The sequence below is a fragment of the Bdellovibrio sp. HM001 genome (assembly GCF_055397275.1).
The window spans coordinates 2,851,549-3,716,826 of record NZ_AP029174.1 but is presented as its reverse complement, the minus strand read 5'-3'; the positions used below and the strand labels follow the sequence as shown (position 1 = coordinate 3,716,826).

The following is an 865,278-nucleotide window of genomic DNA, read 5'->3' as shown; positions in this document are numbered from 1 at the left end:
TAGTTGTAACCAACTTTGTGGAATACATATATAGGTGTCTTTGACGTCAGTTAGCGTCGTAAAAAAACCCTGGGGAGAATAGTAATGAAACGTACATACCAACCATCCAATAAACGTCGTAAAACCACTCACGGTTTCCGCGCTCGTATGGCTACTAAATCTGGTCAAGAAGTTCTTAATCGTCGTCGCGCTAAAGGTAGAAAGCGTTTGACGGTTTCTACTGGTGGAAAATAACTCTCCACAAGTTATTAAGCGAAGTTCTGAGTTTCTCTCTCTAAAACAAAACGGGAAAAGACACTGGCCTACAAAGTGGTTGCTTCTGAATTATCAGAAGAACCAGGTGGGTCAGTTGCGTTTTGGCGTAACTGCTAGTCGTAAAACCGGCTCGGCCGTTGTGCGCAATAAGTTGAAACGCTGGACGAGAGAGTATTTCAGAAGCTTCCTTGTGGCGGGACATCCCCTTGAAGCTGACATCAATCTCATTTTTAAACCAATGGATGCAAACTTTTACAAAGGCCTCAGTCATGAGGAATTTGTTAAAGCTTTGGACCGGGGTTTGGAAACTCTACGAAAACACCTCTAAGTATATCTTGTGGCTGTTGATTGGAGCTTACCGAACTCTGGGGACCACTCATTTGGGTGGATCATGTCGTTTCGAGCCTAGCTGCTCTGCCTATGCCCTTGAAGCTATAAAGACTCATCATACACACAGTGCTCTGTGGTTAATAACCAAAAGAGTGTGCAAGTGCCGACCGGGGGGACCTTATGGGTACGATCCGGTACCACCTGCAAAGGGAGTAATCCATGCAACAAAAGAATAATCCGTCGTTCTTCGATCCGAAAACCCTTCTTGCTGTTGCCGCTGTGGCAATCGCTTATTATGGCTGGAATACTTATCTGGCTAAAAAGTATCCGAACTATAACAAACCAAAGACTCAATCTGAGCAAACTGTCGGCGCCACATCGGGCGCAACTCCTTCTGAATCGGCCGCAGCTTCTGCAAATACTGTTGATACAAAATCTGAAATCGTGACGGCGCCGGCTGTAGCGAAAGAATTCCACTTTGAAAATGACAAAGTATCTTTCGTTGTAACCAGTTTCGGTATGGGGTTGAAGAATTACACCATCAACAACTATCAGGATAAAGAAAAGAACAATATCAAACTAGGTGTGTCCCAGGCTGATGGTTTGTTTGAAATGCGCTGGGCAGGGGATGTTAAGCCTCTGAATTTTGATCTGGCTGAACAAGCTCCTGGTCATTATATCGGTACCGCGCAAGTTGGTGAAACAGTTGTAAAAAGAGAGTTGAAGTTCAACACCGAAACCTCCTCTTTCACAAACACGATCTCTGTATCAAATCCAACAGAAGAACTTAAAAAGGGCTTCTCTTTATTGATTCCAGAGACTATTCACACACCCGCATCCACTTCCTTCTTGTTCCCTTCTTATGAACATCAGGATTTCTTTGTTACCCACAGCGCGGGTAAGCATGAGACTGTGAACTTCAGTAACTCCAAAGAGAATGTATCAAAGGACTTTACCGGTGCATCTTTGGTTTCTGTGAGCTCTCAGTACTTTGCGGCGGCTATTCTGGATAAGTCTGATGTTATCCCTGAAGTTAAATTGAATGCCCAGATTAACAACAAGACTGCTATGGCGGAGCTAGTTTACAAACCGGCTCAGATTAAGTCTGAAATGACCTTCTCTGAGATCTTCTATGCGGGTCCTAAATCCATTGATGCTTTAAAAGCAGTGGACCCTGAGATGGCTAGCCTGATTGATTTTGGTTTCTTTGGCTTTATCGCTCGTCCACTTCTTTATGTGATGAAAGCGGCCCATTCTGTTGTCGGTAACTGGGGTTTTGCGATTATTATCCTGACCTTGCTGGTTCGTCTGTGTGTGTTGCCGTTTAACATCATGTCCTTCAAATCCATGAAGGCGATGCAAAAGGTTCAGCCGATCATTCAGGGGCTTCGTGAAAAATACAAAGAAGATCCAATGCGTTTGAATCAGGAAATGATGGCTGTGATGAAGCAAAACGGAGCAAATCCATTGGGTGGCTGTTTGCCGATGTTATTGCAGATTCCGGTGTTCTTCGCGCTTTATCGTGTGATCGGTTCTTCCATCGAGCTTTACAATTCTCCGTTCATCTTCTGGATCACGGATTTGAGCTCTCACGATAAGTTCTATGTGTTGCCGGTCTCTATGGCGGTCTTCATGTATATCCAGCAAAAACTCACTCCGAGCACGATGGATCCGACTCAAGCGAAAATCATGGCGTTCCTGCCTGTGGTGTTCTCTTTGTTCATGTTGCAGCTGCCAAGTGGTTTGACTCTTTATATGGTGATCAGCACGTTGTTCGGTATCATCCAGCAGTATCTGATCATGAGAGAACCGAAAGCTGCCACGGCCAAGGCGTAACTGGCCATTTTTGATTTGAATTTTTATTATTTTATATAGGAGGCAAAATGGGTTTTTTTAGTAAGCTTTTCGGGGGAAAAAGCAAAAGTGCTAATAGCGAAGTAGAAGCACTGGTTGAAAAAACGCTTGAGGGAATCATCGAGAAAGCTCAATTTGAACTTTCTTTTGAACTGTCCACCGAAAAAGACGACGACGGTTCGACAACATTGGCTGTTCAGTTTTCTGGAGCCGATGAAGAGATTCTGAAGGATAAAAAAGGACAGATGTTGGATGCTTTCCAATTGTTCCTTAAGCGCGTGATCCAGCACAATTTCCCTGACGATAAAACAAACATCACAGTGGACTGCGGTGGTTACCGCGATGAATCTGCAAATGCTTTGATTGAGCGTGCAGAGAATCTAAAAGCAATCTGTATCGAGCAAGGAAAGTCTGTTTATTACAGAGCTCTTCCGCCGAAAGACAGAAAAGTCGTTCATCAGTACCTTGCCAAGGATCCGCGTGTGAAAAGCCGCTCTTTGGGTGATGGTCTGTATAAAAAAATCAAAATCTATCCTGCAAAAGGCGGTAACGCCAACAGTTCAGGTAATGAGGAAGCGGCTCACGACTAGTGAGCCCAGGTGGGGCCTATGATCCGCGGAGATCGTGATAAGGATACAATTTGTGCGATCTCCACTCCTCATGGAGTGGGTGGAATCTCTGTCATCAGAGTCAGTGGGCCCCAGACTCTTTCTATCGTTTCGAAAATATGCACTTTTTTGCCTGAACATCCTGAGTCTCATAAAGTTTATTTCGGTAATCTGAAAAATGCCCAGACGGGTGATGAGATTGACGAGGTTTTGGCAACCTACTTCAAACAGGGACGCTCTTTCACCGGTGAAGAAGTCATCGAGATTTCCTGCCACGGAAGCCCTCTGATCTGTCAGACAATCTTAAATCAGCTCATTCAATTGGGGGCTCGAGCCGCAGATCGCGGTGAGTTTACCTACCGTGCGTTTATGAACGGTAAGTTGGATCTGGTTCAGGCCGAATCCGTTTTGTCTTTGATCGAATCGCAAAGTCAGCAGGCAGCCAAGTTGGCTCTTCGCCAGCTGAAGGGTTCGTTGTCTGAAAAGCTAGAGAAAGTGGAAGATGACATGACCTGGATTTTGGCGCACGCCGAAGCCAGTATAGATTTTTCCACGGAAGGCATCGAAGTTGTTGAAGACAATGTGGTTCAGGTTCGCCTGCGCAAAGTTGAAGCTGTTTTGAAAGAATTGGTGGCGACGTTTAAAGTTGGACGCCTTCTGAAAGACGGATTCCGCGTTGTTTTGACCGGTCTTCCCAATGTTGGAAAATCCAGTTTATTGAATTTGTTCCTGGAAGATGAACGTGCCATCGTGACCGACATCCCTGGGACCACCCGCGATGTGATTCACGGCGATACCAGTTTTGAAGGCGTGAAGTTTACTTTTGTGGACACGGCCGGCCTGCGGGATCAGGCAACAGATCTGGTTGAGCGCATTGGGATTCAGAAAAGCTATGAAGCGCAGAATGAATCCGATGTGGTGTTCTTCGTTTTTGATATTGAAAAGGGGTTAAGCTCTGAAGAGTTGCTGATCTTGGATTCTTTAGAGCCTCAGAAGACCTATATTTTGGCTAATAAAACCGACAAAATTGGGGGGTCTAAACCCCTGGAAACTGTCGAAAAAGCCCTTAAAAACAGTAAATTTTTCCAAAAAATTGGCGACAGCCCGGCTTTCTTCACAAGAAGGGTGTTCTTTGTCAGCGCTCTTGATAAAAAGGTGCGTTCTGAAGTGCTCCAAAGCCTGGTGAAGGAATTTGCGGACTTGCAGGTGGAAAACACGGTTTTGATTTCCAATGCCCGTCACTATGAAAACCTCAATCGTGCTTTGGAGAACACACAACGTTCTCAATCAGTTGTGGATCAAGGCATGGGCGCTGAGTTTTTGGCTCTTGAGCTTAAAGAAGCTCTCATTGCGATTCACGAAACTTTAGGGAAGCGGTTTGATGATCAGATCATGGACCGAGTCTTTAAAGAGTTTTGTATCGGGAAATAAATATGGCGAATAAAAAGTATGATGTGATTGTTGTCGGTGCCGGTCATGCGGGTATCGAGGCCTGTTTGTCGTCGGCGCGTTTGGGTTTAAACACTCTGATGGTGACCACAAACACGGATCGCATCGGTTATATGAGTTGCAATCCTTCCATTGGTGGTCTTGCCAAAGGGCACATGGTTCGTGAAATCGATGTGCTGGGTGGACAGATGGGTGTTGCAGCTGATGAAACCTGCATCCAATACAAACGCCTTAATGCCTCCAAAGGTCCCGCAGTTCGTGGGACGCGCGTGCAGAATGACAAACATCTTTATTCGCAGTTTCAAAAGAATGCCCTGTTCAATCAACCGAATCTGGAAGTTCTTCAGGGTGAGGTCAAACGCCTGATTCTTGAGAAGGATCTGTGTGTGGGTGTGGTTCTTCAGGATGGCTCTGAAATTTTCGCTAAAGCGACGATCATCACCACTGGAACTTTCATGAACGGAGTGATGCACATCGGTCTTCGCCAGGAGGCGGGTGGCCGTGTGGGTGATAAACCATCCATTGGTTTGTCGGATCAATTGGCTCAGTTCGGGTTTGAAGTAAAACGACTGAAGACTGGGACGCCAGCGCGTCTTTTGAAGGATTCCATCGACTGGTCAAAAACGGTTCCTCAGGGCGGTGATGAAAAGGTTTATCCTTTTAGTTATAAGTCCTCTGACAAACTCAAACTGCCGCAGGTGTTGTGTTACCTGACTCGCACGACGGAGAAAACCCACGAAATCATCCGTGGGAACCTGGATAAGTCCCCGATGTATTGTGGAATTATTGAAGGTGTCGGACCTCGATACTGTCCGTCTATCGAAGATAAGATCACTCGTTTTGCGGAAAGAACCAGCCATCAAACATTCCTGGAGCCGGAAGGTCTTTCCACGGATTTGATTTATCTCCAGGGCATTTCAACCAGTCTTCCGGAAGAGGTTCAGGATCAGTTCTTGAAAACGATCCCGGGACTTGAAAATGTCAAAGTCGCTCGCTATGGCTATGCTGTCGAATATGATTATATCGAGCCCACTCAGATCTGGCATCGACTGGAAACCAGAACGATTCGCCAGCTTTTCCTAGCGGGTCAGATCAACGGCACCTCCGGTTATGAGGAAGCAGCTGCTCAAGGTTTGATTGCCGGTATAAACGCGGCTCATAGTATTTTGGGTCGGGAAGAGTTCATTTTGGGCCGCGATCAAGCCTATATGGGTGTGATGATCGACGATCTTGTGACGAAGGGGACGCGTGAGCCGTATCGTATGTTTACATCTCGCGCGGAGCACCGCCTTGTTTTACGAGAAGATAATACTATCGATAGGTTGAGTGATATCGGTATGAAGTTGGGTCTTGTTCCGGCGGAGTCTTACGAGCTTTTGAGCAAGTTGCGCGAACGCCGTCAGATTTTGCATGATCGACTTCGCAATACGGTTGTTTATCCGACCAAAGATGTGCAGCAGATTCTTGCGACAATACCGACTCCAGCTATGACAAAGTCTCTGACTTTCGAGGAGTTGCTGCGACGCCCTGAGCTTACTAGTTCACATCTGGAACTGCTGAATTTTGAGCTGGATCCGGACCCAAATGTGGTTGAACCGGTCGAGATTGAAGTGAAGTACTCGGGTTATGTAAAGAGACAGATGGACCTGATCGTTCAGTCCAAAAGAATGGAAGAAATGGTTCTTCCAGACGGTCTTTCTTACAGTGAGATTCGTGGTCTTTCTAATGAAGAGAAAGATAAGCTGCAACGCGTTAAGCCACGGACCTTAGGTCAAGCTCAAAGGATAAGTGGTGTTAATCCTTCGGCCATTCAGGCTATAATGATCCATCTAAAAGGTCATAAGAAGATCAAGGAGATGGATCTTGAAGGACAACAAGGAACAGGAAGCGCCGATAATACACTGGCGCATTGATGAGTGGTTTCCCGATTTAAGTCCAGATTTACGAACTAGACTAAAGACGTATCATGAAGAGCTGATTAAGTTCAATCGAACGGTGAATCTTATTTCACCCAAGACGCTCTTCGTGGCCGATGCGCTTCACTTTGCGGACGCCATTCTGGCCTCTCAAGTAATTTATAAGGCAAATCCTAAGATCGATAAGATTTTTGATTTGGGAAGCGGTAATGGCTTCCCGGGGATGGTTTTTGCCCTCTTGTATCCGCAGGTTCAGGTAGTTTTGATTGAATCAGATATTAAGAAGGTTGAGTTCCTAAAGCACCTGGCTTCCTTGCTAAAAGTGTCGAATTGTGCGGTCGAACACAGAACTGTAGAATCGATGCCGGATAACTCTATGCAGTTCGTGATGGCTCGTGGTTTTAACTCTATTTCAAAGGCCATCATGCTTGTGCGCAAAAGCGTCCCAAAGGGTGGTGCTTTTTATCATCTTAAGAGCGAAGAGTGGGGGATTGAGGTGGGAGAAATCCCGACTCAGCTTTGCTCTATTTGGTCGCCTTCGCTAGTGGGGGAATATAAGCTTCCGGTGGGGGCTGTGAAGTTTTCCGTGGTAAAAACGGAGAAAATCGCCTGAATGTTCCACGTGGAACATGTCTAATGACCCCCGGCCGCTGGTTCGGGGGTTTTTTCTTGCCCTAAACCGGCTTCTTTCATTCTTTCTTTTGCATCCCAGGTTCTTTTTGCGTTTCTAAGGCGTTTTTCCGTCTGATAGGAGTCCCACTCCTGGGGATCAGGCCATGGATCACCTTTTTTAAATGCCTTGGAATAAGATTTCTTAGCCTCGCGCTTGCGGGCATCGACTTTTAACTCAAGATACTGCTTTTCCTGCTCCAGCCGGACAATTCTTTCTTTCGACTCGCGCACACGCTTTTGAGCGTACTTTATTTGACCTGTTTGAGGGACTACGTCAGACAATTCCTTTTCGAACCCTTCTAAGTTCTTCTTTTCTGCTTCCAGAAGCTGACTTGTTTCTGCAGCGTTAGCTTGAAGATCATTGAAGATCGGATCCTTCAACTCGGGGTTGGGATCGGGTTTGTTGCAGGCAACGAGGCTTAAACTAAGGATGATCAGACAAATTATTCGCATAAAAACACGTGTTCCACGTGGAACATCGGAAAAAACGCATAAAAACATAAGGTGTGGCGCGAAAAACTGGTCTTTATTCTTGAATGTTCACGCGATTCGAGCGACTTTTTCTACTCAAGGAGGAAAAATGGCAAAAACAATCTGCATAGCGAATCAAAAGGGTGGTGTTGGTAAGACAACGACGTCTGTAAACCTCTCCTCTGCCTTGGCTTCTCTTGGTAAAAGAGTTCTTTTGATCGACATGGATCCACAAGGTAACGCCTCCAGCGGTTTGGGTATCAAAAGATACGAAAGCCAGGATGCGAATAGCTACCATGTGCTTATCGGTGAGAAAACTCTTTCAGAGGCTACTCAAAAAACTTCCAATCCAAATCTGCAAGTATCCACGGCTAATCCTGATCTGGTGGGCGCGGAAATTGAATTGGTTGATATGCCGCAGCGTGAATACCGTCTAAAACAGGCGATTGCCACTGTGGCTGATCAATATGACTTCGTGATCATCGATTGCCCACCATCTTTGGGGCTTTTGACTTTGAACTCCCTGAATGCGGCGGACAGTTTCTTGGTGCCTCTGCAGTGTGAGTACTATGCGCTTGAAGGGCTTAGTCAGCTTTTGAATACGGCAGGACTAATCAAAAAGAATTTGAATCCTCAATTGCATATCGAAGGCATCGTTCTGACGATGTTTGATATTCGAAATAATCTAAGTCACCAAGTTGTGACCGAGATTAAGAACCACTTTGGCGAGAAAGTATTCAACGCCATCATTCCAAGAAATGTACGCCTATCCGAGGCACCAAGCCATGGTCAGTCCATCTTCGAATACGACAGCAAATCCATTGGCGCAACCAGATACCTAGAGCTTGCCCGCGAAGTGATCGCCCGTTCCGAGGTGAAAACGACGTCCGAGGCGGCTCCACACGCAGAACAGATGGCATAAGAGGGGAATAATAAATGTCTGATATTGCTGTTGAATCCTCAAACAATAAGAAAAAGGGACTGGGCCGAGGCCTTGGTTCCTTGTTGGGTGGGCCAGCTCCGGCGGCCGAAGCTCCAGTGGCGAAGTCCCCAGCTGCACCTATTAATAATGTGAACTCCACGCCAGCTCCTGCACCAGCAGCTGCGCCTCAGGTAGTCGCAACACCCGTTGCCCCTCCCGTAGATCCTGAGAGCAAAATCTGGAAGGTTGCTATCGACAAACTTTCGCCAGGCCAATATCAGCCGCGTAAGCAGTTTGATAAAGAACCCCTGCAAGAGCTGGCTCAATCTATTAAAGAGAACGGAATTCTTCAGCCAATCGTGGCGCGCAGAACCGCTTCCGGAAAACTGGAAATTGTCGCAGGGGAGCGTCGCTGGAGAGCGTCCCAACTGGCGGGCTTGCATGAAGTTCCAGTTATCCTGAAGAATTACGATGACAAACAAGCGTTGGAACTGGCGATTGTTGAGAATATCCAGCGTGAAGATTTGAATCCCATTGAGGAAGCAGAAGGTTACTCCCGTCTGATTTCTGAATTTAAATTGTCGCAACAGCAAGTGGCTGAAAAAGTAGGCCGTGACCGTGCGACGGTAGCCAATGCGGTTCGTCTTCTTTCCTTGCCAGAGCCGGTGAAAGAAATGATCTCCGGAAACGAACTTTCCGTCGGCCACGCCAAAGTTCTTCTTTCTTTACAAGATCCAAAGAAGCAGATCGAATTTGCGAAGAAAGTGCTGAACGAAAAAATCGCGGTTCGGAAGCTTGAAAAAATGGTGCAGGCGGTCGTAAAGGGCCAAGAGGAAGTTGAAGAGGCGCCAACTTTTGATTCTAATGTAACCCAGCGTTTGATTTCTGGTTTGAGCGATGAGCTTCAGAAAATGCTGGGAACAAAAGTGAACATTGATTATGCCAATTCAAAAGGTAAAATCAGCATTCATTTCTATTCCGATGACGAACTAACCAACTTGGTAGATAGGCTTAAAGAAGGATGGCAGTAGGACTTTCCCCCGCACTTCAAGAAGATCTTCTTTCTGGTCATGTGACAGCGATCCTTGACCAGGGGACCCATTTCGAAGGAAAGCTCAGCTTCGAGGGGACTGTTCAGATCGGCGGAGACTTTAAGGGGGAAATCTTTACTAAGGACACCATCGTGATCAATGAGGGGGCCTCTGTGACCGCCCAAATTGAGGCCGACACCATCGTTATTTCCGGCCGGGTAGAGGGAAATCTCTTTGCCCGCCGCAGGGTTATCATGCACCCTCCCGCTATATTCAAAGGCACCGTAACATCTCCAAGTCTACGCATTGATGAAGGGGTTGTTTTTGAAGGGGCTTCATACATGCCTAAGTCTTAGGCAGTCCAACATTATCAGTTAGAAATACGCCTTGACCTGTTCTGTCCCCCAATGCTAATCCCGAAGGTCAAAAAATCAGTAGGGATTTCAACCAAATGGACATTTTTGGACAACTAGGTATCAATACCACAGCAGTCATTCAGTTTGTGCTCTTTGCAATCGCCTTGATCTTCTTGAGCAAGGTTGTATTCGCTCCTTATGCTCATGCATTGGAGGAAAGAGAAAGAAGAACCAAAGGCGGGGAAGACCTTGCCCTTGAGTACCAAAACAAATCCATCGAATTGCAGACAGAATACGAAACAAAAGTGCGTGATCTGAATGCTCAGATGAAATCCATCATCGATGCTGCGAAAACTCAGGCAACAAAAGACTATGAGTCTTTGGTTTCCAAGGCGCGCACAGAGTCTGAAGCTCTTGTTCAGAACAATAGAACAAAAATCACCACAGCGGTTTCATCTGCGGCAGCGGATTTGAAATCTCAAACAAATGCTGTGGCAATGGCAATCACTAGCAAGCTTCTTGGTAAATAAGAGAGACACACTATGAAATTGATCTTGAATCTTATGGTATTGTTGGCTCCTGCGGCTGTATTGGCAGCGGGTGGACATGGTGGTGAGGGTATTCCTAAGGTAGTCATGTATCAGGCGATCAATGTTGTGATCCTTGTTGCAGGTCTTATTTACTTCACTAAAGACGGTATTGTTTCTTTCTTCGCGGGCAGAAAAACAGCTTATCTTGAGGCTGCTCAGAAATCTGCTTTTGCGCGTGAGCAAGCTGAAAAAGAATTTGTGGATATCAAATCCAAATTGGCAAATTTGGATCAGACTCGTGAAGAGAACCTGCGCAAAGCACAGACTCATGCAGAAGAGCTGAAGAAGCAAATTTTGGACGAGGCTGCTGATGTATCCAAGCGCATTCAAAACGATGCGGAACTGACTGTGAAGTTGGAAGTTCAGCGTGCGCAGAAGGAACTTCGTTCTCAGCTATTGAAAGATTCTGTCGAGGCGGCTCGCATCGTTTTGACGAAGGATCTTGGGTCAGCAGATCAACAAAAATTGCAAAAAGATTTCATCAACAACGTTGGAGTGTAAGCCGATGAGAGTCAGCGAGATTTCCAAAAGATACGCGAAAGCCCTTTTGGCTGTAGCAAAACAAAAAGGCATCCACTCCCAGGTATTTGGGGAACTGCAAACACTGGTACAGTCTTTTGCGGCCGATGCATCTGTAAAAAATTATTTCGAAAATCCCATGGTCAGCTCTGATCAAAAGGTTGCCGCAGTAAAAGCGGCTTTGTCAGGCAAAGGTGTGTCTGAAGAAGTCGTAAATACACTGGTTCTTTTGGCAGAAAAAAACCGCATGGACATCCTTGGCCAAATGGCGATCGCCTTCCGCGATCTTCTTGATATTGAAGAAGGTGTGACACGCGGTGTGGTTCGCTCTGCTCAGCCTTTGACCGCTGATGCGCAAAAAGAGATCGAACAGAAAATTAACAAAGTTTTGAATAAGAAAATCGTTCTGACGTACGAACAGGATTCCAAACTGCTTGGGGGCGTTGTTGCCTCTGTAGGCGGCTGGACTTTCGATGACAGCATCGACACACATCTTAAAAAATTGAATGAAGAATTAAACAGGAGAGCCAACTAAAAATGGAAACACAAATCCGTGCCGACGAAATCAGTCGCGTTCTCAAAGAGCAAATCAATCAATACAACAAAAAGATTGAAGTAAGTGAAACAGGTAGCGTTCTTTCCGTAGGGGACGGGGTTGCTCGTATCTATGGTCTTGAAAATGTAATGACTGGTGAACTTATCGAGTTCCCAGGTGAAGTTTTCGGGATGGCTTTGAACCTTGAAGAAGGTCACGTTGGTGCCGTTCTTTTCGGTGAAGACCGTCTTATCAAAGAAGGCGACGTTGTTAAGAGAACTAAGAAAATCGTTTCCGTTCCAGTTGGTGAAGCGCTTCTCGGCCGTGTTGTTGACGGTTTGGGTAACGCCATCGACGGCCGTGGTCCTATCAACACTCCTCACAGCCGCATCGTTGAAACAAAAGCTCCTGGTATCGTTTACCGTCACCCGGTTGAAGAGCCTCTTCAAACAGGTATCAAGGCGATCGACGCCCTTGTACCAATTGGACGTGGTCAGCGTGAGTTGATCATCGGTGACCGTCAAACTGGTAAAACAACTATCGCAGTTGACACTATCATCAACCAAAAAGGTCTTGGTGTTCAGTGCTTCTACGTAGCTATCGGTCAAAAGCAGTCCACAGTTGCCTTGGTTGTTGAAAAACTTCGTGCAGCGGGCGCTCTTGAGTACACTACTATCATCGCGGCCAACGCGTCTGACCCAGCTCCGCTTCAATACTTGGCGGCGTACACTGGTACAGCTATGGCGGAATACTTCCGTGATACTGGCAGACACGCTTTGATCGTTTACGATGACTTGACGAAACAAGCACAAGCTTACCGTCAATTGTCCCTGCTTCTTCGTCGTCCTCCAGGCCGTGAAGCTTACCCAGGCGACGTATTCTATCTTCACAGCCGTTTGCTAGAGCGTGCATCCAAATTGTCTGCTGATAAAGGTGGCGGTTCTTTGACTGCTTTGCCAATCATCGAGACTCAAGCGGGTGACATCTCTGCTTACATCCCGACAAACGTTATCTCCATCACTGACGGTCAGATCTTCCTTGAATCCGACTTGTTCTATAAAGGTATCCGTCCAGCGATCTCTGTAGGTAAATCCGTATCCCGCGTGGGTGGTGCCGCTCAGATCAAGGCGATGAAACAGGTTGCCGGTTCCATGAAACTTGAGCTTGCTCAGTTCCGTGCGATGGAAGCTTTCGCAGCGTTCGCTTCTGACCTGGATAAAGCGACTCAACAACAGTTGGCTCGTGGTCGTCGTTTGGTCGAAGTTTTGAAGCAGCCTCAGTATCAACCGGTAAAGGTTGAAGAGCAGATCGTTATGATCTTCGCAGCTTCCAATGCCTTCGTTGATAACTACCCAGAAACTGATGTTAAGAGATACGAAGCTGAGATGATCGAGTTCTTGAAAAACAAGCATGGCGACATCTTGAAAACTATCTCTGAGAAGAAAGCTATCGGCGACGACACTAAAAAAGCGTTGTTGGCGGCTCTTGAAGAGTTCAAAGCGATCTTCCAACCTTCTAACAAGTAATTTGGTGCTTAAATGGCAAGCTTGAAGGATATCCGGGCTCGAATTGAGTCCACTAAAAACACCCAGCAGATCACGAAAGCGATGAAGCTCGTGTCTGCTGCGAAGTTGAGAAAGGCGCAGAATAACATCGTTAATATGCGTCCTTATGCTCTGACTTTGCGTAAGGTGATTGCGGATATCGCTGTGACCAACAAAGTGTCGCATCCGTTGATGGAGAAGAAAGAACAAGTAAAGAATGTTTTGCTTGTTGTTATCAGCTCTGATCGCGGCCTGTGCGGCGCTTTCAACAGCAATATCAACAAATTCACTGAAAACTACTACAAAGAGAACAAGGACAAAGTCGAGAAGATCGACTTCCTGTTCATTGGCCGTCGCGCTCATGACTACTTCGTAAGAAGAGACATCAAGCCTGTTGATTACATCACCAAGCTTGATAAGGACATCTCCTATGAGCTGGCTTCCAAGGTTTCAAATCGTATTTTGAACGACTACCTTGAAGGTAACTACGACGAAGTTCGTATCGTTCACAACGAATTCAAATCTGCGATTTCTCAGGTTGTTGTCTGTGAAACAATCCTGCCGATCGATATCGGCATGACGACTTTCAACACGCAGCCAGAGAAAGCGAATGATTTTGCTGTGGATATGATTTTCGAACCGGCTCCAGAGAAGATCATCAAAGAGCTTCTTGAAAAGCACTTCGAACTTCAGGTTTACAGATGTATGTCCGAGTCCGTAGCGGGTGAACATGGTGCTCGTATGAGCGCGATGGAGAACGCGACGAACAACGCGAAAGAGATGATCAACAAACTCACTCTGACGTACAACAAATTGAGACAAGAAAAAATTACTACAGAATTGACTGAAATCGTATCGGGCGCAGAAGCGCTTAAATAGGGAGCTGAATAATGGCATTCGGTAAAGTAAAACAGGTGATGGGTCCCGTAGTGGACGTGGAATTTGAAGGCGGCGAACTTCCTGCCATCAACTCCGCTCTTCGTGTAACTAATAAATTTATCTCTGACTCTGAGTTCAACCTTGTTCTAGAAGTTGCCCAACACTTGGGTGACGGTGTTGTAAGAACAATCGCGATGGACCAAACTGAAGGTTTGGTTCGTGGTGAAAAAGTTAAAGCATTGGGCACTCAGATCACAGCTCCAGTGGGCCGTGAATCTTTGGGTCGTATCATCAACGTGGTTGGTGAGCCAATCGACGAACAAGGGCCAGTAAACGCAAAAGAACACTGGGGTATCCACAGAAATGCTCCTAAGTTTGAAGACCAAGCGACTGCAGCTGCGATGTTGATGACTGGTATCAAGGTCGTTGACTTGCTGGCTCCATACGCAAAGGGTGGTAAGATCGGTTTGTTCGGTGGTGCGGGCGTTGGTAAAACAGTTCTGATCCAGGAGCTTATCCGTAACATCGCGACTGAGCACGGTGGTTTCTCCGTATTTGCCGGCGTGGGTGAGCGTACTCGTGAAGGAAATGACTTGTGGCAAGAGATGAAGCAGTCTGGCGTTTTGGCTAAGACTTCTTTGGTGTTCGGTCAGATGAATGAACCTCCTGGAGCACGTGCGCGTGTTGCTTTGACTGGTTTGACAGTTGCGGAATACTTCCGTGACGTTGAAAACCAAGACGTTCTTTTCTTCGTGGATAACATCTTCCGCTTCACTCAGGCGGGTGCTGAAGTTTCCGCGTTGTTGGGTCGTATCCCTTCTGCCGTTGGTTACCAACCAACTTTGGCGACTGAGATGGGTGCTCTTCAAGAGCGTATTACTTCCACTAAAAAAGGCTCCATCACTTCCGTTCAAGCGGTTTACGTACCAGCGGATGACTACACGGATCCAGCTCCAGCAACCACGTTCACTCACTTGGATGCTACGACAAACTTGGATCGTGATATCGCGGCTATGGCGATCTTCCCTGCGGTTCACCCATTGACGTCCACTTCACGTCTTTTGGATCCAACTGTTATCGGTGAAGAACACTACAAGTGCGCTCGTGACGTTCAGGCGTTGTTGCAACGTTACCGTGAACTTCAAGACATCATCGCCATCTTGGGTATGGACGAGTTGTCTGAAGCGGATAAACTGGTTGTTTCCCGTTCTCGTAAGATCCAGCGTTTCTTGTCTCAGCCGTTCTTCGTTGCTGAGCAGTTCACTGGCTTGCAAGGTAAATACGTTGATATTAAAGACACTGTTAAGGGCTTCCGTGAAATCCTTGATGGTAAACATGATGCTCTTCCAGAGCAGGCGTTCTACCTTGTTGGTACTATTGAAGACGCTATCGAGAAAGCTAAGAAGCTGCAGGCCTAGTGCCTGCCCTTCCTAAGGGGTGAATATGAAACTAACAATCGTGACTCCGGAAAAGCGCATCCTTGTCGGCCAAGAGGTTGACGAGGTGACTGTTCCAGCATTCAAGGGGGAACTAAACATTCTTCCTGGTCACGCTCCTTTGATCACGACTCTGGAAACAGGCGTGATGAAATGGAAACTCAAAGGAAAAGAAAAGCAGGACATGGCTGTTATCAGCTGGGGTTACTGCCAGGTTTCTCCTGAGGGCGTGAATATTCTTGCGAACATTGCTGATCTTCCAGAAGAGATCGATCTTCAGGCAACGAAAGAGTTCCTGGCTCTTTCTGAAAAGAAGATCATGAACGAATTGATCACAGACGAAGACTGGGCAGAGTTCCAGCGCGACTGGGCTCATGCCAGAGCAAAAATCGAAGCGGCAGAACAACTGCCAGCCAAGAAGTAAGAATCAAAAACGGAGGCCCAAAGCCTCCGTTTCTTTTTTAGGTGTATCCACCATTTCCATACAGAAGAAACTAATCGTTCAGGGCAAAGGTGCCCTGGGAACTTTGCAGGATCTCCTCGCGATACTTGGCGATCTTCCTTCCTGCGTCCTTGTGATTAAAATAAAGCTGAATGACCTGGCGATATCCGCGACTGCGCGGGAACAGGCGGGGGGCTCCCAGATTCACGATAATCAGTTTGCTCTTGTGCTCAGGACTCAGACCACGAATCTGGCGGGCGGTGCGGGGACCGGTCACACCAACAAACAAAGCCGTGCAGCCATGCTTCTTCATCCATGAAGCGATATCGCCGGATCCGGTTCGACTCTGCAAGTGCACAGAGGGCATCTTCGTTCCTTCGGTGAACGTTTTTAAGAAGTCCTTGGAAGGTGAAGCCGCACAGACCTTTTCAGTACTGGCGGGTTTCCGCGGGGCTTTTATCTGGGGAAGGTTGCGCGGAATCAGGCTGGTTTTTAGATTCTGAGAAAGAACCTCGTCCTCAAGGCTGGCATAATCACGCGATGTCAGGCTGTTGCCACTTAAAAGAGAAGGCATCTTTGGGTCCTTGCGATAGACGTTGGCAAAGGCCTTTACACGAAGAATCCGTCTCAGTTTGTTGTCCACGTCCTGGGCGGAAAGATCACCGTCCTGCAGGGCCTTGAGGACGTAATCAAATGCTTTTCCTTGATCGGCAAAAGACCATGTCAGCATCACAATGTCAGAACCTGACTTTAATGCTTTCAACGCCGCGGCCTCGGGCCGCAGAACCTGCTTTGATCCCTGCATCTGCAAGTCATCCGTCATGACAAGACCCATAAACTTTAAATCATGGCGCAGAAGATCTGAAGCAATCCTGCTCGAAAAGCTGGCGGGTTCGCGGCTGGAATCCAACTCCGGATAAATCAGATGTGACATCATCACGGCGATGTTCTGTCCAAGTTTGCTGTACCCGATAAATGGAACCAGATCGCGCTTTCTGAAAGTTTCCAATGGCGTCATATTTTCAACGACAGTCACGTGGGGATCCTGATTCAGACTGCCGGTGCCAGGGAAGTGCTTTGCCGTGGGAATCACGCGCGCCCTCAGAAGACCCTTGGAGTAGGCAACACCAATATCTCGAACCATCTCAGGGTCGGAGCCAAAAGAGCGCACACCAATGAAGCTGGTCGAATAGGGATCTACTACATCCAGAACCGGGGCTAGATTCATGTTAAAGCCCACTTCACGCAGGAACAAACCGGTCTGATGTCCCATTTCCTCTGCCAGCAAAGGTGATTGCGTCTGTCCAAGTGCGAGCGCGTTCGGAGGTGCAGGAGTGATGGGAAGTCGGGAGACAGCACCACCTTCCTGGTCGATGGCGATAAACGGAGGCAATTGGGAATGTCTGTAGCTGGCCTTGTACAGACTTAAATTCAATTCACGGATCTGAGAGGCCGAAGTGATATTGCGTTTAAACAGTAAGAAGGAGCCGGGCTTGTATTTTCCGATAAACGCTTCAAGCTCGGGTGTGATTTCGGTGTAGGGAAAACCCACGATAAAAAGCTGGCCCACTTTTTCTTCGGGGGTCATCTGGGCTATTTTCCTATCGATAATTTTTGCGATCCGATCTGGACCAGCTAGCACAAGGTGGGGAAAAACAAGAATCAGCAGACTAATGCTCAAATTCCTAAAGATTTCCCTGATATACTTGCTCATATATTCAGACTATCACTGTGCCTGAACGAAGGTAGGCAAGATTTGAGAGACAGCATGAAATTGCACCAAAGTCTTAAATCAAAGGTATGTATTCTGCTAACGGTCTTTGTTGGCTTTTCTGCCATGGCTCAGGATCTTGAAGAAGAATTCGAGGCCGTGGAATCTCAAGATGTTATTGGCGAAGAAGCGCCCGTCGCGGATGATGCGCTGGATTTCGCTGCGGAAGAAGAAGCAGCGGTTGAAAGTGAAGAAGCCACTGTCGAAGCTGCTCCCGTTGAAGAGGAAGCTCCGGCTGTCGTCGAGGCTCCTCAAGAAGAAACCATCCCTGTCGAGAATATGGTCGAGGTGCCGCCTCAGGATCTTCCGTTGGTGGAGCTGCAAATTCGACAGGACAACCTGGCACCTTACAAAGAGCGCCGGGAAACTCATGGGGTCTATTTTGGCATGGACTATGAGGCTATTAACTTTAAAAATTTGATCTCGACCCTGGATGGCATGTCTTACAAGGATGTCTTCGGTGAAGACACAGTCAATTTGGTTCAAGCTGGTATCGACTATAAATTCAATTTCACTTTGGGCTCTCTGTCTGCTGGAATTTTCTATGGGATGGGCCGGGTTGATGCGGAAAACTCCCGCAGTCTTGAGATCAGTAAATACGGGGCGGCCTTCCGATTCACAGCAGACATGATTATGAATGAGCCCTATGTGGTACCTTACGTCGGGGTCAATGTCTGGCAGATGGGGATATCCGAAAAAAGTGCGACAGATTCTTTCTCTGCGACAACTCAGCTGGGCTATAACTACTCGTTGGGGCTGTTGATCCAGCTTGATTGGATTGATTACGAGACGGCGAAAGAGACGACCTTTAACTGGGGCTTGGAGAATACCTTCCTGGATGTGTACGCCACACAGTATGCGAAAACAGAAGCGCCGGATGATCCCAATACTGAAACGGACTTTACTTATGGCGCGGGTCTGCGCTTTGAGTTCTGAATCAAATTAAGCGCAAGAGCGCATCGAGCTCATCATGAACAGCAGACCACGTGATCGTGGAAAGCTTGATGTTCAGGCGGTTGTCCGGAGTCAGTGAATACTTTTTACTTTCTCGCACGGCCAGCTGAATGACTTTCTCCGGGCTGAGTTTTGTTTTCTCAGTAAAGATCAAGGACACGGATTTTAAGCCGGCGCTGATATCACGAACACCCAGCTCTTTACACTGACGACGAATCAGCATCAGACCCATCAAATTCACAGTTTGATCAGGAATCGGTCCAAACTGATCGCGCAATTCTTCTTCAATACGATCCAGATCTTCGTTGGAAGAAATATCCGCCAAAGCCTTATAGTACCCCAGACGAATACGGATGTCCTTGATGTAAGAATCCGGAATCAGTGCTGGAATCTTCAGGTTGATCTCTGGATCCAGATCCATGTCCTCAACGGTTTCGCCTTTGGCTTCCGCCAGGGCCTCGTTCAATAGATCCATATAAAGTTCATAACCCACAGAGTTGACGTGGCCGGATTGTTCTTCGCCCAGAATGTTTCCAGAACCACGCAGTTCCAAATCGTATTGTGCGATCTTGATACCGCTTCCCAGGGCGGTATTTTCCTGAATGATCTTCAGGCGCTCTTGCTGTTCTTTGTCCAGCTTGCGATCCCGTGGCATCATCAAATAACAATAGGCGCGGGTCTTGCTGCGACCAACACGTCCGCGCAACTGATAAAGCTGCGAAAGACCAAACAAGTGGGCCGTGTCGATGAACATCGTGTTAGCGCGAGGCACGTCCATTCCGGATTCCACAATCGCCGTACAGACCAGAACATCGATCTCATGATGGAAGAAAGCCAGCATGGCTTTTTCCAGCTCGTGTTCCTCCATCTGTCCGTGAGCCACGCGAATGCGGGCTTCCGGCACGATCTGGCGAAGTTCGTCCACCAGGCCATAGATGGACTCGATGCGATTGTGAATAAAGTAAACCTGGCCGCCACGGGAGATTTCTGCAGTGATGGCTTTGCGAATGGTTTCAGGATCAAACTTTGTCACGAAGGTTCGTGTTGGCAGACGATCCACGGGGGCCGTATTGATCAAGCTGAGATCCCGAATGCCCACAAGAGCCATGTTCAATGTTCTTGGGATCGGTGTGGCTGACAAAGTCAGAGTGTCGACGCTGGTTTTAATCTTTTTGATCTTTTCCTTGTGAGTGACGCCGAACTTTTGTTCTTCATCAATAATTAAAAGCCCCAGATCTTTGTATCCAACGCCCGAACCTAACAACTTGTGTGTGCCCACGATCAGGTCCACCTTGCCGTCCTTCAGATCTTGCAGGGTCTTTTTAGCTTCAGCGGGTGGAACAAATCGATTCAGCACACGAATATCCACAGGCCAGCCCTCGAAGCGCTTTTTGAACGTTTCAAAGTGCTGGAATGTCAAAACCGTTGTGGGCGCCAGCACCGCCACCTGTTTGCGAGCTTGAATGGCAAAGAAGGCCGCACGCATGGCGACCTCGGTTTTACCAAAGCCCACGTCGCCGCAGACCAGGCGGTCCATTGGTTTGGTGGACTTTAAATCGCGACGAATGTCGTTAATCGCACGAAGCTGGTCATCTGTTTCTTCGTAAGGGAAGCCGTTATCAAACATCGCCACTTCGTTTTCATTGATCACAAACGGGGGCCTGTGCATTTCTGCACGTTTTGCATAGAGCTGTAAAAGTTCCGAGGCAATGTCGCGAACGTGGGCTTTTACTTTGGCTTTGGTTTTTTCCCAGGCCGTGCCGCCCAGTTTATCCAGAACACTGGTGGCTCCAGCACCGGAGAACTTCTGCAACTGCCCCACACGATAAACAGGCAGATACAGCTTGTCTTTATCTTTGTAGCCGACCTGAATATATTCAGATTCGACGCCGCCGATATTCATGATCTTGAGACCTTCATATTGGCCAATGCCGTGTTTGACATGCACCACCAGGTCGCCCGGCTTCAGATCACCAAAAGACAGTCGCTTGGCTTGTTTCTGGAAGTCCTCTGCGCCTGAACTTTCGCGGGAAGAGCGTTGTTTTTTGCCGTAGAAGTCTTCATCACGCAGGAAGATGATGCGTTCTTCTTCAAGACGCAGGCTTTCTGCCAGATAGCGAGGCACAATATGAATCCAGGACGGATTGTGATCCTGTTCCTGAAGCCAGGAGTCCCAGCGGTATTCATCATTGTTGGTGCGAACAGCCTTAAGCTCCAGTTTTTCAAAGATCAAAGAAAGGCGATCGATGTGCGACTGGTTTTTTGTGCTGACAAAGATGCGGTAGCCGTCATCCCGCCAACGGTGAAGTTTGTTGGTGGCTGCTTGCAGCCACTGTTCAGAGCCGACGGCATTAGCAAGTCCCAGATTGGTAAAGTCCTGGGTCAGGGCCGTGCGATACTCCACGCGAGTGTCGTCAGAATTTTCCTCTTCAAAATACTCCAAGGACGAGAAATAAATCTGCCGCGAGTTTAGCGGGTAATTCAGATTTTCAAAAACCGTGTACAGATCCTCCAGGGCCGGGCGGATCACATGTCCTTCGCTGGTGCCATAGTCTGCTTTGATTTCCGCCCAGCTTTCATCGGCACATCGGGAAATCTCTACGGGATCCAGGAACCACAGGTTTAAGGCCCCTGGGAAATGGTCCACGGGTGTTGCCAGCTCTCCGTAAAAGTACGGAAGCAAGAATTCAATTCCCGGAAAGGCATTCTTTAAAACCAAAGAGCGCAGAGTTTCTTCAGCCTCTGCCTTATCCACCTTGCGGCCGTCGATAGAGGTGCGCACTCGTTGCAGCAGTCGTTCATGGGTTTCATCGCGGAAAAGCACCTCGCGGGACGGAGTCAGAACAAAGGCAGAGATTTCATCAGCACTACGCTGATCGGAAATCGCGAAGTGACGAAGGCTTTCCACCTGATCGCCGAACAGATCCATGCGGATGGGCTGAGGCTCGGTGGGTGGATAGATATCCACGATGCCTCCGCGAACGGCGAATTGACCTTTGTCTTCAACCATCGGGGCTGCGACATACCCCAATGAACCAAAATATTCGTTAAGATTTTCGGGAAGCTCATCGCCAGCCCGAATTGTGCGGGAAAGATCCTTCAGGATTTTCACCGGCAGTGTCTTCTGCATCAGTGCGTCAGAAGAGGATATGAATATTTCTCCGGCTTTGGCGGTTTGAGCTTTCGCCAAAAAGCGAATGCGATCAGAGACCACCTGTGTGTTTGGATAAAGACCCGAATACGGAGAAACGTCGAAAGCAGGCAGAATATGACTTTGACGACTTGGGTCAAAGAACTCCAGAAGTTGCTGCAAAGTCACAGCATCGCGATGACTGCCGACCACAACAAGATGCGGCAAGCCGTTGATTTTTTTAGAGTATGTTTGTGACAAGAAGTACGCAAGCGCAAGCGGTGACGCTGCCCCGGTCACTTGAATCTTACCGCGAGTTGTTTCGAAGGCCCTTTCCAGGATGGATTCAAGCCTTGTGTGAGTGATTTCCGCTTTCATTTGGTGGGCTCATCTTGCCACGCTTATCGCCTTGTTTCCATTCATATTTCTTGGTTTTCACTGACGACACATATATAACTAATTGAAATCCAAATAATAACGACAACTTTGGAGGGACTAGTGCCACTCGGTGGAGTCATATTCATCGTCATATTCATTGCTCTGTTTGGAGCATTTTTAGTTTGGCTTGCAGCCAACATTACCGGAACGAAACCGGTTTATAACCCCGTGAAGTACGAGCCCTACGAGTGCGGTATTCCTGGGATCGAAAAGAAAGAAACAAAGATCTCTGTTAAGTATTATTTAACAGCGATTCTTTTCATTCTTTTCGATATCGAGATTATCTTCATGTACCCTTGGGCGATTTCTTTCCGTGAATTCATCTCGACAGGTGGGGGCGCCTTCGTCTTCATTTCGATGATGGTGTTCATCGCGATCTTCATCTTCGGGCTCTTCTGGGAAGTTAAATCAAAAGCTTTGGAGTGGGACTAATCAATGGGAATGGGTAAAGATATTTTCGAAATCACCGTGAATGGCCTGAAGTTGGTCGTCATCTTCCTGATGATGGTTCAGTTGGTGCCGATTCTGGTTTGGCTTGAGCGCCGTGGTTCTGCTTTCATTCAAGACCGTCTGGGTCCGAACCGCGTGGGACCATTGGGTTTGATGCAGCTTCTGGCTGATGCCGTGAAGTTCCTGACCAAAGAAAACTTCGTTCCTCAGAATGCAAAAACCTTCCTGTACTATGCAGCGCCGGTGTTTGCTTTGATTCCGGGTGCGGTGGCTTTCTCGGCAATTCCAATGTCCTCTCCAATTCAGGTTGGGACCTTTGAAATGTTTGGCTCTACTTGGGGTCCTTACACTTTCTTGGTTCAGGGCTACGAAATTGGCGTGGGTATCGTCTTCATCCTGGGTGTCAGCTCCTTGGCTGCTTACACATTGTTGATGGCGGGTTGGGGTTCTGGAAATAAGTACACCCTCATGGGTGCTCTTCGTGCTTCCGCTCAAACGATCTCTTACGAGCTGGCATTGGGCCTTTCCATCGTCGGCGTGATCATGCTTTACGGCACGTTCAATCTGACGGAGATGACATTGGCTCAGCAAGGTCCTTTGACCTTCACGTTCCTGGGTCACACGATCGCGGCGAACTGGCTTCCGAACTGGGGTATCTTCTATCAACCGCTAGGGGCGATTTTGTTCTTCTCTGCGGCGTTCGCAGAATCCAACCGTCTGCCGTTCGACTTGGCCGAAGGTGAATCCGAGCTGGTCGGTGGTTTCCATACAGAGTACGGCGGTTTCAAGTTCAACATGTTCTTCATCGGTGAATACGGCCACATGATGATCGCTTCCGGTCTGATGGTTTTGTTCTTCTTTGGTGGTTACACAATCCCATTTGTTTCTGTTGCAGAACTGAATGAGTGGGCCGCAGGTGTTACATCAACAGCAGGCAAGGCAAGTGCTTTGGTGGCGCTGATTCACTTCCTGGTGTTCAACGTGAAATTTGCATTCTTCATGTGGGTCTTCATCTGGGTTCGCTGGACTTTGCCTCGTTTCCGTTACGATCAGTTGATGGATCTGGGCTGGAAGACGATGCTTCCTTGGGCTTTGGCAAACACCATTCTCACAGCCTTTGTGATCTTCATCGCATCTTTGTAAGGAGTTAAAATGACAGCAGATGCATTTCTTTTCTGGTTCTTAGCGTTTGTCACTCTGGCCTCTGGCCTTAGTGTCATTTTGATGTCCAATCCGATCTATTCCGCTTTGTGCCTGGCGATGACAATGGTGGGTATCTCTGCCTTGTTTGTGACCTTGAATGCCTTCTTTATTGCGGGTGTTCAGTTGATCGTTTACGCCGGTGCGGTCATGGTTCTGTTCACGATGGTGATCATGCTCTTTGACTTGAAAAAAGACGTACAGGCCTTCACCAAAGGCAAATTCACTGGGGCGGTTAAAATCGCTTCCGTGGGCTTGTTGGCGGGTCTGGTTGTGGGTGCTATTGCCATGTCCGTCAGCTTGATGGGTGAAAAGACCACCGACAATCCAGTGATGGTCGGCACAGGCATGGAAACAACCAAGGCATTGGGTAACATCCTGTTCACCAAATACATCTTCGGTTTCGAGGCTTTGGGTGTGCTTCTTTTGGTAATCGCAGTTGGTGCAGTTGCATTGGCACGCAGTAAAGGTGGAACACATGAACACTGAGTTCATTACTAATATCGGCCTGACACACTATTTGGTTCTGGCAGCTATGTTGTTCGTTATCGGTATGGCAGGGGTTCTTCTGCGCCGTAACGTGATCGTACTTTTGATGTCTATTGAATTGATGCTGAACTCTGTGAATCTGACGTTCATTGCCTTTAGTAAATACCTGGGCATTCTGGATGGTCATATCATGGTCTTCTTCGTTATGACGATTGCTGCTGCCGAGGCAGCGGTGGGTCTGGCGCTGGCAGTATCCATCTTTAAACGATTCAACGAAGTGAACATTCGCTTCTTTGAGCACTTGAAAGGATAGGGGATAAGCTGTGAATCATTCTCTATTAATGGCAATCCTGATTCTGGCTCCTTTCGTTGGTTTCCTGATCAACGGCGCCAGATATAAAAAACACTCCGGAAATGTGGCTGGTTCCATCGCAACAGTAGCGGTGGCGATCTCCTTTATTTCTGCGATTCTTTTGGTTGTAGACCTCGTCTCCATGCCGGCTGAAGCCCGTCGTATTGCGGTGAGCTTCTTTGAATGGATGGCGATTGATAAATTCAAGGTCAACGCTGGCTTCGTAGTCGATCAAATCAGCGCCATCATGATCCTTGTGATCACAGGTGTTGGTACTCTGATCCACTTGTTCTCTATCGGTTACATGCACCACGATAAGGGTGTGGCGAAGTACTTCGCTTACCTGAATCTGTTCATCTTCAACATGTTGTTGCTTGTCCTGGGCGACAGCTTGCTGGTGATGTTCGTTGGTTGGGAAGGTGTCGGTCTTTGCTCTTATCTGTTGATCGGTTTCTGGTTCACGGACAAGGAAAAGGCAGCTGCCGGTATGAAGGCCTTCATCACCAATCGTATCGGGGATGCGGCGTTCTTGTTGGGTATGTTCGTTCTGTTCATTACTTTCGGAACATTGAATTTCTCTGAACTGAATGCCTTGGCTCCGACAGTGGTTGAGTCCTCTTGGTTGGGGGCCGTGACTTTGGGGACTTTGTTCCTGTTCATCGGTGCGACCGGTAAATCTGCACAGATTCCATTGTACGTTTGGCTTCCAGACGCGATGGCCGGTCCAACACCGGTTTCTGCGTTGATCCACGCGGCGACGATGGTGACTGCCGGCGTATACATGATTGTTCGTCTGAATCCGCTCTTCATCATGGCTCCGAACACGATGATGGTTATTGCGATCATCGGTGCGGCGACGGCTGTGTTTGCGGCGACAATCGGTATCACACAAAATGATATCAAGAAGGTTTTGGCTTATTCCACCGTGTCCCAGCTTGGTTATATGTTCCTGGCAGTGGGTGTGGGGGCCTTCGGAGCAGCGATGTTCCACTTGATGACTCACGCCTTCTTTAAAGCTTTGATGTTCCTGGGTTCTGGTTCTGTGATTCACGGAATGCATGAAGAACAAGACATCAGAAAAATGGGCGGCCTGAAAAAGTACATGCCAATCACGCACATCACATTTGTGATGGGTTGGCTGGCAATCATCGGAACTCCACTGTTCTCTGGCTTCTTCTCTAAAGATGAGATCCTGGCTTATGCATTCCATTCTCCAATGGGGTCTCCGATCCTTTGGGCGGCGGGTGTTGTGGGTGCTACTTTGACGGCATTCTATATGACTCGTTTGATGGCTTTGACCTTCTGGGGTAAGAGCCGTGTTTCCCCTGACGTTCACCCGCATGAGTCTTCCGCGATCATGACAATTCCTTTGATCATCCTGGCGATCCTTTCTGTATTTGCCGGTTGGATCGGGGTTCCGCATGTTATCGGTGAGCACTTGGGTCACATGCCAAACTTCTGGGAGCACTGGTTGCACCCAATGATTTCTCCGATCCCTGGTTGGACTGCATTTGATGCAACGACTGAATGGATCTTGATGGGCTGCTCAGTGGGCCTTGCGACAGTTTCTGCCATCGTGGCTTATCAGTTCTACGTGAAGTCTCCAGAGACTCCGAAGAAGATCGCTGAAAGCATCAAGCCTGTGTACAACCTTGTGAATAACAAATACTTTGTGGACGAGGCGTACTTCGGCGGAATCATTAATCCTTTGGTAAACCTCAGTAAGAACACTTGGTATTATATCGATGTAAACTTCATCGATAAAATGACCTTCTGGGCAGGCGATCTTGTGCGTGGCATGGGGTCCTTTGCGCGCTCTGTTCAAACTGGAAATATGCAGCAGTACGCGATGTACATTGGCATTGGCGTGGTTGTAGCCCTTTCATTTGTGATCATGAGGTAATGTATGATCCTAAGTAGCATTGTTTTCCTACCTCTTTTATTCGCACTTCTGATCGCGATCTGGCCAAAGGCGAATACCATTCGCCACTTGGCTTTGGGCTTTTCTTTGATTGAGTTCCTGGTCAGCCTTTCCATCTTCAAGCACTTCGACGCTTCGGCGACAGGCCTGCAGTTGGTGGAAAAGTTCATGTGGATTGAACGCTTCGGTATTCAATACTTCATGGGGATTGACGGGATTTCGTTGTGGCTGGTTCTTCTGACCACGTTCCTGACCCCGATCATCATTCTGGCTAGCTGGACATCCATCACAGAACGCGTAAAAGGCTTCCACGTTTGTTTGTTCATCCTGCAAACAGCCATGCTGGGCACATTCCTGGCGATGGATGCGGTCTTCTTCTATGTGTTCTGGGAGCTTTCTCTGGTTCCGATGTACTTCATGATCGGTATCTGGGGGGGCGCTCGTCGTATCTATGCAACAGTAAAGTTCTTCATCTATACGATGGCGGGCTCTGTTCTGATGCTGGTGGCAATCATCTACATGATGTACCTGACTCAGGAAGCGACTGGCCAGATGAGCGCAAGCCTTCTGGACTTCTACAAGCTTCAAATCCCGTTTGTAGGCGGGACTTTCTTCAGCCTGCAGACGCTTTTGTTCTTCGCCTTTGCTTTGGCCTTTGCGATCAAGGTTCCGGCGTTCCCGGTTCACACTTGGTTGCCTGATGCCCACGTTGAAGCTCCGACCCCAGGGTCTGTGATCCTGGCGGGTGTGATGCTGAAAATGGGTACTTATGGGTTCATGCGCTGGGTGATTCCTTTGTTCCCCGAGGCTTCTGAATACTGGGCTTGGTTGTTCATGTTGATCGGTACTGTGGGAATCATTTACGGTGCTTTGGTGGCGATGGTTCAGCCGGATGTGAAAAAGCTGGTCGCGTACTCTTCTGTATCCCACATGGGTTACATCTTATTGGGTCTGTTCGCGTTTAACGCCTACGGCATGGGTGGCGGTCTTTATCAGATGCTGAATCACGGTATATCCACCGGGGCGCTGTTCATCCTGATTGGTATGATCTACGAAAGAACGCATTCTCGTGAAATCTCCAAGTACGGTGGTTTGGCCGGCGTATTGCCGATCTTCACGATCTTCTTCTTTATCATCACGCTTTCTTCCATCGCAGTTCCAATGACGAATGGCTTCGTGGGTGAATTCTTCATCCTTCTTGGAACTTATCAGGCGCATCCGGTGTTTGCTTACTTCGCGGTATCCGGTGTGGTTCTTGGGGCGGTTTACATGTTGTGGATGTTTAAACGCGTCTTCTTCGGTGAACAAGGGGAGCTTGTTAAGGATGAACACCATCCTCTGCACGACCTGAATGCCCGTGAAATCGCAGTTTTGGTTCCAATGGTGATCATGGTGTTCTGGATGGGTCTGTTCCCGAATCATTTCCTGAACTATTCCAAAGCCAGCATCGACTACCTTGTGAACAATAGAAGTAACTATAATCTGACGATTGTTCAGCCCGGCGCCGTTGAAGTGAGTCACGCGCAAGGAGAAAACTAATGAATATCAATATCGGTCTTAGCGACATTCTTCTGATCTCTCCGATGATCGCTTTGTTCTTGGCAAGTTTGTTGCCAATCACGACGAAGGTTCTTCGTGGAAACCGCGAACAACATTCATTGATCACGCTTTCTCAGGCGTTGATCGGGATTGTGGTGGCCGTGGTCCTTCTGGTCGTTTTTGGCGGCGCTGATAAAACGGCCTTCAACAACGGTCTGATCTTTGATGGTGTGACTCAGTGGATGGGTATTATCTCTTTGGCAGGCGCGGGTGCTGCCATGGTGATGATGTATGAAAATCCGGCGACAAAAGGAAAGCAGTTCTCTGAACTGATCTTCCTGGCGATGAGTTCCGCGATTGGGATGCTGACCCTGGTTTCTGCCGTGGATCTGTTGATGGTCTTCATCGGTCTGGAAATGATGTCTTTGGCATTGTACCTGATGATCGCGATGAGCCACGAAGAAAAGCTTTCCAAGGAAGCGGCACTGAAATACTTCATCCTGGGTTCATTTGCTTCAGCTTTGTTCCTGTACGGTGTGGCCTTCATCTTCGGCTCCACGGGTGGTACAAACATCCTGAGCTTCATGGAAAATGCAGCTGAGCTTGTTCAAACAAGCCGTCTGTTCCTGTTTGGTGTGACTTTCGTGATCCTGGGCTTCTGCTTCAAGGTTTCGATTGCTCCATTCCACGCTTGGACTCCGGACGTTTACCAAGGTGCTCCGACTCCGCACACGGCTTTCATGGCGACTGCGGTGAAGACGGTGTCCTTCGCGGCTTTCTTGAGGATCATTGCGACGAAGTCTTTGACGGGTTCAGATCAGTTGTTTGACATCCTTCAATGGCTGGCAGTTATCACGATGATCGTGGGGAATACGGCGGCGATTCTTCAGAACAACTTCAAACGTATGATTGCTTACTCCTCTGTGGCACACTCTGGTTATCTTTTGGTGGGTGTTATCACGGCGGGCGTCAGTGACAATGGTGCGTTTGGGGCCTCTGGCGTGATCTTCTATCTGCTAGCTTACGGTCTGATGACGTTGGGAGCTTTCGCTATTGCGAGCATGATTGAAAAGTCTGAAAACCACATCGTAAACGTGGATGACCTTGCTGGTTTTGCGAAACAAAGACCGATGTTGGCTCTGTGCCTGACGGTGTTCCTGCTGTCTTTGGCAGGTATTCCACCAACACTGGGCTTCTTTGGTAAATTCTATCTGTTCAACGCAGCTATTGGTGAAGGTTTGTTGTGGTTGGCGGTATGGGGTGTATTGAACTCTGTCATCGGTGTTTACTACTACCTGCGCCCGATTGTTGTGATGTACATGAAAGAGGGTGAGGCCGAGATCGCGGGTCATTCTTTGAATGCCACAACCGTGACTGCAGTGGTTATGGCTGTTGCCATTATCTTGATGGGCTTTGTATCTGGTCCCATCTTCTCTGCCGTAGAAAAAAGCCTTTTGTAGGACTTTTGACCTGAAAGAAACTTCATTCTAAGCCCCGGTGATGCCGGGGCTTTTTTTTGCCTTTATTCTATCCACCTATGAATAAAAAGTTTCATGAACTTATCTCTGAAGCGTCCAAAGTTGTTCTGGATAAAAACGTGGAAATTCGTCTGGCGATGACCTGTCTGTTGGCAGGTGGACATCTGCTGATTGAGGACCTGCCAGGCGTTGGTAAAACCACTTTGGTGCAAGTTCTTGGAAAGCTGACGGGGTTAAAAACCCGTCGCATTCAATTCACAATTGATCTGCTTCCGGCTGATGTGATCGGTGGACAGGTGTTTCATCCTCAAGAGCAAAAATTTGTCTTTCACCCGGGTCCATTGTTTTCACAAATGGTGATGGCCGATGAACTGAATCGCGCCAGCCCTCGCACACAAAGTGCGCTTTTACAGGCTATGGAGGAAGGTGAAGTCTCCGTGGATGGAACTAACTGGCCTTTGCCAAAACCATTCTATGTTATTGCCACCCAGAATCCTCATCAACAGACGGGAACATTCCCACTTCCAGAAAGTCAGTTGGATCGTTTCCTAATGAGCTTGGAATTGCATCATGCCTCAAAAGAAACTGAAGTGCGTCTGTTGCAAGGAGAAGATCCTCGGGGAATGTTAAGCAAGATCCAATCTCTTTTTATTGAAGGGGAGATTCAACAGGCCCTGCACCTGGTGCAGGCCGTGAAAGTGGCTCCAGCGGTGGCGACTTACATCGCGGATATTCTGGAAAGGTCACGTCGAGCTGGTTTTGAAGGGGCTCCGTTGTCCACGCGGGCGGGTCTGGCCCTGGTTCGCGCGGCAAAAGCGTGGGCCTTTTTAGAGGGCCGAGACTATGTTCGTCCCGATGATGTGCAACAGGTTCTAGTACCCGTGCTAGGACACAGACTGGGAGGCAACCATGGCATCAAACGAGGTCGTGAGTGGGCAGTCAATCTTCAAAAGGCCACTGCTGTTCCTGTCTAAAAGGAAAAACAGAACATACATCATGCCTTCGCGTTTTGGTGTCGCCTTTGGGGCGATGGCGCTGACCTTGTTTTTTCTGGCCGTGGGTTATGCAAACAATCTGATTTATATCTTTGTGTTCTTCCTTATCTCTGTTGCCGTAACAGGAATGCTATTAACGAACAAGAACATGGATGTTGTGCGTGTCGAAGGAATGGAAAGCCCCGAGCTTTTCGCCGGTGAAGAAGGACTTGTGCGCCTTGATCTTGAAAACAGCTCCGACATAACAGCCTGGGAAGTCGAAGCTGTCTTTGCCCGAAGCCAAGAAATCACAACGAAAGTATCGTTGGCGCCGAAGTCTCATGAAAGTCTTTCGCTGAAGTTTAAACCGACCCACCGGGGTTATGTCAGTTTGCCCAGAGTCACTCTGCAAAGTGCGTATCCGTTTGGACTTCTGCGGGCGTGGAAGTACGCATTTTTTGAAGAAAAGATCTTGGTCTTTCCACAACGAAAAGGGGATGTGGAATTTCCTGTGGATTCCGTGTCCGGTGAAGGGGTGCGGCTGGCTGGATTGTTTCGGGATCACAGAGCCTTTCAAAGTGCCGATCCTTTAAGTCGTATCGACTGGCGTGCCAGTGCCCGACGTCAGGAGTTGCTGGTAAAAAACTATGAAGAGCCGGAAAAACCAGCGCTGCACTTTTCCTGGGATCAAACGGCGCATCTGGAAGATGGTGAAAGCCGAATTTCACAGCTATGTCTGTGGATCGATCAGGCAGCAAAACGGGACTATGCTTACTCGTTGAAACTAGGGTCACAAGAGCTGGGAAAAAACTCGGGGGCCTCCCATCGCTATGAATGTCTGAAAGCCCTGGCTCTTCTTCAGGTAGGGAGTTTGACATGAGCGAAAGAAGATTCTTCTCCCAGAAAGCCCTGGCTTTTTCTTTTGTGACCGCCATGGTGATGGTCGGCATGGAAGTGTCGCCGTGGATTGCCCTTTTTTCAGCCGGTCTTCTGATCTGGAAGTGGGGCGTGGAGAACCTGGGCTGGAAGCCACTGTCCAAGAAAGTAACTGGCTTTTTAAGTATCGCTTTGCTTGTGCAGATTCTTTTGCAGTTCCGTACTTTTATTGGACAAGAGCCTTCTTATACTTTCTTGTTGGGACTTTCAGGTTTGCGCGTGATGGACTATCGCAATAAACGCGATCACCGCTTCCTGGTTCTTTTGGGTTTTGTTCTTGTATCTGTAAAAGCTCTTTTCAGTTTGGACATCTACTGGATTGTTCCCTCGGCGCTGGCCTTTGCGGGGTTGTGGTACTCCCTTCTTCCGCAGGAACTTCCACACAAAGGAAAAGTTCTTCTGAAGGTTTTTGCCCTATCGGTTCCGGGGGCGGTGATTCTGTTCTTTGCTTTTCCCCGCGTGGTACTTCCGTGGGCGATGTCGCGCGGAAGCAACACAGGACAAATTGGGTTTAGTGAGGAACTAAACCCCGGAAATGTAGCCGAACTTGCCGGTGTTTCCACAATGGTCTTTAGAGCCAAGCTTTCAGACACGGGAATAAAGAGCGGCGAGAATCTTTATTGGAGAGGTTCGGTTTTGCCACTTTCTCGCGGTTTGAGTTGGCGACCGGGAGCTTTGGGACTGCGTTCGCCCGAGAATAAAAAAGTGGATGCCCAGGAAAGCTACTATGAAATTGCACTGGAGCCCCATTCTAACACATATCTTTTTGTTTTGGATGGAACCCGCGATGTGCAGTTGGAGCAGGGTCGCACAACTTCTTTGAACGGCGGCGTTTATCGCAGCACGCGACCGATTATGACCACCACCGTTTATCGCGGCATCTTGAACGAGGGAAGCAAAGACACTTGGGTTCCCGCTGAAGACGAGTATTTGCAAACTCCGCCCCTGCGTGGACAGGTGTTGGAGTGGGTGGAGCAGACCAAGAAAAGGTCCCGGGAAATTGAAGGCCGTCTTCAGGCTTTGCAGGACCTTTTTGCTAAGAATGATTTTACCTACAGTCTGAGTCCGGGCGTGTATGGTGGGCCGAATGATTTGGAAGCGTTCTTGTTTTATCGAAAACGTGGTTTCTGTGAACACTTTGCCGGAGCTTATGCCACTTTGGCGAGGTCTTTGGGGATCGCCTCTCGGGTGGTCGTGGGTTATCAAGGTGGACGTTACAATCCTGTGGGTGATTTTTGGCGGGTGACTCAAAGAGATGCTCACGCCTGGGTTGAAATATTCCATCAGGGAAGTTGGCAGCGGGTGGACCCGACGAGCTGGGTGGCTCCGTTGCGTTTGGTGATCGGAGCGGAAGACTTCTTCAGTTTGTCTGAAGAGGATCAGAAAGTCTTTGCACGCAATGTGCAGTGGAGGCCGTCCAAAGATGCGGGTATCACCCTTTGGGATCGCGCGGAATTTTTAATGGACGATCTGAATTATCGGTGGACTTACTTCTTGGTGGATTTCGACAGAAGTTCTCAACAGAGCTTTTGGCAGTCCTTGGCGGATATGAAGGCACAGCTGATCCTGGGGTTGTTGTTCGTCGGAGTTCTTGGAGTTTTGCTTTTCCGTAGTCTTTTCAGGACAAAAGACTTGGTGAGCGAGGAGCGAGTTTTACTTCTGGAGGTGCAGAAGTGGGCTGAAAAAAGAAGTCTGTCCCAGGAAACCGGCGAAACCCCACTACGGTATCTGCAGAGACTGGCGGCAGAAAGCCCATCTCAACGGGAAGTTCTTCAGGATATTGGCCAGTTCATTGATCACAAGGCCTATGCCGGCACCCAACCAAAGACGTCAGTTCGGGAGCTGCTGACCCAGTGGAAAAGAGCCATCGAAAAAAGCGGGTAGCTATTTGAAATCGTACTGGCGAAGGGCGTTGATTCCGGATTTAAAACCGATGCGTACAATGCGCGCTAAGATATCCGGATTCAAGCTGAAGTGATCCACAAAGAACATCTCATAGTTCTGCGGGCGTGGAGCCACGTAGATGTAATCTACTTCAGGGCGATAGTTCACACGATTGCGAATGATTTCAAGGATTTTGTCCCTGTGTTCGGGTGGCAAGTTCTGTTGTTTGAAGTAACCATCCACAGCATTGTAGATTCCGCGGATGTCGTTTTTGTACTGAATGTGGCGGGCAATCTTTTGTTGGACCACTTGATACAAGGCCTGATTGGCGATCAGGGGGATGCCGTAGTCGTGCAAAGAGCCCATCTCTTTGGTGTAGTGATAAGGCTGAATGGAGTAAGAGGAAATGACTAAATCAGCTCCATAGTCTGCAGCCACATGGGTGGACAGAGTGTCACGGATCTCACCGTCATAATAGTGGATCTCTTTTCCGTCGGGGCGCTTGATTCCGTAAGGGGCAAACACCGGAGGCAAAGCCGTGGAGCAAGCCACCGCGTCACTGATTGTGGCGTAGTTAATATACTTGGTGGTCTCGGTTTTAAAAGACTCCGGGAAGTTCCCGAAGATGGCCTTGCGGGTGTGGTTCAGTTGAGTTCCGATGATAAAGAGCTCAACTCCCAAACGGGCAAAGTCATTATCGACCAGGACTTCTTTGCGAAGATAGTTTTCGATGCCTTTGGTCGAAAACAGGCCGTTCAGTTTCAGGCCGTTTTTCAAAAGGGATTCAAAGCCTCCAGTCACCAGGGCTTTTTCCATCAGGGATCGGGGGATGAACTTTAAAAGACTGCCGGAGTTCAGATTGAAAAGGCTGCGGTAGGAAATCGGTTTGAGATATCGAAGATCGGATTTTTCAAAAGTGGGTTCGGATCCGGAACCGACCTGGAAGGCATTGATCAAAGACTCCACTGGATAGCCAGCCGCCAAGACCGAAGCTACGAAAGCCCCCGCACTGGAACCGACATAAAGACGGATCGTCATCGGGTCGTTATCCCCGAAGTTCTGACGCACCATCTCTTTGGTTCCGCCGGCAAATTTGAATCCCTTTTCTTGAAGGGCCAAGCAAACCCCAATGTGGAAGGCGGCGGCTTTGATGCCTCCTCCGCTTAAAACTAGGGCCACTTTCTTTTTATCTCTAATACGCATACAACTTTTTAAATTATCGGACCTTCGGGGAAAACTCGCAAAGAATTCTTTTAAACGATGAAAAATCCATGACTTAGGGATGCGTATTCAGACTTTGGTCTAGTGAATAGGCAATGGCTAACCAGATCAAAGTCCTGAATTTAGTTGAATTTGAACAAGTGTTCACACAAAATTTGACAGGCTTAAGTCCTGTGATAACGTTGACTACGCAAGCTGAGTAAGGGGACCACCTCTCCCAAAGGCGAGCTACTGAAGCTTCGGCGCCACCGAAGTAGAAAGTATGAGGAAATAATGAACGTCGAGACCTATGGTTCTTGGTTACCGCTAACGGACTACTCCACTAAGTACAAAATTAGTGTGAGTACCCTCCGCCGAAGGATCAAGGCTGACGACATTAAGTTCCGCTTTGAAGACGGCAAGTACTTCATCATGGACGAACCGATGGGTACCCATCAACGAGTACATCGCCCCTCCCAAGAAAGCGACCTTGCTTTGGTGGGTGCTCATCAAGGAATGATGAAAGGTTATGAAATGGCCACTTCAAAGGACGAAGTAAAGACCGCTGACCTGACCGATAAGATGGTGAAAGTGAATAAAGACGAACCCATCTTAACGGCCGCTAACAAACTGCTCAACGAGCTTAAGAAGGCCTACACCCAGATCCTTCAGGAAAAAGAGGAACAGATCCTTCACCTGAGAGAAGAAGTGACGGACTTAAAAACGCTGGTTCGAGTGTTGGAATCCGAAAACGACCGTCTAAAAGGGTTTAAACAATAAAAAAAGGGCTGATTACTCAGCCCTTTTTCTTTTTCAACGGGTCTCACTGTTGGCAGCTGAGGGGTCTTTTGATACTCAGGTTCTGTGAATAAACCGTTCTTTGCCTCATGATTTGGGTCTTCAGTTCTCCCACTGCCTGGGATTGACTCCTTTTCAATAAACTTTCTGATGCATTCAGATTCAACGTGAACATCACTGTATTGATGCAAGCCATATTGGAAAGACTTAGCATCTCGGGCAGGAAGCTGGCTGGCTCCACCCGGATCCCGGCTCGGGTCGCCATGTAACCGACCCGGAAGGACTCAATCGTAAAGTCGACATGGGGGTTCTGCAGTAAAACGGTTTCTTCTCGGGTATTTTCATCAAATCGGATCAGACTGCGATCCGACTTACGCAGGCAAAGAGAGTACGTGCGGGATGAGTACACCTCAGAACCGGTAATAAAGACGGCCGTTTTGGAAGTGATGGCACTGCCGCTGATATTCGTCGGATTCTTTAGGATGGCTGAAGCATACTTGAAAGTAACCGGCGCACCAAAAGAGTCGACTTTGGGAAGGTCATCATAGGGATCCAGATTGGTAGATAGACTCATTCTTTTGGATACCACCGTGTATCGGCGAAGGTAGCGCCTATCGGCATCCACAAGAACCACTTCGACAGGCATCTTGGTCGCTGTGAACATCGAAGCCTCTGTTTCATCCGCCGTCAGGCGCAGTTCATGGGAAGCTCCGGTTTTATTGGAGTCAGCCATTTCAGACCAGGCGCGAAGAACACGTTCGGATCTCTGCTTACGATCTAAGGTGGTATAACGAATCACCGAGGCGCCATTATCATTCAGGCAAACTGACGGCTCCATTCCGGGAGAGAGGGACGTCAAGCCGAAATACTCCACCGAACTGCTGTTGCTCAGATTTTCAACCGGGTCCATGCGAATCACGTTGCGAATATCGCCTTCGATTGTTCTGAGGGCCATGGACATTTCCAGCTGACCGGCAGACCAGGTCTCCATATTCTTCTGCTCAGAGAAAAAGTTATGGATCAAATAGGTGACTATACCGATCACCATCGTTGAGATGCTGACGGCCAAAAGAAGTTCCATGACGGAGAAGCCGGAACTTTTTTTCATCTTTTAAACAAGGTGACTTGGTTTTGAATCAACTGTCCCCCTGTCCCGTTTGGATAGCCACGCACATAAATATTAACCTTCTTCAGACTGTTGGAATACTTGGGCAGCTTTAAGCTAGCTGAACTGAAGTCGGCTTGGATGTTCGAAGCCGGTTCAACTTCCCAGACAACCTGAATGGTGTTATTTCCCGGCAAGGCCGCACCACAAGCCGGGGGAGAGCCACTGAGAGTGGTTTCATTCAAGAAATTGATCTGAAAATCATAGTTGCGCACAATACAGTTGCCCGGTTGGGGAATATCATCGACAGAAGCGCCTTTGAGTTCGATCGCATTATTTGTCAGGACCTCTTTAAAGACAATCGAACGATCGACACCTGATTTGTGCGTTCTGTTGGACAGAGTCAGCTGCATAAGGACAGTCAGACTTATTAAGGAAATAGCCACGGCCCCCAAGACTTCGATAAGTGTCATACCCAAGTTGTTCAATTGAAGTTTCATCTAGTTCCGTGTCTCCAGAATAGGTTGATCGACGCCAATAATAGAACCGATGTTGCGGTAATCCACGGGCGGATCCGTGTGAATAAATATATAGCGTCCGTTGTTGATACTTGGCTGTGTTTCTGAAATGCCATTGATTGGATAGCCAGCTTGGCGCGACTTGAAAGAGCTTGGGATACAGGGAGAGCCAGCTGGGATATCTGCATAGTAAAAGGGATTGTCCCACATCAAGTTCTTATGCTCCAGAGTGATCGGAGCCCCCTGATTGCTGCGCAGTTCGACGGGGACGTGTACGGGCGCATTGAGATCCCTCTTTCCAGTGGGAACAAAAGAATCAAAGACCGTGTACATGCGAATGCCAGAATAGATAATGTCAGACTCTTCACGAGCAGCCATGCCTGCAGCTCTTTGGACATGAAATACAGATGGATAATAACCGTAGGGAAACTGCGATGTCGTTCCATTATAATAATTGGAGCTTAATGGTGGAAGCGGCGAGTTGGGTATAGAGTGGTATGCAGGAATCTTTGCGGTGGAATAAAGCCCCGTCGCTGGAGTGACCTTTTCCAGATTGTATCCAGCCATACTGACCATACACAAATTGGATGGAAACTGATCCGCGGTAGAGTCCGGACCACTCCAGAGCCCACGCAGAACAAATGGGTTGCTGGTGTCAATGCTGGCATTGGTGACAAGGCTGATACTGCTAACTTTGTAACTGCGATAGCCATAGCGGAAGCCATCGTTCTCCTGTCGAACATAGTCGGTGTAATTATGCAGAACCGGTCGAATCTTTCCACCCACCACAGGCCAGTAAGTGCTCATGTAGGTTGGAGTGGCCGGCACGTATTGCGGGCTCAGCAAGTGTACGCGCTCTGGAGAGAGTATCACCATCGGAATGGGCTCGCGTCCCCCACCTGTGGCATCACTGTTAAAGACAATCTCACGAAGGCGTCCGGGATCGGTGCTGAGTGGGGAGGATGTGTCCTGCTGGAATCCACGAAGAGCCAGCGTATCCTCACTAATCACCCAAAGGGCCAAATTCTTTCGAGCAGGATTTGAAGGCACAATTCCTGTCATGAGTCCTTGTGCGGAGTTCTGACGAAATTCAGTAGGAACTTTCGTGTACACAACCCGACGTAGCAGGCGTTCTTTCAGGCTTGCGTCGGTCAGTTGCGCCACATTAAAATTGTTCAGGGTTAGTGTATTAAGGTCAATGCTTGAGACCTGATCACAGGTGCTGTCACCATTCGCGTAACGCTTCAGATACTGGGCATCCCAAATCGGACAATCGGTATACGAGTTTGTGGGTGCTGAAATCACATGGCCGCACTGGCGGGCATCTTCTTCCAGAGCCTCCATATTATCCCAATTCAACTTTGGTGAAGGAATTTCCTCCGCGTCAGAGGTGAATAGTGTGCCATCCAGTCCCGCGTCTCTTCTCCAGGCTTTGAAACCCCGGGGGAAATGTTCAGAGTTGGAGCAAACCTTTTTTGTCGAGGCAGCATCAGATTTTGATATGCATGTGGCATCCATACGAATGCCGAAGTTGTTGGCGCCAGCATAACTGTAGGTGAATATAGAGTACCGATCAGGGTCATTTATATAGGAACCGTTGTCAGAGGCTTTCCAGGATTCCAATGGAATAGATCCGCCAAAAAGTGCAATGGGATATATTTCGCTACGAACGGAGGCCTTGGTTAGTGGGCCGCTGGTGCCGTTTACCACCTGCTGCTTCAGCGTTGTGGCTTTATTGAAGTCGCGGGTGATAATTGTTGACCCGCCTCCGAATTGGCTGTGGTGAGAGTTAGGTGCGCCTATGTCGCTTCCATAAGGAGCGAGAAGGTTTTCGATGTTGCTGGGATGAGGGTTGGGTTTGGGAATGGAGTACTGAATGTACTGCAGACCACCACCAAATTGAATGCGGTCGCCCTGAATAATGGTGCCGTACTCCCCAGGCCATACACTGGGAGAGCCATTCCAGTTCATCATATTGTTGACCGGCCGGGCGATGTTCCCGCCCATCTGCAAGGGGCCTTTGGTATAAATGCGGCGATCCCTGGCAATGAGTGCGGTCGGAAACTGGGGATTATACAAACGACGTAAAGTCAGAGGGGCATCAGACCCCGAGAACAGCAGATAGTCCGACACATCCAGAACCTTGATGCGTTTGATGTAAACGGCTTTCAGATCACGGTAATGACCTTCAGAAACCAGTTCGTAGTTTTTGGTGGTGAAGTTGTATTTCGCGGTCACATTCCAGGTCATGCCGCCATCTAGTTTTCCTTCGACACTGAAAGATTCAGACTTCAGACAGTTGTTATCAGGAGGTGGTTCCCACAGCCGTCGAGCCAAGGCCGATTCCATCACCGCAAAAGCCGAAGTGGTGACTTCGTTGAGCAAGACCTGATCGTGATCCTTGGTTTTGTATTCGTAGTTTCTTTTTTGGATATCGGCAGAGTTCAGTACAAAGACCACGCCTATTGCGCATAAGACAGTGACAAATAGCAAAGTGCTTTGACCATTATTGTGAAACCTCATGGAACAATCTTAGATCGTTCCCTATATACAAACAAGTTAACAGTCAGTTTCGGACCTCGGACTAAGGTAGAGCATGTGTCTGTCTCGGATTGAAACAAAAAAAGAGAGCCGGTATTACCAGCTCTCTTTGGGAACGCATAACTCTAGGGAGGGGCGATGCGCACTTGCGGACTAAGCCGCAAGTGATTTGGATTTCTTAGGATCTTTCTTCGCAACAGTTTTCTTGTCTGTAGTTGCTTTTGCATTCTTATCGAAGGCAACCGCGAACACTTCGTCCAAGTTTTCCGCCAGAATAAAGTTGATCTTGTCTTTGAAGATCTTAGGGATGTCAGCAAGATCCTTTTGGCAAGCCATTGGGATGATGATGTTTGTAATACCCAAGTTCAAAGCGGCAAGACACTTCTCACGGATACCACCGACAGGCAGTACACGTCCTTGCAAGGTCACCTCACCAGTCATCGCGATATCGTGACGAACCGGAGTGCCTGTCATCAAGCTGACAAGCGCTGTTGTCAGAGTGATACCTGCAGAAGGACCGTCTTTCGGGATCGCACCTGCTGGCAAGTGGATGTGAATGTCGTACTTTTCAAAGAAGTCCTCTGGAATACCCAGTTCTTCCTGGTGAGCACGAGCATAAGACATCGCGGCGTGAGCGGATTCTTTCATGACATCGCCAAGCTGGCCAGTCAGAGAAAGATGTCCTTTACCTTTCATTTTCAAAGCTTCCACCGTCAGAACTTCACCGCCAGCCTGAGTCCAGGCAAGGCCTTGAACCACACCGATCTGGGAGTCTGCAATCTTGTCGTCACGCTGGAATCTTGGCGGGCCCAGAAGCTCTGGAACTGTTGTGGCATTTACTTCCACAAAGTTTGCTTCGCCCATCACAACCATCTTCGCCACTTTACGGCAGACGGATCCCACTTCGCGCTCCAGGTTACGAAGACCTGCTTCGCGAGTGTACCCAGCGATCAGATACTTGATGCCTTCGTCGGTAAACTGGATGTTTTCCTCAGTGATACCGTTGGCTTCAATTTGTCTTTTGATCAAATGTTTTTTCGTGATCAAAAGTTTATCGTTCTCTGTGTATCCTGGAATATTCAGGATTTCCATACGGTCACGCAATGCTGGTGGAATATTTTCCAACACGTTAGCCGTTGCGATGAACAACACATTTGAAAGGTCGAAATCGACGTTCAAGTAGTTGTCACGGAAAGTGGCGTTTTGTTCCGGATCCAGAACCTCAAGCATTGCTGCAGAAGGATCGCCACGGAAGTCAGAGCCCAACTTGTCAATTTCATCCAGTACGATCACTGGATTGTTTGTTTTTGCCTGACGCAAAGCCTGGATGATTTTACCCGGCATTGCACCCACATAAGTGCGACGGTGACCGCGGATTTCCGCTTCATCCTTCACACCACCCAGGGCGATACGGAAGTATTCACGTCCCATCGCGCGAGCGATAGATTTACCCAGGGATGTTTTACCCACACCCGGAGGACCACCGAAGCACAGGATTGGGCCTTTAAGATTTGGCTTCAGCTTGCGTACCGCCAGGAATTCCATGATACGGTCTTTGGCTTTTTCCAGTTCGTAGTGATCTTCGTCCAGAATTTCTTTGGAGCGTTTAAGATCGATATGGTCTTCGGATTTTTTGCTCCAAGGAAGATCCGCCATCCAGTCAAGATAAGTGCGAACCATGGTGGCTTCGGAAGCATCCGGATGCATACGCTCCAGACGACCCAACTGTTTCAAAGCTTCTGCCTCGACATTGGCAGGCATACCGGCATTGATCAGCTTTTCGCGCAACTCGTCCATTTCTTCAGATTTGGAGTCGCCTTCCCCAAGCTCATTCTTTATAGCCTTCATTTGCTCGCGCAAGAAGTACTCGCGTTGAGACTTGGACATATCATCCTTGGCATTGCCCGGACGATTTTTCTGTTGAGTCTGCATCACTTCAAGTTCAGCAGCCAGAATTTCATTTACCAGTTTCAGTCTTTCTGTGGCGTCAGAAGTTTCAAGAACTTTCTGAGCATCCTGAACTTTCACACCCAGATTAGAAGCGATCAAGTCAGCGATACGACCTGGATCAGAAACATCATCCAACACCAACAGGATGTCCGGAGAAAGGGGGCGGCCCAACGCGATGATGCGTTCGATGTGCTCTTTGGCCGTTCTGATCAAAGCTTCGTTTTCAACGACGGTTTTTTGAACCGGAGTTTCTTCGATCTTTTCAACCGCCACTTCGAAAGAAGGAGCTGTCTTAGTGAAGTTTTTCACGCGGCCTTTAGCCACACCTTGAATAAGGATTTTTACGCGACCATCAGAAAGTTTTCTCATTCTCATGATCATCGCCACTGTACCCACAGTGTAGATATTGTCCGGAGAAGGATTTTCTTCAGTGATGTCTTTTTGTGATGCCAGGAAGATCAGGCGGTTTTTCGCCAAGGCTTCTTCAACTGAGCGGATAGAGGCGTCACGGCCTACATACAAAGGAATGATCATGTAGGGGAATACTACGATGTCTCTCACAGGTAGCATGGGAAGGGTCTGTGGGATTTCTAGGACTTTATCGTCAAAACTCATACCGCTCCTCCGCGTAAAATGCGGGAATTTATGTTTCTGGTATGAGTCTTCTCGGTGTGAGACAGTTTTTTCTAAACTGCAATTCCGGATAAATTTAAAAAATTGGACTGACATCCATGTCAGTGGACCTCATCCAATGAGATAAATTTGTACTTATTGGAAAATACTCGAATGGCTCTCTTGTTCTTCCATGCAATCAATACAAAGGGCTGTGAACGGTCTGGCTTGCAGGCGTCGAGCGCTGATCATTTCAGTGCAGGATTCACACTGGCCATAGGTCCCGTCGGCAATCTTACCCAGAGCTCTTTCGATCGCATACAAAGCGGTGCGATCGCGTTCGTGCAAGTGAATAGAGATATTGTTGGAGATATCTTGAGAAGCGGCTTCCGCTTCATCCGCAACCGCAGCCATGCTGGATTGCTCCTCTTTAAACTCATGAGTTTTGTTGAGGATCGTGCTCTTTTGGAAGAGCAAAGATTCTTTCAAATTTTGTAGTTCAACTTCTGTCAGTTCGGTTGCGTTCATCTCACCCCCCGATATGATGATCCTTGGCCGAAAATTGATCGCATATTACGGGGGAATGAATGTCTGTCACTAAAAAAGCACTGCGTGATTATTTAACGCGCAAACTTACGACTTACCGCTTCTCGCATCTCTGCGCCCTCAATGCTTAGGCGAGTCCATGGAATTGCCAACAACCTTTCAGTTTCGATAGGTTCTTCTGTTTCTTCACAAATGCCGAATGTGCCTTGTTCGATGCGGGCCAGGGCCATCTCGATCTCGACAAGTTGATTTCTCATTCGCGCTTGGGAGATTAAAAAAGAATGTTCTTCGATGTGAGCGACAGACTGATCAGCTTCATCACCACCTTTTTCCTGGTGAACCAACTCGCGTTGGGCTGTTCTAAAGCGATTCAAAACATCTTGTTTTGCGGTGAGGAGTTTTCTTCTGCACTCCATCATTACGTTTTCAGAGATACGACTTGTCATAACGGCCCCCTTCTTTAGATTTTGCGACACTCATTGTCGCTGGTGTTCCTAAGACAGAGCACCATCCGAAGGGGGTTAAAAAATCGCCATTAATTTAACTTATGGGACTTATTTGCGGATTCTAAGCGGAATAACTTCGCCTTTTTCGATAGTTAGCGTGGTTACCGGGCGTTCGATTTCGCGTTCAGCATTAATACTGAGGCTTCCTAGGCTTCCAGGGAAGCGGTTGAGCTCGGACATCTTTTTGACCAAGTCCTCGCGCGAACTGGCGCCTGCGGCGATCAGCTGGCGCAGGATCAAACCCGCATCATAGGCCTGAATCTCGATCAGGGAGGGCTCTTCGTTATACAAAGAGCGGTATTCCCCCACGAAACGTGAACGGTCTTGGGAAGACGGACTCATACTGTCTACAAAGATCAGGCTTTGCGCGAAGTTCCCGGCACGTTTGGCAATGTCTTTGGTGTTCCAAAGATTAGTGCCCAGCAATTTTACGCCGCGAACATCGTTATAGGAAAGCATCGCAGAAATCTGACCCATCGCGCGCGCGCTGTCGGGGATGAAGATGCCGTCGAAGTCCACAATCGGAGGCAAAACATTTTCCAGATTGGATTGTCGCACGGAGTGTTTTTTCCCGGACTGTTGCAGTTCTTTAAGGCGAAGATTGAATTCGTCCTGACGGGCTTCGCCAAAATAGGTGCCCACAAGACGTTGAATCACCAGGCGGAAGTCCGTTTCTTTTACAGAATAGGTCTGAACCGCAGTGATTTCCCCACCCCGAGCCAGCACTTCATCCCAGAAGATATTTGTGAATTCAATGCCGTAGGGATCGTTGGGATAAAGAATTGCAAACTTCTTCATGCCCAGATCTTCCATGGCAGTACGAACCAGGGCGCGCACCTGCATGCCGCTGGTCAGGGAGTTTCTGAACACAGTCGGACCAATTTCTGTCAGTCCGGAGCGCTGAGAAAGGGCGATCGTCGGAACACCGAGTTCATCGGATTTCGCTGCGACGGCCGGAGCTGTCTTTGAAAGCAGGCTTCCCACGATCGCGATGACATTGTCCTCTTTCACAAGGCGTTCAACTCCACGACGGGCAGAGTCGGGATTGCCTTCGCTGTCCATCACGGCCAGCTTAAAACCAGAGCCCGGAATATGAAGGCCCAGGCCCATCTCCAGCCCACGCAGCGCGCGCTGACCAACAGGAGCATTACGCCCGCTGAGCGGCAGGACAACACCCACTGTCTGGGACTGAACGTTTTTAGCCGAATCAAGCTGCAGGATGATTTCCTGCGCACGCAAGGCCAGGTCGCTTCCCGGGATGAATTCGGTCACGGAGTTGAAGTATTTGCGCGCATCGGAGGTGTCTTTTTTATCCAGGGAAATCTCTCCCAGACGGAACATGGCGTGTCCGCGCAGGAAACCAAAATCAGAATCGTCTGCAACATCCTCAAGCTGGTCTTCGTTCAGCTTGTTTTCCACCACATCAATGGCGCGCAGGCGGAAGGACTCCTGATCCTGTTTGTTTGGAGCTTGAACTGTCTGGGTTACCAGACTTTTGAGTTGATTCAAAATATCACCCGATGCCGTAGGAGTGGAGATATGTTCCGACACAATCTGCTCTGGCGGCTTCCCGGCTGTCATTCCGCCGAGGGTCTTTGGTTTTTTCGCTGACGCTGTTGTGGTTGCCGCTGGCTTTAATGGGGCGCGCTTGGTTGCCACTGTCGTACAAGAAGCCAAAAGACCGGCCGTAAGCAGAAGCGAGAAGGTGGACTTCATTTTCTATTCCTCATAAGTTGGGATACTTTTTCCTGGAAGGCCTTAACCAAAGGACTGGATTCGCCGCTCTTAGCAAGTTCTTCCATCAGCTCCTTTTGTCGGCTGGATAAAGTGCTGGGTGTGTCGACTAGAATCCGCACAAGCATGTCACCTGATCCAAATCCACCAAGTTTCGGGAAACCCTTTCCTTTCAGACGGAAAGTCTGACCGGAGTGGGTGCCCGGAGGAATGCGAATCATGGCTTTGCCCGTTAGTGTTGGGACTTCAATGTTGGTGCCCAGAATGGCGTCGGTATAAATGATGGGAAGATCCAGTGTGACGTCATTTTCGCTGCGTTTGAAAAGGGGATGTTCTTGAATATTGATAATGACGTACAAATCCCCTGCGGTGGCTCCCGCGGAAGCGTCACCCTCACCGGCAAGCTTCAGGCGTTGACCTTCTTTCACGCCGGCAGGCACGTTCACAGACAGTTTGGCGGGCTCTTCGCGGCCGCCACGTTGTCTCATAAAGCTAATGACTTTTTCACAGCCCAGCGCGGACTCTTCAAAAGAGATATTCAAAGTGTAGCGAAGGTCTGTGCCTTTGCTGGGACGGCGCGGACGAGCCCCGGGACCCCGAGCCGAACCAAAGATATCGCCGAAGACATCCCCGAAAATATCCTGGAAAGGATCCCCACCCTGAGAAGAGGATCCGGCTCCACCAAATCCACCAAAGCCACCAGCTCCACCAAAGGGACCTCCGGCTCCGCCGCCGAAGCCCTGGGCTCCGGCGTGGCCGAACTGGTCGTACATTTCACGCTTTTTGGTGTCACTGAGAACCTCATAGGCCTCGGTGATTTCTTTGAACTTTTCTTCGGCTTTCTTGTCGCCCGGATTTTTGTCCGGATGATACTGCATCGCCAGCTTACGGTAGGATTTTTTAATTTCCTCCGGAGTGGCAGATCGAGAAACATTCAAAATGGAGTAAAAGTCTTTCTTAGACAATCAACACTCACTTACTCTGGCTTCTTCGCCACGACGACTTGGCCAGGTCTGATCACTTTGTCATGAAGTTTGTAAGGTTTTTTAAATACGCGCAGGATATGACCAGGGGCTACCTGATCAGTTGCTTCGCTGCTTAGAGCATCGTGCACCGCCGGATCAAACGGAACCCCTTGAGCCGGAATTTCAGTGACGTTATGGCGCTGCAAAAGACTGCGCAGTTCCTGGGCGGTCATTTCCACACCTTGTTTGAAGGTCTGGAAGTTTTCTGCGCTGATATTGACGCTCAAGGCGCGTTCGAAGTTGTCCACAACTTCCAAGAGGTCGCGAACCAGGCGCTCGCCACCGTATTTCATCATTTCCGAGCGCTCTTTGATCGCATTGCGTTTGTAGTTCTCAAACTCAGCACGCATATAAAGGAAGTCGTTTTTGAACTTTTCAGCCTGCTCTTGAAGCTTTTGGATCTCAGAAGCACTGTCGGCATTTTCTGAAGGAGGAATATTCGTATTTTGAGAGTTATTTTCTTCTGACATGAGACGTCCTTTCGCAATACTTAAGATTGTGTATTCACGAGATATTGTCAATGTCAGGAGGGTCGGAGAAAAACTCCTAGTCCTGTGATAAATCTTCCTTGAGGAAGGTCAATTCCTGAAAAATTCGGTTGCTCAACACAAGGCCGTCGCGAGTCAGTGACCAATGCCCGTTGTCATGCTGAATCCAGGCCTTTTCTTCCAGTTTCGAAAGAATTTGAACCACTTTGTCACAGGTGCCCGCAGGGAACTTGGACCGAAGTTGCGCAATATTGAGTCCGCGCATCAGACGCATGGAGGTATGACAAAAGTCCGTAAGCGCTTGGTGCATCTCTAAAACTTCCACCTGGCTTTCAGGCAAATGGAGCGCCGGGGAAGTAAACTGCTGTCCGTCAAAGGCCAGAACTTGTTTCTGGTAATCATTGATGTTGTTGATATTCCAATACCGCGTGCCCCACGAGGACTCCTTGGAATAAGAATGGGCACTCAGCCCCAGGCCCCAATAAGGCTCATCCACCCAATACAGCAGGTTGTGACGGGACTCGAAGCCGGGCAGCGCAAAGTTGGAAATTTCGTACTGCTTGAATCCGGTCTTAGTCAGTTCGTCGGCAATGATATCAAACATTTCAATCTGTTCGTCATCAATCGGACGCCCTTTTGAAAGGGGATGCCCATCGGGAACCGTCAGACAATAAGGGCTGATGTGACGCGCTCCCTGTTCCACGGCAATCTGCACATCCCGGCGCAGGCCCTCGACAGTTTGGGACGGCAACGCAAATAGAATATCGAAGCTGAAGTTCAGATTGTGGGCCCGTAAAAGGTCGAGCGTTTCCAGGGTTTGCTTCGCGGAATGTTCGCGATGAACCATCTTCAACAGGCGATCATCAAAAGTTTGAGCACCCACACTGAAACGGTTCACGCCGTTATCAATATACGTCTTCAGTTTGTCTTCGCTGACGGTTGCCGGATTGATCTCAATGGTGATTTCGGTGTCAGGTCTAGTTGTAAATCCATATCTACCCAGCTCTTTGATAATCGCTACAATGAGATGAGCAGGGATGAGGCTCGGTGTGCCTCCACCAAAGTAGATGGTATCCAGACTTTGTGGGGTGTAATAGCCGTGCTTCTGACGAATCTCCTTGAAAAGGAGTTCCACATACTGCTCGGGCGGCAAAATCTTGCTTTGCTCATAGGTGGCAAAGTCACAGTAAGTGCAACGCTGAATGCAGTAGGGAATGTGGATATAGACGCCAAATGCCATGGGAGTTATGTAGAGTATGTCTAAGAAATTTCAACTAAAAAACGGTCTGAAGGTCCTTTTCCTGGAAAGCCATAAGTCTCCAGTGGTCTCAGTGCAAATGTGGGTGAAAACAGGCTCTGCCGATGAAAAAAAGGGCGAAGAGGGGATTTCTCACTTTATCGAGCATTTGGTCTTTAAGGGCACCCGCAAATACAAGGTGGGCGAGATCGCGGCCACGGTCGAGGGCTCCGGCGGGGAGCTCAATGCTTACACCTCATTTGACCAGACGGTCTTCTATGTGACTATTTCCAAGCAGTTCTCGGATGTGGCACTGGACGTGATCAGTGAGATGATGGGTTATCCCACCTTTGATCCCCAGGAGATCGACAACGAGCGCGAAGTTGTTATCGAGGAAATCAAACGTGGGCAGGACAGCCCTGGCCGCCGAGCCAGCCAGCTGCTGTTCACCAACGTCTTTAAAAAAAGCCCTTACGGCATCCCGGTGATTGGCTATGACAAAGTCGTAAAGAAAGTCTCTGCTAAAAAAATCCGCGAGTTCTATCAGTCCCGCTATGTGCCGTCGAATATGTTCCTGGTAGTCTCGGGTGACTTTGAATCCAAAGACATGAAAACCCGCGTGCAGAAAATGTTCGGGGGCTTTGAACCGTTCAAGCTGCGCAAAGTTGCCCGCAAAAAAGAACCAGCGCAAAAGAACATCCGCATCAAAGTGGAGCAGGCGAAATTTGAACAGACGACGGCTTATCTGACCTGGCGTATTCCGAATGTAAAACACAAAGACATCGCCGCCTTGGAAGTGATGTCGGCGATTTTAGGGCAAGGGGATTCGTGTCGTCTGATGCAGACCCTGCGTATTAAAGAGCCATTGACCAACTCTGTTGGCTCTTTTGCTTACTCTATGCAGGATGATGGTTTGTTCGCGGTTTCCCTGGGATTGGAAAAGGAAAATTTGAGCAAAGCCCTCACCGCGTTGATCCCGGAACTGGTGCGACTGGTGACCGAACCACCCACGGTGGCAGAGATGCAAAAAGCCATGACTAATTTTGCCAGCCACGAAGTCTATTCAATGGAAACGGTGGATAACATCGCCCGCAAAGCCGGAAGCAATGAGTTCTATTATGGCGATCATGACTACTATAGAAAGTACATGAAGCAGGTTTACGCCCTGAAGCCTGAAGACATCCTGAAGATCGCCAGAAAATATCTGAAAGCGGATTCTTTTGGTCTTTCCATGATGACCAATATGGATAAAAAAGCCGCAGAAAAAATTTTGAAGACCTTTGCCAAAGATCTGAAGAAGGCTTTGAAGGAAGCCAAGGTCAGCAAACAAAAGCCTGCGAAGTTTGTGGCAAAAAAATTCAACATCAACGTAGGAGCCAGCAGCAAGGCTCCAAAAACCGAACGCATCGTGCTTGATTCCGGAGCCACTTTGTTGATTCGTGAGCAAAGTGACACGCCTTACGTGGCAATGAAGGCCGCCTTTTTGGGGGGCGCACGCGTGGAAGAAGAGGGGCAAAGTGGTCTGACCGAGCTCTTTGCGCGCAACTGGCTGTCAGGGTCTAAAAAGTTCACTGAAGACGATATCAATCTTCGTGTAGATGAACTGGCAGCGGGTATCGGGGCATTCGGAGGCAGAAACTCTGCGGGTCTTTCCATGGACTATCTGTCGCCGTTTGAAGATAAGATGTTGGAGATCTACGCGGACTCTCTGTTGGCGCCGCAGTTCCCTGATGCCATTCTGGAACGCGAAAAAGTGGTTTTGAAAAATCAAATCAAAGCCCGCAATGACAATCCGGCACAACTTTGTATCTTAAGCTTCATGCAGGAGATCTTTAAGGGGCATCCTTACGCACGCGATCTGGTGGGAAGTGAGACCAGTGTAAATGCCATCACAGCCGACTCCTTGCGTGGATACTATAAGAAAATTGCCAACCCTAAAAACCTGACCTTTGCTGTGGTCGGAGATGTTGATACAGAAAAATGGGTGAAGACTTTGAACGAAATCACCAAAGAGCTTCCCAAAGGGGAGCGGGTGAAGAATCATTTTGCGGCTCCCGTGATCAAAGAATCCAAACATCTTTATCGCGAGCTCAAGAAAGAACAAAGTCACATTATCGTGGGATATCAGGGCCTGACACTTTCAAGTCCGGAACGCTACACACTGGAAATTATTCAGTCCATCCTCAGTGGTCAGGGAGGAAGATTGTTCCTGGAGCTTCGTGATAAAAACTCTTTGGCGTATTCTGTTTCGCCGATGCACATGGAAGGCATCGAATGTGGATATTTCGGTGGATATATCGGTTGTTCACCAGAGAAAGCAGACAAAGCCATCCAGATGCTGAAAGAGGAATTCAACAAACTGGCAACCACAATGGTTCCGGCAGAGGAACTGGTTCGTGCTCAGAGATACCTGATCGGACGCCACGATATCGAGTTGCAGCGTAAGGGCACGATCGGCAATGCCATCTTGTTCGATGATATTTATGGACTGGATTATCGCGAAAGCCTGGATGTCGCCGACAAGTACTTCTCAGTGACGGCGGAAGATGTGCGGAAGCTGGCGCAGAGGATCTTTGCGCAGCCTTCAGTTGTCAGTCTGGTGGGACCTTCGGATGTGAAGGCCGGTTAGATTCTAAAGCTCCCGGCGGAAATCCTCGATGATCTGCTGGTTGACCCTCTCAATTTCCTTAATGCCAAGAGGTCCGATTTCATCGGGCTTCTTGGTCAGAATCTCTGACAGATTTCTTTCAAGAATCTCAAAAACCTTCGGAATCAAATTCTTGCGGTAGTTGTCGCTTTTAAGGCGGCTCTTGGTGAGCTTCCACAGCTCCCAGCGTGCCGGAAGGAAAGCGTAATAGACATCCGTCGCATACTTGGATTCGAGGTTTTGTTCTTTCTTCCAGGCCGCTCGATTCAGATGATGACGACCATCACCGAAGTCCCGCAGGAGGAGTTCTTCCGGAGAATGGTCCCGGGATCTCTGCTCTGCATTCTTTAATAAATCACTTATGCTTCTGGGATCACGGGTGGTGGCCAGGGTTACAGAGTCAGCAAAGAGTTCGTGCAAACCACTGCGCAGATTCCAGAAGGACGTCAGTTGCTGCAGTCGTTTCGTCACAAACATGGCCTCGGCCCTTTTTTCTTCAGCCAGAGTTTTCAGGCGTATCTGTTCGGTTCCGGTGGCCCAGCTGGCCTGCTCTCCAAGCGCATCAGCCTCGGCGTGCAGGATGTCTTCTTTGTTCAGCAGTTCAAGATTTTCCTGGCGCAAATGTTTGTAGCTTTCCAGGTCACGCATCAGATTTTTTTCAAAAACGGCGTGTGAGTACTCGTGAATCAGAATGTTCTGATTGATGGCAGGATGTTTGTTTCCCATCGCTGAAGGGAGCAGTCCCACGGAAATGGAAAAATCCCTGGCATCAAAAAGTGAAAAGGCAAAAACGTTGTCGATGAATACGCGAGCCTCCGTCGCAGGCTGCAGGGGAGCCAGCAAGGAATCCACTTGTAGAATTGTTTTGGCAAAATCTGCCGCCGCCGGTCCGTACAAGGCGGAAGGGCGAACTTCAATGCGCCCATTCAGGGCATAGTTCGAGGAGAAAATCGGACCGCACTGCTCGCCGCCGAAGGCATAGACGGACCCTGACGCAAAAGGGCTGAGCGCTGCAAAAAAGATAACCAGCCTTTTCAAATACATACGATCTGCTCCTCTGCAAAGTGGCTCATGGGAGATGTAGCAAGGGCAGTGCCCAGGGGGGTGTCTCAGATTGAGACTTTTGACCAGCTTTCACAAAAACAACTAACCGGAAGCCAACTGAAATTTGTTAGACTATAAGTATGCGGGAAAAGCGTTCGACGACATCAACAGTTGAGCTTTTTGTAAGCCCCGAGGGCTACTTTCAGGAACTCGTTCAAAAGGGACTATCCCAGCGAAAGGTTCAGACGTATCCCTTGGTTGAAACCTATCTTGTAAATTTGTTGCAGCATTATTTGGATGCCCGCAATCTTTTCGATCCGGCCTATGCGACCGAAGGTGGTCAGAAGAATCCCACAACCCTGGCAGAGATGTATCTGACGGCTCAGAATGCCGACAGCGTGGTGCGTGCGGAAATGTTAAGAAAGCTGGGAGACCGGACTCTTTACATCAGCGGGTTCTTCGGCGACTCATTGTCGCGAAAAATTGTGGATGTGGACTACTATGCGGAAATCGGTGGAGCTGCTTACGCTTCCCTGGCTCATTGCACCCGCGAGGACACACTAGCCCGGGTGTATAATGTCTTTGCCGAACGCTTCCTGGAATTCGTGGATGTCCTGACCTACATCAGCCATCATTCCTTAGTTAAAAGCGATGAGAGCATCCTGAGGCTCTATGAGCGCTATATGCGCACGGGCTCGGAACTGGCTCGTGAAAAGCTGGTTGAAATGGGAGTTTTGACTCTTCCTCAGGATCAAGTAAAGCTTGGCAAGCAGAGCTGATTCCACTATTCTGGCGCCATGTTTGGCCTAGGTATGTCTGAAATTATCTTTCTTGCGGTTCTGGCCCTGATTGTGATCGGGCCGAAGGAACTTCCGGAGCTTGCAAGAACTTTGGGTCGTTTTTTGAACGAACTCAAACGCAGCACCAATGTTTTGGGTGATGAACTGAAACAACAGGTGCGCATGGATAAAATTGATCTGAACCAAACTATTCGCAATCCCAATCTGAACAACCATCAAGGACAACAAGACACAGCCCCCCTGGCTCCCGAGACCACGGCCTCTGCCGAAAATCCCGAGCAATTGGAGTTTCCGCAGGCTGATGGCAAGTCCGAAGAACAAAAGAATAAATGAAACGCGAAGAACTAGATTCCAAAGCCCAGTCCTTGTATGAGCACCTTGCTGACCTAAGAAAGATGCTGATCAACTGTGTTTGGATTCTGTTGATCGCGACAGGCATTTGCTACGGTTTCAGTGAAAAGATCTTTGATTTTGTCAGAGAACCCATTCGTCCTTATCTTCCGGGTGGGGGGTTGATCTACACAGGTCCCCTGGATAAGTTTATCGCCCATCTGAAGTTATCCTTTGTGTGTGGTATTTTGTTGTCCTGTCCCTTCTGGCTTTACCAGGTGTGGAAGTTTGTGGCTCCGGGACTTTATGCAAAAGAACGTAAATACACGATGGGCTTTATTATTTCCGGAACCGGCCTGTTTGTTCTGGGGGCGGCGTTCTCGTATTGGATTGCCTTACCCATGGCCTTCCAGTTCCTGATGACATACGGGGGCGATGTCGACAAGCCCATGATCTCCATTGATCAGTACATGGGCTTTTTCACTCAGATGTGTTTGATGTTTGGTGTGGCGTTTGAGCTGCCATTGGTGATTATTGTTCTGGGCATGATGGGGATTGTCAGTCAGGCCTTTCTGCGCAAGAACCGTCGTTATGCTGTGATGACAATCGCGGTGATTGCCGCGATTATCACGCCGCCAGATCTGCTCAGCATGGTGATGATGTTGGCTCCAATGTGGATTCTGTTTGAAGCTGCCGTCTTGATTGTCGGTGTCTTTGAAAAGAAGCGCGAAGAAGCCTACGCCGTAAACGAACGAGAATAAGAGCATAAAAAAACCCGCACCTTTGATCAGTGCGGGTTTTTTCTTTTAAAGCTCTAAGGCCGATTAGGGCTCTTCGAACTTGATCAGAACGGCGCCGGATTCCACCGAATCACCCTGCTTTACGCGGATCTCTTTGATTTTCACATCGCGAGTCGCACGCATTTCGTTTTCCATCTTCATCGCTTCCATGATCAGCAAAGGCTTGTTGGCCTTCACGATCTCACCTTCTTTGGCGAAGATTTCGATGATTTTACCTGGCATACCGGACTTCAGTTCCTGATCGCCTCCGAAGCCGCCACCTTTCTTCAGGGACTCATGCAAAAGCATTTCATCATTGAAGACTTTGATGGTGCGGAAAGAGTTACGCGTAAAGACCGTGTACTCTGTGTCCTGTCCGATGACGTCGATCAGATAGGATTTGCCGCCAAACAGGAAGCTAATGTACTGCTCAGCCTGCTTGTAATCGTTTTTGGAGATATCATAGTGAACCCAGTCTTTGCCCTCTTCCTGCAAGGAAACCTTCCAGGTCGTACGCTGCTCGGTCACATCCACTTTAAATTTCTTACCTTTAAGTTCTGCCTCAAAGTACATGGTTACGTCCTCAATTGAAGTTTGCGGCTGACACGTTTCCAATGGGAAGTCAGGTTCAGCTGGCGAACGTCTTTGGATTTACGATCGTTGTAAGCGGTGATGGCCGCAGCGATCAGGAATACAGGGTCTTCAACTTCCTTGAAAAGATTCGGTTCGATAACTTCGAAGTTCTTTTCAATAAACTGAGTCGTGTAAGAGCCGTCGCGGAACTTCGCATGGTCCAGAATTGTTTTATGAAGAACAATATTGGTCTTAATTCCGGTCAACACGAACTCACTGAGCGCTCGTTGCATTCTGTCGATGGCCTCTTCACGAGTCTCACCCCAGGTGATCACTTTTGCGATCATGGGATCGTAGAAGATAGGCACTTCATAACCAGGATACGCATAAGAATCCACACGCATGAACGGACCTTGCGGGTGACGACACGCGCGAATCACACCAGGGTGTGGTTTGTACGTGATTGGATCTTCTGCACAGATGCGGGCCTCAATCGCGTGGCCTTTTTGTTTGATGTCTTCTTGTTTGAAGCTCAAAGGTTTGCCAGCAGCCACATAGATCTGCTCTTTCACCAGGTCATAACCCGTCACGATCTCCGTGATCGGATGTTCCACCTGAAGACGCGTATTCATCTCCATGAAGTAGAATTCTTTGGTGGCGTTATCAAAGATAAACTCAATCGTTCCCGCGCCCACATAGTTGATCTGTTTTGCGGCGCGAACAGCGGCTTCACCCATGCGCAGGCGCACCTCGTGAGGCACAGAAGGGGACGGACATTCTTCGATGATTTTTTGGTGACGACGCTGAACAGAGCACTCACGTTCAAACAAGTGAACGTGGTTATTGTGTTTATCGCCGAACACCTGAATCTCGATATGCTTTGGATCGTTGATGAACTTTTCGATGTAAACAGTCGGATCCGCGAAATAGTTCTGACCTTCAGAGCGGCAGGCGCGGAAGGCGCTTTCCAGTTCGTCCATCTGACGAACCACACGCATCCCTTTACCACCACCGCCAGCCGAAGCTTTGATGATGATCGGAAGTCCGATTTTTTCTGCGATCTTCTGGGCTTCTTCAACGGTTTCAACGCCGCCATCAGAGCCCGGAACTGTCGGAACACCGGCTTTCTTCATCAACGCTTTAGCAGAAAGCTTGTCACCCATGGCCTCGATATTTGCAACCGTTGGACCGATGAAGGTGATACCAGCTTCTTCCAGAGCTTTGGCAAAAGTGGTGTTTTCAGACAAGAAGCCATAACCCGGGTGAACAGCGTCCACGCCGGCTTTTTTGCAGACTTCAATGATCTTGTTATAGTTCAAATAGCTTTCTCGCGATGGGGACGGGCCAATGTGGTAGGCCTCATCCGCCAAAAAGACGTGCAAGCTGTCGCGATCCGCATCAGAAAACACGGCCACAGACGCAATCCCCAGCTCACGACAAGCACGAGTGATACGAATGGCGATTTCCCCACGGTTGGCGATCAGGATTTTTTTAAACAATGCCATGTTCGCTCCTACAGGGGGATGTTTCCGTGCTTTTTAGCCGGAGTGATATCACGTTTATGTTTCAGCATTTCCAAAGAGTCGATGATACGTTTACGAGTCATTGCTGGCTCGATCACTTCATCAGTGTAGCCCAATTCAGCGGATACATACGGATTGCTGAATTTTGCTTCGTACTCTGCCGTCAGGCGAGCGCGCTCGGCCACAGGATCTTTGGCTTTGTTGATCTCTTCACGGAAGATGATGCTCACCGCACCGTCAGCACCCATCACCGCGATTTCCGCAGAAGGGTATGCCAGATTCACGTCAGAGCGAAGAAGCTTGGAGCCCATAACGATATAAGCACCACCGTAAGCCTTACGGGTGATCACTGTGATCTTAGGCACTGTCGCTTCCGCATAAGCGTAAAGCAATTTTGCACCGTGTGTGATGATGCCGTTCCACTCCTGATCTTTCCCTGGCAAGAAGCCTGGAACGTCCACGAAGGAAACCACTGGAATGTTGAAGGCGTCACAGAAGCGGATGAAACGAGCCCCTTTGCGGGACGCTTCAATGTTCAAGCAACCAGCAAGGATGTTGGGCTGATTGGCCACGATACCCACTGGACGACCGTTAAATCGCGCAAAGCCCACAATCAGGTTTTGTGCGAAGTGCTTGTGAACTTCCAGGAAGTAACCTTCGTCCACGCACTCGGTGATCACAGAGATCATGTCATAAGGCTTCTTTGGATTTTCCGGGATCATGGTGTTCAGCGCTTCCGTCAGGCGGTCCGGACGATCGTTGGTCGGAAGAACCGGAGCATCGTCAAGATTGTTGGACGGAAGGAAGTTCATCATTTCACGGATCAGAAGCAAGCAGTGCTTGTCGTCTTCCGCCGCAAAGTGCGCCACGCCGGATTTTGCAGAGTGAGTGGTTGCCCCACCCAGTTCTTCTTTTGTCACATCTTCGTGAGTCACCGTCTTGATTACATCAGGACCCGTCACGAACATGTAAGAAGTGTTTTTCACCATGAACACGAAGTCAGTGATGGACGGAGAATAAACCGCACCACCTGCGCATGGGCCCATGATAGCTGTGATCTGAGGGATCAGGCCAGAAGCCATGGTGTTGCGAGTGAAGATATCTGCGTAACCACCCAGGGATTCGATACCCTCTTGAATACGTGCACCACCAGAGTCATTGATAGAAATGAAAGGGGCGCCGTTCTTCATCGCCAGATCCATCACTTTGCAGATCTTGTTGGCTTGAGTGCGGGACATGGATCCACCGATCACGGTGAAATCCTGAGATGACAAATAAACCAGCTTGCCGTTGATACGACCGTAACCAGTGATGACACCATCACCAGGAACCACGTTTTTATCCATGCCGAAGTTTGTGCAACGGTGAGAAACGAAACGATCCATTTCAACGAAGCTGCCCGGATCCAATAAAACATCCACGCGTTCACGTGCTGTTAGGCGGCCACCTTGTTTGTGTTTGGCCAAGCGAGCTGCGCCACCACCAGCCATTGCGGCTTCGTTTCTTTTTTCAAGATCTGCCAAGCGAGCTTGAATGCCAGATGAAACTTCTGTGCTCATACAATTCCTTTTCTTAATGAGGAACCATCCTCAAAAAACAGGGAATCAATCTAGCATGAGAGCTTAAAGAATCATCTTAAAACTAGGACGCGGAGCGCACTGTTTACGCTCCGCACGATGCGATCTATCTTATTGAATTTATGGAACTAACTGACGAAGAGTGGTCAGGGCCTTTTCGACGTTGATACGCCCTCGAGTATTTACTTTAAACTCGTGTCCGGCCTCGACGTCCACCGAGCGCAAAATCGCCTCTTTAATTTGGCTTGCGGTGGCCTCAGGTTTGGCGCTCCAAAGCAGGGCCGCAGTCCCGCTGACAAACGGAGCGGCCATGCTTGTTCCTTCCATATATGCGATCGAATTTCCTGGAACCGTGCTTAAAATTCTTTCGCCCGGAGCCGCCACATGCACCAGATTGAAGCCACGATTCGACCACGAGGTCATGAAATCAGAAACGGAGGCTGCCGCCACAGTGATCTGATTGGACATGTTAAAGGATGCCGGGAATTCAGGATACACGTCGACGTCACGTCCATCGTTTCCTGCGGCCACCACCACGAGGATGCCCTGACGTTGTAATTCGTTAAAGGCATTGCGCAGAGATGCCACACAAGGAGCTCCCCCCCAGCTGGCGTTGATGATCTTTGCACCGCGCTTGGCGGAATATTGCAAAGCCAAAACGGCATCGCCTAAGGAGCCACCACCATCATTTGAGATAAACTGCGCAGGAATGATCTGGGCCTGAGGGGCTACGCCTTCGACGCTGCCATAGCGGGAATCCGCTGCAATAATGCCAGCCACGTGAGAACCATGCGAGCTGGGTGTTTGATTGCTGCCGGGCTGGGATACGAACGCAGCTCCATAGTAGTCATCAACAATCCCATTTCCATCGTCGTCTTTGCCGTTGTTGGGAATTTCACCCGAGTTCACGGCAATGCGCGGAAGAAGTTGGGGGTGACTGACATCCACGTAGGCGTCCACCACAGCGACTTTAACGTCTTGACCATAGATGCCCTGACTCCAGACCGAAGGGGCTCCAATGCGCTCTTGCCCCCAGCTGTCGGTGAAGCCCGAGGTGCGCACTTCATTAGAGGTTTGCAGTTGAATCACTCGATCGTAATCCACGTGTTTAATATTTTCTAATTGTGGCTTGATGAAGTTCTCTTTGAATTCATCGGCGTTCGCAGCCGTTTCAGTTGTGAAACTGCCGTCCTCCCACTGGACGATAAATTTGTTTTCGATGGCCTGGCCCCGACATGCACTTGAGTCAAGAGCGCCATTTTCTGGAAAGACGGATTCAGCGGATTTTTTGCTACATGCTGCCAATACAAAGACGCAAGCGACCGCCGAGAGAATTTTCTGAACATCCATGTTCACTCCCTGTGCGGGCCGTAGAGGTCCCATCAATGGGACGCATATCAAAGGCCCGACCGGTTAGCTCTTCGGTCATTATATGTCTTATTTTGAGGCTAAAAATTCGAAACTAGACTGGACCTTTTTGTCAGGTCCAATCCATTAGATGTGAGCGATGAATTCGCGTAAAAACGAGGAGAATTGCAACTCGACTTGCTTCGCAGTTTCTGTCACTTCGTCGTGGGAAAGCTTCTGAGAAGAAATTCCTGCCGCCAAGTTCGTGATACAAGAAAGTGCCGCCACACGCAGACCCAAGTGATTGGCTGCGATGGTTTCAGGAACTGTGCTCATGCCCACGGCTGTGCCACCAATAAGTTTCAGGTAGCGAACTTCTGCTGGAGTTTCATAAGTTGGACCACTGACGCCGCAGTATACACCCTTGTGATAGCGCGTACCTTGCTTCATCAACACTTCTTCCATTGTTTGGATCAAGCGTTTGTCGTAAGCCTCAGTCATGTCGGGGAAACGAGGACCCAGCTCTTTGATGTTCGGACCCATCAAAGGATTCGTGCCCATCAAATTGATGTGATCTTCGATGATCATGAAATCACCAGCCTGCATGTTTTCACCAAAACCGCCGGCAGAGTTTGTCAGGATCAAAGTTTCCACACCCAGCATCGCCAGCGTTCTTGTCGGGAACACAACACTTTCCATGCTGTGACCTTCATAGAAGTGATTGCGACCCTGAAGAATTGCAATCGGCTGACCACCGACTTTACCGAAGATCAAATTTCCAGAATGACCTTCCACAGTCGGCGGGGAGAAGTGGGGGATGTCTTTGTAAGGAATGGTTGTTTCAACTTCCACTTCTTTTACGAAAGCGCCAAGACCGGAACCTAACACGACGCCGATCTTCGGTTTTGCCGAAGTTTTTGTGCGGATAAAGGCCATGGATTCTTGAAGCTTATTGAGTACCAAACGACGTCCCCTTTTTAAGACTTAGAGCATTAGCTCAAAGTTTTCAGTATCAAACTAGGCTTTGCCACCTTTTGCAAGGAAATTGTCATCGCTGAACGAAGCATAGGCAGAGCAGATTGAAGCAGATCTTTGTCGTCGCCATGCAATGTAAAGACCGTGTCTCCGACCTTCACTTCATCACCAACTTTCACATGGAATTCGATGCCTGCAGTTGGTGCAATGATGTCCGTTGTCTGCGCGCGACCGGCTTTGATAAGAATGCCCGCAACCCCAATGCTTTCAGTGTGGAAGCCACCAACCCAACCGGCTTTTTCTGATGTGACCGCAATGGAATGTTTTGGTTTTGGCAATGCCTGCAAATTTCCACCGTGAATGGAGCAGAGTTCTTCAAACTTCGCCATCGCCTTGCCGGACACCAGCATGTCTGTGGCAATTTTGTAAGACTCTTCTTCGTTTTTACCAACGCCCGCAAGTAACAACATGTGAGCAGAAAGTCGCAAGCTCAGCTCGCGCGTGTCTTCGTAAAGATCATACCCTGCAGGGCCGATGAACTTTTCATTTTTCATGATAGCCACGCACTCATCCACCTCAAGTGAATTCCCTGCGAAGCGACCCAGTGGTTGATCCATATTCGTCAGCAGTGCCGTGACTTTTTTGCCGTAGCCCTTGGCGATGGCCATCAGATTCAGGGCCAGCTCCTCTGCCAAAACAGGGGTCTTCATAAATGCCCCAGAGCCGTACTTCACATCCAACACCAGTCCGTCGATGCCTTCAGCCATTTTCTTGGACATGATGGAAGCGCAAATCAACGGCAGACTTTCCACTGTGGCCGTTACGTCGCGAAGAGCATAGATTTTTTTGTCGGCAGGACAGATCTCTTTGGTCTGACCGATGAAGCAGATTTTATGTTTTTTCACCAGCTCGATAAATTCAGGCAAGGACTTTTGGGTGTTGAAGCCGGGGATGGATTCAAGTTTGTCCAAAGTTCCACCCGTGTGACCCAGGCCACGGCCGGAAATCATTGGAACCGGAATGCCTGCAGCTGCGACGATCGGGCCCAGAATCAAGCTGGTTTTATCACCCACTCCACCGGTGGAGTGTTTGTCCACTTTGAATTCTTTCACGGAAGAGAAGTCCACAACCTCGCCGGAGTGAAGCATGGCCTTGGTCAAAGACAGAGTTTCCTCCGTTGTCATGCCACGGAAGAAGATCGCCATCAAAAGAGCCGACATCTGATAATCGGGGATATGGCCACGGGCATAGCCCAGAATAAATTCGTTGATTTCATCAAACTTCAGTTCTTGGCCATTGCGTTTGGCTTTGATGATTTCAGCAGGAAGAAAAGACATTAGTAACCACCTTGTACAGAGCCGCCTTGAATAATTGTGATTCCGGAGCTTGTGCCAAGGCGGGTGGCTCCAGCTTCGATCATTGCATGTGCTTGTTGGGCATCTTTGATGCCGCCGGAAGCTTTCACTTCCATTTGATTGCCGACAACGGACTTCATCAGTTTCACGTCATCGACCGTCGCGCCACCACCGCCAAATCCGGTGGAGGTTTTTACAAAGTGAGCGCCAGCTTCCAGTGCGGCTTTGCAGGCCAGGACTTTTTCGTCGTTGTTCAGCAGGGAAGTTTCGATGATCACTTTCACGGTGCAACCTTGCGCGGCCTGCACGACGGCTTTGATGTCGTCGCGAACATAGTTCAAACGGCGGTCTTTCAGGGCGCCGATCTGAATGACCATGTCGATTTCCTGTGCGCCATTGCGAATTGCAGTCGAAGTTTCGTAGGCTTTGCTTTCCGTGTCCATGGCACCCAACGGGAAGCCCACCACACAGCAGACTTTCACAGAGGAGCCCTTAAGAAGTTCTGCGCAGGTTTTGACGTAAGAGGTGTTTACGCAGACGCTGAAGAAAGAATGGTCTTTGGCTTCAGCACAAAGCTTTTCGATTTGCGAGAGCTGAGCCTCGGGCTTCAAAAGAGTGTGGTCAATATAACGACTTAGTTGCACGGGGCACCTCAAAAATGTTTAAATAGCAAAAGTATCTCAGTTCATTGCAGGAGGCAATCATGACACCACAGAAGTGGACCTCGTTTTTTCTGGCAGCTTTGTTGATCTTCACTTCCTCGGCGTCTTTTGCGCAAGCCGACAGAGCCTTTAAGCGAAATACGGCGGCCGTCCTGTTTGCCAGTCTGGGGGGCGCTATTTTGGGATTGAGCACGTTGTCTTTTTACGGTCATCCAGAAGAACACACCGACAACATCGGCCTGGGGGCCTTAGTGGGTTTTGTTGCGGGGGTGGGCTATGTTGTTTATGACTCCTCGCGCCCAGCGACACCTAATTATGAATATTCACAGAACTTAGGATGGGACCAAAAAAGCCGAAGGGCCTCAACGACTGTCGCCAAGGCCCCTCCAATTGTTCAGTTTGGATTTGAGTTCTAATTAAGATCAGCCCACTTTGGTGCGCGGGCCACCGACGGCGCCGCCCACAGCTGTCTGCACGCTGGTGTCGCCACCACCGGCTTGACCCAGGAAGGTTTTCGCATCCGCAGCAGAAACCTTTCCTTTTCGGACCAAATCTTCGATGTACTTTTCAAACAACACCATCCCTTGGCTGGAGCCGGTCTGCATTGCAGAAGGGATCTGGTGGACTTTACCTTCACGAATCAAGTTGGAGATCGCTTTGGTGTTTCTCATGATCTCGTAAGCGGCCACACGGCCTTGGCCGTCGGCGCGTGAGAACAGAGTCTGAGCCACCACTCCACGCAGGGATTCTGCAAGCATCGTGCGGATCTGCTGTTGTTGTCCCGCAGGGAAAACGTCAATGATACGGTCAATGGTTTTCGCGGCACTGTTGGTGTGCAGAGTTCCGAACACGATGTGTCCTGTTTCTGCGGCCGTCAGTGCCAAAGAGATTGTTTCCAAGTCACGCAACTCACCCACCAGCAGGATGTCCGGATCTTCACGCAGAGCCGCTTTCAGGGCGTTGGCAAAGCTCTTGGTGTGGCTTCCCACTTCGCGCTGGTTGACCAGGGATTTTAAGTTTGGATGAACGAACTCGATAGGGTCTTCCACCGTGATGATGTGTGCTTCGCGGGTCATGTTAATCTGGTGGATCATCGCTGCCAAAGTGGTGGACTTACCGGAGCCGGTCGGACCCGTTACCAGGATCAGACCACGATCGCAGTCGATGATGTCCATCACAGATGGGGGCACACCCAGCTCTTGCGCTGTTTTGATTTTTTCAGGGATGATACGCATGACGGCGCCAAGGCCTTTGCGTTGCATAAAGATGTTGCAACGGAAGCGGCCTGTGCCGGGAAGAGTGTAGGCGAAATCCAGCTCCCACTTTTCAACGAAAGCTTTCTTTTGCTTTTCTGAAAGGATCTCAAAAAGCAGACCCTGCACGTCCTGATTTGTGAGTTCGCGATAGTTCAATGGAACCATGTTTCCATGAAGGCGCAAATAAGGGGCTGCCCCGCTTGTGATATGCAAGTCGGAAGCACCTTGTTCGACCATGAGTTTAAACAGCTCATCAATTGTTGCCATCGTTCTCTCCCTAAGGGCTCTAATTCAGTGATCTTTTCGGTCAGATATGTTTCAATATTAAATATTATTTGCTAACGGTCTTGTTTCTGGACTATTGAACTAAGACCAGGCCCTGTTCTCGGGTAAAGGAGCCACTGTGTCCGCTGAAATTCTGATCAATGTTCGCCCCCAAGAAACCAGAGTCGCCTATGTCGATGCGGGAATTCTGTCTGATTTGAAGATCGAAAGAAAAACATCCCCTACATTGGTCGGGTCTATCCATCGCGGCACCGTGATCCGTGTTCTTCCGGGCATGCAGGCCGCCTTTGTGGATATTGGTCTGGAAAAAGCGGCATTCCTGTATGTGGGCGACATCCGCGAAGACGTGGACGACAACTTCCTTTCTGCGGTGGACCGGGAAGAGCCCCTGGATGAGGGGGACGATGACAAGCCGCTGACTCACACTAATAAAACGCCCATTCAAGAGCTGGTGAAGGAAGGCCAGAGCATTTTGGTTCAGGTCTCTAAAGATCCGCTGGGCACCAAAGGCGCGCGTTTAACGACACATCTATCGCTGCCAGGCCGCTTCGTGGTCTTTTTGCCCACCGTGCGCCACTTGGGGATTTCCCGACGTATTGAGGATGAAGGGGAGCGCGAGCGCCTAAGAAAACTGGTGCAGAAGATCAATCCATCCGGTGGCGTGATTGTGCGTACTGCGGGTGATGGCGCCTCCGAGGAAATGTTGAAGGCCGACATCGAGTATCTCGATCGTATGAGCAAAGAAATCTTCAAGATGTACGAAAAGAAAAAGCAACCCGGGGCCTTGCACACAGAGCTGGATGTGGAACTGCGTGCCCTTCGGGATCTAATGAGTGAAGATGTCACCAGCGTGTGGGTGGATGATGTCGAGATTCACAAAAAAGTTGTGAAGTTCGTGTCCCAATTCATGCCAAAATACAAACAAAACATCGTCCTTTATGAAGAGAAAAAGCCGCTGTTTGATTTGTACGACATTGATATCGAGATTTCCCGTTCGATGGAAAGAAAGATCTGGCTGAAGTCCGGCGGTTATATCGTCATAGATGAGGCCGAAGCTTTGGTTGTGATTGATGTGAACACCGGAAAATTCGTCGGCAAAAAAGACCTGGAAGACACGATCTTAAAAACCAATCTGGAAGCGGTTCGCGAGACCGCACACCAGTTGCGCATCCGCAACTGCGGCGGGATCATCATCATCGACTTCATCGATATGGAAAAAGAATCCCATCGCGAAAAGGTTCTGGAGGCCCTGGCTGAAGAACTGCAAAAAGACCGCGCTCGCACAAATATCGTTTCCATGTCCCAGTTGGGACTGGTGGAGATGACCCGCAAGCGCATTCGCCCAAGTCTGATCAAAACCTTGTGTGAGCCGTGCTCTTACTGTGATGGAAAAGGCTATATCAAACGCAAGTCCACGGTGGCCAACGAGATCTTCCGCGAGCTGGAGCGTGACGCTGACATGCTGATCAATAAAAAGACCAACGTGGTGATTCACTGCCATAGCGAAGTCGTGGATTGGATCTATGAAGTTGAAGGCGAAACACTGGAAGGTATTGAGAAGAAGCTCGGCCGTTCCGTTGCTTTCAAGATCGAACCGAATTATCACCTAGAACAATACGAAATCTTCTTCGTCTAAACGGCGGGTGAAAAGGGCCCCATCGACTGCGTTGTGCTGCGGGCTCCTGCCCTTGCCCTTCGGGCTGACGCCCAAGAATAGCTTCCTGCTATTCTTGTCGGGCCCCTTTTGACCCGCCTTTAAGTTTGCTTTTTCTTGGTGCTTTGTTGGATCGCTTGGATGACGGCTGAATTTTTGGAAGAAAATGGGGCTGCTGGACTTTGGTTGGTTTAGTCGGGTCTTGGGTGTTCCGATAGATTCAGCATGAAACATCTGTTGGGTTTTCTATTTGGCATTCTATTTTCGTTGGTTGTGCAGGCAGAACCGCTTTTCTGCGGTGGGAATCCTTATCAGGTGAAAGCTTTGGCGGATGTTTCCCGCAACACTTGTATGCAGACGCTGCAGTCGAAGGAGTGTCAGGCTTTGTTTGCCAAGATGCGCGCCAATGGGGAAAAGCCTGAGGAAAAAGCTCTGAAGTGCGCCAAGCAAAGTTCCTTGTCGCGCGCCTTTGAGGCGTCCTGGGATTACACCTCGGGATGCGCAACGGGGGGATGGTCCTTTGTTAAAGACAGCTTTGTTGCGGTTGGCACAGCCATCGGCGAAGGTGCTGCGAAGATCGTCATGGATATGGAAGCGGAAAAGGCGGCTAATGCCGCTTGTGAGGCCGACCCTCAGGGGAAGGTGAATCTCTTTAAGCAATATAACGGCTCAGTCCCCAAGATCCTTCAGGTTCCCATGCCCAAAGCAGATGTTCTTCAGAAGGCCAATTGCGCGACCGTGAAGGGGATCTTGCATCTGCAGTCTGTGAGTAAGAAGAACGAGGCTCTGACAGCTATTACCCGCAAACGATCCTTGAAAGCCCCCAACTTCACTGCGGAAGAAAAAGAATACATGGACTGGGTTCAGGGAAATGCGCCGAAGTCACAAAAGATGGATCTGGTGGGCATGGCCAAGGCTCGCTTGAAAGAAATGGGCATTCAGCTTGATTGTTATAACTCTAAAGAAGCTGCTGCCATGGTTTGTGAAGCCATCGCAGAGGTCGCGTCCTTCGCCGGGGGGCCCGCGGGGGCTGCGCTGAAAGCTGCGAAGGCTCGGAACATTATGAAAATTGCCGGAGTCAGTGCCGATGCAGAAAAGGCCGCCGTGGCAACACGAACTGTGGCGTCGGCGGCGGATCTGGCAAAAGCCGCGAAGCTTTCTAATAGTGAGCGTGTGCTGGCGGCTGAAAAGTCACTAGGCCGAAAGCTCACGGAGCAGCAGGAAAAGGCCCTGATCAAGGCCCATGAGGTGGCGGCCGGGACCGGGCGCGGGTATGGAACCTATTCAAAGGCCGACATTGCGGAAAAGACCCGGATCCTGCAACAAGCTGGATTTAACGCCACCGAACGCGAGGCCCTGCTTCGCCAGGGATTGGCCGGAAGCCTGTCAGATACCAAAGCCGCCAGAGACTTTGCCAATAAAGCCCGCCTGGAGGCCGATAAGCTCCGCGTGTCTGGAAATATCTCAGAATCTACAGCAAGTTACCGCAAAGCGTCTGACTCTTATGAGGTGTTTATTGCAGACCCCAAGGCGGCCAAGTCTTCCCGGGATTATTGGGTGGGAGCCAAGCTTAATGCCGCGGCGGAGAGATATGATAAGGCAGCGGAATACTTCATTAAAACGGAACAGGCGACAGCTCGCAGTGACGTGAGGGCGCAGAACATCTTTGAGGCCCTCAACCGGGAAAAGAACGAGCTGCGGGTGATCGCTTCCAAGAATCCGGGCAGTAAATCAGCTCAAAAGAACTATCAGGACCATCGAAAGTTGATCGAAGCCGTCACTAATAATAAGAGTTTTCAACTGGGCGATGCCTGGAAGCGGGAACTTTTAAAGCCGTGATTTCGGCTAACCTGCTGAAAATATGGGCTTTTATCTGCCGACTAGACTTTGCCAACTTTTTCCAAAAATATTTGCTTTTGAGGGGGGTTAAAGCTAACCTCTCTTTCTCTCGTAAAAAGCTGAAAAAAATAGCATGTATTAGGTTGACAAAGCCTAGTGCGAAGTGGCATTTACCATTGGCTTAATTCGGGTAGCTGGAGGTTTACATGTACGCGATTATTCGTACTGGCGGGAAACAATATAAAGTTCAAGCTGGTGACGTAGTTCAGGTTGATAAACTTGAACAAGCACTTGGTGCAGAGTTTGAAATCAACGAAGTTTTGATGGTTGGTGGTGAGTCCACTGCTGTTGGTCAACCTCTTGTTAAAGGTGCGAAAGTAACTGTTGTTGTTACTAAACAAGCTAAGACAAGAAAAGAGATCGTCTTCAAAAAGAAGCGTCGTCAAGGTTACAGAAAGTTCGCAACTCACAAACAAGAGTTCACTGAACTATTTGTTAAGGCTATTTCCTTCGATGGAAAAACAGCTAAAACTGACGAAGCAGCTAAAGTAGTAGACGTGAAAGCAGTTCGTGCAGAAAAAGCACAAGCTCGCGTAGCAGCTCGTAAAGAGCGCGCAGCGAACAAAGGGACTGCAGAAGTTGTTAAAAAAGCGGCTAAAAAAGTAGCGAAGAAGAAAGTTGCTAAGAAAGCAGTTAAAAAGACTGTTAAAAAAGCGACTAAAGCTGGCGCGAAGAAAAAAGTCGCTAAAAAAACTTCTAAGAAAGCATAATTAATTTTATTTCGTAAGAGAGGTTCGTCATGGCAAGTAAGAAGGCCGGTGGTAGTACAAAGAACGGTCGTGATTCACAGAGTAAACGACTGGGCGTAAAAAGATTCGGTGGCGAGAAAGTTCTTCCAGGGACTATCATCGTTCGTCAGCGTGGAACTAAATTCCATCTTGGTAACAACGTAAAAATGGGTCGCGACTACACGATTTATTCTGTAATCGAAGGTCTTGTTAAGTTTGAGCGTTTCTCTAAAGAGCGTTTCAAAATTAGCGTATATCCTAAAGCTGTTTAATCAGTAGTAAGATAGTACCGATACATTTTTTCAAAATGCGAAGAGGAGCCATTCCATGGCTCCTTTTTTGTTGTATAAACGGTCACTTATGAAATTCATCGATGAAGTTAGAATTACCTTAGCTTCGGGCCGTGGCGGTCCGGGGTGTGTCAGTTTTCGCCGTGAATCCGGTTTGCCTCGTGGCGGTCCGGATGGTGGTGATGGTGGCAAAGGCGGCGATGTTATTATTCGCACATCTCGCCACATCAACTCTTTGGTCGATATTCGTTCCAACAAAAGATACGCAGCTCAAAACGGTCACATGGGAATGGGCCGTCAAAAAGCGGGTCACGACGGAGAAGATCTGGTTATGATTGTTCCCAAGGGGACGATCTTCCGCAATATGGACGGTGAAATCATCGTCGATATGACCGACATCGATGAGCATGTTCTGCTTAAAGGTGGTCGCGGTGGAAAAGGAAATGAGTTCTTCAAAACCAGCGTCAATCAGGCACCTGATTATGCACAGCCAGGCGAAGACGGCGAAGAGGTTGAGGTTAAACTTGAACTGAAGCTGATTGCTGACGTTGGAATTGTGGGCTTCCCGAATGCGGGTAAATCCACTTTGATCTCTCGCATCTCGGCGGCGAAACCAAAGATCGCAGACTATCCGTTTACAACACTGACGCCCAACTTGGGTGTGGTTAAGGCGGGGGATTATTCCACGTTTGTGGTTGCGGACATCCCGGGTCTGGTGAAGGGCGCTCACGCCGGCGTGGGTCTTGGCATTCAGTTTTTGAAACACATTGAACGCACGCGTTTGTTCATCCACCTGATTGATGCTTCAGGGATGTCGGGACGTGATCCTCTTGAGGATTATGCGGATATTAACAATGAACTTAAGATGTATGATGAAAACAACAAGGACAAAGAGGGTTTCTTCCCTCTTTCCACGCGTCCACAGTTTGTTGTTCTGAACAAAATCGACACCTTGAGTGAAAATGAACTGGCGAAGTTGAAGAAGAAGTTCAAAGAGGCCTCAGGTTCTGAGCCTTATGCGATTTCGGCTGTGACTGGAAAAAATATTAAAGAGTTCGTACAGGAACTGGCTCGTCAGATTTTGGAAGATAATAAAGAGGAACAGTAATGAAAATAGGTATTTTCGGGGGCAGTTTCAATCCTCCACACATGGGTCATATCAACGCCATTCAAACAGTGGCTAAAAAAGCGGGCTTGGGTAAAGTTCATATCGTTCCGGCCGCTCAGAATCCTCTGAAAACTCCGGTGGAAGGACCTACTCCAGAACAACGTGTAGAGCTGACGCGTCTGGCGTTCTCTCAATACGGTGACACTTATTTTGTAGACGATCAGGAAATCAATCGTGGTGGCATGAGCTACACGATCGATACAGTCTTGAATCTGCGCAAACAGTACGATGCCAATGATCTTTACTTGGTGGTTGGTGCGGATAAGTTCGAAGAACTGGCGCAGTGGAAGGACTATCAAAAGATTCTGACCGAAGCGAATCTGATTGTCACAACTCGTCCGGGTTATGACATTCCTGAATCTCTGGAAGAAATGCCAGGATTCCTGAAACCATTGGTGGCGGAATTTGACTTCAACTTTATCGAGCTCAACACCGGCCGCAATATTCAGTTCATCACTTTGCGTGATGTGGAAGTTTCCTCCAGCGAAGTTCGCAAATGGCTTCGCTCCGGAAAGCCTGTGGAAAAGTATCTGCCATTGGCGGTTGAATCCTACATCAAGGAACACAAGCTATACAGAAACCTGGGCGACCGTATCGGTGACTACCAGAAGTTCACTGCGTTCTGCGCTGATGTTCTGTTTGCCAAAAAAGGTATCAACGTCCGTGGCTTTGACCTGACTCAGATGTCAGCTCCGAGTGAATACACACTGATTGCTTCTGGTACCTCCACTCGTCACGCGGCTGCGATGGCAGAAAACATCGTGACGGCGGTAAAAGAGGAATACAATGTTCATCCACAAAGCATCGAAGGTGTGGATGAGGGTCGTTGGGTGCTGGTGGACTACGGTTCATTGATCATCCACGTATTCTACGATTTCGTTCGCCAGGAATACAATCTGGAAAACCTGTGGAGAGAAGGCAAAGACATGGGTTTGAAGGATCCATACGTCGGCAAGGGTGCTCAATAGATGAAGTTCATTCTGTACAATCTCGCCACGGCCAAGGAAGCCTGGGCAGACGAGGTCAGCGAGTTGTACAAGAAGAAGATTTCCTTCTTTGTTCCCTTTGATATTCAGTCCTTGAAAGCGAAGAAGTCCGCACGCGAAGATGCGGACTTCAAACGCAACGAAGAATCCGAATTAATTCTTAAGAATATCAACAGCGATGACTATGTCGTGCTCTTTGACGAGCGCGGCTCGGTCCTGGACTCGATTCAATTTTCAAAAAAAGTGGAAAACATCCTGGGGAGCTCGAAGAAGCGCGCTATATTTATTATTGGCGGAGCTTTCGGGGTGAATGAAGAAGTTCGCAGAAGAGCGGACCTGAAGGTGGCGTTGTCGCCCATGGTGATGAATCACCTGATGGCCCAGGCAATGAGCTTAGAGCAAATCTACCGGGCCTTTACGATCATCAAAAAAATTCCGTATCACAATATTTAAGAGCTAGTTCTGCCAAGGTGGCTCGTTGCCAAGTTCCTTTTCAGGATTTCTGTGCAGCTCCAGCAGGCGAGACCATTCCGGACTTAAGAAGCCCTTCTGTTCGCTGATAGCTTCCTCCACCGGCAAACCGCGAGAAGCCATGCAGTCCGAGCCCGGGTCATAAGCTTTATTCGAGCAGATCGCGTACTTCACGTAAGCACCCTCGCCACCAACGGATTTGTTCCACTCTTTCAGAGTCAAAGGTCTTGTCGGCTCAATGGATGGATCAAACACATACGCCTCGGCACCCACACGATAGGTCACAGCCACGTGGTACCACCACTGAACGGATCCATACGGGGAATTTTTCGTCAGTGCTTTCAGACTGCCAAACACGAAAATCTTCTTCGGAGCGGGGAAGTTGTGATCCACCAAAGCAATGGAGGCCATCTCCGCACGGGCGTAACAGCCATCATCCGGATACAGCCAGGTCAGTCGACGTGCAAAGGGAGTGACGTCGGTGATAAAGCGTGTGTCACGAACATACTTGAACTCGCGCTCCAAATCCGCGTAAGAGCCGACATCCGGAATGTCCTGAAGATTCAGTTCAGCCAATGGTTTTTTGGCTTTTTCGGGAGTCGTACGCCCCAGGAAGTCCTGAGAAGCGTCGTAAGCGTGATTCCGGCGACTGCGTTTGCTGGCCGCCTCATAGGTTTCATCGGAATGCCGAACAGGTGAAAGACCTGCCAGAGATGTTGCGGACGCTGTCAGAGCCACCAACAAGATGAAAAGCGATTTCATATTCCCCTCACTTGCTATGTTTCTAGGCTTGAGGAAATGGGCTGTCAAAGAATTTGCAGTGACGCAGAAGCATGAGAAATCTGATGGAATTAATGAGATCCCGGTTTGCTGTCTGTCTGCATTGCGGATCATTACAGGCACTGCCGGGGCTGCTTTGTGATCCTTGCCAACAAACTCTGCTGACCTATAGGGTTCTGGAGGGAATTCAGACCACCAGGCGCTGGAAATCTCTGTTTCGCTGGACGCCGGGAGAAAGTGATCTGTTGTCCGGCTTGATCTTAAGTCTGAAAGGGGCGGGATCTCAGCAAGCCTGGAATTTCTATGCTGCCGCCTTCGCGCAGAAGTACATCCCAACACTTCCGACGGGCCGCCGTTTGCGTCTGGTGCCCGCGCCGTCCAAGACGGGTGGGCGGGACCATGCCTTTCTTTTTGCCCAGGCTCTGGCTGAGCATTGCGGGGCGGAATTCTGCCCTTGTCTTAGAAAAGTTTCACAGAAGTCTCAAAGGGGAGGCACCCGGGGTGACCGGGCCTTGATTGAGATGGAGCTGATTGAAAAAAATACAGTCATGCCTGAGGACTGGTCAGAGGTCCTTTGGATTTTCGTCGATGATATCGTCACAACAGGCGCTACAGCGCGTGCGGCGGAGCTGGCGCTTGGAAGGCCTCCTCACTTTGAGGTTTGGGTCTTGGCAGAGAGGAGCCTCTCTTGCGGAGCGTCCACGGATCTGCTATAAAACCCGGATGCTTAGAAACTCTTTAGCTCTGCTATTCACTGTCCTTTTCTCTTGGGTGTCGATTGCCGCGACTGCAAGTAATGGAACCCTTCAAAAAGTCGGTAAAAAATATCGCGCCTCCAAACTTGTGGAAATGAGTGTGGAAAAGGTTGTGACGTCCGAACTGCTTGGCAAAGAAACCAAGTACGAAGGCAAAATCTATCTGGCTAGCGGCAAGTTCCGCTGGGAAAACACAACACCAGAACAAACACTGCTGGTGTTTGATGGCTCTACGATATGGAGCGTGCAGACACCGCCGAAAGAATTCGGTGGCCCGGTTCAGGTGGCCAAGGGCAAGGTGGATAAGAAGACCCGCTCACATATCCTGATCTCTTCGCTGTTGGGGCAGGATCTGGCCAAAACCTTCAAGGTTGTCAGCGAGAAGAAAGACGGAAGTCAGATTCACCTTGATGTCGAACCCGTGCGGGGCGAGGACCTGACGGTGAAGTCGATGAAGCTGGTGGTAAACGCCAAAGACAACACCCTGAAGTCGGTTTCTTATCTGGATGACATCGGTAACAAGACAACGATGAACTTCAGCAAAATCGAATTTCTAAAAAAAGAAAATAAAAAACTGTTCAAATATCAACCGCCAAAAGACGCACAGGTAACGGACCTATGAAACAAGAGACCACTCAAAATAAAAAAGTTCACTTCATCTCTCTGGGGTGCCCGAAAAATCTTGTGGACAGCGAAATCATGGCCGGCACTTTGATGAAAGATGGCTATGAGGTCGTGGGCGAGGCGGAAAGCGCCGACACTGTTATCGTAAACACCTGTGGTTTCATCGAGGATTCGAAAAAAGAATCCATCCAGCGCATTCTGGACATGAGCGACCTGAAGCAAGAAGGAAAGATCAAAAAAGTCGTTGTCGCGGGTTGCTTAACCCAGCGCTATAAAGACGAACTGGTGGAAGGTTTGCCAGAGGCCGATTTGTTTGTCGGATCCGGCGAATTCCAGAACATCGCCAAGATTCTGAAAAACTCTGATGGCGGCGACAAACAAAAGACTTTCTTCAATCTGCCAACTTACCTGCAGCAGGAAGAAACTCCGCGCGTGAACTCTCAGCCGGGGCATCGTGCTTATTTGAAGATTTCTGAAGGCTGCATGAAGCGTTGTGCGTTCTGCGCGATTCCTTTGATTCGTGGAAACCTTCAATCCCGCTCTATCGACGCCATCGTTGCAGAAGCAAGACTGCTGGTTGCTGGTGGCGTGAAGGAACTGATCATCATCAGTCACGACTTCACTGATTATGGTTTTGATATCCGTCGCAAGGATCCAACTCGCAAAGAAAGTCCTGTGGAGCTTTTGAAGGCTCTGGATCAGGTTGAAGGCTTGCAATGGATTCGTCTGATGTACTTGTATCCAGATGGAATCACTCAAGAGATGGTTCAGGTTATCAAGAACAGCAAAAAGATCGTTAAGTACTTTGATATGCCACTTCAGCACGTCAATGATGCCGTTCTAAAAAGCATGAACCGCAAAATGACCCGTGATGAAATCGAAACGGCCTTGATGAACATCCGCGAACACATTCCTGAGGCGGTGATCCGCACGCAATTCATCGTGGGCTTCCCGGGTGAAACTCAAGAGCAGTTCGAAGAGCTGTTGAGCTTTGTGGCTGAACAGCAGTTCGACCGTGTGGGTTGTTTCAAGTACTCGCCTGAAGAAAACACTCCGGGCGGTCGTATGGAAAACCAGATCGACGAAGAAACAAAACAATATCGTCACGATGCTTTGATGGAAGTTCAGCAGAACATTTCCCGCGAAAAGCACAGTGACTTTGTGGGTAAAACTTTGGATGTGATCGTGGAAGGTTTCTCTGAAGAAACAGACCTGCTGTTGCAGGGCCGTTTCTGGGGTCAAGCACCGGACATCGACGGTGTGGTTTTGATCAATGATGGGCAGGCTCAGGTGGGTGATATGGTGAAAGTGCATATCACCGACAACATGGAATACGACCTCATCGGTGAAATCGTCACTGAAAACTAGAAAGTACAGTTGTCAGAGGCGACCTCAAACTGGTCCGTCCATTTACTATTCTTGGCATTTCTTAAAACTGTCGTGGCTCTTCTAAAGGCCACGGCATTTTTTTTGTCATACTTGCAGGCGTTCTTATAAGCCAAAAGTGAAATGTCATATTTGCGAAGCTCGAAGGACGTGGTGGCCAGTCCCAGCCACGAGCGGGCCGCCTTGGCGTTGGCTTCGGTCCCGGCTTTATAGACCTTCATGGCTTCGATATAGTTCTTCTGATCCTCCAGCAGACGTCCATAGTTGAACTGTGCCAGCTCAGAGCGGGGGAAGTCGGCAGAGGCCTTCTTCAGCGTTTTTGCAGCGGTGTCGTCTTGTCCCAGCTCTTTATAGGCGATGCCCAGGTAGACATAGGCATCAGCGGTTTTAGGGTCCTTCTGGATGGCTTCTTTGCATGACTGAACGGCGGGTTCATAGGTGCCGTCCATGGTGTTGATCTCGCACAGTTTGCGCAGGTACTGGGGACGTGGCCCGATGCTTTGAACCATGTCCTGGAAAAGAATACGCAGCTCATACAGATTTGGCACATCACGATTTTCATACAAACCGACCAGTCCATCATAGGCGGGTTCGTACTTGGGGTTGAGCTCGATGGCGCGCTTGTAGCTTTCCATCGCGTCGCGGGTCTTCTTTTGCAGGACGTAGGCATTGCCCATCAGACTGTGCGCTTCGTAGTCCTTGTCGTCTTTTCCGATCAACACATTCAGGGCCCGGATCATTTCGCTGGGTTCTTTGCGCTTTTCATGCGCTTTGGCCAGCAGTAAAAGACCACGGCGATCCAGCTTATCTATGTGTTTCCAGAGCAGCAGAGTGACTTTTTCGTACTCCTCTTTTTTGTAAAGCTCATCAGATAGATCCACAATCAGGCCGGCATTTTTGGGGCTTTTGCGGATCTCGGCTTTCAGTCTTTCAATTTTCTGATCCGCGGTTTCTCCTGTCGGTGCTGATGTCGCGGGGGTGGCTGCGACCGGCTCCGTTGGTGTTGTCGGTGCTGCCACTTTGGGGGATTCCACCGTGGATTTTTCAGGAGCTGCGGGGGCGGCTACTTGTGGTTTATCGACTTTCGGGGAGTTTACCGTCGGAGCCGTAGGCCTGGTCGGAGGTGATGCGGATTTTTCTTTTAGCTCTTCTTCAAAAAGAGAGAACTCGTCCTTGGTCGGTTCGGCTGCAAAACTCCGAGAGGGCGTGGTGACCCATAATGAGACAAAAGCCAAGAACACGGTAAATGTAAGTCGATTGAAATTCAGTCCATTGGGCATATGTTGTATTATGACCTAAATGCTCTTGCGAGTGAAGAAATCTCAATTTACATCTGGACTACCCAATAATCGGGGTCAGGCCGTGATCGAGTACACTCTGATACTCGTGATCACTGTGGCTATTGTTATTGGTCTTACATCTCAGATTCTTAAACCCATGCAGGCTTTTTTGGACAACTACATGGGAAAATACGTTCAGTGTTTGTTGGAAATGGGAGAGCTTCCTGCGATTGGCAGCGAGGACACCACCGTTGCTGATGAAGGGTGTAATGCCCGTTTTCAGCCGGGAACCTTGGCAGCAGGTCGGCCTCCGCGCGACGGGGCGGGAAGTGGCAGTTCCTCTGGCAAAGGCGACGGAAATTCCAAGAATTCCAGTGGCGGTGACAGCAGCTCGGGCAGTGGGGGAGGATCGTCTTCGGGGTCCACCTATGCCGGGTCGGCCTCCCGCGGTGGCAGTCGTTTCATGAACCGCAATCGACGCCCGTCCAGCGGTGTGGAAGCAAGCGGAGCGGCCCAGGGCCGGGTGGTCGAGATTGCGTTGGATGGCGGAGGTAGTGGCAGCTTCTTCCGAGGCAGCAATGGAGGCACTTATAGTGGTTCCGGTGTGAAAAAGCGTTCGGTGGCTATTTCCGGAATGACCGAAATGGAGCGCAAGCGGCTTGAAAAAGCGGCCAACGGCGAGGGACGGGCGACGATAGTCACGGGTGAAAGCATCAAACCTCCGGTTAAAAAACTGGCTGTGAAGCCACCGGTGGTTCAGACCTTCGAGAAAGAGGAAGAGCCCTTCACCATTGGAAATTTTATAAGGATCCTCTTCATCACGGCCATTATCATTGCTCTGGTTCTGCTCATTGGTGGTCAGGCACTTCAGATGTCGAAGAGCTTTGAAAAATAGTCTGCGTTGCGTTTAGAAATTCTTCATAGAAATTCTTAAGTTATCTGTCATGGCGTTAATTTCTTGAAACCCTCCAGTGTTTAAAGGATACACCGTTCATCAGTTCATTGATGGGGGATTCATTGGAAAATGTGATTGAGATCAATCGCAGTAAAACGTTCAGCTTGGAAGAGGCGCGCCGACTGCTCCCTATCATCTATCGTATGACGGAAGAATCCGCACGTGAGGTGAAACTTCACCTGAACCGTATTGAAGCTTTTTCTGACAAATCCCACCCTTCCGTGGCCGTTATTGAAAGCGATATCAACGCCATTATTGACCGCTGGCAGATCAAGATCGAAAAACTGGGAGCTGAGCCCAAGGGTCTTTGGATGGCTGATTTTGACAATGGGGAAGGCTACTATTGTTGGAAGTATCCAGAAGTTGAAATTAATCACTGGCATGGCTACCAAGATGGCTTTTCTGGGCGTATAACGATTGAATGAGAATCGCAGTCGCCCAAATCAATCCGGTCCTAGCTGACTTTCAGCTCAACAAAGTAAAAATCCTCGATTTCGTCAACCAGGCTGTTCAACGCAAGTGTGATCTTGTGGTGTTCCCTGAGTGCACCCTGTTTGGTTATCACCCGTTTGACCTTTTGGAGCGTTCGCAACTGGTGGCTAAGCAGGAGGCGGAATTCAAAGACCTTATCAAGCAACTGCCTAAGGATATTGGCGTGATCATGGGTTTGATCACCAAGAACCCGCAGAAAAAAGGCCGCCCCTATTTCAACAGTGCCGCTTTGATTGCCAAGGGTAAAAAGCCGCAGTTCTTTCATAAGCAGCTTTTGCCAACGGGCGATGTTTTTGATGAAGCGCGCTTTATCGAGCCTGGTGACTTTTCGAAAAATTATTTCAAATGGAAAGGGAAAAAGTTCTTCCTGACCATCTGTGAAGACATCTGGGCTTGGCCGGATGCCAAGGGCCATTCGCCTTACAGAGAAAATCCTCTGGCGAAGGTAAAGAAGCAGAAAATTGATATGGTAATCAATCTGAGTGCCTCACCTTACTTCGTGGGTAAAATGAAGCAGCGGGAGTACGTCACCCAGAAGACGGCGGCGTACTTCAATGCGCCAATCATGTATGTGAATCTGGTGGGGGCTCAGGATGAAATCATCTTTGATGGCGCAAGTTTTGTGCTGGATAAGAAAGGCAAAAAGCTACTGACCTGTCAGCAGTTCACAGAAGATATTAACGTGATTGATATCAACACGATGGAAGTGTGGCATAAAACCGCCAAGCTTCAGCCGGTGGAGGAACTTCGCCAGGCTCTGGTGTTGGGTATCCGTGATTTCTGTGAAAAGACGGGTCTGAAGAAAGTGCATTTGGGTCTTAGTGGCGGGATTGATTCGGCGGTTGTGGCGGCTTTGGCTGTGGATGCCCTGGGCCCGGCACAGGTGACGGGCATGGGACTGCCGGGACCGTTCAATGCGCCGGAAAGCCTGACTTTGGCAAAAGATCTGGCCAAGAATCTGGGCATAGATTTTAGAACAGTCGATATCACGGCGATGTATGATTCGGCTGTGAAAGGTTTGACTGAAGGTTTGAATCTTCAAGGGTTCAGCGTGGTGAATGAAAACTTGCAGGCACGTCTGCGTGGAATGACGTTGATGGCTTGGGCCAACAAAGAAAACAGCATGTTGCTGACGACCAGTAACAAAAGTGAATATGCCTCTGGCTATTCCACTTTGTACGGGGATATGTGCGGTGGGTTGGCGCCGATTGGGGATTTGACGAAGGCGCAGGTGTACCAACTGGCAAGATACTACAACCAACAGGGTGAGGTGATTCCGCAGGAAATTATCGATCGCGCGCCGTCGGCGGAGCTTCGTCCAAATCAAAAAGATCAGGATTCTTTGCCTGAGTACGACGAGCTGGATAAGTCTGTTGTCTATCTGGTGGAAAAATCAGGGGTGGCGAAATCAGCCACTGACAAGTGGCTTCTGCCGATCTTGATGCGAACGGAATTCAAGCGCTGGCAGGCGCCTCCGGTGTTGAAGGTGTCAGGACATTCCTTCGGCCGTGGTCGCCGTTATCCACTGGCACACAGAGCGCGTGAGATATAAAAAAAGCCAAAGCCCCTTTGCAGGGGCTTTTTTCTTTTTACAGACCTCCGAAGAAGTCCATTTGTTTTGGTTGGCGCACGATCTGCGGGAAGCGCAGTTCGGGTTTTCCCGTCAGCGCAATCAGGTTTGCAATTTGCGGAGCCTGACCACCGATAGAAATTCTTTTCATCATCTGAGAAAACATGTGACCCAGATAAGTCGCATCCTCTTCCGCTCTGTGGAAGTTGGAAGTTGGGATCTTCAAGTGTTGAACCAAGGTACCCAGTTTGTAGTTGGGAAGACCTGGGAAGACTTTTCTTGCGATTGGCAAGCTGTCCAGGATGACCCCTTTGGGAGCTGCAGTTTCGTGCTTTTTGATGTCCGCAATCAGGAATTGAGAGTCAAACGGCGCATTGTGAGCCACCAAGATATCGTCGCCGCAGAACTCTGCGAAAGATGGCAAAATGGTGTCGATCAGTGGTTTGCCTTTAACCATGTCATCAGAAATACCGTTCACTGCAGAGGCGCCCGGCGGGATCGGGCGAAGAGGATCGATAAGTGTGGCGAAGATCGCTTCAGGCTGACCGTCGATAAAGCGAACGGCACCAATTTCTACGATTTGATCTACACCGGGAACGGTTCCTGTGGTCTCTAAGTCAAAAGCTATGAATCTCATGAAAACATTGATACAAAATGGGGAGGGGTGTTTCAACTAAAGAGTGGCCCGATGAAGGAGTTCCTACCTGTGTCATCTAAGTCTGGAAAATTTATAAGCTTTTTGCCTGGGCACAGGGATGTCCCAGTGAGTCAAAAAGATCATTCTGTCTTGGACGTGGCCCTGCGTGCGAAGGTTGCCTTAAATCACACCTGTGGCGGCTATGGAACCTGCGGAACCTGTCGTGTTTTTGTCACTCAAGGTCTGGAAAAACTAGGTCCCAGAAACGATATCGAGGCGGAGATGGCCCAAGACAGGGCCTTTCAGGCATCAGAGCGGCTGGCTTGTCAGATCGAACCTGTGGACGGTCTGGTGATGGAAGTTCCTCTGGCAGACGATTAAGGTCTTACGAAAAACGGATTGGTGTAAATCCAAGTGATCCATTTTTTAGCATCTGGGATAGGCAACATCGGACTGACCCGCACTTGAACCCGATAAGTACCCGGGGATTTGATCTCGTAAACGGTTTCAGGCTCATTCACTCGCGCCTGAACCTCGCCATCTTTGATAATCATGATCTCAAAAAATTCCTGGGGTTTGGACGGCAGGGACACCTTCAAAGTCATGTTTTTGGAAAGGGTCACTTCAGAACCCATCATGTGGGACTTGTTTTCTTCCTCGATGGTGGCAGAAAACCCCTTTGGATCCCCCAGCGTGTCCAGTGCAATATAGAAGTTTCCATTTTTTAAAGCGTTGAAGATTTTCAAGCGGTCACTATTGAAGCTGCCCGTCAGCTCTGACTTCAGAACCACGTGGTTGCTCATAAATTCAAAAGATCTTTTGTAGCTTGGGAAGCGAATGAAGTAGTTCGCCAAAGGAATCACGCGTGCCGAGGCTTCTGTTCCGCCATATACGACAATCTTGCGCTGCTGACTGAGCTTATCCAGCAAGGCAATTTCATCCGTGGGCTCGGTGTAAAGGCGCACAAAGGCCAGGCGAGGGTTGAAGGGATAAATCATCAAACTCCAGATCGTGGAAATTTTGGATTCTTCCCAGGCACGATTGATCAAACTTTTCAGATTCACCAGCTCGAATCCATCCAGGCCCGAGGGAATTTCACCGGACCAGGAAAAACCGGCTTTGTAAGGATGGGCAAGGATAGTCAGGGTGTCTTTGCTGGCCCCTGTCTTTTGTGACAGCAGATCCGACAATTTGACCTGTGCATCGCCAAGATTGGTTCCGATGCTTTCCTGATTCAAAGAATAGTAAATCAACCGTGAATCCAGATAGCTGTACTTCCCGGCATTAAACACCAGCAGATTCCCGTGATAGGATTCGAATGTCGTGGGCACATTAAAAATGTTGTAGTCAGTGAAGAAAAGAAAATCCAGATTTGCCAGCTTGGCCGAAGTGATCACGAAACTGGCCGGAGCGGAACCACTGGACAAATCGGTGTGAGCATTCATCACACCCTTATAATCGTACAGGTTGCGGGAATGCTCGGAGCTGATTTGTTGAGGGACAACGGCAAACTCGTACTGATTCAAATAAAATCCGTACAGGCAAAAGGTCACTAGCAGAAAAGAGAGGGTCGCAATTACTTTCATGGCCTTGTGAATTCCAACACGACAAAGTCAGGAGAGATCGTTTTGATCTCTTTCATCTGCCATTGTTGTTCGGAAATCCACGCAGGTAAACCATTTGTCTTGCGCTTCACCAAATAAAAGACCTTTCCTTGTGGCTGTGCTTCCGGAAGTGTGTCAAAGAAGTCAAAACGGCTGATGTCTTTGAGCTTGAACACAGGAATCTTGCTGAAGTACCACAAAGAGGACGCCATCTGATAACTGCTGGCATAAAGGGGGCTGTAATCCCGGGCCAGAGAGCTGAGCTCTTGAAAGACGTAAGGTTCTTCAACTTTGTCACTTAACTTTCTTAAAGAGGGTGTGAACAGCGTTGAGACCACCAGGACGACAATAAGTCCCCAGAAGACCATATAGGCGCGAGTCCATTTTTGAATTTTTGGATGAAACAGGGCTGCCGCCAAAACCGCAGGATAGGCGATGATCGGCCAGTTGGCCTCAACCAGCGCGCGGAAGGAGGTCAGGAAAAAGAAGATCAAGGGCCCCCATCCGAAGTAATGAAGCCAGCGCAAGTCTTTGGGAACTTTGGCACGCAGAGCAGCCCAGAACACCAATGGGAACAAGATTAAGATCTGCCCCAGAATATAAGAAAGTGTCCACTCCGGGTTGTAAGAGGTTTTCTCCAGACCGTGTTTGATTTGAAATTCAAACGAAGCAAAACCGTTGAGCGCATTCCAAACAATGACGGGTGACGAGAACAGCAAGCCCGTCACAATGGTCAGAAGGACACCGGACGGGCGGACCTCTTTCCAGCGTTTTTCAAAGGTCAGATAAGCAAGCAGGCAGGGAACGAAAAGGACAATATGGTATTTCGCGCAAAAGCCCAGTCCCAGCGCAATCCCCAGTCCCAAATAACTGCCCAGGTTTTTCTTTTCAAGAGAGTGAACTGTCAAAAGCAAAGCCAGTGACCAGAAGGTCATCACCGGCAGATCCGGAGTCACGATCAAAGAACCAAACCCCAACAAAGGAGAGAATAAAACCAGGTAAACCCAGATTTTGATCTTGTCCCAAGGCAGCTTGTCCTTTAAGAGCACAATCCAAATGCCAATCAGAAGATGACCAAAAAGGACCGCCGGCCAGCGCACAGCGTGCAGGAAGGGCTCTAGAAAGTGCCCCAGGTAGAAAAGCCACGAGACCAGAGGTGGATGATCGAAATAACTGAGTTGTGGTCTTTGAGACCAGACCCAGTAATAAGCTTCGTCAGCACTGAGTGGAATCAATGCTGACAAAACAAGTTTCACGGCAAGACTGATCCACCAGATGCGCAGAAGTTCTTTCAAGGCTTAGTAACTCAACTTAATGGGTTTACCCAGGTCTCCGGGGATGCCGATTTCTTTTCCATTCAGGATCAGATTCACGGCGCCACCGTTGGAGAAATTGATCTTCAGGCCGCTTTTGCTTTTGAACGTGTGAACCTGTTCAGCGGATAGGCGGATCTTCTGAGGTTTGCCGTTGGGTGCGGAGTATTCAATTTCAACTGAATCCAAAGCTTCCACAATCAACTCCACAGGTTTGCCAGCTTCCGGTTTCGGAGTCGGAGTCGGAGTTGGTGTCGGTGTGGGCGTGGGTGACGCTACCGGAGTTGGAGACGGTGTTACCGTCGGGGTCGGTGTTGGAGTGGGACTTGGTTTCGCTGGGGTCGTCACAGCCGGTGTCGCCGACGGTGTTGGGGTTGGTACGGACGCCGGAATAGTCGCCTGCGGTGCTGCCGTCAGATTGGACAGCGGACTTGGTGCGGCAGTCGGTTCGACCTGAGTCAAAGTGCCTTCAACGGGATTTTCGACCACCACGGGAGTGGCACCTTCCATTGTTTGTGCAACTTCAGAGCTTGGAACTTCAGCTTCTTTGGAATACTTGTCGATCATCTTTTTGGTAAAGATGATCAGACCCACCAGGACAATGCCCAGACCGATAATGATGTAGGTCTTGGTGTTTTTGTTTTCACGCAAAGACTGCATGCCGTGAGAAGAGCTGGTTTCCGGGGGAGGTGTCGCTCTGCGAATAGGAGTGACCGTGGCTTCGACAGCAGGGGCGGATTCTCGCGTTTCAGATTCAGCCGTGGCAGTTTCGGAAACAGCTGTTGGGGCTCCTTTGGCGTCTTCGGTCGGTCGGATGTAAGGTTTCGGCTTGGTGGAACCCATTTCCTCGTAGAAAACCTCCAGCACTTTATCAGTATCCAGGTGCAGGAAGTTTGCATAACTCTGAACAAAGCCGCGCAGGAAGGTCTTGGCTGGAAGTTGGCGGTCGTCACCCTCTTCGATGGCCTTTAAAACTTTACTGCTGATTTTCAAAGAAAGACCGATTTCGTGAAGAGAGAGGCCTTTTTCCTCGCGGGCTTTCTTTAGAAGTTCGCCGGTTTTTTTCATTAGTGTCCCTTTCGAATCAAGCTGAGCATTCCCTTGGCCTTATCGCGATATGTACCGGTGGGATAATATTTTATCAATTCCTCAAAGCGCGCGATGGACTTGGATTTGTCCCCCAGGCGATAGTACGCCAGAGCGCTGTAGTAATGAGGTTCGTCATACAAACTTTTCTGACAGAAGCCGATCGCGCGATCCAGCGCCTCAGCAGCACGACCATAGTCCTTTTCTTCAAACAAAGTGCGCCCGTAGTAAGTATTGGCAACACAATCATCGGTCTGTGTTTGCAGGACCTTGGAGAACGCATCGCGGGAGGCTTTGAACTCTTTTTGATTGAACTTCAACAACCCCAGATTGATGTACGCCTTCTCGGGGCTTCCATAGGTCAGATCGTTGATAACCGCACGAATCTCTTTTTCCGCGTCCGCATATTTTCCGGCTTCGATCAGAACGCGCCCCAGATTGTTTCGCGCATCGGAATAGCGCGGCTCCATTTTCAGGGCTTCGCGCAGATGCTTTTCTGCCAGATCATAGCGTTCGCGATAGAAGTAGACCTGTCCCAGGTTGTTCTGAATGGCCGGATTTTCGGGATCAAGTTCTTCGGCCTTCAGAAGCTCCTGCAGGGCGAAAGGATAGTTGCCACTTTCGATGTGGGCAGCCCCTAAACGGAGATGAAGTTCAGCCTTTTGTTTATCCTGTGATCTGCTGCTGGCGCAACCGAGCAGTGAAAGAGCACATAGAGCGAGAATCCATTTACGCATGTTAAAAAGGTATCACTCAAGGCTTAAGAGTCAACCCTGAGTTCCGCAATAGTTTCGACGTGATCCGTCTGCGGGAACATCTCAAAGGCCTGCACTCGGTCAAGCTTATAGGAAAGCCCCAGCTTCTGCGCATGCGCAAAGAACCAGTTAAGATCACGCGCCAGGGACACCGGATGACAACTGATGTAGATAATTTTTCGGGGCTGTGCTGCCGCAAGAGTCTGCATCGTATATTCACTGGCTCCGGCCCGGGGAGGATCGAGCAGGACCAGGTCCTCTTTGCCGATGGCAGCCCGGCGCATGTAGGTTTCCACGTCGGACATGAAATAGGTCATGCGCTTGTCTTGAATTCTGGAGCGGGCTCTTTCCACCAGCTTGGGATTAAGCTCCACACCGATAATCTCGGCGTCAGCGTATTTTTGTGCCAATGGGAAGGTGAAGTTCCCGGCACCCGCATAGAGGTCGAACACTTTTTTATAGGCATGATCCCCAGCCCAGTCCAAAGCCGTGCGTAGCAGATCCTCGTTCTGAAAACGATTCACCTGAGAAAAACCAATGCCGTCGTCCTCGTCCGTGATCAGGCCATAGCGAACCTCGCCATCTTCGGCAATGTACATCTCCAGACGCAGAAGATCCTTCGCGTTTTTGGCGGCGGCCCAGTTCTTGACCTCGGCAAAGCGACTGGTCAAGGTCTCTTCGGTGATCAGGCAATCCATGGTTTCCACGATCTGGTGCGAGTTGCGCGCAAAAAAACCAAAGCGGTTGTTTTTGAACTTGGGCTGAATGCGATTGCGATAGCGCAAAACACGCGGACTTGGCTGAAGGGGCAGATAATTGAATTCCAGTTCGCGGTTGAACTTTTTTAAAGTCTCAAAAACGATGGCTTCCTTCTGCCGGCGCTGTTCATCCTCGTGGAGATGCTGCCAGTTGCAACCGCCGCAGGTGTGTGCCACGGGACAAGGTGGTTCGCGGCGGGAAGGGCCCGGGGTCAGGACTTCCACAATACGGGCTTCCATAAAGTTCTTTTTGGCCAAAGTGACTTCAGCCAGAACCTCTTCATTGGGCGCTGCTTGAGGAACGAAGACGACCATGCCCTCGTGTCGAGCGACTCCAGCACCACCCATGGCAAGCTTTTCAATTTTCAATTTGATCTTGGAACCGAGAAGGGGAGCTTTCGCTCCCCTTTGGTTTGATTTTGCAGACATTAGATAAACCGCAATTTCAAATATGGAATCTGTGAACGATTAAACGTTGCAGATTTCGTGTTTTTCGAAGAACAAAGCCAATTCGCGAGCCGCGGACTCAACAGAGTCAGAACCGTGAACTGCGTTTTCACCAACGTTGTCACCGAACTTAGCGCGAACTGTGCCTGGGTTGGCTTTTTTAGGATCAGTTGCACCCATGATTTCGCGGTTTTTCAAAACTGCGTTTTCACCTTGAAGGCACATCAACATAACCGGGCCGGAAGTCATGAAAGAAACAAGCTCGCCGAAGAAAGGACGTGCGCTGTGTTCAGCGTAGAACTCTTCTGCTTTAGCTTTAGAAAGAACAGTGATTTTCGCAGCAGCGATTTTCAAACCGTTCGCTTCAAACATGCTCACGATATCGCCGATAGCGTTTTTCTTCATGGCATTTGGTTTAATGATAGAGAATGTTTGTTCGATAGACATGGTGTCTCCTTGTTTTAATGACAAACTGTTTTAGTAATTTCGAAGAACTTAGGAGTTTTAGCGAATTGAGTGACACATGTCCACTCTTGGTTTCCTTGATCGGCATCACTGACAATCAATTTTGTTTCCACGGCCAGATCGTGACCTTCGCTGGGCTTTGTGAAGTTTTGATAGGTGATCTCGTAAGTGCGGCCCGGTGTATTCCAAAGACTCAAAGTGAACTCGACATCTTCAGTAGTCATGATCTGGATCTCATCGACTCTTCCGGCAAAAGCCGTGCTGCTGGCCAGTAAGGCAAAGACCAATAATTTCTTCATGTTAGCACTCCTGGGAGGCCCTTAAATACGGCCCCGGATCGGCCACTGTCAATGGGAAATTGCCGCCAGGGGTCACATTCTACTCTATATTCGATCTGAGATATTCGATGGCCTGAAAATTACGCTCTTTAGAAGATAATTTTAAAACTAAAACCGATTCCGGAAGGCAACCACCAGACGCTGTCTCTTTCACAGCGCCCTGTGGACTTGCCGGCGGTGCATTCATCCTTTGGAATGAAAAGGTCCATTTCGAAGCGGTTCTGACTATCCGAAGAAGGCACCATGTTCAGGTTATCCAGAATATTCAGGGACGACAAAGCATCGGACTCGTCCTTTTGAGCGGAAGCCGAATGGGCTCGCGAGATCCGAACACGGCGAACCATACGTTCGGTCGCTTCACGGTCATTTTCATCAATGCTGGCATCTCTGCGCATCAGCAGGAAGGGAACAGACATGTTTGAAAAGCCCATATCTCTGAGCATGGACAAATCGGCCAAACGAACATGCGCAACACTCAATTGTCCGCGCTTCAGAGCCACACGAGTGTAATGATCACTTTCCCTTGCTGCCGGAAGAAGGAACAAAAGACCGGCCCGTCCACCGCGGACGAAGCCGACATTGGTGTCACGGACGGAGCGGGGTGCTTTGCGGGAAAGGTCAACCTCGGCCTGGAAGTCCCACTCCGTCGTGTCGAAAGTCATGACGACAACGCTGAGGTGATTCTCACCATCGGGCGCGCAAATATCTTCTTTTAGAAACGGCACCAGCAGACTGACGTATTCTTTGGTGGTTTGGCAGGCTTTGTGGTCACGGGTGTCCACCGCCACCATTACACCGCGGGCATAACCTTCTGAAGGGTTGCTGAACGAGTGTGTCTCGGCTCTTGCAGTCAGGGCCGAGAAAAGAACACATAATTTCAGAAGCGTTTTGGCGTATTCCATTTGGAGGTTTTATCACATCTCGTTGGCTAAATGGGTTCTCATTGAATTCAAAATAAAATTTTCCAGGGTGTTCAATCCGTGAACATCTTAAAGAGAGCGCATGAACTTCAGTGCAAACTGCACGTTGGCATTGATGGCTTCGATCTCTTTCATTTGAACCGAGTTGATCAGGCTTTCCACATTCTTTTCCACTTCACTGTAGATATCTGAACCCTGAGACTGCTTGCTGGAGGAAACGCTCTGGATCTGCTCCCAGTCCTGCTCGGTGGGAAGTCCATATCCAGAGGCCCCTTTCAGAAAGGCCGCTGGTTGCGAGAACATGTCACTGATTTCAGTCAGCGCGGTCACGATTTCTTTCTGTCTTGTGGTAATCCCTTTTTTGGCGGCCTTCTTTTCTTCCGCCATCACCTGTGCAGTCAGTTGCGCCTTGATATCCGCCTTTAAGAAGCGATGAGCACCGTTTTCAAGCAGAACGATCGCGGCAGCGGATTTTGTGCGGGTCTTGCCTTCCAATGAGCTGATGCGAGCATAAATCTGTGCGCGCTGAGCCGCAGGTAGCTTCAGGAACTCCTGGAAGTCCTTGTGCCCCAGCCTCAAAGACTGACGTAGAACATTAAAGCTCATTTCATAGCGATCCTTGTAGGAATCAAACAGATAGCCATTGTTGATGGCCTGAACGCGGTTGGAGAGCATGCGGTTGTCGGCGATTTTCAGTCTCAGCAATTCTTTTTGCAGACCCATCGGGGTCTTGATGCTGACCTCCATCAGACCAGGACGGAAGATGGAACCTTTCATCAGGTTCAAGGATTCCACAGCGCAGTTATTCGACGTGAAGTAGTACTTTCCGTCATACGACCAGTGGGTTTCAATCGTGCGAATAATAAACTGACGAATTTCATCACGAGTCAGATTGAGCGGAACGCTGTTAAGATCCCGCAACTCTGTTTTTGTGTATTCCTCGATCACCTGATTCATGGGCACCAGGAATAACCGGGATGGATAGTCGCCCGTCAGTCCTTTGAGCGTGTTAATCTGGATGCTGTTTACGAACGCGCGATAAGAAAGAACGATATGATCGTTGAGATCTTTCAGGCACTCCGGGCCTACGACTTTTCTTTCCGGGGAGCACATGACGATGCGGAACATGGAGTGACCCCAACCACTCATCATGGCTTCGCCCTCTCCGGCCAGCAGATAGTGAATTTGATAAATGCGGCTGGGATCAATGGTGCGCAGTGGACTGTTTTTCCCTTTGAAATCCGGGATGACGTAGTTCAAGGGCACCTGGCATCGGCTGTTCGGGAAAGGTGTGTGATTGAACTTTGTGCGGAACAGATGATACAGGGATGGGCGACGACAGGCATAGTCGGGGTCCATCAGGAAGTATTCCATATTCACGGGAAAAGATTCATAGGCACTGGTCAGCTCATAGATATCCGGACTGCGATGTTTCATCCAGGACTCATCGCTGTCGACGAATCCTGCGATCATGGTGAAGTAGGGGTTTTGCGAATAGCTGCGGTACATGTTTTCGTAAGCACGACATTCCGGACTGGTGCGCTGAGCGTGATCACGCTCCTTTTCCTCTTTGCACTGCTCGATCATGCGGGCTTCTTGGGCGTCGTGGACATTCAGGCGGTCATAGGCGTGAATGGTTTCGTGAATAACGGTGGCAAGAATCTCTCGATAGAAAGTCTGGTGGGTGCGATTCGTCGGGGTGGCATTCTTTTCCCCGCGCAGGATTTCGGGCACGGCCTTCAGATCAATCCGGATCGATCCCCAGGCTAATTTACCCAAGGCATGATCGCCGTGTTCCTTAAGACTCTCAAAGCGGACTTCGACGGGCTTTTTGAAGGCTTGCTTGATTGAAGCAGGCAGCAGGGCTTCTGCCTGTTGCAGAAGAATCTGGGCGTTCTTGCGGAACGCTTTGTCCGAGGGACCTTTGCTCAGCACGTACTGAAATGCTTGAGCGTGACAAGACATGGTCAGTAAGGCGGCGATTATAAAACCTGTTTTCTTCATAAGCCTCTCGTTGGCAAAATGACTCTGGTTTTTCTAAAGATTCAACAGAGCTTTTCATTGCGACAATCAGACCAGGTTCTAGGCCCCCTAATTTCGTGTTGATGGCATAAAAGTGTCTAAATCTCGTAACATAGGGCCTTGGTTGTCATCAGCAAAACTGGCTCATTCTGAGACACTGCAAAGTGAAAAAAAGGGCCACCCCAGACGGGCAGCCCTTTCTTGAGAAGAGAGGAGGTAACAAATCAAAATTAGAAATTACATTTTCAAGATGCCTTCAGCGATCTCAAGATCAGAAGCCTGTAGCTTTGGATTTTCAGCGCGAATGGCTTCAAGAGCTTTTTGCAAAGACACACCGCGGATAGCACCGTCAGAGGCGATCATTGTTGCTGCATCTTCTTTTGCTTCCAGGACAAGCTTCAAGGTCTCACCAGAGATCGAAGCGGACGTCGCCACCACACCACCTGTTGTCATCAACGGGATTGCAAGGATGGAGTCGACAGTGGAAGTGACTGAAGCAGAATAAACTTGAGAGATCTCTGTGGCCTGAGCAACTGTGGCAGACAACAACAACGCGATAATCAGGGACTTTTTCATGGAAACTCCTTTTAGGTATTAGGCTTTATTTGCTGAGGACCCCTAATGCAGCAAAGGTGCCAAGGTGTTTCGACATGAGATTTCAGGGGGTTAAGTCAGAGAGGACCAAGAAAGCAAAGAAAAAGGTGTTAAGACAGTATTCAGGGACCGCCCAGAAGCGGCCCCGGATCGAAAATTACAGAGTCTGCAGGAACTGGATTAAATTGCGTTTATCCTCGGCCGTCAGGATTTCTTTTCCGTCTTTGATAAAGATATTGATGTCGTGACCGGCGTTGCTCATGCCGACACGGCGGGTGTCATAGAGATGCTCGCGGGTCTTCCAGGACTTCGGAGTTTTTGCTCCGACCGGATAACCTGCGCAGTCAAAGTCATAATCTGTTTCTGTGTTCAGTGCTTCACCGGAATAGTAAGTCACCGGTCTTTGCGTGGCCGGTGTTAAGAGGACACAAAGATTCGGGATCGAGTTGTTGTGCATATAAGGCCAACGGGCCCAGATACCCACAAGAGGAGGAGGCACATAACCGTCTTGCGCCTTGATCACGATGCCGTTCTTTTTGGATATTGCCAGATCGTTGAGCTGCTCCAGCGATTTCATGCCCAGGCGACGATGTGGATCGGTCCCGACATTCACCACAGGTGTTTTTTCCTTGTAGTGAACAGCCACTGTTTTCAGATGTTCTGCCGAGGAAAGGACCAGAGCATAAGGAAGGTTCCAGGCTTTTTCGTAACGGCCGTGGCACTTGGCGCAGTTGTTATTGAAGATCTGCTCGCCGGCTTTGGCGCGGCCCAGATCAATTTTCTCTGCCGGGTAGAAATCTGTGATATGCGGGGCTTCCGAGGAAAACACGGCGGTCGTCAGCTCTTTGATGACTTCTTCGTTTTCAGTCAGCCACTGCTCCAACTCGTGCAAGTCCGCACCACGTCCGATCTCGTTCCAGATCAAATTCGTAAAAATGGGATTTCCACTCAGGACACTTCCGTCTGACAGCCAGCGGTTTTTATATTTCAGATTCCACCATACAGCGGGCTTGGAGTCCGCTGGTTTATCGTCAAGAAAAGCGTCTTCGCGCGGGAAGCGTTCATGCCATCCGCTAAAGCTGGCATAGGGGTCTTTAGCGCGACGGTTCAGGGACAGGCTGACTTGAGCCAATGATGTGTCCAGACCCAGGGCAATAGGTTGCTTCAGGGCCACGGCTTTGAGGCGGTCTTTTGCTTGCTCTAAAAGCTGTCGTTCCGCGGTGGTGGCCCCAGAGTAGGCCTGGAATAGATGCGGGTCCATCAAGGGCACGACTTTCTTGGCTTTGATGAAGAACTCATTGGCCTTCGGGAATCGGTTTGTCATTCCCAGGACGGTTTTGCCGAATAGATTGGATGAATGGCAGGCAGCGCAGCTGAAGGTGAATCCCCGGGCTCCGTTTCTTTCAATCAACCCAAAACCCATTAACTCTTGGGGACGAACGCCGTTGGGATAAGGTACGGCGTAAACGCCACGCTCGGATTCTTTTGGGTATTCATGCAGGCCCAGATCTTTCAATACATCGTTGAAAGTTCTAAAGCCGCTGAGACCTTTCATCAGACTCTGAATCCAATTTCTGAACGGGTTGCGAGAGTCTTCTTCAAGCAATCGGCGGACCGGTGCGTAGGGTGGCAGCAGACCGGTCACTGTGACAGGATACACTTGTGCGTGAATCTTTCCTTGTGTTTGATAGTGGGCAAATTCTTCGGCTGACCAAGCATAAATATTTGTGCGTCCGGTGGAGGGAACGGGAGCTCCCGCGGACCAGTCCGGTTCCAGAGCCAGTGCAGAAAAGCCAAATACAACGGATGTGATAAAGAGGAAGAATTTAAGCATGCAAAGGACTTATCGTGCCGGGCAGGTCACTGACAATAATTATCTCTGCAATGAACGGTCAGCGCGCATAGGTCCCGACCCCAATCGTGGGTCTGAAAATATTTCCCGTGTCAGCCGCCGGAGCGAAGAATCAGGACCGGGATAGGGGAAAGCAAGCAGGCCTTTCTTGCCGTGCTTCCCAGAAAAGTGGCGAGCAAACGGTTGCGACTGTGTGTGCCCATCAGCAGAAGATCATAGCCGTAGCTGATTTCCTCCAGCATGTCTTTTTCGATTTCCACCTCGCGGGTTCTAAGCTTGGTCCTTACTGGAATTCCCTGTTTGAAGAAGGCATTGGCTCGCTTTTGCATCGAAAGCTGGGCAAACTTCTTAATTTCCCGAATCTGTGAATTCATCGAGCGCAGGGGAATTCGGCTTTGGTAATAGACACGTTTTAGGTGCAAGATGGTGTCCCCCACCGAGCTCATGAGGGTCACCTGGCCACCAGTTTTTTTAGCAAGGGTGATTGCAAAGTTTTCCGCTCGGGCACTGGCCTGAGTCAGATCTGAAAGCACCAGAATTTTTAAGCCCTTTTTGGGGTCCGCGGGGATGGGAGCCCTTTTGAATTTGGGTCCCAAAACCAGGACTGGTGAAGGGGAGTTTCGGACAACTTCTTCAGTCACGCTGCCCAGGAAGAATTTGGCGATACCTGTTTTTCCACGGGTGGCAATGACGGTGAACAGAGGATCAAGTTCCTTGATTCCCTTGAGAATTTGTCCAATGGAATCACCGGATTCCAAATGCAGCTGCCACGAAGGATGAAGCGCCTTGAGTGAGTTCTTAAGATCTTCGATCAGGGCGGGATTGCGAAGATCAAGGCGAAGCAGCGAACTTCTTTTCCGCAGATTTGCCGGCAGGTCCTCCACGAATAACAACTGAGGTGTCATTTTAAAAACCTTGGCAAGCTGAGAAGTGAGCAGCCGGATCTCCTGAGAGCGCTGTTGTCCCGCTTTGGTTTGGGCTAGGATGTTATCGGTGGCCAGAATGGAAGAGGGCATGGGAGCTCCTTATTTAAATTCTCCAGAGCGTCCTGGACATTCTCAACGACTCGTGACAGAAGTTGCGCAAAATCAGCCCTGTCAGGGCGCAGTCCCTTTGCGCGTTCGAACTTTGACTCCGTCGGCAACTTTGTCGCTGGGAAAGAGCACAACCTGTTCGCCGGGCTCAAGGCCTGAAGAAAGCAAGGCAGAAGTGGCACTTCGTTTCAAAACCGTCACGTGACGAAGTCTTGCTCGGCCGTCTTGGACTAGATAGACAGCCCAGCGCTGGCCGTCCTTGAACAGAGCTCCCAGCGGGATCTGCAGGGCCTCTTCGTTATTTGAAATCTCAATCTCAAGTTCGACGTGAAAGTTGTTGCCGATTTTGGGGGGAGGATTTTTTTGAAAAGCCATGACAATTTCAGTGCGCTCTTCCTCGATGCCTAAAGCGGACATTTTCACAAAACCGGCCTGACTGATGCGCACGACAGTGGCCTGAAGTGTTTCGCCGGTGCCCAGTCCTGACACTTGCACTTTTGCCCCCAGAGGAACTTTGGTGGCATCGGTCGTTAAAGCTTCGGCAAAGATTTCAAGATTTTGAGGATCTATGACGTCCAGAATCGGCTCACCACGTGCTATGGGACCAGCGGATTCGCGATAGATTTTGCTGATAACCCCTGTCAGTGGTGATGTTACGGGCTTGCGATAGTCCCAATTCAGGTGGGTGATGATTTGACCCTTCTTAAGAGCTTCACCGACCTTCCAGGGGACTTGCTCTAGATCTCCGGTCGCAAAGGCAGACACGGTCATGTTCGTTTTGGACCGGACGGTGCCGTCAATGCGTAGGCTTTCGATAAAGGGCCCTTTGGTAACGGTGATTATATCCACCTCGGCCCGTGGAGTTCTGACCAGCAGCCATACTGCAATCAGCGCCACCAATGCGATGATGGAGTAAACGACCTTCGACAAGGAAACTTTCGGCGACGTCATGGATTACTCCCTGGCCTTTAGCGCCGCTGTAAGATTCAACGCTCGAATCTTGGTGTATAAAAAGATACCTGCAACAAGATAACACGAAATGATGACCACCGTAGCCAGAGCATATGTCTTATTGTTAACTACCAGTGGAAAAACAAAGGCATCAGTATGAATCCATTTTGTGCTGAGATACGACAGGCCATAGCCAAACACCAATCCTGGGGCCAAGGCCGTGATGACCTGCAGCCCGATCTCCAGAAAAAGGATCTGGAAAACCGGCGACACCGAAAAGCCGATGATTCGCAGACTGGCAAGTTCCCACGATCTTTCCGACAGATTGATGCGCATCATATTGAACAGGACCGATGCGGAAATCAAAGTGGCAAAAGCGATCAGAATTAAAGTGAAGGTAAAGATCATGCCAGAAAGGGTGGCTGAAAAGCTTTTTAGAATACTGTTCTTGATCCCGACAGAGAGCACTTCGGGAAACTGCTTGAGACGGATGTAAATTCGGCTGTTTTGACTGGGGTCCGTTTTTAGGTAGACGGTATTGATGCTGGGTACTTCTTGAAGCCAGCGAGTCAGATCCTCTTTTGTGGCGTAGATGCCAGAGCCGACCACGTCTTCGACGAAGCCTCCGATCGGCGCGGTAAAGGGCGGCCGGGTTTTGTCTGAAACTTCAAAGATCAGCTCGTCCCCCACCTTGAGATCGTATTTTTTGCTATAGTACTGACTTAGCAGCACTTGGCCTTCTCTGGGTATAAGGGTTCTGCCATTCTTATCCAGAACTCTTCGCAGTGTCGAAATACCTTCCGAAGCTGTGATAGCGGTATTTCTTTCTATCTGACGAAAGCGCAAGCGAACCGGAACCGTACGGGCCCCCTCGATCAGATACACCCCCTCAATACGTGATATTTCTGAAAGAACGTCGATGCGCCGTGGGTGTACAAAGCGAACCTCAAGATCTTCGCGGCTGCTTTCAAAAAACTGTCGCTGGATAACAAAGTCGATGATGTCCGTCCAGAATCCGCCATTGACGACGATCGAAGTCGCAGCCGCCAATCCCAGAACCGACAAGACGGATCGCCAGGGGCGGGAGACAATGTTGCGGATGATGATCTTGGCGATAAAGCCTGATTGTCTGAAGAAGCCCCAGCTTTCAAAGGCTTTCTTTTTGTAGTTTGCGGGTGCCGGAGGGCGCATGGCCTCTGCTGGTTGAAGATGAAAAATGCGATAGAGCACTTGCAGGGTGGCCAGCCACCCTGGCAAAAATATAGCGACCACCCCGATACCGAAAGCCTGAGCAGAAATAGCAAAACTGATCTGAGGAAAGCGAAAGTACTGTTCATAAAGAACGGCATACCAGCGGCCGATCCCGATGGCGAAGATCACGCCCGGTCCAAGACCAAAGAGCAGAATAAGCGAAATCAGCTTCCAGTAATAGAAGGCCAGCTCTTTTGATGAATATCCCAAAGACTTCAGTGCGGCAATCTGACTTCGTTGCAGATCAATCAGTCTGTTTATGACGGTGTGAAGAATAAAGATGGCCACCGCGATGAAAATTGTGGGTATTGTAAAGGACATGGAGCGTTGCTGTCGTATTTCGTCCTCCACGAAAAGATGACTGATCTGCTGACTGCGATCATAGGCTCCCAGACTGCCAAATTGTTCCAGCAGCGTATCCAGCTGTGACTTGACGCTTTGAGCGGAGTAGGAATTGGCCAGTTGCAGGGTCAAGCTGTTAAAAGAACCCTGCATGTTACTGATTTGGGCCAGGTCATCTTCTGCCATCCAAAATATTCCGTAGTGCTGATCATCAGGAAACATGGCAATGGGACTCAAAGCATAAACATAGTCTGGAGAAATTCCTATGCCTGACACGTGGACCTTTCTTTTCTGTCCTTTTACGACGATGTCAAAGGAGTCTCCAGGAAGAAGGTCATGCGCCTTGGCCAAGCTTTCGTGCACCAGGACTTCCAGCGAGGCTGCTTTTTCAGGGAAGCGGCCCTGGCGCAGATAAATCTTATTCAGTCGCGAAGTGCCTGAGTACGACAGAACCCGTCCCAAAGCGGGTTCATCCTGATTGGGAAGGTCGATCAGTGCATCTTCAGCGATACGCCCTTCGGCGATGCGTACACCGGGTATTTGCTGAGCCCGTGCCACAAGGTGCTGTGGAGCACGGGAAAGTTCTACGAAGATATCTGCAAAATTGTATTTCTGATAGTAGCTCTGCTGGGCCTTTCGTAAAGAATCATATGAACTCCACGAGGCCAGAAGAACACCGACTCCGCAAGAGATCAGAAGAGACATCGCGATAATTTGCAATCGCAGGGTCTGAATATCCCGTAAAAGTTTTTTGCTCAAGGCCTTCACCAGCTCACCTCGTCGATGGAGATCTTTTGCGAATTCCAGTCTTCCTTGGAGATTCTTCCATCTGAGAAGTGCAGGACTCTGTCAGCGATTCCGGCAATCGAGGAGTTGTGGGTGATAATGACAATCAGGGTATTCAGTTCTTTGTGAACCTGATCGATAGCTTTTAACACGAGTTTTCCTGTTTGCAGATCCAAAGCCCCGGTGGGCTCATCACAAAAAAGTATGGAAGGACGTTTGGCAATAGCCCGGGCGATGGCGACACGCTGTTGTTCGCCGCCTGACATCTGCGAGGGGAAAAAGTCTTTGCGTTCGCTGAGACCCACCAGCCCTAAAGCCTCCGCAGCGGGCATCGGATCTTCCGAGATGTCAGTGACGAGATCGACATTTTCTATTGCGGATAGATTGGGAATCAGATTGTAAAACTGGAAAACAAAACCGACATGATTTCTGCGATAGAGTGTCAGTTGCTCCGGGCTCAGTCCCCTGAAGGATGTGTCCTGATAATAGATGTCCCCGGAGGAGGCCGTGTCCAGGCCTCCCAGGATGTTGAGCAGAGTGGACTTGCCGCTGCCTGAAGGACCCAAAAGAACAACAAACTGCCCTGCGGAGAGTTCAAGGTTGACCCCGCGCAAGGCTTGAATGGTGACTTCACCCATTTGATATTCTTTTTTGAGATCTGTGCAGCGAAGTAAAGCTTGCGCAGAACTCATACACCTCCCGGCCAAGTCTCAGGAAGGTCCAGCTTGCTTTTGGTTGTGGGAATAGGCTGAAGCGCCGTGGTTTGATCTACAAAATAGAAACCGTCATATCTTTGTGCCGGAATTGTTTTTACATAGTTGGTGCCCCTTTTTTCGAACTGGGCTTGATAGACAACCCCCACTGCTCTGTGGCCGTAAGACCGGGTTCCCAGTGTTCCCTTGCGGGCCTCATCATCAAAAACAACATAGAAACGCCCGGCGTGAATCTCTTTGGCTGCCTTATGGCAGAAGTCTTCAAAGGAGGCCTCTTGAGCGGCGGGAAGAGCGATCGACGATTCCTGTCCTTCCCACGCGGGACTTGCCAGGACTTTTCCTTCGTAGGTGCCAAACCCCAGAAGGAATACTTGTTCCATGCCGTACTTTTCACGAGCTAGGCCCCCCAGATTGACATATCCCTCATGCAGCATATCGGTGGCGTGATAGTCCCCAATATGGCTGTTGTGGGCCCAGACAATGCACTTGCTGTCAGGCCCTTCACGCTGAAGCAGAAGATCCAGGGTGTCCATCATGTGGTGATCCCGGACATTCCAGGATTGCGGTCCCCCGAATAACATCGATCGATAATAGTTTTCCGCGTGAGCGACGATGCGGGCGTTTTGTTGGGCATTGAACAGGGATTTCCCATCCGCCGGAAGATCGCTTAAATGGATTCGCAGAAGATTGCGTAATCCGGCCAGGACCTCATGACGACAGCCCTCGGGAAATTTGACCAGAAAGCTTGCATAGGATTTTTCGTTTCTTTCGAAGGGCTCAAAGCAGGAATACTGCTTGCGGATTTCTTGCGCAAGTTTGGGATCCTGCTCGGAGGCAAATTTAATAACATGTTCGATGGATTCAAACAGGGAATAGACGTCCAGGCCATAGAAGCCGGCCTTATAGTTTCTCATCCATTCGATCAATGAGGCCGTTTCGTCATTGGCCCAAAGCCAGGTAGGCCAGCGATGGAACTGCTTCATGACTTCACGAGCAGAACCTCCGGCACCGGTTTGGATATAATCATTGAGTTTCTGGCAATCCGGCCAGTCGCCTTCAACAGCGATAAATTTGAAGCCGTGATTTTGAATCAAACGCTCTGAAATCTGCCGTCGAATATTGTAAAATTCATGCGTGCCGTGAGTGGCTTCTCCCAGCATCACCACCCGTCGTGTGGACATGATTTTAATAAGGTCATCCAGGCTTTCATAGGTTGTGATGGCATGTCCTTTGTCTTTAAGGTCATGCACAATCTGCTCCATCGGGTGTTCTTCCATGGGACTGGAGAGATGTTTGCTAAACCAGTTTGCAGCCAGTTCCACAACTTCTTCCATGGCACCGGGCTCTTCAAACAGGTGGGTTGCGCGGGGGATGATGGCCATTCGGGCATTTTTAATCTTTCTTTCCGCCAGCCCGTTGTATTCGAGCACCTTGGTGTCTTTTCCACCGACGATCAGAAGGGTGGGGCAAGGCACACGTGAAAGATATTCGTCGGCCAGATCAGGGCGTCCACCTCTGCTGACAACGGCAGTGATAGAATGTGCTGACTGAGCTGCGGCTGCCAAAGCGGCGGCAGCGCCGGTGCTGGCGCCAAAGTATCCAATAGGCATCATTTCTCCTGCGAAGGCCTGAACTGCGGCCTCTGTGGCGCGAAGCAAACGCCGGGACAGCAAGGGAATGTTAAATACATTGCTGCGATCTTCGGCTTCTTCAGGGGTTAAGAGGTCAAAAAGAAGAGTGCTGAACCCGAGCTTGTTCAGTTCTGCAGCCACTTTGCGGTTACGTGGGCTTTTGCGACTGCTTCCACTTCCATGGGCGAATATGATTAGACCTTGGCCATGCGCAATTCTTTGCAAGTCCCCTTGAAGTTCGACAGGGCCATCGGTGATGGTCAGGGCTTCTTCATAGTTTTTGCTTTCCAGGCGGGCCTCTCCGAGCAGTCGGACGACCTCTTCGTCGGGAACCTGATCGAATCTGTCGTACCAAAGGCCCACTGCTCTGAAGTCATCCGGCACAAGAGGGCAAACGACAACATCCGTCACACGACGAAGTTTCTCAATGGAATCGGCAGCCCCCACAGGAGCCGCGACGATCAGTTTTCGCGGCCTTCTTCCTTTGAGAAATTCAATAGCCGCAAACAGAGTGGATCCCGTGGCTATGCCATCATCAACCAGAATGACGGTGCGATCTTTGACATCCAGTGTGCGACGATGGACTTTGAACTTTTGCAGCTGTTCTTGAATTTCTTTGGTCTTCTGCTGGGCCGTCTGGCGCAGATAGGTGGAGCTAAGACCCAGTGTCTTCACCAGTCCATCGTTATAGATGGGTTTTCCATCTTCGCTAACAGCCCCGACCGCCAGTTCAGGTTGTCGGGGAGCACCGATCTTTTTAACCATCAGAAGATCAAACGGGCAGTGTAGAATTTTTGAAATTCCCGCCGCAATCGGAACGCCTCCGCGGGGAATGGCCAGAATCAGGGGGTCTTCATCCTGATAAGGCAATAACAGTCTGCCAAGTACCTGGGCTGCGTTCTCTCGGTCCTTAAATCTTTCCATCGCACCCTCCGAGTCATTTGGGCGTAAAAAGTATCGGTTATTGAATAGTCCAACCGCCGTCAGCAACCATGGCGTGGCCTGTGACGAAAGACGCTTTTTCTGAACTCAACCACAATACGGCCTGTGCGATTTCCTCGGGTCGTCCAATGCGACCCAGCGGAGTAGATGAGGTAAGTTGTTCGGCCTGTTCAGGGTTGTGTTTAAAGACCCGATCCAACATCGGTGTTGCGATGGCACCAGGGCAGATCGCATTGACCCGAATATTCTTTTTCGCATATTCAAGAGCTGCCACTTTGGTAAGACCCAGAACGGCATGTTTGCTGGCAACATAAGGGGCCATCTTTTCAAATCCGACCAGACCGGCAATAGAGGCACAGTTCACGATGCTGCCACCTCCGGCCTTGGCCATATGAAAAAGCTGATACTTCATACATAGCCATACTCCACGCAAGTTGGTGTTTAAAACGCCTTCCCAGTTTTCGTCGGTGATGTCTTCAAAGGCGCTTTCTTCGCCTTCGACTCCGGCGTTATTAAAGGCGTACTGAATTGATCCAAATCTTTCTACGGCCGCGAAGAAGGCGGTATTCACTTCCAAATCAATACTGACGTCACAGGTGAAGTGAGCCGCAGGAACATCCAGCGTTCGTTTGATAATGTCCACGGTTTCAGCGGCGTGCTCTTCATTGTAGTCCACGACTGCCACCGGAATGCCGGCTTGAGCATAGGCGATAGCTGTGGCGCGACCGATTCCAGACCCAGCACCGGTGATAAAGGCGGCTCCGTTTTTCATTTTTTTGCTCCTGATCGAGGGGTGGTGTTGTTGGCCCTGATGACAATCACGGGGGCCGGAGACTTTAGGATGATTCTGCGAGCGATGCTCCCTAAAAAAGCCCTAAGCACCATGTTGCGGCCGTGAGTTCCCATGACGACCAGATCGGCCTCATCCAGCAGACCCCGCAAGGAGTCCTCCAGATGCGCTTCACGAGTCAGCAGTTTGAAGTTGATCTTCAGTCCGTTTTTTTCCCAGCGCTGCACTGTTCGTTGGAGATCACGATAGGCATCATCACTCATCTGGCTGAACATCTTTTCCAGATCAAAGGGGATGGCGCCGGTTTGGTAGAAACTTTCTTTTATCTTCAGGACCTGTTCGCCAATACTGTGCACCATTTGCACCGAGGTCGGAACTTCCTTGGAAAAATTCATCAGAAATTTTTCGGCGCTAATGCTAGAAGAGCCGAAGTCTGTCAGAAACAGGACATTCAGTTCCTTCTTAAAGTTGATGATACGATTTTTTTCCTGGGCCACAGGACCCAGGACGAAAACCGGCAGCGAGGCGTTGCGAATCACCTCTTCGGCAACACTGCCCAGTAGAAGCTTTTTAAGTCCCTTTTTCCCCTGTGTCCCCATAATCAGCATTCGACAGTCGGCCGCACTCTTGGTGGCGGCCAGAATTTCCTCAGCGGGAATGCCGTATTTCAGATCGAGCTTGGCAGTGACCTGGCTCTTTTTCATTCGCTTCAGGACTTGAGAGCGAATGCCGTCAAACTCGCTCATGATGAAATTTAGATTCGCATTTTTGAACCAGGAAGGTTTCAGATCGGCGACAAAAACGATCTCTAGGTTGAGCTTAAGTTTTTGCGCAAGTTGGATGGCATTATCCTGAAGAAGACGGGAGCGTTTTCTTCCAGTGGAGGTCTGTGCGGCAAGATCGTCAGCTAATATAAGATTGGGACCAGCCACAAGCTCCTCCTGAGCAGCGTGAATAACTGTTATCGTCCTCAGGTATTCTGGCCCTGCAGAAAGACTGCGGCAAAATGAATCAGGTAAGTTTGTAGTCTTTCAAATAGGGAACTGTTGCCAGGCACGGTTGATGGCTGGCACAGGTCCTAGGCTTGGGATCTTCAAGTGGAATGACAATAAAAAAACCCACGACATTTCTGCCGTGGGTTTGGAAGTAAGATCTATTGAATTTAGAACTACTTTTTCAGCATGGAAGCCATTGTGGTTCCCATGTCCGCTGGAGAGCGGGAGATTTTGCAGCCAGCCGCCTCAAGAGCCTTGAACTTCGCTTCAGCTGTACCTTTACCACCGCTGATGATCGCGCCGGCGTGACCCATACGCTTACCCGCTGGAGCCGCAGCACCCGCGATGAACGCCGTGACAGGCTTTTTGAAGTGAGCTTTGATGTATTCAGCAGCTTCTTCTTCTGCCGTACCACCGATTTCGCCGATCATGATAACGCCGTCAGTGTCTGGATCTTCATTGAACATTTTTAGAACGTCGATGAAGTTTGTGCCGTTTACTGGGTCACCACCGATGCCCACGCAAGTGGACTGGCCGATACCAAGTGCGGTCAACTGACCAACAGCTTCGTAAGTCAAAGTTCCAGAGCGGGAAAGAACGCCGATGCGACCTGGTTTGTGGATGTGACCAGGCATGATACCGATCTTGCACTCGCCCGGAGTGATAACGCCAGGGCAGTTTGGACCGATCAAGCGTGTGCGCTTGCCTTTCATGTATTCTTTTACCTTCACCATATCCAAAACAGGGATGCCTTCAGTGATACAGATTACAAGATCCAAATCAGCATCAACGGCTTCCATAATGGAATCAGCCGCAAATGGAGGTGGAACGAAAACCACAGAAGCGTTGCAACCCGTGGCTGCTTTGGCTTCTTTCACAGTGTTGAACACTGGAAGCCCGATGTGAGTTGTGCCACCTTTACCTGGAGTCACGCCGCCCACCATTTTAGTTCCGTAAGCCAATGCCTGCTCAGAGTGGAAAGTCCCTTGAGCACCAGTGAAACCCTGGCAGATTACTTTCGTGTTTTTATTAATAAGAATTGCCATGTTTGCTTATCCTTTAATCGCAGCAACGATCTTTTGAGCTGCATCAGTCAAGTTGTCGGCTGGAGTGATGTTCAAGCCAGACTCTTTCAACATTTTCTTACCAAGTTCAACGTTTGTACCTTCAAGACGTACAACCAATGGAACTTTCAGGCCCAACTCTTTGGAAGCTGCGATCACACCTTCAGCGATGATGTCACATTTCATGATACCACCGAAGATGTTCACCAGGATTCCTTTTACGTTTGGATCTTTCAGGATGATTTTGAACGCCTCAGTCACTTTCTCTTTGTTAGCGCCACCGCCAACATCCAGGAAGTTTGCTGGTTCCGCACCGTGCAATTTGATGATGTCCAAAGTCGCCATCGCAAGACCTGCACCGTTCACAAGGCAGCCGATGTTACCATCAAGCTTGATGAACGCCAGATCGAACTTGGAAGCTTCGATTTCAGAAGGCTCTTCTTCGTTCAGGTCACGCATTTCAACGATATCTGGATGACGGAACAAAGAGTTGGAGTCGAAGTTCATCTTCGCATCCAAAGCAAATACGTCACCTTCTTTTGTTACCACAAGAGGGTTGATCTCTGCGATAGAGCAGTCAGTTGCGATAAATGCGTTGTAAAGACCCTGGAAGAACTTCACAGCCTTGTTAACAAGGGAAGGATCCATGCCGATTTGGAATGCCAATTCGCGAGCCTGGAATGGCATCAAACCTACTGTCGGGTTGATGTCGACTTTTTTGATCGCGTTTGGATTGTGTTCAGCCACTTCTTCGATGTCCATACCACCTTCGGAAGAAGCCATCATTGCGGCTCTGCCAGTGGCACGGTCAATCAGACACGCCACATAGTATTCTTTGGCGATGTTGCAACCTTGTTCGATAAAGACTTTTTGAACAACTTTACCTTCAGGACCTGTTTGGTGAGTCACCAAAGTCATGCCGATCATTTTTTTGGTGAATTCAGCCACTTCGTCCAAAGACTTAGCAACTTTAACACCGCCGCCTTTACCGCGACCACCAGCGTGGATCTGAGCTTTTACAACCCAAACGCTTCCGCCGATTTCTTTTGCTGCAGCCACAGCTTCTTCCGGAGAATGCGCCAGTTTCCCTTTCAGGGTGGCTACTCCGTATTTTCTCAAGACTTCCTTCGCCTGATACTCATGAATATTCATTTAGATTTTCCCTTTTTATAGTTTTAAAAAGAAGTCCAGTGCTGCCACCTGTGGTGACAGCACATCCTGCGCCGGAGCGCGATTACTGAACCGTTTTAAGAGCGGACACCAAAGTGCGAACTGCATCCACAGACTTTTTGAACTCTTCCTGTTCTGCAGGAGTCATTTCAAACTTGTGAACTTTTTCGATACCTTTGCCACCCACAGTTGCCAGAACGCCCACCATCAGGCCTTCGTTCACACCGAATTCACCAGTCAGCTCTACTGCAACTGGAAGAACACGTTTTTGGTCTTTCAGGATAGCTTCAGCCATTTCAACCGCACCGCGGGAAGGAGCATAGTAAGCAGAACCTGTTTTCAAGTGGCCGCCGATTTCAGCACCCGCTTGTTTTGTTCTTTGGACGATCGCCGCGATTTTGTCAGCAGGCAATAGCTCTGTCAGAGGAATGCCGGATACGGATGCATGACGAACAAGTGGCATCATCGCATCACCGTGGTTACCGATCACGATACCAGTAACGTCTTTAACGGATACACCCAGCTCTTCAGCGATGAAGGTGCGGAAACGAGCCGAATCCAAGCAGCCACCCATGCCGATAACACGCTCACGAGGGAAGCCCAGGATTTGTTTTGCGTAAACAGCCATTACGTCCATTGGGTTACAAACAACGATAACGAAAGAGTTCGGAGCGAACTTTTTAACGCCTTCGCAGACATCTTTAACGATTTTCGCGTTGATACCAACAAGCTCGTCACGGCTCATGCCCGGCTTGCGTGGCATACCTGCAGTGATGATCACAACATCAGAGTCAGCGATATCTTCGTATTTGTTTGTACCTTTGATGTTGGTGTCGAACATCTCGATAGCGGATGCTTGAGCCAAGTCCAAAGACTTCCCGATAGCCGCGCCTTCATTCACATCAAGAACTACAACATCTCCAAGTTCTTTTTGAGCTGCCCAGTGAGCAGTAGTTGAACCAACGAATCCCGCACCAATGACGGCGATCTTATTTCTTTTGTGTGCCATTGTAATCTCCTTCAGGCATCAGAGCTTGCAGGACAAGGACCCCGACGAAGTGGACTTCGCAAGTGCGGTCATTCCCCTACAAGCTCTTAAAATGAATAGAAAAAATAAAAACTTGCGTTCGATGACCCATTCAATATCAAATCGTATTTAGAGACAACAATTACCGCTCGGCGCAGAGGCGCTTGGAGAGAGAATCTGGACCGGAAATGAGCATCATCAGCCTGCAAGACGTCACAGTGAGCTTTGAAGACCACACGGTTCTGAAGTCGATCGACCTGGAAATTCCGGCGGGGGAGTCTTTCGTCATTGTGGGCCCCAGCGGGCAGGGGAAAACAACCCTGCTGAAGGTCATGGCAGGCCTTGTAACCCCTCAAAATGGCAGAGTTTTTGTTGAACAAAAGGAATGGATAACGCTGAGCAGAAAAGAACGTCTTGCGGTGTTAAAAAAGGTGGGCATTTTGTTCCAAAAAAATGCCCTGTTCGATTCTTTGACCTGTGTTCAGAACATCAGTTTTCCGCTGCGTGAAACCACCCCGCTTTCGGACTGGGAAATAACAAAAAAAGCAGAGTACTTCTTGGATGCTGTTGGCATTCCTCATGCTCGTGATTTGTACCCCGATGAAATCAGCGGTGGGATGCAAAAGCGCCTGGGTATTGCCAGAGCACTTGCTCTAGATCCAGAGATTATTTTTTACGATGATCCGACTGCGGGCCTGGATCCGATCACTTCACGAAAGATCATTGAGCTGATTTTGAAGTTGAAGAAAGAAAAAGGCTCCACCATTGTTGCGATCACCAACGACATGAATCGCGCATTCCAAATGGCAGATCGAATCGGTGTGGTTGTCGATCAGGAATTAATCATCACCGGAACTCCAGAACAGACAAAAAATCACGCCGATCCTCGTGTGCATCAGTTTGTCAGGGGTCTTTTGCAAGGTCCTCTGACCACCACTGCCTGATTCTTTCTAAAAGCTCAGAAACTGGACGTTGACGAAAGGCTCACATTGCCGGTTGACCCACTGTCTTGAGCCCATCTAACATGAGAAGGTGATTGAGTTCAAAAACCTCGTGAAAAGATTCGGTACAAGGACAGTGCTCAACGGATTAAATCTGCAGATCCGCGAGGGTGAAATCATCTTTATCCTGGGGACATCCGGGACAGGGAAATCCGTACTTCTCAAAAACCTTGTGGGTCTTCTGACCCCTGATGAAGGCGAAATCTGGATCGACAACGAAGAGGTTTCCAAATTTTCAGAAGAGCAATATCTTCCCATTCGTAAAAAATGCGGGATGGTCTTTCAGCATCCGGCCCTTTTTGACTCTTTAAGTGTCTATGAAAATGTGGCCTTTGGACTTCGTCGCCACTATCAGCTTTCGGAAGAAGTCATTCGCGAGAAGGTGACCAAAGCCCTCCGTCTGGTGAACTTGCAGGGTGTTGAAAAAAAGCGTCCAGCGCAAATCTCTTACGGAATGCAAAAGCGAGTCAGCCTAGCCAGAACCGTGGCGCTAGAGCCGCGGATTCTTCTTTTTGATGAACCGACCACGGGTCTTGATCCTGTCACGACCACGGCCGTAAATCAGTTGATCTTAGATCTGTCGCGTGAGCTGAAGACCACCTCATTGGTGGTCAGCCATGACATGAACTGTGCCCTGGCAATTGCGGATCGAATCGTGGTCTTGGATAAGGGTTCGATTGTTGCTCTGGGAACACCTGAGGAACTTAAGAAATCAGAGCATCCCTTGGTAAAAGACTTTTTGGCCGAGGTGCTGGAAGCATGACAACAGTAATATCCCTTTTGGATCAGATGGGTGGAACACTGATGTTCCTTCAGAAGATTCTGCGCACGATTTTCTTTAAGAAACTAAAAACACACGAGATCTTTGAACAGATTTGGAAGGTCACTGTGGATAGCTTTCCAACCACAGCGATGGCGGGATTCTTTGTCGGTGCGATCATGACCGTTCAGTTTGGATTGCAACTTAAGGAATTCGGCGCTTTGGGATATCTGGGGGCTTTGGCCACCAGTGGAACCTTCCGCGAGATCGGTCCCTTGTTGATCGCCTTCATGTTGAGCGGAAAAGTGGGAGCTTTTACGTCGGCAGAGCTGGGAACTATGAAAGTGACCGAGCAGATCGACGCCGTTCGCTGCTTAGGGGCCGATCCTTTGCAGGAAATCATCGTCCCGCGTTTTATCGGGATTATTGTTGCCAGCTTCTTCCTTCTGGCGGCCGGCCTGGCGATGTCCGTTTTTGGCGGCATTATGATGGGCGAGCTCTTCGCCGGTGTTAATTATGAAGAATATCTGCGCCATGTTCCTTTGATTGTCAGCCCAGTATCCATTCTTACCGGGCTGATAAAATGCGGTACTTTCGCCCTGGTTTTGGCGACTGTTTGCACTTATCAGGGCTATTCCACCACTGGTGGCGCGAAAGGGGTGGGTCGCTCTGTTGTTACCACCGCTGTCACAACCATGATCTGTATTGTGGTCATGGATTGGATGACCAGCTTCATTGGTGACATCATTCTGACAATGATACGAGGGTACAGACCATGATTGCATTGATTGCAGAGACAATGACCGGTCTATTGACCCCGCCGTTTCGCAGAAAAGAGTTTTTCCAGCAGCTTTACTTTGTCGGCAACAAAAGTCTTGTGATTGTGGTTTTTTGTGTGTGTTTTGCCGCAGTCGTGACCATTCTGGAGTCTTCTTTCCATATGAAAATGGTCATTCAAAATGACTCGATGGTTCCGGGCTTTGCAGCGCTACTGATTCTGCGTGAACTAGGAGCCATCGTCAGCGCTCTGCTCTTGAGTTCTCGTGTGGGGGCGGGATATGCCTCTGAAGTCGGATCAATGCAGATCACCGAACAAATTGATGCCCTGAAAATGTTGGGGATTGATCCAATCAACTATCTGGTGGTCCCACGTTTCCTGGCCTGTGTTCTGGGCGGAATGATGATCACGATTGTGGCCAATATGGCCTGTATTTTCTCTGCCATGGCAGTCAGTCAGCTTTATCTGGGCTACACACCCTCCATGTTTCTGACATCCATGCAAAGATTCGTGGATTTCAAGGATCTGATTTTTGCGATTATAAAAGGGGCTTGCTTCGGCGGAGTGATTCCACTGGTGGCCTGCTATTTCGGATTCCGATGTCAGCAAGGTGCCGAAGGTGTCGGAAGAGCGACGACAAACACGGTGGTCGTGTCTTCTGTTGCTATCATTGTGATTGATTTTATTTTGTCCTATACTTTTAGTTATCTTTATTAGGGGAACGTATGAAGGTTGAAACCAAGGTCGGTTTGTTGGCACTCGTCTCAGTTGTATTGATTGTGGTCTTTGCCTATTTCATGGGATTCATTTCACCGTTCTCCAACACCAAAGAACTTAATGTCATGTACAACTATGCGGGGGGGATCGAAGAAGGATCTCCGGTGCGGGTCATGGGTATTAAAGTGGGCAAGGTGAAATCCATCACTTTCGATCCGGGATACAAATCCGCGGACGGTGAAGAGGTGAAATTGCGTCTGACCATCACCGTCGATAAAAAAGCCTGGACCAGCGTCCGGAAAGATTCCAAATTCTTCATCAATCTGGCCGGTGTCATTGGGGAAAAGTTTCTGGAAATCTCTCCAGGATCAGTGGATTCGGGTGAATTTTCCTCGGGCGACTATGTTCGCGGTGAAGATCCTCCACGAGTGGATCAGCTGATCTCTCAGGGGTATGGTTTGGCCGGAAAGATCATTGAACTTGTGGAAAAAAATGAAGGCTCAGTGACCAGTATGATCCAGCAACTGAATCAGCTGACCACCAACTTCAACAAAACGCTGGTGCTCTTGGATAAAACGACCAAGAACAAAGAAATGGCAAGATTGCTTGATAACGCGATTAAAATCAGCGATGACGTGGCATATTTGACAGGAAAAATGAGATCGAAGAAGGCGGAAGAGACTTATGAACTGGTTCATAAGCTTCTTTTCAGGCTGGAGCCTCTGGATGGTCCCACCATCCGCAAGTTCTTGCAGCAAGAAGGTGTAAAAGCCCGAGTTTTCTAAGATCTCCGCATCAAAGGGAGGTCCTATGTTAAAAATATCTATCCGTAAAGTGGCTATGGCTGCCGTCTTCTTCGCGGCAACCCAGGCTCAAGCCGAAGTTTTTCTGGGTGCGGACTCCACCTCAATTAACACAAAAGCCCGTTCAATCGAATCGGAATACGCTCAAGGCATGCGCGACGAGCGCCTTGGAAACACGTTTGCCTCCACTCTTAGTATGCGCGACAAACTAAAAGTTGGTGCCGGCCTGTCTGTCGGGGGCGCTTTGGGAACCCTTGGGTTCAACATGGAGTTTAACATCGAAGACGCCGATGGGGCGTTGGCCGGTTTTGGAACGGGTCACGGTTACAACTCTTTCCAACTGGCTTGGAAACATGCTTTTGAAGGTGACTATTTGGCCCCTTATATGACGGCCGGATATTCCCGCTGGTACAACTCCAACGGAAGTACGTCCGCCGCCAAAGAATCCGGAATTCTGGACCGTGTTTTGACCACGGAAGAGAAAAGAACCGGCCGTTTTGGCACAGATTTTGTGAATGCAGCGTTTGGACTGCAATATAATCAGCTTTCAGGCGACTTCCGCGGGGTTTCGATCTTCGGAGAACTGATGGCCATGTATGAAGTGAAAAGATCTGTGTTGTTGCCAACCGGCGCCATAGGAGCCCTCTATTACTTCTAAGTCGGTTGGTGAAAAGGGCCCAATCGACTGCGTTGTCGGGGCCTCTCCTTCACTTCGACGTGCTTGGAGCACGCCTCCGTTTCGGAGAAACCCCTCCGCCTTGCGCTTGAACCCTTTTGACCAACCTTGATTCTCGGGTTGGTCTTTTTGTTTCTGGCTCTCGCTTCGCGAGTCGCGGGCGCTGCTTGCTTTGCAAGTCGCTTCTTGGGGAGTCTTTAGTTTTCTTTTTTGAATTCAGAAAGACTTTTTATCTACTAGGAAAAAATGTTGTCGACTGGAGAATGGCTCTGGTGGCGGGTTTTAGGGCATAAAAAAACCCCAGAGTTGCCTCTGGGGTTTAGTTTTTAGAACTAAAAACTAGTTCCTAAGAAAAACTACTTTGCAGCTTTCTTAGTAGCTTTTTTAGTAGCTTTCTTAGCTACTTTTTTTGTAGCTTTTTTAGCTACTTTTTTAGTAGTAGTTTTTTTAACTGCTTTTTTTGTAGCTTTTTTAGCTGCTTTCTTTGCCATGTGCTCCTCCTAGGATGCAAACGTTGTTGTTGTTTCTTAACTTACAAAACTGTACTTGCTTTAAGTTTTCCCAATTCGACCACTGACGTCAACAAAAAATTTACCTTGCATATTTTTTGCGAGCATTCGGGTTCTTGGAGGTGCCCTTTGCTCATCGTTTTTTCGATTTCGCTGTTCGGACATGCGCTCGTTAACCGAATACTTTCATCAGTGGCGCGGGAATTTGCATTCTCTCAACACTGGGTTCGATCTTTTTCGATCATGAACTTGGTTGTGATCTGCTTTTTCATCGCGTGTGTTGCCTCAACACCCACCTTGCTCTGGCTTTTCATCGGCATTCTTTGGATAACTTTAAAGTTTTTTCCCAAGATTTTGCGTTTTTTCCTGATTCGACGACTGCAAAGTGCACTGATTCCGCTGCTTGATTGTGTGATTCTGGGTTTGCAAACGGGAAAATCTTTCCGCTCTTCGCTTCATGCGGGCATCGAATCGCAAACCGGTTGGGTGCGTTTGCAGCTGTTGGAAGTTTTTGAATCGCTACAGCAATCCGATGAAGCCATCGGCGTGAAATCCGCTCTGCTCAAAGGTTTCCAGTCCGAGCTTCGGGATATTGATCGCTCGCAAAGCCGCTGTTTGGATCAGGTCAAAGCACTTCGCCGGCACTACAAGATGCTTGAAGATTTTCGACGTAGGTCCGGACAAGTCAGTCAGCAGATCAAGATGCAGGCGATAATTGTCACCGCCCTTTACCTCGCGCTTTTTGTCTTTGTGATTGCGCAATTTGGATTTCAAAAACACAAAACTCTGCTGCTCGGCTCCACATTTGTGTTCGTAGCAGGCTTATTTTCCATTTTTTATATCGGTCGGAGGATGCAATGGAAGGTGTAGCGCCCCCTTTAAAGCTTTTGTTGGACGTAAAACGCGCGGTGGAACGCGGTCAATCCGTGCGTCAGGGTGTTTTGAGTTATCTAAAAAACGAAAAAGACGATTTAACCCCGGTCGTCGCGCAATGGTTGGCGCTTTTACAACAAGGACAAGACACCAAAGAGTGCCTAATGCAGCTTTCATCGCTGTACCGACGCAGTTTATTGCAGATTTTGGAGCGTGGGCTGCGGGGCGAGGCCATTTATAGCGTGCTTTTGCAGCTCGAAACAGAGTTGGTGGAGGCCTGCCAGGAGGAAATATCAAATAAAGTTGCACGGTTGCCGTTTATTCTGCTGATTCCTTTATTGCTCTTTCAGTTTCCGGCCTTCCTGATGCTCCTTTTTGGTCCGCTTCTTCAAAATTTTTTTCACTCTTTGGGAGGGGGGTGATAGAGTGCCCTTTGTTGGAGGATTCCTATGGCTCAGGCTGACAAAAAGCAAGCTGCCCTTGAAAAACTGGTGGATGAGTTGATGAAAGATCAACCCAGTCGTCAGCTCGTCAAACAGCTCACAACCGAGCTTGGAATGCCTTATTCCTTGGACCCGATGACTCAAATCAATACGGTTCTGCAGTCCATGAACACAGTCTATCTTCGCTCCAACAGAAGAAGAGACTTAGAAAGATAGTTCTCATGTCACAAATTTATGGTTCGATTCTGGAAGCGATCGGTAACACCCCGATGGTACGTCTAAATAACGTTACTAAGGGCTCTAAGCACACCTTCTTTGCGAAAGTGGAATACTTCAATCCCGGCGGCAGCATCAAAGACCGCGTGGCTGTGGCGATGATCGAGGAAGCTGAAAAGCGCGGTCAATTAAAGCCCGGCGGCACCATTGTTGAAGCCACTTCCGGGAACACTGGGGTGGGCCTGGCTTTGGCCGCATCTGTAAAAGGTTATAAGTGCATTTTTGTGATGCCGGAAAAAATGAGCGAAGAAAAAAGAGCTATTTTGCGTGCCTATGGCGCCAAAGTTGTCATCACACCGATGGTGGAGCCGGAAGATCCTCTCAGTCATTATTCTGTATCAAAAAAGATCGCGGAAGAAACTCCAGGGGCCTTCTTGGTGAATCAGTACCACAATCCTGACAACCCTGAGCGTCACTATCGCACCACAGGTCCAGAAATCTGGAAGCAGATGGATGGAAAAGTGGACGTGATTGTCGGGGGAGCGGGGACTGGTGGAACTCTTTCTGGTATCACTCGCTACTTGAAAGAAATGAATCCACAGGTCAAAGCGATCTGTGCCGATCCGATCGGAAGCATCCTTTATGATCTGTACTACCATAAAAAGATCGTTGATCCACCGGGCTCTTATAAAGTGGAAGGTGTCGGTGAGGACATGCTCCCTGACAACGTTCACTTGGATATCTATGACGGCTTTGAACGCGTTTCTGATCCCGAGGCCTTTGCGATGACCCGCCGTTTGGTGGCTGAAGAAGGTCTGTTAGTGGGGCCTTCCAGTGCATTGGCATTGGTGGGTGCGATGAAAGCGGCTGAAAAGCTGGAAAAACCTTCCAACATCGTTGTGATCTTCCCAGATAGCGGTCGCGCTTACCTGAGCAAGGCCTTCAACGACAAATGGATGGTGGAAAATGAATTCCTGACTGCGGCTGAGACGAAAGATGTCTTTAACCGCGTAGTCACTGCACAAGAAGCTTTGGCAGATCTTAAAAAGTAATAAACAGGTGATGATATGAAAAAAGTAACGGAAAATTTGGGTTTCTCAACGCGTGCGATTCATGCTGGACAAGCTCCGGATCCATCCACGGGCGCAATTATGACGCCGGTTTATTTGACCTCGACTTACGTACAAGAATCCCCGGGTGTTCATAAGGGCTGGGAGTATTCCCGCACCCACAATCCCACTCGTCACGCTTATGAAAGCTGCATGGCCAGCCTTGAAGGCGGGAAGCACGGCTTTGCCTTTTCTTCCGGATGTGCTGCGACGACGACGGTTTTGCACCTTATTAAAGGTGGTGATCATGTGGTTGCGATGGATGATATGTACGGCGGCACCTTCCGTTTGTTCGATAAAATCCTAAAACATGACGGCATTGAGTTTTCTTTCGTGGATTTGACGAAGGTTGAAAACTTTGAAAAATCCGTAAAACCCAACACGAAGCTTGTATGGCTGGAAACGCCGACCAATCCGACTTTGAAGTTGGTGGATATCAAGAAGATCGCGGCCATCGCAAAGGCCAAAGGCATTTTGGTTGCCGTGGACAACACGTTCATGAGTCCTTACTTCCAAAGACCTTTGGAGCTGGGTGCAGATATCGTGGTTCATTCTGCGACGAAATACATCGGCGGCCACAGTGACACTGTTGGCGGTATGGTCGTTGTATCCCGCGCGGATCTGGCAGAAAGAATGGCGTTCTTGAGCAACGGTATCGGAGCGACTCAAGGGGCGTTTGATTCCTTCATGTTCCTGAGAAGTTTGAAAACTTTGCCACTTCGTATGAAGGCCCATCAGGAAAATGCCATGGCGATTGCGAAATTTTTGGAATCTCATCCAAAAGTGGACAAAGTCATCTATCCAGGTCTGGAAAGCCATCCTCAGCATGCTTTGGCGAAAGAACAAATGCATGGTTTCGGTGGGATGATCACGTTCTACATCAAGGGCGGCCTGGATTCGGCTCGTAAGTTCCTGGAAAACGTGAATGTCTTTTCATTGGCCGAGAGTTTGGGAGGGGTTGAGTCCCTGATCGAGCACCCAGCGATTATGACGCACGCCTCCGTTCCGCCTGAAAACCGCAAGGCTTTGGGGATCGATGATTCCCTGATCCGCCTTTCTGTGGGTGTAGAGGATCTGAACGACCTGATTGCCGACCTTAAAACTGCTTTTGATAAGGCTTAACTGTTGACAGGCAGGGGGCCAATGGATAAACCTTTGGTCTCTTTGAACGCATAAGTTCCAGTGGCTTGGTAGCTCAGTTGGTAGAGCAGAGGACTGAAAATCCTTGTGTCGGCGGTTCAATTCCGTCTCAAGCCACCATTTTTATTCAAAAAGTTCAAGACAACTAAACCCGCTTCATCAGCGGGTTTTTTCGTTTCTGGCCACTTTAAGGGCGGATGAACTATTTCTTCGAAATAAACGGATGATCTTTTAAGTAAAATCGCAGCGTCCACCGGGCGGCTTCGCCGGCATAATCCACACCAATGCGCGGACGGGATACGATGGATTTTGATGAAACCTTGAAAGCATCCTCGCTTACATAAAGGGGAGAACTTTTCTTCCACAGCTTCACACCGTCTTCTTTGCGATCTATTCCATAGAACTTACAGAGCTTTCCGGGACCGTTGGTTTTGATGTCCTTCTTCTTCACATCTGGCAACGCGGGCAAAGGTTGAACGGCGCGAATTAAAACCGCTTCGGGATGTTCGTGAGTCCGTGTGACGAAGTTTAGGCAATAGTACATCCCATAGATCATGTAGATATAGGCATGTCCTCCGTCCAGATACATCGAGCGGGTTCGCTCGGTGCGACGGTCCCCGAAAGTGTGGCAGGCCGGATCCTCAACCCCCAGATAGGCCTCCGTTTCAATAATGCGCGCACTTTGAATTCCATGGTCGGTGCGAATATTCAGCACTTTCCCCAAGAGCGATTGGGCCACCGATGTTGTGTCTTCAAAATAGAACTCTTGGGGCAGAATCATGATGTGCGGCAGATGAAGCTGACCTGGCGTCCGGATTTTTCTTTGTCGCGACGGTACGAATGGAATTCGTTGTTTGTGACGGTGTCGATATGCAGATCAAAAAGACGGTCCATGGATACGCCTTCTTGCTCTAGCTGCTGGCGCACGATCAGATTTAAATCCACCAGGGACTTGCCATTTTCCAAAGGCGAAAAATAGCTACTTCGTTCCTGGGGGCTGAGCGGTCCCAGGCTTGTCAGGATCTGATCGCGAACGTCGTTGCCGACTTCAAAGCTGTTTTTTTGAATGTGCGGACCGATGATCACGTCCAATTCGGAAGCTACAGCCCCTTTTTCAACCAGCATTCGCACGGTCTTGGGCACGATTCTGTTGGCAACTCCGCGCCATCCCGCATGGGCCCCAGCGATCAATCCGGTCGTGTGATGATAGAAAAGAACCGGAACACAGTCGGCCGTGATCACACACAAAGCCAGATCTTTGGTCGTGCTAAAGTGAGAATCTGCGATGACCTGATAGTCCTGAGAATTGTCGGGACTTTCCACCACCGCATCGCTGTGGATTTGCTTTAAACGAACGGTGCGAAATTGAGGATAGGCTTTCTGGATGTCGGCGTAGGAAGCCGAGGCATTCCCGAACAAAGCGGTGATGTACGGCGTGCGCAGTTCATAACCCAAAGGAGTTTGCTTTAGATTCATACCAACCCCCATTTCTTTAGCAGGATTTGAATTTCTTCCGGCCAGTCTTTTTGAAAGAACATTCTTTCACCCGTGCGAGGGTGGGTGAAGCCCAATTCGGCTGCATGAAGCAGGAAACGGGAAAGCTGTCGGACATCTTCCTGGGATCCGCGTGCTTCGATGCTTTTGATTTTTCGGTCAGCACCATAAAGGATGTCTCCGGCAATGGGCAGTCCGCTTTCAGACATATGCACGCGAATTTGATGGGTGCGACCGGTTTCAAGCTTCAGCTTCATATAGCTGAAACCGCCTTTTCTTTGCAGAACATCATAATGGGTGACCGCCCATTTTCCGATGTCAGGAGCGTCTTCCTGACTGGTGATCGGTTTCCGATCTTCTCCCAGTACAGAAGCATATCTTTTGCGATCCACGGGGTGGCGAGCCAGGAAGCTTTTGACGGTCCCACTCAAAGTGCGGGCCGTTCCAAGGCAGACGGCATAATAAATTCTATGTGTGCTGCGTTCTTTGAACTGAGAGGTCAAAGATTCATGGGCCTTGTCGTTTTTGGCGATGACAATCACACCACTGGTTTCTTTGTCCAGGCGGTGAACAATGCCGGGACGTTCTTCGCCAAACTTCATGGAAAGATCATCGGTGTGAGCAATCAACGCATTCACCAAGGTGTCATGCGCATGACCGGCTGCCGGGTGTACCACCAGCCCAGCGGGTTTGTTGATGACGATCAGATCTTCATCTTCAAACAGGACATCCAGCTTCAGATCATAGGGCTGAAGCTCTGTCGGTTCTGGTTCGGGAAGTTGAATTTCAATCAGATCGTTTTCTTTGACCGCAACAGAAGCTTTGGCTGGTTTTCCATTGAGTAAAACCGCGGAGGATTCCAAAAGATGAGCCGCGCGAGAGCGAGTGCCCACCTCTTCAATAAGGGCCATGGCTTTATCAAGGCGCAGCCCATTCATCTCTGCGGTGGCAGTGACTTGAATGGTCGTCGTCGAAGTCTTATTTTCCAAGATTGTTTTTAAAGCTCTTCATGTAAGAGTCCGCGACTTTTTTATCGTCCAGACCCAGGGCTTTGGCAATTTGTACCACATAACCGCGCACAAATACGATGGCGGGCAGATTACCGGCATCCATATTCTCAATGGCAGTGACGTAGTAGGAATTGATCTTTGTGATCTCACTCATTTTGGCGACAGAGATTTGCTTGTATTCACGAACCTTCTTAAGGAATTCGCCATTCCACTCTGTGCGGGCCGCGACTTCTTTTTCGAAAGCTTCATTTTTCTGATAGGCCGGAGTGCTCTTTTCAGCTTTGGCTTCAGGGAAAACCTGTTTGCTGGCTTCCAGGATGGAGGCATAAGTCAGATCATTCAAAGAGGATCTGCCGCTCAAAAGACGCTGATCATAAATTGTTCGCAGGATCTTGTTGCCCAGAACCTGATAGGCTTCCTCGATCACCACAAGAAGCTCACGCGCCTCTTGTTCAGAGAAAATAGTGTAGATCGCAGGATTGTCGCCAGAATAAGTGGCACGAGCACGCTCATACGCCGTCGTCACCTCGTGTTGAGGAGCGTTGGCCGTTAGCTCTAGAACTTCGTAATAGTTGTATCGAGACGTCGCTTGCATCGTAGCTATTATACTACGGCGCGAAGCTCCTCGGGTGCAATAAGTTGTTTGCAGGTTGCCAAAAATTGTCCGGCAAGCGGAGTGAATGGTTGAGCCACAAGAACGTGTTCTCTTACACGCACTGACTGCCACACTGCATTGTCGTAATCGATGGCGCCTGCGTAGTCGATTCCCAAATCATAGTATTTGTTACAAACGCTTTTCATCGAAAAGCCAAGTTCTTCATTGGCCTGATTGCGGGAAGAGTTCACGATCAAGCGAACTGGCGTGGAGGAAAGCGCCTCAAAGAAATCATAGTGAATACCCGAGGCATCCTTCAGATAAGAGCGGAAGGAGAACGGTTTTGCCAGGGTTCTTTGACGGTGGTTACGCAAAGTGGAAATCATGTTGCCATAGGCATCCGGAGTCGCGTTGGCTTTCAAAGAGTGGCAAACGAAGGACTCGATAAAACGATAGGTTTTTTCAATACTGGTAGGTTCCGGAGTTGTGATCAGGAATTTTTCGTCAGCAGCCTTGAAGAGCTCCAGGTGAGCCTCCAAAGCGCCCGCGCCCATGTCGACAATGACATAATCCGCGCGCAGATTTTTCAGTTCTGGAATCAGATTCTGAATTTGATTGTAGGAAAAGTCTGTCGGAGTCCAGGAATCCCAGAAACCCTGAACATACGAAAGATGCGGGAACGGAGTCGGGATCACCAGCTCTTGCAGGGTTTTGGCACCTTCAAAGTAATGACGAATATTCATGTGGGAGGGTTGCAGCCCCAACACGGTGTGAACGTTGGAACCACTCAGATCCAGATCCACAATCGCTACGGAATGTCCAAGTTTGGACAGCGTGATGCCCAGGCTAGTTGAAACAAAAGTTTTTCCCACTCCGCCTTTACCAGAGGCGACAACCCATAGCTTTGTGTCTTGTTCTTTGTTTGTGCGAGAAGTTTTAAAGTCCAATACAGCCTGATCCATGGATGCATCCTCTTTTTGCTATTTCAGTGGGGTGATAAGAATCCCTTTTTTAGTCTCTTCGGCTTCAGACGCGCGAATATAAAGAGGAATAAAAGATTTCCAGTCCAAAGTTTGACCGCTTTGCGCTCTTTTTTCAGCCATCAAGCCCAGAGTGGAAGCCAGCGGATAGTCTGGAATATCAGAATTTCTGTGCATCAGGCTGCGCAGAGGTTCAGGAAAGTATTCGTTGTAAGCTTCCCAGCCATCACCGACCACCAGCACCTCTTGACGGATATGCTGAGACAGATCACGAACGGGGATCGCCGCCGGACCTTGCAGATAGCGGGGCTCTGGACCAGTCATGTCGAATAAACCCAGATACACCATGTTTTTGTAGGCATTGATAATCGAAAGAACCGGTTTTTCAGATCCGCGGGCCCTTTCCGCAAGCAGCACCAGGGAATCAATCGTCACCATGGGTTTACTGAAGCTGTAGGCAAAGGTTTTTCCGGCATTGGCAGCCACACGAATGCCAGTGAAGCTGCCCGGTCCCTGCCCCACGGCAAAGACGTCGATGTCTTCCAGGCGAAGTCCGGCTTTGTTCAGACAGTGTTCGGTGAAGGGGCTGATAATTTCGCTATGGGTTTTCTGGCGCAGAGTGGTTTCCTCTGCAATCACTTTTCCATCAACAATAACCGCAACACCGCCGACGGCGGTGCTGGTTTCCATAGCTAGTATTTTCATAGGCCCAGTAAACGTGTGAAGTCGTTAAACAGAGCAAATATCATAAGACTCATCAAGATGGCCAGACCCACTTGCTGTGCAATCTCCATTTTTCTAAGACTTAAAGGGGCTCCTTTGACCAGTTCGATCACATAGAACACCAAGTGACCGCCATCCAGCACCGGAACCGGAAGCAAGTTCAGAATGAACAGATTCACAGAGATAATGGCCATCATCTGCAGGAACTGTGTGATGCCGATTTTGAAGGTTTCGCTTGCTGCCTGACCGATAGAGATCACGCCGCCGATGTTTTTCGGAGAGATCTTGGCCTGGAACAGACGCACGAAGCTCATCACCGTCATGACAGAGACTTCCCAGGTTTTCTCCGTGCCGCGAATCAAGGCATCAATTGGATTGGACGAGCGCAGAGTCATCAGTTCCGGCATGGCGATATTGGCAATCGGAGAGATCCCGATCGTATAACGCTTTTCTTCGGCACCAGCCGCGGTCATCTGTTTTGTCATCTTCGGAGTGATTTCCAGATCGATGGTTTTTCCATCACGAACCACAGAAAGTGCGACTGGCTTTTGTCCATCAAAGGACTTGATGTTGTTCAGGACATCTTCCCACTTTTGCAAAGTGACCTGATTGATCTTCACCAAGCGGTCTCCCGGGCGAAGACCCGCGGCCTGAGCCGGAGAGCCTTCAAGAACACGCGCCAGATACAGCTCCGAGCTTTCAAGACCCAGGTTCTGCAAAGAGAAGGACTTGAGGGAAGCCGACGGGGCCATGGTGATGGTGATGGTTTTTGCCGTCTTGTCGCCTTCGCGCTGACCCAGGACTTCCAGGGTCAAAGGCTCTTGCGTGTTCAGTTTAGCCAGTGTGGAGTCCAGCTGTCTCCAGTAAGACACCTTCACACCGTTGATGCTGGTGATGCTGTCACCCGTGCGCAGACCCAAAGCATGTAGGGGGGACGTGGCAAAGACGCCCACCGTTGTGCCTGCAGAGTAAGGGGAGATCCCTTCCACGTTGGCGATATAGTCGAAGCTGGAAAGCACATTGGGATTCGGTTCAGGTTTTGCGGTGACGGAAATCACAGCGGATTCGCCGGTAATTTCACGCTTCACATCGACATCTAGATGCAGGTCGTGACTTTCTTTCAGGCTCAGTGCGCGTTGAACGTCTTCCCAGGTGGTGATGGGTTTCTGATTGATGGTAACGATTTGATCCCCAGAGCGGAAGCCCGCCGTGTAAGCCGGGGAGTTCACCGCCACATCACCCAGGACCGGAGTTTTTGCGTCTTCGCCAATCAAAGCCACGACGAAGAAGACCAAAATTGCAAAGAAGAAGTTCATCAGAGGGCCGGCCAGAACAATGGCAATCCGCTGCCACACATTTTTATGTGTGAAAGAAACCTTCTTGTCTTCTTCGGAGATGCCTTCACCGTTTTGTTCGCCGAACATCTTTACGTACCCACCCAGTGGAATCAGGGAAAGGGCGTAAGTAGTGTCACCGCGCTTGTAAGTCAGAAGTTTTTTTCCAAAACCCAGACTGAAAACTTCAACGCGAACACCGCACCAGCGTGCGACCAGGAAGTGACCTAACTCGTGAACAAAAATAAGGATTCCGAGAAGGATGACAAAGGGAACGATTGCAGAAAGGCCTGATTGTAAGAATGAAAAAATATCCATTCACTCATTGTAAAGGGAGGCCGGGAATAAGGGGTAGAAAATTAAGGGTTTTCCTCTCTGCGGCTCGACGTTTCTCTTAAGACAAAAGATGAGAGAGAATCAAAACTCCGGCCAAAACAACAGGACTTGCGAACAGGACACCGTCGACTCGATCCAAGACACCGCCATGGCCTGGCATGATCTTGCCGGAATCCTTAACGTCGGCCACACGTTTCAACAGGGATTCGAAGAAGTCTCCGAATTGACCGACGAAACCGGACAGACCGCCTAAAACCAGGAACATGGGAAGTTGGTGTTCCGGGAACAGGAACAACCAACAAATCAGACCCGCGAAGACCGAACCGAAAATGCCGCCAATAGAGCCCTGCCAGGATTTTTTAGGGGAAACAGACGGCATGATTTTGGTTTTGCCAAATAGCACACCAAAAACGTAAGCCATCGTATCGCCAGCAAAGACTACTGCGAGCAGGAAGATAAACCAGGAAAGACCATAGGCCTGATCCAACAAGCGAAAGGCAAATGAAGGCAAAAGCCCCATGTAGAACAAGCCCAAGGCGGATTTGGCTTGGAAAGACGCCATAAGCTCCAGATTGCCTTCTTTGTGTGACGTCAGAAGAACAGCAATGATCATTGCGATAGTGGAAATCGCATAGATGATGGACCCCGTGCTGAGGGATGTGATGGAGGCGGCAAAAACCAAGACGGTCATCGCCATAAAAAGAATTTTCAGTAAGACAGACTTTTCACGATGGAAAAGGATGTTTGTCAGCTCCCAAGTGCCCACCACGACGACAAAGCCAACGGCGATCTTCAGACCGTTGATTCCCATCGAAACATAAAGTCCGGTGATGATGGCCAGGGCGATAAGGGCTGAGACGGCTCTAGTTAGAAAGCTTTTCCACGTTGTCATTTGCTGAGACCTTGCCGAAACGGCGTTGTCTCATTGCGAAGGCCTGCAAGGCTTCGTCAAGGTGAGACTCGGTGAAGTTAGGCCACAGAGTTTCGGTAAAATAAAACTCTGAGTAGGCAGCTTGCCACAATAGGAAGTTCGAAAGTCGTTGTTCGCCACTGGTGCGAATAATGAGATCCGGATCCGGAGTGGGGAAAGTGCTCAGGGATGAATTGATCATGGATTCGTCGATGTCTGCGGGAGAAAGCTCTCCGGCAGCGACTTTTTCCGCCAAATCGCGAACAGCCTGAGTGATTTCCTGGCGAGAGCCATAGCTCAAGGCAAAGACCAGATTTAAACCTGTGCATTGAGCTGTGGCTTCGATGGATTTTTCGATGGCATTGGCAACATCCAGAGGAATGCGGGACAGATCCCCGATCACCGAGAAGCGGATGTTTTCTTTGACCAGATTTTCAGTTTCACGTTTCAGATAGCGGCGCAGGATCAGCATCAGCAGGCTGACTTCTTCCTGTGGACGGAACCAGTTTTCGGTACTGAAAGCGTAAAGGGTCAGATTTTTGATCCCACGGCGCGAGCACGCCGTGATGATCTTCTTGGCAACGCGAGTGCCCTTGATGTGGCCGAACGTGCGCGGACGACGCTTGAGCTGAGCCCAGCGCCCGTTTCCGTCCATAATAATAGCAACATGTTTTGGCAAACTCACGTCGGGTCCTGAGGATTAGATCGTCAAGATCGCTTTTTCTTTTTCTTCAGCAACCTGATCGACTTTTTTGATGAAATCGTCAGTCACTTTTTGGATGTCTGCTTCGGCTTTTTTGCCTTCGTCTTCGCTGACAGCCTTATCTTTTTGAAGTTTTTTAACTTCATCGTTGGCATCACGACGAGCCATACGAACAGCCACGCGTGCTTCTTCAGCGATCTTTTTAACTTGTTTCGCCAGGTCTTTACGGCGCTCTTCAGTCAAATCAGGAACTTTCAAGCGGATCACTTTACCGTCGTTCATTGGGGCCATGCCCAACTCAGACTTGATGATAGCTTGTTCGATATCTTTAAGAATAGCCACTTCCCAAGGTGCAATCAGGAAGGATTTTGCATCTGGAGTGGAAATAGATGCCACCTGAGATAGTGGGGATGGAGTTCCGTAGTAATTTACACGGATACCGTCCAACATGGAAACCTGAGCACGGCCTGTGCGAACCTTTTTTAGTTCTTCAGACAAAGCATTCAGAGTCTTTTCCATTTTTGCTTGTGCGTTCTTTTTAACATCAGCGATTGCCATAGTTGTCTCCTTAATCCGTTTTCACGTCTTGTGGGCGCGATTAATGTACCAGTGTACCGATGGTTTCGCCCTGAACCGCCTTCAGAATATTTCCAGGCTGAGTCAGGTCAAAGGTGATAATAGGAAGTTTGTTGTCCATGCACATGCTGATGGCCGTGGAGTCCATCACCTGAAGTCCGCGGTTGAGCACGTCGATGTAGCTGATCTTGTCGAATTTCTTCGCGTCAGCGTGTTTGGCAGGGTCTTTGTCATAGATGCCGTCCACTTTGGTCGCCTTCATGATCACTTGAGCGTTAATCTCCATGGCACGAAGGGAAGCCGCTGTATCAGTAGTGAAGAATGGATTTCCGGTGCCTGCACCGAAGATCACGATACGACCTTTTTCAAGGTGGCGGATGGCTTTACGACGAATATAAGGTTCCGCGATCTCAGCCATTTCGATGGCAGTCTGAACGCGGGTAGGAACGCCTTGTTTTTCCAAAGCGTCCTGAAGAGCCAGGGCATTGATACATGTCGCAAGCATACCCATATAGTCGGCACTTGCGCGATCCATACCCTCAGCAGAAGCGGCAACACCGCGATAGATGTTACCGCCACCGATTACCAGACCGATTTGAACGCCTGCTCTGTAAGCCTCTGCCACGTCCTGCGCAATCTGTGTGATTGTCGCAGTATTGATACCAGTCCCTTGCTTTCCAGCCAGGGCTTCACCACTTAATTTTAGCAAAATACGCTTATAAACAGGCTCTTTCAAACTAGTGTCCTTTCATCTGAGCAGCAACTTCAGCTGCGAAGTCGTTGACCTTTTTCTCGATACCAGCGCCCAATTCGAAACGTACGAAACGCTTCACGGACACATCAGCACCAACTTCTTTGCCAACTTCTTTAGCCAAGTCAGAAACTTTCAAGTCTGGGTTTTTAACGAATGGTTGGTCAACCAAGCAGTTTTCAGCCAAGAACTTGCGGATTTGACCTTCAACGATCTTTTCGATCATTTCTGGTTTTTTGCCGGACTCAAGATTTTTTGCAGTCAGGATCTCTTTTTCTTTAGCTACAACATCAGCTGGGATTTCAGCAGAAGAAATAGCCATTGGGTTCATCGCAGCGATGTGCAAAGCAACGTCTTGAGCGAAAGTTTTCAACGCAGGATTGTTTGTCGCTTCTGGTTTGGAAGCGGCAACTTCGATCATAACGCCGATTTTGCCTTCACCGTGGATGTAAGTGTGAACCACTGTGTTTGCAGAAGCTACGTACTTCTCGAAACGACGGATAACGATGTTTTCACCGATAGTCGCGATAGCTTCTTTCAACATTTCGCCAACTTTTTTAGTTGGGTTTTTGTGGAAAGCTTGTTCCAGGATGTCGCCAGCAGCGTTAACTGCGTTCAACATGTGGTGAGCAACATCAAGAACCAAACCTTTGAAACCTTCGTTACGAGCAACGAAGTCAGTTTCAGAGTTGATTTCAAGAATAACTGCTGTGTTACCAACTGTTTGAGCGAAGACGGTACCTTCAGCAGCAACACGATCAGCTTTTTTAGCAGCAGAAGAAAGACCTTTTACGCGCAACCATTCAACAGCGGCATCGAAATCGCCCGCAGTTGCCTCAAGCGCCTTTTTGCAATCCATCATACCTGCGCTGGTTTTTTCTCTAAGTTCTTTAACAAGAGTAGCGGAAATAGACATTAGGAAGACTCCTTAGTTTTTTTGTCTCCCGTTGGCCGGGAACAACAAGATAAATTAAGTTTTAATACGTAAAGGACAAAAGAAAGGGTGGCTGGGCCACCCTTCTTTGCGATGTCTGTAGATTACTCTGCAGACTCGTCAGTTGACTGACCTTGTTCAAGCTCAGCTTGGATCTCAACTTCTTCTGCTGTACCAGCAGCAACAAGTTTACGAGCCTTAGTGGCTTTAACAACCGCTGGACCAGCAGCTTTTTTAGGAGCTTCTTTAGCACCAGCTTTTGCAGCGCCACGGCGCTTAGGAGCTTCTTCTTTACCTTCTGCTTTTGCTTCTTTAGCAACGTCAGACTGTTTGTCAGTCATAGTGCGAAGTTTGCCTTCCCACTCTTTAGCACCTTCAAGGTAAGCATCAGCGATCAAGTTAGCGAACAACTTGATAGAGCGGATCGCATCGTCGTTTCCTGGGATTGCGTGCTCGATAGACTCTGGATCAGAGTTTGTATCAGCGATACCAACTACAGGGATACCAAGACGTTTTGCTTCAGCAACTGCGATGTGTTCTTTTGGAAGATCCACTACGAACATTGCAGAAGGCATTTCTTTCATATCGCGGATACCAGCCAAGAACTCAGTCAGGCGAAGGTATTCTTTTTCAAGCTTCGCGCGCTCTTTCTTAGTAAGGTAGTTGAATTCACCTTTTTCTTTCATGGTGTCGATTTTGCGAAGACGATCGATAGAAGACTTGATCGTTTCGAAGTTCGTCATCATGCCACCCAACCAACGTTTAGTAACGTGGTACTGACCGCATTTTGCTGCAGCTTCTTGGATTGGTTCGATCGCTTGTTTTTTAGTTCCAACGAAGATCAAACGACCACCGTTAGCAGCGATTTCTTTTACGAACTCAGCAGCTTTGTTAGCGCGTACAACAGTCTTTTGCAGGTCGATAATATGGATACCGCCGCGAGCTGTGTAAACGTAAGGTTTCATTTTTGGGTTCCAACGCTGTGTTTGATGTCCGAAGTGGACGCCAGCGTCTAGCATTTCTTTCATGGTCACTTGTGCCATGGTAGTACTTCCTTTCTGGTTAAAACGTCCCCGCAGGTAGAGCCAGCTTCTTTTATTCGCCGGAAGACCCCCTTTTTCAGTACTTGGGGGACCAGTTAATGCCTGTGGGTGCTTATTGTTGGACTCTCGGGATATCACAGGGCGCCATTGACCGCAAGCAGTCTTTCAAGAACCTTTTTGAGACACTTTCATTACAACTCCCGGGACTCATCAAATATTGTTTAGATACGGCGAGTCGCGGCCGATAAGTTACCTAATCAATCCCTAATGAAGAACGTGTATGGTGGGAAATGAAACAGTCAGAAGGTGAGCGCAATCACCCTGAAGTGCAAAAGATCTTTGATCAGCAGTCTCGGGAAATCCATATTCGAGTGGACCGGGGTTTTAAAATACTTCTTTTAATTCAATGGCTTGTGGCAATCGTGGTGGGTATTTTGGTGACTCCCTCGACGTGGGTCGGGTCCTTTAGTGGGGCCGTCGAAAACGCTCTGGTGGGGCTGATTTTCGGGGGGCTGTTCAGTTTGCCGGCTATTTATTGTGTCCATGTCTTTCCCGGGGAAAGGTTCACCCGTTATTTGGTGGCCGCCTCACAGATGTGTTTCTCGATCCTCTTTATTTATCTGGCCGGAGGGAGGATCGAGTCCCACTTCCACGTGTTTGTTTCCCTGGCGGCTTTGGCCTTTTATAAAGATGTCGGGGTCCTGGGCTGGGCCTCCTTTATCGTGATTGCTGATCACATTCTGCGCGGCCACGTTTTGCCGATGTCTTTGTATGGACAGGAAGAGCATGCTCAGTGGCGCTGGATTGAGCACAGCTTGTGGATCCTGCTTGAAGATATCATCCTTATAATCGGTATTGAACGTCTTCGATTCGAGTTGCAGGAAATGGCCTATTCAAAGTTTCAGCTGATGAAGGCCCGCGAAGAGGCGCTGCAACTGTCCTCCATCAAATCCAGCTTTCTTAGTAACATGAGCCATGAAATTCGCACACCCTTGAACAGCATCATTGGTTTTGCCGACATTCTCAGGGATACGCCGCTGGACGAAGAACAGCAGGGGTATGTTGGCACCATTCATCGCTGCTCGGATTCGCTTTTGCATTTGCTCAACGATGTTCTGGATATTTCGAAAATTGAAAACGGGCTTTTGCAGATTGATCGCCATCGTTTTGATATCAAGGAACTCCACAAGGATATCCACAGAATATTTGCGGTGAAATGTCAGGAAAAAGGACTGCAGCTGCAGGTCCATGTTGATGAAACCATACCGTCTTTTGCTCTGGGGGATTCTCATCGTCTTCGTCAGATTCTGATGAATCTGGTGGGAAATGCCGTGAAGTTCACCGACAAGGGCTCTATTCACGTCAGCTTGCACCGCGATCCGCTTGTGGAATCTCGCTATCATTGGGCAATTCGTGACACGGGCCGGGGGATTAAAAAGGAAAACTTGAACAAGCTCTTCCGAAGCTTTGTACAGGAGGATGCCACGGTGTCGAGGACCCACGGGGGCACGGGACTGGGGCTGATGATTTGTAAAAATCTGGTCGAGCTGATGGGTGGGAACATCGTGGTGGACAGCAAGGTCGGCGAAGGCACGGTCTTTTCCTTCACACTTCCTTTGGATGAGGCATAAAAAAAGCCCGAAGTTGTCTTCGGGCTTTTGATTGGTGTGAAATTACCTTAGAGAACGGCTTCAGTCATCGGTTCTTCGACGGGAGCCGGAGAGTCCTCTGTAGCTTCTACTTTGAAGCCCAGGGAAGCCACGATCATCTCAGCCTGCAACAAAGAGCCGATCAGATTTTTCTGGTCATTGACCGTGGAAGAGGCGATCCACAGGTTTTCCAGTTCCGGCATTGTCATGTTTGCGCTCAGCTTGATGTCGCCATTGCCAGCGATGATCGGAGCGACAAAGATTCTTTCCAGCTTCAGGTTGTCCAGAGCCTCGGGATAAGCGCGTTTGATCTGGCGTTTGATCTTCTTAAGGGCCATGCCGACAACTTCACTGTCTTCGGTAACTTCCTGTTCGATGAAAGTCATCCATTGAGAGGCCTGAAGAGTTTCCCCTTCAATTTCCACCGGAGCGTGGAATTTGCCCACGCAAGGGCCGATTTCATCCTGGGTTGTGCCGTTGAGAACGTGCATCGCTGTTGAGTCCGTCACCGGTTTGGCGTGACAGATATCCAAACACAATGCTGTCCAGTAAGTGTTCTTTGCCAGTTTTGTGCGGGCGCGGATCGAGATCGCATCTTCAGGCAGAAGCAGGGCCAAATCCTTCACTGTGCCAGCAAAGATGAAGTTCTGTGCGTGCAAGGTTTTAGAACCGTTGATAGTCACATGTGTAACACGCTCGCCTTCCTGGTGGAACTTGGTCACATAAGAGCGAGGCAGGAAGTCGCCTTTGAACTTTTCAAAAAGCATCTGCGTCCACTGGAATGGTTCTACCGCCAAATTCAGTCTTTTGGCGCCAGTGAAATAACTGAACTCTTCATAGAAAGCTGGTGGCGTGTCGCCAAAGCCCAGGAAGGTTTTGAAGTTTCCACCTTCGTAAGTGATCGGGGATTCTTCAGAGGCGTCCTGAACGACTTCAACGTTAATCAGATTTGATAAAAAGCGCATCGCTTTTTCAGCGGAAACGGAATCAGGAACAAAACGAAGTCCGTTATTCATCGGACCGGTCGGGAAGTTCACCTTCCTGTTGACCCCAAAAGGAACGTCCGCGGCTTCAATAAGCGCGATGTTTTTGGTTTCACGGCTAAGTGCCGCTGCGATGCTAAGTCCTGTAAGTCCACTGCCAATAATTGCGTAATCGTAGATATGAGCCATGACTTAACCTTCCTCAAAAGGAAGACTCTTTGCAAGCGGCAAACAGACGAAATCTTAGCTAACGCATTTGATCAAAACGCGGAGAGCGGCTCTGACTGAGGGTTTGAGCCAGGCATGCTTATCGAGTAGGCACGCAATATGAGGAGAGTACCGATAGTAGGTGGCAATAAATTTTCTGCCCCAGATGTGATTACGCAATTTCATGTCACGGAAAGCCCGTAGAGCCATGACTTCGCTAGAGCGCGGGTCTTCAAAGGCCGCCGTTGCGATAAAGCAACGAGGACGTTCTTTGTCGGACATTTTCAGGAACTGTTTGACGATATGGGGGTTCTTGGCCGTTTTCTGGAACGACTCGGCTTTGCGGATAATGTCCGGGTAGATCGGCGTGAACTGAATGAACATGGAAAGCTGCTTCGCCGCTTTCATCATGCGATCCTGATACTTTTCATGTGTATCGTAAATTCGCATCAAATCCCAATACACCGAAGCCACCACGGTCAGTTCGGTGGTGCGTGCGCTTTCTTTGAAAGCCTCGGGTTTCAGAATTTCACCTTTTTTGATGTCAAAAACGATATCCAGGATTTTCAGATATTTCTCATAGGAAATCGCCGCCTCAGAGTACAGTTTCTGAGTCATGCACATGCGAGCTTTTTTGATCAGCATCACACGGCTTTTCCACAACTGAAGACGATGCTGTTCGCGGGCGCGTTCCTGCTGCATCAACACACCACCACTGCTGGTGGCGACCGTGCGCTTTAAATCCGAGATGCAGCCCGCACAAACCTGTGGAGGCAAATTGCTTTCGCCAGCGGCCTGAAGCTTGGAAATAAGCTCCGGATCCACCGGGTGCAATTCAGTAACTTGTATTCCGCAGCGAGGGCATTGAATCATTCTTCGGTCCTTAACCTATGATTTTAGGTTAAGCTGCGGTCTTAAAGCAAACTCATTGGATCAATATCGATTAATATTTTGACTCCGGATGGAACCCACTCCTGGTCCCCCAGTAACTGTCTTGAAAAGGGATTGGCGGCTGCGGGCTGAGTGCTTTTAATTAGCAGATGGTATCGGAACTGACCTCGCAATTTAGAAAGGGCGGCTTCGGCCGGACCCAGGACTTCAATAGCGCCATACTGTTGTGGGAACTGAGCTTTAAGAGCATGAGCTCTTCTGGCTAAAAGTCGGGCCGTTTCTTCTACAATTCCCAGTTTAGTTCCTTGAATTCGGAAGCTCACCAAGCGTCCCATGGGTGGATAGTTCAGAGCACTGCGAATTTCCAGTTCGTGGGCGGCAAAGCCCTCGAAGTCATGAGCTTTGGCAAAAGTGATGCTGTCATGTTCAGTGTTGAAGGTCTGAATGATCACAAGCCCCGGGCTTTCGCCTTCTTTCACGTGTCGTCCAGAGCGACCGCTCATCTGAGTGATCAGTTGAAAGCTTCTTTCGGTGGCACGGAAATCCGGAAGGTTGAAGCCCACATCGGCCAGCACCAGTCCCACCAGTTTCAATTTTGGAAAATCAAGACCCTTGGCGATCATCTGCGTTCCGACCAGAATATCGATTTCACCGGTTTCCATTTTGCCAATCAGATCTTCCAGATCCGCACGACTTTGAATTTCATCGCGATCGGCACGAGCAATGGTTTTCCCTGGGAACAACCGGGTCAGATCCGTTTCCAGAAGTTCAGTGCCCAGGCCAATGGCCTCCAGTTGTCCTTCGTGGCAATCCGGACATTTGGTTTTGAAGTTTTCGTGATAATCACAATAGTGGCAAATCAGATGCGAATGCGCATGCAACGTCAAAGAGATGTCGCAGTTGGGGCATTCCCGCGTGTGCCCACAGGATGGACACACCACCATCTGCGCAATCCCGCGCCGATTCAGGAACAAAGCCGCCTGATCTCCGCGCGCCAGAACTTCCTGCATGCGCTCGTATAGCGTGGGGCTCAGCCAGAAAGGCAAATGCGAGTACTTTGTAATGAGCTTTTGCTTTTCTTCGTCATCGTCTTTAAGCCTGCGCAAATCAATTACTTCAATATCAGGAAGCGCGCGATTGGCCACCCGGCGGGTCAGGCGATGCAGATGATATTTTCCGTCGATGGCATTCTTCCAGGTTTCAAGGCTGGGTGTTGCCGATCCCAAAACAACGGGACAGTTCATTAGTTTACCCAACATCACAGCGGCGTCTCGACCGTTGTACTTCAGCTTTTCATCTTGTTTGAAGCTGGGTTCGTGCTCCTCATCAACAATGATCAGCCCCAGATTGTCGATCGGACAGAAAAGGGCAGAGCGGGCACCGATCAGAATGGATTTGCGTCCCTCGACAATATCCCACCATTGGTTGGTGCGTTCACGGTCGGTCAGCTGCGAGTGAAGTGCGGCAATCTTGTCACCAAAACGACGGGCAAAGCGCTGGATCAGTTGTGGCGTCAGGGAAATCTCAGGCACCAGTACGACCCCGCGTTTACCCTCGGCCAGAACTTTATCCAGCAGGCGCAGGTAAACTTCGGTCTTTCCAGATCCGGTCACCCCAAAAAGCAGGTGAGTGGAAAACTGCGAGTGCTGAGCGATGCTTTCAAAACAGGATTTTTGTTCCGGCGTCAGGTCCAGTGCTGAATCGGCTTCCAGTTGGGGAATGACCGGCGGGCGTTTGGACTGTCGCTGCTTTTCAGATTTTCTTAAGGGCGGGAACGCGGATTGAACGACTTGTCCCACGGGGTGAAGATAATACTGTGCCAGCCACTCCAGCCATTTCACATAGGGCTCTGGCAGCGGGGGGTATTCCTCAACGATGGAATCTACAGCTTTGACTTCAAATTCAGGAACTTCCGCTGTGGGTCCCAGCACAAGGCCATGGACTTTGCGCCCACCACGGCCCAGCGGGACCGTGACCAGTTGACCTCGTTGCAAGGGCAGGTCCGAACTGTAGGTCAGGGCCTCTGGAAGAGGAGCGTCGGCAGCCACTCTCCACAGTTGAGTCGAACTCATCTAAACCTCTTGTAGAACTCCGTGATCACATCTTTGGCCGGCAGATCCGCGATGCCATCCCATTTCAGATTCGTATCCAAAGACGATGGCTGGAACAACGCCACGGCCGTTTGGGGGCGCGCTGAAGCGCTGATCAGACGAATAGTCACAGTGTTGTTGCCCCAGCGGATCGTGCGCGAGCGAGGATAAGAAAGTCCACGGGCAAAATTATTATAATTGTTCGCACTCATTTCCACCTGCGAAGGCAGGCGTAATTTACGCACAACAAATTCGTCCTGCTGAATCCAGATGCCTGGCGATCCTGCTTCCTGTTCCACAGGGGTCGGAGCACCCAGAGCATAGTTCACCACGCCACCAGTGCGAGAGAGGCGAACCCAGTGCTCAGGTTCATTTTTGATTTCATTGGCTGTCTTCGGCAGGGGCTTTTTGTGGAAAGCATTTGTCGGGACGATTTTAAAGTGCGCCAAAGCATTGGCGAAGATCTCGGGATTTCTCATGTTCAAGAATCGCTCCAGGAACTCCTCAGGCAGCTTTTCACTTTTTCTTTGGCCGTCCCCCATGCTCCATTTTTGGCCGCCATTATAAAGGAACTGGAGCTTGAAGGAGCTTTGCAGGTCTTTGCCTCCTGTGACAGTCAGACGCATGGTGCGATCGCTGTCCACCAGCCAGGTTTCTTTGACCATGACCGTTTCTTCGCCGCTGGTGAACTGCACTTCTTGTTCAATCGCATAGATCCCAGATCCCGCATTTTCGCTTGTTTTCTGCAAGATCGTGCGAGTGGGCAGAATATAAGCCACAGCCAAGGCCGGACAAAGCAAAGAGAGGGCTAAGGTGACAGCGATCTTTTTCATAAAAACCCCTTATTGCAGGCGACCTGCAAGTTTGACAAGGTAAGATGTCAGTTCTTGTTTCAGTTCCGGATTCTGCAATGCCAGTTCGATGTTGGCTTGCAAATATCCAAGCTTGTCACCGGCATCATAGCGCTGAGCCGAAAACGTCATGGCGTTCAGACCATGTTGAGCGCAAAGCACTTTCATGCTGTCGGTGAGTTGAATTTCACCGTTCAAAGTGGGCTTGGCATTTTTCAGAATATCCATAATGGCGTTGTCAAAGACATAGCGACCCGGCAAAGCCCAACGGCTGTTGGTTTCGTGCGGTTTTGGTTTTTCCACCAAGGACGTCACCTTGAAGAAGCCCGTGGACTTTTCCTCAACCTCGGCGATTCCGTACTTGGAAACATCTTTGTCTTCTACCTTCATCACCGAAATCGTGGAAGTGGCAGTCTCTTCAAAAGAACTGACCAGTTGAGAAGTGACGTTGGCTTCACCGTGGAAGCCCATGGTGATTTCATCGCCCAGCAAAACGGCAAATGGATCTTTGCCGACGATCGGAAGTCCGCAAAGAACAGCATGCCCCAGGCCCATGGCCTGCTTTTGGCGGATGCTGATGATATTGGCGGAATCACGGATGCGAGTCACACGCTCCAGAAGTTTTTCTTTGCCATCTTTGGCCAGTTTGTCTTCCAGTTCATACGAGGTATCAAAAAAGTCTTCAATGGCATGTTTGCCTCGACCGGCAATCAGGATGATGTCTTCAATTCCGGCTTGAACCGCTTCTTCCACGACGTACAAAATGATCGGCGCGTCCACGATGGTCAGCATTTCTTTAGGCACGGTCTTGGTGGCTGGGAGGAAACGTGTTCCCAGGCCTGCCGCAGGGATGATGGCTTTTTTTACTTTTTGCATAGCTAATAAAATCTCAAACGTTTCATTTTAAGACAAGCCCTAACGAGGCCTGTCTCAATATGAAAAAAGCTGCGGTTTTGCGCAAATCTGCCGAAAAGATTGTTAGTCTAGTATTTAGGGGAGTTTCCATGAAAGTGCGTTTTAAAAAGACAACCTGGCGTGCGGCGGGAGGAATTCTTGCCTCCTTCGTACTGATAGTGTCCTTTCAAAACTGCGGCAAGGCAGGTTTCGACTCTGATCTAGGCAGTGAAGCGGATGTAGGGTTGTCTGACGCAGAGCTGGCGGCCAAGTATGGGGCCACAGACGGGGCGAAAGTTGCGGCTATTCCCTTCGCTTTTGAGGCTGGTTTTGACACGATCACCTATAACTCCTGTGCCGACACTCATCTCCGCAATAATCCGGCGTTCTTCACACTGAAGGCCGGGGCCCATTCCTCGGGTGGTATCAAACTTAAGAATGAGTTCTTTGATTATACGGATTCCAATTTCAAACCTGTTTATCCTGAAACCAGCCTGACTGAAAATCAGTACAAAGATTATCTGGCAGACTCGCCAGCCAACAACGGGGCCGTGGCCACCGTGGCTATTCGTGACAGAGGCAATCTTGCCAATGTTTATACGGCCACAGGGAAGTTGACCCTTTGGACAGATGTGATCCCGCTTGTGGCGCCGCTGACAGATTCTTTGGTCATGGATGCGTTTGCGCAAAAAGGGGTGACGGCGAATTATTTCCCGTTCTCGCCTGAATCACGCGTGATGGAAGCCACCATGAACATGAATTCCAGCGAAACTTTGGCGGAGGCCTATCGTCAGCAATTTATGACTTCGGCGGTGATGAGTCTGACCTACATGGTGAATAACGGTGAAATTCACGAGGTGCGAGCGCCAAGTTCTGCTCTGCCGGTGAAAACAGCTTATGGTAAGGGTTATTCATTTGTGTTCTCGCAGGCTCCGGCCGCAGGTGCCGCTTCAAACAACCCGGCAAATGTCCTGGCCTCTGTGAGTGAGTACGATTTGCAGTCGCCGACGCAGATTACAAAATCCTGGAACTGCACTCGCAAGTACCGTGTCGTGAGAAAGGAAGATGTGGCAGCTCAGTGTCCTGTCCAGAGCTATAGCGATATCGCGGGAAATGCCACTTACGTTCGCGAGATGGAAATTGCCCGCCGTCATTTGCGCTCAGACCAATGGGATGTGAATGTGCAGTATGGCTGCGTGGTTCCTCGCACAGGTGTGTCCTGTTATAAAGAGGAATCGGTGAATGGTGCACCGGTTGTGGAGTATGATCTTACGAAATCCTGTTTCCGTGAAAACGGAAACTATCCTGCGGGCGCAACGCCAAACAGTCGTTGCATGCATTTTGTGACAATCTGCACCCGCGATTAGTTTTTGGCGACACGTTCTTCCAGCATCGATTCCATGTGTGAAGGGTAAGATTTAATGTATTTGATAGGGTCGACCATTCGGCCCTTTTTCTTTACTGCAAAATGCAGGTGAGGTCGCGTGCAATAACCCGTGCATCCCACTTCGCCAATGCGTTCGCCTGCAGAAACTCTCAGACCCTGACGAATTCTTTTGTCGATACGATGAAGGTGGTTGTAGGCGGTCTCCATGCCATTGCTATGCAAAAGCACGATGTAATTGCCGGCGGCATGATTGCGTCCGTAGCGGACCACGGTGCCTTTTCGAGGGGCATAGACGGGTTCGCCCACGGGCAGTTCAAAATCAATTCCCAGGTGTGGTTGCAGGCGCTTGGTGATCGGATGAACGCGGTTGGGTTTAAAACGGCTGGCGATTTTGATGTAATCCACCGGGGCATAGAATGGCTTTTCCTCCAGTAAGTCAGAGGCGGCAAAGAAAACACCACCACCTTTGGAATTACGCACGAACTTTTTCTGAACAGGCGTTCCATTGATGGTCAGGGAAGTCTTTAAAACTTCTCCGTATTTAATAAACTGTCCGGCATCGTGAAGCTTTTCTACCTCCAGCCAGAATGAGGCGCCACGGCTGACGGCGCGGGGGGCGATATCAAAGGCATAGGCATCCAAAAAACGTGTCGCCACCCAGTTGCTGTTGATCTTTGCCAGGATACTTCCCAAAACCGAGCCATAGATTTTTCCTTCGACCCGGGCGTAGCTGATTTTGTATGTCGGATTGTAGGGCAGGGCCTGCACTTTTCCGGATTGCTTGATAATGCGGAAAGCGTCAGATGTTTGAGAGTCGATCATACGAAGTTCGATGTTTCTTCCGGAACCGCGCACCAGATAGCGCGTGTCCAGAGTCAAAAACAGACTGCGCAGTTTTGAGTTGGAGGCGATGACAGACTCGCGTTCACTTTGAGTAAATCCGTGTTGGCGCATGATGGAGATAAGATTGTCGCCAAGACGCACAGGCTTTGCAGTAAAAGTGTTGGCTCCGGCGTTCGCCGATTGATAGGATGTGAATGCCAATACAAACGCACTCACGATGCTTGCGAGGTGAAAATTCATGATGCCCCATCCTTTGAGCTTTATTAAACTTCCTGTTTTCTTCTGCATTTATCTTATCGTGAACACGGCAGCAGCCCAAGTTTATAATTCCTCTATTTCCGCTGCGACCGGCGGAACTGGACGTGCGGCGGTGGAAGCGGGGGATGCAGCGTTTTTAAATCCGGGAACTTTGGTGCACTTAAAAGGTCGTCAGCTTTTCTCTTCGTTTGCAGAAAATCAGTTTGCCGTGGCATTGAGTGATAATACTCAAGACAGCATGCTGCCGGCGGCGTTGGGATTTGTGCAGAAAAAATCCGATGTATCGTTGGGGCGACTTGAAGAAAGTGATCTGACTTTGAGTCTGGCAGAATTTGCCACGGACCAGTGGGCGATGGGTATCACAGGTCATCATCGCGAACAGAAGCTTCCGAACCAGTCTTACCGTCAGACGAACGCGGATATCGGATTGGTCTATACACCGCAGTCTCATATTGGATGGGGTTTGGTGGCGTACAATGTTTTTGGTGAAGATACGGCGGCTCCGAAAGAGCTGCGCCGAAAAACCTCTGTAGGGGCGGGTTTTAATTATATCTATAAAGGGACCGTCAGGATGCGCGCGGATGCCACTTCCGAATCCGAATTCATGACCGGCCTGGAGACTTACGTGAATAGATTTGTTATCAGCCGCCTCGGTTATATGAATAATACCAAGGATTCCAGGGAGTTAATTACGGCTGGCTTGGGCTTTAAAGGCCCTAGATTCGCTTTGAACTATGCCTATGAAGGAAATCCTCGGGAGTCTGGGGATTACCGGCATTCAGTTGACTTGGGGATTCCATTTTGATAACTAACTCATTCCGTTAAAACCTAGGGGAATAAAATGGCATCTAAAACACAAAAGACTGAGTATATTCGCGAAAGAAAAAAAGCGACTAGCGGTAAAAAGCGTAAAGCTGCTGCTCGCACTAAAGGCACTACAAAATCTGCAAAAGTTCTTTTCAAAGACTAATTGCCTTAAGATTTTAAGTACTTAGATAAAAAGAAAGCCCATGGAGACGTCCCTGGGCTTTTTTATTTTCTTCTCATGAGTTGGATCCGTGACTAGCGGCTCCCCACGTTTCGACGCAGCAGGCCACCATCTTCCATTGCTCCACCTTTTAAGTCCCAGCGGAAGGGAAGCTCGACCCAGCCTTCCTGACCCGGATAGAAGCGCCATTTTTTCAGGGCAGCCAGAGTTTTAGAATCCAGATTTCTGAATCCCGTAGACTGCATCATGCGGAACTTCTGGGGATATCCTTCTTTGGTGATATAGGCATAAAACACCACGGCACCTTGGTCGCCGCGCAGGCGTTCCTGGCGATCATAGCGGGGGCGAGGGTTGCCCGGCATCTGACGAAGCTGATCCAGGCTGCGCACTCCAGAAGGTTCTCCGGCCAGAGCGGTGCCCTGACCTGGGGAGCCCGAGTTTCCGGCGCCAGCGCCTTTACCCATGCCCCGTCCGTTACCTTCTCCACCCAAGCCTGCTCTTTTGGCAGCGGCGTCTCTGGCAGCTTTTTCTTTGGCGGCTGCAGCGGCCAAGGCGGCCGCACGTTCATTGGCCAATGCTGAAGAGATGACTTTGGCATTTCTTTGGCGCATTTCATTTTGCATGGCTGCAAGCTTTTCAGCTTCGGCCTGATTGTCGGCCTCCAGGGCGCTTAAGCTTTCATCCTGTTCAGCAGCCATCGCAGCAGCCAGGGCCTCCATAGAGCGTCTTTCATTTTCGACAGCGGCACCCTGAGCACTGTCGATGTTGTCGAAGTCTTCATTGAAGTCCGCATTCATATTAGATGCGACAGCGTGTTTGGCCAAAGCTCCCTCATCCAGTTCAGGGGCTTCGATGTCATCAATGGTCATTGGAACAGCTTTGAATTCTGTTTTAGGGGCAATGCTGCGACCACCTTTTGCGGCCACGGCCTGAGCTTTGGCAGAGGCTTTTGCTGCCTTGGCTGAAGCCGTCTTCACAGCTTTGTTGGCAGCGGTTTTAGCAGCCGCTTTGGGTTTGGCAATCACGACATCGCTGGGACTTCCGGCGTCTTCCAGCTTTTCTACCTGAGGAGTGTCAGCAGCGACAGGCAGACCACCTTGAGTAGGGGGAACGCGGGCTCCGCGAGGAGCAAGTCTGGGTGTGGGCACATCTTCGATTTCAATCGTGATGGTTTCAGTTTTGACCTCTTCCACCAATGGAACACTGATCATGGCAACAACCAGCACGATAGCCGCGTGCAGGGTGGCGGACAAAGTCATGAAGCGAGAGGTTTTGCTTTGTTCGGGCTCTCTGTGAGCCAGAAGAAACGCATCGTAGTCGATAGCCGATTGAGCGGCTGAACTCTTCTGGGAAGAATTCGCGAAATCAGCTTTGGGCATTTGAAAGTCAAAGAGACTCATTTGATCGTCATTCTTGGACTTGTCATTTTCGAGGTTGAAACCCATAGAAACTCCTAGTGCTATCCAAGGATGCACTATCAATTCCCGGGCCATGTAAAAAGGCCCCTGCGTGGATTTCACAAGCAGGGGCCGGGTATAAATTTCAGGGGTGTTAGGGCGATTGTCAGCCCTTATTCAGGCAGCAATCCGTCGGGGATCTGGCCGGCGGCAATGGCTGCGGCGATCTTTAAGTGGTCGGCATGGCCTACGATTTTGATCGCCTCATTCAATGGCATTGGATCCGGATGCGGGATCTTGGCTTTTTTGAAGTCCATAATTCGGTGATAGCTTTGTTCCAGGTCTTCTTTGCGCAGACTTCCTTGGGCCACAGCCTCCAGAATTGCGTCATAAGCCTGCGGTGGAACCTCGGGATCATTGCAGTATAAAAGCAAATCCACGCCAGCTTTGAGCGCGCGGACGGGCACTTCCTCTATGCCATAATGTTTGGTCATCGCCTTCATGCCAAGGTCATCGGTGATGATCAGGCCGCGATAACGCATTTCTTCGCGGATCATTTTTCTGACAAATGTTTCTGACAGAGTGACGGGCCATTCGGGATCAATTTTTGGGAACTTGATGTGAGAGGTCATCACCATGTCGACGCGCGATTTGAAGGTCTTTTTGAAAGGAATCAATTCGCATGACTCCAAACGAGCCAGATCGGCATTTTCCACCGGAAGGTCCTCGTGGCTGTCCACCAAGGTGTTGCCGTGGCCCGGGAAGTGTTTAGCACACGTGATGACTTCAGCTTTGATGTATCCACGAACAAGTGCTGAGGCATGTTTTGCCACCATTTCCGGGTCAGAGCTGATAGAGCGGTCTCCGATCACGGTGTTGCCCGGATTGGTGAAGATGTCCACGCAAGGAGCGAAATCCAGGTTGATGCCCACGGCTTTCATTTCCAAGCCCATGCGATTGGCGAAGTGGAAGGACACTGTGGGTGCATCCAGCTCACCCAGGCGGCGCAATGGGGGCCAGACCGTGAAAGGAGCTTTCAGGCGATGAACGCGACCGCCTTCCATGTCGATACCAATAAACAGAGGCGCCTTGTCCACCTGCTTGTGACGCAAAGATTGGATTTCTGAGCAAAGTTCGTGGACTTGCTTGGGGTCAGCGACATTGCGGCCGAACAGACAGACCCCCCCGATGTTGTGCCCTACAATGAATTTCTTTTCGTCGGCAGTCAGAGCGTGTCCGGATACGCCGATAAACATATGCTGACCAATGATGTGGCTGATACTCATGAACTAATTCCCTTTGTCTTCTGTCTTTTGCGGTTGGCCTTTCAGCAGAATGCCTTGGCCGGGAGGAACGCCAATCTGCTTCGTCGGTGCGGGAGCATTGGCTTCATTTGCTTTTAGTTTTCTTTGGCGGGAAACGACATTGCTGTCGCCCTCAGGAACTTTTCCGAAAAGTGTTTTTAAGATCGCGGCGCTATAGGGGACTGTGCCGATGGCTTCAGAAGGTGTTGCCACCAATTCAGTCACGATTCCCTGCCCCATGGCATTCGTTCCCAGAACCTCACCACGTTCGTTGACATAGCTGAGGAACTTGATGTCTTTGAATGTGTTAAGGATCTTGAAGGCTTTAAATCCGTTGTAGGTTTCTTCTTTTCCCACCAAGGCCTGGCCTTTGTATATGGCCGCGTCCTCTTCTGCAATGGCCTGGTATTCATAGTTGGTTTCAGACTTCAGTCCTTCTTTGGACTTCAGCATCAGGTAAACCAAAAATGTGGAAAGAAAGGTGCCTTTGGGAATCTTCTTTTCAATGCGGGAAACTTTGCCATTGCTCTTTACAACGGCACTCAGATTGCCGTTTTTGAATTTTGCATCGATCAGTTTGGAATCTTTGCCTGCCAGGGACGTGTATTCGTAAGAAATCGGAGTCAGTTCGGCATCGGCATAGGCTTTGAGGCTTTCTGTGGTTTCGCTGGGACCCTTGCCGGTTTTTAAAAGATAAGTGGAAATGAACTGTTTTTTCTTCTGGTCAAATTCGTAGCGGCTGATGACGTAACCAATGTGTTCTTCGCCGGAAAGGACCTTGGCGTATCCTTCAAAAAGAACATCCCCGCGGGCCGTTCCCGCGTAGACCATGGCAAACAGAAGTGTAAGGCATATTCTTAGGACCATTGTCGAGTTTCCTTCTTAGAACTATGGATAAAAGTCTGTCATCTCACTATAGAACAAGTCAAAGTTTTCGAGGTCGAGTTATTGCCACAACCGGCAACCTACGCGACAATGTTGAGACACAGATGTTTAATGCACGAAGTACTTTTATTCAGAATCTTAACAACAGGCGCGGTCAGATCGCCCTGTTCGTTGCATTGATCTTCCAGATTCTTTTCCTGTTTTTTGCAATGGTGATCAATGTCGGACTTCTTGTGCATCACAAAGTCAACTTGCAGAACTCTGTCGATCTTGCGGCCTACTATGGAGCCATGAGACAGGCAGAGAATATGAACGCGATTGCGCACATCAACTATCAAATTCGGCAAAGCTGGAAATTGTTGGCGTGGCGCTATCGCATGCTCGGAAGTGCGGGGGAGTGGGAGCGGCATCCTTTCAAAAAGCCCCTGAAAGCAATTCAAGGCCCGACTGATGATATTGTCAGTACCTCGGATTCTGTTTCGCGCAATCTTCAGGAAGCTCCAGCTTTTTGTATTACCTATATTCCCTTTAAGCCGATGCCTCCTGGAGAGAACACCTGTCGTTACATGGCTTCGTACACAAAGGTCATGCTGTGGCAGGATGTCCCGGTGATTGCATTCCACCAGGCGTTTTCCAAAAGTATCAGCAATGCCAGTGACGTGATGAGAAGCAGCGCCACAGAACGTTGTCGGGTGTTTGGTTCCTACAACTACTTCATGCTGGGAAAATTCATAGTCAGCTTCAATCTGGATCAGCGCGATCGCATGAATATGATTGCAAGCTTGTCCCGTGCGACAAGTATGGCCAAGGACGACTTTTATGATTTGGACGGGCAGAAAGCCAGCGTCGGTATCGAGAACACGTTCCTTAATAATCTGACTCCGCCGAACAAGGCCGGGAATCCGAAAATGCAGGTCTTCAACTCTTTGGGAACGGATGCTTGCAATGCCTCGGGTCAGGCGCCAGAACAACCGGCGAAATGGCTCAGTGCTGTTCGCATCTATCCGGGATTCAGATACACCGATACCCAGTGCGATGGTTACAATATCAAGACGGATCCCAAGGAGCTGACCGGCCATGCTTCCAGCTTTCCTTACCATCTGGACAGTGTGAATGCTCTTAAGGGTCCTATTACAGAGCTTGCGAATTTTATCGGCTATCGTAGCAATTTGAATGACAACTACAATTTCTCTATTGGAGTTGAGAAGAATCCATGGTGCATGGCCTATGTGGGCGTGTCCGCCACAACTTCCCCGAAAATTCCTTTCTCTCCGTTTGGCACGATCACTTTGAAAGCCAGAGCGTTCTATAAACCCTTCGGTGGCAGAATCGGTCCTTGGTACAATCAAAACTGGAACCGCGGCTCTGGCTTCTCTGAAGGTGGTCCAAAAACAGACCCTCTTCTTCCACCGCGTGTTACGGACACATCTTTGCTTTCTTCTATTAGCACCGATACGGCGAACAATGCCATCCGGGCGGCAAACTTTAGTCGCTTCCCGGGCGATAAGTATGGTTTAAAGACTTTCAGAATGCTGGCTTATTATGGCGAAGCCATTTACAAGCTGGATCCGAAGTGGTCCTCGGATCCCAATCCATACGGTGGTAACAGCATTTATGAAGGCGACAGTGCTCCGAACTTTGCCCATTGGGATCATATTCCCAACAGAATTAATGAAATCGGTGATCTGCTGTCCTGGGATTCCGTGCGTGATGTTCCGTCCGCAATGAGAAATCTTGAAACTGCCGCGATTCTGCCGGACCTGTTTGATATGACTTACTATTCGATCGAGCCGGATTTCTATAATAACTATTATAAGAAAATCAAAAATGGTTATTTGAAGGGACCAGGGTCCACTTTTACTGGAAGCTTCCGTCCGGATCTTGGTTATCACAAGGACTACAAAAGAGGCACTTACAACTTCGAGGAATACAACATTATAAGTCAGTTCAACGTGCTGAAGGAGCCAGGCTTTATTGTTCCTGTGAAGGATAAGTTTACCTTTATGTCCATGGATTGGATGAATGTCCTGACGGGCTGGGCTCCGAAGGGATTGTTGGACTATTCTTTGGATACGTCCAAGTTTGGTAAGTGCGCGGCACCTGTTCCTGCGGATAGTTCTGGTGGCGTGGTCCCAACAACGGGAAATTGCGTCGTGGGTGGCAGTACGGGTTACGCGGTTAAAATGGTTTCTTCCAACTACTTGCGATCACAGGATCTGAAGCTTGGGGGAGAAAACACCGGCGGTGGTCCGTTGTTAAATCCTCCACCTGATGACAGCGAGTTCTAAGATAAATGCATCTGATTGTCTCAGTCTGAGACGTTCGCCAAAAACTTAAGATTCTACGACCTTTGTCCGAAAAGAATACGACAGGGGAATTTATGAGAAATTTGATCTTTGCTTTTGGAGCATCCTCATTTCTATTACTAGGGTTGTTTGGTGGCGGCACCTATGCTCAGGCCTCTGATAAAGATCTTACCAAGTCTGCAGAACTGAAGAAATCTGACAAAACCTCTAAGTCAGATATTCAAGATGCACGGAATGGCGCCGAAGATGATGGATATACTGCACAGGCCGATACATTAAAAGGGCATGTGGACCAACTTGCGACCGCGGCGAAAGAAGCCCTTAGCTTGAATGCAAATCTTATCAATACCGCTGCTTTGGAAAATCTTACCGGAGCTACCAACTTCTACCAGAGACTCCATGGCACCTGTGTCAAGACTCAATCCACGGCGTCTTGGATGTGCCGGGAGAAAACGAGTCCTCAACTGCAGGAGGGTTTAAATCAAATCAATACTGTCGTTGGTATGATTTCCGGCGCAGCTATCCAGGATGCGTGTAGTAACTTTGCTAAGATAGCTAAACTTGGCCAGATGGCTTTAACCGCCTATACGGCGGCCTGTTCCAGCGCTAGGGCGGCCTGCGAGGCCTCTTGTGCGACAGTTTATAATAATCTAAAACGCCTATCTAAATTTGAGTTTGGATCACTGCACTGTCATTCCGAAAGTTTGATGGCTGCGAAGGCCGCGCTGCCAACGGACCCTAACTATCCAACGGCACAAAAAATCGTAGCTGCCTGCGCCAAGCTGGATGCTAGTATCAGCACTACTCAAGGATACTTAGATGGCACTGTGTTGCCGCACGACTTTCAGGAAGCAGATAAGAAGTCTGTTGCTCTAAAGAACAAAGCCTGCACTTACGAATATGCCAGTATGATCATTTCAGCAGGTACTGGTATTGCCTCTATGATCAACGGACTTAAACAAGGTCAGAAGTGTGATGAAGACACAAACGGGACCGGCGGGACGGTGGCTGCTGCAGCCAAAGACAAGTGTGAAGACCCAGCAAATGCTCAGCTTCCAGAGTGTATCTGTAAAGCGAATCCAAGAACTCCAGGTTGTGCGAACTCCTATCAGAAAGCCAACGAAAGTGGTGATTCCCGTCTGACGGCTTCGGGTTCGGATGTCAATCCTGCGGCTCTTGGTGGAAAAGATGGCCTTGGTGGACTGGGGCTTGGTGGTGACGGCAGTACTTTGGGTGAAAACGGTGCCGGCGGTGGTTCTGACTCTGGCGGAATTGGTGCACCCATGGGTGGTGGCAGCGGCTTGAGCGGCTTCGGTGGCTCGGGTGGCGGCGGAGGCGGCGGCAAAGAAGAGGCCGCCAAAAAAGGTCTGAACACAGACATTCTTTCTGGCTCCGGCGGTGGTGGCGGAGGCGGTGGCTTTGGTGGCTACCGAGGTGCTGCTTCTGATTCTAAATACCGTGCGTATCTGCCCGGTGGCGCCAAAGACCCAGCACAGGGCTTGGCGGGTCAGCAGGCTTGGACAAAAGAAGTCACCGGTCAAGGTGGTAAGTCCAATTGGGAAAAAGTCAGAGAACGCTATCGTGATAACAAGAACACGCTCTTGAATAACTAAAGGAGACTGCTGTGAAAAAGAACTGCATTAAATATATTTGCGCAGCCTCTTTGGTTTTTGCCCCTGTGGTTGGATACACGGCTGACGCCACAACAACCACGAAAAAAGAATCCGGGGATAAAGGTGTGGAGTCCGGCGCCAGCAAGAGTCCCTCGGGGCCTTCGGTGAATGATTCCGCGGATAAGACGTCTGATTCCAACTCGATGGGACAGGCGATGTCGTATCTGACGGGCGGGATGTTTTTGACGATGGGTTACACAGACATCAAGACCGGTATGGCTCCTTGTCCGACGCCAGCGGGATGTAATTATCCCACAATTGCCAAAGGTGTTTTTGAGGTGATGTTGGGGATGTTGTCCATGGCGCAGGGTGGTGCTCACGGCAAAGCTGCCGGCCAGGCCAGTGGTACTGGATTTAATACCGATGGTTTTGGGAACTTGCCTGGAAATTCCAGCAATGAGCCCTATGGCTTGGATGATCCAAACAATCCCTTGAATAAAGACCCTCAGTTTGCAGCGATCAAAGGAAATATCTCCAAGCTTGAACAAATGGGTGTTTTGGATTCCAAGACAGGGACCGCAAAGGTGGGTGACAAAACCTACAAGATGTCTGACTTTGCCTCTAAAGAAGCCATGGCTGCAGCAGGAATTCCCCCAGGTGCGATTGCGGGCTTGATGGAGCTTTCGAGTCAGGTGGAAAAAAAGGCCAAAGAAAAATATGACAAACTTAAGCTTGGCGCCATGACTGCTGCTAACGGCTACGATGAAGGTGGCGGCGGGGGCGGTGGCGGATTCAGCGCGGGCCTGGGCTCTTCTGATGACATGGGCTCATCTTCCGGCTCGGGCGGCAGTGGATTGGGGGGCTCTGGTGCCTTCAATCGCGATCCAGCCAACCTGGCGGGTATGCAAAAAAATTATAACGGCGAACCCATCGGAGTTGCTGCCGACAGTATCTTCCTGATGATGACTCGAAGATACAAAGTCAAAGAAAGCCAGGAATCCTTCTTTACGGATGCAGAATTAGCCCTGCAGAAGTAGAAACAAAAAAGCCGAGTTAAGGAACTCGGCTTTTTCTTTTCTAATATAAAAGATACTTCTTTCTTTCCTTAACCCAAGACTTTTCATCTTTAGCCAGAGCCCCATCAAGGTCCTTTGGAGTCGCCTTGGGATTTTCGATCCAGTCTTTCAAAGCGGGGCCACCGTTGATCACATCAAAGGCCAGACGGTCCTTGACATATTCATACGCGAAATCGCGATAGATCGGATATTTCGGATGCATTTCGCGGATCACTTTCAACATCAAGGCGGTCAGGCGGAAGGGCTTGAACTGATCATGCTTGTAGCTGATGCCATCGGTATGGAACTGGAAACCGTGACAAAGCTTGCCGACATGTTTGTGGAAGGTCGGTTCAAAGAAACATTCACGCAATGTCACACCTTTCATCCACTGCGGGGCCTTCTTTTTCATCCGTACCAGCACTTCGTGGAAGTCGATATCTGAGGCTCCGATAATTTCCAACGCACGGGTGGTGCCGCGAGCTTCGGACAAAGTGGTGCCTTCGATCAGCACAGTCCCCGAGTAGGCGCGAGCCATGTTGAGGGAAGCCGCATTTGGGGAGGGGTTTACCCATGGACGCTTTAGATCCCAGCCAAAGCCAGGGCCCTTGTCCGGAGAGTAGCCTTTCATTTTTACGATCTGCAGATCCAGATCCAGTTGATAGAAGTCAGCAAAGTACAACGCCAGCTCACCAACGGTCAGACCGTGGCGCATCGGAATCGGAGCGGCCCCGACAAAAGATTCCCAGCCAGGCAGCATCCGGAAGCCTTCCACAGGACGGCCTGCAGGATTGGGGCGATCCAGAACAATCACGGTTTTGCCAAGCTTTGCACATTCTTCCATCATATAAAGCAAAGTCGTGATGAAAGTGTAAATACGACAACCCAGATCCTGAAGATCAAACAAAACAACATCGAAGTGGGACATCATTTCGGCTGTGGGTCTGCGCACTTCACCATATAAACTGAAAACAGGAATCTTATGGACGGGATCAATAAAGTCCGGGCTTTCAATCATATTGTCCTGTTTGTCGCCACGAACACCGTGCTGAGGCCCGAAGGCACAGGAAAGTTTGATCTTTTTTGAAAGCAAATCCAGACTGTGCTGCAAACTTTCATCCACACTGGCAGGGTGACAAACCAAGCCGACGCGTTTTCCCTTCAGACTTTTAAGCATTTTTGCATTGCCAAGAAGAACTTCAAGACCAAGTTTCATTTGATATCCTTGTTAAAGAAAAATTGTATTAGAGGCTTTGGTCCCCGCAGGAACACGAACATATTTGCCAACCACAACGTTGGTCAGCTCGCAACCCTCTTCGACAATGGCGCCGGGGCCTGCACAGAAAACGCCTTGTATGGAGGAAGTTTTCACCTGGGCCGTGCTGGCAACTAGAGTCAAAGATGAAACGTTCCGGGTCGCTGTGGTTTTTTCCGTGGAATATCTTTTCAGCGCCAGCTGAAGAGCTTTCTTCTGATAAGACTCTTCACCCGTGAGAAACTCCAGACACGCCTTGGTGGCCTCCATAAAGTCCTGGGGATTGCCGGTTTCAAACCAGGTCCCTTCAAAAGGCACAGCTTCAACCGAGTGACCTTGGGAAATTGCAACAGTCACCGCATCATACAGAATGTTGGATTCAACATTTGCCGGGATATATTCCAGAATTTTTTCATCCAGAATCTGGACGCCAACAAAATGCCAGGCGCGCACGGATCCTGGAATAGGGGTTTTGCCAAATCCCAGAACCTTATTGTTCGCATCCACCCAAACGCCACCAAACTTGGTGCCGACACCGGGATGATCTTTGACGATTAAGGTTGCGATATTTTTTTGGGAGTTGTGACGAGCCAAGGCCCTCTGTAGTACATCTTCTTCTTTTGGAAGGATGACTTCGTCAGCATTCATTAACAGAAAGGCCCCGCCGCCTCTGAAATGGGAAGCCGCCTTGCCCAGTCCCCCGCCATTGCCCAGAATAAACCCTTCTTCGTCAGAAAAGATTACAGATTGCGCTTTGATCGGCAGAGTGTGGAAAAGATCGTGGATTCCCTGTGGCAGGTGGAATGTGTTTACCACCAGTTTGTTGATCTCTAAATCCCCCAGAAAATTCAAAACATGAGCGGCCAGGGGAATGGTCAGAAATGGAATGGCGGGTTTGGGCAGAATGGAAGTGTAGGGGCGAAGTCTTGTGCCTTCGCCCGCCGCCAGTAACATGACGTTCATAGTGTTTCGTACTTTCTTTCCAAGGCGCCGGAATCAATCAGCACATCGGCAAAGACTTTGTATTCCGGGAACTCGTTGATAGCCTTAAGAACACGTCGAAGGGTTCCGGAAAGATACTTCAGGTAGCGGCGATCCTGTCTGAGGTGATAGAAGCTTGCAAAACTTCCGCAGGCTTTGAAGCAGCGCTGAATGGATTGCAGTTCATAGATATGATCAAACTGTTCGCGTGAGAAATCTTTCGGAAGATATTCTTTGGAACGATCCAGATAGTAGTTGATCAGAGTCTTTGCCATCGAATCATTCATATCGACATACGAGTCGCGCATCAGACTGACCAGATCATACTGAATCGGTCCCAGACGGGCATCCTGGAAGTCGATAACACTCATTTGATCCAGTTTAATCATCAAATTGCGGGAGTGATAATCGCGGTGAGCGATGCGTTTGGGTTCTTTATCCAGGCGGCTGGAAATATCCACAAAGATATCGGTGATTTCTTTGTTCAGAGATTCACCAAATGGAAACTTTAAAACGCCGGAAAGCAGATTGTCTTTGCCGTAGTTCATCTCCCAAAGGAACTTTTCAGTGTTGAACTCTATTTTGAAGGCCGTGCATTCTGATTTGTCCAATGTGGCCGGATGATGGATCTTTACGATTTCATCAATGGCCATCTGATAAAACTCCAAAGAAGCTTCCTGACTTTGACTTTCCCAGAACTTTCTTTCCAGGGTCAGGTCCCCTAGATCTTCCAGAAGAACCAGGCCTTCTTGTGGGGACATGGCAACAACCGTGGGCACATGCACGCCATTTTTTGCAAAGTGATTGAGAACGCTCAGGAAGGGATAGTTATTGGGATCAAACGGTTCCCAGCGCATCAGAACCCAAGATTGATGATCCTGAACGACGCGATAGTAGCGACGATTGGAGGCATCACCGGCAAGGGAAAACACCTTGTAGTTATCGGATTTCAGGGCTTGCGTCAGAAAAGGAACTAAAAATTCATCATGAGTGACCATGAGAAAAATTCTCACAGACACTCACGGTATTTTCAAGGAATAAACTCCGTCGCAATTAAGCGTTCGTAGGAGAGTCTTTCAGGAAGAAAAGCTCCAACACCTCTTTCAGGCCTTGAGCGGTCAAGGGTGCGCGATCCACTTCGAAGCAGTTGACAGAAAGTTCGTCCACAAGCTTTGGGTCCAGAGTCGAAACAGAGCCAAGTTCGTCCAGATTCTTCAGAGAACTGGTCACAATCAAAGGTTCATCGGCCAGGTGATCTTCGCTGATGTATTCCATCAGCAGCTCTTGTTCGGAAGGGTTCAGATTTTCAACATTTTCCACAAAGATCGTCATGCCCCCCAGGCGGGCAATGTCCATGGAAGAATGCAGCTGACCTTTGATGTCGTTAAAAGGGACGAAAGCCCAACGGCCAGTCAGTTCATGCAGTTGCAACGCGACCTTCTTGTTGTTGTTTTCAGAGCGACCTTCAAAATGAATCAGGTGAGAAACCAGTTCGTTGGCTGGACTTTCGGTCAGTGCCGGAGAGTCCTCGTTAAGAATGTCATCAATAGAGGGCAGTGATTCACCAAAGAGTCGGACATTTTCCAGATTCGGCTGGACCTTGTTGAGCTCTTCAAGATTGGCTTCTTTTTGATCCAGATACCATTTGTACATTGCGGGCTCTAGGACCATTCTTACTAACTGAGCCACTCCAGAGCGCTTCTCACTATTGAGATCATCTGCGGATGGCACCACAGCTGTTCCTAAGAAGTTCCCATTCACCCGAATAGGAATATGAAGATCACGCCCCCGCGTGAATACCTCGTCAGCGTCTGAAATGTCAGACAGATCCATCAATTGACGAATCTGTAAACCCTTCCCATAGCGGTTGGCCAGAATCTGCTTTAGTCTTTCTACAAAAGAGCTATCCAATGTTGTCTGCATAAAACCACGTACCCCTTACACAGAGCCCTTTAATACAAGACCAATGCCAACAGCAGGCTGTTAGGGGAAAATCGTATAGTTTCAGCAACTTGGAGGGTGAAACAAATAAAAAATGGGCTTTATGAATTCCTCATAAAGCCCACTAAGTTTCGATCATTTAGGTAATTTATTTAGGGTCGGTGCCCTTTTTAGCGCGCCAGTTTACGCTTATCCAGGCCGTATTTTTCGACCTTCATGATAAGACCGGCACGGCTGATACCCAGTTCTTTTGCCAGCTTGGATTTGTTCCAGCCTGTGCGGCGCAGACCCTCACGGATCATTTCGCGTTCCAGATCTTCCAACGCATCCTTCAGCTTACCCTGCAGGCGGGAACCTTGAACTTTGTTCTTTTCCCCAGCTTCCAGAACTTTTGGAGAAAGAAGTTCCGCCATCAGTTTTGTCTCGTCACCGGAAAGAACACAGAGTCTTTCGATTTCATTCTGCAGCTCACGAACGTTACCTGGCCATGGATAATCATAAAGCTTTTCCAAAGCACGTTTTGTGATCTGACGTTTTGGTCCGCCTTGTTGGTCGTGAATTTTGTTCAGGAAGAAGTCCACAAGGAATGGAATGTCTTCTTTTCTTTCACGCAGAGGTGGAACGCGGATGTTGATAACATTCAGGCGATAGTACAAGTCTTCACGGAAGGTGCCTTGTTCAACCATCTCTTTCAGGTTTCTGTTCGTCGCCGCCACGATGCGCACGTCCACTTTTCGGGACTCTGTCGCACCCACAGGCATAAAGGTGCCCTCTTGAAGAACACGCAGAAGTTTAACCTGCATTTGTGGGGAAGTGTCCCCGATCTCATCCAGGAAGAAAGTTCCTTTGTCGGCCATTTCGAAAAGACCTTTTTTGTCTTTCAGAGCACCCGTGAACGAGCCTTTAACGTGACCGAACAATTCAGATTCCAAAAGATTGTCATTGAAAGCAGAACAGTTCTGAATAACGAATGGTTTGTCTTTGCGGTGAGAGTTGTAGTGAATTGATTTTGCGATCAATTCCTTACCGGTACCGTTTTCACCTTGAACCAAAACCGTGGAATCCGCACCTTTGATTTTATCAAGCAAAGCATAAAGGGACTGCATTGGTTTGGATTTACCGATCATGTTGTCGTACTTGAAGCGGTTGCCCAGCTCTTTGTTCAACTCTTTGATGCGGTCTTCGCGGGAAGAAATTTCCAGATGAAGAGTCACGATTTCCTGAGCCACCAGCTCACACAGTTCGTTGAAGTGCGCGCGCTCCTGGTCATCCAGGAATTTCAGTTTGCCCAGACATTTTTCGATCACTTCGCCGGACAGGCCGAAGGCTGCAAGGCGCTCGCGGATTTCTGTCAGACGGGAAGTGTAGTTGGAATCACGGAAGAAGCCCATCGCCACAACCGTACCAACGCAGTCATTGTCGATCATGATTGGGAAGACACCCACATCAAAACCAACCATATCCCACTTGCGCAGGCTGAATCTGTTCTGGGAAGTACGAAGATCATCCAGGGATTTGGTCACAAGTTCTGCAATACTTGCCTGGCCAGCTTCTTTTCTTACAAGAGCTGTGATTGCAGGATTGTTAAAGGTGACTTTATCAGAGTCATAGCCTTTCAACATTCCACGCTCATCCGTGAAAACCACGTCAATGTTCCACCACGCGCTGAGAATCTGTTTGAGCTTGTTGATGACATGTATATGTTCAAACTCATCCCAATTAATCATAAGTATCGTCCTTTCAGTGACTGTCAAAAGTATCGATACTTTTATCGTCAAGAAATTAGACGAACTTTAGGGTGACTGTCTAAAGACCGAGCAAACCTGGACCTTGGGCTGGAAGAAGTGTCTCAGGTTAAGACTTATATTCCGGTGGAATGTGCATTTCATTGCCATCGCGAAGCGAATGATAGGTCGGGGACATGATCTCGACTTTGGCTTCGTTAAAGCAGTCTTGTAAATTTTTGCGAAGATCGGAATAGATATCGTCGAACTTGTTCGCAAGGCGGGTGTAGACGTTGAGTTCGTATTCCACATAAGAATTACCCAGATCGGTCTGGAAGATAAATGGTTTGGGGTCTTTCATCACACCTTCGGTTCGGGCCGCGGCGTCCAGCATCAGCTGATGAACTTGTCGCCAGTTGACGTCATATCCAATAGTGATGCGTGGATTCAGAATAAGTCCTTGCGAGTCCGCTACGGCACTGTAGTTCATGATATGGCTGCTGAGAATGTTGGAGTTCGGAATCGTGATATCCACATTTTTGATGGTGCGAATGCGTGTGACCAGCAGGTTCTTTTCTACAACATCACCGACTGTTGCACCGACTTTCACGCGGTCCCCGATCTGAAAAGGTCGCATGTAGGTGATAACCAATCCGGCCACCATGTTAGAAATAGCAGAACTTGATCCTAGGGAAATCAACAGCCCCAGAAAGACTGAAACCCCTTGGAAGGCTGGCGAACTCGAGCCTGGCAGGTGGGGGAAGATGATGATCAAGGTGAAGGCGAAGACCAGAAGTCGGACCAGTTTGTATGTCGGTTTGGCCCATTCAGCATGGAAGCCTTCGATTTTAAGATATCCGCTTTCGATTCGCTGGAAGAACATGCGGATGACTTTCAGAATATAGCGCATCACCAGGACGATAATGACGATATAGAAAGCCTTGGGAATATAATCCAGAATGGTCTTTAAAACCTCGCGCAAAGGCGTCAGGATATAATGAAGCATATTTTCGGACAGGTAGCGGGTTTCCGGGAAGAAAGCCAAAACCAAAGAGAAATAGAAATAAAGTACCAGTAACGTCGCCACCACGCGAAGGGCTTTCAGAAGGCCACAGATGCCCGACACCATTGCCTGTGCAGTGATGATTTCAAAATTGTGAAATTTTAGAGGGCGGATGCGACCATCACGAAGAGCCATGACTTTTAGTTGCAACCAGGGGAAGAGCCATCCCATCAGGGACAGGGCCACAATCATAATAACTGTGGCAATGCCGGCATTAAGAAAAGCGGTGCTAAGTTCTGATTCAAATAAAGTAGGCATACTTTATTTAGATCATAGAATTAAGTGTGTTGTAAACTGTGGAAGCGGAAGTATTCGCCCTCTTGGTTCAGCAGGCTTTGATGATTTCCAATCTCCACGATGTTTCCGTCTTTCAGAACAACGATCTTGTCCGCCTTTTGAATGGTTGACAGTCTGTGAGCAATGACAATCGCTGTGCGACCTTCCATCAGGTGATCAATGCCCTTTTGAACCTCGATCTCGCTGGCCGTGTCCAGCGCACTGGTGGCCTCGTCCAAAATCAGAATTGGTGCGTCTTTGAACATCGCCCGCGCGATACTGATGCGCTGCTTTTCGCCACCTGAAAGAAGATTTCCGCGATCACCCACACGTGTCTGATAGCCATTCGGAGTTCTCATGATAAAGTCATGGGCATTGGCCAGCTTGGCCATTCGTGGAATATCTTCCGGGGACCGGTCAAAGTTACCAGCCTGGATATTCTTTTCAATCGTATCGCTGAACAAGAAAACATCCTGAGTCACCAATGCAACATTTCGGCGCAGGTCTTTCAGGTTGATATCCAGAATATTCGTATTGTCGATCAGAATTTCTCCGCTGGAGGCATCAAAGAATCTTTCCAGTAAATTCACGATGGTGGATTTTCCACTGCCGCTGGCTCCAACCAACGCAATGACTTCACCGCGTTTGATTTCAAGGTTGATACCTTTTAGGATAATTTCTTTGCCGTAGCCAAACTTCACATCTTTATAGACAAGCTTTTCCCACTGAGAAGGGAAAGGTTTGTTCGCCTGGCTTTCCGGAACCTCCTGATCTGATTCAATGATACTGAATACGCGCTCAGAAGCGATGACCACCTGCTGAATACGCAGATAGGATTCCTGGAACTTCTTGATAGGCTGGTTGATCATCAATAACGAGGTGATAAAGCCCACAAAGGTTCCCGGTGTCGCGCGACCTTGGGAAACTTCATAAGTGGAATATAAAAGAACGGACATGAAGATCGCAGAAGCCAAAAGCTCGGTGACAGGTCCCATGGCCTCGGTGCGTGCGTGCACCAGTTTACGTGCCGCCAGATACTCTTTGGATTCATCAGTCAGACGGTCGGCCATGACTCTTTCAAGGTTGAAGGACTGAATGATACGAACCCCGTCCAGACTTTCTTTGATCGTAGAGGTCATTTTCTCCAGCACCTGTTGCCCCATCGGGACATACTTGCGCAAGCTGCGGGAAATGTTCTTCAAGAAGGCCCCAATGACGGGAACCAAGAGCAGAATGGCCAGGGTCAGCTTCCAATCAATTCGCAGCAAATTGTAAATGAGTGCCACGAAAAGCAGAGGATGCAGGAAGATATCTGCCACCATGCGCAGACCATCCTGAATAACGTTGATGTCATTCAGGATACGGCTGATCAAACCACCAGAGCCGGTGGTGAAGTTGTTATGGAAGGAAAGATTCAGACGCATGAACTTCTGTTGCAGTTTCTGGCGAATGCCCTGGACCACGCATTCAGCCACATAGTTCATCAGATAGATATGGAAATAACGTCCCACGGCTGCCGCCAGGGATAGACCCAGAGCATAGGGAACCAGGCGCATCACCTGGTTGAACTCGGCTCCAGCCAGATTGTCAAAAAGCGGTTTGATCATGTAGGCCAGCTGGCTATAGGCCGCGGCATGAATAACTCCGGCAACTGCGACGATGAAGATAAGTCTTTTGTGAGGTTTCAGTTCGCCAAGAATTTTCTTAATTTGTGCTACTAACATCTATGTTTTTCCAGTTTTATGAGCTCTTGTGGCTTTCAACGTATCGTTTGAGGTATTGGCCCGTCAGACTCTTTTTCACCTTCATGATGTCGTCTGGAGTGCCCGTTGCTACGATGTTTCCGCCCTTTTTACCCGCTTCGGGGCCGAGGTCAATAACATAATCAGACCCGCGGATCACGTCCAAATTATGCTCTACGACCACGACGCTGCCGCCGGTTTCGATCAGTTTGCTCAAAACCTTCATAAGCAGCTCGACCTCGCGGAAGTGCAGGCCTGTAGTCGGCTCATCCAAAATGTACAAGGTGGACTTCTGTTGGACTTGAGACAGCTCTTTAGCGATCTTCAGACGCTGAGATTCTCCACCACTCAAAGAGCTGGCCGGTTGTCCCAGTTGCAGATAGTCCAGGCCGACCTCTTTCAGAACGCTTAACGGTTTGCGAATGTTCGGATGCGCCACAAAGAAATTCATGGCTTCGTTCACGGTCATGGAAAGTATTTCGTGGATATTCTTGTTTTTGTACTGAATTTCCAGAATCTCCGGACGGTACTTTTTACCATCACAGACATCGCAGGGGATAACCACGTTATCCATGAACATCATGTCGATTTCTTCATAGCCAGTACCCTTACATGCCGGGCAACGACCGCCGTCCACGTTCAAGCTGAATGTGCCTGCGGTATAACCACGACTTTGAGCCTCTTGCGTTGTTGCCATGATGGAACGGATGGCATCAAAGGCTTTCAGATATGTGATCGGTGAACTGCGTGCCGATTTACCAATCGGCGATTGGTCAATCAACAAAACGTTTTTGATGTTCTCCACGCCATCCAGGCCGGAATATTCCTGTGACGGCAGGTACTCAATGTCCAAAGCCCGCGCCAAGGCGGGATACAGAGTTTTAGAGATCAAAGTGGATTTTCCAGAGCCGCTGACACCGGTGACCGTGACCAATCGATTTAAAGGAATCACTACATCCAAATTTTTCAGGTTGTGACCCTTGGCGCCTTTCAGTTCGATCTTCACTTTGTAGTTATCGACATCCACGGGACGAACCGCCCTCAGTGGCTGAGCGTCTTTGGAGGGCTTCAAATAAGGAACCGTGTTGGATTTTGCAAAGTTGTAAAACTGCTCTGTCGGTCCGGAATAAACAACCTCACCACCCAGATAACCCGATCCCGGGCCCATTTCGATGATGTTTTCGCTGGCTTTGATAACGTCGTGATCATGTTCGACGATCACAAGGGTATTTCCCAGGTCTTTGAGGTCTTTTAAAATGGAAATCAGTCGGTCGTTATCACGTGGATGCAGGCCCACCGTGGGTTCGTCCAGCACATACAAGGCTTGTGACAGACCCATGCCCAGCTGATTCGCCAAAATGAGGCGCTGATATTCCCCGCCGGAAAGTGTGCGGGTTTCACGTCCCAAGGAAAGATAGTGAACCCCTACGCGCATTAGGAATTCCAGACGCGAGCGAATTTGCTTCAGAATTTCCCCAGCAACCTCCTGCTGATAAGCAGTCACCTCCAGTTTCTGGAAGAAGGCATTAAGGTCCTCGATGGTCATATTGGAAAGTTCATTGATGTTCGCATTGGAAATCAAAACGTGATTGGCTTCCGGACGCAGTCTGGCACCTTTGCAGGTGGGGCATTGGAACGGACTGCGGAAGCGGGAAATAAAGACGCGAACGTGCATCTTGTATTTGATTTGATCCAAATACTCGAACAAACCGCGCACTCCGAAGAAGTCCTTGTTTCCATTCCAGATCACGTCTCGGTGATCTTTGGGAAGATCTTTCCACGGCGTGTGTGGATCAATCTTGGCCTTCTTGCAATATGCCAGAAGTTGTTTCTTCTCATGTGCTGCGCTGGGCATCCAGAAGGGACTCAGGGCCCCTTGTGCCAAACTTAAGGAAGGATTCGGGATCACTTTTTCTTCGTCAATATCCAGAATGTTCCCGAAGCCCTTACAGGTTTGGCAGGCTCCGATCGGAGAATTAAAGCTAAAAAGTTTGGAGCTGAGAGTCGGCGGAGTATAACCACACACCGGACAGGAGGCCTCTTCACTGACCTGCAGACGTTGTCCATCCGTGGCCAGGATTGTGGCTCTGCGAGTAATCAGATTCGTATTGTATTTGATACTGGCATCATAGGCTTGAGTCAAAGAATCGGCGATTCGACCTCGTTCGTCTTCATTGAAGCTCATACGGTCGATCACCAGATAGAATGTTTCCTTTGGCAGGCCCTTTTTGATGGCTGCAGCATCGCCGATTTCCACGACGGTGCCCATTTCTTCAGTCGTGGTCCCGCTGGATGAGCTTGGGACCGGAACATCTTCAGCTTCAATCTTTTTAGAAGCCTTCTTGGCAACTTTCTTTTTTCCGGCCGCTTTGGTCGTTGAGGCTTTTTTAGGCGGCTCCGTGACCTTGGGAATATAAATACGGAGATAACCGTCCTGCAGAAGCAGCGAATGAAGTTTTTTGCCTTCTGCCACACGCCCTTCCGCATTAATCTCGACCATCAGATAACCGCGCTTTCCGGCAAATGTTTTCAAAACTTTGTCGGTAGCTTCAGTGACACTTTCTTTTTCAGTCGGGCAGTGGTGAGTGGGGCAATAGGACTTGCCGATCTTTTCGTACAGCAGACGAAGGTAATCAATGATCTCTGTCGTTGTGCCCACGGTGGAGCGGGAGCTTTTCACCGTGTTCTTCTGCTCGATGGAAATGGCCGGGGGGATGTTGTTGATCCCCTCGATATCCGGCTTGGGGGCTTTATTCAAAAACTGTCGGGCATAGTTCGACATGCTTTCGATAAAGCGACGCTGTCCTTCGGCGAAAAGTGTTTCGAAGGCCAGGGAAGACTTCCCGGAACCACTGGGGCCACAGATGACTGTCATGGAACCGACAGGAATCTTGACCTCAATGTTCTTCAGATTGTTTTGTTTCACCCCCCAGAGGTGAATATCCTTCATTCAGAGAAATCCTGTTTGTAAAAGTCAGTGGCTTCTTCAGCCTTGTTGGAGGCAGCTGTTGGCTCAGTGCCCTCGACGAATGCCTGACGAATAATTTTTTTAGTAGCGGCCGAAGCCAACTTGCCAGTTTCGCTATCGATATTAGCAAACACAATACCGTCGGGCACGGGGAAAGTCATCTGAGGAAGTCCTTCGTGAGCCGCTTTCATGTAGTCAACCCAGATCGGCAAAGCAGAGCGTCCGCCAACCTCGCCTTTGCCAAGACTCTTTTCTTTGTCAAAGCCCACCCAGACACCTGTTGAAATCTGAGGACTGTATCCGATAAACCACGCGTCAAAGTAGTTGTTGGTGGAACCGGTCTTACCAGCGACCTCGCGACCGACGGCGCGAGCCCGACCACCTGTACCGCCGGCATCTTCAACAACGCCTTTTAACAGAGTCGTCATCACATAAGCTGTGGAAGGTCGAATCAGTTGATCCGGGTCCTGGAAGAAGATGCTGTCATCCAACTTGGCTTTCTTTGGATCTTTTTGCGCGTCCTCTTCTTTGTTTCCGGCGCTCAGTGACTCGAGGTAGTTTTTGCGGCGCTCTTCGAAAGCGTCATCGATGGATTTGATTTCCTTTTCAAATCGGGCATCCAGCGAAACTGTTTTTAGCAGAGTTTTTCCGTTGGCATCATCCACTCTGTGAATCAGCATCGGAGACAGTCTTTTCCCCAAGCGACCAAATTCAGAAAACACCTTCGTCATCTCATACAAGGTCACGCTGCTGGAACCCAATGCCAACGTAAAATCCGGATTCAGCGGGCTGTAGATGCCCAATCGTCTTGCGTACTCCGTCGCCCAAGGAACCCCAACATCCTCGATGATCTTAACAGTCGGGATATTGAGGGATTTAACCAGCGCATTGCGGAACAAAATGTCACCACCGAAGCTCTTGGAGTGATTGGATGGCTTCCAAACTTTCAAGTCGCCCTGACCTTCGGCATCGTCGGTTGCGGAGCCACCTTCTTCATAGACAATCGGTGCATCCATCACCGGAGTCGCCGGATTGTAGCCCTTTTCCAAAGCCGAAGCATAGACGATGGCTTTGAATGCAGAGCCTGTTTGACGAGGGGCCTGAATGGCACGATTGAATTCACTTTTGGCGAAGTTGGAACCGCCAACCATCGCCAGGACATCCTGGCTTTGTTGATCAAAGGAAATCAAAGCGCCTTCCACCAAAGGTTCCTGATCCAGCTCAAGTCCCACGAACTTGCTAAGATCCGGTGTGCCTGTGGTGACACCTTTCTTTTTGGAGTTCCCCTGCAAACGGGATGAAGAGAACTGATCGGCAACCACTTTTACCAGAATCACATCCCCCTTTTTCAAAGCTTCAGACGGTTTTTTGATAGAGGCCAGATCCCAGCGCTGGTCTGAATCCGGCTTGCGTGCCCAGGTCATCGTTTCGATATCAATCAGACCCATGGTTTCCGGCAGGCGAACATAGACTAAACCTTGCGCATCGTCGATCTTCTCCACCACGCCACTGACGGTGTCTTTCAGCTTGATGTACGGAGGCAGAAGTGGATGCTCTTTCATGTCCTGAGCCGTTTTCACAGGGACAATGTCAGCAAACTTTCCATCGGGCATGATAATGCGCTCTGGAGTGAAATCAGAGATCAGCTTTTTTTGGGTCTCTTTCAGGAACTCTTCGATGTCGCTGGCGTCAGAGATGTTTTTGACAGGTCCACGATAGCCCTGACGCTTGTCCAATGATTTCAGACCTTCTTTAACAGCCTCTTGAGCCGCCTTTTGTTTGGTCAGATCAAGGCTTGTGTAGATGCGAAGGCCTTTATCCAGAACAAGGTCTTCACCCAGTTGAGCCACCAGCAGCTGGCGCACAGTCTCTAGATAGAAGGGAGCGAACTCTTCGTAATTTTCCCGCACATAAACTTTGACGGGTTCTTGGATGGCAGCTTCAGCTTCGTCTTTGCTGACAAATCCCACATCCGCCATACGACGCAAAACGTAGATCTGTCGTTCTTTGGCGCGAAGGGGATTGCTGACCGGACTGTAGCGGGATGGCGCCTGGGGAAGTCCCGCCAAGATCGCCATTTCCGAAAGGGTCAGTTTGGAAACGGGCTTGCGATAGTATGTCTGAGCAGCCTGCTCGACACCGTAGGCCCCTTGACCGAAGTAGATCTGATTCAGGTACAAGAACAGGATGTCTTCCTTGCTCAGGTTGCGTTCCATCTCCATGGCAAGCAGGATATCGCGCAACTTACGAGTCAGAGTTTTTTCTGAGGACAACAGCAGTGTTTTTGCCACCTGTTGAGTGATCGTGGATCCACCCTGCACCGATCGGCCGGCGCGAAGATTTGCCAAGGCCGCACGGAAGATGGCTTGAGGGTTGATCCCTTTATGCGAGAAGAACTGATCATCTTCGGCCGCCAGGAAGGCATTGATCAGATTTTTTGGAATCTTGTCGTAAGGGACGAGAGTTCTTCTTTCGCGGAAGAATTCGCCGATTTTTTTATTATTGCGATCATAGACCTGACTGACCAGCAATGGTTGATAGTCTTTGACTGTGATCAGTTGAGGCAGACCGGACTTTACTGATTGGATAATAAGATACGCACTGAGGATGCCAATAAGACCGAGGGCGACGAAGAATAGCAGGATCTTTTTTAACACTGTGGGGGGCTCCTTTAATAAGCCCCCATTCTAACAGTGTGAAAGGGTAGGGTCTAGGGACACTGGCCCGAAGGCTAGTTGCGCGTCCCTCGGTTTTTTTTGCTCTCGCGTGCGGATCTTTTTGTTTTTGCCGAGGCTAAAGAGCTTTCCAGGTTGCAGTCGGGGTCCGCGCTGGCGATGACGCCATTGATTTTGGCTATTTCGCCAGAAATCTCAGCCGAAGCTTCATCGGCAGTGTATTCAGCACTTTTCTTTGGCGCTGGCGAACTTTTCAGAGTCATCAGCTCGTTGGAGGCAGTTGTGAGGGCTTTTTGCAAACTGGCCTGGCGAGTTGCCAAAGCCTGAAGTCGAGTTTGAAGCTCCTGCTGTGCTGCCGTCATTTTTTGCTGGGTCAATGTCATCAGGTCTGTAACCTTCTTTTCAGCAGCCGTTTTCTTCTTAGAGGTGGAATCCTTCATCTGTTGAAGCTGAGTGGCCGCCAGATTTAATGTGTCATTGAGTTCATCCATGCTGGATTCTGCAGAGCGGATTTTGTCGTCCAGAGCCTCAACTTCTGCCTGTGTGTCCTCGCTGACCTTGATTCGCGCCTGTTGGAAGCGGTTCATACATTTTTGGAAAGCATCAAGAGCGGCCGCCTTTTGAGCCTTGGCTTTGCTGATATGGTTTTTGCTGGAATTGCCACTCACATTGCCGTACTCTTTTGCGGCTTTCAGATACTCTCCATTGCAAGTGTATTTGCTGGTCTCAGCCGTCAGCTCCAGCATCTTTGTCGCTTTATTGCGCAAAGCTGCCGTGCGAGCACTTCGCAGTGAAATCAGTTCACTGCCTTTGGCGCGCAACTGTTCTTTGTTGGAAACTTGAGCTTGCTGGAAGCTTGCCAGTTGCTCACGCTCTTCCGCGTCCAGGTCTTCTTTGGTTTTTTCAAGTTCTTGTTGGGCGTCGGTCAAAGCCTGTTGAAGTTCAGCGATGTTTTCATTGAACTCTTTTTCAATATCCGCTTTTTCCTGACCCAAATCTGCAATATCTTTTTCTGTATCTTTAACTTCCTGATTCAGGCGCTTGATTTCATCATAGTAGTCGCGACCATTCATCTGAGGGCAGGTGGAGCCCAAATTGGAATTTACCGGAAGACCCAGAACTGTTCCGATGGCATCGGTGGTGCTGAACTCTTCATTCCCAATGGTTTCAGCACAGGATTCTGCCTTGGCCACACAGTTTGATGCGTTTCCCAATCCGGCTTTGCGGCAGGCCGTACCGATAGCTCTTTCCGCTTCGGCAATTTTATCCCGAGCGTTGTTGCACTCCTGCTTCTTCATTGTGTTTTCGTAGGCTTCGGGTGAAATTTGAACGGAAACCCCTGGAGCCGTCGGCTGAGCGTAAGAAACGACGGGAGTCACAAGGGAAGACACGCTTAGAAGATTGATGACTAATTTGACAGTTGATCTCTTTTTAGAGTTTGAAATCGTAATCATTTGATTTCCTCCCCGATGATGGTTACTCATGCAAGTGCAGTACCAATTATCGGCAGGGGCGACCAAAAGGTTTACGTCTCAAAATGAGAAAAGCCCGGTGGGAACCGGGCTTTGGTAAGTCTTAAGCAACAGCGCTTGTGCAGTTCGGGCACTTGCGGGCTTTGAGAGGAATCTGAGAGCAGCATTCCGGACATTCTTTCGTTGTGACCGGACCGGCTTCAGGAGCCTTTTGCATCTTATTGGCCGCTTTTACGATCAGGAAGATGGCAAAAGCCACGATCAGGAAGTCCAAAACGATATTTAAGAACAGTCCATAATTGATGGTCGCGACCCCGGCTTGCTTGGCGGCTTCAAGAGTTGCGTAGGTTTCGCCATTCAAAGCAACAAACAAGTTTGAAAAATCAACTTTTCCCAGTCCCAAACTCAAGACCGGAGTTAGGATGTCAGCAACGAAAGAAGACACGATCTTGCCGAAGGCGGCACCAATGATGATACCCACGGCCATGTCCAGGACATTGCCGCGCATGATAAACGTTTTGAACTCTTTAAACATGGTGGTTCCTTTCTTAGAACTTCGCAACAAGGTTCATTGTAGTCGTAGTTGTCGTGTACTTGCCACTTGCTGGCAATTCATTCTGATATTGTAATAGGTAAGCCAATTTCAGAGAGAAGACGGAGTTTAACATAATGTTCAAAGAAGCCTCTGTGTTGAACAAATATGCTTCAGGTTCAGTGAAGTTAGGCAGATATTCCGCCCAGTATTTGAAGGACAAAGTCTTATCCAGTGCTTTGTTGAACTCAGAGTACAAACGACCCATGTTGTCGTTAGCAACTGTTCCGGCTGTGGACAAGGTCTTTTGGTAACGATAACCGACCTCGAAGAACCAGTTCATGGCATCGCTCTTGATCAGGGAATACTTCAAACCAAGATCCGTCGAATCCCTTTGTACGTATCCGTTGAATACATCACTTTCAGCTTTTTGCCCCGCAAAGACGCCAAGATAATCTGTCAATTCACGTTCATAACGAGCCCCGGCTTCCCAGTTGCGCGCACTTTCAACACCATTAGAGTCCGTCTTCAAGTAACGGCCAAAAGCGGTGTACACATTTTTTTCGTGTGTATAGACAGCTTTCCCTTTGGCAGCGTAGCTCTGGGAGTCACTGTTGCCACTGACGACAACCGCACCTGCCTCTGCTTCACCGGTGAAAGGCTCTGCTGCCATAGCAGAGAAGGAACAAAGCAAAGCGAAAACACTTGCCGACAATGAGAACAATTTCATAGCAAAATCTCCTTTTATTTAGACAGGCTTTGACTCTAGATTTTTTTCGACCCTCATCCAAGAAAAATGTGGTGAGAAACACAGCAAAATCTGCTATTTTCTGTTCGAGGTTTGTGAAGGTGCAAAAGGGTTTTAATTCAGACATTACAGTGCGAGGGCAGAAGTACCACATTCAGACAGAGGATTGGGGAGTACAGAACCCCTATCTGGTCAGCAGAATTTTCTGCAACGGTGCGGTCCTGAAGACCATTAAGACACCTTACGACACCGTCTTGAAACTCGGGTCGACTCAGTCAGAAGAGGCCATCAAGTTGGCGTTACGACGCCAACACAGTACCGTCATCGATACATTGATGGCGGGAAGCATGCCGTAAAATCCCAAAAAACAGGATTTCTCTCTAAAACCTCGACTTGTGGCGAGTATTCATCAGCCCCCATCTTTCATAAGATGAAGGGATGATTGAATTCTCTCACGTCTATAAGACCTATCCTGGCCCTGTTCATGCCTTAAAAAATGTTGATCTGCGCATCGACAAGGGTGAGTTCGTATTTCTGACCGGGCCCAGCGGGGCGGGTAAAACCACATTGTTTAAAATGATCTCAGCTTACGATGTGGCGACCTCCGGTGACGTGAAAGTGGCCGGCCATGATCTGCTGACCATTCGGGATTCTCATATTCCGTTCTTCCGCCGAAAAATTGGTGTGATTTTCCAGGATTTCAAACTGCTGAAAGATCGTACCATTTTTGAAAATGTAGCCTTACCGCTGCAGGTTCGTGGCGACAAGGCTCCGGCGATCCAGCGTCGGGTGTATGAAGTGTTGGAACAAGTGGGTTTGGCTCACAAACACGATCAGTATCCCGATTTTGTGTCTGGTGGTGAGCAGCAGCGAACAGCCATTGCCCGCGCGATCATCCATCAACCGGGTGTTCTGATTGCCGATGAACCGACGGGAAACCTTGATCCCCGCTTAAGTGAAGAAATCATGGATCTTTTGGAGCGGGTTTGTTCGCAGGGAACGACCGTGTTTGTGGCAACCCATGACCACGAAATGGTCAAGCGCCGCAACAAGCGCACCTTGTTGCTTCAAGATGGAATGATCGTGGGGGACACCAAGTGAGACCTCCAAGAAAGAACTGGGCCTTGAAGCTTTCCACTCTGGTCGTTGTCACAGCTTGTTTTGTTGTGATGGGAGCGGCCCTGCTAATTTCACAAAATTTCCGCAGCATCCTGACTTTGTGGGGCGAAGACGTGCAGATGACTGTCTATCTGGCGCAGGATCTTTCCGATGCAGGGCGCGAGGATCTTCAGGCCCGACTGAAAGAGCATGAAGAAGTCGGGACGGTGACGTTCATTTCTCAAGAAAAAGCCCTGGGGGACTTTCGCTCTCAGATGGCCAGCTATGCTCCGGACATTTCCCAGGATGAAGAGCTGTTGCGTTTGATCCCGGCCAGTTTTCAGATTCAACTGAAGCCTTCCGTGGCCACCGCGGATCAGATGCCGGTGCTGCAAAAAATTTCCGAACAGGTCCGGGGTCTTCAGGGTGTGGAAGAAGTCAGCTATGGGCAGGACTGGGTCGAAAAGTATGCGGCTTTGGTCAGCGCTATTGAAATTACTCTGCAGGCCCTGTGTGTGGTGATCCTGCTGGCGTCGTTGTTTGTCATGTCCAACGCCATTCGAGCCTCGGTTCAGTCACGCAAGGACGAAATCGTCGTACTGGAAATGATTGGCGCAACACCTTCGATGATTCGCAAACCGTTTATGATGGAAGGCGCCTTCCTGGGAGTGTCCTCTTCCGTTATTGCGATGGGGCTGTGCTTTGTTGTCTATGTCGGCATCAAAAATTTACTGACCACCAAACTGAGCTTCCTTCAACTGGGGCAACACATCCAATTCCTGGGGCCGGTGGTTCTGGTGGCTTTTATTCTTATGGGAACCGCTTTGGGAGCTTTGGGATCCTATCTGTGCGTGCGCCGAATTAATGACGGGTTTGCCGGAAGTCAGGGGACATAGTTTGATGTGGTGGCGAGTTCTTTTGGCATTGAGTCTTATGTTGTCTGCGGGTGCGAAAGCATCGACGGACGTGGACAGTCTTGCCAAGGACTTTGAGGCCACCAAAAAAAAGCTTGAAGCCGAAGAAATCAAACAGCGTCAGGTTCTGTCGGCTTTGTATCAGTTAAATAAGAAAATCAAAAAAATCGTGACGGAAAAAGGGGAGCTTTCCCAACAGCGTGCTTTTCTGGAGGTCGGTGTGCGCAACCTGACCGCGAAGGTTGAAGAGCTGGATCAGAAATCCAAACAACAGCGCCTGTTGCTCGCCGAACGTCTGCGCGCGATGTACAAGTTAGGTGGACCTTCGATTGCGCGTTTTCTTTTCTCCTCCTCCAGCTCCGTTTCTTTGGAACGGAATTTAAAAATTCTGGGTGTGGTGGCTGCACGTGATCTGGAGCTGATTAAAAACTACACCAAAGACCTTAAGGATCTGGAATCAAAAAGGAAAAGTCTGGCGCAGAAGCTGGAAGGGTTGAAGTCGGTGGAACTGAAGATCGCCAATCAGGAAAAGGCTTTGCGCAAAGAGCAGGACCTGAAGAGCAAGCTTCTGGATGGAATTCGTAAAAACAAGATGTTTGCCATCAATAAGATCAACGGCCTTCGTGAAAAGTCCCTGCAGTTCAATATTGAGGATGCTGGACTTTTTGATCTGCTCTTCAAGCCGTCTTTTGCAGATCAAAAAGGGGCGTTGCCGGCTCCGCTTGAAGGGGTGGTAACTCACAAATTTGGACTTATGAAAGGCCAAGAACACCCCTATACTTTAACACACAAAGGTGTCTTCATCGCCGCAGCCAGGGGCAGCAATGTCAAAGCCGTGTTTGATGGAAAGATCTCATATGTGGGCGAAATTCCCGGTTTTGGAACAACGTTGATCGTGGATCATGGTGATCACTACTACAGCGTTTATTCCCATACTCAGGATGTGAAGGTGAATACCGGCGATGAAGTCACGGGTTCACAGATTCTGGCTCAGGTGGGCGAGGCTCCGATGGATGGCGCCTCTGGACTTTATTTTGAGATTAGACATTTTTCCGAACCCTACGACCCGCAACAGTGGATGAAAGGACTCTAACACTATGCAATCACTTAAACGCTACTGGAAAACCTACATACTGGGCGGCGCCCTTCTGCTGGTTTTGTTCATCATGGCAGAAACAGGTTTCCAGGTTAGAGCCTTTGCGCAGGAAAGGTATGCGGATCTTCAGAACTTCAGTAAGGTTCTGAACCTGATTCAGCAGTACTATGTGGAAGAGGTTAACACCAAGAAGCTGGTTTACGGCGCCATCAAAGGAATGTTGCGCGAGTTGGATCCCCACACCAACTTTATGCCACCAGACATGTTCAAAGACTTTGAAACTGAAACCAGCGGAGAGTTTGGTGGTCTCGGAATTGAGATCTCGATTCAAAACGGCATCTTGACGATTATTTCACCGATTGAGGACGCTCCGGCGTGGGAGGCGGGAATCAAGGCGGGGGATAAAGTTGTGGGTATCGACGGCACCAGCACCAAGGGCATGAGCCTGGTGGAGGCGTCCCAGATGATGCGTGGAAAAAAAGGCAGCAAAATCATTCTGCGCGTGGTTCGTGATGGCGAAGATAAACCACGGGATATCACGGTGGTTCGTGGCAGCGTGAAAATCAAGTCTGTGAAGTACACTGATTTGGGTGATGGGTTTGCTTATGTGAAAATCACAAGCTTCATTGAAAACACAGCCAAGGATCTGCAAAAGGTTGTTGAAAATCACATGAAGAACAATAAAAACCAAATGTCTGGTTTGCTTATTGATATGAGAAGAAACCCAGGTGGTTTGTTGGATCAGGCGATCAAAGTCAGTGACATGTTCCTGAAAGAAGGAACCATCGTCAGCACCATCGGTCGTAACAAGAATGACAAGGAAATTGCGACAGCCACTAAAAAAGGACAATTCACCAACTTCCCGATTGTGATCTTGGTCAATGAATACACGGCCAGTGCCAGCGAGATTGTGTCCGGTGCTTTGCAGGACAACAAACGTGCTTTGATTGTCGGTCAAAGAACATTCGGCAAAGGCTCTGTGCAGTCCGTGATCAAACTGGGCGATGGCAGTGGTTTGAAATTGACTGTGGCCCGCTACTACACACCAAGCGGAGTTTCGATCCAGGCGGAAGGTATTCATCCTGATATCGAAATCGAAGATGTGGATACAGAAGCGTTTTCAAAGGCGATCGTGAAATCCGTGACCACGCGTGAGGGCGACATCGCAGGACACCTGAAGGGTGATCGCGAGAAAGCCGCGGAAAAACTTGACGTAAAACAAGGCGCCGAAGAGGGTGCGTTAGCTTGGTGGAAAGACGTGGGATCAAAAAAAGAAGACAAGCTTTCGCCACGCGACAAACTGTTCAAGACAGACTATCAGGCATATCAAGCATTTAGCTATCTTAAGGCTTGGGACACGCTGAAAGCTTTGACGCGCTAGTTATTGATTAAGGAATTTAGAGGCCCTACTCTACCGCAACAAGCAAGGCAGAGGGGGCCTTTCATGTTTAAAAAGACTAAGTTTATCATAGCCTTAGGCATGTTCGTGGGCTCAGTTTCTCAGGCTCAGCATGTTGGATTTGAAAAAGGCAACTCTCTCACAGTGACTCCCATTCAAGGACAAGTTCGAGTGATGTGCGGTGGATTCAACGGCAGTGGATCTGCAGTTTACACTTGCCGAGATCTTGTGATGTCACCAAACGCTTATGACTATTTCGTGGGTCCTCGCGATGGCCGAGCCACGAAGGTTGAACTGACAGCCGTTCATCAAGATGGCTCCGGTCGCAGAAAGACCGAAAGCTATTCAGGCTCTCGCGGTCGCAGCGAAGATGCTTTTAATCTGTGGATTTCAACTTTGTTCCAAAAGCCTCTGCTTGAAAATGGAACGAACAAGATCAGCTATCGTTTATTGGGAAGCAATGCTGTATATGCTGAAGGCACCTTCACAGCGGTCGTCAATAAAAGCGTTCCCAAAGAATGTCCGGCGACGACTTATCAGTCCACGGATATCAACGACTGCAGCTCTCAGTATTCCGTCTGCCAACGCTACTTCCGCGAGTTTAACAACTGCCAATAAGGTCACTTGTCTGATTTTAAGAGGCAATGGACAGGCTGACGGCGTTTCGGCCGTTTTTCTTGACGTGATAGAGCGCCTCATCGGCCTGGTGAATCAGGCCGTCTATATTTCCGTTCCAGTCTGTTCCTGAAATGCAGGCCACTCCAGCACTGACTGTCACGCGCAAACCCGGCGCAAGATCCGACATATCACAATTTAAGATCTCCATGCGAATGCGTTCGGCAACATCCTGACCTGCGGCCGGATTGGTAAAGGGCAGAACTGCCAAAAACTCTTCGCCACCGACTCGTCCAATCATATCTCCGCGGCGCAGACTCTTGGAGCCCAGCTTCGCCACTCGTTTGATCACCTCATCACCGATGGCATGCCCATAAGTGTCGTTGATCTTCTTGAAGTGATCGATGTCGAAAATAATCACGGCCAAAGAATTCTTCTGGCGGCGGCAGTTGCTTAAAGACTGTTCTGCGAAATCCAGGATATGGCGTCGGTTGGGGATGCGAGTCAGCTCATCTGTCAAAGCCAGTTCACGCATACGACGAGCCGTGCGAATCTGACGAATCGTGAAAAGAGCCGTCAATCCCAGAAGCAAACTTGTCAGAACAAGAATCACCAGCTGAGCTTCGTTTTTGGCCTTCAGCATGCGGTTGTCTTCTTCCTTTTTGCTTAGATCGAACTTGAAGTTCATCTGGCGCAACTGTTCGTCGGCCTTGATCTTGTGAAGGCGGTCCGATTGCTTCTTAAAATCTAAAAGGGAAAGATAGGCTTCTTTCCACATGCCGGTTCCTTCAAAGAGGCGGGCTTCTTCTTCGCGGATCTCCATGGCAAGCTGAACGGATGAAGGTTCTTGGTTAAAAGAAGCCGCTTTCTTCAGGTTCTCCAGGGCCAGTTTGTTGTTGCCAAGTTTCAGATGTGCTCGTCCCAGTTCCAGATAGGACTGGGCCAAGGACTTCGGAAGATTCATGTCTTGCAACGTGTGAATGGCGCTTTGCAAGTGGCCAAGGGCTTTGGCCGGCTGATTCATATTGTTGTAAAGCGAACCCAGTGCGCGTTCCACGACGGCCTGACTTTTTACGTTCCCCAGGGTTTTGTGAATGCTCAAGGACTCTTGCAGATGGCTCAGAGCTGACTTGTAGTCACCCAGATCTTCATAGCGGCGGCCCATATTGCTCAGGACCACTGCGATGTTGCGCTGTTTGTTCAGTGAGCGGTTCCTTTCCAGAACTTCTTCAAAGTATTCCAGCGCCTTTTTGTTTTCACCCATACGTCCATACAGGACCGCGATGGAATTTAAAGTGATGCGCTCCATGTTGGTGTTTTTTTGCGCGACAAACAGGTCTCGTGCTGTCAGAAGACTTTTCAGGCTTTGTGAAAATTGATTTTGATAGGACAGCAGTTGTCCCAGATTCAGCAGTGCTTTGGCTTCCACCTCGGGCAGCTTTTCACGCTGACTGACTTCCAGGACATTCATCAGTCCTTCCAAGGCAGTTTTGGATTCACCCATGGTTTCCAGGGCGGCATAGTGACAAAGTTCGATCTTCAAGCGCAAGTCTGCGTTCAGGCTTTCGGCCCCCGCATATTTTCGGGTGATCTTGAGGGCTTCGGTCGGATCATTGTTGTCCACCAGCAGCTCGCACTTCAGCAGATCTTTTTCCAGATGAAGGCGGGTGTCCGTCACAGGGATGGTGGATTCGATCTTTTGGATCACTTCAAAAGCTTTGCGTGGATCAGCACCCGCCAGTTCCTGAGCTTCTGACAAAAGTTCCTGTCCGGATGAAGACGAGGCAAAGGCAGAAGAGCCAAAGATTCCCAAAATGAGACATAGAAGAATAGATCTGTGCATTAGGTGTTCTTTCGGTAAAAAAATGCACGGACTAAAGTGAAACCTCTAAAGGGTGGCGCACCATTGTAAGGGTGGCAAGTCGGCGTTACATTCTTCGTTCAGATATTGAATCAGGGCTTGAGTCATTTCGGGACTTTTGATGTCGTCCGGCTCGTGCACAAAGTAATAAACCCTTTGCAGACCGGCCTGGCTCCAGCGATTCAGTCGGCGCGCCCATTCCTGATACCGGGTGTAGTCACTGGGATCCAGGTCGTTGCCAATGATCCGCAACATAGTAAAAGGGGCGCTGATTGAGGTGTGAGCCAGGTCGCGACGGCCCGCGACGTCGGTAATCACCAGTCCCAGTCCGCGATTCTGCAGGTACTGAGTCAATGCTGGCAGAATCTGTCGGTCCTTGAACCAGCTTGCATGGCGGAACTCCAGCGCGAGTTCAAATTCCTGAGGCCACTGCTGCAGAAAATAAAACAGCGTCGCCTTGCGGGAATAGTCAAAGTGCGGAGGGAACTGAACAAAACAAGGCCCACGATGTTCTTGCAGGCTTTCCACAAAACGCAGCCATTCTTTTAGAAGTGACTTGTCCAGCAGGCCCTGCTCGGAATGCGAAAGGCCCTGAAACACCTTCGGACAAAACTGAAAATTGGGGGTGACTTGTTCGCGCCATTTTACAACTTGTTCGTGGGACGGAATACGATAGTGGGATGTGTTCAGTTCAATGGTGTTGTAGTTCTGTGCGTAATAAGACAGGAAGTCAGCAGCTTTGGTTTTTTCCGGATAGATTTTGCCGATCCATTCTTTATGTCCCCAGGCCGGGGTGCCCAGAAGAAAACGTGTGGGCCCTTCAGTGCGGGGAAGCTTGTTCAAATAGGCCAGAGATGCACCATCATCCGGCGGCAAGGACCAGTCAACATTCGCGATGGAGGAAAGCTTTCCGAACTCCATAAGTAAATTCCGGGCAAAAAAAGCCCGTCAGACAAAGGCCTGACGGGCCATGATCAATCAGAAACTAGTGGTTTTCTTCTTTCAAAGAACCCGCTGGAACTTCTTTCACTTTCACGGACTTGTTCAGGAAAGCGATCACTTTTTCTTCAGTCAGCATGTAAGTCAGGCGGGAAGCCTGCTCTGGACGACCGTAGAATTCTTTGATGCGAGACACTTCGATGCCTGTTTGTTGAGCGTACTCAGCAAACTTAGCTTCCAGGTCTTCTTTTTTGCAGAACAAATCGTGTTTCTTGGCGATAGCGTCCACAAGGAAGGAAGACTGGATCATTTCAGCAGCAGTCTTTTCGAAATCGCCATCCCATTTTTCAACGTAAGATGCGAAATCATCAGGACCCATGCCTTGTTCAGCCATGCGTTTTTTGAAGTCTTCAACCAAAGAAGCTTTTTGTTCTTTCATCAAAGACGGTGGAACCTCAACTGGGTTTTCTTTCACAAGAGTTTTCAAAAGACGGTTTTTGAAAGCGTCTTCAACGCGTTTGGTTTCAGTTTGTTCAAGATCTTCCTGGATGGATTTTTTCAAAGCATCAAGGTCAGAAGGGCCGCCCAAAGAAGCGATGAATTCGTTTGTCAGCTCAGGCAAAACTTTTGTTTTGATCTGGTTCAAAGTCACTTTGAACTCTACTGGTTTACCAGCAAGCTCTGCAGAGTGGTATGGATCCGGGAACTTCAAAGAAAGAGTTTTTGTTTCACCCTTCTTCATGCCCACGATGCCGTCTTCGAAGCCTTCGATGAACTGGTTGGCACCCAACTCAAGGTTGTGGTCAGTGCCGGAGCCGTTTTCAAGTGGCGCGCCACCCATGAAACCTTCAAAGTTGATAACTGCAACATCGCCTTTTTTGGCAGCGCGGTCTTCAGCAACAACTTCGAAAGTTGCGCGGGACGCACGGATGTTTTCAAGAACTTGTTCGACTTTCTTAGGATCGAATTCGATTTTTTCTTTTTCAACTTCCAGACCTTCGTATTTTTTCAAAACGATTTCCGGGCGAACATCGAAAGCAGCAGAGAAAGAGAAGTCTTTGTTCTCTGTTGGATCTGCGAATTCAAATTCAGGATAGCTGATAGGCTCAAGCTTGTGTTCGTTCAAAGCTTCAGAGTAGTGCTTTTGGATCAAGTCTTGAACAACGTCTTGTTTCACGCGGTCAGCGTAAAGACTTTTGATTGTTGCCAATGGAGCTTTACCTTTGCGGAAGCCTTTGATTGTTACTTCTTTTTGGATGCCATTGAAGATCTTTTGGAAAGCAGATTGAACAGTCGCTGCAGGAACTTCGATGTTCAACTTTCTAGAAAGATTAGAGACCTTTTCTACGTTTGATTTCATGTCTATTTCTCCTAAGTTACGCCGACGCGTTATAAACTGGTGGATAGTAGAAGACAGGCCGACTTTAGGCAACCGTAATGCTGTGCGTAATGCCTATAAATCAGAGGTCAGAGACACTCTTAGAACCTATGAAGCAAGAGATTCACTTTGTGACAGGAAAAGGGGGCGTGGGGAAGTCCATTTTGGCGGCGGCCCTGGCCTTAAAACTCAGTCAGGAGGGGAAAAAGACCCTTCTTGTTGAGCTGGGCGACCAGAGTTTTTTCAAAGATTTTTTCGGCGTACCTCAGGTCGGTTTTCAGCCCACCTCGATCCGCCCGAATCTTTCTTTGGCTCTTTGGACGGGCGAGGCCTGTCTGCAAGAGTATGCAAGGCACTTCATCAAGGTTGAAAGTCTGGCAAAACTTTTCTTTGAAAACGCCGTCATGCGAGCCTTCATCAACGTGGCGCCGGCCCTTCCCGAGCTGGCGATCCTGGGCAAAGTGACCAGTGGTCCCCGCAAACACGGGCCGCCTTTGCCATTTGACTGTGTTGTGGTTGATGCTTTTGCCACCGGGCATTTCATTGCTTTGTTGGAAGCCCCCAAAGGGATGGCCGAGGCTGTGCAGTTTGGTCCGATGGGAGAGCAAAGCCGCAGTATCGACGCCCATCTGCGCAATCCTGAGATTTGCAAATACCATGTTGTGACCTTACCGGAAGAACTTCCTTTGAAAGAAGCCGACGAGTTGATTTCGCGACTGAAAGCAGAATTTTCCATTGCTCCGGAATTGATACTGAACAAAATGATGGAGACCTCGGTTTCCGAAGGCGAGCTGCAGGCTGTGCAAAATGAGGGCGGAGATCTGGCGAAGTTTGCGGAATATCTTGAAAGCCATATTCAACGTCAAAAGCAGATGTGGTCAGCAGCTGAAAAAATGGGAGTTCGTCTGACCAGGGTGCCTTTGTACTTTGAAAATCAGCCGTGGGTTCTGGTGGAAAAAGTGGCGGGAAATCTTCGATGATATCACTTTTTGAAAACACAAAAGTTCTGGTGTGCGTGGGCAGTGGCGGTGTCGGAAAAACCACGGTGGCCGCGTCTTTGGCGGTGCTGGCGGCGCAAGAGGGCAAACGTGTCCTGGTTCTGACCATTGATCCGGCCAAGCGTTTGGCGCAGACCCTGGGTATTGAGGGCAGCAAAGATATCACCCGTGTGCCGGGACAAAGCTTCAAAGGGGAGCTGTTTGCCTCGGTCATAGATCACAAGAAGACCTTCGATGACTTCGTCGCCCGGGCGGCGCGAAAGACCGAAGCAGCTCAGAAGATCTTTAATAACAGCCTGTACAAGCAGCTTTCCACCAACCTGAGTGGCTCCCAGGAATTCACGGCTTTGGAGAAACTTTATTCCTGTTACGAATCCGGTGAATTCGATCTGATCATCCTGGATACGCCACCAACCAAGCACGCTATTGACTTCCTGAATGCCCCGCAAAAACTGTCAGCCTTGTTTAATGAAGGGGTGGCCAAGTGGTTCCGTGATCCCGAGGGGAAAAAGGGTGGATTTTTCGGCCATCTGTTGCAGTCAGGGACGCGACAGGTTCTGAAGATCCTGGAATCTTTGACGGGCTCGAACTTCATTCGCGAGTTGGGTGACTTCTTTGTCAACATCGAGCAATGGCAGGAAAAACTTCTGGGCCGCACCGTGGATGTGCACCGTATGCTGGTGGCGCCCACGACTCAGTTTTGCCTGGTGACGTCGTTTGATCAGGCCAAGTTAAAGGAAGCCGAGTATTTCTCCAAGGAAATCAAAAAAGGTGGATACCATCTGGGAACTGTTGTTTTAAACCGCATCTTCCCTTACTGGCTGGACCTCAGCACGGCTCAGGATCCCGGAAAAGAACACGAAGACCTTGTGAAGTTGTATTCCCAGATGCGCTCCTACTACAATCAAAGGGATCAGCTTTATCGCCAGTTTGAAGCAGGCATGAAGGGTGATGCACGAGTGTTTCGCATTCCAGACCTGGTTAAGGACATTTCCGATCTTTCGGGACTGGAAGAGCTGGGTGCTCTGATTGTTGAAGGAGAAAAGAAAGCATGAAGAATCTTTTGCCAGTGGCGGTGTTTCTGCTTTCCGGATGTTCCTTGCTGCAACGCCAACCAGACAATACAAGTCAGGTTCAGGCGCAGGAGCAGGCTCAGCTCGTCAATGCGGAAAAAGCTTTGGCGGCAGGCAGTTTTGATCAGTCGGTGATTTTGTTTAAGGAATTCCAGGGGCTTCATCCTCAATCACAATATTTGCAGGCATCTCGACTGGGGGAAGCCCAATCCCTGGCGGGGCAGGGGAAGTGGCACGAAGCCTTGGATTTGTATCGTGATATCGCTGTCAAAACACGCATCTATCAGCCAGAGATTGCAGCTCAGGCCATTTACCGAATGTCTTTTGCTTATGAAGCCCTGGGGGATGACGCTAAAACAGTGGCGTCCTTGCTGGATGCAAAAAATCTGGGGCGCTATCTGCCTTTGGAAACGGCCCTTGCTGAAATTCCTGCGCGTTTGGCGATTGTCTATGGTCGACAAGATCGTGAAACTGAGGCCGTGGCCTACTTAAACGAAGCCGAGCATGGAATCGAGAAGGTTCAGGCGGAAAAAGGTGCTGAACTTCCGAAGGACTGGCTGGTTAAAACGTATGTGCAAATGGGTGGTGTTTCCACCAATCAACTTTCAGCGGACAACTTTGCGGCCTTCATCCGTGGGCAGAAGTTGGTGCAGGTGTACTTACTTCGAGCTCTTCGTCTGGGGGACAGTGTCTGGTCCGCCCGCGCGCTGAAGACCTTGATGGAAACCTATCGTGATCTTTACACGCAAGTGGAAGCACAAACCGAATCCCGTCAGCTTCAGTCCCACTTCGGTGCCGAGCTGCTGGGTTTGATGGAGCGCGCAGAGCTTTACAGACCCCTCAGCGGTCAGAATATGAACTCTTATGAATCTGAGTTCTTTGCATATCTCTTAGAGGTCCGAAAGAAAACTGAATTGCTTATTTACAACGCCGGTGAAACGATGGGTCTGACAGAGGAGTCCCAGCGTCTGCACAGTCTGAAAAGGGCCGGGCGAGTCAAAGTCGACGTGCTCTTGCCTGAGGAGAAGAAGTCCACTATACCTCTTCCCCCTAAAGTGGTTCCCTCGGAAGATCCTAATTTATAATTTCTGTTATTGCTGTACGAAGGAGATACTATGGCGAAACTGATTCTACACCAACAAACACTCGCCAATATGAATGAGATTTGCGCTTGGTTTGCTTCCAAGACGGCGAACATGTCCTATCCCATCTATTCCAGCTACGATATCCGCGATTCGGGATACAAGATTTCCAACGTGGATGCCAATATTTTCCCGGCAGGATTTAACAATATTTGTCCGACCGACAAGGAATCTGCGGTGGCATTGGTTGAAAAGTACATCACCAAGCACTATGGCGCCGGAATCAAAAATATCATGCTGGTGACAGAGGAACACACCAACAATGCCTTTTACTGGGAAAACGTCCACACCATTCGGAATTTGATCGAATCCACGGGTCGTACGGTCAAGGTGGCGATTCCACGTGAACTGCCAGAGCCGTTGAAGCTGACCAGCTCTGCCGGGAACGAAGTGATTGTTCATTCCGCCTTGAAAGACGGCGAGCTGCTGAAGTCCTTTACGCCAGATTTGATCATCAGCAATAATGACTTCTCTGAGGCCTATGAAGAGTGGGCACCCACCATGAGCGAATTCCCCATGAATCCGCCGCGAGAACTGGGTTGGTATCAAAGAAAGAAAAGCACCTACTTTAAGTACTACAATCAGCTGGCCAGCGAGTTCGCCGAAGTGGCCAAGATTGATCCGTTCCTGCTGCGGGTAGAAACCGAACTGTTTGAGCATTTCGATATCGGCGACGAGGGCAGTCGCAATGCCTTGGCGGAAAAAGTGGATCAGATGCTTCATCGTCTGAGCGAAGAATACAAAAAGCGCGGTATCACACAGGAGCCGTTCGTGTTTGTGAAAAACAATGCGGGCACCTATGGTTTGGCTGTGATTCGAGTGGGTTCCGGCGAGGAAGTGAAGTCCTGGTCCTACAAGTCCCGCAAAAAAATGAAAGCGGCCAAAGGCGGTCGCGACGTCGAGGAAGTGATCATTCAGGAAGGCATCCCTTCAATTGTGCAAGCAGACGGAGCCAGTGCCGAGCCTGTCATCTACATGCTTGGCTGTGAACTAGCCGGGGGCTTCCTGCGCACACATGCAGAGAAAAGCTCGACCGAAAGCTTAAACAGTCCCGGTGCGGTTTATAAGCGCTTGTGTGTGTCAGATCTGGCCATCAATACGCCGGGCTGTCCTCAGGAAAACGTTTATGGCTGGACAGCGAAACTGGGGCTGTTGGCCATCGCAATGGAGGCCCAGGAAATGGGTGCCGTTTTCAAAGGTTATACACCTGTTGGCTGTGGCAAATAGCTGTTCATTCAGAAAAGAAAAAAGGCCCGTCTTTCAAAGAGCGGGCCTTTTTTATTAGTAGCAAGCTGGCAGATGGGATTGGATGTTTCCAGCCGCATCCAGCGAAAGTAGCAGTGACGGGGCATCGTTGACAGTTCGATAGAAGATCACATTCTGAGTCTTCTCATCCCGGCAGGGGTGGCCTCCCAAATCCAGTGCGATCAGATTTAACTCGCTGTCAAAGTAGTAACTGCTCCAGTACGGAGTCTCCTGAAGAATGCTGGAATGAACGATGTAAGTCGTCCCTTTGTACTTCAGGCTGTGGCCTGACTGAGGCAACTGGTCACTAATGTAATCCGGCCGTTCCTGTTCGTCGAAGGTCCACCGACTTCCTGAAATTCGATGGAGGCCTTCATCATCAGTGATTAAGGTGGAAGGCAGTCCACACAATTTGGTGTCAAAGTCCTTGTGTACATTCAGGCGGCGTAAGGTGCCATTGTCGTCCAGCTGGACATAACCTAAAGCTGGCAGATCCGTGGAGTGGCAGTTATAGCTGATGTGTTTGCGAATAAACATCTGCTGCGCTGCCAAGGTGCCTTCGATCACATGGCCGGCTTCGTTCAGTGTGACGGGGATATTCAACCAACCTTTTTTCGAGGACTCATAGCCGATGGCAAACTTCAGGTTCTGGCTGGTGTAGCTGGTGAAGTGAAGTTCTTGAATCAACGAGATGTATTCAGGCAGCGTCAGGCCTGCGAGTAAGTTCGTATGAAGAACCAGGTTGAAGACGCGGATTCTTTCAGACGCGGGTTCTTGGGTAACGCTATTCATGAACTCGCGGTAAATGATCTCGTGAACGATCAGCGCGGCCTGGTTGTCCGAATCCAGCTGATTCCACAGATTCTGGTTAATCATGTAGCGTTTGCTGTTCAGGATCGATGGATTTCTTTGGAATACCACCTGCTCCAGCTGGCAGTTGTTTGGAATGATGACCATGCCCAGATCGGGTGTCTGGTTCAGGGCGGCGTCGTGCACCCACTGCACTTCGTTGAAGAAAGCCAAGGCCCAGGATCTGTATTGCGAAGCACGTGCTTTATCATGTGATTCCAAGCGGGCAATGATATCCAAAGCTTTGGACTGTGTGTGGGACTGAGAGGAAAACTGAATTTCGCCCAACTGTCGAGTTTCGTTTTCGTGCAGATCAAGAACCACAGGTTTTTTGCCAACACAGGCCAGGACAAAGCCGGCATTGCCGCGATCATACCAATTGTTGGCCTGAGCGCAGAGGGCGCCAAATACAGTCGCAACAACAAGAAGCAGATTTATACGTTTCATTTTCTAACCTTTGTTACAGGCACAAGTTGAACATTCAGATTGTAAACATCGGTCTTAGGTCCCTGGGTCAAAAGGGTCGCCATTTTCCTGCGGAAGTTTTTAATCAGACGTTTTGCTTCCGGAATCTTTTTTCGATTCATGGGGAAGGTGATGGAAGTGATGTCCCGGTATTCCAAAGGAATGCGGTCCATGGAATCCAGAACCTGCACCAGCGTTTGCTTGTGAGAGCGGCGCAAAGACTCGGAAGGAATGTTGTTGGTGGTTTCCAGTTGTTTGTGAGTGACAAGGAATTTACCACCTGACACTTCCAGCAAACCCACGCGGCAAAGACGTTCAATGGCAGCATGAGCCACTTCGACGGGGATATTCAGACGATCGGCAATCCATTCAGCATTTGGCTGGAATGTTTTCACCGGCACCAGAGCCAGGATGGCGAAGTGATACCAGTCACTGATGACAGCGAATTCATCTTCTCGCAGTTGTACTTCCGGCTGCAGTGTTTTGATTTTACGCTTGTCGAACTCGATAAGGCCCTTAAGGTGTTCAAACTCTGAATCGGGCAACCCGAGTCCTTTGATGATCTGCTTGCCGATGGACATAGTCATGATGCGACGGCCATTGATGTAGTCGCTCAGGCGGCTGGAGGGGATACCTAAAATTCGGGCAAATTGAGCATTGGTGAGTTCCGGCGCGGTGTTGCGTCGTCTCTGGTATTCGTTCAATAAGAACTCGGATGTCTTGTTCATTTGAGGGTATATCGCTTATGCCTTCCGGGGGTGTCAAAGGCCAAATGGGTGCCCTCAAACCAGAGAGGCATTCGCATTGGTAATTACCAACTTTTCACGCGAAAAAGCATTGCCGCCTTGAAAAGGACGAAAATATTTCACGCAGAATGGCGGCTTTTGGACTGGATTTAGGTAGGGAAAGTGGGCTCGGAAAAGTGTCAGAAAGGGTGTTTTTCGCGACCAAAATCCAGCAAAAAAAACAAAATAGAATGTGCCCAAAAATCACCATGATATCCTAATCAAAAGGACACTTTTAATTATGAGAAAAATCTTAGGTGGGGCCGGGCTTTTTGCGTTTTGTTTTCTGGCAGGCTATGGCTTATTAAAGTCCAATACAGATGAACTTCAAATCAATCGTGATCCCGCAGCCGTGAGGAATAGTTTTGATTTTTCTCACCTCAGTGGGGAAAAGCTTCAAGAGGCGGTGAAGCAAAGACTGTTAACCGGTTTGGAAATCAAGAAGAGCGCACAAGGGGCAGGCATTGCCTTGGGTCACTTTGTGTATGTCGATGAGCGCGGCAGCAAAAAGCTGGCTTGTCAGGAATTTCAAAAGGTCTTCCTGAACTTCGAGGCTGAAGGTGTTTCTATTGGTGGCGACAAACCGCAAATGGAAGTGGAAGGTCGATGTGATTTCTCTGAAGATATGTCCCGGATAAATGCTTTGTATGTGCCGGTGGCCCGTATCCTTGGGGAGCGTCCCGGCGATGGAGAATTCCAATTCAACGAGGGTCCCAAAGTGACAGTTCGTTTTACCAATCTTCCCGATGACTGGCCTCGCACTTGGTTGTTGAAGTCCGTGAAGTTGGTCAATGAAAGCGCTTCCGAGGCGTTGGTCGTTGAAGGTCCCGAGGTTGCCCAAACTCTGGGGCATCCGGTCGTCTTTAGCTGGTAATATAAAATTAGAATCGTTTGGTTAAAAAAAATCCCCCATGCTGAAACAGCCTGGGGGATTTTTGTTTTTAGCTCAGGTGAGACTAAGTGTACTGCTTCGCAATTTCAACGAAAGTACGAATCATTGCACCGGAAGCACCTTTTTTAGGGCAATAAGGCAAACGGTTGCCTACAGCCCAGCCAGTGCCCGCGATATCGAAGTGCGCCCAAGGAATGCCTTCGCCCACGAACTGCTCAAGGAAGGCGGCTGCCGTTGCAGAACCTGCGCCTTTACCGGAAGAGATGTTGGAAAGGTCTGCATAGGTGCCCTTCATGTCTTTTACGTGGAAGTCCGTCAAAGGCATGTTCCAAACCCATTCACCGGATTGAACAGCGGCTTTTTCAACTTTCGTTTTCAAAGCAGAGTTGCGAGTGAAGTAACCAGTGTGAGTGTTACCCAAAGCAATCACCATGGCGCCTGTCAAAGTGGCAGCATCGACGATCACTTGTGGCTCAAGCTCAGTAGCGTAAGAAAGAGCATCAGCCAGGATCAGGCGACCTTCTGCATCCGTGTTGTTAACTTCGAATGTTTTGCCATTGCGAGCAGTGTGAACGTCGCCTGGTTTTGTCGCAGAACCGTTGATCAGATTTTCAGTGGATGCCACAAGGCCTACGGCGTTGATTTTCAATTTCAATTTTGCGATCGCAAGCAGGGTGCCGATAACGTTCGCGCCTCCGCACATGTCGAACTTCATTTCTTCCATGCCAGCGCCTGGCTTGATAGAAATACCACCGCAGTCAAAGGTCAGACCTTTACCCACGAAGCACACTGGCTTTTTGGAAGCCGCAGCCCCTTTGTATTCCATGATGATGAAGCGAGGCTCTTGATCAGAACCGTTGGAAACGCCCAGAAGGCCGCCCATTTTTTCTTTTTTAATACGAGCTTTGTCCCAAACAGTCACTTTCAGATTGGCAATGCCTTTGGCACCTTCAACTGCAGAGTCTGCCAGGATCGTCGGAGTCATCAGATTGCCTGGCATATCGCCCAAGCGGCGGGAGAAATTCACCACAGAGCCCAGGATTGTGCCTTCGTTGAAAGCAGCTTTGACGGCTTTGTCGTTACCCAATTTGGAAGCAACATGCACGTTGATTTCTTTAGTGTCTTTTTTGCCGGACATCAATTCGTTGAAAACGTAGGAAGTCAGGATCAGACCTTCTGCGGTTGCTTTTGCAAAGTCAGCAGCGTCTTTTTTGCCGGAAGCAATGCCATCGAAATGAACAGCGGCTTCAGTCACGTTCAAACCTTTGATTGCTTCATAAGCAGAAGCCATGGATTGGCGAACGGATTCGTGAGTGATTTCGTTTTCTTTGCCAAGACCCACCACGATGATGTGGCGGAAGCCCTTGAAGCTGAATTCACGGAAAACAACCGCTTCTTGGTGTTTGCCTGTGATTGTTTTTTCTTCCAAAGATGGAAGCAAAGCTTTGTGAAGCTCAGAATGAGTCACTTTTGCGAGCTTGTCTTTTTGAGAAGAAGACTTGGAAAACACGACCAAAGCCGGGCAGGTCAATGTGTCGATGTCTTTGTTGAGCAAGTTGAAAGCCATAAAAACCCCTTAAAATTATTCGGTTTTGTTGTGCGTTACTAGATGTAGCACAGCAGTTTTAAGGGTCAAAGGCTTTTTGATAAAGTCCTGCGCCAGTATTCCGATAGGTAGCACAGAATGACACCTCAATCACAACCACAGGAGACAGCAGTGGCACTCATTCCTTACGTCATCGAGCAAACCTCAAAGGGTGAAAGATCCTATGACATCTACTCCCGACTACTTAAAGACCGTATCGTGATTCTGGGTACGGCAGTGACAGACGAGGTGGCCAACGCTATCATCGCACAGTTCCTGTTCCTGGAAGTGGACAACCCTGAAAAGCCGATCCATTTGTATATCAATTCCCCCGGGGGCAGCGTGTCTGCGGGCCTGGCGATCTACGACATTATGCAGTTCGTAAAATGTGACGTGGCGACCTACTGTATGGGGATGGCTGCGAGCATGGGTTCGTTGTTGCTGACGGCGGGAACAAAGGGCATGCGTTACAGCCTGCCGAACACTCGCATCATGATCCACCAACCATTGTTGTCCGGTGGCGGTTTGTCCGGTCAGGTCACTGATATCGAAATCCACGCGAAAGAACTGGTTAAGACAAAAGAGAAATTGACTCGTATCTATGAGACACACACTGGCAAAGATTACGAGACCTTGAGAGCAGCTATGGAACGCGATAACTTCATGGATCCATATCAGGCGAAGGAATTCGGTTTGCTTGACCATGTGGTTGAATCCCGTAAGGCAAAAAAAGGATAAGAGCAGATGACGACGAAAGATACCAACGGTGCTTTGAGATGCAGTTTCTGTGGCAAGGGCCAAAAAGAGGTCAAGAAATTGATCGCCGGTCCTGGCGTCTATATCTGCGACGAGTGTATTGATCTTTGCAATGACATCATTGACGAGGAAAAGGAAAGAGAGACGGCGGTCAAGGGGACCTTCAAAGTTCCAAAACCAGCCGATATCAAAACTTACCTTGATGACTATGTGATCGGTCAGACACAGGCCAAGAAAACTCTGGCGGTAGCGGTTCACAATCACTACAAGCGTGTGAACGCGATGGCTCAGGGTAAAAAGTCCACTGACGTTGAAATGCAAAAATCCAACATTCTTCTGATTGGTCCGACAGGTTCCGGTAAGACATTGTTGGCTCAGACAATTGCCAAGGTTTTGAATGTGCCATTTGCGATGGCTGATGCGACGACTTTGACGGAAGCCGGTTATGTCGGTGAAGACGTTGAAAACGTGGTGTTGAACCTGCTTCAGGCTTCTGACTATGACGTGGAAAAAGCGCAAAAAGGCGTAATCTACGTGGACGAGATCGACAAGATCTCCAGAAAGTCTGAAAACCCATCCATCACACGTGACGTGAGTGGTGAGGGTGTGCAGCAGGCGTTGCTGAAAATCCTCGAAGGGACTGTGGCGAATCTGCCTCCAAAGGGCGGTCGTAAACATCCTCAGCAGGAATTCATCCAGGTGGATACGACGAACATCCTTTTCATCGTGGGTGGGGCGTTCGTAGGCTTGGATAAGATCATCGAACAAAGAACGACGAACAAAACCATGGGTATCGCGGCGGACATCCGCACGTCCGAAGAAGTGGAAAAGAGCGCCAATCTGCTTTCCAAAGTGGAGCCGGATGACCTTTCCAAGTTCGGTTTGATCCCGGAGTTCATCGGTCGTTTGCCGGCGATTGCGGTTCTGGCCCCATTGGATGAAGAAGCTTTGCTCGACATCCTGGTGCGTCCTAAGAATGCGATCATCAAGCAATACCAGAAGCTGTTCAGCTATGAAGGTGTTGAGTTGAAGTTCACGGACAAAGCTTTGCGTGCAGTGGCTCAGATGGCTCTGAAACGTAAAACCGGTGCCCGTGGTCTGCGTGGTGTGATCGAAACAGCGATGCTGGATGTGATGTACGACATTCCTTCCAAAACAAATGTGAAGGAAGTGGTCATCGATGAAAACGTGATTAACGAAGGCGCTCAGCCGATGCTTGTCTATAAAACGGATGAGGAAATTCAGGCTGAAGAGGAAGCAAAAAAGAAAAGCTCTGCATAGGACAGAGCTTTTTGGAAGAAAAGAAATTCAGAAGCCTCAGGGGAACCTGGGGCTTTTTTTATTGTTCGGAAAGATTCAGATCCTGGCGCACAGCTTCGCCCAGTCGGTGAAAGTCCACGGGTTTGCTCAGGAAGCGGGTGGCCCCCAAAGATTCGGCTTTAGTGCGGAACTCAGAGGACTCATAGGCGCTGACCATGTAAAAGGGCATCTGCAAGTGCATTCCATGAACCTCTTTGAGGAGCTCAAAGCCATCCATGCCGGGCATATTGATGTCGGAAAGAATCAGATCCACTTGCTGATTTGCAGGGTTTTTAAGGTAATCCAGACAATCCTGTGCGTTCAGGAACGATACCAGGTTCAATTCACCCCAATGGGCGAACAACTTTTTGAACTTCAGCTTGTAAAGCAGATGTGTGTCTGCCTCATCGTCGACTATCACAATATGGATCATGAATTCGGTCTCTCGTGTATAAGGGGCAGGGACATGATAAATTCTGTCCATTGCCCGAACTCGCTGTTGTATTTTAAAGTGCCGCCGTGTTTCTGGGCAATATTAAACGCAACAGTCAGTCCGAGTCCAGCCCCTTCACCGGCCGATTTTGTCGTTAGGAAAGGATCAAAGATTTTTTCACCCAAAATTGTCGGGATCCCCACACCATTGTCGCGGATGATGATTTCAACAGAATCACCGCGGACGACTGTGGACAATATGAGTTCCGGCTCAAAGTTCTTATTGCTGCGAACTTTCTTTTCCAAGGCATGAATAGAGTTGTCGATAATGTTGGAAAGCGCCCGCAGCAGGGATGCCGTATAGACCGGCACGTGAATGGATTCACCCAGGCGGTAGGTGACCTTTGGGGGCACATAGCTGGATCCCAGTGATCGAGTCGTGATTGTATCCTGATAGGCTTTCTTGACGACTTCGTTCAGATCCGCCGTTTCCAGTACATCACTGTCATAACCCGAAAGAATTTGCATCGAGCGCACGATCTGATCGATGCGTTGGCTGTGTTTTAGGATCACACGGCTGATCTCTCTGATTTCTTCCAGATTTTCAGAGTCCGTCAGAAGTTCGGAGAAGTTCAAAACAAAGTTCAGGGGGTTGCGAATCTCGTGTGCCACGCTGGCCGTCAGGCTTCCCAACGAGGCCAGGCGCTCCTGGGCGACCAAAGTGGCCTGCATGCGCTTGATCTGCAGCATGGCCTTTTCAAGGCTTTCATTCTTGGTCGTCAACTGGCGGGTTCTTTCCGCCACTTTTTGTTCCAAGGCCTGATTCAAACTTTCAAGTTTTTGATTGGCCTCTAATAGCTCAGATCGGAACAGATTGATGGATTCGACCAAAACATCCAGCTCATCCTGTCCTTTGTGCGGTCGGCGTTTCAGCTCCAGATCTTTGGCGTCACGCCCACGATTCTCACTCAAGTATCCGGCAATATGCTGGATATGAACGACCAGAATGCGGTTGAAGATGAAGTACAGGAACAATACCACGACCGCGGTTTTAGCAGCCTGACGAACGAAGATCCAAATCGCTTCCTGGAAGTATTTTTCACGCAGGCTTTTGACGTCCAACTCGACATCCAACGCACCCAGAACCTCGTTGGTGTTTTTGTGATAGATATCAAAGCGTTTGTGACTTTCTTCGGTCGGATCAGATTTCCCAGTTTCATAGATGGTTTTATTGTCAGCCACCAGACGCAGATAACTTACACCTTGAAGGCGACCCAGACCATCAAGCTGGATCTCCAGAAGTCGAGTGTCATATGACCACAGATGTTCGGCCATAGAATCCAGGTACGAGTTCTTGATGATGGTAAAATTGTTCTGCAACTTATCAAAATCTCTTTGATAGTCCATGATAAGTTGGAATGCGGTAAGAATCAGTGTCGCAAACGAGCTGACCGCCCAAGTCGCTATAAGGAGCTTGAGGGAAAGCGAGTTGGTGCTTAACCATCTTTTGCTGTCTCTGGGTGTCACATAGCACTTATCGAACCAAATGGACTAAAAGGGTATCAAAATGTTGGGCCCTGGAATTACAATTAGGAAAGATTCTCAATTTCCAACACTTATTAGAATAATTATCGGTTAGCATTAGGTGTGCTTATGATGCCTATTTTAAGGGCAAATTGGACTCGCTGCCAGGACCAGAAGTCATTTTTTCTGCAATATATTTACTTCCCAGCAATCATACACATCGTTAGACTGAGTATAAGAATTTGCTCATGGTTTGAGATGGATCTTTTAACCGAAGCAGATTTGGTTCGGTTCTAAGTAGGAGCGAGCCTGCTCGTTAACCCACAGGGAGGGAGAGGATATGAGCGAGGGAAAAGTACAACAACTACCACTTTTGCCCCTAAGAGACCTCATCATTTTTCCGCATATGATGATGCCTTTGTTTGTCGGTCGTGAAAAGAGCATCAACGCTCTTGAAGAGGCGATGAGCAAACAAACCGACATCGTTTTGGCCGCTCAAAAAGACGCCAAAACCAATAATCCCGAACCCAAAGACATCTTTGCTATCGGTACTGTTGGAACGATCATCCAATTACTTCGTTTGCCTGACGGAACTGTGAAAGTTCTGGTGGAAGGTAAACGTCGTGTAAAGATTAAGAATTTCGTAAACAACGACAACTTCTTCACAGTGGCTGTTGAGGCCCTTGATGAAGATCCTACGAATATCGTTGAAGCGCAGGCCTTGGTTCGCTCCGTTAAAGGAACGTTCGAGACCTACGTGAAACTGAACAAGCGTATCCCACCAGAGATTTTGATGCGTGTTTCCACCATCGAAAATCCGGGTGAGCTTGCGGATATCATCGTCGCTCAATTGAATCTGAAACTGGAAGACAAGCAAACTGTATTGGAGATCATAGATCCTTCCAAACGTCTGGAACACCTTCTGAACCTGATGACGGGCGAGATCGAAATCCTTGAAGTGGAAAAGAAGATCCGCACGCGCGTGAAGAAACAGATGGAGCGCTCTCAGAAAGAGTACTATCTGAATGAACAAATGCAGGCGATCCAGAAGGAACTTGGCGAAAAAGACGACTACCAGGCAGAGCTTCAAGATCTTGAGATCAAAACCAAGAACAAGAAGATGAGCCAGGAAGCCAAAGACAAGGTCATGAAAGAGATTAAAAAGCTCAAAATGATGTCACCGATGTCTGCGGAAGCGACTGTGGTTCGCAACTACATCGACTGGGTTCTGTCTTTGCCATGGGCTGATTACACAGAAGAAAAACATGACATCAAAAATGCCCAGCGCATTCTTGATGAAGACCACTGGGGTCTGGAAAAAGTCAAAGACCGTATCTTGGAATACCTGGCAGTCTTGTCGATTTCCAAAGATATGAAGGGGCCGATCCTTTGTTTGGCAGGTCCTCCAGGGGTGGGTAAAACTTCCTTGGCAAGATCCATCGCGGAATCTTTGAATCGTCCGTTTGCGCGTATCTCTTTGGGTGGCGTGCGTGACGAAGCGGAAATTCGCGGTCACAGAAAAACCTACGTGGGTGCGATGCCAGGTAAAATCCTGCAAGCGCTTCGTAAGGTGGACAAAGGTAATCCACTGGTTCTTCTGGATGAAATCGACAAAATGGCCAATGACTTCAGAGGTGACCCGGCGGCGGCGATGCTTGAGGTTTTGGACCCTGAGCAGAACAGCAATTTCCAGGATCACTACCTGGAGCTTGAATACGACCTTTCTAAAGTGATGTTTATCGCGACAGCGAACTCCTTGCACACGATTCCAAGACCTCTTTTGGATCGTATGGAGATCATCAATCTTGAAGGTTATATCGAGCAGGAGAAATTCCACATTGCGAAGAACTATCTGGTTCCGAAGCAGTTGGAAAACCACGGCTTGAAAGACTACAAAGTCACCATCAAGGATGACACCATCCGCGATGTGATCCGCTACTACACTCGTGAAGCGGGCGTTCGTAACCTGGAAAGACAGTTTGCCAACGTGGCTCGTAAAGTCGCCAAAGACATCGTGATGAACGAAACTTTGGAAACATTCAAAGCCGAAGCTAAAACAGATAAAAAAGCTGTGGCTGCCAAAAAAGGCGGCAAAACAGCGAAGACCTCCACGAAGAAGAACGAAGGTTATGTGGTTACTCCGCAGAAGCTGGTCGAGCTTCTGGGGCCGCACAAGTACAAGTTCGGTATGATCGAGACTGAAAACGAAATCGGTCTGACGAACGGTATGGCTTGGACGGAAGTGGGCGGTGACCTTCTGGCTGTCGAGGTGAGCGTGGTGCCTGGTAAAGGCAAGTTCACTGTGACGGGTCAGCTGGGTGACGTGATGAAAGAATCCTGTGCGGCGGCGATGAGCTATGTTCGATCCAGAGGTCCTTTGTTCGGTTTGGACAAAGAATACTTCTCGAACATCGACGTGCACATCCACTTGCCAGAGGGTGCAGTTCCTAAGGACGGTCCTTCTGCAGGTATCGCACTGACGACTTCCATCGTGTCAGCGATCATGAAAGTCCCTGTGAAGCGCACGGTGGCGATGACGGGTGAAGTTTCATTGCGTGGACGTGTGATGGCCATCGGTGGTCTGAAAGAGAAGATCCTTGCTGCTCACCGCGGTGGCATCAAGCTGATCATCTGCCCTAAGGAGAACGAAAAAGATCTGAAGGACATCCCTAAGGATGTCATGAAGGATCTGAAAGTGATCCTGGTGGACCATGTGGATCAGGTTCTGATCAATGCTCTGGACATCAAGTCTCCAAAAGAATTGTTCAAGATTCAAAAGGAGCGCGAGTTCGGAATCAAAGCTCAGTACACGGGTCAGTCGGTACACCACCACTAAGAGTGGTTGGAAATTAAAGATTGAAAGTTTGACGAGATTCGAATGCAAAAGGGCCGGTAGAAATACCGGCCCTTTGCTTTTGAAGTGACTGTAGGTTTAGCGTTTGTCGATCAGGTCGCGCAGGTCTTTGGCGTTGATGTTGCGTTTGCAGTACAGGGATTTAGCGTTTTTGTAGCCTTGATAATCAACGGCATTGCGGCTGGTGTAGGGGACAGAGCCGTATTCCTGCAAAGAGGTCATGCCGCGCCGATATTGGACGGTTTGAATGTCGCGATAGTTGCTGTCTAATACCGAGAGAATAAATCCATCGCCGTCCCTTTTCATATCCACCACCAGCCAGGCGTGGGCCATGATGCCTTCGATTTGCAGCATTTGATAGGCCACCCGACCGCTGCGCACTTCGCTGTAAAGATTGTTCATCATGCTTTCAAGCTGCTGGGCCGGCACGGAATGCTTCCCTGTGACTCCACGAACCCAACCAAACAGAATGCCACCATCGACGATTTGGCCGGCGTTCAGCTCAGTCTGAATTTGATCTCGGTGAACGGCAGAAAACTCTTCCAGATTTCTAAACCCTGGGATATCAACCACACCCCGGTTGGCAGAAATGTCCTTGATAATCTGAAGGGCTTCCGAGCGTGTGGGGCGAGGCAGCTCCGGGCGATAGATTGCCAGATACGTGGCGTTTCGTGTGAACATCGAGTGCCACCAGCACACGCCCTGACCGCCGATGCCCCCTTGATTTACAAAGGCCAGATGATTCTCTGTCTTCATCAAAAGGTCTTTATAGTCTTGGCTGTTCATCGCACAGTATTCTTTTTTGGAGGTGGGCGCTTCTTTGGCCTCCGTTGGGGAAGTCCAAAGACTGGAAACAGTGAGAATGGCAGATGTGATACGTGCGATATTCTGTAATCTCATGGAACACTCCTTACTAGTTGAATTCGGCTGTGTAGGGAGCAAATCAGATGCCGTCATAAAAATGAAAAAGCCCTCACTCTGTTTGAGGAGGGCTTTGCAGGGCTGTCGATATTCTGGTCAGGGACTATTTAGGCCGGGTCACACAGCGGAAGCCGATGTTGTTCATTTTCAGATTCCACGACGCTGGGGCTTGCAGATCATCAGCCGTGATGTCGCCGATGTTCGCGGCAAAGATGCCCGTCACTCCTTTGGAGTGGATGCAGACGGCGCCTCCACGAATGACTTTTCCGGTGCTGCCCCCGAACAGATTCCCCATGTAGGTGTCTTTCTTTCCGGCGTCGGTCATGCCGGTGAAATCAAAGAGCTGCTGGGAGCCAGGTTTTACGTCCCAATTGTTGTTGTGATACCGACGGCCGTAGTGGCTGGAAAGATCCGGCGTGTACGAGCTTCCATAGATCGTGTCACTGACCCATTCCCAGGCATTGCCACCGAAATCCCAGATGATCGCGCCGCTATTTAGGACAAACGTTCTGCGCTCTTCGCCTTTTTTCTTGCCGGTGCCATCGTAAGGATTGGTGACGTCCTTGACTTCAACTGGCTCGGTCCAGCCGGAGTAGAATCCTGTGTAAAGTGTGTTGTTCTTTTTGTGATCGACCCAGTTTTCTGCGTTGTCATAGATTTCCAGGGCCGCCGCATTCCACTCGGCATTGGTAGGCAAGCGGTAATCGGCTCCTAAAGCAGCACAAGCTTCTTGTGCGGTGGCTTTGTTTGCCAACCAGGGCTTTCCGGCGGCTTGGGAAACGGCTTTGCCAGAGACCTTTTTCATCTCAAACTTCGCGATACAATAGGCCTCTGTTTTTACGACGGAGTTGGCCGCAACTTTTTCATACCCATCTGGACAAACCCCAATGGGCTCTGGAGTTGGCTCTGGAGTTGGCTCTGGAGTTGGCTCTGGAGTTGGCTCTGGAGTTGGTGTCGGCGCCGGCTCCTCCGGTGTCGGAGCAGGAGCGGGCTCTTCCGGAACTGGCTGCGGAGTCGGCGTTGGACTTGGACTTGGAGCAGGCTCTTCGGGTGTAGGTGTTGGAGCCGGAGTAGGAGCCGGTGTCGGCGCTGGTGCTGGTTCTTCCGGCGTGGGTGGAGTAGGTCCTGGCTCTTCTGGCGCGGGAACAGGTTGTGGTGGCGCTGGAATCGGTGCTGGCGTTGGCTCCTCGGGCACAGGAGTAGGAGCCGGTTCTTCCGGCGCAGGAGCAGGAGCGGGCTCTTCCGGAGTTGGCTCCGGACTAGGTGACTCTGCTGGTGGTGTTGTTTGGGGAGGGTTTTCCGAGGACTGATTGTCTGGCGAGGTTTTCTTTCCCGAAGAAGACTGGGAGCAAGAAGCTAAGAATGTCGTTAAAGCCAGGCAAAGCAAACACACGCGCAGTTTCGGCATTTCGGAGTCCTCACAAGTTGTGGTTTTATATAATCTTCACTGATTTTTGACCTACTTTGGAAAATTCCTTATGTTAAAAGTAAGAACTCGTCTTTGGGCCTCTTTTGTTATAACCCAACCCAGTCATTGGCCGAGAACCGGCTAGGAAGAAAGTATGAGAGAAAATTCGCAAGATCCGGCCCCGCCGATTGAAGTTTCAAAAGATGATCTGAGTGATGCGGCTTTGCGTGGGGTCATCGAAAACTTCATTCAGCGTGAGGGCACGGACTACGGTGTGAATGAAGTGGCCCATGAAACCAAGGTGGAACAGCTGCAAAAGCAGATTGAAAAAGGCCATGTCCGCATTGTTTTTGATCCCAATACAGAATCTGTCACGCTGATGACCGAACAAGAATGGAAGCGCTTCCAGAAGGCCGGAAAACCGCTCTCCTAGCGTTTTTTTCGTCTCTCACACCGCAGAATAATCACTTTGTGTTGCGGGCGCTCATTACATTCCTGAAATCAATTCTCAGTATGCCTATTTTGTGAGCAACCGTCCGCGTCTTGCATTGACGTATTCCTGACAATCTGTAAAAACCTGTCCCCTGCGAGTAATTTGTTTTTTGTTTTGGAGTTTTAGGAACTTATGAACCCAACTGATCGTGCTTTCGAGCTCGGCAAGCTTTATTACGACCGAGGAGAGTTCACGCCTGCCGTGGACAATCTTCAGGAAGCGACAAAAGCTTTCTTTGCCGAGAAGAATTTCTCTCAATACTTGAAGTGCATCAATCTGCTTCTGCGCATCTATGCTGAGCGCGAGCAATTTGAAGAAATCAACCTGGCCAAAGAAAAGCTTCAGGATCTGGTTCTTAAAGAGGGCTTTGAGCTTAATTCCAAAACTTACTACACACTCGCAGTTTGTGCTTCCTACAAAGGCCAGATCGACACCGCTATGGACTATCTCCAAAAGGCCCTGGCGATCGCTCTTGCATCCGACAACAAAGAAGATATCTGTCACGCGATTTTTGGTTTGGCGATGTGCTATTCACATCCGTCCTCTGCGCGCTATTCCGATGCTTTGAAAGAGATCTACAATCTTCAGGTCTTCTTCCAGGTTTACCAGATGCCGGATCTTCAGGCGTCTTCTTTGTTCCTGAATGCTGACATCTTGAAGCAGATGAAAAAGTACGACGAAGCCATCGAGGTTTTGTGGAAGGCTTACGACATCGTTCGTGAGACTCGTAACGTGGTTATGTCCAACTACCTGATGGGTGCCTTGGCCGACACGTACTTTGAAATCGGCGACAAGGACATGGCCCGCACATACATCACTTTGGCGCAAAGATCTGTTGACGGTGAAAACCACAAACGTCTGGCACGCATGGTGAAGAATCTTGCCGAAAAAATCGGCGGCGAGACTCAAACTAATTTCGACCTCATATTTGATGAAGCCAATCACTCGGTTATCGAGAAAAAATTGGGTCGCATTGACTTCAAAAATCAATTCATCCTGTTGGATTTGCTGCGTTTGTTCGTGCAAAATCAGGGGCAGATCTATTCCAAGGAATTCTTGGTTGAGAATGTGTGGAAGCAGCCGTATGATCCTGCCATCCACGACAATAAGATTTACGTGACCATCAAACGTCTGCGTAAGCTGATTGAGCCGGATTATGAAAAGCCTAAGTATATCTTTAGAGCCAAAAATGGATATTACATGAATAAAGCGGCTCGAGTTCATTTCGAGCACTAGGGGGGATTCATGTTGAGCAAAATTTTAATCGCAACTTTGGTGACTTTATCCAGCATGGCTTACTCTGTAGGGGCTCATGCCAAAGTCGAAGAACATATCATGCCAGCCAGTGACGACCGTTGGGTTCCATGGCCGTTCCACTTGGCACAGCCATTCCCATGGCAAGACATCCAGGGTATCTGGAAAGTCGAGCAAGGGGACTACGTTTCCTACTTCGCCTTGAAGGTGGTTCGTCAGAAGTCCACGGGTGTTCGTCAGCTTCAGGTGAAGCAGTTTGACGGTGAAACCTGCAAAGTCCTGGCGACAGGGGTGGGCCATGAGAATCATTTGAAGGTTTTGGCGCAAATGACCAGCAAGGGTGGGGCTATTTACCGCGTTCAAATGACGGCCATCAGCCAAAAAGATTCCCCGGTACCGCCGCTGCAGGGCATGCCTATGGACGAAGTTATGGTCCTTTCCATCGGCACTTTGGAGCGTGGGGGTACGGATGAAATGGTTCACATGCAAACTGTGAAGATTTCAGCCACCTTGAGCCAAAGAATCTGCATCGAGGACATAAAAAAATAGCATTTTATTAAAAAAGATATTGCTTAAGGGACGGACCATTGCTAGAAATGGTCCTCTCAAGACGATAGGGAATTAGCTCAGTTGGTAGAGCGCCACCCTTACAAGGTGGATGTCGTCGGTTCGAATCCGGCATTCCCTACCAAACTTCTTCTAGGAAGTTTAAATCAACCACCCACGAGGTGGTTTTTTTATTTGTCCTTCTTCCTCCATCAAAATTGAAACGGCGCCTTATGGCTGCGTTCTATTTCCTCTGATGGTCGGCTTCTGCGGAGCAGATATCCAAATAAATCTTTACCATTTTATCTATATCCACCTTTTTAAGAAGGGCGGCATATTGAGTTTCAATTTCTTTCTTCTTACTCATCAGCTTGGATTTTTTGGCAATAGCAAAATAGATTTCTCTTTCGGGGAAGGGGGTGTCCATATATGAAATCACTTTGGACTTCTTGATATAGCACAGCCCTGCATTTAGGCCGTAGACAGTGTATTGAACTCGGTTCGCCTCTAATAGTTTAAAAACAGATTCGATATCGGGGACTTCATACAGTTTCTTTTTGTAGTTGATATTCTTTTCGGCCAGATAGTCTTTAAATAACCCGATTCCTGCATCACCAATTAAACCTGCTCCGGGTCTGTCATAAAGATCCTGAATTGATTTTATTCCCGCATCTTTACGAAAAAAAATAACAACCTTGTCCTTCAAATAAGGAGGCTCAAGATAATCGAGATAGGCCAGTCTTTCATTTGTCTTGTGCTGCCCGATTAAAAAATCAACGTGGCCGTCTTCTGCCAACTTCTGAACCCGTTTCCAGGGGCCTGAATAACTGACCCTTTAGTCGAACTTCAAGCTTTTGAATAGCTGATGAGCCAGGTCTACCCCCACGCCCTCTAAGGCGGTAGCGCTTTTCTGCCACGATACGGGCGGATATGACGGGCTGCCTGTGATCCTATACGGCTGAGCATAGGCATTTATGCTTAAGCAGAGACAAAGAAAGCACAGGGTTTTGATCATAAGTTAATTTATGTTCAGAACCCTACAGAGGCTATCTAAATTAGCTCTTTGTGATTTTTATGGATTTCCAGTTTGGTGTTTAACACCTGACTTTATTTCTCGCGACAAGTGATCGTCGTGCTGCGACCTTGCAAGTTGACTTTAAACGACTTGCCGCTGGTTGAATTCAGCATGGTTGAGGCATTCGCAGTCAGGTCGTCATTGATGTGAGAGTTAAAGTAGGCATACTGATTCCAGACTTTACGACTTGGCATCCACGAACCTGCGGTGGCGGGCTTGAAGACGCGAAGGCCTGTGATGGTTTGGGCGATCTCTTTTTCTGCATCTACTTTGTACAGACCTCTCACGCCATAGTTGTTGGCCACCGCCACCAATTCTGCATAGCCATCGCCGTTCACGTCGGCCACCACTGGATATTCACGTAAAGTACCTGAAGGGTTGATGGTTGACCAAACAACTTTCAGGTCGCCGGATTTGTCCATTTCGTAGATACGCAGGAATTGTTCGTCGCCATAGATGATTTCCGGTTTGCCATCGCCATTGAAGTCGAAAGAGGTGATGCCCGTAACCAAAGAGCTGCAGTCCTGGGTCACGCTTCCAGCGATTTTATTTCCATAGTTATCAAAGATAGTCAGTGATTTCCCTGTCGCAATGGCGATCTCCAAAGTGTCTGACTTACCATCAAAATCGCCAATCGAAGCCTGGCCGCCGCCAATAACGGGTCGCTTTTGGGCGTCCAGCCTACAGATAAGATCAGAATGTTCTGCCAATGCTTTGTCAGAAAGAATTTCTCCGGTAAGACCATTATAGATCGTCAGATAGCCACCACCCGTGACAACGACTTCAAGCTCTGCTGTTTCTGGCATCAAATCAGCGGAAGCCGGGGTGCCCGTGCGTTTGAAGGACCAAAGCTTTTTGCCTGTCTCGTCGTATACAGCGGTGTTGCTCACGATATAAGGTGCACTGCCTTTTATTGTGCTCAGGCTGGTTGCATAGGTGTCACAGGAAGTTGTCTGCTCATCCAAACGGAAAGAGAAAGAGGGTTTTTTCGAAGCATCTTCAGAGACAATGTAATTACCGGCAATGATTGAAGATCCAGCCTGACTCGAAAATTGAGCTCCGGCAAAACCACCTTTGCATCCACCCAGCGCCGTCGGCAAAGCCAGAGTCCAGCGCAGAGAACCATCATTGTTAAGGGCAACCATGGAGTTCTTCTTCTGTTGAAGATAGAAAATCTCAGGACGGCCGTCGCGATCAATATCCAATAGTAGAGGGGATGTCGAAGCATAAGGGCGAATACTGTCCTCTGAAGCGCTCCATTTGGTTTCACCTGTGCGACCGTTGATCACACGCAAGATGCCGTCGCTTTCATAGGCCCCATCTTTAAATGTGACGAATAGAATTTCTGGAGTGCCGTCGCCATCCAGATCTCCCACAACAGGAGCAGCCATGACTTGTTTGTATTCCGGAAGCAAACTGGCTTCGGGGTCCCACGCATAGTCCAGAGTGGGTTTGACTTCTTCTGTGATCATCTCGCGGCAGATGGGTGCTTCGGGAATTCCGGCTGACTCCAGGGAGGCCATGTCGGCGAACTGAACCTGTTGTGGCGCACAGTTTTGAAAGGTGGTGACCAGAGTGATTGAGCCCAGAATGAAAGCACCATTTTTAAACTTCATTGATTCCCCCGTAATGTTCGTTAAGCAACCTGGGTGCCAGGTTATAAGCATCTGAGTGCATAGGAGCGTCGCTTCTGTTTACATTGTCTAAGGGCTGGTCCTGTTTTAAGAACTACAAGCAATATCAAAAGCTTAAATATGCAGTGAGGAAGAAATGTTGGGAATCCTTTTACAGGACCCCGGCGGATGTCTTGGCTTGAGACAAACTTGAGGCCTCCAAAAGTTGCGGCCAAAAATTAGATAAAAATTATGGGGACAGAAAATAAATAGATTTCCTCTATCGATCATTAGGGAGAATCAATTTTACATTCTATAGAGGTTTGCAAACACTAGAGAGGCCAAACAACCGATTTTATAATCACAAAGGAGAACATCAGTGTTGCAAAAACCGCTTATGGGCGCCGCTCTTATCGCACTCAGCCTTCACGCTGGGTCTGCATTTGCAGCGTCCTCAGATAAAAATGTCAATGTTCAGCAAGCTCCAACCAATAAGTTCTGGTGGCCTGAGCGTCTGGATCTGGCTCCTCTTCGTCAACACTCCGTTGAATCTGACCCAATGGGGAAGGGCTTTGATTATGCAAAAGAGTTTAATAAATTAAACCTGGAAGAAGTAAAGAAGGACATCGCTAAAGTCCTGACGACGTCTCAGGATTGGTGGCCGGCAGACTATGGTCACTATGGCCCGTTCTTCATTCGTATGGCGTGGCACAGCGCCGGCACTTACAGAGTGGGTGACGGTCGCGGTGGCGCAGGAAGTGGTCAGCAGCGTTTTGAGCCGCTGAACAGTTGGCCTGACAACGTGAATTTGGACAAAGCCCGCCGTCTGCTGTGGCCGGTAAAACAAAAATACGGCAAAAGTCTTTCCTGGGCGGATCTGATGATTCTCACGGGCAACGTGTCTTTAGAATCCATGGGTTTCAAAACCATCGGTTTTGCCGGCGGTCGTGAAGATCAGTGGGAACCGGATGTTGTTTTCTGGGGAGCTGAGAAGAAGTGGATGGGCGATGAACGTCGCAATAAAGAAGGCCGTTTGGACAAGTCGCCAGTGGCGGCGGTGCAGATGGGTCTGATTTACGTGAATCCTGAAGGCCCGAATGGCAATCCGGATCCGATCGCGGCAGCCAAGGACATTCGTGACTCCTTCGGCCGAATGGCGATGGATGATGAAGAGATCGTGGCTTTGATCGCTGGCGGCCACTCTTTCGGTAAGGCGCATGGCGCTCACAGACCGGACAAGTGTGTGGGGGCAGAGCCATCAGCAGCGCCGTTGGAAGAGCAGGGCCTGGGTTGGAAAAACAAATGTGGTACAGGCAGCGGTAAAGACACCGTGAGCAGTGGTCTGGAGGGGGCGTGGACTCCGACGCCGACTCAATTCTCAATGATGTATCTTGCGAACCTCTTCCAGTTTGACTGGGTGAAGACCAAGAGCCCGGCGGGTGCGACGCAGTGGATTCCGAAGGGGGGCGCGGCTGCCAATCAGGTGCCTGATGCTCATGATCCGAATAAACGTCATGCACCGATTATGTTTACGACGGATCTTTCGTTGAAAGAAGATCCTGCCTTCAACAAGATTTCCAAAAAATTCCTGGATAATCCCAAAGAGTTCGAAGCCGCATTTGCGCGAGCGTGGTTCAAGCTGACTCACAGAGACATGGGCCCGCGTGCGCGCTATCAAGGGAAGGATATTCCTAAGGAGATCTTCAAGTGGCAGGATCCAATTCCTGCTGTCAATCATAAGCTTGTGAGTGGCGCTGAGGTGGCACACCTTAAAAAGTTGATCGCAAGTTCGGGTCTTAGCAATTCAGATCTCATCCGCACGGCGTGGGCTTCAGCGGCCTTCTATCGTGGGACGGACAAACGTGGTGGCGCCAATGGAGCGCGCATCATGCTGGCTCCGGCGAAAGACTGGAAAGTGAATGATTCGCAAGAGATCTCTAAAGTCATCGCGAAGCTTCAGGAAATTCAAAAAGGCTTTAACAAGGGCAGCAGAAAAATTTCAATGGCGGATTTGATCGTGCTTGGTGGAGCCGTCGGTGTTGAAAACGCAGCCAAGGCGGGCGGCTATAAGGTGACTGTGCCATTCAAGCCAGGCCGCATGGATGCCACTCAGGAGCAGACAGACGTGGAATCCTTCAGCGTTCTGGAGCCGAAAGCTGATGCTTTCCGTAACTACTACGGCGAAGGAAACTATCTTTCTCCGGCAGAGGCTTTGGTGGATCGTGCGAATATGCTGACCTTGACGGTTCCAGAAATGACGGTGCTGTTGGGAGGTCTGCGTGTTCTGGATGTTAACTCGGGCCATTCAAGACACGGGGTATTTACTCAGAAGCCGGGTGCCTTGAGCGCGGACTTTTTTGTGAACCTGCTGGATATGTCGACGAAGTGGCAAAAATCTTCTGAAGACGGTCTTTATGAAGGTCGCGACAGAAAGACGGATGCTGTGAAGTGGACGGCCACACCGGTGGATCTGATCTTTGGATCTCACTCTGAGCTGCGCTCAATCGCTGAGGTGTATGCTTCCGCCGATAGTAAAGAGAAGTTTGCCAATGACTTCGTTAAGGCCTGGGACAAGGTCATGATGTTGGACCGTTTTGATCTGAAATAAATGGTTTTGAGCCGGGCCTCTTCTTGGGAGGCCCGGCTTTCTTCGCAAGGTGTGTAAAAATTTTCTGACGAAATGTTACACAACGCGCAATATATGTTCGATCCCTGTAATCTTTCTGCTAGATAGCTGACCCATCAAAAAGACGAATTTTGCCTCGCTAACGGCAATAATTTCAGATGGGGAGATTTCATGAATCGTATGATGGCTATTTTCGGCCTGCTTTTGGTTGCCACCTTGGCCTCTTTCAATGCTTTTGCGCAATCTCGCTCCGAGCTGGAGCGCCGACTGATGGTTGAGGATTCATACGAGGCTCCTCGCGGTCGTCTGTTCAATGAACAAGCCTATCTTCGCGGCGAAACATACCTGAGCCAGTACACCAATGTGATTGTTATCAACAAGGCGGCGAAAGGGCCTCAGGCGCAGACGTTGCGTCTTTATACAAACCGCCAGCTTCAGCTTTCCACTTATGTTTCCACAGGCCGTGAGGATTTGGAATACATCAGCAAGGTTCGTGGTGTTGTGAACAAGATCTTCAAAGGCACCACGTCTTCTCACTGGAGACACACAACCCGCGGATTCTATGCAATCAAACGCGTTCACGGTTACAACTACCGTTCTGGTGAATCCAAGTTCCAGATGCCTTATGCGATGTTCTTCAATGAAACTCGTGGTTTGGCGATCCATCAGGTGCCGCCGGATCTTTCTGGTGGTGAGGCGGCAGGCGAGGCAATGTTGGGGAAGCGGGCTTCTTCTGGTTGCGTGCGTGTTCACAAGGCTCAGATCCAAACAATCCACCGTGCGGTCACTGCCGCGGGCAAGGGTTCTGTGCCAGTTCTGGATACCCGCACGGGTCAGCCTAAACGTGATGAATACGGCAAAGTTCGCTATGAACAGGGCTACGAAACAATCGTGATTGTTGAGGAATACTAGTATCACGCCACAGGGGAGCGTGGCTTGACCTGCTCCCTAAACGGACATAAAAAGGCTGGGTTATCCCGGCCTTTTTTGTTTTTAGGAGCTTTCCATGAACCTGATTGAAATCGTCAATGTGCCCGATGAAAAACGTGATCACCAATGGGAGATTGATTTCTTCATGTCCGTCACTCAGGGCAACATCAAGCTTTTGGTGGAAACTCCTCAGCAGGGGCCGGATGGCTGGCCTTATCTTTTGGTCGAAACCGGTGAAGACGCCACAGAGCCTGCGAACAAAGTCATGCAGTGGGCAGCGATGAAAGGTGTGGGTTTGGTTGTCAATCCACGCAAATCCTATCCGGATTATGTTTTTACTTACGGCATGCTTTGGAACTTCAAGGAAACCGGTCGTTTCTATCAAGAGGCGGCACAGGCTTCGGTGGGCAGCGTGGAAATGGAAAAAGGTCAGGGCTTGCACGCGGGGCCGCCTTCTCCACAGTATCTTCCGCAGTATGTTCGTAATATTTTAAAAGAATTCTTCCGTGATCAGGGCGTTCTTCGTCCACGCATTCTGGTGATGAGCCCGGATCGTAAGCACTATGATCTGGCATTTTCTTTGGAATCTTTGGGGAATCCTCCAACCAAAGAACATCAGGGCATTGCTGAGGCTCTAAGCTGGTTCCTGCCTCCGCATTATTCTGTGGTGCTGGTCTCTGAAATCGGTCTTCCGACTTTCACGGATCTTTAGTCTTTAGAACTCTTCAGAACGATACCAACAGGCCGGGCGCTCTTTTAACAGAGCGCTGGCGCGGAACGTATCCAGGCGGCATTGGGGACTGGGATAGTCTAACAAGGTTGTCTGAACGATGTCTGTCTCGGCTTTCTCCAGACTGGGAGAGGGATCGTTGTTCGGCAGAACTGTCCACTGCAGCTTTGCTGTGATCAACCCAGCCAGCAGAGCTCGAGGACATATCTGCGGGTTTTGAGCCATGCAAGTCTGCTCCAGCAACATTTCATCTTTGTTTGCGACCTGTTGTGGTGATGAGCTTAGTTGTTGCGCTATTTGATTGAAGCACCCTTGAACAGAGTAATAATCCGCAGCCCCTTCAGCGGAGGCCCAGCTGACATTGCCATGGATGTCGGGGAAATAGGGGGCGCCACCTTTGTGATGACCGACTTCGTGGCAGATCATCAACGTCAAACTGTCCAAGGTCATCGAAGGATGTCGAGCCAAGCCGCCATAGATCACCACCAAGCGGATGTCACTAAAGCGCAGAGCTTGGGCATTGACAGTGTTGTTGGCCCAGCTGCCTTCGAAAATAAGGTCGGAATAATTTTGTGCAAACAGATCCAGTAGTTGATGGAACTGGATTTCAGAGATTTCTTCTTGGGAAGAGGTCTTTTCACTCAAAGCTGCAGCTGGCAGCAGAGCCGGGCACAACGAGTGCCTGATGGCGATGTGAGCGGGCCACAAAATGGTGAGAATAAGAAGGGCCAAAGAAATCTTCATGGGCCGGGATAGTAAACAAAACTCTGGCGGATCGACTATTCAAATGGCGTCTGATTGAAAATATTGCAGGATTCTTGAGTCTTCGAAAAAGAATCGCGGGATCCGAAGATCCCGCGACAAGTGGTTTTGGCAGTGATTTAATCCAGCTCACCCGGACGAGGCAGAAGGTCCATCAGACATTCGCGCCAGTACTCGGGAGCTTCCTCTGAATAGTCAATCGCGACATGGAAACCTTTTTTACCCAGAAGCTGCGTGCGTGTGATCACACCCGAGATTTCCAGATTCATTTCTTCCAGGTGCATAAAGACCCGGTCGCCTATCAGGCAATCCAGATTCAGATTCTTGCGAAGAGCTGACGGAATCAGGTCTTCGCGTTTAATCAGAAGCAAAAGTCCTGTTGAAGAAGCTTCGATGATCTCACTGTTCTTTGCGATTTTGGCAAAGTCATCCAGTGATGTGAGATACGAAATATGAATGGGAGAGACTTCGGTCCTTGGAGCCACTCTGCGGTTGTATTTTGTACTTCCCATCTTTCACCTACCTTGAAACAAACTACATTAGTGTCGGTTATAAGACTCTTCGGCAGGACTCGACCAAAGTTAAGAGGGAATTACAAAAAAGCAGAAGCTCCACTGTGAAATTTGTCTGACAACTCCGCGCCCTTCAGAGGAGGATTTAAACTCTGTGGCGTTCGTAAGAGTGAATGTCTCAGTCTGAGAATCAATATTTTGCCAGTCCCCTATAGAAATCCGTGAAACCACCGACGGTTGCTCGAAGGTTTTAAGCGCTTTAAAACACGCCTCTTTTGCGCACCACAAGGCAGCCGCACTGGGGCTTTGACGGAGTTCTTCGTCGGAAGATACGCGTGCCACGACCTTCTCCTGTACGCGGGAGGTGATTTCTAAGTCCACCCCAATCGGAAACTCGCACAGAGCAAACATGCCCAGGTCGTGGGTGTGAGAGACGGAGTGATACAGTGTTTTGCCTTGAGTGCGTTTTTGGATTTCCGCACGCAAGAGATCCCGGTGGTCGGGATTTTGACTGCCCCAATCCGGATGCGCGAAAATCTGTAAGCTGGGGCAGTGAAGGATCTTTTGGAAGGACTCAATTGTGCTTTCAGAGATAATCATCGGCAGTGAGTCCTTGGGGTGAAAATTAAACAGTGAATTCCGCGGGCCAAGTCACGGGCTTGCCGCTGGTGATATCCATCATGCGATCCAAAGACACTTTGGCCTTCAGGCGCAGGGATTCATCAAGACCCACTTGAGGTTTTGAGGTCTCAAGCGCGTACTTGATCTTTTCCATGGAGTTCATCTTCATGTAAGGGCAGTTGTTGCAAGAGCAACCTGAATCCAAAACAGGAGCTTGGATCAGTTCCACATCCGGACGCAGCTTTTGCATCTGGTGGAAGATCCCGGTCTCGGTAGCTACGATGAACTTCTTCGCCGGATTCTTTTGAACTTCTTCCAACAAGCGGGACGTGGAGCCGATGACAGAAGCATATTGCAATACGGATTCATCACACTCAGGGTGCGCAATCACGACCGCATCTGGGTGCTGGGCAATGAGCTCATACAATTTCTTGGCGTTGAACAGCACGTGCACTTCGCAAGCGCCCGGCCACAACACGAATTCGCGATTGAGTTTTTTAGAAAGCCAACGACCCAGGTGCTGATCCGGCCCAAACAGGATCTTACGATCTTTGGGAATGGATTCGACGATCTGTTGAGCGTTGGAAGAAGTGATGATCACATCAGAGATGGATTTCACTTCCGCGCTGGAATTGATGTAAGTCACCGCAATCCCATCGGGATGCTGACGGCGCCAAGCCAGGTACTTGTCGTAAGGAGCCCCTTTGACCAAAGAACAACTGGCCTCCATATCCGGAACCAGAACTGTTTTGGTAGGGTTGAGGATCTTCACACTTTCAGCCATGAACACAACACCGGCCAGCAGAATCGTGTCCTGTTGAACCTGTTGGCCCATCTTGGCCAGATAGAAGCTGTCACCGACATAGTCCGCGATGTCCTGAATATCACCCTCTTCATAGTAGTGAGCCAGAATAACCGCGTTTTTCTCTTTTTTAAGTCGCTGAATATCAGCAGCAATATCATAAGCCATAATCAACCTCGGGCCTTATTGTAACCCAGATGAACACAGAAAAAGCTCATATAGCACGACAGGCACAAAAAGCAACCCCACAAAGGTCCAACCATGATCCCCACACACCAAGATGAAGTTAGAGCAAATAGCTGGGATGGCTTAAAACAAGTTTTGCCCAAGTTCCACAGCAGCCAATCCCAAAGGGATGGCGTCCGCGAGGACTGTCCGAAGGGCAAAACTTGTTTTAAGCCAGCCCCGCGGTCTTGTTCTAAAGAGTCGTTCCGCCTTTGAGGACGTTGATAATGGATTTGGAGACAGTTTTCAGGGATTCGAAGACGCCACGGCCTTCAGAGGCGCATCCTTCGATTTCAGGAGCATTATAAGGGTTCAGAGCACTTCTTAGCTCTGCCAAGGATGCGACATTCGGCAGATCACGCTTGTTGTATTGCATGATCAAAGGAATCTCACGGATGTCATAGCCTTGTTGTTCCAAGTTTCTCTCAAGATTGCGCAGGGATTCCAGGTTTTCATCCATACGTTCGATTTGAGAGTCCGCCACGAAGATCACGCCATCCAAACCCTTTAGGATCAGCTTGCGGGAAGCATCATAAACCACCTGACCAGGAACAGTGTAAAGGTGGAAGCGGGTTTTAAAGCCACGAATGTCGCCGACGTTCAAAGGCAGGAAGTCAAAGAACAAGGTGCGCTCAATATCCGTGTTCAATGCCACGAGCTTGGATTTTTGATCCTCGGCCGTTTTTTGATAAACCCACTGAATGTTCGTGGTTTTACCGCCCAGGGAAGGGCCGTAATACACGACTTTGCAGTGAATCTCTTTGGCATTGTAGTTAATAAAGGACATTACAGCTCCACTCTGTTTTGCAGGGCACGACCCATAGTTCTATCATCTATGAAATCGATGTCGCTGCCAATAGGAACTCCATGGGCAATGCGAGAAAGTTTCAAACCTTTGCCTTGCAGCTGCTTTGCCAGGTACAAAATCGTGGTGTCGCCCTCAAGATCGGCATCCAATGCGAGGATGACTTCTTTGATAACCGGACCGGTGCCGTTCAAACCATCATCAATACGGTCGATCAGCTCTTTGATTTTCAATTCTTTAGGACCGATGCCTTCCAGCGGGGAAATGGCCCCGTGCAAGACATGGTAGCGACCCCGGAACGCGCCGGAAGATTCAATACGCATGATGTCCGCCGGCTCCTCCACCACGCAGATGGATTCGTCCGAACGGTGCGCATCTTCGCAGTAGCGGCAGATGTCCGTGTCCGTGTAGTTAAAGCATCGAGGGCAGTCATGCACCTCGGCCTTCACACGCAAAAGTGCCTCGCTCAAACGCTCTGGGTATTCGTTCCCTGTGCGTAAGATGAAATAAGCCAGACGCTGAGCAGTCTTGGGCCCGATACCAGGCAGACGGCTCAACTCGTGGACTAATTTTTCAAGGGCAGAGATATGTAACACTCGCTACTCCAGCTTCGGACACCTGTCGGTGCCCTCAGCACTGTGGCCACAGGCCTAGAACATTCCTGGGATATTCAAACCGCCAGTGATTTTTTCCATTTCTTTTGCGGAAGTATCACGAGCTGTTTTAACTGCTTCGTTGACTGCAGACAGGATCATGTCCTGAAGCATTTCCACGTCGCCGGCTTTCAAAACTTCAGCGTCGATGTTCAAAGAAGTGATCATGTGGTTGCCGTTCACTTTTACTTTTACAGCGCCACCGCCAGAAGTTGCTTCGTATTCAGCCTTGGCAAGATCATCCTGGGCTTTTTTCATCTTCATTTGCATTTGGTTGGCTTGTTTCATCAACTGAGCCATTCCGCCGGGCATACCCTTCATAGAATTCTCCTTTTTAGTGGCCGCGTTTATTTAGTTCAACGATGGACTTGATCTGTCCCTTGAACACGGTCTGTGCAGCCTTGACCATGGGGTTTTCGTTGATCTTGTTGCGAAGCTCTTCCTCGGCCAACTGCACTTTTTTCTGCTGGATGGCCTGGGCGGATTCTCCGACCTGATCACGACTCATTAATACCTCAAAAGAATACCCAGCACCCCAGTATGAATCAATAAATCCCTGTAGTTTTTTGCGCACTTGGGCGTCGGCCATTTGGTCTTTCAGGAAGGCCAATTTCACAGGAACGCCCAGGCTGATCAGCTTTCCTTCTTCTTTCACAAAAAGAAGATTTTCGACTTTGGCAGCGAACAAAGCATCGTCCTGACGAAGCAGTTCCACAAAGTTCACCCAGCGTTCTGTGGCAGAAGACCCTGTGGCCAACTTCGGTTTTTCCGCAACTGGCGCGGCTTGGGGGGCTGGGGCAGGTGCCGGAGCACTGGGCGCTGTTGCCGAGGTGGTGGCAGCAGGCTTTTGTGTCGACAGGGATGATACCGCAGGCTTGGCTTTGTTCAAAGCCGCCTTCATGGCCTCCAGTCCTTTGGGACCGTCTAAAACTTTTTGGGCTTCTTCAATGCGATCGTGACCTTTGACTGTGGGGGCTACCGGCGGAACGTAAGGCCGGGCACCACCTGCGCTTTGAGGGGTTGCAGCTCCACCTTGCAACAAGGTCTTCAGGTCCACAAGTTTGGGAGCCGAAGCCATACGAAGCAAAGTCACTTCCAGAACAATACGAGGATCTTGGGCGCGCGGAATGTCGTTGCCACCCTTTAAGGCCATGTCGAAAAGCATGTGGATGTCTTCTTCAGGAAGACGCCCCGCCATTTCGCTTAAGGCTTGCAGTTCAGAGTCAGGCATTTCCAGAATCTGAGACGCTTGCGCTTCGGACACTTTGATCAAAAGCAGGTTGCGAATCATTTCCAGAAGATCTTGCGAAAATAAATGAGGCTCAAAGCCCGCGGCTGCGATCTTTTCAATCACTTTCAAAATCGCCTGAGAATTGCGATCAATCAAAGCGTTCAGAGTTTCAAACAGCAACGCACGGTCTGTCAGGCCCAGGATTTCCACAACACTGGCACGAGTCAGCGGACCATTGGCAAAGGTGATCACCTGATCCAGCAAACTTTGCGAGTCACGCATGGACCCGTCACCTTGACGAGCCACCACCCACAGGGCTTCATCCTCCGCCGTCACACCTTCGCGATCACAGATCAGCTTCAGGCGCTCAGTGATAGAGCGGGTGGAAATACGACGGAAATCAAAACGCTGACAGCGGGACAAGATCGTTTGCGGGATCTTGTGCACCTCGGTTGTCGCCATGATGAAAACCACATGCGAAGGCGGCTCTTCCAAAGTCTTCAACAGGGCGTTGAAGGCGCTGGTGGAAAGCATGTGCACTTCGTCGATGATATAGATTTTGTATTTACCACTGGAGGGCATAAACGCCACAGTGTCGCGAAGTTCACGGATTGCATCCACACCGTTGTTGGAGGCTCCGTCGATTTCGATCACGTCAATGCTGGAACCGCCGGCGATCTCTTGGCAGGAATCACACTCGTTGCAGGGAACAAAGTTTTGAGCATTGGGACAGCGAAGAGCTTTGGCAAGAATACGAGCTGAAGAGGTTTTTCCAGTTCCACGCGGGCCGGTGAAAAGCAGAGCATGCGGAAGACGGCCATTTTTTAAAGCGTTGGAAAGTGTTTGGGTAATATGATTTTGCCCGACAACGTCGGTAAATGATTGGGGACGCCATTTGCGTGCAATCACCTGATAAGACAAAACCCACCCCTGACAGTTCGTTTCTCGGTTCGCGCGAAAGATAAAAAAGCGGCCGAGCACCCCATATCACATAGTCCCTCGAGTGCCGTTGCTTCCTTCCGGACCTAGCGGGATTCGTCAAGAGAGCTATTGTATGGGACCCGGCCACCGCTGGATGTAACCCATTGGAGAGGGGATTACATTCGATAACTGGGTGCGGCATAGAAGTAAGTTTGGGGGCAGCTCCCGCTCCGTGGGACACGCCTTCCGGGCTCTGCCAGCGCCGGGGCCCTTGGCCCCGGTTCGGGCCGTCCGGGCCCCGCTGGAGGTCCCACTCCGGGGATCTGCCCCCAGATTTGCTTCTATGCCGACGTTATCTCTGGTTTTGACCATGGAATTTGGGGGCGGTGGTGTTTTTTGGCAGGCTGGCCCCTTTGGGGGCGCCGCTGGGTGGGGGGAGTTTCGTGGGAGGGTGGGTCGTGGCTTGCTGTTTAGTTGGGGGTGGGGGAGCATTTAGGAATGTGAGGTGATTCGTATGTTGAAGATGGTATTGGTTTCTTGTTTGCTGGGTTCTTTTGCTTTTGCTCAGACCATGGGGGTGAAAGACATTCCTGCGGATGGAGAGACGACGATTGAAGTTACAAAAGGCTCCAAAGCTAAAAATGAATATGAAGTTGTCACCAGTGAAGATGAGATCGAAGGGGATGCGGCTCCGCTTTTGAAAGATGCTCGTTTGAATTGGAAGAAGGCCTGTGCTGATTGGAAGGCTGAAACCAAAGAGCTGAATAAAGAAAACCAGGTTCTGGCCCTGAACTGTGGGAAGATGACGTGCGCCACAGTTTCTATGGAGTCCACGTGCCGATCTCAAAGTAAAGTGAAGATCAAGACGCGTATCAAGTAGTAGAAATTTCCAGTTATTTCTAAAGAGGCTCAATCTTTTTATAGTTTAGCAGGACATTTCCGCTTCTCATGGTTTTTGCCGAAACCAGCTTCAAACGGAGTGGGCGAGTCAATCTCTGGAACATGGTTGTGCCCTCGCCCAGTGCCAACGGATTTAACAAAATGGAGTAGTCATCAATCAGATTTGCCTCGGCCAGTTGAGCGACGATTTGACCACTTCCCAGAATGGTCATGTCGGTCCCGTCTTCGGCCTTGAGTCGCTTGATTTCTGCCAGCAGATCCCCGTTTATCAGAGTTGTGTTTTCCCACGTGGCTTCACGCAGGGTCTTTGAAAATACGATCTTCTTTGAGCTGTTCATTCCCTGGGTGGTCAAGGGGTCGTCTTTCCACGCGTCCTTAGAGGTCCAATAGCTCTGCATCATCTCGTAGGTTTTTCTGCCGAAGACCAGGGTGTTGCCGCTGTTGGACTTCTCGTCGGACAGGGCTTGCTCATCCTCTCCGAAGTTGTGCCAACTGATATCGTCGTTGGTTCCTTTGAAGTATCCATCCAAAGTGATCAGATTAAAAACGCTCAGCTTCGCCATTGGTCTTGCCTCTTTCTGAGTAATCTCGTTTTCTTTCTGACGAATGTACCTTGAAAAGCGGGATTTACCAAAACATCACTCGTTTTAGCCTGTCCTTTGTTCCGGATCTTGCCCAGTCCTGTAGATGAAAAAAATGTAAGCAATGTAGTCTGACACTCGCCTGCTAAACGGCAGTGAAGGGGTTCAGATGACATTGAAACAAAATACCGTCGCCTTGGTTCTTGCTCTGGGAGTGGGTTTGCTGGGATGCCAAGGGGGAGCCAACGACTACGTTGAGTCGTCCTCCATGCAAAACGAAAATCAAAATCTGACAGATACAACCGACACAGCTATGACAGACGGTGAGGATATCGCTGATCATGTTCATGATGATTTCGGCATCTCAGAAGAAATTCAGGCTCTGGGATGTGTGAAGGCGTCCTCTTCGCAGAAAACTCAGGTCAATCTCGGGCTCTCCAAAAAAGAAGAGTTTTTGCAGAAGTGCTCAAAGGAAACCAATGGTTCCTTCTGGTGTGATCAGGTGGTTCGTCCGAACCCGAAAAGTGTGAACACCTTCCGCTGCACCTATGGCTCCAGTCAGGTGCATAATCTGATTCATCCCGACGAAAGCACCTGGAAGTATCCGATTGCGGGAGTGCGCATTTTGCAGGATCTTTCCGCCAAGGGAATTAAGATCAGTCAGATCTATAATTGGTGGAGACCTGAACCTTATAATAAAAACGTGGGCGGGGCCGCTGGTCGACATCCTTATGGAACATCCATCGACGTCAGATTTGCCAGCAACAGCGAAGCGGACCGCGCCTTTAAAGAGCTTTGCAAAATGCGCAAGGCCAAGCGCCTCAGAGCCATCGGTCATTATGGCAGCGCCTCTTTGCATATCGGTGTGGGCGATAAAACAGCCAACACCTGGGGCAAAAGTTGTGGATCTTGAATATAAAGAATTTGGCACGTAAAGGAATAAAAAAAAGAGGAGCCTTCACGGGCTCCTCTTTTAGTTTTTTCTTTCAGCCTAGGGCTTACATGGAAAGAGCTTTTTTCAAGTTCTCATCCAACTTCGCCAGGAACGGCTCAGTGTTCATGTACTTGTCAGCTGGAACCTTGTCGCCATAGATGCAAACCGCAAGGTCTTTGGTCATGAAACCAGCTTCAACTGTTTCAACGCAGACTTTTTCCAAAGTCTGAGCGAACTTCACAAGCTCCTGGTTGTTATCCAGGTTACCACGGTGCTCAAGACCGCGAGTCCATGCAAAGATGGAAGCGATTGGATTCGTGGAAGTTGGCTTGCCTTGCTGGTGCTGACGGTAGTGACGAGTCACTGTGCCGTGAGCGGCTTCAGATTCCATTGTCTTACCGTCTGGAGTGACCAGTACGGAAGTCATCAGACCCAAAGAGCCGAAACCTTGAGCTACTGTATCGGACTGAACGTCGCCGTCGTAGTTCTTACATGCCCATACGAAGTTACCGTTCCATTTCAACGCGGAAGCAACCATGTCGTCGATCAGACGGTGTTCGTAAGTGATACCAGCAGCATCGAACTTCGCTTTGAATTCTTTTTGATAGATGTCTTCGAAGATGTCTTTGAAGCGACCATCGTATTTTTTCAGGATCGTGTTTTTAGTGGAAAGGTACAACGGCCATTTCTTAGTCAACGCCTGGTTGAAGCAAGAACGTGCGAAGCCAGTGATGGATTCGTCGGTGTTGTACATGGTCAAAGCGACGCCATCACCTTTGAAGTTGTAAACTTCGTGAGTGATTGGTGCGCTGCCATCTTCCGGTTGGAAGGTGACTGTCAGCTTGCCTTTGCCTTTAGTCACGAAATCAGTTGCACGGTATTGGTCACCGAAAGCGTGACGGCCGATGCAGATTGGTGCTGTCCAGTTAGGAACCAGACGAGGAACGTTTTTGCAGATGATAGGTTCGCGGAATACAGTACCATCCAAAATGTTACGGATAGTGCCGTTCGGGGACTTCCACATTTGTTTCAGGTTGAATTCTTTTACGCGAGCTTCGTCCGGAGTGATCGTCGCGCATTTGATACCCACGTTGTACTTTTTGATCGCTTCTGCAGCGTCAACAGTCACTTGGTCGTTGGTAGCATCACGGTGCTCCATGCCCAAGTCATAGTACTTAATGTCGATATCAAGATATGGAAGGATCAATTGTTGTTTGATGAATTTCCAGATGATTCTTGTCATTTCGTCGCCGTCGAGCTCAACGACGGGATTGGCAACTTTGATTTTTTTCATAAGTCGTGTCCTTTGTGATGGGATTGTAAAAGCGCCCTGAAAATATAGAATGGTGCCGCCTGTAAGACAAAGGAAAACAGGGCATCAAAGCCTTTAGTTGTGCGTTTCATAGCTGGAAAAAGGCCTTCCTTGGGTGATCACAAAATAAATAGTAATCAGAATGAGACGATAAAAATCGATATATAAACCATTGATATTAAATGACAATCTAAAAACGAAACTTAAAAAGTGATCACAACTGTGAACTTTTTCTGAAGAATCCCGATAAATCAACTATCCTGATTTCAGATAGCAGTTCGATGCCGATTCAGCCCGAAGATTCAGCCAGACAGGATGTCGAATTATTAACAGGGAGGGAATATGAATAGCAAGGTTGTAAAGTCAGTGATCGCAGGTTTCGCCGCAGTGAGTATGGGATGTTCGCAGGCGCCGTCCTCATCGGGGACTGTGGCGACGTCTTTGACGATGACGGGTTCGTCCCAAGCATCGACTTTGGCGAAATATAAACTTCAGCACCCATGGCTCAGTTTGTTGATGCCGCAGGCTTCGGCTCTGCCAGCACCAGCGATGACGGATGCTTCGGGGGCCAATGTCTCGCTCACCAAGGCCTGGGTGGTGGTGAAGGAGATTGAACTTGAGATGGAAGAATCAGATGCCGTCGGTGAAGTGGATGAGGATGGTGTTGAGTTCCAGGGGCCATTCGTTGTGGATTTGCTTTCTCCAACTCCGACCTCTTTTGGGGTGGCGGAAGTGCCAGCGGGTGTTTATCGTCGCATCAAGATGAAGCTTGAAAAGGATGCGGTTCTGCCTGCCGAAGCGCCGATGGGGCTGGCTGGAAACAGCATCTACTTCGAAGCCACTGTGGCGGGGAATCAGATTTCTTACTCTGCAGATGATGGAACAGAATTTAAAATCAGCGGGGCCGGTGGAATCAACTTGGGGGAATCCTCCAATGTGCTGATGGCGATTAAACTGGCGGATCTCTTTAAGATGATCGATTTGTCCGGTGTGACTTCGAATGTCGCTATCACGTCAGCGAATCGAGTTGCGGGAGTCAATCAGTGTCCTTTGATTGATCCATCAGCCAACGATCTTTACACTTGCTTCAGAAAAGGTCTTGAGCAGGCAGCAAAACTTGGCAAAGACGATGACGGCGACTGTGAAATCGAAGAACATGAAGACGAAGTAGAAGACTAATGCAGGGGAAAGTATTATGGCAACGGTAGTTAAGAGACCCCTTATACAGGAATATCACGACTACCTGGAATTCTTAAAAGACTGGGTTGAATATCTCAAGGATCGGGAAAAGGGATTCAGTCTAAGACAGGTGGCAAAGGAGGCCGGGATGGCCTCCGGCTACCTTCCTATGTGCTTTGCCCGAAAGCGCAAGTTAAGTCGGCGGGCTCTTGCGAAGTTGAAGCCCCACTTGAAGATGACTCCGAAGGAAGAAAGATACCTGGACTTGTTGCAGGTGATTGCCGAATCGGAGGACCCTAAAGAGCGGGTCCAGGCCCTGACCGGGTTGCAGAAACTCCGAGACTACAAAGAGTCCAACCGTCACGAACTTGAGGTTCATCAGTATTTAAGCAAGTGGTACTTTGTTGCGATCCGGGAATTGGTGAATCTTCCGGAATTTTCAGCGGATCCGGTTTGGATTCAGCAAAAGCTCCGGGGTCGAGTTTCTCAGAAAGAAGTCGAAGATGCCTTGGATTTCCTTCTGAAGTTTGGCTTCGTGGATAAGGATTCTGACGGGAAGTACAAAGTGATTCAAAAGCAACTGGACTGTCACGAGGGTGTCTTCAAGATTTCTCTGGGTGAATTTCACCGCCAGATGCTGGATTGGGCCAAGACCTCGATTGAAGAGGTTCCGCGGGCCGAGCGTCTTCTTCTGGGGCATACCGCTGCATTGACGAAAGGTCAGTTTGAAGCGGTCCAGACGATCCTGCGCGATGCCTTGGCGTCGTTGGAAAAGGTGGACGCCGCAGATGCAGATCCCACCGGGGAGGTATACCACATTGAGCTGGCAGCCTTCCCTCTGACAAAAAAAGTCGCTGAAGACGACGAAGTTATGGGAGAATAGATTTTATGAGAATGCGTTTGGCCATGGGTCTTATGACTATCACGATCATCTCTGCTTGTCAGAAAAGCAGTGACGGTGGGACCAGCACCGGGAACCCTATGATCAGCTTTAAGATGACGGCGTCGTCTTCGCCGGCAAATTCGATTGCATCTTACGTCTCGCGTTTTCCTTGGTTGAATCTTCTGCTGCGTCCGGCGCTGGCTTTGCCGCCTCCGCCTGCAATGACGGACGCCAATGGAGTGACAGTGACGCTGGATCATGCGTGGATCACTGTGAAAGAGATCGAGTTCAAGGCCACGGAAGTTGCCGATCAGGATGAAGTCGATGGTCAGGATGTCAGTTTTGAAGGTCCCTTTGTGGTGGATCTGCTTTCATCGCAGCCGGATTCGCTGGGACAGGCTCGAATTGCGACCTCGCTGGTTCGTCGTGTGAAGATGCAGTTGCATAACACCGACACACTTCCGGCCGGTGCGCCGGCACAAATGCTGGATAAAAGCATTTACTGGAGTGGAGCGGTCGGCGGACATTCCCTGGTGATCACAAGTCGGGAAGGCTATGAATTTGAACTCGGTGGACAGAACGGCGTTGGAATCTCTGAAAGCGCCAATATATTGATGAGTATTCAAGTGGCCAGTCTTTTCAAGAAAATCAATCTTTCGGCGGTGACGTCGGATGTTGTGATTGATGAACAAAACCGTCTGCCCGCGGTGAATCCGTGTCCGCTGATTGATGCCTCAGCGTCAGATATCTACACCTGCTTCACCAAAGGGCTGGAAACCGAGTCCAACCTTGGAGTGGATGCGGATGACGATGATGAACTGAGTGGCGATGATGACACCGTCAAGTAGTCGCCGGGCTATTTAAGAACGGCTTGTTCCAGAAAAGAAAGATGGCTGTCGATAGCGTCATTGACAGCCGACGTTGAATCCAGGCTTTGAAACTGTCCATCTATCAGCAAAGTGGCAAATCCGTGAATTCCTGACCAGACAGACCTTGCGGTGATTGTGGGGTCTGCCTTTCTGAAAACTGACTGTTTGATCCCGTCTTTCAAGGTCTCCTCAAGGGTGGCAAATGCCTTTGCCCCCGCAGCTTCAAGTTCCGGTCTGAGATCCGGGCTGCAGCGAAGTTCCTGATGGAACATGCAGCGATAGTGTCCTTGATTCTTTTCGGCAAACTCAATATAGGCTTTCCCCAGTGCCTTCAGGCGTTGTCGGGGTGACCTCAGCGGACTCAGGGCTTCGGTGAAGCTCTGGTTTATAGCCAGAAACCCCTCTTCAGCAATGTGACTTAAAAGATCTGTTTTTGAGGCGAAGTGGCGATAGACGGCCGTGTGACTCACTTTAAGGCTTTGGGCGACTTCGCGCAAAGTAAAGTCCGCTTCGCCTTTTTTCTGAATGATTTCAACTGTTCTTCTGATGGCGGCTTTTTTAAGGTCGCCATGATGATACGTCTTTGCCATGAAAAAAAGACTAGCAGGTTTTTTCTATGTTTACAATGGTCACATTAATGTTAACATTGGAAACATGAGAAAGCTAAATCCGTTCTATCGTCTTCTTTTGATTTTCACCCTGTTGGCCGTGGCCGCGAAGTTTGGCGGTGCTCTAGCGCAGTGGAAGGACGTTCCGCTGTGGATCATGATTCAGGTCTTTTTTCTGGCGGGGGTCAGTCACTTTACGCCCTTACGTCATGAATTCGTAAAAATGATTCCGCCGAAGATCCCCGCGAAGATGTTTTTGGTCTATTTCACAGGTGCCTTGGAAATTCTGGGGGCTTGGGATCTGATGAATCCTGAAAACAGGGCCATCACGGGATGGGCCTTGATTCTGCTGCTGGTGTTGATGTTCCCGGCCAACTACTACGCCGCTAAAAGCAACATTCTTTTCCGAGGTGCCAAACCATTGTCAGTCCTTCAGCGGGGGGCCGTGCAGATTCTCTTTATTGTCGCTTTGTATGTCGGAGCCATCTTATGAAAAAGATCCTGGTGATAAATGGACATCCTAATAATGTGTCCCTGTGTTCTTCCTTGGCGCAGCAATACGCAAAAGGAGCCACAGAGTCCGGTTTTGAAGTTCGTCTGGTGCAGCTCTCGGATTTGCAGTTCGATCCTGTTTTACATAAAGGCTACTTAAAGATTCAGGACCTGGAGCCTGACCTGGTTCAGGCGCAGAAGGATCTTTTATGGGCGGAACATCTTGTGATCGTGCATCCAATCTGGTGGGGCTCGGTGCCAGCCTTATTAAAAGGCTTCTTGGATCGTGTTCTTTTGCCGGGTTTTGCTTTTAAGTATCACAAGGACAGCCCATGGTGGGACCGGTTGTTGAAGGGACGAACGGGAAGACTGATTGTGACGACGGATGCGCCATCATGGTGGAACAAGTTTGTCCTGCGCGATCCCGTGATCCGCATGATGAAGAACTCGGTTCTGGAATTCTGCGGTATCAAACCTGTCAAGGTCACGCAGTTAGATCGAATCAAAGATCGTCCTAAAGATGTGATCGAGTCCTATCTTAAGAAAGTTTATGAATTGGGTAAAAGGGGAGCCTAAGCTCCCCCTTGCGATTATCGCTGCAAGATCGTTGGATTTTGCAGGCGGGCCTCCAGTTGCTGAAGTTGTACTTCCAGAACTTCATGATTCCGTTCCGGAGCTGAATAGCGTACCAATTTCGGTCCTCTCAATGTAGCAGACGCTAACGCAAGCATGATCCTCGTGCTCTTATAAGCAAGATACAGAAGGAAGCTTGTAAGTTGACCGGCCTTTTTTACGCTTTCAATAGACACATCAGTTGAGGTTTCAACGAGTTTCAATAAGTACCGCTCGTTTTGGAATTCCCATTGTTTTTTTCTACGCAATAGTGCGTTCATAGCTTCCTCCTCAGGATTGATAATGCTTGCGGCAGCTCTGTGTAAAAGGCCGTTTTGACAGATAGATGCGCAAGGGTTGTTTGAAAGTTCAGCTATGACACCACTTCAGAATCAAAGTACGGACACAGGTGTTGGGGACCTCATTCAGTACAATGAGACCAAAGCGTCGCCAGAGCTAAAATTAAATTTTGGGTTAAGATCTAAAGACGAAAAGTGACTAACACTTTACGTGCTTAGAGATGCAGTTCAATTGTCGTGGGATTGAATCTGTGACCTATGAATGAATGTCAGAGGCCACGTCCACGTTAGTAGATCCGCAAATATTTATATTTTGAATCATCATAATAATCATGATGGCCTCCTTTCATTAGAGATAAATCCAATATCGAGGATTGTTCAAAAAAAGTAAACTGATTTTTTTGAAATCCTTTGTGGAGGCCAGTTCCAAGATGGAACCTTGATTCTGTGATGGTGAAAATTTAGTTCTTTTTTGTCAGAACTTCGATGAGCTGTTTGAAGTACGCAGGCATTTCAGAGCGGGGATACCATGCCAAAGCGACAGAGTAATCCAAATGCAACTCATCAGCGAGATAACAAAGGCTGCCATCTTTGATAAACGGGCGAGCAAACTCTTCTGTCAGAGACGAATAGCCCAGCCCCTGTTGCAACATGTAGGTGAGCGCATCGATGTTGTTGGCATAGTGGCGCAGCTTCTGCGCTTTTCCTGCCAGTTTATATTTCTTCAACAGATCCAGCGTGACGGTGTCTTGGGGATCGAAATCAATAATGGGTTCGTTTGCAAGAATGTCGTCGAGCTTTCGTTTTTTCCACGCCGAGGGTCCGACCAGGTAATATCGCTCTGGCGCCATCACCTTGGAATCCAGCTCCAGCCCCACTTGATTTGCGGGCAGGGCGCCGATTTGCGCGAAGCCGGTTTTTAGTTTTCCCAAAACACTGTCGGTGTCGGTGATATCAAAGCGCACGCGCAGCTTGGGATTTTTTTTAACGACGGTGCTGACTTTGGGGATGATGCGCGAGCGCATCAGGGTGGAGGTGCCGCTGAGGCAGACCTCAAAGAAGGCCGACTCTTTTTTTCCGGAAATTTTAGACAGGGTGTCCCCTTCGAGATCGCGGGCCGCCTGGACATAGCGCAGAAGGGATTCCCCTTCCTGGGTCAGACGCATGCCTTTACGGGAGCGGGTGAACAGCGTCACACCCAGTTGCTTTTCCAAGCTCCGGATACGTTGGGTCACCCCTGTCTGGGTGAGATTTACTATTTTAGCAGCTTCCAGGACCGTGCCTTTTTGAACAACGGCCCAGAAAGCTTCAAGGGAAGGGCTTAGTAAACTCATTAATAATGATAATAAAGTGATATATATGAATTATACAAATACTTTCTTTGAAAATAATTTCGCCTCCAACAACGTAGGAGGTTGTGATGAAACTAAAATCTTGGATTGTTCTTTTCGGTGTAACTCTTTCGGCGATGACAGCTCAGGCAGACTGCCTTCCGGATCGCGCCAGCTCTTATCAGTGTTATTTTCCTCAAGAGATCACGTGCTCTTTGAACGGCGATCCCGTCACAGCTGCGGGTCAAAAAGTTCTGAAGCTGAAGTATGACAACCATGGCAAGGTTCAATACAGCTATTCAGTCTGGGTGCCGGGCAAGTGCCCAAGCCGAAACTGCGGTTCGGATGTTGAATATACTTATGAAGGATCCAGTGAAGAGGCCGGTAAGACGGGCAGTGTAAAAAACTACAATGATCAACAACTGGTCGCGAGCCTCGCAGGCGCCAATGGGCTGGAGTTTATGATGATCCTGAATCACTCTATTCCAGCAGGACTGAAAGCCCGAGTTCCCATGAAACTGCAGGTCATGCAGGTGAAGGGCATGTATGTCACCGGAAACGGCACTGATTGGTATTGCCAGTAGCAGGCGGATACTGGGGGCTTCTGGGTCGCGGTTTTAAGGGTCCTTTTGACAAAAGCATCAGAAAACCGTCAACTGTTCTAGGGGACAAAGCGCTGTGGTTGCGATTATATTGTCCCCGGACCTGAGGTCCGCTGAAGGAGATCTAATGAAAACGCTGGCTCTTGGAATTTTGAGTGTCCTGTCCCTGGGAATGTCGGCACAGGCGCGCTCGAATTGTGAAGTCAGCGGATTGGTGGATCGTCTGACCTGTCCTTATTTGGTAAAGGAAATTGCGGGGCCTCACCTCACCCGTCAGGTCAAGTACTCCCTACCGAAAGGGCGTGCTCCCAAGGCGGGTTGGCCGACAGTTGTCTTGTATCAGGGAAGTCTGTTTCCGGTGGAGTTTTCCAGAAGCAGTCTGATGATCGCAGGTGGATACAATGAGATCCGCCTGATTCAGTCTTTGTTGGATCACGGTTTTGCGGTGATTGCGCCACCGGCCATCGAAGGCATCGCATGGATGACCAATATTGTGGGGGTTGATTACAACACTTCTGAAGATTTCTTCTTCGTTTCAGAGCTTTTAAAAGCCATGGGGAATGGGGAGTTTGGGAAGTTGAACATGGCGCAGTTGTATGCCACAGGCATCTCCAGCGGTGGATACCATTCCAGTCGCATGGCCGTGGCCTTCCCGGGAGTGTTTAAAGCTCTGGCGGTGCATTCGGCTTCCTATGCCACTTGCGGTGGCCCGATGTGTTTTGTGCCTGAAGCGATGCCGGAAAATCATCCGCCAACGATCTTCCTGCACGGCCGTCTGGATCCTGTGGTTCCTGTGCGCACGATGTATCCTTATTATGAAAGTCTGCAGGCGCAGGGAATTGAGACAGCTGCATTTGTCAGCCCTTGGGCTCGGCATGAGTGGTTGGAAGAAGCCCCAGATCTGATTACAGATTGGTTTTTAAAGCACCCATAAATAAATTCAACATATTCATTTCACATAGAACCGAAGGAAACCCCTTCGGTTTTTTGTTTTCTTTCAGTCACTTTTGCCAGTCAGGTGTAAGGTTGCAGATCAGACAAAAAATCGCAGACGTAAAAAAATCTTCAGTTCAACCTAGGCTTCCAAAATCAAACCAACAAGACTAGGAGGTCTTTCATGAAAGCAGCAAAATTATTTGCAGGTATCGTATTCTTTGCATCCACCTATGCGATGGCATATCCGATGGTGGGGGATAAGGTGGAATGGACCGGCACTGTGGTTAGCACCGACGGCACTTCAACCGAAATAAAAGGTTCCAAAGAGGTCCTCAGTCAGGATCCGACCACGATGAAGTGGCTGGTGAAATCCTGGATGCAGATGGGCAAATGGGAACGCTGTGAAACCAAGGAAATGAAGAACCTTTACACGCCCGAGAAGTGGCAAAAGATCATGACCAACTGTGTGGTTCATGGAGGTGTGATGGAAGAAGTTACGGTTCCGGCTGGAACTTACAACACATGCAAAATGACGAAGACCTGGGAGAGCGGTCACCATGAAGGTGATACAGTGACCATGTGGTGGGGTGATGTTCCGTTTGGCCTTGTAAAAGTGATCAAGACCGACGGAGATTCTGGAAAAGTAAAAACCATGGAACTCAACATGGTGACTTTGGGCCAGTAAGGCGCTTATCACAGCACTGATTTCCTCAAGGGCCGCAGCAGCGGCTCTTGTTTTGTAACAAGAGGCATATGAAAGTGAAGGTCATCAAGTCAGACTTCTCTAGAATGAAAATTGATTCAACGGACCCTCACAACAAGGAGTCAGGTATGAGAGACGAATTGCAAACTGCTCGCCGAAACTTCCCGCGGGCTGAATATCAACTTGTAAAAGACAGCTTTCCAGAAACTCTTCACCATCTGTCGGAAGCCCGATTGAATGCGCACATTGCCCGGTGTGAACGTTTGATCGCCAGCTACAAAGTTCGACTTAAGGATAAAGAAAGTTTGGCGCATGTTTGGCGTGGTTCAGCCAAAATAAGCAGTGGACGCTTAATCCGCTATCGTATGAATCATCTCGGTATCAGTCTCAAAAAATTTAAAGCCGAACTCAAAAAAAGCGCTTCTGCGACATCGGCTCGTAAACCCAAAGTCTCCGGTTCTTCTGCAAAATCCAAACGAGCTGGAGTATCGAAAATGTCTTCCGCACATGGCGGCACTCGACGTATTTCTGCCACTCGCGCTTCCACCAAAACAAAACGTCAGCCGAAGTATCCTGATTTGCCAGAGTCAGGAACTGAAGAAGTTTCACACACCTTGACGTTGCAGCCGAAAATGCGACTTTCCCGTCGCGGCGGCAAAACAAGTTCGACGCAGTTCCGGGAAGCTCAGCGCAGGGAAAATGGACCTTCCAACCAAGTTAATCCGTCTTCGCGAACGCGCTAAAATAAAAGACCCGCTTGTTTGTCAGCGGGTCTTTCTTTATCCGATTTTCCAGGCGATTTTTTCCAAGGCTTCAACTTCTTCAGCCCAATAGGTGTATTTGTTAAATTCCGGGAACAGGCGGGGGAAGCTCGGGTCTTCCCAGCGTTTGGCGATCCATCCGGCATAGGATACGATTCTTAGTCCTCGCAGCATGGGAATCCACGACCATTGATGATCGGGGAATTCGCGCAGTTCTTCGTAGCCTTGAATGATCTGCATTTTTTCTTCATCTAGACTGTCTTCGTCGCCAGACAATAACATCCAGAAATCCTGAATCACCGGTCCATTGACGAAATCGTCAAAATCCACCAGGAAGAATTCTTGGCCGTTGTTCAGTAAATTCCCCTTGTGGCAGTCCCCGTGGATACGGATGAATTCCGACGGATCAAAGTTGTCATCAATGGCATACAAAATATCTTCAGCGGCGATGTTGTAGCGCTGGCGCAGTTCCGGGGTGATCCAGTCTTGCAGGAAGTCCAAAGTGTCCCAGCCGCCATAGTAGCTGGTATCCAGAACCGGGCGGTGTGGAGCAGCTTTCTTCGCGCCGACATTGTGAACTTGTGCCATCAGCCGTCCCACTTTATGAAGTTCGCCTTGTAAAAACTCTTGCGGCATGCGGCCCAGAACTTTCGGGAAGAAGGCGACGTACATTCCATCGACTTCCAACAAGGTGGAATCATGGCCTTGCAGCAAAGGGGCGACGGCGGGAATGCCTTCGGCCTTCAGGGACAGCAAAAACTCATGCTCCTCCAGGATGGCTTCTTTGCTCCAGCGGTTGGGGCGATAAAATTTGGCGATGACGTTTTTATTCAAAGCCCCGGGCGTGCAGGGTTCTTCCAGCTTGATGTCAAAAACGCGGTTTTCATAGGAATTTAGCTGCGTGAACTCGCCCGTTGGATAAAGGCCAGCATGTTCTGTCGCCAGAAGCACTTTTTCAGGGTCTAAACTATAGAAAGAAGAGCTTTTATCCATTATCTGATCTTGCCACTTTTTAAGGCTTAAGTCATTCTCTGACTGATGAGCGGCAAAGAAACCTTTATCTTCGCAAAATGGCCCGTAGAGGTGCATCGACGGAATTTTCGTCGCTCGGTTTCTATTTATCTGTACCCCAATAAACCGATCAAGGTCGTGGCGGCAAAAAGCACCAGTCAGAAAATCATCGTCGATTTTTTAATGGCGAAAAAAGACTGGATCGAAAAAACCTTCGTGAAATTTTCCGAGATTGCTGAAAAGTTCCCGGAAAAGCGCATCAGGGCTTATGAGAATTTTCCGTTTAAAGGGACCGAGCGAAAGCTCAAAGTGGTGATCACCTTGCACAAAAAAACTTTTGTGTCGATCACGGATGAGCATCTGCTTTTACATATCCCACGCAATGACTGGAGCGCAGATTCCCTGATCGAAGAGCATCCCACAGCCCTGAAGGAAATTCGTCATTTCTATAAGCGCGAAGCGGTGGACTTTTTAAGTCAGCGTGTGGCCTATTGGTCCGAGCAGATGAACCTGCGCCCGTCACAGGTTAAATTCCGCGAACAAAGGACCCGCTGGGGCAGTTGTTCCTCGAAAAAGATCATCAACCTGAACTGGCGTCTGATCGTCTTTGCCGAAGAGGTGATTGATTATGTGATTGTTCATGAGCTGGCGCATTTGCAGCACATGAACCATTCAGATCGTTTTTGGGGTCTGGTCGAAAAGTATGTCGCTAATTACAAGGACATCGTCAGAACCATGAGGGAATCCCAGTATCTGGTGGAATTCCTCTCTGAAAAATCCTAATAAAGTCCGTTTTGAGTCTTTTGACGCATCAGTTGCAGGGCCAGCAAGGTGCCGACGTAGCCCACACACGCACCAAAGATGATATCGCTGACAAAGTGGTCATGCACCACCACGCGGGTTAAGCAAACCAGCATCGCAAACGGAATCCAGAACCAGCGAAAGCGCGGGAAGGCGACACTCATCATCGTGGCCACCGTGAAGATCACCTGAGAATGGCCGGAAGAAAACGAATGCCAATGCCAGTGAGTTGTAAACGGTGTGAAGACGTGCGGATCAAAATCCGGCGTTTTGTGAGGCCTCTGGCGCCCGGCAGTGAACTTAATAATATGCGTGATCACGCCCGCCACCAATAAAGACACCAGAAGATTCAAACCCCAGCGACGATAGTAGTCGACGCGGGACAGGTGGGATTTCAAAGCGCCAACGTGCGGGGCGACCCATTTGCAGAAGGCCCAGATGATCAAGGCGGCTGCAAAATAGTATTCAGACAATGCCACGTCCGTCAGGATGCGTGCGGGTTTTCTCCACAATGCTGTGACTTCTTTTTCAGCGAAATACAGGGATACTTGCTGGTCCACGAAGTACATCGCCAGCAGGGCCAGCACGAAGCTGACAAGAATAACTTTCAATAGATGTTGGGTCAGTTTTTTAGGGTCGCTCAAAAGCTCGCCGAATTGTTGTACAGGCATGTAATTCCTTCCAAGGCTCAGTCTAAAACCTAACTGTATTGAAATACAAGGCCTGCTGAGGGGTGACGAAATCTGGCCCAGGCCTTGCTTAAGGACCTTTGCGAATTGGTTTATTGAAAGAATACTTGGAGGTTTCTCATGTTGCCAATGCTTCAAAAGCATACCTTGATCACGGCGGCCTTGTTGGCGTCGTTGTCCCTTACTGCTTGCGGTAAGAAAAAAGACGTTTTCTCAGAGCCTAATAAACAAGCTAAGCCAACGGACTCGAGCCAGACTGACAATACCAACGGTGAAATCGGTGGTGGTCTGCCTGCTCCGGGCAGTAACGGTAAGGACACGACTCAGCCGTCTCCGATTCCAAACAAAGGTCAAGGTCAGGGGAAAAATCCAACAACTCCTCCTCCGCCACCTCCAACGCCAATCAATCCACAAACTCCTGTGAATCCGACGACGCCTCCTGCAGTGGTGGACACTCGTCCAGCCCCGGCTCCAGGGACTCATGTTATTCCGGGTGACTACAGATCCAATGATCCGTCCAACGTGATTCGCGATAATTTGACGAAGCGGATGACGGGGGGTGTGACAGCCGATGGTTTGGTTTACACTTCTTCCGGTACAGACGAGCTTCTAAACTTCTTGAGAGCTCGTAACGAAAAAGTCAGCTATGAAACTCGTCGCTTGAATTTGGAAGCGGCAGCCTCTGTTCAACATGCGAAACTTTCCGTGGACAGCATGTCTGGCGATGTGATCATCACTTTGAAAGTCCGAGAAGGCAACGATATCAAAGTTTATAACGTCGCGGGTTCTCAAGGCGAAGGCACGGCTTCTCCGGTTAGATCTGTTGGTGCTGGTAACGGCGAAAGAACAACAGGCACACGTGCATTGGAAGGCACTGTGAAGTGTCTGGATCTGGATGGCGGTTGTGAAAACGTGTTTGCACGTTTGAAGATCGGTTCCAGTCCTTCTTCTGCGATCATCAACGTGGTGTTCAGAAGCTCTTCTGCGGACTTGTATTTCAATTTGCCAGAGCAGTTCTCTGACAATCCAGAGTATCTGATCTTGCGTGATTACGTGAAAAACACGATCCGAAAAGAAAACACCGTGGATAGAATCAAGTCCGTGGGCTTGTATTCTTTCGAAGTTGTGAATGGTCGTTCTGGTTTCACGGTTGTGACTAAAGGTGCGAACAACGAACTTCTGGCATTTGCGGGTCCTTTGCTGGCTCCTGAAGCGGGGACGGGTGTGAATATTCCGCTGACTCGTATTGCGAAAGATCAGGAAGACTCTTTGGATCTGGTTTCCTTGGGCAACTCTAAGCTGACTTATGCAAACTGGATCGGTGAGGCTCGTTTGGTCGCCAACAACGGTTTGGGTCAGATCCGCATTGCTTTAAAAATGAGAAAGCGTGCGTCTTATGCCCAAGATCAGTTCGCTGTGACCTTCATGCGTAAGATCAAACCTCTGGTTGAGATCAACGACGAAAACTTGAAATAGCCCTAAAAGACCCTTCGTTGGGTATGTTTCTTATGCCGGCCACTGATTTCCTCCAAGATCAGTGGCCTTTTTTCGTTCTTTCGGGGTCATTTTGTCTCTTTAATAGTTGGTACGCTGGTTGCTTTAACGGGAAGTGGGGGAACTTCTTAACCACTTGGGGGACATAATGACTCTAAAACGCAGCCTTTTACTTTCATTTGCAGCAATCACTCTGTTTGCAGCCGCAGCAGAGGCTTATATTGTACCAGGGGCACCTCGCCCAGAGACTCCATACCCAACTCCTGATGTCGGCCCTGGTTTCCCAGGTGATTTTGGCCCTGGCGGTGACTTCGGTCCCGGCTATCCTGGTCAGGATGATTTCGGCAATGGCGGCGGCTATGGTCGTCAGGAACGCAAGGTTGTTTATCTTAACCGCCGTGTGAACAACGAAACTTTGCACCTTCGCCAGTTGGCAGGGATTGGTGAAAACTATCGCGGTTATGAAGTGGAATCCGTCGAAGCTCAATTCCGCAGCAGCGGTTACAACACCGAAGTGGCTTTGCTGACAGACGGTCGTATGAATGAGTCTGTTTATTCCCCGCAAGGCGCCGTGTTGCTTCGCCCGCGTTATCGCGCGGTTTTGGGTGAAGACATCCGCACATTGCAGTTGGAGATTCGTGGCAATGCACAGATCGAATCTGTGACTGTGAATCTGCGTGAGCGTTCTTACCAGCCTCCAACGAATCCAGGTCGCACGATCGATGTTCCGTTGTATGTGAACCGTCGTTTGTATGGCAATGATCGTTTGGATCTGGGCATGTACTTGGATATGAACCGCTACCGTGGTTACAGAATTCAGGCCATCGAAATCGAAGCCAATGCTGTTTACAATGTGGCTATGATGGATCTTTTGATCAATGGTTTCAATCAAGGTCAAACACTGCAAGTGGATCGCTACAGTCATCGTCAGTCTGTTTACCCACAAAATGCTGTGATCGGTCAGTCAGCTTCTAGCATCGTTCTTTACACTCGCGGAGACTTGGATGTGCGCGCGGTGACTTTGAAACTGACTCGTCGCTAAGATTTTTGCTTTCAAAACTTGATCGACTTAGAAAGGCCCTCGGTTTCGGGGGCCTTTTTTATGCTTTGCGATAACGTAACGGTCTTCGTACACAAATCCGCTTGTTTTGGGGATTCAAATCAGGTGAACTAGTTGGGTGCAAAGGAGAACCATTTCTATGCAAAACCAGCAGCCAGAGTTTAGCAAAGGCAAAGAAATTTCAAAGGGTTCGCTCGTTCCGCCCGTATTATCTGATTATATGAACTATCGCCAGTTCTTGGGTGATTTTTATCTGTATAAACGTAAAGCCTCCAAGGGTTCTTTGCGTGCTTATACGTATGCCGTTTTCTCTGCCGCAGCCAATATCAAGTCCCCGAACTATTTGAAAATGATCATCGAAGGGAAAAGAAATCTTTCCGACGATATGATCGGCAAATTCGGTAAGGCGCTGGGTTTCATGAAGGAACAAACGGAAGAATTCCGTCTTTTGGTTCAATTCACTCAAGCCATGGACCCTGCGGAACGCAACATGTACCTCAAGAAATTGAGCGAACACCGTGTGGCTGGGAAGCTGAAGTCTGGCGAAATCGATCGCAAGACCTGGGAAAAGGTTCCGAACTGGGTGGCTTGGATTATCTATGCGATGATCGACCAGGAAGGTGTTTCCTTCGACACGGCGACCTTGAAGAACCTTCTGCGTGGCAAGGCTTCCGAAGATGAAATCGATCATGCTCTGTCTACTCTGATCAGCTCAGGCGATCTGCGCCGTGATGAAGTGACAGGAGAGCTTAAAAAAGCTCGCAGTCTGACTGAATCCCCGGAAGAAATCCCGGTGGCGTTGGTTCGTAAACTTCAGTCCCAGTTGATGTACTTGGGGCTTGAGTCCTTGTACCAGGATCAGCCGACCGAGCGTGAATTCGGCACGTTGACCTTGTCTTTGACCAAGACAGAGTTTGAAGAAATCAAATTCAAGCTTCGTCAGATGAGAAAAGCCCTGCACAAGGACAACTCCATTGCGCGCATGAAGGACAAAGGGGAAAGAGTCTATCAGCTTAATATCCAGTTGTTCCCAGTGACCAACGCGGTGGAATCAGTGGTGAAAGCTCCGGTGATGAAGTCCTCTTTGGATATCGTGACCGAGATGCCGATTGTCGAAGCCCCGGCTGCGGTGGTGGTTGAACAAGCCCCCGTGGTTCCAGTGGTGGCGGCTCCGGTAGCCCCAGCGCCAGTGACCAAAGAACAGAAGAATGAACGCTCAAATGTGAGCTCTCTTGCCGCTACGGCCGCGTCCGCTGCCGACCTTTTCCGTTAATTTTGCACAATCCAGGGGCTGTCACCGAACATGACGGCCCCTCGGATAAATTTAAGATTCTTAAATTTTGGTGTCAGTTTTGCCCCATTTTTCAGGCAGCAATGTGGATAACTCTGTGGAATAGACCCATAAATGGTGGATATCTCAATCATTTGGCGTAAATTGTCTCCTGCTAACGTTAGGATCTCGTTAGGATGACACCACCCAAGCAAGACAAAAGTCCTGCGTCACGAAAAATTTAATCGTTGAAAACGGGGGTCCAAATGGGAAGGATAAACGATTTTCATTTTCCCGCAAAATGCGAGACAATGAGAAAGATATGTTTTCACACTATGGGGGCGTACTGGCTTCGACGTGGGTGCTGAAGCATAAGGAGCATACCGGGGCGGATGAGGACCTCGTTAAAAACGTCCATTTTGTAATTGGCAACGATTACGCACTTGCAGCTTAATTAAGCAGCACGATCAACCTTGTGGTGGTTCCGCACTTGGATTGATCGTCATTTAGGGACCTCGGCGTGTTGGGTTTTCTCCAGCAGACTCGCTTAAATTTACTGGGGGAGAGGTCTTAGGGATTTTGTCTGTGGAAGCCCGAGGACCAATCTAAAACACTGACTAAGTATGTAGCGCCTTATCGTGGATCATTTGCGGACGGGGGTTCAATTCCCCCCGCCTCCACCATACGTAACAACAGGCGAACCATTGGACACAAGAAATCCAAGGGTTTGGCTGAAAAGACTTTTGGTGAAAATTGAAATGCCATCGGACTTTGAGTCCGATGGCTTCGTTTTCTTACTTTCAGAACCATTCAAATTCGATTGCTCTTCTAATTCATAAAAAACCTTGATGCCGTTCTCTGTGACCAGTAATTGGTTAAAGAGATTTCCAAAAAGACGCTTTTTGAAATGGGGCTGCCCTTTTTTCATGGCCGCTTTAAGGGCAATGATATTCGATTTAATGACGGCTTTAGCTGAAGAGCTTAGTGAAAGGTTCACTTCGCATTGTGCAGCCAATTCAAGCTCCTTTTCCATTTCCTTTTTCTTCTCAGCCAATTTCTCTAGTTTGCTTTGGATTAAGTCCGATCCAGCACTGCCGCTTTTCATGCTGGTTGCGAGTTTAAATACTGATTCGATTTCTCCATCAATTTTTGAGATCGCTTTTTTTACAATGTCTTTTCTGGCTTTTTGGTTAGAGCTATTCACACCAAGGCATTGTTCGATATTGCTTTCGATTTGATCCAGATAACCAGTCTCCGCTAAAACTTTGTCCAAGTGTTTTAGAATAGTTTCTTCGATTTCCTCTGCCGAATATCGTTTTACCGGACAAGTGATCTTCTCGTTAATGAGTTGTTTGTGTCCGTAGTAGCGGTGAATCTGTTTTCTTCCGTGCGCTGATTGGCCAATGAGCGCACGTCCACAATGTCCACATCTAATCATTCCCGAAACAAAGAAAATTCTTTTATCACCATTATCAAAACGCTGACGTTCAAGTTGAGCAGCAACTTCTAGTCTTTTCTGAACTCTGAAGAACAACTCTTTATCGACGATTGCTTCCCAAGATGCAGGAACAATTTGGTATTGTTGCCATGCCTTTAAGTAAGCTTGCTCTTCATCTTTATTCTTAACATTGACCTCACGTTGTCCAATGTAGGCGTGGTTTTTCAGTAGTGCTTGAACCACTCGAACTGTCCATCGTCCGTCATTTATATGGCGATAACGATTCGAGTCCATGCCCTTGCGAATCTGACCTTCTTTAGTAAGGTGGTCTGTGATTTGGGAAAGACTTTGACCATCATCGTACATTTTGAAAATTTCTTTCACCAATGCGGCCTCATCAGGATTTACAATTCTTTTTCCTGCATTATCAGGATCACGGTCATAGCCGAGTAGGGGACTTCCACCATTCACAAGCCCACGAAGTGCGCGTGAATGGAAGTTCATTGCGATTCTTTCAGACGTTTGTTTACGCTCGAACTGGGCGAGGTTCACCATATTGAAAACCATCATTTCGCCAACAGGTGTACTTGTATCAAACTGTTCCTTGATCGAAAGAAAATTTGCTTTGTACTTTCCAAGTTCCTTATACAGGTCACAGAAGTCGGAAATGTTACGCGAAAGGCGTGACAAGTCTGTAATTAGAATCAAATTGATTTTGCCAAGTTTAAGATCACGAATCATTCGTTGATACGCGGGACGATTGGTGCTTTTCGCTGAATAACCGTCATCAATATAAGTATCAACAACCTTGCCCCAATCTTTTTCTTGCAGACGTTTTATATCAATAAATGATTTTATTCTATGCTGTTGGCTTTCTATTGAGCCATCAGCAATTTGCGCTTGTTCTTCCGTACTGACACGGACATAGATTCCTATTTTATGCCGCATTGTCGATCTCCTCCAAGTCGTGTTTCGATGGACGGCCACGCTTTTGTGCCGCTACTAACATTCTTGCGATCAGGGTTTGCACTTCAGATTTCTTTTTTTGGAAATCTTGTTTGGAAATATAAACGGGTACAAACTCAATGTTCATTTCTTTTTTGTCGCTCAAGTGTTCAACGGCTTTTTTTGCTTTTGCCATTGTGACACTCCATAGTTGGATAAAGTTACTCAGCTTCATAGCCTTTAAAATCCTCAATAAACTCCGCAGCCTTTTTCTTTTGTTGGTCATCAAGGTAGCGGAGAAGTCTAATGGTTAATTTACTTGGTTTGCGAAAATCGGTTTCAATGTTCATCATTGTTCTATATCCAGATAAACAGAGAAAATCGGCAAACTCATCACGGGTCATTCCAAACTTCTCTCTAATTCTCTTAATTTCCGCACCATCCATTAAATTAACCTCATGTCATCAATGATGACATCGTTTTATGAGTTGGTCAAGGCCGACTTCGCCTTGCGTTTGGTCGGCTCATCTAACCCAAATTGCTTTTGAAGCAAGTTCTTGAAATCCGTAGGGACTTTTCCAGACTCTTTTGCTTGCTTTAAAATGTTTTCGAGCATGGCCACTTCGTCGAAGTGTTCAGCTCGAATCTCTTTGATTTGAGATTCATCCAGTTCAGTCTGAAAACGCAAGATAATCCAATTTGCGATTTCAGTCTGATTGACTCTGCCGCCATTGAAGCCATCATTCACTTTATCAATGATGGCCTTCAATGCTGTTAAAGACTCATTAGAAACCACAATTCTTTGCAACTTGGCACTTACTGGTTGGTTAGTACGATCTTCTTCTCTCTCCGTTCCCGTATTTGTATTTATATTATTACTATTATTATTTTCCATAGCTCTTACCTTTTATTTTTTATTTCCCTGCCGCCACCGATGTTTAGTACCTAGCTGTTGACCCCTTCCTCTCAACTCGTTGGGGGGGAGGGGTCAACAGCGGCCAAGGGACGTTAAGAACGAGGTGGCGGCAGGGAAATTCCTGTTATTCTTTATCTTTTTGATTGATCTTATCTTATCAATTCGCCAGAGAAGCCTTCGCTATGTGTAGGCATTCGCGAAGACTTCTCAATTCAAATTTTCAAGGCAAGTTCCTTTAAACTCTGACCTTGCTTGAGTCCTCGAAGTTCTGCACTTGCAGGATTCGTTTTCCAATCTTCAATCGTAATAAAACCGATTCGTGAGTTTAGTCTTCCGTCCCCAATGTATTTCATGGCCCTTTGAATGGTCTTTTCAATGGCATCGTTTTCCACAACAAAGAAGATGAAACTAAAGTCGTAAGCCTCACTGTATGCGCGAATAGCTTTGTTGTATCGCCAGTTGGTTTTTGCTGTTCTTTCATATTCAACCGCCACAATCGGAGCCGTCAGATTTCCTTGGAACTTGAAAACCGCATCTGGATATTTGAAGCCACCTTCCTGAACATCGAGTCTAAAGTTTGCTAACTTTTGCGTCTTCATTTCACTTTCGGTCATCCATTTTTGGCAAAGGCCAGCTTTTTCTAATCTCCAAAGTCCAGCTCCAACGGTTTCATCATGTTCAATGAAGTGTGGATAGATCGAGTGAACGTGTTGCCAGTTCATGCCTTTAATAAGTTCAACTCCAAAAGTGTCGATCACGACAGCATCATGTCCATGTTTGCTTGTGTGATGTTTAAAAACCTTTCGATCAATCAAGTGTTGTAGTTGCATCTGTCGCCATCGGAGAGTTCCATGACTAAAAAGCTCGTACCAAGTTTCGCGGCTCATGGCCCCGACCTTGGCAACGAACCTCACGGCCTCAACAGCATTCTTAGAAAGCTTGCGACCGTGGGCATATTTCATTAAGGAGCCTCCCATCGTGTAGGCTCCGTGATGATGTATTCAAAGTGACCTTCGATGTAACGATTGCCAACAACCTTGCTTTCAACCCAAACAGCTTCCACCTTCGGCTGTTGTAATGCAGGAACTGATTGTCCTTTGGACGATTTTCTTTCAGCCTCTTTTCCTTTTAGGTAAGAAAGCTCTTTATCTCGTTCGTTGTTTTCATGGATGGCCGAAGCTGTAAGACCTCCGGCGATTGCACCAACGCCTGCGCCGATAATCACGTTGCGAGTTCGGTATTGACCATTTTTTCCAGGATCAATGATCCCACCTAAAGCAGCACCAGTCCCTGCGCCAATCGCAGTACCAAGACCGACTGACTTTCCCATCGTAGAACATCCTGTTTGTAGCAACAAGACTGAAAGTCCCAAGATCAAAATAAATTTATTTTTTAATTTTTCCATATTTTCTCCTGACTTTTTAAGCAGCGTTATCAAGAGCATTGTTTGCTTGTCTCAATGGTTCTTTTTTATATTCATCATCTTTTTCTAAAAGTAGTGGCATTAAATTTTTTCCGATCTCAGGGATCGGATGTGCTTCAAGATCGTCTGTTTTGCTGAACTTGATCCGCACGGTTTTGGCCCCTCGGTCGTGTGGCACAATCATAATGGCTTCGCCAACGCCTAAGTCTTTCTTAAAGACGTTGGGGTGAATCGTAAACTCTTCAACGTCACGGACTGACATTTCGCCACTCTTATTCACGCCAAACAAAGTCTTCGATTGGCGCTCAGTGGACTTAGTCGCAGTCAAAGTTCCTATGACCTTCGAGAAGTATTCAGCCGAGTCAGGATCATTCCCACGCATAAAGACTTTGACGTTTGCGTTTGTCAAAATCGAGTTCGCCACTGGTTCACCAAGAACAGTAATGTCTCCTAACGCTTGATGAGCGAAGACGATTCCAACATTTGCCGATCTTGATTTATTTAAGATCGAAACAAAGCCCTCATAGAGATATTCCGAGAAGTCATCTAAGAAGACGCTGAAAAACATTTTCTCTGTATCTCGTGCAAGTCTGTGGCGGTTCGCAACTGCCGCTTGCAAAGATTGAAGAACGAGTTTACCCGTGGCCATTCCTAGAAAAGGAGATAACAACACTGGCAACTGAAAATAAACGATCTGGTTTTCTCTCAGTGCCTCGTCAATCGTGATCGCTCCTTCTTCGGGATTAAAGAGTCTTGCGTTTTCTCCAAATGCAAAGTGCCCAATTGCAGAAAGCAGACCACTGGTTCTTTCTTCACGGTCCTTGGGTGGCATTCCACAATACGTCACATACCAGCGACGAACTTCTGGGTCTTGCACAGACTTCGCCATTTCTTCCATGACCTTCGGGCGAGAAATCGCCTGATGAAGTCTTTGAAATGTTGGGACCGTGTTCGACGACTCGAAAATCCGCATGACCTGATTCATGACTTCATATTGAAGTGAACGATAATAAGGATTCTCAAATTCAAAAGCGTTAAAAACTCGTTCCGTGATTTCTTCCGCAGTTCCCCCAATCAAAGGATTGAACTGAAAAGACTGTTCTCTGCGACTCAAGCTAAAAAGCCTGAAATCTTTTTCGCGTCCTGCGAGTTTTGTATAGGCCCAGAGTTTATCAATTAGTGAGTTGTCGGCTTTTCCATCTATAAGCAACAAGCCTTTTCCTGAGTGAATATCCTGAATCGCCCAAGGAAGAATCACGCTTTCAGTTTTTCCCGCGTTCGTGGTGCCGATTACTTGGGTGTGCATCGCTCTTTGGCGAGGCTTGATCCAAATATCTTCACCTTTGTCAGTAGTTCCACAGAAAACTGAATCTTCTACTTGTCCTGTGATCGTTTTCTCAAACAGATTTTTCTCTCTGTTCTTTTGAATCTTTCTCCAAAGGATTCGACCAACAGGAATCAAAAGAAGAATCATAGGCCCCAACACTAAAACAAAGTGTCGAAGCGATTGGTTCATCCAGTCCCAAGCGAGATCAAGTCCCTTTACAAGAAGGAGAACGCCGATCACCGCAAAGAGAACTCGCTCTCCATGTGAAAGCGAACCGTTCTTATCTTCCATAGGTAGCTCCGGCATCCCTGAACGTGAATGGCTGATTCAAAATAGCAAAAGTTTCAGCGCCACCTTGCAGTTCAATCCATTTGCGTTCTTTTTGGAGGTCTTCGCCCATTGCGTTTGCTCGATCAGTGGCAGTCTGAGCAACGGCATTGCGAAGACCATTCTCATGACCTCCTTGATTTGCACCGAAGGCGCCTGTGTTCATTGAGCCAGCAGCGTAAGCTCCCACGAATCGAGTAAGCGTTTGTCCAACAGCATTTTTCACACCGTCAGAGTGGACATTGCCATTTACACCAACTTGCCCGTCACGACTGACCCCAATGGCAGAGAAAGGCCTTTCTCGTCCATCTGGAAGAATGATCGAGCGCCAAGAAATCGAAGCACGTTCGGATTCTTCATCAAAAGAAGCATCTCCCAGAACCTTCGAGCCGCTTGGGATGGCAATTCCGCTATCCGCAGAAACATCACTTGTGACAATTCCAACGACAGGCATTCCTTGATTGGCGATTGTTACCTTGCCACTTAAGCGAATAGACACTCTTGTTCCAGCAGAGAGCTGAGTCCTTGCGTCAGTTCCGTTTCGACTTAAGATCATCGAGGAACTTCGATCTTGATCGGTTTTACCGCCACCGCCTGAACCCGCGGGACTGCTTGGTCGATAGAGGTAATCAAGAGAACCAGGAACCTGTCTGACATTCACTTGCGACTCTTGAAGTTGTCTGATCGTCTCCTGTGTCGGATCGTTTTCAGCCGGTAGAGCTTTGGCAAGACTTCCACGCTCAGCTTTCTCATGGAAAGTGTCTTGCTCTGGTTCCGAACTAGGGATGACCATAATTCCTATAATCAAAGCACACACAAATGAAATCGCCCAAGTTTGCACCTTCGACCAATTTACTTCTCGCTTAGAAGTGAAAGGCTTAGGTTGTTTCAAAAAATAATTTTTAAAGCCTTCCAAATGTACCTCCTTTGCTATCACTTCCATGAAGTGACCTTCTGGATTGTGAGATAAGAAATTCTTTTCCTTCTCAATTCGACCCGGATGGGTTCATTTGCATTAAGATCAATTTCTCTCATTTGAAGAACACCTGAAATGGGTCTTTGGGGAGCCACTTCAAGGGCCGACATAAAAAGATTGTGAATTGGTCGCATCTCACTAGATTGTGTGATCCATAGCCATTCAGGTTTAAATGCCTCCTTTGTTGTGGATGAAACTAGAAATTCCACAAGCAAGATTCCGTCTTTGGTTTTTCCGACACGCTTTACATTTAACGAAAGCGTATCGCTCTTGAGGGAGTTTTTTAAATCAGTCCACTTAATGCCAGTTTCTTTCTTCGATATGGTTTGCGGTTTCTCTTTTGGTATGTCGAGATAAACTACATAATCAGCAATGGCCTCATTTCCTGAGATAAGAGCAACATTGAATCGTCTCCAATCGGTATAGATATAGAGATTGCTCTTGGCTCCACCAGAAAGCGGTTTGATCGTGATTGCTTGGTCAAGATATTCCACTTTAAAAGAGTCCTGATCTCCAACAACAACGCTGTTAGGACGATCTGGTACTTGAATGATCGTGGCAATACCAAGACTTGTTTTTACCGTGACGATTTGATCTCCCTGCACAGCGACTCGACGGACTCTTTGATTCGCCTCCGAGGTCATTGCAGCAAGGGAAAACGCCAACAGCGTAATAAGTTTTATTTTCATAATTCTCCTTGTGTTCGTTTGGGAGAATCAAATGGTGTCGCAAATAGTATGAGTCGTTATTCTTCACGCTCTTTTGAAATATAGAGGCCCCAAGGGTTTTCTTGTGTGCGAGGACCACTTTCAAAAGTAAGTTCAAGTTTTAGGTTTCCAGCGGCCTTCAAACCTTGAATTGAAGTTACACGGTCGCCAGTAATGAGTGCCGTTTGTTTTTTCAGATCAATTTCAATTTTCTCTGGATAGACCTTTTGAGAAACAATTTTTTCCGTAGAAAATTTTGCGACATTGGCGACGGCCACTTGAAAGGCCTTGAGAGCCTGTGGAGTGATGAACTGTTCTGACTCCTTGAGCTTCTTAGTCACGTTTTCAGGCTCCCACTGGTAGCGTTTTTCAAGATAGCGTTTGATACCTTCGCGGATTTGATCTTCTGCCTTTGGCTGATTAGTTCTTTCAAGAGATTTTCCATCAGGGCTAAGAGTGATGACGGTAGGCTCTTTCATTGCCATAACCAAAGTCACTCCAAGCCCCATAAAGACAAGGGCTAGAGAAGAAAGTGCAAAGACTTTCAGGAATTGGTTCGAGTGCAGTAGTTCTCCGACCATTTTAGGTAGCTGCGAACTTTTAAGCCCGATTGTTTTTGATTCTTGCATAGTTCATTTTCCTTTTCTTAATACATATATCTTTTGCGTTCTTCAGCTTGTCGTTCACGTCGAGCATTGAGATGTCCTTGGACATAGTTACTTGCTCCGTTAAGAGCGTTTCTCGAAGTATTAACGGCAGTCACTGCTTTTGCGGGAGCCGCAGCCATCGCAGCAACAGTAGCCGCGCCAATACTTGAAGACATAGATTGAAGTCCGCCACCAACAAGGGATTTCACCATCATTGGAGTCATTAACATGGCAACTGCGATCACGAAGTTCATTACGATGATGACCAGATAACTTCCTTCTGTTCGATACATATCCCCAAAAGAAAGTGCTGCCAGCATCGCACCCAATATTGCCCAGACAATCTTCCAGCAAGCGACTTCAATCATTCCCTTAAAGAGGTTCTTAGTGATCTGCTGTGTTCCTTCAAAAAGATTGAACAGCAGAAGCAGCGGAGCCGAGATCATAAAGAAGATCCAAAAGAAGTGATACATCGCTATTGTGAGATACCGAGCAATATAAAGAACGAGGTAACTCAAGAACGACAATGTTGCGATTATCAAATCGTTAAACTGCAAGAGCATGCTTGTTGCTGACATCGAATAGCTGTCGGATTTCTCTTGGGCCATTCGTATCAACGTATCAAGGCTATTGAGTTTGTCGATCTTCTCTGTGATTCCATCAGCGACATAAAGAATCGCTTTGCTAATATCAGGAAACGCCACCAGTAAAATCGTCGCAATGATTGCTCTTTTAACAATGTCCAAGAACTCAGGACTTCCAATGGGATTGCGAAACCATGCCACAACTACTGCCAGAGAAAAGAACACTGGCAGTAGGAGATAGTACATATTCACAAACTCTTGATGGAGGTCACGCGCAAGCGATCCCAAAAGTTCAAATTGTGGCATGAACTACCTCCCAGCTCCTGATCCAAGAGGACTCAAGTTTGTTTCCTTCGGAAGCGCACCTAACGCATTGGAGATGCCTTCGTATTGAGACTTAAACTGAGTCGCTTGAAGTTTTTCTTTCCTGTTTGAGAGGGCCATGTTTTGCCCCATCATCTTCAACATCATCGAGTTAGTGCGAAGCACTTGGGTTGTCACTCCAATCAAGACAGCTAGAGACTGATTCGTGAGCTTTGCTGATCCTTGAGGGTTCGTTGATTGAGAGTGGGCGATGATTCTTTTTGTTTCTTCGTCCACGCTGTCTGCGTACTGAAAAAGAGTGCCATTCATGGCAATGCTTTCAGATACGGAACGATCTTGAGCCTCTTGCAAACGGTACTCGCTGGTCTGCGGAATCGTACCGTAAAGGTCTTCAATCGCTCGCTGAACCTGATCTGCTGTTTCAAGCCCTCCATATAAGCCAGGATTAAACTTCGGGTTGATGATCCTGATGACCGCAAGCCCATCACGAATTCCTTTGTTAATATCTCTCATTAGGCTCAGAGTATCTTGTCCGGTGCTAACAATTCGTTGAAGCTCATAGAGCTGCTTGATTGCTTGAGCTAGAATCTGAACAAGAACCGCAACGTCTCCCCCAAACAAGTCAGCTTTTGCTGGCCTCGGAGTAATCAGAGTGAAGCAAAGAAGAATTGTAAAAATCCTTTTCTTTATGCTCATGCAGCCTCCGGTTCAACTTTCCCTTGAGCAATGCCATTCGGATATGTACGAGCTGCGGTTTCTATCGCATCAACAAGCGATAGACCTGATTCTCTCAATTCCTGAATATGGCGATTGTCACTTGCATCTGAAGTTGAAAGCCAATATTCAAAAGGACTCGGATAGATACGAATCACTTGGCGATGATCGCCTTCAATCATAAAGCCTTCTGAAAATTCACCTTTACGCTGTTCAAGTGAATAAACCAGATTCAGCTCTTGCGAATTAAGCTTGAGAGCGTTCTTCAAAATTTCAGAATCACCGCGCTGAAGTAGGATGAACTTCGTCGCGGTGTTATTCATAATCGCAGGACCAATCGGACTTGTGACGATCTCTTCAACCCCTTGAGTGATGAATGTAATTCCTGAACCTGTCTTTCTAAGGGTTCTCGCGCAATACTCCATGAAGCCAGCAGCGGCGTTTGATTTCAAAAGTTGCCAAGCTTCATCTAAAATAATGCGTTTTTTGTTCACCTTATCTTGTTCGACCTGAGTCAAGATGAAGTCCGTGAGAATCAGGATCATCACGCTTTGAAGATCAGGATAATTTCCAAGACCTTTTAAATCGAAAGTACAGATTGGAGCATCCGTTCTTAGAGAACCAATACCATCAAGCAATTTTCCGTAAGGTCGATTTCCAGTCCACATATAGAGGATTTTGGAAATATCAACCATTGAGGATTCTTTACTATTAGCAAGTCTCTCCGAGAGTTCAGAAAGAACAGGTACTTTATTCTGTCTTCTTTTTTCCTCATAAAGCTCGATGACAGTTTTCTCTAAAAGCACGCGATCAAGCTTTGAAAGTTTTGATCTTTCATCTTCAGCAATCATACTTTCGATGACCGCTAACAAAGATTTGATCTTTTGGTTGCTAGGCTCTTGAGATGGGTCTGAAATATCGAAGGGGTTAAGTCTGTATTGATCGGATAAATCTATTTCAAGATATTGGCCTCCTAAAGCTTCGGTTAGTTTTTTATACGAACCTCCAATGTCGATTATGAACACACGAAGACCACGAGCAAGCTCTTGAGCAAGTATGCAGTTATTCAAAAAACTCTTCCCAGCTCCCGATGAACCTGTGACCAGCGCATTGTAGTTTGTAAGGCTTGAATCAAACGGATTAAAGCTTACAAGCCCATTAAGCCTGTTTCTAAAGATCACCGCCGGATCATCGTCTCCTTCGCGTGGCCCATAGATCGGAATGAAATCGACCAAGTTGTTCGTCTTAAACTTTTTTGCTCGTTCAAGCTTTACGGGCGCACCTGGAAGATTGCCTTTAAAAATCTTCCAAGAGCCTACGGATTCCTCAAGTCCTTCGGAACCTTGAAGGGAGCGAAAACGAGAAAGCACTTCTCGAACTTCACGGTTAAGCTTTTTTACACCTTCATCAGTCGCAGGGGCGCGAAGGACTAGACTCATTTGGACTGCATAGATTCTTTGTCCCGTGTTTAAGAGTTCACGAATAAGCTCTTCTGTTGATGAAAGTTTTGTTTCACTTTCAAGATCGCTGGCCTTGTTTCCCGAAGTCGCTGCAAGAGAATGGGCCATCTTCCTTTTTTGTTGAAGCTTCGCCATCTCATCGGCTTGACTTGGAACCTCGAAAGACAACATCAAATCATAATGAAATGGCATACGCAGAAACGCAGAGAGCTGTCCTGCGAAGGTCACTTCAGGTAGAGTCTTAAGAGTTACAACTCTGTGATGGTGAGAATCTAAGGTGAATTGCTCAAACCCCAAGATCAGATCACCAAACACCAGTTGTTCGCGTGGTGATTGTTCTGCAAGCCACTCCATAGACTCCAAGGTTTCACGTTCAAGATTGTCTTCTTTGGGTGTGATAATCTTAGGTGTAGGCTCCGCTTTAGAGCGTTTCGGATTGAGGAATCCATAGATATGTCTCTGCATCTCCTGAACCTCTAAAAGTCTTCCATAGAGACCAATAGACGCAAAAGACGAAATCAGTGTATCGACATTCTGAAAAAGAATTTCCAAAGTCTCTTCGTATGTCTTCGCCGCATTGTCTGAGAAATCTTCTTGCTTCTTTAAGAAGCTAAGCTTTTTTCCTCCGATCATCTGTGTGCGAAGATAAATGGAAAGCTCAGGACGATAGAGTTCTGAAGACTCTAAGGCTGCCTGAAGTTTCTTTTCTCGATAATCCGCGATACTTGCTACCAATGGATGAATTGATGCTGTTTTTCTTTCCGAATGCTTTTTAATGACCTCCGAAAAGTCAGACCCCACCGAAAGACAGAACTGCACGGAAGTATTTTCTGAAATGGAGTTAAGAACTCCGCGCAGTCTGGTCACAAGCTGATTGACTTCGTTGTCATCGAAGCACTCAATATCTAGCAGCGAGAGTTTTATCCCACTCACTAAAGAGCCATCATTTAAAATCAAATGCGGCCTTGGTGCGTCTGAGAATTCCCAATATGGCAGCTCTTCAGAAAGCGATGCCTCAGCGTTTTTCTTTTGAAACATTTTTCACCTGTCCTTTAAATTTGCGATAAAGACGATCAACTCCACCTGCTGCGTAGTAAGCAGGACGGATGAGAAATTCGCCTAAATGCTGAATGTAATTGTCTGGACGACCTTTCTTCGCAAAGTGAAGGAACAACGTCAAAGCAAGCGTTGTTCCCCACACAAGCGGGTAGCGAAAGGAAGTCCCACCAAACACCAAGTTAGTAATCGCAAGATTGAAAAAGATGAGAAGCAAGTCTGGAAGTTCATACCCAAAGAGCTTGCTTTTCATTTCGAGTGCCCGTGGCACTCTTGTTGTGATGAGTCCTTCTTCTTCCATTTTTCACCTCTAGCGAACTGTTTGAGCGATAAAGTCCACGATCCCTTGTGCGCCAAAGCCAATAATGCAACCGATGATCGCATAGGCGATGTGTTGTTTTGCATTCGGATTTCCCGTGAAGAAAGAAGTCCCTGCAAGCGCAATCCCGATTACCGAAAGCAGAGGGAGAATAACTCCCGTAAGCTTTGACTTAATCCCCATCAAGCTTGATTCAAGCCCTGCATGGGCAAGATCAGGCATGAAGAGACCCGCAGCAACCACTACGGCTACTAAGAACACCATTTGTTTCTTGTTCATTGTTTTTGCTCCTTATGAAAATTTCTTGTTTTGAAACTTCAAAAGGTCGCGCAAATCGTTAGTCGTTAGGCAGCTTCTAAAGCACCTTCGGGAACTGGTTGTCCGTAGGGAGTAGCTGACTCTTCAGGGTAAATGCTCATGTAAATTTTCTTATCGAGTAGATCGAAGTTCATTTCGATCACGCCTTTGGTTGAGTCGGCCTTGGCATTTCCAACGATATTCCAGAAATATTTATTCTTTGAGGTGTTGGACTTGTTCGGTTCTCTCGTCATCAGCAAATACTTAGTTGCATCGTCCTTGCTTGGAAGAAGGAAGTATTTGTCATCGAGAAACGTCCAAAGGCGAAGCGTATAAATGCTTTGACCTTCTTTAAGATAGGCCATGCCTACGGTGTTCTTTTTCTCCGCTCCTTGCACGAAGAGTTGAAACCGATAAAATTTCGTTGTTTTCAATTTGTCCATGTGAGTGTCTAAAATGTCTTTCAATGCTTTCATGTTTTTGATCTCCTAATAAATTTAGATAAAAGTGGTTTTCTTTATTTCTTTTCATTAATTCATCGAACGTGATCCACGCTGTTTGATTGCCGCTTTTCACTTGATAAATCTTTTGATCGTTGATTTTTGCCATAAGCTTTTTGATAAAAGCTTTGGCTGCTACTAAGCCGCACATTTTTGTTTCTCGTAAAAGGGATCAGTCAGTGAATCCCAGTTGCAGTCCGTGCAATAAGGCTCATCGCCTGTGATGTGAGTAGTGGCTCCACACCGAGGGCAAATGTGTTTGCGCCCAGAGATGAAGTGAGTTTTCGGTTCATCGTCTGGAACGAACTCACAGTCTTCTAAGCTAAGAAGATGAAGTTCTCGTTTTTCGTTTTTTGAATTTGGCTTGAAGTAGCCGTCCATAAATCCTCCTTTCGTTTTTGTTTCACAAGGGGACTCAAAAGCAATCGTGTGCCAATATTTTCGGGCTTCGTGATTTTTATTGGAAAAATGGAGCAAGCTTTGAAAATGATTTGGAAATTTATGATTTGGATGGATTTATGATGCGGAGTGAAGGTTCACTCACTCGTGAGAGACTACTATTAGAAATGAGAGACTCTTGTGAGAGACGGAACAATTGCTCGAAAATGAAGATCTCGGTATCATAAGTTAATTCAACACTAGGAATTTTTATGGAAGTGATTGGCTGGAAGAAAGTAATTAAGAAGTATCAAAAGGTTCTTGGAAAAGATGTGGGCACTTTGCACGCACACCTTACAGCAGAGTTTCTTGATCTCAATTATAAGTGGAATGATGGACTGCGGGCATAAAACTGGAGCTTAGCAAACTATCAATTTGAGACAAAGCGATTAGCTGCCGATAATAAAGAAGGAGCTAGTCTATGCGAAAGTCGAGAAGAGTTTTTACAGAGGAACAAAAGAGAGAAGCGGTTGAGCTCTATCTGAGCGGAAGAAAGAAAGCCTCTGAGGTCGCCGCCAGCTATGGCATTCATCCTCAAGTCATTTACAAGTGGAAAACAGATCTGGAAGAGAAATCAAAAGCTTTAAGAGCAGAAGATCTCCAATCTGATGGTCTGTCACCACAAGCGGTAAAAAGAATATTAGATTTAGAGCGAGAAAACGAAGAGCTAAAAAAGGCCTTGGGTGAAAAGGCCCTTATGGTGGACCTTTTAAAAAAACTCCGGGCAACGAAGGGCTCAGTATCAGAGAGCGATGTGATTGGGTTAAGCGAAATCATCAAAGAGTCGGCACGATCAAAGAAGCCTGCAAAGTAATAGGTGTTTCTATGTCGACGTATTATTCAGATCCTAAGATTTCAAGAAGAGAAAAAGAAGAACGTGAAGCCGACATTCGAGGTAAGATTGAACAGATTCGCGTTGAGCAGCCTCGAACTGGGTATCGCCCCCTCTTGGCAGAGTTAAAGAAGAGTGGCGTTGTCATTGGCGAAAGAAGGCTTCGCAGAATTATGAAGAAGTTCTCTCTACACATAAAGCCACGCAGAAGATTTGTACGAACCACGCAGAGCGATCATGATCACCCTGTGCATGAGAATTTAATCAAAGGTATGGAGGTTACCAAGATCAATCAGCTGTGGGTGTCTGACATCACTTACATTCGGATCACCAACGGCTTTGTGTACCTGGCAGTGGTCATGGATATCTACTCGCGCAAAGTTGTAGGTTGGGCCATTTCAAAGAAGATTGATCGTCACTTGACTCTGGCGGCACTTCAGATGGCGATCAAGCAAAGGGCCCCAAAGGAGGGAATTATTCATCACTCGGACCGTGGTGTGCAATATCTCTGCGATGACTATGTGAAGCTGCTTGTTGATTCTGGGTTTCAAGTTTCTTGTTCAAGAAAAGGGAATCCTTACGACAATGCCTTTGCTGAGAGTTTTATGAAGACTCTCAAGGACAACGAGGTGCACCTTTGGAGCTATGAGACAATTCTCGATGTCCTAGAGCGAGTACCCTATTTTATTGAAGAGGTATACAATAAGAAGCGATTGCATTCTGCACTGGATTATCAATCGCCGGAAGAGTTTGAAAACGAGATCAAAGTCAGATACAAGAACAAAAAATCAGCAAGTCGCTATGTCGTCAAGATAGGTGGTTCGACTCCATAAAAACGCCCGCACTCCATGAGTTTGTTGTTTTGTTTGGAACAAACCAAGAGAGAATTGATGTTTTAAATAAATCCGCAAACCAATTCTGGGCAAACATTCACAATGTTCTTTTTGATGATATTCTTCTACATATTGCACGTCTTACTGATAAAGAACTAACTTTCAAAAAAAAGAACCTATCTATACAGGGTTTGTTAAGTATACGTGCGAATAAGAAGTTCGACAGTCGTTTAAAAAAATCCATAGAAAATGTTGTTAAAAATGCCAAGTTTTGCCGAGATTGGAGAAATAGGCGAATTGCGCATATTGATTATGAATATAGAACCAATAATAAAGAAAAATTGGCAAGAGCAACTCGTGCTAAGGTATCAAAGTGCATTAAAGGCATCCATGATATTTTAAATCTTATTGAGAAACAGTTTTTTGATTCAGAAATCACATCCGATTCACCATCTATCAATGGCGCGCTTGATCTTCTCTTTGTTATTGATGATGGTCTGCGATTCACAGATGAGCGTGAAGCAAGATTGCGGGCCGGAACTGCCTTACCTCAAGATTACCAAGACCCAAAAAGAAGTTGGGTATGATAAGCAGTCGAGTTCTGGACTCTCTCATTTTTGAGAGAGTCTCTCAATAATGTGGAAACACTTTGGCACCACATGACCACTTCTGGCTATGTAATTAGTTCACGGGTTCAGCCGCTAAACTCTCAGGATAAATAAATAACCATTTGGAAAAACTAAAGATTATCCCAGATTTGCCATTTGAGTCGAGATGACATAAATAACGGCTGTTGTTTTGGCACAACACTCGCAATTAGGAGGACTCATCCTGAACTGCCAATAGGGGTAACGAATGTTTTTCTGGGGAAGATTATTTTCAATTTTCATCACATTTGGATTTCTAATCCTTCCCCCGGCTTTTGCGCAAAATGCGGCTCCTACATACATTAAGGCGATCTACTCACTTCCTCTTTCACTTGATCCTATCAAAATGAACGATACAGCTTCACTTGCTGTAGGAAATCTGATCTACGATGGGCTTCTTAAGTTTTCTCCGTCTTTAAAAATCGAAGGTGCATTGGCTGAATCATGGGCCACTAGCAAAGATGGGAAAACTCTGACTTTTAAACTCAAGAAAAATATCTTCTTCCATAATGGTGAGGCTATCACTGCTTTTGATGCCGAAACTTCGCTTAAGCGTGCACTTTCATCTGAAAGCACTGTTCGTAAATTTTATGATTCTATTAAAGCGATCCGCGCGGTTAATAATCGCACTCTTGAAATTGAGCTGAACTATCCGTTTCCGCCTTTCTTGTCGGTGCTTGCAGGAGCAACAGCAAAAGTTCTTCCGAAATCGAAACTATCGGATTCAAAATTTTTTGATAAGCCGATTGGTTCTGGTGCATTTACATTTGTAGCTCTTGATAAAGAGAAAAAAGAAATTGTGCTCAATGCCTTCCCTCAGTATCACGCTGGTAAAGCGAAGATTGAGCGTATGGTGTTAAAAGAATCTTCTGAAGAAGAAGCTTTGAAGTTAGCGCGTGATGGGCAGATGCACGATCTAGCAAGCTGGCCTTTAACTGGTTCAGATTCCATTTTCACAACAGGACAGAAAATATCAAGTCCAGTCGCTTCGACGTGGATAATTGGAATCAACACTTTGAAAGCTCCCTTCAATAAACTCAAAGTGCGCCAGTCTTTTAAGCTGAACTTTCCAGTAAGTGAGTTTCGAGAAAAGTTTTACCCTGATTCTGTTAAGGCCAATGGTTACATTCCCAATGGACTAACTGGCTCTCAGGTAAAAGCTGACCTGGCTGTAGATGTTCGCCCTTCAAAAGATAAAATTGTGATCGCTGTTCCTATAGAGCTTGCTCGCGCCACCGAGATGAAAACGATTATTGAAAGTTCCATGAAGGCTCAAGGCTGGAATGTGGAAGTCGCTCTTGTGAAATGGGACTTGTTGATGGATGGATATGCCAAGAAATCACACCAAGCATTTTTGGTGGCGATGAATATGGACTATCCTGATGCCGATTTTTTGCTTAAGAATTTTGAATCTGACAATTCAGATAACTTTTCTGGCCTTAAGAATAAGGCACTTGATGACTTGATAAAGAAATCTCGTGCTACTCAGGACAGAAAGCTCCGCGAAGCCTATTACAAAGAAGCATTGAAGCTCTTAGAGGTTTCTGCTGTTACTGTTAATCTCTTTCACCCAAGAGCGAATTACTGGGTTTCAAAATGCGTGGATAACTTCATGCCAAACATTTTATCAGACGTTTATATTGACTACTCTCAAGTTAGCTTGTCGTCGAAATGTACAGTTCCACAAGTGGTGACTCGATGAAAAGCGTTTCACTTTTTAAACACGTTAATGCCTCATTGAATCCATATCGCTGGGCCATATCTCTAGTTGTTGCGGTTTTGATTTCTGGGATGTTTGCAGTGATTACATTGGTTGATCGCCTAGACTCCGATAGAAAGATGACAAAGTCACTTTCTCCTTATCTGGCGACTCTGGTTGATTCATCAGATCGTCCAGAGCTTTTGCGAGTATTACACTCAGTTTCAGAGTCCACTCAGTCAGAGTTGGTATTAGTTCAAGACGGATTAGTTTTTGCTACAAGTGGCGATGTTACCGAACTTGATAGTCCTTTTATAAAACCAAAAACTAAGCTGCATTTTTATGACATGGATTTTGGAAAAGATGAAATCATTACTAGCACTGCCGTTCGTGATGGCGTAGCCATTTACATTCTTTCGCCATTGTTGCCTTCACTTAAAAGCACCGTAGGGATTTTCCTTGGAGTATTCATTGCAAGTATTTTAATTTCTCTTTTCTCTGCACGCCAAATGAGACGAGCTATTAAAAATGCACTTCGTCCAATGGATCAGCTTCATGCTGAGATTAAAGGGCTTGTAAGTGATGACGAACAGGATTCTACACCCATTCAAATTCGTGAACTTGAGGAAATAAGAAATACTGTTCATTCGACTAAAGTTGCACTTGAAAATGCTAAGGATCAGCTTGCCGAGAATAAAGCTAAGAAGTTGTCCTCAGAAGCATATAAGAGATTGATTCACGATCTCCACAATCCAGTGGCCGCATTAAGGCAGATGGCAACACTTGCTAACGATGAAGCTCAAGACAGTGAGACGAAAATTGAAGCTACAAGCGCAGTAACTCGTCTTGCAGAACAGATTTTGAGTCAGGTCACAGCAGCTAAGAAGAATTTGGAAGAGGAGCCTATTGCGCTTCGAGAGCTAAATATCATTGAGTGCATTCAAGATGGTGTTCACCAAGTGAGATCGCTTGGGGCTAAAAAATCTATTATTGCTAACTTCGATTCGGAACCGCTTAATGTTCCACATGATCCAACACTTTTAAAGCGTGCCATTATAAATCTTCTTGAAAATGGTATCGAGGCGGCAAAAAGCCAAGTCCGTATTTCAATAGTGAAAAATAATAATCAAGCTTCGATTCGCGTCTGTGACGACGGAGTTGGAATGGATGAAAATAAAGTATCAGTTTACCTTCAAGGGCGTGGTCAATCAGGAAAGGCAAACCGTCAGGCGTTTGGACTTTCGTCAACAAATCACATCGTTCGCTCTCATGGTGGAAAGCTGATTTATAAACGCAGCGATCTTGGTGGCGCAAGCTTCGAGATTCGTTTGGGGGTAGTATGAACTTAAAACCAAAAATTCTAATTTGTGACGATGATGCTGAGATTTTGCAAACTCTAAATTTAAGTCTTCGCTCAATCTTTGACATTGTGACTGCTAATAGCGTGGAAAAAGCAAAGAAACTTGTCCGTGAAGATGATTTCGATGCTGCGGTTATTGATCTAAACTTTGAAGGTCAAGAAGAAGATGGAATCCACCTTTTAGATTTTATGAATAAAGAATCTGCTGGAACATTTTTGATCGTCCTAAGTGGTGACACCAGCACGCGCCGAATTGTTGAGGCGACTAGAAGAAAACATTTTCAATTCATTGTAAAAGATGAAGGCTGTTATAATATTCTTTCTGCTGCTCTTAAAAATGCTACTCAATTGAGTGTGGCCAATAGGGTACAAGCTCAGGCCAAATATCTTACTCAATCTAATGCCGTTAAAAAGGTGCTTAAAGAAGTTGAACGAATAATTAAAAGTCCTTCTGAATCGCCAATTCTAATTTTGGGTGAAACTGGTACAGGTAAAGAATTTTTGGCCCAGCATATTGCTTTGAACTTAAAAATGAAAGCTGTTGCTGCGAATATGGGCTGTATTCCAAAAGAAATGGCAGAAAGTATTTTATTTGGACATGAACGCGGAGCTTTTACGGGAGCAGTAGCAAATCAAACTGGTCTTATAGAAACTGCCCATAATGGAATTTTCTTTCTTGATGAAGTTGGTGAATGTTCGTCATCAGTTCAGACAAAACTTTTGCGTGTCCTTCAAGAAAAAGAGATTCAGCCTCTAGGTTCTAATAAGGTCAAAAAGATCAATACTCGGTTTATTGCTGCCACTCACAGAGATTTAAATAAACTTGTTACAGAGGGATCTTTCCGTGAAGACTTATTGAATCGTTTGAATACTTTTATTCTGACGTTGCCGCCTTTGAGAGAACGTCCAGAAGATATTATCTTCTACGCGAATCTTTTTATTGAAGAACGCTCTCAAGGTCGTGAGAGATTCTTTTTAACTCCTGATGGTGAAACTGAATTATTGACCCATCGCTGGAACGGAAATATCCGTGAGCTTAGAAACGTAATCGAAAGAATTGTTGTTCTCTCGAACAAAACAACAATTGATAAAGCATCAGTCGCTGAGGCTATTGGTTATGGCCACTCAGCCAAAGACTGGGTTATTACACGCGCCGAGATTGTTGAAAATAATGCTCGTAAAGAAGAAGTTATCAAAACACTTAATGAGTTTAATGGCAACAAACGTAAAGCAGCCGTGAGCCTTGGGATCAGCGAAGCCACGCTATATCGTTGGCTAAAAGACTTAGGCATAAAGAAAACCGTTGGCACACAGATGTACGGCGAAAAGGTATTGGCATGATTAAGTTAACCAGCGTTCTGTCTGCTAAGACAAATGCACCTACAATGTTTTTAATCCCCGGTGGGCCAGGTCTCAGCTCTTTAACTTTGCGTAGCCTTGATATTTTAAGTCGAAGCTTCAATCTTCTGTATGTGGACTTTCATGGAACAAATGACAATCCCTATACGGGAAAAAAATCTTTCGATGAGCTATCTTCTGAACTGAACAAGGAAGTTCAGAACGTGACAGGGGTAAAGTTTATTTTGGGCCATTCTTATGGTGGTTTTTTTGCTGGGAAAGCCTTTGTTGAAGGAATTGTAGAAGGTCTTGTTTGCGTAGCTACTCCTTTTTCAAAAGAAACTCTTTCAAAAGCTAGTGAAAATTATCGCGCTCACATGACAGATGCTTTGGTTAAAGCTGAGTCTCAGTGGAATGAGTATCAAGATGATAAGTCTTTTGCAGGATGGCTTTCTGAATATGGAAGTCTTTATTTCAAAAATCCTGAGGGGAAATCTCTTCTTCTGAATGATAAGATTTCTGCTCAAGTCTTTAGAGACAATCGTTCGGATGCTCAATCTTTTGAACCTGTTCTAACTATGCTTGCTCAATCTAAGGGAAAGAAAATTTTTATTTCTGGAGACGATGACAAATTGTTGCTGTCTGAGAATTTGAAAAAAGACTCTGCCCTTGGGAAATTTGAATTTTACGAAATAGGAAATGCTAGTCACTTTGTGACTTTCGATCAGCCTGAGTATGTTGCTCGCTTGATTGAAGAGAAACTTTTAGCTTAATAAATGGAGGATCGTATGAAAAAGAAAATGAAAATGATAGCTCTTGTTCTTGCATTTGGAGCCACTGTTCAAGCTTTGAAGGCTTATGCTGTTGAAGCTCAAGTGTTTTCCGTTGAGGAAGAAGAGTACAAAGTCGAAAGACTGATGGAAATGCGTAAGCAAATTACAATTCAGGGAAATGCTTTAACTGTTGATGCTGATTTCTCTGCGGAATTTCCTAATGTGAAGAGTAGCACTGATCTTAATGTGAGCCTTGTAAAACATTTGGTGAGATACATTTTTGCTATAGGTGCAGAAAAGTCTTTGTTTGAATACCTAAAGGGCGCAGACGTTCAAGCTGCTTGTGCATCTGCTGTTGCCAGATGCGGAAGCGAGCCAGGAATTTAACGTGGAAAAAGATTTCGGTAAATATTTTGGATCGGCAATGATGATAGGGTTTGGTGTGGTGGCGTTGTATCGCTGGCATCAAACCCAGCTTTTATTTTTCTTATTGTTGGTTCTTCGGGATTTTGCCGCCGGATATTTTTTCTTAAGAAGAAAAGCTGCTGAAAAAAAAGCGCCATTGGTTACAAACATTTTGGCTTATGTATCGTCAGCTATTCCACTTTTGTATTTTGGCCCTATTGGTGCATCGAGGGCCGTTATTTTAGGAGCGGATTGGAGTGCGGGCGTTTTTATGGAGTCGAACCACCTATCTTGACGACATAGCGACTTGCTGATTTTTTGTTCTTGTATCTGACTTTGATCTCGTTTTCAAACTCTTCCGGCGATTGATAATCCAGTGCAGAATGCAATCGCTTCTTATTGTATACCTCTTCAATAAAATAGGGTACTCGCTCTAGGACATCGAGAATTGTCTCATAGCTCCAAAGGTGCACCTCGTTGTCCTTGAGAGTCTTCATAAAACTCTCAGCAAAGGCATTGTCGTAAGGATTCCCTTTTCTTGAACAAGAAACTTGAAACCCAGAATCAACAAGCAGCTTCACATAGTCATCGCAGAGATATTGCACACCACGGTCCGAGTGATGAATAATTCCCTCCTTTGGGGCCCTTTGCTTGATCGCCATCTGAAGTGCCGCCAGAGTCAAGTGACGATCAATCTTCTTTGAAATGGCCCAACCTACAACTTTGCGCGAGTAGATATCCATGACCACTGCCAGGTACACAAAGCCGTTGGTGATCCGAATGTAAGTGATGTCAGACACCCACAGCTGATTGATCTTGGTAACCTCCATACCTTTGATTAAATTCTCATGCACAGGGTGATCATGATCGCTCTGCGTGGTTCGTACAAATCTTCTGCGTGGCTTTATGTGTAGAGAGAACTTCTTCATAATTCTGCGAAGCCTTCTTTCGCCAATGACAACGCCACTCTTCTTTAACTCTGCCAAGAGGGGGCGATACCCAGTTCGAGGCTGCTCAACGCGAATCTGTTCAATCTTACCTCGAATGTCGGCTTCACGTTCTTCTTTTTCTCTTCTTGAAATCTTAGGATCTGAATAATACGTCGACATAGAAACACCTATTACTTTGCAGGCTTCTTTGATCGTGCCGACTCTTTGATGATTTCGCTTAACCCAATCACATCGCTCTCTGATACTGAGCCCTTCGTTGCCCGGAGTTTTTTTAAAAGGTCCACCATAAGGGCCTTTTCACCCAAGGCCTTTTTTAGCTCTTCGTTTTCTCGCTCTAAATCTAATATTCTTTTTACCGCTTGTGGTGACAGACCATCAGATTGGAGATCTTCTGCTCTTAAAGCTTTTGATTTCTCTTCCAGATCTGTTTTCCACTTGTAAATGACTTGAGGATGAATGCCATAGCTGGCGGCGACCTCAGAGGCTTTCTTTCTTCCGCTCAGATAGAGCTCAACCGCTTCTCTCTTTTGTTCCTCTGTAAAAACTCTTCTCGACTTTCGCATAGACTAGCTCCTTCTTTATTATCGGCAGCTAATCGCTTTGTCTCAAATTGATAGTTTGCTAAGCTCCAGTTTTATGCCCGCAGTCCAGATCTTCTGTCCATCGTTGGGTTTTTGATAGTGGCTTTCGCCACGTTGGAACTTGGTACAAGCATCGGGATCGCTCCTGCCAACCGTGGAATCGTTTGCAGTGGAATCTATCGTTATATTAAGCATCCCATGTACACGGGTTATGTTATTTCAGAAATAGGCTTGGTTCTATTGAATCCATTGAACGCAGTTTTAGCATTCATTTCCGTTTCGCTTTATGTATTTAGGGCGAAATCTGAAGGTGCAATTCTTAATCGTAGTTTACTTTAAGAGGCTAAATATTGATGATTATGAAGATTAACGACAATATCAGTATCTGGCGAGAATTTAATCCAATAGAGTTATCATTGGATAGAAATGACTCCTATGATTCAAGACGGTCATTGGCAAAATTAGGTTTTAATAAAGAACGAATTTTAATCCAAGAGCGTTGGTTTGATGTTTTGTCTCCAGGTGAGCTAGTTCGGAAACGCAATTTAAAAGATGGTTATTATCGGGTTATTTATATTCAAATCAATATTGGAACTGGTGAATGGAGTGCGGGCGTTTTTATGGAGTCGAACCACCTATCTTGACGACATAGCGACTTGCTGATTTTTTGTTCTTGTATCTGACTTTGATCTCGTTTTCAAACTCTTCCGGCGATTGATAATCCAGTGCAGAATGCAATCGCTTCTTATTGTATACCTCTTCAATAAAATAGGGTACTCGCTCTAGGACATCGAGAATTGTCTCATAGCTCCAAAGGTGCACCTCGTTGTCCTTGAGAGTCTTCATAAAACTCTCAGCAAAGGCATTGTCGTAAGGATTCCCTTTTCTTGAACAAGAAACTTGAAACCCAGAATCAACAAGCAGCTTCACATAGTCATCGCAGAGATATTGCACACCACGGTCCGAGTGATGAATAATTCCCTCCTTTGGGGCCCTTTGCTTGATCGCCATCTGAAGTGCCGCCAGAGTCAAGTGACGATCAATCTTCTTTGAAATGGCCCAACCTACAACTTTGCGCGAGTAGATATCCATGACCACTGCCAGGTACACAAAGCCGTTGGTGATCCGAATGTAAGTGATGTCAGACACCCACAGCTGATTGATCTTGGTAACCTCCATACCTTTGATTAAATTCTCATGCACAGGGTGATCATGATCGCTCTGCGTGGTTCGTACAAATCTTCTGCGTGGCTTTATGTGTAGAGAGAACTTCTTCATAATTCTGCGAAGCCTTCTTTCGCCAATGACAACGCCACTCTTCTTTAACTCTGCCAAGAGGGGGCGATACCCAGTTCGAGGCTGCTCAACGCGAATCTGTTCAATCTTACCTCGAATGTCGGCTTCACGTTCTTCTTTTTCTCTTCTTGAAATCTTAGGATCTGAATAATACGTCGACATAGAAACACCTATTACTTTGCAGGCTTCTTTGATCGTGCCGACTCTTTGATGATTTCGCTTAACCCAATCACATCGCTCTCTGATACTGAGCCCTTCGTTGCCCGGAGTTTTTTTAAAAGGTCCACCATAAGGGCCTTTTCACCCAAGGCCTTTTTTAGCTCTTCGTTTTCTCGCTCTAAATCTAATATTCTTTTTACCGCTTGTGGTGACAGACCATCAGATTGGAGATCTTCTGCTCTTAAAGCTTTTGATTTCTCTTCCAGATCTGTTTTCCACTTGTAAATGACTTGAGGATGAATGCCATAGCTGGCGGCGACCTCAGAGGCTTTCTTTCTTCCGCTCAGATAGAGCTCAACCGCTTCTCTCTTTTGTTCCTCTGTAAAAACTCTTCTCGACTTTCGCATAGACTAGCTCCTTCTTTATTATCGGCAGCTAATCGCTTTGTCTCAAATTGATAGTTTGCTAAGCTCCAGTTTTATGCCCGCAGTCCAGAATATTATATTGGTAAGGCCAATCGTTCTAAATGGTCTGAGATAAAACGTTATCAGGGTTCTGGATTAAAGTTTAAAAATAAACTTAAAAAAAATAAGGATGAGTTTGTTAGATATTTTATCGCAGTTTGCGAAACAGCCGAAGAAACAGAAAAACTTGAAGCGTCTATTGTTAATGAAGTCCTATTGTCTGATGAAAAATGTTTAAACCTTGTTGCTGGTGGAGGTGGAGTTAATAATCGTCCTTCGATGGCAGAATTAAGTCAGAAAAAACGTGAACACATGAAGAATCATCCTGAACAATTTAAACCGATGCTCAAGGCTGCTAAGGAAGCCTTTTTGTCGGGAGATACTCCTGCGCTTCGTGCTCGTTCACAGAGAATTAAAGAGGTTATGAGTGACGATAAATATCGCGAAATGTCTCGTAGTCGAATCGTAAATTGGAAAGAAAATAATCCCGAAGAATATGCTGAAGCGAGAAGAAAAAACCGCGAAAAGATTAAGACAACCGAAGTTCAGAATAAACGACAAGCGAGTTTAAAAAAGTGGACTCAAGAGCATCCCGAAGAACACAAGGCTTGGCAAGAAAAGTTAGTGAAGTCTCGTACAAGCAAGGTTGCTAATGAAAAACGTAAATCATCACTAAAAAAGTTTAAGGACGATCACCCAGAAATAGCTCATGCAAATGCAAAAAAAAGAGCTAAGGCGGCAGCAGCAAAAAACAGCAAGTCCGTTTCGATGATTGATTTAGAATCTGGTAAAGTTGTAAAGGTGTTCTCTAGTATCCATGAAGCTGCAAGATGGCTGGTAGATGCAGGGATCGCTAAAAATACAAATTGCGCTTCTTCGCTTAGTAGTGTCTGTCTTCGTAAGCCATGTACAACGGGGTATGGATACCGCAAAAAAGCTTATGGGTATGATTGGCGTTTTACTGACGAACTTTAAAGATTTTTCACGATGTCGCTTAAAGGAACATCGAGCGACTGTGCGATTTTACTTAGTGTAATAAAAGTAAGGCTTAACTGCCCAGCTTCAATTCTTTGCCAGTGCTGGCGAGATTTAATTGGTAAATCTTCTCCAGTGACATCGTAAACAGATAGCTTCTTCTTGTCCCGTATTTCTCTAATACGAGTCCCTAAAGCCTTTAAAAGCTTCTTATCTTGTGTCGAAACAAGTGTTGTTCCTTTTTTTAAACCCATTTATCCTCAAAACTAGATGCGTATGATCTTGTGCCATTGATTTTCCCTTCTTTTTGGGTTTTAATGTGCGTAAGAACTTACGCAGGGATCGAGGTCATATCCACTTAAAGGAGGTCAGAACGTGATTGCTGACTTGATGAATGTAAATTCAAAATTAGGCAAGTGTCTTCGTTCAGCCTTTTTGTCTGCTTCCAGAGACAAGCAAAGGCAGCTATCAAGGCTTCTTCAAAAGACGGCGATCAGTATTGAAGATGTCCTTCAAAATCCTATTAAAATTCCAAGTTATCTCTTAATGAAGATTTCAGATATGCTTGAAGCTACTCAAAGTGTTCGAGAGATTATAATGGCGTACCAATTCAGTCGGTCCGGTGTTCGTTAATAAGGAAGGGGTATGAAATCTGTTTTAGTAATTGAAGACTTTTTAGATACTAAAGACATAATTACTAACTGGATCGAAAAGACTCTTAAGGGGCAGGCCAATAGTGCGATAACGGTAAAAGCCGCAATCAACCTTTTGGACAAAAATTCATTCGACTTGATTATTTGTGATTACGAATTGCCCGATGGGAATGCTGAAAAGATTTTGGCTCATTTAAGACAAAATAAAGTTCAAACACCGACGATTCTATTTACTGCACGCCATGATCTTTCGATGGATATGGTTTCGCCCGTAGTTCATATCATCAAAGACAAAGATTTCTTCAAGCTTTTTGATTTTATCGAAGCTCTTCCTTAGCTCACCTTCCACTTCCAAAGTCCTACTGCACTGTGTTTTTAGTTTGGTGTATTTCTTTGTATTTACTTGTCATTAGTTGTAGCGCATAATTTTTAATACATATTTTAGGAGCAGTGAAATGAGCACTGAAAAGTGGTTATCGGTTGAGGAAATTGCCGAGCATTTGGGTATTTCCAAAGAGACAATTTACCGATGGTTGGAAAAAGGGAAAATTCCAGCACATCGAGTTGGAAAGCTTTGGAAGTTTCGCCCATCAGAAGTTGATGAGTGGGTTCTAAATGGAAATGCAGGCGATTCTGAACAAGAAAAACCTAAGAAGAAAAAGAGATAACTCATTTTAGCTCTATGGAGAATTTATGTCGCGTTTAAGTGAATTGATCGCTTCCATTAAAAATAAAGACCCTCAAATGGGTGCAGAATTAGAAAGCGAATTTAGAGAGCACGCATCGAGATTGGCTTTCGGTTTAAACTTTGAAAGGCACCGGCCCGAAGTTGTAGAGTTACCCAGTAGAGCTGTTAGAAAGGGAGATAAAGTTCGCAAACTCTCTCTTCGTGGTGAAAAATCAAAAAGTGATCCACGCGTTTGGCTTGTGAAGAAAATTTCTGAAGTTAAAAACAAAAAAATCGCTTTGATTGAGATTATTGAAAAGAAGCAAGTCGTTTCAGAAGAAGTTCCAGTTGATGACCTCGTGGTTATTGCTGAGTTTCGTGATTATCTCTATCCGGGGCTCGTGAGCACTGGAAAAGTTGAAAGAGGTGGTGATAAGCCATTTCACACGGTAATTAACGGGGAAAACTATCATGTTCTCAAGGCTCTGACATATTCGCATAGAGGTAAGGTTGACGCGATCTATATTGATCCACCTTACAATACGGGGGCGAAAGATTGGAAATACAATAATGACTATGTTGAAAGTGATGATCTATATCGCCACTCAAAGTGGCTTGCATTTATGGAGCGAAGACTATTTTTAGCAAAAGAACTTCTGAATCCAGAATGTTCGGTTTTAATCGTAAGTATTGATGAAAAAGAGTATTTAAGACTTGGGTTGCTTCTTGAGCAAACATTTCCAGAAGCAAAAATGGAAATGGTTACTTCAGTTATCAGTGGAAAAGGCGTTGCACGGTTTGGCCAATTCTCTAGGGTTGAAGAATATATCTTTACATTACGCTTTGGCAGTCAAGAGGTGGCTCTTGGTGAGGTGAATATGCTTGATGATTCACGTTCTGCCTCTGCCAAAATTGGAGAATCAATCGACTGGCTTGGATTGAGAAGACGTGAGCCTACAGCACGTCGAGGAGCAAGACCTAAGCAGTTTTATCCTGTTTTTGTAGATGTAAAGACTGGATATATCCATTCTGTTGGCGACGAGATAACAGACGATATTGATCGCATGACTGTTCGTACACCGAAAGGAACATTTGCTGTTTGGCCACTCTTACCTGATGGAACCGAAGGACTATGGGGAATCACGCCAGACACAGCACGAACTTATCTGAACGGTGGTTATCTTCGTGCTCGTAACTACAAACCAGAAACAAAGAAAGTTGCAATACAATATTTACCAAGTGGGACAGTTGCAGCTATCAAGTCTGGCGATATTGAGGTTGTTGGAAAAGATGAAGATGGATCAGTAATTGCGTCCTACAAGTCAGCAAAGGGTGTAATACCTAAACGAGTTTGGAATATGCCTTCTCATAATGCGGAAACAGGGGGGACGGCTCTGCTGTCAAAGCTTATTCCAAATCGTAGATTTCCATTTCCTAAGTCATTATTCGCTGTAGAAGATACTTTGCGTTTTTTTGTCGCAGACAAGCCAAATGCTATTGTTGTCGATTTCTTTTCGGGCTCTGGTACATCTGCTCATGCGGTAATGCGCCTGAACAAGCAAGACAATGGTAAACGTCAATGCATTTGCATTACGAATAATGAAGTTGGAGCAGATGAGCAAAAAGAATTGAGAGATAAAAAACTGCGACCTGGGGATGAAGCTTGGGAGAAGTGGGGTATTTGCAATTATATTACAAAGCCACGAGTGGAGGCTGCAATCACGGGTAAAACTCCAGACGGAAAAAAGATAGTTGGTGATTATAAATTTACAGATGAATTTCCAATGTCTGATGGATTCGAAGAAAACGCAGAGTTTTTTGATCTTACCTATGAAACATCAATAGCCGTTTCTCATAACCTTGCATTTAGTAGAGTTGCTCCACTTCTTTGGATGAGAGCCGGAAGCCAAGGGAAACGAATTAACACAATTCCAAAATCTGGCTATGAGGTCGTCGATTCCTACGGCCTCCTTGTTGATCTGGATAAAGCAACAGACTTCTGTAAAGAAATTCGTAAAACAGAAAGTGTGCGAGTAGCTTACATTGTTACGAATGATGATCGTCGTTTTCAGATAATAATTAAACGCTTGCCTGAGTCTGTTGAGCCTGTGCGTTTGTATGAATCGTATTTAAAGAATTTTGAAATAACTGGTGGTGAGTAGAAATGAAATTTACACTTAAGGATTATCAAGAAGAAGCAGTTGGGAAAGTTCTCGAAAATTTGAGAAAAGCTACAAAAAGATGGCAAGAGGATAAAGAGAAGAACGTCTTTTCGCTTAGCGCTGCTACGGGAGCTGGTAAAACGGTCATGGCCGCAGCTTTTTTTGAGGCTCTTTTTCATGGTGATGATAGCTATGATTTTGTTGCTGATCCTACTGCGACCGTAGTGTGGTTTAGTGATGATCCTGCACTAAACGAGCAAACGCGCTTTCGTCTTCTTGAGGCATCTGACCGAATAGATTTTAGTGATCTTGTAGTCGTTGAGAATACGTTTAATCGTGACAAGTTTGAAGCAGGGAAAATCTATTTTCTTAATACACAAAAACTTGGAAAAAAGAGTTTGCTTGTAAGGGGCCATGAGAATGACGATGATCCTGCTCAGGGTGTTTTATTCCCAAGAGTGAAGCCTGACCTTAGATCGCAAACCATTTGGGACACGATTCAAAATACAATCGACGATCCAAACCTCACCCTTTATTTGGTTTTGGATGAAGCTCATAGAGGTATGGGAAAAGCCACTGCAAATGCGGCAACAGAGAAATCCACAATCGTTAAAAGATTGATTAACGGTTCTGGTTCTACTCCTGCAATTCCTGTTGTTGTGGGTATCTCGGCTACGGTTGAGAGATTTAACGCCGCAATGGCAGCAGCAAAAGTGGAAGGCCGTACAAATTTACCAAATGTAATTGTTGATCCTGCAAAAGTTCAAGCGTCGGGACTTTTAAAGGATACAATCATTTTAGATATTCCAGAAAAAGTTGGAAAGTTCGATACTGTTCTAATTCGTCGTGCAGTCCATAAGCTAAAAGACATAAGTGAAGCATGGGAAGAGTACGCCAAGCTTCAAAAAGACCAAAAAGTAGTTAAGCCTTTAATGGTAGTGCAAGTTCCAAATACTCCAGACCATGACGAAATTGGTCGCGCACTCGATACTATTTTCAAAGAATGGGAAGACTTAAAAAACGAATCTATTGTTCATGTTTTTGGTGAACACACTGATATGGATTTTGGAGGTCACTCCGTTTCCTATATGTCTCCAGAACGCATACAAGAGTCTCACTGGGTGCGTGTCGTAATTGCTAAAGATGCAATCAGTACAGGATGGGACTGCCCTAGAGCAGAAGTAATGCTTTCGTTCAGAGCTGCAACGGATAGAACACATATTACTCAGTTGCTTGGTCGTATGATTCGTTCGCCACTCGCAAGACGGATTTCAGGTAATGACCGTTTAAACTCTGTAGATTGTATTCTTCCTTTCTTCGATGCTGAAGCTGTAGAAAAAGTCGCTGAAATATTGATGAAAGGTGGAGATGACGAAGATGCAGCTCCATTAGTAGGTCGAAGAGTTCTTATTCACCCGAAAGAGATGTTTCCGCATCCAAAGGCCGATAAAAAGATTTGGGATAAGTTTTCATCTTTGCCGACTCAAACTCTTCCTCAACGTGGGGCAAAGCCAGTGAAGAGATTAACGGCTCTTGCACAAGAGTTGGCATCTGACGGGTTACTAAAAGATGCTGGTAAAAAATCTCACGAACATCTTCATAAAGTTCTTGATGCCGCAAAAGTACGATATGCAAAAGAAATCGAAGCTGCTCGTAAAGAAGTTTTAACAGTTGAAGGAAAAAGCTTAAAAGTTGAAATGCAGAGCCAGAAGAAATCTTTTAACGACTTCCTTGAGGATGCTGACTTCAATGTAATTGAAGACGCTTTCAAGCGTGCTGCTCGAATCATTAGTCCAGACTTAGCGCGCACCTATGCAGAGTATTTAGCAGATAAAAATACAAGTAAAGATTCTGATGAAGAAAAATTGATAGAGGCCCATACTGAAATCGCGGCAATGGGTTTAGTTCCTAATCTTCAAGAATACTTAGATGCTGAAGCTGACAAGCAAACATCTGATTGGTTGGACGAATATCGTGTTGCTCGTAAAGATTTAACAGATGAACGTCAAGACGCGTACAAGGCTATTCAGAGTTGGAGCAAAGAACCTCAAAGTTTGGAATTAGATGCCCCGAAGTCATGGATGGTTGCTACAACGGAATTAACAGAAGACGGGAAAGAAAAACCTCTTCCTTTGTTTGACGATCATTTGTTGTGCTCTAAAGACGACCAGAAGTTTCCGTGCGAATTAAATAACTGGGAAACGGTGGTCTTTAAAAAAGAAAGCAAACGAACTGATTTTAAATTCTGGTATCGAAATCCATCTCGTCCAAGTCAGGATTCTTTGGGTGCTGCCTATAAAGACAATGATCGTTACCAAATTGTTAGACCGGACTTCTTATTTTTTTCTGTCGTTTCAGGCAAAGTTGTTGTCGATATTGTTGATCCTCACGGACTTCACTTGAGTGATTCATTGGGCAAACTTCAAGGGCTTGCTCAATACGCGGAAGAACATTCAAAACATTTCCGTAGAATTGAATCTATTGCAGAGGTTAATGGAAAGCTAAGAGTTATAGACTTAACTGAAGCAAAAATTCGGAAACAAGTTTTAGAAGGTGATAATGCCAAAGCCCTATTCGAAAGTAGTGCAGCTAGCGACTATTAAGGGTGCTAGTGCTTGAGGTTGTTAAATGAGTGAGTTCGTTTATAGATTTAGGTCGGTAGATAAGTTGTTAGGGTTCAAGGAGCTTGAAACTCAGTCGATTTATTTTTGCCCACCTAATGACCTAAACGATCCTGTCGAAAACTTTAGAGACATCATTTGGCATGGAGATAAAATACTCTGGACTAACTTATTTAAAAACTACCTACTTTGTCTCTATAGCGTTTACTTGCATATTAGAATCTTTGGTGAGACGGAACTACTTAAACCGGAAGATATTCAAGTTTTTTCAACTTATGACAAGCTTCCGACACAGAAATATAAAGATAATATCAATAAACTATTTCAAGAGTTTTTTGAGAATGAAAACATTAAAAATCTCATCGAAGGACTCTCTACTAGAGAAAATGTTAGGCGTAATGAGCTGCTCTATTATTTAGAAAACATCCATCTTTTCTGCATTTCTATTATTCAGCATCAGGATGATACCGTTGAAGAGAAAAAGAAAGTCTTTGATGCTTCATCATTGTTGAAAAGTCAGTTGTTTTCCCCTGAGTTTTTTAAGTGGATAAACAAAATTAAAAATGAGACGAGTGTTGAATACCCAGAAGAAAAATTCTTTTCAATATCAGGGCAAGTTGTACAACAGTCTAAGATTTTGGCAGCGCTTAAGACGGATAAGAACGAAAAGAACAAAAGATTTTATCTACTATCTTTTCCCAAACTATATGTCCGTCAAATCGAAGAGCTTTTATTCTGGCCTTGGTACACAGCCTGCTTTTCAAATACGGCCTCGAACTCATCAATGTGGGGGTACTATGCAGAAGGGCACAAGGGTGTCTGTTTAAAGTTCAAAACCTCAAAGGATCATGAAAGACGAGGCATTTCTCTTCGTACTATTACTAGCGAAGGTTGGTCGAGAACCGGGGGCTCAAGTAAGGGATATGGAAATGTGTTCTTTCCTCTTTACGACATAAATTATGAAGCAAAAGTAAGGCCCGTCAGCTTCTTTCGATCTATCGGTCGCTTGCCTTTGCCAGATTTGATTGGACAGTGGCATAGCAAAGACGGAAAAGAGACTTCACCACTTGTTCAGGACTTATTTAAGAACCGTGAAGAGTGGCACAAGAATTATTGGAAAACTTTTCTTGAAAACATTCCTATTAAAACTCAAGAATGGCGGCACGAAGAAGAAAGTCGTCTTGTTCACCATAGTCTTCTCAGTGGAACTATCCCGAAAGAAGAAAGAATTCTAAATTATTCATTCAATGACCTCGATGGAATCATTTTTGGCATAAATACGTCCGAAGATCATAAATTAGAAATCATGCAGATTGTTCACGGTATTTGCCAAAAGGAAAAACGATTTGATTTTAATTTCTATCAAGCTAGCTACAACAGCTTCACGGGCAAGATTGATATTCATCCACTAAATTTAATTAAAATTACGGAAAAAGAGACGACAATATGATCGAAGTATTATTTTCACGCGAATTTGATTCAGGAGTATGGACTGGCCCGAAACCAAGTGAGTGGGGATCAGTTGGGCAGGCCTCTCTTGGCGAGCTGGGCTTTCTTGATCTTCTTGAAACTCAACTTGGATTAAAGCAGCCAGAATCTATTTCTTATCAGCGCAAGATAGACTATCTACAAGCTCTTCGTTCTGCTCAATCATCACCGCGATTTTATACCCAGTCGCTCAAAACCGATCCGATGGCGGTCACGGAGCATTTATTAGAACTCCGAGATACTTTGATTGAATCAGGGTGGAAGAAAAATCAGGTTGGTAGGCTTGCAAAGATCAATGACCTAGTTGATGTAGAAAAAGTATTTCTCAATAAGACAGGAAAAGCAGATCGCTTGATGCTTGTTTGTGATTCGTTATCTAAGTGTGAAACTTTCGAGGGAATTTCCTCGGTAGCTGTATTCAATACTGAAGATTCTCTTTCATCCTCTTGGAAAATTATTTTTAAAGAATTGTTACCTAAATTAGGTGTGAAAGTGTCCTTTGCAAATGTAGCTTTCAAAGCACAAGCTGATTTAAAAACTGATCTTGGAAAGCTTCTGGCATTGAGAACAAATGATTCTCAGCCTGAAGCCGATGGATCATTTACTCTTCTCACGGGCCGTGATCCTTGGGAGTCAGCTCGCTATGTAGCAGCCTATTTAAAAACTCTTCAACAAGAAGAATTAACGAAAACGGTCATTCTAGCGCCCGATAAACAACGCGGAATTTTAATGTCCGCCATGATTTCTCAAGGTATTCCCTACGGAGGCAATCACGCCGAGGTTTCCTATGCAAGACCCGCTCTCCAAATTCTTATCCTTGCACTTGCCTTAACCTGGGAACCTAAAGATCCAAGTGTTGCACTTTCTCTCATTACTGCTGAAGGCTCACCTGTACCAAGAGGTTTCCGTCGGAATTTAATTGCTTCGTTTGACCAATCCCTCGCAGTAGGTGGTTCAACTTGGTCAAAATATCTCGATGAGATCACTGAAGAGTTAATTGAAAAAGCAGAGACTGATGAAGAGAAAGAAAAAATAAGAAATCGTAAGCAGAGAATTGCGGAATGGTTTTCAGCTCCATCATATTCTTTTGAAAATGGCATACCTCTCGAGGATTTTGTTGCTGTTTGTGGGAGAGTTTCTAAATGGCTTAGACAGATATGGGCATTAAAAAAACAATCTTCTTTTAGAGAAGCCTACGATTTATCAGAGTTACTTTCCAATCTTGCAAAAGGTCTTGGCGAACCGACTATTTCTCGTGAGCGCATGATTCACCTTCTTATTGACTCTGTTGGGGATGGAATTATTGCTGATGGTACAATCGCACAGTCTGGAGGTATTCGCATTGTCGGGCATACCAGCTCCATTATTGATTCTTGTGACCATTTGATTTGGTGGGATTTTTCTTCATCAACCGTTAATGGACATCACGAGCCGTTTTTCTCAAAATCTGAAGTAACAGAACTTCGAGGTAACAAAATCGCGTGGCCCGATCCTGAGTTAAGATCAGTTTCGGAAGCTCAGTCATGGATTTGGCCGTTAATGAATACAAAGAAGTCTGCATTGCTAGTAAGTCAGCTTCTTGATACTGACGGCAATGCAAATTCATTCCACCCATTGCTAGATGAGCTGATTCCCAAAAAGATTCGTCAAAAATGGAAATCTGAGGTTCATGTAAACTTACTCGAAAAGCAATCAAAGCCAACAAAAGCATTCTTGAAGGCTATTGGTGCTACTGCTAATAATAAGACTGAAGACCATTTTGTTTCGCGGCCCGAATGGATTTCATCTAAGGATCAAATCACTTTAAGAGACGTCGAATCAGCATCGTCACTTTCAAAATTGTTGGGCTGTGATCTCGCCTATGTCTTGACGTATAAAGCGCACCTTTCCGGCGAAGATAGTGCTTCTATTGAATACAATGAACGAATTATGGGTATTATCGCCCATGAAGTCATTTCTCTAGTATTTAGAAAGGGCGCAAGCATCACACCTAAAGATGCCCTTGCAGAAGCGAACAAAATTATTGACGGGATCATTAAAGACAAAGCGCCACAAATTATTCAAAAAGAACGAGCAAGAGAGCTTTCTGATTTGAAACAAGTTGTTCTTAGAGATGTCGATTTCTATGCGAATTTCATTCAAGATAATAAGCTTTCGATTGTTGAAGCCGAAGTGAAAATCGAGAAAAGTGATAAGACATTAGGCTCAGTTCATGTAAATGGGCAGATTGACCACATCTTAGAAGATGCCAACGGAAAACAGGTCATTGTGGATCACAAGTTCGGTGGGGCCAAGTGGAAAGAAAAAGACTTGGTGGAAGGTAAGAGTTTACAGTTGGCATTGTACTCGAAGCTTGTTTCAGGAAAGTCTCACCCCGATCTTGCTTATCACATTATTAACAACAATAAAATTCTCGTTCTAAACAAGTCCTTCAGCCGCGCTCAACAAGTGAATGGGCCCGATTCCGCCGAAGTTCTACTTGATGCTGAAAATAAAATTGCTGAAAAAGCAAAAATTCTTAAATCAGGCAAGCTTACCGCTCATGGACTGATTGATGAAAATGAAAAAGAAAGATTCTCTGCTCCTTGTGGTTACTGTGAATACAAGGGCATTTGTGGTCTTGCATGGAAGCAGGAGGTGTAGCCATGACATCTGAAATTAAACTCATTTCTGCAAGTGCTGGTAGCGGTAAAACATATCGCCTGATGGAGTTAGTACATGAAGAAGTAGATAATGGCTTAAAAGCTAATGGACTTCTTGCTGTTACATATACAAAGAAGGCTGCTGAGGAATTGAAGCAGAGGATTCGTGAAAAATTAGTTGAGTCTGGAAAAGTTGATTCTGCACGCAGTATGGCCTCTGCACGCATTGGAACAGTACATTCTATCTGTGGAGAGATTTTAAAACGATTCTCTTTTGAGGATGGAAGTTCCCCAAGGCAAAAAGTGATTGATGAGAATGAATCTGCACGTTTATTTGAAAACGCACTTAACGAGGCGTTGACTGATATAGCTTTACAAGAATTATCTGAGATCGCTTGGAAATTTGGTACTAAAACTGAAGAGTTAATTTCCGATGTGAGAAAGCTTGCTTTGATTATTCGCCAGAATAATTTATCTGAGATAGCTCTTAAAGAATCATTGAAGCTCAGTTTAGCGAAAATTCAACTTGTAACTGAAAATCCAAGAGCTAACAGTAATCAAACCAACCTCGTCACAGAGATGGAAAGATTTTTACAAAATTATCCAGCTCCTCAAGATACAACAAAAACCACCGCCGCCGCTCATAAGTTGGTTGAGGATATTTTAGCGGAAGTAAAAAATAGAAATGCTCCGTTGTCTTGGTATTTATGGGTAAAAATTTCTAAGGTAAAGGCTGGAGCGAAATCCGATGCATTCTTTGATGGCGTTAGAGAAGCTGCACGAAGTTTTGTTTCTAACGGTGATTTACGGGCTGACTTGGAGAAGATGATAAACCTTGCTTTTAAGTTAGCTACGGACGCTTCTAAAAAGTTTAAAGATAAAAAGAAAAACTTAGGTGTTCTTGATTATGGTGATTTAGAGGAGAAGACACTTGCTCTTCTTGATAAAGAATCTGTACAGGCTGATCTTAAATCTGAACTTGATGTTTTATTTGTAGATGAGTTTCAAGATACGAACCCCATTCAACTTGCGATCTTCTTAAAGCTCAGTTCCCTTTGCAAAAAGACTGTGTGGGTTGGGGACTTAAAGCAAAGTATTTACCGATTCCGCGGGGCTGATCCAGAGTTAATGAAGGCCGTTCTTCAAGAGCTTGGAAAAGGGAAAATTGAAGTTCTTGATTCTAACTGGCGATCAGTTCCTGAAGTAATCAATTTTGTAAATGAACTATATTCTGCTTCATTCTTGGTTGATGGAATCCCACCGGATCAAGTTGCTCAGAAGCCTAAATGGCAACATAAAGTTCAAACCAATGGACTTGAAGTTTGGGATGGTTCAGGAAAAAATCAGGGGGAGCGGACTCAGAAGTTGGCCAATGGCATACTTGCTCTTTTGAATGAAAAAATAAAAATTACGGATCGTGAAAATGAAGAACAGAGAAATTTACGAGCTGGGGATGTTTCAATTCTTTGTCGATCTAATGATGAATGTGTTCAGCTTTCAGAGGAATTAAAAGTTCTTGGTATTGCAAGTTCTGTTGTCGGAGGAAATCTTCTTAGTCTTCCAGAAATCACTTTGGCAATCGCTGCCTTTAGATATTTAGTAAACTCACGAGACACTGTTGCAGCCGCAGAAATTGCATTGGCACTTGGTACAGATCAAAATGAGTGGCTTCAAAACGCAGTCAGTGGAAATAAAGCTGATACTTGGAATCCTGCTCTCGCTCGAATATCTCAAGCCAGAGAGTTAATCTCTGAGATGAGTATTCGTGAAAAGTTAGATTTGGCCCTTTCTGTGATTCCGATTGATTCAGTCATAGAGAAAATGGAAAATGGTGATAGTAGGACTTTCCATATCTCTGCACTTCGCCAAGAAGCTAAAAAGTATGAAGATGTTTGTCAGGCAGCATTTCTTCCATGTACTGATATGGGATTCTTGGAATATCTAGGCAAGAGTGAGCCACCGATACCCTCAGCTTCACATACGGAAGCGGTATCAATATTAACTTATCACGCCTCTAAGGGCCTTGAGTGGCCTGTTGTTATTATGGCCTCGCTTGATAAAGAAGTCCGTGAGCCGAATCTGTTTGAAGTTCGACAAGAAATGATTGCTGGCTCGAAGTTCAAATCTACGGAACCGCTCGCTAACCGTATTGTTACTTATTTGCCTTGGCCTTTTGGTGATAATAAAAAAGTTGATGAAGTAGATGCTTTAATAAATGGATTACCAGAGATAGCAGCCCTTCGATATGCAGAGGAATCTGAAACAAGACGACTTCTCTATGTGGGGATGACCCGCGCAAGAGAGAAGCTAGTTCTATTTAACACAATTAAAAAAACGGTCGAAGAATCAATGCTGGGAGTTTTGCAGAAAGATAGCCAAGTCCTTCTCGCTTTCAATGCTGATGACTCTAAGATTGTTGTGGGCAAGACGAAGCTTGATTGCACTTACAAAATCGCACCTACAGTTGCAAGTGGAAGTTATGCCGCGAATGAAAAGTATTCGATAGTTTTACCTCAAGGAACACCGCTAGTTGGAGACTTGAAGCCACTTTATCTTCAGCCGAGTCATATTTCAGAAAAGGACTCTTCATTGACAGTAGGTGAAATTTCCATAGGTAGGAGTTTTAAGTGGGGAACCCAAAAGGTATTGAAACGTGTTAAGGACGATGCAAGAGCTGACATTATTGGTAGTGCTGTTCATTTATTCTTAGGTTCAGACAATGGAAAATTAGATCACGTTGAAACAATTCTCAAAAATTGGAATCTTAATGAAACTTTAGATGCTAATGAGTTAGTCGAAGCATCTGACCGCTTACATAACACAATTAAAGAGTTATGGCCTTCTGGAAAAGTTTATTACGAAGTGCCAATGGAAATGAGTCTTGATGGATCAATTGTTCGTGGAGCCATTGATTGCATGGTCGTTGCTGAAAATGAGATTGTAGTCATCGACCATAAGACACTCACAGCTACGGATGATAAAATGCTAGAGATTGGAAGCAAGTACAAGTATCAGCTCGCTTCTTACGCCACGGCAGTTCAAAGACACTTTCAAGGTAAGAAAATCTCTACTTGGATTCATAATCCTGATGGATGGATGTGTGAAGTTATCTTAGGGGGCAAGTAATGGGCCTTTCCTTTCTGACGTGGGTGGATTTTGATTCCGACCAGAAAAAAAAGATGGCTGAAGTTATCCGACTTTTTTCAGAGCAAGGCGTTCGTGATGAATTAGGATTTGGAACCGTTCGTGATGTTATCGCAGATAAGTTGTTCCCTGGGACTTCTACCATTCAAACGAGAGCAAAATATTTCCTATTTGTTCCTTACATATTTTTGAAACTTCAAGATGAAGCATCTAAGTCTGAAAGACTTAGAAATAGTCCCGAAAAAATGCAGGCTTTCGTTGAAGAGGAAGAGCAAAAGCTTAGAAACCATCTTGTTACACTAGAAGACAGCTCGGGTACATTCGGGAAAAGGAATGAAAAACTTGAACGCTATCCTAATGAGGTTTATTGGGCTGGTCTAAAAAAATGGGGAGTCTTTAAAGATGAAGCTGGCCGTAGCTCGTACTATGAAGAGCTTGGAGATCGGATTCAGCTTCTTAAAGATTGGGAGAAGAAGAATAAGGACGATGAGAATGACTACAGTAAACGTCCAAATAATTTCTGGAACGCTGAAGTTGAAAAACTCTTTAGGGACTCAAAGGTAAAAGAAATCAATTCTTTCGAGCTTCATCCAAAAGAAGCTGCCTTCTTACGTTCACAGATCAATGAATGTTGTAATGGGACACTTTTGAACAGCATTCTTATAAATGAGATACAGATTGGTGATGTTGAAACTCTTTGGGATTTGAAAGTCAGAAAGGTTATCAACGACCAGTTTAAAGACATACTCTATCATTCAAAGAATTTCTCTCTGCTCGTTTGTGGGGCTGTTCGCGCTTATTTCTATTACTGTGCCAGGAAGCTAGAATCATCTTTGGTAAAAGACTATGAAGAGTTCTTTGAAGAGTGGTTTGTAGAAGTTAAAAAGAGTGAATACGCCGAATGGAAGGTCGATGATTTTTTCACTTATCTTCAGACGCTTGATGAGAAAGCGAACGTACACATAACTCAAGTCTTCTCCTCTCAATTCAAGAAGGAGTTTGATAAAGCGACTACCTTTAAGGAGATGCTGGATTCAGACTCACTTTTCAATCTGATAAAGAAGCGTGAATTGGATTTAAAGAAAATTAAACGCGCAAGACTGAGTAATGAAGAACCTTTAAAGCGATGGGGCAATGCTCTTAATGGAGTTGCCTTCAAAGCCTATGGCCCAGATTTCAGATGGGGGCAGTCTAAAAGAATTATTTTAGATATTTTTGCCGGGGCCGGTGTTGAATGAGTTTTTTAAATAATCGAGACAGAAGCTCTTATCTTGACGTTCTGAAACCAGATTTAGGATATTCAGTCGAATACATTCTGGGAACTACCTACAGTCTTGAGCTTGATACCATTCTTATGTCATCACTGAGTCTGTGCTTGAGCCATAGCGAAGATATTTCCTTACAGATTGCTGATCCGATTGCACTTCTTGAGGGATGTCGTCGTTTGAGTGAAAAGTCGATTATTCTTTTCGAGTCAGGGCAGATTCACCAACCAAAGAAATACAACCAACTTTATTATTTTATCGAACAATCTCTTTACTCTGCGAAGACTCCTAAAGGTGGAGTGTTTCACCCAAAGGTTTGGTTCGTGAAGTATAAGAATGACAACAATGAAACGAAGTATCGGTTCATTTGTCTCAGTAGAAACATCACCTTCGATACGTCATGGGATTTTGCTTTTGTTGTGAATGGAGATGAAGGTTCCGTTCAAAGTGAAGAAGGAAGACAGTTATCACGATTCTTTGGTGAACTACAGCCAGAAAATTTGAAAGTAGATCAAAAGAAAATTTATGCGGAAGCCTTAGAAGATATTAAACGAGTTCATTTTGATGTTCCTAATAAGATGGAAATGTCATTTCATCCACTAGGACTGAAAAAAAGCGATATACCGTTTAATGCCAGTGAATATGATAAGCAGTGTATCGTTTCACCGTTTTTGCGCAGTAAGTTTTCAAAAAATCAGCTCGCCAAAGAAAATATCTTAATCTCTAGCTCTTTTGAGATTCACAAGATGGAGCAAGAAAGTAAAAAGCAGTTTAAAGAGATATTAGTTATCAATGATGCTCTTTTCGATTTTAAGACCAATGAGAACGAATCCATAAAAGAGTTGGATGACGTAGGAAGCGACCTTCACGCCAAGATGTATTTCTTGGAGAAGGGTAAAAACACAGAGCTTTTTTTAGGTTCAGCCAATGCAACCGATGCAGCATTTAATCAGAATGTGGAATTTCTATTACGCTTGAAAGGAAAAACGGAGCAGATAGGTATAGATCAGTTTCTAAATAGTGATGAGGACTTTGGATTTAGAACGATTTTGAAAGATTATGAGAATGGAAGTCTTTCAGAGAAAGAGCTGAACCAAATGGATTTCGACGAACAAATCTTCAAGATAAAGAAAGCTCTTTTTACGTCAGTGCTCAAATATGAATTTTCCGAGGACAACGAAAATTTTAAAATAGCTTTAAACTTTTCACCTAGTCCCGAATGGCAGAAGCTCATTAAGGCTCAAGATTTTGTTGTGAAAGTAAATCTTCTTTCTAATCCTAGCAAAACTCTCGACCTGACAAACGAAACGGCTTTTACGGGATTGGTGTTAGGTGAACTGACTAGCCTGTTTTGTTTCTCTGTTACCATTGCAGGCTTTGAACAGGCACCTGTGACTTTTACTCAAAAGATTGATGGGCCAGAATTTCCGAAAAAAAGAAGCGATCACGTTATTCGTAGCTCGATTGATTCAATGGATAAGTTTATTCGCTTCTTGTATCTCATTTTGCATGGTGGAGAAGTCACCGTTGATGCATTGTCTGGAGTATTAGATAAAGGCTCACAGAAGGGGCAAGGAAATTCCTACTTACAAATTCCTTTGTTTGAAGAAATCTTGAAGTCCCTCGCTCGAACACCGGACAAACTAATCTATATTGATAAAGTAATTGATGGCCTAAAGGACGCAGATCAAAAAGTTATCCCAGACAGCTTCTTGGCCTTATGGGGAAATGTAAAGCGCGCCAGAGAGAGTTTAAATGTTTGAGGCTGAAAAATTCAAAGCGGAAGAGATACTAAGAAGTTTAAAAGATTTTCAGAGACGTTCGGCGCTTAATGCTTTTCAGCGTCTCTATAGAGACAAAGATACTACTTCACGCTTTCTTATTGCAGATGAAGTCGGTCTTGGAAAAACTGTGATCTGTCGAGGCCTTATTGCTCTCGCTATCGAAAATCTTTCTAAGACGGAAGATTTTAAAAATGGGAACAATATCGACATTCTCTATATTTGCTCAAACCAAGATATTGCTAGTCAAAACATCAGAAAATTGAATTTTGTGAATGAGGATGAGAGCTTTGCATCTCGAATTACCCTAATTCCAGAAATCTATTCCAACAAAGAACTTGGTCGCGTTCGCTTTGTTTCTTTTACTCCAGATACGAGCTTCAATGTGAAACGTGGTGGCGGAGTAATGAAAGAGCGCGCTCTGCTTTACTATTTTCTCAGGGAAGCATGGGACATGAAGTCTGCTAAGGCGAAATCCCTATACTTTTTTAAGGGAGACGCTGGAGGGGCTGGATGGGAGCAGTTCGTTCAAAAGAATTGTGACTATTGGGACAAGATGGATTTAAGTGATTTTTCATCCGCGTTTCAGAAGGAAATGGAGAAATATCCACATTTGAAAGATAAGTTTATTGCGTTGAGAGAGTCATATCCTCAATACAATTCGACACCTTCGCCGGAAGCAAAATCAGAAACAAGTAAAATCATAGGAGAGCTTCGGAAAATTTTAGCCCAGGTATGTTTACATAAAATGAGTCCTGATCTTGTAATAATGGACGAATTTCAGCGGTTCAAGGACTTATTTGACGAAAATACAGATGTTGGTGATCTCGCAAAGTATTTATTCAATTATCCGAACGTAAAAACAGTTCTGCTTAGTGCAACTCCATACAAAATGTACACCATTGGTGATGAGGATGAAGAAAATCACTACGACGATTTTCTTTCGACTACTTCTTGGCTTCTTAAAGAAGATCAAGGATTGATGGACAAGCTTAAAACTAATCTTGAAAAATTCAGAGCCTCCGTTTTTACAAAGTCAGGGGTAGATATTCAGGGAGCCTTGGATGGCAAGAAAAATACCGAGGAGGTCTTGCGTCTGATTATGTCTCGGACAGAGCGTGTAAAATCAACCAAAGAAAATGATGGAATGATTTTAAATAAAGAGCTTCAGATTATTCCAACGCCGGAAGAGATGATAAGTTTTGTTCAACTTGAAGAAATTGCCAGTGCTCTCGACTTGAAAGGTAATGTGGATTACTGGAAAAGTTCTCCATATCTTTTGAATCTTATGGAGGACTACGATATTAAAAGGAGATTGCTGGATAGGCTACATACAGTGCCAGTAAAAAAGGCTATGGCCAAATTTCCATCGGCATTTATTGATAAAAAAGCCATTGAGGATTTTAACTTTGTTTCACCTAACAATAGTAGATTAAAAGCAATTCAAGATGAAATTTTTAAAAATGAGTCTTGGAAGCTTCTTTGGATTCCTCCCACAGCACCTTATTATAAGCTAAGAGGAGTTTTCGAGAATTTTGCTGATCGGTCATTTACTAAATCACTTGTATTCTCTTCATGGAAAGTTGTCCCTCGTGCAGTTGCTTCTCTTATTAGCCACGAAGCTGAATCAAAAGCATATTTAAACGGGCCTTATAAAGATAAAGGCGTTGATACTTATAAAAAGAGAAAACTTCTGACTATAGGAAAAGAGGGGAACGAGCTTAAAGGACTTCGCACCCTGATTTTACTTTACCCATCACTTTCGCTTATTGATTTTGGAGATATTTTTGGTCTTGGCCTTAAGTCTTTAGTTGAGGTTGAGGATATTTTAGCTGCTGTTAAAGCTAAAATCAGAAAGCCCCTTGAAGCATTAACCACAAATGATGAATATAAAAAGAAGTCAGAAAACTCAGATAAAGTCGATGAGAATTGGTATTGGGCAGCTCCGCTCCTTTTAGATCGTCACAGCTCTCATAAGGACGTTGTTGGGTCTTGGTTTCATGAAAAATACAATTGTGGTTGGTACGAAAACGATTCCGAAGATGTTGCTCAAACAATTTTTGCTGAACACGTTGAAAGATATAAACAGGTCTTTTTATATGGCGAAATTGAATTGGGTGCTCCGCCAGAAGACTTGCTTGAAGTTATCGCAATGGTTGCTTTAGCCTCACCAGCAAACGTAATTTACCGATCTTTTTTAAACATTCACAAGAATAAAAATAATTTAGATGAATTGAATAAGCTAGTTCTTCTATTTCACGCATCTAGTTGCGCATTTGCGATGAGATCACTATTCGATTCAAGTGAAGCGATTTCAATTATACGAAAACTAGAAGAAGATTCTTATTGGTCAAGCGTCCTCCATTATTCATTAGACGGCAATCTTCAGTCCGTGTGTGACGAATATATCCATATTTTGAAATTAGACAAATCTAAGGGGTTCTCAAGTGGCCTCGAAGTGATTCACGAGGACGATGACCCATTTGAGGATATCGCAACAGTGTTTCAAGATGTTTGTATGATGAGGAAAGCCCCTCTCAAGATTGATATATTTGAAGAAAATCTAAATAAACCAACGAAAGTCTCTACTCGTTGTAAATTTGCTCTTGAATATGGAAAGTGGAAGAATGAAGAAGATCAAGAGAAAACGCGGGCCGAGACAGTAAGAGATGCCTTCAATTCTCCATTTAGGCCATTTGTGTTGGCTACCACATCTGTTGGGCAAGAAGGTTTGGATTTTCACCAGTATTGCCACTCGATATTTCACTGGAATCTGCCGCGCAATCCTGTCGATTTAGAACAACGAGAAGGTCGTATTCATCGTTTTAAAGGTCACGTCATTAGAAAGAATGTTTCTTCTGAATTTAATATTTTGAATTTTAAAAATGGTGATGTTTGGGACGAATTGTTTAAAGCTGCCTCGGAAGCTCATAAAAATAAATCGAATGACATGATTCCTTACTGGATTTTCGATAGCGAGTTCAAGGTTCAGCGGAATGTGCCTATTATTCCTTACTCAAAGGACGATCAACATTTTCAAGCATTATTAAAAACGCTTGCTCGCTACAGATTAGCCTTTGGACAGCCACGTCAAGATGAGCTTCTTAAAGTTCTTGAGGATAATAAAGATTTTCAACTTGATGGTGAGACATTGAAACAACTGATGATTGATCTTGCTCCACCAGAGATAAATGATTCGGAGGTATGATGAGTAAAGTAAAGTCAAAAACTAACAAAGAAAGATTGCCGTGTACGCATCTAGCAGGGGAATACTTTGTTGCTGCCGAATTATCGAAACGAGGTTTCAATGTTGCAATGACTGTGGGAAATGCTAAGAAAGTCGATTTGATTATTGAAGATGATGAGGTGACGTTACCAGTACAGGTAAAGGCAATTGCTCTAAAGAAGTTTGTGGGATGGCCTATAAAACTTGGCGCTTCTTATTCTAAAAATTTAATTTTCGTTTTAGTTGTACTTGGCAAGCCTGATGAACTTCCTAAGTATTACGTCGTTGATGGCAAAGAAGTTACTACGCTCACTAAGAAATATAAAACGAGAGCAATTTTAAATATCACCGATGTGAAATCCAAAGAAAATAATTGGGCACTGATTGATAAGAGGCTTCAGGAACTCAGAAAAAAACTAAGATAGATTGGTCGATTGCAGAGGTGGGAGCTGTGTGCTTGTCTGTTTTTTTTGGACCACTTTAATTGGACTATTCGATTAAGCGGTTAATCCCCTCTAGTCCGAATAAAAAAGAAAAATCCCTTCTTTGCTTTATCTTATTATCCTTGATGCAACAAACCTCGGCTTTGGCATCACCATTTTTGTTAAATTTGATGTCATCGTATTTTAAATATGCAAAGTGTAGTGGTTCGTTGTTTTTATTGAAAAACACAACAGCAAGAACCATGTCACTATGAGTGTGGCTCAGTGAACCTTTGTAACCATAGGTAGTTTTATCCTTACTCGATTCACGATATTTTCCTTTCACCTGAACAGGGCGAAAAATTTTCTTCTCTTTTTTGTAAGCAACAAAATCAAATCCGTCATCTTTGTGGGGGAAATAGATTTCCCAGCCATTTTCTCTAAATTTTGCAGCAACAAGTAGTTCTGCTGATGTTTCTATATTTCCTGCCATACAACCTCTATTTAATCATCCCAATGTCTTTGGCGTACTGAATGACTTTCCCAAGACCCATATAAAGGTGTGGGGTCAGCTTATCTACGTTATTGTACTTTCTGCGAAGTCGCTTTAAATCGAAGATAAAAATGTCATTGGTTGAAAACAAGGTTGCGATATGTACATCAAGAGCAGTGGCGATTTTACTAAGGGTCTCTACGCTTGGGTCTTTAGTTTCCTTCTCGATGTGTGCAATCGTTGCTTGAGAGATGCCAGCAAGCTGGGCCAAGTCCTTTTGAGTTAAGTTTCTATTCTCTCTTAAATACTTCAGTCTTTCTGAAAGACAATACTCTTCGTCTTTTTTTTGCTTTTTCATGCCAATATCTCCGTTGTCTTATTTTTAGACGCATCTTCATTATCGGTCAAATGTATCAATAGGTTAAGTAAAATTACTGCGGGTAATTGACAATTACCAAAATATATTATATCATGCGTCAAGGTTATCTTATAAGGGTAGTCGGTAATTGTCTAAATACTCTGAGTATTTAGCTATTTACCAAGTATAGGTTAAAAAGAGGTTTGCAGTGAAAAAGGACAGCTACATTCAAAGAGAGTTATGGAAATACGGCATTCAGGCGCAATCAATAATCGCCCCTACGAAAATAGAGGACTATTTTGAATACCTTTATTCTCTCCTAAAAGAAACTGACATAAAAAAAGTTATCTCGCTCGTGAGAGGGGAGCTTGATTCGTATTCAAAAGAAAAGGGTCTTTTTGATGAGGTTAAGTACTCTAAAGAATCTAAAGAGAAGAAGCCAACAGAAATATCTGATGAAGAAGATATTATTGAATCCATTAAAAATGATTTAAAACGCGCATCTTTTGATTGCGGTAAATGGCAGAGAGTATTCCCAGAGCTTCGCACTCATCATCGACATATATATTTAATGGCACTTGAAACCATCATTTCGTGCTTGGAAAGATATTTAAAATCTCCTACGCGTAAATCTATTTATGAAAAAAACTTAAAATCCATCCAGAAAACATTTCGTCTTTCTAATAAGGAGTGCGAAATCGTTACCTTTCTTTACTTACTTCAGTTTGATTCTGAAGTTGAAGGATTGTTTCAGCATGATCTTGATATGAATGAAATCGTAAAATCGACACGACTATATTGCCGCTTTTTCAAAGTAACTCCAAGACAACTAAAAGAGCTTATGTCGAAAGGCTCAAAGTTAATTAGATCGGGAATAATCACAAAGTCTCGACGTGGGAATGATTTAGTTATTTCAGATATGGTGACAAGTTACCTAGCGGGATTTTCAAGGTTAGACCTTTTGGATCACTTTATTCATAAAGCAGACTGCACTAAAGCTCTGACATTGACGGAACATAATCTGCAAATGGACAAAATAAATAATACAAAAAATTTAATACTTTCAAAAAAAGGTACAAATATCTTGTTATTTGGAAAGCCCGGCACAGGGAAAACGGAGTTCGTTAAGTCGTTGGGTAAAGCTTTAAACAAGACGGTTTATTTTATTAATCAAAAAGATGAAGAAGGTGATGAAAACTTAGGTCATCGAAAGAGTGGTATTGTTGCAGCTATGAATACGCTTGATCCAAATAAGTCGATTATCGTTATTGATGAGTGCGATGGGATTATTAATGTTAATGACGGATTTTGGAAATGCGAGGATGGCGATAAAGATAATAAGGCGTGGATTAACGATCTTCTTGAAAACTCAGATCAAAATTTTATATGGATTTCAAATAGGATCAATGGTGTTGATGAATCAACAAAGAGACGCTTTTCTTACAGTATTGAGTTCTTGAATCTTGGCCCTAATCAGCGTGTTAAGGTTTGGGAGAACCAAATCACCTCAGCATCCATTGATTTTGTGGATCGAGAGATGATTGAATCATTTGCAAAAAAATATCAAGTGAATGCAGGCGGCATTGCTTTAGCACTAAAAGATGTTGCCTCAATGAAAAATCTAAGAACGAAAAAAGAAAAGATAGAGGTCTTGCAGAGTCTTTTGGCCCAGCATCAGTCTTTTGTTTTTGGAAATAATAAGCTTAATCCATTAAGTGGGACATATTCGCTAGAGGTATTGAATTGTGACGTCAACTTGAAGTCGGTCATAGAGGCTTCCAAGAAATTTATTGATTATTCAGAACAAGAGAGTGCTAAAGAAATTTTCAATATGAATTTTCTACTTCAAGGGCCTCCGGGAACTGGAAAGACTGAATTTATTAAGTATATGTCACAAACTATTGGAAAAGAACTTGTTGTGAAAAGAATGAGCGATCTTCAATCTATGTATGTTGGACAAACTGAAAAGTTGATTGCGACTGCTTTTAAAGAAGCCGAAGATTCAGGAGCTGTTTTGTTTTTGGATGAAGCAGATTCTCTTTTTATTAACAGAGAAAGTGCCGTTCGTTCATGGGAGGTTTCTCAGACGAATGAACTTCTATGTCAAATGGAAAACTTCAAAGGTATTCTTGCTTGTGCAACTAACTTTAGTCAAAACATGGATGGAGCAGTTATGCGCCGATTTAATTATAAAATTAAATTTGATTTTTTGGCCGAGGATGCAAAAGAATTGTTGTTTGTGAAAATGCTTGGAGACAAATTGAATGAAAAAATTACGGATGAAGAATTATCATGTATTCGCAAGATTCCAAATCTGACTCCAGGAGATTTTAAGGTTGTACGTCAGAAGAATTTTTTCTCGGAATCCCTGACTGCTGCCACGCTAATTGAACAATTAAAAATGGAATCAGCCTATAAGAAAACACAACGAGCAATTGGGATCGTGCCTTAGAATTAGCTTTATAGCTATTTGGGTTAGCTCTCGCTTGAATCACTCTACGAGTGATTCAAGATCGTGAAGATGGTAATAGGTTTCACCATTGTCGAAGCTTAAGATGTTACCTTCCTCCTCTTCTTGGGAAATCCACTCGTCACGAGCGATTCTCCAAGAAGTTGGGTCTTGGGATTTAAGAACTTCAACAGTGTCCACAGTAATCCAACCAACTGTCACTTCTTCGGGATAGCATTGACGTACAGACTCTTCAAAAGCTTCATCAATATCGACTGACGTAAGCTCTGCTTGAAGAATGTGCTTGATGACCCATTCATTTCCCCATTCAACACCAATGCCGTCAAGGTGGCGCATAAGATCGTCGCTGTGGCATTGAGGGCATACGCCTTTTGGAGCTTTAATGTAACAGCCGTAGCAGAATGGAGTTGTGCGTTCGTAAGCAAGTTGTTCAAGTTTTTGTTGGATTTCAGATTTCATAAAGTCTCCTCGTTTCGATTTTGTTTTCCCCGTTGGGGCCTTTTTGCCCTAAGCTGGAAGGCCCAATGGAAGAAAAAGTGCGGTGGCCGAGAAGACCGTGTTCCGACCCTTGGGGCATACGAGTGACAGCCTTCGGCTGGCGCGAAGTTGCGGAGGAACACAATAGGGATTCGACAGACACAAACGTCACAAGCGAAATGGCATTGGAGACTGTTCCAGAAAACCAACACTGAACTCTTGTGACTGTAAAACTATTTGCTAGGCATTCTCATAGCCTTTGGCCACTTGGATGCCTTCGATTCCTGAATGAGCTGAAACTGCGCCTTGCGAACTTGGTTGATGACTGCTGGAAGATTGCCACTAGCAACGGCGGCAAAAGCCAATACGACTGCGATTTTGATTAGACTGTTCATTTAGTCCTCCGACTATTTTGTTGGTTGGATTGGTTAAGCTTAATGATTCTTCTGACCACGCATGGACTCCATGACTTGCCAGTTCGACTAGGAATTTTTTGGCGATTCAATTCCTTTGCAATGGCATTCCCTGAAAGCCCTGATTGGTGAAGCTTCATAATTTTTCTGACAATAATTTGTTCTTTTGGATCAATGATAAGTTGGCCATCAAGGTAGGCATAACCGTATGGCGTATGACCACCGCGCTTAGTATGTAGTCGATCTATGTGGATTGCATTTCCATTGAGAGGATTTCTCAACGCCATTCCGCTCTTTTTTAAAGTTTCACGCACAGTGGATTTTGGAATGCCTGTTCGTTCTTCTATATCTCGAATAGAGAGTCCACTCTCGTAAAGAGGAGCGCATTCTTCGTAAATTCGAGAGGGTGTTCGTGGAAAAAGCTCAATGAAATCGTGTGAATAGAATGGTTCGTTTGTCGTTACCTCACGACCACCATCCTTCGCCAAGGCTACGGCTGGCACAGCCGGAGACTTAGGAAGGATGTCCGCCATAGCTTTAGCGACGGCGGACCGTCACTCCGAGTTTAATAGGTACTTCGCAAGGAATCGGCCTTGCATAGCAGAAGACCTATGTACGTCTATAGATTAAAAAGCGAAAAGTTTCCTGATCAAGTTTATGTTGGAATCACTTCTGATATTCAGCGCCGTTTGCAATCCCACAACAACGGGCAATCGCCTCATACGAGTAAATATAAACCATGGAAGATTCAGTGCTTTGTTTGGTTTGAAGACCGGGACAAAGCATATGCTTTTGAAAAGTATCTGAAATCCGGCTCTGGTCGTGCTTTTAGTTCAAGGCATTTTTGAGAAGCCATCGACAAGAGATGGTGTAAAAACACCCTTTCATCTTTACTAATAGAAAGATTGAAAAAAGAGGTAATATGTCTCAAATTCGCTAGCTGAAATGCCAAAGGAAATCCCATGGAACTACCATTCTCCGCCGCCGCTGACCGCAACAAAGATCCTATCCTGGAAGTTCTTAAGAAAGTCCTTCGCCCCGAAGATCGCAACTTGCTTGAAGTTGGTGCGGGCACGGGCCAACACGCGGTTTATTTGGCACCCTTCTTCCCTAAGATGGAATGGACCCCCACCGAAGTGGCCGACAATCTGCCGATGCTTCGTGAGCGTATCAAGCAAAGCGGGATTCGGAACATCAAAACCCCGTTCCGTATGGTTGTCGGGGAAGACGACTTTCCAATTCGCACGTTCGATGTGATTCTGACGATCAATACCTTCCATATTATGTCTTGGAAAGAGTGTAAGACCTTTATCAAACTGATCGCGGGCCGCTTGGAAGAAGGGGGGAAGGTTCTGATCTACGGGCCATTTAATTACAACGGCAAGTTTACAGCCCCCAGCAATGAAGAGTTTGATAAATCCTTGCGTGAAAAAGACCCGCAAAGTGGCATCCGTAACTTCGAAGATGTCCTGGCGGCGATGTTTAAGAACGGTTTTGAGTTTATAAAAGACTACGAAATGCCAGCGAACAACCGCATGCTGCTGTTCCGCAAACTTAAATTCGTCAGAAAGAAGTGAGTCCTTAACAGATCAGGGTGGTCATTTTCAAAAAATGCCCACAAGCTTCGAGCGCATCTGTTTCTTTCGATCAAACTTTCTGCCATCGACTATAAAAGTGCCATCCCCCACGGCATGAAGGGTGCGCTGTTCTTTTCGTGAGGTATCAAAGTAAGCAGCCACCCCTTCAAGCACCACAATGTCGTGCTTTTTGATGATATCGACGACCTTACATTCAATGTTCGCAACGCATTCTTTGATAAGGGGCGCTTTGACATACTTTCCCTTTGCGGGCGTAAATCCAAATTGATCAAACTTGTTGGTGTCCTTGCCAGAACAAGTGCCGACGCCAACCACTTTATCCAGTAGATCAATAGTTGGGATGGCAATAACACACTCGCGATTCTTCGCTAGTGCCTTGTAAGAAAAGTTCCAGGGACCGGTGGTCATGGCAAATTTAGGTGTAAAGTCCACCATCATCGTCCATGAAACAGTCATGATGTTGTTGCTGTCGCCGTCACTTGTGGTAATTAAAGTCACGGGGCCTGGTTCAATAAGAGTAAATGCTTTGCGAAGATCCATTTTCTTCATAGCAGAATCAGACGCCCCGCCAAATTGAGCGTCAAGATTTGACCTGTTGTTTTTAAACAAAGCACAATAGAGTTCTACAGATATAGACCTTCAGATATTAGCCGGGGGATCCATGCCTTACGTTAACGTTCAGATTACCAAGGGCGCTACCAAAGAACAAAAAGCGCAAATCATCGCCGATATCACCCAGTCTCTGGTGAAAGTCCTGGGCAAAAAGCCAGAGCACACCCATATCGTCATTCAGGAAATCGCGGACGAGGATTGGGGTTTTGAAGGGCTGCCCACGGATGAATGGAAGAAGAAGCAGAAGTAACTTTATTATTTGCTCTGAAGAATCAGAATGGCTTGCCCAGAGCCGTTGATGGCAAGCTTTCCACTTTGCACAAGCAGGCCATCGCCGTCCTTTAGTGCTTTACCATTCCAGGAAAGATTTCCAATAGAAACTGCATAGGCGAATTTGTCTTCAGGGACTTCAAATGCTTGTTCTTCTCCTTCAATTTTTGCAGCGTACAACCACACATCCTGTCTGATGATCAATGGCGCCGAGCTTGGCCCCGCCAACAAGTTGAATCCTTGTTGATCTAATCCGGCTTGCTGTACCACCGGTGTTCCTGATTTCGCATTGGGATGGATCCAGATCTGAAGCAGGCGTAAAGGTTCGTTACTTAAATTTCCTTCCGCATGAAAGATCCCATCGCGAGCGCTCATCAGTTGTAAATGTTCTGCTGGAACTTCCTGATTCGTCCCTTTATTGTCCAGATGCTGAAGTTTTCCGTGCACCACCCAGGTCAGGATCTCCATATCGTTGTGGGGATGATCGGGGAAGCGGGATTTGGGTTGGATTTTCGCGTCTGCCAATACCAATAGATTTTTAAGTTGTTCCCCGCGACCGGAATAGGGCCCCACCGTCGAGATAAAGTGATCTTTCAAAGACAGCCAGCCCAAGTTCATTTCTGGCAATTGAGAATATGGCCTTATCTGAAATTCGGATATTTTTGAATGCATAGAAATGTCTCCTAATATCACAAAGTGAAACAAAGCCAAGGCAAGAAGGGCACTAATGCCGGTCAGGGCGACGAATCTTTTTTTCATTCTTTATGGCACCTTATGGTATTCTGGATCGGATAGTATATTTAGTAAAGTAGGGTTATTTTTGAAACTAGTTAGCTGGAGTGAACTAATGGCAAAAAGTAAATCATTGGAAGTTTGCCCTGTGTACAAAACGGCGATGATTCTGGATGGGAAGTGGACCATTCTCATTTTTAGAGACCTGCTAGCAAAGAAAGTCGTGCGGTTTAATGAACTTCGCAGATCGCTGGGGTCTATCAGCCCCAAAACTTTGACCGAGCGCTTGACGGATCTTGAGGAGCAAGGACTTATCATCCGAAAGATTTATGCGGAGGTCCCGCCCCGAGTTGAATACTCTCTGACGGAAAAGGGGAAGGGCCTTTCGGTCGTTTTTGATTCGATGGAAAAGTTCGGGGAAAAGTGGCTGAGGTAGGCAGCGAATGCGCAAACCGGGCGCTGAAAAGTGCGCCGACAGCGGCGGAACTGACGGCCCTTCATAATATTTTGAACTATTCACTTTTGGGCTTAGCCACATTCTGGGGTGAAGTCGGCAGGGCTGATGACTAGTTTATTCACCTCAGGCTTTTCTAAATCGAGTATGTTTGCATCTGGGACGAGCAACTTGAATGATCCACCCAGGTTAGGTATGATCCGGGGTATTGGTTGCGAGGCTGCATTTGGATCTGCGTGAAAAGATAAAATCATCAGAGTATTTTAGTTTCTGGAAGCTTCAGAACAAACTTACCCTGGGATCATTAGTTGCCATTTTGTTCTTGTCGGCTCTTTTTGTTATCGGAAGTTTGGCCCTTCCCGAAATCAGCACCATTCAAATAGTTGCCTTTATCGTCATGATCCCAGCTTTGGCTTGCTTTGGGATCGCCACCTGTCACTTATCCAATCTTGAATCCGCGAAAACTCAGAAAGAATACGAAAGACTGCTGGCGCGCCTGGCGGAAACCGAGGATTCACAGATCACCCTGGATCGCTTTTTTTCGATTGCCAGCGATCTGATGGCTGTCGCCGGGAAAGACGGTCATCTTAAGAAAGTCAGCAAGTCCCTTGTGAACACCTTGGGATACAGTGAAGCGGTTTTGTTAAGCACACCTTTCTTTGAATTTATTCATCCAGAAGACAAGGAAGCCACCCGGGAAAACATTAAAACCCTGAATCTGGGCGTCCGCACGGTTGGATTTGAAAACCGCTACCGTGCCGCAGATGGCAGTTACCGAACCTTAAGCTGGAGTGCCGCCGCAGATACGGAGCTTGGAGTCAGGTTCGCTTCTGCCAGGGATGTGACGGAGGAACGGAATTTTAGAAACCGTATCCAGCAGATTCTGGATGCTTCACCGTTTTTGTTAGTGGTGAAAGATAACAATGGCATGATCACAAGCTGCAACACGTCCTTTGCCAGCGCCGTGGGGGTTCGCAGAGACTTGTTGATTGGTCAAAACTCCCGGAACTTTATGGCTCCGGAATCTGTCACTTCAATCCTTGAAAAAGAGCAAGAAGTGCATAGAACTCTGAAATCCATGACTTTCGAGGAAGTTCTTGTGATCCGGGGAGTCGCGGTGAAACACCAGTCCACAATCTTCCCGATTCTGGACCAGCAGGGACTGGTGATCTCATTAGGAAAAGTGTCCCTAAGTGTTATGCCACTCTAAGCCGGTGGCAGAGATCAATAAGCTTAATGAATTTTTTGCTACAATTGAATCTGACAGGAAGCACTAATCATCTCGTAGCACATAGACAGGTGCTCGGGCAGAAGCCTGGATGTAACCATCTCCCATTTGTGAATAAACGTTTCCGCCCCAGCACTTCAAATTTCCTGAAGTGGTGACGGCACAGCTGTGCCCTTTTTGTACAGAGGCGTTCACGAAGCGTTCGGAAGGCATTAATTCGGTCGGGTTGGTCTGATAGCTTGAAAAGGTAGATCCAGCATCCAAGACACCTTTGCCGATATCATGATAGTAGCTGTAGCCCCAACAGATAAGTTTTTGGCTTGTGCTTATTGCGCAGAAGTTGTTCGTTCCACCATAGATCTTTGTAAAAGCCTCGGTGCTGTTGATAAGAGTGGGAACTGTGCTGGCCGTTGTTGTTCCATTGCCGTGTTCATACTGGCTGTTTTGTCCCCAGCATTCGATGCGTTTATCAGATTTGCGAATGGCACAGGCATTTTGTATGGTAATCGCAACTTGATCATATTGTGTACTCCAGCCCGGTACGGTCGGAATCGACTTATCCGCAGTATCAGCCCCCAGCCCCAGGGCTCCCGAGTTTCCACCCCAGCAACGAATTGTATCATCGGTCTTCTCACCACAGGTAGAGGCGAATGAAGCCGTCAGAAACTTAAACTTATCGGTGCCACTGACTTTTGTGGGAATTAGCCTTTCTGTGAAGTCCCCTGTACCGAGTTGACCCCAAACGTTCAATCCCCAGCAATACACATCTTGATTCGTCGAAAGAGCGCAGACACTGCGTCGGTGAGCAACAATCGTCGTGAATTTTTCACTGGTAAGGGCGGCTGTCGGAATCAGGCGCAGGTCTTTGGTGCCATCGCCTATCTGACCTTCTAAGTTACGCCCCCAGCAGTAGGCGGTCCCGTCAGAAGAAAGTCCACAATGGAAAGACTCTCCACTGGTAAGTTCTTTGAACTTCAAAGGGGAAACTATCGGGAAGAAGGTCGGGCGCCAATGTTGGGAGCCAGTTCCAATACGGCCGCGGTCATTCGGACCCGAGCAAAGAGCGTTGTCATTGTTGTCAATTGCGCAGGTGGAAAACCCGCCGACAGTGACTTTCTTCAGCGAGGGCAAAAGAATATTCGGGGTGATCAATATTTGATCTCCGGATCGCGCTTGTCCGGTTTGTCCGTTGCTGTAATTTCCTGAGCATAAAAGTTCCTGCTCGGTACTGACCCCGCACCCGTGACCGATTCCGAAATCGTATTTTACAAATTGATGATCCCCAAGCATCCGTGTGGGTGTTGAGTGATAAACCCCACTCCCAGTACCAAGATCCGCAAAACCATTGTCCCCCATGCAATACAATGCGTGGTCGTTCATATTGCGTGCGCAAAGATGATTTCGTCCGGCGAAAACTTTGTCATAAAAGGTGCCTGCATGAATTTTAGTTGCCGACGTACTTTGTAAGTTGGCGTCAGTGGCATCTGAAGGATTTTCGTGGAAGTAAAGACCCCAGCAGTAAAGTTCATTGTCGATGGAAATTGCACAGCTAAAATCAGCTCCGCTGGCGATCTCTTTGAAGCTGGTGCCCGGCAGTACATAGTTCGGGGTGCTTTGTGCTGTGGTGTTCCCGGTCCCAAGCTGACCGTAGTTATTCGCACCCCAGCAAAGAATTTTATTGTTGGAATCTATTCCACAGGCATGTTTGTCGCCTACTTTGATTTTTTTAAACTGGATCGTGGCATCATAGAGTGTTGGGGCACCCAGGGATACGGCTGCGGTCTGAGAGGCAATATTGTTGGTATTGTTACCCCAGCAATAAAGAAGATTTGTCCCTTGTTCGATGGCGCAGTTCGTTTGAGTGCCAGCGTCGATCTCGGTGAACTGAAGTCCACCTTGAACCAGTGTGGGAGTCTGGCAGTCATTGGGGTTGGCACCTGTTCCACAGGCGGGATTATTGGTCACTCCAAAACACATGGCCTGGCCATCGGTTCTGATTGCACAACTATGATCATAGCCACCAGCGATATCGATAAAGCGTAGGTTAGAATCCACCTCGCGCGGACTGTTGGCATCGCTAGAAGTTCCCAGGAAGTCCTTGGTGCTGGCCCCGAAGCAGTAAAGTCGGTTGTTGGTATCGAGGGCACAAGTGTGATTAAGAGAAGCTTCGACATCCACATAGCGCCGCTGTTCAGCTCTGTTGGAAAGAATATATCGAGCCGAGCCGACCCGACCGACCGAGATGTTTTTCAAACTGCTTCCGGTGATATTGAAAAAAAGCTGATGGTCCTTTTCAAGAGGACCAAACTGGGGATGTCCTTCAGAAACTAAGGGAACAGTGACGTTATGAACGGTTTGATTGGCCGGGAAAAGAATTTCCAAAGGGGGCATGATTTTATTGTGGGCTGTTTTGTCTGATCCGTAGAAGTTGAATGAGACGGGCACGTCATACGGTTTCGCAGTGTCGATTTTTAAAGTGATCGTGATCTGGCTGGTTGTTTTCGACAACTTTTGATCAAAATTCATTAGCTCTATGATGGCCGGGGAGGTGTCTCGCACAAACACTTTTGAAACAGCTTTTGACCCATCGATCAGATTGTCCTGAACTGGGGCTACACATAGCTGATAGCTTTGATCTGTGGTATGGCTGAGGGTGCTTGTTGAAGAGACCTCGACGGCGCTGGAATATGCTGAAAGATCAGAGCAGTCCAGTGGCAATGGTCCGAATTGGAAAGCATAGTGAGTGTACTGAGAGCTTGTTACTTGCAAGATGGATGAGCTATCTATGGTAGCTTGCGCGGGAACTCCTGAGACAACGAACGAGGGTTCGGTTGTGCCATCATTAATCTGTGATCCAATTTGAGCCACAATGGAAGCATCCAAAGAGCAGCCCAGGTTGCCCAGTACCAAATAAAATAAAGAGGCCCAGAGGACGACGGTTCTGAAAAGTTCCACAAGAAACTCTTCGGGAGAGCGAATCTTGATCTAAAGTAAAATGTGTTTTACACTAAAAAATGTGTTTCGCTGTTGCGAGCCTCAAGAGGAGGTCTTTCCTGTATTGCAGGACGGCCATAATTTAGACCGCCCGATCGGACTACTTCGCTGCCGGACGCTGGAAACCCAGCTTTTTCTTCGGCTTTTTGAACGGATTTATTTTAGCAGGTGCCTTTGTCGCGGCCGGTTTTTTTACAGCAACCGCTTTGGCTTTAGCGCGAGGGTGAGAATTGTACTTTGAAGAATCAATCTCTCTTTTCCCGCCACGGCCTTCCAGTTTGTTGATCAGAAGCTCGTCACGTTCAGTGACAAGATTGATGACGGTCCCTTTGCGCCCCGCACGCGCGGTACGGCCGGCACGGTGAAGATAATTTTCCATTTGTCTGGGCAGGTGGAAGTTTATGACCCGGTCGACATTCTGAATATCCAAGCCACGGCCTGCCAGATCAGTAGCCACCAGAAGTTTGATCTTGCCGTCGGCGAACTTTTTAAGATTCGCCCGGCGATCATTCTTTTCCATTTCGCCGCGATAGACAGCCACTTCGTGCCCCTTTGCTTCGAGATCTTTTGCAAGTTTGTCGCATTGTTCGCGTGTGTTGGTGAAAAGAATGGTTCCGCCGTCGACTTTTTGGGCTAAAAGTTTATCCAGGTGGGCCCAGCGATCACCATCTTTCACGATCAGGTTTTTGGTGGTCAGGCTTTTGACGACCTTGCCACTGCCAGAACTGCGAATGACTTCGGCGTCAGCAAAAAGATCATTGATCAGATCCTGCACGGAGGGGGAAATCGTGGCCGAGAAAAGCGCCAACTGGACATCCTTCGGGCAAGAGTAATAAACCTTGTTGGAATCCGCCAAAAAGCCCTGATCCATCATCTGATCGGCTTCGTCAAAGACCAGCATACGCACGTCTTTAAGATCAATCTTATCCATGTCCATCAACTGCGCCAGACGCCCAGGGGTCGCCAGAAGAATTTCAAACATGCCGGAAGTGTTTCTTCGGGCTTGTTCCATGGCCATGCCACCCAGTGCGGGACGCACTCTTAAACGAGTGTCGTGGGTCAGAGTTTTAAATACCTTTGAAACCTGCTCACCCAATTCGCGTGTTGGCACCATGACGATGGCGCGTGGAGAAGATTCGGCTGTGACAGGCTGGTCGCTGTCCTCTAGTGATTTCAGTAGATGCAGCATAGGAAGAGCGTAAGCCAGTGTTTTACCGCTTCCTGTCTCAGAAACACCGACAACGGACTGGCCGCTCATAAGCAGTGGCAGGGTGTTGCTCTGGATCTCCGTGGGTTTGGTGATGTGTTTTGCAGTCAGGGTTTTGATTAGGGAAGGTAAAAGGCCGAAATTTGCGAAGTTATTCATGGGGCCGACCCTAACACGGATGGCCCCGGGATTCGATCAGGAAAAAGGCCTCAAGGGCCTTCTTGGAAAATTTATCGGGCTTATTGCTCGGCACAGAGCAGGTGCTGGCTCTGATTGCAGGCACTCACGCCGCTGGAAATCGCTGTGCCCGAGCTTAAAGAGGTGCCTGTTCCGACACGTCCATTGCCGTCAGCCTGCTGATAGGTCCAATTAATACAGTTATCAGTCGTGTACGGGATCCAGCCAGTGGTTAAGCCCGTCCAAGTGTCGGTGGTGGGCAGGAACTCTTCCAGCTCTCCGCTGAAAACGCCGTGTTCGTTGGTTTTACCATAGTGATAAGTTTTATCTTCATTCACGTAGATCGTATTTGGTAAAAGCACCCAGTTGACGGCTTCAGACATGCCGGTGGCACTGTCGCAGTCATGGCTTGAACAAGGCCCACGAAGGATCGCCGGGGTCGGGCTGAAGTCACCCGGATCCCGGGCGCCGATCACGGCTTTATAAGTCCCGCTCAGCCCTTTGGCTGTCGCGTCTGTCGCGCAGGCAGAATCAAAACCCGAAAGTCCCGCATTGCCCTGACGGGTCGTCACAGACCGGAAAAGAATCTTCTGCGTTCCTGCGGGTGGGGCTTGGCGGGTCTGTACACAGTAAACGGGGTGCTTGGCCGAACACGCCAGCAAATTGGCGTCGTGATCATAGTACAGAGGTCCACCTTGGTATTGGGTCCAACCCAGATCCACAAGCTCCTCTTTGATAGAGGACTTGCCGTAAGAACCCATGGTGGCGCTGGTATTGTCAAAGTCGGAGGTGGTCCAATTGGAACAAGTCATGTCCGAGGCAGTCCAGTCATTCTTGAATCCTGTCCAAACATATTTGGTGGCCGCCGTGATGGTGTTTGTCAGGGGAGTGTCTGGGAAGTCGAATTTGACTCCTTCAGCGGGAACATCGACCGCGGTGCCGATGACGGTGGTCAGATCTTCGCGGCGATACTCTTTGTTTTTGCGCAGAATCCAGTCTGATCCCAAGGGGCGACGGTTCGTTGTGAAGATCAGGGCTTTGAAAACACCCGGAAGCCCTTTGGCCACTCGTTCGGTTTCGCAAAGGGCGTCGAAGGAGGCCAATCCAGAACCGGTACCCGAGGAGGCTCCTGAGCCATTCACCTCTGTGGTGGTCACAAAAATAATGCGGAAGTTTTCTTGGGTGGTGATGGGAGTGACACCACCATTATCACCTCCACCGCCCCCTGTGTCGCCGTCCCCCGTGCTGGGAAGTTCTTCTTCGGGCTCTTTCTTGGCTTCACAGGCTGTCAGGGAGCCGACAGTGGTCGTTGTCATAATGAATGCGAGAAAAATATATAGAAATTTGTTCATTTTTTGATGCTCGCAAAATCTTGTGATGAACTGAAGGGGTTTGCTGAATGTTGAATCGTTCCGGTAGCACGTCGGGTCGTGCGACTTGGACCTATGTCCTGGGAGCTGTCCGTCTTGTCATCCCCGGTGACCTATGAGCAAATTATCATCAGATCGAGAGGACAGATGGCAAAGCTTTTTGAAAAATGGAACTTGGGCAGTCTTGAACTTGAAAACCGCATCGTGATTGCACCCATGTGCCAGTACAGCGCACAGGACGGGCAGGCCTCGTCGTGGCATCTTATGCACTTAGGATCTCTTGCTCATTCCGGCGCGGGTTTGTTGATCCTTGAAGCAACGGCGGTGACTCCCGAGGGACGTATTTCGTGGGGGGACCTGGGGCTTTACGATGATTATTGTGAAGCTGCTTTGGAAAATGTGATCACAGAAGTGCGTCGGTACTCCTCTATGCCATTGGCGATTCAACTGGCGCACGCGGGCAGAAAGGCCTCGACAGAAAAGCCTTGGCGCGGTGGCAAGCAGATTGCTCCTTCGCAAGATCACGGCTGGCAGACGGTGGCTCCGTCAGCTATAGCGTTTCATGAAGGGGATCATCCTCCCGTAGAGCTGACTCTTGGGGGTATCGCCGATATTAAAAAAGCCTTTGTCGAATCTGCCCAGCGCGCGTCCCGCATGGGTTTTCAGGGAATCGAGATTCATGCGGCTCATGGATATTTGCTCCATCAGTTCCTTTCTCCACTTTCAAACAAACGCCAGGATCAATATGGCGGAAGTTTAGAAAATCGCATGCGCTTCCCGTTAGAGGTGTTTGCTGCCGTTCGCGAAGCGGTCGATGAAGATGTCGCTGTATGGGTGCGCATCTCTGCCACGGACTGGGTTGAAGGGGGATGGACCTTGCAAGAGGGCATCGAGTTCAGCCGACGTCTAAAAGAGCTTGGCTGCCCGGCCATTCATGTCAGTTCAGGTGGACTTGATCCAAAACAGAATATCTCTTTGGGAGCTGGTTATCAGGTGCAGTTTGCGGAGAAAATCAAACACGAGGCGCAAATTGAAACCATTGCCGTGGGTCTGATCACAGAGCCCGAACAGGCCGAGGAGATTCTGCAGGCAGACAAGGCGGACGCGATCGCACTTGCCCGGGCTGTGCTGTATGATCCCCACTGGCCCTGGCATGCGGCTGAAAAATTAAATGCTTCTGTGAAGTGCCCGCCGCAGTATTTACGCTCACAACCAAGAGGGTTTACGAACCTTCTTCAATCTGATATCACGGAGTCAAGATGAGTGCAGACCACAGCTATCAAAAAGAAAATGAATTTGCCATCGACTCAGAAGCAGATCTGATTAAGTCATTTCGTCCCCGTGATCAGAAAAAGCTGATTTTGCCTGAACGGCTTCGATTTCCTTTTCGCGTTCGTTCTTACATGACCTGGAAGGATCCATCCGGAGTTTATACCTATCTGGTTTTTAAATTGCCGAACTGGGATTTGCCTAGAGGCGTAGCCTTTAAAAGAACGGCCAGCAGTGGAGAGCCTACCGGGGGGCTTTGCAGTTGGTGCCATGCCTATGGTTCGTCCGAGGAAATTGGTTTGTTGTCGGTCGCAATCAGCGCCAACATCAGCACTTCTTATTTCGTCTGTCAGGATCTAAGCTGCATTGAAAAGATCGAAGAGACCGCGATGCTTGCTGGAAAAGATCCGGACAAAAACATCGCTGAGCTTTATTATCGGATGGAAAAGTTGTTCGAAAGAATCAGCAACTATAAGCCCGAAAGCTAATAGTTTTTAAACCTATTTCTTCAGCGTCAAGCGCACGGGGCAGTGGTCTGAACCCATAACGTCCGGGCAGTGCGCGGCTGCTTTAAGGCGGTCGGAAGCCTCCTTATTCACCAGGAAATAATCCAGTCGCCAACCAATGTTCTTTTCGCGAACTCCGGGGCGATAGCTCCACCATGTGTAGTGTTCCGGGCCTTGTTCAAATTTGCGGAAGCTATCCACCCATTCAAGCTTATCCAGAAAGTGGGTCATCCAGGCGCGCTCTTCTGGCAGGAAGCCTGCGTTCTTCGTATTCGTCTTGGGATTTCGCAGGTCGATTTCCTTATGTGCAATATTAAAGTCACCGCAGATAATGACCTCTCGTCCTTTTTTTCTTAAAGCCTGTAAACGTTTTTCTGCCGCCGCACAAAACTCCAGCTTAAATGGCAGTCGTGTGTGTTCGCGCTGACTGTTGGGGAAATAGCTGTTCACCAGTGTGATGGAACCAAAATCAGCCTCCAGCCAACGGCCTTCACTGTCGAATTTGGGAATACCCAAGCCAACGCGAACGTCGTCTGGTTCCTTGCGCGAATAAAGTGCCAACCCGGAATAACCCGCTTTTTCGGCAAAAGCCCACGAGGAATGATAGCGTGCAGGATGGTACAGAGTCTCATCCTTTTCGATCACATCGCTGTTGATTTTGATTTCTTGCAGGCAGACGATGTCGGCCTTTTCTTTCTCAAACCATTCACGGAAGTTTTTTCTGTGGACCGAGCGCAAGCCATTTACATTCCAGGATATCAGTTTCATGACCTTACAATGGCGTAATTGCTATGGGGAAGCAAGCGCGCTATAGTTCAGGGATGAAAATTTCGCGAATCCTTCATGCAGGCTACCTTCTTGAAAGTAAAGGGACTCAGATCGCTTTTGATACGATCTTTGAAAACCCGTTCAGTCGAAACTGCTATGCATTTCCGAAAGTGAGCTTTGATAAGGCTCAGATTCGGAAATTGAAGCTGGATGCGGTTTTCATTTCACACTTTCACGATGATCACTGGTCCTTGGACAGTCTGGCTCTGTTGGATCGGGAAACGCCCATCTATGGATTCTGTGTTTTTGAAGAATTCTTTTCTTTGACCAAAAAACTGGGGTTTAAAGAAGTATATTCATTAAAACTCAATCAGCCCGTTCAGGTTGGAGGTTTTACGGTCACGCCTCGTCGTGCTTTGGATGAAGATGTGGATTCTTTATTCCAAATTCAGGCCGAGGGCTTGAATGTTCTTAATGTCGTGGATTCCTGGATCGACTACGACACGTTGGATCTGTTGGTGGCACAGGGCTTTTGGGATCTGATCATGTGGCCGTTTCAGACGATGCGAGAAATCGAAGTGCTTTCGCCCTCGCGCGCAGAACCCGCCTGCGGTGAACTGCCCCCAGAATGGATTGAGCAGTTAAAGCGTCTAAACCCCAAGTCCGTCATCCCCAGCTCCTGCCAGTTTCAGATGGAAGACTGGTCTTGGTATAACAAAGCCTTCTTCCCGATCACATATGCGCAGTTCAGGCATGAACTGGTGCAGGCGTTGCCCTCTGTAAAGGTTGTTAGGTTAGATCCCTCTTTGTCGATCGAGCTATCAAAGGAAAGTGTCTTAGCCGCAGCGCCCTTGCCTTGGATGTCGCGGCTGGCGACAGAAGAGGTGGATTACGAGTACGATGCCGAACAAGTTATTCCCAGCACGGCAGAAGTTGCGCAAAAGCTTGGGCCCACGTCTGACGCGGTCAGGGCCCGAGTTCAGAACTACTGTCGATTTGAACTGCCGGAACGATACGGGTCTTTGACCGAACCTGAAGAGAACTATTTCGAGAAGCCCTGTCTGTGGCAGCTGTCTGTCTTTGACGACAAAGGAAACGCGGAAGTTTTCTGTTATCTAATTGAAGGTCGGAAAGTTCGACCAGCCACACAGGTGCAATGTGCGCAGTCCGTCGCATGGCAAACGGAAGTTCCTTTGGCTAAGCTGCATGCCGCCTTGGAGCTGGGGGAGTCTCTGACTTCGATGTATATGCGAATCAATGACGGCCCTGGCGCTCCAGAGGCGGATGTCATGCAGGATCCGCTGGTGCGTTGCCTTTTTGAAGGTCTCTTTGCAAGTTATCAAAAGGCGCAGTTAAAGGCTATGGGCATAGGGTAGGCACCCGGCCCTTGTTCAAGACAGGGTGCCAGCGTGTACATTCAATGCGTATGAGGAGCCTTGCTGGCGAAGTCCACCATTCCTTGGAAATCAACCAACACGACGGGCTCTTTGCCGACGACCCAGGCATCGTGTCCTGGAGGAATCAAAGAGACATCACCAGGTTTGCAGATGATTTCTTTGCCATCGTCCATCTTGATGCACAAAGTTCCTGAAACATGATACTGGAAGTGAGGAGCTTCGCAGCTGTCGGTTTTTGCGATTTCTTTCACGGATGTGGACCAACGCCAGCCCGGCTGCAGGGTGGCTCGGCCGATGACGGCGTCACCAAAGTTAACCAACTCAAGTCTGCCTTTGGGGAAGTCGCGGACCTCGTCAGGTTTGGCGAAGTTCTTGGCCGACAGGGCCCCGGTGACTTTGGCAAAGCTTGTGGTGGCGGTTTTTCCTTGAGTCTTTGCGGAAGATGTTTGCATAGCCATAATTGCCTCCTATACGGATCATACCCCTGTTAACCTTTGACGACGAGATGCGGTGTTGTTCTACAATGGACTTAGGTAAACTAGGTAGCGTCAGGGGAGCGACAAGATGAATCCAAAAATTGAGATGATGACTTCGCTGAAATTAATGGGCCTAAAGACCACGCTTCGCTTAAGTCGAGAAGACCGAAATGACATGACTCAAGTTCCCGAACTTTGGCAGAAACTTGCTTCCCAACAGGGCATGCTACAAAGAAAGAATCAAGAGCGTATGGCCTTGATCACAGGGGACCTTCCTTTGCCAGCTGAAGAACAGTCTGTCTATCATGCGCTTTTTGAAGTTGAAGAGTTTACTGACATCGAAGGATTTGTTCAGATGACTATTCCAGCGGGAAAAATTGCCAGATTTGTTCATGTGGGCCGGCCAGAGCTTGTCGGGCAAACAGCAATGAGGGCTTTGACCGAATGGCTTCCCCAGTCTGGGGAACTTTTGCGGGCCAATCAGGAACTTTTCATTTATCCTGCAGCCTATGATCGCACCAATCCAGATGCGACATTTGAATACTGCCTGCTGTTGAAATAAAAAAGGCCTGACCGCGTGGATCAAGCCCTTGGAAGGTTCGGTTTCTTTAGAACTTACTTCGGTAAAAAGTTTAGATGTTTGAAGTAAGCCTCAGAAGCAGAGGATGTGTCATTTGAGTCGTGCTGAATTGTAATGGCCACGATTTCCATATCCTGGACATTCTTATCAGGGAATGCACGCTTTAAGTCAGCCGCCAAGTCACGTTTGTAGTCTTGTATCTTGCCCAGCATGTCTGAGTTGTTTAGCAACAACTGTTTTGCTTCCGGCAACGTCGCGACAACTACGTTCTTGTTGGAGTACCAGTTTTCAAAGATATCGCCCGCTTTGCGGTTTTCACCGGCCACGGCACCTCCATAGTAGTAGCCAAACAAGAAGACTTTGTCGTTCTTGGCGTCGATCACGGTTCTGTCGCCGTTCGCGCGACCGTCACGGATCGTGAACCATACCTGGAAGGCTGAATCATCTTTGCCAGTTTTACCTTTTACCGGATCAGCTCCCACAACATCTTTCGTTACTGCCAGCTTCAGACTCATCTCCGGGAATTCCACTGGAGAGAATCTGTAAGCCAAGCTTGTCATGCGGATGGAGTTGTTCTCACTCTTCATCAAGGCCCACTTGTTGCCTTCATATTCGTATTCCGCGGTGGCATAACCAAAGTTTTTGTTGTCATCCAAACCACCTGGAGAGCGGGACTCATAGTTGAACTGGTGGTCCATGCGGAAGTGAACCATGTTTTTATGGTCGTAAACGATACGGATACCTTCTGGCATATTTTGGCGGGTCACGGGATTGACTTTGATACCAGCCATGACATCCCCAAGCTTCGCCACATCCAGAACTTGGTAGGGATCATAACGAAGACCAGATTGAGGCAATTTCACCTTCACCTCATAGTTATCTGCCGGATCATTTAGTTTTGGCAGAACCTGACGGGAAAGTTCGTAGGTATTGCCGTAAGGTATCAGCTCGACTAAGTGTTCCTGTCCCACACCGAGCTGAGCAACAATTCCCGGGCTTTTCACACGGTAGTATCTTCTGTCTTTGAAATAGTGAGCATTGGCCGCTGATAAAATCACCTGCGTATTCCAGTTGAAGTTGTTTTCGTCGTTGCTGATGTCCATTTCCGCTAAAGTATTCACAAGACCTTTCATGAATGCTTTTTGGTTGAAGCGGGAAGACAGAATACCTGCCAAGTGATCGGCATGAATGGTGCCCAGGTCCACGGCTTTTAGATTTGCCGGGAACTTGGAAGAAGACACCGTCACAACGCCGTCATTGTCCTCGTCGAACTGACCAATGAGCTTTGTCGCTTTCATGAAGATATGGGAATCTTCTGGAGCGCTTTCAAAGGTCACAGAGAAGTAACGGGTCAAACCAGTCAAAGAACGCTCGTTTTTTCTCCAGAATGCATCCATGGCCGTCGGGGTGATGGATTTGGAGGCTGTTTTTTCTGTTTGGCAGATTTCAGGTCCTTGTTTCTCGGAAAGGGCTGAAACCAGGGCAAACGGAACGTCTGTGGTGTTCAGGATGCTAGAGCCATGCAGGGGGGCCGCGATGGAAACCATCCCTTTCACCGTCATAGAGATAAAGTTCGGAGCTTTCAGGAAAGCGTGCAATGTATCCACGGCCCCTTTGGAGTAGCTGAGGAACAGATACTTCGGGGCTGCGTGACCACGCTGAGTGCGTGCTTTATAGTCCTGGCGCAGATAATTCAGAATGATGTCAGCATTCACTTCGGCGCCACAAGTGCTTTCCACGGGTGGTTGAATCACACGCAAACCCATCTCGTCGCTCAGGGCTGAAAGACCCAGGCTGAAGATCTCTTTGTCGAAGATGCTGTTATAGATGCCCGGTACATAAACGATCGTCAGGTCTTCCAGTTTTTGGTTATAGATCTTTGTCAGCGGTGTCGGATAGATTCGGCCTTCTAAGTCCGCTTCCTTGATGGCTTCCTTCAAAAGACTTTGCGCAAGAGACAATTGTCCTTTGGAGTCCGCTTTGGTCAAAGCTTTGAAGGATTGATTGGTATTCTTTTTATCGGAAACCCATTTGCGGGCAAACTGCATGTCGCGCGTTTCAGGCAGGAATGGCTTTTCTTGAACCACGATGGAGTTTTCCAGCAGATAAGGCAGTTGATACATCTTCATGACAGCGCGTTTGGCCGGCAAAAGAATTCTTTTGATCGTATCGACAATATCACTGTCTGCGCCATCGAGGTTGACGTTCTGAAGATCCAGATTGGCCGTTTTCTGGTCTTTCAAAAGACCGACTTTCTCTTTTACTTTGGCGATGCGTGGATCATTCATCAGATTTTCAACAGAACCCGCTGTCAGGACAGCGTCAGTCACCGCACCGATGTCCTCTGGGGAAATCATCGTCGTGACATCAAACTTGGAAACGTCAAAGTTCATTGGCGACATGCTGCGCCCGGAAGGATCTTTGAACGGATCGAATTTAAAGGCTTCCATGAAGCTTTTCATTTCAGACACCAGGAAGTAAGGACGTGTATCGGCCACGAATTTGGTCAAGTGGCGGAAGATGCGTTTTTGACTCAGGTCCTTGGCGTCAGTTTGAATGCCCTGGCGAGAATTGGTAATGACTTGTTTCAGGGCCTCCTGGCCAGAATCGTTGTGTTTCTTGACGGCATCAGCAAAGAGATCTTTTGCGGGCACCCCGATGAAGGAAAGAATGTCTTTTGAGCGGATTTGGCCGGGAACTTTGCGTTTTGTTGAAGCCACCAGACCGTAAGAAGAAGCCGCCGTCAATGAGCCGTGAGTGCGGTACATCTTCGTGAAGGCCCCCAGGGAGTTCTGGATAAAGTGACCGTCTTTCAAAGTCAGGATAAAGTCCGGGAAATCAAAGTTTCTTTCAGAGGCAGATTCGATGATACGATACAGAGCATCCGGATAAGGTGTCATGTCAGAGGCTTTCATAGCCTCGTTGGACGTGATGGGCTTGGCAAGCGTTGTCGTGGAATGAAGCGCTTTGGCCAACTGCAGGGGATTGCCAGTGACAGGAAGATAGAAGTAAAGGTCCTTTTTCTTGTCATATTTAACTTTTGCTTCACCCGTTTGAGTGATCACGGTCATCAGGGTCTCAGAGGAATTGTTGCGGTTGATGTAGACTGCCATGTCGAACCAGGATTCTTTGCGGAATTCAGAAATCAGGTTCTTCATGTTGTTACGATCTTTAAGATAAACCGGAGCCCAGGTGCCCAAAGCCATCAAAGGCATGGTCACGTCTTTGTCAGACTGAAGCTGTTGCACGGAGTTGAGGCCGGCACGCTCGACGATTTTGTGAACGTCAATGCCGATGAGTTCCTGTTCTTTTTTGCCTTCCTGGAAGCGTCCGATATTTCCGTGGTCTGACACCAGAACCACTTCCACGTCCTGACCTTTTTCTTTGAAGGATTTAATCAGGCGTTTAACCTCTGCATCCAGTGTTCTTAGGATGGGATACAGACGATCCAACTGGGTGTGTGCGGTGGAATCCACGGCGCCGATGTAACCTGTCATGAATTTCTTGGGTTTTGCCGCCAACAGATCATCCATCACTGTTTTGACTTCCAGTTTGGGAACTTCTTCTGTTGGGAAGTACATCAAAGCTTCAACATAAGGATTAAAGAAAGCATCGAAGGCACCCATGTAGTACTTTGGGAACGCCAGACGACGATAGTAGTCACGGGGATCACCCTGAACTGATTGAGACGATTCATCAAAGTAAGTGGCTTCGACGGATTTGATTCGGCCCGCAGCTCCGAACAGATTGGCGGTATCAGTGACCACCGACCAGGACAAGTCCGTCATTGAAGGGAATGGAGCGATGTGGGCGCCGGCACTAGTGAACTCTTTAAAAAGTCCCTGTCTTTGTGCTTCAAGGAAGGCGAAGTAACTGAATCCATCCACAGCCAGAACGACAGTTTGAACCTGCTGTGCAGCCGGTGCTGCCGCCTGAGCTTTCTTCCAGGGAAGGTCGAACGCCTGAGCCGAAGGCGCACAAGCCATTGCAATCACACTGGCCGCCAGACCCGCAGTAAACAAGCGAACATAGGCAGATGGACGTTTCATAGATCCTCCAAATAAATTTGTCTCACTATGAATAGAGGCAAGGTCGGTGCCAACCGAGCCGGAGGATTTAGGGCTATAAACGACTATATTCCTTTGCAGACCAAAGGGAGTGTCTCATGTTGAGAGGGTGACATTTCTGAGAAGCCGTTGTCTAAAACTTGCGTTCCATGGTTACAAACGCTGTTTTATCTCCGAACAACGTCATTGTGACCCGAGTGGACTTTCGGGGGTTGTCGGATCGGTAAATTTCATACTCCACCACGGCCAGGTCTGCCATAGAAGGGTTTTTGTCGTAGAGATACTCTTTAGGTACAAAAGTGGAAGCGGCAATGATTGCTGCAAGATGCTTGTTGACGCCTTTGGATCTTAAATAGGTGTCAGCGAGCTTGATAAAGTACCCGTGGCACCAACGGTTTGAATAGTCATCATGGATATGTCGGCGTGAGCAGGCGGCTCCATTTGGATCACCATCCATCGCCAGAACGTCTTTTTCCGTAAACCCGAAAACTCGAACAGGCTGTTGTCGGGGATCTTTGGGGGCGGTCATCACCACCATTCGTCGGTCAGGAGCTGTGTTAATACTGTAAGAGACGGAGCGTTCATAGGTTCGGCTTTGCTCTAAAATGGCCTGACGGATCTGGGGTTCTAAAGAGCTCCAGCTCAGCCGTTTGTCGGAGGTTTGACCCGTGGAGGTCACGTTCACATCATAAACGACGACATCACCAGCGGCTTTGGCAACCGATGAAAGATTTAGAGTCATAAGCAAAGCAACGATTGATTTCATAAGCATCTTTCCTATTCGGAGATCGGAATGATGCAAGCCCAGGGCCAGAGAGTATAAACATCTGTTGTTGTTTAATTGGAACTGCGGGCAAGAGCAGTGTCTATAAGCCGATGGAGCCAGCGTGGATTGTCACGACAGGGGATTTACTATTACGAAATTGTATTGATCCAAGAGTCAACAGAAGGGGCGTATCTGCTGACGATTTCGTGAGTCCAGAGGGCGGTGATCGCGCCGGCAAAGATATCCATTGTCCAGTGCGCTCTTAATAACAGAACTGCGACCACTTCAAAAATGACAACCGCGCAAGCCAAAGCCATAAAGAAGGGTCCGCCAAGTTGGGCAATTTCCAAGGCTCCCAAAACTGCCAAGGCGGTGTGCCCGGAAAAGAAAAGATCGTTGGAAACTCCATAGGTCACAAAGATCGATGGGACCCCAGGATCGCGCCAGATCATGCCTTCAGGGGTTGGTAAAACAGTGACGGCTTGATTGATCTGTCGCAAGGTGAACAGTACCAGCAAAGTCAACAAAGGGCGAATGCTGGGTCCCAGCAGTGTTTGCGCAATCAGATAGATACCGACAGCATCGATCACCAGAGAGCTGGAAATCAAAAGTCCGTTGGCCACTTTGGGGGTGCGGTTCAGATACTGGCTCCAGCGATCGGTCAGAACATGGAAATAGTCGCCGATGCGATCCTTGAATGGCATCTGACGCTGTCCCAAAAGCTTTTGAGTGAAAAGCCACAGTCCCACGGCAGCAACGGTCAGTCCAATTTTTATGGCGATAGTCATGCTTTTAATCCTGAGTTGATAAACTGACTTACTTGCTCCAAAACCCACTTTGGATCGTCCAGAGTTAGATCATGTCCTGCTTCAGGATGTCTGACCAGTGGTACATTCCATTGGCGGGCGATTTTTTCAGAACATTCAGGATGAACCACGCGATCTTTGGCTGACGAAAGAACCAGAACCGGAGCCGGTGGTTCCCTTCGTTGGCGTATCTGAGTCGCCAGACCCAACTGCCAAAGGAAGTTCGCAGGCCGCACGGGCAGTTCCCGGCTGCGTGCCCCCCAATGCTTGGCAAGTTCGCTGACGGATTCCTGCGGCGTTTGCGTGGTCGTCATACGAAGGATCATTTCTTCACGCTTATGCAGATCTTTTTGCAGGGCCGACTGGAAAATGCGCCCAAATGAATAAGGCGTCATTCTTTTATAGAACGGAGAGTTGTTCAGGCTTGAGTTAATCAATATCACGGCCGCGACTTCATCGTTGTGGCGGTGAGCCCACTCTAAAGCCAGCATTCCACCCAATGAAAAACCAAAGAGAATCTTTTTGCCATCTGTGGGGGCTTGTTCACGCAAAGCCTGGATATTCTTGGATAGGCTTAAGGGGGTTTTGTGACTATTCAGCCGGCCATTACCCAGGATGTCGGCGGTGTGAAATTGGTCCAGAGGAAAACGTTCCTGCAATTGGGGAAGAAAGTTCCACCAATGGTAAGACTCGCTCATGATTCCTCGAATTAACACCCACTGTCTTTGCATGCGGACTTAGACTCTCTTTCCCATCCAAAAAAAATAATAGAAGTCCGCAGGTGGGTCAAATCGACAAGGCCTGCGTCAAAAGCGCAGGTTTTAAAAAGGCATGACGGAACGCCAGCTAAGGGCTCTTCTTTGTTAAAACCACTTCTTGTGCTCGATGATCAAACAGCGGTTGGAAACTACTTTGATTCCGGCTTTTTCCGCGCGTGCTTCGGCTTCCGGATTGGAAATCCCGAGCTGTAACCACAAGACCTCGACGCCGCCCACTTCAAGAACTTCGTCAACGACATCGGGAATTCGATCGGAACTTCTGAAAACGTCCACGAACTTGCGATATTCAGGCGGAACGTCTTTCAGTGAAGAATAAATTTTAAAACCGCCAACATCATGGGCTTTTGGGTAAGTGCCGACAATGTCCCACCCGTGATCTTTCATGTATGCCGGAACATAGTGGCTGGGTTTTGTGGTGTCGGGACTGAGTCCATAGACTGAAAACTTGCGGTATTTTTCCAACAGGGCTTTGAATTCATGGTCTTGAACATTCATAGACACTCCTTGCTTGATCTACCTTAGAACACCACAGAGCCATTGAAAAGCCAACGCCAACTCAGTTGCTTCCCTTTTGGGTCTGACTTAGTTCTTTTTTCTCTGTCAGGAATACCACGAAAGCCAGAGTGGGCATTGCAAAGCCCACCCATGATGTCAGATTCCAGCCGCCATAGGCATATGCCCAGGCTCCAAGTGTCGAACCAATAGCGCCGCCAACAAAAATGGTTGCGATAAACAGCCCATTCAGGCGACTGCGATATTCAGCCTGCAAAGAGAAGATCGCCCGTTGACCCAAAACCAGATTCGCGGTGATTCCAGCATCCAGCAGAATGGCCGAAACCACCAGGGCGGCCAAGGCCGCCTGTGAACCGGCAGTAAAAATATGACTCAACAAAAAAGATCCGGCGGAAATCAGCATCGCCGCGTTTGTGGCTTTTTGACTCCAGCCTTTGTCAGCCGCCCAGCCTGCTAAGGGCGCGGCAATGGCGCCCGACACGCCCACTAAAGCAAAAACGGCAATGGCCGTCTGGGACAGATTGAAGTCGGGTCCCGCAAGCAGCAAGGGGCTGGCTGTCCAGAACAAGCTGAAGGCGCCAAAAAGAAAAGCCTGATAAAGGGCCCGTCGCCGCAGAATAGGAGTCGTCAGATAAAGACGCCCCATGGATTTTAACAAAGCCCCATAGCGCAGATTTTTGTTCGAGGGAGAGCGCGGGGGCAAGACCAAATAAAGCACGACACCCAAAACAGTCATCAGAAAGGCGGACAGAACAAAGACCGCATGCCACGAGAACAGATCCGTCAGCAAGCTTGATGTTGGGCGGGAAAGCATAATGCCGATCATAAGGCCACTCATCAAGCTGCCGACAACCTGACCTCGTCGTGTTTCCGGGGCGAAGTGGGCTACGTAAGGAACAATGATCTGAACCGTTGATGCGCCCAAGCCTGTGGCGAACGCGGCGATAAAATAGGGAATCAACTGCGTTGCAAAAGCCAGCCCAAGAAGTCCCAGAATCGTCAACGCGATCATCGCCATCACAAGGCGACGGTTTTCCAGCATGTCCCCCAGGGGAACCATCAGCAACACCCCCAAGCCGTACCCCACTTGTGTGAGTGTGACGACCAAGCCCGCTGCTTCGGGTGCTAATCCCAGAGCCTGGCTGATCATGGCGACAATGGGTTGCGCATAATAAAGATTGGCAGCAGTGATACCAACAGCTGCGGCAAGAAGAAGAACCAAGCCTCGGGACAGGGGAGATGAGGAAGACGATGTCATAGAAACTATAACTACGCCTGTCCGACAGGACGGGCAAGATAAGGTTTTGCTTTATCCCTTTTTCAACTTGAACGCGACTTCGTCTCGGATCGTTTGTTTGTGTTCACATCCGATTCGCTTTTTAGTTAATTGTTTTAAGCGAATATTTTATTAAATATTATCGATTTTCAAAAAGACTGAGCCTTTAGTAGTTTATTTAAAAGATCTGGAGGTAAAGAATGAAATGTCCAACCTGTAAAGAACCGAATCTTGTGATTTCCGAGCGCAAAGGAATTGAAATTGATTATTGCCCCGAGTGCCGTGGAATTTGGCTGGATCGTGGAGAGCTGGATAAAATCATTGAACGCTCTCAAGAATTTGAAACAAAGAAGGAACAGCCTTCCTATCACCAGTCTCAGTCGGGTCCTTATCAGCAAAAGCCCTATAAGCGGAAGTCATTCCTGGAAGAACTGTTCGACTAGACGGATGCTTGAAAGTCCAGTGCGCTTTTGCACAAGGGCTTTCTTTAGCAAGCCTTAGCAAGGCATTTTGGCAAAGCAAACGATTCATCTACCTGTTCTGATTCGGCATTGGTTACCTTGGCGGTGAAGAAAAGATTAACCAACGCTCGAATCACAGGAGGATGATATGCGTGTCACAACAGGCTTACTTTTAATTTCTTTCGCACTCGGCGCATCACAAGGGGCACAGGCTTTTGTGATGACTGATGCAATCACACCCCCCGTATCTGTTCAGGGGCCGATCACCCCTGAACATGATGATCCACAACCTCCGGGTTGGTCTGCCTGGTCCAGCATCGGCGGTGTTGGAACCTCGGACCCGGCTTCATGTTCACGCAGTGGCTATCGCACGGATCTTTTTGTACGAGGCACAGACAATGCTCTTTGGTATCGTGCCTGGAATGGAACCTCGTGGGGTTCCTGGAAGTCTTTGGGAGGCTATCTCACCTCCTCACCTGCGGTCGCTTGCTGGGGTTCCAATCGTATCGATGTGTTTGTGCGAGGCGGAGACAATGCTCTTTGGCAGCGCACCTTTCGCAATGGAGCTTGGCAACCGTGGGTTTCTTTAGGCGGATTTTTGACTTCGGGTCCGGCGGCAGCAAGCTGGGCGGGTGGACGATTGGATGTCTTTGTTCGTGGTGGCGACAATGCCCTCTGGCATAAATGGTTTTCTTCCGGTGCTTGGTCGGGATGGGAATCGCTTGGCGGTGTTCTGACATCGGACCCCGCAGCTGTGTCTTGGGGAGCGAATCGTATTGACGTCTTCGTGCGGGGCACAGACAACGCCCTTTGGCATCTATGGTATGCGGGCGGTTGGTCGTCCTGGGAATCCTTGGGTGGCGTTTTGACGTCATCGCCGGGGGTATCCTCTTGGGGAAATGGTCGTCTGGATGTGTATGTGCGAGGAACCGACAATGCCCTTTGGCATAAGTGGTTCCATGGTTCATGGTCGGGATGGGAATCCTTGGGTGGAGTCCTGACTTCGGGGCCTGATGCAAGTTCTTCGGCGAAAAATAGAACCTTGGTGTTTGTGTTGGGGACAGACAACGCAGTTTGGTATCGTTCTTACAAACAGTGAAAATAAAAAAGCTCCCCGGAAATTTATCTGGGGAGCTTTTTTTTACTGACCGGGCATCACGAAGTGCAGCTGTGCTCCTGGTCCCAGGGGCAAGCCCAGTAAAATCCAGGCAAAGAGCAGCAAAGACCAGAAGATGGTGAAGGCGATGGAGTAAGGAAGCATCAATGCAATCAAGGTGCCGATGCGAGCCTTCGGGTCATACTTATTGGCGAATGCGAGAATCAGAGGGAAGTAAGGCATCAACGGAGAAATAATATTCACCACCGAGTCCGCCACACGATAAGAAGCCTGAGTCAGTTCCGGGGCAATACCCAGGAGCATGAACATGGGAACAAAGACCGGAGCCATCAGGGCCCACTTTGCGGAGGCGCTCCCCAGGAACAAGTCCACCACACACGTCAGAATGATAAAGCCAATCATCAGAGGAATGGCGCTTAAGTGCATGTCTTTTAGAACTTCTGAACCTTTCACAGCCAGGATCAATCCCACGTTCGAGGAATTAAAGAGCGCAATAAACTGAGCGGCGAAAAAGACCATGACCAAATAAGGCGCCATGGTGGCCATGGATTCCTGCATGGCATTGGTCACATCAGATTGGGATTTAAAAGTCTTGGCAGCAAATCCATAAGCGACACCTGTTAAGGCGGCCAGGAAAAAGACCATGGGAATAATACCCATCAGGAAAGGGGAATTTAGCAGGGAGCCGTTTTGAGCATTACGCAAAAACCCAGTCTCGGGGACGGTACCCAGAAGAACCAGTGCGATAAAGACAAAGAAGACAATCCCGGCCCAGCGCAGGCCTTTTCTTTCATAGGCATTCAAAGGTTCTGGGGAGGTGTGTTCGGCAGAGCCCTTGTATTCGCCTAGGAACGGGATCGTGATTTTTTTGGCGACCAGGGTTCCCACGCCGATGATCAGGATGGACGACACGGACATGAAATACCAGTTCACAACCGGAGTCACAGTGTATGCCGGATCAATGATTCGTGCGGCCTCTTGCGATAATCCGGAAAGAACCGGGTCCGCCACACTGAGCATAAAGTTGGCGGCAAAACCTCCGGAAACACCGGCAAAGCAAATGGCCAAGCCCGCCAAGGGATTAAGACCGGCGCTATGGAAGGCCATGGCTGAAAGTGGAATTAGCAAAACATATCCGATATCCCCTGCGGTGTGGGACATGATCCCCGCCAGAAGAACCGCTGGTACCAGAAGTTGTTTCGGGGATTTTAAAACCAGCAAACGCAGCAAAGCCCCCAGCAAACCACTTTTTTCAGTCAGGCTGAATCCCAGCATTGCCACCAGCACGGTGCCCAGCGGGGCAAATCCGGTAAAGTTCTTAAGCATATCGGTCAGCACCATATGCAACCCCTGCACAGACAGCAGGTTGACCGCGGTGATTGTTTCTTTCTTTACGGGATGAACAGCTTCAATACCCAGACCGCTGATAACGGCAGAAAGCAGAACCACCAGGAACGTGAGAAGTAAGAACATCAGAGCAGGTTGTGGCAGAGCATTTCCCGCTTTTTCCACTTTCAGCAGAAACTTATACAGTGGACCTGACTCGATAGAATTTTCCGAATTCGACATGTGACTTTTCCCCCTCACGAAAGTATAGCTTAAAGAAGCATCATGCAGGCAACCACGGAATTCTCAAAAAAAGTTTTAAGCTTTATCATGAAGATCCCACGAGGGAAGATTGCCACTTATGGGCAGATCGCCGCTTTGGCGGGGAAGCCACAGGGGGCTCGGGGAGTCGCATGGCTTCTTCATTCATGCAGTGAGAGTCATGATCTTCCCTGGCAGCGGGTTTTGAATTCCAAGGGGAAGATCTCTTTTGCTCCGGGCAGTGCCGAATTCAAAAAACAAAAGAAACTGCTTGAAAGCGAAGGGGTGGAATTCTCTGGGGTCAACCAGATTGACATGAAGCGTTTCCAATGGAGGAAAAAGCCTAAAACCGCCCCCAAGGACCCGAATCGGCCGGTGATGTTTTCAGGGCGAGAATAGAATCTTGTCGAACTCGGACGGCAAATGTATTAGTTTGTTCCTATGGAAAATACGAATTGCTGTGTCTGCCAAAAGCCGAAAGCCACCCTTCAGTGCGGAGCTTGTAAAGAACCTGTCTGTAAGAAGTGTGCGCAGTTTTTAGAAGAAGGAAGCTTTTCGTTCTTGAAAGAGGTTCCGGAGTTTCTATCTCATGGGGCTTATTGTGGTCCATGTTATGATGCCAAGATTGTTCCGGAGCTTGGGACTTACAACGAAACCATGGAAGCGGCGAAGAATATTGCCGTCTTTATGAAAGACCAAAGCAAGGAAACCCGCAATTTTTCCCGCAAAGAAGCGGCTTTAAAGGTCGTGGACTGTGAGGATCGTGAAGAGGCTTTGTTGCGTCTGGCCTTTATGACGGTGAAGGCCGACTTTAATGCTTTGATTGACGTCGAGCTTTCTTATGAAAAAATTCGCTCTGGTGGGTCTTATAAAACCCACAAGTGGAGCGCCAAGGGAATCCCCACAACGTATCACAGGCGTCGCTAAAAAAGGGTCTTCGGTCGAAGACCCTTTTTACTTTCAACTACTGCACGGTGATCCAGACATTGTATTTGCCATACTGACGGACCAGGCGGTTGAAAATGTAACCATTGTCAGGATGCATGCGAATGCAGCCGTGAGATGCTCTGGTGCCCAGTTTGGACCAGTTTCCTTGAGGCGTGCCATGCAGAGCAAAGCCTCCGGTGATAAAGACCGCATAGGGCATATTGCCTAACCCCTTATAGTCTCCACCTGGATACTTTCTTGAGGAGTAGCGGTCATAGATACGACCATCCGGGTGTCGATCAAAATTGGGGGTGGTATAACCGGACATACCCGTCGACACCAACCAAGACCCCCGCAGACTGCCGTTGACATAAAGGTACATGCGCTGAGTGGACTTCACAACCTGCGCCCACACGGCACAGCTGTTGCGGAAGCAATTGGCAAAGCCGATGATCTCATCAATAAAGCTTTCTGGAAGGTGAGACGGTTGGCCCGTTTCTTCTTCGTAGATTCTATCGAATTCTTCCAGAATCTGTTCGATATTGGGATCAAAGGGGTTGATCTCTTCGATGACATTGGGTTCGTGATTTTTCATGCTTTCTATTGGCTCTGCTTGGGCCGTGCCGACTGTCAAAAATAGCAGAGCTGTGATTGCGCCTGTTATTTGTTTAAGTGTTCTCATGTCACACCTCATCCGTTGTGAGTTGTACTTGTCCTCATTGTACTTTGTGGGGACAGAAATCTAAAAAAATCAGCACAGATTAAGACATGTAACAGGTGAATTGTGATAGAGTGGAAAGACTTGGACACGGAAGTCGTGTTGATAAATCCGAGGTTTTTCGTATTGGGGAAGGATGCCCCAGCGTTTCGAGGTTGAGGGGGCAGTTCTTTTGGCACTAAAAAACTATCATGATCAGGCTGTCTATCGTCAGCACTGTCCCGTGTGCATACAACCGTTGAAGGGGTGCTACTGTCCGCACATCCAGCGTTTTGATCCTCACATCAGTTTTGTGATCCTGATTCACCCGATTGAAATGCGCCGAAGAATTGCCACGGGGCGAATGTCTTATCTTTGTTTGGAGAACTCTTACCTGATTTCCGGGCAGGACTATTCCGACAATGAACTGGTGAATGCGCTGATTTGTGATTCCGATAGGCACTGTGTGATCCTGTACCCGGGGCCAGACTCACAGAATCTTTCCCTGATGTCAGAAGGCCAGCGCACGGAGCTGGTGCCAGCGGGAAAAAAGCTGACCGTGTTTGTGATTGATGGCACTTGGGCCACGGCAAAAAAAATGATGCGCGAAAGTCAGAATCTGAAGACTTTGCCACAGGTCTGCTTTTCACCGACAAAACCGTCAAGCTTCCGGGTGCGCAAGCAGCCCGCGGACTTTTGTTATTCAACGATCGAGGCGATTCATCAAACAATTGAGATCCTGGGTCACAGTCGGGGATTTAAGACCGCCCGAAGACAGCACGACAATCTGTTGGAAGTGTTTGATCTGCTGGTTGAACGACAACTTGATTATCTGCGGATGTCTGAACAGAAGAACGGGGCCTATAACTCTCGCCAGGAAAGAAAAAGGCCCGTTGAAACAGAATCCTAGGCTTTCGAGTTGATCTTGGCCGCCAGGTACTCTTCGTAAGTGATGTGATTGTCGTACACAACCGAAGTGTCAATTTCGATAATGCGGTTGGCGACAGTCTGAATCAGTTCGTGGTCGTGGGATGTGAAGATCACCGTGCCCTTGAAGCGGCTTAAGCCCTCATTCACGGCCGTGATGCTTTCCAGATCCAAGTGATTCGTGGGTCCGTCCAGGATCAAAATGTTAGAACCAGCCAGCATCATCTTGGCAAACATACAACGGACCTTTTCGCCCCCGGAAAGAACCTTGGGCTGTTTCAGGGCGTCACTGCCACTGAAAAGCATTTTACCCAGGAATCCACGCAAGAACGTTTCATCTTTTTCAGTCGAGAACGGGCGCAGCCAGTCCACCAACGTTTCTTCATCCCCATTGAAGTATTTGGAGTTGTCCGTTGGGAAGTATGAAATGGAGGTTGTGATGCCCCAATTAAATGTTCCGGAGTCTGCTGCCATCTCGCCGGACAGGATTTCCAGCAAAAGTGTTTTCGCCAGATCGTTTCTTCCCAGCAAAGCGACTTTGTCGCCCTTCTTCAGAGTGAAGCTGACGTTCTTTAGCAGAGTTTCACCTTCCCAGGTTTTGGTGATCTTGTCGACGGTCAGGATGTCGTTACCCAGTTCGCGTTTGATATCAAAGCCAATGAACGGCTGTTTGCGCGAAGAGGCGGGCAGATCATTGAACTCAAGCTTTTCCAATTGTTTCTGACGGGAAGAGGCCTGTCGGGACTTGGAGGCATTCGCGCTGAAGCGCGCGATGAAGGCCTTAAGCTCTTCAGCTTTTTCGGCGCTCTTCTTGTTCTGATCGGCGCGCAGGCGTTGATTGAGTTCGCTGGACTGACGCCAGAAATCATAGTTTCCGCTGTATGTGGTCACTTTGCCGAAGTCGATATCCGCGATATGCGTGCAGACCTTATTCAGGAAATGACGATCGTGCGAAATCACGATCACAGTGTTTTCAAAGGTTTCCAGGAACTGTTCAAGCCATTGAATCGCATAGATATCCAAGTGATTCGTCGGCTCATCCAGCAGCAGAATGTCGGGGCGACCGAACAAGGCCTGCGCCAAGAGGACTTTGACCTTCTCGCCGCCGGTCAGTTCTTTCATCAGTTTTCCGTGAAGCTCTTCAGGGATGGCCAGTCCAGCCAGCATGACGGCCGCTTCGGATTCAGCTTCCCAACCGTTTAGTTCGGCAAATTCGGTTTCAAGCTCAGACGCACGAACCCCGTCTTCTTCCGAAAAGTCAGGTTTAGCATAAAGGGCGTCCTTTTCCTGCATGACTTTGTACAGACGCTCATTTCCCATCAGGACGGTTTTTAGAACAGGGAACTCGTCATAAGCATAGTGGTCCTGTTTCAGGATGGAAATTCTCAGGTCTGAGGCAATATGAACCTCGCCAGTGTTAGGCTCGATCTCCTTGGAAAGGATTTTTAGGAACGTGGATTTGCCGGCCCCATTGGCACCGATAAGTCCATAACAATTCCCCGGAGTGAATTTGACATTCACGTCTTCAAAGAGTTTTTTCCCGCCAAAACGCAAACTGACATTGGATGTGCTGATCATGAACAGAGGTCCTTTTGAAAGCTGTTTTTGTACGTGTTCCCTAAGAGAAACGCAACCCTTTACTGGGAACCCCTCTGGCCTTGGAAAAAAACTCTTGTTTCTGGCTTGAAAAGGACCTTTTTCGGGAGCTAAATTAAGGAATTGTTTAGGAGGAAATATGAGAACAATGTTGATGATGGCTTTGCTGCTGGCCGGATCGGTTGCAGGTGCTCAGACCGAAACAAAAGACTTTGATGCCAAGCTTATCCGGTCTTTGGAGCTGGAGAACATCAAAGGTTCTGTGAAGATCGAAGGCGGGCATGAAGACAAACTGGTCGTAACGACCGAAAAGATTGATTTTACCAAGTCTTGTGCGCTGGAGTTCAAACAAAAGGGCTCGGATCTGGATATTAAAGTTCATCGCAAAGGTGCATTTAAAAAGTCTGATTGCACGACAAACTTTACGATTCTGGTTCCTAAAGTGATCGATCTTGAAATCAAAAACGGTGCAGGGGATGTGACCATTGTGGGGACCAAGGGTGATGTTGACTTCAAGATCGGCGGCGGTCATCTAAGCATTGATTCTGACGTTCATGAACTCGAAGGCTCCAGCGGCAGAGGCGAAATCACGGTGAAGTCCTTAGCCGGGAATGTGGATCTGAAAATGGGATCTGGCACTGCAAAGATCACTTACGCAGTGGTGCCTGTTTCAGGCAAATTCGATCTGAAATCCGGCAGCGGCCTGGTGGAGTTAACAATGCCAGCGGATGCCAAGTTTACCACCAGCTTTATTTCTCCTGCAGGGAAATTAACTAATGAGATCGGTGAAACCTCGGATTCCAAGTTCAAGGTTTCTGTGAAATCGGGTGCCGGAAGCCTGCATATCAAAAAAGCACTCTAGTCAGCGGATAAGTGTATGGCCAAAAAAGTTCCCGTGGGCGTGATTGAAAAACTGAACAAGGTTTCCGCGGAGTCGGTGGCCAAACACACCGGAAAAAACTGGGATCAGTGGGTGAAAATTCTGGACACTCAGGGGGCCACCCACATGACCCACAAAGAGATCGTGGCCTTTCTGGGGAAGAAGTACAAGATCAAGCCGTGGTGGCAGCAGATTGTGACTTCGGCTTATGAAGTTCATATCGGACGCAAGTTTGAGGGACGTAATGCCAAGGGCGAGTACATGACCGCGGCCACACGCACTTTCTATGTCAGTGCCGATAAGCTTTGGGACCTGCTGGAGTCCCCACAAGGGCAGGCGGTGTGGCTGAAACCGTTGTCGCCGTTTAAATTCAAACCCAAAAATGTATTTGAAACAGAAGACGGTGTCTTTGGAGAAATCCGCACAATGAAAGAGGGCGTGCGTCTGCGTATGACCTGGCAGGATACAGATTGGCCGAAAGCGACCATTCTGCAGGTTTATCTTGGCGAACGTGGGGACGATAAAAGTATTCTGGTGTTCAATCATGAAAAGATCAAAGATGGGCGCACCAAGACAGTTTTGAAAGAACGCTGGTTGCAAATTCTTTCAGACCTGGCGGAGCTGACTCCGCCCAGAAGATCCCCAAAGAACAAGTAAGAACTACTTCTCGTAAAGGCGAGTACGGTCTTTGATGTAGATCATCAGAGATTCGCGCGTGATACCACGCTCGCTGACCTTGGTGTCGTCTGAAAGATAAGTGCTTTTTCTGAGCCAGTTTGTCACGGTGGATCTTGCTGACTTGGCCGTGGGAACAAAGCCCTGCACCAGATCCAGACACAGTCCGCGGGCCGCGCCGGCGGAAGGGCTCAGTTGGCGGGAGCTGAAGGGACTTTTTCTGGTCCATTTGTTTTCCAAATACAATTCGGGATAGATTCGATGTTCCATCTTCGCCCAGACATCACAGTACTCGGCATTGGATTGGCTTGAGTTCATCTGGTAACTGTAGGTCTCCATGGATTTCAAAAGCCAGTCTGTCATTTCCGGCTGAAGCTTCTCAGCAATCTCCTGGCGTGTTTTCTTAAATTTCAGAATTGATACGCGCAAAGCAGGGTCAAAGAGCGACTGCTGGACCAGATCCGGATACTGTTGCTGATTCTGTTTTTGCCACAGCAAAGTGGCTTCGAAGTTCACGCAAGCATCAAAGAAACTGGTGGGCATATGGCCTAGGACTGATTCATAAAAAGGTTTGCGGCAGGACTTAAGGATATAGTCCTTTTCCGCCGGAGTCAGACGATCCCCATTTTGATCAATACTTTTTTGATAGGTTTTAGAAACCGGGGCCTGCTGACAGTCCCGGTTGGAGGTGTACTCCAGCCCATCATGCACAAGAAGTTTGATCAGATTGTACTTGTCCTGGGACTTTTGTTTCAGCCAGGACGGGTTAAAGCGATAGGCCGTCAGACTTTCGGCAAAATCCTCAAAAGGATTTGTTTCACCGTAGCGAGAGACAAAGGGGTGGCCTTGTTTGGCTTTTTTGCGCAAAGATTCAAATTGGCCGTCTTTATTTTCCTTCCATCCGGAAATAGCCAACCAGCTTGCCGAACGGTCATAGTCCGAGAACTGATTGTCCGAATGGTTGTGGGCAATTTCATGGTAAAGAGTGTACTGGCGCATGATGGAGCTTTGTTCTGTCCAGGCATCGAAAAGCTCAATGGCGGCATTGGCGACAACGTTTCCGCCATCATCGCCGTAAGACGCACGAGTGTAACCTCGCTTAAAGCGAATCAGCTTTTTGTTGCTGCCAAAGGGAAGCTGATTCGGATGAACCAGCTCCAGCGTGCGAATCACATCGGCGATTTCTGCTGCCGTGAAAGGTGAGGCGTTGATAAAGGCGTAAGGGGATGTGTTGATATCAAACTGATCCATCAGATATAGCATCTGTGGACCCACCTCGGGACCAAAGATTTTTTGTGCGACACAAAAGGCCTTGTCGCAGGATGGACTGATCTTAAAGGCCTGCTGAAAGTTTGCCGGAGCTTCTTTGATTTTTTCCTCGGGGTCCGCCGGGAACAGCAGACGGCTCAGAGCCAGCACAAGTTCAGGTCTTTCATTTCGGAGTTCAATGCCGGAAATTGTATAGGTGCCTTCTTCAAAGCCGGGACCTAGAGGCAGGTTCTTGTAATAAGCGGCAATCGCGGCACTGGTTGTGGGAAGCTTGCGGCGGCAGTAGGCGTTTTGAACCTGCTTTTCGCTGGCGGCCCACCACGGAAGATTGTTATTGGCAGGGTGCCGGTGACTTTGCGAGTACGGCACAGGATGGTCCACGAAGGCCTTGTCGGGGTTTACCTTGGACAGATGAGTGCAAGCTGAAGTTGTAAAAACGAGAATGGTAAGAACAGAGGCAATAAACTTCACGGGTTATCTCCTGGAACGAAACGGGTGCAACAGTTCCTTTTCGGAGATCGGCGGACCGTCTTAATGCTTTGAGAGAGGAAATCTCAAAATAAGACGGTCTATGTGAGAAGTTCTAGAGGCTTTCAAAAGTTCCCTTTTCGCGGTTCTTGCGAACATTGGGAACGTGGAAGACCTGGTTATGGAAAGAAATGTAAAACCCCGGTTGCAGAAGTTTTGCGGCAAGCAACGCCTCTGTGACATTCTGGGCGGCATCGCTGTCGTCAAAACCCATGGGAATCATGGCGCCGGTGAAAACCACCGGAACTTTCGGTGTGCCGATTTCTTTAAAGCAGTGTTCAGCCGAAACGTGCATGGTGTCTGTTCCGTGCAAAACCACAATCGGACAACCGCGTTGCATCTGATCGCGAACCGTGGCGGAAATCAGCGAGCGGTCTTCATCCGTCATGTACAAAGAATCTTTGCTGAGCAAAGGGTAGACGGAGATGTTCGTGTATGGCAGACGCATTTTTGACAAAATGCGATTCTTAATACTGGTGCCGCGATTTTCCAGGGATCCATCGAACTCATTATATGTTTTTTCGATAGTTCCGCCGGTCGTAATAATAACAACGTCTTGAATAGGTGTGCCCATGGTTAGCGATCCTATGTCAACTTTCCGGGACTGGCAAGAAATGCCAGAAAAGGGGTTCGTTGGGCGGAGCGTTTGAGGCTACCAGACATTGATGATATCGTATTCGCGAATCTGAGGGCCGGCTTCAACCACGGCCACTCCGCCACTTTTTTGATCCAGAAGAGCTTCACCCAAGGGACTGTTGGGTGTGATCACCTGGATGTTTTTTCCCTCAAAGGACACACTGACGCCGCCACCTTTGGCAAGAATCAGAAAGAAACTGGTTTTGCCATTGTGTTCGACTTCAATGACTGCGGAAGAGGAAATCGGATCGTTCGGCCCGAAAGATTTCAAGTTCACATGCTTTAGATGCAACAGGGCCTCTTCAATGTCGGCGATGCGTTTGGCCTGACCGCGGGCCAAATAAGACGCTTCCAATCCCCGGGTGTCATATTCATTTTCCGCTTTGCTTTCCTCATTAGTGGCGGCATCAATCGTGGCCTTGACGGATTCTTTCAGCGCAGCGATGTCGTTTTCCAGTTGTGTGCGGATTGTTTCAATCAGTTTTTTCTTGTCCACGTGATTACCTCAATGAGTTGCAGCTTTCAGTATCTGCTTTCACTGATTGGGTGGCAACCGGAAACTAAAAAAGAGGAGGGCTTGACGGGGGATCAAGCCCTCTTTGGAAGGAGGAGGATTAGTGGGAAGGTTCAGACTTGATATCTTCGGCGGACTTTTTAAATCCTAAGCGCTCGAAGAAACCCCCTTTAGATTGGATTTCGATTCTTTTGGCTTGGGCAACCGGTGTTTTTGGCAGATAAATACTTAAGACTCCATCTTCGTGATGTGCTTCGATTTTTTCGCCATCAACACTGTTGGGAACGGTGAACCTGCGTGCGAAAGTGCTGACGACTTTCTCTTCGCGTTTTCTTTCTCCTGAAATTGTCAGAAGATTTCCGTTCACTTCAATATTTACATTCTCTTTTTTATATCCAGGTATATCCATGCTTAACAGATAATGATCCTGGGTTTCAGACACCTCGCACGCCGGAGTGAGTGTGCGTTCATAAGCCTCGTAAGAGGCGGGCGCTGCGAAGTTATCAAACAAGCGATCCATTTCGTCGAAAAGATTGGTCGTAGCTCGGCGAGTTGGCCAATAAGGTGTTAATAGTCTCATTAAAAACCTCCTTTGTTGGTTTCTTTCTCACATTACAAACCTGTGCGCGGTTTTTTCTTTGTCAAGGCGGTCCTTTTATTTTGTTAATTACCAACTTGGGTTTGGGACAAATGTGATAGAATATAGAATTTTTAGAGGGTGGGGGTAATTGTGAAAGTGGCAATCGCGGGCGCCAGTGGTTTTGTCGGCAAGGCCTTGATAGAGGAACTGCAGGGGCATCACGACATCGTGGCTCTGAGTCGTTCGGCAAAGGTGAGCACCACCCCGGGAATCGAATGGCGCTCTTGTGATCTGTTCAGTTTGCTTGATGCTGAAAAGGCTTTGCATGGCTGTGACGTGGCTGTCTATTTGGTTCACTCGATGCGACCCTCAGCTCAACTGACGCAAGGAAGTTTTGAAGACTTTGATCTTATCGTGGCTGACAACTTTGTTCGGGCCGCCGAAAAGTGTGGGGTTAAACGGCTTCTTTATTTAGGAGGAATGTATCCCGAGGATTCCCCCACCTTGTCACGCCATCTGAAAAGTCGGCATGAGGTCGAAGAACTTTTCACAGCCAGTAAAATTCCTGCAACCCTTCTGCGAGCCGCCGTGATCCTGGGGGCTGAGGGGTCGTCCTTCCATATGATGGTGCGCCTTGTGCAGCGCCTGCCGGTGATGGTGTGCCCGAAGTGGACTCACACGCGAAGTCAGCCGATTGCTTTAAGGGACGTGGTGCGAAGCCTGCACCATTGTATTGATGCCTCGGACACTGCGGATCACACCTACGATCTGGGCGGTCCGGATGTGGTGAGCTATCTGGATATGATGAAGATGATCGCCCGGATCCTGGGGAAGAAAAGAGCCTTGGTACCAATTCCATTTTTAAGTCCGGAGCTGTCCACCTTGTGGGTGTGTCTGGTGACGGGGGCCCCAAGAGCTTTGGTGCGACCGCTGGTGGAAGGGCTGCGAGTTCCGCTGACCGTTCGGCCTGGGCACGCCCTGAGTATCCCAGGATATTCATTCACGCCGATTGAACAGGCTTTGCAAGCGGCACTTGATCGCTATGAAGAGCATCGCAAGCCCCTGGCTTTTCAGAAGAATCCGATGGGGTCCTACGAGGTTCGTTCGGTCCAGCGCCTTTTGATTCCGGAAGGTTTGACGGCGGCCCAGGTTGCCAAGGCCTACATGGACTTTCTGCCAACAATGCGTCCGGGCTTTATGAAAGTGGAAGTCAGTGGGCGCTGGGTGAACTTCAGTTGGAGCTTTCCTTATTTGCGCCTTCTCATTCTGGAGTACTCACCGGAACGAAGTTGGTCTCACCGCCAGCTCTTCTATGTGCGAGGCGGACTGTTGGCGCAAAAGACAGTTCGTGGACGTCTGGAGTTTCGGGAAATTTTGGGTGGCAAAGCCGTGATTGCTGCCATCCATGAGTTCAAGCCCCGCATGCCTTGGTTCTTGTACAGATGGACTCAGGCGTTGTTTCATGTTTGGGTTATGTATAAATTTGGTCTGTATTTAAAACGACCGCAGGCCGTCCGTTAAGGCAAAGAAGGGAAGTCATGGCTCAGGCGACACATTCAACTTTTATTGGTTATATTCTTTGGATTTTCGGTTTTATGGGCGCTCATCGCTTCTATTTTGGTAAATCCGTGTCGGGCACGATCTGGTTTTTCACCTTCGGTCTGTTGGGCGTGGGTTGGCTGATTGATCTTTTCCTGATCCCCGCAATGGAAAGGGAGGCACAGAGAAACTATCGCAGTGGCCGCGTTGACTACACCATTGCGTGGATTCTTCTGACCTTCCTGGGAGTTTTTGGCGTGCACCGCTTTTATATGGGAAAATGGATCTCAGGACTGATTTGGCTCTGCACCGGAGGACTTTTCCTGTTGGGTTACCTGTACGACTATTGGAGTCTTAATGAGCAGGTTTCGCAGATAAACAGTCAGGCGTCCTGACAGGGCCCAAGCTTTTAACAGAACCCACGAAGCTCCCACAGAAGACCATGCGATTAAAAGGGCATCGAAGGGGACACGGAAGCGGTTTTCCGATTTAAAGAACCACACAGTCAGAAACAGGGACAGCATCAGCAAAGCTGAGGCCTGATTGAAGGCCTCTTCATCCTTGCGAAGCACCAAAAGCCCCAGCAAGGTCAGGGGCAGCAAACCATAATAGAAGAAGTTTTCCCACGGATAGTAAAGGTCCTGAACATTTGTGGAAATATGGGGCCACAGGGGATTGCCCCAGGCCAGATAGTAGATGTAGCGAAGGCTTTCGATTAAAACCAAAGGATCTTCTTTGATGCAATTCACGCCGGCCTTCCAGAAATAGGATTGATCTGTGAAGGGGCGATCCCATTTTTTGTAAAGTCTTTCGTTGGTGAAGCCAAACATAGGTGACATCCAGCGGGCGCCGGTGGAATCTTCGTTGTCTTTGCTGGGGCATTTGCCTTCGACGAAATTTAAAGCCCCCGCTGTCGGGCCCAGCTGGGGCTTTCCATAATGCTGCCAGGTCCAAGCCATGTGGGGGGCCACAACCAGAGCACACCCCAGTCCCATCACCGCAACTTTGCTAAAGCCCTTTTTAAACTGGTGACGGTCTTGATACAGCAGCCAAAGTGCAAAAATGGGAATAAAGAAGGCGTGATTTCCTTTAAAGTAAAAGGCCAGCGCCATTAAAAGTCCGATTAAAAAGAATCCGCGCAGCTGTGGGTTGTTTAAAGTTCTCAGGATCAACCACAGAATCAAAGAGATAAAAAAGGCATACGCATTTTCTGCCATGTGAAAAGTCGCAAAGCCCGCCAAGGGGACATAGGTTGTGCCGATCACAGCACTCAAAGCCCCGGCGTGCGCTCCGAAGCGCTGACGGACCATTAGATAGATAAGTATCACTGTGCCCCAGGAAAAGAACACCTGAGCCCAGTTGAAGAGTTCAAAGTCCCCGAGCTCGCGCAGCCACAAGCTCCAAAGCGTAAAGCCAATGGGCTGAAAGAGCTGATCAATTCTGAACTGACCGTTAAGAATTTCCTCTGAACGAGAAAAATAGGCGCCCATATCTGAAAAAAGACTGAACTGTGGCGGAGCCTCGATGAACACCAGCCAAAAACGGAAAAGAAAAGCGAGAATCAAAAAGGTCATCACAAACAGACGTTCCGCAAGGTGACGAGCGGGAAGTCTGGCGTAAAGTAGCAGAGCCAGGGACAACGTCAAAGCGATCAAGCCGGCGGCGACGGGAAGATCCGTCCAGTCCTTTTCGAGCAGAACCCCATAACTGTCGCCGCGGGTGCTGCCCGCAAAATGCCATTGTGTGTTTTGTGAAAGTGAGTCTTTGGTGTTCACCAGCAAAAGACCTTTGCGATTGTCACAGACGTTCTGAAGTCCCGAAGGCAGCTTCCATTCGCCGTGGCTGGTGCTCATTTCATGCACACAGTTCATGGTGCGCATCTTAAGGCGACTCAGGGGATAGATCATGGGCTCTGTTTCAAACTTAAGCCAGTACAAGCCTTCACGGTCTGTGTTGTAGTTAAGATATTCAAAAGACGACAGAGCCCGGGTGTTAACCGTGAGATCGGGACGAATGATTTCGATGTTCCGGGCTTGGGGGGTCAGGGCCACGAGCCAGGAAAAGGCCAAAGCCAGGCCAACGAGGCCGGCCACGAGACAAAAGGTAGAGAAGTTAGCACTGTGTCTTTTCATAAGCTTGAGGAGTATCTACTGAGAGATCTTGTTTTTCCTCAAGTTACGAAAGATTCATCGAGAGTTTATTTGTTGTTGAAGCCGTTAGTGAACAAGTCGTAATAAAGTGGCGCTATGAAAGAACAACAACGCCGCATAAGGCAGAGTTGTCGTCACCAGGACCCCCCAGGGCTTGGGATTGTGCAGAACATGAAGTCCGGTCACGACAAACATGATCGGAGACAAAATAGCCAGACTCAGGGGAACACCGAGATGCAAAACCAGAAGAGCTCCGCAGAAAATTTCAACAATTTTTACGGTCGGCATGATAAAGCGCGTGTCGATACAAGCTTGCACAAAGCGGTCAATGGCCGGATCTGAAGGGGGCACTTTCACCCAATGAAAGAAACCGTTCAGTCCCCAGAAAAACATCTGCAGACCTAAAATCCATCGACAGGCAATTTCGATATAATCAATCATGTGTTTGAGTGTAGCGGAAGCCGTCGATCAGATCAACAACGCCTTGATTCTTACCACTGGACTTCGTCAAAGCTCCCCGCCGGAACGCCTGGCTGCTAGCGTGTTTGAGAGCTGGAGGTGTTTCCATGGACTTGGAACTTGCGAAAGTGGACCGGGAAATCGTCAACAATGAGGCTTATGATCACCTGGCAGAGCGCTGGTATGAGGCTCAGGATGATCCCATCGCTCTGCTGCGCAATCAGCACAAGGTTGAAATGCCATGGATTCTGGAATCCATTCGCAAACACATCGGATATCATGCGGAAATTCTTGATATGGGGTGCGGGGCAGGGTTTCTGGCAAATGATCTGGCCGAGGCCGGCCACAAGGTGACGGGAATTGATTTGTCCACTTCCAGTCTGAAAGTGGCCGAATCCCGCGATCACACCCATTCAGTCCACTATCATCAAGGGGACGTCTATCAGGTTCCCTATGGCAACGAAAGTTTTGATGTCGTCGCAGCGATGGATTTGTTAGAGCACGTCTCCGATCCGCAGAAGGTGATAGCAGAAGCCTCGCGAGTTCTGCGCCCCGGGGGGCTGTTTTTCTTTAACACCTTCAACAAGAATCCCCTGGCTTGGTTGGTTGTGATTAAGGGGATGGAGTGGTTTGTGAAGAATACACCTCCGGACTATCATGTGTATTCATTGTTCATTGAGCCCGGCAAACTGAAGATGTGGATGGAGAATTTTGAGTTGGAGCAACCGGATATCCGCGGAATACGGCCGGTGTTTTTACAAAAGCAGATGTGGCAACTTCTGCGCTCTGGTGAGGTGCCCAAAGACTTCAAGTTCACCTTCACCAAGCTTCCTTTGATTGCTTATACAGGCTTTGCGAAGAAGGTGCGGGTGCAATAACCGGTAATTTTCAATTAAAAAAATGAAACTTGAGTGATAGTAAACAAAAGAATATATGATCCTCCTATGAATTTATCTCTGGGTTTGAAATATCTTGGTTTGCTGCTGCTGGGTTTGATGGCGGGAAGCTCTTTTGCTCTGGTTGTTGGAGTGGGCCCCACGCTGGAAAGCCTGTCGATCTTGGCTTACCTGGAGTTTCATCGTAGTTGGAATCACTCTTTTTCCATGATGAGCCCGATCGTTTACTCGGTGGTTCTGCTGGCTTTGACGGCCAGCCTGTACCTGAGCCGGGTTCGCTGGAAGTCCATGGAGTTCGTACTGATTGCCTTTGCAGTGGTCTGCGTTCTGAATGAATTGCTTATGACGTACCTGGGAAATCTTCCGCTCAATCAGCTTATCACAAACTGGGATCTGATGTCGCCGCCACCGGACTGGATGGATATTCGCTCTCAGTGGCTGTGGTTTATGTACATCCGCTGTGCTTTGCTGATGGCGGGGTTTTCCTTGCTTCAGGCTTCAATCCTTATGATGAAGCCTGTTCGCTCTTCGCCGTCAGATGCCTTTGCTGCCGCTTAGGCAGATTTCCTTTCGCTCCCGTGTCGTGCGAGCCACCAGAGGCTTCCGTGGTTTCACCGGCCTTCAGGAACCGAGGCAGCTCTTTTTTACCCGTCGCCTTGTAGTCTTCTGCCAAAAGTGCCTTAGCTTTTTCCACAGGCCAGTGACGATGTTCCGTCAGGTAAATCAGCGCAGATTCAAAAAGACTTAACTGGGAAATTCCATGAGACTGGGCATGTCGCTGTGACATGAAGCCATTGAACTCATAGAACTCCCAGAAGAAGGACCGGTGTTCCTTGTCCTGGGCCGCAGCTTTCAGGCTGTCGACGAAGTTCTTGAAAGTGCCGCTATTGGCATACAGATCCCAGTATTTGGAAAAACGATTCATCGTCTGCAACGTGGCAAAGTCCATGGACTTCGTGCGCAGAATCTGGAATGGCGGATGGGCTGAATAGACCATTTCCCATTCCTTGTCGTGTCGGGAAATAGGTGCGCCCTTCAGGCGTTTGAGAATACCAACTTGGATTTCATCCGGACGAAGTTCTGCCAGAATATCAAACCCCTTGGCAAAACTATGAATGTCTTCACCAGGCAAACCGACGATCAGGTCGGCGTGCGTATGAACACCTGTTTCCGCGGCCAGAAAGCGGAAGTTGTCTTTCACTTTTTCCAGATCGTTACGACGGCTGACCAGTCGGGCGACGTCGGTGTTCCACGTTTGAATGCCAATTTCAAACTGCAATGAGCCTGCGGGGAATTTTTTGATCAGTTCGCGAATTTCCACTGGCAACCGATCCGGCACCATTTCAAAGTGCAGGAAAAGCCCCAAATGGATACGCTCCAGGAAGAATTCCAGAATTTGTGTGCAAGTTGAAGGGCTCAAATTGAAGGTGCGATCGATGAACTTAAACTGGCGGGCGCCTCGATCCATCAGTTTCTGCATTTCGGCCAAGAATTGAGGAACATCGAAATTACGAACGGATTTATCCAACGACGACAGGCAGTATTCGCAGCGATACGGACAACCGCGGGAAACCTCGACATATAAAACACGGTTTTTGATGTCCTCATCGCTGTAGAATTCGTAAGGCGACTTGATGGCTTTAATGTCCGGCAGAATGCCTGCAATGAACTTTTGTTCGGGCAGGGTGCCGCTGGACAGATAGTTTCTGCAGAAGTCTCTAAACAGGAAGTCGGCCTCACCCTTGATGACATAGTCCGCGATGTGACAAAGCGGATTGGTTTCCGATTCGTGACTGACTTCGGGGCCTCCTAAGACCACCAAAGTTTCAGGACTGATGCGCTTAAGTAAAGACACTAGTTCCAAAGATTCTTGGGCATTCCAAATATATACGCCGATTCCGATGATCTTTGGTTTGTGACGCAGAAGACTTTCGGCGATGTCCTTGGGGTCCCGGGCAATGGTGAACTCAAGGATCTGGGCGCGCGATTGCAGCTCTTCCAAATTGGCATAAAGGTACCGCAAACCAAAGGAGCTATGTTGGTAGGTGGAGTTCAAAGTAACCAGCAAAATGTCTGTCGTCATAGGCACTTATCCTAATGCATGTTTAAAAAATAAGCGAATTGTCTTTGCCAAAATGAGGACAAATTCGATAGCATTAATCTGCGGTAATGCTTTTCAAAGGACTGAAAATATGAAAACTGCCACGATGGCTTTGTTATTGTTCGTTGCAACGACTGCGACGGCGCACGTTCCGGATCTGGAAAACTTCGAAACAAAGCCGATTCTGGCTGATTTGAAGGATCTACGCGCTCTCAATATCCCTGTTTTAGCTAAAGACGAACGCATCGAAGTGGGTTACGCGATTGTGACTCCCTTGATGCAGCAAAGAATTCAGGAACGATCCCATCAGGTCGGCAAATGCGGTGGCTTTGAGGATCTGAGTCTGGATATGCACGTTCAGGGTGCTGGATTTAACAGCATTTTGGATAACTTGGCGAAAATTCAGGAGCAGAATGCCCTCTATGACCGGGCGCCGTTTGCCCCTTTGGCTTTGGAAAAGAGTGCAGCAATCGAAGCTGCGTTGACCGAAGTCAGCGAGGACAATCTTCGTTCTTATGTGACTTGGTTGTCTTCCTTCCCAAGCCGTAGCAACCGTGATGCGGAACCGAACCGCCACGTCGATGAGATGAAGACGCGTCTGGAAGCAATGTTGGCTGAATCCAAAATCCCTTATGAGATTTCACTGATCACCCACACCTCCACAAAACAGAAAAGCTTGAAGGTGCGCCTGGTGGGTAGTGAGCGCCCCCAAGAGATCGTGGTCCTGGGCGGTCACTTGGATTCCATCAATCAAAGCTGGGGTGGTGGTAAGACGGCACCCGGTGCTGACGACAATGCCTCCGGTTCCGCGAACCTGATCGAGGCACTGCGTATTCTGATGAGCAAAGCTCAGCCCAAACGCTCCATTGAAATTTTCTGGTATGCGGGGGAAGAGTCCGGTCTTTTGGGCTCGGCAGAGATTGCAAAGCAGTACAAAGCGGAAAAGAAAGACGTGGTGGCAGTTCTTCAGTTGGACATGACTTTGTTCCCCGGTTCGGGTGAACTGGTTATCGGCAGCATGACGGACTTCACCAGCGCCTGGCTGCGTGAATACTTAAGAGCCGCAAACGAAACTTACATCCACGCGCGCATCGTGGATGATAAGTGTGGTTATGGTTGCAGCGATCATGCCTCCTGGAATCGCCAAGGGTATCCTGCCTTGATGCCGTTTGAAGCGACATTCAGCAAAAGTAACAAAAACATCCATACGACCCGCGATGTGATCACGCCGGAATCCAACTTCAAACATTCAGCCGCTTATACAAAAATTGCGGTGGTGATGGGGATGGATCTGGCAAACTCGGATGCTCGTCAGCCGTATTAAACCCAAAATTAAAGTTCAGAACAAAAGCCCGCTCTTAAAGGCGGGCTTTTTTATTAGAACTTCTCCAGTCGTCGGATGGTCTTTTTAAGATCCATCAAAGTTTCATCTTCCTTTTGATCCTTGCGCGCCAGCAGGTACAGTGTGTGTTTCCAGTATCCGGCTTTGGGGCCAATCAGTGTGATCTTGCCGGACTGAACTTCATCCATCACATAGGGAACAGGCAGAAAGCCCACCCCAGCGCCATCGATCACGGCTCGACCCACCACAGACATGATGTCGCTTTCGAAGATCACTTTTTTGCGTGCGTGAATTTCCTGAAAGAATAAATCCGTTTCATGGCGCAGTTTCATCTTGTATGACGGGATGATGAGGCCCCACGGGACGGCGTTTAAGAATTCCAGCACTGAGGTATGGCGTGAGATTCGAATCTTCAGATCTTTTAGATTCTTGGTCGACACCATCAGATTTACCGGCATTTCTGCGGCGGCAATTTCTTTAACATCATCGGCGTAGATGGGTTTGTTCGTCAGGAGCAGATCAATTTCCTGGCTGCGCAGTTGATTGACCAAAATGTCGGAGGGGGCGGAGCTGACGAAGAAGTGTTTTTCGATGCCACGTTTTTGTTCACGAATCAACGGAGCCAGCAGATCGGCGATGAAGGGGCGTTCCACCTGATCACTGACGCCGATCCGAAAGCGCTGACTCTGTTTTTCAGAGGGGCTTTTTAGTGATTCAGCAAAATCGGCGGCAACATCGAACATCTTTTTACAGTAAGCAAAAGTGCGTTCTCCTTCGGGTGTGAGATGCAAATTTCTTCCGCGCTTTTCGAAAAGTTTTTGATCCAACGTGCTTTCCAGAACTTTTATCTGAGAACTGAGTGAGGGTTGGCTGATATGCAGATATTTGGCGGCATTGCTGACTCCACCCAGCCGGGCGGTTACATAAAAGTAATATAAATGATTGTAGTTAAACATGGTCTAAAACCTCCGAATAACATGGTTTTTTTGGCGCCTTTTTGGAACTAGGCTCTTGATGCGTTCCTGTAAGTTATGAGTTCCTTTTGGAAATCTTCGCCTAGACCACCTAAATATATAACTTTAACCTAAGTATGTCTTCTAAATTATATATTTAACGAATTTGTCGATTTCAACGATAATGAGAGCAAGACAAGGAGGTAGATATGCAAACAGACATCTACTACAGAGACATCACTAAAACTGAAAATCTCGAATCTTACCTGATGGAGACAGTGGAAAACGCTGTCGGAGATTTCTTCAAGTATGACAGTGGTGCTCACCTCACCGTGCGTGTCGAGACAGATCGACATCGTACACAGACTCGCAAGCCGAGCTACATGTGTGAGGTCATCTTGAAGCCATCACGCTCAAAAAGTGTGATTAAAGTCGTCAAGAGCGACGAAAACTTCAAACGATGTGTAGCGAAGACAGTGTCCGCTTTAAAAGTGGTGCTGAGCAAACGATCCTCACGTAAATCCCAGCATCGCAGAAATGATCCGATGCTGAACTATCAGCCACCCACACTGGAAGGGGTGGCCTGAGTTGAAGGAAAACCCGAGAACAAGCAAGGAGCAGCCTAATGAACACGCATCTTCTTAAAAACCAGATCGACAATGAGCTCGGTCGAAAAATACGCGATCGAATCAAATGGGATAAAAGAGTGAGCGCAGCTGATCTTGAAATTGTTGCCCGGGGCAACCTGGTCATTGTCAGTGGATTCGTGGATACGTCTTACAAAAAGAATGCGGCCTTGGAGGTCATCTCAGACACGGAAGGTGTCTGGGCGATTGAAGACCGCATTGTTGTACCCACGGACTACTACAGATCAGACGAGGAGATTCTTCGTATCCTTGAAGCGCAGCTGGCAGAGATGATTAAAATCGGTGGAGAACACATCGAGGTTGAGGTCGCTGACGGCATTGTGAAGCTTCATGGTGAGGTGTTTAGACCTCGTTTGAAAGCCTTGGCCGTCGCCGCGGCCTGGGAGCTGTCCGGTGTGCAGGATGTTTTGAATTTCATCGAAATCAAAGACCCGCCACGCAGAGTTCCGGTCTCGGTTGATTTTGCTTATGAAGTGTTGTTCCCCCTGGACAGGGGAACAACGATCCAAGAAGACAACCTAAAGGAGGTGTCTTGATGAAAGTTGTCACAATTTAAGGTGCGGTCCTTTTCCCATCCCTCCATGTGCAGGCGTCTGATCCCAGACGCCTGTCTTATTTTTGTCCTTGGATTGTTTCTTCCGAACAGGTCATAATACTTCATCCCCAACGGCATGGAGTGATTCCCGATGAAAAAGATTCTTGTTTTAAATGGCAGCCCTTCCGGTGATCAGGGCAACTGTGCGCTTTGGATCAAAGGCATGAAAAAGATTTTCCCAAAGGAAGTGTCGGTGGATGTGGTGACGCTGGCAAAGTCCGGTTACAGTTCGTCCCTGAAAAAAAGAATTTCGAATGCGGATGCCATGATCTTTGTGACCGGTACATATTGGGATTCCTGGGGCAGCCCCATGCAAAAGCTGTTGGAGCAGATGACGGAACTTGAGGGCACCAGTGCTTTAATAGGGAAACCTGCGGCTGTCTTTGTTCTAATGCACTCCGTGGGCGGAAAGGGGATTTTGTCCCGCTTGCAGGGGGTGCTTTCCACGATGGGGTTTTTGATTCCTCCCATGAGCGGCATGGTCTATTCGTTGGTGTCTGATATCGCATTAAAAAGTCCCAGTTCACATGCTAAAGACTTCTGGCAAAAAGAGGACGCCGAGCTCATTGTGGAAAATCTTCTGAAGGCCTGTGATCTGAATGTCCAGTGGGCGTTGTGGCCTGTGGATAAGAAGGATGCCCGTCGCAAGTGGTTGCGTTCGTAGAAGAGCTGTCTAAACTGTTGTCACAGTGAAAATTGTACCGGTGTGAAAAGGGTGCGGAGCTATGAGCTGCAAATAAGCGATGGCTCAGAGGGATTCTTTTGGCATCCTATTTGTAATGCTCGCGGGCATGCGCGCGTTTATTTTATCATTCATTTTTCTTTCCGGACTTCAGGCTTTTGCGGGCTTTGATGACGTCATTCCTCCGAAGCGCGTGATCTTCAACCCAGTTGTCAGCACGTCGGCTCGCACGCTGGCTCAATGGCAGTTTGGTTTTCAAAGAACCAGCGGTGCGAACATCAATTCTCACATGTTGGCCAATGCCCTGAGTGTGGGGGTGCACGAACGTGTGGAACTGGGCACGGTTCCGATCTTTTATGCCACGGTTCCGGGCAGCCGTAACTACACAGCCAAGTTAAATTTTTATCGCGGCGACAAGTTCGACTGGGCGGCGGCTTTCACAGAAAACCGCTTTAAGTCCGAAGTAAGGCTGGATGGCAAAGTGGTCGAGACACCGGATCTGGTTCTGCGTTCTTTCCATATTGGTTTTAATTATCGCCCGGTGGAGCTGGAGGACGTCACCCTGTCGCCATTCCTGAACAATGTCTGCGGGCATATTGATTCCAAGAACACACTGACATTTGTGTATTCTCTGAAGTGTGAATCGGAGTGGGGTCTGGATTTGCAGTATCAGATCAAGGACCGCGAATGGTTGACCTTTGCGTGGGGTCACTTGCGTGAAGCGGGGATTTCCCCTTACGAGGACATGAACACCGGCGCAGGTATTGCTTGGTCTCAGTTCCGTCCAAAAGAAATGTTTTCGCGCCCCTCGGTCGGCGTCTACTACACTCCCGACACCGGAAACACCCTCTTCCTATTATCCACCACCTTCTTCGAACTCTAAAAGGTACCTGCTTACTTTTGCAGAAGCAGCGCAATAGAAGTTTGAATAAAAAAAGGGACTGCCGTTGTATAGCAGTCCCTTTTGTTTTTTTTGAAGCAGTGCTTCTGCAAAAGTAAGCAGGTACCTTTTAAGTCATGGACTTAGTTAGGTCGCGAACTTTTTTGGAAGCGAAGTTTTCGGAAACGAAGTTCCAGTTTACTTGGCTCCAGAAGGTTTCTAGGTATTTTGCGCGAAGGTTTCTGTAATCCACATAGTAAGCGTGTTCCCAAACGTCAGCAACCAACAATGGAGTTGGGCCGTTGTTGGTGAATGGAACCGCTGCATTGGAAGTGGAAACCAAAGACAGCTTGCCGGAAGCGTCCGCGCACAACCAGATCCAGCCAGAACCGAAGGTTTTTACGCCGCCATCGACGAACTTTGCTTTCAGCTCATCCATAGAACCGAAGTCGCGAGTGATCGCTGCAGACAACTCAGCAGAAGGCTGGCCGCCTTGACCTGCCGGAGTCATACCAAACCAGAAGAAGGTGTGGTTCCAGGCCTGAGCCGCGTTGTTGAACACGCCACCAGAGGAAGTCAAAGTGATCTCTTCAAGGGATTTCCCTTTCAAAGACGCATCTGTTTCCATGAACTTGTTCAGATTGTCGATATAAGCTTTGTGGTGCTTGTCGTAGTGGTAAGTCATTTGTTCTTCGTTGAACAAAGGAGCCAAACCTGTTTTTGCGTAGGGAAGTTGTGGAAGTTTGAACATTTACGCCTCCTGTTTGTTTAGTTCTAGATGAAACTATAATGAAAACAGGAGGCGGTCTATCTCAATTAGATAAACTAGGCGTTATCGCCAAGCATTGTTTTAACGAACGTCGGCAGGCAGAACGCCGCTGTGTGCAGATCTTCGTTGTAGTATTTCAGACCTTTGGCCAGAGAGAATTGGCGCGCATGGTCTTTGTTGAAGTCTTTCGCCGGGTGATTTGTCCCCTTCACACCCATCTGCAAACTCCACATTCCTGACGGATAAGTGGTCGCATGGAACAACATCGTGTGGACGCTCTTCTTGCCGAAGATACCTTTCAAGCACTGATTCAGTTCAACGAAAGTGCCTTCATGGAACATCGGGGATTCACCCTGAGTGATCACCAAGCCGCCTTCTTTCAATGCGTTTTTACAGTTCGTGTAGAATTCGGCAGTGAAAAGCCCTTTTGCCGGACCGACCGGATCAGAACCATCCACGATGATCACGTCATAAGAGTTTGGCGCAGCATCTTTTACGAACTGAATGCCGTCACCGATAATCAGATTCAATTTCGGATTGTTAAACTCTGAAGCGATCTTTGGAAGATGTTGCTTGGAAGCGCGCACAACCGCTTCGTCGATTTCCACCATTGTTACATTTTCAACCTGATCGTATTTGAACAATTCACGAATGGTACCGCCGTCACCGCCGCCGATAACCAAAATGTTCTTCGCATTCCCGTGCGCCTGCATCACCGGGTGAGTGATCATTTCGTGATAGTGGAACTCATCACGCTCTGTGCACATCACCATATTGTTGATCGCCAGGAATTTGCCGTGAGAGTAAGAGTCCAAAACACGCACGCGCTGGAACGGATTTGTCTCATCAAACAGAACTTCACCAGTGTAACGCAGGGAAAGAGCCTGGTTTTCATCCTTGTCGGTGAACCAGACGTTGCGGTCGATCTGATAACCTTTGGAAAGATCGAAGGAAGGTTTTTCGCGCATGATCTTCGGCTGGAAGTCGGATTTTTGGATCACGTGCAAAGAGCCGCGGTTCATTTCCAAAGCAGAGTAGTTTGCCTGGAAGGCTTTTTTCAGGTGCTCGAAGGAAACCCAAGGGTCCACGGAATCACCACAAGTGAACAGATCCACAGCGGCATAACGGTATTCCGGCCATGTGTGAATCGCCAAGTGACTTTCTTGGATCACAACAACACCGCTTACACCCCAAGGGGAGAAGTGGTGGAAAGTGGAGTTAATGACTGTCGCGCCTGCGATTTGTGCCGCTTCAACCATGCTTCTTTCGATGATGGAAACGTCGTTCAAAACCTCAGCGTTGCATCCACTGAATTCAACCAAAATATGACGGCCAAGTGCTTTCAATTCCCATTCCTCCAACGGCCCCTGAAAATACCCCATTCGACTGCGTTGTCGGGGGACCTCCTTCGCTGCGACGTGCTTGGAGCACGCCTCCGCTTCGAAGGGACCCCTCCGCCTTGCGCCTGGGGCATTTTGAGTGACCTTATATTGCTAAGATCTTCTAGGGATCTTTTTGATTTTAGTAGTTGTCTTAAAGCGGGGGTTCTAGGGCTTTTTGGTGGCGGGGGCAAGGTATTTTTGTCCCCAAATTGGAAAAGGGCCCTAGGGCCCCTTATTTGCTTCTGATCTCGAAGCAGTTGTGAATTTTTTTATCATGGAAGTCCTGTGGGATGCTCTCGGTGGTGATTTCTTTCACTCTGTATTTGGACAGAATGTTGTCGGAAATCTTAAACTTCCTCTTGTTGTTCGAGAAATACAGAACTCCCTCGGGAGCCAGCATTTGCATGCAACTGTCCACCAGGAAATCCTGATCGCGCTCGACCTCGAAGGTGTCCTCCATTTTCTTGGAATTCGAGAACGTTGGCGGATCCAGGAAAATAACGTCAAAAGTGTTCGAATTTTTCTGTGTGCGCAGCCACTCCAACACGTCGGCGTTGATGAAACTGTGTCCATCCAAGTCGATATTGTTGAGCTGGAAGTTGTCCTGAGCCCAGCGCAGGTAAGTTTGCGACATGTCCACACTGGTCGTGCGGGCCCCGCCCAATGCGGCAAACACGCTGACAGACCCGGTATAGCAGAACAGATTCAGGAATCTTTTCCCCTGAACCGTTTTAAAGACCTTCTGGCGCATCGGGCGGTGATCCAGGAACAAGCCGGTGTCCAGATAATCATACAGGTTCACTTTGAATAAAGCTTGCGACTCTCGCACGACGAAGGTGTCTTCTTTGGCATCCAGCTTTTCGTACTGTTTCAGGCCCTCTTGACGCTCGCGTTTTTTGATTACGACCTTGGAGTCATCACACTTAAACAACGTCTTGAGCGCCTCTTGAACGTGAGGCAGGTGGTTTTTGTCTTTGTCGCGCAAATCACTTTTGTCATAGATCAGGTAGTGATCTTTGTAGATGTCCACGATGTAGGGATATTCGGGAATATCACGATCATACAGACGAAAAGCTTCGATTTGATGGCGTTCGGCCCAGCTTTTAAGTTTTTTGAAGTTCTTTTCCAAGCGGTTTTTGATCATGTCCATGGGGGCTTTTTAGACAATTTGGACGGGATATGGTACCAATTCCTGGATGTTGGCAGAAAAAAGGGCAGAACATATAGCATTTTTACTTGCTGAGAAAGAAAAGGACGTCGCTTTCGTCGAGCACGAGGGCAGGATCTACTTTTCGCGCCATTCTCGGGCAAAAGGGCCACTGCCGTCCTCGGCAGTGGTGAAGCTGCTGCAGGGGCTTTTTGAGCAGTTTGTCGATCACAGCTTCTTTATTCTGCGCCAGCGGATTTACACCAGCGCGGATCTGACGGAAATGTGCCGGGGGATGGTCAAGGTCGTCGCCAAGCGTGTGACCGCCGGGATTGTTCCTTGTGATCATCAGATTCCCATTTTGGAGCCAATGATTGAAATCGGTGCGGGAAGTGAGCTTTTGCCAGTCAGCCATCATCTGAACCGGGAAAATCAGGTTCCCTTGGCGGACATCCGACAGTGGTTTTTAGATCAAAAGCCCGGCTCCAAGCAGGCTTTTTTGCAAAGTTTAACCCGCCTGGCGCAAAAGGTGCCGCGGGGAGATGTTTTGCACGATTTCGACCGAAATATCGCCGCCTTGTTGGTAGATAAAGACGGAAAGATTCTGGGTTATGGGGTGAACTCCAACTCTAAAAACAAAACCCTGCATGCGGAAGTGAACCTGATTCAGCGCCTTTATCGAGAAAGCGGCCAGGCCATACCCGAAGGTGCAGTCTTATATTCCACTCACAAACCCTGCAAGATGTGCGCAGGGATGATTTATCACAGCTCAAGGAATCCTCACTCGATCAAGGTGTATTATTCAGTCAAAGAAGAAGGCGGTCTGTCCCGGCAGACCGTGCTGGATCAGTGGAATCTGAATGAGCTAGTGAGCGAAAGTTAGTAAATCGCCTCTGGAGCACTGAAGAAAGAATGGATGGCCTTCAGCATCGTGTCCTTGCGCACGGGTTTGGACAGATGCAAGTCGCAACCGGCTGAAAGGCTTTTGCGAACGTCTTCTTGGAAGGCATTGGCGGTGCAGGCAAAAATGCGGGCCGGAGTGCGGCCCAGGTCTTTTTCCAAGGCCCGGATGCAACGGGTGGCCTCATAACCGTCCATTCCTGGCATCTGCACGTCCATAAAGATGATGTCATAGTGTTCGTTTTTCACCATTTCCACCGCCTCAGATCCGCTGCTGGCATAGCTGACAGCGTGAATGGTCTTTTGCAGATAAATTCCAAACAGACTGCGATTGTCATCCACATCGTCCACCACCAAAATGCGCAGGCGGCTGTTGGAGATATTGTGCCTGATATCGGTCAGTTGATAGCGGCCCTGCCATGGGTTGTGCATCGCTGTCTTTCTTTCCGTGGTGGTGGGGACTGAGATCGTGAAATAGAAAGCACTTCCCACATTGAGTTCACTTTCAAACCAAATATGGCCATTCATCAGTTGCACGATGTTTTTTGTGATGGAAAGTCCCAGACCGGTGCCGCCATATTTGCGCGTGGTGGTGGAATCCGCCTGCGTGAAAGGCTGGAAGATGTCTTTGAACTTCTGTTTGGAGATACCGATGCCTGTGTCAGAAACACAGAACAGCAGATTTCCCGGGTGCGAAGTGCGGTTCACGGCGACTCGCAGGGAAACACTGCCGCTTTGGGTGAATTTTATCGAGTTATTCAGAAGATTCATCAGCACCTGGCGCAGACGATCCGCATCTCCGACGAAGTACTCCTCGACGTCAGATTCAATCTCGATGTTCATTTGCAGACCTTTTTCCTTGGCGCGGAAACCAAGAACGGCCACCAGATCATCCAGCATCCCCTGAAGTTTAAAGGGCAGGGGGCGCAGTTCAATTTCGCCAGCTTCGACTTTGGACAAATCCAGAATGTCGTTGATGATCGTCATAAGCTGATGGTTGGCGCGCTGAAGGATTTCGACAAACGAGGCCTGCTGGTCGTCCAAAGTGGTTTCTGCCAGGGTGTCCGTGATTCCGATAATGGAATTCAGGGGCGTGCGGATCTCATGGCTCATGTTGGCCAAGAAGACGGATTTGGCATGTGTGGCTGCGCGGGCTTTGGTAGCGGCTCCGATCAACTCTCGGTTCTTTTTCTCCAGATTTTCAGACAGACTTTTCTTTTCTGTGATATCGACCGCCATTTTGACGATCTTGACGATGGTGCCTTCAGCATTTCTTACAGGAGTGTAAGAGCCTTGGATCCAAATGATCTCCTGCGTTTTGCTCAGACGTTTGAATTCTCCAGCTTGCGCATGTCCTTCAGCAAGTTGATTCCACATTTCTTGATATTCGAGCTCATGTTGGTGAAACTCCGGCAGGAACAAAGAATGATGCTTTCCCTGAATTTCGCTTAGCTCGTACCCGAGTAAGTTCAGGAAATTGGAGTTGGCCCAGAGAATATTTCCCTGGATGTCGAACTCTATCACTGCGTTTGAATTGAGAAGCGCCTCATACACCGAATGAGTCATGGCATAAGTGTATCTATACTCTTACAAAGATATAAAATTACAAAACGGCCTGGGGATTAAAACTTTGTAATTGCACCTGGAGATTGTCGAAGCGCAAAAAAAAGAGCCCTTGGTGCAGGGCTCTTGGTGTGTGTAATCAAAATTTCGCAACAACTTATTTTGCTGCAGGAGTTTCGAACATGGACATTGCAAAGAAACTTTTGCGGAAGGTGCTCCAGTTGTTTGATTTAACAGCTGCAACTCTCCAGAAGTAATGTTTGCCAGCTTCCAAACCTGTCACTTCAAAAGAGTTCCCCTTAACAGAGTACTCGTTGGCCACCAACCACTTGAAGTTAGCGTCAGTCGCAACTTGCACGTGATACTCGTCAGCGCCAGCAACGGCTTTCCAAGTCAGAGTTGTTTTGTCAGCTTTGATCGCTTGGTAGTAGCCAGGGCTTTCCAGCTGCGGTTTTGCCGGAACCTCGTTCTTTGTAGGGTCTGCTTTTGGCTGTGGGAACAAAGCATTCATTTTTTCGGTCAAACCACCATGACCACCGCCATGACCGCCACCACCGTGAGCCTCTTCAGCCAAAGAAGCAGAAGCAAGAGACAAAGTCATAGCGAACGCAAATAGAGATACCAAGATCTTCATGATTTAATCCTTTTGTAAACGATGCTTAGAAAGTAAAATAAAACTGGGATTAAGAAAACCTTCTTGCACGAAATGCTGGATGGTGTTAGAAATCCCCACGGTTTTGCGGATGATTGCTCTAATAATACTCTAAATTCCTGAAATTAGAGAGGAAAGTCCGGACTCCATATGGCAGCGCAAGGGGTAACGCCCCTCGACGGTAACGTTAGGAACAGTGGAACAGAGAGAATGTCCAGGGCATTGAGCCAGACACCGGGAACGGGAGGGTCTGGGGAGCCGCTGGAGTGAAAACAGCCAAACTCTGCGCGGAGCAAGATCAAATAGGGTGACACTAGTAGGGCGGCCAGCCCGTAGTCACCGGGTAAGATCGCTTGAGGGTGTCAGTAATGCCACTCCCAGAGGAATGATCATCCACGATTATCGGGGCAAATTATGGGACCTGGTAGTTGGGACAGAATCCGGCTTATAGCAAAACCGAGATCCCGCCTTCTTTATAGATGACTCTGCAAGTTCTAAGAACCAGAGGTATCTTCGTATTTTGATTCCACTTCACAGTTCTTTTGACCTAATTACAGACCAATGGCTGTGAGGTCCTAGTAGGGCCTTTTTGCACTGGTACGCAGGACTAGATTCATTGTCCTTCGACAAGATCATTTCCGTTTGCGAGGGATTATTAGCTTATTCTGAGAACATTGGAGGGAAATCCCATGTTCTCGAAATTGCTGGCGTTGTGCCTAGTCACAACCTTCGTTGGCGCGTGCTCATCATTTAAATCCTCAAGTGAAAGAACTCCCGCAGCAGCCTATTATGTCGATCCACAGTACTATGATTTGCAAGCTTTGTTGTCTGAGGCTTTGACCTTTAGATCCACGGCTTTGCGCTTCGCCGATGAAAAGAAACTGGGTGAAACCGGCAATATCACCTTAAGTCGATCTGAAGGTGAGTGGGTGCGCGCCATGGGGACTGACTACCTAAAAACCCGTCAGAAACTTCTGGACCTGGCGATTTCCGAGGGCGAGTACTTTTCTGAAACTAACGAGGTGAAGCTGACCCCGTATCGCGGGACCAAAATTGAAAGAAAAGCCCGTCAGGTGCGTAAGGACTTCTATCAGGATTATAAAGTCCTGAATATTGATCCGAAAGATGCTCAAGGGGAAAGACAGATCTTCCGCATGCATATGGCTCTGGCTTCCGCGCTCATACTGATGGACAACTATCTGGTGGCAATCCAGCCGTTCAACGATAACGCTTCCTTGCGCTATGTTTTGAACTATGACGTCGCTCAAAAACGTGCGTTGCAGACTTTGGCGGATTCATACTCATCCATCTCGCGCCGATCTCAGCTGGAAAGAGGAATTGAATTTATTGATTCCGTGATGGCATGGCGGCGTTCCCAGGGAATTTCGACCAGCCCTGAAGAAAGTCATTTGTATGCAATGACTCAATCAAGCATCTGGTATTTGGCGGTAAAAAACGGAACAGACAGCAGCGCCTTTAAAGATGCCATTGCGAATCTATGGCACCGTCTGACTTTGCGAGGAAAACGCGGGATTCGTTCTGTTTCCTACGGGGTCAGCATGGGCTTTGGCAATATGGTCGGCATGGTGGAAACCCGTAAAGGTCATCTGATCAATATGCCTGAGTCAGAAAAAAAAGCTTTGATCGCTGAAATGAAACCCCTGGATATCCTGATGGAAAAAACTCCGTTCCGTCTGACGGATAAGATGATCCCGGGCCACTATGGCCACGTTGCGATCTGGCTGGGGACGGAAGATCAGCTGAAAGAACTGAAAGTCTGGGACAGGATTCCGGCAAATATTCAGGCCAAAATTAGATCGGGTCATCGTATTGTCGAAGCTTTGCGTCCGGGAGTTGAACTCAACACCCTGGAGCATTTCCTGAACATCGATGACTTCCTGGTGATCCGCGATACTCGTTCGAATATCACAGATGAGTACCGTCGCGAGGCAGTCCTTCAGGCGATCGCCCAGATCGGAAAAGAGTATGACTTTAACTTCGACGTCCACACCCACACACGCATCGTCTGTTCGGAAATTGCCTATGTGGTTTATAAGGACGTGAAATGGCCTTTGGAAGAAACTTTGCGCCGTTACACCATCAGTCCTGACAATGTCGCTCAGTTGGCGATCGGCAATCAAAGAATCTTTGAGCCGGTGATTATGTATTACGGTGGTAAGCGTGTTTACAAGGATTTGCCGTACTCTTTAAGTCTGTTGTTGAAAGCGGATGATTCGCATTACGCCGAATTCAGAAAATTCCAGAATCTTTAGGATGTGACTATATGAAGTTGATGATCAAGTCTGCATTGATTGCCTGCGCCGCTTTGACAGCTGTGCACTGTACACATAAAGAAGTCCGTCAGCCAGCCAGCGTGAAACAAATCATCACAGATGGTGAGGCTCAGGCGCTGAGCGAACTGATGGGTGGGGATTCTCCTTTGCATCCTTACCGCCATAAGATGTCCGTGCATTTTCATACCAATGGAGATCAGAAGTATCTTTCAAAAACCGCACGCAAAGCCCTGAACGAGGCTTTGATTAAAACGCTGGGAACGGACGCTCCTGAGCAGGGTCTGGCCAAGATCGCTGGCGGCAATATCAAAGATGCCTTGATTGAAAACTTCGTTAAGACAATGCGCTTTTATAAGATCATCAATACCGGTCTGCAGGTGGATTTGATGTTCAATCCAGAGTTTAATCAGAAAAATGATTACTCTGCCGAACTAAACAGCAATCAACTGGTGCGCTTGAGTGAAACAGGCCGTTTAAGCTCTAAATGGGAACAACTGGAAAAAGCGACGGTGACGGGAACTGTCTATAACAACTCGGCCCTTGTGCCAGTGACCAAGGGGGCTGCGGATTATATCGGTGGCTCTATGACGATCTATATTGAGATCATGGATATCGGCATTGGTGTGCCCAGTATCAAAAAGTACGGCGTGAAAGGCTTTGTGCGCTATCGCCGCTACTATCGTTCAAACCATGCCCTTCAGAAGCCGGTTGTTTGCGATGGCTATACCTTGTCAGCGAAATCAGCCGGACCGGGCGTGCCTTTGTTCTATACCGTCGATCTTTACAAGAACTTCAACCTGAAAGACCTGATTCCGACCGAGGAAACACTTGAGATCTACCCGGGACTTCTGGCTTCCCATAATGAAGGTCGCAGAGAGTTGATGCCGGATACCTATGAAGAAACCGGTAAGTCCGTTCCGACGGGAACATTCCAGGTTGAGGAAAAAAGAAACTCCTCAGGTCAGGTGATCTTTAATCTAAGCAAGATTGTCTATGACCTGAAAGAACGGGAGCTGGACCGCATTCGCACGAAGGTGGATCTGGTGGATTATAACACCCGCTTCCATACAGAGAACGCCGCAGACGGACAGCAGGCTCTTTCCAGTGCCAGTCGTAATTATTTGAAAAAGTGTGAAAGCTCGATGGAAAAGTATCTGAATCTGAATTCCCTGGTGCAGGGAGGTGTTCTGTGAAAAAGACCGCTTTGATTTTGACCTCGCTGTTGATGGGTTCGACGTCCTTTGCTCAGGCCCCTGTGGTGTCTTTGAAAGAGCGTATTGCAGCAATGGATTTCCATAAATCCAACTTTGACATGATGTTTGGCGCCGAAGCCTGCCGTCGTGTTGAAACCCTGTTAAGTGAAATTAAAAAGTTGCCAACGGCAGAGCAAAGCCGGGCCCGTGCTTTTGTGAAGACATATGAAAGCCAGGTTCCCGAGAAAATTCTTCTGCCATTGGTCTACTGGAAGTTTGTAAAGAAAAGTTCGGTGAATGAATCCAAGGTTTTGCAATATTGGTTGCAGACCCGTTTGCAGGCCTTGCGCGACTATGCCGACCATCCGCTTAAAAAAGACAAAGCGGCCCAGTCAGCAGCCCGCAGTCTGATGACCTCGTGGTCCTCAGCGCGCAACTTAAGCCTGAGCAGCGTGGAGCTGACCGAGAATCTGCAACGTCGTTTCCCGGAAATGGATGACTACACTCTGGTGGCCGGTGGCTTTGTGCCGGGCAATGTGGTGGAGTTGGTCAGTCACAATGAAATATCTCCGGAAAGAATTCAGTGGTTCAATGATCGTGTGATCTTTGCCGGGGGCAAACTGGATTTCAGCCAGCCTTATATGAAGATGCCACTTCATAAAGACGATGAGGGGCATCCGTCTTTCAAAGATCCGATGTTTGCCAAGATTCGCGATATGATTCTGTCTGCGAAAGAATCCATCTTTATTGATATCTTCCTTTTCGGAGGCACAATGGGTGGAACTTTGAGCAAGTTCCTGCTGGATCAAACAGTCATTAAGAAAAAAGCCAATCCGAACTTCAAGGTGCTCATGTTGCATGACTATGCAACCAACTACAACATGAAGGACGAGATGATGCCGATCTTTGAGTACATCAAGAATCGTGCAGCAACAGATCCGGGCCTGAAAGGGTCTGTGTATCTGCTTCAGGCCAACATCCAACGCCATCCACCGGGCATTCCTTTTGGCATCACCAATCTGATTCCCAAAACGGAGGAAACCTTCAAGTCCCTGGAAAAACGCAACACATACTATGAATCCAAAATTGATCATAGTAAGGTGATCGTCGTGGATGCGGAATCCGATGCGCCTCAGGCGTACTTTGGTTCGAAGAACTGGTCTGATCACAGTGGCGGTTACTATTATGACAACGCCTTATATGTCAAAGGCCCGGCGGCAGCCCTGGTGCAGGCCGCGTACTATGATGACGTCGATGCAGCCTTGACGACAGACGCAAACGAGCGCAAGTGGTTCTATTATAAGGAGCAAGGCTATTCCAACGAAGCTTACCTGAAGAATCGCGATCAGATTCTTTCCTGGTTTAAGCTTAAGCGCATGACATTCCCGGCCGTGGGTGACCAGCCGGTACGACTGGCTGAAGCCAACGTCGATGCCAAGATCAAGGACACGCGCAACATGCTGGTGGATATGATCTCCAAGGCGGAAAGTCATATCTACATGGAGCATCTGTTTATCTATGATAAATACATCAACGATGCTTTGATGAAGCGCAAAGCACAAGTGCCAGGGTTGAAGGTTCGTATTCTGGCTGATCACAATGGAAATTTTGCGATGGGTGGGTTGCCAAACACGTTGTTCCTGGATCAGTTGATTCGTCATGGGGTGGAAGTGAGAGCCCGCCGCACTTTGGGCATTGAGGCGCGTTTCCCGAACGGGAAAACACAAGGGTATCATCAGGAAAATCACCGCAAGATCACGTCTGTTGATGGCAAGGTGATGCTGGTGGGTTCTTCCAATCTGAATCCAGACACCCTACAGGGCAGCTTCCGCGAATTCGGGGCGCAGATCTTCGATAAAAAAGTTATTGGTGGGTTTGAAGAAGAGTTCCTGACCGCTTGGAATGATGACAAGCAGGTTGGTCCCTTCTACGAGACAGAGCGCTTGCAGTTGCAGATCTCGGGCAAGACCCTGTCACCGGAGCTGAGCCGGATTATCAATGATCTGGGAGCCACGCTACTTAGAGCCAAGGACGACATCGAGAAACGATAGGATTTAATGTGAAAAAGCCGAAGCAAAACTTCGGCTTTTTTGTTTTTTAGGGTATGATCCGGTCATGGAAAAAATGGCTTGGAATATCGAATCAGAATACCCTTCTTATAACTCCGTTGAATTTCAGACTGAATTTGGTCTGACAAAGTCTCAGATTGATCAGATCGAAAAAGACGTCAAAGCATTGCGCGAACCTTTGGATGCGCAGATTGAATCCATTCAAAAGATTCTGGTAAACGCAGATCAGGCGCAGGTGCTCTTGGCCAACATGAGCACCTATCTGATGTGTCATCTTTCCGTGGACAGCTCCCTGAATGAGGCGCAGGCCAAAAAATCAGAGGTCAGTGATTTGATGTCCCGTATGTATCAGGCATTGGTACCGGTGAATAACTTTGTCAAAGCCTGCTCGGATGAAATTTTAAAGAAGATCCTGGCGCATCCGGAACTGGCGGCCAGTGATTTCCTTTGGGCGGAAAAAAGAAGTTTGAAACCTTTTATGCTGTCGGATGGGGAAGAAACCCTGCTGCAGGCCATTTCCACACCAGGCCTGCATGCGTGGGGAGAACTGTATGGAAAACTCAGTGGCTCCATGCGCTGTGAATTAAAATACGCGGATCGCACGGAGACTGTGGGATTGGCTCAAGCAGCGGCGTTGACTCGCAGTCAGGAAGAAAACACCCGTCGTGTCGCGTGGACCTCCATTCAGGAAGCCTGGACTGTTCATAAGGAATCAGCAGCGGCCATCTTGAATGCTTTGGCTGGCTGGCGCCACGAAGAAAATAAAAAGCGGTCGCACACCGTGACTTCTCACTATCTGGATCAGTCCTTGTTCTACAGCCGTATCACTCGCGACACACTGGAAGCAATGTTGTCGGCTTGTCATGATAATGTCGAGCAATCCCGCAAGGCTCCTATGGCCATGGCGAAGCTGATGGGCAAAAAGGTATTGGATCCATGGGATCTTTTGGCGCAAAGCCCGATTTCTGCCTCTAAGAAAGAGCGCACTTATGACGAGGGCCTGAATATGATCAAAGAGGCCTTCGCACAGGCGGATGCCTCCATGTCTGACTTTGTCGGCATGATGGCCGACAAACGCTGGATCGAGGCTCGTGTCCTTCCGAACAAACGCAACGGTGCTTATTGCACAGGATTCCAAAAGCGTCGTGAGCCCCGGGTGTTCATGACCTATATGGGTTCCAACAGTGATATTTCCACTTTGGCGCACGAGCTGGGGCATGCCTATCATTCATGGGTGATGAGGGACATGCCACGTGCGCAGACCCGTTATCCAATGACGCTGGCTGAAACAGCGAGTATCTTCTCTGAAACCTTGTTGCACGATGTGCTTTTGGAAAAAGCACAGACGCGTGAAGAAAAAATTGAATTTGCCTGGGGAGAAATCGAAGGTGCGGCCAGCTTCCTTTTGAATATACCAGCCCGCTTTGATTTTGAAAAAAGCTTCTATGACCTTCGGGCCCAGCGTACGTTGAGTTCGGATGAGCTCACACGGTTAACAGACGAAGCCTGGACGAAGTGGTATGGACCGACCTTAAGTGCCAACGACAAGATGTTCTGGGCGACCAAGCTGCATTTTGCGATGTCCGGTATCAGCTTCTATAACTATCCGTACACCTTTGGATATCTGTTCAGCATGAGTGTCTATGCCCGCCGTCAGGAGCTGGGGCAGGACTTCATGAAAACGTACATCAATATCTTGCGCGACACGGGTCGCATGAGTGCGGAAGATCTGGTGCAGAAACATTTAGGCGAGGACATCCGTCGTCCTGAATTCTGGAAGAAGTCCATTTCCGTGATTAACAAGAAGATTTCAGACTTTGAAAAGCTCGCCCTGGGTTAGGACGAGCTCTGTGGAAGATCCAGCCTAGTGCGGGTTGGATCTCATAGCTTGAACTTTTTGGCTGGCCGGACGGCTGTGGCACGTCTGGCTCCATTTGATGATATTTGGATAGCTCGACAAATCAAATTTCAGAGCATGCAAAATTCCGATCACAGAGGCCACGTTGATATCAGCCACTGTAAAGCGGTTTCCAACCAGATAGGTCTTTCCACTGAGTCCTTTTTCCAGAACTTGCAGATAGCGTGGCAGGATATTTTGCGCATCAGAGATGATGTTTTGGTTTCTGTGTTCTGCCGGAACGAACATGGCTTGAATCAGCCAGTCCACCGCAGGCTTTTGCAGATCCACTAGAGCCCAGAAGCTCCACTGCAACATTTGCCCTTCTTCTTTCGCATTTTGTGCAGCCATCGGGCTGTTGTGTTTTTTTGCCAGATAATTGGTGATGGCCATGGATTCCCACAGCACGTACTCGCCATCGATGATCGCAGGGACTTTTCCGTTCGGGTTGATTTTTAGGTACTCTTCGGACTTGTGCTGCTTTTCGCGCATGTTCAGAGGAACCTGTTCGTAAGGAAGACCCAGTTCTTCGAGCATCCAGTAACAGCGGCCTGCACTTGAAAGCGGAGATCCGTAAATTTTAATCATATAAAATGCCTTTCTTCAGGAGCTTGCGCTGGAATAAAAGCGCAACGCAAACTTCCAGAATCTGTTTGTTAAATAAATCAATATTCCTGACAACACCACCACCCAGGCAAAGAGTGCCAGATCCGGCGGCTCCAAAAGAGCTCGTGCGGGGACGCTGGCGATGACCCCGACGGGCAGAGCCGTCAAAAGCATCCACTTAAACCATGGGACGTAAATTGAATCCGGGCGCATTCCCAGACGATAAATCTGATACCAGATAAACTGCAAGTTTTCTGAACGGGCAAAGATGACGGCCGTGGAAGCCATAAAGAATCTCATTGCGTACAGGGCCACAAGTCCACACGGGATCAGCACGATCAGCCACAGCAGACGCAGCCATTCGAAATTGGGAAGCTGAATGATGCTGTAAATGAACCAACTGCTGGCAATCAGAAGGTTTCCTATCATCGCGGTGGAAGCCTTCTGTAGAGAAATCATGAATTGCGAGTTGATCGGTTTGGCCAAAAGCAGATCCAGATCGCCTTTGCGAACTTTTTCAGAAAACTGATCCAGGTTTTCGGACAGGATGATCATGTAAAGTCCGTCGACGACAAAAACCACGCCCAGGAAGACGCGCATTTGTTCCAGATTCCAGTCGCCAATTTTGGGCGTATGGCGGAACAAAACTTCAAAAGTCATGATCTGAGCCAGATACCAGAAAATATCCGTGGCTATACGAGTGACAAAGTTTACCCGGTATTCCAGATCCGCAATAAAACTGGTGCGGAAAAGAGCGGCGTACAAAGAAAGATACTTTTTAAGTGTCTTCACCCTAGGCTCCTGTTCCCGTGTAAACGTTCACACCTTTGCGCCACAGCCAGACCCCCAGCAGATTCACGATAACAATACCCACGGTGACCGACGCAAAGGCCTGCCATACCGAGGCTATTTCCAGACGGCCGGTCAAGTAGCCCACCGGCACGTAGACACCCGCACTGAAAGGCAGGGCGATCATGATGGATTTGAGAGGTTCCGGCATCAGATCCAAAGGGAAAAGTTCGCCAGTCATCAGCCACAAAGCCAGATTCTTCGCTCCGGTGATGGCGTAGACCTTGTTCAAATAGAAGGCCCCGGCAGCAATCACAAAGCTGATCGAATGAACCAGAATCAGATAATAAAATTCCAGTGCAAACGCCAGCGGCAGGCGTTCAAACTTGGTGGGCAGATTGAAAATCAAAATCGCCGCAAACGGGATCAGCATTGAAACGACGGTCGTGACGAATTTGTATCCCATCAACTGCGAGAAATAGTATTCATAAAAGGTCATCGGGCGGACCAGCAAACTGTTGATCGAGCCTGAATCAATCTCCTGAATCATGCGATATTCGTACATCCAGCTGGTGCAGATCCGCGCGAAGAAAGCGGCCCACAGGGCATAAGCCAGATAGTACTCGCGACCAAAACCGGCGATCTCCGTGGCACCTGCACCTTTGAAGACCGCAAACCAAAGCAGCACCTCAATACCCGTGGTCAGGGACGGTTGAACCACGGCATCGACAAAATAGTTTAGACGATATTCAAGATTGGACTGGACCGCGAGCTTAGCGAACGCGAGATTCCGTTTCCAAAAAGCGGCGAATGACATCTTCAAAATCGACCTCTTCATTTTCAGCCAGTTCAGTGTTTGATTTAGCAACAAATTCCGGGACCGTGCCCTGATAGACGATGTGCCCCTTGCTGATCAAAAGCAATTTATCAGCAAGCTTGGCAATATCGTCCATATAGTGACTGGTCAGAATCACAGTGGGCTCTTTTTCTTTCACGTACTGATCCAAAAATTCGCGGATGGTTTCCTGAGCCACAATGTCCAGGCCGATGGTGGGTTCATCCAGAAAAAGGACCTTGGGTTCATGCAAAAGGGCGCCGATGATTTCCATTTTCATGCGCTCGCCCAGGCTGAGGCGGCGAAGTTGGGTGTGCAGGACATGAGTGCACTGAAGCATTTCGGCCAGATGATCCACTCGTTTGCGCGCCTGCTGGGGATCCAGATCATAGATACGCGCCAGCAAAGAATACGAATCCGCCGGAGAGATGTCCCACCACAACTGGTTCTTTTGTCCAAGCAAAATGCTGATCTGGCGAAGGAATTCGTTTTTTCTTTCCCAGGGTCGGTAACCCAGAACACGGGCGTCGCCGCTGGTTGGAGTGACCAGGCCCGAAAGCATTTTTAGCAAGGTGGTTTTACCGGCGCCATTGGCTCCGACAAGTCCGACGATTTGGCCGGACTCAATTTGCAATGTGGTCTTATCCAGAGCCACTTTGGAGACATGTTTGCGGTTTACGAAGCCCTTCAGGGAGTTGATAAACCCTTCAGGTTTTTGATAGGTCTGATAGACCCGGGAAAGTTCTTTCGTTTCGATTACTATCGCCATAGGGGCGACTATAGCTTAGAACTTATTTGTTGATAAAAGAAAACTCTGCGTAACGTTCCTCATCACTGAAGTAAGTCTGGTGATCGGCGGAAACATAACTGCCTTCGACGATACGACCCTCTTTACAACCCTTTAAAGACTCACGTTTTCCGTTGAAATCGCAGTCCCCCACATACCAGGCTTTTTCAGAGTACTGGATTTTGTATCCGATAAGGCGAGAGTTCTTATAGAAAGCCATAACCTCGTCCAAACGAGTGCGGCCCGCCGCGTGGTAGTCGCCTTCCAGGATCGTGTCACCCCAAACCTGAGCCTGATCAACAGCTACGGCCTTCAAAGCAGCGCGGGTGTCTTGGGATAGTTTGTTCAATCTTTGTTTTTGGCTGTACACGATTTCGTTGGAGTAGCCGGATTTGCAAGGTGTGGACTGGCAAGCGTGTTCGTAGTGGGCGGCTTCTTCGTAGAACTTGTCTCCGTTAGGACCCATCTGATCTGCCAAGGCCACAGAGGAAACCATAACCCCCAAAAGTGCTGTGAATGCAGTTTTCAAAGACATTTAGACCCCCCTGATGAGGTGAATATGCGCCGAAACTGAGAGAATTTTTAATACATAGAAAAGAACTTATTATACAAAAAATGAATCATCACCGAACAGAGAGGTTTGTAGCTCTGTTCGGTCGAATTGGGGGAACTATTTCAGACGGAAAACAGCAGAAAGGGGCTTGTGGTCCGAGCTTTCAATGTCGTTGTGAAGCTTGGTGGAAACTGCTTCCAAGCCGCGGACGTAGATGTGATCCAGCTTGAACCTGCGGTTATCATTGGCAAATGCCAGTTTACGCATCTGCAGACGACCTAAAATCTGATCCAGATAGGTCAGGCGGTTTTTGTTCCATGAATTAAAGTCTCCGGCAAAGATCAGGGGACCCTGGTGCTTTTTCAGAAATTGCGCCACTTGCTCGATTTGTTCTCTGTTCAGGCGATCAGTAACGAAATTCAAGCCATGGATGTTGGCAACCCATAAAGTTTGGGAACTGTTGGCCAGCGCGTATTCCGTGACGAGCACCATTTTCGGGGTTTTGATGACAGGTTCACGGCCCGGGCTGCGCAGGAAGTGCACCATCAGGGGGCCGGCGTAAGAACCGCTGACCACGCCGGTTTGATCGCCGTCTTTTTCAATGAAGCTGGTGATAAAGTCCCAGCAGAAGTTTTTCTGGCGTTGCAGAACTTTGGGCATATAGGAATCAATCATGCCTTCCTGAATTAGAACGACGTCTGATTTAGGAACGAAGAATTCAAAGTCGCGGGCCCAGGAATCACGGGCTTCGGCTTTTTTGATATTCCAGACAAAAAGATTGAAGTTGGTCGGCAGAAATTCCTGGTGGCAGGTGCCTATCTGTGTGTGGACATCCCTGTCGTTAGGGATTTCACTTTTTTCTTCGTTGGAAAAGGCCGTGGTAGAGACAAAAAGAGACAGAACGAGGATCAATCCCTTGATCATGGTGACTCCTTAAAGAGGCCTCTCGTCAGTGAGAGGCTTTGCATTCTTAATTTAAAGTTTTTTTTCCAGCACGGTGAACTGCAGCCCTTCCACTTTGGGAATGCCGAAGCGCTTGTCGCCATACGGGAAAGGCTTGGTTTCTTTAGTGTCCTTGAAACCGTGCTTTGCGTACCAGGCGATCAGCTCGGTGCGAACTGAGATCACTGTCATGAAAATGGTATTACAATCCCAGAATTCCGCAAGGGCTTCTGCTTCGCTCAAAAGCATCTTGCCGAGGCCTTTTGACTGCAATTCCGGGGACACAGTCAGCATGCCCAGATACATTTTTGTGCCTTGTTTTTCGAGGTGAACACATCCGAGCAAATCACCGGTGTCGTCATCCTCAGCCACCAAGATCACGGAATCTTCTTTGTCGATCAGCGCCTGAATGCCTTGAGCATCAACCCGCTGGCCGTCCAACAAATCCGCCTCGGTGGTCCAACCGACCTTTGAGCTGTCGCCACGGTAAGCGGAATTAACCAGGGCCACTAAATCTTCAACGTGACTGTCATCAGCCTGCGTAAATTCAATATGCATAAACACTCCAGGGTACCTGCTTACTTTTGCAGAAGCGTGGCGTTGAGTGCGCTGCTTCTGCAAAAGTAAGCAGGTACCTTTTTAGATCTTTTTTGCGTAGATGAAAAGTTCTTTGCCTTGGCGGCGTGGAACTGATTTTTGCCAGCGGCCCCAGAAGATGGGCTGATATGAGCTGCGCAAACGTTGGCGCAGTTCCCACTCTGAGCCTCCATAAGGAGGGCCTTGGCGTTTTTCAAATGTGAAGAAGACGCCCATCAAGTGGCCCCCTGGAGCCAGAACACGGTTCCAGATTTTAACCAATTCTTTGCGGCGCTCGGGATTGATTGCACAATAACAGGTGTGTTCAAAGACGATGTCAAAAGACTGATTAAAGTCAGCCGGAAGCTTGAATAGATCAGCTTCCACAAAGGTCAAATTGGGCATGTGACCATAAAGTTTGCGCGCGCGCTCTAAAGCCAAAGGGGAAATGTCCACCGCCGTCACAAAGTGACCCGAAGCTGCAAACAAAGCGGCATCATGACCTTCACCGCAGCCCAGAACCAGCACGCGGGAACGAGCGATCTTCAGGCGGGGAAGCATGTCTTTCAGGGCTTCGGCGGGTTCACCCAGGTTCCAGCCGGGGTTGGCTTCTTGTTCGTAGATCTGACTCCAGTAAGTTTCCTTTTCCACATCTTTATCTGCAGCCCAGTACATCGGAATGTCATAGGTCTTGCCATTATACTCGATGAAGTCGTCGCCGAACTCTTCTAGCAGATTAAAGAAGCTCGCCTGAGCTTTGCGGGACATGACAAAAGGAACTTTGTTGGCGGTGTAGCCGTGAAAACGGTCCCATTCGTCCAAAGAAAGTGATTCCAGTTCAAAGGCGTAGTGCACCCCGAACGGAAGTTGGATTTCCCAGGTTTTGTCGCTTTTGAGTTCAACTTGTGAGGCTACGTAGGGTTCGTCAAAGGCTTCAACGATGACAGGAGTTCCGCCGAAGGTGGAAAGCAAAGTTCCACCTTCATGAACCTTCAGATTTTGCAGGATTTCCTGGCCAGCCAGAGGGTCCTGAATGCGAACTTCGCGGCTCAGGGGGTAGCCCTCTTCGTCAATCTGAAGGAACTGATTTGGGATTGGCATTATTGCGCCGGAGTTGCAGTTGGTGCCGGTGTCGCCTCTGGAGTCGCAGTCGGCTCAGCTTCTGCCGGCACTTCTTCTGCGCCCGGAGTGATCGTGGAGCCTTCAGTGAAAACAACAATGTCATTGGTGGTTTTTACGGACTGAAGAACCCACTTATCCACGTTTTCCTGATCGGAAACGTCACGGTAAAGAACGGCTTCACCTTCAATGATTTGCTCCATGGATTCGCCATCTTCGGCAACGTCTGTGAATTTGTATGCAAACACGGCGCGAACCTTGTTGTCGCTCAAGGTTTCAGTCCACAAACGAGTGATTGCCAAGTCTTTGGCGTGAGGTTTTTTAGTTGTCAGAGTCTGAGTGATCAGTTCAGCCAGCTTCGTCTGAATGCCGGAGTGCGTCTCGAATCCTACAGCCTGGGAGGTGTGAATCACATTCCACGTCCAAACAAGGGCAGCAATGAAAATTACCAGACTTACAATTTTCTTCATCTCAAGGGTCCTCTCTCGGTTTACTCAGTGTGATAAAACTGACATCCTTATCCGAGCATGATATTCCGTTTTTTTCAACACTCGTACAGAGAGGGTATCTCATGAACCAACAATGGCTGACAATCTTAATGTCTAAGGGGATTGAGCTGGAGCAAAACCTGCGTCAGCAGCTACAAAACGCCAAAGACGGCCTTAAATCTCAATTGGAAGATCGGGGAATTCGCCTGAGTGCCGCTGACTTGGCAGCGCTTTTGGAAGAGGTGTCGCCCAAGGCTTCTCATGCTGCGCTTAGTTATGCACTTGATATTGTTCGCCCTTTTTCTGCCGGGATGGGTTTGAGAATTTCTCGCCTCTCTGACACGCAAGTGGAGATGGCGGTTCCTGCTCGTACACGCAATCTGAATGAAGTCAAAACCTTGCACGAAGGGGCTTTGACGACGGCGGCGATCGAGGCGGCAAAACTTCTGTGGGCCCGCCATGCCCCGATGGGAACTTTTGATATTCATGTCTCCCGCTTGGAGTCTGAATTTTTCAAAGTCACCAGTGAGGAATGTCGTATCCGTATGGAACTTCCAGAAACCACACGTGAGGTGGTGCTGGCAGAAATCCGTGACCGTCGTGAGTCCAAAGCCGATGCCGAGCTGAAGGTCTTTGATGGCAACGATCAGGCTGTGGCGGAGTTCCGTTTGCAAATGAGTTTTAAACATACACCGGCTTTAAGCTCGGGCGTGGAAGAATAAGCACAAGGTTCTATGGAAATTTTAGAGACACAAATTGATTCCAGTTCCCCAGAGTTCAAACTTAACCGTGAGGCTATGCTTAGCATCGTCAACGAATGGCGTGAGCGTGTAAACTTGGTGAAGCAAGGCGGTGGCGAAGAAGCCACGAAGAAACACAAATCCCGCGGCAAACTGACGGCGCGCGAACGTATTGAAGCGCTTGTGGACGGTGGCACCTCTTTCCTTGAGTTCTCAACACTTGCAGCCTGGGACATGTACGAAGGTCAGGCTCCGGGCGCGGGTGTGGTGACGGGGATCGGTGTGATCCACGGAACGGAATGTGTGATTGTTGCCAACGATGCGACAGTGAAGGGTGGAACTTACTTCCCGATGACGGTGAAAAAGCATCTGCGCGCGCAGGAAATCGCTTTTGAAAACGGTCTGCCATGTATCTATCTTGTCGATTCAGGTGGAGCCTTCCTGCCAATGCAGGCCGATGTTTTCCCGGATCGCGATCACTTTGGAAGAATATTCTATAACCAGGCCCGCATGTCTGCCGCCAACATCCCGCAAATCGCGGTGGTGATGGGGTCTTGCACGGCCGGGGGCGCTTATGTTCCGGCGATGAGCGATGAAACTGTCATCGTCAAAGAAAACGGGACTATTTTCCTGGGTGGACCTCCATTGGTGAAAGCGGCAACTGGCGAAGTTGTGGACGCGCAAGAACTGGGTGGCGCGCAAGTGCACTGTGAAACTTCCGGGGTGACCGATCACTTTGCCGAAGATGACGAGCACGCGATTGAAATCACACGTTCCATCGTGGCGCACTTAAATCACAAACGGGCTGTGCAGTTGAAAACTCTTCCAGTGGAAGAACCTCTGTTCGATCAAAAAGAACTTTACGGAATCATCCCCAAAGACAGCCGCGTTCCGTTTGATGTGCGCGAAGTGATTGCGCGTATCGTGGACGGTTCAAGATTCCATGAATTCAAACCTCTGTACGGAAAAACTTTGGTGACAGGATTCGCTCACATCTGGGGTATGCCTGTGGGGATCATTGCCAATAACGGTGTTTTGTTCAGCGAAAGTTCCCTGAAGGCCGCGCACTTTATCGAGCTGTGCGAACAGCGTGAAGTGCCATTGATCTTCCTTCAAAATATCACAGGTTTCATGGTCGGTAAGAAGTACGAAAATGAAGGGATCGCCAAACACGGAGCCAAAATGGTGATGGCCGTTTCCAACGCTCATGTGCCGAAGTTCACAGTGGTGATCGGTGGGTCTTATGGTGCCGGAAACTATGGTATGTGCGGTCGCGCCTTCCAGCCTCGTCAGTTGTGGATGTGGCCAAATGCCAAAATCAGCGTTATGGGCGGAGAGCAGGCGGCGAACGTGCTTCTGACTGTGAAAATGGATCAGATGGCGGCAAAAAAACAAACCATGTCGCCGGAAGAGCAAGCGGAGTTCAAGCGTCCGACTTTGGAAAAATACGAAAAAGAAAGCGCTTGTTATTATTCTTCAGCACGCTTGTGGGATGACGGGATCATTGATCCGGCCGACACCCGCCGTGTACTGGCGCTGGGAATTTCTGCAAGCCTTAACAAGTCCTGGGGTGAAAAAGCTCAGGGCGTCTTCAGGATGTAATTATGTCTTTTGTTGTAGTTACAGAAATGAATCAGGTGGCCTACGTCAAGCTTCATAGGCCGGAAGTTCGTAACTCTTTCAATCCCGAGATGATTGCCGAGTTGACACAGGTCTTTACGGATCTGGAGTCTCGCAAAGATCTGCGTGCGGTGGTTCTGCAAGGAGAAGGCAAAGTCTTCTGTGCCGGGGCCGATCTGAACTGGATGAAAGAGATGGTGAATTTTTCTTTCGAACAAAACCGCGAAGACTCTATAAAGCTTTATGGCATGTTTGAGTCCATTGCCCAGTGCAGTTTGCCGGTGATTGGTTTGATCCATGGTGCGGCCTTTGGCGGTGCTTTGGGGCTTGTGGCGGTTTGTGATGAAGTGATTGCTGAAGACAACACGCAGTTCTGCTTCAGTGAAGTGAAGCTGGGGATTGCGCCAGCCGTAATCAGTGCTTTTGTGAATAAGAAAGCCGTGGCTGGTAAGGTTCGTCCCTTGATGCTTTCCGGAGTGGTCTTTAACGCCCATGTGGCACATCAGGCCGGCCTTGTGACTGAAGTGGTAGCGGCGGGTGAGGGCCACGCGGTGCTGCAGAAGGTTTTGCACAACTACATGCAGTGCGGGCCGGAAGCCGTTCGAGAAACCAAAAAACTTCTTAATGATCTAGACACCTTGAGCTGGGCTGAGCAGCGCAGTCGCACGACCACAGTGATTGCTGAACGTCGTGCCAGCGCTGAGGGGCAGGAGGGACTGAAGTCCTTCCTGGAAAAACGTGAGCCTGCATGGAGACTTTCCTAATGAAAAAGTTCACTCGTATTGCCATCGCCAACCGTGGTGAAGTGGCTGTTCGTATTATTAAAGCCTGCGAAGAAATGGGAATTGAGACCGTCCTTTTGCACTCTGAAGCCGATATCAACACCCGCGCTTTCAGAATGGCGACTAAAACCATCTGCATTGGTCCGGCGCCGACAGCAGAAAGTTATTTGAATATCGAAGCCAACATCAACGGGGCCCTGGCCGGGGGCGCGCAAGCGATCCATCCAGGCTTTGGCTTCTTGTCAGAAAATGCGGATTTCGCCGAAGCTGTGGGTAAGGCCGGTCTGACGTTCATCGGTCCGTCACCGGAAGCCATTCGCGCCTTGGGTGACAAGGTTCACTGTAAAGAACTGGCCAAGCAGGCCGGTCTTCCACTGGTACCTGGTTATCAGGGTGAAAATCAGGATGTGGATCATCTGATCCAACAAGCAGAAAAGATCGGCTATCCGGTGATCGTGAAAGCGGCAGCGGGTGGCGGCGGTCGTGGCATGAAGCTTTTGAAATCCTCTGCGGAGGCGCGTGAACTGATTGAGTCTGCTCAGCGTGAAGCGCAGTCGGCCTTTGGTTCGCCGAAGGTGTTCCTGGAAAAGTATCTGGATCGCGCCAAACACATTGAATTCCAGGTTTTTGGAGACAGCACCGGGAATGTTCAGCACTTCTTTGACCGTGAGTGTTCGGTTCAGCGTCGTCACCAAAAGATTATCGAAGAGGCGACATCACCTTCTTTGACAGATGAACTGCGCCGTCGCATGGGGGAAGCCGCCTGCGCTATTGCCACTTTGGGTAAATACAAAGGGGCCGGCACAGTGGAATTCCTTCTGCAGGACGGGGAGTTTTATCTGCTAGAGGTGAACACCCGTTTGCAGGTCGAGCATCCGGTGACGGAAGAGGTTCTGGGTGTGGATCTGGTCAAAATGCAGATCCTGACCGCGCAAGGGGACTATGTCCATGATGTAAAACAGATTCGCGCTCCTCGCGGGCATTCCATTGAGTGCCGTATTTATGCTGAAAATCCTTATCAGGGGGGTGTTCCTTCCACAGGTCTTTTGGGGCATGTGGAATGGCCGGAAGGCCCGGGCCGTCGTTATGAGTACGGCTTTGATGCGAACGACACGATCACACCGTTCTATGATCCGATGATTGCGAAAGTGATCGTTTGGGATGAAAACCGTCCGCGTGCGATTCAGAAAATGATCCGTGTGTTGAAGGATTCTGTCGTGTTTGGTGTTCACACCAACATTCCGTATCTGATCGAGATTCTTTCGCACAAAGAATTTGTCATGGGTACGATGACAACAAGATTCATTGAAACATACTTCAGCGAATCTTTGAAAGAACCGGCATTGACCGATATTGAGAAAACAGTGGCGGCCGGGGCGTTGTTGCAGCTGCGTGGTGGGGCAACTTCAGCAACCACGACATCTCAATCCCCATGGGCGTCTTACTGGAGAGGTATCTAATGGAAGTGAAAGTACGTATTGACGGCGTTGACCATAAGGCGCAGGCGCAATTGATTCAAGGCACGTTGTGGGTCCACTATAATGGCCGTGTTTTCACTCAGGATGTTTCCACTGGCCGAAAGTCCCGTAAAAAGGCTGGTGCCGGAGGTTCATCTGACCAGATCATGGCGCCGATGCCGGGCAAGATCACCAAACTTTTGGTGGCCGTGGGTGCGCCCATTGAACCAGGTCAGGCAGTTTTGGTGATGGAAGCCATGAAAATGGAGTACACTTTAAAGGCCGAGATTGCCGGCACCATCGACAGCATGAACTGTGCTGTGGGTGAGCAAGTGGCCCTGGGTAAAACTCTTGTGAAAATCAAACCAGCATCCGATAAGTAAGTTCTATGAAAAAGTCAGTTGTTATTGTGGAAATGGGATTAAGAGATGGTCTGCAGAACGAAAAAACTGTTCTGGATGCCGACACTCGTGTGGAATTCGCAAGACGATTGATTGCTGCTGGAACAAAGCGAGTTGAAATTGGCGCCTTTGTTTCGCCGACGTGGGTGCCGCAGATGGCGGGCACAGCAGAGGTGGTGAAAAAGGCTTTTGCCTTGGTGAAGGCCGGGGACATCCCTAAGAAGACCGAGTTTTCGGTTTTGGTTCCCAACGAGCGTGGCATGCTGGATGCCATTGCCAGTGGTGTGAAAGAAGTCGCGATCTTCGCGGCTTGTTCAGAATCTTTTTCGTTGAAAAATATCAATTGCTCCATCGATGAAAGCTTCAAACGTTTTGAGCCCGTGATGGCTTTGGCGAAAAAGCATAAAATCAAAGTCCGTGGTTATCTGTCCACGTGCTTTGGTTGTCCTTTTGAAGGAAAAGTTTCTGAGGCCAAAGTGGTGAAGCTGGCTCAGCGGATGCATAAGTTGGGTGTCTATGAGCTTTCGATTGGTGACACCATCGGTGTGGCGGATGTAGGGCAGGTGGAGTCTTTATTCCGCAAACTGAAGAAAGTGATCCCGGCGAAGAAACTGGCCGGTCACTTTCATGATACTCGCGGGCAGGCTTTGGCCAACATCCTGGCGGCGTACAAGCTGGGCATCACCGTCTTTGATACCAGCCTTGGGGGCCTGGGGGGTTGTCCTTATGCTCCGGGGGCGACGGGCAACGTGGCCACTGAAGATGTGGTTTACATGTTCCATGGTATGGGTGTGAAGACGGGATTGAATTTGGATAAGCTGATTGAAATCAATCCGTGGATGGCTGAAAAAATTCAGCACCCACTTCCTTCAAAGGTCGGCAAAGTCGGCAAGCTAAAGCCGCTGGGGAAAGTTCAAGCCAAGGTCTAAAACCTTGGCTTTTTCTTTAGTAGCCCACTCCAAAAGACAAAGTGTGCTGGAATTCATTCTTGGACATGTCCTGGTAGTCTTTAAAGACCATGGTTGTCCCTGCATTCAAAGAAAAGACACCCAAACGAATCCCCAGATTGATACCTGCATAGGGGTCATACTTCAGTTCTTTCTCTTTCGTTGTCACCACACCACCGGAAGTGGTTTCTTCTTTGCCTTGAGTGGCTTGGGCCCCCAGGCGTCCGGTTGAAAAGAAATAGTTGTTAAAGCGATAGGTGGAACGCACACCCAGTTTGTATTTGTCGTCCTGATGATAGATTTTTTCCGGCGCTGTGGAATAGGTTTCGGTGTCCGAGGCCCGTGTGTACTCGGCTTCGGCAGACAGAATGTCTTTCCCCGCCGTCAGGCGCAGACCGTACATAGCGCGAGTGGCAAGGTGATCCTTGGGGTAAGAGCGATAAACAGTTTCATAGCCGTAAAGAGGTTCGACAGAGTATCCGGAGCCCTTGGCCAACGTGAAGGATCGGGCTGTGGCGGCATTGGACGTCAAAAGGATCAAGAGGAACATTAAAGATGAACTGCGCATGTAAACTCCTACTTGAGGCTTATCGGATAGGAGGGAGGAGAATTGACAGTCCAAAGTCCAAGGTGGACTGTCAACTGTACTTATCTATTCCAAGGTATTGAGTTCTGCGGGGGCGCCACCACAAGGCATGAGTTGAATGGAAAGCTGATAAACGGCGCTTTTGTCCCCTTTGCCTTTGAACTTTTTGACGAACCCTTTTTTCATTTTATCAAGATATTCAATCGCTTCGGGCACAAGGCGTGGATCAAAAACGGTGAACATCATGCTGAAGTCCGAGGTCTCTTTGGCGGTTTGGTTTTCTAAAACTTGTACTGCATTCTTCAAAGCTTCTGTCTTGCTGGTGTGAATGCTGTCGGCAAGGCGAGAGCGGTCGGTAAAGTAGAACTGGGCTGTGTTGCGAAGGCGGTCCTTGTGTTCTTCGACGATGCCCAGTCTTTTCAGGCGCTCAACGGCTTCTTGCGCCTCTGCAAAAGAAATTCCGAAATAGTCAGAGATGCTCTTAACGCTGCCGTCATAGTGACTGGAATCAAAGAAGGTCACCATCGCCAGGTGGTACCATTTTTTAAAGAACATCAATTCATCTTCGGGGATACGTTTTGCCAGGATTTCCTGGGGTGGGGCTTTGGTGGCTGGGTAGAAGTCTTTAAAGGCTTCCAAGCATTCCCATGCTTTCGAGTCAGCCGAGGCAATTTCAGTGAGAACTTTTTTTACGGTCGATTTATTCATGACCCTTTTGCCGTGCAGCGCCTGAGACAGCGTTGAGGCGCTGACCCCCACTTTTTTAGCAAATGATCTTAGTGAAAATTGCGGGTTTCGGGTTTGAATGTTTCCCAAATGGCTCTTAATCAAAGACAGGACGTACTGGTTGGCTTCTGAAAGTTCCATGGATTCAATTTTAGAGGGGGAAAGAGCATCTTTGAAGTCTTAAGTGGCGAGCCACAGGAAAACTAGACAGGGCTCGGTGTTTCCCGCGAAACGGGGTGTGGAAAAAGTTCTGATTTTTCTTGCCCGGAACGCCGGGTTTTGGTGTAGAAAAGGCCAATCAAGTTTTCGGAGGGGTTATGTTTAAAGTTACTGCGAGTTTGTTCCTGTCTCTTGTTTTCTCTGCCGGTGCGGCTTCTGCTGATGTTGTTGAAACACGCAAGGTCTTTGATGGCATGTCTGTGTACTGCAAAGAAGAAAAAGATGTGAACAGCAAGGGCTTTGTTCTTGAGGGTGTTCAGGCCGTGAATCTTGGCCACGGTGAGACTCGTTTGTTCCTCAGTCCTGGTTTTCTAAAATGTACATCTGAAGGCTGGAAGGAAATTTCCTCAGAGCAGTTCCTGAATTCCACGGTCGTGGGTTTGGATGGTAAAGTGTATTCTGTAGAAGGTTTGGCTCCAGAGGTTTTGGTAGTGGACGCTGCTTGGCAGAACTATCGTTTGGCGCCACTGAATAAGAATGTGGCGATCGACGTGCGCACGATTGATTTCATGAATCAGAAACAGCGCGATCAGTTGAAGCGCGATGGTCGTACAGTTTTGCATCTGGATGTGGCTTTGAGAAGCCATGTTAAGTACTCCACAGAAGGTGGGGAGGCTGTTAGCATGGGATATCGCACGACCGGGGCTTTCCGTTTGAGTTTGCAGATTGAAGCCGTCGCTGACGGTTTGAATGTGACTGTTGGTCAAGCAAAGTAAATTTTAAAGTGAAATGATCATAATGAACAAAGGCACCGAAAGGTGCCTTTGTTGTTTTCAGCTCAAAGAATCTACTTATTCTGTCGGGCTGATACTTGTCCCGCAATCTCGGTCTTTTGGGCCAGTTCCGGATAGAGCTTGGAATACCAGTAACGATTTCTAAGGATACCAGCGACGTATTCACGGGTTTCATCAAAGGGTATCAGGTCCACAAACAGCAGAGGATTGTCCACAGGATAGCGTTTCATCCACTTGCGAACATTTCCAGATCCGGCATTGTAAGAAGCCAGAGCTTTCATATGGTCGTTCTTGTACTCTTTGACCAGTGCTGCAAAGTAGCGGGACCCCAGTTGGATGTTGGTCGCCGGATCTAACAGCTCTTTGTCGGAAATAGCACGGCGGCGCAGGTCACTGGCTGTACGAGGCATAAGCTGCATCAAGCCTGCAGCACCCACCGGGCTCTTGGTGTTGGGATTAAAGGAGCTTTCCTGTCTCATCAAAGAGATCAGCAGGAATGGATCCTGATCGCGATGGTGTTTCAGCACCAGATCCGAGAATGCCAGGGGATAGTAGTAAGATAGATTCTTCAGTGTTTTGTACTGAGGGTGTCTTTGGAACAGACGGCTCAGAACGGTGAAACGCTGATGATTCATGTCCTCGAACTTTGCCAACAAAGTGGCGACATAAAGCTGAAAGCCAGGTTCTGCCTCCGCCAGTTCTGCGTAGTCGATGAACTCCAGAGTTCTTTTTGCCAGGGCATCCTTTTGCTTTTCAAGAAAGTGTTCAACCAACTGAATCGCCCCATTAAGATCTTCAAAAGAGCTGCGGTTCTGAATGCGCTGGTCACGGAGTTCTGAAACTTTTTGGTAAGGACCATCCTCCATTGTCGCGTAGTCAGTCAGGATGTGATAGCTCAATGGGAAATTGGTGAAATGATCTTCCATGGCGCCTTCGGTGACATCATTTCCCTGTTCACGTTCGTTATGGTTGATCCAGAACTGCGCCCGTGAAGTCAGGGCCACATCCTTGGAAACTTCAGAAAGCTTTTTCAGGAAACGAGTCGCGGACTCGGGCTGATTCTGCCAGATTTCAAGCAAACCGCCGCGATAGAGTCCCAGCTCGCTGATTTCCGTTTCCGATCCACATTCCATGGCGCGGGCATAAAGGGCTCTTGTTTCATTCAGAACTTTTGAGTCGGGAAGTTTTTCTTCCAGTTTAAAGGCCAAAGCGGCAATCACATGTGGTGACAGGCAGACAGACTTTTTTGTGACCTGCTCAGAAAGCTGCTGGCGTTCTTTGGCGCTCAAGCGCGCGACGGTCTTGATTCCTTCCGAGGCGCTACTATTAATAATTTTATCCCATTTTTTCTGGCGGATCAGCTTGACGGTTTCAGGGGCTTTAAGGCGCAGATCTTGGGGGTTCTCAGAAGCTCTCTTGTCTTTATAGAAGCTCTTGCACAAAACTTCGTTGCGTTCGATATGACAGCCCTTATAGCGGGCGGCAAAGAAATTGTGCTTTTCATTAAGTTGAATAAATAGCTCCGCCGCCTCTTTGTGCTCCTGCGAGACGGGGGAGGGGCTGGCCTGTACATTTTGTAGCATGTGACCAAAACCGGCATCGAAATAACAGCCCGCCACCGCCCCGATCAGGGCCAGGGAGCTTGAAATCATTAATAAAGTTGAGAACCGGTTTGTTTTCATATCTCTTGCTTAGGGTTGAGTGCACTAAGTGTACCCTTTGATGCCTAAGCAAAAGAAAATGAGGACCTGTTTAAATGCGGGGAAAGTGTCTCAGGTTGAGATGGAAATTAAGAGCCCTGACAGGCCTTGGCTTTAGCGGGAGTAAAGTTGTAAATCATGGTGCCGCCGTCTTTCAGGACACTTTTTTTGAGTTGATCCAGGTAAGGCGGAGCCGAACCCAACGTGGCTCTGCCTCGCGCGCGGGTGTCTAAGGTGCCCGCAACTCCCAGACAACCTTGTGTCGGTGTGTAAGGATCCCAACCATGCAGCAGAACTCCACGACTGTGGATATCTTGATTCTCAGGCTCGAGACCAACAAGTTCGATACCGTCACGAATGTTTCCGCCACGAGGGGGATTGTAGGCCTTGGTCATGATGGCGCCATTGGGAGTCTTTAAAGATCCTCTGCCATTCCCAAAGCCGCCTTCACCGCGTGAAACCCACAGGGGATTTTTATCCAGCACCGAGGCCATGGAACCATCGGCGTTCAAGATCCACATTTTACCCATCACGCCGCCGTTGGAAAAGTCATTGAAGATAAAGATGTCGTCTTTGACTTTGTCTTTATTCTTTTTAAGGGCTTCGATCGCCTGCTTTAATCCGCAGCTCAGCATTTTGTCGTTTTGAAGAGCTGTCGGGAAGTTTTTCTCGTCACAGATGCCGCCAGTATTGGAGTTAAGCATCGTGTTGGTCTTATCAATCTTTTCAGTCATGGCTGTGGCCATGGCGACGGACTCATTCACCTCGACCCCTTTGGTGGCGGGGGCTGTGGATTTTTGTGATCCCAGACCGAACAGCCCCAGGAACCATTCAATTAGGTTGAAGCTGCCGGTCTTGTAAGCGGGAACGTCCGTGTTCAGGGTGCAATTGGTGGTTGAGCCTGAACCAGAACAGGTTGCGGATTCGGTGGTAAGGTCTGCTTGTTGAACGACGAGATTAGAATTCTTAGCCAGAGCCTGAAGGTCGGCGCTGTCCGAGGAATTGTCGGTGCCTTTGATTTCAGTGACCTGGTAAAGGCTGTTGTTTTCAACCTTTTTTAAAAAGCCGCTGCCACCTTCATACTGAGGACTGACGAAGCGGGTGTTTTCGTTCACGGGTTTTAAGGTCACAGAGGAATTCTTGGGAATGGCTCCAATAGGCATGACGGCTTCTGTATCAGAAGCGGCACCACAAACCGAGTGGAGAGAGAAGACCAGGGCCCCAAGTAAAATGGATCTCATTTTTTCAATTTACATGAAGAACACTCTGATAAGTAAGGCCAGTTTGTGTCAAATGACGATATGGTCCTGTTCCGGGAGATTCGCAAGGGACTTGAAATCCCTTGCGCTGATCTTAGGTCTAGAACCAGAACTCCGCTCCCACAGAGGCGTTGAAGCCATCTGCCAGGTAGCTGTAGGTGTCTTGGTAACGATTGTTGGTCAGATTGTTCAACCGCGTGAAGACGGTGCGATCTGAAGTCCACGCAAAGGAATAAGCCGCATTGGCGATCACGTAGCCTGGGTTTACAGTAGGAACGGATTGGAATCCATAGTCTGTGCGAGTTCCAGCACCAATGAGTTCGATCGAACCTGTGTGCCTGTCAAGTGTCTGCAGATACTTCAGGCTTCCATTCACCAGTGGACGGCGCAGCAGCCAGCGATCATTGTCGACATCGCGTGGCTCCTGATATCCGTAGGTGGCCATCAAAGTTCCATTCTCAAACGGGCGCATGGTGTAGGTGATGTCGACGCCGCGGGTTTTGGATTTGGAGACATTGTTGTACTTCATAGCAGGGAACGTGCCGGTGATCTGCAGTAGATCCTTGAACTCTGCATAGAACAAGGTCACAGACAGATTCTGTCTTTCTGAAACAGCCCATTCCTGCATCAGACTGTACTGAGTTGCCTTTTCCGTTTTCAGATCCGGGTTTCCGTAAGAAGAAAAGAGTTGGAACAAAGACGGAATTTTATAGCCGGAAGCCACTTCAAGCTTGGTTCTTTCAAACAAGGTCAAGCCCAGTTGATAAGTTGAGACTGCATCCTGATCGTCCCAGTTTTCCAGGCGGCCACCCACGGCCACAGCAAAACCGGGTGTCCACGTGTAGTCGGCTTTTAAGAACAGACCTCTTTGTTCACTGAACTTATTCACGGTTTCTGTGCCTTTGTTTCTGTAAACGAAGTCTTCGTAGATATAGCTGAGGCCGCCGTTCACGGACAGTTGTTCCCCTTTATAGGGAGTGAAATCCACACGCGCTGTTTTCAGATTGGCGCCATAGCGCTGATCAGTGCCGGTGGGATTGTTCATGTCCGGGGGAGTGGTTGCGGGCCATTCGTATTTACGCAAGCTGTTTTGCATGCTCAAAGCCAGGCGCGGTTCCCACGCCAGGTCATTGAACTTCAGGTGAGCCGAAGCTGCGGATTGACGAGTGTAAGTTTCAAACCCTTCCGTATCATAAATTCTGTTGGAAGTGCGGTCTGAACCCGGAGAGTAATTGAGGTCCTGCAAGAAGCTGGTTTTCAGATGTCCTTCGACCGAGCCCTTCCAGGCATAGGCTGCGTCACCATTCCAGTTGTTTTGGGCATAGCTTTTATCCGAGTCTTCTACCGGAGACATTGCATCTTTCCAGGAGCCGTGGCCACGCATCAGAAAAGCGTGGGTTTCATCCAGAGCTTCGGTGTGAACAGCCGTGATATCGCGGAAGTTCTGGGTTCCGGCCTGAACTTGCAGGCCTGTTTTCGTTTTGAAATCCTGCGGAATGGTGTCGATTTTGATGACGCCACTGAGGGCCTGACCACCATAAAGGACTGTCTGTCCTCCTTTGATGATTTCAATGCGACGAACGGATTTGATATCCAAAGAGTTCAGATTGAAGGTTCTTTGGATTGTTGAAGCATCATAAAATGGCACGCCGTCAACGATGATCATCACATGACTGGAATCACCACCACGAATAAATATTGAATTGGGTTGAAAGGCCGTACTGACAACCGTGACGTTGGCCTGACTGGAAAGCAGACTTGTGATATTGGGCGCACGGGATTCTTTGATGGTTTTTTCGTCGATCACGACCTTGTTGGATGTATTAAACACAACATCTTCGACCACGGTTTCAAAGCTGGGAATAGATTCCTGAGCAGCGGCCACAGCCGTAACCATAGTCGCAACAAGCAGGCCGGCAAGAAGAACAGAGTATTTCACGTTGAATTCCTTTAGATGTACGGACTTAATTTACTTCCAGCTTAAATCTATAGGTGTAACGGATCTTAACGGCAACTGATTCCTTGCCTTTGAAAGCTGGTTGAAACTCAAAACTCTTCAGCGCTGCCACGGCGGATTCATTCAACCCATATCCGGGACCGCTCAGGACCTTGACTTGTCGGACCTGGCCATGGCGGTCGATCAGGATCTCAAGAAGAACGGGACCATCAACACCGGCACTTTTGGCTTCGGCAGGATATTGAGCTTTCACTTCACGTTTCACCTTGGGGAGGCGGGTGATTTCACTCCAGCCCACGACGGGGGTGGAGTCGTCACTGAACTGGTCGGAACCCATCTCAGATTCTGCGGCGGAAGTGTGTTCGGCAAGATTTTCAGACGAGGTCGTTGGTGCGCTGGAGGAACTGGGAACAGCCGGAGGAGTAGATGGAGCGGCCACGGGGGCCGAGGCGGCTGCGGCGGGAGTATTCGCCGTCACCGGGTTGACGACAGTAAGATCCACAATTTCTCCGATCTCAGGATGAGAAGAGGGCGTGGAAAGCCTTAAGGTCCCCAAGGCCAGCAGGTGCAAGGCAAATGATAATAAAAGACAGATAATCAGCTTCTTCAAAACATTATGAACTTCTCACAAATCTTTCTTAAGTCAATCTTCGGGGCTTTTGTTTGGGGGGCTTGTGAGCCGGAACAAATTGTAGTAGTCTATGACTGTCGGGCGCTAAACCCGACGTCTATGAGAAATTAAATCCGTCGTCTTATTCCTTTTCCAAGAACACTCTGAGGCCCGCACCGGGCTAGGGACGGATATATTAATATGCAAAATCATTTCATTCAGGTGACGGCAAGGTCCCTGAGTTATGAGCTTCCCCGCGGGGAAAAGCTTTTTTCGGATATTTCATTTACATGGAATTTTCAGCGCTGTGCTTTGGTGGGCCCAAATGGGGTTGGCAAAAGCACACTGGCTAAGATTATCTCAGGACAATTGGCGGCCACCAGTGGGGAGCTTCTGGTGGATCAGGCCGTCGTGTATCTGGCTCAGATGCAGGAGCGTCCCGCAACCACCGTGGCTGAGTATCTTTTGGCTTTGTGGGACAGTCCCTTGGCGGATCCCGCAGTGTGGGGACCTTTACTGCAAGACATTGCGCTCGACAAACCACTGACTGAACTAAGTGGTGGTGAATGGACCCGGGTGCGGATTGCTGAAGCCCTTTCCCAGGCAGCGGGGCTTTTGATTCTGGATGAGCCGACCAACAATCTGGATCGTGAGGCGCGCGCAGTGATTCGAGACTTTGTCCGCCGCTATGCGGGTTCTGTGCTGGTGATCAGCCATGATCGGGAACTGCTGGAGCAAGTCGATGGAATCTGGGAGCTTTCCAGTCAGGGTTTGCAAAGCTATGGCGGATCCTACTCGGCTTATGAAGAGCAAAAAGAAGCAGAACGTGAACTGCTGGCGGAACGGATCGATCGGGCTCGTCGGGATAAAAAGAAAGTTGAGCGGGAACATCAGGAAAAGTTGCGCACCCAGGAAAAGCGCATGCGCGCGGGCCAGGCCCTTGCCGACAAAGGCGGCCTGCCGCGCATTCTGGTGGGAGGATTGAAGCGCCGAGCTCAGGAAACGCACGGCAGGATTCAGGCACGCGAGGAAAAGCGTGTGGAAAGATCCAAAGAAGAACTGAACTCCCTGATTCAGTCGCAGAAGATGGAAACCCATCTGGGGCTGGATTTAAGTGGCACAGAGATCCCCGACGGCAAATTGATTTTCGAGCTTCAGGATTTCAATTTGCGCTTTGAAGGTCAGGAGCATTTTCTTTGGGCCAACCCTTTGACGAGGACCATGCGGGGACCCCAACGCTGGGCTCTGGTGGGACGAAACGGCTCAGGAAAGAGTTCTTTGATCAGAGCTTTGTTGAGACAAATACAGTTGTCCGCCAGCACCGGAGTCTGTCATCTGGGGGATGTGCAGGTGCGCCTCTTAGATCAGCAGTACTCGCTACTGAACCCGAATCAGTCGGTTATGGAAAACGTGATGGAGCAGAGTCGGCGTGATCCGGCCTTGGTACGAAACCAGCTGGCTCGCTTCCAGTTTATGGGTGAAACGGTGAACAGGCAGGTGTGTGAACTAAGTGGTGGGGAAAAGTTGAAAGCATCATTGGCAAAGATATTTCTGTCTGACCCCGCAGCCCAACTTCTGATTCTGGACGAACCCACCAATAATCTGGATCTGGACAGCCTGCAGGTTTTGGAACGAGCTCTGCTCGATTTTAAGGGAGCTCTCCTGGTGGTTTCGCATGATGAAAAATTCTTGCAGGCCGTGGAAGTGAGTTACCGGATAGATCTAGGTTAAGGGCCCGGCCTTTGCAATCCGTCTGGATTGTTATGTTAGCTCGTTGGTTGACCGCCCTTAGTTTCCTGTGTTTTGGCCTACTTAGCCTTTTTGTCGTTCAGATGACAAGAAGGCCGCTCTGTATTGAATCCAAGGTTGTCGAAAGAATCGACAGGCTGGGGGTTCAATCCACCGACACCGTTTATCGTTGTGCCGTGAACAAGGAAACGCCGTTTAGTACTTACTTCAGCGAACAAAGCCGGGATCTGACCTATCGAATTCAAAAGATCGAGCGTCTTTTGGAAAGCATCGAGCCTTTTGAAAGAAAGGTGCAGCTGACTATCATGGAGGACCGACCTTATCTGTTCAAGGTTCGAGGTCATCATGTCTTTATCGGAGAGAAGTTGCTGGCAGCTCCGGGTCATCTGGAAAAGGCGCTGGCCAAGGTTTGGTATCGTGAACGCAACGATGGCTTCTTCGCGCAGCAGGCTTTGATGGAAGAAGTCTTCACCGATTTTCTGGTCTATCTGGATTTGGGCGATCTGGATATCGGTGATCCGAACACTCACTTGAAAACGGCTTTGCGCAAAGTGAAGTGGCCTTATGTATTGAAGTCAGTTCCTGCGTACTGTGCTTCCTCATGGAAGCAGTCTGAGCACTTTGGTTTGTGTCAGGATAAAGAAGAAGCCAGTGAGATTCTGGCAGATCAGGTTGTGGAAATGAGTCTTCGTCCCTTGCTGGTCACCAGCTGGGTGAATGCCTACCGTGGGCTTTCCATGAAGGAGCGTTTTGACTTCTACCGTATGATCCCGACCTTGTTGCGTTCAGAGCATTCCGAGCCACTGCCCATTGTGGGTGGGGCCTTCGTGGGCGAAAGAACCACAACGCTGTTAAAGGCAGCGGAAGCCATTAAGAACATCAATATGTTTGTTTCTAAGACCAAGGCGATTAAAGACTCGGAAGCTCATCGCGTATTTGTCGCCAACTTCACCAACGAACTGCGCGGCAACGGATTCCAGGATGCTTTTGCCGAGGCGTCCTTTGATATTCTGTTCATCGCCCATGGTGATCTGACCGAAAAATCTGCGGTTCTGAAGCAGTTTATGAAGATTGCCAAGGCTCAGCCCAAAATTCAGATTGCCTTGCGGGATGATGAAAATCTATGGATGCTGCCGTCCAAGTATCCAATTCCGGTAAAGTCTTTTGGTGAAATCAAGTCCACCCGAACCATCGTTGAAAAATGTGGCGGCTACAACTTCAGCTATGTCATGGATTATGCCGACGAAACAGAAAAACTGCTGGTGGTGGATCACTGTGATTTGAACAAAGAAGTCCACTATGGCCGCTATCTTAAAGAAGGTGCCGAAGGTTTTGGTGCTGAAAACAAAGGAACGGCTTTTGTGCAGTTCCACCTGCCGTCACTGTTGATGAAGAGGGCGGAGCTGGTACAGGTTTCCAACGTCTTTGAATTCATTCAAAAACGCGACGTGGAAAGTTCGTCCTTTAAAAGTCTTGGCTGGCGGGAAGTTCATTGGAGCGAGCAGGCCAACGCTTATCAACCGAAGGCCTACGTCGACGCTATCGAGTGGTTCCGCGTTCCGAACTAAGGTTGTTCCAGGCTGGGAAGTTCTTCGCGGTGGCTGTTGATTTCCTGATTAAGCTTATCGCGGCTGGATTCCAGATTTCTGATATCGCTTTCCAGGTTGGACACTTCGGAACGCTTCAGAGACAGATCGGAATCCAAAGATTGAATCTGAGATTCAAAATGTGTCACCAAATAAGACTGCTTCGAACTTAACGCTGAGTTTTTTTGGTGTTCCAGGCTGGTTTTCTGGGTTTCCAGCATATGCAAAGAGCCCTTGGCAAAGGACAGTGAATTCCTTTTTGCCGTGATATCCATGTCGATGTTGCGAACTTGTTTGTCTTTGCTTTCGATCAGGGACTGAACATACTTGCGACGTCCTTTGCGGTATTCAGGCAGGAATGCGGCCTCCAGATCTTTCGGACAGACGTTCTGATAGCGTTTGCCCGAAGTCCCTGCCGTATAGCCGTTGGATTTCGCGCAGTAATCACGAAGACCTTTTTGGTGTTCAGCGACTAGCACATTGATTTGTGGCCCTTCACAAAGATCGCGGGAAAAAAGATCCCCGGACTTTCCAATAAGATAAGTGTTTGGGCCCGAGCAGTACTTCTCGACGCCACTTTTGAAACCTCGATCCAACTGGGATTCCTGAATGTCTGCTTCGACCTTGCGGCATTCGTTCAGGGTGTTGTCGGCGTTAAGCCATTGACCGCGCATGGCGACTTTCTGTCCGTGTTCAAACCAGTTGATCTCTTCGCAGTTCTTTCTTTTGAAATAGCTGGTGCAGCCGACAACAGACAACATCAAAACAACTAGCAGTGATTTGGAAACGGACTTCAAAACAGACTCCTTAGTTAACCGATCAGGCCCTTAAGCTCGACTTCAAAATTTTGCTGATCTTCCATCGCTTGCAACATCGTGGATTCCAGATCCTCGATGGCGCCGCTGATTTCATACAGCTCTTTGGATAGTCCCGCGGCTTTATCGCCGGCCGCAGTCATCAAAGTTTCATTTATAGAATCTCTTTTTTTGGAAAGATCGGCAATCTTCTTGTCGCAATCCTCAATCAGCTTCTGGGCCTTCTTGATCTGTGTCTCAATGCGCTTGCGCTCTTCTTTGTAGTTGAACTTCGGACTGTCCGTCTCTTTGGCGGAAATTGCCCTTTGCGTCGGGTGGACCTCTTCGGTCTGACGCTCGGCTAAGAAACCTTTCTGCAAGCTCCAAACGTACTCATCGTAAGTGCCGGGATACAAAGTCAGTTTACCATTGTTCACTTCCAGAATCTTGTTGGCCACACGCCCGATAAAGCCGCGATCATGGCTGACGGTGATGATCGTACCTTCGTACTTTTCCAAGGCCGTGGTCAGAGCTTCGACGGTGTCGAAATCAAGGTGATTCGTCGGTTCATCCAGTAACAGCAAAGGCGACTTCTGCAAAAGAATCTGTCCCAGGGCCACACGGGATTTTTCGCCTCCCGAGAGCACTTTGACCTTCTTATGAACATTGTCACCAGAGAACAGCAAACTTCCGGCGATATTCAAAACATCCTGTTGCGTGACTTCTTTGTGAGCCGCCGAAGCCATGGCTTCCAAGACTGAGTGTTCGGGATTCAGAGCCTCCGGGGTGTGTTGTGCAAAGTACGAGAAGCTGACTTGATGGCCCCATTTGATAGAGCCCTTCACCAGCGGAATCTGTTCGCCCAGGGATTTTAGCAGAGTGGACTTTCCGGCGCCATTGAGTCCGACAATACCCAAGTGATTTCCACGCTCTAGGCGCAGTGAAACGTCCTTAAGGATCACTTTGTCGCCATAACCACAATCGACATGTTCCACTTCCAGAATGGTTTTTCCCGTGGGCACGGCCGGCGGAATATGAATATGGGAATGAGTCGGCGCGGCCTTCATTTCGATGACTTCCATCTTTTCCAGCGCCTTCAGGCGGCTTTGTGCCTGGCGAGCTTTGGTGGCCTTGGCCCCGAAGCGGGTGACGAAGTCCATGATGGATTTGCGTTTGGCCTGCTGGCTTAGAATCTGCTTTTGCAGAATTTCATTCAGCATTTGTTTTTGCTCGAAATAGTCATCCAGACTGCCCGGGAATTTCACAATGTCGCCGGATTCCACTTCAAGGATATGATCCGTCACACGACGCAGGAATTCACGATCGTGCGAAATCAATAGAAAGGCCCCTTTAAACTCCTGCAGGAAGTTTTCTAACACCAACAAGGTTTCCAGATCCAGAAAGTTCGTCGGCTCATCCAGCAGCAGCAGATTCGGCTCTTGTCCGATCAGGAACAAAAGCTTCACGCGCATACGATAGCCCCCGCTCAGCTGCTTGAGGTGCGATTGAAAATGAGCCTCTGTCAGGCCCAGCTTCAGACCAAACTGCTTTAGTTCCCACAAGGGCTTCAGGCAGTTCTTTTCCAGATAGTCTTCAACTTTTTGATCCACATCCCAGTCAGCTTCCTGTTCCAGATATCCCAGGCGCAGTTGCTGGGACTTGGTGACGATGCCCTCGTCCAAATGTTCCTGATCGACGAGGATCTTAAAAAGTGTGGATTTTCCGGCGCCATTGGGCCCAATAACGCCCACGTGTTCGCCTTCATTGATGGCGAAAGTGGCGTCGTCGAAAAGAACTTTGGAGCCAAAGGCTTTGTGGCCGGATTGCAGTTGTAAAAGTGTGATACCCATATAGGGCTAAACTGAAGGAATTTTGCAGCAGGGTCAAGCTGCTTAGGCACCCGTGTGCCGGAATGGAGCCCTCCCTGAGGCGGGAAGGCTTATTCCTGTCTTCTGGATTGAAGCTATTTATTATTTTTGCGGTCTTCTTTGCGCTTCTCAGTCACTTTGTTTTTTGCATTCACAAAGACCACTGTGGGCTCATGTTTTTTTCCTTCTTCCAGGCTCAGGCCGCAATAAGAACAGATGATCACCAGATCGCCCTTTTGCACGTGGCGGGCGGCGGCTCCGTTCAGGCAGATCTCGCCTTTTTTCCCTTTGATTACGTAAGTGGAGAAGCGGGCGCCGTTGTTGCAGTTATAGATATCAACACGTTCATTGATCAGAAGGCCAGAGGCCTTGATCAGATCCGGACAGATGCTCACAGAGCCTTCATAGTTCAGATCCGCGCCCGTCACAGTTGCACGATGGATTTTGGTTCTTAGCATTGAGATATTCATACATTATTCCTTAAGCGTTATGTTGAAGCGCGATCAGCATGCCCTTGAGTACTAGATCAGGGACAATCTCATCAAAAACTTTTTCTTTTTCAAATAAATACGAGAAGCCACCGGTGCCGATAACCGTCGGCTTTTCACCCTGGAAGCACTCTTTGGTGATTCTTTCTGTCAGTTCTTTGATGGTCCCCAAGTGACCATAATACAGACCCGACTGAATGCTCTCGATAGTTGAGCGGCCCAGAGCTTCATGCATGGAAACGATTTCCACAGAAGGAAGCTTGGCAGTTTTGCTTTCCAGAGCCTCCATGCAAAGGCGAAGGCCGGCCACGATCGAGCCGCCTAAGTAGTCCTTGTCCTTGGTGACGGCGCAGAAAGTTGTGGCCGTTCCCAGGTCCACCAGAATCAGGTTTTTGCCTGGATACAAATGTGTCGCGGCGATGGAGTTTGCAATGCGATCTGCGCCGACTTCCAACGGGTTGCGATACTTGATTTTCAATCCCGTTTTCACACCGGCTTGCAGGATGAATGGATTGATGTTGAAGTACTTCATGCAGGCCCCACGAAGAGAATAGATCACTTCCGGGACGACACTGCAGATGGCGATTTGTTTGATCTTGGCCGGATCAAAACCATTTTCCCGAATGGCCGTGCGCAGGAAGATGCCGGTTTCATCCGAAGAAGCTCCACTTTTGGAGTTCTTGCGGAAAGAAAGAACCATCTTGTCCTTTTCAAAAAGTCCGGCATAGATTTGGGTGTTCCCCACATCAAGACATAGAATCATAAGGTATCCTTTGGCATAAGAACGCGCACCAGTTCACTTGTCAGTTGATCCAGATTATCGCAGGCGACAGCGCTGTGATGGTCATGCAGAGTGAACTTGTGAGTGCGTTTGACAATATCAATTTCGCTTAAATCATTGTGAACAACAAAGTCCGCATTGGAATTGGCAAAGAGCTTTTCCACCGCGGCAGTTCTTTGTTCAGGACTGGCGTGACTGGTCAGTTTAAAGGCGATCACTTTCAGGCTCTTATTCTGAGAATAGTCCTTCAGGCGATCCACAATCTTGTGATTGCGCTTCAGATGAATGTGCATGGAATCTGCATCTGAGCTGACTTTTTTGACTTCAAACGGGCGATATTGCTGACCATCCACCTCAATGGTATCCACGGAATAGTCGCTGACGGCGGCTGCGTGAATCACATGCGTGAAGTTTTCGCTGGAAAGATAATGTTTTATCTTTTCATCCAAAGTGGCAAAGCTGACGAAAAGATCCCGACGGGTCACGTGCTCTGACTTGGGTGATCCATGGGCCTGCAGCAAGGTCACATCAAAACCCATCTCGGTCATATATTCCGCGATGGCAATGCCGGTACGACCGGAACTGAGGTTGCTGATGACTCGGACGGTGTCGATCGGTTCTTGGGTGCCCCCTGCGGTGATTAGAACCTTTACTTTGGACAAGGCGGCTGATTTCGGCGCAACGCTGGAGCCAGGTTCAGCCACGGGCTTTTGTTGAAGAGCCTGTAAAGCCATTTTCAGAATCAAATCAGGCTCCAACAGCTTACCCCAACCTTCCTCTCCACAAGCCAGAATTCCGGAAGCTGTATCCAGAATCTGCAAGCCCATTTCTTTTAAGGCTTTCAAAGATTTTTGCGTTACCGGATGCAGATACATGCTGGTGTTCATGGCCGGCGCAATCAGGAAAGGTTTCTTGAAGTCATGGGCCAGAAACAGTGTTTGCAGCAGATCATCGCCAACACCTTGTGCGGCTTTATTTAGAAAGTTCGCTGTCGCCGGAGCGACCAGAATCAGATCGGCCCATCTCATCAAGTGAATGTGATCCATGACGTTGCCCGCGGCATACATGTCGCTGATGACCGGGCGACCGGTCAAACCTTCCAGAGTGGCATTGCCGACGAACTTCAGGGCTGAAGGGGAGGCCACCACCTGTACGTCACAGTTGTTCTGCACCAGACGGGAAATCACGTGGCAGGCTTTGTAGCAGGCAATAGAGCCTGTCATCATAAAGAGGACTTTAGATTTGGACATTGTCTATCAACCTCACGTCCCCGAGTCTGGCGGCAACGAAGCGGCGGGTTCCCACATCCGTTACATAGTCCACGATAAATCCTTGGGCAGTCAGTTTTTCGGCCGCTTCCTCAGCGGTCTGGCTTTCCGTGATGGCTTTGTAAATAGCCGGTGCCTTCATGCGCTCGCTGGAGTTCAGGCGCACGTTGCGAGAGCTTTTTGCCAGACCATCTTCTTCCCGAACCGTCGGCACGGGGACAATTTCCAGATCCATAAAGAAGCTTTCCACCATCCCTTGAATCAAAGTCATTTGCTGAAAATCTTTTTCGCCAAAATAGGCGCGTGTGGGAGCCACGATATTAAACAGCTTCATCACCACGGATAAAACGCCATCGAAGTGACCCGGGCGGTGAGCCCCATCCAAAAGATTTGAATAACTGTTCTCGGTCACCTTGTACCGGTAATTGTCCGGGTACATTTCGTCATAACGGGGATAAAAGATGGCGTCGACCTTATTGGCTTCGGCCATCGCCAGATCGGCTTCCCAGGTTTTGGGATACTTTTCCAGGTCATTAGGGTCGTTGAACTGGGTGGGATTTACAAAAATAGAAAGCACGACAACATCGTTGTTTTTGCGAGCTTGTTTTAGCAGCTCTTCGTGTCCGGTGTGCAAAGCCCCCATGGTAGGCACGAAACCCACAGAACCTTTTTGTTGTTTTCTCCAGGTGCGGAACTCCTGGGGTGATCTTAGGATGACTGTCATGAGTAGCTCTCTTTCTCCGTCGGGAAGGTGCCTTCGTGGACTTCCTTGTGGTACTGATTGAAAGCATCTTTCATGGCTTCAAAACCATTGAAGAAGGTTCTGACAAACTTCGGTTTGAATCCCTGATTCATGCCCAGCATATCCTGAAGAACCAGAACCTGGCCATCGCAGTCTGAGCCCGCCCCGATCCCGATAGTCGGAATATCCAAGGACGCTGTGATTTCTTTGGCAAGTTTAGAAGGTACGCATTCCAGCACGACAGAGAAGGCCCCGGCATCCTGCAATTGCAGGGCGTGCTCTTTTATAACTTTCTGGGCTTTTTCGTCGCGGCCTTGAACTTTGAATCCGCCAAGCTGGTTTACAGACTGCGGGGTCAGCCCCAGATGTGCCATGACCGGCACGCCGGAATCCACAAGGTGGCGAACCAGCTCAATGTTGCCCGCGCCGCCTTCAAGTTTTACCGCGTGGGCTCCGGCCTTCATGATCTTTTCAACGTAGTTCATATTGGCGGTCAGACCTTTGCGATAGCTCAGGAAAGGCAGGTCGGCGACGACAAATTTTTCCCCGGCTCCACGAACCACCGCTTCGGTGTGCAGGGCTATCATGTCCACAGAGGCATTCAGAGTGGTCTTGTGCCCGTGCATGACCATCGCCAACGAATCACCGACCAGCAGGCAGTCAATATCACTTTCAGCCAGAATGCGTGCAAACGTATAGTCATAGCAGGTGATCATGGAGATCTTTTGCTGTTTCACTTTCCTGTCATGGAAATCGAGGATGGTTTTCATAAGACCTCACTTTCGTGGATATTCGGGCCAAAGGGTTTCAAGGAAGGCTTTGTAAATCGCCTGATAAGGATCGTTGTTCAGGGCTTGAAGATTCTTTTCGACGGTCACAGCGTCTTTGCGCGCCAGCGGACCTGTGAAGGCTTCGCCAGGATTGGCCAGTGTATTTTCAACAACCTTTTCAATGTAGGGCCTGGCGGCGCTGGCAGGGATTCTCATTTCACCGAAGCCTTCAAGCATTTTGCCGATCAATAAGGTGGTGAAGTTGCCACCCAGAACACACAGGGCATGATAGCGGGCTTTTTCAAAAGCAAACACGGACGAGAAAGAGTTGGGAAGTCCCGGCAGGGCTTCGCTCAGCTCATCACAGCCGGTCAGGGCAAAGTGAATTTGTTGGTAGGACTTCAGATCATAAAGATCATTTCCGAAGGTCATCAGCGGATGAGCGGCTATCATGCCCTTGAAATAGAGCGCGCCGGAAAAGTGCACCAACACTTTGTCATCAAAAGCTTTGAGATGTTCACTGTAGAAGGCTTCCAGGGCCGAGTCACTGATGGCAACCAGAAGGTGTGTGGCGTTGGTGGCTTTGTTTTGAAAAGCAGATTCGCTTTGGCTGCGATCCCAAGTTGTGAAATTTAAATTGAGCAGTTGGAAATAGTGTGCGAGATGTCGGGCGACACGGCCTGCACCAATAATAAGATAAGAGTAAGATAAAGTCGTTGTCGCATTCATATAGTTCGGTACCTGTCTTTTAAGGGATCAAGTCCTCTGTAATAGTCGCAACCTAACACAATTCTAACAGATAGCAACCAAACAAAGCCTCGGAGTCCGAACTGAGATCAGACGTAAGTCCATGATTTTTGGAGGTTATTGGCGACTGTTTGGTGGCATTTTAAAGTAAATACTTTAAATCAAAGGGCTTTTTGTGATCTGTGGTGATTTAATATATTCTATAATAGATGAATAAATATATTTTTGATATTTTATAGTAGATGTATAGATGTATTTTTAATCTATTATAAGATATAATAAAAACCATGAGAACAAACAAAGCTCTGATCAAAACACAACGACGAAGTTTGGATGAAAAGCTGAAGTCTTTCCGCTCAGCTCGCACGGTCATCAATCCCAAATCGGGTTGGGTGAAGGCCATTCGTGAATCGCTGGGAATGACCTCCCAACAGCTGGCAGAGCGCATGGGCATTCAGCAATCGGGAGTCAGTCTGCTGGAACAGCGGGAAGCCGAAAAGAAAGTGACCCTAGAGACATTGCAAAGAGCCGCGCATGCCATGGGATGTGAGCTGGTGTACGCGCTGGTGCCCAAAGACAGTTTGGAAAAAATGGTGGATGAACAATCCAAATTGGCCGCTGAAAAAATTCTGGGAAAAACTCTGCATACGATGGAGCTTGAGCAGCAGCGTGCAGGCAAAGCTGAAACAGAACTGCACTTCCACGAGCTTGCGACGGAGCTGAAAAACAAACTCGACAACCGCCTGTGGAGGAGGAAGCCATGAGTTTTCAACTGGAATACCCACCTGGGGCGACCCCTTTAAATCCGAATGAGCTGGCAGGCTTGGTGCCGACGTATATTTCCACGCAAAAAGAGCTGAACGCCGTCGAGCAGGACAATATTCTGCGCGGGGAGCAGTGGGCATTCAGTCGCAGAAGAAAGAATGTTCTGACAGAAAAATTTCTGCGTGAACTGCACCGGGAAATGTTCGGGCTGGTATGGAAGTGGGCGGGCACCTATCGCACCTCCAATAAGTCCATCGGTATCGAGTGGTTTCAGATCCCTTCGGAGATCAATAAGCTGATGGGGGATATTCAGTATCAGATCACGCATGAGACTTACCCCATGGATGAGATCGCCGCTCGTTTTCATCATCGCCTGGTTTGGATTCATCCTTTTCCCAATGGTAATGGTCGTTGGGCGCGAGTGATGGCGGATGTGTTGTTGTTTTCGTTGGGACATGAACGGTTCACATGGGGGAGCAATCTGAATATGGGCACCTTGGGAGAGCATGGAGAGGCCCGGGCCCGCTATATTCGCAGCCTGCGCCTGGCGGACAGTCGAAATTACAAGGAACTTTTAGAGTTCGTTCGCTCTTAAAATCTCTTGCGGGAAACTCCCGGGTTGCCGCATTGCGCGGCGCTGGACTCAGCCTGTGAAATGCAGGATGGTCGCACCTATGAAGTACTTATATTGGGTCGGCGCAGTTGCCGTGGTTGCATTGGGTGTGTATTTTTCCATGAACTTTCAGATTCAGGAAAGATCTATTCCGAAAATTAAATTCTCCCAGGTCGACATTCCGGAAAAGTTGGGCAAAGGGGTCTATGAGCGCCTTCGCATGGAGATCAAAAGCTCTCCGGTGGTGTTGTTGGGTGTGACGCCAAATCAAATTGAGGATCTGGAGTTGTGGAGAGGCTTTTTGGAAGCCAATCAGCAACAGGGTTCCAAGTACGACGTGATCGTAGTGGATCCGCAGCTTCCCTTCGTGGAGCTCTTTGCTTCAAATATGCGTCTGGATATCCAAAATGAAATGGATCGCTTTGTTGAGGGCATTAAAAATGCGCAAGCTCAGGGTTTGAGAGTTGCCGCGATAGTTCCTTACATCTATTCTTCGCAACTTGTGAAGAAGGGACCGGCCCTTCGTTTGAAGGAAGAGCACAAAATCGACGTCACCAGTTTTTCTGTGATGAAATTCCCCGTGACGCGCGAGCAGGAAGAAGGTTTCCTGCCCCTGTGTGAACTGGATGCCGGCCGTGATCTTGCGGGAACAGGTCATCTGGGCTGCATGGTTCGTGAGATTGCACGCAAAACGTATCGCAAAAAGTTTGAAGAAAATAAATACTCAGGAATGATGGAACAATCCGGCGCCAAAGACTACATCATCCTGCTAAACCGCAACGCCAGCCCTCGCTAAACCCAAAAGGTGCCTGCTGGGGCACCCTCCACAGGAGGGCCCACCCCAGTTTTTCTGGCTGACATGCGTTTGCTGAAAGGGAAAGAGTATGAAAAAGTTATTGGTTATTTTGAGTCTTTTCGCGGGTTTTTCTGTGGAAGCTCGCAGTGTGATGGAGCAGCCTTGGCAGACAGCTGATGGCAATCAGGTTGTTCGTTTCGTTGAGTTTAATGGCAAGCTGACTTTGAATACGCGCAGCTATTATTCCAACGGTGCTCCTTCGGACTATTTCTTTGAGTTCTATATGCCCGTGCGTGGGGATGTTCGGCCTGGCGAAACCCTGCAGGGGCGTCTGCGCAGTATCGATGGTTACTATGGCTGCGTGTTTGATGAACCCGCACAGGCCAAACTGACCACAGAAGGCACTTTGAAGCTGCATTATCCTCTTTTGACCTTCCATCGTGAAACCAGATCCGTGCGCGACGGAAATGGTGGTTATCATCATCGCCGCTCAATTGATTGGAATGGCTGGGGTTGGGTCGAAAGTGTGTACCACTTTCCGGTTGAAAGATGGCGTGTGATTTCGTCTGAATGTGTGATTGTTCAAAGAAACTGGGTGACCAACGAGTTGTTCCCGGCGGCAGAAATGCCAGTGCCTCGTCCTCAATAAAGGAAAGTCTATGAAGAAGATCGCTGTCATTACCGGGGCAAATCGAGGTTTGGGTCTGGCTTTAAGTGAGGCCATGGCGCAGCGAGGTTTCAAAGTTCTGATGGCGATGAGAAATCCTGACAAAGCCCAAAAGACCTTGAACACTTTGACGATGAAGGGTCTGGATGTGGTTCCGATGAAACTGGATGTTTCGCAGGAAAAAAGCATCCACGACTTTGTGGAGGCGATCAAACGCGAGTACGGTTTTGTCGATGTATTGGTGAATAACGCCGGCATCCTGATAGACAGTGAAGATGGAGGTAATTCCTCGATCTTTAAGACCAAAGCCTCCACTTTGCAAAAAAGCTTTGCCACGAACACGATGGGGCCGTTCCTGTTAACACAGAAGATCTTTCCTTTGATGAAGCAGGAAGGTTATGGTCGTATTGTCAACGTTTCCAGCAATATGGCCCAGTTGTCAGAAAAGCAGAAATCTTCGGCTTCTTATCGTATTTCCAAAACAGCATTGAATATGGTGACCAATCTTTTCGCGTCGGAAGTGCAGGGTGAAGATATCTGTGTGAACTCAGTTTCTCCGGGTTGGGTGCGCACCGACATGGGTGGGCCCAATGCGGATCGTTCTCTCGATCAGGGAATTAAAGGTATCTTATGGGCAGCGACTCTTCCCAAAGGGGGCCCGAACGGCGGCTTCTTCCGCGATGGTGAGCCGCTGAGTTGGTAACTAATATTCGTATTCGCTGCCAAACACGACACCCACACTGGAGCTTTCAATCGTGGTGTTTTCTTTCCCATAATAAAAGCCCATCGCCGAGCGCAAAGCTCGCGTTTTCCAGGAATATCCAACTGACGTGTTAAAGTTCTGCCCAAAGTAAGCGACATCGGCCCCAAAACGATGCGAGAAGCCGCACAGAAGCTGGTGGCCATCCGCTGCGCCATAGCGGTAACCAAAGCTTTGGTTGAAGGTGTAGCGATCCAGGTTGGCGGATTCTTCGACAAAGACGGAATCTGTTAAAAATTCATGATGGCCAATTTTAAAACCATGCCCAACAAGCAGTTTTCCTTCTTCGTTGGTGACGGAGGCTCTGGCCTGGTCATTTTCGCTGACAGTGAAATCCCCCGGGTTTGGTATTCCGTGACTGAAGACCTTCGAAGAGCCTGTATTCTGATTGTATAAAGATAACCCACGTGAGTTGAAGTTCACACCAAAGGTGTAGTGGTCGAACTGAAAATGCGTCGAAAGTCCCAAGGCCACGTTCAGGTTCTTGTATTCGGACTTGGTTTTCGAGACGATGTAAATATTCTGCGAGGGATTGGAGCTTTCACTGACTCCGAAGGTTTTGACCTCTGAATAGCGCGCCAGAAACTGGATGGCTAACGGAATGGATTTGAAGGCCATGGAATAGCCCGACACCATTCGGTTGATATTGGCTTCGGCATCAAACGAGTTTTCGTCCCGGTTGGACTGCCAGGCAAACAGGCCCTGTAGCGTGTTGGCAACGAAGAACTCATGCACAAGGCTGTCGCCCACCACCAAATTACTCAAGTAAGAAGGGGCCAACCCCAGCGAAGACGAAAATGTAGAGCCATCACTTTTGGAGTTGATAGAGCCAATGGAGTTTCCATTCAGGCTGAAGGCATTGTCCTGTCTTTGGCGCAGAAGACTGGGATTGTAATAAGAGGCCGCTTTGGATCTGGTTGTGGCAACACCTGTATTGGCCATCATGCCTTCATAAAGGCCGACGGGCAGGGATTGCGCCAGAGCCGCAGAAGAGACAAAACACAAGGTAAGGAGACAGGATAAAGCTCTCATTGTTATTGTTTTGTCAGGCGAACCTGACCGACCATGGCGTATTCGCCGAGTTTTGTTTGTTCATAAACGTTGCCCACCCAGATCTGGGTGTTTCCATTCAAAGGATAAATCTGAATATAGGCCGCATCAGCGCGGATATTGACGATCAGGGCCTTGCTGCCCGGAACCGTGACATAGTCGCGCAGCGGTCCGCTGGAGGTCTGTGAACGGCTGATGACTTTGCCGTTGTCCTTGTTTGTCAGGATGATCAGGGCGAAGGCGTCTTCTTTGTTTGGATTTCTTAGTCGTACATCCCAGGACATAAGCCAGTCGGATTTGTGTTTTTTACGATCAAAGAATGTGATTTCGCCGGAATAAACCCCCAGGATGAATTCTGAATTTTTGGTAGAGACAGCTGAGCTTTGGCGAAGAGAAGAAAAAAGATCCTTGATCTCCATTTTCTTCAGGTCCTCGAAAGCCTGTCTTTCATCGCGAACTTCCAATAGGGACTTTTCATGAACAATCCATTCGTTGACCTGCTTGGCAGGAGCGATGGGGGGTGCTGACGCCGGAGTCGGTTCTGACGGGAGTGGGCTTGAGGCTTGTGCTGTCGCCACTGTCGGACTTGTTGAAATATTACAGGACCCTTCAAGAGTGTCGGCGCTGGTGGCCTTAAACGCCAGCTTTACGCCCAGATCGGCCAAAAAAACGGTGACGATCTTTCCTAGTATCTCGTCGGCCTTCTGATAGCGTTCTTCCAGTGATTTGAGGTTTTGATACTCTTCGAAATCCTTCTGGGTCAAAGCCACCAGATCGGTACTGATTTTATTTTTCACTTCTTCCAGGTTGGAATTTTGCGGAATTGATTTCTGGCCCGCCTTGTAAGACCCAAACGCCACGCCGAAAAGAACAAGGACAGCAAGAATTGCTTTTGTATTCATGCCTCAATGGTACGTCCCGTGATCTGAAAAAGAAAATAAAAAAGCCATCTCCGAAGAGATGGCTTTGATGCGTCGGTGACTTAACCTTTTAGAAGATCTCGTGCGCCAAGGGACGACGAGGAGCTCGGAAGTATGTGCGCGGAGAAAGATCCAGCAGGTCGCTCAGCTTCTGCATGTAAACGCAGGCATAACGATCCAGTTGATACGCGAAATAACTTTCTTCGTTTCCGGCTCTCATCAACTGACCCCAGTTGCCATTGTACATGGCCTGTTGTTTTTTGATCAGCTGACTGATCTGAGCATCGATTTCCGAGATTGTCTTTTGTAAAGTTTCAATCTGCGGCTCGTTCGCTGGAACTTCCTTTTCGATCTTGCGGGTCATGATGTCGGTCAGTTCATCTTCCAGCGGCTCTTTCTTTTTCATCAGAGCCTCGATTTCCTGATTGATCGGTTCGGCCTTTTTGTTGTTTTCAACTTCAACATCCAGCTCTTCGATCACCATCGCGGTTCTCCAGTTGCAATCCTTCTTCAAGCGAAGGATGTCACCGTAGATATGGTCCCCGACGTAAAGGATGTCATCCCCGTCAAGACCCAGGTCGGAGGTGAACTTCTTGGCGTTACCACCCTGATAGATCCCCGGAGTCAGTTTGCCTTCCATGTTGGTCATGGAACCGTCCACCGGATTTACAATCAGATACTTCTGATTTTCATAGAAGAACTTCGGCTTGGAGGCAAAAGTGATCACGAATTCAAAAAGATCCGCCCAGGACTTGTGTTCCTTCAGGAACGGCTGAATCGCATAATCCAGCAACAGCTTCGTGTAGTGGAAGTCCGAGTTCGTCAGAACGAAGATCTTTTTGCCGTGACGACGGAATTTTTCCAACGTGGCCACCAAAGTGGGGTCCTTGATGATGTAGTGATCCAGGTTCTGTTTCACAACGTCTTTCAAAGAACCATCGCGATGGGCTTCATCCAAAGCATCCAACACGTCATCGGCGATCTGTGCGTATTCAGGATACTTGTTGGTCGTGTCGGTGTCCTTCAATTCCACGATTTGGGCAATCAGGTTCGCCAAAGAGATGGAGAAGGATGTATCCACCGCCAGATAGTCGGAGTTGGATAAATCGATATAAGTGGATTTGTAAAGCTTTTGATGGCTTTTGAAATCCAGTGGCTTCAAACCATGGTAGCTGGCGCGAATGGCCGTGTAGCGATTCAACTTCAGCAGATTTCCCATTTTTCGGTCAATCACCAGGCCACGAATCGCGAAGTTGTAATCGAAAACCAACTTGCGCAAAGTTTCCGGATAACCGCGTTTCACCAGTTTGTCGATCATGGTGGTGTGGGACAGGCGCTCAAAGTTTTCGCTATTATAGCGAACGAGCGTGTGGTCCATGTCCACGCCGATGTAGCGGATTTTTTTCAAATTCAGGGTTCTGTTAACAAATACTTTTCCAGGCATATTTCGTTTCTTATCTTTCAGTAGGGAGCTGGAGGTCATTCCAAAGAAGCATGCCCCCTTGCATATTAAATACTTCTTCAAATCCGTTCATTTTGGCAAAGGCCGTGGCTTTGGCAGAGCGGGCTCCGCTGCGGCAGATAAAGACAACCGTCTTATCCTTCGGCAAAGTGCCCAGTTGCTCAGGGAGAGTGTCCAGAACCATCAAAGAGGAACCAGCAACGTGACCCAATTCACCCACGTATTCTTCGGGTTGACGAACATCAATCATCACCACGTCGTTCTTCTTTTGTAGAAGTTCGGCGGGGCCGATATCGTAAACACCTTCATAATGAGGATTCTCAGTTTTTGAATCGAAGCTGACATATTTCACTGTCATGATTTCCTCCGGCACCAGAGCCAAGACTCTAACCATAACATCTGCCGGAAAAGACAGCAAGAACCAGTCCGGCTCGGCGCAGGGCAGATTTAGGTCCTAAGTGGTTTAGGACCTGAAAATCAATTGGAAGCAGATGGCAGAACCGGGGTGGCCGCAGAAACGCAGCGGAAGCCCAAATGGGCGGCTGAATAAGACGCACTGTTATCCAGATCGACAGAGAAAATCCCTGTTTGCGTGCCGTTGTAGAGACTGCCGCCACGGGTGACCGCTCCGCCAGGAGCGTTGATCCAGGCATGGCCCATTCCACAGAAGTCATTTGAGTTGGGGTCGGAGCACAGCAGGCTGGAAGGTGGGGCGAACAATGTGGTGAAAGAATCAGCCTGTGAGATCAGTTCAGATATGTAGGTGTTCGCAGTGGCAGCCCCTGCAGAGTAGTCGTCCTTGGTCCATTCCCAGGAATTGCCAGCGAAGTCCCAAATGACTTTTCCCGTGGACAACTGGTGAGTGCGACGGTTTTTATGCCATAACGTTGGATTGCACACGGCATCCAGGGCGGCTTGGCTGTCTGGGGTTGAGTCCTCGTCCAAATCCAAGCCAAAGCACGGATGATCGTCGCCCCCCGCGGCCAGCAGCCATCCGAAGTCATCATTAAAGTGCCCACGGTTCAGCGCGCCCGAAGTCACGGCACCGGAGCTCCAATTCGTTGATACAGACGCCAGATTCTGTGCCAGCTGATTCCACTGCGCATTCGAAATCAAATCGTAATCCGCACCCAGTGCTTGGCACGCGGCAATGGCATCACTGCGATTGATGGAACCCCAGGGGCTGCCTCCAGCCTGGGATGTGGCCACGGAGCCGACATCTTTCATTTCATATTTTGCCACACAGAATCCCGGAGGAGGCGATCCGGCTGGCGCGGGAACATAAACATAGTTTTCGGGGCAGGAATAGATGGTTTCTTCGATGACATCATCAGGGTTTTTGCTGCCGTCTTCTTTTTTCAGATCCAGCGTGCAGGCTGATAAAAGCAGAAAGGCAAAGCAGAATGGCAAGACAGGCAGAGTACGTTCAGTCATGGCAAACTCTTCGGAATCTCTTAATAAATATTAAAGAGTGATGTGACGAGAGTTTAGGAGATGTAGGAAAATATTCGCAGGATCGTCTCTGGTTGAAACGATCCTGAAGAAGTTATTGCTTTACCAGATTTGAACGCGTTCTTTTTCCGGCAGAGTCATGGGGTCGCCAGCCTTGCACTGAAAGGTTTCAGCAAACGCCGGCTGCTGCTTGATCTGTTCATTGATGCGCGCCGGACCCGAGGAATGGGGGTCGGTTTTGCGCAGTAAGGCCGCATTGTCGGGGCGGATGACTTCACACCACAGGCGACCATAGGCGACGAAGAAATCTTTCTTGTCTTTTTCAGAACCTTTTCCGTCCGGGAAGGCGGCATTGTAGGCAAAGGTCACGCCCACCAGATCGGCGACATTTTCACCCAGGGTCAGTTTGCCGTCGTGACCTATTCGATTGAATTGATCGATCATTTTTTGCCCGCGCAGGTTGAACTCCATGATGTCTTTGGTGGTCATCCACTGTCGTAGGCGACCTTCGGAGTCGTACCTGGAGCCACTGTCATCAATTCCGTGACCCAGTTCGTGGCCGACGACAGCTCCGACGGCACCGAGATTTTCGATCACGGAACCGTCCTTGTCATAGAAAGGGTACTGCAAGATTCCGATGGGCAGAACGAACTTGTTTTCGTTGGGACTGTAGTAGGCATTCACGGTGAGAGGACTCATCGCCCAGGCATCCAGATTTGCGGGTTCACGCAGGTCCTGCATGGATTTTTCCCAGCGGGCCTGGCGACGCAAGATGCGGTTTTTGATGGCATCTGTTTTTGAATATGTTTTCAACGGCAGGAAATCCCATTCGCGCTCATTGTGAGGCTTGACCAGCTGCAATCGGGCCACTCGAATCTTGGCCAGGGCCTCTTTCTTGGCGTCTTTGGTTAGCCATTTGTTTTTTTCTAATCCTTGCAGAATGCTGGTGCGTACGCGAGAGGCCACCTCATGGACCTTGCTTTCGTCAAAATTAGGAAACACCTGATCTATCAGAGCTGCATCCAGTTCCTTGGAAAACATGCCGCTGACCGCAGAGGTGCAGCGTTCCTGGCGAACGGGTCGGACTGCCGGGCCACCGAAGTATTTTTTTTCAAAATCAAAGAAGGCCTGGAACATTTTTGGATAGCCGTCATCCATCGTGTCCGGCAACGCACGTGTCAGCAACAGATCCTTCCAGACTTGCAAAGGACGTTTGGGAATCTCCGTGTTCAGGAAGTCCAGGGATTCGGGGATCGGTGTGCTGATCAAAAGTGATTCCGGGATATTTTTGAATATCAGATCCAGTTTTAGATTCGGATATTTCTTAGCCAGGTCCTTCTGGGAGGCCACTCGTTTTTCGCTCCAGCGCTGGTGGCGAACGGCGGTGACAGGATAGATTTTGACAAAGTCTTTTTCCAAGGCGATCAGTGCCTGGGCCCGGGTTTTGGCCTCGTCTTTTTTGATTTTCGGATCAATGGTTTGGAAGAACTGAATCAGGATACTTTCATAGTCCTTCATCAAGGCTTCTTGCTCATAGTACTTGTGATCAGGAAGATCCATCAGATTGGCCTGCATCATGGCATCATTCTTCTTTGGATCATCCAGATTGTTTGAGGGCCAAAGGCGAACCAGTCCCTCTTTTCCCTGAGGAAGAAGGGCATGGGCATAGCTCACCAGATCATCGGTGGATTTGATTTTGGCCATTTCTGCCAGAACTGCTTTCACGTTGGCTTTTTCTGCTTTGGCTTTGGCAGAGGAGTTCATGCAGGCCATATAGAAGTCACGTGCTTGTTCGGTGCGGGGGTCCAGATTCTTCTTTTTGGGAAGCTCCTTCATGAACTTCATTTGAATTTCAAGAAGACGCTCGCGGGAATCACTGAAAGCAAAAAGGTGGCGGCTGCGGTCATCGCGCAATTTGAAGGAGCTTTCTGCTTTGGAGCAAACATACTTGTGGAAATCCTCGCAGGGATTGACGTCCGTGTTGACAGGAAACTCCCGCTTGGCCGGGATGACAGAGCTGGGGGCGGTTGTTTTGGGTGTGGCAGCGGCCATCAATGGCACGGTCAACAACGTCGGCAGTAGGAGCTTCATCATCAGTAACAATCCTTTGTTCGTTTTTTCGAGATTCAATCGTACCCGGCAAATAGGGTCATTTAAAGCATTTGATCGGCGGCGTTAAGAAGAACGAAGTTGGCAAGACAAGAGGCCAGATGTAAACCAGACTAAAGGGGGAAAGATGAAACGTTTTCTGATGTTGCTTGTGGCAACGATGGCTCTGACCGCTTGTAAAACTGTTCAAATTGAAAATGGTGAAGTTCCTGATGAATACCTGGCGCGCGCCAAAAAGCTGGAAGGTGTTTATCATGGATCTTTCGAGGGTCGTTCCGGCCAGTTGACCATCACCTTTGAAGGCAATAAGCCGCTGCTTCTGTATAAGGACTCCCGAGGGGAAAGTTTGCTGGCGTCCCAGTGCCAGTCTTCTATCAACAACCTGAAGTGGGCTTACGTCACCCGCAAAGGTGCGGTGGAAAGTGTCGGGTTCTATTTCGATCCGGGTCTTTGCATGATCGATGGACGTGAGGTTCAGTTGTCCTTCAGTAAAGACTATCGCACGATTCGCCTTTCTTTGTTGGAGCGTCGGTACATGGAAAGACGCTGCCGTTGGGAAGGTGGCGGTCCCAACTTCCCGCCAAGAGAAGTCTGTGAGTTTTACCAGAACGATATCAATCTTTACGGTAAGTTCTCTCGCTAATTCGCTTCATGGCAAATCCTTCCGTCGATCTATCACCTGAACAAGCTGCCGCCCTGGATCTTTTAAGATCCGGGGAAAATGTCTTTTTGACCGGTGGGGCGGGCAGTGGAAAAAGTTTTCTGATTCGTCAGTTCATGCGTGAACTGGATGCGAAAGAAATGCCCATTCTGGCCAGCACCGGGGCCGCCGCAGTTCTTTTGGGTGGCCGGACCTTCCACAGCTTTTTTGGCTTGGGTATTATGGAAGGCGGTGCCGATGCGACGTATGAGCGCGCTTCCAAAGATAAACGTCTGATGTCGCGTCTCAGAAAAGTCGAAGGTGTGATCATCGACGAAATTTCCATGATCCCCGGTCAGGCCCTGATGATTGCGGAAGCGCTGGCGCAACGGGCCCGGGAATCCAAACTGCCTTGGGGCGGTATGCGAATCATCACTGTGGGTGATTTTGCACAATTACCTCCCGTCACACAGAGTGGGGCGCGGGACTGGTGTTTTTTAAATGGTGTGTGGGAAGCCAGTGGCTTCCAGACGGCGATTTTGTCCCACAATCAGCGGGTCTCGGAAAATTTGTTTTTAGATGTGCTCAGTGATGTTCGCCATGGGCAGGTCACAGAGCGAGTTCGCGATTTTTTGAATGATCATGTGCAGACTCACGATGAAGACGATCCAGGCACCCGATTATTTCCTCGCAAGATCAACGCCGAAAAGTTCAACGAAAAAAAACTCTACGAAATCGACGAAGAGGAGGTGGTGATCGAATCGGTATACACCGGTTCTGAACGCCACATTCAAATGTTGAAGAAAGCTTCGCCCATCGCGGAAAAGCTGATTCTGAAAATTGGTTGCCAGGTGATGTTCCTGCAAAACGATCCGCAACGCCGTTGGGTGAATGGCACCCGCGGGACGGTGACCGATATCACGTCTGATCAAGTCACGGTTCGCAAAGAGCGTGGTCGCGAAGTGCAGGTGTCCAAGTCATCTTTTGCTTTGCAGGACGCCGAAGGCATGGTTATGGCCCAGGTGGAGCAGTTCCCGCTGACTTTGGCCTACGCCACGACCATCCATAAAAGCCAAGGAGCGACGCTGGATGATTTGTGGTGTGATCTCAGTCAACTGTGGGAACCGGGTCAGGCCTACGTGGCGCTCAGTCGCCTGCGCAGCGCCGAGGGGCTTCATCTGATTGGTTGGAATCCACGATCCATCATCGTGGACCCGAAAGTTTTGCAGTTCTATAAGCAGTTTGAAGGTTTGTAATGCGTTTATTAAGTGCAGTTCTTGTGACCGTGTTTTCCTCTGTGTCGTATGCTATTTATTTTCCTTTGCCAGCGGGGCATCGAGAAGCCTTTATGGGTAATGCGGGCGGAGCAATGGAGTCTTCGCCAGGAAATGCCTTGTACAACCCTGCGGGTCTGGGGTTTCGAGCAACGAACAAGCTGTCCCTTTCCGTCAGTGGCACCGCCTTAACTCAGCATGAAATGAAAAGTGGTAAAAGCGATTTGAGTCCAGGGGACTATTCCGTGCGACCGTTGATGGCGTCGGGCATCTATCCGACCTCATGGGGAACGGGTGCTGTTTTTGTGGCAAGTCCGATGATGCTAAGTCTTAATGGCTTGCTGAGGGCTCCAAGTGGCGCCTATGACGTGTCCTCTTTAACCAGTTTGGACAGCCAGGTCTTGAAGGTGGGGGCGGCCTTTGGCTCCTCCCGAAGCGAGAATTTTGCCTGGGGAATTTCTTCAGGTTTGCAGCTGGGAAACTCTCGATCTCACTCCTATACCAAACTGCGCACCGGGGGAAACCTTTATGCGACGATGTTCACGGAAACGGAAAGTAGAATAAAAGGAGTTTTTGTTTTACCTGGCCTGCAGTTTAAACCTGTCGCTCAGTGGACGGTCGGACTTTCCGCGCAGCTTATGCCGGTTTTGTTGGAGTCCACGGCTGTGGACTATACAGCGGTGCATGCCGTGGCAACGCCAAATACGGTGAATGAAGAAACCGTGTCCTACCAACCAGTCGGGGATTCTCCATACTACGTGCGTTTGGCCAATGGATTTAATTTGCTGGCAGGAAATGATGTTTTTATTGATGTCACCTACACTTCAGAATCGACGACGAAGGACGCCGACGGGCAGGTGGAAAGTGACGAGGCCTTTTTTGTCTATTCTGTTGGATGGAGAAATAAGAGTTTTGAATCCTGGCAGCCAATGGCGGGTTACAGTCATTCTGCGACCGGCAATGTGACCAACCACTTAAGCAGCGCCGGAGTGGCGTTTGTGCGTGGACGAAGTGAGTTGATTTTAGGTGGCTACTATATGACGTCTGTCCCTAAGGAAGCCAATAACACTTTGGACTATTCAAGTTACGGATTTATGTTTTCCAGTAATGTGGCTTATTAAAGTATCCACATCAGATCGCGCAACATCCCGATCACCAGTATAATCAGCAATGTTTGTACGACCAGCGCCACATAGAACCAGGGCGATAGTTTTTTCTGCGGGGCTTTTTCCACGGCAGTCCTCATAGTTGTAGGTTACGAGTGGCTGATGTTGATACTGGAAACCACGACATGTTTAGTATCGGTTGTTTTTGAAAATGTGAATATCCCCTACATAGATGATCCTGCATTATGAATGAAGTGTAATAAAAGATGTCTAAATATTTGATATTCCTAAATTTAATCATGCTTGAATAAGCTTAAAAATAGGGCTACTGTCAGCACCATCAAAGTAAATATGGAGGACTCATGGCTCAGATCACAGAGCAAAATCCTGTAGGACTTAACGGGGTGGATTTCATCGAATATTCCGGCCCTGACGCTCATTTCTTCGAACAAGTTTTCAAGCGTTATGCTTTTAAAGAGGTGGGCCAGGTTCATGGCAAAAACATCAAGCTTTTCCGTCAAGGTGACATCAACTTCATCTTGAACTGTGAGCCTCAAACTTTCGCAACTGACTTTGCCAAACTTCATGGCCCCTGCGTTTGCGCGACAGGTTTCCGTGTTGTGGACGCTGAGCATGCTTTCAAAACAGCTGTGGCTCGCGGGGCGCGCCCTTACGAAGGCAACGATCATCAAAAAGGGGCAACACCTTTTCCGGCGATCTATGGCATTGGGGATTCTTTGATCTATTTCATGGACCAAAAGAATCAGGATAAACTTTATAACGAAATCTTCCAGGTGAAGCCGGAAGACAAAGCGCCTGCGGGCGTGGGTTTCACTGTCGTGGATCACTTCACGAACAATGTGCCTAAAGGTGAGATGAACAAGTGGCAAAAGTTCTATGAAGATGTTTTCGGCTTCTATGAAGCAAAATTCTTCGATATCCGCGGTAGTAAGACGGGCCTTTTGTCCCGCGCGATGAGATCTCCATGTGGCAAGTTCTCGGTACCTATCAATGAGCCGACAGAAGACAAGTCCCAGATTCAGGAATATCTGGATGAATATAAAGGTTCCGGTATCCAGCACATCGCTTTGCTGACGAACGATATCAATTATTCTTTGGAATCCTTGAAAAACAGTGACATTCAGTTCCTGACACCGCCTCCGCACGCTTACTATGAAATGATTCCAGAGCGTGTGCCAGGTGTGACCGAAGATATTTCCCGTTTGGAAAAGAATGCGATTCTGGTGGACGGGGATAAAGAAGGCCGTTACCTGCTTCAGATTTTCACCAAAAATACTTTTGGTCCGATCTTCTACGAATTGATTCAGCGTAAGGGCCATGATGGTTTTGGTGATGGAAACTTCCAGGCCCTGTTCGATGCGATAGAGCGTGACCAGCGCGAACGCGGTTATTTGACGTAGGTGATTTATGGATATGATTCGCTCTGTTCCTGTTCCGGCTTTGGGTACCAAGCTTTCGGCTGAAGAGGCCGTGAGGCTGGCTATCAGTGAGGCCTACAAAGGAGCCACGCGAGTCAGTCCGAATCCTTTGGTGGGGGCCGTGATTCTGGATGCTCAAGGCGGCTTTTTGTCGGCCGGGTATCATGAATTTTACGGCGGCCCTCATGCCGAAGTGAATGCACTGAAAGATCTGAAGCCCGAACAACTTCAAGGGGCTCACGCTTTTGTCACTCTAGAGCCCTGCGCCCATGAAGGAAAGACTCCCTCCTGCGCGAAGATGATGGCAAAGCTGCCGTTAAAGAAAGTGACTTTCGGTTTGATTGACCCCAACCCGTTGGTGGCAGGTCAAGGGGCCGAAATTCTTCGTCAGGCGGGTATCGAGGCGGAGGTGTTCTCTTCTGCAGACCCTGCCTTGGATGCAAAGCTGAAGCTGGCGTTGGAAGAAGTTTGTGAAGCTTTCTTGTGGAACTTCCGACAGAAGAAAGTTTTTGTGTCTTTGAAGATGGCCTCCAGTCTGGACGGTCAGGTGGCCTTGAAATCAGGTGAAAGCCAGTGGATCACAGGTCCTGAATCCCGTGAATATGTTCACTATATCCGAGCCTGCCATGACGCCATTTTGGTCGGTAAGGGCACCATTGAATTCGACAACCCGTCTTTGAACATTCGGCATCCCACGATCAGCAAAAAGAACAAAGTTGTGGTGATCGACGGAGAGGCCGAGTTGCTGGGGAAGTTTGCGCACCTGAAGTTGGCGGATGTCCATGATCCGGCCGATGTTTTCTGGTGTGTGGCCGAAGAGCTTCAGGAGAAAGTCGAAGCTCTTCTCCAGTCCTTGGTAAGAGCCCCTCAGATTGTCTATGTGAAAACTCGTGTTGGCGGGGATCTGGATTTGCAGGATCTGCTGGCGAAGCTTTATTCAAAAGGCATCCGGTCTGTGATGGTGGAAGGTGGTGCCTTTACGGCAAGCTCCTTTATCAAAGAAGCCCTGGTGAATCGTATCTATATGTTCCAGGCGCCGATCATCATGGGTTCGGGCGGGGCGCGTTCGTGGACGGAAACTATCCGGATCAGCGCCATGGCGGACAAACTACAGATTCGCAACCCTCGTTATCTGACTTTCGGTAACGATTTCATGATTACGGGGACCTTTTAAACCCTTCCGTACTTTTAATAGTGCAACCTCTACAAAGATGCTAAAACGATTCCTATTGGAAATCGGCTGCTTATTCGGGGGAGTGATGGAGCAAAATGCGCAGAAACTGGACTATCGTTGGGTTCGCTCTGACAAAGGGGCGTTAGCTGGCGTTTGTAAGGGTTTGGGCGATGCTTTAGGTATCGAGACTTGGATACTGCGCGTCATTTGGTTGATTGCAGTTCTCTGGTTCGGCACTGGGATCTTGTTTTATTTGATCCTGGCGATCTGTTTGCCCCGCGTCGACAGACTGGACCAAGCTCTAGATAGAAAGCTCCTTGGAGTCTGTGCTAGAATAGCTAAACGATACCAGATTGAGGTGGGGATCGTAAGAACGGGATTTGTTCTGTTTTTACTGGTCACCTTCGGAGCCGCGATTCTGGGATACGGCCTTTGTTACTTCTTAATTCCCAAGGCCGATGAATCCGCAAGTCGCTCAAAGAGCGCAGGAGTATTTTAATATATATGGGTGATGACAGTAGTAGGTCGATCGTAAAATCCCTTAAAAACGAATGGTCTTTGTTTTTGGAGGCTTTCCAAGGCGAAGACAATGAAGCAGAAACAAAATCAAAAGACTCACAAGATGCGTTCGCCAGCGGGCAGTTGGAAGTTCTGGATCTGGATCAGATCCGGGAAATGACCAAAGCCTTGGTGGAGGATCGCAAAAAACTCAATCAAAAGCTTGAATCCCTGTCCAAAGAGATTGATTTGAACTCAGCCAAACTGGAAAGTCTGCGTTTGGTGGGTGGTCCAGAGGACGAAACCATGAATCGTATCAACGAACTTCATGATCTGGGGCAAAGCATGGCTCAAGCCCTGCAAAAGTTGGATAAGAAACTAAGATCCATCCGGGAACAGGAAGATCGATTGAATGAGGAGCTTCTGACATCCTAATGGGATGGTGGGGGCTTCTTCCTTTGGTGGCGATGGCGGACTTTGCTTTTACGGGCAAGGTCCTGAGCCTGCAAAAGAATCCATTGAAAAACAACTATCTGGTGACGATGGCCACGATATCGACCCCTTTGGAGGTTGATAAAGGGGCGGACTATCGTTGTCTGCAAAAAGCCTTAAAGTCGCAAGAGGTTGTGGAATTCACGTTTGATGCAAAGTTGATGAAGATCCGCTCGTGCAAAACCCCCTAGGCATTTGATAAAGACCCGTATTTGGATTTGGACCTTTTTGAACAGCCTATTGGTTTGGAGTGCGCTTCTGGAACTCTTTCCATTCACGCAATTTACGAATGCTTTGTTGAAGGACGGTTTCCAGAATAACCAATTCCTTCTTCGTCGGTGTGTTTTGTAAAAGCATGCGGCGAAGAACTGTAAAGACGTTGATCTTTCTTTGGCGAGTCAGATCAAAGCCCATTTCTTCCAGCCAGGTTTTGAGTGTCTGTTCGGGATTGATGCCTTCAATGCCCTGAGGAACCCGGCGAACTTTACCGCCATCCAGCTTGGTGCGGTTGCCGCCCCATGCTCGACGCAGCCCGAACATCCCCAGCAGAGTGGCTTGAGCCAGATTCAAACTCCAGTTTTCACCAAACGTCGGAATGCAGGCGCAGAAGTTGGCCAGTTCCAGATCTTCTCCGGCAAGGCCCCAGTCTTCCGGTCCGAAAATTAGGTGCACAACGTAGGGAACATCACTTGAAATTTGGAATTGCGGGGACTTGGTGGCGATGTCGTGAAAGACCTCTTCCATGTCACGGACCTGACGACCTTTGCCATCACGAGCGGTGAAGGCGACCTTGATGCTTTCTGGCTCTTTGGCCAAGAAATCGTCCCAGGAGCTGTACACCGTGCGGTTTTGCAAACCTGTTTGTCCGGTTGCGGCCGCCTGTTGTGCTTCATAGGTCAGTTCGCATTTGGGGTCGATCAGAATCAACTTTTCAACACCCATGTTGCTCATGGCTCTGGAGGTGGCGCCAACATTGCGCTCATAGATTGTGCGAACCAGAACAATGCGAACTTCAAAAGGACGTTTCATCTAAAGGGCTCCCGCCAGTACCAGCCCGTCGGCGATCAGACCGCTTGTTTTCTCATCTTTGGAGGCAAGCTGGGACAGATCTTTTTCAAGCTGGGTTTTGAGTGAAGACTGTGGAGCTCGTGCCAACACCAGCTCCAGAGCTTCCAAATACAACAACCAGTCTTGCGGAGCCACTGTTTTGTGTTCGGTCAGAAGCTTTTCCAAGGTTGTCGTCAAAGCCTCGCCCTGAAGTTTGTCTTCGCGAGCCTTTCTCAAAGCTGCATACAGACCCTGACGTTTTAGTTCAAGGTCCGAGTACTTGGGAGCGGGCACACGTTTGGCGACAAAATCCGTGGTTTCGCCATAGGCTTCGCGATCGGCCGGACCACCAAAGACTGACACCACGCTGGAACCCACGGCCATGTCAAAGGTGCCCCATTCAGGAGCAAACAAAACACGGTCCTGCAATTGGGCCGAAGCCTGAGTCAGGCTGATAAGAAGAGTCTTGTCATCACGAGTGATGCGGGACTGAACCTCGCCCGTCACCACCACACCGGAAGTGAATTCCAGGTGCACGGTTTTTCCGGGGGCCACATTCAAAGACAACCATTCAGCGTCAGTGAAAGTGGACGGACATTGGCCCGGATGAGACTTCAGGAAGCCGATGGGAGTTCCAAATCCATGCGCATGATAATTCTTGTCATGTCCGGAAAGTTCCGCATCCTGATAAGACAGTTGTGAAGGTCCTTGCAGGCGAAGATAGGCAACGCTTCCGGCAGAATCTGTGATGGCTTCAACGATTTGACCTGAAATCTGAATACCTGAATTAAGTTCCGCCGTATTGACGGATTCAGCCTGGATGGCTTTGTTCAGACCTTTGAGGCCTCCAACACGGAAGGCCATCTGATCAGCCATTTCATCCAGGACTTGCACCAAGTTTTTGAAATCGGTTGCCACAAACAATTGTGGTTGCGGCTCTGTGATGTCGTAGCTGGTCTTGATGCAGTCCACGGTCAGAGGGATTTTCTTAACTTTGGCACTGAGGCACCATTTCGATTCACCGACACTGGAAAGCAGGCCGGCACCAAAGATTTTGGGATTGTTCAGGTCCCCAATCAGGCCGTACTCTGCCGTCCACCAGTTCATGCGTGAAAGCTCAGATGCTTCGGAAATATGGGAAATACTTTTCCCCACTTTTTCCAGCCGCTCTTCCGCGGCTTTGACCTGCTCTGGTGTTGAGGCTGGATTTTCTTTGATATCGGAAAGATCACGGATGGCTTCGTAAAGATCCAGATCCTCTTTGCTGATGATAGCCTTTTTGGCCACCTGTGCATATCTGCGAAGGTAATCAGAAAACTCCGGATGAATCAGAATCGGCGCATGTCCTGCAGCCTCGTGAACAATGTCCGGGGCCGGCGTGTACAGCAAATGATCCAGCGTGCGCATGTCAGAGGCGATCGGTAGAACTCCCAAAGACTGCAGTTCCATGAAAGCGGCCGGCGGAATGAAGCCGCTCACTGGAAGAGCTCTCCAGCCGAATTCTTGTAATTTTTTGCTGACGTCTTCAATGCGTGGAATGCGTTCGATGTCGATCCCGGTTTTTGCCAGCCCTTCCACATAACATTCATGTGCGTGCTTGGATAAGAAGGCTTTGAGCTGGCGCAGAATATAGCGCCACACGGCCTGATCAATGGCCGTGTATTTTTCGTAGTTTTGTTCTACGACGTATTTTCTTAAGTGTGGCGGTAGAAAGTCCGTCTCCATGAATATTTACGCTCTCTTAAATGTCTTTGTCGTCTTTGGAAAGATAGTTCTGAACATAGTCGGCCACGGCTTTTTCCAAAGGCCATTTCGCGGGACTCATCCCCGCGGCCAGCCACTTGTCAGTTTTGGCTTCCGTGAAATACTGGTATTGACCGCGAATATTTTCCGGCATTTCCAGCCAGTTGATTTTCATGTCCTTACCCATGGCCTTAAACACGCTTCCCGCCAGATCCAGCCAGGTGCGCGGTTTTCCGAAGCCCATGTTGTAAACGCCATTGGCAGGTTTTTTATCCATCAGCTCGGCCATCCAGCCGGTGACATCTTTGACATAGACGAAGTCACGCATGAATTCGCCGTCTTTGTACTTGGGATCAGCGGATTTGAACAAACCCAATGCGCCGGTGTCTTTGATCTGATTGTAAGCTTTGAACGCCACGCTGGACATCGGACCTTTGTGGTACTCATTCGGACCAAACACGTTGAAGAATTTCAAACCATACCAGTGTGGCGGAGTTTTAGTCTGTTTCACCGCCCAACGGTCAAACAGAACTTTGGATTCGCCGTACAAGTTCAGTGGACGAAGTTTTTCCGGGTCGGTGGTGTCGTCAAAGCCCAACTCGCCCGCCCCATAGGTTGCCGCACTGGAAGCATAGATCATGGATTTGCCATGCTCGGCACACCATTCAAAGATTCTTTGCGTGTAGTGGGTGTTGTTTTCCCATAGGAAGTCCTTGTTGGTTTCAGTTGTGGAAGAACAGGCACCCATGTGAATGATCCAAGTGACTTTCTTTTTGGCTTCATCGGTTTCAAGAAAAGGCCAAAGCTCATCCTTTAGCAGGAATTTGGAAATCTTTTGTTTACGAAGAAGGTTGCGTTCGCCCAGACCCACAGAGTCCACGGCGATCACATCGTTGAACCCCTTTTGGTTGAGTTCCCACACCATCACACTGCCAATAAAACCGTTTGCACCTGTTACGATAATCATAGTGATTTTAAGGTATTACAGGCTCTGGGAAAGCTCAAGGCCGGGGGCGTTGTTTAGGGCCTTGGCGAATAGGAAAAAACTTCCAAAATACACCGCCGAAGTGCAACCAATTCGATCTGAGCGGGCATGGCCGTTGCTCTAGGAAAGCCGTCGGGTCGGAGGCTTTGAGTGCTCAGTTCAGCAAGGTTCTTTACAATCTCACTTTCTGTATTGGTTCTCGGGGCCAGCCTGTATTTATGGCGTGTCTCTGGCACGGAAGGCCGCGGGATTAAAACCACAGAAGACTATTGGGCAGAGACGGGGCTGGGGCCGGCGGCTCTGGAGGATCTTTTGCAGGATCAGACCTGCAGCAGCTCGCAGCGCTACTTCCTGGCGTGTGCCAATTCCATTTTGACCGTTGCCAATCGCTTCAACCTCAGTCTTGGATTGAATGGCAAACTTGTGCCTGTTCACGAGTCATTGTCCGCCGACATGAGCTCTGAGAAGAAGCAACTGGAGCCTTGGCAGAAGTTCTTTGCCGAGAATACAGACAAGGCCGTGAAGATTTCTTTCCTGAAGGTGTGGAATGAGCTGCAGGAAGAGTACATACCTGAATCTCAGCGTGCGATGATGATCGGGCTGGGGTTGAATGGGTTTATCTCTGTTTTCCGCGATCCTCATACCTACTTCATGCCGGTGTCCCAGTTCCAAGAAGTGATTTCCCGTGCGGACAGTCGCTCTGTCAGTCTGGGGATCTCTCTGGGCACGGCCCATGGGAAATATGTCATTCGTAAGCTGACTGAAGGCAGTCCGGCCAAGCTGGCGGGCTTGCAAAAGGGCGATGTTCTGTTGTCGATAAATGGCACTGAAGTGAAGGGCCTTTTGCAGGCACGTGTGTCGGAACTTCTAAAAGGCGAAGTTGGAGAGATCGTTAAGATCCGCGTTTTGCGGGATGGTGAAGAACTCAAGTTCCGTCTGCGCCGTCAGGAGATCACTATTGCCACGGTTTCAACCCGTGTGATTGAAGGCATTAAGCCCATTGCAGTGATCGGCATCAACAAGTTCGCCCGCGGGGCCTGCGAAAAAGTGAAAGGGTCGCTGGATATTTTAAAGAAATCCCACGTTCGTGGTTTGTTGTTGGATTTGCGCGACAACCCGGGTGGTCAGATGGAAGAAGCCGCATGCATTGCCAGCTTGTTTGTCGGACCGGATGAAAAAATCTTTGAAGTTCGTTACCTGGATCCCAGCAAAAAGGCAGAAGAATTTTATGGTGGCGAGGAAAAACGATTTGATCTGCCGATGGCGGTTTTGATCAACGCGGCTTCAGCCAGTGCTTCTGAGATCGTGGCGGGCGCCTTGCGTGATCTGAATCGGGCGGTGCTGGTGGGTGAACGCACCTTCGGCAAGGGCTCGTTCCAGGAAGGTGAGTACTGGTCTCAGAACAAAAAGATCGCCTTGTTTGAAACTAAGGGCTTCTATTATCTGCCTTCGGGCAGATCCCCGCAGATGAAGGGCCTTGAGCCTGACGTGGCGGTGAATTTTGAGGAGATCTCTGTGGTGCGTGAGGCGGAACAGTTCATTCATCCGCTGCGTGCACCGGAACGACAGATTCGTATGCTGGGGAAAGCTTTCGCCACTGGGGACTGTCTGGAGATGGAGGACGCATTGTCTTCTGAAGATATGCAAATGACAAAAGCACGACAGATTTTATTTTGCACAAAAGCGGTCGCTAGGGCAGGGCTATGATCACGACAAACCTTTTTAAGCATAAGTTTATTCCCGCAAAAAAGAAGTCAGACTTTCTGATGATTGTTCTGCATGGTCGCGGGGACAGCATTCGTCCGTTCTTTTCTTTTGATGAAGAACTGAATCTGCCAGAGATGAACTATCTGTTGCTGAATGCTCCCAGAAAGTTCCTGGATGGCTATACCTGGTATGGTGAGCCTCCCTTCCAGGGCCATGGGGTGATGAAGATTCGGGAAAAGCTTTTTGATCTGCTCAACGATCTGGAAAACCAGGGTTGGGACAGTCGTAAGATCTTCCTGTTTGGCTTTTCTCAAGGGTGCCTGATCAGTGCCGATGTCGGCTTGAACTATCCCAAAAAGCTGGGGGGTATTGTCGGCATCAGTGGCTACTTCAATTTCTATCCGCGCTGGCGTAATAATCTGTCCTTAGAGGCCAAGCAGACTCCGTGGTTGTTTACGCACGGTTATCAGGACGACATTCTGCCATTGGAAGAAACCAAATTTGGAGTGGAGAAGTTGAAAGACGCCGGGCTCAAGGTCCAGTGGGTTGAGATGGAAAAAGATCACACTTTGAAAGAAGAAGAGTATCCCATAATAAGACGCTGGGTTCGTGACCAACTTTCTGACCTCAGAAAAAATTAGATCCTTATGATGGCCGTCATGTAGTCCCCCATCCACCCCTCCGATGAGTTAGATGTTACAGAGATTTAACAAACCGGACCAAGGGGAAAAAGATGTCTGATTCATTCTTTAAGTGGGATCAAAGTCGACTGACGACTCATGTGGATGCCATGGACAATGAGCACAAAAAACTGATTGAAATCATGAACAAGCTTTACGATCGCAACGAAAACAAAGCGGGCAAGGCTGAGCTTGCGGCGATTGTGCGTGAGCTTGCCAGTTGGACGGTGACTCACTTTGAACACGAGGAAAAGTTTTTCGATACACTTCCGTATTCTCATGCGACTGTTCATAAAAAAATCCACCGGGATCTGATCGAGCGACTGAAAGGCCATCAGGCAGAGTTTGAAAAGACGGGCACCTTGTCTCAAGCCTTCTTTCAGTTCCTAAAGACCTGGCTGACCGCTCATATTATGGGTATTGACACCAAGTACGGCGAAATTGCAGCCAAGAAGTCGGCCTAAAGAATGTGAAATGCACCTCAAGAGGGTGCATTTCCTGTTTTAGAATCCGCCTTTTTCCAGCAGACTGACCAAGGAATTTGCCTGGGGTTTGATGGGAAGTTCCAGATGATAGATCAAACCTCCTCCGCCGGCTTGAGGGACACTTTCGTACTTGTCGTTGGTGATTCTTCCGACAAGTGCCTTTTGTGTGCCCTCCGGAGAGATGATTTCAATCTCCTCCCCGGGGCGCAGGCGGTGCCGAGCCTCAATCTTTACAAATCCCGGCTGATCTGAATCGCCAATCACGACACCTGCAAATTTCTGACTGTAGTTTCTGGAGGTTGAGTGGCGGTATTCCTGGGCATGATGGCTGAGGTTTCCAGCCACAAAACCTTTGTGGTAGCCACGGTTGGCGATCTTATCCAGTTCCAACAGCAAACTGCGATCAAACTCTTTACCCGCCATCATATCATCAATGGCTTTACGGTAAATGCGTGAAACCATCGCAGCATAGTAGATGGATTTTGTACGTCCCTCGACTTTGAAGGAACACACCCCGGCGTCGCGCAGTTCGCGCAGATGCTCGATCACGCACAAATCCTTGGCGTTCATGATATAGGTGCCGTTTTCGTCTTCATCGATCTGGTAGAACTGGCCTTTGTTGCGCAAGTCCTCCAAATAGAACTCCTCTTCTTTGCTGGTGTCGGCTTTGTAGATATTGTAGCCATAACGGCAGCTATTGTCGCAAACCCCCTGATTGGCATCTCGATAACTCATGTAGTGTGACAGAAGGCATCGGCCTGAGTAGGCGATGCAGATCGAGCCGTGCACGAAGGCTTCCAGCTCGATGTCGGGCACACGCTCGTGGATCTCTTTGATTTCCTCCAGGCGCAGTTCGCGGCTTAGGATGATGCGGGTGGCACCCTGTTGCTGCCAGAACTTCACGCTTTGCCAGTTCATGCAATTGGATTGAACGCTCAGGTGGATGTTGACGTCGGGATCCACTTCTTTGGCGATCATCATCAGGCCGGGGTCGCTCATGATGAAGGCATCCGGTTTCAGATTCACCCATTTTTTGAAGTTTTCGCGGAAGGATTTCAGCTTCAGATTTCGGGCAAAAATATTGGCCGTGACATAGATCTGTTTTCCATTCTCGCGAGCGAATTGAATTCCTTTTTCCAGATCCTCAAAGGTCATTTCATTTTCGCGGGCGCGCAGACTAAAAAGCGGGACTCCGACGTAAACTGCGTCGGCACCGAAGTTGTAAGCGTACTTTAGCTTTTCAAGAGAGCCTGCTGGCATTAGAAGTTCCGGACTCATTTCAACCCCTTTTGGTATTGATTCGAGGGGAGGTTCTAATCCTTTCGCAGCGTGAACTCAACGGAGGGGATGAAAAATACAACCCTGGGGTTGAGGACCGGGCTTTGCAGCCAGGTCCTTTTTTCTTAGATGGATTCCTTGTGCTCTTCCACCAGACTTAAAAGTTTGGCGTAAAGATCCATTTTGACTGCGGGGGTGGCCAGTTGGTCACGATAGAATCGGCTGACCGGAATCTCGGGCATGCCGTTTTGCTCATAAACCAGCTTGTCGACGATTTTCTGAATCTGCTCCATCGGAAGACCTTTTTTCTTTTCGGTGATGATTTCCTCAACCATCTCAATCAGGGCATTTCCGGTGATGCGTTTATCAGAATTCAGTTTTTCGGCTCGTTCGCAGATTCCTTTTAGGATATGTTCCGGTTTGTTGCGACCAGCGGCGGTTTCCACCAGTTCGCGATAGACACGTTGGAAGGCCTCGATATGACGGCGCTGCTTTTCGCCCATGCGAGCGTCGCGGGATTTGGCGAAACCTGAAAGCACGGTCTTAAAGAAAGTGTTTTCCGTCATCCAGCGTTTTTCAAAAGGAAGCGGGCTTTCCATCAGGAAGCGCGGATAGTCCTTCATCAGGGTGCGCATGTTGTAAAGAGCCGGATGATTGACACCATCGGCGACTTTTTCGGTGTTGCCGCTGACTTTGGCTCTTTCAAAGAACGAGAATTCTTTATCGAAACGCTCGAACAAACCGTCTTTGGCCATGATATGACTGCGCTGGGTTTCGTTGAATCCCATACGATATAACAGACGTTCAGCGCGCTTCTGATCAAAGACCCTGTTGAAGTTCAGCACTGCTGAATGCTGGGCGAAATCTCGCAAAGGTTTTTTCTTTTTTGTCTTCAGATAGTCGGCCATTTGAGCAAAGACCTGCACAATCAGACGGGCCTTTTGTTTTTGTTCGTTCAGATTGGTTGAGAATCTTTCCACATCGTCGTAGCGGTATTTATCGTGGCGGATTCCAAATTGGCGAACACTGCCATAATCGATGATACCGGCATCGGCCAACACATTGTCGCCGTCCCAGTCCAGCCATGCGAAGATATAGTCCGTATCCAGAATAGCTGTGAATTCACCGAAGGATTTGGAAATCTCGATCAGCATTTCATCGTATCTTCCCGAACCTTTTGCCTTGATGTCCCAGACTTTGTTATCAATCTGTCGATCAATCATATAGTCGGTTGCCGCTTTCAGGTTGTCCCAGCGCTCCTGCTTCAGATATAGGAACAAGTGCGCCGGACGGATCAGATTTCGCGCAGCGCGAACACCTATGCCGTAGCCTTTTCCAAGATCAATCACACACAGCATGCGCTCTGTGCCGATGCCTTGCAGGTGCATGACTTCAGCCAGGATGGAGGCACCTAAAAGCTCGTCGATTTCAGCCAGGCCGCAGCCATAGCCAAACTCGGTGCCACCGGTTTTCAAAGGTTTCTGGGCCTGAACTGCTCCAGGGGCAAGACAGGTCACGCCCGTGCCACGGCTGGATACATCCCAAGTGGTGCCGCGGTGATAGACAGTTCCGTTCCAGATGCCGCGGCCATCGCCGGATGTTTTACCCTGCTTGTTGCTGTGTTGCAGTTGCAGATAGCGGGTGGCCATGTATTTGTGAGGACGAATGGTGGCGGGATCAATGCGACGCTGAGTAAGTTCGTCGTATTCGTTGATGATCTGCAAAGAGAAAGTTTCTATGAGTTTTTGTTGCAGCTCTTCGCTCATCTGATGGGGGTGATCAGGTGGGATCAGTCCCATTTCTTTTGCGAGTATGAAGTTGAAGTAAGCGACCTTGCCCGTGTTGAGTTCTCGAACCCTGTAGGAAACAAACCCGTCTTTGACTGCATCCATCCAAGGATGCACACCATTGAGTTGATCGAAAGACGAATAGAAGTTCGTCAGTTGCTGTAACTTTCGAGTGCCACTATGTTTCATCGTCATGTTGCTTCCACCATCCTTGTAGAAAAATGAGACACTCTTCATATCGGCAAGACTGGCCTGCACTTTAATATTAAGCCCTAAAAAAGTTCTTCCGAATACTAGACTGGACATAATAAGGGGAAACAATGAAGACATCTGGCTTTTTACTTCTGGTGCTGATCTCAACAACTTCGTTTGCCTTCAAAGGGTCACCCCCTGGAAAACTTCTGCGCCCGCAGTTCACGGCGGCTCCGGCCTGTGGCAGCCGACCCGAGTTTCTGACTGAGCTTCGCAGCGAGCTTGTAGGCTCCCTGAAACGCTTGCCAGAAACGGTTTTGGTGGCGCGTGATGTGGAATACTATGTGGAAAGCACCTCTGGCGCGGAAAAGACTCGTTTGCATGGCTATCAGTCCTTTTTAAAGAGCTCCAGTGCCGCGCAAATCCTTTGTGGTAATGTTTCTCAGGACCTTGGCCAGAGGTTTTCTTTATTGGCACCGACCTTGATCGACACGCATAAAAAACATCGCGTCGGTCAGAGTCTTTGGCAGTTTCAGCTGCTGACAGAAGCACAGCGCTTTTCCTTCTGGAACCTGAAGAGTGCAGCGGTGCCTCAGGGGGAAAATCTGGAAGAGTGGCTGGAAGCCAGCGGTGCGCAGTACAAGATCTATCAAAGATCTCACTCCGAGTTTGAACTGATGCTGGTGAAGAAAGAGGGAGGCACGTCCCAGTATTTGTCAGTTCGCTACGATGCTGTGCCGTTCAGGCCTTAAGTCGATCATAACCTGCGGCGGAAATAGCCGGGGTACTCCAGCACCAGACAATCTTTATCCACCTTGAGGTCCGCACTAAAGTGGACCTCTTTTGTTTTTGCGTCGATGGATTCAAAGCGATAGATGCTTTGTTCGGCACCCACCTGAAGCTCTGTGTAGCGTTGTGTGGCGATCTTTGTTTTAAACTGAAGAGCATCCACCCAGGTGACCTCCAGCTCGTAAACCTGCAGGAACTGCGAGCGCATCCATTGAATCGGCAGGGTGTTGGTGAAGGGGGAGGGATAGATGTCGACGAATAGAGATTCAATCAGGTCCGAGGTGCCAACCTTCTTGGTGGGATCTGTCAGGGAATGAACGTGATAGTTTTGCACGCTGTAGGAATCGTCCAGGGTGATGCTGTACTTGATTCGTTGCAGTTTTCCATTGGCGTCAGGACAGACCAGCAGCGAGTCTGCGAAGATATTCTCGCCTGATTTCTTTATGACCAAATGCTCAAAACCCGGTCCCTGAAGGGATTCCCAGACAACGTCCTGCAGATGCATTTTCACCTCACAAAGAATCATAACACAGTGGGAAGGGATTGCCGGGGCAAAATTTTGGGGGAAATGACGATGTTTTGGACAGCTCAGTTTTTTGCTTCACGCTGAGATAGCCTCTCCGATAAGTAGGGCAGAGGTTGGTTTTTTTATGGGATCCGCATCCATTCTTAGGACATTGCTTGTTCGTTACGGGGTTGAGATCGGCCTTTTGGGTTTGATGGCCCTGGGATACCTGACCTTTCAGCGTCCAGAACTGCTGCAGCTGAGTCAGTATTCAGAGCGCCCCAAAACTGAACTGGCTGATGTTCTGAACAATGTGGAAAGTGTTGTTGCCCGCGCGGATCATTTTCATAAGGTTTTTTTGAGAACCCGAAATGCTCAGGACCTGCAGGAGTACAATCAAAGTATCTCGTCCTTGAATGGGCAGTTGGCGCGTTTGTCGCTAGCCACTAAAAAAGATCCCCCCGTTCAAGCGGAAGCGGTGAAGCTGGGGCATCTGATTCGTCAGCACATCGAAGCGGCCAACGGTCAAATGACAAATCCTGGGCGCAAACCTGCCCAGGCGCAAGTGTCCCTCGAGAAAACCAAATATCAAATTCAGCATCAACTGATCGAAATGAAAGCGGCTTCAGCGCCCTTGCGGTTCAAGCCGACCTCCCAGGGGCTTCAATTTTTGTGGGGCCTGGGGGCTGCGGTTTTTCTGATTCTGGTCAGTCGTGTGTTGCAAAGAAAAGAGCTGCGGCAGCGGATGCAGCTTACGCAGAATCTGGAGGGAAAATCCATTCTGCTGGATACAATCTTGAACAGTATGAGCGAAGCCCTGATCGTGGTTGATCAAAATGGCTGGTTCACGCATTACAATGCGGCCGCGCAAAGAATCATCGGATCCAAAATCAAAGAAATTTCCACTGAATCCAGTGTGGAGGCCCTGGGCTTCTATAGTCCTGAAGAAGGGCGTCCCTACACACGCAAAGAGCTTCCTTTGTATCGCGCCTTAAGTGGTGACCGAGTGGATGATCTGGAAATCTTTGTGCAGAATCAGGAGCATCCTGATGGCATGTATATTTCTTTAAGCAGCCGCCCGTTGAATGACATTGACGGTGGAATCTCTGGCGCTTTGATCGTCTTTAAAGATATCAGTCGGCGTAAGATGGTGGAACAAGAATGGATCAGGGCGCGGGAGGCGGCGGTCGAGGCTTCGCAGAAAAAATCGGACTTCCTGGCAGCGATGAGCCACGAGATTCGCACCCCCATGAACGGTGTGATCGGGATGACGACACTTTTGCGTGACACCCACCTGGACCCGGAACAGCAGGATTATGTGGGGAACATCAAACGTTCGGCAGAGTCTTTATTGATGTTGATTAACGATCTTTTGGATCATTCCAAAATTGAAGCCGGAAAAATCCGTTTGGAGCCGCAGCCGCTGGATCTGCAGTTCCTGGTTGAGGATGTGCTCGAGATGTTTAAGCCCACCACCGCGGAAAAAAATATCGGCCTGGAATGTCGTTTTGATGGAAGAGTGTCATGGCACTATCGGGGGGATGGCGGAAGGTTGCGCCAGATTCTGGTGAACCTGATTGGGAATGCAGTGAAGTTCACTGAAAAAGGTTTTGTTCGTATCGAGGTTTCCAGTCGCGGTGATCATGACGGAAGAACCGCTTTGTTGTTTGAAATTAAAGACACCGGGCAGGGATTGCAAGAGCACGAAAAGAAGTCGTTGTTCCAGAAATACTTCCAGGCTGGTGCCGGGATGAAGTTTGGCGGAACGGGCCTGGGCCTTTCTATCTGTAAACAGCTGGTGGATCTGATGGGCGGAACTATCGGTGTGGAAAGTGTACCTGGTGTAGGCTCAAATTTTTGGTTTCAGGTGGAACTCCCTGTCTGTGCGGAAGATGAATTGACACAATCCTCGGAAACGCGTTTTGCAAAAATCTTCCGAGGTCATGTTTTGGTAGCCGAAGACCAGGTGGTCAATCAGCGTGTGGCTGAGTCTTATCTGCGCAAGCTGGGTTTGACTGTGGATATTGCAGGCAATGGCGAGATCGCTTTGAAGAAGCTTCAGGAGCAGAATTACGATCTGGTCTTTATGGATTGTCAGATGCCAGTGATGAATGGCTATCAGGCCACACGTCAACTGCGCCTGTTGGAAAACACGAAAGCTCGCAAAACCCCGGTGATTGCCCTGACCGCGGAGGGAACCAGCGGTGAGCGCAAGTCCTGCTTCGAAGCGGGGATGGATGACTTTTTGACGAAGCCTTTGGAGCTTCATAGACTGATCGAGGTTTTACACCGGTGGAACAAACCCACGGAAAAAACTTTGGATCTGAAGGCTTTGCAAAACCTGAAGGATCTGGTGTCACAGGATCGTGATCTGACGGATGTTTTAATTGAAGATCTGGAACAGTCCGGCCCGGCTTTGTTGCATGAGATTCGCGAGGGCATCAACCAATCCAACCGGGAGCGGGTTTCTGAAGCTGCCCATGCCCTGAAATCCAGCTCGGCAACACTGGGAGCCAAGACTGTGGCTGAACTATGTCAGAAGTTGGAAGACATTGAAGACTTTGTGGAGGCCGAATTCCTGCTCAAACAAGTGGAGCGAAAGTTCTTTGAAAGCTTGTCGGAACTAAAAATGTACTCTGCCAGAACGAAGGTGGCGTGAAATGGCAAAGATACTGATTGTGGATGATCAAAAAAGTGTCCTGCTGACTTTGGAGGCTTTGCTTCTGAAGGACAATCATATTGTCACGTCCTGTACGAATTCCATCGATGCTTTGGATCGCCTGACCACTGAGCCGTTTGATTTGATGATCACGGACGCCATCATGCCGGGAGGCGCGACGGGATACGCCCTGATTCGCACCGTTCGCAATAATCCCCAGATTGCCAAGATGCCGGTGATTCTTTTGACCGGAAAGCGCGAAAAGGCGGATGTTGAAAAAGGCATTGAGTCCGGTGCGAACGATTATGCGGTCAAACCGATTGATCCCGAACTGTTGCTGGCCAAAATTAAAAATCTTCTGGCGAAAAGCGAAAAAGACACAGCTCACTTTGTGGAAGCTCCGGTTTATGTCAAAGCCGAATGGGAAACCAAGACGGAAATTATGACTGTTTCTGAGCTGGGCATGGTGATTAAGTCCAATGTGCCGATGCCGTTAGGCATGGTGTTGCGACTGTCGAGCAGTCTTTATGATGATATTGGAATCAGCAAGATGCCTTTGCGGATCACGGCTTGCGAGGAAACCAAAACAACGACGGAGACATTCTACCGTATTCAAGTTCACTTTGTTGGACTGACGGAAAAAGAACTGACGCCGTTGCGCCTGTGGGTTCGCTCAAAAAAACTATGATCCTTTAAGCACTGTTGCAAAGCCGCCGTATGGCGTGCGCAGGTTCGTCACCTGTCCTTGATACAGACGGGCCAAAATCAGCTGCATGCGCCCCTGGTAAGCATAACAGCGCAAATCGTATTTGAAGGCCTGCGGCCCCTCGGGCGTTTCAAAAGTCTGCTCCGGTGCCGGAACAAACTCTTGTGCGATCATGTCGTGGCCGACGATCTTGTCAAAAGCACTTCGACTGATGGAAGAACCACGATAAGACTGCTTCGAGCCGAAAGCATTTTTTGGCTTGAAGAAGAATCTTTTGCGATCGGCCCAAATCTCCGCCGCCTTGGACTCGCAGACGTCGTAGGACTCGGGGACGGAGGTTCGGATCAGATCCAGATCCGAACCTGACAGTCCTTGCGCTTCCAGGAAGCCCGGGGCACCCCAGTCAATCAAACGCTGCTTATCAGCTAACATCAGATATTCAAATGGATTCGGAGACAGGCAGACAGCACCGTTCAGGAACTTTTCGCGCAGAACAGAGCTAGAAGGCTCGGTCAGGAAGAAATCCGTGTAACGGTTGTAAATAAAGTCCGGCGAAAAGTCCTTGAACAGATCGCGATAGTCCACAATGCGGGAATCCCAACCATAGGATTTAAACAACTCATTGTAAGCCAGGAATTCCACAAACAAACGTTGCTGAGAAGGGGTTTCGTCAGTGATCGCCACTTTGAGGGGGGCCGACGCTGTCTTACCCTGCAAGGACATCTCTGTTTCAATCATGTGGCGGATTTCATCGCGCGTGAAGTCTGCCACTGGCAGGGGATGACCTTTCATCTGGTACATTTCATAGCCCAGAATCAGGAAGGCTGCATTGGTGTTCACCTCGATAAGCTTCAGATTCTGATGCTCATCCAGGTGAAAATCATAGCTCATCATGATCGACTTGTTGCCCGGGTCTTTCAGACCTTTTTCTGCGATCAGATTATCGTAGTGTTTCAGATATGAAGACTGTTCACGCAGATTAAAAAGCAAAGAAACAATTTTTTCGGCTTTTTTGATCACGGTTTCAGGCAGGGTGACGGTAAAGGGAGAAATCAGATTTTCGGAAACCAGATCCTCAAGAGGCTCGTTGGCAAGCCCCTTGTAAGAAGAACGAAGCTGTTGGATGAAATCAGCTTTCAAGTTCATGGTTATTTCAGTGGTGTGATGTGATCATCACCGGCTTTCCATCCCGCCTGGCAAAGCTCGCCGCTTTGACAGCCTTGAAGAACGCGCAGAATTTCTTTCGCGTCGCGACCCACGGACGTGTTGTGAATGCCCATGTACTGAATTTTTTGATCCGGATCGATGATGAAGGTGCCGCGAGTCGCGATACCACGGTCTTCAAACAAGACACCGTAATCGCGGGCGATACGCTTTGTCAGATCCGCCATCAAAGGATAACCCAGGTTGCCCAGATCATCTCGCAACCAGCGTTTGTGAGAATGAACAGAGTCCACGCTGCAGCCAATGACTGTGGCTCCAGCTTTTTGGAAAGATGTGATGTGTTCACGGAACTGAGTCAATTCTGTGGGGCAGACGAATGTGAAGTCCAAAGGATAGAAGAACAGGACAACCCATTTTCCTTTGAAGTCATTTAGGGAAATGTCACGAACTTCACCTCCATCAAAAACAGCCTGTGCGGTGAATTGTGGAGCGGGTTGATTAATCATTGGCATACAGAAGTCTCCTTGCTATTAATTGATGCCTTTGGTGGGCCTTAAAAGGCAAGGAGAAACTGTGAAAATCGTCTCTTGGAATGTGAATGGAATTAGAGCTTGTTACAAGAAGGGATTGATGGATTTTTTAAACACGGAAAAACCGGATATTTTCTGTGTTCAGGAAACAAAAGCTCACATTGATCAGGTTGAGACCGAAACACGCACGCTGCGCTGGGAGCACTCCTACTGGTCTTCGGCCCAACGCAAAGGTTATTCCGGTGTGGCCACGTTCACACACACGCCTCCAGCAAATGTGCAGTATCACTTTAATGCGATTCCTGACTATGAGTCCGAAGGACGTATTGTGATGACAGACCATGGTCATTTTGATCTTTACAACATCTATTTCCCCAACGGGGGATCAGGCATTGAACGTCACAACTTTAAACAGCAGTTTTTGAAGGATCTCAACCTTCACCTGAAGGAAAAATTGCAGACGGGTCGTCAGGTGATTGTGGTGGGGGATTACAACGTGGCTCACGAAAATATCGACGTTTTTGATCCGGTCCGTCTGTCGAAGGAAAGCGGTTTCTTGCCAGAAGAACGTGTTTGGTTTGATCAGTTCCTGGAGCTGGGCTTTATCGACACCTTCCGTTATTTCAAACCCACCGAAGCAAAGCGTTATTCCTGGTGGGATATGCGCACTTTCGGCCGCATTGCCAATCGCGGTTGGCGCATTGACTATGTTTGTATTTCAAAAGGTCTTGAGAAATACCTGTCTTCAGCGGATATTCTCGAACAAGTTGAGGGCTCTGATCACTGTCCGGTCGTAGCCACATTGGACTTTTAATCCGAAGGAGTCCCCATGCTGATGATTCCATTTCCTTTTGTGATAGCCGAGCTGGTGATTTTCATTCTGGCGGTTCAGAAGTGGGGCTTTCTGAACACGTTGGGTTTGTACTTGTTGCCTTGTCTTCTTGGTTTTTTGATCGTGGCAACAGTCGGGCGTCTGGCGATGATGAATCTGCAAACCTCGATGATGCGGGGGCAGCTGCCTGCGAATAAGATTTTGCATTCCGGGGCCATATTCATTTCTGGTTTGCTGTTCTTGATTCCGTCTTTTTTTGCACGAGTGGCGGCCGTGGTGCTGTTCCTGCCGGGTCTTCGTCATTTTGCTATCTGGAGATTTAAGTTCTATATGGCCAAGAAGATGGCTCAAGGGTCCGCGCGAGTGTTTAACTTTGGCGGCCCCTTCGGATTTGGCGCGGGCATGGGGACGGGCGGCGGTCCAAACAGCTCAGGTGGCTTTAGGTACTATGAGTTCCGCAATAATGGGACCGGTTTTGAGGAAGTGCGTGAGGAGCGGGAGATCAACGCAGAAGTTCTGGATGTAACCCCGTTGGAGATTACTCACGACACGAAGACCGAAAAAAACAACCCAAACGGAGAGAGTTGATTCAGCACCCTTGAAAAAGTGGGAATAAAAAAAGCGAAATGAGGAGTCTCATTTCGCTTTTTGTTTTTCTGGCGTTGGTGAAAACTAGCGAGAAACGACGCGGCCGCCTTTGGATTGGTTTGAAACCACCGGGCCGAAGTATTTGCGGAACATGGATTGTCCCAGGTGCGCTGACTTGACCGTCCAGAACTTTTTGTTCACGGTGATGGCGGCCACAGCGATCTTGCGTTCGTCATCCAAGGCGTAGCCGACAAACCAGTCCGTGCGGCCACGAGGATTGTCACCGGTAAGGTGTCCCGTCTTGCCACCCATTTCAATTTCACGGAATTTGCGGTCTTTGGTGATGGGGCGGAAGGAACGACGGGAAGTTCCCGCGATCACAGTGCGCTCCATCAGTTCACGAACTTTTGCTGCGGACTCTTTTGTCATGATGTGACCGTTGTTCAAAGTTGCGCCTTCGTACAGCGGTTGACCTTTTTCATCCGTCATGGTGCGAACCAGATAAGGAACCACGACCTGACCATCGTTAGCGACAGAGGCGGCGATCATCGCACCCTGAACCGGGCTCATGCGGTTGGTTTTATTATAGCCGGAAGCCACTTCAGCCATTTCAAAACCCTTGCCAGGAGGAACGTAGGCCACACCCATCTCAACCGGGAAGTCTGCGGGGATTTCCTGATTGAACATGAAGCGGTTGGCGTATTCGTTCAGATCTTCGGGGTGAAGATTCTCGATGCTCAAGCGACCAAATGCGGTGTTAATAGAGCGAGCGAATGCGTCTTTCAAGGTGATCACATTGGTCCAGCGGGTCACTTTGTCAGAAAGAACGTTTTTCTTGTAAAGTGTGTAAGCGCCGCCATTGTAGCGGATCTTGTGTTCCGGGCTGACGCCAGCCTTATCCACGGCCGCGGTGGCGGTCACAACTTTAAATACGGAAGCCGCCGGGAAAGTGGCTTGCAGATTCAGATTCGGAGCATGAGCATCGTCGCGCTGATAGCTGGACATTGCCAGAACCTCGCCCGTCATGGCGTCGATCATAAAGATGGCGCCGTAATCGGGTTTGTAGGCTTTTAAAAGGCGATCCGCTTCGCGCTGAAGAGATTCATCAATCGTGTAGCTGATTTTGACGGCCTGGTTGTCGCCATTCCAAGGGAGTTTAAGAGACTCTGGAAGGTCGTTTGCACGAATCTTTTCACCAAGAGCTTTGGCAAGCTGAGTGCGCTGTTCAAGTTGGGATTGGATCTTCTGATGAGCTTGAGCTTCCTGACTGTCGGCAGAGGACGTGAAACCCAGAAGAGAGTAAAGGCCTATCAGGCTGGCTCCAGAAAAAACGAGCAGTTTTAGTAACTTAGATTTGTTTTTAGATAACATTGTTTTATGGTAGCACCAATTTTTTAACGCTTTCAAGAGCATTCTCAGAAGAAGGCGCGGGAAATGCCATTCTGGTGCGCTTTTCGGGGCATTCTTGCGTGACTCTCGAGGGGACTTGGACTAAAGACTAATATACATGAAGACCAAAGAACGCATTCTCGTTACCTCCATTGAACTCTTCAATCGCAGCGGTGTGGTGGCGATCACGACCAATCACATCGCCAAGGCCATGGATATCAGCCCAGGCAACCTCTATTTTCACTATGACAACAAAGAAGAGATCCTGATTGAGCTGTTTAAGAGAATGGCGAAAGAGACCTACGATGTTTGGCGCCCCAGCCGTACCAAGAAATACACGCCGTTGGCCTTCATCAGCGACAACTTTGATCTGTACTGGCGCTATCGCTTCTTCCATCGGGAAATGTACGCCCTTCGCCGTAAGGATCAGCAGCTGGCGAAGATGTGGCGCAACCATATCCAGAAAATGATGAAGCTGATGGTCATCCTTTACCGCCAATGGGTGAAGGACGGCAAAATGATCAAGATCGCCGAAGTCTCTGAAATGCAGTACATCGCTGAATCCCTGTTGGCGATGGCGACCACCTTCCTGCAGTTCTTTGAATCCGCAGAAAAACAGCCCGGAAAGCGCAGTATCGAGCGTGGTAAACGCCACGTGGCCCGTCTGCTTTTGCCCTACACAGCTGGCGAAACCAAGAACGAGTTTGAAAAATTTCTAAAGTCCTAGCCTAAAATGTCACCTGAGATCGAATATAAGCCGATCTCAGCTGGCAAACTCATTGCTTTAGGTCAGAGTCATCGACACGAAAGGCTCTGACATGAAAACGATTGCTTCCTTCTTTGCAGTTCTTCTTTTTGCTTCCAACTCTATGGCTGCAAGTCAGTGTGCTGAGCTGAAAGCGGAACTGAAAGCCATGCAAAAGGCGCAACAGCAGATCATGGCAAGTCTTGTGAGCAATCACGAAACTTTCGCATCTTCGATGGAAGAATATTCTGTATCTGTGAAATCGGCGCAGGGGGCGACCGTCAAGTCAGTTTCTCAGGATATGGATGATTCCGCCCAAGCCTTCCGCAAGCGCGGTGTTCAGGGGAAAAAAATGGCTGCTCAGCTCAACAACGCCACGGGGGATTTGTTGGCTCGAGTGGCTTCCTGTCTTAAGTAATTAAGACGTTATTTTATAAATACATCCTGTGGGATGGGCTTCTCGGGGGAGAGTCCATTCTGAACTCGAAGGCGACCGAATTGAAGTAGGTCGCCTTTTCTTTTGATTTTCGGCGGTCCCGCCTGTGTCGATGCGCAGTTTTTCTGAATCAGTTTGAGAAAATGGGGGCTCTTCAGGGGCCTGCTCTTTTCTTTTCTTTAAGCCTAAGGCTAGAATATAACGCGTTGCAATTATGAGGCTGGATGTAATCAAGCTTCAGGTTATAATTGTAAGAAGATGACTTAAGAATGAAAAACTGCGGTCGTCCGCTATGGCGCTTCCATGGCCACAGTCAGGGAATCGTTAGGGTTTACAACGCTTTATTTAATTTTAAGTTAATGTAAGATTTTTTACTTGCAAATTTTACAGGTGTAGAACTTAATAGGTCAGTTCCAAATTGGCACTTAAGCTGGAAGGAACTCGAGGGGGCAATATGGCTATCTCTGAAAAGCTTGTCAGCGAATGCAGACACAGACTTTTGCAAACGAAGCAAGATATCCTCAACAGAGTGAAAGAAGCTCGTTTGAACTTGGATCAGAATGAGGAAAAAGGCGGGGACGAAGGGGATCAAACCGTTCGTGTACTGGCGGAACAAGAATTCCTCAGCATGCATGAAAGAATGCGTGGGCAGTTGATGGAAGTTGAAAGCGCTCTAGCTCGCATTGAGGGCGGTACTTTCGGTTACTGTGAAGAAACCGAAGAGCCTATCGAGCCGGAAAGACTTCTGGCAATTCCTTGGACTCGTCTAAGCATCGAAGGTGCTGAGATTCGCGAATCCATGAATAAGCGCTACGCTCGCTAGTTTCTGCATTAGCAGCGATATAATAGTTTTAGAATTTCTCGAGGGGAAAAGGGGATGGGCACGAGTGTGCAGCATCCCCTTTGTTTTTTGGGGGCGGTCGATGAAAATAGCCCCTTCGACTGCGTTGTCGGTGGCTGTCCTCGCTTCGACGTGCTTGGAGCACGCCTGCGCGCTGCGGGAGCCGCCTCCGCCTTGCGCCTGGGCTATTTTGATCAACCTTTCAAGTTTGTTCAGTGATTTGGGCCGACTGAGGAGAAGGGCTCCTTCTTCTGTGGCTGAGCCTTTTTGACCGGTCTTCATCTTTGGTAAAGAAATACCTGTAAATTTACCATGAGTTAACTCATTGCGTTGGTGGTGAGGGTGGGGTGTGCTATAAGTGCCTCATTCAAAAGTCATTAATAAGGAGTTAAACGATGAAAGTTCTTTCTGTTGTGGCGGCATTGTTGGTCACATCTTCTGCTCATGCCTGGAGTGATAAATACGTAGACGTTAAAAATGGTCGCACCGTGGCGGTTGAGGCTGTGGGCGCTTCCAGCCAGGATGGCATTGTTTCCTTGCGCGTGGTTGTTAAAAACCAAGCTTTGAATTTGATCGATCCAAAAGCTGCGGTGACTTCTGAACAAGATGGATTCACTTGTGATGTTCAGCGCGTGATCCTTTTGAACAGCTCGTTTGATTCTGCAACGAAGACATTTACACAAGATTATGAAGTGAAAGTGGCTTGGACTCCGGGTGCGGACTGGAGCTCTTGCACAGTTCAGGTGTTCCATCCCTCTTTGCAGTCCAACAGTGTGGTTCTCTATGTTGAAGGCTCTGGATTGTCTCCAATCGAAGAGCGTCCCAGCGATTGGTACTAGTTCTTCTTTTGCATCTTAGTGAGTGAACTTAAAAACCGCCTGTTCAAGGGCGGTTTTTTTATTTCCGGTATTTAGCAAAGGTGAATTTGCGTTAAAGGCGGGGTTCGCCGGATCTTCAGGCAAAAGTCGAAGGCCACTGGCTGCCCTTGATCAGGATCTCTGCAAACTGCTCCAGTCCTTTTTGATCTTCAAGGTCGAAGCGATTCAGGATTGGAGAGTCGATGTCTAATACTCCCAGAAGCCGCCCTTCATGAATCAGGGGGATCACAATTTCAGAGCGTGAAGCGCTGTCACACACGATATGCCCCGGGAACTGATCCACATCGGCGACAAGTTGAGTTTGTAATGTCTTCGCCGCAGTCCCGCAGACACCTTTGCCGATTGCAATGCGGGTGCAGGCGGGAAGTCCCTGGAACGAGCTCAGCAGTAATTCGTTGTTGTGATACAAATAGAATCCGACCCAGTTGATGTCGGGCAAATGCTGATTCAACAGCGCAGCGAAATTTGCAAGATTCACAAACCATTCATTTTCACGAAGACCCTGCGCCTCGGAAAGAAGTTCTGAATAAAATTTGGCTTTATTGGCATAGCTGATTCTGTTGGATTGATGCATGAACGAAGGTTATCACAAAAGTGGAATTGATTAAAGGAGCTGCCGCAGGGGGCAGCTCAGTATCTGTACTTAGCCGCGATCGAATTCTTTTAGAGCGGATTTCACTTTGTCACAATCTGCTTTGACCTTTGTACTTTCAATGGTCGTTTCCTTGTAATCCAGTTTAGCTTTGCATGAGACATTGCTGTGTTTGGCGAGGAATTGTTCGCAGGCGTTATGAACCACGCGAATTTGTGAGATGATTTCGGACTCAGAACTGCGAGAGGCAACTTTCATGTTCAGGAGGCTGGCCTCGAGGACAATATCATTATACCTAGAAACAAAATCCAAGCTGCAGTTGCCAGCTGAATCCATGCTCACATTCTGAGTGGGCACTGTGTGAACCTCGGCGCCACCGCTGCCCCCAGCGCATGCAGAAAGTGCCATCATTGCTGCCAGAACGCCCAAAAGTTTGATTGTTGTTTTCATATTACTACCCCTTATTCCGTCCCAAATCCAAGAATCCAGAACTTGATTTAAGAAAATGAGCCGGAATTCTTGGTCCGGACCGCGTATATCCCATTTGGATTACTCGGAGGACCTAAAGAGCAAGGGGGGTGCCACGAGTTGTGGCACAAGATCAGATATTAGAACCTACGGATTAGACCCACGACGATACCGCGGATAGAGACTTCGTCCGGGGAGTACCACATGGATTTCATTGAGGAGTTGGACGGACGTAGCTCCACCATTTTATCTGCGGCCCCAGTTTCCGGGCGGGGACGCAGATAAAAGCGCTTCACGGTGGCTTCGTTATCTACAGTCGCCACGATGATATCGCCGTTGTTGGCAGAATCTTGTTTCTGAATCAGGATGATGTCTTCATCAAAGATCCCGTCTTCAATCATGGAATCACCCTGCACCTTCAGTGCAAAGGACTTGGAAGGATTTCTGACCATGGAAGGGGGGACGTCCACGAACTCGTCGTGTTTGATGGCTTCGATAGGTTGACCCGCCGCCACTTTCCCGAGAAGGGGAAGTGACAGGACCTCATCACGAGCCTGGAGGAGCTGAGTGCGAGGAGATCCTGTCTTCGTCGAGACTGATTTCGATTGCAGATGCTCTTGTACTGCCGAAGCAGAGTGAAGCACCTGAATGGCTCGCTTCAAGTTCTGGGGATTGGAAATGTATCCCTTATTCGTCAGCTGCTTCAGATAGTTCTGAACAGAGTTGAACGAAGCCAGACCGAAGTGATCCTTGATTTCTTGATACGACGGTGAAACTCCTGAGCTTAGGATGTGCGCCTCGATAAACTCGAGAACGGATTTTTCTTTCGGCGTCAGTGGGGGGAGGGGCGTTTTCATCGTCATAACTTACATACGAACTTACAGTGTAAATTATATGTAAGTCAATAGGCTATTTTCAAAAAAAGAAAGGACCAGCCCAAGGGCCAGTCCTTCGTCCTTTTCGCGCCCAGAAAGGCTTTTATTGGCCTTTAGGGGATGCGGGAGGTGGTTCCGCAGGCCCGTGAGCCTCGCGAACGCTGTGGCGACGAGCGGCATGGCGATCCTTGCGGGCTGTGTCGATCAACTTCTTGGTCGCCGAATCGACAGGCTTATCCAGAGTTTTCAGAATTTCTGCGATGCGGACGATGTTGCTGCTCCAATCCGTGAAGATGATCTGGTTGGTGGCAGAAACGCTATTCATCTCGCCGTCCCTAGATGGCAGAACACGCACTTCGCGCATCACGTCCTCGACAGAAATATTTTTCAGTTTAACGACCCACGCCACCATTCTTTGTGGTGTCACTGATGGAACCTCTGTCGTCACATCAATCAGGTCACGCTGAATGCTGCGTGCAGATTTCACCACCATCACGTCGGCCTGTTTGGAAATGGCAAAGCCGTTGGTGGAAAGGGCCAGGGACAATTGATTGAAGGCCTCGGTCAGCTCGACAGGTTCTTGATTGAAGATCGAAATCTTCCCGCGCACGCCAGGATCCAAAACGAACTTCTGGCCAGTGGCTTTCGAGTAAATCTCGATCACCTTGGAAAGCTCTTCGTTATTGAAATACATTTTGATTTTATCGGTGGCATGAGCTGAAGACAGAGAGAAAAGGCAAATAAACAACGCGCTGCTGACGTACTTAAGCATGGGACCTCCTGCAGCCTTAAAGGCTAGGAGGCGGACGAAGGGACGGCAAGTCCAGCTTTATTAAAGCTGGGCGGCCAAACAAGCCGCCAAGGTTTGCTCTGCGTAAGGGGACAGGGCCATGCGAGAGTGCCCCTGCGGATCTCTGTGTTCCGTATAAAGGTCGCTGGCATCAGTCATGCGTTCAATCATGCAGCCTGTTTTGCGCTGCTGCTGGATTTCCATCTTCACAAGGCAAGTGCGGTTGCGCAAAGAACAGCGGATGTCCTGAAAATGAACCCCTGGGTTCAGGTTTTCTTCATTCAAAGTTTTAAGGATCTGAGCCTTATCCTGAGGGGCAAGAAAAGCATGGGCAGGAGAAGCCACAAAAGCGAAAAGGGCGAGAATGAGTCCGAGAGTGTTGTTCATAGAAGCCTCCTTGTTATGAACTGTTACTTCTTAACGTACAGTTCTAACAAAGGTTCTATGATGAGTAAAAGGCATATAAAGAATTCGAATATGCACGTAACGAATACTTATTCGTTACGTGGGCATTCTTTTTTCTCGTCGTTACAGGTGGGCTTGATGTCAGCCACCACGGGTTGTGACTCGGAAGCCACTTGGCGGGTGATCACTGGAATAGTTGTGGTGTTTTTGGCGTGGCTGATCGGGGCCATCGAGCAATTCTGATAGAAAAGTATCACTACGGGATTTATTACCAGCATCGCTACGAAACTAAAACTGCCCTTATTCATCATACTGCCTCCACGCTGAGTCCTAATGGTCACACCCTTTCTTTTACGGACGAAAGCCTGCAAGACTTTAGTCAATTTGTAAGGATTCTCACCTTGATTCAAAAAAAGGCACTTTCTCATCTTGAGAGAATCAAAAGACCCAGAGATAATAGCTAAGTGGTGAAGAGGCCTATGAAAGCATTTATCTTGAGCGCGATTACGTTGATGTCATTGGGGGCAAAAGCCGTCGAGTTCCCCAATCTTCAACAAGAGTGTATGAACGAGCTTAAAAAGTTTCCTGGTGCGTGGGATGACAAACTCCTTAAGCAAGCTTGTGACAAAGTACAAATTGATTCCCAGTGTGTTAGCGCCGAAGGGCGCCCCATCTATCACTATGACAAAATGTCATCTGCAACTGGAGCCAAGAAGGTTCTGGTCATCAGTCTGATCCACGGGGATGAAACTCCGGCCGGCACTGTGGGCCGTTATTGGATGGAACGACTTGAAGGGATAGATCCGCGCAACTCTTGGCGTGTGATTCCCATGCTGAATCCTGATGGCGTGAAATATAAAACCCGCTACAACGCCAATAAGATCGATATCAATCGCAACTTCCCAACAAAAGATTGGGATGCGGGGGCTTTGACGGCATGGCGTCGGTCCACGAACTCCAACCCGCGTCGTTTCCCGGGCAACCAAGGGGGCAGTGAGCCTGAAACAAAGTGTGCACTGAAGCACCTTGAGGATTTCCAGCCCGACTTTATCGTTTCTGTGCACACACCTTTGAAGGTGCTTGATTTTGATGGACCAAAAGTGTCCCCACCACCGAAGTTTGATTATCTGCCATGGAAGTCTTTGGGGAATTACCCTGGCAGTCTGGGGCGCTACATGTGGGTTGAAAGACAGACTCCTGTGTTGACGATGGAGTTAAAAGAGAATCTGCCGCCGAATCTGGCACCTTTTGAGCAGCTTCAGGATATTATCGGCTCTTTGGTGATGCTGGAAAACGGCAAAAAAAAAGAGGAGACATCAAACGTCTCCTCTCCAACTAGCTTTTTACCGGTAGCGCTTGAGCACTAGAAATCGCTGATTGAATCTTCCAGGCCAGGGAAATCGATGAATGGATTTCTGTTTCCCTGCATTTTGTGAATCTCATCATTACGATTTAACTCTTCTTCATCAATCGGATCTTCTTTGGACCATTTGCGAAGTGTGGATTCCTGACGGGAATCAATTGGAAGGTCATAGCGGACTGAGAAGTAGAACAAGGCACGAGCCACGTTGCCGCGGTGATTTGCCGGTGGTTCGAACACATCCCCACTGCCGGAAGCCCCTCGGCCGAAGCGGGAGACTTTGCATTTCAATGTCTTTCGATCCTGTACAACCTCGCCAAATGGATTGTTGCCGCGGATGGAGTTCATTTCATTGTCCGTAGGGTACAAGTGGTGCATGTCGGCTTTTTGCATGTTTTTGTTGTGGCGGCCAGAGAAACGGCTTTGTGGCCAGGTGTGCTCGGTGTTGACAACGTTGCCGTCTGGAATCGTGCCGGGGTGAGGAGCGTTGCCGCCGCGGAAATCATCTGAAGTTCTGATCTTGTCACAGTAAACATCTTTGATGGCATAGTCGCCGCTGCCTTGGTCAATCAGGTAGAAGCTGCCCAGAAGGAAGGTGCGGGCGCCATCATAACCCAGGGAAACATGCTGATAGCAGTTTTGACCGTTGCAGCCGTTCACAATCTGATCGTAGCTGCCATTGACACGAAGGTGGAAACTGCGAAGAACAAAATTGATATTCTTTTTTAGATCATCGTTAGAGATTCCAGAGCCCAGATCGCGATAGAATTGTTCGCCGTAATAAGGAACTTCATTGGAAGCGGGAGCTGCAAATACCAACTGTCCGCATAGTGTCGTAACGAGAACCAGAAGAGAAATCAAAGTGGCCTTCACTAAAACCTCCATAGTCAGGCATTTGAGGTGCCTGGTAGAAACGCTGCGCCCTATTCGCAACATATACGGGGAAAATCACAGTGAAGTTATTTCCAAAAGATCTGCGCCTTGCAAGAAGTTAATGAAAACTAACCGTTTACAAACAAATTTGCGCGGCGCAATGGTGATTTTAAACAGAAGAATTGTCGCAAATGAGGTCGGGACGACCCCATTTGTGGAAGGAATTAGCGGATCTTTTCGCACTGAAGTTGAAGGTCCCATCGAGTTTCCCATTTGTTCTGGAAAACCAATGCGGCTTCACGAGACTGAACCACAAGGCGGGCTTTCAGAGTGCGTTTGTCTAGTTCCAATTGGGAACGAATGTCGGGATCATAGGTCAGGGAAGAGCCTTCGAAGAAAGATTGCATTTTTAAGCTCTTGGAATCCTCTTGCAGCTCCTGACCCGCGAAGGCCAAGCCCGTATAAAAGGTCTCAAAGAACTTGTCGTTGATTCCGGCGTCTATGTTGAAAGGGTTGTTATATTGAGAAAGTGGAATCCACTTGAGCTCCGCATGAGCATAGCGCTGGCCATCCAGATAGGGAACATTCCCAATGCACACTTCAAGGCGGTGCAGTTTGCGGTCTTGAAGCACCTCTGCGCCGACCGTGCAGGCATACCCCTTGTCAGAATGCCATCCTGAAGACAGGAACTTTTCGCATTCATGCGCCCAGGATGAGGCGGGAACAAGTGCTAAGGTGATAACTAATAGATGTTTCATTGAGAGGACTCCGAAGAAAAGCCCCCACACTGTATCGGGGCGATTCGTGTTATTTTTGTTGCAGAATTTGCGACAGGGAATTGCAGCTTGTATGCCAGTTAAAATGACCCCAGATCTGCTATATAAACGGCCTTCGGGATGTGGGTGAAAAAAATACGGGACCGAATAGAGGTTGGGCACCGTGGCTATTGAGGCTGTCGGGACTTTGGCAGCTCCAAAATCCCGACAACTTTTAGTGTGCGGCTTGTTTAGAAACCGGAAACATTTCCGATTTTACGTTCTTTTGAATCCTCAAGAGGCAGGATATCTTCTGCTTCCTTCTTAGGATGCTTCGCCAGCGTTGGCTTGAAGGCCGCCTTGACCGGCGGCTGGGATTTTTTTACTGGTCGGGAAGCTTCACGAGACTTGGTCGCGCCGACTCCATTTATCAGGACTCTTAGGTCAGTCACAAGATCTGCCAGCAATACGGCTTGAGATGACATTTCTTCAGAGGATGCTGCGACTTCTTCAGATGACGCCGCATTGCCTTGGGTGGCCTGGTCCAACTGATTCATCGCTTTAGAAATCTGTTCAAGCCCTGTGGATTGTTCCTGGCTGGCGACGGAGATCTCGCTGTTTAGATCGGCCACTTTTTTCACGGACATTACGATGTCATGCAGAACCGTACCACTTTGACTTGCCACGCGTGCACCGTTTTCACTCTTTGATACATTCTCTTTGATCAAAGAATTGATGTCCTTGGCAGCAGCAGCGCTTCGTTGTGCCAGGTTTCTGACGGCTTCAGCGACTACGGCAAAACCTTTTCCTTGTTCACCAGCGCGCGCGGCTTCTACCGCCGCATTTAAGGCCAGCAAGTTCGTTTGGAAAGCGATATCATCGATGACTGTGATGATTTCCTCGATTTTTTTAGATCCGCTGGCAATGTCTTCCATGGCGCCGATAAGTTTATTGATCTCGCGTTCGCCTTCTTCGGCGGAATCACGTGATTTCGCTGAAAGAGCATTGGCCTCTTTGGCATGATCGGCATTCAGTTTTACCATGCTGGAAAGCTCTTCCAAAGATGCGACTGTTTCCTCAAGAGAAGCTGCGGCTTCTGATGAACCTGAAGACAGCTGCTGGCTGGCTGCAGACAATTGTGTTCCGGCTGAAGATGTCTGTTCTGCAGCACCCGAAATGTCACCACTGATGCGTCCCAAAGTGCCTGCCAAAGAGTTGGCGAACAGGAAGCCTAGCACAGAAGCAAAGATAAAGCCGATAGAGATAGTCAGGATGACCAGAATTTCCCCGCGTCGAGACGTGGCTTCGGCAGAAGCTTTTGATTTGCGGACCTCTTCCTCGTGGAACTTCAGTAGTGCATCAAGGCTTGCGACATGCTCATTGCGAAGATCGCGCACTTCCTCGTCCAAAACTTTCTGGGCCAGGGCGCTTTGATCTTCATGTGCGGCAAGCTTTAACACGCGTTCTCCGGCTGACACGTACTTTTTCCAGACGTCATCGACTTTATTGAACAAGGCTTCTTCGCCAGGAAGAAAAGGAGTTTCCAGATATTTTTTTGTGAAGTCGCTATAAATCTGTAAAGACTCTTCGAACTGTTTTTCGTACATAGCGTATTCATTGGGGTTTTTTGCCATCACTGCGCGCAGCATGGTGCGGTTGACTTCTTGCGCGCGATAGCGAATGCGTCCCAGAGCTTGTACATTTGGCAGGTTCTGGTTTGTGATCACGCTATAGATGGAAACAACGTTGCTGTTGGACCACCAGCCGATTCCGCCGACCACCAGGAGCAGCAATGAGATCCCCACAAACCCTGTTAACAATTTCGCCCTTAAACTCAACTTTGCAAACATACCGAAGCCCCTTATATATGACTTTTTTTTATTGAATACGGCGGAATCAACCAGAGTTGTATTTTTGCCGTAAACTCGGGGGCATCTATCGGAGTCGTGTTGGTTTACTTAATAGGTGAATAATAATATTATTCAAATCCGCCAGGATCACTGTCAGATTTGAACAGGTGAGTGTTTCATCGTATTCGATACAAATGTAGGACGGTCGCGGGACAGACTTTTAGTAAGAGAAAATCTTTTTGATATCCTTGTCGATCTCAGGAGTGATTTCGACTTTCAGAGCGCCGAGATTTTCTTGCAGTTGTTCGATGCTGGTGGCCCCCAGAATCACACTGCTGACGCCGTTTTGCGCGGCCGTCCAGGCCAGGGCTAGTTGGGTGCGACTGCACTCTAGCTGGTCAGCGATCTTTTTTAGTTCCCATACGCGCTGGCAGTTTTTTTCTGTGTAGAACGTGTCTTTCAACCAGTCGATGCGTGACAGGCGACCTTCAGTGACGCCTTTGTCGTATTTCCCTGTCAGCATTCCTGATGCCAGTGGAGACCACGTCACTAAACCCATTCCGTGTTGCTGCGCTTTGGGCTGCACATTGGTTTCAAACTTGTCGCGCACCAAAAGATTGTACTGAGGTTGTTCGACTTGCGGCTTGTAATAGCCGCCTTTATCGCACACATCCATGGCTTCCTGAATCTGTTCGGCGGTCCATTCGCTTGTTCCCCAATATAAAATTTTTCCGTGATGAATCAAGTCGTCCATGATGCGCACAGTTTCTTCGACGGGAGTTTCAGGGTCATAACGATGGCAGAAGTAGATGTCCAGATAATCGGTGCCGATACGTTGCAGGGATTTGTTCACGGATTCCAAAATATGTTTGCGGGAAAGACCTTTGTCGTTGATGTCTTCGCTCATCGGCCAAAAAACTTTTGAGGAAATGACAAGTTCATGGCGAGGGAAGTCTTTCAGGGCTCCACCCATGATGCGCTCGGATTCGCCTTTGGCGTAGATGTCAGCGATGTCGAAAAAATTGATCCCGGCCTCAAAAGCCACACGCAGAATGCTGCGCACAGAAGTGAAGTCTTTGACGGTGCCACCAAATGTAGTCCAGCCGCCCAATGAATAGGCGCCGATTTTTAAGCCGCAACGGCCAACGCTGCGATAAGGCATGTTAGGATTGAACATCAGGGCCTCCTTGCAGAAGCCCCATTATCTTAATGAAGAACCGGATGTTGCAAGTAATGATTGATTTCGACGATTCTGTCTTGTTGACTGACCACAGAGTCCTGGATCGCGATCAGCTTTTGCATCAGGTTGTGTTTAGCCATGCGAATTGCTTCAAAGATGTCCTCGTGAACGCCTTCAGCCTCGGCCTTCGCGCCGCTTTCGTTCAGAACGATCGCAATGCGGTACAGCTTCTTTAATCCTTCCTTGGTAAACTCGCGACCTTCTGTTTCATACTGGAGCGCCAGTTTTCTTGGGTCCCGGGCTACGACAGCGACCACTGTTTGTGGAGTCACAAAGTGCTCGAACTCCGCGATCTGCTGGTAGATAAAGGACTTAACCTCAGGATTTTGTTCAATAAGCTCAATGGTGGGGTTGAGAAGGGTCGTCATAGGCGGCCTCCTTTTCCTCGTAGTTATAGTGTAACAATGGGGTCGAATTTTGTCTGGTCAAGAAGGTTGGCATTCAAAAAATAATTTGAAATCGAATAGGTTTGCATTAGAATCCCGAACCTGGACCATAGGCTTGTGTCAGATTGAGATCATGGAAAATATTAAATCCGAAATAAAATTAGACTCATCTTGGAAGCAGCATCTTCATCTGGAATTCGAAACAGACCGCATGAAGAGGCTCAAAAGTTTTTTGGCTTCTGAGTACAAAGCCGGCAAGACCATCTACCCGCGGGGGGATGAATACTTTGCAGCTTTGAATCTGACTCCTTTTGACAAGGTGAAGGTCGTCATCGTCGGGCAAGATCCTTATCATGGTCCAGGGCAGGCGCATGGCCTTTGCTTCTCAGTGCGTGAGGGGGTTCGTTTTCCTCCATCTCTTCAGAATATCTACAAAGAGCTGCACAGTGATCTGGGGCTCCCCATCCCTCAAACCGGTTCGCTGACCAAGTGGGCTGAGCAGGGTGTGCTTCTGCTAAATGCGGTACTGACTGTGGAAGATGGCAAAGCGGCGGCTCACCAGGGTAAAGGCTGGGAAGAGTTCACGGATAAGATCATCCATGTGCTGAACGACGAAAAAGAAAATCTGGTATTTATTTTGTGGGGTTCTTACGCGCAGAAAAAAGCGTCCTTTGTGGACCGTAAGAAGCATCTGGTCTTGGAATCTGTGCATCCCTCTCCGCTGTCAGCGCATCGAGGATTCTTTGGGACCAAGCCCTTCTCTAAAACCAATGCCTATCTGAGATCCAAGGGACTTGGTGAAATTGACTGGGATTTGACGAAGCCTTCCTAGGTTCAATTGCAAAAACCGATGCTCTCATCCTGGTACGTGTAGGTCTTCTTTGGTAACCTTCCAAAGGAATTAAATGTCATTCCACCGATTCAAAGGTGCAAAAGCTCTAGCTATGCGGTGGTGCCTTGGTTAAGATTATAGAAGAACCTTTAATCTGAAGGAGAGTATCATGAGATGGCTTCTGGCGGTGGCAATGGTGTCTCTGGGGTTGGTGGTCTCTCACACAGAAAGGTCCGAGGCTGGGCCGGCGATTCGAATTATTGCCAGCGTTGAAACCGTCAAGGTGGCGGACGTGGTTAGAAAACTGCGCAGCGATAAGGATGGTGTCAAAGTGCTGTTGAGCAAGCACCAGGGTTCTTACTATCTTCCCAAAAGCAATCCGCAATTTGCCGAGTTACTGAAAAAACTCGAGTCCAGTCTGAAGACCCAAAAGGCCGTGGATGTCACTGCGGAGCAAGGTCAGCTCAATATTGTTGATGTGAAATAAGCCCGCGTTGTAAACTGGTCTCCATCTTTTAAGGAGATCTTTATGCGCAGTCTTGTTCTGGTTCTTGCTCTTATCTCATTGTCGTCTCATGCCCTGGCCACTTCGGCGGAAGAAGTGAAGCAGAAAACAGCGGAAGCTGCATCTGCGGCGGCTGAATATTCCAAAGAACAAAAAGAAGAGTTCCAAAAAGACATGGAAACAAAACTCAATTCCATGAAAAAAGAAATCGCTGAAATGAAGGCGGAAGCCGCCAAGAAAACCGGTGAAGCCAAGGCGGAAATGAATGACCAGATCAAGGCTTTGGAGAAGAAACAAGAGGAAATGAAAAAGGACTTGGCGAAGCTGAAGAAGAGCTCTGGCAAAGCCTGGGGTGAAATGAAAGCTGGTATGAGCAAGGCGTGGGATGCAATCTCTGAGTCCTATGGCAAAGCCAAAGCCCACTTGTCTGAAGAAAAATAATGAAAAAAAGCTCATTGCTCTTTATTAAGGACCTGCCTCGTCTTTCAGATCTGGGAGACGAGCTTTTACTGATCCACGATGAGATTCTTCCCAAGAAATCGGCGGCCTTCCGCAAGTGGATGAAGCAGTTCCCGTTGCGTTATCCGGTAAAGGCCGGAGAGTCTTTAAAATCTGTTGATCAGTTCCCTGAACACATCGCCAGAATCGTCCAGCTCTGTGAAGGGGCGTCGGCACGACGTTTGACGTTGGTTGTGGCAGGTGGAGGCAGTGTGGGTGACTTTGGCGGCTTTGTGGCCAGCATCCTTAAAAGAGGTGTGGGGTTGGTTCACCTGCCCAGTACCTGGCTGTCGGCTATTGACTCCGCTCACGGCGGTAAGACGGCGCTGAATGTGGGTTCTGCGAAGAACCAGATTGGGACATTCTATCCGGCACAGAAAATCATACTTTCCAGGGCCCTTTTGATGTCCCAGCCCGAAGCTCGGGCCTTTGAGGGATTCGGAGAGCTGCTGAAGATCGCCCTGATATCGGGTGGTTCTTTGTGGAAAGATCTTTCTCAAGAATACGAAGTTCATGCTGATACTTTGTGGAAGTATCTGGCTCGGGCAATCGAAGCCAAGTACAAAGAAGTGGCCAAAGACCCTGAAGAAAGGTCAGGCCATCGCCATGTTCTGAATCTGGGGCATACCGTGGGGCATGTTCTGGAATCTTTCAATGAACTTCCGCACGGGATTGCGATCAATTACGGTTTGGACTTTGCCTTGCGTTTTAGTCTGCATAAGAAAATCATCACTCCGAAAGACTATGAAAAGCTGATGCTTTCGCCGGTGATGGGGTACTTGCTGTCACCTGTACGAGATGGTTTGTTGCAAAGCAAGGAATCAGTTCTGAAGGATTTCCGCAGGCAGCTTCTAAGTGATAAAAAGAAAACAAGTTCTTCGGATCTGCGTTTTGTGTTTCTAAAAAAGCCGGGACAATGTGTGATTCGTGAAGTTCCCGTGGACGAAATCCTGATGGAAATTGTTCGGCAGAAAGAAGATGAATGGTATGACTGAGTATCGCTTTCGCGGAGAGATTCCGGGTTCCAAATCCATTTTCAACCGGGCCTTGATTGTAAAAAGCTATTTCCCGGTGTTGGATTTGCAAGGTCACGCTGAATGCGATGATGTTCGCTTTATGCGTGAGGGCTTGAAGGAAATCCGCGAACGCAGTCGTATTGATTGCGGTGAGGGTGGCACCACTTTCCGTTTTATGGCACTTCGAGCGTCTCGGGTGCCGGGAATGCACACGCTGGAGGCGACGGCGCGCTTGCTGCAAAGACCACAGCAGGGACTTTTCGATCTGCTGTCTCAGTTGGGCGTACAAACTCAAGTCAAAGGCCGTGAACTATTTATCGCCTCTAAAGGCTGGAAGCGTCCACGCACACCCATCAAGGTCAACACCTCCGAATCCAGTCAGTATGCTTCGGCGTTGATCCTGAACTCCTGGCTTCTGGATTTTGATCTTGAGTTTGAATTGGTGGGTGAGAAGGTTTCTGAATCTTATTTCGAACTGACCGTAAAGATGTTGAAAGAACTGGGCATGCGATTTCAGGTGCAGGGAAATAAGTATTTGATCCCGGCCGGTCAGCGTATCAGTAAACTTGAGTACCGGGTGGAATCAGATCTCAGCTCTGCCTTCACCATGGCGGCGGCCGGGGCTTTGAGCGGTGGGGCAAAACTTGAGAATTTTCCCATCAGAAGTTCTCAGCCGGATGTCGTGTTCCTGGAAATTTTTAAACGAATGAACATCGCCTGGGAATTCAAGGATCAAAGTCTTTGCGTCAGCTCCTCGGCGGGACTGCGTGCGACGGACTGTGACTTATTCCAGTCGCCGGACTTGTTCCCGGTTTTGGCGGTGTTGTGCAGTTGGGCGCAAGGAAGTTCCAAACTGTACAATGCGCCTCATCTGGCTGCGAAAGAATCCAATCGCATTGCCAAGGTGGCGGATCTATTTCAAAAGCTCGGTGTAGCACATGAAGTTCTGCCAGACGGCATGATCATTCACGGAGATCCGGGCCAGGTTTTAAAGAAGGGAATTGTCTTTAATCCTGATCAAGATCACCGCATGGTGATGGCGGCCACTTTGATGAAGCTAAAAGGCCACGAGATCACGATTGAGCATCCCGAGGCTATCAATAAGAGTTTCCCCGAGTTCTGGGGCATGATAGGAATCAAACCATGATCACTGTCGTTGTTGGGCACCGCGGAACGGGAAAAACCGAGTTGATGAAGCGTATGCAAAACTATTTGCGGGACGCTTCGGTTGAGTTCGTGGACCTGGATGATTTAATTGAAGAGAAAATCGGCAAAACCATTCCTGAACTCTTTATGGAGCATGGAGAGGCCTATTTTCGCGAGCTGGAGCGTCAGTTATTCTTAGAAACCCTGCAAAAGCCACACACGGAAATGTACCTGGTTGTGGGGGCGGGATTTGATCTGACGGTCATCCCTGAAGCCGTGCGCGTTTTGTGGGTGCGCAGACAGACGGATCTGGATGGACGTATTTTTCTGAATCGTCCGCGCCTGAATCCTGAGATGTCTCCGTTGGAAGAATTCCAAAAAAGAGCGGTTGTACGCGAGGAAAACTATCGGGCCCATGCCGATGAAGTGTATCTGATGCCAGAGGGTCTTTTTGAAAATCGCCATCATGCGATGGCAGTTGAAAAAGCCCTTCTGACTCACAGCCTGCAGGATATTTCTGGCGTTCTGACTTTGACGCCGGACATTTTTAAATCTGAAAAGCGCTGGAATCTTTTTAAGACCCGTTTCGCCCGCAAAGGCGTGGATCTTTTTGAATTGCGCGATGATCTGCTAAGTTTTGAGCAGATCCAAAAAGCTCTGACCGAAATGTCTTCAGAAAACTTTATCTATTCGTTCCGCACAGCCCGGGAAAACCTTCCGGCTGAGCAGTCCCTGCTGGAGCTTTTAAAAAAAGTGTCTTGGGTGGACTGGGCAATTGAGCTCGGGAGTCCGGAAGTTCTGCTTTCAGTCGTTCCAGGTACGAAAGTGATTCTGTCCCTGCATGAAGAAAAGTTGAAAGACTTGTGGCAGGTTTTTGCCAACCAAGTGGCGCATTTGAAGTATGCGCCTTTGGTGGAAAGTTTTGGGGATCTTTGGGTCGGGCATCAGTGGCAGGCGCAGGATGAGTCTCGTCGCAGCTATCTGCCGAGGTCGCGCACAGGTCGCTGGGAATGGTATCGCCGTTTGCAAAAGGGGCGACAACTGCTGAACTTCTGGAGAGAAGGGGATGGTACGGCGGGGGATCAGCCTTCTTTGTGGGCTTGGATGATGACGCCGGACCGGCCGGCTTCCTTTGCTGCGGTTTTGGGGGATCCTGTTGTGCACAGCTATACCCCCATGGAACATTCTGATTTCTTTTACAAGATGAATCTGCCGGTGTTCGCAGTGGCGATTTACCGGGACGAATGGGATCAGGCTTTCCCGGTCTTGCAAGCCCTGGGGCTTTCACATGCCGCAGTGACATCACCGCATAAAGAGAACGCGGCGAAAAGCTGCCAGCATGAAAATCTGAAAGCTGTGAATACCTTATACCTCGACCGGAAGGCCCATCGTTGGATAGGCACGTCCACTGATGATCAGGGCTTTATGGAACTGATCGAGGGCGTAGGTATGATTGCGCCTTTGCAGAAGGAAATCTTTGTCTGGGGCGGTGGCGGAGTGCTGGAGATGATTGAAAAGGCCCTGCCCCATGCGACTTATTTTTCATCGCGCAGTGGACAGCCCAGAGCGTGTTCGGAAGCTTCCGCGGAGCTGAAGCCTAAGATCGTGATCTGGGCCGCCCCGAGATCCGCAGAAACCCAGTTGCCTCCGGCCGGTTGGAGTCCTGCGATGGTGTTTGATTTAAATTATAAAGAAGATTCAATGGGGCGCGAGTACGCCCAGCGCTGTGGGGCTAATTATCAATCTGGTTTGGTGATGTTCACAGCGCAGGCTCAAGGACAAAGAGCATTTTGGCGAAAGCTTGAGGAAAAATCATGAGTGCAAGTCAGTTCGGGTCTCGCTTTACGATAACGACATTTGGTGAAAGTCACGGGACAGCTCTGGGTGTGGTGATTGATGGGTGCCCCGCCGGTGTTGAATTTGACGAAGCTTTGTTGCGCAAAGAACTGGAGCGTCGTCGTCCCGGGAATCACGGTTCAGGTCAGATTGTGTCTGGTCGTCAGGAAGGGGATTTGCCTGAAGTGTTAAGCGGGGTCTTTGAGGGAAAGACTTTGGGAACTCCGATGGCAATCATTGTGCGCAATCAGGATGCGCGTTCTCAGGACTACGGTGTGATCAAGACTTCTCCGCGTGCGGGGCATGCGGATGATATGTGGAAGCAGAAGTTCGGCCATAGCGATCACCGTGGTGGCGGGCGCTCCTCAGGGCGGGAAACAGTGTCGCGTGTGATGGCAGGGGCCGTGGCGCAGATGATGTTGAAACATGTCAGTGCGCCGACCCAAGTGATCGGCTACGCTTCTCAGATCGGTCCGATCACCCTGACATCAGCGGAACGCGCCGAGGTTCAGAACAAAGACATAGATTCCTTCCAGGCTCGCTTTCCGTCGGACCGAGATGCCGAAGTGGGAGAGCTTCTAAAAAAAGCCCAGGAAAACGGCGAAAGCCACGGCGGTGTTGCTGAAATTCTGATACAGAATCCGCCGGCCTATTTGGGGCAGCCTGTTTTTCATAAGCTGAAGTCTGATTTGGCTATGGCCTTTCTAAGTGTCGGCGCAACCAATGGCTTTGAGTTGGGTCTGGGCTTTGAGGCCTCCGAGGTGAAGGGGACCGAGTTTCATCAAAACAGCACAGGTTCACAGTATGGGGGCATCCGGGGTGGGATTTCCACCGGTGAAAGCATTTTGTTGCGCGTGTCTTTCAAGCCCACCAGTTCTATCCTGGATGTGGCTAAGAAAGGTCGACATGATCCGTGCATCGTGACCCGGGCGATTCCGGTTTTAGAGGCGATGACATGGCTGGTGTTGGCAGATCACTATTTGTGGTCTAGAACAGACAGAATATAAGAGGTAATGATGGTTTCAGATATTTTCAATCCCGAATGGTGGACAGAAGTCCCTGGTTTTAAGTTCCAAGATATCACTTATCACCGCGCTAAAGATCAGGGGACTGTGCGTATTGCCTTCAATCGTCCTGAAGTTCGTAATGCCTTCCGCCCGCAAACGGTGGACGAGCTTTACACGGCTCTTGAGCACGCACGCATCACGGCGGACGTGGGTGTGGTTTTGATTACAGGTAACGGACCTTCACCGAAAGATGGTGGTTGGGCGTTCTGTTCCGGTGGTGATCAGCGCATTCGTGGTAAAGACGGTTACAAGTACGAAGAAAAAGAAGCGCAAGGAAAAATGGATCTGGCTCGTCTGGGGCGTTTGCACATTCTGGAAGTTCAGCGCTTGATTCGTTTCATGCCTAAAGTGGTTATGGCCGTGGTTCCTGGTTGGGCTGTGGGTGGTGGTCATTCTTTGCATGTCGTGTGCGATATGACGATCGCCAGTCAGGAACATGCCATCTTCAAACAAACAGATCCAGACGTGGCCAGCTTCGACAGTGGTTACGGTTCTGCGTATCTGGCTCGCATGGTGGGGCAAAAGCGTGCGCGTGAAATCTTCTTCCTGGGACGCAACTATTCTGCCCAAGAAGCCTTCGATATGGGCATGGTGAATGCGGTGGTTCCGCACAAGGATCTGGAAAAGGTCGCATTGGAATGGGCTTATGAAATGAACTCCAAAAGTCCGACGGCGATGCGCATGTTGAAGTATGGTTTCAATATGATTGATGACGGCTTGGTCGGTCAGCAGCTCTTTGCGGGCGAGGCGACTCGTCTGGCTTACGGGACGGAAGAAGCTGTGGAGGGGCGTAATTCCTTCGTGGAAAAGCGTCCGAAGGACTTCTCCAAGTTCCCTTGGCACTACTAGATTCAGCAATAACAGAATATACGCTTCGAAAAAGGAGGACAGATATCCTCCTTTTTTTGTTCACAGGAACTTCGTCGAGCTTCATGTCACTCAACTAGACCTTATTTGAGATTTTCTTGAATACGAGGGTTGCTATTAATTCTTGTAATCTGTGTTTGATCACAAAACAAAAATGGCAAGGAGCCACAAAATGAAATCTACAGGGATGAAGATTCTATTCTCAGCATTGGTACTCACACTCGCAGCCTGCTCCGGCGGTGGCGGCGGAGGCGGAGGCGGCAGCAACAGCGGCGATGTTGCGAATGATTCTCCGACAATCACAAATCCTCCAACAGCAGCTAAAGGCACGCCTGAGGAGATGACGGCTTTGGTTCAGGCTGTCGGGGGCGGAACTCCAGATGCAGTTATTGAAGATCTTTTCAGTGTTTTTGGCTCGGTGCCTAAGAACTTTGCAAAAGGCAAGGCTGAGCCAATGGACCCGTGCGTGTCCGAAGATGGTGCTGACAGTCCAGATGCTGATGAGGATGGTTTCCCGAAGTACTATCGTTTTAAATCCACGAACTGTCAGGAAACCTTTGAATATGAAGGACAAAGCTTCACCCAAACTTATAGTGATGATTTGATCATCAAAGATGAAGATGATGAAAATGAAGATTCTAATGCTTCGTTGACATCCACAGGGAGCAGATCCTGGAAAAATGCTGTAAGTAAGGCGGAGGTCGCTGCTGATTATAGTGCGGCATCTTTGGTGTATGTTGGGGCATCTGGTTTGCTGAAGCTAAACTATAAAACGGGTGGCTATGACAGCATGACGACGCCAGAGCAACCGCAAGGGTACATGGCACTTTGGTTGTCAGTTCAGTTTGGCCCAGCTCCGTTGATCAATATCGGAGCAAGTGTTACGGGTTTTGTTCAGTTCTATGTCCAAAATTCGGGCATGGTGACAGTGACAGTTACCTCTGAGCCTGATTATCTCTTGAATGAGACTTCTCGCTGTCTAGAAGGTGGAAAACTAGTTCTTAAGTATGCCGATGGTTCCAATGTTTTGGAAGAACCTCTAGCGCAGCCAATCTGCTTGGATGCATTTAGCAAGTAGAGCTGGTCTTAAGTAACATCCAGTGTTTGAAAACATCTGCCTCTATTAGGCTCGCAGAGAGACAATAGAGGCATGAAATTCGTTCTCTTCTTCGTATTGCTGGCGGCTGTAGGCTTGGCATTCTGGGGATGCCCGACGAAGAAGTATATCCCGGACCCAACGCCTCCACAGCCTCAGGTCATGCGTTATGATGAGATACTAAGACAAAACGGTCAGGCCCCTCATGTGGGGCCACGGCTGGATCAGCGACGAATGTTGGCATAAAAAAAGACTCCCTGCGGAGTCTTTTTTATTTTCTCAAATGTCTTTATCAAAGAACTACTTCACAGTGCCTTTGTAGATGTAGGCAATTCCACCAGTCAAAGAGATGTATTCCATATCAGAATAAGCACCGCTTTCTTTCATCAGCTCCAGGAAACCTTCTTTGCACGGGAAGGCTGCAGAGGATTTTTGCAGATACTCGTAAGCTTCCTTCTGACCCGTTACCAGGCCGCCAATTTTAGGCAGAATGTTCTGGGAGTAGAAGTTGTAAAGCGCCCCGAAAACAGGAACGCTGACCTGGCCGAACTCCAAGACCATGACCTTACCACCAGGGCGAGTCACGCGGGCCATTTCTTTGAGTGCTTTCACCGGGTCACCGACGTTGCGGATACCAAAAGAGATGCTGCAAATATCAAAGCTATTATCCGCGTACTGAAGTTGCGTCACATCGGCTTGTTCAAACTTGATGTCCAGACCACGTTCTTGCGCTTTACCCGGTGCTGGAATCATCATCTCAGGGCAGAAGTCTGTGCCGATCACAGCCCCGGTTCCCACCGTCTTCTTGAACTCAATTGCCAGGTCACCCGTGCCAGTCGCACAGTCCAAAACCTGTTGGCCAGCTTTGGCGCCGCTGTATTTGACCAGTTTTTTTCTCCACAAGTGGTGAATCCCCATGGAAAGGACATTGTTGCCCTTGTCATAGTTCGCCGCCACTTTTGAAAACATAGAGCGGATGATTTCAGGATTTGGAGAGTGCTTTTGATTAGTGTGCATGAGCGGTCACCTTGTGAAGAGGGCGGTCAATCGCAGTCAGGATCTTATCCAGTTTGCGCATCATCATCTGGAAGTCATTCAAAGTCAGGGCCTGCATGCCGTCGGAAAGAGCTTCCTCGGGGCGCGGGTGAACTTCCACGATGATACCGTCAGCGCCGACAGCGGCCGCCGCGTAAGCCAGATCCGGAACCAGGGCGCGGATGCCCACGGCATGGGACGGATCGACGATCACGGGAAGGTTGGTGTTTCTTTTCGCAAACGCCACGGCATTTAGATCCAAAGTGTTGCGAGTGGCAGTTTCAAAAGTGCGAATGCCACGCTCACACAAAATCACGTTCTGGTTTCCGCCATTGGTGATGTATTCAGCGGCTTTGATCCATTCTTCGATGTAAGCAGCCAGGCCACGCTTCAAAAGCACAGGCTTTTTCTGGCGACCCAGTTCCTTCAGAAGTTCGTAGTTCTGCATGCTGCGCGAACCCACCTGGAAACATTCAACCAGGTCATAGATTTCTTCGATCTGTCTGACGTCGGTGACTTCAGACACCAAGCTCATGTTCAGCTCTTTGCAAACGGATTTCACGATGTCGAAGGATCCGGAACCCAGGCCTTGGAAGGCTTTGGAAGAGGTGCGCATTTTCCAGATACCACCACGAAGCAAGTGCGCGCCTGCGGCTTTAACTCCGGAAGCAGTTTCCAGGAATTGGGCATGACTCTCGATGGAGCATGGGCCGGCGATCACAGTGAATTGAGGACCCCCGATAGAAAAACCGCCAACATTGACGATTTGGGTTGAGGGACTTGTTTGCATAGTTAGCGTTTCCATAATACGAACTTCTTCTCACCCTGGTTAACGTTTTAACAACTTGAAAGTCGTAAAAAGAGGGTCCTTTTGTGGAACGGCAGAATAGCATAACGCTGGAAGGCATTACAAACTTTTTGGAGGCAGGGGCCCTCTTGCGACATAGAAACCAATGGATTCTCATTGAAGGCCCATTCAGAGCGGCAAAGAGCCCGGATAGTGTCGAAATTTCAGTGTTTTGCCCCGATTTCTATGACCTGAACAGGCCCGCGTTGTGGCACGGAAAGGCCGTCCATAGGCTGTCTTCAGCAGAATTACGCCAGATTTGTGAGGAGTACTTGGCTCAAGGGCCCTCTATTGCGGAGTCCTTAGCGAAGGCCGCGTGGGCGGAACCGCGTAAGGAGGATTTTGCCGAAGCCTTGCGTGTCATTCAGAGCAAAATTCAAAAAAATGAAATTCAAAAAGCAGTCCCTGCAGTCTTTGCGCGCACAACGCAGACAGTGGCAGCGCGCGACCGGGCCGAGATGATTTTGCAACTTCTTCAGGCGCCACAGACCTTGTATGTCTATGGATTCTGGCAACAGGGCGAAGGACTGTTGGGAGCGACACCAGAAGTTCTTTTCGACTATTCGCAGGGTGTACTGAAGACCATGGCCTTGGCAGGGACCTGTCCCAAAAGCGAAAGCACCGAGCGGGAGTCTCTTCTTAAAGATCCCAAGGAAATGCAAGAGCATCAGCTGGTGGTGGAAGATATCGCCAGACTTCTGGGGCAGTGGGGCGAGGTGCAGGCGCAGGGGCCTCACATTCTGGAGCTGCCGATTCTGTATCATCTAAAAACCGACATTCAGGTTCAGTGTCAGACGCGCCCTGACTTTGTGGCTTTGGCAAAAAGTCTGCACCCGACACCGGCGCTGGGTGTGGCTCCGCGTTCTCAAGGCTACTTGTGGATGCAAGATCTTCCGGGGCAGGAGGGGCGACGCTATTTCGGGGGGCCTTTTGCATTTATGAATGCGGAGGAGGCTCTGTGTCTTGTTGCGATTCGCAATTTGCAGTGGAGCAAAGACTCTGCGATGATTGGTTCCGGCTGCGGTGTTGTGGCAGCCAGCGAATTGGAAAGAGAATGGCGGGAACTTTATCAAAAGCGCCTGTCAGTAAAAAAAGTATTGGGGCTTGAAGTATGACAAACATGGAACTGGCAGCAAAAGTCATTCAGGAACTGGTTCACACCGGAGTGAGAGAATTCATTCTGTGTGCCGGAGCCCGCAACAGCCCCATGGTTCACATTCTGGATGAATGTAAAAATCTGAAGGTGTACTCGTTCTTTGAAGAACGTTCGGCTGGATTCTTCGCTTTGGGTCGTATTGCCAGCACTCGACGTCCGGTGGCGGTGATCACCACTTCCGGAACAGCGGTGGCAGAACTTTTGCCGGCAGCGGTGGAAGGCACTTATTCCTCGTTGCCATTGATTCTGGTGACGGCAGACCGCCCGAAGCATTATCGCGGCTCGGGTGCGCCTCAGACGATTGAGCAGGTGGGTATTTTCTCTTACTACAATGAAGTGGCCTTGGATCTGGACAGTGAAAACTCGCACTTGTCGTTTAAGTCCCTGTCCTGGAAAAAGCCGATTCATGTGAATGTGAGTTTTGAAGAGCCTCTGATCGACGGTCCGGTGCCGACAATTCATATTCCCAGCGTTTCAGAAAGAACCAAGCTGCCGGCTCAGATTCCGCTGGGCACGTTAAAGGAAATGGAAGACTTCATCAACTCCCACAAGCCATTGGTGATTGTGGGGATTCTGCCGGAAAAAGCCTACGGCACGGTGCTGGAGTTTTTAAAGCAGTACAAGGCGCCGGTTTACTGCGAAGGTATTTCCAGTTTGCGCGGCCATCCGGACATCAAGGATGTTGAGATCCGCTCGGGCGAAAAAATGATTCATCGTATTCTGGGGATGGGGGTTTGTGATTCCATCCTGCGCATCGGCGGGGTGCCGACGGCGCGTGTGTGGCGTGATCTGGAAAGCAAGTACAAAAATCTACCGGTTTTCTCTGTCAGCTTTAATCACTACACAGGTCTGAGCCGTCCGGCGCAGCATTGCAACTCGTTGGATCTGCTCAGTCAGGTGGAATTCAATTATCCTCACCATGAAAATGTAAAAATCAATATCGAGGATTCTGCGCGGGCCTTGCAGATTCGCCAGCTGCTGGAAAAATATCCTGACTCAGAACAAGGGCAGATCTACGCGCTTTCAAAACGTATGAAGGGGGCTTCGGTTTATCTGGGGAACTCGCTTCCGATTCGGGAATGGGACTCCAGTTCGTCGCACGATTTCCCTCCGGCGCGTGTGGCGGCCAATCGCGGCGCCAATGGTATTGACGGGCAGATTTCCACCTTCCTGGGCTGGGCTCATCCAGAGCTTGAAAACTGGTGTCTTGTTGGAGATTTAACCGCGCTGTATGATTTATCGTCACTTTGGGCAACTTCCCAGTTGGATGCGAAAAAACTGCGTATCGTGGTCATCAACAATGGAGGAGGCCAAATCTTCCATCGCATGTTTAAGAAAGAGATTTTCATAAACAAACACCAGATTTCGTTCGATTCATGGGCAAAGATGTGGAACTGGTCCTATCAGAAGTGGCATACTATTCCAGACGAGGCTGTGACGTTGGACTTTGCAGATCACCAGATCATTGAGCTCTGTCCGAACTGGGAGCACACCCAAGAATTCTGGAAGGAGTACGACTCGTTGTGGAAAGAGTGAATCTCTTTTTTCTTCATGGCTTCTTAGGAAGACCGACGGACTGGGCGCAGGTAAAAGCGCACCTTCCGCAAGTTGAAGGACTGCGCATTTATACGCCTGATTATTTTAAAGAACTGTCTTTGGGGCCCAGCAATTCATTTGAAAGCTGGGCAGAGAACTTCGTTAAACTGGTTGAAACCCACGGATCTGCGGCGGAAAGAAACATTGTCGTGGGCTATTCCCTGGGGGGACGCCTGGCTTTGCATGCTCTGGAAAAGAAGCCCGCCCTGTTTTATAAAGTCGTATTGATATCGACCAATCCCGGCTTCAATGATGTTCATGAAGCTTTCGACCCTATCTCTGAAGAACGTCGTCAGCGCTGGATGAATGATTCCTATTGGGCGGAGGAATTTCTAAAAGCCCCGTGGGACATGGTGCTGCGTAACTGGAATGCGCAGCCTGTATTCGGTGGTGGGGAGGCCGAACCCCTGCGTCTGGAGAAAGACTATTCCCGGGAAACGTTAAGCCTGGCGCTGACCCAGTGGTCCCTGGCTCAACAAAAGAACATGCGTGGTCTGTTGGCCAAGCAGACGCAGAAACTGATCTGGCTGGTCGGTGAACGGGATGAAAAGTTTGTGGAAATGTCCAAGCGTATCGAGGATGAGGTGGCCGGCTTCCAGTTTGAAGTGATTCCGTCCTCATCCCATCGTGTTTTGTTCGACAGCCCCAAGGATCTGGGCGAACGAATTCGGCAGTTAGTTCAAAAGCTTCTTTGATTCCGTGTCGATCCAGGTGCGGAAAGTTTTAACGTTCATATAAATCGACTTCTCTTTGCAGACATCCTTGTTTTGGATGTACTGATTGCGTTCGTCGGCCTTCACTTCGTCAGGAACTGTCCAGGACACAGCAGAGGCTACACCCACGACATAGTCCTTGCCTTGATATCGCATCAACGCCGGACCACCGGAATCACCACTGCAGATGCCCTTGCCGATTTTTTGATCGATGTAAAATTGAGTTTCATCCTGACTGAACTGCTGGATGGCCAGGTCCACATGACGAAGCTGGCCCGAGCCCTGTGTGTCCGTCGGAGTGCTGCGTTTGCCGGAGATGCGCCCATAACCAGCCGCCGTGAAAACCTGCCCCTTGCGAATCGGGAAAGAGGCGTCGGCCAGTTCTACGGGGCGATAGTTTGAAGGGGCGGACTCTTTCATCAAGATCAGTCCCAGGTCGTTACGATCTTTGGAGTTTTGTTTTTTGTATTTATCGTGTGTGGCGGTTTTATAAGCCTGGCGCAGAACATAGTTGCCGGTCAGCGGATTGATCCCAAAAGCCAAAGACAGGTCTGAAGCATTTGCTCCCACGCAATGAGCTGCTGTCAGGATCAGATTTCTTTTGATCAGAGTGCCTGTGCAATAGGTCTTTGTCGGGTTGTCATAGATCAATACGACATAATTGGAAACGGTGTCATTTTTGGTGGTGTTCGCACCACCGACAATAGCGCTGTCATTAGGGACAGGCGAAAAACTGTCCTGAGGTTCCGCACAGGCAGACAATGTTAAAACGATCAAAGAGCCAACGTACAACTTCGCTTTCATAGTCCCTCGGTCAAATAGGCCCATGAAATAACAAAAGGGCTGCTTTTTGAGTAGCAGCCCTTGGCGATTGTGAAAAAATTAGATGCTTATTTTATTAAAGAGCTTGCTCCGGATTGACCAGGGATTTGGACAGTTTGGTGGCCATACGGTTGATCCAGATCTTGTAGTACAACGTGCTGGTAAAGGCGGAGAACTGCGAACAGTCGTTGTTTTCGTCTTTCACTCCGCGGCTGGTGACACCCATCAGGTACAGCTCACCCTTGATTTCAACGTAGGCAGGACCACCCGAATCACCGTGGCAGGCACCAGTGCCCTTGGTTTGGTCAACAAGGAACTCTGAAGTGCTGTAATTCAAGTTACTGATGGTGACTTTGGTAGATCGCAGACGGCCTACACCCTCACCCGTGACGCCGTCAGAAATGCCATACCCTGCAACTGTGATTTCCATGCCTGCTTTTAAGTTGCGTTTGTTTGGCAAGAATTTAACAGGCTTGTATCCAGCAGGCACCGTCCCGGTGAAGTGAATCATGGCGATATCGCCCGTGTCGAATTCTTCATTCTGGCGATTTTCCCAGTAAGGGGAGAACTCAACTTTATCCACCTGGCGACGCTCGCTCAGGGCATTGATTTCTGTACCGAAGAAGACATACATGTCTTCAGTGAAGTAGCCGACACAGTGAGCGGCGGTCAGAACGATGTTGTTTGGAAGCAAAGACCCTGTGCAGATTTCGCCTTCGAAGGCGTCGTAAACAGCGACGATGCTGTTTTGAATCTTGTCGGTGGCTTGAACTTCGGTGCCGCCGATGATTCCGTCTCCATTTGTGATAACGCTGGAATTGTTCGCTTGAGGTGAGCAGGCTGTGAGAGCCAAGCTTGTTAGGATCCCCGAAATTAGCAACTTATTCAGCTTCACTAAAATCCCCCCGGATTGCGATCTACAAATACTGTAGTTCGTGGGCTGAATAAACCCCATTTTGGCACCACATGACAAGATGATAATACTAATGAGAAACATAAGGGGGACTTATCCCCCTTAGGCTTGAAAGACTTACAGGTTTTTGAAGCTGTCGGTGGCTTCAATCAAAGCTGAACGAGTTCCGGGCTCGGCCGCCGCATGGCCTGAGTCAGGAATGATTGTAAATTTTGCCTCCGGCCAGGCCTTATGAAGCTCCCACGCAGAGGTGGCCGGGCAGACCACATCGTAACGGCCTTGAACAATGACCCCGGGGATATGGCGGATTTTATCCACGTTTTCCAGGATCCAGTTATTGGTTGTGAAGAAGGCGTTATTGGTAAAGTAATGGCATTCGATACGAGCAAAGCTCAAGGCATATTCCGGATCATCGAATTCATCCACGGCTTCAGGGTCCACGATCAGGCGGGAGGTGGCGGCTTCCCACTTGCTCCACGCCTTGGCCGCTTCCAGGCGGATGTCGGCATTTTCGTGGGTCAGGCGTTTGTAGTAAGCTGCAACCAGATCATGGCGTTCGTTCTGCGGAATGGGCTTGAGGTATTCATCCCACACATCCGGGAAGATGTTGGAAGCACCCTCTTGATAGAACCATTTGATTTCAGAAGGACGGCACAGGAAGATTCCGCGCAGAACCAGGGCTTTTACGCGGTCAGTGTGAGTGATTGCATAAGTCAGTGCCAGGGTTGAACCCCAGCTCCCGCCGAAGACCACCCATTTGTCGATCTTCAACATCTCGCGAATGGTTTCAATGTCTTTCACTAGGTCCCACGTGGAATTTTCACGCAGTTCTGCGCAAGGAGTGGACTGACCGCTGCCACGCTGGTCGAACAAAATTATTCGGTAGGCCTTTGGATCAAAGAAACGCCGGTGATCCGGCGCAACGCCGCCACCTGGTCCCCCGTGCAGAAAGACGACGGGTTTTCCCTGGGGGTTGCCGCATTCTTCCCAGTAAAGGGTGTGGATATCAGAAACTTTCAGCATGCCTTTGTTGTAAGGCTCGATGGCTGGATAAAATTCGCGCATATTAACCTCGCTGTGAGAGACAAAAAGCCTCTCGCAGATTAGTCTTTAAGTCAAAATGCGCGGAGCCGAAAAGAAGGGGTTGAGAATCAACCCCGATCCAGAGGGAGCTTATTTGGCAATACTGGTGCCGATATCGCGGGGATCAGCCACGCCGTGCAATTTGTCGCCTTCCTTGGTCACGGCCATCACGTTGCATGGAATAGGTTCCACGCGAACGTCATAGCCCATGTCCTTCAGTTCTTTCAGCACTTCAGGTCTTGGTCCTGGAGGATCGATGAACAGCACATCGGGTTGCCATTGCTGGTGATAGCGAACCATCGCGACAGAGTCATAAAGTGGAAGTTTGAACTCCACATAATTCAGGATGGTCTGGGCCACGCAACTGATGATGCGAGTCCCGCCGGGAGCTCCTACAGCCATCACGGGCTTATTATTTTCCAGCAAGATCGTCGGTGACATGCTGCTGAGGGGAGTTTTGCGGGGTGCGATGGCGTTGGGTTTGCCACCGATGGCGCCGAACAAGTTGGAGGCTCCGACTTGAGCGGCGAAATCATCCATTTCGTTGTTGAGCACAATCCCGGTCCCTGGCGCGACAATGGCGGCTCCCATCCAGCCGTTGATGGTTTGCGTGGAAGCCACGGCATTGCCCTGATTGTCGATCAAGGACATATGAGTGGTGTCAGCGGATTCATATTTCAGAGGATCGCCACCATACACTTCCGAAGCTTTGCGGGCGCGTTTATCTTCAAACTGGGAACGGCGTTGTTTGAGATAATCCTGCGACAGCAAGCCTTCCACCGGGACGTGGCCGAAGTCAGGATCACCCAGATAAACGGCACGATCTGCAAATGCAGACTGCAGGGCTGAAGCCGCCAAATGAATGGACTTGGTGGAAAGGGGACCGGCTTTGGCCAAAGAATCCTCCTCGAGCAAATCCAGGAACTGAATCACATGCACACCGCCGGAACTTGGAGGTGGCATGGAGATCACCTCAAACTTGCCGACTTTGCCTTCAACGGGTTTTCTGAATTTAACCTCGTAGGTGTCGAAATCTTTCTGGGTCAGCAGTCCCTTTCTTTGTTTGGAAAGTTTCAGGATGGAGTTTGCAACAGGGCCTTTGTAGAAACCGTCTTTGCCTTTTTCGGCAATGAGTCTGAGTGTCTTTGCCAGATCCTTTTGCACAAGTTTTGTGCCGATCGGGGGAACTTTTCCGTCCTTGGTCAGGAAAATGGCTTTGGCGGCGGGATCCTTGGCAAGAACGTCCGCGCGGTCCATCAGGGCACGGTGAAACTCAGGATAAATATCAAAACCGTTTTCAGCCAGCTCAATAGCTGGTTGCATGATGGTTTTCAAAGGTAAAGAGCCGAATCTTTTGTGAATCTCCAAAAGACCTGCCACCATTCCTGGAACAGCGACAGCCAGGATGCCATCTTGGGAAAGTTTGGAATCCGCTTTGCCGTCTTTTCCGATGTACATGTTCTGTGTGGCTTTTAGTGGGGCGCGTTCGCGGAAGTCGATGGCATAGGTGTCTCCGGTTTTTGCTTCATGGAACATCATGAAACCGCCACCGCCGATGCCTGTGGATTGCGGGCGCTCAACTGAAACAGTGAATGATGCCGCCACGGTCGCATCGATGATATTCCCGCCCAGATTAAACATTTTCTCTGCCGCCTGGCTGGAGTATCGCCCTTGGGTGGAAATGGCGAACTGGGTGCCGAAGGCCTCCGCCGTGGCGCGGTCGGGACGCTCTTGAGAGGTGCGAATGACCTGGTTTTGAATTGGTTTCGTGCTTTGACAACTGAGAGTCAAAACAGAAAGTGACAGCACGAGCAGCTTTGTTGTTTTCATCAGGCTTTCCTCCAACCTGTTTTATGAGTCCATTCAATGAATTCTTTGTGTCGTTTCATGGGATCGGGTGGGTGATAGTCGCCGTCCATGGGCGTGATCACCAGAGTTTCCAAAGGCGAAAGACCCATCTCGGCTCGGCGGGTGTTAAGAAGTTCTTCGTCCTCTACATCCGTAACGCGCAGGATTCCGTTTTCGTCCCAGTCGGCATTGGTGCCATAGATCTGTTTTCGGCCTTCGTAAAACCGAATGCGATCTATCATAAAGGCCACGTAGGACTTGGGAACTTGGCCGGCCTTTGCAAGATCGGTCAACACCGGTTCCTGTGCGCGCATGAATTCCGGCCAACTGATCGCATGCAGAATTATTCTTAAGGCCGCAGTGCAGGCCTCTTCACCCACCAGTGGAATTGTCGGGAAGCCATTTTTTTCGATCAATTCCTGCAGGCGGTGGGCATTGCGCAGATGAATCTTTTCCATCTGCGGGTGATAGCCGTGAAAAAGCTCGCCCGTACTGGCCAGGACTTCCCGCACGGCTTCGTCTTCTCGGATCAGATGAAGAATTTCTTCTGCATAGGTCATCCGAAGAACTCCGCCATCAGACGATTTTTTTCTTGTTCCGGGAAGAAGCTGGCGTCAAAGGCGATTTGATTGCAGCGATGGAAATCAGCCGCCGTGAATCCATGCACGCGGTGAAGAACCTCATAGTCATCACTCAGGCAGGTGGCAAAGACACCTGGGTCATCCGAGTTGATCGTCACCAAAACCCCGGCATTCATCAGCTGGCGAATCGGATGGGCCTCATAAGTGGGGAAGGACTGGGTCAGGTAGTTGCTGATCGGGCAGACTTCTAACGGGATACGACGGTCCTTCACAAACTCGAGCACAGAGGGGTTGTTGATGATTTGAATCCCGTGGCCGATGCGTTCCGCCCCGAGAATCTCGATACTGTCGCGAACCCAGGACGCGGACTGTGGCTGTGGGGTTTCGCCCGAATGAACCGTGATACGCAGGCCTGCTTTTTTGGCTTTTTGAAAAAGGGGCGCAAATGTTTTCGGGTCAAAGCCCTCTTCATTGTCCGCCAGATCCAGAGCCAAAAAGCTGTCCTTGTTGTCGATGGCGAAATCCACGACCTTTTCCGCGATCTCATAAGATTTGATCCTTTGAATGATGCAAATCAGTCCGATAAGCATAGGGAACTGCCTGCGTGCTTTATCGATGCCTTTTAGCAACGAGCGGTGGATTTTCTCAAAAGTCAGGGATTTGTGCCCGTCAGCAATAAAAGTCGGCGCATAACGCAACTCCAAAAGGCGCACGCCGTCGTTAAAAGCGTCTTCACAGGCCTCGTAGGCAACTCGGGTCAGGATCTCTTCACTGGCCAGCACCTTTTGGGCGTTCATGAATTTATTCAGCACAGACCCCAGATCTTTCATGGGGCCTGTGATCAAAAACTGATCCTTTTGTCCCTGTGAAGTGGGGGCTAAGGGAATTCCCACCTGGGGGGCCAGTTCCAAGATGGTGCTCCAACGCACTGAGCAGTCTAAATGACGATGCAGATCCACCTTCAGGATGTCGCGAATATTGTGAGAATAAAGCCTTTCCATTTGATGTTCCTCGCTGTGGGCAGTAAAACTATATCCTATGACAGAACCTATTCAGATCAAAACAAAACTCGCAGGCAACCCTACCCAAGAACCCCAATTCAAAAGCTTTGTGAAAAGCAAAGACGGACGTCAGATTCCAGTGGCCGATCCTAACGCGACTCGCGCCCTAGTTTCTTTGATGGATATGAACGCCGTCCTTGGTGGAGCAGCTTCTCACTACGGTGGCCCTGCGGCCTTGGCGGAACTCATGTCCGCATTGCATGGACATGTTTTTGATGTGGCTCAACGCGAAGGCAAGCAGTGGTATGAGTTGTTCCATATCGTGAACGATGCGGGTCACTGTGAAAATGGTCTGTATGCCCTGAAGGCCAACTACAAAATGGCGGGTTTGACTTTGGACAGCCTGAAAAAGTTCCGCTCCATCGAAAGCGGTCTGACAGGTCACGGAGAGGTTCACTGCTTCCCTGAAGGTGTGTTTATTTCTAACGGCCCTCTGGGGTCTGCGTTCCCACAAACTCAAGGTGTCGCAATGGGTGAGGCTTTGTCCGGTCAAAATCGTGTGACGGTGACAACCATCTCTGACGGCGCCTGTATGGAAGGGGAGGCGAAAGAAGCTTTCGCTGCCATTCCGGGTTTGGCCAAAATCGGTAAGATGGGTCCTTATGTGCTGATCATCAGCGACAACAACACAAAACTGTCCGGTCGTATTGATGCGGAATCTTTCTCGATGGCTCCGACGTTTGCGTCGTTGAAGGATCTGGGCTGGAATGTGATCCATCTTCCTGAGGGAAATGATCTGCAAAAATGTTATGACACTTTGGTGACTGCGATCGAGACAGCCAAAGCCAATCCAAAAGCGCCTGTTGTGATTCATGCAAGAACCATCAAAGGGATCGGCACAAAGAAAACCGCTGAATCGGCTTCCGGCGGTCACGGTTTCCCTCTGAAAAGTCCCTCGGAGCTGCCAGCATTTTTGACAGAGATATACAATGGTGCGGCACTGCCTGAAGTTTACAACACGTGGATTTCTGAGTTGTTGAAATGGGAAGCGGAAATTAAAGCCAGTGGCGTGAAAGACTCTGGAGAGAAAATCCAAGTGGGTATTTCTTCTGCGATGATTCGTGCCCGTAAGGCGGGTTTGCCGGTTCTGAGTGTGACTTCGGATCTTCCGGGCTCCACAGGGGTTGCGGGCTTCCGTAAAGAATTCCCTCAGGATTCTTTTGACGTCGGTATTGCTGAAAGCAACATGGTTTCCACAGCAGCGGGTCTTTCCAAGTTGGGTTACATCCCGGTGGTGGACACATTCGCTCAGTTTGGTGTAACTAAAGGGGCTCTGCCTTTGACGATGGGGGCTTTGTCTGAAGCGCCGATCATTGCGGTGTATTCTCACACAGGATTCCAGGATGCGGCCGACGGCGCTTCTCACCAGGCGTTGAGCTATGTGGCGATGACTTCTTCGATCCCTCATGTGGATGTTTATTCGTTGTCGTGCAGTGAAGAAGCCGACGCTTTGATGTATTCCGTGATCGAGAACTTTGCCAAAGCTCGCAAAGAAGGCAAGGTTCCCAATTCAGCGGTGTTCTTCCTGGGGCGTGAAAACTTCCCTAAATCCTATGTGGCGGGTGCCACTTACGACTTGAGAAAAGCGCAGGTGCTGGCAGATACAACAGCCGGCAAAGCGAAGTCAGTGACTATCGCTACAACGGGTTCTTTGGTGCCTCAAGCTTTACAGGCGGCTAAAGATCTGGAAACCAAAGGTGTGGGTGCTGTTGTGGTGAATGCGGCTTGTGTGAACCACTTGGACGTGGCGACTTTCAAAGCGGCTTTGGGTAAAACACAAGGTCACTTGATCACAGTGGAAGATCACCAGTTGTTGGGCGGCTTTGGCCAGTTGTTGTGCCATGCCCTGCTGACGGCCGATGTGCCGATGAAAGCAAAAAGCCTGGGTGTGCAAGGTGAGTTCGGTCAGAGCGCTTATACGGCCTTGGATCTGTACCGCAAACACAAGATCGATGCGTCGGCCATCGTGGAAACAGCCGGATCTTTCTTCTAGATTAGCGCTCACGGGGCGATCTTAAAAATTGTAATGTTGAGGCCCACAGTGGAAACGCTGTGGGTTTTTTTGTATGCAAGGCTTTGGTCGCGTAAACAGAACTCGGGACTAGTAGGGTGCAAGGTCCTCGGGAAAAATAGAGATAAGAAACTGTGTTTCCCGAGGAGCCTATGAAGGTGTCGTGCATCCTGGCGTTGTTTTTTTCTGTAACTCCTGTGTGGGCGGCCACGATGCCTGCATTTACGAAGTTTGAAAAAAGCGCGTTTGCGGTTCAGCCAAAGTCTGAAGTTGTTGTGAATATGCCGCGGGTGCAGTCTCAGGATACTCTGGGACTTTGTTATTCCTTTGCCACCTCCGCCATCTTAACTGCTGAAAACTGCCGGATTATGAAAAAAGACTGCAAGAGTCTTCCAGACTCTGAAATTTTCTCTCCGGTGGACCTGGCCCGGTTCGGCAATCAGCCGGATGGGGAGGTGGGATTTGAGTCTTCTTATCGCGGCATTCGGGAAGGTGGGCCCGGTGCATTCACCTTGGAAATTGCGGGGACCTTCGTGGGCAGTTCCGCTTCGCAGGAATGCCTGTCGCTCGATAAGATCCTAGGTAAAATGGGGGGCGCACAGTTTGGTACGGATGCTCAGTTGGCGGCATTTAAACGCCTTCGCAAAAAGTATGATGAGTATCAGAAGATAGATAGGAACTGTGAGACGTGCCTCACAGACTTCTTTGCCACCGCCAAGACCGAAATGGATAAGGATTTCAATCTGGATACAGATCCGACTCGATTGCTGAAGGCTTTCAGTGAGGAAACTTACGAAAAGTTCTTTGATCGCCTGATCTATCCCAAAGAGTGCAGCCGCGCCAAGAATCGCGCCTATTTCGAGGGAAAAGACTCGACGGAATTAAAAGTCTTCCCACAAAAGGGCCAGAAGGCAGATTATGCCAGTGTTATGGCGCAAATTAAAAAGCAACTTGGCAACGGCCATCCGGTGATGATCTCCGGAATCTGCCTGAATGAAAAGTACACAAAGGATTGCTCAGCCCCCGGTGTTGAAGGTGGAAACCAGCATGCCACGGTGATTTCTGGTTATCGTCGTGTCTGTGATAAGGCCAACAAGTGTTACGACGCCCTTCAAATTCACAATAGCTGGGGACAGGCATGGCAGGATATGCATGACGGCGGCTGGGTCGATGCCGAAAGTCTTTTAAAGTACACCGGCTATGAAACCGAGATGCTGGCCTGGCTTGAAGACAAGCCAAAGGGGAAATGATGAAAAAGATGATCGTCATTTTTTCTATGCTGATGTGGACTTTGCGGGCTGAAGCCAGCTTAAAAGTCTTTGATGGGAAAAGCTATCAGCCCTTTAAGGTGCAGGAGTATCAGCAACTGAAGCTTTCGGCGGAATGTTTCAAGGGGCAAAAACCTGATTGTGAGGCTTGGAAGGTGGCTCAGAAAAAAGCGTCCAAAACAAATCTGCCTCAAGCGTTGGGGGGAAACCCCGCAGCTCGCTATTGTCTGGATGCTGGTGGTGAGAACCGCATTGCCAAATCCGATGACGGGACGGAGTATGATTATTGCCGCTTTAAAGATGGCTCCATGATCGAGGCCTGGAGTCTGTACTTCAAGTTTAATCCGGTCAGTGTCAGAAAATAAAAAAGCCCTTGGGATTCCCAAAGGCTTTTTAGTAATGAGCTTAGCTGTGCGCGGGCTTACTTGACGGAAACTTCGCAGGCGAAAGTGCCTACTTCAGTTTGTTCGCCCAAACCCCACCAGTAAACTTTGGCAGTGTGGTCGACAACGCTGATGACCAGTTCGAACTCATAAGAACCTTCAACCCAGAAGTCATAACGAACTTCAGTGTCAGAAGCGGTACTGGATTCTCTTTCCAGTGCAGGACCGTTCATATCCAAAGTGGAGACAGAGTAGTCGCCAACGCTCAAGGACCAGTTCTTAGCATCTTCGATCAAGAGAACTGTCGGGTTCTTCTGGATGTTGAAATCGGCATTGATTTCAGGGTTTTTGGAAAGCTTGGTTGCCTGGCAGTCAAATACTCTTTGTCCTGCAAAAGAAAGGCTGGAGAAAAGCATCGCAGTCACGAAAAATACTGTTTTCATCGTCTAAGTCCTTTGTTTGATGGGCTCTTGCCTATCAAGACTTTGATGAAAAGTCTGTTTATAATTCTGTTAGCGGAATAAATCGTGAAGTTTTTTGCTGGTTCCGCGGTGGTGACGATCTGGGGGCCCGCTGCGGAGTGGACTAAGTTGCTGTATTTACTGAAAAAAGAAAGCCCGCGCTCTCGGCGCAGGCTTTCGTGAAAATTGCTGTTTTTAAGAGCTTATTAAGCCGCTTTGGCTTCGTCCTGATGGGAGAACTGCGCAATTTGACCCATTTGATCCTGGGAGAACGCCGAAACGATATCCACCAGAATAACCACTTTGTTGTCAACTTTACCCATTCCACGCACAAAGGACATGGCGTGTTCATTCCCCAGAACCGGAGATGGTTCGATTTGTGATTCCTGAAGATCCACAACCTCTTTCACGGAATCGACGATCATACCCACCTGACCGATGGAGGTGTCGATCACGATAATGCAAGTGTCACGAGTTGTATCTTGCGCCTGCATGCCAAACTTGATGCGCAGATTCACAACAGGAATGATTTTACCGCGTAGATTCATCACGCCCTTCACATAGTCCGGAGTTCTTGGAACAGGGGTGATTTCACCAAACTGGTTGATCTCGCGCACTGTTTCGATGGCCACGCCATATTGTTCAGACATAAGTTGGAACGTCAGATACTGGCCCGGTTTTGCTTTCATTGATACATCGCTCATTTTTATAGCCTTTCAAAGTCGTAAAGGAAGCTTGACCCTGATCTCATCGCGAAAAAGGGCGAACGACTTAAGAGGATTTCTCGAGGGGGGTTAAAAAATAATATTCTCGGTTCTGGACTGCCTCATCCTGGGTCAATAGTCCTGTCAAACGTGACAACCTTTATACCTTGGGTGGAACCAGTCTCATTCTGGACCAAGGTTGTAAATAGAAGACCTGCGGAGTCTCCGATAGAGGTTTGTGATTTTCTTACCTTATTTGGAGCGACCATGAGCGGTGATAATGCCTTTTTTGAAGAACTACAGATGGATTTCCTGAATGAATCCGCTTTTATGTTGGAGCAGTACGAAGAGTACATGATGAGACTGGAAAACAGTGTCGATCCAGCCAAAGACCTGACAGATATTTTTCGTGTCGCGCACTCGGTAAAAGGAGGAGCCGCAGCGGTCGGTCTTGCGGATCTTTGTAAGTTCGCCCACGTGATGGAAGATCTTTTGGATCTGCTGCGTTCCCGTCCGGAACTGGTGAACTCGAATGTGATTTCTTTGCTTCTGCAATCCGGTGATGAGTTAAAAAATCGAGTGGGAGCTTTGCAGCAGGGACAGAATAATCCCTGGGACCCTTCGGCTTTGACGACTGAGCTGATCACCTTGACTGAACAGCTTTCGGGTAAAACTTCGAAGCACTCTCAGGTTGCAGCGCCTTCTGCTGATGAACCCAAGATTGAAGCGCCTGATGATTTCTTTGCGCAGGCACCGGCAACAGAAGCTGTGGCTCCCGTCGTCGAAGACGATGTGACCAATCACGATCTTTTAGCCGAACTTCTGGCACAATTGTCACCCGAAGATCAGGCCGAGTTCCACGCCAAAGAAGAGGCCGCGAAACGAGCGGCCGGTGAGGCAGTGCCAAAGCCGTCTCCGGTGGCGGCTGTTGCGACTCCGGAGCCTGTTGTTGTTGAAAAGCCAGCTCCAGCCTTAAAGGTTGTTCCATCTGCTCCAGCGACCCCAGCCCCAGCGGCCAGCACCTCAGCGGGTAACAGTGGCGGCGGCAGCAATAAAGGCGGCAAAAACCTGAACAGCACCATCAAGGTGGATACCGGCCGTGTCGACTCTGTTTTGGATGCTGTGGGTGAGTTGGTTGTTCTGAAAAATCAATTGGTGCATGACGAAACAGTTCGCAGTGGAGTGAATCTGCGCCTGGAAGCCATCGTGGATCAGTTGGACAAGGCTGTGCGCGAGCTTTATGAGAAAACTCTGAGCATCCGCATGACGCCGCTGAAGTCCATGTTTATCAAAATTCAACGTATCGTTCGTGACGTGTCTTTGACTCTGGACAAGCCGGTTGATTTGCAACTGATTGGTGAAGAAACCGAGGTTGAAAGAACCGTGTTTGAGCTTTTGGGGGACCCTTTGGTTCATCTTGTGCGCAACTCGATGGACCACGGTGTGGAGAAAAAAGAAATTCGCCAGGAGCGTGGCAAACCCGCAACTGCCAAAGTGGTGGTTTCTGCCAAACAATCAGGTGGTAATGTCATTATTGATATTTCTGATGACGGTGGTGGTATCAACCGCGAAAAGGTTTTAGGGAAAGCTATTGAAAAAGGCTTTGTACCGGCAGGTGTGGATCCGGCGTCTATCCCGGATGAACAGGTTTTCCAATACATCTTCTATCCGGGATTCTCTACGGCGGATAAGATCTCGGATCTGTCCGGTCGTGGTGTCGGTCTGGATGTGGTGAAATCGAATCTTGATAAAATCAATGGTAAAATCAACATCTATTCCAAAGCAGGTCAGGGCACAACTTTCCGTCTGACCATTCCACTGAGCACGGCAATCACGGATGGCATCATCGTGGCTTTGGATGGGGCTCGCTACATTCTTCCGATTCATTCGATTCGCGAAATTGTGCGTGTTCTGCCAAAGGACTACACGCATGTTTCAGGCGCAGGCAAAGTGGCCAGCATCCGCGGACATCTGCTGCCGGTGATTGATGTGACAAAAACATTGGGTTCTATTAACTGGGCCCTGAACAAGAAAGATGCGCAGTTGGCGCAACGTCGCGAGAACTCTTTAAGTGCGCGCCGTGAAGAAACCATGTTGGTGATTATCGAATCCATGACAGGCCAGATGGCATTCCCGGTGGACGATGTCCTGGGGCAGGCGCAGGTGGTTGTGAAACCAATCACCACCGGTCAGGATATTCCGGAGGTTGCGGGTGCTGCAATTCTGGGTGACGGTAAGACGGTTCTGATTTTGGAACCTGGTGCGTTGGTGAGTAATGTGTCGAAAGGTCGGGAGATCGCAGCATGACGGCTGTTAAGAAGAACGAAATTGTAGGATCTCTGTATGATTTTGAAGAGATCAAGCTTTCAGATAAGATGTTTTTGAAGTTCGCAGAGCGCATGTACAGTCTGGCAGGGGTGGATCTTCCATTGACGCCGAAGAATCATGCTCTGATTCGCAATCGTATTGTGAAGTTGCTGCGTCGTCATTCCCTGAAAAGCTATGAAGAGTACTGGTCCATGCTGGAACGGGGCGGTTCTGACGTGACGTCAGAATTTATCTCGGCACTGACGACCAATATGACGTCGTTCTATCGAGAGTCCAATCATTTTGATTTTCTTAAAAGTGTTCTGCCGGATCTGGCGAAGAAGTTTGGGTCCGATTTGCGCCTGTGGTGTGCTGCGGCCAGCACAGGGCAGGAGCCTTACACCATTGCGATGACTTTGAATGAGGCGGCTGCAGAGATGCCACCGTCCACGAAACCCCGGGTGCTGGCGACAGATATTGATTTGCAGGTTCTGAAAAAAGCCTCGACGGGCACCTATGAAGATCGCGAAATGCAGGGGCTTCCCCCTGCGCAGCGTGCTCGTTACTTTGAAAAGGTCAAGGCTAACGGGGATGAATACTGGAGAGCCAAGGATCAGATTCACGACATGATTCGCTTTGCTCCGTTTAATTTGATGAATCCCAAGTACGAGTTTCAGCATAAGTTCCATGTGATCTTCTGTCGAAATGTACTGATTTACTTTGATGAGCCGACCACCAAAAGAGTCATCGACAATCTGGTGTCCTGTCTGGCACCGGGTGGTTACTTGATCCTGGGGCACTCTGAATCAGGCAATGTGAAGCATCCTGGTTTGAAGCCCATGTCGCGCGCGGTTTATCAAAAACTTTAGAAATAGAGGCCCTTATGGCTCAAAAAATTCGTGTTTTGATTGTGGATGATTCGGCGGTGATTCGTAAGTTGCTGGAGAAAATTTTCTCCACCTGTCCGGACATCGAAGTGGTGGGGACGGCCTCAGACCCGTATATCGCTCGCGATAAGCTGGTGGCTCTGAAGCCGGATGTAATGACTTTGGACGTGGAAATGCCCCGTATGGATGGCATCAGCTTCCTGGAAAAAGTCATGCAGCACTTTCCGACAAGAACGATTATCTTTTCCAGTTTGGCGAAAACAGGCTCTGAAACCTATCTGCGGGCGTTGGAGGCTGGGGCGATTGAAATCATGGAAAAGCCTTCCATCGACGTCAGTCAAAGTCTGGAGTCTTTGTCCCAATCTATTATTGAAAAAGTTAAAGCCGTTTCAAAAGCCCGCATCAATCCGGTAAAAGTTGTGGTGCCTACAGGGGCTGCAGCGGTCAAAAAGCCTGTGACTTCGTTGGCGCGCACGACGCACCAATTGTTGGCCGTGGCCTCTTCGACCGGTGGAACCGAAGCTTTGAAAGTCTTTTTGAGCGGAATGCCGGCGGATATCCCGGGAACTTTGGTGGTGCAGCATATGCCGCCGGGTTTTACCAAGTCCTTTGCTGAAAATCTGAATAAGATGTTCCCTTTCGAAGTCAAAGAGGCTGAAGAAGGGGATCAGGTTGTTCCCGGTCGTGTGTTGATTGCCCCGGGCAACTATCATATGGAAATCACGCGAAGTGGTGCGTTCTACTATGTGAAACTTCACCAGGGGCCGGCATTGCACAGTGTGCGCCCGGCGGCGGACTATCTGATGAAATCCGTGGCGAAGTTCGTTGGTAAGAATGCGATGGGTGTGGTTCTGACCGGTATGGGTAAGGATGGCGCGGAAGGTCTGTTGGAAATGAAGAACGCCGGTGCATACACCGTGGCTCAGAACGAAGAAACCTGTGTGGTATACGGGATGCCTGCCGCAGCGGTGGCTTTAGGGGCGGCGGACAAAGTGCTGCCACTGGATCGCATCGCCAACGATCTGCTGAATCAACTGCAAGCTCGTAACGCAGCTTAAACAATCCACAAATTTTCAGATAAGACCCCTGCATCTTTTGCGGGGGTTTTTTATTGCCCTTTCTAGGATCTGCTTTCTAAAATATCCGGATCGCAAGGAGCCCGTCGGTGTCCCAGAAATCTTTAGTGTTACTTTTGTCGTCTTTGTTGTTCATTGGTTGCAAATCGTCTGTGGTAAGAAATGAGGTTGAGGCTATGAATCTGAATGATCCCTATATCTGGCTTGAAGAAGTGGAAGGTCCGAAAGCTTTGGAGTTTGCCAAGGCAGAAAACAAACGCACGCTGGAGCACTTTCAGGGCACCTCGACCTACAAAGAAGTGGAGCAGGGTGTTCGTAGGATTCTGCTGGCTAAAGACCGCATTCCCGGTGTCAGTCTGAAAAAGGGCGAGCTTTACAACTTCTGGCAGGATGACAAGCATGTGCGCGGCCTGTGGCGCAAAACCACTTTGAGCAGCTACAAAACGGCGGAACCCAAATGGGATGTGATTCTGGACATTGATGCACTTGCGAAAAAGGAAAAGGAGAACTGGGTGTGGAAGGGCGCCAGCACTCTGGGGCCGAAACATGATCGTGCGCTGGTGTACCTGTCCCGTGGTGGAAAAGATGCGACGGTTGTGCGTGAGTTTGACATGAACACACGACAGTTCGTCAAAGATGGTTTCAACTTACCGGAAGCCAAAACCAATATGTCCTGGAAGGATGAAAACACTGTCTTTGTCGGAACTGATTTTGGCCCGGGCTCTTTGACCGATTCAGGCTATCCCCGTATTGTGAAGCTATGGAAGCGTGGCACACCGCTGTCCGAAGCAACGGTGGTTCAGGAAGCAGCCCCGACAGACATGTCCGCTTATAGCTACATCATGGATGAAAATGACAAACGTTATGTTTTCCACAGCATCCGCAAAGGCTTTTACAGCAGCGCCAACTGGTATGAAGACAAAAGTGGCAACAAAATTCGCCTGCCGATGCCTGAAGATTCCGAATTCTGGGGTGTTTTTGAAGGCAAGCTGTTCTTTGAACTGAAGTCCGATCTGGGCTCTTTCAAAACTGGCAGTATCGTGTTTATGCCCTTGAGTGAAATTACAAAAGGCGAGGCTGCGCAGAAGTCTTTGAAGGCCTTATTTGTGCCGACAGAAAAAAGATTCATTCAGGGGCTAAATCCCACGAAGAATCATATCCTTTTGCATGTAACTGATAATGTTCTGTCACGCATTGAAAAAGTGACGTTCACCTCGCAGGATACCTGGACCACCGAACCCGTGAAGCTGGGTGAAAACGGCATGGCCTACGTCACCTCTACAGAAGAGGAAAGTGACACCTATCTTGCGCAGTATGTGGATTTTCTGACGCCGACTTCCACTTATATCGGAAATGCTTCTGATAAAGGGAATCACCTGGAGCTTTTGAAAAAATCCCCTGAGCGCTTTAATAGCGAAGGGATGAAGACCGAGCGCTTTGAAGCCGTCAGTGCGGACGGAACAAAGATTCCGTACTTTGTGGTTTGCAAGAAGGATCTGAAGCTGAACGGGAAAAATCCGACACTCCTTTATGGATACGGCGGGTTCCAGTCACCGATGCAGCCTTCGTATCTGAACTTTGTTGGCAAAGTGTGGGTGGAAAAAGGTGGCGTTTATGTGCTGAGCAATCTGCGCGGCGGCGGAGAGTTTGGCCCCGCCTGGCATCAGGCAGTGCTGAAGGAAAACCGCTACAAAGTTTATCAGGACAACATTGCCATTGCTGAAGATCTGATCCGTCGTGGAATTACGTCCCCACAGCACCTGGGGATCTCGGGTCGTTCCAACGGGGGGCTTTTGACAGGGGCGACTTTCACAACACGTCCGGATCTGTTCAATGCCGTAATCGTGGGTGTGCCGTTGTTGGACATGCTTCGCTATCACAAACTGCTGGCGGGCGCGAGCTGGATGGATGAATACGGAAACCCGGAAGAACCCAAAATGCGCGAAGCGATCTTGAAGTACTCGCCTTACCAGCGCGTGCAGAAGGATGCCAAGTATCCAGAAGTGCTGATCATGACCAGCACCAAGGACGATCGTGTTCATCCGGGGCATGCACGCAAGATGGTGGCACGTATGAAAGAACAGGGACATCCGGTTTACTATTATGAAAACATGGAAGGTGGTCACGCGGGCAGCGCCAACATCGAACAGGCCATCCTGTGGAACACGCTGGAATACAGCTATCTGTGGGAGAAGCTAAAATAAGGGCTGCCTTGCAGCCCGCTTGGCCGGCGTTTTAGCCTGTGAGGGCTTTGTTGGCCTTTTTAAGGCGCTGGGATAGTGTTTTCACCAATGCCTTGGCCCACGAAGGACGCGCGAAGATCACGTTGTCCAAAGAGCCATTGGGGATGGCAATCAACTCCACCTCTGTGATAGCTTCGACGGTGGCGGAACGGGGTTCGTGATTGAAATGGCCCATTTCGCCGACGAACTCGCCAGGCATGATTTCCCCCAACATCACCTTGTCGCCATCGCTTCCCTCAGAGTAGGCGCGCAGGCTGCCTTTTTTTACGATGTAAGCCACTTCCGTGATGTCACCTTCTTTGAAGAGAACATCACCGGGCTGTAGCTGTTTCAGTTCATACTGCGGTTGATTGGTGTCTGTCTTGGGCGAGATGATCTTTGCAACACAGTCCACCAGCGCTTTTTCCCGGTCCGGTTCCGTCAGGAACTGCACACGACCCGAAGCCACTTCGTTTTTGAAAATATCGTGATCCGCGACGTAAGACATGATGATGATGGCGATGTCGTCGTTGTTTTTCTCTTTCAGAATTTTGGAAACAATGTCAAAGCCTGACCCTTTGGGAAGATACTCATCCACCAGAACCGCTTTGGGGTGAACGTTGTCGAGCTTGTATTTGGCTTCAAACCATTCCGCCCCATGAAAGACCGAGCAGTTTTCAAAATTCCGTTGCAGGCTTTCGGTGCATTTATGGATGCGCGTTTTATCGCCGCTGACAATAAGGAAAGTGTTCTTCTTTTGGTCGTTCCGTCCCATGGGTAAAACCTTCCATCGTTTTACGTGGATCTTTCAGGCAGTCCACGCTGGGTGACACTGCCTTTATTATCTGCTTTTCACAGGGGAGCTTCAATAAATTGGTCTCAATTCAATTTGAAATGACTTGAATTGAGACGCTGAGGGAACTTAGTGGTGGGTTTCTTCGTGCTTGGCCCGGGCAAAGGCGCCGGAACGGGAAAACTTCTCAAGCTGCTGATTCCAGAACAACATCTGCGCCGGTGACAACGAGAAATCCATGATCGCCAGCTTCATCGCCAGTGGGAAGGCTTCGTTCATCACGAAAGCCGCCTGACGGCGTTCGCCTTTGCGGCTGTACTGCTCGATACGGTGAAGGCCCTGCATGACGTGCAAGGCTTTAAAGAACACAGCGGCTTCCTGTTTGAAGATGCCCATTTCCTCTCGCATGAAGTAGGCAAGCTTGGCATCGTTGGCCAGTTCATCGTGATTCCACGGATCTTCGCCATACTGAGCTTTCATAAAGCCCATCATAAAGGCGGCAAACAGCTCCGTCGGATCATTCTTATCAATGCCGGCGGTATTCATGCGAGCCATATGCAATTCAAAGGTTTCCATCTTCGCGGGGTTTACAAACACAGACTGCAAGCCCGGCAGGATCTGTTCCAGAATATGCAGATCAAACAGCTCCATGAAGGCCAGGTGCGGCTCTTTCAGGCGCATGAACTTCAGCCATTCTTCACGACGGCGCGGAAGAACGGATTTTTTCAGTTCGCCACTGCATTCCGCAATCGCTGCACGCATGCTGGATTCAATGGAAAAATGCAGTTTGTGCGACAGGCGAATGGCGCGCAGAATGCGAATTGGATCTTCGATGAAGCGCTCTTTAGGATCGCCGATCATGCGCAAGACACGATTTTCGATATCCTGAATACCGCCGCAATAATCGATCAGCTTGTGAGCGCCTGGATCATAGAAGACCGCATTGCAGGTAAAGTCGCGGCGAACCGCATCTTCCTGAACCGTTCCGAAATAGTTGTCACCTTCAACACTGTCATCACCTTGCTCAGCCAGTTCTTCCTGGGTCACATTGCGACGGAAGGTCGCGACCTCGAACTGTTGATCACCGCGTTTGACAAGCACCAGCTTGAAGCGGCGGCCAATCACGTAAGCATTGGGAACTTTTTTGCGCACCTGATTGGGGTGGGCACTGGTGGCAATATCAAAATCTTTAGGATGAATCCCTACAAGCAAATCTCGAACGCAACCACCGACAAGGTAGGTTTCAAAACCGGCGTCTTGAAGGTTCCGAACAATTCTTAATGCGTAGGAGTCGATCCAGTCCTCGTGGAGCTGGGGTTTTTGTTGGGCAGTCATTGAGGGTGAATCTACATCCCTTCGCATCAAAATTCAAACGTGAATAATAAAAGACCCGCAGGACAAGTCTTTGATCTTAAGTCCTTGAAATAATTGAGGGTCTTTTGAATAAATCAACATGACGGCGCGGGTTCGGAGGAGTATAAAAAGTTATGTCTTACCTCAATAATTTCTACCATCATGTCTATGGCCCCGAAGACGGGCGCAAATGGGTTTTCGTTCACGGCCTTATGGGCTATGGGCAGAACTGGCGCAAGATCATTCAGGGGCTGGAGGCGACCGAGCGTTGTCTGGCGTTCGATCAACGGGGCCATGGCCGGTCTTTCCAACCGGCAGAAGGTTACAGCCCGGAAGATTATGCCGATGACCTCAAAATGATTGTGGACGAGTTGGGGTGGGATCAGTTCGTTTTGGTCGGCCATTCCATGGGAGGGCGCAATGTTTTGAACTTTGCCTCACGGTTCCCGGAATATGTGTCCCAGTTGGTGATTGAGGACATTGGACCAGAAGCCAACCCCCAGGCTCACGAGTATTACGAATATTTATTGAATTTGGTGCCGACGCCGTTTGCCACCCGAGAAGAGGCCAAACGCTATTTCTTTGAGGACTTTGTGAAAACCGCAAAGACCCGCGAGAACATCCAGGTCATGGCCAATTATTTCTATTCGAATATGACCGAGCAGCCCAATGGCACTGTGGATTGGCGCTTTTCGAAAAAGGGCATTATTGAATCCGTTCGATTGGGAAGAACGGGCGAGAGATGGGATGAGGTGAAGTCCCTGAAAATGCCGACCCTGCTGGTGCGAGGAGCCAACTCCAAGGAACTATCGCAGGAAAATTACGACAAGATGCTGGCTAGCAATCCTATGATGAAGGGCGTCGTAATCCCCGGAGCTGGACATTGGGTCCACTCAGATCAACCTCAGGCTTTTACAGAAGCCTTGAAAATGTTTGTGGGCGGCTTTTAAGCCCCTGCTTTGACTTTTAGCTTCCTGCTAAGTAGCTTGGAAGCTTCAGACCGGAGTAATGAAAGTTGAAATTCTCAGAATTGAATTTAGATTCCCTATTAGTATCTGCAATCCAAAAAATTGGCTACGATGATTGCACCCCAATCCAGGAACAGGCCATGCCTCCTGTTCTTGATGGCAAAGACGTTGCTGGTCTTGCGCAAACAGGCACCGGAAAAACGGCAGCCTTCCTGATTCCTTTGATGGAGCGTATTTTGCGCGCTCGCCCGGCTCAGGGTGAAGTTTCTGAAGAACAAAAAGCCGTGATTGAAAAACGCGCTTTCGCGGATTGGAAACCTCAGAATTTTATTCTGATTCTGGTGCCGACACGTGAGCTGGCCGAGCAGGTTCAGGACAACATTAACAAGTTGAGTGTGGATTCAGGCCTTCGCGGTTTTGCGATTTACGGTGGAACGGGTTACGACAAACAAAAAGAGGCGCTTAAAAACGGTGTTGAGTTTATCGTGGCAACCCCAGGCCGCTTGATTGACCTGTACAAAGAGCACCTTGTTGATTTGAAACAAGTTCGTGCGATTGTTTTCGACGAAGCCGACCGTATGTTCGACATGGGTTTCAAGGACGACATGAAATACATCCTGCAACGTGTTCCTCGTGAACGTCAGTTGCTGGTGTTCAGTGCGACTTTGAACTTTGATGTTTTGAACACGATTTACCAGTTCGGTTCCGAGCCGGTTGAAATCAACATCAGTCGTGACCAGGCCAAAGCAGAAAACGTGAAAGACCAGATTTTCCACGTGGGAAGCGATGAAAAGCCTCAGCACCTTTTGTCTTTGCTGAAAGTGCATAATCCCAAACAAGCCATCATCTTCACGAACTTTAAAATGAGCGTGGAAAGAATTGCGAAGTTCCTGACTGAAAACGGAATTCCGGCGATGGCGATTTCCAGCCTTTTGACTCAAGCTCAGCGCAACCGCGTGATTGAACAATTCAAGGCTGAAAACGACATGAACATTCTTGTTGCTACAGACGTTGCGGCTCGCGGTCTGGACATCAAGGGTGTGGACATGGTTGTGAACTTCGAGCTTCCGATGGACTCTGAATCCTATGTTCACCGTATTGGCCGTACTGGTCGTGCGGGTACAACGGGTCAGGCGTTTTCTTTGGTGGGTGACAAAGATATCGAATCTTTGGCTCGTATCGAAGACTATTTGAAACACAAAATCGAAGTGGGCTATCTGGAAAATGACCAGCTGGTCAAAGAATTCAAACCGATGTCTTCCCACTTCGAAGGTCATTATCCAAAGTCTTTGGATCGTGCACGTGCGCCTCGTGAAGGCGGCCGTGGTGGTGACAGAGGCCCGCGCCGTGAAGGCGACCGTGGCCCTCGCCGTGAACGCGGTGATCGCGGACCTCGTCCAGAGCGTGGTCCACGTCCAGAAGGTCAGCAGAAGTCTGCGCAGGCCGGTGGTCAAGGCCAAGGTCAACCAGGCCGTCAGGACAACCGTCCGAAAAGACAGCATGAAGGCGGACCAAAACGTCAACACGACCAAAAACGTGGTGAGCAGAAACCAAGACAAGAACAGCAGGCTCGCAAGCCGCACGGTCAACCGCAACAACGTCAGGGAGCTTCTGCCAAGAAAAGAGTTCCAGTGGCGGCGCAGAAATCCATCGGCCAAAAGGTCGCAGGATTCTTCAAGCGTCTGTTCTCTTAATCCTTTCCGGGGATTGAAAAAAGAAAAAGCCTGCTCCGAATGGATGCAGGCTTTTTTATTTTCAATGACTCTAATTTTTACTTCTTAATTTTTTTGGCTAAAAGAGCCGTCGTGTCCGCATTGCTGGCTTCTTTTGCCACATCCAATGCAGTCTGACCTTTGGAGTTTTTCAGCTTCAGGTTCGCACCGTGTTTGATCAAGAACTGAATGTCTTCAGGTGTTCCATAGCGGGCTACCGAGAACAAAGCTGTCTCACCCAGTTTATTGGTTTTGTTGATCAGAGCCTTGTTCTTTTTCAGAATGATTTCTGCCGTCTTCTTGTCGTTGGCGGCGGCTCTCATGAATAAAGTGTCCTGCTCGTCACCGGCGACGGTAATATCCACGTTGGCACCAGCGGCGATCAGGGCCTGAGCCACTTCATAGTTGTCATTGGTGACAGCAAAAGCCAGAGCTGTTTCACCACCGTTGTTTTTTAGTTCCAGTTTCACTTTCTTAGAAAGAAGAAACTTTACGATATCCAGGTTCCCGCCCATGGATGCCATCATCAAAGGTGTCATGCCGGTGCTGTCCTGGGCGTTAAGATCGATTTTATTTTTCGTCAGCAAGGACTTCACTTTGGCAAGATCACCTTGCTCAGCAGCCTCGTTCAGAGCCGCGGAAGCCTTGCCGGTTCCGGCAAAGGCTGTCCCGTGAAGAAGTCCGGCGAAGAAGAAGATCAGCGCAGCCAGGACCATGGATTTCTTGCTCATAAATCACCTTCTCTATTTTTTCGCAACCACGGCTGGTGCAGCTGCAGCTACGAGATAAGATTTAGCATCAAATGGCAGAGGCAACTGCTCGGTGTAGTTGATTCTTTTCGGGCCACCGTTGGTGTTGATCAGCTGAGCCACTTTGTTTTTGATCTGCTGGCTGGCAACACCCCAGTCAGAACGATTTTTGTCCTGATCGGTATGCATAAGAACCGCGAAATAAATTTCACCGTTTTTAGTGGAAATACTTCCTGCCAAAGTCTTGGCTTTGTTCACGCTGCCTGTCTTTGCAATCGTGGAGGCTGACATGACGCCGCTGTAGTTCTTAACTGTGGAATCACGATCTTTCCCGGCAACAGCCATCACATCACTTAAATCATATCCTTTTTCAGCCAGTTTTTTATCAAGACGATAAAGAACCTTCACCATCATTTCACAGGTGGCTTCGTTGTAAATTGGTCTGGCAACGGAACCTTCGTTGTTTCCGGAACCATTGTAGAAGACGATGTCTTCATCGCTGGCTGCCAAAGTTGTCTTTACATACTGTTCAAATTTATCAGTGCCACCCAGATTCCAGAACAGGGTGTCTGCGATATAGTTATTGGACTGATTGTTCATTCTTTTTAGAATGGAACGAAGAGGTGCCGATCTCAAAAGAACTGTTTTTGTTTGCGCATCTTTTTTGAATGTTGCTTTTGGAACATAAGCGACGTTGCGAATACTGAGGCTTGGCAACGATTCCATTTTAACACCGATACGGGCCGCTTTGGATTTAAGCGACTGGTACATCAAAGGTTGCACGGCCGTGCCCAAAGCATTGATGATCGTACTGCGCACGACAGAGGCCTGTTGTTCCACCGTTTCGTATTTAGGAGTCGTGCCGGCCACCAAAGGTTTTTCCTCGGCCTTCCAGGTCAGAAGGAAGTTTTCATCGAACGTCATCTTCTCCACTTTTTTGATTTTCATGCGGTTGAGCTCTGAAATCAGGAAGTAGCTAAGATTGCGACCGAACATAGGGTCGCGGCTGCCTTCAATATGAATGTCCACCGAACCATTGGCTGTCGGGGTGATGTGGAGTTTGGTTGTATAGCGGTAGTCAGGCCCAAGACGATCAATGGCCCAAAGTGCGGTTACGACTTTTGAAATCGACGCCAGTGGGAACTTATCATCCTTGTTCTTGTCACCTTGAACAGCACCTTGAGTTGAATTCGCAGCCATGTGGCACATGGAATTCAGATAGACCTTGGCAGATGCCGCGGAACTAATCAGGAGCGTACCAACAGAAACGTGCAGTATTTTTTTGGTTAGACCTGTAAACATCAACAACCTCTCCTTTGAGACAATCCGGTTATTTCACAATCCGTACCAACATGAGATCCTCCTCAGTCACCTCAGAATCAACGGAGATGTCCATCCCGTTGACGAAGGTGCCCCAATTTGTCGGCACCTTGGGGGAGCTAAGGGGAACACCCGTGCAGGGTCCCGAGTGTTTTATGCAGACTTTGTTCTGACTTATATATGGACAGGGCATTTTGAACCTTTTCCTGATGAGATCCCGCATCCTGATTCACCCGGATCAAAGTTATCAGTTTTTGGGCTTCAATCGAGGCAATCTGTTCCGACCTGGTCAGGCTCAGGGAAGGATAAGCCTGCTTGACGTCAGCCATCTCAACGGAGCTGAACTCGGGAAGAGTGGGGTCCGTTCCAATATAGACGAAGGCTGTTTGCAGAGACTCTTCCCCGCAGATGACATCCAAGTCAGAGCGCCAGAGATATTCGGCCATCATAATGTTTTCTGCCTTCAAGGCTCTTTGTAACAAAGAGCGGAAGCGCGCATTTTCCGGGCGCAGAATCGTGTTCAGGGTCATCTCCGAGATACGCATGGAATCGGGGATTTCAAAACCTGGATCAGCTGTCAGGTGGTGTTCGGCATAAATGGCTTTTACGGTGTCCGACTGAAGATAAACTCCGCGAGCCAGGTTAATATAGAAGGTCGAAGGATTGACCTTAAATTCGATCAGCATTTTTCCGTAACTTTCAGAAATACTGGGATCAATGGCAAGATAAAGCCCTTCCCCTGCAAAAAGCCCTTTAGCGGCGGAAGCCGGAGCCCAGAACTTTGAGGTCGCATATGAAATGCGGTCTAGCATAATCTTTCGTCGCCCCTCTGGAGATGTCATCAGGGCCTGAGTGGAGCTGTCCTCTTCACGGTAGATATCAAAGTAATGATACAGGCGCTGTTCTTGTCCGAACTGAATCTTGGCAGCCCGCAGGTCGCGGGCCAAAAGTGCTTCCGCCGAAAGCGCCAGGGCGTGGGAGGCGAAGGTCAGGCTGACAGCTGCAAATGCCAGGAATCTTCCAATCTTAATCATAGATAAGCTCACTCTCTTTGAATCTGTTTTAAGTGACTGCAAATCGCAGACCCGGATACGACCTCGGCAGTTGTCTCAAAATGAGATAGTGGTATAGTGCGAAGATCATGATTTTAGCTTTATTGATCCTGCTTTCCTTCCAGCTTTTAGGTGAAGCCGTTGTGCACTTCCTGAATCTTTTTATTCCCGGGCCGGTTTTGGGGATGGTGTTCTTTTTTGTCGCTCTGGTGCTGAAACCGTCACTGAAGGACAAGGTGGAGTCTCTCAGTCGTTCTATCACGGCACACTTGGCGTTGTTTTTTGTTCCAGCCGGGGTCGGTGTCATAGATTACTTTGATCTTTTCGGGCGCTATGGTGTGGGTATGGTGGTGACGGTTCTGTTAAGCACGGTGATCACTTTGGGAGTGACAGCCATGATCTTTCACCAGTTGATGAAGGTTGGATCCAAAGGGGGCCCAGCATGATTGAGCTTCTGGCACTGATTGTGACCTTGGGTTTTTATCTGGTAGCCCGTCGTCTGAGCAGTTGGGGGAAAGATCATCCGTTGCTAAGTCCACCCGTGCTGACCATGCTCGCAGTGGTGCTGGTTCTGCTTGTCAGTAAAATTCCCTACAAAGACTATTTCCAGGCAGTACGACCGATTCATTTTATGTTGGGACCGGCGACCGTGGCCTTGGCGTTGCCGCTATACAATCAGCTGGAAAAGCTAAAAAAAGTACTGGCCCCTTTGATGGTGGCTTTGGTGATCGGTTCGACAGTGGGTATTTTAAGTGCGGTCTTTTTCGGTGCGCTGTTTGGGCTTCCGCATGAAGTGTTGCTGGCGCTGACTCCGAAGTCCGTGACGACTCCGATTGCCATGGGTATTGCTGAAAAGATCGGAGGCGCCCCTTCGCTGGCCACCGTGTTTGTCATGATCACCGGGATTGCCGGAGCTATCATCGCAACGACCGTCATGAAGCTGGTGCGGGTGCAGGATCCGGTGGTGAAAGGATTTGCCATGGGCCTGGCTGCCCACGGTCTGGGAACTGTGCGTGCTTTTCAGATCGGCGAAATGGCGGGGGCTTTTGCCGGTCTTGCCATGGCATTGAATGGCCTGATGACGGCCATTCTGGTGCCACTGCTTTTATCTTTCATTCCTTAGACGGACTTTGTCGGCAGGTTCTGAATCAGCTTGGCGAAGCCTTGAACCCATTGTGGATTTTCATTCACACAAGGAACCAGATAGTAATTTTCACCGCCGAACTCGTGGAAGGTCTCTTGGCCTCCCATGCCGATTTCTTCCAATGTCTCGATACAATCGGCGACAAAGGATGGACAGATCACTGCGATATTCTTCTTACCTGTTTTCGCCAGGACTTCCAGACTGTGATCCGTTGCAGGCTTCAGCCACTCGGCTCGTCCCAAACGTGATTGGAAGGAAACGCTCCAGTGACTTGGTTGCAGATTCAGGGATTCTGCGATCTTGGTGGCTGAGGCAAAACACTGCGCCCGATAGCAGTTCTTAGCACAGGCATTTTTCTCAAAGCAGCAGTCCTCGGAGATCAGGCAGCCTTCAATTCTGCGAATGTGACTTTCCGGCAGACCATGGAAGGAAAACAGATAGTGATCGACTTCCTTGTCCTGTAAGGACTCGCGCGCAATTTCGACAGAGGGCTCGATAAAGGCGGGCTGGTCGAAGAAGGCCGGCAGTCGGCGCAGAGGGATTTTAATTCCCTGAGATTTTACCAGCTCATCGACAAGATTGAAGGAGCTTCCATTGGTGGCTTCCGCGTACTGCGGGAACATCGGGGCCACGATGATTTCATCAACTTTGGCATCCACCAGTTCCTGTAAAGCTGTTTCCACGGAAGGTTCACTGTAACGCAAACCGATTTTAACCACATAGTCATCGCCCAGATGTTTTTTCAGATCATTGGCAAAACGACGCGTGTAAACGGCAATCGGGGAGCCTTCGTCCATCCAGACTTTTTTGTAGTTTTCGGCTGAAAAGGGGGCTCGGCGAGGCACGATCAGCAGGTTTACCAGTGGCCAGCGCAGCAGGAAGGGAAGATTGATCACTTCCTTATCCATCAAAAAGGCTGTCAGGTATTTCTTCACATCCTCGACTTCATAAGAGCGAGGGCTTCCGATATTAATTAGCAAAAGACCTTTTTTACTCATGTTGACTCGCAATTTTTTCTGCAATGAGGTCACTGCGTTCTAAAATTTTACTTAATCCGATGCCACTTAGATAATTGCCATGCAGATGAAGATCCTGTGGCAGCTGCACTTGATCTAGATCTGCCAGGGATTCTTCCAGCTGCACATTGTAATAGGGAAGGGCATTCTTCCAGCGGTTGATGCGATAATCCAGCAGACTGTCTTTTTGTCCCAGAATACGGAAGCGCTCTTCCGCGATCAGTTTGAGCAGATCCGCATCGTTCAGATCCAAAATCTTTTCTTCTTTGGCGCCGCCCAGGATCCAGGTTTCGTTGTAAGTTTTGTCGCGGTCCTTAAAGATATAGGAATTCATCAGAACTCCCAGAGCTTTCAGATCAAAACCACGTGGGATCAGGCAGCCAAATCCTTTGAACTTGTCCTGGGCCTTTGCGAAGAACAAAGTCACACTCATCAATGACGACATCTGTATGCGCGAAAGAACCTGAGCCACGCTGGGGTAACGAACCTTGGTCAGTTCGGCAGCGGCTTTGGCGGAAGTGGCCACCACAACAGGGCCCTGCAGGTTTTCCAGTTTGATGTTTGTATTCAGGTGGATGTTCACGCCCAATTCACGAAGGCGCTGCTCCAGATGATTCACCAAATCCTGCATGCCTCCCGGACCTGTCAGAAGACCTTGGTATTTTCCTTTTTTGGTTCGGGAGAAAATCGGCCCCAGAATCAGACTGGCGCTGAGATCGGTGATTTCATTGCCATAGATGCCCTGCATGGCCGGTCCCAGAATAAATCGTGTGGGGGCTTTCCCCAGATGACGCTCGCCCCAGGTTTGCAGGGTTTCCCCGGCCTGCGGCTTAAAGCCTTTTTTTCCCCGCAGAAAAACCTGTGGCAGAACCCGGGCCAGAGTCGCAAGGGTTTCAAACAAACTTAAAGGCCATGTTTTCGGTGAGCCACGGAACAAGAATCTTTTTTTAGAAGACTCCAAGGGCAGGCTGACCGGAACTCCCAGTTCTTTAAACAGCGCCTCTGATTTTTCGGTGCGGATCAGCGCATTGGCAGCGCGTTCAGCGATACCATATTCCGTCTGATCGGTGCCCAACAGGCCACCGACCCGAGCGGCGGTTTCATAGAGTTCAACTTGAAAGCCTTTTTGGGCGAGTCTTAGAGAAACCGTCAGTCCCGCAAAGCCCGCGCCGATCACGTGCACTGTTTTCATATGGATTGAGAGAAGATCTTCGTTTGAGGTTGTTTGTTTTTCAAGCGCTCATCAAAAAAGACACAAGCGTTACGCAGGAAGGGGCGACCCTCCTCTTTAACCAACAGTTTGTGATCTTTGACCTCGACCAGGGCATCCTTGATCATTTCAGCAAGGAATTCTTTGGACTTGGCCTCTTGTTCTTCATTGATGAATGACACCTCAAAGTTTGTCATCAGCTGAAGGATTTGCTCGCGGCGGACCTTGTCTTCGTCAGTCAGGATATGACCACGCAGGGTCGGCAGGCGTCCTTCATTCAGAGCGGCTTCATACAGTGGCAGAACTTTTTCATTTTGATGGAAGCTGTAAGGTGTTTCAGAAATAGAGGAAACACCCATGCCCAAAAGAACGTCGGTGCGTTGATCCGTGTAACCCATAAAGTTTCGATGCAAACGCTTTTCATTCATGGCGATGCAAAGATTGTCGGTTGGAAGAGCAAAGTGATCCATGCCGACTTCAACATATCCGCCGTCCAGCAGAATGCCGCGGGCGATCTCATAAAGCTCACGCTTTTCAGCAGACTTTGGCAGATCTTCGTCCTTGAACAGACGCTGTGCGGGCTTGATCCACGGTACAAGCGCAAAGCTGTACAAGGCAATACGATCTGGTCTTAGTGCCACGGTTGCCTTGGCTGTTTCTGTGATGGATTCTGGAGTTTGTTTTGCCAGTCCATAGATCAAGTCAAAGTTCACGGAAGTGTAGCCCATATCGCGGGCTTCCTGAGTCAGCTTCTGAGTGATTTCCAGGGGTTGAATACGATTCACCAGGCGCTGAACTTCGGGGTGGAAATCCTGAACACCCATGCTGACACGGTTAAAGCCCAGCTCACGCAGTGCTTTTAGCTGCTCAACATTGGTTCGACGGGGATCCACTTCGATAGAGCCTTCAAAATCCTTTGTGTCGATTTTCACGCGGGACAAGATGGGCTTAAGTAACTGGGTCAAGGCTTCTGCAGAAAGGAAAGTCGGCGTTCCGCCGCCCAAGTGAATGTGCTTTAGCGGCTTTTCCAGAAGCTCGGGAACACGATCCAGGTACAGCTGCCATTCTTTCAGCACCATATCCACATAAGGTGTTTCGCGTTTGTGGTCTTTGGTGATGATGTTGTTGCATCCGCAGAAAGTGCAAAGACTTTCACAGAACGGGATGTGCAGATACAACGACCAGCCGCCAGTGCCTTCCTTCAAGGTCGCGCGCAGATGCTGCACCCATTGGTCGGTGGTGGGGTTGGTTTCCCAGTAAGGCACTGTCGGGTAGGAAGTGTAACGGGGAGCCGGAACATCATATTTTGCTAAAAGATCTTTCATCATGACAACACCTCACGAACAGTATCTACGAGCAGCTTTACGTGCTTTTCAGGGGTCTTTGGCAAGACCCCGTGGCCTAGGCCGCAAACCCAGCCTGCGCGTTGTTCAATGCTCATGTCTTTCATTGGTTTCAAGAAGGTCTGAACGGCTTTTTTGAAATCGCTTTCTTCCATGAACAACAGGCTTTGATCGAAGTTTCCTTGCACAAAACCCTTATTCTGGATGTTGAAGCATTCAGGGATATAACAGCGGTGATCAAAGCCCTGCCCCGCCCAAGGAAGCGCGCGGAAGGCTTCGTCAAAGAACACGGCCTGGGTGCCTTTGGAATAGTAACCGATTTTGCCCGGGTAGTCCTGCGACAGACGAGTCAGAACCGGTTGGATCCATTCCTTAAAGAACAGAGGCGACACTTCGCCAGCGGCAGTGTCAAAGATCATCACGATCTCCACGCCGCCTTCCAGTTGCAGACGGATATTTTCTTTAAGCAATGGATACATCTTTTCAAGGAACTGCGGGAACATCGGAGCCAGTTTTTTAGACTGAATCAACGAGCCAGCGTGAGAACCTTCCACCGCATAAACGAACAGTGTCCAAGGACCGCCGACAAAGCCGATCAGACTTTTGTTGGAAGGCAGAACCGCGCGGGTTGCCTGAACGGCTTCCTTTTGGAAGTGCATGAACTTGACGGCTTCTTCCACGCCGCCAAGCTGACCCAGGGTTTCCGGGTTCAATTTAAAGCCCAGTTGCGGACCGTGATCCGTGTACTCCAGACCCATGCCCAAAGCTTCCAAAGGGAACAGGATGTCGCTGAACAGGATGGACACGTCAAAGTCAAACTCTGCCACCGGACCACGAGCGACTTCCGCTGCCAACTCGGGCTTTTTGCAAAGTTCATCAAAAGAATGATTCGCGCGCATGCCTTGATAGTGTTTGTGATAACGACCGGCCTGACGCATAAACCAGATAGGTGGCACCGCCTGAGGAGTTCTCTTAAGAGCGTTTTGGAATAATGGATTCATGTTGCCTCCTCTGTGGACCACTGATAGCCAACCCCGCGAACTGAACGGATGTGTTTTTCTCCGTCGTCGCCCAGAAGCTGGCGCAAGCGCACAATAATGTTGTCGATAGTTCTATGACTGGGGTTTTTATCAACGCCCCAGATTTCATTCATAATTTCATCCCGGCTTAGCACGCGGGGTGATTTTTCAATCAAAAGCTGCAGAATCTTCAGATCCGTCACCGGCGGATATTCGATCTGTCCGGTTTTTTTTGTGACCGACATCTGCGTGAAGTTCACGGTGCAGGTCTCAAGCTGCAGTTCACGTGTCGGCGCATGGGCATCCAGAACGTGTTTCACGCGGATCAGAAGTTCTTTCAAATGGAACGGCTTGGGAATGTATTCTTCCGCGCCCAGCTCAAACCCCTTCAGGCGGGATTCCGCATCGGCCTGAGCCGTCAAAAACAAAAACAGGATCGAAGAAGCCTGGCGGATCTTCGCTGCCAGCTCAAAACCGCTGCCATCAGGCAAACCCACATCCAGAATCGCCAGATCAAAGTCCTTGGTCTTTGAGAACAAAGACCAGGCTTCTGAAAGATTTTTCGCCCAGGCGACATCATAGTCGCGCTTCAGGCGTTCGTTCAGAGTTTCACCCAGGGAAATATCGTCCTCGACCAGAAGAATTTTTCTCATGGCAAAGTTCCTTGCAGTTCGATGTGAGATATAAAGCCTTCATTTTCCTTGGATTCAAACCAGATATCGCCCTTCATCTTTTCCAGAAGGCGTTTGGTCAAAAGCAATCCGATGCCGTTGCTGCGAACATCCTGGGACATTAGAATTTCAGAGCCGAGTTTTTTTAAAATACCTTTAAAGCCCAGGCCGTTATCCTGCAAGGTCAGCTCGATGCGGCCTTCGCTATGCGGACGGACTTTGATTTTTACCGTAGTGGCTTTTCCATGCAAAACTGAGTTTTGCAGCAAATTGCGCAACACACTCAAGAGGGCACGGCGATCGCCAAGGATTTTGGCTTCACGCTCAAGCTCCACAGTAAGTTCAGAAAACTCACTGCGCAGACTGGAAAGAAGTTCACTTAAGGAAACCTGCTCTTTTAAAAGAGTTCCGGCTTCCAGATTCGCCAGCAACAAGGAATTTTCAAGCTGCAAATCCAGGCGCTGGATATCCTGAATCAGGCGTTTCATGACGGGATGGGAAGTGGTGTTCAGATCCTCTTCCAAAACTTCGGCCTGCAGGCGCAGACGGGCGATGGAGGTCTTGATGTCATGGCTGAAGGTCGAAAAGAAGAAACGCAGACGTTGGTGGCGCTTTTGATCACGGTAAGTGAAGATCACCAGCGCAATGCCGCCAAACAAGATTGCTGCCAAAAGGATGGAGCCCTCCCACGCAAACATGCGATGGGAAAACTTCATCTCTTCCAGGGATGCATTTTCCGGACTGAGCTTGATCAGGAAGTAAATCCACCACCATCCCACCAGCGAGAACGTAAAGGCGAACCAGAGGATCGCCAATGCCGTCTTGATATGGGGTTTGATGAAGGATTTGGTCATGTTACTCTGCCGCCTCAATAATGATTTGCGCAGCCTGATCCAGAAGATCTTCGGAATGGGCCATGGACACGAAACCTACTTCGTAGGCGTTTGGTGCCAGATACACGCCGTTGTTCAGGGACTTCAGGAACAAGTTCTTGAAAGTGCCACCCTGGTTTTGCGGGATCTGATCAATAGAGCGGATCGGAGCCGGTGTTTGGCCATGAATCCAGAACAAAGAGGCCACCTGGCTGACTTCCAGGTTCAGTCCTTTTTTCGCAAAGCCGGCTTTCAAAGTCTGTGCGAACTTGTGAGTTCTTTTTTCAAGAACATTCCAGCCATCCAGACGCTGCATTTTTTTAAGCGTGGTCAGACCCGCGCGCATCCCAATCGGGTTCGCACTCAAGGTTCCGGCCTGATAAACATCACCACTTGGCGCCACCATGTTCATCAGTTCCGCTTTACCGCCGTAGCAACCCACAGGGAAGCCACCACCGATGATTTTACCGTAAGTCACAAGGTCAGGACGAATGCCGGTTTTTTCAACCATGCCACCCAAACCTACGCGGAAGCCCGAGATCACTTCATCGAAGATCAGCAAGCTGCCGTTTTTCTCGCACAATTCAGCCACTTTACGCAAAAACTCCGGACGCTGAACCAAAAGACCATAGTTCGCCGGAAGAGGTTCAATGATCACGGCGGCAATGTCTTTGCCTTGGGCTGCAAACACTTCCGCCAGTTTCACTTCGTCATCCAACGGGGCCACGACGGTGTGTGCGGCCACTTCTGCCGGAATACCCGCGCTGGAGGAAGCTGCTGTTCCGGCAAGACCGCTACCGGCTTTCACCAGCAAGTTGTCCACGTGACCGTGGTAACAGCCTTCAAACTTTAAAATCTTTGTGCGACCAGTTGCCGCACGTGCCACACGCAAGGCGCTCATCACGGCTTCTGTGCCGGAAGAAACAAAGCGCAGCTTTTCCATGAACGGCAAAGTGCTGGTAATCCATTCCGCCAGCTCCAAAGAATAAACTTCGGCGGCGCCGAACGTCCAAGCGGTGTCGACCATGCGGTGAACTTCTTCTTTTACCTCTGCATCCAAGTGACCCAGAATCAGCGGGCCAAAGCTTTGGCAGAAGTCGATATATTTTTTGTCTTCAACAGAAGTCAGGAAGGCCCCTTCGGCCTGTTTGAAAAACACAGGGGCGCGATCCAAACCTTTAAAGGAACGAACCGGAGAGTGAACGCCACCAGGGGCAACTTTAAGAGCGCGTTGGAATAATTCTTCCGATGTTACTTTGTGCATTGTTTTCTCCAGTCTTCCTGATCCAAAAATATATGTAAACGCTTGGGATCGTATGATTTTTTATTTTCCAAGTAAGTGCGGATCACCAGGTGGCTGTTGCCGGGGCCTGAAGCGTGGTGTTGGGAAAGAATTTCGGGATTCTCTTCAACCGCTTTCAGGAACTGACTGCCGCTGCTCCAGAAGAAGAACTTTTTACCCTGCAGGGAGTTCTTATCCTGTTGCGCTTTCAGGGTGTAGGTCGGAACCAGGGTTATGTTTGCTTGAGCAGAGTCATAACCGTCTTCGTGGCTCAGCTTGGCCCAGGTCAGTTTTTCACCGGCCAGGATGTCCAAGCGGGCTTCTTCCTGCTCGCCAAGGCTTTCCGCACATCCGTGCACCCATATACCTTTTTGAGAGAGGTTTTTCCATGTTTTTAGACCCGCCGTCCACACAAAATCCGACCATTTCAAGTCAGCAGGCCAGGCTTCACTGCGTGCAACGAAAAGCCCTTTGGTGCCAGCTGGAATCTGGTAGGTTTTAAGCGCTTCTCGCTCGGCCGTGACGTCAGAAGACCACAGTTCGTCCGCAGCAAATTGAGGAGCAGGGGATTTTAACTCCAACTCTCTTTTATCCAGCACCTGGCCTGCGTCCGTCAGGCCTTTCAGTAAGGTGATGCGACCATAAGGGCGGGACAGCACGGCGATACCTATTTTTTGGTGGCAGCCGCCCCCGAAACTGGAAAGAACATCACGTTCTTTTTGGGCACAGTGGAATGTTTCGGGATCATGAATGGTTTTTAGGATGTCCAGAAGATCTGTGCGGGTTTTTAAAACCTCCACAGCCAGGGCTCCTTGTGCTGCCGCGTTCGGATTCACAGACAAAGGCAGCACCACCCAGTTCAATTCCTGGAAGTACTGTCGCAACTGCTGCTGTCCTTCCAGGAACTCAGGCTCTGTGGCGCTGAACAGGCGGTCAAAAGCGGCTTTGGCTACGATCAAGCCGTCTGTTTCCGGTGATTCAATCAGCTTACGCACACGAGTCAGCATGTTGCCGCGCACACTTTCAAATTTGACCTGCTGAAGACCAAAGGGAAGATGTTCCTTGAAGAAACCCGTCAGGTTGTATTCACGGCGTGGCGAAGAGCTGAAAACATTCAATGTCTTGCTGCTTTTGATTTTGTCGAAGTGGGATTTTTTCACCAGCAACAGATCGCGCTGATCGGCGCGCGGCAAAGTCGCGGCAATCACCGTTTCAGATTTGTGTTCGGTCGGAAGGTCTTTCCACGAATGAACCACCAGATCGGTTTCGCCGCGCAAAAGCTCGCCGAAGAAGTCTTCAGTGAAGACGCCTTTTTCGGGAATTTTCCACAAAGGGTCTGTGAGGTTTTTATCCCCCAGAGATTCCCGGAAGCGGTATTCGATCTCGATGTCTGGATTTTTTTCTTTGAGAGCGTCTCCGACCATGTAGGCCTGAAGACGGGCCAGATCACTTTTCCTTGCGGAAATTCTTAAGCGCATATGTCGTCCCAACCAAGTGGGCGAAGCTCTGTCCTTTGTGTGAAGGCCAGGGCTCTTTCAAGAAGAGCGGCTTTAAGGGCCTCCAGTTTAGTTGTTGTATCTTTCTTGGTTTCCTCGATCTCCGCAAAGAATTTGTGAAGACCCATGAAAGCCACATGAGGGAATTGTGTCGCCACGATTTCAGCAAGACGGTTGTCCTCGCCGCGCAGATCATAGACCGCAGAAGGACGGGTGTCTTGTTTGATCATCAGCTCGACAATGCGCTCATCAGTAAGAGGTGCAGCAATTACCAAAGCTTCGCCGTGAATATAAGCATCATTGTAAGTGGAAACAGTCAGGTTGTCGTATTTGTCGGCGAAGACCTGCATTTTGGCAGGATCACGGCAGATCACCTGATTGGACTTCTTCAGGGCCAGCCACGGCAGGATTTCCTGAGCCAGGTGGCCGGAACCGCAGATGGTCACAGAGTCCATGTCTTTGGTGTAGCGACGCAAAAGACTGCCGTAGCTTTGTGAGCCCAGTCCCACAAGATGTTGGGCGCGGGTCTTTTTCACTTCAGCCATGACAAAGTTCAACCACTTCTGATGGTCACCGAAGAGAGGGTCCTGAGCCTGTTTGCGAGATTCGACAAAGAGTTTGAATTGGCCGAACACTTCCGTTTCACCAATGATCGGTGAATGCAGGCCGCACAGAATCTCAAGCAACAAGCTTAATGCGTTTTCGCCACGAAGAATGGTGTCTTCTGGTTCAATGATATCCGCATAGTTGTTCAGCTCCATTTCAGTGCAGAACAAAATCTTGCGCAGGCAGGTTTTAAAGATGGCAGCGTCTTGAAGTGAAGCCGAAAAACCTTCCGCGAAGTTTCTATTGGATTTTCTGTGAACGAGAAGTATATCTTCCATGTGTACGTTAGGTTTATCACTAACCTTTCATTAAAGTGTCATCGAAATGTCATGGACCCTGCGGAAATGAAGCCTAAAAAATAGGCAACGACTCAATATAAGACCCCAGGGTGGAGGCCATATATGAAGCTCACTCAAAGACCGAGACGAAATCGTAATACTGAAGCTTTGCGCCAAATGGTGGCGGAGACCGATTTAAGGGTTTCCCAGCTTGTTTTGCCGCTCTTTCTAGTCGATGGAAAGGGGGAACAGCAAGAGATTAAGACAATGCCGGGCATTTTCCGTCTGAGCCCCGACATGATTTTGAAAGAAGTATCCAAAGCTGTGGATTTAGGGGTTAAGACCTTCGATTTGTTCCCGGCGCTTCCGGAAACACAGAAGGACAAATACGGGACCGAGTCTTTGAATCCGAATGGTTTGGTGCCAACGACCTTGAAAATGATCCGCGACAAGTTCCCCGATGTGACATTGATCACGGATGTGGCATTGGATCCGTATTCCTCGGATGGTCATGATGGCGTTGTGGAAAATGGCAAAATCCTGAATGATGAAACGGTGGAGCTTCTGGCGAAGATGTCTGTGGTCCATGCGCGTGCCGGAGCGGACATCGTGTCGCCTTCGGATATGATGGATGGGCGCGTGGGAGCGATTCGTGAAGCTCTGGACAATGAGGGCTTTATCAACACCGGGATTCTTTCTTACTCTGTGAAATATGCCTCGTGCTTCTATGGCCCGTTCCGTGATGCTTTGGATTCGGCGCCGAAGTTTGGCGACAAAAAAACCTATCAAATGGACTACCGCAATACGCGCGAAGCTCTTCGTGAAATTGATCTGGATGTGGCCGAAGGCGCTGACATGGTGATGGTGAAACCGGCGCTCAGCTATTTGGATGTGATTGCGAAAGTCAAAGCGCACACCCATCTTCCGGTGGCGGCTTACAACGTCAGTGGTGAATACAGTTTGATCAAAGCCGGTCACAAAGCCGGGATCATGGATGAAACACGCGGAATGGTGGAAACGCTTTATTCTATCCGCCGTGCGGGGGCGGATGTGATCTTCACGTACTTTGCTCTGCCGATGGCCGAGTGGCTCAGAAAAAATCAGAACTAAAAAAACAAAAGGGAGTCGGAAGGACTCCCTTTCTTTTTTCGAGCTCCCGCTTTTATCGGCTGCAAGGAGCCATTTTAATGTCGTAAACCCGTATGCCCGTGTCGATCTGGGCAATGATGAGGGTTTTCGTGGCAAGCTCCAGGGTCCTGATGTCGGTCAGTGCAAAATCGCCTCTGTTTTTAATGGTCTTTTGAATGATCTGTTCAATTTCTTCCAGGGTCCCCATGTAGCAGATCTTATCCGTGAGAAGAACATTGGCAGGGATCTTCGTCGCTTGGTCGATAATCGTAATTTCGTTGTAGGCGCTGACGATAATAGCAGCGCGTTGTTTAGCCTGTGCGGCGGTGGCGAACATAAAGGGCAAAGCGGTCAGGAAAAGAAGTTTGCGCATCATGAAAGTCTCCTTGTGTTTTTGTTAAAGCAGTTAAAACAAGGGCTTGCGCGGTTTATGCCAGTTGAGAATGTGGGCATATTTGTACTGAAGGCGTGGCGCCTGTTTAAGCCTCACCGGGAGTGACACCTTTGGGCACTGCGGAAGGTCTGTTTCTGAGGTGACTTATTGCTTTTGGGTCGGAGCGGGAGTCTCTGGTGCTGGTACGCTGGTGGCCGTCTTTTTTTCGTCTTCTTTGGACCAGGCAAAGGACTTCATGATCTGGTTGCAGTTCTTCAAAGACTCGCTAAAGGTGGCTTTGTCATCAAGGCAGGTCATCACAGCCACACGGTCATCATGCTTCAGAATCACCTGGCGGATTTGTTTGTTCTTCGAGCGTGACAACATGTCAACCACCAGCGCCGGACTGCCATTGAGTTCAAAGTTCTTGGCAGAGATCACCTCGAAACCATAGTTCGGGTAATCGCGCATCCATTTGCGTGTGTAAAGATCCAAAGAGGCATTCTTGGCGATTTTATCGGTGCGAATACTCAGAGTGCCTTTGCCGTTTTCCTTGGCAGCAAAGCGGACGGTGTCCAGAATGCTTTGTTCAGAGTTGGCTTGGGGCACCCAGGAGGTGCCCTCGGTTTTCAGCGTAAAGCCCTTATGCAGGAAATAAAGCCCTTTTTCCGGATTGGTCAAGGCCGAGGAGCTGGTCGCCGGGTAAGGCGCCGCCAGGGACATGACAGGAGTTAAAAAAAGAAAGGCAATAAAGGTCTTCACTCCTTGATGGTAGCTTGAGCAGGTGGTTCCAAGCAAGGGCCTAAATCAGATGGCAAAGTCACAATGTAAATTTGTTTCTTGTCCTGAAAATTACGCGTGAAGGCCAGGCGTTCGGTGGACTCATCGGACACGGTTGGGGCCGCTAACGAGTCATTTCCCTTAAAGACGACCTGTGTGCACTGCCTTTCAATGTCATAAACCTCAAGCTGGCTGTGCTTTTCCCCTTTGCGTACGATGCTATAGAAAAGACGCAGTGGGGGGCGGGGCGCAAAGAACAAATCGCGATATTCGCCCTCATTGGATTTCAGGACGGACGGGATTCTTTCTTTCAACTTGAAAAGCACCAGGCTTTCCTCGTGGGTCTTTAAGTTCTTTTCAACCCACGCGACCTGCTTGGTGTCCGGGGTCAATGCCGGGAAGCGCTTTTCCTTGTCTTTTTCCGCAGAGATCAGGCTGACCGGCAGATTCTTCAGGTCCAGTCGGTAAATCCCGGTCAGGCCACCTCGACGAGAGGTGAATAGGATGGCAGGCTTGCTGGGGTGAGGCAGGAAGTTGCTTTGACCGTCATAGCCAGGTTGTTGGGTCAGGCGCAAAATCTGTGTGCCATACAGGTCGCTCATGTACAGATCTGACGGAGGAACTTCTTTGTCGAAGTTTTTGTTCAGCAGGGGGCTTTCCTTGATTTCATCAGTGGTTGAAGAATACAGAATTTCAAAAGGACTGATGTAGATCGCATCGAAGGCATCGCCATCAGAAAACGTGATTCTGCGTTCTTTGTTCTTCACCAGATCCATTTCGTAAATCTGCGAGCCCTTGTGGCCGTTGCGCTGACGGCTGCTGTAAAGCAGTTTGCCGCCATCATCGGAAAATCGCGGATGATTGTTGTCGCCCAGGAAAGTGATCTGTTTGGAACCCTTGGCCAGCAGGTAATCCGGAGTCAGAACATCTTTGGTCACACTGAGGTGGGAGCACCCCACGGAAAGAAAACAAAGAGCCCCGATCGCCTGACTGAACCACAACTTCATATCTCAACCTTGTGCAATACTTTCTGGAGTAGTGAAGAAGGATTCACCTTCTTCAGTTCTTTCAAATTCACCCACTGCAGATTTTTACCTGCCAAGGACTTCTTCTGGGTGATTTGAATAAAGATATCATGATGGGTAATGTTGTGTTTGGCATCATAGGCTTTGGGCTTGTTTTTTTCCATGCTGATTTCCCCGGGGAAAATCAACTGTCCCTTCAGGAATGGAGCATAGTCATTCTGTACCAAAGCCACCTTATGGTCTTTGATCGCGACCAGGGGCTTCCAGACCCAGACCTCGGATTCTTTGCGTGGCTTTTTCAGTGGTAACTTGTCCACCAGATTTTTTTCCCGGGACACACAGCTGGCAGCCCAAGGACACAGCATGCAAGTCACCTTTTGTGGTGTGCAGACAGTCGCTCCGAGCTCCATCAGGGCCTGATTGACCACGTCGGCTTGTCCTAACAGGGAAAGCTGATCAGAGATCTTTTGCAGTTGATCACGTCCCTTACCACTCCACCATTCCAGTTTTAATCCATATCGCCGGGACAGCACACGAATGACGTTGCCGTCCAGAACGCCGACCTTTTCACCAAAAGCAATGCTGGCAACCGCACGGGATGTGTAGGGTCCGAAGCCGGGCAGTTGCAAAAGCTCTGCTGCGGATTGTGGAAAGCCTTTTTCGGCCAAAGCTTTGGCGGCTTTGTGCAGGTTGCGCGCGCGCGAGTAATAACCAAGACCCGCCCAGGCTTCCAGAACTTCACTTTCCGGAGCTGCTGCCAGATCCTGAACGGTGGGAAACTTTGTTAGAAATTTCTCAAAATAAGGGATCACGGCAACCACGGTGGTTTGTTGCAACATCACTTCAGATAGCCAGATTCGATAAGGATTTTTATTTTCCCGCCAAGGCAGGGCGCGATGATTCTTTTTGTACCACTGGGTCAGTTGCTTGTGATCTGTCTTGTAATCGTATGGGGCCGTCATGCGCGGTAATTTAGTCGTCGGGTCATGGCAGAGTCAATGCTGGCCCCAAAACGGGGGAGCGTCATTGCCCAACTCCGGCCTGAGGGGTAGGATAAGACTTACTTTCGATGGAGGAGTTCATCATGGAATACAAACCTCTCAGCGGGCGTGAGTTCCCGCGTTTTTCTGCAATTAAAACTTTCTTCAGATTGCCTTATGTCTCTGTGGATGCTGACTACGAGGTGGGTATCTTTGGCATTCCCTATGACGGGGGAGTTTCTTATCGTCCCGGCGGGCGCTTTGCTCCGGCCAAGGTGCGCGAGGTTTCCAGTTTGGGACGTGGTTTCCATATGACCCGTATGGAAAATTTCTTTGAAAAGCTCAAGGTTGCGGACATCGGGGATTGCCCGACAGTTCCTATTGATCAGCATCAGACTTACGAGCGTATTGAAAAGTTTGTGGGTGAAGTATTAAGTCACAACAAACGCTTCCTGGCCGTGGGAGGAGATCATTCCACGACACTTCCGGTGCTGCGAGCTTTGCGCAAAAAGTACGGTCAACCTCTGGCATTCATTCACTTTGATGCCCACCTGGATACTTATCCGGCGGCCTGGGGGCAGGAATATCATCACGGTGCCTTTGCCCGTCATGCGGTTGAAGAAGGGTTGGTCGATCCTAAAAAAATGGTTCAAATCGGAATTCGTGGCCCTTTGGCGGGCGGGGATGATCTGGACTTTGTGAACAAGCACGGCATCCGTGTCATCACAGTGGATGAAATTCGCAATCAGCCCCTGAATGACTTCCTGCGCACACTGCCGGCGTTTGATGAAACGCCGACCTATATTAGCTACGACATTGATAACTTGGATCCAAGTTGCGCTCCGGGAACGGGGACTCCGGTTCCGGGTGGTCTGACCACCTATGAAGTGCAACGGATTTTCCGTGCTTTGAAAATCCCGAACCTGGTGGGTGGCGACGTGGTGGAAATTTCACCTCCGTTTGATCATGCCGACATCACAGCTTTGGCCGGCATGGACGCCCTGTTTGAGATGTTGCACCTGTTTCAGAAGAAGTAACTAATTGCGTTCGCCGTGGGATATCACCAGAATTTGTGACCTGTTGATGTTCACGGCGATAAAACTGACGGCATTCACGCTGGGAAACCAGTAAGTGTCGGGGTCCACCCAAAAATGCTCCAACCCCTGTTTGAGCTGTAGCAAGAACCAGTGATTTTTGGCTCTTGTTTTTTCCATGATCATTCGATCTGCAGGATCTTCATAGCGATTGATTTGATGATTCATGGAACTCATCAGAGCCTCGACCAGCAGGGGCCAGGAAGCTTGCTGCAGACGCCAGTCGTTGAGGTCCTTGAGTTCCTCCAAATCCTGAAATAAGGCTTGTGTTGAGCTTTGATAGAGTTCAAAACGCAGACAGGCAAAATCCGGAAAAGATTCTTCGACGCGGTCACATTCTGCTCGTAAGGCCATTTGATCAGGAGTTGGCGGGATCTCAGTCAACGCCCAGGCCTGTGCGGAAAAACTCAAGATAAATACAATTATATTCACAGATCTCATAAACACCTCGATGTCTTGCGTGTGCAAGGCAGGATCCCTGCGTGAAAGTTTTGAGAGGCCATTTTCAAGATAGGCCCTGTCCGAGGATTGGATTTGCAGACAAAAACACTGACGACAACTTGAGAAATTCTTTATTTTTCATAATTTGAAAGTTCCGGGCAGGGTTGTTAGGATGGGCACATGAGACTAATTATATTTTTGTTTTGTCTGTGTTCGACGGCGGTCGCTCAAGAGGTCTCCACCCCGAAGCCTTTGGTGATGGGCGTTCCTTTTCAAGTGAAACGGGTCAAAGCCATCATGGAGTTCCAGGATTTTATAAGTCAGGCCTTGGCGGATGCGGGCTACAGCGTTGTTATTCAGAACACTCCAGCGCAAAGACCGTATGAGCTTCTCATTGAAGGCAAACTGGATGCGATTCTTTATGATGACAAATCCTTCTCGGAACAAAGGGATCAGACGGTCTCGCTATCCTTTCCTCTGATGCAAACCAGCGGACGAGCCTTCTATCGGGGATCCGACGCGAAGTTTCGAGAGGATCAGCTGAAGGCAGTTAAGGGCGGCATTTCGATCAACAATCATGCTCTGGTGCTGGAGGCCACTCGCCGACGTTTGAAGTTTATCCATACGACGAACCCCATGCAAAGCGTGGCCCTGCTAGTGGATGGAAAAATTGATTACTTTCTGGCGATTCGGGAAGTGGGACTGAGTGCGATAGAGGCCTATCCAGCGGCAAAGGGAAAGGTGGTTATGGGGAAGAAAGACTTTTTGACGCTGCCTTTGTTTCTGACCTTTCATAAAAAGCTGAAGCCGGACCTTCCAAGGATCGAAGCCTCGGTTCGGAAAGCACTGGCGGGGGATCTAAGCAAATATCCGCTGATTCGGGATAATCTGAACAAGAGCCCTTAAAAAGAAAAAACCCGCTGCAGGAACAGCGGGTTTTGTTTTTTTAAGTCGGGGTGACTTCGTTTGGAGGAGTCAGGCCTTTCTTTTTGATCTTCTCCACCAAAGTGGTGCGGTTCAGTCTTAGCAGGGCCGCCGCCTGGTTGCGATTCCAGCCGGTCTTTTCCAGGGCTTTCAGAATCAGCGCGTTTTCATAAGCATCGACTGCCGAGTTGAAGTCCATGCCCGCGTCGGGGATCTCCAGGCCTCCGACTTCCGCTGAAGCCGTCTTGCCGGATTTATATTTCAAAGGAAGATCAGATATGTCCACCTGGCCCTGACCTTTCAGGATGGTCATGCGTTCAACCAGATTTTCCAGTTCACGGATATTTCCAGGCCAAGGATAGTTCACAAGGCAGTCCAAAGCATCGGACGTGATGCCTGTCAGGCCACGGCCTTTGGATTTATTGAAGATATCCATGAAATGATTCAGAAGCATCGGGATGTCGCTCTTACGTTCGCGCAAAGCTGGAACAGTGATGGGAATGACGTTCAGGCGATAGAACAGGTCCTCACGGAACCGCCCATTTTCAACAGCCTCTTCCAGATTCAAGTTTGTCGCTGCGATCACGCGGACATTGACGGTGACAGTTTTGGTGGATCCCACCGGCTCGAAACTGCGCTCTTGCAAGGCGCGCAACAGCTTTACTTGCAAGGACGGTTCAAGATCACCAATTTCATCCAGGAAGATCGTTCCGCCGTCCGCCATTTCAAAACGACCCACGCGGTTGGCAATGGCTCCGGTGAAGGCGCCTTTCATGTGTCCGAAAAGTTCACTTTCCAAAAGTTCAGACGGAATCGCGCCGCAGTTGATCGGTACAAAAGGTCCTTGCGCGCGCGGAGAATTGTAATGAATCGCGCGGGCAATCAATTCTTTACCGGTTCCGGATTCCCCGGTGACCAGTACTGTGGAATCTGAATCCGCCACACGCTCGATCATGCGCAGAACATTCTGGATTTGATCACTGCTGCCGATGATCTGGTCGAATTTGTATTTCTTGTTCAACTCAGAACGCAGCTGCTGGTTTTCCTGCTGCAGTTTTTTGTGAGTCAGAGCTTTTTCGATCAAGCTCATCAGCTCTTCCAAATTGAAGGGCTTGGTCACGAAGTGGAAGGCCCCTTTTTGAGTCGCACGAATCGCAGACTCAATAGTGGCGTGACCGGTCAGGATGATCACTTCCGTGGAAGGGGTCAGGGATTTCAGGTAAGTCATGAACTCGATGCCATCGCCATCCGGCAGATTCAAATCGACAATGGCCAGATCCACCGGGGTGTCACCCTGGCACAGAACTTTGGCTTCTTCGATTTTGTTGGCAGTGATGACATTCAGGCCTTTGCGATCCAGCACTCTGAACAGAGCCGTGCGGAGCGAGGATTCGTCATCTAATATAAGCACACGTTGATTACGCATGAACCTTCCTTCCATGGTGGGTCCCAGCTGAATTTTCAGCTAGAATTAGGATAGGGGGTTTTTGACGGTACTGTCAAAAAATCCGCGCCTGGTAAGGCTTTCAGGACCTCAAAACTGGACGGGGGAAGGAAATTTTTGCCATATAAGGCTGGCCAAGAGCCGAGGAAAATTCGAGCTCGGCCTCGTGATCCCGCAGAATCTGTGATGCCACGGAAACTCCTAAGCCCATAGGAAGACTTGGATTTTTATCGGTAGGACCATTGTCTTTGATTAAAATAACGGCAGATTCCGTTTCGACATTGATTTCAATGTCGAGAAAAGCTCGAAATCCTTTTTCCTGGCGGATTCTATCTGTCAGGCGGTCGATGGAGTTTTGCAGGACATTCTTCAAAGCCTGCGCCAACAAATTTAAATGTCCTCTGACAGAAACATCATCTGCCGGGAAGTGCAGCTTCACTTCAATACCTTGGGACTTCGTTTGCAGCTCGACAATTTTCAGGGCTCGCAAACAGATTTCTTTCACGCTGACTTCGCCTTCTCGATCGGCATTTGGATCGCGAGTGAAACCCAAAAGATTTTGCACGATCTCTTTGCAGCGTTGAACACCGGCTTCCATTTCCACGACATCAGGATACAGAGGATGCTGCGGGTCCATGTCCATTTTGATCAGCTGGGTGAAGGAAAGAATTCCCCCCAGAGGATTGTTCAGTTCATGTGCGATGCTGGAGCCGATGGTTCCCAGCTCTGCCATTTTTGCAGACTCCAGGATCTGTCGCTCCATTTTCAGTTGCTGGGTGATGTCGTGGTAAAGATTCACAAACACCGGTGGTTTTTCCGAATCCAGTAGCAAACTTTGCGAATAGACCTCAAAGGTGCGCGGAGAGGAACTGCGTGACTGAACGCGGAAGTTACTGCCGCGCTGACATCCGGGGCAGGGCTCGTCGCGGTTGTAAAGGACCTTGAAGCACTTGCGTGAAGTTTCCTGGTGCGGCTGTTCTGCCAGTCGTTCTTCCAGAGCCTTGTTGGACTGAATGATGTCGTAGTTCGTATCAATCAACACAACCGGATCGGACATGGAATTAAACGTGGCCTCCCACTGTTCTTTCAGGGACTCGGATTCTTTCAGTTTCTGAATACGATCCAGTGCCAAAGCCACGGCTTCGGCGACACGGTTCAGGAAGTCACTTTCCTCGCGGGAAAAGGGATGATCCTGTGCCCGCAGGAAAAAGATCGAACCAACCTTTTCGTGCTGACGGAAGAGAGGCACCTGGTACTGGGTAAAGCTCAGCTGGCTTTGTACCTGATTGGCAAAAAGTTCGTCCTGTGGATGAAAGAACAGACGAATCCATGAAGTCTGAACCGTCGCTGCCAAAGAATCATTCAAGAGTTGTTCGATTTCCACCACTGAGCTGGCTTCATGCACCGCCATCAGGGCACGCTTGAAGCCTTCGATACGGGAGTTCGTCATAAAGAGTTTGCGGCGGGCTTCCGTCAGGAACTTGGTTCTTTTTTGAACACGTTCTTCCAGTTCAATTTGCAGGCGTTTTAGTTGCGATGTCTGTTCGCGTATCAAAAGAGCCAGATTTTCATCCTGCTTGCGCTGATTGGCCTCTTCCAGGGCGGAAAACAAATGTTGTTCCAGATCAGCATCCTGAAAGCTTTCCATCACACGCAGGAACGAGTATTCCTCGTGCAGCAAGGCCAGTTGGTTGGCGGAAAAATCCGCCGGCACCACGGCGATAAACTGGGTTGCGGGATGGGCGCGTTTTATTTCGTCGTAGAACTCGCGAAACTTCTTTCCCAAAATCAATGTCACGGACAGGGCGACCACGTCATAGGTGGAATCCTGAATCCAGTGCCAGGCCTGGTTTAAGTCCGTGGCAATGTGAGCACCCAGCTCTTGCAGGCGTGGATCCCAGGGGCCAATTAACAAAAATCCGGCCTTTAAAGTCCGCATGTGGCGATCAAATCCTTATGGTGGGAAACGGTGAAATCCGGATGGTCCTCAGGGTATTGCGGTTTTTCGCCGACGTGCTCTCCATAGGCGAAGTAGCAGGTGTCAGCACCAATGCGCTTGCCGTCACGGATCTCGCTGGACAATCGGTTGCCGATGCTAAGCAGATGTTTGGGGTCGTGCCCCTGTTTGCGAACGATGTCGCGGAAGGCGCTGTCTTTTTTCTCGCCCAGAAAACCGTTCAAAATATAGATTCCGTCGAAGAACGGGGCGATGTTCAGGGCCTTGATCTTTTTTTCCTGGGAAGGGATCGAACCGACCGTCACCAGAAACAGTTTGTAGTTGGACTTCAAAGTCTTCAGATTTTCCAGCGCGCCTGCCATCAGCGGCAGGGATTCTGGAACCTGAGGGTTGTAGAATTCTTCCAGAGCATCGTGGACGGCTTTACCCTGTTGGTTGGTGCCAAAGCGATTGACGATGCGGGTGAAGATTTCCGTGTGAGAAAGCTCAGTGGCCAGTTCGGCGCGCGCCTGCATGCATTCATCCAAAGTACAGCGCAAGCCTGCCGCCAGCATGGCCTCGCATGCACGTCGGGACGCCATCGGAACCAGCAGGCCCGAGGTGTCCAAAAGAGTGTCATCCAAATCAAATGCGAGGCTTTTGTATTTCATCAAGAATTCCGTCCTGTGATCAGCATCTGGAGGCCCGTTCTAAAGTGAGGCCATACCAGATTCAGATCGATATTTTCCTGCTCTTCGATGCACACAACCGGTGTTTGTTTTTCCAGCCAGCCGTACTGTCCCAGGCTGCCAGGGGTCGGGTAGCCAATGTCTTCGCGGGCTTCATAGCCCGTGCCGGTTGCAAGAATCTCCGCTGCTATTTTTCCGGGTTGGCCCGTGTAAACAACGCAAGGCTCCCACGAATGAAAGTGTACTATAAGCTGTGGCTTTTCGTCCTCAATGAGTTTTACCAATGCCTGAACTTCCTTTTCACTCCCGGGCGAAGGGCCAGGGTAATATCGAGGGGCCTTGGCTTCCGGGCTCCAGTCTCGGCAGGGGAAGTTGCGATTCAGGTCCACGCCATTGGCATTGGTGCGCTGATTTTGCGCGTAGCCGTCCGGGTTGATGCAGGGAATGAGAATCCAGGGGCGGATTTCCGCACTGCGGGTGGCTTCAGCCTGTTTCAGCCATTGCAGAAATTCTTCGGCCAGGCGGACACCCTCGGGTTCATCACCGTGAACACCGCCAACGAAGAGCACAGGACGTTCGGAAAAACCACTGAGACTGTGTGTTTTTTTATACAGCTCAATCGGCGTTCCCCGAATTGTTGTGGCCCAAGAAGTTTGATGAAAAATTTCTGCTTGCATGAGACAATTAAGCCTGTTTTTTTCAGAGAAGAAAAGCTTTTAAAAGGAAGTTTAAAACATGTCTGCAAATGCATCTGAGAAGTTGACGGTCATCGCTCTTGCGGCAGGAAAAGGGACGCGTATGAAGTCTCCGCTGCCAAAAGTTCTTCATCCTGTCGCGGGCCGTCCCATGATTGAAAAAGTGATTCAAGCTTCCAAACAGGCGGGTGCCGCGGAAGTGCGCGTGATTGTCGGCCATGGTCAAAATTTGGTGCGTCAGGTGGTGGAGCCCATGGGCGTGGCCTGTTATGTTCAGGACGAGCAGTTGGGAACAGCCCACGCCGTTCGTTGTGCAAAGCCTGAGACGATTGAAGGCATCGTCGTGATCATGAACGGGGATCATCCGCTGATCGAAGCGTCGGATATCAAGGATTTTGTGCGCATCTTCCGTGATGAAAAATGTGACTTGGCGGTTGTGACGGCCACACTGAAGAATCCGGCGGAGTTCGGTCGTATTGTGCGCCACAAGGGTGATCTGGCGGCGATTGTGGAAGCCAAAGATGCTTCCGCGGAAACCTTGAAGATCCGTGAAATCAACACTGGCATCTACGTGGTGAAGGCGTCTATTCTGAGCGAATATCTGCCGAAGATTCAAAATAACAACTCCAAAAAGGAATTCTACATCACCGATCTGATTTCCTTGTGCATTCAGGACAAGTGCCGTGTGCAAGCGATTCAGTCCACACCAAAAGTGGCTGTGGGAGTGAACAATCAGGTGGAACTGGCGAAGGCGACACGTTTGCTGTTTAAGCGCAAAGCCCTGCGTCTGATGGAAGAAGGTGTGCTGATGATCGATCCGCGCACTGTTTATATTGAAGACAGCGTGGAAATCGGCGCCGGGACTGTGATTTATCCCAATGTCTTTATCCGCGGCCGCAGCAAGATCGGTTCTTTCACGGTGATTGAATCCAATGCGTTTATCTCGGATTCAGAGATCGGCGACAGTGTTCAGGTGCGTGGGGGCAGCTACTTGGAAAACTCCAAGCTGCACAACAAAGTGTCTGTCGGACCTTATGCGCGTCTTCGTCCTGAAACAGAGATCTTCGAAGAAGCCCATGTCGGGAACTTCGTGGAAATGAAGAAAGTGAAGTTCGGCAAAAAATCCAAGGCCGGTCATTTGACTTATTTGGGGGATGCTGAAATCGGCGAAGAAGTGAACGTGGGTTGCGGAACTATCACTTGCAATTACGCTGCGGATAAAAAGAAATATAAAACGAAGATCGGCAATCGTGTCTTCGTGGGCAGTGATACTCAGTTTGTGGCTCCCATCGAAGTTGGTGATGATGCCATCATCGGTTCCGGCTCCACGATCACGAAGAACGTGCCAGCCAAGGCTTTGGCTGTGGCGCGTGGAAAACAGTTTGTAAAAGAAAATTATACTGCGAAAGCCCCAGTGGCTGAAGAAAAAGAGTAGGTGAGTTTATGTGCGGAATTGTCGGTTATTTGGGACCACAAAACCCTAAAGATGTGATTGTCAGCGGTTTGAAAAAGCTTGAATACCGCGGCTATGACAGTGCCGGTGTTGCTATCTTGAATCAGGGGAAAACCAAGCGTGTGCGTGCGCCTGGTAAATTGAAAGCCCTGGAAGACAAACTGGCGACAGAAACATTCGACGGTCACATCGGTATTGGTCACACCCGTTGGGCGACTCATGGAAAGCCTTCTGAGCGCAATGCCCATCCCCACCAGGTTCGTGGCATCAGTCTGGTTCACAACGGTATCATCGAAAACTATCTGGAAATCCGCGAGGAGCTTTTGGCCGAAGGGGCGGAGATCACTTCCGACACCGATTCCGAGCTGGTGGCCCACCTGATTTCCAAAGAGGTGGAAATCACCAAGGATCTGTTCAAGGCAGTTCAGAACACTCTGGAAAAAATCCGTGGGGCGTTTTCGATTTTGGTGATGTGGGAGCAAGAGCCCGATCGTTTGGTGGCCTTTAAAGACGGCCCACCGCTGGTTGTCGGCTTGGCGGAAAAAGAGATCTTCGTTGCCAGCGACGTACAGGCATTGATTCAGTACACCAAGAACTTTGTGTATCTTGAGGACCGCGAAGTAGCCTCTATCAAGGGTACGGATGTGCAGTTCTTCTCTGCCAACGGTTTCCCGATTCAGAAAAAAATCGTGGAACTGAACTGGAACCCTGAGATGGTGGAAAAGCAGGGCTATGCGCACTTCATGCTCAAAGAAATCTATGAGCAACCCCGTGCCGTGGCGGCGGCGATCGAGCCGCACGTCAACCCAGAGACCTTCTCTGTTGCATTGAAAAACATTGGCTTCGGTGGACATCCGGTTCAGAAATTGGAAGAACTCGACAGCAAAGCGGACTGGGCTAAAACGCAGGAAGTGTTCAAGGGCATTGAGCGCGTATTTATCATCGCCTGCGGGACCAGCAACTATGCCGGCATGATCGGAAAATACCTGATCGAGCAGTTGGCAAAGGTTCCTGTGGAAGTGGATATTGCCAGTGAGTTCCGTTACCGCAACCCAGTCATCCCGCCAAAAAGTCTGGTGATGACAGTTTCTCAAAGCGGTGAGACGGCTGACACTTTGGCAGCTATTCGCATGGCCAAGGAAATGGGTGCGATCACTTTGAGCATCTGCAACGTGAAGAACTCCACGATTGATCGTGAGGCGCATGGACATTTGTACATGAACTCCGGACCGGAAATCGGTGTGGCTTCCACCAAAGCGTTTACGAGCACGATGGCGGTTCTTAATACCGTGGCTATTGCCATGGCCCGCACTCGCGGTGTGATGAGCGAGGCAGAGGAAAAAGACCTGGTAAAATCCCTTCTGGCTGTTCCAAGCCAGATGGAAGGTGTTTTGGCTTACGACAAATACTTTGAGGAAGCAGCTTCTAAGTTGAAGCTTTTCCGCGGCTTCTTGTACATGGGCCGTGGCACGAGCTTCCCCATCGCAATGGAAGGCGCTCTGAAACTGAAGGAACTGGCCTACATGCACGCGGAAGGTTATGCCGCCGGTGAAATGAAGCACGGTCCTTTGGCACTGATCGATGAACGCATGGCGATTGTGATGGTGGCTCCGACAGATCATCTGTACGAAAAAACCATCAGCAATTTAGAAGAAGCACGTGCTCGCGGCGGTAAAGTGATTTCCATCGGAACAGGCGACAATGAAAAGCTTCGTGGTATCAGTGAATACTATCTGGCGATTCCGAAGGCTCACTGGACTGTGAATGCGATCTTGTCGGTGATTCCATTGCAGTTGATGTCTTACCACCTGGCATGCAATCTGGGGTACGACGTGGATCAGCCACGAAATCTGGCGAAGTCCGTCACCGTAGAATAGATCTCAAAAAACATTTTTTTTATCAAAGACTGGGGCCGGTGATGGATATCACCGGCTTTTTATTTTGGAGTCATAGTTTGGCGATTGAAATAAAGAGCCATCAGAATCAGGATGAATCCCGCTACCATGACCATCATGTGCAGGTACATAAACTGAATCCATTCGTTGCGGATCGAAATCCAGTACACGGGCTCTGGTGCCATGGGATTGGCCCGGTACAGGATTTCGTTAAGTTTGTAGTGCCCCCAGTATGACAGAATGATTTCGTCGACAAGACAGAAGAAGGTCGCTGCGACACAGATGAATTCAAAGCTCTTCCAGAGTCGCCGACGCAGAATCAGCCATAGCGAAGTGCTTAGGATCATGGCGATGTAAAGCGATTGCACCCGGGGCTCAAAGATGGGAACGGCGGTCTGATGGAACTCGATGTATTGGCGCAGCTGCATGGCAAGCAGTGTGGGATTAACGACTGTCACAAAGAAGGTCACGAAGCCCGCAAAAAGGCCTACCAGAAGGACAGTAATAAAAATAGTCGCAGTCAACAGGCGTTCGGCCATTTTGAGCTATTCTATTTTCTGGATTTCAGAATTCAAATTTTAGATCGGTAAGAAAACTAAATGTCGGATGATTTGGGCCAGAGAGGGAGAGCCCTTAGCTGGCAGAGTTCATAAGATTGTAGAAGGACTTCACACGTTCAACAAAGTCCACAGTTTCGTAGCCACGGGCGGGACCGTATTCCAATTCAGCTGCATAATCGGGATCTGCCAGCAATGGCAGGATTTCCCGCATGTGTCTCCAAGAATGAGGATTGCGGCCCATTTTTTCTGCCAACTTTTGTGCGTCCTTCAGATGGGCTAGGCCCACATTGTATGCTGCCAAAGCCAAGGCCAGGCGATCTTTGGGATTCAGGTGGGCAGGAACACGATCCATCAGATAGCGAAGGTACTTGGCTCCACCCCAGATGCTTTGAACGGGGTCGGTGCGATCTTCAATTCCCACATGCAGGGCTGTATCCGTCGTTAACTGCATCAAACCACGCACGCCGGTGTAGCTGCGGGCCTCGGCGTTCCAGTGAGACTCCTGGTAAGCAACAGAGGCGATCAACTGCCATGGCAAATTATGCTCACGAGCTGCTTCACGGAAGGTGTCCTTATAAGTTGGTAAAGTCGAACGTACCTTTTTGAAGAACTGGGCAATGTCACGTTTATCCAACTGGGCCAGATAGGTTTTGTAGCGATCCAGAGTTTGCATGATTTCATCTTCACGCGAAGCTTGCTGATACCAGGACTGCATCAGATGCAATAATGCAGCATTGTCCGGAGACAGTCTCCAGCTAAGAGAGTAGGGGGAAGTCAGAGTCGTCACTTTTTCGATCGAGGTGTGATAGCGGGAGTAGAAGTCGCCACTGAAGTTTTCGGCGATCACACAGTCTGATTTACGTTGAGCCAGATTGGCCATCAGATCTTGGGTTTTTGTGTTTTCCAGAATCTCTACACGCACTTGCGGGGAAAGCTGGTTCAGGCGTTGGGACAGTCCCAGGTAGTTGTCCTTGTTCAGCAGCGAGATGCTTTTGCCGTTCAAGTCTTTGATGTTCTGAATCTGGGCCTTCCTTTGGCAGTACAGACTCAGGTAAGTTTCTTCGTAAGCTGGGCCCGTCAAGGCCCCCGTACTATTGTGAGGAGTCCTCAAGCGGGCGGCTGCGATATCTCCTTCACCTTTGGAGAGCGCCCGCATCACCGAGTCCTCATCCGGTAAAACGATATACTTCAGTTTAAGTTTGTAATGAGTGGCGAAGTTCTCCAGCAAGTCATGGTCGATCCCGAAGGCGTCGCCACGTTTGGGCTTACTATATATAAGAGGACTTTGTGTGGTCAGGACAACGATCTCACCTTTGGACTGAACCTGAGTCAGGCTCTCCTGTTCGTCCCATATCATGGCGTCGCAGCCATTCATGGCGACGGTTGTGAACCCAAGGGCCCCTACTAAAAGAGCCCGGGCGATTTTCTGTCGAAATCTTAAAATCGTTCCCATAGCGTGGGGCTTTGGTATCCTTTGGCGCGGCGCCAGTGCAAGCAATAAGCACCTCATTTCCGTCTTTAAATGCGAAAACTTTACGGATCTTGCACAAATTCGTCGCTGAATTGTAAAAAAGTACAGGCTCCGACAGCTCTTACAGGAGGGCGTCACAAAGTCTCAGTTCACTCATTTTTCTAACGCATGACTGTCAAAATTAGGCCAGATCGGGCGTTGACAGCTTTGTCAGATTTCATAATCGTGATTTTAAGAGGGTCACTAAGGGGGGATTTGGTGTCTGAGTTTTCCTATGTCCACAGCCGTGGATGGATTGAAGTTGTTGTAGGTTCCATGTTCAGCGGGAAAACGGAAGAACTGATTCGTCGTCTTCGTCGTGCAGAGTTCGCCCGCCTGCAGATTCAGGTTTTTAAGCCCATTATAGATAAACGCTACAACGACATGGCTGTGACTTCTCACGATCTGACCACCATCAAATCCACACCCATTCAGGATGCCGAAGAAATCTGGTCTTTATTGAAGCCCGACACCAAAGTGGTTGGCATTGATGAAGGTCAGTTTTTCTCTCAGAATCTGGTGCAGATCTGTCAGGACCTGGCGGACCGGGGCTTGCGTGTGATTATCGCGGGCCTGGATACCGACTGGCAGGGGAAGCCGTTTGAGCCGATGCCGACCTTGATGGCGATCGCCGAAAGTGTGACCAAACAGCATGCCGTGTGCGTGGTCTGCGGATCACCGGCCAGCCGCACGCAAAGAACAGCGGGCGGGGATGGCCAGGTTCTGGTCGGAACTCACGATGCTTACGAAGCTCGCTGCCGCCAGCACTTCAAACCGGAAGTCGACGCACCCACGATGGACTGGAAACTAAAACGAGAAATGGAAATCTCCTAAGGTACCTGCTCACCTTTGCAGAAGCATTGCATTAAAGGCCCCATCTGTGGGGCCTTTTTTATTTTATGGATTCCACTGCTCCATCGCAGCTCTGGCGATGGAGATTTGCTTTTCCTTGCGAACCGTTTTATCGCGCTCTTTTTCTGCCAAGGGTGGCAGCAACGCGAAGTTGATGTTGGTTGGTTGGAAGTGTTCCGCCCGCGTTGGGTCGGTGATCGCTTCCAGCAAAGAGCCAAAGGCGCTCGCTCTTGGCGGAGGATTGAACGGCTGATCTTTTAGTTTTTGGTTCAGGAAGCGGGAAACCATCAAGCCCGTGCACGTGGATTCAAAGTATCCTTCCACACCTGTGATTTGTCCGGCGAAGAACAACCAAGGGTCGTTCTTGCTGGAAAGGTCCTTGTTCAGGCGCTTCGGTGAATTGATGAACAGATTTCTGTGAATGCTTCCCAGCTTCAGGAACTCGGCATTTTCCAATCCAGGAATCATCCGGAAGACGCGCACCTGTTCGCCATAGGCCATGCGGGTTTGGAAACCCACCATGTTGTAGGCGGTGCCTTCTTTGTTGTCCTGACGAAGTTGCACGACAGCCCATGGATAGCGGCCCGTGCGAGGATCATCCAAACCAATCGGCTTCATCGGGCCAAAACGCAACGTCTGAGGCCCGCGCTCGACCATCACTTCAATCGGCATGCAGCCCTCAAAAAACTCAGTAGTCTCGAAGTCCTTCGGCTCGATCTTGCGCGCTTTTTGGATTTCCTCAATGAAGCGGTTGTATTCCTCCTTGTTCATCGGGCAGTTGTAGTAGTCGCCCGTGCCCTTGTCGTAGCGATCGGCTTTCCAAGCGATTTCCGTATTGATGGAATCCGCATCAATGATCGGCGCAATGGCATCAAAGAAATACAGGAACTCATCGCCGAAGTGCTGGCGCATGCTTTCGGCCAGATCATCGTGAGTCAAAGGACCTGTGGCAATAACGGCCGGGCGGGGAATGTCGTTCAAGGACTTCACCACATCGTTGCGAACTTCGATGTTGGGGTGATTTTTGACCTTTTCAGTCATGATGGCAGAAAAGACCTCGCGATCCATACCCAAGGCCTGACCGGCAGGAACCTGAGCTTCAAAAGCGGCCTGCAGGATGTGAGAGTTCAGCTTTTTTGCCTCCCATTTCAGTTGGCCGGGAGCAGAGTGTTCACCCAAGCTGCCAAAGGAGTTGGAGCACACAAGTTCTGCGAATTTGTGGGTTTTGTGCGCCGGGGTCATGGTTTTATCGCGCATCTCGTAAAGTACGACACTGTATCCCATGTCAGCTAGCTGTAGAGCGCACTCTGAGCCCGCAAGGCCTGCGCCAACGACTGTAATTTTTTGATTTTGAGTGAAATTTGTCATCTTTGTGGTAGACCTTTTCTTACATGGATCCCAATCAGAAACCCAAAGGCAAATTATCTATCGGCTCGGAAGTACTACAGAGACTTTTCGAAAATGGCAAGTCGCCATTGTCCGAGCAGTTTATGCGCTGGAAGCTGTGGGCGAAGTGGGATGAAGTCGTAGGGCCCACAATTGCAAAAAACGCCGAGCCCGTGGGCTTCCAGAGGGGCGTATTGTACGTTTGGGTGCGAAATTCCTCGTGGATGCAGCAGATGATCTTTATGAAAGATCCCATTCGCGACACCATCAACCAGAAGTTTCAGAATAATTTTGTAAAATATATCAAGTTCACTCTGGATCGCCGTGAAGTTCCAACGCAGGATCAGACGGATTTCAAAGAGATGATTTCCAAGATTGCTCCTGAAAGTGATGATGACTAACAGGGTTCTATTTTAAATTTTTAAGAGCTTCCAACCATGGGGCCATCAGACGTTCCAACTGCGGACGGCTTTCTGCTGGCAAGTAGGGTTTTAGATCTTGTAACGCCAGCAGAGTTTGCAGGCGTTCCGGGAAGCTCAGTTTGCTGCCATCGCTGTTGGTGTAGAATTCTTCTTTGGCACTGAACAAAGAGCGGTTCATTGCATAGTAAACTTCCTGTGCAGACCACAGGTAAGAATCAATATTCGTCAGTTGATACGCTTTTAGCAGAGCCCGGATAGCATAGGCCTGTTGCACCACCAGGAAGGGTTTTTTGCCGACCGCTTTACGATCGCTCAGACCCATCTGTGTGATTGCCAGTTTGTTTTCCTGAATCAACTGATTGGAAATGAAATTAGCCACAGCCAAAGCCAGCAGTTTCATATCTTTGCGACCAGCCAGCAAGACATCCAGAGGCGCTTCGTTATTGGCATCTTTGCTCAGCAAGATAGAGGATTTGGTTTTTTCAACACCTTCCGTGGCCTCCAGGAATTCGCTCATGGCCAGCAGGAACTGGGCAGTGTCCTTGGTGGTCACAAAATTCAGGCGTTCCCCTTTTTTAATGTCCACGATGCCGGCCATGATCGCTGTGTCCGGAGTGCTGCCATAGCTGTCAGCCCAAAGCAGATTGTTCTCTGTCGTGAGCAGGAAGACGGGTGTCGCCTTTTTTGTGATGTCCTGAAGTAGAACGGCCGCATTTCCCAGATTCAAGGCAAAGAGCATGTCCTTGGGGAATAAAGGCTGCTTCAGATCGTCGTGTTCTGCGTCGGTGGTCAGATCCTGAGCCATGATGTGCCCCAGTTGCTGGTCCATGACGGTTTTCTCCCAGTCGCGAGTCAGGCGCATCATGCGGCTCAGCCCACGCACCTGGGCGGCAAAAGCCGCAGCCGAAAAGTCGCGTTCATAGATCATACTAGGATCGGCATGGTAGGGGTCCTGCAAAGCGATGGTGTCAGGAATACGGAAAGACAAATCCGGATCTTTGGATTCATCGAAGTTCATAATGTCCAGCAGTTTGCCGCGATGTTGGACTGGCGCCAATAAAGATGGAATCAGATTATTGTCGACATCGCGGTAGCCACCGACTGCCACCAGTTTGTTGACCTGAGCCAGCATATGCGAAAATGCCATCGGTCCCAGATTTCCGTCTTTCATCAGAAGTTCCGCACTGGCGGAAAGCCCGGCCCCCACCGTCTCTCCAGAGACATTCAGGGAAGCCGCAACAGTGCTCAGCTCAGTTTCTTTCCCCGAAGCGATATTGACCTTCACGCGGTGGGTTTCAAAACCAGGCAGGCGGCCCTCGGATTCTGGCAGCACTTTTTTCTGCCAGACCTTGAACAGATTTGAAACGTAGTTGCCATAGCCATCGCGCACACGAGCGATCGCCGCGGCCTTGTCGATGATGGCCGCATCGATGTTGTCAGCAAAGGTTTGTGGCATGGTTTTCACAAACTCAGCCGCGAACGATTCAATCGAACTGATGACATAGCCTCGGGTGGCTTCGTTCATTTCGGTGCGAAGTTTGTCGATGCCGTACTTTTTAATCTTCGGCAGAATGAAAAGTTTCTTGGCAATACCGTTGATAATGCCACCCAGACATCCTTCGGTCTGCAGGCACTCAAGTTCTTTAGCGTCCTGCTTTGTCAGGAAGTCGTACAGATCCTCATTCACCGGCTTGAAGTACTGCGCGCGCTCTTCCGGCGTCAGGATGCGCCAGATGTCCACCAGAACGGCCAAGGAAGTCTGCGGTCCGTTAATGCCATCAAGGCCCTTGGCCAGCTGGCGTCCTTGCTTCATGCTTTTTTGAAGTACGGGATCCAGTTCAATCTCGAACTTTAAGATGGCCTCGTCAATCAAAGCCAAGGATTGTGTCAGCGTCTTTGTCGCCATCAAACGCTGCAGGAATGCCCGGGCATCGGCAAAAAGAGGTTTGGTTGTGTCGATCAGACCCACTTTCAATCCGTCTTCAATTGTGGGTGTAAGCCCCATGCGTGGGATCTCGGCCAGAACCATATTGGTGAACATCTCCGCTCGAGTCAGCATCGCCCCAAGCCCCGTGACCGGAGTTTGTGGCAGTCTTTCGCCAAGGTTCAGGATATGGGTGCGGATCGTGGGGCGGGCGGCATCCAGTTCTGCCAGAACTTCCCCAAGTGTGGTGCGCACCTGTTCCTGGGTTTGGCCTGTGGCCAGAGCGGCAAATGGGGATTTAGCCAGCTCAATGGAAAGGGTGGAATCCGGTGTTTTATAGAACTTTCGGATCCAGGAAAGCCCGGTGTTCTTCAGTTGCTCCAGCGAAGTTTTTTCGCCCAACTCAATCAAGGTCTCTGCTTGCTCAAAGTAAGTGGCGGACGAAACAGTGTCCTTCCAAATTAGTGACGGGGCAGCCTGACCGTATTGGCGTAAACGCAGATTGAGCTGCGTGTCTTTGGATTGCGGTCCAAATGTGGTCTTGGGTTGGTCAAAGACACGATCTTCGACTTTGGGGGCACAGGCACTTAGGACAAGGGCGGATGATAGCAATATGTTTAAAGACTTTTTCATACGCCCTCCTTTCTAGAAGAACAACATCAGGTTCATTTCCTGAGCGGTTTGACGTTCGATATTCACGCCTGAGAAAGTGTCAGACACCTGGAAGGAAACCATCAGGGGGATCACGGCTGTTTTTTTGAAATAGGATTTGACCGAACTATAGGTGATCTCGGCCTTCACCCGGTGGGCTGTGGAGGCGGAGTTAGTGGCCAGAAGGTCGTAGCGAGTTCCGCGCTCACCAGTGTATCTGTCAGCATCTTTGGTGGAGTAGTCATAACCGCCCCCCACCATCCAACTGTCAGTTATTTCATAGAAAAGATTGCCGCCCACGGTGGCGATGTTTCCCAGTGTGCGAGTCACATCTTCCTTGGTGTTGGCGTCTGGCAGGGTGTCGTCTTCATTCAGCGGAACCCGGGCCGTGACAGTGTCGGGAATATTAATCAGGTACGAGACATAAGGCACCATCGACAGACGACCGATCAGGTACTGTGAGTAAGCCAATGAGTTGGTGATATTGGTGCGACCAAAAACATTCAAAGAAGCCAGGTCATCGGGATCAAACTTCGGCCCTGTCGGAAGATTCACCTGCGCCTGATAGGTCAGGACCTTTTCGTTCTTTTCGTACAGTTTGTACATGCTGACGACCTGAATATCGCCAACGAAGGTTTCATCGCGATTGTTCAAAGCTTTATAGCCTTTGCCAGTCAAAGTTTCGTTGGTGGCTTTGCTCAAGTCCGTGTTCAGGGCATCATCCAGCTCAGGATTCAGACCCGAGAACTGCTGACGATAGTATTCGATATTGGAAAATTCCTGCGAAAGGGAGATTTTGTTAGTATAAGAAATAATTGGAACACCAACTCCGACGGTCCATCGGTTGGTGATTCCCCGTGCAAAAACCGGAGCTGAATACTGAACACGTGGCATCGTATCCACGCGCAGAACTCCCAGGTTGAATGAGTCCCCTAAAGCGTGGCCGCCAAAACGGTTCAAAGCATCAATCAGGCGTTTGGCATCAGAATTAAATTTGGCCAGATTTTTAGCATCAAAGACTACAGATTTGTAATCTCCAAGATTCATCAGGCTGCCGGATTCTGTGTACTTCTGACCGATGCCATCAATGATGCCGAAACGGAAAGAAGGGCTGTTGATGCCTTCGGGTAAGGTGCTTGTGGACATCAAGGCCTGAGCGCAAATTGAGCTCATCAGTCCGCAAAATGTTACAAGCAATGCCCGAAAGTTCACAGCATCATCCTCAAGAACGTTATATTGATAATAAAGGCGCAGTTTTAGCGCCTTTTGAAATTAAAGTAAAACTCTTGAAAAACCTGTGCCAACTGTTTGGACTATTGCATGATGAATTTTGCTGACTCCGTTAAAATCCAGTCTAGATGGAACTGCACATTCATGTACTGGCCTTCTAGCATGCACAGATTCTTTTCTTCATCAGGTGCCCACTCCAACTTGTGAGTTGTTTTTGAGGCGACACCCACAACGGTGTTCTTACCGTTGATAAGAGTTATTGCCGGACCACCGGAATCACCTTGGCAGAACCCTTTTCCTTCTTTTTGATTGACCATGAAGTAAGGAAGGGTCGGATCATACTTCGATACGTTCAGGTCCACAGTGCGCAGAATACCCGCATTTCCAGGTTGTGACGGGCGCCCATCCATTCTGCCATAGCCCGCAGCAGTGACCGAGGTCAGCAGCATCGGAACGTCTTTTTGTGGCAGATTCAAGATCTCAACATCAGGGGTTAGGTCTGATTCCAGATAGGCCAGGGCGACATCGAAGTTCTTGTCACCTTCAAGATACTTTGGATGAATTGCCACTTGAAGGGCTTTAAAAGTGATATTTTGCCCGTCACCATTTTTAATGTCCACGCGATGGGTGGCATCTTCTCTGGGAATAATACAATGGGCGGCCGTCAGGATCAGGCGGGAGCCGATGGCGCTGCCGGTGCATTGAGCGACTTTATAGTAGGTTGTGATGCTCTCAGAGTCTTGTTTCGTGGTAGGGGAATGGAAAACACGGAAATTCAGAGCTTGTTTGGAAACGGGGTCTGAATCATCCACCTGGCGACCACCGACAATGGCGTCGTCAGTTAAAGGCGAGATCTCGCCATTTTGCAGGTTTTCTTGGCAGGCTGTTAGTAGTAGAAGTCCGAATATAAGCAGTTTTCTCATAAGGTGGCTTCTATGCAAAAAAGCAACACACCCCAAGTTGAAGATAACCGCCCCCGGCCTGTCAAAAATTTAGATAGTGCCGCGAAATGATCAAAAATCCCAGCTTATCTGGGCTGTTGCCCCCAAGTTTTCCGTGTTCATCAGGCTTGAGACCTGAACGGATATAGGGGCTTTTTTGAAGGTCTCAGTCCATGAAAAACGGACCTCTCTTTTCTCGTCTTCGGCGCTTTCTTCATCGTGATAGATTAGTTCCGTGCCGAATCGTTTCTCCTGAAGTCCAGGCAGGGGCACTTCCATACGGTGTTCCTTGGCTTGTGCCGTGCCTGCCAGAATCAGAAGAAGAGTGATGCCTATTGTAATTGCTTCGAGTGTTTTTGATCTTTCCATGAATCTGAGCCTAGAGAGGCGGCCCGTGATTTTCCACTCAGGTTCTTCGCAATTCCGGACTTAGTGGAGGAAGCTTGCAGAATTAAAATGAAGAAGGCCCCAGAAGCATTTCCTAGGGCCAGCTTTAACTAGTCTTTGGTTTCTTTTTCGATCGATGTTCGCAGAAGCGATTCGACGTGGTTTTTGCGGTTTGAGCCGCCCAGCATGGATTTCAGGCGGTTGTGAATGGAAGGGTCGTTGATCAATGCGCCCAGGCTGCCTTCTCCGCGGTCGATCTTTGACAGAATGGCATCCAGTTTGTCGATGGATTTCGCCAGCTTTTCGCCACCGCCATGTGAATTCAATCCTGCCACAAATTTCTGACTGTCCTTGCTGGTTTGTGCCAGGCTGCTGGCTACGGTGTCCAGGTTGTTCATCACGCGCATCATGCGGTTGTCAACATTCATGGCGTGGGTGATTTTATACAGCTCATTGATGATATCAAAAATACGCGAGGTCTCATTGCCACGTTCGGCGATGATACCCAGCACGTCAGTGGGTTTGGCCACGGCCAGGATATCGCCTTCTTTCAGGTTTTCTGCGCGCGGGTCGCCCGGGATGATAAAGACGAATTTGTCACCCAAGGCTCCTTGAGTGCGGATTTCCACCTGTGATCCCTGACGGATGCGATCAATGTAGTCTTCGTTGATCTTCATTTTTACGTCCAAAGAGTTTTTCTCTGGCAGGAAGGTGATGGATTCGACATTTCCGACAGTCACACCGGACAGGGAAACGACACTGCCCACGGCCAACCCTTGAACCTGATCGAAATGGGCGTGAACACGAACGTAAGACGTGAAGATCGCCTTGTCGGCCCCGAGGAAAAAGATCGAGGCTAAGATCAGGAAAATCCCGATAGTCAGGAAGATGCCGACTTTGACTTGGGTGCTGAAGTGAGATTCCATTAAGCACTTTCTCCGTTAATAAACTGACTCATAACACCAGCAGGTTCCTGCTTGAGCTTTTCAATTGTGTATTGTTCACCGATTTTTCCATTCAAGAGCAACGCCACCTTGTCGCAGACAGCATAAACTGTCGGCATATCGTGGGTGACCAGAATGGAAGTCACACCTTTGGCTTTTAGATTTAAGATGGATTCCTGGATACGTTTGGTATTGTAGGGATCCAGCCCTGCCGTGGGTTCATCATACAGAACCACTTCCGGATGCATCATCATGGCACGAGCCAGACCCACGCGCTTTTGCATCCCTCCGGAAAGATTTCCTGGCAGAAGATTTTCCGAACCAGGCAGACCGAATTCCTGCAATTGATCATGGATCTGCTTGGCAATTTCCTCTTCCGTGAAATTGAAATGTTCGCGCAAGGGATAAGCCAGATTTTCATAAACTGACATCGAATCAAAAAGGGCGCCGCCTTGGAAGGCATAGGCCACTTTTTTGCGGATCTCAATAAGCTGCGTTTCGTTCATGGGGGTGATATCTGTACCTTTGATCAGAATCTGGCCCTTGTCCGGCTTTTCCAGGCCGACAAGGCTGCGTAGCAGAACGCTCTTGCCGGTGCCCGAGCCTCCAATCAGTCCCAGGCATTCGCCTTTGCGCACATAGAAGCTGACACCTTGGTGAACCTTTTTGCTGCCAAAGGATTTATGGAAATCAACGACTTCGATAACGCCATTGCGTTCGTTACTCATATCATTTTCTCCACAATCCAGAAAAGTTTTGACAGGAAGAAGTCACCCACAACAATCAGAATGGATGAAACGACCACGGCTTTGGTGGTCGCGATGCCGACCTCCTTGGTTCCGGCCTTTACATTCAAACCGAAGTAGCAAGAAGGAATCGCGATAAACAAAGCGAAGAAGAAGGTTTTAGCAAACCCTGACAAATAGTCCTGAATCGAAGAGGTGGTCATCACTTTGAGCAAATAGAAGTTTGGGTCCAGATTCAGTTCCGTGGCCCCGACAATGAGACCTCCCAGGTTGCCGACCAGATTGGCGATAGAAACCAGAATTGGCAGGGTGATGAGGCAAGCCAGCACACGGGGGATAACAATTTTCTTGATCGGCGAGGTGCCAAGTGCCCGGATGGCATCAATCTGCTGAGTCACCACCATACTGCCAATCTCGCTGGCGATTCCGGCGCCGACACGCGCTGCCAGCATTAAACTTGTAAAGACCGGACCCATTTCACGCAAGATGGTCACGGCCAGAAGTTTTGGGACATAAAGTTTGCCACCGAATTTTTCCAGCCCCAGACCGAACTGCAGGGACATCACCATTCCAATGCTGACGGCAGTGATCACGATCAAAGGCAAAGAACGCATGCCAATCTGATAGATTTGTTCGGCGATCAGTTTGAAATAGATGCGGCCGTGAATGGTTTCACGTAAAACATCGCGGCTCAGCAAGCCCACTCCACCGATAAAGTGGAAGACTTCCATCATAAAAGCTGTCAGAGGAAGTGCGAGGTTATTCATTAGGGTGCCTTAAACTTTGTTTTAAACTCTTCAAAATAGTTTTGCTCAGCCGCAAACTGTTTCTGAACGCCACCATAGCTAAGAGTGTAGTTGCAGTTGTTTTTCTTAAAGACAACCAAAGCCAGTTGAACAGGTATGCCGTCGACAGTGCCCGTGGCCACGGATTGACGGGCCTCACGGCCATTAAACATCACAGATTCAGAGCTCTTCACATCCAGATTCGAAAGAGCCGCCTGGGACTCCGTTTCCATCTGCTGCAACGAAGGGTCTGCCCCGCCACAGTCAGAAACAAAAGAAATGGTATTGCCCGTGGCCTCACTCAGCCAAGCCTTGTCAGAAGAAGCGGAATCAATAGCTTTAAAGGGCGCCCGAGGAGCAGAAAACTCCACCCCCTTGGCAGGCACGGATTTCCGGCCCGGCAAATTCACCGACACACAGCTCGTAAGCAGCACACTCAAGATGCAAACACCAAAGAAGTTTCTCATAGCACCCATCCATCGGAATAAATTGAGGAAAAATCCAGAGCTTGTCCGTCGAAACAGTGCCTCGGTCTAGGGGAAAGGGGGTCGTGAGCGGCTCATCCCCTTCGGACACATCCTCGCGGACGTGATCCCTGCGGGATCTACTGCTGCGGAACTTGGGGCTGATCCGCTCACGACCCCCTTTCCCCTAGACCAAGCTCTCTCGTCGTTTAAACACTGAATTTCCCCACTGCTTCTAGCACACGACCCAGAGTTCTCGATCCCGCGTAGAAAAAGTTCAGAGAACACGCCCCGCGTGCACCCGATCCCGCAAAACAACGCCGGCACACCAGGATCTTGGCGGAGGGCTGAGGGGAGTCCGACGCAAGTTCCGCAGCAGCAGCCCGCAGGGCGCGTCAGCGAGGATGAAAAGGCCATAATGGACTTTTCACGCGTAAGCCCGAAGGGGCATGGGCAGGAAGCCCTTGCCACTGTCCGAAGCGGCGGCCTCCCCTCAGCCCTCCGCCAAGGGCCGGGTCGTCAAGCCGTCATTGTTTTGGCGGAGGTGTTGGAAATTCTATGAAACTTTTTGCCCAGCTTGAACTTATTTGCCATCAGGCCTTTGAAAGGGGTGGCACTGTATGTGCAACAGCAAAGCGAAGGGAAGAGAAGGGGTTCAAGGAGTGAACACTTTACGATTTGTGATGATGGCAGGATGCCTGTTCTTTGGTCTAGCTTCAGCAGAAGCTAACAAGGTCAATGGCGTGATCAATTTTCAGGGGGACACGGTTCACCTGGAGCTGACTGGTCAGCAGAACTGGGACTATGACGTTAAGCGCTTGGATAAAAAGGGCCAGACCGTTGTAGAGATGACGGTGCCTGCTCTGGATGAATCCACTATTGATTCTCTTTCTTCTTTTAAAAGTGATTTTGTGACCTCCGTGGCCGTGGATCGCAAGGGGCCGGATGGCAAAAACGTGATTCAGTTCACCTTGTCTGGTGAAGACATTGATACCTTTGATTACCTGACTGATCAGCCGTCGCGTTTGATTATGGACTTTTATGTGAATCCGTCTGCGAAAGCCTCCAAAGCGAGCAAAAAAACTGTGGCGGAAAAAGAGAAACAACTTCCTACAGAGCTGCCAGCTAAGGTCCTAAAACCTATAGCAAAAAACAAAACAGACAAGAATCGAAAGCCCGCGACAGCGGACACTTTGGCGATCGCTCAGCAGGGCGGCGTGGCGGTGGCTCAGAATGACAGTGTGAAGTCGGGGATTTTTGACGGAGGAGATCCAGAGTACGAGCGCTTCTCTATTAAAGATTATGAGATCAAAGAAGATGCCCTGATTCGCGCCAAGGATAACTATTATATCCCGTTCCCAATGCTGGAAACTCCTGTCGGCTATTGGGAGAAGATGAAGGTGACACCGGCAATCTATCAGATCACGCCGAAATCTTCGGAAGAAAACAAACAGGCTCGTCTGCTTTTGACATTGTTTGAAAAGCAGCGCTATGGCGTTTATCTGAAAACCCAGCAGTGGTTCAAGGATAAGTATCCGCAATCAGAATACAATGAAGTCATCGACTTTATGACCGCCGATGTGCATCTGGCCATGTGGCAGGAAGAGGGTCGTGTAAAAGATTACGATCAGGCGATTCAGAAATACAAAGAAGCCGTGGCGAAGTATCCGCGGTCTCCTTTGGCGGAAAGAACCTCATTGAAGCTGGGCTATCTGGCTTTTGAAAAAGGTGATTATCTGAATTCACTGCGTTTCTTCCAGGAACACATTGAAAATAAGAACTTCGCTGACAAGGAATCCCTGTCCAAGGATCTGGCCCGTTTGGGAATGGGTTTGGATTTCATGAAGTTAAACAAGTGGGATGATGCGATTGCGCACTTTAATCAGGTTGAAAAAGATGCTTTCAATCGTGATTTAAAAGTGGAAGCGGCTTACCGCCGTGGCGATGTCTGGGTTCGCAGCAAAAACTATCCAAAAGCCATCGCTGAATACCAGAGCGCCTTGAAAAAGTATCCGGAAGGTCAGGGACTTTATCCGAATGCTTTCTTCAATCAGGCGGAATCCCTGTTTATGACCAATAAGTATCAGCAAAGTCTGGATACTTACCGTGAATTTGTGAAAAAGTTCCCAAGCAGCAATCATTCGGCTTTTGCCATGACACGCATGGGAGAACTGCTGGATATCTTCGGCGCAGACAAGTCCCGAGTCATGGGAGCTTATCTGGAGACTTATTTCCGCTATGGTGAAACTCCGAATGCTGTGATTGCGCGCTTGCGTTTGCTGAGTGCACGCATGAAAGGCATGAAGCCGAAGGAAGTGAACCATGCCGTGGCAGAAATCATGTCTTTGGCAAAGAAGATTGATCTTCCCAACATTGAACAGTTTGCAACGGTGATGGTGGCCGATGGTTACACCAATCGTGAGGAGCATCAAAAGGCCATTGACCTGCTGTCAAAGTATTACAAAGAGCATCCGACGTCAGTGGATGTTCCTTTGTTGACCAATCGTATTGTGTCCAACATCAACGACAAACTTGAATCTGAGGTCAATGCCGGTAACTTTATTGCGGCTCTGAAGACACACAGTCAATATGCTGACAACTGGCTGAAAAACTCCAGAAGACTGGATACGAAATACAATGTGGGGCGCGCATTTGAGATGGCGGGCGTTCCTGTTGAAGCCGAACGTTATTACAAAGATGTTTTGAATCGCACCTACGCGATTCGCGGGACCCCGGAAGCCAAGGAAGTTCAGGTAAAAGAACAGGTGCCCTCCGAGGATGAGTTGAACCTGCGACTGGCAACAGTCTTTACTGAAGAACAAAAATACAATCAGGCCTATGACTATCTAAAGAATATCAAAAATCCAGAGAAGATGGATGAGAACTCTCAGATTGAGCGAGTGAATGTGGCTGTTCGCCTGCTGGAAAAGCGTGGCGACAATGACTCCGCCGTTCGTTACCTGGGAGAGCTGTTGCGCACTTGGAAGGGACAGCCACAACTGGTGGCTGAGCCGTACCTGAAACTGGCGGATCTTCAGATCAAGCAGGGGAAGTCAGATGAGGCCCTGAGATCCTTGGAGATGATTGATCAGCTGCAAAACGATTCCGGCAAAATTGCGCCTGTGATCCATGCGAAAGCTCTTGAGACAATGGGCGATATCTATCTGGAAAAAAAGCAAAGGAATCTGGCCACAGGTTCTTATGAGAAGCTTCTGGAAAAATATGAAGACAGTCGTCCTCTTTCCTCCATTCGCTACAAGCTGGGTCAGATCTACTTCAAGGAAGGTGAGATTCAGAAGGCGGCGGAAGTCTGGAACGAGTTCAAAGGTGATAAGAGCGGCTTCTGGAAGAAGCTGGCTCAAGAACAACTGCAGAATTCGGACTGGAGAGACGGTTACAAGAAATATATCAAAAGAATTCCAGCTATGTCTGAGAACGAACAAGGCCAATAGGAGTTTGGATGTCGTACTTTGATTTTGATGCCCTACACATCGAAGATAGAAGAATGCACGAAGTGAAGCAGTTGAGTCTTCAATTGGCCGGCACCCAGGCCAGTTTGTTGTTGGTAGGTGAAGCCGGTTCGGGGAAAACAAGTCTGGCCCGCTATATTTACACAAAAAGCCGTTCTTCCCGTTTGTATTGTCTGGATTGCAAAAACGCCGGTGGCTTTGATTTTTCGCGTGTGGATGGTGGCACTTTACTGATCGAGGATTTGGATTGTGCGTCTGTGGCCTTGCAAAATGATCTGATGAAACTGGTGGAAAGAACTGACGGCACCCGTCCTCGTTTTATTTCAACAAGTCGTCGCGACATTCGTTCCTTGGTGAAGCAAGAGCAGTTCCGTCAGGATTTGTTCTATAAGTTGGCGGTGGTTCATTTGGAAATTCCAAGACTGGAAGATCGCAGTCTGGATTTCCAGAATATCGTGAACTTTGTGCTGGAAGTATCCCAGATCATGCATGGCAAGTCGGGCTTGCGTTTGACGGCCGAGGCCTATGAGCGCCTGAATGCCTGGAATTGGCCTGGCAATATCCGGGAGCTGGAAAATGTCCTGGAAAGAGCCGTGGTTCTTGCAAAAACTTCAGACATCGGCCCCGAATGTATTCAATTTGAGGCTGAATTTTCGGATATGGACCTGGATTTTGCTCCGGGCATGTCCCTTTCCGAGGTTGAAAAGCGTCTTATTCTACAGACCTTGGAGCTGACGGCCCAGAACCGCACTCGTGCGGCGCAGATGCTGGGAATCAGCATTCGAACATTGAGAAATAAACTTAATGAATACAAGGAAGAAGGTGTTTTATGAGTGGTCTATTCGATAAAACAACCAACGCACTGGCGACCTCATTGCACATGAGGCAGCTTCGTCACAATGTGACGGCGTCAAACATTGCCAATGCGGAAACCCCTGGTTATCACGCCAAGAAGATGGACTTTGAAGGGGCTCTGCAACGAGCTCTGGATCTGGATGGCGCCAACAGCCTGAGCACCAGCAATCCCGAACACTTCTCTGTCGGCGGTGTTTCTGTCGCTAAAACCCGTCCGGACATATACGATGATCCGGAAGGGGCGGTGAACAATGACGGCAATACCGTGGACGTTGAAAAAGAAATGTCAGCGTTATCCGAGAATGCGATCCTTTACAAAACAGCCCTGCAACTTATCAACAAGAAAATGGCTGCTTTGAAGTATGCGGCTACGGAAGGGCGGTAATAGATGGCTGATTTTTTGACCGGCATGAGAATCAGCAGCAGTGGGATGGCAGCGCAAAGAATGCGCATGAACACCATTGCCAGCAATATCGCCAATATTAACACGACCCAGACGCCGGAGGGTGGTCCGTACCGTCGCAAAGACGTGGTGTTCGAATCCATGCCCGATGCGAAGAACTTTGGTGAGATCATTTCTTCGACGGATCCCGCAGGAAGCTTCCAGCGAGTCCAGGTCACGGATGTGATATCTGACCGAAAGGCTCCGCTGATGAAGTATGAGCCGGACCATCCTGATGCAAATGCAGAAGGGTATGTGGCCTATCCGAATATTAATCTGATGGAAGAAATGACCAATATGATACAGGCGTCGCGTTCTTATGAAGCCAACGTGACAGCGGTGCAGGCGTCCAAGGATATGGCCCTTTCCGCGCTGGAGATAGGCAGGTAATTCCTTCCTAGACCCCGGCAAAATTTAGGGACTTTTTTGTTTTAGTTTATTACAATTTTCATAAGGAGAAGGTGAAGCCATGGAGGGTTTTACTGTATCAAATGCAAACAGGTTTCTCGACACTGGGATCGTGCGTGATTCCAAGTCGTTAAGCATCGAGAACACCCCTTCAACAAGTCCGACATCCGATACGGGCAAAAGCTTCGCCGACACCCTGAAAGACGCCGTTGGCAGTGTGAATGAAATGCAGAAGGCTTCAGACAAAGCCATGCAGAATCTCGCAACTGGCAAGACGGACAATGTGGCCGATGTGATGATCGCCGCGGAAAAAGCAGACATCGCCCTGAAGGTGATGGTGCAAGTGCGCAACAAGATCATTGATGCGTACCAAGAAGTTATGAAGATGCAGGTTTAGTTTCTTAGGCTGGAGGGGTTTCCTTGAATAAGATTTTTGGTGGATTGGTTGTCCAGTTTCGCGAGTTCTTCAAAAACCTGGGTCCGACCAAAAGACTTTCAGTAATTGCGGTTACTGTTATTGCGGCGGTGGCACTTTTCACGATGCTGTTTATGGCTTCAGGGAAAGACTATGTACCTCTGTTCACGAACATTCCGACTGAGCAGGTTTCCACGATCGTGGCAAAACTGAATGAAAAGAATGTGCCTTTCCAGCTGCGTGATGGCGGAAAAACTGTCGCTATTCCAAAAGAGCTTTTGCATTCCACGCAAATGACTTTGATGGCGGAAATCGGTTCTCCTAAAATGGGTTCTATCGGTCTTGAGATCTTTGATAAACAAGATTTCGGCATGAACTCGTACGCTCAAAAGATCAACTATCAAAGAGCTTTGCAGGGCGAGCTTATGCGCGCTATCAACACCTTGACGGCCGTAAAGCAGTCCAAGGTGATTCTGGCTTTGCCGAACAAAAAAACCTTCCTGGAAGAAGGCGGTCAGGCCTCTGCCTCTGTTGTGGTTGAATTGCACCAAGGCAAAGAACTGGCACCGGAACAGGTGCGCGGCATTCGCTATTTGGTGGCAAACTCTGTTGAAGGCATGGACGCTGACAAAGTGACAGTCCTGGACGAGCGTGGGAAGGTTCTAACCCGCGTGGCAGATGGAACTACCGGCGGATCCAATGAACTGCTGGACTTGAAAGCAAAAATTGAAGGTGATCTGGAAGACCGTATTGAAGACATCCTTTCCAAAGTTGTCGGTCATGCGAAGGTGGTGGCTAAAGTGGATGCCACTTTGAATCACCGTGTGATTTCTTCTGTGGAAGAATCTGTGGATCCGGACAAAACCGCGATCCGTTCCCAACAGTCCGAAGAGGAATCTTTGGATGGTTCCCGTACAAATCCAGCCGGAGTTCCGGGTTCCCGTTCCAATTTGCCGGGAGCGGAGGATCAAGGCACAGTGGGCTTCCGTCAGGATGTTAAGAAGGAAATCAAGACGACAAACTATGATGTTCCAAAGACGGTCCGCAATATCCGTGAATCTGCCGGGAATCTGGAGCGTGTCAGCGTCGCCGTCGTTGTTGATGGTGTGATGACCACAACAACGAAAGCAGATGGCACGACAGAAACCACCTGGAAACCACGTTCTGCGGAAGAGCTAAGAAAATACGAAGACCTGGTTAAGAATGCCATCGGGTTCAACACCGCTCGTGGTGACAGTGTTAAGATTGAAAACATCCAGTTCCAGCCGGAAGATTTCTCAGAAGCTGAAAAGATCCTGACGACACTGGAAAGAAAAAAGCTGATCCATGCTTTGTTTAAATGGGCATTGCTGGGCTTCAGTTTGGCGTTGTTCTTCTTCATCGTGGTTCGTCCATTCATGCAGTGGATTACGGACAGCTTCCAGGACTCTGTGGAAGAAATGCTCCCGCGCACCATCGAAGAGCTGGAAGAGCTTCAGTCGGTGGATAACACCCTTCCAGGCATGTCGACGGCTTTGCCGGTGCTTCAGGAATCCATTGATCCTGAGAAGGCTGAAAGTGAATTGTTGAAAGATCGTATCCTGTCATCAATGAGTCGTGATGAGGAAAAAGCAGCCAATGCATTTGGAATGTGGCTGGTTAGGAAGGATGGCTAATGAAACTTCATAAGGCTGAAAATATTGAGTATGAAAATCTCAAAGGCTTCGACAAAGCCGCTATCCTGATCAATTACCTGGGCAAAGATGCCGTGAAGGTGCTTCTGCGCCGCATGGATGACTCTGACATCCGCAAGCTGATCAATCAGATGAGCAAACTGCGTGTGGTGCCGGTGCATGTGACAAAGCGTGTTCTGGAAGAGTATTACGAAATGATCTCTGAGACAGAAGACTATATCTTCTCCGAAAATATCTCTGCCAAGGACACCATCGTGGATGCTCTGGGCGAGGAAAGAGCCCGAGGCATCCTGGGGGGGTTGAATATCTCCACCGGTGGATCTCGCTCTTTAGAGTCCTTGGAGATGGTCGATGCGAAATCACTGGCCACCTTCTTGGTGAATGAGCACCCGCAGACAGTGGCCGTGATTCTGGCCCATTTGGAACCAGAGAAAAAAGGCGAGGTTCTGAAACGTCTGCCAGAGGCTTTACAGGCCGAAGTGGTTTTGCGTATGGCCAATCTGGAACACGTGGACCCTGAGCTTATTGCTGAAATTGACCGCGTTCTGAAAAATCAATTGTCCAATACAGCGACAGTTGAACAGGCGGCTCTGGGTGGTGTTCATCCTGTGGCGGAAATGCTCAACGTGATGGATAAAAACACGGAAACGGCGATCATGTCCCGTCTTGAGGAAAAAGATCCTCTGTTGGCGGAAGAGATCCGTAAGTTGATGTTCGTCTTCGATGACATCGTTAAAATCGATGACCGTGGTATTCAGACTCTTCTTAAGGAAGTGGCCAACGACAAGCTTCTGCTGGCACTGAAAACATCCAGCGAAGAGATTCGCACGAAGATCTTCAAGAATATCTCTGCCCGTGCGGCCGAGATGCTGCGTGAAGATCTGTCGAATATGGGACCTTCGCGTCTGTCCGACGTCGAGTCGGCACAGCAGGAGATCGTGAATGTGGCGCGCCGTCTGGAAGCCGAAGGAAAGATCCTGATCGCAAGAGGTGGTTCAGAAGATGCAATGGTCTAATCGCGCGTCTAAGTCTGTCTTACCCAAGGAGCTTGCCGAGAACACAGTTCTTGAGTTTGTTCCCATGCGCTTTGACTTGGGGACACCCGAGCAGGCCATGAACTATCTTGCTGAAAAGAAGAAAGGTTCGGACTTCCGCATGAACGATGCCGTGCGTGTGCAGACGGGCATCGACGAAGTCGAAAAAGGCAGCGAAGAGGAAAAAGTAGAAGTCGCTGCTTTGGAAAAGCTTAAGGAAATACAAGAGGCGGCTTACCAGGAAGCTTACAAGCTGGGTCTGGAAGAAGGCCGAAAAGAGGCGTTCGAGCAGATTTCTGCAGAGCTTGCCGAGCGCATGTCTTCTTTGGATACGCTGCTATTGACGATTAAGGATCTGAAGAAGGACATGACTTCGTTCAACGAAGCTCATTTGTTAAAGCTGATGTTCCAGATGGCCGCTCGCTTGGCGAAAACGGAACTTCAAAGCAATAATGAAGCGATGGTCGGTATCCTGCGCGATGCTGTTGGTTTGGCGCAGGACGAAGAGGAGATCACCGTTCATGTATCGCAGGCGCAGTTTGATTTCCTGGAGACTTTGAAGCAGGAAACGGGCCGCGAGTTTGAATTTATTAAGAAAATCAACTTCGAACCCAACCCCGATGTGGCTGAAGGTGGATGTATCGTGGAAACCAATTACGGTGAAGTCGATGCCCGCATTGAGCAGCGTATAGAACAGTTGTGGTCTGTGCTTTCTGAAAACATGCCAAAAGTAAAAGACAGGATTGCCGGCTGATGAGCGAGCTTGAACTGAATCTGGATAAGTATTCTGAAGTGATTCAGTCCATCCATTTGACCAAGGACAGTGGCAAGGTCACGGAAGTCAATGGGATGCTTATCAAGGGTTATTTGCCCGGAGCCAGTGTTGGCAGTATCGTTTCGATTAATCCCAGCGGGACCGAAAAGTCTTTCCTGGCTGAGGTTGTCGGTTTTAAAGACAAGCACGTACTGATGATGGCCCTCAACGATATGAGAGGCGTCGCTTTGGGGTCTAAGATCGTTTTGGCCCGCCAGATCGCCACGGTCCGTGCCGGGGAAGAGCTTTTAGGGCGTGTTGTGGACGGCTTGGGTCGTCCCCTGGATGCCCTGGGTGAAGTCGAAAATTTCAAAGAAGTTCCGTTATACAGTGAAGTCCGAAATCCTTTGGAGCGCAGACCCATTCGCGAGCCTATTGATCTGGGGATTCGCGCCATCAATGGCGCATTAACCGCAGGTCTAGGTCAGCGTGTCGCAATTATGGCGGGTTCTGGTGTGGGTAAGTCCGTCCTTCTGGGGATGATGGCCCGGAACACCAATGCCGATGTCAACGTGATTGCCATGATTGGTGAACGTGGTCGTGAGGTGCGCGAATTTATTGAACATGATCTGGGACCTGAAGGGATGAAACGATCCGTGGTCGTTTGTGTGACCAGTGATCAAAGTCCTCTGCTGCGTATGCGGGGAGCTTACGTGGCAACGGCCTTGGCTGAATATTTCTCCTCTCAGGGAAAGAACGTTCTGCTGATGATGGATTCGGTGACTCGTTTTGCCATGGCTCAGCGTGAAATCGGTTTGAGCACAGGCGAGCCGCCTTCTCAGAAAGGTTATACGCCGAGCGTGTTTGCAACCTTGCCGAAGTTGTTGGAGCGTGCCGGTTCCTTTGAGGGCGAAGGCAGCATCACCGGATTCTATACGACCCTGGTTGAAGGGGATGACATGAATGACCCGATCGGGGACTCTGTACGTTCCATCGTGGACGGGCACATTGTTCTAAGTCGTGCTTTGGCGCAGAAGGGACACTTCCCGGCCATTGATGTCATGCAAAGTGCCAGCCGTGTGATGCGGGCGGTTTCATCACCAGAGCATGTGAAGCTGGCGCAGAAGCTGCGTGAAACCCTGGCGGTGTACAAAGACGCCGAAGATCTGATCAATATCGGAGCTTACAAACCGGGTTCTAATCCGAAAATTGATAAGGCCGTGAAGGTGATCGATGCGGTGAACGACTTCCTGAAGCAACGTGTGGAGGATCCGACCAACTTCACGCAGACGATCCGCCAAATGCAGCAAATCCTAATGAACGCTTAATGGTCCCATGAGGTTCTACAATGAAGTTTAAGTTTCCCCTGCAGAAAGTTCTGGAGCATCGCAAGATCAAGGAAAATCTGGCGCAAAAGGACTTCCAAGAGGTGGTGACCCAGCTCAATGAAGAACAGGGGCGGCTGGAGGCCATGCTGGGGCAGGTGCAAAACGCCCATCAGCAGGCGGGAAGCCTGTCACAGGCGGGTGGGGCTCAAGGTCCAGCCCTAAGTCAGATTCATGAATTCCTGAAAGGTCAGGAAGTCCGCATCCAGCGTCAAAGGCAAAAAGTACAAGAAATCGAGAAATTGGTCGAGTCCAAGAGAGAAATTTTGCGACAAGCCGCTCAGGAATATAAAATTATGGAGAAGATGCGTGAGAACAAGTTCGAAGAATATCGGGCTGAGCGTCTTTCTAATGACCAGAAGGAAATGGATGAACAGTCCATTCTGAGGTTCAAAGCTGTGAAGGAATCATAGTCGATGAAAAGCGGATACGATCAGTTCTTTAAGAATGCCCGTCAGGTGGCGGACAACAAATCAGGTGTAAAGTTTCAAAAAAGACCGCAGTCTGCAAAACTTCATCTGGATTTGGCTTCTGAAGACGTCGAACAGCAGATCCGCCGCCGCATGAAAATGTCGGCTCCAAAAAAATCCAAGAAAGCTCCGGTGCCCTGGAAGATGATCGTGTTTTCCTTTGTGGGTTTGCTGGTGGCGATCTGGGGATTCCAGAACTACGAGGAAGTCGAAAATATCGTTAAACGCGTCGAAGTTCAGATGACAGGCGAAGCCATTGCTCAGGCACCGGCACAGGCATCCGCTCCGGCTCCTGGAGATGCGGGACCTCAGTTGGAAAAAACGGAAGCTCCGGCGGCCTTAAGCAGTGTGGAAATTGATCATCTGCAAAAGTTGAATGAAAGAAAAAAAGAGCTTGATGCGCGCGAGGAAGAGCTAAACCGCATGGAAGCCGAACTGGGAACTCAGAAGGTGGAGCTGGAAAAGCGATTGAAGGACCTTGAAGAAATGCGTGCCCGTATTTCATCCATCCTGGAAGAGCGTGTGAAGGCCGATGCGGAGAAAGTCGATACTTTGGTACAGATGTACACCAATATGAAGCCTCCACAGGCGGCCAAAGTCTTTGAGACGATGGACGAGGATTTGGCCATTGAGATACTTGGCCGTATGAAAAAGAAGAATGCTGCTGATATTATGAATTTGTTGAAGCCTGAAAAAGCTCAGATCCTGTCTGAGATGTTTGCGGGCTATAAGCGTCGTGCTCCTGCGAGCGCGAAATAGTAACAACGATTTTTTCCACGGAAGGAGGAAGGTTTGTTACAAAGTATCGTACCCCCTATGGCGGGTGCGACCGAGATGAAGTCACCACCCGGTAAATCGGGGGACAAAGACTTCAAAGGTTCCGGATCCGATTCTTCATTCGGAAAGGCTCTCGAAGAGAAAATAACTTCGAAAAGCCCGAAGGAAGCGAAAGAATCTCCGCAACGGGAAGTGAAGGCAAAGAACGAAAAGCCGGAACAAACCGAAGCGAAGAAGGGGAAAGAACCCGAGGTCAGCCAAAGCGATGGGAAGATAGAAAAGAAGGGAACGGTTCGACAGCAAAAAATTAAAGAATTCATGGACTCCTTCGAGAGTGAATTCGAGATATCCCCCACGCGACTCGTGGAGGCGATGGCCCAGCTGGACGACACCCAACTAGTACAATCCCCGGAAGACACGGCAGAAGCTGTGATCGCGCAATTGGGACTGCCAGAGGAAGACGCTGACAAAGCTCAGGCGATGTACGCTTCCCTGTTGGTGCAATTGCAGCAGGCTCCTGCGCCGGCAAAGGCGCCGCAGTTCACGATAGGCACTGGCGTGACCCAGCAGGGCATGCAGATGCGCGTGGATCAGGCGCAAGCCAAGCAGGATATGCTGGGTGCCACGGTGGATCGTTTAAATCAAAAATTCTGGAAGTCCCCAGAGCCTCAGTCGGCAGCAATGTCCCATCTTGATGCGGGCATGATGCAGAATATGGATCTGGATGAAGCTTCTTTTGAAACGCCAACGGAACTTCCTTTGGCGGAAGATATGGCTTTGCCGGAAATGCCGACTCAGGCGCCGATGGCAAAACTTCCGGAGCTTCCTCCACATCTGCAAGGTCAGATGCAGGAAGTAATGTCTCCGGCGTTGCTGGCGGCATTGGCGGCGAAGAAGGCCGCTGAGGCTCAGGCAGCTCAAGGAGCCGGCGTCGCTGAGGGCATGGCCGCTTCCGAAGAGGGGGCTGAGTTGATGGCGGAGTTCACCCAGGCGCTGAAAGCACCGGAGGCTCCGAAAGCACCGGAGGCTCCGAAAGTGCCGACTTCTCAGGCTCTGAATCCTTTGCAAGTGCAGGCGAAAATGCAGGATCTGATGCGCAATGAATCACAAGGTTCAATGATGCAACAATCCAACAATTTCATGCAGCAGGGAACAGGCTCTGAGAAAGAGGCGGTCGTTGACAAAATGAACATCAAGTCAGCGGACTTCAAACAAAGTCTGCAGGGACTTGAAGGCATTCATGGCGCTCCGATCAAGGGCGAAACTTTAAGTGTGCCGACAAGTGCGGCTCCGGTTGCCGGCATGGCTCCGCAAGGGCAGGCCAATCCCGCTGAAAACGAAGCAGCGGTGAAGCAGCTGATGAATCAGGCGCAGTACCTGATCAAGCGCGGTGGCGGTGAAATGAAGGTTCAGATGACCCCCGAGGGCATGGGAACCATTCACCTTAAAGTGATGCTCCAGGATGGCAAAGTGAACCTGCAGATGTCAGCAGATACTCAGGAGGCTAAAAAGACCATCGAGTCTAGTCTAGCTGAACTGAAAACCAGTCTTGCTGCTCACAAATTGTCCATGGAGAATGTAAAGGTGGACGTTGTGAACTCGACTTCCGCAGATACGGCGACGCAAAACCAGACGAACATGAACGGCAATCAGCAAAGAGATCAAGCCCGTCAATTCTGGAACCAGTTTAATGAAAACTTCGGTTCACAGGGACGACGTGAATCTTTGACCGATATGCCTTCGTTGAAAGGTTACGGCGGACGTCGGGATCCACTTCAGCCGATCGAGACGCGCTCCACGGCGCCAGCTCGTAAAGTTGAAGGCAAAGGCAGTGGTCTTAATCTAGTGGCATAGCGGCGACAGCCGGCAAAGCTGAAGCCCCGGCAGGGGCGGAAGCTGAAGCAGCAGTAAAGGAGCATAAATGACAATGGTGAATCCGAAATTAGGAGTGAATGCATTCGGAGCGACTCAGGTGAAACCCGAGAACGCTGGCGCTTCTAATATCAGTGCCCACGATAAGGATAAGCTTGGCGGCGAAAATGTCGGCGAGGTTCTGAATAAGATTGTCGATGCCAACTGGCAGGATCCTGCGAAAAAAGTTCGTACCACTGGAAATCCAAACCTGGATAAGGATGCTTTCTTCCGCCTGATGATGGCGCAGATGAAAAATCAAGATCCTACGAATCCGTTGAAGAGTCACGAGATGGCGGCACAGCTTGCAAACTTCTCGTCACTTGAGCAGATGCAGAACATGAATCGTACACTTGATGAAATGAAGAATGGCCAAAAGCCTTCTGAAAATTTCCAGGCATTGAATCTGATCGGCAAAGCCGTTGCCGGGGATTCTTCCAAAGTGGTGCGCGGTGTGAATGATAAAGAGCATGACTTTAAATTCAATCTGCCAATGGAAGCCAGTGAAGTGACAGTGAAGGTTCGCGATGCAGAAGGCACTGTTGTGCGCACGTACAACTTGAAAGGCCTGAAGCAAGGTGCGAACAAACTGACATGGAATGGTGAGGATGAAAGAGGCATGAAGTCCCTTCCCGGTGAATACCAATTCATGGCGGAAGCAAAGACAGCAGATGGCAAAAAGATGGGAATTAAGACAGACTTCGACGGAATGATCACAGGTGTGAGTTATTCCTCTGAGGGCCCTGTTCTGCACGTGGGGAATCAGGCGATTCGTTTCTCTGACGTGAAGAAGATTACGGACCCACGTCTTATGACCACTGACCAGAAAGTAAATGATGTAACAAACCTAGACTTGAAGAAAGATGATGCTAAAGGACAAACTGTAAAAGAGGGGAATGCAGAGTTACAAAACTCTTCCATGACTCCTGCTCCTGTAGCAAAATCTAACATCATGAACACTGTGGGTTTGTCCCGCGACATGATGGAAAAGATCGCTAAGGAGACAGCGAAGTAATGGTCGATTTAAAGAAGATACAAACTCTTGATCAACTCATCCCGCAGCAACCAGGGAAGGTGAAACAACCGGATCTGGCTGGGGGACCCTCCTTCCAGGAGACACTGAATCAGGTCGGCGGCGTCAAGCCTCAGAATCTGGGACAGATGCAACCTCCAGGGCTTGCAAAAGCTGTTGAAGGAGTGAAGTTTTCGAATCACGCGATTGAGCGGATGAGAACACGGGGAATTAACTATTCACCGGAGGACATCTCAAGACTCTCAGAGGCGGTTTCGAAAGCGGCGGCGAAAGGCTCCAAGGATTCATTGATTCTGATGAATGACTCGGCACTGATCGTCAGCGTTAAAAACAACACGGTTGTGACAGTGATGGACAAGAATGCATTGAAAGAAAATGTGTTCACGAACATCGACTCAACAGTGGTGCTTTAAACGCAAGCGCTGAAGCTGTCCTGAAGAGACGGATAAAGCGTGGAATCCTCCTTCGCTCATGAATGAGCTACGGCGGATAAATTGTGAAGCTGTCCGGAAGAGGCAGATAAGCAATGATTGCACAATTTAATATTAGGGCTGGTCCTCGTAGAGGAGGCCCTCCAAAACGGTGGTTCTCGACTAGAACTGCCAACGACATGGAGGTCACATGGGTATTCTTTCTTCATTGTACACGGGTGTTTCCGGTATGACTGCTCAAGGCGAGGCTTTGGGTGTTATCGGGGACAATATCGCCAATGCCAACACGACAGGTTTTAAAGCCAGCCGTGCAGAGTTCCAGGACATCATCTCTAAAAATCTTAAAGGTATCCTTGGTGGTAACCAAATCGGCCGTGGTGTGAAGATCGGTGCCGTAAATCCAATCCTGACTCAGGGTAATATCGACGCGACAGAAAAAGTGACTGACTTGGCGATTTCCGGTGACGGTTATTTCAAAGTTAAAGGTTCTGATGGTGAGTCTTACACTCGTGACGGTTCCTTCCACTTTGACCGCGAAGGTTACCTGGTGACTAACGACAATCAGAAAGTTCAAGGTTTCGCAACAGACGAAAAGGGCAATATCGTTAATAAAATGACTGATATCAAGTTCCCTCGTGCCTTGATCCCTGCCAAAGCGACTAAAGAGTTGAAGTTGGATCTGAACCTGGATTCCCGTATGGAGCCAACGAAGAAGTTCGATATCAACGATCCTTACTCCACTTCTCATTACTCTACGGGTGTTGAGATGTACGATTCTCAAGGTAACAAACATCTTGTCAGCTTCTTCTTCAACAAAGTGAATGACCGTGAATGGGAATTCAAAGGTTTGGTTGATGGTAAAGAAGTCACTGGCGGCGAAGACGGAAAAATGTCGGAAGTTGCTGCAGGTAAGTTGACGTTCACTGTTGACGGTAAGTTGGAGTCTCAGGAAACAACTTCCACAAACTTCAACTTCAAAGGTGGTGCTTTGCAGGACCAACAAGTGAAGTTGAACTTCGGTGATGCGATTAAAGAGGGTGGTAAAGGTTTGGACGGTACTAAACAGTACGGTAAAAACTCTGATCTGATCTCTTGGCACCAGGATGGTGCGGCGGCTGGTACGATCACTGGTTTGTCATTCAATGACGACGGTATCCTGACAGCGGTTTACTCCAACGGTCAGGCTTCTGACCTTGCTCAGATCGCTCTGGCGAAGTTCGAAAATCCGGAAGCTCTGTTCAAAGTGGGTAACAACCGTTTGAAAGAATCCAGAGATTCCGGCACAGCGTCTTTGGGCGGCCCGGGCGCTGCTGGTCGTGGTAAGCTGTTCGCAAAATCCTTGGAAAGATCCACTGTTGATTTGGCGACAGAGTTCGTAAACATGATCCAAAATCAACGTGGTTTCCAAGCCAATGCGAAGACAATCACGACGACAGACGAACTATTGAACGAGGTTATCCAGCTTAAGCGTTAATTCTAGATAATCTGCCCTAAACCATAAAAAGACCATGTCACAGGCTCCCTGACCAGGAGCCTGTTTTTTTTGGCATTGCAAGCAAGTTTCAAGGGTGGATTTGTTTCATCTCGGCAATCCTTTGATGGGGAGCGATTAAATCTCTGTAATAATGAGCTTTTCAGGCTACAATATGAATATTCATCCTTTTGTTTAGAAACAAATCTGCTATAAATTGGCTTACAGATATTACATTAGGAACCCGAAACAAAGGTGACTCGAGATGAGATGCTTAGTAGTCGAAGACGATAACGAAATTGCAACGATCGTAAAGCAGGGCTTGGGCGAGCTGGAAGGCGAAGTCGAAGTTGAGTCCAACGGTCGCCGTGCTTACGAACGTGCACTGACGAATCATTACGATATCATTGTATTGGACCTTATGCTTCCGGAAATGGACGGTTACACTTTCGCAAAGTCGTTGCGTGAAAAAGAAGTGAACACTCCAATTCTGATCCTGAGTGCATTGCGCGAGCTGGATGACCGCCTCAAAGGTTTGAGCATGGGTGGTGATGACTATCTGACCAAGCCATTTGCAATGGCTGAACTACAGATCCGCGTGAAGAATCTTTTGAAAAGATCCCAAAAAGCTTCTGAAGTGACTCAGTTGGTGTTCCAGGATCTGAAGTTGAACCGTCTGAATCGTGATGTGGTTCGCGCGGGTCGTAAACTCGACCTTCAGGAAAGAGAATTTGTTCTTCTTGACCTGTTCATGAGCAATCCTAATAAAATCATTGGTAAGCAGACGATCCTGAAGGAAGTCTGGAACTATGATTTTGATCCCCAAACCAACGTGGTAGACGTACTTGTATGCAGACTCAGAAACAAGCTGGAAAAAGATTTCCCTACACGCCTTATCTATACGGTTAGAGGTGTAGGATATGTTCTCAAGTCGTCTTAAGCCGACGCTATTTCGAATCAGCACCAAGTTGACACTTGCGTACTCACTGGTTCTGATTCTGAGTTCCACCGTTATTTTCAGTTTTCTCTATTTTCAAATCAGCCATGGACTGCAAGACCAGGAAAGAGATCTTTTAACGTCAAAGTTGGAAGAGTATCGAAACCGCATTGAGGTGCGGGGGCTGAGCGAATTTAACGATTACTTTCTTTATATTCCCAATTATGACAGGGATGCCGCTTTGTTGGTGACCGTCTTTGCACCCAAAGGCCAGGTCAGCTTCTTTCATGAACCATTTCCCAGCTTCAAGTTGGATGAAGTCGCCTTAAAAAAGGAACTCGATACCCATCGGGGGCAAAACTTCGAATTTGTTATGCAGGCTCTACATGGGGGTGATGCCGTCTTTGTGGTGGGCACGACTTTAAAAGATGGAAGCCGTCTTATCGTCGGGAAAAGCCGCGAAGCCTTAAGCCAGCAGCTGCATAATCTACAAAAGATCTTTTGGTGGCTTTTGGGCCCGGTGGCATTGATCGGCTTTCTTGGGGGCTTGTTCCTTTCAAATAGAACTCTCAGTCCGGTGCGTGAGTTGATCACTTCCATGAAGAAAATTGAAAGCGGATCTCTTTCGACGCGGGTTCCGATCGGGGGGAGCGATGATGAGTTGGAAGAGCTCAAAGTTCTTTTCAACAAGATGCTCGACAAGATCGAAGGCCTGGTCAGTGGCCTCAAAGAAGCCTTTGATCATTTGGCCCACGATATTCGGACTCCGGTGACCCGGCTTCGGGGGCGTGCGGAATTGGCTTTGACCAGTGAAGGGGATGTTGAGTCCTACCGCGAGGCTTTGCAGAGCTGTTACGAGAACTCGGATAAAATTCTGAATTTCTTGCAGGTTCTGACAGACATCACCGAGGCGGAAAATCGCAGCAAACGCCTGAAGCTGGAAAAGAAATTCATCAGCGATCTGGTCAAAGAAATTATGAGTTTGTACGAAATGGCCTTTGAGGAAAAGGACATTAAGGTGATCCAGAAACTCGACAATCACGACTGGGCCATGGTTGATGCAAAACTCATCAGCCGTGTGATCGCCAATTTGCTGGATAATGCTCATAAATACACTCCTTCTGGAGGTCAGGTTACCATTGAGACCATCAATCAAACCGAAAACGTGATTATTCGTGTGACAGATACCGGGCCCGGTATTTCTGCGGATGAACACGGCATGATTTGGCAGAAATTATACCGCAGCGACAAGAGTCGCTCTGAGTATGGCATGGGCCTGGGGCTGACATTTGTGAAAGCCGTGGTCGAAGCTCACGATGGAAAAGTTTCCGTGCGCAGTCCCGTAAAGGATGGCAAAGGAACAGAGTTCGAAGTTCTTCTTCAGAAAATGTCTTAAGGGCCTGCACTATGAATGTTGCTGGAGCTTCGACCAAGGTCAGAGTTCCAGTAGTGTCTAGGAACCGGAAAATATCTGGCCCGTCCATTTCAAGTCGGACATAATAGAAGAACTTCTATGAAAAAACAGATTCTCATTGGATGCCTTCTTGTTATTACCGTCTTGTCCTTTTTTCTGGCAAAGCAGTTTCTGTTCAAGGCCGAGCTGGATACTGAAAATCTGGGGCCAACCTTAGCAGAAGTGCGTCAGGTCAAAAATGAACTGCGCTATAAACATCCTTCGAGCTTCTTCTGGGCCGATGCGACCCAATCCCAAAAACTTTTTGATGGATCAGAAATCTTTACCGGAAGTTCCTCCGAGGCCAAGATTGAGATGCGTAACAAGGATATTGTCCTGGTTCCGGAAAAGACGTTGTTGCGCATTACCGAGAATCCTTCCAGTGGCAGTCTGACTTTAAATTTGGAACAAGGTCAGATTCAGGTCGAGGGGCGCGGTGTTGGCAAGCCAATGAATCTGCGCGTGGGCTCTGCAGAAGTGACTTTAAAGTCTGACTCTGCGTTTGGGATCTTTGCAAAGAAAGACACCTCTGGTGACGTCACGTTGTCGCTGTCCTCGGGGAAAGTGACGTTGGAAGGGGATGGACTGCGCAAGGACTTAACAACGGGACAAAGCGTTGAGTTGAAATCCGTCGAACCAGCGAAACCCGACGGGGCCGCGGTGGCACCTGGCACCGGGAGTACAGGGAGCGCGGGGGCACCGGGCACAGAATCCGACGGCGGCGGTAGCACAGCTGTGACTTCGGCAAAGCCGAAAATTGAAATAAAGGATGTGGAACAAGAGAAAATTGTTCTGCTGGAACCGGCTGCGAAGAAGGTGATCTACGGGCAGCATCTGGAGTTTTTCCGATGGAAGGAAATCCCGGATAAAAAAGTTGTTCTGGAATACAGCAGAACTGCCGACTTCCTGACTGAACCTCAGCGCTTGGATGTTACCGGCACCAAAGAGGCGGTTCTGCCAAAGGATATGGGATCCGGCGAATACTTCTGGCGCCTGGTTGTGGAGGATCAGGGGGTGCCGCAGTTCTCAGAAACCCGCAGCTTCCGCCTGGAGAGCCTGAAAGGCAACAAGATCGGGGATCCGGTCTTAAATTTCAAAGAGCGCGGCAAATGGCAGATGATGGTTCCCGTGGAAGAAGCCAAGGCGGGGGAAAAGTTCCATCTGCAAGTTGGAAAGAACAAAGGCTTTGAAGAGTTGTTTGATGAATACGAAGGCCAGCCTCCGCTGAGGAGCTTTATTGATTCCCCGGGTGAATATCGTGTTCGTGTACGCAAGGCTTACGGAAGCAATCTCTATTCAGACTGGTCAGATGAAAAAAAGATTTTTGTGCGTCCTCCTTTAACGGCTCCGATTCTTTCCAAGACGGATGAAAAGGTCAATGATGCGGGGATGGTGGAAATGGGTCTGTCGTGGACGACGGTGCCCTATGCTTTGGATTATCTCGTCCAGATTGGTGAAGGCCCCAAGTTCACCAGAGTGCTAAAGAATGTGGTGGTGGACAAGTCCCCTTATACGTTAAAGCACAATGAAACTGTTCCAGGTTATATGCGGGTTGTGGCGCGGTCTCCGGAAGGGGAGTATTCTCCACCTTCGGATATTTATCAGGTCAAAGGTGTTTTGCGCGGACCCTCCATTGAAAAGAAAGAAGTACTGCCACCACTCTTTGAGAAGCCTGACAGCACACCTCAGTTTCACTTGGTGTGGACTCATCGTGAGGCGGCCAGCAAGTACCGGGTCGAGCTGAGCCGGGATCCGAAACTGGCCAACTCCCAGATGCTCGAGACAGAAAATGTCGAGTTCTTCCACAGTGTCACAGACGAGGGCTGGTACTATTTCCGGGTTTGGCCGGTGGGTGATAACAGCAAGTATTTCCCGGTGCCGACTCCGATCCTGGCTGTTTCCTACGGAAAGCCAGTGCCTTTGATCACGCCGAATTTGATCACACCAAAGAAGAATGAGGTCTTTTTGATTCCGCGTGGGGTTCCTGTGTCGATCAAGTTCTCTTGGACAGAATCCCCGGAAAATGAATGGTATGCCTTGGAGATGGCCCAGAATCCGGAATTCACCAACGCGACCCATATCAAAGTGGAAGCGCAGGAATATGTTCTGAAGAAACCAATAAGAAATGGACAGTGGTACTTCCGGGTGCGAGGAAGAAATCAATACCGGGCTTCAGCTTGGAGCGAAACAGGAGTGTTCTACTTTGGTGTCTCTAAGTAAGTGTCTTGTCACGTCACTTCTGGTGTTATTTGGTGAATTTGCTCTGGCTCAACAGACAAAGAAGGCTGTTAAGGCCGAGCAAATCATGATGAACAAAGCCGCGGTGGAGGTCATTCCATTTTCGTCCTTGCAAAAGCACATTCATCCTTTCCAGACCGACTGCCGCAATATTCTGCGGGAGCCCAAGGCGGTGTGGGATCAGTTTGAAGCTATCAAGATGCCCAATCAGGAAGTCATGCAATTAAAGATATCTGGAGAACTTCGGGAAGATCTGGACATCCGTTTTTGGAGCCGCCGTATTCTTCTTTACGATAAGGATAAAAAACCACTGGCTCCGGTGATTTTACCTTTGGTGAATTTGCCTTTGAAGGGTGAGTCGGGAAAGTTCCTGATTTCCCTGAACGTCCCCCTGAACGCGCAGATGATCGCGGTGCCATTGGAGCTTTTTGGTACCGACCGCTTCCGGTATCTGATTCAGATCAAAGACATCAGTCGGGAGATGAAAGTTACGGCCAAGCCGATCTTGGATAAGGTTGGTAAGGACTTCTGTTCACGGAACCTAATGTGGGCCGGAGTGGGTTTGATGGGGGCTGCACAAAAGCAGGATACCAGTCCGATTATAACAACTTTGGATCAACAGTCTTTTACCTTCGACACCTTTTCGTTTGAGCGACGGTGGAACTGGAAGGTAGACAGATCCATCCGCGTGAATGGATATACCAGCAGTTTTTCATTTAATAACCTACTGGGGACCTCGGGGACAGAGCGCATCTTCAATATCAAAGGAGATCTGGCTATGACCAAACGTCACTGGACATATCGCAATCCACTGTTCAAAGTGCAGTATGGCTATCTGGTGGGTGGTGATTTTGAAAGACGACCTTATTCATTTGTAAAAAGTGCGTCGGAAGCTGGTATTGGCGTGGGTCAGCACATCAGCGCCACGGCGGGTGGTTATGCGGAACTGTTTTCGCATGATAATAAATGGTACACCGATGTTTCTTTAAGGATGCATCCGTTATACATGGGCATAGACCATACATACAGTGGGCTGGGGGTATCCGGTTCCCTGGGTGTTGCACGACCGCTGGGATATGAACGCTCTGTAGGGGTTTATACCTACGGAACGTTCTTCCAAGGAAAGCACACGGGCTCCGATGACAAAGACAACTCGAATGTCACTATTTTCGAAACCCATCTTGAAGTTCGCTACGGCTGGTTATTTTAGGACGTAGGCTGGCTGCTGGTGGAAGTAGCGATCATGGCCTTCGCCGTAAGCACTGGAGCCCCAGCACTTCAGATCTCCTAACGAAGTCACAGCACAGGCATGTATGGGTGTGGATACAAACCAGGTCCTACCAAGAGTCAGCGATGTCATCTTGGCATATTTAGTTGCCGGCGGCTCTTCCGGAGTGCCAATCCAAGCTGATGGATCAAGAGTCGTCTTTACAATGCCACTGTAATCGGCTCCCCAGCACTTCACTTTACCCGTGGTGAAGAGGGCGCATCCGGTAAAGGAATTCAGCGCCAAAGAGGTCGCCCCACTGAGTTCTGGTACGGCTGTTGGAGTGCTGACATTAGTTCCAAACGGAACGTCCACCGGCATAGCTTTAAAAACATTCCGATAGCCCCAGCACTTCGTTGTGCCATCGTGTATATAGCAGGCGCCCTCATATCCTACAAAGACCGTCACTTCTTTGGTGGTTGTGATAGTATCGATCAGCTGTGGCGTTGACGTGCTATCATTGGCGGGAATCTTTTCGGCAAGCATATTGTTCATGTTTTTACCCCAACAGTAGACCTGCTTTGTGGATCCGGTATTTTTCACGGCACAAGAGTTGTTGATGCCTAAAGAGACACTTTCGACTCCAGAAGATAAACTGGCAATAGGCTGTGGGTAACTCAGCGAGCCACCGGCGTGACCGCTTTCACCGAGACTGTTGTTACCCCAGCAAGTCAGTCCCCCTGTACCTGTGATTGCACACGTGTGATTGGCGCCGACGGCGATATCTTTGACCCCAGCCGCAAGTCCCGTCACACCATTTGAGTAGGTTGGGGGAATGAGATAAGGGGCTAAGACTTTATCTGTAGACGTCGTATTCAGATTGTTACCAATCTGACCGCTGCTGTTAGAGCCCCAACAATAAACCCCGCCTCCTGTGGTGAGCGCACAGAAGTGGGACGAGTGACCTGCCAATTTTTTGATATTCGAGATCGGCAAGGTGTATTGAGGGCGTGAATAGGTGCTTTCAGAGTTGTTGCCCAGTTGCCCCGAGTCGTTGCTGCCCCAGCAGGTGACTGTCTTATTCTCTTTCAAAGCGCAAGTGGAAAACAACCCTGCGACAACTTGTGTGTATTTATCAAATGACCCTGCGACATTTAAAGCCACTGAATTGGAGGTGTCAGCCATCTGCCCATTACCCATTTCGCCGCGTTTATTAACACCCCAGCACTTAATGTTTGTAGTGGTGGTGACGACACAGCTGATGAACTCCGTCAGCTGAAAATCTGTGACCAAGTCACCAGAGATATTTATTTTTACTGGCACATAGCTTTCTTGATATTGGTAAATACTTTGAGCGGCCGGCAGGCCAGAACCCCAACAGTAAAGATTCTGATCTTCGCCCAAGGCGCACGTTGTGTCCGTACCAGCCTGGACCTTGACGGCTTTCACCGGCAAACTCACAGGATTGGCGGAGGTCCATGTCACGGCCCCACTTGAAAGCCCCCGGCGGGACCGGAAGTTACTGCCCCAGCAGTAAACCAAGCCCTGTTCTGACAGCCCACAGCCGTGTCGAACATCGGCAGCGATACTGCCATTGACGGAAATAGACGAGATATCTGCAGGCAATCCTGTGACGGTTACAGGAACTTCGCTGGAGGTGCTTTGAGTTCTTCCCCAGCATTTCACCGATCGTACACCGGTGACTTCATCGATAGCGCAGGCGATTCGATAGCCAGCAGCTATATCCAGTGCCTTGGTGATAGAAGGATACAGTGTAGGTGTATTGACATAGGTCGATGAGGGTTGCCCTGCAGTGCTATCGTTATTGCCACCCCAACATATAACTTGGTCCGAGGAATCAATGCCACAGGTAAAGTTCACACCAACGGCCACGCGCTTGAATGACGTGCCCGTGACTTGAATTGGAGTTGTAGATGAAGTCGTTGAGTTGTTGCCGAGCTGGCGATACCCGTTAAGCCCAAAACAGTAAAGTTTATTGGAATTATCAATATAACAAGTATGATCGCCATAACCTTCGGCGATGTCTCGAATGTTAGAGGCCCCAACGATCTCTTTGGCGGTGAGTTCCAGGAACAGAGATCCGTTGGCGTATCCTGTGGAGCCCCAGCAGTCGAGTTTGTTGTCGGTGCGCAGGCCACACATGTGTCCTCGGGCTCCGCGAACAGCGCGGTAGCCGGAAGCCACTTGGGCTGTGGTGGAGATTTTGCTATTGATCAATTCGACATTTAAGGTGGATGGATCTGCAGCAACCGCATTGATGGTCGACGCAATTTGCATGTTAAAGTTTTTTGTCGGTCCAGGAAGGATGGACGTCATGATCGAAAAGTAGGTTTTCGCAGTTGTCTCACCGGCAGGAATTGTGACTTCAGTCGGAATCACATCCGGGTAAAGAAAGTCCAGACCCGCAATAGCAGAGCCCGAAACAGCCTTCAACGCGACGGTCGTGCTGCTGGGACTTGCTCGCGAAAGTTGAACCGAGATCTCACCCATGGCATTGGACTGATCATAAGAGTTGAGGCCCGTAAAGGTCACAATCGGTCCCACTACGAAGTTCGGGGACTGCTTTTCCAAGCTGACGTTACCGACGTTGTCTGTGGCGCGAATCAGGTAGTAATAGGTGTCTGTTTCAGCATCCGGCAAGGTCAAGCCATCAAAGTAAAGGGCGTCTTTGTCTTTAACTTCCCAGTCTTTTATAACAGTGGTGCCGGCTGTCTTCATCAGCTTGATTTCGTATTTGGCCACGCCGGAATAAGCGTCGGTTGTCACTGGTGGTAGCAGGCGTGGGGACTGGGTTGTCAAGGAACGGGTGTTGGACAAACTCATGCTGTCGCTGACTGTCGGACCGGACTTATCCAGAACCACTTTGCTAGTGACACAACCACTGCTAAAGCCGTCTTTGGTGCGAATCTTTACAGAGACAAAGTGCTGACCTTCGACGTTCGGAAGCGTGACCGTGCGGGCGGAACTGTAAGGCTCCCAGATGTCTGAGCAGACGGAACTGTTAGAGAAAGTCATTTCTGTGGTTTCTCTGGAGGTCGTGATCTGCAATGGGACAGAAGTTTGATTGGTGTAGTCTTTGCCCTCGTTGAACTTGAGGGTCAGTGTGGGTGTGTTTTCGCTTGAGAAGATCAACGACATGTCATTCTTGGTGGTGCAAGAGCTAAGGAGCCAAACTGTGCAGAGTGCGAGAACGATCCTGATCATGCTCGTCTTTTCGGATTTTGGGAGCAATTATAAAGGCTTAGTCAGCTAGAATCCCGCAATGAGACACGCTTCGAGTTCCCGTGCGCGAAGCTGAGGAACATTTACAGACACTGGTCCAGTAAAAAGACAGTAAATCAGTAAGTAGCTCGAATTTAGACGCCCAAATAGCTCTTTCGAACCACGTCGTTGTTTAGCAGATTCTGTGCTGAGTCCTGCATCACCATGCGACCACATTCAAGAACATAGGCTCGGTGAGAGATCTTCAGAGCCATGCGTGCATTTTGTTCGACCAGCAGAATGGTCATGCCTTCCTGATTCAATTTTTTTACGATGTCGAAAATCTGTGCCACGATCAAGGGGGCCAGTCCCAAAGACGGCTCATCCAACAAAAGTAATTGTGGTTTCGCCATCAGCGCCCGTGAAATGGCCAGCATCTGTTGCTCACCCCCGGACATGGTTCCTGCCATTTGGGTCAGTCGTTCTTTTATGCGGGGGAAAAGTTCCAGGCACATGTCCAGGTCTTTTTTAATTTCGGCCTTGTCCTTGCGGGAATAAGCACCCATTTCAAGATTTTCCAAGACGCTCATCTGTGGGAAAACGCCGCGACCTTCTGGAGACTGAGCAATGCCCAACCCCACTCGACGGAACGTGGCAACGGCTGTAAGGTCCTGATCTTTGAACTGCAGTTTTCCAGAGCAGGGAACAATCCCGGAAATAGCGCGCAAGGTGGTGGTTTTGCCCGCGCCATTGGCACCAATTAAAGAAACGACTTCACCTTTGTTGACTTCGAAACTGACGCCTTTTAAGGCATGAATCGAGCCGTAGAAGACATCCAGGTTTTCGACTTTTAAAAGCGGGGAACTCATTCTTTTTCCTCCACGCCCAGATAAGCTTCAATCACTTTGGCAGAGCTTTGCACTTTGGCTGGGGTCCCTTCTTCAATCTTCACGCCATGATCCAATACGATGATGTTTTCACAGATTCCCATGACTAACTTCATGTCATGTTCGATCAGAAGAACGGTCAGTTTGAACTCTTCGCGGATTTTGGCGATGGTTTCCATCAGATGATGGGTTTCGGAATGGTTCATTCCGGCCGCGGGTTCATCCAGTAGGATAATTTTTGGATCCGTCGCCAGGGCCCGGACGATCTCAAGTTTACGCTGCTCTCCATATGGTAGTGAGCTGGCGGGTTTGTGAGCTTTGTCTTCCAAGTGAAAGATCTTAAGAAGATCAATGGCTTTGTCCTGCAAACGACTTTCGTCAGTCCGAAAGTTTTCAGTCTGAAAGAGCGTATCAAAAAGTCCGTATTTCACGTGCTGGTGTCCAGCTATTAAAACGTTGTCCAGGACGGTCAGATTTTTGAAAAGACGAATGTTCTGAAATGTACGGGTCACACCACGATGGGAAATTTCGTAAGGCGCCAGACCTTGCAGACTTTGGTCTTCCAGAAGAACTTCGCCTGAAGTGGGTTGATAGACGCCGGTGAGCATATTAAATACGGTGGTTTTTCCGGCGCCATTGGGGCCGATCAGGCCGGCCAATTGACCTTTTTTAATTTGGAACTCCAAAGAATCAACGGCTTTGAGGCCGCCGAAACGCATGGTGATCTTGCGGGCTTCAAGCAGAACGTCTGACATATTTTCTCCAAACATTGCCAAGTTCCATGTCGCCGAAAAGACCTTTGGGTCGCAGAATCATCATCAAGATCAAAGACAAGGAATAAATCACCATGCGCAGATCCACGCCGGTCAGTTCCTGCAAGGGGCGCAGTGCTTCGGGCAGAATTGTGATAATGATCGCGGCCACAATAGATCCGGTCATGGAACCCATGCCTCCCAGAACCACCATGATGACGGCATTTACACTTTGCAGGAAGGTAAAGGATGAGGGATTGATAAAGTTAGTGAAGTGCGCAAACAGGGCCCCCGCCACACCAGCAAAGAAGCTAGAAAGGACAAAAGCTTTCACCTTCATGCGAGTGGTGTTGATACCCATGGCTTCCGCGGCGATTTCATCTTCACGCACACTAAGGAAGCCACGGCCATGACTGGATCTCATGATGCGCCAGATGGTGAAGAAGCAGATCACAATCCACAAAGAGGCAAATGAGAAGGACCAAAGAAACGACCCAAACCCCGGAATTCCTGAAAGACCGCGGGGGCCTCCTAAAAAGTCCATGTTCAGCAGGGCGACGCGGATGATTTCACCAAAACCCAAAGTCACGATTGCCAGATAGTCGCCCTTCAGTCGCAGGGAGGGCAGCCCCACAAGGAATCCCGCCGCTGCGGCGACAAGGCCGGCCCCTAAAGTGAAGACAAAATACTGAACTATGAGCAGGGAGGATGGAGCAAAACTCCAGCGGGTGGAGGCGTAGGCCGAAAAGTAGGCCCCAATAGCCATAAAACCCGCATGACCCAAAGAAAACTGGCCGGTATATCCGTTGACCAGATTCAGGCTCATCGACATCAGGCAGTTCACGCCCGCAAAAAGAAGAATCAATTGAACATATGCATTCACGCCAAAATTCAGCGCAAGACCCAGAAGACACAAACCCAACAGAGCTAAGGCGGGATTCTTAAGTGCTTTCATCACACCTTCTCCACAGAGTATTTGCCTAGAAGACCTGCAGGCTTGAAGATCAGAATGACAATCAAAATCCCAAAGGCCAAGGCGTCGCGGTAGGTACTGGAAAGATAGGCCACAACCATTTCTTCAGAAAGTCCCATGATCATGGCGCCGATCACTGCGCCACCAACGTTTCCGATGCCACCCAGCACGGCAGCAACGAAGGCTTTAAGTCCGATCATCATGCCCATCAAGGGATCAATTTTCGGGTACTTCATTCCCACCAGTACACTGCCGATGCCAGCTAGGGAAGAGCCGACCACAAAGGTGAAGGCAATAATACGATCCGGATTCACGCCCATCAGACTGGCAACCATGGGGTTGGCACTGACGGCCCGCATGGCTCGTCCGATTTTGGTTTTAAACAAAAGAAACTGCAAAGCCAGCATGGCGGCAATGCCCACGCCAAGAACCGTGACATCGAAAGAGCGAACTTCGACATTTCCGATGGTGAAGATCACAAAATCTTTCATCACTTCGGGAAAGACTTTGGGATCGGCACCGAAAACAACCTGTCCGGAATATTCCAGGAACAAACTGACGCCGATGGCGGTAATAAGCACATTCAATTTGGGAGAGTTGCGTAAAGGGCGATAAGCCAGGCGCTCAATGACCAATCCCAGCAGACTGCAGCAGATCATGGAAACAACAATCAGGGTCAAAAGAGTGCTCAGACCCGGATCATTTTCAATTCCGATCCAGCGTGCGAAGTAGTAAGCGGCAAAGGCGCCCACCATGTAAACATCTGAGTGGGCGAAGTTGATCATTTTTAAGATTCCGTACACCATCGTGTAACCCAGAGCGATCAAGGCATAAATAGAACCCAGGCTCACTCCATTGATCAGATGCTGTACGAAATCTTGCATGTCAATCCTTACGGGTTGATGGTGGTGATGAATTTGCGATTGTTGCCATCCACCTGAATCACCACGGCGCTTTTAACAGCGTCACGGTTTTCATTTAAAGTGATCTTCCCGGTCACGCCAGGGAAATCCTTAGTCTTTGCCAGTTCATCACGAATGGCTTTTCCTGACAAGTCGGGAGCACGTTCAATCGCGGCCACCAGAATTTTTGCCGCATCATAACCCAAAGCGGCCAATGCGTCCGGAGTTTCGTTGTATTTCGCCTTGAATTTTTTAATGAACTCCGTCACAGCAGGATCTGTGGATTCAGTGGTGTAGTGGTTGGAGTAGTAGTTGCCGTTGATCGCCTCTTTGCCAATCTCGTACAGCTTGTCAGAGTCCCAGCCGTCTCCACCCATTAGGGGAACTTTCAAACCCAGTTGACGTGCCTGCTGGGCAATCAGTCCGACCTCGGTGTAGTAGCCTGGGATGTAAATGGCATCAGGGTTCTTCGAGCGGATCTGAGTCAATTGGGCTTTGAAATCGATGTCACCTGCCTGATAGCTCAGGTCCGAAACAATTTCGCCGCCGCGTTTTTTAAATTCGGCAGAAAACACATCAGCCAGGCCCACACTGTAGTCGTTTTTTACATCACGCAAAATGGCGGCTTTTTTTACCTTCAGGTTTTCGCTGGCAAACTTTGCCATCACCAGTCCTTGGAACGGATCGATGAAGCAAACGCGGAAGACGTAGTCGCCCACCTTTGTGACATCCGGATTTGTCGAAGCCGGGGAAACAAACGGGACACCGTGTGATTGCGCAATCGGAGCCGCCGCTTTGGAGCGACCGCTGGCGACTCCGCCAAGGATGGCGACAACATTGTTTTGTGTGATCAAGCGAGTGGTGGCAGAAGCGGCCTCTTCATTTTTTCCCTGATCGTCCAAAGTGACCAGGCTGATCTTTTTACCTTTGACTCCACCCGCGGCGTTGATTTCATCCAAAGCCAGACGAACGCCTTTGTTGGTGCTTAAACCGAAAGTGGCATCACTTCCAGTCAGGGAGTCATATTCACCAATAACAATTTCATTTTCTTTTTTGGTACATCCGCTCAGAAGCGGAAGAGTCAAAAGCAATGCTAGGAAAAGATTTTTCATGAGGACCTCGCTGTGGTTGCTTGAACGGAATATCCTATAGAATTCAAGCATCTACAGCAGAGGTCAAGATAAAACGTGAGGAAGTTTTAAGTCGCTAAAACGCTGGCCAAAGAAATCAAATCCAATTGATTCTTTTTTTCGTTCTTCGCGACAAGATCCAAAGGCACCTGAATAAGTCTTTCGCCTTCAGTTCCGATCATCACGTCACAGTAGCCTTTGAAAAGAGCGTCCACAGCGGCAGCACCCATGCGGCTTGCAAGAATGCGATCCGCAGCTGTAGGGGATCCCCCGCGCTGTTGGTGTCCAAGGATGCAGACTTTCGCGTCCATGCCGGATTTTTTGCGAATGGCATCGGCTAGATCGTACGCGCGTCCTGGCTTTTGTCCCTCGGCCGTGATGATGATGCTGCTGGTTTTGCCACGCGCTTTGGCATCCATGATGCGATCAATGGCTTTTTCCACGGTGGTGTTGGCATCGGGTGTGAAGATTTCTTCAGCACCGCCTGCAAGTCCTACGTGAGATGCGATGAAGCCTGAGTTTCTGCCCATGACCTCAACAATAAACAGACGATCGTGCGAAGCGGCCGTATCGCGAATGCGGTCAATGGCTTCTAGTGCCGTGTTGACGGCGGTGTCAAAGCCGATGGTTTTGTCACTGCCGAAAATGTCATTGTCGATAGTTCCTGGGACGCCGACAACGGGGATTTGATGTTCTTCCCAAAGGGAGTGGGCACCACGGAATGAACCATCGCCACCAATACATACTAAGGCGTCTATTCCGAGTGCTTTGATGTTGGCTGCGGCACGGGAGCGGCCTTCGGGGCGCATGAACTCAGGGGAGCGTCCTGTCTTCAGGATGGTTCCACCGCGCTGAATGATGTTGGCCATATCACGAAGTTGCAATGGTTCGATTTTGTTTTCCATCATTCCAACGTAGCCGTTGTGAATGCCGTAAACCTCAAGTTTTTGAGAGATTCCAACACGAACAACCGCGCGAATCGCAGCATTCATTCCTGGGGCATCGCCACCGCTTGTGTACACACCGATTTTTTGAATTTGCTTTTGAAATTGAGCCATGCAAAGAGGCTACCGGAGCTTTAGGATATAGACAAAATAAAAAAGGCGTCCTTGTGGGACGCCTTTACCAGGAAATCGAAAGTTCTGGTTAATTACTTAACCATAGCTTTGAATTCAGCACCTGCGCGGAACTTCGGAGCCCATGCAGCAGGGATTTTGATCGCTTTACCAGTTTGTGGGTTGCGACCAGTGCGAGCTTTACGTTTAGCTTTAGTGAATGTACCGAAGCCAACAAGTTTAACATCGTCACCTTTTTTAACGGATTTTTTGATGTTTTCTACTGCGCAATCAAGGATTGCTTCAGCTTGAGCTTTAGAAACTTTTGTTTCAGTTGCGATTTTTTCGATAAGTTGAGCTTTGTTCATTTGAACTCCTCTTTTGGATACGTTTGTGTATCCGATGTTGATAATAAAATCCTGATGATAACTCTTCGTCATCCAATGACAGCCTCATGAAAAGACAAAAAGGCAAATTCGTCAATAGCAAAATATGAAAAGGTCTCTAACTGCGGCTCTCCGCGCGGCTTCTAGTGTTTGTCTTCGCCTGGATAGTCATCATCATCAAGGGAAGTTAAAGCATCACTTGAAGAGTCCTTGACGGGAATTCTGTAGGATTCACTGGCCCATTCACCAAGATCAATCAGTCTGCATCTTTCAGAGCAGAAAGGACGGAAGGGATTTTCGGTTGAGTACAAAGCCAAACGCCCGCACTGCGGGCATTTGACCTGTCGAGATTGAGATTCGGTCATAGTCGAAATTTATTCCATGTCCTGCTGTTGAAGCAAGACGCAGAGTTTATTGGTAACGTTGCAGGGTACCTGTTGCGAAGACTACGTTTTTACCTTCGAACTTGTAGCCCAGATCATACTTGATGCTGGTATTTGCAAGTGTTCCCTTGTGTGCCTGGATCTGGATCAGGTATCTGCCAGCCGGTGTGTTTGCTGCTCCTTGTGCGCGAATTTCAAATGCCTGGCTGTGGTTACCGTCTTTGTCCGGGATCAAGCTGAAAGTATTCTGATTGTTAAGGTAAAGCGGGTTGTACGCCGCACCACCGGCACTGATGCCGAAGCTCAAAGCATAGTTGTACCAGTTAGGTGCAGGGTATGCGGTCAAAGTGACCGCCGGTACCATAGATGGCCCGATAGTGAAGCTTAGGAACAAGTAGCCGGTAGCCCAGTTGGCGCACTTGGCAAGGCCAGCTTCCCAGCCCCAGATGTTGCGATCGCAGATGAAGAAGGCATCTCTTAGGAAGGCCTCATAAGCGCTTCTGTTAGTAATTCTTAAGTTGCCGTTCAGTTGGCGTCCGCCCATTTGGAAGGAGGTGCTGCCATCAGCAAAACCCACCGTGGTCGTGACGACGTTGCCGCCACCTGGGCCGCCGTTAGGCACCACGCAGGCGCTGCCATTCCATACTGTGCCGGTTTGGCAAACAGGGGGATTGACGTTGTTGGAATCGCCACCACTTTTTCCACACGCCGCTACAAACAGCGCTGTGGAGATCGCGATCATCGAAGCTAAAAGCTTTTTCATAATAAACCTCTCTCTCAAGACTTCTCTTCACTACTAGTGCAATACAGGAGTCGTGCCATCGCATCCACGCGGCCGGATGCAAATAAACCCGCAATGATCATGGCTGCTGTGTTTAAGCTTTGCCGAGCACGGCCAAATTGCGTCACTTTGTTCTGAGAGAAGGCAGGGACGGCCAATTCCCTCAAAAAAGCGTAGGCTTGCGAGAGTGTCTCAAATCAAGACAGCTCCCTGCGCATGTGTGAGTGACAAATCCCGGAATCGAATTGCAATCATTAGCTATGGGGTTACAGAAAAACTGAACTTGTGATAGATTACCGGCCGCTATGAGCAAAAAGACAAAGAAGTACTTACCCTATATTTTGGCTGTGATCCTGTTGGTGGGCTTGGTTGTGATGGTGCAAACACAAAAGCCCCTGAAAGCCAGATCCTCCAGTATCTCGTATGCTCAGGATGCGGGATACTTCTATCTTCCACCGGGCAGTGCCAATGTCTCTGATGTGACGGAAGAACAGTATCGTCAGCTCCTTGCAGAGTTTCAGAGTAAGTACATGATGCGTGTCTATCAGCAAACCGGAAAACCTTTGGTTATTTCCTATGATTGGGTCAATCCGTATTTTGCGGGTGGTTCCATGGACAAGGGGACTTATTTGCAGGTGATCTTGTGGGGCGGATTGGCGCGGGCCCCGGGGGCTTCAATGGAAATCCTGGCGGGCATTCTCTGTCATGAGATCGGTCACACGATGGGTGAAGAACCTCGTCAGACCTTTGCTGGGGCCGAGTGGTCTTCTTCCGAAGGGCAAAGTGATTTCTTCACGGGTAGAACGTGTTTACCTGAGTTCTTAAGTGCTCATCCTGAGCTGGCCCAGAATGTCAGTGAGGAAGCCAAGTCCGTCTGTGAGGGCAATTTACTTTGTGCCCGCACAGCTCAGGTTGGTTTGGCAATGACTCAATTCTTTCAAAAGTATGATTCGCAAAAAACCGATGCGGTTTCTTTGTTAACTCCGGCTCCGACGGCGAAAGAACTTTTGCGCAATGTCTATCCGTCAATTCAGTGTCGGCTGGATACTTATGTGGCGGGGGCGAAATGTCAGCTAGGTGGAACTTGTCGTCCCCCGGCCTGCTGGTCTCCGCACTAACAAAAACAGTCCTAAAACTACGATCAGAACGCTGATCCATCCTGAAATCGAAAGTCCCAGCGAAGGACCACGGAAGTCATCGCGGAAGGACTCCATCATCAATCGGCCCAGTCCGTGCAAAACCATCCACAGATAAAAGATGCTGCCAGGATTTTGCAGCCACCGCGGACGAACGGGTCGTGCGATGGCTTCAGTTCCGAGCAGAACACACAAGACCCCCAGTTCCCATAAAGAAGCATAGGCTTGAGTGGGGTGGCGGCCTGCTATCGCCCAGGGAAGTTCGCATGTTTTACCATAGCAGCAGCCCGCAAAAAGACAGGCTATCCGGCCCAGCATGTAAGATAAAGACATCACGGGTGCAAACAAATCCAGATAATCTTCAAAGGGAACCCGGGCAATAAAGATCAGATAGAAAATACTGCACACAGTGGCCAGAAGGGCCCCGCCATAAAAGACGAAGCCGCCATTCCAAAAATAGAGAATGCGCAGATAGTCTTCTTGATAGTAGGGATAACTTTCATAGAAGACGTGAAACAGTCGTCCGCCAATAAAACCACTGATCATGATGATGAGACTTAAGTCCAGAGACACTTTGCGGGAAAGTTCGCGCTGGTCGGCACGACGGGCAACCCAGAGAAGGCCAAGACAAACGGTCAGGCTCAGAATGAGATAATAGGTCGGTATTGATAGACTGGGTGAAATTGAGATGGTGGGAAACAAGCTTCCTCCGCTATACCGACGATAGACTTAATTTTCTTTCATTACAGGAAATATTCAAGACGATTCTAGTCAAGGGCCTGTAACTAAATACATAATAGTTCCTATATGAAATTGCATCCGGCTGAAATTGCCAAAGAAATTCGGGATTTCTCTTTCTTCAAATCCTTTACGGATGATTTGCTTTTGCAAACCTCTGTCATGATTCATACCGAATCATTTGCAGCTGGAACCATGCTTCTGCAAGAGGGATTAACAAACAGTTCCTTATTCTTTTTGCGAACAGGCAAAGTGGAAGTTTCTTTGGCCTCTGAGGTGATTGCCACACTTGATACCCCGGGTGAAGTCTTCGGCGAAATGAGTGTCATCACAAAAAATCCAACCTCGACCACGGTGAGGGCCTTAACGGCGGTGGAATGTTTCGTCATTCGCACCGAGGATTTTGCACACGTTCATCCGAAAGACAAAGATCGTTTCCAAGCTCTTCTATTTCAAATCTACTGTAATGTTCTGACCGAGCGCCTGGTCAAAACCAATGAAAAAGCACGACTTTTTGAAATCCTGAATCGTGAGCTTCACGAGGCTCAGCAGAAAATTGAAAAAGTCGGTGGTCGTGTTCTTTTGGTGGAGCCCGACAAAAAACAGCAACTTCCCGTGCGCATGGCCTTGGGTGGCACTGGTGTTCAGCTGGACATTGCCAATGATTCAGAGGGTGCCCGCCAGTTGTTGGCGGAAAACAAGTATGATCTGGTTCTTTGCGAGGAAGGCTGTGTTGAGATCCTTCAAGAGGTTCATGATAAGAAGGCCGCCAACTATTCCGTGCTTCTGACCAGCAAAGATGTGCAGGGGAATCTGCAGATTCTGCAAACAAATCGTCATGTGGATCATATCGTGTCTCGCGATGCGGAAGATCGCAACACCACCATCAGGTATATTCTGACGGCTTTGGGGAAACTTCTGAACAAGGATCTTTTCGGAATCGAGAAGTATCTGACATGGGGAGTGGAAGTTCAAAGCAAACGGGTGTCCTGTTCCAATCAGCGCGAGGCGCTGCGAGAAGATCTTTACGGTTATTTCAAGAAGATGGGTGTGCGTTCGACGGTCCTGGATCGGGTGAATACTGTCGTTGAAGAAATGTTGATGAATGCCATCTACGATGCTCCGGTGGATTCGCAGGGTAAGTCCATCTTTAACCATGTTTCTCGTAAAGAGGAAATACAGTTGGACACCCATCAGCAATCACAGTTGCGCTATGCCAGTGACGGAGTGTTGTTGGCAGTGGCGGTCAAAGATCCATTTGGATCTCTGACCAAGGATATTATTATCGATTATCTGATTAGCTGTTACAGCGGTCAGGCCGGCAGTATGAATGCTGGCAAAGGTGGCGCGGGTCGTGGACTGCATCAGATCATTGAAAACGCGGATTTAACCATCTTCAACGTAAAAAAAGGCGTTCGCACGGAAGTGATCTGTCTATTTAACATTGACGGACAAAAGCGTGAGGCCCAGCCTTCTTTCCATTACTTCTTTGTATAAAGCAGTAATCCAATCAGCATCTGCCCCAGCAGTACACAAGGCACTGTGGGCAGATTTGTAGATTGTAGAGAAACGATAAACCCAGCTCCGCTCCCTACCAGAGCAATCACCAACATTCTTAAAAGATAACCTTTCAAGTTGCGGCTGCGTGAGGCCGCAAAGCTTGTTGCGATGAAAAGACTTCCCATCGTGTACAAATAGCCCATGTTTTGAATGGCCATCGTGGTTAGCAGCAAGGTTCCCAGGTCAAAAAGATGATTCTTCCAGCTATTATGTATGGCGCTGTGATTGGCCAGTTGAAAAGAGCGCAAAGAAAGTTTGTGCCAGTTGGTGATTAGATAAAATCCAAAAACCAGGGCCGCCAACAGGCAGCCAATGGCGCCGGTGTCACTCATCACGGCCAGATCACCAAAGTAAGAGGCGGCAATATGGCTTTCCAATGCCGGAGTCATGTAGCTGACCAAGTAGGTCAAAGACAAAAAGAAAACGAACAAGGTCAGGTAGATATGGTTGCGGTCGGACTTCGATTTAATAAGTAAATCTGTCAGTAACAATGTGACCCATCCCAAGGACAGCCCGATCAGCAGGCTGATACCATGAAAGTCAGTTCCTAAAAGGATATTGATGACAAGCCCCAGGACAATCCCAAGGGAGGCTCCTTGTCCCAATACAAAGATCTGCGCACTTTTTTCGCGCGCCGTCCACTGTGCGCCGACCAGAGCCAGAACTCCCGCCATAAGAACCGAAGAGGGAAGTGACCACTTGTAGATTTGCAGAAGAGGAAGCAATGAGCTCATCGAATCTCCAACGAGCGAAGGTTTTTCCAGACGGAACTTAATGGGCGATGAGATACCAGAATCAGAGAACTTTGAGGGTGTTCATTGAGGAAAAAACTTAAAGCCTCTTCCAGAATATGTCCGGACTCCTGATCAACATGATTGAAAGGCTCATCCAGAATCAGCAGGCGCGGCTTTTTGGCAAGGGCGGAGGTCAGAAGGATCTTTTGTCTTTCTCCTCCGCTGGCGGTGTTCCATTTTTTAGTCAGATCCAGATTCTTCAGCAGTCCTTGATCTGAGGGAACAGCGCCCAGTACATCCTGTAAAGTAAGTGGCAGATGAAAGTGCAAGTTTCCCAACTGCGGCAGATACTGAACATCCCGCAAGGGCACGTGAAACTTGTAAGATCCTTTATAAGGCTTGTGCAGACCCAGCAGTGTTTTCAGAAAAGAAGTTTTCCCGGATCCGTTTTCGCCTTTTAAAAGCAACACTTCACCTTCCGCCAGATCAAAACTGATCTCTGGGGACAGAAAATTTCCCTCCGGGCTTAGAACCCGGACTTTTTCAACTTGCAGCAAGGACTTCATTGAATCGCGTTTCCTAAAATTTTCTGAAGGGCTTCGATCGATTTTGCTTCACCTTTGGTTTGCACATAGGAAGGAACAGTCACCACTTTGACCCCCGAAAGCTCTTGGAATCTTTCCAGTGTCTTGTGAGGCGCAGAAGGGCTCGCCAGCAGAACTTTCACATTTTGCTCTTTGGCTAGTTTTGCTGCCATTGCCATGCGAGCTGCTGAAGGAGGCATTCCCGGTTTTTCTTCAAGAGACCCTGCGGATGGCAGTCCATAAGAGCTGAAAAAGTAAGTAAACTCTTTGTGGTATTCCATCACCTTCACCTTCGGAAGACTCTTGCTCACCTGGGCGTGCAGATCTGACATGTTCTGTTTAAACGTATCATAATTCTTCTCAAAGAAAGCTTTCTGTGCGGGCAGTAATGTCGAAAGAACGCGCACAACTTCCTGGCCTCCCTCTGCCAGCTTCATCGGATCCAGATTAAAATGCGGATTTCCGTGGGCATGAACATCACCCAAAGAGCGATCAATGATGCCTTTGGGAATATCCAAGGGCTTCACGGTTTTGCCCAGAGAGCAAGAGCCAGTGCCGCCCTCTTGGACTTTCGCGTTGCCAGATTTTGAAAGAACTTTAGGAAGCCAGCCAATTTCAAGTTCCAGGCCCATCGCGCAGACAACGTCGGCGCGGTTGACCTTCAGGATATAATCCGGGCGCGCTTCCGCGAAGTGGGGATCTTCAGATCCACTGAGAAGGCTTTGAACCTCCACTTGATCCTGACCGATGGCTCGAACCACTTCAGCAATATCCGGAGTGGTTGTAACGACTTTGATTTTTGCTTCGCTGACAACGGCCAGGCTGATAATGATTGAGCAGATAAAATACTTCATGGTCATCCTTTAGAATGAGTGTGCCGGGTGCGCGCCCAGAATGGCAACCCACTGGAGCTCAAGCTTTTGGTTGATGGTGTCGGATTCACCCTGATAAGTCTGATTATCATAAGTATAAGCAACACGTAACAACGAGAATTCACTGTTTTTGAAAGTCAAAGTTGGTACCGCTGCATAGTTTAAGTTGCCCTGTCTGGAGCCATCGCTCAGTGACGTGCGGTTGAGCTCTGAGAATAGGTCCATACGCAGACCCAGGAAGATTCTTTCAGAAAGGGCTGTTTGTGGAAACACATAGGCACCGACTTCTTCCTTGGTCTCATGTCCTGGCCCACTTTGGTTGCGATACCAGATTTCAGATTGAACCAGCAATTGAGTCATCTTGCCTTCTGTCTTCTTAAAAACAAAATCAAGCCCGTAGAGCTGCGTTTTTAGCTCTTCGGCATCGGTTCTGCCAAGATAGTTGGCGCCCCACTGCAAAGCGCCTCTTTCACCCATGTCGACGAAGTTCACAGCATGCAGATAGTGGGTGGGAACGTGTGGTCTTTCGCTTTCCTCGTGACCAGGCTCATCGTGGTGTTCATGAGTTCCAAAGGTGTAGCCGTTGGTCACACCGACGGTGATGTCCCAATAGGCGTCTGTTGGCAATAGGGTTGAAAACTCGGCTCCTGTGTCGGCAACACCCTCTTCTCCAAAGAAGTCCGATTGGACGCGGGGAGCGGAGATAAAGGCCCAGTCATGTCGATGAGTCTGATTCAGTTTGCCAACACCCAGGAAGAATTTTCCCGCGCGGAATCTTGAGTTAGGAATAAGTTTACTGGAGCCCAAATAGGCCTCGTGTACTTCTGCGACGAACTCGCCTTCTTCATTGTGAGCCGCAATGTTCAAAGTGGCATCAAAGGTCGGATCAAGTGGGCCGAAGAAAATCAGTTCAGCCGAGCGGACATCCAATTTGTTTTCAGCAGAATCCTCGAAGTGCAAAGGGGCGACAAGGTCCAGGGCAGCAGCTGACTGCATGTTCTGCAAAACTTGAGAGTGCGCTTGAACAGACGTGAGAAGCGAAAAAACAACTATGAGATATTTCATTCGTGAGCATCCTGTGATGGAAAGATGTTGGTGTTCGATCTTGATTCTGCTTGTAGCATTCTCGCTTTTTAAATGCAAGACATTTGCATTTAGACGTAAGGGTGAAGAGAGACTCAGCTCAGTGTATTTGTAAGTGTTCGAAATAACTGAATATACAAGCAACAGAGGGGGCTTCGGAGAGGGGGCAGCGAATCGTTGCATTTCAGAGTCTGCGGTTGCGGAGCCCGGTGGGCTCGGCTACAAGAAGGCATGCCTGGATTGATTCGTTTTCGCTGGATTGCCATTGTCTGTTTGTTGCTTGGAACCATCCCACTTTTGCAGTGGGGCTATTTGGACAAGCGCCATTTTCCGTACATCATTGCTGTGCTTGTACTGCTGGGAATTTTGAATGTACTGGGGCAGGGCATTTGGCCCAAGAAAGAAGAATACAGTCAAAAGCACGTGTTGGTGCACTTGTGGGTGGATCTGCTGGCGGCGGTGGGACTGCTGTTTGTGAGCGGTTCTGCCAATAATCCGTTTGTCAGTATTCTCTGCATTCATTCATTCCTTGGCGGAATGCTTTTAAGAAAGAAGGCCTCTTACCTGTTCGGGGCTTCTGTTTTGTTTTTGCTTCTTATTTTACAGTACGAAACTTACCTGGATGCGCAAAAGACAGTGGGAGTGGATTTTTCGGAACTGTCGTTGCGGTTTCTATCTCAGTGGGTGTTGATCACGGCTTCGTGGTTTGTCAGTCATTATTTCTCGGCACTTCTGGCTAAGAAAGAGCGTCGCATCCGCCTGCTGCAGGATCGTCAACATCAAGCGGATCGCCTGAAATCGTTAGGCGCACTGACAGCGGGGTTTTCGCACCAGTTGGCAACTCCGATGAATTCCCTGAAACTTCGAATGGAAAGAGGTTTGCGCAAACTGGACACCGATGTGATGTCGGCGCGGGAGGAATTGCAAAAGGCGCAGAGTTCCCTGGATGAGTGTGTAAACGTTTTTCAGCACATGGCTTCTGTCTTTTCCCGCTCATCACAAAGCGAACTGCAGCATGTCGAGTTGCAGACCTTGGTAAAAGATCTGGTGGCGGTCTGGGAAAAAGAGAATCCTGCGGTTAAAGTGGAAGCGTATCTGACGACAGACGCTTTGCCTTGTCGTTTGCAGACGCTGGCATTTTCGCAGACTCTGTTTGATCTTTTGGACAACGCTTTGGAGGCCTCCGCAGCGGAAGCAATCTTGTATGTTCGTCTTTATCAAAGGGATTCCTGGGCGGTGTTAGAGGTGGTCGACAAAGGTTCGGGAATTTCAGAGGAAATTTTGTCGCGATTGGGAGAGCCCTTTGTCACAGGCAAAGAAGCGGGCAACGGATTGGGTATTTATTCCGCGCAGATGATGGCGCAGGCTTCGGGGGGCGATTTCACGATTGCCAATAACACTTCTGGAAAAGGCGTCACGGCGCAAATCCGTCTGCCTTTGGAGGAGAGATAATATGGAACAGCTGCACACGGCGAAAACTATTCTGCTTGTGGAGGACGACAAAGGCCTCCGTGAGGTTCTGACCGAAGAACTGCAAGAGCGCGGTTTTCAGGTCAAGGCCTTTGCTGAAACCCCACAGTGGGCTGAAGTCCCACATCTGGATTGGGCGTTGCTGGATCTGCGTGTGGGCAGTGAAAACGGTTTGGATTTTCTGAAAGAGCTTAAAAGTCGCTTTCCGGAAGTCAAAGTCGTCATGATGAGCGGCTTTGGCAGTGTGGCCTCGGCAGTGAAGGCCATGCAACTGGGCGCACACAACTTTATCGCCAAGCCAGTGACCGTGGAAATGATTCTGCGGGCCTTCTCCGATCAGGGCGGCGACACCGAACTGCCGGAAGAAGAGATCTCGTTGGCGCGCATGGAGCGTGAATATATAGACTATGTTCTGCAAAGCTCTGAGGGCAACATCACTCAGGCTGCCAAGAAGCTGGGACTGCATCGTCAGAGCCTGCAAAGAAAGCTGCGCAAAAACATTCCCCGCAAATAAAAAAGGCGCCTATGTGGCGCCTTCTTCTTTTTCGTTATTATCTTTTTTCTTATTTTCCAGGAACATCAATAACAGCAGAAGTCCCACTCCGCCGACAATGGCCATGTCCGCGATATTAAACGCTGGCCAGCTCCAGCGGTTGTAAAGATGGAAATCCAGGAAGTCGATCACATAGCGGAAGCGCACGCGGTCGATGTAGTTTCCAATCGCGCCACCAAAGATGCTGGAAAGAGCGACGATTTGTTTCGTGTCAGTGTCTTTCACTCCACGCAAGATACCCAGGATGATCACCATAGCAATCGGTGGCATGGATAGGAAGAAGATCTCACGGAATGAAGGATGGCTTTCTGCCAGGAAGCCGAAGGCTGCGCCGAAGTTTCTTACATATGTTAGGTTGAAGAAATTCGGGATGACGATCACGGACTCACCCAGGTGGAAATGTGTATGGACGTACACTTTCACCAGTTGATCCATGGCTACCAAGAAGCCGGAAATAAGCACAAGCCAGATATATTTGTTCTTCATATGGGGGGCAGTATAGCCCAACTCCTGTCGGATATTAAATGATTTCGTAGAGATATAAGTTTACTTCAGAAGGGCCTTGGAACGGCTGTAGCCGACTTTGATCAGCATACGAAGGGCTTCAAGGTCTGAACTCAGATTGAATTCAGCTTTGACTTCCTGAATCATGGCTTTGGAGCCACAATCCAGCAGATCCACCAGATCCTGCGTGTGGGATGTCGTGGTCAGCGTCTTTTCGGTGTAGGACATATGGGTTTGTGTGGCAGGCAAAGACGCCGCAGGCGCCGGTTGAGCGACCGGAGTATGGGGAGTCATGACCGTCTGTTGAGCCGGAGCCATCATTGGCTGTGCCTGAACGGCAGCAGCAGCGGCGGCCGTCATGACAGGTCTGTCGAGCTCGCCCATCATGCCTGCCAGACTTTTCAGCTCATTTTTAAAATTCTGTATGGAAGGTCTTTCCAAAGAATGATCACCGTCGCGAGTGGCTTTCAGATACAAACTGACCAGAATGTCCGGAGTCGTCGCCATCTCCTTGATAGAGCTGTTCTGCACCATAAGCCATTGGTAGGCTTTGAGCATCGTCTCTTTCGTGTATGCCTGTGGTGGCAACGGATTCATGGTCATTAATTAAAAACTCCACGGGTGAGGGAGCCCAAACTACAGAGTTCATAACTTTGAGTCAATGCAGACTCGGCACTATTTCCAAACATTATGTGCTCAAAAAATATGCATCTCTAGATAGGGGGCCTGTCTGCCTATTACAAAACTAGAGGCGACGCAGAAAGGCTCTGTTTCTGAAAAACTTTTTCTTGATTTCAACTTTTTCGTGTTTAACGGAACGCCAATGAGATTCGCCTTTTTCCGGGGTGAATGTGTTTCGCACGAAACCCCATTTGGCAGCCATTGGAAGAAAGAAAACTGCCGAGAGGTCCCGGCAGCTTTTAAGTGAATCTAGTTGGAATAGTCTTTCGCGACAATTCCGTACTTTTCGATCTTACGTAGAAGAGTTTTCTTCGGGATGTTCGCATGCAATGCTGTTTGATTGATGCGACCGCGGAAGGTTTTCAATGCCTTGATGATAAATTCTTTTTCAAAGGCTTCTTTCTGCGCATTGAAATCCAGGTTTTCACCAGAGTACGGCACGATCTCGCCATCTTCCAGATCATCCGCATCCAGACCCATGTCACCATCTTCGTCATCACCCAAGGTCGCATGGGCTTGAGCCACAGAACCAAGACCTGCTGCTGCCACCGTCTGCGCTGTTTCCTGAACAGGCGGGATGTCGATCAGGTTCGTGCCTGTCGCCATCAACAACGCTTCCGGCAAAGAAGCAATCGTGATGATGTTGGTCATCTCCAGAACGAAAGCGTGTTCGATCACGTTTTCAAGTTCACGGATATTTCCGGGCCAGGAATGTTTCTTCAAAACCGCCATCGCATCCGGGGCAATTCCATTGATGCGTTTACCGTGAGCCTGATTGAACTTGCGGATAAAGATGTTCACCATGTGTTCCATGTCGTCCTTACGTTCCGCCAAGGCTGGCAGGAATATAGGTACAACGTTCAGGCGATAGAATAAATCTTCACGGAAAGTGCCCGCTTTGATCATTTCTTCCAACGGACGGTTGGTCGCAGCGATGATGCGAACATTGGTTGGGAATTCACGGTTGGAACCCACGGGAGTGAACAGTTTTTCCTGAAGCACACGCAGGATCTTGACCTGCATCAGTTGTGGCATATCGCCGACTTCATCCAGGAACAGGGTGCCGCCTTCGGCAAACTGGAATTTACCGATTTTGCGTTGATCTGCCCCTGTGAACGAACCTTTTTCGTGACCGAAGAGTTCAGATTCAAACAGATTTTCAGGAATGGCAGAGCAGTTGATGGCAACGAACTTTTCGTCTTTGCGGGCCGAGTTGAAGTGAATCGCTTTGGCAACCAGCTCTTTACCCGTACCGGAAGCCCCTCGGATCAGAACGGGAGTGTCAACCTTAGCCAGACGATGGATAATGTTGAAGACTTTTTGCATTTGCGAAGTGTGACCGATGATTTTTCGGCCTTCTTCAACCATAACAGGGGCGGAGGCTGCGATATTGGAAATCAGGGTGTGTGCATTAACGGCTTTGTCGATCAGGGCAATCAGGTCTTCACCAGCCACCGGTTTTTGCAGATAGTTGAAGGCACCATCTTTAACGGCCTGGATGGCGTCGTTCAGGGTCGCATGCGCCGTCATAATCAGGACAATTGTGCCCGGATCAAGTTCTTTGATCTGGCGAAGGGTTTCCAAACCGTTCATGCGAGGCATGTCCACGTCCAGGATCACCACGTCATACTTCTTGTCGCCAGCTTTGATTTTTTCCATGGCATTGACGCCATCGAAAGCCTCATCAACTTCGAAACGCTGAGTGACCGAAAGTGCGGACTTTACCGAAAGTCTTAAGCCCTGATCATCGTCTACAACCAAAACCTTAAGCATGAGTGCCCCCTTGTTCGATGGGTAGTTCTACCGTAAATGTGGAGCCATTACCATGGGAAGATTCTACAAAAATGCTTCCCCGGTGAAGCTCCGTGAAGTATTTCGCCAGATACAGGCCCAATCCAGACCCTTTGATCGGGGAGGATTTGACGTTTTTGGATCTGAAGAACTTCATAAAGATATTCTGCAATTCATCCTGTGGGATGCCCGGTCCCTGATCGGCCACTTGAACGATGACCTTGGTGTCGGTCTCTTCGCTGCTGACCATGATTTTCGTGTCTTCCGGGCTGTATTTGATGGCGTTTTCAACCAGGTTCGAGAAGACCTGCTTCATCAGTTCAGGGTCCACGGGAACAGGGAACATCGGCTCCAGTTCAGACACGATCTGGATGCGTTTCACTTTTGCAAGGAATTCGTGCTTGCGAATGACTTCCTGAAGCAGGTTGTTGATGTCCTTGCTTTGCAAGTTCAGCTGTACACCCTGGCTTTCTATACGCCCATAGCTCAGAATCGCATTGATAAACTTCAAAAGGTCGTCAGAGGAATGTTTGATCGTGTCGACGGCCTCGCGCTGCTGAGCGCTCAGAGCGACATTGTCAGACAGGATCACGTCCGTCATTCCCTGAATTCGCGCAATCGGCGTTTTCAAGTCATGGGACATCATCGAAATGAAGTTGGTTTTAAGTTCTTCCACCTGGCTGAGCAGTTTATTCTTCTGGTAGTACTCCCAACTGCGGCGGTTTTCGACGATCAGGCGATAGGGGATGAAGAAGTAGTAGCAGAGGAAGATAGTTAGAAGAGGGGCCGCCATAGGAAGCCACAGTCCCAGTGTCCAGAAAACAAGAGCTGAGATAATAATAAATCCAGTTAGGGTGGCGCCCAACACCAGAAGACCTCTTGTGGGCTTCATAGTTAGAACAACCTGGGTTGTTAGAACCGAAGCAATAAGAATGAAAAGCCAACTGATGTACTTGGAGACTTTAATGGGACCTGAATTCTTAATCAGGGTGTCGATAATATTGGCCTGCATTTCAATGCGGGTCATGGCCATGACGTCACGACTGAACGGAGTAGTGATATACTCGGCCTCACTTAGGCCAAGGTCAGTTCCGATGAGTACGATCTTGTCTTTGAAACGGGAAAGATCCACCTGCCCGTTGCGAATAGCTTCGAAGGAAGTCGAAGGATAAGATTTTGCCGCATGGAAATCGATATAAGCTTGGTCAGTTCCGTAGAAGTCAAATAGCCCTCTGAGGTTTGCAATGTCAGCGGCTGCCGGTGTTACAAGGGCCGCCAGCCTGACTGGTAGCATGGTCTGATCTTGATAAGTCAGAATCATACGTCTGGTAACGCCGTCTTTGGCGAAATTTACCAGATCAGTTGTCTTCGGTGCTGGGACAATGGTCACCTTTTCCAGCGGATCTTGCAGGAACAGTTGATCCTCTTCGCCTTTCATAGGTGTGGTGCGGCCAGCCACATAGGTGTTTGGAGTAGAGATAATTGCGCTTTCCCAAGAGTTCTTTTCATCGACGCTTCCGGGTGTTTCGTCGAAGTTAAAGTCATAGGCAATGGCTTTGGCTTGATGGGAGGCCAGCGCCTGTAAAAGAGCTGTTTGTTCTTTGGCCGACGGGAAGCCTTTGTAAAGCTGAACCGTCTGAGGAGTGATATAAATCAGTTCAATATTTCCAGAGGTCGTGCTGCCAATCTTGGTGCGAACACGGAGGTCGTATAGGTAAGACTCGAGATAGTCTAAATTAGTTTGAGCAATGAAAAATGAAATCCCTACCGCGAAGAGCATTCGCAGCACAAGAGCTTTAACGGAACTCTTAGCCGGAGTTCCTGATTTCTCTTCAGAGGAGGGGGGAAGAGTCATGTTAGCCTATCTGTTAGCGAATTGGGATGCAGCCTTCGCCAACACCACCAGTTCCAGGCCCCGCTTTTGGATTTGTGTTTGGTTTGGGCTTTTGAGGTTTGATTTTTTTGATGTGAGTTTGCTGTTCCATATCGTCCTCTAGCAGGATGCCCTGCTTAATTTATAATACATAAAAGTAGTTCCAAGCAAGCTGCGGGTGCGGTAGCAGAAGTGACCGTCCTTTTGATGCTTGTTACCAGTGCTCTTCTTGTGAATGAACATGCAGCCGCCACCGCACATAAATCGTGCCCAGCAGTTTTGGCAGTTGTTCTTTTCAATCAAGGGAGCGTTTTCATTTTCCATTCGGGCGAAATCCACATTAGTGTTTTCGCCCACTTGTTCGTCTTTATTCCCGACTTCCCAAGGGCATGTGTACAAGTTGTTCTTTGCATCCATAACTAGGAAGGATTTCCCGGAACCGCAGAAGTTCTCAGTCTGTTGCTGGGTATCAAGCGCGTTGAAGTATTGATTGAAGATATTAATCTTACGCAACTCAGACTCACCACCCAAAGCGTATGCTTTGGAGGCAATAGTGTTCATTTGATCGACATAAAGCCTATTGGTTGCGTCGTCGCTTTCTTCAACAGAATATGTGAACTCATAACGATCTGCGTTCAGTGTTTGGAAGAACTCATAGGCCTTTTCGATTTGCATGTTTTCGCGATTAAAGACGCCGTGCAGAGTTAAGTTGCCTAATTCGCTTCTGAACTTTTCTAAGAGTCTAAATCCCTCAACTACCGATGCAGTACTGCCGACACCCGTTCTGGTTGGGCGAGTTTTATCGTTGATCTCTGCGGGGCCATCAAGGCTTACCGTAATATTGGCTTTCAGATTTCTTAGAATATTCAAGTTCGTTTCGTTGAACAGAGTTCCATTTGTCACGATGGAAAAGCGACTTGTAATATCTCGGCCCGCTGTCATCAGACGAACATAGTTGCCGATTTCCTGAATCCCTTCTGGATATAGCAGAGGCTCGCCCCCTAGGAACGTGATATTAAAGCTGCCGCCCGCAGGGACACGCTCCAGGAAGAGCTTTAGCTGAGGTAGGGTTTTCTCGACATTAATTTTTGTTTGTGGGGAACCATAAGTGCCATCTCCACCCGCTGCGCAGTAGGTGCACTTTAGATTACAGATTTGTGTCACATTGATTGTAAGGCTGCGAATGCCCACAGACAGTTTGCCCGTCTTTACTTCAGGATTACATTCACTTTCCCAGGTTGTGAGAGCCTCGAATGCTGCAGACAGACTTGGCTCCGCCAAAGACATTTCGTTCCAAGTGTCTTCGGAGATTTCGGCGACTTCAAGGTTTCGGGCATGGAAAGCCAAGGGGGAGCCTTGTCCCCATTTGAATGCCACAATGTCCTTGTATCGTCTTTGTTCCATAATCAACGGACTAGCTGCAATAAGCGTTCCATATTGAGACAGCAGGGCTGAAACAATATTTCTAGTAATTACATGTATTTACATCGACTGAGGGTGGTGTAAATTTGGTCGCCCCAGGGGGATGCTGGGGGCAAAAGGAAACTATTTCAGAGATGTCTATTTGGTGTCTAGAGGCCTTAATCCCCTCCCTCAAAGATCCGATAGATCCTAAGTGAAGAATACGTCACTTTTTTACCACCTTTTGCGTCGCCTGACCGTTGCGGGCGGCATTGCGCTGCTCTCCATCATAGGTGCCATTGTCTTGTTAAGTATCAAAATGGACTACCTCGATCACCTAAACTTAGACCTGAACGGATATTTGACGGCGCCGGAATACCCATTCAAAGGTGATGTGGCTGAAGTCTCTCTGTCCTATCTCAAGAGAGGGCACAACGGGGATGAGGGGTTGGATATCAAAGATGTTGTGTCTGCCCTGCAGGCTATCGCAAACGAAAAGCCCAAAGCTATTGTTCTGGCTCTTGGAACTCCAGAGATGAAAGGGGACAGTCAGGCTAAAGAACTGTTTCTAAAAGAGAGTGAGAAGATTCCAAACCTCTTTTACTATTCGAGATGGGGCCAGTCCTCAGGTGGCGCCTTCAATAACACAGATCCATACATCACCTTCAGTCGTCACATCGGGAACAAGTATGCCATCGATACCAAATTGGGGGGACAGGACAATAAGAGCCGCCGTTTGGTTCTTAGCATGAACGGTGTTGACTATGATGATGAACTTGCGCGTTTTGCAGAAGTCATGGGGTTGCGCCTGCCGGAGTTAAAACAAATGCCGGGGGCGTTTAAACTTTTTAACTCTATTCAGGTTTACTTTAGATTCTATTCCGAGACTTCCGTTAGAGACCTGACTGTTCCAGTAGAAAGTCTGTCAAAGGTGAAAGATAAAATTGTTTTTGTTGGCACGAGCGACGCTCATTCTTCTTATTTGGGTATTCACCCTTTTAGTAGATTTGAGATATTTTCTGATCAGACAACAGAGCACTATTTTTCGGAATCCTCCTATCTTTTGACCGTGTATGCAAATTTGAAAGCGGTTTCTTACATCAAACATCCTGGAGCCGTTATGAACCATGCGTGGCTTGCACTTGTGCTGCTTGTGCAACTCATTCTTTTGGTGCGTTGGTCCGAAAGACCTCTTATTTATCTTTGTGCATCTTTTGGTGCTTTAGCAGTGGTTTGGATTATTGGAGTTGTGTCATTTGCGTGGTTCAGTGTTGTTCTGGATTTTGCCAGAGCAGCCTTGGGCACCATACTTATTCAATACATTGGAGTTCCGGTCCTGTTCTTGAAGTTTTTGCGCAAGTCAGATCACATGAAGATTGAGCAGAATCGCTATCTTGAACAACAGAAAGTGAAGAATAGATTTGTACTGAAGGCGGCGAGGGCTGATGCGAGTTTGAAGATCGCTGCCAAGATTTCTCATGACATTCGAAGTCCATTGATGGCGCTTCAAATGGCGACCCGTCTGGTAAAGGGGCAAGTGGCTGAAGACTTGGAAGAATTGCTTCGCGAGTCGACTTTGCGCTTGCAAGGTATCGCAGACAGTGCGCTTCATTCCTATAAGGAAATTTCCTCAAATGCCGGAGGACCTTCGGACCTAGCCTTGGCCTCAAAAGAATTGGTGGAGGCGTTTAGGAAACTTCATCCGCAGTGCCAATTTGAAATTAATTTTGATGGGGATCTAAATTGCATTGTTCCTAAGTACTCCCTTCAAAGATGTCTTTCGAATCTGATTGTTAATGCGATTGAAGCCCCGGCCGTCGCTGGACGGACCAGAGCTATCCAGGTGCATGGAAAAGCAGGTGTTGAGTCAGTAGATGTCGTGGTTAAAGATAACGGACCTGGAATATCTGATGAGATAGCCGCGCGATTGTTTCAGGAGGGGGCAACTTACGGCAAACGATCTGGAACGGGCCTTGGTCTTTATCAGGTTAAAGAAGAGCTAAGTGCCTATGGTGCCACCGTCATTTGTTCTAGTTCTTCTGAAGGTGCTGTCTTTGAGATTTCGATACCACGACAAGCCCCATTGGTGACCTTGCAAACTTCCAAAAACGTTCTGGTCTTTGAAGACGGTGGAGATCTATATCGTCATTTGGTCAGCTCAGGGAGAGAGCAAATTAATTTCATAGTTTGCCAGAGTTTGAAAGAAGCTGAAAGGCACCTTGACAGGATCATGCTGGAGCCCCAGGAGTGGACCGTGTTTATTGATTTGGCAATTAACTCAGAAGATGAAACCGGATTGGATTTATTGGAAAAAATTGATTCCTATGGAGCGGTGAAAACTATTTTGTTTACCTCTCTGAATGATTTCCACGAAATGAAGAATCTTTTGGATAGGCATAGAGTCATTTGTATAAGTAAAAGTCGGTTGCCTTATATTCGTTTTGTCTTGAAAGAATGAGTTTCCACTAATTAGCAGGCGAACTGAGATGGTCTTTGATTGAATTCATCGATCAAAGTCCGTAATAAGGATTGAATAGCGCTCGATCATCTTTTTAAACCAAAAAAAACCCGACATCTTCTGTCGGGTTTTTAGCTTCTTTGACTACATCAGCGGGGCTGGTTTTGTGTGAGTGCGGAACTCACCATTTTCATCAGCATACAGGCGCAGGTCGAAGCTGCGGTTGTGGATGATGTTTTGGATATACATCAAAGAGCGGTATAGCTTTTCTTCAGCGAAGGAACCGAAACCATATTGGATCGGAGTTACGCCCTTGGCAGAAAGAATCATCTCGTAACGCAGAAGCTGGTGCTGAGACGCCTCCGGAATCAAAGACATCAGGAAGCCGATGCCGCGCTCTCTCCAGATGCCCATTTCCTGAAGGTCATCAAAGGCCTCAAAGCGTTTTTCAACACTCGTCTTAGGATCAACAATCACCGCCAGGCGTGCGCCCACACGGCGGATGTCACCAGTGAATGCCGCCACCCAGTTGGCAATAGAGCCCTTAGGGATGATAGCGCGGATGGACGGGCCAGAGCGCGGACGGGTCTTGCTGGCGATGTATTTTTCAAAGCGTACAGACAGGGCTTCCTTGCTCAGATTCGGAAGCATGCTCAGTGCCTCAGGGTTGAAGAAGACTTCCTGCTTGAAGTATCCATTTACGATCTTGCCGTTGGCAAAAGACCAGTTGTTCCATGGAATCTTGTTGAATTCCTTGTCGCCGATGGTCTCTTGCACGATTTTTTGAATTTCGCGGAAGTCGTGTTTGGAAACATCACGCATTTTCATTTCGTTGCTTGAAGTCAGGGTCACAAATCGAGCCGGTGCCCATTTGCTGTCCGCAGTGAAAAGAAGATTGGATGTATTCAGTGTCTGTTCGCCGAACAAACCGAACAGGATCTTGCTCTTTTTGAATTTAGAGAAAGTGTCCAGAAGGAAGTATTGCTGCTGATCGTATTTGTCGAAGGAAAGAACTTTGTTTTCCCCGTAAGCACGGCCAGCTTCAAATTTCAACAGGCTCAGGCTGAACTTGGTCTTGGCATCACGATACATCCCTTCAGAAGAACCTTTGAAGATGCGATCAATGCGGCGCTGTTGTGCAGGAATGGTAGAGTCTTCCAAAGCAATCTGCTCAACGTCGGAAAGGTCTGCCAGAAGTTGATTCTGCAGGTCTGTGCGGGAAGCCAGCGGATTCAGGATCTTCACGTCCTTGAACATAACTTTGTTTTGCAGCAGGCTGTCGTAGGCTTGTGCGGCCTGAGGGTTGTTGAGATCAAACACGTAGTCGAGCATGATCACGTCGTTTTTACCCAGGCCTGTGGAGGCCTTTAGGGGAGTGAAGCTCAGCCATTTTTCCAGGCGGTTATCCAGAACGCTGATACCCAGAACTTCAAAGTCCTCGATTTCAACACCGGCGTTGGCCCCAACACCCTCACCGCGTACGGCGATCAGTTTCACGCGCATTTTGTTGTCGGCCATACGGAACATATGAACCATGAAGTTGCCAGACAAGTAAGCGTGAGTAGATGCACCCGCTTCAAAGGTCCCTTTTAGAGTGTCGTAACCCAAAGACAGAACCAGGCTTAACTTTCCTTCAAAAGCCACGAAATCGCCCGGAACCAGACGAGTGATGGCTTTTTCTGCTGTCAGGGGCAGATTTCTCATGGTGTAAGGAAGGGACAAAAGGGAGTCTTTCTGGGACTTGAACTGGCGGGCGAAGATGATTTCAGTGCCCTTATCAATGCCAAAGCTAATGGGGCTATCCATGTCGTTGATCAGATCGCCGACATTCACACCCATATTCATCATGTATTTATCAATACGCGTGTAGTAGCCGTCCACATAAGAGGGTTCGGATTCAATTTTATAGCGAAGAGAAGTGGAAATACCGTCAATGATGTCAGCATTTACCAAAGTCAAAGAACCGCCGATTTCTTGTTTGGCGACTTCTTTTTTGATTTTTTCCCAGGCATTGGCAGGTTTTAGAACTTCCCAGCCCGCAGAAGCAGGAACTGAGGTCAGAATAGAAACTCCTGCGGCCAAGATAGCCGTCAGGAAACTTTTTTTGAGCATCATAAGCTCTCCTTTTACATCCATGAACGAAACCGCAACGACTGTTCGATAAAAAATGCGTTACAGTTCGGCAAGACAGATAATAAAGATTCCCATAAAACACAAAGCAAAAACTCTACATCAGGGGGTTTTGCCTAAATTATGCCCAGCACTAGAAAGGGATTGTCCTCATGTCAGGGGGGTGCTGTGATATTTACATGAAGATTACATATATAATCGGGAAAAAAGAGATAGAAGTCGAAGGGGAGACTGGACGCAGTCTTTTAGACATTGCACTGATGAACCAGTTGAACGCCCCATATTCCTGCCTAGAGGGGCACTGTGGAACCTGTGAGGCGGTCATTGAGACGGGCTCAACAACAGAAGACCACGAGGGAAGTCGAGTTGTTCGCACCTGTCAGGCCCAACCATCGTCTGATTGGGTGATAGTGAATTACGACAAAAGCCCGACCAGATAATATGTATTTGATTCGTGTTTCTAAACAGTTCATCCTGTTAACCATATATGTCTCTCACGATTAAATTTTGGGGCGTACGAGGTTCATTACCTTCCGCTCCTCCACCGACGGATTGGACGTACCATGTAGAAGGAGTTCTAAGGAACTTCTTCTCTGCCGGCTATCGTGACCCGTCCCAGATTTCCCGTTACATTCAAAGCCTTGAAGTCCCTAACGTCGGAGGCTATGGAGCTGCCACAACGTGCGTGGAAATCCAAAGTGCCAAAGGGCAGATTATTTTGGATGGGGGCAGCGGAATCCGCAATCTCAGTGAGCGCATTATGACCGGCACAACCGGCCGGGCCAAAGGACCTTTTCATATCTTCATGACCCACTTCCATTGGGATCATGTGATCGGCCTGCCGTTCTTTACTCCACATTTTATTCCTGGTTGCGAGGTGCATTACTATGCTGTGCAGCCGGAACTGGAAAAGCTGATTCGTGGGATCTTCTGTCGTCCGTACTTCCCTGTGCCGTTTGAGGCTTTAAAGGCCAAGATCTTCTTCCATGTGATGGAGCCGCGCAAGCCCGTGCAGTTGGAGGATATGACTTTAACTCCTTATAAGCTGGATCATCCGGATCCGTGCTGGGGGTTGAAGGTCGAGTCTGGTGGAAAGGCCTATGCTCACTGCGTGGATACGGAGGGGACCCGTATTACTCGTGAGGAGCTGGGTGAGGATTTACCGCTTTATCAGAATGTCGATTTGATGTACTTCGATGCTCAGTACACTCTTCCCGAGCTGGCGGAGAAGGCCAACTGGGGGCACAGTGCGGCTCAGGTGGGACTTGATATTGCCCTTCGTGAAGGCATTCAGAAGGTGTTGTTCGCGCATCATGATCCGGGGGCACGGATTGAGCATGTCATGGAATTAAAGCGTCAGACCCGGGAATACTACGAATCCCGGCAGCGGTTTGCTTCTGCCAATAAAGGTGTTTTGCCTGAAGTGGATTGGGATTTTGCCTACGAAGGATTCGAGATCAAAATCTAAGGCGGGCGTTAACCCGCGTTGGCGATACGCTCCAGCTGAGCGGTTTTTTCATTCAAACTTTCAATCAGGTTTCTTTTCTGTTGTTCGGTCAGGGTGACCATCACTTCTATCACCAGCTTCTTTAGCTGATTTTGATAATTCTGATAGGCGTTCTGGTATTCGGGCAAATTCAGGGCTGTCGGATCATTGTAGTATTGCTTCAGGAACTGGCGACGGGCTTCAGCCGTCTTGTTGCCCTGAAGGTACAGCGAGATGATGTGAGCCTTGTTGCGCGCCTTGAGTTCTCCGGGGAATGGGGCCTCGGTTAAATGGGCGTCGATCAGGGCCTGCTGATCTTTGTTGAGTGAGCCCAGAAACATCTCGAAGTATTCCAGATATTTTTCGCGCATGTCCTTGCGGTACTGAGTGGTTTTTTGAAACCTCTCAAAATCCTCCCGTGTTTTTTTCTGGAAGGCTTTGGCAAAGTATTCCAGTTGGTCGTTTTGGGTGTTCGAAATAAAGACATTGGCGGTGTCTGAGAACCGGCCATTGATATGCTCGATGTCTTTCATGAACAAATCGAAATAAAACTGAGTGCGTTCGGGATTCAGATTCCCTGTTTTCATCTCGGATTGAATGCTGCGAAAGCGGGCGACCCACTGAGGGATCAGGTCCGATTTGAGGTCCTTCAGATCTTTCTTGAGGCCGTCCTTTAAAGAGGCGCTTTGCTTGGAGGAAATGTCAAAGTAGTCGTCGACCTTGGAGGCGATGTAGGTGTCAGCCCAGCGGAAAGCCAGGCCCAGTTGGTTGCAACCGGTTAAGCCCAGAAATCCAAGGCATAAAACAGCAGCCAGCACTCTGTTCATGAAATGTTTTTGCTTGCGAGTTCTTCAGACGGCGTAAAATCAAGATGGGGGACCCGGTTTTTGTAAACTCCTTCCTAAGAGCGTATCAGAGGAAGGAGTTGAATCCGGGCGAAAAAAAGAAACTTCCGTTCAAAGGTCCGGAGCTTTGGCTTTGTCAAAAATGAGTTCCACTTGTGTCGGGTCGCCTTCCTTGTAGGCGTTCAGGGACTCCAGAGTTTGTTGATCCAGCACTACTTTTTCGGTGTTTTCCGGCCAAGGGAAGTCATCGGCAGGGAAGCGTGTCCCCATTTTTTTCATAAACTGAGTCCACACGGGCACGGCGCCGTTGGAGCCCGTCAACTTATGCGGCAGATTGTTGTCATAACCCACCCACACCACGGTGGTGATGTAAGGTGTAAAGCCCGCAAACCACGCATCTTTGTTGTCACTGGTTGTTCCGGTTTTACCTGCGGCGGGATTGAAGAAGCCATTCAAAGTGATGGAACGGGCGGTTCCGGACAAAATGGTTTGTTTCATCATACTGACCAGACTTGCCACCGCTGCAGGATCAACTGTTGGTGTCGGACGCGGGTTGTGGACATAGACTTCCTGACCATCAGAATTCAGCGCCCTGCGAATGAAGGACAGGGCGGGTTTTTGCCCCATGGCCGCCAGACTCATATAGCTTTGCAGAACTTCCCGGGGATACATTTCAAAGGCCCCTAATGTCATGGCCGGGAAGGATTTCAGCTCGGAGGTCACCCCCATGGTGTGGGTTACATCAATGATATTTCCAAGCCCCACCGCCAAACCCAGGGACGATGTTGCAGCATTCAGCGAGTTTTTCAAAGCATAGAACATCGGAACCGAGCCAAAATATTTTTTGCCGTAGTTATCTGGCGACCAAGCTTGCCCTTCGTATTTGTATGTGAACTTTTCGTCGTTCAGCAAAGTGATGGGAGTATAGGGTTGATCCGTTTCGGGGTTGTTGTTTATCAGGGCCGTCAGGTAAACGAACGGTTTCATGATGGAGCCAATCTGACGATGTCCATCAATGGCGCGGTTGAACTGAGTCATGCGGAAGTTACGCCCTCCGACGACGACACTGACCAGACCCGTCTTGTTGTTGCCAACCAGCACACTGCCTTCCAGGATGTTGCCCTTGGCTTTCAAGCCAGCGATGTGTTTGTTGGACTTTTCAAGATTTTCCAGGTGATTGCGCAAAGAGTCCTGTGCGACCTCTTGAGCCTCCAGATCCAAAGCGGTGTAAATTTTTAGTCCGTCGGGATTCATGCCTTGGCTGGCCAGTTGTTTGCGAACAGCATCAAGATAGTAAGGGGCGGTTTCAGAGGCCGTGCTTCGTGGGGCCCCCGGCAAAGGTTGGCGATCGGCTTCGTTGAACTGTTCTTCGGAAATGTATCCATAGCCTTTCATTTTATCCAAAACCAGATGGCGCCGGCGTTCCGCATTGACCGGTTTTTTGAACGGGTTGTAAAGGCCCGGACTGTTGACGATAGCCGCCATCAGTGCGCACTCACTGATGTTAAGATCTGTCAGTTCTTTGCCAAAATAATAACGTGCAGCCGCGCCGTAACCACGAACCTGGAAGGCGCCATTTTGTCCCAAATAGATGATGTTCAGGTAGGTTTCCAGAATCTGGTCTTTACTGAAGCGAGACTCCAGCAAAATGGACATGATGAATTCCTGATATTTTCTTTTTAAAGTACGTTCGCTGGTCAGGAAGTAGTTTTTCACAAGCTGTTGGGTGATGGTGCTGCCACCTTGAGCTTTTCGACCGGTGGTGATGTTTTTTACCAAAGCGCGGAAGATGCCTTTGATGCTGACTCCTCCGTGTTCTAGGAATTGCGCATCTTCGATGGACATGATCGCATTTGAGCACATGGGGGGAACTTCCCCCAGGCTGACGGTCTTCTGCATCAAGGGTTCGTTGCCGATATATTGAGCAAGCAGTGGGGCTTCGCTGAATGCCTCGTGAACCTCCACAAAGGGGGCACCTTTGTAGATTCGAGAAATCAGGCGGTCCTTCTGAATGACCAGAACCTGCAAGGAGCTGTCACTGTTTTGCGTCGGTGTGTCTTGAGTCACCCAACCAATACAGGCCTCTTGGTTTTCATCAAGGCCGACTTGCAGGCGGGCTGCGCACTGTTCGCGATCGGCAATAAAGTAATCCCCCGGCAGAATCCGCTGATCAAAATCTCGACGGCGGTAGTTCTGACGCAAAAGTTGTTTTTCGACGTCGTTAATTTGAATCAGACTTTGTGTTTGAAAAGTCGGCGGAGCTGCATAGAACTCGGTCGGCACAATGAACTTCTTGGACTCCAATTTGGAGACAAGTTCCTTTTCCAGAGCAAAGTAGGAATAGACACCAACCCCAAGCCCGCTGATGATTACAAGCGTCAGAAGGATTGTAAAAGCCAATAAAATAGTCTTTAATCGTGGTCGCAACATAGATAACAGCGTAGTACGAAACTCACTTGCTGAACAACCTTTGAAATGTTTTTCATTAAGTTGCCTTTGTGAAAGGATTGTTTGTGGCTAAGAAGAAATCTTCTGCAAAAAAAGCCAATGTAAAAAAGGCCGTTAAAAAGACGCCTTCCCAAAAAGCTCTTGTAAAAAAATCATCCGCAACCAAGAAAGCGGCGCCTAAAAAGGTGGCTGTGAAAAAGTCCGTCACCAAAAAAACGGTCGCTAAAAAGCCGGTGAAAAAAGCCGTGGTGAAGAAGGCAGCAGTCAAGAAGGCTGCTCCAAAGAAAGTTGCGGCGAAAAAAGCTCCTGTAAAAAAAGCGGTAGCGAAGAAGTCTGTGGCACCGAAAGCGGTGGCTATGCCGACAGCTCATTTGCTCAAAAACACAGCCCCGGCAAAGAAGTTGGATCTTAGCAACTTTGTGACTCCGTTGGATGATCGTCTGATTGTTCAGGTTTCTGGTGCGGAAAAGATGACTGCGGGCGGATTGTACATCCCTGACACGGTGGCGGACACCTCCGGCAACCTGCAAGGTTATGTCGTTGCGGCTGGACGTGGTCACATCAACAAAAAGGGCCATTTGCGTCCGATGGATGTTCAGGTGGGCGACAAAGTCGTTTTCTCTGAATATGCCGGTACTAAAATCAAAATTCAAAACGAAGACCTCATCATCCTGCGCGAAGGCGACGTGATGGGCGTTGTCTCTAAGTAAAGGAATGAAAATGTTGAACAAGAATCTTCTGAAAGCATTGGGTCTTTCTGTGGCGCTTTTGTCCCCAGCGGCTCATGCGATGTCTTTGGACTGGAGCGGCGGCTACCGTTTTGAATGGACAGAGGTGGATCGTCCGTCCTTGGGGACTCCGACAGAAAGAAAAGCCTACGGTACCAACTATCTTTACCTGAGTCCGAAAGTAATCGCGGCGGATGGTGTGAATGTTGTTTCCCGCTTCGATATTTTGAACAGTCAGGCTTATCCAAATTCTCAATTGGGTGATATCTGGGGTTTGAACTCAGGCGCGCCTGCCAACTCTAACAACCAGGGCTCTGCGGATGTGAAGGTCAGTCAGTTGTATTTGACTGTGAACCAGGAATACGGCGCACTGATCGTGGGTCGTTCGCCGTTTGATTTCGGTTTGGGCATGACCTACAGCTCTGGCAAGGGCATGTTTGATCACTGGTACGACACTCGCGACGTGGTTGCTTACAAAATTGTCGTGGGTGACTGGTTCTTTATGCCATCTGTTGGACGTAAGCAGTCCACAGGTTTTGGTCAGGGTGGATCTGTTACGACCATGGGTTTCCAGCTTCAGTATGAAAGCGAAGAAAACAAGTCTCTTCTTGGTATCTATCAGGAAACAACCAAGGGTGTGAAAGAGGCACTGAACTATTCTGCGGATCAAATTGCTGCTTATGGTGGCGACAGTGTTAATTCCAACATGAACGTACAAAGAACCAACTTCGTCTTGGGTCGTGGTTTTGACTCCTTCGACTTCAAATTCGAAGCGGGTTTCCAATCCGGCGAAACAGGTGTGACAACTGGCACGAAAGACATCGGTTTGAACGGTTATGGGTTGGCGATGGAATTCAATGTTCCGGCAAAAGAATCCAAATGGGACTACAGAGTTCGTTTGGGTATGGCAACAGGGAATGACTCTTCCAATGACTTTGGTGGATATGCTTTCAACCGCAACTATGACGTGGCAATGCTTCTTTTCAACCAACGTTTGGGGCAAAAAGACTTCCTGAACACCAATGTGGTTAAAGATGGCACAATGAGCATTGGGAATTCTGCGGATGATGAATCTATCAGCAACACGATGTACTTGGCTCCGTCCGTGAACTATGCTTGGTCCGAAAGAATCGATCTTCGTAACACTTTGGTGTATGCACAATTGATGCAAACCCAAAATTCTTCTGTTGATTCTTCAAAAGATCTGGGCCTAGAATGGGATATCGACGTGGTTTACAAACACAGTGATCGTATCCAGTGGGTGAATCAGGTCGGATTGTTGTTCCCAGGCGAAGCTTGGAAGAACGGCAATGACAACCTGGAAAACGGGTTTACATTTGGATTTGCATCTAAAGCCGCCATCAGCTTTTGATTACAGCATGATTGCAACTTGTACGACAGCTTGATGACTACTTGAAACATCTTGTTTGGTGGTGAGCAGGGCCCGGGGGGCGAAAGTCCCCCGGGATTTTTTTTGCCTTAAAACATTCTAGACAAGCTTTGGGATCTTTGTAAGATCAGGATTCCAGGAGGCTATCTATGAAAACTTTCGCTCTATCGGCGGTCTTTCTATGGGTTTCAGGTTTCACTTCTTCCGCTCAGGCTTGGACGGAAGTGGCCTATGAAACAATCTTTGCCGACTATCCTGTGTATCAGCAGATCGTTCTGCGTAAAAGCAAGGTCGAATATCAAGAAATCATGGTTCAAGTGATGAATCCAGGTGGCGCCCGCATTCAAAGGGCTGAAGTCATCACAGAAAACGGGTGGTCACTGCCAGCTTGGCGTTTGGAAGGCGATTACCGCTTCGGAATGCAGCAAACCGATATGTTCCAAAAATCCAAGGTTCGCTACGTTAGAATGTACCTGTCCACTCTGCGTCCCCGAGAGCCGGTTCGCCTGCGCGTGATGATGCGCTAAAAAGAAAAAAGGGCCCGTCGTGGGCCCTTCGGAGGATCAAATCTACTTTTCATTCGTACAAATTACTGACGACCGCGGATCTGTTGTCTCATTTGCAGAGCTTCCGCTGTCGCTTCGCGAGGTGTTCCGAAGGAAACTCCGCCACCGCTTGTAGTCAGTGGTGCCGAGAGTGTCGCTCCAGTTCTGGTGGATACCGGATTGGTTCCTGCTGGAACAGTTGTTGTCCCTTGTTGAGGAATCACACCGATCTGGGAGTTCTGTACAGGGGTCACTCCTGGAATGACACCGATATTAGCACCGCGACCTGGATTCTGCATTCGGGCACTGAGGTCAATGCTTGGCACGGTCACTTGAGTTGCTGGTGTTGTGCCCCAGTGGATGTTGGCAGCTTCGATATTTAGACGTGACAATAATTCGCGATAAGCTTTTGCATTAGCATCACTGATATTACCAATGAACTGTCCTGCGGAGATGGCCTCGTTGTTGGCTGTTGTGAAAGAGTTTGCAAGGGATGAAGCGCCAATTTGGATTTTATCTTTTTCAACGATTAGTGCCGCGGTCTCATTAGGATCCTTTGAGGCCTTGATTCTATTCACGATGTCCTGATGCAGAGAAGCTTCGTATTTTAGGATCTCTGACTGGGCGATAAATACTTTTTGGCGGATTGTTTCATGCGATGCTGGCATATTCGAAATGAACTTTTCATAGCTGCTTAGGATTTCAGCAAGCTTGCTTTGGCCTTCGGCAACCAATTCTCTGTTTTCAAACGTGTTGAACGCTGGGTTGTTCAGATTTGCTGCATGCGCAGCAAAGTACGCTGCATTTCTTCCCTGAGACAAAGAGCGCAACAACGATGGTTGAACTTCCTTGGTAAAGAACTGATTTGCTTCTTGGGTTGTAATTTTTTTGTTACTTTCAAGCAGATCCGGAAGTCTTTCGGCATAGCAATCGGTCTTCTCTATATCAGAGTCAGAGTTCTTACATGCCTGACGGATGCCAGCGAAATAGTCGACTTTCTTTTTCTCGGCGACTTCTTCGGTGGCCTCAACTGCATCCTCCTCCACTTCTTCTTTCTTTACGACCTTCTTTTTGGAAGCGGCGGATTCTTTGGCAAGTTGCTTCATCAATTCTACATTTAGAGAATCGATGTCGGATTTGTTCTTAACACTCAAAGTAATAGTGTCATATCCGCATTTGTCTGTGCAGATTTTGCCTTCAGTTGTCTTCTTTGGAACCAAGGCCAGGACTTCCTCATCCCCATTATCAATGTATTTAACGGGCATAACACCGTCAGCAGTGTACACCTTGCTTTCCATCAGATCACCGCTTGTGGAAGCGAAGTCTGCGGAAGCAATCCCATCAGAGTGAGAGTTGAAAGATACATTAACACCTAAAACAGCCAGTAAGGCCGTTGTCAGAACCCATTTCTTTTGTGGGTATGTGAATTTCATAAGTCCTCCTGTGTGAAGGGAACATCCAGTCCCTTTTATCTACTCAGATGTAAAGCGAAGGCCGGGCCAAAAGGGGGTGTCTGTGCCACAGGTTCTAAGCGCATGAAATACCTAAGGGTTCTCATGTTGAGAAAGCACATGGGCCCGAAGACGACTGTAAAACTTGTGGTGTCCCAGCCTGAGAACCACAAAAAACCGCGCATTTTCATATAGTTAAAACAGTAAGGGCTGACTTTGTGACGGCCCTTGAAAAGCGCCCCTTTCGGTCACTTTTTGCAAGGTAAAGGGCCTTCTCCTTGCTAAATAGAGCCATTTCCTTCATAAAACAGCCATGAAGTTTCATTTCCCGCGAAGCCCGCGCCCAGAATCTATTGCAGAATCCGATTGGAATAATTGGACCTGGCAGCTTCGTCATTCACTTAAAACGCAGGATGACTTTGCGGCTCACTTCGATTTGAACGAAGATGAAAAAGCGGCGTTTGTCGGTGGGAAAGAACTCTTCAATGTTCGAACGACGCCTTATTATGCAAGCCTTGCCAAGCAAGGTCCCGACGGGCAATCGTTGCGCCAGATTTTGATGCCACATCGATTTGAAATCGAAGAAGGCGATCAGCAGATGCTGGATCCTTTGGGCGAGCGTGTGAATAAAGCAGCACCGCGTTTGATCCATCGCTATTCTGACCGCGTTCTGTTTTTGATCACGGATATTTGCAGTGTCTATTGTCGTTTCTGCACGCGAAAACACTTCACAGGACAAGAGCAGGCTTTTATCCGTAATGAAGAATACGAGCAGGCCCTGGCGTATATTCGCTCGCACACAGGATTGCGCGAGGTGATTCTGTCAGGCGGCGATCCGCTGACCGTCAGCGACAAGCAGCTGGATCGCGTTTTGACAGATCTGCGTGCGATTGAACATGTCGAGATCATCCGTATCGGTTCGCGTATGCCTGTGGTGTGCCCAATGCGTATTACTGACGATCTGGTGCAAATCATGAAGAAGCATAAGCCTGTCTTCCTGATGTCCCACTTCAATCATCCGGCAGAACTCACGGCAGAAGCGGTCGAGGCTCTGGAAAGGCTTGTGGATAACGGAATTCCGGTAATGAATCAGATGGTTCTGCTTAATGGAATCAACAATCATCCGGCGCTGGTGCAGGCTTTAAACCGTCGCTTGTTATATCTGCGCGTGAAGCCGTATTACATGTTCCAGTGTGACCCGTCACAAGGCACAGATCATTTGCGAACTTCTGTGGAAGATTCATTGGAAATTCAAAAAGAGCTGTGGGGGCATTTGTCAGGTCTGGCGATGCCGAATCTGTCTTTGGATATTCCCAACGGCGGTGGCAAAACTTACCTTGTTCCGAACTTTGAGGTTGGCCAGGAGGGTCGAACTCGCCATTATGTCGGCTGGGACGGCGTCAAAGCCGAGTACATCAGCCCTGCTCCGGAAAGAATCCGCAAGCCCGATGCTTCTTTGTACGAAGCCGAATGGGCGCACTTGAAAAACAGTAAATCCGGTCCTTCTTAAAAAAGAAAACTCTTTTCCTACGCCCAACAGTCTTCTCGGTCTGAGACAACGGAGATGTATTCTTCCGGGAAAGAAAACAAGTTCTCGTAGAACAATCAGCCCTTCGCAGAGGTCGTGTCTTGTTAACGACCGGTAAAATTCGTTCCATAGTCTCGTGAAGTACTTAGCTGAACTCCCGAAAAGTTTTGTAAGGAACAAGTCGTCAACTCGGATGTTGGCGATGAACTGTACAGGGAGGCCGTGGCTATGATGATGACAGACTGATGGGGAAGTAAGAAATGGGAATGAGAGTAACAACCAACATTGCGGCACTCAACGCACAAAGAAATCTGGTGGGCGCGCAAAGAGTCGTTAATGACTCAATGGCCAAGCTCGCCTCCGGAAGTCGCATCAACAAAGCAGCAGATGATGCTGCAGGCTTGGCAATTTCCGAGGGCTTAAAGGCGCAGATCCGTTCCGCAGCTCAGGCACAGCGTAATGCAAACGATGGTATTTCCATGATTCAAACGGCCGAAGGTGGTTTGAACGAAGTGGGGAACATCATTGTTCGCTTGCGTGAACTGGGTATTCAGGCGGCTTCTGATACGGTCGGTGAAACTGAACGTGGCATGCTCAACAAAGAAGTGCAGCAGTTGACCAGCGAGATGCAAAGAATCGCCAAGTCCACGACTTGGGGGACGACGAAGCTTTTGGATGGCTCTGCGCCGAACTTCGATTTCCAGGTGGGAATTGGCAACGATCCGTTTGCAGATCGAATTTCTTTTGAAGCAGGTAAGCACGCAGCTACTTTGGATGCCCTGGGATTGGACGGTTTGGACTTCTCTACAAAAGAGGGAGCTCAAACAGCCTTGAAGAGATTGGATGATGCGCAGACAAATGTCAGTGGCACCCGAGCGTATTTGGGAGCTTTGCAGAATCGTCTGACATCCACAGCAGACAACTTGGGTGTGACGCAGGAAAACCTGTCCGCTGCCAACAGCCGTATCCGTGATACTGACGTAGCGGCCGCTTCCAGCGAGATGGTTAGAAATAATATTTTATTGCAGGCAGGAACTTCGGTTCTGTCGCAAGCAAATCAGGCAAATCAATTGGCACTCAAGCTGATTGGCTAGCCGAAACTCCGTTAATGAAAAGGGGGATCTCGTTTGAGATCCCCCTTTTTTTTATGCTGCTTTATGTCCTTCGATCAGATCGCGCAAATCTGTGATTAATCGGTCCACTGCCTCGGTCTTCTCGTTGAGGTCCCGAGCAATCTGGGACACCTGCTCAGAGGCTTTGGTGTTGTCCTGAGAGGTGGAATCAAGGCTGAGCAAAGCATCACTGACCTGTCGAATGCCCACTCTTTGTTCTTCGCTGGTGGAGGCGATATTCTGATTGTAGGACGATACTTGTTCGATGCTCTTTTGAATGGTCGTTAAGACATTCTGGCTTTGTTCGGCCTTGGCGACGCCATCTTGGATCGAGTGGGCACTAGCCGTTATGAGTTCTGAGATTTCTTTGGCCGAAACAGAGCTTCTTTGCGCCAGGGTTCGTACAGCGTCCGCGACAACAGCAAAGCCTCGGCCAGCTTCTCCTGCGCGTGCGGCTTCTACAGCAGCATTCAGTGCCAGTAGGTTTGTTTGAAAGGCGATGTCTTCGATGATATTGATGATCTCCTGCATTTTGCGTGAGCTGGAGTTTATTTCATTCATCGATTGCATCAGTTGGTGAACTGTTTTCGAACCATCTGCTGCAGAAGTCATGGATTGTTCCGAAGCCTGCTTGGCGTGAAGGGCGTTTTCGTTGCTGATTCTGACAATGGACTCAATTTGTGTGATGGAGGCTGTGCTTGCTTCCAGCATTGAGGCCGCTTTGTTGGCTCCATCATGGACGGTTGAGCTTGCGTCAGAAAGGTTGCTTGCAGCGCGGTGGACTTCCGTGGAATTCAAAGCCAAAGCATCACAGATATTTTTGACCCTTCTTGCGATAGAGATCGAAGCCAGGAATGAAACAATTCCCGCAAGTGCGATAGCAACAAGAGAGAAAATACTGACCCATGATCGGGCATTCGCTTCGGCATTCTGAGCATTACCAGCTGAGCTGTCAGCATAGTCCACCTGATATTTTGTTTCTACCAGCAGGGGTTTGTAGATGGCTGCGGCCTTGACTTCGCAGATATCGCGGATCAAGGTGACAATCCGGTCCTCATTGTTTTTATAGTCCTTTGCCAGAGTCAGGACCTCGGTTCCAAACTCCTTGAACTCCTGCCAGCTTTTAAGGAACTCCTGAAAACTTTTTCGATTCTTAGATTGGCGGTCAATCTGAGTGTAGGCTTCTATGTGCTTTTCGAAAGAAGTGATTTGCATTTTGGATTGTTCAATATAGTGGTCTACATCCTCCTGTGAATTTCCTGCCAGGCCTATGCTGCGAACATGGATGCGGAGTTCACGGATGGTGGATCTTAAGTCGGCGAGCTCTTTCAAAGAGGGCAGGTTGTCTTGGGCGACAACTTTGTATTCGGCACTGACTTTGTGAAGGAAGTAGAATCCGATTGCGCCGCTACTTGCCGAAAGCAAAGCCACAAACAGGCCCATTGATGTTAACTTTGCTTTTAAACTCCACGACTTGATCATCACATTCCCTTGAAGATGTTAAAATAACTTAACATCGCATCGGGTGATTGCCCTAGGGACATGAGCTAATACTTGACGGCATTTTGAATGCGTTGGCGAACTGGACGAATTCTCCTCTTACAGAATTGTTCGGCCAGCTATCTTCCAGATGATCGTGAAGCTTCCTCGGAGAGATCTTCGGGGGACGAATAACATTTGTGAGGTAAAAAAAAGCCCGGGGGTGCCGGGCTTTCGCGAACGTGATTGTATCTTGCAATTAGAAATTGAAAGAGTACACAACCGAAGTGAAGGCTGTGCTAGAGAATGTGTCGCTGTCAAACCAGTTCCACGCTTCGAAGCGCTCAAGACCTAAAGCGCCAGCGCCGTTGGGAAGTTTCAACTGGCCACCATAACGGAAGCTTGGGCCCACAACAGTTTTATCATCCATGCCATCCATCTTGATCATGGAAATACCAAAACCTGGCGCCAGATAAGCGGTGGCATTGGAGGCTTCAACAAGTCTCAACATAGAGTGAGCACCGAAAGTAAGAACCTGAGGAACGTTGGCATCTTTCTTTTCAGTTTGCAGGAAGATGTAAGCGCCCAAGGCACCCTGATCGTTGTCGAATTCCATTCTGCCGCCGATGTTCAAAGCGGAGCTGGACATACCCAGGTTGATGCTTGCTGTTTTACCGGAATAGGCAGCCACGTTTCTAGCTGCAAAGGACATGGAAGAAGACAATAGGCACAAAGCCACGATTAGTTTTTTCATTTAAGACTCCTTTAGTTTGTACGCCAAAGAAGTCTGTCATGATTCATTTTTTTGGCAAGCCAAAACGCGCTTAGACGCGCTCCAGTCGGGCATATTTAACGACAAACTTTTTCACCGTATTGTCCGTGAACATGACACTGACCTTGAAGTTCTCGCCAGTGCCTTCCGTTGCGTAGACAGTGCCCACCCCAAAGGTGGGGTGTCGGACGCGCATGCCTTTTGAAAACGGGGCGCCGCCAGAACTGTCCCCATCGTAGTCCGGGAAGTCCTGCACATCATCATAGCTTTGACTGCGGGCTTTGTTGCGCTCAAAGCCTCCGCCGCCGGTGTTGCCCCACTTGCCAGCGCCGCCGCCAAAGTCTGAATCGTAAGAACTGGAGCCATAGCGGGATACGAAGCGGGGAGCTTCGGCCGATGTTTTGAAATCGATCAAATTCTGCGGGATCTCTTTGATGAACCGGGATGGCGGATTGAACTGTTCCTGCCCCCAAACCCGGCGCATTTTTGCGTAGGTCAGCCAGAGCTTCTGGCGAGCGCGGGTCATGCCCACGTATGCCAAGCGGCGTTCTTCCTCGACGTCCTCTTCACTGTCGCTTTCAGCGCTGCGAGCACTCGGGAACAGATTCTCTTCCATTCCAACGACAAAGACATAAGGGTACTCCAGGCCTTTGGAGATATGCAAAGTCATCATTGTGACCGAGTTCTGTTCCTGATCCAAAGAATCCACATCGTTCACCAGGGCCATCTCTTCAAGGAAGCTTGTCAAAGTGGATTCTTCACCGCGCTCTTTGACGAATTGAGCAATAGCATTATCCAACTCTTCCAAGTTTTCGATCCGCGCTTGCGCTTCCGGGGATTCGTCTTTTTTCAGGGCCGCCAGATATTCGGTGCGATCCAGAACGATATGATAGAAGTCCACCAACTTGAAGTCCTTGGCGTTCGCTTGAAGCTCGGTCATCAGCTCCAGGAAACGACGAATCTTGCCGGTCGTTCCCGCATTGAACAGGCGTTCATCGCAGGCTTTAAAGGCCGCTTCGAACATGCTTAGGTTTTTATGGGCTGCGTACTCTTCAATCTTTTCGATCGTGGTCTTGCCGATACCACGTGCCGGGACGTTGATAATACGTTTCAAGGCAATATCGTCCGCCGGATTGATGGACAGCTTCATGTAAGAAAGCATGTCTTTGATTTCCATACGCTCATAGAAGCGCACGCCACCGACCAGGCGATACGGAATCCCCATGGTGCGAAGTTGTTCTTCCAGCACGCGCGACTGCGCATTGGTGCGATAGAAGATCGCATAGTCGTTATAGGACCCTTCGCCTTCATTCATCATGGACTGGATGGTCTTTGCAACAAAGCGTCCTTCTTCGTATTCGTTCTTTTCTTCGCGAACGTGAATCAAGTCACCGGCATCGTTGGAGGTGAAAAGAGTTTTATCTTTTCGTTGAGAGTTGTTTTTGATAACCGCCGTGGCGCCATTGACGATATTCGCAGAGGAACGATAGTTTTCCTCCAGCTTCACCACCTTGGCATCGCGGAAGTCTTTCTCAAAATCCAGGATGTTTTTAATATCCGCCCCACGCCAGCTGTAGATCGACTGATCCTCGTCACCAACCACGCAAAGATTTCGATGGGCAGAAGCCAGCATTTGCACCAGCAGGTACTGGATGTGATTGGTGTCCTGATACTCGTCGACCATGATGTAGCGGAACTTCTTCTGATACATCTGCAAAACATCCGGATACATGCGGAAAAGATCGTAAGTCTTCAGCAGCAAATCATCGAAGTCCAAACTGTTGGCCTTCTTCATTTCGTTTTCGTAGGCCTTGTACACCTGCACGGTCTTTTGATCCATCAGGCGCTTGGAGGACTTCTCAAGCCCGTCCGGAGAAAGTCCCATCATTTTCGCACTGCTGATGCGGCTTTGAAAGCTCTTCGCCGGATACATCTTGTCGTTGATGTCCAGAGCCGTCATGACCTTCTTGATCTGACTGAGCTGATCGGAAGAATCATAGATCCCGAAGAAGGGTTTGTAGTCGAGCAAAGTGATGTGTTGGCGCAGGACACGCACGCAGAAGCTGTGGAAAGTGCTGATCCAAAGCTGGGAATGAATCATGGCGCCCATGTCAGACAGGATCTTGTAAATACGGTGCTCCATCTCTTTGGCGGCCTTGTTTGTGAAGGTCACGCAAAGGATCTCGTCCGGGGCGGCCACCCCTTGACCGATGATATTGGCCATACGGTGAGTCAGAACGCGGGTCTTGCCAGAACCAGCACCGGCAAGAATCAGCAAAGGGCCTTCCAGGGTTTCAACGGCATCCTTCTGGGCGGGGTTCAGATTTTTGGTAACAAAATCAAGTACATCCATGGCGGCTTCCTTCACCTGCGTTCTCGGGGCTGTCAAACTTGTAGTGAGACTGACAAAGTTTGTCTATCTCTAAGTTTTTATTGAGGTTTTGGAGTTTTTTCACTATAACTATAACGCAATAAGTCAAGTGAGCGAGAGAACCCTCCCGTTTATAGAGCTTAGAGAGGACTTTGTGAAGCGCGTTTTTAGCCGGATCACCGCAACAATTTTAGCTGTCGGGACTTTAAGTGCCTGCGCTCCTCAGTCGGAAACGGCCGAGGAAAAAGGCACGGTCCGTGTTCTGGCTCCACAGTCGGATTCCCAATCAGGATATGCGCTAAAGACGGTGGATTTGTTAGGGATCAGTGATCTGCAAACCGTGTCCGGTAAATTTGTGCGCTTCTTTATGAGCCCTCGAATCGTGAAAGGCAAACTCACGGGCCGCCCGGCCGTCAGCCGTTTTATCAAAAACCCAGAGGGCGAGTTTATTCCGGCAAATGAGATGACCCAGCAGTTGGTGGCAATCTATGCCCACACTCAGCGACTGGCTCAGTTGGATGATGAGCTGGGGGCTGGTGGCATCAATAGCTGGCCGCGTGACGTGGGTGTCGGTGTTCGCGTCAAGGGTGGGCAGAACAACAATGCCTATTATGACGGTGACACGGATTCCATGCTGGTGGTGCCATACAATCAAGCGGGTCTGCCGATTGCGATCAATGGCGGAATTCTGGCTCACGAACACTTCCACTCCCTGTTCTACAAAGTGGTTATCAAAGACACAGCTGAAACCAAAGCCACTGCGCACACTCTTGAGAACTTCATTGGAACAACGTCGATTGTGGCCGAAGATCTGACTGCCAGAGGCCGGCTGAAGCCTTCTGACATTGAAGGGGCTGATCTGGAAGAGGCTTCTTTGCAAAAATACTATCGCCAAGCAATGCTGCGCGGTCTGAACGAAGGCCTGGCGGATTACTGGGGTTGGATGTACACCGGAAATCCGGACTTCATCGCACAGTCATTGCCGAAAGAAAAAATGAATCGTTCCATGAATGTGGATGGAGTCTTTGCGACTTACGAACTGCCAAGTGCAACCACAATTAAAAACAGCATTCAGGTGTTCTATAAAGCCGGTGATACCAAGAAATTTGAAAGTTATGTGACTGGCTATGCATATGTTATCGGGACGCAGTTTTCCCGCATGTTGAAAGGTTTTACGGAAGTTTCAGCCAAGGAACGCGGACTGGAATCATTAGCAGCCCGCAAGGACGTGGCGAAAGTGATTCTGCGCACGTTGAGCACTTTAAAGACTGAACTGGTTGAAGGTGAAGCTCCCTACTATCCTGCTGAAAAGTATGTCATGAGCTTTGCCAAGGAACTTCCGGAAATGAAGCAGGCAGAATGTGAATTCCTGGCTGGTGTTATGAATGATTCCACCGATGAGGCCAACACAAGATATTCCTGCAAGAAGAACGCGTCGGGCTTGAGCATTGAATCCAACACCATCAGCTCTCAGGAAGTTGTGGAATGAGAATTCTTATCGTACTACTTATTCTGGCGATATCAGGAGGGGCTGGGGCTCAGGAATCCCGCATGAAGATCAAAGCTGAAGACACCGTGTCTTTGCTGGCTCTGTATCCCCTGACCTATGAAATGCGCTATGAGCGGGGTAATTCCCAGGATCTTGAAAGCCGTCAGCCTGTTAACTTCGGATTGGGCTATCACCGCAGTCGTTACAGTGTGCTTTTTGAATACAGTCATTTTTCTAATGAGACCGGCAACAGCACCTCGTCCATTGAACGAAAGCATAAGGACTTGTTGATGTGGGGTCGTTACAATCTGGTTTCCGGAGCCGAAGAGCACATGCGAGGCATTGTGTATCTGGGGGCGGGGCTGGGGGGCTATGAAGAGGAAGTGATTACGACTTTCATGGGCTCTTCCCGCAGCGACAAGACTGCAATGAAAGTGATGGGCGGAGCAAGTGCTGGCCTTGAGATGTTTATGACCGGCCGCTATGGTGGCGTCTCGGCGGCTCTTGAGACTCGGGCTTTGATGGGCCCTGATTTTGATCCCAATCCAGTCTTCGGCGTTATTCTGCGCCTGGGTTTGGTTCTGCCTTTATAAAATAAAAAAGCCCCGCTTGTGGCGAGGCTTCTTTAAGGAATTTTAAAAGCGGTACTTCTAAAAACTATTCAGTGATTTTCTGAACAATTGCAGAGCCAACTTTGGCTTTCGTCACAAGCTCTGTGCGGTAAGCCTGAGCTTCTTTTTGTGTGGCGAACTGGCCAACACTGACGCGGAACCAGGTTTTGCCTTTGATGTTCGCAGGAACGTAGAAGGCGCTGTAGCCTTTGTTTTTAAGGTCAGAAGCCATTTTCTGTGCTTCTCCTTCATCCGCGTAAGAAGCCACTTGCACAGTGAATTTGCCCACTGCGAACTGAGCGACATCTTTCGGCAAAGAGGATGGCAGACGGTCTTCTTTGGCAGCCACTTTTTTATCTACAGCTTCCAAAGAGGCCGGGGACTTGCCTGCTGCCACAGTTTTTGCCGCTTCAGATGGCTCGTGGTTCTGAGTCACAGGTGTCTTGTCGGCTTTGATAGGCATTGGTTTGTGCGGATCTTTTGGTTCTACTTTTGTTTCAGTTTTGCTTTCAGCCACTTCAGCGTGGTGACCTTCAGTTGCAGGGGCTGTGGCTTCGCCAGCAGCGACCGGCGTGGTTTCGTCAGCCACAAATTCTTCAGCCAGTTTGGCAATTTCTTCATCTGTCATTGCGCCCACTTTGCCTTCAGAGGTCGGCTCAGAAGAAGGAACAGATGCAACTTCGCGTTCAGTGTGAGAAGACTTTTGCGGCTCCAAAGCAGATAGAGCGTGTTGGTTGTCACTATACTTTTTGCCGGCAAAAATACCGATGGAGAAGGACAACAAAGAGATAGAGAAAACTAATGTTAGTTTTACCACGACATCCATTTTAGAACCCATTTTTTCAATCCTCATAATTTTTAAACCCGCTTGAATGCTTAAGTTTCGGGCCCTTCCTTTGGCCCTTCAAACATGGTAGCGTTAATCCGCTAAACTGGTCAATCATCCAAGGGTCTGGCCCAAAGGGGAAAGCGTGGAAAACAGCGTAAAATCAAGGGATTGGAAGCAGGTCTTAGGTCAAGCTATCAAGGCTGTCAGTCTAGGGCGGGAAGTGCTTCTCAATTATTTCGGTAACTTAGAGCACGTGGAAGAAAAGTTCCAGGCGGGTCTTGTCAGTGAAGCCGATAAAGAATCAGAAAGAGTCATCGCAGAGCATCTTAGGAAAAATTTTCCTGAAATTGAATTTTTGGGCGAGGAAACCTTTGCCGCTTCTCATGGAACCGGGACCAATGTCGCGTGGAGCAAGGCCGGCCCCAACGGGCGCTGGATCCTCGATCCGCTGGATGGAACCACGAACTATGTTCATCGCTTTCCGATTTTCTGCATCAGTCTAGGGCTGGAAATTGACGGTCAGATTCAGTTGGCTGTGATTGATGTGCCTATTCTAAAGGAAACTTACACGGCGATTCGTGGCCACGGAGCCTTCGTCAACGGGCGCCGTTTAAGTGTCAGCAAAAACACGGAACTCAAAAAAGGTCTGCTGGCGACGGGTTTTGTGTCAGAGCATGAGCATGTGATCTCAGAGCAGTTGCGCATCTTCGATGAGATGGTCCGCAAATGCCGAGGTGTGCGTCGTCCTGGGGCTGCCGCCTATGATCTTGCGCAAGTGGCTCGGGGTGTGTTTGATGGCTACTGGGAACGAAATATCCAGCCGTGGGATGCGGCTGCGGGAATTCTGCTGGTGGAAGAAGCCGGTGGTGTTGTGCAGACTTATCGCGGAGACAAGTACACGCCTTATAAGAATTCGATAGTGGCAGGCAATGCGGCGATGGTGGCAGAGATACAAAAGGTGCTGGTGCCCCATTTGAGCGAAGGCACCAACTAGAAAGATCGACGGTTACTTTGGATTTGTGCCAACGACCAGTCGGCCGCTTTGTGATTCATCCAGCAAAGTGGAGTGGTAGTGGAAAATCACACTGCCTTTTTGCAGGTAAGGAATCAGTTTGTCAGCCATGGAAAGGGAGAGTGCTGGGCAACCCCAGCTAAGCCCCAGGCGGCCGAAAGGCTGACCGGTCTTTGGATTTTTCATATTTATAAAGTCCTCGCCCACATACCAGGCTCCGTGGACAACGATGTCACGGTTATAAGCCTGATCATTGGATTTTTGCAGACCATACATGCGCAAGGTCTTGCCGTAAGAGCCTGTGTAGATCTCTCCCGTCAGGTAGAAACCCAGAGAGGTCTGGCGGGAATCTTTGGTGTTACTAAATTTATAAGCGTAGTTGCCCTCACCACTGCCGATGCCGTGAGAGGCATAATATTTCTGCACATCCCCGGTGCGCATATTTATGAAGTAAAAACGACGTTGAGTGGAAGGGGCAGTATAATCCACGATAGCCACATACTGAGGGTTTTGCAGCGTGACTGTCTTGCTGCTGCGGATACGCTTGTTTTCTTCACAAGGACGGACGCTGGCCGGATCTTTTCCTTCGCAGATGTAGGTGTCCTGATTGAAGCTGCGGCCACGGTTTTCATACATGAATTTAGTCAGTCGAGAGAGCGCGTCGGCCGGAACCCCCGCACTGAGGATCTTTTTGGTGATGGCACTACCGGAAGATTGAGCGTGGGCCGTCAGCCCCAGAGTGCAAATCAGTCCGCCTAAAACCAGATTCAAATACAATTTCATTGGGTCTCCTACTAAATAGGAACCCGTTATAGTATGGCTTGGACAGAATGAAAACTGTCAGGATTTTAGACAGGAATAAAACACAAAAAAGGGACGGAAATTCGCTCTATTGCACCTGGTGTTCGCAAAAAAAATAGGAGAGGGGTTGCCTCTCCTATTCTTCGGGTCAGTGGCTGAGTTTGTTTTTGATATCAGCTAATTTATCGCCCACTTTGTCGCCCCATTTTTCCATGAAGCCTTTGACGGTTGAGTCATCAATGCCGACAGTGCTCATGACCTGATGAACACGCTTGTCCGCTTCGTCCCGGGGAATGCCGGTTTTAGCGGAAACCAAGGACACCAGCTCGTCGGGGTTCTTTAAGGCTTTTCGAATTTCCTCATCGGTCAGATTAAGACCTGCGAACTTCTGTTTCAAAGCGCTGGAGAAAGCTCCGAATTTATTTTCGAAGGATTGCTTGTCCATAGATGCTCCTTCCTCGACCTGGGTCGGGATGTGCTAGTGAGACAACTTACTTTTTATTTTGTCGATTTTTTCATTCACTTTGTCGCTGGCTTTATCTGCACCGCTGGTAAATTTTCTATCCAGGCCCGACATGAAGTCTTTGACCTGACGGGAGGCTTCCTCTTTGGACAGGCCGATCTTTTGTTGAACCAGTCCGCTTAATGCTTCCAAATTGCCTTTTGTTTTTTGGATGTCATCATCGGTGAGGGCGCCCCATTTTTTGCGAATCTCGCCAGAGATCTCTTTAATTTTTCCCTGGAATATGTCTTTGTTCATAAGTACCTCCTTGAGTGGATTCGGCTATCTTTAGGAGGCTCCCGTTTGGTCAAATAGTCAAATTTCTGCGCCAAAACTTTGACTACTGTCATAGAATTACTACCCGGCAAACATTCACTACAGGGGCAAATTTTGCCTGAAATCAAATGTGTTGGACCGCAGTCTTCCTGACAGGACTTGGGTCCTGTTGGCATCTCTGTTGCTTTCAATCTTGATAGGACCACTATGTGGTCATTCATCATGGAGGATGAAGTGGCTGAAGAAAAAGCGGCAGCATCGGAAGCAGTGTCAGCTCCGAGCGGGGGATCTGGACAAAAGCCTATACTACTTATTGCCCTGGCGGTCATTAATATGCTCGTCGTTGCCGGCGTGGGTTTCATGCTTTATTCAAACCGAAAGAAAGAGGCGGCAGAGCCCAAGATCGAACACGTCATTAAAGGTGAGGCGGAAGCTCAACACAAAGAAGCGACCGAAGAGAAGGAAGTCATCGGCAAGGTGGTTCCTTTGGAAACCTTTATCGTTAATCTGGCTGGTTCTAAAGGCCGTCAGGTGGCCAAGGTGAACATGGAGCTGGAAGTGACCGGCAGCCATGCCATGGAGGAACTGGAAAAGCGCAAGGCCCAGATCCGCGATATCATTATTATTATCCTTTCCAGCAAGACTTACGCGGAAGTTTCGTCCCGCGAAGGCAAAGACAGCTTAAGAAGTGAAATCAAGGACACCATTAACTCTTTCCTGGTCCAGGGGAAGATTTCAAACGTGTTCTTCACAGAGTTTATCTATAACTAAGGCAGGACTATGAATCAGGTTCTTTCACAAAGTGAAGTGGATGCTCTGTTAGCGGCGGTCTCCGATGGGGATGTCGCCTCTTCAGAAACATCCAAGCCCGAAGCTCAGAACGTCGGCAAGGTGGACGAGCGTAAGATCGTTTCCTACGATCTGACCAGTCAGGACCGTATTATTCGTGGCCGTCTTCCTCAATTGGAAGTTATCTACGAAAAATTCATGCGGGCCTTCCGGGTATCGTTGTCCTCGGCGCTTCGTAAGATCGCGTCTATCACACTGACCTCCACAGAGTTCTTAAAGTTTGGCGAGTTTATCAATACACTTCCCATGCCCACGTGCATGAGCGTTCTGCGTTTCGGTAATCTGCGTGGTTCTGCCTTGTTTGTTATAGAGAGCAAGCTGGCTTACGCGCTGGTGGACAGCTTCTTCGGTGGGGCGGATCGTCCTTATACAAAAATTGACGGTAAAGACTTCACCCCGATTGAGCTATCCATTGTCCAAAAGGTGGTGGGGCTGGCGATCAATGACATGGAAATGGCCTGGGCCTCCATTGAAAAGATCGGTTGTTCTTTTGTGCGTACCGAGGTGAATCCGCAGTTCGTGGGGATTGTGCCACCGACGGACGTGGTTATTGCCTCCACATTTGACGTGGAATTGGAAAATGCGACGGGCACGATTTCCATCGTGATTCCTTACGCGACCATCGAGCCGATCAAACAGAAGCTACAGACTGGTTTCCAGGTGGAAACGGACCAGACGGACAAAAAGCTTTGGACGGCGATCATTCAGGAGCAGTTGCTGGAAACAGATATGGAAATCAAAGTGAACCTGGGTGAAACCGAAATCAAGTTGCGTGATCTGATGAATCTGAAGGTGGGCGATGTGATCCCGTTGGATCAGGATGCGTCCGGTGAATTCGACGTGGCTGTCGAAGGTGTTAGAAAGTTTAAAGGTTATTACGGAATACATCATGGAACCGTGGCTGTCCAAGTGACCAGACCGGTGGAAAAGTAGGGGGATGAATGAGCGACGATACATTGGACAACCTGGCAGATCAGCTGGTGGCCGAAGCCGCAGGAATGGCTGAAGCTGGCAGTAAAAGAGCCTCCAGCGAAATGCCGACACATAAAGACAGAAACTTGAACCTGATCCTGGATATTCCTCTCAAGGTTTCCGTGGAACTAGGCCGTACCAAAATGCCGGTCAGCGAGCTTTTGAACCTGACTCAAGGCTCTGTGATTGAGCTGAGCAAATTGGCGGGTGAACCGATGGAAGTGTACGTGAACGACAAGTTGATCGCACGCGGTGAGGCCGTTGTGGTGAACGAAAAGTTCGGTGTGCGTTTGACTGATATTATTTCTCCTGCTGAGCGTGTGGAACAGCTCAGATAAGAGGTATGAAAATGCGTTGGTTGCTTTCTTTGATCCTTGTTGTGTCAGTTTCTGCCCAGGCTTCTGAAAAGACGGCAGGCGCTGTTGTTGAGGAGACGACCTTGACGGCCCCGGTGGATTCTGAATCCCAGGAGCTGTCAGCGGCGGCTACGGCGGATCCAAAAGATCTGCCAAAAGTGGACAATCGCAAAGAGTCAGAAATTCTTCTGAATCTGGAAAGTAAAAAGACAGCCTCCAACGAAGGCAGTGGTGTGTTCCGTATTCTGTTTACGTTGTCCCTGTTGGGTATTGTGGGCACCGGAGCTTACTTCTTCCTGAAAAAATACAAAATCCCGCGCGCGATGAAACATCAGACGCAGATCAAGGTTTTGCAGCAGCACTATCTGGGGCCTAAAAAAAGTCTGGCGATTGTGCGTGTGGCGGGTGAATCCATCCTGATTGGCGTGACAGATCATAATATCTCCATGATCAAGTCGCTGTCTCTTTTGGATGATGAGGTTCCGGAAGAGGCTCCACAAAGCTTCGGGAAGGTTCTGGGGCAGTCCGCTCAAGACGCGGACTTTGATGAGACCGCAGAAGAAGTGCCAGCCCCCCGCAAGCGCAGTGCCAAGGACATGGACCTGGATGAAGAGTTCGCCATCAGTGGTATTAAAGACATCGTCTCCAAACGCCTGAAAGGCATGAGGTCTCTTCAGTGATTAAGAATAAATGGGCTCTTTGGAGTCTGCTTCTTTTGCCTCTGACTATCTTTCTGGCAAGTTCGCCTGCGTTGGCGCAGGTCACATTGCCAACAATGAATCTGGGATTTAAGACCACAGACAACCCTAATGAGGTTGTGAATGCTGTGAAACTTATCATGGTCATGACGGTCCTGACCTTGGCTCCGGCCATTTTGATCATGATGACGGGCTTTACCCGTATTATCATCGTATTGTCTTTCCTCAGACAGGCGATGGGGGTTCAACAGATGCCACCCAACCAGCTTCTGGTGGGTCTGGCTTTGTTTTTGACTTTCTTTGTGATGCAGCCGGCGTTCAATGAAATGAACACCAATGGTATTCAGCCCTATATGGCCGGGAAGATCTCTCAGGATCAGGCGCTGGAAAACACATTGGCTCCGCTGCGTAAGTTTATGTTCCATCAAACTCGTGATTCGGATTTGGCGTTGTTCCTGAAGCTTTCCAAAGTGGATAAACCAAAAACCCGCGCGGATGTGCCGACGATGGTTTTGGTTCCGGCTTTTGTGGTTTCCGAGTTGAAGACGGCATTCCAGATCGGTTTTATCATCTTCCTGCCATTCTTAGTGATCGACATCGTGGCCGCCAGTGTTTTGATGGCCATGGGTATGATGATGCTTCCTCCGGTCGTCATTTCGTTGCCGTTTAAAATTATGCTCTTTGTGCTTGTGGATGGATGGGGTCTGCTTATCGGGTCCATGGTCAAGAGTTTCGGGTGAGGTGAAAAGTGACAGATGAATTGGTGATTCGACTGGGACAGGACGCGCTTCGAACAACTGCCATGTTGGCGGCACCGCTTTTGATCAGCACATTGGTTGTGGGTCTGGCCGTGAGTGTGTTCCAGGCTTTGACTCAGATCAATGAGGCGACTTTGACGTTCATTCCAAAAATGATCGTGGTGGCGGCGGTGTTTATCCTGGCCGGCCCGTGGATGATGGACGTGATGAGCACTTACACCGTGAATTTATTTGAAAATATTGCCGTGATGGTGAGGGAATAGAGTGCTGAACTGGAGTGCGTTGACGGAGGCTCAGATTCTTCTTTTTGCGTTGGTTTTACTGCGCATGATTGCCTATGTCGTGTCCTCTTCGTTTTTTGGCTCTCCGCTGGTGAATGCGCCTATTAAGGTCCTGCTTTCACTGGTTTTAGCCATGGTTATTTTTCCAGTGGTGAAGGTTGGAAATGTTGATTATGGGCTAATCTCCAATGAAATCATCGGCTTGGCCGTGCGAGAGCTGCTGGTTGGATTGACCTTGGGTTTTTTAACCCGACTGTTCTTCTTTGTGGTCAGTATGACAGGGGATCTGGTTTCCATGAGCGTGGGTTTAAGTGCCGCTCAAATTTATAACCCGATGATGGGTTCCCAAGGGGGCGTCGTCGAGCAATTCTATTCCGCCATGGCCACCCTGGTGTTCCTGGCGATCAACGGGCACCACATGCTTTTGACCGCGATTGCGCAAAGCTATGAGCTGGTTCCGGTGAGTTCTTTGGCTTTAAATATCGGGCCGTTTGCAGAAATCGCCGTTTATGGCCAAGCGGTTCTGGTGATGGCGATTAAAATGTGCGCCCCGATTCTGGTGGCAATTTTGATTGTGAATTTGGCGATGGGTATTCTGGGACGTGCCGTGCCCCAGATCAACGTCCTGGTCACAAGTATGCCAGTGACGATTATGATGGGAATGGCAGTGGTTTTCATCTGCCTTCCTTTGTTGGTTATGGAAATGAATGGAGTTGTTGAAATCACAGCTAGCAAACTGTTCGATGTGATGAAACACTTATAGGGTAAGGCTTTTAAGTTCTAGGAAGGAACGAGATGGCTGAGGATAACGGCGAAAAGTCCGAAGAAGCAACGGACGCGAGACGGGAAGAGTTTCGCAAAAAAGGGAACGTTGCACATACAAAGGAGCTGGCGTCGGCAGTAATTTTACTGGCCGCGGCCGGTGGCGTGTATGCTTTGGGTCGCTTTTTCTTTCAGAACATCTTTGAGATCTTCCAGCATTCCTTCGGGGATGACATGGTCAAGATGGTGCGAGAAGGAAACTTTGTAGAGGCTTTCAAATATTGCGGGATCAAAGCCATGATCCTTGTGGCGCCCGTTTTGCTGTTCACCGGTATTATCGGTGCGGCTTCCTCGATCGTTCAGATCGGCTTCCTTCAGGTGGAAGATGCTGTTTCTCCTAATTTTGAAAAATTGAATCCGGCGGAGGGCTTCAAACGCATCTTCAGCTTTCGTGCCGTTGTCGAGGCCCTGAAGTCCATACTGAAAATGGGCACCGTGGGTGTGATCCTCTACTTCCTTCTGCGCAGTGAAGTGAATCAGGTTCCTTACATGCTGACGTACTCCATCGAACAGATCATCGCCTACGTGGGTGTTGTCGTGGTGAAGCTGCTTGGTGGTGTTGGTGGTGTGATGCTGGTGATTGCTGGCGCGGATTACTTCTATCAGCGCTATGATCTTGAAAAGAAAATGATGATGACCAAGCAAGAGGTCAAAGAAGAACACAAGCAGCGTGAGGGTGATCCGCTGATCAAATCCCGCATCCGCCGAATCCAGCGTGAAATGGCGAGTAAGCGCATGATGTCGGAAATTCCCAAGGCCGATGTGGTCATCACCAATCCTACGCACATCGCGGTGGTTCTGAAATACACCGACAATCTGCCGGCACCACAGATCGTGGCCATGGGGGCGGATCATGTTGCGGAAAAAATCAAAGAAGTGGCGCGCGAGCACAATGTGCCGATCGTGGAAAACAAGCCACTGGCGCGCACGATCTTTAAGACCTTGAAAATTGGACAAGTTATTCCCCGGGAGCTTTTTGTGGCTGTGGCCGAAGTGCTTTCGTACGTTTACCGTTTGCGTAGGAAGAAAAGATAATGGATCAGTTGTTTCAGTTTCTAAAACGATTCGATAAGATCACGAAGAATACGGATCTTTTCATTGCTGTGGGTCTGTTGGCAGTCCTTGCGGTGATGATCATTCCGCTGCCTCCGATGATGCTGGACTTGTCTTTGACCTTCTCTTTGGCTATCAGCATTTTGATCCTGTTGGTCAGTATTTACACTGACAGAGCTTTGGATTTCACATCTTTCCCGTCGTTGCTTTTGATGACGACCTTGTTCCGTCTGGCCCTGAATGTGGCCACGACGCGTTTGATTTTGACTCACGGGCATGAAGGGGAGCAGGCCGCCGGTCACGTGATCGCATCGTTTGCGAACTTTGTGGTGGGTGGAAACTATGTGATCGGTTTCGTGATGTTCTTGATCCTGATGGTCATCAACTTCATGGTTATCACCAAGGGTTCCGGGCGCGTGGCGGAAGTTGCAGCTCGCTTCACCTTGGATGCGATGCCTGGTAAACAAATGTCCATCGATGCGGAACTGAATGCAGGTCATATCACCGAAGCCGAGGCTCGTAAACGCCGTAAGCAGGTCGAAGGCGAAGCGGACTTCTACGGCGCAATGGATGGTGCCTCCAAGTTCGTTCGCGGTGATGCTATTGCCGGTATCATCATCACCATGATCAATATCATTGGTGGTTTGGCGATCGGAGTCATTCAAAAGGGTCTTGATGTCGGAACGGCTGCGAAATACTACACAATGCTGACCATTGGTGACGGTTTGCTTTCGCAGATCCCGGCGTTGGTGATCTCGACAGCTGCCGGTATTATCGTGACTCGTACTTCCAACTCCGAAAAAGACGTTGGTGAGGAAGTCACCGGTCAGTTGTTTGTGAAACCTCGTGCGGTGATGATCTCCGGTGCGGTTTTGATCCTGATGGGTCTGGTGCCAGGTCTTCCGACCATCCCATTCTTGTTGATGGGTGGTTTGTTGTGTGGGACTGCCTGGGTTATTAAAAAGGCCCGTGCCGAACAGGCCGAAGTGGCGAAAAGACAGTCCGAAGCGGCTTTGTCAGCGCCGAAGAAAGAAAACATCGAAACGATGCTTCCGCTGGACATGGTCGAGCTGGAAGTGGGCTATGGCCTTATCAATATTGTTGAGTCCGATCAAAGCGGTGACTTGCTTGAACGTATTGTCAGCATCCGCAAGCAGTTTGCTCTGGATCTGGGAATATTGGTTCCAAGTATTCACATCCGCGACAATCTGCAACTGGCACCGGGCGAATACCGCCTGATGATCAAGGGCAATCGCGTCGGGGGCGGGACTCTTCGTCCGGAAGCTTTGCTGGCGATGGATCCGGGCAATGTGGCCGAAAGAATCGAAGGTATTCCGACAAAAGAGCCGGCATTTGGCTTGGATGCCCTTTGGATTTCGCCTGCGCGTAAAGAGGATGCGGAACTGGCTGGATACACCGTGGTGGATCTGCCGACAGTCATGGCAACTCACTTGACAGAAATCATCCGCACCCATGCGCATGAGCTTCTGGGTCGTCAAGAAGCCTCGGCGCTTATTGAAAACTTCAAGAAGTCTCATCCGAAAGTGGTGGAAGAACTGATCCCGGATCTGCTTCCATTGGGATCTGTGGTGCGTGTCCTTCAGAACCTGTTGAAGGAACAAGTGTCCATTCGTGATCTGCTGACGATCTTTGAAACACTGGCGGATGATGCTCCTCGCACGAAGGACATCGAGGTACTGACAGAGCAGGTTCGCCGCGCTCTGGCTCGTGGTATCACGGCGAAGTACACGACGGAGATGGGCAATATCCCGGTTATGACATTGCATCCTCATATTGAGGAATTGATCGCCAATTCGTTGCTGCAAACTGAGCAAGGGGTGCAGTTGGTGATGGATCCGAACACGGCACATCGTTTGATCAACGAAATTGCCCGCACGGTGGAAAACCATCCTGAAGTGGCCAGTCAGCCGATTCTGCTGACCAGCCCAACGTCACGTCGTCATTTATATAAATTAACGTCCCGCTTTATTCCTCAGTTGGTTGTGCTTTCACACAATGAATTGTCGTCGGATGCGGATGTGAACTCTGTTGCACTCGTGGAGATGAGCCATGCAGGTTAAGAAATTTGAAGCACGTACCATGAAAGAAGCTTTGGAGATGGTCAAGACCCAGCTGGGGCCTGATGCCATCATCCTGTCAGCGCGCGACAACAATAAAAGCTTCGGTCTTGTCGGAGAGGGCAGTGTGGAGATTACAGCCGCCGTTTCTGAAGAGACTTTGCAAAAAAAGAAGTTTGCTGAATCCAGATTGCGCGAACAGGATCGGGTTAAGTTCAATAACAGTTCTGCCAGACAGCAGAAAGAGCTGATCCAGAAGATGGTGGAAAAGCATGTGCAAAAGGCGGCGCCGGCTCAGGCTCAGCCCATCACGCAAAGACGATACATTGATATCGAAGATGAACATGAGTTGAATCGGCAGAACCGAGTGTCTGAAGAACGAGTGCGTTCTGCGGCACAAAGAGCGTTGAATGCCTTCCAGGAGCAGGATGAAATATTCTCTCGTGGTGGGAATGCCGTAAAAAAGACCAATCCCCAGACAAAAACAGCCGCGACGCAGGCACGGCCAGCGGCTCCGGTGGCGGTTGAAACGCCTGAAATTCAGGCCCTGAAAAATGAAATTGCCAGTCTGAAACAAGTTATCAGCCAGTTCCAGCAGATGCCTCAAACCTTTGCCGGTTCTCATCCCGGTGCAGACTATGGCATCAATTATGACCTAAGCTTTGTCTATTCCAAATTGACCGGTGCAGGAATGGCGCCCGAGATCGCGGCGGAAATCCTGACTCAGGCACAGGAAACTCTTCCGGCTCTGAAGCTGAAGAATCGATCTTTGGTCGAAGCTTGGGTGGCTCGTCATGTTCTGGATGCCACAAAGATCGCAACCAATCCAGGTCAGGGGAAGATTCATTGTTTTGTCGGCCCGGCAGGAAGCGGCAAAACCTCGGCCTTGATTAAAATGGCCAGCCACATGGTGGTTCGTGAAGGCAAAAAGATTGCCTTGTTCACGACAGACACCTTTAAGGTGGGGGCGGCCGATCAAATGAAAATTTACGCGCAGATTTTGAATGTCCCGTTCTCGGTGATTCGCACTCAGCAGGATTGGACGAATTTGATGCGTTATCTGGCAAATGTGGATTGCGTGTTGGTCGACTACACAGGTTTGAGCCTTAAGAGCAACGACGAGATTCAGATGTTGAAGAGTCTTCTGCCTCCTGCGGCACTGAACCCGAACATTCATCTGACTCTGTCCACCAATGCCAAGGACAGTGACTGCACTGAACTGGGTCGTCGTTATTCCGTTCTGGGGTATAAAGATGTGATTTTCACATCTTTGGATGAATCCACCCAGCATGGGACCATTTATAACTTTATGAAGAGATTCGATGTGCCATTGCACTCGTTCGGGATCGGGCCTCGTGTTCCAGAGGACTTCGAGTTTGCAACCAAAGAACGTTTGCTGGATCTGATTTTCCGTATCACAAAACTTAAACAACAGGACTCTGAAGCTGTATGAGCAGAATGAATTCTTTCAATATGCAGCGCACGCGCACGATCAGTATCACATCCGGCAAAGGGGGTGTGGGTAAAACCACATTGGTCGCGAACATGGCACTGACCCTGGCGCAAAAAGGCAAAAAGGTTTTGATCCTCGATGGTGACCTGGGTATGGCTAATGTGGATATTCTGTTTGGTGTTCGTCCGACAGGAAATTTGCATGACATCATCGCCGGTCGCAAAGAGATGCGCGACATCCTGATGGAAGTTTCCAAGGATGTGTTCTTGATCCCTGGCGGCAGTGGCATCGTGGAATTCAATCATCTGAATCATTTTGAAAGAAGAGCAATGGTGGAGGCGGTCAGCGCACTTCCCTTGGGCTTTGACTATTTGTTGATCGATACCGCTCCGGGAATGGCTGAAAATGTTTTGTTCCTAAACTCTGCGGCACAGACCGTGTCCGTGGTGATCACGCCAGATCCTGCCAGTTTTGCGGATGCCTATGCGTTGATCAAAGTTTTACATAAGCAATACAAGGTCAATCATTTCTCCATCATCTGCAATCAAGTGCGTGATGAACAGGAGGGGTTGGGACTGTATCAACGCTTCAATGATGTGGTTAATAAGTTCCTCTACATAGGTCTGGATTATTGGGGTTCGGTTCCCAATGATGTGGTTCTGCGTAAGGCAAACCAAATGCAGCGTCTCATTGTGAGACATGAAATCGGGGCGGAATCTTCAAAGGCTATTCGTCAAATTTGTAATCAGGTGGAGAAGTCCTGCAAACAGATTGAGTGCGTCGGTGGCATGCAGATGTTTTGGGACCAGGTCGTCGGAAGTGCGTAGGTCCGAGTTTCCAATTCTGAGAGAATTGGACTTTTAGGGCACCGACCTGTTTGATAACATAGATTTCAAGAGGGAAAAATATGGGGAAAAATGCGGCATTGTTGAAGAAATATAAGGAAGAGCCACGTAAGCTCGCTCCCACTCAGAAAGATGACCTTATACGTGAATATGCGCCGTTGATTAAATTCATCGCTCAAAAGATTGCCGTCAGACTTCCCTCTAACATCGAACTGGATGATTTGATCTCTGCGGGTGTTATCGGTTTGATGGATGCCATCGAAAAATATGACTCCACCCGTGACAATAAGTTTAAAACCTATGCTGAATTCCGTATCCGTGGAGCGATTCTGGATGAGTTGCGTGCTCAGGACTGGGTGCCTCGCTCGATTCGTGATAAAGCCAAGCTGTTAGATAAAACCATGGTTCAGTTGGAAGCGGATCTGGGACGCACACCTTCAGATGAAGAAGTGGCTAAGGCGTTGAATGTCAGCATTGACGAATTCCACGATCTGGTGAATCAGGTTCGCCCGGTCAGCTTGTTGCCTATTGATCAGGCGACGAGCTTTAGTAATACCGATAAAAAGTCCATCATGGATATTCTGGAAGGTTCCCGCACGAACAGTCCTTTCAATCAGTTGAATGTGAAGAACATCAAAGAAGTTGTGGCTCAGGCGATCGAAGAGCTGCCTGAAAGACAACGTCTGGTTCTATCTTTGTATTATTACGAGGATTTGAATCTGAAGGAAATCGGCCAGGTCTTGCGTGTGACCGAGTCCCGCGTGTCTCAGTTGCATGCACAGGCTGTCGCCCGATTGCGTGCGAAGCTGGCGGCCACTATCGGTGCCGGTGAACTGGAAATCGCGTAACATCCTTTGAAATAATTTGATTTTAAGCAAAAGCCTCCCAAGATATTTTTTCGGGAGGATTTTTTCGTTTCTGAAGCCTGTGTTAAACAACTCATGGCAGGGTCTTTGCTTTGGGAAGAGAATATAAGCAAGCAAGCTTATATCAAAGCCAAGGAGGAACTCTATGGGCACAGAAAGAACGAACCGGCCACAGCAGCCAGATTCATCCCGAGAAAGAACTCAAAGAGAAGAAAGCAGCAGACATGAAAGATCTGAGCGCTCCTCTTCCTCTGAGCGGAGTTCAAAGGAGCCTCAAAGACCACAGACAGATAGAAGTGAAAGAAGAAACCCAAGTCGCTAAGTATGGCGATGGACTTCTGGATTCCGAAAGGATCTCTTCCAGCTGAAGAGATCCTTTTTTATTTTCTGAAGCACTGTGCGGCAGCAGGGGCCCATCACCCCGGGCGAAGGGGCGAATTGTCTCCAAGCCATGATATGAAATTTTCTTCATGCTGGAAAATGGTTTTGCGGTCGTCCAAGGGACCCTTCAGAATGAGGGTAACCAGGAGGTACTTATGAAAATTCTGCCATTTCTTTTCTTAGGTCTTCTCCTCGCTTCTCCCGTTCAGGCACAAGAGGGGTCCGAAAGCGTTTACGAACACAACCATGAGATTGTCTTTGGTGACGGAGTCCAAGCTCAGGATAGGGACTACTATTTTAACTTTGGAAGAGTTCGTCTTTTTCGTGAAGTACGCGCGAACTTCTATCTACGCAACAACACCAGCATTCCCATTTATATCAATGACCTCGATTTGAACGGAAGCGACGCCTTCAGTTTTCGCGACAATTGCCCTCGCCTTCTTTTTCGGGGGCAACAATGCCGCATTCGGGTCTTTTTTGAGCCGCGCTACTTAGGTTTGCATCGTGGTGATTTGGAATTGGAACTGACTCCACAGGAAGACATTGTCCTGCATTTGCGTGGTCGCGGAGTTCTTCGTTAGCCTTCGGAGTTCTCTTCCATTTTGGCTTTGATCTTTTTCATCAGGCGGGCCTCCATCTGACGGACGGCCTCGCGGGTGATTCCATATTTTTCACCGATCTCCTGCAGAGTCAGGGGATCGTCATTCAAAATACGCTCATCCAGGATGATCTTTTCCCGGTCAGAAAGCTCCGGGCGGATCTCTTCGATCTTTTGTTTCAGGATTTCCAGTTGTTCATTGTGCGCCAGCGCTTCATCCAGGGGTTGATCGGACTGATGGCGCTGCAAGTCCCCCAGGCTTGTACCGGAGTCCTCGTCAACCGGGCGGTCCAGACTGACATCGCGGCCGGACATTCTCATGGTCATGTCGCGGACCTCGTCTTCCGGAATGCCAAGACGACTGCTGATCAGGGCTGTGTTGGGCTCAATACCCATGGCATCCAGTGCGTCTTTTTCTTTTTGCAACTGATAGAAAAGCTTGCGTTGGTTCTGAGTCGTTCCAATGCGCACCATCGAGTACTGGCGCATCAGGAATTCCTGGATATAACCGCGAATCCACCAGACGGCGTATGTTATCAAACGAGCGCCCTTGTAAGGATTGAATTCACGAACTGCATGCATCAGGCCGACATTGCCTTCCTGAATAAGATCGATCATTTTGGAGCCAAATTTGGAGTATTCAGCCGCAATTTTTACGACAAAACGCAGATTGGCTTTGACCAGTGCCTGGGCGGCTTCAGGATCCTTGCTTTCAAAATACTTCTTAGCCAAAGCCATTTCCTCTTCACGGGTCAGGACTTTATAGCGGCGTATTTCATTCAGATACATGACCAACGGATCCGCCGAGGTCAGGGCCTTGGAAGAATCCGCCAGAGCAAGGGCTTTGCTGTCTTCTTCGATCTCGGGAAGCTCTTCCTCGGGGGCAGGAACCGCGTAGGCTTTTTCAGCTTCCACCGTAGGGCGAATGTCGTCGGTTTGGACGTCTTCGACCAATTCCGCAACGACAGGCTTGGATTCCACCGTGGTCTTGACGGATTTGCGCGCAGGTGTTTTTGCAGCAGCTTTTTTAGGAGCTGCTTTTTTAACCGATGCGGTTTTACTGGAAGAGGTGGATTTTGCCTTCGTTTTCGCCATTATGAATGTTTAGCCAAGGTATTTAGCCAATTTCCTTTGCAAGGTCTCGGTGACTTTACCTTTGAAGGGAGTCAGCATCAATGGCAGATCCACTGTGACAGAGACTTTGCTCCCTGCGCCAGCTGTGGCCACGGTCATATCCGCTTTAAATTGGGATCCTTTAAGGTTGGCGCATTTGCTTCCATCGTCGAAGGAGCACTGAATTTTTGGGTCAAAGCGTCGAATGTCCTGATCGTTCGAAAGGAATTCTTTAATCTTTTTGTAAGCTTCCTCTGCGGAATGGCTGCTGGAATGATCAATAGTAAACTTAGGCATCTCTTCTCCTCGGCTGTTGAAAACGACACATCCGACGGCGTTGTCGGGGGACCTTCTTCGCTCCGACGTGCTTAGAGCGCGCTTGCGCCTCGAAGGGCCCCCTCCGCCTTGCGGCTGCATCGTTTTAAACAACCGAAACAGAGGCGGGGATGTTTCAATTCTGAAATTATAAGGGGAAATTTATTGCAAATGAAGCAGAATGCCTGGGGTCGAGGGGGCTCTCTGAAGGTTTTGTTATGGAGGATATAAGAATATGGTTTTTGACTGGGATGGCACAATATGTAAATCTGGGCCCACGAACAAGGTAGATATATGAAGTTTGTTAAAGAGCTAAAAAGAACACATTATTGCGGAAGTCTGAGCCTTTCTCAGGCAGGTCAAAAAGTTGTATTGATGGGTTGGGTGGATGTTCGACGCGACCACGGAAGTCTGGTTTTCATCGACTTGCGTGACCGTGAAGGCATTGTGCAAGTGGTTCTGGACCCAAACAAACCTGAAACATCTTCTGCAAAGAATCTTCGCGGCGAATTTGTCCTGGCCGTGGAAGGTGTGGTTCGTGCTCGCCCGGACGGCATGAAAAATGCCAAGATCAAAACAGGCGAAGTGGAAGTCGAAGCGGTTCGCTGCGAGATTCTCAATGAATCCGCTGTGCCTCCATTCCAGGTCAGCGACACCAACGTCAACGAGATGTTGCGACTGAAATATCGTTATCTTGATTTGCGATCTCCACGTCTGGCAGGGCATCTGATCACTCGTCACAAGGTGGCGCAGTTGGTTCGTCGCTTCCTTTCTGACAATGGCTTCCTGGAAGTGGAAACTCCGATTCTTTACAAGTCCACACCGGAAGGGGCGCGTGACTATCTTGTTCCGTCTCGTGTGAATCCGGGGCATTTCTATGCGCTGCCTCAGTCTCCGCAGACTTTGAAGCAGCTTTTGATGATCTCTGGCTACGACAGATACTTCCAGATCGCCCGCTGCTTCCGTGACGAAGATTTGCGCGCGGACCGTCAGCCGGAATTCTCCCAGATCGATATGGAGATGTCCTACATCGATCAGGAAGACATTATGGAGATGAATGAAAAGATGCTGCGCATGATCTGGAAAGAGATCAAAGGCATCGACGTGGGTGCCATTCCTCGCATGACCTATCAGGAAGCGATGGACAGATATGGCATCGACAAACCGGACACACGCTTTGGTGTTGAAATCAAGGATCTGAAATCCGTCGTAACGGGTTCTGGATTCAAGGTCTTTGACGATGTTCTGGCGCGCGGTGGGATTGTTCGTGGTATCGCGGCTCCAAAAGGCGGCAGTTATTCTCGCGGTCAGTTGGATAAATTGACGGATATGGCGAAACGCGCGGGCGCCAAAGGTCTTGTGTGGATCAAGTCCGAAGCCGATGGCACGTTGTCTTCTTCTGTTTCCAAGTTCTTCAGCCCTGAAAAGCTGGCTGAAATGTTCAAGACTTGTGGTGGGGAGCCAGGTGACTGTGCTTTGATCGTCGCAGACGATTTCGACACCGCTTGTGCGGCATTGTCCACTTTGCGTCTGCATTTGGGCCGAGAACTGGGGCTTATCGACAACAGCCAGTACAAGTTCCTGTGGGTTGTGGACTTCCCGCTGCTTGAGTACTCTCCGGATGAAAAACGTTGGGTGGCTCGTCACCATCCGTTTACGTCTCCGAAGGATGAGTTTGCTCAGGACCTGATCAACAACAACGAAACGGCTTACGGCAAAATGCTGGCCAAAGCTTACGACCTTGTTTGTAACGGTTATGAGATGGGCGGGGGCAGTATCCGTATCTATCGTAATGAGATTCAGCAGGGCATGTTCCGTTTGTTGGGCATGAGTGAGCAGGAAACTCAGCACAAGTTTGGATATTTCCTGGAGGCTTTGAAGTACGGAACGCCTCCTCACGGTGGTATTGCCTGGGGAATGGATCGTCTGGTGATGTTGCTTTGTGAAACGGATGCGATCCGTGAAGTGATCGCCTTCCCGAAAACGGCCAAAGCAACAGATCTGATGTCTGAATGTCCAAGCGATGTCAGTCGCGAGCAGTTGGCGGAAGTGGGAATTCGCTTAAGTCCCATGGCTGAAAAACATCTGGAAGAATCAAAAAAGGTGTAGTGAACGAAAACCCGCCGATGATAAGGCGGGTTTTTTTATTCCTGAGGTTCAACTGTGATCGCACCTTCCACGGTGCGAACTTGAATATGGCCGACGTTCTGCGGCTCTACCTGCAGGGAAGGGGATGTTTCCATGCGGTTTGAAATGATCCCTTGCACAGACTGCAGGTCCAATTCATACAAAGCATCCTTCGGAAGATGCAAGGTGACGGCGCCTTCCTGGGTTTCAATGTTAATATGGTTTTTGTAGGATTCTGGCAGGTAGATTTCGGCTTTAAGCTGAGAATCTGTCGTCTTGCTCAGTTCCTGACCATTGACGTTCATTTGAATCCAGTGACTTGCCAAGGGCTCCAGGAAGGTGACTTGCAGACGGTTCTTCTCAGTGGTTTGTAAGATGAATTTTCCCTCTTCAAAACGGGGAACTTTGCCTGAAAGACGAACTTTCAAAGTGCTGCCTTTGTGAAAGCGCACTTCCATCTCAACACGGCGTGAAGAGAGCTGAAGTTCTTCCATGCCCTGCAGAAAAAACTCCTCACTTTCTTCATGCGCTTCACCTTGCAAGAAACGGTCAGCAACCGAGTTGAAAGCATTGAATACTGTGCCCGGGTTATTAAAGACGTAACCCATTAAGAGCATCAGTCCGCCAGCAAGAATAAAGAAAAGGGCCACAGCAGCCATCAGTAGTTTCTTTAGCATGCGAAGAAACTAACACATTGAAAAGGCATTGAAAACGTAATTGAATGAAGGAGTGTCGTCGGGCTTCTGAAAATAAGGAGGAGTGTATGCAGCGTATATTGCCAGAGACAGATCTTGAACGAAAGCTGATGTCACTGGGTGCTCCTTTTATTGAAGAAAATCAAGTTCTTGATGAGCTGTTTCAAGTTTTGGGACATGACCTTGGTGAAGACCAGGAATTGTCCCCGGAAACCAAAGAACAGGTGTTGGATGAGATCGGCGAGTACTTCTTTCGTTTGGATATGAACTACGGTCCGGAGATCAAGGCTGACTGCATCGGGATCCTTGAAGAGTTTTGGAGCGTTGTGGATCGTGAGAGCTGCCAAAAAACTTTGGAAAATATCCGCACCCAAGGACATCGCACAAAGTTCAATGTCCTAAGATCAGCTCTGCCTGTGGATGGCAGCATAGATGCGGTCTCTATGGAAAAATTCCGTCAGATTTTCAATTTCGATTTGGAAGACGGGCAGGATCTGCAGATGACAGAGGCTGACTACAGCAAGCTGGCCCTGTGGGTGCAACGGACTAACAAATATCTTAAAGAACCGGGTATTCTGGCCTGGGATGTCTCCCGCTATATCCACTTGGTTCGACTCAGTTTTGTCGCAGGTTATCTGTCTGATATTCAGGCATGGTCTGAAATCTTGAAGCTGGCACCGATCGTGGAAGGGAAGTTTGAAAACTGGATGGATTTTTCCCAGAGCTTTCTGATTGGTCGCACCTTCTGGTCGGGGGCGGATGACCCCCGGGTGAAGAATATCTGCGAGAAGCTTCTGGGCCATCCGGCAAGTCCGTGGCAGTTTATTTCGTGGACTTAGGTCCAGAAATCCTTTTTTCGTCTCAAGTTTAAACGTTCGATTCCGATACGTTTCCTGTGAAGTGAAGACCAGGATGGCCTTCAAACACGCACACACGGAGGTGTGATATGGAAAAAATCAGCGGAATCCTGCCGGCTTCGGCGCGGACCAGAGCGATTGACACTTCGGCATCCCAGCCTGCGCGTCCCGGCGCTTTGGCCTTGGGGCGACCGATGGGAAAGAACTCGCTGGGAGATCGCATCACCTTAAGCAAACAAATGGAAGAGATGCGGGCGACCGGTCAACTTCCAGAGCTGGAAGCCTCTCCCGTCTATAAAAATCCAGCTGAAGTCAAAAAGCTCAAGGTGATCGAAGACCTGAATCAGAAGTTCTTCAATAATCCGAAATCCGTGGCTCGGGAAGGGGATCAGACCAAGTCTGAAGAAGCCTTCACCAAAGCCAGCGAAAATGAAGGGCTGTTCTATGTGGAAAAGGATCTCAGGGCGGAAGCCGCTCCTTTGACGCCACAGAAAGACACCACCAAAGTTGCTTAAAAATAGAAACCCGGAAGGCGCCCCTCGCTTTCCGGGTTTTTAGTTTCAGATTTCCTTTTCCAGAAGAAATCCATTTTCTTCCAATGAACAAAGGCGATAAACACCTTTGAGTCTGCGCTGGCCTGTTGGTGTGCGCTCGGCCACGATCACGTAATCCAAAGACATCTGAATCAGCCGTCGAATGGCGGTCAGACTCCATTGCGGAGCCCCCATTTGAATCAGCATTTCGAGACGGATCAGGGCCTGCGCCGCATCTTGCGCGTGCAAGGTTCCGAAACTTCCGCTGTGCCCGGTGGCCAGTGCCATCAGAAAATCTTTGGCCTCGGGCCCACGAACTTCCCCCATGACCAGACGATCCGGGCGTAAGCGCAGAGATCGACGCACCAGTTGCCCTTGTTCGACGGACGGAAGCACACCTTGCGGATCCTCGCGTGTTAAGAGTTTCAGGCTGGCGTTGTTCGGCAGCGATATTTCAGAGGTGTCTTCGATAACAACAAGACGCTCGTTGGCAGGCATCAGATTCAGAAACGAATTTAAGACCGAGGTCTTTCCAGAGCCGGTGGGACCGACCACCAGAAAGTTCTTTCTTTCCGCAATGAGACGGGCCAAAGCATCGACCTGTTCATTCGAGCACCATTGGTATTCCGCCAGGCGGGGGAAGGTCCAAGGGTTCTTCGGATGGCGTCTTAAAGTCAGATGTGGATAGCTTTGGGTGAGCTCTGCCCCCACGAGACTGAGGCGGAAGTCAGCAAAGCGCCCATCGGCGCAGGGAAACTCGGTGGTGATGTGAGCCTTGGCCGCATGACTGATCCGATCCAGGAAATTGCGGTAACTGAGATCCGAGAAAAAAATATCCTGATGGTGATGCAGTTGTCCTTGGCGTTCAAACCAAATTGCCATGGGACCGTTCACCAGGATTTCAGTGATACTTTCATCCGCTAACAAGTCCTCCAAAGGCCCCCACGAATGAAATTCGCTCAAGACACGGGCTTTGACTTTTTCTGAGGCAGTCTGCGTGTGCGTCGCCAGAAGGTTTTCCACTCTTTGGGAGCGCAGCAGATTTTCATCATCACTACTCAGCAGAAACTCATTCAAGGGGAGGCGCTGAATGTCCTCGTGAATGCGTTCATAAATTCTTTGGGCCTCCTGAATCATTGAATGCCTCCGCGATAGGTTTTCAGGTGCTGGGGGGACTCCTCTTGTTCTTCCCCTTCATGAACGATGGAGGGGCGAACAAAAATGACCAGCTCGGTGCGATTTTCCAAAAAATCATTGCTGGAAAAAAGCGCGCCCAGAATCGGCAAACGCGACAGAAAGGGCAGACCTTCATGGCCTTTGGCGTCTTCGTTTTTGATTAAGCCTGAAAGAGCAATCGTCTGGGGACGTGTCAGGTCAAAGTGGCTTGAAACCCGGTTGGTCAAAATGCCCGGAATGTCGCCCACAGCAGTGGCTTTGTCCATGGTGGAAACCTCGGTTTCAATCGACAGACTCATGCGTCCGGCAGCATCGGCCTTGGGTTTCACCCGCAGCAGAATTCCGTAGCGCTTCCAGACGATATCCTGAATTTTATAGTTCATGATTTTGATGGGGAACTCGCCACCGGCCAGGAACTCGGCTTCTTTTCCACTGCGGCACAGAATATTCGGACTGGCTAAAATCTTCCCCAAACCCTTTTGTTCCATGGCGCGCAGGTTAAATGGCAGCTCGTCCTGCGAAAAACCTCCGGCCGGCAAAAGACGGGCCGAATAAGCCTCGGGCCATTGCAGTCCATACTTCAGGGCCAGATTTTTTCTGATCTCAGCCACTGTGATTTGCACTTTGATGGTGGGGGCAACATCCAAACTGTTTTCATCGCGCAGGACCTGAACTCCATAGGGCGTCAGCAGCTTTACGTATTTCTTAAAAGCCAGATCGCTGGAGCTGATGCGAACCTCCAGCGAGGGCTCAAAGATCAAAGTTTGCGGGGGCAGTTTGGCTTTTTGAAAGAGCTGTTCGAAATAGGCCTGCGCCTCTTGTTGGCGTGCACTGGTCATTTGGGCCCGCATTTGGTATGAAAGACTTTTGTTTTTCATAAAGTCCGCCAGCTGCACCCAGTCCTGCAAGCGGTACAGATTTCCCTGAATCAGCAGGTCTCCTTCACTGAGGGCTGCTTTCAGGCCCAGGTGATTTTTGAGCTGGGTCTGCAAAGCGCTGAACGAGGATTTTTTAGAGGGGTGCAAGACCTGAACGGAATAAAGTTCCGTGCCAATCTTGATTGTGGTTTGCCCTTCCTGGCGCCCACGGATTTGCAAGTTGCGTCCCTGGCCTTCGGCAGTCAGGATGTTTCTGTCCTGAATCCAGATTCGATCCTGGGACCTTACGGACAAGGTGATCTGTTCCCCGAGGCCCAAAGTCAGTTCTGTCTGGGCCGAGGCAAAGGAAGCGCAAAAGAATGTCAAAGTGATAAGAAGTGTTTTCATACGGGGGCTGTGAAGCAACCCCCGTGCAATGATCAAGACCTAAGTTTTTGAGAAGACAGACGGCTTTCGGACAATCAGACCAGAGGCAACTCAAAGAACACCATCACTCCCTGTGCGGTGTTTTTAAACTGAAGGGTTGAGTTGTGAGATTTTAAGATCGACTGACAAATGGTCAGACCTAGCCCGGTGCCGGTGGAGTGATGCATGACATCCTCGTCGATATAGAACGGCTTCATGATCTTGTCGGAAACGGAAGAGGGAAGCTGGGGACCCATATTGGAAACAACAAAACGCAGATTAGAGCCGCTTTTCAGGCTTTCCACATGAATCTCGCTGCCGTCATTTCCAAATTTCGCCGCGTTGTGAATCAGGCGCAACATGACCTGTTTGATCAGGCGAACGTCTGCGTGAACGGCCAGGGGCTCAAGCTTGCTGACAAGTTTTTGCTGCTTCTTTGCGATCAGGTCCACGACTTCTTTTGAAAGCGCCTCATCAAACTGAGTAAACGCCACCTGCTGCATATCGATTTTAAGCTGATTGGTTTCCGCACGAACCACCAGCAAAACATCATCCACGAGTGTTTTCAGCCGGTCGGCGCTTTTCATGATTCGATTGACCATCAGTTTGTCTTCGTCATTGAGTTTGGATTCAGCCAGCAAAGACGAAAAGCTCAGGATGGAGGTCAGTGGAGTCTTCAGTTCGTGATTGATCAGAATCATAAAGTTGGATTTTGCAACATCCAGACTTTTTAATTCTTCCAGGGCGCGCGCCAGCTCCTGATTTTTTTGCTTGAGTTCCTGTCCCAGAGCAAAGCGGTCGATCGCATGTTCTACAGTATTGGAAAGATCCGTCGGGTCCCACGGCTTTGTCAGATAGCGGAAGATCTGACCTTTATTCACAGCCATGATCACAGACTCAAGATCCGTGTATCCGGTCAGCAGAATTCGCACTGTCTCAGGATGAGACTCCAGAGTTTTCTCTAAAAATTCCACCCCGGTCATCTCCGGCATTCTTTGATCCGTGATGATGAGTGCAACAGGACCTCGATGTTCGTCGAGAACAGCCAAGGCTTCTTTTCCTGAGGTGGCCTTTAGTACGGTGTACTTCTTCCGGAAGAGCCTCTCAAGCGCATCTACGTTATCTATTTCATCATCTACACAAAGAATTGTGTGCTTAGTCATAGAAGCTAGTGTAGGATTGTGGAAAGATCTGTGCAAAGTATTTTGTGCGGGTTTGTTGTCATGGATGACGATGCGGAAAAATTGCAGAAAACTATGCTGGCCATCAGTCTAGTTTCACAATGTTTCAATACTTTTGCTCAAGAATGAGTCAAGTTCAAGTCGACTCCTGACGATAATAGAGACGATAGAAGTATTTTTATCCTTTTCAGGAGATCGTGTATGAAGTTTTGGATGCGCATTGCAGCTCCCGTCACACTGGTGATGAGTATTGCAGGTGGTGCTCAAGCTCAAATGTGGGGTACGGGGATGTACGGAGGCATGCAAGCATGTCCTTATAACTATTCCGCCGGTGCCGGTTCCTCCAGCTATCTTGATGAAATCAAAGAAGCACAGGCTGAAATCAGTGAAGCTCAAAAGCAGCTTCGCTCCAAGCAGTCCGAACTGAAGAAGATCGACAGAGCTTTGAAGCGCTCTAGCGACGCTGTGAATGGTGTGGTTTCCGGTGACTACACAGAATTCATGTTCGAGCACATCTCCAACAACGTGAACTGTAAAGAGTATAAAGGCCTGGGGGCGGGTGATGAGTTCATCGCTCAAGGACAGGAAGGTGATGCTTCCATCCAGGCGCCAGCCACACGTGAAGTGTACGGCTTCCAGATCCAGGAATGGGCGCGTCTGTGCGATGCAAACAAAAATGGTTCCGTTTCCGGCGCTGTCTGTGAAAATCCAAAATATCGTCAAGGTGAAAAAGGCCGCTTTACAACCGCAGATTGTAAAAAAGGTCTGACGGACATGAGAAAGAGCTATGCGGAACGCAACAAAGTCACTCGTGAAATCGATGCTTTGAAAGCCCTAATCGAAAACAGAAAAGAAGACATCAAAATTGCCAAAGAAGACTATGCTGACGAACAACGTGAAAGACGTCGTGAGCAGTTGGAAGGTGGCGTTTGTATCGACTGTATCGCACAAGGTTCCGGCTATCAGTACCAGAAACCAGAAACAAACTGGGGCTCTGTGGTTGGTAACGTGGCGTTGGGTCTTGGTTCGATCTTCCTTGGTTACAAAACAAATCAAATGGTTGCCGACGCAAACTCCAACATCGGTTGGCCGACAGACCCTTGGGCATCCATGGGTTATGGTTATGGGTTGGGAGCGATCGGAACTGGTATCGGTCAGATGATCGGTGGTGGTAGCGGTATCTACGGCTCTATCGGCGGTGGTATCGGTGCGGGTGCCTTCGGTTGTGCCGGTAACAACGGTGGACCTTACGGTATGATGGGTCCTTATGGTGGTATGAACGCTGGCGGTATGTGGGGGAACCCGTATGCAATGGCAGGCCTAGGAATGGGCGGCATGGGCGGCGGTATCTTCATGCCGGGTATGGGCCCTTGGGGTATGGCCGGTCCTTGGGGCATGGGCGGACCTATGGGCGGTATGGGTGGCATGATGGGTGCTTACCCTGGCGCGATGGTCGGTGGTTTCGGTGGCGGTCTCATGGGCGCATATCCTGGCGCTATGATGGGCGGCATGGCTGGTATGGGCGGCATGATGGGTGCTTACCCTGGTTCTATGATGGGTGGTATGGCCGGTATGATGGGCGCTTACCCAGGTGGAATGATGGGCATGGGTGCCTTGGCTAGCGGAATTATCGGCGCTTATCCTGGTGCAATGATGGGTGGTTACCCTGGCGCGATGATGGGCGGCATGGCCGGTATGGGCGGAGCTTTCCCAGGCGGCATGGTTGGCGGCATCGGTGGCGGTCTTATGGGCGCATACCCTGGTGGTATGGGCATGATGGGTGGTTACCCTGGCGCAATGATGGGCGGCATGGCCGGTATGGGCGGAGCTTTCCCAGGTGGCATGGTTGGCGGCATCGGCGGTGGTATCATGGGAGCCTTCCCGGGCGCCATGGCTGGTGGTATGGCCGGTATGATGGGTGCTTACCCTGGCGCGATGGTCGGAATGGGCGGTCTTGCTGGTGGCATGATGGGCGCATATCCTGGCGCGATGATGGGTGGTATGGCCGGCGGTATGGCTGGTGGCATGGCAGGCAGCTTGGGTATGTTGCAAATGCAACAACAGATGATGCAAATGCAGATGCAGCAGTACCAACAGTACATCCAGCAGCAGCAGTCTTATATGCAACAACAAATGCAAAGACAGCAGGTTGTGGCAAGCTTGCAGCAGGAACTTTATGGTCTGTTGTATAGAATCCAGCAGGTTCAGTACGGTGTGGGCGGCGTTGGCGGCTCTATCGGAATCGGCGGTGGCATCGGTGGAGGTATTGGTGGCGGAGTCGTACCAACGCCAATCGGTGGTGGTACGGGCAGCCCAATTCCAGTTCCAGTTGGAAATGGCACGGGTACCGGCACTGCTCCAATCCCGTCTGCACGATAATTTAAACAAAACAGTTAAATAAACGAAGGCCCTCTGCTAAAACAGAGGGCCTTATGCTTTTCAGAATCCCGCGTCTATATGACAGTCACACTCACTTTCTGGCCACCGGCGAATTCGCCTCGGGCCTGCGTTTGGAGGATGTCAACTCCAAGCAGGATTTACAGAATATTGTGCGAACCAATCCGGGTTACTATCGCCGTCATTGGCTTTTGGGCTTTGGCTGGGACGAGCGCAAGTGGCCGGCTTCTGAACAGCCACACAAGAATCTATTAGACGAAGTTTTCCCTGATATTCCTGTTTTCTTTGCGCGCCTGGATGGTCACAGTTGCTGGTTGAATTCCAAAGCTTTGCAGGAAATGAATCTTCAGTCTGAAACTGGAATTCTTATAGAAAAAGATCATTTGCGCGCCTGGGATCAGCTTCCCGGTTTTACCAAGGAGCAGGAGCGCTCTCATATCCTGCAAGCCTGCCGCACTTTTAATAAAGCCGGATTCACGCACGTGCGGGACATGAGCTGTACGGAGTCCCTGTGGAGCATGCTGTGTGAAGTGGCCGACGCCGGTGATCTGACCCTGGCGATCGAGGAAAACTTCACCTCTCACGATATGAATGATTTTGAAACCATGCTGAAACTGGCAAAGTACGCCCGTCAGAACGAGCGTCCTTTACTGCGGGCCAAAGGCATCAAGGTTTTCTATGACGGCTCTTTGGGTTCAGAAACCGCGTTGTTATCCAAACCTTACAACGGTATTCGGGGTGGCAATCAGGGGCGTGTGTTGTGGGATTTGGCGGACATTGAAAATATCATGAAACAAACCTGGGCAGCGGGTTTGGAGTTTTCCGTTCATGTGATCGGGGATGAGGCGTCCCACCACATTGTGCAGACGGCGCGCAAAATTTCGGCGCAGGGGGCATTGGGGCGTTTGAATCTGGAACACGCGCAAGTTTTGCGTCCGGAAACAATTCAGATGATGAAGCCTTTGCATGTGCGTTGTCATATGCAGCCTTGTCACTGGCTGAGTGACCGGGTGTGGTTGTTGGACAAACTCAAAGACCTCTATCCCTATGCCTTCCCGTGGGAAGCGCTGCGCGCGGCGCAGATTCCAATTTCCTTTGGCTGTGACAGTCCTGTGGAGCCGTCTTCTTTCTGGCGCAATAAGATCGCATTGGATGAAAGCCCGAAAGAAAGAATTCGCAAATTCACGGGTGATTTGACTGTAGTGCACGCGCATCCCGATAAAACTTTTGCGGATTCTTACACAGTCATTGAGGATGGCGTCGTCAAAGAAATCAACTTCAATGGAAAGCCCTTGTCACTTGAATGACGACGTATCAATCACCAGTTTTTTATCTTTCATAGCATAGATCCCACCGCCGATCAGTAAAGCTGCCGTGGGATAAAGCCAGGCTTTATTGCGCTGAATCCAACTTCGCTCTGATAAGTCGCTGTCTTGTCCTTCTGGCAGGCGACGCAGGCACTGGGGACCCCAAAAAACAGATCCTTGGTTTAAAACAGTCATGTTTTCAATATCAGCCTGAAAGCTTTCGCAGGTTCCAGAGACCAAGCCAGTGCTTGTCAGATGTTGAGCCCTAAGCTCTGCATAAGTGCCATAAAAACTGACGGGCTTGTGCGTATTGGACAGCAGAGTGAAGTGATAGCGCGCTGAAGAGATCAGCAAAAGCCGACGGTTGTCCTCTAACGGGTAAACAACACTTTCCACCATCAGTGTGTCCGCCCAAGAGTTTCTGATGCGCAGCTCTTTCAGGTCCACCTGTTCTAAGGGACATTCTGAAGACGCAGCATTTTCCCCAAGCAGAAAGTTCACTTTGCAGGAAAGCTGAGTGACCGAACTTTTGGTGAACTTGCTTTGAGGTGTGACCGCAAGCCAGCGCCCCAGCAGGTCTTTTAAAAATTGCAGACTTAAGCTTGAAAGAGCGGTCTTTCGATTGATTTGCTCAACGGTTTCAAGGCCGGATTGAATATCGGAGGGGGGTAGATCCGCAAGAGCAAAAAGCTTTTGCTCTTGCGCTGGTTGATTCTGCATTTCCTCGATAGTGAATTTTTGAAATGACTGAACCCGGGGATTCAGGCTCAGATAATTTTCAAACTCTTTCGGGGAAGTGCCCGGTCCTTGTACAAGAATTTGTGACTGGCCCAGCAAAGGCCAGAACATCGTCAGCACAACCATAAGTTTTTTCATGGGAACTTCCTTAGTTTTGATATTCCACTTTTAATCGCGGAACAGAAGTCGACTTGGTGACCTCGGTGCCTTTTTCTTCAGGGTTTTGCACGACTGCGATAAAGGGACCGTTGAAGCTGAGCAAACGGGGACTTTCGGTGTCTTTCACCAAAACGGCGTATTGGTCAGGGTTCAGTGGGGCTCGCAGCAGCTTCAGTTTGCTGCCCACTTTCAGTCCGCCTTTTTGTCGATCGTTGGAGGCCAGATAAAGATCTACGACGCCTCCCATGTCGCCGACAAGGGAAGCCAGGGATTCAGCGTTGCTGATTTCCAAAGGCACCAGCACGAAACCTCGGGGGATGTAGGTGTCTACAGAAGCCGGTGAAGGAACAGTCTGAAGCGCATCCTCTTTTTCGGATTTTGGACTGGAAATAAAGGCCACCAATCCAACAAGAATAAAACCTGTTAAAGGCCAATTACTTTTTAACTGGGAAAGTGTCTTTTGAAACATAAGACTTCTCCTTGATAAACTGGTGTTTGCGTTGGGCGGTTTTAAGTTCAGAGATTTTTGAAATAGCGGCAAAAAATATTAAGAAGATCAGGCTCATCACCAGACAGACTTCAATGAGTATTTGCCCTTTGTTATCAGAGTGCTCCATCCACGTACTTCCCGGGTTAGTGTGACTGCGCAGGCTTTTTCGAACTGGAATGAACCAGATAGAAAGTAAGACAGAGGCCCGCGCGGCGTGAGCTGGTACTGCCAACGGTGCGCCAGGGCCTGACGTGTTTCAAAATTTTCTTCGGGGCTGTAAGTCGGAGCAATATCCGGTGAGTCCGGACGGACAGCCAGACGAGGCGGGCTTTCGGGAAGAGCGCGAAGGCTTAAGTTCAAAAAGAAAAAACGGTTTTGTATTTCCATCGATCTTTGTCGAATCTGATAGCCAGTGGAACTGTGGTGGCGAGCCAGTGAAATATTGCTTTGCTGGATAAGCTGCTTTTGGCGGATGTCCAGTTCCTGCTGCCGTTGCTTTACCGCTGCCAGCTTGACTTTCAAGGCAGCAATAAGAGGCAGGTTCCCCGCGGCGGTGGCTGTCGCTAGTTTTGTCAGTAAGACGGTTTCCTGCATTTTCAAGGTTGTCGCCAGAGGGTTTAGCGCCAGCAGAGTTGTCAAATGAGGACGGACAGCGGCCTGGCCACTGAGTCCGCCCGTGCGGCATCGATGTTTCAGCTCCAGATCGATCTGCAGAAAACTCATCAGGACTGTGATCAGAAAAAATCCCGCCAACAGGCAAGGGAGTAAAGACACAATAAGAATCGCAGCAAAGCCGTGATTTGATTTTAATGATGTCATGAGGGGGTCCTAGTGTGGAAGAGTCAGCTCTTTGGTGATTTTCATCGCCGGATGAAGATGAATGGTGACTTCTCCGGAAGCTCGGTATTTTTGCAATCGCACGGCCACGACCGTTTGGGCCGGAAGAATTTTACGCATCTGATTCTTCAGGTGACTTTCGCAGGAATAAGTCGTTTCGGAGGCTCCGCAAAGCAGAGCCTCGTGCAGGTGATAGTCGGCGATATAAAAGACCAAAGATCGATACAGCAGTACAGTCAGCACGCTGCCCAGCAGGAAAAGTAAGGGCAAAACCAGCACGGATTCCAGCAGACCTTGTCCTTGTTGTGTCTTCAGGAAATTCATGCTGATTTACTTTTTGTCGGCTTTGGAGTCGTTGACTGAGCCTTCAAAGAAATCACTGAAATCGCGTTTTTTATACATGCTTTCAGTCACAGCGTGTGCAGTCTTTTTGCGGCTGTCCGTACCGCCCAATGCTTGGGCCACATTGGCAAATTGAACGTCGATATTGGCGCCGACAACTTTGATGACCGAGATGCTGCCGATAGCAACGATCGCCACGATAATCAGATATTCGACCAAACCTTGGCCTCTTTTATTTTTAATATGGGACTTGTTTTTCATAGAACCTCCGAATGGGAGGCCTAGCAAGGTCTGTACGGCTGTGGGGTGCGTTTAAACCAAAAAAGAAAGTCCGGAAGATCCGGACTTTGTAAGCTTATTTTTTTTTGCCTTTTGCTTCGGCTTTTTTAGCAGCAGCTTTTTCTTCTTTAGCAGCGGCAGCAGCCTCTTTCTTAGCGCCGGCTTTTTTCGCCTTACGCTGGAAGATAATACGATCCAAAATATCGAAAGCTTCTTTTTGCAGGTCGTTTTCGAAGATAAAGCGATAGAAGCCCTCGATCTCAGGACTTTGACGGAACTTTTTTAGAGACGTAGGAAGGCTGTCAGATTGAACGAAGTCAATGGAACTACCGTCTTTTGAGAGTTTTACTTTTTCAGCCATTCGAAAATCCCCTAGTGTTTTAAAGGGTTTGTACAACGGAGGAGGGGGCGGAAGCAAGAAAAAAAGCCCCTTAGAGTGGTGAAAAAGGCCTATCTGACTGTGGGGCCCGCCCGCGCTGCGAGGGCCTACCTCCGCCTTGCATATGAACCTTTTTGGCGGGTCTCGATGGGGGCTGGGGACTTTCCTAATAACTATTGAATTTCTTTGGGAAATAGCGGAGATTTAAGACTTCAAAAACGGGAGGTCTTTCGGTGCTGATTCTTAACGGAAAAGAAGTCGCAAAGGAAGTGCGTTCTGCCCTCGTTCCCCGGGTTGCAAACTTCAAAGATAAAGCCGGCCGGCCCCCGCACTTGTCAGTGGTCATTGTGGGCGACGATCCCGCCAGTCATACCTATGTAAAAAACAAGAAAATTGCCTGCGAAAAGGTGGGGATGACTTCCACGATTCACAGTATGCCGGCGACGACGACTCAGGCGCAGTTGAACGAGGCCTTGAAAAAGCTGAATGCCGATTCTGAGGTGGATGGAATTCTGGTTCAGTTCCCGCTTCCGAAGCACTTGAGTTCCCACGAGGTTCTGAAATTGGTGTCCCCGGAAAAGGATGCTGACGGACTGACCTATGCTTCTTTGGGGTACTTCTTTGCTGGAAGGCCCTTTGTCAGTCCCTGCACCCCGGCTGGAGTTATGCAGATTCTGAAGCACTATCAAATTTCGGTGCAAGGTCGAAATGCCGTGGTCGTCGGGCGCAGCAATATTGTTGGCAAACCGATGGCGCACATGTTGACAGAGGCTCATGCGACAGTCACATTGTGCCACTCAAAAACAGAGAACCTGTCCGAGATGACTCGTCAGGCAGATCTGGTTGTGGTGGCCGCCGGCAAGGCTCGCTTCCTGGGTAAAGAGGACTTTAAAAAAGACGCCATCGTGATCGACGTGGGAATGCACGGCTCTGGTCAGGGCGGCAAACTGTGCGGCGATGTCCGCTTTGAAGAACTGGATGGCTGGGTGAAAGCCGCTACGCCGGTTCCAGGCGGTGTCGGCCCAATGACGATTGCGATGCTATTGCAGAACACCTGTCTGCTGGCGGAAAAGCGCGCCGGATTTTAGTTTGTAGGTGAGGATTTTATGTTCAGTGGATTCTTGAAAAATGTTTGGTATGTGGGACTTCCAAGTGCAGAGCTGGCTGTGAACAAAGCCACTTCTCGCAAGATCATGAATGAACCGATTGTGTTCTATCGCGACTCCAAAGGGAAAGTTTCCGCCATGCGCGACATCTGTCCTCATCGTGGAATTCCACTGAGCTATGGGCGTGTGGTGAATGATCAAATTGAGTGTCCTTACCATGGCTGGAAGTTTGATGGCACCGGCATGTGCACAGAGATTCCCTCCCTGTGTCCTGATCAGGATTTAAATCCGAATAAAATCAAAGTGCGCGGTTATCCTGTTCACGAAGCTCAAGGTTTGATCTGGGTGTTCGTGGGTGACAAGGATTACGATGTTTCCAAGGCTCCGGCGATTCCGGTGATGAAAGCCTTCCCTGCGGACGTGAAGCCGAAGCTGACCTATGTGGTGAACTTCCCTTGCCACGTCGATCATGCGGTGATTGGTTTGATGGATCCTGCTCACGGGCCTTACGTGCATAAAAGCTGGTTCTGGCGTTCTGAAAAGACCATGCTGGAAAAGAAAAAGAAGTTTGCTCCGGTCAATTACGGCTTCCAGATGGTGCGCCACCAGCCTTCGAAGAATTCCAAGGCTTATAAAATTTTAGGTGGAGCCCCGACGACCGAGATCACTTTCACTTTACCATGTGTTCGGGTTGAGCACATCGAAGTGGGCGCGCGCAATTTCTATTCTTACACGGCATTGACTCCGGTGGATGAAAACAACACGCGGGTGACTCAGTTGGCGTATTGGGACATCCCTTGGTTGAGTCTGATTAAGCCTGCGATCAACAGCTTCTCTAAAACCTTCCTGGGACAGGACATGGATGCGGTGACCAAACAGCAGGATGGTCTTCGTTATGATCCAAGTCTGATGTTGATCAAAGATGCCGATACTCAGGCGAAGTGGTACTATGCTTTGAAGACAGAGTATCATGATCATCTTCAGGAAAAGCGCGACTTCAATCACCCGGTTAAAGAAACTGAGCTTCGCTGGAGAAGTTAGTATGTCTTTTCTGCCCCACGCTCTGCTGGTTTTATTCTTAGGCGGACAGGCTCAGGCATTCAGTCTGAGCTATGTGGGGGAAACATCCATTAAAACAGGCACGGAGTTTCAAAAGACCACCATTGGCGGTCTTTCTGGCATCGTCTGGCGTGATGGCAGGCTGCTGGCGCTTTCTGATGACAAGGGTCGCATGGGCGAGCCGCGTTTTTATGAGTTCGATTTAAAAATATCGTCTTCCGAGGTCTCTTTAAAACCGCAGAAAGTTCATTTTATTTCAGGGCTTCCGGCGACTGGGGAAAAGAAGGCTTCTTTGGACCCTGAGGGCCTGGTAGGTCTTCCTTCCGGGGATCTGTTGATTTCCTCTGAAGGCAATAACGACTCCAAACCCCGCGAAATGCCAAGAGTTTTCCAGGTCTCTGCCGCGGGAACGTGGAAGACGGATCTGCCTGTGCCGGACAAGTTTTTGCCAGAGCCCACGGGGCAGCAGAAAAAGGGTGTGCAGAACAACGCCGCGTTTGAGGGGCTGTCTGTGACCGCGGATGGCAAGCATGCCTTTGTGGGTGTAGAAACTTCTCTTTTTCAGGATTATGTGATCGGCGAAGAAGAAAAAGGCGACTGGATTCGAATTCTCAAGTACGAAGAGAAATCGGAAAAAGGTTTTCAGCCGGTGGGGGAGTACGCTTATCGCATTGAGCCTCTGAAGGATGCTCATGGCGGCAAGGAAGTCTTCCGCGGGGTTTCGGAAGTTCTGGCGGTCAGTGATACAAAGCTGCTGGTTTTGGAGAGAGGCGTTCGCCTTTTTCCCAAAAAGATCTGGGCCAACACGGTGGCTTTGTATGAAGTGGATCTCAGCAAGGGCAGTGATGTTTCGGGTTTCAATAAGCTGGAAGGGGCCAAGTTCACCGGAGTCAGCAAAAAACTGCTGGTGGATTTTGAGGTGGATCTGAAAGATCGCAAGGATAAAAAAGTTCAAAACTTTGAATCTTTGTCCTGGGGACCGAAACTTTCCGAGGGACGTCGCAGTTTGTTGGTGATGTCCGATAATAATTTTTCAAAAAAAGAAATCACCGAGTTAGTGGTTTTCGCAGTTGAGGGTGAATAGTTTATGATGACAGTGTGGCGTCTTCGTCCGGGTGCTGATAAAAGAATTCGCAGCGGACATCCTTGGGTGTTCTCTAACGAACTATCTGCTAGTCCCAAAGGTCTTCCAGCAGGAACTCCGGTGGAGCTTCAGGATTCCAAAGGGCAGTTTCTGGCCCGTGGATACGGCAATCCTCATTCTTTGATTGCGTTCCGTGCGTTAAGCTTTAACAGTCAGGATAAAGAGCCCACCAGTTTTGACTTTCTTCACGAAAAAATCTTCAACTCTTGGCGCGTGCGCAAAGCCGCAGGTTTCCGTGGCAGCTTCCGTCTGGCTTTTGGTGAATCTGATTTTATTCCAGGTCTAGTGCTGGACTATTACATGATCGAACAAAATGGCAAGAAGGCTCAGTTGTTCGCAGCTCAGCTGGTGACCGCGGGGATGAATGAAGCTTTAAAGGATGCCGAGGGCTTCTTTAAAGGCTTGGCCGATAAAGCCCACGCACAGGGTTTGTCCGAGTTTTCTTGGGAACAAACCGCCGTGGTGATTCGTAACGACGTGGGTGTGCGTAAGCTAGAGGGCCTGCAAGTCGAAGAGCCGCGCCTGATAAAAAATCTTCCTGAAATGAATCTTCGCGACGTCGAAATTCTTTTGAATGCAGCCGGCGATGAGGGGCTTGTAAAGATGAGCTGCGATCTGGTGGAAGGGCAAAAAACGGGCTTCTTCCTGGATCAGACTCATAATATCTTCCTAGCGGTGGGGCTTTTCAAAAACTGGGCGAAAACTCAAACTCCGCGCAAGATCCGCGTCTTGGACCTGTGCTGCTATGTGGGTCACTGGTCCACGCAGATCACGCGTGCTTTGAAGTCTTTGGGCTTTGAGGTGGAAGTGTCTTTGGCGGATATCTCCAAGACCGCTCTGGCGTTCGCGAAGAAGAATGCGGAACGTGAAGGTGCTGAAGTCGTCGTGCATGAAATGGACGTGTCGGAAGGGCTGACCCAATTGGCCAGCACGCACTACGATATTGTGATTGCAGATCCTCCGGCGTTTATTAAATCCAAAAAAGACATTCCTATTGGGAAGCATGCTTACTTGAAAATGAACACTCACGCTTTCCGTCTGGTGAAAAAGAACGGCTTTGTCGCGTCTTGTTCTTGTTCTGGCTTGTTGGAAGAAGAAGAGTTCCGCGATGCCATTCGCAAGGCGTCTTTAAGAAACTACGCCGAACTTCGCAGCGTTCTGCGCGGCGGTCATGCGGCAGATCATCCGACGCTCATGCAGTTTCCAGAGGGTTTCTACCTAAAAATGTACGTCCACTATATTCATTAAGCGGTCGTTGAAAAAGGCCCATCTGACTTCGTTGGAGCTGAGCCTTCTCGCTCCGACGTGCTTGGAGCACGCCTGCGCTGCGAGGGCCCACCTCCGCCTCGCATCTGGACCTTTTTGACCGACCTTGAATCCTTGGTTCTCGTGGCTTTTAAGGCGGCTTTATTGATTTTGGCGGTGCTTGTGGGGGTGGTTTCTGGCCTGCGCGGGCTTGGGCTCAGGTTGTCGTCAATCCAACCTTGCAGCAGATTCGTGAGATCATTGGCGATGACTCTAAGGTTTTGATTCTTGCGAGGCGACAGGCCTGGAATCCAACATGGCCTATGAACATATGGGATTGGAGTTCCTGGCGCCGTTGCAATTTGTTTTAACAGGCGAAGATATCAATCCCTAACTAAGCGACTTCTTTTTTATCCAGATATTTGCGTTCAAACCAGAAAGTGCCTGCAGGCAGGACAGAGGCTACGAAAGCCAGAAGTCTGGTCTTCATGGGCCAGTTCAATTCACCGGCGATGAAGTTTGCCATCAGGACATAACCGATGAACAGGAAGCCGTGGATGGGGCCCAGGGCCTTAACCAGGGCGGGGTTGCCAGCCATGTATTTTACAGGCATGGCGATCAAAAGAAGAGCCAGGAAAGAAAGTCCTTCGAGCCAGCCTAGAATACGGAATGCTTGAATCATTTATCACCTCTCAACACGGGGTTGATACTCACTTTTGCTCTATTATGCAGCTTAAAAGTGCTTCTTGAGGCGCAACATATTACTGCGTCTGGTAAGAACTCAATCTTTTAAACAACTTGCTGCCCATTGGCGACGAATCCCGCGGCCTCGGTCAGTCCGGAAAGAACCGAGTGGAAGTGGGACTGAGTCTGCAAACGTTGTGGGCCGAAGCGTTTTTCAAATTCTTTCTGGATGAACGGCACCTTGGCCGTGCCTCCGGTCAGGCAGACTAAATCCACCTGATCCACGGTGACATTGGCGTCTTTTAAGCACTGATCCAAAGAGTTGAATATATTCTGTCGGGTCTCTTCTGCCCATTCCACAAACATTTTGCTGGTAAAGTGCTCCCGAATTTCAAGGCCTGGATAGTCGAAGGTAAATTCAGTTTCCTCTGAATTCGAAAGTGCTCGTTTGGTTCTTTCGATGTTCTCAAAGAACGGGAAGATCTGCTGGTCTTCAATAAGGATGAATAATCTTTCAACCGCCGAGGCGTCATTGGCGGTTAATGAGCACTTCTTCACCTCACGAATGAACTCGTAGGTGTCTTTTTCTTTCAAGTGAACGATGTGAGCCGGATGATTCAGACGCAAGGTCACACCCTTGGGCATCGTCATCACGTTGCTTCCCATCGGCAGTCGATAGCGGGATTTCGCGCCGAAATACTCATTGAGCTTGTGGCTCATGAACACACTGTCCAAAGCATCTCCCGCCAGGGGGCAACCATCGATTGCCAGAACATCTTCCTTGGAAAAACCAGAAGGGCGAAGTTTGATCAAGGTGAAATCTGACGTTCCCCCGCCGAAGTCACCGATCAGAACGATTTTTTCTGCTGTCAGCTCACGCCGATAATCAAAGGCTGCTGCCAGCGGTTCCGGGACAAAATGAACTTCTTTAAAGCCGGCAAAGGCTGCGGCCTTCTGCATGCGATGAAGGGCAAAACCATCTGCGACGGAATCCATGGAATAACGAGCCGGACGACCGATCACGGCTTTTTCGACCGAAGTGTCTAAAGTTTGTTCAGCTCTTTTTTTCAGTTCCAGCAGGAAGGTCCCGATCATGCTTTCCAAAGTCAGGATGCGATTGTCCAGAACGGTTCCCAGATAGTTCTGGTTCGGCAGATGGGATTTGAAGGATCTAAACAGGCGGCCTTCCATGTCCTGTTCAATGTATTGCTCAATGGCTTCAGATCCGTAATAGCACAGGTCCGGATTGGGGAAGTACAGCAGTGTGCGCATCATGGTGGGATCGTTGGCTTTTTTGTCCAACGTGAGGGCTTCGTAACGTTTTCCCTGATGGTAGGCACCCACCAAAGAGTTGCTGGTCCCGAAGTCAATAGAGAGATAAGTGTCTGTGCTCATAGGCTTACAAGTGTAGCATGGCACCATATTTCACAGGTAACTATTTTCGGCACCGGATTTTTCTTCTTTTCAAGTGATTCGTAATTCTCCCGCAAGATCCCAGGGAATTGTTATTCTCGCTCTTGTCTTTAGGTTAGGAGTTTAAATATGACAGGGAAACATATTAAAATACCTACACTAATTTTCGCTCTTCTGGCTCTTGCGGCTTGTGGAAATATGAATGTTGGTGTCACTTCCTTTGAAGCGAATTCTCAGGGCTCGCCTTACGGGCAGCAGGTTGATCAAGGGCCTGCGCAGCAAGCGGATCTGGGAAGCAGCGGTTACTATGGTTATGAAGAGGCCATGGACACCTACGAAGAGGTGGTACAGGAAACTCTTGCCCCGGCGAAAGACAAAAAAGACGCCAAGACAACGTCGCCGGCACCAACCAAGTCCAGCTCTGCCAAGAATGAAGCTGAACCTGCACAAGAGACCGAGGAAAAAACTCCTGGCAAGTCTTCAGAGGTTGCTGAAGAAAAAGCAGAGCCCAAGTCCGAACCTAAAAAGGGCGACCAACCAGCGCCTAAAACAGAAGAACCAGTACTTTCTAAAACTCCCAATGCCCCTCGCAGTGAAGTGGTTGGGCCTGGGGTTTTGAAGCCCACAGTTTATTTCTTTGCGATTCTTAATGAAGATAAAAATGGCTGTAAGCCAGAGACCAGAAGAACATTGCATGGAGCTGGCAGCAAGCCTCTGTTGAAGGTCTGCCCGAAAACGGCAGCAGCATGTTCCCTGCAGGGTTCCTGCGGTGTCATTCAAAAAGGCAAAATGCACACCTTCAATATTATCGGCCGCTTTGACGGGCAGGATCGCTATTTTGAAATTCCGGAAGATGGTTGTCGCTTCGGTTACGGTGTGAACAGCAGCTGTCTTGATCCGTTTTATACTTTGGCAGCGGATCTATCCATCTACAAACCCGGTGAAGTGATCTTCGTTCCTGCAGTTGTTGGCTTGGAGCTTCCGGATGGAAGCAAACACAACGGTTATTTTGTCATTCGGGATAAGGGGCGCGGCATCAAGGGAATGGGACGTTTTGATTTCTTCTCTGGTCACTACAGCTGGAATGATTCTGAAAATCCGTTTAAGAAAATTGGATTGGGTGACGTGAACACCAATATCCCTTACTACAGAATCAAAGGGGAGGCGGCGAAGAAAGTGCAGGCTTCCCGAGCCTTCCCAAGCTTGCCACCACATGCGGTGACAGAATAAAAAAAAGCCCGGTTCTTACCGGGCTTTTTTCGTTTAGACATTGGATTGTTGCTGTTGCTGCGGGGCCTGGTGCTGCATTTGTACTGAGCTGCCCCCTTGAACCTGAGCGGCAGCGGCTTGAGCCATCTGCGCCACAGTCATTTGCGCCTGCTGAGCCTGTTGGTGGTAGTAGTTCAGCTTCGCCACGTATTCTTTCAAGGCTCCATTTTCCTGCTTTAGAACCCCCAGTTGGGTGAGGGCCTGTTGCAGATGACTGTAGTAGTCCTGCGCTTCCAGAGCCTTTTTATCCAGAGCCAGTTTCATTTCCACAATCTTGGTTTCAGCCACCGACATCAAGTTCTTCAGGACATCGTTCTGCTGTTGGGCAGAGGCTTCCACTTCGCTAAAGGAAGTCGAGATTTTTTCAATCTCTTCGTTCAAAGAGGAAATCGTAGAGTCTCTGTTAGCCACCGTCATCTGTAGCTCTTCGACGTTCTGTTGCAGGTTCTGACGTTCTTCCTTCAGGCTGTGGATTTCTTTTTCAAACTGTTCGCGCTGTTCTTCCCAAAGTTCCTGTTCTTTGGTGAAAGCACTTTTGGCTTTCATCAGTTCCATCGCGGTTTCGTCTTTCAGGGCCTGATTCAGTTCCAGGTCTCTTTGCAGTTGTTTGTTCTTTTCAAACAAAGCCTGGCTGTATTTCTTTTCTTCGCTTTGCATTTGCAGGGCGCGCGCTTTCAGGCCTTGAATCTCTAGTTGAAGCTGAAGGCTCAGCTCCAATGACTTCGCCAGATCACCACTGAGTTTGGTGTTATTTGCGCGCTCTGCGATCAATTGGTTTGCCAATTGTTGCAGTTGTGCGTCCAACGTTTCAGCACCGTAAGACACGTTTTCCAGGGATTTGATCTTCTCGCGAAGTTCTTCCTGGCTGCCTTTCAGGTCTGAATGGAATTTTTTCATTTGAACCTGCATTTGCTCATACTTTGGTGGAGGCGGGACTAGACCCTCTTCAGGGTTGGTGCCCAGCTCGTTAAGTTTGCTGCAGATCTCATCAAAAAGTTTTTCGTGCTCAGGAACGGAGTTCGTCATAGACTTCATTGTGAGGCACAGACAGAAGTCAAGTCATCGAAATTTATTGACATGAGTCCAGCCTCTCGATTTAGGTCCAGTGTTGAATAGTCATGATTTGGGAGAGTTAAAATGAGTATCCAAAAGTCTTTGCAGTTTGTGATGGCTGTTTTAATGACGATCACTTGTGTAAGCACCGCGTACGGACAGCAGGAACTGGGGTTGCTAAGTGACATCAAGCCGCCTCAACAATCATCGGAATATATTTTCCGCTCCTCCCCCAAAGAATCCTTGATCAGTGTCCAGTTGCTGGGGGCGGTTTACAAGCCGGGGATCTATTACATTCCGGCTAACACGGAATTGCTCAAGCTTCTGACGTTGGCTGGTGGAACCACCAATGGCGGGGACCTTTCCGAGATTCTGGTGCGTAAGTCAGAGCCGAAATCCTGGGCGGACCTCAAAATGAAGGCTATCAATGAATACCAGGGCGCATACGAAGTCGATGCTGAAAAAATCATCAAGTTTGGTGGGGGCAAGAATCTGAAACTGGGGCAGGATGATTTTGTCTATGTTCCACCACGCACTCCTTGGATCAGCAGCGAGGCCTCCCGAGGGATCACGATCGTTTCTGTGGTTCTGGGGATTGTGTTAACGGCTGTCCTTATTGATAAAAACACCGGGAAGTAAAGATGGTTGGGGCCCGCGACGGTCGAATTTTATTTTTGATCAAAGCCCTTGTGGCCCTGCTGTTTATCTCCAAAATTTCTTTGGGAAGCTTTTTGCTTCCTGTTCCACACAGTTTTTCCTATCTGATCTTCCAGCAGGGGCTGCATCCGTATGTGAACGTCTTTCTGTGTTTTCTGCTGGGGCTTCCGCTGGCCTTGTTATGGCTGAAGGTCCGAGACCGACATCATCTCAGCGGCTTTTATAAGCTCTTTATCTTCCTTCTGATGCTGACGCTGATTGTGCAGACTCTTTTACAGATCAGCTATGTGAATACGGATGAATCTCCGGTTATGCAGGTGGGGGCCTTGCTGGTGTCCCTGTTCATGATCGTGGTCTATGGGGTTTTGATCCCAAGTCTTTGGGATGTTCGCGACTTTATGCGCTTTGTGCAGAAGTGGTCGGGTGTGCTGGTACTTATCTCTCTGCTTTTGTGGGTGGTGGCCGGTGGCGCCGTCTTCAAGGGGGGACGCTTTGTCGGTGTTTTTAAACACATTCCCCACATGGTGACCTGTGCTACCGTGGCCTTTATTTTCTCTTTGGGAACCTTGCTGGATGACAGTAAAATGAAACATAAGGTTTGGGATGTCCTGGTGCTTGCAGGAAGTTTTCTGGCCATCATCCTGACAGGAACCCGTTCTTCCGCGGCGGCGGCCCTGATGGCCTTTGTTGTGACAATGGTTCTGCATAAAACGGCAACCAATCAAGGGCGGATCTTTAAGTTTGCCTTTTTGTCTTTGCTTGTGACCTTCACCCTGTTCTTTGGGAATCAGGTCTATGACTTCGCCCGCGGGATTGCGACGGGCCAGAACTCTTTGGGATCTCGCGAGGCCCAGGACGGCATTGCCTCTCGTTGGGAAGAGGTCGAGCGTGGCAGTCAGATTTTCCTTCAGGAGCCTTGGCTGGGGCATGGACTGCTTTCCAAATTTGCGGCTGGCAATGAGGTGGATGTTTCCAACTACAATGCCATGAAGGATCCGCACAATATCTTTATCTCGGCCGGGGTGATCGGTGGCTGGCCCCTTCTTGTGTTAGCGGGCATTTCATTGATTCTGATGGTTGTCGGTTCTTTCAAAGCGCTTTTGAGTTTTGACATTTCTAAACGGCAAGTGGCGATCTATTTGCTGTCCCATATTCCTATTCTCATTATCTATCACATACACTTATCCATTGGGGGCATGGCCGATCGTCTTTATTGGATGGTCTTTGGCTTTATTGCGGCGTCGGTCTCCAGGATAGGAAAGAAATGAAAGGTCCTGGCTACGGCTTTGCGGAATTGGGAATCAACTGCGTTGAGATCTTCCTGCGTCTACATTTGCTGGTCTTCTATACTCAGGAAGTGGGATTGAGCTCTTCGTGGGCCGGATTGGCTTTGGGGCTCTCCATTTTTTGGGATGCGTTGATTGATCCGCTCATCGGTTACTATTCTGACCGCGTTCGATCCCGTCGGGGAGAGCGTTATTCGTTCTTACCCTGGGGGCTGGTATTTTTGTCAGTTTCCATGATGGGTTTGCTGAATCCTCCTCCGATGACCTCCATGGCGTCGAAGTTTTTCTATCTGCTGACGTTTTCCCTTTTGGTGAACACGGCCTACACCTGTTTAAGTGTGCCCTATTCCGCTTTGGTTGGTGATCTAGCCGGGGATTCCGCCGAACGCTCTCGTTTGATTGGCTGGCGTCTGGCATTTGGAAATCTGGGAGCTATTTTTGGTATTGCGGTGCCAGGGTATTTTTTGATAGCCAGAGATTCCAAACCTTACGCGCAGGCTGCATGGATGATTGTTGGGCTGTTGTGTATCGGCACGCTGGTGTCCTGGTTGACGGCTCTGAAGTACAACCGTCCTTTGGCAGAGGGCAAAACAACCGCCAAGTTCTCAATGTGGCAGCCTTTGCACAATAAGAACTTTGTACCACTTTTACTGGCGTACTTTGTTGCCAATATCGGGCTGACTTTTAACTCCTCTGTGGCGCTTTACTTTTATCGGGAAGGTCTTCGATTTTCTGAGACGGAAATCACCACCGTTCTGTTGTTGTTCCTGCTTTCATTTACTTTGTCGATTCCGGGCTGGCTGTATTTGATTCGCTATGTGCCCAAGCGCAAAGCGCTGATGTGGGGAGTGTTTTTGTTGGGAATGGTCAGCTGCTTTATATACCCCATCCTGCCAGTGGCGCAGGTGGGGTGGGCGCTGCTGTGGGCCTCTTTAATCGGAGGGATTCTGGTGGGCTCGGCAGTGCTTTTAGAGTCCTTGCTGACAGATATCGTGAAGGCGGAAGAAGAGCGCACCGGGCATGACGAACTGGGCCTGTATTTCGGGGTCTGGAAAATGGTCGGCAAAATCTCTCGCGGTTTGGCGTTGGCTGTTACGGGACAGCTCCTGACCTGGGCGCTGACAAAAGAGCCAGAGACCACACATTTTCGATTGAGTCTCGCCTTTGGCCCCCTGGTGGGCGGTCTTTTTATTCTGGCGGTCCTTGTGCTGTGGAAGCTGTCAAATGGGCGCCCTGCCGTGAAGTAATTTCAAACTCTTAATCCTCATTGCACATTAAACACAGGCCAAGGCTGAAAAACGGTGGCACAACCAATGCTTACGGTCTGTTAGATGAAAAGGTGGGGAAATATGAGTGATCAGCATATGGAACCGGAACTCACGGTAGGCGAAATTATCAAACTGTACTTATCTCATTGGCGGATGTTTGCCGTCTTTACGGCCGTGCTGTTTGCTATCAGTGTTCTTGTTTATATCGTTAAAATTCCGTTTGTGGCGAATTCCACGATAGTTATTCACGATTCCCAGAACTCGTCTTTGCAAGCCTTTTCCAATCAGTTCTATGGACTTTCAAAATCCGTTCAAGAGTCCAAAAAGGGCAGTAGTGTCTTATCCAAACACATCGAATACCTTAAAACCCGTGAGTTCTATGAGGCCCTTTTAAAGCGCATTGAAGAGCGCGGAAACAGCCAGGAAATCACTCTAGAGGAACGTAAAGGATTTGAGATCTTCCGTGACAAATATTTGAAGGACCTGGAAGGCAACCCTGAAGGCCGGGTTCAATTATTGCAAGTGCTGAATGCTTGGACTCGCATAAATCTGGATTCAGATTTCGAGATCCGTGTGGCAGCTGTGACCCCCGTAAAATCCATGTCCTTGTTCCTTTCGAACACGGCATCGGAACTGGCGGCAGATATGCTGAAAAAACGGGAACTGGCGGAAATCAACCGTGTGGAAGATTTCATGTCCAAACAAAAAGTCGATGCTGATCAGAAGCTGGTGGCCCTTGGGAAGCAACTGGCAGAGATGCAGAATAAAGATGAAAACCTTTTACCTTTGGCTTCCAAAGATAAAATGGGTGATTACGTGTCTGACCTTTTGGTGCGATCCAATGAGATCAAACTGAAGATGGCAGAAAATAGAAAAATGATCGACTACCTTCAAGCAGGACGTGGGAAGCAGAAGGAAAGTGCCCTTTATGGTGTTGGTGGTCGTATCGAAGCATTGAAAATTGAAAACAACATCCTGGCCGGGAAACTTGGCCAGGTGCAGGCTTCTATTGCGCGCTTGAAGAAGGAAGTGAAGGATCTACCGTTCGCAGCGCAAATGGTGGAAGACCTGAAAAAGAAGTCCGAGCTGGAGTTCAACCGCTATAAGGAACTGAGCACAGCTTTGACCAAATTGGATGCGATGAAAATTTCCATCGACACTCGTTTTGAAGTGTTGGAGCGTGCTCGTTGGGAGACGACATTGCCACAGATCGGACTTTTAAGTCTGGGGCTGTTGTCCTTGCTATTAAGTCAGTTTGTGGGCTCCTTGGTAATTTATTTCCGTTACCTGTGGAATCCGCACGTGGTGACAGCGCAGGCGTCCCGCAACCTGGTTATTTTCGACAATCACTCTGTGGATCCACGGGTGATTATTGAGAATTCCAAAATTAAGTTTAGTTTGAAGAAACCGGAAACCAAGAAGGATGAAGTTAACGAGGACGAACAGCAGAAGATGGCTTGGAACGTTCTTAATGTCGGTCAAGGGACCGATGTTTCGCAGTAGGTGACTATGAAGAAGTTTGTTTTCGGGGGTATGATTTTGTTATCTGCGACTTCCCTGGTGGGGTGTGGAAGTCAGATTGGCAGCAGTGTTCGTCAGGCAGTGACGGTCAACCAAGAGGCTAAGAACCTGGTTGAATGGGAAAATTCTGAAGCCAACCCGGAAGCATTGTTCGCCAACTGGCGCCACGAGTTCATGGTTGATTCCACAAAGCGTGAAACCATGAAAGAAGAGTTGTGCACGGAGCTGAACAAACTTGATGGTCAGTCCTTGACGATCTTTGAGAATGAAATCCGTGATGAAAATAACCGTGCTCTGGTCAGCTCTTGTAAAGAGGAGCTGTTGCAGAAGGTGGATGAACACTTCGACAAAGAACGTGAGACTTTGGACGTTCCAGGTCACGCCCTTAAGGCGGTTTACTCTGGCAACAACTTCCAGTTCCCGACGAATATTCAAAAACGTGACACGTCCAAGGGTTATCACGCAGTGACCGGAGATGTGGCGCGCAAGGAAGTGATCATCACTTTTGATGATGGTCCGAATGGTCAGTACACTGATGCAATCCTGCGTGCCTTCAGGGAAGTAAATGCGAAAGCGATCTTCTTCCACATGGGTAAGGCGGTCCGCGCAAACCCTGACATCGTGAAGCGAGTGGCGGCAGATGGTCACTCTATCGGAACGCACTCGACGACACACGCGTGCTTGGGCAGCAGCTCTGCCTGCCGTAAGACCAATGGTCGCAACCTGACTTTTGATGAAGCCGTGGCTGAAATCAAAGGCGGACACCAGGCTGTTTATGATGCGATTGGTTGGGTGGATCCGTTCTTCCGTTTCCCTTATGGTGAAGGTTCCCCGGAGCTTAAGAACTTCCTGAAGAATAACTCCACAGGTGAATTCTTCTGGTCGATCGACAGCAATGACTGGAGAGCTCAGACGAATGAAAATCTGCTGCGCACCACAATTGCGGAGATTGAAAAGCGAGGCCGTGGGCAGGTTCTGTTCCATGACATCCAAAGGAAAACGGCGGAAATCATGCCTCAGTTCCTGCGTGAGCTTTACAACCGTGGCTACAGTATTGTACTAATTCAGCCCGCAGATTTGTCTGCGCGATACAACAGCAAGCTGGTTAAGAAAAGACTGCCATAGTTTTAAAAGTTCATGAGAAAAACGGATATCGATCGTCCATCAACCTGGAAGCCCTATAAGACGGGGATGTGCAATGGCTGCTTCGGCGGCTGCTGCACAATGCCGGTTGAAATCAAACTCTCGGACCTCATCCGACTTGGTGTTGCCACCGAGGATGAGGCCCAAACCTCGATTAAAAAGTTAGCAAAAAGACTGATAAAAGAAGGCATTATCGTCTCGTATCGATCCGGGACAGAGTTCTTTATGCTCTCTCAGAAGGCCAACCGGGACTGCCTGTTTTTAGATTCTAAAACGCGCCTGTGTACGGTCTATGAGAAGCGCCCGGACACCTGCCGTCAGTTCCCTTCCATTGGCCCCCGTCCGGGGTTCTGCCCGGGCTAGTTGTCGAAAATTCTGACAGGGGGGTGCTCTTGTTGGGCTCTGTCTCAGGGTGGGGCGTGCCAAGACCTTTATATTCGCTCTGAAGTGGCATAAGCGCTGCTCTTACTCCTGATAAGAACAGGAGGCCCTTATGAGCTTCACAGATAAAAAACTCGAAATCGCGATTGCAGGCTTTGCCCTTCTTATGATTGGCGGGATGGGTTATCTGCTGAAGTCCCCTGTTCAAAGCGCTATCGGCGAGATGGAAGTGATCTACGAGATGCCTCGTCCTAAATCCATTCTGGCGGCGTTGTTTGATCTGGGGGATCGAGAGATTTCGCGCGATTATAAGAATCCGTTTGCAAAGAAGAAAGCTGACGAAAAGAAAGTGGAGGCAAAGGCGGCAGCGCCTCAGCAGGCTCCGGCAAAAGCTGTTGCCAAGAAAGCGGACTCTAAAAAAACTCCAACTGCTATCAAAAAGCCTTCTGTGGAAGTGAATGTGGTCGATGCAGCACCCGCTTCTGGCTTGACCTCTGACGACATCACCGTGGGTGATGGCAATGTTCCGCAGAACTATCAGCAAAATACAAACAAAACAAATACAGCCAATACGACTGACACCAAGAACACTCTTTCTGGTGACCAGTGGAGAGCCCTGTTGCAGGCTCAGCCGACCAAAGAAAACCTGGATAAGCTGATTGCCGCTTACAGCGCAAAAGAAGTGGATGATCAGACGTTCTATACAATCGTGACAGAGCTTCTTCGCAGCAATAAAACAGAGACGCAGGATCTGGGCTTGGCGGCGCTCAAGGGCACTTACAGTCAAAAAAGTTTCGCCGTGGCCGCTCAGTATTTCGATCAGGTGGCTCCGGAAGTGCAGACAAAGCTTCATTCCTACATGTTGAGCTATGCGGTTTCCGGTCGCATGGGAATTCTGATGTCTGTTCTGAAAAGCGACAATTCAGAATTAGTGACGGTGGCAACTCAGGTAGTGATGGAAGGTTATGTGGCGGCTAAGGCGGGCACGAACTTGAATGATCCCCGTGGGTCTCGCGGTGATGTGGCTATTAACTCTGTGGCTGGGTATGCGAAGTTTATCCCCGTCTTCCAGCAGTTGGCGCAAAGCCAGGACAGTGAAATCGCCAGCTTGGCCTCTGCAGCCTTGAGTCAAATCCAAACCTCAGCCGTTGCGGCTCTTTAAAACTGGACAGGCCCGCCTGTTTTCGACGAGAATAAGCCCATATTTATGGGCTTTCTTCATTTCTGGCGAAACATTCTTGTGATAACTTTGATAGCTGGGACCTCTCAGGTCTTTGCGGCTACAGATTTGCCTAGAAATTTGAATGCCAAAGATCAGACACGCGCCCTGCAGATACTGGGATTTGGTTCGGCCTCCAAGATTCTGGACAATCCCTATCCTCTGGGTGGTTACACTGGAATTGAAGTGGGACTGTCCTCTGAATTTATTCCCGCCGAAGATTTGGCAAGTCTGGGAAGCAAGACCGAAGACAAAGGGGAGTTTAACTTCTACACCCTGACTGTCGGCAAAGGCCTTTACTACAACATCGACACCCTGTTTTATTTCACACCCACGATTCAGGGTGAGAAAATGCAGAACTACGGCGCTCAGTTGCGCTGGGGCTTTTATGAAGCCAGCTTCTTTCCTTTGAGTCTGACTGCGATGTTGTATGGTGGTGGAGCCAGTTTTTCCAACCTGATCAATGTTTCCACGATGGGGCTGGATCTGATTGCGACCGTGGCGATGGATCGACTTGCCATCTATACGGGATTTGGACGTGTCCGTGCGACGGGAACTTTCATCGGTGGAGCGGACGGCATCACGGCCGATCAGAATACGGTGACTCAGGATATCGTAGAGGATCACGCTGTGTTTGGGCTTAACATCGATATTTCCAAGATGTTCTTGGCGATGCAAATTGATCGCTATTCGGACTCGGTCTATAGCGCCAAAATAGGCTTCCGCTTTTAGATCGGTGAAAAAGGCCCATCCGACGTCGTTGGAAGGCAACCTTCTCGCTCCGACGTGCATTGAGCACGCCTGCGCTGCGAGGGTTACCTTCCGCCTCGCGGCTGAACCTTTTTGACCGATCTAAACTTATGAGCTAGTTGGGTAGATTTTCTATTTTTGGGCTTTTTCGATGAGTTTGGTGGTGGATTTTCCGTCCACAAACTGCAAGGACATGACTTTTCCGCCGTAGGACATAACAAACGGCGCGCCGACGATGGAGTCAATTTTCCAGTCGCCGCCTTTGACTAAAATGTCAGGCTTCACTTTGTGAATCAGATTTTCGGGTGTGTCTTCGGTGAAGATCACCGTGAAATTCACAGCACCCAAGGCTGCCAGAATCTCTGCGCGGTCGTTTTCGATTTGGACCGGGCGGGTAGGGCCTTTCAGGCGTTTGACGCTGGCATCAGAGTTCACACCCACAACCAGGATATCGCCCAGGCGCTGGGCTTCCTGCAAGTAGCGAACATGCCCTACGTGCAGAAGATCAAAGCAGCCATTGGTGAAAACGATTTTTTTGCCTTGAGCGCGAATCGGGGCCAGAGTTTCTTCAATATTTTCAAATGTGCAAACCTGACCCATAGATGTCTTTTATGCTTTCTTGTAAAGCTGTGCGCCAGTGATAGCGCCTGCGAAGTCTTTATTAAACAGAACAGATAGAATTGGCATCACCACGAAACCTGTCGCGATCACGAGCAGGCTGCGGGCAACCACTTTCAAAGAGTAAGCGGCTTTGTTCAGCTCTTCCGGCTTGCCGATTCTTTGATCAAACGCCCACTCTCCCGGAGTGCAGCCCACAAAGATACGATTCACTGTCAGATAAATGAACGCCACACCCGCAAACAGGCAGAAGGTGGAAAGATAGATCATGCCTTGAGCATCTGGATTGGTCAGATTGCCGATCAGATCCACTTTAGTGATCACCAAAAGGATGATCATGCACAGCAAGCTCGCAGCGATCACCAACATTCCGTCCAAAAGCGCTGCCGAGAAGCTCCAGGTCGTCTTTTTGAATTCTTCTCTGGCTGCCGTTCCAGTGATTTTTTGAGGCGCTTTGTCCAAATCCAAACGGCGATTTTTTTGCAGTGTCTTCAGGATCTCATCAACGGCTGTGGATGAAGCCGCACCATCACCGCCCACTTCGGTCAATGAACCCGGAGCTGGTGGGACAGGGGAGGCTTTTTTGCGAGGAAGTGGTGGACGAAGAGGATCCGTCGAAGCCTCTTCGATAAGCTCTAGACCTTTATCCTTAAGAACCGGGCTGACAGAGAAAGCTTCAGCTTTATCCTGAGCGGATGCATTGTTTTGTTTTTTCTTGTGAAAACCCAAACCATCGGTGAGCGGCTTAAACTCAAATTCCTCAAAAGGATCCATGCCTTCTCCTTAAATCAACACATCAGATCAAAGTCATACTTTAGGACGGAGACCAAGGTCATGCAAGCCGTTTCAACTCGCAGAACCTGGGGCCCTAAGGTGACTGGATGAAGGCCTAGTTTTTGGAATTCCTCAACCTCGCGGTGAGAGAATCCCCCCTCACTGCCCACGATAATCCAGATGTCTTTGATCCCTTGAGGACGGTCAGATTTAACTTTGGTGACATAATCCTTGATGCTTAGAGTCGCCGGACCCTCATAAGCAAATAGACCCACACCGGAGTCATTTCGGTTAATTAAATCCGAGATCTTTTCAAACGGGATGGCCGGATGGATCTTCATCAGGTCGCCACGTCCACTTTGCTGAGTGGCGGATTTGACGATTTTATCCCAGCGGTCGGTTTTATTATCCGACAGCTTTTCCCCTTTTCTCAAGAAGCTAAATTCAGAGAAGAAGGGATGGATGCTGGAAACGCCCATTTCCACCGCCTTTTCCATGATGGCATCCATCACGGGAAAGCGGGACAGGGAAAGAACAAGATGAAGGTGAGGTTCTTTGAGAGCTGGGATATCCCGAGTTTCAAGAATCTGCGCGGTGGCAGTCTTTTTGGAAACTTGGGTGACTTCAACGAAGTAAGCTTTACTGTCTTCAGTCAGCACTTCAAATTTGGATCCCACTTCCTGACGACAAACATCGAAGATGTGATGAAACACATCCCCGGTGAAGTTCACCTGATCTTGAAAGAGATCTTTTTTGTCGATCCAATAACGTCTCATGACTGAACCCAGTAACCAACCCACTCGTCTTTTTCAAGGCGACGGATCACAGTCAGGCCCGAGCCTTCCAGGAACTTTTCGAAGAAGTGGTTGTCACGCTCTTCGAGAATACCCGTTAGCAGCATGTGACCACCGGGTTTCAGAACGCGCATAAGGTCTTTTTTGATATTGATCAGAACTCCGTCGATGATATTGGCCACGACCACATCGTACTGTTCACGCAGGTCTTCGATCAAAGACTCGGGGATGGAGATTTGTTCCACCTTGTTGAGCTTGATATTTTCGCGCGCCACTCGGCGGGCTTCAGGGTCAATTTCGATCCCGGTGACCAGGCCCATACCGGCCATCTCGGCCAGCATTGCCAAAATGGCTGTGCCAGTGCCGACATCCAACATCGTCCAGTTGCCGATTTGATCTTTGTATTTTTCAGCCAGCTTGTGAATGAAAAAAGCCATCATCTGAGTGGTCGCATGAGTGCCTGTTCCGAAAGCCATGCCCGGATCAATATAGATCGGATGTTTGCATTCTGGAGGAGGCGTCAGCCAGGAAGGGACAACCCAGAAGTCACCGACAAGTTTGAACGGCTTGAAGCCCTTTTTCCATTCTTCCAACCAGTCTTTGGTTTCTTCTTCATGGATATGCCACTTGATGTCTTCATTAAGTTCGATCAGGCCATCAAAGAAATTGCAGCCCGGGCGCTCTGGAAAAAACACGTCCAATTCATGGGCACGAACGTGAAGAATTTGAGGATCATAAGTCAGATCAGGCTGTGTGAACGGCAAGGCTTCAGTGACGCCCGAAGCGCCACATTCAAAGCAATGTGTGGTGATGATGTCTTCAAGTTCAGCAGGAACCTGGCTTAGGCGGATACGGAAGTAGGAATTTGTGTCACTCATTCCGAGTGGTGTTATCAGAAACCACCGATTTTTCAAGCTTTTCTGCGGTTTGCAGGGACGCCTGAACCACCGTGGAAGTCACTGGTGGAGGGTTTGCAGAAACTACAGGGTTGGCGGTCTCTGGGGCCAGGTTGGGAGTCGTAATAACCTGCGTCTGAACCACGGTCACGGCCGGGGAGGGGGTGGCGGCCGGGGTATCAGCTTCGGCAACCTTGCGCCGTTTGGGTTTGGAGTTGTCAATAAACGAGCCCCCCAGATCAATGCGGTCGCCGGTCATAATGCCAATTTGCTCCAGCATGGGGAGCTCATCCCTGGATAGCAGGGTGAATTCGCGTGCCACGGCCACACGGTCATAGACGGCGATGATTTTAAGTTGTCCCACCGGGACCATGATTTCACCAACAGCATTGGCACCACTGGCATCACGCACGTTGATTTTTCGGACGGCGGTGACCACCAGATTCTTCTTTAAGCCAGAGCCGGGAGTGACATTGATGTAGAAGTCTTTGTAAACGGTGTCTTCTTCAGACAGCGTGATGTTTCTGCGCACATCCACCACTGACATGTCAGCGGCCTGCGATGGCGTCGAAAATCCCAACAGGAATGCAATTAAGAACATCATAAGAAAACCCTTCCATGGTTTGTCTGTTCCCTTTATCGGCTGTCTTATTTTGAAACTTGAGGGCTCTGGACCTTGGTTTGACCGAAGGTCCGTCAGTTGGAAACGATGGCGCCCTGAACAGAGCTGTAGACTTTGTAGGTCTTGTCTTCGGTGGTCTGCTCGATACCGGACATGTAGTTACCCACAGTGCTTTGCACATGATAAGTCACTCCGCCACCTGTGGCGGTTCCTGTCTGAGTGGAGCCGGAAACCAAACCGGTTGTTTTGGCAGGATCCTGAAATTTAATTGGAGAGTTCTCTGAAATTTGCTCCAGTGACGCATCCATCGAGCATCCTGTGGCAAGAATCATAAGTGAAGCCAGTACGATCCATTTCACGTGCAACCTCCGCACAGATTACTTATCGGCTGGAAGCCGGAGTTCTTTGAGTTTTCTCATTTTGAGACCTGATATATTTCATTAGATCTTCATTCTGTTGGCGTAGATCCTCATTTTGTTTTTGTAAGGCGGTCATTTGCTTTTCCAACGCCGAAATTCGATCTTCGTGATTCATGAGCATCGCTTTGAATTTGTGATAAAGCTCCTGCACAGCGCCAGTGATCGGGGCGATCATGTTCATGTAAGACACGGACTTGATGCCACTTTTGTTCTGATCGACAACATGAGGGTAAATCTGTTCCAGTTCCTGGGCGATAAAGCCCATTTGCAACCGAGGATCCGCATAGGGGTCTTTCCAATGATACGAGGACGGTTTGAGCTGAAGGATCTTTTCCAGACTGCCTTCAAGAGTATGAATGTCTTTCTTCAGGCGGATGTCCGATGCACCGTTGACGGTGCCCACGGTCGTCAGATTTCCGACAGCAGACAAAACCATTTTGGGAGATATCGAACCGCCGTTTTTCGTGATGAAGTGCATATCGCCCCCCTCCATCTCGTTGGCGATGTTAAATAGTGTGCTCCCCGTGGTTGGTATGCCAAGATAACCGCTGCGAGTGGTGGGGCTTGCGGTGCGGGCAAAGAACTGAATATAAGTGTGATCGCCCGTGCCGGGCTTCAGGCTGAGTATTCCCATCCCGTTAGAGCCGGATTCACCCAAAGTCAGCAAGCCTGACGCATCCAAAGACATCAGCATCTGACCTGAACCCAAATTGCCTTTATAGAAATTCAGGCGACGGGAACTCCCAAATTCATTCACGATGTGGAAGTTGTTGGTGACAGTGGCGTCACTGCCGATCTGGAAAGAAGAGTAAGCCGTATTACCCGCACCCGAGCTGCCAATATGCACGTTGGCCAGGGGCGAAGCGGTGTTAAATCCGGTAGGACCCGCAAAATAGTTCTTAGCCGTGCCGCTGGCTTGATAGACGCTGTATCGGTTCGTCGCAGTACCACCTGTTGTCGGAGCTGCCAGGAGAAGATCGTACATGGTTCCGATGGTTCCGGATTGAAGTTGGGGTAAGACATGTAACCCAATGGCATTGTTTGTTGTGGGAGAGTTGCCTGCTTCGAAGCCTTCGTGTCCGTACATAAAGCTTGCGGCTCGCAGGTCGCTGACGGTCCCCGCGTCTATATTGCCGGCATAGCGATTGCGGGTCGCCGCTGTATACAGCGCCTCGTTGGTGCTGGTGACGGTGACACCCGCGGGAACATTCGGCACAACAATACTGACCGACGCGTGGGTGGACAGTGTCGAGTTGGCAGACGGGTTGAAGCGTTGATAGACTCCGCTGCCAGTCAGGTTGCCGGAGGTTTCGGTGTTGTTGCGTAAAACCGCCATCTGAGTTTCAGTCGGGATGACGGAATAAGCTGCAGGGAACGGTGTGAGATCCCCGATGATAGCTCCACCCTTGACTTGGAAATTTGTGACGGGGCTGGCCGTTTTGATTCCCACCTTTCCATCCGCCTTGATGGTCATCCAGCGATTGACCCCCATCATGTCAGTAAAGTGCAGATCAGCGGAGGTTGTGTTCGTGAAGTCAGTGCCGGACTCAATGTAATTGACTCCGTTCTGAGTCAGGATGCGCAGAGTGGAGGGATTGGCCACTGATTTGTCATGAAGACGAATGTCTGTGGCCCCCGTACCTGACACCATAAAACTTCCCGTCGGGGAGGTTTCGTTGATACCGACAGCGCCGTTTGAAAGAATTGTCATTCGAGGCGAGCCATTGGTTTCCAAGGTCAGAGAGTTGGCATCGTTCGTTCCCAGAACCGCCGCAGTTCCGAAGCTGTTGCCTCCATTGGCGAAGATTCCTGAAGATGAATAGTTAGTGCAGCCCATGACACCTAAGGCATCAAAGGTCACCATTTGCCCCACAGCACAAGTGAAAGGCACGATGCTAGAGCCGGTGCCATCCGAGGCCAGCAGGCGATTGGCGGTGATCGAGGCAACGCCGGTTCCACCTTTGGCAACAGGGACTGTTGACGGGAAATTAGCAGGGTCTGCGCTGATCGTGCCGGAAGATACGGCGATTCCCGCGCCTATTTGTACAACCCCGCGGGCCCCTGTTGTTGCCGGGTCCACGGAAATCACAGGAGTTGTGGTTCCGCTGGCCACCTGCACAGGTGCGGTTCCAGAAACACTGGTGACAGTTCCAACGGTGGGGGAAGCCCACTTCAGCCCTGAAGCTGTCGCGGTATCAACAGTCAATACCTGACCATTGGATCCAATCGGCAGACGGATATTATTACTGGTATCTCGTGTTAATATATCGCCTTTTGTGGTCAGAGGAGAAAGGGCATTGAAAGCCCCCAGAGAAGTTGTTGCACCCGTTCCGCCATTGGCAACAGGCAAAGTGCCAGTGACTTCAGAGGCAAGATTGATGGCAGCCCCATTGGCAGCCGCAGTCAAGCGGCCTTGCGCATCGACGGTGATATTTGCGCGGGTATAAGACCCCGCAGCCACCGTCGTGTTTGCCAGTGAAATCGTTCCGGTTGTAGTGATTGTTCCACCGGTAAGTCCGGTTCCGGTGGCGATGCTTGTGACGGTTCCCCCTGAGGAAGTGTCGGTGTCATTTGCACACTCCCAGCGGTTGTTCGCAGAAACCCATTTCAGAACCTGGCCGTCCGTACATGCCGTGTTGTTCGGGCGATAGATAAAGTACTTTCCGGCAGCGTTACCGATATCACCCACATCCAAGGTCACGGAGCCTGTGCGGCCCGCAACGCTGGTGACAGGGAAGGCGATCGCAGCATTGGCCGCTGCGGTTAAACGCCCTTGTGCATCGACGGTGAAAGTGCCGACTTGAGTTGTGGACCCATAAGAGTTCGGCGTGACCGTGGTGTTGGCCAGAGAAATTGTTCCTGTCGTCGTGATCGGTCCACCGGAAAGACCGGTTCCCGTGGCAATGTTGGTGACGGTGCCGCCTGAGTTTGCATCGTTATCGGCGGCGGGCGCCCATTTCGTTCCATCATACTTCAGAACCTGCCCTGGCGTGAGGCCGGTTGTGTCGACAGCAACACCTTTGATTTTATTCACGGTCACAGCTCCGATGGTTCCACTGACATCACCAGCGACAGAGACATTGATCGCCTGACAGTTAAAACCACTCACCGCATTCCAGTACATGGTCTGGTGAGCACCACAACCCGCATTTGCAACAGCATCACTGAATTCCGCATCGGTCATGTAGTTGTTCAGTGTTGTGTTGAGTCCGTTGACGTCGGCTGTGTTGATTTGCGCGGACAACCACTGGGTGCCGTTGAATTTCAAAAAATGCCCATTGGTGGGAGCGGCGTTGGAGACAGCAGTCCCCTGAAGCGCGACAACGCTGGGATTTGGGTAAGTTCCACCCAGATCACCTGCGGCGGCACCCGAGGGCGTTCGTGCATCGCTTAGACGAGGATCGTTCCCCACGGTCACAGTGTTTGCTGTGTTTCCCACCTGCAAAGTCAGTTGCGGAGTGCTGGTTCCATTTGTGATGGTGATGAATCCATTGGCGGAGGTGACCTCTGAAACTGTTCCTCCATTGGCTCCGGTAACCCCCGCACAACTTAAAGCCGTGCCATTCCATTTCAGGAACGTGCCATCGGGACACGTTGGCAGAGCTCCCTTAAGCACGAAGTCTTCGGCTTTGTTTTGCCCCAGTTTTTCCGAGGACAGGGCATAGGCTGCGTAGGGAACCGTGCGAATTTCATTGGACGGGGAGATGACTTTCCAGCCCGAGCCGTCGTGGAACTGCACTTTCAAAAGACGCGTATCCCCGGCTTGTGCGGGATAAGTGGAGTTGCCATAGCAGTTGTGTGATTTGCTGTTGTTAAAAGCATCCAGCAAAGTGAAGAGAGGATCTGAGGGAAACAGTTTGGTTCCCGAGCCGATCGGAACATCAAAGACCCCGGCGGAGTTAAGCATGTTGATGCCATCTTTTTGTTCGCGATAGATGACACAACTGCCGTTGGGGCTTGTGATTTCAAATAAAAAGCTGACGCTGCTATTTTCCAACGGTTGACCATTGGATTTGATAATCCGGCCCTGATAGGTCAGAGAATTGGGCGAGGCTTCAGCAATAAAAGCGCAAAGCCATGAGAGTAATATTAATAAATACGTTCCATTTCTCATGCTTAACTTATCGGCTGTTCGGAGGATTCGAAAGAGGTAAATTATCGAATTTCTGCAAGAATTTAACGAATCTTACTTCTTTTTTTGGCAGATTTTGGCCTTTGGATTGACCTCGCAGATGGCTTCGCGCAGTTCTTGATTTTCCTGCTTTAAGGAAGCAATTTCGCGCTTCTGGGCCTGAAGCTCGGCCTGAACCCCTGAGATGGATTTATAGAGTTCCTTAAAGGCTTCGATCATCGGGCCGATTAATTTGGTATAAGCCACGGCACGGAAGCCTTTCTCATCTTTGTCGACGGCTTCCGGGAAGACTTTTTCAACATCCTGAGCGATCACACCCATGTCCTTTTTGTCGATCAGATCCAGATCGGGACGGACATCGTGACGCCAGTTGAAGGTCACACCTTTTAGAGACAGTATTTTTTGTAAGGAGTCCGGTATGATTTCGATATCCTGCTTTAATCGGGCATCGGATAAGTTTTCCCAGGCTGCGGTTCCTCCGGAAGTTCCATTGACGAACAGTTTCCGCGAACCTGTGTTGCCGCCGATATAAACGTTTCCGCTGTTGGTGACCGTGATAATGTCCGTGGTGCCTGTTGTTGGGCCTGGACGAATCCAGAAGTTGCCGCCGTCGACACCCATGAAGAATTTTTGGTTCGCATCAACTTCTTCAAAGCCGATGTATGGCGCCGTGGCGTTCTTGATGTAGAAGGGAGCCCCTGGAGTTCCTGCCATGCCGACTCCGACCCATCCAAGAGCGGAGATGCGCATTCGTTCTGTGGGAACCAACATGGAGCCCGTGCCAGAGTTTACGGCAAACACCAAATCTGCTGGAGCCGAAGTTGAAGTCCAAGTGGCAGAAGCTTCACTGTAGATATTGGCACCAAGACCCACGGTCGTTGCATCCCCATAACCGTTGTAAAGCACATTTCCCAATGTGTCGCCGCTTTGAACGGCTGCTTTTGCTGATGCGGTTCCTCGCGACTTCATCAGTTGAATACCCGGGCCGGCGGTGGCGTTTTCATTGCGCTCAAGGGCTGCGGAAGAAGCATTGTAGTTGGATCCTTGCACATGCAATCGCACGCTCGGAGAAGTTGTTCCGATTCCTAATTGTCCCCCGCTGGTGATTCGCATGCGTTCACCGTAGGATCCATTGGAGATGGTTGAGAAGGCCATATAGGCAGACTTGGCTGTGGCATAGTCGGCTTCGGCATAGGAGCTGATGGCCGTGCTATTGGAGTAAGCGGTGCCGTCCCAACCGCGCATTGCCAAGAATCCTAGTGAATCACCCGTCAACACAGGGGACTCGGCACCCGCATTGTCCCGAGCCTTGGTCAAAACAACAGCGGCTTCGGCCGTGTTGCCGACACTTTGAATGTACAGGTCATCACTGATGCCGCCGCTGCCCTTCATATGGAAGCCACGCTCGGGACTGGTTAAGGTACTTCCGATGGCAATGCCTCCGGGAACGACCAACTTCAAATCCTGAGTCGAACGCCAGTCCCCTTGGGCATTGGCATTACCCAAGCGCACGGTACTGCTTGCAGGATTGGCCACAGGCCCGATTCCCCAGTAACCAGTGCTATTCCAGTTACCAACAAACTGTGCCTGCCCCAGAGTGTTGTGATAGGAGCCGACGAATACGGCGTTGTAGTTGGCCGTAGCATCCCACTGTCCGACCTGCAGACGAGCGCCTGGATTGATCGTGTCAATTCCGACCTTTCCGTCGTTGGTGACACGCATCTTTTCGACATTGTTTGTATCAAAAATAATATGAGCGTTGGTTCCGTTGGTCACATAGAGATTTGAATTGGTGGCATCGGTATAACCGACATTGCCCAGCCAGGCGGAATCGCGGATGTATTCCATTTCCACTTTGCCGGCATCGGGTCCTGAAAGAATAAGAGCTGATTTTGTTGTGGCTGGGGCTCTGACAATCAGAGAAGCATTGGTATCCGGAGTTGTATTGATACCGACATATCCATCCTTGTGGATGGTCATACGTGTGATGTTGGTGGTTTCAAAGTTCAAAGAGAAAGCGTCGTTGGTGCCCAGTGTGGCATTGGCTGCCAGAGTATTTCCGCCATTGGCAAAGAAGCCGGCTGAAGAGAAATTCGTGCAGCCCATGATGCCTGACGCGTTGAAAGTGATCATCTGAGTTGTGCCGCACGTAAACGGAACAACCGCCGATCCCGTGCTGTTAGACACAAGCAGACGATCAGCTGTTAAGGCTGTGGTACCAGTCCCGCCCTTGCTCACTGGAACTGCAGAAGGGAAGTTGGCCGGATCCGCAGAAATTGTACCCGCAGAAACGGCGATACCAGAGCCCACTTGCACGACGCCTTTGGTTGTCGTGGTTGCATTGTCAACCGAGATCACAGGTGTGGTTGTGCCAGTGGCGACTTGAATGGGAGCAGTCCCCGTGACATTGGTCACTGTGCCGACTGTTGGAGTCGCCCACTTCAGACCCGAAGTTTGTGCAGAATCCGCGGTCAGCACCTGACCGTTTAGGCCGACGGGAAGACGGATGTTGTTGGCGCCATCACGAACCAGAACATCCCCTTTGGCCGTCAAAGGGGATAGGGCATTGAAAGCCGCCAAAGCCGTGGTCGCTCCAGTTCCGCCGTTGGCAATCGGTAACGTGCCAGTAACTTCAGAGGCCAGGTTGATGGCGGCACCATTAGTCGCAGCAGTCAAACGGCCTTGGGCATCGACGGTGATATTCGCGCGAGTGTATGCTCCAGGAGTGACCGCCGTGTTGGTCAGGGCAATGGTTCCAGTGGAGGTGATAGGACCTCCGGTCAAGCCCGTGCCTGTGGCAATGTTCGTCACAGTGCCACCGGAAGAAGTGTCTGTATCCGTGCCGCATTCCCATCGATTGTTGGCAGCAACCCATTTCAGGACCTGTCCGTCAGTACAAGCAGTATTGTTAGGGCGATAGATAAAGTATTTTCCTGCGCCATTGCCGATGTCGCCCACGTCTAATGTGACAGCGCCCGTGCGGCCGGCCACAGTGGTTACCGGAAAGGCAATGGCCTGATTGGCGGCGGCAGTCAGACGCCCTTGCGCATCGACAGTGAACGTGGCCACTTGAGTAGTGGAACCATAGGAGTTCGGAGTCACCGACGTGTTTGCCAGGGAGATCGTCCCCGTCGTGCTGATCGGGCCTCCGCTCAGGCCGGTACCGGTGGCTATATTAGTCACTGTTCCGCCGGAATTTGAATCGTTGTCGGCCGCCGGAGCCCATTTGCTTCCGTCATACTTTAAGACCTGTCCGGTGGCGAGACCGGTTGTATCCACGGGGACACCTTTAATTTTGTTCACAGATGTGGCGCCGATAGTTCCACCGACATCCCCGGCAACGGACACATTGATCGGCTGACAGGAGAATCCAGCCACAGAATTCCAGTACATGGTCTCATGCGGATTGCAGCCCGCGTTCGCCACAGCCGCACTGAATTCGGCGTCAGACATGTAGTTGTTCAAGGTCGCTGACAAGCCACTGACATCATTTTGGCTGATTGTCGATGGTGTCCATTCTGTACCAACATACTTTAAGAACTGGTTTGCGGTCGGTGCTGTCGCAGTGACGGCAACGCCCTGGATTTTTGCAACCGACGGTGAAGGGTAGTTGCCAGACAGGTCCCCACTGGCTGCCCCGATGGGGGCACGAGAGTCTGTGAAACGAGGATCATTCCCTGCTGCCACGGTTCCTGCAGTTTGGCCTATGTTCAAAGTGATCACCGGAGCTGTTGCATTGTCAGTGATGGTCAAGGCGGCGCTGCCAGAGCTGACATTGGTCACAGTACCACCATTGGCGCCAGAAATACCGGCGCAGGACAAGGTGCTGCCCGTGCGAGTCAGGAAGCTATTTGCCGGGCAGACGGGAAAGTCAGATTTTAAAAAGAAGTCATCGATGACATTGGCGCCCAGCATTTCCGCGGACTTGGCATAAGCCGCATAAGGAACTGTGCGAATTTCATTCGCCGGAGAAATCACTTTCCAGCCGGAGCCGTCATGAAACTGCACTTTGAGGAAACGAATATCACCGGAAACAGCTTGATACTTGGAGCCCCCGGCGCAGTTGTGCTCCAGGGTGTTGTTGAAGGCGTCCAGCAGTGTAAATAACGGGTCCGTCGGGAACATCTTGGTGCCGGAACCTATGGGAACATCAAAAACCCCACCGGAGTTTTGCAGGTTCACGCCATTTTTTTGCTCGCGATAGATGACGCAAGTTCCGTTGGGACTTGTGATCTCAAAAAGAAAGCTGACGTTATTGTACTCAAGACCTTTGCCATCACTGTTGATAATGCGCCCTTGATAGGTCAGAGAATTCGGAGCCGCACCGGCGATTCCGGCGCACAGAAACACGATAATTTGTATCAGGTACGCACCGCTTCTCATGCTTATCTTGTCGGTTTTTTAACAAGAAACATGAGCTTTTAGGGTCTGGATTGCACTATTAAAAGGGATCCCTGAGTTTAGCTCTGTCTCACTTTGAGAGTGGTCGTGTTGATGACGAGGGCCGCACCAATCACAAGGGCTCCAAGGATCTGAATAGGGCTCAGGGACTCTTTAAATATAACAGCTCCCATGATGGCCGCTGTGATGGGCTCTATCATCATCAGAAGGGCGACTTCGGTGCTTTTTAATTTTTGCAAAGCTGCCAATTCAAAGGTCAGAGGGATGATGGTACAGACCAAGGCCAGGCCCAGAATACTGGACGCCTGAATATTGGAAAGATTCTGAATCGCTGAAAAGTGCGGATGGTGGAAGAGCGACAAAGCCAGGGCTCCGAAAGTAATAACATAAAGAGACGAAGAAATTGGTCGGACGTTTTTCTGCAAACGGCCAGAAAGCAAAACATAGATCGCATAGCTGATCGCAGAAGCCAGTCCGGCGCCGACGGCCCAGATGTTTTTAACCTCGATATGTCCCCATAAAAGAAGTACCAGACCACTGGAAGCCGCCAGCAGACACAGGGCCTCGCGACGGGAAATCTTATCTTCCGTAAAGAAGTGTGAAAAAATATTCACCCAGAATGGATAGGTGTAAAGCAAGAGTGCTGCCAGCGTGACACTGAGGCCTTGTACAGCCGTGAAATACAAAGTGGAAAAGAAGGCGTAACCGAAGATTCCCAGCAAGGCGGCGATCACGGTCTGGCGCAAGGTCAGGCGAACCCATGAGGGGCGGAACAACAGCAGGCCGATCCACATCAGAACTGCCGCCAAAGTGAAACGATAGGAAAGTACTTCGCCGACTGAAAGGCCGGAATCAAAACCCCATTTTCCGAACACTCCTAAAAAACCAAAACCCACGCTCGCCAGGGATATTTCAATAGTTCCGCGAAGACGTGGGTTCATGTTTTTCATAGGCAGGGATTATTTAACTCGTTGGCCGTTTTTATATTTGCTTGGTTTTTTCTGAGTCTTCACTTTGGAAGCCGGTTTGGCCGTCTTCTTGATGGAAGTCGCGCGTCCTTTATAGGTGCGTTTTGTTTTTACTTCTTCCGGATCGTCGGCAAGGAAGACACGTTGAGCGGCCGCTTCGTTCAAGTAGGCCAGTTCGCCGGTTTTAATGGCACCCATACGCAGACGGCCGATAGCCACGCGCTGAAGTCTCATCACATCAAAACCGATTTTAGCAAACATCTGACGGATCTGACGGTTCTTACCCTCAGTGATTACGATTTTGTACCATTCGTACTTTTCAGATTTGTTATCGCCAGTTTTTTTGACTTTTTCAATGTGGCGGGCCGACACGCGACCGCCCACGATGGAAACACCTTTGCGCAGTTTATCCAATTGCGCGGGTTCGGGTTTGCCGCTGAGTTTGACCAGATAAGTCTTGGTTACTTCGGCCTTTGGATGCATCACCTTGTTGGCGAAATCACCATCATTGGTCAAAAGCAGCATTCCTTCAGAGTCCCAGTCCAGACGCCCCACCGGGAACACACGTACTGGAATGTCAGCCAGATATTCGGCCACTGTCGGACGATCCAAAGGATCTTCCATTGTCGTTAACACGCCTGTGGGTTTGTTCAGAATGGCATAGATTTTCTGAGTCAGAGGTTTGCGCAAAGGTTTGCCGTCAACCAGAATACGGTCATTTTGCGGATCTACTTTGACACCCAACTCGTAAACGCGCTTACCGTTTACAGTCACTTGTCCCTCTTCGATCATGCGGTCTGCATGACGACGGGATGCCAAGCCACTGTCAGCAATTAGTTTATTAAGTCGAACTCTTTCAGAGGAGTTATTTTCAGACATTCTTCATCGGCCTCGGGTAATTGTTGAGTGATCAATATATCACTACTGAGGCCGGAAGAGGAGATATTCTTGCGGTTGTACTCGGCGATGGCATGGCGGAGGTCACGAGCCAGCAGAGTCATGAGTTTGTCTCCCAAAAAGACGTTATCCACGGCTGTTTCAGCCTTGGAAAGAACAATAGAGGACCATTTCAGGGCTTCAGAGTCACCCTGTTGGATAAGAGCACAGGTTCTTTCCAGTTGGCTGACCAGATCCTGATAATAAGGATCGGTACGGCGATCGACAAAGAACTGCTCCAGGCGTTTGATCGGGAACAAAAGACGGGTTTGTTCCTGCAAAGGCTCATTTTTCATCTCAAGCAGCTTTTGGAAAACGTAGCCGCGCAAAAGAGACCCCGTCACCTTGTCATTCACGACGCGGAACTGGGCGGTGATGTAGGGGGCCACCTCAATTTTGTGGGTATGCTGGGAGCTGAGTTCCAATTCAGACGTATAGTAAAGCACCAGATCCTTGCGCAAAGGCTCCAAAAGCCCGTTGCGGATTGTGAACTTGCGATCAAAAGTACGGACTTCCAGGGATTTGTCTTCGCGAAGGATGATCGCCACGGCCCGTTTGTTCTGATCTGGCAGGATACGGAACTTCTCACCTTCGGCGCATTGGGTCTTAATATATGAACTCACTGCGTCAATAAGGTCGGAGAAATGTTCAATCTCAATAAGTTGAACCGTTTGCGGGAAGCGAATCGGGGATAGGTCAAACTTCTGCTGATAAAAGCCATTGAAGTTTTCCAAAAGAAACTGAACTTCATGGCCCAATTGCTGCTTATTGGACGCCCAGTGCGGGTAGTCCATGCAGTAATTGAAGAACATTTCGATCAGTTCCGGAGTCAAAACGTCATCAGGATGAGGGAAACCACGAAGGAAATTGAAAAAAGACAGACGCGTCGGAGTGTTCTGCGGATTTAAATCAGAAACAAACTTCAAAAGCTGTCCAACTTTTAGCATTTTTCCCCTCTCTGCATGTCGGCCCTAAAGTATGAACATTTGAATTTTTAGTCCAGAGAAAATATACTGGAAAGGCAGAATTTTTTAAGTCCTACGGAGGGGCCCGATTATGCATAAAGAATTGAATCCAGAATTGTTTGGGGAAAAGAAAGTGGCCAAGAGTTCCGCTATGGACAGCGTTTCTGCCATGGGGACAGCCCCGAACAGCTACTTGAATACGGACCGGCAGATTTTTGAACTGAAAGCCCAAAACCAGGCGTTGGCAGAACAGTTGAACAAGGTCGTTGCGACCGTGAATGAACTGATCAAAACATCCAACATCAAGTTTGAAAAACAGCACCACATGCTGAACCGCCTGGAGCAAAGCCACAACGGGCTTGCCACAGAAGCCGGCCAAAAGATCACTCAGCTCAGCCAGCGTGTGAACGAACGCAAAAGCTTGGATCTGAAAGTTCAGGAAATGGTGGATCGTCATAATAACGTTATCAAAAGCTTTGAAGTTCGCATGAACCATCTGCAAAAGCTTCTCGCGGAAAAAGAAGCTCAGATGATCGCAAGCCAAGCGGCTTTGAATGAAGCCAAAATGGAAATCTCCCGCTTGAAGCGTCTGTAAGATCCGAATCCTTCGCGGGCGGACCGTTGTCGGCGCTGCCCGCTACTGAACAGTACTTCCGCATAGAAAACTGAATGCGAGTTGTTTTGAGTTCGTCGAGATATCTAACCTATTTCGACATGCTTAAAAACATAATCACTCTTCTGACGCTTTTTCTTTCCATCACAACTCAGGCCGCCAATTGGTCTCAGACCAATGTGCAGTTCCTTCACGGTGATTCGTACAAGAAACCCGGGGACACGTCCTACTCAGCCACCGTCGTGACATTTGAACATCTGAGTCAGTGGGACTACGGTTCCAACTTCTTTTTCTTCGACATCACCAGTCCCGACACGAAAAGCAGCACGTCTTATTATGGTGAATTCTCACCCGCATTTAGTCTGAGCAAGATGGGGGCCTTCACGCCACCGGAGTCCTTCCTGAAAGATGTTCTGTTGCAGCTAAACTTCGAGATCCCGCAGGGACCCGCGCGCCGGGTAAATTTGGCCGGCGTGACCTTGGAATGGAAAGATGTGGGCTTTGACTATCTGGCCACTCAGTTTCTATATCGGGATGTTATGGGCATTGACGGGCATACGGGGCAATTGACCGTGGCATGGTTAAAGCGTGCCGGTGGGGATTGGCTGCCGCTGGAGTTTTCTGGCTTCTTGGATTGGGCCGGGGTTGAAGGCACTTTGAAGGACAACGTGCACATTCAGGCAAACTTCCTGTACGACCTGAGTCGCAAGACAGCCCAAAAGGTGCCATTGAAAGCTGGTTTGGAATACAAATACTGGAGCAATAAGTATGGCGTCGATGGCCTGACTGAAAATGTCCCCCAGGCCAAGGTGCTTTGGATTTTTTAGAAAAGCGGGTGCTGGAAACCCAGCACCGAGCTTACATTTTCATGACTTTTTTATATCGACAGGTGTTCAGTCCAAAAATCTGATAAGCGGGGCACCAGCCGACCAAACCTGTGACTAAGGGGATTGCTCCCAGCAGGAACCACGGATTTGCGGGGCCCACAAAAGCAAGACTGACCAATACAAGCCCGACGACGATTCTTAAAGTTCTATCTAATGAGCCTTCGTTTTTTTGAAAGACAGACATAAAGGCCTCCTTTTATAGGACAATTATATCCCCAAAGAGACCTGTTCGAATATGATCCAGGACATAAAACCCCGGTTGAAAGTCTATTGAGACGCTTTTTCCATGCGTTTGATGAATTCCGGCGCCTTTTCAAACTGGGTCAATGTCAGAGCGTCAATCCACATACCGTGAGCATTGATAAAGACAACCGTTGGGAGTCCTTGGATATTGTACTTTTTCTTAAGCTCTTTGAGTTCTGCCGAATCTTTTGTGGCATCGAACTTCAACATGACGAACTTTTCTGAAAGTGCCCGGATTCGAGGATCTGTGAAAGTGTGTTCTTCCAGTTCGTGGCAAGCAGCACACCAGTCAGCCCAGAAATCAATGATCACGGGTTTTTGATCCTTGGCAGCCTGAAGCAGCAGGGCCTCAGAATAGGGTTGCCAGTTCATTTTCTGTATCTGATTGATGCTGGCGGTTCCCATCATCTGACTGCGTATGTAGGGACGCAGATCAAACGTTGCAATCACCATGTATCCGATACCCACGATTAAAACGGATTGCATCAGACCCTTTTGAATGTGTTGCAATGTGGATTTTCCCGCTGCTGGCAGGAAAGCTCCGTAGACACTGGCCAGAATGATCAATCCAACAGCCAGGGCGCCATCGAACCAACGATCCGGCAACAGCAGCTCCAGATAGTAATAGAAGGCCGACAACATCAGTGTGCCCAGAATGAATTTAAAGGCATTCATCCACGTGCCGGATCTTGGCAAGGCTTTCGCCAACTGATTGAAAAGTCCCAGTGCGATAAAGATCAAACCTAATCCCAAGGCATAAACGAACAGGTAAATGAATCCAAGAGTCTTGTTTTGTGTAGAGGCCACGTAAGTCAGAATCGCCACCAGCACCGGCCCCACACAAGGGCTTGCCACGATACCGGCGAACAAACCTGTCAGATAGACGCCTACAATTCCTTTTTTCTGGGTCCCACGTCCAAACTTATTGCGCAGGAATGCTGGCACTTGCAGATCATAAAGACCGTACATGGAAAGCGCCATTGCCAGGAAGATTGCACAGATAACGGAAAGCACATAAGGATTGCCCAGGCTGGCACCAAAGATGCCACCGCTGGAAGCTGCAATCAGTCCAAGAATAGAATAGGTCGTCGCAATCCCCAGAACATAGATACAACTGGTGAAAAAGTTTTGCAGACGTGTGCGTTCGTTCGAATGATTTCCCAACACGGCCAGGGTGATTGGAATCATTGGGAAGATGCATGGAGTGAAGCTGGTAAAGATTCCGGCCAAGAATACAAAGATCAGCCCGGCAAACATACTGGAGCCAAGATACTTCTGGAAGTTATCAATGCTAAAGAAGGATGTCGGTGCAACCGTGGGTTGCACATCGGCTTCCATGATCTGCGATTCGCCTTCGACCTGGGTGACTGTTATGGGGACCTCAAGAGTTTTTACTGTCGGGAACAGGCAGAACTGATCCGAGCAGGCCTGATAGGTCAGCTCCAACTTCATTTTTGTATGACGCTTCAGAAAACGATTCGGAGCTTCTATGTGCGCTGTCAGTGTGGCTTCGTTTTCAATTCCCGAGCGCATTCTTTTTGAGAACTTATCATTCCAGGTGATCACCGGTTCAATTTTGAAAGGAGCCACCTTGAAACCATCCGGTTCCAGAATCACCACGCTGAATTTGTCTTCATAGGCGTGGTAACCCGCAGGAAGTTTCATTTTGATTTCAATGTTTCCGCCCTGGCCGGGGTTCCACTCATAGGGGAAGACTTTGGTCTCTGCCAAAAGAGGATCCGTGTCGTTCGGATCTGCAGCCCAGGACTTAGGACTTGCGAATAAAGAAAGAGCGAGAACTAAAACGTAAAACAGGCTGAATCTCATGTTTTTCCTCTTGGCCCGTCATAGTCCGTCTCCAGACTATGGGCAAGTTTATTTGCGACTGCCTCAATATTAACACAGTTCACTCCGATAGAGAAACTGAGAGGTCATAACTTATGGGTTTTGTAGGTATTATCGTCGTATTTGTGATGGTCTTCGGGGGCTTCCTGCTCGCAGGTGGTCATATGTCCGTGATCCTCAAGGCGGCTCCGCTCGAATTGATGATTATCGGGGGCGCGGCTTTGGGAGCGTACATCATTGCCAACCCGATGAAGATTATCAAAGCCGGTTTCAAGATGAGTATCAAAGCCATGACGGCCAAGGGACCTCAGAAACAGGATTATGTCGAATTGTTGCAGATGATGTTCCAGCTTTTCCAGGCGTTCCGTAAAGAGGGACCTCAGGGAATTGAGAAACACATCGAGGAGCCGGAGAAGAGTGACATCTTCAAGGCTTATCCAAGTTTCATGCACAATCACCACGCGGTTCACTTCCTTTGCGACACGATGAAAATCACGTTGTCAGCAGAGATGTCACCGTATGATGTCGATGACCTTTTGGATGCGGACATCAAAGCGATTCACCACGAAGAACACATGGCGGTTCACGCCGTGCAGACGGTGGCCGATGGTTTCCCGGGTCTGGGGATCGTTGCCGCGGTTTTGGGTATCGTAAAAACGATGGGACACTTGACCGAAGGGGTTGAAAAGATCGGTGCCTTGGTTGCCGGCGCCCTGGTTGGAACGATGTTGGGGGTTTTCGGAGCTTACGGTCTGATTGGTCCGACAGCGACGAAAATGGGTGCAGACATCGATGCGGAAGGCCGCTACCTGTCTTGTATCAAAGCCGCAATGGTGGCTTTGCAAAGAGGTGCGCCACCAATTGTTTGTGTGGAATATGCCCGTCGTTCGATCATGCCAGAAGAAAGACCTTCTTTTGAAGAGATCGACAAGGCAACAAAAGAAATTAAGAAAGCTGCGTAATCGGCCCCGCCGAGGAAGTGAAGCGGGCACTGCCCGCGCAACTGGACTGGGTCGGCTCCGCCGAGGATGTGGAGGGGCGCAGGCCCCGCAACTGGACTGGAACTAAACTATGGCAGAAAAAAAACAGACGATAGTCATCAAGAAAATTATCGTATCGGGCGGTGGTCACCACGGGGGTTCCTGGAAGGTGGCCTTGGCCGATTTTATGACTGCCTTGATGGCCTTCTTCCTGGTGATGTGGCTGGTGGGCCAGTCTGAAGAAACCAAAAAAGCGGTTTCTGATTATTTCTCCACACCGTCTGTTATTGAATATAACTTCCAGAATTTTGGTGCAGAGATCACTCTTGAAAAGTTGTTCCTGGATATTTTGAACGAGCCTCTGAAGGCTTTCCAAAGTTTCATGGAGCCGGCGGATAAGACTCCGAACCTTCTGGACATGGGCTCCACCAAAGTGGTGGCGGCTTATCTGGCAGATCAGATGAACGATGTGGCTAAGAATGTCACCGTGACCCCTGAAGGCTATGACTTTGATATTCCTGACTACATGTTGTTTGAGCGCGGTTCGGCAACACCGAACGCCAACTTCGTGAAGGTGATGGATAAAATCAAAGGCATCACGACAGGTCTGAAGGACGCTGATATCAAGCTGACTTCCGGCATGTTTGTGCAGGCCGTTCCTGATGGCAGCGCAATGACGGCGAACAAAGTCGCGGCAGAGCGCTATGATATTGTTCGCAACAAGATCCTGGCTTCTTTGGAAAATAACACCGTGGATGTTTCTGGCGGCATTAACGTCAAAGAAAAACGCGGTGAAGTGGACCCGGCCAAACTGGTGGGCTTCATTCGTGTGAAGATCGCGCAAAAGGAAATCACAGCCGATGGCAGAAAGCCACGCAAGCTGGACACTCTCTTTGGGCCTTCACGTGTGGATATGTCTGTGTATGACAACTTCGTGAATCAGATCAGCAACCGCAAAAAAGCGGAAAAGCCGGATCTAAAACAACAGGTTGATCAGGATCTTAAGGAAGAAGCAGGCTTCACAGCTCCGTCTTCGCAGACAGAATAAAGAAGTAATCTCCAGCGCCGTTAAACTGAGAGCTTTCACTGGTTCCGGTGAGAGCTCCCTCAAAGAAGATCACACCCCATTTTCGTCCTAACCCTGTGCGGGCATCGAAGTAAGGATTGATGGAATCCACGTCGGGTGTGTTGTAACCAATCTCGTTATCCCATTTCCAGTTTCCAAAGACATCCATGGTGTTGCCGAAAGCAAAACGGGCCGAGCGCTCTTTGCTGGCCTCCCAGTTTGAAAGAGCATCATACATGATGCGTGATTTCCATAGATGCAGGTGCAGGCTCAGGATGTTTCCGTTGTGATCGCCACCATTATAGAACTGGCTTTCGCTGTACCCGATGATCATGTTGGTGTTCGGGGAAAAATCCACTTTGATGTCGGCATTCAGGCGCAGATTAAAATGATCGTCGCCGCGATCATAGTTGGTGTTGGAACCCCAGACTCCCAGACGAAACTGTGAGCCAAAGTTAAACCAGAATGAGCCCTGCAGGGCCGGCGAGTGATCTGACTGCGACAGTCCGTATTCCACATAATGGGAAAGCAGACTCACGTCTCCAGAAAGATCGAAAGTGGGGGATGTGCTGGCTTCAGAGCGGAGGGCCCCTAAAGTGCTCAACAGAATAATGGTAAAAGCAATGTATCTTCGCATAGATAGTTCGTCTCATTGTGACTTAAAGAGCTGAGAAAAACAAAGTTTTCGCAGGTATCCTGCAACGGGAACTGGACCAAAAGCCCAAGGACGGGTAGATTGGCCCGCTATGAACCTGGATTTGCCACTAAACGAATACACCTATGTTGCCTTTGATACCGAAACCAGCGGAGCTTATCCGATCGGATTTGACGTGGTCGAGTTCGGGGCCGTGAAGTGGTACAAGGGGGAAGAAGTCGGGCGCTTGCAGTTTTTGTTCAAACCGCGCGAACTGATGAGTGACTTTATCATCGGCATCCACGGCATCACCAATGAGATGGTAAAGGATGCCCCTTTAATCTCTGAAAAAATCCAGGAGATCCACGAATTCTTCAAGGGTGCTGTGGTGATGGCACACCATGCCCCTTTTGATCTGGGATTCATGGCCATTGATTTTGAAAAGGCTTTTCTGCCTGTTTTGACTGAGCCTGCTTTGTGCACCAGTCTGCTGTCCAGAAAGTGGATTCACGGCGTGGACAATCACAAGCTGCAAACCTTGGTGAAGCACCTGGGAATTGATGGCGGTCAAGCGCACCGGGCTTACGACGATGCTAAGGCCTGCCTGCATGTGGGACTGGCTTGTTTTGCCAAGATGCCACCGGAAATGACTTTGGCCGGAGCCATCAAAAGTCAGGGGAAGAACCTGCAATGGAAAGACTATTCCATCAATGCGCTGACGGCGGCGCCGATCAAAACGCTGATCGATGCTATTCAGACCAAAAAAGATGTCGATATGTCCTATGAAGGTGGATCCAACAAAGGTGAAACCCGCCGGGTCACACCGATTGGCATCGTTCGCAATCCCGATGGCGACTATCTGTACGCCTTCTGCCATAAAGATCAGTCGCATAAAAGATACTATTTAAATCGTATCAGTGATGCCCAGGTGATCTGGATTTAGTCTTCGTCGATATTCCAGCTAAGTTTGCTTTTCTTTTTGGACTTGTTTGGGGTCAGGTCAAAGCGCTCTTTCATTTGTTCCAGATCCTGTTTGTGGGCGCGGATCTTCAGCACAACGCCATTGCCTTCATAGTTTTCTGAAAGCACGCGCATTTTGCTGCGGATTTCGCCGATGGCCCCTTGAGTTGTGTAAGGAATCAGGACGTCTTCCTCGATCATCTCTTCTTCAAAGTGTTTGACCAGTTTGGCATGCAAAGCGGCCACATCGTCAGGGTTCTTTGCAGACATGAAGTGAGCAGTTGGGAATTCTTTTGCCAACTCGGCTTCTTGTTCCGGCGTCAGGCGATCGCGTTTATTGAAAATCAGGAAACTTGGCAGATCGGCCGCACCGACTTCGGCCAAAACCGTGCGCGTGACTTCCAGCTGGGATCGGAACGTCGGATCAGAGCAGTCCACAGTGTAAAGTAAAAGCGAAGCATTGGCCGCTTCGTCCAAAGTGGATTTGAACGAGGCCACCAGATCGTGCGGAAGTTTTTTGATAAAACCAACGGTGTCGGAAACCAGAATACGGGGACGGGTCTCTGGATAAAGAACACGGACCGTGGTGTCCAGGGTCGCAAACAGTTTGTCGGCGACAAGAACATCACTGCCAGTCAGAGCACGCATTAAAGAGGACTTTCCAGCGTTGGTATAACCCACCAAAGCCACGGAAATTTCCTGATCACGACGTGCGCGGCGCTGATCCAGTTCCTGTGATACGGCGGCCAGCTCTTGTTTCAGTTCTTTGATGCGGTCACGGATTTTACGGCGATCCAATTCGATGCTGGTTTCCCCGGCCCCTTTACCGCCACCTCCCTGACGATCATCATCCCCTAAAGCCTCGCGCATGCGCGGGGCTACGTATTTTAAACGAGCAATTTCCACCTGGGAACGGGCCGCTTTGGTTCTGGCGTGACGACTGAAGATCTCAATGATCACACCCGTGCGATCCAAAACCTTGGCACTGGTGGCGCTTTCAACAAGCTTTAATTGGGAAGGCGAAAGGTCACAGTCAAAGACCACAACTTCGGCCGTTTCTTTGGGAGCTGAGTCAGCAGAAGCATCCAGATCCTCTGCTCCTTGTTCGACATCAAAGACCTCTTCGACGTTGTCTCCGAAAAGATCATCGTCTTCGTCCTCTTTGTTTTTGCTGAACTTCAGGGCGGCCTTGTGTTTCTTCTTCACAAAAGACGGCGCCACTTTTCCAGTGCCACCGGTCCATTCTGCCAGTTCCATCAGTTTTCCATCCCCAAGGACTGTTGCTGTCTTCGTGGACGTACGACGCTGGGACATTTGGCCGACAACCTCATAGCCCAAAGTGGTGACCAGACGGGAAAGCTCCGTCAAGGACTCTTGGGTCTCTTCATAAGTGGTGCGAGGGGTTTGGATGCCGACAAGGACTGCCTTCAGAGGTTTTGTTTCGTTCATGGCGAACGGTATAGCACAGGCCCATGGAAAAGCCAGCGAAACCCCTGAAATTATTCAGGGTTCAAAGATGAGTTCGGGTCGGAGTGTAACAAATACCTGGGCTTATTCGCTTTCAGAGTACTCGATGACGTTGACGGTGCGCTCTTTTTTGATCTGGTGCAGGCGTTTGTTGACCTCTTCCGCCAATTCTTCCAGATGCTTGAACTCGTCACCGGCGCGCAATTTTAGATTGGCGTTGGCTTTTCCTTCCAGGGCTTCATTCAGGAACCTTTCAAATGCATACAAAGGCCCTGCGATACGGTGGGAGATCAGGCGACCGACCGCGAACAGGATCGCGCAGAAAGCGACAGAGATAATCAGGAACGTGATTACAAACGGCACCAGAAACTTGTTCAGCAGAAAAGCATTATTTCCGACCAGCTCCTGAATCGTTACGCGCATATAGGTGTAGGAAAACACCGAGCAAATCAAAGTCAGACTTAAACCCACGCCCATCAGAATGAAGCAGTATTTCAGCTGGAAAGGCATATTCACCCAGTACTGCTTGCGCACGTTATTTTCCGGCCACAGCAGTTCTCCCTCACGAATGATCGCATAGACGATCAATCCATAGCCCAGCCATTGCAAGGCATCGGCGATGTTAAAGGCTGGACTGGACAGGGACGGAGTTCCCAGGACAATGAAGTCGACCACGTAACCCCAGACGATGCGGTCGGTGACATTCCCGATGATCCCGCCAATCAAGATGGACAAACCCGAACGCAGCGTCAGGGACTTGATCGGCAGCAGATACTGAATCAAGGCGTAGGTCGCTAGCAGGAAAGCACCGCCGGTGGATAAAGACACAATACGCAGAACGGACGGAAGGTCTGAAAACAGTCCCAACATCGCACCGTGATTGTGGTGCAGAACGAAGTGCACCGGACCGAAGGATTTAATCTGGGTGATGCCAGTGGCCCATACTTTTGTGATGCGGTCCAAAGACCACGTCGCTAGAAGAGGAAGAATCACAATTAGCCATTCGCGTTTTTTCATGCACTTCAGTCTAACAATTCACACAAGGACTTGCGAACGAAAAAACCTCTCATTACCATCGTCTAGAAAGCGGGTGAAAAAGGTCCATCCGACTGCGTTGTGCTGCGGGCTCCTGCCCTTGCCCTATCGGGCTGGCGCGCAAGAATAGCATCCTGCTATTCTTGTCGGGACGCCTTCTCACTTCGACGTGCCACGGGCACGCCTGCGTTGCGAGGGCATCCCTCCGCCTTGCGGCTGAACCTTTTTGACCCGCTTTCTTTTGCTTCTGAGCTGGCTTTTCTCATTGGGATTGGAGACTTCGTGAGATTTCTTTTGAATGTTTGTTTGATTGTTTTTGTAGCAGTTTCGGCGCGGGCCGATGAGAAGTTTGGGGATGTTCAGAGAGAGTTTGAGGCTTTGGCTAAGAAGTATGGGGTGAGTACCAAGGATGTTGGTATCTATGCGACCATTGGTGAGGGGGAGGAGCTGAAGACTTTGCTGGACGTGAATGGTCAGAAGGTGATGATTCCGGCCTCTATTTCCAAGGTGGCGACGGCTTCGGCGGTTTTGGCGTCTTTTCCTCCGGGGTACAAGTTCAAAACTCAGTTGCTGACCACAGGGGATGTCAAAAATGGCACCTTGAAAGGGAATATCTATCTGAAAGGCGGCGGGGATCCGTCGTTTGTTTCTGAAAATATGTGGTTCCTGGTGAACGCGTTCACACGTGCGAAAATCAAGAAGATCGAAGGGGACATTGTCGTTGATGATTCTCTGTTTGATAAGATTCGCTACGACATGAGCCGCCAAAAAGAGCGGGTGGATCGCGCCTATGATGCGCCAGTCGGGGCGATGAGCTTTAACTGGAACTCCGTGAATATTTTCGTTCGTCCCAACGGTGTGGGAAATGGGGCGGATGTTTCCATTGATCCTGAAAATGATTACATCCGTCTGGTGAACAAAGCCAAGACTGTCGCGGGTTCGGCGAACAAACTTCTGGCGGATCGTCAGGAGGACAAAAAGTTCGATGGCGATGTGATTCATGTCGGCGGCAGCATCGGGCAGGGCCTGAAAGAGGTTGTTGTCTTTAAGAACATCACGCAGCCCGACCTTTGGGCAGGCTACAATTTGAAATCTTTTCTGGCACAGCGGGGAATTCAACTCACCGGAAACATCAAAAATGGTGTCACACCAGAGAAGGCTGAACTGGTTGCCGAATCAGAAAGCAAGGCGATCGAAGCCATCGTGGCTGACATGAACAAGTTCTCCAACAACTATGTGGCAGAGATGCTGACAAAGAATATGGGGGCCGTGAAAAAAACAAAGGGTGCTTCATTGGCAGATGGCGTGGCTGTTTTGAATGAGCACATGCAAAGTCTGGGTGTGCCGGCGGATCAGTATCATTTGCAGTCGCCGTCGGGTTTGACTCGCGATAACAAAATGTCATCGTTCGCTATGTGGAAGGTCCTGCAGCATTTACGCAACGACTTCCGAGTCCAGCCGGAGTTCCTGACCTCCTTGCCGATCGCAGGGGTTGATGGCACGCTGAAGAAGCGCATGAAAAACTCTCCGGCCGAACGCTGGGTGCGTGCGAAAACGGGATTCCTGACTGGCGTTGTCTCCTTGGCGGGTTATGCGGGTTTGGAGGACGGTCGAGTTGTGACTTTCTCTTTCGTTTACAATGGTTCTACGGATGAGACGAAGATTCGTTCGTTTTTTGATAATTTACTTATCTATCTTGTAAAATAAGCCGAATAAAACTGTGGAAGGTGGACCTCCATGATGAAATTTAGTGTCTCAATTCTATACGCAGTTCTTTTGAGTGCGCCGATGGCGATGGCTCAAGGGGATCTTGCTTCTCAGGTCGTTCCACAGGTGATGGGAAGAAACCCGGAGGAAAGTCGTCCTTGGCGTGCGCCGGTGTTTTCTGGTCAGGAGTCCTTCTTAGGCTATCATGACGAAGCTTTTGCAATCCCGAAGGGCATGGAAAAGCAGGTTCAGTTCTGGGTGGATATCTATACCAAGTACTCCACGAATCAGGGTGTGATCCATGATGCTGAAAATGTCGAGACCGTTTATGAAGTGGTCGATTTGACAGGCCTTGTGGGTGAACGTGCCCAGCAGAAGAAGATCGATGAGGTTAAAAAAGTCATCGGTTTAAAACTTTCCCAGGAAGAAAGGGACCGTCTTCGCTTCCAGTTGGGTCAAAAGGATCGTATGCAGGATGCGATCTTCTATTCCGGTCGCTACATTGAAGAGATGGAAAAGATCTTCCGTGATGCCAAGGTCCCGGTCGAACTGACTCGCCTGGCATTCGTTGAAAGCAGTTTCAATATTATGGCGCGCTCTAAAGTCGGGGCGAGCGGTATCTGGCAGATCATGCCCTACACGGCAAAGCCTTATAAAATGATTACCCCGACAGTGGACAAACGCAACCATCCGATGGAAGCAACCAAGTTGGCGGCGAAGCTTCTTCGTCAGAATTACGGCATGTTGCAATCCTGGCCTTTGGCGGTGACGGGTTACAACCACGGTCCTACGGGCGTGCGCAAGATGACGGAAAATTATAAAACCCGTGAGTTGGGTGAGTTGATTGCCAATGTTCGTTCACGCAAAAGCTTCGGCTTTGCGTCCCGTAACTTCTACGCAAGCTTCTTGGCGGCAGTGGAAGTGGAAAAGAACGCAAACAAATATTTCGGTTCTGTGGTGTGGTCCAAGCCTTTGGATGCCCAGGATCTGAAATTGCCAGTATCAGTGAAATATAAAGAGATCGTCAGTTGGTTTGACGGTGATGACCGCAAGGCTCAGATCTTCAATCCCCACCTGACATTCAAAGCCCGCAAAGGTCATCCGATCCCTGCGAAAACAGTGATTGCCGTTCCTAAAGACAAGTACAATGTGGCTTTGATTTCCCTGGCTCGCCGTGACCGCATGGTGGCAATGGAACGAAAATAAGTCCGAAATTAAATCAGGGCACAAAAAAAGGGAGCTTTGCAGCTCCCTTTTTTATTTTCTAAAAGTCGATCTTAGATGAAGTCACCTTTGCTGCGGTTTACAGTCGCCGCAGGAGCCGGTGCCGTTGCATTCATATCCAGATACTTGTGGAAGAGCTGATAGATCTCTTCAACGATGGCCGCATCATGGATGGCTGTCGGGTTGTCGATCGCCATGGTGTTAGTCAGGCCGATAAAGGCATTGACCATGATGTAGGAGATCTTTTCCATATCGCGACCCGGGATCTGAGGCAGATTGTAGCGAACAACCTCCTGGAAGAACCGGATGGACTCAGACATATAAGCAGCTTCGGCTACATAGTACTGAATGGTGGTCAGTTTAGAGCGAAGTTCTGAGTTGCGGCGAGTGGTCTCCACAGCAAGTTCAATCATTCCCTTCACACGCTGTTCCGGTGGAAGTGGAGAGATGGCGCGCATTTTCTCACTGAAGATGCGTTTGTCTTCCTCCAGGATATTCTTCACCACGGCCTGAACAACGGATTCTTTGTTGCCAAAGAATTGGTACAAAGACCCGATGCTAACGCCCGCCTCTTTGGCGATTTTATCCGTCGTGATAGAGTAAAAGCCTTCACTTACTAGCAGGCGAGAACAGGCATCCAAGATAGTCGCAACTGTCTGGCGTGAACGTTCTTGAGTAGGTGCCTTGACGATAATCTTAGTTTTCTTCGTTTTTTCTTCCGGTGACATCATGATTAACGAATACCCTTTCTGTGGACCCGAAGTCCGTGAGGACAGAATAGGTTCGTCTGGACGCGTGGGCAAGTCTGGTTTTTTACAAACCTGTAATGTTTGTAAATAAAATCTTAAGAATAATGTGAGGCTTTCTTCGACGAAAACTACTGAAGCTCTTGATCGCAGTACTGGAGCGCTCTTTGCTCGTTCGCAGGGTAACTCATGCTTTGGGCGAGCTTATTACACTGCTTCTTTGAGATCGTCTTATTAAAGTGACGCAGGCACTCCCAACGGGCTTCATCTCCTGAGTCTGGGAATTCCATAGCCTTCGTGATGTTATGGCATTCCTTTAACGTCGGACGCGTGCGCAGATCATAAAGGCAAATCAAACGTGCATCTTCCGCATTGGTAGAATACTCCATGTTGGCCGCGATGTTAAGACACTGGGCCACAGAGATCTGTTGTTTCTTTTGTTTAAGGCATCGCAAGCGCAGATCGTCTCGTTGGTCCATGGCAAGCTTGGCGGTCTTGGAAACCTGGCAAAGACCCGAAGCCTGAGCCTGGGACAACCCAAATCCGATCATAACTGCAGCAGCCAACAAGAACTTCAACATACGTAAAAACCTCTCTCAAGGAATCCAGACATCCATTTAGCAAGGCTCTGGCCAACCTTTTATGCATTTAGAGACTACCTGAAGGCAAGTGACTGTCTCAATATTTGACAGCAGGCACATTATTGGCTGGAAAGACTCCACCTCGGGTCGACTATTTCAAAAGTCGTTGGGCTTCGATGACAGCGGCTTGTGCATCAACCAATCCTGCGCCGAACTTGTTATGATCATTCGGAGTCAATGGCAGGGCTGTCTTTATCAGCAGGGACTTGATCTGTGCGGGAGTCAGCTTTTTGTTGGTGGCTTTGATCAGGGCCACGACCCCCGCGACGTGCGGTGAGGCCATGGAAGTTCCAAACGTTTCAAAGTAATTGGTCCCAATCGTCTGCAATGACACGACCGGATTTTTCCCGGCGGCAAGCAAAGATCTCAGTTCCCAACCCAGTTTTGCATCAATCAAGTAGGCGCTGGCAAAGAGCGAATTTTCTTTTTCAAACAAACGGAGGTCCGTGTATTGGTCATCCGTATTGTAGATCAGAACGTGGCGAGAACCTGCAAGCATGGCTGACCTGATCTGATCTGCAAAGTTCTGATTTGTTTTTGCAACCAGAGCGATCTTTCCAGTCAGATCTTTTCCCTTAAAATCCTCGGGACGACCCCAACCGCAATCGACCACCGTCATTTCCTGAGGATTCCAGCTGGGCGTGGTTCCTATCATCAAATCAATCGAAGACTGAATCCGGCGGGGACCCACCTTCAAAGTCAAAAAGCTTTTGCGACCTTTGCCCACTGGATAGGTGGAAATCACCTCCACACCCGGAGCCACCACGGTCACTTCAGGTCCGTACTGGGAAAACGATGCGATTTCCATATTTCTATCCACGGCCCCGACAGCAATCACTGAAGGATAGGCCGCTGGGAAAAGAACACTGTCGATACCGTAATTGCCCGTCGCCGCCACCACAGAAATGCCGGCACGATCCGCACGCAAGATCGCCTCTTGTTCTGCGGGGGACGAACTTGTAGAGCCCAAAGACAGATTGATCACGTCGACTTTTTCACTTACGCCCCAATCCAGTCCTTCAATCATCGCAACGTTGTTGCAACCCATTTCACTGCACACGCGACCAGCTAGAATTTTAGCTTTCGGCGCCACACCGGCAAAACCCGCATGGTTTTCGACCGCGGCCACTGTGCCTGCGACGTGAGTCCCGTGACCGGTTTGATCAGTGAAGTCTTCGCCTTTGCTCAGGCCGGTAAAGTCACGGCCTTTTTCAAAGTTGTCTTTCAAGGAGGGGTGTTTTGGATCAATGCCGGTATCCAGCACCAGCACGCGAATGCCCTGACCTTTCCCCGCGAGGTCCCATGCTTGGGGGGCTTTGATAGCTTCCAGGCCCCAGGTTCTTTCTGCTCGGTCAATGGCGATATTGGCCAAACGGGATTGTTTTTGCGGGCGCAGGCCCAGGGGATGGTTATGTTCTTTTTCCACATAGCTGACACCGGGAAGATTTTTAAGAGCTTGCAGCTGCGACTCGTGTGGGGCTTCGACGATGAAGGTGTTTAAATTCTTTAGGTGCTTTTGAACCTTGACGGGAAGTCGTGCGGTTTCAAAGGCCTGGCGGTCCTTCATGAACACGATGGCGCGACCGGCCTGGGCAGCAGGAGTTAAAAGAATGCTCAACAAGAAAGTAAAAAAGGTGAACTTCATCGTCGCTAGAAGTTCACCTTTTCATGTCTTTATGTAAAGGGGTGGCCGGGGGGCCTTGAAAGCTTTACCGGAGTGTCAAAAGACTTTACGAGCGATTTTCTCTTTCAGAGCTTCTGCCACCCAGAACTGCACACCGTGATGTTCTTGGATGTTCTTCATATACTGGCGGACCGTCTTGTCTTTGATCTGCACGTTGTATGATAGGAAGCGGAAGACGATCGGCGCAAAGAAGGCATCGGCGATACAGAAGTCACCAAACAGATAAGGTCCCTCACTGACTTTAAGGGCGGTTGTCCACATCTGTAAAATGCGCTCAATGTCTTTGATAGTGCCCGGAGACAGATGTCTGACGTCCCCTTTGTGTTGCAAATCCATGCTTAGTTGTGCCCGCAAAGAGGCAAAACCAGAATGTACTTCCGCGGCATAACTTCTTGCCAGGGCTCGGGCTCCGATGTCTTCAGGCCACAGCTGCGCTTCAGGGGAAAGTTCATTGATATATTCAGCAATCGCCAAAGAATCCCAGATGATGATTTTGCCATTGCGAAGGGCGGGAACTTTGCCTGCAGGGGAGTATTTCAGGATCTTCTTTGTCGTGTCAGGCTGATCCAGAGTGATATTGATTTCCTTAAACGGCAGGCCCGACTGAACCGCCACCAGCCACGCACGCATGGACCAGGAAGAAAATGTTTTATCCCCGATGATCAAATCAAAGAAAGGCTTGTCGCTGTGAACGTGATAGGCCACGAAAATACCTCCGGTATTGCTGAAGTGGTGCTGTCACAGTCTAAACGGACGAGGGACTGTCGGCAAGGGTCATCTCAAACGGTGGTGGTGATGCCGAGCTTCTTTCTTGTTTCTTGTGAATATACTTGGCCCAGAGCTTTTTCACCCAGTGGTGGGTCAGAGGATTGGCGAAGTGGCGCTGATCTTTTTTTTCAAAGACCGCGATGGCGCATTTGTAGTTCATTTTCTCGATGTGACCCTGGATCGTAGCCCCCAGGCGTTCACACATGGAATCCACTTTCAGATCCACGCGGGGAGTCCCGACCACTAGGTCGGCAGGTGATTGATCCATGTAGAATAGTCCCAGTCCTGTCAGGATCTCGCCCCAGGGAATTTCCTGGGACTGCTTGCGCCAAAGGGGCGACAGGGTGAAGTATTCCATCGTCATGATCTTGCTGCCTTGTTTGGTGACTGATTTTACAAACTGGGGATCAAGATCTTTGAAGTAGTTGTGGTTGCGGTGGGCGTGCAGATTCAGATCGAAAGTGGTGAATAGATTAAATCCCACCACTTCATTTTTATAAAGCAGCACCCCGGCGGCATGACAGCGGAAGAAGTCATCGTAATCCAGTTCGACACCGGCGCTGTTAAGCACATGACCGAACGTTTCTTCCCAAAGTCCGAAGACTTCATTGAGGAGCTCTTTTTGGGAATCACACACATGATGAAGTGGGATGATTTGATAGCTGATGCTTGGCATACATCAAGCATGAAGTTGGTACCGTCAAAATACAGAGTCCAAATCTGAGAAATTAGACCTTGGCAGGAGTATCTGTGCAAAAAAACAAAAAAAGGACGCCAATTTCAGCGTCCTTTTCAGAGTATATTTTGTTTTTACTTTCCTTAAGGCTTGAAGATCGGACCGCCACTTTCCAACACCCGGTAAGGGTTGTCGGCGTATTCGATCATGTACAGCACCGGTTCTAAATTCTTTCTTTGCACTTCGGGAATGATTTGAGCACCGGGATAGAAGCCTCCGCCACCCCAGCCGCTGTTGGCTGGATCCAGCTCAAAGGTGAAAGAGATGATTTTGTGTTGTCCATAGGACCAGTCAGTGGTGTCTCCGCTGGCAATGTATAGTTCAGAAGACTGTTGAGGGCGATAGCCGTTCCATTCTGCCATCTTTTTTGCCATCACTTCATGAACTTGTTTGTCGCGGCTGTTGGCGATGCCTTCGTATTGATGCCCCCAAGGGTAAAGAATCAACTGTGAATAGGTGTGGAAGGAAAGAAGACTTGTGATATTCTCGTGCGCTTCCACATAGTTTTTGATCGCTTGAGTTTCCGGTTCGCTAAAGGCGGAAGGTCCACGATAGGTATCACTGCCAGGGCTTGTGCTGGCACCGCCGCCGCCCCAACCGTAGCCATAATTGCGATTCAGATCCACTCCGTAAGTGCCGTTGCTGTTCTGGCGGCGATTTTTTCTCCAGGATTTATAGCTGCCAGTGGAAATGTCATACTCAGCGCCATCTGGATTGACCATTGGGATGAAGTGCAGATCGCGTCCGTTCACCAGACGTTGGATGCGCGGATTGCCGTTGGCGTATTCCGTTAGCAGGTATTCGATGTAATAAATTGGCAGCTCAATGGACAGATGCTCACGGGCATGGTGTCCGCCCATGAAGATCGCCGCCGGGAATGAATCCGCCTGAGCAAGGTCCCCAGAGATTCTCACAGCCCAGATGTCACGGCCTTCCAATGATTTTCCGATGGAGTTCATTTGAGAAATGCCGGAGTGTTGCTGCGTCAGGGTGCGGAGCTTGTCGGTCATTTCGGCATAGTTATGAAAAGCGGCATCCTTGGCTGGGAAGTCCATGGCTTCAGTCAACGGAAAGCTGACCTCCAAAAGTCCCAGTTCTTCGATGGCGTTCTTTTCATCCAGGCTGCCCACCGCAATCACATAGTCTTCGCGAGTGGTTTCAATCGTTGCACCGGTGTCGGCAATCAGGCTTCGTTGAAACTTGTCGGTCGCGCGAACTTTCATCCAGTATTGATTGGTATCGACAGATTGTGCATTTTGGATTGGCAAAAGTGCCATCGCTGCAACGGCAACAAGGCTCAGCCATTTGGTGATTTTCATAACCCCTCCTTGGGTTTCTGAGATTCTCAGATACCATATTGTGAGAGGATTTTATGTTAGGGTACAAGGCTTAGGTAGAGTCGTGCCGACCTAGGTCCAGCTTGTCAGGCTACCAGCGAATAGGTTCGGGTTCGATATCCACGCCGAATTTGTTTTTCACATCCAGGGCCACCTGACTTGCCAGCCGCCAAACATCTTCTGCCGTCGCGCCACCGTGATTCACCAACACCAGCGCCTGCTTTTCGTACATGCCCACGGGACCAAGAGTTCTGCCCTTCCAGCCGGTTTGATCAATCAACCAGCCTGCCGCCAGCTTGAACTGACCCTGCTCATAAGGAAAGCTGACCAGATTGGGATAGGTGATCAGAAGTTGATCGCGCAGTTCTTGTGTGACGATGGGATTTTTAAAGAAGCTTCCAGCATTGCCGATGACTTTGGGATCCGGCAATTTACTTTGACGGATATTGATCACGGCTTTGGCAACGCTGCGTGCATCCAAAGTCCAACCCTGGCGTTCGACTTCCTTGCGGATATCGCCGTATTCCAGTCGTAAGGTGTTTTTCTTGGGCAGACGGAAAGTCACATCCCAGATCAGATACTTGCCGGCACCTTCTTGTTTAAAGAAACTCTCCCGATACGAGAAGCGACAATCCTTGTTCGAAAAGACTTTCGTTTCACCGGATATCAGCTCAAGGCAGGTCACTTCCCACAGGCTGTCCTTCACCTCAACACCATAGGCCCCGATATTCTGAATCGGGGCAGCCCCCACGGTTCCGGGGATCAAGGACAGATTTTCCAGCCCCCAATAGCCTTGTGCCAGGGTCCATTGCACAAACTCGTTCCAGATGTCGCCAGCTTGGGCTTTGACGAACCAGTAATCAGTGTCTTCGTTGATCAGGGACCAGCCTTGATTGGCGACTTTTAGAACCAAACCCTGAACCTTGTAGGGGAGTACCAGGTTGCTTCCGCCTCCCAGGATCTTCCAGTTCATCTTTTTGACTTGAGAATCGTTCAATAAGAAGTGCAGATCTTCGGGCTTATGCAATTCCACGTAATGCTCGGCTTGCGAGCGCAATTGAAGGGTGTTGGAAGAGCTGAGGTCTTGATTTGTGTGAATCTGCATTAAGCAGAGATCATATTAGAAGCTGCCAGTTTTGGCCATCATTCTTTCGAGGATTTGGTCTTTATGGATAAAGCAAATGCCAAGTCCCAAACCTTTGCTCCAAATCACTTCTGCGGCCACGTTGTGAGTCCGTTCGACGGTGTCTAGCTTAACTGTGAGATTTAGCAAATCACCTTTTTGAGGGACATAGTCGCCTTGAGACACTTCCAGGAATGCGCCGGTTTGCGAGAGATTGCGAAGTTTGGCCACCAAAATCCCGATGTGGCCATAGACTTCAATATGCGCCATCTCTTTTGTTCTATAGCGTTTTGCGGCTGTCTTTGAACTCATCCGACACTCTCCGGGATAAAGTGCTTGCTCTTATTCTCGGAGAAAAAATCGTGTTGGTAGAGTCCAAAATGGTGCGTTCTCAAATTGGGACTTGATTCTGGACCTTACTTTCGCAAATAGGTCAGAAACGAAAAAGGTATGGGCGTTTCGACATCCCGACGGTGAGTCTGGGTGAAAACACTTTGGTCAATTTCAGGGTAATAAGTGTCGCCCGGAAATTCTTGGTGGATCAGCGTCAGATAGATTTTGTCCGTGATCGGCATCGCTTGTTTGTAGATCTCACCACCACCGATAATGAACACCTCATCCCCCCACTTTTCAGTCAGGGGTTTTGCATGTTCAACGGCTTCTTCGATCGAAGATACAAAGACCACAGGACTTGATTCGGTCGAAGGGAAGCTGTGTTTGGACGGATCGCGCGTGATGACGATATGATAACGGTTTGGCAGCGCACGACCGTTGAAGGAATCAAAAGTCTTTCGGCCCATGATCATGATGTGACCCTTGGTGGTCTCGCGGAAAAACTTCATGTCCTCGGGAAGATGCCAGGGAAGTCCCCCTTGTGCCCCGATCACGCGGTTTTCAGAGCAAGCCACCACATGAGTCAAAATCATACTGCCACCTCGGCCTTGATCGCCGGATGTGGATCGTAGCCGACAATTTCAATGTCTTCATACGTGAAGTCGAAAAGATCTTTCTTCGCAGGATTCAGTTTCAACTGTGGCAGCGGGCGAAGGTCGCGGCTGATTTGCAGCTTGGCTTGTTCCAGATGATTCAAATACAAATGGGCGTCCCCCAGTGTGTGAACAAAGTCACCCACTTCAAGGTCACAAACCTGCGCGATCATATGAGTCAACAATGCATAGCTGGCGATATTGAACGGAACGCCCAGGAAGATATCCGCGCTGCGCTGATACAGCTGACAGGAAAGCTTTCCGTTGGCCACGTAGAACTGGAAGAAAGCGTGGCAAGGCGGCAGGGCCATCTTGTCAACGTCACCAGGATTGAACGCCACAACCAGCAGACGGCGCGAATTTGGATTCTTTTTGATTTGTTCCACCACATTTGTGATCTGGTCAATCGTGCGTCCGTCAGCGGTTTCCCACGAGCGCCACTGTTTACCATACACCGGACCCAGGTTGCCATTTTCATCGGCCCATTCGTCCCAGATGGTTACTTTGTTGTCGTGAAGATACTTGATATTGGTGTCACCTTTAAGGAACCACAAAAGCTCATGGAAGATGGAGCGGGTGTGAAGCTTCTTGGTCGTGACCAGGGGGAAGCCTTCCTGCAGGTTGTAGCGCATCTGATACCCAAACATGGAAATCGTACCCGTGCCTGTGCGGTCTTCTTTTTTTACACCCTGTTCAAGCACTGTTTTGATGAGATCATGATACTGCTTCATTCTGCCTCCTTGCGATCGCCCGCCCCGGTGAAAAGCGGGTGTTTCTGTCGCCGAACATTCTATTTTAGCTTCTTGCCTTGTCCACGTGAAAAGTAGTTCCAGATGAATTTGCCGCAGGGGCCTAAATCCTTTGCGGAGTGTCGAGCGATACTGGCGTGAAGGGTGATCGGCTTTTGTCCCAGCGTCACGAGGGATTTTTTCTTGATTTCCTCTTTAATTGCGAAGTCGGGCATGCGGCCGTAACCCAAGCCGCCCTCCAGAAACACTTTTTTGGTTTGCAGATCCTGCACGCTGATGGTGTTGGACTGATTCACGATACCACCTGAGCGGTCGGAGCTTTTCACCGTGCTGGAAAGAACAATCTGAGGATACTTCTTCAGATCTTCGGTGGTGGGTTTTTTCAGTTTTGCCAAGGGATGCTTGGCTGAACACACCATCACCATGTCCACAGTGAAAAGCTCCTCAGTGATGAGGAGTCCTTTTTCGTTAAAGATCGTGCCTAGGGAAATGTCGGCATGGTCCTCCAGCAGTTGTTCATCTGTACTGAGAACATCGTGAATAATTTTGATCTCCGTCTGGGGGAAGCGTGAAGAGAATTCCTTCAGCGCGCCGACCAAATTCGGGAGGGGCCACAGCGCACTGACGGCCAGACGGATGATCGGTTCATGTCCTCTTTTTAAAAACTCAGCAGTTTCCCCCAGTTCATCGAACTGAAAGATCAGGTCATTGGCTTTCTTTAAGAAAGCCCGGCCCTGGGGGGTCAATGTCGGACGGTACTGGTCGCGGCTAAATAATTTAAAACCCAGTTCGTCTTCCAAAGTGCGCATGGAGTAACTGACCGCGCTCTGGGCGCGATGCAATTCCTGGGAAGCGGCTCGGAAGCTTCCGGAAGTAACAATGGTTTTAAGGACTTGCAGTTGATCCAGCGTCATACCAGGAAAGTATATCAAAAAATTAGATCATTTTAATAGAAAAATTATAATTTTTTTAGATCATTTTATTTTGTAGGATATTTCCTGACGCCAACAACTATGCAAAGAAGCAACAGTACGGGCGCAAAAATATAGCTACAATGGCGTAGCGCTCGAAGAGAGGAGTTCTTTATGATGTATCAACGTAAATCTGCCGACAGAGGCTATGCGGAATTTGGCGGCTGGCTGAAATCCATGCACACATTCTCGTTTGCCGACTATTACGACCCTAAATTCATGGGCTTCCGTGATTTGCGTGTGATCAATCAGGACTGGATTGCGAAATCTTCCGGTTTCCCCACTCATCCTCACCGCGACATGGAAATCATCACCTATGTATTGAAAGGAACTGTGGAGCACAAAGACAGTCTGGGGAACGTCGGCCAGATCAAAGCAGGCGAAATTCAGACCATGCACGCCGGAACCGGCATGCGCCACAGCGAGTACAATCCGTCACCAACAGAAGAGCTTCAATTGTTCCAGATCTGGATTATGCCGGATGTGGCCGGGGCTAAGCCGGGTTACACACAGCAGTCCTTCACTCGGGAGCAGAAGCTCGATCAGTTCAAGCTGATTGTTTCCAAAGACGGTCGTGAGGGCAGTCAGATGATCAATCAGGACGTGAACTTGTACGCGTCTGTTTTCACTGAAGGTCATGAACAGGAATTCAAACTTCGTCCCGGTCGCGCTGCCTGGTTGCAACTGGCAGAAGGCGAGCTGGAGGTCAACGGTCAGGTGTTGAAATCCGGCGATGGCCTGGCGGTGGAGCAGGAAGAGTCCTTGCGGATCAAGGCTCTGAAGGAAACCGAGTTCCTGCTGTTTGATCTGCGCTAGGTTTTTAAAATAAAAAAGGCGGAGTGAATGCTCCGCCTTTTTTATTTTGAGGAAAGGCGTCGCTCGTAGAGAATGCCTTGATCGAACGTCGGGGGAATGAAATGTCCCCCGCTTTCTAGTGATGATGATGTCCTTCCGGTTTTACGCGGGGAATGACTTTGAAGTCATAGGTTTCGCTTTTGCCGTTCACCTTGAAGGTCACTTTCAAAGTTTCATCCGCCTTCACTTCGCGGATCGGGTCGAATAGCATGATGTGATTGCCGCCCGGTTTCAGATCCACAGAGCCCTTCGCGGGGATCATCAGCTTTTCCACTTTTTGCATGGACATGCGGCCTTCCTTTTCGATGGTCTCGTGCATTTCCACGGCTTTAAACGGCTCCACTTTTTCGATAGTCACGGCGACCTCTTTGCCGGTGGTGTTGGTGAAGGTGCCATAGCCCGCTGTCGCCGAGCTGCCTTTCAGTGGCGCAAAGATGCGCGCTTCAATGATGTTAAGTGAGTTCTTGGTTTCTTTGGCTGCAAAGGCCACGGGACTGAATGCCAAGGCCAAAGCGGCCAGAGTCATCATTTTCATAAATTCTCCTTAATTTTTTGCACAATCTCTTCGGCAGAGCGTGGGCTTGGAATGGAATCCACGACGATGCCTTTTTTATTTAAAATAAAAATACGATCCGTATGGGCGATGGAATAGCCCAGGTAGGATTTTGGATTTTCCTCAACCATATAGGTGGCGCCGAAGGGTTTGATGGCCAGATCAATGGCTTCCTGTGTTCCAGTCAGCCCGATAAACTCCGGATTGAACTGTTTGGCATAAGTGGAAACGGACTCGGCGGTGTCATTCTTGGCGTCCACACTGATAAAGATCAACTGCACTTGAGAGATCTCTTTGGAGGTCAGCATCTTAAACGCCTGTGCGGAAAAACTTAAAGCCATCGGGCAGACGTCCGGGCACTTCGCATAGCCGACATAAAGCAAATTCAGAGGTTTTGCGTGTTCAGAAAAGGTCCACATGTTCCCTTCGTGAATCAGGCTAAAATTTCCACCCATCCGGGGGCCTTGTTGGGAATACCACAAGCCGACACCTAAGGCGGCTAAAGCGAGGACGGCGGTAAAGAAAGCGGTAAGTATTTGTTTTTTGAGGGACTTCATTGTTTGTATATAAAACCCAAAGGGGCGTTCCGCCAAGCTGTAGCATCGCATGTGCAACATCATGCTGCGGGGAAATTATCTTTTGACTTTCATTTCGGCCTTTCGTAGGTTGGCCAAGTAGTTAGGGAGTAGTCGAAAATCTTCCCAGATTTTGTTTAGGCCGACATACTGAGTGATGAACTCCGGTTTAAACGCAAAGGATCCTCAAGATCCGCTGTTGACGAGACTGACACGAGTGTTTTTAACAAAGCACCGTGTGGTCTCGTTTTCTTTTTTGAAGCAGCCTCACGGTCATAACTGTATCGAGGGTGCAAATGGAAGCAATCATCAATTCATTCTTACTAGTCGCCGCCACAGAGATGGGTGACAAGACCCAACTGTTGGCGTTGGTTTTAGCGTCAAAATATAAAAAGCCCTGGCATGTGATGGGTGGTATTTTCGTCGCCACAGTATTAAATCATGCTCTGGCCGCCTGGGCGGGGGGATGGATCGCCTCTACGATCCCAAGTCAGTGGTTAAGCTGGGGATTGGCGCTGACTTTCTTTGGATTCGCTCTTTGGATTCTGATTCCTGACAAAGATGATTCCGACACCAATGATATGAAGTGGGGAGCCTTCTGGACGACAACAGTTTTGTTCTTCTTCGCAGAGATCGGTGACAAGACTCAACTTTCCACAGTGGCATTGGCGGCTAAATATCAAAGTCTGACTCTGGTCACTTTGGGCACCACGATGGGGATGTTGTTCGCCGATGGCTTGGCCGTGGTCTTTGGCGAAAAGTTGACGCAAAAAATCTCTATGAAGTGGATCAACTATGGGTCGTCCGCTTTGTATGTTTTGTTCGGTGTCGGCATATTGATGCGTTAAGGGCTGTATAAAAAGGTGACAGATAAGTTTTGCAAAAGCCTAAGTGATTGAAAACAAAAGGTCTTTCCCCCTTTTCGCAGAGCCGATTATTGCGTCTGGAAAGGGGGGCTTGGGGCTCCTATACTCTCACAGTTTCTAAGTTCTATCAGCCTGTGGGAGTATTATGAAAAAGCAAACCACCATGTTCTTCACTGTTCTTTTGGCAGGAGTTATCTCTCAGGCAGCGCCTGTTGTGAGCAAAACCACCACAGAAGTTTTGGGGTTTTCCAATATTCTGGGGACGGATGCCACTTCGTGCAGTTACTCGGTTGAAAACCGTAAAGATTTAAAAGGCCGTGATGAAGTGGTGGTGTCGCTGGCATCAGATAAGGAAACGTCGATCACGGACTCCATCCGTATTCCCGCGGACAAGCTGCCTTTGAAAGAGGGCGTGTTGCAGGTGCGTCCCGGTTTAAGCATCACTTACAAAAAAGGTGTTCTGACTAAAAAAGAAAAACTGCCGTCTGAAGGTCCTTCTGGCCAGGACTATCAAGTGATGATGGTGAAGGTCAGTCCGGATTTGAAAGTTGTTTCCTTGGGCTATGCGCTGGATTCTGTGAAAAGTCTTTTCTCTGAGAAAGCCCTGGCCGAAATCAACTGCACATTCTAACCAACAGACGATTCTGAAAATAAAAAAAAGAGCCTTGTGGGCTCCTTTTTTATTTTCATCCCAGTGAATCTTACTGGAAGTTCTGAACTTGCGCGATGTAGGGAAGGTTTCTGTAGTAACCCTGATAATCCAACCCGTAACCCACAACGAATTCGTTTTGGATTTTGAAGCCCACGTGGTCGATATCGCATTTCACCTTCAAAGCGTCCGGTTTTTCCAGCAAAGACACTGTTGTCAGGCTTTTTGGTTTGCGGGACTGGATGGCATTTTTCAGGTAGTTCATGGTCAGGCCGGTGTCCACGATGTCTTCCACCAGAATCACGTGGCAGTTTTCAATCGGGCTGGCCAGATCCAAAGTCACTTTCACTTCACCGGAAGAGGAAGTCCCGCCGTGGTAAGAAGCCACACCGAAGAATTCACAAGTGATGTCAGCATCAATCGCGCGAACCAGGTCGGAATAGAACATGAAGGAACCCTTCAGGACACAAACCGCCACCACTTTTTCGTTTTTAAATTTTTTGGAAAGAGTCGCGCCCAGCTCTTTTACTTTTTGCTGGATTTGCTCCTCAGTGATGTAGGGTTTCAAGGAAAGATTCGTCATGGTGGTCCTTTCTCCAACTTTATACGAAGGAGTTGTTCATGATTTCGCCAAAGCCCCCGCCGCCTGGGACGATGTATTGTTTGTCGTTCAGGCCTCGTTCTTGATCCCAAAACTGTCCGGGAGTTGCCTCTAAAACTGCCTGAGGGGACAGTCCCCGGTCAAGTCTTAAGGCATAGATTACGACCTCCGGATGAGCAGCCAGTACATTCTTCAGATATTCCGGGGTCACGATCAGATTCAGGGCGATAAATTTACGGGCCGGGCCCTCGATATGGGTCTTGTAGTGTTCAATCGCGGTCACCATGGTGTTTCCAGTCGCGCCCATGGGGTCTGGGAAGATCACATGGGCGTCTTTGACATCGCCGCCGATCTTCATGCCGCCAAACTCGGCCCCTGTCACAGCGTCTTTGCTGTTTGTCACGCGGGCAGCAAAGATATGGTCCTGACGAACATTCTGGGCAGGCAGGGCATAGTGCAGGAAGTTGTAACAGATATGGCTGGGATAAGTTCCCGCCCGGGCCAGATTCACGCTGACAGCCTTTTGTGTTGTCTGGACTCTGTTGCCGGAAAGCTTTTGTTCGGGATGGACCGCAGTCATGCGCGTGTCTTGCTTGAATTTTTCGATCTGGAATTCATTGTTGATCGTGATCGAAATCATGTGGGTGTAAAGAACTTCCACGATGCGGTTGATTTCGGGCTGGAAGGTTTCCGGGGAGCACAGGCGGGCCAGAAGACCATTCAAGAAAGGATTGTCGATAAGATGCACTTGCGGCCCATAGTGATGAGCCAGTTCCTGCTGAAATGTCATGATGTTGCCTTTGGTGTTTTAATTGCCTTTTTCAAAATCGACAAAGATCACAAATTCACTCTGACCAGCACGGAAGCGGGGCGAGCGCAGGATTTTGTAGATTTCAAAGTTCATCAGATCATCTTCGATAGGGCGGTCGATGCCGGAGCCTGGGGGCAGGACGCCGGACATAAAGAATCCTGTTTCACCGCCGATTTCAAAAATAGCGGGGAAGGATTTTCGTTGAAGTTCAAAGGATCCGTTCGGGGAAGGCTCCAGCCAGTTTCGTTGAATTTCCAGATTGCCACGCAGACTGTTGTTTTCAAGATCGCTGAGTTCGAAGAAAGTCGTCAGGCCGATCTCCATGGATGGGTTCGTGCGGTTTTTGGCGGCATAGGACCACTGCAGGGTGCGGCTGGTGCTCAGAGTTCGGTCTTCTTTGTGCAATATCTGAATGTCGGACTGATCCAGGACATTTTTTTTGAAGTCAGGCAGAATCCCGGCGGTGTATTCGTTAAAGTTCATAAACTGACCGGTGGATCTGCTGGCTGTAAAGATCGCGTTCAAGCGGCTGCGCGGCACTTCGGCATAATAAACAATCAGGTGGGCGCCGGTTCTGGCCACATTGCGCGGATTTTTGCTGTCGGTCTCGGGGGCCGGCGTCGGAGAGGTCCCCGGCGTTGGCGCCGCGGCCAGGGCAGAGGCCGGTGGAGGTTCCACCTTGTAGGCATCCACCACGCCATCAGCAGCTTCTGAGGATTGCGACGTGGAGTCGACATTGCTCTCGGCCACCGGAGCAGCCTCAGCAAGATCCGGAGTTCCATTGGTGGAGTTGATCTGCACAGAGGACTTCAGGTACTGCACCCGGCGCTCCAGATTTTGCTGGCCTTTTTGATACAAAGTGATTCCGACGCCGCCGGCGACGACAACGACCAATGAGAGCTGAATCAGCGGATTGCCAAAGAAGCGCTTCCAGAGGGGTGGTGTTGCGGGTTTGAAGCTCTCCATGTCAACGCCACACTGCGCACAGTATTTGTCTTCAGGTTGTTGAAAACCACAGCGGGGGCAGTTGATAAGCATGCAATCAGGGTAAGACAAAGCGACTTGACGCTCAATAGAATAATTCATACCTTGAAAATCCCACAGGAATTTCAAACCAGCGAAAGCGCGCGATCATGAAGAAGTATAAGCCCAAATCCGGTGAAAAAATTGAACGTCACGAAGAAGAGATCCCGCCCAAGGTCGAGCTTCCTTTTGAATTCTCTCCTGAACACTATCCTGTTTTGCTTCAGGAAGTGTTGGGGGCCTTCTATCCTCTAAGACACAAAAGTGAATTGAGTTACTTCGATGGGACCTTTGGGCGCGGTGGCCACTACATGGCGATGAAGTTTGCCTACCCCCAGATCAAAGCCACGGTCATGGACCAAGATCTGGCAGCTATTGCCTACGCGCAAACCCGCTTCCAGACTGAAGTCGAGAAGGGCCAGTTAAAGATAATCCACGGTAATTTCTCGCAGTTTTCAGAACACAATCTAAATAACTTTGATATGATGCTCTTAGATCTAGGTGTGAGTTCTCCGCAATTAGACCAGGGGGAACGAGGCTTTAGTTTTTATAACGATGGTCCCCTGGACATGCGAATGAACCAACAGCAGGGATTGACGGCTGAGGTGCTTATTAATACGGCTTCTGAGGATGAACTCATTCGAATCTTCAAAGAGTACGGCGAGGTCTATCGCCCTTCCAGAGTCGTACGTGCGATTGTTCACGATCGCAAAACCAAAGCATTTCAGACAACGAGCGCCCTGGCAGGCCTGATTGAGCGTGTGGATGGGTGGCAGGTAAAGGGTCATCATCCGGCGACCAAGTACTTCATGGCTTTGCGGCTGGCAGTGAATTCCGAGCTGGAGGTGGTGGCCGAGTCCTTGCCGAAAATGATCCGGGCGTTGAATCCGGGCGGTCGTTTGGCAGTGATTTCCTTCCACTCATTGGAAGATCGAATTGTTAAGAATATTTTCCGTGCCTCTGAGGATATGGGGCGCACGGTAACTAAAAAAGTAATTGTTCCCACTCAGGAAGAGTGTGACAGAAATTCTCGCTCGCGATCTGCGAAATTGAGAATCTTCGAGAGGAGTGCTCAGGATGAGCAAGGAAAACTTTAAACAGCTAAAACCGTTCTTCAGCATCCTACTTATCATTTCCACGCTGTTTTCCATCGTCTTCCTGCAAATGGAGGAACGTCGCATGGGTTACAGCGTTCTGAAACTGACCCGCGAACACAAAAAAGTCTGGGAAGAAAAGCGCACCAAAGAAATTGCTCTGGCGAAAATCACTCGTCCGCAGTTGCTGGATTCCGTGGCGCAGCAGAAGTTTACACTAAAAAAAGTACAGGCAAATCAGATCATTCATCTTGGCGGTCCGTTGGCCAGCGACATGAATTCTGTATCTGAAAAAGGTATCGCAAAAAAGGATCTGTAGTTTGAAATCACGTATTGTTGTCATCTTCGTAGGGATTCTGGTTCTGTGGTCCGCGCTGGCGATGCGTGCGGCTTATCTGCAATTTTTGCCAAATGATCGTCTGAACTCTTTGCAGAACCGTCAGTTTCAAACCAAGGTTTCATTGCCGGCCCGTCGTGGGGCGATTGTCGACAGCAATGGCCGGGATCTGGCGATGTCGGCGGCGGCATATTCCTTGTACGCCGATCCGAAAATTCTGGAAAATCGCAAACAGGTGGCTAAGAAGTTAGCGAAAGTTCTGAACCAATCACCAGAATCCATTTACAGCAAAATCAAAGACGGCAGTCGTCGCTTTGTGTGGATTCAGCGCATGTTAGAGCAGGACAAAGCCGATGAAATCAAATCCTGGGACATTCGTGGTTTGTCCTTTGTTGAAGAATGGCGCCGGGTTTATCCGAATGAAACCCTGCTGGCTCAAACCTTGGGCTTCCTGGGCAGTGAAGGTCAGGGGCTTGAGGGTTTGGAGCTCAGTTATAATCAGGCTCTGACAGGAAATAAGAAAAAAGTGATGGTGAAGCGTGATGCCCGTGGCCGTCCCTTGATTAATGACGGTCTGATGTTCATTGAAAATCCGGAAGGAAGTGAACTGAAGCTGACCGTGGATTCTGATCTGCAGTATCGGCTTGAAAGTGAATTGGCCAATGCCGTTTCCACCTTTGAAGCCGATCATGCGGTGGGTGTGATTCTGGATGCCAAAACTTCTGCGGTTCTGGCGCTGGCGTCGGCTCCGACTTTTGATGTGAATAAAGCCGCCAAAGCCCCGGCAGAATATCGTCGCAATAAGATTGTCACTGACGCCTTTGAGCCAGGCTCTACGATGAAGGCCTTCGTGATTGCGGCGGCATTGCGCGATGGACTGATTCAGCCGAACAGCAAGTTCTACTGTGAAAAGGGAAGTTTCAAAGTGGGTGATCGTATCATCCGGGAAGCTGAAACCAGAGAAAAGTTTGAAGATCTGACGGTGTCAGAAATCCTGGCAGTGTCTTCCAACGTTGGTACAACCAAGATCGCCTTTAAAATGGGGCAGGAACGACTTCGTCAGGGCCTTTTGGATTTCGGCTTTGGCCAGCGTTTGGGTGTGGATCTTCCGGGCGAAGCACGCGGGATGGTGCAGGCTCTTCCCTGGAGACAGCATTTGCTTAGTAATATCTCTTTCGGTCACGGTATTTCCACCACACCATTGCAGATCGCCAACGCGTTTGCGGCGATTGCCAACGGTGGTGTGTTGAACACGCCTTACATCGTTCAGTCCATGCGCGATGCCGAAACCGGGGAACTGGTGGAAACTCAGCCTAAACCCATCCGCCGAATTCTTTCCCCAGAGCAGGCCGCTCAGATGCGGGCCATGTTGGTGGGGGTTACGACGAAGGGTGGAACCGGCGGCAATGCCCGTGTTGATGGTTTCATGGTGGCGGGTAAAACTGGGACAGCTCAGAAGGTCAACCCCAATGGCCGAGGTTACTTGAAGGGTGTTTATGTATCCAGCTTTGGCGGATTTATTCCTGCGAATGATCCCAAATTTGTGATCTACATCGCTGTGGATTCTCCGCGTAAGTCCTATTATGGTTCGACAGTGGCGGCGCCGGTGTTCTCGCGAGTCGCCTCCTATGCGGTTCGCAAAGAGGGCATTGCCCCATTGCCGCTGGCCGAAGAATCGACAGTGAATCCGAAAACACGCAAGATCGCCGCGGAAAATCCAAAACCGGCCAAAAAAGTGACTGTGGCGCCGGCAATTATCACGGCAGCCGAGTTGGATAAAGTGACTGAGGTGGCCACCGGTGAAACAGTTCCCAATCTTCTGAACATGAGCACTCGCGAGGTTCTTCGTCGGGTCAGCGGGCAGGATTTGAAGGTGAAATTTGTGGGGCAGGGACTGGTCAGTGATGTGCAGCCTGTTCCGGGATCACAGCTTCCGGAAAACAAGGAAATCACGGTGATCTTGAAATAAAAAAAAGGACTCGCAAGAGTCCTTTTTTATTTTACCAAAGGCCTTCTTCCTTTAGTTGCTCAATGGTCAGCTCTTTGGCGTAGCGGCTTCCGAATTCGCCATTTTCAACATCCACGGTGTCCGTGAAATTTGTGGCAAAGACATATTGATGATCTTTGGTGGTGAGTGTCCCGACAAACCAGCCGATACGGCGTTTCAGTGTCGAGTCGGTATAGCCAGAGCCGGTTTTTCCGCTGAATTTACTCCCTGTTGGCGTGGTTTCCAGGAAGATGATTTTTTTGGTCAGGTCTTGGGATTGTTTACTGGCTGGAAGTTTGTCGTACAAAAGTTTTTTCAGGAAGTCGGTTTGCTGAAAGGCGGAAATTTTTAGGGAAAATCCTTTTTCTTCGTTAATAACCGAAGCCGGTGTTAGCCAGGCTGTTTTGATCCCACCGGAAAGATCCTGATTTCCATAGTCGAATTTGCGCAGATAGTTTTGCAGCTTCTCATAACCCATTTTCCCGGTCAGAACCTGTGAATACCAAACTGTGGAATTTTTCATCCAGGACGCCGCCGTTTGATCCTGATTCCAGGCTTCGATGGAATGCATTTGTCTGTTCCACTTAAATCTGGTGGTTTCATTTTTTAATATTCCAGAATCAAAGCCCATCACCGCAAGAGGCACCTTGAAGGTGGAGCAGGCCGGAAGCTGGATGTTGCAGTTTTCTTCGTTCACGGACTTTTGGATCTGTCCTGTTTGTGCATCAATCAGCAAAAAACACACAGCCTTGCCGGGATACGGATCAACTTTGACCGGCGGAGCCGTGGCAGCGGGTTTGCCTACGGGGGCCGGAGATGAGCACCCTGCAGTTAATATGAATAGTGAAATTAGAAGATTTCTTTTCATTTCAACTCCTTGAGAGGTTTCAGCGTCTCATAATTCCATTTAAAGGTCTCGCATATTCCTGTCTGAAATTCGGAAGTGAAGGAAACTCCGTTGGATTTTCAAGGGTTTATAGCGGTGTTTGGATTTTGCTGGAAGGCTTGCGCAGCAGCAAAATTAGCCATGCAATCTTGTTGCTATCAAAGGAGCTTTGCATGAAAGTGTCGTCTATGGAATTTGCCGTCAATCCGCAGGAAAATCAGCTCAAAAAATACTTCAATCTTCCCGGATTCCGACGTGGTCAGCAGGAGATTATTTCTGCCGTTCTCTCTGGTCGCGATGTTTTGGCGGTGCTGCCGACAGGGGGCGGAAAGTCCTTATGTTATCAGTATCCCGCTGTGGTCATGCAAAAACTGGTGATTGTGATTTCACCATTGATCGCCTTGATGAAGGATCAGGTGGCTTCTTTGCGCCGTTATGGCATTCCTGCAGGATGTCTGCACTCGGGGCAGTCAGATGATGACAAGCGTGAGGTCTTCGCGGAGATCAACAAGGGCGGGGCCTTTGTACTGTACTTGTCGCCAGAGCGCGCGCAGAAAGAGGGCTTTCATCGCTGGGTGCAGGCTCGTCAGGTGGGTCTGTTTGCGATAGACGAGGCTCACTGCGTGTCGCAGTGGGGGCATGATTTCCGTGAAGAGTATGCACAACTGGGTATTCTAAAAAAGCTCTGTCCGGATGTTCCGGTGCTGGCATTGACGGCTTCGGCGACGCCGACGGTTTTGGATGATATTTCCAAACAATTGCAGCTTAAAAAGCCCGAACGCATGGTTCACGGATTCTATCGTTCCAATCTGTTTTATCAGGTCGAGCTATGCGAAGACGAAGAGGCGAAGATGGCCTTGTTGCTTCAGGGGATCAAGCAGACCCCCGAGGGGCGTATTATCGTCTACTGCGGTACGCGCAAGGTCACAGAAAGCATTGCGGCTTTCCTGCAAAAAAAGTTCGGTGCACAGGTGGGCTTCTATCATGCCGGGCTGACTTCAGAGCAGCGCAACTCGACTCAGGAGGCCTATGCTGAAGGCAAGTTGCGCATTCTGGTGGCGACGAATGCGTTTGGTATGGGGATCGACCAGCCGGATGTGCGTTTGGTCATTCACTTCCAGATTCCGGCGAATATCGATGCTCTTTATCAGGAAATGGGGCGTGCCGGTCGTGACGGTCAGGAATCCACTTGTCTGACTTTGTATGCAAAGAAAGACAAGGGCTTGCAGTCGTATTTTATTCACAGCTCAGAGGCTCCGGATCATATCAAGGATGCGCGATGGAGAAACCTGGACGCCTTGGTGAATTACTCTGAAGGTGGTGAATGTCGCCATGCTGAGATTCTGACTTATTACAAGGATTCCCAACGTATCGAACGTTGTGGGCACTGTGACAGTTGCGATGCCCGTTCCAGTCGGAAGGTTCAAAAAGTGATCACACCGCTGGAAAAGCTGGATATCGCTGTTGAAAAAATCAAAGCCGTTGCGAAACCGAAAAAAGCCAAGGGCGGGGCCCAGGATATTGTTTTGGACGAAATGCAGGAGCAACGTCTGGCACAGCTAAAGCGCTGGAGAAAAGAAAAAGCCAAAGAGCTGGATGCTCCGGCCTTTGTGGTCTTCAGTGACCAGACCCTAAGGCATCTGGCGCAGAAAAATCCACGCAATCTGGATGAGATGAGAAACATCTATGGTATCGGAGACGCCAAGCTGGAAAAGTTTGGCTGGGATGTCCTGGCAGAGCTGGGTCAGCACAGATAGATCCTGTGGTTTCAATTAGCAGTACTTGATAACCGGGGCTGGTGAATCCCCCGGGGCTCGCCGATCATAGGGTATGAGCACTTCTTTTCAGCGGGAACAACTGGTAGAAAAACTAAAAACAGCTTTGAACTCTTTAGCCGAAGCGGACGCCGCCTGGTTGGGGGGCTCGCGTGCAACGGGCAGCGAGGATGTCTATTCAGACACCGATATGGTCGTCGTGTCATTGCATCCAGAGCGGATCTTTCAGGCGGTGGAAGACACGTTGCAGAGCCATTATGGTCTTGAGCGCATCTGGCCTGTCACAGGGCCTGCCATGTGGAAAGGTTTTGTTCAGAAGTTCTATATTCTGTCAGGCACACCGGACTTCTACTATGTGGATTTCGGTATCTTTGTGACGGATCAGGCGCAGGATTTGGCAGAGTTCTTTAATCAGGATCGGCATGGCAAGGCTGATATTCTGTGGGATAAGTCCGGCATCCTGCAAAGAGCCTCCGCCCTGACCACCCTTGAGAAAGCAACGCCACTTGGTCCACTTCAGCAGGCCCATTTTGAAGTTCTGTACAGAACTTTTTTGAAGGAATCCCTGCGCGGCAAATACATCGACACATACTTGTTTTATCAACGCCTGGTGGGGATGTTTGTTCAGTCACTGCGTTTGCGTCACAGTCCTCAGAAGCATGATTTTGGTTTGCGCTATCTGTATAAAGATCTGCCGTTCTCGGACTCACAGCGGATCGAGGCTATTTTAAAAGCCAGTGCGGATATTTCCAGTATGCAGAAGTGTGCCGCGGAAATGAGAAAGGAGTACCTGCGATGAAAATTCTGATTATGGGTGGAACCCGCTATTTCGGCCGCCGTCTTGTTCATAAGCTGCTTGAGAAAAACCATGAGGTCACCGTGCTTTCGCGTGGGAATGTGCCGGATGATTTTGGCTCACGAGTGCAGCGTTTGAAAGCTCATCGCGGGGATGAGGCGGCGATGTCGGCCGTGTTGGCGGGACACACTTTTGATGTTGTGGTGGATCAGGTCTGCATGACCGCTCACGATGCAGAGTTGTCGGTGAAACTGTTCGCTGGAAAAATTTCTTATTACCTTATGACCTCAACCATGTCGGTTTATGATTTTGCCGCCAATCTGCCGGAATCGGCCTTTGATGCCAGATCTTATCGGCCTCGCAAGGCGACAAATCCGGCTGAACAATACGCCGAAGGAAAGCGCGCGGCAGAGCATGTTTTTACGACTCAGACGGCCTTCCCGGTAGCTTGTGCGCGCTTCCCGGTTGTTGTGGGGGAAGATGACTATACCGAACGCCTCCTGGGGCAGGTGCGGGCGGTGAAAAATGGAGAGGCGATCTACTATCCTAATTTGGATGCTGAGTTTTCTTTTATCACCTCCGAGGATGCGGCCAGAGCTTTGTTCTGGTTGCTGGAAAATAGAAAGACCGGCCCCTACAATTTTGCGTCGGCTGATGCCTTTTCACTCAGGGACTTGATTCATAAAATTGAAGTTGTCACCGGAACATCGGCCAGACTCTTATCGCAGGAAGGTGGGGGCGTTGGCTCACCCTTCGGCATCCCATCAAGCTGGTACATGAATGTGGACAAGGCGTCACGGGAAGGGTTTACGGCCTCTTTGCATCAGCAATGGTTGGTGCCTTTGCTGCAGACTTATTTTTCAAAGCTGTAGCTTTTCGCGCAAACGGAAGATTTGCGGATAGAAGGCTTCCAAAGTATCAATCGATCTTTGCATCTCAGGGGCATAACATTCGTCGTACTTCATGTAAGCCTCCGAGCAATTTAGAAGATTCCATTGATAAGCCAGGGATTCTGCCAGACTCAGGCGATAGTGCTCTTTCTGATCTGATGGCGACGAGGACGCCAGTGCTTCCGTGATCCGCAAGGAGCTGAACTTCTGTAGCAGCTCGGTGTTGAGCTTCATTGTCAGTTCGGACTTGTTCTGTAGGGTCTGCAGTGTCCCGATAAATATCAGGAATTCTTTCAGGCGACGAAGGCTGTCGTCCGCTTCAAATTCGTTTTGCCGCGCTAATACCTGTGCCGGGTCCTGGCAGCGGTAAGCCTTGGCCTGGGCGCTTTCTTTATTATCAATCTGACTGAAAAAGATAGATTCTTTCACCGCGTGCAAAAGATATTTTCCCGGTGCGGGGTCGCCAAAAACTTCCTGATGTTTGCTGCCATACAGACTGTTTTTTTCCAGGATGTTCTTCGCGTTTACGGCCACAGCGGTGTGAATCAAATGGCCATCTTCGCTGTAAGTCAGCAGTGTCAAGGGTTCGAGATTGTTTAAACTTAAAGGGACTTCCTGACAGTGGTATTTCAGATGGTATTTGATTTCCGCGCTGGAAGCGTAAAGTGGTGTGTCGGTGTAGCCCAAGGCCCGCAGGGAGGTGTTGAAGCAATTGGGGCCGTCTTGATAAGAGCTCATCTTTGCTAGGGCTGAGGCCTTCTCCGCAACGCTGAAAGCATGACCTGTTGAGGTCCAAGCGAAAGTCAGAATAAGGCAGGCTAAAAGGCGTTCGAGCATAGAGGCTTTTAACAGCAAGCTCGGTGCCACGATCCCTGAGGTCCTATTGATTCTGGCCCCCCAGGGTGTCAAAGTCTTCGACAGAGCGGTTACGGCAAGGTCACCGAGTTGAGATAGTCGCCGATTTTCATCAGAACCGGCATCGGGATCTCATGGCCTCCGCGGAAGCCCACCAAGGAACCTTTCATACCGTTTTGGTTCAAAAGGGTCTCAAGTTTCTGTGCCTGCTTAAAACCCAGAACGGCATCGTATTCACCGTGGCTTTGGAAGAATCTTTGGCCCGCACGCTGGGGAACGTACTTCTTCCATTCATCCTGATGCACCAAAGTGCCAGACATGATCACAAGTCCCGCCGGGGTTTCCGGGGCACGCAGATAAAGCTCAGTCGCCAGCATGGCGCCCTGACTGAAGCCACCCAGAACGATTTTGTTCCATGGAACTTTCAGCTGTTTAATCATTTCCATGGCCATGTCATAAGCTTTGGACATTCCTTTGGGAGTGTCATTGCTGAAGTCGCGATGCTCACCGCGCTCTTGTGCGCGCTGAATCTCCATCATGTCAATGGACCACCAGGCGCGCCCCGTCCAAGCCGGGCCAATGGGGACTTCCAAGATTCCATTTGGGAAAAGCCAGTTGAAGGGTTTCTTGGTGGAAATGATTTCTCCCAGCGAAAACAGGTCGTTGGCATCTGCGCCATAGCCGTGGAAACAGATGACCCAGGGCGCATCGTCGTCGCGATTTATTTCTTGGCAATGTATTTTTCCGAGTTGTCTCATATCTGAGTCCTAAGTTACTCTTAGTGCGTGAAACTGCAACATCTCTTTTCCATTCTTCCGGGAATTCCTGAAAACGCATTTGCTCATATCGAAGTGACAGGGGTTTTCAATGACGCTCGTCTGGTGACGCCGGGCTCGGTCTTTGTTGCCATTCGTGGCAGCAAGTTAGACGGTCACAGTTTTTTGCCGGATGCGGTTGCCAAAGGCGCTGCTGCTCTTGTCGTGGAGGACCGCAGTCAGGTTCCGGCGGAATTTGCAGGCGTCGTCCTGCAGGTTGCCAACTCACGCGAAGTCCTGGATATTTTGGCCAGTCGGTTTTATTGGGACCCGGGGCAAGAGTTGTTCTGTGTCGGCGTGACCGGGACCAATGGAAAAACGTCAGTGACTTACATGACCGAAGCCATTTTGAATCATGGCAAAATTCCCACTGGAGTGATCGGGACTGTGAATCATCATTTGGGTGAAAAAGTCTGGCCGTCAGAGATGACCACGCCGGATCCGGTGTTCCTGCAGCGCCGCTTGCGCGAGTTCCGGGCCGAAGGGGCCCTGGCAGTGGCGATGGAAGTTTCCTCTCATGCCTTGGATCAAAAGCGCGTGGACAGTGTTCCCTTTAATACGGTGATTTTCACTAATTTGACCCGCGATCATTTGGATTATCACCATACGATGGAAAATTATCTTGAGGCCAAACAGCGTCTGTTCACGGATCTTCTGTGGAAGACTCACAAGCGTCCTTGTTTTGCCATCATCAACACAGCCGACAAGTATGGCCGTCGTTTGCGCGTGGCTGACCCCGCGGTGCTTTGGACCTATGGTGCCAAGGACTCGGACATTCGCTATGAAATTATCAAAATGGACTTTGCGCTGACACACTTTAAAGTCTGGACTCCGATGGGGGAAAGCGAAGTGAAGCTGCCAATGTCAGGTGTTCACAATGTGATGAATGCGCTGGCGGCGCTGGGCGCGGGATTGTCGGCCGGTCTGCCCTTGAGTGTCTGTGTCGAAGCTTTAAATTCATTCACGGGTGTGCCGGGTCGATTGCAGTCAGTGCCGAACAATAAGGACCTTTCAGTCTTTGTCGATTATGCCCATTCTCCGGACGCCTTGGAAAATGTTCTGACTTCGTTGAACAAGGTTCGCGAAAGTCTGCAGTCAGAAGCCCGCATCTGGACTATCTTCGGTTGTGGTGGGGATCGTGACAAAGGCAAGCGTCCGTTGATGGCGCAAATGGCATTGAAGTATTCAGACGAAGTTGTCATCACCTCGGACAACCCGCGTACGGAAAATCCGGAAACCATAATCCAGGATATTCTGGCCGGGGTCGCAGGCGGTGAAAAAAATAAAACCACAACGATCGTGGATCGCAAAGAGGCGATTCATGAAACTTTGAAGAAAGCTCGCCGCGGGGATGTGATTCTGATCGCAGGCAAAGGGCATGAGGACTATCAGATTATTGGGACTCAGAAATTCCCGTTCAGCGATGTGAAAGTGGCCGAAGAGGCCTTGCAAGGAAGGTAGTGCGATGAGAGCAATGGGTCTGCAAACAATTGTCAAAGTCACAGGTGCCAAAGTTCTAAGTCAAAAGGATACGCAGTTTTCCGGCATCGGCACCGACACTCGCATGAACCTGCAAGGTCAGCTGTTCATCGCTTTAAAAGGCGAGGCCTTTGATGCCCACAGCTTTGTGGATAAAGCGGTGGAGCAGGGGGCTGCGGCACTTCTGGTGCATAATGAAAGTCCCTTGGTGGCCTCTTTAAAAAGCAAAGTCACGATTCTTCTGGTGCCCGATACGCTGAAGGCCTTGCAGCAACTGGGGAATTGGGCTCGTCATGAGTCCTCAGCGCGCATTGTGGGGATCACCGGCTCTAACGGGAAAACCACGACCAAGGAATTTACGGCCGCTCTGGTGGGTTCAGTGATGGACGTTCACTACAACAAAGGCAGCTTCAACAATCATTGGGGCGTGCCTTTCACACTGTTGCAGCTTCATCCCAAAAAAGATGTCGCCATCGTGGAAATGGGGATGAATCACGCCGGTGAAATCACCGAACTTGTGCACATTGCTGAACCTGACGTCGTTGTCTGTACAATGGTGGGGCGTGCGCACATGGAGTTCTTCGGAACAATCGAAAAGATCGCCGAAGCCAAAGAGGAAATCTATGAGGCGGCCGGTGACAAGGCCATCCGTATCTACAACCTGGACAATGCGCAGACCCACAATATGTATGTCAAAGCGCGCGAGAAGTTCCCGAAGGCCCGGATTTTGACGTTCTCTTCTGAAGACCCTCGCGCGGATGTGCATCTGATGATCTCTTCGATGAACATGAACGAGATTTCAGTCAAAGGAAGCATTGGGGGTGTTGAAAACACCGCGCGCATTCAGGTTTTCGGTGCGCAAAATCTGACCAATCTGATGGCGGCAGCTTCTATCGGTCTGGCGGTGGGATTGACTCCGGAACAGGTGTGGGCGGGACTTCCAGCTTGCAAAACGAACTGGGGTCGCAATCAGTTGGTGCATTTAAAATCCGGCGCGCAGATGATCTTTGATGCCTATAACGCCAACCCTGACAGCATGAAGGCTTTGATCGACAATATGAAATTGTTGTCCGTGCAAGGGCGCAAAGTGGGGGTCTTCGGTCAAATGCGCGAACTGGGACCGGCGTCAGCTGCATTGCATGAAGAGTTGGGCACTTGGGTGGGGAAAGCCGGTTTTGATAAGGTCTATTTTATCGGCGAGGATGCGGAGGCCTTTTCCAAAGGCCTGTCCAGTGCCGGGTATAAGAATCCGTCGTGGGTTGAAAAAGACTACCGGGAAAGTGCGGGTCAGGATCTCGCAAAGTTCCTGAAAAAAGACGACATTGCCGTCGTAAAAGCCTCGCGTGGAACCAAGTTGGAACGTTTTGTGTTCCCTTGTGAACCTTTGGACTTCGCCGAAAAGCAATAGTCCAAAGGTTCCCGTTTCTTCATTAGACGCCTGTTTGGCCGACCAAATAGGCGGTTCTTTGCAGCAGGGGATTAACGAACAAATCCCCCAGAACCCAAGGGGCGTCCGAGGACTCATCCTTTTTTAGAATTTGATCCAATAAAACCAACATGTCCTCTGAAGTCACGATGCCGACGACTTCCTCTTCTTTTGTGATGAGGAAGGCCGATACTTTTTCTTCGATCATGGCATCGACCACACTTTTCATTGGCGCTTCAATAGGGAAAGTCTTAATCGGAGAAGTCATCAAGTGAGACACCGGAGTGTCGGGGTTGGGAGAACGCAGAAGATCGCGCTCTGAAAGCATACCGATGATATAGTCCTCATCTGTATCCATCACGGGCAAATGGCGAATCCAATAGTTGTTCATCAGACGAAGAGCTTCGGCTGCCGGGGCATCCTTGTTCACAGTGATCAGCTTTCTTGTCATATGGTCTTTCAGCGCAATTTTCACAACGACCTCCTTAGATGTACTCAGTCTAGCACTTCCTGGGGTTAAGAACATGACCTGTGTCATCTATCAGAGATTATATAAAACCAAGTGAAATCATATACTTAACAAGTTTTCCTTGATTTTAGGCTGGCGAATGTGCTAAATCCTTTAAGTTCCTGAAATATTTTAATTTTTAGGTCGCAACAGGGGATCTTCACAACATGCTTTATCAATGGCTTTATTCAATGGCAGATGAGTTCTCGCCGCTGAATGTTTTCAGATATATCACCGTCAGAACTTTCATCGCCTTCTTCACGGCATTTTTGCTTTGCTGGATGTGGGGACCACACTTTATCAAACGTCTTCAGTTGAAGCACTTTGGTCAGGCGATCCGCGATGATGGTCCTCAGACCCACAAGAAGAAAGCCGGCACTCCAACCATGGGTGGTGGATTGATTCTGCTTTCCACTTTGATCCCATGTCTTCTATGGGTCGATATGATGAACCCCTTGGTGTGGGGCGTTTTGATCGTCACATGGGGCTTTGGTTTGATCGGTTACATGGATGACTGGCTCAAGGTCAGCAAAAAGAACTCCAAGGGTCTGTCTGGAAAAATCCGTCTTGCCGGAGAATTTTTGATCAGTGGTCTGGTGGTGGCAGCGCTGGTGCACTTCCACGGTATGAGCACGGCTGTGACAATTCCTTTTATTAAGTCCGTGTCGATTGATCTGGGTTACTTCTATGTCGTGTTTGCATCTTTGGTGATTGTGGGAACCGCGAACGCCGTCAACCTGACGGATGGTTTGGATGGACTGGCGATTGTGCCGGTGATGATCTCGGCTGCGACCCTGGGGTTGTTCGCCTATGTGACGGGCCACTTCTCTATTGCGAATTATCTGCAAATTCCTCACGTGATGGGTGCCGGGGAGCTGACTCCTGTGGCGGCCACGATCGTGGCGGCAGGTATGGGCTTTTTGTGGTTCAATGCCTATCCGGCGCAGGTGTTCATGGGGGATGTGGGTTCACTTTCCTTGGGTGGATTCCTGGGCACAATGGCTGTCATCACTCAAAATGAACTTCTTATGCTTGTCTTGGGCGGGGTGTTCGTGGTGGAAGCCTTGTCTGTGATCACTCAGGTGATTTCCTTTAAAATGACCGGGAAAAGGGTTTTCAAAATGGCTCCGATTCATCACCACTTTGAGCTGGGTGGTTTGACGGAAACCAAGATCATCGTTCGTTTCTGGATCATTTCTATTTTGTTAGCGGTTTTAAGTTTGGCCACTCTGAAGTTGAGGTAAGAAAATGTATAAAGAGTATAGTGATTTAAAAGATAAGCGCATTTTGGTTGTGGGCTTGGGGAAAACAGGTGTTTCCTTGGCGCATTTCCTGACCAAACATGGCGCGCAAGTGACTGTGACGGATCATAAATCCAAGCCTGAATTGTCTGCACAGTTGGAACAACTGGGTGATTTGCCAATCAAGTTTGAATTGGGCGGGCACAGTCCCAAGACTTTCATTGCACAGGATCTGGTGATTCTTTCCCCAGGTGTCCCCAGCAACCTGAAAATCTTTGAATACGCGCGTTCTCAAGGAATTAAGATCACCGGTGAGTTTGAATTCTCTGCTGGCTTCATCAAAGAACCGATCATCGGTATCACAGGAACTAACGGTAAAACCACAGTGGCAAAAATCACTGAGGCGATCCTGACAGAGTCCGGTGTTAAGACATGGGTGGGCGGTGCCAATGAGAAGCCGTTGGTGGACTACCTGCGCCTGGAGGACCGAGCTCAGGTTGTTATTGCAGAGGTTTCCAGTTTCATGCTTGAACACTGTGACACCTTCAATCCGGGCAATATCGTTTTCACGAATCTGGCGGAAAATCATTTGGATCGTTATCGCTCCATGGAAGAATACGTCAATGCAAAACGCCGTATCTTCAAAAACACCAACCAGGCAACAACCAGCATCCTGAATGCGGATGACAATGCCGTGGTTGAACTGGCACGTGACCCGGCGGTTCAGCGCGGTCGTATTTTCTACTTCTCCCGTAAACCGGCTTTGGAGCCGCAAATCATGAACATCGGTGGTGCCGTGAATATCGGCGATGAAATCCGTGTTCGCACGGGTCCTGAGATTGAAAGCTTCAGCATCAAAGGCATGAAAATGCGCGGGAAACATTCCGTGGAAAACATCATGGCGGCGATTCTGGCGTCCCGCGAACACGGGGCGACTCGTGAGGCGGTTCAGAAAGTTATCAATACTTTCACGGGTCTTCCACACCGCATCGAATACGTGCGTAAAGTGGGCGGCGTGATGTTCTACAATGACTCCAAGGCTACGAACGTGCATGCGGTTTTGCGTGCCCTGGACACTTTTGATGAAAACGTGATCCTGATCGCGGGTGGTAAGGATACAAATCTGAACTACGAGCCATTGCGCACATCCGTAAAACGCAAGGTGAAAACCTTGATCTTGGTCGGGGAAGCCAAAGAACGTATTAATCGCGACCTTGGTGACTTCTCGGAAACCTTCCTGATCGGTACATTTGAGGAGGCGGTTTTGATCGCTTACCAAAAGTCGAGAATTGGCGATGTGGTTCTGCTGTCACCGGGCTGTTCGAGCTTTGACATGTTTGACAGTTTTGAAGAACGCGGCGATTATTTCAAAGAAATCGTGAGAAAGTTTCACTGATAAAAACAAGCAAAGGGCCTCGAGGATGAGGCCCTTTGAGTATGTACACATGAATCTGCCAGGAGGGCTTTGTGTCTCGTCATTTTCTATTTTTAATTCCCGCTTCCGCTTTAATTCTTTCCGGCTGTGCTTCCGGAACATTCAAAGCTCGCCAGCAAGAGCGTGAACGACTGGCTGCTTCTTCCGGTATGTACTGCGAATTTGTCAGTGGGGATCTTTTCCCGGATCTGGATGTGGAGCTAAGCATGTCCATGGCCAAGCGCTGTGACTCCAGCAGAAACTTCACTGTGACTAATTACAAAAACTCTTCTGACCATTCCGGTGTCATCTATTGCTGTGCTACGGCCAACCGCTCCGAAAGAAGAGCGGCCGCGCCCAAGAAGTCCGCACCGGCCACTCCAGCCAAGTCGGAAACAGTAGAATCTGACGCTGAAGTTGTCTCTGAATAATCGGGTCCAGCTTTTTTACCAGTCATAGACGATAAAATGGATTCCTGATTAAACTAAAGGTCGGGAGTCCATTTTTATGTTGAGATATCTGTCCAGCAGCCTGTTTCTTGCCATCATCACTCTTTTGGGAATAGGTCTTGTTCAAGTTTATTCATCCAGCTTTATCTTCGCGATCGAATCCTACGGGGACGGTCTTTTCTTCTTCAAGCGACAACTGATCTTTGCGGTTCTTGCAATGGGTATTCTGATCGGGACTATCCACATTCCTTTCCGCTACATTGAAAAATACGGCTGGGCCTTGTGGCTGGCAGCAACTTTGGGAGTGTTGGCGACCTTTGTTCCGGGCCTGGGGGTTCGAGTGGGTGGAGCGATTCGCTGGATCCAGTTGCCATTCGGTGTGCGTTTTGAGCCGGGTGAACTTTTGAAGATTGCGTTCAGTGTCTGGTTTGCCAGTTTGTTGTGTCGTCAGGAAAACTTCCTGGGTCGGGTGAAGTGGCATTGGCTTATTCTTGCCATGATCGCCCCGTTGGGTCTTTTGCTGAAGCAGCCTGACTTTGGAACTTTCGCCATTATTTTGATGGTGGGTGTGACTTTGTTGTTCGCTTTCGGTCTGCAGTGGAAGTACATCGCCGCAGCGGTGGCGGTTTTGATCCCTGCCTTCTACTTCCTGGTGATGTCAGTTCCTTATCGTCGAGCGCGTGTGTTGGCCTTCCTGGATCCGTGGGCGGACCCGGCACAAAAAGGCTTTCAGGTGATTCAAAGTATGCTGAGCTTTCATTCCGGTGGTTTGACCGGGGCGGGATTGGGTCAGGGTCAGGGGAAATTGTTCTTCCTTCCTGAAGCTCACACCGACTTCACACTGGCTGTGCTGGGTGAGGAAATGGGTTTTGTCGGATTTGTCTTGATTCTGGCTTTGTACGGATTTGTGGTTTTCCGGGGAATGCAGATTGCGGTCAAAGCTGAGGAGCCATTCAAAAGAGCTTTGGCTTTGGGATTGTCAGTGACATTTGGGTTGAGTGTCTTTATCAATGCGGGTGTTGTGATGGGCTTGCTTCCGACCAAAGGTTTGACCTTGCCGTTCCTAAGTTACGGCGGTAGTTCTTTGGTGTCCTTGTGCTTTATGTTTGGTCTGATTCTGAACATAGAGAACTCATTTGAAGAGGACAAGTTTTCCCGTCGCTTCGGTTCTCGTTGGACGACATCAAAGGTGAATAATAAATGACTTCTAAGAAAACCATCGTGATCGCCGGGGGAGGAACTGGCGGACACATTTATCCGGGGATTGCGATTGCCCGGGCGTTGCAGAAACTGGATCCTGAACTGGAAATCCATTTCGTGGGGACCAGCCAGGGCCTGGAGGGGAAGATTGTCCCCCGCGAAGGCTTTCCACTGCACTTTATTGAATCCGGAAAATTAAACGTAAAAAGCCCTCTGCAAAGAATCAAAACCCTGCTCAAGATCCCTGTGGGGTTGTGGCAATCCGTTCGTTTGCTGGGGCAACTGAAACCCCTTTATGTGATCGGGGTGGGTGGCTACGCTTCAGGTCCCTTTGTGTTGGCTGCCAGTATTATTGGTTTCAACACGGCGATATGGGAGCCTAATGCGATGCCGGGGATGGCCAACCGGCTTTTATCCCGCTTCGTGGACAAGTGTTTCGTGGTTTTTGCAGAAGCCAAGAAATATTTGAAGAACAGTCAGATCATACAAGCCGGTATGCCGGTGCGTGCGGAAATCGAAAGTGCCGTACATCAAAGTTCTCAGAACGAAAAGTTCCACCTGCTGGCTTTTGGTGGCAGTCAGGGGTCACGAGTTCTGAATAACTGTCTGAGTGATGCGGTGATGGCGGGAGGAGCCTGGGTTCAGGATCTTTCTGTGGTTCATCAGGTCGGGTCAGCCGATATCAAAGCCATCACTGAAAAATATCAAAAAGGGGCGCCTTGTGAGGTGCAGCCGTTTGAGTTCATTTACGATATGGCCAAGTACTATCAGTGGGCCGATATTATCGTCTGTCGGGGTGGGGCTAGCTCCATCGCGGAGGCCGCGGCCTTCGGGATTATTCCGATCATCATTCCACTGCCTGCTGCGGACAATCATCAGCAGAAGAATGCAGAAAGTTTGGTCGAGAGAAACGCGGGCCGCATGATTCTGCAGAAAGATTTAACCCCGGAAAGGTTGATTTCAGAAGTCCAATCTTTGCGCGGTGATAAAGCTTTGCGTGATCAGATGGTTCAGAATATAAAGAGTTTCTATATCCCTCAATCTGCGACGGTGATCGCAAAGGAAATTCTGCAATGAAACTACAGCACGCTAAATTTCATTTCGTCGGTATCGGTGGTATCGGTATGTGCGGTCTTGCGGAGCTTCTGCATAACATCGGCGCGAAAGTTTCTGGCAGTGATATGGCCGAAAATGCCAACACGGAGCGACTGAAAGAACTGGGAGTCAAAGTTTTCAAAGGTCACGCGGCCTCCAATGTGGGGGATGCGGATGTGGTTGTGTATTCCAGTGCGATTCAGTACGGAAACCCGGAAATCTCAGAGGCCCGCGCTCGTCAGATTCCGCTGATTCCCCGCGCGGAGGCGTTGGCCGAAATCATGCGACTGAAGCGTGGTATTGCAGTCGCAGGAACGCACGGCAAGACGACGACAACTTCTATGACATCCGCGATTTTCCTGGAGGCGAACTTAAGCCCGACGATCGTGATCGGCGGACGTTTTGAGCTGATCAAGTCCACAGCGATGCTGGGCTCGGGCGAATGGCTGGTGGCGGAAGCCGATGAGTCTGATGGAAGCTTCCATAAGTTGTCCCCGGAAATTGCCATTATCACCAACATTGATTCCGACCATCTGGAGCACTTCAAAACTTTTGAAAATGTGCAGAAATCCTTCCACGACTTTGCTTTGAAAGTGCCTTTTTATGGCAAAGTGATTGTGTGCGGGGATGATCCGTTGGTTCGTCAGATCTTCGAAAATTTCCCGAAGCGTATTTTGTTCTATGGTTTTGATGAAAAGAACGATCTGGTTGTGTCCGGTGAACAAGGTCACTATGCTGTTCATCGCAACGACCGTTTGCTGGGGACGAAACATCTGGTGGGCGAATTCAACCTGAAGGTGCCGGGACGTCACAATGCCCTGAATGCAGTGGCGGCGATCTGTGCAGGGGTGGCTGCGGGGATTCCGTTTGCAACTTGTGCCAAAGGTCTTCAGCGCTATGAAGGCGTGGATCGCCGATTCCACTTCAAGGGCGAGAAAAAAGGCATCAAGATCTACGACGACTACGGACACCATCCCACAGAAGTGCGTGCGGTGTTGCAGGCCTTCCGTGAGAAGTATCCGCAGCAGCGACTGGTGGTTTTCTTCCAGCCGCATCGTTATTCACGCACGCAGCACTGCTGGCATGATTTCACCACGGCATTCATGGAAGCTGACGAAGTTCTTCTGACGGATATCTATCCGGCGGGTGAAGCCCCGATTCCTGGTGTGACCAGTGAAAAGCTGGCGCAGGAAATGAAGCATGAACATGCTCACTATTTTGTGCGCGATGAAAAGGCGACGCAGAAGATTCTGGGCATGTTGAAAGAGGGCGACGTCTTTGTCACCCTCGGTGCCGGAGATGGTTGGAAGCTAGGACTGGATGTCCTTAATCACCTCTAAGGATTTTATTTAAGACGGTTCATACAATTCCAATTGGCCTTGAAGCGGTTGCCTTGAATTTTCATCGAGGACGCCAGGGCCAGGCACTCGGAACGGCTCAGCTGATTTTGCTGGGACAATTTGGACCAGCAGTACCAGCGCACGTCATCAGAGTTTTCCGGATCAGCAATATGTTCCGCTGAAGCCAGGCAGGCCCCCAGATGGATGTCTGTTTCAAAGCGGGTTAAACAGCTCCAGGCAATGCCGGTCACACTTTGAGTTTCAAACTGACCTGCAAATTCATGGCACTTTACCGGTGAATCAACGGATATCTCATGGCTGTTGTAACAGCTCCAGCGGGCACCGTCCCGATCCGAGCTGGTGCTGCCCGTGGCGGCATTTTTCAGGCAAGCCTGAACATCAGCGCTGAGCCACTCCGTGGGACTGTTCAGTCCTGTGCTGTACTTCAGTTCAAAACGGTCCCGGCGAGGCCAGTGGGCAGAGGCCTTCAGCAGCTCGCGATAGTCTTGAGAGTGAAAGTGCCCCTTCAAGGCACGCAAAGACTCTCGACACATGGATGGGTCGGCACTGTACATCATTTCTTTTAGCAGTCCCTCAACGCCGGCATCGTATCCGCCGAAGCACTGACTCAGGCGGGGAATAAACTGAAAGGCGTCCGGGGAGGCGCGAAGCCACGAGGCTTTGAGTTCAATCTCTTTAAGCTGATCTTTCATCGCGCAGAACTGATCTGTGATGATGAAGTTCAGTCCCTCGCCAAGGCGCCGGCGGATCATTTGTTCCTGCAGATCGAATTTCACGACCTCTGGCAGCAGTCCCAACTGGTGTTGCAGATCAACGATTTGCATTTTCATCTTTAGCGGCAGTGAACGGGCAGTGCTGATTTCGGCAAAGAAGGATTCAAAGTTCCGGGCGACCTCGGGGGATTTTTCCAGGGTCTCTTTCAACAGCTTCATAAAGACAGGATTCTCGGTCGCCTCTAAAAGTGGCTCATAATATTTCTTCAGGTGCAGTTTTTGGGACAGGAAGGCGATCGCATCCTGATTATGGTTCGGGCTGCTGGAAAAGGCATTGCAAGTCAGGGTTTTATAGTTTTGATCCAGTTCTTTGCGCGGCTCCACGATGCGGTAACTGCTTCCGGCAAAAAGTTTATTCAGGCGGGTGGTGTCCGGGCCTTTGCTGAAGAATGTTTCCGCGCTGGTTCCGCGCAGGGCCTGGCGCAGCAGGGGACCTGCCACCTTTCCCAGGGGGCCTGTGCTGGAAAACCCATGCAGGCGTTCTGCATGAGGGAAGGCCGACGCAAAGATCTGGCTGATACTCATGCCGAAATCAGAATAGCGGGAAAAGGCCACGCGTTCGGCTAAATCCCGAGGAAAGCCATTTTTAATCAATACTTCCACGTATTCTTCGATGGACCTTTTGTCGCGGGTTTTGGTGGCCAGGGTGTTGCATCCCATCAGGAAGACATCTTTGGGTTTCTTTAAAATTCCCGGACAGGAGTTTGAGCAGCTCAAGCGTTCAAGTTCTTTCAAATCCAAAGTGGTGCTGACACCTTCACCAAAGAACACACCGCCAAAGTGACCGGAAACCAGCAGCACGTCACACTCGATCCCGGCGTTGCAGGCATTCTGCAGCCAATAAGGGTTTTTGTTCTGGCTTGGAACCAGCTCGATGACTTCGACTTTTTCCGATGCATAAAGGTCTTGCAGAACCTGCTTTTCGTCGGCTGAATTCAGGGTCATGGTGCAGATTTTTTTTGTTTCAGCCTGACTGGCCAGAGCCAAAAAAGTGAACAGGATATTTGTGAGCGCAAGACACATTCGTTTCATGCCCTGTGAAGGTGCAAGAGTCCGTCCACTTCATAGGAAAACCAGGGGCTTACGATCGTCCAGCCGATGAACAAGTGACGAAGAGGGGCCGACACGCAGGATAAAAAAACGCGTCTCAGATTGAGACGCGTTGAAATTACGGAGCGCTTTTGATGTGCCTAGCCCCGGACGACGACGACTGGAACCGGCGACTTTGCGATCATATCTCGCAAGTTGCTTCCCAACAGGGAAGTGAACAGGCCGCCACTGCTATCATCGCCCATGCAAATCAGATCCATGGAATCTTTATGGCTGGCTAGAAGTGTGTCGGCAAAGGGGGTTTTTTCCATTTCAATGTGGCTTTCACAATCAATGCCCTTGGCTTTCAGGCGAGTCACTCGCTTTTCCATAGACTTAATGGCGTCTTTTTTGATGTCTTCAAAGATGGAGTCAATGCTGGGAGTCGCTTCGCCAGAGGCAAAGACATATTGCTCGACCGTGCGCAGAGTTTCCGCAGCAGAATGATAGAGCAGCACTTTGGCTCCCAAGCGCTTGGCTAAGCTGATTCCGTAGGTTTCAGCAGCCCGGCATTTCTTGGTCAGATCCGTGGCGATGATCAGTCGCAGTTCTTTTCTTTCTGAAAGTGCGTATTGATCATTTTGTGTTCCAGGGCCCAGGATAAAGACAGGGCGTTTGACATAGCGAACGACCTCTTCGGCGACGCTGCCAAGGAAGAAGCGATCCATGCCACTCAAAGCGCGGGAGCCCAGAATCAGAGCCTCAATGTTGTGGGAATCTTTAACGGCATTGGAGATCTCGCGCAGAGGCGAGCCAAACTTAACGATCAGTTTGCCAGGACGAGTGAAGCTTTTCATCACCGGAGCCAGCTGTTGCGTTTTCTGGGCAATTAGTTTGGATTTTTCGCTGGCGTTTAAAGACAGACGACCGGGGATGTCTTTAAGAGTTTTAACATAGATCAGATCGACAGAGCACTGCAGGCGAACAGAGAGGTCCGAGGCGAATTTGCGATTGACCTGGGACCTTCTCAGAGTGACCTCGTCTTTGCCCTCAAGCTCATCGGCGATTAGAAGTGAATGGGAACTCATGTGTTATCCTCCTTCGTCTTGAATGAAGGATAACACTTTAAGTCTGCGGGTCCATGATTCAGATCATATCTGCGGCAAAGAAATGACTTTAGGCAGCCTGTTGCTGCTTTCCTGTAATGATAACATTGAGTTGCTGGACTGCTTCTTCCATCACAGATGACTGACGCGTAAGCTCTTCAGAGGCCGCAGCGCACTCTTCCGCGGCGGCAGCATTGGCCTGGGTGATCTTATCCATGTCGTTCAACGCACGATTGATCTGGGTGATGCCCTGTTCTTGCTCTGTGCTGGCAGAAGAGATCTCGGTGTTCAAAGAGGAAAGTTGTTCGATGGTCGTAACAATCTCTTTCAAGGATTCAGCGCTGGTACGAACAACCTCATGTCCGGCCACAATCTTTTCGACACTGTCGTTGATCAGATGAGAAATCTCTTTGGCGGAAGTGGCGCTTCGTTGGGCCAGACTGCGAACAGCGTCAGCAACGACGGCAAAGCCTTTGCCGTGTTCACCCGCTCGTGCCGCCTCGACAGAGGCATTCAGGGCCAGCAGGTTGGTCTGGAAGGCGATATCGTCAATGACGGTGATGATCTCTTCAATCTTTTTGGAGCTGGAAGAGATGTCATCCATGGAGGTCGTCAGTTTTTGGACTTCATTTTCACCCACACGCGCTTTTTCCTGCGCGGTTTGGGCCAGATCCCGGGCTTTGTTGGCGTGCTGGCTGTTCATCTTAACCATGCTGGACACCTCTTCTGTGGAAGCAGAGGTTTCTTCGATAGAGGCCGCTGCCTTCACCGCGGAGTCACTCAGATTCTGACTGGAGGTGAAAATCTCGTTTCCAGTTGTGGAAACCTGTGCCCCCGCTGAGTTGAGTTTGTTGATAGCCGCAAGCAGGGCATTCAGCGGGGAACGCAGAAGGATGTAGGACACTAACAGAATCAACAGAGTGATCATCAGGGCCCAGATCAGAATGGACGTGGTGGTGTTGGTGGCCGCGGTGGAAACACCATCGGTGGAGGAAGTGACGGCGAATACGCCGTGCAGTTTTCCGTCCTTCCAGTTTTCCATCGGGAAACCCAAAATGTCTTTGCCGTTCCCCCACGGGCTGGTTGCCGGGTTGCCATGGCACAGCAGGCAGCCCTGGGATTCGGACAGGCGGACCGGGCGATAGACAATCACTTGATTGTTGTCACCTTCAATAATTTCTTTCAGTTCAGGATTGGCTTCAAAGCGCTTTAGAATTTCCAATTCAGTTGCAGTGGCTTTGTTCTGATCACGTCGCGGATCCTCTGCAAAGACACGGAACTTGTAGCCATCCTGCTCGGCATTTTCAAAACCGACGACGATAGAGGCGAAGATGGGAACTTTGCGCAGAAGGTTTTTGCGCACCTCCTCGGGAAGCTTGCCATCGGGATAAGCTTCAACAGTGCGGGCGAATTCGCTTGGCAGGTTGTCGCTGAGGGCAATGTAAGAACGAATGGACTCCAGGCGCGAAAGGATGGCGCGGGACTTGTCAATCAACTGATCGCGACCTTGTTGGTGGATCTTTGAATAAGAGATACCAACAGCAGCGATGGTGCAAATTACACACGATATTGCCACGTTAAGGATCACTTTGCTGCCAAACTTCATGCTGAACTCCTTCGACATGGAGGTATCGGAGAACATTACAAAAACAATATAGTTCTAAATTCGTATTCAATGAGTTTAATTGACAGATTGGGATCTTGGTCGGGGCAGAGACCTAGGTCGTGTTTTGCGGACAGCGTTTCATTGTTGGCGATCTTGTTGCTAATCTAAAAGTCACGGCAGCAAAGGATTTGCGGAGTCACTTCAGTGAAGAAGTTCGTTTTGAAACTTATCTTTGGATTTATTATCTTACCGCTTTCATTGGCGGGAACGCTTTTCTATCTTAATAAAAACGGCTTTTTTGATATTGGTAAAGTGGAAGTGATTTTGGAAAATCCACCCCCAGGCCAAGAGCAATTCCTGCGCCCTCACGTGGATCGCCTGGAAGCTTCGCTTGAGAAATACAAGGGGCTGTCGCTTTGGAACATCAAACTGAAGTCTGTGTCACGCGATGTGAAGGCGATGAACTGGGTTGAAAGTCTGAACATCAAGCGCAGTTGGCCGACGACTTTGTCAGTGCGTGTTCGTCCTTATGAAGTGAAGCTTCTTTATATGGGCAAAAATGGAAAGCTGGTTCCCATCATTAAGGGTGGAGAACTTTTGGATCCTGTTGAAAGCAAGCAGGCTCCGGATGTTGTCCTTCTTGAGGGCGACAGCTTCATGAAAAAAGCAGAACTGCGCAAGAAGGCCGTGGATCTGGTCGAGCAGATTCCTGCTGAAGGATCGTTCAGTCGAAAAACAATTTCTGAAATTCGTTACGACAACAAAGAAGGCTTCTGGATGACCATGATCAAAACAGGAATCCAGGTGAAGATGGGCGAAGACCAAGTGTCTTTGAAGTCTGCACGAGTCAGTCAGGTTGTCGACTATCTTGAATCCCGCCAGTTTGACGCGCGCGTCATAGACGCGAATCTGTCAAAGAAAGTCCTTGTCAGGTTGCGTAAGGATCCCTAAGCTTAAGTCTGGAAGACCGATCAAAGTCGGGTAGATGCCCCACTTTATAGCCCCTTGAAATGATTTTATCGGGTGGTCTTACAGAAGCTTTATTAGTTTAGGCATCCGTGAGGACTTAAGGATGAGTACATCGAAACCCAAAGCTCCGGTATTGGCTGGCTTGGACATTGGTTCTACCAAAGTCTCTTTCGTCATCGGCACAGTCAATCCCGAAGGAAAAATTGAAGTCGCAGGCGTCGGCACCGCTCCCAACACAGGGATTCGTCAAGGTGTCGTTGTTAACATCGAAGCCACTACGGATTCCATCAGAAAAGCAAAAGAAGAAGCAGAATTGATGTCCGGTTACACTGTCTCAGAAGTCTGGGTGGGTGTTGCCGGTTCTCATATTTCCTCTTTTGATTCCAAGGGCATGGTGGCGATCAAAAACCGCGAAGTCACCGCCTCTGAAATTGACCGCGTGATCGAAGCCGCCAAAGCGGTGGCTGTTCCGGCGGATCGCTCTGTTCTTCACGTTCTTCCAAGAGAATTCAAAGTCGATGGCCAGGACGGGATCACCGATCCTATCGGCATGTCGGGCATTCGTTTGGAAGCCAACGTGCACATTGTGACCGGTGGTCAGAGTGCTATCAATAATACAGTTAAATGTGTTGAAAAAGCGGGTCTTAAAATCGCAGGCCTGGTTCTTTCTCAGCTCGCTTCGGCGACGGCTGTGATCTCTAACGATGAAAGAAATCTGGGCGTGTGTGTGGTTGATATGGGTGGCGGCGCTTGTAATGCCGTTTACTTCGTCAATGGCAGCATGGCGCACTCCTCTGTGATTCCAGTGGGTGGTCAGCACTTTACTCACGACGTGGCTGTGGGGCTTCGCACCCCTCAGGTTGCGGCGGAAGAGCTTAAAAAGAAGCATGGCTGTGCCATGGCTTCCATGGTTAATGAAAACGAAACTATCGAAGTCGAAGGTGTCGGTGGACGCAAGTCCCGCGTGATTCCTCGCAAAGATCTTGCGGATGTTATTGAGGCGCGTGCAGAGGAAACTCTGAATCTGATCGCCAATGACATTCGTATGAGCGGTCTGATGCCGATGCTGGGTTCCGGGATCGTGCTGACGGGCGGTGCCAGCAATCTGGATGGCCTGATTGAGATGGGTGAGTTTGTTTTTGATATCCCGGTTCGCAGAGGGGCTCCTCGCGAAATCGGTGGCCTGACAGATGTGGTGAAGTCTGGAGAATTCTCCGCCGCTGTCGGTCTTCTGATGTGGGCATTGGGGCAGAGAAAAGATCTGCTTCAGGCACAACAGCAGGAAGTGAACATTGGTGAATCCTTGGACGGCATCACTAAGAAGATCAAAGACTTTTTTGGACAGATTTTTTAAATTTTTTACTCTGTGTCCGCCGAAGCCTTAGCGCTGGTGGATGATTCTGTGGGGAGGATCGAAATGTTTGAATTGGAAGAAAATATCAATATCGGAGCAAATATCAAGGTCGTTGGCGTAGGCGGTGGCGGAAGTAACGCTGTTGCCACGATGATCGAGTCCGGCATGAACGGTGTGGAGTTCATCGTTGCCAACACAGACATCCAAGCTTTGAACGCCAGCAAATCCCCGAACAAAATCCAATTGGGACTTGATCTGACAAAAGGTTTGGGCGCAGGGGCGAATCCGGATGTGGGTCGCAGAGCTGCTATTGAATCCTACAACGAAATCGTTGAAAAATTGGAAGGCGCAGACATGGTGTTCGTCACTGCCGGTATGGGTGGTGGTACTGGAACAGGTGGCGCTCCGATCGTGGCAAAGATCGCTCGTGAACTGGGTGCTTTGACTATCGGTGTGGTAACAAAGCCCTTCTTGTTCGAAGGTAAAAAACGTGGCAAGCACGCTGAAGGCGGTTTGGCGGATCTGAAAGAAAACGTGGACACTCTGATCGTGATCCCGAACCAAAAACTTCTTTCCATCGCAGCTGAAAGAACTCCGCTTCTGGAAACTTTCAAAAAAGCCGATGAAGTTCTTTTGCAAGCTGTTAAAGGTATCTCTGATCTGATCAATATCCGCGGTCTGATCAACTTGGACTTCGCAGATATCCGTACAGTTATGTCTTCCAAAGGCATTGCGATCATGGGAACTGGTGCTGCTAAAGGTGACAACCGTGCGGTTGAAGCGGCAACAGCAGCAATTTCTTCTCCACTTCTTGAAAATGTAAAAATCGACGGTGCAACTGGCATCATCATCAACGTGACTGGTGGTTCTGATCTATCCTTGTACGAAGTGAACGAAGCGTCCACTCTGATCACAGAAGCAGCTCACGAAGACGCGGAAATCATCTTCGGTGCGGTTATCGATGAAAGCATGGGCGATGAAGTTCGTGTGACTGTGATTGCGACTGGTTTCGATTCTCACGATGTGAAACTAGTGAACGACATGGCGCAAGTGAACCAAATGCAAAACTTCCTGAACCAAAATGCAGCGCAGTTTGGCGGGATGAACATGCAGATGCCGCAAATGCCACAAATGCCGCAGCAAATGGCACAAATGCCACAGATGCCGACCATGCCGCAAATGCCTCAGTTCCCGCAAATGCCGGCAATGCCAAGCATGCCACAAATGCCTGCGATGCCTCAGATGCCAGCGGTTGAACTTCCGCCGATCTCTGCGGTTCAGTCCCAGGTTATGACTTTTACGCATCAACCACAGCAGACAGAGGCAGCTCCTCAGGTCACTGAGACTGTGGTTGTTCCTCCTGTGGCTGCCGTGACTCCGCAAGTGGCTCAGCAGGCCGCACAAAATGTGGCTGCTCAGACTCCGGTGGCTCCTTCTCAGGAAGTGGCAACACCGATTCAACCGCAAGTGGAATCTTCACTGTCTCCACGTGACATGTTGTTGGCAAAAGCCCGCGCTTTCAAAGAAAGCCAGGACTTGAAATCCAAGCACAGCAATCCAGAGCAGTTGTCCATGAACGTAGATCATGAACAACAGTCCTTGGAAGAAGCTCGTCGCATGGCTCGTGAAGTTCTAAGCTCTCCATTCTCCAGCCAGAATCTTGAAGTTCCTGCCTTCATCCGCAAGAAACAAGGTTTCGATCTGAATAAAGAATAGTGGAAGCCTGGTTCATATCCGACATTCACTTGAAAACCGCTGAAGAGCGCAATGGGAAAATCCTGTTGCGCTTTTTGCGTTCTTTGCTGGCGGGAAATCCGCAGCAAGTTCACCTTTTCATGCTCGGGGATATCTTCGATCTGTGGGTGGGCGGACACACTTACTTTGCCAAAAAGTTTGATCCTCTGATGAAAGCTCTGAGTGATTTGCGCAAGGCGGGTGCCCGTATCACTTTCATCGAAGGCAACCATGATGTGCATGTCGAAGGTTATTTCCAGAAGCGTCTGGGGATCGAAGTTTTTGTCGAGGCACAGTACTATCTGATTGATGGCGTTCGCGTGCGTTGTGAACATGGCGATCTGATCAATATGAACGATCAGAAATATCTCAAATACCGCAGTATCATCCGTAATCCCTACGTCAAGCCGTTGGGAAATATTTTGCCGGGTAAATTCTGGGATCATCTGGGTAACAAAGCCAGCAAAAAAAGTCGTGAACGCAGTGGGCACTACCGAATGTCCAATGAAGGTGAACTGATCTCAATGATCCGCGGGCATACAGCCACGGCTTATGCGCAAAAGCCGTTTGATCTGATTGTATCAGGCCACATGCATGTCTTTGATGATCACACAGAAACAATTAACGGACATCGTGTCCGCGCTATTAATCTGGGCTCGTGGTTTGAAGAACGTGTGAAAGTTTTCTGTCTGAAAAACGGCGTGGGTGAGTGGGTTTATCTACCCTCTGAAGATGAGCCTTAAAGTAAAAAATAGAAAGCCGGGTTGCCCCGGCTTTTTTTATTTGAAGTATTTTTTAAAACCTTGCCAGCAGTCCTGATAATCGCTTTGCAGGAAATCTTTTTCCATCGCGAAATCAGTCACCATATAAGGCGAACGGCACTCAAACATGAAGGCCATGGTGGCTTCGATCTTGTGCGGTTTCAAGTCCACGTTGCTGGCATTTTCAAAGGCGTCCACGTCAGGACCATGGGCGGAATAGAAGTTGTGCAAACTTCCGCCACCTGGCACGAAGCCTCCTGCGGTCTTGGCGTCATATTCGCCATAGATCAGACCCATATATTCGCTCATGCAGTTGCGATGGAAGTACGGTGGGCGGAAGGTGTGTTCACCCACCATCCAGCGAGGTGGGAAGATGGCAAAGTCCACATTGGCAACACCCGGCGTATCGCTGGGGGAAGTCAGTACCGTGAAGATCGAAGGATCTGGATGGTCATAGCTGACAGTGTTGATCGTGTTAAACTTGCGCAGGTCGTATTTGTAAGGAACATAGTTTCCATGCCAAGCCACAACGTCCAAAGGCGAATGACCCATTTCGGCGGACCAGAGTTCACCGGCGAATTTTCCGATCAACTCAAATTTTCCTTCAAGATCTTCAAACGCCGCAACAGGAGTCAGGAAATGGCGACGATGAGCCAAACCGTTGGCGCCAATAGGACCCAGATCAGGCAGGCGGAAAGGAGCACCAAAGTTCTCTCCGATGTATCCTGTGCAAAGATCTCCGTTAAGAGGGTTGATCTGAAACTTCATTCCTCGGGGGATCACGGCGATTTCACCAGGCTCCAGCTCCAGGAAGCCCATTTCTGTTTTTACCTGCAAAGATCCTTTTTGAGGAACTAGCAGGAAGTCACCATCAGCGCTCATGAAATAACGTGAACCCATGCTCTTGTTGAAGGCATAAAGGTGCGCACTCAAACCTCTTTGTTCAAGAGCAGAGCCAGCCCCGCAAACAGTGCGAATGCCTTCCACGAAATCTACAGGCACGGAAGGTGCTTTTAATGGATTCCAGCGCATTTGATTGGGATTGATATGCTGAGGTTTGAAGAAGGTCTTTGCTGTCAGATCCTTTAGCGGCACAAAAGACTTGTGCATGACTGACGGACGAATGCGATACAGCCAGGAGTGCAGATTGGTGTGGCGAGGGGCTGTGAAAGCCGAGCCACTGAGCTGTTCGGGATAAAGTCCATGAGGCGCTTTTTGCGGAGAGTTTTGATCGGCGGGCAAAGCGCCCGCGCGAGCTTCTGAAGAAAAATGATTGCCAAAACCTGACAGATATTTTGTTTCCATAAGGGACAGATAATCAGGTCCCGGGGGCAAAAGTCAACTGGGATGCCCCTCAACCGGGGAGCTGAATAATGCGGGAAGCGTCAACCAAATGCCTCTGTCAGTCGTTGTATTTTTGGTCCCGGCTTCAAGCTTGAAACCGGGATGAGAAATAAGAGCTAGGGCAGAAGCAAGATCGGCTGACTGCGAACTTCTTTTCCTTTGGCATCAACACTGATGGCCTGGATCTGATACTGCAGACCATGGATCAAGCCATCCAATACGGCCACGTGGTTTGTGACCAGTTCGGAATCCAGCGTGGTGTACATTTCCTCACCCGTGAATATATTCACGATATAAAGCTGACTGCTAGCTGGCAGATTGGTGGACCATGTGATTCGGGCTGTGGCACCGGAAACAGAGGCCACCTGGAAGTTACTGATGGCTAAATCCGGCTCCACGCACGGGTTGGGTTTTAAATCCGGCATCTGGAAGTTGGCGGGGGCAACAACATCCCAGCCCATGTGCTCCAGCACCTTCATCGCGGCCTGCTTCTTACCGTTGTTAGGATTGAAGAAGAAAGTGTTACTTTGAATGCCGCACAGGGAATGAGAGGCAGGCTTCTTCCAAGAGTGGGCTTTTTTATGATGCTTCCATAACATCACATTGGCGATATGATAGCGTGGTCCCTGATAGTAAAGAAGTTTGATCGGAATGGCCGAATCTTTTTTCAACTCAATCGTTCGGTACGGGCAGCCCAGGCGGGTCGGGTGATTGCCGTCGTTATTCACCAGCTCGTTCCAGCTGTCCCCCTCCTTGACAAACAAGCGCGCTCCGTCGTCGGACAACAAAGAAATTTCGTAATGGCCTTCACGATCCTGGTCCGAAAGCTTCAGCACGGAAGTGTATTCGATAGCAAAGTTTTCAATCAATTTTTCGCCATTGGCATCCAGCAGGACTTCTCCGGACTTTGTTGAAAAGCCGGAAGTGAACGGGCGGGTCGGGACATTGACATCAGCAAAATATAAATCCTGCTCCAGGCGAAGGCCTTTGTTATAGAAGTCCATCACCGATCTTACCGGCGTCGTCATCTCAGGTCCTTTGACGATCAACTTTGCAAAAAGCCCCTGGTTGGTATTAGAACTGCTTTCACCCGAAAGCGGGTCGCACACCGTTTTTTCGGGATCCGCAAAATCAATCGAACCAATGCTCTCTCCTGTCGGAGTTTTCCCATGGCCCTGATAGCTGCAGGATATTTTTTTCAGCAAACCGCGGGTTCGCAAAGAACCTTGCTCCAGCTTGTTCTTTTTGGCGGATGCAAAAGGGGATATCAGCAACAGTGCGACTAAAAGCATTTTTGTCATCGTACGTACCTCGACAGTCAGATACCTATAAGTTTAACAAAAATGTAAGAAGTGTGGAGAAAAGCGTGGCCCTCGTTTTACATTGAGACACAAGAGCGGTTTCGCTTTGGGAATTACTGAAGGCCCAATTTGGCTTTAATCAGCTCAAGATCTTTTTTGAGACTTTGATTTTCTTCCTCGAGCTTTCGGATGCGTTGATCTTTTTCCGCGGCCTCTGTTTCCAAGGAAGCAACGCGACGGTTGATACTTTGGATTTGTTCCTCAGAGGCTTTGCACATGCCATGCAGTTCCTGCACGGCGTTCACTGTGGCCCAGTGAATCGGGTCCACATTCAGTTCCAGATAGCCACGCGAATTAGTGCGAACGGCATCGGGGATGACCTTTTGAACTTCCTGGGCGATAAATCCTGTCAGCGGTTGATCCGCCGGCAGTTTCATTGGATTGTCCTTTTTGTAGTGATAGCGAACAGTGCGAAGTTGCAGGATTTCATTTAGACCATATTCAAACTGACCATCAACATCTTTCAGTCTCTGGTCTGAAGCCATGGTCCACGCCGTGCTGGAACTTAAAGCAGCAGTTCCTGTGACCTGCAGAGTGTAAAGTGGGTTTGGCGTTGCGATACCAACATTGCCACTGGCGCGGTCAATAGTCATGGCTGAGCCCAGAACAGATCCGGCATCACTGTGACGCAGAATCGACAGATTAGATCCGGCGTTGGAACCGGTCTCAAGGTTGGCATCTACCATAATAGTCCAGCGTTTCAGGCCAGACTTCTTCATTATCAGAGATGGATTGTAATTGGTGGCGGTAGTGTCGACGGCGATACCGCCGGTGCTGTTTGAAATAAACTGAGCGACTTCGCCAGAGCCAGCGACCGTCAAAAGCGCACTGGGAGCTCCGGTGCCGATACCCACACGGCCGGTTTCATCCAAAGTCATACGGGTGGCATTGTTCGTTTTAAAGCTCATAGGCTGGTTGTCATTTGTGCCAATGTTAATTGGAGCAGTAAAGCTGTTGCCGCCATTCAAAAGAAGGCCAGCCCCGGTATAGGTTGTACATCCCGGAACGTTTGAGGCATTGAAGGTGATGATCTGCCCCAGGGCGCAACTGAACTCGGCGAGTGCGTCGCCAGTGCCATTAGCCATCAGCAGCTTATTTGCCGCCAGTGTCGTTACGCCTGTTCCACCCTTGCTGACCGGTACGGTGCTGGGGAAAGTTGATGGATTGGCGGAGATGACCCCAGCGGAAACATTCAGACCGGATCCAACCTGAACCACACCTTTGGCGCTGGTCGTGGCGTCGTTGATACTGATCGTAGGGTTTGTTGTCGAGTTCAACACTTGCACAGGGCCACTGCCATTGACAGAAGTGACCGTGCCCCCGGAGCCCGCAGGTATCTGACAGGCGAAACCTGTGGCCGTCCAAGTGGGGACTTGTCCGGCGGTTGAACACACGAAGTTGAAGAACTTTCCAGCGTTATCGACAAACATCATGCCTGAAGTTGCCGCGTTGGTTCCGCCAAAGTTCAGATCGGCCTTAAGAATTGTGCTGTCCAGAATTTTTCCGGTTGTCACGGCATTGGAGGAAATTGTGGCAGCCACAGAGCCAGCACCTGAAGCTGTGACATCACCTGTAAGACTTGTGATTCCCGCACCGGCAGAGCCCAGCGCCACCGCGGCCGAACCATTCCAGTACTTAATCTGATTTGAGGTGGAATTGTACCAGCTGTAACCCACGTGCACCGCGCTCAGGGAGCCGGTCAGAGTGGTTTCTTGTGCATCGGTATAAGTTCCCAGGCGCAAGGTTTTTTGCGAGCTCATGACGATGTGGCCGGTATTGACCAGGTCGTTACTGCCCATATTCAGGGCACCACTCATCACGTCACCGGTTTTCATGACGGCGTCCGTGATTCCGTATCCAGCAATCGTCGTCGGTTTGCCCGAAGTGATTTTGCTCCAGTCCAGATTCGGGATATCCCCAGACACCAAAGAGGCAGAGCCTGAAGTCACACGACCCTTGGAGTCGGTCACAACTTTAAAATAGGTCCCGGCAGTATTGACCGAGTTCAGAGTCAGGGTCCCGACATTGCTCAGAGTGGCATCCCCACTCACAGAAACGGCGGTGGCCACGCCGCCATTGCCGACAAAAACTTTTCCGTCAGCCAGAGTTTTATCCATCTTATTGCTGAAGGTTGTCCAGTCACTGGCCGTCAGATAGCCGCCGGAAGTCCCATTGGCTGCCGGCATGGAGATCTCCGGAGTGGTGGTTCCGTTGTTGACCACCAACGGCGACAGGGCCGTCACACTGGTCACGGAGCCCGCACCACCGGAGGCACTGATCGTGATCGAACCCGGACCGTTGGTGATGTTGATACCTGCTCCTGCTGTCAATGTGGATGGACTGAAGCCGGTGCCGTTGCCGATCAGAATCTGTCCGTTCCCTGCAGGGGCGGAATACAAAGTAAGAAGTGAGTCTAAAATGGAATAGCGGCTGAAGATATTCTCAGCTCGGCTTTGTGAAATATTCGCGCTGGTTTGAACAAAGTCGCTGGCTCTTTTGTCTTCCAGGCGGGCGGCATTGATTGCAAAGGGAACATTGTTGATGACGATATCCGGAGTCAAGGTGGTGGCACCGACCTGCACTCGCAGTCGGCGTTGTGCGTAGGATCCAGAGAAACTTGTCGTGCCGCCGGAGGTGCAGGTTGCCGAGCCGCTGACCGCAAAAATGCGATCGGCCGTATTGTTGGTGGAATCCGTGCGTGTGCCACTGCCGACAATCACACTGAATTCGCCCTGACCACCCGGGACGACGTTGTGAGTTTCCTCGTACATGGTGCATGTGCTGTCGCCAGTTGTGATTTGCAAAGTCACCGTTTGCGGGGAGGTGATGGGTGTGCCGGCCGTGTCCGTCAGCAGGCCTTCATAGACAAACATTGCTCCCGCAGAGGGCGAAGCCGCCTGGGCGGCCGCTGGCAAAAGCAAAGAACTTAAAAAAGCAAAGATTCTGCCTAGGGATGTCATTCAGTGATTCTCCCTTGGATGCGGAAGTTTCCACCCGTGGCAACATGCTGGGATGAGGTGCGCAGACGGCTTTTCAGTCGCAGGCCCGAGCCATTTTGCTCGGTCGCAGATCCGACAAGCATGTCCTGACTGCGCGAGGTGGAAGGTGTGTACTGGATTTCAACTTCCTTGTAGAAATAGTGACCGGGACGAGGCTGTGCGCGGAACTTCACCTTCAACGTCTGACCGGAGGTGATGTTCATCGTATTCCAAGGGGCTTTGAGGTTGGAAAGCTGAACCTGGAACTTTCCGTCTTTACAGGAACTCGCCGCGGAGTTGTCATAGGCGGACGGAGACAACCAGGTGGCTCCGCCGTCCAGACTCATTTCGATGGTGTTCACATACTGTGCACAGCGGGCTTGTATCGGTACGGAGGTGAGGCTGGAAGTAACAATCGATTGAGGATTGAACGTCAGATCATCCAAGGCGCGCAGAACCTGCACTTGCGGATTGCTGTCAGAGCATCCTGCAAGTATCAGCCAGAGGAATCCTAAAATAGCGATTTTACTGACGTACCTTGTGCGCATCTTATTCAAATTATCGGAATAAAGGAGGGGGGACTAAAGTCTCAAAGCGGGAATAAAAAAAGGGTCTCGGTTAAAGAGACCCTAGGGTGTGTCGAGTACTGATTTAAGACGAATTTCTTACTAGAAGTTCATGGTATAGCCGATCAGGCCCTGAACTCCAGACATGGTTGTTGCCAAGTCCTTGCCATCGCGTTCAACTTCGGAACTGCCACCACACTGACTGACGCCCGGAATATCGTTGGCCGCCGCACAGTTGCCTCCGGTGGTCAGATTGCGTTCGATCGGCATATATCGAAGATTGCCCTCTACAGTCAGACAATGGGATTCGGTAAAGCAGAAGTCCACGCCGATACCACCCATGGCCCCAAAGGCGCTTCCTTTGAAATCCAGGTTTTTTGTGCCAGCAGTGATTTCACCATTCAGACTTCCGTAACCCAGGCCTGTCTGCATATAGAACTTGATGAAAGAGTTTTCCAGCGCATAGATACGGAAGATAGGGAACACGGTGTAACCGGTCAGCTTGTAGTCATAACTGCCGTCATTGCCCTTACCTTCTGTGGTCTGAGTGAAATAAGAGGGACGGAAGACAAAGGCGTACATGGTGCTGCTGAAGCGATAAGACCAGTTGGCATAAAACTCCCAAGCACTTCCCAGATCCTTGGTGTCGGCCGCTGCCGCGCTGGCCCCGGCAGCATCAATCAAAGAATTCATGTCATTCTGTCCGGCCGAAACAGTTGAAAGACCGATTCCCAAAGACATGTCGCCCGAAAGGCTTGGGCCACGGCTGGAGCGTCTTTGTGCGTTGGCGTCTTGAACTGAGATAACGGACACAGCAATGACGGTGGACAAAAACAGTCCCACCTTATTCAAGGCTCTCATAGGGATCCTCCTGATCTGACTTCTAAAATTCATCTTATCCAACTGAATCTTGTACAGATTTATTCTATACAAGACTCGTGTATTCAACAGCTATGAGCAATGTTGATTATACACCTTTTGGACAAAGGACGGGACCATCTTTAGTCCAGTCACTATTATTGAGACAACAATGTCCCTGTATGAGATTCTGTGTTTATGAAGCATTTGGAAGAAAAAACTCTCTCATCAAAACAAATTTTTAAAGGACGTTATCTGAAAATCGAACAGGACCAGGTGCAGGCTCCTGACGGCAGAACGTACACCCGCGAATATATTTTGCACCCGGGCGCGGCCATGATGATTCCATTATTGGCAAATGGAAATGTCGTGATGATTCATCAGTACCGTCATGCTGTGAAGCAAGTCTTCATGGAGTTCCCTGCTGGCAAACGTGATCACGGCGAAGAAACCCTGCTGACGGCAAAACGGGAGCTGTTGGAAGAAACCGGTTATGAAGCCAAAGAGTGGAAGTTCCTGACCACAATTCATCCGGTGATTGGATACTCTAATGAACACATCGACTTGTATCTGGCAAAAGATCTTGTGCAATTGGAACAACGCCTGGATCAAGGGGAATTTATTGAGGTTGTCGAAGTAAAACCAGCAGACTTGATGCGCCTGGTTTTCGAGGGAAAAGTCAGTGATGTGAAAACCCAGATCGGGGCTTTTTGGCTTGATAAATTTTTAAGAGGAGAGTGGAATTGAGAGGCGGAAGGAGCCTCTCATGTTCATTCAATCCAAAGACAGTTTTAAGACAAAGTCGCAGCTTCAGGTGGGCTCACAGAGCTACACGATTTTCAATCCTCATAAAATTCACCATCACAATTTGAAAAAAATCCCGGTGTCACTGAAGGTTCTTTTGGAGAATCTTCTGCGCCACGAGGACGGGCTGCATGTCAGTAAAGAGGACATTGATTCTCTGCTAAGCCTGAGCAAAGAGTCCTTGAGCCGTGAGATCTCCTTTTTCCCTGCACGAGTTCTGATGCAGGACTTCACTGGCGTTCCGGCAGTGGTGGATCTTGCAGCCATGCGCGATGCGATGAAAGCTCTGGGCGGTGATCCGAAAAAAATCAATCCTCTGGTGCCGGTGGATCTGGTCATTGATCACTCGGTGATGGTCGATTCCTTTGCCTCTCCGAAATCCTTTGATGAAAACGTCAAGATGGAGTTTGAGCGTAATCACGAGCGCTATGTTTTCCTAAAATGGGGACAGCAGGCATTCCAAAACTTCAAGGTGGTTCCGCCAGGCACAGGGATTTGCCATCAGGTGAATCTGGAGTACCTGGGAAAAACCGTTTGGTCTGAAAATGGTTTGAACGGTCACGCGGCCTTTCCGGATACGTTGGTGGGAACGGACAGTCACACCACAATGATCAATGGTCTGGCTGTGTTGGGCTGGGGAGTCGGGGGAATTGAGGCGGAAGCGGTGATGCTGGGACAGCCTTTAAGCATGCTGATCCCGGAAGTGGTCGGCTTCCGTCTTGAAGGTAAAATGAAGGAAGGCACAACGGCAACGGATCTGGTTCTGACAATCACACAAATGCTTCGAAAAAAAGGTGTGGTTGGTAAATTTGTCGAGTTCTATGGGCCGGGCCTGGCTTCCATGTCCTTGGCGGATCGTGCGACGATTGCCAACATGGCGCCGGAATACGGTGCGACCTGTGGCTTCTTCCCGGTGGACGAACAGACGATCAAGTATTTGAAACTGTCCGGACGTGACTCAGCAACGATCGCACTGGTGGAGGCGTATGCCAAGGAAACCGGTTTGTGGCGTTCGGAAGAGGCGGAACAACACTATCATTTCAACGACACTTTACATCTGGATATGTCAACGGTTGAGCCTTCATTGGCAGGACCCAAGCGTCCTCAGGATCGTGTGGTGCTGGATCAGGCGGCCCAGGATTTTTCCAAGCAGCTGATCACGGGCTTCCAGGTGCCGGCGGATAAGGCATCGAAAGCGGCTTCGGCGGTGACAGTGGATTCTCAGGCCTATTCCCTGGGGCATGGGGACGTGGTGATTGCCGCAATCACGAGCTGCACCAACACGTCCAATCCTTCGGTGATGATTGGTGCGGGTTTGGTGGCCAAGAAAGCCGTGGAAAAAGGTTTGAAAGTGAAACCGTGGGTGAAGACGTCTTTGGCGCCGGGATCCCAGGTGGTGACGGATTATCTGGAACGTTCGGGTCTGCAAACTTATCTGGATCAGTTGGGCTTTAACCTTGTGGGTTATGGCTGCACCACTTGTATTGGCAACTCTGGTCCTTTGGAAGCACCCATTGCTCACGCGGTGGAAAAAGGAAATCTGGTGGTGGCATCGGTTCTTTCCGGCAACCGAAATTTCGAAGGCCGCATTAATCCCCATGTGAAAGCCAATTATCTGGCCTCCCCGATGCTGGTGGTGGCGCATGCTCTGGCGGGTAATATGATGATTGATATTTCCAAAGATCCGTTAGGTAAGGATTCTGCCGGGAATCCGGTTTACCTGAAAGACATCTGGCCAAGCTCTCAGGAAATTCAAGACACCATCAACAAGACAGTGGAAACGAAGATGTTTGATGTGCGCTACGGAAATGTCTTTGCCGGAACGGAAGACTGGCAGAAGATCAACACGACCGCCTCACAAACCTATTCCTGGGAAAAAAGCACGTACATCAAAAATCCTCCGTACTTTGAGGGGATGAGCAGAAGCCCGGAAAAACTTCATGACGTCACAGGGGCTCGGGCCCTGGCTATTTTGGGAGACTCTATCACCACGGATCATATTTCTCCGGCGGGCAGTATTAAGAAGGATTCTCCGGCAGGACGGTATCTGACTTCTCATGGGGTGCAGCCTCATGACTTCAACTCCTACGGTTCGCGCCGTGGTAATGATGAGGTGATGGTGCGCGGAACTTTTGCCAATATTCGTATCAAAAACGAAATGCTGGCCGGGGTGGAAGGTGGCATGACCAAGTATCTGCCAAGTGGCGAAACACTGGCGATCTATGATGCGGCAGTAAAGTATCAGGCTGATGGCACACCATTGGTGGTGATCGCCGGGAAAGAGTACGGCACAGGATCTTCCCGTGACTGGGCAGCTAAGGGAACTCGTCTGCTGGGGGTGAAAGCGGTGATCGCAGAAAGCTTTGAGCGCATTCACCGTTCCAACCTGATTGGGATGGGGGTGTTGCCGTTGCAGTTCCATACGGGCACGGATCGCAAAACCCTGCACCTGGATGGTACAGAGACGTTTGACATCCGCGGAATTGAAACAGGGATGAAACCACAGCAGGATGTGAAGGTGACGATCCATCGCGCCGACGGCAGTCACGAAGATATTCAAGTTCGTTCACGCATCGATACCGCGGTGGAGCTTGAGTACTTCAAAAATGGAGGCATTCTCCATTATGTTCTACGGAAATTGGTCTAGAGATTTTTGCTCTGGATCGCCCGAAAGAAGGAGAGACTTCTCCACTCTCCTTCCAAATTTAAAAAAATTGTAATCTGGACTCTATGTTAAATTCCAGTCAAGGCCGAAAAGTAAATCGGATCACAGGGGGATCCGGTTTATGGACAGTCTTACTAGTTGGTTTCATGGCATTAGAGGTAAACTTCTTTTCGCAGCAGCGTTGCCCATCGTCGCATTTATCATGGTTGGATTCATCTCGGTTCGCGGTGTGACCGAGATGAATGAGCTTCTGCGTAGTTCTCATAAAGATATCATTCCGAATATTTTGGTCATTGGCGATTTGAGAATGAGCAGGAATGTCTTTGCTTTCAATATCTTCTCGGCCATCACCAAAGCCAAAGAGGGCAAGGCCTTTGATAAAGAGATGGAAGCCGCTATTCAGGGGTTGGAAAGCTATAAAAAGGATTTCAAGGAATATTCCTCAACTACCTTTCAACCTGAAGAAGCCCGCTTGTATGAGGGGGTTAAGGAAAAGTTCCCGCAGCTCATAAAGGATATGGAAAAGGTCGTGACACTGGTGAAGACCAAGGAGCCGGCCAACTTGAGCGCTGCTGAGGCGATTTTGCAGGGCGAATTCAGCACCCTGAGTGCTACACTGGGGGCCTTCACGACACAGGCTTTGAAGATCTATCAGGCCAAAGCGCACACGGAGGGGGCTTGGGCGGAAGAAGCCGTGGCATCAGTGAAGTGGTGGAATATCCTGACGACGATCATTGGGAATGTGTTGATCTCTGCCACACTGATTTTGATTGCGGCTCGCATCTCCAGCTCGATCTCTGCAATTTCCTCCAAACTGACAGATGCCAGTCATCATGTCGCCAGTGCGGTGTCGCAAATGACCGGTGCAGGAAATAGTTTATCCCAATCCTCCACTGAAGCAGCCGCGTCTTTGGAAGAAACCGTGGCATCTTTGGAAGAGTTGTCTTCGATGGTGCAGATGAATTCTGATAATGCCAAGCAGGCGGCAAGTCTGTCGGCATCTTCGCGATTAGTTGCGGAAAAAGGACAGGAGGAAATCACTCGTCTGATTGCCTCGATGGAAGAGATTTCTAAATCCTCCCGAAAAATCGGAGAGATCATCAACGTTATTGACGACATTGCCTTTCAGACAAATCTTCTGGCTTTAAATGCGGCTGTTGAAGCAGCCCGGGCCGGAGAACAGGGTAAAGGATTTGCAGTTGTAGCTGAGGCAGTACGCTCTTTGGCGCAAAGAAGTGCATTGGCTGCAAAGGATATCAGTCTGCTGATAAAAGAATCTGTTGTTCAGGTTGAGCAGGGAAGTCAGATTGCCTCTGAAAGTGGTGTGGTTTTAGATAATATCGTGATGTCGGTGAAAAAGGTCGCGGATTTAAATAATGAAATCGCCACCGCCAGCAGCGAACAAACTGCCGGTATTCAGCAAATTAGCAAAGCGATGAACCAATTAGATCAAGCCTCACAAAGCAACGCTGCTTCGGCGGAAGAGATTGCTGCCACAAGCGCAGAGATCGACGATATGGCGGTGACCTCGCAGCGATTGACTGTGGACTTGAATGAGGTGATCCACGGCAAGGGGCGAACCCAGCAAGTTGCAGGGCTGAATGCGGCTTGAACGCGGTCCTGTCGAACTTTTAGTCAATTTGACAAAACAGGGGGGTGGACAGCCCCCTTGTTCTATTGAAATGCTCCAGGTTGTCAGTCACTGTCTCAAAATGTGGCAAAGTATTTGCTGGGAAGACTTCGTTCTATAAAAGAAACGGAGTGTATATGAAGAACGTTCTTAAATACGGTGCCGTGGCAGCCGTCATGATCATCAGCCAAACGGCTTCGGCCTCGTTCTGGGGAAAAGTAAAAAACCAGTTCAATGACTGTAAGTATTCCGATCAGGAATACAGTCAGACGTATGCCTACGAAAAAATGGTCACACCTCGCTTGACCGAACATCTGGGCAGTCAGGAATTCTCCGAAAACGATTTCTATTCCAAGCCCTGGATGCGCGATTTTCGCTATGTGATCGTGATCAATAAATCTGACCGGGGCCGCACCGCCCAGACGATGCGCGTTTATGAATATGGCCGCCAGATTATCAACAGCAAAGTGTCCACGGGTCGTGAAAGCCTGGAACTGAAACGTAAGAACAAGGTTTGTACCGGTGCTCCGGCAAAATCCTACTGGTCTCAGACTCCGACAGGGTACTTCACTCCGAAGTTCCTTTCCAAGGATCACGTTTCCAGTTCTTGGGACTCTTCAATGCCGTTTGCGATCTTCTATGATGTTGATAACGGTCTTGCGTTGCACGAGGTTTACAGAAAGTACACTGACTATCTTGGCAGCCGTGCTTCCGGCGGATGCACTCGTCAGGATGGCAAAACCGCTGAAGAGCTGTTTAAGCGTGTCGAGGCCACTGAAGGCGCCACCATCCCTGAAATCAATCCGGACGGAACTCCGGTGCTGAATGAAGATGGCAGCGTGAGATATATCAACAAACAATACTGGACAAATCAAAGAACGGGCGAAGTTGTGAAGTTCAACACGTTCAGTGCTTTGATCATCGTTCAGGATGTTCGGGACTAATTTTTAGTCCCGTTCACCATTAGTATAAACGCATACTCCGTGGCCGTTTCTTTCAAACTGTCGAAGCGGCCCGAAGCTCCTCCATGACCGGATTCCATATCCGTCTTCAGAAGAATCATCGAAGTCCCCTTATTGTGCTCTCTTAGTTTAGGAACCCATTTTGCGGGCTCCCAGTATTGCACCTGGGAATCGTGGAACCCTGTGGTCACCAGAACGTTCGGATAAGCCTGTTCTTTCACATTGTCGTAGGGGGAGTATTTGCGAATGTATTCGTAGTCTTCCTTCACGTTTGGATTTCCCCACTGATCATATTCACTGGTGGTCAGGGGAATGCTTTCATCCAGCATTGTGGAGATCACATCCACGAACGGAACCTGCGCGACGATGCCTTTGTAAAGATCCGGGCGCAGATTCATTACGGCTCCCATCAAAAGTCCCCCGGCGCTGCCACCCATGGCAAACGTGTGCTCAGGCTTTGCGTAGCCATCTTTGATCAATGCTTCTGTGACGTCGATAAAGTCAAAGAAGGTATTCATCTTGTTGTGGGTACGCCCCTGATCATACCAATGGCGGCCCATTTCAGAGCCCCCACGGATGTGTGCCTTGGCGAAGACAAAACCACGATCCACCAGGCTGAAAACAGAACTGCTAAACCACGGGTCCATATTGGCGCCATAAGAGCCATAGCCGTAAACCAGCATGGAACCGGAAGAATCTTTTTTGAAGTCCTTCTTCATGATCAGGGATACGGGCACCTTTGTGCCGTCGCGAACAGTTAGGAATACACGCTCAGTTTTATAAAGTTCCGGATTGTAGTTCGGAACCTCTTTAGTCTTTTTTAAAACCTGCTCTTTGGTTTTGACGTTTAGATCGTAAACGGAATCAGGCAGACGCATGGATTCATAGTTGTAGCGCAGCCAGTCCGTGTCGTATTCACGATTATCGCCGACAGAGGCCAGGTAGCTTGGGTCTGCAAATGTCAGCTCGTAAGGATTTTGAGCATCGCGGTCTGCAATGCGAACCTGAGTCAGACCGTTTTTACGCTCGTCCAGGGCGATGAAGTTCTTAAAGACCGTCACACTTTCCAGATAGACATCCTTGCGATGAGGAATCAGCTCTTTCCAGTGCTTCTCTTCGGTGTGCGCGGGATCCGCCACCATCAGTTTATAGTTGGGCGCATTCTTGTTTGAAATAATATAGAACTTATCACCGCCGTCTGTGACGGAGTACTCGTGGGCGCGCTCGCGGGGATTGAAGACTTTGAATTTGTCCTGCGGTTTATCTGCCGGAAGGAACTGCACTTCGGTGGTCAGAGTGCTGTAAGAGGCAATATAGATGTATTTCTCGGACAGGGCTTTATACACGTACACACTGAAGGTGTCGTCTTTTTCGTGATAGACCAGATCCTTCTTGTGGGTTTTAAGATTGTAGCGATAGATCTTTTCCGTTCGCAGAGTTTCCGGATGCTGCTCGGAATAGAAGATCGTTTCGTTGTCATTGGCCCAAGCCAGATTGCCTGTGACGTTTTCAATTTTCTCGGGCAGCGTTTTTCCGGTCTTGAGATCTTTGAAGTAGATCGTGTAGAAACGGCGACCCACGGTGTCCACAGCAAAGGCCATCATCTGCTGATTAGGACTCATGCGGGGACCGGTAGAGCTGAAGAAGCTGTGGCCCTTGGCAAGTTCGGGAACGTTGATCAGGATTTCTTCCGGACCTTGAGGGCTGCCTTTGTGGCGGGTGTGCAGGGGATACTGCTGACCGACCTCATAGCGAGCGGAATAGTAGTATTCACCATCTTTAGCCGGAACGAAGGATTCGTCTTCTTTGACACGGCCTTTGAGTTCCTGGAAGATTTTTTCCTCCAGCTCTTTGGCTGGCTTCATCATGGATTCTGTATAGGCATTTTCTTTTTTCAGATAATCGACGACTTTTGGATTTTCGCGCTCGCGCAACCAGAAATAATCATCCATGCGGATGTCACCGTGCTTGGAAAGTTGTGTGGTGATTTTTTCAGGCTTTGGATAATCAAGATAGTTTTTGTGCATGCAGGATACTCCCAGAAGAACAATAAGATAGACACTTCTTTTCATTCAAAAAAGCTATCATTGTCTTCCGGGAGTGGGAAGCATTTGCCGCTGTTAAGGTCTAGCCTCTCCTGACGGAGACGGTCTGGATTTTCGCAGGTCCTCTTTCCCGGCCGCACGATTGTAGGCATCCAGGAATGTGGTGCGTGCGAACTCCTCTATCGAGGTCGCCGTCGTGTTCTTTTTGTCCCTTTGAACGGTGCCACTGATGGTGCCATTCCCCAGGGATGTGCCCAGTTCGATGAAGGCATCGGCCCAATCCTCTGTCATGCCGGCCCCAATCAGATAATTGCGCATTTCAGCGGAAGGGACTTCGACATACTCCAGGTCTGGTTTGTTAATGGCTCTTCCCAGGGCTTTCATGACATCCAGATGATTGATCTCCCGTTCCCCCAGAAGGTATTCGACGTTGTGACCTTTGAAGTCCGGATTCATCAAAAGAAAAGACGCCCGTGCGGCAATGTCCCGCGTGGCGATCATGGAGATGGGAACTTCGGCAGGAATGATTCCGAAATAACGGTTCATGGAAAGAATACTGGGGATTCCTGCCAAGAGGTTTTCCATAAAATAGGCGGGGCGCAGGTGAACAATGTCGGCATGGGTGATGGCATTCAGACGCTCTTCCTGATCATGCAGGCCCAATACCGGTCCGGTGCCGCTTTCAAGATCTGCCCCGATGCTTGATAGATTGACGACTTTTTTGACGCCAGCTTCTTCGATGGCTTCGGCAATCACTTCGCCGAATTTATTTTGATAAAACCGCACTTCTTTCGCGGACATGTTTGGAGGTATCATCGTAAAGATGGCGGAGCATCCGCGCATGCAATCCATCAGGAAGCCGACTTCGTTGGCATCACCTTGCGCCAGCTCCGCACCACGAAAGGCCTCTTTGTTGGGGAAATGGCGGGCCACGCAGCGGACTTTTTGCCCATTGGCCAGCAGATGTGCGGTGATCTTAGAGCCAATATTGCCCGTGGCTCCCATAACGAGAATCATAAAAAAACCTCCTTGTTAGAAACCCATGGTAACTGGGAGACAAGGAGGTTCTGAACTTACAATTAGGAAAGGACTTCTAGCGGCTGGATTTCGCGTCAGTCAGCAGTTGTTCTGCGTGGGCCAGAGATGTCTTGGAGATCTTCTCGCCACTGATAAGGCGGGCGATCTCCTGGACACGGTCTTTTTGTTTGAGTTCTGACACAACCATGCTGACGGAATCCTTTTGCGGGGACTTCTGAATAAAGAAGTGGATATCCCCGAAAGCTGCCACCTGTGGAAGATGAGTCACACAGACGACTTGCTGTCCTTTGGCAATAGTGCGTAGCTTACGACCCACTTTTTCTGCGGTTTCGCCGGAAACACCCGTATCGACCTCGTCAAACAGGTAAGTGCGGGGTTGATTGCTGGATCCCACCACACGCTTCAAAGACAACAGAATGCGGCTCAGCTCACCCCCAGAGGCAAACTTCGCCAACGGACGTTTGGCGTCTTTGGCCGAGGTTTGGCTGAGGAATTCCACATCGCTCATCCCTGTGGATGCCAGCTCCTGCAGTTTTTCCGTCATGACATGGAAGGTGACGCCTTTCATGTTCAGATCCAGAAGTTCCGCATTCACGCTGTCCGCCAGAAGTTCGGCTCCTTTTTGACGGCGTTTGTGCAGTTCCGCGCCCAGGGTTTCTAGTTCTTTCAGAAGAACCGCGGCTTCTTTTTTCAAAGACTCCACTTTGGATTCAGAGTTTTGCAGGTTGGAGATTTCAATTTCCATCTCCATCAAAGCTTTCAGAATATCGTCGACGGTGGGGCCGTACTTTTTCTGCAACTTGCGCAGATCGCTCAAGCGGCCTTCGGCTTCTTCCAGACGCTGAGGATCGGCATCAATCTTATTTGCATACTGGCGCAGGTCATAGATGCTTTCATCAATCAAGGTCTTGGCTTGTTCCAGGTTTTCTAGCTTCGCCGCAATCTGCGGGTCCACGCTGGAAAGCTCCAGACCTTTTTTAAGGATGGCATTCAAACGGCTGATGGCGGAATCGTCGTCATTGTACAAAGCGGCTTCAGCCTGATCCACGAAAGAACCGATGCGGTTGGAGTTTTTGAGTTTTTTAACTTCGACTTCCAGCTCAACATCTTCGCCCGGGGACAGATCCAGGTTGGCGATTTCATCGCGCTGATAAGTCAAAAAATCCAGACGCTGGGCTTTTTGTTTTGCATCACTTTCCAGCTTTTTGATTTCTGCAAAGATCGCATGATAGCGATTGAATTTTTCAGTGAAAAGCAGACGCTTGTCCCAGGTGCCCGCGTATTGATCCAAAAGATCCAGATGATAGTGCTTGGACATCAGATTGCGGTTTTCATGCTGACCGGTCATTTCAATCAGCGGGGCGGAATGTCCGGCCAGCTCCACCATGGGTGCCACGATGTCACGCAAGCTGTTTAAAGTGCTTAAGCTGCCGTTCAGGTAAACCTTGGATTTGTCACCAGCGCTCAGGATGCGACGAACGATCAAAGTGTTTTCATCCGCCTCGATACCCATATCGTGCAACATCTTTTGAATGTCCGGACGGGATGAGATATCAAAAGAACCCTCGATGGTGGCTTGTGTGGCCCCGGTGCGAATGGTGTCGCTGGAGCCTTTGCCGCCCATAAGCAGGGACAGGCTTTTTAACAAGACGGATTTACCGGCACCGGTTTCACCGCTCATGATGTTTAGCCCCTCTTTGAAAGAGATGTGCAGACTGTCGATAATTGCAAAATTGGATACCTTCAACTCAAGTAACATAATCTTTGTTTCCTATAAGATCAGTTTCGATCGCCGAACTTTAATTTTTCACGCAGCAAATGGAAGTAGTTGTGATTGGGTTCACGAACCATCCAGTGATCGTAGCAGGAGCGACTGACCACCACTTCGTCTTCCGCGGTGATTTCAGTCACTTTTTGTCCATCCACGATAAAGTGCGCCTTTTGGGTTTTACCTTCCAGCTTAAATGAAAGCTCTTTTTCATCCGGGAAGATCAAAGGGCGCGAGGTCAGACTGTGCGGCGCCACCGGGGTCACGATAAACACCGGCGATTCAGGATGGCAAATAGGGCCACCTGCCGCAAGGTTATAAGCCGTGGATCCCGAAGGGCTGGCGACGATAAAACCGTCGGCCTTCACCTGACTGACCAGGAACTTTTCAGAATAAATAGCAGTGTTGATCAATTGAGACATCGAGCCTCTTTCGATCACCATGTCGTTCAGGGCGTGGTGCTCTTCACGCACTTTCCCTTTGCGCAGAATTTTCGCAAAGATCATAGAGCGCGGACGCTGCACCATTTTCCCGTCCAGAGTCTTTTCGATGATCTCAAAGCAGGAATCGGCATTGTGGGCGGTCAGGAAACCCAAGGAGCCCATGTTAAAGCCCAGAATAGGAACACTGCGGCCTTCTAGCAGGCGCACGGCACGCAGGTAAGTCCCGTCACCGCCAAGCACGATGACCAGCTTCAGGTCATCCATGTGCTTTTTGGTTTTTGCCGCCTTCGTGCCTGCGACGACTTTTTGATCGGGGCAGGTGAAGACGTCAAAGCCGCGTTCTTTCAAAAACTCCGCAACCTTCTTAGCCAAAGAGACCGCAAGTGCTGTCTCCAGGCGATAGACCAAACCAATGCTGCCGTTTTCCTTCAGAATCAGTTTGCTCTGTTTGGTGTCTTTGTTCATCGAACTCTTCTTCATTAAATCAATCCATCACGACGCAACAGAGCGTTTGGATCCGGCTCACGACCGCGGAATTTCTTGTACAACTCCATCGGGTGCTCGGTGCCGCCGCGGCTCAGAACATTGTCTTTGAACTTCTTGGCCACTTCCTGATTGAACAGGCCTTGCTCCTTGAAGTACTCAAAGGCATCTGCATCCAGAACCTCTGCCCATTTGTAGGAATAGTATCCGGCAGAGTAGCCACCTGCAAAGATGTGCCCGAAGCTGCAAGAAGAATTCGCGCCGTCCACCTTAGGGAACAGACGGGTTTCGGCCGTCGCCAGTTCCTCGAAGGAGTCCACGTCCTTGATGGTTGCAGGATCTGTGGAGTGCCAAGCCATATCCATCAAACCGAATTGCAACTGACGGCAGGACATGTAGCCGGCCTGGAACTTTTGCGAGCGTTTCAGTTTCTCGATCAATTCCGCAGGCATTGGCTGGTTGGTTTCATAGTGACGGGCAAAGATATCCAAGCCCTCTTTTTCTCCGACCCAGTTTTCCATGATCTGGGAAGGCAGTTCCACGAAGTCCCAGTAAACGTTCGTGCCGCTCAAAGAAGGGTACGTGCACTCAGACAACATTCCGTGCAAAGCATGACCGAATTCATGGAACAAAGTGCGAACTTCGTCATAAGTCAAAAGGGAAGGCTTAGTCGGAGTCGGCTGCGTGAAGTTGCACACGATGCTCACGTGTGGACGCTTCATTTCACCTTCGATCAGGCCCTGACTGCGGAACTGAGTCATCCATGCGCCACCTTTTTTGGTCTCGCGTGGGAAGAAGTCCGTATAGAACAGACCCATGTATTTGCCGGAAGCGTCTTCATAGATTTCGTAAGCTTTCACTTCCGGGTGGTAAACGGGGATGTCCTTGTTTTCTTTGAAAGTCAGGCCATAGAGTTTCTTCGCGTGAGCAAAAACACCTTCCACCACGTTTTCAAGTTTGAAGTACGGGCGCAGGTCCTCTTCATTGAAGGCGTATTTTTCCTCTTTCAATTTTTCAGAGTAATAAGCCACGTCCCAAGGTTTGATCTCGGTCAAGCCGTCCAGTTTGGCCGCGAACTCTGTCAGTTCCTGCACGTCTTTCATTCCGGCGTTTTTAGAGGCCGCCAAAAGTTTGTTCAGGAATTGCATGACAGTTTCAGGGCTCTTCGCCATACGCTCGGCCAGAACGAAATCAGCGTGTGTGCTGAAGCTCAGGATTTTTGCGCGTTTGTTACGAAGCTCAACAATTTTCAGAACGTTGGCCTGGTTGTCGAACTCGCCCTTGAAGGCTTTGGAAGAAAACGCCCGCCACATTTTTTCACGAAGCGCACGGTTTTTCGCATAAGTCATGAACGGAAGGTAAGAAGGGATCTGCAGGTTGAAGAACCATTTGCCTTCGTGACCTTTGGCTTTGGCCTGGGCCGCAGCGCCTTCCAGAATACCTTCTGGCAAACCGTCGACGTCTTCTTTTTTGTCCAGAATCATTTCAAAAGAGTTGGTCGCTTTCAAAACATTCTCAGAGAACTTGGGTCCAAGAACGGAAAGTTCCTGATCGATCTGACGAAGAGTTTCCTTGTCGGTCTCGTTCAGCAAAGCGCCGTTGCGAGTGAAGGACAGGTAGGTTTTTTCCAAAAGGCGGTTTTGTTCGCCGTTCAGATTCAAAGTCGCACGTTTGTCGTAAACCGCTTTCACGCGATTGAAGACTTCAGCGTCCAAAGAAATATCAGAAGCCAGAGCCGTCAACTTTGGATAAATGTCTTTGGCCAAAGCCTGCAAAGCCTCATCCGCATGAGCCACTTCCAGGTTGCTGTAGATCGTGGAAATCTGATCCGCCAGCAGGGAAGCGGCCTCTAGGGCCACAATCGTATTTTCAAAATCAGGAGCCGCAGGATTGGCTTTGATCTTTGCCACATTGTCCTTGGCAATTTTGATCGCTTCTTCTACAGCCGGGACGTAGTGCTCCACTTTGATCAGATCAAAGGGCACAGCCTGGTCTTTGTTTGTGAAGGGTTTTAAGAGAGGATTTGTCGTATTCATAGGAACCTCCAAAGAGTGATAAAACACCCCTCTTTTTTTCCATGAAAACAGAGCGAAATAAAGGGAAAACCACGGATTAAAAAATGACTCAACAGGGCACCACCGACCAGCCCAAAAAGCAGTACTTTAAAGGCTTTTACGGCCATCCTTTGGTACTGCCATCCACATAGCAAACACGCGCCACTGAAGGCTCTTTTTGAGTGGCTCTTACGAGAAACAAGCCTGAGGGGGAAGGGAGGGGCTCCTTAGATGGGGCCTCCGGCCCAGGGATGGTCGCGAAGCGAGTGCCGGCAGAGGGCAGGAGCCCGTGCCCCAGCTAAGGAGCCCCTCCCTTCCCCCTCAGGCGTCGTCCTTGGGAAGATTCAAAAAAGAAAGGGCCCTCAGTGGTTTTACCTTCTGAGGGCCCATGATGTTGCGGCGTATTATTCCGTAAGAACGGTCGAGAGTCCGCCGCGGCTCTCTAGTTTTTTACACAGACGCCCAAGTTTGAGCCAGCAATCACTTGGCGGCAGGTCGCCCCTGTGTCGCAAGAATTGGCCTGGCTCAGAATGCAGCTGCGGGTCAGGTTCTGGGAGCAAGAACCGAAGCTGTTGGGTGCCGATGGAATATTGGAATACTGAGGGAAGTTCGTCGCCACCTGTGGTGCGGCTGGAACGTAACTCCAGATGTAACCATAGGTGTAGCCATTGGAGTAAGACCAATAGAACAACTGTCCTGGTGGGTTGTCATAGATCAGGTTCTGTTGGATACAGCCCAGGCCCATCGTTCCGTTGTAAGTCGGAAGATAACCGTGAGGGCATCCGCAGAAACCTTGATTGATGAAAACGTTATTGTAGTTGAAACCGTAATTGTAGCCGTAGCCATAGCCGTTGATGTACGGGAAGTTATAAGGCTGGAAGCCCTGATAGTACCCATAGGCATTCGTATTACAGTTCGATGTTCCATTGATACAGTTCAGTTGCAACGGAGTTGTGGCCGTTGTTTGATTGCCGCCGCCGCCATCTTTGTCGGGTTGGCAGGCAGCCAAAGCGAAAACGGTGAAAAGTAAATAAATGAGCCTTTTCATAAAGCACTCCCAAAAGTTAAAAAATTCTTCAACATGGATCTGTATTCCAAGTTTCGTGCCTTCTTTTGAGAAACTCAGGTGCCATATATTCGTCCTTAACCCCAGACTTTACAAAAAGCTGCCCAAAATCGTCACTCGGCGCCCCAAAAGGTTCGGACTTACTTTTGGCTGCACACTTGCTCTGTCAAAAGTAAGTCCGAACTGAGTTTGGGGGTTGGCAGACGGCTTGTTCCCCTTTAGGCTTAGAGGGTGATGATCGAAAGGAGTCGACCATGATAAAGTACATTGGATGTGTAATGGCTCTGCTTTTGGCTGTTCCTGGCCAGGCAGCGATTTCTTCTAAAAATACAAAACCTGTCGCGACAAAAATTCTTAGCGGCGAGGGAGCCAGCTACGGTGGTTTGGCTGGCAGTGCATTTACTTTGATGGATGTGCGCCGAACTGCAGACGCGAAAAAGAAAGTCGAGCGTTTGGTCTTTGATGTCGGTGATATGAACGGGGCTCCTTTGAAGGGTTGGCCCGGATATTATTATGCCGAACTGAAAAAGAATCCTCAGCGTCTGGTGATCGACTTTGCACAAATGCCTCGCTCTAATGTGGACCAAAACAGACTGGCCGCGATTATGAAATCTTCATTGGCAGTTTCCCGCACCCAGATGAGTCTGGACCCGGTGGACGGTTCTTTGAACCTGACGATGGATCTGAAGAAAAACACCAAAGTGCGTGTTTATCAGGTGGCTGGTAAAAAAAGCACCAGCAAAGTCGTTATTGATTTGATCACGGAGTAGGAAGTGAAAGTGCACTTCCTGCTCTCTGCAGCTCTGATTTTGACGGCAACCTCGGCACAGGCCCGGGTTTTCAACATCAACAAAGAATCCTTCGCAGCTTATTTCGGTGTCGGTGCCGGAGGTTCTCAGGTGGGGACTGCGGCTTTGGATAATGAGGCCTCTGCTTCTGTCAGTTACAGCGGAACGGTGAACTACAATTACGCGGGCGAGTTCGGGTTTATTTATTCCCGGCCGGCGGCCAGTTTGCGCTTTGGATTTGAAGTTTTAAAGCCTACAAATCTGGAAGGTTCCCGTGCGGAAAATGCCGGGACCGAGCTGTACAGTGCCAACAGTGAAATTCTGGGATATGCACCAAAGCTGGCTCTGGAGTTGAACCTGCACGGGAACAACACCTCTCGCTCTTTTGTTTCCGTCGGTGTGGGCAGCGCCAGTATCACCCTGAAAAATGACTATACTTTGACCGCCGCCGGTCAGGCCGCCTATCCGGGTGTCACGGATCATGGGATCGAGGCCAAGGGTTCTGCAACGATGCTGAATGCTTCGTTGGGGTATGAAGGTTTGTTGACAGACACGACCACGATTGTGGTGGAGTTCGGTTATCGTCAACTGAATATCGACAATCTGGAATACACCAAATCCGTCACAACATTCAAAGGCCCCGTCAACAGTGGCGATAAAGTCACGGATGCTTCCGGCGACAGCCGGGACTTGAATCTTTCTGGCGGCTATATCACTCTGGGTTTCCGTTTTTATCTTTAAAGGAGTCAGCAGCATGAGTGCTCTTTATCGTCTTAAGGGACTCGAATATTCCTATCTGTGGAATGGCGAACAGGTGCCGGTTCTTAAGGGCATTGATCTGGAACTGGAAAAAGGATGCTTCACCTGTATCGTCGGGCCCAGTGGAACGGGAAAAACCACTTTGCTGAACCTTTTGGGTTTGATCGATACTCCCAGCAACGGCCATCTGGAGTTCGCCGGTGAAGACGTCACACATCTGAAGGAATCGGAAAAAGAAAATGTTCGTTTACATAAGGTCGGTTTTATCTTTCAGGCCTTCTATCTGATTCCGACCCTGACGGTTCTGGAAAACACCTCTTACTTCCTGCCTTCCTTGGGTTACAACCAGTCCAACGCCCACAAAGTGGCAATGGAAACTTTGGATCTTCTGGGTCTTGCGGACCATGCGAAAAAGAAACCTCTGGAGCTTTCCGGAGGTCAGCGTCAGCGTGTGGCGATTGCGCGTGCGATTGCCAAAAAGCCTGCGGTGGTCCTGGCGGATGAGCCCACAGCCAACCTGGATTCTGTGACGGCGGAAAAGACCATCAACGCGTTTAAGGAACTGCAGAAGTCTGAAAATACCAGCTTTATCTTTTCAACTCATGATTCGCATCTGGTCAGCTTTGCCAAGTCGGTGTATCGCATGAAAGACGGGCAGATTGATAAAGGGGCTGTGTAATGTTGGAACTTCTAAAAATCTCCTGGCGAAATCTATTCCGTAATCCGCGCAGAACCTGGGCCAGTCTTTGTACGGTGGCTTTGGGGGCGGCAGGCTTGCTGATCTATCAGGGCTTCAACACCGGCGTGATGAATCAGTATCGTGAAAATGTCATTCATGGTTACTACGGCTATGGCCAGGTGTTCCCGCAGAATTATTATGGCAAGGTCCATGAAACCCCATGGAAGTTGTGGTTTGAAAACCCTGAGGAAATTGAACAGCAGATTCGCAGCTCTTCGGCGGTGACTCAAGTGTTCCCGCGGGTGTCGTTCTATTCCTTCATCGTCAAAGGCGGCATTACATTGGGCGGTAAAGGCGAGGGTGTGATCCCGGAAAGGGAAAACACATTCTTCACCGAGATGAACTTTATCGAAGGTCACGATCTGCAGGGACAAGATCAGATCATTCTTGGAAAAGGTCTGGCAGAGAGCATCGATGCCAAGGCCGGGGACGTGGTGACTTTGCTGACACAAACAGTGAATGGTCAGCTGAACGGCGCGGATCTGACGGTGGCCGGGATCTTCTTTACTGGAAAAAAGATCATTGATGATTCCTTCTATCGTGTGGACCTGAAGCAAGCCCAGCAGTTGCTGGATACCCAGCGTGTGGAGATGTTCTCGTTAGCAACAAAAGGTGTCGAGACGTGGTCTCAGGTGGACAGTGATTTGCGCAAAGCCAATCCACAACTGGAGGCTGTGCCGTTTGAGATTCTGGATAAGAACTACTATCAAAACTCGGTGGACTTCCTCAATGCGCAGTTCTCTTTCATCCGCTCTATTATTCTGGTGATTGTGGCCATGGGAATCTTCAATGTGATTTCCGTGGGTTTGTTAGAGCGGGCGGGTGAGATGGGGGCCCTGCGCGCCAATGGGGAAAAGCGCAGTCGCTTGTTTAAGATCCTGATGATCGAAAACAGTTTGCTGGGAATTCTGGGGGGCTTTTTGGGAATCTGTCTGGCCGTTTTGGTGGACAAGACCTTGCTTTCCAAAGGAATTCCGATGCCTCCGGCTCCGGGAATCACAAGGCAGTTCTTTGTCTTTTTGGATATTCAGGCGGGGCACTATATCCAGGCGTTGTTGTTACCCATGATTGCCACGGTTCTGGCCAGCTTGTGGCCGGTGTGGAAGTTGTTGAAGAAATCCATTCCCGAGCTTTTAAGATCCACTTAAGCTCCATGACAGTAGCGTAAAGAAAAGCGGCCACGAAGGCCGCTTTTTTATGAGTCATCTGTTGTCTCAAAGTGATCACTTTTTGGTCAGCGGTGCCAAAATGACGTTTTAGCCCCACTTCTAGAGTCTGAGATCTAATCTAATTGGTTCCCATAGCGATCGATCCGCGGTACGAGACTTGCTTCATCGTTATTTCGGAGTGAAATAATATGCGAGTCTCTGTTCTGGTGAATTCAAAAGCAGGCTCTGTGAATGCAGAGTTGATCGAGGCGAAGGTGCGTGAAGCGCTTTTCCGCTGCGATCTGCGTTTCTGTCGTCCTTCGACGATGATGGAAATGTTTGATTTTGTTCAGGAAGAGATGGCTCAGAAGACGGATCACTTTATTATCTGTGGTGGTGATGGGACGATCAATGTGACCTTGCAGTGCCTGATGAAATATCGGGATGGCGCCCACATTCCTCCGATTGCGATTGTTCGATCGGGAACAGCGAATGATCTGGCGCACGAAATTGGCGTTTCTCATAGAATTGATACCGCCGTTCGCAACATCTTTGAAGGTGTCGTGAAGAACATCGATGTGATCGAAATATCCGCGCAGGATCAGCGCGCCTATATGTTGACCAACGGAGGCCTGGGTCTTCCGGCAAAAGCTGCGGAACTGGCCAATAAATTCCGTTCTAATTTGCAGGCTCTAGCCAACAATCCCAAGTCGGCAAAAGCCTATCGTTTCCTGGCAGAGAAAAGTTATCATGCCGTGAAGAAAATGGGCCCGAGCGTTTATTCCATGATGACGGCCGAGGCGATTCGCACCTGGAATCCTGAGGGCTGGGGATTGGAAATTGAAATTCCCGGCAAGGTGAATGTCGAGACCACCTCTCCCATTGTCCTGGTCAACAACCAGCAGAAGATCGGCTCCAGCTTTGTGCCGGCTCCGTTTACCTCCAACACAGATGGAACGGTCAATTTACTTTTATCTGAAACCAATAATATTCCGTCGCAGGCTTTGGCGGCTTATCATATCCGCCGTGGCACCGTGGAAAAGTCGTCGGCATTCAAGTCATTCGAGCTTAAAGAGTTCAGACTAAAGAGCCAGAATCCCCAGCGTTCTTTGACTTTCTTCGGGGATGGCGAGATCCTTCTCAGAGACGTTCAGGACATCACCGTCCGCTGCATTCATCGCGGACTTCCCGTGATGGTCCGGCAGTAAGTCTATTCGGAGGTCACAGTGACCAAACCACGCATTCTCGTAACCGGGGGCACAGGCTTCCTTGGTAAGCGAGTTCTTCCTTTGCTTCGTGAAAAATTCGAAGTCGACGTTCTGTCCCGTTCTGGCAAGACGGAAGTCCAGGGGGATTTGTGTCAGTGGAATGCCGGCCTGGACCTGGAATCCCTGCGCTCAAAAAACTATTCCGTCTTTTTGCACATGGCGGGTCTGTACGATCTGACGGCCGCGAAAGTGGACTGCTATCAGCACAATATCTCTGCAATGGGCACGGCACTGAAAGTCGCCGAAGCTCTTCGTGTTCCTTTCTTTGTGAACACCAGCACCGTGGCGGCGGGAATCAACTCCAGTCTGGGTGTTGTAAGACCTCATGACTTGAATTTCGCCAAACCCTTTCCTGATGCGTACTCTGAATCCAAAGCTCACGGAGAACAGGTCCTGCAGAACTGGCCGGTGGGACACACCACCGGAAGAATCAATCTGCGTCTGGGCGTTTTGGTTGGTGACACGAAGGCCGGGGCGATTGAAAGGATCGACGGGCCTTATCATGCTGCCGAAGCATTTAATAAGATCCGCGCGGTGGTGGAATCCATTCCGACGTCATTGCCTCTTCCAGGGAATGAAAAAACACGTTTGCCTTTGGTGCCCGTGGATAAATGTGCGGAAGCGATTGTAAAGTTCTGTGAATGGGCAGTGCAAAACAAACCGCAGGGGTATCACAGCTTCCATGTGACTCCGAATCAAGGACTGTCAGTGCGAGATCTGTATACGTCGGCTTTGAAATTCCAGGCCATTCCTCACAAGGGCGTTGTCCTGGTGGACAAGATTTCTGAAGCTTTGATTTTAAAAATTTCCAGTTTCATCGCGCGATTCCCGGAAGAGGAATTGCACTATCTGATGAATTTCCCCATCTATGACACCACCGCCACCCGGGCAATCCTGGGCGAGACATGGTGTCCAGAATTCTTCCAATACGAACAAAAGTTCTGGAGCGGTTATGAAGCGTACGTATCGAATCGCTGAGATCAGTTTCGGTCGTCCGCATTGGGATGCCGCTTATGAATTTGATTTTGCCGGGGACCATTACGAGGTTCAGCGTTTCAGTGCCAATTTTTCTGTGGAATCTGTCAAACGCCTGATCGAAACTCTGCGCAACCAGGTCGATGCCTTTGCATTGACCAGTCTTCCGCCGGTGATCAAACTGGATCAGAAAAGTTATGTGCACAGGCAGTATCTTGAGATCATGGCGACACCATCGCCGGTGCCGTTGTGTGACGGGACGGGATTGCGTGAAATTGCCAATATCAACTCGCTGGTAAAACATATTGAATCCGGTAGCATTCAGCCGGAGCGGGGGACTTTCTTCCCCACGGCGGTGCTTTCGACAGAGCTTGAAGAGTACATCCGTCATCGTTATCGCAAATCTGTCTATATTGGTGACGCGTATTCTTTGCTGGGCCTTCCCTGGATGATTCAGCCATTCCCTGGATTGATGACGATTTCAAAGCTGGCTTTGAATGTTGCCAATATCAAGGATCTGAAAAACAACACGCCTTTGGCGCAAAGCAAGTTGCAGAAAATCAGTCGATCCTCATTGGCGGCGCAGGTGGAGGACGTGCAGTACGTCTTCTGTGACCTGCCGCTGTTGCTGCTCTTTGATGCGGCCACGGACTTCGTGCGCGGGAAAGATCTGGTGATCTGGTCTTCGCATCCGGCGATGGAGGAAGAGGCGAAAAAGTACTCTCCTCGCAGCATTATTAATCTGTTCCCTGAAAACTACCGCGTGCATCCTTACATGAACTACTCAGTTCTGGATGCGATGCTGCGTCTGTCGCATAAAAGAACAGCCGCTCTTTCCATTGAAGAATGGGAACAGCTGATCACCGAAGATGTCGAAATCCGTCAAGTCGCGCGTAAATACGTGATGACAAGAAACTCTTCAACACAGACGAAGATATCTCAGGGGATCAACTCTGTTCGCAATAAGATATTCAAGCAGCCCGAACCGGACTTTGCCTTCGTAATCCATGCACTTTCTCACAATGACTTTATGCATGTTCCGGGTTTGGGAGTGTTGAAGCATATGCCGAAGGAATGGAATGATTCCTTTGATCGAATGGCTGCCAAAGCACCGCCATTCGTGTATGGTCACATCAAACACATTATCAGCGCCGAAACTGGAAAAGAGATCAATGGTGTAATCTATGCGCTGCCAGCAACACCCAAGGTTTTAAAAGCCTCCGACCCCGAGGTGATCTATCGCAAGATTGAAAGCATCTGTTACGATGCCGCCAACCGGGGAGCAAAAATGATCGGACTGGGGGCGTACACCAAGATTGTGGGTGATCAGGGTGTGACTATCAATCAGAACAGTCCGATTCCGGTGACAACCGGAAACAGCCTGAGTGCATCGGCAACCTTGTGGGCTCTGGCCGATGTGGTGCAAAGAATGCACTTGTTGAAACAGAACCCGGAAACTGGCTATGTGGATGGAATGGCGATGGTCATCGGGGCCACGGGCTCTATCGGGAAGGTTTCTGCCAAACTGCTGTCCATGATTTTTAAAAAACTGTGTCTGGTGGCGCCTCGTCTGAATCGTTTGGAAGAACTAAGGCAGGAAATTCAGGCCATGTCACCAAAGTGCGAGGTCATCATCACCACGGACGCCAATGAGTTGGCACCGGACGCGGATGTGCTGGTGACAGCGACGTCCGCTTTCGATCAAAAGATCGTGGATGTGATGCGCTTAAAGCCAGGTGCCGTGGTGTGTGATTGTTCACGCCCGTTGGATTTTGATATCGAAGATGCCAAGAAACGACCGGATGTTTTAATCATTGAATCAGGCGAAGTGGTTTTGCCAGGACCTGTGGAAATGAACTTTGAAATGGGACTGCCGGGAAAAGCCGTGTATGCCTGTCTGGCCGAAACGGCCCTGCTGACTTTGGAAGGGCAGTATGAACCCTTCACCATGGGCCGTGATATTGAATGGAACAAGGTGAAACAAATCTATCGCATGGCGCGCCGACATGGAGTTCAACTGGCTGCCATTCAGGGACACACCGGGATCATTACGGATAAGGAAATTGCCCTGACCCGAGAACTCGCGTTATCTAGAAGAAAGAAATAAGGAGATGTCATGAAGACACTTTTGGCGATCAGCAGCTTGTTTATCTCTTTGCATGCATTTGCAGAAAATCCGGTCGAGTGGGTGAAAAAGGCCGACAATATTCGCAACCCTGCTGAATCTTATGAAATGAAAATCAAAGTGGAAACCCCGGAAAACACCTCAGTGTTTCAGGTGTACTTGAAAGGTCAGGATAAAACCCTGATCGTGACAAAAGAACCAGCCCGCGACAAGGGTCGCAACATGCTGATGTTGGACCGTGACTTTCATGCCTATGTGCCGAATTTGAAACGCTCCATGCGTTTGTCATTGGCTCAGAAGCTGAGCGGTCAGGTGGCCAACGGTGATATCTCGCGCACACGCTGGTACGGCGATTACGATGTGACCAAAGAAGCCGAGACCAAGGATGAAGTGCAGTTGCTGCTCAAGGGAAACAAGGACAATCTGACCTATGCATGGGTCCGTCTGTGGTTGAAAAAGGGCACCTTTGCCCCTCAGCGTGCTGAATACCTGGGTCTTAACGGCAAGACGGTTTTGAAGAGGGCCAGCTTTGAAGACTACAAAAACATCTCTGGTGCGGTTCGTCCGACCACTTTGAAAATTGAAGACACCAACAAACAGGTCAGCCACATCCGTATTCTTTCCATGGATAAGAAGGACTTCAATGATTCCTTCTTCACAGTTCGTAATATGGAGAGCATGAAGTAAAGTGCTGCGCCTGATTCCGTTATTTCTTTTATTGCTGACTCCGATGGCGAGGGCGGACCTGGTGTTTGCCCCTCGCTATGAGTATATTCGTGGGAAAGAAGACGAGCTGGCCAATCGCCTGATCGTCAAAGGAAAACTCAACAGCAATATGGGGCCTTTCGGTGTTTTCGTGGAAGGTTTTGGTGAATTTGAAGCCAATGAGGATCAGGCCTTTATCCGTAAATCACCTTCGCGTGGCTATCTGCAAGAAGCCTATCTGGAGTTTAAACTGGATTCTTTCTATGTGCGAGTCGGTCGTCAGGCCATTCGCTGGAGTGAAATGTGGTCACAGCCTTCTTTGGATGTGTGGTCCGGCCGTCGCTGGTCACGTCTGTTTTTTGATCCGTTTCAGGATCAATTGACTCATCCGACCGGAGTTTCATTTTCTTTTGCTCGTGAGAGCTGGTCCCTGGATCTGGTCGGAATCGGAGAAACGGCCGAGACCACATATCCGGTCCCAGTGCCTGATCTTAAAGAGGATAAAAACACCAGTTTTGGCGGCCGGGTGAAGGCCGATCTGTGGGGCTTCAGTCTGTCAGCCATGACGGCACAGATTCTAAACGTCAACCACTATGGTGTGACGGCCAACTATGCCTTCGAGCATGCCGTGCCGAAATTTGAATATGGGTATGTGGACGATACAACTTTGCCTGATTCGGTGAGGAGTGATCGCAGCTTTGGGACCTTGGGAATGGATCTGTTTTTAGGGAACTGGATCGTGCTGCCTCAAGTGACTTACTTTCAGGTGAACAGTTTGACGAAGTCTGAATACCAGACCTCGTATTACGTCAGCGCGCAGTGGAACCCCAGCCGTCATGACGTGTTCATGCAGGTCTATCAGAATGTTAATACCAACGATCTTTTTGTGAATGCCAGTTATGGCTATAACTGGACGGACTATTTAACCACGTCAGTCTTTGCCCAGAATTATGAAGGCAGTGATGGCGGACTTTACGATATGTATGAACAAATCACCGGAGGCTATGTTGTTGGCCTTCGTTTGGAAATGACGGGCAGCTTGCCTTTTTAACAGGAGTCGGCAATGGCAAAGGAATATTTCTCAGATTTAAACTACACTCTGTCGAACGAAGACACCCGCATCGAGTTTGATCTGTTGCCGGAAAATGCCGGGCGTGTGTTCAGCATTGCGGGCTCTGGTGCCCGCTGTCTTCCTTTGATTGCGCGCAATCCGAAGAATCTGGATGTCATCGATATGTCTGTGTCCCAGCTTTATCTTTGTGAACTGCGTTTGCAGGCGATGAAGACTTTGACCTATGAAGAATATCTGTTCCTTCTGGGATATCGTGGGGCTTTGCAAGGAGGCCATGACGAAGGTGACAATCGTGTGGAACTGTATCAGCGCCTGAAGCTTTCGCCGGAAGCTACGCAGTACTGGAATGACCGTGTGGACGGCTGGAAAGAAAAGGGCTTCATCCTGCTGGGGCGCTGGGAGTCTCACTTCCAGAAGCTGGGTTATCTTTTCCGCGATGTTTTACAGTGTGATTTTAGCAAGGTTTTTGCCGCTCAAAGTTTGCATGAACAGATCGAGCTTTATGAAAAGCACTGGCCGAAGATCCGTTGGAACAGCTTTATCCGTGTGGCTGCCAGTGAGTTTGTTTTTAACAAATACCTGTATAAAGGCCACTTCAGCGGTCGCGCCGAACATAAAACTGAAGAACGCGCTCCCTGGCAGTTTATCACGGAAGAGTTCGATCGTATTTTCCGCACACAATTGGTGCGCAAAAACTATTTCATGCAGATTCTTTTCCTGGGTCGTATTGCCTATGAAGAAGGCCTGCCCTTGGAGGCTCATGAACATATCGTGGCCGCGGTGAAAAAGTCCAAAACCGAAGTGCGCTATCTGCATGGGAATTTGCTGGAAGAACTTCCAAAGCACGCCTATGACTTTATTTCGCTGTCTGACACAATTTCTTATCTGGAACAGCGAGACGCCAATCAGATCCTGCAGCGTTTGAATCCGGAATCCAAAGCCGGGACTCAGATGGTGATCCGCTCATTTATGCGGGCGCCAACGGCTATTGATCTGAAGGGGTGGACTGAACTGATTGATACGAATCAGTGGGCGCAAAAAAAAGATGGAACTGGCGTTTACCAGTTCCATATCTTCAAAAAGGACTAGTTAATTTAGGATTATTTGTTGGTGCACGTCACGTCGATGACGTCACCATCAAGAGCCAGAACGCCGCGACCCGTCTGCAGGTTGTAGTTCAGAATCACGCCGCGGGATGAATTTCCGCCATCTAAAGCATTGTCCTTAACGGCCACGACAGAGCCGGCGTTGTTCTGCAATACCAGGAAGCGCTCTTTCTTTTCGCTGAGATAGTGAACAGTCACGGTTTCTTCGCCACCGTCACGATCCAAGGTCATAAAGTCAATCTTATGAGTCTGAGTTGTGCACTCCAAACCATAGGCAGAAGCCGTTGTTGCCGAAAAACCCAATACCAGCAAAAGAAGAGAAGACAGAACTTTCATATAAACACTCCAATAGTTGCAGTTAAACTCATCGGGAGAGCTGCCAGTTCTATGCCCGATTCCAGGGCCTTTCTGGCGTAGATGAGGGCCTACAGCCTGTCTAAAAACGAGACAAGTGACTTTTCTGAGTTATTGTTGAGAAGCAAATCTGTCTAGAAAGTTGACACTCTTCGGCCTGGCGCTGAAGTCTTTTCATGTGCCAGAGCAGAAATCCGAGGGCGCTTTTGGAAAAGGGACGGGGTGTGGTAGAACCGTTCTCGCTTAAATAAATTCTTTTTAGATGGGGTTGTTATGAAGATGAAACTTCTGATGGGTGCTCTGGCGCTGGTGGTGGGCTCTTGGGCACAAAAAAGTGAAGCTTACTTTATTGCCTCTGAACCGGCGAAGCTTCGCCCAGGTGTTCCGACGGACGTCTTTGTCGCGGGCTTCGGTAACGATCAAGGCACTCAGTTCCTGAAGTCGGCGATCTTGGGGGCCGCTGTTTCCCGCGATCGTTTCCCGCAAAGACAACGTGTGATTATCAGTGCAGTGAACGAGTCCTTCTCTATGGAAAGATCCATGCTGGCGAAGGAAGGCTTTGGTTTTCGCAAAGAGGATAATGACGACCTTAGCAAAGAGCGCCTGGTTCTGGCACTGCAGTATCTGAACGTGCCTGTCAGTTCTTTGCAGTTCTATGGACACGCCAATACCTATAATGGCTTCCGTCTTCAGGACAAACGTGATCGTTTGGATCACGAAGACCCGGAATTTGCTGAAATTGGCAAAGTTCTGGCTCCCAACGCTTTTGTGGTTTTCCATTCGTGTAATTCTGGCTGGCTTTTGGCTCCGGCAGCGGCACAAATGTGGCGTCGTCCGGTCTTTGGTTCTTTCGCATCTTCTGATTTCCAGGAAATGATGAGTGATGGCAACTGGTACTATCACGACGTGGGTTACTATCCTGAGAATCTCACTCGCATCGGGACAACGTCTCGAATCATTCAGAAAACTCTGGAATGTACAACGAAGAAATGTCTTCGTCTGAAGCCTGTGAATTCTCCTTATGTTGATTCCTTTGGTACATTCACGCGCGGTCTTGGTTTCTATAAAGTGTTCTCTCCGGTGGATTCTTTGATTCCTCAGGCGACGATCCACTTCACATTGCTGACGCCAACGGTGAAACCCCTTTCTTTGCAGTCCTCCCGTGCGGATATGATCGAAGCGGTGAAGGACTGGATGTGTCCTTCTGATAAAAGCGGCAACAGACGCAAGGCCTGCTCTGAGGCTATCGATACGCAGGCTTTTATGAACAACCCGACACTCAGTTTCTTTAATGGTAAGGCCGTGGCTTGTAACAACACCCGTTGTTCGACGGTGACAAAGTGTAAGGTGCTGAAGAAGTTGATTGGTGCTGTGCCATGTACAACGGTCGATCTGGACGAAAAGGTCTCCACAGTCTTCTCAGACCAAATGAAGGCCATCTTCAAAGGCCTCGACCAACTCGAACAAGGCACCCTCAACCTCTAAAAGGTACCTGCTCACTTTTACAGAAGCTCTGCGGCAGAAACGAAAACGGCCCATTTTAGGGCCGTTTCGCATTTTTAAGATTCCGATTTCGGACAAATAACTCGCCGCTTCTGCAGAAGTGAGCAGGTACCTCTTTAATCGAGGATTTTAATTGTTCCGGCTTTGGCGTCGATACGGACGCGCATGCCGGTTTTTAGTTTCTTTGTCAGTCCCGGAATACTGACAATCGCGGGGATACCCATCTCACGGGCGACGATGGCTGAGTGAGACAGTAAGCTTCCGCGTTCCACCAGCAAGCCAGAAATCGACGGGTACAAGGGGACCCAACCCGGATCGGTTCTGGCCGTGACCAGAATCTCACCGTTGAGTTCCAGATTGTCGCTTGGGTTGATGATGACTTTCACCACGCCTTCCAGCACTCCCGGACAGCAAGGCAGACCCTTCAGATCCCAATCACCCGTCTCAGACGATGCAGGCAGCTCTTCTTCTTTGATGAACTGATTATTCCAATAAACCGCGCCACGGGTTAAAACACGTGGATCGGTTTCTTCGCCGAAAACGGCGTAGTCTTTTTTGCGAAGCTCGACAATGGCTTTCAGGTTAAAGGACGGCAGGGTTCCATTGTAGATTCCAAAGACTTCCTCAATGGTCAGCCAGAAAATATCCCGTGGATGATCCAGAGCTCCCAGCGCCGCCAGATCTTCACCGATGGACTGGAAGATGGTGCGGGCAATGCCATAGATACGTGTACGGGCAAAGCGTGTGTTTTCGCGATTCTTCACAGCTTTACGGGCGTGTTTTAGCACCCAGAAATAGATCTTCTTTTTGAATCCCGTCAGATGTCCGGCGACTTTTTCCTCGGCTTTCTGGCGCAGATTCTTTTCGTGGCTGTCGTCGTGGACCTCAACCTGTCCGGATTTTAAGTAGTTTTTCAGGCAGACAAACAGATAGCTTGGATCCGTCAGAAGATCGATTTCCTCCAGCTTCATTTCGCTCATGCACCGGAAGCCGAAGCGATCCAGATAGTCCAGGACCATCTTGTAGAATTCAGTGTACGGGGATTGATTCAAAGCCTCCAGGCCCTCTTTCGGGTCCGTGGTCTCAATTAGCTGGCGCAAACCTTCGTTCTGATGGGCCTTGTGAGCCAGTCGTAACAATGCCTTTGTAGGTTCTGCACTTTCCAGTCCGCCTTCACCGGCCAGAAGGTCATTCTGAATCGTGGAATCAAGCTCCTTCAGCCAGGTGGTGGTGAGCTTTCTTAATAAACCGAAGTGCACCATACACAGGAAGTCATTGATGATCGGTGCCTTCCAGCGGCCCAGCATGTTTCTTTCCACATCCATATAGACGCGGATCAACTGATCGCCCCGCATGCGCTTTAAAGGCATGGCGCGGAAGCGATCATAATCCTTATGGAAGGTTGTCAGGAAGTCGTCGACCACCTTTTGAATCGTGAAGTGATACTTGATAAAGTTATATCCCGTCACTATTTTGCGCACGCGTCCCATGGGTGTGTCCCACGACGGGTGAGGTTTGATACGGTCGGCGATTTCATCACTGAGAGCTTCAGAAACACCCATCATGGTTTCCATGAATTCGCGGTTCTGCTTAAAGCCCGGTAAAACACCCACCAGCTTGTACCAGTTAAAAAGATTGTAGTACACGCGACCGTTCAAAGAACCCAGCATGTAACTTAGGTAGGAATCCATATCCTTGATGATGTCGTTGGGAACCCCCAGAACCTCGCAGAATTGGACATAGACGGCCTTATAGTTACGAAGGGCAAAACTGAAGCTCAAAGGTGACGTCAGACCGCCATAGGATTCAATGATATTGGAATTGTCCCACAGATTCGGATACCCGATCAGATCCTGATCCAGGCTGGTCACGGGACGAGTTTGCAAAATATAGATTTTGCCACCTTCAACGGCCCACTCGATGTCCTGGGGGCGGTGATACTGTTCCTGAATCTTGTGACCCAGGCGATAGAGGCCCTGAAGTTCGTCGGTACTCAAAGAGGATGTATTCACCTTTTCTGCAGCAACGGGCTTCATTTCACAATGACCCGACGCGGACTTTTTCATCATCTCTTTCTTTTCAACCAGTTCTTCCCGCAGCAGTTTGCCAGTTTTGGCATCCAGCCAGAAAGAATCCGCATCCAGCGCCCCGGACACCAGACCCTCACCAACGCCATACACGGCAGAGACCACATAAGAATCCGTTTTCTTGGCCACAGGATCACAGGTGAACAGAACCCCGGATTTATCCGGGTCGATCATTCGCTGTAACACCACAGAGACAGATATCTTTTTTAGATCGATTTTGTTTTCCAACCGATAGACCAAGCCGCGTTCCGAAAAGGCCGAAGCCCAGCACTGGCGGATGTACTTCAAGATATCTTCTTTGCCAGAGACATAGAGAAAGCTTGAAAGTTGCCCGGCAAACGAGTGTGCGAGGCTGTCTTCATCGGCGGCAGAGGACCGCACCGAGAACACCTTATCCGCGCCCAGATCTTTCAGTGCGGCCTCCAATGAAGTCGCCACAGTCGGGGGCAACGCGGTTTGTTCAAACAGGGCATTGATGTCTTTTTCGGCCTGAGCCGCCGTGATTTCCTGACGGAGCAGACGATCCAGAATATTTTCCAGATTCAGCTTCACATCAGCAGATTGCAGGAAGTCATGGAAGTATCTTTTTCCGAAAACCACCCACTCAGGAACCGGCAGACCTGCTTGTGACATCAGGTAAAGGTTAAAGCCTTTTCCTCCGGCCTCATTCTTTGCAAAAAACAGGGTCGATTTCGGGGTGACTAGCATGATTAAACTCCCACGATGTAAACGAGGATAATGTAATGAAGCAACAAGTAAGCACCGGACAGATTTCTAAACAGAGAGGCGGTCTTTCTGGTTTTGCGCAGCAGGTAGGCCAGGCTGACGGCCACATACAAAGTCAGCGCCAGAGGAGGCAGGATGTGCGGCTTTAAATAGAAGATCACACCCACACCCAGCACCGCCTGACTGATGGAAAGAGCCCAGGCGCCGTGGCAGCCAAAGATGTTGGAATAACTCGGCACATGGTCCCGTTCTTCCTCGGGGGCGAATGTCTTTCGGGTAAATTCAAATAAGTTGAAAAAGGCCCAGTTCATCAGGAAAAAGAGAGCATGATGCCAGGTGAGCTGCGAAAGCTCAGCTCCCGTCATGGCAATTCCGGCAGAAAGGCCCAGCAACGTGCTGACGAAAGTGTGTGTCACAGCATAAGTGGTCAGATGGGGACGAAGCAGGTCTCCGATAAAGAACTCTTCATACATCATCAGACTGTAGCCAATGGCGATGGCGTGAATCAGGAAAGGGGAAAGGCCCAGCGATCCGGCCACCCCAAGTTCAAAGACAATCAGCAAAAGCAGCGCCTTTTTAACCTGAGCCACTGACAGGACTCCGCGCGCCAAGGGGCGGGTGGGATTGACCTTCAAGTCCACTTCATAGTCTTTGATTTCATCAAACAGACGCATGCGGAAAAAGAAGGACAGCAACAACACAAAGACCATTGCAAAGCGGCCCCAATCCCATTCCATTTTAAATGACTGGGAAAGGTAAAGCCCGTTGGCCCAGGAGAAAAGAAAAATCATGGGCACATAGGAAGCGGGACTGAATCTTTCTTTAATCAGTATCCACCACTTAGCCAATCACAACTCCCGGCTCCTTCAGTTGATCGCGCAGGACCTTGTATTCCACCTTGGAATGGTGACGCGGATCCATTGGAACCTTGTTGACGAATTTGATCTCATCCACGGGGATTTTATTTTTCTCAAAGACCCGTTGGATCTCCTTTTTGGCGGCGGCAAAGTCGAAAGTGGTTTTATCGATGCCCTCTTTGAGCTCCACCACAGCGTACGTGGCTTGTCCCAACTTGGAGTCTTCCACGCCCAGGAAGGCACAACGGTAAGTGAAGTCCATCCGTTTCAGTAAAACCTCGGCGCGCACGGGGAAGTAGTATTTGCCAGCGCGCTCGATCGCGTTGTTCACACGACCCACGATCCAAAGATTTTTCTCGGAATCAATATAGGCCAGATCACCGGTGCGGTGCCACACGCGATTTTTTTCATCCAGAATCTTTGTGGTCTTAAAGGCGTCTGGATTGTTGTAGTAATCACGACAAACGTGATCCCCTGTGCAGATAAATTCCCCGACTTCACCGTCAGGCACTTCAATTTTCGACCATGGGGAGTCCTTCAATTCAATCGGGCCATCCTTGATGCGGATAAAGCGATAGTCGATATCTTCACTGATATGGCCGACGTTAACGCCTTCCTCGATGATTTCCGGGTCAGTGATATTGCTTTCTTTCAGCATGTCACGTCCCTCGATGTGGGCCATGGGTTCAGCTTCGGTGGAACCATAAAGAATCCACAGGTCCGTTTGTGGGGCGATTTCATAGAATGCTTTTACGTCATCTTTGGAAATCGGCGCTCCACCCGTGACCACTCGGCGCAGCCCGGTCAGTTGGATGTTGTTTTCTTTGCAGTATTTCGCCACACCCACAAGCATGCTTGGGGAAAGGGTTGTGCAGTTGATATTTTCACTTAGAATCTGGCAGGTCAGTAAGGCCGAATCATGGGCGGCCGGAGCCGCCAGATTCAAGGCTGGCAAAATGGTCGTCACACCGGACGCCAGATTGTTCAGACTAAAGATAGGGAAGGCCGGCATGTCTTTGTCTTTCTCTGTGTACGGAATCACGTGAGAAAGTGCGTGGTGCTGGGCCGACAGAAAACGGTGAGTGCGGTTAGCACCCTTCGGTTTCCCGGTGGAGCCGGTGGTGAACGTGATCAAGGCCGTGAATTCACTTTCAACCGGTTCGATAGGGGAGGGTTCCTGTTTCAGTAAGTCTTCAAATTTGTGAGTGAACTTATCACCCGGACCGTACAAGATACGAATCGGCATGGATTTAAACTCTGGAACCTGCTCCACCAGATCGAACGCCATTTTAAAGCTGATCATGGCTTTCGGACCCACGCATTCTGCCGAAGCGCCCAAGTGATGGCTGCGAGCCCAGGAATCCAGGAAGACCGCAATGGCGCCAATACGTTGAACGGCAAACATCGCGGTGTACATGTCCAGACTCATCGGCAGGAAGATGATCACGCGATCACCTTTTTTAATGCCAATGTCCATCAGGCCGCGGGCGAAGGAATTAATACGGGCGGCAAAATGACGGTAAGTGATTTCGTCGTGTTTGATCGGAGTTCTGGGGTTGCCATCCCATTGTGCCAAGGCTTGTGGGTTGGCCCAGCGAAGGGCGACTCTTTCCGGGAACTCACGCAAATGTTTTTCCATGTAGGTGATGACGTTGTTGCGTTCATCACTGTCGGGATAATAGCCAATTTTATGGCCTGCGGCGGCTGTCTGAGGACGCCCTTTCACGACACTGAGTAAATCGGCTACATGCGACCACAAAAGGCCATGACCGGCTTTTTCCAGATGGATGATCTTGTGGGATGGGTATTGCTTGATGATTTCAAGCTGCACGGATTCCTGACTGATCTTGTCGTCTTTACCGAAAATGGCCGTCACGGGGACTTTGCATACATCACTGGTGCTCCAGGGATTGTCCTGCATTTTAATCTTATTAAAAGCAGTCTTCTGCCACAGCTTCCAGTCCTGCAAACGATCCTGCACCTTTTTTAGATACGGCAAAGCATCCGACTTCAAGGGATGAATCAGGTCAGCAAAAAATGAATCTTTGGCTTTGGCGTGACTGGACTGGATCAGCTTGTCCCCTAATACAGGCAGCTTCAAAAGACCTTTTGCCAATCCCGGAAGTTCGCGTTCGGGCCTGATGTAAGGGGCTACCAGAAGAACCTGTTCAACATATTGCTCATACTTGGGCAACGCTTTCAGGATGCGATAGCAACCCCAGGAATGGCCGATCAGAACTTTTTTTGAGGTGTCCTGAGTCAGCAGGCGAATCCACTCCTCGCTTTGGGCATCCACGGCCAGCAGGTTGAAGTCCTGACCCAGGGCTTGCTTAAGCAAATCCCAGTCTTCGGGGTGGCCCGGATTCCCGTGAAGAGCAATGATGGTTTTCATATGCTGACTCCTTTGCTGCGCAACCTGTAGAAGTCCCGCAGACGCGGATTGCTTCTATAAACTGTTGTGTCTGTTTTCAGATTTGCCTGCCCTAAGATCTTGCCGCGGGTGGAAATATCCCGCAGAACGTTCGAGGCTGCTTGAGCTTCCAAAGAGGCACCAAGATCCAAGGAGGCCAAATAATCCTTTTTATCGGAGGGAACTTCCACGACCTTTAGCAGGGAGCCGTCATCCAGCTTCGAAGTCATTTCGTGAATGGAAAAACCCGCTGGAGTGTCAAACAAATGAGCCCAGAAATCACACATCAGTCCGCGCTGATCCGGCAGCAGACCGTGATGGATATTGATACATCCCAATTTGGGAAGAGCCAGCAGTTTCTTCTTAAAGAAAGACCGTGTTCGTGCATTCAGAATCAAGTCCGGTTGCAGTTCGTTTAGCAGCTTCAGGCTTTGCTCTGAATTGATGTCATCAACCACATAGACCTTCTTGCCCGCAGCTTGGTAGGCGGCCTGTTTTCTTTTCAGAGAATCATCAAAGAAGTTTTTCAGCAGATGCCATCCCATCCTGGGGGCGGCCAGACTCAGGATCAGCAGAAGAGCTTTTAAGACGATGTCAAAGCTGCGGTTATCAATAACAACCAGAGCTTCAATGTGGGGGTCTTTTGCCAGAGGCAAAACCAACCCGTCGTAATTGTGAGGAACAAAGGTCACCGCCGAGGTGACCAGGAGTGTTTTCATAGATACAGCTCTTCAATTTTATCCTTGAAGCGTTGATCCAGTACTTTCCTTTTTACTTTCAAGGACGGGGTCAGCTCGCCTCCCTCAACGGTGAATTCGTTGGGAAGGACCACATATTTTTTAATGCTCTCAAAGCTTGCCAGATGAGAATTGGTTTCTGCCACTGCTTTACGAACCAAGTCCTGCACAAACGCGGATTGAACGAAGTTGACCCAATCGGACGGATCGACCCCTTTTTCGCGCGCCAGATTTTCTACCACGGGACGGTCCAGGGTGATCAAAGCGACGATGTATTTTTTCTGGTCGCCGTGAACCAGAACATTGGCAATATAGGGTGACAGGGTCAGCAGACCTTCCAGGCGTTGTGGTGCCACGTATTTTCCACCCGCGGTTTTGATCAGATCCTTTTTGCGATCGGTGATCTTAAGATCCCCACTGGGCAGGATTTCTCCGATGTCGCCGGTGTGGAACCAGCCATCCGTGAACACCTCTTTGGTGGCTTCCGGATTTTTGTAGTATTCTTTCATCACTTTGTCGCTTTTGACCAGAATTTCGCCGTCATCAGCGATCTTCAGTTTTACTTCCCCAATGGGGCGACCCACACTGCCGAAACGATAGTTAAAGGGTGTGTTCACCGTGATAGCGGCTGTGGTTTCAGTCAGGCCATAGCCTTCCAGAATCAAGATGCCTGCGGCATGGAAAAACAGGGCAATTTCCTTTGAGATCGGGGCACCACCGCTGATGGCAAAGCGCAGGCGGCCACCGAAGGCCTCTGTTATTTTCCCCAACACCAGCTTGCGCGCAAGCTCATACTTCAACAGCAGATCCAGAGGCAGCACCTGTCCACTCATTTTGTATTCGCCGACCTTTTTGCCGATGTCCAGGGCCCAGTTGAAGACTTTCATCTTCATGGGCTGAGTTTGAATCTGGGCAAAGATGGCGGCATAAATTTTTTCAAAGATGCGGGGAACCGAGATCAGGAAGGTGGGGCGAATCTCAGGAAGATTGCCGCGGATCTTTTCAAGGCTTTCTGCAAAGGCCAGGGTGAAGCCGATGTAAGTGTGACCCCAGTGTTCAATACGGCCAAGAATATGGGCATAGGGCAGGAAGGAAAGAGAAATATCCTTCTCCGTTGCTCCACAAAGTGGAAACGCCTCGCTCACTTCACTGATAGCTTGAAGATGAGTCATGACGACCCCTTTGGGGCGACCCGTTGTTCCTGAAGTGTAAAGAATTGTCGCCAGATCTTCAGGCTTCAAAGAACCGCACAGCTCGTGGAACTGCGACGGATGTTTTGCCAGATAAGCTTTACCCAGTTCCATAAGACGGGGCCAGGTGAGAATATCAGGATCGGGACAGGTCTCATCAAAGACCACGACCTTTTCAACCTTCGGGCACTTGTCCTTCACACTTTCGAAGGTTTTTAAAGGGCCGCGCGATTCCGTCAGCAGAATACGCGCTTCACTGTTGTTCAGGATGTATTCGACATCTTCCGGGGTGTTATTCTGATAGATGGGGACAGTGACGGCTTTGATCCCAAAGATTCCCAGATCTGACGTGGACCATTCAATCCGGGTGTTGGCCATGATCGCGACACGATCTCCTGGTTTAATCCCCAAGGACAACAGGGCGCAACCGACAGTTTCGATGTCGGCATAGTACTCTGCCCAGTTTTTTGTTTTCCATGCATTGTTGGCTTTAAATTGCACGGCCACGTTATGAGGGTTGCGGCTGCGCATGCTTAAAATGGATTGTCCCAGGGTGGTGGGCTTCGTCATGATGAAAACTCCTCAGTTGCTGCAAACGAACGACGAAGTGAATTATTTCAGATACAAATCTACAATTTTTCTCTGGTCCGCAGGAACAGTAATTGTGGTCTCTGCAGAGAGTCCTGTCGTCTTATTTCTAGCTTGTATTTTAACACCAACTTCCGCCTGGATCAGGTACGCATCACCACTGGGTTTAATCGCCACAGGAACTCCGGCAATGCGCAGTTCAGGGTTGGCTCCCCCATTGACGATGTTGATGATCAACGAGGCCACACGTGGAAGTCTTTGCAGAGTTCCCGTGAAAGAGTAAGCCTCATAAGTCGGAGTGATTGTTGTTACCAAATCTGTATAACCTTCCTTAACCAGGCGCAGGCTGTAAGGAGTGTTGGCTTTGACGGTTTTGCGAACCGGAGTGAATTCTCCGGTATCTACGCCATCGATCACCACACGTGCGCCGCCCGGATTGGAGTAAATGGTCACAGTGTATTCCGGTGACGTTGCGGCCAGTTCTGTCTGTTGCACACCGTGAGCTGACGCTGGATTTTTTCCGGCCGGGCTTGGTGTCAGACCTGCGGTAGCGGCTGTTTTTGGCGCAGATTTTTTGGCGAAGAAGTTGGTGTAGCCCCACCACAGACCAACAACGACCAACAGGGCCCCGACAGCTTTCATGGCAAGACCGGTGATGTCCTCCATAGAGGAACCAGCCTGATGCTTCGAAATGGAGGTTCGGGTCCCCATCTGCGATAGGCTTGAAGGGGTGCGTGTCATTGCATTAGGCCCGGACGTGAAAGTGCCGGTCGCCTGAGTGCGTGTGTGAGTAATATTGGTATCTGTGGCGTTGACTCCGGGCACCTTCGGCATCGAAGGCTTTGGCGGAGTTTTCAGATTGTCCAGATTCACACGGATATCTGTGGAAGTGTCCAGATCCAGCTTTTCTTCACCATCCGGTGCCTCGGTCGGAACCTGGGCGGGACGGGAAGGCGAGCGCATGTCCGTTTGTGTGACAATCGTTTTATCCTCTGACGTGGGTTGGGCCTGAAGTTTCGCAAACTCCACGAGCTTGCGACGCTGTTCCAGGAACGCGGCAGAGAAGGCGTTTTTCATGAATACACTGAAGTCATGCGGAGAGAACTCCGGATACTGGGTGTTCAGGAAACGATTCAGATCACGGTGCAGAGCCGCCGCGGTCTGATAGCGAAGACTTCTGTCTTTGGCCAGCGCCTTGTTGACGATTCTTTCCAGTTCCGGTGGAACGGAAGGATTGATTTTGCGAATCGAAGGGACTTGGCACTCGCGAATCTTGCGCAGGATGGCCGCTTCACTGTTAGAAGTGAACAGGCGGTCATTGGCGAGAAGTTCCCACAGCACAATACCCATTGAGAAAATGTCCGTGCGCGGGTCGATCGCCTGACCGTCGGCTTGTTCCGGACTCATGTAGCCGTACTTCCCTTTGAGGGTCCCGGCTTTGGTGGCTTCCATCTGGGTTTCAGCTTTGGCGATACCGAAGTCGATGATTTTGACTTCACCCTCGAAGCTCACCATGATGTTCTGAGGACTCATGTCACGGTGAACGATGTTCAAAGGTTTTCCTGTTGTCCCATCCAGACAGCGGTGGGCGTGGTCAAGACCTGCAGCCACCTCTTTAATCATGTAAACGATTTGTTCGATGGTGAACTGAGTGCTGGTTTTTTTAAGTTCATTCAGAATCTGGCGAAGGTTTCGGCCTTCGACGTATTCCATAACCAGGAAGAACTGTGCCTTCTCGACACCGAAATCATAAATTGAGACAACGTTCCCGTGATTCAGATTCACGGCGATCTTTGCCTCTTCTTTAAACATCTCAATAAAGTCCTGGTGGTCAGAGTACTGGGGCAGAATGCGTTTGATAGCGACAAACTTATTGACGCCCACGGCGCCTGTGGATTTCGACAGATACACTTCGGCCATCCCACCGGCGGCGAGTCTCTCTAGAAGAATGTATTTACCGAACTGTTCCACAGCTTGAGACATGAATTCATGTTCCCCTTTGAGAGGACTATCGGTAAAATAAAAGTAATCCTTAAGGAGTTTCAAAGATGAAATGGATAGGACTGACCGGAGGTATAGCTTGCGGTAAAAGTACGGTGAGCAGAATGCTTCGCAGTCACAATATTCCGGTCGTGGACGCGGATGAGATTGCCAAAGACGTTGTGAAACCTGGATCTTCTGGACTTAAGTCTGTTCTGCAAGAGTTTGGATCCGAATTTCAGACTGCAGAAGGGGGCTTGGATCGGCGCAAGTTAGGGCAGCGTGTCTTCGGTGACCCTGAGCAGTTGCACAAGCTGGAAGCCATCTTGCACCCGCTGATTCGTGAAGAAACCCGTCGCCGTCGCCGCCTGCACGAGGACATGGGCGCGGCTCTGGCTATTTATGATATCCCCTTGCTTTTTGAGACCAAAGCCAAAGATCAGTTCGATGCAGTCATCGTGGTGTCTTGCACACGAGAGCAACAAAAAGAGCGTCTGCGCCGCCAGGGGTGGACGGAAGATGAAATCGATATGCGTATCGCCTCGCAGATCTCATTGCAGTCCAAAGAGCAGCAGGCGGACTTTGTCCTTTATAACAACCGGGATGAACAGCATTTGATTCGAGAGGTGGACCGTCTTTTAAAGTGGCTCGACGGTCTTAAGAATTAGAACTGAAAATTATATCCGAACTGCGCATATAGATCAGGGCCGGTCACTGAAAAACCGGTTCCGAATTCTCCGGTGAAAGTCTCGCCAGCACCGACGCTGGCGTGAACACGCCAGCGGCGAATTTCGATGAATCCCGTGATGCCATCGGCTGTGTCCAGATAGGCGTGGCCTCCCAAGCGCGCGTAGGGAACAAAGCGATCCTCCGGAGCAAAATACCAGCGGTGACCAACGCCGGCGCCGAGGAACTGCTCGTTATTGACAGAAACCTCATAGTCCCAGACCGGGAGAGGATCCCGCTTGATGGAACTCAGCCTTACGACCAGATAGGGGCCTTGAAGCCATTCGTCGCGCTCAAGATAGTTTCCACTTTGATAGCCCAATGAAAGATTCAGCAGATATTCTTTTCGGGGAGGGAAGTCCGACGCCTTCAGGGTACCGAGATATTCGTCGTCTTCTCCCGTCAATGGAGATGTTTCTAAAGTAGTCGTGGTTGTGGGTGCAGCATGAAGCTGGATTGAACTCACGACCAAGGTCAAAAAAAGCAGGCAGGTAAAAACTCGCATAAGACAAAGTATAAATTATGTCTACAATCAATGGTAAGAATTTTGGAGGCAAAAATATGTCTAAAAGAGGATTCCTGCTCCTCGCGGGCCTGTCTGCGATGATTTCCGGCACAAATGCACAGGCTGAAAGTATCAGCACGACCATTCACCATCACTATCAGGCTCCTCGCGCTCTGGGAATGGGCGATGCCTTTGTTGCCGTTGCCAACGATTATTCGGCTATCTTTTATAATCCCGCAGGTCTGGCTCGCCGCGAAGACGGTCAGATCAACTTGTCTTTGAGTGCCGCGGGAACGCCTAAAGCCATGGACTTCTATAATGAATTTTCAGATATCGACAAGAGCAACCAGACTGAACAGCAGAAAACACAAGCCTATCTGGAGCTGATTGAAAAGAATTACGGCGAAGTCTATTCTTTGCGTTTGTCACCGATGGAAGGCTTCTGGGTTCGTCCCAATTGGGGTATTGCACTGATTCCGGCTGATATCTCGATTGAAATGGCGATGCACCAACTGGTGGGCCCAGCGGTGAATACGACGGTTTATGCCGACACGACTTTGGGTCTTGCTTATGCGGATGATATGAAGGGCGTTGAAAACGGTCGCCTGTCCTGGGGTGTGACGGGGAAATTTGTGAATCGCGGATTTTACAGCAAACCTATCAGTGCCACGGACTTTGCTGAAGGCAGTGAGATCCTGAAAAAAGAGGACATGCTGGAAGGTTATACAATTGATGCCGATATAGGCTTGTTGTGGACGCCGGAACTGCCGGATCAAGGATTCTGGTCGGTGTTGCGATTGGCACGTCCCACTTTCGGTATGGTTGTCAGAAACATTGCTGAAACCGGTTTTGGGTCTTCCTTGAAACTGTTAAACAAGGAAGCAACGAACGGTACGCCAGAAAAACTTTATCGTGTTGTTGATCTGGGGACGCGCTGGGAATATCCATCTGCGTGGATCTTCGGTGGTCGCGGTGTGCTTGATGTCAGAGATCTGGGCCATCCGGATTTCAACTGGAGAAAAGGCGTTCACATCGGCTTTGAGTTCGACTGGACAGTGACATCCTGGTGGAAAGGTCACTACCGAGTGGGCTTGAAAGAGTCGTTCTGGACGGCAGGTCTGTCAGCGGAACTGGGCATCTTCAATCTGGATCTGGTCAGTTATGCTAACGATGTAGGAACTAAAAACACGCCTATCGAAAGCCGTGTCTACGCCACACGCCTAAACCTAGACTTCTAAGAGGTACCAGCTCACTTTTGCAGAAGCAGTGAGTTATTTGCCCGAAATACGGATTATGAAAAAAGCAAAACGGCCCCTATGTGGGCCGTTTCCTTTTGTAATGCAAGGCTTCTGCAAAAGTGAGCAGGTACATTTACCTTTTATGGCGTGGGTTGCCACTGTTCTAGCAGGGCCTTGCCGATGGCTGCGACGTCCGCTGTGGCGATGTTAATTCCTGCTGTCGTGGCAGCTTCATTGATATCTGAGCAAATGGAACTGTTGGCGACACTTGTGCCACCGCAAGTTGCGCTATAGACCGCCTGGATAGAATCGCCGATAGCTTCCACCGCTTCAACTGCTGCAGTACTATTTGGATCTTGTAGAATATCGGCAATTGTATCTTCAATAGCCGATTGGCAGGAGTTTAGATCTGCGCCACAGGAACCAAGGCCTAGTTTGCTGGCCGCATCAGCCAGAGCTGTGGAGCTTTTGGCTAAAGCGCCAATCAACGCCAGACCTTTTTGGCCGGAACGATTGCAGTCCAAAGCCGTCTGGTTCGCCAGAGTCGGGTTGTTGAAGTTCAGCACCGTCAGCATGGAAGTCGCGCCAGCGCCTTGATCCGTCATGGCATCCAGAGCCTTTGAAAGATTCTCTGCGCTGGTAACTTCAGCTGAAATAAAGCCGGCGGCACAGCGAAGTGTGTAGGCTTGCGGAGATGTCAGACCTGCGATTTTACTAACACAAGCACTGGCAGAAGCCTCATCACGTGCCTTGTCCATGCAGAACTGGGCCTCCGCAATCATGTCCTTTTCAGTCTGTTCAGCCTCACATCCCGTGAGAAGTGCTGCACCCAATCCTAGAATCAATGTTGCCATTTTCTTCGAAAACATCCTGGAACTCCTTATAACGGTCCTAAGTATAGTGAACTTATCGGCACTATCCGAAGGTCCTTAACTCATAAATTTAGAACTCCTAATTTCGTAATCATCACGAAATGGCGGGACCTAGGAATGTATTTTTGTGAAACGTCTCAATGTGAGGCCCCATTCTGCCGATATATCCATTGATTTATCTCAACCAATTTAAGCGAGGTATCTATGAAAAGGATTTTATGGATAACGCTGATTCAAACTCTCCTGTTGATGGCGTTCACCCCGGATGGGAACGCGCGTGAGCGCCGCAGTTTTTACAGTGGGGTTCGTTGCCAGGGGATGGGCGGTGCCTGTCTTGCTGTGACGAATGATGAAACCGCATTGTTAGTCAACCCAGCGGCATTGGGCAAGCTTCGTGACTTCTATGGAACGATCTTGGATCCAGAGCTTGAGTTCGGCTATCAGACGCAAGGTTTCTATGGCGAAAAAGCGTTTTCAAATCCTTATGCACTAGAGGACATAAAAGCGGCACTGGATGCCAAAAGAGGCGCCTACTATCACGCCAAGGCTCAGGTGTTTCCATCCTTTGTCGGAAGAAACTTCGGCATCGGCTTGTATGGAAATTATATTCTGGATGCTGAGATGGCGCAGGATGGATCGACGATTGATACCTACTATAGAAACGATCTGGCCTTTGTTTTGGGCTTTAACTTCCGCTTGTTTGATGGGCGTGTGAAGTTGGGTTTTAACACCAAACTGATCAGTCGTGTGGAAGTGGACAATCCCACTTTGTCGGCGGCGGGTCCGTTGGACTATGAATCCATCGGCACGGAAGGCGTGGGCCTTTCTACCGATGTGGGATTGATTCTGGCAGCACCTTGGACGTATATTCCAACCATCTCCGCGGTGGTGCGTGACGTGGGTGGTACCAGCTTCGATCAGTCTCATGGTGTCCGAATGAGCACAACAGACCGTCCCAATTTGGTCAAACAGGACGTTGATGTCGCAGCTGCAATCTTTCCGATTCATTCTAGATATGTGAGATCGGCATGGACAGTGGAATACCGTGGCTTATTAACATCAGCAGATGAAGAGGATAAGGCCAAGTTGATTCACGGCGGTCTCGAATTGAACTTCGGAGATGTGCTTTTCTTAAGAGGCGGATATAATCAGAGGTATTGGACAGCGGGCATGGAACTCGCCTCAGAAAAGTTTCAGTGGCAGTTCGCCACTTACGGCGAAGAGATCGGCACCTCGGATTCACCTCGTGAAGACAGACGTTACACTTTCAAGTTTGCATACCGCTTTTAAGGATGAAGCATGACAGGTTTTAAAAGGACTTTGATATTACTTCTATCTTTGACTCTGACCACCTCCTGTGGTCAGCCCAACCTTCTGACGGATGTCTCTGAAACAGACTCTGATGAGGCTCTCTTCTTTGAAGCCAAAAAGAAGATTGATGCGCTGGAATGGGACACGGCTATTGATATCATCGAAAATCAGATGAGCGATGGCTATGCGGCCCAAGTGGACGTTCAGGAGGCTCTTGCTGGAGCCTACGCGGGAAAATGCGGATTCACCTTTGTAGACATTATCAACGGTTTGAAGAACAGTCCCTCGAGCAGTATTTTTCCGTTCTTTATGAGTATTTTTGCCGGCAATGCTCTGGACACCAGCGCCTGTGATCAGTCGATCAATATTATCACCTCGTTTGGATCGGTTCTGGAAAGAACCAATGATCAGAATTTGTTCCTGACGATTCTGGGGATTGCACGAATTGGCACGACCCTTGGAGCAAAGCTGGATCCCACTCAAGATGGCGTGGCGGACGGAGTTTATAAAACAGACTATAACATCTGCCATAACTACAGTGGTGGTGCGGGGTCGGCAGCAACAGACGGATGGCCTCAGGGTGATCCGATACAAAATTTTTTAAATATTCCGCTGCCCGTGGCGTCTCCGGCGCGCGCAATTACTGATACAGAAGCAAAGAAGATTGCCTCGGGGATTGGGATTATTTTTGAAAACATGTCGGCTCTCGCAGCGGTTTTAAGCGGCGGCAACTCAACCTTGACGGCGCTGCAGGATGCCCTTACCCAGTGTGAAGTGGTGGCCGGAGCTGGCAATTGCACGGCGACGAATGTCGCAGCGGTGACTCCAGAGCTACTCTATACAATTCGGGTGTTAATGGATTCTTCAGCCATGGGCTTTGGGACTTGCACTCCGGGAGTGATGCCGGATGACGTGGGTGATGATTTGAACAACCCAGCTTACTGCTGCATTAGATTGAAACCGCCGGTGCTATGATGAAAATTGTTGCTGCGATTTTTATTTTAATAGTGTCTTCCCAGGTCTCCGCGCAGGAGATCAACCAAAGCTATCGCTCCATACGGTCATTGGGAATGGGTGGGGCGGCTTTGACGACGACCCGAGGTGCTGAGGCTTTGTTTGTAAATCCCGCAGCGATGGATCGAATTGAAGGTTTGGATATACACCTGCTTGGCGTGAATGTCGGTGGCCGGATGTTATCCACCGAGGACCTTGATGCGATTTCTAACTTGGATGAAAATGATCCTTCCACTTACAATAATCTTTTCGGACGTCGTATCTATGCCAATGCCACCGGCAGTGCGGCGGTGGCGTTGCCGTTCCTCGGATTTGGATACTACACAGACTATAATGTGTCCCTGGAACTGCACAATCCTGGGTATCCTTCCTTTACGACTTATTTCCGTAATGACGAAGCCTATGTGATTGGTGGCGCTTATCCCTTGGGGCCGAAGACCTCGTTGGGATTGGCACTTAAGAGAATCAATCGCTGGGGTGGGGATGTGCAGGAACTGGGGCTTTCCACGGTGGCCAATGCGGGAGATTTGCAAAGCGTGATGGATGAGTTCCAGAATAAGGGAACAGGTTACGGTGTTGACTTTGGATTGATGACGGTTGCGGACACACCTTTAAATCCGACTCTCACGGTGGTGTGGAAGGATATCGGGGACACGGCCTTCACAAAAACAGCGGGGAACGATGCGCCCTCGCATATTCCGCAGAATCTTGGAGCAGGTGTTTCGTTGGGCGTGGATTTGCCGGGCCTTGACTGGGTGATTGCCTTGGAAGGCCAGCATCTTTTGGATCCCGATATTCAGATTGGAAAGAAGCTGCACTTGGGGACCGAGATTTCTTTGCCATTCCTGGATCTGCGCGCGGGTGTGAATCAGGGTTATGTGTCCTATGGTGTGGGAATGGACTTCTTCATTTTCCGCATTGATGCTGCAAGTTACACAGAGGAGCTGGGTGTCTATCCCGGTCAGAGTGCCGACAATCGCATTATGGTGGGCCTCAGCATTGATTTAAGCTTTGATGCTAACTTCAAATTCACGGATAATAACGGCAAGAAAAGAAAACTGAAACAACGCCGGTAATCCAAAAATGCTGAAAGTTATTTCCATCGAAAGCAGATCTCAGATTTCCGAGATCTTCGCCAACTACAATCCGAAAGAACAGTCCTGGCTGGTTTCGGATCTTCGCACTAAATTTGAACTTCAGCAGAAAATTCTGGGCCGTGACGGCCAATATGTCGACGAATCCGTTTTGCGTGCCAGTGACCTGTGGAAGATGTTGTTGAAGCGTCTGGATCCGGGGTTGCGTCTGGTCAGTGATCCTTTTGCCAGATCTCTTCTGCGCACCATCATGGATGAACACGCCGAAGTGCTCGGGGTAAACTCTTCTGCGGAAGACACCGTGTTTAGTTATATCGACCAGATGGCGGCGGTGATCTTTCACCCGGAAGGAACTCAGCGCCTGACAGAATGGTTTGAAAGCCATCCCGAGGCGATGAACCGCTGGAAGGAATGGTATTTGCGTGCGCGTTTCTGCGCCCTGAAACTTCTGCAGGACCAACGTGTGATCACTGCGGATTGGATCACCGCATACCTGCAAAACTTCAACGAACTTGAAAGAGTCTGGAACATCCCCTTGATTGTGGATCTGAGCGGGGAGATCACACGGGTTGAGGCCGAGCTACTGCACGTACTTTCCCGGTCTGTCGATGTGGTGATATTGGAGCCCAACCCTGAATGGCGCAAAGACTTCCACTTCCTGCTGAAACCCTATGATGACTTGCGCGCTCAGAGCGCCAAGACGGAAAAGCTGCCCAAACCCGCCGAAGTGACAAAGAAAGTCGAGGTTCTGCGTTTCTCTGGAATGCTGGCGGAAATCAAAAACAGTGTGGGCACAGTTCGCCGCTGGGTGGAACAGGGAATTGCGCCCGATAATATCGCCATCATAGCACCGGATATTGAAACTTACTGGCCGGTGCTTCAGGCCTATCTGGCAGAAGAGGGAATTCCCGTTCAGAAGGACATCACCCACAAAGCGCAAAGTCTTCCTTCTGTCACGCGCTGGCTGGCGCTTTTGCGTTCCAAAAGCGGTCGTCTTTCCAGTTCGGATCTGGAGATTTCATTCTTTGAAAAAGAAGAGGCCCAGCAACTGCGCTATGAAGAATTCCGGGCCTTGTTTAAAAGCCTTTACGTCAATGAGGACCTGGCCCGGAATGAAATTGTGCATAAAGTATTCTTTGAGCAGATGGACCTGACCGGGTTTCTTAAACGCGACGAGTTTGTGGCCAAGGCGTTGATGTCCTGGAGCGCGGATGAAACAGACATCGTCCAGGTCATTCTGCGTGAGCTTCTTCAGAATGCCGTGAGTTCGACCTCCTTGACGTGGAAAGAATGGTTAAGCTATCTGGAAAGCATCGTCGCTGCGAAAGAGTACACTTTGGAAAAAGGGGAGCCTCGCGGTGTGATGGTCACAAAGCTGATGTCGGCACACAGTGAAAAAGCGCGACGACGTATCTTCCTGGGCCTGACGGATGAGTCTTTGAAAGGTCGAAATAAAACCCAGTTGTCAGGCCAGGATTACTTTGAGTTGGCCAAGGACATTGGCTTCTATCTGGACAATCCGGATCAAAGTGATTTGGAGTTTGAGCTGCGATTATTGGCTCAGGCTGATAGTGATGAGGACCTGTACTGCTTTGGAGCAACGGACTTAAGTGGCTCTCTGTGTTCGCCAGCGACATTCTGGATGAGCCTGCAGGGAGAGCATGAGAAGCTGACGATTCCTCTGGAAACCCGCTGGGACGAGTTGCAACATTCGCAGCAGCGAGGGGATCGTCCTTTGTTGGCAGGCCGCAAGCAGCAAGTGGAAGAGCGTATTTTACAGGATTTGGGTAAATCCCCTTCGGCCCCTATCCAGGGAGCAGAGCTTCCACGAATTTCGGCTTCGTCTATTGAAAGTTTCCTGGAGTGTCCGTTTATTTTTGCCGCCCAAAGATACTTCAAACTGAAGGATTTGCCGGATATTGATTTGGATGTGGATCATCGCACCCGGGGGCAGTTGGCCCATGCGATCTTTGAACAGCTGACGATTGAACCCATGCGTTTTGATTGGACCGTGTCGGAGCTGGAAGAGCTTCTGGAAAAGGTCCGAACCGAAAAGAAACTGATTTTTGCAGATGATCGCCTTTGGATCCCTTTGAAGAAACGTCATGTCCAGCTGGGTTTGCGTTTCCTGGATTTTGAAAAGCGTTGGCGCGAGGAATTTAAAAAGACCCGAACCATCGGACGGGAAAAACGCTTCGAGTTCTATCTTGATCCAAATACAGAGGAAATCCATCGCGAAGCCAAAGACAACTGCTTCCGTATCTCCGGTCAGATCGATCGGGTGGATTCGGATGGTGAAGGCCACCTGGTGGTGGTGGATTATAAGAGCTCCTCGGGCGGAATTTCTGCCCATGCCTCGTGGCTGAAGAATCACGAACTGCAACTGCTCTTTTATATGTGGGTTCTGGAAAAAGGCCTCATGCAAGACGTGCAGGGTGAAGTTATCGGTTTGTTCTACTATGTGTTCAGAAACTTTGAGCGCAAGGGCTTTAAGGTCGAGGACTTGGCGGGAACTCTATATCCGGCCTCCAAGCGCAAGGATAAAAATGCCACCTATGAAGCCAAGGAGCGCTATCTGACCGAATTCAGTCAAATCCTGATGATGACACTGGATCGGATCAAAAATGGCGAGTGTGACGCTCGTCCTGCGGATTATAAAACTTGTACAACCTGTGAGTGGAGGCGCCAATGTCGGGCACCACATCTGAATTAAAAAACATCATCCTGCGAGCCGGTGCCGGTGCGGGGAAGACCACCACTTTGACTCAGACCTTTCTGAAGTTTGCCAGCGACTTTCAGTCTCAGCACGGAAAGTTTCCCCGTATTGTGGTGACGACGTTCACCCGTAAAGCCACCCAGGAACTGAAAGAGCGTCTTTTAGGGAAAGCACTGGAGGAAAAGCGGGATGATCTTTTCCAGTTTGTCAGTTCCAAGTCTCAGGTGCAGATTTCCACCATTCACGGTGTGTTGAGCCTGTTTCTGTCCCGCTATGGTTCAGCAATCGGTCTGACCCCGGACTACAAGATCATGAGTGATTCGGAAATCCGCAAGGGCGCGCGCAAGATCATGCGCAAATATCTTCTGGAGAATCCGCAGTTGCAGGAGCTTTTGGAAGAATACGACTTCCAGACTTTAGAGGGCGCACTGCTGAAGTATTTCTCTGAGCATGTGATCTTTCCGGGGATGACATTTATTTCCCGCGGTGAACTGGAAGCTGAGACCGTCAAAGTTGTCCAGCAGATTGCCAGTCAGTTGCGCCGTGTATGTCTGGAAATTTCCCAGGAGACCTCGAATGACAAGTGGATCGAGTATGCCGGTGCGATGACCTGTTTTTCCTGGAATGTGAATAATTCGGAGTGGGCCCAGTTCTTTGAGCGTTTGGAAAGCTTCTGGGAACACACCAGCAAGCCGGTCTTTCGCAAAGCTTCAGCGCCATTCAGTTTAAGTCTGAACGAAGAGCTGGAAGAAGTGCGCGACCGCATTGATGTCCTTTTGAAGGAGCCGCGCTATCGCCCCGAATATTGGGATCGCCATCAGCGCAACTGCGGTCTGTTTGAAGAGCTGGCAAAGAACTTCAGCCGTGATTTTATGCAGACTAAAATTGAAAATGGTCTGTTGTCGATGAGCGATCTTGAAGCGCTGGCCTATAAAATCATCATGGAGCAACCGGAGGCTGCGGTGAAGTTTTCCCAGGAATGGGACTTCTGGATGGTCGACGAATACCAGGATACCAGTCCGGTGCAGGTGGAGCTGTTGCGCCACTTGGTGGGTGAAAGACCGGTCTTCATTGTCGGAGACCCTCAGCAAAGTATTTATCTGTTCCGCGGGGCTCGTTCCGAAGTCTTCAAGGAAAAAGTGGACGAGATTGCGGCTCAGAATGGTGATGTGCAAGTGAAGCTGGTGAACTACCGCTCATCACCGGAGGTTCTGGAGTTCTTCAACCATTATTTCACACGTCTTAGTCCGCAGTTTGCGGCAATGACTCCGGATGAAAGAAAAGAAAAAAAAGGCCCGGCCATTCCTGTTGTTCAGGTTCTTCTGACAGAAACCGGCGACGAACACGAGACTTCGGCCGAAGTGCTGGCAACAGTTTCCCGTATTCAGGAGCTTTTGCAGCAGGGGGTCAGTCCAGAGCAGATTTGTGTTCTGGGGCGTACTCACAAGACGTTGGAGGACATTGCCAAGGTCGCACAGGAATACGGAGTTCCGTTACAGCTTCATAGCGGCAGCGGGTTCTATGAGCGCCGAGAGGTTCTGGATGCCCTGGCAATCCTGAAGTTTTTGGTCAATCCCCATGACAACGCCAATTTCGTGGCTCTTTTAAGATCCCCGTGGCTGGCTTTGCCGGACTCTGAAATTGTGACCTACTGTCATTCTTTCCGTCACTCCTTCTGGAAGGAAGCACAGAAGCACATGGACAGTCGGGACGAGCAGCATCCGTTGCGCGTTTTGAAGACACTACTGGGGCAGGCCGAATCCAAAGGCCTTTCGTTCACTTTAAAAAAAGCTTTGATTGATCTGGGGCTGTTTGATTACTCGGCCCGCATTGATTCCACGGGCCGGCGTGAAGCCAATCTGTGGAAGGTGGTGGCGTTACTTTCGCAGGAAGAGCGACGCCCGGGCTTTAACTATCTGGATTTCCTGGATGCGAGTTTGGAAACTTTGTCTACGGATGAAGGCGGTGAGGATGCGGATGCCACGCCGGTGATTGAGCCCAAACGTGTGAACTTCATGACGGTCCATGCCTCCAAAGGTTTGCAGTTTGATCAGGTGATCTTACCGGGAATGGGCAGTGACCCCCGCGCCAGTCATGCGCCTGTTTTAAGTATCCACGAAAAAACCGGGTTGTGGTCTTTGAAGATTCGCAACGAAGAAACACAAGCCATGGCTGGCAGTGTTCTGGCCGATCAGATTGTGGAAGAACTGCGCCGCCGGGAAACGGAAGAGTTCAACCGCGTGCTTTACGTGGCGTTGACACGGGCTAAGTCCGGCGTGACATTGTTGTGGGATAAGAAGATCGGCAAAAAGTCCTGGGCAGCCCAGTGTCCGCTGAACTTGGAAGAGGGTTTGCATGAGGAAAAAGATTTTTCTTATGTTGTCCGCGCCGAGAACTTGCAACCTGTTCGAATGATGGAGCAGGACCTGGCTGAAAAGGACGTTCGTGCTCCATGGTCTGGGGCGGAAGTTTCGGAGAAGCGTAAGTATATTTCTGTAACAGAATTAGTAACGCCGGAAGGTGTGCAGGGGGAGGGATACACCCCCAAGGCGACCCAGCTTGGAAAAGGTCTGGCTCGAGCCCAGCAAGGGACCAATGCCCATCGTCTGTTTGAAGCCTTGAAGTTCAGTCCTTTTGAGGAGCTTTTAAAGATTTCGGACGAGGATCTGCGCAAACCGTTGCAGTTCTTGGCCCAGACCTCGGAGCTTCCATTGCTCAAGATTATCGAGAATGGCTTTGTAGAGTGGGGGTTTGCCCTGAAATACAAAGAAGCTTTGATGCAGGGACAGATCGATCTTTGGGGTATTGTGGACGGAACTTTGTGGATGGTGGATTACAAGACCGGGTCGCAGAGGTATTCGGATATGGCCTTCCGTCAGTTGGAAGCCTATACCTGGGCTCTGCACCGCATGAACTATCTGCAAGGGGTTTCGCAAATTAAGCTGGCTGTGGTTTATCCGATGGACGAGGTCGTGAAGATCGAAACGGTGACTGATCCCGTGGAATTGAACAAACAGCTAGAGAGAAGCATCGACAACTATTTCCTTGTATAGAAATTCAGGGTTCCATATCATTTTGTTATGAAAACAAAACCATGGTCCCTGATCATTCTTGCACTTCTTCATATACTTGCCCCTGTTGGAAATCTTGTTTTGAATGCCCTGCGCTCCGGAAGAACTCTGGGACAGCAGTGGACGTATTGGTTTGATGTTCTGCCAAAACCATTGCTTTTGATTTATCTTGTAATCCCGGTTCTGGCGGGAATCTTTATATATGTGTGTAAGCGCTGGAGCTACTGGGCTTATCTGGGATGCCTGTTGATCGTTCTGGCTTCAAATGTCTATAGCTACATGACGAATATGAATCTGAGCACATTGCTGTTGTTGATTTTGGTTGTAGTGGTGGATCTGTTGGTCGTTGCGTATTTCGTGGTTCCATCTGTGCAGAAGGTATACTTTGATCCACGCACTCGCTGGTGGGAAGCCGCTCCACGCTATCACTTTAATCATATGGGAATGGTGAATGGCGAAAAGGCCTTCGTGAAAAGTATCTCTCTAGGGGGATTGTTGCTGTCATCAGCACCGGCGATGAGTGAAAATGAGGACGTCACAGTAAGTTGGGACTTCCAAGGGCAGCATGTTGAAGTTAAAGGGAAAGTTGTATACAAGCTTCAGCACGGCGAGATTCCGCAATACGGAGTCCGCTTCGAACACGGCGGCGACAGTGACCGTCAGATTAAAGAACTGATCGCAAGGCTTCACAATGAAGGATTGATTGTCACAGAAAGACTGCCGGGACCGGAGGATGGCTTCGGAGTTTGGTTGAAAAAACTTGTGACACGCGGGGAAGGTTTGTTCCCCAAAATGAGAGCATAAAAAAAGGGAGGCCGAGAGCCTCCCTTGCCTTTTCAGATTCTGATTATCGGGTGTACTGGCAGCTTGCGGCAGCTTTTTTGCCGAGACCGAAGGCCACGCCCTCAAATTCTTTTCTTAGCAAAGTCAGTTTGCTTCCGTCCTGGGAAAGTTTCATGGAAATGGTGCTTTCCTCACGCGTGGCCGGAACACCCACGAAAGAGCTGGTTCCTTTGAATTGGAAGGAAAGAACCCCTTTTTCCAGGGTGACCTGTTCATACCCCTTGGTACTGCTCAACGCTTCGCCATGGGAATAGGATACTTTACGTTTTGGACCATTCACTTCGCCTGAATAGATCATGTATCCGTCCCGGTTGAAAGAAGCTTCATTGCCATTAACCTCGATGGTGAAAGAATCATAGCAGAAGGTGTCGCCTTCAACTTGAGAACTGGTCAGACGATAGGTGCCCGCAAACTGATCTGCGGAAGCCAGAGCCGAGGAAGCGGACAAGAGAAGCATGCCAAAGATTACCTGTTTCATTTTAAACTCCAATTGTATTGTTCACTATTTATTTAAATAAAAAAGCCCGGGCTCTGAGAGAGAGAAGAGCCCGGGCCGGAGAGTCTTATTATTGTCTGTTCAGCTCTGGGTTCGTCATCAAGCTTAGCTTGTTGAGGAACTCAAGGTTCTTCATGATGATTCCGTAGGAAACTTCAAGGTTGGAACCATTCACCAATTGACCGACCACGCCGCCCAATTGTTCCAGAACTTCAAAACCTTTGTTTTTGCTCAAAGCCGCACCTGTTTTTTCCAGGCCGGACTTCACAGCCGTGAAGTTCAGAGAGAACAATGGCAGAACTTCCTCGATCTGGGACGCTTGATCAGCAAGTTGCTGAGCTGCTTCCTGAGCACCTTTCTGCTCTGTCAGAAGAGCGATGGATACAGAGATGATTTGTTTATTCAGCTCTTCCATCATTGCAACCTGACCTTCAACAGAAAGCTGTGGATTTGCTTTTACAAGCTCCGCAGAAACCAGTTTTCCGTCTTTGTTCAGCTCATTCAATTTCGCAGTCAACGCGTCTTTCGCCGCCTTAACCTGTTCAGCCATCTTACCTTGAGTCAGAAGATCCTGAGTTTGCAAAGCAACCATCTTCTCGATCATTGGCACGATAACATCTGAAGCCTGAAGAACGTTGTTCTTTTCCGCCGCAACCTGCAACAAAGTGCCGGATGCCAAAGCGTTGTCCACTGCCCAGTAAGTCAGACGTGTTTTGCTGTCCGCAGAAACACCCAACTGGCTCAGGGTAATACGGTCTGTCGGAGCCGCACCTACAGAAGTACCTACCTTGAACAGGTTCGCAAAGTTGTCTTTGTCTCTCAGCGTAGAAGCTTCAAGATTCAAGACAGAGAAGATACCTGCGTAAGCTCTCATTGCTGGGGTGACAGTCGCTTTCAAACCTTCTGCCGGGCTCAGGATCGCGTGAGCATTCGTGAACGAAGGTTGCAACTGATCCAGAAGCATACCTGTGATTGTGTTCACATAGATGCTGCTTTCTGGAGACATGCCCAGGATGTACTTCTCGAAATCCAGGAAAGAGAACTGGATGCTGTTCGCATAGTACTTGTATTCTGGGTAACCTTTCATAGTCAGGAAGTTCATCGCCATCAATTTGTCGTATTCGATACCCACGGTATCCAGACGATCTTCGGCCATGGCCATGTCCTGCAAAGCACGTTTTTCAACGATTTCGATATCTGTGATTACTTTGCCAGTTTCTTCACCTTTTTCATTTGTCTCCTTGTACTGGTATGGAATCGCTTCGAAGCGGTCCTCGCTCAAGAACGGAGAGTTTGCATCCGGAGTCTTCAACAACTGATTGAAGAAGATGTACGCTTTCAATGTCGCCTGCATGTAGTCCTGACGCTCTTCCTGGGAGCCGATGCCCAGAACCAGCTTGTAGAACAACTCGTCCATAAACTGACGCATCAAGAACATGGTGTGCATGGATCTGCCCGTAGCAGCTGCAGAAGAACCCAGATAGAAGTTGTTACGACCCCAAGAGTGGTAGTTCGTGACGTATCCATCGTCGTAGTCTTTGATCAGGTTTTCCACGATTTCAGTCGCAGAAGTACCAGAGTCAAAGCGTTGGCAAGTTGGTTCAAGCTGTACGTGGATGTCCGTGCAGTATTTGTAAGGCTTCAAGTACTTGGAAACAGCGTTCGTAGTCACATTATTCCAGGACTTCATAGCATTCTTGATCTGGTCAACGTGTACGTATTTACCAGCCTGAGAGCTTTCCAACAAACCTGTGTGGGAAGCGCGCAAAGCGTGGATGTCGTATTTACCGATACCATCCCAGCTGAAGGAACCTGGAGCGTAGTAGTCCATAATAGAGGAGTAGTTACGCTTGGACTCAGAGCCGTCCATATTATTGAAGTTCGCTTTATCGAAGGAACCGATGAAGTTGTGAGTCAGACCTTGAGAGTGACCCATTTCATGGGCCAAGTCGAAGTACAACATCTCACGAAGAGCATCTTTGTAAGAGCTTTGAGCGTATTTACGGCCCAAGGATTCACGAGCAGTCAGCATACAGCCCGGAGAGTTCTTGAAATGAGAGCTCAGCTTCGTGCGGATGTCCCCACGACGAGTCATCGCTTCCAACTGGGTTCTGTCGCGCTGATTCAGCTTGGCACCTTTGGAAGCAAGCATTTCTTTGGCAACCAGGCCTTCAAGTTCAGCCACATCCATGGATTTGTTTTCATTCAACTTGCGAAGAACGCGATCCAACCAGCCGCTTTCCATATTTGGCGAAGCATATTTGAAGGCGGATTCGCCACCCAGCGACTTACGCAACTGAGCCGCAGCTTTAACATTTGATGTTACTGCAGAAATGTTTTTAGTCTGCACCTTAGTGCCAACTTCTTTTTTGTGAGCCAGAGCTAGTTTGGCAATTTTCTTTGCAAACTGAGTTGCTGTCTGAACTTTTTCTTCAGTCGTGCCACCAGCTTTTGCGCCCGCGGCTGCCTGCTTTTCAGCCGCTGCTTCGGCCTCTTGCTGTTGAGTCAGCTGTTTCAAAGCCGCCTGACGGAAGGCTTCTTTTTGGTCGTTCCAAGAAACAGTGATCTGTTGGTTGCGCTGAGTGCCGGCAATGTACTGTTGCAAGTTGCCCGCGTAAACAATCAGGGAGTCCGCTACCACGATACCAGAGCGTGGGTTGTAACCAACCTGAGACACACCCAAAACGCCGTGATTGTCGTTGAATTTATTTTCGAAGTGGATGATGTTTCTGTTCAAGTCACCAACTTTGGCCTCGATACCATCTTGACCCGCGAACTGAACCTCAACATAGCGGCCAGTGCGTTCAAACGGAGTGCCCTTGAAGGCCTGTCTGTAAGCCAGGTCCCATGCGTCAACAACTTCTTTGGTTGTATCGATGAACAACTGACGGATTTCAGGTTGAAGTTTCGCGGAAGGCTCAAGACCCGTGACTGTGTACAACAGAGTTTTGCCATCACGGAAGTCGTGAACAACCGTCATATTGCGCTCTTGACCTTCACGGCCATACAGACCTGTTTCAGTCGGATTGATTTGACCGATCGTCCAAACACCGTATCCCATCGCATTTTGTGCACGGAATGGAACTTCTGGAGCGTAAGCTTTATCAGTTTTGTTGTCATTCAATTTGAAGGAAATACGCTCTTTTAGGCGTGCCGTTGTCGACTTATTCGGAGTCCCGTTGTAGCTGTTCGTCACTGTATACTCTGAGGTACAGTAGTCTGCAAGACCTACAGAGTAGTTAAATGTGAAGTTCAAAGAGCCCTTCTCCAAATTCATGTCCACGTCAGACACCTGTGTGTCTGCGAGAGAGCGGATGCAAACATTATATAGAGACTCGTAAGGAGAATAGTCGGTGGTCAGGGTGTTACGAGTCCAGTCGATTTCAATGAACTCAGCATCCACGCGAGTCGCCGGAGTCATGCGGATCATGGAGTAGTCAGCACCCGACGCGTCTTTTTTGTCGTGTTTGAAGTACTTAACCGGGATGGACATCAGCTCTTCGTATTCCATCGCGTTAGATCCGTTTTTATGGTTCAACAATTTATCAGCTTTACGAACCACCAGACGGTTTTCTTCCAGATCGAATTTAACAATAGTCAACGCACCTGCCATACCAGGAGGGAAGATCGTTGTTTCTGGAGCATCTTCCAAAGTACGTTTGAAGAAGAACTCTTTACCTTTGATGTCCGCCACACGAAGAGTCGTGCGTGGATCCATTTCGTTGTTAGCTTCAACTTTCTTAGGTTGAACATTTTGTTCGATCTGTACCAGACCCGTGTTTTCAACTGCGCGCACTGGCTTGAAGGAGACCGTCGCATCCTGATTGCCATCATAATCCACCACTGGCAGTTCAGCGCGAACGTAGGAAACCGGAACATCATAACGAAGGATCAGAATACAACCTTCCTGAGCTTCTGCAGGAAGAGTTTTCACCAGCTCCGCAGAACACTGGCGTACATTGGACTTGTTGGAACCCAGTTTCAACTGTTGCATTTGGGAATCGCTCAATTCGGTTTTGCCGATTTGACCGATTTCAAAGACATGCAAAGCATCCACATCCAACAAAGTCAGAACGCGGGCATTTTCCTGCATTGCAACTGGGATTTGGAACTCTTCTTTCAGAGTTTTCGCAGTCATGACTTTGTTATTGATGCGGTCCATGACAAAAGTGCGATCCAGATCACCGCGGGAAGCGGCGTCAATGCCCACTGGCATACGGTCAGATGGATTGATGGACATCTGGAAGTGAGTCGCATCCGCCCAGTCTGTTGTTTTAAGACGAAGTGTGGATGTTTCTTCATTCAGTTGGTTCTTTGTTCTTTGCAGAACGCCGTAACCAGTGATTTTGAATTTGAACAATGGAACCAGGATCTTGGCGTCTTTTTTAGCCAAAGCTGTCGCTTTTTGAGCGCGGACCTGTTTTAGATTTGCCAGAAGAGATTTTACTTTGGAGTTGTCTTTGGCTTTTTGCAGTTGTTTTTGCAGAACAACTTCTTCTTTCACCTGAGCCAACTGTTTTTCAAGAATGGAAAGTTCAGAAACATCCGATACAATTTTGTAGGCTGTGACGAACTGTCTGTCTACAGACAGAGTGATCGGGTAGGAGCGACCCGCTTGTCCTGTCATTTCAAGCCCTTTAAACATGAACTTCAGACGGTTTGGAACTTTAACGTCTGTAACTGCAACCACACCTTTTTCAGCAGTGGCTTTGGAGGCATCACCCAAGCTCAAGTTTGTCAGACGCTCGTCAGTTGTGACCTGCATATCTGCAGATTCAGCCTGCAAGGCATCTGTTTCTTTGATCGCAAAGATGGATTCCTGAGCTTCTTCGGGCAGCGCCGCATCTCTTTTCTTCGTACAACCCGAAGCAAACAGTGCGAAAGCAACCAGAGCGGTCAGGGCCTTTGCGTATTGAGTCTTGTTAGACATAACTCTCTCCATTCCTAAAATGTCACCCTCTGAAGCCCATATCGAATATAGGGGCTTTGCCAAGGATGACTCTCTCCTGAAAGGAATAAATGCATCGAAGGTGCCACGGTGCTTTGGTCCCAGTTGGAATTATTTGCATTACAGCGTTGGAAGCTGTCGAGATTTTAGTCAGGGGACAATTCGGGCCTTTTTAAATTTGAGCCCAGATCCGTTCTGATTCCCGACAATTTTTCGGGATGAATCTTGTCTCAGATTGAGACGCGGATTTAGCTATGGTCAAACATGGGGGGTATTTATGAAAAGGTTTTCCTTCGCTTTTCTGATTTCATTCGCGCTTTCATCTATCGCACAGGCAATCACGATCTGGGGGCCGCCAGTGGCTCTGGGGGGCGCCACTGTAAGATCCTTTGTTGAAGCCTCGGACACAGGGGAGCCTCTGGCTATTGGCGTGGCGTTTCCCCGAGAGGCATTGCAGGGACTTCCTGAGCACGAGCCGGGTCAGTATGTAGTGTCTTTGCCGACGGTGGTTTTCTTGCCACCTTACAATCACATTGTTTTAAACTGGATGCCGCATGGACACGAACCTGACAGTATATACGGCAAACCGCACTTCGATTTCCATTTCTATTTGATATCTCCGGCACAGCGAGAAGCCATCACCTGCCAGGGGGATGATCATGCCGTTTGCATGCGGATGGCTCCCGCAAATCAGATTCCACCGTTTTATGTGCCAACACCAGAGCCAGTTCCGCAAATGGGATGGCATTGGGTGGACCCGCGTTCGCCGGAATACAACGGGCAACCGTTCACAAGTACCTTTATCTACGGATTCTATGGCGGCAAAATGAACTTCCTGGAGCCCATGATCACCCAAGAGTTCATCCAGACAACCACTGCTTTTGAAAGTCCCATTTCCATGGCCGAAGCTGTCGCGGAAACAGGATATTATCCAGCCCGCTACACGCTGGAGTATAATGAAGAACTGGGTCTGCACATGATCACGATGAGGGATTTAATCAAAAAAGAGGCTGCTAAAGAGCAAACACCTTCTGGCAGGAAACTGCGCGCGGGGAATTGATCAGGCGAGCTCCGTAAAGGCGAGCCAGGGGGCTTGCGGATTTGAGATCCCACAGACGGGAAACCTCATCAGCGAAGTGAGTCCCCTTTGTTCTGCTTTCTTTGAGGGCTTCATCCAGAAGGTGAAGCCATACCAGGGCCTTCTTTCGCTCTTGCAGCCATTCAGCGCGGGTTTTCGGAGCATAGGATTCCCCCGCCAGTGGAGCTATGAATTCCGGGCTAAAATTGAAGAACCCCAACGAGGACACGGCCTTATAGGGCTTTACAGCGAACTCCACTTGATCGTCGATCAGAATGGTGCGAGCGGGATGGGATTCGGGCATCACTAGCGCCAGATCTTTTTTGTTGCGTTTGGAAAATCGGATGGTCTCGTCTTGAGACACCACCTTCAGATGTTCCTTGGAAAATACACGATAAGCAATGTCCCGCAAAGACCGACCGTCAGATAAATGCACTTGCTCCAGTAAAGCTTCATTGCGGGATCTGTCTCCGCCGCTGAAGAAACTGATGCGCACTTCGGGGTGGCGCAGAAGCAGGGTTTCAATCACCTCTGGTAAAAAATCCGTATAACGATAGGTTTTGCCTTCGACAGTGCGCTGTTGAGGGTCATTTTCGTTGGCATTTTCAATGGAATAAAAGGTTGTCCAGTCGATGTCGAAGACAATATCAACGGCGGGCGTGGCCAGGGAAATCCGGGGTTGGAAGCACACAAATAATAAGAATGCTGCCAGCCAAAGCTTCATACGGTTCCTAGAAAACAAATGTTGCTGAGGCGTAGATCAAAGAGCTTTCCTCATCCAGCAATTTGACGTTGGAATCTGTGCCGTTGGGTCTGAGTGTGGAACCTGAGTTGGTGTGACCTGCGGCGATGTTGAAGGACGGGGAGATGTCATAGCCAATTTCCTGACTGAAGTCGAAAGAGTCTCTCATGACGTTCTGGTAGGACCAGGTGTTCATGTGAGTGAATGTGGCGGACAAGGCGATTCCCGATTCAAAGGAATAAGAAATGGAAACCATCTGAGAAGAGCTGTATTGTGTGTTCACGGCTCCATCCAGCGCAGTTTCATATTGGTGGAAGTTGCGTGTAACGCTGACGCCACCCAGGATGTCCAGTCCCGTAATGAGACGATCCGGGTTGATCATCAGGTCGCCACCGGCGGTGACCCCGGTCAGCAGGTTCTGTCTTTTATATGCATCTTTGGAAGTCGGGGCAATCATACCCACACGATAAGTGCCTTTGAAACTTTGGTTCAGATCAAAAGGTGCGCGACGCAGGGATACGGAGGTGTTGCTGAAGTCATCATTTTGGGCGTCTTTCAGGTCTTGCGAATAGCCCCCTTGTACGCGCAAGGAGAAATTGTTGGTCAGCTTCAAATTCAAACGGGCCAGATAGTCCATGACGTCGGACTGAGTGCCATCGTCATGGTTCACCAAATTGGTCGATCGGCTGGCGCTGACAAATCCACTCCAGCGGCGGCCGTCTTTCTTAGGGGCCTGGATGACAGAAGTGGGGGAGGTGACAGAAGCATTGTTATTGGCAAACACCGGTGCTGCCATCAGCGCCGTCAGTACAAAACCAATAAGGGGACGAATTGCAATAACCATAGCTTCTCCTCAGAGCTTAAAAAGCTCCTAAAGTCCTGTCCGTGAATATTGTTGCGAAGACGGTGCCAGTAATAAATTCAGCCTGGGCCATTATAAGCACACAGGACTGTCCAATGTTTAGCCACCAGCCCCAAAAGGGGCCGGCTTGAGAAACGGGTGGCCTTGACAGTCCCGGGCAACACGATGAGGATGATCGGGTGCAAAAACCGAGAGATTATATTCTGATTTATTCCGATGGTGCGTGTTCTGGAAACCCGGGTCCTGGGGGCTGGGGTAGCGTTCTGCTTTTCCCTGATAATCAAGTGCTGGAGCTGGGGGCGGGAGAATCCTCCACCACCAACAATCGCATGGAAATGACGGCCGCTCTGGAGGCCCTTCGTGCCGTGGCTCACTTGAAAATGCCGATTCATTTTTATACTGACTCGACATATTTGATCCGCGGAATCACGCAGTGGATCTTCGGCTGGCGCCGCAAAAACTGGCAAACCGCGGAGGGCGGTGAAGTTTTCAATCGTGATCTTTGGGAGGACATCTCTCAAGTGGTGGCGGCGCGTGGAGCTCAAGGGAAAATTGAATGGTTGTATTCCCGCGGGCACATGGGAACTCCGGGGAATGAACGCTGTGATCGCATTGCGGTGGCCTTTTCTAAAAATGAATATATCCAGTTGTATCGTGGCGACCTGGAACACTATGGAATTGATCTTTTGAATGTTCCCACGAACACGGCGTTGCCGGAAATGAAGGGTAATGGCGAAAAGAAGAAAGAAGCCTTCAGCTATCTGAGCAATCTGGGGGGGCTGGTGTATCGTCATCGCACTTGGCCTTCATGTCAAAAGCGTGTCAGTGGCCAGTCGGGTGCCAAGTTTAAAAAAGCCATGTCCGCCGCTGAAGAAATCGAAATCTTGAAATCCTGGGGTCTGGGCCCTGGAACTGAAATCAAGGAAGGATAAGCACTATGGAAATCAGCAACAGACAAATTCTGATCACCGGAGCCAGCCGCGGAATCGGTCGTGCTTTTGCTAAGATGTGTGCCGAAGATAAGGCTCATCTGCATGTGGTTTTGCGTAAGTATGACGAGGAAATCGTTAAAGAGTTGACCGAGCTTGGTGCTAAGTCCGTCACTGTGCATGAAGCAGATTTATCCACGCGCGAGGGTGTTGATGCGCTGCTGGCGCAATTGGCGGAGGTGCCGGTGGATATTCTGTTTAACAACGCTGGGATGTTGACGGGCGGATTGATTGAAAAACAGCCGATTGACGATATCTACAAGATGCTGCAGGTGAATGTGAACGCTCTGGTGCATCTGACGCATGGAATTCTGCCGGGCATGTTGAAAAGAAAACGCGGAAAAATCATCAATAATTCCAGCGTTTCGGCTTATATGCATTTTCCCTGTGCTTCGACTTATGCTGCCTCCAAGGCGGCCGTTGTGGCCTTCACAAACTGCATTCGTCTTGAGCTGAAGGATACCGGCGTGTCCACGCTGTTGCTCATCACGCCGGCGGTCCGAACCCGCATGTTTGATGAAGTCGAAAATCTTTATTCCAAAAACTTCGAGGTTCCTACGGACACTATTTCACCAATGAAGTATGCCCAGGTCATTCGTGAAGCGATCTTGCATGATCTGGAAGTCGTGGAACCCTCGGGTTTGACCGGTGTGGGGCTGAAAATTGCGAAGATGGCCAAGCCTCTTTTTGAGATGGAAGTTCTTCGTCGCTTTAAGCGCTCTTGATGCTCGCTGTGCCTCTGTAAATCTTAAGAGTCTGTAACTTTCTTAAAACCTTACTCAAGGTTGCCGAGAAGAGGTTAGGATTTGAGAGATGATATTACCGAGGCTGTTTTTTTTCTTGTTGTTATTGGCGTTGCTTGTGCGCGAAGTTCCTGCGCAGGATAAAGAGGCTGCCAAAAGATCCGCGACCTGCACGCGCCGTTACCTGGTGGATATCAGTGATTTTGAACCCCTGGCGATTCGCAAGAATGGCCGTCTGCAGGGGTTGGCTCATGATCTCACCGTCGAACTTCAAAACCGTTTGGGCTGCACCTTTATTGAGACGGAGCGTTCGATGCCGGTCGGTATTGAGAATATGTCCCGTGGCCGCTCTGATATTGTGTTGTTAGGGGCCGAGCAGTCGGGTTATGCCAAAGGGGGACACTTCGTTCGCCTTTATACCAACTATCGTGAAATGCTGGTGGCGCAAAGCAGCCATCGACCAGACTGGAAAATCGAAGACTATCTTCAGGATAAAAAGATCAAGTTTGCGCATCTTATCGGTGGCTGGAATATGATCGACAAAGAGCAGGAAGAGCAGCTTTTGAAAGAAGGCCGTCTGTTGGGTACACCGGGCCCCGAGGGAGCTTTTCATCTGCTGAAAGCCGGTCGTGTGCAGGCGGTTCTTTTTTCTGGAATCGTCAATTCACATCATATTGCCAAACTAAAAATGGAAAAACTGGTGGCGCGGGTGGAGGACCCTTCTGTGCGGGTCGAGATTGGGGCTTTTATATCAAAGCGCCGGGTCAGTCAGCAGGAACGTCAGTTGCTGGAAAAAGCTTTCGATGAAATGAAAAAAGATGGGAGTTTCCTCCGCATCTTTTCAAAGTACGTCAGTCCTGAAGAGGCCCGACATCGAATAGAATCGAAATAATCACGGTTTGATCGTCAGTGTTCCTGAGCCCACCGGACCCGTCATGGTGACCTTCATCTCTTTGCTTTCAATCGAAAGCATTGGAACCGGGAAAGTGAAAATATAAGGCGTGGCAAAGCGATTGTGGAAGGGATAGATCCCTTGAATTTCCGCCAGGGGAAGCTTCACACGAGTGGCCTTGCCTTCAAAGCGGCGACCATCGACATCCAGGAAAATTCTCCACATCGTGGTGTCTTTGAAAAGATCGTCGTTCTTTCTTTCCGGAGTGAAGAAGCTGACAAAGAATTCTGCCTGTTTGCTCAAGCGCTGTTCAAATTTGATCTTTTCTTCCTGATACTTGCTGTCACTCCATTGATACAGACGCACGTTCTGATCCAACTGGGCCGCGGCCACTTTGGAATTCAAGGCAACGCCTTCAACATCCAGAACATTATAAAAACCTGAATAGCTGCGGATCTTGTCAGAGTGCTGTTCCAGAACTTCCATGTATTGATCCGACGTGCGCAAGGTGCGGCCGGAAGGAGTGACTTCGTAAGTTGTGGCACAGGCTGAAAGAAGGGTGACAAGGATAAGACTGAAAAGTTGTTTCATTACTTGGACTCCAAAAAACCGTCGAGAAACTTTTTGATATCCGCAAAAACTGTTTGGCGGATGTTATCGTTGATCAGCTCATGCTTGGCATTGGGATAAACGAAGAGTTCTTTTTGAGAACTTCCCAGATGCTCATACAAAGCTTTGGTGGCCGCCGTGCTGATCACCGGATCGGAATCCGAAACAATCACCAGAGCAGGTTTTGTTAATTGATTGGCGCGGGGATTGACGTAATCAAACGACTCCAGGAAGCCCAGGAAAGCACCCGGGGACACGCGCGTGTGGCGAAGGGCATCCTGTTCATATTCGCGAATCACATCCGGATCACGTGTCAGCATGTCGTTGGTCAGCTCGTTCCCCATTGTGATCTGCGGCAGAATCTTATTCAGCAGACCTGCTCCGGCGGATTTAAACGCCGGTACGGGAACTGTCAGTCCCAGCAGCGGAGCGCTGATCACCATGGCTGTGAAATCAATATCAGAGTTTTGCAGAAGAGTTTTTAGCTGAATCAATCCGCCCATAGAGTGGCAGTACAAAATCACCGGCCCTTTGCGAACTTTTTCCTGTTGCAAAACCATGTTCAAAAAGATTTTGTAGTCCCTGCAGTAGTCGTCAAATTCCGCAACGTAGCCGCGACGTCCCTCGGATCGACCGTGACCGCGCAGATCCCAGCCATAGAAGCTCCACTTGTCATTTTCGAACGCCTTGATCAGGCGGTGATAAGACTCGGAATGTTCACCATGGCCATGAGTGATGATGACCGTTCCGCGCGCTTCGGGATTGTCCCAAATCTGGAAGAACAAATTGATGTCTTGATAGCCTTTAAAGAAACCTTCAGATCTTTTGTACATACTGTCTTAGCTTGCCGCGACCCCACCCACACGGGCAAGTCAATTCAGGCCTCGAACGACGATTGTATCCTGAGCGGTCTTGCTCTTTTCTGGATAGTCGAGGTTGTAATGGATGCCTCTGGACTCATGTCGACGAAGAGCACATTCCACCGACAGGTCGGCAACGATCGCAATGTTACGCAGCTCTAAAATGTCTGAATGAATTTTCATGTTGGAATAATATTCTTTGGTCTCTGAAAGAATATTTTTAAGACGATGCTGGGCGCGTGCCAGACGTTTGTTGGACCGGACAATGCCCATATAGTTCCACATCAGGCGACGGATTTCGTCCCACATATGATTGATCACGATCATCTCGTCATCGTTGGATTCCTGAGGATGAGTCCAGGGTTTGGGCTCTTTTGCGTACAAGGAGTAAGAGTTCCAGTGCGCTTTAATTTCTTCAGCGCAATTGTGAGCTGTTGTCAGGCATTCCAATAAAGAATTGGAAGCCAGGCGGTTGGCTCCATGCAGGCCGGTGCAGGCGGTTTCACCGATGGCCCAAAGGCCGGTGATGTCCGTGCGCCCGGTCACATCTGTCAGGACGCCACCGCAAAGATAGTGAGCGGCAGGAACCACCGGAATGGGTTGTTTGCTCATGTCGATGCCGAATTCTTCGCATTTGTTGAAGATTGTCGGGAAGCGCTGTTTAAGGAACTCACGATCCAGCTTGGTCATGTCCAGATAGACACATTCCGCGCCGGTCTTTTTCATTTCTTTATCAATCGATCGGGCCACCACATCCCGCGGAGCCAGTGAGCCCAGTTTGTGATACTTGTGCATGAAGGCATTGCCTTGGGCGTCCACCAGTTCTCCACCTTCGCCACGCAGGGCTTCGGAGATCAGGAAGTTGCGGGATTCGCGGTGGTACAGGCAGGTCGGATGAAACTGCATGAATTCCAAATTGGCGATGCGTGCCCCCACTCGGTAGGCCATGGCAATGCCATCACCGGTAGCTCCGCTCCAGTTGGAGGTGTACAGATACACTTTGCCGGCGCCTCCGGTGGCTAGGATGGTGTTTTTTGCTATAAAAGTATGCACTTCGCCGGTTTCTTTATTCAGGGCATAGCTGCCCACACAGGTCACCGGGGTCATGTCCGTGGGGTCGACCTCTTTGTTGACGATAAGGTCGATCGCATAGAATTTTTCCATCAGTGTGATGTTCGGATTTTCCAAGGCACGAGCCAAAAGCGTGCGGTGAATTTCCAATCCGGTTTGATCTTCGAAGTGAAGGATGCGTCGCTTGCTGTGTCCGCCTTCGCGCGTCAAATCGATTTCGTAGGTCTCTTTGGTGCCTTTGCGACGAACGTCAAAATGGACGCCCCAGTTTGTTAAATCCTTAATCCGTTCAGGGGCTTGCTCTACATAATCGCGAACCACAGTTTCTTTGCAAAGACCCGCTCCGGCCTCCAAAGTGTCCTGAACATGAGACTCAAAACTGTCTTCCTCGGACATCACGGCCGAGATCCCCCCTTGGGCCATGGCCGAATTGGTGCCGCCCGCGCTTTCTTTGGCGAGGACGACGACTTTTCCTTTTTCAGACAGCTTCAGCGCCAAAGCCAATCCAGCAGTGCCAGAGCCGATAATCAAAACGTCGCAGCGGTGAGTACTCATAGTGAGGATCTTCTACTCCTTTTAGTGGCATTTGCAAAGGACTCTTGCTTGATTCTTACCAGTTTCTAAAACTACAATGAAATCAAAGGTATCTCGTTCATTTTTCCAGGGAAGGAACTGCCTCAATGAAAGTTAAACTCATCGTCGTTCTGATTGCTGTGGCGGCGCTGTTTATCAGTGCTGTTTTGTGGCGGACCGATAGCTTCGTCTATGGTGATCGCATGAGTTGGGTCGAGGCGCAGACACGCACGCAGTTGGGGGCCATCAATCATTCTTTGGCGGTGGAGCTAAAATCCCTGCAGCGGGTGGTGGCGAATCTGAATGCCGACAACTTCCAAAAGGGAAAAATGAACTGGAATTCATTGGCTCCCTATTACGCGGTGGGGGCTTTCTCGGTGCGTGGCAATGAACTTGATCCGCAGGCTTTGTCTGTGCGTGAAAATTCCAAAGCTGCCAACTGGAGCAAGGAATTCATCAAAGCGGCTATCGGTAATCTGACAGGTCGAAGTGGTGACGAGCGCTTTTATGTGAAACCTTTCCAGGACGCGCAGCGCGGCCGTTATGTGGCACTGGTGTTCATTGAAGGCTCCCGTGCTTATGCTTTGTTTGGCTCGGGCGAAATTTTCCAATCCATGATCGATGCACAAAAAGGCAGCCTGAGCGCGTTTTCGATCGTCACGTCCTCGGGTCTGACCGTGGGGCATTCGGTGCCTGAGTATCTGGGCACGGTGATGCGCGATGATCCTGTTTTCCAGGAAGCACAAAAAAGCGGTTCATCCCACGGCAGTTCTGTTTTCAAATTGAAATCCGGTCAGGAACTTTACGGCATGTATGAGTCCATCCCGCAAAGCAATCTTCTGGTGTTGAGCTCGGCTCCGCTGAAAGAGGCCATGAAGGGGCGCAGCGGCTTGTGGTGGCAGTTCCTTCTGCTGGGGGCGGGACTTGTGCTGGTGGGAACAGCGGCGGCCCTGTGGGTGATTTCCCCGGCGGAAAAGGAAATTGAAAATCTGGAGCACGCGCTGGCTGAAGCCAAGGCCAAGCCGGCACCAGCACCTGTGGTTGAAAAAGTTGTCGCTCAAGATCCCGAAATTGCCCACAAAGAACGCCTGAATGCCGCCACTCGTGTGGCGTCGGCACTGGCGCATGAAATGCGCGGACCGTTGGCTTCGATTCTGGGCTATTCACAGATGATTCTGGCAAAGCATCCGGATAGCGAAGTGGTGCAAAGCACGGAATCCATCTTGCGTGAAACCCGTGCGGCCCGCAGTGTGCTGGATAAACTTCTGGGTTATGCCGGAGAAGAAGTGAAAGAGAAAAACGCCGTCCGTGTCGAAGGTCCCGTGGTGCGTGCCTTGAAGGAAATGGACAGTCTGCTTTCGCAAAAAGGCGTGAAAGTGATCAAGAACTTCCAGGATGCCTTTGCCAAGGACATGGATGTGGATGCCGTCACCAAGGCGTTGGTGAATATCTTGACCAACTCTGTGGAAGCCATGGAGCGCATGGCGAAAAAGGAAATCAAACTGGATATTTTCGAGGATGAGCGTGGAACTCATCTGACCATTGAAGACTGCGGTGAAGGTATCGATGCTGCCAACATTGAAAAAATCTTTGATCCGTTCTTTACGACCCGCTCGTTCCAGAACCACATGGGACTGGGATTGTCAGTGGCCTTCGGGATTTTAAAAGAACACAACGCGGAAGTGCGGGTGGAATCCCAGCGTGGTCAGGGAACCAAGGTGATGATCCTGTTCAGAAAGACCATGGGTGTGCCGGTGATGCAGGCGCCAGTGGCCCCGCAACCGGAAGTTCAGGAAGAAGTGATCGTGATGCAGGATCTGCCAAGCTTAAAGCTGGAATCCGAGCACCGCGCCGAAGCTGTGGCAAACTTCGAAGAATCCCAGCAACCGGCAGTGGAGGCGGCGCCGGCGTCGCCTTTGGATGTGAACATCGACAACCTTCTGGAAGAGTTGCCAGAGGTGGCGGAAGTCAAGCCTGCTGAAGAAGCGGCCCGCCCCGAAGTCACAACCAAAAAAGTTGTGAAGAAGATGAAAGTGAAAAAACAAGTCCCTGCGGCGGAAGATGAACTGACGTTCATTGATGGCTTTATGGGAGATCAGGCAGTTCAGGAAGAAGAGGTTGAGGTGGAAGTCGAGGTTGAAGAGGAAGTCTCTGTGGCGGCCGAGGAAATCAAAGCCACTGCGGTGAAAGCAGAACCTGCGGCGGGTGCAAGCCTGGCAGAGATGGATGCCATGGATGATGAGCTGACGCCAGTGAACTTTATTGTTCCGCCCAAAGCGGCAGCTCCGGTCAAAACCTCGAAACTGGACAGTTACCACGTTGAAATTCGTCGCCCTGGAAAGAGGATCTAATTGAACATTCGCGACTATAGTTCTCAATTTACGGTTTTTGTCTTCACCACGGACGTGGATATTGGAGCTTCTACGAAAGTTTATCTTTCGCAGGCGGGCTATGATGCCTATTTCTTCCAGGACCCCGAAACGCTGGAACAAAGACTTAAAGAGAACGCTCCCCATATTTTGATTTTCTCCACGGCCGCCTTGGGGGGCAGTCTGAGTGATTTCGTCACGTTAGTGCAGAAGATCAACGAAGAGATCCGTTTTATCGCGGTCAGCGCCATTGGTCAGTTTGATATCCTGGCGCAGTATAACGAGCACGGCTTTGTGGATGTGATTTCCGACGAGCCTGTGGCTTTGGAATCACGTCTGGTATGGGCGGTGGATCGCGCCTGTGAAAAATTGTATCTGACTTATCAGAACGAGCAGCTTTTTGATGATTTGAATGCCACCAAAGCGCAAATGGATCAGGTTCATGAAGCCGCAGTCAAAAGTATGAAGCAGGCCGAGGCGGAAAAGACCCCGGCACCGGCTTTGTCGACCCGAATCGGCGATTATCGTTCGGCACAAAGCAAAGAGGACCTGATTCAAAAGTATCTGAATCATATTCCCGGCAACTTGTGTGTGTTCTTTAAGTTTCTGCCGTCTGTGCGTTCGTTTGTCGCAACTCATGCCAGTGGAATTCCGGCCTCAGACATCCAGGGTGTGGGGGTTCAGCTTGAGTCAGCGGATATGAAGGAGTTGAGCGGTCAGATGGCCGTGGGTCTTCTGCCGCCGCGTTTTTCAGAGATGCTGGTGGAAGCCTTCCGATTTAATCCTCCTAAAGCTTTGCCATTGTATGCGCACAGTTCGTTGGAAGGTGTTTTTGTTTATTCCGGCAATTTGCCAACGGATGAAGTCACAAAGATGGGCGAGGAGTTTTCCCTGCTGTCCTTGTGTTATTCAAATTTTGCCCTGGAAAAGAAAGTGGATGCACTGGAGGTTACGGATTTCGTGACCGAGGTTTATAACCGCAATTATTATCAAAAGGTTCTGGGGGATGAAGTGTCCCGGGCCCGCCGTTTGAAGCAACCCCTTTCGGTTGTGAAGATCTCCATGGATGATTTTTATGAGATCGAGTCATCTTTGGGTGAAGCGGTGAGAGATGAGTTGCTAAAAGGCGTTGCCACGACCATTTCTAAGACAAGTCGAACGAATGATGTTACCTGCCGTACCGGTGCCAATGAGCTGGCGATGATTTTGCCACATTGCCCGAAAAAGGGGGCGGCCCTGAGAGCTGAACGGGTGCGACGAATTATCGAAAGCACCTCGTTCCTGGATAATGGAATAAAAGTTTCCGTCAGCTTGGGTGTCAGTGAGTATCCGTCGTTATGTGATTCCGCCAAAACTTTGGATGAGTCCGCGACCAAGGCCTTGTTGCATATCACGGACAAGGGCGGAAATAAGATATGTTTGTATAAAGCCCCTGAAACTCACCGTCCCGAGTTTGAAGTGAGCGCAGAATAGAGATTAAGAATGGAAATGTACCGACGCACCTTTGCGGAAATCAACCTGGATCATCTTCAGCACAACATTCAGGTGCTGCAGCGGTCGTTCCCGCAAGTGCCTTTTTTGTGTCCGATGGTGAAGGCCAATGCCTATGGCCATGGGGACGTGCAGTTGGCGCGCTTTCTGGAAACTCTGGGAATTCGTCATTTGGGTGTCTGCCTGATAGAAGAAGGTTTGCTGCTAAGAAACTTCGGCGTGAAAGCCGAGATTTTGGTCTTTCGCGGTTTTGATCGCGAAGGGGCGGAAAAGATTCTTCAGTACAATATGACCCCGGTTGTGACGTCGTGGGAACAAATTGATTACCTGGAGGCCGCAGCGACGGGGCCTGTTGGGATTCATTTGAAGTTTGATACCGGCATGAATCGTTTGGGATTTCGTCCGGAAGAAGCGCAAAAGCTTTTTGATCGACTCTGGCAGAATAAAAAGATCCGCCTGAAAGCATTGGTGACCCACTTGTTTAACGGTGAAGATGCGATGGATCCTCAGGGTTTTAGTGCGACTCAGTTGCGAGCACTTCATAAAGTCAGCGAGTTGTTCAAGCCATTTAATATTTTCTGTCATGCTTTAAACAGTGCGGGAATTTTAAGCGCCATGCTGTTGCGCGATCAGGGGGCGGCGGCGGACCATCCGATGTTTCTGCAGAACTGGGGCTTGCGCCCGGGGCTTTTGATTTATGGTTACAACCCGCTGGTGCAGAAAAACTTCGGGGACCTGAAGCCGGTCATGAGTTTGAAATCACACGTGGCAACCTATCGGCACCTTCGCATCGGCGAAACGGTTTCTTATGGTGGTACCTGGAAGGCCCAGCGCGAATCCGTTATTGCTGTGGTTCCGATTGGATATGCTGACGGTTATCATCGCATTCTGTCCAATCAGTCTTCGGTTTTATTTGCGGGGCAAAGAGTTCCTTTGGTCGGCAATATATGTATGGATTATCTGATGCTGGATGTGACCGATGTTGTGCAGGGACGGGATTTGAAGCAGTTTAAAGACCAGGAAGTGACCTTGTTTGGTTACGGCTCTGATGGTACGTTCCTGTCCCCGGAAGAGCTGGCTGTGCAGGCGCGGACCATCACCTGGGAAATGCTGACCAGTGTGGGGGAAAGGGTGCCTCGTGTTTACACGGGTGCCGCCGCGGGTTTTATTTCGGAAGAAGTTGGAGGTTAAATAATGACTCTGTCGCAAAAACTGTACAGAGCCGTGTTTGGGTTGGGACGGTACTTTATGGGTACTGTGTCGGGCCTTGTAACCTCGACGGGCAGAATTATTCTGTTTTTCAATGAAAGCATCCGGCTGATTTTTGCCAAGCCTTCGCGTTTTGCCGAAATCATTCGCCATATGGAGTTTATCGGAAATCAGTCCATTGGTATTATTTGTCTGACCGGCGGTTTTACGGGTCTGGCGTTGTCGTTGCAGTTGTATCTGGGTTTTAAGCTTTTTAATGCTGTGAACATGGTGGGTCCGACGGTCGCACTGGGGATCACGCGTGAACTGGGGCCTGTATTGACGGGGTTGATCGTGGCGGCTCGTGCCGGTGGTGCGATGGCAGCAAGATTGGGAACCATGCGCGTGAATGAGCAGATTGATGCTTTGGACGTGATGGGTGTGAACACCAAGCAGTACCTTGTTTCGCCTCGCTTGGTGGCGGCTTTTATTTGCATGCCATTGCTGGTCGCGGTTTTTGACTTTGTGGCGATGTTGGGAAGCTGGTTCCTGTGTGTGAAAATGCTGGCTTTGGATGAAGCCGTTTTCTGGCAGAAGATTGCCGACTTCATTGAAATCCGTCACATCAACGAAGGCCTGATCAAAGGCATGATCTTTGGTGTTTATTTTGCGTTGATGTGTACCTATCGCGGATTCAACACCACCGGCGGAGCCAAAGGGGTGGGAGAGGCTACGAATCAAGGGGTCGTGCAAAGCATGGTCGGAATTATTATCCTGGATTACTTTGCAACCAATTTGATCCGCTTGTTCTATAGTCTGATGGGGATTACATAATGGCGATCGAATCAGCAATTTCTCTGCGCGATGTGAAAAAGTCTTTTGATGGCGGGCATGAGTTCGTGCTTAAGGGCATCAATCTGGAAATCCCCAAAGGCAGTCTGACTGCGATCATTGGTTTTTCCGGGACCGGAAAAAGTGTGATGTTGAAGCATCTGCTGGGATTGTTTAAGCCGACCTCCGGCACGATTGAAGTGTTGGGGACGGATCTTTCGACCTTGTCTCCGGATGAACTGACCAAGTTTCGTTGTAAGTTTGGAGTGTTGTTTCAGTCGGCGGCGTTGTTTGACGATATGACGGTTCTTGAAAACGTCTGCTTCCCCTTGCAGGAACATCGTCGGGATTTGAAGCCCGCACAAGTCCTTCGTATAGCTGAAGAGAAACTTCATCAGGTCGGTTTGGAGTCCAAACATTATGGCAAACTTCCAAGCCAAATCAGTGGTGGTATGCAGAAAAGAACAGGCCTGGCCAGAGCTCTCGCCCTAGATCCAGAAATTCTGATCTATGACGAGCCGACCACGGGTTTAGATCCCATTCTGACTGAAATGGTGGATAATTTGATTCTGAGTACTCATAAGTTAAAGCAGGGCGTAACTTCCATCATGGTGTCCCATGATTTGTCCGCCGCATTTAGGATTGCCGACCATATCGCGATGTTGGATAGTGGCCGGGTTCTGTTATTTGGTACTCCAGAGGACTTCTTCAACACCGATATTGAACTGGTGAAGAGGTTCGTGAATAAAGGGATGAAACATCAATGAATTGGCTTCGCGCAGCTGAATTTAAAGTTGGATTAATGGTGATTGTGGTGGGCTCTCTCATCGCAGTCATGTCTATGCAGGTCAGTGACGATCCATCGTATCTTGGCCGTTCCAAAAAAGCCTGGTTCCTTCTTCCCAATGCCGGCGGACTGGTAAAAAACTCCGCAGTTCGTTCCGCAGGTATTCCTGTCGGAGTCATTAAAGACATCCGTTTGCAGGACGGGATGGCCCGTGTGGATATCACTTTGAAATCCGACATTCCGCTGACAACCTCAGCCGCCATCGAAATCAAGGCCCAGGGGATTTTGGGGGATAAGCACGTGGAAGTGTATCCCGGGTCTCCGACGGATCCTCCTTTGGAAGACAATGCCCAAATCCTGAGCATTCGTGAAGGTGGCAATCTTGAAAACCTGATGAGTCAGGTTTCTGAAGTGACTTCTTCGTTGAAGGAAGTGGCTCGCAATCTTCAGGAAGCGACCTCTGCGGATGGCACTCGCGCCCATGTCCTGGGTCGCATCGTGAAAAACATTGAGACCTTGACCGGTGATCTGGCGCAAATGACGACGGATAACAAGGAAAAGATTGGCGACATTGTGGATGATATCCATGATATCACGGCCAACCTGCAAGAGGTCATGAACGACAAAAGTGACTCGGGTTTGAAAGAAACCTGGAAGCGCCTGTCCAATTCTGTGAAAAACCTGGATGACATCACCACGCGTATCAACAAGGGTGAAGGCGCATTGGGTAAGCTGATCAGCGACGAACAAACTTCCGAGAATCTGACGTCAGCGATCGACGGTCTGGGCGGCATGTTGGATTCAGCCAACCGCATCCAGACAGCGTTTGATTTCCGCGGCGAATACCTGGGTGAAGTGGGTGCGACCAAGACCCATATCGGTGTGCAGATCCAGCCAGGGCTGGACCGTTACTATTATATTGGTGTGGTGGATGATCCTGCCGGGGTGGTTGAAACCACCCGCACTCAGATCACAGGTCCGGGGGCAGGGACGGTGGGTCCCGGTGATTACACAGAAAAGAAAACTTACGAGAATAGAATTAAGATCACGGCGCTTTTTGCCAAGAACTTCTGGGATCTGACCCTTAAAGGGGGCGTGATCGAAAACAACGGTGGTTTCGGTATCGACTACTTCTTCTTCCGTCGTAAACTGAAGTTCACCGCCGAAGCCTTCCAATTCAGCAATACAAATGTACGAAGTTCCTTGTCCTACACATTGTACCGCGGGATTTATATCACCGGGGGGATCAACGATGCGTTCGATCAGCAGGGAGCACGATCGGGTTATCTCGGAGCAGGTTTGTTCCTGACGAACGACGATCTTAAACTACTTCTAACCAAGGCGCCTTTTTAACATATGAACGGTGACAACGTGAGCAGCTCAGAGAAGAACTGGTTAGTAAAATCTTCCACGAGGATTCTTGGACCCTTCACTCTGGCTGAAGTCACCGAGCAGCTGCGCACTAAACAAATCTCGATCATTGACGAGGTTCGCCAGACCGAAGGTCGCTGGAGCTACATCCGCGAAAACAAGCTGTTCATGGATATCGTAAAAAACATTCGTGAAGAGCAGGACAGCAGCTCTGAGCAGACCATGACCCAGTCCATCGCTCATCATACGATGACCCGCACGGATGTTGTGCCAATTTCTGATGAGATGACACTGACACCAACGCCAGTGCCCAATCTGGATCTGACTCCACCGCCGATTCGCGACATCAAGGATGTCACGCCGATTCCGCAAAGTCCGGCCAGCCGAACCACGGCCACGGCGACTGTCACCAAAAGCTACGGCGCTTCTGGCGACGCCCGCTTGCAGGACAAAATTCGTGGAAAATCCAACATCATGCGCTGGGCTCTTTTGGGTGCGGCAGTCGTGGTTGTCGGGGTGGTGTTTGTTGTACTGACCCAAAAAGATAAAAACAAAGCCATGGGATACGACGAGCTGATGAGCCAGGCTTTGCGTTACAAGTCCCTGGGTTTGTATGAAAAATCCTTGGAAGCTTATCAGCGTGCTTCCAAGTTGAAAGAACCGGACATGGAATCCCAGGTTCAGATGGCGACGGTGTTGATTTCTGAGGATCGTCAAAGTCTGATGGGGCGTCGTATTTTGGAGCGAGCCCTGGTGCAGGAAAATCGCAGCCGTTCGGAAATTGTCGACGCTTATCTGGGGATTGCCGTTTCTTACATGATGGATGGTGATCTAAAGCAGGCGGAAGACACCTTACAAAAGGCCATCGGTCATGAGCCGTTTAATATTTCCGCCCTTTTGAATCTGGCGATCATCCAGCTTAAAAAAGGGAACTACGGCGAAGCCATGCGTGATTTTGATGCCATCTATCGCAAGAATCCCGCCTCTGTTCTGGCCTTGTTCGGGAAGGCCATGGCTTCAGTGGAATATGCCAAAACCTCCAACGATCCGAACTTCCTGAGCACTTTGGTTAACGACATCAAAGCCAACATCCAGAAAACGGGTTATCTGCGTCAGGAGCTTTTGTTGTTCCTGGTTTATGCCCAAAGTTTGATGGGGGATGTGGACGGTGTGAACCGCGCGGTGGTGCAGTTCCTGGCGGAAATGCCCGGACAGGCTCGAAATTACATCCATCCATTGCAGGTGGAATGGCGCTTTACTCAGTGGGACTATCTGGAAAAATACTGTGCGGAGGCTTTCAAAAAGCAACCACCTCATGCGGAACTTAAAGCTTTGCGCTCGATCTGTCTGATGGAAGTCAATCGTGATTCCGATGCTTCCAAAACTTTACAGGAAGCCTTGGCTGAAGCTCCGAAAGATCCTTATGTGCTGATTACACAGGCCAGCTATCTTTCCAAGGTAGGTCGCTTGCCGGAAGCTCTGGCGATTCTGAAAATGCCGGAGTTGTCTCAGATCTCGGTTAAAAATTTGTTGATGGGTGACATCTGTATCATTACTCAGGACATGGCTTGTGCTCAGGCGGCCTACACCCATATCTACACCAATGACAAACGAAGTGCTCCGACCTTGTATGGTCTTGCCTGGGTGATGATGAAGAGCAACAATCGTCCTATGGCTTATGACTATGTTCGCGCCGGTTTGCAGGCGGAACCCAACTATCTGCCTTTGCTGGAGTTGAGGGATCAACTGGAGTCTGAGTGATGAAGCGGTTCGTCCAGGCTTTAAGTATCTGGATGTTTCTTTTGTTGGGCGCCTGCACGAAGGAGCCCGGCTATCAGGTATCTGAATATCACGAAATAAAAGCGGATGACCTGCCAGAAGAGGTCAAAATTCCAAGGCAGGCTTGGGACCTGATGGAATTTAAGACCTCGGCCGAAGGCGCTGCGGTGGTTTCCAAGAATTTGATCTTCTCGGAAGTGAATGTTTTCCTGGTCGAAAAGAATCCCGGTGTGGTCGAGGGGGAGGCGCTGAAAATCGCCCTTCCCAAAGGGGGTGGAACAGTTGATCTGTCCCGATTTATCACCGGAAAACGTGGCACATTCTATGTGGGCTTTGAGTTCCCGGCATTCACGGATGCGACCAACAAGAAAGTTCTGTTTGTCAGTAAAGCCCGCAAGCGCCGTATTGGCAGTGAAGTCTTTGGGGCTGGCTGCAATCAATTCTTTGATATTTCGAATGAGTTCTTTAAAAAGATGCAGGCCGAGGGTCTGAAGGTGAACAGCACACAGGAACGCCACTTGAGTGTGTTGGGCGGCAACTTCCTGTTTGCCGCGGAAAAAGGCACGGATGTCTATCTGGCCCAGGTGAAGTTCACGAACACTCAATTGCCCCAGTATTTCTGCGAGGAGCGCTGATGGAAAGACAAACAGTCCAGAGTCTTCAGGATAAATCAAATGTGGACTCTCTTTTTCTGGTGAAGGAAAAGAATGTTTCTGTCGGTAAAAACGGACGCCCTTTTATGGGTCTTCAGTTGGGTGATGCCACGGGCAGCATTGATGCACGTCTGTGGGACCGGGTCGATGAATTGTCGCGCGAATTTGAAGTGGGCGATATTCTGAAAGTGAAAGGTCTGGTGCAGATCTTTCAAAATCGTAAGCAATTGATCGTTCATCGCCTGGAGCGGGTGGAAAGTTCGACGGTTGACATGGCGGACTTCATCCCGGCAACGGCTCGTAATTCCGAGGATATGCTGGTGGAGCTGTTGCAGATGGTGCGAACCATGAAGAACGATTATCTGCGCCAGTTGGTGTTGGATACTTTAGAAGATCCCGAGATTCGCCCATTGGTTTTGCGGGCTCCGGCTGCCAAATCCATTCACCATGCGTGGCTGGGTGGATTGCTGGAACATATTCTTTCTATCTGCAAAATCATGGATTTTATGGGGACTCACTACAGTTTCCTGAATCGGGATTTGCTTTTGTTTGGGGCTATCTTCCATGACATCGGCAAGGTGTGGGAATTGTCGTATGACAACGGCATTTCTTATACGGACCGGGGTCGTTTGATCGGCCACATGCAGATCGCCTGTGAATTGATAGATAAAAAGTCCTCTCGCATTCTTGGGTTCTCTGAGGAACTGCGTGACATCTGCAAGCATATTATCTTAAGTCATCATGGCAAATTGGAATATGGATCTCCGAAGCGTCCTAAATTCCTGGAAGCGATGGTTGTGGCGATGGTCGATGATTTCGACAGTAAAGTGGCCACGGTAAAAACCATCATGGACAACGAGCGTGGCTCCGGGGAAAAGTGGTCCCGGTACAGTGAACTGTTTGACCGCTACTTCCTGCTCGACGATATGAATGAGAAATACTAGTGATGATGTCCCGTGTGTTGGAACTTCTAAAGACTTATAAGAACTATGATCCCGCCGCCAAATCGCTGTGGGAAATTGGTTTGCTGTATCCGGGGCCGAAGGCCATTGCCTTGCACCGAGTGGCTCATCACTTCTATATTTTGAAGTTGTATTTTTTGGCCCGTCTGGTGGCTGAAATTTCCCGTTGGTTGACGGGTATTGAAATTCACCCCGGGGCGACTTTGGGAAAACGCCTGGTGATCGATCACGGGTTTGGTGTGGTGATCGGGGAAACAGCGGTTATTGGTGATGACTGCATCATCTTTCACGGTGTGACTTTGGGGGGATTGAAGTTTGATCCGGTCAAACGTCACCCCACAGTCGGTAACAAGGTTCTGATTGGAACTGGTGCCAAAATTCTGGGACCGATTCATATCGGGGACGGAGCGATGATTGGCGCCAATGCGGTGGTGATTCGCGATGTTCCCGCCGGAGCAACGGTCGTAGGCCCCCTGGCCACGCAGAGATAACATCCTGCAGATTCTGTGAGTTTCCTTCTTATTTACGCTCTCGGTCAGGTTATTTCACCAATCTGGCCCTTGGTCCTGATCTTTATCCTGGCTTGGATAAGGTAAATCATTGGCCACAGTATTGAAGTGAAAAAGCTATTTATTTTCAAGTGCTTGCAGCTTTTGTTCATCGGACCGCTGTGGGGCGTAAAGCCTCTTTTTAAGTCCTGAATATTCTCATCCTATTTTCATGACCCAAATCTCACACTAAAAGCTTCGCATGCCGCTGCGCATCTCTGCGATACTAGAGGAGTTCTTAATCTAGGCGAAAGGAGTTCGGCTATGAAGCAGACAGAAGCAATCCAGACGGTACCAGCTTCGAACACCCATCAAGGGGAGAGCAGTGGAACAAGTGCTCCAGTTCGAAAAAGAAGTCGTCGTCGCCGTTTGGCCGGTTGGTAATTGACCAACCTTAGCCGGTGAAAAAGGCACACCCAGTGATTAGAAAGCAAATCCTGGCTGCCCCTTTTTGACCGGCTTTTTTTTTTGCCCGCCTCAGAACCTCATCTGCTGCGTTGGGCGTTCGTCGGCGTACATAGAATTACGCCTTGATTTTTCTGTTTTCAATTTGTTTGCAGTCTCAGTTTCTTTTCAGTCGGTTTTCTTCGCGCTTTCAATCAAGTCTGTTTTTTATGAATTGCTGTTCTTTCTGTCAGAGTCCTTTTAAATCAACGACACGACAGTGAAGGATAAATTGATTTATGAACAGACAAGGTAAAACACCACGCTTTAAAAGACAGAGAAGACTTTTGACCGAACTTCCCGGCATGGGGAAGGCGGGTGCTCTGGAAAGACGCCCTTATCCTCCCGGTCAGCACGGCTTGCAACGCCGGAAGTACTCTGAATTCGCTTTGCAACTTGAGGAAAAACAAAAGCTGAGATTTCACTACGGACTGCGCGAAGAACAATTTCGCCGCTTGATTAACAAAGCCAAAAAGTCCAAAGCCACCAACTGGGTTGAAGCACTGGTGAATATTCTGGAAAAACGTTTGGACAACGTCATCTTCCGTCTGGGTTTTGCCGGAAGCATCCCAGCGGCAAGGCAGCTGGTTTCTCACGGCAAGGTTTTGGTGAATGGCAAGAAGGTGAACATCGGTTCTCAGGTGATCAAAGTGGGTGACAAGGTCGCGTTGACTCCTGAAGCCTACGAAAATCAAGTGTATCTTCAGGCGAAACAAACGCCGCGCCTGCCACTGCCGTCCTTCCTGGTGAAAGAGGATGTCGCTGGCACAGAGCAAGGTCGTTTGACGGACGAACCCAATCTCGAAGCGGTTCCATTTTCTTTCGAACCAGGTTTGGTCATCGGCTTCTATTCAATGAGGGGCTAATGAAAACATCGAAGTTCATCGAGGCAGAGCAGATCGCATTTGAAGAAATCACTGAAAACTGGGTGGCCGTTAAGTTGGGTGATGAAAAATTCGTGATCGACATGGATACTTTGTACGATCTGACGTTTCGTTCCGCTTCTTTCCTGGCTTATCTGGAATCTCGGGAAGAACAGCAGGCCGCTGCATGCACCTGTGAATCTGTTCCCGCAGAACTGAAGGTTCACTAAAATGAAAAGGCCTCTTTTCAGAGGCCTTTTGCGAAGTCATCTATTTGTTTTTCGGACCTTTGGTGTTTTTGGCCAGAGGTTTTTTTGCAGTTACCTTCCAAGTGTCTTCTTTGACGGCCGTGAAAGGAACTTCCTTGGTTTCAGTCGGGAAGTCAGACATTGCCGGAGTTCGCTTGTCTTTAGCTCGCAGCTCTTCCCAGCCTTGCGCTAAGGTTTGACCTTTTTTATCCATGCCCTCTGCGGCGAACATTAACAGTACAGCCAGACCGCCCGCTGTTTTATCTTCGGCCGTTGTTACTTTGGCGACCCCTTCGGCTTTGTTGCCGTCCACTTTTACGTCTACAATTTCAACTTTGAATTTGGAATTTACAAGATTGACATACTCTGTCCAGACTTTGCTTTTTTCACTGCCCTTGAATGTTTTTGCCATCTGGTCGTGGTAGTTTTTTTCAATTACTTCCTTCGCTGCAGATCGGACTTTGGATTCCTGCCCACATGCAACTAAGAACGACAAAGAGATAGTCAACAATACGTACTTCAATTTCATGGATCCTCCAGCGCAGTGGCGCTGGAGGATTCTTCGGATTTAAAGAGGGGAACTTGACTCAAGAGTTCTTCAAGTTTCCATTTGTAGTCTCGCAATGAGATTTACTGCCGTCTTCGCCCTTTGGCTTCTGGAACTCCGTCTGCAGGGTCTTCGGGCCATTGGTGCTTAGGGTATTTGATACGCAACTCTTTGCGAACCTCCGGATAGCCATTCTTCCAAAAACTTTCCAGACTGGAAGTCACTTGCACCGGACGGAAATTCGGCCCCAGCAAATGCAGTGTCACGGGAATGCTTTTGTGCAGGACTTTCGGGGTTTCCATCAGGCCGAAGACCTCTTGAATACGCACTTCCAGATAGGGTGGTTTGTCCGGTGGATAGACCACACGAATTTTACTGCCGCTGGGAACCTCGATACGGTCGGGAACTTCCCTGCGCAGGGTTTGTGCGATCTCCGCAGGCAAGACACTTTCAAAGAAGAAACACAGATCTTTTTCCATCACCGGCTGCATTTTGCTTTCGCCCATGCAGGCTTGAGTCAGGGCCTCGACTTTCAACTTTTCGAAATCCACAGACAGCGGTTCATGCCGGTGCAGGAACTCAAGACGCTCCCACCAATGGGCCAGAGCTTCGTTGTTTTTTAGAACCAGATCAAACTTGTCGGTCAGAATCTGTGGAAGTTTTTCTGCGATCTCGGAGCTTGAGGCTGGAGTCAGGCTGGGTTCTTCCAGGGGCAGGCCGTACAGCGAGCGATATTCCCGGGCAAAGAACTGCCCCTTTTCCTCGATAAAGGAAACGTCCTTGGTTTTTTGAATGCCGTCTTTGAAAAGTTCCAGAATAAAGTCTTTGTCCGCGCCACTGGCCAGACTGACCATGGTTTCAGCGTCCGAGCTTCCCTCAACGCCATTCAAGGCGACAAAGAACTCAGAACTTTTCACCAAGGTTTCGTTCTGCAGTTTCACGCCCCGGCCTCCAACCATCAGGGCCCGTTCAGTTTTGCCGCGTCGCCGGCACAGACGATCGGCATAGGCTGTGAAGATGATTCGTTTGATTAAAGCCAGTTGTTGGTCTTTTTTCAGACCCTGGACTGAATTGGAGTCCTTTTGCAGGCGACGGGCCAAGTCCAAAATCTGCCGCGCAGATTGATCCACAGTTTGCAGGGAATAATAATGGGCCCCAGGGGGCGCCTTCTTGCTGAAGCGGAACTGATGTAAGGTCTCCAGTCGCGCACTCAGATCGCACTCTAGATTGTCCCCCAGAAAAGCGCTTACGGCCTCTTTGCGCAGAATGTCCCGCTCTTGCAGCAGGGCGGCCATCTCGGAGGCCAATTCACTTGCGCCCAGATCCAGCCCCACCAGCATCAGCTTGGCCAGGCGAACAGGGAGAGGGAAGTGAAGAACTTTTCTTCCCAGAGCCGTGATCTTGTTGCTCTCATCGAGGGCTCCGGAAATGCGCAGATAGCGAAGAGCATTTTCGATAGCGACTTTCTGGGGCTTTTCATACCAACTGAAGGAATCAAAATCAGTCACACCCTGCGCACTGAGGAATAATAAACTTTCTGTCAGATCCACACGCTGGATTTCGGCCACTTCGGATTTTCCGAAAGACAGCTCATCCATCTTGTTCCACATGCGATAGCAAATCCCCGGGAACTGACGGGCCGCTCGACCTGCGCGCTGAATGGCGCTGGACAGGCTGATGCGTCCCAGCTCCAGACGGGAAAACCCGGTGCGATGATCCTGCTTCATATTCTTGGCAAGACCGGAATCAATCACCGTGTTCACGCCATCCAAAGTGACCGAGGATTCGGCGATATTGGTGGATAGAATCACCCGCTGCGCCGAGGACTTCTGTAAAGCTTTGCGCTGGTCTTCAAGGCTGAGTGAACCATGCAAAGGGATCAGTTCAATTGATTTGCTGTCTGCCCAGGTCTGCAAGGCCTCTTTGGCCCGGTCAATTTCACCGACACCGGGAAGGAAGACCAGGATGTCGTGTTTGGTATTGAGCTGTGCTTCTTTGACTGTCTGAACGACAGAATCAAAGAACTGTGGAAAGGTCTGTAAAACCTGTGAACCTTTTTGGTACCGGATATCCAGCTCAAATAATTTCCCCGGAACGCTGACGATCGGACAGTCGCCCAGGTAAGACGAGATCTTTTCTGCCTCCAGGGTGGCGGACATGACCAGAATTTTAATATCGCGACCCAGTTCCTGAAGTTCGCGCAAAAGCCCCAGCGCCAGATCCACATGCATGGATCGTTCGTGGAATTCATCCAGTATCACAAGCTCCACATCCGCCAGCTCTGGGTCATCAATCATTTGCCGGGCCAGCAGGGCCTCGGTCATAAATACCAATCTTGTTTTTGCGGAAGTCTTGTTGGCGAAGCGGACCTGATAACCCACCTCTTCGCCCACCGTCCACCCATTTTCCTCTGCGATCCGATGAGCAGCGGCAATCGCTGCCATTCGACGTGGCTCAAGGACGATGATTTTCTTTTTGGTGATTTGTAAAAGAGCCGGGGGAAGGCGCGTGGTCTTGCCGGCTCCGGGAGCAGCCGTGATGACCAGGTTTTGTCCCTGATTCATCAGGTTCTGAATTTCAGGAACAAAACTGTCGATAGGAAGACGCAGATCCTGAAGCATGTCTAAACCGGATAAATCAAAAGCATGAACTCGGCTTTGTCGGCCCGAAGCCCCGCTATCAGTTTGTCGATAGAGCCTTCAAGGACCACTTCTTCTTCCTGTGAAAGATTCATGGTCAGCAAAAAGCGACGTTGGGAAAAATGATCTTTCATGTCGTTAAGAGTTTTCTTAAGACGGTAGGGTGTGTCCATCACAATGATGGCACGCTTTTCCTTGGTCAGCTCTTTCAAGGCCCGCGCCCGAGCCTCATTTTCCGCAGGCAAAAATCCACGAAAAACAAATTCATCGACACGCTGACCACTCAAAGATAAAAGTCCCATCAGGGCCGAGGCGCCAAGCACAGATTTTACCGGAACATTCTTTTGGCGACACAGACGCACAAGATCGGCGCCCGGATCGCAGAAGCCTGGTGTCCCGCAATCAGACACCAGAGCCACATTTTTGTCAGCGCATAAAGGAACAAGAGCCGCTTTGTCTTCAGGGGTGGAATGTTCATCCAGCACTTCGTAGGTTTTTCCAGAGATGCCATGGGCCCGCAGAAGTTTGGAGGCCTCTTTGGTGCTTTCGCAGATCACGACATCGCAGTTTTTCAGGACTTCCAGAGCCCGCAGGGAAATCTCACTGACATCTCCGATCGGAGTGGCAACCACGTACAGCATCAGGACTCCTTTTGATTCAACAGAAAGTTCATGATTCGCGGCAGATCTTCTGGTGGCTCTGCCTTGCCAGCGTGAGTGCTTTCAAAGAAAATCATCTGAACTTTGGGACAGTGTTGAGCCAGGTGCACCAGGTTCACAGGCTCATTTTCAAAGAAATAGATTGTTTCATAATTTTTCTTTTCCGCGGCGATGAACCAGTCTGTCTTGAACTGAGCATCGTCCATGCTGCGATGAGGTTTCAAAACAAGCTCGGCTTTTTCGTGTAAAGGGAAACCCCATTGCTCCAGAATTTCGCCGGAACTTCCACCCATTCTTTCCACATCACGACCCGTCAGGTAGGCCACATGCGCACCGGCCCGGCTGACAGCATTGACGAAGTCCACGGCCCCTTCATAGGGCTCATCAAACTGCAGGTAGTGGTTGGAAAAGAAACTCTTCTGCCAATAGGCACGAACAGCCTCCTGGAAGTCCTGATGATGGCCATCCAGACCCGCCCGAGTCAACGCACCGACAATACCCCAGTCAGAACGCAGAGTTTTGATATTTTTTAGCAACGTCACTTGTTCAGGGAAACGTTTTTGATTCAGCGGAGAGGCTGCGAAATCCAGAAGAATTTTTTCCAGACGGGGACTGACATCAAAAAGTGTGGAGTCGAGGTCGAAGACAACAAGACTGGTTTTTCCCTGACTGGAAAGGTCCTGAATATTGACAAGAATCTGCTCTAACATATGGGGCCAATGTACAGTGGGCGGCTTGGGCAAGTCCAGTGAAATCAAAGAGTTTCTTGCCCGTCACCGGGCCTTTTCTATAATGAATGGTGGAGGCAATCAGCATGAGGATTTTCTTTCTAGTTGTAGTCCTGATGGGGTCGATTCTGAGTGGATGTCACTTAAAAAAAGACATTCTGGGCACGCCGGAAAATCCAATCAAGTTTCATCTGGTGCCTGCAGTGGACGCCAAGGTGTTGACGGACAACTCCAAGGTCCTGAAAGAGTATCTTGAGGCACACACACCTTATAAGTTTCAGATCACGATTCCGCAGAACTTTGTTGCGGTGGTTGAATCTTTGGGCACCCATCGCGCGGATGTCGCGGCCATTAACACTTACGGCTACTATATGGCCCATAAAAAGTATGGGGCCGAGGCACGTTTAACGGTTATTCGTTATGGGTCGGCAACTTATCAGTCTCAGTTCCTGGCTCGTGCTGACGGCAAAATAAAAACTCTGAAGGATCTCAATGGCAAGAAAGTGGCCTTTGTGGATCCGGCTTCCACGTCCGGTTATCTGTTGCCGCTGAAAACGTTAAAGGATCTGAAGGTGGAGCCCAAAGAAACCGTCTTTGCGATGAAACATGATTCTGTGGTGACCATGATCTATCAAGGGCAGGTGGACGCCGGAGCGACCTATTACAGCCCGCCTCAAAACGGACAGATCGAAGATGCGCGCCGCCTGGTGAAGACTCAGTATCCCGATGTCGAGCAGAAAGTGAAAATCATCGAGCTGTCGGAGCCCATCCCCAATGACCCGATCGCCTTTCGTAAGGAAATGCCCGAGGAAATGAAAGAAAAGATTGTTGATACCTTACTGCAGTTTGCGGCCACTCCGGAAGGAAAGAAGGCATTGGATCTGATGTTGGGTGCAACCAATCTGAAAAAAGCAACGGACAGCGATTATGACACTGTTCGCGAAATGCTTCGCCAGTTGGCCCCCGAGGGGAAGTGATTTGTGTCAGAAACTTTACTGCGTGTCGAACAGCTTTCCAAAACTTATTCCAACGGTGTGCAGGCATTAAAGAATGTTGATCTTGAGGTGCAGCAGGGCGAATTTCTGGTTATCATCGGTCTGAGCGGTTCGGGAAAATCAACCTTGTTGCGGTGTCTGAATCGTCTGCAGGAGCCCACCTCGGGAAAGATCTTTTTTCAGGGCCGGGACGTCAGTCAGATGCAGGACCCCAGAGATGTTCGTGAAGTCCGCAGGCAAATGGCGATGATCTTTCAGCACTTCAATTTGATTCCCCGTCAAAGCGTTCTAAAGAATGTGATGATGGGACGTTTGGCCGACAAGACCTTGTGGCAAAGTTTTTGGGGTGTCTTTTCAGCCGAAGAAAAGAAGCTGGCGCTGGATAATTTGCGTCTGGTGGGAATTGCCGACAAAGCCCTGCTTCGCGCGGATCAGCTGTCCGGGGGGCAGAAGCAGCGTGTGGCCATTGCACGCGCGCTGACACAGAAGCCCGTCCTGTTGCTGGCAGATGAGCCCGTGTCTTCTTTGGATCCGGCCACCTGTCACGTGGTGATGGATTATCTGCGCAAAATCAATCAGGAGCTGGGAATTACGGTTATTGCGAATCTGCATTTTCTGTCGTTGGTTCGTAAGTATGCCACCAGGGTCGTTGCCTTGAAGGATGGTGAAATTGTTTTCCGGGGACGACCCGATGAAATCACCGAGGAATGGTTCCGCCGTATTTACGGAGAAGGGGCACAGGATGTTGCGCCGAACGATCTTTGATGGGGTGATTTTTGGTTTTCTGTTCTCGGCGCTGGCTGCTGCCGTGTTGGCTCCCGGTGAAGAACAGTTGCTGCAGTTGGGAATGGTCAGTGTTTGGATCCTGACGTTTTTTGCCGTGGGATGTGTTTTAAGTCTGGTTCTTGCCGGACGGCGTGTGAATACTTTAGGGGCCGCATTGTTTGGACCATGGGCGCAACCTGAGGTCGAGGAGCGTCCGTGGTATCAGCTATTTTGGAAGTGGCAGTTGGTGACGTCCCTGGGGGCGGCCTTAGTTGTCGCAGTGGTGAAGACGGAATTTTCGTTCATCGAGCTGTTTGATCAGCAGGGATTTGCGGGGGCGGTTCGGCTTTTTCAGGGACTTTTGAATCCCAACTGGGATGTGTTACCACGTGCTGTTTTAAATATTATTGAGACCATCTTCATGGCTTTTTTGGCCACTAGTCTGGCAATCCCGGTGGCGTTTGCCTTAAGTTTTCTGTGCGCCAAGAATATTATGCAGGGGACCTTTGCCAGGGGTGTATACTTTGTCCTGCGAACTTTTCTGAATGTGACACGTTCGATTGAAGCCCTGATCTGGGCCATTATTTTTTCTGTGTGGGTTGGGATTGGCCCCTTTGCCGGAATGCTGGCGTTGATGATTCACTCGGTGGCTTCACTGGCCAAACAGTACTCTGAGATGGTGGAATCCGTCGAAGAGGGGCCGATTGAGGCCATTGAATCCACGGGAGCCAATAAACTTCAGACGATTTGGTATGCGATTGTTCCTCAGGTGCTTTTGCCTTATATTTCTTTTACGGTCTATCGCTGGGACATTAATGTTCGGATGGCGACGATCATCGGCCTTGTTGGCGGTGGTGGTATTGGAACCATGTTGGTGCAGTATCAAGGGCAGGCCATGTGGCGTGAAGTGGGTTGCATCATTGTGGTGATTGCCGTCGTGGTGTGGGCCCTGGATCAGGCCTCAGCCTACATCCGCGAAGCCTTGAAGTAAGGAGACGTATTATGTCAGCGCTGAATTCATATAAAGTCGTGATCAAGGAACATCATGTGGACTCTCTGGGGCACATGAACAACGCCACTTATCTGGCATTGTATGAAGAGGCTCGTTGGGAGGCCATCACGGCACGCGGTTTTGGGTTCAGGGACATTCAACGTCTGAAGCAGGGGCCGGTGATTCTTGAGGTGAACCTGAAGTTCCTGCGTGAAGTTCTGTTGCGTGAAACAATCACGATCACTTTGGAAGTCCTGGGCTATAAAGGCAAAATTGGTCAGATGAAACAGCAAATGGTTAAAGAAGACGGAACTGTCGCCAGCGAAGCGGTGTTTACGTTCGGGCTGTTTGATATGAAAGAAAGAAAACTTGTCGAGCCTACCGCCGAATGGAAGCAGGCCGTCGGATTGGATTAAGCGACTTTTGCCATCGGAAGTGCAACAACGGTGATATAGAATTTCCCTTTGCCGGTGGCGAAGGGAATCATCATTCCTGCGGATCCCTGAGGGCAGGGGACCGTCTGACCCGCGCCAAGGATGACTTTAGGGACGGTCATCTGAACGCCATAGGAACTTATTTCCGCCTTGGCATTGCCGAAAATAATATTATTGATTTCACCGACGGCATCCTGGTTGTCCGGGGTCAATTCGGTTTGTTCTTCCATCAACATGCTGGAAACCACTTCCAGAAAGCTGCCTTTATCAAAAGAAACACACAAATGCCCCTGGAAGGCCTGACTGCGAATCTCGACGATGGAAGACACTTCCCCCATCAGCGGATCGTGAGGAGATTTCGGTCCGGCCTTTTCCATTTTAACATCCGCACAGCCAAACTGACCCAGGACATGAGTTGTCGCCTTGATCACGGCATTGATCACGCGCACATCCACGGCATATTTTTGTGCTGCCGCAGTCGTCGCAGGTTCACGTGCAGCAGTGCCATGATGTTCGGCATTGAGCACGGTGATCATGGCATCAATAAGCTCGGTAGGGGACACGGGCTTTTTGAAAAAGCGTGAGGAGCGCAGGCTTTCCGGAAGGTCCGCCGCATCCTTCTGCGAAACCACGATCAGATTCGCGTCCTGTGTGTTTTTATAAGTATGTATTCCGTACACGAACCCACCGTCCATCAAACGTGGAACTTCAGTGTCAATCAGAACCATGTCGAACTTCTGATTTTCGGATTTAATTGCGGCCTCGGCACCATCTTTTGCGCGCACAACAACCGGAGCAACACCTGAGTTTTCAAGTTGCTTCAACAACGGCTCTTTCACCAGTTGCTCGAGCTCACAGTTGTTATCCACGATCAGGATGTTTTTACGCTGTTTCATTTCTCTCTTCTGTATAAAAACCATAAACTCTATTCGGTTTAAAGGGCCAATTTCTTAAGTGGTAGCAATCTTGTCGGGAAAGCATGAGGAACCCTTTAACTTAGTTACTTGTCGACAATTTCGACAAAATTCTTCAAACAAATTTCCAACAAATTGTCTAATTTCCTACAGTTAAGTCAGGTCCTGTTTGTGCCGATAGACCTCTCAAGGAGTAACGAGAGCATGGCAAAACAGTATTATCTTTCTAACAATGGCACTCATATTGGTCCGTTCAATCTTGAGACGGTCCTGAAAAAGATTGAGTCCCAAGAAAATCAATGGACTGATTATATCTATGATGAATCCATGGGTGAGTGGGTGATGTTGCTCGAGCATCCTGAATTTTCAGCCAAACTGGCGCAAAAGCCGGCAACTCGTCCCCAATCGACTCCGGCCGTTTCTTTGAACAAGCATCTTCTGAAAGACAAAGAATGGTTCATCCTGAAGGAAGGCAACAACTACGGTCCTTTCTGTCAGTTAGAGCTGATTCAGATGCTTCAGGAAAAGGCACTGTTTGAATACGACTATATCTGGCACTCGAAGCTTCCTGCGTGGAAAAGGGTTGCCGAAGTTGAAGACTTCGCTCCGGAAAAAATTCGTGTGATGAAAGACTCCAAAGAAGCCGATGTGGCAGAAATCTTTTTCCGCCGTCGTCATGTGCGCGCGTCCTATGGCGCTTCTTTGATCGTGCATAACAATAAAACCGTTTTCCGCGGTCAGGCGCTGGAAATCAGTGCTGGCGGTGCCGGTGTCTTGATTGACAGCCCGAACCTGCAGCCCGGACAGTCGTTGTTCCTGCATTTTCAGCCGGGGGATGGAGTTCCGCCCTTCAATGCTGTCTGCCAGATCGTGAGCAAACAGTATGTTAAAGACGGCAGCAGTGCGGTGGAGCCGGTGAAGTACGGTGTGAAATTCACAACGCTAAGTCAGTCCGCTCGCGAATCTATCAAGAACTTTACGACGAAGGCTGCATAAAAGCGGCCTTTGAGAGGATGTCCCATGATGAAAATGGATTTTCGACTTTCACTTCTGGCAATCTCATCGGTTTTGCTGATGGCCTGTGAACAGAATGTGGCGTTCGATTTGCCGCCTTCTCAGGACAATTTCGGTCAAAGCATCACTTATAACAACAAAGTCGACATTCTTTGGATTGTGGATAATTCCACCTCCATGCTGAAACATCAGCAGCGCCTAAGTGATCAGATCCCGGATCTTGTGACAAAACTGAATTCCCTGAAGATGGATTATCACATGGCCGTGGTGACCACCAGTATGGGTGGCGACAATCCGGATGGGGGACGCTTTATCGGAACTCCCAAGTATGTGACCTCCAAAACACCGGATCTGATTAACAATTTGAAGGCCCGCATGATCGTGGGTGAGGCGGGGAGCAATCTGGAACGAGGATTGGAGTCCATGGAACGAGCTCTTTCATCCGGCTATCTGGCCAATGAAGGCAAGGGCTTCTTCCGGGACGACGCACTCTTGGTGGTCGTGGCACTATCGGATGAAGATGACTTTAGTAAGTCCAACTCTTCAGCCGGTATTTCCTATTACACAAACTTCCTGGACAGTATTAAAACTCCATGGGTGGACGGCAGCAGATCGTGGATGTTCAGTTTTATCGGTGTGCTCAGTCTGACCTCACAGTGCAAGACCTTTAATGACTTTGCTTCTGCGGGATTAAGCTATATTGGTCTTGCCGATGTGTCAGGCGGGGTGAAAGAATCCATCTGCAGCACGAACCTGGCATCATCGGTATCCAACATTCGCGCCCGCATCTTCCAGATTCTGACGGACTTTAAGCTTTCCAAGCTGCCGGTGATTGAATCCATCGTGGTGACGATCAATGGTCAGAAGGTCCCGCGCAGCTCCCAGAACGGCTGGGATTATCTGGAGGCCTCCAACTCCATTCGCTTCTATGGATCGGCGGTCCCGGCGGCCGATGCATCCATCAAGGTGGACTTCAAACCCAGAGAAGCGAACTGATAGTACATTCCCTGGGCTTTCATAAGTTCTTCGTGAGAGCCCACTTCCGCGATTTCCCCCTGATTCAAAACCACAATCCGGTCGCATTGCTGAATCGTTGAAAGACGGTGGGCAATAATGATACTGGTGCGCCCGCGCGTGATTTCTTTCGTGGCTTCCTGGATGATGTGCTCACTTTCAGAATCAATATTGGCCGTGGCTTCATCCAGAATTAGAATGTCCGGATTGAACGCCAGAATGCGTGCAAAGGCGATCAGCTGACGCTCGCCCACGGAAAGATTGGAGCCACGTTCGGCCACAGGGCTTGAAAGATCCCGTCCTGTGCGTGACAGCAGTTGGCTGTAGCCCGTTTTATCGCAGGCCTGTTGGATTTGTTCTTCGCTGATGCGAGGATCCCCCAGTCCGATATTGTCACGAACCGTCCCGCGGAAGATAAAGTTGTCCTGCTGTACCACGCCGACGTGATGGCGGATTTCCTCGCGCTGGATTCTTTCCAGGGCAATGCCGTCTACAAAGATCGTCTTTTCCGGAGCATCATAGAATCTTTGCAGTAAGGAGATAAATGTGGACTTGCCGCTGCCGGTACGACCCACCAGTGCGATGGACTCTCCGGCTTTGATGTTCAAGCTGATGTTCTTCAGTACCAGAGGCAAATGGCTTTCGTACTGGAAGTTCAGGTTGCGAATTTCCAGCTCGCCACGCAAAGCCCCCGGGCTGGTCAGCTGTTCAATCTCGAATTCTTTGGGTTCATCCATCAAAGTAAAGATACGCTCGGCACTGGTCAGGGAGTTTTGGAACTGTTGATACTTTTCCAGAATTTCGCGTAAGGGAGGGATAAAGTCCTGAATGTTCATCAGGAAAGCCACCAAAGACCCAATCGCAATCGAGTTCTGCGCACTCAGGAATCCGCCAAAGTACAAAGCCGAAGTGATCGTCACCGCATTGAACAAATTCATAATCGGCTGCATCAGGGCATAGGCTTTGATCGAGCGCATGTTGGTGTCGCGATAATCCGTCGACAATTCGGCGAACTTGGCCCGATTTTTTGTGACCCGGTTGTACAGCTGCACCACCTTGATGCCATTGAGGTTTTCTGCCAGGAATGCATTGATCAGGGACAGTTTCTTTTTCTGCTCGCGAAGAATCTCGCGAATTTTATTGGATAGATAAAAGGACGCCCAGATAAACAGCGGCGCCAGGAACAGGGACACGACAGTCAGCTTCCAGGAAATCAAAGAAAGCGCGATAACGACAGAGGCGATCATCACGGCATTTGTGAAGACTGAAATGACACCTTCGGTGAAAAGCTCTCCCAATGACATGACGTCATTGGTAAGACGGGTGACAATACGACCGGTGGGGGTTTTATTGAAAAACTGCAAAGGCAGGCGCTGCACGTGGTTCATCAGATCTTCGCGCAGATGGAAAAGCATGCGATTGCCGAACAACTGGAACAGATAGGCATTCCCAAACGAAAACAGCGAACGCATTACTTCCAGTGCCAGATAGGCATAGGCTACATTGGTGAAGACCTCGTAGTTCTTATCCTTCACACCGTGGTCGATGGCATACCCGATCAACGCGGGGATCAGACGTGCCACAGTGGCGCCACCAGCCACCGCGAAGATGGCAGAATACAGCAGCATCTTTTCCCGACGGGCATACGGCCAAAGCCTTTTGAAGAGGACTGGATAAGTTACCTTGGTTTTTACCAGGTCTTCGTTCATGAAATTATCATTCATGATGTTCCCCCTGTCCCTGAATCTGAACAGTTTTTTGGAAGGTCGGGCTTGTTGCCAGAACCTGATCAAAAGTGCCACAGGCTTCGACCTGACCGTCTTTCAGGATCAGCAGGCGATCAACCCCCTTCAGTGACGACAGACGGTGGGCCACGATAATGCGGCTCATTCCGCTGTGATTCTTTCGAAGCTCCTGTTCAATGGCTTTTTCAGTGCGAGTGTCCACCGCACTTAAGGAATCATCCAGCACCAGCACCGGTGTTTTCATGATAATTCCACGGGCAATGGTCAGGCGTTGTTTTTGGCCGCCGGAAAGATTCACCCCACGTTCACCCAGTTGTGATTCAAACTTATGTGGCAGGGATTCAATTTCTTTGGTCAAGTCCACCATTTCTGTCATGCGCTGGATTTCCAGATCCGGGGCCTTTTCGGCAAGACCGAAGCTTAAATTCTCTGACACACTTTCACTGAACAAGAAGGCCTCTTGCGGAACCAGCAGGAAGGTGCGCCGCAAGGATTCCTGAGTTACGGATTCAATAGGATGGCCATTGACCAAAATCTGTCCTTCATTCAGCGGGTACATTCGCGTCAGCAAATGCAGCAGGGTCGTCTTGCCAGCCCCCACGGGGCCCATAATCCCCAGGCTTTCGCCGGCGTGAAGGGTGAACGATACATTCTTCAGGGCATAGACAGAACTGTCCTGGTGTTTGAAGGAAACATTTTTAAATTCCAGGGACTGGAACTTTTCGATTGCCACCGTGCCCTGGTCAGGAATGTCTGTTTCTGTTTGCAGAACTCCCTTGATGCGGTCGAAAGAGGCATAGCCTTTTTGGAAATTGGAAAAGCCCATGCCCAGTGCAGTCATCGGCCACACCATTTTCTGAATGTAGCGATGGAAGGCAAAGAAGGTCCCCAGGGTCACCGCACCGGAATACAGATCATCCTTGGCAACGAAAAGTAAAATAACACTTCCCGAGGTCACACCAAACTCCATGACCGGGATGAAGTAAGAGTCCACACGGGCCACCTTGTTGCAGGCTTTTTCAAAGGCGGCGCTGACGCCATTGAAAAGATCGGTGCGGTTTTTTTCCTGAGCGAAGCTTTTGATCACGCGGATGCCGCCCACGGTTTCCTGCGCCACTCCCGTCAGCTCAGAGAACCGGTCCTGCTGGATCTTATAGTTGGCATGAATCAGGCGCATGACCTTCCAGATCAGGAAGGGAACGATGGGCAGGAAGATCAGGGTCTTCCACGTCCAGTCCCAATTCAGGGACATCATGATTGGCAGATTCACACAGATGATGATGATACCGTCAGCCAGAATCAGCAGGCCGGGGCCGATCGCCTGGCGGAAGGACTGAACGTCGTTGGTCAGCAAGCTCATCAACTCGCCCACGGGATTTTTGTGGAAGAAGTTCGGTCCTAAAGAAGTGATATGTCGGAAGATCTTTTGGCGAATGTGCTCTGCTGCAAAGGTATGGAAGCGACCGAAGTGCGCACGCCAACCGTAGCGAGTGATCGCCAGCCCGCTCATGATCGCTAGGAAAACAAAACAAGTTTTGCCGATCGCGCTCAGCGGAGCCTGGCTTTCGATCTGATCGATGGCGGCCTTCATGATCAGAGGATAAACCCCGTCCAGAGCATTGGTGAGCAGAAGAAAAAGCATCCCCAAGCCGAAGGCTCGGGGATTGTTTTTGATATAATACCAAAGAGGACGCTTATAGAGGAGATTGTTGTCGGCTGCAGTTTGCATTCAAGGAAGGACTGTATTTAATCCTTCCAGAGTCTGCAAGAAGTTTGGGCTGAGCCGAAGGTTTGCTCCTGGCGTCGTTCAAAGGCCCGTTGTTCCCAGCCGTAAAAGAACGGTCTTTGTTCAGTCAAACGAGCGAAAATAGTCCTAAGAAAGTTCATTGCGGACCTCCTTTGTTATTCCTAGGATCGGCAAAGTGGTCCTAATATTCAATACCCTTGCTTGAGGTATTGATATACGATACTCTGGTTTTGGAGGTTGAGATGTCACAAGTTGACCAGTTTTTGAATGCCTTAAAACGATCCTTAAAAGCGAAGAACATTCTATATAGAGATCTCGCTAAGGCGCTGGACTTGAGTGAGTCTAGCGTTAAAAGAATCCTTTCCAGCAAAAGTCTCAGCCTTGAAAGGCTGGAAGAGATCTGCCGCATTGCGGACCTGAGCTTTTCTGAGATCGTCAAGTCCGCGAATTTGGAGGAGGCCAACCAGCCAATGATCCTCAGTGATGAGCAGGAAAAGGCTTTGGCGGAAAATGCGCGCCTGCTGCATTACTATATGATGTTGCAGGAAGGAAAAACGCCGCTGAAGATTGAAAAGGAATATCAGATTTCCAGTTCCGAATCGAAAAAATATCTGTTCCAGCTGGATCGTCTGAATCTGATCGAACTGCATCCACGCGACAAAGTGAAGCTGAAACGTCAGGGCTTTTTGCGCTTCCGCCGGGATGGGCCTGTCGGGAAAGCTCTGTTTGATCAAACCAAATCCAACTATCTGAATTATGATTTCCGTCCGGAAGACTATATTCGCTTCACCCTGATTAAGATCAGCACGCCCACGCTGGCCAAATACAAAGCCAAACTGGAACGCCTGATGATGGATATGCAGGAAGAGTCCCGCTACGAAATCGAGCACAATGTATCGGTGGTGGATACGGGGGTTTTGCTGGCGTTTAGGCCGTGGCAGTATTCCTACATGGGAGCCATCAAGAAAAAAGACTAGGGCGGACGGTGAAAACGGCCCATCTCCTGCGTTGTCGGGGGACCGCTTTCGCTCCGACGTGCTTGGAGCACGCCTCCGCTTCAGCGGGACCCCTCCGCCTTGGATATGGACCGTTTTGACCGACCTTGGTTCCCGGTTGTGGGTGGGCTTGCTGCCTTTGGCAGCTCGCTGGTGAGGGCGAGGGCTTGCTGCCTTTGGCAGCTCGCTTTTGGCTTGTTGGGGCCTTTGGCCCAACTCGCTTGTTTAGGGATTTGACGGGTGGGGCTTTTTTTCATGGGGGCGTTCCTTTGACTCAGGGGGAACGTGGGGTGTGGTATATAGCTTCTTATGCGGATTTTGGTGACTTTGCTTTCATTGCTGGGTCTTTCTTTATTGCCTGTGGCGGCAGGGGCTGGGCTTCGGGATGTGCGACCTTGCTTGTCTGAACACATTCGTGAGGCGATGGATCTGAATCAAGAGCGCAAGCCCTTGTATGCGCGTCTTTCCAACGGCAAAAGCAAAATTGTTTCTGACAAATTAATCTGGATGGAGCGCAAGCTTGTCGTGGCTGTGCCGTTTGCGGATGCCTGGGCCGCCCCTTATCAGGCGGCTGGTATTCCCATTTTGTGTCAGGATTTTATTTCCATGTCAGAGACTCCGAAATTCCAGGCGCGCCATCCTGACGGTAAAGATTCTTTGCACAATTATCGTCGTCCGGATGTGGAAGGTATCAAAGATCGACTTCTGGAACTTTACAAAGCCAAAGCCTATGGGACCTTGGCGCACTTTGCAGATGCGCAGATCAAAGAGCTGGATCAAAAGCCCCGGTACAACTGCATGGTGAAACACATTCTGGAATCTATTCGTCGCATGGCCGCTTTGACACCAGTGCATGCGGCAAAGTCCAAGGCTCTGAACAAAGTGTCGAGTGAATATCTTTCCCGTATTGTTTTGAGATCGCACATACTTCTTCTTCAGGAATCTGCTGAAATTGATGCAGCGGCGGCTCCTTTGCAAGCCGATGCTTTGCCGATTGTCTGTCAGGATGTTCCCTATATCCCTTGGCCCTCGTCCGACTCTTTCTGATTCTTAATTTGCCGATGTTTGCTTCTGCCTCGACAGTGGAGGAATGAATTACTCGGAAAAAAATCACTCAAAACTCATCTCAGGTGTTCTGGTTGTTCTTGCGTTTGTGACGATGTTCTTCGCCTCCTCCAGTTATGCCGAGTCCATGTACAACCGTCGTGTGGCTGGTGGACGACTGCTATTTGATGTCTTGCTGGAGCAGTATGTGCCTCGTGAACCGTTGGATCTGATTTTTCGCATGTTTGACTACAATGAAGGGCGCATTCCTAACACCGATTATGCCGTGCTGGTGGATTACTCCCGGCCCTCTGTGGAAAAGCGTCTTTATTTGCTGAATCTGCGAAGCGGGCGTGTTGAACGTTTCCATGTGGCCCACGGGATTCGTTCCGGAATTTTAGAAACGCGCAGCTTTTCAAATCTGCCGGATTCCTGGAAAAGCTCCCTGGGATTTTACTATGCCAAGGGAACTTATCTAAGTAGCAAGAACGGACTTTCCCTTTATCTGGATGGTATCGATCGATCGAACAACAACTCTCGCATTCGCAATATCGTTCTGCACGGGGCGACCTATGTCAGCGAGGACTTTATTCTGCGCAATGGGCGCTTGGGGTGGAGCGAAGGGTGTTTTGCCGTGGGACTGGAGCATGTGCAGTACCTGATCAATATTCTTCAAAATGGCAGCATCCTGCTGTCCTATCACAAGGACCTGATAGCATACTCTCGACGCTATCCTTCTGAACAGTCGTTGTTCGGAGATGAGATCATACCTCCGGGGGTGAATACCCGGAGAAACCCAGGCGAAGGTGGCGGAACGGACTGATTTGGGTCATATGGGATCCAAAATCTTCCTCATAAACCGTTGAGATATATTCAGTAACTATTAAGTCTTCCGAAGAGTCTCCTGACGGTCTACCCCAGGAGTATGAGTCTATGCTGAATCGCCTTTGGAAAACACGCAGCTATCGTTATAAAACCCTGGCCCTTTTGATTGCGGCGCTAATTCCGCTCTGGGCTATAGTCCTGTTTTATGTACTGCCTTTGGTGCGTGAAAGCATGTACGAGGATCGTCGTGTGGCCATTCGTAGCACGGTGGATATCGCCTCGAAAGTTCTGGCTCACTATCATGAGTTGTCAGAGCAAAAAGTACTTTCCGTGGAAGAAGCACAAAAGCAGGCTTTGCTGGCAGTTTCCAAACTTCGTTATAACGGCAATGAATACTTCTGGATTAATGATTTGCATCCAACGATGTTAATGCATCCTTTTAAGCCTGAACTCAACGGCAAAGACCTGAGTGATTTTAAAGACCCCAACGGGTTTCGTTTGTTCGTAGCCTTCGCTGAAAAAGCCAAGGCCAAGGAAGGAGAAGGGTTTGTGCCTTATTTGTGGCCCAAACCTGGTTCGCCAAATCCGGAGCCGAAAATCAGCTTTGTGCGCAACTTCGCTCCGTGGCAGTGGGTGGTCGGCAGCGGCGTCTATGTGGATGACGTCGAGGCGGCCATCTCTTCGTTTCGCAATAAGGTGTTGATTGGTTTTTCTGCGGCCTTTGTTTTGGCGTTTGGTCTGTTCTTTGTCTTTGCGGGTCGCCTGATGAACTTCCTGGCTCGCACGGTGAATGAAACTCACGGTGCCAGTCAACAGGTTCTGGAGGCATCCAATATGCTTTCCAGCGCCGGACAAAATGTGGCGCAAGGGGCGGTGGAATCTGCGGCTCGTATTGAAGAAACTCTAAGCTCTATAAAAAGTCTGAATGACATCGTTCAGGCCAATCAGGGGCGGGCCCGTGAAGCTGCCGAACTTGCAAAAAATTCTGAGCAGGGAGCCTCGCAAGGGGCGCAGGAGGTCAAGCGCCTGATTGAATCCATCAATGTCATGGCCAAGATCTCTGAAGAAATCACTTCGGCTATGAACATTATCGACGACATCGCCTTCCAGACAAATCTGCTGGCTCTCAATGCCGCCGTGGAGGCCGCCCGGGCAGGAGAGCAAGGGAAGGGCTTCGCTGTTGTTGCAGAGGCGGTACGCTCTTTGGCGTTGAAGTCTGCCGAAGCAGCCAAGGAAGTCAAAACAGTGATCACCAATAATGTGACGCAAATGGAAGTTTCTTTGCAACTGGCGGAAAAAAGCGACCAGGTTCTGGATGGAATTGTCAGCTCCGTTCAGAAAGTGAACCTCCTGAATCAGGAGATCTCAGAAACGACAGCACATCAGTCTGAAGGTATTCGTTCCATTCACGAGGCCATGGGTTCATTAGAGCGGCAAACCCAGGCATTTTCGGCCGCGGCAGAGGAAACTGCCGCGACATCCGAAGAAATGTCGGCCCAAGCCAGCACCTTGCAACAGATGGTCACCAGCATGGCGACCGAGGTGATTGGAAAATCGGCCAAGGCTCAATAGGATTCCGCCGGCGTCACGTCGGCGATAATTCCAGTTCTCATCATCATTTCGATAAGAGAAGTGATTTTCTCAGGGCTCAACTCATTGGCATGATGACTGAAAGCCTCAGCCAATGAAGCGCCTTCCTGCAGTTCCTGAAGAATGACGGCCTCGGCCTTGGAAAGTCGCTGTGTCAGCACGCGCTGTTGTTTTTTGTAGATCAAAAGATGTTCGGGTACGGACCAGTTGATATCTTCGAACATGTAGGCCGGATCTTTGCGACATTTCCAGATATCCTGAACAGAATAATCGCTGCTGAAGACTCGCATGCCTTCAATCATTCCGATGTGAACGTCCTCCTGACTTAACAGTTCCCGAATTTGCTCGATGGGTAAAGGCTCCGGGGTCGGGGCCTCCAACACTTCTTTATAGGTCCATTCAAAGCGTGCCAAGTCAGATAGGAAGGGGATCCCTTTGGTGGTGGCTGAATCTTTTATAAAGCCCGGGAAGGTTTCCCCATAGACCGACAGATTGTAGGACACAGAGGGTTGCGCTTCTATGTAATGCCGACACAGCTCTGCAAACAGAGCTTCGCCCAGCACCCAGGCGACGGCTTCAAAGGTGCCTTTCAAAGACTGTGTCAGGCGATTGATGTAGCCGCGATGATAGATCTGAAAAGCCTGCTCCAGGGTCAGCTTTCCTACGGGACTTAGATTGTGCAGCTCTCGGGGGTCTGCTTCCGGGATCATCAGATTTCGTTTAAACAGACTCTGTATTTCGCTCAGCTTCATAGGAGTTCTCCAGTATATGAACAGCTTTCATCACTTCGACTTCCAGTTCGCGGAAGTTCGGAATGTCTTCGTTTCTTTCAATCAAAGTGGGCAGGTGGCGGATCTGTGGAGCCAGCAGACGGAACAGGTCCCAAACTTGATCGGGGATCTCTTGCGAATGGCTGTCGTATAGCAGTCCACCGTAATTGCTGGGGCCGGACAGATGAATTTGCGCCACTCGTTCCAGGGGAATGTGATTGATGTAGTATTTGGGATCGAACCCCTGGTTGTGGGAATTTACATAGACATTATTCAAATCCAAAAGCAGAGCGCACCCGGAGCGACGGCTGACCTCGGTGACGAAATCCCACTCATTCATATTGTTGTGGGTGTAACTAATGTAGGTCGAGATATTCTCCAACACCAACGGGCGGCGCAGAAAGTTCTGAACGAAATCGATATTATTGACCAAGGTGTCCAAGCTGTCTTCGGTGAAAGGTAGTGGCAGAACAGTGTGCAGATTCTGTCCGGAAACAGAATTCCAGGACATGTGGTCTGACACTATGAAAGGTTCCACGCGTTCAATCAGCTCGCGCAGTCCCTGAAGGTAGTCCACACGGATGCCTTCAGGAGAGCCGATATTCATCGAGATCCCATGCAGAGCCAATGGATAGTCCTGCCGGATGGTTTGCAGCATTTCCAGCGACCGGCCCTGAGTGTGAATGTATGTTTCGGTCTGTGCCTCGAACCACGCGACCTCTGTGACGGGCCGCTGCTCCAGGTAAGAAAAATGAGGTGGGCGCAAGCCCATCCCCACTTTATGGGAAAATGATGAAGTGCTCATGAACGGCCCCTATTTTTTCTTAGGAACGGCGGAAGAGGCCAGCTTTGCTTCGCCTTCAATCTCAATCTTGATGTCATCACCGACGACAAAGCCGCCCTTGTCCATGGCCTTATTCCAGACCATGCCGAAATCCTTGCGGTTGACTTTGGTTTCCGCATCGAAGGCGACCACGCGGTTGCCCCAAGGGTCTGTCACGGCTCCTTTATAGTCGACTTCCAGAGTCACCTTCTTGGTGATTCCGCGAATGGTCAGCTCGCCTTCCACTTTCTCGGGCTTTCCTTTTTCGTACTCCACTTTGGTACTTTTGAAAGTCATATCCGGAAATTTGGTGACATCAAAGAAGTCCGGGCTTTTCAGGTGCTTGTCGCGATCGGCCTCTTCGGTGTTCAGGGAAGCTGTCTTGATCGTGATATCGACGTCCTGAAGTTTCATGGAGGTTTCATCGAAATCAAAGGCTCCAGCAACCTGATGGAAGCGTCCTTTGACTTTGGAAACCACCAGGTGAGGAGCTGTGAAGGAAACATGTGTGTGGGCCTTGTCGATTTCGTATTTTGCGGCGAAGGCGGAGCTCGCCACGAAAGAGGTCGCAATAGCAGAGTAAAGTAGAATGCGCATACAGATCCTTTCAGTTGATTGCACGTTCTACTGTTTGGGAAGAAGAGGAGATTTACAAATTAAGATGCTGCAAACTTAAAATTGATCACTTCGAAAGTTGCCATTTGGCAGAGGTGAACAAATCAAAAAAAAAGCCCGGCTTTCACCGGGCTTGATCGTCTTAGTAGTTCATCAAAGATTTAACATCCAGTTTGCCGCCGGAAACAGATTTGTTTTCCAGGGCCGGGATCTTTCTGGCAGATCCGATGATGGCAGCTTTGACTTCCTGCCATGTCTTTTCCGGGTGCGCTGACCAGTAAAGTGCGGCGGCTCCAGCAACATGAGGGGCTGCCATGGAGGTGCCATCCCATGTGGCTTTGAAGCCGAACTTGTCAATCACCGTGTCGCTGTAACCTTGTGCAACCACAGTCGAGAAAACTTTCACGCCGGGTGCTCCGATATCCACTGTGCGGCGGCCCCAGTTTGAGAAAGAGCCCAAGCGGTCGGAAGAATCCAATGCCGCAACAGAAATGATGATGTCGTGATCATAAGAGGCGGGATAAGCCGGAAGCTTGTCGGTGTCGTTATCGTAGCCCACACCTCTGTGGCCGTTGCCCGCTGCCGCTACAAACAGAACACCTTTGTCTTGAGCGTACTGAACAGCGTCGCGCAAAGCCTGATTTTCCGGAGCGCCCGGTTCTTCACCTTCAGAGCCCCAGGAGTTGTTCATGATTTTCGCGCCGTTATCCACGGCGTAGCGAATGGATTTGATCGCATCAGCTGTTGTTCCGCCGCCAGTCATGCCGATGAAACGCAAAGACATGATTTTCACGTTCGGAGCCACCCCCGCAATACCCAACCCATTGTCGCCACGTGCGGCGACGTTGCCGGCACAGTGAGTTCCGTGGCCAGGGTTTCCGCCTTTGAACAAGCCATCCAGGGTGTCTACAGCAAGGTCGTAGGGCTTATTGTCATTTCCGACAAAGTCCCAGCCGATGACGTCGTCAATATAACCGTTGTTGTCGTCATCGATACCGTTGTTCGGAATTTCGCCAGCGTTTCTCCATAGATTCGGCAGCAGGTCTTCGTGAGTGTAGTCCACGCCCGTGTCGATCACGGCTACGACCATTTCAGGACTTCCTTTGGTCACTTTCCAGGCATCCACCACACCGATGTCCAGCATGCCCCATTGTTTACTGAACAAAGGATCAGCACCAGTTGTTGTTTGCGGAGCGTCAGGAATCGCCGGATTGTCCTGGCGAGCGGCCGCGCGAAGCTGAGGATTTCTAGAAAGCATCTTGGCTAAAGCGGCACGGCGCAGAGGGTCTTCAATACGATAGTCTTCAAGCAAAGAGACTTTATAGTTTGGTTGGATGTACTCGACGGCTGGATTTTTCTCCAGGGACAGAAGGCTCATGCGGCGGGGAGCTTGAACGCGAACCCATGATTCGCTCAGCTTTTCAACTTTTGCGCCTTGAATTTCCAATTCTACGAAGCCTGGTGCTAGTTTAATAAGCAAATCTTGGGTTTTCGGATTCGCCAAAGCCATTTCGCCAGACAAACCTGCCACCGCAAGAAGGGCCGAAGCAACGTACAATGCCATCTTCTTCATGTGAGTTTTCTCCTAAATTTGTTGAGTCTAAAGTCTGTGGTTAAACGACAGGAGAATCAATTTCATTTGGCCCACTTTGGAAAGGTGCGTTGAAGAAATCCGTGGAGCGTCCCATAATACATATCTAGTTGTCAGGATTACGGTTTTTCAGTAACTACTTAATGATAGCTAAATGAAATTGCAGAGGTGTATTTATGCACAACGATCAAGTGCAGGGCTTGGTATCCCACGACGGGATGACCGGGACCCAAGCTGTAGATGATATGTCACGAGGTTTTGCTTTCACGTCAAAACTAGACGCCATAGTTGCGTGGGGAAGAAAAAATTCCTTGTGGCCAATGCCATACGGTACTGCTTGTTGCGGTATTGAATTCATGTCCGTGATGGGTCCCAAGTATGACTTGGCTCGTTTCGGTGCAGAGGTGGCTCGTTTCTCTCCTCGTCAGGCGGACTTGCTTGTCGTTGCCGGAACAATCACTGAAAAGATGGCACCGGTTATTGTGCGCATCTATCAGCAGATGCTGGAGCCTAAATACGTGATCTCCATGGGGGCTTGTGCAAGCTCCGGTGGTTTCTATCGCGCTTATCACGTTCTTCAGGGTGTGGATAAGGTGATCCCTGTTGACGTTTACATCCCAGGTTGCCCTCCGACACCAGAAGCGGTGATGGACGGTATCATGGCTTTGCAACGTATGATTGCGACTCATCAACCTCGTCCTTGGAAAGACAACTGGAAGAGCCCATATGAATAAGCTTGAAAATCTGAAACAGCTTCTGGCTGGCAAATTTAAAATTGAGAACTTCAAGTTCACTCACGCTGTTGGCGATGACGTGATTGAAGTTCCTAAGGAAGACGCTCCGGCGCTCTTGTTGTTCCTTCGTGAAAGCGGTCAATTTGACTTCCTGATGGACGTGTGTGGTGCGGACTATCCGAACCGTGAAAAACGCTTCGATGTGGTCTACAACCTGTTCAACTCCAAAGATGCCTCCCGTTTGCGCGTGAAAGCTCAAGTGGGCGAGGGGGAGTCCATCGGTACTGCAATTCCCGCTTACCGTGGCGCGGACTGGTTTGAACGTGAAGCATACGACATGTTCGGTATCATCTTTGAAGGTCACCCGAACCTGCGCAAGATCCTGACTCACCATCAGTTTGTCGGTCATCCTTTGCGTAAGGACTACGATGCCAACCATCAGCAGGCGTGCACGACTTCCATGCCGATTCACTTCAACAATGAACCAGGATCCCCTGGTGATGTGTTGAATGATAAATATCTTCCATTGAACATCGGTCCTTCCCATACAGCGATGCACGGAACTTTGCGTGTGATGGCTGAAATGGATGGGGAAACGATCGTTCGTTGTAACAACGAGATCGGTTACTTGCACCGTTGCTTCGAAAAAATGGCAGAGACTCACCCGTACAACCAGGTGATTCCTTACACAGACCGTCTGAACTACTGTTCTGCACCGATGAACAACATCGGATACTGCAAAGCGGTTGAAAGACTTTTGGGCGTGGAAATCCCGCCAAAAGCTCAGGCGATGCGTGTGATCCTGGCTGAACTTTCCCGTATCATTGACCACACAATTGCCCTGGGTACAGGTGCGATGGACTTGGGAGCTTTGACGGGCTTCTTCTATATGTTCGGTATGCGTGAAAAAGTTTACGGCTTGTTCGAGAAGCTTTGTGGGGCCCGTTTGACGGTCTCCATGACTCGTATTGGTGGTATGGCTCAGGACGCTCCGGAAGGTTGGTTCGACGAGGTTGTGGCTCTTTGTAAAGAGATCCGCCGTGGCACCGATGAAATGGCGGGAATGGTTCTTGATAACAAGATCTTCATTCAGCGTACACGTGATGTATTGCCAGTTTCTGCTCAAGACGCGATCCAATGGGGTTACACAGGTCCCATGCTTCGCGCTTGCGGTGTGAATCTGGATTTGCGTAAAGCGCAGCCATACTATGGTTACGACGCTTTGGACTTTGATGTTCCAGTGGGCACGAGCGGTGACATCTATGACCGTTACCTGGTTCGTTTCGAGGAAATGCGTCAGTCAGTTCGTATCATTGAACAAGTCTGCAAAAATGTTCCTGGTGGTGATTACACTATCCGCGACAAGGGAATTGTTCTTCCAGAGAAAAAAGACGTTTACGGCAACATCGAAGGTTTGATGAATCACTTCATGCTGATCATCAAAGGTCTTCGCCCACCAGTGGGTGAAGTTTACGACGCGACAGAGGCAGCCAATGGAGAGTTGGGCTTCTATCTTGTCAGCGATGGTTCCGCGAACCCTTACCGTTTGAAAGTTCGTCCGCCATGCTTTGCAATCTACCAGTCCTTCCCGACTGTGGTTAAAGGTGCGATGTTGGCCGATGCGATTGCAACGGTGGCTTCCATGAACTTGATTGCTGGTGAGCTGGATAGATAAGGATATTGAATATGTTTAAATTGTCTGATTCTGGCTTGGCTGCAGTAAAAAGTGAACTGGCTCGCTACGAAGCGAAAGAGTCCGCTATTATTCCAAGCCTTTACATTGCTCAAAAAGAAAACAACGGCTTCATCACGCCGGATATTATCCGTCACCTTTCTCAGGTGATGGATATTCCAGAGGCGCGTATCAATGAAGTCTTTAAGTTTTACACCATGTTCAACCAGAAGCCTGTGGGTAAGTACCACGTTCAGGTTTGCACGAACATCTCCTGCGCTCTTGAGGGCGGTCGCGAGATGGCAAATCACATCTGTCATGAACTGGGTGTGAAATACAATGAAGTCACTGCAGACGGTCGTTTTACAGTTTCCAAGGTTGAATGTCTTGGTTCCTGCGGAACTGCGCCGATGATGCAGGTGAATGACACTTACCATGAAAAGCTGACTCCAGAGACAGCGATGAATCTGCTGAGAGGTATGAAATAATGTCTGAAGTTAAATTGCTTACAGAGTTTTACCATCTGCCGGAATATCAGACTTTGGCTGGTTACAAAGCCAAAGGCGGTTATGAAACTCTTCATAAAGCTTTCAAAATGCAACCTCAGCAGATCATCGACGAAGTGAAAGCTTCGGGATTGCGTGGTCGCGGTGGTGCGGGTTTCCCGACAGGTATGAAGTGGGGCTTTTTGCCGAAAAACGGAGAGCCACGTTATCTTCTTTGCAACGCCGATGAAGGTGAGCCTGGAACATTCAAAGACCGCATGATGATGGAGCGTGCTCCACACCAATTGATCGAAGGCATGATCATCTCTGCTTTCGCGATCGGTTCCAACAAAGGTTACATCTACGTTCGTGGTGAATACGTTTATCCAATCGAATGTCTGAACAAAGCGATCAAAGAAGCATACGCTGCAGGTCTTTTGGGTAAGAACATCCTGGGTTCTGGTTTTGATTTCGATCTGGATGTTTACCGTGGCGCAGGCGCTTATATCTGCGGTGAGGAAACAGGAATGATCTCTTCTTTGGAAGGCCTGAAAGGTCAGCCGAAGTTGAAACCACCGTTCCCGGCAGTTCAAGGTTATCTGAAAAAGCCAACCATCGTGAACAACGTGGAAACGTTGGCAGCGGTGACTTATATCATTAAAGATGGCGCTCAGGCCTATCGCAAACACGGAACTGAAAAGTCAGCGGGAACCAAGTTGTTCTCATTGTCCGGTAACGTGATGACTCCGGGGAACTATGAAGTTCCACTGGGTTACTCTTTGATGGATTTGATCATGAAAGAGGGCGGCGGTATGAAGCCAGGTCGCAAACTGAAAGCAGTTATTCCGGGTGGTTCTTCTGCTCCGGTTCTGACAGCCGAAGAAGTGGCCAAAGCCAATCTGGATTATGAATCTTTGGCAGGTCTGGGCACAATGCTTGGTTCCGGTGCCGTGATCGTGATCGACGATTCCCAGTGCATGGTTGATATGCTGGGTGTTTTGACTCACTTCTACGCGCACGAATCCTGCGGTCAGTGCACTCCTTGCCGTGAAGGTACAGGCTGGCTGAACAAAGTTCTTCATTCGATCCTGGAAGGCCGCGGCCGTTTGCAGGACATCGATTTGTTGATCAAAGTGGCTGATAACATGAAAGGTAAAACCATCTGCGCGCTTTCCGATGCAGCGGCTTTGCCGGTTCTCAGCTTTGTAACTAAATTCCGTGATGAGTTTGAATTCTACGTTCGCGAAGGACGCTCTAAGGTAAAAGGAACGACATATGCCGAAATGCACCATTAATGGCAAAGAAGTCGAAGTAAAAGAAGGCACGTCGATCATCGAAGCCATGCAACAGTCTGGCGATCGTATCGCTCACTATTGCTGGCACCCAGGTTTGAGTGTTGCCGGTGTTTGTCGTCTTTGCATGGTGGAGATCGAAGGAAATCCACGTGTTCAGATCGCATGTAACACCATGGTGACTGAGGGCATGAAGATCAACAACACGTCTGAGAAAGTAAAAGACGCTGTGAAGTGGGGCTTGGACTTCCACTTGATCAATCACCCGTTGGATTGCCCTATCTGTGACCAAGCAGGTGAGTGCGGCTTGCAAGACCAGTACATGGAGTACGGCAAGTACGATCCTGAAATGGCCGAGCACAAGCAGAAGAAACACAAGGTTGTGGATCTGGGTCCGACCGTGGTTCTGGATTCTGAAAGATGTATCCTGTGCTCTCGCTGCGTGCGTTTCACTGAGGAAGTATCCAAAACCAACGAACTGGGTCTGTTCAACCGTGGTGACCGCACTGAAATCGGCACTCACGATGGCATGCCATTGGACAACAAATACTCTTTGAATACAGTGGACATCTGTCCGGTCGGAGCTTTGACTTCCAAAGACTTCCGTTTCCGTCAGCGTGTTTGGTATCTAAAGGATGCTGAAACTGTATGTAACGGCTGCTCTACAGGTTGTAACGTAAAAGTTTACTACAACAAGGAAGGTTTCTTCCGCGTGAAGCCGGTTTACAACGAACAGGTCAACGGTCACTGGATGTGCGATGAAGGTCGTGACATCTACAAGTTTGTGAACCGTGAACACCGTCTGTTGAAAGCTCAAGTTCGCAATGCTTCCGGCTGGTCTGAAATGACAGCAGGGGCGGCAGCGAAGAGTGCCCATGAAGTTCTGAAGAACACTCAAGGTGACTCTTTGGCGTTGGTTCTGACAGCTCAGTACACAGTTGAAGAGTTCGATGCGATTGTTTCCACTTTCGTGAATGAATTCAAAACGAAGAAGGTCTTCTTCTGGATCAACAACAAGGAATCCTTCGACAGCTTCGATGGCTTGCTTCTTCGCGGAGACAAGAACCCGAACACGAAAGGTTTGTTGAAGGTTTTGGAAAAGCATGGAATCACAGCGACTTGGTCTGATCTTTCCTCTGGCATTGCCAGCGGTGCGATCAAGACTGTGGTTGTGGCAGGTCCTGAAAACATGGGCGCATTCCCTGACTTCGCAGAGCGCGTGAAAGAGCTTTCCAAAGCTCACAACCTGATCTGGCTGCAAGCGGGTAAACACGATGCTTTGATGGCTTTGACTGGCAATGTTTGGTTGATCCCAACTAAAACATTCGTGGAAAAAGACGGCACCTTCATCAACCATGCGGGTCTTGAGCAGAAATTCAAGAAAGTAACGACAGTTGTTTCCGAGGCTTTGACTTTGACCGAAGCGGCCTTGTTGATGGTCGGCAAGAATCTGGCTATCCCAACGACAGTAAGTCCTTTCATGCCAACAAATCAGCGTGAAGATCAGGTGACGTTGGAAGCTCGTAAGAAGAACGAGTTCGTGTTCAAGAGAGGTAGTCTATGAGCGTAATGCAAAACAACTCTGAGAAGTCGAAGTGGTTCTTGCCAGGGATCTTTGGTGGTCTTGGCGTTACCATGAAGCACTTGCTGAAGAACTTGTTCAACCGTAAGAAAATGATGACCCTGAACTATCCTGAGGAGAAGTATGAGTACTCTCCTCGCTTTAAAGGGAATCACGTTCTGACTGTTAAAAAAGACGGTTCTTTGCGTTGCACGGCTTGTATGTTGTGCGCGACGAACTGCCCTGCGGAATGTATCAAGATCACGGCGGCGGAACATAACGACCCAACGGTTGAAAAGTTCCCGATCAGCTACGAGATCGACATTCTTCGCTGCGTATTCTGCGGTTTCTGTGAAGAAGCGTGTCCAGTGGATGCGATCCGTTTGGGACCTGAGTGGCAAACTCCAGGCGTGAACGGTTCTAACTTCATCTACGACATCAATCACCTGGCTTACCGTCCAAACCTAAAAGGCGGTATCCTGACTCACGTCGACGACCAAGAACGCCACAAAGCCGGCATCTAAGCGCGGCTGACGCTAAAAGGTGCCTGGTTGTTTTTTCTGGCTATAGTGCATTAAAAGGGAGTCGAAAGACTCCCTTTTTGTTTGCTTGCACGCCGACACACCTGCCAGACTTAGGTCATAGAAGGGGGATTCTATGAAAAAGTTTTTGATGGCTCTGGCTTTGGTTTTCGCTCCGGCATTGGCTTTGGCTGATGTGACTGTGCAACCTTTAACGGTTGAGGCAAAAGCTCAGGATCAATATCTTAACTACAACTTCGGAACTTCATTTGTTCACTCAGCAAGATTTCAGGATTTTACTTTGACGGCGAATGGACCTGATTCCACGTTCATTCGTGGGTTGGGGATTCATGGGTCATTTGCATATCGCGTGGACACCAACTGCCCACAAATTCTGATGCCGGGTCAAAGATGCACGATTCGTGTGATCTTCCACCCGACGGTTGAAGGCAGCCACTGGGGTGATGTGACGATCTATCTACGTGATAGCAATATCTACATCCGTCTTTACGGGAATGCCATCCGATAAGTCGGCTTCTCCGGTCAGCTTACATCGAGCAAGGGGTTTGTACACAGGGAAGGCCCCTTGCAGTGTAGATTCGTACAATACAACTTCATCCACCTGAATCTTACCGAAGCTTTTTCTTTTAAAAGGCGAAATCATATCCTTCACGCTGCGCGGATTGCGCAGGCGCCCCACGGTCAGATGAGGGGAGTAGCTTCGCTCTTCCAGTTGCGACAGCAGATTCTTCGCAACGAGTTCCTGATCCAGGGCATCTTTGAACTCGCCCAGATACCTTTTATTTTGAACTCCCAGCCATAAGACACGGGCATCGTGTTCGTTAGAGAAAGCTCCAACGTCTTCGATTTTCAGTTCAAACGGGGTAAAGCGTGTGCAGACTTCTGCCAAAGTTTCAGCCACCTTGCTGATGTCTTCTTCCGGAGTCTCTCCCAGAAATGTGACAGTCACATGGTAGTTGTCGACAGGAACCCACTTCACAGTCATGTCGCGGCGGTCAGCATTGATTTTCAGCTTTTTCAGGGTCGGCAGAAAGGTGTCGGCCAAAGGATCGGTCGCATTCAGAGCCAGGAACAGTCTTTTAGTCATAAAAAACCCCCTAAGAATATGATCTCTTTTCTTAGGGGGTCTGTCTATAAGTTAAGCTTTTTTCTTTGGGAACATCAATGAAGCTGCGATTGAGCCACCGATAAAGGTGAAAATAATCGCCAAAGAGATGCCGATCGGGAAGTGGCCGCCGAACAACTTGTTCAACCATACCATCTTAAGGCCGACAAAGACCAGGACCAGAGCCAGACCATACTTTAGCAGGTGGAACTTATCAACTACACCAGCCAACAGGAAGTACAGCGAACGCAGGCCCAGAATCGCAAAGATGTTAGATGTGAACACCAAAAGAGGCTCTTTTGTGATTGCGAAGATCGCAGGTACGGAGTCCACCGCAAAGATGATGTCCGTGAATTCCAGGAACACCAGGGCGATGAACAGTGGGGTCGCCTTTTTAATGCCATCTTCTTTGATGAAGAAATGGTCTTCATGCATGCGGTCAGCCACAGGGATGTGCTTTTTAAGCCATTTGATCAGCCAATTTCGAGAAGGATCCACTTCTTTGTCCGGCTGGAACATCATCTTAACACCAGTGATGATCAGGAAGATACCGAAGATCAAAACCACAGCTTGATACTGCATTAACACAGAGCCCATGGCGATAAAGATCGCACGGAAGATAAGGGCTCCCAGTATACCGTAGAAGAGCACGCGGTGCTGGTACTTGTTGGGGATTGAGAAGAACCCGAACACGACAACAAAGACGAAGATGTTATCGATAGAAAGGGACTTTTCGATCACATATCCGGTGAGGAACTCTAACCCCACCTGCTTGGCAATGCCCGGATTTTCAGGGAACCGCATCAAGGTATAGTAGTAAAGACCCGCGTTAAAGATCATCGCGATGGTGACCCAAACGATAGACCAAATCGTGGCCTCGCGGAAACTCACCGTATGTGAGTGTTTATGAAATACGCCCAGATCCAGGGCAAGCATAGCGATCACGAAAGCTATAAAGCCCGCGTAGAACCACCAATAGTCAGCAAAAGGGAATAATAAAACTTCGTTCACAGTTAAACCTCCAGGGCGCAGTATAAAGACTTCCTGTTGTTTTAAAAATTAGATAATCTTTATTAAGTTAATCGCTAAAAACAATGAGGTTTGGCATGCCCGTTAAAATCAATGATCAAATGCAGTGGCTGAACTATCATCACCTGCATTACTTCTATGTGATCGCCAAAGAAGGGACCATTGCCAAGGCTGCAGAAAAGCTGAACATGGGGCAGCCGACTCTCAGTACCCAATTAAAACAACTGGAAGAGTCCTTAGGGAAGAATCTTTTTGAAAGACGCAAGCAAAGGCTGTTTTTGACAGAGGCCGGTCGCATTGCCTTTGAGTATGCCGATCAGGTGTTCCGTTTGGGATCTGAGATGGTGGAGGTTCTGCAGGATCGTTTGCAGAACAATCGTGTGCATGTACAGATTGGGGCTCTCGACAGCGTGCCCAAGCAGATTATTTTGGAAGTGGTTTTGCAGGCGTATAAAAAAGGAAACTGTGCAGTGTCTGTTCTGGAAGGGGCCGGAGGAGATCTCTTGCGTGAGTTGAGTGCTCATCAGATCGATCTTCTGCTTTCCAATTATCCGCCGAACGTGGATTTTCAAACCGTTTATGCCAAATCCATTGCTCAGTTGGATGTGGTGGTGTGTGCTTCACCGGAGTTCAAACATCTGCGTCGGGGATTCCCGCATTCGCTGGAGGGGCAACCGTTTATTTTCCCAACGATTCACAGTCGGTTGCGCCGGGATCTGGAGCACTATTTCACGGTGAATGGCATTCGTGTGGATCGTATCGCGGAAACCCAGGACACCAGTCTGCAAAAGTTGCTCGGGCAGGAGGGGGTTGGTTTAATTCCTATTGTCGAGTTGGCGGCTGCGGATCTGATCAAAGAAAAGAAGCTGGTGGTGCTGGGCACCTTACAAGGGATCTACGAAGAGATCTGGCTGATGGCAGCAGATCGCAAGATCGACAACCCGATCGCAGCCAAACTGATGAAAGAGTTTTCATTATAAATGAAAAAGGCGGGGGGACCCGCCTTTTGTGTTATGTGCTGCAAAGAGCTGTAAGAATTTTCAGAGCTTCAACGGCCTCAGGGACCACGCCACCGTCGCGGCTGGTGGATCGTTCGATATGCATTTTTGTAGAGGTGCAAGTCTTGGCATCCACTTGGCGCATACGGATCAGATTCACGTAATTATCGAACTCGGTCAGACTGCGATACTCTTCCAGACGAGGATCGTTATCTGGAGTTTCAGTCAAGTCGGGGATTTCAATTGTATTCAAACGCTGATACAGGAAGTTCTTGTAAGCGTCCATGATACGCAGACGTCTTTGCATGTTAGTTTCAACCTGCATTCTTTCAATCAGCTTGTCAGTGGCCTGATAGGTTTCGAAATCCTGGAAAGCCCACGCTGAACTGCTCATTAAAATCATTGTCACGATCATAATTAGTTTACGCATGAGCCACCTCCGACAGATTGCTCGATTGAATTTAAAGTTTTAGTGATAGATGGGAAGTAATGCGAAGTCTCTTTACGGCGAGCGGATGACTTGTTCGCACTGGCCGGGAACTTCTGCATATACTGTTGCATTTGCTGGATGAATTGATCCGCATTTGTCACGGTCTTACCGCGATAGAAAGTGTTGAGCAAAGCCTTTGCTGGAGTCCACGTTCCTGCAGGGCCTGTGTTATGGGACCAAACCATCAAAGCACGTTTGACTTTGTTCAAATCGTACTCAGACAGACGGAACTTATTTTTATAGTTCTTGTTATTGAAGATCATCATATCCATATCGGATTTGATACCTTTTAGATAAGCGTAGGTGTAGATCATGTTCTTCATCGGGTTGCCGCTTTTCAACGACATGCGATCACAGGAATAGTTGCTGGAAGCGCGCATTGGAGTCATCGTGTCCAACAGCTCCAGGGACAGTCGAGAGCAAAGAGGGTTCTTGTTGCCTTCCAAAGAGATTCTGACAGCATTCAACTCATTGGCGTTCACATCCTGGATAGCGGACGCGGTGAATTGACCGATACCACCAGCCCCGGTCCCGCTGCGGGCGTTGACGTGGAAGCCGGACTCAACATTGATCAAAGCGTAAACGGCGCGAACATCCAGGTTCTGGGTTTCTTCACCGGCGCCAGGGGCCAGGAATTCCTTCATGCAGGAACTGACGGCTTCAAAGCTGTTATTGATCATCTTGAAGTAGTTTTCAGAAATACAGGGGCGGAAAGCCTGGCGGGCAGTGCCGTTTGCAGAACATTCACGGAAGGTCTTGCTGCTGGCGCCGAACTTCATATTCATACCCATCTGAATACAGACAGGCTTGATGATGGAATTTGTTTTAATCGGAGCACGGATAATGTCGCCCAATAAGCCTTTGCTTAAAACGGCAGTCGCCATTTCAGACTCAAGATAGTCATTTTGCTTATTGCATTGCATGTAGCGCATATTGCGAATTTCATCTTCGCAAGAGGAGCAGTTGCGATTGGCCGTGTTATCATTCCAGCCAAAAAGACCTTGGAAGCCCTTGGCACTTTCGATCTTATCCAGCGCGTGCTCAATAATAGGAGTAGGTTCTGTGGGTTCTTCCTCAGCCTTGTCCTTGTCTTTATCAGATACAAGTTTGGAAATGGGAGGCACCGTAATTGTGAAAGGTGCAGACAGACCTTGTTTGTCCTTGGAAGCTAGGTCTGTGGAGGAATCCACAGGGTTGTTCCAGCCAATACTGAGGGTAAGGCTTAGGAATAGCATCTTGTACAAAGGGGATGTGGTCACTTTCATAGAAGCACCTCCTCAGGTACTTCTTAAAGCAAGAGCTTTGCCAAAAAGGATTCCACAATTATCAGATACTTACAGCAGGTCTCATCGTCTCAGAATGAGACTGCAGGTGTCTGAAGCCCAAAGAGTCATAGCCCTGTCAAATGCCTCAACAGTGGCCTGGGGGGATTTTTAGTTGGCAAGCAGGGTGGGAGAGCCCTCGGCTGCCTCGTAGTTGCAGGTGCGGCACTTCATGACGAAATGTCCGTGCACATTTGTATCCAGATACAGAACTGAATCCGGACAGTGAGGGCAGCCTGAGTTAGCATGTTCTTTACGAGCTTCCGGAGCCTGAATCAGTTCAAAGACATAGTGAGTGTCGTCTTCAAACCCTTTGATGGTGCGGGCGCCGATATTGCGGACTTGGAAACCTTCAGCCATCAGTGATTGCGCAATGTCAGAATCAATCAGAATCTGTTCGGGCTCGGCCAGATTTGTCAGGCGGGAGGCAAACGGCAGAGGAGCCCCGATGGCGGTGTAAGAACGGAAGAACTTTTTGTTTCCATAGAAGCCAACATTGGCATATCCGGCGGAAATCCCGACGCGAATCTGCATCTCTTTCTTCCAGTTCATAAGATAGAACTCACGGTCCTGGCGCAAGGCTTGGCGCACTTCCAAAGCCGCCAGACAGGTTCTTTGCATGAAGTCTCCATAGCGGATGGGATCGTTTGCGAAAGCCAGAATTCCGTCACCTTGGAACTTGTCGATAGTGATATCGTACTTCAGGAAGATGCTGACAACAGTGTCCATGAAGCGCGCAAGCACCATGTCCACTTTGGCCTGGTCCAGTCGCACGACTCGTTCGGTGGAGCCGACAATGTCCACGAAGATAGCGCAGATCTGGGACCTGCGGACGCCCTTTTCAATATCAACGCGGCCATCGCGAATAGCTTGTACCACCTGCGGGCTGAATTGAGTGCTCAGGGTGTTCAGGCGCACAGCTTCTTCGGTTTTACTTTTAATCAGGTTGTCGCGATTGGCGATCTCTGCTTTCAAAGCCAGACGGCTGTTGATTTCGCGCACACGAAGCTTTTCGTGGAAGAAGCGAATCAGGAAGCAAATGACGATAGAGCCGACAATAAAGAACGAGTTCAGCACCACCGGCCAAAGATCCGTCAGGTTCTGAATCTTAAGGGCGGCAATGACAAAGTAAGGCAGATAGATACCCACGGCCGTTGCCACAAAAAAGGCCGTGGAAAACGGAATGAATGAAAGGCCGCCAAGTGCGACCAGATTCAGACCGGCATAGTAGCCGGTACCGACATCCGGGATCATGTAGATCATGATATTAATAGGCAAAGCCACCAAGGTCGCATACAACGCAGCGACAAATTGGGTTCGGATGGCCGTGCGTTCTTTTTTCAGTTCTCTGTTTGCCAGGAAACACAAAGGAATGATGGTCAGGCGCAAAGCCAGAAAGTGCCATTTAAACTGGGGTACATAAATCAGATCCGCGACCCAGAAGGCCATAAACAAAGGCACTGCCATCCAATTGGCGACAACCTTTAGAACAGATCTGATTTCTTCAATCACCTCGAACTCACGAAGTTGCGAGGTGGTAATTTCATTCCCCAGCATAAAAGTGGCCTTGAATCCCTACTTTTGAATCACTACAAAAAGGTTCACGCCCAGAGGCTCTTTCTCAACCCAAACTTTTGATCCCATGCCCTTGAACATGCGCAGAAGGTCCTCTTCAGAGCGATAGATCAGATGCCAGTCCAAAACCAGCTCCATAAATGGTACACATGGGTTGTCTTTGCTGAAGTTTCCGATAATGACATGGCCACCGGGTTTTACAGAGGCCAGCATCTTCTGCGCTGCCATTTGAGCGACGGGTTCTGTAAAGTAGTCAAACAGGCCGGCAGAGTAGATCATGTCGTAGTCCGTTTCCGGCAATCCGGCGGCGATCACATTGCGAATGGCCATGTTGTTGAACTTGAACTTGAATCCGGACTTCACAAAGCGCTCAACCGAGTGCAGTTGTCTTTGTGCGTGTTTCAAAGACTCTTCGTCCTGATCCAAGCAAGTGAATTCAACCGGGCGGCCGTAGTGTGCCGGTGAATTTTGCAGGAAGATTTGCTGTTCCATCGCAGGACCGCTAGCCACAGACAGAACCTTCAAAGGCGTTGTCGGGGAGGTCTTGTCGAACAACTGAGTGATCTTTTCAAACAAATACTGACCACGGTTTTTCACCGCCGCCCCTGCGGGTTCGTCGATAAAGTATTTGTGCATACACTGGTCAAACAACGTTTTCCCGACCAATTCATCGCGATAAAGGTGATTCATCATTTCGTAGTCACCGGCATAGCCGCGAGGTTTGTAATAAGCGCGGTTGGCAAAGGGAGCTCCGTAAACTAGATGACCGATTTGTTCACGGGCAAACTGGGTGGCCCATTTCAATTGATCCGGCGTGAAGTTTTGAACGAAAGTCGGGATCTGGGAATACTTCATTGGCAGCACATGGCCCAAATAGTCGGAAACCGCATCGGCAATTGTCATGCGATAGTCCTGAGCTTCCTTCCAGTTGTCCACTGGAGATTCTGCTTCCAGCTTGTCGATACGGCTTTTCAGCTTTTCCAGCCAGTCTTTCATTTCATATACAAAGGTTTTAAACTCTGCAGGAAGTTGCGCCAGATTGGTGGCATACTCTGTTTGCGACGCAATGACTTCGGCAGAGGCTTCCAGTGCTTTGATACGCTCCACCTTCAGAGGTTCGCCCAGAACCTCAAAACCCACGATCATTTCGCCGGTTACGGATTTACTGTGATTTTCGGAACGAGCCCAACGCAAAGCCACATGCTGTGTTTGAATATTTTTAAAGAAGACATCCGCTTCCATGTGAGAATGCTGATTGTACCATTGCTGAAAATCCTGATAGTCCGCGCCCGGAACCAAAACCGCACAACCAAAAGAGCTGATGTTTAAGACTTCCAGTTGACGACCTGGAATCGAAAGGAAGCAAGTTCCCGGTTCGACGTCATTTCTATCCTGACGGATGACTTTTTTGCGGGTGTTTTCGTCGATCTGGAAGAATTCCTGTTTCATTGCGCCTTGGGCACTCATGCTGTCTCCTCAAAGTTGGTAAATCTTGTCGTAATTTTTGACAGCCTCTTATCGTAAAGACGGGCGAGAAAATACAGGGGGCCAAAGGTCGGGAGGCACACTTCCTGTTCAAAGGTCCAGTTATGTGTGGTCCCCTGGATGCCGAAAAATAAAAGGTCACATTTAGGAGAATACATTATGAAGAAGCTCGTTTTGTTGGCTGCTGCGACGGCAACTGGATTATTCACGGCTTGTTCCAGCACGCCGAATAAGTCTGCGGAATTTAAGTCTTATCGCAATCCCGCCAGCACGAATGAATTGATCACAGGAAGTCAAAAGGTGTTGTCGGATATTAACAATCCGCAGATTTTCAACCCACAAACCTGTGCCAGCTTTGTTAATAAAGTCACAGACTATCTGTACTATCTGCCGGCTGATCATTTCATTCCCAAAACTTCTGCGGAACAGGAAAATCTAAAGAAGTTCGGCCAGGAGGTATTGGACACCATCTTCCAGATCCGTGTGTCTTTGCATGAAAAGTTGCAGGCCTTTGATGCCCGCAATGAATTGAGTAAGGAATGTATTAATGAGATCCGTGAAGGCTTCCAGTATGCGCGCTTCTCGGAAGAATATCTTTTGGATTGGTTGTACACGAACAAAGTTTACACGTTTAAAAAGACCCCGATCATGATCAATGAAAAACCCAGCACCTGGACCAATCCAAAGTACGCTGGCTTTGAATTGAAGTCCGGCGACGTGATGCTGATTCGTGGTAAGTCCTATGTGTCTGCCATGATTGCTCGTATTGCGGATGAAGAAGGCAACTTCTCTCATTTGGCTCTGGTGGGTGAAGATAAGGCTGGGAAGAAATATGTCGTGGAATCACTGATTCAGTACGGAGTGATTGTCACACCGTTGGAAAAATGGCGTCAGGCTGAAGATTCCCGTGTGGCCTTGTTCCGTTCTCCAGATCAGGCGATGGCGAAAAAGGCGGCTCGTTTTATGTACGATCACGCCAAAGCCGCTTTGGACAAGAAAAAGGGCATTCACTATGACTTCGCCATGAACGATGACGACTATTCTTCGATCTTCTGTTCTGAAGTTGTTCGTATGGCCTATGACAAGGCATCAGCGGGGCAGTTTATTGTCCCTAAGTTCCGCAGCACGGTTTCCAAGTTTAAGAACACGGACTATCCACGTAGCTTGGGTGTGACGAAGACTTCTTTGTTTGCGCCTTATGACATCGAAGTGGATCCACGCTTTGATTTCGTTGCCGAATACCGCTTTATGCCATTACTTCGTCAGGTGCGCATGCAGGATGCGGTTTTGCAAAGTTTGTATGGCTGGATGATTGAGAAGGACTACACATTCCACTGGGCTCCTCAGCACAGTGTAAAGGCTTACTTCGCCAAGATGGTTCGCCAGTTTGGAGTGGCAAAGGACACATTGCCGAAGTATATGCCTGTAGACAGCATCAAAACCAATGTGCAGTTCGAAGCAGTTGCGAAGGTGCTGGAAGAGAATATCTATAAGCAAGAAGCTGAATTCTATAAAAAGAAAGGCTATCTGCCATCCTTCCAGGACATGCTGGCGATGAATGAGGCTTATCGTGTCCAGGACTGTAAAGTGCATCGCGAGTATCTGGATCAGAACCGCACGGTGGATGGTGCCCCTAGTGCCGATCGTTCAAAATTCCATTGGTTCTTCTATAACAAATCCAAAAAGTGTGAATAGTTAAGATTTTTGGTCAATTTAAAGCCGCAGGCACAAAGTGTTTGCGGCTTTTTCATTTTGGGAGGATCAAGGTGAAACGCTTTGATAGAAAGACTTAATGGGGGAGGCTTTGGTGTTCTTGATCACCAGGCGGACGCCGTCGTGTTCAATCTGTGTTTCAGTGCCTTCTCCGTGTCCTGCTTCGGATTCTTCTTTGATGATGGATGCAGGCAATTGGGCTTGGATGTCTTTCAGTGACACTTTCCCTTCTGGAAGACGGAAATAGAACGATTGCACTTGATCGTTCTTGATTTCCACAGTCGTGTCGTAGGGGATATCACCCGTTTTAAAGAACAGCAGGCTTCCGTTGTTTTCAACTTTTAGTGGCTTTCCGAAAGACTTCAGAATTTCTTTTTTTGAGGTTTTGCCCGGCTCAACCGCAGCCAGCTTCTTGGGCAGATATTTGGTTTTGAATTGAGTGGCAAATTCACCGGCTTGTGTGGCTGCTGGAACCGACAAAGACAGACTGAAAATCAGAGTCAGAATGAATTTCATAGAACCTCCAAAAACAAAAAACCCACAACTAATTAAGTTGTGGGTTTGTGTTTGAGTCAAGTCTTAGACGGATCTGACGTAGACTCGCCATTGTTTCATTCCCATCTGGAATTCCAACTTGGCAATTTCCATGTCCCGGCGAAGTTCGACCAGTTTATAGTCGTAGGCTTCTTTAAGCTCTTCGCGTTTGCGGGCGGCATCCAGTTTGAATTGCTCGTAGTCTTCACGCAGTTTTTTCATTCTGTTCTGCGCTTCCAGGATCTTTTCCTTCATCTGCGCCAGCTTTTCTTCAGCAAAACCATGCTTGGTCAGCTCTGCCGCCTCTGCTTGCAAGCGGGCTTTAAGAATTTCGACGTTGGAAATCTGGCGAAGTTTGGTGGCAAGTCCCATCAGGCTTAAGCTGCGGATCACCCATTTAGTTGGATCCCAGTGGTACCATTTGATGCCATTGCGATAGTCGATTTGGAACTTGTGGTGGAAGTTATGATAGCCTTCACCGTGGGTCAGCAATGCAACAAACCAGGAGTCACGTGCTGAGATTTCTTTGGAATAAGTCTGTTTTCCCAAAGTGTGGCACAGGGAATTGATGAAGAAAGTGCTCTGTTGAGTCAGGGCAATGCGAAGGCCGCCACCGATCACCAAGCCGCCCAGCCATGAGCCCATCATCCAGCCAATCAGGGTCGGAACCAAGAAGCCTGTGATGATAGCTACGGGAACGTAGTAGTCGTTTTGGAATTTAACCATCCAGTCTTTTTCAAGATCCGGAGCGTGAATCTTCTGGTCGACGGATTCTTTATAGAACATCCAGCCCATGTGTGCGTACCAGAAACCTTTTTCGATGCTATAAGGATCTTTTTCGCTGTCGATGTGGGTGTGGTGACGGCGGTGATCTGAAGACCATTTCAAAGCAGAACCTTGGAAGGCTGAAGCACCGACCAGCAGGAACATGGCTTTAACAAATGGGTGGGCATCATAGCTTTTATGGGAAAACAGGCGGTGATATCCAGCCGTGATTGCCAGGTTTGTTGCAGCAGCAAAAATCAAAGCAAAAAGCAGGATGCCCCATTGAAATCCGTAGAAATAGAAATAAATCGGGGCCAGGATCAGAGTGATCAGTGGATTGAGCACCAAGAATAGGGCCACTGGCCATTCAATTTGTTTTTTAGTCATAGGGCACCTCTCACTTCTTAGTGTAACAGAGGTGCCAAGATTTCAATAATTAAATAGAAAAGCCAAGGATAAATTTACCGTAAGTCCCACTCATATTGATGTCTTGTTTGGGTGCGTTACCAGTTGAGTCTGTCGCGTCATCCCAGCGGAAATCCTGATAGCCCAGCTCAGCTCCAACAGAAAAGCCAATGAGTTTAACTCCTGCCTCTAAACCGACGGAATAAGACTTGGCGGAGCCAGCAGAAAAGCTGGCTTTCTGTACGCCAAATTCCGTGACTTTATAATCTGTTGAATGGGAAAGACCGTAAGTCAAAACAGGACCAGCGAAGATCAAATTATCAATGGGCCTCCAATTAAGCAGTAAAGCTGTTCGACTGAAATTGGCTTTGTGATCCTGTCCTGATTTGGTTGTGGAGAGCTCCATGTTTTCATAGCGCAGGCCAAGGCCTGGAACGAAAGGAAGTGGCAGAGTCAAGATACCGTCGGCTCCTAAACCATAAGCAGGGGTGACACTGGGTGCAGAGGTGGCGCAACTGGGGCAGAGTGAATCCATACTGGGATTGGCGTTAAGTATACCGTAGGAAACACGGGCTTCAAAAAGATCCCGGGCAAAAGCCGTTGGTGAAACAATGAGTAGAACGAACACAAGATACAATGGCATACGCATAAACGAACTCCTGACAAACGACTTCAGTGTAATGTCCCCGGTTCGCATTCTCAAAATACCGTCTTAAAATAAGACCTTCGTCGCACTCTCTTTTATGAGGCAATCTGATATCTTGATAGACAGTATGCTCATCGATGTTGTGCGCCCTGAATCCTGGGAAGAGTTGAACGATCAAGTTAAATCCTATTTGGGGCTGGCGCCGCGAGTTCGCGCCCGTGTTTATAATGGCCTGTTCCAGGCCGTCTACGAGATCTCTCAAAGCACGGCACAGTTTATGTCTCATAAAAAGGCGATCGGTGTGATTCTGGGGCAGACCTCGGCCTTTGAAGGGCTGCTCGGTTACTATTACAAAGAAACTTACGAGGTTCATACACGGTCTCATACGCAAATCACTGATGTGAGAGAGTGGGTGGAAGGCCTGAAGAAGGACACTTGCTTCGTCCTTTTCAGTGAAGACCATCCGGTCACGGGAGAACTCTATCCTTTTGCAGATGAGCTGGATCGCCTTTTGAATGAGAAAAGAATTTTTTCCTTCCGCGTTTCGCATGCCCAGCATTTTTACACGTCATCGGAAATTCGACCGTACTCTGTTCGTCTGTGTTCATTTGAGCCTCACGCCGCCGTGGCCCTGGTGGGAGAAAGATTCCGCTCGCCTTCGATGATGGCGCACAATATGAGCTGGGGTGGGGTGGATTTTGTATCTGTCCTTGAAAAGTCCAAAGCGGGACGAATGCAGAACACGCTTTTGATGGAGCAGATAGAAAAGGATCTTTCAGTTGTGGCGGAACCCTACTTTAAAGCCGGGCAGTCCCGTCTTTCAGACCGGGCCGTGATGGTCTTTAAGGATGTCAGTGCGGAAGCTCTGGCGCAGAGGATTTTTCAGCAGCTTGGAATGGATTTAAAAGAGGGGTGGCGGCAGTTGGCAACCACCAACATGTGTCACTGGTCGGTGGTCAAAATGTTCCATCACTGGTGGGAGCCTGCTCCCAGTCTGGAAACGCTGCGAGGGATGTTGATTGTCGGCCCTGAACTTTTGAATACAAAAGACTTTGCCAAGATCGTGATATCTTCGTATGAAGATATCAAATCCCAGCAAAGTTGGACTGTGTGACCCAGGCGCAAAATCGTTTTATCATCCTGAAAAAAGTGAAATACGGTGAATCCGATTTGATTTTGCATGCGATTTCCGTGCAGGGGGAAAAGCTGTCTTTTATCGCTCGTGGCGCCTTAAAAAGCAAAAAGCGCTTTGGCGGCGGTGTTCTGGAACCCACTCATTTTGTCAGCTTTACTTACAAGCAGGCTTCCGAAGAAGGCAAAATGCATGTGCTGCAAGAAGCCACTTTGGTGAATGATTTTGTTGGATTGCGAACGGACTATGATCGTCTGGAGCTGGCACTGCATATCCTAGAGTGTGTCAGCAAGGTCAGCCAGGAGGGCGATAAAAACTCCGAATTCCTGTTCAATCTTCTGGGGCACACTTTGCGGGCTTTGGAGACGGCTCAGGACCCTCTGGTGGTGAAGATGCATTTCTATTTGAAATTCCTTTTACAGCAGGGGGTGGTGGATGCAGAACCGTGGATGGCGCCATTCCTGAAGACTAATCTCGCGGACTCCAATCAACTCGTGTCTTATCGTCAGATTGTGGATGAAGAACTCCATAATGTGGAGCAAATGGTTCGACACTACATCGAACACGCCATGCTTTAAGTTTATTTGCCTTTACCCAATGGATGCAGCTTTTCCATCGTGCGGGCCAGTTGATCAATTCCCAAGTGAGTGTATTTCTCGGTGGCTTGCAGGCTTTCGTGGCCCAGCAGCTCTTGCAGGGTTCTTAGGTTGGCTCCACTGCTTAGCAGATGAGTGGCAAAGCTATGACGAAGAGCATGGGGATGCAGGGGTTTGAGAAGTCCGGCGCGCACGCCACTTTGCCGAACCATCTCATAGGCGGTTCTGGAATTCAGGGGCTTTTCACCCAGGACATACTCGTTAAAGGAACTTTCTTTTTTCCACTTCAGCAAAACTTCCACAGTCAGAGCGGGGAGGGCCACCACTCGCTCCTTGGAACCTTTTCCGGTGACTCGCAAAATCTTCTGCGAAAGATGCACTTCGCTCCACTTCAGGTTGCAGGCTTCACTGACGCGCAAGCCGCCTCCGTACAACAGCAGGAACAGAACCTTTTCTCGCAGAGGGACTTTGTCATCGGCATCAAAGCTTTTCAAGACAGCCAGAGCTTCATCCACACTCACAAAGTGCGGCAGTTTCTTCGGGACTTTAGGGCAGGTGATCTGCACGGACAGATCTTTCTCGGTCAGGCTTTCTTCAAAGGCCCAGGAAAAGAAGCTCTTCAGAGTGGCGGCCTTGCGATTGCGAGAGGCCAGGGACAGGTGTGCCCACTGGTTGAAAGCGGCCCGTGCAGTGGATAGTAATTCGGACTCCGAAATAGATTGAGCCTTAATTGAGGGATCTTCATAATTAAAGGCCTGCTTCAGATCCAGGCTGTAGTGCTTGATCGTCAGGGGGGAGGCAGACTTAATAAAAGTCATGTATTTCAGGTATTTATCTATATTTTCAGAAAGCCTAAATGCCTTCGCCATAGCCCTGAAAGTCCCTATGTTAGGGCTCGCACCCTAAAAAAAAGTTAACGTCATGCATTATTTTTATTGCAAATACTACACGACCAAAGTTATAACTCAATGCGTTGTCGCGGCGTATCAAGTTGAGATATTCAAAATGAGACGCCCACCCAAGTTTAAAAAAGTACGTAAACCGAAAGGTGGAGCTATGAACGAAAACAACTCAACGACTGTTTTGCCCTCTTCTCAGAATGCAAACCAAGTTATGTGGAACACAAATCAAACTTCCAAAGTGGTTGAAAACAAGACCATCGTCTATCAGTCCGAAGTGATGGGCAGCTTGATGAAGATGATCGACCGTGTAGCTCCTTCCCAAGCTAACATCCTGGTTTTGGGTGAATCCGGTACTGGTAAAGAGTTGATCGCTCGCGCGATTCACGATCGTTCCGGTCGCAAGAACAAACCGTTTGTTGCAATCAACTGCGGCGCCCTTCGCGAAACATTGCTTGAGTCCGAGTTGTTCGGTCACGAAAAAGGTTCTTTCACTGGTGCTTACAACCGCAAGATCGGTTTGGCTGAAGCGGCTAACGGCGGGACTTTGTTCCTGGATGAAATCGGTGAGCTTGATCCCGCTATCCAGTCGAAGCTTCTTCGCTTCATTCAAGAAGGTGAAGTATTCCGCGTGGGTGGTAAAGACCCGATCAAAGTGGACATCCGTTTGATCTGTGCGACCAACCGCGAACTGGATCAGGAAGTGACTCGTGGCAACTTCCGTGAGGACTTGTTCTATCGTATTAACACGATCGTGGTGAGCGCTCCGCCTCTGCGTCGTCGTAAGGAAGACATCCCGGCTTTGGTGAATCACTTCCTGAACAATTCCCAGCACGCGTACCTGAACCGCGGTCGTACTGTCAATGAAGAGGCGATGAAAGCTTTGGTTCGCTACGAGTGGCCGGGTAACATCCGTGAACTTCAGAACGTGTGTGAAAGACTTCAGATCTTGTCTGACGGTCACATGATCATGCTCAATGATATTCCAGAGAATATCCGTAACGGCGAAGCTGAAAAAGACGTGATTGCTTATGATCCAGCCATGACTTTGCATGAGCTTGAGAAGCGTTACATCCTGAAGGCGTTGGCTCACTTCGGTGGCAACAAAACTCAGGCTGCCAACAACCTGGGTATCACGATCAAGACGCTTTATAACAAGCTTCATGAGTACGGCGAATTCGAAAAATTCGCGGTTCACACGAAGCCGATGAAGTAATTTCTTACTAGCTGCCCGGAGTGGTTCCTCTCTCTTTCCACTCCGGGCTTTTTTTTGCCTGGAGTGTGGCTATACGCTCAATCGGTCCATTATTCAAAATGACCGCTTTTGAGTTTCGCCAGGGCTTTGATGATAAAAGAGATATGGGTGATATGCTCACCACGGCAAGAGTCGTCAGCACAGCGATTCGTGATATTGCAGCGTCTGGCCCTATCGTATTTAAAATCATCGTCACCACGGACTAAAATACCATTGACTTCATTTGTTTCCGCATTGAATACGGCGGATCCTGAATTACCAACGAAGGTATCCAAATTTGCCACAAAGTAATCAGAGTAAGATGCTCTGACAGTTGCTCTATCAGCGACCTTGGCTGGTAGGCCTGAAGGATATCCAATGGTGTAAAGAATGTCGCCTGCCTGTGCTGAACGAGTTTGCAGGCGCAGAGGTTTGCGGCCTTTTACAGGACGATTAAGGCGAATCAGGGCATAGTCGGCTTCATCACTGAGTTTGCGTTCAACGATTTTTTTGCAGGAATAGACGTCATCATAACTCGAAAATTTTGGTCCGACGTGGGCGTTTTCCATTTTATAATCAAATACAAAATAAAAGCTGTTGCAGGAACTTGCCGAAAGAATGCAGTGCCCCGCTGTGACTACAAGATCTTCGCCCACCAAGAAGCCAGAGCAATCCGATAGAGCTGGTTGGTCAATGAATCTCTCCTCGGAGCAGAGTTTCTTCTCGTGCCCCAGAGTCGTGCCTTTGTGGTAATAGCCATTGGAATCATTATTTTGAAGATGTTCCTTGCCGATCAGCGCCACTGTCGAGGCGGCAACAGCGCGGACTTCCTCTTTTTGGACTTCGTAGAGATCAGAGCGATTGTCGTCGCCGTAAATCACCATCGGAGTAATAGGTGCAAAGCCTGTAGAAAGAAGAGAGACAACAGCCAAAGAAATGGCGCTTTTTATAGTTTTTGCTTTCACGACGTTCCTTCAAATTCAACAAATAGGATATGCTTGCAGTCTCCTCTCCAAAGCTGCTATCCGACAAATAAAATCTGCCCACTTCTTGTTAGGATGTTCTTTTGATACTAGATGTCGATAAAAAGCGCCTCTTTAAGAGGCGCTCTACTATGATCGACACTAACGATTGCGAGTGTTTTGCTAATTTTAGCCGCGTCCCAATAATTTTATTCTAGAATCGGATGTTTTCCGTAAACCAGATCTTTTGGCAAAGCATTGAAGTGCCACCATTCGTGTTCGAGCACTTTGAATCCCTGATTCTCTAGAAGCCTTCTTAGTAACAGTCTATTTTCTAACTGAGCCTGCGTTAATTCTCCGGTTTTCAGGAAATGATTTTCTAACTTGGGCTGCGCAATATCCCGAAAATCATCAAAGTAAGTTCCCATATCCAGAAGCTCACCTTCCTTCGTTTGCAAGGTGAGGTCGATCGCCATTCCGAAATTGTGGAGCGAGCCCGGGAAAGGGTTTGCGACATAGCTCTGAAAAGGTGTTCCTGCCAAGAAGTCGAAGAACTGAGCCTGGATGCTGCGAGGACGAAGAGCATCCCAGATGCGGAACTGCAAGTGGGGTTGTTCTTTGCGCAGAACTTCGCAAGCTTTCAAGAACATCTCGGCCGCCAATGGAGCCATAAAGCAACGATGAAAGCCATCGTACACATCCTTGTTCATGAAGTTGTCCGCCGTAGAATACTTGAGGTCTAAAACCACCTCGGAAGAGGGAGTAATTTCCTGAAAGTTTTCTTCAATCCACTGGGTGCGCGTATAGAATGAGTTCATGCCGGAAAGGCTATCCCAGAAGCCTTGGGGTTTCATCTGATTTTTGCCTCCCGCCCCATCTGCTAGGCTTTAAAGTCTCAAATTGAGACAGTGTAACGGCGTCAGGAAGGCCTTGAATTCAGAGGATATGCACGGATATTTGAGGCGGCGTAAAATGGCAACTTTGTCTAAAGCTTATCCGTGGAATTTCTATCAAATCGTCTTAATTTGAGAGCGCTTTGGCGCAGGCGTTGCATTTCCCCTCGTGAATGTTGAGGTTTCTATGAAACGTTATGTAATTGCGATGTCCGTTATCATGGCTTTTTCAAGTGTTTCTCACGCTTGGTGGGGTAAGAAGAAAGAAACGCCGCCGCCAGCGCCGCAGAGATCAGCTACCGTCTATGACCAAATGTCATGTGCGGAAGACCTATATTCTCGCTTGGGAGTTTTTTCATCCACGACGGAAGCCATCTGTAGCGTCAATAGATTTGATCGCCAGTTTCAACAGTGTGTTGTTGATGTCGTTTTAGATTTGGATTACGCGAATCTGGATGGTTCCCCTTTGTCGGAGCAAGAAAGATATTCTTTACCAGCCGCCAAAGCCTGTCAGCTGGCGAACTCAGCTGATTTCGGTCAGTGCGTATCCAAGCTTTTCCTTTATGGCGGTCAGTACCTGGATGATGGTGCCAGACTGTGCCAGATGCAGAACCCAAGATTGAATGATTGTATCGTCGATGAGTTCCGTCGCTCCAACGGAGATGCTCAGCGTGCCGTTCGCGTTTGCCGTGCCCAGCATGATCCGGCAGAACGCGCCCGTATCGAAGCGGAGAAACGCCGTATCGAAGCGGAAAGAAAAGCCGCTGAAGAAAGACGTCGTCAGGAAGAACTGCGCCGTCAGCAGGAAGAGCAACGTAAACAAGAGGAAAAGCGCCGTCAGGAAGAAGCTCGCAAGCAAGAAGAGAAACGCCGCCAGGAAGAAGAGCGTCGCCGTCGTGAAGACGTAGTTGTTCAGCCAGAATTGCCGAAGCCGGGTTCTTCATCCGGAACTTCTTCAGGTTCTTCTCAGACTCAGGAAGACAAGCGTCGCCAGGAAGAGGCTCGCAAGCAGGAAGAAGCCCGCAAGCAGCAGGAACAGCAGCGCAAGCAGGAAGAGCAACGCCGTCAGGATGAACAGCGTAAACAGGATGAGCAGCGCAAACAAGATGAAAAGAAACGTCAGGACGAAGAACGCAAGCGCAAGGAAGAAGAAGAGCGCAAACGTAAAGAAGAGCAGGAGAAATCAGGTTCTGGCTCTTCAGGTTCAGGAACAGGCAGCACCAAGCCGCCGAAGACTCCGCCACCTCCAGTTGCTGATGACGGTGGTGTGATCACGGATCTGCCGATTCCAGAGTGATAAAGCAATAAAAACGAAAAAGCCCACTTGTTAAAAGTGGGCTTTTTTTATTGTCCGTATTGGCGCCGACTTAGCTGCAACAGCCCTGCGTATAGCGACTTACAAAGCGACGGGCTCGGCTAAGCACTTCTTTTTCTGGAACCTCTGCCAGAAGTATGTCGAAGAGGAAGACGCCATGAATATAGGCTTCCAGATCCTGACAGATGTCGGTGAGTGTGACGGATGCAGGAATTTTGCCATTGTTTTGCAGGATCTCCAGGCGTCTTAGAAGATTTGGATCCGTGAAAATCGGGATTCTTTCCAGAGCCTTCTTGCGGAATTTATTGTCGGTCAGGCACTGGACAATGATGATTCTGCCAAGGCAGTCGCGATCATCCTTGGTGCTCAGCTTGAAGTTGATATACTGCTCAAGCTCCGTTGCCAGATTTTCTTGAGCCGGGTAGGGCAGCTCTTCGGTGCGCAAGTCCTCAATGAATCTTTCAATAATAGACAGCAGCAAGCCTTCTTTGCCGTCGAAGTAGCGACCGATCAGCGACTCGTTGACGTCGGCTTTTTTGGCAATCATTTTGGTGGTCGCGCCACTATACCCGTGCTTGGAAAAGATCTCCGTTCCAGCCGCAATAAGACGCTCCTCAGAAGCAGAACGATCGCGCTTTTTCCCTTTTTGACCTTCCGTACCTTCGTCCGGTGTGGTCTTAAGTTGAGATGTTTCAGACATGGATTAGCCCCCTAAATACCTAAAATCACTGTATATAGACTACTGTATCATAAGGTCAATTGGTATTCAATTAAGTAATTGATTGCATACTTATAAGTGTTGGAGTACTTATTTGTATGTAAGCGATTACATATTCAAACGGTCAGTAATAGGACTTTGGAGATTCACGTATGGAAAACAAGAAGATCATACAATGGGGAGCAAAGCTTCTCATCTGTGGGACTCTTTTGCATGGAACGGCCTCATCAGCCCTCACGCTCAATGAGTACCTGGAACAAGTTAAGAGCGGAAGTTCAGCCTACAAAGGCAGTGCAGAACAATCAGAAGGTGCAGAGCTGAAAGCTCGTGAAGCGGATTTGATTTTCACGCCGAAGTTGTTTGCAGAGGCGCGCATTGGTTCTGATGGCAAGCCTGGCAATCCAAAAATGTACGATGAAGTGAAAAGCCAATACTACTCCCTGGGTGTATCACAACAGTTCAGTTTCGGTCTGCAGACCAAACTTTATTATGATATGAGCCGCACTGAATTCGAAGGCCTGGCTCCAACTTCGCCGATCAATCCTCAAAAATACTGGGATGCAACTCCGAAGCTGGAGTTGGCAATGCCCTTGTGGGGGAATGGCTTCGGGCGTTCGGCTCAAGCCAATGAAGAAGCTGTTCGGGCGCAAAACATGGCAGAAAAATTCTCTGGCCAAGGTCAGTCCCTGAACATTCTTGCGGGTGCCGAAGCGGCTTATTGGAAGCTCGCTGCCTGGCAGGACGTGGTCACAATTCAAGAACAAGCCAAGCAAGCCGCTCAGAATATTCTGGATTATGTGACCAAAAAAAGAAGAATGAATTTGGGTGAGGACGCCGACGTCATTCAGGCCCGCGCCTTGGTTGAAGCACGGACATTGGAACTGCAAGTTGCCAACAATGAAAAACTGGAAGCACAACGCTCCTTTAATAAGTTCCTGAACCGCGAGGCTTATGCTCCGGTAGAGACCCTGGAAAAGGTGAACTACAAATCACTGGAAACTTTGTCCATTCCGGAAAAGCGCCCAGGCAGCCGTGCGGATGTGGAAGCCACCAATGCCCAGTTGGCAGCGGCGAAAGCTTCTGCGGTTCTGACTTTAGAGCGCAACCGTCCGACCTTGGATGTCTATGCGAACTACTCTTTGAATGGCCGCGATGAGGAATTCAACGAGGCTTTGAAAAATGCCGGTAAAACCGAGCAGGACACGGGCTTTGTGGGCATTCGTTTCAGCATGCCTTTGAATGTCTCTGCTGCCGGTGATGCCAAAGCCGGTGCAAAAAAAGCCGAGCGTGCTGCGGAACTAAACCGTCAGTATGCCTATTATGCGCAGGAGCAGGACTGGGTTAATCTGACCCGCAATCTTCAGGATGCCCGCGACAATCTTCGTTTGTTGGCACGCATCGAAGACGCTCAGAAAGCCAAATTGGAAGCCGAGCGCACACGTTTACGCCAGGGACGTACAACGACGTATCAAGTATTGTTGTTTGAGCAGGACTATTCTCAGTCCGCTTTAAGCAAAGTAAAGTTAGCAGCAAATATCCTTGGTCTGCAGGCTCAGATCAAGCTTTACCAAGCCTCTCCTGAAGGAGGGAACTAGCCATGAGTTTACCTAAGTTATCCATCAGTCGTCCGATATTTATTACGTGTGTGACCATCGCCATGGTGGTCGTGGGCTGGGCCTCTTTCAAGTCCATGTCTGTGGATTTATTCCCGGATGTGTCCATTCCGGTTGTCACAGTTCAGACGGTCTATGCCGGGGCGGGTCCTGCGGAAATTGAAACCCTGGTCAGCCGTCCGATCGAAGAGGAAGTCAGTACCATTTCTGGTATCAAACGTCTGACTTCCAAATCATTGGAAGGCGTTTCCCAGGTTATCGTTGAATTTAACAGCAGTGTGGACGTCAAGCATGCCGAACAGGAAGTGCGTGACAAGGTGAATATCGCCAAAGCGAAACTGCCCACCGAGGTGGAAGATCCGCTGATCAAACGCTTTGACCCTGCTGATACTCCGATTTTGACGGTGTCACTGACGGCTAAAGATCTGGGCGACGCGCAGTTGTTCGACATTGCGGACCAGTTTGTGAAGCCTCGTTTGGAGCAGGTTCAGAACGTCGGTGCTATCGAGATTATTGGTGGTCGTGAGCGTGAGATTCACGTTCTGCTGGATCGTAAGAAACTAAAAGCCCGCGAGATTTCAGTGTCTCAGGTGGCGGGTCAGGTCGGAGCCTCCGGTCAGAATATTCCTTCCGGTAAGGTCAATCAGGGTGAAAAAGAGCTGGTTTTCCGTGGACTGGGGGAGTTCTCTTCTGTGCCGGAAATTTCAGATACGCTCGTGAACCTTTACGGGAACGAAGTGCCAACTCGTGTGGCTGACCTGGGTTCTGTCGTTGATACATTGGCCGATGAAAAATCCCGTGCCTATGTCAACGGTGAAAAGTCTTTGTTCTTACAGGTGTATCGTCAGTCCGGATCCAATACTGTCAAAGTGGCGCAGGACGTGATCAAGCAGATGAATAAGATCAAGCCCGAGCTTGAGAAAATGGATGGAGCACCGGTTGTTGCAGTGATGACAGATGCCTCCATTAAAATTTCGAACAACTTGTATGACGTTTATGAAACGATCATTATCGGTATCATCCTGACAATTATTACGGTGTTCTTCTTCCTGGGAAGCCCTCGTTCGACCTTTATCACGGCCTTGTCTGTTCCGATCTCCTTGATCGGGGCGTTCATGGTTATGAAAGTTGCGGGATTCTCGATCAACATCGTATCTATGCTGGCATTGACTCTGGCTGTCGGTCTTCTGATCGATGACGCGATTGTGGTCATCGAAAATATCTACCGCCGTATGGAGCTGGGGGAAGACTCTCTGACTGCGGCGGAAAAAGGGACCACGGAAATCCAGATGGCCGTTATGGCGATCACTCTGGTGGTCATCGCGGTATTCGTTCCCGTGGGTACGATGTCCGGCACGATCGGTCAGTTCTTGAAGCAGTTCGGTATGACGGTTGTGTTCTCTATGGCCATCAGTTGGTTCGTGGCGATGACCTTGATCCCGATGCTGACAGCTTACTTTGGCGGGTCCGGTCATCATGGCGGCAATCACGATAAACACAAGCCCGAGGGCATGTATGACAAAACGTTGGGTCGTCTTGTAAAAGGTTTCGACCGCTTCCAGTCCTGGCTGGAAAACATGTATGAAAAGCTTCTGAAGGTTTCTTTGGATTGGCCGAAGGTGACAATCGGTCTGACAGTTCTGGTGTTCTTCCTGAGTATCTATACTGTGACGAAAGTTCCTGGTGCGTTCATTTCAGATGACGACAGTGGTGAGTTCACGGTGACATTGGAACTGCAGCCGGGTACGAGCTTGGACGGTACTGAAGCCGTGGCCCGTCAGGTTGACAAGATCTTGCATGACAATCCCGAGGTTAGCTTCACGACAATGATCGTGGGCAGCTTGTATGGTGAATCCAATAAAGCCAGCTTCTATGTGCGTATGAAGGATGGCAAAGAGCGCGGTCCTCTGACAACAGAACAGTTCCGCGACAAGATCCGTGGTCAGTTGACGCATTTGTCTTCAGCCAATCCGGTTGTTAAAAGATATGACGCCAGCGGTGGTATGGGTCAGCAGCCATTTATCTTGAACATTGTTTCCGCAGACCCGGCAGAGCTGGAAAAAGCGGGCTCAAAAATGCTTGAACTTTTGAAGAAGGATTCACGTCTAAAGGACGTGGACTCAAACTATCGCCCGGGTAAGCCGGAAATGCAGGTTCATCTGAAGCCTGGTGCGGCCAAAGCCTATGGTATTAATACATCAACCATGGGTTCTGAACTGCGTGCGCAGGTTGAGGGCTTCACACCGGCGAAGTTCCGTGAAAAGGGGCGTGAATATGAGGTCCGTGTCCGTCTGCAAGAGGACCAGCGTGACTTGTTAAAGACGTTTAACGACGTTTACATCCCGAACGTGAACCGAAAGTTGGTTCGTTTGAGCGATATTGCCAAGGGTGATTTGGAATCCGGTCCGGCTTCCATCGAACGTCAGGACCGTGGTCGTTATATTCAGATCACAGCCGGTTTGGCGCCGGGAGTGGGGTTGAGTGAAGTTGTGAACTCTGCGGTGGCAGCGATGACAACGGGTGAAAATGCTCTGCCTCCAAGTGTGCGCTTCGGGTTCGGTGGTGACGCGGAAAACATGCAGGAACTGATGACATCCACGGTGATGGCATTGGGCTTTGCGATTCTGTTCATTTACCTGATTCTTTCGAGCTTGTATGAGTCCTTCATCACGCCGATCACGATCATGGTGGCGTTGCCACTGGCTCTGTGTGGTGCGTTCCTGGCCCTATTCCTGACGGGCGAGATCCTGACGATCTTTGCGATATTCGGATTCTTCATGCTGATCGGGGTGGCTGGTAAGAACGGGATCCTGCTTGTCGACTTTGCCAAGCAGATGATGGAAGAAGGCAAAAGCCGCCGTGAAGCCTTGATCATGGCTGGTAAAACACGTCTTCGTCCGATCTTGATGACGTCGTTTGCGTTGATCGCCGGGGTTATTCCGGTGGCGATTGGTATGAATGCGGCATCCAAGACCCGAACGGCGATGGGGGTTGCGATTATCGGGGGGATGATTTCATCCACAATCCTGACTCTGATCGTGGTTCCAGCGGTTTTTACATATGTTGATCGATTCCGTATCTGGGCGAACAACTTCGGTGCACGTTTCACTTCCCAGAAGAAGATGGAAGTGGAACCCCGTGAAGCGGTCGTTGAAGAAAAAGTCAGCAAATCTGACGACGGAATGGTTCCGGTGAAGTAGTTTACTGAGGGCGGAGCTTCTTTGGTTCCGCCTGATTTTAGAAATTTTTTGGAGGCCTTATGGCGAAACTTTTTATCCAAGACATTCCTTCCCAGGAAGAGGTTCAAGCTTCTGTTCAAAGTCTTAATTCAGATGCGAATTCTGCGGCACTTTATTCCAATCTGCTTTTTATGAAGGTGGCCAGTGAAATTGAAAATAGTCTGGATGGACTGCTGTCCAAGTACAACTTGTCGTCGGGTCGATTCATGTTGTTGTTCTTGCTTCGCAACGCCCCGACGGGTTTGCGTCCTTCAGAACTGGCAAATCAGGTCGGTGTGACCCAAGCCACGATTTCGGGTTTGATCAACAGTCTTGAAAAAGCTGAATTGGTTATTCGTGAAGGGCATCAGTCCGATGGTCGTTCTTTTGTGATAAAACTGGCAGCCAAAGGCGAGCAGTTGATTCAGGAAATCTTCCCTCAGTGGTATCCTCGAGTGGAGAATTTCTGGAATGTGGTTTCAGAAGAGGAAAAAGGCTCTATCAATAATTTGCTGGCGAAAATGATTCAGAATAAATCAGCCTTAACCCCAAGAGGTTAAAATAAAAAGGCCGTCGCAAGACGGCCTTTTTTCTGTTTTAAAGTCGACTGATCAAATCCCGAACATCCTGTTCGTCGTGATATAGCCCGAACCCGAAACGCAGGCGATTGCCGCGGGAATCCGTTTTGATCCCTTTGCCAGCAAGTTCTTTCACAAGCTTTTGCGTGTCTTCAGTAGAGGGCAACTCAAACGTCAGGAAGTGCCCATGCTGCTCTGGGTGGGTCATCAGAACTTTTGATCTATGCAGCAAAGGATGGGTCTTGCCGGAAAGTTCCTGCAAAAACAGCTTCTGATTTCTTTGCACCACCTGATGAATAACTTCTGCGCTCAGCCCTTCCTTTTTGAAGGTTTCCAGTGTGGCTATCAAGCGATAGACTCCAGAAAAATCCATTGTGCTGCCGGCGTATTGAAGGGCATTTGTCGGGTAGCCAACTTCATTGCCCACAGCAGACAGATGTGACAGCTCAGCAAACCAACCCGTGTACAAAGGACGGTGGCGGGTGCCAGTGGGTACATAGAGGAAGCAAGCCCCTTCGCCGCCTTGGGCGTATTTGTAAGATCCTGCCAAATAGAAGATGCGTTCTTGTACAGAGCTTAGATCCGTCGGCAGGGCCATAAAGGCATGATAGCCATCAATCACCACCATCGCCGAAGCAGGGGCCTTTGCTGCCAGTCGGGAAATATCCGCCACCAGACCAGAGTTAAAGAACACCTGGCTGAAAAAGATCATATCCCAGTTTGCAGAGCCCAGAGCCTCTTCAAACCTTTCATGGAAAGTTTCAAAGGGCAGGGTGGGAACCTTAACCACTTCAAATTCAGGAAGCTCTGAAAGGCGATTGATCTGACGGTCGAAACTGTAAAACTCAGAATCAGTGGTCAGGATGCGGACCGGCTTTTTCCAGTTCAGGGAACTGAGCAGGCGGAAGACGAACTCATGCGTGTTGGGGGCAAAAACAATCTGCTCGGGGTGAGACAGGCCCAGGTTCGCGGCAATGAGTTTCTGTGCCTGAGGGACTTTCGTGGAAAAGATATAGCCCCATTTGTCGTCTACATATTTGCAGGAATCATCCCAGTATTGCAGGTGAGCTTCACGGGTGCAGTCCGGCCAGTAGTGGTGGCTGTGACAGGCAAAATGCAGTTCAGAAGGGTGGGCGGCCAGAAATCTTTGATAGAGATGTTTGTACATGGCCTGATGATAATAAAAAAGGGAGTCAAAGACTCCCTTTTTTATTTAGCTGTGTGCGCAGCGACTAGAAGTAACCTTCGTCATCTCCGAAGTCGTCATCTTCATCATCGTCGTCGTCATCGCCATCGTCATCTTTGGAAGTGATGTCGTCTTCAGCTTCTTCGTCCTCTTCAAAGGAACCTTCAGCTTCTTCAGACTCTTCACCTTCATCTTCCCATTCGTCGGATTCGTCAGAAACCGCTTCTTCTTCGATGTCGATCATGCTGTCCATTTCTGCTTCGTCGTCAAAGTCAGCAGAGATGTCTTCGATCGCTGGTTTGATGATTTCTGTAGCAGCAATGCCACTAACAGCAGCCTTCGCTACTTTTTCTTTTTTAGGAGCGGCTGGTTTCTTGGCTGCTGGCTTTTTAGCAGCAGGTTTTTTCGCAGCGGCTTTCTTGGTCGCAGGCTTCGCAGCTTTTTTAGTCACTTTTTTCGCAGCGGCTTTTTTAGGAGCAGCTTTCTTTGCAGGTTTAGCTGCTTTCTTTGGAGCCGCTTTTTTTGTCGCCTTTTTAGCAGGCTTTGCAGCTTTCTTAGTTACTTTTTTTGCGGCAGCTTTTTTAGCAGGTTTAGCTGCTTTTTTTGCTACTTTCTTTGCTGGTTTTGCTTTTTTCTTTGCCATGATTCGCTCCCTGAAATGTCCTGGTTCAAAATGGAAATGCCCCCTTAGACTAACGAGATTTAAGGGGGCAGGCAAATCAAAATAGATTTCTGGTGGGGACGGTCTTGCTTACTTGATAATACCACTCAAATGGTCGTCGATGATCTTGGCCAGATCGTTCGGCAGAATGAAGGAAAGGAAAAGCCCCCCATTATAACCCCCGGATTTAGGCACGATCGTCAAATACCCCAGGGTGCGAGTCCCAGCGGCGTTCTTTAGCGGTGAAGTCATCCCAAAGTATTCGGGGAAAAAGGAACTTTCGACGAACATTCCGACCGCACTGACGCCGAAGTACAGGTAAAGCTTGTTGCTGGAATTTGGGTTCAGGCCCAGGCCTAAGGACGGTAGCTCTCCGCTAGGCATCATTGGCAGGGCGTTGCCGTTGGGGAGGCGAGAGGCTGGCAAAGTTGTAACTTTGTCCTTAACAATCAGTCTTAACGGAATACTGACCGCGACTCGGGCTTTTTGCTGGGAATCCAGCACCGTTTTGATTTGAACACCCTTCACCTGAGGAACATCTATATAGAGTTGGCTGAAGGCGCCAGGCAGGGGCAGGTACAGAAGCAAGGCGTTGTTGGCCTTGTCTAGCGACATCACCTGCTCGTTTTCGTAAGCACCTCCACCCACATGCGCCGATAATTCCAATTTGTCGTACGCGCTTGGTGGAGCGGGAGTCACTGGGGGAGTATCCGTCCCCTGGCCGGAGTTGTCTCCGCTGCTAGACCCTTGGCTGGTGTTACCGGTGCCCCCTAAGGATTCAAAGCCTCCTTGGTTGCTGCAAGCGGCAAGAACTGCGGTTGCGAGAAGAGCCCCCATCAATCTTGCTGTTTTCGCCTTAGTCATATCGAACCTCCATGCTTCGTACATATTTTTCGGAAGGTTTTCACCTAGACTTAAGCTAAATATTTGAAATTATTGGTAAATAAGTTCGACAGTTTTTTGTGTGATGAAAAGCGGGCCAGGGTGGCTGAAAAAACTTTGGGCAGAAAAAATAAAAAACCCGGAGGGAAGATCCCACCGGGTTTTAGGTTTTGGTTATCTTATTCCAATTAACCGATCAGCTTAAGAGCCAATTGATTGGATTGGTTAGCCTGAGCCAAAGTGGAAGTACCAGCTTGCAACAAGATGTTGTTACGAGTCATCTCAGAAGATGCTTGAGCAACGTCTGTGTCACGGATACGGCTGTTAGCTGCAGACAAGTTCTCTTGAGCTACACCCAAGTTGTCCACTGTAGAAGTCAATCTGTTCTGAAGCGCACCCAGGTTGGCGCGAGTTCCAGAGATTGAAGTCTGAGCAGCGTCAAGTTGGCTCAAAGCTTCCTGAGCACCTTCTTTAGTGGAGAAGTCCACACCAGAAAGACCCAGAGCATCCAAAGTAGCTACGTTTTCAGCCGCGTTGAAGGAGATACGATCTTCTTCAGCGTTGTTGAACAAACCTACCTGGAAGTCGAAGCTTGGAGAAGAACCATCCAAAAGCTTTGTAGTACCCCAAGTTGTTACAGAAGCGATACGTTGCATCTCAGATTTCAACTGTTGAACCTCTTTATTCAACATACCACGCTCTGTCTCACCAACAGTGTCAGAAGCAGCTTGGATACCCAACTCACGAAGACGAACCACGATGTTACCGATTTCGTTCAGGCCACCCTCAGCAGTTTGAACCATGGAGATACCATCGTTCGCGTTGCGTTGAGCTTGAGCAGCAGATCTGATCTGAGCTTTCAAGCCTTCAGAGATCGCCAAACCTGCAGCGTCGTCAGCAGCTTTATTGATGCGGCTGCCGGAAGCAAGTTTCGCCATAGAATCGTTGATCGCTCTTTGAGAACCTACCAGGTTACGTTGAGCATTCAATGCACTGATATTTGTTGTTACTCTCATTCCCATTTTAAATTCCTCCGTTAATATTTATTTTTCATTTTCAATACCCTCCCTGATTTTGTTTTTGGCATCAGCGAAACCTACTTTCGCTTTGCCGGCACTGACATCCGAGTCTGTGCTTTTTTGTATGGCCTTTTTATTTTTGGGCTTTAACCCATCGCCTGCTAAGTCCGCATCGGGGGTTTTACCCCTCCTGCTCCTGCGCAAAGCGCGTGAACAATCTATTGTTCTATTTTAGTTTCATCCTTGAAGGCCCTCCTTTCGGTTCCGCAAGAGAGTGACCATCTCTCTTGACTCCTTCTGAGTGAATCATTGATGTGCATTAGATCGGGATTTGGTATGAGGTCTTGACAGGACGTCAGGCGGGTTTTGTTTGTTTTTCACAATACTGGTCATTCGACTGATCCTGATATCCGGACGTAAGCTTGTCCTGAATCAATTGGACACAGTACTTTCAGAGGGAAAAACGATAAAAACACAGACTATGGAACAGTCAATTTTCCGAATGGGACCATGGTTTTGCTGAATGGCTATGCTGAAATTGAATTTCTTTGTGAATCGCCAGACAGGAAGGGGTTGAGTTGAGGTTGTTTGACACTGGAGCTTACTTTGTTCCGGACGGGTGTGAATGATTATAGAATGGATTTGGAAATCACATCGGCCCATGAGCAAAAGATTTCGAATGTGATCACAGGCCTTAATTCTTCGGAACGAGGTCTGTCCTCGACAGAGGCCCTTCGAAGGCTGGCAGTTCATGGACCCAATATCTTTCCTACGCGCCCACCGACCCCTTTTATTGTGATCTTTCTTCGTCAGTTTCTAAGTCCTCTGATCTATGCTCTGCTGATTGCCGTGCTTCTGGCTTTATGGATGCGGGACTATGCAGATGCCGTCTTTATTTTTGCGGTTTTGTTGATCAATGCCTCCATCGGAGGAGCTCAGGAATACAGCGCGCAAAAAAGTGCCGCGGGACTTAGGCAGGTTCTTGCCGCAAAGTCGCTGGTCGTGCGAGACGGTGTGATCCACGAGGTGGATGCCGAAGACTTGGTGCCCGGGGATCTGATTTTGCTGGAATCCGGGATGCGTGTTCCCGCGGATATCCGGCTTGTTTCAACACATTATCTGGAAATTGATGAATCCCTTCTGACCGGAGAATCTTTGGAGGTTTTGAAAGATCCACAAGTCGAATTGCCTCTGAGGACTCCGTTGGTAGAGAGAGTCAATATGGCGTTCACAGGATCGCTGGTCGCTCGGGGCCGAGGCCGTGGTGTGGTGGTCGGAACTGCGCTCAGAACGGAGTTGGGTAAAATTGTGGACTCCCTGGAAGCTGAGCCCGGCGCCAAGCCTCCGTTGCTGATCCGGATGGAGCGCCTGACTCGAAAGAGCGCTGTTTTTTTGTTGCTGGCCACTGCGGTGATGGCGGTGATCCTGGTCTTGCGTGGGTACACGCTTTATGACGTCTTGATGGTCAGTATTGCGATGGCCGTGTCCGCCATTCCTGAGGGGCTGCCAGTGGCACTGACGGTCGCGTTGGCAGTGGCCAGCCGACGAATGGCAAAAAGAAACGTGATTGTGCGGCGATTGGCGGCCGTCGAGGCCCTGGGCTCTTGCACTTACATCGCCACAGATAAAACGGGCACGTTGACAGTCAATCAGCTGACCGTGAAGAAAATCGCGTTGCCGGAGCTGCCCGCATTTGGGGTCGGGGGTAGCGGTCTAAAGCCAACAGGAGAGTTCGAGCGCCTTGAGGGAGTGTTGGGGCCGATGCAGCAGGGAAAGCTGCGATCACTGGCCCTGGCAGGAGCTTTGTGTAATGAGGCCCAGCTTTTCGAGGAGTCAGGAGAGTGGGTGGGTCATGGTGATTCTGTGGACCTGGCTTTTCTGGTGCTGGCGGAAAAAACCGGTTTGCCTGAATCTGAACGGGCTCAGCACTACAGTTTGGTGGATGAAATTCCCTTTGAACCCGAGAATCAATTTGCAGCAACGTTGCACCGGGGGCCCTTGGGAAATTTGATATCCGTCAAAGGCGCTGTCGAGAAAGTTCTGCCCATGTGCAAGGGCGTTGAGTTGGAACATGTGCTGACTCAGATGAATGAGATGGCAGAAGAGGGCTATCGGGTTTTGGCTCTGGCCGGTCTTCTTTCATCGGTGACGCAGTTGAAAGATCAGCTTCAGGGGCTTTCTTTTTTGGGGCTGGTGGGAATGATGGATCCACTTCGTGAAGAAGCCAAGGAAGCCATCGATCATTGTCGAAGTGCCGGAATCACGGTGTCCATGGTGACGGGCGATCATCCGAGGACGGCCTTGGCGATTGCGAAACAACTGGGATTGGCCGGGCAGCTAGAGGCGGTGGTCTCGGGACCGCAGCTCAAAGCGGCTGGCGAAGCCCACAGGGATCAGTTGATCTCTCGCGGGCGGGTTTACGCTCGTGTCGAGCCTCAGCAAAAGTTGGAGATCGTGCAAAGTCTTCTGGCCGCGGGTCATTTTGTGGCCGTGACGGGTGATGGGGCTAATGATGCTCCGGCTCTTCGTGCCGCCAATGTCGGGGTGGCGATGGGAAAAAGTGGCACCGATGTGGCCAAGGACGTCGCGGATCTTGTTATCACAGATGATCGATTCGCGACAATTGTCGCCGGCATCGAAGAAGGCCGTATAGCCTACTCCAATATTCGGAAGGTCGTGTATTTGCTGATTTCTACCGGTGTTGCTGAAATTCTGATGTTCTTCCTCAGTCTCATCCTGGGCGTGCCTCTGCCTCTGACAGCGATTCAGATTCTTTGGTTGAATCTGGTTACAAACGGGATTCAGGATGTGACGCTGGCGATGGAGCCCGGCGAGGGGGATGAGTTGCATCGACCGCCGCGAAGGCCTGAGGAACCCATCTTTGATCGTCTGATGTTGGAAAGGGTCGTCTTGTCTTCGGTGGTGATGGGAAGAATCTCTTTTTCATTCTTCTACTCGCAACTCCGGGAAGGGGTCAGCCTGGAAGTCGCACGCAACCTGACTCTGCTTTTGATGGTCTTGTTTGAAAACGTCATGATTGGCAATTGTCGTTCAGAGACCAAGTCTGCTTTTTCCATGAGTCCGCTGAAAAATCCCTATCTTCTGGCTGGAACCCTCGGGGCCCAGCTGCTGCATATCGGGGCGATGTACATCCCATTCTTTCAGACCACCCTTGGGGTTGCCCCTGTGCATCTTTCTGACTGGATTCGTCTGCTGGGGTTGGCGTTGTCTGTTTTGCTTGTCATGGAGACTTATAAACTTGCACGTCACAGCCCCTGGTTGTCCCGATTCACGACCAGCATTCGGAGGCATTTATGAAACGATGTTGTCGAATTGTTCTTACTGGAGGCCCTGGCGGTGGCAAAACCACGGCCGCTGATTTGTACCGTCGGGAGATCGGGGACCAGGTGGTGGTTGTGCCCGAAGCCGCCACGCTGCTTTATACGGGGGGATTTCCGCGAATGGGGGATTTTGGCGTCCGACAAGCCACCCAAAGAGCCATCTATCATGTTCAGACCAACCTGGAGGATGCGCAGGCCGCGCATTATCAGAGCCGGGTGTTATTGTGTGACCGAGGAACTGTGGATGGAGCTGTGTACTGGCCGGCTCAACCGATGGACTTTTTCAGAGAGCTTGGAACGACCTTGGAGGCCGAACTAAGACGGTATGATGCGGTGATATTCTTTGAAACTGCGGCGGTGGGTGGGATTTCCATAGAAGGGGGGAACCCCATGCGGATCGAAAGCATTCAGGAAGCATTGAAGCTGGATATGTCCTTGCGGGAGCTTTGGTCCCAGCATCCCCATTTTATATTCGTGCCTCACGAGGCTTCATTTATACGCAAGGTGAATCGGGGACTTGAAGAGGTGGCCCGGGTGGTCGCCGGACACCAGTCAAAATGAAACACCACTCGTTAGACGGAGGTCTGGTGGTCCTTTTCGAGCTCAATCGATTTCCAGGAACCTGCAGAAGGCCATGTTCCCCGCCAGTTCGTATTGGTGGGTTTGGACCGCTTTCAGATGGTGCTGGGGGTTGTAGCCAATCGTACAGACTGTTTTGTCTCCGTCAAAGTGAGAGCAGTCCTCGCAGGAAAAACGAGTGTCATACTTCAAATAGTCCCGGGGGTTGACTGTATCCTTTTTGATGGAGGGGTGCAGACGCGGCTGGGACTTGCCTTTTCCTTTGGGATTAACGATTCCTGCCATTCTGAGGGTCCTTGGTGTTGACAAAAGCGAATTAGAACTCATCCTTTATTTCAGATGGAGGCTCTATGAGCAATGATATTGAAAAAATGACGCGAAAAAGCCAGGAGGCCATGCAGGCCGCCGCAAAGTTGGCCGAGCGTAAACTTAGCCCCTCCGTGGAACCTGAACACCTTTTGATGGAGCTGGTACAGCAATCCGAAGGAATCGTTCCTCGTATCTTGGATAAAGTGAATGTTCCCCAGGCCCAGTTTTTAACGGACCTGAGAGCCCGTATTGATAAGTTCCCTCAAGTCACTGGTGGCAGTCAGAAAATGTACGCCAGTCCGCGTCTGGAAAAGATCTTCCAGGCCGCTGAGACAGAAGCGCAAGAGTGGGGTGATTCCTACATCTCCACTGAACACTTCTTTATGGCCATGCTGAAGGGTGGGGATTCCGACCTGCAGGCCTTGTTCCGTAAGAACAAGATCAACGCCGACTCGGCAAGAACTGCTTTGACCGAGATTCGTGGCAAACAAAAGGTGACCGATGACGATCCTGAAAATAAATATGAGGTTCTCAAAAAATATGCCCGTGATCTGACCGCTCTGGCGGCCGAAGGCAAACTTGATCCGGTGGTGGGGCGTGATGAAGAAATTCGTCGTGTTGTGCAGGTACTGTCCCGCCGAACGAAGAACAACCCCGTACTGATCGGTGAGCCGGGCGTGGGTAAAACGGCCATCGCCGAAGGTTTGGCTTTGCGTATTATCAAGCAGGACGTGCCGGATAATTTGATTGGCAAAAAGCTGATGTCCCTGGATATGGGAGCCTTGATTGCCGGTGCCAAGTACCGTGGCGAATTTGAAGACCGCTTGAAGGCCGTAATCAAGGAAGTCACTTCCAGCGATGGGCAGATTATTTTGTTCATCGACGAGCTTCACACTTTGGTGGGCGCTGGTAAAACAGAGGGTGCCATGGATGCGGGGCAGTTGCTGAAGCCAGCCTTGGCGCGCGGAGAACTGCGCTGTATCGGTGCAACCACTTTGGACGAGTATCGCAAGTACATTGAAAAGGATGCGGCCCTTGAGCGTCGTTTCCAAACAGTGATGGTGGAAGAGCCCAGTGTCGAGGACGCGATCACCATCTTGCGGGGTCTAAAAGAAAAATACGAAGTCCATCACGGGATTCGTATCACTGATGCGGCGTTGGTGTCGGCGGTGAAGTTGTCTCATCGCTATATCACCAACCGCTTCCTGCCGGACAAGGCGATCGACTTGATCGACGAAGCGGCCAGCAAACTGGGTATTGAAACCCGCTCTGTGCCGGAAGAGGTCGATAAGATCGAACGCGAATTGATGCAGCTTCGTATTGAAAAAGAAGCATTGAAAAAAGAAAAAGACGAAGGTGCAAAAGAACGTCTGGCCGTGATTGATAAAGAAATCACTGAGCTGAATGCGAAGAACCAGCTTTTGCGCGAACAATGGGAATTTGAAAAAGGCGGCATTGAGCAAATTAAAAAACTCAAAGCCGACATCGAAGACCTGAAGGTCGCAGTGGCGAAGGCCGAGCGTGAGGGTGATCTGGGGAAAGCCGCCGAATTGAAATACGGTCGCTTGCCAGAGACCGAGAAAAAGCTCAAAGCCCTGGAAGAGCGCAGTAAGGAAGGGGCTAAGACGGCTTCTGAAAACCGCATGCTGAAGGAAGAAGTCGGCCCTGAGGATGTGGCCGAAGTCGTGGCGAAGTGGACGGGTATTCCAGTCAGTAAAATGCTGGAAAGCGAATCCCAGAAGCTTCTGCATATGGAAGATGAATTGAAGAAGCGCGTGGTGGGTCAGGATCATGCATTGACCATTGTGGCTGATGCGATTCGCCGGGCGCGTGCTGAAATCTCGGACCCGAATCGTCCGATTGGAACTTTCATGTTCCTAGGTCCAACTGGTGTTGGTAAAACCGAAACCGTGAAAGCCTTGGCAGAGTTCCTGTTTGATGACGAACAGGCCGTGGTGCGCATCGATATGAGTGAGTACATGGAAAAGCATGCCGTGGCACGTCTGATCGGGGCGCCTCCGGGCTATGTGGGTTACGAAGAAGGTGGTCAGTTGACCGAAGCCGTTCGTCGTCGCCCTTACAGCGTGGTGTTGCTGGACGAGGTGGAAAAAGCTCATCCGGACGTGTTCAATATCCTGTTGCAGGTTTTGGATGACGGTCGTCTGACGGATGGGCAGGGTCGCACGGTGGATTTCAAAAACACTGTGCTGATCATGACTTCGAATGTGGGTTCGCAGTCGATTCTGGATCCAGCCATGTCCGAAGAAGCCAAACGTGAAGCGGTGAACGAGGCTTTGCGTGAAAGATTCCGTCCGGAGTTCCTGAACCGTATCGACGAGACGGTGATGTTCAAGTCCTTGGGCGAATCGCAGATTTCCGGCATCGTCAAGGTGCAGTTGGATCTGGTGGCGCAACGTTTGCGAGCGAAAAAGATTGCCATCGACTTCAACCAGGAAGCCATCGACTTCCTGGCGAAGAAAGGCTACGACCCGGTTTATGGTGCTCGACCTTTGAAGCGTGTGATTCAGACAGAGCTTTTGAATCCACTTTCCAAAGAGATCATCGCAGGCAAGGTCAAGGCGGGCGATACAGTCCACGTCAAAGGCAACGGAAGTTCACTGGTATTCTAAAATATTGGGATCAGATAATGGTAAGAAGCCCTCACAAACGTGGGGGCTTCTTGTTTTTCAAGAGAATACCATGACAGACTTCGGCGCCTGCCTCTAGAATGAAATTATGACGACAAAATCCAAAGTTAAGACAAAAAAGAAAAAGACCCTTGCTCTGATCGCTCACGACGGAAAGAAAGCCGTGTTGGTTTCATTTGTTCGGGATCATCTGGAAGACTTCAAAAACTTCAACTTGATCGGGACCGGCAATACGGGGCGACTGATTCAGTCCGCCGGTTTGAAGGTGATTCGCAAGCTTTCGGGACCTTTGGGGGGAGACGCCCAGATTGCCGCTGAAGTGGCGACCGGCAAGTGCCACGGGGTGATCTTTTTCCGTGATCCACTGGGAATGCATCCCCACGACCCGGACATTTCGATGTTGATGCGCATCTGTGATGTTCACAACGTGCCGTTGGCGACCAATCCGGCCACGGCTGAACTGCTTATAAAGGGCCTGCCAGGTTAGCTTCGACAGGGTCCGCTGTCGCAAGTTTAGACAGAGCGGGCATATTTTTCTGTGACGGACCTGTCAGTTGCGAAAAAACGGACCAGGCTTCATCTTAGGCCCATGCGCGGCTTTAAATCTCTTCTGATATCAGGTCTTTGTCTTGTCTCCATGGCAGTGTCGGCGGCTCCGACCAAAGGGGCTTATTGCCAGGATGATTCGGTGGTGTTGGGTTTTGTCGGGGACATTCTGGTTCACGATGCACTTTACAAATCCATTCTTCCCAAACAACGTTTTACCTCTTTATGGGAAAAAGCCATTCCACTTTTCAATAAAGCCGATTATATGGTCGCCAATCTTGAAGGGCCCGCGGCTTTGGGGGTTGAAAAGTCCGGCCGTGATGTCGGTGATCAGGGATTTACATACGATCTGAATGTGTATTCAGGGACTAAGTTTTCTTTTAACTTTCATCCGCAAATTCTGCGCGATCTGAAATCTTCCGGTGTTGATCTGATCAGCACGGCGAACAATCATTCCTTGGATCGACAGTGGCTAGGAATTGACCGTACTTTGGAAGCGGCAAAAGAGGCGGGTCTTGCCACCGCGGGAACACGCCCTTCTTATGCTCCGAATGAACAGTTTTATCACCTGGCGGATGTGCGTGGCTACCGTCTGGCCTTTATTGCCTGCACCGAAGCCACCAATGGAATTGCTGATACCAAGGGGCAGGTGTTGTCTTGTTACAGCAAGTCCCAGCAGGTGGAAGGTCTGATCAAGCAGTTGCGTGGACGCTCTGATGTTGATGCGGTGATTGTTCTTCCGCATTGGGGTGTGGAGTACAGTTCCAAGCCTGACAAGTCTCAGACCAATTATGCCCGTCGGTTTCTGGAGGCCGGTGCCGCGGCTGTGGTGGGGTCTCATCCTCATGTCTTGCAGCCGTGGGAAACCTACAGAACTGCGGATGGTCGTCAGACGATGATCGTTTATTCATTGGGTAATTTCCTAGCCTTCCAAGCGGGCACAGAAAAGAAAACCGGAGCGGTTGTTTACCTGCGCCTTAAAAAAGATGCTGCAGGACGTACACAGCTTGCGACGGCCTATTACACTCCGACTTATCGCGACGGCTACACCGTCTATCCGGTCAGCGGTCGGGGCAGTAAAGAAGCCTTAAAAGAGTCCGCAAAGCACTTCGGCACGCAGAACCGCTTTGAGCCGGAGCAGAAATTCCCGGGCTGCCATCTCTGATATCACTTTCCCCGGCTCAGTTTTATGTGCTTCAATAAGACTCGGGAGAGTTTTATGGAAGAAACCACACCTCAGTTCTGGCGTAAATGCAGTTCCTGTAAAAAACCAATTTCTTTTGGCGCAAAGTATTTCGTGTGCAGCGTCTCAACGTGCAATAACGAACGCACGGGCTATGTCTTTTGCAGTGTTCCTTGTTTTGAGACCCATTTACCAGGGGCACGTCACCGTGATGCCGGTGCCATTGAAAAGATCGCTCCAAAGACGGCGGCGGAAGAAGCCCATCGGGCCCCAGCAAGAATTATTGTCAAACCCACGTCAACGTCGTCACCTTCAGCGGTGGTGAAAGGTTCTGCTCCGCAAGAGGTGCTGATCATCGCTTCGCGCCTGAAAGACTACATCCAGGCGCGGTCCGATTTTAACACCTCGGCGTCGGTGATGGATGTGTTGTCGGATCATGTGCGCATCATCTGTGACCGCGCTATTGAGAATGCCCGCGCTGACGGTCGCAAGACGGTGATGGACAGGGATTTTGAGTTTTTAAAAAAATAGATAAAGAGGTTGATATGAAAAAGTGGATTGCCGCAGTGACGATCATGTTTTCCCTCTCAGCCCAGGCGCAGTCGCGCTTCAGCTATGATCTAAGTGGAGCCTCGGGGACACGAGACAATGAGTCTTTTACGGAGATTCATCTGGGCCTGAACTATTTTGTAAAGGACTGGTTGAATTGGCGCAACTCAGTGTTTACTCAGTTTGGGACGGATATAAACACGGTCTATGGTTTGGATACCGCCGCACTTTTCAACTATGAATTTTACAATCACAGTCGCACACTGGGAGTTGAATTCTTTGCGGGTCCGGGATTGCGTTTTGCCTCTGAAAATTCAAATGCGGCTTTTGGTAAGGCGGGCATCACCTTTGGATTGGGTGGTTTGCGCATTGGGGGAGGCGTTCAGCATTTTCTGTATTTCGAAGATCGCACGGATAAAAATGACAACACCTTAAACAAAGATGAGACCCAATACTTTATCACGTTGTCCGGCGGCGGCAGCTTCTAAAAGATAAAGCTTTTTGTGCAAACATGATTGCCGTCATTTAGTGAAAACGGCTTCCTCCGACAAGAGCGTCGGAGGAAATTATGAAGCTCGAAGATATCATTTTAGCCCACGCGAAATACAAGCTCAGTCTGCGCAACTTTGTGGAAAAGGGTTCGGAATTGGAAATTCCCGAGGGGGATTTGTTATTCTGGCTTCAGGAACAGGCGCGGGAACTAAGTCATCTTCGCTCTTTCCGTATTCTGCAACGGGAGCACGAGGCTTTCGTGAATTACGTTTCAGCGGTATTAACCTTAGTGGCCGAAGGGCAGCGGGCCCAGGCGCAGGAATTGATGTCCAGCGAAATGTTTGTGCTGATCTCTGAAGAAATTGTCACCACCGTCAGCCTTCTTGAAAGAGAGCTGAATCGCAAGACTCATTGAAGACGGTTTGCACCGTCTTCTTTCCTTCCTTCAGATTTTAATTTTTAGTGATCAAGCTTTTGACGTTCAGAGTATTCACACTAGTAAAACCGTCTTTCAACTTTTCTTAAACAGTCTATTCTTTCGACAACACAAATTTTTTTGAAAAATGCTTATTTGAATTGTCGCAAGTTATTTCCAGCACTTAGCGTGTCTCAGAATGAAACCGGTTTCGTTTTTGCAAATGAGTCCGCAAACTTACACCCGGTTTAAGGTCCAGCTCTTTCATTCCGTATACTGTGCATGAACCGCCTCTAGTGAAAGATTGGAAAGGGACAAACATGAAATCACAATCGGGCACCGTGAACTGGTCAAAGAAGATTATGAAAGCCGGCATTCTGATTGCCGGTGCTGCGATGACCATGGGAAATCAGAAGTGCGAGCAACAGCAGGCAGTGGCTCCACCACGTGTGCTTAAGAAAATTGTCGAAATGGGTTCCATCCGATCCAGTCCCTTGATGCTGCCGAACGGCTCTTTCGATTTTCAGTTTGTAGCGAATCAGCAGGTGTATGGAGTGCTCATGGAGAGCAAAGAGTTCGCGCTAAGATATGCGCCTCCCATCGCGGTTCCCCCCGAACAAGTACGCAATGGGGATCAGAACTTCTTCAATCTGACCAAAGCGGACGGTCAGATGATGAAGGCCTTCGCGCAGGCGGCAGGCAAGGACAACTACAACGTCCAATACGCCAAGACGGCGTGGTGCATGGTGAACATCCCGCAGGCGAAGATCTCCGGTTCGGTGAACTCGTTTGAGTTGATCGGCGGGGGAGGTCTGACTGTGGGCTTTAATCCGGCCGGGGCTTATCCAACGAATGGATTGACCTCTGCGGGATTCAATGTGGAATGGGCGCAGCTGGATTTGTCCATGATGGCTCTTCGTCCGCTGACTTCAAAAGTGATGACCGCCACCAATGTGACTACCAAGCAGACTAAAACCAAAGTGAACTTCGGTCTGAACTTCGGCGCATTTACGATTGGGCCCAGCGCGTACTATCAAACTCCGCTGGCTCAAGTCACCAAGAATGCTTTGGTGAAAGCGGTGGGAGAATTAAACACCGGACTGAAATCAGAAGAGTGGTATTCACGTGTGATGGCCAATCATGACACACATCTGGTCGTGGTCGGCGGAACTGATGTCGGCTTGGAGGCCGGAGATCAGTTGTTGATTTATAACGAAGACTATTACTGGGAAGGCGAACCTTGTGACTCGAAATACCTGGGTGGTGGCGCGGCGGCAGGGTCAGCCGTGGCAAAAATCGAGATCGACTGGGTCGGCGATGAAATTTCCCGCGGTCGCGTGATTGAGCAAAACGACAATAACGCTGTGATCGGCGCGAAAGTGAAGCTCTTTAAGTTCCACGCGCCGGATTATAAGCCCCAGGATCCGGGTGTGCAGCCGGTAGATTCCAATACAGGCAACTCGGGCTCAAATGGGAATAGCGGCACCCCGCAAAAACCCAGCAAGCCGGGTCGTACTTAAGGGCTTTCTCAGAGTGTAAAAGTGCCACTTTCCTTGCCAGAGCAGGGTGAAACGTGTAGGGTCTCGGCCACAAGCAGAGGCCCTTATGTTTTCTGGAATCGTCGAATCCGTCATGCCGATTGAGAGCTCCGAAGAGCTGTCTAACGCCTATCGAATTAAAATCAAAAAACCCAGTGAATTCAATGATATAAAGCTTGGCGACAGTATTGCCTGTGATGGCGTCTGTCTGACCGTGGAAGCTTTCGATGATTCCCATATGACTTTTGCGCTGGCAGCGGAAACCATCAAGGTTTTGGAATGGAACCCACAAAGCTGGATCGGCAAACAGGTCAATCTTGAGAGATCTTTGCGTTTTGGCGACCGAATCCATGGTCATCTGGTGACCGGGCACGTGGACAGTCTGGGGACGGTGACTCGGGCGGATCTTCAGGGGGAATCCTTCTTCCTGGATGTGAAAGTGGCCGACACGATTCTTCCGTATGTTTGGAAAAAGGGCAGTGTGACTCTGAACGGGGTCAGCCTGACGGTGAATGAACTTGAAGGCAACGTCGTCTCTGTGTGCCTGATCCCGGAGACTTTGAAGCGCACGAATCTTGGTGGCTTGAAACCGGGCAGTCGTATCAATGTGGAACCTGACTATATGGCGCGAGCTATTCAGCGCTCTTTGGAAGTGAGAAAGGGCTAACATGGAATTTAATACCATCCCTGAAATTATCGAAGACGTCCGTAACGGAAAAATGGTCATCCTGGTGGATGATGAAGATCGTGAAAATGAAGGCGATCTGATTTTGGCGGCTGAATTTGCCACTCCTCAAAATATCAACTTCATGGTGAAAGAAGCCCGCGGTTTGGTTTGTCTTTGTCTGACGGCCCAGCAGGTCGAGCGCTTGCAGTTGCCACTGATGGTTCGCGATGATTTGAACTTTGCTCCGAATAAAACCGCCTTCATGGTCAGTATCGAAGCCTCCGAGGGGATTTCCACGGGGATCTCCGCCGCGGACCGCGCATTGACCTGCCGAGTGGCGGCGAACCCTCACGCCAAACCCACAGACATTCACATGCCAGGCCATATCTTCCCGATCCGTGCCCAGCAAGGTGGGGTGCTTAAGCGTGCAGGTCACACCGAAGCCAGTGTGGACCTGGCTCGTCTGGCGGGATTGAATCCAGCAGCGGTGATCTGTGAAGTGATGAATGACGACGGCACGATGGCGCGCGTGGGTGACTTGCGTGAGTTCGCTAAAAAGCACAATATCAAAATTGGCACTATCGTGGACTTGATCGCGTATCGCCTGGCGAATGAGACTTTGGTGGAAGAGCTGGCCAGCATTCCCTTGCCGGCGTCCTTTGGTGAAAACATGCAAGCGCGTGTTTTCCGCAGCACGGTCGATGGCCTTGAACATCTGGTGATTCAAAAAGGTGAAATCAAAAAAGACCAGCCGACGCTGGTGCGTGTGCACGTCGATAACTTCACACGCGACTTTATGGCTGTTATTCAGCGCGGGGCTTCGTCTGTTCTGGAAAGTGTGAAAGCGCTGCAGGAGGAAGAATCCGGCGCCTTTGTTTTGCTGCGTGGAAACAACCGCACGGCAGGTCTGGTGCAAGAGCTGAATGTCTTGATCGGAATGGAGGATGTTCGTCCTTCCACTCCGCTGATGGATGAGCGTGACTATGGCATCGGGGCGCAGATCCTGCGTGAAATCGGCGCCAATAAGATCCGCCTGCTGACCAACAAGCCTGAAAAGAAGGTCGGTTTGAAAGCGTTTGATATTGAAATCGTTGAAATTGTCGCAATGGAAAATCTGAAGGGATCAAAATAATGGGAAAAATCAAAGTTGGTGTTGTTACAGCTCGTTGGAATCAGGAAATCACTTCCAGACTTGAAGAAGGCGCAATCAGCTATCTGGAGTCCTGTGAGGACGTCGAGATCTTTGCGGCCTTGGTTCCGGGCGCGGTTGAAATCCCGCTGGCTTGCCAGGCTTTCCTGGAGGCCGGTTGTGATGGTGTTGTGGCCTTGGGTGTGGTGATCCGTGGCGACACTTCCCACTATGACTATGTCTGCAACTCGGTGACTGACGGCGTGACTCGTCTTATGCTTGATTACAAGAAACCAATTGGTTTCGGCGTTCTGACGACTGAAAATGAAGAACAAGCCTTTGCCCGCGCCGGTGGTGATCATGGCAATAAAGGGGAAGAGGCGGCTCAGGTGGTGATGGAAATGATCGGTCTGACCCAGGAAATCCCTGCGGCCATGAAAACGGCCGTGATGCTGGCCAAGAAAGCCCCAGCAAAGGCCGCCAAGAAGACTGCAAAAGCTGCGGCAAAAACACAAAAAAAGAAGAAAAAAGTAAGAAAGTAATCTAGCATGGGGCCTATGGAAAATACGCCCCTTAAGGATGAGTTTCTTCCTCCTGGTCCGCAGGAGTTCAAAAAGCGACGCCGTGAGATCATTTTGGTTCTTGTGGTGTCGTTTTTATTTGGTCTTCTGACGTGGTTTGAGATCCGCCTGTTCGCCACCAGTCAGCAGCTTCCCTTTGTTCACAGCATCTTCTTTTTCGGTCTGGTGAACTTCAACATCATCTTGTTGCTGCTTCTGCTCTTCATGATCTTCCGCAATGTCGTGAAGGTTTTCGTGGAAAGGCAGGGGAAAGTTTTCGGCAGCAGTCTGAAGGCTAAACTGATTGCCGCGTTCGTGGCATTCAGCTTTATTCCGACCGTGCTGATGTTCATCATCTCGGTATTCTATATCAATTCCAGCTTCGACAAGTGGTTCAGCGCCAAAATGGCGGGTGTCCTGAAAAGTTCCATCGAAGTCACCAACGCCTATTACTTCAACGCGAAGAAAAAGAACTATCACTTCGCCCATCAGATTTCAGATGCGATCCGTCCGCTGAAAAGCCAGAAAGAAATCCAAAAAAAGGTCGAACAACTGCGCAAGGATTTCAGTTTGGATGCGGTGGAATACTATCCTTCACTTTTCGGTAAACGCGTGGTGGTGTCGGCAGAGGATGACAACGTTCCTACCGTGCCTGCCGTGTCGCTTGAGTTCCTGCAAAAGGGGATCAAGCTTCAGGCCGAAGCCAGTATCATTCATCAGTTCGGGGATGGAAATCTGGTGCGGGTGATCGTGCCTGTGCAAGAGGGCGCGGAAAAAGGCGCTGTGGTGGTTTCAAGCTTCCTGCCGCTGTCTTTGATTTCAAAAATGAACGATATTTCGACGGCCTATGATGAGTTCCGCGACATCAATCCGTTGGAATACCCGCTAAAGTCGATCTATCTGTATATCCTGGTCTTGATGACCTTCGTGATTCTGTTGGCGGCGACCTGGTTTGGGTTCTATCTGGCCAAGCAGTTGTCGGTGCCGATCGTTCAGTTGGGGCGAGCGACCCGTCGTGTGGCCGGGGGGGATTACACTCCGCTGGAAGTAAAATCCGGTTCTGAGGAAATCAATGACCTGATTACAAGCTTCAACCAGATGACGGTGACTTTGGAAAGCACACTCGAAGAACTGGATCAGCATGCGCGCTATACAGACACGGTTTTAAAGAACGTCAGCGCCGGGGTTATTTCGGTGGATAAGGCTGGCGTTGTCACCACGATCAACCGTCATGCGGCTCAGCTTTTGCGCGTGGACCCGGAAAAATACATCGGGCATTCGGTGCGGGATCTTCTGACTTTGGAATACTTCCGAACTTTCGCGGAGCTGCAAAAGACGATGCACGATCACAAAATCGAAAGCTTGCAGAAAGAACTGCGCCTGAATGTCCAGGGTGAGGCGGTGCCATTGCAAGTGACGCTGTCCATGCTGAAGGATGAAAAAGGCGAGGACATCGGTAAGATTCTGGTCTTTGACGACATGACTCCCATTGTGAACGCACAAAGGGCCGCAGCTTGGACGGAGGTGGCCCGCCGTATCGCGCACGAAATTAAAAACCCTCTGACTCCGATCAAGCTTTCGGCAGAGCGCTTACAGCGTAAGTTCGGCGCGACGATCACGGACCCCGCCTTCAGTGAATGCACGACCATGATTGTGAAGCAGGTTGATGGGTTGAAGAACCTGGTGAACGAGTTCAGCAACTTTGCCCGATTGCCGCAAGCCCGACCTGTGGTGGCTAACTTAAACAGCGTGGTGGAAGAGTCCTTGGGGCTTTACCGGCAGGCGCACCCTCAGATCGACTTTGAGTTCACCAAGGATGGGGATCTGCCGGACTTCAAGTTTGACCCGGATCAGATCAAGCGGGTTTTGGTCAATTTGGTTGATAACTCGGTTTCGGCTGTTGCAAAAGAGCCACAGCCGAGCGTGAAAGTCGTCACCCGCTATGACAAGGACATCAAAACCGTCCGTATGACTGTGGCCGACAACGGGGAGGGCATCCCTGCGGCGGATCGAAGTCGCATTTTTGAGCCATACTACTCTACAAAAGAGGGCGGAACTGGGCTAGGATTGGCGATTGTGAAAAGGATCATCGAGGACCACAACGGCTTCATTCGGGCTACGGCCAATGAACCTAAGGGGATCAAGATGGTCATTGAGATGCCCGTAAATGAGATAGGCGCCTGGAAACCCTCCGACGCGTGAACCGGTCCAAAGGGCTGGGAAGAATTTGAGAAAGAGGTCGTTATGACGGCACTGAGTACTAAGATTTTGATCATTGATGATGAGGCTCCGATCCGGGATGTGCTTTCGGCATCTTTGCGTGACGAGGGCTATCAGGTTTCTTTAGCCCATGACGGAGAGTCTGGAATTCAGGCGATTCGTGATGTGCAGCCGGATATTGTGTTTTTGGATATCTGGATGCCGGGCAAGTATGACGGGATCGAAGTTTTGAATCTGGCCCGCAAGGAATTCCCACATGTGGAATTCGTGATGATTTCCGGTCACGGGACTATTGAAACAGCCGTGAAGGCGACGAAGCTCGGAGCTTGGGACTTTATCGAAAAGCCGCTCTCCATGGATAAGATCCTGATTGTGATCTCAAATATCCTGAGCTACCAACAGCAAAAAGAAGAAAAGGCTTTGTTGTTGAATAAACTTCGCAAGTCGATTGCTTTGATCGGTGAGGCTCCTTCCATCGTGGCCACCAAGCAGATTATTGCGCGCGTGGCACCGACGAACTCCTGGGTTTTGATTCAGGGCGAAGCCGGCACAGGCAAAGAGCTGGTGGCACAGAATATTCACTACATGAGCTCCCGTGCCAGCCGTCCGTTTGTTGAAATCAACTGCGGCGGGATCCCTGAAGATCTTCAGGAGGCTGAAATCTTCGGAATTGAAAAGGGTGCCATGCCTGGTGTGGATCGTCCAAAAAAAGGAAAGCTCGATTTGGCCTTGGGCGGAACTTTGTATATCGCTGAAATTGGCGAATTGAATCCGGCGGCCCAAAGTAAGCTTCTGCAATACCTGGACAGCCGTAAATACAGCCGCGTCGGCGGTGTGGAACTGATTGAAAATGATGTGCGTGTGATCGCTGCGTCCTCCAAAGATCTGGAAAAGGAGGTTAAGGAAGGTCGTTTCAGAGAAGACCTGTACTATCGTTTGAATGTCATTCCTTTCCGCGTTCCCGCTTTGAAAGAGCACCCCGAGGACATCCCGGTTCTGGTGTCTTATTTCTCGGACAATGTTTCGCGTGAAAGCGGTTATCCGAAAAAAGTATTTTCGGAAAAAGGGATTGAAAAGATGCTGGCTTACCAATGGCCAGGAAATGTTCGTGAGTTGAAGAACTTCATCGAACGTGTTTACATTTTGACTCCGGGTGATTTTGTCGATGTGCATGACCTGCGCTTTGCCGGTTTGATCGATAAGGATGATGAAAAAGCCGTTGAGATGCAGGATCTTTCCACCTTCAGGGAAGCGCGTGCGCAGTTTGAAAAAGACTACCTGTTGCGCAAGATCAGCGAAAACAACGGCAATATCTCTCGCACGGCGGAAGTGATCGGTCTGGAAAGAAGTTATCTTCACAGAAAGATCAAAGCATACGGAATTGACTCAAAAGAAAACTAAGAAAGAGACGACAATGGCAGATACAGCAATTACCCCGACACGTTCCCAAAACTATCCAGAGTGGTATCAGCAGGTGATCATCGCCGCGGATATGGCCGAAAATTCTCCGGTGCGCGGTTGTATGGTGATCAAGCCCTGGGGCTACGCTGTCTGGGAAAACATGCAGGCGGTTTTGGATCGCAAGTTCAAAGACACAGGCCACGTGAACGCTTATTTCCCGTTGTTGATTCCACTGAGCTTCCTGGAAAAGGAAGCGGCTCACGTCGAAGGCTTTGCCAAAGAGTGTGCGGTGGTGACTCACCATCGTTTGAAAGGTGATGGCAACGGCAAGCTGATTCCGGATGGCGAGCTGGAGGAGCCACTGATCATTCGTCCGACCAGTGAAACAATCATCGGCCATCAATTTGCAAAATGGGTGAAATCTTACCGTGACCTTCCGATTCTGGTGAATCAGTGGTGTAACGTGATGAGATGGGAAATGCGCACACGCATGTTCCTTAGAACCGCTGAGTTCCTGTGGCAGGAAGGACATACCGTCCATGCAACGGCCAAGGAAGCTCAGGAAGAAACTTTGCAGATGCTGGATGTTTATGCGGACTTCGCTGAAAATTACATGGCGATGCCGGTAATCAAGGGTATGAAGACGCCGGATGAAAGATTCCCGGGTGCCGTGGATACCTACACGATCGAAGCACTGATGCAGGATAAAAAGGCGTTGCAGGCGGGAACTTCTCACTTCCTGGGTCAAAATTTTGCCAAAGCTTCCGAGATCAAGTACCTGAGTGCTGAAGGCAAAGAGGAATTCGCATGGACAACCTCTTGGGGTGTTTCCACTCGTTTGATCGGTGGTCTGATCATGACCCACAGTGATGACAATGGTTTTGTGGCACCGCCAAGACTGGCGCCGTTGCATGTTGTGATCATTCCGATCTATCGCAATGATGAAGAGCGTGCGCAGGTTCTGGATTACGTAAAAGCTTTGGAAAAGGACCTGAAAGCGCAGAACTATGTGGGCTCATCTGTTCGTGTGAAAATTGATGATCGCGATATGCGCGGCGGTGAAAAAGCATGGCAGTACATCAAGCAGGGTGTTCCTGTACGTGTGGAAGTCGGTCCTCGCGATATGGCCAAGGGTGAAGTCTTCGTAGGTCGTCGTGATCGTGGGCCGAAAGAAAAGGCATCCCAGTCCAGAGACGCTTTTGTGCAAAATATTGGAGCCCTTTTACAGGAGATCCAGGATGGTATGTTTGAACGCGCTAAGAAAATGCGTGATGAGAGCATCAAAAAAATCACAAATCTACAGGATTTCGAGAAGTACTTCTCTGGTGGAGAAACAACAGCGCCGGGCTTTGCCAAGGTTCCTTGGTGTGAGGCTGGTATGGGCCACGAGTTGTTGGCGCAGCTGAAAGTGACTCCACGCTGTATGCCTCTGGAACAGGAGCCGATCGAGGGGAACTGCATCTTCTCCGGCAAGCCCGCCACAAAGTGGGTTCTGTTTGCAAAATCATATTAGTTCGAACAGCCCTCTTCGGAGGGCTTTTTTTTGTCAAAAAACCGAAGAAATTTATAAAAGTTGTTAAAGATTCTTTAACGTGTTTCTGTCGTCGGGATGTGTGAACACTTTGAAGTCGTGTCTGTACGGCGGCCCATTGCGCTTCCTTGAGTTTTCATTGAGCATGAAGCTCTCAGTGACGGAGGAGATGTTTTTGTGGTTACGGCGGAAAATCAGTTGGATGAAGTTCGTACTCGGATGGGAAGAGTTTTGCGTGAGGTGGTGCAGGAAATGACGGCCGGTGCTTCTGGGGTGGAGGTTAGTTTCACAACCGGAGACCGCACGACGATCTATCGAATCTCGGTGCCCCAGGAACACCGAGGTAAACTGATTGGGGCCCAGGGCAAGAACATCACTTCTTTGCGAAACATCCTGGGCGCCATGGCTGGAAGTTATGGATTCCGGGCTATTATCGAACTGGTGGTATAATATTTTTTGTAAAAAAAGAGCTCCCGAAGGAGTTCTTTTTAATTGATCTCAATGAAGCTCGATTCTGACCAGGGCGAACTTTGAGAACTGCTGCGACCTCTTATGCGGAAATACCAGCGTCCATTATCAAGGCCTTGTTTAAGATAATAATCACGAGCCTCCACTTTATAAACAGTGCTGCCAGTGAAGTCGGTGTTCTGTGATAGTTCAAGCTCATACCAGGCAGCGCCAAGAATTTGTCCCCAGGCAAAGCGAATGGCATCGCCGCGCTTGAAACGTTTTCCTTTATTTGGGGCTTCCAGGGCCGCCGGCTGCAAATCTTCTTGCTTGCGATATTCCACAGCATAGACCTGCGAAGGAGTGTCGAAGAATTCCGTGCTTTCCGAGCTTGGAATCAGCCGGAAGTAGTACCAGCCTTCTTGGGTGACCGGCATGAAGAACTCGATATTTTTGGTTTCCAGTCTCTTGGCGTCCTTAAGATCTTCGCGGCGCCCGACCTCCAGAAAGTACTTCTTTGCATTTTTACGATGATTCCACAGGATGTGCAGCTTGTCTGAATCCTTTTTGTCTTCGATATTGCCAAAGGCGATTTCATAGCGATCCACGGAAGGGCCTGGCAGAACGCCTTTGACTTTAAAGACCTCTGATGCCGGAGAAATTTCACCTTCTGCGGAACGGGCTATGACTCGGACAAAACTGGGATCTCGGGTGGAGTGTTCAATATCATATTGCTCATCGTTCACTGCGATCTTCAGCTTCTTAGAGCCAAAGCCTGGCGTGTCCGACATCTCTATCAGATAGTCTTTGGCGTGGGGTACGGGCTTCCATTGAACGGTCACGCGCACAAGTGTCGGGTTTACAAGCTCTTCTTTCTCTTTTAAAAGCTCAGGGGCTTGCAGGGGAGGGCGGACGTCAGCCGTTGCGGTGTTAGACCAGCCCGAGGCAGGTTTGTCTGCCAGAAGTTTCTGCGCGCGTAAATAGTATCGTCCAGGTTCAGAGACAGGAATTCCCTTGTTCAGTGTCCCTTTGTAAGCAGCCACAAGGGTCTTGAAGTCTTCGCTGCGACTGAGCTCCAGTTGGAAAGTTTCTGCTGCCCTGGCATTGCGAACCTTGGCAAACACTTCCCAGCGGCCGCGTTCAATGAAGCGCAAGGAGGCTTCTTCCAGATTGATGTCAGTCATGGGCACAACAGACAGATGGCGGAAATCTGATCTTTGTCCGTTGGTTTTGATCAAGCGCCAGTATAAAGGACCGGCATTTTTCCTGGTAATTTCAAAGCTGCTCAAACCCACCGTTTTGAACTTCTCCACATTCTGTGAGAATCCGGCAACAGGCGATATTTCTAGCGCCGCTGCAGTTCCTGTCCATTCAAAGCGCACGGGTTTTCCGACATAGGCAACAGCATTGTTAGGAGGTGTGAGAAGTTTCAACACTGCCTGTGCTTTCTGGGCGTCTGAAGCGTTTGTCGCCAGGGACTTTAAGGCAGCGGCAGAAGGTTTTAAGATGACAACATTTGAAAGCGGAGAAACTTCACCCTCGACGGATTCCGCCTGAACTGCGACGTACAGATTCTTGTTCAGATTTTCGGTGATACGGTATTCGAGTTTGTCTTTGGGAAGGCGGATGATTTTGGAGGATTTGAAATCCGCATCTGGAGATGTGCGTAGCAGGAAGTTTTCAGAATAGGCATCTGCACTCCAGGTGACCTCAGCAGTCACCGCACCTTGGGTTTGTTCTTTGTTGGAGGCGAGGCTTAGTGTCGGAGCTGAGATCGGCGGACGAACCTGAAGGGTTTTGAGTTCGGACCAGTCAGAAAGCAGATCGTTGTTGTAAAGTCGTCGAACGCGCACAAAGAACTGACCGCTTTGATCAAGGAGAGAACGAAACGGAGCCGGGCCGACAAAAGCATCGTAAGGTTCGGTGAAGGTGTCACTTTTGCTGACTTGGAATTCGTAGCGTGCATTTGTATCTGTGCTGTCAACGGTGGCTTCAAGCTGCCACTTTCCACGCTCCAGGAAACTGACTTTAAGTTCCTTGAGGTGTATGGGTTGTAAGTTGGCGACTTTGAAGTAAGAGGGGCTTGAAAACTGCGGAACTCCTTCTTTGTAAGTGACAATGCGCCAGAAAATATCCCCCTGCATTTTCTGGGAAGGAATCGGATACAGTTTCTGATTTGTGACGTCGATTTTAGTCAGGTTGTCAAAAAAGTCGGGGTGAGAGGAGTATTCCAGAACCTGTCGATCTGAAGTGGAGTGACTTTCCCAGCGGAAGGTTTGAGCTCTATCGCTTTTGTAAACGATCTGTTTTTCTTGAGGATTGATCAGGCGGATGGAGGGATCAATGGATTGATCAATGTAGAGTTCAACTTTGTTGGGTCCGTCAGAGCCGAGCTGGGAGAGGGTGTTGCGGTTGCGGACGATGACGCTTTCACCTTGTTGCAGTTCTGTTTTTTCAGCGACGCCATCCATTTGCAGGTGGCCCGAGGCCAGTGAAAGTCCCAGCGCTTTTTCTTTTTTCTTTACATAGAGATCGTACTTATAGCCCGGGCGGATCTTAAGGCCGCCTTCATCAACTCTGAGTACGACACTGCTCTGGTCTGTGGGGAAGCTGCGTATATTGAAAGAGCCATCGTTAAGAGTCAGGATCAGATTGTTTTTGTCGGTGTTATCTTCAGAGATTCTCAGGAGCGTATTCTCTGAAAGACGTGCGCGTCGGCTGCCGGAGAAAAAGAGAACTGTGGAGGACTGGCTGCCGACAAAAATCTCTGAGCCGTTGAAAAGTTTTTGTCCCTCGTTGCTTGTACGCCAGAAGAAGTCTCCGGGGTATTTGTGTCGGACTTCTCTGTTGAGGTTTCGGATGACGGCAAGAGGTTTGCCAAAAGAAGTTTCATCCACGCTGGTGTTCGGACCCAGAACACCGAAGTAGTAAGTCACTCCTCCGGCGAGGGTCACGGCCACAATCAAAGTTGTAAACCAATTTTTTTTCATGGATTACTATAACGATTTATGTGTCGATGTACAAGTCCTTGTGAAGGATTGTCACGATTTCTTGAGGAAGCTGAATGTCTTCTCCACGATGAAATCAGGTTCCATTGTTCCGCCACATTTCGCGCACTTCAAATTTTCTGGAAGTTTTAATGAAGCTTGTGATTGATCACTGGCATAGATGTAGTGAACATTCTGCGACAGTTTTACTGTCTGCTCGTGCGAACAGCTGTCGCACAAATAAGGCGCCAAGAAAGAAGTGATCGCGGCACCTTGCGGAACAAAGCCGTGGACGATGTTGACTTGATTTACAATCACAAAAGGACATTCCTCGAGATAAAGTTTTGCATTTTTTGGAACTCGAAGAGTCCAAAGAATCCAATTTTTCACGCCGATGGAATTGATGAATGTGACCTTGGAGAGATTGAGTTTGATCTCTTTGTATGTTTGCAAATTTATGTCGAACAATGATGTTTTCTCGCTGATCGGTCCTTCGAGGGAAATTTCAATCAAACTACCATTTATTTTTGTGTTCATCGCTCACGCCTTCTGGATGATTTGTGGGATCACAGAATTTATATTCTGGATCAAAATAGGATGTCCTGCTCTCAGGATTTTTCCACACTTTTACAAACTGTTCCTTCTTTGGAATAAGAGGATCGTTCTGATCTAGACCTTATAATAGGATTGCATTGCCTCTACTTCATTTAAGAGTCTCAGTATGAATCCTTCAGGCATAAAGGCTGGGAAAGTGTCGATTTTTCCTAGACTGTACAATGATCTGTGACGTTTTAAACACCATTTCAATTCTGCGTAACTGAAGATAGCCTTAAGCTATATGAAATGTTTTTTGTCACTACTCTTGTACGTTGCCTGTGGTGTTTTGATTTCCTGTAGCCAAGCAGGATTGCAGGGCACCAACTTGCCTTCGAAGTTCAATGGATTGGACTCGGCCGTGGCTATTTCGCCAACGGCTGTGAAGCTTTCGTGGCCTCTTCAGGCGCGATTTAAAGAATACAAGATTTATCGCAAAGGGTTTAACTCTCCGATCAAACGCGAAACGTTTGCCACAACAAAGATTGATAGCTTGTCTGCAGACACTTACTACGAGTATTCCGTCGCGGGTGTGGACGCGATGTCAGACGAAGAATTTGGTTTTGATCAGTACATGACGGTGAAGACAATGTCGAACTTCAACGGCATTCCGTCCTCTGGCGTTACCAGTCAGGCCAACGGTTCTGTGGAAGTCAGCTGGGTTAAGAACGGTGAAGGGGTTACGTATAAGATTTTTGCCAAGCGTGAAAGTGACTCCTGGGATCTGACTCAGCCAGTGGCTACTGCGATCAACAAAAGCACGATGCTCATTAGCACTCTTCCAAGTGGTTCCAAGTATTGTTTTTGGGTCATGGCGTTCTATGAAGATGGAACCTTCGAGCCCTCAAATATGAGTGAGACATATTTGAACTCCAAGGCTCCGTGTGCCTTGGTTCAGTCTCAGTTGGCAAATCTTCCTAAGGTGTACATAAACTCAGCCTTCATCGGCAGCTTCCCGTGGTTCTGGACTGAGGGCGGGGACACAACTTATAAGACAGAGATCTTTGAACGTTTTACCGACATTCGTCTGGCCACGGTCAACGGGATTGGATACTTCCGTTCCATCATTCCAATTTCACCAGGTGTGAAGGATATCTATGCGAAGGTGAGTTCAGTCGACGGGAAAGTCACTATCGTTGATGTTTTGACCAAGGGACCTAATGATCAGGTTCTTACGAAGAAACCAAAAGTGCGTGCTCTGGAAGGTGCCGGCGCAAAGGTTCCTCTGGTGCCTCGTTTGGTCGGAGATGGTCTGGGCATGCAGCAGCTTGGGAATGGGATCGTCGTTGGGGACTTCAACTGCGATGGTTATAAGGATGTTGCAATCACAGCGCCACAAGCGACACCATTTTTGAGTGCCCGTCACTATGATGCGACGGGAGCCGTCTCTGTGTTCTACGGTTATCAGCCACCCGATGAGATTGATGGAAACGGTCAGATCGTTCGTCCCAAGCCTCGTTTAAAGACAGACTTGGCGCCTGCGGCGGATGCTTCAGCCCCGGACCCTCAGTTGATTTATTACACTGATATGACTTCCAATGCCCGCTTGGGGATGCGGGTTGCGGCGGGTAACGTGAATGGCGACTGCTTCAGTCGTTATACTCCACCAGAGGGCACGACCGATACGGATCCCAAGATAAATCGGGTGGGTCTGTGTGATGATCTTTACACGCCGATCACGCCACCACTGAATCCTGAGAAGACCAAAAAGATCTATACCTGTGATGACCTGGCCATCCAGACAAATGATGGATCTGTTTTTGTAGTCTATGGAGACCCGGTCCGCGGACTGGTCAGTGGTTCGGGTGGCAGTGCTTACGGTTTGAACGAGGCTACTTGTGACCCGGCATCCTTCAAGTGTCGTCCTACCAAATATAAAAGTGCGGCTACTCAATATGTTCGTGCGATTACGTTTGGTGATTATAACAACGATGGATTCGACGACTTGGCGGTGGGACTTGAACTGACCAATGGTAAGCGTCAGGTGCAGGTTTTGCGCGGGGACCGATCTGGTCTTCTTCCGACGTCTTCCACGAAATCTCATGCGTTGATCGACGCAGAAACAATGCTTGTCTCGGAACTGACGGATGGAAGTTTTGTGGGCAAAAGCTCGGCCGAAAGTTTTGGTGATGCCGTCGCGTCTGCCTATAATTCACGCCGCTGCGAAAATGGTGGCGGTTACATTTATCGATCAGCACCTGCGCCGAAAGCACTGGGTTTTGATTTTGATAAATGTGATGACCTTGTGATTGGTGTCCCTGGGCGGGCCTCAGGACGCGGCTCTATCATTGCTTGTAAAGGCGTGCAGCCGACTGTCGGTACCGACCGTCAGCAAATCACGTCGTGGGAATGTAAAGAATCCTATCCGGATAACACGTTGGGAAGTCCGACGTATCCAATTTCACATATTGATATCAAGGGCTACGGATTCTCATTGTTGGGTGTCCCCAATCAGGGTGGGTATCCGCTGTTCGAAGTTTCTGGAGGTTTAACTCCTAATATCAGCGGTGCTCTGTTTGTAGGAGCTCCCATGTCGACGGTTTCAGGTGCTGCGGAAGCCGGGGTGGTCTTCGGTTATTACATGACTCCAAGATCCTCTGATTTTGCCACCGGCGGCATTGTTGGAATTTTAGAGCCTCAGCAGACGGTGATGGCGGCGAATTCAATTGCCTGCGACAAACGAAACCGAAATGTAGTGACTGGAAGTCTTGAGCATTGTGAAAATCAAGCGATCCACACCAGTCCCGCAGAAGCCGGAGTTCAATTTGGACGTTCTCTGGGTAGCGTAGAGGATATTGAAAACCTGACGCGGGCGATGCCATCGTTGGCCATCGGCGCCCCTTATCGTACGGTTACAAGTAGTGACGGAAAGAAAAATATTGGTAGTCATGGTGTCGTTTATTTGTATAAACCAGACGTTTCCACCTTTGGCTATGACAACGGAATTCGTGTGGACGTGCCGAAGTACTCACCTGACGACTCTCCAGGCTGCACCGTGGGTTGTACCTGGTATAGTGGTGGTGTGAATCCGTTTGGTGCCTCGATTATCTACGCGACCGACATGACACCCGGGACGACTCTGGGTGGTGGAGGCTTGGCCGGGGCTGACTTCAACGGAGATAAAACGGGAGATCTGATTATCGGTGCGCCGAATCTTGCGTTGCCGGCTTATCAGAATGGTGCCTCTTACATCTTCAATTCGACCGGAACCTTCGCGGCCGCTGTGACTAAGCCGGATCAGTCGATTAAAGTTAATTTCAGCAAAGAACTGAATTATCACTATGAGCGGGCCAAGGTCGTTGGGGATCTGAACGGTGACGGATACTCCGACGTTATCACTCACATTTCTGTCGCAAGCACGGTTGAGCTTGTGGTGTTTTATGGAAGCTCCACAGGACTTGTGACGACACCAGAGCCGTCTCGCAACCCAGCGTCGCCTTTGGCGCCGTTAAAGCTTGTTGTTGATACGGATCCTGGGTTTGGTACCGAGTTCCATCGAGTGGGCAGTGTCAACGGCGATGCCTATGACGATATTTTGGTTATCGGCAATAATGGGACTTATATATTCTACGGTTCTTCCAGTGGTGTGGTCTTCGCAAGTGCGCCCTCCGTGGCTCCGGTTGGTCAAAACCCTCTGAGATTTGCGATTGGTGACAGCGATGGACTTCCGGTTGTGACATTCCATGGCAGCACGAAGATGCATGGGACTGTGCCAAACACGCTGGCTTATAGCACATTTGACCCTATGAACAGAGCCGTGGCCTACGGTGACTTCAATGGCGATGGTTACAGTGATTTTGCTCTTGGAACGAATTCTGCCGAAACCCCTTCTATTGACGTGGTTCCGGGGGCTTTGAACATGAGCCCAACAAACAAAGGCCGGGTCTATGTGTTCTATGGTTCATCCGCAGGGCCGCAGACCAATCGTTCGACAGGAAAGGTGTTGTTGCAGCAGGCAGATGGCTCTGCTGCTGACGTGGCCGTCGAAAATCCGTGTACGGAAACATTGCCCAAGTCTTGTAAAGTTCAGGCGCTGGCGTCTCCGGACACGGGCGTAAATTATGGCTGGCGTTTGGTGGGTTTGAAATCCCTGGATGTCATAGCCGGTGAAGAGACTTCAGAACTTGTAGTGGCCGATCCTTCTTATAGTGCCTTCAAGGGGCGGGTGTATTTGTACAAGGGTGGCGCCCGAGGTCTAGGGTACACAAGCTTCCAGAAAATTGATCCAGCGGCGGGCGCTGAAAGATTCGGTTATGATCTGGCGGCAACGGGTGACATCAACGGAGATGGAATCGTCGACATGGCGGTTTCGGCACCAGCGGTGGGTAAAGTCTATGTGTTCTATGGTGGTGTGGTTGGTGGAACGTCCTATGCGTTCTTTGGCCCAAGCAGTTTGGCGGTGACAGATTTCTTTGTGGCAGGCCAGAACCCGATTGCTGTGAATATGCTTCACGCCAGTGAGTCTTTGCCGAAGCCCCAGCGTATTGACGTGATCAATGGTGGTATTTTCGTCCTCGGTGATAATTTTGGTGTGGGGCTTGGTGGCATTGGCGACATCAATAACGACGGATTTGCAGATCTGCTGGTGAATATGCCAGGTAAAGACTTCGATCTTGAAGACACTCAAGAGGATTCTGGTGCTTATGTCGTCTACTTCGGCAGCAACCTGGGCCTGAAGCTGATCGCGGCGAAAGAACAACCCACGGATCCGACAATCCCGGCAGTGCCGACGACGACTCCACGTTGTTATAACGGGGGGGCTGTCCCGGCATGTGAGCCTTTATTGCTCTATCTGCCAGAGCGATCTGCTTATGAGTATTCTTATATATCCAGCACTCCAAGTGGTGATATCAACGGCGATGGAATTCCAGACGTAGTCTTGGGAACTCCGGGAAGAAATCACCCTTCAGGTAAAGCGTTCTCGACAGGAGTCGTCTATGTTCTCTATTAAAAGGATTTTGTATGGTATTTTAGCGGCCAGTATGATGATGCTGGCTTCTTGTACCGAGAAGTTAGAGACAGGAAGCCTGCTGCGTGATTTTACCGGGGCGTCCGGCGTTGAAGTGCTTTCGCCCACGGCCGTCAGAGTTTATTGGGATCTGCATGAGCGCTATCGCGAGTATAAGGTTTACTACAATCTGAGTCAGGACCCGTTGGAGACCACGTCATTCAATGAAGTGACCATACGTAATCTGAATCCGAATTCCACCTACACCTTTAAAGTTGTGGCGACAGACGGCACCAACAGTGTGGGAGGAAACAAGGAAATAACTGTGACGACCTTTAAGCCTTTTGAAGGGGCGGGGGCCGTCACCAAGGATGCCGATGGAAACCTTATTCTGACTTGGGAATACCCCAACAAGGTTTCCGAGTATCAGATTTTCTATAAAGAATACGAAGACCCCACGGCAGAAAACACGACAAACTGGACAAGTGTTAATAAGACGTCCATAGAGCCGCGATATATTTTCCGTGGTTTGCCGGGCTCAACTCGTTATCACTTCGTTGTGCAGGTAAAGTATCTTGATAACACCTTTGGTCGTCCTACGAAGGTAGTGACGGCCTCTACAAACTCATCGTTCCCGACACCGGCTTACGAGTTGAGTCCGATTTCAATCGGTTCTTTGCCTTTTGCGAAGGTGAACCCGGTTGTGAATTCCGAATACAGAAATGAGAACTATGTCAGCCGCGTTTATCGTGGTTCTGAAGCGGTTTCAGATCCTCTGGTTGGGGCGGGGACGATCGTATTCTCTCCTTCAGCCAGTTGGAATATCGGCAAGGTCGATGATCTTTCGATTCGTGTGAATTACAATGATGGCAGTAAAAATGAGACCCTGATCTTTGATAACTTAAGCACCTATATCAAGGGTATTCCAAATGTGAAAGAGATGCCTCCGATGCTGGCCGCAGATGCCGGAATCTCCTTTATGGGTGAAGCTGTGACTTCCGGCGACTTCAACTGCGACGGATATCCGGACTTGGCGGTGGGCTTGCCAAATATGGCCATTGCTTCATTGGGTGTTAAAAATTCGGGCGCTGGTGCCGTGTATGTTTATTACACTTACAAACCGGTAGGTTCTTCGACATACAGATTGAAAACGTCCCCTGCGCCGGAAAGAAATCCGCTGGTTCCTGGGGTCGATCCTCAGCTCATTACTTTCGAGGATCTCAGTCATCAGGCTAAGTTTGGAAAGTCCCTGTCTGGAAGCGGAAATTTGAACGGCGACAGTCATACCGGTCTAGCATGTCAGGATTTGCTGGTGGGTGCTCCGGGGATGGATACCCCTGAGACTGGTGAATACAATGGGGCCGCGTTTGTATTTTTTGGCAGTCGGCAGGGGTTGAAAGCTCCTACGAAAGTCAAGGACATGCAGCAGAACTTCGAAACCTGTAACGGTCTTGTCGACGGGGCGACATGTTCTGCGGTGATGCTGTGGCCCAATACGGCATTGTGGCCTACAGATAAGTGGGACCAGAATCTGAAGACTTATGAATCAGGTAGCGTCGAGTTTGGCTATTCTGTTTCGTTTATTGGGGACTTCAACGGAGATGGTTACGATGATATTGCCGTGGGTGCGCCATCGGGCGACTGGGATGGTATTCCAGCTCCGAATCTGCCGGGAGATTCCAAGTACGAACGTGATACAGGCTATGTGGCGCTGTATTTCGGCTCCAAGTCCGGTATTGGATATGAAACTCCGCTAGCGACCTCCGCTCCGACAGGAACGGATCTGAAATTCCGTTTCTTGAAGATTTATGCTCCAGTACCTCATGCTGGTGCTCGCTTCGGTCATTCAGTGCACGGGGGAGCCGACGTGGATGGGGGCTTCCGTATTCGCAACGTGGATGGGAAGTTGGTCGGTGGAGCCGATATGATTGTCGGCGCTCCTGGCGATCGTTATCCTCAACCGGGTTCTAATAAAGTCAAGGCAACTACTGTAAACTGTACGACTCCGGACACCTGTGCCGCAGTGACACCTGCGGAGGGTGGGGCTGGGATCACGGTGGGTTCATTTAACTATCCGTCGAATACAACCATCTATGGCTTGCCTGTGACTCAGGCGCTTTATGGAATCGGTTCAGCCCCAGGGGCCGCCTATTTGTACTTTGGTCGCTCTGCACCTTCGGCGTCGGCACCAACGGACTCAACTTTCCGGGGTACTTTCTGGCAGTGTGGTAATCGAAAAATGGATGCTAAATCGCACTTCTCGTGTCTGACGAAGAACACCGGTTTTAGAGTCCTGTTCCCACGAAGTTTCTATAAGGAAGATCAACCCGGAAACACGACCAAAATGCCAAGCAAAGGTTTTGGAACGTCTGTGGCTTTGGTGGGCGATTCTTCTCGTTATGACAGCACCAACACCGCCATCACAAACCCTTCGGATTCGAATGGGGATGGTTGGGCAGAAGCAGTCGTCGCCAGCAGTTTGTTCGATAATGGCAGTAAAATTTCCTCCGGTGCTCTGTGGGTCTTCTATGGAAATCCAGGCAAGCTCTATGAAATTGAAGCCTTCCGTGTGATTGATACAGCAGCCTCAACGACAGCCTACAGCCGTCATTGGGTGGATGGTCCTCCTCAGTGTACCTCATTTGCGGTGGACAACCTTGCCAGCCGTGAAATGTGTGCGCCGACGCTGATTCGCTCCAACTCCATTGGATCGGGCTTCCGCTTGGGTTATTATCCTGAGGCCATGGCCGTGGCCGATGTGACCGGGGATGGCTTGAAGGATGTGGTCGTCGGTGCCACCGGCGACAGCACGAAAGCCACAAATTCTGGTGCAACCTATGTGTTTACAAGTTTGCAGAATGCAGGTCTGACATCGAACTTCCTGCATATCTACAACTATCAGGGGAAGGCCAATGACTATTTTGGTCGCGCTGTCACAGCCGGAAACTTTGACGGTGACTTCAATGGCCTGCTGCCGCTGAATGACGTCTTTGTTGGTGCCTATTTGGACAAGTCCCAGAAAAATGGTGGTGGTGCCGCCTATGGATACTACTCCAAGGGTCAGCCTTTGGCTTCCGTCAACTCCGTTCCAGAAGAGCGACTGGTGGACTCTGCCGCCAGTCCGCAAAGTTTGAATTTTGAAACAATCCGCTTAGTGGGGGATATCAATCGGGATGGATATGATGATGCCGTTGGGCAGATCTCCCGACCTTCTCCTGATTCTACTGTGTCGACAACTGATGCGGTTGTGTTCTTCGGCTCTAAGGTGGGTCTGGTTACGACTTCATTCTGCCGTGAGAATCTGAGTCGTATCTTCAAAGCTCAAAATCAGAATGAGACTTATTGTTATCCTTCGGTAAACCCCGCTCAAGGGGTGACATTGGATGATATCGCTCTTCCTCAGTTGATCACACGACCGACAGGCTTTAGCGCCGGATGGGCGATTCGATCCTTTGCTGCCGGGGATGTAAATGGTGATGGTTTTGCTGATGTGGCCTTTATTGATTACAATAGCGGTGGTCAGATCCTGATGTATTATGGATCCCGTGGTGGTTTGCAGGCTGTGACCAATCCAAAATGGATTCCAGCCGCGGGTGATCCTCAGATCATCTCCAAATTATGGAATGTCATGCCAACGGGGACCGACTCTTTTAACAACATTTTGGATGAAGCTCGTCCGTGGAGCAGACAAATGATTCATCACGGGGACTTCAATGGTGATGGATATTCTGACATCGTGTTGAGCAATCCCCTGGGTTCTTCATTCTTCCGCATGAACAAAACCGGAACTGTGATTGATACGACTCCTCCAAGTGGTGGGGCTGTTGCCGCAAATAGTGGTTGGCAGTGCGAGCCGGAGCCCGACTCTGGATGTACCAATGGGGATCCGGCCATTGAAATGGGTCGCGTGTGGATCTACTACGGCTCATCCGTAGGGGTGCAAACTCCTAAGTTAAAAGGCTTTGGCCCGGGGGATGAACCTACGGTTACAACGGCTCTGGCATCCAGCAATGCAACTTACATGGTGGACACGTACGGCACTGAATCCGCGGCCCTGGCCGGGAAGCCATGTAACAACGGTGCCTGTAAAATGCAGTTCTTGTACAGTCCCATGGTTCGCAACGTCGACTATGGATACCAACGCATGAGACACATGTTCGGAATGAGCCTTGCGGTCTTGGACATTGATAAAGACGGCAAAGACGATCTGGTTGTTTCTGCTCCAGGCTGGGAAGATCTGGCTTGTTATTATGATGCCAGCCCGCGAAGCAACTATGGTCGTGTGTTCCTGTACAAGGGCAGTGCGAATGGTCTGCAGGCAGGACCTAGAGAGGACTACTACAACGCGGATTATTCCGGAGGCTCCTGCACGGATGATACTTTGTTCCAGAGTGTGGATCCGACGTTGGATTCTTCAGGTGCAAGCGGAAAAGTGACGGCACTTATGCCACCAATTCTAAATGGTGCACTGGGTGTAAATAACAGGGACGGACGTTACTTCGGCTATCGTGTTGCCTCCGCGGGGGATTTGAACAACGACGGATACGAAGACTTGGTTGTCACTGCGCCACGGGAAACCCCCAAAGCTGGATTGGCAAATGCGGGGGTCGTCTATGTCTATTATGGTCCTCTGTGCGGCTCAGACAACAGAGATGTGATGTGGGACTATCTCGGCAGTCACTTGAACAAGCAGATGGAGTACACAGATCCAAGTCTGCCTGGCGGAGCTGCGGGGATCCAGTGTATGCGCTCGGTGGGGACGCCAAAACCTGCGCCACAGATGTTCTACGCCTGGGATTCAAGAGCCTCTGACTTCCTTGGCTCTGAGGTGATGTCAGGTCGTATGAAGTCCGGTGATTTCAACGGTGATGGGTTCGATGATATTATTCTTGGAAGCTACGGCTACGATGATCAGGTTAATGGCATTACAAACCTGGGGCGTGGAATTACCTTCTTTGGTTCCAGCAAGGGGCTTCATTCCGAAGACTATCCGGATACTGTCGTCGTCGCTGATGCCGAAGGCAAATACAAACCATTTATCATCAGCCGGGAAGAAACAGAGAATTCTCCGAGTTATTTCTTCTCTAATACCTCTTCAGGTGACATTAACGGTGATGGAACTATGGATATCTTGGTTCCAAGTGAAACACATGATGGATATGCGCCGATGAACGGAATTGATATCGGGACATTCTTCTTGCTTTATTGAGGGACGTAGTTAGTTGGGGGCGGGGATGCTGAAAGCTTTGGTGCTAATTCTGGCGACGGTCTGGTTGACGGGCTGTCTTGAGGAGCAGGGGAGTTCGAGTGAAATCGTAATTCCTCCCGGCAGCCTATTGCAATTTGACTTGGCTCAGGCCAACGTGGTTAGTACCAAGAAGTACTCCATGTATTTGACGGAGTTCGATCAGGAAAGTAAAAAGACCAAAAATCTTCTTGATATGACGACAGAAGCAAAGCCGGATTATCTCCGTTCGATCATGCCTAAGGGGTTGACGCCCACGGGGGCTTTGGTTCTTAAGATTGTCATGGAGTATCGGACCACACCTTGGTTCGCGCTCGTGTATCCCGGAGAAACCATTTCTCCAAGTCTTGAAACCACGTTGGTGTATAATCTTTTGTCCAACTATCCGGGACGAGCCCTGAGTACCTACACTCCCCAAGAAATCAAAGCTATCACCGATGCTGTGATTCGTTTTAAAGAGGACAGACTGGCGATGTTTGGTATCGCACCGAACTTCAATCCGGATCACCTGTACCGCTTCCTTCGTAACGGTCTTTCAAACAGCTATGACTTTTTATCTTTACTAAAAGGCTACGGTGTTGAATTTGTCTTCAACTCTGACGGTGATGTCACTCAGGAACCCTATCCATTTGGCATTTTAAATCGGGCACCTGTTCTTGACTTAAAAGCCACAACCAAGGTCAGTACACAGCGTGTGGAGGAAGGCAAAAAGCTGGAGATTCGCGCTGTGGCGGTGGACCCTGATGGTGATCAGGTGTTCTTCGCATGGATGTTTGAAGGCTCTTTGGTCACTTCTGAAGACGGTGTCGTTCGCTATGAACCTGATTATGATAAAGGACGTCCGGATCCCTACACCATGAGTGTGCTGCTTTCTGACGGGGGCAAAATTGCCAGGGTGGATTGGCCGGTGCAGGTTGAAAACGTCAATCGACGTCCGACCTTTAGTCAC

The 865,278-nt window shown here is 49.1% G+C and carries 804 protein-coding genes, 2 tRNA genes, 3 other RNA genes, 1 pseudogene and 1 riboswitch (1 of these 811 only partly in view); of the genes and pseudogenes, 406 read left to right on the top strand and 404 right to left on the bottom strand.

What is annotated here, in order from left to right; genetic code table 11:
- Positions 1-84 precede the first annotated feature (84 nt).
- From rpmH to rsmG, 8 genes are read left to right on the top strand one after another with little or no spacing between them, the layout of a single operon-like run.
- A complete protein-coding gene (gene rpmH, locus ACZ5ZZ_RS17565; RefSeq protein ID WP_262555132.1) occupies positions 85-234 on the top strand; it encodes a 50S ribosomal protein L34 in 150 nt (49 codons plus the stop codon).
- Entirely contained in the window at positions 224-583 is a 360-nt protein-coding gene (gene rnpA, locus ACZ5ZZ_RS17560) for a ribonuclease P protein component (RefSeq protein WP_262555134.1), read from the top strand. Before rpmH ends, rnpA begins: the two co-directional genes overlap by 11 nt.
- Entirely contained in the window at positions 498-821 is a 324-nt protein-coding gene (gene yidD / locus ACZ5ZZ_RS17555) for a membrane protein insertion efficiency factor YidD (protein ID WP_464119146.1), read from the top strand. Before rnpA ends, yidD begins: the two co-directional genes overlap by 86 nt.
- Positions 805-2,421: a membrane protein insertase YidC gene (gene yidC / locus ACZ5ZZ_RS17550; RefSeq protein WP_464140696.1), complete on the top strand. Its 1,617-nt coding sequence runs from the start codon at positions 805-807 to the stop codon at positions 2,419-2,421. The genes yidD and yidC overlap by 17 nt, the downstream gene beginning before the upstream one ends.
- Positions 2,422-2,468: 47 nt before the next feature.
- On the top strand, positions 2,469-3,029 hold the full coding sequence (locus ACZ5ZZ_RS17545) for a Jag family protein (protein WP_464119142.1): 561 nt from the start codon (positions 2,469-2,471) through the stop codon (positions 3,027-3,029).
- An 18-nt stretch (positions 3,030-3,047) separates the two neighbouring features.
- Entirely contained in the window at positions 3,048-4,478 is a 1,431-nt protein-coding gene (mnmE, locus tag ACZ5ZZ_RS17540) for a tRNA uridine-5-carboxymethylaminomethyl(34) synthesis GTPase MnmE (RefSeq protein ID WP_464140694.1), read from the top strand.
- A 2-nt stretch (positions 4,479-4,480) separates the two neighbouring features.
- Complete coding sequence (gene mnmG, locus ACZ5ZZ_RS17535) at positions 4,481-6,409, top strand: tRNA uridine-5-carboxymethylaminomethyl(34) synthesis enzyme MnmG (RefSeq protein WP_464140692.1); 1,929 nt, start codon at positions 4,481-4,483, stop codon at positions 6,407-6,409.
- Positions 6,360-7,025: a 16S rRNA (guanine(527)-N(7))-methyltransferase RsmG gene (gene rsmG, locus ACZ5ZZ_RS17530; RefSeq protein ID WP_464140690.1), complete on the top strand. Its 666-nt coding sequence runs from the start codon at positions 6,360-6,362 to the stop codon at positions 7,023-7,025. Before mnmG ends, rsmG begins: the two co-directional genes overlap by 50 nt.
- Positions 7,026-7,045: 20 nt before the next feature.
- Here the strand turns inward: rsmG and ACZ5ZZ_RS17525 are convergent, their stop codons facing one another.
- On the bottom strand, positions 7,046-7,537 hold the full coding sequence (locus ACZ5ZZ_RS17525) for a hypothetical protein (protein ID WP_464132595.1): 492 nt from the start codon (positions 7,535-7,537) through the stop codon (positions 7,046-7,048).
- Between the two features lie 127 nt (positions 7,538-7,664).
- Between ACZ5ZZ_RS17525 and ACZ5ZZ_RS17520 the strand changes: the two genes are divergently transcribed.
- From ACZ5ZZ_RS17520 to atpC, 10 genes are all read left to right on the top strand, one after another.
- Positions 7,665-8,477, top strand: a complete 813-nt coding sequence (locus ACZ5ZZ_RS17520) for a ParA family protein (RefSeq protein ID WP_464119133.1) — start codon at positions 7,665-7,667, stop codon at positions 8,475-8,477.
- A 14-nt stretch (positions 8,478-8,491) separates the two neighbouring features.
- The gene (locus ACZ5ZZ_RS17515) at positions 8,492-9,508 is read left to right on the top strand and encodes a ParB/RepB/Spo0J family partition protein (protein ID WP_464140688.1); all 1,017 of its coding nucleotides are present in this window, start codon (positions 8,492-8,494) and stop codon (positions 9,506-9,508) included.
- Entirely contained in the window at positions 9,499-9,864 is a 366-nt protein-coding gene (locus ACZ5ZZ_RS17510; RefSeq protein ID WP_262555149.1) for a bactofilin family protein, read from the top strand. Before ACZ5ZZ_RS17515 ends, ACZ5ZZ_RS17510 begins: the two co-directional genes overlap by 10 nt.
- A gap of 95 nt (positions 9,865-9,959) precedes the next feature.
- Positions 9,960-10,394 (top strand): ATP synthase F0 subunit B, encoded by a 435-nt coding sequence (locus ACZ5ZZ_RS17505; protein WP_464140685.1) that lies wholly within the window; start codon positions 9,960-9,962, stop codon positions 10,392-10,394.
- 12 nt (positions 10,395-10,406) lie between these two features.
- Positions 10,407-10,955: a F0F1 ATP synthase subunit B family protein gene (locus ACZ5ZZ_RS17500; protein WP_464140682.1), complete on the top strand. Its 549-nt coding sequence runs from the start codon at positions 10,407-10,409 to the stop codon at positions 10,953-10,955.
- A 4-nt stretch (positions 10,956-10,959) separates the two neighbouring features.
- Entirely contained in the window at positions 10,960-11,508 is a 549-nt protein-coding gene (gene atpH / locus ACZ5ZZ_RS17495) for an ATP synthase F1 subunit delta (protein WP_464119126.1), read from the top strand.
- Positions 11,509-11,510: 2 nt separating this feature from the next.
- Complete coding sequence (gene atpA, locus ACZ5ZZ_RS17490) at positions 11,511-13,034, top strand: F0F1 ATP synthase subunit alpha (protein ID WP_464140680.1); 1,524 nt, start codon at positions 11,511-11,513, stop codon at positions 13,032-13,034.
- A gap of 12 nt (positions 13,035-13,046) precedes the next feature.
- Entirely contained in the window at positions 13,047-13,931 is an 885-nt protein-coding gene (atpG, locus tag ACZ5ZZ_RS17485; RefSeq protein ID WP_464119123.1) for an ATP synthase F1 subunit gamma, read from the top strand.
- A gap of 11 nt (positions 13,932-13,942) precedes the next feature.
- Positions 13,943-15,349 (top strand): F0F1 ATP synthase subunit beta, encoded by a 1,407-nt coding sequence (gene atpD / locus ACZ5ZZ_RS17480; RefSeq protein ID WP_464119121.1) that lies wholly within the window; start codon positions 13,943-13,945, stop codon positions 15,347-15,349.
- A 25-nt stretch (positions 15,350-15,374) separates the two neighbouring features.
- On the top strand, positions 15,375-15,791 hold the full coding sequence (gene atpC, locus ACZ5ZZ_RS17475; protein ID WP_464132587.1) for an ATP synthase F1 subunit epsilon: 417 nt from the start codon (positions 15,375-15,377) through the stop codon (positions 15,789-15,791).
- Positions 15,792-15,861: 70 nt separating this feature from the next.
- Here atpC and ACZ5ZZ_RS17470 read toward each other — a convergent pair whose 3' ends face one another.
- Positions 15,862-17,397 carry a glycoside hydrolase family 3 protein gene (locus ACZ5ZZ_RS17470; RefSeq protein WP_464140678.1) on the bottom strand — a complete coding sequence of 512 codons (1,536 nt, stop codon included), beginning with the start codon at positions 17,395-17,397 and terminating at the stop codon, positions 15,862-15,864.
- Between the two features lie 180 nt (positions 17,398-17,577).
- Between ACZ5ZZ_RS17470 and ACZ5ZZ_RS17465 the strand changes: the two genes are divergently transcribed.
- Positions 17,578-18,516, top strand: a complete 939-nt coding sequence (locus ACZ5ZZ_RS17465; protein ID WP_464140677.1) for a hypothetical protein — start codon at positions 17,578-17,580, stop codon at positions 18,514-18,516.
- A 1-nt stretch (position 18,517) separates the two neighbouring features.
- Here ACZ5ZZ_RS17465 and mfd read toward each other — a convergent pair whose 3' ends face one another.
- A complete protein-coding gene (gene mfd / locus ACZ5ZZ_RS17460) occupies positions 18,518-22,042 on the bottom strand; it encodes a transcription-repair coupling factor (RefSeq protein ID WP_464140675.1) in 3,525 nt (1,174 codons plus the stop codon).
- Between the two features lie 120 nt (positions 22,043-22,162).
- Between mfd and ACZ5ZZ_RS17455 the strand changes: the two genes are divergently transcribed.
- The 10 genes from ACZ5ZZ_RS17455 to ACZ5ZZ_RS17410 all read left to right on the top strand — a co-directional run bounded on the left by ACZ5ZZ_RS17455 (position 22,163) and on the right by ACZ5ZZ_RS17410 (position 33,325).
- Entirely contained in the window at positions 22,163-22,534 is a 372-nt protein-coding gene (locus ACZ5ZZ_RS17455) for an NADH-quinone oxidoreductase subunit A (RefSeq protein ID WP_262555174.1), read from the top strand.
- A gap of 9 nt (positions 22,535-22,543) precedes the next feature.
- Positions 22,544-23,695 carry a complex I subunit 1/NuoH family protein gene (locus ACZ5ZZ_RS17450; protein WP_464140673.1) on the top strand — a complete coding sequence of 384 codons (1,152 nt, stop codon included), beginning with the start codon at positions 22,544-22,546 and terminating at the stop codon, positions 23,693-23,695.
- A 9-nt stretch (positions 23,696-23,704) separates the two neighbouring features.
- A complete protein-coding gene (locus tag ACZ5ZZ_RS17445) occupies positions 23,705-24,241 on the top strand; it encodes an NADH-quinone oxidoreductase subunit J (protein ID WP_464119112.1) in 537 nt (178 codons plus the stop codon).
- Positions 24,231-24,554, top strand: a complete 324-nt coding sequence (gene nuoK, locus ACZ5ZZ_RS17440; RefSeq protein ID WP_464119110.1) for an NADH-quinone oxidoreductase subunit NuoK — start codon at positions 24,231-24,233, stop codon at positions 24,552-24,554. The genes ACZ5ZZ_RS17445 and nuoK overlap by 11 nt, the downstream gene beginning before the upstream one ends.
- A gap of 28 nt (positions 24,555-24,582) precedes the next feature.
- Complete coding sequence (nuoL, locus tag ACZ5ZZ_RS17435) at positions 24,583-26,496, top strand: NADH-quinone oxidoreductase subunit L (RefSeq protein WP_464135233.1); 1,914 nt, start codon at positions 24,583-24,585, stop codon at positions 26,494-26,496.
- A gap of 3 nt (positions 26,497-26,499) precedes the next feature.
- Positions 26,500-28,053, top strand: a complete 1,554-nt coding sequence (locus tag ACZ5ZZ_RS17430) for a complex I subunit 4 family protein (RefSeq protein ID WP_464140670.1) — start codon at positions 26,500-26,502, stop codon at positions 28,051-28,053.
- Positions 28,053-29,513 (top strand): NADH-quinone oxidoreductase subunit N, encoded by a 1,461-nt coding sequence (locus tag ACZ5ZZ_RS17425; RefSeq protein ID WP_464140667.1) that lies wholly within the window; start codon positions 28,053-28,055, stop codon positions 29,511-29,513. The genes ACZ5ZZ_RS17430 and ACZ5ZZ_RS17425 overlap by 1 nt, the downstream gene beginning before the upstream one ends.
- Positions 29,514-29,590: 77 nt before the next feature.
- Entirely contained in the window at positions 29,591-30,505 is a 915-nt protein-coding gene (locus ACZ5ZZ_RS17420) for an AAA family ATPase (RefSeq protein ID WP_464140665.1), read from the top strand.
- 22 nt (positions 30,506-30,527) lie between these two features.
- A complete protein-coding gene (locus ACZ5ZZ_RS17415) occupies positions 30,528-31,385 on the top strand; it encodes a DUF58 domain-containing protein (protein ID WP_464140663.1) in 858 nt (285 codons plus the stop codon).
- Entirely contained in the window at positions 31,382-33,325 is a 1,944-nt protein-coding gene (locus tag ACZ5ZZ_RS17410) for a transglutaminase TgpA family protein (protein WP_464140660.1), read from the top strand. The genes ACZ5ZZ_RS17415 and ACZ5ZZ_RS17410 overlap by 4 nt, the downstream gene beginning before the upstream one ends.
- Here the strand turns inward: ACZ5ZZ_RS17410 and ACZ5ZZ_RS17405 are convergent, their stop codons facing one another.
- Entirely contained in the window at positions 33,326-34,528 is a 1,203-nt protein-coding gene (locus ACZ5ZZ_RS17405) for a patatin-like phospholipase family protein (protein WP_464119099.1), read from the bottom strand. It abuts the gene before it with no gap.
- Positions 34,529-34,885: 357 nt separating this feature from the next.
- Here ACZ5ZZ_RS17405 and ACZ5ZZ_RS17400 point away from each other — a divergent pair, with 357 nt between their 5' ends.
- Complete coding sequence (locus ACZ5ZZ_RS17400) at positions 34,886-35,305, top strand: hypothetical protein (RefSeq protein WP_464140658.1); 420 nt, start codon at positions 34,886-34,888, stop codon at positions 35,303-35,305.
- Positions 35,306-35,348: 43 nt separating this feature from the next.
- On the opposite strand, the gene ACZ5ZZ_RS17395 is transcribed toward ACZ5ZZ_RS17400, so the two are convergent.
- The 10 genes from ACZ5ZZ_RS17395 to hemW form a co-directional block, all read right to left on the bottom strand.
- On the bottom strand, positions 35,349-36,431 hold the full coding sequence (locus tag ACZ5ZZ_RS17395) for a PulJ/GspJ family protein (protein ID WP_464140656.1): 1,083 nt from the start codon (positions 36,429-36,431) through the stop codon (positions 35,349-35,351).
- The gene (locus ACZ5ZZ_RS17390; RefSeq protein WP_464140654.1) at positions 36,428-36,928 is read right to left on the bottom strand and encodes a type II secretion system protein; all 501 of its coding nucleotides are present in this window, start codon (positions 36,926-36,928) and stop codon (positions 36,428-36,430) included. The genes ACZ5ZZ_RS17395 and ACZ5ZZ_RS17390 overlap by 4 nt, the downstream gene beginning before the upstream one ends.
- Complete coding sequence (locus tag ACZ5ZZ_RS17385; RefSeq protein ID WP_464140652.1) at positions 36,929-39,469, bottom strand: hypothetical protein; 2,541 nt, start codon at positions 39,467-39,469, stop codon at positions 36,929-36,931. It abuts the gene before it with no gap.
- 171 nt (positions 39,470-39,640) lie between these two features.
- Positions 39,641-42,052 carry an endopeptidase La gene (lon, locus tag ACZ5ZZ_RS17380; protein ID WP_464140650.1) on the bottom strand — a complete coding sequence of 804 codons (2,412 nt, stop codon included), beginning with the start codon at positions 42,050-42,052 and terminating at the stop codon, positions 39,641-39,643.
- Between the two features lie 153 nt (positions 42,053-42,205).
- The gene (locus ACZ5ZZ_RS17375) at positions 42,206-42,577 is read right to left on the bottom strand and encodes a TraR/DksA family transcriptional regulator (RefSeq protein ID WP_464132567.1); all 372 of its coding nucleotides are present in this window, start codon (positions 42,575-42,577) and stop codon (positions 42,206-42,208) included.
- Positions 42,578-42,669: 92 nt separating this feature from the next.
- Complete coding sequence (locus tag ACZ5ZZ_RS17370; RefSeq protein WP_464119061.1) at positions 42,670-43,041, bottom strand: TraR/DksA family transcriptional regulator; 372 nt, start codon at positions 43,039-43,041, stop codon at positions 42,670-42,672.
- A gap of 108 nt (positions 43,042-43,149) precedes the next feature.
- On the bottom strand, positions 43,150-44,817 hold the full coding sequence (locus tag ACZ5ZZ_RS17365; RefSeq protein ID WP_464140647.1) for an ABC transporter substrate-binding protein: 1,668 nt from the start codon (positions 44,815-44,817) through the stop codon (positions 43,150-43,152).
- Entirely contained in the window at positions 44,814-45,800 is a 987-nt protein-coding gene (locus ACZ5ZZ_RS17360; RefSeq protein WP_464119059.1) for a DnaJ C-terminal domain-containing protein, read from the bottom strand. The genes ACZ5ZZ_RS17365 and ACZ5ZZ_RS17360 overlap by 4 nt, the downstream gene beginning before the upstream one ends.
- A gap of 11 nt (positions 45,801-45,811) precedes the next feature.
- A complete protein-coding gene (grpE, locus tag ACZ5ZZ_RS17355; protein WP_464132564.1) occupies positions 45,812-46,330 on the bottom strand; it encodes a nucleotide exchange factor GrpE in 519 nt (172 codons plus the stop codon).
- Positions 46,331-46,406: 76 nt separating this feature from the next.
- The gene (gene hemW, locus ACZ5ZZ_RS17350) at positions 46,407-47,588 is read right to left on the bottom strand and encodes a radical SAM family heme chaperone HemW (RefSeq protein WP_464140645.1); all 1,182 of its coding nucleotides are present in this window, start codon (positions 47,586-47,588) and stop codon (positions 46,407-46,409) included.
- Between the two features lie 16 nt (positions 47,589-47,604).
- Here hemW and ACZ5ZZ_RS17345 point away from each other — a divergent pair, with 16 nt between their 5' ends.
- A complete protein-coding gene (locus tag ACZ5ZZ_RS17345; protein ID WP_464140643.1) occupies positions 47,605-50,214 on the top strand; it encodes a M16 family metallopeptidase in 2,610 nt (869 codons plus the stop codon).
- 3 nt (positions 50,215-50,217) lie between these two features.
- Here ACZ5ZZ_RS17345 and ACZ5ZZ_RS17340 read toward each other — a convergent pair whose 3' ends face one another.
- The gene (locus ACZ5ZZ_RS17340; protein ID WP_464140641.1) at positions 50,218-51,276 is read right to left on the bottom strand and encodes a hypothetical protein; all 1,059 of its coding nucleotides are present in this window, start codon (positions 51,274-51,276) and stop codon (positions 50,218-50,220) included.
- Between the two features lie 140 nt (positions 51,277-51,416).
- On the opposite strand from ACZ5ZZ_RS17340, the gene ACZ5ZZ_RS17335 reads away from it, so the two are divergent.
- From ACZ5ZZ_RS17335 to tatC, 3 genes are read left to right on the top strand one after another with little or no spacing between them, the layout of a single operon-like run.
- The gene (locus tag ACZ5ZZ_RS17335) at positions 51,417-52,055 is read left to right on the top strand and encodes a hypothetical protein (RefSeq protein WP_464119052.1); all 639 of its coding nucleotides are present in this window, start codon (positions 51,417-51,419) and stop codon (positions 52,053-52,055) included.
- An 18-nt stretch (positions 52,056-52,073) separates the two neighbouring features.
- A complete protein-coding gene (locus ACZ5ZZ_RS17330) occupies positions 52,074-52,409 on the top strand; it encodes a twin-arginine translocase TatA/TatE family subunit (RefSeq protein ID WP_464140639.1) in 336 nt (111 codons plus the stop codon).
- Entirely contained in the window at positions 52,406-53,167 is a 762-nt protein-coding gene (tatC, locus tag ACZ5ZZ_RS17325; RefSeq protein WP_464140638.1) for a twin-arginine translocase subunit TatC, read from the top strand. The genes ACZ5ZZ_RS17330 and tatC overlap by 4 nt, the downstream gene beginning before the upstream one ends.
- Positions 53,168-53,230: 63 nt before the next feature.
- Here tatC and ACZ5ZZ_RS17320 read toward each other — a convergent pair whose 3' ends face one another.
- The 7 genes from ACZ5ZZ_RS17320 to deoC form a co-directional block, all read right to left on the bottom strand.
- Positions 53,231-53,758 (bottom strand): acyl-CoA carboxylase biotin carboxyl carrier protein subunit, encoded by a 528-nt coding sequence (locus ACZ5ZZ_RS17320; protein ID WP_464140637.1) that lies wholly within the window; start codon positions 53,756-53,758, stop codon positions 53,231-53,233.
- A gap of 2 nt (positions 53,759-53,760) precedes the next feature.
- Entirely contained in the window at positions 53,761-55,263 is a 1,503-nt protein-coding gene (gene accC, locus ACZ5ZZ_RS17315) for an acetyl-CoA carboxylase biotin carboxylase subunit (RefSeq protein ID WP_464140635.1), read from the bottom strand.
- Between the two features lie 8 nt (positions 55,264-55,271).
- Positions 55,272-56,840, bottom strand: a complete 1,569-nt coding sequence (locus tag ACZ5ZZ_RS17310) for an acyl-CoA carboxylase subunit beta (RefSeq protein WP_464132550.1) — start codon at positions 56,838-56,840, stop codon at positions 55,272-55,274.
- A gap of 138 nt (positions 56,841-56,978) precedes the next feature.
- Entirely contained in the window at positions 56,979-58,208 is a 1,230-nt protein-coding gene (locus ACZ5ZZ_RS17305; RefSeq protein WP_464119046.1) for a S8 family peptidase, read from the bottom strand.
- A 144-nt stretch (positions 58,209-58,352) separates the two neighbouring features.
- Positions 58,353-59,168, bottom strand: coding sequence for a purine-nucleoside phosphorylase (locus tag ACZ5ZZ_RS17300; protein WP_464132549.1), 816 nt, complete (start codon positions 59,166-59,168; stop codon positions 58,353-58,355).
- Positions 59,169-59,197: 29 nt separating this feature from the next.
- Positions 59,198-60,517, bottom strand: a complete 1,320-nt coding sequence (locus ACZ5ZZ_RS17295) for a thymidine phosphorylase (RefSeq protein ID WP_464140633.1) — start codon at positions 60,515-60,517, stop codon at positions 59,198-59,200.
- Positions 60,517-61,179, bottom strand: a complete 663-nt coding sequence (gene deoC / locus ACZ5ZZ_RS17290; protein ID WP_464140631.1) for a deoxyribose-phosphate aldolase — start codon at positions 61,177-61,179, stop codon at positions 60,517-60,519. Before deoC ends, ACZ5ZZ_RS17295 begins: the two co-directional genes overlap by 1 nt.
- Before the next feature lie 59 nt (positions 61,180-61,238).
- Here deoC and ACZ5ZZ_RS17285 point away from each other — a divergent pair, with 59 nt between their 5' ends.
- A complete protein-coding gene (locus ACZ5ZZ_RS17285; RefSeq protein ID WP_464132545.1) occupies positions 61,239-61,613 on the top strand; it encodes a hypothetical protein in 375 nt (124 codons plus the stop codon).
- Between the two features lie 6 nt (positions 61,614-61,619).
- On the opposite strand, the gene ACZ5ZZ_RS17280 is transcribed toward ACZ5ZZ_RS17285, so the two are convergent.
- Positions 61,620-62,720 (bottom strand): type IV pilus twitching motility protein PilT, encoded by a 1,101-nt coding sequence (locus ACZ5ZZ_RS17280; RefSeq protein WP_464132543.1) that lies wholly within the window; start codon positions 62,718-62,720, stop codon positions 61,620-61,622.
- Between the two features lie 136 nt (positions 62,721-62,856).
- On the opposite strand from ACZ5ZZ_RS17280, the gene ACZ5ZZ_RS17275 reads away from it, so the two are divergent.
- From ACZ5ZZ_RS17275 to ACZ5ZZ_RS17245, 7 genes are all read left to right on the top strand, one after another.
- Positions 62,857-64,374: an Rne/Rng family ribonuclease gene (locus tag ACZ5ZZ_RS17275; protein WP_464119039.1), complete on the top strand. Its 1,518-nt coding sequence runs from the start codon at positions 62,857-62,859 to the stop codon at positions 64,372-64,374.
- 243 nt (positions 64,375-64,617) lie between these two features.
- Positions 64,618-66,231, top strand: a complete 1,614-nt coding sequence (locus ACZ5ZZ_RS17270; RefSeq protein ID WP_464132541.1) for a hypothetical protein — start codon at positions 64,618-64,620, stop codon at positions 66,229-66,231.
- 206 nt (positions 66,232-66,437) lie between these two features.
- On the top strand, positions 66,438-67,001 hold the full coding sequence (rplU, locus tag ACZ5ZZ_RS17265) for a 50S ribosomal protein L21 (RefSeq protein WP_464132540.1): 564 nt from the start codon (positions 66,438-66,440) through the stop codon (positions 66,999-67,001).
- A 29-nt stretch (positions 67,002-67,030) separates the two neighbouring features.
- Entirely contained in the window at positions 67,031-67,291 is a 261-nt protein-coding gene (gene rpmA / locus ACZ5ZZ_RS17260; protein ID WP_063205653.1) for a 50S ribosomal protein L27, read from the top strand.
- A gap of 88 nt (positions 67,292-67,379) precedes the next feature.
- Positions 67,380-68,417, top strand: coding sequence for a GTPase ObgE (gene obgE, locus ACZ5ZZ_RS17255; protein WP_464119035.1), 1,038 nt, complete (start codon positions 67,380-67,382; stop codon positions 68,415-68,417).
- Positions 68,417-69,445 carry a nicotinate (nicotinamide) nucleotide adenylyltransferase gene (nadD, locus tag ACZ5ZZ_RS17250; protein ID WP_464140628.1) on the top strand — a complete coding sequence of 343 codons (1,029 nt, stop codon included), beginning with the start codon at positions 68,417-68,419 and terminating at the stop codon, positions 69,443-69,445. The genes obgE and nadD overlap by 1 nt, the downstream gene beginning before the upstream one ends.
- Positions 69,446-69,916 (top strand): 23S rRNA (pseudouridine(1915)-N(3))-methyltransferase RlmH, encoded by a 471-nt coding sequence (locus tag ACZ5ZZ_RS17245; protein WP_464140626.1) that lies wholly within the window; start codon positions 69,446-69,448, stop codon positions 69,914-69,916.
- A gap of 3 nt (positions 69,917-69,919) precedes the next feature.
- On the opposite strand, the gene ACZ5ZZ_RS17240 is transcribed toward ACZ5ZZ_RS17245, so the two are convergent.
- Positions 69,920-70,696: a protein-glutamine glutaminase family protein gene (locus ACZ5ZZ_RS17240; RefSeq protein ID WP_464140624.1), complete on the bottom strand. Its 777-nt coding sequence runs from the start codon at positions 70,694-70,696 to the stop codon at positions 69,920-69,922.
- An 83-nt stretch (positions 70,697-70,779) separates the two neighbouring features.
- Between ACZ5ZZ_RS17240 and ACZ5ZZ_RS17235 the strand changes: the two genes are divergently transcribed.
- Genes ACZ5ZZ_RS17235 through rimO form a run of 3 tightly spaced genes read left to right on the top strand, consistent with a single transcriptional unit; the run spans position 70,780 to position 73,461 of the window.
- Entirely contained in the window at positions 70,780-71,430 is a 651-nt protein-coding gene (locus ACZ5ZZ_RS17235) for a ComF family protein (RefSeq protein ID WP_464140622.1), read from the top strand.
- 7 nt (positions 71,431-71,437) lie between these two features.
- The gene (locus tag ACZ5ZZ_RS17230; protein ID WP_464119028.1) at positions 71,438-72,091 is read left to right on the top strand and encodes a LolA family protein; all 654 of its coding nucleotides are present in this window, start codon (positions 71,438-71,440) and stop codon (positions 72,089-72,091) included.
- Positions 72,088-73,461: a 30S ribosomal protein S12 methylthiotransferase RimO gene (rimO, locus tag ACZ5ZZ_RS17225; RefSeq protein ID WP_464119026.1), complete on the top strand. Its 1,374-nt coding sequence runs from the start codon at positions 72,088-72,090 to the stop codon at positions 73,459-73,461. Before ACZ5ZZ_RS17230 ends, rimO begins: the two co-directional genes overlap by 4 nt.
- Here rimO and ACZ5ZZ_RS17220 read toward each other — a convergent pair.
- Positions 73,458-74,759 carry a tetratricopeptide repeat protein gene (locus tag ACZ5ZZ_RS17220; protein WP_464140620.1) on the bottom strand — a complete coding sequence of 434 codons (1,302 nt, stop codon included), beginning with the start codon at positions 74,757-74,759 and terminating at the stop codon, positions 73,458-73,460. The genes rimO and ACZ5ZZ_RS17220 overlap by 4 nt on opposite strands.
- 82 nt (positions 74,760-74,841) lie before the next feature.
- Here ACZ5ZZ_RS17220 and ACZ5ZZ_RS17215 point away from each other — a divergent pair, with 82 nt between their 5' ends.
- From ACZ5ZZ_RS17215 to ACZ5ZZ_RS17205, 3 genes are all read left to right on the top strand, one after another.
- Complete coding sequence (locus ACZ5ZZ_RS17215) at positions 74,842-75,654, top strand: hypothetical protein (RefSeq protein ID WP_464140617.1); 813 nt, start codon at positions 74,842-74,844, stop codon at positions 75,652-75,654.
- Positions 75,655-75,785: 131 nt separating this feature from the next.
- Entirely contained in the window at positions 75,786-76,139 is a 354-nt protein-coding gene (locus ACZ5ZZ_RS17210) for a DUF2203 domain-containing protein (protein WP_464121436.1), read from the top strand.
- A complete protein-coding gene (locus ACZ5ZZ_RS17205) occupies positions 76,136-77,758 on the top strand; it encodes an NAD+ synthase (RefSeq protein WP_464140615.1) in 1,623 nt (540 codons plus the stop codon). The genes ACZ5ZZ_RS17210 and ACZ5ZZ_RS17205 overlap by 4 nt, the downstream gene beginning before the upstream one ends.
- Before the next feature lie 37 nt (positions 77,759-77,795).
- Here ACZ5ZZ_RS17205 and ACZ5ZZ_RS17200 read toward each other — a convergent pair whose 3' ends face one another.
- Positions 77,796-78,413 (bottom strand): 3'-5' exonuclease, encoded by a 618-nt coding sequence (locus ACZ5ZZ_RS17200; RefSeq protein ID WP_464119020.1) that lies wholly within the window; start codon positions 78,411-78,413, stop codon positions 77,796-77,798.
- Positions 78,414-78,539: 126 nt separating this feature from the next.
- Between ACZ5ZZ_RS17200 and ACZ5ZZ_RS17195 the strand changes: the two genes are divergently transcribed.
- Positions 78,540-78,794, top strand: coding sequence for a 2Fe-2S iron-sulfur cluster-binding protein (locus ACZ5ZZ_RS17195; RefSeq protein ID WP_464119018.1), 255 nt, complete (start codon positions 78,540-78,542; stop codon positions 78,792-78,794).
- Here the strand turns inward: ACZ5ZZ_RS17195 and ACZ5ZZ_RS17190 are convergent.
- The 21 genes from ACZ5ZZ_RS17190 to mdh form a co-directional block, all read right to left on the bottom strand.
- On the bottom strand, positions 78,791-79,999 hold the full coding sequence (locus tag ACZ5ZZ_RS17190) for a hypothetical protein (protein WP_464132529.1): 1,209 nt from the start codon (positions 79,997-79,999) through the stop codon (positions 78,791-78,793). The genes ACZ5ZZ_RS17195 and ACZ5ZZ_RS17190 overlap by 4 nt on opposite strands.
- A complete protein-coding gene (locus ACZ5ZZ_RS17185) occupies positions 79,996-81,312 on the bottom strand; it encodes an ArnT family glycosyltransferase (protein WP_464119014.1) in 1,317 nt (438 codons plus the stop codon). The genes ACZ5ZZ_RS17190 and ACZ5ZZ_RS17185 overlap by 4 nt, the downstream gene beginning before the upstream one ends.
- Before the next feature lie 3 nt (positions 81,313-81,315).
- Positions 81,316-82,398, bottom strand: a complete 1,083-nt coding sequence (locus ACZ5ZZ_RS17180; RefSeq protein ID WP_464119013.1) for a helix-turn-helix domain-containing protein — start codon at positions 82,396-82,398, stop codon at positions 81,316-81,318.
- Positions 82,398-83,153: a tetratricopeptide repeat protein gene (locus ACZ5ZZ_RS17175; protein WP_464140613.1), complete on the bottom strand. Its 756-nt coding sequence runs from the start codon at positions 83,151-83,153 to the stop codon at positions 82,398-82,400. Before ACZ5ZZ_RS17175 ends, ACZ5ZZ_RS17180 begins: the two co-directional genes overlap by 1 nt.
- A 23-nt stretch (positions 83,154-83,176) precedes the next feature.
- Positions 83,177-84,358, bottom strand: a complete 1,182-nt coding sequence (locus tag ACZ5ZZ_RS17170) for a class I SAM-dependent RNA methyltransferase (protein WP_464119009.1) — start codon at positions 84,356-84,358, stop codon at positions 83,177-83,179.
- Between the two features lie 39 nt (positions 84,359-84,397).
- Positions 84,398-84,823 (bottom strand): nucleoside-diphosphate kinase, encoded by a 426-nt coding sequence (gene ndk / locus ACZ5ZZ_RS17165; RefSeq protein ID WP_464119007.1) that lies wholly within the window; start codon positions 84,821-84,823, stop codon positions 84,398-84,400.
- A gap of 14 nt (positions 84,824-84,837) precedes the next feature.
- On the bottom strand, positions 84,838-85,140 hold the full coding sequence (locus ACZ5ZZ_RS17160; RefSeq protein ID WP_464119005.1) for a hypothetical protein: 303 nt from the start codon (positions 85,138-85,140) through the stop codon (positions 84,838-84,840).
- Between the two features lie 128 nt (positions 85,141-85,268).
- Positions 85,269-86,081 carry a hypothetical protein gene (locus ACZ5ZZ_RS17155; RefSeq protein WP_464132521.1) on the bottom strand — a complete coding sequence of 271 codons (813 nt, stop codon included), beginning with the start codon at positions 86,079-86,081 and terminating at the stop codon, positions 85,269-85,271.
- An 87-nt stretch (positions 86,082-86,168) separates the two neighbouring features.
- Entirely contained in the window at positions 86,169-88,103 is a 1,935-nt protein-coding gene (locus ACZ5ZZ_RS17150) for a DUF7844 domain-containing protein (protein WP_464140611.1), read from the bottom strand.
- A gap of 255 nt (positions 88,104-88,358) precedes the next feature.
- On the bottom strand, positions 88,359-88,697 hold the full coding sequence (locus ACZ5ZZ_RS17145) for a DUF2388 domain-containing protein (protein WP_464118999.1): 339 nt from the start codon (positions 88,695-88,697) through the stop codon (positions 88,359-88,361).
- A 175-nt stretch (positions 88,698-88,872) separates the two neighbouring features.
- Positions 88,873-90,549 carry a c-type cytochrome gene (locus tag ACZ5ZZ_RS17140; RefSeq protein WP_464140608.1) on the bottom strand — a complete coding sequence of 559 codons (1,677 nt, stop codon included), beginning with the start codon at positions 90,547-90,549 and terminating at the stop codon, positions 88,873-88,875.
- A 110-nt stretch (positions 90,550-90,659) separates the two neighbouring features.
- The gene (locus tag ACZ5ZZ_RS17135; RefSeq protein ID WP_464140606.1) at positions 90,660-91,583 is read right to left on the bottom strand and encodes a universal stress protein; all 924 of its coding nucleotides are present in this window, start codon (positions 91,581-91,583) and stop codon (positions 90,660-90,662) included.
- A gap of 81 nt (positions 91,584-91,664) precedes the next feature.
- On the bottom strand, positions 91,665-92,552 hold the full coding sequence (locus ACZ5ZZ_RS17130) for an efflux RND transporter periplasmic adaptor subunit (RefSeq protein WP_464132514.1): 888 nt from the start codon (positions 92,550-92,552) through the stop codon (positions 91,665-91,667).
- A 3-nt stretch (positions 92,553-92,555) separates the two neighbouring features.
- Positions 92,556-94,850 (bottom strand): ABC transporter permease, encoded by a 2,295-nt coding sequence (locus tag ACZ5ZZ_RS17125; RefSeq protein ID WP_464140605.1) that lies wholly within the window; start codon positions 94,848-94,850, stop codon positions 92,556-92,558.
- A 59-nt stretch (positions 94,851-94,909) separates the two neighbouring features.
- Complete coding sequence (locus ACZ5ZZ_RS17120; protein WP_464132511.1) at positions 94,910-95,623, bottom strand: ABC transporter ATP-binding protein; 714 nt, start codon at positions 95,621-95,623, stop codon at positions 94,910-94,912.
- Positions 95,620-98,199, bottom strand: coding sequence for an alpha/beta family hydrolase (locus ACZ5ZZ_RS17115; protein WP_464140603.1), 2,580 nt, complete (start codon positions 98,197-98,199; stop codon positions 95,620-95,622). Before ACZ5ZZ_RS17115 ends, ACZ5ZZ_RS17120 begins: the two co-directional genes overlap by 4 nt.
- A 37-nt stretch (positions 98,200-98,236) precedes the next feature.
- Positions 98,237-98,989 carry an SDR family oxidoreductase gene (locus ACZ5ZZ_RS17110; protein ID WP_464132507.1) on the bottom strand — a complete coding sequence of 251 codons (753 nt, stop codon included), beginning with the start codon at positions 98,987-98,989 and terminating at the stop codon, positions 98,237-98,239.
- On the bottom strand, positions 98,986-99,939 hold the full coding sequence (locus ACZ5ZZ_RS17105; protein WP_464140600.1) for a universal stress protein: 954 nt from the start codon (positions 99,937-99,939) through the stop codon (positions 98,986-98,988). Before ACZ5ZZ_RS17105 ends, ACZ5ZZ_RS17110 begins: the two co-directional genes overlap by 4 nt.
- A 236-nt stretch (positions 99,940-100,175) precedes the next feature.
- Positions 100,176-101,048 (bottom strand): succinate--CoA ligase subunit alpha, encoded by an 873-nt coding sequence (gene sucD, locus ACZ5ZZ_RS17100; protein ID WP_464118993.1) that lies wholly within the window; start codon positions 101,046-101,048, stop codon positions 100,176-100,178.
- A 6-nt stretch (positions 101,049-101,054) separates the two neighbouring features.
- Positions 101,055-102,218 (bottom strand): ADP-forming succinate--CoA ligase subunit beta, encoded by a 1,164-nt coding sequence (gene sucC / locus ACZ5ZZ_RS17095; protein WP_464118991.1) that lies wholly within the window; start codon positions 102,216-102,218, stop codon positions 101,055-101,057.
- Between the two features lie 82 nt (positions 102,219-102,300).
- The gene (mdh, locus tag ACZ5ZZ_RS17090; RefSeq protein ID WP_464118989.1) at positions 102,301-103,245 is read right to left on the bottom strand and encodes a malate dehydrogenase; all 945 of its coding nucleotides are present in this window, start codon (positions 103,243-103,245) and stop codon (positions 102,301-102,303) included.
- Positions 103,246-103,451: 206 nt separating this feature from the next.
- Between mdh and ACZ5ZZ_RS17085 the strand changes: the two genes are divergently transcribed.
- From ACZ5ZZ_RS17085 to ACZ5ZZ_RS17060, 6 genes are all read left to right on the top strand, one after another.
- Entirely contained in the window at positions 103,452-104,207 is a 756-nt protein-coding gene (locus ACZ5ZZ_RS17085; protein ID WP_464140598.1) for an ABC transporter ATP-binding protein, read from the top strand.
- Between the two features lie 88 nt (positions 104,208-104,295).
- Positions 104,296-105,027, top strand: coding sequence for an ABC transporter ATP-binding protein (locus ACZ5ZZ_RS17080; protein ID WP_464140596.1), 732 nt, complete (start codon positions 104,296-104,298; stop codon positions 105,025-105,027).
- Entirely contained in the window at positions 105,024-105,803 is a 780-nt protein-coding gene (locus tag ACZ5ZZ_RS17075) for an MlaE family ABC transporter permease (RefSeq protein ID WP_464132501.1), read from the top strand. Before ACZ5ZZ_RS17080 ends, ACZ5ZZ_RS17075 begins: the two co-directional genes overlap by 4 nt.
- Positions 105,800-106,519, top strand: coding sequence for an MlaE family ABC transporter permease (locus ACZ5ZZ_RS17070; protein WP_464118979.1), 720 nt, complete (start codon positions 105,800-105,802; stop codon positions 106,517-106,519). Before ACZ5ZZ_RS17075 ends, ACZ5ZZ_RS17070 begins: the two co-directional genes overlap by 4 nt.
- A gap of 8 nt (positions 106,520-106,527) precedes the next feature.
- Entirely contained in the window at positions 106,528-107,304 is a 777-nt protein-coding gene (locus ACZ5ZZ_RS17065; RefSeq protein WP_464118977.1) for an MlaD family protein, read from the top strand.
- 25 nt (positions 107,305-107,329) lie between these two features.
- Positions 107,330-107,980 (top strand): hypothetical protein, encoded by a 651-nt coding sequence (locus ACZ5ZZ_RS17060; protein WP_464118975.1) that lies wholly within the window; start codon positions 107,330-107,332, stop codon positions 107,978-107,980.
- Positions 107,981-108,354: 374 nt separating this feature from the next.
- Here ACZ5ZZ_RS17060 and ACZ5ZZ_RS17055 read toward each other — a convergent pair whose 3' ends face one another.
- On the bottom strand, positions 108,355-108,489 hold the full coding sequence (locus tag ACZ5ZZ_RS17055; protein ID WP_347355828.1) for a hypothetical protein: 135 nt from the start codon (positions 108,487-108,489) through the stop codon (positions 108,355-108,357).
- 147 nt (positions 108,490-108,636) lie between these two features.
- Between ACZ5ZZ_RS17055 and ACZ5ZZ_RS17050 the strand changes: the two genes are divergently transcribed.
- The 6 genes from ACZ5ZZ_RS17050 to ACZ5ZZ_RS17025 all read left to right on the top strand — a co-directional run bounded on the left by ACZ5ZZ_RS17050 (position 108,637) and on the right by ACZ5ZZ_RS17025 (position 112,408).
- The gene (locus ACZ5ZZ_RS17050) at positions 108,637-109,377 is read left to right on the top strand and encodes a hypothetical protein (protein ID WP_464132498.1); all 741 of its coding nucleotides are present in this window, start codon (positions 108,637-108,639) and stop codon (positions 109,375-109,377) included.
- Complete coding sequence (locus ACZ5ZZ_RS17045) at positions 109,365-109,802, top strand: hypothetical protein (protein ID WP_464118969.1); 438 nt, start codon at positions 109,365-109,367, stop codon at positions 109,800-109,802. The genes ACZ5ZZ_RS17050 and ACZ5ZZ_RS17045 overlap by 13 nt, the downstream gene beginning before the upstream one ends.
- Positions 109,803-109,829: 27 nt before the next feature.
- Positions 109,830-110,039: a hypothetical protein gene (locus tag ACZ5ZZ_RS17040; protein ID WP_262555249.1), complete on the top strand. Its 210-nt coding sequence runs from the start codon at positions 109,830-109,832 to the stop codon at positions 110,037-110,039.
- A 5-nt stretch (positions 110,040-110,044) separates the two neighbouring features.
- Entirely contained in the window at positions 110,045-111,091 is a 1,047-nt protein-coding gene (locus ACZ5ZZ_RS17035; RefSeq protein WP_464118967.1) for a PLP-dependent cysteine synthase family protein, read from the top strand.
- 15 nt (positions 111,092-111,106) lie between these two features.
- Positions 111,107-112,270, top strand: a complete 1,164-nt coding sequence (locus ACZ5ZZ_RS17030; RefSeq protein ID WP_464140594.1) for a cystathionine gamma-synthase — start codon at positions 111,107-111,109, stop codon at positions 112,268-112,270.
- 62 nt (positions 112,271-112,332) lie between these two features.
- Positions 112,333-112,408: transfer RNA gene (locus ACZ5ZZ_RS17025), tRNA-Phe, on the top strand.
- An 82-nt stretch (positions 112,409-112,490) separates the two neighbouring features.
- Here ACZ5ZZ_RS17025 and ACZ5ZZ_RS17020 read toward each other — a convergent pair.
- The 13 genes from ACZ5ZZ_RS17020 to rpsB all read right to left on the bottom strand — a co-directional run bounded on the left by ACZ5ZZ_RS17020 (position 112,491) and on the right by rpsB (position 123,677).
- On the bottom strand, positions 112,491-113,069 hold the full coding sequence (locus ACZ5ZZ_RS17020) for a DNA-3-methyladenine glycosylase (RefSeq protein WP_464140592.1): 579 nt from the start codon (positions 113,067-113,069) through the stop codon (positions 112,491-112,493).
- Entirely contained in the window at positions 113,066-113,764 is a 699-nt protein-coding gene (gene pgeF, locus ACZ5ZZ_RS17015) for a peptidoglycan editing factor PgeF (RefSeq protein WP_464132496.1), read from the bottom strand. The genes ACZ5ZZ_RS17020 and pgeF overlap by 4 nt, the downstream gene beginning before the upstream one ends.
- A complete protein-coding gene (locus ACZ5ZZ_RS17010; RefSeq protein WP_464140590.1) occupies positions 113,761-114,771 on the bottom strand; it encodes an RluA family pseudouridine synthase in 1,011 nt (336 codons plus the stop codon). Before ACZ5ZZ_RS17010 ends, pgeF begins: the two co-directional genes overlap by 4 nt.
- Positions 114,761-115,387: a helix-turn-helix domain-containing protein gene (locus ACZ5ZZ_RS17005; protein WP_464140588.1), complete on the bottom strand. Its 627-nt coding sequence runs from the start codon at positions 115,385-115,387 to the stop codon at positions 114,761-114,763. Before ACZ5ZZ_RS17005 ends, ACZ5ZZ_RS17010 begins: the two co-directional genes overlap by 11 nt.
- 8 nt (positions 115,388-115,395) lie before the next feature.
- Entirely contained in the window at positions 115,396-116,349 is a 954-nt protein-coding gene (locus ACZ5ZZ_RS17000) for a P-loop NTPase (protein WP_464118955.1), read from the bottom strand.
- A gap of 18 nt (positions 116,350-116,367) precedes the next feature.
- Positions 116,368-117,072 carry a tRNA (adenosine(37)-N6)-threonylcarbamoyltransferase complex dimerization subunit type 1 TsaB gene (gene tsaB / locus ACZ5ZZ_RS16995; RefSeq protein WP_464118953.1) on the bottom strand — a complete coding sequence of 235 codons (705 nt, stop codon included), beginning with the start codon at positions 117,070-117,072 and terminating at the stop codon, positions 116,368-116,370.
- Entirely contained in the window at positions 117,069-118,742 is a 1,674-nt protein-coding gene (gene rseP / locus ACZ5ZZ_RS16990; RefSeq protein WP_464132492.1) for an RIP metalloprotease RseP, read from the bottom strand. The genes tsaB and rseP overlap by 4 nt, the downstream gene beginning before the upstream one ends.
- 76 nt (positions 118,743-118,818) lie before the next feature.
- Positions 118,819-119,652 carry a phosphatidate cytidylyltransferase gene (locus ACZ5ZZ_RS16985; RefSeq protein ID WP_464132490.1) on the bottom strand — a complete coding sequence of 278 codons (834 nt, stop codon included), beginning with the start codon at positions 119,650-119,652 and terminating at the stop codon, positions 118,819-118,821.
- On the bottom strand, positions 119,624-120,355 hold the full coding sequence (locus ACZ5ZZ_RS16980) for an isoprenyl transferase (RefSeq protein ID WP_464118947.1): 732 nt from the start codon (positions 120,353-120,355) through the stop codon (positions 119,624-119,626). The genes ACZ5ZZ_RS16985 and ACZ5ZZ_RS16980 overlap by 29 nt, the downstream gene beginning before the upstream one ends.
- Positions 120,356-120,370: 15 nt before the next feature.
- Positions 120,371-120,931 (bottom strand): ribosome recycling factor, encoded by a 561-nt coding sequence (frr, locus tag ACZ5ZZ_RS16975; protein WP_464118945.1) that lies wholly within the window; start codon positions 120,929-120,931, stop codon positions 120,371-120,373.
- Positions 120,932-120,971: 40 nt separating this feature from the next.
- Entirely contained in the window at positions 120,972-121,685 is a 714-nt protein-coding gene (gene pyrH / locus ACZ5ZZ_RS16970) for a UMP kinase (RefSeq protein ID WP_464140586.1), read from the bottom strand.
- Position 121,686: 1 nt separating this feature from the next.
- Positions 121,687-122,616: a translation elongation factor Ts gene (gene tsf, locus ACZ5ZZ_RS16965; protein ID WP_464132486.1), complete on the bottom strand. Its 930-nt coding sequence runs from the start codon at positions 122,614-122,616 to the stop codon at positions 121,687-121,689.
- A 122-nt stretch (positions 122,617-122,738) separates the two neighbouring features.
- Positions 122,739-123,677, bottom strand: coding sequence for a 30S ribosomal protein S2 (gene rpsB / locus ACZ5ZZ_RS16960; RefSeq protein ID WP_464118939.1), 939 nt, complete (start codon positions 123,675-123,677; stop codon positions 122,739-122,741).
- A gap of 290 nt (positions 123,678-123,967) precedes the next feature.
- Between rpsB and ACZ5ZZ_RS16955 the strand changes: the two genes are divergently transcribed.
- Entirely contained in the window at positions 123,968-125,308 is a 1,341-nt protein-coding gene (locus ACZ5ZZ_RS16955; RefSeq protein WP_464140584.1) for a sensor histidine kinase, read from the top strand.
- A gap of 47 nt (positions 125,309-125,355) precedes the next feature.
- Here ACZ5ZZ_RS16955 and ACZ5ZZ_RS16950 read toward each other — a convergent pair whose 3' ends face one another.
- Genes ACZ5ZZ_RS16950 through galU form a run of 5 tightly spaced genes read right to left on the bottom strand, consistent with a single transcriptional unit; the run spans position 125,356 to position 131,224 of the window.
- Positions 125,356-126,498 (bottom strand): NAD(P)-binding protein, encoded by a 1,143-nt coding sequence (locus ACZ5ZZ_RS16950; RefSeq protein ID WP_464140581.1) that lies wholly within the window; start codon positions 126,496-126,498, stop codon positions 125,356-125,358.
- A 54-nt stretch (positions 126,499-126,552) separates the two neighbouring features.
- Positions 126,553-127,389: a CFI-box-CTERM domain-containing protein gene (locus tag ACZ5ZZ_RS16945; protein WP_464140578.1), complete on the bottom strand. Its 837-nt coding sequence runs from the start codon at positions 127,387-127,389 to the stop codon at positions 126,553-126,555.
- A 41-nt stretch (positions 127,390-127,430) separates the two neighbouring features.
- Positions 127,431-129,479, bottom strand: coding sequence for a replication restart helicase PriA (gene priA, locus ACZ5ZZ_RS16940; protein WP_464132478.1), 2,049 nt, complete (start codon positions 129,477-129,479; stop codon positions 127,431-127,433).
- Positions 129,476-130,330 carry a hypothetical protein gene (locus ACZ5ZZ_RS16935; protein ID WP_464140575.1) on the bottom strand — a complete coding sequence of 285 codons (855 nt, stop codon included), beginning with the start codon at positions 130,328-130,330 and terminating at the stop codon, positions 129,476-129,478. The genes priA and ACZ5ZZ_RS16935 overlap by 4 nt, the downstream gene beginning before the upstream one ends.
- Before the next feature lie 9 nt (positions 130,331-130,339).
- Positions 130,340-131,224, bottom strand: coding sequence for a UTP--glucose-1-phosphate uridylyltransferase GalU (galU, locus tag ACZ5ZZ_RS16930; RefSeq protein WP_464132476.1), 885 nt, complete (start codon positions 131,222-131,224; stop codon positions 130,340-130,342).
- A gap of 128 nt (positions 131,225-131,352) precedes the next feature.
- Here galU and ACZ5ZZ_RS16925 point away from each other — a divergent pair, with 128 nt between their 5' ends.
- A complete protein-coding gene (locus ACZ5ZZ_RS16925) occupies positions 131,353-132,609 on the top strand; it encodes a hypothetical protein (protein ID WP_464118926.1) in 1,257 nt (418 codons plus the stop codon).
- Here ACZ5ZZ_RS16925 and ACZ5ZZ_RS16920 read toward each other — a convergent pair.
- On the bottom strand, positions 132,606-133,712 hold the full coding sequence (locus ACZ5ZZ_RS16920; RefSeq protein ID WP_464140573.1) for a peptidoglycan DD-metalloendopeptidase family protein: 1,107 nt from the start codon (positions 133,710-133,712) through the stop codon (positions 132,606-132,608). The two genes, ACZ5ZZ_RS16925 and ACZ5ZZ_RS16920, sit on opposite strands and share 4 nt — an antisense overlap.
- On the opposite strand from ACZ5ZZ_RS16920, the gene ACZ5ZZ_RS16915 reads away from it, so the two are divergent.
- Together ACZ5ZZ_RS16915 and ACZ5ZZ_RS16910 are read left to right on the top strand one after the other, a co-directional pair.
- Positions 133,711-134,535, top strand: coding sequence for a PorV/PorQ family protein (locus tag ACZ5ZZ_RS16915; RefSeq protein WP_464118922.1), 825 nt, complete (start codon positions 133,711-133,713; stop codon positions 134,533-134,535). The two genes, ACZ5ZZ_RS16920 and ACZ5ZZ_RS16915, sit on opposite strands and share 2 nt — an antisense overlap.
- 36 nt (positions 134,536-134,571) lie before the next feature.
- Positions 134,572-134,700, top strand: coding sequence for a hypothetical protein (locus ACZ5ZZ_RS16910; protein WP_464118920.1), 129 nt, complete (start codon positions 134,572-134,574; stop codon positions 134,698-134,700).
- A gap of 92 nt (positions 134,701-134,792) precedes the next feature.
- Here the strand turns inward: ACZ5ZZ_RS16910 and ACZ5ZZ_RS16905 are convergent, their stop codons facing one another.
- From ACZ5ZZ_RS16905 to ACZ5ZZ_RS16895, 3 genes are all read right to left on the bottom strand, one after another.
- Positions 134,793-136,163, bottom strand: coding sequence for an energy transducer TonB (locus tag ACZ5ZZ_RS16905; protein WP_464140571.1), 1,371 nt, complete (start codon positions 136,161-136,163; stop codon positions 134,793-134,795).
- Between the two features lie 125 nt (positions 136,164-136,288).
- The gene (gene nagZ / locus ACZ5ZZ_RS16900) at positions 136,289-137,401 is read right to left on the bottom strand and encodes a beta-N-acetylhexosaminidase (RefSeq protein WP_464140568.1); all 1,113 of its coding nucleotides are present in this window, start codon (positions 137,399-137,401) and stop codon (positions 136,289-136,291) included.
- Positions 137,402-137,404: 3 nt separating this feature from the next.
- Positions 137,405-138,286, bottom strand: a complete 882-nt coding sequence (locus ACZ5ZZ_RS16895) for a hypothetical protein (protein WP_464118914.1) — start codon at positions 138,284-138,286, stop codon at positions 137,405-137,407.
- A 122-nt stretch (positions 138,287-138,408) separates the two neighbouring features.
- On the opposite strand from ACZ5ZZ_RS16895, the gene ACZ5ZZ_RS16890 reads away from it, so the two are divergent.
- The 3 genes from ACZ5ZZ_RS16890 (at position 138,409) to ACZ5ZZ_RS16880 (ending at position 143,260) form a co-directional block, all read left to right on the top strand.
- Positions 138,409-140,592 (top strand): Tad domain-containing protein, encoded by a 2,184-nt coding sequence (locus tag ACZ5ZZ_RS16890; protein WP_464140566.1) that lies wholly within the window; start codon positions 138,409-138,411, stop codon positions 140,590-140,592.
- A gap of 92 nt (positions 140,593-140,684) precedes the next feature.
- On the top strand, positions 140,685-142,223 hold the full coding sequence (locus tag ACZ5ZZ_RS16885; RefSeq protein ID WP_464140563.1) for a hypothetical protein: 1,539 nt from the start codon (positions 140,685-140,687) through the stop codon (positions 142,221-142,223).
- Between the two features lie 11 nt (positions 142,224-142,234).
- Positions 142,235-143,260 (top strand): hypothetical protein, encoded by a 1,026-nt coding sequence (locus ACZ5ZZ_RS16880; protein ID WP_464140561.1) that lies wholly within the window; start codon positions 142,235-142,237, stop codon positions 143,258-143,260.
- Positions 143,261-143,300: 40 nt separating this feature from the next.
- Here the strand turns inward: ACZ5ZZ_RS16880 and ACZ5ZZ_RS16875 are convergent, their stop codons facing one another.
- From ACZ5ZZ_RS16875 to ACZ5ZZ_RS16820, 12 genes are all read right to left on the bottom strand, one after another.
- Positions 143,301-144,494, bottom strand: a complete 1,194-nt coding sequence (locus ACZ5ZZ_RS16875; RefSeq protein WP_464140558.1) for an exo-beta-N-acetylmuramidase NamZ family protein — start codon at positions 144,492-144,494, stop codon at positions 143,301-143,303.
- Positions 144,495-144,506: 12 nt separating this feature from the next.
- Positions 144,507-145,496, bottom strand: a complete 990-nt coding sequence (locus ACZ5ZZ_RS16870; protein ID WP_464140556.1) for a sugar phosphate nucleotidyltransferase — start codon at positions 145,494-145,496, stop codon at positions 144,507-144,509.
- Positions 145,493-146,527, bottom strand: a complete 1,035-nt coding sequence (locus ACZ5ZZ_RS16865; protein WP_464140554.1) for an aminoglycoside phosphotransferase family protein — start codon at positions 146,525-146,527, stop codon at positions 145,493-145,495. Before ACZ5ZZ_RS16865 ends, ACZ5ZZ_RS16870 begins: the two co-directional genes overlap by 4 nt.
- 40 nt (positions 146,528-146,567) lie before the next feature.
- Positions 146,568-147,437: a P-loop NTPase family protein gene (locus ACZ5ZZ_RS16860; RefSeq protein ID WP_464140552.1), complete on the bottom strand. Its 870-nt coding sequence runs from the start codon at positions 147,435-147,437 to the stop codon at positions 146,568-146,570.
- 188 nt (positions 147,438-147,625) lie between these two features.
- On the bottom strand, positions 147,626-149,182 hold the full coding sequence (locus ACZ5ZZ_RS16855) for a sigma-54 interaction domain-containing protein (protein WP_464118898.1): 1,557 nt from the start codon (positions 149,180-149,182) through the stop codon (positions 147,626-147,628).
- Between the two features lie 127 nt (positions 149,183-149,309).
- Complete coding sequence (locus ACZ5ZZ_RS16850; protein WP_464132457.1) at positions 149,310-150,500, bottom strand: mechanosensitive ion channel family protein; 1,191 nt, start codon at positions 150,498-150,500, stop codon at positions 149,310-149,312.
- Positions 150,501-150,520: 20 nt separating this feature from the next.
- A complete protein-coding gene (locus ACZ5ZZ_RS16845; protein WP_464140549.1) occupies positions 150,521-152,242 on the bottom strand; it encodes an ABC transporter ATP-binding protein in 1,722 nt (573 codons plus the stop codon).
- Between the two features lie 16 nt (positions 152,243-152,258).
- Entirely contained in the window at positions 152,259-155,210 is a 2,952-nt protein-coding gene (gene uvrA, locus ACZ5ZZ_RS16840; RefSeq protein ID WP_464140546.1) for an excinuclease ABC subunit UvrA, read from the bottom strand.
- Positions 155,207-157,885, bottom strand: a complete 2,679-nt coding sequence (locus tag ACZ5ZZ_RS16835) for a penicillin-binding protein 1A (protein WP_464140544.1) — start codon at positions 157,883-157,885, stop codon at positions 155,207-155,209. The genes uvrA and ACZ5ZZ_RS16835 overlap by 4 nt, the downstream gene beginning before the upstream one ends.
- A 74-nt stretch (positions 157,886-157,959) precedes the next feature.
- The gene (locus tag ACZ5ZZ_RS16830; protein ID WP_464140541.1) at positions 157,960-159,357 is read right to left on the bottom strand and encodes a hypothetical protein; all 1,398 of its coding nucleotides are present in this window, start codon (positions 159,355-159,357) and stop codon (positions 157,960-157,962) included.
- A gap of 121 nt (positions 159,358-159,478) precedes the next feature.
- Positions 159,479-159,910, bottom strand: a complete 432-nt coding sequence (mscL, locus tag ACZ5ZZ_RS16825) for a large conductance mechanosensitive channel protein MscL (protein ID WP_464118889.1) — start codon at positions 159,908-159,910, stop codon at positions 159,479-159,481.
- A 13-nt stretch (positions 159,911-159,923) separates the two neighbouring features.
- On the bottom strand, positions 159,924-160,637 hold the full coding sequence (locus tag ACZ5ZZ_RS16820) for a DUF481 domain-containing protein (RefSeq protein WP_464140539.1): 714 nt from the start codon (positions 160,635-160,637) through the stop codon (positions 159,924-159,926).
- A gap of 71 nt (positions 160,638-160,708) precedes the next feature.
- Between ACZ5ZZ_RS16820 and ACZ5ZZ_RS16815 the strand changes: the two genes are divergently transcribed.
- The 6 genes from ACZ5ZZ_RS16815 (at position 160,709) to ACZ5ZZ_RS16790 (ending at position 165,780) form a co-directional block, all read left to right on the top strand.
- Positions 160,709-161,011 carry a hypothetical protein gene (locus tag ACZ5ZZ_RS16815; protein ID WP_464140538.1) on the top strand — a complete coding sequence of 101 codons (303 nt, stop codon included), beginning with the start codon at positions 160,709-160,711 and terminating at the stop codon, positions 161,009-161,011.
- A gap of 82 nt (positions 161,012-161,093) precedes the next feature.
- Positions 161,094-161,756: a cell division ATP-binding protein FtsE gene (gene ftsE / locus ACZ5ZZ_RS16810; protein WP_464118886.1), complete on the top strand. Its 663-nt coding sequence runs from the start codon at positions 161,094-161,096 to the stop codon at positions 161,754-161,756.
- Positions 161,753-162,649 (top strand): cell division protein FtsX, encoded by an 897-nt coding sequence (locus ACZ5ZZ_RS16805; RefSeq protein WP_464118885.1) that lies wholly within the window; start codon positions 161,753-161,755, stop codon positions 162,647-162,649. Before ftsE ends, ACZ5ZZ_RS16805 begins: the two co-directional genes overlap by 4 nt.
- Positions 162,650-162,653: 4 nt before the next feature.
- Positions 162,654-163,760, top strand: a complete 1,107-nt coding sequence (locus ACZ5ZZ_RS16800) for a murein hydrolase activator EnvC family protein (protein ID WP_464121434.1) — start codon at positions 162,654-162,656, stop codon at positions 163,758-163,760.
- A gap of 4 nt (positions 163,761-163,764) precedes the next feature.
- Complete coding sequence (locus ACZ5ZZ_RS16795) at positions 163,765-165,144, top strand: S41 family peptidase (protein WP_464118884.1); 1,380 nt, start codon at positions 163,765-163,767, stop codon at positions 165,142-165,144.
- A 63-nt stretch (positions 165,145-165,207) separates the two neighbouring features.
- Entirely contained in the window at positions 165,208-165,780 is a 573-nt protein-coding gene (locus ACZ5ZZ_RS16790; protein ID WP_464140535.1) for a hypothetical protein, read from the top strand.
- A 16-nt stretch (positions 165,781-165,796) separates the two neighbouring features.
- Here ACZ5ZZ_RS16790 and ACZ5ZZ_RS16785 read toward each other — a convergent pair whose 3' ends face one another.
- From ACZ5ZZ_RS16785 to tig, 3 genes are all read right to left on the bottom strand, one after another.
- Positions 165,797-167,620, bottom strand: coding sequence for a tetratricopeptide repeat-containing diguanylate cyclase (locus ACZ5ZZ_RS16785; RefSeq protein WP_464140533.1), 1,824 nt, complete (start codon positions 167,618-167,620; stop codon positions 165,797-165,799).
- A gap of 45 nt (positions 167,621-167,665) precedes the next feature.
- Positions 167,666-168,559, bottom strand: a complete 894-nt coding sequence (locus ACZ5ZZ_RS16780) for a DUF72 domain-containing protein (RefSeq protein ID WP_464140531.1) — start codon at positions 168,557-168,559, stop codon at positions 167,666-167,668.
- Positions 168,560-168,623: 64 nt separating this feature from the next.
- Positions 168,624-169,937 carry a trigger factor gene (gene tig, locus ACZ5ZZ_RS16775; RefSeq protein ID WP_464118880.1) on the bottom strand — a complete coding sequence of 438 codons (1,314 nt, stop codon included), beginning with the start codon at positions 169,935-169,937 and terminating at the stop codon, positions 168,624-168,626.
- 128 nt (positions 169,938-170,065) lie between these two features.
- On the opposite strand from tig, the gene ACZ5ZZ_RS16770 reads away from it, so the two are divergent.
- The 4 genes from ACZ5ZZ_RS16770 to gshA are packed head-to-tail and all read left to right on the top strand — an operon-like array spanning position 170,066 to position 174,395.
- Positions 170,066-170,935, top strand: a complete 870-nt coding sequence (locus ACZ5ZZ_RS16770; RefSeq protein ID WP_464140529.1) for an ArsA-related P-loop ATPase — start codon at positions 170,066-170,068, stop codon at positions 170,933-170,935.
- Positions 170,932-172,008 carry an ArsA family ATPase gene (locus ACZ5ZZ_RS16765; RefSeq protein WP_464140527.1) on the top strand — a complete coding sequence of 359 codons (1,077 nt, stop codon included), beginning with the start codon at positions 170,932-170,934 and terminating at the stop codon, positions 172,006-172,008. Before ACZ5ZZ_RS16770 ends, ACZ5ZZ_RS16765 begins: the two co-directional genes overlap by 4 nt.
- Positions 172,005-173,111, top strand: a complete 1,107-nt coding sequence (locus ACZ5ZZ_RS16760) for a tetratricopeptide repeat protein (protein WP_464140524.1) — start codon at positions 172,005-172,007, stop codon at positions 173,109-173,111. The genes ACZ5ZZ_RS16765 and ACZ5ZZ_RS16760 overlap by 4 nt, the downstream gene beginning before the upstream one ends.
- A gap of 30 nt (positions 173,112-173,141) precedes the next feature.
- Positions 173,142-174,395 (top strand): glutamate--cysteine ligase, encoded by a 1,254-nt coding sequence (gene gshA / locus ACZ5ZZ_RS16755; protein ID WP_464140522.1) that lies wholly within the window; start codon positions 173,142-173,144, stop codon positions 174,393-174,395.
- Positions 174,396-174,449: 54 nt separating this feature from the next.
- Here the strand turns inward: gshA and ACZ5ZZ_RS16750 are convergent, their stop codons facing one another.
- Both ACZ5ZZ_RS16750 and ACZ5ZZ_RS16745 read right to left on the bottom strand, forming a co-directional pair.
- A complete protein-coding gene (locus ACZ5ZZ_RS16750) occupies positions 174,450-175,709 on the bottom strand; it encodes a hypothetical protein (RefSeq protein WP_464140520.1) in 1,260 nt (419 codons plus the stop codon).
- Positions 175,706-176,455 carry a TIGR02147 family protein gene (locus ACZ5ZZ_RS16745; protein WP_464118874.1) on the bottom strand — a complete coding sequence of 250 codons (750 nt, stop codon included), beginning with the start codon at positions 176,453-176,455 and terminating at the stop codon, positions 175,706-175,708. The genes ACZ5ZZ_RS16750 and ACZ5ZZ_RS16745 overlap by 4 nt, the downstream gene beginning before the upstream one ends.
- 298 nt (positions 176,456-176,753) lie before the next feature.
- Between ACZ5ZZ_RS16745 and ACZ5ZZ_RS16740 the strand changes: the two genes are divergently transcribed.
- The gene (locus ACZ5ZZ_RS16740; protein ID WP_464140518.1) at positions 176,754-177,386 is read left to right on the top strand and encodes a hypothetical protein; all 633 of its coding nucleotides are present in this window, start codon (positions 176,754-176,756) and stop codon (positions 177,384-177,386) included.
- An 82-nt stretch (positions 177,387-177,468) separates the two neighbouring features.
- Here the strand turns inward: ACZ5ZZ_RS16740 and ACZ5ZZ_RS16735 are convergent, their stop codons facing one another.
- Positions 177,469-178,971 (bottom strand): leucyl aminopeptidase, encoded by a 1,503-nt coding sequence (locus ACZ5ZZ_RS16735; protein ID WP_464118872.1) that lies wholly within the window; start codon positions 178,969-178,971, stop codon positions 177,469-177,471.
- 117 nt (positions 178,972-179,088) lie between these two features.
- On the opposite strand from ACZ5ZZ_RS16735, the gene ACZ5ZZ_RS16730 reads away from it, so the two are divergent.
- Both ACZ5ZZ_RS16730 and clpX read left to right on the top strand, forming a co-directional pair.
- Positions 179,089-179,727 carry an ATP-dependent Clp protease proteolytic subunit gene (locus ACZ5ZZ_RS16730; protein ID WP_464118871.1) on the top strand — a complete coding sequence of 213 codons (639 nt, stop codon included), beginning with the start codon at positions 179,089-179,091 and terminating at the stop codon, positions 179,725-179,727.
- 6 nt (positions 179,728-179,733) lie between these two features.
- Positions 179,734-181,026 (top strand): ATP-dependent Clp protease ATP-binding subunit ClpX, encoded by a 1,293-nt coding sequence (gene clpX, locus ACZ5ZZ_RS16725; protein ID WP_464118870.1) that lies wholly within the window; start codon positions 179,734-179,736, stop codon positions 181,024-181,026.
- A gap of 58 nt (positions 181,027-181,084) precedes the next feature.
- Here the strand turns inward: clpX and ACZ5ZZ_RS16720 are convergent, their stop codons facing one another.
- Together ACZ5ZZ_RS16720 and ACZ5ZZ_RS16715 are read right to left on the bottom strand one after the other, a co-directional pair.
- The gene (locus tag ACZ5ZZ_RS16720; RefSeq protein WP_464118869.1) at positions 181,085-181,477 is read right to left on the bottom strand and encodes a response regulator; all 393 of its coding nucleotides are present in this window, start codon (positions 181,475-181,477) and stop codon (positions 181,085-181,087) included.
- Entirely contained in the window at positions 181,474-182,883 is a 1,410-nt protein-coding gene (locus ACZ5ZZ_RS16715; RefSeq protein WP_464140516.1) for a sensor histidine kinase, read from the bottom strand. Before ACZ5ZZ_RS16715 ends, ACZ5ZZ_RS16720 begins: the two co-directional genes overlap by 4 nt.
- Positions 182,884-183,340: 457 nt before the next feature.
- On the opposite strand from ACZ5ZZ_RS16715, the gene lon (ACZ5ZZ_RS16710) reads away from it, so the two are divergent.
- On the top strand, positions 183,341-185,836 hold the full coding sequence (lon, locus tag ACZ5ZZ_RS16710) for an endopeptidase La (protein ID WP_464132432.1): 2,496 nt from the start codon (positions 183,341-183,343) through the stop codon (positions 185,834-185,836).
- Between the two features lie 96 nt (positions 185,837-185,932).
- Here the strand turns inward: lon (ACZ5ZZ_RS16710) and ACZ5ZZ_RS16705 are convergent, their stop codons facing one another.
- Both ACZ5ZZ_RS16705 and ACZ5ZZ_RS16700 read right to left on the bottom strand, forming a co-directional pair.
- Entirely contained in the window at positions 185,933-186,754 is an 822-nt protein-coding gene (locus tag ACZ5ZZ_RS16705; protein WP_464118866.1) for a hypothetical protein, read from the bottom strand.
- A 124-nt stretch (positions 186,755-186,878) separates the two neighbouring features.
- Positions 186,879-188,183: an SUMF1/EgtB/PvdO family nonheme iron enzyme gene (locus ACZ5ZZ_RS16700; protein WP_464140514.1), complete on the bottom strand. Its 1,305-nt coding sequence runs from the start codon at positions 188,181-188,183 to the stop codon at positions 186,879-186,881.
- A gap of 154 nt (positions 188,184-188,337) precedes the next feature.
- On the opposite strand from ACZ5ZZ_RS16700, the gene ACZ5ZZ_RS16695 reads away from it, so the two are divergent.
- From ACZ5ZZ_RS16695 to ACZ5ZZ_RS16680, 4 genes are all read left to right on the top strand, one after another.
- On the top strand, positions 188,338-188,616 hold the full coding sequence (locus tag ACZ5ZZ_RS16695) for a YheU family protein (RefSeq protein ID WP_464140512.1): 279 nt from the start codon (positions 188,338-188,340) through the stop codon (positions 188,614-188,616).
- A 192-nt stretch (positions 188,617-188,808) separates the two neighbouring features.
- Positions 188,809-189,912 (top strand): winged helix-turn-helix domain-containing protein, encoded by a 1,104-nt coding sequence (locus ACZ5ZZ_RS16690; protein WP_464118863.1) that lies wholly within the window; start codon positions 188,809-188,811, stop codon positions 189,910-189,912.
- Positions 189,913-189,921: 9 nt separating this feature from the next.
- The gene (locus tag ACZ5ZZ_RS16685; RefSeq protein ID WP_464132426.1) at positions 189,922-190,479 is read left to right on the top strand and encodes a hypothetical protein; all 558 of its coding nucleotides are present in this window, start codon (positions 189,922-189,924) and stop codon (positions 190,477-190,479) included.
- 66 nt (positions 190,480-190,545) lie between these two features.
- A tRNA-Val gene (locus ACZ5ZZ_RS16680) sits at positions 190,546-190,621 on the top strand.
- A 99-nt stretch (positions 190,622-190,720) separates the two neighbouring features.
- Here the strand turns inward: ACZ5ZZ_RS16680 and ACZ5ZZ_RS16675 are convergent.
- Together ACZ5ZZ_RS16675 and ACZ5ZZ_RS16670 are read right to left on the bottom strand one after the other, a co-directional pair.
- A complete protein-coding gene (locus ACZ5ZZ_RS16675; protein ID WP_464140509.1) occupies positions 190,721-191,272 on the bottom strand; it encodes a substrate-binding periplasmic protein in 552 nt (183 codons plus the stop codon).
- Positions 191,273-191,583: 311 nt separating this feature from the next.
- Entirely contained in the window at positions 191,584-193,167 is a 1,584-nt protein-coding gene (locus tag ACZ5ZZ_RS16670) for an FG-GAP-like repeat-containing protein (protein ID WP_464140506.1), read from the bottom strand.
- 394 nt (positions 193,168-193,561) lie between these two features.
- Here ACZ5ZZ_RS16670 and katG point away from each other — a divergent pair, with 394 nt between their 5' ends.
- The 3 genes from katG to ACZ5ZZ_RS16655 all read left to right on the top strand — a co-directional run bounded on the left by katG (position 193,562) and on the right by ACZ5ZZ_RS16655 (position 197,432).
- Positions 193,562-195,772: a catalase/peroxidase HPI gene (gene katG / locus ACZ5ZZ_RS16665; RefSeq protein ID WP_464142393.1), complete on the top strand. Its 2,211-nt coding sequence runs from the start codon at positions 193,562-193,564 to the stop codon at positions 195,770-195,772.
- A gap of 189 nt (positions 195,773-195,961) precedes the next feature.
- Positions 195,962-196,702 carry a L,D-transpeptidase gene (locus ACZ5ZZ_RS16660; protein WP_464132421.1) on the top strand — a complete coding sequence of 247 codons (741 nt, stop codon included), beginning with the start codon at positions 195,962-195,964 and terminating at the stop codon, positions 196,700-196,702.
- Between the two features lie 94 nt (positions 196,703-196,796).
- Positions 196,797-197,432, top strand: coding sequence for a hypothetical protein (locus ACZ5ZZ_RS16655; RefSeq protein WP_464132419.1), 636 nt, complete (start codon positions 196,797-196,799; stop codon positions 197,430-197,432).
- Positions 197,433-197,435: 3 nt separating this feature from the next.
- Here ACZ5ZZ_RS16655 and ACZ5ZZ_RS16650 read toward each other — a convergent pair whose 3' ends face one another.
- The 9 genes from ACZ5ZZ_RS16650 to ffs form a co-directional block, all read right to left on the bottom strand.
- Positions 197,436-198,194 (bottom strand): hypothetical protein, encoded by a 759-nt coding sequence (locus tag ACZ5ZZ_RS16650; protein WP_464140504.1) that lies wholly within the window; start codon positions 198,192-198,194, stop codon positions 197,436-197,438.
- Between the two features lie 137 nt (positions 198,195-198,331).
- Positions 198,332-198,724 (bottom strand): hypothetical protein, encoded by a 393-nt coding sequence (locus ACZ5ZZ_RS16645; protein WP_347358502.1) that lies wholly within the window; start codon positions 198,722-198,724, stop codon positions 198,332-198,334.
- 69 nt (positions 198,725-198,793) lie between these two features.
- Positions 198,794-199,324 carry a 4'-phosphopantetheinyl transferase family protein gene (locus tag ACZ5ZZ_RS16640; protein ID WP_464140502.1) on the bottom strand — a complete coding sequence of 177 codons (531 nt, stop codon included), beginning with the start codon at positions 199,322-199,324 and terminating at the stop codon, positions 198,794-198,796.
- Between the two features lie 25 nt (positions 199,325-199,349).
- Positions 199,350-200,315 (bottom strand): quinolinate synthase NadA, encoded by a 966-nt coding sequence (gene nadA / locus ACZ5ZZ_RS16635; protein ID WP_464118847.1) that lies wholly within the window; start codon positions 200,313-200,315, stop codon positions 199,350-199,352.
- Between the two features lie 250 nt (positions 200,316-200,565).
- The gene (mglA, locus tag ACZ5ZZ_RS16630) at positions 200,566-201,159 is read right to left on the bottom strand and encodes a GTPase MglA (protein ID WP_011166041.1); all 594 of its coding nucleotides are present in this window, start codon (positions 201,157-201,159) and stop codon (positions 200,566-200,568) included.
- Entirely contained in the window at positions 201,159-201,773 is a 615-nt protein-coding gene (gene recR / locus ACZ5ZZ_RS16625; protein WP_464140500.1) for a recombination mediator RecR, read from the bottom strand. Before recR ends, mglA begins: the two co-directional genes overlap by 1 nt.
- Positions 201,774-201,827: 54 nt before the next feature.
- Positions 201,828-202,151 carry a YbaB/EbfC family nucleoid-associated protein gene (locus ACZ5ZZ_RS16620; protein ID WP_464118845.1) on the bottom strand — a complete coding sequence of 108 codons (324 nt, stop codon included), beginning with the start codon at positions 202,149-202,151 and terminating at the stop codon, positions 201,828-201,830.
- Positions 202,152-202,164: 13 nt separating this feature from the next.
- Entirely contained in the window at positions 202,165-203,982 is a 1,818-nt protein-coding gene (gene dnaX, locus ACZ5ZZ_RS16615) for a DNA polymerase III subunit gamma/tau (RefSeq protein WP_464140498.1), read from the bottom strand.
- 47 nt (positions 203,983-204,029) lie between these two features.
- Positions 204,030-204,128: signal recognition particle sRNA small type (ffs, locus tag ACZ5ZZ_RS16610), an RNA gene on the bottom strand.
- 368 nt (positions 204,129-204,496) lie between these two features.
- Here ffs and ACZ5ZZ_RS16605 point away from each other — a divergent pair.
- Entirely contained in the window at positions 204,497-204,862 is a 366-nt protein-coding gene (locus ACZ5ZZ_RS16605; protein ID WP_464140496.1) for a hypothetical protein, read from the top strand.
- 19 nt (positions 204,863-204,881) lie between these two features.
- Here the strand turns inward: ACZ5ZZ_RS16605 and ACZ5ZZ_RS16600 are convergent, their stop codons facing one another.
- Positions 204,882-205,445, bottom strand: coding sequence for a dihydrofolate reductase family protein (locus ACZ5ZZ_RS16600; protein ID WP_464140493.1), 564 nt, complete (start codon positions 205,443-205,445; stop codon positions 204,882-204,884).
- 187 nt (positions 205,446-205,632) lie between these two features.
- On the opposite strand from ACZ5ZZ_RS16600, the gene ACZ5ZZ_RS16595 reads away from it, so the two are divergent.
- Positions 205,633-206,376, top strand: a complete 744-nt coding sequence (locus ACZ5ZZ_RS16595; RefSeq protein WP_464132409.1) for a hypothetical protein — start codon at positions 205,633-205,635, stop codon at positions 206,374-206,376.
- A gap of 85 nt (positions 206,377-206,461) precedes the next feature.
- Here ACZ5ZZ_RS16595 and ACZ5ZZ_RS16590 read toward each other — a convergent pair whose 3' ends face one another.
- The gene (locus ACZ5ZZ_RS16590) at positions 206,462-207,691 is read right to left on the bottom strand and encodes an NADP-dependent isocitrate dehydrogenase (protein ID WP_464132407.1); all 1,230 of its coding nucleotides are present in this window, start codon (positions 207,689-207,691) and stop codon (positions 206,462-206,464) included.
- 360 nt (positions 207,692-208,051) lie between these two features.
- On the opposite strand from ACZ5ZZ_RS16590, the gene ACZ5ZZ_RS16585 reads away from it, so the two are divergent.
- From ACZ5ZZ_RS16585 to ACZ5ZZ_RS16575, 3 genes are read left to right on the top strand one after another with little or no spacing between them, the layout of a single operon-like run.
- On the top strand, positions 208,052-208,888 hold the full coding sequence (locus tag ACZ5ZZ_RS16585; protein ID WP_464140491.1) for a DUF4382 domain-containing protein: 837 nt from the start codon (positions 208,052-208,054) through the stop codon (positions 208,886-208,888).
- A 16-nt stretch (positions 208,889-208,904) separates the two neighbouring features.
- Complete coding sequence (locus ACZ5ZZ_RS16580) at positions 208,905-209,771, top strand: DUF4423 domain-containing protein (protein ID WP_464132403.1); 867 nt, start codon at positions 208,905-208,907, stop codon at positions 209,769-209,771.
- A 5-nt stretch (positions 209,772-209,776) separates the two neighbouring features.
- Complete coding sequence (locus ACZ5ZZ_RS16575; RefSeq protein ID WP_464132401.1) at positions 209,777-210,619, top strand: hypothetical protein; 843 nt, start codon at positions 209,777-209,779, stop codon at positions 210,617-210,619.
- Positions 210,620-210,627: 8 nt separating this feature from the next.
- On the opposite strand, the gene ACZ5ZZ_RS16570 is transcribed toward ACZ5ZZ_RS16575, so the two are convergent.
- Positions 210,628-211,230, bottom strand: coding sequence for a TetR/AcrR family transcriptional regulator (locus tag ACZ5ZZ_RS16570; RefSeq protein ID WP_464140489.1), 603 nt, complete (start codon positions 211,228-211,230; stop codon positions 210,628-210,630).
- Positions 211,231-211,294: 64 nt separating this feature from the next.
- Here ACZ5ZZ_RS16570 and ACZ5ZZ_RS16565 point away from each other — a divergent pair, with 64 nt between their 5' ends.
- Together ACZ5ZZ_RS16565 and ACZ5ZZ_RS16560 are read left to right on the top strand one after the other, a co-directional pair.
- On the top strand, positions 211,295-211,741 hold the full coding sequence (locus ACZ5ZZ_RS16565; protein ID WP_464140486.1) for a DoxX family protein: 447 nt from the start codon (positions 211,295-211,297) through the stop codon (positions 211,739-211,741).
- Positions 211,738-212,316 carry an NAD(P)H-dependent oxidoreductase gene (locus ACZ5ZZ_RS16560; RefSeq protein WP_464140484.1) on the top strand — a complete coding sequence of 193 codons (579 nt, stop codon included), beginning with the start codon at positions 211,738-211,740 and terminating at the stop codon, positions 212,314-212,316. The genes ACZ5ZZ_RS16565 and ACZ5ZZ_RS16560 overlap by 4 nt, the downstream gene beginning before the upstream one ends.
- Before the next feature lie 14 nt (positions 212,317-212,330).
- Here ACZ5ZZ_RS16560 and ACZ5ZZ_RS16555 read toward each other — a convergent pair whose 3' ends face one another.
- On the bottom strand, positions 212,331-212,633 hold the full coding sequence (locus ACZ5ZZ_RS16555; RefSeq protein ID WP_464118836.1) for a hypothetical protein: 303 nt from the start codon (positions 212,631-212,633) through the stop codon (positions 212,331-212,333).
- A 479-nt stretch (positions 212,634-213,112) separates the two neighbouring features.
- On the bottom strand, positions 213,113-213,985 hold the full coding sequence (locus ACZ5ZZ_RS16550) for a LysR family transcriptional regulator (protein ID WP_464132393.1): 873 nt from the start codon (positions 213,983-213,985) through the stop codon (positions 213,113-213,115).
- Between the two features lie 86 nt (positions 213,986-214,071).
- Between ACZ5ZZ_RS16550 and ACZ5ZZ_RS16545 the strand changes: the two genes are divergently transcribed.
- From ACZ5ZZ_RS16545 to ACZ5ZZ_RS16530, 4 genes are all read left to right on the top strand, one after another.
- The gene (locus tag ACZ5ZZ_RS16545) at positions 214,072-214,566 is read left to right on the top strand and encodes a hypothetical protein (RefSeq protein ID WP_464132392.1); all 495 of its coding nucleotides are present in this window, start codon (positions 214,072-214,074) and stop codon (positions 214,564-214,566) included.
- 145 nt (positions 214,567-214,711) lie between these two features.
- Positions 214,712-215,518 carry an extracellular medium-chain-length polyhydroxyalkanoate depolymerase gene (locus ACZ5ZZ_RS16540; protein ID WP_464140481.1) on the top strand — a complete coding sequence of 269 codons (807 nt, stop codon included), beginning with the start codon at positions 214,712-214,714 and terminating at the stop codon, positions 215,516-215,518.
- Between the two features lie 183 nt (positions 215,519-215,701).
- Positions 215,702-216,205 carry a hypothetical protein gene (locus ACZ5ZZ_RS16535; protein WP_464140479.1) on the top strand — a complete coding sequence of 168 codons (504 nt, stop codon included), beginning with the start codon at positions 215,702-215,704 and terminating at the stop codon, positions 216,203-216,205.
- Positions 216,206-216,351: 146 nt separating this feature from the next.
- Positions 216,352-216,966 carry a hypothetical protein gene (locus tag ACZ5ZZ_RS16530; RefSeq protein ID WP_464140477.1) on the top strand — a complete coding sequence of 205 codons (615 nt, stop codon included), beginning with the start codon at positions 216,352-216,354 and terminating at the stop codon, positions 216,964-216,966.
- A 36-nt stretch (positions 216,967-217,002) separates the two neighbouring features.
- Here the strand turns inward: ACZ5ZZ_RS16530 and ACZ5ZZ_RS16525 are convergent, their stop codons facing one another.
- The gene (locus tag ACZ5ZZ_RS16525) at positions 217,003-217,977 is read right to left on the bottom strand and encodes a serine/threonine protein kinase (protein ID WP_464132384.1); all 975 of its coding nucleotides are present in this window, start codon (positions 217,975-217,977) and stop codon (positions 217,003-217,005) included.
- A gap of 45 nt (positions 217,978-218,022) precedes the next feature.
- On the opposite strand from ACZ5ZZ_RS16525, the gene ACZ5ZZ_RS16520 reads away from it, so the two are divergent.
- The gene (locus ACZ5ZZ_RS16520; protein WP_464140474.1) at positions 218,023-218,778 is read left to right on the top strand and encodes a M48 family metallopeptidase; all 756 of its coding nucleotides are present in this window, start codon (positions 218,023-218,025) and stop codon (positions 218,776-218,778) included.
- Here the strand turns inward: ACZ5ZZ_RS16520 and ACZ5ZZ_RS16515 are convergent.
- On the bottom strand, positions 218,775-219,467 hold the full coding sequence (locus ACZ5ZZ_RS16515) for a phosphatase PAP2 family protein (RefSeq protein WP_464140472.1): 693 nt from the start codon (positions 219,465-219,467) through the stop codon (positions 218,775-218,777). The two genes, ACZ5ZZ_RS16520 and ACZ5ZZ_RS16515, sit on opposite strands and share 4 nt — an antisense overlap.
- Before the next feature lie 138 nt (positions 219,468-219,605).
- On the opposite strand from ACZ5ZZ_RS16515, the gene ACZ5ZZ_RS16510 reads away from it, so the two are divergent.
- The 4 genes from ACZ5ZZ_RS16510 to ssrA all read left to right on the top strand — a co-directional run bounded on the left by ACZ5ZZ_RS16510 (position 219,606) and on the right by ssrA (position 223,992).
- Complete coding sequence (locus ACZ5ZZ_RS16510; protein WP_464118827.1) at positions 219,606-220,961, top strand: hypothetical protein; 1,356 nt, start codon at positions 219,606-219,608, stop codon at positions 220,959-220,961.
- A 166-nt stretch (positions 220,962-221,127) separates the two neighbouring features.
- Entirely contained in the window at positions 221,128-222,021 is an 894-nt protein-coding gene (locus ACZ5ZZ_RS16505; protein WP_464140469.1) for a hypothetical protein, read from the top strand.
- A 157-nt stretch (positions 222,022-222,178) separates the two neighbouring features.
- A complete protein-coding gene (locus ACZ5ZZ_RS16500) occupies positions 222,179-223,312 on the top strand; it encodes a TIGR02147 family protein (protein ID WP_464140468.1) in 1,134 nt (377 codons plus the stop codon).
- 334 nt (positions 223,313-223,646) lie between these two features.
- Positions 223,647-223,992, top strand: a transfer-messenger RNA (tmRNA) gene (gene ssrA / locus ACZ5ZZ_RS16495).
- On the opposite strand, the gene ACZ5ZZ_RS16490 is transcribed toward ssrA, so the two are convergent.
- The 17 genes from ACZ5ZZ_RS16490 to ACZ5ZZ_RS16410 form a co-directional block, all read right to left on the bottom strand.
- Positions 223,971-225,695, bottom strand: coding sequence for a recombinase family protein (locus tag ACZ5ZZ_RS16490; RefSeq protein WP_464140465.1), 1,725 nt, complete (start codon positions 225,693-225,695; stop codon positions 223,971-223,973). The two genes, ssrA and ACZ5ZZ_RS16490, sit on opposite strands and share 22 nt — an antisense overlap.
- Positions 225,685-225,888, bottom strand: a complete 204-nt coding sequence (locus ACZ5ZZ_RS16485; protein ID WP_464140463.1) for a hypothetical protein — start codon at positions 225,886-225,888, stop codon at positions 225,685-225,687. The genes ACZ5ZZ_RS16490 and ACZ5ZZ_RS16485 overlap by 11 nt, the downstream gene beginning before the upstream one ends.
- A 25-nt stretch (positions 225,889-225,913) precedes the next feature.
- Positions 225,914-226,138, bottom strand: coding sequence for a helix-turn-helix domain-containing protein (locus ACZ5ZZ_RS16480; RefSeq protein WP_464140459.1), 225 nt, complete (start codon positions 226,136-226,138; stop codon positions 225,914-225,916).
- Positions 226,139-226,173: 35 nt separating this feature from the next.
- Positions 226,174-226,587 carry a hypothetical protein gene (locus ACZ5ZZ_RS16475; protein ID WP_464140458.1) on the bottom strand — a complete coding sequence of 138 codons (414 nt, stop codon included), beginning with the start codon at positions 226,585-226,587 and terminating at the stop codon, positions 226,174-226,176.
- A gap of 233 nt (positions 226,588-226,820) precedes the next feature.
- Complete coding sequence (locus ACZ5ZZ_RS16470) at positions 226,821-227,570, bottom strand: hypothetical protein (RefSeq protein WP_464140456.1); 750 nt, start codon at positions 227,568-227,570, stop codon at positions 226,821-226,823.
- Entirely contained in the window at positions 227,570-228,013 is a 444-nt protein-coding gene (locus ACZ5ZZ_RS16465; protein ID WP_464140455.1) for a hypothetical protein, read from the bottom strand. The genes ACZ5ZZ_RS16470 and ACZ5ZZ_RS16465 overlap by 1 nt, the downstream gene beginning before the upstream one ends.
- A 16-nt stretch (positions 228,014-228,029) precedes the next feature.
- Positions 228,030-229,649, bottom strand: coding sequence for a type IV secretory system conjugative DNA transfer family protein (locus ACZ5ZZ_RS16460; RefSeq protein ID WP_464140452.1), 1,620 nt, complete (start codon positions 229,647-229,649; stop codon positions 228,030-228,032).
- Positions 229,639-230,628, bottom strand: a complete 990-nt coding sequence (locus ACZ5ZZ_RS16455; protein ID WP_464140451.1) for a TrbI/VirB10 family protein — start codon at positions 230,626-230,628, stop codon at positions 229,639-229,641. The genes ACZ5ZZ_RS16460 and ACZ5ZZ_RS16455 overlap by 11 nt, the downstream gene beginning before the upstream one ends.
- Complete coding sequence (locus ACZ5ZZ_RS16450; protein ID WP_464140448.1) at positions 230,619-231,350, bottom strand: TrbG/VirB9 family P-type conjugative transfer protein; 732 nt, start codon at positions 231,348-231,350, stop codon at positions 230,619-230,621. Before ACZ5ZZ_RS16450 ends, ACZ5ZZ_RS16455 begins: the two co-directional genes overlap by 10 nt.
- Before the next feature lie 56 nt (positions 231,351-231,406).
- Positions 231,407-231,997: a TraE/TraK family type IV conjugative transfer system protein gene (locus ACZ5ZZ_RS16445; RefSeq protein WP_464140446.1), complete on the bottom strand. Its 591-nt coding sequence runs from the start codon at positions 231,995-231,997 to the stop codon at positions 231,407-231,409.
- Positions 231,998-232,014: 17 nt separating this feature from the next.
- Positions 232,015-232,905, bottom strand: coding sequence for a hypothetical protein (locus tag ACZ5ZZ_RS16440; RefSeq protein ID WP_464140444.1), 891 nt, complete (start codon positions 232,903-232,905; stop codon positions 232,015-232,017).
- A gap of 3 nt (positions 232,906-232,908) precedes the next feature.
- Complete coding sequence (locus ACZ5ZZ_RS16435; RefSeq protein WP_464140442.1) at positions 232,909-233,619, bottom strand: hypothetical protein; 711 nt, start codon at positions 233,617-233,619, stop codon at positions 232,909-232,911.
- A complete protein-coding gene (locus ACZ5ZZ_RS16430) occupies positions 233,616-236,135 on the bottom strand; it encodes a VirB4 family type IV secretion system protein (RefSeq protein ID WP_464140440.1) in 2,520 nt (839 codons plus the stop codon). The genes ACZ5ZZ_RS16435 and ACZ5ZZ_RS16430 overlap by 4 nt, the downstream gene beginning before the upstream one ends.
- Positions 236,113-236,454, bottom strand: a complete 342-nt coding sequence (locus tag ACZ5ZZ_RS16425; RefSeq protein WP_464140438.1) for a hypothetical protein — start codon at positions 236,452-236,454, stop codon at positions 236,113-236,115. Before ACZ5ZZ_RS16425 ends, ACZ5ZZ_RS16430 begins: the two co-directional genes overlap by 23 nt.
- A gap of 9 nt (positions 236,455-236,463) precedes the next feature.
- The gene (locus tag ACZ5ZZ_RS16420) at positions 236,464-236,751 is read right to left on the bottom strand and encodes a TrbC/VirB2 family protein (RefSeq protein WP_464140436.1); all 288 of its coding nucleotides are present in this window, start codon (positions 236,749-236,751) and stop codon (positions 236,464-236,466) included.
- A 65-nt stretch (positions 236,752-236,816) separates the two neighbouring features.
- Entirely contained in the window at positions 236,817-237,245 is a 429-nt protein-coding gene (locus ACZ5ZZ_RS16415; RefSeq protein ID WP_464140435.1) for a hypothetical protein, read from the bottom strand.
- Between the two features lie 162 nt (positions 237,246-237,407).
- A complete protein-coding gene (locus ACZ5ZZ_RS16410; protein WP_464140433.1) occupies positions 237,408-237,650 on the bottom strand; it encodes a hypothetical protein in 243 nt (80 codons plus the stop codon).
- A gap of 269 nt (positions 237,651-237,919) precedes the next feature.
- Between ACZ5ZZ_RS16410 and ACZ5ZZ_RS16405 the strand changes: the two genes are divergently transcribed.
- The 10 genes from ACZ5ZZ_RS16405 to ACZ5ZZ_RS16360 all read left to right on the top strand — a co-directional run bounded on the left by ACZ5ZZ_RS16405 (position 237,920) and on the right by ACZ5ZZ_RS16360 (position 245,889).
- Positions 237,920-238,057, top strand: coding sequence for a hypothetical protein (locus tag ACZ5ZZ_RS16405; RefSeq protein ID WP_464140430.1), 138 nt, complete (start codon positions 237,920-237,922; stop codon positions 238,055-238,057).
- Positions 238,058-238,128: 71 nt separating this feature from the next.
- On the top strand, positions 238,129-238,521 hold the full coding sequence (locus tag ACZ5ZZ_RS16400; protein WP_464140406.1) for a transposase: 393 nt from the start codon (positions 238,129-238,131) through the stop codon (positions 238,519-238,521).
- On the top strand, positions 238,449-239,372 hold the full coding sequence (locus ACZ5ZZ_RS16395; protein ID WP_464142391.1) for an IS3 family transposase: 924 nt from the start codon (positions 238,449-238,451) through the stop codon (positions 239,370-239,372). Before ACZ5ZZ_RS16400 ends, ACZ5ZZ_RS16395 begins: the two co-directional genes overlap by 73 nt.
- Before the next feature lie 29 nt (positions 239,373-239,401).
- Positions 239,402-239,959, top strand: a complete 558-nt coding sequence (locus ACZ5ZZ_RS16390; RefSeq protein ID WP_464140427.1) for an AbiU2 domain-containing protein — start codon at positions 239,402-239,404, stop codon at positions 239,957-239,959.
- Between the two features lie 268 nt (positions 239,960-240,227).
- On the top strand, positions 240,228-241,721 hold the full coding sequence (locus ACZ5ZZ_RS16385; RefSeq protein WP_464140425.1) for an ABC transporter substrate-binding protein: 1,494 nt from the start codon (positions 240,228-240,230) through the stop codon (positions 241,719-241,721).
- Complete coding sequence (locus ACZ5ZZ_RS16380) at positions 241,718-243,061, top strand: sensor histidine kinase (RefSeq protein WP_464140422.1); 1,344 nt, start codon at positions 241,718-241,720, stop codon at positions 243,059-243,061. The genes ACZ5ZZ_RS16385 and ACZ5ZZ_RS16380 overlap by 4 nt, the downstream gene beginning before the upstream one ends.
- Positions 243,058-244,419 carry a sigma-54-dependent transcriptional regulator gene (locus ACZ5ZZ_RS16375; protein WP_464140420.1) on the top strand — a complete coding sequence of 454 codons (1,362 nt, stop codon included), beginning with the start codon at positions 243,058-243,060 and terminating at the stop codon, positions 244,417-244,419. The genes ACZ5ZZ_RS16380 and ACZ5ZZ_RS16375 overlap by 4 nt, the downstream gene beginning before the upstream one ends.
- Positions 244,416-245,189, top strand: coding sequence for an alpha/beta fold hydrolase (locus tag ACZ5ZZ_RS16370; RefSeq protein WP_464140417.1), 774 nt, complete (start codon positions 244,416-244,418; stop codon positions 245,187-245,189). The genes ACZ5ZZ_RS16375 and ACZ5ZZ_RS16370 overlap by 4 nt, the downstream gene beginning before the upstream one ends.
- Positions 245,190-245,204: 15 nt before the next feature.
- The gene (locus ACZ5ZZ_RS16365) at positions 245,205-245,576 is read left to right on the top strand and encodes a hypothetical protein (protein ID WP_464140415.1); all 372 of its coding nucleotides are present in this window, start codon (positions 245,205-245,207) and stop codon (positions 245,574-245,576) included.
- A gap of 1 nt (position 245,577) precedes the next feature.
- Positions 245,578-245,889 carry a hypothetical protein gene (locus tag ACZ5ZZ_RS16360; RefSeq protein ID WP_464140413.1) on the top strand — a complete coding sequence of 104 codons (312 nt, stop codon included), beginning with the start codon at positions 245,578-245,580 and terminating at the stop codon, positions 245,887-245,889.
- Here the strand turns inward: ACZ5ZZ_RS16360 and ACZ5ZZ_RS16355 are convergent.
- Positions 245,864-246,736, bottom strand: a complete 873-nt coding sequence (locus ACZ5ZZ_RS16355) for an IS3 family transposase (protein ID WP_464142365.1) — start codon at positions 246,734-246,736, stop codon at positions 245,864-245,866. The genes ACZ5ZZ_RS16360 and ACZ5ZZ_RS16355 overlap by 26 nt on opposite strands.
- Entirely contained in the window at positions 246,715-247,107 is a 393-nt protein-coding gene (locus ACZ5ZZ_RS16350; RefSeq protein ID WP_464140406.1) for a transposase, read from the bottom strand. The genes ACZ5ZZ_RS16355 and ACZ5ZZ_RS16350 overlap by 22 nt, the downstream gene beginning before the upstream one ends.
- A 117-nt stretch (positions 247,108-247,224) precedes the next feature.
- Here ACZ5ZZ_RS16350 and ACZ5ZZ_RS16345 point away from each other — a divergent pair, with 117 nt between their 5' ends.
- Both ACZ5ZZ_RS16345 and ACZ5ZZ_RS16340 read left to right on the top strand, forming a co-directional pair.
- Positions 247,225-247,464, top strand: coding sequence for an isoprenylcysteine carboxylmethyltransferase family protein (locus ACZ5ZZ_RS16345; protein WP_464140410.1), 240 nt, complete (start codon positions 247,225-247,227; stop codon positions 247,462-247,464).
- A gap of 20 nt (positions 247,465-247,484) precedes the next feature.
- Complete coding sequence (locus tag ACZ5ZZ_RS16340; protein WP_464140408.1) at positions 247,485-247,769, top strand: hypothetical protein; 285 nt, start codon at positions 247,485-247,487, stop codon at positions 247,767-247,769.
- On the opposite strand, the gene ACZ5ZZ_RS16335 is transcribed toward ACZ5ZZ_RS16340, so the two are convergent.
- The gene (locus ACZ5ZZ_RS16335; protein WP_464142365.1) at positions 247,744-248,616 is read right to left on the bottom strand and encodes an IS3 family transposase; all 873 of its coding nucleotides are present in this window, start codon (positions 248,614-248,616) and stop codon (positions 247,744-247,746) included. The two genes, ACZ5ZZ_RS16340 and ACZ5ZZ_RS16335, sit on opposite strands and share 26 nt — an antisense overlap.
- Positions 248,595-248,987, bottom strand: coding sequence for a transposase (locus ACZ5ZZ_RS16330; RefSeq protein WP_464140406.1), 393 nt, complete (start codon positions 248,985-248,987; stop codon positions 248,595-248,597). Before ACZ5ZZ_RS16330 ends, ACZ5ZZ_RS16335 begins: the two co-directional genes overlap by 22 nt.
- Positions 248,988-249,260: 273 nt before the next feature.
- On the opposite strand from ACZ5ZZ_RS16330, the gene ACZ5ZZ_RS16325 reads away from it, so the two are divergent.
- Positions 249,261-250,019, top strand: coding sequence for a hypothetical protein (locus tag ACZ5ZZ_RS16325; protein ID WP_464140404.1), 759 nt, complete (start codon positions 249,261-249,263; stop codon positions 250,017-250,019).
- Here the strand turns inward: ACZ5ZZ_RS16325 and ACZ5ZZ_RS16320 are convergent.
- A complete protein-coding gene (locus ACZ5ZZ_RS16320) occupies positions 250,016-250,273 on the bottom strand; it encodes a helix-turn-helix domain-containing protein (RefSeq protein ID WP_464140402.1) in 258 nt (85 codons plus the stop codon). The two genes, ACZ5ZZ_RS16325 and ACZ5ZZ_RS16320, sit on opposite strands and share 4 nt — an antisense overlap.
- 121 nt (positions 250,274-250,394) lie before the next feature.
- Here ACZ5ZZ_RS16320 and ACZ5ZZ_RS16315 point away from each other — a divergent pair, with 121 nt between their 5' ends.
- From ACZ5ZZ_RS16315 to ACZ5ZZ_RS16260, 12 genes are all read left to right on the top strand, one after another.
- Complete coding sequence (locus tag ACZ5ZZ_RS16315) at positions 250,395-250,652, top strand: hypothetical protein (RefSeq protein WP_464140400.1); 258 nt, start codon at positions 250,395-250,397, stop codon at positions 250,650-250,652.
- A 12-nt stretch (positions 250,653-250,664) separates the two neighbouring features.
- On the top strand, positions 250,665-251,009 hold the full coding sequence (locus tag ACZ5ZZ_RS16310) for a response regulator (RefSeq protein WP_464140397.1): 345 nt from the start codon (positions 250,665-250,667) through the stop codon (positions 251,007-251,009).
- Positions 251,010-251,127: 118 nt separating this feature from the next.
- On the top strand, positions 251,128-251,340 hold the full coding sequence (locus ACZ5ZZ_RS16305) for a helix-turn-helix domain-containing protein (RefSeq protein ID WP_464140395.1): 213 nt from the start codon (positions 251,128-251,130) through the stop codon (positions 251,338-251,340).
- A 25-nt stretch (positions 251,341-251,365) separates the two neighbouring features.
- Positions 251,366-253,501, top strand: a complete 2,136-nt coding sequence (locus ACZ5ZZ_RS16300) for a site-specific DNA-methyltransferase (protein ID WP_464140392.1) — start codon at positions 251,366-251,368, stop codon at positions 253,499-253,501.
- Between the two features lie 2 nt (positions 253,502-253,503).
- Positions 253,504-256,104, top strand: coding sequence for a DEAD/DEAH box helicase (locus tag ACZ5ZZ_RS16295; RefSeq protein ID WP_464140390.1), 2,601 nt, complete (start codon positions 253,504-253,506; stop codon positions 256,102-256,104).
- A gap of 25 nt (positions 256,105-256,129) precedes the next feature.
- Positions 256,130-257,572, top strand: a complete 1,443-nt coding sequence (locus ACZ5ZZ_RS16290) for a hypothetical protein (RefSeq protein WP_464140388.1) — start codon at positions 256,130-256,132, stop codon at positions 257,570-257,572.
- Positions 257,569-260,253, top strand: a complete 2,685-nt coding sequence (locus ACZ5ZZ_RS16285) for a PD-(D/E)XK nuclease family protein (RefSeq protein WP_464140387.1) — start codon at positions 257,569-257,571, stop codon at positions 260,251-260,253. The genes ACZ5ZZ_RS16290 and ACZ5ZZ_RS16285 overlap by 4 nt, the downstream gene beginning before the upstream one ends.
- Before the next feature lie 2 nt (positions 260,254-260,255).
- A complete protein-coding gene (locus ACZ5ZZ_RS16280; protein WP_464140384.1) occupies positions 260,256-263,378 on the top strand; it encodes a UvrD-helicase domain-containing protein in 3,123 nt (1,040 codons plus the stop codon).
- The gene (locus tag ACZ5ZZ_RS16275) at positions 263,378-264,634 is read left to right on the top strand and encodes a DUF6361 family protein (protein WP_464140382.1); all 1,257 of its coding nucleotides are present in this window, start codon (positions 263,378-263,380) and stop codon (positions 264,632-264,634) included. The genes ACZ5ZZ_RS16280 and ACZ5ZZ_RS16275 overlap by 1 nt, the downstream gene beginning before the upstream one ends.
- The gene (locus ACZ5ZZ_RS16270; protein WP_464140380.1) at positions 264,631-266,424 is read left to right on the top strand and encodes a phospholipase D family protein; all 1,794 of its coding nucleotides are present in this window, start codon (positions 264,631-264,633) and stop codon (positions 266,422-266,424) included. The genes ACZ5ZZ_RS16275 and ACZ5ZZ_RS16270 overlap by 4 nt, the downstream gene beginning before the upstream one ends.
- Entirely contained in the window at positions 266,417-269,650 is a 3,234-nt protein-coding gene (locus ACZ5ZZ_RS16265) for a helicase-related protein (protein WP_464140377.1), read from the top strand. The genes ACZ5ZZ_RS16270 and ACZ5ZZ_RS16265 overlap by 8 nt, the downstream gene beginning before the upstream one ends.
- Positions 269,647-270,093, top strand: a complete 447-nt coding sequence (locus ACZ5ZZ_RS16260) for a hypothetical protein (protein WP_464140375.1) — start codon at positions 269,647-269,649, stop codon at positions 270,091-270,093. The genes ACZ5ZZ_RS16265 and ACZ5ZZ_RS16260 overlap by 4 nt, the downstream gene beginning before the upstream one ends.
- Positions 270,094-270,157: 64 nt before the next feature.
- Here ACZ5ZZ_RS16260 and ACZ5ZZ_RS16255 read toward each other — a convergent pair whose 3' ends face one another.
- Entirely contained in the window at positions 270,158-270,583 is a 426-nt protein-coding gene (locus ACZ5ZZ_RS16255; RefSeq protein ID WP_464140372.1) for a hypothetical protein, read from the bottom strand.
- A gap of 7 nt (positions 270,584-270,590) precedes the next feature.
- Positions 270,591-270,941, bottom strand: a complete 351-nt coding sequence (locus ACZ5ZZ_RS16250) for a helix-turn-helix domain-containing protein (RefSeq protein ID WP_464140370.1) — start codon at positions 270,939-270,941, stop codon at positions 270,591-270,593.
- 208 nt (positions 270,942-271,149) lie between these two features.
- Here ACZ5ZZ_RS16250 and ACZ5ZZ_RS16245 point away from each other — a divergent pair, with 208 nt between their 5' ends.
- Positions 271,150-273,393, top strand: a complete 2,244-nt coding sequence (locus ACZ5ZZ_RS16245; RefSeq protein ID WP_464140367.1) for an AAA family ATPase — start codon at positions 271,150-271,152, stop codon at positions 273,391-273,393.
- Between the two features lie 39 nt (positions 273,394-273,432).
- Here the strand turns inward: ACZ5ZZ_RS16245 and ACZ5ZZ_RS16240 are convergent, their stop codons facing one another.
- The 3 genes from ACZ5ZZ_RS16240 to ACZ5ZZ_RS16230 all read right to left on the bottom strand — a co-directional run bounded on the left by ACZ5ZZ_RS16240 (position 273,433) and on the right by ACZ5ZZ_RS16230 (position 274,834).
- Positions 273,433-273,870: a hypothetical protein gene (locus tag ACZ5ZZ_RS16240; RefSeq protein WP_464140365.1), complete on the bottom strand. Its 438-nt coding sequence runs from the start codon at positions 273,868-273,870 to the stop codon at positions 273,433-273,435.
- A gap of 251 nt (positions 273,871-274,121) precedes the next feature.
- The gene (locus tag ACZ5ZZ_RS16235; RefSeq protein WP_464140363.1) at positions 274,122-274,283 is read right to left on the bottom strand and encodes a hypothetical protein; all 162 of its coding nucleotides are present in this window, start codon (positions 274,281-274,283) and stop codon (positions 274,122-274,124) included.
- Complete coding sequence (locus ACZ5ZZ_RS16230; RefSeq protein WP_464140361.1) at positions 274,280-274,834, bottom strand: recombinase family protein; 555 nt, start codon at positions 274,832-274,834, stop codon at positions 274,280-274,282. The genes ACZ5ZZ_RS16235 and ACZ5ZZ_RS16230 overlap by 4 nt, the downstream gene beginning before the upstream one ends.
- 78 nt (positions 274,835-274,912) lie before the next feature.
- On the opposite strand from ACZ5ZZ_RS16230, the gene ACZ5ZZ_RS16225 reads away from it, so the two are divergent.
- Together ACZ5ZZ_RS16225 and ACZ5ZZ_RS16220 are read left to right on the top strand one after the other, a co-directional pair.
- Positions 274,913-275,149 (top strand): GIY-YIG nuclease family protein, encoded by a 237-nt coding sequence (locus ACZ5ZZ_RS16225; protein ID WP_464140359.1) that lies wholly within the window; start codon positions 274,913-274,915, stop codon positions 275,147-275,149.
- 114 nt (positions 275,150-275,263) lie between these two features.
- On the top strand, positions 275,264-275,878 hold the full coding sequence (locus tag ACZ5ZZ_RS16220; protein WP_464140357.1) for a DUF938 domain-containing protein: 615 nt from the start codon (positions 275,264-275,266) through the stop codon (positions 275,876-275,878).
- Positions 275,879-275,905: 27 nt separating this feature from the next.
- Here the strand turns inward: ACZ5ZZ_RS16220 and ACZ5ZZ_RS16215 are convergent, their stop codons facing one another.
- Positions 275,906-276,448 (bottom strand): flavin reductase family protein, encoded by a 543-nt coding sequence (locus ACZ5ZZ_RS16215; RefSeq protein ID WP_464140354.1) that lies wholly within the window; start codon positions 276,446-276,448, stop codon positions 275,906-275,908.
- Positions 276,449-276,560: 112 nt separating this feature from the next.
- On the opposite strand from ACZ5ZZ_RS16215, the gene ACZ5ZZ_RS16210 reads away from it, so the two are divergent.
- Entirely contained in the window at positions 276,561-276,761 is a 201-nt protein-coding gene (locus ACZ5ZZ_RS16210; protein WP_011165999.1) for a tautomerase family protein, read from the top strand.
- A gap of 5 nt (positions 276,762-276,766) precedes the next feature.
- On the opposite strand, the gene ACZ5ZZ_RS16205 is transcribed toward ACZ5ZZ_RS16210, so the two are convergent.
- The gene (locus ACZ5ZZ_RS16205) at positions 276,767-277,453 is read right to left on the bottom strand and encodes a pirin family protein (RefSeq protein WP_464140352.1); all 687 of its coding nucleotides are present in this window, start codon (positions 277,451-277,453) and stop codon (positions 276,767-276,769) included.
- 175 nt (positions 277,454-277,628) lie between these two features.
- On the opposite strand from ACZ5ZZ_RS16205, the gene ACZ5ZZ_RS16200 reads away from it, so the two are divergent.
- Both ACZ5ZZ_RS16200 and ACZ5ZZ_RS16195 read left to right on the top strand, forming a co-directional pair.
- Positions 277,629-277,949: a winged helix-turn-helix transcriptional regulator gene (locus ACZ5ZZ_RS16200; protein ID WP_464140350.1), complete on the top strand. Its 321-nt coding sequence runs from the start codon at positions 277,629-277,631 to the stop codon at positions 277,947-277,949.
- Between the two features lie 226 nt (positions 277,950-278,175).
- Positions 278,176-279,177, top strand: a complete 1,002-nt coding sequence (locus ACZ5ZZ_RS16195; RefSeq protein ID WP_464140348.1) for a PAS domain-containing protein — start codon at positions 278,176-278,178, stop codon at positions 279,175-279,177.
- A gap of 63 nt (positions 279,178-279,240) precedes the next feature.
- On the opposite strand, the gene ACZ5ZZ_RS16190 is transcribed toward ACZ5ZZ_RS16195, so the two are convergent.
- The 3 genes from ACZ5ZZ_RS16190 to ACZ5ZZ_RS16180 all read right to left on the bottom strand — a co-directional run bounded on the left by ACZ5ZZ_RS16190 (position 279,241) and on the right by ACZ5ZZ_RS16180 (position 284,925).
- Complete coding sequence (locus ACZ5ZZ_RS16190; protein ID WP_464140346.1) at positions 279,241-282,150, bottom strand: RCC1 domain-containing protein; 2,910 nt, start codon at positions 282,148-282,150, stop codon at positions 279,241-279,243.
- A gap of 139 nt (positions 282,151-282,289) precedes the next feature.
- Positions 282,290-283,555 carry a DEAD/DEAH box helicase gene (locus tag ACZ5ZZ_RS16185; RefSeq protein ID WP_464140344.1) on the bottom strand — a complete coding sequence of 422 codons (1,266 nt, stop codon included), beginning with the start codon at positions 283,553-283,555 and terminating at the stop codon, positions 282,290-282,292.
- An 80-nt stretch (positions 283,556-283,635) separates the two neighbouring features.
- The gene (locus ACZ5ZZ_RS16180; protein ID WP_464140342.1) at positions 283,636-284,925 is read right to left on the bottom strand and encodes a DUF1554 domain-containing protein; all 1,290 of its coding nucleotides are present in this window, start codon (positions 284,923-284,925) and stop codon (positions 283,636-283,638) included.
- Between the two features lie 165 nt (positions 284,926-285,090).
- On the opposite strand from ACZ5ZZ_RS16180, the gene ACZ5ZZ_RS16175 reads away from it, so the two are divergent.
- Together ACZ5ZZ_RS16175 and ACZ5ZZ_RS16170 are read left to right on the top strand one after the other, a co-directional pair.
- On the top strand, positions 285,091-286,206 hold the full coding sequence (locus ACZ5ZZ_RS16175; RefSeq protein ID WP_464140340.1) for an NADH:flavin oxidoreductase/NADH oxidase: 1,116 nt from the start codon (positions 285,091-285,093) through the stop codon (positions 286,204-286,206).
- Positions 286,203-286,700 carry an FBP domain-containing protein gene (locus ACZ5ZZ_RS16170; RefSeq protein WP_464140338.1) on the top strand — a complete coding sequence of 166 codons (498 nt, stop codon included), beginning with the start codon at positions 286,203-286,205 and terminating at the stop codon, positions 286,698-286,700. Before ACZ5ZZ_RS16175 ends, ACZ5ZZ_RS16170 begins: the two co-directional genes overlap by 4 nt.
- Before the next feature lie 12 nt (positions 286,701-286,712).
- On the opposite strand, the gene ACZ5ZZ_RS16165 is transcribed toward ACZ5ZZ_RS16170, so the two are convergent.
- Entirely contained in the window at positions 286,713-287,486 is a 774-nt protein-coding gene (locus ACZ5ZZ_RS16165; protein WP_464132342.1) for an exodeoxyribonuclease III, read from the bottom strand.
- A gap of 53 nt (positions 287,487-287,539) precedes the next feature.
- Between ACZ5ZZ_RS16165 and ACZ5ZZ_RS16160 the strand changes: the two genes are divergently transcribed.
- Complete coding sequence (locus ACZ5ZZ_RS16160) at positions 287,540-288,862, top strand: MBL fold metallo-hydrolase (RefSeq protein ID WP_464140336.1); 1,323 nt, start codon at positions 287,540-287,542, stop codon at positions 288,860-288,862.
- A gap of 41 nt (positions 288,863-288,903) precedes the next feature.
- On the opposite strand, the gene ACZ5ZZ_RS16155 is transcribed toward ACZ5ZZ_RS16160, so the two are convergent.
- The gene (locus ACZ5ZZ_RS16155) at positions 288,904-289,341 is read right to left on the bottom strand and encodes a cupin domain-containing protein (protein WP_464140334.1); all 438 of its coding nucleotides are present in this window, start codon (positions 289,339-289,341) and stop codon (positions 288,904-288,906) included.
- Positions 289,342-289,447: 106 nt separating this feature from the next.
- Between ACZ5ZZ_RS16155 and ACZ5ZZ_RS16150 the strand changes: the two genes are divergently transcribed.
- The gene (locus tag ACZ5ZZ_RS16150; protein WP_464140332.1) at positions 289,448-289,921 is read left to right on the top strand and encodes a GyrI-like domain-containing protein; all 474 of its coding nucleotides are present in this window, start codon (positions 289,448-289,450) and stop codon (positions 289,919-289,921) included.
- A 53-nt stretch (positions 289,922-289,974) separates the two neighbouring features.
- Here the strand turns inward: ACZ5ZZ_RS16150 and ACZ5ZZ_RS16145 are convergent, their stop codons facing one another.
- The 6 genes from ACZ5ZZ_RS16145 to ACZ5ZZ_RS16120 form a co-directional block, all read right to left on the bottom strand.
- Entirely contained in the window at positions 289,975-293,988 is a 4,014-nt protein-coding gene (locus ACZ5ZZ_RS16145) for a hypothetical protein (protein WP_464140330.1), read from the bottom strand.
- Between the two features lie 151 nt (positions 293,989-294,139).
- Entirely contained in the window at positions 294,140-294,772 is a 633-nt protein-coding gene (locus ACZ5ZZ_RS16140) for a hypothetical protein (protein WP_464140328.1), read from the bottom strand.
- Positions 294,773-294,921: 149 nt separating this feature from the next.
- The gene (locus ACZ5ZZ_RS16135) at positions 294,922-295,560 is read right to left on the bottom strand and encodes a phosphatase PAP2-related protein (protein WP_464140325.1); all 639 of its coding nucleotides are present in this window, start codon (positions 295,558-295,560) and stop codon (positions 294,922-294,924) included.
- On the bottom strand, positions 295,557-296,309 hold the full coding sequence (locus ACZ5ZZ_RS16130; RefSeq protein ID WP_464140323.1) for an alpha/beta fold hydrolase: 753 nt from the start codon (positions 296,307-296,309) through the stop codon (positions 295,557-295,559). The genes ACZ5ZZ_RS16135 and ACZ5ZZ_RS16130 overlap by 4 nt, the downstream gene beginning before the upstream one ends.
- 132 nt (positions 296,310-296,441) lie before the next feature.
- Entirely contained in the window at positions 296,442-296,852 is a 411-nt protein-coding gene (locus tag ACZ5ZZ_RS16125) for a CoA-binding protein (protein ID WP_464118763.1), read from the bottom strand.
- Between the two features lie 61 nt (positions 296,853-296,913).
- Positions 296,914-298,128 (bottom strand): MFS transporter, encoded by a 1,215-nt coding sequence (locus ACZ5ZZ_RS16120; protein WP_464140320.1) that lies wholly within the window; start codon positions 298,126-298,128, stop codon positions 296,914-296,916.
- Positions 298,129-298,346: 218 nt separating this feature from the next.
- Between ACZ5ZZ_RS16120 and ACZ5ZZ_RS16115 the strand changes: the two genes are divergently transcribed.
- A complete protein-coding gene (locus ACZ5ZZ_RS16115; protein ID WP_464118761.1) occupies positions 298,347-298,589 on the top strand; it encodes a TFIIB-type zinc ribbon-containing protein in 243 nt (80 codons plus the stop codon).
- Positions 298,590-298,755: 166 nt separating this feature from the next.
- On the top strand, positions 298,756-299,706 hold the full coding sequence (locus ACZ5ZZ_RS16110; protein ID WP_464132324.1) for a PLL family lectin: 951 nt from the start codon (positions 298,756-298,758) through the stop codon (positions 299,704-299,706).
- A gap of 42 nt (positions 299,707-299,748) precedes the next feature.
- On the opposite strand, the gene ACZ5ZZ_RS16105 is transcribed toward ACZ5ZZ_RS16110, so the two are convergent.
- Complete coding sequence (locus ACZ5ZZ_RS16105; RefSeq protein ID WP_464118759.1) at positions 299,749-301,293, bottom strand: AbgT family transporter; 1,545 nt, start codon at positions 301,291-301,293, stop codon at positions 299,749-299,751.
- A gap of 42 nt (positions 301,294-301,335) precedes the next feature.
- Between ACZ5ZZ_RS16105 and ACZ5ZZ_RS16100 the strand changes: the two genes are divergently transcribed.
- Positions 301,336-301,710: an MGMT family protein gene (locus tag ACZ5ZZ_RS16100; RefSeq protein WP_464140318.1), complete on the top strand. Its 375-nt coding sequence runs from the start codon at positions 301,336-301,338 to the stop codon at positions 301,708-301,710.
- Between the two features lie 42 nt (positions 301,711-301,752).
- Positions 301,753-302,238: a hypothetical protein gene (locus tag ACZ5ZZ_RS16095; protein ID WP_464132323.1), complete on the top strand. Its 486-nt coding sequence runs from the start codon at positions 301,753-301,755 to the stop codon at positions 302,236-302,238.
- A gap of 37 nt (positions 302,239-302,275) precedes the next feature.
- Here the strand turns inward: ACZ5ZZ_RS16095 and ACZ5ZZ_RS16090 are convergent, their stop codons facing one another.
- On the bottom strand, positions 302,276-302,920 hold the full coding sequence (locus ACZ5ZZ_RS16090; RefSeq protein WP_464132321.1) for a L,D-transpeptidase: 645 nt from the start codon (positions 302,918-302,920) through the stop codon (positions 302,276-302,278).
- Positions 302,921-303,128: 208 nt separating this feature from the next.
- On the opposite strand from ACZ5ZZ_RS16090, the gene ACZ5ZZ_RS16085 reads away from it, so the two are divergent.
- Positions 303,129-303,845 carry a tRNA-uridine aminocarboxypropyltransferase gene (locus tag ACZ5ZZ_RS16085; protein ID WP_464140315.1) on the top strand — a complete coding sequence of 239 codons (717 nt, stop codon included), beginning with the start codon at positions 303,129-303,131 and terminating at the stop codon, positions 303,843-303,845.
- Here the strand turns inward: ACZ5ZZ_RS16085 and ACZ5ZZ_RS16080 are convergent.
- Positions 303,842-305,440 (bottom strand): ABC-F family ATP-binding cassette domain-containing protein, encoded by a 1,599-nt coding sequence (locus tag ACZ5ZZ_RS16080; protein ID WP_464118754.1) that lies wholly within the window; start codon positions 305,438-305,440, stop codon positions 303,842-303,844. The two genes, ACZ5ZZ_RS16085 and ACZ5ZZ_RS16080, sit on opposite strands and share 4 nt — an antisense overlap.
- A 157-nt stretch (positions 305,441-305,597) precedes the next feature.
- Between ACZ5ZZ_RS16080 and ACZ5ZZ_RS16075 the strand changes: the two genes are divergently transcribed.
- Both ACZ5ZZ_RS16075 and ACZ5ZZ_RS16070 read left to right on the top strand, forming a co-directional pair.
- The gene (locus tag ACZ5ZZ_RS16075) at positions 305,598-306,320 is read left to right on the top strand and encodes a DUF4097 family beta strand repeat-containing protein (RefSeq protein ID WP_464132317.1); all 723 of its coding nucleotides are present in this window, start codon (positions 305,598-305,600) and stop codon (positions 306,318-306,320) included.
- A gap of 15 nt (positions 306,321-306,335) precedes the next feature.
- Positions 306,336-306,995, top strand: coding sequence for an SRPBCC domain-containing protein (locus ACZ5ZZ_RS16070; protein WP_464132315.1), 660 nt, complete (start codon positions 306,336-306,338; stop codon positions 306,993-306,995).
- 3 nt (positions 306,996-306,998) lie between these two features.
- Here the strand turns inward: ACZ5ZZ_RS16070 and ACZ5ZZ_RS16065 are convergent, their stop codons facing one another.
- From ACZ5ZZ_RS16065 to ACZ5ZZ_RS16050, 4 genes are all read right to left on the bottom strand, one after another.
- Positions 306,999-308,753, bottom strand: coding sequence for a hypothetical protein (locus ACZ5ZZ_RS16065; RefSeq protein WP_464132314.1), 1,755 nt, complete (start codon positions 308,751-308,753; stop codon positions 306,999-307,001).
- A 112-nt stretch (positions 308,754-308,865) separates the two neighbouring features.
- Positions 308,866-309,384, bottom strand: coding sequence for an asparaginase domain-containing protein (locus tag ACZ5ZZ_RS16060; protein ID WP_464132312.1), 519 nt, complete (start codon positions 309,382-309,384; stop codon positions 308,866-308,868).
- A gap of 78 nt (positions 309,385-309,462) precedes the next feature.
- Complete coding sequence (locus tag ACZ5ZZ_RS16055; protein ID WP_464118748.1) at positions 309,463-309,942, bottom strand: hypothetical protein; 480 nt, start codon at positions 309,940-309,942, stop codon at positions 309,463-309,465.
- A 118-nt stretch (positions 309,943-310,060) separates the two neighbouring features.
- Positions 310,061-310,540, bottom strand: a complete 480-nt coding sequence (locus ACZ5ZZ_RS16050) for an Hsp20/alpha crystallin family protein (protein ID WP_464118747.1) — start codon at positions 310,538-310,540, stop codon at positions 310,061-310,063.
- A gap of 150 nt (positions 310,541-310,690) precedes the next feature.
- Here ACZ5ZZ_RS16050 and ACZ5ZZ_RS16045 point away from each other — a divergent pair, with 150 nt between their 5' ends.
- Complete coding sequence (locus tag ACZ5ZZ_RS16045) at positions 310,691-312,061, top strand: NAD(P)H-binding protein (protein WP_464140312.1); 1,371 nt, start codon at positions 310,691-310,693, stop codon at positions 312,059-312,061.
- Between the two features lie 17 nt (positions 312,062-312,078).
- Positions 312,079-312,474, top strand: coding sequence for an NINE protein (locus ACZ5ZZ_RS16040; RefSeq protein ID WP_464118745.1), 396 nt, complete (start codon positions 312,079-312,081; stop codon positions 312,472-312,474).
- Here ACZ5ZZ_RS16040 and ACZ5ZZ_RS16035 read toward each other — a convergent pair.
- The 3 genes from ACZ5ZZ_RS16035 to ACZ5ZZ_RS16025 form a co-directional block, all read right to left on the bottom strand.
- Positions 312,367-314,172: an ArnT family glycosyltransferase gene (locus tag ACZ5ZZ_RS16035; RefSeq protein ID WP_464140311.1), complete on the bottom strand. Its 1,806-nt coding sequence runs from the start codon at positions 314,170-314,172 to the stop codon at positions 312,367-312,369. The two genes, ACZ5ZZ_RS16040 and ACZ5ZZ_RS16035, sit on opposite strands and share 108 nt — an antisense overlap.
- Before the next feature lie 123 nt (positions 314,173-314,295).
- Positions 314,296-314,670, bottom strand: coding sequence for a hypothetical protein (locus ACZ5ZZ_RS16030; protein WP_464132303.1), 375 nt, complete (start codon positions 314,668-314,670; stop codon positions 314,296-314,298).
- Positions 314,663-314,797, bottom strand: coding sequence for a hypothetical protein (locus ACZ5ZZ_RS16025; RefSeq protein WP_464132301.1), 135 nt, complete (start codon positions 314,795-314,797; stop codon positions 314,663-314,665). Before ACZ5ZZ_RS16025 ends, ACZ5ZZ_RS16030 begins: the two co-directional genes overlap by 8 nt.
- Between ACZ5ZZ_RS16025 and ubiG the strand changes: the two genes are divergently transcribed.
- A complete protein-coding gene (ubiG, locus tag ACZ5ZZ_RS16020) occupies positions 314,796-315,566 on the top strand; it encodes a bifunctional 2-polyprenyl-6-hydroxyphenol methylase/3-demethylubiquinol 3-O-methyltransferase UbiG (RefSeq protein ID WP_464132299.1) in 771 nt (256 codons plus the stop codon). The genes ACZ5ZZ_RS16025 and ubiG overlap by 2 nt on opposite strands.
- Before the next feature lie 66 nt (positions 315,567-315,632).
- Positions 315,633-316,142 carry an anthrone oxygenase family protein gene (locus tag ACZ5ZZ_RS16015; protein ID WP_464140308.1) on the top strand — a complete coding sequence of 170 codons (510 nt, stop codon included), beginning with the start codon at positions 315,633-315,635 and terminating at the stop codon, positions 316,140-316,142.
- On the opposite strand, the gene ACZ5ZZ_RS16010 is transcribed toward ACZ5ZZ_RS16015, so the two are convergent.
- The gene (locus tag ACZ5ZZ_RS16010) at positions 316,090-317,667 is read right to left on the bottom strand and encodes a B12-binding domain-containing radical SAM protein (protein ID WP_464140306.1); all 1,578 of its coding nucleotides are present in this window, start codon (positions 317,665-317,667) and stop codon (positions 316,090-316,092) included. The genes ACZ5ZZ_RS16015 and ACZ5ZZ_RS16010 overlap by 53 nt on opposite strands.
- Before the next feature lie 109 nt (positions 317,668-317,776).
- Between ACZ5ZZ_RS16010 and ACZ5ZZ_RS16005 the strand changes: the two genes are divergently transcribed.
- Positions 317,777-319,009: a M20/M25/M40 family metallo-hydrolase gene (locus ACZ5ZZ_RS16005; RefSeq protein WP_464118739.1), complete on the top strand. Its 1,233-nt coding sequence runs from the start codon at positions 317,777-317,779 to the stop codon at positions 319,007-319,009.
- Positions 319,010-319,062: 53 nt separating this feature from the next.
- Here the strand turns inward: ACZ5ZZ_RS16005 and ACZ5ZZ_RS16000 are convergent, their stop codons facing one another.
- Complete coding sequence (locus ACZ5ZZ_RS16000; RefSeq protein ID WP_464132293.1) at positions 319,063-319,983, bottom strand: LysR family transcriptional regulator; 921 nt, start codon at positions 319,981-319,983, stop codon at positions 319,063-319,065.
- 206 nt (positions 319,984-320,189) lie between these two features.
- Here ACZ5ZZ_RS16000 and ACZ5ZZ_RS15995 point away from each other — a divergent pair, with 206 nt between their 5' ends.
- The 4 genes from ACZ5ZZ_RS15995 to ACZ5ZZ_RS15980 all read left to right on the top strand — a co-directional run bounded on the left by ACZ5ZZ_RS15995 (position 320,190) and on the right by ACZ5ZZ_RS15980 (position 322,787).
- Entirely contained in the window at positions 320,190-320,567 is a 378-nt protein-coding gene (locus ACZ5ZZ_RS15995) for an HPF/RaiA family ribosome-associated protein (RefSeq protein WP_464118737.1), read from the top strand.
- A gap of 38 nt (positions 320,568-320,605) precedes the next feature.
- On the top strand, positions 320,606-321,163 hold the full coding sequence (locus ACZ5ZZ_RS15990) for a BON domain-containing protein (RefSeq protein WP_464118736.1): 558 nt from the start codon (positions 320,606-320,608) through the stop codon (positions 321,161-321,163).
- 150 nt (positions 321,164-321,313) lie between these two features.
- Positions 321,314-321,886 carry a flavodoxin family protein gene (locus ACZ5ZZ_RS15985; protein WP_464132291.1) on the top strand — a complete coding sequence of 191 codons (573 nt, stop codon included), beginning with the start codon at positions 321,314-321,316 and terminating at the stop codon, positions 321,884-321,886.
- A gap of 127 nt (positions 321,887-322,013) precedes the next feature.
- On the top strand, positions 322,014-322,787 hold the full coding sequence (locus tag ACZ5ZZ_RS15980) for a hypothetical protein (RefSeq protein WP_464118734.1): 774 nt from the start codon (positions 322,014-322,016) through the stop codon (positions 322,785-322,787).
- 127 nt (positions 322,788-322,914) lie between these two features.
- On the opposite strand, the gene ACZ5ZZ_RS15975 is transcribed toward ACZ5ZZ_RS15980, so the two are convergent.
- From ACZ5ZZ_RS15975 to ACZ5ZZ_RS15965, 3 genes are all read right to left on the bottom strand, one after another.
- A complete protein-coding gene (locus tag ACZ5ZZ_RS15975) occupies positions 322,915-323,535 on the bottom strand; it encodes a superoxide dismutase (protein ID WP_262552730.1) in 621 nt (206 codons plus the stop codon).
- Between the two features lie 74 nt (positions 323,536-323,609).
- Positions 323,610-324,899 carry a polyamine aminopropyltransferase gene (gene speE, locus ACZ5ZZ_RS15970; protein WP_464118732.1) on the bottom strand — a complete coding sequence of 430 codons (1,290 nt, stop codon included), beginning with the start codon at positions 324,897-324,899 and terminating at the stop codon, positions 323,610-323,612.
- Positions 324,900-325,167: 268 nt separating this feature from the next.
- Positions 325,168-326,085: a class I SAM-dependent methyltransferase gene (locus ACZ5ZZ_RS15965; RefSeq protein WP_464140303.1), complete on the bottom strand. Its 918-nt coding sequence runs from the start codon at positions 326,083-326,085 to the stop codon at positions 325,168-325,170.
- 46 nt (positions 326,086-326,131) lie between these two features.
- Here ACZ5ZZ_RS15965 and ACZ5ZZ_RS15960 point away from each other — a divergent pair, with 46 nt between their 5' ends.
- Entirely contained in the window at positions 326,132-326,965 is an 834-nt protein-coding gene (locus ACZ5ZZ_RS15960) for a Bd3614 family nucleic acid deaminase (protein WP_464140301.1), read from the top strand.
- Here the strand turns inward: ACZ5ZZ_RS15960 and ACZ5ZZ_RS15955 are convergent.
- Both ACZ5ZZ_RS15955 and ACZ5ZZ_RS15950 read right to left on the bottom strand, forming a co-directional pair.
- Complete coding sequence (locus ACZ5ZZ_RS15955; RefSeq protein WP_464132286.1) at positions 326,962-328,548, bottom strand: PAS domain-containing hybrid sensor histidine kinase/response regulator; 1,587 nt, start codon at positions 328,546-328,548, stop codon at positions 326,962-326,964. The two genes, ACZ5ZZ_RS15960 and ACZ5ZZ_RS15955, sit on opposite strands and share 4 nt — an antisense overlap.
- 154 nt (positions 328,549-328,702) lie before the next feature.
- Positions 328,703-329,179, bottom strand: coding sequence for a fibronectin type III domain-containing protein (locus tag ACZ5ZZ_RS15950; protein ID WP_464140298.1), 477 nt, complete (start codon positions 329,177-329,179; stop codon positions 328,703-328,705).
- Positions 329,180-329,276: 97 nt separating this feature from the next.
- On the opposite strand from ACZ5ZZ_RS15950, the gene rnpB reads away from it, so the two are divergent.
- The 5 genes from rnpB (at position 329,277) to ACZ5ZZ_RS15925 (ending at position 336,593) form a co-directional block, all read left to right on the top strand.
- Positions 329,277-329,661, top strand: an RNA gene (rnpB, locus tag ACZ5ZZ_RS15945) — RNase P RNA component class A.
- A 225-nt stretch (positions 329,662-329,886) separates the two neighbouring features.
- A complete protein-coding gene (locus ACZ5ZZ_RS15940) occupies positions 329,887-331,470 on the top strand; it encodes a YiiX/YebB-like N1pC/P60 family cysteine hydrolase (RefSeq protein ID WP_464140295.1) in 1,584 nt (527 codons plus the stop codon).
- Positions 331,471-331,481: 11 nt separating this feature from the next.
- Positions 331,482-332,684, top strand: a complete 1,203-nt coding sequence (locus ACZ5ZZ_RS15935) for a hypothetical protein (protein WP_464140292.1) — start codon at positions 331,482-331,484, stop codon at positions 332,682-332,684.
- Positions 332,681-334,735, top strand: a complete 2,055-nt coding sequence (locus ACZ5ZZ_RS15930; RefSeq protein WP_464140289.1) for a phospholipase D-like domain-containing protein — start codon at positions 332,681-332,683, stop codon at positions 334,733-334,735. The genes ACZ5ZZ_RS15935 and ACZ5ZZ_RS15930 overlap by 4 nt, the downstream gene beginning before the upstream one ends.
- 64 nt (positions 334,736-334,799) lie before the next feature.
- Positions 334,800-336,593 (top strand): M3 family oligoendopeptidase, encoded by a 1,794-nt coding sequence (locus tag ACZ5ZZ_RS15925; RefSeq protein WP_464140286.1) that lies wholly within the window; start codon positions 334,800-334,802, stop codon positions 336,591-336,593.
- A gap of 24 nt (positions 336,594-336,617) precedes the next feature.
- Here the strand turns inward: ACZ5ZZ_RS15925 and ACZ5ZZ_RS15920 are convergent, their stop codons facing one another.
- From ACZ5ZZ_RS15920 to ACZ5ZZ_RS15880, 9 genes are all read right to left on the bottom strand, one after another.
- The gene (locus ACZ5ZZ_RS15920) at positions 336,618-337,238 is read right to left on the bottom strand and encodes a glutathione S-transferase family protein (RefSeq protein ID WP_464140283.1); all 621 of its coding nucleotides are present in this window, start codon (positions 337,236-337,238) and stop codon (positions 336,618-336,620) included.
- A gap of 15 nt (positions 337,239-337,253) precedes the next feature.
- Entirely contained in the window at positions 337,254-338,048 is a 795-nt protein-coding gene (locus tag ACZ5ZZ_RS15915; protein ID WP_464118722.1) for an ABC transporter permease, read from the bottom strand.
- Between the two features lies 1 nt (position 338,049).
- Entirely contained in the window at positions 338,050-338,766 is a 717-nt protein-coding gene (locus ACZ5ZZ_RS15910; RefSeq protein ID WP_464140280.1) for an ABC transporter permease, read from the bottom strand.
- 52 nt (positions 338,767-338,818) lie between these two features.
- Positions 338,819-339,649, bottom strand: coding sequence for an ABC transporter ATP-binding protein (locus ACZ5ZZ_RS15905; protein WP_464140277.1), 831 nt, complete (start codon positions 339,647-339,649; stop codon positions 338,819-338,821).
- Between the two features lie 22 nt (positions 339,650-339,671).
- The gene (locus ACZ5ZZ_RS15900; protein ID WP_464132274.1) at positions 339,672-340,202 is read right to left on the bottom strand and encodes a hypothetical protein; all 531 of its coding nucleotides are present in this window, start codon (positions 340,200-340,202) and stop codon (positions 339,672-339,674) included.
- A 135-nt stretch (positions 340,203-340,337) separates the two neighbouring features.
- The gene (locus ACZ5ZZ_RS15895) at positions 340,338-341,144 is read right to left on the bottom strand and encodes an endonuclease/exonuclease/phosphatase family protein (RefSeq protein WP_464132272.1); all 807 of its coding nucleotides are present in this window, start codon (positions 341,142-341,144) and stop codon (positions 340,338-340,340) included.
- A gap of 51 nt (positions 341,145-341,195) precedes the next feature.
- Entirely contained in the window at positions 341,196-341,720 is a 525-nt protein-coding gene (locus ACZ5ZZ_RS15890) for a GNAT family N-acetyltransferase (protein ID WP_464140274.1), read from the bottom strand.
- 81 nt (positions 341,721-341,801) lie between these two features.
- Entirely contained in the window at positions 341,802-342,839 is a 1,038-nt protein-coding gene (locus ACZ5ZZ_RS15885; RefSeq protein WP_464118717.1) for a class I SAM-dependent methyltransferase, read from the bottom strand.
- Positions 342,839-343,327: a hypothetical protein gene (locus ACZ5ZZ_RS15880; RefSeq protein WP_464118716.1), complete on the bottom strand. Its 489-nt coding sequence runs from the start codon at positions 343,325-343,327 to the stop codon at positions 342,839-342,841. The genes ACZ5ZZ_RS15885 and ACZ5ZZ_RS15880 overlap by 1 nt, the downstream gene beginning before the upstream one ends.
- 101 nt (positions 343,328-343,428) lie before the next feature.
- Between ACZ5ZZ_RS15880 and ACZ5ZZ_RS15875 the strand changes: the two genes are divergently transcribed.
- Genes ACZ5ZZ_RS15875 through ACZ5ZZ_RS15850 form a run of 6 tightly spaced genes read left to right on the top strand, consistent with a single transcriptional unit; the run spans position 343,429 to position 349,274 of the window.
- Positions 343,429-344,067 carry a PaaI family thioesterase gene (locus ACZ5ZZ_RS15875; protein ID WP_464118715.1) on the top strand — a complete coding sequence of 213 codons (639 nt, stop codon included), beginning with the start codon at positions 343,429-343,431 and terminating at the stop codon, positions 344,065-344,067.
- A 12-nt stretch (positions 344,068-344,079) separates the two neighbouring features.
- Complete coding sequence (locus tag ACZ5ZZ_RS15870) at positions 344,080-345,687, top strand: carboxyl transferase domain-containing protein (RefSeq protein WP_464140271.1); 1,608 nt, start codon at positions 344,080-344,082, stop codon at positions 345,685-345,687.
- Positions 345,688-345,689: 2 nt separating this feature from the next.
- Positions 345,690-346,469 (top strand): enoyl-CoA hydratase-related protein, encoded by a 780-nt coding sequence (locus ACZ5ZZ_RS15865; RefSeq protein ID WP_464140268.1) that lies wholly within the window; start codon positions 345,690-345,692, stop codon positions 346,467-346,469.
- Positions 346,469-347,947, top strand: a complete 1,479-nt coding sequence (locus ACZ5ZZ_RS15860; protein WP_464118712.1) for an acetyl-CoA carboxylase biotin carboxylase subunit — start codon at positions 346,469-346,471, stop codon at positions 347,945-347,947. Before ACZ5ZZ_RS15865 ends, ACZ5ZZ_RS15860 begins: the two co-directional genes overlap by 1 nt.
- Positions 347,947-348,327 carry an acyl-CoA carboxylase biotin carboxyl carrier protein subunit gene (locus ACZ5ZZ_RS15855; protein WP_464118711.1) on the top strand — a complete coding sequence of 127 codons (381 nt, stop codon included), beginning with the start codon at positions 347,947-347,949 and terminating at the stop codon, positions 348,325-348,327. Before ACZ5ZZ_RS15860 ends, ACZ5ZZ_RS15855 begins: the two co-directional genes overlap by 1 nt.
- A 5-nt stretch (positions 348,328-348,332) precedes the next feature.
- Entirely contained in the window at positions 348,333-349,274 is a 942-nt protein-coding gene (locus ACZ5ZZ_RS15850) for a hydroxymethylglutaryl-CoA lyase (protein WP_464118710.1), read from the top strand.
- Positions 349,275-349,290: 16 nt separating this feature from the next.
- On the opposite strand, the gene ACZ5ZZ_RS15845 is transcribed toward ACZ5ZZ_RS15850, so the two are convergent.
- Both ACZ5ZZ_RS15845 and ACZ5ZZ_RS15840 read right to left on the bottom strand, forming a co-directional pair.
- Positions 349,291-349,860: a hypothetical protein gene (locus ACZ5ZZ_RS15845; RefSeq protein WP_464118709.1), complete on the bottom strand. Its 570-nt coding sequence runs from the start codon at positions 349,858-349,860 to the stop codon at positions 349,291-349,293.
- Positions 349,861-349,944: 84 nt separating this feature from the next.
- Positions 349,945-350,745, bottom strand: coding sequence for a TIGR02147 family protein (locus ACZ5ZZ_RS15840; RefSeq protein ID WP_464118708.1), 801 nt, complete (start codon positions 350,743-350,745; stop codon positions 349,945-349,947).
- 176 nt (positions 350,746-350,921) lie between these two features.
- On the opposite strand from ACZ5ZZ_RS15840, the gene ACZ5ZZ_RS15835 reads away from it, so the two are divergent.
- Positions 350,922-351,539, top strand: coding sequence for a hypothetical protein (locus ACZ5ZZ_RS15835; RefSeq protein ID WP_464118707.1), 618 nt, complete (start codon positions 350,922-350,924; stop codon positions 351,537-351,539).
- Positions 351,540-351,610: 71 nt separating this feature from the next.
- Here ACZ5ZZ_RS15835 and ACZ5ZZ_RS15830 read toward each other — a convergent pair whose 3' ends face one another.
- The 4 genes from ACZ5ZZ_RS15830 to ACZ5ZZ_RS15815 all read right to left on the bottom strand — a co-directional run bounded on the left by ACZ5ZZ_RS15830 (position 351,611) and on the right by ACZ5ZZ_RS15815 (position 357,083).
- Complete coding sequence (locus ACZ5ZZ_RS15830; RefSeq protein ID WP_464140266.1) at positions 351,611-353,239, bottom strand: lytic transglycosylase domain-containing protein; 1,629 nt, start codon at positions 353,237-353,239, stop codon at positions 351,611-351,613.
- A 107-nt stretch (positions 353,240-353,346) separates the two neighbouring features.
- The gene (locus ACZ5ZZ_RS15825; protein WP_464118705.1) at positions 353,347-354,498 is read right to left on the bottom strand and encodes a hypothetical protein; all 1,152 of its coding nucleotides are present in this window, start codon (positions 354,496-354,498) and stop codon (positions 353,347-353,349) included.
- Positions 354,499-354,616: 118 nt separating this feature from the next.
- Complete coding sequence (locus ACZ5ZZ_RS15820) at positions 354,617-356,455, bottom strand: TonB-dependent receptor plug domain-containing protein (protein WP_464140263.1); 1,839 nt, start codon at positions 356,453-356,455, stop codon at positions 354,617-354,619.
- A gap of 25 nt (positions 356,456-356,480) precedes the next feature.
- Positions 356,481-357,083: an energy transducer TonB gene (locus tag ACZ5ZZ_RS15815; protein WP_464140260.1), complete on the bottom strand. Its 603-nt coding sequence runs from the start codon at positions 357,081-357,083 to the stop codon at positions 356,481-356,483.
- Between the two features lie 201 nt (positions 357,084-357,284).
- On the opposite strand from ACZ5ZZ_RS15815, the gene ACZ5ZZ_RS15810 reads away from it, so the two are divergent.
- On the top strand, positions 357,285-358,814 hold the full coding sequence (locus tag ACZ5ZZ_RS15810; RefSeq protein ID WP_464140257.1) for an ABC-F family ATP-binding cassette domain-containing protein: 1,530 nt from the start codon (positions 357,285-357,287) through the stop codon (positions 358,812-358,814).
- A gap of 101 nt (positions 358,815-358,915) precedes the next feature.
- Positions 358,916-360,400 (top strand): hypothetical protein, encoded by a 1,485-nt coding sequence (locus ACZ5ZZ_RS15805; RefSeq protein ID WP_464140254.1) that lies wholly within the window; start codon positions 358,916-358,918, stop codon positions 360,398-360,400.
- Here the strand turns inward: ACZ5ZZ_RS15805 and ACZ5ZZ_RS15800 are convergent.
- From ACZ5ZZ_RS15800 to ACZ5ZZ_RS15765, 8 genes are all read right to left on the bottom strand, one after another.
- Complete coding sequence (locus ACZ5ZZ_RS15800) at positions 360,397-361,215, bottom strand: DUF2799 domain-containing protein (RefSeq protein WP_464140251.1); 819 nt, start codon at positions 361,213-361,215, stop codon at positions 360,397-360,399. The genes ACZ5ZZ_RS15805 and ACZ5ZZ_RS15800 overlap by 4 nt on opposite strands.
- Positions 361,216-361,229: 14 nt before the next feature.
- The gene (locus ACZ5ZZ_RS15795; protein ID WP_464132255.1) at positions 361,230-363,062 is read right to left on the bottom strand and encodes an ATP-binding cassette domain-containing protein; all 1,833 of its coding nucleotides are present in this window, start codon (positions 363,060-363,062) and stop codon (positions 361,230-361,232) included.
- Between the two features lie 113 nt (positions 363,063-363,175).
- Positions 363,176-363,550 carry an aspartate 1-decarboxylase gene (gene panD / locus ACZ5ZZ_RS15790; protein ID WP_464118698.1) on the bottom strand — a complete coding sequence of 125 codons (375 nt, stop codon included), beginning with the start codon at positions 363,548-363,550 and terminating at the stop codon, positions 363,176-363,178.
- Positions 363,551-363,560: 10 nt separating this feature from the next.
- Positions 363,561-364,331 carry a type III pantothenate kinase gene (locus tag ACZ5ZZ_RS15785; RefSeq protein WP_464118697.1) on the bottom strand — a complete coding sequence of 257 codons (771 nt, stop codon included), beginning with the start codon at positions 364,329-364,331 and terminating at the stop codon, positions 363,561-363,563.
- Entirely contained in the window at positions 364,328-365,599 is a 1,272-nt protein-coding gene (coaBC, locus tag ACZ5ZZ_RS15780; RefSeq protein ID WP_464140248.1) for a bifunctional phosphopantothenoylcysteine decarboxylase/phosphopantothenate--cysteine ligase CoaBC, read from the bottom strand. Before coaBC ends, ACZ5ZZ_RS15785 begins: the two co-directional genes overlap by 4 nt.
- The gene (panC, locus tag ACZ5ZZ_RS15775; protein WP_464140245.1) at positions 365,586-366,341 is read right to left on the bottom strand and encodes a pantoate--beta-alanine ligase; all 756 of its coding nucleotides are present in this window, start codon (positions 366,339-366,341) and stop codon (positions 365,586-365,588) included. The genes coaBC and panC overlap by 14 nt, the downstream gene beginning before the upstream one ends.
- Entirely contained in the window at positions 366,338-367,129 is a 792-nt protein-coding gene (panB, locus tag ACZ5ZZ_RS15770) for a 3-methyl-2-oxobutanoate hydroxymethyltransferase (protein WP_464140242.1), read from the bottom strand. The genes panC and panB overlap by 4 nt, the downstream gene beginning before the upstream one ends.
- A gap of 6 nt (positions 367,130-367,135) precedes the next feature.
- Entirely contained in the window at positions 367,136-367,858 is a 723-nt protein-coding gene (locus ACZ5ZZ_RS15765) for a DUF2520 domain-containing protein (RefSeq protein ID WP_464140239.1), read from the bottom strand.
- A 305-nt stretch (positions 367,859-368,163) separates the two neighbouring features.
- On the opposite strand from ACZ5ZZ_RS15765, the gene ACZ5ZZ_RS15760 reads away from it, so the two are divergent.
- The 5 genes from ACZ5ZZ_RS15760 (at position 368,164) to ACZ5ZZ_RS15740 (ending at position 371,420) form a co-directional block, all read left to right on the top strand.
- Positions 368,164-368,640 carry a mobile mystery protein A gene (locus ACZ5ZZ_RS15760; RefSeq protein ID WP_464132251.1) on the top strand — a complete coding sequence of 159 codons (477 nt, stop codon included), beginning with the start codon at positions 368,164-368,166 and terminating at the stop codon, positions 368,638-368,640.
- Positions 368,637-369,236, top strand: coding sequence for a mobile mystery protein B (locus ACZ5ZZ_RS15755; RefSeq protein ID WP_464118691.1), 600 nt, complete (start codon positions 368,637-368,639; stop codon positions 369,234-369,236). Before ACZ5ZZ_RS15760 ends, ACZ5ZZ_RS15755 begins: the two co-directional genes overlap by 4 nt.
- A 79-nt stretch (positions 369,237-369,315) precedes the next feature.
- On the top strand, positions 369,316-370,050 hold the full coding sequence (locus ACZ5ZZ_RS15750) for a hypothetical protein (RefSeq protein ID WP_464118690.1): 735 nt from the start codon (positions 369,316-369,318) through the stop codon (positions 370,048-370,050).
- An 88-nt stretch (positions 370,051-370,138) separates the two neighbouring features.
- Positions 370,139-370,699 (top strand): hypothetical protein, encoded by a 561-nt coding sequence (locus ACZ5ZZ_RS15745; RefSeq protein WP_464140236.1) that lies wholly within the window; start codon positions 370,139-370,141, stop codon positions 370,697-370,699.
- Between the two features lie 10 nt (positions 370,700-370,709).
- The gene (locus ACZ5ZZ_RS15740) at positions 370,710-371,420 is read left to right on the top strand and encodes an SDR family NAD(P)-dependent oxidoreductase (protein WP_464118688.1); all 711 of its coding nucleotides are present in this window, start codon (positions 370,710-370,712) and stop codon (positions 371,418-371,420) included.
- On the opposite strand, the gene ACZ5ZZ_RS15735 is transcribed toward ACZ5ZZ_RS15740, so the two are convergent.
- The 6 genes from ACZ5ZZ_RS15735 to ACZ5ZZ_RS15710 all read right to left on the bottom strand — a co-directional run bounded on the left by ACZ5ZZ_RS15735 (position 371,421) and on the right by ACZ5ZZ_RS15710 (position 378,455).
- Positions 371,421-372,509: a hypothetical protein gene (locus tag ACZ5ZZ_RS15735; RefSeq protein WP_464140233.1), complete on the bottom strand. Its 1,089-nt coding sequence runs from the start codon at positions 372,507-372,509 to the stop codon at positions 371,421-371,423.
- A gap of 2 nt (positions 372,510-372,511) precedes the next feature.
- Positions 372,512-373,429 (bottom strand): hypothetical protein, encoded by a 918-nt coding sequence (locus ACZ5ZZ_RS15730; protein WP_464132247.1) that lies wholly within the window; start codon positions 373,427-373,429, stop codon positions 372,512-372,514.
- An 88-nt stretch (positions 373,430-373,517) separates the two neighbouring features.
- The gene (locus tag ACZ5ZZ_RS15725) at positions 373,518-374,891 is read right to left on the bottom strand and encodes an HAD-IG family 5'-nucleotidase (RefSeq protein ID WP_464118685.1); all 1,374 of its coding nucleotides are present in this window, start codon (positions 374,889-374,891) and stop codon (positions 373,518-373,520) included.
- A 10-nt stretch (positions 374,892-374,901) separates the two neighbouring features.
- On the bottom strand, positions 374,902-375,267 hold the full coding sequence (locus tag ACZ5ZZ_RS15720) for a rhodanese-like domain-containing protein (protein WP_464118684.1): 366 nt from the start codon (positions 375,265-375,267) through the stop codon (positions 374,902-374,904).
- A 119-nt stretch (positions 375,268-375,386) separates the two neighbouring features.
- A complete protein-coding gene (locus tag ACZ5ZZ_RS15715; protein WP_464140230.1) occupies positions 375,387-376,343 on the bottom strand; it encodes a hypothetical protein in 957 nt (318 codons plus the stop codon).
- Positions 376,344-376,463: 120 nt separating this feature from the next.
- Positions 376,464-378,455 (bottom strand): M13 family metallopeptidase, encoded by a 1,992-nt coding sequence (locus ACZ5ZZ_RS15710; RefSeq protein ID WP_464132242.1) that lies wholly within the window; start codon positions 378,453-378,455, stop codon positions 376,464-376,466.
- 142 nt (positions 378,456-378,597) lie between these two features.
- Between ACZ5ZZ_RS15710 and ACZ5ZZ_RS15705 the strand changes: the two genes are divergently transcribed.
- The 3 genes from ACZ5ZZ_RS15705 to ACZ5ZZ_RS15695 are packed head-to-tail and all read left to right on the top strand — an operon-like array spanning position 378,598 to position 381,505.
- A complete protein-coding gene (locus ACZ5ZZ_RS15705; RefSeq protein WP_464132240.1) occupies positions 378,598-379,113 on the top strand; it encodes a hypothetical protein in 516 nt (171 codons plus the stop codon).
- Positions 379,114-379,121: 8 nt separating this feature from the next.
- A complete protein-coding gene (locus ACZ5ZZ_RS15700; RefSeq protein ID WP_464132239.1) occupies positions 379,122-380,366 on the top strand; it encodes a DEAD/DEAH box helicase in 1,245 nt (414 codons plus the stop codon).
- A complete protein-coding gene (locus tag ACZ5ZZ_RS15695; RefSeq protein WP_464140227.1) occupies positions 380,366-381,505 on the top strand; it encodes a hypothetical protein in 1,140 nt (379 codons plus the stop codon). The genes ACZ5ZZ_RS15700 and ACZ5ZZ_RS15695 overlap by 1 nt, the downstream gene beginning before the upstream one ends.
- On the opposite strand, the gene ACZ5ZZ_RS15690 is transcribed toward ACZ5ZZ_RS15695, so the two are convergent.
- On the bottom strand, positions 381,502-381,630 hold the full coding sequence (locus tag ACZ5ZZ_RS15690) for a hypothetical protein (RefSeq protein WP_464140224.1): 129 nt from the start codon (positions 381,628-381,630) through the stop codon (positions 381,502-381,504). The genes ACZ5ZZ_RS15695 and ACZ5ZZ_RS15690 overlap by 4 nt on opposite strands.
- A 222-nt stretch (positions 381,631-381,852) precedes the next feature.
- Here ACZ5ZZ_RS15690 and hppD point away from each other — a divergent pair, with 222 nt between their 5' ends.
- The 5 genes from hppD (at position 381,853) to ACZ5ZZ_RS15665 (ending at position 385,284) form a co-directional block, all read left to right on the top strand.
- The gene (gene hppD, locus ACZ5ZZ_RS15685) at positions 381,853-382,911 is read left to right on the top strand and encodes a 4-hydroxyphenylpyruvate dioxygenase (RefSeq protein WP_464132235.1); all 1,059 of its coding nucleotides are present in this window, start codon (positions 381,853-381,855) and stop codon (positions 382,909-382,911) included.
- Positions 382,912-382,918: 7 nt separating this feature from the next.
- The gene (gene ribD, locus ACZ5ZZ_RS15680; RefSeq protein WP_464132234.1) at positions 382,919-384,103 is read left to right on the top strand and encodes a bifunctional diaminohydroxyphosphoribosylaminopyrimidine deaminase/5-amino-6-(5-phosphoribosylamino)uracil reductase RibD; all 1,185 of its coding nucleotides are present in this window, start codon (positions 382,919-382,921) and stop codon (positions 384,101-384,103) included.
- Between the two features lie 85 nt (positions 384,104-384,188).
- Positions 384,189-384,602 carry a PspC domain-containing protein gene (locus ACZ5ZZ_RS15675; RefSeq protein WP_464140221.1) on the top strand — a complete coding sequence of 138 codons (414 nt, stop codon included), beginning with the start codon at positions 384,189-384,191 and terminating at the stop codon, positions 384,600-384,602.
- 5 nt (positions 384,603-384,607) lie between these two features.
- A complete protein-coding gene (locus tag ACZ5ZZ_RS15670; RefSeq protein ID WP_464118675.1) occupies positions 384,608-385,036 on the top strand; it encodes a hypothetical protein in 429 nt (142 codons plus the stop codon).
- Positions 385,036-385,284, top strand: coding sequence for a hypothetical protein (locus tag ACZ5ZZ_RS15665; RefSeq protein WP_464132230.1), 249 nt, complete (start codon positions 385,036-385,038; stop codon positions 385,282-385,284). The genes ACZ5ZZ_RS15670 and ACZ5ZZ_RS15665 overlap by 1 nt, the downstream gene beginning before the upstream one ends.
- 46 nt (positions 385,285-385,330) lie before the next feature.
- Here the strand turns inward: ACZ5ZZ_RS15665 and ACZ5ZZ_RS15660 are convergent, their stop codons facing one another.
- From ACZ5ZZ_RS15660 to rfaD, 3 genes are read right to left on the bottom strand one after another with little or no spacing between them, the layout of a single operon-like run.
- Entirely contained in the window at positions 385,331-386,122 is a 792-nt protein-coding gene (locus tag ACZ5ZZ_RS15660; RefSeq protein ID WP_464140218.1) for an RNA methyltransferase, read from the bottom strand.
- Positions 386,123-387,865 (bottom strand): aromatic amino acid hydroxylase, encoded by a 1,743-nt coding sequence (locus tag ACZ5ZZ_RS15655; RefSeq protein ID WP_464140215.1) that lies wholly within the window; start codon positions 387,863-387,865, stop codon positions 386,123-386,125.
- A 16-nt stretch (positions 387,866-387,881) separates the two neighbouring features.
- Entirely contained in the window at positions 387,882-388,850 is a 969-nt protein-coding gene (gene rfaD / locus ACZ5ZZ_RS15650) for an ADP-glyceromanno-heptose 6-epimerase (protein ID WP_464140213.1), read from the bottom strand.
- 168 nt (positions 388,851-389,018) lie between these two features.
- On the opposite strand from rfaD, the gene ACZ5ZZ_RS15645 reads away from it, so the two are divergent.
- The 3 genes from ACZ5ZZ_RS15645 (at position 389,019) to ACZ5ZZ_RS15635 (ending at position 391,719) form a co-directional block, all read left to right on the top strand.
- Entirely contained in the window at positions 389,019-390,575 is a 1,557-nt protein-coding gene (locus ACZ5ZZ_RS15645) for a S41 family peptidase (RefSeq protein ID WP_464140210.1), read from the top strand.
- Complete coding sequence (locus ACZ5ZZ_RS15640; RefSeq protein ID WP_464118669.1) at positions 390,572-391,216, top strand: alpha/beta hydrolase; 645 nt, start codon at positions 390,572-390,574, stop codon at positions 391,214-391,216. Before ACZ5ZZ_RS15645 ends, ACZ5ZZ_RS15640 begins: the two co-directional genes overlap by 4 nt.
- A gap of 92 nt (positions 391,217-391,308) precedes the next feature.
- Entirely contained in the window at positions 391,309-391,719 is a 411-nt protein-coding gene (locus tag ACZ5ZZ_RS15635) for a bacteriohemerythrin (RefSeq protein ID WP_464140208.1), read from the top strand.
- A gap of 39 nt (positions 391,720-391,758) precedes the next feature.
- Here the strand turns inward: ACZ5ZZ_RS15635 and ACZ5ZZ_RS15630 are convergent, their stop codons facing one another.
- Positions 391,759-393,018, bottom strand: coding sequence for a U32 family peptidase C-terminal domain-containing protein (locus ACZ5ZZ_RS15630; protein ID WP_464132222.1), 1,260 nt, complete (start codon positions 393,016-393,018; stop codon positions 391,759-391,761).
- Positions 393,019-393,143: 125 nt separating this feature from the next.
- Entirely contained in the window at positions 393,144-395,000 is a 1,857-nt protein-coding gene (locus tag ACZ5ZZ_RS15625; RefSeq protein ID WP_464140206.1) for a hypothetical protein, read from the bottom strand.
- Between the two features lie 125 nt (positions 395,001-395,125).
- Here ACZ5ZZ_RS15625 and ACZ5ZZ_RS15620 point away from each other — a divergent pair, with 125 nt between their 5' ends.
- Positions 395,126-395,749: a hypothetical protein gene (locus tag ACZ5ZZ_RS15620; protein ID WP_464118665.1), complete on the top strand. Its 624-nt coding sequence runs from the start codon at positions 395,126-395,128 to the stop codon at positions 395,747-395,749.
- A 5-nt stretch (positions 395,750-395,754) separates the two neighbouring features.
- On the opposite strand, the gene ACZ5ZZ_RS15615 is transcribed toward ACZ5ZZ_RS15620, so the two are convergent.
- Positions 395,755-396,291, bottom strand: a complete 537-nt coding sequence (locus tag ACZ5ZZ_RS15615) for a putative glycolipid-binding domain-containing protein (RefSeq protein ID WP_464118664.1) — start codon at positions 396,289-396,291, stop codon at positions 395,755-395,757.
- A gap of 145 nt (positions 396,292-396,436) precedes the next feature.
- On the opposite strand from ACZ5ZZ_RS15615, the gene ACZ5ZZ_RS15610 reads away from it, so the two are divergent.
- Complete coding sequence (locus ACZ5ZZ_RS15610; RefSeq protein ID WP_464140204.1) at positions 396,437-398,950, top strand: response regulator; 2,514 nt, start codon at positions 396,437-396,439, stop codon at positions 398,948-398,950.
- A gap of 1 nt (position 398,951) precedes the next feature.
- On the top strand, positions 398,952-399,638 hold the full coding sequence (locus tag ACZ5ZZ_RS15605) for a response regulator transcription factor (protein WP_464140202.1): 687 nt from the start codon (positions 398,952-398,954) through the stop codon (positions 399,636-399,638).
- On the opposite strand, the gene ACZ5ZZ_RS15600 is transcribed toward ACZ5ZZ_RS15605, so the two are convergent.
- On the bottom strand, positions 399,633-400,802 hold the full coding sequence (locus ACZ5ZZ_RS15600) for a hypothetical protein (RefSeq protein WP_464140200.1): 1,170 nt from the start codon (positions 400,800-400,802) through the stop codon (positions 399,633-399,635). The genes ACZ5ZZ_RS15605 and ACZ5ZZ_RS15600 overlap by 6 nt on opposite strands.
- A gap of 2 nt (positions 400,803-400,804) precedes the next feature.
- Positions 400,805-401,332: a peroxiredoxin gene (locus ACZ5ZZ_RS15595; protein ID WP_464118660.1), complete on the bottom strand. Its 528-nt coding sequence runs from the start codon at positions 401,330-401,332 to the stop codon at positions 400,805-400,807.
- A 61-nt stretch (positions 401,333-401,393) separates the two neighbouring features.
- Here ACZ5ZZ_RS15595 and ACZ5ZZ_RS15590 point away from each other — a divergent pair, with 61 nt between their 5' ends.
- Positions 401,394-402,164, top strand: coding sequence for an exodeoxyribonuclease III (locus ACZ5ZZ_RS15590; RefSeq protein WP_464118659.1), 771 nt, complete (start codon positions 401,394-401,396; stop codon positions 402,162-402,164).
- A gap of 15 nt (positions 402,165-402,179) precedes the next feature.
- A complete protein-coding gene (locus ACZ5ZZ_RS15585; protein ID WP_464140198.1) occupies positions 402,180-402,770 on the top strand; it encodes an FxsA family protein in 591 nt (196 codons plus the stop codon).
- Positions 402,771-402,854: 84 nt separating this feature from the next.
- Here the strand turns inward: ACZ5ZZ_RS15585 and ACZ5ZZ_RS15580 are convergent, their stop codons facing one another.
- Positions 402,855-404,141 (bottom strand): penicillin-binding transpeptidase domain-containing protein, encoded by a 1,287-nt coding sequence (locus ACZ5ZZ_RS15580; protein WP_464140196.1) that lies wholly within the window; start codon positions 404,139-404,141, stop codon positions 402,855-402,857.
- Between the two features lie 136 nt (positions 404,142-404,277).
- Here ACZ5ZZ_RS15580 and ACZ5ZZ_RS15575 point away from each other — a divergent pair, with 136 nt between their 5' ends.
- From ACZ5ZZ_RS15575 to ACZ5ZZ_RS15555, 5 genes are all read left to right on the top strand, one after another.
- Positions 404,278-404,886 (top strand): TetR/AcrR family transcriptional regulator, encoded by a 609-nt coding sequence (locus tag ACZ5ZZ_RS15575; protein WP_464118656.1) that lies wholly within the window; start codon positions 404,278-404,280, stop codon positions 404,884-404,886.
- 91 nt (positions 404,887-404,977) lie between these two features.
- The gene (locus tag ACZ5ZZ_RS15570) at positions 404,978-405,322 is read left to right on the top strand and encodes a hypothetical protein (protein ID WP_464118655.1); all 345 of its coding nucleotides are present in this window, start codon (positions 404,978-404,980) and stop codon (positions 405,320-405,322) included.
- Positions 405,323-405,794: 472 nt separating this feature from the next.
- Positions 405,795-406,163 (top strand): TraR/DksA family transcriptional regulator, encoded by a 369-nt coding sequence (locus ACZ5ZZ_RS15565; protein ID WP_262552809.1) that lies wholly within the window; start codon positions 405,795-405,797, stop codon positions 406,161-406,163.
- A 54-nt stretch (positions 406,164-406,217) separates the two neighbouring features.
- Positions 406,218-406,400 (top strand): hypothetical protein, encoded by a 183-nt coding sequence (locus tag ACZ5ZZ_RS15560; protein WP_464140194.1) that lies wholly within the window; start codon positions 406,218-406,220, stop codon positions 406,398-406,400.
- A gap of 176 nt (positions 406,401-406,576) precedes the next feature.
- The gene (locus ACZ5ZZ_RS15555; RefSeq protein ID WP_464140192.1) at positions 406,577-407,020 is read left to right on the top strand and encodes a hypothetical protein; all 444 of its coding nucleotides are present in this window, start codon (positions 406,577-406,579) and stop codon (positions 407,018-407,020) included.
- 115 nt (positions 407,021-407,135) lie between these two features.
- Here ACZ5ZZ_RS15555 and ACZ5ZZ_RS15550 read toward each other — a convergent pair whose 3' ends face one another.
- The 6 genes from ACZ5ZZ_RS15550 to ACZ5ZZ_RS15525 form a co-directional block, all read right to left on the bottom strand.
- Entirely contained in the window at positions 407,136-407,633 is a 498-nt protein-coding gene (locus ACZ5ZZ_RS15550) for a GAF domain-containing protein (RefSeq protein ID WP_464140190.1), read from the bottom strand.
- Positions 407,634-407,702: 69 nt separating this feature from the next.
- Positions 407,703-408,101 carry a hypothetical protein gene (locus ACZ5ZZ_RS15545; RefSeq protein WP_464140188.1) on the bottom strand — a complete coding sequence of 133 codons (399 nt, stop codon included), beginning with the start codon at positions 408,099-408,101 and terminating at the stop codon, positions 407,703-407,705.
- A 158-nt stretch (positions 408,102-408,259) separates the two neighbouring features.
- A complete protein-coding gene (lexA, locus tag ACZ5ZZ_RS15540) occupies positions 408,260-408,976 on the bottom strand; it encodes a transcriptional repressor LexA (RefSeq protein WP_464132202.1) in 717 nt (238 codons plus the stop codon).
- Between the two features lie 121 nt (positions 408,977-409,097).
- Positions 409,098-409,766, bottom strand: a complete 669-nt coding sequence (locus ACZ5ZZ_RS15535) for a hypothetical protein (protein WP_464140186.1) — start codon at positions 409,764-409,766, stop codon at positions 409,098-409,100.
- 60 nt (positions 409,767-409,826) lie between these two features.
- On the bottom strand, positions 409,827-410,171 hold the full coding sequence (locus ACZ5ZZ_RS15530) for a hypothetical protein (RefSeq protein ID WP_464140184.1): 345 nt from the start codon (positions 410,169-410,171) through the stop codon (positions 409,827-409,829).
- A 107-nt stretch (positions 410,172-410,278) separates the two neighbouring features.
- Positions 410,279-410,617: a hypothetical protein gene (locus ACZ5ZZ_RS15525; protein ID WP_464140182.1), complete on the bottom strand. Its 339-nt coding sequence runs from the start codon at positions 410,615-410,617 to the stop codon at positions 410,279-410,281.
- A gap of 51 nt (positions 410,618-410,668) precedes the next feature.
- On the opposite strand from ACZ5ZZ_RS15525, the gene ACZ5ZZ_RS15520 reads away from it, so the two are divergent.
- Entirely contained in the window at positions 410,669-411,556 is an 888-nt protein-coding gene (locus ACZ5ZZ_RS15520; protein ID WP_464132197.1) for a M14 family zinc carboxypeptidase, read from the top strand.
- Here the strand turns inward: ACZ5ZZ_RS15520 and ACZ5ZZ_RS15515 are convergent.
- The 5 genes from ACZ5ZZ_RS15515 to ACZ5ZZ_RS15495 form a co-directional block, all read right to left on the bottom strand.
- Entirely contained in the window at positions 411,553-412,422 is an 870-nt protein-coding gene (locus tag ACZ5ZZ_RS15515; protein WP_464132195.1) for an endonuclease I family protein, read from the bottom strand. The two genes, ACZ5ZZ_RS15520 and ACZ5ZZ_RS15515, sit on opposite strands and share 4 nt — an antisense overlap.
- A riboswitch (purine riboswitch) is annotated at positions 412,414-412,511 on the bottom strand. (Overlaps the previous gene by 9 nt.)
- 135 nt (positions 412,512-412,646) lie before the next feature.
- Positions 412,647-413,180, bottom strand: coding sequence for a hypothetical protein (locus ACZ5ZZ_RS15510; protein ID WP_464140180.1), 534 nt, complete (start codon positions 413,178-413,180; stop codon positions 412,647-412,649).
- Between the two features lie 248 nt (positions 413,181-413,428).
- Entirely contained in the window at positions 413,429-415,027 is a 1,599-nt protein-coding gene (locus ACZ5ZZ_RS15505) for a HAMP domain-containing methyl-accepting chemotaxis protein (protein ID WP_464140178.1), read from the bottom strand.
- Positions 415,028-415,247: 220 nt separating this feature from the next.
- Positions 415,248-416,204, bottom strand: coding sequence for an aldo/keto reductase family protein (locus tag ACZ5ZZ_RS15500; RefSeq protein WP_464132191.1), 957 nt, complete (start codon positions 416,202-416,204; stop codon positions 415,248-415,250).
- A 29-nt stretch (positions 416,205-416,233) separates the two neighbouring features.
- Positions 416,234-416,635 (bottom strand): hypothetical protein, encoded by a 402-nt coding sequence (locus ACZ5ZZ_RS15495; RefSeq protein ID WP_464132190.1) that lies wholly within the window; start codon positions 416,633-416,635, stop codon positions 416,234-416,236.
- Positions 416,636-416,786: 151 nt separating this feature from the next.
- Here ACZ5ZZ_RS15495 and ung point away from each other — a divergent pair, with 151 nt between their 5' ends.
- The 10 genes from ung to ACZ5ZZ_RS15445 all read left to right on the top strand — a co-directional run bounded on the left by ung (position 416,787) and on the right by ACZ5ZZ_RS15445 (position 425,762).
- Positions 416,787-417,485: a uracil-DNA glycosylase gene (ung, locus tag ACZ5ZZ_RS15490; RefSeq protein WP_464132188.1), complete on the top strand. Its 699-nt coding sequence runs from the start codon at positions 416,787-416,789 to the stop codon at positions 417,483-417,485.
- Positions 417,486-417,654: 169 nt separating this feature from the next.
- Positions 417,655-417,972, top strand: coding sequence for a hypothetical protein (locus ACZ5ZZ_RS15485; protein ID WP_464132186.1), 318 nt, complete (start codon positions 417,655-417,657; stop codon positions 417,970-417,972).
- 42 nt (positions 417,973-418,014) lie between these two features.
- Entirely contained in the window at positions 418,015-418,431 is a 417-nt protein-coding gene (locus tag ACZ5ZZ_RS15480) for a sll1863 family stress response protein (RefSeq protein ID WP_464132184.1), read from the top strand.
- Positions 418,431-419,483, top strand: a complete 1,053-nt coding sequence (locus tag ACZ5ZZ_RS15475; protein ID WP_464140176.1) for a 3-dehydroquinate synthase family protein — start codon at positions 418,431-418,433, stop codon at positions 419,481-419,483. Before ACZ5ZZ_RS15480 ends, ACZ5ZZ_RS15475 begins: the two co-directional genes overlap by 1 nt.
- On the top strand, positions 419,476-420,651 hold the full coding sequence (locus ACZ5ZZ_RS15470; RefSeq protein ID WP_464140174.1) for a 3-phosphoshikimate 1-carboxyvinyltransferase: 1,176 nt from the start codon (positions 419,476-419,478) through the stop codon (positions 420,649-420,651). The genes ACZ5ZZ_RS15475 and ACZ5ZZ_RS15470 overlap by 8 nt, the downstream gene beginning before the upstream one ends.
- Positions 420,648-422,468 (top strand): shikimate kinase, encoded by a 1,821-nt coding sequence (locus tag ACZ5ZZ_RS15465; protein WP_464140172.1) that lies wholly within the window; start codon positions 420,648-420,650, stop codon positions 422,466-422,468. The genes ACZ5ZZ_RS15470 and ACZ5ZZ_RS15465 overlap by 4 nt, the downstream gene beginning before the upstream one ends.
- The gene (gene aroC, locus ACZ5ZZ_RS15460) at positions 422,465-423,493 is read left to right on the top strand and encodes a chorismate synthase (protein WP_464140170.1); all 1,029 of its coding nucleotides are present in this window, start codon (positions 422,465-422,467) and stop codon (positions 423,491-423,493) included. The genes ACZ5ZZ_RS15465 and aroC overlap by 4 nt, the downstream gene beginning before the upstream one ends.
- Positions 423,494-423,502: 9 nt before the next feature.
- The gene (locus ACZ5ZZ_RS15455) at positions 423,503-424,402 is read left to right on the top strand and encodes a 1,4-dihydroxy-2-naphthoyl-CoA synthase (protein ID WP_464135220.1); all 900 of its coding nucleotides are present in this window, start codon (positions 423,503-423,505) and stop codon (positions 424,400-424,402) included.
- A 190-nt stretch (positions 424,403-424,592) separates the two neighbouring features.
- On the top strand, positions 424,593-425,498 hold the full coding sequence (locus tag ACZ5ZZ_RS15450) for a hypothetical protein (RefSeq protein ID WP_464140168.1): 906 nt from the start codon (positions 424,593-424,595) through the stop codon (positions 425,496-425,498).
- A gap of 72 nt (positions 425,499-425,570) precedes the next feature.
- Entirely contained in the window at positions 425,571-425,762 is a 192-nt protein-coding gene (locus ACZ5ZZ_RS15445) for a hypothetical protein (protein WP_464132175.1), read from the top strand.
- A gap of 54 nt (positions 425,763-425,816) precedes the next feature.
- Here ACZ5ZZ_RS15445 and ubiE read toward each other — a convergent pair whose 3' ends face one another.
- The gene (gene ubiE, locus ACZ5ZZ_RS15440) at positions 425,817-426,533 is read right to left on the bottom strand and encodes a bifunctional demethylmenaquinone methyltransferase/2-methoxy-6-polyprenyl-1,4-benzoquinol methylase UbiE (protein ID WP_464132174.1); all 717 of its coding nucleotides are present in this window, start codon (positions 426,531-426,533) and stop codon (positions 425,817-425,819) included.
- On the bottom strand, positions 426,523-427,356 hold the full coding sequence (gene aroF / locus ACZ5ZZ_RS15435; protein ID WP_464118630.1) for a 3-deoxy-7-phosphoheptulonate synthase: 834 nt from the start codon (positions 427,354-427,356) through the stop codon (positions 426,523-426,525). The genes ubiE and aroF overlap by 11 nt, the downstream gene beginning before the upstream one ends.
- Before the next feature lie 314 nt (positions 427,357-427,670).
- On the opposite strand from aroF, the gene ACZ5ZZ_RS15430 reads away from it, so the two are divergent.
- From ACZ5ZZ_RS15430 to ACZ5ZZ_RS15420, 3 genes are read left to right on the top strand one after another with little or no spacing between them, the layout of a single operon-like run.
- On the top strand, positions 427,671-428,513 hold the full coding sequence (locus ACZ5ZZ_RS15430) for a chorismate-binding protein (RefSeq protein ID WP_464118629.1): 843 nt from the start codon (positions 427,671-427,673) through the stop codon (positions 428,511-428,513).
- Positions 428,510-430,090, top strand: coding sequence for a 2-succinyl-5-enolpyruvyl-6-hydroxy-3-cyclohexene-1-carboxylic-acid synthase (gene menD / locus ACZ5ZZ_RS15425; RefSeq protein WP_464140166.1), 1,581 nt, complete (start codon positions 428,510-428,512; stop codon positions 430,088-430,090). The genes ACZ5ZZ_RS15430 and menD overlap by 4 nt, the downstream gene beginning before the upstream one ends.
- Complete coding sequence (locus ACZ5ZZ_RS15420; protein ID WP_464118627.1) at positions 430,078-430,845, top strand: alpha/beta fold hydrolase; 768 nt, start codon at positions 430,078-430,080, stop codon at positions 430,843-430,845. The genes menD and ACZ5ZZ_RS15420 overlap by 13 nt, the downstream gene beginning before the upstream one ends.
- On the opposite strand, the gene ACZ5ZZ_RS15415 is transcribed toward ACZ5ZZ_RS15420, so the two are convergent.
- The 6 genes from ACZ5ZZ_RS15415 to add form a co-directional block, all read right to left on the bottom strand.
- Positions 430,825-431,667: a S1 family peptidase gene (locus ACZ5ZZ_RS15415; RefSeq protein WP_464140164.1), complete on the bottom strand. Its 843-nt coding sequence runs from the start codon at positions 431,665-431,667 to the stop codon at positions 430,825-430,827. The two genes, ACZ5ZZ_RS15420 and ACZ5ZZ_RS15415, sit on opposite strands and share 21 nt — an antisense overlap.
- Before the next feature lie 94 nt (positions 431,668-431,761).
- Positions 431,762-432,538: a S1 family peptidase gene (locus ACZ5ZZ_RS15410; RefSeq protein WP_464140162.1), complete on the bottom strand. Its 777-nt coding sequence runs from the start codon at positions 432,536-432,538 to the stop codon at positions 431,762-431,764.
- Between the two features lie 177 nt (positions 432,539-432,715).
- The gene (pip, locus tag ACZ5ZZ_RS15405) at positions 432,716-433,663 is read right to left on the bottom strand and encodes a prolyl aminopeptidase (protein WP_464140160.1); all 948 of its coding nucleotides are present in this window, start codon (positions 433,661-433,663) and stop codon (positions 432,716-432,718) included.
- Between the two features lie 108 nt (positions 433,664-433,771).
- Positions 433,772-435,511 (bottom strand): gamma-glutamyltransferase, encoded by a 1,740-nt coding sequence (gene ggt, locus ACZ5ZZ_RS15400; RefSeq protein ID WP_464140158.1) that lies wholly within the window; start codon positions 435,509-435,511, stop codon positions 433,772-433,774.
- Entirely contained in the window at positions 435,511-436,089 is a 579-nt protein-coding gene (locus ACZ5ZZ_RS15395; RefSeq protein ID WP_464118622.1) for a DUF6624 domain-containing protein, read from the bottom strand. The genes ggt and ACZ5ZZ_RS15395 overlap by 1 nt, the downstream gene beginning before the upstream one ends.
- On the bottom strand, positions 436,086-437,111 hold the full coding sequence (gene add, locus ACZ5ZZ_RS15390) for an adenosine deaminase (protein ID WP_464140157.1): 1,026 nt from the start codon (positions 437,109-437,111) through the stop codon (positions 436,086-436,088). Before add ends, ACZ5ZZ_RS15395 begins: the two co-directional genes overlap by 4 nt.
- A 37-nt stretch (positions 437,112-437,148) precedes the next feature.
- On the opposite strand from add, the gene ACZ5ZZ_RS15385 reads away from it, so the two are divergent.
- The 3 genes from ACZ5ZZ_RS15385 (at position 437,149) to ACZ5ZZ_RS15375 (ending at position 440,815) form a co-directional block, all read left to right on the top strand.
- Entirely contained in the window at positions 437,149-439,164 is a 2,016-nt protein-coding gene (locus ACZ5ZZ_RS15385) for a transketolase C-terminal domain-containing protein (RefSeq protein WP_464140155.1), read from the top strand.
- Between the two features lie 170 nt (positions 439,165-439,334).
- A complete protein-coding gene (locus ACZ5ZZ_RS15380) occupies positions 439,335-440,432 on the top strand; it encodes a hypothetical protein (protein WP_464140153.1) in 1,098 nt (365 codons plus the stop codon).
- Positions 440,429-440,815, top strand: coding sequence for a putative hemolysin (locus ACZ5ZZ_RS15375; protein WP_464140152.1), 387 nt, complete (start codon positions 440,429-440,431; stop codon positions 440,813-440,815). The genes ACZ5ZZ_RS15380 and ACZ5ZZ_RS15375 overlap by 4 nt, the downstream gene beginning before the upstream one ends.
- A 56-nt stretch (positions 440,816-440,871) precedes the next feature.
- Here ACZ5ZZ_RS15375 and ACZ5ZZ_RS15370 read toward each other — a convergent pair whose 3' ends face one another.
- Positions 440,872-441,276: a hypothetical protein gene (locus tag ACZ5ZZ_RS15370; protein ID WP_464140150.1), complete on the bottom strand. Its 405-nt coding sequence runs from the start codon at positions 441,274-441,276 to the stop codon at positions 440,872-440,874.
- 224 nt (positions 441,277-441,500) lie between these two features.
- Positions 441,501-441,998 carry a chemotaxis protein CheW gene (locus ACZ5ZZ_RS15365; protein WP_464118615.1) on the bottom strand — a complete coding sequence of 166 codons (498 nt, stop codon included), beginning with the start codon at positions 441,996-441,998 and terminating at the stop codon, positions 441,501-441,503.
- Positions 441,999-442,265: 267 nt separating this feature from the next.
- Here ACZ5ZZ_RS15365 and ACZ5ZZ_RS15360 point away from each other — a divergent pair, with 267 nt between their 5' ends.
- The 4 genes from ACZ5ZZ_RS15360 (at position 442,266) to ACZ5ZZ_RS15345 (ending at position 448,472) form a co-directional block, all read left to right on the top strand.
- Complete coding sequence (locus ACZ5ZZ_RS15360; RefSeq protein ID WP_464140148.1) at positions 442,266-444,305, top strand: chemotaxis protein CheA; 2,040 nt, start codon at positions 442,266-442,268, stop codon at positions 444,303-444,305.
- Positions 444,302-445,174, top strand: coding sequence for a CheR family methyltransferase (locus ACZ5ZZ_RS15355; RefSeq protein WP_464132154.1), 873 nt, complete (start codon positions 444,302-444,304; stop codon positions 445,172-445,174). The genes ACZ5ZZ_RS15360 and ACZ5ZZ_RS15355 overlap by 4 nt, the downstream gene beginning before the upstream one ends.
- A 14-nt stretch (positions 445,175-445,188) precedes the next feature.
- Positions 445,189-446,250, top strand: a complete 1,062-nt coding sequence (locus ACZ5ZZ_RS15350) for a protein-glutamate methylesterase/protein-glutamine glutaminase (RefSeq protein WP_464118612.1) — start codon at positions 445,189-445,191, stop codon at positions 446,248-446,250.
- A gap of 194 nt (positions 446,251-446,444) precedes the next feature.
- On the top strand, positions 446,445-448,472 hold the full coding sequence (locus tag ACZ5ZZ_RS15345; RefSeq protein ID WP_464132152.1) for a prolyl oligopeptidase family serine peptidase: 2,028 nt from the start codon (positions 446,445-446,447) through the stop codon (positions 448,470-448,472).
- Between the two features lie 31 nt (positions 448,473-448,503).
- Here ACZ5ZZ_RS15345 and ACZ5ZZ_RS15340 read toward each other — a convergent pair whose 3' ends face one another.
- Both ACZ5ZZ_RS15340 and ACZ5ZZ_RS15335 read right to left on the bottom strand, forming a co-directional pair.
- The gene (locus ACZ5ZZ_RS15340; protein WP_464118610.1) at positions 448,504-449,265 is read right to left on the bottom strand and encodes a cyclic nucleotide-binding domain-containing protein; all 762 of its coding nucleotides are present in this window, start codon (positions 449,263-449,265) and stop codon (positions 448,504-448,506) included.
- Between the two features lie 147 nt (positions 449,266-449,412).
- Positions 449,413-450,618 (bottom strand): CCA tRNA nucleotidyltransferase, encoded by a 1,206-nt coding sequence (locus tag ACZ5ZZ_RS15335; protein WP_464132151.1) that lies wholly within the window; start codon positions 450,616-450,618, stop codon positions 449,413-449,415.
- A 152-nt stretch (positions 450,619-450,770) separates the two neighbouring features.
- On the opposite strand from ACZ5ZZ_RS15335, the gene ACZ5ZZ_RS15330 reads away from it, so the two are divergent.
- Both ACZ5ZZ_RS15330 and ACZ5ZZ_RS15325 read left to right on the top strand, forming a co-directional pair.
- Positions 450,771-451,586 (top strand): alpha/beta fold hydrolase, encoded by an 816-nt coding sequence (locus ACZ5ZZ_RS15330; protein ID WP_464132150.1) that lies wholly within the window; start codon positions 450,771-450,773, stop codon positions 451,584-451,586.
- A gap of 65 nt (positions 451,587-451,651) precedes the next feature.
- A complete protein-coding gene (locus ACZ5ZZ_RS15325) occupies positions 451,652-453,298 on the top strand; it encodes a DEAD/DEAH box helicase (RefSeq protein ID WP_464132148.1) in 1,647 nt (548 codons plus the stop codon).
- Positions 453,299-453,375: 77 nt separating this feature from the next.
- On the opposite strand, the gene ACZ5ZZ_RS15320 is transcribed toward ACZ5ZZ_RS15325, so the two are convergent.
- The 3 genes from ACZ5ZZ_RS15320 to ACZ5ZZ_RS15310 form a co-directional block, all read right to left on the bottom strand.
- The gene (locus tag ACZ5ZZ_RS15320) at positions 453,376-454,047 is read right to left on the bottom strand and encodes an ankyrin repeat domain-containing protein (protein WP_464118606.1); all 672 of its coding nucleotides are present in this window, start codon (positions 454,045-454,047) and stop codon (positions 453,376-453,378) included.
- Positions 454,048-454,059: 12 nt separating this feature from the next.
- Entirely contained in the window at positions 454,060-455,367 is a 1,308-nt protein-coding gene (locus ACZ5ZZ_RS15315; protein ID WP_464140146.1) for a D-alanyl-D-alanine carboxypeptidase, read from the bottom strand.
- A gap of 137 nt (positions 455,368-455,504) precedes the next feature.
- On the bottom strand, positions 455,505-456,419 hold the full coding sequence (locus ACZ5ZZ_RS15310; protein WP_464140145.1) for a hypothetical protein: 915 nt from the start codon (positions 456,417-456,419) through the stop codon (positions 455,505-455,507).
- A 107-nt stretch (positions 456,420-456,526) separates the two neighbouring features.
- On the opposite strand from ACZ5ZZ_RS15310, the gene ACZ5ZZ_RS15305 reads away from it, so the two are divergent.
- Both ACZ5ZZ_RS15305 and ACZ5ZZ_RS15300 read left to right on the top strand, forming a co-directional pair.
- Complete coding sequence (locus ACZ5ZZ_RS15305) at positions 456,527-456,883, top strand: CidA/LrgA family protein (protein ID WP_464118603.1); 357 nt, start codon at positions 456,527-456,529, stop codon at positions 456,881-456,883.
- Positions 456,880-457,560, top strand: a complete 681-nt coding sequence (locus ACZ5ZZ_RS15300) for an LrgB family protein (RefSeq protein ID WP_464140143.1) — start codon at positions 456,880-456,882, stop codon at positions 457,558-457,560. Before ACZ5ZZ_RS15305 ends, ACZ5ZZ_RS15300 begins: the two co-directional genes overlap by 4 nt.
- Here the strand turns inward: ACZ5ZZ_RS15300 and hemH are convergent.
- The 9 genes from hemH to ACZ5ZZ_RS15255 are packed head-to-tail and all read right to left on the bottom strand — an operon-like array spanning position 457,557 to position 467,374.
- A complete protein-coding gene (gene hemH / locus ACZ5ZZ_RS15295) occupies positions 457,557-458,579 on the bottom strand; it encodes a ferrochelatase (protein WP_464132144.1) in 1,023 nt (340 codons plus the stop codon). The genes ACZ5ZZ_RS15300 and hemH overlap by 4 nt on opposite strands.
- Positions 458,572-459,789: a protoporphyrinogen/coproporphyrinogen oxidase gene (locus ACZ5ZZ_RS15290; protein WP_464140141.1), complete on the bottom strand. Its 1,218-nt coding sequence runs from the start codon at positions 459,787-459,789 to the stop codon at positions 458,572-458,574. The genes hemH and ACZ5ZZ_RS15290 overlap by 8 nt, the downstream gene beginning before the upstream one ends.
- Positions 459,786-461,135, bottom strand: coding sequence for an oxygen-independent coproporphyrinogen III oxidase (hemN, locus tag ACZ5ZZ_RS15285; protein WP_464132140.1), 1,350 nt, complete (start codon positions 461,133-461,135; stop codon positions 459,786-459,788). Before hemN ends, ACZ5ZZ_RS15290 begins: the two co-directional genes overlap by 4 nt.
- On the bottom strand, positions 461,132-462,151 hold the full coding sequence (locus ACZ5ZZ_RS15280; RefSeq protein ID WP_464132139.1) for a uroporphyrinogen decarboxylase family protein: 1,020 nt from the start codon (positions 462,149-462,151) through the stop codon (positions 461,132-461,134). Before ACZ5ZZ_RS15280 ends, hemN begins: the two co-directional genes overlap by 4 nt.
- Positions 462,148-462,822 (bottom strand): response regulator transcription factor, encoded by a 675-nt coding sequence (locus ACZ5ZZ_RS15275; RefSeq protein ID WP_464140139.1) that lies wholly within the window; start codon positions 462,820-462,822, stop codon positions 462,148-462,150. The genes ACZ5ZZ_RS15280 and ACZ5ZZ_RS15275 overlap by 4 nt, the downstream gene beginning before the upstream one ends.
- A complete protein-coding gene (locus tag ACZ5ZZ_RS15270) occupies positions 462,819-463,694 on the bottom strand; it encodes a sensor histidine kinase (RefSeq protein WP_464140137.1) in 876 nt (291 codons plus the stop codon). Before ACZ5ZZ_RS15270 ends, ACZ5ZZ_RS15275 begins: the two co-directional genes overlap by 4 nt.
- A gap of 1 nt (position 463,695) precedes the next feature.
- The gene (gene hemL, locus ACZ5ZZ_RS15265; RefSeq protein WP_464118595.1) at positions 463,696-464,976 is read right to left on the bottom strand and encodes a glutamate-1-semialdehyde 2,1-aminomutase; all 1,281 of its coding nucleotides are present in this window, start codon (positions 464,974-464,976) and stop codon (positions 463,696-463,698) included.
- Positions 464,964-466,472 (bottom strand): hydroxymethylbilane synthase, encoded by a 1,509-nt coding sequence (gene hemC, locus ACZ5ZZ_RS15260; protein ID WP_464140135.1) that lies wholly within the window; start codon positions 466,470-466,472, stop codon positions 464,964-464,966. Before hemC ends, hemL begins: the two co-directional genes overlap by 13 nt.
- Entirely contained in the window at positions 466,463-467,374 is a 912-nt protein-coding gene (locus ACZ5ZZ_RS15255; protein WP_464118593.1) for a Rossmann-fold NAD(P)-binding domain-containing protein, read from the bottom strand. The genes hemC and ACZ5ZZ_RS15255 overlap by 10 nt, the downstream gene beginning before the upstream one ends.
- 123 nt (positions 467,375-467,497) lie before the next feature.
- On the opposite strand from ACZ5ZZ_RS15255, the gene hemB reads away from it, so the two are divergent.
- Entirely contained in the window at positions 467,498-468,484 is a 987-nt protein-coding gene (hemB, locus tag ACZ5ZZ_RS15250) for a porphobilinogen synthase (protein WP_464118592.1), read from the top strand.
- A gap of 52 nt (positions 468,485-468,536) precedes the next feature.
- On the opposite strand, the gene ACZ5ZZ_RS15245 is transcribed toward hemB, so the two are convergent.
- The 4 genes from ACZ5ZZ_RS15245 to ACZ5ZZ_RS15230 all read right to left on the bottom strand — a co-directional run bounded on the left by ACZ5ZZ_RS15245 (position 468,537) and on the right by ACZ5ZZ_RS15230 (position 471,642).
- Positions 468,537-468,878, bottom strand: coding sequence for a hypothetical protein (locus tag ACZ5ZZ_RS15245; protein ID WP_464118591.1), 342 nt, complete (start codon positions 468,876-468,878; stop codon positions 468,537-468,539).
- A gap of 162 nt (positions 468,879-469,040) precedes the next feature.
- Positions 469,041-469,637, bottom strand: coding sequence for a hypothetical protein (locus tag ACZ5ZZ_RS15240; protein ID WP_464118590.1), 597 nt, complete (start codon positions 469,635-469,637; stop codon positions 469,041-469,043).
- Positions 469,634-470,662 carry a TolB family protein gene (locus tag ACZ5ZZ_RS15235; RefSeq protein ID WP_464132136.1) on the bottom strand — a complete coding sequence of 343 codons (1,029 nt, stop codon included), beginning with the start codon at positions 470,660-470,662 and terminating at the stop codon, positions 469,634-469,636. The genes ACZ5ZZ_RS15240 and ACZ5ZZ_RS15235 overlap by 4 nt, the downstream gene beginning before the upstream one ends.
- On the bottom strand, positions 470,659-471,642 hold the full coding sequence (locus ACZ5ZZ_RS15230; RefSeq protein ID WP_464118588.1) for an A/G-specific adenine glycosylase: 984 nt from the start codon (positions 471,640-471,642) through the stop codon (positions 470,659-470,661). The genes ACZ5ZZ_RS15235 and ACZ5ZZ_RS15230 overlap by 4 nt, the downstream gene beginning before the upstream one ends.
- Before the next feature lie 122 nt (positions 471,643-471,764).
- Here ACZ5ZZ_RS15230 and speB point away from each other — a divergent pair, with 122 nt between their 5' ends.
- Entirely contained in the window at positions 471,765-472,697 is a 933-nt protein-coding gene (gene speB, locus ACZ5ZZ_RS15225; RefSeq protein WP_464118587.1) for an agmatinase, read from the top strand.
- Here the strand turns inward: speB and ACZ5ZZ_RS15220 are convergent, their stop codons facing one another.
- Positions 472,698-473,195, bottom strand: a complete 498-nt coding sequence (locus ACZ5ZZ_RS15220) for a hypothetical protein (protein ID WP_464118586.1) — start codon at positions 473,193-473,195, stop codon at positions 472,698-472,700.
- 180 nt (positions 473,196-473,375) lie between these two features.
- On the opposite strand from ACZ5ZZ_RS15220, the gene ACZ5ZZ_RS15215 reads away from it, so the two are divergent.
- Positions 473,376-474,101 carry a substrate-binding periplasmic protein gene (locus ACZ5ZZ_RS15215; RefSeq protein ID WP_464118585.1) on the top strand — a complete coding sequence of 242 codons (726 nt, stop codon included), beginning with the start codon at positions 473,376-473,378 and terminating at the stop codon, positions 474,099-474,101.
- Positions 474,102-474,141: 40 nt separating this feature from the next.
- Here ACZ5ZZ_RS15215 and ACZ5ZZ_RS15210 read toward each other — a convergent pair whose 3' ends face one another.
- The 4 genes from ACZ5ZZ_RS15210 to ACZ5ZZ_RS15195 all read right to left on the bottom strand — a co-directional run bounded on the left by ACZ5ZZ_RS15210 (position 474,142) and on the right by ACZ5ZZ_RS15195 (position 478,865).
- Positions 474,142-475,545, bottom strand: a complete 1,404-nt coding sequence (locus ACZ5ZZ_RS15210) for a sigma-54-dependent transcriptional regulator (protein ID WP_464118584.1) — start codon at positions 475,543-475,545, stop codon at positions 474,142-474,144.
- A 100-nt stretch (positions 475,546-475,645) separates the two neighbouring features.
- Positions 475,646-477,502, bottom strand: a complete 1,857-nt coding sequence (locus ACZ5ZZ_RS15205) for a PAS domain-containing sensor histidine kinase (protein WP_464132132.1) — start codon at positions 477,500-477,502, stop codon at positions 475,646-475,648.
- On the bottom strand, positions 477,490-478,170 hold the full coding sequence (locus tag ACZ5ZZ_RS15200; protein ID WP_464118582.1) for an HAD hydrolase-like protein: 681 nt from the start codon (positions 478,168-478,170) through the stop codon (positions 477,490-477,492). The genes ACZ5ZZ_RS15205 and ACZ5ZZ_RS15200 overlap by 13 nt, the downstream gene beginning before the upstream one ends.
- Positions 478,170-478,865 (bottom strand): M14 family murein peptide amidase A, encoded by a 696-nt coding sequence (locus tag ACZ5ZZ_RS15195; RefSeq protein WP_464118581.1) that lies wholly within the window; start codon positions 478,863-478,865, stop codon positions 478,170-478,172. Before ACZ5ZZ_RS15195 ends, ACZ5ZZ_RS15200 begins: the two co-directional genes overlap by 1 nt.
- A gap of 58 nt (positions 478,866-478,923) precedes the next feature.
- Between ACZ5ZZ_RS15195 and glmU the strand changes: the two genes are divergently transcribed.
- Together glmU and glmS are read left to right on the top strand one after the other, a co-directional pair.
- Complete coding sequence (gene glmU / locus ACZ5ZZ_RS15190) at positions 478,924-480,318, top strand: bifunctional UDP-N-acetylglucosamine diphosphorylase/glucosamine-1-phosphate N-acetyltransferase GlmU (RefSeq protein WP_464118580.1); 1,395 nt, start codon at positions 478,924-478,926, stop codon at positions 480,316-480,318.
- A gap of 8 nt (positions 480,319-480,326) precedes the next feature.
- On the top strand, positions 480,327-482,213 hold the full coding sequence (glmS, locus tag ACZ5ZZ_RS15185) for a glutamine--fructose-6-phosphate transaminase (isomerizing) (RefSeq protein ID WP_464118579.1): 1,887 nt from the start codon (positions 480,327-480,329) through the stop codon (positions 482,211-482,213).
- Between the two features lie 59 nt (positions 482,214-482,272).
- Here glmS and ACZ5ZZ_RS15180 read toward each other — a convergent pair whose 3' ends face one another.
- Together ACZ5ZZ_RS15180 and mltF are read right to left on the bottom strand one after the other, a co-directional pair.
- Positions 482,273-482,770: a hypothetical protein gene (locus tag ACZ5ZZ_RS15180; protein WP_464118578.1), complete on the bottom strand. Its 498-nt coding sequence runs from the start codon at positions 482,768-482,770 to the stop codon at positions 482,273-482,275.
- Between the two features lie 94 nt (positions 482,771-482,864).
- Positions 482,865-484,244: a membrane-bound lytic murein transglycosylase MltF gene (gene mltF / locus ACZ5ZZ_RS15175; protein WP_464118577.1), complete on the bottom strand. Its 1,380-nt coding sequence runs from the start codon at positions 484,242-484,244 to the stop codon at positions 482,865-482,867.
- 276 nt (positions 484,245-484,520) lie between these two features.
- Between mltF and ACZ5ZZ_RS15170 the strand changes: the two genes are divergently transcribed.
- Positions 484,521-485,135 (top strand): thymidine kinase, encoded by a 615-nt coding sequence (locus ACZ5ZZ_RS15170; protein WP_464132128.1) that lies wholly within the window; start codon positions 484,521-484,523, stop codon positions 485,133-485,135.
- 63 nt (positions 485,136-485,198) lie between these two features.
- Here the strand turns inward: ACZ5ZZ_RS15170 and trmFO are convergent, their stop codons facing one another.
- On the bottom strand, positions 485,199-486,521 hold the full coding sequence (gene trmFO, locus ACZ5ZZ_RS15165) for a methylenetetrahydrofolate--tRNA-(uracil(54)-C(5))-methyltransferase (FADH(2)-oxidizing) TrmFO (protein ID WP_464140133.1): 1,323 nt from the start codon (positions 486,519-486,521) through the stop codon (positions 485,199-485,201).
- Between the two features lie 23 nt (positions 486,522-486,544).
- On the opposite strand from trmFO, the gene ACZ5ZZ_RS15160 reads away from it, so the two are divergent.
- Entirely contained in the window at positions 486,545-486,940 is a 396-nt protein-coding gene (locus ACZ5ZZ_RS15160; RefSeq protein WP_464118574.1) for a DciA family protein, read from the top strand.
- Between the two features lie 7 nt (positions 486,941-486,947).
- On the opposite strand, the gene ACZ5ZZ_RS15155 is transcribed toward ACZ5ZZ_RS15160, so the two are convergent.
- The 8 genes from ACZ5ZZ_RS15155 to ACZ5ZZ_RS15120 form a co-directional block, all read right to left on the bottom strand.
- Positions 486,948-489,518: a hypothetical protein gene (locus ACZ5ZZ_RS15155; RefSeq protein WP_464140131.1), complete on the bottom strand. Its 2,571-nt coding sequence runs from the start codon at positions 489,516-489,518 to the stop codon at positions 486,948-486,950.
- A gap of 12 nt (positions 489,519-489,530) precedes the next feature.
- Positions 489,531-490,709, bottom strand: a complete 1,179-nt coding sequence (locus tag ACZ5ZZ_RS15150; protein ID WP_464140129.1) for a hypothetical protein — start codon at positions 490,707-490,709, stop codon at positions 489,531-489,533.
- A 140-nt stretch (positions 490,710-490,849) separates the two neighbouring features.
- A complete protein-coding gene (locus ACZ5ZZ_RS15145; RefSeq protein WP_464140127.1) occupies positions 490,850-491,689 on the bottom strand; it encodes a S1 family peptidase in 840 nt (279 codons plus the stop codon).
- A 90-nt stretch (positions 491,690-491,779) separates the two neighbouring features.
- Positions 491,780-492,076, bottom strand: a complete 297-nt coding sequence (locus ACZ5ZZ_RS15140; protein WP_464132120.1) for a hypothetical protein — start codon at positions 492,074-492,076, stop codon at positions 491,780-491,782.
- 128 nt (positions 492,077-492,204) lie between these two features.
- Positions 492,205-493,020 (bottom strand): MlaD family protein, encoded by an 816-nt coding sequence (locus tag ACZ5ZZ_RS15135; protein ID WP_464118569.1) that lies wholly within the window; start codon positions 493,018-493,020, stop codon positions 492,205-492,207.
- Positions 493,020-493,766 carry an ABC transporter ATP-binding protein gene (locus tag ACZ5ZZ_RS15130; RefSeq protein WP_464118568.1) on the bottom strand — a complete coding sequence of 249 codons (747 nt, stop codon included), beginning with the start codon at positions 493,764-493,766 and terminating at the stop codon, positions 493,020-493,022. The genes ACZ5ZZ_RS15135 and ACZ5ZZ_RS15130 overlap by 1 nt, the downstream gene beginning before the upstream one ends.
- A complete protein-coding gene (locus ACZ5ZZ_RS15125; protein ID WP_464118567.1) occupies positions 493,763-494,551 on the bottom strand; it encodes an MlaE family ABC transporter permease in 789 nt (262 codons plus the stop codon). The genes ACZ5ZZ_RS15130 and ACZ5ZZ_RS15125 overlap by 4 nt, the downstream gene beginning before the upstream one ends.
- Positions 494,551-495,036: a hypothetical protein gene (locus ACZ5ZZ_RS15120; RefSeq protein ID WP_464118566.1), complete on the bottom strand. Its 486-nt coding sequence runs from the start codon at positions 495,034-495,036 to the stop codon at positions 494,551-494,553. Before ACZ5ZZ_RS15120 ends, ACZ5ZZ_RS15125 begins: the two co-directional genes overlap by 1 nt.
- 659 nt (positions 495,037-495,695) lie before the next feature.
- Here ACZ5ZZ_RS15120 and ACZ5ZZ_RS15115 point away from each other — a divergent pair.
- The 19 genes from ACZ5ZZ_RS15115 (at position 495,696) to ACZ5ZZ_RS15025 (ending at position 517,400) form a co-directional block, all read left to right on the top strand.
- Positions 495,696-498,485: a tetratricopeptide repeat protein gene (locus ACZ5ZZ_RS15115; RefSeq protein ID WP_464140124.1), complete on the top strand. Its 2,790-nt coding sequence runs from the start codon at positions 495,696-495,698 to the stop codon at positions 498,483-498,485.
- 8 nt (positions 498,486-498,493) lie between these two features.
- A complete protein-coding gene (locus ACZ5ZZ_RS15110; RefSeq protein WP_464118564.1) occupies positions 498,494-499,336 on the top strand; it encodes a sigma 54-interacting transcriptional regulator in 843 nt (280 codons plus the stop codon).
- Positions 499,333-499,743 carry a flagellar basal body rod protein FlgB gene (gene flgB / locus ACZ5ZZ_RS15105; protein ID WP_464118563.1) on the top strand — a complete coding sequence of 137 codons (411 nt, stop codon included), beginning with the start codon at positions 499,333-499,335 and terminating at the stop codon, positions 499,741-499,743. Before ACZ5ZZ_RS15110 ends, flgB begins: the two co-directional genes overlap by 4 nt.
- A 3-nt stretch (positions 499,744-499,746) precedes the next feature.
- Complete coding sequence (gene flgC / locus ACZ5ZZ_RS15100) at positions 499,747-500,190, top strand: flagellar basal body rod protein FlgC (RefSeq protein WP_464118562.1); 444 nt, start codon at positions 499,747-499,749, stop codon at positions 500,188-500,190.
- 79 nt (positions 500,191-500,269) lie between these two features.
- On the top strand, positions 500,270-500,605 hold the full coding sequence (gene fliE / locus ACZ5ZZ_RS15095) for a flagellar hook-basal body complex protein FliE (RefSeq protein WP_464132117.1): 336 nt from the start codon (positions 500,270-500,272) through the stop codon (positions 500,603-500,605).
- Positions 500,606-500,628: 23 nt separating this feature from the next.
- Positions 500,629-502,278: a flagellar basal-body MS-ring/collar protein FliF gene (gene fliF / locus ACZ5ZZ_RS15090; protein WP_464118561.1), complete on the top strand. Its 1,650-nt coding sequence runs from the start codon at positions 500,629-500,631 to the stop codon at positions 502,276-502,278.
- Positions 502,278-503,312, top strand: coding sequence for a flagellar motor switch protein FliG (fliG, locus tag ACZ5ZZ_RS15085; protein ID WP_464118560.1), 1,035 nt, complete (start codon positions 502,278-502,280; stop codon positions 503,310-503,312). The genes fliF and fliG overlap by 1 nt, the downstream gene beginning before the upstream one ends.
- Positions 503,299-504,084: a FliH/SctL family protein gene (locus ACZ5ZZ_RS15080; protein WP_464132115.1), complete on the top strand. Its 786-nt coding sequence runs from the start codon at positions 503,299-503,301 to the stop codon at positions 504,082-504,084. The genes fliG and ACZ5ZZ_RS15080 overlap by 14 nt, the downstream gene beginning before the upstream one ends.
- Positions 504,084-505,412 carry a FliI/YscN family ATPase gene (locus ACZ5ZZ_RS15075; protein ID WP_464132113.1) on the top strand — a complete coding sequence of 443 codons (1,329 nt, stop codon included), beginning with the start codon at positions 504,084-504,086 and terminating at the stop codon, positions 505,410-505,412. Before ACZ5ZZ_RS15080 ends, ACZ5ZZ_RS15075 begins: the two co-directional genes overlap by 1 nt.
- Before the next feature lie 20 nt (positions 505,413-505,432).
- Positions 505,433-505,882 carry a flagellar export protein FliJ gene (gene fliJ / locus ACZ5ZZ_RS15070; protein ID WP_464140122.1) on the top strand — a complete coding sequence of 150 codons (450 nt, stop codon included), beginning with the start codon at positions 505,433-505,435 and terminating at the stop codon, positions 505,880-505,882.
- A gap of 3 nt (positions 505,883-505,885) precedes the next feature.
- Positions 505,886-506,698 (top strand): MotE family protein, encoded by an 813-nt coding sequence (locus tag ACZ5ZZ_RS15065; RefSeq protein ID WP_464140120.1) that lies wholly within the window; start codon positions 505,886-505,888, stop codon positions 506,696-506,698.
- Between the two features lie 33 nt (positions 506,699-506,731).
- A complete protein-coding gene (locus ACZ5ZZ_RS15060; protein ID WP_464140118.1) occupies positions 506,732-508,570 on the top strand; it encodes a flagellar hook-length control protein FliK in 1,839 nt (612 codons plus the stop codon).
- 67 nt (positions 508,571-508,637) lie between these two features.
- Positions 508,638-509,642: a flagellar hook assembly protein FlgD gene (locus ACZ5ZZ_RS15055; protein WP_464118554.1), complete on the top strand. Its 1,005-nt coding sequence runs from the start codon at positions 508,638-508,640 to the stop codon at positions 509,640-509,642.
- On the top strand, positions 509,642-510,073 hold the full coding sequence (locus ACZ5ZZ_RS15050; protein WP_464132105.1) for a TIGR02530 family flagellar biosynthesis protein: 432 nt from the start codon (positions 509,642-509,644) through the stop codon (positions 510,071-510,073). Before ACZ5ZZ_RS15055 ends, ACZ5ZZ_RS15050 begins: the two co-directional genes overlap by 1 nt.
- Before the next feature lie 208 nt (positions 510,074-510,281).
- Complete coding sequence (locus tag ACZ5ZZ_RS15045) at positions 510,282-511,565, top strand: flagellar hook protein FlgE (RefSeq protein ID WP_464118552.1); 1,284 nt, start codon at positions 510,282-510,284, stop codon at positions 511,563-511,565.
- A 262-nt stretch (positions 511,566-511,827) separates the two neighbouring features.
- On the top strand, positions 511,828-512,502 hold the full coding sequence (locus ACZ5ZZ_RS15040; protein ID WP_262552925.1) for a response regulator: 675 nt from the start codon (positions 511,828-511,830) through the stop codon (positions 512,500-512,502).
- On the top strand, positions 512,483-513,895 hold the full coding sequence (locus tag ACZ5ZZ_RS15035) for a sensor histidine kinase (RefSeq protein WP_464132104.1): 1,413 nt from the start codon (positions 512,483-512,485) through the stop codon (positions 513,893-513,895). The genes ACZ5ZZ_RS15040 and ACZ5ZZ_RS15035 overlap by 20 nt, the downstream gene beginning before the upstream one ends.
- A gap of 117 nt (positions 513,896-514,012) precedes the next feature.
- Complete coding sequence (locus ACZ5ZZ_RS15030; RefSeq protein WP_464140116.1) at positions 514,013-516,172, top strand: FecR domain-containing protein; 2,160 nt, start codon at positions 514,013-514,015, stop codon at positions 516,170-516,172.
- Positions 516,159-517,400, top strand: coding sequence for a hypothetical protein (locus ACZ5ZZ_RS15025; protein ID WP_464132100.1), 1,242 nt, complete (start codon positions 516,159-516,161; stop codon positions 517,398-517,400). Before ACZ5ZZ_RS15030 ends, ACZ5ZZ_RS15025 begins: the two co-directional genes overlap by 14 nt.
- Here ACZ5ZZ_RS15025 and ACZ5ZZ_RS15020 read toward each other — a convergent pair.
- The 10 genes from ACZ5ZZ_RS15020 to ACZ5ZZ_RS14975 form a co-directional block, all read right to left on the bottom strand.
- Positions 517,392-520,556 (bottom strand): RCC1 domain-containing protein, encoded by a 3,165-nt coding sequence (locus ACZ5ZZ_RS15020; RefSeq protein WP_464140114.1) that lies wholly within the window; start codon positions 520,554-520,556, stop codon positions 517,392-517,394. The two genes, ACZ5ZZ_RS15025 and ACZ5ZZ_RS15020, sit on opposite strands and share 9 nt — an antisense overlap.
- 218 nt (positions 520,557-520,774) lie before the next feature.
- Positions 520,775-521,488 (bottom strand): ABC transporter ATP-binding protein, encoded by a 714-nt coding sequence (locus tag ACZ5ZZ_RS15015; protein ID WP_464132097.1) that lies wholly within the window; start codon positions 521,486-521,488, stop codon positions 520,775-520,777.
- Entirely contained in the window at positions 521,485-522,261 is a 777-nt protein-coding gene (locus ACZ5ZZ_RS15010; RefSeq protein WP_464132095.1) for an ABC transporter ATP-binding protein, read from the bottom strand. The genes ACZ5ZZ_RS15015 and ACZ5ZZ_RS15010 overlap by 4 nt, the downstream gene beginning before the upstream one ends.
- Positions 522,242-523,213: a branched-chain amino acid ABC transporter permease gene (locus ACZ5ZZ_RS15005; RefSeq protein ID WP_464140112.1), complete on the bottom strand. Its 972-nt coding sequence runs from the start codon at positions 523,211-523,213 to the stop codon at positions 522,242-522,244. The genes ACZ5ZZ_RS15010 and ACZ5ZZ_RS15005 overlap by 20 nt, the downstream gene beginning before the upstream one ends.
- A complete protein-coding gene (locus ACZ5ZZ_RS15000; protein WP_464118546.1) occupies positions 523,213-524,115 on the bottom strand; it encodes a branched-chain amino acid ABC transporter permease in 903 nt (300 codons plus the stop codon). The genes ACZ5ZZ_RS15005 and ACZ5ZZ_RS15000 overlap by 1 nt, the downstream gene beginning before the upstream one ends.
- An 8-nt stretch (positions 524,116-524,123) precedes the next feature.
- Positions 524,124-525,245: an ABC transporter substrate-binding protein gene (locus ACZ5ZZ_RS14995; RefSeq protein ID WP_464118545.1), complete on the bottom strand. Its 1,122-nt coding sequence runs from the start codon at positions 525,243-525,245 to the stop codon at positions 524,124-524,126.
- Positions 525,246-525,331: 86 nt separating this feature from the next.
- A complete protein-coding gene (gene pfkA, locus ACZ5ZZ_RS14990; protein WP_464118544.1) occupies positions 525,332-526,321 on the bottom strand; it encodes a 6-phosphofructokinase in 990 nt (329 codons plus the stop codon).
- A 92-nt stretch (positions 526,322-526,413) separates the two neighbouring features.
- Positions 526,414-526,686 (bottom strand): HU family DNA-binding protein, encoded by a 273-nt coding sequence (locus ACZ5ZZ_RS14985; protein ID WP_011165719.1) that lies wholly within the window; start codon positions 526,684-526,686, stop codon positions 526,414-526,416.
- Between the two features lie 161 nt (positions 526,687-526,847).
- Entirely contained in the window at positions 526,848-527,069 is a 222-nt protein-coding gene (locus ACZ5ZZ_RS14980) for a DNA gyrase inhibitor YacG (RefSeq protein ID WP_464132093.1), read from the bottom strand.
- A 46-nt stretch (positions 527,070-527,115) separates the two neighbouring features.
- Positions 527,116-527,850 carry an LptM family lipoprotein gene (locus ACZ5ZZ_RS14975; RefSeq protein WP_464140110.1) on the bottom strand — a complete coding sequence of 245 codons (735 nt, stop codon included), beginning with the start codon at positions 527,848-527,850 and terminating at the stop codon, positions 527,116-527,118.
- Positions 527,851-528,173: 323 nt separating this feature from the next.
- Between ACZ5ZZ_RS14975 and ACZ5ZZ_RS14970 the strand changes: the two genes are divergently transcribed.
- Entirely contained in the window at positions 528,174-528,986 is an 813-nt protein-coding gene (locus ACZ5ZZ_RS14970; RefSeq protein WP_464118540.1) for a hypothetical protein, read from the top strand.
- On the opposite strand, the gene ACZ5ZZ_RS14965 is transcribed toward ACZ5ZZ_RS14970, so the two are convergent.
- Positions 528,942-529,706 carry a prolipoprotein diacylglyceryl transferase gene (locus ACZ5ZZ_RS14965; RefSeq protein ID WP_464140108.1) on the bottom strand — a complete coding sequence of 255 codons (765 nt, stop codon included), beginning with the start codon at positions 529,704-529,706 and terminating at the stop codon, positions 528,942-528,944. The genes ACZ5ZZ_RS14970 and ACZ5ZZ_RS14965 overlap by 45 nt on opposite strands.
- 105 nt (positions 529,707-529,811) lie before the next feature.
- On the opposite strand from ACZ5ZZ_RS14965, the gene ACZ5ZZ_RS14960 reads away from it, so the two are divergent.
- On the top strand, positions 529,812-531,239 hold the full coding sequence (locus ACZ5ZZ_RS14960) for a cyclic nucleotide-binding domain-containing protein (protein ID WP_464132087.1): 1,428 nt from the start codon (positions 529,812-529,814) through the stop codon (positions 531,237-531,239).
- On the opposite strand, the gene ACZ5ZZ_RS14955 is transcribed toward ACZ5ZZ_RS14960, so the two are convergent.
- Genes ACZ5ZZ_RS14955 through ACZ5ZZ_RS14940 form a run of 4 tightly spaced genes read right to left on the bottom strand, consistent with a single transcriptional unit; the run spans position 531,224 to position 534,557 of the window.
- A complete protein-coding gene (locus tag ACZ5ZZ_RS14955) occupies positions 531,224-532,036 on the bottom strand; it encodes a metal ABC transporter permease (protein ID WP_464140106.1) in 813 nt (270 codons plus the stop codon). The genes ACZ5ZZ_RS14960 and ACZ5ZZ_RS14955 overlap by 16 nt on opposite strands.
- The gene (locus ACZ5ZZ_RS14950) at positions 532,033-532,602 is read right to left on the bottom strand and encodes an ATP-binding cassette domain-containing protein (RefSeq protein ID WP_464140104.1); all 570 of its coding nucleotides are present in this window, start codon (positions 532,600-532,602) and stop codon (positions 532,033-532,035) included. The genes ACZ5ZZ_RS14955 and ACZ5ZZ_RS14950 overlap by 4 nt, the downstream gene beginning before the upstream one ends.
- Positions 532,599-533,474 (bottom strand): metal ABC transporter substrate-binding protein, encoded by an 876-nt coding sequence (locus ACZ5ZZ_RS14945; RefSeq protein ID WP_464140102.1) that lies wholly within the window; start codon positions 533,472-533,474, stop codon positions 532,599-532,601. Before ACZ5ZZ_RS14945 ends, ACZ5ZZ_RS14950 begins: the two co-directional genes overlap by 4 nt.
- A 9-nt stretch (positions 533,475-533,483) precedes the next feature.
- Positions 533,484-534,557: an outer membrane beta-barrel protein gene (locus ACZ5ZZ_RS14940; RefSeq protein ID WP_464140100.1), complete on the bottom strand. Its 1,074-nt coding sequence runs from the start codon at positions 534,555-534,557 to the stop codon at positions 533,484-533,486.
- A gap of 249 nt (positions 534,558-534,806) precedes the next feature.
- Here ACZ5ZZ_RS14940 and ACZ5ZZ_RS14935 point away from each other — a divergent pair, with 249 nt between their 5' ends.
- Entirely contained in the window at positions 534,807-536,027 is a 1,221-nt protein-coding gene (locus ACZ5ZZ_RS14935; RefSeq protein WP_464132081.1) for a sensor histidine kinase, read from the top strand.
- Position 536,028: 1 nt separating this feature from the next.
- A complete protein-coding gene (locus ACZ5ZZ_RS14930) occupies positions 536,029-536,559 on the top strand; it encodes a response regulator transcription factor (protein WP_464132080.1) in 531 nt (176 codons plus the stop codon).
- Between the two features lie 9 nt (positions 536,560-536,568).
- Here ACZ5ZZ_RS14930 and lspA read toward each other — a convergent pair whose 3' ends face one another.
- The 5 genes from lspA to ACZ5ZZ_RS14905 all read right to left on the bottom strand — a co-directional run bounded on the left by lspA (position 536,569) and on the right by ACZ5ZZ_RS14905 (position 542,851).
- Entirely contained in the window at positions 536,569-537,084 is a 516-nt protein-coding gene (gene lspA / locus ACZ5ZZ_RS14925; protein WP_464118527.1) for a signal peptidase II, read from the bottom strand.
- A gap of 60 nt (positions 537,085-537,144) precedes the next feature.
- Positions 537,145-537,705 (bottom strand): hypothetical protein, encoded by a 561-nt coding sequence (locus tag ACZ5ZZ_RS14920; protein WP_464132076.1) that lies wholly within the window; start codon positions 537,703-537,705, stop codon positions 537,145-537,147.
- Between the two features lie 327 nt (positions 537,706-538,032).
- Positions 538,033-539,556 carry a sigma-54-dependent transcriptional regulator gene (locus tag ACZ5ZZ_RS14915; RefSeq protein WP_464118525.1) on the bottom strand — a complete coding sequence of 508 codons (1,524 nt, stop codon included), beginning with the start codon at positions 539,554-539,556 and terminating at the stop codon, positions 538,033-538,035.
- Positions 539,549-541,429: a CHASE2 domain-containing protein gene (locus ACZ5ZZ_RS14910; RefSeq protein ID WP_464140098.1), complete on the bottom strand. Its 1,881-nt coding sequence runs from the start codon at positions 541,427-541,429 to the stop codon at positions 539,549-539,551. The genes ACZ5ZZ_RS14915 and ACZ5ZZ_RS14910 overlap by 8 nt, the downstream gene beginning before the upstream one ends.
- A gap of 138 nt (positions 541,430-541,567) precedes the next feature.
- On the bottom strand, positions 541,568-542,851 hold the full coding sequence (locus ACZ5ZZ_RS14905) for a radical SAM protein (RefSeq protein WP_464140096.1): 1,284 nt from the start codon (positions 542,849-542,851) through the stop codon (positions 541,568-541,570).
- Positions 542,852-543,596: 745 nt separating this feature from the next.
- On the opposite strand from ACZ5ZZ_RS14905, the gene ACZ5ZZ_RS14900 reads away from it, so the two are divergent.
- A complete protein-coding gene (locus ACZ5ZZ_RS14900) occupies positions 543,597-545,306 on the top strand; it encodes a sensor histidine kinase (protein ID WP_464140094.1) in 1,710 nt (569 codons plus the stop codon).
- 144 nt (positions 545,307-545,450) lie between these two features.
- Here the strand turns inward: ACZ5ZZ_RS14900 and ACZ5ZZ_RS14895 are convergent, their stop codons facing one another.
- Entirely contained in the window at positions 545,451-547,421 is a 1,971-nt protein-coding gene (locus ACZ5ZZ_RS14895; RefSeq protein ID WP_464140092.1) for a hypothetical protein, read from the bottom strand.
- 167 nt (positions 547,422-547,588) lie between these two features.
- Here ACZ5ZZ_RS14895 and ACZ5ZZ_RS14890 point away from each other — a divergent pair, with 167 nt between their 5' ends.
- Together ACZ5ZZ_RS14890 and ACZ5ZZ_RS14885 are read left to right on the top strand one after the other, a co-directional pair.
- Positions 547,589-547,876, top strand: coding sequence for a 2Fe-2S iron-sulfur cluster binding domain-containing protein (locus ACZ5ZZ_RS14890; RefSeq protein WP_464132067.1), 288 nt, complete (start codon positions 547,589-547,591; stop codon positions 547,874-547,876).
- Between the two features lie 47 nt (positions 547,877-547,923).
- Positions 547,924-548,904: an MBL fold metallo-hydrolase gene (locus ACZ5ZZ_RS14885; RefSeq protein ID WP_464132066.1), complete on the top strand. Its 981-nt coding sequence runs from the start codon at positions 547,924-547,926 to the stop codon at positions 548,902-548,904.
- Between the two features lie 8 nt (positions 548,905-548,912).
- On the opposite strand, the gene ACZ5ZZ_RS14880 is transcribed toward ACZ5ZZ_RS14885, so the two are convergent.
- Both ACZ5ZZ_RS14880 and ACZ5ZZ_RS14875 read right to left on the bottom strand, forming a co-directional pair.
- On the bottom strand, positions 548,913-549,749 hold the full coding sequence (locus ACZ5ZZ_RS14880; protein ID WP_464132064.1) for a DUF6279 family lipoprotein: 837 nt from the start codon (positions 549,747-549,749) through the stop codon (positions 548,913-548,915).
- Positions 549,750-549,878: 129 nt separating this feature from the next.
- Positions 549,879-552,167 (bottom strand): transglycosylase domain-containing protein, encoded by a 2,289-nt coding sequence (locus ACZ5ZZ_RS14875; protein WP_464140090.1) that lies wholly within the window; start codon positions 552,165-552,167, stop codon positions 549,879-549,881.
- Positions 552,168-552,280: 113 nt separating this feature from the next.
- Between ACZ5ZZ_RS14875 and ACZ5ZZ_RS14870 the strand changes: the two genes are divergently transcribed.
- The 3 genes from ACZ5ZZ_RS14870 to ACZ5ZZ_RS14860 all read left to right on the top strand — a co-directional run bounded on the left by ACZ5ZZ_RS14870 (position 552,281) and on the right by ACZ5ZZ_RS14860 (position 554,860).
- The gene (locus ACZ5ZZ_RS14870; RefSeq protein WP_464140089.1) at positions 552,281-552,925 is read left to right on the top strand and encodes a co-chaperone GroES; all 645 of its coding nucleotides are present in this window, start codon (positions 552,281-552,283) and stop codon (positions 552,923-552,925) included.
- A gap of 10 nt (positions 552,926-552,935) precedes the next feature.
- Positions 552,936-554,315 (top strand): hypothetical protein, encoded by a 1,380-nt coding sequence (locus ACZ5ZZ_RS14865; RefSeq protein ID WP_464140087.1) that lies wholly within the window; start codon positions 552,936-552,938, stop codon positions 554,313-554,315.
- 167 nt (positions 554,316-554,482) lie between these two features.
- Positions 554,483-554,860 carry a hypothetical protein gene (locus ACZ5ZZ_RS14860; RefSeq protein WP_464132058.1) on the top strand — a complete coding sequence of 126 codons (378 nt, stop codon included), beginning with the start codon at positions 554,483-554,485 and terminating at the stop codon, positions 554,858-554,860.
- A gap of 62 nt (positions 554,861-554,922) precedes the next feature.
- Here ACZ5ZZ_RS14860 and ACZ5ZZ_RS14855 read toward each other — a convergent pair whose 3' ends face one another.
- On the bottom strand, positions 554,923-556,311 hold the full coding sequence (locus tag ACZ5ZZ_RS14855) for a hypothetical protein (protein WP_464132057.1): 1,389 nt from the start codon (positions 556,309-556,311) through the stop codon (positions 554,923-554,925).
- A gap of 331 nt (positions 556,312-556,642) precedes the next feature.
- Between ACZ5ZZ_RS14855 and ACZ5ZZ_RS14850 the strand changes: the two genes are divergently transcribed.
- A complete protein-coding gene (locus tag ACZ5ZZ_RS14850; RefSeq protein WP_464132056.1) occupies positions 556,643-557,839 on the top strand; it encodes a KamA family radical SAM protein in 1,197 nt (398 codons plus the stop codon).
- Positions 557,840-558,117: 278 nt separating this feature from the next.
- Positions 558,118-558,951 (top strand): flagellin N-terminal helical domain-containing protein, encoded by an 834-nt coding sequence (locus ACZ5ZZ_RS14845; RefSeq protein WP_464118505.1) that lies wholly within the window; start codon positions 558,118-558,120, stop codon positions 558,949-558,951.
- A 51-nt stretch (positions 558,952-559,002) separates the two neighbouring features.
- Here the strand turns inward: ACZ5ZZ_RS14845 and ACZ5ZZ_RS14840 are convergent, their stop codons facing one another.
- From ACZ5ZZ_RS14840 to ACZ5ZZ_RS14830, 3 genes are all read right to left on the bottom strand, one after another.
- Positions 559,003-560,451, bottom strand: a complete 1,449-nt coding sequence (locus tag ACZ5ZZ_RS14840) for a HAMP domain-containing methyl-accepting chemotaxis protein (RefSeq protein ID WP_464132054.1) — start codon at positions 560,449-560,451, stop codon at positions 559,003-559,005.
- A 256-nt stretch (positions 560,452-560,707) separates the two neighbouring features.
- Positions 560,708-561,202, bottom strand: a complete 495-nt coding sequence (locus ACZ5ZZ_RS14835) for a hypothetical protein (RefSeq protein WP_464132053.1) — start codon at positions 561,200-561,202, stop codon at positions 560,708-560,710.
- Positions 561,203-561,272: 70 nt separating this feature from the next.
- Positions 561,273-563,573: an ATP-dependent helicase gene (locus ACZ5ZZ_RS14830; RefSeq protein WP_464118502.1), complete on the bottom strand. Its 2,301-nt coding sequence runs from the start codon at positions 563,571-563,573 to the stop codon at positions 561,273-561,275.
- A 172-nt stretch (positions 563,574-563,745) separates the two neighbouring features.
- Between ACZ5ZZ_RS14830 and ACZ5ZZ_RS14825 the strand changes: the two genes are divergently transcribed.
- Together ACZ5ZZ_RS14825 and ACZ5ZZ_RS14820 are read left to right on the top strand one after the other, a co-directional pair.
- Complete coding sequence (locus tag ACZ5ZZ_RS14825) at positions 563,746-565,080, top strand: hypothetical protein (protein ID WP_464140085.1); 1,335 nt, start codon at positions 563,746-563,748, stop codon at positions 565,078-565,080.
- On the top strand, positions 565,077-565,673 hold the full coding sequence (locus ACZ5ZZ_RS14820; protein WP_464140083.1) for a hypothetical protein: 597 nt from the start codon (positions 565,077-565,079) through the stop codon (positions 565,671-565,673). The genes ACZ5ZZ_RS14825 and ACZ5ZZ_RS14820 overlap by 4 nt, the downstream gene beginning before the upstream one ends.
- A gap of 64 nt (positions 565,674-565,737) precedes the next feature.
- Here ACZ5ZZ_RS14820 and ACZ5ZZ_RS14815 read toward each other — a convergent pair whose 3' ends face one another.
- A complete protein-coding gene (locus tag ACZ5ZZ_RS14815; RefSeq protein ID WP_464132050.1) occupies positions 565,738-566,529 on the bottom strand; it encodes an SPOR domain-containing protein in 792 nt (263 codons plus the stop codon).
- 133 nt (positions 566,530-566,662) lie between these two features.
- On the opposite strand from ACZ5ZZ_RS14815, the gene ACZ5ZZ_RS14810 reads away from it, so the two are divergent.
- Positions 566,663-567,514, top strand: a complete 852-nt coding sequence (locus ACZ5ZZ_RS14810) for an inositol monophosphatase family protein (RefSeq protein ID WP_464118495.1) — start codon at positions 566,663-566,665, stop codon at positions 567,512-567,514.
- A gap of 12 nt (positions 567,515-567,526) precedes the next feature.
- Here the strand turns inward: ACZ5ZZ_RS14810 and ACZ5ZZ_RS14805 are convergent, their stop codons facing one another.
- From ACZ5ZZ_RS14805 to ACZ5ZZ_RS14795, 3 genes are all read right to left on the bottom strand, one after another.
- Positions 567,527-568,315, bottom strand: a complete 789-nt coding sequence (locus tag ACZ5ZZ_RS14805; protein WP_464118494.1) for a murein L,D-transpeptidase catalytic domain family protein — start codon at positions 568,313-568,315, stop codon at positions 567,527-567,529.
- A 166-nt stretch (positions 568,316-568,481) separates the two neighbouring features.
- A complete protein-coding gene (locus ACZ5ZZ_RS14800; protein ID WP_464118493.1) occupies positions 568,482-568,778 on the bottom strand; it encodes a hypothetical protein in 297 nt (98 codons plus the stop codon).
- A 33-nt stretch (positions 568,779-568,811) separates the two neighbouring features.
- Entirely contained in the window at positions 568,812-569,093 is a 282-nt protein-coding gene (locus tag ACZ5ZZ_RS14795; protein ID WP_464132047.1) for a CsbD family protein, read from the bottom strand.
- A gap of 225 nt (positions 569,094-569,318) precedes the next feature.
- Here ACZ5ZZ_RS14795 and ACZ5ZZ_RS14790 point away from each other — a divergent pair, with 225 nt between their 5' ends.
- From ACZ5ZZ_RS14790 to ACZ5ZZ_RS14730, 13 genes and pseudogenes are all read left to right on the top strand, one after another.
- Entirely contained in the window at positions 569,319-569,882 is a 564-nt protein-coding gene (locus ACZ5ZZ_RS14790) for a flagellar basal body-associated FliL family protein (RefSeq protein ID WP_464140081.1), read from the top strand.
- A 9-nt stretch (positions 569,883-569,891) separates the two neighbouring features.
- A complete protein-coding gene (gene fliM, locus ACZ5ZZ_RS14785; protein WP_464118489.1) occupies positions 569,892-570,893 on the top strand; it encodes a flagellar motor switch protein FliM in 1,002 nt (333 codons plus the stop codon).
- Positions 570,894-571,018: 125 nt separating this feature from the next.
- Positions 571,019-571,270 (top strand): annotated as a pseudogene (fliN, locus tag ACZ5ZZ_RS14780) (flagellar motor switch protein FliN); the annotation flags it as partial.
- A gap of 5 nt (positions 571,271-571,275) precedes the next feature.
- The gene (locus ACZ5ZZ_RS14775) at positions 571,276-571,968 is read left to right on the top strand and encodes a FliO/MopB family protein (protein WP_464118487.1); all 693 of its coding nucleotides are present in this window, start codon (positions 571,276-571,278) and stop codon (positions 571,966-571,968) included.
- On the top strand, positions 571,965-572,726 hold the full coding sequence (gene fliP, locus ACZ5ZZ_RS14770; RefSeq protein ID WP_464118485.1) for a flagellar type III secretion system pore protein FliP: 762 nt from the start codon (positions 571,965-571,967) through the stop codon (positions 572,724-572,726). Before ACZ5ZZ_RS14775 ends, fliP begins: the two co-directional genes overlap by 4 nt.
- A gap of 8 nt (positions 572,727-572,734) precedes the next feature.
- On the top strand, positions 572,735-573,007 hold the full coding sequence (gene fliQ, locus ACZ5ZZ_RS14765; protein ID WP_262553001.1) for a flagellar biosynthesis protein FliQ: 273 nt from the start codon (positions 572,735-572,737) through the stop codon (positions 573,005-573,007).
- A gap of 1 nt (position 573,008) precedes the next feature.
- The gene (fliR, locus tag ACZ5ZZ_RS14760; protein ID WP_464118484.1) at positions 573,009-573,788 is read left to right on the top strand and encodes a flagellar biosynthetic protein FliR; all 780 of its coding nucleotides are present in this window, start codon (positions 573,009-573,011) and stop codon (positions 573,786-573,788) included.
- 32 nt (positions 573,789-573,820) lie between these two features.
- Positions 573,821-574,882: a flagellar biosynthesis protein FlhB gene (gene flhB / locus ACZ5ZZ_RS14755; protein WP_464140079.1), complete on the top strand. Its 1,062-nt coding sequence runs from the start codon at positions 573,821-573,823 to the stop codon at positions 574,880-574,882.
- Entirely contained in the window at positions 574,882-576,981 is a 2,100-nt protein-coding gene (gene flhA, locus ACZ5ZZ_RS14750) for a flagellar biosynthesis protein FlhA (protein WP_464140078.1), read from the top strand. The genes flhB and flhA overlap by 1 nt, the downstream gene beginning before the upstream one ends.
- Entirely contained in the window at positions 576,971-578,431 is a 1,461-nt protein-coding gene (gene flhF / locus ACZ5ZZ_RS14745; protein WP_464140076.1) for a flagellar biosynthesis protein FlhF, read from the top strand. Before flhA ends, flhF begins: the two co-directional genes overlap by 11 nt.
- Positions 578,428-579,258, top strand: a complete 831-nt coding sequence (locus ACZ5ZZ_RS14740) for a MinD/ParA family protein (RefSeq protein WP_464140074.1) — start codon at positions 578,428-578,430, stop codon at positions 579,256-579,258. The genes flhF and ACZ5ZZ_RS14740 overlap by 4 nt, the downstream gene beginning before the upstream one ends.
- An 80-nt stretch (positions 579,259-579,338) precedes the next feature.
- Positions 579,339-580,124, top strand: coding sequence for a FliA/WhiG family RNA polymerase sigma factor (locus ACZ5ZZ_RS14735; RefSeq protein WP_011165664.1), 786 nt, complete (start codon positions 579,339-579,341; stop codon positions 580,122-580,124).
- A gap of 554 nt (positions 580,125-580,678) precedes the next feature.
- Entirely contained in the window at positions 580,679-581,104 is a 426-nt protein-coding gene (locus tag ACZ5ZZ_RS14730; RefSeq protein ID WP_464118478.1) for a hypothetical protein, read from the top strand.
- Here ACZ5ZZ_RS14730 and ACZ5ZZ_RS14725 read toward each other — a convergent pair.
- Together ACZ5ZZ_RS14725 and ACZ5ZZ_RS14720 are read right to left on the bottom strand one after the other, a co-directional pair.
- On the bottom strand, positions 581,101-582,216 hold the full coding sequence (locus ACZ5ZZ_RS14725; RefSeq protein WP_464132038.1) for a sigma-70 family RNA polymerase sigma factor: 1,116 nt from the start codon (positions 582,214-582,216) through the stop codon (positions 581,101-581,103). The two genes, ACZ5ZZ_RS14730 and ACZ5ZZ_RS14725, sit on opposite strands and share 4 nt — an antisense overlap.
- Before the next feature lie 9 nt (positions 582,217-582,225).
- Positions 582,226-582,531 carry a polyhydroxyalkanoic acid system family protein gene (locus tag ACZ5ZZ_RS14720; protein WP_464132036.1) on the bottom strand — a complete coding sequence of 102 codons (306 nt, stop codon included), beginning with the start codon at positions 582,529-582,531 and terminating at the stop codon, positions 582,226-582,228.
- 312 nt (positions 582,532-582,843) lie between these two features.
- Between ACZ5ZZ_RS14720 and aspS the strand changes: the two genes are divergently transcribed.
- The gene (gene aspS, locus ACZ5ZZ_RS14715; RefSeq protein WP_464140072.1) at positions 582,844-584,658 is read left to right on the top strand and encodes an aspartate--tRNA ligase; all 1,815 of its coding nucleotides are present in this window, start codon (positions 582,844-582,846) and stop codon (positions 584,656-584,658) included.
- A gap of 35 nt (positions 584,659-584,693) precedes the next feature.
- Here aspS and ACZ5ZZ_RS14710 read toward each other — a convergent pair whose 3' ends face one another.
- Positions 584,694-585,353, bottom strand: coding sequence for a hypothetical protein (locus ACZ5ZZ_RS14710; protein WP_464140070.1), 660 nt, complete (start codon positions 585,351-585,353; stop codon positions 584,694-584,696).
- Between the two features lie 86 nt (positions 585,354-585,439).
- Between ACZ5ZZ_RS14710 and ACZ5ZZ_RS14705 the strand changes: the two genes are divergently transcribed.
- A complete protein-coding gene (locus tag ACZ5ZZ_RS14705) occupies positions 585,440-586,210 on the top strand; it encodes a DUF1266 domain-containing protein (RefSeq protein ID WP_464118473.1) in 771 nt (256 codons plus the stop codon).
- A gap of 107 nt (positions 586,211-586,317) precedes the next feature.
- Positions 586,318-586,743, top strand: a complete 426-nt coding sequence (locus ACZ5ZZ_RS14700) for a hypothetical protein (RefSeq protein ID WP_464118472.1) — start codon at positions 586,318-586,320, stop codon at positions 586,741-586,743.
- A gap of 45 nt (positions 586,744-586,788) precedes the next feature.
- Here ACZ5ZZ_RS14700 and ACZ5ZZ_RS14695 read toward each other — a convergent pair whose 3' ends face one another.
- The 3 genes from ACZ5ZZ_RS14695 to ACZ5ZZ_RS14685 form a co-directional block, all read right to left on the bottom strand.
- A complete protein-coding gene (locus ACZ5ZZ_RS14695; protein ID WP_464140068.1) occupies positions 586,789-587,898 on the bottom strand; it encodes a CpaF family protein in 1,110 nt (369 codons plus the stop codon).
- The gene (locus ACZ5ZZ_RS14690; RefSeq protein WP_464132029.1) at positions 587,895-589,202 is read right to left on the bottom strand and encodes a type II and III secretion system protein family protein; all 1,308 of its coding nucleotides are present in this window, start codon (positions 589,200-589,202) and stop codon (positions 587,895-587,897) included. Before ACZ5ZZ_RS14690 ends, ACZ5ZZ_RS14695 begins: the two co-directional genes overlap by 4 nt.
- A 74-nt stretch (positions 589,203-589,276) precedes the next feature.
- Positions 589,277-590,383: a response regulator gene (locus ACZ5ZZ_RS14685; RefSeq protein ID WP_464132027.1), complete on the bottom strand. Its 1,107-nt coding sequence runs from the start codon at positions 590,381-590,383 to the stop codon at positions 589,277-589,279.
- Between the two features lie 219 nt (positions 590,384-590,602).
- On the opposite strand from ACZ5ZZ_RS14685, the gene ACZ5ZZ_RS14680 reads away from it, so the two are divergent.
- Both ACZ5ZZ_RS14680 and ACZ5ZZ_RS14675 read left to right on the top strand, forming a co-directional pair.
- A complete protein-coding gene (locus ACZ5ZZ_RS14680; RefSeq protein WP_464140066.1) occupies positions 590,603-592,780 on the top strand; it encodes a hypothetical protein in 2,178 nt (725 codons plus the stop codon).
- Positions 592,781-592,833: 53 nt separating this feature from the next.
- Positions 592,834-594,105 (top strand): amidohydrolase, encoded by a 1,272-nt coding sequence (locus ACZ5ZZ_RS14675; protein ID WP_464140064.1) that lies wholly within the window; start codon positions 592,834-592,836, stop codon positions 594,103-594,105.
- Here ACZ5ZZ_RS14675 and ACZ5ZZ_RS14670 read toward each other — a convergent pair.
- From ACZ5ZZ_RS14670 to ACZ5ZZ_RS14645, 6 genes are all read right to left on the bottom strand, one after another.
- Positions 594,094-594,981, bottom strand: a complete 888-nt coding sequence (locus ACZ5ZZ_RS14670) for a hypothetical protein (RefSeq protein WP_464140062.1) — start codon at positions 594,979-594,981, stop codon at positions 594,094-594,096. The two genes, ACZ5ZZ_RS14675 and ACZ5ZZ_RS14670, sit on opposite strands and share 12 nt — an antisense overlap.
- Before the next feature lie 10 nt (positions 594,982-594,991).
- The gene (locus tag ACZ5ZZ_RS14665) at positions 594,992-595,471 is read right to left on the bottom strand and encodes a hypothetical protein (RefSeq protein ID WP_464132022.1); all 480 of its coding nucleotides are present in this window, start codon (positions 595,469-595,471) and stop codon (positions 594,992-594,994) included.
- A 96-nt stretch (positions 595,472-595,567) separates the two neighbouring features.
- Positions 595,568-596,311 carry a hypothetical protein gene (locus tag ACZ5ZZ_RS14660; protein ID WP_464140060.1) on the bottom strand — a complete coding sequence of 248 codons (744 nt, stop codon included), beginning with the start codon at positions 596,309-596,311 and terminating at the stop codon, positions 595,568-595,570.
- A gap of 9 nt (positions 596,312-596,320) precedes the next feature.
- A complete protein-coding gene (locus ACZ5ZZ_RS14655) occupies positions 596,321-596,653 on the bottom strand; it encodes a hypothetical protein (RefSeq protein WP_464118460.1) in 333 nt (110 codons plus the stop codon).
- A gap of 6 nt (positions 596,654-596,659) precedes the next feature.
- Positions 596,660-596,932 (bottom strand): Flp family type IVb pilin, encoded by a 273-nt coding sequence (locus ACZ5ZZ_RS14650; RefSeq protein WP_464118459.1) that lies wholly within the window; start codon positions 596,930-596,932, stop codon positions 596,660-596,662.
- A gap of 94 nt (positions 596,933-597,026) precedes the next feature.
- Entirely contained in the window at positions 597,027-597,311 is a 285-nt protein-coding gene (locus tag ACZ5ZZ_RS14645; RefSeq protein ID WP_262553026.1) for a hypothetical protein, read from the bottom strand.
- A 251-nt stretch (positions 597,312-597,562) separates the two neighbouring features.
- Between ACZ5ZZ_RS14645 and folD the strand changes: the two genes are divergently transcribed.
- The 4 genes from folD to ACZ5ZZ_RS14625 are packed head-to-tail and all read left to right on the top strand — an operon-like array spanning position 597,563 to position 601,886.
- Positions 597,563-598,417 (top strand): bifunctional methylenetetrahydrofolate dehydrogenase/methenyltetrahydrofolate cyclohydrolase FolD, encoded by an 855-nt coding sequence (folD, locus tag ACZ5ZZ_RS14640; protein WP_464132019.1) that lies wholly within the window; start codon positions 597,563-597,565, stop codon positions 598,415-598,417.
- Positions 598,418-598,435: 18 nt separating this feature from the next.
- On the top strand, positions 598,436-599,476 hold the full coding sequence (locus ACZ5ZZ_RS14635) for a Rieske 2Fe-2S domain-containing protein (protein WP_464140058.1): 1,041 nt from the start codon (positions 598,436-598,438) through the stop codon (positions 599,474-599,476).
- 1 nt (position 599,477) lies between these two features.
- Entirely contained in the window at positions 599,478-600,578 is a 1,101-nt protein-coding gene (locus ACZ5ZZ_RS14630) for an esterase-like activity of phytase family protein (protein ID WP_464140056.1), read from the top strand.
- 3 nt (positions 600,579-600,581) lie between these two features.
- On the top strand, positions 600,582-601,886 hold the full coding sequence (locus ACZ5ZZ_RS14625; protein WP_464140054.1) for a class I SAM-dependent rRNA methyltransferase: 1,305 nt from the start codon (positions 600,582-600,584) through the stop codon (positions 601,884-601,886).
- A 391-nt stretch (positions 601,887-602,277) separates the two neighbouring features.
- Here the strand turns inward: ACZ5ZZ_RS14625 and ACZ5ZZ_RS14620 are convergent, their stop codons facing one another.
- Both ACZ5ZZ_RS14620 and ACZ5ZZ_RS14615 read right to left on the bottom strand, forming a co-directional pair.
- Positions 602,278-602,565 carry a DUF3817 domain-containing protein gene (locus ACZ5ZZ_RS14620; protein ID WP_464140052.1) on the bottom strand — a complete coding sequence of 96 codons (288 nt, stop codon included), beginning with the start codon at positions 602,563-602,565 and terminating at the stop codon, positions 602,278-602,280.
- A gap of 107 nt (positions 602,566-602,672) precedes the next feature.
- Positions 602,673-603,962 carry an Hsp70 family protein gene (locus tag ACZ5ZZ_RS14615; RefSeq protein ID WP_464140050.1) on the bottom strand — a complete coding sequence of 430 codons (1,290 nt, stop codon included), beginning with the start codon at positions 603,960-603,962 and terminating at the stop codon, positions 602,673-602,675.
- Between the two features lie 147 nt (positions 603,963-604,109).
- Here ACZ5ZZ_RS14615 and ACZ5ZZ_RS14610 point away from each other — a divergent pair, with 147 nt between their 5' ends.
- Complete coding sequence (locus ACZ5ZZ_RS14610; RefSeq protein ID WP_464132012.1) at positions 604,110-605,210, top strand: 3D domain-containing protein; 1,101 nt, start codon at positions 604,110-604,112, stop codon at positions 605,208-605,210.
- A 33-nt stretch (positions 605,211-605,243) separates the two neighbouring features.
- On the opposite strand, the gene ACZ5ZZ_RS14605 is transcribed toward ACZ5ZZ_RS14610, so the two are convergent.
- On the bottom strand, positions 605,244-606,275 hold the full coding sequence (locus ACZ5ZZ_RS14605; protein WP_464140048.1) for a hypothetical protein: 1,032 nt from the start codon (positions 606,273-606,275) through the stop codon (positions 605,244-605,246).
- Between the two features lie 111 nt (positions 606,276-606,386).
- Here ACZ5ZZ_RS14605 and ACZ5ZZ_RS14600 point away from each other — a divergent pair, with 111 nt between their 5' ends.
- The 8 genes from ACZ5ZZ_RS14600 to ACZ5ZZ_RS14565 all read left to right on the top strand — a co-directional run bounded on the left by ACZ5ZZ_RS14600 (position 606,387) and on the right by ACZ5ZZ_RS14565 (position 614,509).
- The gene (locus ACZ5ZZ_RS14600; protein ID WP_464132008.1) at positions 606,387-606,941 is read left to right on the top strand and encodes an SLBB domain-containing protein; all 555 of its coding nucleotides are present in this window, start codon (positions 606,387-606,389) and stop codon (positions 606,939-606,941) included.
- Between the two features lie 2 nt (positions 606,942-606,943).
- Positions 606,944-608,227, top strand: a complete 1,284-nt coding sequence (locus tag ACZ5ZZ_RS14595) for an O-antigen ligase family protein (RefSeq protein WP_464132006.1) — start codon at positions 606,944-606,946, stop codon at positions 608,225-608,227.
- Positions 608,224-609,492, top strand: a complete 1,269-nt coding sequence (locus ACZ5ZZ_RS14590; RefSeq protein WP_464140046.1) for an MFS transporter — start codon at positions 608,224-608,226, stop codon at positions 609,490-609,492. Before ACZ5ZZ_RS14595 ends, ACZ5ZZ_RS14590 begins: the two co-directional genes overlap by 4 nt.
- A gap of 102 nt (positions 609,493-609,594) precedes the next feature.
- Positions 609,595-611,016 (top strand): GumC domain-containing protein, encoded by a 1,422-nt coding sequence (locus ACZ5ZZ_RS14585; RefSeq protein WP_464118443.1) that lies wholly within the window; start codon positions 609,595-609,597, stop codon positions 611,014-611,016.
- Positions 611,017-611,022: 6 nt separating this feature from the next.
- A complete protein-coding gene (locus tag ACZ5ZZ_RS14580) occupies positions 611,023-612,159 on the top strand; it encodes a polysaccharide deacetylase family protein (protein ID WP_464140044.1) in 1,137 nt (378 codons plus the stop codon).
- 12 nt (positions 612,160-612,171) lie between these two features.
- Positions 612,172-612,540: a YkgJ family cysteine cluster protein gene (locus ACZ5ZZ_RS14575; RefSeq protein WP_464118440.1), complete on the top strand. Its 369-nt coding sequence runs from the start codon at positions 612,172-612,174 to the stop codon at positions 612,538-612,540.
- A gap of 130 nt (positions 612,541-612,670) precedes the next feature.
- The gene (locus tag ACZ5ZZ_RS14570) at positions 612,671-613,720 is read left to right on the top strand and encodes a hypothetical protein (RefSeq protein ID WP_464132002.1); all 1,050 of its coding nucleotides are present in this window, start codon (positions 612,671-612,673) and stop codon (positions 613,718-613,720) included.
- A gap of 45 nt (positions 613,721-613,765) precedes the next feature.
- Positions 613,766-614,509 (top strand): hypothetical protein, encoded by a 744-nt coding sequence (locus ACZ5ZZ_RS14565; protein ID WP_464132000.1) that lies wholly within the window; start codon positions 613,766-613,768, stop codon positions 614,507-614,509.
- 150 nt (positions 614,510-614,659) lie between these two features.
- Here ACZ5ZZ_RS14565 and rfaE2 read toward each other — a convergent pair whose 3' ends face one another.
- The 11 genes from rfaE2 to ACZ5ZZ_RS14510 all read right to left on the bottom strand — a co-directional run bounded on the left by rfaE2 (position 614,660) and on the right by ACZ5ZZ_RS14510 (position 630,034).
- Complete coding sequence (gene rfaE2, locus ACZ5ZZ_RS14560; RefSeq protein WP_464118437.1) at positions 614,660-615,127, bottom strand: D-glycero-beta-D-manno-heptose 1-phosphate adenylyltransferase; 468 nt, start codon at positions 615,125-615,127, stop codon at positions 614,660-614,662.
- Between the two features lie 9 nt (positions 615,128-615,136).
- Positions 615,137-615,919, bottom strand: a complete 783-nt coding sequence (locus tag ACZ5ZZ_RS14555) for a metalloendopeptidase (protein WP_464118435.1) — start codon at positions 615,917-615,919, stop codon at positions 615,137-615,139.
- A gap of 14 nt (positions 615,920-615,933) precedes the next feature.
- Entirely contained in the window at positions 615,934-616,695 is a 762-nt protein-coding gene (locus ACZ5ZZ_RS14550) for an RsmE family RNA methyltransferase (protein WP_464131997.1), read from the bottom strand.
- Complete coding sequence (locus tag ACZ5ZZ_RS14545; protein ID WP_464140042.1) at positions 616,692-617,591, bottom strand: 50S ribosomal protein L11 methyltransferase; 900 nt, start codon at positions 617,589-617,591, stop codon at positions 616,692-616,694. Before ACZ5ZZ_RS14545 ends, ACZ5ZZ_RS14550 begins: the two co-directional genes overlap by 4 nt.
- A complete protein-coding gene (locus tag ACZ5ZZ_RS14540; protein ID WP_464140040.1) occupies positions 617,584-618,213 on the bottom strand; it encodes a hypothetical protein in 630 nt (209 codons plus the stop codon). Before ACZ5ZZ_RS14540 ends, ACZ5ZZ_RS14545 begins: the two co-directional genes overlap by 8 nt.
- 92 nt (positions 618,214-618,305) lie before the next feature.
- A complete protein-coding gene (locus ACZ5ZZ_RS14535) occupies positions 618,306-618,590 on the bottom strand; it encodes a hypothetical protein (RefSeq protein WP_464131993.1) in 285 nt (94 codons plus the stop codon).
- Positions 618,591-618,612: 22 nt separating this feature from the next.
- A complete protein-coding gene (locus ACZ5ZZ_RS14530; RefSeq protein ID WP_464140038.1) occupies positions 618,613-622,764 on the bottom strand; it encodes a tail fiber domain-containing protein in 4,152 nt (1,383 codons plus the stop codon).
- A 72-nt stretch (positions 622,765-622,836) separates the two neighbouring features.
- The gene (locus tag ACZ5ZZ_RS14525) at positions 622,837-627,165 is read right to left on the bottom strand and encodes a tail fiber domain-containing protein (RefSeq protein WP_464140037.1); all 4,329 of its coding nucleotides are present in this window, start codon (positions 627,163-627,165) and stop codon (positions 622,837-622,839) included.
- Positions 627,166-627,242: 77 nt separating this feature from the next.
- A complete protein-coding gene (locus tag ACZ5ZZ_RS14520) occupies positions 627,243-628,133 on the bottom strand; it encodes an EamA family transporter (protein ID WP_464118426.1) in 891 nt (296 codons plus the stop codon).
- 9 nt (positions 628,134-628,142) lie between these two features.
- Positions 628,143-629,030: a pseudouridine synthase gene (locus ACZ5ZZ_RS14515; RefSeq protein WP_464140036.1), complete on the bottom strand. Its 888-nt coding sequence runs from the start codon at positions 629,028-629,030 to the stop codon at positions 628,143-628,145.
- Complete coding sequence (locus ACZ5ZZ_RS14510) at positions 628,985-630,034, bottom strand: hypothetical protein (protein ID WP_464140034.1); 1,050 nt, start codon at positions 630,032-630,034, stop codon at positions 628,985-628,987. The genes ACZ5ZZ_RS14515 and ACZ5ZZ_RS14510 overlap by 46 nt, the downstream gene beginning before the upstream one ends.
- A 109-nt stretch (positions 630,035-630,143) precedes the next feature.
- On the opposite strand from ACZ5ZZ_RS14510, the gene ACZ5ZZ_RS14505 reads away from it, so the two are divergent.
- Together ACZ5ZZ_RS14505 and ACZ5ZZ_RS14500 are read left to right on the top strand one after the other, a co-directional pair.
- Positions 630,144-630,647 carry a hypothetical protein gene (locus tag ACZ5ZZ_RS14505; RefSeq protein WP_464118423.1) on the top strand — a complete coding sequence of 168 codons (504 nt, stop codon included), beginning with the start codon at positions 630,144-630,146 and terminating at the stop codon, positions 630,645-630,647.
- 119 nt (positions 630,648-630,766) lie between these two features.
- Entirely contained in the window at positions 630,767-631,492 is a 726-nt protein-coding gene (locus ACZ5ZZ_RS14500; protein ID WP_464140033.1) for a DUF5020 domain-containing protein, read from the top strand.
- 31 nt (positions 631,493-631,523) lie between these two features.
- On the opposite strand, the gene ACZ5ZZ_RS14495 is transcribed toward ACZ5ZZ_RS14500, so the two are convergent.
- Entirely contained in the window at positions 631,524-631,736 is a 213-nt protein-coding gene (locus tag ACZ5ZZ_RS14495) for a YgaP family membrane protein (protein ID WP_464118421.1), read from the bottom strand.
- Positions 631,737-631,819: 83 nt separating this feature from the next.
- Positions 631,820-633,622: a protein-disulfide reductase DsbD family protein gene (locus tag ACZ5ZZ_RS14490; RefSeq protein WP_464140031.1), complete on the bottom strand. Its 1,803-nt coding sequence runs from the start codon at positions 633,620-633,622 to the stop codon at positions 631,820-631,822.
- Positions 633,623-633,735: 113 nt separating this feature from the next.
- Between ACZ5ZZ_RS14490 and motA the strand changes: the two genes are divergently transcribed.
- Positions 633,736-634,602, top strand: coding sequence for a flagellar motor stator protein MotA (motA, locus tag ACZ5ZZ_RS14485; protein WP_464140030.1), 867 nt, complete (start codon positions 633,736-633,738; stop codon positions 634,600-634,602).
- A gap of 109 nt (positions 634,603-634,711) precedes the next feature.
- Positions 634,712-635,668, top strand: coding sequence for a flagellar motor protein MotB (locus ACZ5ZZ_RS14480; protein WP_464140028.1), 957 nt, complete (start codon positions 634,712-634,714; stop codon positions 635,666-635,668).
- Here the strand turns inward: ACZ5ZZ_RS14480 and ACZ5ZZ_RS14475 are convergent.
- Positions 635,640-636,323, bottom strand: coding sequence for a TorF family putative porin (locus ACZ5ZZ_RS14475; RefSeq protein ID WP_464140026.1), 684 nt, complete (start codon positions 636,321-636,323; stop codon positions 635,640-635,642). The genes ACZ5ZZ_RS14480 and ACZ5ZZ_RS14475 overlap by 29 nt on opposite strands.
- A 109-nt stretch (positions 636,324-636,432) precedes the next feature.
- Between ACZ5ZZ_RS14475 and ACZ5ZZ_RS14470 the strand changes: the two genes are divergently transcribed.
- Complete coding sequence (locus ACZ5ZZ_RS14470; RefSeq protein ID WP_464118415.1) at positions 636,433-637,263, top strand: exonuclease domain-containing protein; 831 nt, start codon at positions 636,433-636,435, stop codon at positions 637,261-637,263.
- On the opposite strand, the gene hflX is transcribed toward ACZ5ZZ_RS14470, so the two are convergent.
- The gene (gene hflX, locus ACZ5ZZ_RS14465) at positions 637,260-638,729 is read right to left on the bottom strand and encodes a GTPase HflX (RefSeq protein ID WP_464140024.1); all 1,470 of its coding nucleotides are present in this window, start codon (positions 638,727-638,729) and stop codon (positions 637,260-637,262) included. The two genes, ACZ5ZZ_RS14470 and hflX, sit on opposite strands and share 4 nt — an antisense overlap.
- A 102-nt stretch (positions 638,730-638,831) precedes the next feature.
- Positions 638,832-639,764 (bottom strand): signal peptidase II, encoded by a 933-nt coding sequence (locus tag ACZ5ZZ_RS14460; RefSeq protein ID WP_464118413.1) that lies wholly within the window; start codon positions 639,762-639,764, stop codon positions 638,832-638,834.
- Between the two features lie 300 nt (positions 639,765-640,064).
- Here ACZ5ZZ_RS14460 and dacB point away from each other — a divergent pair, with 300 nt between their 5' ends.
- Both dacB and ACZ5ZZ_RS14450 read left to right on the top strand, forming a co-directional pair.
- Positions 640,065-641,489: a D-alanyl-D-alanine carboxypeptidase/D-alanyl-D-alanine endopeptidase gene (gene dacB / locus ACZ5ZZ_RS14455; protein WP_464118412.1), complete on the top strand. Its 1,425-nt coding sequence runs from the start codon at positions 640,065-640,067 to the stop codon at positions 641,487-641,489.
- Between the two features lie 30 nt (positions 641,490-641,519).
- Positions 641,520-642,695, top strand: a complete 1,176-nt coding sequence (locus tag ACZ5ZZ_RS14450) for a lytic transglycosylase domain-containing protein (protein WP_464118411.1) — start codon at positions 641,520-641,522, stop codon at positions 642,693-642,695.
- 71 nt (positions 642,696-642,766) lie between these two features.
- Here the strand turns inward: ACZ5ZZ_RS14450 and ACZ5ZZ_RS14445 are convergent, their stop codons facing one another.
- The 11 genes from ACZ5ZZ_RS14445 to ACZ5ZZ_RS14395 all read right to left on the bottom strand — a co-directional run bounded on the left by ACZ5ZZ_RS14445 (position 642,767) and on the right by ACZ5ZZ_RS14395 (position 652,397).
- On the bottom strand, positions 642,767-643,444 hold the full coding sequence (locus tag ACZ5ZZ_RS14445) for a TetR/AcrR family transcriptional regulator (protein WP_464140022.1): 678 nt from the start codon (positions 643,442-643,444) through the stop codon (positions 642,767-642,769).
- Between the two features lie 146 nt (positions 643,445-643,590).
- On the bottom strand, positions 643,591-644,040 hold the full coding sequence (locus tag ACZ5ZZ_RS14440) for a hypothetical protein (protein ID WP_464140020.1): 450 nt from the start codon (positions 644,038-644,040) through the stop codon (positions 643,591-643,593).
- Between the two features lie 151 nt (positions 644,041-644,191).
- Complete coding sequence (locus ACZ5ZZ_RS14435; protein WP_464140018.1) at positions 644,192-645,718, bottom strand: S8 family serine peptidase; 1,527 nt, start codon at positions 645,716-645,718, stop codon at positions 644,192-644,194.
- A gap of 102 nt (positions 645,719-645,820) precedes the next feature.
- Complete coding sequence (locus ACZ5ZZ_RS14430) at positions 645,821-646,489, bottom strand: glutathione S-transferase family protein (RefSeq protein WP_464140016.1); 669 nt, start codon at positions 646,487-646,489, stop codon at positions 645,821-645,823.
- A gap of 40 nt (positions 646,490-646,529) precedes the next feature.
- Positions 646,530-647,228, bottom strand: a complete 699-nt coding sequence (locus ACZ5ZZ_RS14425) for a hypothetical protein (RefSeq protein ID WP_464131975.1) — start codon at positions 647,226-647,228, stop codon at positions 646,530-646,532.
- Positions 647,229-647,371: 143 nt separating this feature from the next.
- A complete protein-coding gene (locus tag ACZ5ZZ_RS14420) occupies positions 647,372-648,607 on the bottom strand; it encodes a M14 family metallopeptidase (protein ID WP_464140014.1) in 1,236 nt (411 codons plus the stop codon).
- Positions 648,608-648,716: 109 nt separating this feature from the next.
- Positions 648,717-649,730: a UDP-N-acetylmuramate dehydrogenase gene (gene murB, locus ACZ5ZZ_RS14415; RefSeq protein WP_464131973.1), complete on the bottom strand. Its 1,014-nt coding sequence runs from the start codon at positions 649,728-649,730 to the stop codon at positions 648,717-648,719.
- A 15-nt stretch (positions 649,731-649,745) separates the two neighbouring features.
- Positions 649,746-650,060 carry a PilZ domain-containing protein gene (locus tag ACZ5ZZ_RS14410; RefSeq protein WP_464118403.1) on the bottom strand — a complete coding sequence of 105 codons (315 nt, stop codon included), beginning with the start codon at positions 650,058-650,060 and terminating at the stop codon, positions 649,746-649,748.
- A 104-nt stretch (positions 650,061-650,164) separates the two neighbouring features.
- A complete protein-coding gene (locus ACZ5ZZ_RS14405; protein WP_464140012.1) occupies positions 650,165-650,674 on the bottom strand; it encodes a dihydrofolate reductase in 510 nt (169 codons plus the stop codon).
- Complete coding sequence (locus ACZ5ZZ_RS14400; protein WP_464118401.1) at positions 650,671-651,465, bottom strand: thymidylate synthase; 795 nt, start codon at positions 651,463-651,465, stop codon at positions 650,671-650,673. Before ACZ5ZZ_RS14400 ends, ACZ5ZZ_RS14405 begins: the two co-directional genes overlap by 4 nt.
- A 59-nt stretch (positions 651,466-651,524) precedes the next feature.
- Positions 651,525-652,397, bottom strand: a complete 873-nt coding sequence (locus ACZ5ZZ_RS14395) for a LysR family transcriptional regulator (protein ID WP_464140010.1) — start codon at positions 652,395-652,397, stop codon at positions 651,525-651,527.
- A 171-nt stretch (positions 652,398-652,568) separates the two neighbouring features.
- Between ACZ5ZZ_RS14395 and ACZ5ZZ_RS14390 the strand changes: the two genes are divergently transcribed.
- The gene (locus ACZ5ZZ_RS14390; RefSeq protein ID WP_464140008.1) at positions 652,569-653,270 is read left to right on the top strand and encodes a pirin family protein; all 702 of its coding nucleotides are present in this window, start codon (positions 652,569-652,571) and stop codon (positions 653,268-653,270) included.
- Positions 653,271-653,385: 115 nt separating this feature from the next.
- On the opposite strand, the gene ACZ5ZZ_RS14385 is transcribed toward ACZ5ZZ_RS14390, so the two are convergent.
- Together ACZ5ZZ_RS14385 and ACZ5ZZ_RS14380 are read right to left on the bottom strand one after the other, a co-directional pair.
- Positions 653,386-653,844: a copper chaperone PCu(A)C gene (locus ACZ5ZZ_RS14385; RefSeq protein ID WP_464140006.1), complete on the bottom strand. Its 459-nt coding sequence runs from the start codon at positions 653,842-653,844 to the stop codon at positions 653,386-653,388.
- Positions 653,841-654,419, bottom strand: coding sequence for an SCO family protein (locus ACZ5ZZ_RS14380; RefSeq protein ID WP_464140004.1), 579 nt, complete (start codon positions 654,417-654,419; stop codon positions 653,841-653,843). The genes ACZ5ZZ_RS14385 and ACZ5ZZ_RS14380 overlap by 4 nt, the downstream gene beginning before the upstream one ends.
- Before the next feature lie 314 nt (positions 654,420-654,733).
- Between ACZ5ZZ_RS14380 and ACZ5ZZ_RS14375 the strand changes: the two genes are divergently transcribed.
- The gene (locus ACZ5ZZ_RS14375) at positions 654,734-655,285 is read left to right on the top strand and encodes a TMEM165/GDT1 family protein (protein ID WP_464118395.1); all 552 of its coding nucleotides are present in this window, start codon (positions 654,734-654,736) and stop codon (positions 655,283-655,285) included.
- Between the two features lie 163 nt (positions 655,286-655,448).
- The gene (locus ACZ5ZZ_RS14370) at positions 655,449-655,934 is read left to right on the top strand and encodes a hypothetical protein (RefSeq protein WP_464118394.1); all 486 of its coding nucleotides are present in this window, start codon (positions 655,449-655,451) and stop codon (positions 655,932-655,934) included.
- 70 nt (positions 655,935-656,004) lie between these two features.
- Here the strand turns inward: ACZ5ZZ_RS14370 and hpt are convergent, their stop codons facing one another.
- From hpt to ACZ5ZZ_RS14355, 3 genes are read right to left on the bottom strand one after another with little or no spacing between them, the layout of a single operon-like run.
- Positions 656,005-656,535, bottom strand: a complete 531-nt coding sequence (gene hpt / locus ACZ5ZZ_RS14365) for a hypoxanthine phosphoribosyltransferase (protein ID WP_464118392.1) — start codon at positions 656,533-656,535, stop codon at positions 656,005-656,007.
- 19 nt (positions 656,536-656,554) lie between these two features.
- Positions 656,555-657,343: a uracil phosphoribosyltransferase gene (locus ACZ5ZZ_RS14360; RefSeq protein WP_464131960.1), complete on the bottom strand. Its 789-nt coding sequence runs from the start codon at positions 657,341-657,343 to the stop codon at positions 656,555-656,557.
- 18 nt (positions 657,344-657,361) lie between these two features.
- Positions 657,362-658,450 (bottom strand): hypothetical protein, encoded by a 1,089-nt coding sequence (locus ACZ5ZZ_RS14355; protein ID WP_464131958.1) that lies wholly within the window; start codon positions 658,448-658,450, stop codon positions 657,362-657,364.
- Between the two features lie 47 nt (positions 658,451-658,497).
- Here ACZ5ZZ_RS14355 and rsmH point away from each other — a divergent pair, with 47 nt between their 5' ends.
- The 3 genes from rsmH to ACZ5ZZ_RS14340 are packed head-to-tail and all read left to right on the top strand — an operon-like array spanning position 658,498 to position 661,787.
- Positions 658,498-659,484, top strand: a complete 987-nt coding sequence (gene rsmH / locus ACZ5ZZ_RS14350) for a 16S rRNA (cytosine(1402)-N(4))-methyltransferase RsmH (RefSeq protein ID WP_464118388.1) — start codon at positions 658,498-658,500, stop codon at positions 659,482-659,484.
- Positions 659,465-659,800 carry a histidine kinase gene (locus ACZ5ZZ_RS14345; protein ID WP_464118386.1) on the top strand — a complete coding sequence of 112 codons (336 nt, stop codon included), beginning with the start codon at positions 659,465-659,467 and terminating at the stop codon, positions 659,798-659,800. Before rsmH ends, ACZ5ZZ_RS14345 begins: the two co-directional genes overlap by 20 nt.
- Before the next feature lies 1 nt (position 659,801).
- Positions 659,802-661,787, top strand: a complete 1,986-nt coding sequence (locus ACZ5ZZ_RS14340) for a penicillin-binding transpeptidase domain-containing protein (RefSeq protein WP_464131956.1) — start codon at positions 659,802-659,804, stop codon at positions 661,785-661,787.
- A gap of 31 nt (positions 661,788-661,818) precedes the next feature.
- On the opposite strand, the gene ACZ5ZZ_RS14335 is transcribed toward ACZ5ZZ_RS14340, so the two are convergent.
- Positions 661,819-662,673, bottom strand: a complete 855-nt coding sequence (locus ACZ5ZZ_RS14335) for a penicillin-binding transpeptidase domain-containing protein (RefSeq protein ID WP_464140002.1) — start codon at positions 662,671-662,673, stop codon at positions 661,819-661,821.
- A 191-nt stretch (positions 662,674-662,864) separates the two neighbouring features.
- Here ACZ5ZZ_RS14335 and ACZ5ZZ_RS14330 point away from each other — a divergent pair, with 191 nt between their 5' ends.
- The 3 genes from ACZ5ZZ_RS14330 (at position 662,865) to ACZ5ZZ_RS14320 (ending at position 666,134) form a co-directional block, all read left to right on the top strand.
- Complete coding sequence (locus ACZ5ZZ_RS14330; protein WP_464131952.1) at positions 662,865-664,448, top strand: RecQ family ATP-dependent DNA helicase; 1,584 nt, start codon at positions 662,865-662,867, stop codon at positions 664,446-664,448.
- Between the two features lie 73 nt (positions 664,449-664,521).
- A complete protein-coding gene (locus tag ACZ5ZZ_RS14325) occupies positions 664,522-665,265 on the top strand; it encodes a hypothetical protein (RefSeq protein ID WP_464140000.1) in 744 nt (247 codons plus the stop codon).
- Entirely contained in the window at positions 665,262-666,134 is an 873-nt protein-coding gene (locus ACZ5ZZ_RS14320; protein ID WP_464139998.1) for an NAD-dependent epimerase/dehydratase family protein, read from the top strand. The genes ACZ5ZZ_RS14325 and ACZ5ZZ_RS14320 overlap by 4 nt, the downstream gene beginning before the upstream one ends.
- On the opposite strand, the gene ACZ5ZZ_RS14315 is transcribed toward ACZ5ZZ_RS14320, so the two are convergent.
- The gene (locus tag ACZ5ZZ_RS14315) at positions 666,123-666,989 is read right to left on the bottom strand and encodes a hypothetical protein (protein ID WP_464139996.1); all 867 of its coding nucleotides are present in this window, start codon (positions 666,987-666,989) and stop codon (positions 666,123-666,125) included. The two genes, ACZ5ZZ_RS14320 and ACZ5ZZ_RS14315, sit on opposite strands and share 12 nt — an antisense overlap.
- 89 nt (positions 666,990-667,078) lie before the next feature.
- Entirely contained in the window at positions 667,079-667,765 is a 687-nt protein-coding gene (locus ACZ5ZZ_RS14310) for an alpha/beta hydrolase (protein WP_464118377.1), read from the bottom strand.
- A gap of 27 nt (positions 667,766-667,792) precedes the next feature.
- On the opposite strand from ACZ5ZZ_RS14310, the gene ACZ5ZZ_RS14305 reads away from it, so the two are divergent.
- On the top strand, positions 667,793-669,283 hold the full coding sequence (locus ACZ5ZZ_RS14305; RefSeq protein WP_464131944.1) for a UDP-N-acetylmuramoyl-L-alanyl-D-glutamate--2,6-diaminopimelate ligase: 1,491 nt from the start codon (positions 667,793-667,795) through the stop codon (positions 669,281-669,283).
- A gap of 4 nt (positions 669,284-669,287) precedes the next feature.
- Positions 669,288-670,709 carry a UDP-N-acetylmuramoyl-tripeptide--D-alanyl-D-alanine ligase gene (locus tag ACZ5ZZ_RS14300; RefSeq protein WP_464139994.1) on the top strand — a complete coding sequence of 474 codons (1,422 nt, stop codon included), beginning with the start codon at positions 669,288-669,290 and terminating at the stop codon, positions 670,707-670,709.
- A gap of 22 nt (positions 670,710-670,731) precedes the next feature.
- On the opposite strand, the gene ACZ5ZZ_RS14295 is transcribed toward ACZ5ZZ_RS14300, so the two are convergent.
- Entirely contained in the window at positions 670,732-671,202 is a 471-nt protein-coding gene (locus ACZ5ZZ_RS14295; RefSeq protein ID WP_464139992.1) for a CBS domain-containing protein, read from the bottom strand.
- Between the two features lie 200 nt (positions 671,203-671,402).
- Between ACZ5ZZ_RS14295 and mraY the strand changes: the two genes are divergently transcribed.
- The 6 genes from mraY (at position 671,403) to murC (ending at position 677,974) form a co-directional block, all read left to right on the top strand.
- The gene (gene mraY / locus ACZ5ZZ_RS14290) at positions 671,403-672,479 is read left to right on the top strand and encodes a phospho-N-acetylmuramoyl-pentapeptide-transferase (protein ID WP_464118373.1); all 1,077 of its coding nucleotides are present in this window, start codon (positions 671,403-671,405) and stop codon (positions 672,477-672,479) included.
- 4 nt (positions 672,480-672,483) lie between these two features.
- Positions 672,484-673,872: a UDP-N-acetylmuramoyl-L-alanine--D-glutamate ligase gene (gene murD / locus ACZ5ZZ_RS14285; RefSeq protein ID WP_464118372.1), complete on the top strand. Its 1,389-nt coding sequence runs from the start codon at positions 672,484-672,486 to the stop codon at positions 673,870-673,872.
- Positions 673,873-673,943: 71 nt separating this feature from the next.
- Positions 673,944-674,321 (top strand): hypothetical protein, encoded by a 378-nt coding sequence (locus tag ACZ5ZZ_RS14280; RefSeq protein WP_464139990.1) that lies wholly within the window; start codon positions 673,944-673,946, stop codon positions 674,319-674,321.
- Between the two features lie 76 nt (positions 674,322-674,397).
- Entirely contained in the window at positions 674,398-675,543 is a 1,146-nt protein-coding gene (gene ftsW / locus ACZ5ZZ_RS14275; RefSeq protein WP_464118368.1) for a putative lipid II flippase FtsW, read from the top strand.
- A complete protein-coding gene (gene murG, locus ACZ5ZZ_RS14270; protein ID WP_464131938.1) occupies positions 675,540-676,616 on the top strand; it encodes an undecaprenyldiphospho-muramoylpentapeptide beta-N-acetylglucosaminyltransferase in 1,077 nt (358 codons plus the stop codon). The genes ftsW and murG overlap by 4 nt, the downstream gene beginning before the upstream one ends.
- The gene (gene murC / locus ACZ5ZZ_RS14265) at positions 676,613-677,974 is read left to right on the top strand and encodes a UDP-N-acetylmuramate--L-alanine ligase (protein ID WP_464118364.1); all 1,362 of its coding nucleotides are present in this window, start codon (positions 676,613-676,615) and stop codon (positions 677,972-677,974) included. The genes murG and murC overlap by 4 nt, the downstream gene beginning before the upstream one ends.
- A 5-nt stretch (positions 677,975-677,979) precedes the next feature.
- Here the strand turns inward: murC and ACZ5ZZ_RS14260 are convergent, their stop codons facing one another.
- From ACZ5ZZ_RS14260 to ACZ5ZZ_RS14250, 3 genes are all read right to left on the bottom strand, one after another.
- Entirely contained in the window at positions 677,980-679,800 is a 1,821-nt protein-coding gene (locus tag ACZ5ZZ_RS14260; RefSeq protein WP_464139988.1) for a hypothetical protein, read from the bottom strand.
- A 158-nt stretch (positions 679,801-679,958) separates the two neighbouring features.
- Entirely contained in the window at positions 679,959-680,885 is a 927-nt protein-coding gene (locus tag ACZ5ZZ_RS14255) for a universal stress protein (RefSeq protein ID WP_464118362.1), read from the bottom strand.
- Between the two features lie 88 nt (positions 680,886-680,973).
- Positions 680,974-682,509 (bottom strand): methyl-accepting chemotaxis protein, encoded by a 1,536-nt coding sequence (locus tag ACZ5ZZ_RS14250; RefSeq protein WP_464139986.1) that lies wholly within the window; start codon positions 682,507-682,509, stop codon positions 680,974-680,976.
- A 204-nt stretch (positions 682,510-682,713) separates the two neighbouring features.
- On the opposite strand from ACZ5ZZ_RS14250, the gene ACZ5ZZ_RS14245 reads away from it, so the two are divergent.
- From ACZ5ZZ_RS14245 to ACZ5ZZ_RS14230, 4 genes are all read left to right on the top strand, one after another.
- On the top strand, positions 682,714-683,460 hold the full coding sequence (locus ACZ5ZZ_RS14245; protein ID WP_464118360.1) for a cell division protein FtsQ/DivIB: 747 nt from the start codon (positions 682,714-682,716) through the stop codon (positions 683,458-683,460).
- Positions 683,461-683,581: 121 nt separating this feature from the next.
- Positions 683,582-684,832: a cell division protein FtsA gene (gene ftsA, locus ACZ5ZZ_RS14240; RefSeq protein ID WP_464131932.1), complete on the top strand. Its 1,251-nt coding sequence runs from the start codon at positions 683,582-683,584 to the stop codon at positions 684,830-684,832.
- Positions 684,833-684,895: 63 nt separating this feature from the next.
- Positions 684,896-686,548: a cell division protein FtsZ gene (ftsZ, locus tag ACZ5ZZ_RS14235; RefSeq protein WP_464131930.1), complete on the top strand. Its 1,653-nt coding sequence runs from the start codon at positions 684,896-684,898 to the stop codon at positions 686,546-686,548.
- Positions 686,548-687,309 carry a UDP-2,3-diacylglucosamine diphosphatase gene (locus tag ACZ5ZZ_RS14230; protein ID WP_464139984.1) on the top strand — a complete coding sequence of 254 codons (762 nt, stop codon included), beginning with the start codon at positions 686,548-686,550 and terminating at the stop codon, positions 687,307-687,309. The genes ftsZ and ACZ5ZZ_RS14230 overlap by 1 nt, the downstream gene beginning before the upstream one ends.
- Positions 687,310-687,345: 36 nt before the next feature.
- Here the strand turns inward: ACZ5ZZ_RS14230 and hmgA are convergent, their stop codons facing one another.
- The 5 genes from hmgA to ACZ5ZZ_RS14205 all read right to left on the bottom strand — a co-directional run bounded on the left by hmgA (position 687,346) and on the right by ACZ5ZZ_RS14205 (position 694,437).
- Positions 687,346-688,632 carry a homogentisate 1,2-dioxygenase gene (gene hmgA, locus ACZ5ZZ_RS14225; RefSeq protein ID WP_464139982.1) on the bottom strand — a complete coding sequence of 429 codons (1,287 nt, stop codon included), beginning with the start codon at positions 688,630-688,632 and terminating at the stop codon, positions 687,346-687,348.
- A 155-nt stretch (positions 688,633-688,787) separates the two neighbouring features.
- On the bottom strand, positions 688,788-689,963 hold the full coding sequence (locus tag ACZ5ZZ_RS14220; RefSeq protein WP_464118355.1) for a hypothetical protein: 1,176 nt from the start codon (positions 689,961-689,963) through the stop codon (positions 688,788-688,790).
- 122 nt (positions 689,964-690,085) lie between these two features.
- Positions 690,086-692,992, bottom strand: a complete 2,907-nt coding sequence (locus tag ACZ5ZZ_RS14215) for a tail fiber domain-containing protein (protein WP_464131928.1) — start codon at positions 692,990-692,992, stop codon at positions 690,086-690,088.
- The gene (locus ACZ5ZZ_RS14210; RefSeq protein ID WP_464131926.1) at positions 692,989-693,558 is read right to left on the bottom strand and encodes a hypothetical protein; all 570 of its coding nucleotides are present in this window, start codon (positions 693,556-693,558) and stop codon (positions 692,989-692,991) included. The genes ACZ5ZZ_RS14215 and ACZ5ZZ_RS14210 overlap by 4 nt, the downstream gene beginning before the upstream one ends.
- Positions 693,559-693,678: 120 nt before the next feature.
- The gene (locus ACZ5ZZ_RS14205) at positions 693,679-694,437 is read right to left on the bottom strand and encodes a hypothetical protein (protein WP_464118352.1); all 759 of its coding nucleotides are present in this window, start codon (positions 694,435-694,437) and stop codon (positions 693,679-693,681) included.
- Between the two features lie 195 nt (positions 694,438-694,632).
- Here ACZ5ZZ_RS14205 and ACZ5ZZ_RS14200 point away from each other — a divergent pair, with 195 nt between their 5' ends.
- The 4 genes from ACZ5ZZ_RS14200 (at position 694,633) to ACZ5ZZ_RS14185 (ending at position 700,477) form a co-directional block, all read left to right on the top strand.
- Positions 694,633-695,181: an NUDIX domain-containing protein gene (locus ACZ5ZZ_RS14200; RefSeq protein ID WP_464131924.1), complete on the top strand. Its 549-nt coding sequence runs from the start codon at positions 694,633-694,635 to the stop codon at positions 695,179-695,181.
- 19 nt (positions 695,182-695,200) lie between these two features.
- Positions 695,201-697,885 carry an aconitate hydratase AcnA gene (gene acnA, locus ACZ5ZZ_RS14195; protein ID WP_464139980.1) on the top strand — a complete coding sequence of 895 codons (2,685 nt, stop codon included), beginning with the start codon at positions 695,201-695,203 and terminating at the stop codon, positions 697,883-697,885.
- Positions 697,886-698,024: 139 nt separating this feature from the next.
- Positions 698,025-699,515, top strand: coding sequence for a methyl-accepting chemotaxis protein (locus ACZ5ZZ_RS14190; protein WP_464139978.1), 1,491 nt, complete (start codon positions 698,025-698,027; stop codon positions 699,513-699,515).
- Between the two features lie 155 nt (positions 699,516-699,670).
- Positions 699,671-700,477, top strand: coding sequence for a L,D-transpeptidase (locus tag ACZ5ZZ_RS14185; RefSeq protein ID WP_464118348.1), 807 nt, complete (start codon positions 699,671-699,673; stop codon positions 700,475-700,477).
- Here the strand turns inward: ACZ5ZZ_RS14185 and ACZ5ZZ_RS14180 are convergent.
- From ACZ5ZZ_RS14180 to ACZ5ZZ_RS14155, 6 genes are all read right to left on the bottom strand, one after another.
- Positions 700,474-702,567: a S9 family peptidase gene (locus ACZ5ZZ_RS14180; RefSeq protein ID WP_464139976.1), complete on the bottom strand. Its 2,094-nt coding sequence runs from the start codon at positions 702,565-702,567 to the stop codon at positions 700,474-700,476. The two genes, ACZ5ZZ_RS14185 and ACZ5ZZ_RS14180, sit on opposite strands and share 4 nt — an antisense overlap.
- Positions 702,568-702,615: 48 nt before the next feature.
- Complete coding sequence (locus tag ACZ5ZZ_RS14175) at positions 702,616-703,557, bottom strand: NmrA family NAD(P)-binding protein (protein WP_464139974.1); 942 nt, start codon at positions 703,555-703,557, stop codon at positions 702,616-702,618.
- A 76-nt stretch (positions 703,558-703,633) separates the two neighbouring features.
- A complete protein-coding gene (gene recN, locus ACZ5ZZ_RS14170; RefSeq protein WP_464139972.1) occupies positions 703,634-705,337 on the bottom strand; it encodes a DNA repair protein RecN in 1,704 nt (567 codons plus the stop codon).
- Between the two features lie 20 nt (positions 705,338-705,357).
- Positions 705,358-706,269 carry an NAD(+)/NADH kinase gene (locus tag ACZ5ZZ_RS14165; protein ID WP_464118344.1) on the bottom strand — a complete coding sequence of 304 codons (912 nt, stop codon included), beginning with the start codon at positions 706,267-706,269 and terminating at the stop codon, positions 705,358-705,360.
- Positions 706,269-708,308: a M3 family metallopeptidase gene (locus tag ACZ5ZZ_RS14160; protein ID WP_464131912.1), complete on the bottom strand. Its 2,040-nt coding sequence runs from the start codon at positions 708,306-708,308 to the stop codon at positions 706,269-706,271. The genes ACZ5ZZ_RS14165 and ACZ5ZZ_RS14160 overlap by 1 nt, the downstream gene beginning before the upstream one ends.
- Positions 708,309-708,768: 460 nt before the next feature.
- Positions 708,769-709,374 (bottom strand): hypothetical protein, encoded by a 606-nt coding sequence (locus ACZ5ZZ_RS14155; protein WP_464118342.1) that lies wholly within the window; start codon positions 709,372-709,374, stop codon positions 708,769-708,771.
- A gap of 272 nt (positions 709,375-709,646) precedes the next feature.
- On the opposite strand from ACZ5ZZ_RS14155, the gene ACZ5ZZ_RS14150 reads away from it, so the two are divergent.
- From ACZ5ZZ_RS14150 to ACZ5ZZ_RS14105, 10 genes are all read left to right on the top strand, one after another.
- Complete coding sequence (locus ACZ5ZZ_RS14150) at positions 709,647-710,162, top strand: hypothetical protein (protein ID WP_464118340.1); 516 nt, start codon at positions 709,647-709,649, stop codon at positions 710,160-710,162.
- 3 nt (positions 710,163-710,165) lie between these two features.
- Positions 710,166-710,921 carry a hypothetical protein gene (locus ACZ5ZZ_RS14145; RefSeq protein WP_464139970.1) on the top strand — a complete coding sequence of 252 codons (756 nt, stop codon included), beginning with the start codon at positions 710,166-710,168 and terminating at the stop codon, positions 710,919-710,921.
- A 13-nt stretch (positions 710,922-710,934) separates the two neighbouring features.
- A complete protein-coding gene (locus ACZ5ZZ_RS14140; protein WP_464118337.1) occupies positions 710,935-711,618 on the top strand; it encodes an ABC transporter ATP-binding protein in 684 nt (227 codons plus the stop codon).
- The gene (locus ACZ5ZZ_RS14135) at positions 711,618-712,826 is read left to right on the top strand and encodes an ABC transporter permease (protein WP_464139968.1); all 1,209 of its coding nucleotides are present in this window, start codon (positions 711,618-711,620) and stop codon (positions 712,824-712,826) included. Before ACZ5ZZ_RS14140 ends, ACZ5ZZ_RS14135 begins: the two co-directional genes overlap by 1 nt.
- A gap of 209 nt (positions 712,827-713,035) precedes the next feature.
- Entirely contained in the window at positions 713,036-714,034 is a 999-nt protein-coding gene (locus ACZ5ZZ_RS14130) for a diacylglycerol/lipid kinase family protein (protein WP_464118335.1), read from the top strand.
- Positions 714,035-714,052: 18 nt separating this feature from the next.
- The gene (locus tag ACZ5ZZ_RS14125; protein ID WP_464139966.1) at positions 714,053-715,072 is read left to right on the top strand and encodes an SDR family oxidoreductase; all 1,020 of its coding nucleotides are present in this window, start codon (positions 714,053-714,055) and stop codon (positions 715,070-715,072) included.
- A complete protein-coding gene (locus ACZ5ZZ_RS14120) occupies positions 715,047-717,176 on the top strand; it encodes a dehydrogenase (protein WP_464131906.1) in 2,130 nt (709 codons plus the stop codon). Before ACZ5ZZ_RS14125 ends, ACZ5ZZ_RS14120 begins: the two co-directional genes overlap by 26 nt.
- Before the next feature lie 9 nt (positions 717,177-717,185).
- Positions 717,186-717,881 (top strand): outer membrane lipoprotein-sorting protein, encoded by a 696-nt coding sequence (locus tag ACZ5ZZ_RS14115; protein ID WP_464131905.1) that lies wholly within the window; start codon positions 717,186-717,188, stop codon positions 717,879-717,881.
- 1 nt (position 717,882) lies between these two features.
- Complete coding sequence (locus ACZ5ZZ_RS14110) at positions 717,883-718,950, top strand: hypothetical protein (protein WP_464131904.1); 1,068 nt, start codon at positions 717,883-717,885, stop codon at positions 718,948-718,950.
- A gap of 12 nt (positions 718,951-718,962) precedes the next feature.
- Positions 718,963-720,060 (top strand): BtaA family protein, encoded by a 1,098-nt coding sequence (locus ACZ5ZZ_RS14105; RefSeq protein ID WP_464118327.1) that lies wholly within the window; start codon positions 718,963-718,965, stop codon positions 720,058-720,060.
- Positions 720,061-720,071: 11 nt separating this feature from the next.
- Here the strand turns inward: ACZ5ZZ_RS14105 and ACZ5ZZ_RS14100 are convergent, their stop codons facing one another.
- Positions 720,072-720,413 (bottom strand): hypothetical protein, encoded by a 342-nt coding sequence (locus ACZ5ZZ_RS14100; RefSeq protein ID WP_464139964.1) that lies wholly within the window; start codon positions 720,411-720,413, stop codon positions 720,072-720,074.
- A gap of 291 nt (positions 720,414-720,704) precedes the next feature.
- On the opposite strand from ACZ5ZZ_RS14100, the gene ACZ5ZZ_RS14095 reads away from it, so the two are divergent.
- Entirely contained in the window at positions 720,705-721,916 is a 1,212-nt protein-coding gene (locus ACZ5ZZ_RS14095; RefSeq protein WP_464131898.1) for a hypothetical protein, read from the top strand.
- A 134-nt stretch (positions 721,917-722,050) separates the two neighbouring features.
- Here the strand turns inward: ACZ5ZZ_RS14095 and ACZ5ZZ_RS14090 are convergent, their stop codons facing one another.
- Genes ACZ5ZZ_RS14090 through ACZ5ZZ_RS14065 form a run of 6 tightly spaced genes read right to left on the bottom strand, consistent with a single transcriptional unit; the run spans position 722,051 to position 732,512 of the window.
- Positions 722,051-724,729 (bottom strand): phosphoenolpyruvate synthase, encoded by a 2,679-nt coding sequence (locus ACZ5ZZ_RS14090; protein WP_464139962.1) that lies wholly within the window; start codon positions 724,727-724,729, stop codon positions 722,051-722,053.
- Between the two features lie 2 nt (positions 724,730-724,731).
- On the bottom strand, positions 724,732-725,595 hold the full coding sequence (locus tag ACZ5ZZ_RS14085) for a UbiA family prenyltransferase (protein WP_464139960.1): 864 nt from the start codon (positions 725,593-725,595) through the stop codon (positions 724,732-724,734).
- Complete coding sequence (locus ACZ5ZZ_RS14080; protein WP_464139958.1) at positions 725,588-727,996, bottom strand: alpha/beta fold hydrolase; 2,409 nt, start codon at positions 727,994-727,996, stop codon at positions 725,588-725,590. The genes ACZ5ZZ_RS14085 and ACZ5ZZ_RS14080 overlap by 8 nt, the downstream gene beginning before the upstream one ends.
- Positions 727,993-728,733 (bottom strand): formyltransferase family protein, encoded by a 741-nt coding sequence (locus ACZ5ZZ_RS14075; RefSeq protein ID WP_464139956.1) that lies wholly within the window; start codon positions 728,731-728,733, stop codon positions 727,993-727,995. Before ACZ5ZZ_RS14075 ends, ACZ5ZZ_RS14080 begins: the two co-directional genes overlap by 4 nt.
- Positions 728,730-730,511, bottom strand: a complete 1,782-nt coding sequence (locus ACZ5ZZ_RS14070) for an AMP-dependent synthetase/ligase (protein WP_464139955.1) — start codon at positions 730,509-730,511, stop codon at positions 728,730-728,732. The genes ACZ5ZZ_RS14075 and ACZ5ZZ_RS14070 overlap by 4 nt, the downstream gene beginning before the upstream one ends.
- A gap of 42 nt (positions 730,512-730,553) precedes the next feature.
- Positions 730,554-732,512, bottom strand: coding sequence for a protein kinase domain-containing protein (locus ACZ5ZZ_RS14065; RefSeq protein WP_464131887.1), 1,959 nt, complete (start codon positions 732,510-732,512; stop codon positions 730,554-730,556).
- Positions 732,513-732,577: 65 nt separating this feature from the next.
- Here ACZ5ZZ_RS14065 and coaE point away from each other — a divergent pair, with 65 nt between their 5' ends.
- Entirely contained in the window at positions 732,578-733,177 is a 600-nt protein-coding gene (gene coaE, locus ACZ5ZZ_RS14060) for a dephospho-CoA kinase (protein WP_464131885.1), read from the top strand.
- Here the strand turns inward: coaE and ACZ5ZZ_RS14055 are convergent.
- Positions 733,174-733,740: a hypothetical protein gene (locus ACZ5ZZ_RS14055; protein WP_464139953.1), complete on the bottom strand. Its 567-nt coding sequence runs from the start codon at positions 733,738-733,740 to the stop codon at positions 733,174-733,176. The genes coaE and ACZ5ZZ_RS14055 overlap by 4 nt on opposite strands.
- 56 nt (positions 733,741-733,796) lie before the next feature.
- On the opposite strand from ACZ5ZZ_RS14055, the gene ACZ5ZZ_RS14050 reads away from it, so the two are divergent.
- On the top strand, positions 733,797-734,978 hold the full coding sequence (locus ACZ5ZZ_RS14050; RefSeq protein ID WP_464118315.1) for a PorV/PorQ family protein: 1,182 nt from the start codon (positions 733,797-733,799) through the stop codon (positions 734,976-734,978).
- 140 nt (positions 734,979-735,118) lie between these two features.
- Here ACZ5ZZ_RS14050 and ACZ5ZZ_RS14045 read toward each other — a convergent pair whose 3' ends face one another.
- Entirely contained in the window at positions 735,119-735,847 is a 729-nt protein-coding gene (locus tag ACZ5ZZ_RS14045) for a hypothetical protein (RefSeq protein WP_464139951.1), read from the bottom strand.
- Positions 735,848-736,054: 207 nt separating this feature from the next.
- Here ACZ5ZZ_RS14045 and ACZ5ZZ_RS14040 point away from each other — a divergent pair, with 207 nt between their 5' ends.
- From ACZ5ZZ_RS14040 to ACZ5ZZ_RS14015, 6 genes are read left to right on the top strand one after another with little or no spacing between them, the layout of a single operon-like run.
- A complete protein-coding gene (locus ACZ5ZZ_RS14040) occupies positions 736,055-737,140 on the top strand; it encodes a PorV/PorQ family protein (RefSeq protein WP_464131879.1) in 1,086 nt (361 codons plus the stop codon).
- Positions 737,141-737,149: 9 nt separating this feature from the next.
- Positions 737,150-738,136: a hypothetical protein gene (locus ACZ5ZZ_RS14035; protein ID WP_464131877.1), complete on the top strand. Its 987-nt coding sequence runs from the start codon at positions 737,150-737,152 to the stop codon at positions 738,134-738,136.
- Complete coding sequence (locus ACZ5ZZ_RS14030) at positions 738,133-739,251, top strand: hypothetical protein (protein ID WP_464131875.1); 1,119 nt, start codon at positions 738,133-738,135, stop codon at positions 739,249-739,251. The genes ACZ5ZZ_RS14035 and ACZ5ZZ_RS14030 overlap by 4 nt, the downstream gene beginning before the upstream one ends.
- A gap of 7 nt (positions 739,252-739,258) precedes the next feature.
- On the top strand, positions 739,259-741,982 hold the full coding sequence (locus ACZ5ZZ_RS14025) for a PD-(D/E)XK nuclease family protein (protein WP_464139949.1): 2,724 nt from the start codon (positions 739,259-739,261) through the stop codon (positions 741,980-741,982).
- The gene (locus tag ACZ5ZZ_RS14020) at positions 741,958-745,038 is read left to right on the top strand and encodes a UvrD-helicase domain-containing protein (protein WP_464139947.1); all 3,081 of its coding nucleotides are present in this window, start codon (positions 741,958-741,960) and stop codon (positions 745,036-745,038) included. Before ACZ5ZZ_RS14025 ends, ACZ5ZZ_RS14020 begins: the two co-directional genes overlap by 25 nt.
- A 27-nt stretch (positions 745,039-745,065) precedes the next feature.
- Positions 745,066-745,860 carry a PilZ domain-containing protein gene (locus ACZ5ZZ_RS14015; RefSeq protein ID WP_464139945.1) on the top strand — a complete coding sequence of 265 codons (795 nt, stop codon included), beginning with the start codon at positions 745,066-745,068 and terminating at the stop codon, positions 745,858-745,860.
- Positions 745,861-745,903: 43 nt separating this feature from the next.
- Here the strand turns inward: ACZ5ZZ_RS14015 and ACZ5ZZ_RS14010 are convergent, their stop codons facing one another.
- Complete coding sequence (locus ACZ5ZZ_RS14010) at positions 745,904-746,377, bottom strand: hypothetical protein (RefSeq protein ID WP_464118307.1); 474 nt, start codon at positions 746,375-746,377, stop codon at positions 745,904-745,906.
- 88 nt (positions 746,378-746,465) lie between these two features.
- Positions 746,466-751,325, bottom strand: a complete 4,860-nt coding sequence (locus ACZ5ZZ_RS14005; protein ID WP_464139943.1) for a zinc-dependent metalloprotease — start codon at positions 751,323-751,325, stop codon at positions 746,466-746,468.
- A gap of 295 nt (positions 751,326-751,620) precedes the next feature.
- Here ACZ5ZZ_RS14005 and ACZ5ZZ_RS14000 point away from each other — a divergent pair, with 295 nt between their 5' ends.
- Positions 751,621-752,403, top strand: coding sequence for a DUF5602 domain-containing protein (locus ACZ5ZZ_RS14000; protein WP_464139941.1), 783 nt, complete (start codon positions 751,621-751,623; stop codon positions 752,401-752,403).
- Here the strand turns inward: ACZ5ZZ_RS14000 and ACZ5ZZ_RS13995 are convergent.
- Positions 752,357-753,145: a hypothetical protein gene (locus ACZ5ZZ_RS13995; RefSeq protein WP_464139939.1), complete on the bottom strand. Its 789-nt coding sequence runs from the start codon at positions 753,143-753,145 to the stop codon at positions 752,357-752,359. The two genes, ACZ5ZZ_RS14000 and ACZ5ZZ_RS13995, sit on opposite strands and share 47 nt — an antisense overlap.
- A gap of 7 nt (positions 753,146-753,152) precedes the next feature.
- The gene (locus ACZ5ZZ_RS13990; RefSeq protein WP_464131863.1) at positions 753,153-754,007 is read right to left on the bottom strand and encodes a hypothetical protein; all 855 of its coding nucleotides are present in this window, start codon (positions 754,005-754,007) and stop codon (positions 753,153-753,155) included.
- A gap of 197 nt (positions 754,008-754,204) precedes the next feature.
- Here ACZ5ZZ_RS13990 and ACZ5ZZ_RS13985 point away from each other — a divergent pair, with 197 nt between their 5' ends.
- The 3 genes from ACZ5ZZ_RS13985 to ACZ5ZZ_RS13975 all read left to right on the top strand — a co-directional run bounded on the left by ACZ5ZZ_RS13985 (position 754,205) and on the right by ACZ5ZZ_RS13975 (position 756,649).
- Positions 754,205-754,957 (top strand): RNase H family protein, encoded by a 753-nt coding sequence (locus ACZ5ZZ_RS13985; RefSeq protein ID WP_464139937.1) that lies wholly within the window; start codon positions 754,205-754,207, stop codon positions 754,955-754,957.
- 5 nt (positions 754,958-754,962) lie between these two features.
- Positions 754,963-755,739 carry an SDR family NAD(P)-dependent oxidoreductase gene (locus tag ACZ5ZZ_RS13980; RefSeq protein WP_464118301.1) on the top strand — a complete coding sequence of 259 codons (777 nt, stop codon included), beginning with the start codon at positions 754,963-754,965 and terminating at the stop codon, positions 755,737-755,739.
- A gap of 88 nt (positions 755,740-755,827) precedes the next feature.
- Positions 755,828-756,649, top strand: a complete 822-nt coding sequence (locus tag ACZ5ZZ_RS13975; protein WP_464139935.1) for a substrate-binding periplasmic protein — start codon at positions 755,828-755,830, stop codon at positions 756,647-756,649.
- Here ACZ5ZZ_RS13975 and ACZ5ZZ_RS13970 read toward each other — a convergent pair whose 3' ends face one another.
- The 3 genes from ACZ5ZZ_RS13970 to nadB are packed head-to-tail and all read right to left on the bottom strand — an operon-like array spanning position 756,650 to position 759,744.
- Complete coding sequence (locus ACZ5ZZ_RS13970; RefSeq protein ID WP_464139933.1) at positions 756,650-757,240, bottom strand: hypothetical protein; 591 nt, start codon at positions 757,238-757,240, stop codon at positions 756,650-756,652.
- Positions 757,240-758,091, bottom strand: a complete 852-nt coding sequence (locus ACZ5ZZ_RS13965) for an alpha/beta hydrolase (protein ID WP_464139931.1) — start codon at positions 758,089-758,091, stop codon at positions 757,240-757,242. The genes ACZ5ZZ_RS13970 and ACZ5ZZ_RS13965 overlap by 1 nt, the downstream gene beginning before the upstream one ends.
- A 39-nt stretch (positions 758,092-758,130) precedes the next feature.
- Positions 758,131-759,744 (bottom strand): L-aspartate oxidase, encoded by a 1,614-nt coding sequence (gene nadB, locus ACZ5ZZ_RS13960; protein WP_464131857.1) that lies wholly within the window; start codon positions 759,742-759,744, stop codon positions 758,131-758,133.
- A gap of 125 nt (positions 759,745-759,869) precedes the next feature.
- Between nadB and ACZ5ZZ_RS13955 the strand changes: the two genes are divergently transcribed.
- The 12 genes from ACZ5ZZ_RS13955 to ACZ5ZZ_RS13900 all read left to right on the top strand — a co-directional run bounded on the left by ACZ5ZZ_RS13955 (position 759,870) and on the right by ACZ5ZZ_RS13900 (position 773,278).
- The gene (locus ACZ5ZZ_RS13955; protein WP_464131855.1) at positions 759,870-762,113 is read left to right on the top strand and encodes a sensor histidine kinase; all 2,244 of its coding nucleotides are present in this window, start codon (positions 759,870-759,872) and stop codon (positions 762,111-762,113) included.
- Positions 762,114-763,604 carry a diguanylate cyclase gene (locus ACZ5ZZ_RS13950; protein ID WP_464139928.1) on the top strand — a complete coding sequence of 497 codons (1,491 nt, stop codon included), beginning with the start codon at positions 762,114-762,116 and terminating at the stop codon, positions 763,602-763,604. It abuts the gene before it with no gap.
- Between the two features lie 9 nt (positions 763,605-763,613).
- Positions 763,614-764,813 carry an alanine racemase gene (alr, locus tag ACZ5ZZ_RS13945; RefSeq protein WP_464139926.1) on the top strand — a complete coding sequence of 400 codons (1,200 nt, stop codon included), beginning with the start codon at positions 763,614-763,616 and terminating at the stop codon, positions 764,811-764,813.
- Positions 764,814-764,816: 3 nt separating this feature from the next.
- Positions 764,817-765,644 carry an MlaE family ABC transporter permease gene (locus ACZ5ZZ_RS13940; protein WP_464139924.1) on the top strand — a complete coding sequence of 276 codons (828 nt, stop codon included), beginning with the start codon at positions 764,817-764,819 and terminating at the stop codon, positions 765,642-765,644.
- Entirely contained in the window at positions 765,644-766,408 is a 765-nt protein-coding gene (locus tag ACZ5ZZ_RS13935; protein WP_464131847.1) for an ABC transporter ATP-binding protein, read from the top strand. Before ACZ5ZZ_RS13940 ends, ACZ5ZZ_RS13935 begins: the two co-directional genes overlap by 1 nt.
- The gene (locus ACZ5ZZ_RS13930; RefSeq protein ID WP_464139922.1) at positions 766,405-767,781 is read left to right on the top strand and encodes an MlaD family protein; all 1,377 of its coding nucleotides are present in this window, start codon (positions 766,405-766,407) and stop codon (positions 767,779-767,781) included. Before ACZ5ZZ_RS13935 ends, ACZ5ZZ_RS13930 begins: the two co-directional genes overlap by 4 nt.
- Before the next feature lie 18 nt (positions 767,782-767,799).
- Entirely contained in the window at positions 767,800-769,560 is a 1,761-nt protein-coding gene (locus tag ACZ5ZZ_RS13925) for a tetratricopeptide repeat protein (RefSeq protein ID WP_464139920.1), read from the top strand.
- Positions 769,560-770,213 (top strand): hypothetical protein, encoded by a 654-nt coding sequence (locus ACZ5ZZ_RS13920; RefSeq protein WP_464131845.1) that lies wholly within the window; start codon positions 769,560-769,562, stop codon positions 770,211-770,213. Before ACZ5ZZ_RS13925 ends, ACZ5ZZ_RS13920 begins: the two co-directional genes overlap by 1 nt.
- Positions 770,213-771,175: a 3'-5' exoribonuclease YhaM family protein gene (locus ACZ5ZZ_RS13915; RefSeq protein WP_464131843.1), complete on the top strand. Its 963-nt coding sequence runs from the start codon at positions 770,213-770,215 to the stop codon at positions 771,173-771,175. Before ACZ5ZZ_RS13920 ends, ACZ5ZZ_RS13915 begins: the two co-directional genes overlap by 1 nt.
- A gap of 2 nt (positions 771,176-771,177) precedes the next feature.
- Positions 771,178-771,684 carry a serine O-acetyltransferase gene (gene cysE / locus ACZ5ZZ_RS13910; RefSeq protein ID WP_464135218.1) on the top strand — a complete coding sequence of 169 codons (507 nt, stop codon included), beginning with the start codon at positions 771,178-771,180 and terminating at the stop codon, positions 771,682-771,684.
- Between the two features lie 740 nt (positions 771,685-772,424).
- Positions 772,425-773,051: a 30S ribosomal protein S4 gene (rpsD, locus tag ACZ5ZZ_RS13905; protein WP_464139918.1), complete on the top strand. Its 627-nt coding sequence runs from the start codon at positions 772,425-772,427 to the stop codon at positions 773,049-773,051.
- A complete protein-coding gene (locus ACZ5ZZ_RS13900) occupies positions 773,051-773,278 on the top strand; it encodes a hypothetical protein (RefSeq protein ID WP_464131839.1) in 228 nt (75 codons plus the stop codon). The genes rpsD and ACZ5ZZ_RS13900 overlap by 1 nt, the downstream gene beginning before the upstream one ends.
- 40 nt (positions 773,279-773,318) lie before the next feature.
- On the opposite strand, the gene ACZ5ZZ_RS13895 is transcribed toward ACZ5ZZ_RS13900, so the two are convergent.
- From ACZ5ZZ_RS13895 to ACZ5ZZ_RS13880, 4 genes are all read right to left on the bottom strand, one after another.
- On the bottom strand, positions 773,319-773,825 hold the full coding sequence (locus ACZ5ZZ_RS13895) for a hypothetical protein (RefSeq protein ID WP_464131837.1): 507 nt from the start codon (positions 773,823-773,825) through the stop codon (positions 773,319-773,321).
- Between the two features lie 101 nt (positions 773,826-773,926).
- On the bottom strand, positions 773,927-776,464 hold the full coding sequence (gene hrpB / locus ACZ5ZZ_RS13890; protein ID WP_464131835.1) for an ATP-dependent helicase HrpB: 2,538 nt from the start codon (positions 776,462-776,464) through the stop codon (positions 773,927-773,929).
- A gap of 2 nt (positions 776,465-776,466) precedes the next feature.
- Positions 776,467-777,123 (bottom strand): 16S rRNA (cytidine(1402)-2'-O)-methyltransferase, encoded by a 657-nt coding sequence (gene rsmI / locus ACZ5ZZ_RS13885; RefSeq protein ID WP_464139916.1) that lies wholly within the window; start codon positions 777,121-777,123, stop codon positions 776,467-776,469.
- Positions 777,123-777,851 (bottom strand): HAD family hydrolase, encoded by a 729-nt coding sequence (locus ACZ5ZZ_RS13880; RefSeq protein ID WP_464118281.1) that lies wholly within the window; start codon positions 777,849-777,851, stop codon positions 777,123-777,125. Before ACZ5ZZ_RS13880 ends, rsmI begins: the two co-directional genes overlap by 1 nt.
- Before the next feature lie 104 nt (positions 777,852-777,955).
- Here ACZ5ZZ_RS13880 and ACZ5ZZ_RS13875 point away from each other — a divergent pair, with 104 nt between their 5' ends.
- The 4 genes from ACZ5ZZ_RS13875 to ACZ5ZZ_RS13860 are packed head-to-tail and all read left to right on the top strand — an operon-like array spanning position 777,956 to position 781,036.
- Entirely contained in the window at positions 777,956-778,846 is an 891-nt protein-coding gene (locus tag ACZ5ZZ_RS13875) for a phosphate/phosphite/phosphonate ABC transporter substrate-binding protein (protein WP_464139914.1), read from the top strand.
- Between the two features lie 3 nt (positions 778,847-778,849).
- Complete coding sequence (gene phnC / locus ACZ5ZZ_RS13870) at positions 778,850-779,629, top strand: phosphonate ABC transporter ATP-binding protein (protein ID WP_464139912.1); 780 nt, start codon at positions 778,850-778,852, stop codon at positions 779,627-779,629.
- Positions 779,607-780,620, top strand: a complete 1,014-nt coding sequence (phnE, locus tag ACZ5ZZ_RS13865; protein WP_464139910.1) for a phosphonate ABC transporter, permease protein PhnE — start codon at positions 779,607-779,609, stop codon at positions 780,618-780,620. Before phnC ends, phnE begins: the two co-directional genes overlap by 23 nt.
- Before the next feature lie 11 nt (positions 780,621-780,631).
- Complete coding sequence (locus ACZ5ZZ_RS13860; RefSeq protein WP_464118277.1) at positions 780,632-781,036, top strand: acyl-CoA thioesterase; 405 nt, start codon at positions 780,632-780,634, stop codon at positions 781,034-781,036.
- On the opposite strand, the gene ACZ5ZZ_RS13855 is transcribed toward ACZ5ZZ_RS13860, so the two are convergent.
- On the bottom strand, positions 781,033-781,950 hold the full coding sequence (locus ACZ5ZZ_RS13855; protein WP_464118276.1) for a chemotaxis protein CheX: 918 nt from the start codon (positions 781,948-781,950) through the stop codon (positions 781,033-781,035). The genes ACZ5ZZ_RS13860 and ACZ5ZZ_RS13855 overlap by 4 nt on opposite strands.
- Before the next feature lie 222 nt (positions 781,951-782,172).
- Between ACZ5ZZ_RS13855 and ACZ5ZZ_RS13850 the strand changes: the two genes are divergently transcribed.
- Both ACZ5ZZ_RS13850 and ACZ5ZZ_RS13845 read left to right on the top strand, forming a co-directional pair.
- Positions 782,173-782,964, top strand: a complete 792-nt coding sequence (locus ACZ5ZZ_RS13850) for a GYF domain-containing protein (RefSeq protein ID WP_464118275.1) — start codon at positions 782,173-782,175, stop codon at positions 782,962-782,964.
- Between the two features lie 24 nt (positions 782,965-782,988).
- Positions 782,989-783,978, top strand: coding sequence for a hypothetical protein (locus ACZ5ZZ_RS13845; protein WP_464118274.1), 990 nt, complete (start codon positions 782,989-782,991; stop codon positions 783,976-783,978).
- On the opposite strand, the gene ACZ5ZZ_RS13840 is transcribed toward ACZ5ZZ_RS13845, so the two are convergent.
- Positions 783,909-785,720 carry an ABC transporter ATP-binding protein gene (locus tag ACZ5ZZ_RS13840; protein ID WP_464139908.1) on the bottom strand — a complete coding sequence of 604 codons (1,812 nt, stop codon included), beginning with the start codon at positions 785,718-785,720 and terminating at the stop codon, positions 783,909-783,911. The genes ACZ5ZZ_RS13845 and ACZ5ZZ_RS13840 overlap by 70 nt on opposite strands.
- Positions 785,713-787,470 carry an ABC transporter ATP-binding protein gene (locus ACZ5ZZ_RS13835; RefSeq protein WP_464139906.1) on the bottom strand — a complete coding sequence of 586 codons (1,758 nt, stop codon included), beginning with the start codon at positions 787,468-787,470 and terminating at the stop codon, positions 785,713-785,715. The genes ACZ5ZZ_RS13840 and ACZ5ZZ_RS13835 overlap by 8 nt, the downstream gene beginning before the upstream one ends.
- Before the next feature lie 260 nt (positions 787,471-787,730).
- Between ACZ5ZZ_RS13835 and ACZ5ZZ_RS13830 the strand changes: the two genes are divergently transcribed.
- The 4 genes from ACZ5ZZ_RS13830 to ACZ5ZZ_RS13815 all read left to right on the top strand — a co-directional run bounded on the left by ACZ5ZZ_RS13830 (position 787,731) and on the right by ACZ5ZZ_RS13815 (position 791,924).
- On the top strand, positions 787,731-788,465 hold the full coding sequence (locus tag ACZ5ZZ_RS13830) for a helix-turn-helix domain-containing protein (RefSeq protein WP_464139904.1): 735 nt from the start codon (positions 787,731-787,733) through the stop codon (positions 788,463-788,465).
- Between the two features lie 327 nt (positions 788,466-788,792).
- Complete coding sequence (locus ACZ5ZZ_RS13825; protein ID WP_464131817.1) at positions 788,793-789,530, top strand: hypothetical protein; 738 nt, start codon at positions 788,793-788,795, stop codon at positions 789,528-789,530.
- Between the two features lie 43 nt (positions 789,531-789,573).
- The gene (locus ACZ5ZZ_RS13820; RefSeq protein ID WP_464131815.1) at positions 789,574-790,350 is read left to right on the top strand and encodes a murein L,D-transpeptidase catalytic domain family protein; all 777 of its coding nucleotides are present in this window, start codon (positions 789,574-789,576) and stop codon (positions 790,348-790,350) included.
- A gap of 110 nt (positions 790,351-790,460) precedes the next feature.
- Positions 790,461-791,924, top strand: coding sequence for a cache domain-containing protein (locus ACZ5ZZ_RS13815; protein ID WP_464131813.1), 1,464 nt, complete (start codon positions 790,461-790,463; stop codon positions 791,922-791,924).
- Here ACZ5ZZ_RS13815 and ACZ5ZZ_RS13810 read toward each other — a convergent pair.
- The 4 genes from ACZ5ZZ_RS13810 to ACZ5ZZ_RS13795 all read right to left on the bottom strand — a co-directional run bounded on the left by ACZ5ZZ_RS13810 (position 791,918) and on the right by ACZ5ZZ_RS13795 (position 795,723).
- Positions 791,918-792,694, bottom strand: coding sequence for an HvfC/BufC family peptide modification chaperone (locus ACZ5ZZ_RS13810; RefSeq protein ID WP_464139902.1), 777 nt, complete (start codon positions 792,692-792,694; stop codon positions 791,918-791,920). The genes ACZ5ZZ_RS13815 and ACZ5ZZ_RS13810 overlap by 7 nt on opposite strands.
- Positions 792,663-793,517 carry an MbnB/TglH/ChrH family RiPP precursor modification enzyme gene (locus ACZ5ZZ_RS13805; RefSeq protein WP_464139900.1) on the bottom strand — a complete coding sequence of 285 codons (855 nt, stop codon included), beginning with the start codon at positions 793,515-793,517 and terminating at the stop codon, positions 792,663-792,665. The genes ACZ5ZZ_RS13810 and ACZ5ZZ_RS13805 overlap by 32 nt, the downstream gene beginning before the upstream one ends.
- Before the next feature lie 9 nt (positions 793,518-793,526).
- Positions 793,527-794,132 carry a YceI family protein gene (locus ACZ5ZZ_RS13800; RefSeq protein WP_464118265.1) on the bottom strand — a complete coding sequence of 202 codons (606 nt, stop codon included), beginning with the start codon at positions 794,130-794,132 and terminating at the stop codon, positions 793,527-793,529.
- A gap of 160 nt (positions 794,133-794,292) precedes the next feature.
- Positions 794,293-795,723 carry a S8 family peptidase gene (locus ACZ5ZZ_RS13795; protein ID WP_464139898.1) on the bottom strand — a complete coding sequence of 477 codons (1,431 nt, stop codon included), beginning with the start codon at positions 795,721-795,723 and terminating at the stop codon, positions 794,293-794,295.
- A gap of 263 nt (positions 795,724-795,986) precedes the next feature.
- On the opposite strand from ACZ5ZZ_RS13795, the gene ACZ5ZZ_RS13790 reads away from it, so the two are divergent.
- The 7 genes from ACZ5ZZ_RS13790 (at position 795,987) to ACZ5ZZ_RS13760 (ending at position 802,535) form a co-directional block, all read left to right on the top strand.
- The gene (locus tag ACZ5ZZ_RS13790) at positions 795,987-796,475 is read left to right on the top strand and encodes an NADH-quinone oxidoreductase subunit B (protein ID WP_464121429.1); all 489 of its coding nucleotides are present in this window, start codon (positions 795,987-795,989) and stop codon (positions 796,473-796,475) included.
- Positions 796,468-798,150, top strand: coding sequence for an NADH dehydrogenase (quinone) subunit D (gene nuoD / locus ACZ5ZZ_RS13785; protein WP_464118263.1), 1,683 nt, complete (start codon positions 796,468-796,470; stop codon positions 798,148-798,150). The genes ACZ5ZZ_RS13790 and nuoD overlap by 8 nt, the downstream gene beginning before the upstream one ends.
- Before the next feature lie 11 nt (positions 798,151-798,161).
- Complete coding sequence (locus ACZ5ZZ_RS13780) at positions 798,162-798,635, top strand: complex I 24 kDa subunit family protein (protein WP_464118262.1); 474 nt, start codon at positions 798,162-798,164, stop codon at positions 798,633-798,635.
- Positions 798,635-799,927, top strand: coding sequence for an NADH-quinone oxidoreductase subunit NuoF (nuoF, locus tag ACZ5ZZ_RS13775; protein WP_464118261.1), 1,293 nt, complete (start codon positions 798,635-798,637; stop codon positions 799,925-799,927). The genes ACZ5ZZ_RS13780 and nuoF overlap by 1 nt, the downstream gene beginning before the upstream one ends.
- Complete coding sequence (locus tag ACZ5ZZ_RS13770; protein WP_464118260.1) at positions 799,908-801,488, top strand: NADH-quinone oxidoreductase subunit G; 1,581 nt, start codon at positions 799,908-799,910, stop codon at positions 801,486-801,488. The genes nuoF and ACZ5ZZ_RS13770 overlap by 20 nt, the downstream gene beginning before the upstream one ends.
- Complete coding sequence (locus tag ACZ5ZZ_RS13765; protein WP_464118259.1) at positions 801,485-802,009, top strand: NuoI/complex I 23 kDa subunit family protein; 525 nt, start codon at positions 801,485-801,487, stop codon at positions 802,007-802,009. The genes ACZ5ZZ_RS13770 and ACZ5ZZ_RS13765 overlap by 4 nt, the downstream gene beginning before the upstream one ends.
- Positions 802,010-802,142: 133 nt before the next feature.
- Positions 802,143-802,535, top strand: a complete 393-nt coding sequence (locus ACZ5ZZ_RS13760) for a hypothetical protein (protein WP_464118258.1) — start codon at positions 802,143-802,145, stop codon at positions 802,533-802,535.
- On the opposite strand, the gene thpR is transcribed toward ACZ5ZZ_RS13760, so the two are convergent.
- A complete protein-coding gene (thpR, locus tag ACZ5ZZ_RS13755) occupies positions 802,485-803,114 on the bottom strand; it encodes an RNA 2',3'-cyclic phosphodiesterase (RefSeq protein WP_464139896.1) in 630 nt (209 codons plus the stop codon). The two genes, ACZ5ZZ_RS13760 and thpR, sit on opposite strands and share 51 nt — an antisense overlap.
- Positions 803,115-803,165: 51 nt before the next feature.
- Positions 803,166-804,143, bottom strand: coding sequence for a TerC family protein (locus ACZ5ZZ_RS13750; RefSeq protein WP_464118255.1), 978 nt, complete (start codon positions 804,141-804,143; stop codon positions 803,166-803,168).
- Positions 804,144-804,238: 95 nt separating this feature from the next.
- On the opposite strand from ACZ5ZZ_RS13750, the gene ACZ5ZZ_RS13745 reads away from it, so the two are divergent.
- Positions 804,239-805,141: a LysR family transcriptional regulator gene (locus ACZ5ZZ_RS13745; protein ID WP_464118254.1), complete on the top strand. Its 903-nt coding sequence runs from the start codon at positions 804,239-804,241 to the stop codon at positions 805,139-805,141.
- A 31-nt stretch (positions 805,142-805,172) separates the two neighbouring features.
- On the opposite strand, the gene ACZ5ZZ_RS13740 is transcribed toward ACZ5ZZ_RS13745, so the two are convergent.
- The 4 genes from ACZ5ZZ_RS13740 to ACZ5ZZ_RS13725 all read right to left on the bottom strand — a co-directional run bounded on the left by ACZ5ZZ_RS13740 (position 805,173) and on the right by ACZ5ZZ_RS13725 (position 810,013).
- Positions 805,173-805,589: a hypothetical protein gene (locus tag ACZ5ZZ_RS13740; RefSeq protein WP_464118253.1), complete on the bottom strand. Its 417-nt coding sequence runs from the start codon at positions 805,587-805,589 to the stop codon at positions 805,173-805,175.
- Positions 805,577-806,914, bottom strand: coding sequence for a transglycosylase SLT domain-containing protein (locus ACZ5ZZ_RS13735; protein WP_464131797.1), 1,338 nt, complete (start codon positions 806,912-806,914; stop codon positions 805,577-805,579). Before ACZ5ZZ_RS13735 ends, ACZ5ZZ_RS13740 begins: the two co-directional genes overlap by 13 nt.
- A 168-nt stretch (positions 806,915-807,082) precedes the next feature.
- Positions 807,083-808,528 (bottom strand): adenylate/guanylate cyclase domain-containing protein, encoded by a 1,446-nt coding sequence (locus ACZ5ZZ_RS13730; RefSeq protein ID WP_464131795.1) that lies wholly within the window; start codon positions 808,526-808,528, stop codon positions 807,083-807,085.
- 18 nt (positions 808,529-808,546) lie between these two features.
- A complete protein-coding gene (locus tag ACZ5ZZ_RS13725; protein WP_464131793.1) occupies positions 808,547-810,013 on the bottom strand; it encodes a class I SAM-dependent methyltransferase in 1,467 nt (488 codons plus the stop codon).
- A gap of 177 nt (positions 810,014-810,190) precedes the next feature.
- Between ACZ5ZZ_RS13725 and ACZ5ZZ_RS13720 the strand changes: the two genes are divergently transcribed.
- On the top strand, positions 810,191-811,726 hold the full coding sequence (locus ACZ5ZZ_RS13720; RefSeq protein WP_464139894.1) for a YiiX/YebB-like N1pC/P60 family cysteine hydrolase: 1,536 nt from the start codon (positions 810,191-810,193) through the stop codon (positions 811,724-811,726).
- Positions 811,727-811,792: 66 nt separating this feature from the next.
- Here ACZ5ZZ_RS13720 and ACZ5ZZ_RS13715 read toward each other — a convergent pair whose 3' ends face one another.
- From ACZ5ZZ_RS13715 to ACZ5ZZ_RS13705, 3 genes are all read right to left on the bottom strand, one after another.
- Entirely contained in the window at positions 811,793-812,260 is a 468-nt protein-coding gene (locus ACZ5ZZ_RS13715; RefSeq protein ID WP_464131790.1) for a hypothetical protein, read from the bottom strand.
- Between the two features lie 63 nt (positions 812,261-812,323).
- The gene (locus ACZ5ZZ_RS13710; RefSeq protein WP_464131788.1) at positions 812,324-813,430 is read right to left on the bottom strand and encodes a fatty acid desaturase; all 1,107 of its coding nucleotides are present in this window, start codon (positions 813,428-813,430) and stop codon (positions 812,324-812,326) included.
- Between the two features lie 49 nt (positions 813,431-813,479).
- Positions 813,480-814,097 (bottom strand): porin family protein, encoded by a 618-nt coding sequence (locus ACZ5ZZ_RS13705; protein ID WP_464139892.1) that lies wholly within the window; start codon positions 814,095-814,097, stop codon positions 813,480-813,482.
- A gap of 124 nt (positions 814,098-814,221) precedes the next feature.
- On the opposite strand from ACZ5ZZ_RS13705, the gene ACZ5ZZ_RS13700 reads away from it, so the two are divergent.
- Positions 814,222-815,208, top strand: a complete 987-nt coding sequence (locus ACZ5ZZ_RS13700; protein ID WP_464139890.1) for a hypothetical protein — start codon at positions 814,222-814,224, stop codon at positions 815,206-815,208.
- The gene (gene recO / locus ACZ5ZZ_RS13695; protein ID WP_464131782.1) at positions 815,205-815,804 is read left to right on the top strand and encodes a DNA repair protein RecO; all 600 of its coding nucleotides are present in this window, start codon (positions 815,205-815,207) and stop codon (positions 815,802-815,804) included. The genes ACZ5ZZ_RS13700 and recO overlap by 4 nt, the downstream gene beginning before the upstream one ends.
- Before the next feature lie 2 nt (positions 815,805-815,806).
- On the opposite strand, the gene ACZ5ZZ_RS13690 is transcribed toward recO, so the two are convergent.
- On the bottom strand, positions 815,807-816,691 hold the full coding sequence (locus ACZ5ZZ_RS13690; protein ID WP_464139888.1) for a tyrosine-type recombinase/integrase: 885 nt from the start codon (positions 816,689-816,691) through the stop codon (positions 815,807-815,809).
- Between the two features lie 187 nt (positions 816,692-816,878).
- Between ACZ5ZZ_RS13690 and ACZ5ZZ_RS13685 the strand changes: the two genes are divergently transcribed.
- Positions 816,879-817,937: a sigma-54 interaction domain-containing protein gene (locus ACZ5ZZ_RS13685; protein WP_464118240.1), complete on the top strand. Its 1,059-nt coding sequence runs from the start codon at positions 816,879-816,881 to the stop codon at positions 817,935-817,937.
- Positions 817,938-818,026: 89 nt separating this feature from the next.
- Here the strand turns inward: ACZ5ZZ_RS13685 and ACZ5ZZ_RS13680 are convergent, their stop codons facing one another.
- Both ACZ5ZZ_RS13680 and ACZ5ZZ_RS13675 read right to left on the bottom strand, forming a co-directional pair.
- Positions 818,027-818,920 carry a trypsin-like serine peptidase gene (locus tag ACZ5ZZ_RS13680; protein WP_464131778.1) on the bottom strand — a complete coding sequence of 298 codons (894 nt, stop codon included), beginning with the start codon at positions 818,918-818,920 and terminating at the stop codon, positions 818,027-818,029.
- 206 nt (positions 818,921-819,126) lie between these two features.
- Positions 819,127-819,771: a M15 family metallopeptidase gene (locus tag ACZ5ZZ_RS13675; protein ID WP_464139886.1), complete on the bottom strand. Its 645-nt coding sequence runs from the start codon at positions 819,769-819,771 to the stop codon at positions 819,127-819,129.
- Positions 819,772-819,997: 226 nt separating this feature from the next.
- On the opposite strand from ACZ5ZZ_RS13675, the gene ACZ5ZZ_RS13670 reads away from it, so the two are divergent.
- Entirely contained in the window at positions 819,998-821,107 is a 1,110-nt protein-coding gene (locus ACZ5ZZ_RS13670; protein WP_464139884.1) for a hypothetical protein, read from the top strand.
- A gap of 70 nt (positions 821,108-821,177) precedes the next feature.
- Here ACZ5ZZ_RS13670 and ACZ5ZZ_RS13665 read toward each other — a convergent pair whose 3' ends face one another.
- A complete protein-coding gene (locus ACZ5ZZ_RS13665) occupies positions 821,178-821,825 on the bottom strand; it encodes a TetR/AcrR family transcriptional regulator (RefSeq protein WP_464131772.1) in 648 nt (215 codons plus the stop codon).
- Between the two features lie 170 nt (positions 821,826-821,995).
- On the opposite strand from ACZ5ZZ_RS13665, the gene ACZ5ZZ_RS13660 reads away from it, so the two are divergent.
- From ACZ5ZZ_RS13660 to ACZ5ZZ_RS13650, 3 genes are read left to right on the top strand one after another with little or no spacing between them, the layout of a single operon-like run.
- A complete protein-coding gene (locus tag ACZ5ZZ_RS13660; RefSeq protein ID WP_464139882.1) occupies positions 821,996-823,438 on the top strand; it encodes a TolC family protein in 1,443 nt (480 codons plus the stop codon).
- Between the two features lie 2 nt (positions 823,439-823,440).
- Positions 823,441-826,656: an efflux RND transporter permease subunit gene (locus ACZ5ZZ_RS13655; RefSeq protein WP_464131768.1), complete on the top strand. Its 3,216-nt coding sequence runs from the start codon at positions 823,441-823,443 to the stop codon at positions 826,654-826,656.
- Between the two features lie 59 nt (positions 826,657-826,715).
- Positions 826,716-827,234 (top strand): MarR family winged helix-turn-helix transcriptional regulator, encoded by a 519-nt coding sequence (locus tag ACZ5ZZ_RS13650; RefSeq protein WP_464131766.1) that lies wholly within the window; start codon positions 826,716-826,718, stop codon positions 827,232-827,234.
- A 37-nt stretch (positions 827,235-827,271) separates the two neighbouring features.
- Here the strand turns inward: ACZ5ZZ_RS13650 and ACZ5ZZ_RS13645 are convergent, their stop codons facing one another.
- From ACZ5ZZ_RS13645 to ACZ5ZZ_RS13630, 4 genes are all read right to left on the bottom strand, one after another.
- Entirely contained in the window at positions 827,272-828,420 is a 1,149-nt protein-coding gene (locus ACZ5ZZ_RS13645) for an aminotransferase class V-fold PLP-dependent enzyme (protein ID WP_464139880.1), read from the bottom strand.
- A 64-nt stretch (positions 828,421-828,484) separates the two neighbouring features.
- Complete coding sequence (locus tag ACZ5ZZ_RS13640) at positions 828,485-829,081, bottom strand: hypothetical protein (RefSeq protein WP_464118231.1); 597 nt, start codon at positions 829,079-829,081, stop codon at positions 828,485-828,487.
- Positions 829,082-829,189: 108 nt separating this feature from the next.
- Positions 829,190-829,963: a hypothetical protein gene (locus ACZ5ZZ_RS13635; protein ID WP_464139878.1), complete on the bottom strand. Its 774-nt coding sequence runs from the start codon at positions 829,961-829,963 to the stop codon at positions 829,190-829,192.
- Positions 829,964-830,169: 206 nt separating this feature from the next.
- Complete coding sequence (locus ACZ5ZZ_RS13630; RefSeq protein WP_464118229.1) at positions 830,170-831,003, bottom strand: flagellin N-terminal helical domain-containing protein; 834 nt, start codon at positions 831,001-831,003, stop codon at positions 830,170-830,172.
- A 585-nt stretch (positions 831,004-831,588) separates the two neighbouring features.
- Between ACZ5ZZ_RS13630 and ACZ5ZZ_RS13625 the strand changes: the two genes are divergently transcribed.
- A complete protein-coding gene (locus ACZ5ZZ_RS13625; RefSeq protein WP_464139876.1) occupies positions 831,589-834,318 on the top strand; it encodes a cation-translocating P-type ATPase in 2,730 nt (909 codons plus the stop codon).
- Positions 834,315-834,902 carry an AAA family ATPase gene (locus ACZ5ZZ_RS13620; protein ID WP_464131758.1) on the top strand — a complete coding sequence of 196 codons (588 nt, stop codon included), beginning with the start codon at positions 834,315-834,317 and terminating at the stop codon, positions 834,900-834,902. The genes ACZ5ZZ_RS13625 and ACZ5ZZ_RS13620 overlap by 4 nt, the downstream gene beginning before the upstream one ends.
- A 42-nt stretch (positions 834,903-834,944) precedes the next feature.
- On the opposite strand, the gene ACZ5ZZ_RS13615 is transcribed toward ACZ5ZZ_RS13620, so the two are convergent.
- Positions 834,945-835,205 carry a hypothetical protein gene (locus tag ACZ5ZZ_RS13615; protein WP_464118226.1) on the bottom strand — a complete coding sequence of 87 codons (261 nt, stop codon included), beginning with the start codon at positions 835,203-835,205 and terminating at the stop codon, positions 834,945-834,947.
- Positions 835,206-835,270: 65 nt separating this feature from the next.
- Between ACZ5ZZ_RS13615 and clpB the strand changes: the two genes are divergently transcribed.
- From clpB to ACZ5ZZ_RS13545, 14 genes are all read left to right on the top strand, one after another.
- Positions 835,271-837,859 carry an ATP-dependent chaperone ClpB gene (clpB, locus tag ACZ5ZZ_RS13610; RefSeq protein ID WP_464118225.1) on the top strand — a complete coding sequence of 863 codons (2,589 nt, stop codon included), beginning with the start codon at positions 835,271-835,273 and terminating at the stop codon, positions 837,857-837,859.
- A gap of 106 nt (positions 837,860-837,965) precedes the next feature.
- On the top strand, positions 837,966-838,364 hold the full coding sequence (locus ACZ5ZZ_RS13605) for a methylglyoxal synthase (protein WP_464139874.1): 399 nt from the start codon (positions 837,966-837,968) through the stop codon (positions 838,362-838,364).
- Positions 838,365-838,466: 102 nt separating this feature from the next.
- Positions 838,467-839,588, top strand: coding sequence for a CapA family protein (locus ACZ5ZZ_RS13600; protein WP_464139872.1), 1,122 nt, complete (start codon positions 838,467-838,469; stop codon positions 839,586-839,588).
- A 54-nt stretch (positions 839,589-839,642) separates the two neighbouring features.
- Positions 839,643-840,137 (top strand): hypothetical protein, encoded by a 495-nt coding sequence (locus ACZ5ZZ_RS13595; protein WP_464118222.1) that lies wholly within the window; start codon positions 839,643-839,645, stop codon positions 840,135-840,137.
- A 14-nt stretch (positions 840,138-840,151) separates the two neighbouring features.
- On the top strand, positions 840,152-840,643 hold the full coding sequence (locus tag ACZ5ZZ_RS13590) for a hypothetical protein (protein WP_464139870.1): 492 nt from the start codon (positions 840,152-840,154) through the stop codon (positions 840,641-840,643).
- A gap of 80 nt (positions 840,644-840,723) precedes the next feature.
- Entirely contained in the window at positions 840,724-841,062 is a 339-nt protein-coding gene (locus tag ACZ5ZZ_RS13585; protein WP_464131750.1) for a hypothetical protein, read from the top strand.
- Between the two features lie 320 nt (positions 841,063-841,382).
- The gene (locus ACZ5ZZ_RS13580; protein WP_464131749.1) at positions 841,383-842,582 is read left to right on the top strand and encodes a hypothetical protein; all 1,200 of its coding nucleotides are present in this window, start codon (positions 841,383-841,385) and stop codon (positions 842,580-842,582) included.
- Positions 842,583-842,667: 85 nt separating this feature from the next.
- Positions 842,668-843,267 carry a riboflavin synthase gene (locus ACZ5ZZ_RS13575; protein WP_464118217.1) on the top strand — a complete coding sequence of 200 codons (600 nt, stop codon included), beginning with the start codon at positions 842,668-842,670 and terminating at the stop codon, positions 843,265-843,267.
- A 1-nt stretch (position 843,268) separates the two neighbouring features.
- On the top strand, positions 843,269-844,399 hold the full coding sequence (ribB, locus tag ACZ5ZZ_RS13570) for a 3,4-dihydroxy-2-butanone-4-phosphate synthase (RefSeq protein WP_464131748.1): 1,131 nt from the start codon (positions 843,269-843,271) through the stop codon (positions 844,397-844,399).
- A complete protein-coding gene (gene ribH, locus ACZ5ZZ_RS13565; protein ID WP_464139868.1) occupies positions 844,399-844,938 on the top strand; it encodes a 6,7-dimethyl-8-ribityllumazine synthase in 540 nt (179 codons plus the stop codon). The genes ribB and ribH overlap by 1 nt, the downstream gene beginning before the upstream one ends.
- A 15-nt stretch (positions 844,939-844,953) precedes the next feature.
- Positions 844,954-847,158 (top strand): sensor histidine kinase, encoded by a 2,205-nt coding sequence (locus ACZ5ZZ_RS13560; protein ID WP_464139866.1) that lies wholly within the window; start codon positions 844,954-844,956, stop codon positions 847,156-847,158.
- Positions 847,159-847,200: 42 nt separating this feature from the next.
- Entirely contained in the window at positions 847,201-848,577 is a 1,377-nt protein-coding gene (locus ACZ5ZZ_RS13555; RefSeq protein WP_464118213.1) for a sigma-54-dependent transcriptional regulator, read from the top strand.
- Positions 848,578-848,590: 13 nt separating this feature from the next.
- Positions 848,591-850,090, top strand: coding sequence for a proline--tRNA ligase (gene proS / locus ACZ5ZZ_RS13550; protein WP_464118212.1), 1,500 nt, complete (start codon positions 848,591-848,593; stop codon positions 850,088-850,090).
- A 195-nt stretch (positions 850,091-850,285) separates the two neighbouring features.
- The gene (locus ACZ5ZZ_RS13545; RefSeq protein ID WP_464131742.1) at positions 850,286-850,558 is read left to right on the top strand and encodes a KH domain-containing protein; all 273 of its coding nucleotides are present in this window, start codon (positions 850,286-850,288) and stop codon (positions 850,556-850,558) included.
- 38 nt (positions 850,559-850,596) lie between these two features.
- On the opposite strand, the gene ACZ5ZZ_RS13540 is transcribed toward ACZ5ZZ_RS13545, so the two are convergent.
- The gene (locus ACZ5ZZ_RS13540) at positions 850,597-853,545 is read right to left on the bottom strand and encodes a hypothetical protein (RefSeq protein WP_464139864.1); all 2,949 of its coding nucleotides are present in this window, start codon (positions 853,543-853,545) and stop codon (positions 850,597-850,599) included.
- A 51-nt stretch (positions 853,546-853,596) separates the two neighbouring features.
- On the bottom strand, positions 853,597-854,079 hold the full coding sequence (locus ACZ5ZZ_RS13535) for a hypothetical protein (RefSeq protein WP_464139862.1): 483 nt from the start codon (positions 854,077-854,079) through the stop codon (positions 853,597-853,599).
- A gap of 301 nt (positions 854,080-854,380) precedes the next feature.
- Here ACZ5ZZ_RS13535 and ACZ5ZZ_RS13530 point away from each other — a divergent pair, with 301 nt between their 5' ends.
- The 3 genes in view from ACZ5ZZ_RS13530 to ACZ5ZZ_RS13520 are tightly spaced (at most 25 nt apart) and all read left to right on the top strand, a layout consistent with a single transcriptional unit that may run on beyond the window.
- Positions 854,381-859,087 carry a hypothetical protein gene (locus ACZ5ZZ_RS13530; RefSeq protein ID WP_464139860.1) on the top strand — a complete coding sequence of 1,569 codons (4,707 nt, stop codon included), beginning with the start codon at positions 854,381-854,383 and terminating at the stop codon, positions 859,085-859,087.
- Positions 859,074-864,293 (top strand): hypothetical protein, encoded by a 5,220-nt coding sequence (locus ACZ5ZZ_RS13525; protein WP_464139858.1) that lies wholly within the window; start codon positions 859,074-859,076, stop codon positions 864,291-864,293. Before ACZ5ZZ_RS13530 ends, ACZ5ZZ_RS13525 begins: the two co-directional genes overlap by 14 nt.
- A 25-nt stretch (positions 864,294-864,318) precedes the next feature.
- Positions 864,319-865,278, top strand: partial view of a hypothetical protein gene (locus ACZ5ZZ_RS13520; RefSeq protein WP_464139856.1) — the 5' end (the start) only. 5,229 nt of this gene lie beyond the right edge of the window; the window shows 960 of its 6,189 coding nt (coding positions 1-960); it begins with the start codon at positions 864,319-864,321; the stop codon falls past the right edge of the window.

Bases quoted from the DNA above. Each gene is read 5' to 3' on its own strand.
- rpmH (WP_262555132.1), top strand. From the start codon at position 85: ATGAAACGTACATACCAACCATCCAATAAACGTCGTAAAACCACTCAC.
- yidD (WP_464119146.1), top strand. From the start codon at position 498: ATGCAAACTTTTACAAAGGCCTCAGTCATGAGGAATTTGTTAAAGCTT.
- yidC (WP_464140696.1), top strand. From the start codon at position 805: ATGCAACAAAAGAATAATCCGTCGTTCTTCGATCCGAAAACCCTTCTT.
- ACZ5ZZ_RS17545 (WP_464119142.1), top strand. From the start codon at position 2,469: ATGGGTTTTTTTAGTAAGCTTTTCGGGGGAAAAAGCAAAAGTGCTAAT.
- mnmE (WP_464140694.1), top strand. From the start codon at position 3,048: ATGATCCGCGGAGATCGTGATAAGGATACAATTTGTGCGATCTCCACT.
- mnmG (WP_464140692.1), top strand. From the start codon at position 4,481: ATGGCGAATAAAAAGTATGATGTGATTGTTGTCGGTGCCGGTCATGCG.
- ACZ5ZZ_RS17525 (WP_464132595.1), bottom strand. From the start codon at position 7,537: ATGCGAATAATTTGTCTGATCATCCTTAGTTTAAGCCTCGTTGCCTGC.
- ACZ5ZZ_RS17520 (WP_464119133.1), top strand. From the start codon at position 7,665: ATGGCAAAAACAATCTGCATAGCGAATCAAAAGGGTGGTGTTGGTAAG.
- ACZ5ZZ_RS17515 (WP_464140688.1), top strand. From the start codon at position 8,492: ATGTCTGATATTGCTGTTGAATCCTCAAACAATAAGAAAAAGGGACTG.
- ACZ5ZZ_RS17510 (WP_262555149.1), top strand. From the start codon at position 9,499: ATGGCAGTAGGACTTTCCCCCGCACTTCAAGAAGATCTTCTTTCTGGT.
- ACZ5ZZ_RS17505 (WP_464140685.1), top strand. From the start codon at position 9,960: ATGGACATTTTTGGACAACTAGGTATCAATACCACAGCAGTCATTCAG.
- ACZ5ZZ_RS17500 (WP_464140682.1), top strand. From the start codon at position 10,407: ATGAAATTGATCTTGAATCTTATGGTATTGTTGGCTCCTGCGGCTGTA.
- atpH (WP_464119126.1), top strand. From the start codon at position 10,960: ATGAGAGTCAGCGAGATTTCCAAAAGATACGCGAAAGCCCTTTTGGCT.
- atpA (WP_464140680.1), top strand. From the start codon at position 11,511: ATGGAAACACAAATCCGTGCCGACGAAATCAGTCGCGTTCTCAAAGAG.
- atpG (WP_464119123.1), top strand. From the start codon at position 13,047: ATGGCAAGCTTGAAGGATATCCGGGCTCGAATTGAGTCCACTAAAAAC.
- atpD (WP_464119121.1), top strand. From the start codon at position 13,943: ATGGCATTCGGTAAAGTAAAACAGGTGATGGGTCCCGTAGTGGACGTG.
- atpC (WP_464132587.1), top strand. From the start codon at position 15,375: ATGAAACTAACAATCGTGACTCCGGAAAAGCGCATCCTTGTCGGCCAA.
- ACZ5ZZ_RS17470 (WP_464140678.1), bottom strand. From the start codon at position 17,397: ATGACCCCCGAAGAAAAAGTGGGCCAGCTTTTTATCGTGGGTTTTCCC.
- ACZ5ZZ_RS17465 (WP_464140677.1), top strand. From the start codon at position 17,578: ATGAAATTGCACCAAAGTCTTAAATCAAAGGTATGTATTCTGCTAACG.
- mfd (WP_464140675.1), bottom strand. From the start codon at position 22,042: ATGAAAGCGGAAATCACTCACACAAGGCTTGAATCCATCCTGGAAAGG.
- ACZ5ZZ_RS17450 (WP_464140673.1), top strand. From the start codon at position 22,544: ATGGGTAAAGATATTTTCGAAATCACCGTGAATGGCCTGAAGTTGGTC.
- ACZ5ZZ_RS17445 (WP_464119112.1), top strand. From the start codon at position 23,705: ATGACAGCAGATGCATTTCTTTTCTGGTTCTTAGCGTTTGTCACTCTG.
- nuoK (WP_464119110.1), top strand. From the start codon at position 24,231: ATGAACACTGAGTTCATTACTAATATCGGCCTGACACACTATTTGGTT.
- nuoL (WP_464135233.1), top strand. From the start codon at position 24,583: ATGGCAATCCTGATTCTGGCTCCTTTCGTTGGTTTCCTGATCAACGGC.
- ACZ5ZZ_RS17430 (WP_464140670.1), top strand. From the start codon at position 26,500: ATGATCCTAAGTAGCATTGTTTTCCTACCTCTTTTATTCGCACTTCTG.
- ACZ5ZZ_RS17425 (WP_464140667.1), top strand. From the start codon at position 28,053: ATGAATATCAATATCGGTCTTAGCGACATTCTTCTGATCTCTCCGATG.
- ACZ5ZZ_RS17420 (WP_464140665.1), top strand. From the start codon at position 29,591: ATGAATAAAAAGTTTCATGAACTTATCTCTGAAGCGTCCAAAGTTGTT.
- ACZ5ZZ_RS17415 (WP_464140663.1), top strand. From the start codon at position 30,528: ATGCCTTCGCGTTTTGGTGTCGCCTTTGGGGCGATGGCGCTGACCTTG.
- ACZ5ZZ_RS17410 (WP_464140660.1), top strand. From the start codon at position 31,382: ATGAGCGAAAGAAGATTCTTCTCCCAGAAAGCCCTGGCTTTTTCTTTT.
- ACZ5ZZ_RS17405 (WP_464119099.1), bottom strand. From the start codon at position 34,528: ATGCGTATTAGAGATAAAAAGAAAGTGGCCCTAGTTTTAAGCGGAGGA.
- ACZ5ZZ_RS17395 (WP_464140656.1), bottom strand. From the start codon at position 36,431: ATGAAAAAAAGTTCCGGCTTCTCCGTCATGGAACTTCTTTTGGCCGTC.
- ACZ5ZZ_RS17390 (WP_464140654.1), bottom strand. From the start codon at position 36,928: ATGAAACTTCAATTGAACAACTTGGGTATGACACTTATCGAAGTCTTG.
- ACZ5ZZ_RS17385 (WP_464140652.1), bottom strand. From the start codon at position 39,469: ATGAGGTTTCACAATAATGGTCAAAGCACTTTGCTATTTGTCACTGTC.
- lon (WP_464140650.1), bottom strand. From the start codon at position 42,052: ATGAGTTTTGACGATAAAGTCCTAGAAATCCCACAGACCCTTCCCATG.
- ACZ5ZZ_RS17375 (WP_464132567.1), bottom strand. From the start codon at position 42,577: ATGAACGCAACCGAACTGACAGAAGTTGAACTACAAAATTTGAAAGAA.
- ACZ5ZZ_RS17370 (WP_464119061.1), bottom strand. From the start codon at position 43,041: ATGACAAGTCGTATCTCTGAAAACGTAATGATGGAGTGCAGAAGAAAA.
- ACZ5ZZ_RS17365 (WP_464140647.1), bottom strand. From the start codon at position 44,817: ATGAAGTCCACCTTCTCGCTTCTGCTTACGGCCGGTCTTTTGGCTTCT.
- grpE (WP_464132564.1), bottom strand. From the start codon at position 46,330: ATGTCAGAAGAAAATAACTCTCAAAATACGAATATTCCTCCTTCAGAA.
- hemW (WP_464140645.1), bottom strand. From the start codon at position 47,588: ATGGCATTTGGCGTCTATATCCACATTCCCTACTGCATTCAGCGTTGC.
- ACZ5ZZ_RS17345 (WP_464140643.1), top strand. From the start codon at position 47,605: ATGTCTAAGAAATTTCAACTAAAAAACGGTCTGAAGGTCCTTTTCCTG.
- ACZ5ZZ_RS17340 (WP_464140641.1), bottom strand. From the start codon at position 51,276: ATGTATTTGAAAAGGCTGGTTATCTTTTTTGCAGCGCTCAGCCCTTTT.
- ACZ5ZZ_RS17335 (WP_464119052.1), top strand. From the start codon at position 51,417: ATGCGGGAAAAGCGTTCGACGACATCAACAGTTGAGCTTTTTGTAAGC.
- ACZ5ZZ_RS17330 (WP_464140639.1), top strand. From the start codon at position 52,074: ATGTTTGGCCTAGGTATGTCTGAAATTATCTTTCTTGCGGTTCTGGCC.
- tatC (WP_464140638.1), top strand. From the start codon at position 52,406: ATGAAACGCGAAGAACTAGATTCCAAAGCCCAGTCCTTGTATGAGCAC.
- ACZ5ZZ_RS17320 (WP_464140637.1), bottom strand. From the start codon at position 53,758: ATGTACTTTGAGGCAGAACTTAAAGGTAAGAAATTTAAAGTGGATGTG.
- accC (WP_464140635.1), bottom strand. From the start codon at position 55,263: ATGGCATTGTTTAAAAAAATCCTGATCGCCAACCGTGGGGAAATCGCC.
- ACZ5ZZ_RS17310 (WP_464132550.1), bottom strand. From the start codon at position 56,840: ATGAGCACAGAAGTTTCATCTGGCATTCAAGCTCGCTTGGCAGATCTT.
- ACZ5ZZ_RS17305 (WP_464119046.1), bottom strand. From the start codon at position 58,208: ATGGATGTTCAGAAAATTCTCTCGGCGGTCGCTTGCGTCTTTGTATTG.
- ACZ5ZZ_RS17295 (WP_464140633.1), bottom strand. From the start codon at position 60,517: ATGTCTTTTCTTCCTGCTGAAATCATCAAAGCCAAACGCAATGGCCAA.
- ACZ5ZZ_RS17285 (WP_464132545.1), top strand. From the start codon at position 61,239: ATGACACCACAGAAGTGGACCTCGTTTTTTCTGGCAGCTTTGTTGATC.
- ACZ5ZZ_RS17280 (WP_464132543.1), bottom strand. From the start codon at position 62,720: ATGGCAACAATTGATGAGCTGTTTAAACTCATGGTCGAACAAGGTGCT.
- ACZ5ZZ_RS17270 (WP_464132541.1), top strand. From the start codon at position 64,618: ATGAAACATCTGTTGGGTTTTCTATTTGGCATTCTATTTTCGTTGGTT.
- rplU (WP_464132540.1), top strand. From the start codon at position 66,438: ATGTACGCGATTATTCGTACTGGCGGGAAACAATATAAAGTTCAAGCT.
- rpmA (WP_063205653.1), top strand. From the start codon at position 67,031: ATGGCAAGTAAGAAGGCCGGTGGTAGTACAAAGAACGGTCGTGATTCA.
- obgE (WP_464119035.1), top strand. From the start codon at position 67,380: ATGAAATTCATCGATGAAGTTAGAATTACCTTAGCTTCGGGCCGTGGC.
- nadD (WP_464140628.1), top strand. From the start codon at position 68,417: ATGAAAATAGGTATTTTCGGGGGCAGTTTCAATCCTCCACACATGGGT.
- ACZ5ZZ_RS17245 (WP_464140626.1), top strand. From the start codon at position 69,446: ATGAAGTTCATTCTGTACAATCTCGCCACGGCCAAGGAAGCCTGGGCA.
- ACZ5ZZ_RS17240 (WP_464140624.1), bottom strand. From the start codon at position 70,696: ATGAAATCGCTTTTCATCTTGTTGGTGGCTCTGACAGCGTCCGCAACA.
- ACZ5ZZ_RS17235 (WP_464140622.1), top strand. From the start codon at position 70,780: ATGGAATTAATGAGATCCCGGTTTGCTGTCTGTCTGCATTGCGGATCA.
- ACZ5ZZ_RS17230 (WP_464119028.1), top strand. From the start codon at position 71,438: ATGCTTAGAAACTCTTTAGCTCTGCTATTCACTGTCCTTTTCTCTTGG.
- rimO (WP_464119026.1), top strand. From the start codon at position 72,088: ATGAAACAAGAGACCACTCAAAATAAAAAAGTTCACTTCATCTCTCTG.
- ACZ5ZZ_RS17220 (WP_464140620.1), bottom strand. From the start codon at position 74,759: ATGCCCAATGGACTGAATTTCAATCGACTTACATTTACCGTGTTCTTG.
- ACZ5ZZ_RS17205 (WP_464140615.1), top strand. From the start codon at position 76,136: ATGAGAATCGCAGTCGCCCAAATCAATCCGGTCCTAGCTGACTTTCAG.
- ACZ5ZZ_RS17200 (WP_464119020.1), bottom strand. From the start codon at position 78,413: ATGAGATTCATAGCTTTTGACTTAGAGACCACAGGAACCGTTCCCGGT.
- ACZ5ZZ_RS17190 (WP_464132529.1), bottom strand. From the start codon at position 79,999: ATGAAAGTAATTGCGACCCTCTCTTTTCTGCTAGTGACCTTTTGCCTG.
- ACZ5ZZ_RS17180 (WP_464119013.1), bottom strand. From the start codon at position 82,398: ATGAAAAAAACCGGCGAACTTCTAAAGAAAGCCCGCGAGGAAAAAGGC.
- ACZ5ZZ_RS17175 (WP_464140613.1), bottom strand. From the start codon at position 83,153: ATGCGTAAATGGATTCTCGCTCTATGTGCTCTTTCACTGCTCGGTTGC.
- ACZ5ZZ_RS17170 (WP_464119009.1), bottom strand. From the start codon at position 84,358: ATGTCTGCAAAATCAAACCAAAGGGGAGCGAAAGCTCCCCTTCTCGGT.
- ndk (WP_464119007.1), bottom strand. From the start codon at position 84,823: ATGTCTATCGAACAAACATTCTCTATCATTAAACCAAATGCCATGAAG.
- ACZ5ZZ_RS17160 (WP_464119005.1), bottom strand. From the start codon at position 85,140: ATGAAGAAATTATTGGTCTTTGCCTTACTGGCCAGCAGCACGGCTTTT.
- ACZ5ZZ_RS17155 (WP_464132521.1), bottom strand. From the start codon at position 86,081: ATGGAATACGCCAAAACGCTTCTGAAATTATGTGTTCTTTTCTCGGCC.
- ACZ5ZZ_RS17150 (WP_464140611.1), bottom strand. From the start codon at position 88,103: ATGAAGAAAACAGGTTTTATAATCGCCGCCTTACTGACCATGTCTTGT.
- ACZ5ZZ_RS17145 (WP_464118999.1), bottom strand. From the start codon at position 88,697: ATGAAAAAGTCCCTGATTATCGCGTTGTTGTTGTCTGCCACAGTTGCT.
- ACZ5ZZ_RS17140 (WP_464140608.1), bottom strand. From the start codon at position 90,549: ATGCTTAAATTCTTCCTCTTTATCACATCCGTTGTATTTGGCTTTTCT.
- ACZ5ZZ_RS17135 (WP_464140606.1), bottom strand. From the start codon at position 91,583: ATGCCCTCTTCCATTCTGGCCACCGATAACATCCTAGCCCAAACCAAA.
- ACZ5ZZ_RS17130 (WP_464132514.1), bottom strand. From the start codon at position 92,552: ATGACGTCGCCGAAAGTTTCCTTGTCGAAGGTCGTTTACTCCATCATC.
- ACZ5ZZ_RS17125 (WP_464140605.1), bottom strand. From the start codon at position 94,850: ATGTCTCTTCTGATCTCTTGCGGAGTCGGTGTTCTTCTGGCCTCGTGG.
- ACZ5ZZ_RS17120 (WP_464132511.1), bottom strand. From the start codon at position 95,623: ATGAGTTCTGCGCAAGCTTTACTTCGCTGCACAGATCTCAAAAAAGAA.
- ACZ5ZZ_RS17115 (WP_464140603.1), bottom strand. From the start codon at position 98,199: ATGGAAAGATTTAAGGACCGAGAGAACGCAGCCCAGGTACTTGGCAGA.
- ACZ5ZZ_RS17110 (WP_464132507.1), bottom strand. From the start codon at position 98,989: ATGAAAAACGGAGCCGCCTTTATCACCGGTGCTGGGTCTGGAATCGGT.
- sucD (WP_464118993.1), bottom strand. From the start codon at position 101,048: ATGGCAATTCTTATTAATAAAAACACGAAAGTAATCTGCCAGGGTTTC.
- sucC (WP_464118991.1), bottom strand. From the start codon at position 102,218: ATGAATATTCATGAGTATCAGGCGAAGGAAGTCTTGAGAAAATACGGA.
- mdh (WP_464118989.1), bottom strand. From the start codon at position 103,245: ATGGCACACAAAAGAAATAAGATCGCCGTCATTGGTGCGGGATTCGTT.
- ACZ5ZZ_RS17085 (WP_464140598.1), top strand. From the start codon at position 103,452: ATGAGCATCATCAGCCTGCAAGACGTCACAGTGAGCTTTGAAGACCAC.
- ACZ5ZZ_RS17075 (WP_464132501.1), top strand. From the start codon at position 105,024: ATGACAACAGTAATATCCCTTTTGGATCAGATGGGTGGAACACTGATG.
- ACZ5ZZ_RS17070 (WP_464118979.1), top strand. From the start codon at position 105,800: ATGATTGCATTGATTGCAGAGACAATGACCGGTCTATTGACCCCGCCG.
- ACZ5ZZ_RS17065 (WP_464118977.1), top strand. From the start codon at position 106,528: ATGAAGGTTGAAACCAAGGTCGGTTTGTTGGCACTCGTCTCAGTTGTA.
- ACZ5ZZ_RS17060 (WP_464118975.1), top strand. From the start codon at position 107,330: ATGTTAAAAATATCTATCCGTAAAGTGGCTATGGCTGCCGTCTTCTTC.
- ACZ5ZZ_RS17055 (WP_347355828.1), bottom strand. From the start codon at position 108,489: ATGGCAAAGAAAGCAGCTAAAAAAGCTACAAAAAAAGCAGTTAAAAAA.
- ACZ5ZZ_RS17045 (WP_464118969.1), top strand. From the start codon at position 109,365: ATGGAAGGTGTAGCGCCCCCTTTAAAGCTTTTGTTGGACGTAAAACGC.
- ACZ5ZZ_RS17040 (WP_262555249.1), top strand. From the start codon at position 109,830: ATGGCTCAGGCTGACAAAAAGCAAGCTGCCCTTGAAAAACTGGTGGAT.
- ACZ5ZZ_RS17035 (WP_464118967.1), top strand. From the start codon at position 110,045: ATGTCACAAATTTATGGTTCGATTCTGGAAGCGATCGGTAACACCCCG.
- ACZ5ZZ_RS17030 (WP_464140594.1), top strand. From the start codon at position 111,107: ATGAAAAAAGTAACGGAAAATTTGGGTTTCTCAACGCGTGCGATTCAT.
- ACZ5ZZ_RS17020 (WP_464140592.1), bottom strand. From the start codon at position 113,069: ATGATTCTGCCCCAAGAGTTCTATTTTGAAGACACAACATCGGTGGCC.
- pgeF (WP_464132496.1), bottom strand. From the start codon at position 113,764: ATGAATCTAAAGCAAACTCCTTTGGGTTATGAACTGCGCACGCCGTAC.
- ACZ5ZZ_RS17005 (WP_464140588.1), bottom strand. From the start codon at position 115,387: ATGCAAGCGACGTCTCGATACAACTATTACGAAGTTCTAGAGCTAACG.
- ACZ5ZZ_RS17000 (WP_464118955.1), bottom strand. From the start codon at position 116,349: ATGGATCAGGCTGTATTGGACTTTAAAACTTCTCGCACAAACAAAGAA.
- tsaB (WP_464118953.1), bottom strand. From the start codon at position 117,072: ATGAAAATACTAGCTATGGAAACCAGCACCGCCGTCGGCGGTGTTGCG.
- rseP (WP_464132492.1), bottom strand. From the start codon at position 118,742: ATGGATATTTTTTCATTCTTACAATCAGGCCTTTCTGCAATCGTTCCC.
- ACZ5ZZ_RS16985 (WP_464132490.1), bottom strand. From the start codon at position 119,652: ATGACAACGTGGAAAAGCTTTCTAACTAGAGCCGTCTCAGCCCTTATC.
- frr (WP_464118945.1), bottom strand. From the start codon at position 120,931: ATGGCAATCGCTGATGTTAAAAAGAACGCACAAGCAAAAATGGAAAAG.
- tsf (WP_464132486.1), bottom strand. From the start codon at position 122,616: ATGTCTATTTCCGCTACTCTTGTTAAAGAACTTAGAGAAAAAACCAGC.
- rpsB (WP_464118939.1), bottom strand. From the start codon at position 123,677: ATGGCACAAGTGACCATGAAAGAAATGCTAGACGCTGGCGTCCACTTC.
- ACZ5ZZ_RS16955 (WP_464140584.1), top strand. From the start codon at position 123,968: ATGAAACAGTCAGAAGGTGAGCGCAATCACCCTGAAGTGCAAAAGATC.
- ACZ5ZZ_RS16950 (WP_464140581.1), bottom strand. From the start codon at position 126,498: ATGGCTCATATCTACGATTACGCAATTATTGGCAGTGGACTTACAGGA.
- ACZ5ZZ_RS16945 (WP_464140578.1), bottom strand. From the start codon at position 127,389: ATGATTCAATGCCCTCGCTGCGGAATACAAGTTACTGAATTGCACCCG.
- priA (WP_464132478.1), bottom strand. From the start codon at position 129,479: ATGAGTTCGACTCAACTGTGGAGAGTGGCTGCCGACGCTCCTCTTCCA.
- ACZ5ZZ_RS16935 (WP_464140575.1), bottom strand. From the start codon at position 130,330: ATGAAAAAGATCGCTGTCACCTTAGCCCTCTCTTTGCTTTGTCCGGCC.
- galU (WP_464132476.1), bottom strand. From the start codon at position 131,224: ATGCAAAAAGTAAAAAAAGCCATCATCCCTGCGGCAGGCCTGGGAACA.
- ACZ5ZZ_RS16925 (WP_464118926.1), top strand. From the start codon at position 131,353: ATGAAAGTGCGTTTTAAAAAGACAACCTGGCGTGCGGCGGGAGGAATT.
- ACZ5ZZ_RS16915 (WP_464118922.1), top strand. From the start codon at position 133,711: ATGATGCCCCATCCTTTGAGCTTTATTAAACTTCCTGTTTTCTTCTGC.
- ACZ5ZZ_RS16920 (WP_464140573.1), bottom strand. From the start codon at position 133,712: ATGAATTTTCACCTCGCAAGCATCGTGAGTGCGTTTGTATTGGCATTC.
- ACZ5ZZ_RS16910 (WP_464118920.1), top strand. From the start codon at position 134,572: ATGGCATCTAAAACACAAAAGACTGAGTATATTCGCGAAAGAAAAAAA.
- ACZ5ZZ_RS16905 (WP_464140571.1), bottom strand. From the start codon at position 136,163: ATGGGTTTCAACCTCGAAAATGACAAGTCCAAGAATGACGATCAAATG.
- nagZ (WP_464140568.1), bottom strand. From the start codon at position 137,401: ATGAGTATCAGCCACATCATTGGTCAGCATATGTTTATCGGCGTATCC.
- ACZ5ZZ_RS16895 (WP_464118914.1), bottom strand. From the start codon at position 138,286: ATGGTCCTAAGAATATGCCTTACACTTCTGTTTGCCATGGTCTACGCG.
- ACZ5ZZ_RS16890 (WP_464140566.1), top strand. From the start codon at position 138,409: ATGTTTAATGCACGAAGTACTTTTATTCAGAATCTTAACAACAGGCGC.
- ACZ5ZZ_RS16885 (WP_464140563.1), top strand. From the start codon at position 140,685: ATGAGAAATTTGATCTTTGCTTTTGGAGCATCCTCATTTCTATTACTA.
- ACZ5ZZ_RS16875 (WP_464140558.1), bottom strand. From the start codon at position 144,494: ATGAAACTTGGTCTTGAAGTTCTTCTTGGCAATGCAAAAATGCTTAAA.
- ACZ5ZZ_RS16870 (WP_464140556.1), bottom strand. From the start codon at position 145,496: ATGAACGTCATGTTACTGGCGGCGGGCGAAGGCACAAGACTTCGCCCC.
- ACZ5ZZ_RS16860 (WP_464140552.1), bottom strand. From the start codon at position 147,437: ATGCAGACAACATTGGATAGCTCTTTTGTAGAAAGACTAAAGCAGATT.
- ACZ5ZZ_RS16855 (WP_464118898.1), bottom strand. From the start codon at position 149,182: ATGATTAATTGGGATGAGTTTGAACATATACATGTCATCAACAAGCTC.
- ACZ5ZZ_RS16850 (WP_464132457.1), bottom strand. From the start codon at position 150,500: ATGCCTACTTTATTTGAATCAGAACTTAGCACCGCTTTTCTTAATGCC.
- ACZ5ZZ_RS16845 (WP_464140549.1), bottom strand. From the start codon at position 152,242: ATGTTAGTAGCACAAATTAAGAAAATTCTTGGCGAACTGAAACCTCAC.
- uvrA (WP_464140546.1), bottom strand. From the start codon at position 155,210: ATGAAGGATATTCACCTCTGGGGGGTGAAACAAAACAATCTGAAGAAC.
- ACZ5ZZ_RS16830 (WP_464140541.1), bottom strand. From the start codon at position 159,357: ATGATTACGATTTCAAACTCTAAAAAGAGATCAACTGTCAAATTAGTC.
- mscL (WP_464118889.1), bottom strand. From the start codon at position 159,910: ATGTTTAAAGAGTTCAAAACGTTTATCATGCGCGGCAATGTCCTGGAC.
- ACZ5ZZ_RS16820 (WP_464140539.1), bottom strand. From the start codon at position 160,637: ATGAAATTGTTCTCATTGTCGGCAAGTGTTTTCGCTTTGCTTTGTTCC.
- ftsE (WP_464118886.1), top strand. From the start codon at position 161,094: ATGATTGAATTCTCTCACGTCTATAAGACCTATCCTGGCCCTGTTCAT.
- ACZ5ZZ_RS16800 (WP_464121434.1), top strand. From the start codon at position 162,654: ATGTGGTGGCGAGTTCTTTTGGCATTGAGTCTTATGTTGTCTGCGGGT.
- ACZ5ZZ_RS16795 (WP_464118884.1), top strand. From the start codon at position 163,765: ATGCAATCACTTAAACGCTACTGGAAAACCTACATACTGGGCGGCGCC.
- ACZ5ZZ_RS16790 (WP_464140535.1), top strand. From the start codon at position 165,208: ATGTTTAAAAAGACTAAGTTTATCATAGCCTTAGGCATGTTCGTGGGC.
- ACZ5ZZ_RS16785 (WP_464140533.1), bottom strand. From the start codon at position 167,620: ATGCACAGATCTATTCTTCTATGTCTCATTTTGGGAATCTTTGGCTCT.
- ACZ5ZZ_RS16780 (WP_464140531.1), bottom strand. From the start codon at position 168,559: ATGGAGTTCGGAAAGCTTTCCTCCATCGCGAATGTTGACTGGTCCTTG.
- tig (WP_464118880.1), bottom strand. From the start codon at position 169,937: ATGAAATCAAACGTAGAAAAGGTCTCTAATCTTTCTAGAAAGTTGAAC.
- ACZ5ZZ_RS16770 (WP_464140529.1), top strand. From the start codon at position 170,066: ATGAAGCAAGAGATTCACTTTGTGACAGGAAAAGGGGGCGTGGGGAAG.
- ACZ5ZZ_RS16765 (WP_464140527.1), top strand. From the start codon at position 170,932: ATGATATCACTTTTTGAAAACACAAAAGTTCTGGTGTGCGTGGGCAGT.
- ACZ5ZZ_RS16760 (WP_464140524.1), top strand. From the start codon at position 172,005: ATGAAGAATCTTTTGCCAGTGGCGGTGTTTCTGCTTTCCGGATGTTCC.
- gshA (WP_464140522.1), top strand. From the start codon at position 173,142: ATGGCGAAACTGATTCTACACCAACAAACACTCGCCAATATGAATGAG.
- ACZ5ZZ_RS16750 (WP_464140520.1), bottom strand. From the start codon at position 175,709: ATGAAACGTATAAATCTGCTTCTTGTTGTTGCGACTGTATTTGGCGCC.
- ACZ5ZZ_RS16745 (WP_464118874.1), bottom strand. From the start codon at position 176,455: ATGAACAAGACATCCGAGTTCTTATTGAACGAATACCAGAGACGACGC.
- ACZ5ZZ_RS16740 (WP_464140518.1), top strand. From the start codon at position 176,754: ATGAGAAAAATCTTAGGTGGGGCCGGGCTTTTTGCGTTTTGTTTTCTG.
- ACZ5ZZ_RS16735 (WP_464118872.1), bottom strand. From the start codon at position 178,971: ATGGCTTTCAACTTGCTCAACAAAGACATCGACACATTGACCTGCCCG.
- ACZ5ZZ_RS16730 (WP_464118871.1), top strand. From the start codon at position 179,089: ATGACACCTCAATCACAACCACAGGAGACAGCAGTGGCACTCATTCCT.
- clpX (WP_464118870.1), top strand. From the start codon at position 179,734: ATGACGACGAAAGATACCAACGGTGCTTTGAGATGCAGTTTCTGTGGC.
- ACZ5ZZ_RS16720 (WP_464118869.1), bottom strand. From the start codon at position 181,477: ATGATCCATATTGTGATAGTCGACGATGAGGCAGACACACATCTGCTT.
- ACZ5ZZ_RS16715 (WP_464140516.1), bottom strand. From the start codon at position 182,883: ATGGACTATCAAAGAGATTTTGATAAGTTGCAGAACAATTTTACCATC.
- lon (WP_464132432.1), top strand. From the start codon at position 183,341: ATGAGCGAGGGAAAAGTACAACAACTACCACTTTTGCCCCTAAGAGAC.
- ACZ5ZZ_RS16705 (WP_464118866.1), bottom strand. From the start codon at position 186,754: ATGAGATTACAGAATATCGCACGTATCACATCTGCCATTCTCACTGTT.
- ACZ5ZZ_RS16700 (WP_464140514.1), bottom strand. From the start codon at position 188,183: ATGCCGAAACTGCGCGTGTGTTTGCTTTGCCTGGCTTTAACGACATTC.
- ACZ5ZZ_RS16695 (WP_464140512.1), top strand. From the start codon at position 188,338: ATGAGAGAAAATTCGCAAGATCCGGCCCCGCCGATTGAAGTTTCAAAA.
- ACZ5ZZ_RS16690 (WP_464118863.1), top strand. From the start codon at position 188,809: ATGAACCCAACTGATCGTGCTTTCGAGCTCGGCAAGCTTTATTACGAC.
- ACZ5ZZ_RS16685 (WP_464132426.1), top strand. From the start codon at position 189,922: ATGTTGAGCAAAATTTTAATCGCAACTTTGGTGACTTTATCCAGCATG.
- ACZ5ZZ_RS16670 (WP_464140506.1), bottom strand. From the start codon at position 193,167: ATGAAGTTTAAAAATGGTGCTTTCATTCTGGGCTCAATCACTCTGGTC.
- katG (WP_464142393.1), top strand. From the start codon at position 193,562: ATGGGCGCCGCTCTTATCGCACTCAGCCTTCACGCTGGGTCTGCATTT.
- ACZ5ZZ_RS16660 (WP_464132421.1), top strand. From the start codon at position 195,962: ATGAATCGTATGATGGCTATTTTCGGCCTGCTTTTGGTTGCCACCTTG.
- ACZ5ZZ_RS16655 (WP_464132419.1), top strand. From the start codon at position 196,797: ATGAACCTGATTGAAATCGTCAATGTGCCCGATGAAAAACGTGATCAC.
- ACZ5ZZ_RS16650 (WP_464140504.1), bottom strand. From the start codon at position 198,194: ATGAAGATTTCTTTGGCCCTTCTTATTCTCACCATTTTGTGGCCCGCT.
- ACZ5ZZ_RS16645 (WP_347358502.1), bottom strand. From the start codon at position 198,724: ATGGGAAGTACAAAATACAACCGCAGAGTGGCTCCAAGGACCGAAGTC.
- ACZ5ZZ_RS16640 (WP_464140502.1), bottom strand. From the start codon at position 199,324: ATGATTATCTCTGAAAGCACAATTGAGTCCTTCCAAAAGATCCTTCAC.
- nadA (WP_464118847.1), bottom strand. From the start codon at position 200,315: ATGGCTTATGATATTGCTGCTGATATTCAGCGACTTAAAAAAGAGAAA.
- mglA (WP_011166041.1), bottom strand. From the start codon at position 201,159: ATGTCCTTTATTAACTACAATGCCAAAGAGATTCACTGCAAAGTCGTG.
- ACZ5ZZ_RS16620 (WP_464118845.1), bottom strand. From the start codon at position 202,151: ATGAAGGGTATGCCCGGCGGAATGGCTCAGTTGATGAAACAAGCCAAC.
- ACZ5ZZ_RS16605 (WP_464140496.1), top strand. From the start codon at position 204,497: ATGTTGAAGATGGTATTGGTTTCTTGTTTGCTGGGTTCTTTTGCTTTT.
- ACZ5ZZ_RS16600 (WP_464140493.1), bottom strand. From the start codon at position 205,445: ATGGCGAAGCTGAGCGTTTTTAATCTGATCACTTTGGATGGATACTTC.
- ACZ5ZZ_RS16595 (WP_464132409.1), top strand. From the start codon at position 205,633: ATGACATTGAAACAAAATACCGTCGCCTTGGTTCTTGCTCTGGGAGTG.
- ACZ5ZZ_RS16590 (WP_464132407.1), bottom strand. From the start codon at position 207,691: ATGAAAAAAATCAAAGTTGCCAATCCCGTCGTTGAGCTCGACGGCGAC.
- ACZ5ZZ_RS16585 (WP_464140491.1), top strand. From the start codon at position 208,052: ATGAATAGCAAGGTTGTAAAGTCAGTGATCGCAGGTTTCGCCGCAGTG.
- ACZ5ZZ_RS16580 (WP_464132403.1), top strand. From the start codon at position 208,905: ATGGCAACGGTAGTTAAGAGACCCCTTATACAGGAATATCACGACTAC.
- ACZ5ZZ_RS16575 (WP_464132401.1), top strand. From the start codon at position 209,777: ATGAGAATGCGTTTGGCCATGGGTCTTATGACTATCACGATCATCTCT.
- ACZ5ZZ_RS16570 (WP_464140489.1), bottom strand. From the start codon at position 211,230: ATGGCAAAGACGTATCATCATGGCGACCTTAAAAAAGCCGCCATCAGA.
- ACZ5ZZ_RS16565 (WP_464140486.1), top strand. From the start codon at position 211,295: ATGAGAAAGCTAAATCCGTTCTATCGTCTTCTTTTGATTTTCACCCTG.
- ACZ5ZZ_RS16560 (WP_464140484.1), top strand. From the start codon at position 211,738: ATGAAAAAGATCCTGGTGATAAATGGACATCCTAATAATGTGTCCCTG.
- ACZ5ZZ_RS16555 (WP_464118836.1), bottom strand. From the start codon at position 212,633: ATGAACGCACTATTGCGTAGAAAAAAACAATGGGAATTCCAAAACGAG.
- ACZ5ZZ_RS16550 (WP_464132393.1), bottom strand. From the start codon at position 213,985: ATGAGTTTACTAAGCCCTTCCCTTGAAGCTTTCTGGGCCGTTGTTCAA.
- ACZ5ZZ_RS16545 (WP_464132392.1), top strand. From the start codon at position 214,072: ATGAAACTAAAATCTTGGATTGTTCTTTTCGGTGTAACTCTTTCGGCG.
- ACZ5ZZ_RS16540 (WP_464140481.1), top strand. From the start codon at position 214,712: ATGAAAACGCTGGCTCTTGGAATTTTGAGTGTCCTGTCCCTGGGAATG.
- ACZ5ZZ_RS16535 (WP_464140479.1), top strand. From the start codon at position 215,702: ATGAAAGCAGCAAAATTATTTGCAGGTATCGTATTCTTTGCATCCACC.
- ACZ5ZZ_RS16530 (WP_464140477.1), top strand. From the start codon at position 216,352: ATGAGAGACGAATTGCAAACTGCTCGCCGAAACTTCCCGCGGGCTGAA.
- ACZ5ZZ_RS16525 (WP_464132384.1), bottom strand. From the start codon at position 217,977: ATGGATAAAAGCTCTTCTTTCTATAGTTTAGACCCTGAAAAAGTGCTT.
- ACZ5ZZ_RS16520 (WP_464140474.1), top strand. From the start codon at position 218,023: ATGAGCGGCAAAGAAACCTTTATCTTCGCAAAATGGCCCGTAGAGGTG.
- ACZ5ZZ_RS16515 (WP_464140472.1), bottom strand. From the start codon at position 219,467: ATGCCTGTACAACAATTCGGCGAGCTTTTGAGCGACCCTAAAAAACTG.
- ACZ5ZZ_RS16510 (WP_464118827.1), top strand. From the start codon at position 219,606: ATGTTGCCAATGCTTCAAAAGCATACCTTGATCACGGCGGCCTTGTTG.
- ACZ5ZZ_RS16505 (WP_464140469.1), top strand. From the start codon at position 221,128: ATGACTCTAAAACGCAGCCTTTTACTTTCATTTGCAGCAATCACTCTG.
- ACZ5ZZ_RS16500 (WP_464140468.1), top strand. From the start codon at position 222,179: ATGCAAAACCAGCAGCCAGAGTTTAGCAAAGGCAAAGAAATTTCAAAG.
- ACZ5ZZ_RS16490 (WP_464140465.1), bottom strand. From the start codon at position 225,695: ATGCGGCATAAAATAGGAATCTATGTCCGTGTCAGTACGGAAGAACAA.
- ACZ5ZZ_RS16485 (WP_464140463.1), bottom strand. From the start codon at position 225,888: ATGGCAAAAGCAAAAAAAGCCGTTGAACACTTGAGCGACAAAAAAGAA.
- ACZ5ZZ_RS16480 (WP_464140459.1), bottom strand. From the start codon at position 226,138: ATGGATGGTGCGGAAATTAAGAGAATTAGAGAGAAGTTTGGAATGACC.
- ACZ5ZZ_RS16475 (WP_464140458.1), bottom strand. From the start codon at position 226,587: ATGGAAAATAATAATAGTAATAATATAAATACAAATACGGGAACGGAG.
- ACZ5ZZ_RS16470 (WP_464140456.1), bottom strand. From the start codon at position 227,570: ATGAAATATGCCCACGGTCGCAAGCTTTCTAAGAATGCTGTTGAGGCC.
- ACZ5ZZ_RS16465 (WP_464140455.1), bottom strand. From the start codon at position 228,013: ATGGAAAAATTAAAAAATAAATTTATTTTGATCTTGGGACTTTCAGTC.
- ACZ5ZZ_RS16460 (WP_464140452.1), bottom strand. From the start codon at position 229,649: ATGGAAGATAAGAACGGTTCGCTTTCACATGGAGAGCGAGTTCTCTTT.
- ACZ5ZZ_RS16455 (WP_464140451.1), bottom strand. From the start codon at position 230,628: ATGGAAGTGATAGCAAAGGAGGTACATTTGGAAGGCTTTAAAAATTAT.
- ACZ5ZZ_RS16450 (WP_464140448.1), bottom strand. From the start codon at position 231,350: ATGAAAATAAAACTTATTACGCTGTTGGCGTTTTCCCTTGCTGCAATG.
- ACZ5ZZ_RS16445 (WP_464140446.1), bottom strand. From the start codon at position 231,997: ATGCAAGAATCAAAAACAATCGGGCTTAAAAGTTCGCAGCTACCTAAA.
- ACZ5ZZ_RS16440 (WP_464140444.1), bottom strand. From the start codon at position 232,905: ATGCCACAATTTGAACTTTTGGGATCGCTTGCGCGTGACCTCCATCAA.
- ACZ5ZZ_RS16435 (WP_464140442.1), bottom strand. From the start codon at position 233,619: ATGAGCATAAAGAAAAGGATTTTTACAATTCTTCTTTGCTTCACTCTG.
- ACZ5ZZ_RS16430 (WP_464140440.1), bottom strand. From the start codon at position 236,135: ATGTTTCAAAAGAAAAACGCTGAGGCATCGCTTTCTGAAGAGCTGCCA.
- ACZ5ZZ_RS16425 (WP_464140438.1), bottom strand. From the start codon at position 236,454: ATGGAAGAAGAAGGACTCATCACAACAAGAGTGCCACGGGCACTCGAA.
- ACZ5ZZ_RS16420 (WP_464140436.1), bottom strand. From the start codon at position 236,751: ATGAACAAGAAACAAATGGTGTTCTTAGTAGCCGTAGTGGTTGCTGCG.
- ACZ5ZZ_RS16415 (WP_464140435.1), bottom strand. From the start codon at position 237,245: ATGAAAGCATTGAAAGACATTTTAGACACTCACATGGACAAATTGAAA.
- ACZ5ZZ_RS16410 (WP_464140433.1), bottom strand. From the start codon at position 237,650: ATGGACGGCTACTTCAAGCCAAATTCAAAAAACGAAAAACGAGAACTT.
- ACZ5ZZ_RS16405 (WP_464140430.1), top strand. From the start codon at position 237,920: ATGGAAGTGATTGGCTGGAAGAAAGTAATTAAGAAGTATCAAAAGGTT.
- ACZ5ZZ_RS16400 (WP_464140406.1), top strand. From the start codon at position 238,129: ATGCGAAAGTCGAGAAGAGTTTTTACAGAGGAACAAAAGAGAGAAGCG.
- ACZ5ZZ_RS16385 (WP_464140425.1), top strand. From the start codon at position 240,228: ATGTTTTTCTGGGGAAGATTATTTTCAATTTTCATCACATTTGGATTT.
- ACZ5ZZ_RS16380 (WP_464140422.1), top strand. From the start codon at position 241,718: ATGAAAAGCGTTTCACTTTTTAAACACGTTAATGCCTCATTGAATCCA.
- ACZ5ZZ_RS16375 (WP_464140420.1), top strand. From the start codon at position 243,058: ATGAACTTAAAACCAAAAATTCTAATTTGTGACGATGATGCTGAGATT.
- ACZ5ZZ_RS16370 (WP_464140417.1), top strand. From the start codon at position 244,416: ATGATTAAGTTAACCAGCGTTCTGTCTGCTAAGACAAATGCACCTACA.
- ACZ5ZZ_RS16365 (WP_464140415.1), top strand. From the start codon at position 245,205: ATGAAAAAGAAAATGAAAATGATAGCTCTTGTTCTTGCATTTGGAGCC.
- ACZ5ZZ_RS16350 (WP_464140406.1), bottom strand. From the start codon at position 247,107: ATGCGAAAGTCGAGAAGAGTTTTTACAGAGGAACAAAAGAGAGAAGCG.
- ACZ5ZZ_RS16340 (WP_464140408.1), top strand. From the start codon at position 247,485: ATGAAGATTAACGACAATATCAGTATCTGGCGAGAATTTAATCCAATA.
- ACZ5ZZ_RS16330 (WP_464140406.1), bottom strand. From the start codon at position 248,987: ATGCGAAAGTCGAGAAGAGTTTTTACAGAGGAACAAAAGAGAGAAGCG.
- ACZ5ZZ_RS16320 (WP_464140402.1), bottom strand. From the start codon at position 250,273: ATGGGTTTAAAAAAAGGAACAACACTTGTTTCGACACAAGATAAGAAG.
- ACZ5ZZ_RS16310 (WP_464140397.1), top strand. From the start codon at position 250,665: ATGAAATCTGTTTTAGTAATTGAAGACTTTTTAGATACTAAAGACATA.
- ACZ5ZZ_RS16305 (WP_464140395.1), top strand. From the start codon at position 251,128: ATGAGCACTGAAAAGTGGTTATCGGTTGAGGAAATTGCCGAGCATTTG.
- ACZ5ZZ_RS16300 (WP_464140392.1), top strand. From the start codon at position 251,366: ATGTCGCGTTTAAGTGAATTGATCGCTTCCATTAAAAATAAAGACCCT.
- ACZ5ZZ_RS16295 (WP_464140390.1), top strand. From the start codon at position 253,504: ATGAAATTTACACTTAAGGATTATCAAGAAGAAGCAGTTGGGAAAGTT.
- ACZ5ZZ_RS16290 (WP_464140388.1), top strand. From the start codon at position 256,130: ATGAGTGAGTTCGTTTATAGATTTAGGTCGGTAGATAAGTTGTTAGGG.
- ACZ5ZZ_RS16285 (WP_464140387.1), top strand. From the start codon at position 257,569: ATGATCGAAGTATTATTTTCACGCGAATTTGATTCAGGAGTATGGACT.
- ACZ5ZZ_RS16280 (WP_464140384.1), top strand. From the start codon at position 260,256: ATGACATCTGAAATTAAACTCATTTCTGCAAGTGCTGGTAGCGGTAAA.
- ACZ5ZZ_RS16275 (WP_464140382.1), top strand. From the start codon at position 263,378: ATGGGCCTTTCCTTTCTGACGTGGGTGGATTTTGATTCCGACCAGAAA.
- ACZ5ZZ_RS16270 (WP_464140380.1), top strand. From the start codon at position 264,631: ATGAGTTTTTTAAATAATCGAGACAGAAGCTCTTATCTTGACGTTCTG.
- ACZ5ZZ_RS16265 (WP_464140377.1), top strand. From the start codon at position 266,417: ATGTTTGAGGCTGAAAAATTCAAAGCGGAAGAGATACTAAGAAGTTTA.
- ACZ5ZZ_RS16260 (WP_464140375.1), top strand. From the start codon at position 269,647: ATGATGAGTAAAGTAAAGTCAAAAACTAACAAAGAAAGATTGCCGTGT.
- ACZ5ZZ_RS16255 (WP_464140372.1), bottom strand. From the start codon at position 270,583: ATGGCAGGAAATATAGAAACATCAGCAGAACTACTTGTTGCTGCAAAA.
- ACZ5ZZ_RS16250 (WP_464140370.1), bottom strand. From the start codon at position 270,941: ATGAAAAAGCAAAAAAAAGACGAAGAGTATTGTCTTTCAGAAAGACTG.
- ACZ5ZZ_RS16240 (WP_464140365.1), bottom strand. From the start codon at position 273,870: ATGAAATCTGAAATCCAACAAAAACTTGAACAACTTGCTTACGAACGC.
- ACZ5ZZ_RS16235 (WP_464140363.1), bottom strand. From the start codon at position 274,283: ATGAACAGTCTAATCAAAATCGCAGTCGTATTGGCTTTTGCCGCCGTT.
- ACZ5ZZ_RS16230 (WP_464140361.1), bottom strand. From the start codon at position 274,834: ATGGCGGACATCCTTCCTAAGTCTCCGGCTGTGCCAGCCGTAGCCTTG.
- ACZ5ZZ_RS16225 (WP_464140359.1), top strand. From the start codon at position 274,913: ATGTACGTCTATAGATTAAAAAGCGAAAAGTTTCCTGATCAAGTTTAT.
- ACZ5ZZ_RS16220 (WP_464140357.1), top strand. From the start codon at position 275,264: ATGGAACTACCATTCTCCGCCGCCGCTGACCGCAACAAAGATCCTATC.
- ACZ5ZZ_RS16215 (WP_464140354.1), bottom strand. From the start codon at position 276,448: ATGAAGAAAATGGATCTTCGCAAAGCATTTACTCTTATTGAACCAGGC.
- ACZ5ZZ_RS16210 (WP_011165999.1), top strand. From the start codon at position 276,561: ATGCCTTACGTTAACGTTCAGATTACCAAGGGCGCTACCAAAGAACAA.
- ACZ5ZZ_RS16205 (WP_464140352.1), bottom strand. From the start codon at position 277,453: ATGCATTCAAAAATATCCGAATTTCAGATAAGGCCATATTCTCAATTG.
- ACZ5ZZ_RS16200 (WP_464140350.1), top strand. From the start codon at position 277,629: ATGGCAAAAAGTAAATCATTGGAAGTTTGCCCTGTGTACAAAACGGCG.
- ACZ5ZZ_RS16185 (WP_464140344.1), bottom strand. From the start codon at position 283,555: ATGAATAACTTCGCAAATTTCGGCCTTTTACCTTCCCTAATCAAAACC.
- ACZ5ZZ_RS16180 (WP_464140342.1), bottom strand. From the start codon at position 284,925: ATGAACAAATTTCTATATATTTTTCTCGCATTCATTATGACAACGACC.
- ACZ5ZZ_RS16175 (WP_464140340.1), top strand. From the start codon at position 285,091: ATGGCAAAGCTTTTTGAAAAATGGAACTTGGGCAGTCTTGAACTTGAA.
- ACZ5ZZ_RS16170 (WP_464140338.1), top strand. From the start codon at position 286,203: ATGAGTGCAGACCACAGCTATCAAAAAGAAAATGAATTTGCCATCGAC.
- ACZ5ZZ_RS16165 (WP_464132342.1), bottom strand. From the start codon at position 287,486: ATGAAACTGATATCCTGGAATGTAAATGGCTTGCGCTCGGTCCACAGA.
- ACZ5ZZ_RS16160 (WP_464140336.1), top strand. From the start codon at position 287,540: ATGAAAATTTCGCGAATCCTTCATGCAGGCTACCTTCTTGAAAGTAAA.
- ACZ5ZZ_RS16155 (WP_464140334.1), bottom strand. From the start codon at position 289,341: ATGGCTATGCAAACATCTTCCGCAAAGACTCAAGGAAAAACCGCCACC.
- ACZ5ZZ_RS16150 (WP_464140332.1), top strand. From the start codon at position 289,448: ATGAATCCAAAAATTGAGATGATGACTTCGCTGAAATTAATGGGCCTA.
- ACZ5ZZ_RS16145 (WP_464140330.1), bottom strand. From the start codon at position 293,988: ATGAAACGTCCATCTGCCTATGTTCGCTTGTTTACTGCGGGTCTGGCG.
- ACZ5ZZ_RS16140 (WP_464140328.1), bottom strand. From the start codon at position 294,772: ATGAAATCAATCGTTGCTTTGCTTATGACTCTAAATCTTTCATCGGTT.
- ACZ5ZZ_RS16135 (WP_464140325.1), bottom strand. From the start codon at position 295,560: ATGACTATCGCCATAAAAATTGGACTGACCGTTGCTGCCGTGGGACTG.
- ACZ5ZZ_RS16130 (WP_464140323.1), bottom strand. From the start codon at position 296,309: ATGCAAAGACAGTGGGTGTTAATTCGAGGAATCATGAGCGAGTCTTAC.
- ACZ5ZZ_RS16125 (WP_464118763.1), bottom strand. From the start codon at position 296,852: ATGAATGTTCAAGACCATGAATTCAAAGCCCTGTTGGAAAAATACCGC.
- ACZ5ZZ_RS16120 (WP_464140320.1), bottom strand. From the start codon at position 298,128: ATGACATCGTCTTCCTCATCTCCCCTGTCCCGAGGCTTGGTTCTTCTT.
- ACZ5ZZ_RS16115 (WP_464118761.1), top strand. From the start codon at position 298,347: ATGAAATGTCCAACCTGTAAAGAACCGAATCTTGTGATTTCCGAGCGC.
- ACZ5ZZ_RS16110 (WP_464132324.1), top strand. From the start codon at position 298,756: ATGCGTGTCACAACAGGCTTACTTTTAATTTCTTTCGCACTCGGCGCA.
- ACZ5ZZ_RS16105 (WP_464118759.1), bottom strand. From the start codon at position 301,293: ATGTCGAATTCGGAAAATTCTATCGAGTCAGGTCCACTGTATAAGTTT.
- ACZ5ZZ_RS16100 (WP_464140318.1), top strand. From the start codon at position 301,336: ATGCAGGCAACCACGGAATTCTCAAAAAAAGTTTTAAGCTTTATCATG.
- ACZ5ZZ_RS16095 (WP_464132323.1), top strand. From the start codon at position 301,753: ATGGAAAATACGAATTGCTGTGTCTGCCAAAAGCCGAAAGCCACCCTT.
- ACZ5ZZ_RS16090 (WP_464132321.1), bottom strand. From the start codon at position 302,920: ATGAGAACACTTAAACAAATAACAGGCGCAATCACAGCTCTGCTATTT.
- ACZ5ZZ_RS16080 (WP_464118754.1), bottom strand. From the start codon at position 305,440: ATGATCAGCACATCCAATGTCAGTTTGCGTTTTGGCGGGAAAAAACTC.
- ACZ5ZZ_RS16075 (WP_464132317.1), top strand. From the start codon at position 305,598: ATGAGAACAATGTTGATGATGGCTTTGCTGCTGGCCGGATCGGTTGCA.
- ACZ5ZZ_RS16070 (WP_464132315.1), top strand. From the start codon at position 306,336: ATGGCCAAAAAAGTTCCCGTGGGCGTGATTGAAAAACTGAACAAGGTT.
- ACZ5ZZ_RS16060 (WP_464132312.1), bottom strand. From the start codon at position 309,384: ATGGGCACACCTATTCAAGACGTTGTTATTATTACGACCGGCGGAACT.
- ACZ5ZZ_RS16050 (WP_464118747.1), bottom strand. From the start codon at position 310,540: ATGAGACTATTAACACCTTATTGGCCAACTCGCCGAGCTACGACCAAT.
- ACZ5ZZ_RS16040 (WP_464118745.1), top strand. From the start codon at position 312,079: ATGGCTCAGGCGACACATTCAACTTTTATTGGTTATATTCTTTGGATT.
- ACZ5ZZ_RS16030 (WP_464132303.1), bottom strand. From the start codon at position 314,670: ATGATTGATTATATCGAAATTGCCTGTCGATGGATTTTAGGTCTGCAG.
- ubiG (WP_464132299.1), top strand. From the start codon at position 314,796: ATGGACTTGGAACTTGCGAAAGTGGACCGGGAAATCGTCAACAATGAG.
- ACZ5ZZ_RS16025 (WP_464132301.1), bottom strand. From the start codon at position 314,797: ATGGAAACACCTCCAGCTCTCAAACACGCTAGCAGCCAGGCGTTCCGG.
- ACZ5ZZ_RS16015 (WP_464140308.1), top strand. From the start codon at position 315,633: ATGAATTTATCTCTGGGTTTGAAATATCTTGGTTTGCTGCTGCTGGGT.
- ACZ5ZZ_RS16010 (WP_464140306.1), bottom strand. From the start codon at position 317,667: ATGACGACAGACATTTTGCTGGTTACTTTGAACTCCACCTACCAACAT.
- ACZ5ZZ_RS16005 (WP_464118739.1), top strand. From the start codon at position 317,777: ATGAAAACTGCCACGATGGCTTTGTTATTGTTCGTTGCAACGACTGCG.
- ACZ5ZZ_RS16000 (WP_464132293.1), bottom strand. From the start codon at position 319,983: ATGTTTAACTACAATCATTTATATTACTTTTATGTAACCGCCCGGCTG.
- ACZ5ZZ_RS15995 (WP_464118737.1), top strand. From the start codon at position 320,190: ATGCAAACAGACATCTACTACAGAGACATCACTAAAACTGAAAATCTC.
- ACZ5ZZ_RS15990 (WP_464118736.1), top strand. From the start codon at position 320,606: ATGAACACGCATCTTCTTAAAAACCAGATCGACAATGAGCTCGGTCGA.
- ACZ5ZZ_RS15985 (WP_464132291.1), top strand. From the start codon at position 321,314: ATGAAAAAGATTCTTGTTTTAAATGGCAGCCCTTCCGGTGATCAGGGC.
- ACZ5ZZ_RS15980 (WP_464118734.1), top strand. From the start codon at position 322,014: ATGCGCGCGTTTATTTTATCATTCATTTTTCTTTCCGGACTTCAGGCT.
- ACZ5ZZ_RS15975 (WP_262552730.1), bottom strand. From the start codon at position 323,535: ATGTTCAAACTTCCACAACTTCCCTACGCAAAAACAGGTTTGGCTCCT.
- ACZ5ZZ_RS15965 (WP_464140303.1), bottom strand. From the start codon at position 326,085: ATGGACATGATCAAAAACCGCTTGGAAAAGAACTTCAAAAAACTTAAA.
- ACZ5ZZ_RS15960 (WP_464140301.1), top strand. From the start codon at position 326,132: ATGTTGGCAGAAAAAAGGGCAGAACATATAGCATTTTTACTTGCTGAG.
- ACZ5ZZ_RS15955 (WP_464132286.1), bottom strand. From the start codon at position 328,548: ATGACTCATTCGGTGTATGAGGCGCTTCTCAATTCAAACGCAGTGATA.
- ACZ5ZZ_RS15950 (WP_464140298.1), bottom strand. From the start codon at position 329,179: ATGAAGATCTTGGTATCTCTATTTGCGTTCGCTATGACTTTGTCTCTT.
- ACZ5ZZ_RS15940 (WP_464140295.1), top strand. From the start codon at position 329,887: ATGTTCTCGAAATTGCTGGCGTTGTGCCTAGTCACAACCTTCGTTGGC.
- ACZ5ZZ_RS15935 (WP_464140292.1), top strand. From the start codon at position 331,482: ATGAAGTTGATGATCAAGTCTGCATTGATTGCCTGCGCCGCTTTGACA.
- ACZ5ZZ_RS15925 (WP_464140286.1), top strand. From the start codon at position 334,800: ATGGAAAAAATGGCTTGGAATATCGAATCAGAATACCCTTCTTATAAC.
- ACZ5ZZ_RS15920 (WP_464140283.1), bottom strand. From the start codon at position 337,238: ATGATTAAAATTTACGGATCTCCGCTTTCAAGTGCAGGCCGCTGTTAC.
- ACZ5ZZ_RS15905 (WP_464140277.1), bottom strand. From the start codon at position 339,649: ATGGCGATAGTAATCGAAACGAAAGAACTTTCCCGGGTCTATCAGACC.
- ACZ5ZZ_RS15900 (WP_464132274.1), bottom strand. From the start codon at position 340,202: ATGTCTTTGAAAACTGCATTCACAGCACTTTTGGGGGTTATGGTTTCC.
- ACZ5ZZ_RS15895 (WP_464132272.1), bottom strand. From the start codon at position 341,144: ATGATCAAGGGATTGATCCTCGTTCTGTCTCTTTTTGTCTCTACCACG.
- ACZ5ZZ_RS15890 (WP_464140274.1), bottom strand. From the start codon at position 341,720: ATGCATATTGAATTTACGCAGGCTGATGACAGTCACGTTGAAGATTTA.
- ACZ5ZZ_RS15885 (WP_464118717.1), bottom strand. From the start codon at position 342,839: ATGCCAATCCCAAATCAGTTCCTTCAGATTGACGAAGAGGGCTACCCC.
- ACZ5ZZ_RS15880 (WP_464118716.1), bottom strand. From the start codon at position 343,327: ATGAAGAAAATTGTAAGTCTGGTAATTTTCATTGCTGCCCTTGTTTGG.
- ACZ5ZZ_RS15875 (WP_464118715.1), top strand. From the start codon at position 343,429: ATGAACCAACAATGGCTGACAATCTTAATGTCTAAGGGGATTGAGCTG.
- ACZ5ZZ_RS15870 (WP_464140271.1), top strand. From the start codon at position 344,080: ATGGAAATTTTAGAGACACAAATTGATTCCAGTTCCCCAGAGTTCAAA.
- ACZ5ZZ_RS15865 (WP_464140268.1), top strand. From the start codon at position 345,690: ATGTCTTTTGTTGTAGTTACAGAAATGAATCAGGTGGCCTACGTCAAG.
- ACZ5ZZ_RS15860 (WP_464118712.1), top strand. From the start codon at position 346,469: ATGAAAAAGTTCACTCGTATTGCCATCGCCAACCGTGGTGAAGTGGCT.
- ACZ5ZZ_RS15855 (WP_464118711.1), top strand. From the start codon at position 347,947: ATGGAAGTGAAAGTACGTATTGACGGCGTTGACCATAAGGCGCAGGCG.
- ACZ5ZZ_RS15850 (WP_464118710.1), top strand. From the start codon at position 348,333: ATGAAAAAGTCAGTTGTTATTGTGGAAATGGGATTAAGAGATGGTCTG.
- ACZ5ZZ_RS15845 (WP_464118709.1), bottom strand. From the start codon at position 349,860: ATGCGCAGTTCATCTTTAATGTTCCTCTTGATCCTTTTGACGTCCAAT.
- ACZ5ZZ_RS15840 (WP_464118708.1), bottom strand. From the start codon at position 350,745: ATGGAACTTTCAGAAGCCAACCAGTACGTCCTGTCTTTGATTAAGAGC.
- ACZ5ZZ_RS15835 (WP_464118707.1), top strand. From the start codon at position 350,922: ATGTTTAAAGTTACTGCGAGTTTGTTCCTGTCTCTTGTTTTCTCTGCC.
- ACZ5ZZ_RS15830 (WP_464140266.1), bottom strand. From the start codon at position 353,239: ATGAAAACAAACCGGTTCTCAACTTTATTAATGATTTCAAGCTCCCTG.
- ACZ5ZZ_RS15825 (WP_464118705.1), bottom strand. From the start codon at position 354,498: ATGAGATCCATTTTACTTGGGGCCCTGGTCTTCTCTCTCCACTCGGTT.
- ACZ5ZZ_RS15810 (WP_464140257.1), top strand. From the start codon at position 357,285: ATGCAAAATCATTTCATTCAGGTGACGGCAAGGTCCCTGAGTTATGAG.
- ACZ5ZZ_RS15805 (WP_464140254.1), top strand. From the start codon at position 358,916: ATGACAAGAAGGCCGCTCTGTATTGAATCCAAGGTTGTCGAAAGAATC.
- ACZ5ZZ_RS15795 (WP_464132255.1), bottom strand. From the start codon at position 363,062: ATGGGTATCACACTTTTACAACTGCAATCCGGCCACAAAGCCTTTGGC.
- panD (WP_464118698.1), bottom strand. From the start codon at position 363,550: ATGAATATCTCAATGCTAAGAACCAAAATCCATCGTGCAACTGTGACG.
- ACZ5ZZ_RS15785 (WP_464118697.1), bottom strand. From the start codon at position 364,331: ATGATTCTATGTCTTGATGTGGGGAACACCCAAATCTATGCCGGACTT.
- coaBC (WP_464140248.1), bottom strand. From the start codon at position 365,599: ATGTCCAAATCTAAAGTCCTCTTTATGATGACAGGCTCTATTGCCTGC.
- panC (WP_464140245.1), bottom strand. From the start codon at position 366,341: ATGACAGTCATCCTAAGATCACCCCAGGAGTTCCGCACCTGGAGAAAA.
- panB (WP_464140242.1), bottom strand. From the start codon at position 367,129: ATGAAAACCATCCTCGATTTCCATGACAGGAAAGTGAAACAGCAAAAG.
- ACZ5ZZ_RS15765 (WP_464140239.1), bottom strand. From the start codon at position 367,858: ATGAATGCGACAACGACTTTATCTTACTCTTATCTTATTATTGGTGCA.
- ACZ5ZZ_RS15760 (WP_464132251.1), top strand. From the start codon at position 368,164: ATGAGAACAAACAAAGCTCTGATCAAAACACAACGACGAAGTTTGGAT.
- ACZ5ZZ_RS15755 (WP_464118691.1), top strand. From the start codon at position 368,637: ATGAGTTTTCAACTGGAATACCCACCTGGGGCGACCCCTTTAAATCCG.
- ACZ5ZZ_RS15750 (WP_464118690.1), top strand. From the start codon at position 369,316: ATGAAGTACTTATATTGGGTCGGCGCAGTTGCCGTGGTTGCATTGGGT.
- ACZ5ZZ_RS15745 (WP_464140236.1), top strand. From the start codon at position 370,139: ATGAAAAAGTTATTGGTTATTTTGAGTCTTTTCGCGGGTTTTTCTGTG.
- ACZ5ZZ_RS15740 (WP_464118688.1), top strand. From the start codon at position 370,710: ATGAAGAAGATCGCTGTCATTACCGGGGCAAATCGAGGTTTGGGTCTG.
- ACZ5ZZ_RS15735 (WP_464140233.1), bottom strand. From the start codon at position 372,509: ATGAGAGCTTTATCCTGTCTCCTTACCTTGTGTTTTGTCTCTTCTGCG.
- ACZ5ZZ_RS15730 (WP_464132247.1), bottom strand. From the start codon at position 373,429: ATGAATACAAAAGCAATTCTTGCTGTCCTTGTTCTTTTCGGCGTGGCG.
- ACZ5ZZ_RS15725 (WP_464118685.1), bottom strand. From the start codon at position 374,891: ATGCCTGGAAAAGTATTTGTTAACAGAACCCTGAATTTGAAAAAAATC.
- ACZ5ZZ_RS15720 (WP_464118684.1), bottom strand. From the start codon at position 375,267: ATGACAGTGAAATATGTCAGCTTCGATTCAAAAACTGAGAATCCTCAT.
- ACZ5ZZ_RS15715 (WP_464140230.1), bottom strand. From the start codon at position 376,343: ATGACTGAACGTACTCTGCCTGTCTTGCCATTCTGCTTTGCCTTTCTG.
- ACZ5ZZ_RS15710 (WP_464132242.1), bottom strand. From the start codon at position 378,455: ATGATGAAGCTCCTACTGCCGACGTTGTTGACCGTGCCATTGATGGCC.
- ACZ5ZZ_RS15705 (WP_464132240.1), top strand. From the start codon at position 378,598: ATGAAACGTTTTCTGATGTTGCTTGTGGCAACGATGGCTCTGACCGCT.
- ACZ5ZZ_RS15700 (WP_464132239.1), top strand. From the start codon at position 379,122: ATGGCAAATCCTTCCGTCGATCTATCACCTGAACAAGCTGCCGCCCTG.
- ACZ5ZZ_RS15695 (WP_464140227.1), top strand. From the start codon at position 380,366: ATGCGTTTATTAAGTGCAGTTCTTGTGACCGTGTTTTCCTCTGTGTCG.
- ACZ5ZZ_RS15690 (WP_464140224.1), bottom strand. From the start codon at position 381,630: ATGAGGACTGCCGTGGAAAAAGCCCCGCAGAAAAAACTATCGCCCTGG.
- hppD (WP_464132235.1), top strand. From the start codon at position 381,853: ATGGCTCAGATCACAGAGCAAAATCCTGTAGGACTTAACGGGGTGGAT.
- ribD (WP_464132234.1), top strand. From the start codon at position 382,919: ATGGATATGATTCGCTCTGTTCCTGTTCCGGCTTTGGGTACCAAGCTT.
- ACZ5ZZ_RS15675 (WP_464140221.1), top strand. From the start codon at position 384,189: ATGGAGCAAAATGCGCAGAAACTGGACTATCGTTGGGTTCGCTCTGAC.
- ACZ5ZZ_RS15670 (WP_464118675.1), top strand. From the start codon at position 384,608: ATGGGTGATGACAGTAGTAGGTCGATCGTAAAATCCCTTAAAAACGAA.
- ACZ5ZZ_RS15665 (WP_464132230.1), top strand. From the start codon at position 385,036: ATGGGATGGTGGGGGCTTCTTCCTTTGGTGGCGATGGCGGACTTTGCT.
- ACZ5ZZ_RS15660 (WP_464140218.1), bottom strand. From the start codon at position 386,122: ATGAAACGTCCTTTTGAAGTTCGCATTGTTCTGGTTCGCACAATCTAT.
- ACZ5ZZ_RS15655 (WP_464140215.1), bottom strand. From the start codon at position 387,865: ATGGAGACGGACTTTCTACCGCCACACTTAAGAAAATACGTCGTAGAA.
- rfaD (WP_464140213.1), bottom strand. From the start codon at position 388,850: ATGATTATCGTAACAGGTGCAAACGGTTTTATTGGCAGTGTGATGGTG.
- ACZ5ZZ_RS15640 (WP_464118669.1), top strand. From the start codon at position 390,572: ATGATCACGACAAACCTTTTTAAGCATAAGTTTATTCCCGCAAAAAAG.
- ACZ5ZZ_RS15635 (WP_464140208.1), top strand. From the start codon at position 391,309: ATGTCTGATTCATTCTTTAAGTGGGATCAAAGTCGACTGACGACTCAT.
- ACZ5ZZ_RS15630 (WP_464132222.1), bottom strand. From the start codon at position 393,018: ATGAGTCCGGAACTTCTAATGCCAGCAGGCTCTCTTGAAAAGCTAAAG.
- ACZ5ZZ_RS15625 (WP_464140206.1), bottom strand. From the start codon at position 395,000: ATGACGATGAAACATAGTGGCACTCGAAAGTTACAGCAACTGACGAAC.
- ACZ5ZZ_RS15620 (WP_464118665.1), top strand. From the start codon at position 395,126: ATGAAGACATCTGGCTTTTTACTTCTGGTGCTGATCTCAACAACTTCG.
- ACZ5ZZ_RS15615 (WP_464118664.1), bottom strand. From the start codon at position 396,291: ATGCATCTGCAGGACGTTGTCTGGGAATCCCTTCAGGGACCGGGTTTT.
- ACZ5ZZ_RS15610 (WP_464140204.1), top strand. From the start codon at position 396,437: ATGGGATCCGCATCCATTCTTAGGACATTGCTTGTTCGTTACGGGGTT.
- ACZ5ZZ_RS15605 (WP_464140202.1), top strand. From the start codon at position 398,952: ATGGCAAAGATACTGATTGTGGATGATCAAAAAAGTGTCCTGCTGACT.
- ACZ5ZZ_RS15600 (WP_464140200.1), bottom strand. From the start codon at position 400,802: ATGAACTTGAAAGCTGATTTCATCCAACAGCTTCGTTCTTCTTACAAG.
- ACZ5ZZ_RS15595 (WP_464118660.1), bottom strand. From the start codon at position 401,332: ATGCCAATGATTAATCAACCCGCTCCACAATTCACCGCACAGGCTGTT.
- ACZ5ZZ_RS15585 (WP_464140198.1), top strand. From the start codon at position 402,180: ATGCTGATGATTCCATTTCCTTTTGTGATAGCCGAGCTGGTGATTTTC.
- ACZ5ZZ_RS15580 (WP_464140196.1), bottom strand. From the start codon at position 404,141: ATGTTATCTAAAAACAAATCTAAGTTACTAAAACTGCTCGTTTTTTCT.
- ACZ5ZZ_RS15575 (WP_464118656.1), top strand. From the start codon at position 404,278: ATGAAGACCAAAGAACGCATTCTCGTTACCTCCATTGAACTCTTCAAT.
- ACZ5ZZ_RS15570 (WP_464118655.1), top strand. From the start codon at position 404,978: ATGAAAACGATTGCTTCCTTCTTTGCAGTTCTTCTTTTTGCTTCCAAC.
- ACZ5ZZ_RS15565 (WP_262552809.1), top strand. From the start codon at position 405,795: ATGGCTATCTCTGAAAAGCTTGTCAGCGAATGCAGACACAGACTTTTG.
- ACZ5ZZ_RS15560 (WP_464140194.1), top strand. From the start codon at position 406,218: ATGGGCACGAGTGTGCAGCATCCCCTTTGTTTTTTGGGGGCGGTCGAT.
- ACZ5ZZ_RS15555 (WP_464140192.1), top strand. From the start codon at position 406,577: ATGAAAGTTCTTTCTGTTGTGGCGGCATTGTTGGTCACATCTTCTGCT.
- ACZ5ZZ_RS15550 (WP_464140190.1), bottom strand. From the start codon at position 407,633: ATGCATCAATCCAACAGAATCAGCTATGCCAATAAAGCCAAATTTTAT.
- ACZ5ZZ_RS15545 (WP_464140188.1), bottom strand. From the start codon at position 408,101: ATGAAAACAACAATCAAACTTTTGGGCGTTCTGGCAGCAATGATGGCA.
- lexA (WP_464132202.1), bottom strand. From the start codon at position 408,976: ATGAAAACGCCCCTCCCCCCACTGACGCCGAAAGAAAAATCCGTTCTC.
- ACZ5ZZ_RS15535 (WP_464140186.1), bottom strand. From the start codon at position 409,766: ATGCTTAAGTACGTCAGCAGCGCGTTGTTTATTTGCCTTTTCTCTCTG.
- ACZ5ZZ_RS15530 (WP_464140184.1), bottom strand. From the start codon at position 410,171: ATGAACAACACTCTCGGACTCATTCTCGCCCTTTTCGCTTTTGTGGCT.
- ACZ5ZZ_RS15525 (WP_464140182.1), bottom strand. From the start codon at position 410,617: ATGAGAAAGTGCCTTTTTTTGAATCAAGGTGAGAATCCTTACAAATTG.
- ACZ5ZZ_RS15520 (WP_464132197.1), top strand. From the start codon at position 410,669: ATGAAAGCATTTATCTTGAGCGCGATTACGTTGATGTCATTGGGGGCA.
- ACZ5ZZ_RS15510 (WP_464140180.1), bottom strand. From the start codon at position 413,180: ATGAAACATCTATTAGTTATCACCTTAGCACTTGTTCCCGCCTCATCC.
- ACZ5ZZ_RS15505 (WP_464140178.1), bottom strand. From the start codon at position 415,027: ATGTTTGCAAAGTTGAGTTTAAGGGCGAAATTGTTAACAGGGTTTGTG.
- ACZ5ZZ_RS15500 (WP_464132191.1), bottom strand. From the start codon at position 416,204: ATGTTCAATCCTAACATGCCTTATCGCAGCGTTGGCCGTTGCGGCTTA.
- ACZ5ZZ_RS15495 (WP_464132190.1), bottom strand. From the start codon at position 416,635: ATGACGACCCTTCTCAACCCCACCATTGAGCTTATTGAACAAAATCCT.
- ung (WP_464132188.1), top strand. From the start codon at position 416,787: ATGGAAAATATTAAATCCGAAATAAAATTAGACTCATCTTGGAAGCAG.
- ACZ5ZZ_RS15485 (WP_464132186.1), top strand. From the start codon at position 417,655: ATGAGATGGCTTCTGGCGGTGGCAATGGTGTCTCTGGGGTTGGTGGTC.
- ACZ5ZZ_RS15480 (WP_464132184.1), top strand. From the start codon at position 418,015: ATGCGCAGTCTTGTTCTGGTTCTTGCTCTTATCTCATTGTCGTCTCAT.
- ACZ5ZZ_RS15475 (WP_464140176.1), top strand. From the start codon at position 418,431: ATGAAAAAAAGCTCATTGCTCTTTATTAAGGACCTGCCTCGTCTTTCA.
- ACZ5ZZ_RS15470 (WP_464140174.1), top strand. From the start codon at position 419,476: ATGACTGAGTATCGCTTTCGCGGAGAGATTCCGGGTTCCAAATCCATT.
- ACZ5ZZ_RS15465 (WP_464140172.1), top strand. From the start codon at position 420,648: ATGATCACTGTCGTTGTTGGGCACCGCGGAACGGGAAAAACCGAGTTG.
- aroC (WP_464140170.1), top strand. From the start codon at position 422,465: ATGAGTGCAAGTCAGTTCGGGTCTCGCTTTACGATAACGACATTTGGT.
- ACZ5ZZ_RS15455 (WP_464135220.1), top strand. From the start codon at position 423,503: ATGGTTTCAGATATTTTCAATCCCGAATGGTGGACAGAAGTCCCTGGT.
- ACZ5ZZ_RS15450 (WP_464140168.1), top strand. From the start codon at position 424,593: ATGAAATCTACAGGGATGAAGATTCTATTCTCAGCATTGGTACTCACA.
- ACZ5ZZ_RS15445 (WP_464132175.1), top strand. From the start codon at position 425,571: ATGAAATTCGTTCTCTTCTTCGTATTGCTGGCGGCTGTAGGCTTGGCA.
- ubiE (WP_464132174.1), bottom strand. From the start codon at position 426,533: ATGCACACTAATCAAAAGCACTCTCCAAATCCTGAAATCATCCGCTCT.
- aroF (WP_464118630.1), bottom strand. From the start codon at position 427,356: ATGGAAACGCTAACTATGCAAACAAGTCCCTCAACCCAAATCGTCAAT.
- menD (WP_464140166.1), top strand. From the start codon at position 428,510: ATGACAAACATGGAACTGGCAGCAAAAGTCATTCAGGAACTGGTTCAC.
- ACZ5ZZ_RS15415 (WP_464140164.1), bottom strand. From the start codon at position 431,667: ATGAAAGCGAAGTTGTACGTTGGCTCTTTGATCGTTTTAACATTGTCT.
- pip (WP_464140160.1), bottom strand. From the start codon at position 433,663: ATGCGCGAATTTTATCCAGCCATCGAGCCTTACAACAAAGGCATGCTG.
- ggt (WP_464140158.1), bottom strand. From the start codon at position 435,511: ATGAAAACAACAAAGCTGCTCGTGCTGTCACTTTCTGTTTTGACTCTC.
- ACZ5ZZ_RS15395 (WP_464118622.1), bottom strand. From the start codon at position 436,089: ATGACCTATGCAGAAGAAATTCTTCATCTGATCCGAGAAGACGAAGCC.
- add (WP_464140157.1), bottom strand. From the start codon at position 437,111: ATGGAAAGGCTTTATTCTCACAATATTCGCGACATCCTGAAGGTGGAT.
- ACZ5ZZ_RS15385 (WP_464140155.1), top strand. From the start codon at position 437,149: ATGACAGAACCTATTCAGATCAAAACAAAACTCGCAGGCAACCCTACC.
- ACZ5ZZ_RS15380 (WP_464140153.1), top strand. From the start codon at position 439,335: ATGAAGGTGTCGTGCATCCTGGCGTTGTTTTTTTCTGTAACTCCTGTG.
- ACZ5ZZ_RS15375 (WP_464140152.1), top strand. From the start codon at position 440,429: ATGATGAAAAAGATGATCGTCATTTTTTCTATGCTGATGTGGACTTTG.
- ACZ5ZZ_RS15370 (WP_464140150.1), bottom strand. From the start codon at position 441,276: ATGAAAACAGTATTTTTCGTGACTGCGATGCTTTTCTCCAGCCTTTCT.
- ACZ5ZZ_RS15365 (WP_464118615.1), bottom strand. From the start codon at position 441,998: ATGAGCGATGTATCAATGAAAGCAAAACCGGGCCAGTATCTGACGTTC.
- ACZ5ZZ_RS15360 (WP_464140148.1), top strand. From the start codon at position 442,266: ATGAGCGGTGATAATGCCTTTTTTGAAGAACTACAGATGGATTTCCTG.
- ACZ5ZZ_RS15355 (WP_464132154.1), top strand. From the start codon at position 444,302: ATGACGGCTGTTAAGAAGAACGAAATTGTAGGATCTCTGTATGATTTT.
- ACZ5ZZ_RS15350 (WP_464118612.1), top strand. From the start codon at position 445,189: ATGGCTCAAAAAATTCGTGTTTTGATTGTGGATGATTCGGCGGTGATT.
- ACZ5ZZ_RS15345 (WP_464132152.1), top strand. From the start codon at position 446,445: ATGAATCTGAATGATCCCTATATCTGGCTTGAAGAAGTGGAAGGTCCG.
- ACZ5ZZ_RS15340 (WP_464118610.1), bottom strand. From the start codon at position 449,265: ATGGGACGGAACGACCAAAAGAAGAACACTTTCCTTATTGTCAGCGGC.
- ACZ5ZZ_RS15335 (WP_464132151.1), bottom strand. From the start codon at position 450,618: ATGACTGCCCAACAAAAACCCCAGCTCCACGAGGACTGGATCGACTCC.
- ACZ5ZZ_RS15330 (WP_464132150.1), top strand. From the start codon at position 450,771: ATGTCTTACCTCAATAATTTCTACCATCATGTCTATGGCCCCGAAGAC.
- ACZ5ZZ_RS15320 (WP_464118606.1), bottom strand. From the start codon at position 454,047: ATGAGCAAGAAATCCATGGTCCTGGCTGCGCTGATCTTCTTCTTCGCC.
- ACZ5ZZ_RS15315 (WP_464140146.1), bottom strand. From the start codon at position 455,367: ATGTTTACAGGTCTAACCAAAAAAATACTGCACGTTTCTGTTGGTACG.
- ACZ5ZZ_RS15310 (WP_464140145.1), bottom strand. From the start codon at position 456,419: ATGATTAAGATTGGAAGATTCCTGGCATTTGCAGCTGTCAGCCTGACC.
- ACZ5ZZ_RS15305 (WP_464118603.1), top strand. From the start codon at position 456,527: ATGATTTTAGCTTTATTGATCCTGCTTTCCTTCCAGCTTTTAGGTGAA.
- ACZ5ZZ_RS15300 (WP_464140143.1), top strand. From the start codon at position 456,880: ATGATTGAGCTTCTGGCACTGATTGTGACCTTGGGTTTTTATCTGGTA.
- hemH (WP_464132144.1), bottom strand. From the start codon at position 458,579: ATGAGTAAAAAAGGTCTTTTGCTAATTAATATCGGAAGCCCTCGCTCT.
- ACZ5ZZ_RS15290 (WP_464140141.1), bottom strand. From the start codon at position 459,789: ATGAAAACAGTGCACGTGATCGGCGCGGGCTTTGCGGGACTGACGGTT.
- hemN (WP_464132140.1), bottom strand. From the start codon at position 461,135: ATGATGAAAGATCTTTTAGCAAAATATGATGTTCCGGCTCCCCGTTAC.
- ACZ5ZZ_RS15280 (WP_464132139.1), bottom strand. From the start codon at position 462,151: ATGAATCCATTATTCCAAAACGCTCTTAAGAGAACTCCTCAGGCGGTG.
- ACZ5ZZ_RS15275 (WP_464140139.1), bottom strand. From the start codon at position 462,822: ATGAGAAAAATTCTTCTGGTCGAGGACGATATTTCCCTGGGTGAAACT.
- ACZ5ZZ_RS15270 (WP_464140137.1), bottom strand. From the start codon at position 463,694: ATGACCAAATCCTTCATCAAACCCCATATCAAGACGGCATTGGCGATC.
- hemL (WP_464118595.1), bottom strand. From the start codon at position 464,976: ATGCACAAAGTAACATCGGAAGAATTATTCCAACGCGCTCTTAAAGTT.
- hemC (WP_464140135.1), bottom strand. From the start codon at position 466,472: ATGCGCTTAAGAATTTCCGCAAGGAAAAGTGATCTGGCCCGTCTTCAG.
- ACZ5ZZ_RS15255 (WP_464118593.1), bottom strand. From the start codon at position 467,374: ATGGAAGATATACTTCTCGTTCACAGAAAATCCAATAGAAACTTCGCG.
- hemB (WP_464118592.1), top strand. From the start codon at position 467,498: ATGAAGCTCACTCAAAGACCGAGACGAAATCGTAATACTGAAGCTTTG.
- ACZ5ZZ_RS15245 (WP_464118591.1), bottom strand. From the start codon at position 468,878: ATGATGCGCAAACTTCTTTTCCTGACCGCTTTGCCCTTTATGTTCGCC.
- ACZ5ZZ_RS15235 (WP_464132136.1), bottom strand. From the start codon at position 470,662: ATGAAGTTGTGGTTCAGTCAGGCGATCGGGGCTCTTTGTTTTCTTTCC.
- ACZ5ZZ_RS15230 (WP_464118588.1), bottom strand. From the start codon at position 471,642: ATGACGGCCCCATACGATTACAAGACAGATCACAAGCAACTGACCCAG.
- speB (WP_464118587.1), top strand. From the start codon at position 471,765: ATGGAATACAAACCTCTCAGCGGGCGTGAGTTCCCGCGTTTTTCTGCA.
- ACZ5ZZ_RS15220 (WP_464118586.1), bottom strand. From the start codon at position 473,195: ATGAGATCTGTGAATATAATTGTATTTATCTTGAGTTTTTCCGCACAG.
- ACZ5ZZ_RS15215 (WP_464118585.1), top strand. From the start codon at position 473,376: ATGAGACTAATTATATTTTTGTTTTGTCTGTGTTCGACGGCGGTCGCT.
- ACZ5ZZ_RS15210 (WP_464118584.1), bottom strand. From the start codon at position 475,545: ATGCGTAATCAACGTGTGCTTATATTAGATGACGAATCCTCGCTCCGC.
- ACZ5ZZ_RS15205 (WP_464132132.1), bottom strand. From the start codon at position 477,502: ATGCGGACTTTAAAGGCCGGATTTTTGTTAATTGGCCCCTGGGATCCA.
- ACZ5ZZ_RS15200 (WP_464118582.1), bottom strand. From the start codon at position 478,170: ATGAAATACAAAAGCCTCGCATTTGATTTGGATGACACTCTTTTGGAC.
- ACZ5ZZ_RS15195 (WP_464118581.1), bottom strand. From the start codon at position 478,865: ATGCAAGCAGAAATTTTTCATCAAACTTCTTGGGCCACAACAATTCGG.
- glmU (WP_464118580.1), top strand. From the start codon at position 478,924: ATGTCTGCAAATGCATCTGAGAAGTTGACGGTCATCGCTCTTGCGGCA.
- glmS (WP_464118579.1), top strand. From the start codon at position 480,327: ATGTGCGGAATTGTCGGTTATTTGGGACCACAAAACCCTAAAGATGTG.
- ACZ5ZZ_RS15180 (WP_464118578.1), bottom strand. From the start codon at position 482,770: ATGGCCGAACGCCTGTTGACTGCGACTATTTTTATTACTGTCCTTCTG.
- mltF (WP_464118577.1), bottom strand. From the start codon at position 484,244: ATGGGAACGATTTTAAGATTTCGACAGAAAATCGCCCGGGCTCTTTTA.
- trmFO (WP_464140133.1), bottom strand. From the start codon at position 486,521: ATGACAAATTTCACTCAAAATCAAAAAATTACAGTCGTTGGCGCAGGC.
- ACZ5ZZ_RS15160 (WP_464118574.1), top strand. From the start codon at position 486,545: ATGGATCCCAATCAGAAACCCAAAGGCAAATTATCTATCGGCTCGGAA.
- ACZ5ZZ_RS15155 (WP_464140131.1), bottom strand. From the start codon at position 489,518: ATGAAAAAGTCTTTAAACATATTGCTATCATCCGCCCTTGTCCTAAGT.
- ACZ5ZZ_RS15150 (WP_464140129.1), bottom strand. From the start codon at position 490,709: ATGAGCTCAATTTGCGCTCAGGCCTTGATGTCCACAAGCACCTTACCC.
- ACZ5ZZ_RS15145 (WP_464140127.1), bottom strand. From the start codon at position 491,689: ATGAGAAAACTGCTTATATTCGGACTTCTACTACTAACAGCCTGCCAA.
- ACZ5ZZ_RS15140 (WP_464132120.1), bottom strand. From the start codon at position 492,076: ATGGAAAGATCAAAAACACTCGAAGCAATTACAATAGGCATCACTCTT.
- ACZ5ZZ_RS15135 (WP_464118569.1), bottom strand. From the start codon at position 493,020: ATGGAATCTCACTTCAGCACCCAAGTCAAAGTCGGCATCTTCCTGACT.
- ACZ5ZZ_RS15130 (WP_464118568.1), bottom strand. From the start codon at position 493,766: ATGAGTAACGAACGCAATGGCGTTATCGAAGTCGTTGATTTCCATAAA.
- ACZ5ZZ_RS15125 (WP_464118567.1), bottom strand. From the start codon at position 494,551: ATGAATAACCTCGCACTTCCTCTGACAGCTTTTATGATGGAAGTCTTC.
- ACZ5ZZ_RS15120 (WP_464118566.1), bottom strand. From the start codon at position 495,036: ATGAGAAACTTCTTTGGTGTTTGCATCTTGAGTGTGCTGCTTACGAGC.
- ACZ5ZZ_RS15110 (WP_464118564.1), top strand. From the start codon at position 498,494: ATGTCGTACTTTGATTTTGATGCCCTACACATCGAAGATAGAAGAATG.
- flgB (WP_464118563.1), top strand. From the start codon at position 499,333: ATGAGTGGTCTATTCGATAAAACAACCAACGCACTGGCGACCTCATTG.
- flgC (WP_464118562.1), top strand. From the start codon at position 499,747: ATGGCTGATTTTTTGACCGGCATGAGAATCAGCAGCAGTGGGATGGCA.
- fliE (WP_464132117.1), top strand. From the start codon at position 500,270: ATGGAGGGTTTTACTGTATCAAATGCAAACAGGTTTCTCGACACTGGG.
- fliG (WP_464118560.1), top strand. From the start codon at position 502,278: ATGAAACTTCATAAGGCTGAAAATATTGAGTATGAAAATCTCAAAGGC.
- ACZ5ZZ_RS15080 (WP_464132115.1), top strand. From the start codon at position 503,299: ATGCAATGGTCTAATCGCGCGTCTAAGTCTGTCTTACCCAAGGAGCTT.
- ACZ5ZZ_RS15075 (WP_464132113.1), top strand. From the start codon at position 504,084: ATGAGCGAGCTTGAACTGAATCTGGATAAGTATTCTGAAGTGATTCAG.
- fliJ (WP_464140122.1), top strand. From the start codon at position 505,433: ATGAAGTTTAAGTTTCCCCTGCAGAAAGTTCTGGAGCATCGCAAGATC.
- ACZ5ZZ_RS15065 (WP_464140120.1), top strand. From the start codon at position 505,886: ATGAAAAGCGGATACGATCAGTTCTTTAAGAATGCCCGTCAGGTGGCG.
- ACZ5ZZ_RS15055 (WP_464118554.1), top strand. From the start codon at position 508,638: ATGACAATGGTGAATCCGAAATTAGGAGTGAATGCATTCGGAGCGACT.
- ACZ5ZZ_RS15050 (WP_464132105.1), top strand. From the start codon at position 509,642: ATGGTCGATTTAAAGAAGATACAAACTCTTGATCAACTCATCCCGCAG.
- ACZ5ZZ_RS15045 (WP_464118552.1), top strand. From the start codon at position 510,282: ATGGGTATTCTTTCTTCATTGTACACGGGTGTTTCCGGTATGACTGCT.
- ACZ5ZZ_RS15040 (WP_262552925.1), top strand. From the start codon at position 511,828: ATGAGATGCTTAGTAGTCGAAGACGATAACGAAATTGCAACGATCGTA.
- ACZ5ZZ_RS15035 (WP_464132104.1), top strand. From the start codon at position 512,483: ATGTTCTCAAGTCGTCTTAAGCCGACGCTATTTCGAATCAGCACCAAG.
- ACZ5ZZ_RS15030 (WP_464140116.1), top strand. From the start codon at position 514,013: ATGAAAAAACAGATTCTCATTGGATGCCTTCTTGTTATTACCGTCTTG.
- ACZ5ZZ_RS15020 (WP_464140114.1), bottom strand. From the start codon at position 520,556: ATGTCGTTGATCTTCTCAAGCGAAAACACACCCACACTGACCCTCAAG.
- ACZ5ZZ_RS15015 (WP_464132097.1), bottom strand. From the start codon at position 521,488: ATGAGTTCCCCGCTTTTAAAAGTCGAAAACCTGGATGTCTTCTACGGC.
- ACZ5ZZ_RS15010 (WP_464132095.1), bottom strand. From the start codon at position 522,261: ATGTCAGACGTTCTGCTTGAAGCCCGCAAGATCACCATGCGTTTCGGC.
- ACZ5ZZ_RS15005 (WP_464140112.1), bottom strand. From the start codon at position 523,213: ATGAAAGCACTTAAGAATCCCGCCTTAGCTCTGTTGGGTTTGTGTCTT.
- ACZ5ZZ_RS15000 (WP_464118546.1), bottom strand. From the start codon at position 524,115: ATGCAAGATTTCGTACAGCATCTGATCAATGGAGTGAGCCTGGGTTCT.
- ACZ5ZZ_RS14995 (WP_464118545.1), bottom strand. From the start codon at position 525,245: ATGAAAAATCTTTTCCTAGCATTGCTTTTGACTCTTCCGCTTCTGAGC.
- pfkA (WP_464118544.1), bottom strand. From the start codon at position 526,321: ATGGCTCAATTTCAAAAGCAAATTCAAAAAATCGGTGTGTACACAAGC.
- ACZ5ZZ_RS14985 (WP_011165719.1), bottom strand. From the start codon at position 526,686: ATGAACAAAGCTCAACTTATCGAAAAAATCGCAACTGAAACAAAAGTT.
- ACZ5ZZ_RS14980 (WP_464132093.1), bottom strand. From the start codon at position 527,069: ATGACCGAATCTCAATCTCGACAGGTCAAATGCCCGCAGTGCGGGCGT.
- ACZ5ZZ_RS14975 (WP_464140110.1), bottom strand. From the start codon at position 527,850: ATGAAAAAGCTTTTAGCTTCGATGATCGCGATCTCCACAGCGCTGTTT.
- ACZ5ZZ_RS14970 (WP_464118540.1), top strand. From the start codon at position 528,174: ATGAGCAAAAAGACAAAGAAGTACTTACCCTATATTTTGGCTGTGATC.
- ACZ5ZZ_RS14960 (WP_464132087.1), top strand. From the start codon at position 529,812: ATGAAATTGCATCCGGCTGAAATTGCCAAAGAAATTCGGGATTTCTCT.
- ACZ5ZZ_RS14955 (WP_464140106.1), bottom strand. From the start codon at position 532,036: ATGAGCTCATTGCTTCCTCTTCTGCAAATCTACAAGTGGTCACTTCCC.
- ACZ5ZZ_RS14950 (WP_464140104.1), bottom strand. From the start codon at position 532,602: ATGAAGTCCTTGCTGCAAGTTGAAAAAGTCCGGGTTCTAAGCCCGGAG.
- ACZ5ZZ_RS14945 (WP_464140102.1), bottom strand. From the start codon at position 533,474: ATGAAGTATTTTATCTGCTCAATCATTATCAGCCTGGCCGTTGTCAGC.
- ACZ5ZZ_RS14940 (WP_464140100.1), bottom strand. From the start codon at position 534,557: ATGAAATATCTCATAGTTGTTTTTTCGCTTCTCACGTCTGTTCAAGCG.
- ACZ5ZZ_RS14935 (WP_464132081.1), top strand. From the start codon at position 534,807: ATGCCTGGATTGATTCGTTTTCGCTGGATTGCCATTGTCTGTTTGTTG.
- ACZ5ZZ_RS14930 (WP_464132080.1), top strand. From the start codon at position 536,029: ATGGAACAGCTGCACACGGCGAAAACTATTCTGCTTGTGGAGGACGAC.
- lspA (WP_464118527.1), bottom strand. From the start codon at position 537,084: ATGAAGAACAAATATATCTGGCTTGTGCTTATTTCCGGCTTCTTGGTA.
- ACZ5ZZ_RS14920 (WP_464132076.1), bottom strand. From the start codon at position 537,705: ATGACCATGAATCCGTTGCCACCACAGGCATACACGAAAGAGACGATG.
- ACZ5ZZ_RS14915 (WP_464118525.1), bottom strand. From the start codon at position 539,556: ATGCTTAAGGTTTTGGTTGTAGACGATGATCAGGGCTTAAGACTTTCG.
- ACZ5ZZ_RS14910 (WP_464140098.1), bottom strand. From the start codon at position 541,429: ATGACTCTTCCCCCCTCCTCTGAAGAGAAATCAGGAACTCCGGCTAAG.
- ACZ5ZZ_RS14905 (WP_464140096.1), bottom strand. From the start codon at position 542,851: ATGGAACAAAGACGATACAAGGACATTGTGGCATTCAAATGGGGACAA.
- ACZ5ZZ_RS14900 (WP_464140094.1), top strand. From the start codon at position 543,597: ATGAACGGTGTTGACTATGATGATGAACTTGCGCGTTTTGCAGAAGTC.
- ACZ5ZZ_RS14895 (WP_464140092.1), bottom strand. From the start codon at position 547,421: ATGATGCTCAAAAAAAGTTTCCTGACGGCTATCTTGGCCGCAGGAGTT.
- ACZ5ZZ_RS14890 (WP_464132067.1), top strand. From the start codon at position 547,589: ATGTCAGGGGGGTGCTGTGATATTTACATGAAGATTACATATATAATC.
- ACZ5ZZ_RS14885 (WP_464132066.1), top strand. From the start codon at position 547,924: ATGTCTCTCACGATTAAATTTTGGGGCGTACGAGGTTCATTACCTTCC.
- ACZ5ZZ_RS14880 (WP_464132064.1), bottom strand. From the start codon at position 549,749: ATGAACAGAGTGCTGGCTGCTGTTTTATGCCTTGGATTTCTGGGCTTA.
- ACZ5ZZ_RS14865 (WP_464140087.1), top strand. From the start codon at position 552,936: ATGTTGAACAAGAATCTTCTGAAAGCATTGGGTCTTTCTGTGGCGCTT.
- ACZ5ZZ_RS14860 (WP_464132058.1), top strand. From the start codon at position 554,483: ATGAAAACTTTCGCTCTATCGGCGGTCTTTCTATGGGTTTCAGGTTTC.
- ACZ5ZZ_RS14855 (WP_464132057.1), bottom strand. From the start codon at position 556,311: ATGAAATTCACATACCCACAAAAGAAATGGGTTCTGACAACGGCCTTA.
- ACZ5ZZ_RS14850 (WP_464132056.1), top strand. From the start codon at position 556,643: ATGAAGTTTCATTTCCCGCGAAGCCCGCGCCCAGAATCTATTGCAGAA.
- ACZ5ZZ_RS14845 (WP_464118505.1), top strand. From the start codon at position 558,118: ATGGGAATGAGAGTAACAACCAACATTGCGGCACTCAACGCACAAAGA.
- ACZ5ZZ_RS14840 (WP_464132054.1), bottom strand. From the start codon at position 560,451: ATGATCAAGTCGTGGAGTTTAAAAGCAAAGTTAACATCAATGGGCCTG.
- ACZ5ZZ_RS14835 (WP_464132053.1), bottom strand. From the start codon at position 561,202: ATGAAAAAACTAATCGTGGCTTTGTGCCTATTGTCTTCTTCCATGTCC.
- ACZ5ZZ_RS14830 (WP_464118502.1), bottom strand. From the start codon at position 563,573: ATGGATGTACTTGATTTTGTTACCAAAAATCTGAACCCCGCCCAGAAG.
- ACZ5ZZ_RS14820 (WP_464140083.1), top strand. From the start codon at position 565,077: ATGAGAATTCTTATCGTACTACTTATTCTGGCGATATCAGGAGGGGCT.
- ACZ5ZZ_RS14815 (WP_464132050.1), bottom strand. From the start codon at position 566,529: ATGGGTTCTAAAATGGATGTCGTGGTAAAACTAACATTAGTTTTCTCT.
- ACZ5ZZ_RS14805 (WP_464118494.1), bottom strand. From the start codon at position 568,315: ATGAAATTGTATTTGAATCTGGTTTTAGGCGGACTGATTTGCACTCTG.
- ACZ5ZZ_RS14800 (WP_464118493.1), bottom strand. From the start codon at position 568,778: ATGGACAAGCAATCCTTCGAAAATAAATTCGGAGCTTTCTCCAGCGCT.
- ACZ5ZZ_RS14795 (WP_464132047.1), bottom strand. From the start codon at position 569,093: ATGAACAAAGACATATTCCAGGGAAAAATTAAAGAGATCTCTGGCGAG.
- ACZ5ZZ_RS14790 (WP_464140081.1), top strand. From the start codon at position 569,319: ATGTGGTCATTCATCATGGAGGATGAAGTGGCTGAAGAAAAAGCGGCA.
- fliM (WP_464118489.1), top strand. From the start codon at position 569,892: ATGAATCAGGTTCTTTCACAAAGTGAAGTGGATGCTCTGTTAGCGGCG.
- ACZ5ZZ_RS14775 (WP_464118487.1), top strand. From the start codon at position 571,276: ATGAAAATGCGTTGGTTGCTTTCTTTGATCCTTGTTGTGTCAGTTTCT.
- flhB (WP_464140079.1), top strand. From the start codon at position 573,821: ATGGCTGAGGATAACGGCGAAAAGTCCGAAGAAGCAACGGACGCGAGA.
- flhA (WP_464140078.1), top strand. From the start codon at position 574,882: ATGGATCAGTTGTTTCAGTTTCTAAAACGATTCGATAAGATCACGAAG.
- flhF (WP_464140076.1), top strand. From the start codon at position 576,971: ATGCAGGTTAAGAAATTTGAAGCACGTACCATGAAAGAAGCTTTGGAG.
- ACZ5ZZ_RS14740 (WP_464140074.1), top strand. From the start codon at position 578,428: ATGAGCAGAATGAATTCTTTCAATATGCAGCGCACGCGCACGATCAGT.
- ACZ5ZZ_RS14735 (WP_011165664.1), top strand. From the start codon at position 579,339: ATGGGGAAAAATGCGGCATTGTTGAAGAAATATAAGGAAGAGCCACGT.
- ACZ5ZZ_RS14730 (WP_464118478.1), top strand. From the start codon at position 580,679: ATGAAAATTCTGCCATTTCTTTTCTTAGGTCTTCTCCTCGCTTCTCCC.
- ACZ5ZZ_RS14725 (WP_464132038.1), bottom strand. From the start codon at position 582,216: ATGGCGAAAACGAAGGCAAAATCCACCTCTTCCAGTAAAACCGCATCG.
- ACZ5ZZ_RS14720 (WP_464132036.1), bottom strand. From the start codon at position 582,531: ATGCCTAAGTTTACTATTGATCATTCCAGCAGCCATTCCGCAGAGGAA.
- aspS (WP_464140072.1), top strand. From the start codon at position 582,844: ATGAAGTTTGTTAAAGAGCTAAAAAGAACACATTATTGCGGAAGTCTG.
- ACZ5ZZ_RS14710 (WP_464140070.1), bottom strand. From the start codon at position 585,353: ATGCTAAAGAAACTACTGATGGCTGCTGTGGCCCTTTTCTTTATTCTT.
- ACZ5ZZ_RS14705 (WP_464118473.1), top strand. From the start codon at position 585,440: ATGCAGCGTATATTGCCAGAGACAGATCTTGAACGAAAGCTGATGTCA.
- ACZ5ZZ_RS14700 (WP_464118472.1), top strand. From the start codon at position 586,318: ATGGAAAAAATCAGCGGAATCCTGCCGGCTTCGGCGCGGACCAGAGCG.
- ACZ5ZZ_RS14695 (WP_464140068.1), bottom strand. From the start codon at position 587,898: ATGATTCAGGAGGCCCAAAGAATTTATGAACGCATTCACGAGGACATT.
- ACZ5ZZ_RS14690 (WP_464132029.1), bottom strand. From the start codon at position 589,202: ATGAAAACACTTCTTATCACTTTGACATTCTTTTGCGCTTCCTTTGCC.
- ACZ5ZZ_RS14685 (WP_464132027.1), bottom strand. From the start codon at position 590,383: ATGACTAAGCACACAATTCTTTGTGTAGATGATGAAATAGATAACGTA.
- ACZ5ZZ_RS14680 (WP_464140066.1), top strand. From the start codon at position 590,603: ATGAAGTTTTGGATGCGCATTGCAGCTCCCGTCACACTGGTGATGAGT.
- ACZ5ZZ_RS14675 (WP_464140064.1), top strand. From the start codon at position 592,834: ATGCTTTTCAGAATCCCGCGTCTATATGACAGTCACACTCACTTTCTG.
- ACZ5ZZ_RS14670 (WP_464140062.1), bottom strand. From the start codon at position 594,981: ATGAAAAAACTTATGGTTGTGCTGACGATGTTCTGGCCTTTGCTGGGC.
- ACZ5ZZ_RS14665 (WP_464132022.1), bottom strand. From the start codon at position 595,471: ATGTTTCAAAAGACACTTTCCCAGTTAAAAAGTAATTGGCCTTTAACA.
- ACZ5ZZ_RS14660 (WP_464140060.1), bottom strand. From the start codon at position 596,311: ATGACATCATTAAAATCAAATCACGGCTTTGCTGCGATTCTTATTGTG.
- ACZ5ZZ_RS14655 (WP_464118460.1), bottom strand. From the start codon at position 596,653: ATGAATTTCCTGAAGACACAACAAGGACAAGGTCTGCTGGAATCCGTG.
- ACZ5ZZ_RS14650 (WP_464118459.1), bottom strand. From the start codon at position 596,932: ATGAAAAACAAGTCCCATATTAAAAATAAAAGAGGCCAAGGTTTGGTC.
- ACZ5ZZ_RS14645 (WP_262553026.1), bottom strand. From the start codon at position 597,311: ATGGCTGAAAAAGTAAAACTCTCAAAAGACGGTAGTTCCATTGACTTC.
- ACZ5ZZ_RS14635 (WP_464140058.1), top strand. From the start codon at position 598,436: ATGTTCAGTGGATTCTTGAAAAATGTTTGGTATGTGGGACTTCCAAGT.
- ACZ5ZZ_RS14630 (WP_464140056.1), top strand. From the start codon at position 599,478: ATGTCTTTTCTGCCCCACGCTCTGCTGGTTTTATTCTTAGGCGGACAG.
- ACZ5ZZ_RS14625 (WP_464140054.1), top strand. From the start codon at position 600,582: ATGATGACAGTGTGGCGTCTTCGTCCGGGTGCTGATAAAAGAATTCGC.
- ACZ5ZZ_RS14620 (WP_464140052.1), bottom strand. From the start codon at position 602,565: ATGATTCAAGCATTCCGTATTCTAGGCTGGCTCGAAGGACTTTCTTTC.
- ACZ5ZZ_RS14615 (WP_464140050.1), bottom strand. From the start codon at position 603,962: ATGAGCACAGACACTTATCTCTCTATTGACTTCGGGACCAGCAACTCT.
- ACZ5ZZ_RS14610 (WP_464132012.1), top strand. From the start codon at position 604,110: ATGACAGGGAAACATATTAAAATACCTACACTAATTTTCGCTCTTCTG.
- ACZ5ZZ_RS14605 (WP_464140048.1), bottom strand. From the start codon at position 606,275: ATGACGAACTCCGTTCCTGAGCACGAAAAACTTTTTGATGAGATCTGC.
- ACZ5ZZ_RS14600 (WP_464132008.1), top strand. From the start codon at position 606,387: ATGAGTATCCAAAAGTCTTTGCAGTTTGTGATGGCTGTTTTAATGACG.
- ACZ5ZZ_RS14595 (WP_464132006.1), top strand. From the start codon at position 606,944: ATGGTTGGGGCCCGCGACGGTCGAATTTTATTTTTGATCAAAGCCCTT.
- ACZ5ZZ_RS14590 (WP_464140046.1), top strand. From the start codon at position 608,224: ATGAAAGGTCCTGGCTACGGCTTTGCGGAATTGGGAATCAACTGCGTT.
- ACZ5ZZ_RS14585 (WP_464118443.1), top strand. From the start codon at position 609,595: ATGAGTGATCAGCATATGGAACCGGAACTCACGGTAGGCGAAATTATC.
- ACZ5ZZ_RS14580 (WP_464140044.1), top strand. From the start codon at position 611,023: ATGAAGAAGTTTGTTTTCGGGGGTATGATTTTGTTATCTGCGACTTCC.
- ACZ5ZZ_RS14575 (WP_464118440.1), top strand. From the start codon at position 612,172: ATGAGAAAAACGGATATCGATCGTCCATCAACCTGGAAGCCCTATAAG.
- ACZ5ZZ_RS14570 (WP_464132002.1), top strand. From the start codon at position 612,671: ATGAGCTTCACAGATAAAAAACTCGAAATCGCGATTGCAGGCTTTGCC.
- ACZ5ZZ_RS14565 (WP_464132000.1), top strand. From the start codon at position 613,766: ATGGGCTTTCTTCATTTCTGGCGAAACATTCTTGTGATAACTTTGATA.
- rfaE2 (WP_464118437.1), bottom strand. From the start codon at position 615,127: ATGGGTCAGGTTTGCACATTTGAAAATATTGAAGAAACTCTGGCCCCG.
- ACZ5ZZ_RS14555 (WP_464118435.1), bottom strand. From the start codon at position 615,919: ATGGATCCTTTTGAGGAATTTGAGTTTAAGCCGCTCACCGATGGTTTG.
- ACZ5ZZ_RS14550 (WP_464131997.1), bottom strand. From the start codon at position 616,695: ATGAGACGTTATTGGATCGACAAAAAAGATCTCTTTCAAGATCAGGTG.
- ACZ5ZZ_RS14545 (WP_464140042.1), bottom strand. From the start codon at position 617,591: ATGAGTGACACAAATTCCTACTTCCGTATCCGCCTAAGCCAGGTTCCT.
- ACZ5ZZ_RS14540 (WP_464140040.1), bottom strand. From the start codon at position 618,213: ATGATGTTCTTAATTGCATTCCTGTTGGGATTTTCGACGCCATCGCAG.
- ACZ5ZZ_RS14530 (WP_464140038.1), bottom strand. From the start codon at position 622,764: ATGAGAAATGGAACGTATTTATTAATATTACTCTCATGGCTTTGCGCT.
- ACZ5ZZ_RS14525 (WP_464140037.1), bottom strand. From the start codon at position 627,165: ATGAGAAGCGGTGCGTACCTGATACAAATTATCGTGTTTCTGTGCGCC.
- ACZ5ZZ_RS14520 (WP_464118426.1), bottom strand. From the start codon at position 628,133: ATGAAAAACATGAACCCACGTCTTCGCGGAACTATTGAAATATCCCTG.
- ACZ5ZZ_RS14515 (WP_464140036.1), bottom strand. From the start codon at position 629,030: ATGTCTGAAAATAACTCCTCTGAAAGAGTTCGACTTAATAAACTAATT.
- ACZ5ZZ_RS14510 (WP_464140034.1), bottom strand. From the start codon at position 630,034: ATGCTAAAAGTTGGACAGCTTTTGAAGTTTGTTTCTGATTTAAATCCG.
- ACZ5ZZ_RS14505 (WP_464118423.1), top strand. From the start codon at position 630,144: ATGCATAAAGAATTGAATCCAGAATTGTTTGGGGAAAAGAAAGTGGCC.
- ACZ5ZZ_RS14500 (WP_464140033.1), top strand. From the start codon at position 630,767: ATGCTTAAAAACATAATCACTCTTCTGACGCTTTTTCTTTCCATCACA.
- ACZ5ZZ_RS14495 (WP_464118421.1), bottom strand. From the start codon at position 631,736: ATGTCTGTCTTTCAAAAAAACGAAGGCTCATTAGATAGAACTTTAAGA.
- ACZ5ZZ_RS14490 (WP_464140031.1), bottom strand. From the start codon at position 633,622: ATGAGATTCAGCCTGTTTTACGTTTTAGTTCTCGCTCTTTCTTTATTC.
- motA (WP_464140030.1), top strand. From the start codon at position 633,736: ATGGGTTTTGTAGGTATTATCGTCGTATTTGTGATGGTCTTCGGGGGC.
- ACZ5ZZ_RS14480 (WP_464140028.1), top strand. From the start codon at position 634,712: ATGGCAGAAAAAAAACAGACGATAGTCATCAAGAAAATTATCGTATCG.
- ACZ5ZZ_RS14475 (WP_464140026.1), bottom strand. From the start codon at position 636,323: ATGCGAAGATACATTGCTTTTACCATTATTCTGTTGAGCACTTTAGGG.
- ACZ5ZZ_RS14470 (WP_464118415.1), top strand. From the start codon at position 636,433: ATGAACCTGGATTTGCCACTAAACGAATACACCTATGTTGCCTTTGAT.
- hflX (WP_464140024.1), bottom strand. From the start codon at position 638,729: ATGAACGAAACAAAACCTCTGAAGGCAGTCCTTGTCGGCATCCAAACC.
- ACZ5ZZ_RS14460 (WP_464118413.1), bottom strand. From the start codon at position 639,764: ATGAAAAAACGCGAATGGCTAATTGTGATTCTTCCTCTTCTAGCGACG.
- ACZ5ZZ_RS14450 (WP_464118411.1), top strand. From the start codon at position 641,520: ATGATGAAATTTAGTGTCTCAATTCTATACGCAGTTCTTTTGAGTGCG.
- ACZ5ZZ_RS14445 (WP_464140022.1), bottom strand. From the start codon at position 643,444: ATGATGTCACCGGAAGAAAAAACGAAGAAAACTAAGATTATCGTCAAG.
- ACZ5ZZ_RS14440 (WP_464140020.1), bottom strand. From the start codon at position 644,040: ATGTTGAAGTTCTTGTTGGCTGCTGCAGTTATGATCGGATTTGGGTTG.
- ACZ5ZZ_RS14425 (WP_464131975.1), bottom strand. From the start codon at position 647,228: ATGCCAAGCATCAGCTATCAAATCATCCCACTTCATCATGTGTGTGAT.
- ACZ5ZZ_RS14420 (WP_464140014.1), bottom strand. From the start codon at position 648,607: ATGAAAATCACCAAATGGCTGAGCCTTGTTGCCGTTGCAGCGATGGCA.
- murB (WP_464131973.1), bottom strand. From the start codon at position 649,730: ATGCAGATTCACACAAATCAAGACCTCAGCTCTTCCAACACCCTTCAA.
- ACZ5ZZ_RS14410 (WP_464118403.1), bottom strand. From the start codon at position 650,060: ATGAGTTCAAAGACAGCCGCAAAACGCTATAGAACAAAAGAGATGGCG.
- ACZ5ZZ_RS14405 (WP_464140012.1), bottom strand. From the start codon at position 650,674: ATGATTTTGACTCATGTGGTGGCTTGCTCTGAAAACCGCGTGATCGGG.
- ACZ5ZZ_RS14400 (WP_464118401.1), bottom strand. From the start codon at position 651,465: ATGAAGCAGTATCATGATCTCATCAAAACAGTGCTTGAACAGGGTGTA.
- ACZ5ZZ_RS14395 (WP_464140010.1), bottom strand. From the start codon at position 652,397: ATGACGCTGGATCAACTGCAAGTCCTTAAAACCATTGTTACTTCCGGA.
- ACZ5ZZ_RS14390 (WP_464140008.1), top strand. From the start codon at position 652,569: ATGATGTATCAACGTAAATCTGCCGACAGAGGCTATGCGGAATTTGGC.
- ACZ5ZZ_RS14385 (WP_464140006.1), bottom strand. From the start codon at position 653,844: ATGAAAATGATGACTCTGGCCGCTTTGGCCTTGGCATTCAGTCCCGTG.
- ACZ5ZZ_RS14380 (WP_464140004.1), bottom strand. From the start codon at position 654,419: ATGAAGTCCCTCAAAAAACAAATACTTACCGCTTTCTTTACCGCCGTC.
- ACZ5ZZ_RS14375 (WP_464118395.1), top strand. From the start codon at position 654,734: ATGGAAGCAATCATCAATTCATTCTTACTAGTCGCCGCCACAGAGATG.
- ACZ5ZZ_RS14370 (WP_464118394.1), top strand. From the start codon at position 655,449: ATGAAAAAGCAAACCACCATGTTCTTCACTGTTCTTTTGGCAGGAGTT.
- hpt (WP_464118392.1), bottom strand. From the start codon at position 656,535: ATGACGAATCTTTCCTTGAAACCCTACATCACTGAGGAGCAAATCCAG.
- ACZ5ZZ_RS14360 (WP_464131960.1), bottom strand. From the start codon at position 657,343: ATGACATTTCAGCAGGAACTGGCTCATCACTATGGGCCGCAAGTGCAT.
- ACZ5ZZ_RS14355 (WP_464131958.1), bottom strand. From the start codon at position 658,450: ATGAATTATTCTATTGAGCGTCAAGTCGCTTTGTCTTACCCTGATTGC.
- rsmH (WP_464118388.1), top strand. From the start codon at position 658,498: ATGAAGAAGTATAAGCCCAAATCCGGTGAAAAAATTGAACGTCACGAA.
- ACZ5ZZ_RS14345 (WP_464118386.1), top strand. From the start codon at position 659,465: ATGAGCAAGGAAAACTTTAAACAGCTAAAACCGTTCTTCAGCATCCTA.
- ACZ5ZZ_RS14335 (WP_464140002.1), bottom strand. From the start codon at position 662,673: ATGAAAAGAAATCTTCTAATTTCACTATTCATATTAACTGCAGGGTGC.
- ACZ5ZZ_RS14330 (WP_464131952.1), top strand. From the start codon at position 662,865: ATGAAAGTGTCGTCTATGGAATTTGCCGTCAATCCGCAGGAAAATCAG.
- ACZ5ZZ_RS14325 (WP_464140000.1), top strand. From the start codon at position 664,522: ATGAGCACTTCTTTTCAGCGGGAACAACTGGTAGAAAAACTAAAAACA.
- ACZ5ZZ_RS14320 (WP_464139998.1), top strand. From the start codon at position 665,262: ATGAAAATTCTGATTATGGGTGGAACCCGCTATTTCGGCCGCCGTCTT.
- ACZ5ZZ_RS14315 (WP_464139996.1), bottom strand. From the start codon at position 666,989: ATGCTCGAACGCCTTTTAGCCTGCCTTATTCTGACTTTCGCTTGGACC.
- ACZ5ZZ_RS14310 (WP_464118377.1), bottom strand. From the start codon at position 667,765: ATGAGACAACTCGGAAAAATACATTGCCAAGAAATAAATCGCGACGAC.
- ACZ5ZZ_RS14300 (WP_464139994.1), top strand. From the start codon at position 669,288: ATGAGAGCAATGGGTCTGCAAACAATTGTCAAAGTCACAGGTGCCAAA.
- mraY (WP_464118373.1), top strand. From the start codon at position 671,403: ATGCTTTATCAATGGCTTTATTCAATGGCAGATGAGTTCTCGCCGCTG.
- murD (WP_464118372.1), top strand. From the start codon at position 672,484: ATGTATAAAGAGTATAGTGATTTAAAAGATAAGCGCATTTTGGTTGTG.
- ftsW (WP_464118368.1), top strand. From the start codon at position 674,398: ATGTTGAGATATCTGTCCAGCAGCCTGTTTCTTGCCATCATCACTCTT.
- murG (WP_464131938.1), top strand. From the start codon at position 675,540: ATGACTTCTAAGAAAACCATCGTGATCGCCGGGGGAGGAACTGGCGGA.
- murC (WP_464118364.1), top strand. From the start codon at position 676,613: ATGAAACTACAGCACGCTAAATTTCATTTCGTCGGTATCGGTGGTATC.
- ACZ5ZZ_RS14260 (WP_464139988.1), bottom strand. From the start codon at position 679,800: ATGAAACGAATGTGTCTTGCGCTCACAAATATCCTGTTCACTTTTTTG.
- ACZ5ZZ_RS14255 (WP_464118362.1), bottom strand. From the start codon at position 680,885: ATGAGTTCCCATTCACTTCTAATCGCCGATGAGCTTGAGGGCAAAGAC.
- ACZ5ZZ_RS14250 (WP_464139986.1), bottom strand. From the start codon at position 682,509: ATGAAGTTTGGCAGCAAAGTGATCCTTAACGTGGCAATATCGTGTGTA.
- ftsA (WP_464131932.1), top strand. From the start codon at position 683,582: ATGAGTACATCGAAACCCAAAGCTCCGGTATTGGCTGGCTTGGACATT.
- ftsZ (WP_464131930.1), top strand. From the start codon at position 684,896: ATGTTTGAATTGGAAGAAAATATCAATATCGGAGCAAATATCAAGGTC.
- hmgA (WP_464139982.1), bottom strand. From the start codon at position 688,632: ATGGAAACAAAATATCTGTCAGGTTTTGGCAATCATTTTTCTTCAGAA.
- ACZ5ZZ_RS14220 (WP_464118355.1), bottom strand. From the start codon at position 689,963: ATGCTTTTAGTCGCACTGTTGCTGATATCCCCTTTTGCATCCGCCAAA.
- ACZ5ZZ_RS14215 (WP_464131928.1), bottom strand. From the start codon at position 692,992: ATGACATCCCTAGGCAGAATCTTTGCTTTTTTAAGTTCTTTGCTTTTG.
- ACZ5ZZ_RS14210 (WP_464131926.1), bottom strand. From the start codon at position 693,558: ATGCGCACAAGGTACGTCAGTAAAATCGCTATTTTAGGATTCCTCTGG.
- ACZ5ZZ_RS14205 (WP_464118352.1), bottom strand. From the start codon at position 694,437: ATGAGAGCCTTGAATAAGGTGGGACTGTTTTTGTCCACCGTCATTGCT.
- ACZ5ZZ_RS14200 (WP_464131924.1), top strand. From the start codon at position 694,633: ATGAAGCATTTGGAAGAAAAAACTCTCTCATCAAAACAAATTTTTAAA.
- acnA (WP_464139980.1), top strand. From the start codon at position 695,201: ATGTTCATTCAATCCAAAGACAGTTTTAAGACAAAGTCGCAGCTTCAG.
- ACZ5ZZ_RS14190 (WP_464139978.1), top strand. From the start codon at position 698,025: ATGGACAGTCTTACTAGTTGGTTTCATGGCATTAGAGGTAAACTTCTT.
- ACZ5ZZ_RS14185 (WP_464118348.1), top strand. From the start codon at position 699,671: ATGAAGAACGTTCTTAAATACGGTGCCGTGGCAGCCGTCATGATCATC.
- ACZ5ZZ_RS14180 (WP_464139976.1), bottom strand. From the start codon at position 702,567: ATGAAAAGAAGTGTCTATCTTATTGTTCTTCTGGGAGTATCCTGCATG.
- ACZ5ZZ_RS14175 (WP_464139974.1), bottom strand. From the start codon at position 703,557: ATGATTCTCGTTATGGGAGCCACGGGCAATATTGGCTCTAAGATCACC.
- recN (WP_464139972.1), bottom strand. From the start codon at position 705,337: ATGTTACTTGAGTTGAAGGTATCCAATTTTGCAATTATCGACAGTCTG.
- ACZ5ZZ_RS14165 (WP_464118344.1), bottom strand. From the start codon at position 706,269: ATGAAGAAGAGTTCGATGAACAAAGACACCAAACAGAGCAAACTGATT.
- ACZ5ZZ_RS14160 (WP_464131912.1), bottom strand. From the start codon at position 708,308: ATGAATACGACAAATCCTCTCTTAAAACCCTTCACAAACAAAGACCAG.
- ACZ5ZZ_RS14155 (WP_464118342.1), bottom strand. From the start codon at position 709,374: ATGAAAAGGCTCATTTATTTACTTTTCACCGTTTTCGCTTTGGCTGCC.
- ACZ5ZZ_RS14150 (WP_464118340.1), top strand. From the start codon at position 709,647: ATGATAAAGTACATTGGATGTGTAATGGCTCTGCTTTTGGCTGTTCCT.
- ACZ5ZZ_RS14140 (WP_464118337.1), top strand. From the start codon at position 710,935: ATGAGTGCTCTTTATCGTCTTAAGGGACTCGAATATTCCTATCTGTGG.
- ACZ5ZZ_RS14135 (WP_464139968.1), top strand. From the start codon at position 711,618: ATGTTGGAACTTCTAAAAATCTCCTGGCGAAATCTATTCCGTAATCCG.
- ACZ5ZZ_RS14130 (WP_464118335.1), top strand. From the start codon at position 713,036: ATGCGAGTCTCTGTTCTGGTGAATTCAAAAGCAGGCTCTGTGAATGCA.
- ACZ5ZZ_RS14120 (WP_464131906.1), top strand. From the start codon at position 715,047: ATGAAGCGTACGTATCGAATCGCTGAGATCAGTTTCGGTCGTCCGCAT.
- ACZ5ZZ_RS14115 (WP_464131905.1), top strand. From the start codon at position 717,186: ATGAAGACACTTTTGGCGATCAGCAGCTTGTTTATCTCTTTGCATGCA.
- ACZ5ZZ_RS14105 (WP_464118327.1), top strand. From the start codon at position 718,963: ATGGCAAAGGAATATTTCTCAGATTTAAACTACACTCTGTCGAACGAA.
- ACZ5ZZ_RS14100 (WP_464139964.1), bottom strand. From the start codon at position 720,413: ATGAAAGTTCTGTCTTCTCTTCTTTTGCTGGTATTGGGTTTTTCGGCA.
- ACZ5ZZ_RS14095 (WP_464131898.1), top strand. From the start codon at position 720,705: ATGAAGATGAAACTTCTGATGGGTGCTCTGGCGCTGGTGGTGGGCTCT.
- ACZ5ZZ_RS14090 (WP_464139962.1), bottom strand. From the start codon at position 724,729: ATGCTAGTCACCCCGAAATCGACCCTGTTTTTTGCAAAGAATGAGGCC.
- ACZ5ZZ_RS14080 (WP_464139958.1), bottom strand. From the start codon at position 727,996: ATGAAAACCATCATTGCTCTTCACGGGAATCCGGGCCACCCCGAAGAC.
- ACZ5ZZ_RS14075 (WP_464139956.1), bottom strand. From the start codon at position 728,733: ATGAAAACACTCCTGGTCACCTCGGCGGTGACCTTTGTTCCTCACAAT.
- ACZ5ZZ_RS14070 (WP_464139955.1), bottom strand. From the start codon at position 730,511: ATGACGAAGCCCACCACCCTGGGACAATCCATTTTAAGCATGCGCAGC.
- ACZ5ZZ_RS14065 (WP_464131887.1), bottom strand. From the start codon at position 732,512: ATGTCTCAAGCTGTGGAACAGTTCGGTAAATACATTCTTCTAGAGAGA.
- coaE (WP_464131885.1), top strand. From the start codon at position 732,578: ATGAAATGGATAGGACTGACCGGAGGTATAGCTTGCGGTAAAAGTACG.
- ACZ5ZZ_RS14055 (WP_464139953.1), bottom strand. From the start codon at position 733,740: ATGCGAGTTTTTACCTGCCTGCTTTTTTTGACCTTGGTCGTGAGTTCA.
- ACZ5ZZ_RS14050 (WP_464118315.1), top strand. From the start codon at position 733,797: ATGTCTAAAAGAGGATTCCTGCTCCTCGCGGGCCTGTCTGCGATGATT.
- ACZ5ZZ_RS14045 (WP_464139951.1), bottom strand. From the start codon at position 735,847: ATGTTTTCGAAGAAAATGGCAACATTGATTCTAGGATTGGGTGCAGCA.
- ACZ5ZZ_RS14040 (WP_464131879.1), top strand. From the start codon at position 736,055: ATGAAAAGGATTTTATGGATAACGCTGATTCAAACTCTCCTGTTGATG.
- ACZ5ZZ_RS14035 (WP_464131877.1), top strand. From the start codon at position 737,150: ATGACAGGTTTTAAAAGGACTTTGATATTACTTCTATCTTTGACTCTG.
- ACZ5ZZ_RS14030 (WP_464131875.1), top strand. From the start codon at position 738,133: ATGATGAAAATTGTTGCTGCGATTTTTATTTTAATAGTGTCTTCCCAG.
- ACZ5ZZ_RS14025 (WP_464139949.1), top strand. From the start codon at position 739,259: ATGCTGAAAGTTATTTCCATCGAAAGCAGATCTCAGATTTCCGAGATC.
- ACZ5ZZ_RS14020 (WP_464139947.1), top strand. From the start codon at position 741,958: ATGTCGGGCACCACATCTGAATTAAAAAACATCATCCTGCGAGCCGGT.
- ACZ5ZZ_RS14015 (WP_464139945.1), top strand. From the start codon at position 745,066: ATGAAAACAAAACCATGGTCCCTGATCATTCTTGCACTTCTTCATATA.
- ACZ5ZZ_RS14010 (WP_464118307.1), bottom strand. From the start codon at position 746,377: ATGAAACAGGTAATCTTTGGCATGCTTCTCTTGTCCGCTTCCTCGGCT.
- ACZ5ZZ_RS14005 (WP_464139943.1), bottom strand. From the start codon at position 751,325: ATGTCTAACAAGACTCAATACGCAAAGGCCCTGACCGCTCTGGTTGCT.
- ACZ5ZZ_RS14000 (WP_464139941.1), top strand. From the start codon at position 751,621: ATGAAAAGGTTTTCCTTCGCTTTTCTGATTTCATTCGCGCTTTCATCT.
- ACZ5ZZ_RS13995 (WP_464139939.1), bottom strand. From the start codon at position 753,145: ATGAAGCTTTGGCTGGCAGCATTCTTATTATTTGTGTGCTTCCAACCC.
- ACZ5ZZ_RS13990 (WP_464131863.1), bottom strand. From the start codon at position 754,007: ATGGTTATTGCAATTCGTCCCCTTATTGGTTTTGTACTGACGGCGCTG.
- ACZ5ZZ_RS13980 (WP_464118301.1), top strand. From the start codon at position 754,963: ATGGAAATCAGCAACAGACAAATTCTGATCACCGGAGCCAGCCGCGGA.
- ACZ5ZZ_RS13975 (WP_464139935.1), top strand. From the start codon at position 755,828: ATGATATTACCGAGGCTGTTTTTTTTCTTGTTGTTATTGGCGTTGCTT.
- ACZ5ZZ_RS13970 (WP_464139933.1), bottom strand. From the start codon at position 757,240: ATGAAACAACTTTTCAGTCTTATCCTTGTCACCCTTCTTTCAGCCTGT.
- ACZ5ZZ_RS13965 (WP_464139931.1), bottom strand. From the start codon at position 758,091: ATGTACAAAAGATCTGAAGGTTTCTTTAAAGGCTATCAAGACATCAAT.
- nadB (WP_464131857.1), bottom strand. From the start codon at position 759,744: ATGAGTACTCACCGCTGCGACGTTTTGATTATCGGCTCTGGCACTGCT.
- ACZ5ZZ_RS13955 (WP_464131855.1), top strand. From the start codon at position 759,870: ATGAAAGTTAAACTCATCGTCGTTCTGATTGCTGTGGCGGCGCTGTTT.
- alr (WP_464139926.1), top strand. From the start codon at position 763,614: ATGGAAATGTACCGACGCACCTTTGCGGAAATCAACCTGGATCATCTT.
- ACZ5ZZ_RS13940 (WP_464139924.1), top strand. From the start codon at position 764,817: ATGACTCTGTCGCAAAAACTGTACAGAGCCGTGTTTGGGTTGGGACGG.
- ACZ5ZZ_RS13935 (WP_464131847.1), top strand. From the start codon at position 765,644: ATGGCGATCGAATCAGCAATTTCTCTGCGCGATGTGAAAAAGTCTTTT.
- ACZ5ZZ_RS13930 (WP_464139922.1), top strand. From the start codon at position 766,405: ATGAATTGGCTTCGCGCAGCTGAATTTAAAGTTGGATTAATGGTGATT.
- ACZ5ZZ_RS13920 (WP_464131845.1), top strand. From the start codon at position 769,560: ATGAAGCGGTTCGTCCAGGCTTTAAGTATCTGGATGTTTCTTTTGTTG.
- ACZ5ZZ_RS13915 (WP_464131843.1), top strand. From the start codon at position 770,213: ATGGAAAGACAAACAGTCCAGAGTCTTCAGGATAAATCAAATGTGGAC.
- cysE (WP_464135218.1), top strand. From the start codon at position 771,178: ATGATGTCCCGTGTGTTGGAACTTCTAAAGACTTATAAGAACTATGAT.
- rpsD (WP_464139918.1), top strand. From the start codon at position 772,425: ATGAACAGACAAGGTAAAACACCACGCTTTAAAAGACAGAGAAGACTT.
- ACZ5ZZ_RS13900 (WP_464131839.1), top strand. From the start codon at position 773,051: ATGAAAACATCGAAGTTCATCGAGGCAGAGCAGATCGCATTTGAAGAA.
- ACZ5ZZ_RS13895 (WP_464131837.1), bottom strand. From the start codon at position 773,825: ATGAAATTGAAGTACGTATTGTTGACTATCTCTTTGTCGTTCTTAGTT.
- hrpB (WP_464131835.1), bottom strand. From the start codon at position 776,464: ATGCTTCAGGATCTGCGTCTTCCTATCGACAGTTTTGTTCCTGAAATT.
- rsmI (WP_464139916.1), bottom strand. From the start codon at position 777,123: ATGCTGTACGTGGTTGCCACTCCGATCGGAGATGTCAGTGAGATTTCC.
- ACZ5ZZ_RS13880 (WP_464118281.1), bottom strand. From the start codon at position 777,851: ATGTTAGAGCAGATTCTTGTCAATATTCAGGACCTTTCCAGTCAGGGA.
- ACZ5ZZ_RS13875 (WP_464139914.1), top strand. From the start codon at position 777,956: ATGAGGATTTTCTTTCTAGTTGTAGTCCTGATGGGGTCGATTCTGAGT.
- phnE (WP_464139910.1), top strand. From the start codon at position 779,607: ATGTTGCGCCGAACGATCTTTGATGGGGTGATTTTTGGTTTTCTGTTC.
- ACZ5ZZ_RS13860 (WP_464118277.1), top strand. From the start codon at position 780,632: ATGTCAGCGCTGAATTCATATAAAGTCGTGATCAAGGAACATCATGTG.
- ACZ5ZZ_RS13855 (WP_464118276.1), bottom strand. From the start codon at position 781,950: ATGAAACAGCGTAAAAACATCCTGATCGTGGATAACAACTGTGAGCTC.
- ACZ5ZZ_RS13850 (WP_464118275.1), top strand. From the start codon at position 782,173: ATGGCAAAACAGTATTATCTTTCTAACAATGGCACTCATATTGGTCCG.
- ACZ5ZZ_RS13845 (WP_464118274.1), top strand. From the start codon at position 782,989: ATGATGAAAATGGATTTTCGACTTTCACTTCTGGCAATCTCATCGGTT.
- ACZ5ZZ_RS13840 (WP_464139908.1), bottom strand. From the start codon at position 785,720: ATGAATGATAATTTCATGAACGAAGACCTGGTAAAAACCAAGGTAACT.
- ACZ5ZZ_RS13835 (WP_464139906.1), bottom strand. From the start codon at position 787,470: ATGCAAACTGCAGCCGACAACAATCTCCTCTATAAGCGTCCTCTTTGG.
- ACZ5ZZ_RS13830 (WP_464139904.1), top strand. From the start codon at position 787,731: ATGTCACAAGTTGACCAGTTTTTGAATGCCTTAAAACGATCCTTAAAA.
- ACZ5ZZ_RS13825 (WP_464131817.1), top strand. From the start codon at position 788,793: ATGCGGATTTTGGTGACTTTGCTTTCATTGCTGGGTCTTTCTTTATTG.
- ACZ5ZZ_RS13820 (WP_464131815.1), top strand. From the start codon at position 789,574: ATGAATTACTCGGAAAAAAATCACTCAAAACTCATCTCAGGTGTTCTG.
- ACZ5ZZ_RS13815 (WP_464131813.1), top strand. From the start codon at position 790,461: ATGCTGAATCGCCTTTGGAAAACACGCAGCTATCGTTATAAAACCCTG.
- ACZ5ZZ_RS13810 (WP_464139902.1), bottom strand. From the start codon at position 792,694: ATGAAGCTGAGCGAAATACAGAGTCTGTTTAAACGAAATCTGATGATC.
- ACZ5ZZ_RS13805 (WP_464139900.1), bottom strand. From the start codon at position 793,517: ATGAGCACTTCATCATTTTCCCATAAAGTGGGGATGGGCTTGCGCCCA.
- ACZ5ZZ_RS13800 (WP_464118265.1), bottom strand. From the start codon at position 794,132: ATGCGCATTCTACTTTACTCTGCTATTGCGACCTCTTTCGTGGCGAGC.
- ACZ5ZZ_RS13795 (WP_464139898.1), bottom strand. From the start codon at position 795,723: ATGAAGAAGATGGCATTGTACGTTGCTTCGGCCCTTCTTGCGGTGGCA.
- ACZ5ZZ_RS13790 (WP_464121429.1), top strand. From the start codon at position 795,987: ATGTCACGAGGTTTTGCTTTCACGTCAAAACTAGACGCCATAGTTGCG.
- nuoD (WP_464118263.1), top strand. From the start codon at position 796,468: ATGAATAAGCTTGAAAATCTGAAACAGCTTCTGGCTGGCAAATTTAAA.
- ACZ5ZZ_RS13780 (WP_464118262.1), top strand. From the start codon at position 798,162: ATGTTTAAATTGTCTGATTCTGGCTTGGCTGCAGTAAAAAGTGAACTG.
- nuoF (WP_464118261.1), top strand. From the start codon at position 798,635: ATGTCTGAAGTTAAATTGCTTACAGAGTTTTACCATCTGCCGGAATAT.
- ACZ5ZZ_RS13770 (WP_464118260.1), top strand. From the start codon at position 799,908: ATGCCGAAATGCACCATTAATGGCAAAGAAGTCGAAGTAAAAGAAGGC.
- ACZ5ZZ_RS13765 (WP_464118259.1), top strand. From the start codon at position 801,485: ATGAGCGTAATGCAAAACAACTCTGAGAAGTCGAAGTGGTTCTTGCCA.
- ACZ5ZZ_RS13760 (WP_464118258.1), top strand. From the start codon at position 802,143: ATGAAAAAGTTTTTGATGGCTCTGGCTTTGGTTTTCGCTCCGGCATTG.
- thpR (WP_464139896.1), bottom strand. From the start codon at position 803,114: ATGACTAAAAGACTGTTCCTGGCTCTGAATGCGACCGATCCTTTGGCC.
- ACZ5ZZ_RS13745 (WP_464118254.1), top strand. From the start codon at position 804,239: ATGCCCGTTAAAATCAATGATCAAATGCAGTGGCTGAACTATCATCAC.
- ACZ5ZZ_RS13740 (WP_464118253.1), bottom strand. From the start codon at position 805,589: ATGCGTAAACTAATTATGATCGTGACAATGATTTTAATGAGCAGTTCA.
- ACZ5ZZ_RS13735 (WP_464131797.1), bottom strand. From the start codon at position 806,914: ATGAAAGTGACCACATCCCCTTTGTACAAGATGCTATTCCTAAGCCTT.
- ACZ5ZZ_RS13730 (WP_464131795.1), bottom strand. From the start codon at position 808,528: ATGCTGGGGAATGAAATTACCACCTCGCAACTTCGTGAGTTCGAGGTG.
- ACZ5ZZ_RS13725 (WP_464131793.1), bottom strand. From the start codon at position 810,013: ATGAGTGCCCAAGGCGCAATGAAACAGGAATTCTTCCAGATCGACGAA.
- ACZ5ZZ_RS13720 (WP_464139894.1), top strand. From the start codon at position 810,191: ATGAAGAAGCTCGTTTTGTTGGCTGCTGCGACGGCAACTGGATTATTC.
- ACZ5ZZ_RS13715 (WP_464131790.1), bottom strand. From the start codon at position 812,260: ATGAAATTCATTCTGACTCTGATTTTCAGTCTGTCTTTGTCGGTTCCA.
- ACZ5ZZ_RS13710 (WP_464131788.1), bottom strand. From the start codon at position 813,430: ATGACTAAAAAACAAATTGAATGGCCAGTGGCCCTATTCTTGGTGCTC.
- ACZ5ZZ_RS13705 (WP_464139892.1), bottom strand. From the start codon at position 814,097: ATGCGTATGCCATTGTATCTTGTGTTCGTTCTACTCATTGTTTCACCA.
- ACZ5ZZ_RS13700 (WP_464139890.1), top strand. From the start codon at position 814,222: ATGCTCATCGATGTTGTGCGCCCTGAATCCTGGGAAGAGTTGAACGAT.
- ACZ5ZZ_RS13690 (WP_464139888.1), bottom strand. From the start codon at position 816,691: ATGGCGAAGGCATTTAGGCTTTCTGAAAATATAGATAAATACCTGAAA.
- ACZ5ZZ_RS13685 (WP_464118240.1), top strand. From the start codon at position 816,879: ATGAACGAAAACAACTCAACGACTGTTTTGCCCTCTTCTCAGAATGCA.
- ACZ5ZZ_RS13675 (WP_464139886.1), bottom strand. From the start codon at position 819,771: ATGAAACCCCAAGGCTTCTGGGATAGCCTTTCCGGCATGAACTCATTC.
- ACZ5ZZ_RS13670 (WP_464139884.1), top strand. From the start codon at position 819,998: ATGAAACGTTATGTAATTGCGATGTCCGTTATCATGGCTTTTTCAAGT.
- ACZ5ZZ_RS13665 (WP_464131772.1), bottom strand. From the start codon at position 821,825: ATGTCTGAAACATCTCAACTTAAGACCACACCGGACGAAGGTACGGAA.
- ACZ5ZZ_RS13660 (WP_464139882.1), top strand. From the start codon at position 821,996: ATGGAAAACAAGAAGATCATACAATGGGGAGCAAAGCTTCTCATCTGT.
- ACZ5ZZ_RS13655 (WP_464131768.1), top strand. From the start codon at position 823,441: ATGAGTTTACCTAAGTTATCCATCAGTCGTCCGATATTTATTACGTGT.
- ACZ5ZZ_RS13650 (WP_464131766.1), top strand. From the start codon at position 826,716: ATGGCGAAACTTTTTATCCAAGACATTCCTTCCCAGGAAGAGGTTCAA.
- ACZ5ZZ_RS13645 (WP_464139880.1), bottom strand. From the start codon at position 828,420: ATGTACAAACATCTCTATCAAAGATTTCTGGCCGCCCACCCTTCTGAA.
- ACZ5ZZ_RS13640 (WP_464118231.1), bottom strand. From the start codon at position 829,081: ATGGCAAAGAAAAAAGCAAAACCAGCAAAGAAAGTAGCAAAAAAAGCA.
- ACZ5ZZ_RS13635 (WP_464139878.1), bottom strand. From the start codon at position 829,963: ATGACTAAGGCGAAAACAGCAAGATTGATGGGGGCTCTTCTCGCAACC.
- ACZ5ZZ_RS13630 (WP_464118229.1), bottom strand. From the start codon at position 831,003: ATGGGAATGAGAGTAACAACAAATATCAGTGCATTGAATGCTCAACGT.
- ACZ5ZZ_RS13620 (WP_464131758.1), top strand. From the start codon at position 834,315: ATGAAACGATGTTGTCGAATTGTTCTTACTGGAGGCCCTGGCGGTGGC.
- ACZ5ZZ_RS13615 (WP_464118226.1), bottom strand. From the start codon at position 835,205: ATGGCAGGAATCGTTAATCCCAAAGGAAAAGGCAAGTCCCAGCCGCGT.
- clpB (WP_464118225.1), top strand. From the start codon at position 835,271: ATGAGCAATGATATTGAAAAAATGACGCGAAAAAGCCAGGAGGCCATG.
- ACZ5ZZ_RS13605 (WP_464139874.1), top strand. From the start codon at position 837,966: ATGACGACAAAATCCAAAGTTAAGACAAAAAAGAAAAAGACCCTTGCT.
- ACZ5ZZ_RS13600 (WP_464139872.1), top strand. From the start codon at position 838,467: ATGCGCGGCTTTAAATCTCTTCTGATATCAGGTCTTTGTCTTGTCTCC.
- ACZ5ZZ_RS13595 (WP_464118222.1), top strand. From the start codon at position 839,643: ATGGAAGAAACCACACCTCAGTTCTGGCGTAAATGCAGTTCCTGTAAA.
- ACZ5ZZ_RS13590 (WP_464139870.1), top strand. From the start codon at position 840,152: ATGAAAAAGTGGATTGCCGCAGTGACGATCATGTTTTCCCTCTCAGCC.
- ACZ5ZZ_RS13585 (WP_464131750.1), top strand. From the start codon at position 840,724: ATGAAGCTCGAAGATATCATTTTAGCCCACGCGAAATACAAGCTCAGT.
- ACZ5ZZ_RS13580 (WP_464131749.1), top strand. From the start codon at position 841,383: ATGAAATCACAATCGGGCACCGTGAACTGGTCAAAGAAGATTATGAAA.
- ACZ5ZZ_RS13575 (WP_464118217.1), top strand. From the start codon at position 842,668: ATGTTTTCTGGAATCGTCGAATCCGTCATGCCGATTGAGAGCTCCGAA.
- ribB (WP_464131748.1), top strand. From the start codon at position 843,269: ATGGAATTTAATACCATCCCTGAAATTATCGAAGACGTCCGTAACGGA.
- ribH (WP_464139868.1), top strand. From the start codon at position 844,399: ATGGGAAAAATCAAAGTTGGTGTTGTTACAGCTCGTTGGAATCAGGAA.
- ACZ5ZZ_RS13560 (WP_464139866.1), top strand. From the start codon at position 844,954: ATGGAAAATACGCCCCTTAAGGATGAGTTTCTTCCTCCTGGTCCGCAG.
- ACZ5ZZ_RS13555 (WP_464118213.1), top strand. From the start codon at position 847,201: ATGACGGCACTGAGTACTAAGATTTTGATCATTGATGATGAGGCTCCG.
- proS (WP_464118212.1), top strand. From the start codon at position 848,591: ATGGCAGATACAGCAATTACCCCGACACGTTCCCAAAACTATCCAGAG.
- ACZ5ZZ_RS13540 (WP_464139864.1), bottom strand. From the start codon at position 853,545: ATGAAAAAAAATTGGTTTACAACTTTGATTGTGGCCGTGACCCTCGCC.
- ACZ5ZZ_RS13535 (WP_464139862.1), bottom strand. From the start codon at position 854,079: ATGAACACAAAAATAAATGGTAGTTTGATTGAAATTTCCCTCGAAGGA.
- ACZ5ZZ_RS13530 (WP_464139860.1), top strand. From the start codon at position 854,381: ATGAAATGTTTTTTGTCACTACTCTTGTACGTTGCCTGTGGTGTTTTG.
- ACZ5ZZ_RS13525 (WP_464139858.1), top strand. From the start codon at position 859,074: ATGTTCTCTATTAAAAGGATTTTGTATGGTATTTTAGCGGCCAGTATG.